General features: G+C 64.6%; 814 protein-coding genes, 13 tRNA genes, 6 pseudogenes and 2 riboswitches (1 of these 835 running past the window's edge). Of the genes and pseudogenes, 476 read left to right on the plus strand and 357 right to left on the minus strand.

Annotation, left to right across the window (positions count from 1 at the left end; genetic code table 11):
- Positions 1 to 81 precede the first annotated feature (81 nt).
- A complete protein-coding gene (locus ACSQ27_RS02660) occupies positions 82 to 1,035 on the minus strand; it encodes a LysR family transcriptional regulator (RefSeq protein ID WP_436153938.1) in 954 nt (317 codons plus the stop codon).
- A gap of 130 nt (positions 1,036 to 1,165) precedes the next feature.
- Between ACSQ27_RS02660 and ACSQ27_RS02665 the strand changes: the two genes are divergently transcribed.
- The 6 genes from ACSQ27_RS02665 (at position 1,166) to ACSQ27_RS02690 (ending at position 5,103) form a co-directional block, all read left to right on the plus strand.
- Complete coding sequence (locus ACSQ27_RS02665; protein ID WP_436153939.1) at positions 1,166 to 1,867, plus strand: pirin family protein; 702 nt, start codon at positions 1,166 to 1,168, stop codon at positions 1,865 to 1,867.
- Positions 1,868 to 2,001: 134 nt separating this feature from the next.
- Complete coding sequence (locus ACSQ27_RS02670) at positions 2,002 to 2,397, plus strand: DoxX family protein (protein ID WP_436153940.1); 396 nt, start codon at positions 2,002 to 2,004, stop codon at positions 2,395 to 2,397.
- Positions 2,398 to 2,499: 102 nt separating this feature from the next.
- Entirely contained in the window at positions 2,500 to 3,054 is a 555-nt protein-coding gene (locus tag ACSQ27_RS02675; protein WP_436153941.1) for a flavodoxin family protein, read from the plus strand.
- Between the two features lie 29 nt (positions 3,055 to 3,083).
- A complete protein-coding gene (locus ACSQ27_RS02680) occupies positions 3,084 to 3,491 on the plus strand; it encodes an OsmC family protein (protein WP_436153942.1) in 408 nt (135 codons plus the stop codon).
- Entirely contained in the window at positions 3,488 to 4,372 is an 885-nt protein-coding gene (locus ACSQ27_RS02685) for a pirin family protein (protein WP_436153943.1), read from the plus strand. Before ACSQ27_RS02680 ends, ACSQ27_RS02685 begins: the two co-directional genes overlap by 4 nt.
- A 35-nt stretch (positions 4,373 to 4,407) precedes the next feature.
- Positions 4,408 to 5,103 (plus strand): DUF599 domain-containing protein, encoded by a 696-nt coding sequence (locus ACSQ27_RS02690; RefSeq protein WP_436153944.1) that lies wholly within the window; start codon positions 4,408 to 4,410, stop codon positions 5,101 to 5,103.
- Positions 5,104 to 5,119: 16 nt separating this feature from the next.
- Here the strand turns inward: ACSQ27_RS02690 and ACSQ27_RS02695 are convergent, their stop codons facing one another.
- From ACSQ27_RS02695 to ACSQ27_RS02705, 3 genes are all read right to left on the minus strand, one after another.
- Positions 5,120 to 5,773: an alpha/beta fold hydrolase gene (locus ACSQ27_RS02695; protein WP_436153945.1), complete on the minus strand. Its 654-nt coding sequence runs from the start codon at positions 5,771 to 5,773 to the stop codon at positions 5,120 to 5,122.
- Positions 5,774 to 5,810: 37 nt separating this feature from the next.
- Entirely contained in the window at positions 5,811 to 7,148 is a 1,338-nt protein-coding gene (gene egtB / locus ACSQ27_RS02700) for an ergothioneine biosynthesis protein EgtB (protein WP_436153946.1), read from the minus strand.
- A 78-nt stretch (positions 7,149 to 7,226) separates the two neighbouring features.
- Positions 7,227 to 8,033 carry a sulfurtransferase gene (locus ACSQ27_RS02705; protein WP_436153947.1) on the minus strand — a complete coding sequence of 269 codons (807 nt, stop codon included), beginning with the start codon at positions 8,031 to 8,033 and terminating at the stop codon, positions 7,227 to 7,229.
- A gap of 86 nt (positions 8,034 to 8,119) precedes the next feature.
- On the opposite strand from ACSQ27_RS02705, the gene dnaE reads away from it, so the two are divergent.
- The gene (gene dnaE / locus ACSQ27_RS02710) at positions 8,120 to 11,602 is read left to right on the plus strand and encodes a DNA polymerase III subunit alpha (RefSeq protein WP_436153948.1); all 3,483 of its coding nucleotides are present in this window, start codon (positions 8,120 to 8,122) and stop codon (positions 11,600 to 11,602) included.
- 47 nt (positions 11,603 to 11,649) lie between these two features.
- Here dnaE and tolA read toward each other — a convergent pair whose 3' ends face one another.
- The 19 genes from tolA to ACSQ27_RS02805 form a co-directional block, all read right to left on the minus strand.
- Positions 11,650 to 12,576 (minus strand): cell envelope integrity protein TolA, encoded by a 927-nt coding sequence (tolA, locus tag ACSQ27_RS02715; protein WP_436153949.1) that lies wholly within the window; start codon positions 12,574 to 12,576, stop codon positions 11,650 to 11,652.
- A 16-nt stretch (positions 12,577 to 12,592) separates the two neighbouring features.
- Complete coding sequence (locus tag ACSQ27_RS02720) at positions 12,593 to 13,033, minus strand: biopolymer transporter ExbD (protein WP_436153950.1); 441 nt, start codon at positions 13,031 to 13,033, stop codon at positions 12,593 to 12,595.
- A gap of 17 nt (positions 13,034 to 13,050) precedes the next feature.
- Positions 13,051 to 13,743, minus strand: a complete 693-nt coding sequence (gene tolQ / locus ACSQ27_RS02725; protein WP_436153951.1) for a protein TolQ — start codon at positions 13,741 to 13,743, stop codon at positions 13,051 to 13,053.
- Positions 13,740 to 14,189: a tol-pal system-associated acyl-CoA thioesterase gene (ybgC, locus tag ACSQ27_RS02730; RefSeq protein ID WP_436153952.1), complete on the minus strand. Its 450-nt coding sequence runs from the start codon at positions 14,187 to 14,189 to the stop codon at positions 13,740 to 13,742. The genes tolQ and ybgC overlap by 4 nt, the downstream gene beginning before the upstream one ends.
- A complete protein-coding gene (locus ACSQ27_RS02735) occupies positions 14,186 to 15,382 on the minus strand; it encodes a pyridoxal phosphate-dependent aminotransferase (protein ID WP_436155387.1) in 1,197 nt (398 codons plus the stop codon). Before ACSQ27_RS02735 ends, ybgC begins: the two co-directional genes overlap by 4 nt.
- 10 nt (positions 15,383 to 15,392) lie before the next feature.
- Complete coding sequence (gene nusB, locus ACSQ27_RS02740; RefSeq protein ID WP_436153953.1) at positions 15,393 to 15,923, minus strand: transcription antitermination factor NusB; 531 nt, start codon at positions 15,921 to 15,923, stop codon at positions 15,393 to 15,395.
- Between the two features lie 38 nt (positions 15,924 to 15,961).
- Positions 15,962 to 16,426: a 6,7-dimethyl-8-ribityllumazine synthase gene (ribH, locus tag ACSQ27_RS02745; RefSeq protein ID WP_436153954.1), complete on the minus strand. Its 465-nt coding sequence runs from the start codon at positions 16,424 to 16,426 to the stop codon at positions 15,962 to 15,964.
- Between the two features lie 51 nt (positions 16,427 to 16,477).
- Complete coding sequence (gene ribBA / locus ACSQ27_RS02750) at positions 16,478 to 17,584, minus strand: bifunctional 3,4-dihydroxy-2-butanone-4-phosphate synthase/GTP cyclohydrolase II (protein ID WP_436153955.1); 1,107 nt, start codon at positions 17,582 to 17,584, stop codon at positions 16,478 to 16,480.
- Between the two features lie 3 nt (positions 17,585 to 17,587).
- Positions 17,588 to 18,238 carry a riboflavin synthase gene (locus ACSQ27_RS02755; protein ID WP_436153956.1) on the minus strand — a complete coding sequence of 217 codons (651 nt, stop codon included), beginning with the start codon at positions 18,236 to 18,238 and terminating at the stop codon, positions 17,588 to 17,590.
- Between the two features lie 98 nt (positions 18,239 to 18,336).
- Positions 18,337 to 19,461, minus strand: a complete 1,125-nt coding sequence (ribD, locus tag ACSQ27_RS02760) for a bifunctional diaminohydroxyphosphoribosylaminopyrimidine deaminase/5-amino-6-(5-phosphoribosylamino)uracil reductase RibD (protein ID WP_436153957.1) — start codon at positions 19,459 to 19,461, stop codon at positions 18,337 to 18,339.
- A gap of 41 nt (positions 19,462 to 19,502) precedes the next feature.
- Entirely contained in the window at positions 19,503 to 19,988 is a 486-nt protein-coding gene (locus ACSQ27_RS02765) for a type IV pilin protein (protein WP_436153958.1), read from the minus strand.
- Between the two features lie 42 nt (positions 19,989 to 20,030).
- A complete protein-coding gene (locus ACSQ27_RS02770) occupies positions 20,031 to 23,729 on the minus strand; it encodes a pilus assembly protein (protein WP_436153959.1) in 3,699 nt (1,232 codons plus the stop codon).
- Between the two features lie 29 nt (positions 23,730 to 23,758).
- On the minus strand, positions 23,759 to 24,316 hold the full coding sequence (locus tag ACSQ27_RS02775; protein WP_436153960.1) for a pilus assembly PilX family protein: 558 nt from the start codon (positions 24,314 to 24,316) through the stop codon (positions 23,759 to 23,761).
- Positions 24,303 to 25,199, minus strand: a complete 897-nt coding sequence (locus tag ACSQ27_RS02780) for a PilW family protein (protein ID WP_436153961.1) — start codon at positions 25,197 to 25,199, stop codon at positions 24,303 to 24,305. The genes ACSQ27_RS02775 and ACSQ27_RS02780 overlap by 14 nt, the downstream gene beginning before the upstream one ends.
- 38 nt (positions 25,200 to 25,237) lie before the next feature.
- Positions 25,238 to 25,816, minus strand: a complete 579-nt coding sequence (gene pilV, locus ACSQ27_RS02785) for a type IV pilus modification protein PilV (RefSeq protein WP_436153962.1) — start codon at positions 25,814 to 25,816, stop codon at positions 25,238 to 25,240.
- Positions 25,810 to 26,457 carry a GspH/FimT family pseudopilin gene (locus ACSQ27_RS02790; protein ID WP_436153963.1) on the minus strand — a complete coding sequence of 216 codons (648 nt, stop codon included), beginning with the start codon at positions 26,455 to 26,457 and terminating at the stop codon, positions 25,810 to 25,812. Before ACSQ27_RS02790 ends, pilV begins: the two co-directional genes overlap by 7 nt.
- Before the next feature lie 76 nt (positions 26,458 to 26,533).
- Complete coding sequence (gene nrdR / locus ACSQ27_RS02795; RefSeq protein WP_007872661.1) at positions 26,534 to 26,983, minus strand: transcriptional regulator NrdR; 450 nt, start codon at positions 26,981 to 26,983, stop codon at positions 26,534 to 26,536.
- 99 nt (positions 26,984 to 27,082) lie between these two features.
- Entirely contained in the window at positions 27,083 to 28,327 is a 1,245-nt protein-coding gene (gene glyA / locus ACSQ27_RS02800; RefSeq protein ID WP_436153964.1) for a serine hydroxymethyltransferase, read from the minus strand.
- A 58-nt stretch (positions 28,328 to 28,385) separates the two neighbouring features.
- Positions 28,386 to 28,515, minus strand: a riboswitch (ZMP/ZTP riboswitch).
- Positions 28,516 to 28,648: 133 nt separating this feature from the next.
- On the minus strand, positions 28,649 to 29,524 hold the full coding sequence (locus tag ACSQ27_RS02805; protein ID WP_436153965.1) for a lytic transglycosylase domain-containing protein: 876 nt from the start codon (positions 29,522 to 29,524) through the stop codon (positions 28,649 to 28,651).
- 759 nt (positions 29,525 to 30,283) lie between these two features.
- Between ACSQ27_RS02805 and ACSQ27_RS02810 the strand changes: the two genes are divergently transcribed.
- The 3 genes from ACSQ27_RS02810 to trhA all read left to right on the plus strand — a co-directional run bounded on the left by ACSQ27_RS02810 (position 30,284) and on the right by trhA (position 37,941).
- Positions 30,284 to 34,273, plus strand: coding sequence for a DUF748 domain-containing protein (locus ACSQ27_RS02810; protein ID WP_436153966.1), 3,990 nt, complete (start codon positions 30,284 to 30,286; stop codon positions 34,271 to 34,273).
- 186 nt (positions 34,274 to 34,459) lie between these two features.
- Positions 34,460 to 37,264 carry a DUF349 domain-containing protein gene (locus ACSQ27_RS02815; protein WP_436153967.1) on the plus strand — a complete coding sequence of 935 codons (2,805 nt, stop codon included), beginning with the start codon at positions 34,460 to 34,462 and terminating at the stop codon, positions 37,262 to 37,264.
- Complete coding sequence (gene trhA, locus ACSQ27_RS02820) at positions 37,261 to 37,941, plus strand: PAQR family membrane homeostasis protein TrhA (protein ID WP_436153968.1); 681 nt, start codon at positions 37,261 to 37,263, stop codon at positions 37,939 to 37,941. The genes ACSQ27_RS02815 and trhA overlap by 4 nt, the downstream gene beginning before the upstream one ends.
- A 24-nt stretch (positions 37,942 to 37,965) precedes the next feature.
- On the opposite strand, the gene ACSQ27_RS02825 is transcribed toward trhA, so the two are convergent.
- The 9 genes from ACSQ27_RS02825 to ACSQ27_RS02865 all read right to left on the minus strand — a co-directional run bounded on the left by ACSQ27_RS02825 (position 37,966) and on the right by ACSQ27_RS02865 (position 46,248).
- Positions 37,966 to 39,093 (minus strand): ankyrin repeat domain-containing protein, encoded by a 1,128-nt coding sequence (locus ACSQ27_RS02825; RefSeq protein ID WP_436153969.1) that lies wholly within the window; start codon positions 39,091 to 39,093, stop codon positions 37,966 to 37,968.
- Positions 39,090 to 39,701: a sigma-70 family RNA polymerase sigma factor gene (locus ACSQ27_RS02830; RefSeq protein WP_436153970.1), complete on the minus strand. Its 612-nt coding sequence runs from the start codon at positions 39,699 to 39,701 to the stop codon at positions 39,090 to 39,092. Before ACSQ27_RS02830 ends, ACSQ27_RS02825 begins: the two co-directional genes overlap by 4 nt.
- A 153-nt stretch (positions 39,702 to 39,854) precedes the next feature.
- Positions 39,855 to 40,730, minus strand: a complete 876-nt coding sequence (locus tag ACSQ27_RS02835; protein WP_436153971.1) for a hypothetical protein — start codon at positions 40,728 to 40,730, stop codon at positions 39,855 to 39,857.
- Between the two features lie 230 nt (positions 40,731 to 40,960).
- Entirely contained in the window at positions 40,961 to 41,734 is a 774-nt protein-coding gene (locus ACSQ27_RS02840) for a zinc-dependent peptidase (RefSeq protein ID WP_436153972.1), read from the minus strand.
- A 52-nt stretch (positions 41,735 to 41,786) separates the two neighbouring features.
- Positions 41,787 to 42,590, minus strand: coding sequence for a UDP-2,3-diacylglucosamine diphosphatase (locus ACSQ27_RS02845; protein ID WP_436153973.1), 804 nt, complete (start codon positions 42,588 to 42,590; stop codon positions 41,787 to 41,789).
- 15 nt (positions 42,591 to 42,605) lie between these two features.
- Complete coding sequence (locus tag ACSQ27_RS02850) at positions 42,606 to 43,115, minus strand: peptidylprolyl isomerase (protein ID WP_436153974.1); 510 nt, start codon at positions 43,113 to 43,115, stop codon at positions 42,606 to 42,608.
- Positions 43,116 to 43,149: 34 nt separating this feature from the next.
- Entirely contained in the window at positions 43,150 to 43,845 is a 696-nt protein-coding gene (locus ACSQ27_RS02855) for a peptidylprolyl isomerase (protein WP_436153975.1), read from the minus strand.
- A complete protein-coding gene (locus ACSQ27_RS02860) occupies positions 43,845 to 45,083 on the minus strand; it encodes a L,D-transpeptidase family protein (RefSeq protein WP_436153976.1) in 1,239 nt (412 codons plus the stop codon). Before ACSQ27_RS02860 ends, ACSQ27_RS02855 begins: the two co-directional genes overlap by 1 nt.
- A gap of 94 nt (positions 45,084 to 45,177) precedes the next feature.
- Complete coding sequence (locus tag ACSQ27_RS02865; RefSeq protein ID WP_436153977.1) at positions 45,178 to 46,248, minus strand: L,D-transpeptidase Cds6 family protein; 1,071 nt, start codon at positions 46,246 to 46,248, stop codon at positions 45,178 to 45,180.
- 319 nt (positions 46,249 to 46,567) lie between these two features.
- Here ACSQ27_RS02865 and cysS point away from each other — a divergent pair, with 319 nt between their 5' ends.
- The 7 genes from cysS to ACSQ27_RS02900 all read left to right on the plus strand — a co-directional run bounded on the left by cysS (position 46,568) and on the right by ACSQ27_RS02900 (position 52,976).
- On the plus strand, positions 46,568 to 47,944 hold the full coding sequence (gene cysS / locus ACSQ27_RS02870; RefSeq protein ID WP_436153978.1) for a cysteine--tRNA ligase: 1,377 nt from the start codon (positions 46,568 to 46,570) through the stop codon (positions 47,942 to 47,944).
- A 61-nt stretch (positions 47,945 to 48,005) separates the two neighbouring features.
- On the plus strand, positions 48,006 to 48,713 hold the full coding sequence (locus ACSQ27_RS02875) for a DNA-3-methyladenine glycosylase family protein (protein WP_436153979.1): 708 nt from the start codon (positions 48,006 to 48,008) through the stop codon (positions 48,711 to 48,713).
- Positions 48,714 to 48,740: 27 nt separating this feature from the next.
- Positions 48,741 to 49,721 (plus strand): acetyl-CoA carboxylase carboxyltransferase subunit alpha, encoded by a 981-nt coding sequence (locus ACSQ27_RS02880; protein ID WP_436153980.1) that lies wholly within the window; start codon positions 48,741 to 48,743, stop codon positions 49,719 to 49,721.
- A 32-nt stretch (positions 49,722 to 49,753) separates the two neighbouring features.
- Positions 49,754 to 50,362 (plus strand): hypothetical protein, encoded by a 609-nt coding sequence (locus tag ACSQ27_RS02885; RefSeq protein WP_436153981.1) that lies wholly within the window; start codon positions 49,754 to 49,756, stop codon positions 50,360 to 50,362.
- Positions 50,355 to 51,326: a tRNA lysidine(34) synthetase TilS gene (gene tilS / locus ACSQ27_RS02890; RefSeq protein ID WP_436153982.1), complete on the plus strand. Its 972-nt coding sequence runs from the start codon at positions 50,355 to 50,357 to the stop codon at positions 51,324 to 51,326. Before ACSQ27_RS02885 ends, tilS begins: the two co-directional genes overlap by 8 nt.
- A gap of 253 nt (positions 51,327 to 51,579) precedes the next feature.
- Positions 51,580 to 52,848: an aspartate kinase gene (locus ACSQ27_RS02895; RefSeq protein ID WP_436153983.1), complete on the plus strand. Its 1,269-nt coding sequence runs from the start codon at positions 51,580 to 51,582 to the stop codon at positions 52,846 to 52,848.
- Between the two features lie 35 nt (positions 52,849 to 52,883).
- A tRNA-Ser gene (locus ACSQ27_RS02900) sits at positions 52,884 to 52,976 on the plus strand.
- 269 nt (positions 52,977 to 53,245) lie between these two features.
- Here the strand turns inward: ACSQ27_RS02900 and ACSQ27_RS02905 are convergent.
- Positions 53,246 to 53,413 carry a hypothetical protein gene (locus ACSQ27_RS02905; protein ID WP_436153984.1) on the minus strand — a complete coding sequence of 56 codons (168 nt, stop codon included), beginning with the start codon at positions 53,411 to 53,413 and terminating at the stop codon, positions 53,246 to 53,248.
- A gap of 269 nt (positions 53,414 to 53,682) precedes the next feature.
- On the opposite strand from ACSQ27_RS02905, the gene ACSQ27_RS02910 reads away from it, so the two are divergent.
- The gene (locus ACSQ27_RS02910) at positions 53,683 to 54,141 is read left to right on the plus strand and encodes an SRPBCC domain-containing protein (protein WP_436153985.1); all 459 of its coding nucleotides are present in this window, start codon (positions 53,683 to 53,685) and stop codon (positions 54,139 to 54,141) included.
- Between the two features lie 145 nt (positions 54,142 to 54,286).
- Complete coding sequence (locus tag ACSQ27_RS02915) at positions 54,287 to 54,433, plus strand: hypothetical protein (RefSeq protein ID WP_436153986.1); 147 nt, start codon at positions 54,287 to 54,289, stop codon at positions 54,431 to 54,433.
- 32 nt (positions 54,434 to 54,465) lie between these two features.
- On the opposite strand, the gene bla is transcribed toward ACSQ27_RS02915, so the two are convergent.
- A complete protein-coding gene (bla, locus tag ACSQ27_RS02920) occupies positions 54,466 to 55,380 on the minus strand; it encodes a class A beta-lactamase (RefSeq protein ID WP_436153987.1) in 915 nt (304 codons plus the stop codon).
- Between the two features lie 113 nt (positions 55,381 to 55,493).
- Between bla and ACSQ27_RS02925 the strand changes: the two genes are divergently transcribed.
- Positions 55,494 to 56,360, plus strand: a complete 867-nt coding sequence (locus tag ACSQ27_RS02925) for a LysR substrate-binding domain-containing protein (RefSeq protein WP_436153988.1) — start codon at positions 55,494 to 55,496, stop codon at positions 56,358 to 56,360.
- Positions 56,361 to 56,378: 18 nt separating this feature from the next.
- Here ACSQ27_RS02925 and ACSQ27_RS02930 read toward each other — a convergent pair whose 3' ends face one another.
- Positions 56,379 to 56,774, minus strand: a complete 396-nt coding sequence (locus tag ACSQ27_RS02930) for a response regulator (protein ID WP_436153989.1) — start codon at positions 56,772 to 56,774, stop codon at positions 56,379 to 56,381.
- 228 nt (positions 56,775 to 57,002) lie between these two features.
- Here ACSQ27_RS02930 and ACSQ27_RS02935 point away from each other — a divergent pair, with 228 nt between their 5' ends.
- Positions 57,003 to 57,902 (plus strand): LysR family transcriptional regulator, encoded by a 900-nt coding sequence (locus ACSQ27_RS02935; protein WP_436153990.1) that lies wholly within the window; start codon positions 57,003 to 57,005, stop codon positions 57,900 to 57,902.
- A gap of 13 nt (positions 57,903 to 57,915) precedes the next feature.
- On the opposite strand, the gene ACSQ27_RS02940 is transcribed toward ACSQ27_RS02935, so the two are convergent.
- Positions 57,916 to 59,127 carry a D-amino acid dehydrogenase gene (locus ACSQ27_RS02940; RefSeq protein ID WP_436153991.1) on the minus strand — a complete coding sequence of 404 codons (1,212 nt, stop codon included), beginning with the start codon at positions 59,125 to 59,127 and terminating at the stop codon, positions 57,916 to 57,918.
- Between the two features lie 251 nt (positions 59,128 to 59,378).
- Between ACSQ27_RS02940 and ACSQ27_RS02945 the strand changes: the two genes are divergently transcribed.
- The gene (locus tag ACSQ27_RS02945; RefSeq protein ID WP_436153992.1) at positions 59,379 to 60,272 is read left to right on the plus strand and encodes a transporter substrate-binding domain-containing protein; all 894 of its coding nucleotides are present in this window, start codon (positions 59,379 to 59,381) and stop codon (positions 60,270 to 60,272) included.
- A 188-nt stretch (positions 60,273 to 60,460) separates the two neighbouring features.
- On the plus strand, positions 60,461 to 61,201 hold the full coding sequence (locus tag ACSQ27_RS02950) for an aspartate/glutamate racemase family protein (protein WP_436153993.1): 741 nt from the start codon (positions 60,461 to 60,463) through the stop codon (positions 61,199 to 61,201).
- A gap of 110 nt (positions 61,202 to 61,311) precedes the next feature.
- On the opposite strand, the gene ACSQ27_RS02955 is transcribed toward ACSQ27_RS02950, so the two are convergent.
- Genes ACSQ27_RS02955 through ACSQ27_RS02965 form a run of 3 tightly spaced genes read right to left on the minus strand, consistent with a single transcriptional unit; the run spans position 61,312 to position 63,884 of the window.
- The gene (locus tag ACSQ27_RS02955) at positions 61,312 to 61,713 is read right to left on the minus strand and encodes an RNA-binding S4 domain-containing protein (protein ID WP_436153994.1); all 402 of its coding nucleotides are present in this window, start codon (positions 61,711 to 61,713) and stop codon (positions 61,312 to 61,314) included.
- A gap of 54 nt (positions 61,714 to 61,767) precedes the next feature.
- Entirely contained in the window at positions 61,768 to 63,183 is a 1,416-nt protein-coding gene (locus ACSQ27_RS02960) for a sensor histidine kinase (protein WP_436153995.1), read from the minus strand.
- Positions 63,180 to 63,884, minus strand: coding sequence for a response regulator transcription factor (locus tag ACSQ27_RS02965; RefSeq protein ID WP_436153996.1), 705 nt, complete (start codon positions 63,882 to 63,884; stop codon positions 63,180 to 63,182). Before ACSQ27_RS02965 ends, ACSQ27_RS02960 begins: the two co-directional genes overlap by 4 nt.
- A gap of 142 nt (positions 63,885 to 64,026) precedes the next feature.
- Here ACSQ27_RS02965 and ACSQ27_RS02970 point away from each other — a divergent pair, with 142 nt between their 5' ends.
- The 5 genes from ACSQ27_RS02970 (at position 64,027) to ACSQ27_RS02990 (ending at position 69,317) form a co-directional block, all read left to right on the plus strand.
- Complete coding sequence (locus ACSQ27_RS02970) at positions 64,027 to 64,986, plus strand: Bug family tripartite tricarboxylate transporter substrate binding protein (RefSeq protein WP_436153997.1); 960 nt, start codon at positions 64,027 to 64,029, stop codon at positions 64,984 to 64,986.
- Positions 64,987 to 65,110: 124 nt separating this feature from the next.
- A complete protein-coding gene (locus tag ACSQ27_RS02975; protein WP_436153998.1) occupies positions 65,111 to 65,629 on the plus strand; it encodes a tripartite tricarboxylate transporter TctB family protein in 519 nt (172 codons plus the stop codon).
- Between the two features lies 1 nt (position 65,630).
- Positions 65,631 to 67,133 (plus strand): tripartite tricarboxylate transporter permease, encoded by a 1,503-nt coding sequence (locus ACSQ27_RS02980; RefSeq protein WP_436153999.1) that lies wholly within the window; start codon positions 65,631 to 65,633, stop codon positions 67,131 to 67,133.
- Between the two features lie 26 nt (positions 67,134 to 67,159).
- A complete protein-coding gene (locus tag ACSQ27_RS02985; RefSeq protein ID WP_436154000.1) occupies positions 67,160 to 68,185 on the plus strand; it encodes a Bug family tripartite tricarboxylate transporter substrate binding protein in 1,026 nt (341 codons plus the stop codon).
- A 154-nt stretch (positions 68,186 to 68,339) separates the two neighbouring features.
- Positions 68,340 to 69,317 carry a Bug family tripartite tricarboxylate transporter substrate binding protein gene (locus ACSQ27_RS02990; protein ID WP_436154001.1) on the plus strand — a complete coding sequence of 326 codons (978 nt, stop codon included), beginning with the start codon at positions 68,340 to 68,342 and terminating at the stop codon, positions 69,315 to 69,317.
- A 12-nt stretch (positions 69,318 to 69,329) separates the two neighbouring features.
- On the opposite strand, the gene hemH is transcribed toward ACSQ27_RS02990, so the two are convergent.
- A complete protein-coding gene (hemH, locus tag ACSQ27_RS02995) occupies positions 69,330 to 70,451 on the minus strand; it encodes a ferrochelatase (protein ID WP_436154002.1) in 1,122 nt (373 codons plus the stop codon).
- Between the two features lie 37 nt (positions 70,452 to 70,488).
- On the opposite strand from hemH, the gene ACSQ27_RS03000 reads away from it, so the two are divergent.
- Positions 70,489 to 71,184 (plus strand): HAD family hydrolase, encoded by a 696-nt coding sequence (locus ACSQ27_RS03000; protein ID WP_436154003.1) that lies wholly within the window; start codon positions 70,489 to 70,491, stop codon positions 71,182 to 71,184.
- Between the two features lie 40 nt (positions 71,185 to 71,224).
- Positions 71,225 to 71,857, plus strand: coding sequence for a glutathione S-transferase family protein (locus ACSQ27_RS03005; RefSeq protein ID WP_436154004.1), 633 nt, complete (start codon positions 71,225 to 71,227; stop codon positions 71,855 to 71,857).
- Between the two features lie 25 nt (positions 71,858 to 71,882).
- On the opposite strand, the gene hpnE is transcribed toward ACSQ27_RS03005, so the two are convergent.
- From hpnE to hpnC, 4 genes are read right to left on the minus strand one after another with little or no spacing between them, the layout of a single operon-like run.
- Positions 71,883 to 73,163: a hydroxysqualene dehydroxylase HpnE gene (gene hpnE, locus ACSQ27_RS03010; protein ID WP_436154005.1), complete on the minus strand. Its 1,281-nt coding sequence runs from the start codon at positions 73,161 to 73,163 to the stop codon at positions 71,883 to 71,885.
- A 2-nt stretch (positions 73,164 to 73,165) separates the two neighbouring features.
- The gene (hpnD, locus tag ACSQ27_RS03015; protein WP_436154006.1) at positions 73,166 to 74,008 is read right to left on the minus strand and encodes a presqualene diphosphate synthase HpnD; all 843 of its coding nucleotides are present in this window, start codon (positions 74,006 to 74,008) and stop codon (positions 73,166 to 73,168) included.
- 53 nt (positions 74,009 to 74,061) lie between these two features.
- The gene (locus tag ACSQ27_RS03020; RefSeq protein ID WP_436154007.1) at positions 74,062 to 74,790 is read right to left on the minus strand and encodes a hypothetical protein; all 729 of its coding nucleotides are present in this window, start codon (positions 74,788 to 74,790) and stop codon (positions 74,062 to 74,064) included.
- Positions 74,791 to 74,796: 6 nt separating this feature from the next.
- Complete coding sequence (gene hpnC / locus ACSQ27_RS03025) at positions 74,797 to 75,657, minus strand: squalene synthase HpnC (RefSeq protein ID WP_436154008.1); 861 nt, start codon at positions 75,655 to 75,657, stop codon at positions 74,797 to 74,799.
- Positions 75,658 to 75,780: 123 nt separating this feature from the next.
- On the opposite strand from hpnC, the gene ACSQ27_RS03030 reads away from it, so the two are divergent.
- The 11 genes from ACSQ27_RS03030 to ACSQ27_RS03080 all read left to right on the plus strand — a co-directional run bounded on the left by ACSQ27_RS03030 (position 75,781) and on the right by ACSQ27_RS03080 (position 87,817).
- The gene (locus tag ACSQ27_RS03030) at positions 75,781 to 76,950 is read left to right on the plus strand and encodes an efflux RND transporter periplasmic adaptor subunit (protein ID WP_436154009.1); all 1,170 of its coding nucleotides are present in this window, start codon (positions 75,781 to 75,783) and stop codon (positions 76,948 to 76,950) included.
- A gap of 7 nt (positions 76,951 to 76,957) precedes the next feature.
- Positions 76,958 to 80,203, plus strand: a complete 3,246-nt coding sequence (locus ACSQ27_RS03035; protein ID WP_436154010.1) for an efflux RND transporter permease subunit — start codon at positions 76,958 to 76,960, stop codon at positions 80,201 to 80,203.
- Between the two features lie 118 nt (positions 80,204 to 80,321).
- Positions 80,322 to 80,408: transfer RNA gene (locus ACSQ27_RS03040), tRNA-Leu, on the plus strand.
- A gap of 115 nt (positions 80,409 to 80,523) precedes the next feature.
- Positions 80,524 to 81,834, plus strand: coding sequence for a trigger factor (tig, locus tag ACSQ27_RS03045; protein ID WP_436154011.1), 1,311 nt, complete (start codon positions 80,524 to 80,526; stop codon positions 81,832 to 81,834).
- Between the two features lie 157 nt (positions 81,835 to 81,991).
- Entirely contained in the window at positions 81,992 to 82,648 is a 657-nt protein-coding gene (gene clpP / locus ACSQ27_RS03050; RefSeq protein WP_305790672.1) for an ATP-dependent Clp endopeptidase proteolytic subunit ClpP, read from the plus strand.
- 152 nt (positions 82,649 to 82,800) lie between these two features.
- On the plus strand, positions 82,801 to 84,066 hold the full coding sequence (gene clpX, locus ACSQ27_RS03055) for an ATP-dependent Clp protease ATP-binding subunit ClpX (protein WP_436154012.1): 1,266 nt from the start codon (positions 82,801 to 82,803) through the stop codon (positions 84,064 to 84,066).
- A 115-nt stretch (positions 84,067 to 84,181) separates the two neighbouring features.
- On the plus strand, positions 84,182 to 86,611 hold the full coding sequence (gene lon, locus ACSQ27_RS03060) for an endopeptidase La (protein ID WP_436154013.1): 2,430 nt from the start codon (positions 84,182 to 84,184) through the stop codon (positions 86,609 to 86,611).
- A gap of 70 nt (positions 86,612 to 86,681) precedes the next feature.
- Positions 86,682 to 86,757: transfer RNA gene (locus ACSQ27_RS03065), tRNA-Gly, on the plus strand.
- Positions 86,758 to 86,854: 97 nt separating this feature from the next.
- Positions 86,855 to 86,928 (plus strand) — tRNA-Cys (locus ACSQ27_RS03070).
- A 105-nt stretch (positions 86,929 to 87,033) separates the two neighbouring features.
- Positions 87,034 to 87,126: transfer RNA gene (locus ACSQ27_RS03075), tRNA-Leu, on the plus strand.
- A gap of 58 nt (positions 87,127 to 87,184) precedes the next feature.
- Positions 87,185 to 87,817 carry a DUF6806 family protein gene (locus ACSQ27_RS03080; protein ID WP_436154014.1) on the plus strand — a complete coding sequence of 211 codons (633 nt, stop codon included), beginning with the start codon at positions 87,185 to 87,187 and terminating at the stop codon, positions 87,815 to 87,817.
- Positions 87,818 to 87,824: 7 nt separating this feature from the next.
- Here ACSQ27_RS03080 and ACSQ27_RS03085 read toward each other — a convergent pair whose 3' ends face one another.
- On the minus strand, positions 87,825 to 88,505 hold the full coding sequence (locus ACSQ27_RS03085; protein WP_436154015.1) for a TetR family transcriptional regulator: 681 nt from the start codon (positions 88,503 to 88,505) through the stop codon (positions 87,825 to 87,827).
- Between the two features lie 182 nt (positions 88,506 to 88,687).
- Here ACSQ27_RS03085 and ACSQ27_RS03090 point away from each other — a divergent pair, with 182 nt between their 5' ends.
- Genes ACSQ27_RS03090 through ACSQ27_RS03100 form a run of 3 tightly spaced genes read left to right on the plus strand, consistent with a single transcriptional unit; the run spans position 88,688 to position 94,661 of the window.
- Complete coding sequence (locus tag ACSQ27_RS03090; protein ID WP_436154016.1) at positions 88,688 to 89,992, plus strand: efflux RND transporter periplasmic adaptor subunit; 1,305 nt, start codon at positions 88,688 to 88,690, stop codon at positions 89,990 to 89,992.
- A gap of 12 nt (positions 89,993 to 90,004) precedes the next feature.
- Entirely contained in the window at positions 90,005 to 93,184 is a 3,180-nt protein-coding gene (locus ACSQ27_RS03095) for an efflux RND transporter permease subunit (protein WP_436154017.1), read from the plus strand.
- Entirely contained in the window at positions 93,177 to 94,661 is a 1,485-nt protein-coding gene (locus ACSQ27_RS03100; RefSeq protein WP_436154018.1) for an efflux transporter outer membrane subunit, read from the plus strand. The genes ACSQ27_RS03095 and ACSQ27_RS03100 overlap by 8 nt, the downstream gene beginning before the upstream one ends.
- A gap of 19 nt (positions 94,662 to 94,680) precedes the next feature.
- On the opposite strand, the gene ACSQ27_RS03105 is transcribed toward ACSQ27_RS03100, so the two are convergent.
- A complete protein-coding gene (locus tag ACSQ27_RS03105; RefSeq protein WP_436154019.1) occupies positions 94,681 to 95,304 on the minus strand; it encodes an alternative oxidase in 624 nt (207 codons plus the stop codon).
- A 471-nt stretch (positions 95,305 to 95,775) separates the two neighbouring features.
- Between ACSQ27_RS03105 and ACSQ27_RS03110 the strand changes: the two genes are divergently transcribed.
- From ACSQ27_RS03110 to oppF, 5 genes are all read left to right on the plus strand, one after another.
- A complete protein-coding gene (locus tag ACSQ27_RS03110; protein WP_436154020.1) occupies positions 95,776 to 97,389 on the plus strand; it encodes a peptide ABC transporter substrate-binding protein in 1,614 nt (537 codons plus the stop codon).
- 155 nt (positions 97,390 to 97,544) lie between these two features.
- Positions 97,545 to 98,465, plus strand: coding sequence for an oligopeptide ABC transporter permease OppB (gene oppB, locus ACSQ27_RS03115; RefSeq protein WP_436154021.1), 921 nt, complete (start codon positions 97,545 to 97,547; stop codon positions 98,463 to 98,465).
- Positions 98,466 to 98,485: 20 nt separating this feature from the next.
- Complete coding sequence (locus ACSQ27_RS03120; protein WP_436154022.1) at positions 98,486 to 99,415, plus strand: ABC transporter permease subunit; 930 nt, start codon at positions 98,486 to 98,488, stop codon at positions 99,413 to 99,415.
- A gap of 8 nt (positions 99,416 to 99,423) precedes the next feature.
- Positions 99,424 to 100,428 carry an oligopeptide/dipeptide ABC transporter ATP-binding protein gene (locus ACSQ27_RS03125; RefSeq protein WP_436154023.1) on the plus strand — a complete coding sequence of 335 codons (1,005 nt, stop codon included), beginning with the start codon at positions 99,424 to 99,426 and terminating at the stop codon, positions 100,426 to 100,428.
- A complete protein-coding gene (oppF, locus tag ACSQ27_RS03130; RefSeq protein ID WP_436154024.1) occupies positions 100,421 to 101,407 on the plus strand; it encodes a murein tripeptide/oligopeptide ABC transporter ATP binding protein OppF in 987 nt (328 codons plus the stop codon). The genes ACSQ27_RS03125 and oppF overlap by 8 nt, the downstream gene beginning before the upstream one ends.
- 16 nt (positions 101,408 to 101,423) lie before the next feature.
- On the opposite strand, the gene ACSQ27_RS03135 is transcribed toward oppF, so the two are convergent.
- The 5 genes from ACSQ27_RS03135 to ACSQ27_RS03155 form a co-directional block, all read right to left on the minus strand.
- Positions 101,424 to 102,437, minus strand: coding sequence for a YeiH family protein (locus tag ACSQ27_RS03135; RefSeq protein ID WP_436154025.1), 1,014 nt, complete (start codon positions 102,435 to 102,437; stop codon positions 101,424 to 101,426).
- 82 nt (positions 102,438 to 102,519) lie between these two features.
- Positions 102,520 to 103,713 (minus strand): cystathionine beta-lyase, encoded by a 1,194-nt coding sequence (gene metC, locus ACSQ27_RS03140; protein ID WP_436154026.1) that lies wholly within the window; start codon positions 103,711 to 103,713, stop codon positions 102,520 to 102,522.
- 27 nt (positions 103,714 to 103,740) lie between these two features.
- Positions 103,741 to 104,736, minus strand: a complete 996-nt coding sequence (locus tag ACSQ27_RS03145) for a Bug family tripartite tricarboxylate transporter substrate binding protein (RefSeq protein WP_436154027.1) — start codon at positions 104,734 to 104,736, stop codon at positions 103,741 to 103,743.
- A gap of 69 nt (positions 104,737 to 104,805) precedes the next feature.
- Positions 104,806 to 106,395 (minus strand): rhodanese-like domain-containing protein, encoded by a 1,590-nt coding sequence (locus ACSQ27_RS03150; RefSeq protein WP_436154028.1) that lies wholly within the window; start codon positions 106,393 to 106,395, stop codon positions 104,806 to 104,808.
- 55 nt (positions 106,396 to 106,450) lie between these two features.
- Positions 106,451 to 107,038, minus strand: a complete 588-nt coding sequence (locus ACSQ27_RS03155) for a hypothetical protein (RefSeq protein ID WP_436154029.1) — start codon at positions 107,036 to 107,038, stop codon at positions 106,451 to 106,453.
- 131 nt (positions 107,039 to 107,169) lie between these two features.
- On the opposite strand from ACSQ27_RS03155, the gene ACSQ27_RS03160 reads away from it, so the two are divergent.
- Positions 107,170 to 108,075, plus strand: coding sequence for a LysR substrate-binding domain-containing protein (locus tag ACSQ27_RS03160; protein ID WP_436154030.1), 906 nt, complete (start codon positions 107,170 to 107,172; stop codon positions 108,073 to 108,075).
- Between the two features lie 281 nt (positions 108,076 to 108,356).
- On the plus strand, positions 108,357 to 109,352 hold the full coding sequence (locus ACSQ27_RS03165; protein WP_436154031.1) for a Bug family tripartite tricarboxylate transporter substrate binding protein: 996 nt from the start codon (positions 108,357 to 108,359) through the stop codon (positions 109,350 to 109,352).
- 54 nt (positions 109,353 to 109,406) lie between these two features.
- Here ACSQ27_RS03165 and murI read toward each other — a convergent pair whose 3' ends face one another.
- Both murI and ACSQ27_RS03175 read right to left on the minus strand, forming a co-directional pair.
- Positions 109,407 to 110,201: a glutamate racemase gene (gene murI / locus ACSQ27_RS03170; protein ID WP_436154032.1), complete on the minus strand. Its 795-nt coding sequence runs from the start codon at positions 110,199 to 110,201 to the stop codon at positions 109,407 to 109,409.
- Positions 110,198 to 111,748, minus strand: a complete 1,551-nt coding sequence (locus tag ACSQ27_RS03175) for a fumarate hydratase (RefSeq protein ID WP_436154033.1) — start codon at positions 111,746 to 111,748, stop codon at positions 110,198 to 110,200. The genes murI and ACSQ27_RS03175 overlap by 4 nt, the downstream gene beginning before the upstream one ends.
- A gap of 172 nt (positions 111,749 to 111,920) precedes the next feature.
- On the opposite strand from ACSQ27_RS03175, the gene fumC reads away from it, so the two are divergent.
- Both fumC and nhaA read left to right on the plus strand, forming a co-directional pair.
- On the plus strand, positions 111,921 to 113,318 hold the full coding sequence (gene fumC, locus ACSQ27_RS03180; RefSeq protein ID WP_436154034.1) for a class II fumarate hydratase: 1,398 nt from the start codon (positions 111,921 to 111,923) through the stop codon (positions 113,316 to 113,318).
- 144 nt (positions 113,319 to 113,462) lie between these two features.
- Positions 113,463 to 114,656 (plus strand): Na+/H+ antiporter NhaA, encoded by a 1,194-nt coding sequence (nhaA, locus tag ACSQ27_RS03185; protein ID WP_436154035.1) that lies wholly within the window; start codon positions 113,463 to 113,465, stop codon positions 114,654 to 114,656.
- Between the two features lie 20 nt (positions 114,657 to 114,676).
- Here nhaA and ACSQ27_RS03190 read toward each other — a convergent pair whose 3' ends face one another.
- Positions 114,677 to 115,291 (minus strand): YqhA family protein, encoded by a 615-nt coding sequence (locus tag ACSQ27_RS03190; protein WP_436154036.1) that lies wholly within the window; start codon positions 115,289 to 115,291, stop codon positions 114,677 to 114,679.
- Positions 115,292 to 115,442: 151 nt separating this feature from the next.
- Between ACSQ27_RS03190 and acs the strand changes: the two genes are divergently transcribed.
- Entirely contained in the window at positions 115,443 to 117,440 is a 1,998-nt protein-coding gene (gene acs / locus ACSQ27_RS03195) for an acetate--CoA ligase (protein WP_436154037.1), read from the plus strand.
- A gap of 61 nt (positions 117,441 to 117,501) precedes the next feature.
- Here the strand turns inward: acs and ACSQ27_RS03200 are convergent, their stop codons facing one another.
- Positions 117,502 to 117,816, minus strand: coding sequence for a c-type cytochrome (locus tag ACSQ27_RS03200; protein WP_436154038.1), 315 nt, complete (start codon positions 117,814 to 117,816; stop codon positions 117,502 to 117,504).
- Positions 117,817 to 117,942: 126 nt separating this feature from the next.
- On the opposite strand from ACSQ27_RS03200, the gene ACSQ27_RS03205 reads away from it, so the two are divergent.
- Complete coding sequence (locus ACSQ27_RS03205; RefSeq protein ID WP_436154039.1) at positions 117,943 to 118,191, plus strand: TIGR04438 family Trp-rich protein; 249 nt, start codon at positions 117,943 to 117,945, stop codon at positions 118,189 to 118,191.
- A gap of 146 nt (positions 118,192 to 118,337) precedes the next feature.
- Here ACSQ27_RS03205 and ilvD read toward each other — a convergent pair whose 3' ends face one another.
- On the minus strand, positions 118,338 to 120,038 hold the full coding sequence (ilvD, locus tag ACSQ27_RS03210; protein ID WP_436154040.1) for a dihydroxy-acid dehydratase: 1,701 nt from the start codon (positions 120,036 to 120,038) through the stop codon (positions 118,338 to 118,340).
- Positions 120,039 to 120,170: 132 nt separating this feature from the next.
- Between ilvD and ACSQ27_RS03215 the strand changes: the two genes are divergently transcribed.
- A complete protein-coding gene (locus ACSQ27_RS03215) occupies positions 120,171 to 121,151 on the plus strand; it encodes a LysR family transcriptional regulator (RefSeq protein ID WP_436154041.1) in 981 nt (326 codons plus the stop codon).
- Here ACSQ27_RS03215 and ACSQ27_RS03220 read toward each other — a convergent pair.
- On the minus strand, positions 121,129 to 121,719 hold the full coding sequence (locus ACSQ27_RS03220; protein WP_436154042.1) for a DUF4124 domain-containing protein: 591 nt from the start codon (positions 121,717 to 121,719) through the stop codon (positions 121,129 to 121,131). The genes ACSQ27_RS03215 and ACSQ27_RS03220 overlap by 23 nt on opposite strands.
- Positions 121,720 to 121,813: 94 nt before the next feature.
- Here ACSQ27_RS03220 and lgt point away from each other — a divergent pair, with 94 nt between their 5' ends.
- The 6 genes from lgt (at position 121,814) to ACSQ27_RS03250 (ending at position 128,483) form a co-directional block, all read left to right on the plus strand.
- Entirely contained in the window at positions 121,814 to 122,629 is an 816-nt protein-coding gene (gene lgt, locus ACSQ27_RS03225; protein WP_436154043.1) for a prolipoprotein diacylglyceryl transferase, read from the plus strand.
- A 282-nt stretch (positions 122,630 to 122,911) separates the two neighbouring features.
- A complete protein-coding gene (locus tag ACSQ27_RS03230) occupies positions 122,912 to 123,580 on the plus strand; it encodes a GntR family transcriptional regulator (protein ID WP_436154044.1) in 669 nt (222 codons plus the stop codon).
- Positions 123,577 to 125,040 carry a malonyl-CoA decarboxylase domain-containing protein gene (locus ACSQ27_RS03235; RefSeq protein WP_436154045.1) on the plus strand — a complete coding sequence of 488 codons (1,464 nt, stop codon included), beginning with the start codon at positions 123,577 to 123,579 and terminating at the stop codon, positions 125,038 to 125,040. The genes ACSQ27_RS03230 and ACSQ27_RS03235 overlap by 4 nt, the downstream gene beginning before the upstream one ends.
- 100 nt (positions 125,041 to 125,140) lie before the next feature.
- Complete coding sequence (locus ACSQ27_RS03240; RefSeq protein ID WP_436154046.1) at positions 125,141 to 126,139, plus strand: Bug family tripartite tricarboxylate transporter substrate binding protein; 999 nt, start codon at positions 125,141 to 125,143, stop codon at positions 126,137 to 126,139.
- A gap of 7 nt (positions 126,140 to 126,146) precedes the next feature.
- Positions 126,147 to 126,959 (plus strand): enoyl-CoA hydratase/isomerase family protein, encoded by an 813-nt coding sequence (locus ACSQ27_RS03245; protein ID WP_436154047.1) that lies wholly within the window; start codon positions 126,147 to 126,149, stop codon positions 126,957 to 126,959.
- Positions 126,960 to 126,962: 3 nt separating this feature from the next.
- Complete coding sequence (locus ACSQ27_RS03250; RefSeq protein ID WP_436154048.1) at positions 126,963 to 128,483, plus strand: malonate--CoA ligase; 1,521 nt, start codon at positions 126,963 to 126,965, stop codon at positions 128,481 to 128,483.
- A 9-nt stretch (positions 128,484 to 128,492) separates the two neighbouring features.
- On the opposite strand, the gene ACSQ27_RS03255 is transcribed toward ACSQ27_RS03250, so the two are convergent.
- Entirely contained in the window at positions 128,493 to 130,628 is a 2,136-nt protein-coding gene (locus ACSQ27_RS03255) for an acyl-CoA dehydrogenase (RefSeq protein WP_436154049.1), read from the minus strand.
- 251 nt (positions 130,629 to 130,879) lie between these two features.
- On the opposite strand from ACSQ27_RS03255, the gene ACSQ27_RS03260 reads away from it, so the two are divergent.
- The 4 genes from ACSQ27_RS03260 to ACSQ27_RS03275 all read left to right on the plus strand — a co-directional run bounded on the left by ACSQ27_RS03260 (position 130,880) and on the right by ACSQ27_RS03275 (position 135,134).
- Complete coding sequence (locus tag ACSQ27_RS03260; RefSeq protein WP_436154050.1) at positions 130,880 to 132,043, plus strand: extracellular solute-binding protein; 1,164 nt, start codon at positions 130,880 to 130,882, stop codon at positions 132,041 to 132,043.
- Between the two features lie 110 nt (positions 132,044 to 132,153).
- Positions 132,154 to 133,260, plus strand: coding sequence for an ABC transporter ATP-binding protein (locus tag ACSQ27_RS03265; RefSeq protein ID WP_436154051.1), 1,107 nt, complete (start codon positions 132,154 to 132,156; stop codon positions 133,258 to 133,260).
- 37 nt (positions 133,261 to 133,297) lie between these two features.
- A complete protein-coding gene (locus tag ACSQ27_RS03270; protein WP_436154052.1) occupies positions 133,298 to 134,242 on the plus strand; it encodes an ABC transporter permease in 945 nt (314 codons plus the stop codon).
- Positions 134,243 to 134,255: 13 nt separating this feature from the next.
- Positions 134,256 to 135,134 carry an ABC transporter permease gene (locus tag ACSQ27_RS03275; RefSeq protein ID WP_436154053.1) on the plus strand — a complete coding sequence of 293 codons (879 nt, stop codon included), beginning with the start codon at positions 134,256 to 134,258 and terminating at the stop codon, positions 135,132 to 135,134.
- Here ACSQ27_RS03275 and ACSQ27_RS03280 read toward each other — a convergent pair.
- The gene (locus ACSQ27_RS03280) at positions 135,079 to 136,023 is read right to left on the minus strand and encodes a DMT family transporter (RefSeq protein WP_436154054.1); all 945 of its coding nucleotides are present in this window, start codon (positions 136,021 to 136,023) and stop codon (positions 135,079 to 135,081) included. The two genes, ACSQ27_RS03275 and ACSQ27_RS03280, sit on opposite strands and share 56 nt — an antisense overlap.
- A 126-nt stretch (positions 136,024 to 136,149) precedes the next feature.
- Here ACSQ27_RS03280 and ACSQ27_RS03285 point away from each other — a divergent pair, with 126 nt between their 5' ends.
- The 12 genes from ACSQ27_RS03285 (at position 136,150) to ACSQ27_RS03340 (ending at position 147,242) form a co-directional block, all read left to right on the plus strand.
- Positions 136,150 to 136,590 (plus strand): gamma-glutamylcyclotransferase family protein, encoded by a 441-nt coding sequence (locus tag ACSQ27_RS03285; RefSeq protein WP_436154055.1) that lies wholly within the window; start codon positions 136,150 to 136,152, stop codon positions 136,588 to 136,590.
- A gap of 375 nt (positions 136,591 to 136,965) precedes the next feature.
- Positions 136,966 to 138,285 (plus strand): isocitrate lyase, encoded by a 1,320-nt coding sequence (gene aceA, locus ACSQ27_RS03290; RefSeq protein WP_436154056.1) that lies wholly within the window; start codon positions 136,966 to 136,968, stop codon positions 138,283 to 138,285.
- Between the two features lie 166 nt (positions 138,286 to 138,451).
- On the plus strand, positions 138,452 to 138,628 hold the full coding sequence (locus ACSQ27_RS03295; RefSeq protein ID WP_436154057.1) for a hypothetical protein: 177 nt from the start codon (positions 138,452 to 138,454) through the stop codon (positions 138,626 to 138,628).
- Between the two features lie 286 nt (positions 138,629 to 138,914).
- Entirely contained in the window at positions 138,915 to 140,822 is a 1,908-nt protein-coding gene (gene thrS / locus ACSQ27_RS03300; RefSeq protein ID WP_436154058.1) for a threonine--tRNA ligase, read from the plus strand.
- 105 nt (positions 140,823 to 140,927) lie between these two features.
- Entirely contained in the window at positions 140,928 to 141,533 is a 606-nt protein-coding gene (gene infC / locus ACSQ27_RS03305; RefSeq protein WP_436155388.1) for a translation initiation factor IF-3, read from the plus strand.
- A 257-nt stretch (positions 141,534 to 141,790) separates the two neighbouring features.
- Positions 141,791 to 141,994: a 50S ribosomal protein L35 gene (gene rpmI, locus ACSQ27_RS03310; protein WP_007870723.1), complete on the plus strand. Its 204-nt coding sequence runs from the start codon at positions 141,791 to 141,793 to the stop codon at positions 141,992 to 141,994.
- Positions 141,995 to 142,019: 25 nt separating this feature from the next.
- Positions 142,020 to 142,379, plus strand: coding sequence for a 50S ribosomal protein L20 (rplT, locus tag ACSQ27_RS03315; RefSeq protein ID WP_348046678.1), 360 nt, complete (start codon positions 142,020 to 142,022; stop codon positions 142,377 to 142,379).
- Between the two features lie 187 nt (positions 142,380 to 142,566).
- The gene (gene pheS, locus ACSQ27_RS03320) at positions 142,567 to 143,631 is read left to right on the plus strand and encodes a phenylalanine--tRNA ligase subunit alpha (RefSeq protein WP_436154059.1); all 1,065 of its coding nucleotides are present in this window, start codon (positions 142,567 to 142,569) and stop codon (positions 143,629 to 143,631) included.
- Between the two features lie 28 nt (positions 143,632 to 143,659).
- The gene (pheT, locus tag ACSQ27_RS03325) at positions 143,660 to 146,086 is read left to right on the plus strand and encodes a phenylalanine--tRNA ligase subunit beta (protein WP_436154060.1); all 2,427 of its coding nucleotides are present in this window, start codon (positions 143,660 to 143,662) and stop codon (positions 146,084 to 146,086) included.
- Positions 146,087 to 146,134: 48 nt separating this feature from the next.
- Positions 146,135 to 146,461: an integration host factor subunit alpha gene (locus ACSQ27_RS03330; protein ID WP_074575303.1), complete on the plus strand. Its 327-nt coding sequence runs from the start codon at positions 146,135 to 146,137 to the stop codon at positions 146,459 to 146,461.
- A gap of 179 nt (positions 146,462 to 146,640) precedes the next feature.
- The gene (locus tag ACSQ27_RS03335) at positions 146,641 to 147,129 is read left to right on the plus strand and encodes a MerR family transcriptional regulator (protein WP_436154061.1); all 489 of its coding nucleotides are present in this window, start codon (positions 146,641 to 146,643) and stop codon (positions 147,127 to 147,129) included.
- Between the two features lie 36 nt (positions 147,130 to 147,165).
- Positions 147,166 to 147,242, plus strand: a tRNA-Pro gene (locus tag ACSQ27_RS03340).
- Positions 147,243 to 147,302: 60 nt separating this feature from the next.
- On the opposite strand, the gene ACSQ27_RS03345 is transcribed toward ACSQ27_RS03340, so the two are convergent.
- From ACSQ27_RS03345 to ACSQ27_RS03400, 12 genes are all read right to left on the minus strand, one after another.
- On the minus strand, positions 147,303 to 148,010 hold the full coding sequence (locus ACSQ27_RS03345) for an aspartate/glutamate racemase family protein (RefSeq protein ID WP_436155389.1): 708 nt from the start codon (positions 148,008 to 148,010) through the stop codon (positions 147,303 to 147,305).
- Between the two features lie 109 nt (positions 148,011 to 148,119).
- Entirely contained in the window at positions 148,120 to 149,103 is a 984-nt protein-coding gene (locus ACSQ27_RS03350) for a recombination-associated protein RdgC (protein WP_436154062.1), read from the minus strand.
- A gap of 124 nt (positions 149,104 to 149,227) precedes the next feature.
- On the minus strand, positions 149,228 to 149,782 hold the full coding sequence (locus tag ACSQ27_RS03355) for an NUDIX hydrolase (RefSeq protein ID WP_436154063.1): 555 nt from the start codon (positions 149,780 to 149,782) through the stop codon (positions 149,228 to 149,230).
- 109 nt (positions 149,783 to 149,891) lie between these two features.
- Entirely contained in the window at positions 149,892 to 150,854 is a 963-nt protein-coding gene (locus tag ACSQ27_RS03360; RefSeq protein WP_436154064.1) for an MBL fold metallo-hydrolase, read from the minus strand.
- 216 nt (positions 150,855 to 151,070) lie between these two features.
- Positions 151,071 to 152,123 carry a TRAP transporter substrate-binding protein gene (locus ACSQ27_RS03365; RefSeq protein WP_436154065.1) on the minus strand — a complete coding sequence of 351 codons (1,053 nt, stop codon included), beginning with the start codon at positions 152,121 to 152,123 and terminating at the stop codon, positions 151,071 to 151,073.
- A 68-nt stretch (positions 152,124 to 152,191) separates the two neighbouring features.
- Positions 152,192 to 153,511 (minus strand): TRAP transporter large permease, encoded by a 1,320-nt coding sequence (locus ACSQ27_RS03370; RefSeq protein WP_436154066.1) that lies wholly within the window; start codon positions 153,509 to 153,511, stop codon positions 152,192 to 152,194.
- Positions 153,508 to 154,017, minus strand: a complete 510-nt coding sequence (locus ACSQ27_RS03375; RefSeq protein WP_436154067.1) for a TRAP transporter small permease — start codon at positions 154,015 to 154,017, stop codon at positions 153,508 to 153,510. Before ACSQ27_RS03375 ends, ACSQ27_RS03370 begins: the two co-directional genes overlap by 4 nt.
- A gap of 262 nt (positions 154,018 to 154,279) precedes the next feature.
- Positions 154,280 to 154,975: a fumarylacetoacetate hydrolase family protein gene (locus ACSQ27_RS03380; protein WP_436154068.1), complete on the minus strand. Its 696-nt coding sequence runs from the start codon at positions 154,973 to 154,975 to the stop codon at positions 154,280 to 154,282.
- On the minus strand, positions 154,972 to 156,066 hold the full coding sequence (gene gtdA / locus ACSQ27_RS03385) for a gentisate 1,2-dioxygenase (RefSeq protein ID WP_436154069.1): 1,095 nt from the start codon (positions 156,064 to 156,066) through the stop codon (positions 154,972 to 154,974). The genes ACSQ27_RS03380 and gtdA overlap by 4 nt, the downstream gene beginning before the upstream one ends.
- A gap of 22 nt (positions 156,067 to 156,088) precedes the next feature.
- Entirely contained in the window at positions 156,089 to 157,462 is a 1,374-nt protein-coding gene (locus tag ACSQ27_RS03390; protein ID WP_436154070.1) for an FAD-dependent oxidoreductase, read from the minus strand.
- Between the two features lie 16 nt (positions 157,463 to 157,478).
- Positions 157,479 to 158,447, minus strand: coding sequence for a Bug family tripartite tricarboxylate transporter substrate binding protein (locus tag ACSQ27_RS03395; RefSeq protein ID WP_436154071.1), 969 nt, complete (start codon positions 158,445 to 158,447; stop codon positions 157,479 to 157,481).
- Positions 158,448 to 158,472: 25 nt separating this feature from the next.
- Positions 158,473 to 159,672 carry a 3-hydroxybenzoate 6-monooxygenase gene (locus ACSQ27_RS03400; protein ID WP_436154072.1) on the minus strand — a complete coding sequence of 400 codons (1,200 nt, stop codon included), beginning with the start codon at positions 159,670 to 159,672 and terminating at the stop codon, positions 158,473 to 158,475.
- 137 nt (positions 159,673 to 159,809) lie between these two features.
- Here ACSQ27_RS03400 and ACSQ27_RS03405 point away from each other — a divergent pair, with 137 nt between their 5' ends.
- Positions 159,810 to 160,253 carry a MarR family winged helix-turn-helix transcriptional regulator gene (locus tag ACSQ27_RS03405; protein WP_436154073.1) on the plus strand — a complete coding sequence of 148 codons (444 nt, stop codon included), beginning with the start codon at positions 159,810 to 159,812 and terminating at the stop codon, positions 160,251 to 160,253.
- A 73-nt stretch (positions 160,254 to 160,326) separates the two neighbouring features.
- Here ACSQ27_RS03405 and ACSQ27_RS03410 read toward each other — a convergent pair whose 3' ends face one another.
- Genes ACSQ27_RS03410 through ACSQ27_RS03425 form a run of 4 tightly spaced genes read right to left on the minus strand, consistent with a single transcriptional unit; the run spans position 160,327 to position 163,894 of the window.
- Positions 160,327 to 160,629 carry an antibiotic biosynthesis monooxygenase family protein gene (locus ACSQ27_RS03410; protein WP_007870788.1) on the minus strand — a complete coding sequence of 101 codons (303 nt, stop codon included), beginning with the start codon at positions 160,627 to 160,629 and terminating at the stop codon, positions 160,327 to 160,329.
- Between the two features lie 21 nt (positions 160,630 to 160,650).
- Positions 160,651 to 160,974, minus strand: coding sequence for a 2Fe-2S iron-sulfur cluster-binding protein (locus ACSQ27_RS03415; protein ID WP_436154074.1), 324 nt, complete (start codon positions 160,972 to 160,974; stop codon positions 160,651 to 160,653).
- A 26-nt stretch (positions 160,975 to 161,000) separates the two neighbouring features.
- The gene (locus ACSQ27_RS03420) at positions 161,001 to 162,482 is read right to left on the minus strand and encodes a glutamine synthetase family protein (protein WP_436154075.1); all 1,482 of its coding nucleotides are present in this window, start codon (positions 162,480 to 162,482) and stop codon (positions 161,001 to 161,003) included.
- Positions 162,479 to 163,894: a Rieske 2Fe-2S domain-containing protein gene (locus ACSQ27_RS03425; protein WP_436154076.1), complete on the minus strand. Its 1,416-nt coding sequence runs from the start codon at positions 163,892 to 163,894 to the stop codon at positions 162,479 to 162,481. Before ACSQ27_RS03425 ends, ACSQ27_RS03420 begins: the two co-directional genes overlap by 4 nt.
- A 75-nt stretch (positions 163,895 to 163,969) precedes the next feature.
- Here ACSQ27_RS03425 and ACSQ27_RS03430 point away from each other — a divergent pair, with 75 nt between their 5' ends.
- The gene (locus tag ACSQ27_RS03430) at positions 163,970 to 164,692 is read left to right on the plus strand and encodes a GntR family transcriptional regulator (RefSeq protein WP_436154077.1); all 723 of its coding nucleotides are present in this window, start codon (positions 163,970 to 163,972) and stop codon (positions 164,690 to 164,692) included.
- Here the strand turns inward: ACSQ27_RS03430 and ACSQ27_RS03435 are convergent.
- Both ACSQ27_RS03435 and ACSQ27_RS03440 read right to left on the minus strand, forming a co-directional pair.
- The gene (locus tag ACSQ27_RS03435) at positions 164,689 to 165,891 is read right to left on the minus strand and encodes an SGNH/GDSL hydrolase family protein (RefSeq protein ID WP_436154078.1); all 1,203 of its coding nucleotides are present in this window, start codon (positions 165,889 to 165,891) and stop codon (positions 164,689 to 164,691) included. The two genes, ACSQ27_RS03430 and ACSQ27_RS03435, sit on opposite strands and share 4 nt — an antisense overlap.
- 74 nt (positions 165,892 to 165,965) lie before the next feature.
- A complete protein-coding gene (locus ACSQ27_RS03440; protein WP_436154079.1) occupies positions 165,966 to 167,168 on the minus strand; it encodes an MFS transporter in 1,203 nt (400 codons plus the stop codon).
- A 122-nt stretch (positions 167,169 to 167,290) separates the two neighbouring features.
- Between ACSQ27_RS03440 and ACSQ27_RS03445 the strand changes: the two genes are divergently transcribed.
- Together ACSQ27_RS03445 and ACSQ27_RS03450 are read left to right on the plus strand one after the other, a co-directional pair.
- Positions 167,291 to 168,235, plus strand: coding sequence for a LysR substrate-binding domain-containing protein (locus ACSQ27_RS03445; protein WP_436154080.1), 945 nt, complete (start codon positions 167,291 to 167,293; stop codon positions 168,233 to 168,235).
- A gap of 141 nt (positions 168,236 to 168,376) precedes the next feature.
- Positions 168,377 to 168,862: a DUF1566 domain-containing protein gene (locus ACSQ27_RS03450; RefSeq protein ID WP_436154081.1), complete on the plus strand. Its 486-nt coding sequence runs from the start codon at positions 168,377 to 168,379 to the stop codon at positions 168,860 to 168,862.
- 4 nt (positions 168,863 to 168,866) lie between these two features.
- Here the strand turns inward: ACSQ27_RS03450 and ACSQ27_RS03455 are convergent, their stop codons facing one another.
- Positions 168,867 to 169,901 carry an NADP-dependent oxidoreductase gene (locus ACSQ27_RS03455; RefSeq protein WP_436154082.1) on the minus strand — a complete coding sequence of 345 codons (1,035 nt, stop codon included), beginning with the start codon at positions 169,899 to 169,901 and terminating at the stop codon, positions 168,867 to 168,869.
- 125 nt (positions 169,902 to 170,026) lie between these two features.
- Between ACSQ27_RS03455 and maiA the strand changes: the two genes are divergently transcribed.
- Together maiA and pgeF are read left to right on the plus strand one after the other, a co-directional pair.
- Positions 170,027 to 170,665, plus strand: coding sequence for a maleylacetoacetate isomerase (maiA, locus tag ACSQ27_RS03460; RefSeq protein ID WP_436154083.1), 639 nt, complete (start codon positions 170,027 to 170,029; stop codon positions 170,663 to 170,665).
- A 7-nt stretch (positions 170,666 to 170,672) separates the two neighbouring features.
- The gene (pgeF, locus tag ACSQ27_RS03465; RefSeq protein ID WP_436154084.1) at positions 170,673 to 171,452 is read left to right on the plus strand and encodes a peptidoglycan editing factor PgeF; all 780 of its coding nucleotides are present in this window, start codon (positions 170,673 to 170,675) and stop codon (positions 171,450 to 171,452) included.
- 10 nt (positions 171,453 to 171,462) lie between these two features.
- On the opposite strand, the gene ACSQ27_RS03470 is transcribed toward pgeF, so the two are convergent.
- Positions 171,463 to 171,750 carry a hypothetical protein gene (locus tag ACSQ27_RS03470; RefSeq protein WP_436154085.1) on the minus strand — a complete coding sequence of 96 codons (288 nt, stop codon included), beginning with the start codon at positions 171,748 to 171,750 and terminating at the stop codon, positions 171,463 to 171,465.
- Between the two features lie 105 nt (positions 171,751 to 171,855).
- Between ACSQ27_RS03470 and phaC the strand changes: the two genes are divergently transcribed.
- The 4 genes from phaC (at position 171,856) to ybaL (ending at position 177,685) form a co-directional block, all read left to right on the plus strand.
- Entirely contained in the window at positions 171,856 to 173,598 is a 1,743-nt protein-coding gene (phaC, locus tag ACSQ27_RS03475) for a class I poly(R)-hydroxyalkanoic acid synthase (RefSeq protein WP_436154086.1), read from the plus strand.
- A gap of 69 nt (positions 173,599 to 173,667) precedes the next feature.
- Entirely contained in the window at positions 173,668 to 174,846 is a 1,179-nt protein-coding gene (locus ACSQ27_RS03480) for an acetyl-CoA C-acetyltransferase (RefSeq protein ID WP_436154087.1), read from the plus strand.
- Positions 174,847 to 174,983: 137 nt separating this feature from the next.
- On the plus strand, positions 174,984 to 175,721 hold the full coding sequence (phbB, locus tag ACSQ27_RS03485; protein ID WP_436154088.1) for an acetoacetyl-CoA reductase: 738 nt from the start codon (positions 174,984 to 174,986) through the stop codon (positions 175,719 to 175,721).
- 245 nt (positions 175,722 to 175,966) lie between these two features.
- A complete protein-coding gene (gene ybaL / locus ACSQ27_RS03490) occupies positions 175,967 to 177,685 on the plus strand; it encodes a YbaL family putative K(+) efflux transporter (protein ID WP_436154089.1) in 1,719 nt (572 codons plus the stop codon).
- A 7-nt stretch (positions 177,686 to 177,692) separates the two neighbouring features.
- On the opposite strand, the gene ACSQ27_RS03495 is transcribed toward ybaL, so the two are convergent.
- The 6 genes from ACSQ27_RS03495 to ACSQ27_RS03520 all read right to left on the minus strand — a co-directional run bounded on the left by ACSQ27_RS03495 (position 177,693) and on the right by ACSQ27_RS03520 (position 182,795).
- On the minus strand, positions 177,693 to 178,310 hold the full coding sequence (locus ACSQ27_RS03495; RefSeq protein ID WP_436154090.1) for a DJ-1/PfpI family protein: 618 nt from the start codon (positions 178,308 to 178,310) through the stop codon (positions 177,693 to 177,695).
- A 38-nt stretch (positions 178,311 to 178,348) separates the two neighbouring features.
- Positions 178,349 to 178,969 carry a 2-hydroxychromene-2-carboxylate isomerase gene (locus ACSQ27_RS03500; protein ID WP_436154091.1) on the minus strand — a complete coding sequence of 207 codons (621 nt, stop codon included), beginning with the start codon at positions 178,967 to 178,969 and terminating at the stop codon, positions 178,349 to 178,351.
- A gap of 23 nt (positions 178,970 to 178,992) precedes the next feature.
- Positions 178,993 to 179,712, minus strand: a complete 720-nt coding sequence (locus tag ACSQ27_RS03505) for a glutathione binding-like protein (RefSeq protein ID WP_436154092.1) — start codon at positions 179,710 to 179,712, stop codon at positions 178,993 to 178,995.
- Positions 179,713 to 179,739: 27 nt separating this feature from the next.
- Positions 179,740 to 180,267, minus strand: a complete 528-nt coding sequence (locus ACSQ27_RS03510; protein WP_436154093.1) for a cupin domain-containing protein — start codon at positions 180,265 to 180,267, stop codon at positions 179,740 to 179,742.
- An 89-nt stretch (positions 180,268 to 180,356) separates the two neighbouring features.
- The gene (locus tag ACSQ27_RS03515) at positions 180,357 to 180,752 is read right to left on the minus strand and encodes an RNA-binding protein (protein WP_436154094.1); all 396 of its coding nucleotides are present in this window, start codon (positions 180,750 to 180,752) and stop codon (positions 180,357 to 180,359) included.
- A 225-nt stretch (positions 180,753 to 180,977) separates the two neighbouring features.
- Positions 180,978 to 182,795, minus strand: a complete 1,818-nt coding sequence (locus ACSQ27_RS03520; RefSeq protein ID WP_436154095.1) for a M14 family metallopeptidase — start codon at positions 182,793 to 182,795, stop codon at positions 180,978 to 180,980.
- 257 nt (positions 182,796 to 183,052) lie between these two features.
- Here ACSQ27_RS03520 and ACSQ27_RS03525 point away from each other — a divergent pair, with 257 nt between their 5' ends.
- The 6 genes from ACSQ27_RS03525 (at position 183,053) to ACSQ27_RS03550 (ending at position 190,893) form a co-directional block, all read left to right on the plus strand.
- Positions 183,053 to 183,538 carry a hemerythrin domain-containing protein gene (locus ACSQ27_RS03525; RefSeq protein ID WP_436154096.1) on the plus strand — a complete coding sequence of 162 codons (486 nt, stop codon included), beginning with the start codon at positions 183,053 to 183,055 and terminating at the stop codon, positions 183,536 to 183,538.
- A 95-nt stretch (positions 183,539 to 183,633) separates the two neighbouring features.
- Positions 183,634 to 184,698 carry a tRNA dihydrouridine(20/20a) synthase DusA gene (gene dusA / locus ACSQ27_RS03530; protein ID WP_436154097.1) on the plus strand — a complete coding sequence of 355 codons (1,065 nt, stop codon included), beginning with the start codon at positions 183,634 to 183,636 and terminating at the stop codon, positions 184,696 to 184,698.
- Positions 184,691 to 185,638 carry a DMT family transporter gene (locus tag ACSQ27_RS03535; protein ID WP_436154098.1) on the plus strand — a complete coding sequence of 316 codons (948 nt, stop codon included), beginning with the start codon at positions 184,691 to 184,693 and terminating at the stop codon, positions 185,636 to 185,638. Before dusA ends, ACSQ27_RS03535 begins: the two co-directional genes overlap by 8 nt.
- A gap of 454 nt (positions 185,639 to 186,092) precedes the next feature.
- Positions 186,093 to 188,015, plus strand: coding sequence for a PrkA family serine protein kinase (locus tag ACSQ27_RS03540; protein WP_436154099.1), 1,923 nt, complete (start codon positions 186,093 to 186,095; stop codon positions 188,013 to 188,015).
- Between the two features lie 47 nt (positions 188,016 to 188,062).
- Complete coding sequence (locus ACSQ27_RS03545) at positions 188,063 to 189,337, plus strand: YeaH/YhbH family protein (protein ID WP_436155390.1); 1,275 nt, start codon at positions 188,063 to 188,065, stop codon at positions 189,335 to 189,337.
- Positions 189,334 to 190,893, plus strand: a complete 1,560-nt coding sequence (locus tag ACSQ27_RS03550) for a SpoVR family protein (RefSeq protein ID WP_436154100.1) — start codon at positions 189,334 to 189,336, stop codon at positions 190,891 to 190,893. Before ACSQ27_RS03545 ends, ACSQ27_RS03550 begins: the two co-directional genes overlap by 4 nt.
- A 6-nt stretch (positions 190,894 to 190,899) precedes the next feature.
- On the opposite strand, the gene ACSQ27_RS03555 is transcribed toward ACSQ27_RS03550, so the two are convergent.
- Positions 190,900 to 191,535, minus strand: coding sequence for a GntR family transcriptional regulator (locus ACSQ27_RS03555; protein WP_436155391.1), 636 nt, complete (start codon positions 191,533 to 191,535; stop codon positions 190,900 to 190,902).
- A 198-nt stretch (positions 191,536 to 191,733) separates the two neighbouring features.
- Here ACSQ27_RS03555 and scpA point away from each other — a divergent pair, with 198 nt between their 5' ends.
- The 8 genes from scpA to ACSQ27_RS03595 all read left to right on the plus strand — a co-directional run bounded on the left by scpA (position 191,734) and on the right by ACSQ27_RS03595 (position 201,413).
- A complete protein-coding gene (scpA, locus tag ACSQ27_RS03560) occupies positions 191,734 to 193,899 on the plus strand; it encodes a methylmalonyl-CoA mutase (protein WP_436154101.1) in 2,166 nt (721 codons plus the stop codon).
- Entirely contained in the window at positions 193,862 to 194,374 is a 513-nt protein-coding gene (locus ACSQ27_RS03565) for a GNAT family N-acetyltransferase (protein WP_436154102.1), read from the plus strand. The genes scpA and ACSQ27_RS03565 overlap by 38 nt, the downstream gene beginning before the upstream one ends.
- Complete coding sequence (meaB, locus tag ACSQ27_RS03570; RefSeq protein WP_436155392.1) at positions 194,374 to 195,393, plus strand: methylmalonyl Co-A mutase-associated GTPase MeaB; 1,020 nt, start codon at positions 194,374 to 194,376, stop codon at positions 195,391 to 195,393. The genes ACSQ27_RS03565 and meaB overlap by 1 nt, the downstream gene beginning before the upstream one ends.
- A gap of 5 nt (positions 195,394 to 195,398) precedes the next feature.
- Positions 195,399 to 196,271 carry a hypothetical protein gene (locus ACSQ27_RS03575; protein WP_436154103.1) on the plus strand — a complete coding sequence of 291 codons (873 nt, stop codon included), beginning with the start codon at positions 195,399 to 195,401 and terminating at the stop codon, positions 196,269 to 196,271.
- Positions 196,272 to 196,301: 30 nt separating this feature from the next.
- On the plus strand, positions 196,302 to 197,834 hold the full coding sequence (locus ACSQ27_RS03580; RefSeq protein ID WP_007866994.1) for an acyl-CoA carboxylase subunit beta: 1,533 nt from the start codon (positions 196,302 to 196,304) through the stop codon (positions 197,832 to 197,834).
- 21 nt (positions 197,835 to 197,855) lie between these two features.
- Positions 197,856 to 198,665: a YdcF family protein gene (locus tag ACSQ27_RS03585; protein ID WP_436154104.1), complete on the plus strand. Its 810-nt coding sequence runs from the start codon at positions 197,856 to 197,858 to the stop codon at positions 198,663 to 198,665.
- A gap of 37 nt (positions 198,666 to 198,702) precedes the next feature.
- Positions 198,703 to 200,754, plus strand: a complete 2,052-nt coding sequence (locus ACSQ27_RS03590; RefSeq protein WP_436154105.1) for an acetyl-CoA carboxylase biotin carboxylase subunit — start codon at positions 198,703 to 198,705, stop codon at positions 200,752 to 200,754.
- Between the two features lie 188 nt (positions 200,755 to 200,942).
- A complete protein-coding gene (locus ACSQ27_RS03595) occupies positions 200,943 to 201,413 on the plus strand; it encodes a VOC family protein (protein ID WP_436154106.1) in 471 nt (156 codons plus the stop codon).
- A gap of 101 nt (positions 201,414 to 201,514) precedes the next feature.
- Here ACSQ27_RS03595 and ACSQ27_RS03600 read toward each other — a convergent pair whose 3' ends face one another.
- The gene (locus tag ACSQ27_RS03600; RefSeq protein ID WP_436154107.1) at positions 201,515 to 201,805 is read right to left on the minus strand and encodes a hypothetical protein; all 291 of its coding nucleotides are present in this window, start codon (positions 201,803 to 201,805) and stop codon (positions 201,515 to 201,517) included.
- Here ACSQ27_RS03600 and ACSQ27_RS03605 point away from each other — a divergent pair.
- Positions 201,785 to 203,083 (plus strand): methyl-accepting chemotaxis protein, encoded by a 1,299-nt coding sequence (locus ACSQ27_RS03605; protein WP_436154108.1) that lies wholly within the window; start codon positions 201,785 to 201,787, stop codon positions 203,081 to 203,083. The two genes, ACSQ27_RS03600 and ACSQ27_RS03605, sit on opposite strands and share 21 nt — an antisense overlap.
- Here the strand turns inward: ACSQ27_RS03605 and rsxB are convergent.
- Positions 203,075 to 203,767: an electron transport complex subunit RsxB gene (rsxB, locus tag ACSQ27_RS03610; RefSeq protein ID WP_436154109.1), complete on the minus strand. Its 693-nt coding sequence runs from the start codon at positions 203,765 to 203,767 to the stop codon at positions 203,075 to 203,077. The genes ACSQ27_RS03605 and rsxB overlap by 9 nt on opposite strands.
- A 53-nt stretch (positions 203,768 to 203,820) precedes the next feature.
- A complete protein-coding gene (locus tag ACSQ27_RS03615; protein ID WP_436154110.1) occupies positions 203,821 to 205,194 on the minus strand; it encodes a polyhydroxyalkanoate depolymerase in 1,374 nt (457 codons plus the stop codon).
- Between the two features lie 270 nt (positions 205,195 to 205,464).
- On the opposite strand from ACSQ27_RS03615, the gene ygiD reads away from it, so the two are divergent.
- Positions 205,465 to 206,319, plus strand: a complete 855-nt coding sequence (ygiD, locus tag ACSQ27_RS03620; RefSeq protein WP_436154111.1) for a 4,5-DOPA dioxygenase extradiol — start codon at positions 205,465 to 205,467, stop codon at positions 206,317 to 206,319.
- A gap of 4 nt (positions 206,320 to 206,323) precedes the next feature.
- Here the strand turns inward: ygiD and ACSQ27_RS03625 are convergent, their stop codons facing one another.
- The gene (locus ACSQ27_RS03625; RefSeq protein WP_436155393.1) at positions 206,324 to 206,866 is read right to left on the minus strand and encodes a nucleotidyltransferase family protein; all 543 of its coding nucleotides are present in this window, start codon (positions 206,864 to 206,866) and stop codon (positions 206,324 to 206,326) included.
- A gap of 41 nt (positions 206,867 to 206,907) precedes the next feature.
- Positions 206,908 to 208,104: an amino acid aminotransferase gene (locus ACSQ27_RS03630; protein ID WP_436154112.1), complete on the minus strand. Its 1,197-nt coding sequence runs from the start codon at positions 208,102 to 208,104 to the stop codon at positions 206,908 to 206,910.
- Between ACSQ27_RS03630 and ACSQ27_RS03635 the strand changes: the two genes are divergently transcribed.
- The 11 genes from ACSQ27_RS03635 to ACSQ27_RS03685 all read left to right on the plus strand — a co-directional run bounded on the left by ACSQ27_RS03635 (position 208,103) and on the right by ACSQ27_RS03685 (position 217,123).
- Positions 208,103 to 208,285 (plus strand): hypothetical protein, encoded by a 183-nt coding sequence (locus ACSQ27_RS03635; RefSeq protein WP_436154113.1) that lies wholly within the window; start codon positions 208,103 to 208,105, stop codon positions 208,283 to 208,285. The two genes, ACSQ27_RS03630 and ACSQ27_RS03635, sit on opposite strands and share 2 nt — an antisense overlap.
- Before the next feature lie 27 nt (positions 208,286 to 208,312).
- Positions 208,313 to 210,436 carry an excinuclease ABC subunit UvrB gene (gene uvrB / locus ACSQ27_RS03640; protein WP_436154114.1) on the plus strand — a complete coding sequence of 708 codons (2,124 nt, stop codon included), beginning with the start codon at positions 208,313 to 208,315 and terminating at the stop codon, positions 210,434 to 210,436.
- Positions 210,437 to 210,708: 272 nt separating this feature from the next.
- Entirely contained in the window at positions 210,709 to 211,245 is a 537-nt protein-coding gene (gene iscR / locus ACSQ27_RS03645) for a Fe-S cluster assembly transcriptional regulator IscR (RefSeq protein WP_092128187.1), read from the plus strand.
- A 103-nt stretch (positions 211,246 to 211,348) separates the two neighbouring features.
- Complete coding sequence (locus tag ACSQ27_RS03650; protein WP_436154115.1) at positions 211,349 to 212,566, plus strand: IscS subfamily cysteine desulfurase; 1,218 nt, start codon at positions 211,349 to 211,351, stop codon at positions 212,564 to 212,566.
- Positions 212,567 to 212,608: 42 nt separating this feature from the next.
- Positions 212,609 to 212,995: a Fe-S cluster assembly scaffold IscU gene (iscU, locus tag ACSQ27_RS03655; protein ID WP_007867013.1), complete on the plus strand. Its 387-nt coding sequence runs from the start codon at positions 212,609 to 212,611 to the stop codon at positions 212,993 to 212,995.
- Positions 212,996 to 213,039: 44 nt separating this feature from the next.
- Entirely contained in the window at positions 213,040 to 213,363 is a 324-nt protein-coding gene (gene iscA / locus ACSQ27_RS03660; RefSeq protein ID WP_074575253.1) for an iron-sulfur cluster assembly protein IscA, read from the plus strand.
- Between the two features lie 87 nt (positions 213,364 to 213,450).
- Positions 213,451 to 213,969, plus strand: a complete 519-nt coding sequence (hscB, locus tag ACSQ27_RS03665; RefSeq protein WP_436154116.1) for a Fe-S protein assembly co-chaperone HscB — start codon at positions 213,451 to 213,453, stop codon at positions 213,967 to 213,969.
- 30 nt (positions 213,970 to 213,999) lie between these two features.
- On the plus strand, positions 214,000 to 215,862 hold the full coding sequence (gene hscA, locus ACSQ27_RS03670) for a Fe-S protein assembly chaperone HscA (protein WP_436154117.1): 1,863 nt from the start codon (positions 214,000 to 214,002) through the stop codon (positions 215,860 to 215,862).
- Positions 215,863 to 215,876: 14 nt separating this feature from the next.
- Positions 215,877 to 216,215, plus strand: a complete 339-nt coding sequence (fdx, locus tag ACSQ27_RS03675; RefSeq protein ID WP_436154118.1) for an ISC system 2Fe-2S type ferredoxin — start codon at positions 215,877 to 215,879, stop codon at positions 216,213 to 216,215.
- 54 nt (positions 216,216 to 216,269) lie between these two features.
- Positions 216,270 to 216,977 carry a DNA polymerase III subunit epsilon gene (dnaQ, locus tag ACSQ27_RS03680; RefSeq protein ID WP_436154119.1) on the plus strand — a complete coding sequence of 236 codons (708 nt, stop codon included), beginning with the start codon at positions 216,270 to 216,272 and terminating at the stop codon, positions 216,975 to 216,977.
- A 71-nt stretch (positions 216,978 to 217,048) separates the two neighbouring features.
- Positions 217,049 to 217,123: transfer RNA gene (locus ACSQ27_RS03685), tRNA-Val, on the plus strand.
- An 82-nt stretch (positions 217,124 to 217,205) separates the two neighbouring features.
- Here ACSQ27_RS03685 and ACSQ27_RS03690 read toward each other — a convergent pair.
- From ACSQ27_RS03690 to ACSQ27_RS03700, 3 genes are all read right to left on the minus strand, one after another.
- On the minus strand, positions 217,206 to 218,888 hold the full coding sequence (locus tag ACSQ27_RS03690; RefSeq protein ID WP_436154120.1) for a PhoH family protein: 1,683 nt from the start codon (positions 218,886 to 218,888) through the stop codon (positions 217,206 to 217,208).
- 168 nt (positions 218,889 to 219,056) lie between these two features.
- Positions 219,057 to 219,533, minus strand: a complete 477-nt coding sequence (locus tag ACSQ27_RS03695) for a peroxiredoxin (protein ID WP_007867029.1) — start codon at positions 219,531 to 219,533, stop codon at positions 219,057 to 219,059.
- Between the two features lie 124 nt (positions 219,534 to 219,657).
- Positions 219,658 to 220,056 carry an Mth938-like domain-containing protein gene (locus tag ACSQ27_RS03700; RefSeq protein ID WP_436154121.1) on the minus strand — a complete coding sequence of 133 codons (399 nt, stop codon included), beginning with the start codon at positions 220,054 to 220,056 and terminating at the stop codon, positions 219,658 to 219,660.
- A 199-nt stretch (positions 220,057 to 220,255) separates the two neighbouring features.
- Between ACSQ27_RS03700 and ACSQ27_RS03705 the strand changes: the two genes are divergently transcribed.
- The 6 genes from ACSQ27_RS03705 to ACSQ27_RS03730 all read left to right on the plus strand — a co-directional run bounded on the left by ACSQ27_RS03705 (position 220,256) and on the right by ACSQ27_RS03730 (position 226,479).
- Positions 220,256 to 221,479, plus strand: coding sequence for a pyridoxal phosphate-dependent aminotransferase (locus ACSQ27_RS03705; protein ID WP_436154122.1), 1,224 nt, complete (start codon positions 220,256 to 220,258; stop codon positions 221,477 to 221,479).
- A 98-nt stretch (positions 221,480 to 221,577) separates the two neighbouring features.
- Positions 221,578 to 222,900 carry a homoserine dehydrogenase gene (locus ACSQ27_RS03710; RefSeq protein ID WP_436155394.1) on the plus strand — a complete coding sequence of 441 codons (1,323 nt, stop codon included), beginning with the start codon at positions 221,578 to 221,580 and terminating at the stop codon, positions 222,898 to 222,900.
- Positions 222,900 to 224,315, plus strand: a complete 1,416-nt coding sequence (gene thrC, locus ACSQ27_RS03715) for a threonine synthase (protein ID WP_436155395.1) — start codon at positions 222,900 to 222,902, stop codon at positions 224,313 to 224,315. The genes ACSQ27_RS03710 and thrC overlap by 1 nt, the downstream gene beginning before the upstream one ends.
- A gap of 33 nt (positions 224,316 to 224,348) precedes the next feature.
- Positions 224,349 to 224,897: a molybdopterin-guanine dinucleotide biosynthesis protein B gene (gene mobB, locus ACSQ27_RS03720; RefSeq protein WP_436154123.1), complete on the plus strand. Its 549-nt coding sequence runs from the start codon at positions 224,349 to 224,351 to the stop codon at positions 224,895 to 224,897.
- 68 nt (positions 224,898 to 224,965) lie between these two features.
- Complete coding sequence (locus ACSQ27_RS03725; protein WP_436154124.1) at positions 224,966 to 226,207, plus strand: molybdopterin molybdotransferase MoeA; 1,242 nt, start codon at positions 224,966 to 224,968, stop codon at positions 226,205 to 226,207.
- A 20-nt stretch (positions 226,208 to 226,227) separates the two neighbouring features.
- The gene (locus tag ACSQ27_RS03730) at positions 226,228 to 226,479 is read left to right on the plus strand and encodes a MoaD/ThiS family protein (protein ID WP_436154125.1); all 252 of its coding nucleotides are present in this window, start codon (positions 226,228 to 226,230) and stop codon (positions 226,477 to 226,479) included.
- Positions 226,480 to 226,489: 10 nt separating this feature from the next.
- Here the strand turns inward: ACSQ27_RS03730 and dapA are convergent, their stop codons facing one another.
- Positions 226,490 to 227,383 carry a 4-hydroxy-tetrahydrodipicolinate synthase gene (gene dapA, locus ACSQ27_RS03735; RefSeq protein ID WP_436154126.1) on the minus strand — a complete coding sequence of 298 codons (894 nt, stop codon included), beginning with the start codon at positions 227,381 to 227,383 and terminating at the stop codon, positions 226,490 to 226,492.
- Positions 227,384 to 227,668: 285 nt separating this feature from the next.
- On the opposite strand from dapA, the gene moaE reads away from it, so the two are divergent.
- From moaE to ACSQ27_RS03755, 4 genes are all read left to right on the plus strand, one after another.
- On the plus strand, positions 227,669 to 228,145 hold the full coding sequence (moaE, locus tag ACSQ27_RS03740; protein WP_436154127.1) for a molybdopterin synthase catalytic subunit MoaE: 477 nt from the start codon (positions 227,669 to 227,671) through the stop codon (positions 228,143 to 228,145).
- A gap of 141 nt (positions 228,146 to 228,286) precedes the next feature.
- Positions 228,287 to 230,887: an ATP-dependent chaperone ClpB gene (clpB, locus tag ACSQ27_RS03745; protein WP_436154128.1), complete on the plus strand. Its 2,601-nt coding sequence runs from the start codon at positions 228,287 to 228,289 to the stop codon at positions 230,885 to 230,887.
- A 172-nt stretch (positions 230,888 to 231,059) separates the two neighbouring features.
- Entirely contained in the window at positions 231,060 to 231,902 is an 843-nt protein-coding gene (locus tag ACSQ27_RS03750; RefSeq protein WP_436154129.1) for a hypothetical protein, read from the plus strand.
- Positions 231,899 to 232,249 (plus strand): hypothetical protein, encoded by a 351-nt coding sequence (locus ACSQ27_RS03755; RefSeq protein WP_436154130.1) that lies wholly within the window; start codon positions 231,899 to 231,901, stop codon positions 232,247 to 232,249. The genes ACSQ27_RS03750 and ACSQ27_RS03755 overlap by 4 nt, the downstream gene beginning before the upstream one ends.
- Here ACSQ27_RS03755 and ACSQ27_RS03760 read toward each other — a convergent pair.
- Positions 232,246 to 232,959: a YebC/PmpR family DNA-binding transcriptional regulator gene (locus ACSQ27_RS03760; RefSeq protein WP_436154131.1), complete on the minus strand. Its 714-nt coding sequence runs from the start codon at positions 232,957 to 232,959 to the stop codon at positions 232,246 to 232,248. The two genes, ACSQ27_RS03755 and ACSQ27_RS03760, sit on opposite strands and share 4 nt — an antisense overlap.
- A 225-nt stretch (positions 232,960 to 233,184) precedes the next feature.
- Here ACSQ27_RS03760 and ACSQ27_RS03765 point away from each other — a divergent pair, with 225 nt between their 5' ends.
- Complete coding sequence (locus ACSQ27_RS03765) at positions 233,185 to 233,493, plus strand: plasmid stabilization protein (protein WP_436154132.1); 309 nt, start codon at positions 233,185 to 233,187, stop codon at positions 233,491 to 233,493.
- A 13-nt stretch (positions 233,494 to 233,506) separates the two neighbouring features.
- Here ACSQ27_RS03765 and ACSQ27_RS03770 read toward each other — a convergent pair whose 3' ends face one another.
- From ACSQ27_RS03770 to ACSQ27_RS03780, 3 genes are all read right to left on the minus strand, one after another.
- Positions 233,507 to 234,010 (minus strand): CreA family protein, encoded by a 504-nt coding sequence (locus tag ACSQ27_RS03770; RefSeq protein WP_436154133.1) that lies wholly within the window; start codon positions 234,008 to 234,010, stop codon positions 233,507 to 233,509.
- A gap of 108 nt (positions 234,011 to 234,118) precedes the next feature.
- On the minus strand, positions 234,119 to 235,219 hold the full coding sequence (locus ACSQ27_RS03775) for a DNA alkylation repair protein (RefSeq protein WP_436154134.1): 1,101 nt from the start codon (positions 235,217 to 235,219) through the stop codon (positions 234,119 to 234,121).
- 28 nt (positions 235,220 to 235,247) lie between these two features.
- Positions 235,248 to 236,192 (minus strand): DnaJ C-terminal domain-containing protein, encoded by a 945-nt coding sequence (locus ACSQ27_RS03780; protein WP_436154135.1) that lies wholly within the window; start codon positions 236,190 to 236,192, stop codon positions 235,248 to 235,250.
- A 155-nt stretch (positions 236,193 to 236,347) separates the two neighbouring features.
- Between ACSQ27_RS03780 and ACSQ27_RS03785 the strand changes: the two genes are divergently transcribed.
- Positions 236,348 to 237,793: a coniferyl aldehyde dehydrogenase gene (locus ACSQ27_RS03785; protein WP_436154136.1), complete on the plus strand. Its 1,446-nt coding sequence runs from the start codon at positions 236,348 to 236,350 to the stop codon at positions 237,791 to 237,793.
- Between the two features lie 77 nt (positions 237,794 to 237,870).
- Positions 237,871 to 238,227, plus strand: coding sequence for a low molecular weight protein tyrosine phosphatase family protein (locus ACSQ27_RS03790; protein ID WP_436154137.1), 357 nt, complete (start codon positions 237,871 to 237,873; stop codon positions 238,225 to 238,227).
- A gap of 14 nt (positions 238,228 to 238,241) precedes the next feature.
- Here ACSQ27_RS03790 and ACSQ27_RS03795 read toward each other — a convergent pair whose 3' ends face one another.
- A complete protein-coding gene (locus ACSQ27_RS03795) occupies positions 238,242 to 239,126 on the minus strand; it encodes a CAP domain-containing protein (protein ID WP_436154138.1) in 885 nt (294 codons plus the stop codon).
- A 137-nt stretch (positions 239,127 to 239,263) separates the two neighbouring features.
- Between ACSQ27_RS03795 and ACSQ27_RS03800 the strand changes: the two genes are divergently transcribed.
- The 4 genes from ACSQ27_RS03800 to ACSQ27_RS03815 all read left to right on the plus strand — a co-directional run bounded on the left by ACSQ27_RS03800 (position 239,264) and on the right by ACSQ27_RS03815 (position 241,503).
- Entirely contained in the window at positions 239,264 to 239,482 is a 219-nt protein-coding gene (locus ACSQ27_RS03800; RefSeq protein WP_436154139.1) for a YgaP-like transmembrane domain, read from the plus strand.
- Entirely contained in the window at positions 239,479 to 240,033 is a 555-nt protein-coding gene (locus tag ACSQ27_RS03805) for an RNA polymerase sigma factor (RefSeq protein ID WP_436154140.1), read from the plus strand. Before ACSQ27_RS03800 ends, ACSQ27_RS03805 begins: the two co-directional genes overlap by 4 nt.
- 109 nt (positions 240,034 to 240,142) lie before the next feature.
- A complete protein-coding gene (locus tag ACSQ27_RS03810) occupies positions 240,143 to 240,889 on the plus strand; it encodes a hypothetical protein (protein ID WP_436154141.1) in 747 nt (248 codons plus the stop codon).
- Between the two features lie 20 nt (positions 240,890 to 240,909).
- Positions 240,910 to 241,503: a hypothetical protein gene (locus tag ACSQ27_RS03815; RefSeq protein WP_436154142.1), complete on the plus strand. Its 594-nt coding sequence runs from the start codon at positions 240,910 to 240,912 to the stop codon at positions 241,501 to 241,503.
- An 8-nt stretch (positions 241,504 to 241,511) separates the two neighbouring features.
- Here the strand turns inward: ACSQ27_RS03815 and ACSQ27_RS03820 are convergent, their stop codons facing one another.
- A complete protein-coding gene (locus ACSQ27_RS03820) occupies positions 241,512 to 242,384 on the minus strand; it encodes an AraC family transcriptional regulator (RefSeq protein ID WP_436154143.1) in 873 nt (290 codons plus the stop codon).
- 48 nt (positions 242,385 to 242,432) lie between these two features.
- Between ACSQ27_RS03820 and ACSQ27_RS03825 the strand changes: the two genes are divergently transcribed.
- Entirely contained in the window at positions 242,433 to 243,692 is a 1,260-nt protein-coding gene (locus ACSQ27_RS03825; protein ID WP_436154144.1) for an MFS transporter, read from the plus strand.
- A 103-nt stretch (positions 243,693 to 243,795) separates the two neighbouring features.
- Complete coding sequence (locus ACSQ27_RS03830; protein ID WP_436154145.1) at positions 243,796 to 244,572, plus strand: MipA/OmpV family protein; 777 nt, start codon at positions 243,796 to 243,798, stop codon at positions 244,570 to 244,572.
- 44 nt (positions 244,573 to 244,616) lie between these two features.
- Here ACSQ27_RS03830 and ACSQ27_RS03835 read toward each other — a convergent pair whose 3' ends face one another.
- Positions 244,617 to 245,168, minus strand: coding sequence for a DNA-3-methyladenine glycosylase (locus tag ACSQ27_RS03835; protein ID WP_436154146.1), 552 nt, complete (start codon positions 245,166 to 245,168; stop codon positions 244,617 to 244,619).
- Positions 245,169 to 245,258: 90 nt separating this feature from the next.
- Here ACSQ27_RS03835 and ACSQ27_RS03840 point away from each other — a divergent pair, with 90 nt between their 5' ends.
- Entirely contained in the window at positions 245,259 to 245,837 is a 579-nt protein-coding gene (locus tag ACSQ27_RS03840; RefSeq protein WP_436154147.1) for a histidine phosphatase family protein, read from the plus strand.
- A 12-nt stretch (positions 245,838 to 245,849) separates the two neighbouring features.
- On the opposite strand, the gene ACSQ27_RS03845 is transcribed toward ACSQ27_RS03840, so the two are convergent.
- The 8 genes from ACSQ27_RS03845 to ACSQ27_RS03880 form a co-directional block, all read right to left on the minus strand.
- Entirely contained in the window at positions 245,850 to 246,728 is an 879-nt protein-coding gene (locus ACSQ27_RS03845) for a sugar phosphate isomerase/epimerase family protein (RefSeq protein ID WP_436154148.1), read from the minus strand.
- Positions 246,729 to 246,743: 15 nt separating this feature from the next.
- Positions 246,744 to 247,931: a dihydrodipicolinate synthase family protein gene (locus ACSQ27_RS03850; protein ID WP_436154149.1), complete on the minus strand. Its 1,188-nt coding sequence runs from the start codon at positions 247,929 to 247,931 to the stop codon at positions 246,744 to 246,746.
- 12 nt (positions 247,932 to 247,943) lie between these two features.
- Positions 247,944 to 249,107 (minus strand): Gfo/Idh/MocA family protein, encoded by a 1,164-nt coding sequence (locus ACSQ27_RS03855; protein WP_436154150.1) that lies wholly within the window; start codon positions 249,105 to 249,107, stop codon positions 247,944 to 247,946.
- A gap of 23 nt (positions 249,108 to 249,130) precedes the next feature.
- Positions 249,131 to 250,561 (minus strand): enolase C-terminal domain-like protein, encoded by a 1,431-nt coding sequence (locus ACSQ27_RS03860; RefSeq protein ID WP_436154151.1) that lies wholly within the window; start codon positions 250,559 to 250,561, stop codon positions 249,131 to 249,133.
- Between the two features lie 11 nt (positions 250,562 to 250,572).
- Positions 250,573 to 251,352 carry an ABC transporter ATP-binding protein gene (locus ACSQ27_RS03865; RefSeq protein WP_436154152.1) on the minus strand — a complete coding sequence of 260 codons (780 nt, stop codon included), beginning with the start codon at positions 251,350 to 251,352 and terminating at the stop codon, positions 250,573 to 250,575.
- A gap of 29 nt (positions 251,353 to 251,381) precedes the next feature.
- Complete coding sequence (locus tag ACSQ27_RS03870; RefSeq protein WP_436154153.1) at positions 251,382 to 252,398, minus strand: ABC transporter substrate-binding protein; 1,017 nt, start codon at positions 252,396 to 252,398, stop codon at positions 251,382 to 251,384.
- Between the two features lie 82 nt (positions 252,399 to 252,480).
- Positions 252,481 to 253,254 carry an ABC transporter permease gene (locus ACSQ27_RS03875; RefSeq protein ID WP_436154154.1) on the minus strand — a complete coding sequence of 258 codons (774 nt, stop codon included), beginning with the start codon at positions 253,252 to 253,254 and terminating at the stop codon, positions 252,481 to 252,483.
- 146 nt (positions 253,255 to 253,400) lie between these two features.
- Complete coding sequence (locus ACSQ27_RS03880) at positions 253,401 to 254,048, minus strand: TetR family transcriptional regulator (protein WP_436154155.1); 648 nt, start codon at positions 254,046 to 254,048, stop codon at positions 253,401 to 253,403.
- A 174-nt stretch (positions 254,049 to 254,222) separates the two neighbouring features.
- Between ACSQ27_RS03880 and ACSQ27_RS03885 the strand changes: the two genes are divergently transcribed.
- From ACSQ27_RS03885 to ACSQ27_RS03895, 3 genes are all read left to right on the plus strand, one after another.
- Positions 254,223 to 254,531 (plus strand): hypothetical protein, encoded by a 309-nt coding sequence (locus ACSQ27_RS03885; protein WP_436154156.1) that lies wholly within the window; start codon positions 254,223 to 254,225, stop codon positions 254,529 to 254,531.
- Between the two features lie 150 nt (positions 254,532 to 254,681).
- Complete coding sequence (locus tag ACSQ27_RS03890; protein WP_436154157.1) at positions 254,682 to 256,403, plus strand: thiamine pyrophosphate-binding protein; 1,722 nt, start codon at positions 254,682 to 254,684, stop codon at positions 256,401 to 256,403.
- Between the two features lie 38 nt (positions 256,404 to 256,441).
- Positions 256,442 to 257,065 carry an HAD family hydrolase gene (locus tag ACSQ27_RS03895; RefSeq protein WP_436154158.1) on the plus strand — a complete coding sequence of 208 codons (624 nt, stop codon included), beginning with the start codon at positions 256,442 to 256,444 and terminating at the stop codon, positions 257,063 to 257,065.
- Positions 257,066 to 257,149: 84 nt separating this feature from the next.
- Here the strand turns inward: ACSQ27_RS03895 and ACSQ27_RS03900 are convergent, their stop codons facing one another.
- The 7 genes from ACSQ27_RS03900 to yedA all read right to left on the minus strand — a co-directional run bounded on the left by ACSQ27_RS03900 (position 257,150) and on the right by yedA (position 264,794).
- The gene (locus tag ACSQ27_RS03900; RefSeq protein ID WP_436154159.1) at positions 257,150 to 258,787 is read right to left on the minus strand and encodes an ABC transporter substrate-binding protein; all 1,638 of its coding nucleotides are present in this window, start codon (positions 258,785 to 258,787) and stop codon (positions 257,150 to 257,152) included.
- 134 nt (positions 258,788 to 258,921) lie between these two features.
- On the minus strand, positions 258,922 to 259,944 hold the full coding sequence (locus ACSQ27_RS03905; RefSeq protein WP_436154160.1) for a peptide ABC transporter ATP-binding protein: 1,023 nt from the start codon (positions 259,942 to 259,944) through the stop codon (positions 258,922 to 258,924).
- On the minus strand, positions 259,941 to 260,957 hold the full coding sequence (locus ACSQ27_RS03910) for an ABC transporter ATP-binding protein (protein ID WP_436154161.1): 1,017 nt from the start codon (positions 260,955 to 260,957) through the stop codon (positions 259,941 to 259,943). The genes ACSQ27_RS03905 and ACSQ27_RS03910 overlap by 4 nt, the downstream gene beginning before the upstream one ends.
- Positions 260,958 to 260,967: 10 nt before the next feature.
- Positions 260,968 to 261,867, minus strand: a complete 900-nt coding sequence (locus ACSQ27_RS03915) for an ABC transporter permease subunit (RefSeq protein ID WP_436154162.1) — start codon at positions 261,865 to 261,867, stop codon at positions 260,968 to 260,970.
- On the minus strand, positions 261,864 to 262,874 hold the full coding sequence (locus tag ACSQ27_RS03920; protein ID WP_436154163.1) for an ABC transporter permease subunit: 1,011 nt from the start codon (positions 262,872 to 262,874) through the stop codon (positions 261,864 to 261,866). Before ACSQ27_RS03920 ends, ACSQ27_RS03915 begins: the two co-directional genes overlap by 4 nt.
- Before the next feature lie 429 nt (positions 262,875 to 263,303).
- Positions 263,304 to 263,762, minus strand: a complete 459-nt coding sequence (locus tag ACSQ27_RS03925; protein WP_122956824.1) for an SWIB/MDM2 domain-containing protein — start codon at positions 263,760 to 263,762, stop codon at positions 263,304 to 263,306.
- Between the two features lie 108 nt (positions 263,763 to 263,870).
- Entirely contained in the window at positions 263,871 to 264,794 is a 924-nt protein-coding gene (yedA, locus tag ACSQ27_RS03930; protein ID WP_436154164.1) for a drug/metabolite exporter YedA, read from the minus strand.
- A 92-nt stretch (positions 264,795 to 264,886) separates the two neighbouring features.
- Here yedA and ACSQ27_RS03935 point away from each other — a divergent pair, with 92 nt between their 5' ends.
- A complete protein-coding gene (locus tag ACSQ27_RS03935; RefSeq protein WP_007873193.1) occupies positions 264,887 to 265,378 on the plus strand; it encodes an Lrp/AsnC family transcriptional regulator in 492 nt (163 codons plus the stop codon).
- A complete protein-coding gene (gene rraA / locus ACSQ27_RS03940) occupies positions 265,375 to 265,902 on the plus strand; it encodes a ribonuclease E activity regulator RraA (RefSeq protein ID WP_436154165.1) in 528 nt (175 codons plus the stop codon). Before ACSQ27_RS03935 ends, rraA begins: the two co-directional genes overlap by 4 nt.
- 95 nt (positions 265,903 to 265,997) lie before the next feature.
- Here rraA and ACSQ27_RS03945 read toward each other — a convergent pair whose 3' ends face one another.
- The 3 genes from ACSQ27_RS03945 to ACSQ27_RS03955 all read right to left on the minus strand — a co-directional run bounded on the left by ACSQ27_RS03945 (position 265,998) and on the right by ACSQ27_RS03955 (position 267,753).
- The gene (locus ACSQ27_RS03945) at positions 265,998 to 266,813 is read right to left on the minus strand and encodes a sulfite exporter TauE/SafE family protein (protein ID WP_436154166.1); all 816 of its coding nucleotides are present in this window, start codon (positions 266,811 to 266,813) and stop codon (positions 265,998 to 266,000) included.
- A gap of 383 nt (positions 266,814 to 267,196) precedes the next feature.
- The gene (locus ACSQ27_RS03950) at positions 267,197 to 267,517 is read right to left on the minus strand and encodes a cell division protein ZapA (RefSeq protein ID WP_436154167.1); all 321 of its coding nucleotides are present in this window, start codon (positions 267,515 to 267,517) and stop codon (positions 267,197 to 267,199) included.
- Positions 267,514 to 267,753 carry a DUF904 domain-containing protein gene (locus tag ACSQ27_RS03955; protein WP_436154168.1) on the minus strand — a complete coding sequence of 80 codons (240 nt, stop codon included), beginning with the start codon at positions 267,751 to 267,753 and terminating at the stop codon, positions 267,514 to 267,516. Before ACSQ27_RS03955 ends, ACSQ27_RS03950 begins: the two co-directional genes overlap by 4 nt.
- A gap of 46 nt (positions 267,754 to 267,799) precedes the next feature.
- A riboswitch (cobalamin riboswitch) is annotated at positions 267,800 to 268,087 on the plus strand.
- 83 nt (positions 268,088 to 268,170) lie between these two features.
- On the opposite strand from ACSQ27_RS03955, the gene ACSQ27_RS03960 reads away from it, so the two are divergent.
- The 21 genes and pseudogenes from ACSQ27_RS03960 to ACSQ27_RS04060 all read left to right on the plus strand — a co-directional run bounded on the left by ACSQ27_RS03960 (position 268,171) and on the right by ACSQ27_RS04060 (position 290,512).
- A complete protein-coding gene (locus tag ACSQ27_RS03960) occupies positions 268,171 to 270,120 on the plus strand; it encodes a TonB-dependent receptor domain-containing protein (protein WP_436154169.1) in 1,950 nt (649 codons plus the stop codon).
- A gap of 14 nt (positions 270,121 to 270,134) precedes the next feature.
- Positions 270,135 to 271,475: a cobyrinate a,c-diamide synthase gene (locus ACSQ27_RS03965; protein ID WP_436154170.1), complete on the plus strand. Its 1,341-nt coding sequence runs from the start codon at positions 270,135 to 270,137 to the stop codon at positions 271,473 to 271,475.
- Positions 271,472 to 272,320 (plus strand): ABC transporter substrate-binding protein, encoded by an 849-nt coding sequence (locus ACSQ27_RS03970; protein WP_436154171.1) that lies wholly within the window; start codon positions 271,472 to 271,474, stop codon positions 272,318 to 272,320. Before ACSQ27_RS03965 ends, ACSQ27_RS03970 begins: the two co-directional genes overlap by 4 nt.
- Positions 272,317 to 272,901, plus strand: coding sequence for a bifunctional adenosylcobinamide kinase/adenosylcobinamide-phosphate guanylyltransferase (gene cobU, locus ACSQ27_RS03975; RefSeq protein WP_436154172.1), 585 nt, complete (start codon positions 272,317 to 272,319; stop codon positions 272,899 to 272,901). The genes ACSQ27_RS03970 and cobU overlap by 4 nt, the downstream gene beginning before the upstream one ends.
- Before the next feature lie 5 nt (positions 272,902 to 272,906).
- The gene (locus ACSQ27_RS03980) at positions 272,907 to 273,782 is read left to right on the plus strand and encodes an ABC transporter substrate-binding protein (protein ID WP_436154173.1); all 876 of its coding nucleotides are present in this window, start codon (positions 272,907 to 272,909) and stop codon (positions 273,780 to 273,782) included.
- Positions 273,779 to 274,858 (plus strand): FecCD family ABC transporter permease, encoded by a 1,080-nt coding sequence (locus ACSQ27_RS03985; RefSeq protein WP_436154174.1) that lies wholly within the window; start codon positions 273,779 to 273,781, stop codon positions 274,856 to 274,858. The genes ACSQ27_RS03980 and ACSQ27_RS03985 overlap by 4 nt, the downstream gene beginning before the upstream one ends.
- Positions 274,855 to 275,640, plus strand: a pseudogene (locus ACSQ27_RS03990) (ABC transporter ATP-binding protein); the annotation flags it as partial. The gene ACSQ27_RS03985 and the pseudogene ACSQ27_RS03990, both read left to right, overlap by 4 nt.
- Positions 275,641 to 275,667: 27 nt before the next feature.
- Positions 275,668 to 276,237 carry a cob(I)yrinic acid a,c-diamide adenosyltransferase gene (gene cobO / locus ACSQ27_RS03995; RefSeq protein ID WP_436155396.1) on the plus strand — a complete coding sequence of 190 codons (570 nt, stop codon included), beginning with the start codon at positions 275,668 to 275,670 and terminating at the stop codon, positions 276,235 to 276,237.
- Between the two features lie 5 nt (positions 276,238 to 276,242).
- Complete coding sequence (locus tag ACSQ27_RS04000) at positions 276,243 to 277,112, plus strand: ABC transporter substrate-binding protein (protein WP_436154175.1); 870 nt, start codon at positions 276,243 to 276,245, stop codon at positions 277,110 to 277,112.
- A 35-nt stretch (positions 277,113 to 277,147) separates the two neighbouring features.
- A complete protein-coding gene (cobW, locus tag ACSQ27_RS04005; RefSeq protein WP_436154176.1) occupies positions 277,148 to 278,206 on the plus strand; it encodes a cobalamin biosynthesis protein CobW in 1,059 nt (352 codons plus the stop codon).
- Positions 278,207 to 278,540: 334 nt separating this feature from the next.
- Positions 278,541 to 282,359 (plus strand): cobaltochelatase subunit CobN, encoded by a 3,819-nt coding sequence (gene cobN / locus ACSQ27_RS04010; RefSeq protein ID WP_436154177.1) that lies wholly within the window; start codon positions 278,541 to 278,543, stop codon positions 282,357 to 282,359.
- Entirely contained in the window at positions 282,356 to 283,432 is a 1,077-nt protein-coding gene (locus ACSQ27_RS04015) for an ATP-binding protein (protein ID WP_436154178.1), read from the plus strand. Before cobN ends, ACSQ27_RS04015 begins: the two co-directional genes overlap by 4 nt.
- A 77-nt stretch (positions 283,433 to 283,509) precedes the next feature.
- Positions 283,510 to 284,100 (plus strand): vWA domain-containing protein, encoded by a 591-nt coding sequence (locus tag ACSQ27_RS04020; protein ID WP_436154179.1) that lies wholly within the window; start codon positions 283,510 to 283,512, stop codon positions 284,098 to 284,100.
- A gap of 29 nt (positions 284,101 to 284,129) precedes the next feature.
- The gene (locus ACSQ27_RS04025; protein ID WP_436154180.1) at positions 284,130 to 284,525 is read left to right on the plus strand and encodes a DUF1636 family protein; all 396 of its coding nucleotides are present in this window, start codon (positions 284,130 to 284,132) and stop codon (positions 284,523 to 284,525) included.
- A 52-nt stretch (positions 284,526 to 284,577) separates the two neighbouring features.
- A complete protein-coding gene (locus ACSQ27_RS04030; RefSeq protein ID WP_436154181.1) occupies positions 284,578 to 284,769 on the plus strand; it encodes a CbtB domain-containing protein in 192 nt (63 codons plus the stop codon).
- A gap of 28 nt (positions 284,770 to 284,797) precedes the next feature.
- Positions 284,798 to 285,631 carry a CbtA family protein gene (locus tag ACSQ27_RS04035; RefSeq protein WP_436154182.1) on the plus strand — a complete coding sequence of 278 codons (834 nt, stop codon included), beginning with the start codon at positions 284,798 to 284,800 and terminating at the stop codon, positions 285,629 to 285,631.
- Positions 285,631 to 286,353, plus strand: coding sequence for a 5,6-dimethylbenzimidazole synthase (bluB, locus tag ACSQ27_RS04040; RefSeq protein ID WP_436154183.1), 723 nt, complete (start codon positions 285,631 to 285,633; stop codon positions 286,351 to 286,353). Before ACSQ27_RS04035 ends, bluB begins: the two co-directional genes overlap by 1 nt.
- Positions 286,354 to 286,378: 25 nt before the next feature.
- Positions 286,379 to 287,401 carry an adenosylcobinamide-phosphate synthase CbiB gene (gene cbiB / locus ACSQ27_RS04045; RefSeq protein WP_436154184.1) on the plus strand — a complete coding sequence of 341 codons (1,023 nt, stop codon included), beginning with the start codon at positions 286,379 to 286,381 and terminating at the stop codon, positions 287,399 to 287,401.
- On the plus strand, positions 287,398 to 288,408 hold the full coding sequence (locus tag ACSQ27_RS04050; protein WP_436154185.1) for an aminotransferase class I/II-fold pyridoxal phosphate-dependent enzyme: 1,011 nt from the start codon (positions 287,398 to 287,400) through the stop codon (positions 288,406 to 288,408). Before cbiB ends, ACSQ27_RS04050 begins: the two co-directional genes overlap by 4 nt.
- Positions 288,405 to 289,862 carry a cobyric acid synthase gene (locus tag ACSQ27_RS04055; RefSeq protein WP_436154186.1) on the plus strand — a complete coding sequence of 486 codons (1,458 nt, stop codon included), beginning with the start codon at positions 288,405 to 288,407 and terminating at the stop codon, positions 289,860 to 289,862. The genes ACSQ27_RS04050 and ACSQ27_RS04055 overlap by 4 nt, the downstream gene beginning before the upstream one ends.
- Positions 289,863 to 289,954: 92 nt before the next feature.
- Entirely contained in the window at positions 289,955 to 290,512 is a 558-nt protein-coding gene (locus tag ACSQ27_RS04060) for a DUF4124 domain-containing protein (RefSeq protein ID WP_436154187.1), read from the plus strand.
- Positions 290,513 to 290,545: 33 nt separating this feature from the next.
- Here the strand turns inward: ACSQ27_RS04060 and ACSQ27_RS04065 are convergent, their stop codons facing one another.
- From ACSQ27_RS04065 to ACSQ27_RS04080, 4 genes are all read right to left on the minus strand, one after another.
- A complete protein-coding gene (locus tag ACSQ27_RS04065) occupies positions 290,546 to 291,019 on the minus strand; it encodes a hypothetical protein (RefSeq protein ID WP_436154188.1) in 474 nt (157 codons plus the stop codon).
- An 86-nt stretch (positions 291,020 to 291,105) separates the two neighbouring features.
- A complete protein-coding gene (locus ACSQ27_RS04070) occupies positions 291,106 to 293,046 on the minus strand; it encodes a sensor histidine kinase (protein ID WP_436154189.1) in 1,941 nt (646 codons plus the stop codon).
- Positions 293,012 to 293,713, minus strand: coding sequence for a response regulator (locus tag ACSQ27_RS04075; protein ID WP_436154190.1), 702 nt, complete (start codon positions 293,711 to 293,713; stop codon positions 293,012 to 293,014). Before ACSQ27_RS04075 ends, ACSQ27_RS04070 begins: the two co-directional genes overlap by 35 nt.
- Positions 293,714 to 293,946: 233 nt before the next feature.
- Complete coding sequence (locus ACSQ27_RS04080) at positions 293,947 to 294,108, minus strand: hypothetical protein (RefSeq protein ID WP_436154191.1); 162 nt, start codon at positions 294,106 to 294,108, stop codon at positions 293,947 to 293,949.
- Positions 294,109 to 294,212: 104 nt separating this feature from the next.
- Here ACSQ27_RS04080 and ACSQ27_RS04085 point away from each other — a divergent pair, with 104 nt between their 5' ends.
- Complete coding sequence (locus ACSQ27_RS04085) at positions 294,213 to 294,863, plus strand: LuxR C-terminal-related transcriptional regulator (protein ID WP_436154192.1); 651 nt, start codon at positions 294,213 to 294,215, stop codon at positions 294,861 to 294,863.
- A 1,030-nt stretch (positions 294,864 to 295,893) separates the two neighbouring features.
- The gene (locus ACSQ27_RS04090; RefSeq protein ID WP_436154193.1) at positions 295,894 to 306,738 is read left to right on the plus strand and encodes a YDG domain-containing protein; all 10,845 of its coding nucleotides are present in this window, start codon (positions 295,894 to 295,896) and stop codon (positions 306,736 to 306,738) included.
- 653 nt (positions 306,739 to 307,391) lie between these two features.
- Here the strand turns inward: ACSQ27_RS04090 and ACSQ27_RS04095 are convergent.
- The gene (locus ACSQ27_RS04095; RefSeq protein ID WP_436154194.1) at positions 307,392 to 309,290 is read right to left on the minus strand and encodes a sensor histidine kinase; all 1,899 of its coding nucleotides are present in this window, start codon (positions 309,288 to 309,290) and stop codon (positions 307,392 to 307,394) included.
- 78 nt (positions 309,291 to 309,368) lie between these two features.
- On the minus strand, positions 309,369 to 310,064 hold the full coding sequence (locus tag ACSQ27_RS04100; protein ID WP_436154195.1) for a response regulator: 696 nt from the start codon (positions 310,062 to 310,064) through the stop codon (positions 309,369 to 309,371).
- 393 nt (positions 310,065 to 310,457) lie between these two features.
- On the opposite strand from ACSQ27_RS04100, the gene ACSQ27_RS04105 reads away from it, so the two are divergent.
- The 4 genes from ACSQ27_RS04105 (at position 310,458) to ACSQ27_RS04120 (ending at position 328,604) form a co-directional block, all read left to right on the plus strand.
- Positions 310,458 to 315,554: a two-partner secretion domain-containing protein gene (locus tag ACSQ27_RS04105; RefSeq protein WP_436154196.1), complete on the plus strand. Its 5,097-nt coding sequence runs from the start codon at positions 310,458 to 310,460 to the stop codon at positions 315,552 to 315,554.
- An 853-nt stretch (positions 315,555 to 316,407) separates the two neighbouring features.
- A complete protein-coding gene (locus ACSQ27_RS04110) occupies positions 316,408 to 318,984 on the plus strand; it encodes a two-partner secretion domain-containing protein (protein WP_436154197.1) in 2,577 nt (858 codons plus the stop codon).
- A 422-nt stretch (positions 318,985 to 319,406) separates the two neighbouring features.
- Positions 319,407 to 326,579, plus strand: coding sequence for a two-partner secretion domain-containing protein (locus ACSQ27_RS04115; RefSeq protein ID WP_436154198.1), 7,173 nt, complete (start codon positions 319,407 to 319,409; stop codon positions 326,577 to 326,579).
- 354 nt (positions 326,580 to 326,933) lie between these two features.
- Positions 326,934 to 328,604, plus strand: coding sequence for a ShlB/FhaC/HecB family hemolysin secretion/activation protein (locus tag ACSQ27_RS04120; RefSeq protein WP_436154199.1), 1,671 nt, complete (start codon positions 326,934 to 326,936; stop codon positions 328,602 to 328,604).
- A 472-nt stretch (positions 328,605 to 329,076) separates the two neighbouring features.
- Here the strand turns inward: ACSQ27_RS04120 and ACSQ27_RS04125 are convergent, their stop codons facing one another.
- The 3 genes from ACSQ27_RS04125 to ACSQ27_RS04135 form a co-directional block, all read right to left on the minus strand.
- A complete protein-coding gene (locus tag ACSQ27_RS04125; protein ID WP_436154200.1) occupies positions 329,077 to 329,421 on the minus strand; it encodes a pentapeptide MXKDX repeat protein in 345 nt (114 codons plus the stop codon).
- Positions 329,422 to 329,527: 106 nt separating this feature from the next.
- On the minus strand, positions 329,528 to 330,322 hold the full coding sequence (locus ACSQ27_RS04130; RefSeq protein ID WP_436154201.1) for a molybdopterin-binding protein: 795 nt from the start codon (positions 330,320 to 330,322) through the stop codon (positions 329,528 to 329,530).
- A gap of 22 nt (positions 330,323 to 330,344) precedes the next feature.
- Positions 330,345 to 330,944 carry a cytochrome b/b6 domain-containing protein gene (locus ACSQ27_RS04135; protein WP_436154202.1) on the minus strand — a complete coding sequence of 200 codons (600 nt, stop codon included), beginning with the start codon at positions 330,942 to 330,944 and terminating at the stop codon, positions 330,345 to 330,347.
- 172 nt (positions 330,945 to 331,116) lie between these two features.
- Between ACSQ27_RS04135 and ACSQ27_RS04140 the strand changes: the two genes are divergently transcribed.
- A complete protein-coding gene (locus tag ACSQ27_RS04140) occupies positions 331,117 to 331,683 on the plus strand; it encodes a VTT domain-containing protein (RefSeq protein WP_436154203.1) in 567 nt (188 codons plus the stop codon).
- Positions 331,684 to 331,844: 161 nt separating this feature from the next.
- On the opposite strand, the gene ACSQ27_RS04145 is transcribed toward ACSQ27_RS04140, so the two are convergent.
- The 5 genes from ACSQ27_RS04145 to ACSQ27_RS04165 form a co-directional block, all read right to left on the minus strand.
- Positions 331,845 to 332,357, minus strand: a complete 513-nt coding sequence (locus tag ACSQ27_RS04145) for an O-acetyl-ADP-ribose deacetylase (protein ID WP_436154204.1) — start codon at positions 332,355 to 332,357, stop codon at positions 331,845 to 331,847.
- A gap of 50 nt (positions 332,358 to 332,407) precedes the next feature.
- Positions 332,408 to 333,139, minus strand: a complete 732-nt coding sequence (locus ACSQ27_RS04150; RefSeq protein ID WP_436154205.1) for an amino acid ABC transporter ATP-binding protein — start codon at positions 333,137 to 333,139, stop codon at positions 332,408 to 332,410.
- Complete coding sequence (locus tag ACSQ27_RS04155; protein ID WP_436154206.1) at positions 333,117 to 333,884, minus strand: amino acid ABC transporter permease; 768 nt, start codon at positions 333,882 to 333,884, stop codon at positions 333,117 to 333,119. The genes ACSQ27_RS04150 and ACSQ27_RS04155 overlap by 23 nt, the downstream gene beginning before the upstream one ends.
- A 20-nt stretch (positions 333,885 to 333,904) precedes the next feature.
- Positions 333,905 to 334,672: a basic amino acid ABC transporter substrate-binding protein gene (locus tag ACSQ27_RS04160; protein WP_436154207.1), complete on the minus strand. Its 768-nt coding sequence runs from the start codon at positions 334,670 to 334,672 to the stop codon at positions 333,905 to 333,907.
- Between the two features lie 208 nt (positions 334,673 to 334,880).
- Complete coding sequence (locus tag ACSQ27_RS04165) at positions 334,881 to 335,771, minus strand: dienelactone hydrolase family protein (RefSeq protein WP_436154208.1); 891 nt, start codon at positions 335,769 to 335,771, stop codon at positions 334,881 to 334,883.
- A gap of 330 nt (positions 335,772 to 336,101) precedes the next feature.
- On the opposite strand from ACSQ27_RS04165, the gene ACSQ27_RS04170 reads away from it, so the two are divergent.
- The 5 genes from ACSQ27_RS04170 (at position 336,102) to ACSQ27_RS04190 (ending at position 342,617) form a co-directional block, all read left to right on the plus strand.
- Positions 336,102 to 336,908, plus strand: a complete 807-nt coding sequence (locus tag ACSQ27_RS04170) for a DUF2726 domain-containing protein (RefSeq protein ID WP_436154209.1) — start codon at positions 336,102 to 336,104, stop codon at positions 336,906 to 336,908.
- 84 nt (positions 336,909 to 336,992) lie between these two features.
- Positions 336,993 to 337,280: an HNH endonuclease gene (locus ACSQ27_RS04175; RefSeq protein ID WP_436154210.1), complete on the plus strand. Its 288-nt coding sequence runs from the start codon at positions 336,993 to 336,995 to the stop codon at positions 337,278 to 337,280.
- Positions 337,277 to 340,075 (plus strand): 7TM diverse intracellular signaling domain-containing protein, encoded by a 2,799-nt coding sequence (locus ACSQ27_RS04180; protein ID WP_436154211.1) that lies wholly within the window; start codon positions 337,277 to 337,279, stop codon positions 340,073 to 340,075. Before ACSQ27_RS04175 ends, ACSQ27_RS04180 begins: the two co-directional genes overlap by 4 nt.
- 13 nt (positions 340,076 to 340,088) lie before the next feature.
- On the plus strand, positions 340,089 to 341,681 hold the full coding sequence (locus ACSQ27_RS04185) for an alkaline phosphatase D family protein (protein WP_436154212.1): 1,593 nt from the start codon (positions 340,089 to 340,091) through the stop codon (positions 341,679 to 341,681).
- Positions 341,682 to 341,813: 132 nt separating this feature from the next.
- Positions 341,814 to 342,617 (plus strand): Crp/Fnr family transcriptional regulator, encoded by an 804-nt coding sequence (locus ACSQ27_RS04190; RefSeq protein WP_436154213.1) that lies wholly within the window; start codon positions 341,814 to 341,816, stop codon positions 342,615 to 342,617.
- 232 nt (positions 342,618 to 342,849) lie between these two features.
- On the opposite strand, the gene ACSQ27_RS04195 is transcribed toward ACSQ27_RS04190, so the two are convergent.
- The 3 genes from ACSQ27_RS04195 to mfd all read right to left on the minus strand — a co-directional run bounded on the left by ACSQ27_RS04195 (position 342,850) and on the right by mfd (position 349,028).
- The gene (locus ACSQ27_RS04195) at positions 342,850 to 344,709 is read right to left on the minus strand and encodes an ABC transporter ATP-binding protein (RefSeq protein ID WP_436154214.1); all 1,860 of its coding nucleotides are present in this window, start codon (positions 344,707 to 344,709) and stop codon (positions 342,850 to 342,852) included.
- 114 nt (positions 344,710 to 344,823) lie between these two features.
- Positions 344,824 to 345,534, minus strand: coding sequence for a phosphoserine phosphatase SerB (serB, locus tag ACSQ27_RS04200; RefSeq protein WP_436154215.1), 711 nt, complete (start codon positions 345,532 to 345,534; stop codon positions 344,824 to 344,826).
- On the minus strand, positions 345,531 to 349,028 hold the full coding sequence (gene mfd, locus ACSQ27_RS04205; protein ID WP_436154216.1) for a transcription-repair coupling factor: 3,498 nt from the start codon (positions 349,026 to 349,028) through the stop codon (positions 345,531 to 345,533). The genes serB and mfd overlap by 4 nt, the downstream gene beginning before the upstream one ends.
- A 136-nt stretch (positions 349,029 to 349,164) precedes the next feature.
- On the opposite strand from mfd, the gene ispD reads away from it, so the two are divergent.
- Both ispD and ispF read left to right on the plus strand, forming a co-directional pair.
- Positions 349,165 to 349,896, plus strand: coding sequence for a 2-C-methyl-D-erythritol 4-phosphate cytidylyltransferase (gene ispD / locus ACSQ27_RS04210; RefSeq protein WP_436154217.1), 732 nt, complete (start codon positions 349,165 to 349,167; stop codon positions 349,894 to 349,896).
- Between the two features lie 35 nt (positions 349,897 to 349,931).
- Positions 349,932 to 350,414 carry a 2-C-methyl-D-erythritol 2,4-cyclodiphosphate synthase gene (ispF, locus tag ACSQ27_RS04215; protein WP_436154218.1) on the plus strand — a complete coding sequence of 161 codons (483 nt, stop codon included), beginning with the start codon at positions 349,932 to 349,934 and terminating at the stop codon, positions 350,412 to 350,414.
- Between the two features lie 4 nt (positions 350,415 to 350,418).
- Here ispF and ACSQ27_RS04220 read toward each other — a convergent pair whose 3' ends face one another.
- Together ACSQ27_RS04220 and ompR (ACSQ27_RS04225) are read right to left on the minus strand one after the other, a co-directional pair.
- The gene (locus ACSQ27_RS04220) at positions 350,419 to 351,795 is read right to left on the minus strand and encodes an ATP-binding protein (RefSeq protein ID WP_436154219.1); all 1,377 of its coding nucleotides are present in this window, start codon (positions 351,793 to 351,795) and stop codon (positions 350,419 to 350,421) included.
- Between the two features lie 253 nt (positions 351,796 to 352,048).
- The gene (ompR, locus tag ACSQ27_RS04225) at positions 352,049 to 352,786 is read right to left on the minus strand and encodes an osmolarity response regulator transcription factor OmpR (protein ID WP_007866319.1); all 738 of its coding nucleotides are present in this window, start codon (positions 352,784 to 352,786) and stop codon (positions 352,049 to 352,051) included.
- Between the two features lie 424 nt (positions 352,787 to 353,210).
- On the opposite strand from ompR (ACSQ27_RS04225), the gene ACSQ27_RS04230 reads away from it, so the two are divergent.
- Complete coding sequence (locus tag ACSQ27_RS04230; protein WP_436154220.1) at positions 353,211 to 353,927, plus strand: SIMPL domain-containing protein; 717 nt, start codon at positions 353,211 to 353,213, stop codon at positions 353,925 to 353,927.
- 195 nt (positions 353,928 to 354,122) lie between these two features.
- Here the strand turns inward: ACSQ27_RS04230 and ACSQ27_RS04235 are convergent, their stop codons facing one another.
- Positions 354,123 to 354,584 carry a multidrug/biocide efflux PACE transporter gene (locus ACSQ27_RS04235; protein ID WP_436154221.1) on the minus strand — a complete coding sequence of 154 codons (462 nt, stop codon included), beginning with the start codon at positions 354,582 to 354,584 and terminating at the stop codon, positions 354,123 to 354,125.
- A 142-nt stretch (positions 354,585 to 354,726) separates the two neighbouring features.
- On the opposite strand from ACSQ27_RS04235, the gene ACSQ27_RS04240 reads away from it, so the two are divergent.
- Positions 354,727 to 355,632, plus strand: a complete 906-nt coding sequence (locus tag ACSQ27_RS04240; protein WP_436154222.1) for a LysR family transcriptional regulator — start codon at positions 354,727 to 354,729, stop codon at positions 355,630 to 355,632.
- Positions 355,633 to 355,701: 69 nt separating this feature from the next.
- Here the strand turns inward: ACSQ27_RS04240 and ACSQ27_RS04245 are convergent, their stop codons facing one another.
- Positions 355,702 to 356,322, minus strand: a complete 621-nt coding sequence (locus tag ACSQ27_RS04245; protein WP_436154223.1) for an outer membrane beta-barrel protein — start codon at positions 356,320 to 356,322, stop codon at positions 355,702 to 355,704.
- A 222-nt stretch (positions 356,323 to 356,544) separates the two neighbouring features.
- Here ACSQ27_RS04245 and ACSQ27_RS04250 point away from each other — a divergent pair, with 222 nt between their 5' ends.
- Genes ACSQ27_RS04250 through ACSQ27_RS04260 form a run of 3 tightly spaced genes read left to right on the plus strand, consistent with a single transcriptional unit; the run spans position 356,545 to position 359,568 of the window.
- The gene (locus ACSQ27_RS04250) at positions 356,545 to 357,390 is read left to right on the plus strand and encodes an N-formylglutamate amidohydrolase (protein ID WP_436154224.1); all 846 of its coding nucleotides are present in this window, start codon (positions 356,545 to 356,547) and stop codon (positions 357,388 to 357,390) included.
- Between the two features lie 43 nt (positions 357,391 to 357,433).
- The gene (locus ACSQ27_RS04255; protein WP_436154225.1) at positions 357,434 to 358,474 is read left to right on the plus strand and encodes a histone deacetylase family protein; all 1,041 of its coding nucleotides are present in this window, start codon (positions 357,434 to 357,436) and stop codon (positions 358,472 to 358,474) included.
- Positions 358,474 to 359,568, plus strand: coding sequence for an NAD(P)/FAD-dependent oxidoreductase (locus ACSQ27_RS04260; RefSeq protein WP_436154226.1), 1,095 nt, complete (start codon positions 358,474 to 358,476; stop codon positions 359,566 to 359,568). The genes ACSQ27_RS04255 and ACSQ27_RS04260 overlap by 1 nt, the downstream gene beginning before the upstream one ends.
- A 7-nt stretch (positions 359,569 to 359,575) precedes the next feature.
- On the opposite strand, the gene ACSQ27_RS04265 is transcribed toward ACSQ27_RS04260, so the two are convergent.
- Complete coding sequence (locus tag ACSQ27_RS04265; protein WP_436154227.1) at positions 359,576 to 360,358, minus strand: 3-hydroxybutyrate dehydrogenase; 783 nt, start codon at positions 360,356 to 360,358, stop codon at positions 359,576 to 359,578.
- A gap of 118 nt (positions 360,359 to 360,476) precedes the next feature.
- On the opposite strand from ACSQ27_RS04265, the gene ACSQ27_RS04270 reads away from it, so the two are divergent.
- The 5 genes from ACSQ27_RS04270 to rimO all read left to right on the plus strand — a co-directional run bounded on the left by ACSQ27_RS04270 (position 360,477) and on the right by rimO (position 366,206).
- Complete coding sequence (locus tag ACSQ27_RS04270) at positions 360,477 to 361,397, plus strand: alpha/beta fold hydrolase (RefSeq protein WP_436154228.1); 921 nt, start codon at positions 360,477 to 360,479, stop codon at positions 361,395 to 361,397.
- 28 nt (positions 361,398 to 361,425) lie between these two features.
- Entirely contained in the window at positions 361,426 to 363,687 is a 2,262-nt protein-coding gene (locus tag ACSQ27_RS04275) for a RelA/SpoT family protein (RefSeq protein ID WP_436154229.1), read from the plus strand.
- A gap of 91 nt (positions 363,688 to 363,778) precedes the next feature.
- Positions 363,779 to 363,855, plus strand: a tRNA-Val gene (locus ACSQ27_RS04280).
- A gap of 153 nt (positions 363,856 to 364,008) precedes the next feature.
- Positions 364,009 to 364,623, plus strand: coding sequence for a polyhydroxyalkanoate synthesis repressor PhaR (phaR, locus tag ACSQ27_RS04285; protein ID WP_436154230.1), 615 nt, complete (start codon positions 364,009 to 364,011; stop codon positions 364,621 to 364,623).
- Positions 364,624 to 364,796: 173 nt separating this feature from the next.
- Positions 364,797 to 366,206: a 30S ribosomal protein S12 methylthiotransferase RimO gene (gene rimO / locus ACSQ27_RS04290; protein ID WP_436154231.1), complete on the plus strand. Its 1,410-nt coding sequence runs from the start codon at positions 364,797 to 364,799 to the stop codon at positions 366,204 to 366,206.
- Between the two features lie 132 nt (positions 366,207 to 366,338).
- On the opposite strand, the gene ACSQ27_RS04295 is transcribed toward rimO, so the two are convergent.
- Positions 366,339 to 366,423 (minus strand) — tRNA-Leu (locus tag ACSQ27_RS04295).
- A gap of 116 nt (positions 366,424 to 366,539) precedes the next feature.
- Between ACSQ27_RS04295 and rnr the strand changes: the two genes are divergently transcribed.
- Positions 366,540 to 368,912, plus strand: coding sequence for a ribonuclease R (rnr, locus tag ACSQ27_RS04300; protein ID WP_436155397.1), 2,373 nt, complete (start codon positions 366,540 to 366,542; stop codon positions 368,910 to 368,912).
- A 61-nt stretch (positions 368,913 to 368,973) separates the two neighbouring features.
- Complete coding sequence (locus tag ACSQ27_RS04305; RefSeq protein WP_436154232.1) at positions 368,974 to 369,528, plus strand: YggT family protein; 555 nt, start codon at positions 368,974 to 368,976, stop codon at positions 369,526 to 369,528.
- On the opposite strand, the gene ACSQ27_RS04310 is transcribed toward ACSQ27_RS04305, so the two are convergent.
- The 4 genes from ACSQ27_RS04310 to ACSQ27_RS04325 all read right to left on the minus strand — a co-directional run bounded on the left by ACSQ27_RS04310 (position 369,525) and on the right by ACSQ27_RS04325 (position 374,450).
- Positions 369,525 to 371,024: an NAD(P)H-hydrate dehydratase gene (locus tag ACSQ27_RS04310; protein ID WP_436154233.1), complete on the minus strand. Its 1,500-nt coding sequence runs from the start codon at positions 371,022 to 371,024 to the stop codon at positions 369,525 to 369,527. The two genes, ACSQ27_RS04305 and ACSQ27_RS04310, sit on opposite strands and share 4 nt — an antisense overlap.
- A gap of 76 nt (positions 371,025 to 371,100) precedes the next feature.
- Positions 371,101 to 371,604 carry a peptidoglycan-binding protein LysM gene (gene lysM / locus ACSQ27_RS04315; protein WP_436154234.1) on the minus strand — a complete coding sequence of 168 codons (504 nt, stop codon included), beginning with the start codon at positions 371,602 to 371,604 and terminating at the stop codon, positions 371,101 to 371,103.
- A 111-nt stretch (positions 371,605 to 371,715) separates the two neighbouring features.
- Positions 371,716 to 372,975: a D-amino acid dehydrogenase gene (locus tag ACSQ27_RS04320; RefSeq protein ID WP_436154235.1), complete on the minus strand. Its 1,260-nt coding sequence runs from the start codon at positions 372,973 to 372,975 to the stop codon at positions 371,716 to 371,718.
- 122 nt (positions 372,976 to 373,097) lie between these two features.
- Positions 373,098 to 374,450, minus strand: coding sequence for an amidase (locus ACSQ27_RS04325; RefSeq protein WP_436154236.1), 1,353 nt, complete (start codon positions 374,448 to 374,450; stop codon positions 373,098 to 373,100).
- 189 nt (positions 374,451 to 374,639) lie between these two features.
- Between ACSQ27_RS04325 and rpsB the strand changes: the two genes are divergently transcribed.
- From rpsB to ACSQ27_RS04430, 21 genes are all read left to right on the plus strand, one after another.
- Complete coding sequence (rpsB, locus tag ACSQ27_RS04330) at positions 374,640 to 375,392, plus strand: 30S ribosomal protein S2 (RefSeq protein WP_007866397.1); 753 nt, start codon at positions 374,640 to 374,642, stop codon at positions 375,390 to 375,392.
- A gap of 126 nt (positions 375,393 to 375,518) precedes the next feature.
- A complete protein-coding gene (gene tsf / locus ACSQ27_RS04335; protein ID WP_436154237.1) occupies positions 375,519 to 376,433 on the plus strand; it encodes a translation elongation factor Ts in 915 nt (304 codons plus the stop codon).
- Positions 376,434 to 376,496: 63 nt separating this feature from the next.
- Positions 376,497 to 377,207, plus strand: a complete 711-nt coding sequence (gene pyrH, locus ACSQ27_RS04340) for a UMP kinase (RefSeq protein ID WP_036838012.1) — start codon at positions 376,497 to 376,499, stop codon at positions 377,205 to 377,207.
- A gap of 49 nt (positions 377,208 to 377,256) precedes the next feature.
- Positions 377,257 to 377,817: a ribosome recycling factor gene (gene frr, locus ACSQ27_RS04345; RefSeq protein ID WP_436154238.1), complete on the plus strand. Its 561-nt coding sequence runs from the start codon at positions 377,257 to 377,259 to the stop codon at positions 377,815 to 377,817.
- Positions 377,818 to 377,962: 145 nt separating this feature from the next.
- Complete coding sequence (uppS, locus tag ACSQ27_RS04350; protein WP_436154239.1) at positions 377,963 to 378,706, plus strand: polyprenyl diphosphate synthase; 744 nt, start codon at positions 377,963 to 377,965, stop codon at positions 378,704 to 378,706.
- Positions 378,706 to 379,566 (plus strand): phosphatidate cytidylyltransferase, encoded by an 861-nt coding sequence (locus ACSQ27_RS04355; RefSeq protein WP_436154240.1) that lies wholly within the window; start codon positions 378,706 to 378,708, stop codon positions 379,564 to 379,566. The genes uppS and ACSQ27_RS04355 overlap by 1 nt, the downstream gene beginning before the upstream one ends.
- A 7-nt stretch (positions 379,567 to 379,573) precedes the next feature.
- The gene (ispC, locus tag ACSQ27_RS04360; protein WP_436154241.1) at positions 379,574 to 380,761 is read left to right on the plus strand and encodes a 1-deoxy-D-xylulose-5-phosphate reductoisomerase; all 1,188 of its coding nucleotides are present in this window, start codon (positions 379,574 to 379,576) and stop codon (positions 380,759 to 380,761) included.
- Between the two features lies 1 nt (position 380,762).
- On the plus strand, positions 380,763 to 382,139 hold the full coding sequence (gene rseP, locus ACSQ27_RS04365; RefSeq protein ID WP_436154242.1) for an RIP metalloprotease RseP: 1,377 nt from the start codon (positions 380,763 to 380,765) through the stop codon (positions 382,137 to 382,139).
- Positions 382,140 to 382,152: 13 nt separating this feature from the next.
- A complete protein-coding gene (bamA, locus tag ACSQ27_RS04370; protein ID WP_436154243.1) occupies positions 382,153 to 384,450 on the plus strand; it encodes an outer membrane protein assembly factor BamA in 2,298 nt (765 codons plus the stop codon).
- Entirely contained in the window at positions 384,450 to 384,956 is a 507-nt protein-coding gene (locus ACSQ27_RS04375; protein WP_436154244.1) for an OmpH family outer membrane protein, read from the plus strand. The genes bamA and ACSQ27_RS04375 overlap by 1 nt, the downstream gene beginning before the upstream one ends.
- 49 nt (positions 384,957 to 385,005) lie before the next feature.
- Entirely contained in the window at positions 385,006 to 386,067 is a 1,062-nt protein-coding gene (gene lpxD / locus ACSQ27_RS04380) for a UDP-3-O-(3-hydroxymyristoyl)glucosamine N-acyltransferase (protein WP_436154245.1), read from the plus strand.
- Positions 386,064 to 386,504, plus strand: a complete 441-nt coding sequence (fabZ, locus tag ACSQ27_RS04385; RefSeq protein ID WP_122956731.1) for a 3-hydroxyacyl-ACP dehydratase FabZ — start codon at positions 386,064 to 386,066, stop codon at positions 386,502 to 386,504. The genes lpxD and fabZ overlap by 4 nt, the downstream gene beginning before the upstream one ends.
- A 31-nt stretch (positions 386,505 to 386,535) precedes the next feature.
- Positions 386,536 to 387,348, plus strand: coding sequence for an acyl-ACP--UDP-N-acetylglucosamine O-acyltransferase (gene lpxA / locus ACSQ27_RS04390; protein ID WP_436154246.1), 813 nt, complete (start codon positions 386,536 to 386,538; stop codon positions 387,346 to 387,348).
- Positions 387,349 to 387,442: 94 nt separating this feature from the next.
- Positions 387,443 to 388,573, plus strand: coding sequence for a lipid-A-disaccharide synthase (gene lpxB, locus ACSQ27_RS04395; RefSeq protein ID WP_436155398.1), 1,131 nt, complete (start codon positions 387,443 to 387,445; stop codon positions 388,571 to 388,573).
- Positions 388,545 to 389,162: a ribonuclease HII gene (rnhB, locus tag ACSQ27_RS04400; RefSeq protein WP_436154247.1), complete on the plus strand. Its 618-nt coding sequence runs from the start codon at positions 388,545 to 388,547 to the stop codon at positions 389,160 to 389,162. The genes lpxB and rnhB overlap by 29 nt, the downstream gene beginning before the upstream one ends.
- On the plus strand, positions 389,159 to 389,956 hold the full coding sequence (locus tag ACSQ27_RS04405) for a TrmH family RNA methyltransferase (protein WP_436154248.1): 798 nt from the start codon (positions 389,159 to 389,161) through the stop codon (positions 389,954 to 389,956). Before rnhB ends, ACSQ27_RS04405 begins: the two co-directional genes overlap by 4 nt.
- Before the next feature lie 271 nt (positions 389,957 to 390,227).
- Entirely contained in the window at positions 390,228 to 391,409 is a 1,182-nt protein-coding gene (gene carA / locus ACSQ27_RS04410) for a glutamine-hydrolyzing carbamoyl-phosphate synthase small subunit (RefSeq protein ID WP_436154249.1), read from the plus strand.
- Entirely contained in the window at positions 391,402 to 394,632 is a 3,231-nt protein-coding gene (carB, locus tag ACSQ27_RS04415; RefSeq protein WP_436154250.1) for a carbamoyl-phosphate synthase large subunit, read from the plus strand. Before carA ends, carB begins: the two co-directional genes overlap by 8 nt.
- A gap of 168 nt (positions 394,633 to 394,800) precedes the next feature.
- Positions 394,801 to 395,277 (plus strand): transcription elongation factor GreA, encoded by a 477-nt coding sequence (gene greA, locus ACSQ27_RS04420; RefSeq protein WP_436154251.1) that lies wholly within the window; start codon positions 394,801 to 394,803, stop codon positions 395,275 to 395,277.
- Positions 395,278 to 395,287: 10 nt separating this feature from the next.
- The gene (locus ACSQ27_RS04425; RefSeq protein WP_436154252.1) at positions 395,288 to 395,725 is read left to right on the plus strand and encodes a DUF4149 domain-containing protein; all 438 of its coding nucleotides are present in this window, start codon (positions 395,288 to 395,290) and stop codon (positions 395,723 to 395,725) included.
- Positions 395,726 to 395,964: 239 nt separating this feature from the next.
- Positions 395,965 to 396,366 (plus strand): hypothetical protein, encoded by a 402-nt coding sequence (locus ACSQ27_RS04430; protein WP_436155434.1) that lies wholly within the window; start codon positions 395,965 to 395,967, stop codon positions 396,364 to 396,366.
- A gap of 96 nt (positions 396,367 to 396,462) precedes the next feature.
- On the opposite strand, the pseudogene ACSQ27_RS04435 reads toward ACSQ27_RS04430, so the two are convergent.
- Positions 396,463 to 396,741, minus strand: a pseudogene (locus tag ACSQ27_RS04435) (IS21 family transposase); the annotation flags it as partial.
- Positions 396,742 to 396,906: 165 nt separating this feature from the next.
- Here ACSQ27_RS04435 and ACSQ27_RS04440 point away from each other — a divergent pair.
- The gene (locus ACSQ27_RS04440; RefSeq protein ID WP_436154253.1) at positions 396,907 to 397,230 is read left to right on the plus strand and encodes a hypothetical protein; all 324 of its coding nucleotides are present in this window, start codon (positions 396,907 to 396,909) and stop codon (positions 397,228 to 397,230) included.
- 133 nt (positions 397,231 to 397,363) lie between these two features.
- On the opposite strand, the gene folD is transcribed toward ACSQ27_RS04440, so the two are convergent.
- From folD to ACSQ27_RS04455, 3 genes are all read right to left on the minus strand, one after another.
- Positions 397,364 to 398,209: a bifunctional methylenetetrahydrofolate dehydrogenase/methenyltetrahydrofolate cyclohydrolase FolD gene (folD, locus tag ACSQ27_RS04445; RefSeq protein WP_436154254.1), complete on the minus strand. Its 846-nt coding sequence runs from the start codon at positions 398,207 to 398,209 to the stop codon at positions 397,364 to 397,366.
- An 86-nt stretch (positions 398,210 to 398,295) separates the two neighbouring features.
- The gene (locus ACSQ27_RS04450; protein ID WP_411877690.1) at positions 398,296 to 398,922 is read right to left on the minus strand and encodes a response regulator transcription factor; all 627 of its coding nucleotides are present in this window, start codon (positions 398,920 to 398,922) and stop codon (positions 398,296 to 398,298) included.
- A gap of 49 nt (positions 398,923 to 398,971) precedes the next feature.
- A complete protein-coding gene (locus ACSQ27_RS04455) occupies positions 398,972 to 401,539 on the minus strand; it encodes a PAS domain-containing sensor histidine kinase (protein ID WP_436154255.1) in 2,568 nt (855 codons plus the stop codon).
- A gap of 294 nt (positions 401,540 to 401,833) precedes the next feature.
- Between ACSQ27_RS04455 and aceE the strand changes: the two genes are divergently transcribed.
- From aceE to ACSQ27_RS04480, 5 genes are all read left to right on the plus strand, one after another.
- The gene (gene aceE / locus ACSQ27_RS04460; RefSeq protein WP_436154256.1) at positions 401,834 to 404,569 is read left to right on the plus strand and encodes a pyruvate dehydrogenase (acetyl-transferring), homodimeric type; all 2,736 of its coding nucleotides are present in this window, start codon (positions 401,834 to 401,836) and stop codon (positions 404,567 to 404,569) included.
- A 52-nt stretch (positions 404,570 to 404,621) separates the two neighbouring features.
- Positions 404,622 to 406,292: a dihydrolipoyllysine-residue acetyltransferase gene (gene aceF, locus ACSQ27_RS04465; RefSeq protein ID WP_436154257.1), complete on the plus strand. Its 1,671-nt coding sequence runs from the start codon at positions 404,622 to 404,624 to the stop codon at positions 406,290 to 406,292.
- A 6-nt stretch (positions 406,293 to 406,298) separates the two neighbouring features.
- Positions 406,299 to 406,889 (plus strand): MFS transporter, encoded by a 591-nt coding sequence (locus tag ACSQ27_RS04470; RefSeq protein WP_436154258.1) that lies wholly within the window; start codon positions 406,299 to 406,301, stop codon positions 406,887 to 406,889.
- The gene (gene lpdA / locus ACSQ27_RS04475; RefSeq protein ID WP_436154259.1) at positions 406,886 to 408,724 is read left to right on the plus strand and encodes a dihydrolipoyl dehydrogenase; all 1,839 of its coding nucleotides are present in this window, start codon (positions 406,886 to 406,888) and stop codon (positions 408,722 to 408,724) included. Before ACSQ27_RS04470 ends, lpdA (ACSQ27_RS04475) begins: the two co-directional genes overlap by 4 nt.
- 413 nt (positions 408,725 to 409,137) lie before the next feature.
- A complete protein-coding gene (locus tag ACSQ27_RS04480) occupies positions 409,138 to 410,532 on the plus strand; it encodes a reverse transcriptase family protein (RefSeq protein WP_436154260.1) in 1,395 nt (464 codons plus the stop codon).
- On the opposite strand, the gene soxA (ACSQ27_RS04485) is transcribed toward ACSQ27_RS04480, so the two are convergent.
- From soxA (ACSQ27_RS04485) to ACSQ27_RS04525, 9 genes are all read right to left on the minus strand, one after another.
- Positions 410,529 to 411,317, minus strand: coding sequence for a sulfur oxidation c-type cytochrome SoxA (gene soxA, locus ACSQ27_RS04485; protein WP_436154261.1), 789 nt, complete (start codon positions 411,315 to 411,317; stop codon positions 410,529 to 410,531). The genes ACSQ27_RS04480 and soxA (ACSQ27_RS04485) overlap by 4 nt on opposite strands.
- A complete protein-coding gene (soxZ, locus tag ACSQ27_RS04490; protein WP_436154262.1) occupies positions 411,314 to 411,637 on the minus strand; it encodes a thiosulfate oxidation carrier complex protein SoxZ in 324 nt (107 codons plus the stop codon). Before soxZ (ACSQ27_RS04490) ends, soxA (ACSQ27_RS04485) begins: the two co-directional genes overlap by 4 nt.
- A 1-nt stretch (position 411,638) precedes the next feature.
- Positions 411,639 to 412,109 (minus strand): SoxY-related AACIE arm protein, encoded by a 471-nt coding sequence (locus tag ACSQ27_RS04495; RefSeq protein WP_436154263.1) that lies wholly within the window; start codon positions 412,107 to 412,109, stop codon positions 411,639 to 411,641.
- An 8-nt stretch (positions 412,110 to 412,117) separates the two neighbouring features.
- The gene (soxX, locus tag ACSQ27_RS04500) at positions 412,118 to 412,570 is read right to left on the minus strand and encodes a sulfur oxidation c-type cytochrome SoxX (RefSeq protein ID WP_436154264.1); all 453 of its coding nucleotides are present in this window, start codon (positions 412,568 to 412,570) and stop codon (positions 412,118 to 412,120) included.
- On the minus strand, positions 412,567 to 414,783 hold the full coding sequence (locus tag ACSQ27_RS04505) for a molybdopterin cofactor-binding domain-containing protein (RefSeq protein WP_436154265.1): 2,217 nt from the start codon (positions 414,781 to 414,783) through the stop codon (positions 412,567 to 412,569). Before ACSQ27_RS04505 ends, soxX (ACSQ27_RS04500) begins: the two co-directional genes overlap by 4 nt.
- A complete protein-coding gene (locus ACSQ27_RS04510) occupies positions 414,780 to 415,283 on the minus strand; it encodes a (2Fe-2S)-binding protein (RefSeq protein WP_436154266.1) in 504 nt (167 codons plus the stop codon). The genes ACSQ27_RS04505 and ACSQ27_RS04510 overlap by 4 nt, the downstream gene beginning before the upstream one ends.
- Positions 415,284 to 415,441: 158 nt before the next feature.
- A complete protein-coding gene (locus ACSQ27_RS04515) occupies positions 415,442 to 416,560 on the minus strand; it encodes a winged helix DNA-binding domain-containing protein (RefSeq protein ID WP_436154267.1) in 1,119 nt (372 codons plus the stop codon).
- Between the two features lie 2 nt (positions 416,561 to 416,562).
- Positions 416,563 to 417,480 carry a glycosyltransferase family protein gene (locus ACSQ27_RS04520; RefSeq protein WP_436154268.1) on the minus strand — a complete coding sequence of 306 codons (918 nt, stop codon included), beginning with the start codon at positions 417,478 to 417,480 and terminating at the stop codon, positions 416,563 to 416,565.
- A gap of 83 nt (positions 417,481 to 417,563) precedes the next feature.
- On the minus strand, positions 417,564 to 417,974 hold the full coding sequence (locus ACSQ27_RS04525; RefSeq protein ID WP_436154269.1) for a VOC family protein: 411 nt from the start codon (positions 417,972 to 417,974) through the stop codon (positions 417,564 to 417,566).
- A gap of 446 nt (positions 417,975 to 418,420) precedes the next feature.
- Between ACSQ27_RS04525 and ACSQ27_RS04530 the strand changes: the two genes are divergently transcribed.
- Together ACSQ27_RS04530 and ACSQ27_RS04535 are read left to right on the plus strand one after the other, a co-directional pair.
- Positions 418,421 to 420,127: a ShlB/FhaC/HecB family hemolysin secretion/activation protein gene (locus ACSQ27_RS04530; protein WP_436154270.1), complete on the plus strand. Its 1,707-nt coding sequence runs from the start codon at positions 418,421 to 418,423 to the stop codon at positions 420,125 to 420,127.
- Positions 420,128 to 420,189: 62 nt separating this feature from the next.
- Positions 420,190 to 425,064, plus strand: coding sequence for a beta strand repeat-containing protein (locus ACSQ27_RS04535; RefSeq protein ID WP_436154271.1), 4,875 nt, complete (start codon positions 420,190 to 420,192; stop codon positions 425,062 to 425,064).
- Positions 425,065 to 425,366: 302 nt separating this feature from the next.
- On the opposite strand, the pseudogene ACSQ27_RS04540 reads toward ACSQ27_RS04535, so the two are convergent.
- A pseudogene (locus tag ACSQ27_RS04540) lies at positions 425,367 to 425,891 on the minus strand (C40 family peptidase); the annotation flags it as partial.
- Between the two features lie 225 nt (positions 425,892 to 426,116).
- Here ACSQ27_RS04540 and ACSQ27_RS04545 point away from each other — a divergent pair.
- Entirely contained in the window at positions 426,117 to 427,271 is a 1,155-nt protein-coding gene (locus ACSQ27_RS04545) for a PQQ-dependent sugar dehydrogenase (RefSeq protein ID WP_436154272.1), read from the plus strand.
- 5 nt (positions 427,272 to 427,276) lie between these two features.
- Here ACSQ27_RS04545 and ACSQ27_RS04550 read toward each other — a convergent pair whose 3' ends face one another.
- The 3 genes from ACSQ27_RS04550 to ACSQ27_RS04560 form a co-directional block, all read right to left on the minus strand.
- On the minus strand, positions 427,277 to 427,759 hold the full coding sequence (locus tag ACSQ27_RS04550; RefSeq protein WP_436154273.1) for a RidA family protein: 483 nt from the start codon (positions 427,757 to 427,759) through the stop codon (positions 427,277 to 427,279).
- Between the two features lie 65 nt (positions 427,760 to 427,824).
- Positions 427,825 to 428,460, minus strand: coding sequence for a LysE family translocator (locus tag ACSQ27_RS04555; RefSeq protein WP_436154274.1), 636 nt, complete (start codon positions 428,458 to 428,460; stop codon positions 427,825 to 427,827).
- A 49-nt stretch (positions 428,461 to 428,509) separates the two neighbouring features.
- Positions 428,510 to 428,878, minus strand: a complete 369-nt coding sequence (locus tag ACSQ27_RS04560; RefSeq protein ID WP_436154275.1) for a hypothetical protein — start codon at positions 428,876 to 428,878, stop codon at positions 428,510 to 428,512.
- Positions 428,879 to 429,069: 191 nt separating this feature from the next.
- Between ACSQ27_RS04560 and ACSQ27_RS04565 the strand changes: the two genes are divergently transcribed.
- Positions 429,070 to 430,530, plus strand: coding sequence for a PLP-dependent aminotransferase family protein (locus ACSQ27_RS04565; protein WP_436154276.1), 1,461 nt, complete (start codon positions 429,070 to 429,072; stop codon positions 430,528 to 430,530).
- A 12-nt stretch (positions 430,531 to 430,542) separates the two neighbouring features.
- Here ACSQ27_RS04565 and ACSQ27_RS04570 read toward each other — a convergent pair whose 3' ends face one another.
- Positions 430,543 to 431,193, minus strand: coding sequence for a LysE family transporter (locus ACSQ27_RS04570; protein WP_436154277.1), 651 nt, complete (start codon positions 431,191 to 431,193; stop codon positions 430,543 to 430,545).
- A gap of 249 nt (positions 431,194 to 431,442) precedes the next feature.
- Here ACSQ27_RS04570 and gspG point away from each other — a divergent pair, with 249 nt between their 5' ends.
- The 12 genes from gspG (at position 431,443) to ACSQ27_RS04630 (ending at position 461,845) form a co-directional block, all read left to right on the plus strand.
- Entirely contained in the window at positions 431,443 to 431,892 is a 450-nt protein-coding gene (gene gspG, locus ACSQ27_RS04575) for a type II secretion system major pseudopilin GspG (RefSeq protein ID WP_436154278.1), read from the plus strand.
- A gap of 208 nt (positions 431,893 to 432,100) precedes the next feature.
- Positions 432,101 to 435,091 carry a SpvB/TcaC N-terminal domain-containing protein gene (locus tag ACSQ27_RS04580; protein ID WP_436154279.1) on the plus strand — a complete coding sequence of 997 codons (2,991 nt, stop codon included), beginning with the start codon at positions 432,101 to 432,103 and terminating at the stop codon, positions 435,089 to 435,091.
- Between the two features lie 51 nt (positions 435,092 to 435,142).
- Entirely contained in the window at positions 435,143 to 437,893 is a 2,751-nt protein-coding gene (locus ACSQ27_RS04585) for a SpvB/TcaC N-terminal domain-containing protein (protein ID WP_436154280.1), read from the plus strand.
- A 58-nt stretch (positions 437,894 to 437,951) separates the two neighbouring features.
- On the plus strand, positions 437,952 to 440,591 hold the full coding sequence (locus ACSQ27_RS04590; protein WP_436154281.1) for an FG-GAP repeat domain-containing protein: 2,640 nt from the start codon (positions 437,952 to 437,954) through the stop codon (positions 440,589 to 440,591).
- Positions 440,592 to 440,640: 49 nt separating this feature from the next.
- Positions 440,641 to 443,388 carry an FG-GAP-like repeat-containing protein gene (locus ACSQ27_RS04595; protein WP_436154282.1) on the plus strand — a complete coding sequence of 916 codons (2,748 nt, stop codon included), beginning with the start codon at positions 440,641 to 440,643 and terminating at the stop codon, positions 443,386 to 443,388.
- Positions 443,389 to 443,437: 49 nt separating this feature from the next.
- Positions 443,438 to 446,236, plus strand: coding sequence for a SpvB/TcaC N-terminal domain-containing protein (locus tag ACSQ27_RS04600; RefSeq protein WP_436154283.1), 2,799 nt, complete (start codon positions 443,438 to 443,440; stop codon positions 446,234 to 446,236).
- A 49-nt stretch (positions 446,237 to 446,285) separates the two neighbouring features.
- On the plus strand, positions 446,286 to 448,892 hold the full coding sequence (locus ACSQ27_RS04605) for an FG-GAP-like repeat-containing protein (protein WP_436154284.1): 2,607 nt from the start codon (positions 446,286 to 446,288) through the stop codon (positions 448,890 to 448,892).
- A gap of 48 nt (positions 448,893 to 448,940) precedes the next feature.
- Positions 448,941 to 451,724 (plus strand): FG-GAP-like repeat-containing protein, encoded by a 2,784-nt coding sequence (locus ACSQ27_RS04610; RefSeq protein WP_436154285.1) that lies wholly within the window; start codon positions 448,941 to 448,943, stop codon positions 451,722 to 451,724.
- Positions 451,725 to 451,798: 74 nt separating this feature from the next.
- Complete coding sequence (locus ACSQ27_RS04615; protein ID WP_436154286.1) at positions 451,799 to 454,456, plus strand: FG-GAP-like repeat-containing protein; 2,658 nt, start codon at positions 451,799 to 451,801, stop codon at positions 454,454 to 454,456.
- 72 nt (positions 454,457 to 454,528) lie between these two features.
- Positions 454,529 to 457,204, plus strand: coding sequence for a SpvB/TcaC N-terminal domain-containing protein (locus tag ACSQ27_RS04620; RefSeq protein ID WP_436154287.1), 2,676 nt, complete (start codon positions 454,529 to 454,531; stop codon positions 457,202 to 457,204).
- Positions 457,205 to 457,265: 61 nt separating this feature from the next.
- Positions 457,266 to 461,030, plus strand: a complete 3,765-nt coding sequence (locus ACSQ27_RS04625; protein ID WP_436154288.1) for an RHS repeat-associated core domain-containing protein — start codon at positions 457,266 to 457,268, stop codon at positions 461,028 to 461,030.
- Between the two features lie 29 nt (positions 461,031 to 461,059).
- Positions 461,060 to 461,845, plus strand: coding sequence for a hypothetical protein (locus ACSQ27_RS04630; RefSeq protein ID WP_436154289.1), 786 nt, complete (start codon positions 461,060 to 461,062; stop codon positions 461,843 to 461,845).
- A gap of 213 nt (positions 461,846 to 462,058) precedes the next feature.
- Here the strand turns inward: ACSQ27_RS04630 and ACSQ27_RS04635 are convergent, their stop codons facing one another.
- The gene (locus tag ACSQ27_RS04635; RefSeq protein ID WP_436154290.1) at positions 462,059 to 462,298 is read right to left on the minus strand and encodes an SGNH hydrolase domain-containing protein; all 240 of its coding nucleotides are present in this window, start codon (positions 462,296 to 462,298) and stop codon (positions 462,059 to 462,061) included.
- Between the two features lie 175 nt (positions 462,299 to 462,473).
- On the opposite strand from ACSQ27_RS04635, the gene ACSQ27_RS04640 reads away from it, so the two are divergent.
- The 4 genes from ACSQ27_RS04640 to ACSQ27_RS04655 all read left to right on the plus strand — a co-directional run bounded on the left by ACSQ27_RS04640 (position 462,474) and on the right by ACSQ27_RS04655 (position 472,896).
- The gene (locus tag ACSQ27_RS04640; protein WP_436154291.1) at positions 462,474 to 465,269 is read left to right on the plus strand and encodes an FG-GAP-like repeat-containing protein; all 2,796 of its coding nucleotides are present in this window, start codon (positions 462,474 to 462,476) and stop codon (positions 465,267 to 465,269) included.
- 144 nt (positions 465,270 to 465,413) lie between these two features.
- Positions 465,414 to 468,140, plus strand: a complete 2,727-nt coding sequence (locus ACSQ27_RS04645) for an FG-GAP-like repeat-containing protein (protein ID WP_436154292.1) — start codon at positions 465,414 to 465,416, stop codon at positions 468,138 to 468,140.
- A gap of 62 nt (positions 468,141 to 468,202) precedes the next feature.
- A complete protein-coding gene (locus ACSQ27_RS04650; protein WP_436154293.1) occupies positions 468,203 to 471,970 on the plus strand; it encodes an RHS repeat domain-containing protein in 3,768 nt (1,255 codons plus the stop codon).
- Positions 471,971 to 471,993: 23 nt separating this feature from the next.
- Positions 471,994 to 472,896, plus strand: coding sequence for a hypothetical protein (locus tag ACSQ27_RS04655; protein WP_436154294.1), 903 nt, complete (start codon positions 471,994 to 471,996; stop codon positions 472,894 to 472,896).
- 16 nt (positions 472,897 to 472,912) lie between these two features.
- Here the strand turns inward: ACSQ27_RS04655 and ACSQ27_RS04660 are convergent, their stop codons facing one another.
- A complete protein-coding gene (locus tag ACSQ27_RS04660; protein WP_436154295.1) occupies positions 472,913 to 473,944 on the minus strand; it encodes a hypothetical protein in 1,032 nt (343 codons plus the stop codon).
- A 200-nt stretch (positions 473,945 to 474,144) separates the two neighbouring features.
- On the opposite strand from ACSQ27_RS04660, the gene ACSQ27_RS04665 reads away from it, so the two are divergent.
- The 6 genes from ACSQ27_RS04665 to ACSQ27_RS04690 all read left to right on the plus strand — a co-directional run bounded on the left by ACSQ27_RS04665 (position 474,145) and on the right by ACSQ27_RS04690 (position 486,061).
- Positions 474,145 to 475,140 carry an acyltransferase family protein gene (locus ACSQ27_RS04665; RefSeq protein ID WP_436154296.1) on the plus strand — a complete coding sequence of 332 codons (996 nt, stop codon included), beginning with the start codon at positions 474,145 to 474,147 and terminating at the stop codon, positions 475,138 to 475,140.
- A gap of 316 nt (positions 475,141 to 475,456) precedes the next feature.
- Positions 475,457 to 478,321 carry an FG-GAP-like repeat-containing protein gene (locus ACSQ27_RS04670; protein WP_436154297.1) on the plus strand — a complete coding sequence of 955 codons (2,865 nt, stop codon included), beginning with the start codon at positions 475,457 to 475,459 and terminating at the stop codon, positions 478,319 to 478,321.
- Between the two features lie 74 nt (positions 478,322 to 478,395).
- Positions 478,396 to 481,251 (plus strand): FG-GAP-like repeat-containing protein, encoded by a 2,856-nt coding sequence (locus ACSQ27_RS04675; RefSeq protein ID WP_436154298.1) that lies wholly within the window; start codon positions 478,396 to 478,398, stop codon positions 481,249 to 481,251.
- A gap of 62 nt (positions 481,252 to 481,313) precedes the next feature.
- A complete protein-coding gene (locus ACSQ27_RS04680) occupies positions 481,314 to 485,084 on the plus strand; it encodes an RHS repeat domain-containing protein (RefSeq protein WP_436154299.1) in 3,771 nt (1,256 codons plus the stop codon).
- A gap of 13 nt (positions 485,085 to 485,097) precedes the next feature.
- The gene (locus ACSQ27_RS04685; RefSeq protein ID WP_436154300.1) at positions 485,098 to 485,508 is read left to right on the plus strand and encodes a hypothetical protein; all 411 of its coding nucleotides are present in this window, start codon (positions 485,098 to 485,100) and stop codon (positions 485,506 to 485,508) included.
- A gap of 151 nt (positions 485,509 to 485,659) precedes the next feature.
- Complete coding sequence (locus ACSQ27_RS04690) at positions 485,660 to 486,061, plus strand: hypothetical protein (protein ID WP_436154301.1); 402 nt, start codon at positions 485,660 to 485,662, stop codon at positions 486,059 to 486,061.
- Positions 486,062 to 486,093: 32 nt separating this feature from the next.
- On the opposite strand, the gene ACSQ27_RS04695 is transcribed toward ACSQ27_RS04690, so the two are convergent.
- The 10 genes from ACSQ27_RS04695 to ACSQ27_RS04740 are packed head-to-tail and all read right to left on the minus strand — an operon-like array spanning position 486,094 to position 494,954.
- A complete protein-coding gene (locus ACSQ27_RS04695) occupies positions 486,094 to 486,627 on the minus strand; it encodes a hypothetical protein (protein WP_436154302.1) in 534 nt (177 codons plus the stop codon).
- On the minus strand, positions 486,624 to 487,361 hold the full coding sequence (locus ACSQ27_RS04700) for a hypothetical protein (protein ID WP_436154303.1): 738 nt from the start codon (positions 487,359 to 487,361) through the stop codon (positions 486,624 to 486,626). The genes ACSQ27_RS04695 and ACSQ27_RS04700 overlap by 4 nt, the downstream gene beginning before the upstream one ends.
- The gene (locus ACSQ27_RS04705) at positions 487,342 to 488,976 is read right to left on the minus strand and encodes a GspE/PulE family protein (RefSeq protein WP_436154304.1); all 1,635 of its coding nucleotides are present in this window, start codon (positions 488,974 to 488,976) and stop codon (positions 487,342 to 487,344) included. The genes ACSQ27_RS04700 and ACSQ27_RS04705 overlap by 20 nt, the downstream gene beginning before the upstream one ends.
- A gap of 14 nt (positions 488,977 to 488,990) precedes the next feature.
- Complete coding sequence (locus ACSQ27_RS04710) at positions 488,991 to 490,184, minus strand: type II secretion system F family protein (RefSeq protein ID WP_436154305.1); 1,194 nt, start codon at positions 490,182 to 490,184, stop codon at positions 488,991 to 488,993.
- An 11-nt stretch (positions 490,185 to 490,195) separates the two neighbouring features.
- Positions 490,196 to 490,660 carry a type II secretion system protein gene (locus ACSQ27_RS04715; protein WP_436154306.1) on the minus strand — a complete coding sequence of 155 codons (465 nt, stop codon included), beginning with the start codon at positions 490,658 to 490,660 and terminating at the stop codon, positions 490,196 to 490,198.
- Positions 490,661 to 490,706: 46 nt separating this feature from the next.
- Positions 490,707 to 491,129, minus strand: a complete 423-nt coding sequence (locus ACSQ27_RS04720; protein ID WP_436154307.1) for a type II secretion system protein — start codon at positions 491,127 to 491,129, stop codon at positions 490,707 to 490,709.
- Positions 491,116 to 491,616, minus strand: a complete 501-nt coding sequence (locus ACSQ27_RS04725; protein WP_436154308.1) for a type II secretion system protein — start codon at positions 491,614 to 491,616, stop codon at positions 491,116 to 491,118. The genes ACSQ27_RS04720 and ACSQ27_RS04725 overlap by 14 nt, the downstream gene beginning before the upstream one ends.
- Entirely contained in the window at positions 491,613 to 493,928 is a 2,316-nt protein-coding gene (locus ACSQ27_RS04730) for a cohesin domain-containing protein (RefSeq protein WP_436154309.1), read from the minus strand. Before ACSQ27_RS04730 ends, ACSQ27_RS04725 begins: the two co-directional genes overlap by 4 nt.
- Positions 493,925 to 494,422, minus strand: coding sequence for a hypothetical protein (locus ACSQ27_RS04735; RefSeq protein ID WP_436154310.1), 498 nt, complete (start codon positions 494,420 to 494,422; stop codon positions 493,925 to 493,927). The genes ACSQ27_RS04730 and ACSQ27_RS04735 overlap by 4 nt, the downstream gene beginning before the upstream one ends.
- A 1-nt stretch (position 494,423) precedes the next feature.
- Entirely contained in the window at positions 494,424 to 494,954 is a 531-nt protein-coding gene (locus ACSQ27_RS04740) for a hypothetical protein (RefSeq protein WP_436154311.1), read from the minus strand.
- 188 nt (positions 494,955 to 495,142) lie between these two features.
- On the opposite strand from ACSQ27_RS04740, the gene ACSQ27_RS04745 reads away from it, so the two are divergent.
- The 4 genes from ACSQ27_RS04745 to ACSQ27_RS04760 are packed head-to-tail and all read left to right on the plus strand — an operon-like array spanning position 495,143 to position 497,975.
- Entirely contained in the window at positions 495,143 to 495,946 is an 804-nt protein-coding gene (locus ACSQ27_RS04745; RefSeq protein ID WP_436154312.1) for an MlaE family ABC transporter permease, read from the plus strand.
- A 19-nt stretch (positions 495,947 to 495,965) separates the two neighbouring features.
- The gene (locus tag ACSQ27_RS04750) at positions 495,966 to 496,988 is read left to right on the plus strand and encodes an MlaD family protein (protein ID WP_436154313.1); all 1,023 of its coding nucleotides are present in this window, start codon (positions 495,966 to 495,968) and stop codon (positions 496,986 to 496,988) included.
- The gene (locus ACSQ27_RS04755; protein WP_436154314.1) at positions 496,985 to 497,659 is read left to right on the plus strand and encodes a hypothetical protein; all 675 of its coding nucleotides are present in this window, start codon (positions 496,985 to 496,987) and stop codon (positions 497,657 to 497,659) included. Before ACSQ27_RS04750 ends, ACSQ27_RS04755 begins: the two co-directional genes overlap by 4 nt.
- A 10-nt stretch (positions 497,660 to 497,669) precedes the next feature.
- The gene (locus ACSQ27_RS04760) at positions 497,670 to 497,975 is read left to right on the plus strand and encodes a hypothetical protein (protein WP_436154315.1); all 306 of its coding nucleotides are present in this window, start codon (positions 497,670 to 497,672) and stop codon (positions 497,973 to 497,975) included.
- Between the two features lie 181 nt (positions 497,976 to 498,156).
- On the opposite strand, the gene ACSQ27_RS04765 is transcribed toward ACSQ27_RS04760, so the two are convergent.
- On the minus strand, positions 498,157 to 498,396 hold the full coding sequence (locus tag ACSQ27_RS04765; RefSeq protein ID WP_436154316.1) for a hypothetical protein: 240 nt from the start codon (positions 498,394 to 498,396) through the stop codon (positions 498,157 to 498,159).
- A gap of 149 nt (positions 498,397 to 498,545) precedes the next feature.
- Between ACSQ27_RS04765 and ACSQ27_RS04770 the strand changes: the two genes are divergently transcribed.
- Together ACSQ27_RS04770 and ACSQ27_RS04775 are read left to right on the plus strand one after the other, a co-directional pair.
- On the plus strand, positions 498,546 to 498,995 hold the full coding sequence (locus ACSQ27_RS04770; protein ID WP_436154317.1) for a nuclear transport factor 2 family protein: 450 nt from the start codon (positions 498,546 to 498,548) through the stop codon (positions 498,993 to 498,995).
- Positions 498,996 to 499,018: 23 nt separating this feature from the next.
- Complete coding sequence (locus tag ACSQ27_RS04775) at positions 499,019 to 499,477, plus strand: MerR family transcriptional regulator (RefSeq protein ID WP_436154318.1); 459 nt, start codon at positions 499,019 to 499,021, stop codon at positions 499,475 to 499,477.
- Here ACSQ27_RS04775 and ACSQ27_RS04780 read toward each other — a convergent pair.
- A complete protein-coding gene (locus tag ACSQ27_RS04780) occupies positions 499,474 to 500,034 on the minus strand; it encodes a TetR/AcrR family transcriptional regulator (RefSeq protein ID WP_436154319.1) in 561 nt (186 codons plus the stop codon). The two genes, ACSQ27_RS04775 and ACSQ27_RS04780, sit on opposite strands and share 4 nt — an antisense overlap.
- A 101-nt stretch (positions 500,035 to 500,135) precedes the next feature.
- On the opposite strand from ACSQ27_RS04780, the gene ACSQ27_RS04785 reads away from it, so the two are divergent.
- From ACSQ27_RS04785 to ACSQ27_RS04815, 7 genes are all read left to right on the plus strand, one after another.
- The gene (locus ACSQ27_RS04785; RefSeq protein ID WP_436154320.1) at positions 500,136 to 500,603 is read left to right on the plus strand and encodes a DUF1348 family protein; all 468 of its coding nucleotides are present in this window, start codon (positions 500,136 to 500,138) and stop codon (positions 500,601 to 500,603) included.
- A gap of 121 nt (positions 500,604 to 500,724) precedes the next feature.
- Positions 500,725 to 501,249 carry a hypothetical protein gene (locus ACSQ27_RS04790; RefSeq protein WP_436154321.1) on the plus strand — a complete coding sequence of 175 codons (525 nt, stop codon included), beginning with the start codon at positions 500,725 to 500,727 and terminating at the stop codon, positions 501,247 to 501,249.
- Positions 501,246 to 502,502, plus strand: a complete 1,257-nt coding sequence (locus tag ACSQ27_RS04795) for an Hsp70 family protein (protein WP_436154322.1) — start codon at positions 501,246 to 501,248, stop codon at positions 502,500 to 502,502. The genes ACSQ27_RS04790 and ACSQ27_RS04795 overlap by 4 nt, the downstream gene beginning before the upstream one ends.
- Before the next feature lie 279 nt (positions 502,503 to 502,781).
- The gene (locus ACSQ27_RS04800) at positions 502,782 to 504,902 is read left to right on the plus strand and encodes a TonB-dependent receptor domain-containing protein (protein ID WP_436154323.1); all 2,121 of its coding nucleotides are present in this window, start codon (positions 502,782 to 502,784) and stop codon (positions 504,900 to 504,902) included.
- A 157-nt stretch (positions 504,903 to 505,059) separates the two neighbouring features.
- Entirely contained in the window at positions 505,060 to 505,404 is a 345-nt protein-coding gene (locus ACSQ27_RS04805) for a helix-turn-helix domain-containing protein (RefSeq protein WP_436154324.1), read from the plus strand.
- Positions 505,401 to 506,747 carry a type II toxin-antitoxin system HipA family toxin gene (locus tag ACSQ27_RS04810; protein ID WP_436154325.1) on the plus strand — a complete coding sequence of 449 codons (1,347 nt, stop codon included), beginning with the start codon at positions 505,401 to 505,403 and terminating at the stop codon, positions 506,745 to 506,747. The genes ACSQ27_RS04805 and ACSQ27_RS04810 overlap by 4 nt, the downstream gene beginning before the upstream one ends.
- 453 nt (positions 506,748 to 507,200) lie before the next feature.
- The gene (locus tag ACSQ27_RS04815) at positions 507,201 to 508,013 is read left to right on the plus strand and encodes a hypothetical protein (protein WP_436154326.1); all 813 of its coding nucleotides are present in this window, start codon (positions 507,201 to 507,203) and stop codon (positions 508,011 to 508,013) included.
- A 4-nt stretch (positions 508,014 to 508,017) separates the two neighbouring features.
- Here ACSQ27_RS04815 and ACSQ27_RS04820 read toward each other — a convergent pair whose 3' ends face one another.
- Positions 508,018 to 508,794 carry a glutathione peroxidase gene (locus ACSQ27_RS04820; protein WP_436154327.1) on the minus strand — a complete coding sequence of 259 codons (777 nt, stop codon included), beginning with the start codon at positions 508,792 to 508,794 and terminating at the stop codon, positions 508,018 to 508,020.
- Positions 508,795 to 508,984: 190 nt separating this feature from the next.
- On the opposite strand from ACSQ27_RS04820, the gene ACSQ27_RS04825 reads away from it, so the two are divergent.
- From ACSQ27_RS04825 to ACSQ27_RS04870, 10 genes are all read left to right on the plus strand, one after another.
- Entirely contained in the window at positions 508,985 to 509,437 is a 453-nt protein-coding gene (locus ACSQ27_RS04825) for a DUF2721 domain-containing protein (RefSeq protein ID WP_436154328.1), read from the plus strand.
- A 135-nt stretch (positions 509,438 to 509,572) separates the two neighbouring features.
- Positions 509,573 to 510,157, plus strand: coding sequence for a hypothetical protein (locus ACSQ27_RS04830; protein ID WP_436154329.1), 585 nt, complete (start codon positions 509,573 to 509,575; stop codon positions 510,155 to 510,157).
- 740 nt (positions 510,158 to 510,897) lie between these two features.
- Positions 510,898 to 511,521 (plus strand): TetR/AcrR family transcriptional regulator, encoded by a 624-nt coding sequence (locus tag ACSQ27_RS04835; protein ID WP_436154330.1) that lies wholly within the window; start codon positions 510,898 to 510,900, stop codon positions 511,519 to 511,521.
- Positions 511,522 to 511,548: 27 nt separating this feature from the next.
- Entirely contained in the window at positions 511,549 to 512,172 is a 624-nt protein-coding gene (locus tag ACSQ27_RS04840) for an isochorismatase family protein (RefSeq protein ID WP_436154331.1), read from the plus strand.
- A gap of 51 nt (positions 512,173 to 512,223) precedes the next feature.
- The gene (locus ACSQ27_RS04845; RefSeq protein ID WP_436154332.1) at positions 512,224 to 512,580 is read left to right on the plus strand and encodes an energy transducer TonB; all 357 of its coding nucleotides are present in this window, start codon (positions 512,224 to 512,226) and stop codon (positions 512,578 to 512,580) included.
- Positions 512,581 to 512,651: 71 nt separating this feature from the next.
- Positions 512,652 to 513,170, plus strand: a complete 519-nt coding sequence (locus ACSQ27_RS04850) for a DUF2199 domain-containing protein (protein ID WP_436154333.1) — start codon at positions 512,652 to 512,654, stop codon at positions 513,168 to 513,170.
- A 110-nt stretch (positions 513,171 to 513,280) separates the two neighbouring features.
- The gene (gene arr, locus ACSQ27_RS04855) at positions 513,281 to 513,676 is read left to right on the plus strand and encodes an NAD(+)--rifampin ADP-ribosyltransferase (RefSeq protein ID WP_436154334.1); all 396 of its coding nucleotides are present in this window, start codon (positions 513,281 to 513,283) and stop codon (positions 513,674 to 513,676) included.
- Positions 513,677 to 513,726: 50 nt separating this feature from the next.
- Positions 513,727 to 514,149, plus strand: coding sequence for an SgcJ/EcaC family oxidoreductase (locus ACSQ27_RS04860; RefSeq protein ID WP_436154335.1), 423 nt, complete (start codon positions 513,727 to 513,729; stop codon positions 514,147 to 514,149).
- Positions 514,150 to 514,323: 174 nt separating this feature from the next.
- Positions 514,324 to 515,301 (plus strand): acrylyl-CoA reductase (NADPH), encoded by a 978-nt coding sequence (gene acuI / locus ACSQ27_RS04865; protein ID WP_436154336.1) that lies wholly within the window; start codon positions 514,324 to 514,326, stop codon positions 515,299 to 515,301.
- A 35-nt stretch (positions 515,302 to 515,336) separates the two neighbouring features.
- Positions 515,337 to 517,247: a propionate--CoA ligase gene (locus ACSQ27_RS04870; protein WP_436154337.1), complete on the plus strand. Its 1,911-nt coding sequence runs from the start codon at positions 515,337 to 515,339 to the stop codon at positions 517,245 to 517,247.
- A gap of 29 nt (positions 517,248 to 517,276) precedes the next feature.
- On the opposite strand, the gene ACSQ27_RS04875 is transcribed toward ACSQ27_RS04870, so the two are convergent.
- Entirely contained in the window at positions 517,277 to 517,780 is a 504-nt protein-coding gene (locus ACSQ27_RS04875) for a hypothetical protein (RefSeq protein WP_436154338.1), read from the minus strand.
- 244 nt (positions 517,781 to 518,024) lie between these two features.
- Between ACSQ27_RS04875 and ACSQ27_RS04880 the strand changes: the two genes are divergently transcribed.
- From ACSQ27_RS04880 to ACSQ27_RS04890, 3 genes are all read left to right on the plus strand, one after another.
- A complete protein-coding gene (locus ACSQ27_RS04880; protein ID WP_436154339.1) occupies positions 518,025 to 518,489 on the plus strand; it encodes a (2Fe-2S)-binding protein in 465 nt (154 codons plus the stop codon).
- Positions 518,490 to 518,500: 11 nt separating this feature from the next.
- Positions 518,501 to 520,639, plus strand: a complete 2,139-nt coding sequence (locus tag ACSQ27_RS04885) for a molybdopterin cofactor-binding domain-containing protein (protein ID WP_436154340.1) — start codon at positions 518,501 to 518,503, stop codon at positions 520,637 to 520,639.
- Between the two features lie 63 nt (positions 520,640 to 520,702).
- On the plus strand, positions 520,703 to 521,752 hold the full coding sequence (locus ACSQ27_RS04890; RefSeq protein ID WP_436154341.1) for an XdhC family protein: 1,050 nt from the start codon (positions 520,703 to 520,705) through the stop codon (positions 521,750 to 521,752).
- Here ACSQ27_RS04890 and ACSQ27_RS04895 read toward each other — a convergent pair.
- On the minus strand, positions 521,749 to 523,896 hold the full coding sequence (locus tag ACSQ27_RS04895) for an O-linked N-acetylglucosamine transferase family protein (protein WP_436154342.1): 2,148 nt from the start codon (positions 523,894 to 523,896) through the stop codon (positions 521,749 to 521,751). The two genes, ACSQ27_RS04890 and ACSQ27_RS04895, sit on opposite strands and share 4 nt — an antisense overlap.
- Positions 523,897 to 523,960: 64 nt before the next feature.
- On the opposite strand from ACSQ27_RS04895, the gene ACSQ27_RS04900 reads away from it, so the two are divergent.
- On the plus strand, positions 523,961 to 524,992 hold the full coding sequence (locus ACSQ27_RS04900) for a glycosyltransferase (RefSeq protein ID WP_436154343.1): 1,032 nt from the start codon (positions 523,961 to 523,963) through the stop codon (positions 524,990 to 524,992).
- Here ACSQ27_RS04900 and ACSQ27_RS04905 read toward each other — a convergent pair.
- The 3 genes from ACSQ27_RS04905 to ACSQ27_RS04915 form a co-directional block, all read right to left on the minus strand.
- The gene (locus ACSQ27_RS04905) at positions 524,989 to 526,350 is read right to left on the minus strand and encodes a FecR family protein (protein WP_436154344.1); all 1,362 of its coding nucleotides are present in this window, start codon (positions 526,348 to 526,350) and stop codon (positions 524,989 to 524,991) included. The genes ACSQ27_RS04900 and ACSQ27_RS04905 overlap by 4 nt on opposite strands.
- Before the next feature lie 68 nt (positions 526,351 to 526,418).
- Positions 526,419 to 527,861 (minus strand): FecR family protein, encoded by a 1,443-nt coding sequence (locus ACSQ27_RS04910; RefSeq protein ID WP_436154345.1) that lies wholly within the window; start codon positions 527,859 to 527,861, stop codon positions 526,419 to 526,421.
- Positions 527,862 to 527,889: 28 nt separating this feature from the next.
- Positions 527,890 to 529,224 (minus strand): surface lipoprotein assembly modifier, encoded by a 1,335-nt coding sequence (locus ACSQ27_RS04915; RefSeq protein WP_436154346.1) that lies wholly within the window; start codon positions 529,222 to 529,224, stop codon positions 527,890 to 527,892.
- Positions 529,225 to 529,480: 256 nt separating this feature from the next.
- Here ACSQ27_RS04915 and ACSQ27_RS04920 point away from each other — a divergent pair, with 256 nt between their 5' ends.
- The 14 genes from ACSQ27_RS04920 to ACSQ27_RS04985 all read left to right on the plus strand — a co-directional run bounded on the left by ACSQ27_RS04920 (position 529,481) and on the right by ACSQ27_RS04985 (position 544,987).
- Positions 529,481 to 529,864, plus strand: coding sequence for an ArsR/SmtB family transcription factor (locus ACSQ27_RS04920; protein WP_436154347.1), 384 nt, complete (start codon positions 529,481 to 529,483; stop codon positions 529,862 to 529,864).
- Between the two features lie 20 nt (positions 529,865 to 529,884).
- Positions 529,885 to 531,228, plus strand: a complete 1,344-nt coding sequence (soxC, locus tag ACSQ27_RS04925; RefSeq protein WP_436155399.1) for a sulfite dehydrogenase — start codon at positions 529,885 to 529,887, stop codon at positions 531,226 to 531,228.
- Complete coding sequence (locus ACSQ27_RS04930) at positions 531,215 to 532,357, plus strand: c-type cytochrome (RefSeq protein ID WP_436154348.1); 1,143 nt, start codon at positions 531,215 to 531,217, stop codon at positions 532,355 to 532,357. The genes soxC and ACSQ27_RS04930 overlap by 14 nt, the downstream gene beginning before the upstream one ends.
- A 128-nt stretch (positions 532,358 to 532,485) precedes the next feature.
- Positions 532,486 to 532,953, plus strand: a complete 468-nt coding sequence (gene soxY, locus ACSQ27_RS04935; RefSeq protein ID WP_436154349.1) for a thiosulfate oxidation carrier protein SoxY — start codon at positions 532,486 to 532,488, stop codon at positions 532,951 to 532,953.
- 50 nt (positions 532,954 to 533,003) lie between these two features.
- The gene (gene soxZ, locus ACSQ27_RS04940) at positions 533,004 to 533,315 is read left to right on the plus strand and encodes a thiosulfate oxidation carrier complex protein SoxZ (RefSeq protein ID WP_436154350.1); all 312 of its coding nucleotides are present in this window, start codon (positions 533,004 to 533,006) and stop codon (positions 533,313 to 533,315) included.
- 61 nt (positions 533,316 to 533,376) lie between these two features.
- Positions 533,377 to 534,183, plus strand: coding sequence for a sulfur oxidation c-type cytochrome SoxA (soxA, locus tag ACSQ27_RS04945; RefSeq protein WP_436154351.1), 807 nt, complete (start codon positions 533,377 to 533,379; stop codon positions 534,181 to 534,183).
- 31 nt (positions 534,184 to 534,214) lie between these two features.
- The gene (soxX, locus tag ACSQ27_RS04950) at positions 534,215 to 534,874 is read left to right on the plus strand and encodes a sulfur oxidation c-type cytochrome SoxX (RefSeq protein ID WP_436154352.1); all 660 of its coding nucleotides are present in this window, start codon (positions 534,215 to 534,217) and stop codon (positions 534,872 to 534,874) included.
- A gap of 210 nt (positions 534,875 to 535,084) precedes the next feature.
- Positions 535,085 to 536,803 carry a thiosulfohydrolase SoxB gene (gene soxB, locus ACSQ27_RS04955; RefSeq protein WP_436154353.1) on the plus strand — a complete coding sequence of 573 codons (1,719 nt, stop codon included), beginning with the start codon at positions 535,085 to 535,087 and terminating at the stop codon, positions 536,801 to 536,803.
- A 258-nt stretch (positions 536,804 to 537,061) separates the two neighbouring features.
- Entirely contained in the window at positions 537,062 to 539,950 is a 2,889-nt protein-coding gene (locus ACSQ27_RS04960; RefSeq protein ID WP_436154354.1) for a 2-oxoglutarate dehydrogenase E1 component, read from the plus strand.
- Positions 539,951 to 540,009: 59 nt separating this feature from the next.
- On the plus strand, positions 540,010 to 541,281 hold the full coding sequence (gene odhB / locus ACSQ27_RS04965) for a 2-oxoglutarate dehydrogenase complex dihydrolipoyllysine-residue succinyltransferase (protein ID WP_436154355.1): 1,272 nt from the start codon (positions 540,010 to 540,012) through the stop codon (positions 541,279 to 541,281).
- Positions 541,282 to 541,292: 11 nt separating this feature from the next.
- On the plus strand, positions 541,293 to 541,766 hold the full coding sequence (locus ACSQ27_RS04970) for a hypothetical protein (protein WP_436154356.1): 474 nt from the start codon (positions 541,293 to 541,295) through the stop codon (positions 541,764 to 541,766).
- Positions 541,767 to 541,771: 5 nt separating this feature from the next.
- A complete protein-coding gene (gene lpdA / locus ACSQ27_RS04975; RefSeq protein WP_436154357.1) occupies positions 541,772 to 543,199 on the plus strand; it encodes a dihydrolipoyl dehydrogenase in 1,428 nt (475 codons plus the stop codon).
- A 25-nt stretch (positions 543,200 to 543,224) separates the two neighbouring features.
- Positions 543,225 to 544,328 (plus strand): cell division protein ZapE, encoded by a 1,104-nt coding sequence (gene zapE / locus ACSQ27_RS04980; RefSeq protein WP_436154358.1) that lies wholly within the window; start codon positions 543,225 to 543,227, stop codon positions 544,326 to 544,328.
- Positions 544,325 to 544,987, plus strand: a complete 663-nt coding sequence (locus ACSQ27_RS04985; protein ID WP_436154359.1) for a hypothetical protein — start codon at positions 544,325 to 544,327, stop codon at positions 544,985 to 544,987. Before zapE ends, ACSQ27_RS04985 begins: the two co-directional genes overlap by 4 nt.
- On the opposite strand, the gene ACSQ27_RS04990 is transcribed toward ACSQ27_RS04985, so the two are convergent.
- Complete coding sequence (locus tag ACSQ27_RS04990) at positions 544,976 to 545,761, minus strand: PP2C family protein-serine/threonine phosphatase (protein WP_436154360.1); 786 nt, start codon at positions 545,759 to 545,761, stop codon at positions 544,976 to 544,978. The two genes, ACSQ27_RS04985 and ACSQ27_RS04990, sit on opposite strands and share 12 nt — an antisense overlap.
- 84 nt (positions 545,762 to 545,845) lie before the next feature.
- On the opposite strand from ACSQ27_RS04990, the gene ACSQ27_RS04995 reads away from it, so the two are divergent.
- Together ACSQ27_RS04995 and ACSQ27_RS05000 are read left to right on the plus strand one after the other, a co-directional pair.
- A complete protein-coding gene (locus ACSQ27_RS04995) occupies positions 545,846 to 546,049 on the plus strand; it encodes a DUF465 domain-containing protein (RefSeq protein WP_436154361.1) in 204 nt (67 codons plus the stop codon).
- Complete coding sequence (locus ACSQ27_RS05000) at positions 546,049 to 548,055, plus strand: ATP-dependent DNA helicase (protein WP_436154362.1); 2,007 nt, start codon at positions 546,049 to 546,051, stop codon at positions 548,053 to 548,055. The genes ACSQ27_RS04995 and ACSQ27_RS05000 overlap by 1 nt, the downstream gene beginning before the upstream one ends.
- Here the strand turns inward: ACSQ27_RS05000 and ACSQ27_RS05005 are convergent.
- Entirely contained in the window at positions 548,018 to 548,842 is an 825-nt protein-coding gene (locus ACSQ27_RS05005) for an outer membrane protein assembly factor BamD (protein ID WP_436154363.1), read from the minus strand. The two genes, ACSQ27_RS05000 and ACSQ27_RS05005, sit on opposite strands and share 38 nt — an antisense overlap.
- A 17-nt stretch (positions 548,843 to 548,859) precedes the next feature.
- Here ACSQ27_RS05005 and ACSQ27_RS05010 point away from each other — a divergent pair, with 17 nt between their 5' ends.
- From ACSQ27_RS05010 to ACSQ27_RS05115, 22 genes are all read left to right on the plus strand, one after another.
- Entirely contained in the window at positions 548,860 to 549,894 is a 1,035-nt protein-coding gene (locus ACSQ27_RS05010) for an RluA family pseudouridine synthase (protein ID WP_436154364.1), read from the plus strand.
- Positions 549,895 to 550,015: 121 nt separating this feature from the next.
- The gene (gene scpB, locus ACSQ27_RS05015; RefSeq protein ID WP_436154365.1) at positions 550,016 to 550,837 is read left to right on the plus strand and encodes an SMC-Scp complex subunit ScpB; all 822 of its coding nucleotides are present in this window, start codon (positions 550,016 to 550,018) and stop codon (positions 550,835 to 550,837) included.
- A gap of 3 nt (positions 550,838 to 550,840) precedes the next feature.
- Positions 550,841 to 552,478, plus strand: a complete 1,638-nt coding sequence (locus ACSQ27_RS05020; RefSeq protein ID WP_436154366.1) for a pseudouridine synthase — start codon at positions 550,841 to 550,843, stop codon at positions 552,476 to 552,478.
- Positions 552,479 to 552,605: 127 nt separating this feature from the next.
- Positions 552,606 to 553,031 (plus strand): nucleoside-diphosphate kinase, encoded by a 426-nt coding sequence (gene ndk, locus ACSQ27_RS05025; protein ID WP_122956648.1) that lies wholly within the window; start codon positions 552,606 to 552,608, stop codon positions 553,029 to 553,031.
- A gap of 80 nt (positions 553,032 to 553,111) precedes the next feature.
- Entirely contained in the window at positions 553,112 to 554,260 is a 1,149-nt protein-coding gene (rlmN, locus tag ACSQ27_RS05030; RefSeq protein WP_436154367.1) for a 23S rRNA (adenine(2503)-C(2))-methyltransferase RlmN, read from the plus strand.
- Positions 554,257 to 555,075, plus strand: a complete 819-nt coding sequence (gene pilW, locus ACSQ27_RS05035; RefSeq protein WP_436154368.1) for a type IV pilus biogenesis/stability protein PilW — start codon at positions 554,257 to 554,259, stop codon at positions 555,073 to 555,075. The genes rlmN and pilW overlap by 4 nt, the downstream gene beginning before the upstream one ends.
- Positions 555,068 to 556,105 (plus strand): helix-turn-helix domain-containing protein, encoded by a 1,038-nt coding sequence (locus ACSQ27_RS05040; protein WP_436154369.1) that lies wholly within the window; start codon positions 555,068 to 555,070, stop codon positions 556,103 to 556,105. Before pilW ends, ACSQ27_RS05040 begins: the two co-directional genes overlap by 8 nt.
- A 2-nt stretch (positions 556,106 to 556,107) precedes the next feature.
- A complete protein-coding gene (ispG, locus tag ACSQ27_RS05045) occupies positions 556,108 to 557,379 on the plus strand; it encodes a flavodoxin-dependent (E)-4-hydroxy-3-methylbut-2-enyl-diphosphate synthase (RefSeq protein ID WP_436155400.1) in 1,272 nt (423 codons plus the stop codon).
- Between the two features lie 5 nt (positions 557,380 to 557,384).
- Complete coding sequence (gene hisS, locus ACSQ27_RS05050; RefSeq protein ID WP_436154370.1) at positions 557,385 to 558,737, plus strand: histidine--tRNA ligase; 1,353 nt, start codon at positions 557,385 to 557,387, stop codon at positions 558,735 to 558,737.
- A 95-nt stretch (positions 558,738 to 558,832) separates the two neighbouring features.
- Positions 558,833 to 559,525: a YfgM family protein gene (locus ACSQ27_RS05055; RefSeq protein WP_436154371.1), complete on the plus strand. Its 693-nt coding sequence runs from the start codon at positions 558,833 to 558,835 to the stop codon at positions 559,523 to 559,525.
- Complete coding sequence (bamB, locus tag ACSQ27_RS05060) at positions 559,522 to 560,676, plus strand: outer membrane protein assembly factor BamB (protein WP_436154372.1); 1,155 nt, start codon at positions 559,522 to 559,524, stop codon at positions 560,674 to 560,676. The genes ACSQ27_RS05055 and bamB overlap by 4 nt, the downstream gene beginning before the upstream one ends.
- Positions 560,677 to 560,706: 30 nt before the next feature.
- Positions 560,707 to 562,050: a ribosome biogenesis GTPase Der gene (gene der / locus ACSQ27_RS05065; protein WP_436154373.1), complete on the plus strand. Its 1,344-nt coding sequence runs from the start codon at positions 560,707 to 560,709 to the stop codon at positions 562,048 to 562,050.
- Between the two features lie 69 nt (positions 562,051 to 562,119).
- The gene (hfq, locus tag ACSQ27_RS05070; protein WP_007871209.1) at positions 562,120 to 562,371 is read left to right on the plus strand and encodes an RNA chaperone Hfq; all 252 of its coding nucleotides are present in this window, start codon (positions 562,120 to 562,122) and stop codon (positions 562,369 to 562,371) included.
- Complete coding sequence (hflX, locus tag ACSQ27_RS05075) at positions 562,368 to 563,549, plus strand: GTPase HflX (RefSeq protein ID WP_436155401.1); 1,182 nt, start codon at positions 562,368 to 562,370, stop codon at positions 563,547 to 563,549. The genes hfq and hflX overlap by 4 nt, the downstream gene beginning before the upstream one ends.
- A gap of 57 nt (positions 563,550 to 563,606) precedes the next feature.
- Positions 563,607 to 565,022 (plus strand): FtsH protease activity modulator HflK, encoded by a 1,416-nt coding sequence (gene hflK / locus ACSQ27_RS05080; protein ID WP_436154374.1) that lies wholly within the window; start codon positions 563,607 to 563,609, stop codon positions 565,020 to 565,022.
- 11 nt (positions 565,023 to 565,033) lie between these two features.
- Positions 565,034 to 565,936 (plus strand): protease modulator HflC, encoded by a 903-nt coding sequence (gene hflC / locus ACSQ27_RS05085; protein WP_436154375.1) that lies wholly within the window; start codon positions 565,034 to 565,036, stop codon positions 565,934 to 565,936.
- 6 nt (positions 565,937 to 565,942) lie between these two features.
- The gene (locus ACSQ27_RS05090; RefSeq protein ID WP_436154376.1) at positions 565,943 to 566,131 is read left to right on the plus strand and encodes a DUF2065 domain-containing protein; all 189 of its coding nucleotides are present in this window, start codon (positions 565,943 to 565,945) and stop codon (positions 566,129 to 566,131) included.
- A 117-nt stretch (positions 566,132 to 566,248) separates the two neighbouring features.
- Positions 566,249 to 567,439: an ATP phosphoribosyltransferase regulatory subunit gene (locus ACSQ27_RS05095; RefSeq protein ID WP_436154377.1), complete on the plus strand. Its 1,191-nt coding sequence runs from the start codon at positions 566,249 to 566,251 to the stop codon at positions 567,437 to 567,439.
- A gap of 54 nt (positions 567,440 to 567,493) precedes the next feature.
- On the plus strand, positions 567,494 to 568,837 hold the full coding sequence (locus tag ACSQ27_RS05100) for an adenylosuccinate synthase (protein WP_436154378.1): 1,344 nt from the start codon (positions 567,494 to 567,496) through the stop codon (positions 568,835 to 568,837).
- An 83-nt stretch (positions 568,838 to 568,920) separates the two neighbouring features.
- Complete coding sequence (locus tag ACSQ27_RS05105; RefSeq protein WP_436154379.1) at positions 568,921 to 569,445, plus strand: phosphoribosyltransferase; 525 nt, start codon at positions 568,921 to 568,923, stop codon at positions 569,443 to 569,445.
- 169 nt (positions 569,446 to 569,614) lie between these two features.
- On the plus strand, positions 569,615 to 570,793 hold the full coding sequence (locus tag ACSQ27_RS05110) for a PLP-dependent transferase (RefSeq protein ID WP_436154380.1): 1,179 nt from the start codon (positions 569,615 to 569,617) through the stop codon (positions 570,791 to 570,793).
- 81 nt (positions 570,794 to 570,874) lie between these two features.
- Positions 570,875 to 571,060 carry a hypothetical protein gene (locus tag ACSQ27_RS05115; RefSeq protein ID WP_436154381.1) on the plus strand — a complete coding sequence of 62 codons (186 nt, stop codon included), beginning with the start codon at positions 570,875 to 570,877 and terminating at the stop codon, positions 571,058 to 571,060.
- Between the two features lie 110 nt (positions 571,061 to 571,170).
- On the opposite strand, the gene ACSQ27_RS05120 is transcribed toward ACSQ27_RS05115, so the two are convergent.
- Genes ACSQ27_RS05120 through ACSQ27_RS05130 form a run of 3 tightly spaced genes read right to left on the minus strand, consistent with a single transcriptional unit; the run spans position 571,171 to position 574,021 of the window.
- Positions 571,171 to 572,268: an SMP-30/gluconolactonase/LRE family protein gene (locus ACSQ27_RS05120; protein ID WP_436154382.1), complete on the minus strand. Its 1,098-nt coding sequence runs from the start codon at positions 572,266 to 572,268 to the stop codon at positions 571,171 to 571,173.
- Positions 572,265 to 573,332 carry a tRNA 2-selenouridine(34) synthase MnmH gene (gene mnmH / locus ACSQ27_RS05125; RefSeq protein ID WP_436154383.1) on the minus strand — a complete coding sequence of 356 codons (1,068 nt, stop codon included), beginning with the start codon at positions 573,330 to 573,332 and terminating at the stop codon, positions 572,265 to 572,267. Before mnmH ends, ACSQ27_RS05120 begins: the two co-directional genes overlap by 4 nt.
- Positions 573,329 to 574,021: an arylesterase gene (locus tag ACSQ27_RS05130; RefSeq protein WP_436154384.1), complete on the minus strand. Its 693-nt coding sequence runs from the start codon at positions 574,019 to 574,021 to the stop codon at positions 573,329 to 573,331. The genes mnmH and ACSQ27_RS05130 overlap by 4 nt, the downstream gene beginning before the upstream one ends.
- Positions 574,022 to 574,088: 67 nt before the next feature.
- Here ACSQ27_RS05130 and ACSQ27_RS05135 point away from each other — a divergent pair, with 67 nt between their 5' ends.
- Positions 574,089 to 574,808, plus strand: a complete 720-nt coding sequence (locus ACSQ27_RS05135) for an ABC transporter ATP-binding protein (RefSeq protein ID WP_436155402.1) — start codon at positions 574,089 to 574,091, stop codon at positions 574,806 to 574,808.
- Between the two features lie 14 nt (positions 574,809 to 574,822).
- Here the strand turns inward: ACSQ27_RS05135 and ACSQ27_RS05140 are convergent, their stop codons facing one another.
- Together ACSQ27_RS05140 and ACSQ27_RS05145 are read right to left on the minus strand one after the other, a co-directional pair.
- Positions 574,823 to 577,111 carry a protein kinase domain-containing protein gene (locus tag ACSQ27_RS05140; protein ID WP_436154385.1) on the minus strand — a complete coding sequence of 763 codons (2,289 nt, stop codon included), beginning with the start codon at positions 577,109 to 577,111 and terminating at the stop codon, positions 574,823 to 574,825.
- A gap of 40 nt (positions 577,112 to 577,151) precedes the next feature.
- Positions 577,152 to 578,030 (minus strand): c-type heme family protein, encoded by an 879-nt coding sequence (locus tag ACSQ27_RS05145; RefSeq protein WP_436154386.1) that lies wholly within the window; start codon positions 578,028 to 578,030, stop codon positions 577,152 to 577,154.
- 188 nt (positions 578,031 to 578,218) lie between these two features.
- Between ACSQ27_RS05145 and rlmB the strand changes: the two genes are divergently transcribed.
- The gene (gene rlmB, locus ACSQ27_RS05150) at positions 578,219 to 578,971 is read left to right on the plus strand and encodes a 23S rRNA (guanosine(2251)-2'-O)-methyltransferase RlmB (RefSeq protein ID WP_436154387.1); all 753 of its coding nucleotides are present in this window, start codon (positions 578,219 to 578,221) and stop codon (positions 578,969 to 578,971) included.
- Positions 578,968 to 580,113: an NAD(P)/FAD-dependent oxidoreductase gene (locus ACSQ27_RS05155; RefSeq protein WP_436154388.1), complete on the plus strand. Its 1,146-nt coding sequence runs from the start codon at positions 578,968 to 578,970 to the stop codon at positions 580,111 to 580,113. Before rlmB ends, ACSQ27_RS05155 begins: the two co-directional genes overlap by 4 nt.
- A gap of 17 nt (positions 580,114 to 580,130) precedes the next feature.
- Here ACSQ27_RS05155 and ACSQ27_RS05160 read toward each other — a convergent pair whose 3' ends face one another.
- The 4 genes from ACSQ27_RS05160 to ACSQ27_RS05175 form a co-directional block, all read right to left on the minus strand.
- Positions 580,131 to 580,724, minus strand: coding sequence for a chromate transporter (locus ACSQ27_RS05160; protein ID WP_436154389.1), 594 nt, complete (start codon positions 580,722 to 580,724; stop codon positions 580,131 to 580,133).
- Positions 580,721 to 581,296: a chromate transporter gene (locus ACSQ27_RS05165; protein ID WP_436154390.1), complete on the minus strand. Its 576-nt coding sequence runs from the start codon at positions 581,294 to 581,296 to the stop codon at positions 580,721 to 580,723. Before ACSQ27_RS05165 ends, ACSQ27_RS05160 begins: the two co-directional genes overlap by 4 nt.
- 145 nt (positions 581,297 to 581,441) lie before the next feature.
- A complete protein-coding gene (locus ACSQ27_RS05170; protein WP_436154391.1) occupies positions 581,442 to 582,425 on the minus strand; it encodes a bifunctional helix-turn-helix transcriptional regulator/GNAT family N-acetyltransferase in 984 nt (327 codons plus the stop codon).
- A gap of 82 nt (positions 582,426 to 582,507) precedes the next feature.
- A complete protein-coding gene (locus ACSQ27_RS05175; RefSeq protein ID WP_436154392.1) occupies positions 582,508 to 582,867 on the minus strand; it encodes a cupin domain-containing protein in 360 nt (119 codons plus the stop codon).
- A 72-nt stretch (positions 582,868 to 582,939) separates the two neighbouring features.
- On the opposite strand from ACSQ27_RS05175, the gene ACSQ27_RS05180 reads away from it, so the two are divergent.
- The 8 genes from ACSQ27_RS05180 to ACSQ27_RS05215 all read left to right on the plus strand — a co-directional run bounded on the left by ACSQ27_RS05180 (position 582,940) and on the right by ACSQ27_RS05215 (position 588,592).
- The gene (locus ACSQ27_RS05180; protein ID WP_436154393.1) at positions 582,940 to 583,791 is read left to right on the plus strand and encodes an AraC family ligand binding domain-containing protein; all 852 of its coding nucleotides are present in this window, start codon (positions 582,940 to 582,942) and stop codon (positions 583,789 to 583,791) included.
- Positions 583,792 to 583,963: 172 nt separating this feature from the next.
- The gene (locus ACSQ27_RS05185; RefSeq protein WP_436154394.1) at positions 583,964 to 584,368 is read left to right on the plus strand and encodes a zinc-ribbon domain containing protein; all 405 of its coding nucleotides are present in this window, start codon (positions 583,964 to 583,966) and stop codon (positions 584,366 to 584,368) included.
- Positions 584,369 to 584,470: 102 nt separating this feature from the next.
- Complete coding sequence (locus tag ACSQ27_RS05190) at positions 584,471 to 584,698, plus strand: hypothetical protein (RefSeq protein ID WP_436154395.1); 228 nt, start codon at positions 584,471 to 584,473, stop codon at positions 584,696 to 584,698.
- Positions 584,699 to 584,728: 30 nt separating this feature from the next.
- A complete protein-coding gene (locus tag ACSQ27_RS05195) occupies positions 584,729 to 585,106 on the plus strand; it encodes a hypothetical protein (protein WP_436154396.1) in 378 nt (125 codons plus the stop codon).
- 98 nt (positions 585,107 to 585,204) lie between these two features.
- A complete protein-coding gene (locus tag ACSQ27_RS05200) occupies positions 585,205 to 585,585 on the plus strand; it encodes a RidA family protein (protein WP_436154397.1) in 381 nt (126 codons plus the stop codon).
- Positions 585,586 to 585,639: 54 nt separating this feature from the next.
- Positions 585,640 to 585,990: a hypothetical protein gene (locus ACSQ27_RS05205; protein WP_436154398.1), complete on the plus strand. Its 351-nt coding sequence runs from the start codon at positions 585,640 to 585,642 to the stop codon at positions 585,988 to 585,990.
- 53 nt (positions 585,991 to 586,043) lie between these two features.
- Positions 586,044 to 586,451, plus strand: coding sequence for a GNAT family N-acetyltransferase (locus ACSQ27_RS05210; RefSeq protein WP_436154399.1), 408 nt, complete (start codon positions 586,044 to 586,046; stop codon positions 586,449 to 586,451).
- A gap of 263 nt (positions 586,452 to 586,714) precedes the next feature.
- The gene (locus ACSQ27_RS05215) at positions 586,715 to 588,592 is read left to right on the plus strand and encodes a hybrid sensor histidine kinase/response regulator (protein ID WP_436154400.1); all 1,878 of its coding nucleotides are present in this window, start codon (positions 586,715 to 586,717) and stop codon (positions 588,590 to 588,592) included.
- A gap of 27 nt (positions 588,593 to 588,619) precedes the next feature.
- Here the strand turns inward: ACSQ27_RS05215 and ACSQ27_RS05220 are convergent, their stop codons facing one another.
- On the minus strand, positions 588,620 to 588,859 hold the full coding sequence (locus ACSQ27_RS05220; RefSeq protein ID WP_436154401.1) for a hypothetical protein: 240 nt from the start codon (positions 588,857 to 588,859) through the stop codon (positions 588,620 to 588,622).
- A gap of 424 nt (positions 588,860 to 589,283) precedes the next feature.
- Between ACSQ27_RS05220 and ACSQ27_RS05225 the strand changes: the two genes are divergently transcribed.
- The 4 genes from ACSQ27_RS05225 (at position 589,284) to ACSQ27_RS05240 (ending at position 590,984) form a co-directional block, all read left to right on the plus strand.
- Entirely contained in the window at positions 589,284 to 589,592 is a 309-nt protein-coding gene (locus ACSQ27_RS05225) for a hypothetical protein (RefSeq protein WP_436154402.1), read from the plus strand.
- A 243-nt stretch (positions 589,593 to 589,835) separates the two neighbouring features.
- Positions 589,836 to 590,207 carry a hypothetical protein gene (locus ACSQ27_RS05230; protein ID WP_436154403.1) on the plus strand — a complete coding sequence of 124 codons (372 nt, stop codon included), beginning with the start codon at positions 589,836 to 589,838 and terminating at the stop codon, positions 590,205 to 590,207.
- The gene (locus ACSQ27_RS05235) at positions 590,204 to 590,578 is read left to right on the plus strand and encodes a hypothetical protein (protein WP_436154404.1); all 375 of its coding nucleotides are present in this window, start codon (positions 590,204 to 590,206) and stop codon (positions 590,576 to 590,578) included. The genes ACSQ27_RS05230 and ACSQ27_RS05235 overlap by 4 nt, the downstream gene beginning before the upstream one ends.
- An 85-nt stretch (positions 590,579 to 590,663) precedes the next feature.
- Positions 590,664 to 590,984 (plus strand): hypothetical protein, encoded by a 321-nt coding sequence (locus ACSQ27_RS05240; protein WP_436154405.1) that lies wholly within the window; start codon positions 590,664 to 590,666, stop codon positions 590,982 to 590,984.
- Between the two features lie 450 nt (positions 590,985 to 591,434).
- Here ACSQ27_RS05240 and fabG read toward each other — a convergent pair whose 3' ends face one another.
- Genes fabG through ACSQ27_RS05255 form a run of 3 tightly spaced genes read right to left on the minus strand, consistent with a single transcriptional unit; the run spans position 591,435 to position 595,586 of the window.
- Positions 591,435 to 592,178 carry a 3-oxoacyl-ACP reductase FabG gene (gene fabG, locus ACSQ27_RS05245; RefSeq protein WP_436154406.1) on the minus strand — a complete coding sequence of 248 codons (744 nt, stop codon included), beginning with the start codon at positions 592,176 to 592,178 and terminating at the stop codon, positions 591,435 to 591,437.
- 46 nt (positions 592,179 to 592,224) lie between these two features.
- Positions 592,225 to 594,372 carry a 3-hydroxyacyl-CoA dehydrogenase NAD-binding domain-containing protein gene (locus tag ACSQ27_RS05250; protein ID WP_436154407.1) on the minus strand — a complete coding sequence of 716 codons (2,148 nt, stop codon included), beginning with the start codon at positions 594,370 to 594,372 and terminating at the stop codon, positions 592,225 to 592,227.
- A 5-nt stretch (positions 594,373 to 594,377) separates the two neighbouring features.
- Positions 594,378 to 595,586, minus strand: coding sequence for an acetyl-CoA C-acetyltransferase (locus ACSQ27_RS05255; RefSeq protein WP_436155403.1), 1,209 nt, complete (start codon positions 595,584 to 595,586; stop codon positions 594,378 to 594,380).
- 133 nt (positions 595,587 to 595,719) lie between these two features.
- On the opposite strand from ACSQ27_RS05255, the gene ACSQ27_RS05260 reads away from it, so the two are divergent.
- Positions 595,720 to 596,883, plus strand: a complete 1,164-nt coding sequence (locus ACSQ27_RS05260; RefSeq protein ID WP_436154408.1) for an acyl-CoA dehydrogenase family protein — start codon at positions 595,720 to 595,722, stop codon at positions 596,881 to 596,883.
- A 63-nt stretch (positions 596,884 to 596,946) separates the two neighbouring features.
- Here ACSQ27_RS05260 and ACSQ27_RS05265 read toward each other — a convergent pair whose 3' ends face one another.
- Entirely contained in the window at positions 596,947 to 597,990 is a 1,044-nt protein-coding gene (locus tag ACSQ27_RS05265; RefSeq protein ID WP_436154409.1) for an OmpA family protein, read from the minus strand.
- A gap of 203 nt (positions 597,991 to 598,193) precedes the next feature.
- On the minus strand, positions 598,194 to 598,598 hold the full coding sequence (locus ACSQ27_RS05270; protein WP_436154410.1) for a GFA family protein: 405 nt from the start codon (positions 598,596 to 598,598) through the stop codon (positions 598,194 to 598,196).
- A gap of 61 nt (positions 598,599 to 598,659) precedes the next feature.
- Between ACSQ27_RS05270 and ACSQ27_RS05275 the strand changes: the two genes are divergently transcribed.
- Positions 598,660 to 599,187, plus strand: a complete 528-nt coding sequence (locus ACSQ27_RS05275) for a MarR family winged helix-turn-helix transcriptional regulator (protein ID WP_436154411.1) — start codon at positions 598,660 to 598,662, stop codon at positions 599,185 to 599,187.
- Between the two features lie 14 nt (positions 599,188 to 599,201).
- Here ACSQ27_RS05275 and ACSQ27_RS05280 read toward each other — a convergent pair whose 3' ends face one another.
- The 5 genes from ACSQ27_RS05280 to xylF all read right to left on the minus strand — a co-directional run bounded on the left by ACSQ27_RS05280 (position 599,202) and on the right by xylF (position 603,763).
- Positions 599,202 to 599,372, minus strand: a complete 171-nt coding sequence (locus ACSQ27_RS05280; protein ID WP_436154412.1) for a hypothetical protein — start codon at positions 599,370 to 599,372, stop codon at positions 599,202 to 599,204.
- A 91-nt stretch (positions 599,373 to 599,463) separates the two neighbouring features.
- The gene (locus ACSQ27_RS05285) at positions 599,464 to 600,660 is read right to left on the minus strand and encodes an ROK family protein (RefSeq protein ID WP_436154413.1); all 1,197 of its coding nucleotides are present in this window, start codon (positions 600,658 to 600,660) and stop codon (positions 599,464 to 599,466) included.
- Positions 600,661 to 600,675: 15 nt separating this feature from the next.
- Positions 600,676 to 601,455, minus strand: coding sequence for an ATP-binding cassette domain-containing protein (locus ACSQ27_RS05290; protein ID WP_436154414.1), 780 nt, complete (start codon positions 601,453 to 601,455; stop codon positions 600,676 to 600,678).
- 1 nt (position 601,456) lies between these two features.
- A complete protein-coding gene (locus ACSQ27_RS05295) occupies positions 601,457 to 602,587 on the minus strand; it encodes a sugar ABC transporter permease (protein ID WP_436155404.1) in 1,131 nt (376 codons plus the stop codon).
- Between the two features lie 159 nt (positions 602,588 to 602,746).
- The gene (gene xylF / locus ACSQ27_RS05300; protein WP_436154415.1) at positions 602,747 to 603,763 is read right to left on the minus strand and encodes a D-xylose ABC transporter substrate-binding protein; all 1,017 of its coding nucleotides are present in this window, start codon (positions 603,761 to 603,763) and stop codon (positions 602,747 to 602,749) included.
- Positions 603,764 to 604,311: 548 nt separating this feature from the next.
- Here xylF and ACSQ27_RS05305 point away from each other — a divergent pair.
- From ACSQ27_RS05305 to ACSQ27_RS05315, 3 genes are all read left to right on the plus strand, one after another.
- Positions 604,312 to 605,304 carry a tripartite tricarboxylate transporter substrate binding protein gene (locus ACSQ27_RS05305; RefSeq protein ID WP_436154416.1) on the plus strand — a complete coding sequence of 331 codons (993 nt, stop codon included), beginning with the start codon at positions 604,312 to 604,314 and terminating at the stop codon, positions 605,302 to 605,304.
- Positions 605,305 to 605,391: 87 nt separating this feature from the next.
- Positions 605,392 to 605,865: a tripartite tricarboxylate transporter TctB family protein gene (locus ACSQ27_RS05310; RefSeq protein WP_436154417.1), complete on the plus strand. Its 474-nt coding sequence runs from the start codon at positions 605,392 to 605,394 to the stop codon at positions 605,863 to 605,865.
- Between the two features lie 51 nt (positions 605,866 to 605,916).
- Positions 605,917 to 607,407 carry a tripartite tricarboxylate transporter permease gene (locus ACSQ27_RS05315; RefSeq protein ID WP_436154418.1) on the plus strand — a complete coding sequence of 497 codons (1,491 nt, stop codon included), beginning with the start codon at positions 605,917 to 605,919 and terminating at the stop codon, positions 607,405 to 607,407.
- An 18-nt stretch (positions 607,408 to 607,425) separates the two neighbouring features.
- On the opposite strand, the gene ACSQ27_RS05320 is transcribed toward ACSQ27_RS05315, so the two are convergent.
- Positions 607,426 to 608,472: an Ldh family oxidoreductase gene (locus tag ACSQ27_RS05320; protein WP_436154419.1), complete on the minus strand. Its 1,047-nt coding sequence runs from the start codon at positions 608,470 to 608,472 to the stop codon at positions 607,426 to 607,428.
- A 172-nt stretch (positions 608,473 to 608,644) separates the two neighbouring features.
- A complete protein-coding gene (locus ACSQ27_RS05325; RefSeq protein WP_436154420.1) occupies positions 608,645 to 610,600 on the minus strand; it encodes a PhoX family protein in 1,956 nt (651 codons plus the stop codon).
- Positions 610,601 to 610,872: 272 nt separating this feature from the next.
- Between ACSQ27_RS05325 and ACSQ27_RS05330 the strand changes: the two genes are divergently transcribed.
- On the plus strand, positions 610,873 to 611,541 hold the full coding sequence (locus ACSQ27_RS05330; protein WP_436154421.1) for a DsbA family oxidoreductase: 669 nt from the start codon (positions 610,873 to 610,875) through the stop codon (positions 611,539 to 611,541).
- Here ACSQ27_RS05330 and ACSQ27_RS05335 read toward each other — a convergent pair.
- Positions 611,538 to 611,885, minus strand: coding sequence for a MoaF N-terminal domain-containing protein (locus ACSQ27_RS05335; protein WP_436154422.1), 348 nt, complete (start codon positions 611,883 to 611,885; stop codon positions 611,538 to 611,540). The genes ACSQ27_RS05330 and ACSQ27_RS05335 overlap by 4 nt on opposite strands.
- A gap of 197 nt (positions 611,886 to 612,082) precedes the next feature.
- Here ACSQ27_RS05335 and ACSQ27_RS05340 point away from each other — a divergent pair, with 197 nt between their 5' ends.
- Positions 612,083 to 612,811, plus strand: coding sequence for a glutathione S-transferase (locus ACSQ27_RS05340; RefSeq protein ID WP_436154423.1), 729 nt, complete (start codon positions 612,083 to 612,085; stop codon positions 612,809 to 612,811).
- A gap of 177 nt (positions 612,812 to 612,988) precedes the next feature.
- Positions 612,989 to 613,972 (plus strand): ferritin-like domain-containing protein, encoded by a 984-nt coding sequence (locus ACSQ27_RS05345; protein ID WP_436154424.1) that lies wholly within the window; start codon positions 612,989 to 612,991, stop codon positions 613,970 to 613,972.
- A gap of 93 nt (positions 613,973 to 614,065) precedes the next feature.
- Here the strand turns inward: ACSQ27_RS05345 and ACSQ27_RS05350 are convergent, their stop codons facing one another.
- The 5 genes from ACSQ27_RS05350 to ACSQ27_RS05370 all read right to left on the minus strand — a co-directional run bounded on the left by ACSQ27_RS05350 (position 614,066) and on the right by ACSQ27_RS05370 (position 618,997).
- Positions 614,066 to 614,377, minus strand: a complete 312-nt coding sequence (locus ACSQ27_RS05350) for a hypothetical protein (RefSeq protein WP_436154425.1) — start codon at positions 614,375 to 614,377, stop codon at positions 614,066 to 614,068.
- A gap of 258 nt (positions 614,378 to 614,635) precedes the next feature.
- Positions 614,636 to 614,863 carry a hypothetical protein gene (locus ACSQ27_RS05355; protein ID WP_436154426.1) on the minus strand — a complete coding sequence of 76 codons (228 nt, stop codon included), beginning with the start codon at positions 614,861 to 614,863 and terminating at the stop codon, positions 614,636 to 614,638.
- A gap of 94 nt (positions 614,864 to 614,957) precedes the next feature.
- A complete protein-coding gene (locus ACSQ27_RS05360) occupies positions 614,958 to 615,254 on the minus strand; it encodes a hypothetical protein (RefSeq protein ID WP_436154427.1) in 297 nt (98 codons plus the stop codon).
- A 140-nt stretch (positions 615,255 to 615,394) separates the two neighbouring features.
- On the minus strand, positions 615,395 to 618,043 hold the full coding sequence (gene ligD / locus ACSQ27_RS05365) for a DNA ligase D (protein WP_436154428.1): 2,649 nt from the start codon (positions 618,041 to 618,043) through the stop codon (positions 615,395 to 615,397).
- 27 nt (positions 618,044 to 618,070) lie between these two features.
- Positions 618,071 to 618,997 carry a Ku protein gene (locus tag ACSQ27_RS05370; RefSeq protein WP_436154429.1) on the minus strand — a complete coding sequence of 309 codons (927 nt, stop codon included), beginning with the start codon at positions 618,995 to 618,997 and terminating at the stop codon, positions 618,071 to 618,073.
- A gap of 183 nt (positions 618,998 to 619,180) precedes the next feature.
- On the opposite strand from ACSQ27_RS05370, the gene ACSQ27_RS05375 reads away from it, so the two are divergent.
- The 6 genes from ACSQ27_RS05375 to ACSQ27_RS05400 all read left to right on the plus strand — a co-directional run bounded on the left by ACSQ27_RS05375 (position 619,181) and on the right by ACSQ27_RS05400 (position 624,500).
- A complete protein-coding gene (locus ACSQ27_RS05375) occupies positions 619,181 to 619,642 on the plus strand; it encodes a CHRD domain-containing protein (RefSeq protein ID WP_436154430.1) in 462 nt (153 codons plus the stop codon).
- A 110-nt stretch (positions 619,643 to 619,752) separates the two neighbouring features.
- The gene (locus tag ACSQ27_RS05380) at positions 619,753 to 620,187 is read left to right on the plus strand and encodes a MarR family winged helix-turn-helix transcriptional regulator (RefSeq protein WP_436155405.1); all 435 of its coding nucleotides are present in this window, start codon (positions 619,753 to 619,755) and stop codon (positions 620,185 to 620,187) included.
- A 68-nt stretch (positions 620,188 to 620,255) separates the two neighbouring features.
- The gene (gene hmgA / locus ACSQ27_RS05385; protein ID WP_436154431.1) at positions 620,256 to 621,572 is read left to right on the plus strand and encodes a homogentisate 1,2-dioxygenase; all 1,317 of its coding nucleotides are present in this window, start codon (positions 620,256 to 620,258) and stop codon (positions 621,570 to 621,572) included.
- A gap of 28 nt (positions 621,573 to 621,600) precedes the next feature.
- Complete coding sequence (fahA, locus tag ACSQ27_RS05390) at positions 621,601 to 622,872, plus strand: fumarylacetoacetase (RefSeq protein ID WP_436154432.1); 1,272 nt, start codon at positions 621,601 to 621,603, stop codon at positions 622,870 to 622,872.
- 63 nt (positions 622,873 to 622,935) lie between these two features.
- Positions 622,936 to 624,114 (plus strand): cytochrome P450, encoded by a 1,179-nt coding sequence (locus ACSQ27_RS05395; RefSeq protein WP_436154433.1) that lies wholly within the window; start codon positions 622,936 to 622,938, stop codon positions 624,112 to 624,114.
- Between the two features lie 41 nt (positions 624,115 to 624,155).
- The gene (locus tag ACSQ27_RS05400; protein ID WP_436154434.1) at positions 624,156 to 624,500 is read left to right on the plus strand and encodes an antibiotic biosynthesis monooxygenase family protein; all 345 of its coding nucleotides are present in this window, start codon (positions 624,156 to 624,158) and stop codon (positions 624,498 to 624,500) included.
- Here the strand turns inward: ACSQ27_RS05400 and ACSQ27_RS05405 are convergent.
- On the minus strand, positions 624,491 to 624,907 hold the full coding sequence (locus ACSQ27_RS05405; RefSeq protein ID WP_436154435.1) for a DUF2784 domain-containing protein: 417 nt from the start codon (positions 624,905 to 624,907) through the stop codon (positions 624,491 to 624,493). The two genes, ACSQ27_RS05400 and ACSQ27_RS05405, sit on opposite strands and share 10 nt — an antisense overlap.
- 157 nt (positions 624,908 to 625,064) lie before the next feature.
- On the opposite strand from ACSQ27_RS05405, the gene ACSQ27_RS05410 reads away from it, so the two are divergent.
- The 4 genes from ACSQ27_RS05410 (at position 625,065) to ACSQ27_RS05425 (ending at position 630,547) form a co-directional block, all read left to right on the plus strand.
- Positions 625,065 to 627,455 carry a YgiQ family radical SAM protein gene (locus tag ACSQ27_RS05410; RefSeq protein WP_436154436.1) on the plus strand — a complete coding sequence of 797 codons (2,391 nt, stop codon included), beginning with the start codon at positions 625,065 to 625,067 and terminating at the stop codon, positions 627,453 to 627,455.
- A gap of 116 nt (positions 627,456 to 627,571) precedes the next feature.
- Positions 627,572 to 628,405 (plus strand): hypothetical protein, encoded by an 834-nt coding sequence (locus ACSQ27_RS05415; RefSeq protein WP_436154437.1) that lies wholly within the window; start codon positions 627,572 to 627,574, stop codon positions 628,403 to 628,405.
- Positions 628,406 to 628,455: 50 nt separating this feature from the next.
- Positions 628,456 to 629,412, plus strand: coding sequence for a TraB/GumN family protein (locus ACSQ27_RS05420; protein WP_436154438.1), 957 nt, complete (start codon positions 628,456 to 628,458; stop codon positions 629,410 to 629,412).
- A gap of 229 nt (positions 629,413 to 629,641) precedes the next feature.
- Positions 629,642 to 630,547, plus strand: coding sequence for a DMT family transporter (locus ACSQ27_RS05425; protein ID WP_436154439.1), 906 nt, complete (start codon positions 629,642 to 629,644; stop codon positions 630,545 to 630,547).
- Positions 630,548 to 630,587: 40 nt separating this feature from the next.
- On the opposite strand, the gene ACSQ27_RS05430 is transcribed toward ACSQ27_RS05425, so the two are convergent.
- Together ACSQ27_RS05430 and ACSQ27_RS05435 are read right to left on the minus strand one after the other, a co-directional pair.
- Positions 630,588 to 631,292, minus strand: coding sequence for a DUF1294 domain-containing protein (locus ACSQ27_RS05430; protein WP_436154440.1), 705 nt, complete (start codon positions 631,290 to 631,292; stop codon positions 630,588 to 630,590).
- Between the two features lie 7 nt (positions 631,293 to 631,299).
- The gene (locus tag ACSQ27_RS05435) at positions 631,300 to 632,238 is read right to left on the minus strand and encodes a CoA transferase (protein WP_436154441.1); all 939 of its coding nucleotides are present in this window, start codon (positions 632,236 to 632,238) and stop codon (positions 631,300 to 631,302) included.
- A 207-nt stretch (positions 632,239 to 632,445) separates the two neighbouring features.
- Between ACSQ27_RS05435 and ACSQ27_RS05440 the strand changes: the two genes are divergently transcribed.
- From ACSQ27_RS05440 to ACSQ27_RS05460, 5 genes are all read left to right on the plus strand, one after another.
- Positions 632,446 to 633,015 carry a DUF2975 domain-containing protein gene (locus ACSQ27_RS05440; RefSeq protein WP_436154442.1) on the plus strand — a complete coding sequence of 190 codons (570 nt, stop codon included), beginning with the start codon at positions 632,446 to 632,448 and terminating at the stop codon, positions 633,013 to 633,015.
- Positions 633,016 to 633,034: 19 nt separating this feature from the next.
- The gene (locus tag ACSQ27_RS05445) at positions 633,035 to 633,250 is read left to right on the plus strand and encodes a helix-turn-helix domain-containing protein (protein WP_436154443.1); all 216 of its coding nucleotides are present in this window, start codon (positions 633,035 to 633,037) and stop codon (positions 633,248 to 633,250) included.
- Positions 633,251 to 633,272: 22 nt separating this feature from the next.
- Positions 633,273 to 633,473, plus strand: coding sequence for a hypothetical protein (locus ACSQ27_RS05450; protein WP_436154444.1), 201 nt, complete (start codon positions 633,273 to 633,275; stop codon positions 633,471 to 633,473).
- A gap of 208 nt (positions 633,474 to 633,681) precedes the next feature.
- A complete protein-coding gene (locus ACSQ27_RS05455) occupies positions 633,682 to 634,194 on the plus strand; it encodes a carboxymuconolactone decarboxylase family protein (protein ID WP_436154445.1) in 513 nt (170 codons plus the stop codon).
- Positions 634,191 to 634,520 carry a TfoX/Sxy family protein gene (locus ACSQ27_RS05460; RefSeq protein ID WP_436154446.1) on the plus strand — a complete coding sequence of 110 codons (330 nt, stop codon included), beginning with the start codon at positions 634,191 to 634,193 and terminating at the stop codon, positions 634,518 to 634,520. The genes ACSQ27_RS05455 and ACSQ27_RS05460 overlap by 4 nt, the downstream gene beginning before the upstream one ends.
- Before the next feature lie 22 nt (positions 634,521 to 634,542).
- Here the strand turns inward: ACSQ27_RS05460 and pobA are convergent, their stop codons facing one another.
- Positions 634,543 to 635,712: a 4-hydroxybenzoate 3-monooxygenase gene (gene pobA / locus ACSQ27_RS05465; RefSeq protein WP_436154447.1), complete on the minus strand. Its 1,170-nt coding sequence runs from the start codon at positions 635,710 to 635,712 to the stop codon at positions 634,543 to 634,545.
- Positions 635,713 to 635,825: 113 nt separating this feature from the next.
- Between pobA and ACSQ27_RS05470 the strand changes: the two genes are divergently transcribed.
- Positions 635,826 to 636,668, plus strand: a complete 843-nt coding sequence (locus tag ACSQ27_RS05470) for an IclR family transcriptional regulator domain-containing protein (protein WP_436154448.1) — start codon at positions 635,826 to 635,828, stop codon at positions 636,666 to 636,668.
- Between the two features lie 7 nt (positions 636,669 to 636,675).
- Here the strand turns inward: ACSQ27_RS05470 and ACSQ27_RS05475 are convergent, their stop codons facing one another.
- From ACSQ27_RS05475 to ACSQ27_RS05525, 11 genes and pseudogenes are all read right to left on the minus strand, one after another.
- Positions 636,676 to 637,662: a Bug family tripartite tricarboxylate transporter substrate binding protein gene (locus tag ACSQ27_RS05475; protein ID WP_436154449.1), complete on the minus strand. Its 987-nt coding sequence runs from the start codon at positions 637,660 to 637,662 to the stop codon at positions 636,676 to 636,678.
- A gap of 134 nt (positions 637,663 to 637,796) precedes the next feature.
- Positions 637,797 to 638,645, minus strand: coding sequence for a DMT family transporter (locus ACSQ27_RS05480; RefSeq protein WP_436154450.1), 849 nt, complete (start codon positions 638,643 to 638,645; stop codon positions 637,797 to 637,799).
- Between the two features lie 27 nt (positions 638,646 to 638,672).
- Positions 638,673 to 639,404: an ABC transporter ATP-binding protein gene (locus tag ACSQ27_RS05485; RefSeq protein ID WP_436154451.1), complete on the minus strand. Its 732-nt coding sequence runs from the start codon at positions 639,402 to 639,404 to the stop codon at positions 638,673 to 638,675.
- Positions 639,404 to 639,619: a hypothetical protein gene (locus ACSQ27_RS05490; protein WP_436155406.1), complete on the minus strand. Its 216-nt coding sequence runs from the start codon at positions 639,617 to 639,619 to the stop codon at positions 639,404 to 639,406. The genes ACSQ27_RS05485 and ACSQ27_RS05490 overlap by 1 nt, the downstream gene beginning before the upstream one ends.
- Before the next feature lie 15 nt (positions 639,620 to 639,634).
- Positions 639,635 to 640,153 (minus strand): annotated as a pseudogene (locus ACSQ27_RS05495) (ABC transporter ATP-binding protein); the annotation flags it as partial.
- Entirely contained in the window at positions 640,146 to 641,168 is a 1,023-nt protein-coding gene (locus tag ACSQ27_RS05500) for a branched-chain amino acid ABC transporter permease (protein WP_436154452.1), read from the minus strand. The pseudogene ACSQ27_RS05495 and the gene ACSQ27_RS05500, both read right to left, overlap by 8 nt.
- Complete coding sequence (locus ACSQ27_RS05505; RefSeq protein ID WP_436154453.1) at positions 641,165 to 642,028, minus strand: branched-chain amino acid ABC transporter permease; 864 nt, start codon at positions 642,026 to 642,028, stop codon at positions 641,165 to 641,167. The genes ACSQ27_RS05500 and ACSQ27_RS05505 overlap by 4 nt, the downstream gene beginning before the upstream one ends.
- Before the next feature lie 8 nt (positions 642,029 to 642,036).
- Complete coding sequence (locus tag ACSQ27_RS05510) at positions 642,037 to 642,663, minus strand: LysE family translocator (protein ID WP_436154454.1); 627 nt, start codon at positions 642,661 to 642,663, stop codon at positions 642,037 to 642,039.
- Positions 642,664 to 642,769: 106 nt separating this feature from the next.
- Positions 642,770 to 643,957, minus strand: coding sequence for an ABC transporter substrate-binding protein (locus ACSQ27_RS05515; protein ID WP_436154455.1), 1,188 nt, complete (start codon positions 643,955 to 643,957; stop codon positions 642,770 to 642,772).
- A 193-nt stretch (positions 643,958 to 644,150) separates the two neighbouring features.
- The gene (locus ACSQ27_RS05520; RefSeq protein WP_436154456.1) at positions 644,151 to 645,728 is read right to left on the minus strand and encodes a benzoate-CoA ligase family protein; all 1,578 of its coding nucleotides are present in this window, start codon (positions 645,726 to 645,728) and stop codon (positions 644,151 to 644,153) included.
- A gap of 80 nt (positions 645,729 to 645,808) precedes the next feature.
- Entirely contained in the window at positions 645,809 to 646,300 is a 492-nt protein-coding gene (locus ACSQ27_RS05525; RefSeq protein ID WP_436154457.1) for a flavodoxin domain-containing protein, read from the minus strand.
- 135 nt (positions 646,301 to 646,435) lie between these two features.
- On the opposite strand from ACSQ27_RS05525, the gene ACSQ27_RS05530 reads away from it, so the two are divergent.
- From ACSQ27_RS05530 to boxB, 3 genes are all read left to right on the plus strand, one after another.
- Positions 646,436 to 647,332 (plus strand): helix-turn-helix transcriptional regulator, encoded by an 897-nt coding sequence (locus ACSQ27_RS05530; RefSeq protein ID WP_436154458.1) that lies wholly within the window; start codon positions 646,436 to 646,438, stop codon positions 647,330 to 647,332.
- 12 nt (positions 647,333 to 647,344) lie between these two features.
- Entirely contained in the window at positions 647,345 to 649,060 is a 1,716-nt protein-coding gene (gene boxC, locus ACSQ27_RS05535; RefSeq protein ID WP_436154459.1) for a 2,3-epoxybenzoyl-CoA dihydrolase, read from the plus strand.
- 125 nt (positions 649,061 to 649,185) lie between these two features.
- On the plus strand, positions 649,186 to 650,610 hold the full coding sequence (gene boxB, locus ACSQ27_RS05540) for a benzoyl-CoA 2,3-epoxidase subunit BoxB (RefSeq protein ID WP_436154460.1): 1,425 nt from the start codon (positions 649,186 to 649,188) through the stop codon (positions 650,608 to 650,610).
- Between the two features lie 188 nt (positions 650,611 to 650,798).
- Here the strand turns inward: boxB and ACSQ27_RS05545 are convergent, their stop codons facing one another.
- Entirely contained in the window at positions 650,799 to 651,185 is a 387-nt protein-coding gene (locus ACSQ27_RS05545) for a DUF488 domain-containing protein (protein WP_436154461.1), read from the minus strand.
- 167 nt (positions 651,186 to 651,352) lie between these two features.
- Here ACSQ27_RS05545 and ACSQ27_RS05550 point away from each other — a divergent pair.
- A tRNA-Pro gene (locus tag ACSQ27_RS05550) sits at positions 651,353 to 651,429 on the plus strand.
- Positions 651,430 to 651,491: 62 nt separating this feature from the next.
- Here ACSQ27_RS05550 and ACSQ27_RS05555 read toward each other — a convergent pair.
- The 3 genes from ACSQ27_RS05555 to ACSQ27_RS05565 all read right to left on the minus strand — a co-directional run bounded on the left by ACSQ27_RS05555 (position 651,492) and on the right by ACSQ27_RS05565 (position 652,973).
- Entirely contained in the window at positions 651,492 to 651,932 is a 441-nt protein-coding gene (locus ACSQ27_RS05555) for a response regulator (RefSeq protein ID WP_436154462.1), read from the minus strand.
- A 128-nt stretch (positions 651,933 to 652,060) separates the two neighbouring features.
- Positions 652,061 to 652,137 (minus strand) — tRNA-Arg (locus ACSQ27_RS05560).
- 131 nt (positions 652,138 to 652,268) lie between these two features.
- Complete coding sequence (locus ACSQ27_RS05565) at positions 652,269 to 652,973, minus strand: glutathione binding-like protein (protein ID WP_436154463.1); 705 nt, start codon at positions 652,971 to 652,973, stop codon at positions 652,269 to 652,271.
- A gap of 56 nt (positions 652,974 to 653,029) precedes the next feature.
- Here ACSQ27_RS05565 and ACSQ27_RS05570 point away from each other — a divergent pair, with 56 nt between their 5' ends.
- Positions 653,030 to 653,716, plus strand: a complete 687-nt coding sequence (locus ACSQ27_RS05570) for a hypothetical protein (RefSeq protein ID WP_436154464.1) — start codon at positions 653,030 to 653,032, stop codon at positions 653,714 to 653,716.
- Between the two features lie 126 nt (positions 653,717 to 653,842).
- Here ACSQ27_RS05570 and ACSQ27_RS05575 read toward each other — a convergent pair whose 3' ends face one another.
- The 5 genes from ACSQ27_RS05575 to ACSQ27_RS05595 form a co-directional block, all read right to left on the minus strand.
- Positions 653,843 to 655,102 (minus strand): acyl-CoA dehydrogenase family protein, encoded by a 1,260-nt coding sequence (locus ACSQ27_RS05575; RefSeq protein ID WP_436154465.1) that lies wholly within the window; start codon positions 655,100 to 655,102, stop codon positions 653,843 to 653,845.
- Positions 655,103 to 655,154: 52 nt separating this feature from the next.
- Positions 655,155 to 656,252, minus strand: coding sequence for a phosphotransferase (locus tag ACSQ27_RS05580; protein WP_436154466.1), 1,098 nt, complete (start codon positions 656,250 to 656,252; stop codon positions 655,155 to 655,157).
- Positions 656,253 to 656,271: 19 nt separating this feature from the next.
- Complete coding sequence (locus ACSQ27_RS05585; protein WP_436154467.1) at positions 656,272 to 656,997, minus strand: Crp/Fnr family transcriptional regulator; 726 nt, start codon at positions 656,995 to 656,997, stop codon at positions 656,272 to 656,274.
- Between the two features lie 151 nt (positions 656,998 to 657,148).
- A complete protein-coding gene (locus tag ACSQ27_RS05590; protein ID WP_436154468.1) occupies positions 657,149 to 657,928 on the minus strand; it encodes an oxepin-CoA hydrolase, alternative type in 780 nt (259 codons plus the stop codon).
- A 153-nt stretch (positions 657,929 to 658,081) separates the two neighbouring features.
- Positions 658,082 to 659,599: a 3-hydroxyacyl-CoA dehydrogenase gene (locus tag ACSQ27_RS05595; protein WP_436154469.1), complete on the minus strand. Its 1,518-nt coding sequence runs from the start codon at positions 659,597 to 659,599 to the stop codon at positions 658,082 to 658,084.
- A 57-nt stretch (positions 659,600 to 659,656) separates the two neighbouring features.
- On the opposite strand from ACSQ27_RS05595, the gene ACSQ27_RS05600 reads away from it, so the two are divergent.
- Positions 659,657 to 661,702, plus strand: coding sequence for a type IV pilus assembly protein FimV (locus ACSQ27_RS05600; protein WP_436154470.1), 2,046 nt, complete (start codon positions 659,657 to 659,659; stop codon positions 661,700 to 661,702).
- A 40-nt stretch (positions 661,703 to 661,742) separates the two neighbouring features.
- On the opposite strand, the gene ACSQ27_RS05605 is transcribed toward ACSQ27_RS05600, so the two are convergent.
- The 3 genes from ACSQ27_RS05605 to lexA form a co-directional block, all read right to left on the minus strand.
- The gene (locus ACSQ27_RS05605; RefSeq protein ID WP_436154471.1) at positions 661,743 to 662,750 is read right to left on the minus strand and encodes a D-2-hydroxyacid dehydrogenase family protein; all 1,008 of its coding nucleotides are present in this window, start codon (positions 662,748 to 662,750) and stop codon (positions 661,743 to 661,745) included.
- A 187-nt stretch (positions 662,751 to 662,937) separates the two neighbouring features.
- Complete coding sequence (locus tag ACSQ27_RS05610; RefSeq protein ID WP_436154472.1) at positions 662,938 to 663,306, minus strand: hypothetical protein; 369 nt, start codon at positions 663,304 to 663,306, stop codon at positions 662,938 to 662,940.
- Between the two features lie 134 nt (positions 663,307 to 663,440).
- Positions 663,441 to 664,145 carry a transcriptional repressor LexA gene (gene lexA / locus ACSQ27_RS05615; protein WP_436154473.1) on the minus strand — a complete coding sequence of 235 codons (705 nt, stop codon included), beginning with the start codon at positions 664,143 to 664,145 and terminating at the stop codon, positions 663,441 to 663,443.
- Between the two features lie 132 nt (positions 664,146 to 664,277).
- Between lexA and ACSQ27_RS05620 the strand changes: the two genes are divergently transcribed.
- Together ACSQ27_RS05620 and ACSQ27_RS05625 are read left to right on the plus strand one after the other, a co-directional pair.
- Positions 664,278 to 665,225, plus strand: coding sequence for an asparaginase (locus ACSQ27_RS05620; RefSeq protein ID WP_436154474.1), 948 nt, complete (start codon positions 664,278 to 664,280; stop codon positions 665,223 to 665,225).
- Positions 665,226 to 665,295: 70 nt separating this feature from the next.
- The gene (locus ACSQ27_RS05625) at positions 665,296 to 666,978 is read left to right on the plus strand and encodes a M14 family zinc carboxypeptidase (RefSeq protein ID WP_436154475.1); all 1,683 of its coding nucleotides are present in this window, start codon (positions 665,296 to 665,298) and stop codon (positions 666,976 to 666,978) included.
- Between the two features lie 44 nt (positions 666,979 to 667,022).
- On the opposite strand, the gene adk is transcribed toward ACSQ27_RS05625, so the two are convergent.
- From adk to ACSQ27_RS05655, 6 genes are all read right to left on the minus strand, one after another.
- Positions 667,023 to 667,679: an adenylate kinase gene (gene adk / locus ACSQ27_RS05630; RefSeq protein ID WP_436154476.1), complete on the minus strand. Its 657-nt coding sequence runs from the start codon at positions 667,677 to 667,679 to the stop codon at positions 667,023 to 667,025.
- Between the two features lie 191 nt (positions 667,680 to 667,870).
- On the minus strand, positions 667,871 to 668,629 hold the full coding sequence (gene kdsB, locus ACSQ27_RS05635) for a 3-deoxy-manno-octulosonate cytidylyltransferase (protein WP_436154477.1): 759 nt from the start codon (positions 668,627 to 668,629) through the stop codon (positions 667,871 to 667,873).
- Positions 668,626 to 668,808, minus strand: coding sequence for a Trm112 family protein (locus ACSQ27_RS05640; RefSeq protein WP_436154478.1), 183 nt, complete (start codon positions 668,806 to 668,808; stop codon positions 668,626 to 668,628). The genes kdsB and ACSQ27_RS05640 overlap by 4 nt, the downstream gene beginning before the upstream one ends.
- Positions 668,789 to 669,820, minus strand: a complete 1,032-nt coding sequence (lpxK, locus tag ACSQ27_RS05645; RefSeq protein ID WP_436154479.1) for a tetraacyldisaccharide 4'-kinase — start codon at positions 669,818 to 669,820, stop codon at positions 668,789 to 668,791. Before lpxK ends, ACSQ27_RS05640 begins: the two co-directional genes overlap by 20 nt.
- A 49-nt stretch (positions 669,821 to 669,869) precedes the next feature.
- Positions 669,870 to 670,298: an ExbD/TolR family protein gene (locus tag ACSQ27_RS05650; RefSeq protein ID WP_436154480.1), complete on the minus strand. Its 429-nt coding sequence runs from the start codon at positions 670,296 to 670,298 to the stop codon at positions 669,870 to 669,872.
- Entirely contained in the window at positions 670,295 to 670,933 is a 639-nt protein-coding gene (locus ACSQ27_RS05655) for a MotA/TolQ/ExbB proton channel family protein (protein WP_436154481.1), read from the minus strand. The genes ACSQ27_RS05650 and ACSQ27_RS05655 overlap by 4 nt, the downstream gene beginning before the upstream one ends.
- A 344-nt stretch (positions 670,934 to 671,277) precedes the next feature.
- Between ACSQ27_RS05655 and xseA the strand changes: the two genes are divergently transcribed.
- Positions 671,278 to 672,597: an exodeoxyribonuclease VII large subunit gene (gene xseA, locus ACSQ27_RS05660; RefSeq protein WP_436154482.1), complete on the plus strand. Its 1,320-nt coding sequence runs from the start codon at positions 671,278 to 671,280 to the stop codon at positions 672,595 to 672,597.
- A gap of 70 nt (positions 672,598 to 672,667) precedes the next feature.
- Positions 672,668 to 673,249, plus strand: a complete 582-nt coding sequence (locus ACSQ27_RS05665) for a Fe-Mn family superoxide dismutase (RefSeq protein ID WP_007872493.1) — start codon at positions 672,668 to 672,670, stop codon at positions 673,247 to 673,249.
- An 80-nt stretch (positions 673,250 to 673,329) separates the two neighbouring features.
- On the opposite strand, the gene ACSQ27_RS05670 is transcribed toward ACSQ27_RS05665, so the two are convergent.
- Entirely contained in the window at positions 673,330 to 673,803 is a 474-nt protein-coding gene (locus tag ACSQ27_RS05670; RefSeq protein WP_436154483.1) for a DUF192 domain-containing protein, read from the minus strand.
- A gap of 94 nt (positions 673,804 to 673,897) precedes the next feature.
- Complete coding sequence (locus tag ACSQ27_RS05675; RefSeq protein WP_436154484.1) at positions 673,898 to 674,197, minus strand: cell envelope biogenesis protein TolA; 300 nt, start codon at positions 674,195 to 674,197, stop codon at positions 673,898 to 673,900.
- 203 nt (positions 674,198 to 674,400) lie between these two features.
- Between ACSQ27_RS05675 and icd the strand changes: the two genes are divergently transcribed.
- The 5 genes from icd (at position 674,401) to sbcB (ending at position 681,645) form a co-directional block, all read left to right on the plus strand.
- A complete protein-coding gene (icd, locus tag ACSQ27_RS05680; RefSeq protein ID WP_436154485.1) occupies positions 674,401 to 675,654 on the plus strand; it encodes an NADP-dependent isocitrate dehydrogenase in 1,254 nt (417 codons plus the stop codon).
- A gap of 160 nt (positions 675,655 to 675,814) precedes the next feature.
- Complete coding sequence (gene clpS, locus ACSQ27_RS05685) at positions 675,815 to 676,186, plus strand: ATP-dependent Clp protease adapter ClpS (protein WP_436154486.1); 372 nt, start codon at positions 675,815 to 675,817, stop codon at positions 676,184 to 676,186.
- Positions 676,187 to 676,253: 67 nt separating this feature from the next.
- Positions 676,254 to 678,590, plus strand: coding sequence for an ATP-dependent Clp protease ATP-binding subunit ClpA (gene clpA / locus ACSQ27_RS05690; protein ID WP_436154487.1), 2,337 nt, complete (start codon positions 676,254 to 676,256; stop codon positions 678,588 to 678,590).
- Between the two features lie 106 nt (positions 678,591 to 678,696).
- Positions 678,697 to 680,154 (plus strand): cardiolipin synthase, encoded by a 1,458-nt coding sequence (cls, locus tag ACSQ27_RS05695; protein WP_436154488.1) that lies wholly within the window; start codon positions 678,697 to 678,699, stop codon positions 680,152 to 680,154.
- A gap of 21 nt (positions 680,155 to 680,175) precedes the next feature.
- Positions 680,176 to 681,645 carry an exodeoxyribonuclease I gene (sbcB, locus tag ACSQ27_RS05700; protein WP_436154489.1) on the plus strand — a complete coding sequence of 490 codons (1,470 nt, stop codon included), beginning with the start codon at positions 680,176 to 680,178 and terminating at the stop codon, positions 681,643 to 681,645.
- Between the two features lie 124 nt (positions 681,646 to 681,769).
- Here sbcB and ACSQ27_RS05705 read toward each other — a convergent pair whose 3' ends face one another.
- A complete protein-coding gene (locus ACSQ27_RS05705) occupies positions 681,770 to 682,873 on the minus strand; it encodes a saccharopine dehydrogenase C-terminal domain-containing protein (protein WP_436154490.1) in 1,104 nt (367 codons plus the stop codon).
- 154 nt (positions 682,874 to 683,027) lie between these two features.
- On the opposite strand from ACSQ27_RS05705, the gene ACSQ27_RS05710 reads away from it, so the two are divergent.
- Positions 683,028 to 683,459 carry an Lrp/AsnC family transcriptional regulator gene (locus tag ACSQ27_RS05710; protein ID WP_436154491.1) on the plus strand — a complete coding sequence of 144 codons (432 nt, stop codon included), beginning with the start codon at positions 683,028 to 683,030 and terminating at the stop codon, positions 683,457 to 683,459.
- Positions 683,460 to 683,472: 13 nt separating this feature from the next.
- Here the strand turns inward: ACSQ27_RS05710 and ACSQ27_RS05715 are convergent, their stop codons facing one another.
- The 4 genes from ACSQ27_RS05715 to trhO form a co-directional block, all read right to left on the minus strand.
- Entirely contained in the window at positions 683,473 to 684,129 is a 657-nt protein-coding gene (locus ACSQ27_RS05715; RefSeq protein WP_436154492.1) for a hypothetical protein, read from the minus strand.
- A 27-nt stretch (positions 684,130 to 684,156) separates the two neighbouring features.
- On the minus strand, positions 684,157 to 684,606 hold the full coding sequence (locus ACSQ27_RS05720) for a DUF2628 domain-containing protein (protein ID WP_436154493.1): 450 nt from the start codon (positions 684,604 to 684,606) through the stop codon (positions 684,157 to 684,159).
- A gap of 78 nt (positions 684,607 to 684,684) precedes the next feature.
- Positions 684,685 to 685,350: a glutathione S-transferase gene (locus ACSQ27_RS05725; protein WP_436154494.1), complete on the minus strand. Its 666-nt coding sequence runs from the start codon at positions 685,348 to 685,350 to the stop codon at positions 684,685 to 684,687.
- Between the two features lie 9 nt (positions 685,351 to 685,359).
- Positions 685,360 to 686,307 (minus strand): oxygen-dependent tRNA uridine(34) hydroxylase TrhO, encoded by a 948-nt coding sequence (gene trhO / locus ACSQ27_RS05730; protein ID WP_436154495.1) that lies wholly within the window; start codon positions 686,305 to 686,307, stop codon positions 685,360 to 685,362.
- Between the two features lie 277 nt (positions 686,308 to 686,584).
- Here trhO and ACSQ27_RS05735 point away from each other — a divergent pair, with 277 nt between their 5' ends.
- Positions 686,585 to 687,781 carry an extracellular catalytic domain type 1 short-chain-length polyhydroxyalkanoate depolymerase gene (locus ACSQ27_RS05735; RefSeq protein WP_436154496.1) on the plus strand — a complete coding sequence of 399 codons (1,197 nt, stop codon included), beginning with the start codon at positions 686,585 to 686,587 and terminating at the stop codon, positions 687,779 to 687,781.
- Positions 687,782 to 687,794: 13 nt separating this feature from the next.
- Here ACSQ27_RS05735 and ACSQ27_RS05740 read toward each other — a convergent pair whose 3' ends face one another.
- The 3 genes from ACSQ27_RS05740 to ACSQ27_RS05750 all read right to left on the minus strand — a co-directional run bounded on the left by ACSQ27_RS05740 (position 687,795) and on the right by ACSQ27_RS05750 (position 689,656).
- Entirely contained in the window at positions 687,795 to 688,670 is an 876-nt protein-coding gene (locus ACSQ27_RS05740) for an alpha/beta hydrolase (protein WP_436154497.1), read from the minus strand.
- 95 nt (positions 688,671 to 688,765) lie between these two features.
- On the minus strand, positions 688,766 to 689,071 hold the full coding sequence (locus ACSQ27_RS05745) for a hypothetical protein (RefSeq protein ID WP_436154498.1): 306 nt from the start codon (positions 689,069 to 689,071) through the stop codon (positions 688,766 to 688,768).
- Positions 689,072 to 689,122: 51 nt separating this feature from the next.
- The gene (locus ACSQ27_RS05750) at positions 689,123 to 689,656 is read right to left on the minus strand and encodes a hypothetical protein (protein WP_436154499.1); all 534 of its coding nucleotides are present in this window, start codon (positions 689,654 to 689,656) and stop codon (positions 689,123 to 689,125) included.
- Between the two features lie 291 nt (positions 689,657 to 689,947).
- Between ACSQ27_RS05750 and ompR (ACSQ27_RS05755) the strand changes: the two genes are divergently transcribed.
- Entirely contained in the window at positions 689,948 to 690,697 is a 750-nt protein-coding gene (ompR, locus tag ACSQ27_RS05755) for an osmolarity response regulator transcription factor OmpR (protein ID WP_436154500.1), read from the plus strand.
- Positions 690,694 to 692,013 carry an ATP-binding protein gene (locus tag ACSQ27_RS05760; RefSeq protein WP_436154501.1) on the plus strand — a complete coding sequence of 440 codons (1,320 nt, stop codon included), beginning with the start codon at positions 690,694 to 690,696 and terminating at the stop codon, positions 692,011 to 692,013. Before ompR (ACSQ27_RS05755) ends, ACSQ27_RS05760 begins: the two co-directional genes overlap by 4 nt.
- A 42-nt stretch (positions 692,014 to 692,055) precedes the next feature.
- Here ACSQ27_RS05760 and ACSQ27_RS05765 read toward each other — a convergent pair whose 3' ends face one another.
- Both ACSQ27_RS05765 and ACSQ27_RS05770 read right to left on the minus strand, forming a co-directional pair.
- Positions 692,056 to 692,730, minus strand: a complete 675-nt coding sequence (locus tag ACSQ27_RS05765) for a porin family protein (RefSeq protein WP_436154502.1) — start codon at positions 692,728 to 692,730, stop codon at positions 692,056 to 692,058.
- Between the two features lie 258 nt (positions 692,731 to 692,988).
- Positions 692,989 to 693,633, minus strand: a complete 645-nt coding sequence (locus ACSQ27_RS05770) for an NADPH-dependent F420 reductase (RefSeq protein ID WP_436154503.1) — start codon at positions 693,631 to 693,633, stop codon at positions 692,989 to 692,991.
- 108 nt (positions 693,634 to 693,741) lie between these two features.
- On the opposite strand from ACSQ27_RS05770, the gene ACSQ27_RS05775 reads away from it, so the two are divergent.
- From ACSQ27_RS05775 to ACSQ27_RS05800, 6 genes are all read left to right on the plus strand, one after another.
- The gene (locus tag ACSQ27_RS05775) at positions 693,742 to 694,671 is read left to right on the plus strand and encodes a LysR substrate-binding domain-containing protein (protein WP_436154504.1); all 930 of its coding nucleotides are present in this window, start codon (positions 693,742 to 693,744) and stop codon (positions 694,669 to 694,671) included.
- Between the two features lie 86 nt (positions 694,672 to 694,757).
- Positions 694,758 to 695,672 carry a ketopantoate reductase family protein gene (locus ACSQ27_RS05780; RefSeq protein WP_436154505.1) on the plus strand — a complete coding sequence of 305 codons (915 nt, stop codon included), beginning with the start codon at positions 694,758 to 694,760 and terminating at the stop codon, positions 695,670 to 695,672.
- 149 nt (positions 695,673 to 695,821) lie between these two features.
- Entirely contained in the window at positions 695,822 to 696,577 is a 756-nt protein-coding gene (locus tag ACSQ27_RS05785; RefSeq protein ID WP_436154506.1) for an SDR family oxidoreductase, read from the plus strand.
- A gap of 255 nt (positions 696,578 to 696,832) precedes the next feature.
- Complete coding sequence (locus ACSQ27_RS05790) at positions 696,833 to 697,237, plus strand: cupin domain-containing protein (RefSeq protein ID WP_436154507.1); 405 nt, start codon at positions 696,833 to 696,835, stop codon at positions 697,235 to 697,237.
- 320 nt (positions 697,238 to 697,557) lie between these two features.
- Positions 697,558 to 698,370 (plus strand): formate/nitrite transporter family protein, encoded by an 813-nt coding sequence (locus ACSQ27_RS05795; RefSeq protein WP_436154508.1) that lies wholly within the window; start codon positions 697,558 to 697,560, stop codon positions 698,368 to 698,370.
- Positions 698,371 to 698,434: 64 nt separating this feature from the next.
- Positions 698,435 to 700,180, plus strand: a complete 1,746-nt coding sequence (locus tag ACSQ27_RS05800) for a protein kinase domain-containing protein (protein WP_436154509.1) — start codon at positions 698,435 to 698,437, stop codon at positions 700,178 to 700,180.
- 15 nt (positions 700,181 to 700,195) lie between these two features.
- Here the strand turns inward: ACSQ27_RS05800 and ACSQ27_RS05805 are convergent, their stop codons facing one another.
- The 3 genes from ACSQ27_RS05805 to ACSQ27_RS05815 form a co-directional block, all read right to left on the minus strand.
- Entirely contained in the window at positions 700,196 to 700,678 is a 483-nt protein-coding gene (locus ACSQ27_RS05805; protein WP_436154510.1) for a hypothetical protein, read from the minus strand.
- 200 nt (positions 700,679 to 700,878) lie between these two features.
- Positions 700,879 to 701,964, minus strand: a complete 1,086-nt coding sequence (locus ACSQ27_RS05810) for a Bug family tripartite tricarboxylate transporter substrate binding protein (RefSeq protein ID WP_436154511.1) — start codon at positions 701,962 to 701,964, stop codon at positions 700,879 to 700,881.
- A gap of 457 nt (positions 701,965 to 702,421) precedes the next feature.
- Positions 702,422 to 702,877: an EVE domain-containing protein gene (locus ACSQ27_RS05815; protein WP_436154512.1), complete on the minus strand. Its 456-nt coding sequence runs from the start codon at positions 702,875 to 702,877 to the stop codon at positions 702,422 to 702,424.
- Positions 702,878 to 703,023: 146 nt separating this feature from the next.
- Between ACSQ27_RS05815 and ACSQ27_RS05820 the strand changes: the two genes are divergently transcribed.
- Both ACSQ27_RS05820 and ACSQ27_RS05825 read left to right on the plus strand, forming a co-directional pair.
- On the plus strand, positions 703,024 to 703,347 hold the full coding sequence (locus ACSQ27_RS05820; protein ID WP_436154513.1) for a metalloregulator ArsR/SmtB family transcription factor: 324 nt from the start codon (positions 703,024 to 703,026) through the stop codon (positions 703,345 to 703,347).
- Positions 703,348 to 703,367: 20 nt separating this feature from the next.
- On the plus strand, positions 703,368 to 704,789 hold the full coding sequence (locus ACSQ27_RS05825) for a DUF2867 domain-containing protein (protein ID WP_436154514.1): 1,422 nt from the start codon (positions 703,368 to 703,370) through the stop codon (positions 704,787 to 704,789).
- A gap of 30 nt (positions 704,790 to 704,819) precedes the next feature.
- Here ACSQ27_RS05825 and ACSQ27_RS05830 read toward each other — a convergent pair whose 3' ends face one another.
- The 19 genes from ACSQ27_RS05830 to ACSQ27_RS05920 form a co-directional block, all read right to left on the minus strand.
- Positions 704,820 to 705,497 carry an alpha/beta family hydrolase gene (locus ACSQ27_RS05830; RefSeq protein WP_436154515.1) on the minus strand — a complete coding sequence of 226 codons (678 nt, stop codon included), beginning with the start codon at positions 705,495 to 705,497 and terminating at the stop codon, positions 704,820 to 704,822.
- A 25-nt stretch (positions 705,498 to 705,522) separates the two neighbouring features.
- On the minus strand, positions 705,523 to 705,795 hold the full coding sequence (locus ACSQ27_RS05835; protein WP_436154516.1) for a YkvA family protein: 273 nt from the start codon (positions 705,793 to 705,795) through the stop codon (positions 705,523 to 705,525).
- A 454-nt stretch (positions 705,796 to 706,249) separates the two neighbouring features.
- The gene (locus ACSQ27_RS05840) at positions 706,250 to 706,498 is read right to left on the minus strand and encodes a hypothetical protein (protein ID WP_436154517.1); all 249 of its coding nucleotides are present in this window, start codon (positions 706,496 to 706,498) and stop codon (positions 706,250 to 706,252) included.
- A gap of 45 nt (positions 706,499 to 706,543) precedes the next feature.
- Complete coding sequence (locus ACSQ27_RS05845) at positions 706,544 to 706,753, minus strand: hypothetical protein (protein WP_436154518.1); 210 nt, start codon at positions 706,751 to 706,753, stop codon at positions 706,544 to 706,546.
- A gap of 37 nt (positions 706,754 to 706,790) precedes the next feature.
- Positions 706,791 to 707,540, minus strand: a complete 750-nt coding sequence (locus ACSQ27_RS05850) for a 2-keto-4-pentenoate hydratase (RefSeq protein WP_436154519.1) — start codon at positions 707,538 to 707,540, stop codon at positions 706,791 to 706,793.
- Positions 707,541 to 707,619: 79 nt separating this feature from the next.
- Positions 707,620 to 708,897, minus strand: a complete 1,278-nt coding sequence (locus ACSQ27_RS05855) for an amidohydrolase family protein (protein WP_436154520.1) — start codon at positions 708,895 to 708,897, stop codon at positions 707,620 to 707,622.
- A 23-nt stretch (positions 708,898 to 708,920) separates the two neighbouring features.
- Complete coding sequence (locus tag ACSQ27_RS05860; protein WP_436154521.1) at positions 708,921 to 709,373, minus strand: hypothetical protein; 453 nt, start codon at positions 709,371 to 709,373, stop codon at positions 708,921 to 708,923.
- Between the two features lie 71 nt (positions 709,374 to 709,444).
- Positions 709,445 to 710,179 (minus strand): GNAT family N-acetyltransferase, encoded by a 735-nt coding sequence (locus tag ACSQ27_RS05865; protein ID WP_436154522.1) that lies wholly within the window; start codon positions 710,177 to 710,179, stop codon positions 709,445 to 709,447.
- 75 nt (positions 710,180 to 710,254) lie between these two features.
- The gene (locus ACSQ27_RS05870; RefSeq protein ID WP_436154523.1) at positions 710,255 to 710,911 is read right to left on the minus strand and encodes a hypothetical protein; all 657 of its coding nucleotides are present in this window, start codon (positions 710,909 to 710,911) and stop codon (positions 710,255 to 710,257) included.
- A 12-nt stretch (positions 710,912 to 710,923) separates the two neighbouring features.
- A complete protein-coding gene (locus ACSQ27_RS05875) occupies positions 710,924 to 711,856 on the minus strand; it encodes an ABC transporter permease (protein WP_436154524.1) in 933 nt (310 codons plus the stop codon).
- A 141-nt stretch (positions 711,857 to 711,997) separates the two neighbouring features.
- Positions 711,998 to 713,059: an ABC transporter permease gene (locus ACSQ27_RS05880; protein ID WP_436154525.1), complete on the minus strand. Its 1,062-nt coding sequence runs from the start codon at positions 713,057 to 713,059 to the stop codon at positions 711,998 to 712,000.
- Positions 713,056 to 714,603 (minus strand): ABC transporter ATP-binding protein, encoded by a 1,548-nt coding sequence (locus ACSQ27_RS05885; protein ID WP_436154526.1) that lies wholly within the window; start codon positions 714,601 to 714,603, stop codon positions 713,056 to 713,058. Before ACSQ27_RS05885 ends, ACSQ27_RS05880 begins: the two co-directional genes overlap by 4 nt.
- Complete coding sequence (locus ACSQ27_RS05890; protein WP_436154527.1) at positions 714,600 to 715,445, minus strand: alpha/beta fold hydrolase; 846 nt, start codon at positions 715,443 to 715,445, stop codon at positions 714,600 to 714,602. The genes ACSQ27_RS05885 and ACSQ27_RS05890 overlap by 4 nt, the downstream gene beginning before the upstream one ends.
- A complete protein-coding gene (locus tag ACSQ27_RS05895) occupies positions 715,436 to 716,398 on the minus strand; it encodes a 5'-methylthioadenosine/S-adenosylhomocysteine nucleosidase (RefSeq protein ID WP_436154528.1) in 963 nt (320 codons plus the stop codon). The genes ACSQ27_RS05890 and ACSQ27_RS05895 overlap by 10 nt, the downstream gene beginning before the upstream one ends.
- A 25-nt stretch (positions 716,399 to 716,423) precedes the next feature.
- Positions 716,424 to 717,428 carry a BMP family protein gene (locus tag ACSQ27_RS05900; protein WP_436154529.1) on the minus strand — a complete coding sequence of 335 codons (1,005 nt, stop codon included), beginning with the start codon at positions 717,426 to 717,428 and terminating at the stop codon, positions 716,424 to 716,426.
- 171 nt (positions 717,429 to 717,599) lie between these two features.
- Positions 717,600 to 718,241 carry a uracil phosphoribosyltransferase gene (gene upp, locus ACSQ27_RS05905; protein ID WP_436154530.1) on the minus strand — a complete coding sequence of 214 codons (642 nt, stop codon included), beginning with the start codon at positions 718,239 to 718,241 and terminating at the stop codon, positions 717,600 to 717,602.
- Between the two features lie 59 nt (positions 718,242 to 718,300).
- On the minus strand, positions 718,301 to 719,590 hold the full coding sequence (locus tag ACSQ27_RS05910; protein ID WP_436154531.1) for a URC4/urg3 family protein: 1,290 nt from the start codon (positions 719,588 to 719,590) through the stop codon (positions 718,301 to 718,303).
- Entirely contained in the window at positions 719,583 to 720,884 is a 1,302-nt protein-coding gene (locus ACSQ27_RS05915) for a GTP cyclohydrolase II (protein WP_436154532.1), read from the minus strand. The genes ACSQ27_RS05910 and ACSQ27_RS05915 overlap by 8 nt, the downstream gene beginning before the upstream one ends.
- Before the next feature lie 227 nt (positions 720,885 to 721,111).
- Positions 721,112 to 722,638 (minus strand): helicase HerA-like C-terminal domain-containing protein, encoded by a 1,527-nt coding sequence (locus ACSQ27_RS05920; RefSeq protein WP_436154533.1) that lies wholly within the window; start codon positions 722,636 to 722,638, stop codon positions 721,112 to 721,114.
- Positions 722,639 to 722,716: 78 nt separating this feature from the next.
- Here ACSQ27_RS05920 and ACSQ27_RS05925 point away from each other — a divergent pair, with 78 nt between their 5' ends.
- From ACSQ27_RS05925 to ACSQ27_RS05975, 11 genes are all read left to right on the plus strand, one after another.
- Complete coding sequence (locus tag ACSQ27_RS05925; protein ID WP_436154534.1) at positions 722,717 to 723,442, plus strand: YebC/PmpR family DNA-binding transcriptional regulator; 726 nt, start codon at positions 722,717 to 722,719, stop codon at positions 723,440 to 723,442.
- A 14-nt stretch (positions 723,443 to 723,456) separates the two neighbouring features.
- Positions 723,457 to 723,738, plus strand: a complete 282-nt coding sequence (locus tag ACSQ27_RS05930; RefSeq protein WP_436154535.1) for a hypothetical protein — start codon at positions 723,457 to 723,459, stop codon at positions 723,736 to 723,738.
- A complete protein-coding gene (gene purD / locus ACSQ27_RS05935) occupies positions 723,735 to 725,036 on the plus strand; it encodes a phosphoribosylamine--glycine ligase (protein ID WP_436154536.1) in 1,302 nt (433 codons plus the stop codon). The genes ACSQ27_RS05930 and purD overlap by 4 nt, the downstream gene beginning before the upstream one ends.
- 52 nt (positions 725,037 to 725,088) lie before the next feature.
- The gene (gene hemF / locus ACSQ27_RS05940; protein ID WP_436154537.1) at positions 725,089 to 726,009 is read left to right on the plus strand and encodes an oxygen-dependent coproporphyrinogen oxidase; all 921 of its coding nucleotides are present in this window, start codon (positions 725,089 to 725,091) and stop codon (positions 726,007 to 726,009) included.
- Positions 726,006 to 726,638: a nicotinate (nicotinamide) nucleotide adenylyltransferase gene (nadD, locus tag ACSQ27_RS05945; protein WP_436154538.1), complete on the plus strand. Its 633-nt coding sequence runs from the start codon at positions 726,006 to 726,008 to the stop codon at positions 726,636 to 726,638. The genes hemF and nadD overlap by 4 nt, the downstream gene beginning before the upstream one ends.
- Before the next feature lie 29 nt (positions 726,639 to 726,667).
- On the plus strand, positions 726,668 to 727,474 hold the full coding sequence (gene rsfS / locus ACSQ27_RS05950; RefSeq protein ID WP_436154539.1) for a ribosome silencing factor: 807 nt from the start codon (positions 726,668 to 726,670) through the stop codon (positions 727,472 to 727,474).
- A complete protein-coding gene (gene rlmH, locus ACSQ27_RS05955; RefSeq protein ID WP_436154540.1) occupies positions 727,471 to 727,938 on the plus strand; it encodes a 23S rRNA (pseudouridine(1915)-N(3))-methyltransferase RlmH in 468 nt (155 codons plus the stop codon). The genes rsfS and rlmH overlap by 4 nt, the downstream gene beginning before the upstream one ends.
- Positions 727,939 to 728,079: 141 nt before the next feature.
- Positions 728,080 to 728,682, plus strand: coding sequence for a Maf family protein (locus ACSQ27_RS05960; protein WP_436154541.1), 603 nt, complete (start codon positions 728,080 to 728,082; stop codon positions 728,680 to 728,682).
- 31 nt (positions 728,683 to 728,713) lie between these two features.
- Positions 728,714 to 730,216 carry a ribonuclease G gene (rng, locus tag ACSQ27_RS05965; RefSeq protein WP_436154542.1) on the plus strand — a complete coding sequence of 501 codons (1,503 nt, stop codon included), beginning with the start codon at positions 728,714 to 728,716 and terminating at the stop codon, positions 730,214 to 730,216.
- Between the two features lie 16 nt (positions 730,217 to 730,232).
- Positions 730,233 to 730,976, plus strand: coding sequence for a polysaccharide deacetylase family protein (locus ACSQ27_RS05970; protein WP_436154543.1), 744 nt, complete (start codon positions 730,233 to 730,235; stop codon positions 730,974 to 730,976).
- The gene (locus tag ACSQ27_RS05975) at positions 730,973 to 732,163 is read left to right on the plus strand and encodes a glycosyltransferase family 4 protein (RefSeq protein ID WP_436154544.1); all 1,191 of its coding nucleotides are present in this window, start codon (positions 730,973 to 730,975) and stop codon (positions 732,161 to 732,163) included. The genes ACSQ27_RS05970 and ACSQ27_RS05975 overlap by 4 nt, the downstream gene beginning before the upstream one ends.
- A 6-nt stretch (positions 732,164 to 732,169) precedes the next feature.
- Here the strand turns inward: ACSQ27_RS05975 and ACSQ27_RS05980 are convergent, their stop codons facing one another.
- From ACSQ27_RS05980 to ACSQ27_RS05990, 3 genes are read right to left on the minus strand one after another with little or no spacing between them, the layout of a single operon-like run.
- Positions 732,170 to 733,042: a glycosyltransferase gene (locus tag ACSQ27_RS05980; protein ID WP_436154545.1), complete on the minus strand. Its 873-nt coding sequence runs from the start codon at positions 733,040 to 733,042 to the stop codon at positions 732,170 to 732,172.
- Between the two features lie 14 nt (positions 733,043 to 733,056).
- On the minus strand, positions 733,057 to 734,829 hold the full coding sequence (gene msbA / locus ACSQ27_RS05985) for a lipid A export permease/ATP-binding protein MsbA (RefSeq protein ID WP_436154546.1): 1,773 nt from the start codon (positions 734,827 to 734,829) through the stop codon (positions 733,057 to 733,059).
- Entirely contained in the window at positions 734,826 to 736,073 is a 1,248-nt protein-coding gene (locus ACSQ27_RS05990; RefSeq protein ID WP_436154547.1) for an O-antigen ligase family protein, read from the minus strand. The genes msbA and ACSQ27_RS05990 overlap by 4 nt, the downstream gene beginning before the upstream one ends.
- Positions 736,074 to 736,256: 183 nt before the next feature.
- Between ACSQ27_RS05990 and ACSQ27_RS05995 the strand changes: the two genes are divergently transcribed.
- From ACSQ27_RS05995 to ACSQ27_RS06060, 14 genes are all read left to right on the plus strand, one after another.
- Positions 736,257 to 737,027: a glycosyltransferase family 2 protein gene (locus tag ACSQ27_RS05995; protein WP_436154548.1), complete on the plus strand. Its 771-nt coding sequence runs from the start codon at positions 736,257 to 736,259 to the stop codon at positions 737,025 to 737,027.
- Entirely contained in the window at positions 737,024 to 737,884 is an 861-nt protein-coding gene (locus tag ACSQ27_RS06000; protein WP_436154549.1) for a glycosyltransferase family 2 protein, read from the plus strand. The genes ACSQ27_RS05995 and ACSQ27_RS06000 overlap by 4 nt, the downstream gene beginning before the upstream one ends.
- Positions 737,881 to 739,170, plus strand: coding sequence for a Tol-Pal system beta propeller repeat protein TolB (gene tolB, locus ACSQ27_RS06005; protein WP_436154550.1), 1,290 nt, complete (start codon positions 737,881 to 737,883; stop codon positions 739,168 to 739,170). Before ACSQ27_RS06000 ends, tolB begins: the two co-directional genes overlap by 4 nt.
- A 64-nt stretch (positions 739,171 to 739,234) precedes the next feature.
- A complete protein-coding gene (gene pal / locus ACSQ27_RS06010) occupies positions 739,235 to 739,768 on the plus strand; it encodes a peptidoglycan-associated lipoprotein Pal (protein WP_436154551.1) in 534 nt (177 codons plus the stop codon).
- Between the two features lie 14 nt (positions 739,769 to 739,782).
- Positions 739,783 to 740,544 (plus strand): tol-pal system protein YbgF, encoded by a 762-nt coding sequence (gene ybgF / locus ACSQ27_RS06015; RefSeq protein WP_436154552.1) that lies wholly within the window; start codon positions 739,783 to 739,785, stop codon positions 740,542 to 740,544.
- A gap of 65 nt (positions 740,545 to 740,609) precedes the next feature.
- A complete protein-coding gene (locus tag ACSQ27_RS06020; RefSeq protein WP_436154553.1) occupies positions 740,610 to 741,725 on the plus strand; it encodes a YeeE/YedE family protein in 1,116 nt (371 codons plus the stop codon).
- 22 nt (positions 741,726 to 741,747) lie between these two features.
- Positions 741,748 to 742,527 carry a tRNA threonylcarbamoyladenosine dehydratase gene (locus ACSQ27_RS06025; protein ID WP_436154554.1) on the plus strand — a complete coding sequence of 260 codons (780 nt, stop codon included), beginning with the start codon at positions 741,748 to 741,750 and terminating at the stop codon, positions 742,525 to 742,527.
- 92 nt (positions 742,528 to 742,619) lie between these two features.
- A tRNA-Lys gene (locus ACSQ27_RS06030) sits at positions 742,620 to 742,695 on the plus strand.
- A gap of 8 nt (positions 742,696 to 742,703) precedes the next feature.
- Positions 742,704 to 742,779 (plus strand) — tRNA-Lys (locus tag ACSQ27_RS06035).
- Between the two features lie 117 nt (positions 742,780 to 742,896).
- Positions 742,897 to 743,037: a type II secretion system protein GspG gene (locus tag ACSQ27_RS06040; RefSeq protein ID WP_436155407.1), complete on the plus strand. Its 141-nt coding sequence runs from the start codon at positions 742,897 to 742,899 to the stop codon at positions 743,035 to 743,037.
- A gap of 277 nt (positions 743,038 to 743,314) precedes the next feature.
- Positions 743,315 to 744,661, plus strand: coding sequence for a class I SAM-dependent methyltransferase (locus ACSQ27_RS06045; protein ID WP_436154555.1), 1,347 nt, complete (start codon positions 743,315 to 743,317; stop codon positions 744,659 to 744,661).
- Positions 744,662 to 744,675: 14 nt separating this feature from the next.
- The gene (locus ACSQ27_RS06050; protein ID WP_436154556.1) at positions 744,676 to 746,013 is read left to right on the plus strand and encodes a sensor histidine kinase; all 1,338 of its coding nucleotides are present in this window, start codon (positions 744,676 to 744,678) and stop codon (positions 746,011 to 746,013) included.
- 3 nt (positions 746,014 to 746,016) lie between these two features.
- On the plus strand, positions 746,017 to 747,195 hold the full coding sequence (locus ACSQ27_RS06055) for a hybrid sensor histidine kinase/response regulator (RefSeq protein ID WP_436154557.1): 1,179 nt from the start codon (positions 746,017 to 746,019) through the stop codon (positions 747,193 to 747,195).
- Positions 747,192 to 748,163, plus strand: coding sequence for a response regulator (locus ACSQ27_RS06060; protein WP_436154558.1), 972 nt, complete (start codon positions 747,192 to 747,194; stop codon positions 748,161 to 748,163). The genes ACSQ27_RS06055 and ACSQ27_RS06060 overlap by 4 nt, the downstream gene beginning before the upstream one ends.
- 133 nt (positions 748,164 to 748,296) lie before the next feature.
- On the opposite strand, the gene ACSQ27_RS06065 is transcribed toward ACSQ27_RS06060, so the two are convergent.
- From ACSQ27_RS06065 to dapC, 8 genes are all read right to left on the minus strand, one after another.
- A complete protein-coding gene (locus ACSQ27_RS06065; RefSeq protein ID WP_436154559.1) occupies positions 748,297 to 748,800 on the minus strand; it encodes a hypothetical protein in 504 nt (167 codons plus the stop codon).
- 18 nt (positions 748,801 to 748,818) lie between these two features.
- Positions 748,819 to 749,073, minus strand: a complete 255-nt coding sequence (locus ACSQ27_RS06070) for a GlsB/YeaQ/YmgE family stress response membrane protein (protein WP_436154560.1) — start codon at positions 749,071 to 749,073, stop codon at positions 748,819 to 748,821.
- Between the two features lie 58 nt (positions 749,074 to 749,131).
- Complete coding sequence (locus ACSQ27_RS06075) at positions 749,132 to 751,144, minus strand: ABC-F family ATP-binding cassette domain-containing protein (protein ID WP_436154561.1); 2,013 nt, start codon at positions 751,142 to 751,144, stop codon at positions 749,132 to 749,134.
- Positions 751,145 to 751,241: 97 nt separating this feature from the next.
- Complete coding sequence (gene prmB, locus ACSQ27_RS06080) at positions 751,242 to 752,135, minus strand: 50S ribosomal protein L3 N(5)-glutamine methyltransferase (RefSeq protein WP_436154562.1); 894 nt, start codon at positions 752,133 to 752,135, stop codon at positions 751,242 to 751,244.
- On the minus strand, positions 752,132 to 753,295 hold the full coding sequence (gene dapE / locus ACSQ27_RS06085; protein WP_436154563.1) for a succinyl-diaminopimelate desuccinylase: 1,164 nt from the start codon (positions 753,293 to 753,295) through the stop codon (positions 752,132 to 752,134). Before dapE ends, prmB begins: the two co-directional genes overlap by 4 nt.
- Before the next feature lie 55 nt (positions 753,296 to 753,350).
- Positions 753,351 to 754,496, minus strand: coding sequence for a PilT/PilU family type 4a pilus ATPase (locus tag ACSQ27_RS06090; protein ID WP_436154564.1), 1,146 nt, complete (start codon positions 754,494 to 754,496; stop codon positions 753,351 to 753,353).
- Between the two features lie 50 nt (positions 754,497 to 754,546).
- Positions 754,547 to 755,374 (minus strand): 2,3,4,5-tetrahydropyridine-2,6-dicarboxylate N-succinyltransferase, encoded by an 828-nt coding sequence (dapD, locus tag ACSQ27_RS06095; protein ID WP_436154565.1) that lies wholly within the window; start codon positions 755,372 to 755,374, stop codon positions 754,547 to 754,549.
- Between the two features lie 19 nt (positions 755,375 to 755,393).
- Entirely contained in the window at positions 755,394 to 756,599 is a 1,206-nt protein-coding gene (dapC, locus tag ACSQ27_RS06100; RefSeq protein WP_436154566.1) for a succinyldiaminopimelate transaminase, read from the minus strand.
- A 388-nt stretch (positions 756,600 to 756,987) separates the two neighbouring features.
- Here dapC and smc point away from each other — a divergent pair, with 388 nt between their 5' ends.
- The 6 genes from smc (at position 756,988) to ACSQ27_RS06130 (ending at position 765,493) form a co-directional block, all read left to right on the plus strand.
- Positions 756,988 to 760,524, plus strand: coding sequence for a chromosome segregation protein SMC (smc, locus tag ACSQ27_RS06105; RefSeq protein ID WP_436154567.1), 3,537 nt, complete (start codon positions 756,988 to 756,990; stop codon positions 760,522 to 760,524).
- 7 nt (positions 760,525 to 760,531) lie between these two features.
- The gene (locus ACSQ27_RS06110) at positions 760,532 to 761,614 is read left to right on the plus strand and encodes a cell division protein ZipA C-terminal FtsZ-binding domain-containing protein (RefSeq protein WP_436154568.1); all 1,083 of its coding nucleotides are present in this window, start codon (positions 760,532 to 760,534) and stop codon (positions 761,612 to 761,614) included.
- Positions 761,615 to 761,650: 36 nt separating this feature from the next.
- Complete coding sequence (gene ligA, locus ACSQ27_RS06115; RefSeq protein ID WP_436154569.1) at positions 761,651 to 763,756, plus strand: NAD-dependent DNA ligase LigA; 2,106 nt, start codon at positions 761,651 to 761,653, stop codon at positions 763,754 to 763,756.
- A 172-nt stretch (positions 763,757 to 763,928) separates the two neighbouring features.
- Positions 763,929 to 764,123 carry a hypothetical protein gene (locus tag ACSQ27_RS06120; protein WP_436154570.1) on the plus strand — a complete coding sequence of 65 codons (195 nt, stop codon included), beginning with the start codon at positions 763,929 to 763,931 and terminating at the stop codon, positions 764,121 to 764,123.
- A gap of 33 nt (positions 764,124 to 764,156) precedes the next feature.
- Entirely contained in the window at positions 764,157 to 764,696 is a 540-nt protein-coding gene (gene def / locus ACSQ27_RS06125) for a peptide deformylase (protein ID WP_436154571.1), read from the plus strand.
- 86 nt (positions 764,697 to 764,782) lie between these two features.
- Positions 764,783 to 765,493, plus strand: coding sequence for a class I SAM-dependent methyltransferase (locus tag ACSQ27_RS06130; RefSeq protein ID WP_436154572.1), 711 nt, complete (start codon positions 764,783 to 764,785; stop codon positions 765,491 to 765,493).
- 3 nt (positions 765,494 to 765,496) lie between these two features.
- On the opposite strand, the gene ACSQ27_RS06135 is transcribed toward ACSQ27_RS06130, so the two are convergent.
- On the minus strand, positions 765,497 to 768,115 hold the full coding sequence (locus ACSQ27_RS06135; protein WP_436154573.1) for a [protein-PII] uridylyltransferase: 2,619 nt from the start codon (positions 768,113 to 768,115) through the stop codon (positions 765,497 to 765,499).
- An 11-nt stretch (positions 768,116 to 768,126) separates the two neighbouring features.
- Complete coding sequence (gene map, locus ACSQ27_RS06140) at positions 768,127 to 768,969, minus strand: type I methionyl aminopeptidase (RefSeq protein WP_436154574.1); 843 nt, start codon at positions 768,967 to 768,969, stop codon at positions 768,127 to 768,129.
- Between the two features lie 257 nt (positions 768,970 to 769,226).
- Here map and purL point away from each other — a divergent pair, with 257 nt between their 5' ends.
- Together purL and ACSQ27_RS06150 are read left to right on the plus strand one after the other, a co-directional pair.
- Positions 769,227 to 773,237 (plus strand): phosphoribosylformylglycinamidine synthase, encoded by a 4,011-nt coding sequence (purL, locus tag ACSQ27_RS06145; RefSeq protein WP_436154575.1) that lies wholly within the window; start codon positions 769,227 to 769,229, stop codon positions 773,235 to 773,237.
- 29 nt (positions 773,238 to 773,266) lie between these two features.
- Entirely contained in the window at positions 773,267 to 773,809 is a 543-nt protein-coding gene (locus tag ACSQ27_RS06150) for a hypothetical protein (RefSeq protein WP_436154576.1), read from the plus strand.
- A gap of 18 nt (positions 773,810 to 773,827) precedes the next feature.
- Here ACSQ27_RS06150 and ACSQ27_RS06155 read toward each other — a convergent pair whose 3' ends face one another.
- From ACSQ27_RS06155 to ACSQ27_RS06190, 8 genes and pseudogenes are all read right to left on the minus strand, one after another.
- Positions 773,828 to 774,571, minus strand: coding sequence for an ABC transporter substrate-binding protein (locus ACSQ27_RS06155; RefSeq protein WP_436155408.1), 744 nt, complete (start codon positions 774,569 to 774,571; stop codon positions 773,828 to 773,830).
- Positions 774,572 to 774,700: 129 nt separating this feature from the next.
- Positions 774,701 to 775,024, minus strand: a pseudogene (locus tag ACSQ27_RS06160) (hypothetical protein); the annotation flags it as partial.
- 5 nt (positions 775,025 to 775,029) lie between these two features.
- Complete coding sequence (locus ACSQ27_RS06165; RefSeq protein ID WP_436154577.1) at positions 775,030 to 775,908, minus strand: metal-dependent hydrolase; 879 nt, start codon at positions 775,906 to 775,908, stop codon at positions 775,030 to 775,032.
- A 143-nt stretch (positions 775,909 to 776,051) separates the two neighbouring features.
- Complete coding sequence (locus ACSQ27_RS06170) at positions 776,052 to 776,837, minus strand: peptidylprolyl isomerase (protein WP_436154578.1); 786 nt, start codon at positions 776,835 to 776,837, stop codon at positions 776,052 to 776,054.
- Positions 776,838 to 776,925: 88 nt separating this feature from the next.
- Positions 776,926 to 777,231, minus strand: coding sequence for a BolA family protein (locus ACSQ27_RS06175; RefSeq protein WP_436154579.1), 306 nt, complete (start codon positions 777,229 to 777,231; stop codon positions 776,926 to 776,928).
- Positions 777,228 to 777,854, minus strand: coding sequence for a septation protein A (locus tag ACSQ27_RS06180; RefSeq protein ID WP_436154580.1), 627 nt, complete (start codon positions 777,852 to 777,854; stop codon positions 777,228 to 777,230). The genes ACSQ27_RS06175 and ACSQ27_RS06180 overlap by 4 nt, the downstream gene beginning before the upstream one ends.
- A 170-nt stretch (positions 777,855 to 778,024) precedes the next feature.
- Positions 778,025 to 778,435: a peptide-methionine (R)-S-oxide reductase MsrB gene (gene msrB, locus ACSQ27_RS06185; RefSeq protein ID WP_436154581.1), complete on the minus strand. Its 411-nt coding sequence runs from the start codon at positions 778,433 to 778,435 to the stop codon at positions 778,025 to 778,027.
- Positions 778,436 to 778,465: 30 nt separating this feature from the next.
- Complete coding sequence (locus ACSQ27_RS06190; RefSeq protein WP_436154582.1) at positions 778,466 to 779,950, minus strand: protein adenylyltransferase SelO; 1,485 nt, start codon at positions 779,948 to 779,950, stop codon at positions 778,466 to 778,468.
- Between the two features lie 209 nt (positions 779,951 to 780,159).
- On the opposite strand from ACSQ27_RS06190, the gene ACSQ27_RS06195 reads away from it, so the two are divergent.
- From ACSQ27_RS06195 to ACSQ27_RS06285, 19 genes are all read left to right on the plus strand, one after another.
- A complete protein-coding gene (locus ACSQ27_RS06195; protein ID WP_436154583.1) occupies positions 780,160 to 781,788 on the plus strand; it encodes a 3-(methylthio)propionyl-CoA ligase in 1,629 nt (542 codons plus the stop codon).
- A 315-nt stretch (positions 781,789 to 782,103) separates the two neighbouring features.
- Positions 782,104 to 783,357, plus strand: a complete 1,254-nt coding sequence (locus tag ACSQ27_RS06200; RefSeq protein ID WP_436155409.1) for a branched-chain amino acid ABC transporter substrate-binding protein — start codon at positions 782,104 to 782,106, stop codon at positions 783,355 to 783,357.
- Positions 783,358 to 783,440: 83 nt separating this feature from the next.
- On the plus strand, positions 783,441 to 784,394 hold the full coding sequence (locus tag ACSQ27_RS06205) for a branched-chain amino acid ABC transporter permease (protein ID WP_436154584.1): 954 nt from the start codon (positions 783,441 to 783,443) through the stop codon (positions 784,392 to 784,394).
- A gap of 8 nt (positions 784,395 to 784,402) precedes the next feature.
- Positions 784,403 to 785,695, plus strand: coding sequence for a branched-chain amino acid ABC transporter permease (locus ACSQ27_RS06210; protein ID WP_436154585.1), 1,293 nt, complete (start codon positions 784,403 to 784,405; stop codon positions 785,693 to 785,695).
- Positions 785,692 to 786,471 (plus strand): ABC transporter ATP-binding protein, encoded by a 780-nt coding sequence (locus tag ACSQ27_RS06215; protein ID WP_436154586.1) that lies wholly within the window; start codon positions 785,692 to 785,694, stop codon positions 786,469 to 786,471. Before ACSQ27_RS06210 ends, ACSQ27_RS06215 begins: the two co-directional genes overlap by 4 nt.
- Complete coding sequence (locus ACSQ27_RS06220) at positions 786,471 to 787,166, plus strand: ABC transporter ATP-binding protein (protein WP_074574254.1); 696 nt, start codon at positions 786,471 to 786,473, stop codon at positions 787,164 to 787,166. The genes ACSQ27_RS06215 and ACSQ27_RS06220 overlap by 1 nt, the downstream gene beginning before the upstream one ends.
- 206 nt (positions 787,167 to 787,372) lie before the next feature.
- Positions 787,373 to 789,481, plus strand: coding sequence for a 3-hydroxyacyl-CoA dehydrogenase NAD-binding domain-containing protein (locus ACSQ27_RS06225; RefSeq protein WP_436154587.1), 2,109 nt, complete (start codon positions 787,373 to 787,375; stop codon positions 789,479 to 789,481).
- 47 nt (positions 789,482 to 789,528) lie between these two features.
- Positions 789,529 to 790,704, plus strand: coding sequence for an acetyl-CoA C-acyltransferase (locus ACSQ27_RS06230; RefSeq protein WP_436154588.1), 1,176 nt, complete (start codon positions 789,529 to 789,531; stop codon positions 790,702 to 790,704).
- Between the two features lie 91 nt (positions 790,705 to 790,795).
- On the plus strand, positions 790,796 to 792,619 hold the full coding sequence (locus ACSQ27_RS06235; RefSeq protein WP_436154589.1) for an acyl-CoA dehydrogenase: 1,824 nt from the start codon (positions 790,796 to 790,798) through the stop codon (positions 792,617 to 792,619).
- Complete coding sequence (locus ACSQ27_RS06240) at positions 792,619 to 792,849, plus strand: hypothetical protein (protein WP_436154590.1); 231 nt, start codon at positions 792,619 to 792,621, stop codon at positions 792,847 to 792,849. The genes ACSQ27_RS06235 and ACSQ27_RS06240 overlap by 1 nt, the downstream gene beginning before the upstream one ends.
- Before the next feature lie 204 nt (positions 792,850 to 793,053).
- Entirely contained in the window at positions 793,054 to 793,845 is a 792-nt protein-coding gene (locus ACSQ27_RS06245; RefSeq protein ID WP_074574258.1) for an SDR family oxidoreductase, read from the plus strand.
- A 6-nt stretch (positions 793,846 to 793,851) separates the two neighbouring features.
- Positions 793,852 to 794,307, plus strand: a complete 456-nt coding sequence (locus tag ACSQ27_RS06250) for a PaaI family thioesterase (protein ID WP_436154591.1) — start codon at positions 793,852 to 793,854, stop codon at positions 794,305 to 794,307.
- Positions 794,308 to 794,359: 52 nt separating this feature from the next.
- Positions 794,360 to 795,376, plus strand: a complete 1,017-nt coding sequence (locus tag ACSQ27_RS06255) for an NADP-dependent oxidoreductase (protein ID WP_436154592.1) — start codon at positions 794,360 to 794,362, stop codon at positions 795,374 to 795,376.
- Positions 795,377 to 795,399: 23 nt separating this feature from the next.
- Positions 795,400 to 797,040 carry an isovaleryl-CoA dehydrogenase gene (locus ACSQ27_RS06260; RefSeq protein WP_436154593.1) on the plus strand — a complete coding sequence of 547 codons (1,641 nt, stop codon included), beginning with the start codon at positions 795,400 to 795,402 and terminating at the stop codon, positions 797,038 to 797,040.
- A 29-nt stretch (positions 797,041 to 797,069) separates the two neighbouring features.
- Positions 797,070 to 798,008: a glutathione S-transferase family protein gene (locus ACSQ27_RS06265; RefSeq protein WP_436154594.1), complete on the plus strand. Its 939-nt coding sequence runs from the start codon at positions 797,070 to 797,072 to the stop codon at positions 798,006 to 798,008.
- Positions 798,005 to 798,460 carry a GNAT family N-acetyltransferase gene (locus ACSQ27_RS06270; protein ID WP_436154595.1) on the plus strand — a complete coding sequence of 152 codons (456 nt, stop codon included), beginning with the start codon at positions 798,005 to 798,007 and terminating at the stop codon, positions 798,458 to 798,460. Before ACSQ27_RS06265 ends, ACSQ27_RS06270 begins: the two co-directional genes overlap by 4 nt.
- An 83-nt stretch (positions 798,461 to 798,543) precedes the next feature.
- Complete coding sequence (locus tag ACSQ27_RS06275; RefSeq protein WP_436154596.1) at positions 798,544 to 799,449, plus strand: SDR family oxidoreductase; 906 nt, start codon at positions 798,544 to 798,546, stop codon at positions 799,447 to 799,449.
- On the plus strand, positions 799,449 to 800,288 hold the full coding sequence (locus ACSQ27_RS06280) for an alpha/beta hydrolase family protein (RefSeq protein WP_436154597.1): 840 nt from the start codon (positions 799,449 to 799,451) through the stop codon (positions 800,286 to 800,288). The genes ACSQ27_RS06275 and ACSQ27_RS06280 overlap by 1 nt, the downstream gene beginning before the upstream one ends.
- A 46-nt stretch (positions 800,289 to 800,334) precedes the next feature.
- A complete protein-coding gene (locus tag ACSQ27_RS06285; RefSeq protein ID WP_436154598.1) occupies positions 800,335 to 800,931 on the plus strand; it encodes a DsbC family protein in 597 nt (198 codons plus the stop codon).
- Between the two features lie 91 nt (positions 800,932 to 801,022).
- Here the strand turns inward: ACSQ27_RS06285 and serA are convergent, their stop codons facing one another.
- The 7 genes from serA to ACSQ27_RS06320 all read right to left on the minus strand — a co-directional run bounded on the left by serA (position 801,023) and on the right by ACSQ27_RS06320 (position 805,917).
- Complete coding sequence (gene serA, locus ACSQ27_RS06290; RefSeq protein ID WP_436154599.1) at positions 801,023 to 802,252, minus strand: phosphoglycerate dehydrogenase; 1,230 nt, start codon at positions 802,250 to 802,252, stop codon at positions 801,023 to 801,025.
- An 85-nt stretch (positions 802,253 to 802,337) separates the two neighbouring features.
- Entirely contained in the window at positions 802,338 to 802,838 is a 501-nt protein-coding gene (locus ACSQ27_RS06295; protein ID WP_436154600.1) for an MOSC domain-containing protein, read from the minus strand.
- A 26-nt stretch (positions 802,839 to 802,864) separates the two neighbouring features.
- Complete coding sequence (locus tag ACSQ27_RS06300) at positions 802,865 to 803,350, minus strand: rod shape-determining protein (RefSeq protein WP_436154601.1); 486 nt, start codon at positions 803,348 to 803,350, stop codon at positions 802,865 to 802,867.
- Positions 803,351 to 803,383: 33 nt separating this feature from the next.
- The gene (locus ACSQ27_RS06305) at positions 803,384 to 803,896 is read right to left on the minus strand and encodes a hypothetical protein (RefSeq protein WP_436154602.1); all 513 of its coding nucleotides are present in this window, start codon (positions 803,894 to 803,896) and stop codon (positions 803,384 to 803,386) included.
- Positions 803,897 to 804,011: 115 nt separating this feature from the next.
- Entirely contained in the window at positions 804,012 to 804,506 is a 495-nt protein-coding gene (locus ACSQ27_RS06310) for a GNAT family N-acetyltransferase (protein ID WP_436154603.1), read from the minus strand.
- A 45-nt stretch (positions 804,507 to 804,551) separates the two neighbouring features.
- Entirely contained in the window at positions 804,552 to 805,310 is a 759-nt protein-coding gene (locus ACSQ27_RS06315) for a DUF1223 domain-containing protein (RefSeq protein ID WP_436154604.1), read from the minus strand.
- An 88-nt stretch (positions 805,311 to 805,398) separates the two neighbouring features.
- Entirely contained in the window at positions 805,399 to 805,917 is a 519-nt protein-coding gene (locus tag ACSQ27_RS06320; protein WP_436154605.1) for a hypothetical protein, read from the minus strand.
- 186 nt (positions 805,918 to 806,103) lie between these two features.
- On the opposite strand from ACSQ27_RS06320, the gene ACSQ27_RS06325 reads away from it, so the two are divergent.
- Positions 806,104 to 808,473 carry a Tex family protein gene (locus ACSQ27_RS06325; protein ID WP_436154606.1) on the plus strand — a complete coding sequence of 790 codons (2,370 nt, stop codon included), beginning with the start codon at positions 806,104 to 806,106 and terminating at the stop codon, positions 808,471 to 808,473.
- A gap of 209 nt (positions 808,474 to 808,682) precedes the next feature.
- Entirely contained in the window at positions 808,683 to 809,771 is a 1,089-nt protein-coding gene (locus ACSQ27_RS06330; RefSeq protein WP_436154607.1) for a patatin-like phospholipase family protein, read from the plus strand.
- Between the two features lie 29 nt (positions 809,772 to 809,800).
- Here the strand turns inward: ACSQ27_RS06330 and ACSQ27_RS06335 are convergent, their stop codons facing one another.
- Positions 809,801 to 810,904, minus strand: coding sequence for a porin (locus ACSQ27_RS06335; protein WP_436154608.1), 1,104 nt, complete (start codon positions 810,902 to 810,904; stop codon positions 809,801 to 809,803).
- A gap of 330 nt (positions 810,905 to 811,234) precedes the next feature.
- Positions 811,235 to 812,371, minus strand: a complete 1,137-nt coding sequence (locus tag ACSQ27_RS06340) for an iron-containing alcohol dehydrogenase (RefSeq protein WP_436154609.1) — start codon at positions 812,369 to 812,371, stop codon at positions 811,235 to 811,237.
- A gap of 157 nt (positions 812,372 to 812,528) precedes the next feature.
- Here ACSQ27_RS06340 and ACSQ27_RS06345 point away from each other — a divergent pair, with 157 nt between their 5' ends.
- Both ACSQ27_RS06345 and ACSQ27_RS06350 read left to right on the plus strand, forming a co-directional pair.
- Positions 812,529 to 813,485 (plus strand): alpha/beta hydrolase, encoded by a 957-nt coding sequence (locus ACSQ27_RS06345; protein WP_436154610.1) that lies wholly within the window; start codon positions 812,529 to 812,531, stop codon positions 813,483 to 813,485.
- A gap of 17 nt (positions 813,486 to 813,502) precedes the next feature.
- On the plus strand, positions 813,503 to 814,360 hold the full coding sequence (locus ACSQ27_RS06350; RefSeq protein ID WP_436154611.1) for a YbgC/FadM family acyl-CoA thioesterase: 858 nt from the start codon (positions 813,503 to 813,505) through the stop codon (positions 814,358 to 814,360).
- 6 nt (positions 814,361 to 814,366) lie between these two features.
- On the opposite strand, the gene ACSQ27_RS06355 is transcribed toward ACSQ27_RS06350, so the two are convergent.
- Positions 814,367 to 815,197 (minus strand): NRDE family protein, encoded by an 831-nt coding sequence (locus ACSQ27_RS06355; RefSeq protein ID WP_436154612.1) that lies wholly within the window; start codon positions 815,195 to 815,197, stop codon positions 814,367 to 814,369.
- 2 nt (positions 815,198 to 815,199) lie between these two features.
- Positions 815,200 to 816,144 (minus strand): CAF17-like 4Fe-4S cluster assembly/insertion protein YgfZ, encoded by a 945-nt coding sequence (ygfZ, locus tag ACSQ27_RS06360; protein WP_436154613.1) that lies wholly within the window; start codon positions 816,142 to 816,144, stop codon positions 815,200 to 815,202.
- A gap of 84 nt (positions 816,145 to 816,228) precedes the next feature.
- Here ygfZ and mltG point away from each other — a divergent pair, with 84 nt between their 5' ends.
- The 7 genes from mltG (at position 816,229) to ACSQ27_RS06395 (ending at position 822,255) form a co-directional block, all read left to right on the plus strand.
- Complete coding sequence (mltG, locus tag ACSQ27_RS06365) at positions 816,229 to 817,236, plus strand: endolytic transglycosylase MltG (RefSeq protein ID WP_436154614.1); 1,008 nt, start codon at positions 816,229 to 816,231, stop codon at positions 817,234 to 817,236.
- A gap of 144 nt (positions 817,237 to 817,380) precedes the next feature.
- On the plus strand, positions 817,381 to 818,073 hold the full coding sequence (gene tmk / locus ACSQ27_RS06370; protein ID WP_436154615.1) for a dTMP kinase: 693 nt from the start codon (positions 817,381 to 817,383) through the stop codon (positions 818,071 to 818,073).
- Positions 818,070 to 819,176: a DNA polymerase III subunit delta' gene (locus ACSQ27_RS06375; RefSeq protein WP_436154616.1), complete on the plus strand. Its 1,107-nt coding sequence runs from the start codon at positions 818,070 to 818,072 to the stop codon at positions 819,174 to 819,176. The genes tmk and ACSQ27_RS06375 overlap by 4 nt, the downstream gene beginning before the upstream one ends.
- A 61-nt stretch (positions 819,177 to 819,237) precedes the next feature.
- Positions 819,238 to 819,618 (plus strand): PilZ domain-containing protein, encoded by a 381-nt coding sequence (locus ACSQ27_RS06380; protein WP_436154617.1) that lies wholly within the window; start codon positions 819,238 to 819,240, stop codon positions 819,616 to 819,618.
- 109 nt (positions 819,619 to 819,727) lie between these two features.
- Positions 819,728 to 820,537, plus strand: coding sequence for a TatD family hydrolase (locus ACSQ27_RS06385; protein ID WP_436154618.1), 810 nt, complete (start codon positions 819,728 to 819,730; stop codon positions 820,535 to 820,537).
- Positions 820,534 to 821,202, plus strand: coding sequence for an ankyrin repeat domain-containing protein (locus ACSQ27_RS06390; protein WP_436154619.1), 669 nt, complete (start codon positions 820,534 to 820,536; stop codon positions 821,200 to 821,202). The genes ACSQ27_RS06385 and ACSQ27_RS06390 overlap by 4 nt, the downstream gene beginning before the upstream one ends.
- Positions 821,203 to 821,781: 579 nt before the next feature.
- The gene (locus ACSQ27_RS06395) at positions 821,782 to 822,255 is read left to right on the plus strand and encodes a hypothetical protein (protein ID WP_436154620.1); all 474 of its coding nucleotides are present in this window, start codon (positions 821,782 to 821,784) and stop codon (positions 822,253 to 822,255) included.
- 36 nt (positions 822,256 to 822,291) lie between these two features.
- On the opposite strand, the gene ACSQ27_RS06400 is transcribed toward ACSQ27_RS06395, so the two are convergent.
- Positions 822,292 to 822,909, minus strand: a complete 618-nt coding sequence (locus ACSQ27_RS06400) for a LysE family transporter (RefSeq protein WP_436154621.1) — start codon at positions 822,907 to 822,909, stop codon at positions 822,292 to 822,294.
- Positions 822,910 to 823,005: 96 nt separating this feature from the next.
- On the opposite strand from ACSQ27_RS06400, the gene ACSQ27_RS06405 reads away from it, so the two are divergent.
- The gene (locus tag ACSQ27_RS06405) at positions 823,006 to 824,445 is read left to right on the plus strand and encodes a PLP-dependent aminotransferase family protein (RefSeq protein ID WP_436154622.1); all 1,440 of its coding nucleotides are present in this window, start codon (positions 823,006 to 823,008) and stop codon (positions 824,443 to 824,445) included.
- Between the two features lie 27 nt (positions 824,446 to 824,472).
- Here the strand turns inward: ACSQ27_RS06405 and ACSQ27_RS06410 are convergent, their stop codons facing one another.
- Positions 824,473 to 825,381 (minus strand): LysR substrate-binding domain-containing protein, encoded by a 909-nt coding sequence (locus ACSQ27_RS06410; protein WP_436154623.1) that lies wholly within the window; start codon positions 825,379 to 825,381, stop codon positions 824,473 to 824,475.
- Positions 825,382 to 825,583: 202 nt separating this feature from the next.
- Here ACSQ27_RS06410 and ACSQ27_RS06415 point away from each other — a divergent pair, with 202 nt between their 5' ends.
- From ACSQ27_RS06415 to ACSQ27_RS06455, 9 genes are all read left to right on the plus strand, one after another.
- The gene (locus ACSQ27_RS06415; RefSeq protein ID WP_436154624.1) at positions 825,584 to 826,627 is read left to right on the plus strand and encodes an ABC transporter substrate-binding protein; all 1,044 of its coding nucleotides are present in this window, start codon (positions 825,584 to 825,586) and stop codon (positions 826,625 to 826,627) included.
- 123 nt (positions 826,628 to 826,750) lie between these two features.
- Positions 826,751 to 827,818 carry an ABC transporter ATP-binding protein gene (locus ACSQ27_RS06420; protein ID WP_436154625.1) on the plus strand — a complete coding sequence of 356 codons (1,068 nt, stop codon included), beginning with the start codon at positions 826,751 to 826,753 and terminating at the stop codon, positions 827,816 to 827,818.
- Between the two features lie 13 nt (positions 827,819 to 827,831).
- Positions 827,832 to 828,728, plus strand: coding sequence for an ABC transporter permease (locus ACSQ27_RS06425; protein WP_436155410.1), 897 nt, complete (start codon positions 827,832 to 827,834; stop codon positions 828,726 to 828,728).
- 149 nt (positions 828,729 to 828,877) lie between these two features.
- The gene (locus ACSQ27_RS06430; protein ID WP_436154626.1) at positions 828,878 to 829,675 is read left to right on the plus strand and encodes an ABC transporter permease; all 798 of its coding nucleotides are present in this window, start codon (positions 828,878 to 828,880) and stop codon (positions 829,673 to 829,675) included.
- A gap of 7 nt (positions 829,676 to 829,682) precedes the next feature.
- Positions 829,683 to 830,834, plus strand: a complete 1,152-nt coding sequence (locus tag ACSQ27_RS06435; RefSeq protein ID WP_436154627.1) for an NAD(P)/FAD-dependent oxidoreductase — start codon at positions 829,683 to 829,685, stop codon at positions 830,832 to 830,834.
- Positions 830,824 to 831,201 carry a (2Fe-2S)-binding protein gene (locus tag ACSQ27_RS06440; RefSeq protein ID WP_436154628.1) on the plus strand — a complete coding sequence of 126 codons (378 nt, stop codon included), beginning with the start codon at positions 830,824 to 830,826 and terminating at the stop codon, positions 831,199 to 831,201. The genes ACSQ27_RS06435 and ACSQ27_RS06440 overlap by 11 nt, the downstream gene beginning before the upstream one ends.
- Positions 831,191 to 832,606, plus strand: a complete 1,416-nt coding sequence (locus tag ACSQ27_RS06445) for an NAD(P)/FAD-dependent oxidoreductase (protein WP_436154629.1) — start codon at positions 831,191 to 831,193, stop codon at positions 832,604 to 832,606. The genes ACSQ27_RS06440 and ACSQ27_RS06445 overlap by 11 nt, the downstream gene beginning before the upstream one ends.
- A complete protein-coding gene (locus ACSQ27_RS06450; protein WP_436154630.1) occupies positions 832,596 to 833,723 on the plus strand; it encodes an NAD(P)/FAD-dependent oxidoreductase in 1,128 nt (375 codons plus the stop codon). Before ACSQ27_RS06445 ends, ACSQ27_RS06450 begins: the two co-directional genes overlap by 11 nt.
- A 53-nt stretch (positions 833,724 to 833,776) precedes the next feature.
- Complete coding sequence (locus tag ACSQ27_RS06455; protein WP_436154631.1) at positions 833,777 to 834,130, plus strand: RidA family protein; 354 nt, start codon at positions 833,777 to 833,779, stop codon at positions 834,128 to 834,130.
- A 32-nt stretch (positions 834,131 to 834,162) separates the two neighbouring features.
- Here the strand turns inward: ACSQ27_RS06455 and ACSQ27_RS06460 are convergent, their stop codons facing one another.
- Positions 834,163 to 834,564: a GFA family protein gene (locus ACSQ27_RS06460; protein WP_436154632.1), complete on the minus strand. Its 402-nt coding sequence runs from the start codon at positions 834,562 to 834,564 to the stop codon at positions 834,163 to 834,165.
- Positions 834,565 to 834,743: 179 nt separating this feature from the next.
- Positions 834,744 to 834,932, minus strand: coding sequence for a hypothetical protein (locus ACSQ27_RS06465; protein ID WP_436154633.1), 189 nt, complete (start codon positions 834,930 to 834,932; stop codon positions 834,744 to 834,746).
- Positions 834,933 to 835,166: 234 nt separating this feature from the next.
- On the opposite strand from ACSQ27_RS06465, the gene ACSQ27_RS06470 reads away from it, so the two are divergent.
- Positions 835,167 to 835,421: a hypothetical protein gene (locus ACSQ27_RS06470; RefSeq protein ID WP_436154634.1), complete on the plus strand. Its 255-nt coding sequence runs from the start codon at positions 835,167 to 835,169 to the stop codon at positions 835,419 to 835,421.
- A gap of 16 nt (positions 835,422 to 835,437) precedes the next feature.
- On the opposite strand, the gene ACSQ27_RS06475 is transcribed toward ACSQ27_RS06470, so the two are convergent.
- The 7 genes from ACSQ27_RS06475 to ACSQ27_RS06505 form a co-directional block, all read right to left on the minus strand.
- Entirely contained in the window at positions 835,438 to 835,644 is a 207-nt protein-coding gene (locus ACSQ27_RS06475) for a DUF3606 domain-containing protein (RefSeq protein ID WP_436154635.1), read from the minus strand.
- 124 nt (positions 835,645 to 835,768) lie between these two features.
- Complete coding sequence (locus ACSQ27_RS06480; protein WP_436154636.1) at positions 835,769 to 836,173, minus strand: DUF1801 domain-containing protein; 405 nt, start codon at positions 836,171 to 836,173, stop codon at positions 835,769 to 835,771.
- Between the two features lie 31 nt (positions 836,174 to 836,204).
- Positions 836,205 to 836,627 (minus strand): DUF1801 domain-containing protein, encoded by a 423-nt coding sequence (locus tag ACSQ27_RS06485; protein ID WP_436154637.1) that lies wholly within the window; start codon positions 836,625 to 836,627, stop codon positions 836,205 to 836,207.
- Between the two features lie 30 nt (positions 836,628 to 836,657).
- Positions 836,658 to 837,086: an SRPBCC family protein gene (locus ACSQ27_RS06490; RefSeq protein ID WP_436154638.1), complete on the minus strand. Its 429-nt coding sequence runs from the start codon at positions 837,084 to 837,086 to the stop codon at positions 836,658 to 836,660.
- A complete protein-coding gene (locus ACSQ27_RS06495) occupies positions 837,083 to 837,412 on the minus strand; it encodes an ArsR/SmtB family transcription factor (protein ID WP_436154639.1) in 330 nt (109 codons plus the stop codon). Before ACSQ27_RS06495 ends, ACSQ27_RS06490 begins: the two co-directional genes overlap by 4 nt.
- Positions 837,413 to 837,505: 93 nt before the next feature.
- Positions 837,506 to 844,420, minus strand: coding sequence for a YDG domain-containing protein (locus ACSQ27_RS06500; RefSeq protein ID WP_436154640.1), 6,915 nt, complete (start codon positions 844,418 to 844,420; stop codon positions 837,506 to 837,508).
- 119 nt (positions 844,421 to 844,539) lie between these two features.
- Positions 844,540 to 846,285, minus strand: a complete 1,746-nt coding sequence (locus ACSQ27_RS06505) for a ShlB/FhaC/HecB family hemolysin secretion/activation protein (RefSeq protein WP_436154641.1) — start codon at positions 846,283 to 846,285, stop codon at positions 844,540 to 844,542.
- 148 nt (positions 846,286 to 846,433) lie between these two features.
- On the opposite strand from ACSQ27_RS06505, the gene ACSQ27_RS06510 reads away from it, so the two are divergent.
- Both ACSQ27_RS06510 and ACSQ27_RS06515 read left to right on the plus strand, forming a co-directional pair.
- On the plus strand, positions 846,434 to 847,078 hold the full coding sequence (locus tag ACSQ27_RS06510; RefSeq protein ID WP_436154642.1) for a response regulator: 645 nt from the start codon (positions 846,434 to 846,436) through the stop codon (positions 847,076 to 847,078).
- 2 nt (positions 847,079 to 847,080) lie between these two features.
- Positions 847,081 to 848,958 carry a sensor histidine kinase gene (locus tag ACSQ27_RS06515; protein WP_436154643.1) on the plus strand — a complete coding sequence of 626 codons (1,878 nt, stop codon included), beginning with the start codon at positions 847,081 to 847,083 and terminating at the stop codon, positions 848,956 to 848,958.
- A 71-nt stretch (positions 848,959 to 849,029) separates the two neighbouring features.
- Here ACSQ27_RS06515 and ACSQ27_RS06520 read toward each other — a convergent pair whose 3' ends face one another.
- Together ACSQ27_RS06520 and hemN are read right to left on the minus strand one after the other, a co-directional pair.
- Positions 849,030 to 849,713, minus strand: coding sequence for a sulfite exporter TauE/SafE family protein (locus ACSQ27_RS06520; protein WP_436154644.1), 684 nt, complete (start codon positions 849,711 to 849,713; stop codon positions 849,030 to 849,032).
- A gap of 22 nt (positions 849,714 to 849,735) precedes the next feature.
- Positions 849,736 to 851,118 carry an oxygen-independent coproporphyrinogen III oxidase gene (hemN, locus tag ACSQ27_RS06525; protein ID WP_436154645.1) on the minus strand — a complete coding sequence of 461 codons (1,383 nt, stop codon included), beginning with the start codon at positions 851,116 to 851,118 and terminating at the stop codon, positions 849,736 to 849,738.
- Between the two features lie 211 nt (positions 851,119 to 851,329).
- Here hemN and ACSQ27_RS06530 point away from each other — a divergent pair, with 211 nt between their 5' ends.
- A complete protein-coding gene (locus tag ACSQ27_RS06530) occupies positions 851,330 to 852,421 on the plus strand; it encodes a fatty acid desaturase (protein WP_436154646.1) in 1,092 nt (363 codons plus the stop codon).
- Between the two features lie 5 nt (positions 852,422 to 852,426).
- Here ACSQ27_RS06530 and ACSQ27_RS06535 read toward each other — a convergent pair whose 3' ends face one another.
- From ACSQ27_RS06535 to ACSQ27_RS06600, 14 genes are all read right to left on the minus strand, one after another.
- The gene (locus ACSQ27_RS06535; protein WP_436154647.1) at positions 852,427 to 853,176 is read right to left on the minus strand and encodes a helix-turn-helix domain-containing protein; all 750 of its coding nucleotides are present in this window, start codon (positions 853,174 to 853,176) and stop codon (positions 852,427 to 852,429) included.
- Complete coding sequence (locus ACSQ27_RS06540; protein WP_436154648.1) at positions 853,167 to 853,610, minus strand: response regulator; 444 nt, start codon at positions 853,608 to 853,610, stop codon at positions 853,167 to 853,169. Before ACSQ27_RS06540 ends, ACSQ27_RS06535 begins: the two co-directional genes overlap by 10 nt.
- 138 nt (positions 853,611 to 853,748) lie before the next feature.
- On the minus strand, positions 853,749 to 854,585 hold the full coding sequence (locus tag ACSQ27_RS06545; protein WP_436154649.1) for a universal stress protein: 837 nt from the start codon (positions 854,583 to 854,585) through the stop codon (positions 853,749 to 853,751).
- 108 nt (positions 854,586 to 854,693) lie between these two features.
- Entirely contained in the window at positions 854,694 to 855,338 is a 645-nt protein-coding gene (locus tag ACSQ27_RS06550) for a response regulator (protein ID WP_436154650.1), read from the minus strand.
- Positions 855,335 to 856,636: a PAS domain-containing sensor histidine kinase gene (locus ACSQ27_RS06555; protein ID WP_436154651.1), complete on the minus strand. Its 1,302-nt coding sequence runs from the start codon at positions 856,634 to 856,636 to the stop codon at positions 855,335 to 855,337. Before ACSQ27_RS06555 ends, ACSQ27_RS06550 begins: the two co-directional genes overlap by 4 nt.
- A 73-nt stretch (positions 856,637 to 856,709) precedes the next feature.
- On the minus strand, positions 856,710 to 857,006 hold the full coding sequence (locus ACSQ27_RS06560; protein ID WP_436154652.1) for a hypothetical protein: 297 nt from the start codon (positions 857,004 to 857,006) through the stop codon (positions 856,710 to 856,712).
- 33 nt (positions 857,007 to 857,039) lie between these two features.
- Positions 857,040 to 857,297, minus strand: a complete 258-nt coding sequence (locus ACSQ27_RS06565) for a nitrogen fixation protein FixH (protein WP_436154653.1) — start codon at positions 857,295 to 857,297, stop codon at positions 857,040 to 857,042.
- Between the two features lie 20 nt (positions 857,298 to 857,317).
- A complete protein-coding gene (gene ccoG, locus ACSQ27_RS06570; protein ID WP_436154654.1) occupies positions 857,318 to 858,742 on the minus strand; it encodes a cytochrome c oxidase accessory protein CcoG in 1,425 nt (474 codons plus the stop codon).
- A gap of 7 nt (positions 858,743 to 858,749) precedes the next feature.
- On the minus strand, positions 858,750 to 859,667 hold the full coding sequence (ccoP, locus tag ACSQ27_RS06575; RefSeq protein ID WP_436154655.1) for a cytochrome-c oxidase, cbb3-type subunit III: 918 nt from the start codon (positions 859,665 to 859,667) through the stop codon (positions 858,750 to 858,752).
- A gap of 68 nt (positions 859,668 to 859,735) precedes the next feature.
- Entirely contained in the window at positions 859,736 to 859,873 is a 138-nt protein-coding gene (locus ACSQ27_RS06580; RefSeq protein ID WP_436154656.1) for a cbb3-type cytochrome oxidase subunit 3, read from the minus strand.
- A 12-nt stretch (positions 859,874 to 859,885) separates the two neighbouring features.
- Positions 859,886 to 860,515: a cytochrome-c oxidase, cbb3-type subunit II gene (gene ccoO / locus ACSQ27_RS06585; protein WP_436154657.1), complete on the minus strand. Its 630-nt coding sequence runs from the start codon at positions 860,513 to 860,515 to the stop codon at positions 859,886 to 859,888.
- Between the two features lie 26 nt (positions 860,516 to 860,541).
- The gene (gene ccoN / locus ACSQ27_RS06590; protein ID WP_436154658.1) at positions 860,542 to 861,975 is read right to left on the minus strand and encodes a cytochrome-c oxidase, cbb3-type subunit I; all 1,434 of its coding nucleotides are present in this window, start codon (positions 861,973 to 861,975) and stop codon (positions 860,542 to 860,544) included.
- Positions 861,976 to 862,040: 65 nt separating this feature from the next.
- Positions 862,041 to 862,178, minus strand: a complete 138-nt coding sequence (gene ccoS / locus ACSQ27_RS06595; RefSeq protein WP_436154659.1) for a cbb3-type cytochrome oxidase assembly protein CcoS — start codon at positions 862,176 to 862,178, stop codon at positions 862,041 to 862,043.
- Between the two features lie 15 nt (positions 862,179 to 862,193).
- Complete coding sequence (locus ACSQ27_RS06600) at positions 862,194 to 864,500, minus strand: heavy metal translocating P-type ATPase (RefSeq protein ID WP_436154660.1); 2,307 nt, start codon at positions 864,498 to 864,500, stop codon at positions 862,194 to 862,196.
- 164 nt (positions 864,501 to 864,664) lie between these two features.
- Between ACSQ27_RS06600 and ACSQ27_RS06605 the strand changes: the two genes are divergently transcribed.
- The 11 genes from ACSQ27_RS06605 (at position 864,665) to ACSQ27_RS06655 (ending at position 874,529) form a co-directional block, all read left to right on the plus strand.
- A complete protein-coding gene (locus ACSQ27_RS06605; RefSeq protein ID WP_436154661.1) occupies positions 864,665 to 865,216 on the plus strand; it encodes a cytochrome b in 552 nt (183 codons plus the stop codon).
- 33 nt (positions 865,217 to 865,249) lie between these two features.
- A complete protein-coding gene (locus tag ACSQ27_RS06610; RefSeq protein WP_436154662.1) occupies positions 865,250 to 865,939 on the plus strand; it encodes a VIT1/CCC1 transporter family protein in 690 nt (229 codons plus the stop codon).
- Positions 865,940 to 866,081: 142 nt separating this feature from the next.
- Positions 866,082 to 866,789: a sensor histidine kinase gene (locus ACSQ27_RS06615; protein WP_436154663.1), complete on the plus strand. Its 708-nt coding sequence runs from the start codon at positions 866,082 to 866,084 to the stop codon at positions 866,787 to 866,789.
- Positions 866,789 to 867,172 carry a cytochrome C gene (locus ACSQ27_RS06620; protein WP_436154664.1) on the plus strand — a complete coding sequence of 128 codons (384 nt, stop codon included), beginning with the start codon at positions 866,789 to 866,791 and terminating at the stop codon, positions 867,170 to 867,172. The genes ACSQ27_RS06615 and ACSQ27_RS06620 overlap by 1 nt, the downstream gene beginning before the upstream one ends.
- A gap of 200 nt (positions 867,173 to 867,372) precedes the next feature.
- Positions 867,373 to 867,816, plus strand: a complete 444-nt coding sequence (locus tag ACSQ27_RS06625) for a universal stress protein (RefSeq protein WP_436154665.1) — start codon at positions 867,373 to 867,375, stop codon at positions 867,814 to 867,816.
- Between the two features lie 23 nt (positions 867,817 to 867,839).
- The gene (locus tag ACSQ27_RS06630; protein ID WP_436154666.1) at positions 867,840 to 868,262 is read left to right on the plus strand and encodes a universal stress protein; all 423 of its coding nucleotides are present in this window, start codon (positions 867,840 to 867,842) and stop codon (positions 868,260 to 868,262) included.
- A 69-nt stretch (positions 868,263 to 868,331) separates the two neighbouring features.
- Complete coding sequence (gene arcD, locus ACSQ27_RS06635; protein WP_436154667.1) at positions 868,332 to 869,822, plus strand: arginine-ornithine antiporter; 1,491 nt, start codon at positions 868,332 to 868,334, stop codon at positions 869,820 to 869,822.
- Positions 869,822 to 871,027 (plus strand): arginine deiminase, encoded by a 1,206-nt coding sequence (locus tag ACSQ27_RS06640; protein WP_436154668.1) that lies wholly within the window; start codon positions 869,822 to 869,824, stop codon positions 871,025 to 871,027. The genes arcD and ACSQ27_RS06640 overlap by 1 nt, the downstream gene beginning before the upstream one ends.
- 40 nt (positions 871,028 to 871,067) lie before the next feature.
- On the plus strand, positions 871,068 to 872,066 hold the full coding sequence (gene argF / locus ACSQ27_RS06645) for an ornithine carbamoyltransferase (protein ID WP_436154669.1): 999 nt from the start codon (positions 871,068 to 871,070) through the stop codon (positions 872,064 to 872,066).
- Positions 872,063 to 872,989 (plus strand): carbamate kinase, encoded by a 927-nt coding sequence (gene arcC, locus ACSQ27_RS06650; RefSeq protein WP_436154670.1) that lies wholly within the window; start codon positions 872,063 to 872,065, stop codon positions 872,987 to 872,989. The genes argF and arcC overlap by 4 nt, the downstream gene beginning before the upstream one ends.
- A 220-nt stretch (positions 872,990 to 873,209) precedes the next feature.
- The gene (locus tag ACSQ27_RS06655; protein WP_436154671.1) at positions 873,210 to 874,529 is read left to right on the plus strand and encodes a trypsin-like peptidase domain-containing protein; all 1,320 of its coding nucleotides are present in this window, start codon (positions 873,210 to 873,212) and stop codon (positions 874,527 to 874,529) included.
- Here the strand turns inward: ACSQ27_RS06655 and ACSQ27_RS06660 are convergent.
- On the minus strand, positions 874,505 to 874,684 hold the full coding sequence (locus ACSQ27_RS06660; RefSeq protein ID WP_436154672.1) for a YgaP family membrane protein: 180 nt from the start codon (positions 874,682 to 874,684) through the stop codon (positions 874,505 to 874,507). The genes ACSQ27_RS06655 and ACSQ27_RS06660 overlap by 25 nt on opposite strands.
- A 149-nt stretch (positions 874,685 to 874,833) precedes the next feature.
- Here ACSQ27_RS06660 and ACSQ27_RS06665 point away from each other — a divergent pair, with 149 nt between their 5' ends.
- The 8 genes from ACSQ27_RS06665 (at position 874,834) to ACSQ27_RS06700 (ending at position 881,497) form a co-directional block, all read left to right on the plus strand.
- Positions 874,834 to 875,487, plus strand: a complete 654-nt coding sequence (locus ACSQ27_RS06665) for a BON domain-containing protein (protein WP_436154673.1) — start codon at positions 874,834 to 874,836, stop codon at positions 875,485 to 875,487.
- A gap of 42 nt (positions 875,488 to 875,529) precedes the next feature.
- Positions 875,530 to 875,904 carry a hypothetical protein gene (locus ACSQ27_RS06670; protein WP_436154674.1) on the plus strand — a complete coding sequence of 125 codons (375 nt, stop codon included), beginning with the start codon at positions 875,530 to 875,532 and terminating at the stop codon, positions 875,902 to 875,904.
- Positions 875,905 to 875,917: 13 nt separating this feature from the next.
- Positions 875,918 to 878,482: a magnesium-translocating P-type ATPase gene (gene mgtA, locus ACSQ27_RS06675; protein ID WP_436154675.1), complete on the plus strand. Its 2,565-nt coding sequence runs from the start codon at positions 875,918 to 875,920 to the stop codon at positions 878,480 to 878,482.
- A 42-nt stretch (positions 878,483 to 878,524) separates the two neighbouring features.
- A complete protein-coding gene (locus ACSQ27_RS06680; protein ID WP_436154676.1) occupies positions 878,525 to 878,953 on the plus strand; it encodes a hypothetical protein in 429 nt (142 codons plus the stop codon).
- A 70-nt stretch (positions 878,954 to 879,023) separates the two neighbouring features.
- Positions 879,024 to 879,461 (plus strand): YeeE/YedE family protein, encoded by a 438-nt coding sequence (locus tag ACSQ27_RS06685; protein ID WP_436154677.1) that lies wholly within the window; start codon positions 879,024 to 879,026, stop codon positions 879,459 to 879,461.
- 6 nt (positions 879,462 to 879,467) lie between these two features.
- Positions 879,468 to 879,905 (plus strand): DUF6691 family protein, encoded by a 438-nt coding sequence (locus ACSQ27_RS06690; RefSeq protein ID WP_436154678.1) that lies wholly within the window; start codon positions 879,468 to 879,470, stop codon positions 879,903 to 879,905.
- A 4-nt stretch (positions 879,906 to 879,909) separates the two neighbouring features.
- Positions 879,910 to 880,575 carry a DUF599 domain-containing protein gene (locus tag ACSQ27_RS06695; protein ID WP_436154679.1) on the plus strand — a complete coding sequence of 222 codons (666 nt, stop codon included), beginning with the start codon at positions 879,910 to 879,912 and terminating at the stop codon, positions 880,573 to 880,575.
- Between the two features lie 40 nt (positions 880,576 to 880,615).
- Positions 880,616 to 881,497 carry an MBL fold metallo-hydrolase gene (locus ACSQ27_RS06700; RefSeq protein ID WP_436154680.1) on the plus strand — a complete coding sequence of 294 codons (882 nt, stop codon included), beginning with the start codon at positions 880,616 to 880,618 and terminating at the stop codon, positions 881,495 to 881,497.
- 110 nt (positions 881,498 to 881,607) lie between these two features.
- On the opposite strand, the gene ACSQ27_RS06705 is transcribed toward ACSQ27_RS06700, so the two are convergent.
- From ACSQ27_RS06705 to ACSQ27_RS06715, 3 genes are all read right to left on the minus strand, one after another.
- Positions 881,608 to 881,997, minus strand: coding sequence for a chaperone modulator CbpM (locus ACSQ27_RS06705; RefSeq protein WP_436154681.1), 390 nt, complete (start codon positions 881,995 to 881,997; stop codon positions 881,608 to 881,610).
- Positions 881,978 to 882,898 (minus strand): DnaJ C-terminal domain-containing protein, encoded by a 921-nt coding sequence (locus tag ACSQ27_RS06710; RefSeq protein WP_436154682.1) that lies wholly within the window; start codon positions 882,896 to 882,898, stop codon positions 881,978 to 881,980. The genes ACSQ27_RS06705 and ACSQ27_RS06710 overlap by 20 nt, the downstream gene beginning before the upstream one ends.
- Positions 882,899 to 882,965: 67 nt before the next feature.
- On the minus strand, positions 882,966 to 883,502 hold the full coding sequence (locus ACSQ27_RS06715) for a universal stress protein (protein WP_436154683.1): 537 nt from the start codon (positions 883,500 to 883,502) through the stop codon (positions 882,966 to 882,968).
- 286 nt (positions 883,503 to 883,788) lie between these two features.
- Here ACSQ27_RS06715 and adhP point away from each other — a divergent pair, with 286 nt between their 5' ends.
- Positions 883,789 to 884,817, plus strand: a complete 1,029-nt coding sequence (adhP, locus tag ACSQ27_RS06720; protein WP_436154684.1) for an alcohol dehydrogenase AdhP — start codon at positions 883,789 to 883,791, stop codon at positions 884,815 to 884,817.
- A 42-nt stretch (positions 884,818 to 884,859) separates the two neighbouring features.
- On the opposite strand, the gene ACSQ27_RS06725 is transcribed toward adhP, so the two are convergent.
- Positions 884,860 to 885,309, minus strand: a complete 450-nt coding sequence (locus tag ACSQ27_RS06725) for a universal stress protein (RefSeq protein ID WP_436154685.1) — start codon at positions 885,307 to 885,309, stop codon at positions 884,860 to 884,862.
- Positions 885,275 to 888,010 carry a bifunctional acetate--CoA ligase family protein/GNAT family N-acetyltransferase gene (locus tag ACSQ27_RS06730; RefSeq protein ID WP_436154686.1) on the minus strand — a complete coding sequence of 912 codons (2,736 nt, stop codon included), beginning with the start codon at positions 888,008 to 888,010 and terminating at the stop codon, positions 885,275 to 885,277. Before ACSQ27_RS06730 ends, ACSQ27_RS06725 begins: the two co-directional genes overlap by 35 nt.
- 164 nt (positions 888,011 to 888,174) lie before the next feature.
- Here ACSQ27_RS06730 and ACSQ27_RS06735 point away from each other — a divergent pair, with 164 nt between their 5' ends.
- On the plus strand, positions 888,175 to 888,639 hold the full coding sequence (locus tag ACSQ27_RS06735) for a phasin family protein (RefSeq protein ID WP_436154687.1): 465 nt from the start codon (positions 888,175 to 888,177) through the stop codon (positions 888,637 to 888,639).
- 23 nt (positions 888,640 to 888,662) lie between these two features.
- Here the strand turns inward: ACSQ27_RS06735 and ACSQ27_RS06740 are convergent, their stop codons facing one another.
- The 5 genes and pseudogenes from ACSQ27_RS06740 to ACSQ27_RS06760 all read right to left on the minus strand — a co-directional run bounded on the left by ACSQ27_RS06740 (position 888,663) and on the right by ACSQ27_RS06760 (position 894,335).
- Entirely contained in the window at positions 888,663 to 890,210 is a 1,548-nt protein-coding gene (locus ACSQ27_RS06740; protein ID WP_436155411.1) for a PHA/PHB synthase family protein, read from the minus strand.
- A 57-nt stretch (positions 890,211 to 890,267) separates the two neighbouring features.
- Positions 890,268 to 890,522 (minus strand): annotated as a pseudogene (locus ACSQ27_RS06745) (poly-beta-hydroxybutyrate polymerase N-terminal domain-containing protein); the annotation flags it as partial.
- Positions 890,467 to 890,997 (minus strand): flavodoxin family protein, encoded by a 531-nt coding sequence (locus tag ACSQ27_RS06750; protein WP_436154688.1) that lies wholly within the window; start codon positions 890,995 to 890,997, stop codon positions 890,467 to 890,469. The gene ACSQ27_RS06750 and the pseudogene ACSQ27_RS06745, both read right to left, overlap by 56 nt.
- A 113-nt stretch (positions 890,998 to 891,110) precedes the next feature.
- Positions 891,111 to 893,699 (minus strand): cation-translocating P-type ATPase, encoded by a 2,589-nt coding sequence (locus tag ACSQ27_RS06755; RefSeq protein WP_436154689.1) that lies wholly within the window; start codon positions 893,697 to 893,699, stop codon positions 891,111 to 891,113.
- 30 nt (positions 893,700 to 893,729) lie between these two features.
- A complete protein-coding gene (locus ACSQ27_RS06760) occupies positions 893,730 to 894,335 on the minus strand; it encodes a hypothetical protein (RefSeq protein ID WP_436154690.1) in 606 nt (201 codons plus the stop codon).
- A gap of 201 nt (positions 894,336 to 894,536) precedes the next feature.
- Here ACSQ27_RS06760 and ACSQ27_RS06765 point away from each other — a divergent pair, with 201 nt between their 5' ends.
- From ACSQ27_RS06765 to arsA, 3 genes are all read left to right on the plus strand, one after another.
- A complete protein-coding gene (locus ACSQ27_RS06765; protein ID WP_436154691.1) occupies positions 894,537 to 894,932 on the plus strand; it encodes a TraR/DksA family transcriptional regulator in 396 nt (131 codons plus the stop codon).
- Between the two features lie 70 nt (positions 894,933 to 895,002).
- Entirely contained in the window at positions 895,003 to 895,455 is a 453-nt protein-coding gene (locus ACSQ27_RS06770; protein WP_436154692.1) for a universal stress protein, read from the plus strand.
- Positions 895,456 to 895,921: 466 nt separating this feature from the next.
- A complete protein-coding gene (gene arsA / locus ACSQ27_RS06775; protein ID WP_436155412.1) occupies positions 895,922 to 897,679 on the plus strand; it encodes an arsenical pump-driving ATPase in 1,758 nt (585 codons plus the stop codon).
- Between the two features lie 89 nt (positions 897,680 to 897,768).
- On the opposite strand, the gene ACSQ27_RS06780 is transcribed toward arsA, so the two are convergent.
- Genes ACSQ27_RS06780 through ACSQ27_RS06800 form a run of 5 tightly spaced genes read right to left on the minus strand, consistent with a single transcriptional unit; the run spans position 897,769 to position 901,498 of the window.
- A complete protein-coding gene (locus ACSQ27_RS06780) occupies positions 897,769 to 899,127 on the minus strand; it encodes an ATP-binding protein (RefSeq protein WP_436154693.1) in 1,359 nt (452 codons plus the stop codon).
- Positions 899,127 to 899,798: a response regulator gene (locus tag ACSQ27_RS06785; protein ID WP_436154694.1), complete on the minus strand. Its 672-nt coding sequence runs from the start codon at positions 899,796 to 899,798 to the stop codon at positions 899,127 to 899,129. The genes ACSQ27_RS06780 and ACSQ27_RS06785 overlap by 1 nt, the downstream gene beginning before the upstream one ends.
- Before the next feature lie 33 nt (positions 899,799 to 899,831).
- Complete coding sequence (locus tag ACSQ27_RS06790) at positions 899,832 to 900,587, minus strand: cytochrome b/b6 domain-containing protein (RefSeq protein WP_436154695.1); 756 nt, start codon at positions 900,585 to 900,587, stop codon at positions 899,832 to 899,834.
- Positions 900,559 to 901,038: a diheme cytochrome c gene (locus ACSQ27_RS06795; protein ID WP_436154696.1), complete on the minus strand. Its 480-nt coding sequence runs from the start codon at positions 901,036 to 901,038 to the stop codon at positions 900,559 to 900,561. Before ACSQ27_RS06795 ends, ACSQ27_RS06790 begins: the two co-directional genes overlap by 29 nt.
- 31 nt (positions 901,039 to 901,069) lie before the next feature.
- Positions 901,070 to 901,498, minus strand: coding sequence for a DUF1924 domain-containing protein (locus ACSQ27_RS06800; protein WP_436154697.1), 429 nt, complete (start codon positions 901,496 to 901,498; stop codon positions 901,070 to 901,072).
- A gap of 171 nt (positions 901,499 to 901,669) precedes the next feature.
- Between ACSQ27_RS06800 and ACSQ27_RS06805 the strand changes: the two genes are divergently transcribed.
- From ACSQ27_RS06805 to ACSQ27_RS06820, 4 genes are all read left to right on the plus strand, one after another.
- The gene (locus ACSQ27_RS06805) at positions 901,670 to 903,142 is read left to right on the plus strand and encodes an AAA family ATPase (RefSeq protein WP_436154698.1); all 1,473 of its coding nucleotides are present in this window, start codon (positions 901,670 to 901,672) and stop codon (positions 903,140 to 903,142) included.
- Positions 903,143 to 903,216: 74 nt separating this feature from the next.
- Positions 903,217 to 904,746: a thymidine phosphorylase family protein gene (locus ACSQ27_RS06810; protein WP_436154699.1), complete on the plus strand. Its 1,530-nt coding sequence runs from the start codon at positions 903,217 to 903,219 to the stop codon at positions 904,744 to 904,746.
- Complete coding sequence (locus tag ACSQ27_RS06815; protein ID WP_436154700.1) at positions 904,743 to 905,666, plus strand: ribose-phosphate pyrophosphokinase; 924 nt, start codon at positions 904,743 to 904,745, stop codon at positions 905,664 to 905,666. The genes ACSQ27_RS06810 and ACSQ27_RS06815 overlap by 4 nt, the downstream gene beginning before the upstream one ends.
- Positions 905,667 to 905,702: 36 nt before the next feature.
- On the plus strand, positions 905,703 to 906,237 hold the 5' portion of the coding sequence (locus ACSQ27_RS06820; RefSeq protein ID WP_436154701.1) for a SagB/ThcOx family dehydrogenase. Its footprint extends 113 nt past the window's final position; 535 of the gene's 648 nt are visible here — the first part of the coding sequence; the start codon lies at positions 905,703 to 905,705; its stop codon lies off the right edge, out of view.

Raw genomic sequence — 906,237 nt, forward strand, 5'->3', positions numbered from 1 at the left:
TTTAAATCATGAACAGGTTCTAAGCACACTCTACACGCAGGCGCGGTCCTCGCGCGGAGTTTGAGCGGCCACTACGGGTTTTCACAGGGACTGGTCTCTTTCCAGCAGCGCTTTTCGCGTGGCCGCGCTATCCAGCTGCTTGAGCCACCACTGCAGCGCACGCCCTTCCTTGCCGTCGGGTGCGCGCAGCCAGGCGTAACTCATGGGCACCTGGCGCGGGGCGCGCTGCATGCGTTTTTCCACCAGCCGGCCGGTGATGACGTGGGGACGCGCCAGGTATTCCGGCAGGAAGCCGCCGCCCAGCCCGCGCAGCTGCGCCTGCAGTTTTTCCTGCATGCCGGGCACGGTGAAGATGTCCTGGCCGCCCAGCAGCCCCACCGTGATGCCGCTGCCGCGCTGCACCGAATCGGCGACCGCCACGGCGCGGTGCGGCATCAGCATGGCGTCGGTCACGGGTTCCGGCGCCTGTGCCAGCGGATGGTGCGGCGCGACGGCATAAATGAAATGGATGCTGCCCAGCGTCTTGTGCTGCACGGCGGTGTTCACCGCCGGCTCGATGGCCACGCCTATGGCCAGGTCGGCCTGGCCTGAGGTCAGCGCCTCCAGCGTGCCCGACAGCGCTTCCTCGCGCAGGCGCAGGCGGGTCGGCGGGTTCAGCGCGAAAAAAGCCTCGCACAGCTCCATCACCGTGGTGCGCGAGATCACGCTGTCCACCGCCAGCGTGAGCTGCGGTTCCCAGCCCGTGGCCACGCGCTTGACGCGGTTGGCCACGGCGTCGAGTTCCGCCAGCAGGCGGTTGCCCTCGCGCAGCAACTCCTTGCCGGCTTCGGTCAGTTTTGCCTGGCGTGAAGAGCGGTCGAACAGCAGCACGTCCAGTGCGTCTTCCACCTGGCGGATGCGGTAGGTCAGGGCACTGGGGACCAGGCCCAGCTCACGCGCCGCCGCCGCCATGCTGCCGGCGCCGTGAATGGCGCCTATCAGTCCCAGGGTTTCCGGCGTCAGGGCGTCGCGCACCCGGTTGTTGATCGTTGCCATAAAAATGATTCAAATAATTTGAATGATGCCATCAAAGCGCGGCAATGGAAAGCAGGGCCCCCGCGCCTACATTGGAGTCATCGCAAACGAATCACAACGCATTTTCAACGCACCTCGAAAGGAGCACCCCATGATGACTTTAAGAACTTCCAGCGAACGCGGTTACGCCGACCACGGCTGGCTCAAATCCTTCCACTCCTTTTCGTTCGCCGGCTATTACGACCCGGCGCACATGGGCTTCGGCAACCTGCGCGTCATCAATGAGGACCGCATCGCGGCCGGCCGCGGCTTCGGCACCCACGGCCACCAGAACATGGAAATCATCAGCTATGTGCTGAGCGGTGAGCTTGCCCACAAGGACAGCATCGGCAATATCAAGGGCATCCCGCCGGGCGACGTGCAGCGCATGAGCGCCGGCACCGGCGTGCAGCACAGCGAGTTCAACCATGCGGACGGCCAGACCACGCACTTCCTGCAGATCTGGATTGAGCCCAACGTGACCGGCATTCCCCCGAGCTACGAGCAAAAGACCTTTGCCGATGCCGAAAAGCGCGGCGCCCTGCGCCTGGTGGCTTCACCCGACGGCGCCAAGGGGTCGGTGCTGATCCATGCCGATGCCCGGCTGTATGCCGGCCTGTTTGACGGCACGGAAAGCGCCACGCTGGCTTTGAGCGCGGCACGCAAGACCTATGTGCACCTGGTCCGCGGGCAGCTTGAAGTCAACGGCCAACTGCTGAAGGCGGGCGACGCCGCTGCGCTGCAATCGGAAGTCACGCTGCAACTGGCCCATGGCCGGGACGCCGAAGTGCTGGTGTTCGACCTGGCACCCTGAACCTGCAGGGCCCGAAACACCCTGTAACCCATCGCCCGGGGCAAGCGCTGAATGCGCGCAGGCACATGGCGCTTGCCCAGAGTGTTTTTTTCCTCCATCATTTCCCCCGTTTACCTCATCAACAAGGACTCACCATGCTCAATTCCCTGCAAAACCCTCTCTCCCTGGTTGGCCGCCTGCTGCTGGCCCTGCTGTTTGTGCCCGCCGGCTTCAGCAAGATCGCCGGATTTACCGGAACGGCCGGTTACATCGCCTCCAAAGGCGTGCCGCTGCCCGAAGTCGCCGCCGCCATCGCCATCGTGGTGGAACTCGGCCTGGGCCTGGTGCTGGCCGTGGGCTTCCAGACGCGCTGGGCCGCGCTGGCCATCGGCGTTTTCACAATCGTCATCACCTGCGTCTTCCATGCCTTCTGGGTCGACCCCACGCAACAGATGGCTTTCTTCAAGAACATGGCCATCGTCGGCGGCCTGTTCAGCATCGCGGCTTTCGGCGGCGGCGCCTGGAGCGTGGACGGCCAGCGCAAAGGCTGATCCGAAAAAACGAGGGCTGCGGCAAGGGTTTCACGCTTGGGCTGCAGCCCTTTTCCTTTTGTTTGCCGCGTTTCTCCATCCATTTCCCGTGAAAGACTCCGAATGCCCAAAGTTGTCGTGATTTACCACTCCGGCTACGGCCACACCCAGCGCATGGCGCAGTCGGTGGCCGAAGGCGCGGGCGCCGAACTGCTGGCCATAGACGCCGACGGCAACCTGCCCGAAGGCGGCTGGGAGACCCTCAATGCCGCCGACGCCATCATCATGGGCTCGCCGACCTACATGGGCAACGTCAGCTGGCAGTTCAAGAAGTTTGCCGATGCCTCGTCCAAGCCCTGGTACACCCAGGCCTGGAAGGACAAGCTGTTCGCCGGCTTCACCAACAGCGCCGCGATGAACGGCGACAAACTCTCCACGCTGAATTACCTGTTCACGCTGGCCATGCAGCATGGCGGCATCTGGGTCAGCCAGGGCATGCTGCCCAGCAACAGCAAGGCCGCGCAGCGCAACGATGCCAACTACCTGGGCTCTTACAGCGGCGCCGTCGCGCAGTCGCCGTCCGATGCCGGCGCCGGCGAGATGTCCGCCGGCGACCTGGAGACCGCCCGCAGCTTCGGCGCGCGTGTCGCCGCCGTTGCGTCCAGGCTTTCCGCGTAATCCGATTTTCCCTTGCCCACAGGAACCCCATGACGATTGAACTCCAGCGAGACCTCAGCGCGGTGATGGCCCAGCAACTGCAGATCCGCAACCATAGCCTCACCACCGACGTCGGCGAGGCCGAAGGCGGCGCCGACACCGGCCCCAGCCCGCACGACCTCTACGATGCGGCGCTGGGCGCCTGCAAAGCCCTGACCGTGATGTGGTACGCCCGTAAAAAAGGCATCCCGGTCGAGGACATCCACACGCACATTGAGCGCGATGATTCACAGGAGCGCAGCGGTGTGTACAAACTCGTGGCCAGGCTGCAAGTCAAGGGTGATTTGACCGACGCCCAGCTGCAGGAGCTGCACGCCGTGGCGCAGAAGTGCCCCGTGCACAAACTCATGACCACCGTCACGACCGAAATCACCACCGACCTGGAGCGCCTGCCATGAGCACCGCCTTAAAACTGACCGGCCACCACAAAGACCTGGGCGGCGGCTTTATGGTGCGCCGCCTGTTGCCCGCCGCGCAGCAGCAGTCGGTCGGCCCCTTTATCTTTTTCGACCATTTCGGCCCGGTGACCGAGCAGCCCGGCACCAACCATGACGTGCGGCCGCACCCGCACATCGGCCTGGCGACTGTGACTTACCTGTTCGAGGGCGCCATGATGCACCGCGACAGCCTGGGCTCGGCCCAGCGCATAGAGCCCGGCGCCATCAACTGGATGACCGCCGGCCGCGGCATCGTGCATTCCGAGCGCGCGCCCGAAGACCTGCGCGGCACCGCCTATGTGAACCACGGCCTGCAGCTGTGGGCAGCTTTGCCCAAGGAGTTTGAGGAAACAGCGCCCGTGTTTTCCCACACGCCGGCGGAAACGATTCCTTCCACCACGGTGGATGGTGCCCGGGTGCGCATCCTGGTCGGCGAGGCTTTCGGGGAAACCTCGCCCGTCAAAACTTTTTCCAAAACGCTGTACCTCGACGTGGCCCTGGCCGCCGGCACGCCTTTCACGCTGCCACCGCTGGCTGAGCAGATGGCGCTGTATTCGGTGGACGGCGACCTGCTGGTCGACGGCGAGCCGCTGGCCATGCACACCCTGGCGACACTCACGCCCGGCGCGGCCGTGCAGCTCAGCGCGGCTGCGGCGACGCGCCTGGTGGTGATAGGTGGCGACGCGCTCGATGCGCACCGATTCATGTGGTGGAACTTTGTCTCCAGCCGCAAGGAGCGCATCGTGCAGGCCGGCGAGGACTGGGAAGCGCAGGCCATGGGGCAGGTGCCCGGCGAGACCGAATTCATTCCGCTGCCCGAGCGCAAATTCACGGCGGGCTGAGGCGCGAGTCCTGGCGGCTCACTTAAGATCGACCGATGCAAATCTTTACCCTGCTTCCGTGGACCGACTGGCTGGCGATGGCCTGGTTTTTCCTGGGCTGGATGGGTTATGCCTGGTTCGCCCGGCATTACGGCGTGAAACGCTCATCGCTGCTGGGCACCACCAACCGCTACCGGCATTACTGGCTGCTGCAGGCCACCGCGCGTGATCCGCGCGTGATCGACGGCATCATCACGCAAAACCTGTCGAGCACGCCGGCTTTTTTCTCCTCGACCACCATCATCATCATCGGCGGCCTGTTCGCGCTGCTGGGCACCACCGACAAAGCCGCCGAACTGGTGCGCGAGATTCCGTTCGCGGTGCGCACCTCGGTATTGATCTTCGACCTCAAGGTGCTGCTGATGGTGGCGGTGTTTGTTTACGCCTTCTTCCGCTTCAGCTGGTCCATGCGCCAGTACACCTTTGTGGCCCTGCTGATCGGCTCCATGCCGTCGCCGCAGGAGTTCGAGGTCGGCAAGTTCGACCGCGAGGCCTTCGCCACGCGCAGCAGCCGCATGGTGGGGCTGGCGGCGGAAACCTTTAACGACGGGCTCAGGGCCTACTACTTCAGCTTCGGCATCATGGCCTGGTTTTTTTCGACCTTCGCGTTTGTGCTGGCCACGGCGGTGGTGGTGCTGATCCTCTACAACCGCGAGTTCAACTCCGACGTGCTGGGCGTGCTGCGCGACTAGGGGCCTGTTCCGGTCCCTACACGTACTTCAGAAGAATCCCCGCAAGAGCGTCGGGTGCCAGCCGCGGGACATCGTGTGCGCAGTCCAGGCGATGTGTGGCCCATTCAGGGTCCAGCCGCAGGCGTTCGTACAACTCAAGGAATGGGCTTCCCTCCCAGCCAAACGCCGCGACAAAGGCTTTGCCGCGGACCTTGCGCCAATCGCCGGTCAAGCTGATCGCCTGCAGGAAGGTGGCCATGGGATGGGGGCGGCAGCGCCTGTCGAGATGGGCCGCCGGTGCGCAAGCCAGACCATCGGCGGCCGCGCCGGCGATGAAGCGCTCCCGATAGGTCGGGGTGGTGAGCGACCAGACCGATGCACCGTTGTCCGGCACATAGGCGTCGACGTAAACAATGGCCTTGACGTGCGACGGTGCCCTGTCCGCCGCGCCGGTGATGACCATTCCGCCATACGAATGACCGACAAGAACGGCAGGCGTATCGTGCCCGCGAAGCGCTTGCACCACTTCGTTGATGTGATATTCGAGATTGGCGCCAATCGCGGGCTCGTCACCCAGGCCCGAGAGCGTGAGCGCCTGAACTTCGTGGCCTTCATTTACCAGCGCCTGGCTGACGGCGTCGAATGCCCAGCCTCCGTGCCAGCCACCCGGTACCAGGACAAATCTTGCCATCGCTGGAGATCGCGCTCGCGTTCAGTGCCGGCAGGCTCTAGCCGAGCGCCAGGTCGCGCGCCAGGCGCAGGCCGCTGAACTGCCAGCGCGCATCGGGCGGGAAGAAGTTGCGGTAGCTCGCGCGTATATGGCTTTGCGGCGTGGCGCAGGAGCCGCCGCGCAGCACAAACTGGTTGCACATGAACTTGCCGTTGTACTCGCCCACCAGGCCTTCCCAGGGCTTGTAGCCGGGATAGGGGTTGTAGTTGGACTGCGTCCACTCCCACACGTCGCCAAACATCTGCGCGGGCAGGCCGCGGCTGCCTTCCTGCAGCGGCAGCGGGTGGAAGGCCGAGGTCTCCACAAAGTTGCCTTGCGGGGCAGGGCCGGCGGGGAGGCCGCGCGCGGCGAGTTCCCATTCAAACTCGGTCGGCAGGCGCGCGCCGGCCCAGCGCGCAAAGGCGTCGGCTTCAAAATAGCTGAGATGGCAGGCCGGTGTGTTCGGGTCGACGTCTATCAAGCCTTGCAGCGTGAAGTGCTGGTAGCTGCCTTCATCGCCTTGCCAGTAGAAGGGCAGGCTGACTTTGTTTTCGGTGACCCAGTCCCAGCCCATGGACAGCCACAGCTCGGGGCGCTGGTAGCCCTTGTCGGCGATGAAGGCCATGATTTCGCCGTTGGTCACCGGCCGGCTGGCCAGCTCGAAGGCCGCGACATACACCTTGTGGCGCGGCGTTTCATTGTCGAAAGCGAATTCGCCGTCGCGTGCCATGTCATAACCATGCTCCACCAGTCCGGCCTCATGGCGCAGCCAGTCCACCGGCTGCGGGTGTATGCCGGCCAGCGGCCAGCGGCTCGCATAGGCCGGGCGCGCGGGGTTGAAAGACAGCGCATGCTTGATGTCGGTCAGCAGCAGTTCCTGGTGCTGCTGTTCGTGGTGCAGGCCCAGGGTCACCAGTTCGGTAAGTTCGCGCCGCTGTGCGCCGTCGGCACCGGCTTCCACGGCGGCAATCACCGCCAGCATGCGCTGGTTGACCTGCGCGCGGTAGGCCAGCACCTCGTCCAGCGAAGGCCGGCTGATCAGGCCGCGCTTGGGCCTGGGGTATTTGTCACCCACACCGTTGTAATAGCTGTTGAACAGCACACGGAAGCCCGGATCAAAGGGCGTGAAGCCGGGCTCAAAGCGTTCGAGGATAAAGGTCTCGAAGAACCAGGTCAGGTGGGCCAAATGCCATTTGGCGGGGCTGGCGTCGGGCATGGACTGCAACTGGCAGTCTTCCGGGCTCAGGGGCTGGACCAGCACCTCGGTTTGCTGGCGCACGGCGCTGAAGCGCCTGCCAAGCGAGGAAGGCAGTGCCTGGGCGGCCTGGTGGCGCGCGGGGGAAGTGTCTGTGGGCATGGTGGCTACCGTTAAAAAGGGGACGGCGGGCGAACGTGGGATGCGGACGATTCAAAAGCTTCGCACGGGGCTTTGGGCTCAGCTGTCAGACAAAAGCCCGAAATTTTCGGGCCTGCGAGCGGCAGGGGACGGGTGCAAGGGCTTGGCGGGCGGGTTGACCTGGGGTTTGAGCTCCGGGTCCACGGCACGGCGCTCGTCAAAGACAAAACATTCACCCTCAAAATGCGCGCGGCCGCTGTCCTCGAAGTATTTGAGGATGCCGCCGTCGAGCTGCCAGACGTTTTCGACCCCGGCTTCGCGCATCAGGATGGCGGCTTTCTCGCAGCGTATGCCGCCGGTGCAAAAGCTCACCACGGTCTTCCCGGCCAGGTCCTCTTTGTGCGCCAGCAGGGCTTCGGGAAACTCGGTGAACTTGCGGATGCGCCAGTCGATGGCGTTGCGGAAGGTGCCGACGTCGGCCTCGAAGTCATTGCGGGTGTCCAGCGTCACGACAAGGCGGCCGTCGTCGTCATGGCCCGCGTCGAGCCAGCGCTTGAGCGTGGCGGCGTCCACCGCCGGTGCGCGGCCCGCGGCGGGCTGCACGGCCGGGTGGTTCATGCGGATGATTTCCGGCTTGACCTTGACCAGCAGCTTGCGAAAGGGCTGGGCACCCGACCAGCTTTCCTTGGCCTGCAGGTCGGCAAAACGCACATCCTGTTTCAACCATGCCAAAAAATCATGAATATCGCCCGCCGGACCAGCCAGGAAGAGGTTGATGCCTTCCTCGGCCAGCAGCACCGTGCCCTTGATGGCATGGCCCTGCAGCCGTTCGGCCAGGCTGGCCTGCAGCGCCGCAGGCTGGGCCAGCGCGACGAATTTGTAGGCTGCAATGTTCAGGATTTGCATGGTGCGTTTGATTGTAGGCAGGCATGCAAGCCCTTGCACCGGGCTGGAGCCCCTCAGCGGACAGCCTCGGCCCTAAAATGGCCTTCATGTTTGTCCATTTGCGCCTCCACACCGAATTTTCCGTCGTCGACGGCACCAACCGTATCGATGAAATCGTGGCCGCAGCGGCCGCCGACCGGCAACCGGCGCTGGCCATCACCGACCTGAGCAACCTGTTCGGCACCGTCAAGTTCTACAAGGAAGGGCGCAGCGCGGGGGTCAAACCCCTGATTGGCGCCGACATCTGGGTACAGGTGCCGGGCAAAGACGCCGCCACGCCGGCCGCGCGCCTGTTGCTGCTGGTGCAAAGCCGCCAGGGTTACCTCAACCTGTCGGAGATCCTCACGCGGGCCTGGACCAAAAACGTGGTGCGCGACCAGGCGGTGGTCAAGCTCGAATGGCTGCAGGAACTCAATGAAGGCCTGATCGCGCTGTCGGGCGCGCAGGGCGGCTCCGTGGGCCAGGCCCTGCTGCAGGGCGACAGCGCCCGCGCCGTGGAATGCGCGCTGTATTTCGCGGGCCTGTTCCCCCACCGTTTTTACCTGGAACTGCAGCGCGCCCAGCGTCCTGACGACGAGCGCCACGTGGCGGCGGCCGTGCAGCTCGCGGCGCGGCTCAAGCTGCCGGTGGTGGCCACGCATCCGGTGCAGTTCCTGACCTACGAAGACTACGAGGCGCATGAGGCGCGCGTCTGTATCTCGGAGGGCGAGATCCTGGGCAACACGCGGCGCGTGCGCAAGTTCACGCGTGAGCAATACTTCAAGTCGGCCGAGCAGATGCAGGCGCTGTTCGCCGACGTGCCCACGGCCCTGGCCAACACGCTGGAGATCGCCAAGCGCTGCAACCTCACGCTGGAACTGGGCAAGCCCATGCTGCCCGATTACCCGACGCCTGAAGTCGACGGCGTGCGCATGCCCATCGACGCCTACTTCCGCCATGCTTCCTTTGAAGGCCTGGAAGAGCGCCTGGCCCACCTGTACCGCGACGCGGCGCTGCGCGACCAGAAGCGGCCCGAATACGTCAAGCGGCTGGAGTTCGAGATCAACACCATCCTCAAGATGGGCTTTCCCGGCTACTTCCTGATCGTCGGCGACTTCATCAACTGGGCCAAGAACAACGGCTGCCCGGTCGGGCCGGGCCGGGGCTCGGGTGCGGGCTCGCTGGTGGCCTATTCGCTGAAGATCACCGACCTGGACCCACTGCAGTACAACTTGCTGTTCGAGCGTTTCCTGAATCCGGAGCGGGTGTCCATGCCCGACTTCGACATCGACTTCTGCCAGAGCAACCGCGACCGCGTGATCGACTACGTGAAGGACAAATACGGCAAGGAGGCCGTCAGCCAGATCGTGACCTTCGGCACCATGGCGGCGCGTGCCGCCATTCGCGACGTGGGCCGCGTGCTGGACTTTCCCTACGGGTTTTGCGACGGCATCTCCAAGCTGATTCCCAACAAGCCGGGCCAGCACATCACGATTGAACAGGCGAAGGAGCAGGAGCCCGTCCTGGCCGAACGCGAGCGCAAGGAAGAGGACGTGCACACGCTGCTGGAACTCGCGCAAAAGCTCGAAGGCCTGACCCGCAACGTCGGCATGCACGCCGGGGGCGTGCTGATCGCGCCCAGCAAGCTGACTGATTTCTGCCCGCTGTATGCCCAGCCCGGCAGCGATTCCGCCGTGAGCCAGTTCGACAAGGACGACGTGGAGGCCATTGGCCTGGTCAAGTTCGACTTCTTGGGCCTGGCCACGCTGACCATCCTGGAGATCGCCCGGGAGTTCATCATTGCGCGCCACCCGGCGCAAAAAGACTTCAAGTTCGAAGACCTGCCGCTCAACGACCGCAAGGTCTATGAGCTCTTCGGCCGGGGGCAGACCGAAGCTGTGTTCCAGTTTGAAAGTATCGGCATGCAGCGCATGCTGAAAGACGCCAAGCCGGACCGCCTGGAAGACCTGATCGCGATGAACGCCTTGTATCGCCCGGGACCGATGGAACTGATCCCGACCTACATCGCGCGCAAGCAGGGCAAGGAAGTGCCCGAATACCCGGACCCGCGCGTCAAGGCCATCCTCGAAGAGACCTACGGCATCATGGTCTACCAGGAGCAGGTGATGCAGACCGCGCAGATTCTGGGCGGCTATTCGCTGGGCGGCGCCGACTTGCTGCGCCGCGCCATGGGCAAGAAGAAAAAAGAGGAGATGGACGCCCAGCGCGAAATCTTCCGCAAGGGCGCGGGCGAGGGCGGCCTCAGCGAAGAGAAAGCCGACGAGGTCTTCGACCTGATGGAAAAGTTCGCGGGCTACGGTTTCAACAAGTCGCACTCCGCCGCCTATGCGCTGCTGGCCTACCACACGGCCTGGCTCAAGGTGCACTACACCGCCGAATTCTTCGCCGCCAACATGACGGTGGAAATGGACGACACCGACAAGCTCAAGATCCTGTTCGGCGACGCGCAGAAGATGGGCATCCAGTTCGAGTCGCCCGACATCAACCGCGGCGAATACCGCTTCGAGCCCATCAGCGCGACTTCGGTGCGCTACGGCCTGGGCGCCATCAAGGGAACCGGCCAGCAGGCGATTGCCGCGATCGTCGCGGCGCGCAAGGAAGGCGGCCCCTTCACCTCGATTTACGATTTTTGCGTGCGCGTGGATCGCAGCCGGCTCAACAAGCGCACGGTGGAGGCCCTGATCAAGGGCGGCGCCTTCGACAACCTGCAGCTCAACCGCGCCTCGTTGCTGGCGTCGGTGGACCGGGCCTTTGAATTCGCCGCGGCGACCGAAGCCAACGCCAACCAGGGCGGGCTGTTCGACATGTCCGACTCGCACGCCGCCAGCACGCAGGAGCCGCCCCTGGTCGAGGCCATGCCTTTCGGCGTGAAGGCCCGGCTGGTGCAGGAAAAAACCGCCATCGGTTTTTACCTCTCGGGCCATTTGTTCGACGAGGTGGAGACCGAGGTCCGCCAGTTCGCCAAGCGCAAGATCGAGGACCTGATCGATTCGCGCGAGCCGCAGTTGCTGGCGGCGATTTTGAGCGACCTGCGCATCATCAATGGCAACCGCGGCAAGCTGATCATCTTCAAGCTTGACGACAAGACCGACGTGCTTGAGGCCTCGGTGGACGAGGCGACCTTCAATACCAACCGCAACCTGCTCAAGGACGACGAGCTGGTGATCGTGCAGGGCACGCTGCAGGGCGCGTCGGAGCGCTTCGGCCGCCGCTTCAAGGTCACCCAGGTGTGGGACCTCGAAACCGCGCGCTGCAAGTTCGGCAAGTACCTGCGTGTCGCCGTCAACGGCAGCGCGCCCGACATCTCACGGCTGGTGCGGGATTTCCCGCCGCGCCGCGAAATGTCGGACCAGGGCGAAATCAGCCGCGGCCTGCCGGTGCGCCTGAGCCTCAGGCGGCAAAACACTGAGGGCGGCGCGACGGCAGAACTGCACCTGGGCGAGGCGGCGAAATTCTTCCCGACCGATGCGGCGCTGGCCAGCTGGATGGCGCAGGCGGACAGGGGGCTGGTGCAGATCGTCTACGAATAAGCCGGACGCCCATTCACTTGGGCATGGGCAAGACTTGACGGCCGGCGCTAGTTGCGCGGCCGCATTTCCAGAATCAAGGTGGTGTCGGGTATCCGGCCGTCGACGTCCCGCGGCATGACGCGGGTGCGGATGATGGCGTTAATGGCCGCATCATCCCAGGCCTTGTTGCCGCTCGATTGAACCAGCCGCTGGCTGATGACGGTGCCATCCAGCGTCAGGCGCACCTCCACCTTCGCCATCGGATTGCCGGTGAAATCTTCGGTGAACACCACGTTGGGCTTGATGGCCGCCCTGACGATGGCGCCGTAAGTCGTGGAACCACCGCTGGATTTCTGCGCCGTGCCCTTGGATTCCGCATCGCCGGTGGCGCCGGCCATGCCGGTGATGCGGCGCAGGTTTTCCTGGCGCAGTTTTTCCGCAGCGGCCTGCGCGGCCTTTTGCTGCGCGGCGTCCTTGCTGTCCTTTTGGGCTTCCAGTTTCTTCGCGTCTTCCGCCGCCTTGCGTTTGGCCAGGTCTTCCTTGGCCTTCTTCTCGGCGGCTTTCTCGGCGGCTTTTTGTTTTTCCGCGTCCTTGTCTTTTTTGGCCTGGAGTTCAGCCTTCTGCTTTTCTTTCAGGCGCTCGGCTTCCGCTTCCTTCTGTTCCTGCACCAGCTTGCGTTTTTTTTCCTGCTCCAGCGCGATGTCCACTTTGGGGGCGGGCGGCGGCGGGGGTGTCCTGACTTCCGGCGTGGGTGGCGGCGGGGGAGGGGGCGGCGGTGTGGGCACTTCGACCGGTTTGGGCGCGGCCTGTTGTGCCGGCATGTTGGTCCACAGCTCGGCCTGGAAGGCGACGTCCGGGTTGCTGCGTTTCCAGTTGACGCCCCAGGTCAGGGCAGCGATCAGCAGGGCGTGCGCGAGCAGCGCCAGCGCAAACGCGCGGCCCGACCCGCCATCACGGGGCGGGAGAAAGTCGAGGCGGTCTGCGGCGCTGGGCATGGCGGGTTGCGGGAGGCTACTTGTTGCCGGTCTGCACCGACAGGCCCACGCGCGACACACCGGCTTTTTGCAGGTTGTCCATGACCTGGACCACGGTTTCGTACTTGATGGATTTGTCGGCGCTGATGACCACGGGCACGGCCTGCGCACCCTCGGCCTTCACGCCCGGCTCCAGCTTCGCGATGTCGGCCGCGACATTGCGCACATTGCTGGGTACGCTGTCGGTCTTGATCTTGATCTGCACGGTTTCGTCTTTGCTGATCATGATCTGCACCGGGTTCTGCGGCTGGCTGGGCGCCCGGCCGACCTTGGGCAGCGCGATCATGCTGGGCGTGATCAGCGGCGCCGTCACCATGAAGATGATGAGCAGCACCAGCATGACGTCGATGAAAGGCACCATGTTGATCTCGCTGATGGTGCGCCGGTTGCGGCCGCGGCGGGAATTGACTGCTGGCATGGCGGTCTCCTTCTGGCTTAGTGGCCGGAGGGTGATTGGGCGCCCAGGTTGCGCTGCAGGATGTTGGAGAACTCCTCGATGAAGGTTTCCAGCCGGTTCGCGACGCGGTCTATGTCGTGCGAGAAGCGGTTGTAGGCGACGACGGCCGGGATGGCCGCGAACAGGCCGATGGCGGTGGCGACCAGCGCCTCGGCGATGCCGGGCGCCACCGTGGCCAGCGTGACCTGCTCCAGGGCCGCCAGGCCGGTGAAGGCGTGCATGATGCCCCAGACGGTGCCGAACAGGCCGACGTAAGGCGATACCGAACCGACGGTGGCCAGGAAGGACAGGTTGGCCTCGATGGCGTCGAGTTCGCGCTGGTAGCTGGCGCGCATGGCGCGGCGCGCGCCGTCCAGCAGGGTGCCGGGGTCGGTGATGTGGCGCTCGCGCAGCTTCTGGTATTCACGCATGCCGCTGGCGAAAATCCGCTCCATGGGGCCGGAGTGTTTGGCGTTTTGCGCGGCACCGGAAAACAGGTCGTTCAGGCTGGTGCCCGACCAGAACTCGCGGTCGAACTCGTCGTTGAGTTTCTGCACTTTTTTCAGCGCGACGATCTTGCGGAAGATCGCGGCCCAGCTGGCGATGGACACACCGACCAGCAGCGCCACCACGGCCTGCACGACCCAGCTGGCATTGAGGATGAGGCTGACGATGGACAAGTCTTGGTTCATGTTGTGGCCGTATCGTGTTTTAAGCTGTCAAGAATGGATGCCGGAATGCGCCGTGGCTGCAGGCTGGCGGCATCGACCCAACCAATGCGTATGCTGCCCTCGCAAAGTAAAGGCGCCGGTTGTGCCGGTGTCTGCTCTGTTTTTAATAGCACCTGCTGGCTGATTATCATGGACGCGCGGCCGGCTTCGACCAGGCTTGCCGTAACAATCAGTTCATCGTCCAGACGGGCGGAACGATGGTAACGGATGCTGGTTTCGGCCACCACGAAGATGCCGCCGGTGGTTTCCCGCAGGCGCTGCTGTTCAATACCGAGTGATCTGAGCCATTCGGTGCGCGAACGTTCAAAAAATTTCAGATAGTTCGCGTAAAAAACAATGCCGCCCGCGTCGGTGTCTTCCCAGTACACCCTTAGGGGCCAACTGAAAACCCGCGCGGCCGCGTTCATGCCAGCACCGCCTTGAGCCGGGCCACGGCCTCGTGCAGCTGCGCCATGGAGTTGGCGGTGGAAAAGCGCACGAATTGCTCAGGCGCAGCGTGGCCGAAATCGCGGCCCGGCGTGACGGCCAGGTGGGCGCGTTTCATGAGATCGAAGGCGAAGTCCCAGCTGCCGCTGACGCCCAGGCGCGCGGCGGCTTGCGTGCAGTCGGCATAGGCGTAAAACGCGCCGTCGGGCATCACCGGCACCGTGAGGCCCAGGCGGTTCAGTTCGGGGATGAAGTAGTCGCGGCGCGCCTTGAATTCGGCGCGGCGGCGCTCGTATTCCTGCAGGCTTTCTGGCTCGAAGCAGGCCAGGGCCGCATGCTGGGCCACCGTGCTGGGGCAGATGAACAGGTTTTGCGCGATGCGCTCGATCACGGGCGCCAGCGCCTCGGGCACCACCAGCCAGCCCAGGCGCCAGCCGGTCATGTTGAAGTATTTGCTGAAGCTGTTGATGCTGATCACGCTCTGGCCCAACTCGCCGGGCATGGCCAGGGCCGAGTGGCCGAAATGCTCTTCGTAGCTCAGGCCCAGGTAAATCTCGTCGATGAGCGTGATGCCGCCGCGGCCGTGCACAAACTCGTGGATGCGCTGCAGCTCTTCGGGCGCGATCGAGGTGCCGGTCGGGTTGGAGGGCGAGGCCAGCAGCACGCCGCGTGTCTGCGGCTGCCAGGCGGCTTCGACTTTTTCGCGGGTCAGCTGGAAGCGCTCGGCCGCGGTGGTCGGCACCAGCACTGCATTGCCTTCGGCGGCGCTGACGAAATGCCGGTTGCAGGGATAGCTGGGGTCGGGCATCAGGATTTCATCGCCGGCCTCGATGAGCGCCAGGCAGGCCAGCTGCAGGGCGGCCGAAGCACCTGCCGTGACGATGATGCGGCCGGGCGCTACGTCGGCGCCGAAGCGCGAGGCGTACCAGGCACTGATGCGCTCGCGCAGCGCGGGCAGGCCGGTGGCCTGGGTGTACTGCGTGTTGCCCTGCGAGATCGCGCGGGCCGCGGCCTCCTGCACCAGGGGCGGCGCGGTGAAGTCCGGCTCACCGATGTTCAGGAAGATCATGGGCCGGTCGCTGTGGGCGAACTCCTGCGCCAGCGCCGAGGCCGCCTTGGCGACCTCCATGACATAAAACGGCTCGATGCGTTGAGCCCGCCGGGCGATTTTCACGTCAGGCCTTTCACTCACGCGGGGATTGTTTGGCTTTGTCGGCGGCGACTTCCGCGCCGCGCAAATTGGGCGCCATCTTGTTGAGCACGCCATTGACGTATTTGTGGCCGTCGGTGCCGCCGAAGGCCTTGGCGAGTTCGATGCACTCGTTGATGACGACGCGCCAGGGCACGTCCAGGCAGTGGGTGAACTCGTAGGCGCCTATCCAGAGCACCGCGTGCTCGATCGGCGAGATCTCGGCCATGGGCCGGTCCAGCAGGGGGGTGATGCCGGCGTCCAGCGATTTGGCATCCGCGATGCAGCCGTGCAGCAGGGCGTCGTAGTGGGCCGAATCGGCTTTGTGAAAGCCCACCAGGTCGCGGGTGAAGGCGTCGATGGAATCGGCCTCGTTGCGACCGACCAGGTGCTGGTAAAGGGCCTGCAGGGCGAATTCACGCGCGCGTGTGCGCGCCGATTTGTCGGCTGCTTTTTTGACGCCGGTGTCGGTCAGGCCGGTGCGGGTCTGCGGCGGGCGTTTGGGTTTGATGATGGGATCAGCCATGAAAAATGCCAGTCAGGGTTAAAGGTGGGAGCAGGCGCTCAGGCAATTTCATTGATCAGGTTGGCCATTTCGACGGCGACGCGGGCGGCATCGCGGCCTTTTTCGACCTGCCGGGCCTGGGCCTGGGCAAGGTTTTCGGTGGTCAGGATGGCGTTGGCGATGGGCAGCTGGTAGTCCAGCGCCAGGCGCGTGACGGCGGAGCCGCTTTCGTTGGCCACCAGCTCGAAGTGGTAGGTTTCGCCGCGGATGATGCAGCCCAGCGCGATCAGCGCGTCGTACTTGTCGCTTTCGGCCAGCGCCTGCAGCGCGCAGGGTACCTCGAGCGCGCCGGGCACCAGGACGTGCTTGATGTTGTCTTCGTGCACACCCAGGGCTGCGAGCTCGTGCTTGCAGGCCTCGGCCAGGGCGTTGGTAATGCTTTCATTGAAGCGCGCCTGCACGATGCCGATGGAAAGTTTTCTGCCGTCCAGCTTGTCGGCCGTCCCTTTTTCTGCTCCAAACACGGTGATTCCCTTTTGATTGATGTATGAATTTCAGGCGAGGTGACGCAAACGTCAGTCCCGGGTGATGTAGCCGACGATCTCCAGGCCGTAGCCCGTCATGCTGGGCATGCGGCGCGGGTTGCCCATGAGGTTCATGCGGTGCACGCCGCATTCACGCAGGATCTGCGCGCCCACGCCGTAGGTGCGCAGGTCCATGCGGCCGCGTTCGGGCGCCTGGCTGGCGCGTGCCGTGCCTTCAAACTGGGCCAGCAGCTGCGCGGCGCTTTCGCCGCAGTTGAGCAGCACGGCCACGCCCCGGCCTTCATCGGCGATGTGTTTGAGGCTCTGGTCCAGGCTCCAGGAGTGCATGGGGCGGCCGGTTTCCAGCACGTCCAGCACCGACAGCGGCTCGTGCACGCGCGCGGCCACGACGTCGTCGGCGGACCATTCGCCCTTGACCAGGGCCAGGTGCAGGCCCTGGCTGGGTTTGTCGCGGAAAGCGTGGGCGGTGAATTCGCCGAAGGCGGTCTGCAGCGTGCGGCAGCCGATTTTTTCAACCAGGGAGTCGTTGCGGCTGCGGTGCTCGATCAGGTCGGCGATGGTGCCTATCTTGAGGCCGTGTTCGGCCGCGAACAGCAGCAGGTCGGGCAGGCGGGCCATGGTGCCATCGTCCTTCATGATCTCGCAGATCACGGCGGCCGGCGAGCAGCCGGCCATGCCGGCCAGGTCGCAGCCGGCTTCGGTATGGCCGGCGCGCATCAGCACGCCGCCGTCCACCGCCTGCAGCGGGAAGATGTGGCCGGGCTGCACCAGGTCGCTGACCTTGGCATTTTTGGCGACGGCGGCCTGCACGGTGCGAGCGCGGTCGGCCGCGGAGATGCCGGTGGTCACGCCCTCGGCGGCCTCTATGGAAACGGTGAAGGCCGTGGAGTGTTTGGTGCCGTTGCGGGTCGCCATGGGCGTCAGCTGCAGCAGTTCGCAGCGATCCCGGGTCAGGGTCAGGCAGATCAGGCCGCGGCCGAAGCGGGCCATGAAGTTGATGGCCTCGGGCGTGACGTGGTCGGCCGCGAGCACCAGATCGCCTTCGTTTTCGCGGTCTTCCTCGTCGATCAGGATGACCATGCGGCCGGCGCGCATGTCGGCGACGATGTCTTCAACAGGGGAAATGGCAGTGCTCATGGTTCAGGGCTTTTTTGAAATATTGTTGTGGGTGTCGCCCAGCATGCGCTCGACGTAGCGCGCGATCAGGTCGATTTCGAGGTTGACGCGGGAGCCGGCGGCCAGCTGGCCCAGGGCGGTGTTCTGCACGGTGTGGGGGATCAGGTTGATGCTGAGCTCAGTACCCCCCTCATCGCCCGCCAGGTCCGCGACCCGGTTGACCGTCAGGCTCACGCCGTTGACGGTGATGGAACCCTTGTAGGCCAGGTATTTGCCGAGTTCGCGCGGGGCCAGTATGCGCAGCTCCCAGCTTTCACCGACCTCGGCGAAGTGTGTGACGCGGCCTATGCCGTCAACGTGGCCCGAGACGATGTGGCCGCCCAGGCGGTCATGGGCGCGCAGGGCTTTTTCGAGGTTGATGGGGCCGGTTTCAGCCAGGCCGGTGGTTTTGGCCAGGGATTCGGCGGAAATGTCGATGGTGAAGCGGTTTTGGGGGAGGTCCAGCGAGGTGGCCGTCATGCAGGCGCCGTTGAGGGCGATGCTGTCGCCCAGGCCCACGTCGTCAAGGTAACCCGCAGGCGCCTCGATGGTGAGGCGCTTGCCGTGGTCTGAAGAGCTGCCCAGGCTTTGGATGGCGACGATGCGCCCCAAGCCGGTAATGATTCCGGTAAACATGCGCTATTTTCGCAGGGAATCCGGCCTGGGCGTGGGGAAAGGCCACTATTGCCCTGTAAATGCGGCCCAGGCCGGGCCCGGCCTGCGTGAAAACCTGTCTAGAACTGGTCCCGGCCCACGCCGCGGGCCAGCACGCGCAGGTCGGGCCCTACCCTCTCGGCGGACTGGAATTGCAGGGCCACCGCGTCGGAGAGCTGCTCCAGGGGCCCGAAGGACGCCATGCCCAGGCCGGCGCCGAGCAGCTTGGGCGCGAGGTAAACCAGGAACTCGTCGACCAGCCCTTCGCGGACCAGGGAGCCATTGAGCTTGCTGCCGGCTTCGACGTGCAGTTCGTTGATCTCGCGCAGCGCCAGGTCTTTCATCATGGCCGTCAGGTCCACCTTGCCGCGGGCACCCGGCAGGCAGGTGACCGTGGCACCCCGGGCCGCCAGGGCGGCCTCCTGGGGGGCGCCCTGGACGGCGGTGTAAATCCACACCGGGCCGCCGGCCTCGAAAATCTTCGCGTCCACCGGCGTTTGCAACAAGCTGTCGACGATCACGCGAAAAGGCTGCCGGGGCGTTTCCACTAGCCTGACGTCCAGCCTGGGGTTGTCCTGGAGCACGGTGCCTATGCCCGTCAGCACGGCGCCGGCCCGGGCTCGCCAGGCATGGCCGTCGGCCCTTGCCTCGGGCGAGGTGATCCATTGGCTCTGGCCGTTGCCCAGGGCGGTGGCGCCGTCCAGCGAGGCGGCGATCTTCATGCGCACCCAGGGGGTCTTGCGGACCATGCGGCTGAAGAAGCCGATGTTGAGTTCTTTGGCCTGCGCGGCGCCGGCGCCCACGTCGACGGTGATGCCGGCCGCGCGCAGGCGCTCAAAGCCCTGGCCGGAAACTTTGGGATTGGGGTCCGCCATGGAGGCGACGACTTTGCGGATGCCCGCGGCAATCAGGGCGTCACAGCAAGGGCCTGTGCGCCCATGGTGGGAGCAAGGCTCCAGCGTCACGTAGGCGGTGGCGCCTTCGGTGGAATGGCCCCGGGCAGCCGCATCCCGCAGGGCCATGATTTCCGCGTGAGGGCCGCCGGCCTGCTGCGTGTGGCCAAGGCCCACGGTTTGCCCGGCGGCGGAGACCAGGACACAGCCAATGCGCGGATTGGGCGATGCGCTGAGGGGCGCATTGGCCGCGGCCTGCAGGGCGGCCTGGATGAATTCGAGGGTGGAGGCTGTATCGATGGGCTGCTGCATGGTTCCCCGCTGCGGCCGCATCAGGGACGGGGCCTATTGTTTTAACGCCAGCATTCCGCGATCAATGCGCTGGTCGCGCCTGCGGCGGTGATGCCTTTGACACCCGCCTGCGTCAGGGTGAAGCCGCCGCATTTGTCATTGGCCATGTTGGCCGTGGCCACAGGACGCATGATAAGCGTGAACGTGCTCGCGGTGGCGCTGCTGGGATTGGCGCCGGTGTTGGAAATCTCATAGAGCTGGGTGCCGTCGGCGGGCGCCCTCATGAAGGCGGGCGGCATGGTGGCCCAGATGGTCTGGGCGCCCGTGCGGTCCGCATCGTAGCGGTCGTTGGCCGCGTAGAAGCGCTGCATGTACTGGGCGGCCTGCGAGAGCGCCGACCGCGCAGCGGCACGGTTGCCGCGCGCGATATAGCTCTGGTAGGAGGGCAGGGCGATGGCGGCCAGCAGGCCGACAATCGCCACCACGATCATCAGCTCAATCAGCGTAAAGCCCGCCGAGCCGCTGTTTTTTTTCAGTTTGGACATCATGAGTGATTCTCTTGGTAAAAGCAGCGATTTTCAAGCTCAGTTTCAGTTGGCGCGCGGAAACAGCTGGCGCCACGAACGGTTCAGGACCGCGCCAGGGCAGGCGCCGGGGTGGGCTGCCCGGTAGGCGGCGCTGCTGCAGTTGGCCGTCGTGCATTCGCTTTCATGGGCCGCAGCGTATGCCGCGTCGGCGCAGCTGCCGCATTCTTCCACATGGTTCGCCGCGTAAAGCGGGTTGGTGCAGTCCTGGGGCGGAGGCGGGTTGCCGGTGCGAACCTTGATGTGGCCGCTGGAGTTCTGCACGTCCTTCACCCCGGTGTCTTCACCGGTGGAGTTGAGAATGGTCAGCACCACGTCCGTACCGTCGGCAAGCGAGGTATAGGCGCAGACATTGGAGTCGCTGGCGTCAATGTTCCCGTCGGCATTGGTGTCCAGTGTGCCACCGGTACGGCAAGCACCGGTCAGGGGGTTGATGTAGAAGCTCAAGGCATTGCTCGAGGAGGCCAGGCAGCTCGACGAACTGGCCTGCGGAGCGACCGTGTCGATCTTGACGATATCTCCCTGGATCTGCAGCGGGTAGATATCGCGCTGGCCCGGGAACACGTCGAGGGTCAGTTTCCAGCCGCGCTTTGTCGCCCAGTTCAGGCTGGTGACCGAGGTGTTGGCGAAGCTCACCGTGTAGAAACCCGTGACGCCGCCGCCGTTGATGGTGTTGCCCGTGGTCGGGTCTATGCCGACCGTGACGGCCGTGGCCTTGAGGCCTTCCAGCTGCGCCTCGGAAATCGTATCGGCGCCCGTCGAGCCGAAAGGCTTTCTGTCCCACAGGCCGTAGGCGGCCTGGACGGGCGTCGTGACGGCGGGGTCGCCGGCTTCAAACAGCTTGCCGGTCGCCACGGACACCAGGTAGCTCGGCAGGTAACTGGCCTGGTCGGTGCGTTCCAGCACGGCCGGTTGGGCGGTAATGGGCAAGGGCGTGGCGCCGTTCAGCGCGGTGAACAGCGCGACACCGCCGTTACCCAGGCCCCAGGAGGCGATCGTGGCACCGCTCAGGTCGAATTTCCAAAGCCGGCCTTTCAGGTCGCCGGCGTAGGCGCCGATGATCTGCTGTTTGTCGTTGTGAACCAGGCGCACGCCGCCCAGCCCGTTGGCCAGCGTGGTGTCGGTCGTGATTTCCTTGAGCAGCTTGCCGGTGCCGGTTTCGACGATGAAGAGGCTGGCTCTCCCGGTTTTGCTGTCGTAGCCGTTGCCGAAGATGGTCACCCAGTTACCGTTGACCGTGATGCCGCTTTGGGGCGTGCTGAGGACGTGGCCCAATTCCGCGAACGAAGTCGTGGAGTTGCCCGACAGGACGGGGAATGCCGGGTCCGGATTGATTTCCCACAAAACCGCCTTGCCGTTCATGACCAGGGGGTCGGTGGCGTTCAACGCGAAGACGGACTTGGCGCCGGCACCGGTAGTGCCCACGACCACATTGCGCCATCCCGTCGATGAGCCTCCGCCGGTCAGGTTGGGGGTTGTCAAATAGGCGTCGACTTCGGTCAGCGGGCCGTCCACCGAGTAGGTGTGGGCATAGGTATAGCCGCTGTCGGTCAGGGCTTCGAGTTTTCCGAGCACGGACCGCGGGACGTAGGCAAAGAGTTCGCGGCCGCCGACGGCGGCGCCGTTGCCTTCGCCGAAGGCGTGCAGCATGCCGTCATTGGCGCCCACAAACAGCACCCCCTCGGTGCGGGCCGCCTTGCTGGCCATGTAGGCAGCATAGGTGGTCAGGCCCGGGGTGGAAACCGGGAGCTTCTCATACTGGGGGTTGGTGTTGTTCTTGATAAAAGAGGGCGTTGAATTGACGATGTCGCCCAGGATTGCCGGGCGCTTTCTCATACCGGCGCCTTCCTTGGTCCGCACGCCGCGCAGGTAATCCACCATGTCGGAGGTCACCGCATTGCTCATCTGCATATTGGTGTTGGTGCCCCGGAGGCTGTTGGCCGCCGTGGTGATGTTGGCGTAGGTGAAGGCTAGGCCCTGCTTGGCCGCGTCAGTCCATACGACGATGTTTCGGGACGCCGGCGCGGGCAGCGTGGTGACACCCGTCGGCTGGCCGTTGCCGTCGGTGGCGATGACCTGCCATGCAACGCCGGCGCTGTCGCCGTTGGCGGTCAGGTTGACCATCTGCACGTTGCCCCACCAGGTTCCGCTGGTGTAGTAGGGCACAAATTTCTTGGTGCCCGCGGTCAGGGTCACGGCGGATGCCGCGACACCGGCTTGCGAGAACTGCTGGCTCGCGATACTGCCGATGACGTTGCCCAGGTCGGTCGCGAACTGGGCCGCATCGGTCACCGTGAGGAAGTCGCCGCCGCCGTTGTGCGCCGCATGGCGCATGTCGTCAATCGTCGTGACGGTATTGAGCGTGGGCGGGGTCCAGGCCAGGTTGCCGAGCTTGGCGCTGGCCACTTCCGCGTTGGTCATCTTGCCCGGGGCGCCGAAGCTGACCATATAGCTGGTCATGTTCTGCCAGAACGGGGGGGCGGAGGGGTCGCCCGTGCCGTTGTCGTTCGCGAGGTCGCTGCGCAGGTCGGTGACCCAGTACTTCAGGGCGATGTCGGCCAGCGTGTCGGCGGTGCCGCTCGAGCCGTTGGTCTTGTCCGATTTGCCCCTGTTGCGGATGTCGGTTTTGTCGCCTGGCTTGTACTGGTAGGTTTTGGTGGAGTCCAGGGCATGCGTATATTTAACGCCCAAGGTGCTGTCGACGTCGCCTACGCTGGCGGGAGCGCCGTCGGTGTAAAAACCGTCGGTGATCAGCATGGCATAGGAACGGCGGCAGGACAGGTGGCTGGCGGCTGTTTCACCGGAGGGAGGCGCCCAGGGCTTGGATCCCCAGGGGCCGCTGTTGGCGTTGTTCTGGTAGTACTTCCCGGCCCTGTCGAGCGCGCCGCGCAACGGCGTGCCGCCATTGGGTGCGCGCCCGTCAAGCCAGCTGTAAAACGCGGTTTTGGCCACGCCGAAATCCGTCATGGTGTTGGGCGTGCCGTTGATGTCGCCATAGGCCAGGCGGAAGTTGTCGGCCTGGCTTACGAACGCCGCGGACAGCCCGGTTTTTGCCGACTTGATGCGGTCTATGTGGAAAGCGCGCCAGTTCGCGATGTTCTGGCGCTCTTCGTTGAAAGTACAGGTGGCGGCGGCGCAGTCCGTGCGGGTGCCGCCATGGGCTCCAAACGGGTTGGTACTGCCGTTGCCGGAGGTATTGGAACCGTTGAATTGGAACCTGTTGTTTCTAACTCTGTAGGTGTCGTAGTTCCCGGTATTCGAGAGGTCGGCGGACGAAGTGAAGGTCGCAGGATTGACGCCTGTTTTCGGCAAGAACATCGTCACCACCGAACTATCATCAACGGTCGCGTTGCCCTGTAGAACGCCCCCGACGTAACCCGGTGCGTAGACCTTCTTCGGGTTATAGAACAGCAGGTTGTTGACGGGCGAACTTTGGCGGGGATCGCCGCTGCCAATGCAATCCACATGGAAGCCCGGGATGCTGGTGGAGTTGGGCGACTCACTGAGCAACGCGTCGCTGACATGCTTGGCATAGACGCATTCCCAGTCCATGGAACCCGAGGTATCCAGCACCAGCGCGATATTCGGCCTGACGTTCACGGTTTTGGAGAGCAGCGGTTCCTGCGCGACGACCGCGAATGCGCTGTCCGCCGCGATCAACGCGGCCGCGTATAACGCAATGCCGCGCAAAGAGGAAAATTTCATGGCCAGGCCTTTCATGCTCGGGTCGAGCATCATTTCATGGTGATTACGGATTGAAGCCACACCTCGGTACCGTTGGGTGCGCTTCCATCTTTCGCGCCGACCTCGGGCCCGAAGCCTCTGGCGGTGGTGACAAAAACTTTGGTGTCTGCAGGGGTCAGGTACTGCGCCATGCACTCGGGCTGGCGGGTGAAATACAACTTGGTTCCCGCGTCGCCGGACGAGGCGATTGCGACCGTCTTGAGATTGGCCGACGGCGCCGGCACAGTGTCCCAGTTGGCCATGGTTGCCCAGGAGTAGGGGGTCCCAGCGCCTACTGGGGCGGCCTCGGGCGCGAAGCCGGTGGCGGGGTTGGCGGCAAAGAGCTGCACCTGCTGTTCGCAGAAGCGCAAGGCCGTTTCAGCGGTCTGCCGGGCCAGCGCCTGCTGGCGGCTCTGGTTGGCCACCTGTTCGGTCGACGAGGCGCCGCGAATCGAGATGCTGGCCAGGACCGAAAGAATCATCAGCATGATCAGGGCCACAATCAGCACGACGCCCTGCTGCGCATGCAGCTTCACATTCACAGTTTGGCGTGGCTCAAGGATTGACATAACCGACTCCGTGATTGCGCAGCAGCACCGTGGTGCGATAGGCGCGGCGTAGCCTTCCGTCGGTGATGTCGACGTCGGCATCGGCGCAGTTTTGGTAGCTTGGCGGGGTGGCTGATGTGCCCAGATCCCGTAAGACGGCGTCTTCGCTCCTGACCACCACGCAGACCTGCGCCGCGACCACCTTGTTCCAGCGATCCATCAGCGGCAGCGCCAGCAGGCCCGCATCCGCGGGAGTGGTGATGCCGGAGGCGCTCAGGTAGCCGCGCACGTTCTGGCTGTTGGGAACTCCGGGCTCGGCGACCGCGAAATTCACCGTCGCGCTTTCAATGTTTTCGGCCAGCACCTGCGACTGCGCCAGGTTGCCGTTTCCGCGGCAGGTCAGCGTGTTGTTCGTGATGGAGATGCGCGACTGCATGGTGTAGAAGGCAGCGCCCGCGGCACCCACACCGTTGCCTATGCAGTCCATCGGCAGGCCGCCGCTGGTGTTTTTCCCGGTGTTGAGGTCTCCCTCGTAGGCCACGGCCAGCGCGAAACCGCCGGCTCCGGCGCAGGACAGGGCGCTGATGTTGGCGACGGTCGGATCAGTGAAACCGGTGTTGCAGGCATACAGGTTCCAGCCGCCCTGGCCCAGGTCGTTCTTGACGCCGCCGGTGCGCGTGGGGTTGTAGCCCGCCTGGCGCAGTTCCTGGGTAAAAACGCTGAGCGCCATCTGCGCGTCCTCGTTCATCTGGCCCTGCGCCTGAGCATTGCGGGTGGCCGTGCTGCCGGAGAGGTACATGACCACCAGCGCACCGATGATCACCATGCCCAGTGTCATGGAGATCAGCAGTTCGATCAGGGTGAAGCCTGACTGCTGCCGTACGGCGGACTTTGCCGCGGGCATGCGAGGGCGCTGCCGGAAGTGGTTTCTTGCGGGTGAAGTCATAACTGCACCTTCATGTAAAAGCAGCGCGGCAGTGTTGCCAGGGCTTTGGCGGTGGCCGAGCAGTTATCGGACGTCAATTCAGCGGACTGGTCGACCCCGGAGACTTTCCGGGTGTTGTCCAGCACCCCGGCTTCTTCCCAGAGAATCCAGATGTTGGCCTGGGTTGCGCTGGCACCGGGCCGGGCCAGTTCGACGCCACCCTGGGGCAGCAGTGCGCGAACCCGGCTCTGGAAGGCCGTCAGGTCCGCGGCCGCCAGCAACGCGGGGGTCGTGCAATTGGGGAAAGCGCAGGGCGCCAGGGCGGGGGGGTTGCCGGTGGTCATCATTGCCACGTCGTAGTTGCCGGCCGACAGGCCGTTCGGGTTGAGCCTGATCACCTCCGCCAGTTCCGTGGCCAAGGCGCTCGCGATGGCGCGGTTGGCCGCATTCTTCTGCGCCGCGACTGAGTAGGCCTGCATGCCGGCGAGCGCCAGCATGCCGAAGGACATGAGCAGTATGGAAATGAGCACCTCCAGCAGCGAGGAGCCTCGCTGCCCCTTGCGTGAAGGAGGGGTTTTTCTGGTGAGGCCTAGCATGCGACGTCCCCCGTCTGGACCTTGACCCGGCCCACTGAGTTCATGCACAGGGTGCGGGTGTAGTAAGCGTTGGTGGCGAACGAGCCCGAGGCATGCACCAGCCACCGGCCCGACTGGCCGATGGCGCGGCCCGTGCCGTCATAAATGATGCGGTTGCCCGTGCTGACGGCCGCGGGGGTGGAGACGCCAACCGCGAAAAAGTCGCTGATGCCGGCCATGGGTTCCTGGGCGCGCAGCACGACGTCGGTCGCGGCGTCGAAGGTGCCGTTGCCGTTGCTGTCAAGGAACACCACCCATCCCTCCATCCATCCGCCGACGGCCGAGCCGTTGCCCGCGGAGCATGCCGGGCTGGCCGCGGTGTAGCTGGCGGTTCTGCAGATCGTCACGCTTTTCCCGCGCCGCATGGCTTCACCGCGGGCGTAGCGGGTATCCGAGATAAAGCCGTTGGTGGCCCGGGTGATGTTGGCGTTGGCAAGCAGGCCCAGGAAGGAGGGCGCCGCAAGGGTTGCCAGGATCGCGATGATGGCGACCACAACCAGTATTTCAATCAGGGTGAAGCCGTGCTGGATTCGCCGCATGGCCCGCCAGGGCGGTTGGGGGCGAAAAGCGGAACGGCCGGCGATCGATAGATTTTCGAACATGCGCAATTGTGAGCATGCCCTGCCGGTCCCGCCTCCTGTATTCGACGTCCGGTCAGCTTTGCGTGACGAACGGTAACTAGCGTCTGACTTCGTCGACCAGCGTCTTGAATTCGTCGATGTCCTCAAAGCTGCGGTAGACGCTGGCAAAGCGGACATAGGCCACTTTGTCGAGCTTTTTGAGCTCGCGCATGACCAGTTCGCCCAGGCGGTTGGAGGCGACTTCGCGCACCCCCAGGCTCAGCAGTTTTTCCTCGATCCGTTCAATGGCCGAGTCGATCTGCTCGGTGCTGACGGGGCGCTTGCGCAGCGCCAGGTTCATGGAGCCCAGGATCTTGCTGCGCTTATACTCGATGCGCCGGCCGTCCTTCTTGACGATGGACGGGAAGGTGACGTCGGGCCGCTCATAGGTGGTGAAGCGCTTTTCGCATGCGCCGCACTGGCGGCGGCGGCGTATGAAGTCGGCGTCTTCCGCCACCCGGGTTTCGACAACCTGGGTTTCGAGGTGGCCGCAGAAGGGGCATTTCATGGGTGTTGACCTGAACTTAAAAGCATCGATTGGTCTTTGGCCCATTGAGGACGGCAGGGGCAGCGATGAAAACCATGGTGCCCGCGCCGTCCGCCATGGTCAACGGTACACGGGGAAGCGGCTCGTCAGCGCGTGGACCTTGGCGCGGACCGCCTCCAGGGTGGCCGCGTCGCGCGGGTTGTCGAGCACGTCGGCGATCAGGTGGGCCGTGGCGCGGGCTTCCTCGTCCTTGAAGCCGCGGGTGGTCATGGCCGGGGTGCCGATGCGCACGCCGCTGGTGACCATGGGCTTTTCCGGGTCGTTCGGGATGGCGTTCTTGTTGATCGTCATGTGGGCGCTGCCCAGCACCGCCTCGGCTTCCTTGCCGGTGATGCCCTTGGCGCGCAGGTCGACCAGCATGACGTGGCTTTCGGTGCGTCCGCTGACGATGCGCAAACCGCGCTGCGTCAGGGTGTCGGCCACGATCTGGGCGTTCTTCACGACCTGCTGCTGGTAAGCCTTGAACTCAGGCGTCATGGCCTCCTTGAAGGCCACGGCCTTGGCTGCGATCACGTGCATCAACGGGCCGCCCTGCAGGCCGGGAAAGATCGCGCTGTTGATGGCCTTTTCGTGTTCGGCCTTCATCAGGATGATGCCGCCGCGCGGGCCGCGCAGGCTTTTGTGCGTGGTCGAGGTGACGATGTCGGCATGCGGCACCGGATTGGGGTAGACGCCCGCGGCCACCAGGCCGGCGTAGTGGGCGATGTCGACCATGAAGATCGCGCCGACGGCCTTGGCCACCTTGGCGAAGCGCTCGAAGTCGATGCGCAGGCTGTAGGCCGAGGCGCCCGCGATGATCAGCTTGGGCTTGGTTTCGTGGGCCTTGCGCTCCATGGCGTCGTAATCGATTTCTTCCTTGTCGTTCAGGCCGTAGGACACGACGTTGAACCACTTGCCGCTCATGTTCAGGGCCATGCCGTGCGTCAGGTGGCCGCCTTCGGCCAGGCTCATGCCCATGATGGTGTCGCCGGGCTTGAGGAAGGCCAGGAACACGGCCTCGTTGGCCGATGCGCCGCAATGCGCCTGCACGTTGGCGGCCTCGGCGCCGAAGATGGCCTTGACGCGGTCGATGGCAAGCTGCTCGGCCACGTCGACGTGTTCGCAGCCGCCGTAGTAGCGGCGGCCGGGATAGCCTTCGGCGTATTTGTTGGTGAGCTGCGAGCCCTGCGCGGCCATGACGGCAGGCGAGGCATAGTTTTCGCTGGCGATCAGCTCGATGTGCTGCTCTTGCCGGGCGTTTTCAGCCTGGATGGCGGCGAAGATTTCGGGATCGGTCTGTTCGACCAGGATGTTGCGGTGGTACATGGCAGTCCTTAAAGACGTGGTCCCTGCTATTCATAGGAGCCGCGGCTCTAAATGAAACAAGGGCTGCCCAGGCGAACGGCTGAACGCTGAGGCCCGACGGCTGTCAGCGGTGCGCTTCCCAGTGGTGTCCCACGTCAGCATCAATGGTTGCGAAAACCTTGAGCCTATCGCCAGTTGCGCACCCGGCTAGTGTAACTGAGGGCGCCTGAAATCCGTGGCAGTCCATCCCATACCCGTAGCCCGGAAAGCAAAAAGCCGGGCGCTGGCGGCGGCCCGGCTTTGCGGCGTGAGCGGCGCGCCTTGAGGCCGCGCCGGCGGGGATCAGGACTGGCTCAGCAGGGCCACCTTCTCGGGCGTCTTGCCTTCTGGCGGTGTGTCGGATTTGCCCGGCAGGGAGGCCGGGACCGGGCGCGAAGTGCCGGGCTCGGCAAAGAACGGCGATGGCTTGCCGCGCTTGGACGCGGAGGCCACCACGGCCAGCAGGCGGGCGTGCTCCCCCATCACCTTGCCGGCGTAGCCGCCGTCGTCTTCCATGTTGGCGGCGCCCACATAGTATTTGAGGCCGCCTTCCACGGATCCGGCGCGGGCGATGCATTCCTGCAGCACCTTGACGCCGACGCGCAGGTTGGTCACCGGGTCGAAGGCCGCCAGCTTGCCGCCGAAGTTGTCGTATTTGTCGTGGTGCACCTTGGTCATGACCTGCATCAGGCCCTGGGCGCCGACGGGGCTTTGCGCGAACGGGTTGAAGCCGGACTCGATCGCCATGATGGCCAGGATCAGGGTGGGGTCGAGCTTGGCCTTCTGGCCGATCTCGAAGGCTTCGGCCACCAGCACGCTCAGCGGCTCGGGCGCGACGCCGTATTTTTTGCTCAGCCAGTAAGCCACCGCCGCCTGTTGGGCCGGCAGGTCTTTGGGGTTGGAGGCCGTGGCGCGCTCGATGGCGGCGGGCTCGGTAAAACCGATGGCCGCTTCCTGGCGCTGCTGCAGCCAGGTCATGAGCTTGAATTCACCGGCCTGACGCAAGTCGGGCCGGGCCGTCAGTGTGATCACCGCGAACACGACCGCCAGGCCCAGGAGGGCAAAGCTGTTGTGGGTGATCTCGAAAAAGCCCTGGGCGATGTCATCGGCGATGGTTGCAATACCGCTCTGTACACTTTTCAAGTGCGCCTCAAGGCCGAATTGTCCTAGCGCTGTCATAGCACTCCTTTCTACGCTTGCAGGCCCTTGAGGGGCCGAGCAGGCTTTGATTGGGTCGCCATCAAACCAAGGCATGCCTTGTGGGGTGTTGACCCCTGTTTGACGTTGCCGGCTTCTTTGATGAATGGGGCAGCGGAGATTCGGGTTGTCCCTAGGTTTCTGTGGGACTGGCGGGATTTTATGGGGTCGTCTAATAACCTGTCAATAATAATGAATTGATTCTTTATATCAAATAAGCAAATAAAAACCCTGATTTTCGGCAGAACCCGCCTGAATCAAGGTAGTTACGGCCTCTTTTTGAGACCAAGCTCTAAGTTAAATTCGGCGTGAAAAATACCGGATCAGCGGATCGCGGGTCCGGCTGTAGGCGGTTTTCGACGGTCCATGTGGGAATCATGGGGCGATTCGAGATATCACCGCGCCGTCCAAAGGCAGCGGCAATCACTGCGGTCCCTGTGATTGAAAAGATGGTCTTGCCTCTGCGGCGGCAGAGGTTTAACCTGCAATTGCGTGTTCATTCACGCATCCAACCGGGTAACCAACCCCGGAAAATCTGGAAGCAATCACTTGCTTTCATCGCACTGGAGACGATTCATCTCTCTTTTGCGGAAACCCGACGGCATGAGCATAAACGCCCGCCGTCAACCCCGGTCGGTCTCACTGCCCGGGGTTTTTCTTTTGGGCTATGCCCTTTCGGATGACCGTCTTTTTCAAATAAGTCATTGACCGATCGGCGCTGGCGTTAAAAACTCGTCGCCTATGGCAATCCCTGATTTGAAGAATAAATGGCGCGAAATTGAATGGCGGAACACCGCAAAAACCTTGCCGGCACGGGCTGCGGGCGTGGCCCGTTCGCCTTTGTGGCGCCGCCGCGCCGCGTGGGCGCTGGGTGCGCTGCTGCTGCTTTGGGCGCTGGCTTATGCGGCCCTGCCTCCCATCCTGAAGTCGCAGCTCGAGAAGATTGCCTCTGAAAAACTGGGGCGGCAGGTCACGGTGGGCGCGGTCGATTTCAGGCCCTGGTCGCTCGAACTCACCCTGCGCGACCTGGCCATCGCCAAGGCCGGCGCTGCCGGAATTCCCCAGGAAAGTCCCCAGCTTTCCATCAAGCGCATATATATAGATGCCGAACTGGAGTCCCTGCTGCGGCTCGCACCGGTGGCTGACGCCGTGCAGGTCGACGAACCCGTGGCCTTTCTGGCCCACAAGGGCGAGGGGCGTTATGACATCGACGACATCCTGGAGCGTCTGAAGACGCCGGCGGACCAGCCGGCCGGGGATCCGCCGCGCTTTGCGGTCTACAACATCGTGGTGAGCGGCGGGCGCCTGGACTTCACCGACCAGTCCGTCGGCAAGACCCATGCGCTGCGCGAGCTGAACCTTTCCGTGCCTTTCCTGAGCAACCTCAAGTCCCAGCGCGAGATCAAGACCTCGCCGCACCTGGCCTTCAAGCTCAACGGCAGCAGTTTTGACACCGCCGCCGAGGGCACGCCCTTTGCCCAAACCCATAAAACCGACGCCACCCTCACGTTGCGCGGCTTGGACCTGAACCCCTACCTGGCCTACTGGCCGGCGAGCCTGCCCTTCAAATTGCAAAGCGCGGTGCTGCATGCCGACGCCAAAGTGGCGTTCGAGCAGACGCCGGCCACGGTGGTGCGCATCTCCGGCACGGTGACGGCGGAAAAAGTGCGCCTGCAGGTCGCGGGCCAGGCGCCGGCCGCCGTGCCCGCCCCGGCCCCAGCCGGCAAGCGCGGCGGCACGGGCGGCGAAGCCCCGCCGGCGCCCCGTCCCGACCTGCTCGCGTTTGAGCGCCTGCAAGTGAGCATGGCTGACGTGCGTCCGCTGGAGCAATTCGTCAAGCTCGCGGCGGTCGAACTGAGCGCGCCGGCGCTGTCCGTCGTCCGCGACCGGGCAGGGCGGCTCAACCTGTTGCCGCCTGCCGCCGCGGCTGCTACAAAAAATGAAGCAGACACATCAGGTTCTGCAAAGGCTCCCGCAGGCAAGGCCAGCAATCCGGCAAACTCGGGCGCTTCGGCCAAGGCACCGGTCAACACACCCTGGAAGGTGCAAGTGGCGCGTGTGGCCGTGCGCGCGGGCCGTGTGAACTGGCGGGACGAAACCCTGGCCTCGCCCGCCGATATCCGCCTGAGCGGCCTGGTGCTCAATGCCACGGCCATCGCCATGCCTTTCTCGGCCGGCGCGCCGCTGCAATTCGACGGCTCGGTGGGGCTGGAGCCGCCCGCCGCCCCCGTGCCCTCCAAAGCCGGCGCCAGGCCCGCCGCGCCGCAGCCTCCCGCCGCCCCGACCCTGTTGAGCTTCAAGGGCAGCGCCACCGACCAGGCCGCCGAACTCACCGCCCAGGTGGCGGCCTGGCCGCTGGGCATGGCGGCCAAATACGTGGGCCAGTTCCTGCTGCCGGCACTCAACGGCCAGCTCGACGCCGAACTGGGCATTCACTGGCAGGCGGCGAGCGGCGACAAGCCCCAGTTGCTGCAGCTCACCGCGCCGCAGATCGCGTTGAGCGAGGTGCAACTGGCCCAGGGCAAGCTCTCGCTGGTGTCGGTCAAGCGCGTGGACCTGGCGCAGGTGGACATCGACCTGACCGGCCAGAGCTTCAAGGCCGCCAGGCTGCAGCTGACCCAGCCCAAGGCTGTGGTCGACCGGGGCAGCGACAAGCGCTGGATGTACGAGCGCTGGATGGTGAGCCCCGGCAAGGCCGCTGTGCCGCCATCGCCCCCGTCGCCCACCGATGCGGCCACCCGCGCCGCCGCACCGGCCTGGGCCGTGGCCATCAACGATGTACAGCTTGAAGGCGGCAGCATGTCGTTTTCCGACAAGGCCGGCGCCAGGCCGGTGGCCTTCGAAGTCACCGCCGCCAAGGCCCAACTGGGCGGGCTGCTGCTGGACGACAGGCCCGCGTCCCGGGAACAGGCCGCTAAACCCATGCCCCTGACCGCCTCGCTACGCCTGGCGGCCGGCCGCTTCGAGCCCGGCAAAGTCGATTTCAACGGCAGCCTGGGGCTGGCCCCTCTGCAGGCCCAGGGGCGCCTGCTGGTCGACAGGCTGCCGGTGCAGGCCTTTGAGCCTTATTTCGCCGACATCCTCAATATCGAGCTGCTGCGCGCCGATGCCAGCTTCAAGGGCAAGATGGCTTACCGCCAGCTGCCGGCCGGGCCGCAGGCCCAGGTGACGGGCGACGTGTCGCTGGAGGAGTTCCGCGCCAACACGCTGGCCCCCAGCGAAGACCTGCTGGCCTGGAAAGCCCTGAACCTGCGCGGTTTCCATGTGGCGCTGGACCCGGGCAAGGCGACGCGGGTGGAGGTGAAGGAAACCGTGCTGAGCGACTTTTTCGCGCGCGTGATCGTCATGCCCGACGGCCGCATCAACCTGCAGGACCTGGTCAAATCGAAGGAGGCGGCGGTGGCCGGCGGCACGCCGAGTGCAGCCGCCGCGCCGGCATCCGCCCCTGTGGCCCCACCCAAAACAGTTGCCGCCGATGCAAAAGGCGCGCAGGCTGCGGCGGCCTTGCCGCCCGTCGTGAGCTTCGGCCCCATCAGCCTGATCAACGGCAAGGTGCTGTTTTCCGACCGTTTCGTCAAACCCAATTATTCGGCCGACCTCAGCGACCTGACCGGCAAACTCAGCGCTTTTTCGTCGCTGCCGCCCCCAGCCCCGGCCGGCGGTGCGCCGGTAGCGGCGCCCGCCATGGCCGACCTTGAACTGCGCGGGCGCGCCGAAGGCACGGCCTCGCTCGAAATCCTGGGCAAGCTCAACCCGCTGGCCAAGCCGCTGGCGCTGGACATCAAGGGCAAGGTGCGCGACCTGGAACTGCCGCCGCTGTCGCCGTACTCCGTCAAGTACTCGGGCTACGGCATAGAGCGCGGCAAACTCAGCGTCGACGTGAGCTACCTGGTGCAGCCCGACGGCAAACTGACCGCCACCAACAAGGTCATCCTGAACCAGCTCAGCTTTGGCGAGAAGGTGCCGGGCTCCACCGCCAGCCTGCCCGTCAAGCTCGCTGTCGCGCTGCTGGCCGACCGCAACGGCGTGATCGACATCGACCTGCCCATCAGCGGTTCGCTCAACGACCCGCAGTTCAGCCTCGGCCCCATCATCGTCAAGGTCATCGTCAACGTGATCGTCAAAGCCATTACTTCGCCTTTCAGCTTGCTGGCCAACGCCTTCGGCGGCGGCGGGGACGAACTCAGCACCGTGGGTTTTGCCGCCGGCAGCGCCGAACTGGGCCCCGAGGCCAAGGCCGGGCTGGACAAGGTCGCCAAGGCGCTGGCCGACAGGCCCTCGCTCAGGCTCACCGTGGTGGGCACCAGCAGCGTGGAGGCCGAGCGCGAGGGCTTCAAGCGCGAACGGCTGGACGCGCTGGTGCGCGCCGAAAAGCGCCGCATCACCGTGAAGGAGGGTGGCACCACCTCGGCCGCCGTCAGCATCAGCCCGGCCGAATACCCGGCTTTGCTCAAGGAAGTCTATAAACGCGCCGATATGCCCAAGCCGCGCAACCTGATCGGCCTGGCCAAAGACTTGCCCGTGGCCGAGATGGAAAAACTGCTGCTGGCCGACATCCAGGTCAACGACAGTGCCATGCGCGAGCTGGCCGTGCAGCGCGGCGTGGCGGTGAAAGATTACCTCGCCTCGCGCGACTTGCCCCCCGAAAGGCTGTTCCTGGGCGCGGCCAAAGCCGTGCCGCCGGAGGCCAAATGGACACCCCGCGCGGAGCTGAATTTGGCGATGCCCTAAAAAAGGCGAAAATAGCGCCAGTGCTTTATTGATAAAGCTTTTATGGGATTCCATGGCCAGTGCGCGCAACGCGGGTTGCGCGGCGCGGCCTCCCATCCACTCCAACACCTGTCGCCATCCGCAAAGCGTCCCGTTCCCGAGGGAGCTTTGCGGCTGGAGACATTTATTTTTTGACCTTGCGCTCCCATGTTTAAATCTTCCAAACCCGAAGCCCCTGCCGTGAAAACGCCCACCACCAAGCAAGCCGAAGCCCATCCGCTGGACGGCCTGACCGGCGGCGCGTTTTCCGCGCCCACCTCCGGCGAGCGCGCCTCGCGCATCCGCACCTGGCTGGCGACCGAGCCCACGGCCGAGCAGATGGCCGAGGTCTACAAGGACCTGGCCAACCGCGACAAGGGCGCGGCCAAGCCGCTGAAGGAAAAGCTCGACGAGATCAAGCGCAGCAAGGGCCAGGAAGCCGTGGCCGCCGAATGGGCTGAAAAGGCCCAGGCGCTGCTGGCCGCGCCCAAGCTCAACCTGGCCGATGCCCTGGCCTGGCAGCGCGACGCCGCCAAGGCCGGCGCGCCCCTGTCCAAGGAGCCGCTGGCCGGCCTCAAGGCGCAGTTGGCCGAGCGCGTCAAAACCATCGAAGACCTGCAGCACCGCACCCAGGTGCAGCGCGAAGCCGCCGTGCTGCTGGCCCAGCGCACCGAAGTGCTGTCGCTCAAGCCCTGGCGCGATGCCGAAGCCGCCCTCGAGTCCCTGCGCGGCGATGTCACGCACTGGCAGTCGCAGGCCGGTGAAATCACGCAAGACGCCAACTGGGCCAGCGTGGATGCCAAATTCCCGCCGCTGCTTGACGCATCGCGCGCGCAGTTGCTCGCCGTGTGGGACGCCTTCCAGGGCGCGCTCGCGCAGGCCCAGAAGGCCGCTGAAGACACCGCCGCGCCTTTGCCCGCCGTGCCCGTGTGGGCCGACGAATTGCGCGCCGCCCGCGGCCTTCCCGCCGAGGGCGAAGTGCCCGCGCGCGCGCCCAAAGCCAAGATCGACCCGGCCGTGCTCAAGGAAATGCGCGAAAAATCCTCGGCCATCGTGCAGGCCGCGCTCGCCAAGCTCGAGCATGAGGTCACCGAAGGCCACGGCAAGTCCACGCCCAAGGTGGCGGCCGAGCTGCGTCAGGCATTGAAGGAAAACATCCGTAACATCGACAGCAAGCTCGAGTCCGCCGCGCACGCCGCGCTCACCGCGGCCGGCGAACTCGAAGGCTGGCAGCGCTGGCGCGCCGACCAGATCCGTGAGGAACTGGTCGTCAAGGCGGAGGCGCTGGTGGCCAAGCCGCTGGGCGGGCGCAAGCAGCAGGAAGCCCTGCGCGCCATGCGCGAGCAGTGGAAGACCAGCGACCAGGGCGGCACGCCCAACCACGCGCTGTGGAAGCGTTTCGACGACGCCTGCAACGAAGCGCACAAGGTCGTCGAGGCCTGGCTCGAGAAGGTGAAAGAGCAAAGCGAGGCCGTCAAGGCCGAGCGCAAGCTGCTGATCGACGAAGTGCTGGCCTGGGCCGAAGCCAACAAGGGCAACACCGACTGGAAGCACCACATCCGCAGCCTCAACGGCTTTGTCGAAAAATGGCGCGAAGCCGGCCATCTGGGCGAAAAGGCGTTTGCCGAAATCCAGCCCGTGTGGAAGGCCGCTATGGAGCAGGCCGACGCGGCACTCACCGCCGCGCGCACCGAAAGCATCGCGCGCCGCAAGGCCATGATTGAAGAGGCTGGAGTGCTGGGCGCCGAGCCGCAGCTGCGCATAGACGCCGTCAAGTCGCTGCAGCAGCGCTGGCAGCACGAGGCGCAGGCCGTGCCTATCGAGCGCAAGCAGGAACAAAAGATGTGGGATGCTTTCCGCAAGCCCATAGACGACGCCTTCCAGCGCAAGACCGCCGAGCGCGAAAAGGCCGCCGCGGCCCTGGGCGAATACGACCGTATGGTGCTCGAGGCCTCCAAGGCCGTGGAAGCCGCCACCGCCAGCGGCGACGCGCAGAAAATCCATGCCGCCGCCAAGGCGCTCGAAGCCATCGTGCGCGGCCAGGTGCCCGTGGCTGCGGCGCCTGCCGCTGCGCCCGCACCCGCGCCCGCTGAATCGACACCTTCCGTGGAAGCTGCACTGGCCGCCGTGGGCAGTGAGCCTGCCGCGCAAGCCGGTGAGACCGCCGAGCCCGTGGCCGAGGTGGAAGCAGCCGCCGCCGCTGAGTTCGCAGAAGCCGGCGAGCCAGCCAGCGCGCCCGCCGAGCCGCCACCCGCACCCAAGCCCGCGCCAAAGCCTGTCGTGGCACGGCGCGGCGATGATCGCCCCGGCATGAAAAAGGCCGAGCCAGTAGCTGCAGGCCGCGGCGGCAAGTTCGGTGACCGCAAGGACGCGCGCCCTGGCGGCAAGCCTGCCGGCCCGCGCCAAAGCACCGACAACAAATTCGAGCCTTACCGCCCTGATCGCGATGCCCGCCCGGGCCGTGACGACCGCGGCCCGCGCGGCAACGATCGCCCGGCCTTTGAAGAGCGCGGCCCGCGCCTGGGCGATGCCGCTTTCCGCGCCCAGCGTGAAGCCTTTGAAGCGGCCAACCAGGCCCTGAAAAAGCTCGCCATGCAGGCGCACGGCGAGGTGCTGACCCACCTGCTCACAGCCTGGGAAAAACGCGACCCGGCGCAGCTGCCCAGCGCGCAGGACCTCGGCAAGGCCGTGCCACCCGCGGTGCGCAGCCGCTGGGTGCAGGCCGTCAGCACGCCTTCGGGCAAGGACGCTTCCGAAGCGCTGCTGCGCCTGGAAATCGCCGCCGACCTGCCCACGCCCGCCGAACACATCAGCGCGCGCCGCATGCTGCAACTGCAGCTGCTGACCAAACGCAACGCGCCGGCGCCGACCGAGACCTGGGGCGAAGACACGGCCCAGGTGCTGGCGGCCGACTTCGACGCCGGCAACGCCAGGCGTGTGCAGAACGTGCTGAAGGCGCTGCTGAAACGATGAGCATTCCTGCGGCCACCGCATTCGCAGTGCCGCAAGAACGGCCGCAGTCTTTGGGTGAGGAAATCGCCAACAGCGTGAGCCACGGCGTGGCGCTGCTCGCTGCAATGGTGGCCGCACCTTTCCTGGTGCTGGCCGGCGCGCGGCAGGGTGATGCCATCACCATCGCGGGTGCCTCGGTGTTCGCTGCCAGTATGGTGCTGCTGTACTTCACCTCCATGCTGTACCACGCGCTGCCGGCGGTACGTGCCGCGCGCGCCAAGAGCCTGTTCCAGGTCCTGGACCACGGCGCGATCTACCTGCTGATTGCCGGCACTTACACGCCGTTCACGCTGGGCGTGTTGCGCGGGCCCTGGGGCTGGACGCTGTTCGGCCTGGTCTGGACCATGGCGCTGGCCGGCGTGGCGGTCAAAGCCGTCGCGGGCATACGCTATCCGCGCGTGTCCACGGCGCTGTACCTCGCGATGGGATGGATTGCCGTGATTGCCGTCAAGCCGATGCTGGAACTCATCCCGGGCTGGGGCTTGTTCTGGCTGGTGGCCGGTGGCTTGTTCTATACCCTGGGTGTGGGTTTTTTCGCCACCGATTCCAGGTTGCGTTACGGGCACTTCATCTGGCACCTGTTCGTGGCGGCCGGCACGGCCTGCCACTGCGTGGCCGTGCTGTACTACGCGAGCTGAAACTTCGCCCGCGACGCCGCAAGCTCAGCGGGCCGCTTCAATCAGGTGGGCAATTCCGTCATAGCCCAGCCGCCGCGCATGCTGCAGCGCGTTCAAGCCGTCGTGGTCGATCAGCGCGGTGTTCGCACCCGCCGCCAGCAGGCGTTGGACCACGGCCGTGTGCCCCTGCATGGCGGCCAGTATCAGGGGTGTGCGGCCCTCCGCATCCGCCGCATTGAGGGCGGCGCCTTGCTGCAGTAGCCGCTCCACTTGCGGCAAGTTGCCCGCGCGCGCCGCATTCTGCAACGCGCCCGCCAGCTTGGGGATACCGGGTGCTTCTTTCCGTAAAACGGACGCCGGCGCGCTTTGCCTTTCCCGTTTTTCTTCGGGTGGCGCGGCGGCTGGTGCGGCGGCGGAGGGCGCGGCCATAGGGGCGGACCGCTGAACCGCTGCGGCGGCCGGTGCGGCTGGTGCTGCCTGCGGCACGGGCGCCGCGGAGGCCGCCTGCCCGCCCATCACGGTCTCTGACTGGCGTGCGGATCGCTCGAACAGCAGGTTTTCCTGTGCGGCGGCGATTTCCGGCGCGGCTGGCGGCGGGGCCGCCGGTGAAGGCGCCGGGCTTGGCGGGGGCGGCCGCGCAGCTTCGGCTTCTGCCTTGGGTGCCGTCGAGCCGCTGAGGGACGGCGGGGCGGTGGATTTTTTCGCCGCAGGTGCTGCGGGTGCCGGAGGCGCTTTTGGTGCTGGGAGAGGGCTTTCAGCCTGCCTTGCTTTGGCGCTGCGGCTGTCGGCCTGGGGTGCTTGCGACGTTACAGCATCCGCGGCGGCTGGGGCGGTGGGGGCCGTAGCCGCTGCCGGTGGCGCGCTCGCGCTGGGCTGGCCGAAGGCCAGGTCTTTTTCCTCGTCCGTGCCACGGTCGAACTGCAGCACCAGCAGGCCTGTCAGTCCGGCCAGCGCCAGGCTGGCCAGGGCGGAGATCTTCCAGCGCGACTGGTTGGCGGGGGGGGGCGTGGGCGCGCCGCTGCCGGTGGCCGGGATTTGCCGGCCGGCCTCGATCACCATCTGCGCATGGGCGCGCACCGCGTCCCGCACGTGCGCGCCGGGCCGGCGCGCATCCTGTGCGCTGGCTTCGCGGTAGCGCTGCGTCAGCTCATCGCTGCGGTCAGGCTCTGTCATGCAAACTCCTGTAGCTGCTGGCGCAGGCTGTTTCGTGCATAGCGCAGGCGGCTTTTGGCGGTTTCGAAATTCACGCCGGTGGCGGCGGCGATCTCCTCCACGCTGAGGCCGGCTTCGGCTTGCAGCAGGAAGGCCTCGCGCTGCTCGCGCGGCAGGCGCTCAACCGCGGCAATCAAGGCCGCTGCCTGCTCGCTGGACTCGAGCCGGCGCAAGGGGCCAAAGCCCGAATCGGCGGCCAGCGTATCGCCCAGGCCGGGGCTCTCGCCGCCTTCACCGTCGTCACCGCCGTTGCCGTCAAGGCTCACATGGTGGCGCGCGGTGCGAAAGTAATCAATCAGCCGGTTGTGCGCCATGGTGAACAGCCAGGTCTTGAAGCGCGCCGACACCTTGTAGGTGGGCGCGCTGCGGGCCACGGCAAACCACACGTCCTGCAGCAGGTCGTCGGCCACCGCCTGCACCCGCACGCTGCGAAACACATAACGCCACACGCCGAGCTCGTGGCGCGCGTAGAGCGCATCGAAAGCCGCGATCTCGCCGGCTGCATAGCGCAGCATCAGCGATTCGTCGCTGTCTTCGGCTGCGTCGTCGGACGGGGGCGCACTGGGCATGCGCCAGATTATCGCCCCCACGGTCGCTCACTGCGTGTAGCTTCCTGCCCCCCGAGGGGGCCGCTGCGCCTGCGGTCTGGCAAAGCCAGTCCCGCGGCCCCGGCTGGTATGGAGAGTCCCTACGGTCGCGCACTGTGTACGGCTTGTTGCGCGTCAATGAGGATCTGGAACATACGAGAAACTGCGGGATTCCGGGAACGGATTGGGGCTGGGGATCGACGGTGCCAGCTCGCGGATCACACCGGCGGCAACCAGGTTCTCGCGGCTGTCGTAGCGGATGCGGATCACCTCGTTGGGCTGGGCCTGCAGGCGCGCGAAGCTGGTGTGCGACACCACCGAGCTTTCGCGGGCGCCGTGGCCGGTTCCCAGTTTGGGCGCCGGCGTCGGGGCGGCCTGCTGTTTCCTGAGCGTGCCCTCGGCGGAGGCTGAAGTGTCCGCGCCGCCCATGATGCGCTCGGCCAGTGATTCCGCTGCGGGGGCCGCCGGGGCTGGGGCGCTGCGCAGGCTTGCGGGGGCGTCGGCCTCGCGTTCGCTGCGGTCGCGGCTGGAATAGGCGGGCGCCTGGGCCACCGGCTCGGGCAAGCGTTCGCGAAAGAGCGCCACGCCGATCACGCCGACATTGGCCGGCCTGCCGGTGCGGCCGGCGTAAGAATCGCCGAGCGCGGAAAACTCGAAGGCCGCGACTTCGCTGCTGCTTTTGCGCCAGCCCGTCACCTGGTATTGCTGCCAGGGTGAAAACACATAGCCGGTCTGGTCCCAGGCGGCGGTTTCGCCGCTCAGCACGTTGACGCCGTCGACGGCGGTCACGGCCAGCACCCGCTCGCCGAGCTTGTTGCGCACGGCAATCGCATATTTGGCACCGTACTGGCCGGCCACCCAGTAGTCGCCGCGGTGGTAGTACAGCGGCAGCGCGGCGCCGGTGTTGCGGTCTATCACGGTGATGTCGGCCAGGCGGCCGACGGCCTGCGCCGGCAGGGCCCAGGCGGACAGGGCCAGCAGGATGGAAGCGGGGAGGAGATGGGATTTCATGGGGGCTCCGGAGGGTGGTGGAGCTCCATGAAACGAAGCAGGCGGGGGAATGGGGTTGAGCGCCCCTCAAAAAAACCTCCTGGCGTTGTTGCGCCGCCTTGCCGTACTGGTGTACTGTCTGCGGCGACGCGCCTAGCCAGGACCGCTTCGCTGGGTTTTGTGAGCGGCTCGAGGCAGGAGGCTAAGTGAGCCAAACCCACGGAAACGGCGTTTTAAGCCGCCGCTGCCCCTTATTGCTTCGCAGGAATGAAAAATTTGTCGAACAACACCGTCATCGACGCGAAATCCTGGGTGAAGCGTTCGCGGTTGACGAAGTAGGCCTCGCAGGCAACGGCGAAAAACTCGGCCGGGGAACCTGCGCCATAGTCGTCCAGCCACGGCGGCGCGGCGCCGAAACGTTTGGCCATGGCGACTTTTTCGCAGAACTCGTCGAAGGCCGGCTGCATCACCGAGTGCCATGCGCTCAGGGCGCTGCGGGTGGGCAAAGGAGGGCAACCGTCGGCCGCGCCGTCGCGCATGTCGATCTTGTGGATGAATTCGTGGATCACGACGTTGTGCCCGTGCTCGGCCGCGCTGCCTGCCGCAGCGACCTCCTGCCAGCTCAGGGTGACGGGGCCGCCGTCCATGGCTTCGCCCAGCAGGGTTTCGCTGTAGCGGTGCACCACGCCGGCCTGGTCGGTGACTTCGCGGCGCGCCAGCATGGCGCCGGGGTGCACCACGATGCCCTTGAAGTCGTCGTACCAGCGCAGGCCCAGGTGCAGCACCGGCAGGCAGGCCTGGGCGGCGATCGCGACGGCTATTTCGTCGGTGACTTCCAACCCCTGCGCGCCGGTGAATTCTTTTTGTTTGAGGAATTTTCCGGCCAGCTCGTGCAACTGCTGCAGTTCGGTTACCGGGCGGCGGGCCAGGAAGGGGAACTGCAGCAAGGTGTCCATCCACAGGGTGTCGGGAATGGTCTTGGTGGGAGCGCTTTGGCGCCCCAGCGTTCGTAACCAGTTCAGCATGATGGGGTGGGTGTCTTGGTCGGAGGCAAGGCGAAAAGAAAATGAAAAGAAATCAGCACAGGGCAATGCGCTGCAAGCCGCCGGCGCCCAGGCGCAGCACGTCGGCGCGCGGCACGGGGGCGGCCAGGTCCCAGTCGCTGAGCACCACGCGCGAGAGGCCCTCGCCAAGGTCGTGCAGCGCCGGCTTGTGGGTGTGGCCGTGGATCAGCGTGGGGGCCTTGGCCGCGCGCAGCCACTGGCGGGCGGCCCCGGAATCGACGTCGGCATAGGACGCGCCTGATTGTTTGCGTGCTTCGCTTTGCCGGCGCAGAGCGCGCGCGATGTCCTGGCGCTCGGCCGGGGGCTTGGCCAGGAAGGCGCGCTGCCACTCGGGGCTGCGCACCTGCCGGCGAAATTCCATGTAGTCGGTGTCGTCCAGGCACAGGGCATCGCCGTGCGAGAGCAGCCAGCGCAGGCCAGAGTTCGGGGGGAATTCCAGCACCGTCGGGTCGTGCAGCAAGGTGGTGTTGCACAGGTCCATCAGCTCCTGGCCCACCAGGAAATCGCGGTTGCCGTGCATGAAGAACAGCGCCAGCCGGCCGGCGGCTTCGCCCATGGCCTGTACGCAGCGCGCATCAAAACCGGCGGCGGCAGAGGCCAGGTCTTCGCCGACGGCATCGTCGCCGACCCAGACTTCAAACAGGTCGCCCAGGATGAAAACCGCGTCGGCGGGCGTGCTTTCGAGGTAGTGCCGCCAGGCTTCGAAGGTGGCGGGCTCGGCGGCCTGCAGGTGCAGGTCGGAAATGAAGTCGACCGTGCGCCAGGACGGCGGCGCCGAAAGCTCCGCGATCTCGGGGACGGCCTGGGGGGTGTTCACCGGCGGCTGGGGCACTCAGTCCAGCGAGATGGCTCTCTGGATGATCACGTCTTCCATCGGGACGTCGTCATGAAAGCCCTTGCGGCCGGTCTTGACGGCCTTGATTTTGTCGACCACGTCGGTGCCGGCAATCACCTTGCCGAACACGGCATAGCCCCAGCCCGAAGCGCTGGGTGCGGTGTGGTTCAGGAAGCCGTTGTCGGCCACGTTGATGAAGAACTGCGAACTGGCCGAGTGCGGCGCGTTGGTGCGTGCCATGGCGACGGTGTAGTTGTCGTTCTTCAGGCCGTTGTTGGCTTCGTTCTCGATTTCGCCGTCGGTGGGCTTTTGTTTCATGCCGGGCTCGAAACCGCCGCCCTGCACCATGAATCCGGGGATCACGCGGTGAAACACGGTGTTGGCGTAGTGGCCCTTATTGACGTAGTTCAGGAAGTTGGCGACGGTCTTGGGCGCCTTGGCGTCGTCCAGTTCCAGTGTGATGACGCCGTATTCGGCGATGTGCAGTTCAACTCTGGGTTTGCTCATGATGGTGTCCTGTAGGGGAAGGTCAATGAATGAATTAATTGACGAGGGTTGCTGATTTGATGAGGACCGGCGTTTTGGGAACATCGGTCGGGAAGGGTCCACCCGCGCCTGTCGGCACGGACTTGATCTTGTTGACGACTTCCATGCCGCTGACGACCTTGCCGAACACGGTGTAGCCGTAGAGCTGCGGCGCATTGACGAGTTGCGCGCGCGGCGTGTTTTCGTAGACGCGGCCCTGGTATTCAAATTTGGGCACCGGGTCGCCGGGCGGGATGACGGTGGGGTTCAGGAAGTCGTTGTCCTTCACGTTGATGAAGAACTGCGACGAGGCGGAATTGGGATCGTTGGTGCGCGCCATGGCCAGGGTGCCGACGACGTTTTTGGGGCCGCCCTTGGCGAGCGCCTCGCGGCCTTCATGCGGCACGGGCGGGCGGGTCTTCTTTTCGGCGTAGGTGGCGTCGTAGCCGCCGCCCTGGACCATGAAGTTGCTGATCACGCGGTGGAAAATCGTGCCGTCGTAGTGTTTGTCCTTGACGTACTGCAGGAAATTTTCAACGGTCTTGGGCGCCTTGTCGGGGTAGACCTCGACCACGAAGTCGCCTTCGCTGGTCGCGAACTTGACCTTGGGCGCGTTTTGCGCGAGCGCCGGGCCGGCCGCGAGGGCCAGGCCTGCCGCGGCAACGGCCAGCAAGGCGCGGCGCAGGGGCAAAAAGGCGGGATGAACTGCCATCAAATCGTTCCTTCAAAGAATATTTTCCACTGGCTGCCCTGACGGACCCAGTACTGGCGTTTGGTGCGGCCTGTCTTGGCGCCTTTGACCAGTTCGCCAAAGGTTACCACCATCGTGTCGGTGCTGTCGGTCCAGCGCAGGTAAGACACGTCCTTGAGCTGGATGTCGCGTCCGCCCAGCTGCTTGATCTCGGTCTGCAGGGCCGGCGTCCATTCGGCCAGGGTCTTGCCGTAACTGGTGAAGTCGGGGGTGTACCAGGCGGTGAGCTTGGCGATGTCGCCGCTGGACTTGGCGCTGTGCCAGCCCCGCAGCACGCTTTCAAAGGATTTGCTGTCGGCCGTGAGCGTTTGCGGCGCCACCCATTTGAGGCTGTGCGCGATGACGACGGGCGTGCTGCGCACCTCGACGGTGCGGATGATGCGCTCCAGGTCGGGGTTGGCCAGCACCACGCAGCCGTCGGTGGACAGCGGCGCCCGCGAAAACTGCGCCGGGGGCGTGCCGTGCAGCCAGATGCCGCCGCCGGTCTTGCCGCGCTTGACGTCGAGCTGGTTGGGGTAGTTGATGGGCAGCGCGCCCGAGCCGTAGAAGTCGCGCAGCGATTTAGGGTCCAGGTTGCTGGTGATGAAGTACACCCCAACCGGCGTCCGCAGGTCGCCTTCGACGGATTTTTCGATGCCGGACTTGCCGACCGAGATGTAGTAGTCGGCCACCAGCCTGATGCCGGTGGCGGTGTTTTCAAACAGGTACAGGCGCGACCTGGAGGCGTCGACGGCGATCGCATGCCTGTTGCGCGGCGACAGGGCCAGGAACTGCGAAGGCACGGTGCCGGGCGCCGGGCGCTCGCGCAGCGCGCGCAGCCGCAGCAGCGATTCCTGGCGCAGCTCTGCCAGCAGCGGAGCCGCGGCCTTGCTGGCGGTGATTTCGGGGACGTCGCCGGGTGCGCGCAGCGGGCGCGTGAAGCCGGCCAGCAGGTCGCCGTAGACCAGTTGCGCGAGCTGGAAGTTGGGATGGTCCTTGACCAGGCTTTCGGCCTTGCGCAATGCTTCGCGCGGCTTGGCCTGGCCTATCAGCTTGTAGATCTCAATCAGCCGGGCTTCCGCTTCGCCGTCGCGCGGTTCGCGTTGCGGCGGGGCGGTGGCGCGCGCTGTGGCCTTGGCGGAGGCTTCCGCGGGTGCGGGCAGCAGCGCCGGCACCAGGCAGGGGGCCATGAAAAAAAGGGCCGTGAGCGCCTTTTTCATGCTGGTTTCCATGGCAGCTTGCCGGCCGGCGAAGGGAGGCGAAGAGGAGCGAGGACGGGCAGGGCAATGCACTTGAGTCAGGTCGGCCCGGCGGTCAACCGCCTGTGGATTCCTTGACGATCACCCAGCGATCACCCACCTTGGCGAGGTCCAGGGTCTTGCGGCTGGAGATGTTCAGCGAATCGGCGCTGTAGTCCTGCTTGAACCGGGCCGTGGCCTTGGCGCCCTGCACCGAGATGGACAGGTTGGAAATCTTCACGTTGATCTTGGATTTGCCGACGATGCGAGCGCGGCGGTCTTCTTCCCAGGCTTTGCGGGCTTGCTTGCCGGGCGGATCGAAATTCTGGCCGTAGCTGCCGAGGTAGGCGTTCATGTCCTTGCTGGACCAGGCCTGGGCCCAGCCGTGCACGGCGGTTTCGACTTCTTTCTCGGCGCCGCTCGCGGCGGCGGGCGCTGGCGCAGGGGCTGGAGCAGCAGGTGCGGGCGTTGCGGCCGGCGCTGACGCCACGACGGGAGGGGGGGCCACGGGTGCGGGCTTGGCGGCGGGAGCCGGGGTTGGCGCGACGGACACAGGGCCGGACGCCTGGGCGCCGGCGGCGGGCTTGGCGGCGGCTTGCGGCTGGGCTTTGGCGTCGGCGGAGAACAGGTTGCGGATCAGGGCCAGCTTGGGCGGGACGGCCGCATTACCGCCGTCCAGCTGCAGCGCCTTGCTGTAGGCCTGGCTGGCCAGGCGGGCATAGACGTCGCCGAGGTTTTCATGCGCGGTGGCGTAGCTGGGGTTGGTGCGTATGGCCATTTCCAGCGCGGCGCGGGCCTTGTCGAACTGGCTCTGGCCGGCGTACAGGACGGCCATGTTGTTGTAGGGCTCGGGAAGCTCGGGATAGTCTTCGGTGATCTTGGTGAAGGTGGCGATCGCGTCGTTGGTCTTGCCGGTTTCGGTCTGGATCACGCCCTTGAAGAAACGCATTTGCGGGTCGCGCGGTTTGCCGGCGAGGTATTGGTCGACCTTGGCGAGCGCTTCGGGATACTGGCCGGCACGCATCAGTCGGCTGACATCGGCATAGTCGTCCGCGTGGGCCGCCGACATCGACAGTGCGGCGGCCACCACGAGCAGGCGCAGGGCGGCTGACAGGGGTTTGCGTTTAAAAAAGTTTTGCGTGGGCATAAGAACTCTCGCTATTGTTTTAGGTCCCCTGGGGCCGTTTGATGGCCGTGGGCAGAAGTCACTCTAAACAGCCCGGCTTTTCAGGTGGCCGCGGGGACCGCTGAATGTTGTCCATCGGGCTGGATATACTGGCTGATTGTAGCTGAGGGGGTATAGTCCATGGCCGCCCGGATTCCGTACTTTTCCTTTTTATCGCACGTTTTGGCGCGTACGCCAATCGGCCCTTGTCCGCCCCCGGCGTCCGTGAGATAAACCTTCCTGTTCCCTTGTCCGACCGATAGTCGGTTTTCGACCGACGTCTCCCGCCACCCCAATTTTCATGAGCCTTCGCATTTACAACACGCTGTCGCGTGCCGTGGAAGAATTTTCCCCCCTGGAACCCGGCCATGTGCGCATGTATGTCTGCGGCATGACGATTTACGACCTGTGCCACATCGGCCATGCGCGCATGATGATGGCTTTCGACGTGGTGCAGCGCTGGTTCAAGGCCAGCGGCCTGCGTGTGACCTATGTGCGCAACATCACGGACATCGACGACAAGATCATCAAGCGGGCGGTCGAGCGCGGCATCACCATCCGGGCGCTGACCGACGAAATGATCCAGGCCATGCACCAGGACATAGGCGCGCTGGGCATGGAGCCGCCGTCGCTGGAGCCGCGCGCCACCGAGTACGTGCCGCAAATGCTGGGCATGATCGCCACGCTGGAGAAAAAGGGACTGGCTTACCGAGGCTCCAGCGGCGACATGAATTATTCGGTTCGCAAGTTCCCGGGCTACGGCAAGCTCTCGGGCAAGTCGCTGGACGAGCTGCGGGCCGGCGAGCGTGTGGCGGTATTGGACGGCAAGGAAGACCCGCTGGACTTCGTGCTCTGGAAAAGCGCCAAACCCACCGAACCCGATGACGCCAAGTGGGACAGCGACTACGGCCCCGGCCGTCCCGGCTGGCACATCGAGTGCTCGGCCATGAGCTGCCAGACCCTGGGCGAGACCTTCGATCTGCACGGCGGCGGCGCCGACCTGCAGTTCCCGCACCATGAAAACGAGATCGCCCAGAGCGAGGGCGCGAACGGCAAGCCGCTGGCCCGCTTCTGGGTGCACAACGGCTTTGTGCGCGTGGACAATGAAAAAATGTCCAAGTCGCTGGGCAACTTCTTCACCATCCGCGAAGTGCTGACCCAGTACGACGCTGAGACCATCCGTTTCTTCCTGGTGCGCACGCATTACCGCAGCGCCCTGAACTACAGCGACGCCCACCTGGACGACGCCCGCAATGCGCTCAAACGCCTGTACACCGCGCTGGCCGGGGTCAAGGCGGACGCTGTCGCCATCGATTGGGCCAACCCATTTGCCGCCCGCTTCAAGGCCGCCATGGACGAGGATTTCGGCACGCCCGAGGCGGTGGCCGTGCTGTTCGACCTGGCCGGTGAAGTCAACAAGACACGCTCGCCCGCGCTGGCGGGGCTGCTCAAGAGTCTGGGCGCCTGCCTGGGCCTGCTGCAGGGCGAGCCCGGCGCCTACCTGCAGGCCGGGGCCGGGCTGGACGAAGCCAGCATCCAGGGCCTGATCGCGCAGCGCGCCGCCGCCAAGGCCGCCAAAAACTTCGCCGAAGCCGACCGCATCCGCCAGGATTTGCTGGCCCAGGGCATTGTGCTCAAGGACTCCGCCGCAGGCACCACCTGGGAGGCCCAGTCGTGAGCTTTGACTACACGCCCGGCCGTGAGCGGTCGCTAAACCTGCAGACACTGCACGGGGCGCCATGAAACAGGTCGTCAAAAGCGGCCCCGCCAGCGCCGAACTGGCCGACGTCCCGGGCCCGGTCGCCGCGGTTCCCGCCTACTGGGCCGAGGCCTGCAAACACCTGGTCAAGAAAGACCGGGTGATGAAGCGCCTGATCCCGCAGTTCGGCGATGCCTGCCTGCAAGCCCGCGGCGACGCCTTCGGCACGCTGGCGCGCAGCATCGTGGGGCAGCAGATCTCGGTCAAGGCCGCGCAAACCGTCTGGCACCGTTTTGTGGCCTTGCCCAAAAAGATGACGCCGGCCAACGTGCTCAGGCTCAAGGTCGACGACATGCGGGCCGCGGGCCTGAGCTCGCGCAAGGTCGAATACCTGGTGGACCTGGCCATCAACTTCGATGCCGGCACGGTGCACGTGAAGGACTGGCAGTCCATGGACGACGAGGCCATCATCGCCGAGCTGGTGGCGATCCGCGGCATCGGCCGCTGGACGGCCGAGATGTTTTTGATCTTCTACCTGATGCGTCCCAACGTCCTGCCGCTGGACGACGTCGGCCTGATCAGCGGCATCAGCCAGAACTATTTTTCCGGCGAATCGGTCAGCCGCAGCGACGCGCGGGAGGTGGCCGCCGCCTGGGCGCCGTACTGCAGCGTCGCAACTTGGTATATTTGGCGCTCTTTGGACCCATTACCGGTCCTGGGGGCCCCCAGCGGCCCCGAGCAGATTTAAGTTTCAGGAAGCCTTGAGGAGCAGCACATGGCGAAGAAGACCTTTCTTGATTTCGAGCAACCGATCGCGGAACTCGAAGGAAAAATCGAAGAACTGCGCTACGTACAGACCGAGTCGGCCGTCGACATCTCCGAAGAGATAGACCAGCTGGCCAAAAAGAGCCAGCAACTCACCAAAGACATCTACAGCGACCTGACGCCCTGGCAGATCACCAAGATCGCCCGCCACGCCGAGCGTCCCTACACCCTGGACTACATCAGCGAAATCTTCACCGATTTCGTGGAACTGCATGGCGACCGGCACTTCTCCGACGACCTCTCTATCGTCGGCGGCCTGGCCCGCTTCAACGGCACGGCCTGCATGGTGCTGGGGCACCAGAAGGGCCGCGACACCAAGGAGCGCGGCCTGCGCAACTTCGGCATGAGCAAGCCCGAGGGTTACCGCAAGGCGCTGCGCCTGATGAAAACCGCCGAGAAGTTCAAGCTGCCGGTGTTCACCTTCGTCGACACACCCGGCGCCTATCCCGGCATAGACGCCGAGGAGCGCGGCCAGTCCGAGGCGATCGGCCGCAACATCTTCGAGATGGCGCAGCTCGAAGTGCCCATCATCACCACCATCATCGGCGAAGGCGGCTCCGGCGGCGCGCTGGCCATTTCGGTGGCCGACCAGGTCGTGATGCTGCAGTACTCGATTTACTCCGTCATCAGCCCCGAAGGCTGCGCCTCCATCCTCTGGAAGACTTCCGACAAGGCGCAGGAAGCCGCCGAGGCGCTGGGCATCACCGCGCACCGGCTCAAGGCCCTGGGCGTGATCGACAAGATCGTCAACGAGCCCGTGGGCGGCGCGCACCGCGACCACAAGCAGATGGCGGCCTTCCTCAAGCGCGCCCTCAACGACGCCTTCCGCCAGGTCAGCGACCTGAAGGTCAAGGAGCTGCTGGACCGCCGTTATGAACGCCTGCAAAGCTATGGGCGATTCACCGACACCAAGGCCGACGCCGGAAAATAAGGGCCCCGGCCATACGCCGGAGCGACAAGACCATGGCCCGTCCACGCGTCGGCCCTTACAGTGCCAAGGAAGAACAAGCACTGGCGAAGTTGCGCCGGCGATTCTGGTTGACCACTGGCGCCCTCTATGCGGCTTTTTTGGGGGTCATGTTCGGCCTCGTTCCGCGCGAGTTTGCCGCTGAGCCCCTGGCAGTTTCCTTCGCCAACCTGATGGCCCGTGGGCTGCCCATGCTGGACCAGCTGCCGAAAATCCCCGGTTACGACCCGTTTCTGCGTTTTCACTACGCGGTGCTCTGGCTGATTTCTCCTGTTGCAGGGCTTGCCGGCTGGTGGGCCGGGCTGGGCTATCCGGTCGAGCATGATCGCTACGCGCGAATCAAAAGCCCGAACCGCAGGCTGGCGTGGGGCCTCTTGTTTTGGTGCGCCGGCCTGCTTTTGATGGCCGTTTGGCCTGTTGTGGAGGGCGGGGGCCCTTCCTGGCGGGATCAAACGCTTGTATCGAGCGTTTTTGGCGTGGGGTTCAGCGGCGCCTGCATTCTGGGATTCTGGTTCTTCATCGGCACCACACTCGGTGTGCTTTGGGTGCGGACCAGGATTGACCGGAACATCTTGCAAAACTTGCAAAAGCCAGGCCATGAGTGACAACGACGTGATCGCTGCCGCGGTTTCGCGATTTCAACCCTCTTTACCACTGGCTGTCGCACTCAGCGGCGGCGCCGACTCCGTCGCCTTGCTGGCGGCCTGCGCGCAGAAGTGGCCGGGCCAGGTGTATGCGATCCATGTGCACCACGGCTTGCAGGCGGCGGCCGATGGCTTTGAGCTGCATTGCGTCGCCCTGTGCGCGCAGTTCAATGTGCCGCTGGCCATCCAGCGCGTGGATGCGCGCCATGCCTCCGGCGAGAGCCCCGAGGATGCGGCGCGCAAGGCGCGCTACAAGGCTTTTGGCGCCGCAGTCCGGGATGGATTTGCGCAGGCAACTGTCAAAGATATCGCGATTGCGCAACACGCCGATGACCAGGTCGAGACCCTGTTGTTGGCGTTGTCGCGCGGTGCGGGCCTGCCGGGGCTGGCGGCCATGCCGCAGCGCTGGGAGCGGGATGGCATGACCTACCACCGCCCCTTGCTCGCGGTGCCCGGGGCGCTGCTGCGCGCCTGGCTGGTGGAGCGCGGCATCCCTTGGGTGGAAGACCCGACCAATGCCGATGAGCGCTTTACGCGCAACCGGATCCGCGCGCGGCTGCTGCCTGCGCTGCAAGAGGTTTTTCCGCAGTTTCGCGACACCTTCGCGCGCAGCGCCCGGCATGCGGCGCAAGCCCAGTCGCTGCTGCTGGAAGTCGCGCGGCAGGACCTCGCCGCGGTCGGTTTGCCGCCTGCCATCAAGAACCTGCAGGCCCTGTCGGAGCCGCGCCAGGCCAATATGCTGCGCCACTGGCTGCTGGAATCCCACGGCGCCACGCCCAGCGCCGCGCAGCTCGAGCAACTGCTGTCGCAGATTGCAGCCTGCACCACGCGCGGCCATAGCATCCACCTCAAGGTGGCGACGGGCCATGTGACGCGCGCCGGCAGCGTCCTGCGTTACGACGCGGCGATGGATAAGCCGGCTTAACTAGGTAGTAGTCCTAGGTATAATTGAAGGCTTTGCTGGCGGAACGCACCTTTACGGGCCTCTTTTTTGATGTGCGTAGGGCGTTCTAGAAATCCAGCTTTTCGGGATGAAGTGCGAGGCGCCCGGAGCGCAGCAACCGGAATGTACTTCGGTACATGAGGATTGCGAGCACCGCGCAACGACGCAATTCGCCCGAAAAATGGATTTATAAACGCCCGGGCCTGAAACCAAACACCTCTGATTGACCCTGAAAATGGCATTGATCGTTCATAAATACGGCGGCACGTCGATGGGCTCCACCGAGCGCATCCGCAACGTGGCCAAACGTGTGGCCAAGTGGGCCCGGGCCGGCCACCAGATGGTCGTCGTCCCCAGTGCCATGAGTGGCGAAACCAACCGCCTGCTGGGCCTGGCCAAGGAACTGGCGCCCGCCAAGGCCGGCGACGCCTACAGCCGCGAACTCGACGCCCTGGCCGCCACCGGCGAACAGGCCTCCAGCGCGCTGCTGGCCATCGCGCTGCAGGCCGAAGGCATGCAGGCCGTGAGCTATGCCGGCTGGCAGGTCACCATCAAGACCAACAACGCCTACACCAAGGCCCGCATCGAGTCCATTGACGACGAACGCGTGCGCGCCGACCTCGATGCCGGCAAGGTCGTCATCATCACCGGCTTCCAGGGCGTGGACGAGGGCGGCAACGTCACCACGCTGGGCCGCGGCGGCTCGGACACTTCGGCGGTGGCGATTGCCGCGGCGCTCAAGGCGCACGAATGCCTGATCTACACCGACGTCGACGGCGTCTACACCACCGACCCGCGCGTGGTGCCCGAGGCGCGCCGCCTGCACACCGTGAGCTTCGAGGAGATGCTGGAGATGGCCTCCATGGGCTCCAAGGTGCTGCAGATCCGCTCGGTCGAATTCGCCGGCAAGTACAAGGTGCCGCTGCGCGTGCTGTCCAGCTTCACCGAATGGGACATCGACATCAACGAAGAAGCCAAGTCAGGCACTTTGATCAGCTTTGAGGAAGACGAAAACATGGAACAAGCCATCGTATCGGGCATCGCTTTCAACCGCGATGAAGCCAAAATCTCCGTGCTCGGCGTGCCAGACACCCCCGGCATCGCCTACCAGATCCTGGGCGCCATCGCCGACGCCAACATCGAAGTCGACGTCATCATCCAGAACATCAGCAAAGACGGCAAGACCGATTTCAGCTTCACCGTCCACCGCAACGACTACTCCAAGGCCGTCGACCTGCTCAAGACCCAGGTGGTCCCCAAGCTGGGCGCGCAGGAAGTCACCGGCGACGCCAAGATCTGCAAGGTCAGCATCGTCGGCATCGGCATGCGCAGCCACGTCGGCATCGCCAGCAAGATGTTCCGCGTGCTGAGCGAGGAGGGCATCAACATCCAGATGATCTCCACCAGCGAGATCAAGACCTCCGTGGTCATCGACGAGAAGTACATGGAGCTCGCGGTGCGCGCCCTGCACAAGGCTTTTGACCTGGACCAGCCTTCCGCCTGAAAATGGCCTGGAAGTCGTGAGATAATCGATTTATTGGAAACGTGACCGAGTGGCCGAAGGTGCTCCCCTGCTAAGGGAGTATGGGGTGTAGAGCCTCATCGAGGGTTCGAATCCCTCCGTTTCCGCCAAGACTACCGACTCTCTCCGCAAGGAGGAGTCGGTTTTTTTTGCGCTCAATTTCTGCAATCGTGCTCATCACACCAAGATGCGCTTCAAGCGCGAAGTATGCGATCTCAGTTGTGCCGGGCCAGGTGCCTCCGCAGCCCCTTGGCCCTTGGCATGTCGCCGGTCACTGTTCGGGTGATTGCATGACGGTCGCGGTGGTGGAGCTATGCCCGCATCGGCACAAACTGCCGTACACCTGCAGCTTGTTCAAGCGAAATTCCGTATCGAGCGCCTATACGTGGTTTTCAAAATCCGCTCTGTCGTGGGCAAGGCTATCCCGCTGCTTGTCGAGTTGCGTTGCGGCCTTGCGGTCTTGTCGTCCAAAGATGGCGCCGACCATAACCAGGGCGGCGACCGCTGCGAGTAACAGCCAAAGTAGCGTAGTTTCAAGATCGTTCATTGTTTCCGTACTCCCAAAATCTATTGTTTTGTCAACTTGGGACGTTAGAAGCTTGAGTCACTTCCGTCTGTGTGCCGAGACACATAAGAGCACATCGGCTGTAGTCAAAAGCATTGGTTTGGAGGCGAAATAGTGTTTCTCGGCCACAAGATTTTTCGGGCGCATCCCTACAAAGGCATCGGATACATCCGACAGACCGAAGCCTGGCCATGAATACCGTGGAGCTTGCGGACCATTCCGCACGCGTGCCACCTTTGAAGGAGGATGCCATGGCTGAGCAGATTGCCCGGGCGGAGATGCTTATCCGGCGTCCCGCACCAGACGTATTCGATGCCTTCGTCCAACCCGAACTCATTAAAAAGTTCTGGCTGAAAGACACCACCGGCCCGCTCGGCCAGGGCGCCCAGGTCGAGTGGGAATTCATGGTGCCCGGCGCCACGGAGCGCGTGCAGGTCGCTGCCTTCGATGCGCCGCGCCGCATCGCCTTCACCTGGCGCGAGGGCGGGCTGGACGTCGACATGGCCTTCTCTGAGGAATTGCCAGGCATCACGACCGCCAGTGTGGAAGTCCGGGGCTTTGAGCGCGACGGCGGCACGGACCCTGTGGTCAACGCCACCGAGGGATTCAGCATCGTCTTGTGCGACCTGAAGGTTCTTCTTGAAACAGGGGCCTCGCCTGGCCTGGTGAAAGACAAGGCGGAGCTGGTAGCCCGTGCTCGCGGCGCCTGATCCTTCCATTGAACGGGCAACAGGCGCGTAAAGCCCGCCTCCCCAACACAGTGCACAAAATCTTACGGTTCTGTCAGCGCCAGGCTGAAGCCGGGACATGGATTTTTCCCACGTCCGCCCTTGTGCGGCTAGGGAAAATCAAAGCATGTCCAAGCTCCGCCCGCAGCAAGCCCGCAAATTGCCCTCCGATACAAGAGGCTGGAGCATGGCGCAGCTTGCCGGGCTGCTGGCGATCATCGCGCTGGTCTTCTCGGTGTGTGTGGTCGCCTATGTGGCCATGCAATTGCTGTAGGCCGGATGCGTCTGAATTTTCGGCGGTCCGCCTTAACTCGCCGCTACCAGGGAAGCCGCGAGCTGGCCCACCCTGGCCAGCGTGGCATCACGCTGCGCCGCCGCTTGTTTCGTTTCCGTAAGGTAGGCCGCCACCAGCAACGGCGCGCGTCCCCCTGGCGGCCATAACAGGCCCACATCGTTGGTGGAACCGCGGGCGCCGGAGCCGGTCTTGTCGCCGACACGCCAGCCGGGCGGCAGCAGGGCGCGCAGGCGGCGGTCGCCGGTGGTGTTGCCTTGCAGCCATTGGACGATCAGCTGGCGCGACGCGTCCGACAGCGCCGGGCCCAGCGTGAGCTTGCGCACGGTCTCCAGCATGGCCTCGGGCGTCGTGGTGTCGCGTGGGTCGCCGGGTATCGCTTCGTTAAGTTCGGGCTCCATGCGGTCCAGCCGCGTCACGCCGTCGCCCAGGCCGCGCAGATAGGCCGTGAGCCCGGCCGGGCCGCCGAAGCTGGCCAGCATCAGGTTGGCGGCGGCATTGTCGCTGACGATGATCGACGCCTCGCACAGCGCCGCCATGGGCAGGCCTTGCGGGCCTACGTGCAGCTGTGTGGTGGGCGAGTGGGGCAGGATGTCGCCGGCCGCGATGGGAATCCTGCGCGCCAGCTGCTCCTGGCCCGCATCCACGCGGTGCAGCACCAGGGCGGCCGCCAGCAGCTTGAAAGTGCTGCACAGGGGAAAGCGCTCTGCGGCGCGGTAGCCGTAGCTGGCGCCGCTGCCGGTGTCGAGGATGGAAACGCCCAGCCGGCCGCCGCTGGCCTGCTCGATGGCGGCCAGCCGCCGGGTCATGGCCGCCGGGGAGGCGTTGGCGGGGCGGGCATCCGCACCCAATGATTTCTGGGTGTAAGCGGACAGGCCCACCGCTACCATAAATCCGCCCAACGCGCCTGAAAATTGCCGTCTTTGCATGAAATTTCCTCTGAGATTTGATAGACAAGGCGGTGACGATAACAAGGGCCTGGTGAGAGGGCAATCGGCAATAATCGAGGCCATCCATAAGTAAATCTGGGGCTAAGACAGCGATGCATCTCCCTCTCAATGCCTTGCGCGCCTTTGAGGTGTCGGCCCGGCACCTGAGCTTTACCCGCGCCGCCGACGAGCTGAACGTGACGCAGACGGCGATCAGCCAGCATGTGAAGAACCTCGAGGAGCGCATGGGCGTGCCGCTGTTTCGCCGGCTGCCGCGCGGGCTGGCGCTGACCGACGAGGGCCTGGCGCTGCTGCCGGTGCTGGCGGAATCCTTCGGCCGCATGGGCTCGGTGCTGGAGCAGTTCAAGGACGGGCAATTCCGTGAAGTGCTGACAGTGGGGGCCGTCGGCACCTTCGCCGTGGGCTGGCTGATTCCGCGCCTGCGCGACTTCCAGCGGGCGCATCCCTTCATCGACTTCCGCCTCTTCACCAACAACAACCGGGTCGACCTGGCCGGCGAGGGCCTGGACTATGCGATCCGCTTCGGCGATGGCGCCTGGCACGGCACCGAGGCCGAGCCCCTGCTGGCGTCGCCTTTATCAGCCATGTGCTCGCCCGCGATAGCCCAGGGCTTGCGCGAACCCGCCGACCTGGCCCGGGAACTGCTGCTGCGCTCTTACCGGGCCGATGAATGGGCGCGCTGGTTTGCCGCGGCCGGTGCCGCCTGTCCGCTGGTCAGGGGTGTGGTGTTTGATTCGTCTCTCACCATGGCCGAGGCGGCCGCGCAGGGCGCCGGCGTGGCGCTGTTGCCGGTGAACATGTTCGCGCGCGAGTTGCGCGGCGGGCGCCTGGTGCGGCCGTTCGCGGCGGAGATAGAAACCGGCGGCTACTGGCTGACCCGGCTCAAATCGCGGCGGGCCACGGCCGGCATGCGCATCTTCAGGGACTGGCTGCTGGCGGCAGCCGCGGCCGAAGTGTGATTCGCGGGCGTGCCCGTCTCACCACTGCGTGGAGCCCGCGGCCCGCTCGACTTCCTCGAGCGCGTAGCGGGTGAACTCCTCAATCTCGTTGGACTTGTCGAACACCGCATCGGCGCCTATCGCCAGGCAGCGTTCACGCACGGCGGGCGTGGCGTAGTTGGTGAGCACAATCACTTTTTGCCGCAAGTCCCTCTCGCGGCAATTCATCACCACGCCCAGGCCGCTGCCTTCGAGCAGGAACAGGTCCACGATGGCGAGGTCCCAGGAGGCCTTGTTGCCCTTGAGCCATTGAATGGCTTCGGTTTCGCTGCTGGCCCATCCGACGATGCGCGCGCGCGCCAATTCCTCCAGCGATTCCGCGAGGCTGTCGCGGATGACGGGGCTGTCTTCAACCAGGTAGATTCTGAGGCGCATGCGGCTTGGGGTACCAGGGGTTCAGGTCCGGGAGGATACGCTGCAGTGTACTGAGCGGACGCTCATTCCGGACTCGGGAAAAACACGAGCCCGTGATTTTGAAACAAAGCGTGAATAATGCCCACGCCGCGCGCCGCAAGCGTGCTTTTACGGGCCGAAGCCGGCCGCAAAAGTCGCGTTCGCCATAATCCGCGGTGTTCCCCGCCGAAACAGACCACGGAATCCACCATGCGCCTGCGCCACATCGAAGTCTTCAACGCCGTCATGCTGACCGGCAGTGTGAGCGGGGCCGCGCGCCTGATCAATGTCACGCAGCCGGCCGTGAGCCGCATCCTGCAGCATGCGGAACTGCAACTGGGCTTCGCGCTGTTCCAGCGCAGCAAGGGCAGGCTGACGCCGACGTCCGAAGCGCTGACGCTGTACCCGCACATCGAGCGCCTGTTCGCGCAGCTCGACGAAGTGCAGCGCCTGGCCGCCAACCTCAAGACCGGCGACAGCGCCAAAGAGCTGCGCATCCTGACGGTGCTGGCGCTGAGCTATGAAATCCTGCCGCACGCCATCAAGCTGTTTCGCGTCAAGCATGCCGACGTGGCCATCACGCTGCAGGCCCTGCATTCGCCGCAAATCGTTTCGGCCCTCGCTTTGCAGGAGGCCGACGTCGGTTTTCTCTTCAGCCCGGTCGCGCATTCAGCGCTCGCGCAGGAGCACCTGGCCGACGGCCGCATGGTGTGCGTGGCGCCCAAGGGCATGCTGGCTTCGCGCCTGGTCAAGCGCGGCAGCGTTACGCTGGCCGACCTGGGCAAGTCGCCGGTGGTCGGGCTGGACGCGCTGGACCCGGTGGGCCGCAGCCTCAACCAGGCCTGCCGCGAGGCCGGCGTGGGCCTGCAATTCCCCATCACGGTGCAGACCTACCACTCGGCGCTGGCGCTGGCCCACCATGGGCTGGGCATTGCCGTGATCGACACCTGCACCGCGGCCTCGGCCGATCCGTCGCGCGTGGATGTGCTCGAGCTTGAGCCCTTGATTCCCGTGCCCATCAAGGCCCTGCTGCCGGCCGGCAAACCGGGCTCGGTGGCCGTCAGGGCCTTTGTGCGCTGCTTCCAGCAGGCCTTGACGCAGCGCGCCTGAGCGCCCTGGGTGATCAGTGCCCGATCATGCGGGCGATGCGCTGCGCCGAACCAAACGCCAGGGTGAAACCCAGGGCGCCGTGCCCGGTGTTGAACAGCAGGTTGTCCGGCCCCTTGGCGTGCCGGCCTATCACCGGCAGGCCGGTGGGCGTGGCCGGGCGCATGCCGGCCCAGGGATTCAATTCGCCGAAATGGCTGCAGGCCGGAAACACCGTCTGGGTCGAGGTTTGCAGTGACGCGATCTGCGCCGGGTCTATGGCCGTGTCGTAGCCCGAGAGTTCGGCCATGCCGGCCACGCGCAGGCGCGAACCGATGCGGGCGAACACCACCTTGCGCGCGCTGTCGGTCACGTTGACCGAGGGCGCGGCATGCTCTTCGGGGGCGACATCCACGGTGATGCTGTAGCCCTTGAGCGGGTAGACCGGCAGGTGCAGGCCCAGGCCCCGGGCCATCAAGGCCGACTCGGCCCCCAGCGCCATGACAAAGCGCTCGGCTTCGATGTGGCCTTGCGGTGTGGACACGGCGGCGATGGACTTGCCGCGCTGCACCATCTGCTCGACCGGCGTGCCCAGCAAAAAGCGCACGCCCATGCGGCGCAGCACCGCAAGCAGGGCGTCGCAGGTCTTCTGGCAGTCGGCGGCGCATTCGCCGGGTGTGTAAATGGCGCCGGCGATCTGCGCGTGGCGGCTTTTCAGCGCGGGCTCAATCTCCACGCAGCGATCGGCGTCGACGGCTTCCTGCGTGCTGCCCAGTTCGCGCTGCAGCAGCATTTGGCGGCGGGCGGCCGCGAAGGCATCCTCGCCGGAATACAGCACCAGCTTGCCGGTGGCGGAGAAATCGCAATCGAGTTTTTCCTCGGCCATCATGGCGTCGAAGGACTGGCGGCTCAGCGCCGCCAGCGACAGCAACTGACCCGTGGTGTCGCGCGAGGTCTTGCTGTTGCACGCGGCCAGGAACTGAAGCCCCCAGAGCCATTGGTGCATGTCCAGGCGCGGGCGCAGCTTGAATGGCGAGGAGGGCGACAGCAGCAGCTTGGGCAACTGCCGCCAGATGGCCGGGTCGGCCAGCGGCTGGACGTAGGAGTAGCTCAGTTGGGCGCCGTTGCCGCCGCTGGCACCGCTGCCGGGGCTGGCGCGGTCCACCACCGTGACCTCATGGCCGGCGCGGCGCAAGCTGTAGGCGGTCGCGAGTCCCACGATTCCCGCACCGAGCACGCACACATGCATAAAAACCTTTTTTTTGTTCCTTGGATGGGCGCCACTGTACGCAGCGCGCGCGGCTTTGAACAATGCTGAATTCGCCACCGGCCATGACCTGCGGTTATGCCTTTGGCCCCCGTGGCGATGCGATTGGGTAAACCATGAGTTTTTGTCATGGGTTTGCCGTGAAAATGAATGGCACGTATCGTGCTGGTGTTCCTACACTAGCGATGCCAGTTTCCCGAAACGACCCACCTACCGCCCCCGAAAGGACAAGCATGAAATTGACCCACCTCATGACCGCCGTGCTGCTGACAGCCGGCCTGACCGCCACCGCAGGTGCGCAGACCGCGTCGACGCTGAAAAAGGTCGCCGACAGCAACAAGATCACGGTGTCCTACCGCGAGGCATCGGTGCCCTTCAGCTACCTGATCGGCTCCAAGACCTCCGTGGGCTTTTCCGCGGAACTGACCGAAGCCATCATCGACGACGTCCGCAAGAAGCTCAAGAAGCCCAACCTGGAAGTCTCCTACATGCCGGTGACGTCGCAGAACCGCATCCCGCTGCTGGTCAACGGCACTTACGACCTGGAGTGCGGCTCGACCACCAACAACAGCGCGCGCGGCAAGGACGTGGCCTTTGCCATCAACCATTTCTACACCGGCACGCGGCTGCTGGTCAAAAAATCGTCCGGCATCAAGAACTACGCCGACCTGGCCAAAAAGACGGTGGCCAGCACGACCGGCACCACCAACGCACAGGTGATCCGCAAGTACAGCGCCGACAAAAAGCTGGACATGCAGCTGATCCTGGGCAAGGACCATGACGATTCGCTTCTGCTCGTTGAAAGCGACCGCGCCGTGGCTTTTGCCATGGACGATATCCTGCTGTTCGGCCTGATGGCCAACTCCAAGAACCCGGCGTCGCTCGAAGTTGTCGGCGACTCGCTGCAGGTCGAGCCCTATGCCTGCATGCTGCGCAAGGACGACCCCGAGTTCAAGAAGCTGGTCGACGGCACCATCACCCGCCTGATGAAGTCCGGCGAGTTCGCCAAGATGTACGCCAAGTGGTTCACCTCGCCAATCCCACCGAAGGGCGTGAACCTGAACCTGCCCATGAGCGAAGAACTCAAGGCCAACCTGAAAGCGCTGAGCGACAAGCCGGCGATGTAAGCCTCTCGCGGGGAGCGCCGTTGCGCCGCTCCCCGCTGATGGCTTCAGGTCATCCGCTGCCGTGGCCCTGCCGGGCCGGCAGCCTTCCCCCTCAAAAACAAGACCGGTCGGGAGCCCTGCGGCTCCAGGCGGCCTGCGTTCGTCCGGATTTTTGGTTTTTTCGATCCTCAAGCACTGAAAGGCAAGACATGAACAGAACCCGCGTGGTCGGCATCCTGGGCGGCATGGGTCCGGCCGCGGGCGCGGATTTCGCGCGCCTGTTTGTCCAGGCCTGCGCGAACCACATGCGCGCCTTGGACATCCCAGTGTCGGACCAGGGCTTTCCCGAGCACTGGCTGGCCCAGGTACCGGTGCCCGACCGCAGCACGGCGCTGGAGTCGCCCGGGCCGGGCGGCCACCAGCCGCTGGACCCGATGCTGCAGGCCATGGGTAAACTCGCGGCGCTGGGCGCCACCACAGTGGCGGTAGCCTGCAACACGGCCCATGCCTGGCACGGCCAGCTGCAGGAGCGCTTTCCGCAGCTCGAAGTCCTGCACGTGGCCCGCGAGGTCGCGCAGACGCTGGCCGCGCGCGGCGTGCGGGAAGTGGGCCTGCTGGCCACCGAAGGCACTTACCGCGCCGGCCTTTACGACCAGGCGCTGCGCCAGGCGGGGCTGCAATGCCATATTCCTTCGGCGGATGAACGCGAACGCCTGATGCGCGGCATCTACGACGGCGTGAAGGTGGGCAATATGGCCCTGGCGCGTGAGCGTTTCACCGGCGTCGCCGAAGCGCTGGCCGCGCGGCATGGGCTTTCCACACTGATCCTGGGCTGCACCGAAATACCGCTGGCGCTCAGCGCGGTGCCCGGCATGGAAGCGCTGGACCTGGTGGACCCGGCCGCGTTGCTGGCGCAGACTTTGGCGCAGCGGGCCTACGCAACGGTTTAGAGACGCTCAGAAAGCCCAGCGAAGCGGTCCTGGCTAGGCGCGTCGCCGCAGACAGTGCACCTGCACGGCAAGGCGGCGCAACAACGCCAGGGGGGCTTTATGAGTGGCTCTTAGTCGGCGGAGGCGCTCCAGCGGTTGTTCCAGGCCTTGTCGAGCGTGCGCCGGTCGCGTTTGGTGGGGCGGCCGTGCTCCTGGGCGCCGGCCGGGTCGCCCGCCAGGCGGCGCTGCTCGGCCGCCTCGGCTTTCAGGCGCAGGCTTTCCTCGGTTTCTTCATAGAGTTGCTGGGCCACCGGGGCTGAGCCGCGCTGGCTGCTGATACCGCGTACCACCACGGTGCGGTTGACCTGGCCCTGGCGCAGTGACACGGTATCGCCGGACTTGACCTCGCGCGCCGGCTTGGCTTCGGCGCCGTTGACTGTGACCCGGCCCTTGTCGATTTCCTCGACCGCAAGGGCCCGGGTTTTGTAAAAGCGGGCTGCCCACAGCCATTTGTCGATGCGCAATTTATCCATTGGCGCCTATTTTGGCCTACCGCGCGTTGTCCTGCGTAGGAGCGCACCGCGTGCTCACGTCGTGGGCAGGCGGACCACCGCGTCCAGCCCGGTCACCTGGCCGTGCACGACCCGGTTTTCCAGGGTGATGCTGCCGTGCATGGTCTCGACGATCTCGCGGCAGATGGCCAGGCCCAGGCCGGAGCCGTGGCGCACGTCGCCAGCCGAAAACGGCTCGTAAAGTCGCGCCGACAGCTCGGCCGACACGCCGGGGCCGCTGTCGCTGAGCGTCATCGCGACAAAGCTGGCATCGCGCACGATGCGCACGGCCAGCGTGCCGCCGGCCGGCGTGTGCTTGATGGCGTTGTGCAGCAGGTTGCGCGTGAGCTCGCCCAGCATCCATTCGTGCGACCGGACCTGGGCGGGCACGGTTTCAATCTCGAAATCGATGTCTTTTTCGGCGATCAGCGGCGACAGGTCCAGCGCCACCGAGCGCACCACCTGCGCCAGGTCTATGGCCTGCAGGTCGGCCTGCTGGCGCAGCTGCTCCACCTTGGCCAGGGCCAGCATCTGGTTGGCCAGCAGGGTGGCGCGGTCCACGGTCTGGTTGATTTCGCCGAGCGCGTCGCGCGCCTCCATGTCGCCGCGCAGCGCCGACTGCACCTGCACCTTGAGCACCGCCAGCGGCGTGCGCAGCTGGTGGGCCGCGTCCCGCACAAAGCGCTTCTGGTTGTCCAGCAGGTGCTGCAGGCGGCCCATGACCTGGTTGGTCGCCTCGATCAGCGGCAGCAGCTCGCGCGGCGCGTCGGGCGCGGCGATGGCCGTCAGGTCGCCCTCGGGGCGCGCCTTGAGTTCGGCGCTGAGCCGGCGCACCGGGCGGGTAGCACGCTGCACCACCACCACCGCGACCAGGGCGATCACCGCCAGCAGGATGGCCTGGCGCCACAAGGTGTCGAACAGGATCTTGCGCGCCAGCGTCTTGCGCAGCTCCAGCGTCTCGGCCACCTGCACCACCGCCATGGCCCGGCCCTTGCCGCTGGCCACCGGCTGCAGCAGCACGGCCACGCGGACCGGTTCGTCGCGGAACACGTCGTCGTAAAAATCCACCAGCGCCGAATACGGCGGGCGGATCGGGATCTCGCCGTGCCAGAAAGGCAGCTGCGCAAAACCGGACACCACGTCCCCCTTGAGGCTGGACACCCGGTAGAACAGGCGGCTCTGGTTGTCGGCCTCGAAGGCTTCCAATGCGGCATAGGGCACGGTCACGCGCAGCTCCGACTGCTCGTCGTAACCGGTCACGTCCAACTGCTCGCCGATGGACTTGGCCGAGGCCAGCAGGGTGCGGTCATAGGCGGTGTTGACCGCGGCCAGCGCCTGGCGGTACAGGCTGGCGGTGTTCACGATGATCAGCACGCCGACGGGAAGCAGGATGCCGGTCAGCAGATACCGCCTTAGCGAGATGGCTCTCGTCCCTGTCGTGGCGCTTGTCACGTATCCACTTTCAGCAGGTAGCCCAGGCCGCGCAGCGTGACCAGCGTGACGCCGGTGTGCGCGAGCTTCTTGCGCAGGCGGTAGACCACCACTTCGACGGCCTCGTACTGCACGTCGGTTTCGCCGGGAAACACCAGCTCGAAGAGCCGCTCCTTGGACACGGCGTGGCCCGGCTTGGCGATCAGGGTCTGCAGCAGGGCCAGTTCGCGCGGCGTGAGTTCCAGCACCTGGTCGCGGTGGTAGATGGCGCCGCTTTCCCTGTCATAACGCAGGTGGCCGACGAACTGCGGCGCGGCGCCGGGCTCCGCCCCGGTCGATGGGCGACGCCGGCTCAGGGCGCGCAGCCGCGCCTCGAGCTCGTCCAGGTCAAAGGGCTTGGGCAGGTAGTCGTCGGCGCCGGTGTTCAGGCCGACGATGCGGTCGCCGACGGTGCCGCGGGCCGTGAGGATCAGCACCGGCGTCGTCAGGCCCTGGCCGCGCGCCTGGGCCAGCACCTGCAGGCCGTCCAGGCCGGGCAGGGTCAGGTCCAATACCACGACGTCGGGCTGTGTGGCCTTCCACTGCGCCAGGGCCTGGCGCCCATCGGTGCAGCCGGAGACCTCCATGCCGCGCCGGCCCAGGGCGCGCTGCAGCGCCACCTGCATGGAGGCGTCGTCCTCCACCAGCAGCAGTTTGACCGTGGGAATCAGCGTGGGCATCATGGGTTAGGGCCTGTTAACAGGCCCTAGACATTAGCACTTTCCCCAGTCCCGGCGGACAGCCGTTTGACAGCCAGGCGGTGCATGATAGGCGGGTTATCAGCCATCCGGGCGCCCCGGCGCCCCCATTCCACAGGAGACATACATGCGTCGCGATACCTTTCTCAAATCCCTGGCGGCCCTGGCCGCGACCGGTGCCTTGCCCCTGTCGGCCTTCGCGGCCGCCAACGTGAAAATGATGATTCCGGCCAATCCCGGCGGCGGTTGGGACACCACGGGCCGCGCGCTCGGCAAGGCGATGACCGACGCCAAGGTGGCCGACACCGTGACCTACGACAACAAGGGCGGCGCCGCCGGCGCGCTGGGCCTGGCCCAGTTCGTGAACGGCTCCAAGGGCGACCCCAACGCACTGATGGTGATGGGCGCCGTGATGCTGGGCGGCCTGATCACCGGCAAGCCGCCGGTCAGCCTGTCGCAGGCCACGCCGATCGCGCGCCTGTCCAGCGAATACAACGTCTTCGTGTTGCCCGCCAATTCGCCTTTCAAGACCATGAAGGACGTGGTCGACCAGCTCAAGAAGGATCCCGGCAGCGTGAAGTGGGGCGGCGGTTCGCGCGGTTCCACCGAACACATCGCCGCGGCCATGATCGCGCAGAAGGTCGGCGCCGATCCTTCCAAGATCAACTACGTCGCCTTCCGCGGCGGCGGTGAGGCCACGGCGGCCATCCTGGGCGGCAACGTCACGGTGGGCGGCAGCGGCTACAGCGAGTTCGCCGAATACATCAAGGCCGGCAAGATGCGCGCCATCGCCGTGACCTCCGGCAAGCGCCTGCCCGGCGTGGACGTGCCCACGCTCAAGGAGCAGGGCATCGACGTGGAAATCGGCAACTGGCGCGGCGTCTACGGCGCGCCCGGCATCACGGATGCACAGCGCAAGGCCCTGACCGACCTGGTGCTGGCCGCGCTGAAATCGCCGAGCTGGGCCGAAGCCGTCAAGAAGAACGACTGGACGCCGGCCGTGCTGTCGGGTGACGCCTTCGCCAAGTTCGTCGACGACGACTTCGCCGCGCTGCGCGCCACCATGGTCAAGTCCGGCATGGTCTGACCCTTCACGCTTTCGCGTGTAGCGGCGGACGCCGCCCCGGGCTCAAATTGCATGAAATTTGACGAAAGGGCGGCGTACCGCCAGACTGCTTACGTCCGTCCCACGTCTTTCGGGAACTATAACGATGACAACCTCAGATCCCTCGGCCGTCTGGCCGCAAACCCTGGTCGGCGCCGGCGTGCTGCTGACCGGCCTGGCGCTGGCCTTCGGCGCGATCAGCATTTCGTCCGAGGCCGGCTACGGTGGCGTCGGGCCCAACTTCCTCCCTTGGGTGGTCTCGATCGGCCTCACGGTCTGCGGTGCCTGGATCGTCTGGGAAGCGCGCAGCGGCGGTTTTCGCGAGCTCGATGCGCCCCCGGGCGCCGACCAGGCCTACTGGCCGGGTTTCGTCTGGGTCTCGGCGGGGCTGCTGCTCAATGCGGCGCTGATCACCACCATAGGCTTCATCCTGAGCTGCACGCTGTGCTACCTGCTGGCGGTGCAGGGCCTGCGCCGCGCGGGCGGCCAGGCGGGTGTCAATGCGCCGCGCACCTGGGTCACCGACTTTGTGGTGGGCCTGCTGATTTCCGCGCCGGTGTTCTGGATGTTCACGAAGTTCCTGGCCATCAACCTGCCGGGTTTAACCAGCACAGGGTGGATCTGACATGGAAATCTTCAATGCCCTGATGGCGGGTTTCGCCACGGCGATCACGCCGGTCAATTTGCTCTGGTGCCTGGTCGGCTGCGCACTGGGTACGGCCGTGGGCGTGCTGCCCGGCATAGGCCCCGCGGTGGCGGTGGCCATGCTGCTGCCCATCACCGCCAAGGTCGATATCACCGCCTCGATGATCTTCTTCTCTGGCATCTACTACGGTGCCATGTACGGCGGCTCCACCACCTCCATCCTGCTGAACACGCCGGGCGAAACCGCCAGCATGGTCACGGCCATGGAGGGCAACAAGATGGCCAAGAGCGGGCGCGCCGGCGCCGCGCTCGCCACGGCGGCGATCGGCTCGTTTGTGGCCGGCACCATCGCCACCGTCATCGTCACGCTGTTCGCGCCTTTTGTCGCGGAGTTCGCGGTCAAGCTCGGCCCGCCGGAATACTTCCTGCTGATGCTGCTGGCCTTCACCACGGTGAGCGCCGTGCTGGGCAAAAGCACCTTGCGCGGCATGACGGCGCTGTTGATCGGCCTGGCCGCCGGCTGCGTGGGCCTGGACCAGATCTCGGGCCAGGGCCGTTACACCGGGGGCATTCCGGAGCTGCTGGACGGCATTGAAATCGTGCTGGTGGCGGTGGGCCTGTTCGCGGTCGCCGAAGTGCTTTACGCCGTGCTCTATGAGGGCAAAACGGTGGAAGACCAGAACAAGCTCAGCCGCGTGCACATGACCAAGGCCGACTGGAAACGTTCGATCCCGGCCTGGCTGCGCGGCACCGCGATCGGCACGCCTTTCGGCTGCATCCCGGCCGGCGGCACCGAGATACCGACCTTCCTGAGCTATGCCACGGAAAAGAAACTGGCCAGCCCTGACGTCAGGGCCGAGTTCGGCACCAAGGGCGCCATCGAAGGCGTGGCCGGCCCCGAGGCGGCCAACAACGCCACGGTGACGGCGGCGCTGATTCCGCTGCTCACGCTGGGCATCCCGACCTCGAACACCACGGCCATCCTGCTGGGCGCTTTCCAGAACTACGGCATCCAGCCCGGGCCGCAGCTGTTCACCACCTCGGCCGCGCTGGTGTGGGCACTGATCGCCTCGCTCTACATCGGCAACGTCATGCTGCTGGTGCTCAACCTGCCCATGGTGGGCCTGTGGGTCAAGCTGCTGAAGATCCCCAAGCCGCAGCTCTACGCGGGCATCCTGATTTTCGCGACGGTGGGCGCCTACGGCATGCGCCAGAGCGCGTTCGATTTGTTCCTGCTCTACGCCATCGGCCTGCTGGGCGTGCTGATGCGGCGTTTCGACTTTCCCACCGCTCCCGTGGTGGTCGGCATGATCCTGGGCCCCCTGGCCGAGGCGCAGCTGCGCAACGCCGTGTCGATAGGCGAGGGTAGCGCCATGGTGTTCTTCCAGCGCCCCATGTCGATCACGCTGGTCGTGATCGTGGTGGCGGTGCTGGTGTTGCCGCGGCTGGCCAAGTACTGGACGACGAGGAAAACCGCAAGCTGAAAGTTCCAACCACAGAAGGAGACGACATGCTGAACCTCAAACGACGCGCGGCCCTGGGAGGGATAGGGCTGGGACTGGCGACACTGGGCGGGGCCATCCCCGTATGGGCGCAAACGGCGGCCAGGCCGCCGGCGGCGGGCGCCCAGCCCAAATCCCGGGCGGCCAAACTGGCGCCCAAGCTGCGCATCGTGATCCCGGCCAATGCCGGCGGCGGCTGGGACCAGACCGGCCGCGCCCTGGGCACGGCCCTGGTGGGCGCCGGCGCGACGGATGAGATCGAGTATGAAAACAAGGGCGGCAAGGGCGGCACCATCGGCCTGTCCTACTACGCCGAAAAATACAGCGCCGACCCCAACACCCTGCTGATGGGCGGCATGGTCATGGTGGGCGCGGTCGCCCTGCAGAAGCCGGCCGTCGACATGAGCCGCATCCGGCCGATCGCGCGCCTGACCAGCGACTACCTCGTGGTGGTGGTTGCCGCCAATTCGCCGGTGCGCACCATCGCCGACCTGGCCGGGCGCATGCGCGCCAATCCCAAGGACGTGCCCATCGCGGGCGGCTCCGCCGGCGGCGTGGACCATGTATTCGCCGGCGTGTTCACCCGCGCGGCCGGCAGCAAGCCGGAAGAGCTGGTCTACCTGCCCTTTGCCGGCGGCGCCGAGGTGGTGCAGGCGGTACTCGGCGGCAAGGCCGCGGCCGGCATCTCGGGCTACAGCGAATTCGCCGACGAACTGGCCAGCGGCAAGCTGCGCGCCATCGGCGTGTCGTCCAAGCGCACGGTGTTCGGCATTCCCGCCATCCGCGAGCAGGGGGTGGACGTGGACATGGCCAACTGGCGCGGCGTGTTCACCGGCCAGAACGTGACCGAAGCCCGCCAGGCGGAAATGCTGGAGGCCGTGAAGGCTGCCGCCGGCCATGAGTCCTGGCAGAAAACGCTGAAGCAGAACCACTGGGAGTCTTCGCTGCTGTCGGGCCCCAGCCTCGCGAGCTTCATCGATTTCGACCTGACCACCTCGCGGGTCATGGTGCACCTGCTCAAGCTCAAGGCCTGAGTCGCGCGCACGCCCGGTTGCGTGCCGGGCCCTGCGCCGCGCTGGTGCGCGCTACGCGTGGCATGGAAAGTGCTGGATGCAAGCGACCGGGTACTGGATGAAACACCTAGCCATTGCCTGAAAACTGCATCTACCATGGCCTTGGAGGGAAAACATGCTGACTATCCAACGACGCACGGTTCTCGGCGGACTCGCCGGGCTTGGAGTGGCTGCACCGCTTTGGGCCCAGACCGCGCCCAAGGGCAAACTGGCGCCCAAGCTGCGCATCGTCATTCCCGCCATGTCCCGCACCGCGCTCGATGAAGCCGGCCGCGCCCTGGGCGATGCCCTGGTCGGCCAGGGCCTGAGCGACGAAATTGAATACGAGAACAAGGAAGGCGGCGGCGGCACCGCCGGCCTCGCCTGGTACGTGCAGAAGTACAACGCCGACCCCAACACGCTTTTGATGGGCGACAGCAACCTCGTCGGCGCGATCGCGCTGCAAAAACCCGCCGTGGACCTGACCAAGGTCAAGCCCGTGGCGCGGCTGACCAGCGACTACCCGGTGGTGGTGGTGGCGGCCGCCTCGCCCATCAAGACCGTCAACGAACTGGTGGAGCGCCTGCGCACCAATGCCAAACAGACAACCATGGCCATAGGCGCCGTCGGCGGCGCCGACCATGTGTTCGCGGGGCTGCTGGCGAAAGCGGCGGGCGCCAGGCCCGAGGACGCGGTCTACCTGCCGTTTGCGCGCAACTTCGAGCTGGTGGACGCGGTGATGGGCGGCAAGGCGGCGGCCGGTGTTTCCAGCTACGGCACCTTCAGGGCGGAACTGGCCGGCGGCAAGCTGCGCGCCCTCGGTGTCTCTTCCAAAAAAGCCGCTTACGGCGTCAAGTCGGTGCGCGAGCAGGGCCTGGACGTCGACCTCACCAACTGGCGCGCCGTGTTCACCGGCGCCGGCGTGCCGGCCGCGCGCCAGGCCGAGATGGTGGAGGGCGTGAAGGCCTCGCTGGCCTATGAGCTCTGGAAGAAGACGCTCAAGGAAAGCCATTGGGAGCAGTCCTGGATGTCGGGGCCGGACCTCGGCAATTTCATCGACTTCGACGTGAAGACGACGCAGCTGATGGTGCAACTGCTCAAGCTCAAAGCCTGAAAACCTGAGGACTTACTTCGGCGCGCCCAGAGCCAGGGCGCGTTCGCGCGAGGCCGCCAGTGCCGCCGCATCGGCCTGCTGCACCGGCCAGCCCGCCAGGTGCTGCTGTGCGATGTCGGCCAGCCCGGCGATCCATTCATGGCTGTCGTTGAGGCAGGGGATGTAGCCGAACTCCTTGCCGCCCGCGTGGAGAAAGGCCTCGCGCGCTTCCATGTTGATCTCTTCCAGTGTCTCCAGGCAGTCGCCGGTAAAGCCCGGGCAGACCAGGTCGACCCGCTTGACGCCGGCCTGCGCCATGGCCACCAGCGTGGGTTCGGTATAGGGCTGCAGCCATTTGGCCTTGCCGAAGCGCGACTGGAAGGTGACCTTGTACTGCGCGGGCTCCAGGCCCAGTTGCGCGGCCAGCAGGCGCGCGGTCTTGTGGCATTCGCAGTGGTAGGGGTCGCCCAGCGTGAGCGTGCGTTCGGGCACACCGTGAAAGCTCATGACCAGCTGTTCGGCGCGGCCCTGGGTGCGCCAGTGCTCGCGCACACGAGCGGCCAGCGCCTTGATGTAGCCCTCATGGTCGTGGTAATGGTTGACGAAGCGGAACTCCGGGATGCGGCGAATCCGTGCCGCCCAGGTGTAGACCGCGTCAAACACGCTGGCGGTGGTGGTGCCGCTGTACTGCGGGTAGGCCGGCAGGATGAGCACGCGCTCCACGCCGTCCGCCTTCAGCTGGTCCAGCTGCGAGGCGATGGACGGGTTGCCGTAGCGCATGGCGTAGCGCACTTCGACGGGATGGCCGCGCACCGCGAGGTAGCCGCGCAGCATGACGGCCTGCTTCTGCGTCCAGACCCGCAGCGGCGAGCCTTCTTTCATCCAGATGCTGGCATATTTGGCCGCCGACTTTTTGGGCCGGACGCGCAGGATGATGCCGTGCAGGATCAGCCACCACAGCGGCCTGGGGATTTCGACCACACGCGGGTCGCTCAAAAATTCGGCCAGGTAGCGGCGCAGCGCCGGCGCGGTGGCTTCATCAGGGGTTCCCAGGTTGCACAGCAGGACGGCGGTGGTGGACGAAGCGGCCGGGCCGACGGGCGGTGCGCCGTGGGAGAAGGGAGGCTCGGAAGCGAAGCGGGGGCGAAAAGACATGGGTTATTCTCCCTTATCCATTTGCCCTTGACCATGCATGCTTGACCTGACCACCATCAAAGCCATCACGCTAGACCTCGATGACACCTTGTGGCCTATCTGGCCGGCCATCGAAAGAGCCGAGAAAGCACTGGACGACTGGCTGAGCCGGCATGCGCCCATGACCGCGGCGCTGTTCTCCAACCCCGCCGCGCGGCACGAGATCCGCGAGCACGTCACGCGTTCGCGCCCCGAGCTCAAGTACAACCTGAGCGCCATACGCCGCGAGGCGATACGGCTGGCGCTGTACCGCTCGCGCGAAGATCCCTTGCTGGCCGAGCCCGCATTCGATGTCTTCTACGACGAGCGCAACAAGGTTACCCTGTTTGAGGACGCGGTGCTGGCGCTCGAGTTCCTGTCCGGCCGTTATCCGCTGGTGGCGGTGTCCAACGGCAACGCCGACGTCAAGCGCATCGGCATCGACAGCTATTTCAAGGCCAGCATCAGCGCCCAGCAGTTCGGCGTGGGCAAACCAGACCCGCGCATCTTTCACGCGGCCGCGGGCGCGGTGGAGGTGCTGCCGGCGGAGGTGCTGCACGTGGGCGACGATGCGACGCTGGACGTGCTGGGCGCGCTCAATTGCGGCATGCAGACGGTCTGGGTCAACCGCTCCGACCAGCTGTGGGCCCATCCGGCCGTGCCGCACGAGACTGTGACCACGCTGACGGAGTTGTGCGACCTGTTCCCGCGTTGACGCTGGCCGGCGCTCCATGGTTTTTCTCGAAGGGGCTTTCATGACGCTCAAGATTTACGGCACGGCAGCCTCGCGCGCGGCGCGCCCGCTGTGGCTGGTCCACGAAATGGGACTGGCCCACGAACACATCGCGCTGCCCTACGCGGGCGGCGCCACGCGCACGCCGGAATTTCTTGCCATCAACCCGAACGGCCGCATCCCCGTGGTGGACGACGAGGGTGTGCTGGTCTGGGAGTCCATGGCGTGCGTGCTCTACCTGGCTGACCGTTTCAAGACACCCGATGCGCCGCTGCTCGCCGCGCAAAACCATGCAGAGCAGGCCGAGATCCTGCGCTGGAGCTTCTGGGTGGTCACCGAGTGCGAGAAAGACGCGCTGGCGTTCCTGATGCACCGCATCATGATGCCGGCGGACCGTCGCAAGCCCCAGCTGGCTGACGACGCCGAGCGCCACCTGCTGACGCCGCTGCGCGTGCTCGACCAGCACCTGCAGTCGCGCCCTTACCTGGCCGGCGAGCGTTTCACCGCGGCCGACATCTGCGTGGCGTCCGTCCTGGCCTGGGTGCAGGGCGCGGCCGGCCTGATGGCGCAGTGCCCGCGCGTGGATGAGTGGCTGCAGCGCTGCCTGTCGCGGCCGGCTTACCGCACGGTGCGTTTGATGGCGAAGACCGCCTGAGTCTGGTGCACTGAGGCCATCTGCTTCAGTGAAGGTGCCGCGCGGCCTCCAGGCCTGAGCGCACCGCGCCTTCCAGCGTGGCGGGGTAGGGCCCGGCGATGTAGTCGCCGCAGGCATACAGGCCCGGTGCGACCTCGGCACCGGGGCGCTGCAGTCCGGGCGTGCAGGCAAAGGTGGCGCGTTTCTCGACAATCGTTTGCACCGCCTTCATCCCGCCCAGCCCCAGATGCCACAGTTGCGCTTTCGCCTGCGCCAGCACCTGCGCGGTCAGCGTGGCGCTGTCGCCGGTGCTGGCACTGATCACAAAAGCCAGCAGGCCGGCCGGGCCGCCCAACTGCCCGCGGTCAAACACGAATTGGGCCGGCTCCGCGGCATTGGAAGGCAGGGCCAGCATGGGCAGCGGCAGGCGCGCGCCCGAAGCGTAGGCATAGACGGTGGTCAGGGCCTCGTGCTGCAGGCCCTGCGCCTGTGCCAGCCAGTCCGCCGCGGCCACGCCGCTGCCTTCCACCAGCCGCGCGGCTTCCTGCGGCGGGCAGGCCAGCACCACGCAGTCGAAGGCCTCACTGGCATCGGTACTCACGACCCAGCCTGAACCCATGGGGGCGATGGCCTGCACGCGCGCGCCCAGCTGCGGCGCGCTGCCTTGCGCGGCCAGCCAGGCCAGCGCCGCGTCGGGCAGCAGGGTGCTGAGGTCGGTGCGCGGCAGCAGCAGGTTGGAGCCGCCGCTTTCCGAGAACAGCGCGTCGCGCATCACGCGCAGGAAGACCTGGCCGCTGGCGCGCTCGGCGGGCGTGTTGAGCGCCGAGACGCACAGCGGTTCGATCAGCGCGGCCATGGCGCCGGGCGCCAGGCCACGGCACAGGTCGGCCACCGACTGCGTGGGTTCGCACTGGAATTTTTTGAGTTGCCAGCCGATCGCGACCTTGAGCATGGAGAGCTTGTCGCCCACGGGCCAGTCACGCGCCATGATAATGCCGGCCAGCGCGTCAAGCGGAGCCGGGAGCTGCGGCAGCTTCAGGCCGCCGCCGTCGGGGAACTGCAAGGTTAGCGGCATCCGCAGCAGCGTGGCATCGGCGTCCACGCCCAGGTCCTTCATCAGGCGCAAGGTTTCGGCATAGGCGCCGATCAGGATATGCTGGCCGTTGTCGAGCACCACCGGCTCGCCCGCCACCGTTCCGCCCACCCGGCGCGCACGCCCGCCCGCGATGCGGGTGGTTTCAAACAGCGTGGCCTGGTAGCCCAGGCGTGTGGCTTCCACGGCGGCGGCGCAGCCGGCCCAGCCTGCGCCTACGACGGCGACTCTCATAGCTATACCACTCGTCCGAAAGCCTGGGTTTTCCAGGCCAGCCAAAATTTTCGCAAAGGAGTCAGGCTGACCCGCTGGTGCAGCACCTGGTAGCCGTCGGCGGCGATTTCACGCAGCAGCGTGCGGTAGATGCTGGCCATCATGAGGCCGGGTTTTTGCGCGCGACGGTCGGCTTCGGGCAGCATGGCCAGCGCCTCGTCGTAGAGCGCGAGGGCGCGCCCGGTCTGGAATTTCATCAACGCGCTGAAGCGGTCCGAGTACTGGCGCTTGAGGATCTCGTGCGCTTTCACGTCGAACTGCTGCAGTTCGTTGACGGGCAGGTAGATGCGCCCGCGCATCGCGTCCTCGCCCACATCGCGGATGATGTTGGTGAGCTGGAAAGCCAGGCCCAGCTTGTGGGCGTAGGCCGTGGTGGCTTCGTCGGTCTGGCCGAAAATGCGCGCGGCCACTTCACCCACGATGCCGGCCACCAGGTGGCAATACTGCTTGAGGCCGGGGAAGTCGAGGTAGCGGTTTTGCTCCAGGTCCATCTGGCAGCCGTCGATCACGGCCTGCAGGTGGCGCGCCTCGATGCGGTAGGTGGCGGCCAGCGGCATCAGCGCTTTCATCACCGGGTGCGTCGGCTCGCCGGCATAGGACTTGAGGACTTCGGTTTGCCACCAGGCCAGCTTGGTGCGGGCCACGCCGGGATCGGTGACCTCGTCGACCACGTCGTCGATCTCGCGGCAGAACGCGTAGAAGGCCGTGATGGCGGCGCGCCGCTCTTTGGGTAAAAACAGGAAGGCGTAATAAAAACTGCTGCCGGATGCGGCGGCTTTTTGCTGGACATACTGCTCAGGCGTCATGCGGCAATTGTCACATGGGATCCTTCCCATGCACTCTGCAAGCTGTATTCAAATCATGAGGAGGCCGCAGCCGTGCGGCGGGCGATGTGTCGCTTCAAGGCATATGCACCGATGGTCAGCACCAGCCACAGGATCAGCACATCGCCAAACTGCCGAACCAGCCAGAACGGAGAGAGCCACTGGCCCATGAGGGGGATGAGGAAGGGCTTCAATCGCGGGGTCCAGAAGCCTGGGCTGGACATGCAAGGGGATGTGAAAGGGTCAAAGGTACCGGGGACGCAGCCCATGGTTTGCAGTATTTCGCGTGCCACGTGGCTGCCCAGGAATGGTGTGCCGAAAGCAATGCAAAACGCTATGAGCCCCGTCAGCAGTGCCCAGAAACCGCCCCGCAGAAAAAGGTGAAAGACCTGGCCGCGGGATATCGCGGCGGGCGTCAGGGCGCGCCGCAGGGCTGCGGCTTTGCCGGGATGCTTGCCGGCCCAGCGGGCCAGCCCGATGGCGGCAGCCCAGGCGAGGATGAGCCCCCAGAAACCGTCAAGCAGCATGAACGGGTAGTCCGTGATGCTTTGGGCGGAAAGAAAAGGTGCAATTCTCAATGCCAGGGCATTCCAGGGAAACCGGCAACCGCTGACCTGGGCATCGGTATGGGGCCGGCAATTGAGGACGGCCATGATGGTTTCCGAGATGACACCGCCGAAGAAGGCGAAGCCGATGCAAAACACGAGCAAACCCCAGGCCAGCGCTCGAAAGATTTTTGGGGGCTGCACGGCGGCTTCCAGCACAGAGGGCTACATGAACAAGGTGCGCCAGCCCATCAACACGAGGTCCCAGGGATTGAGCCTGGGGCGCCGCTGCAGGGTGTTGAAGCCCTGTGCTTCTACCTTGTCCAGGATGCGCAGGCCGCCTTGCACCACCAGGCGCAGTTCCCAGCCGCCGCGCCCGGGTATCTTTTTGGCCAGGGGGGCGCCCCTGAGCATCATTGCGCGAGCGGCGCGCACGTGCTCGGCGATCAGCCCTGTGGTGGAGGGGCTGGCCTGCAGCGCCAGCAGTTGCGCTTCATCGACGCCGTGGCGGGCCCAGGCGCTGGCAGGCAGGTATATGCGGCCGCGCGGGATGTCGACGCCGAGGTCCTGCCAGAAATTGATCAGTTGCAGGGCGGTGCAGATCTCATCGCTCATTTGCAAGGAAGCCGCGTCCTGCAGGCCGTAGAGGTGCAGCAGCAGCCGGCCCACGGGGTTGGCCGAGCGCTTGCAGTAATCCAGCAGCTCCGCCTCGTCGGCATAACGCTGCTTGACCGCGTCCTGCTCAAAAGCGCTGAGCAGGTCGGCCAGCAGCTTGACGGGGAGCTCAAACCCGGCCAACTGGGGTTTCAGCTGTTCGAAGACTGTGGCCCAGCGCGGCGAGGCGGGCAGGCCTGCCGCGGTCGCCATCAGGTCGGCGCGGTAGGCGGCGAGGTCGGCGAGGCGGGCCTCTGGCGTTGCGTCGCCCTCGTCGGCGATGTCGTCGGCCGTGCGGGCGAACCAGTAGATCGCCGCGATCGGCGGGCGCAGGCGTGGCGGGCACAGCAGCGAGGCGACGGGGAAGTTTTCGTAGTGCGACACCCCCTGGAGGGGAACGGGGGCGCTGGGCTGTTGGAGGCCTGAAGTCATGCGGGCGATTGTCGCTTGACAAGCCCTGGCATTTACCCTAGATTACTAACCGGTCAGTCAGTAGTGGGTTTTCCAGGCTTTTCTTGACTGCCCAGCCGTCCGAGTTTTCACAACAATCCGACCATGAACAAAACCGTTTTCTCCCTGGTGGGCGCCGCCGTGTTGCTGGCAGCCTGCTCCAAGTCTGCCCCACCTGAGGAACCGGTTCGCGCCGTGAAGGTGGTCACCGTGGGGATCAACGCGTTTTCGTCCAGCCATGAATATGCGGGCGAAGTCAAAGCCCAGGTCGAGTCCAGGCTGGGCTTTCGGGTCGGCGGCAAGATCATCAAGCGCCAGGCTGAACTGGGCCAGCGTGTGAAGGCCGGGCAGGTGCTGGCCCAGCTGGACCCGCAGGACTTCAGGCTGGCTGCCGATTCGGCCCGCGCCCAGGTTGCCGCGGCAGCCACCAACCGCGACCTCGCGGCTGCCGACTTCAAGCGCTACAAGGAACTCAAGGAACAGAACTTCATCAGCGGCGCCGAACTGGAGCGGCGTGAAACCACGCTCAAAGCGGCGCAGGCCCAGCTCGAGCAGGCGCAGTCGCAGTTCGCGGTGCAGGGCAACCAGGCCAATTACGCGGCGCTGGTCGCCGACGTGTCGGGTGTGGTGACCGCCATTGAAGCCGAACCGGGCCAGGTGGTGACGGCCGGCGCCCCAGTGGTGCGCATCGCGGCGGACGGTGTGCGCGACGTGGTGTTCTCGGTGCCCGAAGACAAAGTGGCCGGGATCAAGGCCGGCTCGGCCGTCAAGATACGCGTCTGGTCGCAAAACACCGAGCTGGACGGCAAGGTCCGCGAAGTGGCCGCCAGCAGCGATCCGGTCACGCGCACCTACACCGTCAAGGTCTCGGTCGATGCCAAGGAACCGCCGCCTCTGGGCGCCACGGTCTATGTGGTACCTGAATCGGGTGGTGCCGTGGGCGCGCCGGTGATCAAGCTGCCGACCACGGCGCTGCGCCAGGAGGGCAAGGCCACAGCCGTATGGGTGGTCGACAAGGCCACCATGACGGTCAAGCCGCAAATCATCCAGGTCGCGACGGCCGACGGCAACGAGGTGGTCGTGGGGTCGGGACTGCAGCCCGGCATGCTGGTGGTAAGCGCCGGCGTGCATGTGCTCTCGCCGGGCCAGAAGGTCACCCTCTACCAGCCCAGCGTAGCCCTGGCCGGCGCCACGCCGGCGCAGGCGGCCGGAGTGACCCCCGTCTCCGCGGGCTCCGCCCCGGCGCCCGCATCCGCTGCCTCCGGCGCGAAGTGAGGCGGCCATGACGCAAGCCCACCAAGACGGCAACAGTCCTGCCGGCGAACTCGCTTCGCCCTCGACCCGCTTCAATCTTTCCAAATGGGCGCTGGACCATCCGGCGCTGACGCGTTACCTGCTGCTGGTGCTGATGATCCTGGGCTTCGCGTCCTACTTCCAGCTCGGGCAGGACGAGGATCCGCCGTTTACATTCCGCGCCATGGTGGTGCGGACCTACTGGCCGGGCGCCACGGCGCAGCAGGTGGCCGAGCAGGTCACCGACAAGCTGGAGCGCACGCTGCAGGAAGTGCCGTATTCCGATCGCATCCGCAGCTATTCCAAGCCCGGCGAGTCGCAGATCATTTTCCAGATCAAGGACTCCTCCAAACCGGCTGAAGTCGCCAACGTCTGGTATTCGGTGCGCAAGAAGATCGGCGACATGCGCGGCACCTTGCCGGGCGGTATCCAGGGGCCGTTCTTCAACGATGATTTCGGCGACGTCTACGGCGTGATTTACGCGCTCGAATCCGACGGCTTCAATTACGCCGAGCTCAAGACCTTCGCCGACGACGTGCGCCAGCAACTGCTGCGCGTGCCCGACGTGAGCAAGGTGGAACTTTTCGGCGTACAGGACGAAAAAGTCTTCATCGAGATTTCGCAAAAGCGACTGGCGCAATTGGGGCTGGACCTGAACCAGGTGCTGGCCCAGCTTGGCCAGCAGAACGCCATTGAATCGGCCGGCGCGGTGCAGACGCCGCTGGACGTGGTGCAGGTGCGCGTGGCGGGCCAGTTCGAGGTGATAGAGCAACTGCGCGCCATGCCGATCCGCGGCAGCTCGGGCGGCCAGCTGCAGCTGGGTGACATCGCCGAGATCAAGCGCGGCTATGTGGACCCGCCTTCCGTGAAGGTGCACCACCAGGGCAAGGAAGTGATTGCTTTGGGTGTCTCCATGGGCAAGGGCGGCGACATCATTGCGCTGGGCAAGTCGCTCACGGCGCTGTCGGGCCGTATCGAAAAGACTTTGCCGGCCGGCATCAAGCTCGTGAACGTGCAGAACCAGCCCAAGGCGGTGGCCACCTCGGTCAACGAATTCGTGCGCGTGCTGATTGAGGCCGTGGTGATCGTGCTGGCGGTGAGCTTCATCAGCCTGGGTTTTCACAAGCGCCCGACCAATGGGGGCGGCACGTTGCCGCTGTGGAGGCGCTATTACATCGACATGCGGCCCGGCCTGGTGGTGGGTATTACCATCCCGCTGGTGCTGAGCCTGACTTTCCTGGCCATGTGGTACTACGGCATAGGGCTGCACAAGATTTCGCTAGGCTCGCTGATCATCGCGCTGGGCCTGCTGGTGGACGACGCCATCATTGCCGTCGAGATGATGGTGCGCAAGATGGAAGAGGGCTACGACAAAGTGCGCGCCGCCACCTTCGCCTATGAGATCACCGCCATGCCCATGCTGACGGGCACGCTGATCACCGCCGCGGGTTTTCTGCCCATTGGCTTGGCCAAATCCACGACTGGTGAATACACTTTTGCGATTTTCGCGGTGACGGTGATCGCGCTGGTGCTGAGCTGGATTGTCTCGGTGTACTTTGTTCCCTACCTGGGCACGCTGTTGCTCAAGGTGCCGCCGCATGTACAGGAAGTGGCCGCCGGCAAGGACAGCCCGCACGAAATGTTCGACAGCCCGTTCTACAGCAACTTTCGCAAGACGGTGGACTGGTGTGTGGAGCACCGCTGGCTCACCGTAGGCGCCACCGTGCTGATCTTCGTGCTGGGCATTGTGGGCATGGGCAAGGTGCAGCAGCAGTTTTTCCCCGACTCCAGCCGGCCTGAAATCATGGTCGATATCTGGTTTCCCGAAGGCACTTCTTTTGCCGCCAATGAAGCCACCGCGAGACGCGTGGAACAGCGCCTGATGAAGGAAGAAGGTGTCACCACGGTCAGCACCTGGATAGGTTCGGGCGTGCCGCGTTTTTACTTGCCGTTGGACCAGGTCTTTCCGCAGACCAACGTCTCGCAGATGATTGTGCTGCCCAAGGACCTGAAGGTGCGTGAATCGCTGCGCATCAAGCTGCCGGCCTTGCTGGCCACCGAATTCCCCGAGGTGCGCGGCCGCGTCAAGCTGCTGCCCAACGGCCCGCCCGTGCCTTACCCGGTGCAGTTCCGTGTGGTGGGCATAGACCCGCTGGTGCTGCGCGAGCGTGCCGACGAGGTCAAGGCGGTGATGCGCGAAAGCAGCAACACGCGCGGCGTGAACGACAACTGGAATGAGTCGGTCAAGGTGCTGCGCCTTGAGGTGGACCAGGCCAAGGCGCGCGCGATGGGCGTGACCAGCCAGTCAATCGCCCAGGCCTCGCGCACCATCCTGGCGGGCACGCAGGTGGGCCAGTTCCGCGAAGGCGATAAGCTGATCGACATCGTGCTGCGCCAGCCCCTGGACGAGCGCAACGCGATAACCGACATCGGCAATGCTTACCTGCCCACGGCGTCGGGCAAGTCGATTCCGCTCACGCAGATCGCCAAGCCGGTGTTCACGTGGGAGCCGGGCGTGATGTGGCGTGAAAACCGCGACTATGCCATCACGGTGCAGAGCGACATCGTCGAAGGCCTGCAGGGCGCCACCGTCACGCAGGAACTGATGCCCAAGCTCAAGGCCCTCGAAGCCAAATGGCTGGACAAGGGGTTAACGGGCTATCGCATCCAGGTGGCCGGCGCGGTGGAGGAAAGCTCAAAGGGTTCGTCTTCGATTGTTGCCGGCTTGCCGATCGCGGGCTTCCTGATTCTTACCTTGCTGATGCTTCAGTTGCAGAGCTTCAGCCGGACCATGCTGGTCTTTGTGACCGGCCCGCTGGGTATTGCAGGCGTGGCCGCCGCGCTGTTGCTGCTAGGACGGCCTTTTGGTTTCGTCGCCCTGCTGGGCGTGATCGCGCTGATGGGCATGATCCAGCGCAACTCCGTGATCCTGATCGACCAGATCGAGCAGGACCGCGCCCGCGGCGTACCGGCCTGGGACGCGATCGTCGAGTCGGCCGTGCGCCGGTTGCGGCCCATCGTGCTGACGGCCGCCGCCGCCGTGCTGGCCATGATCCCGTTGTCGCGCAGCGTGTTCTGGGGGCCTATGGCTGTTGCCATCATGGGCGGCCTGATTGTGGCGACGGTGCTGACTTTGCTGGCTTTGCCAGCGATGTATGCAGCCTGGTTCCGTGTCAAACGGGAAGACAGGCTGGAAGTTCAGCCGCACACGGGCGAAAAGCCACTACCGGCCTGATTCTCTCTTGCGTCGGCCCCGGAGGCAAAAACCGGGCCCGATAACGGCTAAAATAGAGAGTTGACCGATTTCAAGCGGGGATTCGGAGGTTTTTCGGATTCCCGTTTTTATTTCCGGCGCGCGGGTGGCGAAATTGGTAGACGCACCAGGTTTAGGTCCTGACGCCAGCAATGGTGTGGGGGTTCGAGTCCCCCCCCGCGCACCACCCTGAGGCTTGCTGGCGGCAGTTTTTGCGTCCATGCGCTCAGGCGTTGCGGAAAACCCGCAACATGCCAGGTGAAAACCTGTTTTGACTATTTTTTGATCTTAGGAAGACCATCATGGCCGTGACTGTTGAAACCCTTGAAAAGCTCGAGCGCAAGATGACGCTCACGCTGCCCGTCAACACCATCCAGTCGGAAGTTGACACCCGCCTGAAGCGCCTGGCCCGCACGGTCAAGATGGACGGCTTCCGTCCCGGCAAGGTCCCCATGAACGTCGTGGCCCAGCGCTACGGCTACTCGGTGCACTACGAAGTCATGAACGACAAGGTAGGTGAAGCTTTCGCCGTGGCCGCCAACGAAGCCAAGCTGCGTGTTGCCGGTCAGCCCCGCATCAGCGAAAAAGAGGGCGCCCCTGAAGGCGAACTCGCATTCGACGCGGTGTTCGAGGTCTATCCCGAAGTCAAGATCGCCGACCTGTCGAACGCCCAGGTGGAAAAAGTCAGTGCCGAAGTCAGCGACGCGGCCATCGACAAGACCCTGGACATCCTGCGCAAGCAGCGCCGTACCTTCGCCCAGCGCGCAGCCGATGCGCCCGCGCAGGACGGCGACCGCGCCACCATCGACTTTGAAGGCAAGATCGACGGCGAACCCTTTGCCGGCGGCAAGGCCGAGGACTACCAGTTCCTGATCGGCGACGGCCAGATGCTCAAGGAATTCGAAGACGCCGTGCGCGGCATGAAGACCGGCGAAAGCAAGACCTTCCCGCTGAACTTCCCGGCCGACTACCACGGCAAGGACGTGGCCGGCAAACAGGCCGACTTCCTCGTGACGGTCAAGAAGCTCGAAGCCGCCCACCTGCCCGAAGTCAACGAAGCACTGGCCAAGTCGCTGGGTATTGCCGACGCGACGGTCGAAGGCCTGCGCGCCGACATCAAGAAAAACCTCGAGCGCGAAGTCAAGTTCCGCCTGCTGGCCCGCAACAAGAATGCCGTGATGGACGCGCTGGTCGCCAATGCCGAACTCGACCTGCCCAAGTCCAGCGTGCAGGCTGAACTGGACCGTATGATCGAAGGTGCCCGCGCCGACCTGAAGCAGCGCGGCATCAAGGACGCCGACAAGGCGCCGATTCCCGAAGAAATCTTCCGCCCGCAAGCCGAAAAGCGCGTGCGCCTGGGCCTGGTGGTGGCCGAACTGGTGCGCGGTAACGACCTGCAGGCCAAGCCCGAGCAGCTCAAGGCGCACATCGAAGAGCTGGCCGCCAGCTACGAGAAACCGCAGGATGTGGTGCGCTGGTACCTGAGCGACAACCGCCGCATGGCTGAAGTCGAGGCCGTTGTGATCGAAAACAACGTCACCGACTTCGTGCTGGGCAAGGCCAAGGTTACCGAAAAAGCCATTTCCTTCGACGACCTGATGGGCCAGAACTGATTCTTCACGGCCTTTCTTGACCTTGGGGCTTGCGCTTTGCGGCGCAGGCCCCAATTTCATTGGGCTACGGTTTGGCGGCCTGCGAGCCGGCTGTCAGCCCCCGCCGAAATTCCCTGAGGGAGTTTTTGGGTACAGTACAAACATCTCTGGAGAAAACATGATGGTCCGAAACAGTATTTACGGCGGCGCCTATACCGGCCCGCAAGCCGGCGCCCAGGATGCGCAAGGCCTGGGCATGGTGCCCATGGTCATCGAGCAGTCCGGCCGCGGCGAGCGCTCCTACGACATTTACTCGCGCCTGCTGAAAGAGCGCGTGATCTTCCTGGTGGGACCGGTCAACGACCAGACCGCCAACCTGGTGGTGGCCCAGCTGCTGTTCCTGGAAAGCGAAAACCCGGACAAGGACATCTCTTTCTACATCAACTCCCCGGGCGGTTCCGTGACGGCGGGCATGGCGATTTACGACACCATGCAGTTCATCAAGCCCGACGTTTCCACGCTCTGCGTGGGCATGGCGGCCAGCATGGGCGCTTTCCTGCTGTCGGCCGGCACCAAAGGCAAGCGTTTCTCGCTGCCGAACTCGCGCGTGATGATTCACCAGCCTTCGGGTGGCGCGCAAGGCCAGGCCACCGACATCGAAATCCACGCCCGCGACATCCTCAAGACGCGCGACCAGCTCAACCGGATCATGGCGGCCAACTGCGGCCAGCCGGTTGAAAAGATCGAACGCGATACTGAACGGGATTACTTCATGTTCGCGGACGAGGCCAAGGAATACGGCCTGGTCGACCAGGTCATCGCCAAGCGACCCTGAGCGTCCAGGGTGGTAAGGCCGGCCAAAACGGCTCAAAACCCCCTCAAGTTGCTCTGCAACAACGGCGTTTTCTGTAACAGAAACGCCGTTTTTTTATTGGTTATCATTAGGTAACACTTCCCCCCCCAGGCACCTTAAAGGCATCCCCACCAATGGCCGAGAAAAAAGGCTCCTCCAGCGAAAAGACTTTGCACTGCTCTTTTTGCGGTAAAAGTCAGCACGAAGTCAAAAAACTGATCGCTGGCCCCTCGGTATTCATCTGCGACGAATGCATCGATCTCTGCAACGAGATCATTCGCGACGAACTTCCCGCCGGCGAAGATGTCCGCGAAACCCGTACCGATTTGCCCACGCCCCTGGAAATCAAGGGAACGCTGGACGGCTATGTGATCGGCCAGGAACCGGCCAAGCGCACGCTGGCCGTGGCGGTGTACAACCACTACAAACGCCTGCGCCACAAGGAAAAAGCCAAAAAAGACGACGTGGAGCTGACCAAGAGCAACATCTTGCTGATCGGCCCCACCGGCTCGGGCAAAACCCTGCTGGCCCAGACTCTGGCGCGCACCCTCAACGTGCCTTTCGTGATGGCCGATGCCACCACGCTGACCGAAGCCGGCTATGTGGGCGAGGACGTCGAAAACATCATCCAGAAGCTGCTGCAAAGCTGCAACTACGAAGTCGAGCGCGCCCAGCAGGGCATCGTCTACATCGATGAAATCGACAAAATTTCGCGTAAGTCCGACAACCCCTCCATCACGCGTGACGTGTCGGGCGAGGGCGTGCAGCAGGCGCTGCTCAAGCTGATCGAAGGCACCATGGCTTCGGTGCCGCCGCAGGGCGGCCGCAAGCACCCGAACCAGGATTTCCTGCAGGTGGATACGACCAATATCCTGTTCATCTGCGGCGGCGCCTTCGCCGGCCTGGAAAAAGTCATCGAAAACCGCACCGAAGCCTCGGGCATGGGTTTTGGGGCCACCGTCAAAAGCAAAAAGTCCCGCACCTTGACGGACGCCTTCAAGGAAGTCGAGCCGGAAGACCTGATCAAGTTCGGCCTGATCCCCGAACTGGTGGGCCGCATGCCCGTGGTCGCCACGCTGGCCGAACTCAGCGAAGACGCACTGGTGCAGATTTTGACCGAGCCGAAAAATGCCGTGGTCAAGCAGTTCAGCAAGCTGCTGGCCATGGAAGGCGTCGATCTCGAGATTCGCCCCTCAGCGCTCAAGGCCATCGCACGCAAGGCATTGGCCCGCAAGACGGGCGCGCGCGGCCTGCGCTCCATCCTGGAGCAGTCGCTGATCGACACCATGTTTGACCTGCCGAATGCCAGCAATGTCGACAAGGTTGTCGTGGACGAGTCCACAATTGAAGAAAGCAAGGCCCCCTTGCTGGTTTACCGCGAAGCGGCCAAAAAAGCCTGAGCATCACAAAGGCTGGCCGGAATGCTTGAAAAGCGCCTCCCGCGCCCCATGTCTGGGTTGATTGTGTTTCGCCGGGCCATGCAACTGGCTGCCACGGCCAACGTTTAAGGTTTATATGTCCGGACAAACTTCATTGCCTTCCACCCCCATCGACCTGCCGCTCCTGCCTTTGCGGGACGTGGTGGTGTTTCCGCACATGGTGATCCCGCTGTTCGTGGGCCGTCCCAAGAGCATCAAGGCGCTGGAGTCGGCGATGGAGGCCGAGCGCCGCATCATGCTGGTGGCGCAAAAAGCCGCCGCCAAGGACGAGCCCTCGGTCGAGGACATGTTCGAAGTCGGCTGCGTCGCCACCATCCTGCAACTGCTCAAGCTGCCCGACGGCACGGTGAAGGTGCTGGTTGAAGGCCAGCAGCGCGCCACCGTCAACAAGATTGAAGAGGGCGAGCAGCATTTCTCGGCCAATGTCACGCCCGTCGAGACGGTGGCCGTGATCGCCGGCGACAAGACCAGCGAAATCGAGGCCCTGCGCCGCGCCGTGATGCAGCAATTCGACCACTACGTCAAGCTGAACAAGAAAATCCCGCCCGAAATCCTCACTTCGATCTCCAGCATCGACGACGCCGGCCGCCTGGCCGATACGATCGCCGCGCACCTGCCCCTCAAGCTTGACGCGAAGCAGGTGATCCTGGACCTGGCCAACGTCAAGGCGCGGCTTGAGAACCTCTACGAGCAACTCGAGCGCGAGGTCGACATCCTCAACGTCGACAAGAAAATCCGCGGCCGCGTGAAGCGCCAGATGGAAAAGAACCAGCGCGATTTCTACCTCAATGAGCAGGTCAAGGCCATCCAGAAGGAACTGGGCGAAGGCGAAGAGGGCGCCGACATTGAAGAGATCGAAAAGAAGATCAAGACCGCCAAGATGCCGCAGGAAGCCCGCAAGAAGGCCGAGAGCGAGCTCAAGAAACTCAAGCTGATGTCGCCCATGTCCGCCGAGGCGACCGTGGTGCGCACCTACATCGACGTGCTGACCGGCCTGCCCTGGAGCAAGAAGACCAAGATCAAGCACGACCTGGGCAATGCCGAGAACGTGCTGAACGAAGACCACTACGGGCTCGAGAAGGTCAAGGACCGCATCGTCGAATACCTCGCGGTGCAGCAGCGCGTCGACAAGCTCAAGGCGCCCATCCTGTGCCTCGTCGGGCCTCCCGGGGTGGGCAAGACCTCGCTGGGCCAGTCCATCGCCAAGGCGACGGGCCGCAAGTATGTGCGCATGGCTCTGGGCGGTATGCGCGACGAGGCGGAAATCCGCGGCCATCGCCGCACCTACATCGGCGCCTTGCCCGGCAAGGTTCTGCAAAGCCTGACCAAGGCCGGCACGCGCAACCCGCTGTTCCTGCTCGACGAGATCGACAAGCTGGGCACCGACTTCCGCGGCGACCCTTCCAGCGCCTTGCTGGAGGTGCTGGACCCGGAGCAGAACCACACCTTCGGCGACCACTACGTCGAGGTCGACTTCGACCTGAGCGACGTGATGTTCGTGGCCACCTCGAACTCGATGAACATTCCGCCGGCCCTACTGGACCGCATGGAAGTCATCCGCCTGTCCGGTTACACCGAAGATGAAAAAACCAGCATCGCCATGCGCTACCTGCTGCCCAAGCAGGTCAAGAACAACGGCGTGAAGGAGGACGAGCTGGAAGTGCAGGAGCAGGCCGTGCGCGACATCGTGCGCTACTACACGCGCGAAGCCGGCGTGCGTTCGCTGGAGCGCGAACTCTCCAAGATCTGCCGCAAGGTCATCAAGGGTATCCAGCTGAAGAAGATGGAGCCCAAGGTTATCGTCACGCCGGACAACCTCAACGATTTCCTGGGCGTGCGCAAGTTCAACTACGGCCGCGCCGAGCAGCAAAACCAGGTTGGCCAGGTCGTAGGCCTGGCATGGACCGAAGTCGGCGGCGACCTGCTGACGATTGAAGCCGCCATGATGCCCGGCAAGGGCGTGATCACGCGCACCGGATCTCTGGGCGACGTCATGAAAGAATCCGTTGAGGCCGCGCGCACTGTGGTGCGCAGCCGCTCCAAGATGCTTGGCATCAAGGACGAGATGTTCGAAAAGCGCGACATCCACATCCACGTGCCCGACGGCGCGACGCCTAAGGACGGGCCGAGCGCCGGCGCCGCGATGACGACGGCCTTTGTGTCCGCCATGACGGGCATCCCGGTGCGCGGCGACGTCGCCATGACCGGTGAGATCACGCTGCGCGGTGAAGTCACGGCGATCGGCGGGCTGAAGGAAAAATTGCTGGCGGCTTTGCGCGGCGGCATCAAGACCGTGCTGATCCCCGAAGAAAATGCCAAAGACCTGCAGGAGATTCCCGACAACGTCAAAAGCGGTCTGGAGATCGTGCCGGTGAAATGGATAGACCAGGTGCTGCAGGTTGCACTCGAACGCCAGCCCGTTCCCCTGACGGATGAAGAGGCTGCTGTCGCCGCGACGGCCGCTGCGGCCGCGCCGGCGGAAGTCGCGGGCACGGTCAAACATTAAGTCTTTGGCAAAGTTTTTTTGGACAGTTTGGAAAAGCCGAAAAACTACGCTATAATTTGAGGCTGTTATCGCGGGAGTAGCTCAGTTGGTAGAGCGCAACCTTGCCAAGGTTGAGGTCGAGAGTTCGAGACTCTTCTCCCGCTCCAATTTAAAGGGCAGCACTTCAAAATGCTGTCCTTTTTCATTGGGGGTTTCATATAAATAGTCGGCAAGCCAGTGGGCTTGCCGAGGCAGACAGAATACGGCGCGGTAACAAAGCGGTTATGTACCGGATTGCAAATCCGGCTAGCCCGGTTCGACTCCGGGCCGCGCCTCCACCAAACCCTTGCAATCAGCCCCAGCCATGGGGCTTTTTTGTTTGACAATACGCTGTGAGGCGCTTGGCCGGATGTTCTGCACGTATCCTTGCGTAAAGCGTTTGAGCCTGAGTGGTGAAATAGGTAGACACAGCGGACTTAAAATCCGCCGCTTCGTGAATAGCGGGCGTACCGGTTCGATTCCGGTCTCAGGCACCACAGCGGCTCACCCATGCGCCGGGCGCGCCTTTGAAAACTGGGTAAGATAAATTCCATCATGTCCCGTTACAACACACCTTTTGAGATCCACGTGCACGGCGAAGTGCCTTTGCGTGTGGACGTTACCTTTGAGCAGCTGCAGGAGGCCCTGAAGCCGCTGTGGAAGTACGCGGGTTCCAAATCCCTGGCGGCGGCCGCCGCGAGCGCCTATGAGGAAGAGCCGGGCATACGCTTCGACGTCCACAAACATTTGCTGCAGATGTGCTGGACGGTACCGGGCGACGAGGACTTCCGCCAGGCGCTCGACGAAATGTGCATGGGACTCAATGACCTTGCCGAGGCGGGCGCGCCCATCGAAGTGACGTTTTACGATTCCGACTTCGACGAAGACGAAAGCGACGAGGATGAAGAAGCGCGTGACGACTTCGCGATGTACTTCGTCGGCCCGACGCCGGCCGCCATCATGCAGGTCCAGCGCGACCTGCTGGTGCAGGACATGATTGGCCTGATGGAGCGCCACTTCGACGGTTCCGAGCTCGGCGAGGTCGTCGCGGCGGTCGACAAACTGTTCGAGCAGCGTTTTGACGCCCTGGTCAACTCCATGCAGCTCGGCAAGCCGCCACGCGGACTGGGCGGGCCGCAAGGCGGCTCAGGCCACGGCGGCGGCCGCAAGCCGAGGCACCTGCACTAGCAGGGCACTAGGGCGTGGAAACGCCGCAGGGGGCCGTGGCGCTTTGCGGCTCTCCGGGAAAACTCAGGCCGCGCAGGTAGACGTCAATCGCGCACTGGCCCACTTCCAGCAGGTCAAAAGCCTGCGGGTCCAGCAACCAATTCTGAATCAGCCCATCGATCAGGGCATGCAGACCCTGCGCGCCCACCGATGCCGGCACCGGCAAGGTCAGGCTCATCTGGCCGGCGGCGGTTTCCATGCCCTGCTGGATGCGTTCCAGAAAACCGTTGCGCACCGCGAGGTGGCGAAGCCGGACGGCCTGGAGCTCCTCCACATATTCGACTTTCTGCGTCGCGACCTCAAATACCCGGCGGGTCTGTGCGTCGGTCACGATCTGCCGCAGGGCATTGACGGTGGACAGCCGTATCCGCTCTATCGCGTTGAGGCTGGCTTCGCCCGGCGCTTCCTGTTTCTCGTTCTCATGGTTGAAGGACTCCTCCAGTGGCAGCGTGACCCGCTCCATCATTGCGTTGAACAGGTCTGCCTTGTCCTTGAAGTGCCAGTACACGGCGCCGCGGGTGGCACCCGCGCGGCGGGCGATGTCCTGCAGGCTGGTGCGCGATACCCCTTGCGCCTGAAACAGATGTTCAGCCGCATCCAGCAGCTTGTGGCGGGTGGCTAAAGCCTCTTCTTTTGTTCGACGGGCCATCGACTGCCTCCAAGGTAAATTCCGGGTAAATTCCCGGATTGTTGTTATACATTCATAAATGTATGTAAACTATAACACTCGCAAAAACCCTTATTCTTTCCGTTTTCGGCGAATGAGCTGTGCCTCAATCGCCGACTGCCTCTTCCGCTTTGCGCTTTTTTCCCAAAATTTCGAGGAATAGCATGCCCAAGTCTCGCCTTGTCCCTTCTGTTGCCCGCTTCGTTGCCCCTTCCTTTGTACCCCCTCAACTCGTGAAATACCAGCCTCTTGCTGTCGCAGCGGCGCTGGCTTTGTTTCTGGCCGGATGCGGCAAGGGCGGCGGTGCACCCGGCGGGGCGCCGCCGCCGGCCGAAGTCGGTGTGGTCACGGTCACCCAGGGCGACGTAGGCCTGATCACCGAATTGCCAGGCCGCCTGGAAGCATCGCGTGTGGCCGAAGTCAGGGCGCGCGCCGCCGGCATCCTGCAAAAGCGCCTGTTTCGCGAGGGCAGCGACGTCAAGGAAGGCCAGCAACTGTTCAGCATCGATGCCGCACCCTACGCGGCCGCGGCCGCCAGCGCCAGAGCCAGCCAGGCCCGCGCCGAAGCCAACCTGGCGCAGGCAACTTCGCTGGCCGAGCGCTACAAGCCGCTGGTCGAGGCCAACGCCGTCAGCAAGCAGGAATACGCCACCGCCGTGGCCGCGCAGAAGCAGGCCGAAGCCGACGTGGCCGTGGGCAAGGCCAGCGTGCAGACCGCCAGCATCAACCTGGGTTATGCCTCGGTGACGGCGCCGATCTCGGGCCGCATCGGCCGCGCACTGGTGACCGAAGGCGCGCTGGTCGGGCAGGGCGAGGCCACGCAGCTTGCCGTGATCCAGCAGATCAACCCCATGTACGTCAACTTCACGCAGTCGGCGCCCGAGGTCATGAAGCTGCGCGCCGCGATGGACAGCGGCCAGTTCAAGCGCGCCAGCGGCGCTGAAGCCGCCAGCGTGCGCGTCGTGCTCGAAGACGGCAGCGAATACGCGCGTCCCGGCCGCCTGCTGTTTTCCGACCTGACGGTGGACGCCACGACCGGGCAGATCACCCTGCGCGCCGAAGTACCCAACCCCGGCGGCCAGTTGCTGCCGGGCCTGTACGTGCGCGTGCGCCTCGAACAGGCGCAGGCCAGCAATGCCGTCACCTTGCCGCAGCAAGCCGTCACGCGCACGGCGCAGGGCGACACCGTCATGGTGGTGGGCGCCGACGGCAAGGTCAGCCCGCGCACCATCAAGATCGGTTCGGCCCAAGGCAACCAGTGGGTGGTGCTGGACGGCCTGAAGACCGGGGAGCAGGTCATGGTCGACGGCTTCCAGAAGCTGCAGCCCGGCGCCACCGTCAAGCCCGTGCCGTGGCAGGCGCCCGGTGCCAAGCCCGCCGCGGGCGCGGCGTCCGCCCCGGCGGCGCCGGCATCAGGCGCATCCGCCGCGAAACCCGCCGCTTCCGCAGCATCCGCGGCAGCGAAGTAAGGAGCCCAGCACATGGCCAAGTTTTTTATCGATAGGCCGATCTTTGCCTGGGTGATCGCATTGTTCATCCTGGTGATGGGCGGCGTGGCGATCACGCAGCTGCCGATCTCCCAGTACCCGCCCGTGGCGCCGCCCGCCATCGTCGTCAATACCGCCTACCCGGGCGCTTCGGCCCAGACGCTGGAGGACAGCGTGCTGTCGGTGATCGAGCGCGAAATGAACGGTTCGCCCGGCCTTATTTATATGGAATCGGTCGCCCAGGCCGACGGCACCGGCAGCATCACGCTGAGCTTCGAGCCCGGCACCAACCCCGACCTGGCGCAGGTGGACGTGCAGAACCGGCTCTCGCGCGCCTCGCCGCGCCTGCCCGCCGCGGTGACGCAGCAAGGCGTGCGCGTCGACAAGTCGCGCTCCAACTTCCTGCTGTTCACCATGCTTTCGTCAGACAACCCGGCGCACGACCCAGTGGCGCTGGGCGACTACGCCTCGCGTAACATCGTGCCCGAGCTGCAGCGCGTCAAAGGCATCGGCCAGGCCCAACTGTTCGGCAGCGAACGCGCCATGCGCATCTGGCTGGACCCGGCCAAGCTGCGCGGCGTCAGCCTCTCGGCGAACGACGTCAACACTGCGATCCGCGCGCAGAATGCCCAGGTGTCCGCCGGCAGCATCGGCGACCGGCCCAATGTGGCCGGGCAGGGCATCGCGGCCACCGTGGTGGTCAACGGCCAGCTCGCCAACGTTGAGCAGTTCGGCAACATCGTACTGCGCGCCAACACCGATGGCTCGGCGGTGCGCCTTAAGGACGTCGCACGCATCGAACTCGGCGGCCAGTCCTACGCGACCTCGGCGCGCCTGAACGGCAAGCAGGCCATCGGTATCGGCGTGCAGCTCGCGCCCAGCGGCAATGCCCTGGCTTCGGCCAAGGCCGTGCGCGCAAAGATGACCGAGCTCGAGCGCTACTTCCCGCAAGGCATGAAGTGGAGCATCCCCTACGACAGCTCGCGCTTCGTCAAGATTTCGATCTCGCAAGTGGCCGAGACGCTGTTCGAGGCGGTGGCGCTGGTGTTCCTGGTGATGTTCCTGTTCCTGCAAAACTGGCGCTACACCATCATCCCGACCATCGTCGTGCCTATCGCACTGCTGGGTACTTTCGCCACACTGCTGGCGCTCGGTTTCTCGATCAACGTGCTGACCATGTTCGGCATGGTGCTGGTCATCGGTATCGTGGTGGACGATGCGATCGTGGTGGTCGAGAACGTCGAGCGCATCATGACCGAGGAGGGTCTGCCGCCGCTGGAGGCCACCCGCAAGGCCATGGGCCAGATTTCCGGCGCCATCATCGGCGTGACCGTGGTGCTGATCTCGGTGTTCGTTCCGCTGGCTTTCTTCGCGGGCTCGACCGGCAACATCTACCGGCAGTTCTCGGCGGTGATGGTCTCATCCATCGCCTTTTCGGCCTTCATGGCCCTGTCGCTCACGCCGGCGCTGTGCGCCACGCTGCTCAAGCCGGTCGAGGCCGGGCACCACCATGCCAAGACCGGTTTCTTCGGCTGGTTCAACCGCGGTTTTTCGCGCACGGCCAAGAGCTATGAAAGCATGGTCGCGCGCATCCTCAAGCGCGCGGCGCGCTACCTCATCATCTACGTGGCCATCATCGGCGCGGTCGCGGTGGTCTACCTGCGTCTGCCCACCTCATTCCTGCCCAATGAAGACCAGGGCAACCTGCTGGTGAACGTGCAGTTGCCGCCGGGCGCGACCTACGAGCGCACGCTCTCGGTGATGCAAACCGTCGAGGGCTTCATGCTCAAGCAGCCCGAAGTCGAAAGCATGGTCGGCGTGCTGGGCTTCAGCTTCTCGGGCCAGGGCCAGAATGCCGCGCTTGCTTTCGTCACGCTCAAGGACTGGAAGGAGCGCGACGGCGAACAGCATTCGGCCAGCGCTGTGGCGGGCCGCGCCTTCGGTGCGCTCATGGGTGTGCGCGACGCCTTCATCTACCCGCTGAGCCCGCCGCCGATTCCTGAACTCGGCACGGCTTCGGGCTTCAGCTTCCGCCTGCAGGACCGCGGCGGCGCGGGCCACCAGGCCCTCGTCAACGCGCGCAACCAGTTGCTGGGCATGGCTTCCAAGAGCCCGGTGCTTGCGCAGGTGCGCCCTGACGGCCTGGAAGACGCGCCGCAGCTGCAGATCGACATCGACCGCGACAAGGCCAATGCGCTGGGCGTCACCTTCGACTCAATCAACTCCGTGCTGTCGACCTCGCTGGGCTCGAGCTATGTGAACGACTTCCCGAACCAGGGCCGCCTGCAGCGCGTGGTGGTGCAGGCCGACGCGCCGGCACGCATGCAGCCCGACGACTTGCTCAGGCTCAACGCCAGCAACAGCAAGGGCCAGCCCGTGCCGCTGTCGGCTTTTGCCAGCACGCGCTGGATCACCGGCGCCATGCAGACAGTGCGCTACAACGGCTACCCCGCGATGCGCATAGGCGGCAGCGCCGCACCGGGCTACAGCACCGGCGCCGCGATGGCAGAGATGGAAAAACTCGCGGCCCAGCTGCCGCAGGGCTTCGGCTTTGAATGGACCGGCCAGTCGCGCGAGGAAAAACTCGCCGGCTCCCAGGCCACGCTGCTCTACGGCTTCGCCATCCTGGCGGTGTTCCTGTGCCTGGCCGCGCTGTATGAGAGCTGGAGCATTCCGCTGGCGGTGATCCTGGTCGTGCCGCTGGGCGTGATCGGCGTGCTGCTGGCCACCTTGTTCCGCAGCTACGCGAACGACGTGTACTTCCAGGTCGGCCTGATCACCATCATCGGCCTGTCGGCGAAGAACGCGATTCTGATCATCGAGTTCGCCAAGGACCTGCAGGCGCAGGGCAAAGGCGTGATCGAGTCCGCCCTGGCGGCGGCCCACCTGCGATTCCGCCCCATCGTCATGACCTCGTTGGCCTTCGGCCTGGGTGTGGTGCCGCTGGTGATCGCCTCCGGCGCGGGCTCCGCGAGCCAGCGCGCCATCGGCACCGGCGTGATCGGCGGCATGATCACCGGCACGGCCCTGGCGGTGATTTTTGTCCCCGTGTTCTTTGTGGTGGTGCGCGGCCTCTTCAAGGGCAGCGAACGGCAGAACAGGATGTATTCCGAGCATGCCAAAGCGGCAGGCATCACCGGAGAGGAAGGAAATGAAGGCAAGGCCCATGACTAAGACAAGGCTCCCACAACTTCTGGCGCTGGGCGCGGCAGCGATGCTGGCCGGCTGCTCGATGATCCCGAAGTACGAAAGGCCGGCCGCACCAGTGGCCGACCAATACCCCACCGCCTCTGGCTGGATAGCCGAGTCGGCGCAGACGCAGTCCACGACTGGAACGCCCGCCGCGGCCGACATCGAGTGGCAGACGTTTTTCAGCGACCCGCAATTGCGCAAGCTGATCGACGCGGCGTTGCGCAACAACCGCGACCTGCGCATCGCCGTGCTCAACATCGAGCAGGCGCGCGCGCAATACCGCATCCAGCGCGCAGACCAGTTCCCGACCATCAACGCCGGCATCACCGGTTCGCGCCAGCCCAATGCCAACGGCAACGGCAGCATCACCAGCGCCTACACCGGCGGTTTGCTGATGACGTCCTACGAGCTGGATTTCTTCGGCCGCGTCGCCAGCCTCAAGGAGGCGGCACTGGCGCAATACCTGGCGACGGAAGAGGGGCGCAAGACCACCCAGATCAGCCTGATCGCCGCGGTGGCCAACACCTACCTGAGCCTGCTGGCCGATGAAGAACTCCTGGCGATCACGCAGCAGACGCTGGCCACGCGCGAGGAATCCTTCAAGCTCAGCAAGCTGCGTTTTGACAACGGCGTCACCTCCGAACTGGACTTCCGCCAGGCCGAGTCGCTGACCGAGGCGGCCCGTGTCTCGCTGGCCCAGCAGGTGCGCCAGCGCGCGCTGGACCAGAATGCCCTGACCCTGCTGATAGGCCAGCCTCTCACTGGCGAGCTGGCCGTGGCCCTGCCGGCCGGCAAGGGCCTGGCCGATGCGCCCCTGATGGTCGATGTGCCCGCGGGCCTGCCTTCCGACCTGCTGACCCGCCGCCCCGACGTGCGCCAGGCCGAGCAACTGCTGCTGTCCGCCAATGCCGACATAGGTGCAGCGCGTGCGGCATTTTTCCCGCGCATTTCGCTTACGGCCAGCGCCGGCAGCGCCAGTTCGCACCTGAACGGCCTCTTCAAGAGCGGCTCCTACGGCTGGACCCTGGCGCCGCAACTGATCCTGCCGCTGTTTGACGCGGGCCGCAACCGCGCGGGCCTGGACTCGGCCAACGCGGGGCGTGACATCGCCATCGCCCAGTACGAGAAGTCCATCCAGACGGCTTTTCGCGAAGTGGCCGATGCCCTGGCCGGCCGCGCCACCCTGGGCGAGCAGCTGCGCGCCCAGCAGGCCCAGGCAAATGCCGAGGCCACGCGCTTCAAGCTGGCCGACCTGCGCTACCAGAACGGCGTGGCCAGCTACCTGGACCAGCTTGACGCCCAGCGCGCCTTGTTCACCGCGCGCCAGGCCGTGGTGCAAACCCGGCTGGCCCAGCTGCAAAGCCAGGTCACGCTCTACAAGACGCTGGGCGGTGGCTGGAAGGAGCCGCCTCCCGAGCCGGCCCTTAGCCTGAAGTCCGACACCCAGCTCAGCCGCTGAGCGCAGGCCCATCCGGGGCCTAAGCCCGGTCCTTGAGCTGGTTCGAAAAATCGTGGTTGACGTCGCGGTGGCCCGCTTCGTCATCACGGACCACCAGGATCACGTCGCGCAGCCGCGCGTCCGGGGCCAGCTTCCAGTAATCGATGGCGATCTGCGGTGCTGCCACGTTCTCGTACTGCCCGCCGTCTATGCCCGCCAGGTATTCGGTGTAGCTGTAGACGGCCTCTTCCTCAAAGTAGCCGACCAGCCTGTGCGCCGTGCGTGAGGACAGCAGGTACAGCAGGAAGAACAGGTTGTAAAAAATCCCCTGCGCGAGCATCACCATCCAACGCTCCAGCTGGCTTGGCCTGGCGATCTGGATAAAGGTCATCAGATGCATGCGCTCGTTTTCGGCCTCGTCCAGCAGGGTGCGGATCCAGCCTTCATCATCCTTCATGCTGCGCAGGGACTTCAGGTGGACCAGCGCGCCGCCCACCATGCCAGGCACGGCGGCCACGGTTTCCAGCACCACGGCGCGGTTGCCATAACGGCCGGCGAAAAAGGTGTCGGCCAGAAAGCGCAAAAACCGGGTCGCGCGCCAGGCGAACCAGTCAGAAAAATCGGACGGCACGTGGTGTGCCTGAAGTGGTGCGGCTGAAGGCATGAGCGGTTCTCCTGGAGCGCTCACGGGTGATGCGGGATGCCCACCCGTGAACGGAAACTGCTATAAATTTTGCAGCGCAAAGTGCCCGCTGGTATTAGGCTGAGAGTTTATTGGAGCACGAATCGTCGTGAAAGGAGACGCCCGGCGCCTCCTCCTACCTGGATTCGGGCTTCCCCAGCCCGTTTCGACAACGGGGCCTTGTGCCCGCGGCAGCCGCGATCCGCGCCGGGGCCTGCCGCTGTCCTTGCGTCAATTGTGAACAAGTGTGCTGAATGTATCCATGCGGGGTCTCTTAAGCGACAAGGCACGCTAATTGCTGAAGGGTTACTCCCTACGGAGCGGTGTCCGGGGCGGCGGTATATTCGCGCCGACTGACAGGCCAACGTCTAGCCACCCCCACGGGAGGCGAGATGCTCCATCCATCACGGCGGGCCACAAGCCCGCCAGTTTTTATTCAGGAGTGCAACCAGCATGAACCCAAACTGGACGATGAAAACCCTGGCCGGCACCGTGCTGCTGGCCTTTGCCAGCCTGGCCGCCGCGGCCACCGTGCCCGCCGGCGTGAAACTGCATGAAACCCAGGAACTGGTCCGCAACAACGGCTCCGAGCCCGAAACCCTGGACGCCGCGCTGGCGACCGGCGTTCCAGCCAACAACGTGATCCGCGAGATGTTCGAAGGGCTGTGCGCCGCGGACAACAACGGCAAGATCGTGCCCGGCGTGGCCGAAAGCTGGAAGCAGGTCGACCCTCAGACCTGGGTCTTCAAGCTGCGTAAAAACGCCAAATGGTCCAACGGCGACGCCGTGACCGCCGACGACTTCATCTACAGCATGCGCCGCTTCGTCGACCCGGCGACCGCCTCGAAGTACGCCTCCACCTACGGCGTCTTCCTGCTCAATGCGAAAGAGATCATCGAGGGCAAGAAACCCGTCACCGAACTGGGCGTCAAGGCCGTCGACCCCTACACCCTGGAAATCAAGACGCCTTTCCCGGTCAGCTTCCTGCCCGAAGTCGTGTCCAACCCCCAGCTCGCACCCCTGCACAAGGCCACCATCGAAAAATTCGGCAAGGACTGGACCCGGCCCGCCAACATGGTGAACAACGGCGCCTTCTCTCTGAAGGACTGGCAGGTCAACAGCAAGATCATCCTGGCCAAAAATCCGAGCTATTGGGATGCCAAGAACGTCCAGCTCACCAAGATCACCTACCTCTCGGTCGAGGACGGCAATGCCGACGTGAAGCTTTATGAGTCGGGCGAGAACGACTGGGTTTACCAGCTTCCGCCCGGCACCTACGACAAGTACAAGGCGCAGTACCCCAAGGAAATCCGCAACACCGACATGCTGGGCCTGCGCTATTACTCGATGAACAATGCGGACCCGGCCCTCAAGGACATCCGAGTGCGCAAGGCGTTGTCGATGGCGCTGGACCGGGACATCCTGGCGCAGCGCGTCACCGCCGATGGGCAGACCCCGGCCTACGGCGTCATCGTCAAGGGCACTTCCGGCGCCGACGTCACTGTCTACGATTGGGCCAAGTGGCCCGCCGACAAACGCATTGCCGAAGCCAAAAAACTGCTCAAGGAGGCCGCGCTTCCAGCCGGCACCAAACTCAAGTTCTCCTACAACACCAGCGATTACCACAAGAAGATGGCCATCTTCGCGGCCTCCGAGTGGAAGACCAAGCTGGGCCTGGACGTCGAACTCGAAGCCATGGAGTTCAAGGTGCTGATCAAGAAGCGCACCGACAAGGACTACCAGATTGCCCGCAACGGCTGGATCGCCGACTACAACGACGCCACCACCTGGCTCACGCTGGTGCAGTGCGATTCCGACCAGAACTACCACAACAGCTGCAACCGCAAGGCCTCCGCGCTGATCGACGAAGGCAACCAGGCGATGGACCCGGCCAAGCGCAAGGTGCTGCTGACGCAGGCGGCGAAGATGATTATGGAAGACTATCCCATCATCCCGCTGCTGCAGTACACCGTGCCGCGCCTGGTCAAGCCCTATGTGGGCGGTTATTCGACCACCAACGCGCTGGACCGCTACCGCGGCAAGGACCTGTACATCGTCAAACATTGATGACGGCCATGGGGCAGGCGCCGCCGTGCGCCTGCCCGTCCCCGATTCGCTTCTTCCATTTCCCGAAAAATTCTGATGCCTTGCGGGCCGTTCAGGGCTAAGCTGTACCCGGCCCATACCCTCGTGCGCTCACACTGACTAGCCCGGAGATTCCCATGTGGTCTTACACCTTCAGGCGCATCCTCGCGACGCTCCCCACGTTGCTGGCCGTCGTCACCGTCTGCTACCTCCTGCTGCACGGTACGCCGGGCGGGCCCTTCGACGACGAGCGCAAGGTTTCCGCGGCCGTGCTGGCCAACCTGCAGGCCAAATACCACCTCGACCTGCCGCTGTGGCAGCAATACCTGTACTACCTCAACAGCCTGCTGCACGGCGACCTGGGCGCGTCTTTCCGCTATGCCGACTGGTCGGTCAACGAACTGGTGGCCAAGGCGCTGCCGGTTTCCGCGGCGATAGGCGGGGGCGCCATTCTCATCTCGCTCTTCGTCGGCGTGTTCCTGGGCACCATGGCGGCCCTGCGGCAGAACAGCGCCATCGACTACGGGGTCATGCTGCTCGGCAACGCGGGCCATGTGTTTCCCTCCTTCGTGATCGGCCCGGTGCTGATCCTGGTGTTCGCCGTCTGGCTCAAGGTCGCGCCGGCCGGCGGCTGGGACGACTTTTCGCCGCGCTTCATGGTGCTGCCCATGCTGCTGCTGATCTTCATCAACGTGGCGACCATAGGGCGCGTCATGCGCGGCAGCCTGATCGAGGTGCTGCACAGCAATTTCATACGCACCGCGCGCGCCAAGGGCTTGCCCACGCGCACCATCATCCTGCGCCACGCCCTCAAGCCCGCGCTGCTGCCGGTGGTGTCCGTCATGGGCCCGCTGGCGATTTCGTCGATCACCTCGGCCATCGTGACCGAGTCGGTGTTCTCGCTGCCCGGCATCGGCAAGCTCATCGTCAACGGCGCGGCCAACCGCGACTACACCCTGGTGCTGGGCCTGGTGGTGCTGGTGACCGTGATCGCCGTGACGCTGAACCTGCTGGTCGATCTGGCCTACGCCTTGCTTGACCCGAAGATCCGGTATTGAAGCCACTTGAAGCGAATCCCATGCTGTTCAGGAACAAAGACAAACAAGACCAGCTGGCCGCGGCGCTGGGCCATACGCTGCGAACGGCGCCGGCCGACATTGCGGGGCGCAGCCCCTGGGCCGATGCGCGCGTGCGCTTTCTGCGTAACAAGGCGGCGGTGTTCAGCCTGTGCCTTCTCACATTCATCACCCTGGTTTGCATCGTCGGCCCCTGGTTGCTGCCGCATGCCTTCGACGCCGCCGACTGGGACGCCATGAGCCTGCCGCCCACGTTCAAGAATGCGCATTTTTTCGGCACCGACGAATCGGGACGCGACCTGCTGGTGCGCAGCCTGGTCGGCGGCCGCGTGTCGCTGATGGTGGGATTCCTGGCCACGCTGTCGGCCGTCACACTGGGCATTGTCTGGGGCGCCACCGCAGGTTTCCTCGGCGGCAGGGTGGACGCCTTCATGATGCGCGTGGTCGACATGATGTATGCCGTGCCCTATCTGCTGATCGCCATCCTGATGGTGACCATTCTGGGCCGCGCCTTCTATCTGGTGGTGATCACCATCACGGTGTTTTCGTGGATGGACATGGCGCGCGTGGTGCGCGGCCAGACCCTGTCGCTGCGCTCGCGAGAGTTCATTGAAGCGGCCCGTGCGCTGGGCGTGCCGACGCGGCGCATTATCTTCCAGCACATCGTGCCCAACCTGCTGGGTGTTGTGGTGATCTACACCACGGTCACCGTGCCGACCGTGATCCTGGTGGAGTCGGTGCTGTCCTTCCTGGGGCTGGGCATCCAGGAGCCCATGACGAGCTGGGGCGTGCTGATCCACGACGGCGCCTCCGTCATGGAGGTCTCGTCGTGGATGCTGCTGTTCCCGGCCGGACTGCTGTCGCTGACCCTGTATTGCTTCAACTACATCGGGGACGGCCTGCGCGATGCGCTGGACCCCAAGGAACGCTGAGCCACGCCATGAGCCTGATTGAAGTCAAGAACCTCGGCGTCCAGTTCCAGACCCAGGACGGGCTGGTCTATGCCGTCAACGGCATCAACTTTTCACTGGACCGAGGCCAGACCCTGGGCATCGTCGGCGAAAGCGGCTCCGGCAAAAGCCAGAGCGTATTGGCCATGATGGGCCTGCTGGCTAGCAACGGCAAGGCGACCGGGCAGGCCCTCTACCAGGGCCGTGACCTGCTGGCCATGAAGCCGGCCGAGCTCAACAAGATACGCGGCAATCGCGTGGCCATGATCTTCCAGGATCCCATGACCTCGCTGAACCCTTACCTGACGGTGGAGCGGCAAATGACCGAGGTGCTGCAGTTTCACAAGGGCCTGGACCGCAAGGCGGCGCGCGCCCGTTCGGTGCAGTTGCTCGATGCCGTGAAGATTCCCGATGCGGCGGGCCGCATCGGCCTGTACCCGCATGAGTTTTCGGGTGGCATGCGCCAGCGCGTGATGATCGCCATGGCCTTGCTGTGCGAACCCGAGGTGCTGATCGCCGACGAACCCACGACCGCGCTGGACGTGACGGTGCAGGCGCAGATCATCGCCTTGCTGCGCGAGCTGCAGCGCGACTTCGGCACCGCTATCGTCATGATCACGCACGACCTGGGCGTGGTGGCCGGGCTGTGCGACGAGGTGATGGTGCTTTACGGCGGGCGCGTGATGGAGCAGGGCAGCGCCGACAGCATCTTTTACCGCGCCTCGCATCCCTACACTGTAGGCCTGCTCGGCGCGATCCCGCGGCTGGACGCGGAAGAGGAGGCGCTGGTTGCCATTCCCGGCGCGCCGCCCAATATGGCGAAGCTGCCCAGCGGCTGCCCGTTCAGCGAGCGCTGCACCCTGGCCAGCGCGCAGTGCGTGGAATCGCTGCCCGCGCTGTTGCCGGCCGAACATGACCCGACCGTTCTCCGGGCCTGCCACCGGTCCGTGCAGGCTGTGTCGGAACTCGCGGTGAAGGAGGCCAGCCATGCGTGAGGCGGCGCCACCCATCCTCTCGGTACGCGACCTCAGGGTGCATTTCAGGATCAAGGCGGGCGCCTGGCCCTGGTCGCCGGCCCGCATCCTCAAGGCCGTGGACGGCATTTCTTTCGACATCCATGCGGGCGAAACCCTGGGCGTGGTGGGCGAGTCGGGTTGCGGCAAGTCGACCCTGGCGCGCGCGGTGCTGAACCTGATCCCGGCCACCGCCGGCAGCATCGTCTGGATGGGCCGGGAAATGGCGGGGGCCTCCAGCGACACCTGGCAGGCCGCCAGGGCCGACATACAGATGATCTTCCAGGATCCGCTGGCCTCGCTGGACCCGCGCATGACCATCGCGCAAATCATCGCCGAGCCCTTGCGCACGCACCGCCCCGCCATGCCCGAGGCCGAGGTGATGCAGCGCGTCAAGGCCATGATGGGCCGCGTCGGCCTGATGCCGCAGCAGATCAACCGCTACCCGCACGAGTTCTCCGGCGGCCAGTGCCAGCGCATAGGCATTGCGCGCGCGCTGATCCTGGAGCCCAAGCTCATCATCTGCGACGAGCCGGTGTCGGCGCTCGACGTTTCCATCCAGGCGCAGATCATCAACCTGCTCAAGGAACTGCAAAAAACCATGGGCCTGGCGCTGATCTTCATCGCCCACGACCTGGCCGTCGTCAAACACATCAGCGACCGCATCCTGGTGATGTACCTGGGCCATGAGATGGAAGTGGCCCACAAAAAAGCGTTGTACGCGGCGCCGCGCCATCCCTACACCCGGGCCCTGCTGTCGGCCATCCCGATTCCCGACCCGGCGCTGGAGCGCACAAAAGTCATCCAGTTGTTGCAGGGAGATTTGCCTTCGCCCATGGCGCCGCCTTCGGGATGCGTGTTCCGCACGCGCTGCCCGCTGGCGATTGCGCGCTGTGCCGAAGAGGTGCCGGCATTGCGCCGCCTGAGCGAGCAGACGGAAGCGGCCTGCCTGCTGGCCTGACGGTTTTAGCGTTGGCTCACCGGAGGATGCACAGGTAGACCGCAAAAATGACGACCAGCCAGAGTGTCTCGGCCAGCATCAGCGCCATGGGCCGCCAGCCGAGCTTGACCAGTTCCTCGAACGAGGTCTTGATGCCCAGCGCCGCGATGGCGACCACCAGGCAGATGCGCGAGACCTGGCCCAGCGCCTCGTTGATCCGCGGCGTGACCACGCCCAGGCTGTTGGCCAGCACCAGCGCCATGAAGCCGACCAGGAAAAAAGGCAGCAGCGGCGTGCGCGGGCCGGCATCGCCGGTGCCGTTGCTGCGCCGCCGCCAGTACCAGGCCAGCACCGCCACCACGGGCACCAGCAGCGTGACGCGGAACAGCTTGACGATCACCGCGACGTCGCCAGTCTCGTGCGACATCATCAGGCCCGCGCCCACGACCTGCGCCACGTCGTGGATGGTGCCACCCAGGAAGATGCCGGCGCCAATGTCGTCCAGCCGCAGGATTCTGGCCAGCAGCGGGTAGCTGACCATCGCCAGCGTCGACAGGCCGGTGACGCCGACCACGGTCAGCAGCGTGTGTCGCTCGTTATCCTGCGTCTTGGGCATCACCGCCGCCACGGCCAGCGCCGCCGAAGCGCCGCAGATCGACACGGCCGCGCCGCAGAGCAGGCCGAAGTCGGTGCTCAGGCCCAGGCGCCGCGCCAGCCAGGCGCCCAGCGCGATGGCGCTGGCAATGGCGATCACCGCGGTGGCCAGCGGCCCTATGCCCAGCTGCCCGATTTGCGCCAGCGTGATGCGCGCGCCCAGCAGGGCCACGCCTATGCGCAGCAGTGTCCTGGCGCAGAACTCGATGCCGGGCTTGCAGCGCGCATCTTGGTACAGGAAGTGAAAAGCCAGGCCGAACAGCAGGGCGTAAAGCAGCTGCGGGCCGCCGTAGTGCTCGGAAAGAAAAGTCGCCGCCAGCATGATGAGCAGCGGCAAAGCCAGGCCGGGCCAGAGGCTGCGGGCGTGGAGGAGCCAGGGGCGCGCAGGGCTGGGCATGGTCGTGCAAACCTCGTGGAAAAAGCAAAGAGGGAAAGGCGCCACAGTGGACGCGAGGAAGGGACCTGGAGGCCCCCGGAGATCAGGCTTGCAGTGCGGCGAAGCCTTGCTGCAGATCGGCCAGCAGGTCGGCCGGGTCCTCGAGCCCGATGTGCAGCCGGATGATCTGGCCGCGGCCCGACCAGTCGGTCACGCTGCGGGCATTGCGCAGGTTGGCCAGCGTGACCAGGCTTTCATAGCCGCCCCAGGACGCGCCCAGGCCGAACAGCCGCAAGCCGTCGATCAGCCGCTCGGCGGCTGCCTGGTCGAAGCCGTGCCGGAGCTCGAAAGACAGCAGGCCGTTGGTGCCCTTGCAGTCGCGTTGCCAGAGGGCATGGCCCGGGTCGCCGGGCAAGGCCGGGCAGAACACGGTCGCCACCTCGCTGCGTGCCTGCAGCCAGGCTGCCACCTTTAACGCGTGGCTTTCATGCAAGGCCAGGCGCGCGGCCATGCTGCGCGCGCCGCGCAGCACCAGGTAGGCATCGTCGGGGCTCACCGTCATCCCGAAGGCGTCGCTGCGCTCGTTCAGCGCCTGCCATGCGGCCTGCGTGGTGGCGACGGTGCCCATCATCACGTCGGAATGGCCCGACAGGTATTTGGTGGCCGCCATGACGGACACGTCGGCGCCCAACGCCAGCGGCCGGTACTGGTGGCCGGAACCCCAGGTGTTGTCGGCCACCAGCAGCGCCCCCCGCGCATGGGCGATGCGGGCCAGGCGCGGCAGGTCGCACATTTCATACACCAGCGAGCCAGGGCATTCGGTGTAAACCATGCGCGTGCCGGCTTCCATTTTTTCTTCCACGTCGCTGCCGTCGGCCGCAAAAAAAGTGCAGCGGATGTTGTAGGGCGTGAGGAAGGAATCGACCAGCTTGCGCGCCGGTTCGTAGACGCTGTCCGACATCAGTACATGATCGCCGGGCTTGAGGTAGGCCAGCAGCGTCATGGCGATGGCGGCCAGGCCTGTGGGGAACAGCCGCGTGCGATAGGCGCCTTCGAGTTCGCTGACCAGGTCTTCCAGCGCGTAATTGGTCGGGTTGCCGCGGGCCCCGTAGGTGAACACGCGTTCTTCGCCGCGCCGCTGGCGCATTTCACGCTGGTGCGCCGTGCTGTCGAACAGCACGGTGCTGGCGCGCACCACGGGCGGGTTGACCGGCCGCCCGCCCTCAAAGGCCGGCTGCTTGCCGGCGTGGACCAGGCGGGTCAGAGGGGAAGCTGCCGATGGCGATTTTTTGGTCATGTCCGGAAAGCCTTGGTGGATGAGCGATCAGTCTAGCTTGGCGCCCGACAGCTTGACGACGCGCGACCAGCGGGCGATGTCCGCCTTGAGCTGTGCGGCGAAGGCCGCCGACGTGTTGCCGACCACTTCGCTGCCGCCGTCGGTGATCAGCTTGCTGACTTCCGGCGTCTTCAGGGAACGCACGATGCTGTCGTGCAGGTAGGCCACGCGCTCGGGCGGCGTGCCGGCCGGCGCGAAGAAACCGTACCAGTCTTCAAAGGTGGTGTTTTTGTAGCCCAGCTCTTCCAGCGTCGGCACCTTGGTGAACACGCCGATGCGGCGCGGGCTGGTGACTGCCAGTGCGCGCATCTTGCCGTTCTGGATGAAGCTGGACACCGAGGCGGTGGAGGTGATGAGCACGTCCACCTGGCCGCCCAACAGGTCGGTGATGGCAGGCGCCGCGCCCTTGTAGGGCACGTGGGTCATGCCGATGCCGCTGTCCTTTTCCAGCACCACGCCGACCAGGTGCGAGAGGGTGCCGTTGCCGGGCGTGGCATAGGTGACGCGTCCGCCGGGGGCTTTGGTCTGCGCGGCCAGGTCGGCAAAGCTTTTCAGGGGCGAATTGCTGGGCACCACCAGCACCAGCGGCGCGGCGTTGATCTGGGTGATGGGCAGGAAGTTTTTCAGCGGATCGAAGCCGGGCGATGCGTACAGCGTGGGGTTGACGGCCATCAGCGAGACCTGGCCGGTGAGCACGGTGTAGCCGTCGGGTTTGGCATCGGCCACGGCCTTGGCGCCAATGTTGCCGCCGGCGCCGCCGCGGTTGTCGACGATGGCGCTCTGGCCGGTGATGTCGGACAGGCGGGTGGTCACAAAACGCGTGGTGGCGTCATTGCCGCCGCCGGCCGGGAAGGGCGACACGAACTTGATGGCCTGGTTCGGGAAGCCGCCGACCTGGGGCATGGGCTGCGCGGAGGCGGCGCCGTGTACGGCGAGCAGGGCGCAGCAAAGCGAGGCGGCGGTGAATTTCAGCTTGGCAAACATGGGGGCTCCTGAATGGTGGGAAGCAAAAAATGAAGAAGAGGCAAAACGGGGGCGCCGGGCCGGCGGAGCTCAGGCGTGCGCGGCAACGGCGTCCGGGAAGTGAAACGCCTTCAGCTCAAGCGCGTCCAGCTGCCCGATCAGGTTGACTTCCCAGGCGAGGTACTGGCGCGCCGCTTCCTTGTTGCCGTCGTGCCGGTCGTGCACGAAGAAAAGGTAGTCGATGCAGTCGCTGTCGGCCGGAATGTTTTCGGAAGCCTGCAGCGGCAGGCCGGCGGCGCGCCAGGCGTCCAGGCCGCCTTCGAGCAGGCTGGCCTTCAGGCCCAGAGCCTGCAGGTCGACGGCCGCGCAGGCGGCCACAGCGGGTTCGTCGGCGATCAGCACCACCGGGCGGTGTTCACCGGCCAGGGCCTGCGCCAGGCGCGGCCGTATCGACCAGCGCGTGCCGGCGATGTGTTTCTGGCGGAATTGCATGCTGGGGCGCAGGTCTATGGCACAGACGCTGCCGTCGGCCAGGCCGTCCATCAGCGCCTGTGCGCTGATGGCGGGCAGCGCGGGCAGGGCCACGGGTGCCGCGGCGGGCAAGGCCAGGCCGCTGGCCAGGCCCTGGTCCAGCACGCTGGCGTCGTGGCCCAGCTGGCGCAGCCAGCTCGCCACCGTGAGCGCGCGCATGCCGTCGTTGTCGAACAGCACCAGCCGCGCCTTGCGCACACCCACGTACTGGTCGGTAGCCTGGATCAGCTGGCCGCCGGGCGTGTGCTGCGCGCCGGGCAGGCTGCCTTGCGCAAATTCCTCGGGGCTGCGGACGTCGCACAAAAAGAGCGTGCGCTGCGCGTCACCCGCCCAGCCGCTAACCGTCTGCGCATTGACGACAGGCACTTTGAAGCGCTCTGCCAGGGCCTGGGCCGCCGCGCGCATGCCGGCGGGACCGCCGGGCTGAGTTGATTCGGGATAGCGGCGCGTGCCGCCGTGCTCGAGTTTCAGGTCGGCCAGGTACCAGCCCTGGGTGCCGTTTTCGAGCGCCGACACCGGGTTGCGCACACCCAGGTTGATCAGGGTCTGCGCGCCTATGATGCTGCGCGTGCGGCCCGCGCAGTTGATGACGATGTGGGTGCTCTCGCTGGGCACCAGGTCGCGGATGCGCAGGGCCAGCTCGCCGTTGGGGCAGCTGATCGCCGTCGGAATGTTCATCTTGCGGAACTCCGAAAACGGCCGCCCGTCCAGCACCACGACGTCGTCCTTGCGCTCCAGCATGGCCGCCAGTTCGGTCGCGCTGACGCGGGGCGTGTGGTAGACCTGTTCGGCCAGTTCGCCGAAAGTCTTGGACGGCACGTTGACGCCGGCAAACAGCGCAAAGCCGGCGGCCTGCCAGCCGGCCGTGCCGCCTTGCAGCACCTGCACGTTGGCGTAGCCGAGCGCGCTGAAGCGGCGCGCGGCCAGGGGCGCCGCGCTGTTGCCGTCGCCGTCATAGACCACAACGCGCACACCTGTGCGCGGCGCAAGGCGCGGGGCGTCCAGCTCCAGCCGGCTGTAGGGCAGGGGGATGCCGTAAAACAAGTGCGACTGGCCGTACTGGCCGTGCTCGCGCACATCGAACAAGGCGATTTCCTCGCCGTCGTGCAACCAGGCTTTGAGCGTGGCCGCGTCTACAAAACGTGTCATGGAATAAAGGCGTGTGAGTTCAGAAAATTCGAAGAAGGAAAGAAGGCGTGGGTGGTCAGCGGCGGGTCTGCACGCCGATGCCCATGGTTTCGTAGGTGCCCTTTTCCATGTCGTAGCTGGTGCGCGAGGTCAGGGTCTCGAGCGCGCGGCCGTACATGTGCAGGTGGCGTATCACCTGGCCCGCGGGAATCTCCACCGAGTGAATGTCCTCGGCGAGCAGCGCGATGCCCGTGCCGGGCTCGACCACGACCGAGCTGACCTCTTTGAGTTGTGCCTTGCCGGGCACGGAGCCGTCGTCCTGGCGTTCATACACGCGATTGAGCTCCGTGCCCTCCACGGCGCTGATGCAGGCCCAGGTGGTGTGGTTGTGCGGCACGATGCGCTTGCCGGGGCGCATCACATTGAGGTACAGCGCGAAGCTCTGGTCGGCGTCTTCGGCGATCAGGTAGCGCGCCTGCAGTTCGGGGCTGACGGGCGCGTTGAAATCGGCATCGCTCCACAGGTCCTTGCGGCTGGCCAACTGGTTCAGCACCGCCAGGACCTTGGCCAGGGAGGGGCGCGTTGCCTCGCCGCTTCCAACAATAACTTTAATGTTTTGAATGGCGGCGCCAACCACCTGCTTGCGCTCTGCTGCTGCGTTCATGGGCGTATTCCTGAGTGAAATTCGGGTTTGGTGGGCCTAATATAGTCAAGTCATATTTTTCAAACAACTCAGAAATAGAGATAAACGCATTAGCATCCGTAATATGAAGATGCTCTCGCAGAGGCCCTCACATGAAAACCCTTGACCTGGAATTGCTGAGGTCCCTGGTCGCCATTGACGAGCAGGACAGCTTTGTCGGCGCTGCCGTCCAGCTGGGCAAGACACAGTCGGCGGTGACGCAGCAGATGCAGCGCCTGGAGGACCAGATCGGCCACCCGCTGTTTGAAAAACACGGCCGCAGCAAGCGGCTGACGCCGCACGGCCACAAGCTGCTCGACTATGCGCGCCACCTGCTGGCCATCAATGACGATGCGCTGCGCAGCCTGCAGCAGGGCAACCTCGAGGGCGTGCTGCGCATAGGGGCGCCGCACGACGTCGCCGACAATATGCTGCCGACCTTGCTGGCGCAGGTGGCGCGCGTCTCGCCGCTGCTGCAGCTCGACATCCACGTGGGGCGCAGTCCCTTCCTGATGGAGTCGCTCAAGCGCGGCGAGATCGACATGACCATCTCCAACCGCAACGACCCGGGGCTGGACGGCGTGGTGCTGCGTACCTCGCCCACGGTGTGGCTGTGCTCGGCGAGTTATGTGCACGACCGCGGCAAACCGGTTCCGCTGATCCTGGTGGAAGGCCCCAGCGTGTTCCACCGGCTGGCGCGCGAGGCGCTGGACGCCGCCGGCATTCCGTGGACGCCCAGCTACACCGCCTCCAGCCTGATCGGCATCAAGGCAGCGCTGCGAGCAGGGCTGGGCGTGACGGCACGCGGCATCGAGACGGCGGGCAGTGACCTGCGTGTGCTCGGCGAAACCGATGGCTTGCCTCGCTTGCCCGACCTCGACTATTACCTTTTTATTCGCCGCAACGTCATCAACCCGGTCACGCGCAAGGTGTTCGACATGCTCAAGGCCAACCTCGGTTTGATCCGCAACGCGGCGGACCCGGCAGCCCCGGCGTGGCCTCCGGGCAGGGGAATCTGACACCTGGTTTGCAAGGGCATATGGCCGAGGTGTTCATACCTGGTCGCACCTTGTCGACTTTCTACTTACTTCCAGAGAACGCGCGTGCGTGAATCAACGACGGCCATAAGATCTCGAAGAAAGTGCCGTAACAAAATGTTGGACACAAGCCACATGAGTGCGCAGAACTCGCACGCGAATGCGCTGCTTTCATGGTTCAAGGTTACGCTTGCCGCTCGTTGACGATGCCCGGCATTGGGTCGGGGTTGCAGCGTATCTGAGAACAAATGCAAGGAGAGTTCATGTCTGTCTCATCGTTTCCCATCAAGCGGCGCACCCTGCTTGCTGGTTCCGCGGCCACCCTGGCGCTCGGCGCCTCACCCGCATGGGCCGCCTATCCCGACAAGCCGATCAAGATCATTGTTCCCTGGGCAACGGGCGGCAGCACCGACGCCATTACCCGCGTGCTCGCGCAGCGCCTGAGCGAAGGACTGAAGCAACCCGTGATCGTCGACAACAAGCCGGGCGGCGCGGGCCACGTCGGCATTGACCAGGCCGCCAAGTCGGCGCCCGACGGCTACACCCTGGCGATCGTCGAGCTGTCCCATGTGTATGCGCCCGCGGTTGTCGCCAACCTGCCTTACGACATGCTGCGCGACTTCACGCCGATCACGCTGGTGGGCACCTCGCCCATGGTGCTGTTCACCGGCATGGGCCCTGAAAACGCCGACTTCAAGACTTTCCTGAAAACCGCCTCGACCACCAAGGGCGGGCCGCCCGCCATGGCGAACAGCGGCACCGGCTCCATCAGCCACCTGGTGGGTGAGCTGTTTTCGCAGGAAACCAAAATCAAGTTCAACATGGTGCCTTACCGCGGCGGCGCGCCGGCCATGGTGGACCTGGCTGCCGGCCAGGTGTCTTCCTACTTCGCCACGCTGGCGACCGGTTCCAGCCTGATGGCCGCCGGCAAGGTCAAGGCACTGGCGGTGACGGGCCGCAAGCGCTCCGATGTCCCCATCCTGCGTTCCCTGCCGACGATGACGGAACTCGGCCTCAAGAACATGGACGTCGCCCAGTGGTGGGCGCTGGTGGCTCCGGCAACCACGCCGCTTGAAGTTACCGAGCGGCTTCGCCTGGAACTCCTCACCGCCATGTCGGACCTCAAGGTGGTGGAGCGCATGTCCGCCCTGGGTGTGGAAATGAAAGGCACCTCGCGCGACCAGCTGCGCGGCTTCCTCCGGGCTGAGTCCGAGCGTTGGCGCACCCTGGCGCGCAACGTGGGACTGAAACCGCAATAAGCCGGATCGGAACTTGATCTGATGAGCCTCAGGCGCTGGCGATTGAATCCGGTGTCAGAGGTTCAGCCAGCGTTGCGCGGCCGCTTCCAGCGCTTCTTGTGAGCCCGTCGTCAGCAGGGTCACGCGGCCGGGCACCTCGCCCGGCTGCAACTGCCCGGCGGCCTGGAGCAAGCGGTGCGTCTGCCGCGCGACCGGCTCGCCGGTTTCGATCAGGCTGACGTCGGGAACCAGCGCCTGCAGTGTGTCCCACGCGAACGCGTAATGCGTGCAGCCCAGCACCAGGGTGTCGACCTGCCCGGCTTGCTTGCCGAATGGGCCTATGGCCTGCGTGTACTGCGCGCACAAGGCGCGGATGCGCGCGGCATCATGGTTCTGGATCGCATCGGCAAGGCCGTCACAGGGCTGCAGGATGAATTCCGCCTGGCCTTTCAGCGAGTCGTGCAAGGCGCGCAGCTTGCTGCTGGCCACCGTGCCGCGCGTCGCCATCACGCCGATGCGGCCCGTCTTGCTCAAGGCGACGGCCGGCTTGAGCGCCGGCTCGACGCCGACCAGCGGCAGGTCGGGGTGCTCGGTTCGCACAAGATGGACGGCGGCCGCCGTCGCGGTGTTGCAGGCGATCACCAGCGCCTTGATGGCATGCTCGTCGCGCAGTTTGCGCACGACGGCGCGCGTGCGCTCAATGACAAAAGCGTCGCCGCGCTCACCATAGGGCGCGAATCCCGCGTCGGCCAGGTAGACGAAGGCCTCGGCGGGCAGTTGTGCCCGCAACGCCTTGAGGATGCTGAGGCCGCCCACGCCACTGTCAAACACGCCAACCGGCCGCGCTGCGTCGACCTGGCCTCCGGTCACGCTGCGGCGACAGGAATGTTCTTGAACTCGCCGGTGGCAATCTTCTTCTGCCACTCGGCCGGGCCGGTGATGTGCGCGCTGGTGCCGCCCGCATCGACGGCGACGGTGACCGGCATGTCGACCACGTCGAATTCGTAGATCGCTTCCATGCCCAGGTCGGCGAAGCCCACCACCTTGGCGGTCTTGATGGCCTTGCTGACCAGGTAGGCGGCGCCGCCGACGGCCATCAGGTAAGCGCTTTTGTGTTTTTTGATGGCTTCGATCGCCACCGGGCCGCGCTCGGACTTGCCGATCATCGAGATCAGGCCGGTCTCGGCCAGCATCATTTCCGTGAAGCCGTCCATGCGGGTGGAGGTGGTCGGGCCGGCCGGACCTACGGCTTCGTCGCGCACCGGATCGACCGGGCCGACGTAGTAGATGACCCGGTTGGTGAAATCCACCGGCAGCTTTTCACCCTTGGCCAGCATGTCCTTGATGCGCTTGTGCGCGGCGTCGCGGCCGGTCAGCATCTTGCCGCTGAGCAGCAGGGTCTGGCTGGGTTTCCAGCTGGCGACCTCTTCTTTGGTGAGCGTGTTGAGGTCGACCTTTTTGCTCTTGTTGTAGTCAGGCGCCCAGTTCACATTGGGCCACAGGTCCAGCGAAGGCGGGTCCAGGTAGACCGGGCCGCTGCCGTCCATCACGAAGTGGGCGTGGCGCGTGGCGGCGCAGTTGGGAATCATCGCGACGGGCTTGCTGGCCGCGTGCGTGGGGTACATCTTGATCTTGATGTCGAGCACGGTGGTGAGGCCGCCCAGGCCCTGCGCGCCTATGCCCAGCGCGTTGACTTTTTCGAACAGCTCCAGGCGCAGCTCTTCGGTCTTGCTCAGTTTGGCGCCGGAGGACGACCTGGCCTGCAGCTCGTACATGTCGAGGTCGTCCATCAGGCTTTCCTTGGCCATGAGCACGGCTTTTTCGGCGGTGCCGCCTATGCCTATGCCCAGCATGCCGGGAGGGCACCAGCCGGCGCCCATGGTGGGTACGGTTTTCAGCACCCAGTCGACCACCGAGTCGCCGGGGTTGAGCATCACCATCTTGCTCTTGTTTTCGCTGCCGCCGCCTTTCGCGGCCACGGTGACGTCGACCTTGTCGCCGGGCACCAGCTCGGTGAAGATCACGGCGGGTGTGTTGTCCTTGGTGTTCTTGCGGTCGAACTGCGGGTCGGCGACGACCGAGGCGCGCAAGGTGTTGTCGGGATGGTTGTAGCCGCGGCGCACGCCTTCGTTGATGGCGTCGTCAAGGCTTCCGCTGAAGCCTTCCCAGCGCACGTCCATGCCGACCTTGAGGAACACGTTGACGATGCCGGTGTCCTGGCAGATGGGGCGCTGGCCGGTGGCGCTCATCTTGCTGTTGGTGAGGATCTGCGCGATCGCGTCCTTGGCGGCGGGGCTTTGCTCGCGCTCGTAGGCGCGCGCCAGGTGGGCGATGTAGTCGGTGGGGTGGTAGTAGCTGATGTACTGCAGCGCGGCGGCTACGGACTCGATGAGGTCGGCTTGCTTGATCGTGGTCATGGTGGGGTGGGGGATCGTCGTTTTAGGGGATTTCGGGCAAACCCCGTAATTATCCGCCCTCGGCACCGGGGGCCGGCCGGCGGCTTTTGGCAAAACCCCTTAGATGAGAACCCTTCTTGTTTGCCGTCATACTTCGGCTTTCCCCTTCTTTTTTGACAGCGCAGGACATTCCATGACGACAAGCAGCAGCACGCGCACCGAGCGCGATACCTTCGGCCCCATCGAAGTACCCTCCGGCAAACTCTGGGGCGCGCAGACGCAGCGCTCGCTGCAGAACTTCGACATCTCGGGCGAGCAGCAGCCGCGCGAGATCATCAAGGCGCTGGCCCAGGTCAAGCGCTCTTCCGCCAAGGTCAACCACGCGCTGGGCCTGCAGGACGAGAAAAAAACCAAAGCCATCGTGGCCGCCGCCGACGAGGTGATTGCGGGCCGGCACGCGGACGAATTCCCGCTGGTGGTCTGGCAGACCGGCTCGGGCACGCAGACCAATATGAACGTCAACGAGGTGCTGGCCAACCGCGCCAGCGAAATCCTGGGCGGCGAGCGCGGTGAAGGCCGGCTGGTGCATCCCAACGACGACGTCAACCGCAGCCAGTCGTCCAACGACGTGTTCCCGACGGCCATGCACGTGGCCGCCGTGGAGGCGCTGACCCACAAGCTGCTGCCGGCCATCGCCAGGCTGCGTGCCACGCTGGCGAAAAAGGCCAAAGACTTCGACGGCATCGTCAAGATAGGCCGCACCCACCTGCAGGACGCTACGCCGCTGACCCTGGGCCAGGAGTTTTCGGGCTATGTCGCGCAACTGGACCACGGCGACAAGCACGTGCGCGCCGCCTTGCCGCACCTGTACGAGCTGGCGCTGGGCGGCACCGCCGTGGGTACCGGCCTGAATGCGCCCAAGGGTTATGCCGAACAGGTGGCGGCCGAGCTGGCGGCGCTCACGGGCCTGCCCTTCGTCACGGCGCCCAACAAGTTCGAGGCGCTGGCCTCGGTGGACGGCCTGGTGCACGCGCACGGCGCGCTCAAGACCCTGGCGGCCAGCATGATGAAAATCGCCAACGACGTGCGCTGGCTGGCCAGCGGCCCGCGCAGCGGCATCGGCGAACTCAGCATTCCCGAGAACGAGCCCGGCTCGTCCATCATGCCGGGCAAGGTCAACCCGACGCAGAGCGAAGCCGTCACCATGCTCGCGGCCCAGGTGTTCGGCAACGACGTGGCCATCAATTTCGGCGGTGCCTCGGGTAACTTCGAACTCAATGTGTTCCGCCCCATGGTGGCGCACAACTTCCTGCAGAGCGTGCGCCTGCTGGCCGACGGCATGGTGAGCTTCAACGACCACTGTGCCGTGGGCATAGAGCCGAACCGTGAACGCATCACCGAACTGGTGGACCGCTCCTTGATGCTGGTGACGGCACTGAACACCCACATCGGCTATGACAAGGCCGCTTTCATCGCCAAAAAAGCGCACAAGGAAGGCAGCAGCCTGCGCGATGCGGCTTTGGCTTCGGGCCACGTCACGGGTGAGCAGTTTGACGAATGGGTGGTTCCGGGGAACATGGTCGGAAAGTAAGTTCACCCCCGTCCAGGCTCACTTCGTGTAGCCTGTTCCCCCCTTGCAGGGGGCGGCGCCTGCGGCCTGGCGAAGCCAGTTCCGCGGCCCCCACTGGTGAGGGAAGAGGGCGGTCGTCGTTCCGTGTCTCTGGGACAATGGGCCATGCTCAAATTTGTCCACCGCACCCTCAACCAGTTCATCCATTCGCAGTCGCTTTCGGGCGTGGTGCTGGCGCTGGCGGCCGTGCTGGCGCTGGTGGTCAGCAACTCGCCCTGGAGTGAGGTTTACAACCGGTTTGTGCAACTGCCGGGTGAGCTGCGTGTAGGCGGCGACCTGCTGGTGCTTTCCAAGTCCTTGCTGCACTGGGTCAATGACCTGTGGATGGCGGTATTTTTCTTCCTGGTGGGGCTGGAGATCAAGCGGGAGCTGCTGGAGGGCGAACTGGCTTCGCGCAGCCAGGCCTTGTTGCCGGCAGGCGCCGCGCTGGGCGGCATGGTGGCGCCGGCCCTGATCTACATGGCCATCAACGCCGGCGACCCTGTCGCCATGCGCGGCTGGGCGATTCCGGCGGCGACGGACATTGCCTTCGCGCTGGGCATCCTGGTCCTGCTGGGCAGCCGCGTGCCGGCTTCGCTCAAGGTGTTTTTAACAGCCGTCGCCATCATCGACGACCTGGGCGCCATTCTGATCATTGCCTTCTTTTACACCGAGGCCTTGTCGCTCACCGCATTGCTGGCCGCGGGGCTGGGCGGGCTGGTTCTGCTGGCCTTTAACCGGGCGAAAGTCATGGCGATAGGGCCTTACGTGGCGGTGGGACTGGTGATCTGGCTGTTTGTTTACAAGTCGGGGATTCATGCCACGCTGGCGGGCGTTGTGACAGCGCTGGCCATTCCCCTGTCGGACGGCAAGGGCGGCTCGCCGCTCAAGGCGGCTGAGCATGCGCTGCACCCCTGGGTGGCTTTTGCCGTGTTGCCCATGTTCGCGTTCGCCAACGCGGGCGTGTCATTGCAGGGAGTGACGATGGGAACGCTGTTGCAGAGCGTGCCTCTGGGGATCACGGCCGGCCTGCTGGTGGGCAAGGCGGTCGGGGTGTTTGGCGCTTCATGGCTGCTGATCCGTTTTGCCGGCGCGCGCCTGCCTGCCGGGGCCGGCTGGAGTCAATTTTTCGGTGTCTGCCTGCTGTGCGGCGTCGGTTTCACCATGAGCCTGTTTATCGGTGCGCTCGCATTTGCGGGCCAGGATGCGGCATACGAGACGCAACTCAAGCTGGGTGTGCTGTGCGGCTCCTTGGTGTCGGGGGTGCTGGGGGCGCTGATGCTGCTGCGCACCGGTGCTACCGAAAAGGCGCCGGGCTGACCCGCCCGGGCGCCGCCAGCTCAGTGCTTTTGCGCGGCGATGCCCGACATGATCTTGTCGGTGTAGGCGATGGCAATGGCCGACAGCAGGAAGGTGATGTGGATCACCGTCTGCGCGATCAGGACCTTGTCGGTGTAGTTGTCGGCGTTGATGAAGGTTTTCAGCAGGTGGATGGAGCTGATGCCGATGATGGCCGTGGCCAGTTTCACTTTCAGCACCGAGGCGTTCACGTGGCTCAGCCATTCGGGCTGGTCGCGGTGGCCTTCCAGGTTCATCCGGCTCACAAAGGTCTCGTAGCCGCCCACGATCACCATGATCAGCAGGTTGGAGATCATGACCACGTCGATCAGGGCCAGCACCACCAGCATGATGACCGTCTCATTGAGCGTCACGACCGGTATGGCGGTCTTGTAGCCAATGCTGGTGATCAGCGACTGCAGGGCGGTCTGGCTGCCGAAGGCGGCTTCGATCAGGTGCCACAGTTCCACCAGGAAGTGCACCACGTAGACCGCCTGTGCGGCGATCAGGCCGAGGTACAGCGGCAGCTGCAGCCAGCGGCTGGCGAAAATCAGGTTGGGCAGGGGGCGGAGCGGGGAGATTTTGCCGGGGGGAGTAGCTTGAGTAGGTTCAGTCATGATGGCGTAAGCTGGGGGTTTGCGGCATTGTAGAGGGGAGGCTGGCTATCCCCGGAATTTGAGGAGTTTGTAAGGTTCAAGCCAGTCAGTGGCTTGTAAGTGCGGCAGAAGACAGTACCACGCATTCAGTGACAAACAGGAGACATCAACAATGAGCGCCCCCAATTCCGCGATCGAATCGACCCTGGTTGAAAATCGCATTTTCCCGCCTGCTCCCGCCACGGTGAAGGCCGCGCGCGTTTCCGGCATGCCGGCCTACCAGGCCCTGTGCGCCGAAGCTGAAAAGGATTTCGAAGGTTTCTGGGCCCGGCTGGCGCGCGAAAACCTCAGCTGGAAAAAACCGTTCACCCAGACGCTGGACGAATCCAGCGCGCCGTTTTACAAGTGGTTCGCCGACGGCGAGCTCAACGCCTCGTACAACTGCCTGGACCGCCACCTGGGCACGCCGACCGAGAACAAGAAAGCCATCATTTTCGAAAGCGATGACGGCAAGGTCACCAACGTCACCTACAAGGAACTGCACGCCAGGGTCAGCCAGTTCGCCAGCGCGCTCAAGGGCGCGGGCATCAAGAAGGGCGACCGCGTCATCATCTACATGCCGATGACGGTCGAGGGCGTTATCGCCATGCAGGCTTGCGCGCGGATAGGCGCCACGCATTCGGTGGTGTTCGGCGGTTTCTCGGCCAAAAGCTTGCAGGAGCGCATCCAGGACGCCGGTGCGGTAGCCGTCATCACGGCCAACTACCAGCTGCGCGGCGGCAAGGAACTGCCGCTCAAGGCCATCGTCGATGAAGGCATCGCCATGGGCGGCTGCGAATCGATCAAGAACGTGATCGTCTATCAGCGCACCGCAACAGCCTGCAACATGGTGGCCGGGCGCGACAGTCTGATGCACGAGATCACGGCCAAGGCGGCGCCGGTGTGCGAGCCTGAATTTGTCGGCGCCGAGCACCCGCTCTTCATTCTTTACACCTCGGGCTCGACCGGCAAGCCCAAGGGCGTGCAGCACAGCACGGGCGGCTACCTGCTCTGGGCCAAGCTCACGATGGACTGGACCTTCGACATCCAGCCCGCCGACGTGTTCTGGTGCACGGCCGACATCGGCTGGATCACCGGCCATACCTATGTGGCCTACGGCCCGCTGGCGGCCGGCGCGACGCAGATCATTTTCGAGGGCATCCCGACCTTCCCGAACGCCGGCCGCTTCTGGCAGATGATCGAAAAGCACAAGGTCACGATTTTCTACACGGCACCCACGGCCATCCGTTCGTTGATCAAAGCCGCTGAGGGCGATGAGAAGGTGCACCCGGCGCGCTCGGACCTCAGCAGCCTGCGCATCCTGGGCTCGGTCGGCGAGCCCATCAACCCCGAAGCCTGGATGTGGTACTACAAGAACGTGGGCGGCGAGCGCTGCCCCATCGTGGACACCTTCTGGCAAACCGAGACCGGCGGCCACATGATCACGCCGCTGCCAGGCGCCACGCCGCTGGTGCCCGGCAGCTGTACCTTGCCGCTGCCCGGCATCATGACCGCCATCGTCGACGAGACCGGCAAGGACCTGCCCAACGGCTCCGGCGGCATGCTGGTCGTCAAACGCCCCTGGCCATCCATGATCCGCACCATCTGGAATGACCCGGATCGTTTCAAGAAGAGTTATTTCCCCGAGGAAATGGGCGGTACGATTTACCTGGCCGGCGACGGCGCGGTGCGCAATGCCGAGAACGGCTACTTCCGCATCACCGGACGCATCGACGACGTGCTCAACGTCTCGGGCCACCGCATGGGGACCATGGAAATCGAATCGGCACTGGTGGCGCACTCCGCGCTGGTGGCCGAGGCCGCCGTCGTGGGCAGGCCCGACGATTTGACCGGCGAGGCCATCGTGGCCTTCGTGGTGCTCAAGCGCTCACGCCCTACAGGCGAAGAGGCCAAGGCGATCGCCAAGGAGCTGCGCGACTGGGTCGGCAAGGAAATCGGCCCCATCGCCAAACCCAAGGACATCCGCTTCGGCGACAACCTGCCCAAGACACGCAGCGGCAAGATCATGCGCCGCCTGCTGCGCGGCATCGCCAAGGGCGAAGCCATCACGCAAGATACGTCGACACTTGAGAATCCTGCGATCTTGGAGCAGCTGTCTGAAAAACAGTGAACTGAATCAGGCATAAAAAAAGCCCGTCAATGACGGGCTTTTTTTGTGATGGGTGAGCCGCTTATTTGGTTGCCAGGACCCAGGCCGCCAGCTTCTTGGCTTCTTCGGGGTTGACCTGCGCATTGGCGGGCATGGGCACGGGGCCCCAGACACCCGAACCCCCCTTGATGATTTTGGCGGCCAGCTTGTCGGCGGCGTCTTTCTGGCCGGCGTACTTGGCGGCGACATCTTTGTAGGAAGGCCCCACCAGCTTCTTGTCGACCGCATGGCAGGCCATGCAGTTCTTGGCTGTGGCCAGTTGCAGGTCGGCCAGAGCGGGCGTAGCTACGGCAAAACCCGCGGTCACAAAAGCGATTGCTGAAAGAATGCGTTTCATGGATTGTCCTCGTGGGGGAAGTTGTGGATTCGGTTACAGTCAATTAACGTGATTGTAGTGGTGCCGGTTGACCCTTGTTTCAAGGGGATACCCCTTGGCTCGGGTCGATATTTTCAGGAGAGAAACATGTATTTTTTATTGCTTGGCATTGTCGGGTTGGCGCTGAAATATCTGGAGATCGGCCCGGTTGCCACATGGAGCTGGTTCATCGTGCTGTCACCCTTTGCCATGGCCGTCGCCTGGTGGGCCTGGGCCGACGCATCGGGTTACACCAAGCGCAAGGAGGTCGACAAGATGGCCAAGCGCAAGGATGACCGCATCGAAAAGCAGCGCGAAGCCATGGGCATGCTGTCGGCCAAGAAGCGGAAAAAGTAAGCTTGCGCAGCGCCAAGTCCTTATAGTCAGGTTACGCCATCCAATCTATCCGCCTTGCGTCAAAGTCGTGGAGTCCCAAAGCAAAGAGCCCGTGAAGTCTGTAACTTCACGGGCTCTTGCCGTTTCAGCGGACCGGAATCAGCGACTCAATAGTCGTCCAGCACCGCCCCCTTGCTGGCGCTGGAGGCATTGAAGGCGAACTTGGCCTGCACGCCGCGTGTATAGCGCGGCGCCGGGGCCTTCCAGCCGACTTTGCGTTTTGCCAGTTCTTCATCGCTGATGTTCAGCTGCAGCAGCAGTTGTTTGGAGTCGATGGTGATGGAGTCGCCTTCATGGATAAAGGCGATGTTGCCGCCGGCTGCCGCTTCGGGCGCGACGTGGCCGACCACCATGCCCCAGGTGCCGCCGGAGAAACGGCCGTCGGTGATCAGGCCTACGCTTTCGCCCAGGCCGGCGCCTATCAGCGCGCCGGTGGGGGCCAGCATCTCAGGCATGCCGGGGCCGCCCTTGGGGCCGAGGTAGCGCAGCACCATCACGTCGCCGGCCTTGATCTTGCCGGCCAGGATCGCGGCCAGGGCCGACTGCTCATCGTCGAACACGCGCGCCGGGCCGGTCATGACCGGGTTCTTCAGGCCGGTGATCTTGGCGACGCAGCCCTCGGGCGAGAGGTTGCCCTTGAGGATGGCCAGGTGGCCCTGGGCGTACATGGGTTTGTCGATGGGGCGGATCACGTCCTGGTCGGCGCGTGGGACCGCGGGCACGTCCTTGAGCGTCTCGGCGATGGTCTGGCCGGAGATCGTCAGGCAGTCGCCGTGCAGCAGGCCTGCGGCCAGCAGCGTCTTCATGACCTGGGGAATGCCGCCGGCGCGGTGCAGGTCGACGGCGAGGTATTTGCCAGAGGGCTTGAGGTCGCACAGCACCGGCGTGCGCTGGCGCACGCGCTCGAAGTCGTCAATCGTCCATTCGACGCCGGCCGTGTGGGCTATCGCCAGGAAATGCAGCACGGCGTTGGTGGAGCCCCCGGTCGCCATGATCACGGCGACCGCGTTTTCAATCGCTTTCTTGGTGACGATGTCGCGCGGCTTGATGTCTTTCTTGATGGCTTCAACCAGGACCTTGGCCGATTCCTTGGCCGAGTTCATTTTTTCGTCGTGCGGATTGGCCATGGTGCTGGAGTAGGGCAGCGAAATGCCGAGCGCCTCGAAGGCGCTGGACATGGTGTTGGCCGTGTACATGCCGCCGCAGCTGCCGGTGCCGGGAATGGCGCGGCGCTCGATCTGCAGCAGGTCTTCGTCGCTCATGCGGCCGGCGGCGTTCTCGCCCACGGCCTCAAACACGCTGACGATGTTGAGGTCCTTGCCCTTGTAGCTGCCGGGCAGGATGGTGCCGCCGTAGACGTAAATCGCCGGCACATTGGCGCGCAGCATGCCCATCAGGCCGCCCGGCATGTTTTTGTCGCAGCCGCCGACCACCAGCACGCCGTCCATCCACTGGCCCTGCACGCAGGTTTCGATGCAGTCCGAGATCACTTCGCGGCTCACCAGCGAATACTTCATGCCTTCGGTGCCCATGGCCATGCCGTCGGAAATCGTCGGCGTGCCGAAGACCTGCGCGTTGCCGCCGGCTTCCTCGATGCCGGCAATCGCCGCGTCCGCCAGTTTTTGCAGGCCGCTGTTGCAGGGCGTGATGGTGCTGTGGCCGTTGGCCACGCCGATCATCGGCTTCTTGAAGTCGTCGGCCTCGTAGCCCATGGCGTAGTACATGGAACGGTTGGGCGCGCGCGATTTGCCCTCGGTGATGTTTCTGCTGCGGGGGTTGGGGACGATGTTGACGGTCTTGGTGTTCATGGCGTGTCTCGTGGGTTGCTGCCGGGGTTGGCCTTTGCACGCTCCCCGGGGTGTTGTCGGAAAAGCAGAGTATGCGTGCTTTGACTGATTCTTTCCAATCCATTATTTGTGATCTATTAATATGTATGGCATATGAAAGATGCCCTCCATACTGTGGATGCCGCTGCCCGCAAGCCGCCCCTGGTTGAGCTGCGCCTGTGGCGCCAGTTCCTGGCCGTGGCCGAGGAACTCCACTTCGGCCGCGCGGCCCAGGGCCTGAACATGACCCAGCCGCCCCTCACGCAGGCCATCGCGCAGCTGGAGGCCTTGCTGGGCGTCAGGCTGTTCGACCGCACCAAGCGCAGCGTGCGGCTCACGGCGGCGGGCGCCGCCCTGGTGCCCGAGGCGCGCGACCTGCTGGCGCGTGCCCTGGCCCTGCCAGCCTATGCGCGTGCCAGCGCCGACGGCGAGGCCGGGCGGCTGCGGCTGGCCTTTGTCTCCACGGTGGGATTTGACCTGCTGCCGCGCTGGGTGCTGGCCTTTCGCGAGCACTACCCCAAGGTGCAACTGGAATTGATAGAGGCGACCGGCGACGTGCAGTTGCAGGCCTTTGAACGCGGCGAGATCGATGCGGGCTTCATGCTGCATTCCCCCGGTTTCGCCCCGCCCGGCCTGGCGAACCGGCGCATCAGCCAGGATCCGCTGGTGCTCGCCGTGCCTGGGCAAAGCGCGCTGGCAAGCCAGACGGCGCTCACTGTTTCGGACCTCTTGGACCAACCCCTGGTGATTTTTCCGCGGCGCATCCTGCCGTCGCTTTATGACGCGATTTTTGCGATGTACCACGCCTCGGGCCGCCTGCCGCGGGTGGCCCAGGAGGCCATCCAGATGCAGACCATCGTGAACCTGGTATCCGCCGGCCTCGGCGTGGCATGGGTTCCCGAGAGCGTGCGGCAGTTTCAGCGGCCGGGCGTGGTGTACCGCAGCGTGCCTGCCGGCAGGCCTTCCGCGCGTGGTGGCGCGCGAGGCGCTTCTGTAGTGGTGCCCGGCTGCGAGACCAGCCTGGTCTGGCCGGTCGCCAATGCCAATCCGGCACTGGCGCGTTTCATGGCTTTTATCGACGCTGAAAGCGGTTAAAGGCCTCGTCCTGTTCGCGTTGCCGGCGCGCCGCCACCGCGCTTTGCTGCTGCTGTCTCTCCGACGCGGTGAGTTGGCGTTGCTCCATCCTGCGCTGGGCAATTTCGCCGGCGCTGCCGCAGCGCGCGCCGTGGTTGGCTTCGCAATTGGCAATGATCTGTTTGTCGGAGGCCTGCGCCTGGGTACCGCCTTTGCGCAGGCCGCCCAGCGCAGAGGGCATGGCCTGGCGCGATGCGCCGGCGGATTGTTCAGCGGCCGCTGCTCGCGCATTCGCCGCCGCGTTTTCCGCCGCCCAGTCCTTGGGTGCTGCTGCTGCGCCGCCGCCATAGAGCGTGCCCGGCTTGCCCGTGACAGGCATGCCGCCGGCCTGCGCTGCGGTCTCGGTGGATCTCGCGGGCGCCTGCATGATGAGCTTTTCGTTATTGCCACCCTGGGCCGCGCAAGGCGTTTGGGAAAACACTTTTTTGCCGCTCGCATCGAGGCATTGGTATACCTGTGCGGTGGCGTGCTGTATGAAGAGCAGGCCCAGCAGGCTCGCGGCAAGGGCAGGGCGGAAAGAGCGGCGCATGGTCGGGGTCCGTCAGGGGTGTTGGCCGGAGTCTAAACCAGCGCGGCTTGCTCGTAAGCCCTTTCCTACGAGGCTTGCGTGCAAAATACCGCCCATGCTTATCCACCCGCAAATCAATCCCGTCGCGCTGCAACTCGGCCCGCTTGGCATCCACTGGTACGGCCTGACCTACCTGGCGGCCTTTGGGCTGTTTTTCTTTCTGGCCACAAGGCGGTTGAGGCACCAGCCTTTTGCCTCCATTACCGGTCCAGGGGCCTGGTCGCGCAGGGATATCGAGGACATGCTGTTCCTGGGCGTCATGGGGGTGGTGGTGGGTGGGCGGCTCGGGTATTGCCTTTTTTACAAGCCGGGCTACTACCTCACGCATCCGCTGGAGATCTTTTTTGTGTGGCAGGGCGGCATGAGCTTTCATGGTGGCATGTTGGGTGTGCTGGCTTCGCAATGGTGGTTTGCGCGCTCGCGCCAACGCCCCTGGCTGCAGGTGATGGATTTTGTGGCGCCTTGCGTGCCCACAGGGCTGGCGGCGGGGCGTGTCGGTAATTTCATCAATGGTGAACTGTGGGGGCGTTTCAGCGACCCGGCCTTGCCGTGGGGCATGGTGTTTCCAGGCAGCGGATCTCCGCTGCCGCGGCACCCGTCGCAGGTCTACCAGTTCTTGATGGAGGGCCTGCTGCTCTTCGTGCTGCTGTGGCTATACGCGCGCAAGCCGCGCAAGACCGGCCAGGTCTCCGGCGCCTTCCTGCTGGGATATGGAGTGTTCCGCTTCATCGCCGAGTTTTTCCGCGAGCCGGACGAATTCCTCGGCATCCTCGCCCTGGGCATGAGCATGGGCCAATGGCTGTGCGTTCCCATGATTGTTGGCGGCGCCTGGTTGTGGATATGGGCGACAAAGCAGGCTGAGCCAGCCTGAGAGGCGTGCCAAGCCGTCCCCGGCGGGATTTGATTCCGGTCTCCGGCCCGTTCGAGCTGTTCTTGTGAGGCCTGGCACCAGCGTGGTGCCGCAGTACCCGCTAGGGTTTCTCCCTGTCGTTTTCAGGCACACCCCTCTTGATTCGAAAGGCATTGTTTTTCATAATTACACGTAATTACTTGAAATTACCGCTCGATTGGGTTCGATCCACCTGCGGTAATGTAGGTGTTCTGCAAGGGTTCCGTCACACCGGCGGATCAGGTCAGCCAAAGGGTCAATGCCATGCGTCTTGTCCAGAGTTCACTGCACCAGGAGGTCGCCGACACCCTGCGCGAGCAGATCTTCGCGGGCCAGCTGGCGCCCGGAAGCTTTCTGGACGAGGTCGCGCTGTGCGAGCGCCTGGAAATCTCGCGCACGCCGCTGCGCGAGGCGCTCAAGGTGCTGACTTCGGAAGGGCTGCTGCGCCATGAGCCGCGCCGCGGCTGCTTCGTCAACGAGGTGACCGAGAAAGACCTTGACGACATCTTCCCGGTGATCGCACTGCTGGAAGGGCGCTGCGCCTATGAGGCGGCGCGCAACGCCACCGATGCCGACCTCGTGGCGCTGACCAATCTGCACGAACGGCTGAACAGCCACGCGGCCGCCGGCCGCATCAACGATTACTACGCCACCAACTTCGCGATCCATGAGGCCATCATCCTGCTGGCCGACAACCGCTGGCTGGCCCAGGCCATCGCCGACCTGCGCAAGATCCTCAAGCTCGCGCGGCTGCAGCAGCTGCATGCGCCGGGCCGGCTGGCGCAAAGCCTGTCGGAGCACATGACGGTGTTCGCCGCCCTCAAGAGCCGCGACAGCGAAGGTGCGGAAGCGGCCATGCGCACGCACCTGACGCGCCAGCGGGAAGCGCTGCGCGACCTGGCCCGCAACCAGCGCTCCAGGGTGGCGTCATGAGCGCCGCCGACTGGCTCTCCCGCAACGTCTCGCGCTTCACCGCGAGCGACAAAGCCGGTGCATCCGCGGTGCCGGCACAGGCGGGCGGCAAAAAAGCGGCGGCAAGTGCAGCGCTGCCCGCGCGCAGCACCCATGAGCGGCTGCAAGCCACACTGAGCCAAAAGGACGAGGCACTGTCGCCGCGTGTGTTGCGCCGCACCTTGCAGGAACTGCAGGCCATCATCGACCCGCGCGTGAGCGAGGTCGAGGGCGGACGCCGCGCCATGGCCATTGCGGCCTGGTACGAGGGCGCCACCACTGCGCGCCGGCGCGACCTGTGGATGCTCATGAGCGAGCAGTTCGTCGCCAATCCGCAAAAGGTCAAGGCCGCGCAGGCGCAGTTCGCGGCCGCGGTCGGCACACCCGAAGAGGCGGTGGCCGAGGTGCGCTATCGGCGCGCCACGGTGTCGCCGCGCCGGCGCCTGCTGCAGCGCTTCAGCGTCTATCCGGGCGGCATCCAGTTCCTGGTCGACATGCGGGCCGAGATGCAGCCCAGCCTCAAGGCCGACAAACGCCTGCTGGCGCTGGACGTCGAGATGGAGTACATGTTCTCCACCTGGTTCGACGTGGGCTTTCTCGACCTGCGCCGCATCACCTGGGACTCGCCGGCTTCGCTGATCGAAAAACTCATCAAGTACGAGGCGGTGCACGACATCAAGGGCTGGGCCGACGTGAAGAACCGGCTCGACAGCGACCGGCGCTGCTACGGCTTTTTCCACCCGAGGCTCCCCGAGGTGCCGCTGATCTTTGTGGAGGTCGCCATGGTCGAGCGCATTGCGGGCGACATCATGCCGCTGCTTGACGAATTGGCCGCGCCTTCCGACCTGAGCCGTGCCACCACCGCGATTTTTTATTCCATCAGCAACACCCAGGCCGGCCTGCGCGGCGTGAGCTTCGGCGATTCGCTGATCAAGCGGGTGGTCGAAAGCCTGAAGGAAGAGTTTCCCAAGCTCAAGACCTTCGCCACACTGTCGCCGATTCCGGGCTTTCGCAGCTGGCTGGGAAAAAATGCCGCGGCCATGCTGGAAAAGCTGGGCGACAAGGAGCGCAGCGCGCTGGGCAGGGCCGTCGGCTTCGAGCCGCCCGGTGCCGGACATCTGCTCACGGCAGCTGAAGACCCACTGTCGCTGGGCGAGAAATCACCGGTGCGGAAAATGCTGTTGCACTGCGCGGCCCACTACCTTGGAAGGACGATGGAAGAGGGAAAACCGCTGGATCCGGTGGCGCGTTTTCACCTGGGCAACGGCGCGCGCGTGGAGCGCATCAACTGGGCCGGCGATCCGACGCCCAAGGGCCTCAAGCAATCGTACGGCCTGATGGTGAATTACCTCTATGACCTCAAGCGCCTGGACAGGCACCGCGCGCAGCTGGCACAGGGGGAAATCCCCGTGTCAGGAGACATAGAAGATTTGTACATTTGAATGCGTACTTAAGATGGGTTTGGGTAGCGGCAGGTTGGAGTGCATCGCCCTTGAACCTCCGGTGTGCTTTTTCTAGGTTCAACAACGACAGGAGACAACAATGACCTTCAGCTTTCACGCCCGGGCCTCCCGGCGCGACATTCTGCGCGCCGCGGCCGCCGGCGCCGCGACACTGTCCTTTGGCAGCCACGCCCAGTCTGGCTGGCCGACCAAGCCGGTGACGGTCATCGTGCCCTTCCCGGCCGGCGGCGGCACGGATGCTTTCGCCCGGCCCTTGTCCGCACAGTTCGCCAAACTGACCGGCAAGCAGCTCATCATCGACAACCGCGGCGGCGCCGGCGGCACCCTGGGCGCCAGTATCGCGGCCAAGGCCCAGCCAGACGGCTACACGCTGTTCATGGGCGCGGTGCACCACACCATCGCGCCTTCGATGTACCCCAAGCTCGACTACGACATCGAAAAAGACTTTGTGCCGCTGGCCCTGATGGCCAATGTGCCGCAGGTGCTGGTGGTCAACCCCCGAAACATGCCTTTTGCCGATTTCAAGGCCTATATCGACACCGTGCGCAAGTCGCCGGGCAAGTACAACTACGGCTCCGCCGGCGCGGGCACCTCGCACCATTTGGCAGGCGAGCTGTTCAAGCAGCAGACCAAGACCTTCATCACGCACATTCCCTACCGCGGCGCGGGCCCCGCCCTGCAGGACTTGATCGCGGGCAACGTCGACATGATGTTTGACGGCCTGGGTTCCTCGGCCAATCACATCAAGGGCGGGCGCATCAAGGCGCTGATGGTGGCCGGCACCAAGCGCAACCCGGCCTTCCCGGACGTGCCCTGCGCCGGTGAGCTGGGCCTGCCCGACTACACCGTGACCACCTGGTACGGCATGTGGGCGCCCAAAGGTACGCCGGCCGACGTGCAGGCGCGCATCGTCGAAGACCTGCGCAAGGCCGCCGCCAGCGACGAGCTCAAGGCCATCTGGGCCAACAACGGCGCCGACTTCGGCAACCTCACGCCCCAGCAGTTCGGCACGTTCGTGAGCAGCGAGGTCAAGCGCTGGTCTGCCGTGGTGAAAGCCTCCGGCGCCAAACTCGAATGACCGCTTGATGACCGGAGCCGTTTTGCTGGAGGTGAAAGACTCCCTGGCCTTTGTGACCCTGTCCCACCCCGGCAAGCTCAATGCCATGAGCCGCGCCATGTGGCGCGAGTTGCGTGCGGTGTTTGAGCGTATCCAGCAGAGCAATGGCTTGCGTTGCGTGCTGGTGCGGGGCGAGGGCGGGCACTTTTGCGCGGGAGGCGACATTTCCGAATACGCCGGTTTCCGGTTTGAAGAAGCCGCCCTGCGCGAGTTTCACGAGAAGGACGTGTGGGGCGGACTGCAAGCCATGCTGGATTGCGACGTCCCCATGGTCGCGCAGGTCGACGGCAACTGCATGGGCGCCGGCCTGGAAATTGCCAGCTGCTGCGACCTGCGCATCGCCGGCGATACGGCCAAGTTCGGCGCACCCATCGCCAAGCTCGGTTTTCCGATGGCGCCGCGCGAGGCCGCGTTGGTGATGCGCGCGGCGGGCGAGCTGACTGCCCGCGAAATGCTGCTGTCGGCCGCCGTGCTGGGTGCCGCCGAGATGAAGCAGCGCGGCTTTCTCAACCAGGTGGCGCCGGCCCATGAGGCGGGCGCAGCGGCCCTGGCCTGTGCGGCGAGCGCCGCCGCCCTGGCGCCTGGCGCGGCGCGGCTGAACAAGCAGGCCTTCAGGGCCCTGGCCGAAGCCGGCAACGCTCAAGCCGTGACTGATTTGACCGCGAGTGCCTACCGCTACGCCGCATCGCCCGAACACCGGGAGGGTGTCACGGCCTTTACTGAAAAACGCCCGCCCCGATTCGACGGCCGGGCCCCTGCATCCACACCACCGACAGCCTGATCCATGAAAAACCATAACCTGTTTGCGGCGCTGCGGGCCGCCTTTCCCTCATCGCTCGATGAAACCGCCGTCGAAACCGACAACGGCCTGCGCTATTCATGGCGCGACCTCGAACGCGGCACCGCGATGATGGCCAACCTGCTGGCTTCGCTGGGCCTTCCCCCGGGGGCCCGCGTGGCGGTGCAGGTCGAAAAGTCGGTGGAAGCCATGATGCTTTACCTGGCGACCCTGCGCGCCGGCTATGTGTTTTTGCCGCTCAACACGGCTTACCAGAGCGCCGAGATCGAATACTTCATCGGAAATGCCGAGCCCTCCGTGATGGTGTGCAGCAGCAAGAACTTCGGCTGGGTCAGCAAGATCGCCTTCAAGGCCGGCACGCAGAACGTCTTCACGCTCGACGACGACCGCACCGGCTCGCTGCTGGACCGCGCCGCGCACTGCAGCGACAAGCATGAGGCCGTGGCACGCCAGGCCGACGACCTGGCCGCCATCCTCTACACCAGCGGCACCACCGGCCGCAGCAAGGGTGCCATGCTGACGCACGGCAACATGCTGAGCAACGCGCTGGTGCTGAAAGACTATTGGGGCTGGAAGAAGGGCGACGTGCTGATCCATGCCTTGCCGATCTTTCACGTGCACGGCCTGTTTGTCGCCATCCACGGCGCGCTGATCAACGGCAGCAAGATGATCTGGCTCTCGAAGTTTGACCCCAAGCTGGTGGTGCAAAAATTGCCCGAGGCCACGGTGTTCATGGGCGTGCCCACGCTCTACGTGCGCCTGCTGGCCGAGGCTGGCCTGACCCGCGAAGCCTGCCGCAACATGCGGCTCTTCGTCGCGGGCTCAGCGCCCTTGCTGATCGAAACCTTCAACGAATGGAAGGAACGCACCGGCCACACGATTCTGGAGCGCTACGGCATGTCCGAAACCGTGATGCTGACCTCCAACCCCTACCAGGGCGCCGAGCGGCGCGGCGGTACCGTGGGTTTTGCGCTGCCCGGCGTCAGCTTGCGTGTGCAGGGCGAGGACGGCAAATCCCTGCCGGCCGGCGAGATAGGCGGCATCCAGGTCAAGGGCCCCAACGTCTTCAAGGGCTACTGGCGCATGCCGGAAAAAACGAAAGAAGAATTCACGGCCGACGGCTACTTCAAAACCGGCGACGTCGGCAAGATCGACGAGCGGGGCTACATCGTCATCGTGGGCCGCAGCAAGGACCTGATCATCAGCGGCGGCTACAACGTCTACCCGGCGGAGATCGAGGGCTACATCAACGACATGCCCGGCGTGGCCGAAAGCGCCCTGGTCGGTGTGCCGCACCCGGATTTTGGCGAAGTGGGTGTGGCCGTGGTGATCGCCAAGCCGGGCGTTTCGCTGGAGGGCGGCCAGATCGTGGGCGAACTCAAGTCCAGGCTGGCCAATTTCAAGATCCCCAAGCAGTGCTTTGTGGTCAGCGAGCTGCCGCGCAACACCATGGGCAAGGTGCAGAAGAATCTGCTGCGCGAGCAGTACAAGGGCTTGTTCGTTTAAGAGCAGGTGCTACGGCGCGAAGTCGTCGACCTGAATCACCTTGTCCGCCGCGCGCAGGTAGGCCAGCGCCAGCTCAGGCCGGTTTGAGCCTTGCGCGGCGCGTTCCATGGACTGGCGGCCGCGCACGGCCTTGTTGAGCGCCACGGTTTCTTCCCCAAGCTGGGCCGCCAGGTCCAGCGCATCCATCAAATCCCGTAAACCGCCGCTGCTCGGCGTGGCCAGGTCGGGGCCCAGGCGCCGCATGAGGGCAGGGTGGGTGCGAAGAAGTTTCGCCAGTTCCAGCAACTGCACATCCCGAAGCGGCGCCAGGCGGGTGCTGCGGTTAAGCACCATGGCCCCCACCACACGGCGCAGCGGCGAAGGGAAATTGGCGTAGAGCGCTTCCAGCGCATTGCCGGCTTCGTCGAGCTGCACACGGATCGCGGCCCTGGCCACCGGCAGCATGTCGCCGTCCTTTTCGACGGCGTAGCGCCACGCGCAGGCACTGGCCATGTAAAGGTGGGCCAGCACATCACCCAGCCGGGCCGACAGCAGCTCCATGCGTTTGAGCTTGCCGCCCAGCAGGCCCATGGCCAGGTCGCAGGTGAGCGCGTACTGGCTGCTAAGGCGGGCGATCAGCCGGGCTTCCTTTTCCAGGCCCGCCGGCGGCGTGCCCCGCAGTGGTGCGCCCGCGATGCTGTGCCAGAAGTTGCGCAGCACGTGCCCGCCATGGCCCATCAAGGCCTGGCCCAGCGCTTCGGCGTCCTTGTCCTGCACGGCCTGCATTTCCTTCATCACGTAAGGATGGCAGCGCACCGCGCCCTGGCCGAAAATAATCAGCGAGCGGGTCAGGATGTTGGCGCCTTCCACGGTGATGGCAATGGGCGCGCCGCGGTAGGCCACGGACAGCAGGTTGGAAGGGCCCTGGATGATGCCCTTGCCGCCCAGGATGTCCATGCCGTGGTTGACGGCCCGCCGGCCGGCTTCGGTCAGGTGCACTTTCAGGATGGCGCTGGCCACGCTGGGCTGCTCGCCCTTGTCCAGCACAGCGGCGGTGTAGCGGCGCGCGGCGTCCGTCGCGTAAAGCTCGCAGGCCATCCCGGCGATCACGCCGGCAATTGCATCGAAGCGGCCAATCGGAAGGCCGAACTGCTCGCGCACCTGGCCGTAGCCGTTGGCGACGAAGAGCGCGGTCTGCTGCATGGCCGAGCCCAGCGCCGGCAGCGAAATCGCGCGGCCTGCCGCCAGGCATTCCATCAGCATGCGCCAGCCTTGGCCGACCCGGGCTTCGCCTCCTATGATCCAGTCCATGGGGATGAAGACTTCGCGGCCTTCGATGGGGCCGTTCATGAAGGCAGCGTCCATGGGCCTGTGCCGCCTGCCGATGTTCATGCCGGGTTGCGGCACCGGGATCAGTGCGCAGGTGATGCCCAGCTGGCGTTGGCCTTCGGGCAGGCCTTCGTCGATGGCGTTGAAGGCCAGGCCGACGACGGTGGCCACCGGCGCCAGCGTGATGTAACGCTTGGAAAAATTGACGCTGAAGCCGCGCACCATGGCGCCGTCGACCTCGCGTTCGACCAGCACGCCGCTGTCGGGGATGGAGGCCGCATCGGAGCCCGCATAGGGCGAGGTCAGCCCGAAGCAGGGCAGGTCGCGGCCGTCGGCCAGGCGCGGCAGGTAATGCTGCTTCTGCGCCGGTGTCCCGTAGCGCAGCAGCAACTCGGCAGGGCCCAGGGAGTTGGGCACCATGACGGTCACGGCCGCGGAAATATTCAGGGTGGCGATGCGCGTGACCACGGTGGCGTGGGCGTAGTGGCTGAAACCCAGCCCGCCGTGCTCCTCGGGGATGATCATTCCGAAGAAGCGGTGCTCGCGCATATACGCCCAGACCTCGGCGGGCAGGTCGCCGGCCTGGTCGATGGCGAAATCGTCGAGCATGGAGCACAGAGCGGTGACTTCCGTGTCCAGAAAGGCTTGTTCGGTGGCGCTGAGCACAGTGGGCCCGGCGGCCAGCAGGGCGTCGAAATCGGGTTGGCCTGAAAACAGCCGGCCTTCGAAGCCGACGGTGCCGGCCTCCAGCGCGGCGCGCTCCGTGTCGCCCATCACAGGCAAAGCCCGGGCAAAGGGTTTCATGGCGGCCTGGCCTAGCCAGTGGGCAAATCCCATGGGGTATCTTTCGGAAAGGAGAGTGAAACTGGTCCCAAAAGCGTACGTGGGGAGGGACAGGGCGCCTAGCGCCTTAGGCCCGTTTTACTGTAGGCGGATTTGCCGGGCGGCCGGCGGCAGGCCCTCATGCAAAGGCGGCATAAGAAAGGTTCCCGCTCCTTCAGCCCTCTTATACAATTGCTCCGGTCTGATTTTTGCTAGTGTTTCCTGGTTTTTACTTCCAAGTTTTTATAAGAGGAGTTGAGGACATTATGAAAAAGCATCTTGGGTATTGGGCGTTTTCGGCCATGCTGGTAGCGGCATTGACTGCCTGCGGTAAAAAAGAAGAAGCGCCCGCCGCTGCCGCCCCGGCCGCAGCCGCGAGCGCACCGGCGCCTGTCGCCGCCGAGGAAAAGGTGCTCAATGTCTACAACTGGCCTGACTATGTCGCCAAAGACATGATCGCCAACTTCGAAAAAGAAACCGGCATCAAGGTCAACTACCAGACCTTCGAGAACAACGAAGCCTTGCACGCCAAGCTGGTAGCCGGCAACACGGGCTATGACATCGTCGTCCCCGGTGCCGTGTTCGCCAAGCCGCAGATCGACGGCGGCCTGCTCGCCAAGCTCGACAAGGCCAAGATCGCCAACTACGGCAACCTGGACCCGGCCATCATGGAAAAGCTGGGCACCATTGACCCGGGCAACGGTTACCTCGTGCCCTGGGCCTGGAGCTTCACCACGGTCGGCATCAACAAGGCCAAGGTCACCAAGGCCCTGGGTTCCACCCCCATGCCGGAAAACGCCTGGGACCTGGTGTTCAACCCGGTCTACACCGCCAAGCTCAAGTCTTGCGGCATCGCCTACCTCGACTCGCCCACCGAAGTGCTGCCGCCGGCCATGCACTACCTGGGCAAGAACGCGTATTCCAATGACCCGGCCGACCACAAGGCAGCCGCCGAGATGCTGGCCAAGGTGCGTCCGCACATCCGCATGTTCTCCAGCACCATGATTGACGACCTGGCCGGCGGCAAGGCCTGCGTGGCCCTGGCCTGGGCCGGCGACATCAACATCGCCCGTGCCCGCGCACTGGAAAACAAGAGCGGCAACGACGTCGAGGCCCTGCTGCCCAGCACCGGCGGCCTGATCTTCTTTGACACCCTGGCGATTCCCAAGGATGCCAAGCACCCGAACAACGCGCTGGCCTTCATCAACTACTCGCTGCGCCCGGAAGTGTCCGCATCCCTGACCAACGAACTGGGCTACGCCACCGCCAACAAGGCCAGCCTGGCCAACGTCAAGCCTGAGATCGCCAAGGACAAGGCTGTGTTCCCCGACGCGGACAACCTAAAGAAAATGGTGTCCCCGGCCAGCTTCAGCAACGAGGCCCGTGAGTCCATGAGCAATGTGTTCACCGCCTTCAAAAAAGGCAAGTGACGTTTTACTGATCTCTGGCAAGCGCTGATTTCAGTGTGAACCCGGCTGTGCATGCAATGTGTTGTGTGCACAGCCTTTTTTCATCTTGATGAAGGCAGGAAATCCTGTTCATGAATCTACCTCTCTCGGCCGGCGACGGGTTTTTGCGGACTGACCAGCTGGTCAAGCGCTTTGATGGCGTGGCCGCGGTCGATGACGTCTCGCTGTCCATCCACAAGGGTGAAATCTTCGCGCTACTGGGCAGTTCAGGCTGCGGCAAGTCGACCCTGCTGCGCATGCTGGCGGGTTTTGAAAAACCGACCTCCGGCGCGGTCTTCCTCGACGGCGTGGACATCGCGTCCTTTCCGCCCTACGAGCGGCCCATCAACATGATGTTCCAGTCGTACGCGCTGTTTCCGCACCTGACGGTCTGGGACAACATCGCCTTCGGCCTCAAGCGCGAGGGCATGCCCAAGGGCGAGATCGCGGCCCGCGTGCAGGAGATGCTCAAGCTGGTCCAGCTCGAGGCTTTCGCCAAGCGCAAGCCGCACCAGCTTTCCGGCGGGCAGCAGCAGCGCGTGGCCCTGGCGCGCAGCCTGGCCAAGCGTCCGCAGTTGCTTTTGCTTGACGAACCCCTGGGCGCGCTGGACAAAAAACTGCGCGAACGCACGCAGTTCGAACTGGTCAACATTCTTGAATCCGTGGGCGTGACCTGCGTCATGGTGACGCACGACCAGGAAGAAGCCATGGCCATGGCCTCCCGCATCGCGGTGATGAGCCACGGCCGTGTGCTGCAGGTTGGCACACCCAAGGAAATCTACGAGCATCCCAATTGCCGCTTTGTGGCCGACTTCATCGGCAACGTCAACATGCTGGAGGGCGAGCTTACGCTGGACGAGGCCGACCGCTGTGAGGTCACCACCGACCAGGGCGTGGTGAGCGTGGGCCACGGCATCAGCGGCACGCTGGGCATGTCGGTCGCCATCGCGGTGCGGCCCGAGAAAATCCACATCGCCAAGACCCGGCCGGCCGGCGTCGGCACTAACCTGTTCACCGGCAAGGTGCGCGAGATCGCCTATTTCGGCAGCTATAACACCTTCATCGTGGAAGCGGCCGGCGGCCGCTCCCTCAAGATCACCGAGACCAACACCACGCGCCACGACAGCGACACGATCACCTGGGACGACCCGGTCTTCTTCTGGTGGGATGGCTCCGCGCCGGTGGTGCTGACGCAATAAGTCCAGCCCACCGGCCTCCAACGATTCAATCCCGGCGATGAAAAACATCCCCTCCTGGCTTCAACTCAACCTCGGGCGGCGCTTCGTCATCGCCGTGCCTTACGTCTGGCTGCTGCTGTTTTTTGTGCTGCCTTTCCTGATCCTGCTGCGCATCAGCGTGACGGACATGGGCAACGGCGTGGATCCCTTCGCGCCCTTGATCGAAACGGTCAAGGGCTCGTGGCACGTGCTGCTGCGCTACAACAACTACGCGTCCATCTTCATCGACAACGCCCAGGATGCGGCGGGGGGCTTCGGCAACACGATTTACATGGAGGCCTACAAAACCTCCCTGAAGTACGCCTTGCTCACCACGCTGTCCTGTCTGGTCATCGGCTACCCGTTTGCCTATTTCATCGCCCGCTCGCGGCCCGCGATCCGCCCGGCCTTGCTGATGCTGGTGATGCTGCCGTTCTGGACCTCCTTCCTGCTGCGCGTCTACGCCTGGAAGGGCATCCTGGCTGACCAGGGCGTGCTCAACAACCTGCTGTTGTCGCTGGGCATCATCCAGGAGCCCCTGGTGATGCTCTACACCGACGTCTCCATGCTGGTCGGCATGACTTACGTGTACTGTCCCTTCATGATCCTGCCGCTTTACGCCAACCTGGTGAAGATGGATTTCCGCCTGCTGGAGGCCGCGCACGACCTGGGCGCCAGCGCCTGGAAGGCCTTCTGGCTGATCACTGTGCCGCTCAGCAAGTCCGGCATCGTGGCCGGTTCCATGCTGGTGTTCATCCCCAGCGTCGGCGAGTTCGTGATCCCATCGCTGCTGGGCGGCGCCGAAAACATCATGATTGGCCGCGTGGTCTGGGACGAGATGTTCAGCAGCAACAACTGGCCGCGCGCCTCCGCGCTGGCGGTGGTGATGATTCTGCTGATCCTGGTGCCGCTGGCCTTTTATTACCGCTCCAGCAGCGACCGCGACGCGCGGGGAGGGCGCTGAGATGAAAACCGGCATGAGGAGTCTTTCGCGCCTGGTGGAAAACAACGTGGGCAAGCTCTGGATGGGGCTGGTCTACCTCTTTCTCTACATCCCGCTGTTCTTCCTGATCGTCTTTTCCTTCAACAGCACGCGGCAGGACGGCGTCTTCACCGGCTTCTCGACGCGCTGGTATGAGGCCTTGCTGGCGGACTCGCGCCTGGTCGAAGGATTTTTTCTGTCGCTCAAGGTGGCGCTGATCACCGGCACCTTGTCGGTGGTGCTGGGCAGTTTTGCTGCCTTTGTGCTGGTGCGCTATCTGCGCTTCACCGGACGCACGCTGTTTTACGGGCTGGTGAATGCGCCGTTGGTCATGCCCGAGGTCATCATCGGGTTGTCCTTGCTGCTTCTGATGGTGGCGGTGCAGCGCACCGTGGGCTGGCCCGATCGCGGGTTCATCACCATCGTGACCGGCCACACCTTGCTGGGTATGGCCTATGCCACCGTGGTGATCCAGTCGCGCCTGAGCGAAATGGACCGCACCCTCGAAGAGGCCGCCATGGACCTGGGCTGCCGGCCCATGCAGGTGTTCTTTCTGGTGACCCTGCCCAATATCGCGCCCGCCCTGGTGTCGGCTTGGTTGCTGACCTTCACGCTCTCGTTTGACGACGTGGTGATTTCGGAATTCTTGTCGGGCCCGGGCGTGACGACCCTGCCGCAGGTGATCTTCAGCTATGCCCGCCGCGGTGTGAACCCGTCGATTTACGCGGCGGCCACGATTTTGATCACCGTGGTGTCGCTGGGCATCATCAGCTACAGCATCTACGTAATGCGCCGGCAAAAGCGGCTGGACCGCGAAATCAGTGCGGCGGCTCGACCGGAACAGGCTTTTCCAGACCCCGTCCCGGCAAAGTAGCCAGCACCACGCCGGCCAGCGCGATGCCGAAGGCACCGATCTGGGTGGGGTTCAGTGTTTCGCCCAGGACCATGACGCCGACCGCGGCGGCGCTGATGGGCAGCAGTACGGCAAACACGCCGGCTTCGTTGGCCGGGATAGTCTTGAGGCCCGTCATCCAGAGCCAGACCGTCCAGACACTCGCGGCCAGCGAGTAAAACACCAGCAGCAGCCAGAGGGAAGGCGCGACTCTACCGAAGTCAAAGCTCCAGGCCATCCAGAGGCCCAGCGGGGTGACGAGCGCAAAGCCCCAGAGGTTGATCAAGGCCGAAATACGCTTGGGGCTCAGCACGCCGGTCAGCTTTTTGCCGATCACCGCGTAGAAGGCCTCGCACAGGACCGCTCCCACCAGCAGCAGGTTGCCCAGCCAAGCGTACTTCGACGCCAGATCATCTTCCGGCCCAGCGGCGTGTGCTGGCGGTGGATTTTTGGACAGCGACACCAAGGCGATGCCGACCACGGCACAGGCCACCGCGCCCCATACCCGCAGGCTGATGCGCTCCCGCAGGAAGAGCCAGCTCATGAGCGCGACGGCGGCCGGAATGGAGGCCATGATGACGCCAGCCGCGACGGCGCTGGTCAGGCTCACGCCGAACAGCATGCAGATGGAAAACAGGAAGTTGCCCAGGAAGGACTCCAGGAACAGCAGGCGTGCGGTTTGCCGGCTCATAGGGACTTCTTCGGCGGGCTTTTTGAGCCAGCGCAGCATGGCCGCACCGCCTATGCCAAAGCGCAGCCAGGCGAGCAGGAAGACGGGCAGGGTGGCGACCAGGGGCTTGGACAGCGCCACATAGCTGCCCACCAGAGACATGCTGAGCCCGAGACAGGCGTAAGCCACAATGCGGTTCATTAAACTGGGAGTTCCTGTTGCACGGCCATGCGGCCCACCGGTTGGAGAGGGGGTTGGCAGGGATGCCAGCAGGCCGGAATCATGCCTTAATTTTCAGGATACCCGGGCCAACCGGGACACCAAGCGATGACACTTTCTTCTTCCACTCGCCATGTCTTTGTCTACGGCACCCTGCGCAAAGGGGAGCAGCGGGACATCAACCGCCTGCAGCCCGCGCCGCGCTGGGTAGGACGGGCGCAAGTGGCCGGCGTCATGCATCACCTGGGAAGCTACCCGGGCTTGGTGCTGGGCGGGCCAGGGGTGGTGCACGGTGAGGTCTACGCCATCAGCGCCGAGCTGGAGCGAATACTTGATGAAATCGAAGAGGTCTGGCCGCAGCAAACCGGCGAATATGCCAAGCGCGAAGTGGTGGTGCAGCTGGACGCGAGCCCGGAGCCAGGCGGATCGCGAGGCGAGGCGCGCGAGCTCTTGTGCGTTCTTTATGAAATTGCGCCTGAGCGTACCCAGGGAAAGCCTGTCATCGCCAGCGGCGACTGGGTGTTGCATCGCACTGGTCGCAAAGCCTGAGTTAGTGCGCGTTGCCGCAGTTTGTGCGCCCCGCTTCTTTCCTCCTTGATTTGAATTGCCGGATGGGTCGCTTTTGGGCCCTCGTTGCTGCCACAGCTGTGGTGTTGCGCCGTATTTCACGATCCAACAAATTCATTTCACCATACAAAAAAGTGAAATGGTGCGCTGCGGAAATTTTTCTCAATCCGAGAAATAGAATTTTGTATTGTGGTAATTTGTTGAGAGGTTGTTGATTTTGCTGGATTTTAATTTTGTCTTATATAAGACATAAGAGCTTCACAAAGTCTTGTAGAAGACTTAAAGTGACTCCATCGCATTCACTTTTCTCTTCTTCATTTTTCTTTCTTCAATTCTCTTTAACCCACGGAGCCCACCATGCCACAAACCCTCACTGAACAACTGAGCCGCGACCAGCAGATTTCCGCCCTGGAAAAAGAATGGGCCACCAATCCCCGCTGGAAGGGCATCAAGCGCGGTTACAGCGCGGCCGATGTGGTCCGCCTGCGCGGTTCCTTCCCCATCGAGCACACACTGGCACGCCGCGGTGCTGAAAAACTTTGGGGCCTGGTCAACAACGAGCCTTATGTGAATTGCCTGGGGGCGCTGACGGGCGGCCAGGCCATGCAGCAGGTCAAGGCCGGCGTCAAGGCCATCTACCTGTCGGGCTGGCAAGTCGCCGCCGACAACAACAGCTACGCTTCCATGTACCCCGACCAGTCGCTGTACCCTGTGGATTCCGTTCCCACTGTGGTCGAGCGCATCAACAATACCTTCCGCCGTGCCGACGAGATCCAGCACTCCAAGGGCATCGATGCCGGCGACAAGGGTTACATCGACAACTTCGCGCCCATCGTGGCCGATGCCGAGGCCGGTTTTGGTGGCGTGCTCAACGCCTTCGAACTGATGAAGGCCATGATCAAGGCCGGCGCCGCCGGCGTGCACTGGGAAGACCAGCTCGCATCGGTGAAAAAATGCGGCCACATGGGCGGCAAGGTCCTGGTGCCTACGGCCGAAGCCGTGCAAAAACTGGTGGCTGCCCGCATGGCTGCCGACGTCTGCGGCGTGCCCACGCTGGTGATTGCCCGCACCGACGCTGAAGCGGCCGACCTGCTGACCAGCGACTACGACGAAAACGACAAGCCCTTCATCACCGGCGAGCGCACCTCGGAAGGCTTTTACAAGACGAAAAAAGGCATTGACCAGGCCATCAGCCGCGCCATCGCCTACGCCCACTACGCCGACCTGGTGTGGTGCGAAACCGGCACACCCGACCTCGAGTTCGCCAAGAAATTTGCCGACGCCGTGCACAAGGTGCACCCTGGCAAGATGCTGGCCTACAACTGCTCGCCGTCCTTCAACTGGAAGAAAAACCTGGATGACGCAACCATTGCCAAGTTCCAGAAAGAGCTGGGCGCGATGGGCTACAAGTACCAGTTCATCACCCTGGCCGGCATCCATTCCATGTGGTACAACATGTTCGACTTGGCCCAGGACTACGTCAAACGCGGCATGTCGGCCTATGTCGAAAAAGTCCAGGAGCCTGAATTCGCAGCCCGCGACCGCGGCTACACCTTTGTGTCGCACCAGCAGGAAGTCGGCACCGGTTACTTCGACGAAGTTACCACCGTGATCCAGGGCGGCAAGTCCAGCGTGACCGCGCTGACCGGTTCCACCGAAGAAGAGCAGTTCCACTGAATTGACTCACTCCCCAACGATTACCCAGACGCTCGTGCCTTCAGGGCACAGCTTTAGCCCGGAGAGGCACTTAGGGCCTCTCCGGGCTTTTTTGCGAGCGCTTTTTGGCGTAGAGTGCAACTTGTTACATAAAACACGACATTGAACATCAACTGGAGGGGCTGCCGTGTCGGACTTAACCGTGGGTTTCAAGCGTATTTCCTGTCCCGACTGCGAGGGTTCCGGTGAACTGCGCATCGAGAGCGAAAACATCAACGAGCATTTCGAGGTCGAAAAGCAGACCGTCATCACGGAATGCCCGCGCTGCCTGGGTCTAGGCTTCTTGCCGCCGGGTTCGCAATAGCGTTTCGCGCAACGCAGAACGGGCGCCGCGGACGGGGTCTTGCCAACCTGCCGTAAAATACGCGCATGCAATCAATCAAGCTGGAAACAGGAAGGATCGTTCGGGTTATGACACCGCGAACTACGACCTTGTCCGTCTTCTGGAGTCATCCAGGGCGCTAAGTCGCACCCCTTGGTGATTGTTAGCTACACAATTTATAGCTTTCATCCAAATTTCCCCAAAAAAAGCGCGGCATGTTCCGCGCTTTTTTGTTGCTCCCATTTTTATCTCTAAAAAAGTCCATCCCATGATTCAGATCACGCTCCCCGATGCCTCCAAGCGCGAATACCCGCAAGCTGTCACGGTTGCCGAAGTCGCCGCCTCGATAGGTGCCGGCCTGGCCAAAGCCGCCCTGGGCGGCAAGGTCGACGGCAAGGTGGTGGACACCAGCTACCTGATCGACAAAGACAGCGCGGTCTCCATCGTCACCGCCAAGGATGCCGATGGCCTGGACATGATTCGCCATTCCACGGCCCACTTGCTGGCCTACGCCGTCAAGGAGCTGTTCCCGGATGCGCAGGTCACCATTGGCCCGGTCATCGAAAACGGCTTTTTCTACGATTTCTCCTACAAGCGCCCGTTCACGCCGGAAGACCTGGTGGCGATCGAAAAGCGCATGACGGAACTCGCCGCCAAGGATGAGCCGGTGACGCGCCGCGTGCTGCCGCGCGACGAAGCCGTGGCGCACTTCAAGAGCATTGGTGAGCACTACAAAGCCGAGATCATCGCCAGCATCCCCGCCAATGAGGACGTGTCGCTCTACCGCGAAGGGGCTTTTGAAGACCTGTGCCGTGGGCCTCACGTGCCCAGCACGGGCAAACTGAAGTTCTTCAAACTCATGAAAGTGGCCGGCGCCTACTGGCGCGGCGACCACCGCAATGAAATGCTGCAGCGTGTTTACGGCACGGCCTGGGCGACCAAGGACGAACTCCAGCAGTACCTGACGATGCTGGAGGAAGCCGAGAAACGCGACCACCGCAAGCTCGGCAAGGAACTGGACCTGTTCCACATCGACGACCATGCACCCGGCCTGGTGTTCTGGCATCCCAAGGGCTGGACGGTCTGGCAGGGCGTGGAGCAGTACATGCGCAAGGTCTACCAGGACAACGGTTACCAGGAGGTCAAAGGCCCGCAGATCATCGACAAGACGCTGTGGGAGAAAACCGGCCACTGGGACAAGTACCGCGACAACATGTTCACGACCGAGAGCGAAAAGCGCGAATACGCGCTCAAGCCCATGAACTGCCCCGGCCACATCCTGATCTTCAAGCAGGGGATCAAGAGCTACCGCGACCTGCCGCTGCGCTACGGCGAATTCGGCCAGTGCCACCGCAACGAACCTTCGGGCGGGCTGCACGGCATCATGCGTGTGCGCGGCTTCACGCAGGACGACGGCCATATTTTCTGCACCGAGGACCAGATCCTCAAGGAATGCGTGGAGTACACGACCTTGCTGCAGAAGGTGTACACCGATTTCGGCTTCAAGAACATCATCTACAAGGTCGCCACGCGTCCCGAGGCGCGCATTGGCTCGGACGAAAGCTGGGACAAGGCCGAGCATGCGCTGATGGAAAGCCTGCGCACATCCGGCTGCGAATTTGAAATCGCCCCCGGCGACGGTGCGTTTTACGGTCCCAAGATCGAATACACGCTGAAAGACGCCATCGGCCGCCAATGGCAGTGCGGCACCATGCAGGTCGATTTTTCGATGCCCGAGCGCCTGGATGCTGAATACGTCGGCGAGGATGGCAACCGCCACCGGCCGGTGATGCTACACCGCGCGATTGTGGGCAGCCTGGAGCGTTTTATCGGGATTTTGATCGAGGAACACGCCGGCGCGCTGCCGACGTGGCTGGCTCCCGAGCAGGTTTCGGTCCTCAATATCACCGATTCCCAGGCCGAATATGCCCGGGAAGTTGCCAAAACGCTGCAAAATCAAGGGCTTAGGGTCAACCTGGACCTGCGCAATGAGAAAATTACGTATAAAATACGGGAGCACTCGATGAAAAAGCTGCCTTACATCCTGGTCGTAGGCGACAAGGAGAAGGAGGCCGGAGCTGTAGCAGTGCGCGCCCGGGGCAACAAAGACCTTGGAGTGATGCCTCTCGATGCATTTGCCCGGCAAATTGCTTCTGACATCACACAAAAAGCCTGAATCGCTGACGAATTCCTCCGAGTTTGTGGGCATTGAAGCTTCTCGTTCTTGCAGGACGGGCGCAAGCCGCTATAGCTTTTATAGCAAGAGTTAAAGGATAAAACCATCGCTACTGAATTTCGTGACCGCCGTCACCGTGAAGAACGCAAGCACCGCTTGAACCGTGAAATCATGGCCCCCGAAGTACGTCTGAGCGGGCCGGACAACGAGCCTTTAGGCATTGTCAGCATCGCGGAGGCCTTGCGCTTGGCAGGTGAGGCCGACGTTGACCTTGTTGAAATCTCCCCCACGGCGGTTCCGCCCGTGTGCCGGTTGATGGATTACGGCAAGTTCAAGTACGCCGAGCAGAAAAAGGCGGCGGAAGCGAAGTCCAAGCAAAAAGTGATCGAGATCAAGGAAGTCAAATTCCGGCCCGGCACTGACGATGGGGACTACAACATCAAATTGCGCAACATCAAGCGCTTTTTGGAAGAGGGCGACAAGTGCAAGATCACCTTGCGCTTTCGCGGCCGCGAAATCACGCACCAGGAACTGGGCCTTGCCCTGCTGGCGCGCATTCGCGACGAGTTGGCGGATTTGATTGTGGTGGAGCAGTTCCCCAAGCTTGAAGGCAGGCAGATGGTCATGATGATCGCGCCGGGCCGCAAGAAGCCCGGCGGCAAGCCGGCCGCGGAAACTGCCGCCGCACCGGCGCCTTCGGCCGCGGCCTGAGACAGGAAGAAGAACACTGGTTTGCCGGATTCATCCGGCGGGCCGCAGGGGATGCCGCAAGGTGTTTCCGGTGAGGGCAGGCGACAAGCCTTTCCTCCGAAAGTGACGGGGTTAAACCCGTCGCGACCAGCGGGTGTTGGAAAACGCCTGCCGGCAGTGGCAAGTGTCATCACTCGCCACTGACAAGTGGCTCGGGGCCATCAAGTCTGCGGAAGGTTCGCAGCGCCTCACGAGCACAAATGAAAAGGAGCATTTACATGCCCAAAATGAAGACCAAGAGCGGCGCTAAAAAGCGTTTCCGCGTTCGTCCGGGTGGTACCGTCAAGCGCGGCCAAGCCTTCAAACGTCACATCCTGACCAAGAAGACCACCAAAAACAAACGCCATCTGCGTGGTGCGGTGACTGTTCATGAGACCAATATGGGTCACATGGCACAGATGCTCCCAGGCCAGGGCATTTAATTAACGACGAACAAGGAGTACACACATGCCTCGCGTCAAACGTGGTGTAACGGCTCGCGCCCGCCACAAAAAAGTTTTAGCCCTTGCAAAAGGTTTCCGCGGTCGCCGCGGCAATGTCTTCCGTATCGCCAAAGAAGCGGTAATGAAGGCCGGGCAATATGCCTACCGTGACCGCCGTACCAAGAAACGCGTGTTCCGCCAGTTGTGGATCGCCCGTATCAATGCTGCAAGCCGTTCATTCGGCCTGACCTACAGCCAGTTTGCCAACGGCCTGAAGAAAGCCGGCATCGAGATCGACCGCAAGGTTCTGTCCGACATGGCCATCCATGACAGCGCTGCTTTCGGTGCCATCGTTGAACAGGTGAAAGCCAAGCTGGCCGCCTGATTTTCAGGCCAGGCGGTATTGAGACTATCGAATCAATCACTGCCGACGCAAGAAAATAAAGGGCTGGAGCTTGAAAAGGCTCTGGCCCTTTTTTCATGGTCCTTTCCGCAGCGCTCACTGCCCGCCGGCTTGGTGAGAGTGCTGCCGAAAGCGCCTTCGCTGTTTTGTATTTCGAACAAGAGAACGTATGACCCAACCTGATGCCCTCCAAGAACTGGTCAGCAGCGCCCAGGCCAGCTTTGCGCAGGCCCACACGCCCGCCGACCTGGAAAACGCCAAGGCGCAGTTCCTGGGCAAAGCCGGTCGCGTGACCGAGCTGATGAAAGGCATGGCAGCCCTCAGCGTCGAAGAGAAAAAATCCCGCGGCGCCGCCATCAACCTGGCCAAGCAGGCCATCGAGGCCGCGCTGAACGAGCGCCGCCAAGCGCTGGCCGATGCCGAACTGCAGAAGCAGCTGAAAGCCGAAGCGCTCGACGTGAGCCTGCCGGGCCGCCAGCGTGTGCGGGGCGGCTTGCATCCCGTGTCGTTGACGCTGGAACGCATCGAAGGCATTTTTGGTTCCATGGGTTTTGAGGTGGCCCAGGGCCCCGAGATCGAAACCGACTGGTTCAATTTCACCGCGCTCAACACGCCGGAAGACCATCCGGCGCGCTCGATGCACGACACTTTTTACGTCGAAGGCGGCACTGAAACCGCGCCCAACCTGCTGCGTACCCACACCAGCCCCATGCAGATTCGCCATGCGGTCCAGCATGTCAAGAAGCACCGCGCGCTGATCGATGCAGGCGGCCGCATGCCTGAGATTCGCGTGATCGCACCGGGCCGCACCTACCGTGTCGACAGCGACGCCACCCACTCGCCCATGTTCCACCAGTGCGAAGGCCTGTGGATAGGCGAGAACGTGAGCTTCAAGGATCTCAAATTCGTGTTCACCGATTTCTGCCGTACCTTCTTTGAGAGCGACGACCTTGTGTTGCGTTTCAGGCCTAGCTTTTTCCCTTTCACCGAGCCGAGCGCGGAGATTGACATCCAGTTTCAGACCGGCCCGCTCGCCGGCCGCTGGCTGGAAGTGGCCGGTTCCGGCCAGGTGCACCCGAATGTGGTGCGCAACATGGGGCTGGACCCCGAGAAGTACATCGGCTTTGCCTTCGGCATGGGCCCTGACCGACTGACCATGCTGCGCTACGGCGTCAACGACCTGCGCCTGTTCTTCGACGGCGACATCCGTTTTCTCTCGCAGTTCCAGTCATAAGCCATAAAAACAAGAACAAGGTCTCACCATGCAATTCCCCGAATCCTGGTTGCGCGAATTTTGCAACCCGCCGCTCGATACCCAGCAGCTCGCCGACACCCTCACCATGGCCGGCCTGGAGGTCGAAGAACTCAAGCCTGTGGCGCCGCCCTTCACCAGGATCGTCGTCGGTGAAATCAAGGAAGCCGTCCAGCATCCTGACGCCGACCGCTTGCGCGTCTGCCAGGTCGACGTGGGGCAGGGCAGCCTGCTCAACATCGTCTGCGGCGCACCCAATGCCCGCGTCGGCATCAAGGTGCCTTGCGCCCTCGTAGGCGCTGAGCTGCCGCCCGGTGAAGACGGCAAGCCCTTCCTGATCAAGGTCGGCAAGCTGCGCGGCGTGGAGAGCCAGGGCATGCTGTGCTCGGCGCGCGAACTCAAACTCTCCGAAGACCACGGCGGCTTGCTCGAACTGGCCGCCGATGCGCCGCTGGGCCAGGACATCCGCGAGCACCTGCGGCTCGACGACACCCTGTTCACCCTCAAGCTCACGCCCAATCTCGCGCATTGCCTGAGCGTCTACGGCGTGGCGCGCGAAGTTGCCGCACTCACGGGTGCTCCGCTGAAGACGCCGTCCTTTCCCGCCGTGGCCGCCGCCGACACCACCAAGCTACCGGTCAAGATCAGCGCCCCCGACCTGTGCGGCCGTTTTTCCGGCCGCGTGGTGCGCAACGTCAACACGAAGGCCGCCACGCCGCAATGGATGGTGGACCGCCTGGCCCGCTGCGGCCAGCGCGGCGTGACCGCGCTCGTGGACATCTCCAACTATGTGATGTTCGAGCTGGGTCGCCCCTCGCACATCTTTGACCTCGACAAGATTCACGGCGGGCTCGACGTCCGCTGGGGCAAGCCCGGCGAGATGCTCAAGCTGCTGAACGGCAACACCGTGACGGTCGATGAAAAAGTCGGTGTCATCGCCGACAACGCACAAGTCGAATCGCTGGCCGGCATCATGGGCGGCGACGCGACCTCGGTGTCTGACGACACCCAACACGTCTACGTCGAAGCCGCTTTCTGGTGGCCCAAGGCGATTGCCGGCCGTTCACGCCGCTACAACTTCTCGACCGACGCGGGCCATCGTTTCGAACGCGGCGTTGATCCCGGGCAGACCGTCGAGCACATCGAGCGCATCACCCAGCTGATCATCGACATCTGCGGCACGCCGGACACCGCGTGCGGCCCCATGGACGACCAGCAGGTCAATGTGCCCAAGGCGGCGCCCGTCACCCTGCGCGTCGCGCGCGCCGCCAAGGTGATCGGCATGCCGCTCACGCAGGCGCAGTGTCTGGACGCACTCCAGCGCCTGGGCTTGCCGGTGGCACAGGGGGAGGGTACGCTGACCGTGACGCCTCCGAGCTACCGCTTCGACCTGCAGATCGAGGAAGACCTCATCGAAGAAGTGGTGCGCATGGTGGGCTACAAGCATTTGCCCGACACGCCGCCCCTGGCGCCCATCACGGCGCGGCTGCGCCCTGAAGCCGAGCGCAGCCCTTTTGCCGTGCGCCGCGCTTTGGCCTCGCTGGGCTACCAGGAAACCATCAATTTCAGCTTTGTGGAAGAGCGCTGGGAGCATGAGCTTGCCGGCAACCCCAGCCCCATCAAGCTGCTGAACCCGATTGCCAGCCAGATGAGCGTGATGCGCAGCTCGCTGCTGGGCTCGCTGTTGCAGGTGCTCAAGTTCAACCTGGACCGCAAGGCGCCCCGCGTGAACGTGTTCGAGTTGGGCCGCGTTTTCTTGCGAGACGCCCAGAGCCAAAACACCGACACCACCGTGGCGGGCTTCAACCAGCCCATGCGCGTGGCCGGCTTGGCCTACGGCCCGCGGGCTGCGCTGAACTGGAGCCAGCCCGACAAGGCGGTGGATTTCTTCGACATCAAGGGCGACGTCGAAGCCTTGCTCGCGCCGCTGCAGGCAGTCTTTGCGCCCGCCGCGCATCCTGCCATGCACCCCGGCCGCTGTGCCAGCGTGTCGGTGGGTGGCAAGGCCATAGGCTTTGTGGGCGAGCTGCATCCGCAGTGGCGCCAAGGCTACGACCTGGCCCAGGCACCGTTGCTGTTCGAGCTGGAACTCGACGCGGTCTTGCAGCGCCAGGTGCCCGAATTCAAGCAGGTCAGCAAGCTGCAACCCGTGGAACGCGACATCGCCGTCATCGTCGCCGAGGGCGTCACGCACGCCGCGCTCATGGGGGCTATCCACGGCGCGGCCACCCAAGGCCTGCTCAAGGGCGCGACCTTGTTCGACGTCTACCGGCCGCAACAGGCAAGCGCCAGCATGCAATTGGGCGAAAAAAGCCTGGCCGTGCGCTTGGTGCTTTCAAGCGACACCGCTACACTGACCGACGAGGAAATTGAGGTGGCCGTTCAAGCGGTTCTCGCGAATCTGCAGGGCCAACTCGGGGCGCGTTTGCGTGCCTGAGGCTTCCCTCAAATCTTCCAAAAATAAAAACGCCAGGAGCACTGCCGCATGGAATTTTCTGTAGAAAGCCTGGAAACCCCGGCGCTGACCAAGGCACACCTCGCCGAGTTGCTGTTTGAGCAGATCGGGCTCAACAAACGCGAGTCGAAAGACATGATCGACGCGTTTTTCGACCTGATCTCGGACAGCCTGGTGGATGGCAATGACGTGAAAATTTCCGGTTTCGGCAATTTCCAGATCCGTACCAAAGCCCCGCGCCCCGGCCGCAACCCCCGCACCGGCGAAGCCATTCCCATCCAGGCCCGCCGCGTGGTCACTTTCCACGCCAGCCACAAGCTCAAAGACCAGATTCAGGGCGAAAACCCGGCCGAATAGTTGTTGACGAAGCGCTCCTGGCATCGCGGACATCGTCCTGTTGCACAGTGGCAGCGACTTGGTAACTTCGTGTTACTTGTGTGACGGAACAACAGATTTCAAAAAAGCCCAGCAACTCTTTGCGCTAACTTTCGACTTAGAGTAGATTTGGAGGTTTCCTCCTTAGCGCATTGATTTAATTGGAGAAAACCCTTCCACCCATTCCGGCGAAACGCTATTTCACCATCGGCGAAGTCAGCGATTTGTGCGGCGTCAAACCTCACGTGCTCCGTTATTGGGAGCAGGAGTTTACGCAGCTGCGCCCGATGAAAAGGCGCGGCAACCGCCGCTACTACCAGCACCATGAGGTGCTCATGATCCGCCGCATCCGTGATCTGCTCTATGACCAGGGTTTCACCATCAGCGGCGCGCGCAACAAGCTTCAGGAAATCGTCCAGATCGAACGCGACAAGCGCCGCAACGGCGAGGTCATGCTCGATGGTGTTGAAGTGCTTGAAGGCGGAGAGTCGCTTCTCGAGGATTTTGAGGATTCGACCGACCACTCCGACTTCGAAGACAGCGAACCCGAAGGCGCCGACCTGCCCACCGGGACCGCCGCGCAGCAAAGGCTGCAGCTGGTGCGCCGCGAGTTGTTCGAAATCCGCGATCTCCTCGGCAACAACCACTGAGAAGCGCTTCGTAGCAGGCTATAATCTGAGGCTTGTCGGTGTGTGGCGCAGCCTGGTAGCGCACTTGCATGGGGTGCAAGGGGTCGAAGGTTCGAATCCTTTCACACCGACCATTAAAACCAGCAGAGAGCCGGTTAGCGTTTGCTAACCGGCTTTTTTGTTTCTGGATGCAATTACACGGCCGCAGCCTGCACAGCCCGGCGAAGCGCCGCCCGCGCCAGCAGGCGCGTCGAGTCCAGGGTCGGCAAGGGTGAGTTCGCATCACTCATGATCAGCGGGATTTCGGTGCAGCCCAAGACGACGGCATCGCAGCCCCCGCCTTTCATGCGGGTCATCACCTGCTGGAAATACGCGACCGCCTGGGGCGTGAAGACGCCGTAGACCAGCTCGTCCATGATGATGCGGTTGATCTCGTCGCGTTCCGCATCTGTGGGGCGAAGGTAGTCCAGCCCGCGCGCGCTGAATTTCTCGGGATAGACCTCGCTGCCCACCAGCCAGCGGGTACCGGTGATGCCTATGCGCTTGTAACCACGTTGCGCAGCCTCTTCAGCGACGACTTCGGCGATGTGCAGCCAGGGCAGAGGTGAGCGTGCTTCGACATGCCCGAAGGCCTGGTGGATGGTGTTGTCGGGGCAGACCAGGAAGTCGGCGCCCGCCGCCGCGAGCTTGTGGGCCGAGGCGAGCATGATGTCGCCGACGCCGCGCCAGTCATCGCGGTAGATGCAAGCCATGTAGTCGGAGAGCGAGGGCGTGTGCAGGGTCACCTCAGGGTGGGCATGAGGTCCCAGCACTTTGGCGCCTTCGGTACAAATGGTCTGGTAGCAAAGCGCTGCGCCTTCCGCGGAACAGCCGACGATGCCGATGTGCAGGGGTTTCACCATGGTATTCATGACCTTGTGCAAGGATACTGCCGCGACGCGAATCGACGCGGCTACCCGGTCAATTAACGCTGCCGCCGTGGGATTTCAACCCCCGGAAAACCCTGGCCGATCAGGCGGGTTCGGGTGTGAGTTCCGCCGTAGCCGATGCTTCGGGCTGCCCGGCCTCGCCGTCGCCGAGTTCACCGCCCAGCGCATCCAGCACATCGGGGATCAGCGAAGACAGCTCGCCGGTGATGATGGCCGCGTCGGTGTCAAAACCATCGTCATCCTTGCCGCTTTCCTGCACGCCGTCCAGCACCACGTCGAGCAGCTTGAGTTTTTTGAGCTGCGCGGTTTCGGAGAGTACAAAGGACACGCGCTCGTTCCAGGTCATGGCAAGCTGCGTCGGTACCTTGCCGGCGGCGATATGCTGGGCCACTTCGTCGATGTCCAGGGTGTGGCGCGAATAGCGCACGGTTGCCTTCTGGTCGTCGGGTGTCTTGAGTTCGCAGTCGCGGTCCACCGTGAAGTTGTAGGGCGCTTCGCGGGTCGACAGCCAGTGCGACATCGCGGCGGCGGCCGACATCTGCGTCTGGATGGGGCTGGCCTTGAGGCCGGGCAGGGCGCCGGGAAGTTCGCTGAGCGCTTCCACGAGGTAGCTGATGACCTTGTCGGCGCCTGTGAGGTTGCCGGAATCGACGACCAGGAATTTGTTCACCGGGTCTATCCACAGCGTGGTGGTGGATCGCTTGGTGAAGGCACGGGGAAGAAGGTCCAGCATGACTTCCTGCTTGAACTCTTTTTTGATCTTGGCGCCCACGCGCTCGCGGCCGGTTTCTTCCTTGTATTTTTCAATGCGCTCGTCCACCGCGGCCTTGACGGCCGAGGAGGGCACGGGCCGGCGCTCGGTGCACAGCCGCGCGATCAGCGAGCGGCCCACGCTTTCGAGCAGCACCGTGCTCTTGTTGCCGCGCGGCGGCACCCAGCCGCTGGACTCGGGCTCGGTCGCGCCGCAGGGCACGAAACGGTGGGATTGGAAGATCTCTTCCAGGGCCTCCAGGGGCGGCAACACAAAATCATCGGCAATGCGGAAAAAGATCGCGGTATTGAACATGGATTCCGGGGAGTATGAGAGGAGAAGGAGCCTGGCTGCGAGGCCGGGTGAATGCGAAGGCCTTGAGGGCGATTCGCGGGTATCGGGAAATTCTACCGGGGACTGTCACGCGGGCGGCCGGTCGTTATGTGATATCCAACGTATGGATGCCGAAGGCGCCCTTGCGCCTGTCCTCAAAATAGTGTTCCAGGGTTTCCTTGACGGTCTTGAAGGCGATCTCGTCCCAGGGAATCTCGGCTTCGGTGAACAGCCGGGCTTCCAGGGTTTCATGGCCTGGGTTGAATTCGGCGCTCAGCAGGCGTGCCCGGTAGTACAAATGCACCTGCCCGACGCTCACGACATTCATCACGGTGAAGAGGCCCAGCATTTCAAACTGGGCGCCGGCTTCTTCGTCGGTCTCGCGGGCCGCGCCCCCAGCGGTGGTTTCGCCCAGTTCCATAAAGCCGGCAGGCAGTGTCCACTTGCCCCAGCGCGGCTCGATGTTGCGCTTGCAGAGCAGAACCTGCGCGCCGTCCTCGCCCCAGGCCGGCACCGTGCCGACCACGTTGAGCGGGTTTTCATAGTGGACGGTGTTGCAGGCCAGGCAGACCGCGCGCTCCTTGGTATCGCCGTCGTCCGGCAACCTGTAGGCCACGGCGGTACCGCAGACGCGGCAGTGTTTCAGGGGAAGGCGAAGCATTGGATCAGTGTAGCGGCTTCGCGCCCGGCAGGGCCCCCAGGCATACGGCCGGCGTCCCGGTCAGCTATTAAAATAATAGCTCACCATGCCCGCCCTCTGGGGCTTTCAATTACTTGAGGGACGAGTAGTTGAGCGGAACCCAGGTGTAAGACTTGCCGGTGGCCTTGCGCACATGGCCCAGGCCCGGGAAGGCGATATGGGCGGAGCCGACCAGGTAGCCGCCCTTTGCCGCGGCGGCATAGGCCAGCGCGCGTTCTTTGGCGGCGGGTGCCGAGTCGCTGTCGAATTTGATGGTGACGCCGGGGTCGTCGAACTGGACGGCGGCAACGTGCATCAGGTCGCCCCACAGCACCAGCTTCTCGCCCTTGCTTTCCACCATATACACACTGTGGCCGGCGGTGTGCCCGTGAGAGGGCTGGGCGCTGATGCCGGGCACGAGTTCGGTGCGGCCTTCAAAAGGCTTGAGCTTGCCGGCCGCGGCATAAGGCTTGATGGAGGCCATCGCGCCCTGGAAGAAGCCCTGCGACTCTTTGGGCGCGGCCTTCATTTTGGCTTCGTCCAGCCAGAAGTCGGCGTCGGCCTTGTCCACGCGCACGATGGCGTTGGGAAAGGCGACGGCGCCGCCCGTCACCAGGCCGCCCACGTGGTCGGGGTGCATGTGGGTGATGTAAATTTCATCGACCTGCTCGGGCTGGTAGCCGGCCGCCTTGAGGTTGGCTTGCAGGCTGCCCAGCGTGGGCCCGAACAGGCCGGCGGCGCCGGTGTCTATCAGCACCAGCTTGCTGCCGGTGTTGATGAGGTAGGCATTGACCGAGGTTTCAACCATGTCGGGCAAAAACGCGCGCCTCAGCGCCGCATCGACCTTGGCCGGCGTGGTGCGGGTCAGCAGGTCTTTGACCGGAAGCTTGACGGTGCCGTCGGACAGCGCGGTGACCTCAAAGTCGCCGAGCATGACGCGGTAGTAGCCCGGGGCCTGGGTCTTGACCATGGGGCCGGCGGCGGAGGCGCTAAACGCGGTGCCGGCCAGCAGGACGCTAAGGGCGAGGTGCTTGAAAGTGAAAGGATGTGGCATGGAGTTCCCCTTGTGTTGTTGATGGTATTGGAGCGCGTGTGAATGTAGGCGCAGGGCGGATTTTTTGCGCGCTGCTTTGGGCAATCCCCTGCTCGCGGATAGGCAACTCGCAAAAAGCATCCTCGGGCCGGCTGCCTGCCATTTAATAGTTCGGATCCGGCGCTGAAACGAAAAAACCGGGCCAAGGCCCGGTTTTTTGCTTGTCGCGGCCTGTGTTCAGGCCTTGGTCGTCTTGGTGTGCTTTTCGATCAGGCTGCGCGCCGTGTCGAGCAGCTTCTTGCCGTCAAAGCCTTTCTTGTTCATGTCTTCCACCCATTCGACTTCCACCGTGCGTGACTTGCGGCGGAACTCCTGGGCTTCGGCGGCGCTCACGGTGTAAATTGTGTTGCCGCGATCGCTGGCGGTCTTGCGGCCGGGGACATCGTTGCCCTGCTGCACCTTGCCCAGCCAGGCCGAGGTGGCCATGCCGGAGTTGTTGTCGATCACCTTCTTGAGGTCGGGTGCCAGCGAGTTGTACTTGGCTTTGTTCATGGCCATCACAAAGGTGGTGGTGTAGAGGCTGCCGCCGGCGGGGTCGAATTCGGCGTGGAACTTGGTGAGTTCGTTGACCTTGACCGAGGGAACGACTTCCCAGGGAATCACGCAGCCGGTGATGGTGCCCTTGCTCAGCGCATCGGGGATCTGCGGCAGCGGCATGCCGACCGGCGTGGCGCCCAGCACGCCCATGAGCTTGGTGACCTGGCGGGTGGGCGCGCGCAGCTTGAGGCCGCGCATGTCGGCAATCGACTTCACGGGCTTGTCGACCGTGTGGATCACGCCGGGGCCGTGCACCTGCAGCGCCAGCACCTGGGTGTCTTTGAACTCGTCCGGAGCCATCGTTTGCACATACTCCCAATACGCCTTGGAAGTTGCTTCGGCGTTGGACATGATGAAGGGCAGCTCAAACACCTCGATGCGCGGGAAGCGGCCGGCGGTGTTGCCGGGCAGCGTCCACACCACGTCGACCACGCCGTCCTTGGCCTGGTCGTAGAGCTGCACCGGCGTGCCGCCCAACTGCATGGCCGGATAGCCTTCGAACTTGATGCGGCCGCCGGATTCCTTTTCGACTTTCTCCATCCAGGGCTTGTGCATGGCTAGCCAGACGTTGGACGAGGGTGACATGAAGGTGTGGAACTTCAGGGTCACGGCCTGCTGGGCCAGGCCCGAGAGGGCCGGTGCGCCCAGCGCGGCTGCGGCGCCGGTTTTGAGAAGGGTTCGTCTTTGAATCATGGCGTGTCTCCTGTAGGCAATGTCGATAACTTAAGGCAGGCGGATGGGTTTGGGAAGCGGTGAAAGCCCTAGCTGATGTATTTCACCAGCCACAGGGATATGCCCGGGAACAGCAGCAGCAGGGTCGTGCGGATGGTATCGCTGATCAGGAAGGGCATGACACCCTTGTAGCTTTCACTGATGGGCACGTCCTTGGCCAGCCCGTTGACCACATAGACGTTCAGCCCCACCGGCGGCGCCAGCATGCCGAAGCCGACGGTCATCAGCACCATGATGCCGAACCAGATCGCGGTGGACTCCTTGGCCATGCCGAAGTCCAGGCCCATTACCATGGGGAAAAAGATGGGAATCGTCAGCAGCAGCATGGACAGCTCGTCCATCACGGCACCCAACACTACGTAGAACAGCAGAATGGCCGTGACGACCATCAGCGGCGACAGGCCCCAGCCGCCCACCACGCCGGCGAGCTGGTTGGGCACCTGTGTAAGCGCCAGTGCGGAGTTCATCAGGTCGGCGCCTATGAAGATCAAAAAGATCATGGCCGAGCTTTCCGCCGTGGCATAAAAGCACAGCTTGAACTTGGCCCAGGTGATTTCGCGCTTGAGCAGGGCGGCCACGAAAGTGGCGGCCGCGCCCACGGCCGCGCCTTCGGTGGGCGTGAACAAACCGCCGTAAATGCCGCCGAAGACGATCACGAAGATGATGGCGATGGGCAGTATGCCCAGCAGGGAGGCCAGCGTCATGGGCGGCCTGTCCTTGTCCACCTCGGGTGCCTGTCCGGGCACCAGCCGCACATAGATGGCGATGGCCACCATGTAGCCGAACATCGCGATGATGCCCGGCACCATGGCCGCGGCAAACAGCTTGGCGATGTTCTGCTCGGTGAGGATGGCGTAAATTACCAGCGGCACCGAGGGCGGGATCAAAATGCCCAGCGTGCCGCCGGCCGCGAGCGTGCCCGTGGCGAGGCGGCCCGAATAGCCGTGGCGTTTCATCTCGGGCAGCGCCACGCCGGTGATGGTGGCTGCCGTGGCCACGGAAGAGCCGCAGATGGCGCCGAAAGCCGCGCACGCGAGGACGGACGCCATGGCCAATCCGCCCTTGAAGCCGCCCATCACACCCGCCGCGAAGCCGAAGAGGGCGCGGCTGATGCCGCCTTGCGTCGCGAAATGCCCCATCAGGATGAAAAGGGGGATCACCGACAGGTCGTAGCTGGCGAAGCGCGCGAAGGCCTGGGTGTTGAGGAAGCTGGAGAACGGCCCCCAGCCGGTCTGCATGACGTAGCCGATGGCGCCCGCGGCGAACATGGCGACCGCGATGGGTACGCGCACGGCCATGAAGACCAGCATGATGCCGAAAATGAGCAGGGCGAGCGTGATGGAGCTCATATGTGCGCCTCCAGCTCGTCCAGCGGATTGTGCGGCTCATGGGCATCGCCGAAGCCGAACACGGATTGGTAAACACCGATCACGCAGGTCAGCACAAAGGGCGGGATCATGGCGGCGTACACCGTCCATTCCGGGAAGCCCAGGATCTGGGTTTCCGAATGTGTGTTGTAGGAGTTGAGGCCTCCCAGCACCGTGCGCCAGGCCAGCAGGCCGAAGATCAGGCCCAGCAGCAGGGCGCCGAAGCGGTCCAGCCTGTCGTTGGATTTTTGGCCAAGTTTGGCCGTGAAAAAGTCCACGATGATGTTGCCGCGCTGGATCTGGCAAAAAGGCATGAAAAGCGCGATGGCCGCGCCGGTGACCACGCCGGTGAGTTCGAAGTCGCCAACCAGGGTGGTGCCGAGCAGGTTGCGGCCTATCAGGCTGGCGCAGGTCATCAGGGTGATGGCCGTGAGCAGCACGCCGGCCAGCACGGCGCAGAGTTTCGCGAGGGACTGCAGGATTTTCAAGAAGGGTCTCCGAAAGCGAACATGGTCTCGGGGGCTCCCCCAAACCGCATGGCCGATTATCAGAACTGAGGCTTCATCCGGGCAGGTGGGTTACCCCGAGGCTGCCCGGGTATTTGCGCGGTGATTAAAACAGATGCGCGTTCATCGCGCAAACCGCCCGCCAAAAAAAAGCGGCCGCGCAAGGCGGCCGTTTGTCCGTGTCCATGCCGCATCCCCGCCTGCGTGACAGGCGCGGGGACGCAGCTTTACGAGCTTTGTGTGCTTACGCGACCTTGACGGTCAGCGTTCCGAGGCCGGCCACGCTGCCGACCATGGTGTCGCCCGAGACCACCGCCGCCACGCCTTCAGGCGTGCCGGTGTAAATCAGGTCGCCGGGTTGCAGTTCCCAGGCGGCTGACAGGTGTTCGATGGTTTCGGCGATGTTCCAGATCAGCTTGGAGACGTTGCTGCGCTGGCGGTCCGTGCCGTTCACCTGGACATACAGCTCGGCGTTGTTCACGTCGCCGGCCTGGGCCACGGGCGTGATGGGGCCGATGGGGGCGGAGTGGTCGTAGGCCTTGCCGATGCACCAGGGGCGGCCCTGTTTCTTCATCTCGCCCTGCAGGTCGCGGCGCGTCATGTCGAGGCCCACGGCGTAACCGTAGATGTGCTTGTGCGCATCGGCGGCCTTGATGTTTTTGCCGCCTGTGCCGATCGCCACCACCAGCTCGATCTCATGGTGCAGGTTTTTGGTCAGGCTGGGATAGGGGATAGTGCCGGTGCCGCCGGCATCCACCGCGACGATGGCGTCGGCGGGCTTCAGGAAGAAGAAGGGCGGCTCACGGCCGGTGAAGCCCATTTCCTTGGCGTGCTCTTCGTAGTTGCGGCCCACGCAGTAAATGCGGTGAACCGGAAACCGCTCTTTCGTGCCGGTGACGGGGACGGACACCGTGGCGGGTGGGGTGATGACAAAACTCATGACAACCTTTCTTCTCTGTGTATGCCCAGGGCTTGGTGCACCGGGCGGTCTGAAAAACTGAACAGCACACAACCTTGCGCGGAACGCAATTGCGCAGTGTGCCACGACGGAATCACAAAATGGTCGCGCGGGCCGAACTCGAAAACCCGGGTTTCGCCGTTGCGCTCGATGTGAACGGTGCCCGAGCCCTCGACCACGCTGAACACCGCGCCGTCGGTCTGGCGCCAAGGCTTGCCGGCGAAGCCTGCCGGCAGGCGCTGCATGAAGGTCGCCATGGTTGGCATGGGCGAGCCGCCGGTGGCCGGGTTCACGTAGCGCAGCTTGACGCCGTCCCAGGCATCGACGTCGGCATGCGTCTCCAGCTGGTGCAAGGTTTCGCGTGTGCGATCGTAGGGGTAGCTGAAGATCGGCGAGGTCTGGCCGAAGGGCGCGTCGTAGCGCACCGGCAGCATGTTGGCGCCGTAGCGGTGGCTGCTGATGCCCAGGGGCTTGGTGACTTCCTGCTGCTTGGCGCCGCCGTTTTCGGCAAAACCCGCGTCGAAGAAACGCAGCATGGGAATGTCCAGGCCGTCGAGCCAGACCACCGGCGTGTCGGATTCGACGCGGCCTTCATGGCCGTGGTCGTGCCAGGTCCAGCTCGGGGTGATGATGAAGTCGCCGGGTTTCATCTGCGTGCGCTCGCCGTCCACCGCGGTGAAGGCACCATGGCCTTCGACGACGAAGCGCAGCGCGCTTTGCGTGTGGCGGTGGCTGGGCGCGATTTCGCCCGGCATGATGACCTGCAGGCCGGCGTAGAGCGACTGCGTGATGCAGGATTGCCCGCGCAGGCCGGGGTTCTCCAGGATCAGCACGCGGCGCACCGCTTCTTCGGCGGTGATCAGCTGGCCCGACTGCATCAGGAAGGGATGCACGTCGGCGTACTTCCACAGCGCCGGCTGGCAGGGGGTGCTGGGCGATTGCGGCACCAGCGCGTGCAGCACTTCCCAGAGCGGCGTCATGCTGTGCGCCGAAATGGCGTCATAAAAAGCCTTGCGCGCGGCGCCGTTGGGTACCGCGGGCTGGCCGTGGGCGGGAGGGGGCGTCATGTCCATGGTGGGGATCCAGTCTCTTGGGTTAAAGATCGCCGTCGTTGTTGTCGAAATACACACCGTCCTGCGTGAGCAACTGCTGCAACTGCTTCACGTCGGTGTCGGCAAAAGCCCGGCCCGCGCCCGGCATGGCCGCCGCCGTGCCCGCCGCCTGGCCCATCACAAAACAGCCGCCGCTGGCGCGGGCGGCCGACTGGCCTTCATGCGTCATCGAGGCGCAGCGCCCGGCCACCAGCAGGTTGGCAACACCTTGGGGTACCAGCATGCGCCAGGGCAGTTCGTTGTAGGCACTGCCCTTGGGGGCGTCCACATTGCGTGGAAATTTCCAGTCGATGCGTCCGTCGGCGTGCAGTTCCATCGGCCAGGCGTTGGTGCCGATGGCGTCGTCGAAGCGGGCCGAAGAGAGGATGTCTTCGCCGCTCAGTGCATACAAACCCTGGATGCGCCGCGTCTCGCGTATGCCGACCTGGGGCGCGATGTCCACGATGGCGGACTCCGTAAAACCCGGTACTTCATCGCGCAGGAAGCGGAAGTATTCGGTGATCTGGCGCCGGCCTTCGAGTTCGCCTTCACTGAGCTGGCGCGCGTCGGTGGCGTCCATGGCCGTGCCCTGGGCGTTGCGGATCTGCGTGACGTTGGCACGCCATTCGCTGGGGTTCTTTTGCGGACGCAGGATCGCACCTTCGCGCGGGAATTGGTAGCGGCCCGGATGCCGCGCCTGGCTCTCGGCCATCAGGGTGTTGATGGCCTTGAACTCGCCCACGGCGGCCAGCGCGCGCGATGCATCGACATGGCCGACGCGAAACATGGTGGATGGAAACAGCGCGCTGCCGTGGCCGTCACCGAGCTCGAAAGGCACGCCCGCGAAGTTCGCCACGTCGGCGTCGCCCGAGCAGTCGACAAAGCGCGCAGCGCGTATCGCCTGGCGGCCGGATTTGGTTTCCACCACCAGGGCGCTGATGCGATCGCCCTCCATCACCACGGCCGCGGCCCAGGCATGGAAAAGGATGTTTACGCCGGCGGCCACCAGCAACTGGTCGGCCGCGCATTTGTAGGCCGACACGTCATAGGAGCGCACGCGGATACGGCCCTGCATGCCGTCCTGCGGTGCGTTGAGGCCGCCCAGTGCGTCAATGCGCTGCAGCAGGTCGTCGGCGACGCCGCGCACCACCTGCCGCATCTGGCCATTCTTGCGGCCGTAAAGGCCCGCGAAATTGGTGACGCCACCAGCCGTTCCCATGCCGCCCAGGAAACCGTAGCGCTCCACCAGCAAGGTGCGCGCGCCGTGCCGCGCTGCGCTGACGCTGGCGGCCAGGCCGGCAGGTCCGCCGCCGACGACGACGACGTCGAACTCGCCGTAGACGGGCAGGGTGCGCGCGGGTTCTGTGATGGAGGGCATGGTTGTCTTCAATTGCCTATTCCAGTTTGATGCCGCGCGTCTTGATGATGTTGCCCAGGATTGCGGCTTCGTCCTTCACGCGGCTTTTCAGGCCGTCGGGCGAGGTGCCTACGGCCTGCCAGCCCTGGTTGAACAGCTTTTGCCGCGTGTCCGCGTCACGGATGATGCGCGGCACTTCCTGTGCGAGGCGCGCCTGCGCGGCTTTGGACAATCCTGCCGGGCCAATCAGCGCCGTCCAGACTTCGAGGTTGACATTGGCGACGCCGGCATCGGCCAGCGGCGGCACTTCGGGCACCAGCGAGGAGCGCCCCCCGGTCAGGCCTATGGCTTTGAGCTTGCCGGAGCGCACATGCGGCATGGCCACGCCGGGCGGGATCAGCGCCATCTGGATCTGCCCGCCCAGCATGGCGGTAACCACTTGCGGGTTGCCGGCAAAGGGCACGTGCACGGGGGTGAGGCCGGGCATGCGGCTTTTGAGCAGCTCCATGCCCAGGTGGGCGACCGAGCCGTTGCCGACCGAGCCGTAATTCCAGCGGCTGCCGCCCTGGCGCGCGGCCGTGAAAAATTCAGCGCCGCTGGGCTCGTTCGCGGGCGCCACCAGCACCAGCGGTGCGGTGGCCAGCAGCGAGATGGGTGTGAAGTCCTTGGCCGGGTCGTAAGGCAGCTTGGGGTAGAGCAGCTTGGCGGAAGTCAGGTTGCCGTTGATCACGACACCCAGGGTGTGGTCGTCGGTGGCCTTGGCGACCTGGTCGGCCGCGATGTTGCCCGATGCGCCTGGTTTGTTCTCTATGACCACCGGCTGGCCGAGCGCGCGGCTCAGCGGTTCGGCCAAGGTGCGGGCCGCCATGTCGGGGGTGGAACCACCGGGAAAGCCCACGAGGATGCGCACCGGCTTTGTCGGCCAGGCGGCGGGGTCAGCGGCTGCGGCGGATTGCGCACAGACGGCGAAAAACACGGCGGAAAACAAGGCAACGGAAGGCTTCATGACGGTCCCTGAAACTTTAAAAGCGTCATTGGAACAGTTTTGACGGCTCGATTCCGTCGTACATCCACTTCAGGCCCGCGAAGCCCGCGCTTTCGGTGCCGCTCTGGAACATCTGGTTGCGAAGTTCGCGCTGCACGCCGGCCGCATGGTAAATATCACCATAAAAACGCGCGGTCAGCTGCACGCGGCCGGTGCGCAGGTAGCGCGCCTGCTGGTATTTCTGGAAGGCCTTGGGCACGTCGCCGCGGGTGTGGCGCAGCGCCTCGCGCATGACCACCGCGTCCTCGATGGCCTGGCCGGCGCCCTGGGCCAGGTACTGCAGCATGGGGTGGGCCGCGTCGCCCAGCAGGGTCACGCGCCTGTCGGTCCAGTTTTTTACCGGCTCGCGGTCGCACAGCACCCACATCTTCCAGGTTTCGATCTTGCCCAGCAGTTCCTTGACCTGCGGGCAGGCTTGGGCAAAACGTTCATTGAGCTCGGCCGTGTCGCCAAAGGTGTTCCAGCCTTCGTCGTATTTGTTGCTGTGGAACACGGCGACCAGGTTGAACAGTTCGCCGCGGCGCAGCGGGTAGTGCACCAGGTGGGTTTTTTCGCCGCCCCAGAGCGTCACGTCGTCGCTCCACAAATGGGCCGGGACATCCTCGCGCTTGAGCACTGCGCGGTAGGCGATGTGGCCCGACACGCGGGGCTTGCCGTCGCCGACCACGGCTTCGCGGATACGGCTCCACATGCCGTCGGCGCCAATCAGCGCGCTGCCTTCGACGGTTTCACCACCCTCGAGCTTCACCGTCACGCCGTCGGCCGTCTGGTCAAACGACTCGACCTTGGCGCTGGTGCGCAGGGTGACATTGGGCTGGGCGCGGCAGGCATCCAGGAAGACCTGGTGCAAGTCGGCACGGTAAATCACGCCGTAGGGGAAGCCGTAGGTCGCGCGGGCCAGATCGCCCAGCGGCACACGCACGACTTTTTCGCCGGTGCGCACGTCGTTCATGCCCAGGCCGGCCGGGAAAAAGGCCACGCGGTTGACGGCCTCGGTCAAGCCCAGGTAGTCGAACATGCGAAAGATGTTGGGGCCCAGCTGGATGCCGGCGCCGATTTCGCCGAAGCTCGCCGCCTGCTCGAACAAGGTCACGCGATGGCCGTCCTGGGCCAGCACCATGGCCGCGGCCAGCCCGCCGATGCCGCCGCCCGAGATGAGGAGAGGGAGTGGGGATGTTTGTGCCATATGTGAGAGGATGGGGTAGGTTTGAACCGGGGAAACGGATGGGAGAGCGGGTTTGAATGCCTTAATGATAAGTATACTTATTAATTGCGTACCTAGTAGATACCCTGAATTGCAAAGCGGGCCGTTAAACTCCGCACATGGCAAAAACTTTTAATTTCAGCGAAGCCCCCGGACACCTGATCCGCCGCGCGCAGCAGCTTGCGGTGGCGATCTTTATGGAGGAAACGGCCGGTTTTGACGCCACACCGGTGCAGTTTGCCATCCTGAATGCCTTGATGGACGACCCCGGCGAAGACCAGATCACGCTGTCGGGACGCGTCGCTTTTGACCCGGCCACCTTCGGCTCGGTGATAGGCCGGCTGGAAGCCAAGGGCTGGGTCAAGCGCGAGGCCGATCCGTCCGACAAGCGCCGCAAGCTGCTGTGGACCACGCCCGAGGGCGAGAAAGTCGCGCTGCAGATGAAGCGCGCGGTCAGCAAGACCCAGCAGCGCATCCTGGCCCCGCTGGACGAGAACGAACGGGTCCAGCTGAACCAGTTGCTGGCCAAGCTGGTCACCGGCCACGAGAACGACGGCCGCTAAGCCGCTGCGCAAGGCGGCATGCCAAATAAAAACGGGGCTTTTCAGCCCCGTTTTTGTTTGTGTTGACGAAACCTCAGGCCGATTTGGCGACCAGGTCGAAATGCTCCACCGTGGGCGGGCCGGCGAAAAATGGCCCGACGATGGCGCGCCAGTCGGCAAAAGCCGGCGACTGGCGAAAGTCGACGGTGTGGTTTTCCAGCGTATCCCAGAAAATCTGCAGGATGTAGCGCTCGGGGCTTTCAATGCCCTTGTTGACCTTGAAACCCTGGAAGCCTTTGGCTTTGGAAATCACTTCGCGGAGGCCGCGCTGTATGGCCTCGTCAAAAGCGGCCTGCTGGCCAGGGTGGATGCGGATGTCGGCGAGTTCGAGAATCATGAAGCTTGCTGTCCTTATTTATTAATACTGGGTGACCGGCAACTCTACCGTCAATCCGTCGAGTGCGGTTGTGAGCTTGATCTGGCAGCTCAGGCGGCTGGCGGGACTGCGCGGCGCGGCGGTGAACTCCAGCATGCCCAGCTCTTCGCCGTCGGGCGGCGGCAGGCTGGACGCGTAGGGCTCCCGCACGTGCACATGGCAGGTGGCGCAGGTCAACAGCCCGCCGCAGTCGGCGGCGATGCCCTCAATCCCAGCCGCCACGGCGGCTTCCATCAGGCTTTTGCCGGGTTTTCCTTGCGTCGAGGTGGCGCGGCCGTCGGCCGCGATGAAATGGAGAGTGATCATGAAGTGTGCAGTGCCCTGTTGGGCCGTCAGATGCGGCTGAAGTATTCGCGCCTTTGCCAGTCGTCCTTGTCCTCGGCGTCGGCATGGCGGGCGATTTCGGCCTGTTTGATGTGGATCAGGTAGTCAACGAAAGTATCGCCGAAGGCGGCCGTCAGCACGGCGTCGGCTTTGAGCGCTTCCAGCGCCTCGCCCAAGCTGGTGGGAATTTTCTCGGTGCTGCCGCCATAGGGCGCATCGGTGGCCGGCGGGGCCTTGAGGCGGCGCGCGATGCCGTCCAGCCCGGCATGGATTTGCGAGGCCAGGTACAGATACGGGTTGGCGGCGGGCTCGCCCAGGCGGTTTTCGATGCGCGTGCTGTTGTCGTTGCACTGGCCGACCACACGCAGCATGGCGCCGCGGTTGTCGCGGCCCCACAAAATCGATTGCGGCGCCAGCGCGTTGGGTCGGAAACGCCCGAAGCCGTTGACAGTGGGCGTGCAGAAAGCCGTCATGCCGCGCGCATGCGCAAGCAGCCCGGCCAGGTAATGTTCGCCGGTTTCCGAGAGCGTGTATTGCGCGTCCGCCGGCGTGCTGCCGCTGGCCGGGCTGGCGCGCTTGAACAGGTTGGCCCCGCTTGCCAGGTCCACCAGCGACTGGTGCAGATGCCAGCCGCTGGACATGATGTTCGGGAAGGGCGGGCGGCACATAAAGGTCGCGTGGTAGCCGGCGCGCCGCAGCGCCTGCTTCACGGCGCTGCGAAACAGCACCATGTTGTCGGCAGCCGCCAGCGCATCGGTGGCCTCGAACACCGCCTCGACCTGGCTGGGGCCGAGTTCGATTTCCAGCGACAGAAGCGGCAGGCCCAGCGCTTGCGCCGTGCGCTGCACGATGCGCAGCGGTTCCTCGGCCATGTCCGCCCATTGCTCGGACAGCAGGTGGTAGCCGGGGTGGATCATGTCCACTTCGGGCGGCAGGCCGGGCCAGCCGGCCAGTTCCGGATCCAGCTGGGGCTGCAGTCCGCCCTCGGTGATACGGTAGATGTGGAACTCGATCTCCAGCCCGCACTTCATGCCGTAGCCGGCTTCCGCCAGCTTTGCCAGTGCGTCCTGCAGCACCCGGCGCGTGTCGAGTGCTACCGGCCTGCCGTCGGGAAACCAGGGCTGGCACTGCAACCAGCCGGTTTTCTCCGCCCAGGGCAATTCTTTCAGGCTGGCCGGATCGGCCAGCAGCATCACGTTGCCGCCAAATTCAAAGCCCGGCAGTCCAGCCGCGCCGCCGGCCTCGAACACCTTGTAGGCGGTGCGGTCGGCCGTGTCCTTGAGCAGCAGCGTGCTGACCATGCCCACGCCGTCGGCCATGGCCTGGGCTGCGGCGGCCGCCACCAGCGTCTTGCCGCGCAGCATGCCGTGCAGGTCGCACCAGGCGAAGCGCAGCAGCTCCAGGCCGCCGGCCTCGATGCGCCGCACGGCCTCGCCCTGCGCGGCCTGTCTCGCGGCGTCGTTGACACCGCATTGCGCCGCGAAGCTCATGATGGTGTTGCGGCGTCGGCGGGAGTGCGCGAAGTAGTCCCGGCCTCCAGCCAGGGCGCGCCCTCGCGTTTGGCGCGGGCGGTGCTTTGCCACCATTGGGCCCACTCGCCGGCCGGCGCGATGCCGTCCACCGTGTCCGGGCCGGTGATCATCGCGGCCTGCGCAGGGTCGGCGATGCCGGGCGCCACGCCGCCGTTCTGCACGGTTTCGATCGCTTTCAGCAGCACGCGCCGGTTCGCCATGATGACCTTGTCGGAGGTGGCCAGGTGCTCGCGTGTGCGGTCCTGGATCGCGCCCATGCTTTCCACGGCCCACTGGTCGTGCACGTTGATGTCTTCCTCGCCCATGCCCAGGTAGGTGCTGCTCATCTGCTCTTCGGCATTGAAGCTCCAGCCGTTGTGGCGGCCGGCCTTGGGGATGTAGTCGGGCAGCGCGATGAACTGCTGGCGCTGGGCGCGCATGCTTTCGCGGTCCAACGGGCCGGCGAAGCTCGTGAAGAAGGTGTACCAGTAGGTATTGGTATCGTCCACCGGCACATGCATCTGGGTGATGGTCATGGTTTCCGACAGCGGGATCACAAAGGTCGCCGGGAAGATGGCGTTGGTCACGCGCACGTGGGTCAGTTTGTCGGTCATGGCGCGCAGCGCGGTCAGTTGCATGCCCCAGGGCTTGTTCTCGAAACTGATGTCGGGCTGGGCGAACTCGCGCATGATGCGCGTCATCGGCCACTGCTCGCCGTCCTTGCTGCCGGCGCTGGCGCTGCGGAACTGCTTGCCGGCAGGGTTGTCGCCGATATCGTCCAGCGGGTTGTCCTGCAAAAAACGGTGCAGGAATGACGGGTGGGCAGGGTCTATGCCGACTTCGAAGGCCTGCAGCCAGTTGGCGTTCCACAAGCCCTTGAAGGCAAAACTGTGCGTGGCCGGCGCGGTGAAACAGTCAAACGCGGGGAAGGGCGGCGGTGTGCTGCCTTCGTCGCCCAGCCAGGCAAACAGCACGCCGGCTTTTTCAACGACCGGGTAGCTGCGCTGGCGTATGCGTTCGCACAGCTTGCTGCCGGTGGGTTCGGCTGGTGTTTCAAGGCAGCGGCCGTCGGTGGCGAATTTCCAGCCGTGAAAAGGGCAGCGCAGGCCGCCGCCTTGTTCCAGGCTTTCGCGGCGTCCGAAAGACAGGTCGGCGCCGCGGTGGGCGCAGTCGCGGTCCAGCAGGCCCCAGGCGCCCGAGGCGTCCTTGAACAGCACCAGGTCCTGGCCGAACAGCTTCAAAGCCTTGACCGGGCGGATTTCCATGCGCGGGTCCAGCGCCGGGTTGAACTCGTCCACCAGCGCGGCGGGTTGCCAGTACTGGCGCAGCAGCTTGCCGCAGGGGGTGCCGGCGGTGATGCGGGTCAGCAGTTCGTTTTGTTCGGCGTTCATGCGTGGGGCCTTGTGGTGCTGGATAAAACCTTGAAACGGTATCCCAAAATTAAAATTCAGTGTACATTCCTCGCCATGAACTTGCAAGAAACCGTGTTGATGCAGTTGCGGGACCTGATCCTGCGCGGCGAGTTCGAGCCCGGCCAGCGCCTGGCCGAGCAGCAACTGGCCGAGCGCCTGGGCGCATCGCGCACCCCGGTGCGGGCCGCGCTGGTCACGCTGGAGCAGGAGGGGCTGGTCGAAGCCAATGACACCGGCAAATACCTGGTGCGCCAGTTCACGCCGCGCGAAGTGGCCGACGCGATCGCGGTGCGCGGCCACCTGGAAGGCATGGCGGCGCGCCTGGTGGCCGAACATGGCGTGTCGCGCCAGCTGCAGCTCGATTTGCAGTCCTGCCTCGACGAAGGCGACCGCGCGCTGGCGGCCAACCCGCTGGGTTATGAGAACTACGCGGCCTATGCCGCCATGAACGACCGCTTCCACGCGCTGATCCTGGAGGCCAGCGGCAACCGCGCCTTGCAGCGCGCCATCGAACTCAACGACAAGCTGCCCTTTGCCTCGGCCTCGGCCATGCTGCCCATGCAGTCCACACTGGAGCAGGACCGCGACTGGATGCACTACGCGCACCGCCAGCACCACATGCTGTTCGCGGCGCTCAAGGCCGGCGAAGGCGCGCGCGCCCAGGCCCTGGCCGTGGAGCACACCGAGGTGGCGCAAATGAACATGCGCATGGCGCTGGAGCGGCGCGCCGAAACGGAAAGTGTGATGCCGGGTTTGCGCCTCGTCGTGGGCGGTTAGCGCTCGCCCAGCAGAAGCTTCAGGTCGACGGAGTCGGCTACGGCTTTGTTGCCCGCATCGCCCAGGTGCAGGTGGTCGCCCGAGTCATAGGCCGGCAATATCCTGAGCGGGTTCTGCGGGTCGCGCACCACCGCGTCGAAATCCAGCACCGCATCGAATTCGCCGCTGCCGCGTATCCACGCATTGATGCGCTGGCGCAGCGCGTCCTTCGCGGGGCTGTAATAGTTCGCGATCGGTGAGCCCGGCATGGTCAGCGCGCCTTCAAAGGGCGTCAGCGTGGCGCCGACGATGCGCACGCCGCGGCTGCGCGCGCGGGTGATCAGCTGGCGGTAGCCGGCGATCAGGGCGTCGGCCTGCGTGGGCGGCTCCTGGGGTTCAAACGTACTGCCGGGCCAGCTGATGTCGTTGATGCCCATCAGCAGCACCACGCTGGCCACGCCGGGCTGGCCCAGCACGTCGCGGTCAAAACGCGCCAGCGCATTGGGGCCCATGTGGTTTTTAAGCACCCGCCCGCCCGAGATGCCGGCATTGAGCACGGCCACGTTCCGGCCGGCCAGGCGGCACGCCAGGAAATCCGGCCAGCGCTGGTCCGTATCCGGCGTGGAGGCCGCGCCGTCGGTGATGGAATCGCCAAAGGCCACCACGCTGCGCGTTCCCGGCGCCGCTTCTACCAGCACCGCGCTGAGGAAGAGTCGGCTGTTCACCACGCTGTCAGCCTTGACGCTAGCCGCGCCGGCGACATAGCCCGCCGCGATCTGCGCGGGTTGCAGGCCGTCCCAGTGGATGGTCGTGAGGGGCGTTGTTTGCGGAAGGTAAAGGCTGACGGCCAGGCGCTGCAGCGGCGCGACGTCCATCGCGACCGGGTCGCTCACGAGGGGCGCGCCTGCCGGCACGGTGGCCGTGGTTTGGCCGCCAAAGGTCAAGGCCAGGCTGGGCCCGCTGGTGCTGCCTGCCGCGTCGCCTGCCGCCGCGATGCGGGCCGCGCCAATCTGCAAGGGCTGGGTCCCGTACTCGTTGGACAGCACGATGCGCACGCGTGAGCCGCCCACACCGGCGCGCACCACCTGGCGCACCGTCTGGTCGCGCAGGCTGGACGGAAGGCCCAGCGGCAAAACGAAATCACCGGCCCAGACAGGCTGTGGGCTGGCTGTCCAGCCCGGGACCCAGTTGCCGTCGGCCGCTTGCGCCTGCGGAAGCAAAGCGCATAGCAGTGCGATTAAGAGGGGGGATAGAAAGGCGCGAAGTTTGAGAAAGGCATTCATGATGACGGCGCTCAGCAGGTGACGGCATTGACAGGCAGCCCGGCCTTGTCACGCGACAGGCTGTACAGCGTGATGGCGATGCCCGCGACGGTGATCGATGCCGCCAGCCAGCTCAGTCCGCCCAGGCCGAAGGAGCTGCTCACGACCAGGCCGCCCAGCCAGGCGCCCAGCGCATTGCCCACGTTGAAGGCGCCTATGTTGAGGCTGGCCGCCAGGTTCTGGCCCGCGCCGTGGGCCTGCTGCAGCACGCGCATCTGCAGCGGCGCCACCGTGGCAAAAGAGGCCACGCCCAGCAGACCGACGAAGAGCACTGTGGCCACCGGCGAATGCAGCACAAAACCCATCGCACCCAGCACCAGCGCCGTCGCGCCCAGCGTGACCAGCAGGGACATGCGCAGGCCGCGGTCGGCCAGGCGGCCGCCCAGCAGGTTGCCGATGAAGATGCCGCCGCCGAACACCAGCAGGATGGGCGACACCGCGGCCTCGCTGAAGCCGGTGAGCTGGGTCAGGATGGGCTGGATGTAGGTGAAGATCGCGAACACGCCGGCAAAACCGAACACCGTCATCAAGAGGCCCAGCATCACTTGCGGGCGGGCCAGTCCGGCCAGTTCCTGGCGGATGGAGCCGTTGCCGTTTCCCGCCGCGCTACGCGGCACAAAAATCGCCAGCACCAGAAAAGCCAGCAGGCCGATCAGCGCCACCACCCAGAAGGTGGAGCGCCAGCCATAGTGCAGGCCCAGCCAGGCGCCGGCCGGCACGCCGAGCAGGGTAGCCAGCGACAGGCCGCTGAACATGATGGCAATCGCCGAAGCCTTGCGCTCAGGCGCGACCAGGCCGGTGGCGACGATGGAGCCCACGCCAAAGAAGGTGCCATGCGCCAGCGAGGTGATCACGCGTGCGGCCATCAGGCTGGAATAGTCCGGCGCCAGCGCGCAGGCCAGGTTGCCCAGCGTGAAGATGGCCATCAGCGCCAGCAGCACGGTTTTGCGCGGCAGCTTGCGTGTGGCCAGGGTCAGCACCGGCGCGCCCACCGCCACGCCCAGGGCGTACCCGGAAATCAGCAGGCCCGCCGAAGCGATGCTGACGCCGAGGTCGGCGGAGACCTGCATCAGCAGGCCCATGATGACGAATTCGGTCGTGCCTATGCCGAAGGAGCCGACGGTGAGGGCCAACAGGCCTAGAGGAAGTGAAGTGGTTGATTTGCGCGCATCCATGAAAGTCGCCTGTGAAAAGAGGATGCGCTTAGTGTGGAGACGAAGCGCTATCTTGACTAGAATGCGCTGGAGACAATCATTTGTGAATTCAATTCACAATAAACAGCGCCAGAATACCTGCCATGCCCCGCATAGACGTCAACCGCTCCGGCGAGATGGAAGCTTTTGTCCAGGTGGTGGACAAAGGTGGTTTTTCGGCCGCCGCACGCCAGCTGTGCATGACGCCTTCGGCCGTCAGCAAGCTGGTCACCCGGCTGGAGGCGCGTCTCGGCACGCGGCTGGTCAACCGCTCCACCCGCAAGCTGCAGCTCACGCCCGAAGGCACGACGTTTTACGAACAAAGCACGCGCGTGCTGGCCGACATGGACGAGGCCGAGCGCGGCGCCGCCGCCGGCGCCATGCCGCGCGGGCGCGTCAGCATCAATGCCAGCATGCCGACCGCGCACCGCCTGCTGCTGCCGCTGGTGCCGGCCTTTCACGAGCGCTATCCCGACATCTCGCTGGACATCACGCTGACCGACCGCGTGGTCGATCTGCTGAACGAGCGCACAGACGTGGCCATACGCTGGGGTGCGCTCGCTTCATCCCAGCTGGTGGCGCGGCACCTGGGCGACACGGCGCAGCTGATCGTCGGCAGCCCGGCTTACCTCGCACGCCACGGCACGCCGCGCACGCTGCAAGAGCTGGAGGCGCATCAGCGCCTGGCCCATACCTTCAAACGCAATATGCATTACTGGCCGGTGCGCGTGGACGGCCAGATCCAGCAACTGCCGATCACCGGCTATGCGCGCGCCAGCGACGGCGAGGCGCTGCGACACCTCGTGCTGGCGGGTGCGGGCCTGGCCCGCATGTCCATGTTCCACATCCGCCGCGACCTTGACGCGGGCCGCCTGGTGACGGTGGCCGAGGACCTCAACCCGGGTGAGCGCGAGCCCATCCATGCGGTGTTTGTCGGCCGGGGCGGCCGCCTGCCGGCGCGCGTGCGCGTGCTGCTGGATTTCCTGGTGGAGCAGGTCACGCAGGAGGTGCTGGATGCCGGCGGCGTCGGCCCGGATTACCTGCCCTGACAGGCCCCGGGGCGGCTTGCAGGTATACCCGATTGGTATTAGCCACTAGATAGCTTCCCTATGGTTGCCGCGGCATAACTTGCCTAGCATTGGTAACAAGTCGTAAGGCTACAAGGGCCGCTCCGGCCATGGAGGATGTCTATGCACCGCGTTCCTGTTCGCACCCTGGGTTTTGCCCTGCTGCTGTCGCTGGCCGGTTCCGGCTTTGCGCAGGAGCGCTTCACGCCTTCCGCCGACGGCCAGGAAGTCACCGACAGCCGCACCGGCCTGATCTGGCGCCGCTGCGCCGAGGGCATGGTCTTCAAGGGCAAGACCTGCACCGGGCAGGCCGCTTTTTTAAGCGCACCTGACGCGGCCGCGCGCGCCAAGGCGGCTTCCGCGCCGGGGGCCGAATGGCGACTGCCCATTCTCAAAGAACTGTCCAGCATCGTTTCTGCACGGGAAGCTGACGTGGACAAGGCGGCGATAGACCCCAATGCCTTTCCCGCCACGCCGATCGCGCGCTTCTGGACATCGAGCAGCACCGGCCCGGGCTATTTCACCTTTGTGGGGTTCGGTGACGGCAGCGCCGGCGAAGCCCCGCGCGCCACCGCGGCCGCCGTGCGGCTGGTGCGCGGAGGCAAGTAAATCCTCAATCCGCCGCCACCTGCAGCACCAGCTTGCCGAAGTTCTCGCCGTTGAAGAGCTTGAGCAGCGTTTCCGGGAAAGTGTCCAGGCCCACGACGATGTCTTCCTTGCTTTTCATGGTGCCGGCCTTGAGGTAGCCGGCCATCTCGGCCACGCCGACGTGGTAGCGGTCGGCGTAGTCGAACACCACAATGCCTTCCATGCGGGCGCGGTTCACCAGCAGCGACAGGTAGTTGGCCGGGCCCTTGACGGGCGTGGTGTTGTTGTACTGGCTGATCGCGCCGCAGATGATGATGCGGGCGCCGCGCGCCAGGCGCGCCAGCACCATGTCCAGGATTTCCCCGCCCACGTTGTCGAAGTAAATGTCTATGCCCTTGGGGCAGTGTTCCTTGAGCCCGGCGCGCACGTCGCCGTTCTTGTAGTCGATGCAGGCGTCAAAGCCCAGCTCCTTGACCACCCAGTCGCACTTGGCCTTGCCGCCGGCGATGCCGACCACGCGGCAGCCCTTGAGTTTGGCGATCTGGCCCACGGTCTGGCCCACGGCGCCGGCCGCACCCGACACCACCACGGTTTCGCCCGCCTTGGGCAGGCCGACTTCCAGCAGGCCGAAATAACCGGTCATGCCGGGCAGGCCCAGCACATTAAGCCAGGAGGTCAGGCCCAGGCGCGGATCGATCTTGAACATGCCGCTGCGCTTGACCTGGTCGGCCGGGATCAGGCAGTACTCCTGCACGTCGAGCGCGGCGTTCACATAGTCGCCCACGGCAAAGGCCGGGTTCTGCGAGGCAATCACTTTGCCCACGCCACCGGCGCGCATCACGGCACCGATTTCCACCGGCGGGATGTAGCTCTTGGCATCGTTCATCCAGCCGCGCATGGCCGGGTCCAGCGACAGGTACAAGGTCTTGACGAGCACGCCGCCCGGGCCGGGTTCGGCGACGGGCTCGGTGGTGAAGCTCCAGTTGTCGCGGGTGGGCAGGCCGACGGGGCGGCTCGCCAATCGGATCTGGTGGTTGCTCAGGCTGGTGATGGCGCTCATGGGGTGTCTCCGCTGAATCTGTTGAAAAGGGTTGTGGCAGGAATAGTAGTGGCGGCATGGCCTCGCGTCAGTCGCGCAGGCGATTCGCACGGCGGTCCGGAACGGTTTCGGTTTATGCTTTAGAGATGAAACTCCACAACTATTTCCGCTCTTCTTCGTCGTTTCGTGTACGCATCGCGATGGAACTCAAGGGCCTGAGCTACGACTACATTCCCGTGCACATCGCCAAAGGCGAGCACAAGCAGCCGCCTTACGCCGCCCTGGCCGCCGACACCCTGGTGCCGCTGCTCGAAGTCGACGGTGAAAAACTTTCGCAGTCCATGGCCATCATCGAATACCTCGACGAAAAGCACCCCACGCCGGCCCTGCTGCCCGCCGACGCGCTGGGCCGTGCCAAGGTGCGCGCGCTGGCCCAGTCCATCGCCTGCGAAATCCACCCGGTCAACAACCTGCGTGTCCTCAAATACCTGGTCAAGGAACTCAAGCTCGACGAAGCCGCCAAAAACGCCTGGTACGTGCACTGGTGCCGCGAAGGGCTGGAAGCCTTTGAACGCCAGCTGGCCCAACTGCCGGCATCGACCTATTGCTACGGCGATACGCCCACGCTGGCCGACTGCTGCCTGGTGCCGCAGATCTTCAACGCCAAACGCTTCAACGTGAGCTTTGACGGCTTGCCGCGCACCATGGCGGCATTCGACGCCTGCATGGCGCTGCCGGCTTTCCAGAAGGCCCAGCCTTCGGCTTGCCCTGATAACGAAGCCTGAGTTCGTTGTGCATGCGGATTGGCTGATTCCCGACTGGCCCGCGCCCGCCGGTGTGCGGGCGGTCTTTACCACCCGGGCCGGCGGCCTGTCGGATGCGCCTTATGACAGCCTGAACCTGGGCGACCACGTCGGCGACCTTCCGGCCAAGGTCGCTGCCAACCGCGCTTTGTTGCGCCAGGCCCTGGGCCGCCGCGCGGTCTTCCTGCAGCAGGTGCACGGCAGCGAAGTGCTCGCGCTGGATGCGACCACTAACGACGGCTTGCAGGCCGATGCTTGCGTGACCCGGAATGCCGGCGTGGCATGCACCATCATGGTGGCTGACTGCCTTCCCGTTCTGTTCGCGACGGAAGACGGCGCGTTGGTGGCGGCCGCGCATGCGGGCTGGCGCGGGTTGGCAGGCAACAAAGACGGGAAGGGCGTTCTTGAATCGGTGCATGCCGCGATGAACACCGATGCCCGCATCCTCGCCTGGCTTGGGCCTTGTATAGGACCTTCTGCCTTTGAGGTTGGCGCCGAAGTCAAGGCCGCGTTCGAAGCCGTCCAGTCTGAAGCCGGTCGCCTGTTTGTGCCGACCAGCGCGGGCAAATACCTGGCCGATCTGCCGGGCCTGGCGAGGCTGCGCCTGCAAGCGCTGGGCATCATCGATATTTATGGCAATGACGGCAGCGATGCCTGGTGCACGGTGCTTAATCCTTCGCGGTTTTTTTCGCACAGGCGCGATGCCGGGCCCAGGGGCAACGGCTTCGGCACGACGGGGCGCATGGCCGCTTGCATCTGGCGCGCCTGAGGCGCTTCCGTCAGGGATTCTTGGGTGTTGCTTGCGCGGCAGGCGTTTGAATTTCTTCGTTTTTTTCTCGGGCGGCCTCCGCATCTGCAGTTTGCTGCAGGAACTCCTGTGCCGCGCGTTTTTTGAGCGCCTTGCTGCGCGCAGGCGCACCCATCAGGTAAACCACCAATGCCACAGGGCCCAGTCCATAGAGTACAAAGGTAAACACCGCCCCGAGGATCGTGCCGTTGCTGTTGGTAGCTTCGGCAACGCTCATCATGAGCACAACGTAAATCCAGGCGATGACAACCAAATACATAAATATTGAAACTCTGCGTGCGGTCAGGAATTTTTAAAGCAAATCCTACGATACTGATGGTGTGCTCAAAAGAGTCACCGAGACTCAACATGATCGGGGAGACAGATGAATTCTGACGCAAACCGGGCCCAGGCGGCCCGTCAGATGCAAGAGACCTTTGCCGCGGGCCTGCAGCAGGCCATGGGTGCGATGGCAAACGGCGGCATGCCGCCGGGCTTTGGCTTCCCCAACGGCGCGAATGGTGCCCAGGGCCAGCCCCTGCTGCAGTTCGACCCCACCAAGCTCCAGGAACTGCAGCAGCGCTACATCGCGGACGCTTCGGCCCTGTGGAACCAGGGCCTGCAAGACGGTGCCGACACCCTGGTGGCCTCCGACCGGCGGTTTTCCAACGAAGCCTGGAAGGCGAATCCGGTCTCAAAATTCTCCGCCTCCACCTATTTGCTGAACGCCCGCACCCTGATGGAACTGGCCGACGCCGTGCAGGCCGACGCCAAGACGCGCGCGCGTGTGCGCTTTGCCGTCGAGCAGTGGATGGCGGCCACCGCGCCCAGCAATTTCCTGGCGCTCAATGCCGAGGCCCAGCAAAAAGCCATCCAGAGCCAGGGCGAAAGCATTGCCCAGGGCATCACCAACCTGCTGCACGACATGAAGCAGGGCTATGTCTCCATGACCGACGAACGCGTGTTCGAGGTCGGCAAGAACGTCGCCACCACTGAAGGCGCGGTGGTGTTTGAAAATGAATTCTTCCAGCTGCTCGAATACAAGCCGCTTACGCCCAAGGTCTACGAAAAGCCCTTCCTGCTGATTCCGCCCTGCATCAACAAGTTCTACATTCTTGATCTGCAGCCCGAGAACTCGCTGATCCGCTATGCGGTGAGCCAGGGCCACCGCACCTTTGTGGTCAGCTGGCGCAACCCCGACGAGTCCATGGCCGGCAAGACCTGGGACGACTACATTGAACACGCCGCCATCAAGGCCATCGAGGTGGTGCAAGAGATCACCGGCGCCAAGACGCTCAACGCCCTGGGCTTTTGCGTGGGCGGCACCATCCTGGGCACGGCGCTGTCGGTGCTCGCCGCACGCGGCAAAAAGCCGGTGGCCAGCGCCACCTTGCTGACCTCCTTCCTCGACTTCAGCGACACCGGAATCCTGGACATCTTCATCGACGAAACCTCGGTCAAGTACCGCGAGGCCGAGATGGGGCAGGGCGGCCTGCTCAAGGGCCAGGACCTGGCCTCCACCTTCAGCTTCCTGCGGCCCAACGACCTGGTCTGGAACTACGTGGTGGGCAACTACCTCAAGGGCGAAACCCCGCCGCCCTTCGACCTGCTCTACTGGAACAGCGACTCCACCAACCTGCCCGGGCCTTTTTATGCCTGGTACCTGCGCAACACCTATTTCGAGAACAACCTCGTCAAGCCCGGCAAGGCCGTGGTCTGCGGGCAGAAGGTCGACCTGCGCAAGGTCGACATCCCGGTCTACCTCTACGGCTCGCGTGAAGACCATATCGTGCCGGTTGGCGGCGCCTATGCCTCCACCCAGCATCTGCCGGGCCCCAAACGTTTTGTGATGGGGGCTTCGGGCCACATCGCCGGCGTGATCAACCCGCCGGCCAAGAAAAAACGCAGCTACTGGACGCGCGACAAGCTGCCCCAGGGCAAATTCCCGGCCACCCAGGCCGAATGGCTCAAGGGCGCGACCGAACACCCCGGCAGCTGGTGGACGGACTGGTCGGACTGGCTCAAGGGCCATGCCGGAAAACAGGTTGCCGCGCCCAAGGCCTACGGCAGCCGCAAGCACCAGGTCATAGAACCCGCACCGGGCCGTTACGTCAAAGCCAGGGCTTGAGGCCCCGCGCGCACCGCCCTGTCATCATTTTTTAAAAACCATCTCCGAAACTTCATAAGGGAACACATCATGGAAGACATCGTTATCGTTGCAGCCGGCCGCACCGCCGTGGGTAAATTCGGCGGCTCGCTGGCCAAGATTCCCGCGACCGAATTCGGCGCGGCCGTCATCAAGGGCGTGCTGGAGCGCTCCGGCCTCAGCGCCGACCAGATCGGTGAAGTCATCCTGGGCCAGGTGCTCACGGCCGGCGTCGGCCAGAACCCGGCGCGCCAGTCCGTCATCAAGGCCGGCTTTCCCAACGGCATCCCGGGCCTGACCATCAACGCCGTGTGCGGCTCCGGCCTCAAGTCGGTGATGCTGGCGGCCCAGGCCGTGGCCACGGGTGACAGCGAAATCGTGATCGCCGGCGGCCAGGAAAACATGAGCGCCGCGCCGCACGTGCTGAACGGCTCGCGCGACGGCCAGCGCATGGGTGACTGGAAGATGGTCGACTCCATGATCGTCGACGGCCTGTGGGACGTCTACAACCAGTACCACATGGGCATCACCGCCGAGAACGTGGCGAAGAAATACGGCATTGACCGAGCGGCGCAGGACGCGCTGGCCCTGGCCAGCCAGACCAAGGCCGCGGCCGCGCAGGACGCCGGCAAGTTCAAGGACGAAATCATCCCCATCACCATCCCGCAGAAGAAGGGCGACCCGGTGGTGTTTGCCGCCGACGAGTTCATCAACCGCAAGACCAGCGCCGAAGGCCTGGCCGGCCTGCGCCCGGCCTTCGACAAAGCGGGCGGCGTGACGGCCGGCAATGCTTCGGGCCTGAACGACGGCGCCGCCGCTGTGATGGTCATGACGGCCAAGAAAGCTGCCGCGCTGGGCCTGAAGCCCCTGGCGCGCATCGCCAGCTACGCCACCACCGGCCTGGACCCGGCCTACATGGGCATGGGCCCGGTGCCGGCCTCGACCAAGGCGCTGCAGCGCGCGGGCTGGAAAGCCCAGGACCTGGACCTGCTCGAGATCAACGAAGCCTTTGCGGCCCAGGCCTGCGCGGTCAACAAGGAGATGGGCTGGGACACCAGCAAGGTCAACGTCAACGGCGGCGCCATCGCCATCGGCCACCCGATCGGCGCCTCAGGCTGCCGCATCCTGGTGACCTTGCTGCACGAGATGGCGCGCCGCGACGCTAAAAAGGGCATCGCCAGCCTGTGCATAGGCGGCGGCATGGGGGTTGCCCTCACACTGGAACGCTGAGCTTGCGGTAACAATGGTTCAACCGGCATAAATCGTGCATGCAGAGCTATTGGATTCATAGCTATCGGATTCGTAGCAGACGGTTGGACCGTTCAACGGTATTTCAATAATTCACAAAATCATTCAAGGAGATCGCAATGGCAAAAAAAGTAGCGTACGTCACGGGCGGCATGGGCGGCATTGGAACCGCCATCTGCCAGCGCCTGTCGAAAGATGGTTTCACGGTGATCGCGGGCTGCGGCCCCACGCGCGACTTCACCAAGTGGATTGACGAGCAAAAAGCGCTGGGCCACACTTTTTACGCTTCGGTGGGCAATGTCGGCGACTGGGATTCCACCGTCGCGGCCTTTGACAAGGTCAAGGCCGAACACGGCCCTGTCTCGGTGCTGGTCAATAACGCCGGCATCACGCGCGACGGCCAGTTCCGCAAGATGAGCAAGGCCGACTGGGATGCGGTGATTTCCACCAATCTCAACAGCATGTTCAATGTGACCAAGCAGGTCATCGAGGGCATGATCGAAGCGGGCTTTGGCCGCATCATCAACATCTCCTCCGTCAACGGCCAGAAAGGCCAGTTCGGCCAGGTGAACTACTCCACCGCCAAGGCCGGCCTGCACGGCTTCACCATGGCCCTGGCACAGGAAGTCGCGGCCAAGGGCGTGACGGTCAACACGGTCAGCCCCGGCTATATCGGCACCGACATGGTCAAGGCCATCCGCCCCGACGTGCTGGAAAAAATCGTGGCGGGCGTTCCGGCCAAGCGCCTGGGCCAGCCCGAAGAAATCGCCTCCATCATTGCGTGGATCGCGTCCGAAGAAGGTGGTTATGCCACGGGTGCCGACTTCTCGCTCAACGGCGGCCTGCACATGGGCTGAGCGCCGCTGGCGCGCTTGCTAAACCCGCCTCGGCGGGTTTTTTTATGCCCGGCGCATGGCCTGGCATACGGTGCCGACGCGAACATCCCGTGGCGGCGTGGGGATTTGGCGGCTGAGCGCTCGCGCGACTGTAGTAAATTAAACCCACGTGTTCTACGGGGACAGCCCGCCTGCCGGGCTGCGTCGCAGGCCTTCCTTGGAGCCTGAAAAGGCTCTTCACCTCTCTCTGAAGGAATCCCTCTCGCATGCCCCATAGCGTTTCTCTGATCAGCACCATCGCCGCCGGCCTGGGCCTGGCCCTCATTTTTGGTTTTCTCGCCGTGCGGCTGCGTTTGCCCGCATTGGTGGGCTACCTGCTGGCCGGCGTGATCATCGGGCCGTTCACGCCCGGTTTTGTGGCCGATGCGGAGATCGCCAGCCAGCTCGCCGAAATCGGCGTGATGCTGCTGATGTTCGGCGTGGGCCTGCATTTTTCCCTTGACGACCTGCTGGCGGTGCGCAAGATCGCGGTGCCCGGCGCCGTCGTGCAGATGACGGTGGCCACCGCGCTGGGCATGGGCCTGGCGCACTGGTGGGGCTGGAACCTGGGCGGTGCGCTGGTGTTCGGCCTGTCGCTCTCGGTGGCCAGCACCGTGGTGCTGCTGCGCGCGCTCGAAAGCCGCGGCATCCTTGATTCGGTCAATGGGCGCATCGCCGTGGGCTGGCTGGTCGTCGAAGACCTGGCCATGGTTCTGGTGCTGGTGTTGCTGCCGCCGCTGGGCGGCTGGTTGTCGGGCAAGGTCGATGCCGACGTCAACGCGCTGTGGAAAACGCTGGGCATCACGCTGCTGCAGGTGGGCGGTTTTGTGGCCCTGATGCTGGTGGTGGGGCGCCGCTTTTTCCCCTGGGTTCTGTGGCAGGTGCAGCGCACCGGTTCGCGCGAACTGTTCACGCTGTGCGTGGTGGCGGCCGCCGTGAGCATCGCCTTCGGTGCCACGGCGCTGTTCGGCGTCTCTTTCGCGCTGGGCGCTTTCTTCGCCGGCATGGTGATGCGCGAATCCGAGTTCAGCCACCGGGCCGCCGAAGAGTCGCTGCCCCTGCGCGACGCTTTCGCCGTGCTGTTCTTCGTGTCCGTGGGCATGCTGTTCGACCCCTGGGTGCTGCTCGAGCGGCCGCTGCAGGTGCTGGCCGTGGTCGGCATCATCATCGTGGGCAAGACCCTGGCGGCCGGCGTGCTGGTGATGGCCTTTCGCTATCCGCTCAACACCGCGCTCACGGTGTCGGCCAGCCTGGCGCAGATCGGCGAGTTCTCCTTTATCCTGGTCGGCCTGGGCGCCTCGCTGGACCTGCTGCCGCGCGAGGGGCAAAGCCTGGTGCTGGCCGGCGCCTTGATCTCGATCGCCCTCAATCAGCTGGTGTTCAAGGCGGTGGAGCCGCTGCAGCAATGGATACTGGCCAAGTCGCCGCTGGCGCGCAAGCTCGAAGCGCGTGACGACCCGACTGCCGAACTGCCGGCCACCACCGACGAAAAATATTTGTCGCAGCACGTGGTGCTGGTCGGTTACGGACGGGTGGGGCGTCGCATTGCCGAGGCGCTCAAGGAAAATCACATCCCTTTTGTGGTGGCCGAGCAGAACCGCGAGGCCGTGGAACGGCTGCGGGCACAGGGCATGGCCGCCGTGTCAGGCGACGCCGTGGAGGCCGAGGTGCTGGTGCAGGCGCACATCGCGCAGGCGCGCATGCTGGTGATCGCCACGCCCGACACGCTGGACGTGCGGCAGATGGTGGCGACGGCGCGGGCGCTCAACCCCGCCATTGAAATCGTGGTACGCACCCACAACGAGGCCGAAGCGCGGCTGCTCGACAGCGAGAAGGCCGGCAAGGTCTTCCTCGGTGAGCACGAACTCGCGCAGTCCATGACCCGCCATGTGCTGGAGCGCTCCGGCGCGGCCGCCTCAGCCGCAACGCCAGGCGCAAGCCACTAGCGCTGCCTCAGGCCGTGGCCAGCGCCGTGTCCATGAACGGCGTGATGTTTTTCATCGCGCGCGCGACGTAGTCTTCTTTTTCTCCCACGGGCGCGACGTAGTGCATCGCGCTGCGCGCTTCCTCCAGGCCCACCAGGCGGGCAATCACCCAGGCGGCCAGGTACTGCGACGCCAGGCAGCCGCCCGCCGTCGCGACATTGCCCCTGGCCACAAAGGGCTGGTTCAGCACCTCGACACCGGCTTCCTCGACCCAGGGCTTGGTCGTCAGGTCGGTGCACGCCGGCACGCCATTGATCAGGCCCAGCTTGGCCAGCACCAGCGTGCCCGAGCATTGCGCGCCCAGCAGCTGCCGTGAAGGATCCAGCCGCAATTGCGCCATCAAGGCCGCATCTGCGACCACTTCGCGCGTGCGCATGCCGCTGCCGACGATGACCGCATCAGCCGTGCCGGCCTCCGCAGGCGAGGCTTGGGCTTCAAGCACCACGCCGTTCATGGACCGGACGCGCGCGGCCGGGCTGGCGATGGAGACCCGCCAACCCGGCAGCTTGACCCGGTTGAGGATGCCGAGCGCAATCAACGAGTCGAGTTCGTTGAAGCCTTCAAAGGTGAGGATGGCGATGTGCATGGTGGAGTTTTCTTGGTAGTGGATTTCGGCGAGCGGCCTTAGTTTTTTGCCCTGGCCCGCAGCACGGCCGAGCGCACCAGCGCCAGCCTGTCGTTGCCGAAATACATGTCCTCGCCGACAAAGAAGGTGGGCGAGCCGAAGGCGCCGCGGCTGATGGCTTCGTCGGTGTTGGCCTTGAGCTGTTCTTTGATGCCGGGTGTGGCAATGCCCGCCGCGAACGCTTCAGCGTCAATGCCCACTTGCCGGCAAATGGCGGCCAGCACCTCGTCCTGCGAGATGTCTTCCTCGCGCGTGAAATAGGCCGCGAAGGTGGCTTCAATGAAGGCCAGGTAATGCGGCTTGGCCGCCGCATCCTGCGCGATCCACAGGCAGCCGCGCATGGCCTTGACGCTGTTGACCGGGAACACCTTGGGCGGGAAGGCGATCTTCAGGCCCGCCTCGCGCGCGTTGTCCCGCACGTCCTTGAGCATGTAGCGATTTTTGGGGCTGTCCATGTCTTCACGCGCCGCGTAAATGCCCTTGTTGACGCTGTTGAAGATGCCGCCCACCAGCACCGGCTTCCAGTGGATGGTTTCCTGAAGCTCGGCCGCCAGCGGCTGGATGTTGCGAAAGGCGATATAGGTCCAGGGGCTGGAGCAGTCGAAGAAAAATTCAATCATGGTCTGTCTCTTTGTGGGGGAAATCAGGAAACCTTGTGCGCGCCTTCGCGCACGCTTTGCGCGGTCTGCCCGAACAGGGCTTTGCGCGCCTCTTCGGTGAGGGCCGGCGCGCGCAGCTCCTTGCCCAAATCCAGCCCGCGCCTGACGGCGGGCCTTTCAAACAGGGCGTCGTACCAGCGCTGCACATGGGGAAACTTTTGCAGGTCCACTTGCTGGGCCTTGTGCGTGCGTACCCAGGGAAAAATGGCCATGTCGGCAATGGAGTAATCGGCGCCGGCCACATGCGCGCCCGTGCGCGCCAACTGCGCATCGAGCACGCCGTAAAGCCGGTCCACCTCCTTGCCATAGCGGTCTATGGCGTAGGGGATTTTGTCGGGCGCATACAAAAGAAAGTGGCCGTTCTGTCCCGCCATGGGGCCCAGCCCGCCCATCTGCCACATCAGCCATTGCAGGGCCTGGTAGCGCTCGCGCAATCCCGTGGGCAGGAAGCGGCCGGTTTTTTCGGCCAGGTAGAGCAGGATGGCGCCGCTTTCAAACACCGGCACGGGCGCACCGCCGCCGGCGGGTGCGTGGTCGACGATGGCCGGCATGCGGTTGTTGGGGCTGATGGCCAGGAACTCCGGCGTGAACTGCTCGCCCTTGCCGATGTTGACGGGCACCAGGCGGTAGGGCAGGCCGCATTCTTCGAGCATGATGGAAATCTTCCATCCATTGGGTGTGGGCCAGTAGTGCAGGTCGATCATGGGAAATCCTCGGGATTCTGGTGTGCGTTAAATCAGGTGCGCCAGCTGTGGGTGGTCGGACGTGATGCGCAGGGCTTCGCTGCCGCCGGGCGCCATCATCCGGAAATCCGCAAAATCAAAGCCCGGCCCGACCATGCAGGCCACGAGCGTATAGCCCGCACCGTCCCCGGCGCTGGGCCTCGCGGCTTGCCACAGGCCGGCGGCGATGACGTGCTGGGGAATGGTGGCGGCGCCCACGGGGCCCAGGACCGCGCCGTGCAGGCGGCTGTCCGCCGCGTCCCAGGTCCAGAGTTCCAGCGGCGCGCCTTCCAGGTGCACCCAGACCTCGTCGGACAGCACGCGGTGCCAGCGCGAGTGCTGCGCGGTTTCGAGCAGAAAATAAATCGAGGTCAGGGCGCTGCGCGCGGGCCTGCCGTCCTGCGGCAAGACCTGGCCTGTGGAGCGGAACACCTCGCGGTACCAGCCGCCCTCAGGGTGGGGCTGGAGCTGCAGCTGTTCAATCAGTTGCCGCGCGCGTGGCGAGGGTGTGGAGGCGGGATGGCTGGACTGGGGCATGAGGCGCAGTGTGCCTCAAAGCCGGGCCGGCTTTCAATCAGCGGCGATTGCCCTTCGGCCCCAGTGGGACAGTAGCCGCTCCGGACCTCTTATTCCAGGTCTTCGATGGCCAGGCTGTGGTATTTCTGCGCGTAGGAAAAGGGCACCTTGCGTACCACGGTCATGATCCGCTCCGTGACCTCCTTGTTCGGCACGGGGATCATCAGCGCATGGTGACCCTCGCGGGCCAGGTCCACGTATTTATGGACCGTGGCGCCCTCGGTGCCGACGCGCGGCAGGCGCACGTCCGAATGTCCGTCCGCATGGCCGATGTCGGCGAGGATCTCTTCCGGCGTCAGCAGCATGACGCCATCGCTGCCCACCTCCAGTTCCTGGGCCACCTGTTTGGCATCCTCGGCGTCCGGGAACATGATGAAGGCGTAGCCGGTGGGATAAAACGTGCCGCCCATACTGAGCATTTTTTTGGTCATTTCAAAGTGCTTCATGACGAGTCCTTTCATGCATTGCGTTGCATCAACGAATCATTAAGGCGCGGAAATTGCAAATTCCCGGTCAGCCATGACATCCTCTTCCTGTCAGACGCGGTCGTCAAGTGACCGGCTGTTGAGAAACTATGGGCGTTCTCGTTTCAGGCAGGGGCCGCAGGCGCAGCGCCCCTTACGTGAGGAATGGGGCAGCGCGCCACTGGCTCGAAGTGAAAAGCGTGGGGGCTACAAGTCTTCCAGCTTGATCGTCGGCTCAGCCATTACTCGCACCGTGCTTTGCAGCCCGCGCAGGATCTGGTTGGCGAAAAAGCTGCTCTGGGTGTCGGGTTCCAGCGCCGCCACTACCAGGTTGGCCATGGGCTGGTTGAGCGGCACGTAGTAGCTGCCGCGCGGCACGTCGACCACGCCGCGCGTCAGGCTGACCTGCACCTTGATGATGGCGTTGCCGTCGGCGATCGCGCCGCGCACGTCCTGGCGTTCGCCCGAGGTGCTGGCGGTTTCACGGTAGCTGTCGCCCAGCATGGAGCCCTGTTCGGCGACGCGCATGACCTGCACGCCGTGCAGCCGCAGCCGGTCGACGGCCACGGTGGAGGCCGCCGACAGCCAGTAGCCGCAGGGGCGGGCCCGCGCCTTCAGGGTGCGCAGCGCCAGCGCCGAATCCCAGTCCACGTTGACGGCCTTGTCTGCGCCGGTGACAGGGTCCAGCATCAGCAGTTCGTACTGGGCGGCGGTGGGGCCGGCTTCGATGACGGCCTGTTCCTTGCAGGCCTGGGCGCTGACTTCCTTGTCGAGGTAGGGCCGCAGCTGGTGCAGCTCGTTGGCGCGCTGGGCGGTGCTGGCCAGCACGCTGGTGATCGCCGTGACCTGGGTGTGCACCCGCCGCTGGATGTGCAGGCGGCCTATGCCGACGCCGCGCGTTTCGATCAGCAGGCTGACGGCGTTTTTCAGGCCGTTCACGTTGCGGCCGGTGTCGGGCTGTGTGCCGCCCATGGAGATTTTTTTGTCGGCCAGGTCGCTGGACGTGGTGTAGTACCACTCGCTGCTGAGGTTCTGGGCCTTGAGCGCGGCCAGCAGCGGGCGGCGGTACCACTCTTCGGCGGCCTTGGTCAGAAACTCGGGCAGGTTGGCGGTGGTGGCGTACTGGAACAGCGCGTCGAATTTCTGCACCGTGCCGAATTTCTGCAGGTAACGGCCTACTACCGTGTATTCATGGGCGTCAACCACCACGGTCGGGTTGTAGTCGCGGGCCAGCCGGGCCAGTGCCTGGGCCTCGGGTGTGTTGAGCAGCAGGTGGTCGCGGTTCATGTCCAGCCCGCCGCTGGTGGCGCGCTGGTCGCCGGCGGCGCCGTCGGGATTGCCGCGCGGAACGATGACCACGTTGATGCGCTCCAGCACCGGCTGCAGCAGGCCTTGCGCGAGTTCCCGCGCGATCACCAGCAGCGCCTCGCTGCCGGCGGGCTCGTCGCCGTGCTGCTGGCCGACCAGCAGCACCGTGGGTTTGCCTGCGGCTTGCATGACGGCGGGGTCGGTGCCGCCGGCACGCGTGAGGACCAGCGCCTCCAGTGTTTCGCCGCGTTGCGAGCGGCCTATGGCCAGCACGCTGGCCCGTATGCCGGGTGTACGCGTGGCGGCGGCCGCCTGTTCGCGCAGCCAGGCCTGGATTTCCGCCTGAGTGGTGAAGGCGCTGCGGCCGGCTTGCAGGCCGGGGGTGTTGTAGGTCACTGACGGCGCCGGGAAGCGGGCGGCCACCGCGGCACTGTAAGGGGCGGGCGCCTCCGCCTGCGCGGCGGGCGGATAAGGTGTGGCCGGCGCGACGGGCGTCACCTGCACGGCCGCGGGCGGAATCACTGGCGAGGAAGGGCGCTGGGCGGCAGGCGCGGGAGCCGGTACGGCGGCTGGCTGGCCCGGTGTCCAGGGCGGCAGCGGAACGGAGCTGCAGGCGGCCAGCAAGGCCAGCGGTGCCAGCAGGGCGAGCGGCCGCATGCCGTGAATGCGTGAGGCGGGGAGCTGTGTCTTGGGAGATTGCGGCAGGGTGGTCGTCATGGATTTCTGCGCCTCAAGCGTGGCCGGGTGCTATGGATGGACCGTCCATGTTACCCGCCTTGCATGGGCGCGGCGCGCCGGTTTGCGCCGCCGCCACAGTGCGATGGGCCTGTTTCGTGTTTTCCTACATGACGCCTCCGGGGCGTCCCACACCAGGTCCGCCATGCCCCGCCTAAATTGGTCCAGCGGTCGGCTTTTAGCGGCCGCCTTCATTTGTAGAGCCGATAAACCCAGGACCAACCCCAAGAGGAACCCCCATGAGCAAAGCACCCGCGAAAAAACATGATGCCGTCGACCTGCTCGACGCAGACCACATCGCCGTCAAAAAGCTTTTCACGGCTTACAAAAAGCTGTGTGACGGCAATGCGCCCGCCGAGGACAAGCGTGAAGTCGCCGACCAGATCTGCCAGGAACTGACGGTGCACGCGCAGATTGAAGAGGAAATTTTCTATCCCCAGGTTCGCGCGGCCGTCAACGACGACCCGTTGCTGGACGAGGCCGAAGTGGAGCATGCCACGGCCAAGGACCTGATCGCGCAGATTTCGGGCATGGACCCCGAAGACGACCTGTATGACGCCCGGGTCACGGTGCTGGGTGAATACATAGACCACCACGTCAAGGAAGAGCGCGAGGAAATCTTCCCCAAGGCCCGCAAGTCCGAACTGGACCTGGTAGCCCTGGCCGAGGAGCTCAGCCAGCGGAAAATGGAGCTGATGGACGAGTTCAAGACCGCCCAGGTCTAGCCCCTGGCGGGCGGCCTCCCAGCGCGAAGAAGGTTCTTTAAGGTTCTTTAGACCCTGCATCGTCGCCGGGAGAGCCCTTTCTGGGAAAATGGGGCATGTCCGCCCCGTTTTCCCCCGCCAGCCTCTCCGGTGCTCCCGCTTCGGCGTCCAGCCATCCCTGGCGCCTCAGCGTCGCGCCCATGATGGACTGGACCGACAGGCATTGCCGGCATTTTCACCGGCTGCTGTCGCGCCATGCCTTGCTGTACACCGAGATGGTCACCACGGGCGCCTTGATCCATGGCGATGTCGAGCGCCATTTGCGCTTCAATGCCGAAGAGCACCCCGTGGCGCTGCAACTGGGCGGCAGTGAGCCCGCCGACCTGGCGCGCTGCGCCCAGCTGGGTGAGCAGTGGGGCTATGACGAAATCAACCTCAACTGCGGTTGCCCCAGCGAACGTGTGCAGCGCGGGGCTTTCGGCGCCTGCCTGATGGCCGAGCCGCAACTGGTGGCCGACTGCGTCAAGGCCATGGTCGACGTGGTAGACGTCCCGGTCACGGTCAAGCACCGCATCGGCATCGACAAGGCCGAAAGTTATGAGTTCGTGCGCGACTTCGTCGGCACCGTCAGCGAGGCCGGCTGCAAGGTCTTTATCGTGCATGCCCGCAACGCCTGGCTCAAGGGCCTCTCGCCCAAGGAAAACCGTGAGGTGCCGCCGCTGCGTTATGAACTCGTGCACCGCCTCAAGAAGGAATTCCCGCAACTGGTCATCTGCATTAATGGCGGCATCAACACGCAGGAAGAAGTGGCCGGGCACCTGGCCGCGCTGGACGGCGTGATGATTGGCCGTGAGGCTTATCACAACCCCTGGTGGCTGGCTTCCTGGGACAACACTTTTTTCGGCGCCGACGAATCCCCGCTGAGCCGTGAAGCGGTGGAAGCGCAGATGTGCGACTACATGGTGCGCGAAGCCGCCGAGCACGGCACGCCGAAGAGCGCCATCGCGCGCCACATGCTGGGCCTGCGCAACGGCCTGCCCGGCGCGCGGCGCTGGCGCCAGGTCTGGAGCGACCACCGCCTGCGCGACATGCCGCCGCATGCCGTGATGGCGCTGGCGCATGAACTACCGGCCTCATCGCCGTCGGTGCTTGCCGATGCCACCGCCATGGCCGATGCCTGATACCGCGCAGAAACAGGCGCGCCAGGCGCTGGCCCTGCTCTGGCTGGTGCCGGCGCTCTGGACGGTCAACTACATCGTGGCGCGCAAGGCGCCGGGCGTGATCGGCCCCTACCTGCTGGCCTTCGGGCGCTGGGGCCTGGCGGCGCTGTTCCTGCTGGTGCTCACGCGGTCGGAGCTGTGGCGTCAGCGCAGCCACATCGCCAAGGTATGGTGGCAATACTTGGTGCTGGGCACGCTGGGCATGGTGATCTGCGGCGCCTGGGTCTACCAGGGCGCGCGTTCCACCGGCGCGATGAACATCGCGCTCATTTATGCGGCGTCGCCGGTGCTGATAGGCCTGGGTGCGGTGATCTGGCTTGGCGAGCGCCTGAGCCTGCGCCAGGGCCTGGGTGTGGTGCTGGCCATTGCCGGCGTGGTACACGTCGTGGTCAAAGGCCAGTGGACCGCGCTGGCCGGTGTGCAGTTCTCCGCGGGGGACCTATGGATCGTGGCAGCCACGGTGTCATGGGCGGCCTATGCCTTGCTGCAAAAGCAATGGCCCAGCCCGCTTGGTGCCACGGCCCGCCTGGCGGCCATCTGTATAGGGGGCACGCTGGTGCTGCTCCCCTTGACGGCCTGGGAGATGACGCGAGCCGACGCCTTGCCGCTAAACAGCTACGGCCTGCTGCTGATTGTGGTGGCGGCGATCGTGCCGGGACTGGGCGCCTACTGGATTTACGGCTGGGCGCAAAAAATCCTCGGTGCCAGCCGCGTGGCGGTGTCGCTTTACCTGGGTCCTCTTTATGCGGCGCTGGCGGCCTGGGGCGTGTTGGGCGAATCGTTGGGCTGGCACCACGCAGTGGGTGCCGCATTGATCTTGCCCGGGGTATTTTTTGTAACGGGCGTCGGCAAGGGGCTGACTAAAAAACATTCAAGGCCCATACTGACAAAAGGCGCTTGAAATTGCCGACACGCTTTGGCGGTTTCAACTTGCGGCCTCGCTGCCGTTCATGCAACGCGTGTGCATGAGCATTGCCCTTTGAACGCGCCCAGGCTTGCGGCGCGAATCGCAGCAGGCAAACTGCTTTCTCAAGACACCAGCCTGCAGCCTAGTGATTTTCTTCATCTGCAGCTATTGAAAACATAGCAAAGCCATCGGGGCCATGTGCTCGATGCGCACCGAAGTCGCATGGAACATGCGCACACACATCATCCGGATTCTTTAAAAAAATTGACTGTACGTATTCGCGCATTTGGAAAATAATGGAGACGAAGGTTCGTTGGAACTTTCCATTGACGCTGCGGTCTACCACTCACCTGGTGTGAGGCAACAGTTCGATGCATAGCGCGGGATCTGGAGCGGATTTCTATCGCGGGCCAGGGTTCCTCCGGTTCTTGCGCGCATAGGAGGATTTATGGATGTCGTCCGTAATTTTCTGACGCGTTATGAACAGACGCGAGAAGAGGAACTGTCCGTTGAGGACTACCTCGACGCCTGCAAGCGCAGTCCTCTCGTCTACGCCACCGCGGCCGAGCGCATGCTCGCCGCAATCGGCGAACCCGAGCTGCTGGACACCCGGCATGACCAGCGCCTGTCGCGCCTGTTCGGCAACAAGATCATCAAGATCTACCCGGCATTTCGCGACTTCTACGGCCTGGAGGATCCCATCGAGCAGGTGGTTTCCTACTTCCGCCACGCCGCGCAGGGCCTGGAAGAGAAAAAACAGATTCTCTACCTGCTGGGCCCCGTGGGCGGCGGCAAGTCGTCGATCGCCGAGCGGCTCAAACAGCTGATGGAGCAGGTGCCTTTTTATGCCTTGAAGGGCTCACCCGTCAACGAGTCGCCGCTCAGCCTGTTCAACAATGCCGAGGACGCTCCCTTGCTCGAAACCCAGTACGGCATTGCGCCGCGCTACCTGCAGCGGGTGATGTCGCCGTGGGCGGTCAAGCGCCTCGAGGAGTACGGCGGCGACATCCGCCGCTTCCGGGTCGTCAAGCGCTTTCCTTCCATCCTGAAGCAGTGCGCGATTTCCAAGACCGAGCCCGGTGACGAGAACAACCAGGACATTTCCTCGCTGGTCGGCAAGATCGACATCCGCAAGCTGGAAACCTACGCCCAGGACGACCCGGACGCCTACAGCTATTCCGGCGGGCTGTGCTTGGCCAACCAGGGCCTGCTGGAGTTTGTCGAGATGTTCAAGGCGCCGATCAAGGTGCTGCACCCCTTGCTGACCGCCACCCAGGAGGGCAACTTCAAGGGCACCGAGGGTTTTGGCGCGATTCCCTTCGACGGCATCGTGATGGCGCACTCCAACGAAAGCGAATGGAAGGCATTCAAGAACAACCGGAACAACGAGGCTTTCCTGGACCGGATCTACATCGTCAAGATTCCGTATTGCCTGCGCGTTTCGGAAGAAGTGAAGATTTATGAAAAACTGATCCACAACTCGTCGCTGCACAACGCCATTTGCGCGCCCGGCACCTTGAAGATGATGGCGCAGTTTGCCGTGCTGACGCGCCTCAAGGAACCCGAGAGCTCCAGCATCTTCAGCAAGCTGCAGGTGTATGACGGCGAAAACCTCAAGGACACCGACCCGAAAGCCAAGAGCTACCAGGAGTACCGCGACTACGCGGGCGTCGACGAGGGGATGAACGGAATCTCCACGCGCTTCGCCTTCAAGATCCTGTCCAAGGTGTTCAACTTCGACTCCACCGAAATCGCCGCCAACCCGGTCCACCTGATGTATGTGCTGGAGCAGCAGATCGAGCGCGAGCAGTTCCCGGTTGAAACCGAGCAGAAGTACCTGGCCTACATCAAGGAAATCCTGGCCATGCGTTATGCCGAATTCATCGGCAAGGAAATCCAGACCGCCTACCTGGAGTCGTATTCGGAGTACGGGCAGAATATTTTCGACCGCTACGTCACCTACGCCGATTTCTGGATCCAGGACCAGGAATACCGCGACACCGACACCGGCGAAATCTTCGACCGCTCGGCGCTCAATGCCGAGCTCGAAAAAATCGAGAAACCGGCCGGCATCAGCAACCCGAAAGACTTCCGCAACGAGATCGTCAATTTTGTGTTGCGCGCACGCGCCAACAACGCGGGCAAGAACCCGGTCTGGACCAGCTATGAAAAGCTGCGCACCGTGATCGAGAAAAAAATGTTCTCGAACACCGAAGACCTGTTGCCGGTGATTTCCTTCAATGCCAAGGCCAGCGCGGACGAGCAGCAAAAGCACGAAGATTTTGTCAACCGCATGGTCGCCAAGGGATATACCACGCGGCAGGTCCGCTTGTTGTGCGACTGGTACCTGCGTGTACGCAAGAGTTCCTGAGGCCCGCGGCGCGCCGTGGCGGGCGCGTCATGTGTATGTGACCGGAGATCACCGTGCTCCAGCAAGTCATTGACAGGCGCTTGTCGGGAAAGAACAAGTCCATCGGCAACCGCGAGCGTTTTCTGCGCCGCTTTCGCGAGCAGATACGCGATACCGTGCGCCGTGCCGTCGCGGGCCGCAGCATCCACGACATCGAGCAGGGCGAAGACATCACCCTGCCGCGGCGCGACGTCTACGAGCCGGTGTTTGGGCACACCGGCGGCACGCGCGAGAGCGTGCACCCCGGCAACCGTGAATACGTGCGCGGCGACCGCATCGCGCGGCCCAAGGGCGGTAGCGGCGGCGGCTCGGGCGGCGAGGCCAGCCCAGACGGGGAGGGTGATGACGACTTTGTCTTTCGCATCTCGCGCGAAGAGTTCATGCAGTATTTTTTCGACGACCTTGCGCTGCCCGACCTCATACGCACCCAGCTTTTGCCCGATGCGCCGGAATGGAAATCCCGCCGTGCCGGTTTCATCTCGGATGGAACGCCGACCAACCTGCACGTGGTGCGTTCGCTGCGGGTAGCGCTCAGCCGACGCATCGCCATAGGCGGGGAGACGCGGCGGCAGGTGCATGAGCTGGAGGCGCAACTGGCGCTGGCCCTGCGCGACGCGCCGGATCTGCCTGACGAGATTCTTTCCCTGAGGACGCAGATCGACACGCTTCGCCGGCGCCTCAAGACCATTCCCTTCTTCGACCCCTTCGACCTGCGTTACCGCAACCGGGTCAGGGTGCCGCAGCCCACTTCCAAGGCGGTCATGTTTTGCCTGATGGACGTCTCGGGTTCCATGGACGAAACGCGCAAGGACATCGCCAAACGTTTTTTTATCCTGCTCTACCTGTTCCTCAGGAAGCATTATGAAAAGACCGACGTCATCTTCATTCGCCACCACACCCAGGCGACCGAAGTGTCCGAAGAAGAATTTTTCCAGTCCACCGAGACCGGCGGCACCGTGGTGTCCAGCGCCCTGGCCTTGATGCACCAGATCATCCAGGAGCGCTACCCGCCCGGTGACTGGAACATCTATGGCGCCCAGGCTTCGGATGGCGACAACTGGCACCAGGATTCGGCCCGCTGCCGTGAGTTGCTGGTCAACAAGCTGCTGCCGGTGTCGCGCTATTTCGCGTATGTCCAGGTGGGCGAGGAAGACCAGAACCTCTGGGAAGAGTACACCCAGGTGCAGGAGGCCAACCGGAACTTTGCGATGCGCAAGGTGGGCGGTGCGGACGAGATATTCCCGGTGTTCAGGGAGTTGTTCAAAAAAGGCGCCAAGCCATGACAAAGACCGCGAAAAAGCCTGTCGAAATTGCGGCGCCGGGCCTGTCCGGCACCGGGCGCCGGCACGCCTGCCTGCCCAGCCCGTCCGACTGGTCCTTCGAGTTGATCGAGCTCTACCACGGCGAGATTGCGCGGAAGGCGAAGTCCTTTGGCCTGGATACTTACCCGGTGCAACTCGAGGTCATCACCGCGGAGCAGATGATTGATGCCTATGCGTCGGTGGGCATGCCGGTGAACTACCGGCACTGGTCCTTCGGCAAGCAGTTCATCTCGACGGAAAAAAACTACCGGCGCGGCCAGATGGGGCTGGCTTACGAGGTCGTGATCAATTCCAACCCCTGCATCGCCTACCTGATGGAAGAAAACACCATGCCCATGCAGGCGCTGGTGATGGCGCATGCCTGCTACGGCCACAATTCCTTCTTCAAGGGCAACTACCTGTTCCAGATGTGGACCGACGCCGGCGCCATCGTCGACTACCTTGTGTACGCGCGGGCCTACATCGCCGAGTGCGAGGAACGCCACGGCTGGGAGGCGGTCGAGCAGCTGCTGGACTCCTGCCATGCCCTGATGAGCCACGGCGTGGACCGTTACCAGCGTTCACAGAAGCTGTCGCTGGCGGAGGAAGAGGCCCGCCGCAAGGACCGCGAGGCTTATCTGCAGCAGCAGCTCAATGACCTGTGGCGCACGGTGCCCAAACCGGCCGACAAGCCGGCCGAAAAAACCCATCGCCGTTTTCCGCCGGAGCCGCAGGAAAACATCCTGTATTTCATCGAGAAAAACGCACCCTTGCTGGAGCCCTGGCAACGCGAGGTGATACGCATCGTGCGCAAGATCGGCCAGTATTTTTACCCGCAGCGCCAGACGCAGATCATGAACGAGGGCTGGGCCACCTTCTGGCATTACACGCTGCTCAATTCGCTGTACGACGAGGGTTTGCTGACCGACGGCTTCATGATCGAATGCCTGCGGTCCCACACCAATGTCATCTACCAGCCGCCGGTGACACATCCCGGCTACAACGGCGTCAACCCCTACGCGCTGGGGTTTGCCATGTTCAGCGACCTCAAGCGCATCTGCGAGTCCCCCACGGAAGAAGACCGGCAGTGGCTGCCGGACGTGGCCGGCTCGAACTGGCTGGAGACGCTGGACTACGCGATGCGGCATTTCCGCGATGAGAGTTTCATCGGGCAATACCTGTCGCCGCGGCTGATACGCGAATTCCGGCTTTTTTCAGTGGTGGACGACGCGAACAGGTCCGAGCTTGAAGTGGCGGCCATCCATGACGAGGCCGGCTACCGGCATGTGCGCGAGGCGCTGTCGCGCCAGCATGACCTGAACTACCGCGAGCCCAACATACAGGTCTGGGACGTGGACGTGCGCGGGAACCGCTCCCTGACCTTGCGCCACAGCCGCCACAACGACCGGACGCTGACGGACGACGTCCAGGAGGTGATCAAGCACATCGCGCGGTTGTGGGGTTTCCGTGTCCTGCTGGAAAGTGTGGACAAGCACGGCAAGGTGGTGCAGCACCGGGAGGCGCTGCCGCAGGTTTGATGCCGTTCACGCCGCGGCTTCCAGCCCGTTCCTGAAATGCTCGCGCATGCGCTGCGCGGTGCCGTCGGCGTCGCGCGCGGCCAGCGCCTGCATGATGGCGCGGTGCTCGGCCAATGACTCTTCAATGCGACCGCTTTTGAGCAGCGAATTGTGGCGGTTGAGTTTCATCACCTTGCGCAGGTCGGCCACCATCTGGTCGCGCCAGCGGTTGTTGGCGATTTCCAGCAGGCGCATGTGAAAGGCCTCGTTGATCTCGAAAAAGCGTTCGCGGTTGCCGACGGCTTTTTCAAGCTCCTCATGCAGGCTTTGCAATTCTTTGAGCTGTGAAGGGGTTGCCTGGGCGGCCACCACGCCGGCCGCATCGCTCTCCAGCAGGGCCAGCAGGTGATAGACGTCGGCGAGATCGCGTTCGGAGACTTCCGTGACGTAAGCGCCGCGCCTAACCTTCATGGTGACCAGGCCTTCGGTGGCGAGTACCTTGAGGGCCTCGCGCAGCGGCGTGCGGCTGATGCCGTATTCCTCAGCCAGCTTGAGTTCGTCTATCCAACTGCCCGGCGCCAGCTCGCGGTTAAAAATGCGCTGGCGAAGAAGCTCGGCGACTTCTTCATAAAGCGCTCGGGGAGTCAGGGACACGGCGGCCATGGACATAGGGGTGTTTTTAATAGGTAAGGCGAGCTTGGGGCGCGCTGCTTCCTGTCAGCGCTACTGGCATCTTACTTGAAACTGAATTTTGCATCAATAATTATAAATGATGTAAACTTCAAAGCATCACGAATTCCATCCCCCGGGGCCCTGGTTTGCATCGCCAGCCCCTGCAGATCCTGTTACGGTAAACATCCCATGTCCAAGCGTCCTCCCGAACCTGAATTTCCCGCCGCCAGCCTTGAAGCCTGGGCCAAAGCAGCCGCCAAGTCGGCCCCCGGCGGCGATCTGGATGCGCTGAACTGGCAGACGCCGGACGGCATCAGCGTCAAGCCGCTGTACACCGCCGAAGACACCAAAGATCTTCCGCACACCAACACGCTGCCAGGGTTTGAGCCTTTCATCCGCGGCCCGCAAGCTACCATGTATGCGGTGCGCCCCTGGACGATCCGCCAGTACGCGGGCTTTTCCACGGCCGAGGAATCCAACGCCTTCTACCGCAAGGCGCTGGCCGCCGGCGGGCAGGGCGTGTCGGTGGCGTTTGACCTGGCCACGCACCGCGGCTACGACAGCGACCACCCGCGCGTGACCGGCGACGTGGGCAAGGCCGGCGTGGCCATCGATTCGGTCGAGGACATGAAGATATTGTTCGACCAGATCCCGCTGGACAAGGTCAGCGTCTCCATGACCATGAACGGCGCGGTGCTGCCGGTGCTGGCCGGCTATGTGGTCGCGGCCGAAGAGCAGGGCGTGAGCCAGGACAAATTGAGCGGAACCATACAGAACGACATCCTCAAGGAGTTCATGGTTCGCAACACCTACATCTTCCCGCCGCAGCCCAGCATACGCATCATCGGCGACATCATCGAGTACACGGCGCAGAACATGCCGAAGTTCAACTCGATCTCGATCTCGGGCTACCACATGCAGGAAGCCGGCGCCAACCAGGCGCTGGAACTGGCCTTCACGCTGGCCGACGGGAAAGAGTATGTGAAGACCGCGCTGGGCAAAGGCCTGGACGTGGATGAGTTCGCCGGGCGCCTGAGCTTTTTCTGGGCCATTGGCATGAACTTCTATCTTGAAGTGGCCAAGATGCGCGCCGCCCGCCTGCTGTGGTGCCGCATCATGAAGGGCTTCAATGCCAAGAGTCCCAAGAGCCTGATGCTGCGCACACACTGCCAGACCTCGGGCTGGAGCCTGACCGAGCAGGACCCCTACAACAACGTGGTGCGCACCACCATCGAAGCCATGGCCGCGGTCTTTGGCGGGACGCAGAGCCTGCACACCAACTCGTTCGACGAAGCGATTGCCCTGCCCACCGAGTTCAGTGCCCGCATCGCCCGCAACACCCAGCTCATCATCCAGGAAGAAACCCATATTCCGCACGTGATCGATCCCTGGGCCGGCAGCTACATGATGGAAAAACTCACCCAGGACATGGCCGACGCCGCCTGGGCCATCATTGAAGAGGTCGAGGCCATGGGTGGCATGACCAAGGCCGTGGACAGCGGCTGGGCCAAGCTCAAGATCGAAGCGGCCGCCGCCGAAAAGCAGGCGCGCATCGACAGCGGCAAGGACGTGATCGTCGGCGTCAACAAGTACAAACTCAAGACTGAAGACGCCATCGAATCGCGTGACATCGACAACGTGGCCGTGCGCGAGGGCCAGATCACCAGGCTCAAGGCCATCAAGGCCAAACGCGACAACGCGGCGGTGCAGGCCGCGCTGGAAGCCTTGACGGCCGCCGCCGAAAATAACAACGGCAACCTGCTGGACCTCAGCATCAAGGCCGTGCGCCTGCGCGCCACGGTGGGCGAGGTCAGCGATGCCCTCGAGAAAGTTTACGGGCGCCACCGCGCCGATACACAAAAGGTGACCGGTGTGTACGCTGCCGCTTATGACTCGGCCGAAGGCTGGGAAACCCTCAAGACGGAAATCAACGCCTTCGCCGAAGCGCAGGGCCGCCGCCCCCGCGTGATGATTTCCAAGCTGGGCCAGGACGGCCACGATCGCGGCGCCAAGGTGGTGGCCACGGCCTTCGCCGATCTGGGTTTCGACGTGGACATGGGCCCGCTGTTCCAGACGCCCGAGGAATGCGCGCGCCAGGCGATTGAAAACGACGTGCATGCGGTGGGTGTCTCCACGCTGGCGGCCGGCCACAAGACGCTGGTGCCGGCCATCATCGCCGAGCTCAAGAAGCAGGGCGCCGACGACATCATCGTGTTTGTCGGCGGCGTGATTCCGCGGCAGGACTACGAGATGCTGTATGAGGCCGGCGTGAAGGGCATCTACGGCCCGGGCACGCCGATCCCGGCCAGCGCCAAGGATGTGCTGGAACAGATTCGCGCCGCCGTTGCGAAATGAGCCCGCGGTGACGGACATCAGTTTGCGCCTGTCCCTGCAGCCGGTGCTTGCCGGCGACTTCGAGGACATGCTGGCCTTGCGCATAGATGCGATGCGGCCCAGCCTGGAGCGCGTCGGCCGCTTTGACCTTGCGCGTTCGCGAGAACGTCTGTCGGCCGGTTTTTTGCCGCAGTACATGCAACACATCCTGCTGGACGGCGCGCGCGTGGGCTTTTTCACGATCAAGCCTGAAGGTGATACAGCTTTGCGGTTTGACCACCTCTATTTGCGCAGCAATGCCAGCGGCCAGGGCATAGGCTCATGGGTACTGCTGCAAGTACTCAGCCAGGCACGCGAGCGCGGCCTGGCTGTGAGATTGACCGCGCTGAAAGAAAGCGATTCCAACCGCTTCTACCTGCGCCATGGCTTTGTATTGCAAGGCGAAGAGGGCGTCGACCTGCATTACGAATGGCCCGTCACGGAGTCGGCAACGTGATGGCTGCGCCTGATTTCCTGCGAGCCATCATGGGCTCGGACGCGATGGCCCAGCGCCGCGCCATCGCAAAGGCCATCACCTTGTTGGAATCCACCCGCGCCGACCACCGCGCCCAGGGCGATGAACTGCTCACGGCCTTGCTGCCGCACACCGGCAAGTCTTTCCGCCTGGGTATTAGCGGCGTGCCCGGGGTCGGCAAGTCCACCTTCATCGAGGTGCTGGGCCTGTACCTGATCGCGCAGGGCCATCGCGTCGCGGTGCTCACCGTCGATCCTTCCTCTTCCGTCTCTGGCGGCTCCATCCTGGGCGATAAGACCCGCATGGAAAAGCTCTCGGTGCATGAGCGCGCTTACATCCGGCCCAGCCCCTCCAGCGGCAACCTGGGCGGTGTGGCCGAAAAAACGCGCGAGGCCATGCTGGTCTGCGAAGCCGCCGGTTACGACGTGGTGATCGTCGAAACCGTGGGCGTGGGCCAGAGCGAGACAGCCGTCGCCAACATGACCGACATGTTTGTACTGATGCAGCTGCCCAACGCCGGAGACGATTTGCAGGCGATCAAAAAAGGCGTGATGGAACTGGCCGACCTGGTCATCATCAACAAGGCCGATATCGACGCCGACGCCGCCATGCGGGCCGAAGCGCAGATCACGTCGGCGATGCGGCTGTTCGGCCTGGTCAACAACGCCATGGACAGCACGCAGGCGGCCAACTTCGACAAGAACTGGCACCCGCGGGTGATCCAGCTCAGCGCGCTTCATAACAAAGGCGTGGACGTGTTCTGGAAAGCCGTGATGCAGTTCAAGGCGCTGCAGGCCGCCAACGGCGGCCTCGTCGCCCGGCGCCAGCAGCAGTCGCTCTCCTGGATGTGGGAGCGCATAGATGCCGGCCTCAAGCAGGCCTTCCGCCAGGACCCGCAAGTGCGCGAGCGCCTGCCCGGCCTGCTGGCCGAGGTGGCGCGCGGCGAAGTCGCGGCATCGACCGCAGCCCGCAGCCTGCTGGCCCTGGCCGCCAAGGGATGAGACCGATGAAGAAGATCGTCATCCTCTGGGTTCTGCTTTTGCAGGCCTGCCTGGCCTGGGCGGGTGGCATGGTCGCCGGCGAGCCGCAGAGCTTTGTCTTCACCGACAAGGGCTATTTTGCGGACAAGCCCGTCACTGTGTATTACTACAAGGCGCGCAGCGCCGGCCCCGATGCCAAAGTGATGGTAGTGATCCACGGCACGGAGCGCCAGGGCTCGCGCATGCGCGACAACTGGATGCCTTTTGCCGAGAAAAAAAAGCTCATCGTGCTGGCCCCGGAGTTCGACGAGGCGCGGTTTCCTTCCAGGCTGTTCAATATGGGCGGCATCGAGACGCGCGACCGCAGTAAATGGTCGTTCCAGATCGTTGAGCATCTTTTTGATTTCGTCCGAGCCGATGAGGGGCTATCCACGCCCGACTACGTGTTGTTCGGCCACTCGGCGGGCGGGCAATTCGTGCATCGCTTCATGCTGCTGATGGAGGCGCCCCGCGTTTCCGTCGCCGTGGCCGCCAACGCCGGCAGCTACACCATGCCACGCTACCCGGGCCTGATGGACGACAAGGTTCCTTACGCGCTGGACGAGGGCATCGTCAGCCCCGACAAGCTCAAGCAGGTTTTTGCGCGTAAGCTGGTTGTGCTGCTCGGTGAAGCCGATACCCAGACCGACGCGGCCAACCTGCCCAAAGCCCGGCAGGCCACGGCACAGGGTGCGAACCGCTTTGAGCGCGGCAGCAACTTCTTTGCGCGGGCTACCGCGCAGGCGCAAAAGCTGGGCACGCCCCTGGCCTGGGAGCGCGTCACGGTGCCGGGTGTGGGGCACGACTCGCGCCGAATGAGCCAGGCCGCCGCGCGCCTTTTGTTTGATTCAACCAAGTAAGTTTTCACTGTCGACATTGCGGAACACACCATGCAAGAAATCCTTGAACAACTCGAAAAGAAACGCGCCGCGGCCCGCCTGGGCGGCGGCCAGAAGCGCATAGACGCGCAGCACGGCAAAGGCAAGCTGACGGCGCGCGAGCGGCTTGAGCTGCTGCTGGACGAAGGCACCTTCGAAGAATGGGACATGTTCGTCGAGCACCGCTGCACCGACTTCGGCATGCAGGACAACAAGATCCCCGGCGACGGCGTGGTCACCGGCTACGGCATGATCAACGGCCGCCTGGTGTTTGTCTTCAGCCAGGATTTCACGGTGTTCGGCGGCGCCCTGAGCGAGGCCCATGCCGAGAAGATCTGCAAGGTGATGGACCAGGCCATGAAGGTGGGCGCACCCGTCATCGGCCTCAACGACTCGGGCGGCGCCCGCATCCAGGAAGGCGTGGCCTCGCTGGGCGGCTATGCCGACGTGTTCCAGCGCAACGTGATGGCCAGCGGCGTGATTCCGCAGATCAGCATGATCATGGGACCCAGCGCAGGAGGCGCGGTGTACTCGCCGGCCATGACCGACTTCATCTTCATGGTCAAGGACAGCTCTTACATGTTTGTCACGGGCCCCGAAGTCGTCAAGACCGTGACGCACGAGGAAGTCACAGCCGAGGAGCTGGGCGGCGCCACCACCCACACCACGCGCAGCGGCGTGGCCGACCTGGCGTTCGAGAACGACGTCGAGGCGCTGCTGATGTTGCGCCGCCTCTACAACTACCTGCCGCTGAACAACCGCGAGAAAGCCCCGGTGCGCCCCAGCGCCGACCCGGCGGGCCGCATGGACCTGAGCCTGGACACGCTGGTGCCCGAGAACCCGAACAAGCCGTACGACATGAAGGAGCTCATCGTCAAGACGGTGGACGACGGCGATTTTTTCGAAATCCAGCCCGAGTACGCGAAGAACATCATCATCGGCTTTGCCCGCATGGAAGGACAGACGGTGGGCATCGTCGCCAACCAGCCCCTGGTGCTGGCCGGTTGCCTAGACATCAAGAGTTCCATCAAGGCCGCGCGTTTTGTGCGCTTTTGCGACGCCTTCAACATTCCGGTGATCACCTTTGTCGACGTGCCCGGCTTCATGCCCGGCACCAGCCAGGAATACGGCGGCATCATCAAGCACGGCGCCAAGCTGCTATACGCCTACGCCGAGTGCACCGTGCCCAAGATCACCGTGATCACGCGCAAGGCCTACGGCGGCGCCTATGACGTGATGGCGTCCAAGCATCTGCGCGGTGACGTCAATTTCGCCTGGCCCAACGCCGAGATCGCGGTGATGGGCGCCAAGGGTGCGGTGGAAATCATCTTCCGTGAAGACAAGGGCGACCCGGCCAAACTGGCCGCCAAAGAAGCCGAATACAAGGCCCGCTTCGCCAACCCCTTTGTGGCCGGTGCGCGCGGCTTTATCGACGACGTGATCCTGCCGCACGAGACCCGCAAGCGCATCTGCCGCTCGCTGGTCATGCTGCGCGACAAAAAGATCGAGAACCCGTGGCGCAAGCACGGGAACATCCCGCTGTAAGCCATGTCTGGAATTTCCGCCGTGGACATTTCTGGCCCGACACCCGGCAGGCACCGCCCGCGGACCGCGCGCTGGCTGCTGCTGGCGATCGGCCTCCTGTTGCTGGTCGACTGCCTTTACCTCGTAACGGTCAAGGTCACGCACCTCGGCGTGATCGTGCCGGCGGTCATCGCGACGGTGCTGATCGCGCTTTCATTGTTCGCCGAACGTTGGCATAGGTGGCTGCGCGGACGCCGCTGGCGCTTGTTGGCCTGGCGGCTGGTACTCGCCGGGTTCTTCCTGTGGCTGGCCTCCCTGCTGGTCTTTTTTGCCGTCCTGCAGCGGCTGCAGCCTTCGGCCGCAGGAGATGCCGATCCGCGGGTCATTGTGGTTCTTGGCTCAAGCACGCCGAACGGACAGGCCTCCCCGACCCTGGCGGAACGCCTCAAGCTGGCCTACAGCCTCGCTGGGCAACATCCCCGGGCGCTGGTCGTGGTCAGCGGCGGAACGGACTTCAAGCAGAAGATTCCTGAAGCGCGTGTGATGGCCGACTACCTGGTCGGCCTTGGCCTGGACGCCGCGCGCATCAGCCTGGAAGACCAAAGCACCAGCACGTATGAAAACCTGGTGTTTTCGGCGCGTCTGCTGGAGGCTGCGGGTGTGAAACGGGATGTGCCCATGGTGCTGGTGACCAGCGACTTTCACACGCTGCGCGCCGGCTGGATCGCCAGTAAGGCGGGCTGGTCCCAGGTGCGGCCGGCGGGTGCCCTGACACCGCTTTATATGCGCTACAACGCCTGGACACGCGAGTATTTCGCCTGTTTTTCAGGCTGGTTGCTGCGGGAATACTGAGCTGGCACCATCAAAAAGAAAATCGACTGGAAACATCATGTTCAAGAAAATACTGATTGCAAATCGAGGTGAGATCGCTTGCCGCGTGATTAAAACCGCCCGCAAGATGGGCATCCAGACCGTCGCGGTGTATTCCGACGCCGACAAGGATGCACGCCACGTCGAACTGGCCGACGAGGCCGTCAACATCGGCCCGGCGCCCAGCCGCGACAGCTATCTGCAGGCCGACAAGATCATTGCAGCCTGCAAACAGACCGGCGCACAGGCGGTGCACCCGGGCTACGGCTTCCTCAGCGAGAACGCGGGCTTTGCCAAGCGGGTCGAAGAAGAAGGCATCATCTTCATTGGTCCCAAGCATTATTCGATTGCCGCCATGGGCGACAAGATTGAATCGAAGAAGCTGGCCGGCGCGGCGGGCGTGAACTGCATCCCCGGCGTCAACGATGCGATCGAAACTGCCGAGAAAGCCGTGGAAATCGCCAAGGGCATTGGCTACCCGGTGATGATCAAGGCCAGCGCGGGCGGCGGCGGCAAGGGCTTGCGTGTGGCCTTCAACGACAAGGAGGCCTTTGAAGGCTTCACCTCCTGCCGCAACGAGGCGCGCAACAGCTTTGGCGACGACCGTGTCTTTATCGAGAAGTTTGTCGAAGAACCCCGCCACATCGAAATCCAGCTGCTGGGCGACAGCCATGGCAACGTGGTCTACCTCAACGAGCGCGAATGCTCCATCCAGCGGCGCCACCAGAAGGTGATCGAAGAGGCGCCGTCGCCTTTCATCAGCGATGCCACGCGCAAGGCCATGGGCGAGCAGGCTGTGGCGCTGGCCAAGGCGGTGAAATACCAGAGCGCCGGCACGGTGGAGTTTGTGGTCGGCAAGGACCAGAGTTTTTACTTCCTCGAAATGAACACCCGCCTGCAGGTCGAGCACCCGGTGACGGAATGCATCACCGGGCTGGACCTGGTGGAGTTGATGATTCGCGTCGCGGCCGGTGAGAAGCTGCCGATCGCGCAGAAAGACGTGCAGCGCAATGGCTGGGCCATCGAGTGCCGTATCAACGCTGAAGACCCCTTCCGCAGCTTCCTGCCTTCGACGGGCCGCCTGGTGCGCTTCCAGCCGCCCAGGGAAACCATGTTCGCGGCCGACACTTCGCAGCTGTTCGGCGTGCGTGTGGACACCGGCGTGCAGGACGGCGGCGAAATTCCCATGTTTTATGACTCGATGATCGCCAAGCTCATCGTGCACGGCAAGGACCGCAAGGAGGCCATTGCAAAGATGCGCGAGGCGCTCAACGGCTTTGTGATCCGGGGCATCTCGAGCAACATTCCTTTCCAGGCGGCCTTGCTGGCGCATCCCAAATTTGTCGCCGGCGATTTCAACACCGGGTTTATCGCCGAGAACTACGGCAAGGGCTTTCACGCCGAGGACGTGCCGCACGAGGATCCGTCCTTCCTGCTGGCGCTGGCGGCTTACGTCAATCGCCGCATGCTGGGCCGCGCGGCCGGCATCAGCGGGCAGCTGCCGGGCCATGGCGTGACGGTGGGCGAAGAGTTTGCCGTGGTTGGCCTGGGAGCGGCCGGGCAGAACACCACACACCCGGTGACGGTGCGCAACTACCAGGCGCAAACCGGCTCCGGCACGGTGGAGGTGGGGGCAAAGAGTTATGAGATCTGCAGCAACTGGCACCTGGGCGGCGCGCGCATTCGCGGCACCGTCAACGGCCAGCCCTTTGCAGCGCAGGTGGAGCGCGGCGTGGGCCGCAATCCGCTGGCCATCCGCATTGCCCATAACGGCACACGGCTGGATGCGCTGGTGCTGACGCCGCGCGCGGCGCAGCTGCATGCCCTGATGCCCTACAAGGCACCGCCCGACATGAGCCGCTATGTGCTGTCGCCCATGCCGGGCTTGCTGGTGGACGTGGCGGTGCAGGTGGGACAGAAAGTGCAGGCCGGCGAGCGCGTGGCGGTGATTGAAGCCATGAAGATGGAAAACGTGCTGTTCGCCGTGGCCGATGGTGTGGTCGGCAAGGTGCTGGCGGCCAAAGGTGAATCCCTGAGCGTGGACCAGCCCATCGTGGAGTTTCAGGCATGAATGTGGCCCCCCCACGGTCGCTCGCTTTGCGTAGCCTGCGGCATCTTCCTGCCCCTTTCATCACATGAGGGGCCGCTGCGCCTGCGGCCCGGCAAAGCCGGTTCCGCGGCCCCTGCTTGGAGAAGACCCACTCGCGCTTGTCATCTTGGGTCGCCCGGTGACAGCGATTGCTTGTTGAGGAGAAATAAATGACACGTCCATTTAAAGTGCTGGGCATCCAGCAAATCGCCATAGGCGCCACCAGCAAAGACCGCCTGCGCACGCTGTGGGTGGACATGCTGGGCCTGGAAGTCACCGGCAACTTCGTCAGCGAACGCGAGAACGTGGACGAGGACATCTGCGCCATCGGCAGCGGCCCGTTCAAGGTCGAGGTCGACCTGATGCAGCCGCTGGACATGGACAAAAAACCCGCGGTACACACCACGCCGCTCAACCACGTGGGCCTGTGGATAGACGACCTGCCCAAAGCCGTGGAATGGTTGACGGCCCAGGGCGTGCGTTTTGCGCCGGGCGGCATACGCAAGGGCGCCGCCGGTTTTGACATCTGCTTTTTGCACCCCAAGGCCAGCGACGAATTTCCGATTGCGGGTGAGGGCGTGCTGATCGAGATGGTGCAGGCGCCGCCTGAAGTCATCAAGGCTTTCGCGGCCCTGGGGTAAACGCGGAGAGGCCGGGGCGCGGGCCGGGCCGCCCCTGGATGAGGGCGCGCTAAAGCCCTCTTTTCCCTCAATTGGCCGCAGCACGATTCTTCACAATGGTTTCAAGAGAAGCGCAGCCTGCGTTTCCATTTGAAGAAGACTTTTTGATGAATCCCGGCACGCTGTTGAATCCTGGCATCCGGCTGCTCCGTCGCCTGCAGCTTGGGGGAAAGCTCGCGTGGCTTGCGATTTTGTCGGCCCTGCCGCCTTTGCTCCTCATGTTGCAGTTCACGCTGGCATCCAGGCCGGTTGAGGGCCTGACCGCGCTGGTAACGGCATGCGGTTTGACCCTCTGCCTGCTCATCTATTTTCTGTTCGCCTTCCGTTGCGTGATGGCCGACGGCATTGACCATCTGGCCAGGGCCACGGGCAAGATGGTGGCCGGCGACTTGCGAATCGAGCCTGCAGGCCGCGGCGCCGACGAGCTGGGCCGCCTGCTGGCATCCACGGCGGCACTCAGCCATACGCTGTCGGGCATGGTGGCCAATGTGCGCAGCAACGCGGCATTTGTGGCGCATTCGGGCCAGAGCATGGCCAGGGGCAACCGTGAGCTGTCAGACCGTACCGAACAGCAGGCCGCCAACCTGGAGCAGACGGCGGCCAGCGTCGAACAGCTGTCTTCCACCGTCCGGGACAACGCCGGCCGGGCCGGCCAGGCCAATTTGCAGGCGGCCCAGGTGCGGGACCTGGCGGAGGCCGGCGCCACGGCCATGACCGAGGCTGTCGCTTCCGTGGAGGCCATTCACGGCGGCGCCAAACGCATGGACGAGATCGTCGGCGTGATCGATAGCCTGGCTTTCCAGACCAACATCCTGGCCCTCAATGCGGCAGTGGAGGCCGCCCGCGCGGGCGAGTCGGGCCGTGGTTTTGCGGTGGTGGCCGCCGAGGTGCGCTCGCTTGCCAAACGGTCGGCCGAGTCGGCCAAGGAAATCCGCCAGTTGATCGGTGAGTCTTCGCGGCAGGTGGAGGCCAGCGTGCAAACCATACGCACGGCGGGAAGCAGCATCACGCACATGGTTTCCGGCATCCGCGACGTGGCGGCCAATATGGCGCAGATTTCGAAGTCCAGCACCGAGCAAAGCGCCAGCCTGGGCGAAATCACGACGGCGGTCCGGCAGCTCGACAAAATCACCCAGGACAACGCGCAGATGGTGGAGCGCGCCGTGGCGCAGGCCACCAGGCTTGAGGGACGGGCAAGCACGCTGGTGCAGTCGGTGGCCGGCTTCAGGCTGCAGCAGGGATCGGCCGAGGAAGCGTGTGCCATGGTGGCGCGGGCCATCGCGCATGGCCGCAACCTCCCCCGGGATGTTTTCCTGCGCGACCTTACCAACCCCGCCAAGGGTTTCCATGACCGCGACATGTACGTCTTTGCGCTGGACAGCCGCGGCACCTACCTGGCGTTTGGCGGCAACCCGGCCAAGCTCGGCACACGCGTGCAGGACATTCCCGGCATCGACGGGCAGGGGCTGCTGGAGGCCATTGTTTCGCAGGCCAGCGAAGAGCCGGGCTGGGTCGAGTACGACATCACCAACCCGGCCACGGGCAAGGTCCAGACCAAGATGTCATTCGTGCAGCAGGCCGGCGACATCTTCGTGGGCTGCGGCGTCTACAAGAACATCGTGTCAGCCTGAGGCGGCGGGGCCGCGTTTGGCGCGGGCGCGTGCGAGCGCGGCTTCAATCACGGCGCGCTTGCGTTCGGCGGAGCTGTCGGCGGTTTGTGATGCGGCTGCGGGAGTCGCCGGCCCGTCTTCTGCTGGGGCCGGCAGGGCGCTTCCAGTGGTTTGCTGCGGGATTGCGGCGCTTTCCCTGGGGTAACGCCGGCCGTGAAACTCATAGCGGCTGTGCGCCGTGTCGGCCTGCTGCGGTGACCACGCATCCCAGCCGGTGCGCGCGCCAGTGACGTTTTCCAGGCTGATGCAGTCGACCGGGCATACCGGAATGCACAGCTCGCAGCCCGTGCACCAGGGCTCGATCACGGTGTGCATCATCTTGTTGCTGCCCATGATGGCGTCGGTCGGGCAGGCCTTGAGGCACAGGGTACAGCCTATGCACCAGTTCTCGTCGATGACGGCCATGGCGCGCGGGCCTTCCGTCCCATTGTCGGGATTCAGGGGCAGGACGGGCCGGCCGGTGATGGCCGCGAGGCGCCGCACGCCTTCGGCGCCGCCCGGCGGGCATTGGTTGATGGCGGCTTCGCCGGAGGCCATGGCCTCGGCATAGGCCGCGCAGTCGGGATAGCCGCAGCGGGTGCACTGGGTTTGGGGCAGGGCGGCGTTGAGCCGCTCTGCCAGGCGGGAGGCTATGGGGGAAGTCACCGGCCTATTGTCCTACCAGTCATGGCCTCCCCGACCTGCCGCTGCCGGCGTGTTCAGGCTTGCTTGCTACGCGCGGTCTTTTTTGCCGCCGGTTTTGCAGCGGGCTTGGCGGCGGATTTTGCGGCAGGTTTTGCCGCCGCGGCGCGTTTGGCTGGAGCGGAAGGCTTGTTGTTCTCAAGGATAAAGGCCTTGACCTGCGGGTAGACGATGTCGCGCCAGCGGCGGCCGCTGAAGATGCCGTAGTGGCCCGCGCCCTTGACTTCGAGGTGCTTTTGCCGCCCCTTGGGGATGTTGTAGCAAAGGCTGTGGGCGGCCTCGGTCTGGCCTGAGCCGGAGATGTCGTCGAGTTCGCCTTCGACGGTGAAGTGGGCCGTGGTCTTGATGTCTTCGGGGCGCACGCGCTCCAGTTCGCCGTCCACATTCTTGACGTCCCAGTTGCCGTTGACCAGCTTGAATTCCTGGAACACCGTCTTGATGGTTTCCAGGTAGTAATCGGCATCCATGTCGAGCACGGCGTTGTATTCGTCGTAGAACTTGCGGTGGGCCTCGGCGCTGGCGTCGTCACCCTTGAGCAGGTCCTTGAAATAGTCGTAATGGCTGCTGGCGTGGCGGTCGGGGTTCATCGCGACGAAGCCGGTGTGCTGCAAAAAGCCGGGGTAGACGCGGCGGCCGGCGCCCGGGAAATTGCTGGGCACGCGGTAAATCACATTGTTTTCAAACCACTCGTAGCTCTTGTTCATGGCCAGGTTGTTCACGGCCGTGGGCGATTTGCGCGCATCGATGGGGCCGCCCATCATGGTCATGCTCAGCGGGGTGGTCTCGCCGCGCGAGGCCATCAGCGACACCGCCGCGAGCACCGGCACGGTGGGCTGGCAGACGCTGATGACGTGGCAGTTGCCGTAAATGCCCTGGATGTGGCGGATGAACTCCTGCACGTAGTTGACGTAGTCGTCCAGGTGGAAGGAGCCGTCGGACAGCGGCACGGTGCGCGCGTTTTTCCAGTCGGTGATGTAGACCTTGTGGTCCTTGAGCATGGTGCGGACGGTGTCGCGCAGCAAGGTGGCGTAGTGCCCGGACAGCGGCGCCACGATCAGCACCGCAGGTTCGCCCTTCAGGCCGGTCAAAGTGGCGGGGTCGTCGGTGAAACGCTTGAAACGCCGCAGTTCACAAAAGGGTTTGTCGATTTCCACGCGTTCGTGGATGCTGACATCGGTGCCGTTGACGTCGATGGTCCGGATGTCAAAGGCCGGTTTTTCATAATCCTTACCCAGCCGGTAGATCAGGCTGTAACCGGCCGCCACACGCTGGGCGAAAGGGTTTTGCCCGAGCGGCGACAAGGGGTTGCCGTAGAGCTTGGCGGCAGCCTGTGCGAAGTCAACAAAGGGCTCCATCAAGGTGCGCTGGGTTTCATAGACTTGGTACAGCATCGGGGGTCAACCTTGGTTATGTCGTTATGAAGTAAAACGTAGTATGTTGCAGTGCAATATAACAGGCGGGCGCCGCACTGATTTGAGGATAACCACCAATTCCGGGCGCTTTTCACGGGATTGGTGCCAAAGCGCCACGCGGGCGGGCCGGGGCTTGTTTACCGATAAACCACCGCCACCTGCGGAATTGTAGGAACACTTACCATTCTGCCTCCGGCCAGCGGTTTTGCCGACCCCCTGAAACCGCAGACCCGAACAGGAAACAACAACATGCTCCCCACGATTGACGCCTCCGCGCTGGACCGACTGGCCTCCCTGAAGAAATCCGACAGGATGCCGGTGCTTTTTGTGGGCCACGGCAGCCCCATGAACGCCATCGGCGACAACGAATACCGGCGCAGCTGGCAGGCGCTGGGCGCTGAATTCGGGACGAAATACCCCAAACCGCAGCTGATTCTGTGCATTTCCGCCCATTGGCTGACCGAAGGCTGGTGGCTGACCGGCATGGACAAGCCCAAGACCATCCACGACTTCGGCGGCTTTCCGCAGGAGCTGTTCGACCAGCAATACCCCGCGCCCGGCGATCCGGCCGCCGCGCAGGCCATCAGCCAGCTGGTGCGCCAGCGGGCCTCGGCGCCCCTGGGCATCGATGAAGGCGAATGGGGGCTGGACCATGGCGCCTGGTCGGTGCTCAAGCCGATGTTCCCGGATGCGGACATCCCGGTGATCCAGCTCAGCATGGACTACGGCCGTGCGCCCGAGGACCACTATGCGCTGGCAAAGCAGCTCAAGGCCTTGCGCGAGCGCGGGGTGCTGGTGGTGGCCAGCGGCAACATCGTGCACAACCTGCGCCAGATGCAGCGCGGCGCGACGGGCAGCCAGGCTTACGACTGGGCGCTGGAGTTCGACCAGATCACCGGCGGCTACCTGCAGCAGGGCAACCTCGATGCACTGCAGAACTTCCAGAAGCTGGGCCAGGTCGCCAAAATGGCGCATCCCACCCATGAGCACTACCTGCCCTTGCTGTATGCCGCCGGCGCCGCCGATGGGAAGGAGCCCATGCGCTTTTTCAACACCAGCTTCCAGGCGGGGTCGATCTCCATGCGCTCGGCGGTGTGGGGTTAGGCGTTCAGGTGTTGATCCGCAGCCAGGGCCAGCGCTCCTGGTAGGCCCTGGCCTTCTTTTCAAACAGCGGCAGGTGAGGGCACAGCGGATTCGGGCCGAGCCGGCCCTGGTACAGATCGTCCAGGCCGTTGGGCGCATAAAGCTCCAGGCCCGAGCCGCCCGCTTTGAGGCCCACGCAGGTACTGGTGACCAGGAAGCGGTCAATGCCGTCCCGGGAACTGCTGAGGGCAGGGTAGGGAAAACCGAAGTAGTCCTGGTACCAGGTATGGACCCGGGCCTGGTTTTTCGCTTCCACGGTGATGCCCTGGCCGGCAAAGCAGGCCAGGACCCGCTCGTTGACCCGGGCTTCGGCCGCCTCCGAAAGATCGGCGGGATCGAAGTAGAACAGGTCGTAGTCCTTGATGTGGGCTTCGGGCGGGTTGCCCGAGCGCAGGTTCCAGACGGTCTGGAAGAGGCAGCCCGCGACCAGCCAGGCATCCGGCAGGCCCAGGGAGGGCAGCTGCGCCAGGATGCGCTGGTTGTGGCGGTTTTGCAGGGCATCCCGGATGAAGCCATCCGGGCTGGCAGGCTCGGAAGGTGCCAGGGGAATCAGATGACCTTGGCGATCGACGCGCAGACGTAGTCGATGTTCTTGCTGTTGAGCGCGGCCACGCACATGCGGCCGGTATCGGTGCCGTAGACGCCGAACTCGTTGCGCAGGCGCACCATCTGGTCTTTGCTAAGGCCGGAATAGCTGAACATGCCGATCTGCGCGGTGATGAAGCTCATGTCTTCCTTGACGCCGGCGGCCTTCAGGCCGTCCACGAGCTTTTGGCGCATGGCCTTGATGCGCACACGCATTTCGCCCAGTTCCTGCTCCCATTGGGTGCGCAGCGCCGGCGTATTGAGCACCATGGCCACCACCATGCCGCCGTGGATCTGCGGGTTGCTGTAATTGGTGCGGATGACCAGCTTGAGCTGCGACAGCACGCGGTCAGCTTCTTCTTTCGACTCGCAGAGCACCGACAGGGCACCCACGCGTTCGCCATAGAGGCTGAAGCTCTTGGAGAAGGACGTCGACACGAAAAAGCTCAGGCCGGCGGCCACAAATTTGCCGATGACGGCGCCGTCTTCCGCGATGCCGTGGCCAAAGCCCTGGTAAGCCATGTCGAGGAAAGGCGTCAGCTTGCGCGCCTTGACGGCGGCGATCACCTGGTCCCACTGGGCCGCGGTGATGTCGTAACCGGTCGGGTTGTGGCAGCAGGCGTGCAGCACGACGATGGTGCCTTCGGCCGCGGCATTGAGGGCGGCGAGCATGCCGTCGAAGTTGACGCCGCGCTTGGCTGCGTCATAGTAAGGGTAGCTTTCAACGACGAAACCGGCCTGGCTGAAAAGCGCGCGGTGGTTTTCCCAGCTTGGGTCGGAAATCAGCACCTTGGCATTGGGGCTGAGCTTTTTGAGGAAGTCGGCGCCCACCTTGAGGCCGCCCGTGCCGCCAATGCCTTGTACGGTGGCGACGCGGCCGCTCTTGACGGGCTCGCTGTCGGCGCCGAAGACCAGGCCCTTGACGGCGGCGTCGTAGGCGGCGATGCCGTCAATCGGCAGGTAGCCGCGGGCCTTGGGGTCGGCCATCATCTGCTTTTCGGCGGCCTGCACGCACTGCAGCAGGGGGAGTTTGCCGTTGTCGTCGTAGTACACGCCTACGCCCAGGTTGACCTTGGCGGGATTGGTATCGGCATTGAACTGCTCGTTCAGGCCCAGGATGGGGTCACGCGGGGCCATTTCGACAGCGGTAAACAAAGACATGAAATATCCTCAGAGAAGTGAAAAGAAGGCGAAAGCGACGATGCGGGATTCAGGTCAAGATTTAGGTCACAAGTTGACCGGAAAAAAAGCTACAAGAGGTATCAAAAATGGCTATCCGGGGGTGATGGGGATTGCAATTCCCATTTTCGGCCGAATGTCGTATTCTGTTTGGTTGCCCTGAATTTTAACGGGGCTTGATCGAGGTTTTATGCCAGAAGCTATAGAAGTCATAACCGAGGTGGCAGGTTCGGCCCCCGGTGAGGGCCAGTTCATCCATTTCCCGGATTCGCCGTTCGAGTTGTTCCAGCCCTATCCGCCGGCGGGCGACCAGCCGCAGGCGATCGAGCAACTGGTGGAAGGTATCAACGACGGCGAGGTGTTCCAGACCCTGCTGGGCGTGACCGGCTCCGGGAAGACCTTCACCATGGCCAACGTGATTGCCCGCCTGGGCCGCCCGGCCATCGTATTCGCGCCGAACAAGACGCTGGCGGCGCAGCTTTACAGCGAATTCCGCGAGTTTTTCCCCAAGAACGCGGTCGAGTATTTCGTCAGCTACTACGATTACTACCAGCCTGAGGCCTATGTGCCGCAGCGCGACCTTTTCATTGAAAAGGACTCGGCCATCAACGAGCACATCGAGCAGATGCGCCTGTCGGCCACCAAGAGTGTGCTGGAGCGGCGCGACACCATCATCGTCGGAACGGTCAGCGCGATTTACGGCATAGGCGCGCCCGAGGATTACACGCAGATGCGCTTCATCGCGCGCATCGGCGACAAGATGGGCCAGCGCGACGTGATCGCCCGGCTGATCCGCATGCAGTACACGCGCAACGAGCAGGACTTCGCCCGCGGCACCTTCCGGGTGCGCGGCGATGTGATCGACGTCTTCCCGGCCGAGCATTCCGAGCTGGCCATACGCATCGAACTGTTCGACGACGAGATCGAATCACTGCAGCTGTTCGACCCGCTGACGGGGCGGATACGCCAGAAAATCCCGCGTTTTGTGGTCTACCCCAAGAGCCACTACGTCACGCCGCGCGACAAGGTCATGACGGCAGTGGAAACCATCAAACTGGAGCTGTCCGAACGCGTGGCCCAGTTCGTCGCCGACGGCAAGCTGGTGGAGGCCCAGCGCATCGAGCAGCGCACCCGTTTTGACCTGGAGATGCTCAGTGAAATCGGCCACTGCAAGGGCATCGAGAACTACACCCGCCACCTGAGCGGTTCGCCGCCGGGATCGCCGCCCTCGACGCTGTGCGACTACCTGCCCAAGGACGCGGTGATGTTCCTGGACGAGAGCCACGTCATGATCGGCCAGCTCAACGCCATGTACAACGGCGACCGGGCGCGCAAGACCACGCTGGTGGAATACGGCTTTCGCCTGCCCAGCGCGCTGGACAACCGGCCGCTGAAGTTCGAGGAGTTCGAAGCCAAGATGCGGCAGGCGATTTTTGTCTCGGCAACGCCCGCGGCTTACGAGCAGGAGCACGCCGGCAAGGTGGTGGAGCAGGTCGTCAGGCCGACCGGCCTGGTCGACCCGCAGGTCGAAGTGCGGCCGGCCACCCACCAGGTCGACGACGTGCTGCAGGAAATCCGCATCCGGGTGGAGAAAAACGAGCGGGTGCTGATCACCACGCTGACCAAGCGCATGGCCGAGCAGCTGACCGACTATCTGAGCGACAACGGCGTCAAGGTGCGCTACCTGCACAGCGACGTGGACACCGTCGAGCGCGTGGAAATCCTGCGCGACCTGCGGCTGGGCGCCTTTGACGTGCTGGTCGGCATCAACCTGCTGCGTGAGGGCCTTGATATTCCCGAAGTGTCCCTCGTGGCCATCCTGGATGCCGACAAGGAGGGCTTTTTGCGCGCCGAACGCAGCCTGATCCAGACCATAGGCCGGGCCGCCCGCAACCTGAACGGCCGCGCCATCCTGTATGCCGACCGGATCACCGATTCCATGAAAAAAGCCATGGGCGAGACCGAGCGGCGGCGCAACAAGCAGATCGCCTTCAACCTCGAGCACGGCATCACGCCGCGCAGCGTGGTCAAGCGGATCCGCGACCTGATCGACGGCGTCTACAGCGAAAAATCGGGCAAGGAAGCCGAAAAAATCGAGATGCAAAAGGCGTTGGTCGAGGACATGAGCGAAAAGGACATCGCGCGAGAAATCAAGCGGCTGGAAAAGCAGATGATCGAACACGCCAAGAACCTGGAATTCGAAAAAGCCGCCCGGGTGCGGGACCAGCTGCACAGCCTCAAGGAGCAGGCTTTCGGGGCCCCCGGCACCGACAACGTGCCGCCGGTGGCGGCTGCAGGCCAAGCCCGGACCTGAGTCCAAATCGACCCGCCGACCCGCATATCGCACCAAATTGGTGTGATATGCGGGTCGGCACTACGGGTTAGTCCTCATGTTTTGGGCGCCGCCAGCGGGAAAAACCCTGCTTGTGTTATACTTGACGAAAACAGTCAAGAACAATACCAGAACAACAAAAAAAAGCCCCCGCGATACCGGTTGACTGACCTGGGCGGCTGGAGGAAGAGTTCCCTGCAAGCCACAAGCTTTCAGGGTGAAAACGACAGTCAAGCCATTTAAAGGAGCTTGTTATGCGCCTCACAACCAAAGGCCGCTTTGCGGTCACCGCGATGATTGATTTGGGACTGCGCCAGAACAACGGCCCGGTCACCCTGGCTGCGATCAGCCAGCGCCAGCAGATTTCCCTTTCCTACCTCGAACAGCTCTTCGGCAAGCTGCGCCGCCACGAACTGGTGGAATCCACCCGTGGCCCCGGTGGCGGTTACACCCTGGGTCGCAAGGCTTCCGAAATCACTGTTGCCGACATCATTGTGTCGGTGGACGAGCCCATCGACGCCACCCAGTGCGGCGGCAAGGAAAACTGCCTGGGCGAAGGTGGCCGCTGCATGACGCACGAACTGTGGGCATCGCTGAACAGCCGCATGGTGGAGTTCCTGGATTCCGTGACCCTGCAAAAACTGGTGGAAGACCAGCTTGCCAAGGGCGTGGTGATCGAGAACACCCCCCAGGTAAAAAAAGCCATTTTCACAGCGCCGGCGGTCAAGCCGATTCGCGTGAACGCGCCGAACTCGGTCTTTGCCCTGGGCAATGCATTTTCCAAATCCTGATGGATCCAGGCCGGGCATTTGCCCGGCTTCATCCCTTCGTGAACTGAAGCATTGACCCTTGATCGCGCTGCCAGCCAGCCCGTGAATTAAAAAAGCTAGCCACATGGATACCCCACACTTTCCCATCTACATGGACTACAGCGCCACGAATCCCTGCGACCCGCGGGTGGTGGACGCCATGATTCCCTGGTTGCGCGAACACTTCGGCAACCCTGCTTCCCGCAGCCACGCCTGGGGCTGGGAGGCGGAAGCCGCCGTCGAGAAAGCGCGCGGGCAAATTGCCGACCTCATCGGCGCGGATCCGCGCGAGATCGTCTGGACCAGCGGCGCCACCGAGTCCAACAACCTGGCACTCAAGGGCGCGGCCCATTTCTACAAAACCAAGGGCAAGCACATCATCACGGTCAAGACCGAGCACAAAGCCGTGCTTGACACCTGCCGCGAGCTGGAGCGTCAGGGTTTTGAAGTGACCTATATGGACGTGCAGGCTGATGGCTTGCTGGACCTGGATGCGCTCAAAGCCGCCATTCGCCCCGACACCATCCTGGTCAGCGTCATGTTCGTCAACAACGAAATCGGCGTGATCCAGGACATCCCGGCCATTGGCGCCCTGTGCCGTGAAAAAGGCATCATCTTCCATGTGGATGCCGCCCAGGCAACCGGCCGCGTCGACATCGACCTGGCCACCTTGCCGGTCGACCTGATGAGCCTGACTTCGCACAAGACCTACGGCCCCAAAGGCATCGGCGCCCTGTACGTGCGCCGCAAGCCGCGCGTGCGCCTGGAAGCGCAAATGCACGGTGGCGGCCATGAGCGCGGCATGCGTTCGGGCACGCTTCCCACACACCAGTGCGTGGGCATGGGCGAGGCCTATCGCATCGCCAAGGCCGAAATGCACGAAGAAAACAAGCGCATCCGTGCCCTGCACGAGCGCATGCTCAACGGCCTTAAGGATGTGGAAGAAGTCTTCCTCAACGGCCACGCCGACAAGCGCGTGCCACACAACCTGAACATGAGCTTCAACTTCGTCGAAGGCGAGTCGCTGATCATGGGTATCAAGGGCCTGGCGGTTTCCAGCGGTTCGGCCTGCACCTCGGCCAGCCTGGAGCCCAGCTACGTGCTGCGTGCCTTGGGCCGGAGCGACGAACTGGCGCACAGCAGCCTTCGCATGACGATTGGCCGCTGGAGCACGGAAGAAGAAATTGACTACGCGGTCGCCACCATCAAGGAAAACGTGGCCAAACTGCGCGAACTGTCTCCTCTGTGGGAGATGTTCAAGGATGGTGTTGATTTGTCCACCATCCAGTGGGCCGCCCATTAAGGCCGGCGCCCGTAACCCAAGACGCTTAAAGAGGTAAACAAAATGGCATACAGCGAAAAAGTGGTGGACCACTATGAAAACCCCCGCAACGTCGGCTCTTTTGAAAAGGGCGACGAATCGGTAGGCACCGGTATGGTCGGCGCGCCGGCTTGCGGCGACGTGATGAAGCTGCAGATCAAGGTCAACCCGGTGACCGGCGTGATCGAAGACGCGCGTTTCAAGACCTACGGCTGCGGCTCCGCAATCGCTTCCAGTTCGCTCGTGACCGAGTGGGTCAAGGGCAAGACGCTGGACGAAGCGGCCAGCATCAAGAACAGCGCGATCGCCGAGGAACTGGCCTTGCCGCCCGTCAAGATTCACTGCTCCATCCTGGCGGAAGACGCCATCAAGGCTGCCGTGAACGACTACAAGCAAAAGCACGCGCATTGATCAGCTGCATTACCCGTCATCTGTTTCATTTTCGAGTGATTTAAATGTCCGTAACCCTCACTGATGCAGCCGCCCGGCACGTGACCCGCTACATGACCAAGCGCGGCAAGGGTGTCGGCGTGCGCCTGGGTGTCAAGACCACCGGCTGCTCGGGCCTCGCTTACAAGCTGGAATACGCCGACGAGATCGCGCCCGAAGACGTCGTGTTTGAAGACAACGGCGTCAAGGTGCTGGTCGATCCGAAAAGCATGGCCTATATCGACGGCACCAAGCTGGATTTCGTCCGTGAAGGCCTGAACGAAGGCTTCAAGTTCATCAATCCCAACGAGCGCGACCGTTGCGGTTGCGGCGAAAGTTTCCGGGTTTGACGGGCAAGCTGTCTTACGCGTGCTGCACCCTTACCAAAGCCGCCTCCACTGATTGTGCTGGCGGCTTTTTATCGGCATAAGCTCGGCATGAATCTTCAATCCAATGACTTCGAACTTTTCGGTGTGCCCCAGCGCTTCGCGCAGGATCGTGCCGCGCTGGATGCGCGCTGGAAGGACCTGCAGCGGGAGGCGCATCCCGACAAGTTCGCCGCCCAGGGCGCGGCGGCACAGCGGGTGGCCATGCAGTGGTCGGTGCGCATCAATGAAGCCTACCAGCGCCTGAAGGATCCGCTCAAGCGCGCCAGCTACCTGTGCGAACTGAACGGCGCGCCCATCAACGCCGAAAACAACACGGCCATGCCGCACGATTTCCTGGTGCAGCAGATGCAGTGGCGTGAGGCGCTGGACGAAGCCGAGACGGCCGGGGATTTTGAAGAGATCGCCTCGCAGGCCGCCATGAATGGACGCGAGAAGCTGTCAAAGATAGAGCAACTGCTGGACGTGGACAGGGATTTTCCCGCAGCCGCCCGGCAGGTTAGAAGCCTTATGTTTATTGAGCGCTTTGCCAGCGAAGTCGATGCGCGCATCGACCAGCTGGGACAATAAAAGCATTACAGAGAAGTACAACGACCGCGCATGGCACTCCTGCAAATCTCCGAACCCGGCCAGACGCCTGACCCGCACCAGCGGCGCATTGCGATCGGCATTGACCTGGGCACCACGCACTCGCTGGTGGCCAGCGTGCGCAATGGTGTGTCCGAATGCCTGCCTGACGAGCAGGGAAGGGTGCTGCTGCCGAGCGTGGTCCGTTATCTTGAGGGCGACAAGCGCCAGATCGGTTATGAAGCCCTGGCGGCGCAGGTTGAAGATCCGCGCAACACCATTTCTTCCGTCAAGCGCCTGATGGGCCGCGGCATCCATGACATTGGCAGCCGTGCCCAGTTGCCTTACGAATTGAACGACAAGCCGGGCATGGTCACGCTGCAGACCGTTGCCGGCGAAAAAAGCCCGGTCGAGATCAGCGCCGAGATCCTGGCCATGCTGCGCTACCGGGCCGAGGACACTTTCAACGACGACATCTACGGCGCCGTGATCACCGTGCCGGCCTACTTCGACGACGCCCAGCGCCAGGCCACCAAAGACGCCGCGCAACTGGCCGGCCTGAACGTGCTGCGCCTGCTCAATGAACCCACGGCGGCCGCGATAGCCTACGGCCTGGACAACGCCAGCGAGGGCGTTTACGCCGTCTATGACCTGGGCGGCGGCACCTTCGACATTTCCATCCTGCGCCTGACACAAGGCGTCTTCGAGGTGGTGGCCACCGGCGGCGATTCGGCGCTGGGTGGTGACGATTACGACCGTGCGCTGGTCGACTGGGTACTGGCCAAAGCCGGCCTGGCGGCGGAGACGCTCACGCCCTCCGACAAGGCGGCCCTGCAGCGCGCCGCGCGCAGCTGCAAGGAAGCTCTCTCCGCCGCCGATCCTGTGCCTTTTTCGGTGCAACTTGCCAAGGCCCTCGTCAACTTCGAGATGAAGGCCGAAGACTTCGAAACCGCGACGGCCCACCTGACCCAGCGCACGCTGGCGGCCGTTCGCAAGGCCTTGCGCGATGCCAAGCTGGCCAAGGAAGATATCCAGGGAGCGGTTCTTGTGGGCGGCTCCACGCGCATGCCCCAGGTGCGCAAGGCGGTGGCCAGCTTCTTCGGCCGCGAGCCCTTGGTCAACCTCAATCCCGATGAAGTGGTGGCGCTGGGTGCGGCCATTTCCGCCAACCAGCTGGCCGGCAACAACACGGGTGATGAGCTGCTGTTGCTGGACGTGATTCCTTTGTCACTGGGCATTGAGACCATGGGCGGGCTGGTCGAGCGCATCGTGCCGCGCAACCAGACCATTCCCACGGCCATGGCGCAGGACTTCACCACCTACCAGGACGGCCAGACGGCCCTTGCCCTGCATGTGGTGCAAGGCGAGCGCGACCTGGTGGCCGATTGCCGCAGCCTGGCCCGCTTCGAGCTGCGCGGCATCCCGCCCATGGTGGCCGGCGCCGCACGCATCCGCGTGACCTTTACCGTCGACGCCGACGGCCTGCTCAGCGTGAACGCGAAAGAGCAGGTCAGCGGCGTCGAGGCACGCATTGACGTGAAGCCTTCCTACGGCCTGTCGGACGAAGACATTGCGCGCATGCTGCAGGACAGCTTTTCCACCGCCCAGCAAGACATGAATGCCCGCGCCCTGGCCGAGGCCCAGGTTGATGCCGACCGCATGATCCTGGCGACGCAAAGCGCCCTGGCGGCGGACGCCGATCTGCTCAGCCCCAATGAGCGCGCGCAGATCGACAGCCTCATCGTCGGCTTGGCCGACACGCGTGCGCACGGCGACGCGGCCGCGATAGAAGCGGCCACCCAGGCGCTGGCCAAAGGCACGGAAGCCTTTGCCGCCCAGCGCATGAACCGGGGCGTCAAGCAAGCCCTGGCCGGTAAAAACATCGAGGCCGTCTGAATCGACTGACAACCATGCCCATCATCAAAATACTGCCTCATCCCGAATACTGCCCACAGGGCGCTGAAATCAGCGCACCGGCCGGCACCTCGATCTGCGAAGCCCTGCTCGACAACAAGATCAACATCGAGCATGCCTGCGACCTGAGCTGCGCCTGCACGACCTGCCACGTGGTTGTGCGCGAAGGCTTTAATTCGCTGAACGAGCTCGACGAAAGCGAAGAAGACCTGCTGGACCGCGCCTGGGGCCTGGAGCCCAATTCGCGCTTGAGCTGCCAGGCTTTCCTGGCCCAGTCCGACGTGACGGTGGAGATACCCAAATATTCCATCAACCACGCAAAAGAAAACCACTGAATTTTCGGGAAATAGCGGGGGAGGGTTGCCCGGCGCGGGAGCGATAATCCAGCCATGCGCCAAATCGTTCTTGATACCGAAACCACCGGTCTTTCCGCTGAAAACGGCGACCGCATCATCGAAATCGGTTGCGTGGAGCTGGTGGCCCGCAAGCTCACCGGCAACAACCGCCACTTTTACCTGAACCCCGAGCGCGACAGCCATGAGGATGCGCTCAAGGTTCACGGCATCAGCAATGAATTCCTGAAGGACAAGCCCAAGTTTTCGGCCGTCGCCGAGGAACTGCTGGAATACCTGCAGGACGCCGAGATCATCATCCACAACGCGCCTTTTGACGTCAGCTTCCTCAACAAGGAGCTTGAACTCATAGGCAGGCCGCCCATCAAGCATTGCGTGGCCAAGGTCACCGACAGCCTGATGATGGCCAAGGAGCTGTTTCCAGGCAAACGCAACTCGCTGGATGCCCTGTGCGATCGCCTGGAGGTCGACAATTCGGGCCGAACGCTGCACGGCGCCTTGCTGGACGCCGAGCTGCTGGCCGACGTCTACATCAACCTGACCCGTGGGCAGAATGCGCTGGTGATGGACGTGGACGATAGGGCCCAGGAAGGCCAGGTCTCGGCGCCGCAGATAGACCTGGGCACATTTGAGTTGCCTTTGCTGGCGGCCAACGACCAGGAAGCTGCCGAACACGAGAAGCTGCTGGCCGATATCGACAAGTCCAGCAAAGGGAAAACGGTCTGGCGGGCCCTGGCTGCCTGAACTGAACCGCAATTCCCGGCCTGGGTCAGAAAATCGGCCCAAAACACCATATAATCATAGGCTGACCGATAGGGCGGTTAGCTCAGGGGTAGAGCACTGCATTCACACTGCAGGGGTCGCAAGTTCGAAACTTGCACCGCCCACCAGAATTTGACGAAACAAAAAGGCCAAGTCTTGCGACTTGGCCTTTTTTCATTTCGGCGCCAATCGGCGCCGTTTTTCATGGATTTAGAGGACTTCGCTCGCGAAATCGGCCAGGCGCGAGCGTTCGCCGCGTGCCAGCGTGATGTGTCCGCCATGCGGCCAGCCCTTGAAGCGGTCGACGGCAAAGGTCATGCCCGAGGAGCCTTCGGTCAGGTAAGGGGTGTCGATCTGCGCCAGGTTGCCCATGCAGATAATCTTGGTACCCGGGCCGGCCCGTGTGATCAGCGTTTTCATCTGCTTGGGCGTCAGGTTTTGCGCCTCGTCGATGATGACGTACTTGTTCAGGAAGGTGCGGCCGCGCATGAAGTTCATGCTCTTGACCTTGATCCGCGAGCGGATCAGCTCGTTGGTGGCGGCACGGCCCCATTCGCCCGAGCCGCTGTCGGTTTTGCCCAGCACTTCCAGGTTGTCGTCCAGCGCGCCCATCCAGGGGCCCATTTTTTCCTCTTCGGTGCCGGGCAGGAAGCCGATGTCCTCGCCCACGCTCACCGTGGCCCGCGTCATGATGATTTCGGTGTAGCGGCGGTCGTCGAGCACCTGCGTCAGGCCGCTGGCCAGCGCCATCAGCGTCTTGCCCGTGCCGGCCGTTCCGGCCAGGGTGACGAAGTCCACCTCCGGATCCATCAGCAGGTTCATAGCGAAGTTCTGTTCGCGGTTGCGCGTGGTGACGCCCCAGACGGCATTTTTGAGGTGGTTGTAGTCCTTCAAGGTCTTCAGGACGGCGGTTTTGGCCCGGATTTCCGTCACGCGGGCGTACAGGGGGGGTTCCCCGGGGGCCTCAAAGAACACGAACTGGTTGATCAGCAGGCTGCCCACGATGGGTCCCGTGATGCGGTAGAAGGTGTGGCTGCCCTGCTGCCAGCTTTCGATGGTCTTGCTCTGGCGTGTCCAGAAGTCTGCCGGCAGGGCCAGGGAGCCGGAGTACAGCAGGTCGCCGTCCTCCAGGGTTTTGTCGTTCTGGTAGTCGTCGGTCGCCAGGCCCAGGGCGCGCGCCTTGACGCGCATGTTGATGTCCTTGGACACCAGAACCACCTCGCGCGGCGCATATTCCTTGCGCAGGGCCTCGACCACGCCCAGGATCTGGTTGTCGGCCTTGCCCTGCGGCAGGCTCATGGGCAGCGTGTAATCCAGCGGTTTGGTCTGGAAAAACAGGCAGCCGCCGGCCTCGGGATGGCCGGTGGTGTCCAGCTTCAGGCCCTTGGCGATATCGGCGCCCTGGGCGCCTGCCAGCGCGTCCAGCGTGCGGCTGGTCTGGCGGGCGTTGCGCGCCACCTCGGTCATGCCCTTTTTGTGGCCGTCGAGCTCTTCGAGCACGATCATGGGCAGGAAGATGTCGTGTTCTTCAAAGCGGAACAGGCACATCGGGTCGTGCATCAGCACATTGGTGTCGAGCACGAACAACTTGGCAGGGCCGGTGCGTTTGGCCTTTTTGGGCTTGGCCGTCGGCTGCGGCAGGGCAATGCTCTCTTTTTTATAGCTGCCGGAAGCCGGTTTGCCGGGATGGGCGGCTTCCTTCCCCTGGAACGCCGAAGGATGGCTGCCTTCACCTGCGGCCCGGCTGTCAAACAGGTCCATCACCGGGGGCTTCTGGGCGGATTCAGCGCTTTCCGTTTTTCGTGCGACTTTTGAGGGTGAGCGGGCTGGTGCGTCAAGCGCATCGGGGGAGAGCAGGGCGGCACGTTTGGTCGGGGCGGGGGGCAGGGGCATAGTGCTTAAGACTCTCTAAAAAAAGAAGGGTTCCAGAAGCGAAAAAGCCGCCTTGAAACCAGGGCGGCTTTTTCTTTTGGCGCAGTTGCGAAGGTCAACAGCATGAGTTCATTATGCACAACTCAAGTGACAGGGCAATCCTTTGTTGCTAACTGGCCTCAATGAGTCTCAGGCGGCTTTTTTGAGGGCTTTGACGGCTTTCAGCACGTCGTCCACATGGCCGGGCACTTTCAGGCCGCGCCATTCCTCTTTCAGTAGGCCGTCGGCGCCCACCAGGAAGGTGCTGCGTTCAATGCCTTTGACCTTTTTGCCGTACATGATCTTGTTCTTGACCACGCCGAACATGTGGCACATTTTTTCTTCGGTGTCCGCAATCAGCTCGAACGGGAGTTCAAGCTTGGACTTGAACTCGTCGTGGGACTTCATGTTGTCGCGGGAGACGCCAAATACGGTGGCGCCGGCCTTGACGAAGTCCTTGTAGCGGTCACGGAACTGCATGGCTTCCGTGGTGCAGCCCGGCGTGTTGTCCTTGGGGTAGAAGTACAACACCACGACTTTGCCCAGGTGGGACTGGTTGGAAACCTTGATGCCGCCGGTGGCGATCGCTTCAAATTCGGGGAGTGGTTTATTGACGACGACTGCCATACTGAGTAGACCCTGACGAAAGTAGTTGTAATTAGCCGCGCCTTTTGGCAGCCGGCCCGGGACTTCCATCCCGGGAAGTGATGCCAAGTGCAACCCTAGATTTTACCCTGAAAGAGAGGGCATTTCAGCCTTCTGTTCCTTCTGTTTCAATCAGCAGGGCGGCAATCACTTGCCGGCCTTCGCCCGCGAGGATGTTGTAGGTTCGGCATGCCGCAAGCGTGTCCATGGTTTCAACGCCGATGCGGTGCGCCATCAGGACACGCAAAAACGCCGGCGGCACAAAACGCAGGCGGGCGCCGCTGCCGAAAACCACGAGTTCGGGCCGGGTTTCGGCCAGCAAGGCGAAATGTTCCGCGGTCAGCTGCTCAAAGCGCGTGCAGTTCCAGTTGAATTTCTCGCCGCGTGAGCCGATCACCACGCTGTGCTCGATCTTTTCGGCCACTCCGTCGCAACCCAGGCCCACCCAGCCGGGGCCGTAGCCAAGGATGGACTGGACGTCGAGGCGGTCTGGCTGAAGTTTCATGCGGAGGGTCCGGGCGTTGTGAAGGCGTGGTGCGGCTGTGCGCGGGGTTTGCGTGCCGCTGTTTACCAGCGAAAAGAAAACCCTCTTTTATGTGGTCAAATTATAGATTCCGTCCGAATTCCCCGCCGCAAGCGCCGCATCTCCCCGGTTGCCGGCAGGGTGGGCGGTGCGGCCCCCGTCCACAGATTCTGAACGTTTCATGAAATCGATCACCAAATCCGCCAAGCTCGCCAATGTGCTTTACGACATCCGCGGCCCGATCATGGACGCCGCCAAGCAGATGGAGGAAGAGGGCCAAAAGCTCATCAAGCTCAATATCGGCAACCTGGCAGTGTTCGGCTTCGATGCGCCCGAGGAAGTCCAGCAGGACATGATCCGCAACCTGCCCGCCTCGGCCGGCTATTCGGACAGCAAGGGCATTTTTGCGGCACGCAAGGCCGTGATGCACGAAACCCAGAAGCAGGGCATCAAGGGCGTCACGCTGGACGACATTTACCTCGGCAACGGCGCGAGCGAGCTGATTTCCATGGCCACCAACGCCCTGCTCGACGACGGCGACGAACTGCTGCTGCCGGCGCCCGACTACCCGCTGTGGACCGCTTCCACCAGCCTGTCGGGTGGCACGCCGGTGCATTACCGGTGCGATGAAAACAATGGCTGGATGCCCAACCTCGACGACATCCGTGCCCGGATCACGCCCAAAACCAAGGCCATCGCGGTCATCAACCCCAACAACCCGACGGGCGCGCTGTATTCCGACGAGTTGCTCAAAGGCATCATCGACATCGCGCGCGAGCACGGCCTGGTCATCCTCGCGGACGAGGTCTACGACAAGGTGCTGTACGACGGCGTCAAGCACACGGCCATCGCCAGCCTGTCTACCGACGTGCTCACGCTGACCTTCAATTCGCTCTCCAAGAGCTACCGCTCGTGCGGCTACCGCGCCGGCTGGATGGTGGTGTCCGGCCCGAAGAAGCAGGCGCAGGACTATATCGAGGGCCTGAACATGCTGGCCAACATGAAGCTGTGCTCCAACGTGCCGGGCCAGTGGGCCATACAGACGGCGCTGGGCGGCTACCAGAGCATCAACGACCTCACCTGCGAAGGCGGCCGCCTGCGCCGCCAGCGCGACATGGCCTACGACCTCATCACCGCCATCCCCGGCGTCACCTGTGTCAAGCCCAGCGCGGCGCTCTACATGTTCCCGCGCCTGGATCCCAAGGTTTACCCGATCAAGGACGATCGCCAGTTTTTCCTGGAGCTCCTCAAGGAGACCAAGGTGATGCTGGTACAGGGTACCGGCTTCAACTGGGCCGAGCCGGACCACTTCCGCATCGTTTTCCTGCCGCACGAGGAAGACCTGCGCGAAGCCATCGGCCGCATCGCGAAGTTCCTCGAGAACTACCGCAACAACCGAACTTGACCCTGTATCCGGCCCCCTTCAACTCCCTGCGCCCCTTGAGGCGGCAGGCCTCCAGATCACACTAAAGCAAGACTTCAGCAACTATGAAACCGACGAATTTGAGCCCCATCCGGGTAGGCCTCCTGGGCATAGGCACCGTGGGCAGCGGTACCTACAACGTATTGCAGCGCAACCAGGAAGAAATCCGCCGCCGCGCCGGCCGCGGCATTGAGATCACCATGGTCGCCGACCTCGACACAGCGCGCGCCAAGGCCGCTGTTGGCCCGGGCGTACAGGTCGTGGACGACGCGCGCAAGGTCGTGGCCAGCCCCGACGTCGACATCGTGATCGAACTCATAGGCGGCTATGGCATCGCCAAACAGCTGGTGCTCGAAGCCATCGAGGCCGGCAAGCACGTGGTCACCGCCAACAAGGCGCTGCTGGCCGTGCACGGCACCGAGATTTTCGCGGCGGCCCACCGCAAGGGCGTGATGGTGGCCTTCGAGGCGGCCGTGGCCGGCGGCATTCCCATCATCAAGGCGCTGCGCGAAGGCCTGACGGCCAACAGCATCCAGTGGATCGCCGGCATCATCAACGGCACCACCAACTTCATCCTGTCCGAGATGCGCGACAAGGGCCTGGACTTCGACATCGTGCTGAAAGAAGCGCAGCGCCTGGGCTACGCCGAAGCCGACCCCACCTTCGACATCGAGGGCGTGGACGCCGGCCACAAGGTCACGCTGATGTCGGCCATTGCTTTCGGCATCCCGGTGCAGTTCGACAAGGCTTACGTCGAGGGCATCACCGGCCTGGCCGCACAGGACATTCGCTATGCCGAGCAGCTCGGCTACCGCATCAAGCTGCTGGGCATCACCAAGCGCGCCGCCAACGGCATCGAGCTGCGCGTGCACCCCAGCCTGGTACCGGCCAAACGCCTGATCGCCAATGTGGAAGGTGCGATGAATGCCGTGGTGGTCCAGGGCGACGCCGTCGGCACCACGCTGTACTACGGCAAGGGCGCGGGCAGCGAGCCCACCGCCAGCGCCGTGATCGCCGACCTCGTCGACATCGCGCGCCTGCACACGGCCGACCCTGAGCACCGCGTGCCGCACCTGGCCTTCCAGCCCGACGCGATGAGCGACCTGCCGGTCGTCCCGATGTCAGACGTCGTCACCAGCTACTACCTGCGCCTCAAGGTCGCCGACGAGGCCGGCGTGCTGGCCAAGGTCACCGGCATCCTCGCCGGCGCCGGCATCAGCATAGACGCCGTGCTGCAGCGCGAAGCCGATGAAGTCGGCGGCGAGGGTTCCACCCACACCGACCTCATCATCCTTACGCACGAATGCGTGGAGGCCAGAATGAACGGTGCCCTGGCCCAAATGCAGGCCCTGCCCACCGTGCTGGCGCCCATCACGCGCATCCGCAAGGAGGAGCTGGCATGATGCTGTACATTTCCACCCGCGGCCATGCCGACCGCAAGCGTTTCTGCGAAATCCTGCTCGAAGGCCTGGCGCCTGACGGCGGCCTCTACCTGCCCGAGCAATATCCGCAAGTGGATGCCGCGACGCTGCAGAAGTGGCGCGGCCTGTCTTACGCTGAACTGGCGTTCGAGGTCCTTTCGCTGTACGTCGACGACATCCCTGCCGCCGACCTCAAGGCGATCTGCGACAAGACCTACACCGAAGAGGTGTTCGGTACCAAGGCCATCGTCCCGCTGAAAAAGCTCGAAGACGGCCTTTACCTCGAAGCCCTGTCCAACGGCCCCACGCTGGCTTTCAAGGACATGGCCATGCAACTGCTGGGCAACCTGTTCGAATACGAACTGGCGCGACGCGGCGAAGAGCTCAACATCCTGGGCGCCACCAGCGGCGACACCGGCAGCGCGGCCGAATACGCGATGCGCGGCAAAAAAGGCGTGCGCGTCTTCATGACTTCGCCAAATGGCCGCATGAGCCCCTTCCAGCAAGCCCAGATGTTCAGCCTGCAGGACGAAAACATCCACAACATCGCGGTCGACGGCGTGTTCGACGACTGCCAGGACATCGTCAAGGCCGTGTCCAACGACCTGGCCTTCAAGCGCCAGTACAAGATAGGCACCGTCAACTCGATCAACTGGGCGCGCCTGATGGCGCAGGTGGTCTACTACTTCGCCGGCTACTTTCAGGCGACTCAATCGAATGCCGAGAAGGCCGACTTCACCGTGCCCTCGGGCAACTTCGGCAACGTCTGCGCCGGCCACGTGGCCCGCATGATGGGCCTGCCGATCGGCAAGCTGGTGGTGGCCACCAACGAGAACGACGTGCTCGACGAGTTTTTTCGTACTGGTGTCTACCGCGTGCGCAGCAGCGCTGACACGCACGAAACCTCCAGCCCCTCCATGGATATTTCCAAGGCTTCGAACTTCGAGCGTTTTGTGTTCGACCTGCTGGGCCGCGACGGCGCCAAGGCCAAGGCGCTGTTCCATGACCAGTTGGGCAGCCAGGGCCGGTTCGACCTCAGCGCCGAGGCGGCCTTCAAGTCGGCCGCGCAGCGCTACGGTTTTTTCAGCGGCAAGAGCATCCATGCCGACCGGCTCGCGACGATTCGCGATACCTACAAGCGCTTCGGCACCACGATAGACACCCACACCGCCGACGGCGTGAAGGTGGCGCGCGAGCAGTTGCAACCCGGCGTGCCCATGATCGTGCTGGAGACCGCATTGCCCATCAAGTTCGCGGCCACGATTGAAGAGGCGCTGGGCCACGCGCCCGACCGGCCCGTGAAGTTTGAGGGCATCGAAGACCTGCCCAAGCGCGTCAAGGTGCTGCCCGCCGATGCGGCCGTGATCAAGCGCTACATTGCCGACCATGTGCATTGAAGCGGGCGGCGGCCCTGTCTGCAAGGCCCAGCCATGAACGTTGTCGGCTTCGCCGGTTACTCCGGGTCAGGCAAGACCACCCTGGTTGAAAAGCTGATTCCCGCGCTCAAGGCCAGGGGCCTGCGTGTCTCGGTGGTCAAGCATGCGCACCACAAGTTCGACATTGACCATCCCGGCAAGGACACCTTCCGCCACCGGGTGGCCGGTGCCTTCGAGGTGGTGGTGGCTTCGCAGAACCGCCTGGCGCTGATGCGCGAGTTTGAAAAACCTTCCGAGATGACGGTGCACCAGTTGATTGCCGAGCTTTACGGCGGCGTCGACTGGGTGCTGGTGGAAGGCTTCAAAAGCAGCGACCTGCTCAAGATCGAAGTCTGGCGCGGTCCTTCGGCCGACTATCCGGGCAAGCCCGCCCGCTACATGGACGACGATTTCATCGTCGCCATCGCCACCGACACTCCCGATCAATTGCCCGAAGCAACCTTGCGTCCGGTGCTGGATTTGAACGACGGCGAGGCCGTGGCCGACTACCTGGTCAACAATCAGGAGCGCTTTGCCTATTCCTTCGAAGACCGTTTCGGCTAGGCCAGGGTGAAGGCCAGCCCTGACGCCAGCCCGGTTCCGTTCATGCCCTTGTTCCGGACACCCCGACCATGAGTTCTGTTCCCGCCACACCCGCCGCCCGCGCACCCCTGAAGCCTCTGGACCAGGCGCTGGTCGAGTTGCTGGCCCGCGCGGCAAGCCTGCCCGGTGTCGAAACCGTCTCCACCTTTGACGCCGACGGCCGCGTGCTGGCCCAGGACCTGGTTTCCAGCCTCGACGTGCCGGCCCATGACAACAGCTCCATGGACGGCTACGCGCTGCGCACGGCCGACTGGGCCGAAGGCGCTGTGTTGCCGGTCGGCCAGCGCATTCCGGCCGGCAGTAGCGGCCATGTCCTGGCGCCGGCTTCGGCGGCGCGCATCTTCACCGGCGCGCCCATCCCGCCCGGCGCTGATACTGTGGTGATGCAGGAAGACTGCGAAGCCGTGGATGCCGGTGTGCGCATCAAGGCCAGACCTCAATTGGGCCAATGGATCCGCCGCCGCGGCGAGGACGTGGCCGCCGGCGCCGTGGTGTTGCGCCGCGGTGAACGCCTCACGCCGGCCTCGCTGGGCCTGGCCGCCAGCATCGGTTTTGACAAGCTGCAGGTCGCGCCCAGGGTGCGCGTGGCCTTGTTCTCCACGGGCGACGAACTCGTCATGCCCGGCGAGGTCGCACCGGCCGACATGAAGCCCGGCGCCATCTACAACTCCAATCGCTTCTTTTTGCGCGCCTTGCTGCTGCGGCTGGGCTGCACGGTGACCGATCTCGGCATCGTGCCCGACCGCCTGGACGCCACCATTTCCGCCCTCAAAGGCGCCGGCGAAGCGCACGACCTGATCCTCACCAGCGGCGGCGTGTCCGTCGGCGAGGAGGACCACATCAAGCCCGCCGTGCAGGCGCTGGGCGAACTCGCCCTGTGGCAGATCGCCATGAAGCCGGGCAAGCCCTTTGCCTGCGGCAAGGTCGGCGGCGCGCACTTCATCGGCCTGCCGGGTAATCCGGTGTCCAGCTTTGTGACCTTCCTGGTGCTGGTGCGGCCCTTTTTGCTCAGTCTGCAGGGCGCGTCCGAGGTGGCTCCCGCTTCCATCGCGCTGCCGGCCCATTTCGACTGGCCCAAGGCAGACAAGCGCCGCGAGTTTTTGCGTGCCAGGCGCAACGCCGCCGGTGGGCTGGAGCTGTTCGGCAACCAGAGTTCGGGCGTGCTGACCTCGGCCGTCTGGGGCGACGGCGTCATCGACAACCCGGCCGGCCAGGCGATTGCCCGAGGCGATACCGTGCAGTTCATCCCGTTTTCGGCATTGATGGCTTAAGGCGCCGCATAAAGCTCCCCATGAAAGTCACGATCAAATACTTTGCGTCCATCCGCGAAGCCATAGGGCAGGGCAGCGAGGTGCGCGAGACCGCCGCCACCACGCTGGCGGCCCTGCGCGACGAACTGCTCGCGGCCACGCCCGCGCACGCCGCCAGCCTGGCGCGCGGCCGGTCGGTGCGCATGGCGCTCAACCAGGTCATGAGCGATGAAGCGGCACTGCTCAGCGACGGCTGCGAGGTTGCCTTCTTCCCGCCCGTGACCGGCGGCTGACCCGCCCGCCTCAAGCCACCATCGCGTCCAGTTGTTGAAGGCGTTCGGCCAGCGCGGCGGAGGCCGGTGTCATCGGGCTGCGCAATTCGTTGCGAAGCAGGCCACGTTCCGCCATCAGTGCCTTGAGTGGGCCCGGATTGGGTTCGGCAAACAGGCCGGCTATCAGCGGCTGCAGTGGTGCCCACAAAGCCTCGGCCCCCGCCAGGTCGCCCGCCTGGATGCGCCGCAGTACCTCCACAAAACGTTCCGTGTGCAGGTGGGCCGCTGCTGCAATCGCACCCCGGCCGCCTTGCGCCACGGTAGCGAAGATATTCAGGTCCTCGCCCGCCAGCACCTGCAGCCGCCCGTCGGCAATCAGGGCTTTTGTCTTGGCCGGGTCGCCGCCGCAGTCCTTGAGTGCCTGGATGCGCGGGTGGCCCGCCAGCGCCAGCAGGGTTTCGAGTTCCAGGCGGCTGCCGGTGCGGTAAGGGATGTCATAGAGGATCACCGGCACGGCACTCTCGTCGGCCAAGGTGGTGAACCATTCAATGAGGCCTGCCTGGGAAGGGCGGATATAGCTGGGCGCCGGCAACAGGATGCCGGCAAGGCCCTGCGCACCCAGCGCCTTGATGCGCGCCGCTGTCTTGCCCAGGTGGTAGCCCGACAGGCCCATGACCACCGGCAGGCCGTCGGCTTGTTCCATCACGGTGTGCAGCGTCTGCAGCTGCTCGTCCTCGTCCAGGGCGGCAGCTTCGCCGGTGGAGCCGCAGACCACCAGCCCGGCGATGCCCTTGGCGCGGTAATGCACCACCAGGCGTTTCAAGGCCGCATGGTCGACCTTGCCCTGGTCAAAGGGGGTGACAAGTGGAATCCACAATCCCGAGAAATCGGTGTTTGCCTGGTTGGCACTAAGCGCTGTTTGCATGAAGACACATCCCAAAAAACTGACCGGCTTGAAAGGCCGTCATCAGAACAAGAGATGGGTGTCCGCAAAAGACTTGGAAAGTAAGCAGCGGTTCCATCGCTCATTCGACGACGGAACCGCAGCCCCGGTCAAATGAGCAACGGTTTTTTCGATTTGCTGGCGCACGCCCCAAGGCCGCGGGCGCTGTCGGGCGTCCGGGCGGCGAAGGGGCAGATGTGGCCAGTCATGCGGCAAATCTTACCGTAGGCACTGCGTTTAGGGTGAGCGAGTGGCAAAATTGCCACTATGGCTTCACCGCGCGTCCTGATCACCACCGATGACTTCAACCTCGCCGACGAGGTGGCCGCACTGCGCGCCGCCGACAAGCGGGTAGGCGCCGTCTGCACCTTCACCGGCACGGTCAGGGACCGCAATGACGGCCTGAGCGTCAGCAGTATGGAGCTGGAGCACTACCCCGGCATGACGGAGAAGTCGATCGAGGCCATGGTCGACGAGGCCATGTCGCGGTTCGATATTTTTGGTGTCCGGGTGATTCACCGTGTGGGCCTGCTGCAGCCGCTGGACCAGGTCGTTTTGGTGGCGGTGACCTCCGCACACCGCGGCGAAAGCTTTCGGGCCTGCGAATTCCTGATGGACTACCTGAAAACCCAGGCGCCGTTCTGGAAGAAGGAAGAAACCCCGGAAGGCGCCCGCTGGGTGGACGCCCGAGTCAGCGACGATGCGGCGCTGGCGAAATGGGGCATCCACGCCGGCAACGCCTGAAGCCTGGTGCGCGCTTGACGCAAATCAAACGCAGCCCAATGGCATGCCATGGTTGCAGCTGAATGACTTGAAAAGGGGCGCAAAAGCCCCAAACTCGGCGATAACCGCTCTTTCGGGAGCCCCCTTGCGGAGTCAAATTCAATGCGACAAGACAAACTCACCACCAAATTCCAGGAAGCCCTGAGCGACGCGCAATCCCTCGCGCTGGGCAATGACAACGGCTATATCGAGCCGGTCCACCTGCTGGCCGCCATGCTGCGTCAGGACGACGGCCCGCGCGCGCTGCTGGAAAGAGCCGGCGTCAACGTGGGCGGCCTCATGCAGGCCGCCGACGCCGCCGTCAAGAAGCTGCCCCAGGTGCAGGGCCAGGACCAGCTCCAGGTCGGCCCCGACCTCGCCAAGCTGCTGCAGGCCACCGAAAAAGAAGCCATCAAACGCAACGACCAGTTCATTGCCGGTGAACTCTTTCTGCTGGCCGTGGCCGACAGCAAAAGCGACGTCGGCCGCCTGGCCAAGGAAAACGGCCTGACGCGCAAGGCGCTCGAAGCCGCGATAGACGCGGTACGCGGCGGCCAGGGCGTGAACAGCGCCGACGCCGAAGGCCAGCGCGAAGCCCTCAAGAAATACTGCATGGACCTGACCGAGCGGGCCCGTCTGGGCAAGCTCGACCCGGTCATAGGCCGCGATGACGAAATCCGCCGCGCCATCCAGGTGCTGCAGCGCCGCACCAAGAACAACCCGGTGCTGATCGGCGAGCCCGGCGTCGGCAAGACCGCCATCGTCGAAGGCCTGGCCCAGCGCATCGTGGCCGGCGAAGTGCCGGACTCCCTCAAGGGCAAACGCGTGCTCTCGCTCGACATGGCGGCCCTGCTGGCCGGCGCCAAGTTCCGCGGCGAGTTTGAAGAGCGCCTGAAAACCGTGCTCAACGAGCTGGCCAAGGACGAAGGCCAGACCATCGTCTTCATCGACGAGCTGCACACCATGGTGGGTGCCGGCAAGGCCGAGGGCGCGATGGACGCCGGCAACATGCTCAAGCCCGCGCTGGCGCGCGGCGAGCTGCACTGCGTGGGCGCCACCACACTCGACGAATACCGCAAGTACATCGAAAAAGACGCCGCGCTGGAGCGCCGCTTCCAGAAAATCCTGGTCGGCGAGCCGACCGTGGAGGCCACCATCGCCATCCTGCGCGGCCTGCAGGAAAAATATGAAGCGCACCATGGCGTGCAGATCACCGACCCGGCCATCGTGGCCGCGGCCGAACTGAGCCACCGCTACATCACCGACCGTTTCCTGCCCGACAAGGCCATCGACCTGATCGACGAGGCCGCGGCCAAGATCAAGATTGAAATGGACTCCAAGCCCGAGGTCATGGACAAGCTCGACCGCCGCCTGATCCAGCTGCAGATCGAGCGCGAAGCCGTGCGCCGTGAAAAAGATGAATCTTCGAAAAAGCGCTTCGAGCTGATCGAGGAAGAAATCGTCAAGCTGCAAAAAGAGATCTCCGACCTCGACGAAATCTGGCAGGCCGAAAAAGCGCAAGCCCTGGGCTCCAAGGACGTCATGGAGGAGATCGACCGTATCCGCTTCCAGATCGAGGAGTTCACCCGCAAGGGCGACTTCAACAAGGTGGCCGAGCTGCAGTACGGCAAGCTGCCCGAACTCGAAAAACGCCTCAAGGAGGCGCAGGACACCGAAGCCAGCAAGGGCAAGTCCAACGCGCCCACGCTGCTGCGTACCCAGGTCGGCGCCGAAGAGATCGCCGAGGTCGTGGCGCGCGCCACCGGCATCCCTGTCAGCAAACTCATGCAGGGCGAGCGCGACAAGCTGCTGCAGATGGAAGGCAAGCTGCATGAGCGCGTGGTCGGCCAGGAAGAAGCCATCAGCGCGGTGGCCAACGCCATCCGCCGCTCCCGCTCGGGCCTGAGCGACCCGAACCGCCCGACCGGCTCCTTCCTGTTCCTGGGCCCCACCGGCGTGGGCAAGACCGAGCTGTGCAAGGCGCTGGCCGGCTTCCTGTTCGACAGCGAAGACCACCTGATACGCGTCGACATGAGCGAGTTCATGGAGAAACATTCGGTGGCCCGCCTGATAGGCGCGCCCCCGGGCTATGTGGGCTATGAGGAGGGCGGCTACCTGACCGAGGCCGTGCGCCGCAAGCCCTACAGCGTGCTGCTGCTCGACGAGGTCGAAAAAGCCCATCCCGATGTGTTCAATGTGCTGCTTCAGGTGCTGGACGACGGCCGCCTGACCGACGGGCAGGGCCGCACGGTGGACTTCAAAAACACCGTGATCGTCATGACCAGCAACATCGGCTCGCCCATCATCCAGTCCATGGTCGGCAAGCCGACCGAAGAGATCAAGGATGCGGTGACGGCCGAGCTCAAGAACTATTTCCGGCCCGAGTTCCTCAACCGGATCGACGAGACCGTGGTGTTCCACGCACTCGATGCGAAGAACATCGAGTCCATCGCCCGCATTCAGCTCAAGGTGCTGGTCGCCCGGCTGCAGAAGATGGACCTCGCGCTGGACGTGTCGGAAGCGGCGATCGCCGAGCTCGCCAAGGTCGGCTTTGACCCGGTGTTCGGCGCCAGGCCGCTCAAGCGGGCCATCCAGCAGCGTATCGAAAATCCGCTCAGCAAGCTGCTGCTGGAAGGGCGTTTCCCGCCCAAGAGCACGATACCGGTGGACGTGGACCCCATCCGCGACCCGGGCGTGTTCCGGTTCGAACCGACGGTTCATTAGAGGCCTCTTGACGGCTGCGGGCCACCAGTTTCATGGTGAGCCTCACAACCCGCTCCGGCTTGCGCCGGGGCGGGTTTTTTTACGGCCGCGCCGCGGGGGAAGTGCTGGAATCGTCCTACATGTCCATCGGCCCGCCCGGCCTACCATGGGCTTCTGCCCCATCGGAACCGCCATGCCCAACCCCCTTGCCCGCGCCATGCCGCGCGCCGCCTGCCTGGCGGCAAGCCTGGCTGTTGGCGCGCAGGCCGCTGCGCAGGATCCGGGCAGCAAGGAGCCAGGCACGCGCACCCTGCCGCCGGTGACCGTCAGTGCCAAGGCCAACCGCGACCCGGTCGAGAAGTCCTACCGGAAGATGATTCGGGGCATGGAATTGTTCGAGCGCGAAAAAAGCCTCGCGCCCAATGCCTCGCTGCGCTTCAAGCTCTTGCCGCGCCGGCGCGAGACCGACATGAACTCGATTGACATGGAGGTGATAGGCAGCACCGTCGCCTTCCCCGTGGCCATCGCGCCCGACCACACCTTCAGCCTGCCGCGCGATCCCAAGGCTTTCTCGGAAGATGCGCAGGTCATCCCCAACCGCAAGGCGCAGAGCATGACCTGGCGCACCGAGATCCGCACGCCGGGCCTGCCGCCCAATACCCGGCGCCTGGGCGACCTGCGGCTGGAGTGCAGGGTGGGCATGGAGGCCGGCCTGGTATCTCGCGGCACCAGCATCATCGGCGCCATCGCAGGCGCCGTGTTCGATACGCCGGCTTACTGCGAGAAAAAGATACCGCTCTACCTGTTCTTTTCGGAGCGCCCGCTGTTCAGCGTCACGCTGTCGGCCGGTGAGCGCCGCGAAATCCTGCCCCTGGCCATGCTCTACGCCGCCGCGAGCGACGATCCCAAGCTCGACAGGGACCTGCCAGACTGCGACTGCGAGGTGCTGGTGGACCGTACCTACTTTCTTCCGCTGGGTGATCGCAGCTGGCCCGACGACACCCTGGTCGAGTTTGACTACATGGAGGGCGGATGATGCTGGCGTGCAGGCTGTTGTTGTTGTGCGCCGGCCTGGTGCTGGCGGGCTGCGCCGGCCCGGGCGTAGTGGAGGATACCCGGCCGCCGTTTCGCAACGCCGGCCTGTCCATGCAGGGCGCGCAAGGGATGGTGGTCCCCGGAACCAGCACCAAAGCCGACGTCAGCGCCGCGCTGGGCCCCGCCACCGTGGTCAGGTTCGACAGCGGCTACGAGGTCTGGGCTTACCGGGAAAAGCCGCCCAAAAGCGAAACACCGGGGACTGAGTTTGTGATCCTGTTCGCGCCGTCCGGCATCGTGCAGAAAACCCGGATACGGCCCCGCTACGAGGCCGTCCCTGCTTCCTAGTCGCCCAGGCCCACAAAGATGTTCTGCACGTCGTCGTTCGCATCGATGGCGGCGAGGAAGGCCTCGACTTCTTCGAGCTCGCCGGCGCTCAGGGTCGACGGGCTGACGGGATTCTTGGCCTTGTAGCCGAGCTTGGCCGACAGCACGGTAAAACTCTGCGCGGGCAGCGCGCGGCTGACGATGTCCAGGTCGGCGTGGTCGGTCAGGAACATGGTCGTTCCTTCTTCGTGGCCCGGCTCAAAGTCCTGGGCACCGGCTTCAATCGCGGCCAGTTCAGGGTCGGCGCCGGCAGCCTGCGGCTCAGCTTCAATCATGCCCACGTGGTCGAAGTCCCAGGAGACTGAGCCCGAAGTGCCCAGATGCCCCTTGCGGAACAGCACGCGGATTTCCGAGGCCGTGCGGTTCAGGTTGTCCGTCAGGCATTCGACCATCAGGGGCACGCGGTGCGGCGCGAAGCCCTCGTAGATCACATGCTCGAAATGCACCGCGTCACCCGTGAGCCCGGCGCCTTTTTTGATGGCGCGCTCCAGGGTGTCCTTGGGCATGGAGACCTTGCGGGCCTGCTCCACGACCAGTCGCAGGCGTGCGTTCGAGGCCGGGTCCGCCCCGTTGCGCGCCGCGACCATGATTTCCTTGGCCAGTTTGCCGAATACCCGGCCCCTGGCATTCGCGGCCAGTTCCTTGCCTTTTGCTTTCCACTGCGCGCCCATGTCTGTTCTTCCTTGCTGTTGCCGCGCTTGACGCGCATGCGGTATTCGGGGGGTGCTGCGGCATGGCACGGAGCACGCGCCGCAGGACCGGGGTCCCCGGTTATACACCCATACGGCGCGGCCGCAACGGTAGGACGGCGCCGACGCCAACATCAGCGCCTTCCCGCTACAGGGGCAGCGGCGCAGCGCTAATTTTGGACACCTGCCAACACGAAAGGAGCCGACATGCCAAGAGGTGACAAATCTTCCTATTCCGACAAGCAAAAGCGCAAGGCCGAGCACATCGAGGAAGGCTACCAGGACCGCGGCGTCGGCAAGGAAGAGGCCGAGCGGCGCGCCTGGGCCACGGTGAACAAGGAAACGGGCGGCGGCAAAAAGTCCGGCTCCGGCCGCGGCAAGGCGGAAAACCATGCCCCTTCACGCAAGGGCGGGCGCCTGGGCGGCGCGGCGGCGGCTTCTCGCAGCGCGGCCGAGCGCTCGGCCTCGGCCAAAAAGGCCGCAGCCACCCGCAAGCGCAACGCCGCCGCGAAGTAGGCGTCCTGCTTGCTTACTTGACCGGGATCACGGTGCCGGCCGGCACCGGAACCGCCGTGACGCTGTTTTGCGGCGAACCTTCAATGACCCGGTCCGAATAGGTCAGGTAGACCAGGGTGTTGCGTTTGGTGTCAATCATGCGCACCACGCGAAGCTTCTTGAAAACCAGCGAAATACGCTCGCTGAACATCTCTTCCTGCTTGTCCAGCGGCTTGGCGCCAAAGCTGATGACGCCGGTCTGCCGGCAGGCGATGGAGGCTTCGGCCTTGTCTTCGGCCACGCCGAACGCACCCTTGATGCCGCCGGTCTTGGCGCGCGACACATAGCAGGTCACGCCAGCGACCTTGGGATCGTCGTAGGCATCGACCACGATCTTGTGGTCGGGGCCTATGAACTTGAACACGGTGTCCACCGCGCCGACTTCCTCGCCGCCCGCGCCGCCGCAGGCGGACAGGAGCAGGAGCAGGCTCAGCGAGCTGAATGCGGGGCGCAGGCGCCGGATGAAGGGGGGGCTCATGGATATTCCTCCTGATGTGTATATATATATGCAGGGATGCCGCGGGGTTTGCCGCCCCGGAGCTCCTAATGTACAAAAGCCCGGGCCGGGTGCACCGCTCCCGGCCTGTCAGGGCTTTAACAGCTCAAAAAAGCCGCTTGCCAGGCGCTCGCCGTTGACCATGATGTCCACCTCATGCCGGCCGGCATGGTGCACACGCGTCGTGAAGTCGCGCACCACCTGGCTGCGTGACAGCCGCACGCTTTCGCCTGCGCCCAGGCTCAGTTCCTTGAGCTTGAAGACCTTGGCCGAACTGCTGCCGGCTTTTTTAACGTAATGGACGGCGTAGTCCACCACCAGGCGCTGGCTCTGGCGCGAGGTGGACTGCAGCGTGAACGACAGCTCCAGCCGCTCACCCAGCGTGAGTTTTTTCGGGCTGACGGAAAAGCCACTGATGCTCACAGCCGCCTTTTTGCCGGCACCTATCACGCCCAGGGCCTGCCTGTCGCCCTGCTTGATCAGGGTGCGGAGCGCGTGGCGCGCGATCCACGCGGTATGCGGGTTCTCCAGCGGCCAGCTTTTCAGGCGATTCAGCACCCATTCGGGATGCAGCTTGGTGATGTCGTTGAGGTGATTGGCCACCGACTTGCGCACGTAGAGGCTGCCGTCGGCCTTGAGTGCCTCCAGGATGGGCGCGGCAAGCTCCGGGTCGGCCATCAGCGCATCAAGCCTGAAAGACCAGGGCAGGCGGGGGCGGCTGCCTTCGCTGGCCAGGCGCCGCACGTGTTCGCTCTCATCCTTGGCCCATACCTTCATCACGGCCAGCGTGCGCGCCGGGTCCTGGCGGATGAACTCGCGGATGGCGAATTCAGAGCTGCCGAAGGCGGTGAAAAATTTCAGCGCCTCCATGGACGTCTCAAAGTCATCGCGCCCGTACAAGCCCACATAGTCCGGCAGCACCAGGGTGACAAAACCGCTGTTGATGCGCGGCGCCAGCTTGCGCAGGATGGCGATGGCTTTTGGGTAGTCGGCGGGCAGCGTGGCATGCAGGCATTCGCTGGTGCGCCGCAGGCGCTGCATCAGCGAGAGCTCGTCCAGGCCGGGCAGGGCGAGCGCCAGAAACTTCTTGCCGTCAAAACGCGGATAGACCGCCGCGGTTTCCGCCGCGATGTGGCGATAGCGCGCGGGATCGAAGATGTTTTTGAGGGCGGGGACGGCGGTGTCGGACATGGCGCCCAATTCTGCCACCGCCGGTTTTTCAGGCTTCCAGAGCGGCACGAGGGTCGAAGGCCTTGAAGGCTTCGGCCATGTCCTCGTAAGCCTTTTTGGCGCCCTTGCTGCCGGCAGGCGGCAGCGCGAGTTGCAGCACAAAGTAGAAGTCGCCCGCCGGCTTGCCCGGCAGGCCCCGGCCCTTGAGCCTGAGCTTGTTCCCCGGCGATGAACCCGCCGGGATGGTGAGCTCGACCCGGCCCGTCGGCGTGGCCGCCTCGACCTGCGCGCCCAGGGCGGCCTCCCAAGGGGCCACCGGCAGGTTCATGTAGACGTCGCGGCCGTCGGCGCGGTAGAGCTTGTGCGGCAGGAATTCCACGTCCAGGTAGAGGTCGCCGGCGCCACCCTTGCCGGCCCCCGGCGCACCCTGTCCGGCCAGGCGGATGTGCTGGCCGGCGCGTATGCCCTTGGGAATGGTGAATTCGATGCTGCGTGGCTGGCCGCGCCTGCCCGTCTCGCTGAGCTGCAGCGTGCGCGTGGCGCCCTGGTACGAGTCCTCGATGGCGATCTGTATCTTCGCGTGCTGGTCCTCGCCGGCCATGTCGAAGCCGCCGCGGGCGCGGCCCATACCACCCCCCATGTCGGCGCCCATGCTGCGAAAGATGGCGTCAAAGAAGTCGCTGTGGTCGAACCCTCCGGCATCGCCGAAGAACGGATGGCCGGCGGCTTCCTCGCGCGCCTGCCATCCCGGCGGGGGCCGGAATTCCTGGCCGGCCTGCCAGTTCGCGCCCAGCCTGTCGTAGGCAGCGCGCTTTTCAGGGTCGCGCAGCACTTCGTAGGCTTCGGAAATTTCCTTGAAGCGCGCCTCGGCGTTCTTCTCTTTACTGACGTCGGGGTGGTATTTGCGCGCCAGCTTCCGATGGGCTTTTTTGATCTCATCGGGCGTGGCGTCGCGCGCCAGGCCCATGGCCTTGTAATAGTCCTTGTATTCCATGAAAAACCTTCCTCAGGGATGGTTTGCCTGCCGGCCTGGCCGCCAGGTCAGTTGCACCAGGCTGGTAGATGGGGGCGGCCGCCTCAGGGTCAACCCGCAGCGCCGCTGGAGTTGCGCCTCTACCGGGCCGCTATGGCGGTCCCTATCATCCAGCGATGACCTCCAGCCCACCCCTCTCCCATGACAGTGCCGGCTTGCGCGCCCTGTTTGAAGCCCAGCACCAGGCCAGCCGCGCGCAAATCGAAGTGCCGCTGGCATTGCGCCGGGATCGCCTGCTGCGCGTACGCGCCTTGCTGGACGAACACGGCGCCGAACTGGCGCAGGCCGTCAACGCCGACTTCGGCGTGCGCTCGCCGCAACTCACCGAAATCGCCGACATCTTTGTGCTGCGCTCGCTGCTGTCCAGCACGCTCAAGAACCTGCCGAAGTGGATGAAACCCGTCAAGGTGAGCACACCGCTGTATCTGCAGCCTTCGCGCGCCTTCCTGCAGCGCCAGCCGCTGGGCGTGGTGGGCGTGGTCTCGCCCTGGAACTACCCGGTGCAGCTTTCGCTGGGCCCCGTCATCACTGCCCTGGCCGCGGGCAACCGCGTGATGCTCAAGCCCAGCGAACTCACGCCGCGCACCTCGGCCCTGCTGGCGACGCTGATTGAACAATCCTTTGCGCCCGACGAACTCTGCGTGGTGCAGGGCGACGGCCAACTGGCCGCCGAATTCGCCGGCCTGCCGTTTGACCACCTGTTCTTCACCGGCTCCACCGCCGTGGGCCGCAAGGTGGCCGAAGCCGCCGCAGCCAACCTCACGCCGACCACGCTGGAACTGGGAGGCAAGTCGCCCTGCATCATCGATGCCTCCTGCGACATCGACAAGGCCGCCATCAAGATCGCGCACGGCAAGCTGCTCAACGCCGGCCAGACCTGCATCGCGCCCGACTACGTGCTCTTGCCCCAGGGCAGCGAAACGGTTTTCGGCGAGGCCTTTGCCCGCGCCGTGGCGACGCTGTTTCCCACCATCACCGGCAACCCCGACTACGCGGCCATCATCAGCTCGCGCCACCTGGAGCGGCTGCAGGCGCTGCTGGCGCAGGCCGAAGGCGAGGGCGCGCGGCTGCAAACCGTCCAGCCCTTGCAGCCCGGTATGGTCGGCGTGGGCGCGGCATCGCGGCAGATGGCGCCGGTGCTGGCCTTTGATGTGCCCGCTACATCAAAACTGCTCAGCGAGGAGATCTTCGGTCCCATTCTGCCGGTCATTCCCTACGCTTCGATCGACGAAGCGATCCGCTACGTCAACGCCAGGCCGCGGCCGCTGGCGCTTTACTGGTTCGGCACCGACACCGGTTCGCGCGACCATGTGCTGGCACGCACCGTGAGCGGCGGCGTCACGGTGAACGACACGCTGATGCACATCGCCCACAAAAACCTGCCCTTCGGCGGCGTCGGCGAAAGCGGCTGGGGCGCCTACCACGGCGAAACCGGCTTCCTGCGGCTGACGCAGCAAAAGCCGGTGATGGTTCAGTCCAAATGGGCGCGTGGGGATTTGTTTTACCCGCCCTACGGCAAGCGGTTTGAGCAGGTGATGGGATTGCTCAAGCGATTGATCTGATGCTGGGGCCGGCCTTGTGTTCCGGCCCACCGGTCACACGGCAGCCTGTTCAAGGATTTTTCGAATAAGCTCCCCCGATGGAGAACGACAAAAACGGCGAGCCAAATATGCGGGTGCTGTTCCTTTGCAGCCTGAACCGCTGGCGCAGCCCGACGGCGGAGCAGATTTTCGCGGAGCATCCCGGCCTGGAATGCTCCTCGGCGGGCCTTAACAACGGCGCGGACAATCCCCTGACTCCGGATCTCGTCGAATGGGCCGACCTGATCTTCGTCATGGAGCGCGCGCACAAAACGAAGCTGTCGTCCAGGTTCAAAAACCAGGTCAATGGCAAACGCATCATCTGCCTGGGGATTCCGGACAAATATCCCTATATGGATCCGGCGCTCATCGAATTGCTCAGGCGCAAGGTGGCGCGCTTCCTGCCGGGCGCCTGAAGTCCGCGCCGGCGTTAAGGCGTGGTCCCGAACACCTGCGTCCAGTAAATCCCCTGGCTGCTCCGGGTGTTCACTGCAAAGGCCGCACCCATCTCGCTGAAAGCGGGCGACATGATGTTGGCGCAATGGCCGGGGCTGTTGATCCAGCCGCGCACGGCCGCGTCGGCATCCATCTGGCCGGCGGCGATGTTTTCGCCGATGGCGCGCCAGCGGTAACCGGCGCGGTTGGCTCGGCTGTCCACCGTGCTGCCGTCGCGGCCGGTGTGGCTGAAGTAGTCGTAACGCGCCATGTCGGCCGCGTGTGCGCTGGCCAGGCCATAGAGCGCGGGGTTGAGTTGCAGCGGCGGTGCCGCCGCGAAGGCCTGGTTGCCGCAGCGCTGCGGCCGGGAGCGCGCCTCGTTGACCAGTGCCAGCACCCGCGCCTGCACCTGGTCGGCCTGTGCCGCGGCGGGCGGCGAGAAGGGCTCGGCCAGCAGCACCCAGGTGTGTGCGCCGCGCTGGTAGAAGCCGGCCTCCACAAACTCGCTGTGCATGGCCGCGCCGCATGAGTTGCCCAGTGCTTTTTGCGTCAGCGCCGCGGCGCCGGTGGCGCCGCGCACCGTGATCTGCACGGTGCGCTGGGCGCGGTAGCCGCTGGCTTTGAGCGCGTCATCGAGTTTGCGGCCGCCCGCGACCAGCGCCGTGGCGCGCGACAGCGCCGCATGTTCGCGCAGCGGGGCGGCCGGGCGGGCGCCTTTCCCGCAGCCCTGCTGGCGCAGCGCATTGAGCGCGCGCAGCAGGGGAGCGTGGTCTTGTACCGCCGGCTGCGCCTGCGCCAGGCCGGCGGCCGTCAGCAGGATCGCCAGCGCCGCGTGCATGCACGCGCCCCGTGTTTTTGTCGCCGTGCTGGAGGTCCGCATGGTTGCATGATAGCCAGCGCTACGATCGACCGGCGCCGGTCCACGGCAAGGCCGGTAAGATATTTTTTGAAAAAAACGAACCCTTTCAGCACCGGCAGGCCTCTTTGTCAGCATTCACCACCAACAAGGAGTTCCTGATGTTTTTCCTGCAACGCAACCTTCCCGCCTGGGAACGGGCTTTTCGCCTGGGCGGCGCGCTGCTGCTGGCCTGCGCCGGCCTGCTGTGGCTGCCGGCCGGCTGGCCTGTGGCGCTGGCGCTGGGCAGCGCGCTGGCCATGGGGCTAACCGGCGTGATCGGTTTCTGCCCCGCCTGCGCGCTGGTCGGACGCAAGCCCGCGGCCAAAGGCAAGCCATGAAAGCCAGCCCCCAGCTGGTCGACGCCGCCCGAGGCGGCGACACCCAGGCCATCGCCCAGCTGCTCACGCAGTGCCAGCCGGACCTCAAACGCTTTGCGCGCCGGACCTGTTCCTCCGCCGAGGATGCCGAAGATGCGGTGCAGGCCGCGCTGTGGCAGCTTTACCGCAAGATAGGCGCACTGCGAACCGCGGCGACGTTTGCCGTCTGGCTGTTTCGCATCGTCGAGCGCGAATGCTTTCGCCTGTTTCGCGGCCGCGGTGCCGCGCAGGCCCAGGAGGGCGCCGACGTGGAGGCCGTCGCCGCGCCGGCGCTGCCCCTGGACCTGAGGCTGGACTTGAGCCGCGCCATCGCCGCCTTGCCCGAGGCCTATCGCGAGGTGCTGATCCTGCGCGACGTGGATGAACTCACGGCGCCCGAGGTGGCCCAGCATCTGGGCCTGGGTGTGGACGCGGTCAAGAGCCGGCTGCACCGGGCGCGCGCCATGGTGCGGGAGCGCCTGATGGCCAGCGGCTACTGGCACAAGGATGGCGGCATCGACGGCCTGTCCTGAGCGCCTGCTACCGGTCGTCCCCGCAACCCCCACCGGCGGTCGAAAGCAGGGGGCAGCCGTCATGGCACCCCCTTAGAATGGCCCCCAAAATAACCTGGAGGGGTGAACCATGCCTTTTGTCGGATTGGGACTTCATTTTTTTGTGGCGGTGTTTTTCGCCGTCCACGCCCTGCGCAGCGGCCAGCAGCTGTACTGGCTGATCATCCTGTTCTCTTTCCCCCTGCTGGGCAGCATCGTTTATTTTGTGGCGATTTACCTGCCGGACTCGCGGCTGGAGCGCGGCGCACGGAAGGTGGTGGCGGCCGCAGCGAAGACGCTCAATCCGACGCGGGAACTCAAGGAGGCGCATGCCGCCTTCGACTACACGCCGACCGCCCAGAACCAGATGCGCCTGGCCGCCGCGCTGCTGGAGGCCGGCCAGCCCCTGGAAGCCGCCCAGACCTACGACGCCTGCCTCAAGGGGCCGTTCGCCTCCGACCTGGAAATCAGGCTGGGCGCGTCGCGCGCCTATTTCGCCTGCGAGCGCTATGCCGAGGCCGTCACCCACCTGGAATTCATCCGCAAAACCGACCCTGCCTTCCGGGCGGAGCAAATCTCGCTGCTGCTGGCCCAGGCTTTTGCGGGCGCCGGCAGGCCCAGCGACGCCAGGGCGGAGTTCGAGTCCGCCGTGGAGCGTTTCGGCAGCTTTGAAAGCCGCGCCGAATACGCCATCTGGGCCGCGATCAGCGGCGACACGGCGACCAGCGCGCGCCTGCAGGTCGAACTGCAGCGCGCCATGGAGCGCTGGAACCGGCACACCCGTGAGCTCAACAAGCCTTTGCTGCGCCGATTGAACGCCGCGTTCGAGGGCCGCTGACCGCGGCATGCCCGGGCTCCATGGCTGACCATCGCATGCGCCTGGGCCGTCCCTCCGTCAAAACCCGCCTGCTGCTGATGCTGGTGGCTGTCCCGCTGGTCACCTGGTTCGCGGTCAAGCCCGTGCGGGTGCTCGCGCCGAGGCTGATGGGCCTGCACTGCCTGAACGCCTCGGTCTGTGTTGACGACCCCACCCGCATGGTGCAGGCCGCCGGCCTCTACGCGGAGGGCATGGCTTTTGTGCCGGAACTGCTGGGCTCCTTCAAAGGCAAGCCCCGCGTCATCTTTTGTTCGTCACAAGCCTGTGCCGACACGTTCGGCCTCGGTGGGCGCGCCGCGGTGACCCTGGGCACCTGGGGCACGGTGATAGGTCCGCGCGCGTGGGAATCTTATTTTGTGCGCCATGAATTGATCCACTACGCGCAGGCTGAGCGCATCGGCACTTTGCGCCTGCTGTTCAAGCCGCAGTGGTTCGTCGAAGGCATGGCCTATGCGCTGAGCCAGGACCCGCGGCAACCGCTGACCGAGCCTTTCGAAAGCCAGCGCAAGCGCTTTCTGGCCTGGTACGCGACTGTCGGGAAGCCGGCGTTGTGGCAGGCGGCCCGGGACCTCTAGGGTCAGGCTTATTTCTGGAAGTGGCTGGGCGGCTGCCCCATGGCGGCCTTGAACATCGCGGTGAAGGCGCTGTCGCTCGCATAACCGCTGGCCGCCGCCACGGCGCTGACCGATTGCCCGCGTGTGAGCAGGGGCAGGGCGTGGGCCAGGATGGCCTGCTGGCGCCACTGCTGGTAGCTCAGTCCCAGTTCGTCGCGGAACAGCCTGGCCACGGTGCGCTCGCTGGCGCCGATGTCGGCCGCCCATTCGGCCAGCGTGGCGCGCTGGGCCGGCGCGCGCAGCACGGCTTCGCACAGGGCGCGCAGCCGCTTGTCGCCGGTTTGCGGATGTGGCATGGGCACGCCCAGCGCCTGGATATCGGCGTGCGTGAGCTCGTCCAGCACCAGACCGCTCAGCAGTTGTTCGCGCGACGGCGCCAGGGGGCGCTCCGGCGAAGCGGCGTCGAGAGCGCTGATCGATTCGCGCAGCAGCGGCGACACCACCAGCACGCGGCAGCCGCTCCAGCCCTTGGGCGTCGCGCTGGCGTCGATGTAGAGGGTGCGGAACTCGGCGGCCTCCAGCACAGTGATGTGGTGCTGCGCTCCGGGCGCGATCCACACGGCGCGCGAGGGCGGCACGATGTAGGTGATTTCGCCACCGGCGCCGTCGCTCTCGGCGGTGACCTGCACGACGCCGGTGGCGCAATAGGCCAGCTGCGCCCAGGCATGAGAGTGCGGTTCGAAGTGGGTGTCGGCCGGCATGGAGCGGGCGCGTACGCGCACAGGCCGCTTCGGGCTGGGGGTGAAGCTGTCGGTGTCGCCCACCGGCATGAAGCGAAGGCCGGGGCTACGCGCATGGTCAATGACCACTCGGGTGGTTTTGTCTGAAATTCGATGAATCATGGCTATTTGTCGCATTTCAGCAGACTGGACCAATACTACGATAGCGCCATGAATACTTCAAGCACTGCGGCCGCGACCGCCGGCAACGCGATTTCCCTCAAGCAGGACGCCAGCGTGATCGGCCTGGTCGGCACGGCCCACCTGATCAGCCATTTCAGCCAGCTGCTGCTGGCGCCGCTGTTTCCCTGGCTCAAGGAAGCCTTCAACGTCAGCTACGCCGAACTCGGCTTCCTGATGACGATTTTCTTCGTTGTTTCATGCGCGGTGCAGGCGTTTTCGGGTTTTGTGGTCGACCGTTTCGGCCCGCGCCCCATTCTCTTTGGCGGCCTGACCCTGCTGGGCCTGGCGGCTTTCGGCTATTCCATCAGCACCAGCTACTGGATGATGGCCGGCTTTGCCGTGATGGCCGGCATCGGCAACGGCGTCTTCCACCCGGTCGACTACACGCTGCTCAACCGCAAGGTCAGCGCGCCGCGCCTGGGCCATGCCTACAGCGTGCACGGCATCACCGGCAGCCTGGGCTGGGCGCTGGCCCCGGCCATGCTGGTGCCGCTGACCTTCGCGTTTTCCTGGCGCGTGGCGCTGGCCTGCGCGGGTGTGCTGGCCTTTGTTGTGCTGGCGGTGCTGGTCTTCAACCGCGACAAGCTCACGCTGGCCGTGACGGCCCCGGCCAAGGGCGCACCGGCGGCCGACAGCTCGCTGGGTTTCCTGAAGATTCCCGCGGTCTGGATGTGTTTCGCGTTTTTCTTCTGGTACGCCATCGTGCTCAGCGTGGTGCAGGCTTTTGCGCCCGAAGCCGCGCGCCACCTGCACGAGGTGCCGCTGCCGCTGGTCGCCATGTGCCTGACGATCTACATGGTGTGCAGCGCCGGCGGCATGGTGTTCGGCGGCTTTCTCGCGTCCGACCCGGCGCGCTGCGAGCGCATCGTGGGCATAGGCTTTGGCGTGGCGGCCGTGTTCGCGCTGCTGCTGGCCCTGGGCAGCTACCCGGCATGGGTGGTGCCGGTGCTGTTCGGCATCATGGGCTTTGCCTCGGGCATTGCCGGGCCTTCGCGCGACCTGCTGGTCAAGCGCTCGACGCCCGAAAACGCCTCGGGCCGGGTTTACGGCGTGGTGTATGCGGGCCTGGACATTGGCCAGGCCGTGTCGCCGCTGGTCTTCGGCGCGATGATGGACCACGGCCAGTACCGCGGCGTGCTGCTGGGCCTGGCGCTGATGCAGGCTGTGCTGATCGCCAGCGCCTTCAATGTGCGCCGCGTGCGCCGTACGGTGCTGCCGGCCGCAGGCCAGGTGCCGACGGCCGTCTAGAAACCTGGCCAGGTCGCGGCCTGTGTGCGCGGCAGCAACGGTTTTGGGGTGGACTTGCGTGCTCCGATGGCTTGAACGGGAGGCCAGCCCTATACTGATTTTTATGAGCCACACCCGGTACGCGACGGCCTTTTTAGCTCGTGCCCTGCTGGGTGCCGTGTGCCTGCTGCCCATGCTGGCCGGCGCGCAGATCGCGCCGCTGAAGTACGAACTGAGCGGCGACATCGGCGGCGCCGTCTACGGCACACAGAGCGTGATCCGCAGCAAGGGCAACGAGACCCGTTTGCTGCCCTACGGTTTTTTTGACTACGGCCGCCTCGCCGTGCGCGTGGACACCCTGAGCCTGAAGACCGTGAAATTCGGTTACGGCTACCTGGAGTTCGCGGGCCGTGTCAGCCAGGACGGCTGGCGCGCCGACACCGCTGCGCTGTCGGGCCTGAAGGATCGCAAGACACCGATCCCGCTGGGCATAGGCACCTTCCAGGAAACGCCTTACGGCGCGCTGTTCCTGAACGCCTTTGTCGACGCGAACAAGTCGCACGGAACATTGCTGGAGGCCACCTACGCGGCGGAGTTCAAGCTCGGAAGCTGGTCTTTCTTTCCGCAGGTGGGGCTGGAATACAGCAATGCCCAATACAACAACTACCTTTACGGCGTCAGCGCGGCGGAGTCGGCCGCCAGCGGCTTCTCGGTGTACAGCGCGGGTGCTTCCACCGCGCCTGTGCTGGGCCTGGGGGTGGACGTGCCGCTGGGCGAACCGTGGACGCTGACCATGCAGCTGCGCCGCAAGTGGCTGGATTCGTCGGTGCGTAACAGCCCGCTGCTGAGCCGCCGCACGCAGGACACTGGTTATATCGCGGTGTCCTACCGCTTCCGCTAGACAAGCCGGCCAAACATTGGGCGATGGCCTTAGCCATTCCGGTTCTAGCGGAAAGGCCGGCTCAGGAAGCGTGAGCCTTCCAGCCCGAAGCGCCAGGGCTGCTCCATGGCCTTTGAAATGCCGATGCGCGGGCCGCTGACGATGCGCGGCCGTCCGGCCGCGTGCAGCAGTTCAAAAGGCGGCAAGGTGATGCTAAGGCCGTTGTGCTCACGCGTAATCCCCAGCGCCTGGCCCACCCGCCCGGGCCCCGCGCACAGCAGGCGCGCATCGTCCAGCCCGCGCCGCTGCCGCATCTGGTCCAGCCCGGCCAGCGGCTCGATGGCGCGTATCAGCACCCCGGCGCCGTGGCCTTCCTCACGGCAGACGATGTTCAGGCACCAGTGGATGCCGTAAGAGCGGTAGACATAGACATGGGCCGGCGGGCCGAACATGACCGCGTTGCGCGGCGTCGGTCCGGAAAAGCTGTGCGAGGCTGGGTCCTCACGGTCGTAGGCCTCGGTCTCGACGATGCGCCCGCCGACCCCGTCGACCAGCAGGATGGCGCCTATCAGCCGGCGCGCAACGGTGGGCGAAGAAGCCAGAAAATCAAGGGTCATGTCGTCAGGTCGCGGCGTCTGAGTGCCCCACCGTATCACAGGGGCAAATGGCGCGGCGTAGCATGGCCGAAAACCCATGGAGCTGGCGCTATGACCCTGAGCCGAACTTCTCGCTTGCTGGCCTTGGCGGCGGCGCTGGTGTGGGCGCCGTTCGCACTGGCGGATGAAGCCTTGTGGACGCTGCTCAAGGGCGGCGGCCAGGTGGTGCTGATCCGGCATGCCCTGACGACGCCCGGTGTCGGCGACCCCGACGGTATGAAGCTCGACGATTGCAGTACACAACGCAACCTGAGCGATGAAGGCCGCGCGCGTGCGCGGCAACTGGGCGAAGCCTTCCGCCAGCACGGCGTTGTCGTCGGGCGGTTGCTGTCCAGTCCGTGGTGCCGGTCCATCGAGACGGCGAAGCTGGCCTTCGGGACAAAACCCGAACTGGCGCCGGCCCTGGGCAATCTCTTTGGCCGCAGTGCGGAGGCCGACCGGCAACTGGCCGGCCTTCGGCCCCTGGCCGGCCAGAAACCCCTCAACGGCAATACGGTGATGGTGTCGCACGGCTCGACCATTGCCGCCCTGACCGGCATATCGCCGGACACAGGCGAGATGGTGGTGCTCACGCCGCAGGGCGGCGGCCGTTTCAAGGTGGCGGGCCGCATGACGGCCCACACACCCTGAGCCGCGCACCGCTCATACCGCGCTGCGGTGCCTTGCGATGCAGGTCTCCAGCACCTCGCCCGTATCGCGCTGCCACCAGTTGCCGGTTGAAAAAATCTCCACCTCGCTGTAGCCTGCAAAGCCCTGGGCTTCCACCCAGCCGCGGATTGTCGGGATGGCTATGACGCCGTCGCCCATCATGCCGCGGTCGTTGAGCAGGTCCGTCGTCGGCGTCAGCCAGTCGCAGACGTGAAAGGCCAGCAGCCGCTCCTTGCCGGCGCGCCGGATCTGGGCTTCCAGCTTCGGATCCCACCACACGTGATACACATCCACCGCGACACCCAGCGCGCCTGTCTTTGAAGGGTCGAGCGCATCGCAGACATCGAGCGCATGTTCCAGGGTATTGATGCAGGCGCGGTCGGCCGCATACATGGGGTGCAGCGGTTCGATGGCCAACGGCATCTTGCTGGCCCTGGCGTACTCCAGCAAGGCAGCAATACCATCATGCACCTGGCTGCGCGACAGCGCGATGTCCTTGTGCGCCGCCTTGCCGGCCAGCGCGCCGGGCAGGCCTCCCACCACCAGCACCAGGCAGGCGGCGTTCAGTTCGCAGGCCTCGTCGACGGCGCGGCGGTTGTCGTCATGCGCCGCTTTGAGGCCGGCCGCATCGGCCGCGGGAAACATGCCGCCCCGGCAGTAACCCGAAAGTTCAAGTCCGTGGGTTTTGACGAGTTTTGAGATTACCGACAGTCCGGCTGCGGCCACCTGGTCGCGCCAGGGCGAGACCGCGCGTATGCCACGCGCCGCGCAGGCTTCGAGGATCTCCGTCAGTGGCTGCTCGACGCCCCGGCTTTTGCGCACGGTCGCGGTGTTGATGGAGAGCCAGCGGTGGTCTTGGGAAAAGTCGCGCATCGCTGCCTTTGGGTATCAGGCCTCGACGCCATGTATCGCGAGCAATGTCTTCATGCGTCGCACCGCCAACTCGGGTTGCTCCAACAGATCGGCCGCATCGGCCAGGCGAAACAGTTCCGCAAGATGCTGCAGCGAACGCGTGCTCTGCTGGCCGCCCACCATCGTGAAGTGCTTCTGGTGGCCGTTGAGCCAGGCCATGAAGACCACGCCGGTTTTGTAAAAGCGCGTGGGCGCGGCGAAGATGTGGCGCGACAGCGGTACCGTGGGGCCTAGGATGGCGTGAAAGGCGTCGACATTGCCTTTGGCGAGTTCGCCGAGGGCTGCGCTCGCGGCCGGTGCGATGGCATCAAAGATGCCCAGCAAGGCATCGCTCTGGCCGTGCGTCGCCTCCTTGCCGACACCGTCGCCGGCAATCAGCTCGGCGTAGTTGAAGTCGTCGCCGGTGTACATGCGCACGCCTGCGGGAAGCCTGCGACGCATGGTGATTTCCTTGTCCTTGTCGAGCAGCGAGATCTTGATGCCGTCGACTTTGTCGGGGTTGGCGTTGATGATGCCGAGCGCGGTATCCATGGCTTTTTCGACATTACCGCTGCCCCAATAGCCGGCCAGCGCCGGGTCGAACATGTCGCCCAGCCAGTGCAGCACCACCGGTTGTTTTGCCTGGCTCAGGATGCGGTCGTAAACACGTTCGTAGTCGGCCGGGCTTTTGGCGACGCGGGCCAGTGCGCGGCTGGCCATCACGATGAGCTTGCCGCCGAGTTTTTCAATCGCGGCCATCTGCTCTTCATAGCCCGCGATGACTTCGTCGACGGTCTTGACGTTTTCCAGCACCAGATGGTCGGTGCCGCACCCGGAGGCCACCAATGCACCCGGCATGTCTTTGGCGGCGTCCAGTGAACGGCGTATCAGTTCCAGCGAGGTCGGCCAGTCCAGGCCCATGCCGCGCTGGGCGGTGTCCATGGCCTCGGCCACGCCCAGGCCCAGCGACCACAGGTGGCGGCGGTAGGCGATGGTGGCGTCCCAGTCGATGGCGCAATGGATCCAGGGGTCGACCGCTGCCAGCGGGTCGGCCACCACATGCGCGGCGGAATAGGCGATGCGGTTAAAACGCGTGCCCGGCGCGGGCCTGACCGGCGTGGTGCCGCGCAGCGTGTAAGGCTGCAGGCCGCCGCTGGCCTGGGGCAGGGTAAGTGTGAGCGTCATGGGGGAAATCCTTCAAACCTTGAGCTGCGGCACGTCGATCCAACGCCGCTCTTTCCAGCTTTGCAGGGCCGCCTCGACCAGCTGCACGCCCTTGGCGCCTTCGGGCAGCGTCCACTTGTAGGGTTCGTTTTCCACCACGTGGCGAATGAAGTGTTCCCACTGGATCTTGAAGCCGTTGTCGTAGGTCTGGGTGTCCGGCACTTCCTGCCACTGGTCAGAGAAATTCATCGTCTGCTTCTCGTCCGGGTTCCAGACCGGGCGTGGCGTGTTGACGCGCGACTGGGCCTTGCAAGAGGAGAGGCCGGCAACGGCTGAGCCGTGTGTGCCGTCGACGTGGAAGGTGACCAGGTCTTCGCGGTTCACGCGCGTGGCCCAGGACATGTTCATCTGGGCGATGACGGGTTCGCCGCCGTGGCCTGTGAGTTCGGCCGTGGCATAGGCCGCATCGTCGGCGGTGGCCTTGTAGGGCTTGCCGGCTTCGTCCCAGCGCTGGGGGATGTGCGTGGCACCTATGCAGGAAATGGACTTGACTTCGCCGAACAGGTTGTCCAGCACGTAGCGCCAGTGGCACATCATGTCCAGGATCATGCCGCCGCCGTCTTCGGTGCGGTAGTTCCAGGAGGGGCGCTGGATCGGCTGCAGGTCGCCCTCGAACACCCAGTAGCCAAACTCCAGGCGCACCGACAGCATCTTGCCGAAGAAACCGGCGCGGCGCAGCATGTCGAGCTTGCGCAGGCCGGGCAGGAAAAGCTTGTCTTGCACGGCGCCGTGTTTCAGGCCGGAGTTTTCGGCCAGGCGGGCGATCTCGACGGCTTCGTTGAGGTTGGTGGCGATCGGTTTTTCGCAGTAGACGTGTTTGCCGGCGCGTATGGCCTTGGCCAGCAGGGTGGGGCGCATTTGCGTGGTGCCGGCGTCGAAGAAGATCGTGTCGTCCTTGTTCTTCAAGGCCTCGTCGAGGTCGGTTCCCCAGCGCGTGATGCCGTGGGCCTTGGCCAGGGCCTCGATCTTTTCGGCGTTGCGGCCTATCAGGATGGGGTCGGGCATCGCCTTGCCGCCGCTGGAAAGCGTGACGCCGCCCTGTTTGCGGATCGCGACGATGGAGCGGATCAGGTGCTGGTTCATGCCCATGCGCCCGGTCACGCCGTGCATGATGATGCCGAGTCGTTGTGTGCTCATGTGTGTTTCCTTGTTGCGGAGGTTTAGTAGCCGGAACGCATCGCGTCCCAGGAAATATGGCCGCCGGCCTGGCCGGTGGCGAAGCCGGGGCCGTCGAGCGAGCCCAGGGGAATCTGCCCGCCCTTGATGCGCAGCCGCACGGCGTCGAAGCTGTACTCGTAGAGCGTGTCGTGCGCGAGCAGCAGGTTTTGCTGCTCGGCCTCGGGGGCGGCCATCAGCCCGTTGACGTAGTGGTGGCCGTTGCGTTCCACATGCGCCAGGCCCAGCCAGCTGACCAGCGCCAGGTCCTGCTGCACGCCCAGGCCGGCCTGCATGGTCAGGTCTTCGCCGGAGAGGAAGTAGGGCGCGCCGGGCGAGGTCTGGTTCCACAGTGCGCAGCGCGCGGCGTTGATGACCGACTTGTAGAAGCCCTTGCAGCTCTTGCTGGAGACACCGGTGTAGCCCAGCGCCCTGGCCTGCACAAAGGCGTCCAGCGTGGCGTCGGATTCATCCACCAGCAGGGGAATCTGCCTGGCCAGAGCCGACACGTCCTGCGCCAGCGCCTGGTCGCGGCGCAGCGGTTGTTCCACAAAAGCAGTGCAGGCCAGCAGCGGCGCGAGTTGGGGGTCGGCGGTGAACTGCGCGAAAAAGTCGGCGAAGGCGCCGGCGCTGGCGTATTGCTCGTTACCGTCCAGCGTGATGACGCGCGCCACGCCTTCCAGCACGTGGCTGATCGCCGTCAGGCGCACCATGTCCGCTTCGGTGTCGCCGCTGAGCTTGATCTTGAAATGGCGGTGGCCGTAGCGCGTGATGGCCGACTCCAGCGAGGTGGGCAGGCCGTCGGCGGGATCCTGTGCCGGTTTTTCCGCATGGGTGATCGCATCGGCCAGCCCGACGGTGTGCCGCGCCGCGATCTGTTTTCGCGGCATCTGCAGCGACAGGAAGCGCGCCATGTCGAAATCGCGCAGGTCGGCGGCCAGGCCGCTGCCGCGCAGGTCCATGCCGGCCGCATTGGCACTCATGCCCGCGGCAAAGCTGCAATTGAGCTTGAGCAGCAGCGCGTCAAGGATTGCGCGGTCCAGCAGGGCGGGGCCGTAGCTGGCGGCCAATGGGTTCAGGCCGGCCGCCGCGCCGCTGGCCAGCAATGCGGTGTAGTGATCGGCGAAGTGCTGCCAGGCGGTCCTGGCCGAGGTATCGGCGCAGTAGGCGGCGCGGGCGGCCGTGAGCGCATCGCGCAGTTGCTGGAAGTTGTCTTCGTTGGACAAGGCCGGATTTTTATCGAACCACTTCGGGATCATCATTTCCGCCGCGCATCCCTCAGAGGTCGACCCGTCGGTGAAGCGTATGCGGGCCCGCGCATAGACCTGGGGGCAGGACGTCACGGTGGCCGCGCCAAAACGGAAGGGCAGGCGCAGCACCACGTCGCGCTCGGAAAAGCGGATGTCGTCGATCCGGAAACGAAGAGGCTCGTCCATGGCGTTCGGCTTCAGTGGTCCAGCGTGCCCTGCGAATAGAAATGCGCGCGTACCTTCCCGGCATAGACCGCGAACTCGGGCGAGCCCATCATGTCCAGCGTGCGCGGGCGCGGCAGGTCGATGTCGTAGATGGCGGCAATGGAACCCGGCCGCTCGCTCATGACGATGACGCGATCGGACAGGAACACGGCCTCGGGAATGCTGTGGGTGATCAGCAGCACGGTTTTTTTCGAAGCCGACCAGATGCGCTGCAACTCCAGGTTCATCTTCTCGCGCGTCATTGCATCCAGCGCGCCGAAGGGCTCGTCCATCAGCAGGACCGAGGGGTCGTGCAGCAGCGCCCGGCAGATCGAAGCGCGCTGCTGCATGCCGCCCGACAGCTGCCAGGGGTATTTGTTTTCAAATCCCTTGAGGCCGGCCATCTCTATCAACTGCATCGCCTTGGCCAGCGCCTGCTCCTTGGGCATATGGCGCATTTCGGCCTGCAGCAGGATGTTTTTGAGCACCGTGCGCCAGGCCAGCAGCACCGCGCTCTGGAACACGATGCCCACGTCTTTCTGCGGCCCGTTAATGGGCTTGCCCGCCAGGGTCAGCGTGCCGCCCGAGATGGGCAGCAGGCCGGCCACCATTTTCAGCAGCGTGCTTTTGCCGCAGCCCGAAGGCCCGACGACGGAGATGAATTCGCCTTCGCGTATCGAAAAATCCAGGGGCTTGAGCGACTCGACCGGGCCGTCCTTGGTCTGGTAGGTCTTGGAGACACCGCGGGCTTCTATCAGGTGGTCGTTGAGCATGGATGCGATACGCCTTCTTCAGTTCTTCTTCAGTTCGCTGGAAGAAAGTCGAGATTCACATAGTCCTCCGGCTTGCCGCGCGTGGAGGCATCCATGCCGCCGTATTGCACCAGCAGGTCCAGCGAGTCGCTGACGTTTTTCATGGTGACGCGGAAAGGGCGCTGGTTGGCGGTTTCCTTGGTGTGGTACAGCGCCACGCTTTGTTTCATGCCGACGATCAGCGTGTCGCGCACGCCGGCCTTGGGGTTGGCCTTGAGCATCGCGTCGACGGCCGCTTCAGGGCTTTTCTCGGCGGCTTCGGCGGCGCGTGTCGAGGCGCGCATAAAGCGTTTGACCAGGTCGGGGTTCTCGGTCAGCAGGTTTTTGTTGGCGATGATGCCGGAGCTGATCTGGTTGATGCCCGAGTCGGCGAAGCGTATCGGGTAGACCTGCTTGCCGGTGGCGTCCTGCAGCTTGATGGCCTGATCCATCACATAGCCGAGCAGCAGGTCGGCCTGGCCGTTCATCACGGCATTGAGCTTGGTCTGGCCGTCGCCCGAGACGATCTTGACCTGGTCGGCCTGGATGTTGTTGACCTTGAGGAAGAGCGGCCACATCTGCGACATCGAGTCACCCGGCGTGGTGGCCACCGTCTTGCCGATGATGTCCTTGGGCGAGCGGATGTTCTTGTCGGCAAAGCCCATGACCGACATGGGGCTCACCTGGAACAGCACGCCGGTGGACTTGAGCGGCGCGCCCTTGGCGGCGGCCTTGATCATGGTGGTGACGTCGATGTAGCCGAAGGTGGCCGACTTGGCCGCTACGGCCTGGGCGGTGACGGCCGAGCCGCGGCCTTCCTGGATGTCGAGGTCTATGCCTTCCTCGGCGTAGAAGCCGCGCTCCTTGCCCAGGAAAAAGGGTGCGTGTTCGCTGTAGAGGTACCAGTTGAGCATCAGCGTGACTTTTTCGGGCGCCTTGGTCTGCGCCTGCGCGGGGGCCGCCAGGGTCAAGGTCAGCGCCAGCGCGCCCGCGGTGGCGGTGAGCAAAGAGGGAAAGCTTTTTTTCATGATGTGTCTCCTGGGGTTGCCGGTGATTGAACGTGGATAGGGAGCGTGAACGAACGAAAAGAACGGGAAAGACTGGAAGAGCTCAGAACACCTGGCGCTGCGAGGCATGCCAGGGAATCATCAGCCGCTCGACCAGGTCTATGGCCGCGAACAGCAGCACGCCGATGGAGGACAGCACCACCAGCGCGGCGAACATCAGCGGCAGGTCGAAGTTGCCGTTGGCCACCTGCAGCACGTAGCCGATGCCGGAGTTCGAGCCGACGAATTCGCCGACCACCGCACCCACCACGGCCAGCGTGATGGAGACCTTGAGGCCGCTGAAGATGGCGGGCAGGGCTTGCGGCAGGCTGATCTTGAAAAAGGTCTGCAGGCGGCTGGCGCCCATGGAGCGCGCCAGGTCCAGCATGTCGGGCTCGACTGACTTGAAACCCATGACGGTGGACACCACGACCGGGAAAAAGCCCAGCAGGAAGGCCGAGATGATCTTGGGAAAGATGCCGAATCCGAACCACACGACAAACAGCGGCGCGATCGCAACCTTGGGAATGCTTTGCGAAAACACCAGCAGCGGGTAGACATAGGACTCGACGACGCGGGAGTAGGCGATCACCATGGCCAGCGGAATGCCGATGAGGATGGTGAGCGCGAAACCGCCCAGCGTGGCCTGGGTGGTCTTCCAGCTTTCACGCAACAGGCGGTTCCATTCGGACACCAGCTGCTCCACGACCTGCTCGGGACGGGGGATCAGGTAGGCCGGGATCTTGAAGACGCGTATGGCCAGGTCCCACAGCACCAGCAGCAGGATGATCAGCAGGAAGGGCCTGAGTGCCGGTAACAGCAGCAACTTGCGCAGCATCGGATAAGTCTCCTGGTTGCCATGCGGCATGGCGCCGCGGGCCGGCACGTCCGTATGTAACTATATGGTGAATTGTTGAGGCTGAGCTGGGGACTGTCAACGGCCCCTAGGGAAACTCCGGGGGTGGGCGGCGTGCGGGCCGGCGCTCAGTGCATCACGTAGCCGAGCACCATGTCCGTCATGTGCGACAGGCGCTGGGCCATGGCCTTGGGGGCGCGCAGATCACGCCCGAAGATGGTCGAGAGCGTCTGGTTGTTGGAGAGGTAGAAGTAACAGATCGATGCAATCGAGATGTAGAGCTGGATGGGGTCTATGCCGGCCCGGAACAGCGCCTGGCGGCGCCCGCGCTCGAGCACCGTGTCCAGCATCTGCACCAGCGGCGAGTTCATTTCCTGGATGCGCGAGGACTTCTTCAGGTGCGCCGCGTTGTGCTGGTTTTCACTGTTGAGCAGCGAGATGAACTCGGGGTGCTCGAGGTAGTAGTGCCAGGTGAAAGAGACCAGCTCGCGTATGGCCTCGACCGGGTCCATCTCGTCAAGGTGCAGCTTCTGCTCGGCCGCGCGTATGTCGGCGTAGGTGTTCTCCAGCACCGCGAGGAAGAGGTCGTCCTTGCTCTTGAAATAGTAATAGATCAGGCGCTTGTTGATGTCGGCGCGCTCGGCGATGCGGTCGACCCGGGCGCCGGCCAGGCCGTAGAGCGCGAACTCGTCGCGCGCCGCCAGGAGTATGGTTTGCTGCGAGCGGTCCGCATCGCGTGAGCGGGGTTCCTGCGCGGATGAAGAAGTGGCTGCCATGTTGCAAATTTAACTGTTTGGTGAATTAATGCAAGCCTGTTAACCCTGAATTGAAAAAGCCACGGGACGATGGATTGTCTGTGCACTATCGTTACAGGCGCCGTCGCCGCATAATGAACGAAGCAGGCTTTGGCCATTCGCGCCCACGCCGCACTGCAAGCCAAGGAGGCCGCCATGAGCAATTCAGACACTCCCAAAGACGGTGACTTTGCGCACTGGGTTGAAGAAAAATCCGAAGCGCTGAAATTCAAGCTTGGCGAAACATTCCCCGTGCCGCCCACGATTCTTGGTTCACCCACGGTGCATGCCGAGACCGGACGGCAGAAGCTCGAGGAAGTGTTGCTCGAGCACGAAGAACCCACGCAGGAATTCCTCGACGAACTGGCAGCCCTGGAAGCGGCCCCTCCGCTCAGCGACGAGGAACTGGCTCGCCAGGCCTTAGCCGCTGGCGGCAGCGATGGCGACGCCGCCACACCTGAATAAGCACAGCGCTCGAAGCTGGGCCCTCTTCATGCAAGCCGGGGCCGCGGAACCGGCTTTGCCGGGCCGCAGGCGCAGCGCCCCCTCGGGGGGCAGCGATCCACACGAAGTGGGGGAGCGTGGGGGCTTCATTCCAGCGGCACAATAGTCTGTATGACGACATCCCAACTTGCCGGCCACCTTTTAGTCGATTGCCTTCTGGCCCAGGGCGTTACCCACGCATTCGGCGTGCCCGGTGAAAGCTACCTGGCCGTGCTCGACGGCCTGCATGCGCGCCAGGGCAAGATCCAGTTTGTCACCTGCCGGCAGGAGGGCGGCGCGGCCTTTATGGCCGAGGCCCACGGCAAGCTGACCGGCCGGCCCGGCGTGTGCATGGTCACGCGCGGACCGGGCGCCACCAACGCCTCCATTGGGGTGCACACGGCCTTCCAGGATTCGACGCCCATGGTGCTGCTGGTGGGCGACGTGGCCAGCGACTGCCGCGACCGCGAGGCCTTCCAGGAGGTGGATTATTTCAACTTCTTCGGCCCCAGCACCAAGGGGTTTGCCAAACGCGTGGAGCGCATCGACGACGCCGACCGCATTCCCGAATACGTGGCGCGCGCCTTCGCCACCGCGATGAACGGCCGCCCCGGCCCGGTGGTGCTGGTGCTGCCGGAAGACATGCTGACGCGCATGACGGCCGCGCAGCCGCTGCCGCGCGTGGAGGCGGTGCAGGCCTGGAGCGACCCGGGCTCACTGCGTACGCTGCGCGAGATGCTGCTCAAGTCCGAGCGCCCGCTGATCATCGCCGGCGGCGGCGGGTGGACGCCGCAGTCGGCACAGGCGCTGCAGCGCTTCGCCGAAAACTGGAAGCTGCCGGTGGGTAATGCCTTCCGCTTCCAGGACACCTTTGACAACCACCACCCGCTTTACGCCGGCGACGTGGGCATAGGCCTGAGCCCGAAGCTGGCCGCGCGCGTGAAGGCCAGCGACCTGATCATCGCCATAGGCCCGCGCCTGGGGGAAATGACGACCGGCAACTACACGCTGCTTGAAGCGCCGCGGCCAAAGCAGAAGCTGGTGCACATCCACTCGAGCGCCGAAGAACTCAACCGCGTCTACCAGGCCGACCTGGCGATCAACGCCACGATGAACGCCGCCGCGCGCTCGTTGGAGGTGCTGACGGCGCCGGTGAACGTGGCCTGGGAAGCCTGGACGGCGTCGGCGAACGAGGACTACCTGGAGAACCTCCAGCCCACGCCTTCGGCCAATCTGCCGGGCGACATCGACATGCCGGCCATCGTCGGCCTGCTGCAAAAGCATTTGCCGGCGGACGCGGTGCTGACCAACGGCGCGGGCAACTTCGCGAGCTGGGTGCACCGCTTCTTCAAGCACCACGGCCTGGTCAAGGGCCACAAGACGCAGCTGGCGCCCACGGTGGGCGCCATGGGCTACGGCGTGCCGGCGGGCATTGCGGCGGCCATCACGACGGGCCGCACGGCTTTCACGATTGCCGGCGATGGCGACTTTTTGATGAACGGCCAGGAGCTGGCCACGGCCGTGCAGCATGGCGCCAAAAGCATCATCGTGCTGCTCAACAACGGCATGTACGGCACCATACGCATGCACCAGGAAAGGGAGTACCCGACGCACGAAAGTGGTTCACGCCTGAACAACCCCGACTTCGCCGGCCTGGCGCGTGCCTACGGCTATGCCGGGGTGCGCATCACGCGCACCGCCGAGTTCGAAGCTGAGCTGCTGGCGGCCCTGGAACGCAAAGAGGGCACGGTGATCGAGGTGACGCTGGACCCCGAAGTCATCACCACGCGCGGCACGCTGTCGGCGATCACCACGGCGGCTACCGCGCGGCTCGCCGGCGGCTCGGGTCTTTGATCCGGCGGACTGGTTCACGAACGGCAAAGAGCAACGGTATGAACGTGGTCTTCGATTTCGGCGCGGTGCTGTTCGAGTGGCAACCGGCCGAGCTTTTACGCACCCACCTGAGCCATGTCACGCCGACGGCCGAGGCGGCCCGGAAGCTGGCGGCGGACATGTTCCACCATGAGGACTGGGCGGCCTTCGACCGCGGTACGCGCGAGTTGCCCGATGTGGTGGCGTCCATGGCGCGGCGGCTGGCCTTGCCGGCCGACTTGCTGCATGGGTTTCTCGCGCCCATCGGGGAGCGCCTGTTGCCCATTGAGAGCACAGTGGCTTTGCTGGAGCAGTTGCAGCAGCGCCGCGGCAGCCGGGGCGACGTGCAGCTCTATTACCTTTCCAACATGCCATCGCCTTTTGCGCGAGTCCTGGAAAGCCGGCACGACTTCCTGCGCTACTTTGATGGTGGCATCTTCTCCGGCGACGTGAAATTGGCCAAACCCGACCCGGCGATCTTCGCGCTGCTGGCCGAGCGTTATGGGCTGGTGCCGGCCGACACGCTGTTCATCGACGATTTGGCCGCCAATGTCGCCGCGGCCCGGCAACTGGGCTGGCGGACCATCCACTGCACGGCACCCGCCGGCTTGCCGGCCCAGGTGGCGGCATTGTTACCTGCCTGAGCTCCCATAAAAAAAGGCCGGGTCACCCCGGCCTTTTTTTATGGAAAGCCGCCTCATGACAAGGCGGCCTCAAACCATGAAGGATTACTCCTTGATGTCCACAGCGTAGAAGTTGTGGCGGCCGAACGGGCTGTTCTTGTAGCCGATCACGCTCTTGCGGATGGGTTTCAATTGCACCGCGTGGGCGATGGTGAACCAGGGAGCCTGTTCCTTGAAGATGACCTGGGCCTGCTGGTAGAGCTTGATGCGCTCTGCAGGGTTGGTCACGGTCTTGGCTTTCAGGACCAGGTCTTCATAAGGCTGGTAGCAGAACTTGGCGATGTTGGAACCGCTGGCCGACTGGGCCGAAGCGCAGCCGAGCAGGGTGTACATGAAGTTGTCAGGATCGCCGTTGTCGCCGGTCCAGCCCAGCATGCCCATCTGGTGCTCGCCGGCCTGCAGGCGCTTGCGGTACTCGCCCCATTCGAAGCTCTTGATCTCGGCGGTCACACCGACCTTGACCAGGTCAGCCTGCATCAACTCGGCGATGCGCTTGGCATTCGGGTTGTACGGGCGCTGCACGGGCATGGCCCACAGGTCGGTGGTGAAGCCGTTGGGGAAACCGGCCTGGGCCAGCAATTTCTTGGCGGCTTCGGGGTTGTACTCGTCGTCCTTGATGGCGTTGTTGTACGCGGCCATGGTCGGCGGGATCGGGTTCTTGGCGGCGACGCCGGTGCTCAGGTACACGCCGTCAACAATGGCTTTCTTGTTGATCGCCATGTTGATGGCCTTGCGCACGCGCACGTCGTCAAACGGTTTCTTGGTCGTGTTGTAGGCGAGGTAGCCCACGTTCAGGCCGGCCTGCTCGACGATGGTGACGTTGGAATCCTTGCGGATCGCGTCCAGGTCGGCGGGGTTGGGGTAAGGCATGACCTGGCATTCGTTCTTCTGCAGCTTGGCCCAGCGGACCGATGCGTCAGGCGTGATCGAGTACACGAGGTCGTCGATCTTGGCCTTGCCGCCCCAGTACTGAGGGAAGGCCTTGTAGCGGATGACCGCGTCTTTCTGGTACTGCACCAGGTAGAAGGGACCGGTGCCGACCGGGTCCTGGTCGATTTTTTCCGGCGTGCCGGCCTTGAGCATGGCGTCGGCGTATTCCTTGGACTGGACGGCCGCGTAAGGCATGGCCAGGTTGGCGAGGAAAGGCGCTTCAGGCTGGTTCAGCGTGATCTTGATGGTGAGGTCGTTGACTTTATCCACCGATTTGATCAGCTTGGGCATGCCCATGTCGCTGAAGTAGGAGTGGTTGGGGCTGGTGACCTTGAAGAAGGCGTTGTCTTCCTTCCACTGGCGCTCGAACATGAACAGCACGTCGTCGGCATTGAAGTCGCGCGTCGGCTTGAAGGCCTTGTTGCTGGCATGCCATTTCACGCCCTTGCGCAGGTGGAAGGTGTATTCCTTGCCGTCGGCGGAAATGTCCCACTTCTCGGCCAGGCCGGGGACGACCTTGGTGCCGCCGTATTCGAATTCGACGAGGCGGTTGTAGACGGGTTCGTTGGCATCAAACGACGTACCCGTGGTGTTGACGCCGGGGTAGAAGTTTTCGGGGCTGCCTTCAGAGCAGAACACCAGCGTCTTCGCGGAGACGGGTGAAAGTGCCAGCAGCGCTGGCAGGGCAACGGCGCACAGCAATGCGCGCTGGACCGGACGGAGCCGGCTCGCACTTGGTTTGGTCTGAATCATTTGACGATCCCTTTGGAGGTTGATGCTGCTTCGCAGCGGGGCTTGCGGCCAGTTTGCACCACATTTGTGACGTGGTGCGCCCTGGTCATTAAAAAACGTGGCCTGAAACCGGTGCGGGAAGGCATGGTTTCAGGTCACGCAGTGAGAAAGTTTTCGGCATAGTGGCACGCCACCTGCCGGTCCCCAACTTCGCGCAGCTGCGGCCTTTCGGCGCGGCAGCGGTCGGTGACATGCGGGCAGCGGGTCGAAAAGACGCAGCCGGTGGGCGGGTTCAGGGGCGAGGGCAGCTCGCCCTTGAGCACGATGCGCTGCTTGACCCCGGTGCTGCCGGCCAGGCCCGGCGTGGAGGCCAGCAAGGCCTGGGTGTAGGGGTGCAGGGGCTTGTTGAACAGGGTGTTCTTCTCGCCTTGCTCGACCGCGTGGCCCAGGTACATCACCAGCACGTCGTGGGCGATGTGGCGCACCACGCCCAGGTCGTGCGAGATGAACAGGTAGGCCAGGCCCATGGACTGCTGCAGGTCGGCCAGCAGGTTGAGCACCTGGGCCTGGATGGAGACGTCGAGCGCGGACACGGGCTCGTCGGCCACCACCACGGTGGGGTTGAGCATCAGCGCGCGCGCGATGGCGATGCGCTGGCGCTGCCCGCCCGAAAACATGTGCGGGTAGCGGTCGTAGTGTTCGGGCCGCAGGCCCACCATGGCCAGCATGGCGCGGGCCTTCTGGGCGCGCTCTTCGGCGTTCAGGCTGGTGTTGATCTCAAGCGGAGCTTCGAGGATGGCGCCGATTTTTTTTCGCGGGTTCAGCGAGCCGTAGGGGTTCTGGAACACCAGCTGCACGGCCTTGCGCAGGCCCAGGCGCTGTTCACGCGGGGCGCCCACGGCGTCGATGCCGGTGATGCGCAGTTCGCCGCCCGTGGGGGTTTCGATCAGCGACACCATGCGGGCCAGCGTGGACTTGCCGCAACCGGACTCGCCGACGACGGCCAGGGTCTTGCCGGCGTGGACAGAGAAGGACACGCCGCCGACCGCCTGCAGGTGGTCGGACTTGCGCATGAAGCCGCGGCGGATCTCATAGACCTGCTTGAGGTTTTTGGCCTCGACGACGGGGCCCGCCGGCACGGCGTTGGCGGTGTTGGGGGTGATGGCAGCGGTACTCATTGCGCGGCCTCCACCAGCGGTGTGTCGCGCTCGATGTTGGCTTGGCGGCTCGGGTCGCCGAGCGGGTAGTGGCAACGCACCATGCCGTCCTTCCAGGCGCGCAGCAGCGGGCGCTCGTTGCGTGAATGCTCGGTGGCATAGGCGCAGCGTGGGGCGAACAGGCAACCGGTGGGTCGGTCGTAGAGGCCGGGCACCATGCCGGGAATGGTCGCCAGGCGCGCGCTGCCGTCGCTGCGCTCGGGCAGGGCCGACAGCAGGGCTTCGGTGTAGGGGTGTTGGGGCGTGTTGAAGAGGGCGTGCGCGCTTTGCTCTTCCATGATCTGGCCGGCGTACATGACGGCGATGCGCTGCGCCATTTCGGACACCACGCCCATGTTGTGCGTGATCAGCACCAGGGCCATGCCGCGCTCTTTCTGCAGGCTGCGCAGCAAATCGAGGATTTGCGCCTGGATGGTCACGTCGAGCGCCGTGGTCGGCTCGTCGGCGATCAGCAGGCGCGGGTTGCAGGCGATCGCCATGGCGATCATCACGCGCTGGTTCATGCCGCCCGAGAGCTGGTGCGGATAGGCCTTGAGGCGGCTTTCGGGCGAGTTGATGCCGACCTGTTCGAGCAATTCGATGGCCTTGCGCGTGGCGGCTTTCTTGTCCAGCCCCAGGTGCAGGCGCAGGGTTTCGGTGATCTGGAAGCCGACGGTGAAGCAGGGGTTCAGGCTGGTCGTCGGTTCCTGGAAGATCATCGCCACGTCTTTGCCGATGAGCTTGTTGCGCTCGCCTTGCGACAGCTTGAGGAGATCGTGGCCGGCGAAGCGCAGCTTGTCGGCTTTCACGCGGCCGGGGTAGGCCACCAGGCCCATCAGCGCCATCATGGTGACGCTTTTGCCGGAGCCGGATTCACCGACGATGCCGAGGACTTCGCCTTCTTCAAGCGACAGGCTGATGCCGTCGACGGCGTGCATCACGCCGTTTTGCGAGGGGAACTCGACGGAGAGGTTTTCTATTTCTAACAAAGCCATACGAAATCTTTCAGCGTTTCAATTTCGGGTCGAACGCGTCGCGCAGTCCGTCGCCCAGCAAATTGAAGGCCAGCACAGTGATCAAAATTGCGAGGCCGGGGAAGGTGACCACCCACCAGGCGCGCAGGACAAATTCGCGGGCGTCGGCCAGCATGGTGCCCCATTCGGGTGAGGGCGGCTGGGCGCCCAGGCCCAGGAAGCCCAGGGCCGCGGCGTCCAGGATGGCGGTCGAGACACCCAGCGAGGCCTGGACGATCAGCGGCGCCGTGCAGTTGGGCAGGATCTCGCTGAACATCAGGCGGATGCGGCTGGCGCCGCTCATGCGCGCGGCCGTCACGTAGTCGCGCGAGGTCTCGGCGATCACCGCGGCGCGTGTGATGCGCACGTAATGCGGCAGCACGACGATGGCCACGGCCAGCATGGCGTTCATCAGTCCGGGGCCGAGGATGGCCACGATCACGATGGCCAGCAGCAGGCTGGGCAGGGTCAGGATGATGTCCATCAGGCGCATCACCGCGATCTCGAAGATGCCCCGGAAAAAGCCGGCCAAGAGGCCCAGAACCGTGCCGACGATGACCGACAGCGCCACCACGGCCAGGCCGATGACCAGTGACAGCCGGGCGCCGTACATCAGGCGCGAGAGGATGTCGCGGCCGATGGCGTCGGTGCCCAGGGGGTAAGTCCAGGAGCCGCCTGTCTGCCAGGCCGGCGGCTTGAGGAACACGGCGTTGTTGGTGATGTTGGGCGCGTGCGGCGCCAGCAGCGGCGCGAAGAGCGCGAGCAGCAGCACGCCGATGACGATGACCAGGCCGATGACGGCACCGTTGTTGGCGCTGAAATAGTTCCAGAATTCGCGCAGCGGGTGCGGCGGCGCGGGGGCGGTAGCGGGTTTCAAGGTGGCCGTGCTCATCGCTGGTGCCTGATGCGTGGGTTGATGATGCCGTAGGTGATGTCCACCAGCAGGTTGACGGCCATGACGATGGCGCCCAGCAGCAGGATGCCGCCCTGCAGCACGGGATAGTCACGGCGGCTGATGGCTTCGATCAGCCACTTGCCGACACCGGGCCAGGAAAAAATGGTTTCGGTCAGGATGGCGCCGGTGAACAGCACGCCGACCTGCAGGCCGATCACGGTGACCACCGGGATCAGCGCGTTGCGCAGCGCATGCAGGGCCACCACGCGCAGGTTGGAAAGACCCTTGGCGCGTGCGGTGCGGATGTAATCCTCGCCCAGCACTTCCAGCATGGCCGAGCGCGTCATGCGCGCGATCACCGCCAGCGGATTGGTGCCCAGCACGATCATGGGCAATATCAGGTGCGAAGCCGCCGACCAGAACGCGCCCTTGTCTTCCGAGAGCAGCGAGTCGATCAGCAGAAAGCCCGTGGTGGGTTCGATGAAGTACTGCACCGACAGCCGGCCCGAGACCGGCGTCCAGCCCAGTTGCACCGAGAACAGCAGGATCAGCAGCAGGCCCCACCAGAAAATCGGCATGGAGTAACCCGTGAGGGACACCCCCATGACGCCGTGGTCGAGTATCGAGTTTCGCTTCACCGCCGCCAGGATGCCGGCCGGTATGCCGATCAGCAGCGCGAACAGGATCGCGCAGACGGCCAGCTCGATGGTGGCCGGAAACAGCGTGAGGAACTCGCGCAGCACGGGCTCCTGGGTGATCAGCGATTTGCCCAGGTCGCCCTTGAGCACGCGGACGATATAGATGCCGTACTGCACCATAACGGGCTTGTCCAGGCCGAATTCCTTGAGCAACTGGGCATGGCGCACCGGATCGATGCCGCGCTCGCCCGCCATGGTTTCGATCGGGTCTCCCGGCACCATGCGGATCAGGAAGAAGGCCAGCAGTGTCATCCCCAAAAAGGTGGGAATGATCAGGCTCAGACGGGTAAAGATAAAGCGCAGCATTATCGCGGGATGCTAAAGCTGAAACGCGGGATGCTAAGGCAAGGCTTAGCGCTGGCTAGGGAATTTCCGTCGCGAAAGCGACATGCGGGGCGCGCGGAAATTTCCGCCGCCTCCGTCTTCAAATGCAGTGGCATCAACATGGAGAAATTGTTCTGGTCAGTCTGGCCCGGGGCAGTGCCGCGGGGAATTTTTTATCTTAGCAACATTAGCATCATTTTTCGGCGCTGCCACCACCGGCGGGCTACCCAGTAACCCTATGGCATCAGCACGCCTACAGTGGCGCTTGCGCCGCTAATGAAGCGTATTTCAAAGGCAAAGGACTAATGCAGGATGCGTGCCAGAGGGTGGCCACCGCGCCGGGAGGCCGGCATACGGGGTGCATAAAAAAAGGCCGGTGAAACCGGCCTTTTTGAAATCGGCAGAAGCCGATTACTTGACGTGCTTGCCGATCAGGCCAGCCATCTCGAACATCGACACTTGCGCCTTGCCGAAAACGGCACGCAGTTTTTCGTCGGCGTTGATCATGCGCTTGTTGACCTTGTCCTGCAGGCCCTTGGATTTGATGTAAACCCACAGCTTGCTGACGATCTCGGTACGTGGCAGAGGCTTGTCGCCGACCACGGCTGCCAGTGCGGGGCTCAAGGTCAGCGCTTTCATGAACGCTGCATTGGGCGTACGCTTTTTGGCGGGCGCTTTTTTTGCTGCTGGCTTTTTGGCCGCAACCTTCTTGGCGGGAGCTGCTTTCTTCGCGGCTACCTTTTTCGCAGGCGCTGCTTTTTTCGCAGGAGCCTTCTTCGCAGGAGCTGCTTTCTTCGCAGCTACTTTCTTTGCCGGAGCAGCCTTTTTTGCAGGCGCTTTTTTAGCCGGTGCTTTTTTCGCAGTTGCCATGATTGATTTTCCTTCTAGAAGTTGATAAATCACCACACGGATAACTACTTCCTTGTGGCAATGCGGATGCTACTGGAGAAAAACGCAGTTTCCTAGTGAAAATCCACTTTATTTGCGCCTGGATGTTGCAGATTTACCTCTGAAAATCAGAAAAACGCCTGTGAGAATCACGCCGCAGGCGGCCCATTCGCTCCCTGTGACGTGCTCTCCGGCGAAAAAAGCGCCCAGGAAAATCGCGATCAAGGGGTTCACGAAGGCGTAGCTCGTGGCCACCGCGGGCGAGGCATTGGCCAGCAAATACAGGTAGGCGCTGAAGGCGATCAGCGAGCCGAACACCACGAGATAAAGCCAGGCGACGATCGCTTCGGGCTGCGCCGGCCAGTTCGCGGCAGCCTCGCGGTGCTCACCCAGTGCAAGAGAAATCAGCATCAACACCGCGCCACCGCACAACATTTCGCTGGCAAAGCCCGCAGGGCCGGAGGCCAGCGGCAGCCGCGTGGCCGACAACACCGAGCCCAGCGACCACAGCAGCGTGGCGCCTGCGATGCAGGCCAGCCCCACCGGCGCCGCGCCGAAACTGGCGCCCTGCACCAGCATCAGCACACCCGCCAGGCCCACGGCCATACCGATGAACTCCAGCCGGCTGGGCCGCTGGCCCAGCAGCAGGCCCCAGGCCGACACCAGCATGGGCACGATGGCGATGAAGGTGGCGATCAGGCCCGAGCCGATGTGGACTTCGGCCGAGGCCGTCAGTCCCATGCCGCCGCCCAGCATCAGCGTGCCGATGATGGCGGCGTTGGCCCATTCGCGCCGGCTCGGCAGCTTGTGCCCGCGCGCCAGCACCCAGGCCATCAGCAGGATGCCGGCGGCCAGGAAGCGCGTGCCCATCTGGAAGAAGGGCGGGAAGCTGATCAGCGCGAAGCGGATCGCCAGGTAGGTCGAGCCCCACACCAGGTAGCAGGCGAGCAGGGCGGGGACCAGGAGCGCCGGCGCCTTGCCGGCGGCGGGGGAGGAGATGAGTGCGGAGTTCATGCCGGGATGTTAGGTTGCCATGCGCGTGCAGGCCATGCAGAATTAACGGCAAAACCGCAACCGGCCTTTGAATTTAAAGCTTGAAACCCGACATGACCGAAACCACCGAATGGGACCACTACGACAGCCGCATCCTCGGCGAGCTGCAGCGCGACGCGCGCATCACCATGGCCGAGCTGGGCCGCCGCGTCCACCTGAGCCAGCCCGCGGTGACCGAGCGTGTGCGCAAGCTCGAGCTGGGCGGCGTGATCAAGGGCTACCGGGCCGAGGTCGACCTGGCGCGCCTGGGCTACGGCATACGCGCCATCGCCCGCGTGGGCAGGGTCGAATACGCCCGCGTGGTCAAGCTGATCGAGCAGACGCCCGAGGTCATCAATGCCTACAACGTCACCGGCGAGGACAGCTGGGTGCTCGAAATCGCGGTGATCGACGTCGCCCACCTGGACGCGGTGGTGACCAAGTTCTGCATCCTCACCGAAACCTCGACCTCCATCGTGCTTAACGCCCCCCGCGAAAACGCCGTCGTGCTGCCGGCCCGCCGCGAGGACATCAAACCCGTCATCAAGAAAGTCACCGGAAAATGAGTACAGCCGCCCCTTCGACTCCTGCCTCTCCCGCCACATTTGCCACCTGCGACCTCTGCGACCTGCACAAGGGCGACACCTCGGGCGCGTTCAGGGTGCTGCCGCCGGTGTTCCAGAGCTATGGCGGCGTCGGCAAGTTCTGCGGCCCCGTCGTCACCGTCAAATGTTTTGAGGACAACTCGCTGGTCAAGGCCGCGGTGGAGTCGCCCGGCGAGGCGCGTGTGCTGGTGGTGGACGGCGGCGGTTCGCTGCGCCGCGCGCTGCTGGGCGGCAACCTTGGCCTGGCCGCGGCGAAAAACGGCTGGGCCGGTGTGGTGATCGACGGCTGCGTGCGCGACGCCGCCGAACTGGCGCGCTGCCGGACCGGCATACGCGCCCTGGCCCTCATGCCCTTGCCCACGGAACGCCGGCAGGAAGGCCAGCGCGACGTTCCCGTCCAGCTCCAGGGCGTGCGCATCTATCCGGGCGACTGGCTTTATGCCGACGAGGACGGCATCGTCGTGATGCCGGCACCCGGGGTGTAATTCAAGCAGGGGCCGCGGGACTGGCTTTGCCAGACCGCAGGCGCAGCGCCCCCTCGGGGGGGGCAGCGCATTACACGAAGTGAAAAGCGTGGGGGCTAACCGTGAATGCCTTTGTAAAGCATGTAGGCCGCCAACACATAGAGGATGCTCGCGAACACCCGCTTGAGCTTGCCCACGGGCAGGTTGTGCGCGGCCTTGGCGCCCAGCGGCGCGGTGATGAAGCTGCACACGGCAATCACCACCAGGGCCGGCAGCCAGATGTAGCCGAAGGAGCTCTCGGGCAGGTTTTGCACGCTCTGCCCGCTGATCACGTAGCCCAGCACATTGGCCACGGCGATCGGGAAGCCCAGCGCGGCCGAGGTCGCCACCGCGCTGTGGATGGCCACGTTGCACCAGGTCATGAAGGGCACGCTGATGAAGCCGCCGCCCGCGCCGACCAGCCCCGACAGGAAGCCGATGAAGCCGCCGGCCGCGAACTGGCCCGCCGTACCCGGCATCTGCCGCGTTGGCTTGGGCTTTTTGTCCAGGAACATCTGCGTGGCGGAAAAGCTCACGAACAGGCCGAAGAAGATCGCCAGGTAGGAGCCCTTGAGCAGCGCGAACACGCCCAGGCTGCCGATGATGCTGCCGATCACGATGCCGGGGGCCAGCCGCTTGACGATGTCCCAGCGCACCGCGCCGCGCTTGTGGTGCGCGCGCACGCTGGAGATCGAGGTGAAGATGATGGTGGCCATGGACGTGGCGATCGCCATCTTGACGGCCAGGTCCGGTGCCACGCCGCGGTTGGACATGATGATGGTGATGAAGGGCACCATCAGCATGCCCCCGCCTATGCCCAGCAGTCCCGCGAGAAATCCGGTGCCGACGCCCAGTACGGCCAGTTCAACAATGAGGAGGGGTTCAAGCATCATGGGGTGTCAGGCATGGGGCCGCAGGCCTGCGGCGCTTCGCGGGGAAGCGCTGCGGTGCGGCGAGGTTGGAGGGAGGGGGGCGAGAGAGGGAGCAAGGCGAGGGCGCAAATAAGGTGTCTGCGAGTGCCACTGGACCGTCATCCTGAACCGGGGTTCAGGTGGGCGAGGGCAGTCGGGTTTCGGGTTCGTCTGACGCGAGACGATCACACCTGCCGGACAATTTACCAAGCCCGTGCTCGTAGAGCATTGGTTCAAGGAAATATAAAGCCCAATACGCATCGCAGACGCCTTCATTGTAGGCCTTTGCGGCCTCGCGCGGGGCGTGGTGAAGGTATCCGTTGAAGGAGGTCGGGCAAGGGCTGCGGCCAAAGGCGCGCCCGGCTTCAAAGCAGGCGGCCGTCCGTGCCCAGGGCGGTGTCCAGCCGCTGCAGCAGGGCCGCGAGCTGCGGGTTCTCGGCATTGCCCGCGGCGGGTGCGGCCGCCGGCGCGGGGGCGGCGCCCGGCGTACGTTCGGGAAGTTCAAACGCCAGATTCAGCGCCGCCAGCACCGCGATGCGGTCGCGCGCCTTGATCTTTCCGGCATCGCGGATCCGGCACATGGCCATGTCGACGCGGTTGACGGCGTCGAGCATGCGCGCATCGCCGTTTTCGGGGCAGCCCAGCAAATAGCTTTGGCCCATGATCTGCACTTCGAGCTGCTTCATGACTCGGTTCCCGCGGTGGTTTTGCTGCCGTGGCCGCTGCTTTCGGGCAGGCGTTCGAGCAGGGCGTCGACGCGGGCGCGGGCCGCGCCCAGGCGGGACTTGAGGGAGTCGCGCTCCTGCGTCAGCAGGCCGACCTGCTCCGCCAGCAGTTCGTTGGTGCGCTGCAATTCCTCGTAGCGCAGCAACAGCCGCTCGACGCGTTCGGTGATCTGGTCGATTTGGGTTTGGTTCGCCATGGCAAGCGTCATTGTAGGGTTTGCGGCATGACATCGGGAAGGGCCGCGTAGAATCGGCCCTGTTGGTGCCCGCAGTGTGGTTCACATGCTGCAGTTCAACGGGAAGCAGGAGAGCGTCAAAGCCAGGCACATCGGGTCAACCCTGATCGCCGGCGCCCAGACCCTCAACCTGCGCTGCCCCCGCAACGGTAAAACGGACGAATGCGCTTTCCGGCTTCACGCCAGAGCAAATTCAGCTTTCATCACTCGCCACTGAGCGCCTTGAACAAGCGCTTGGGAAGGCGATGAAGGTAGTTCCGTCAGCCCGGATACCGGCCAACAAGGTGAACGCGCACGTCCAGTCCCTGGGCTGGGCGTTTGTAACGCTCACACGCCGGCGGGGAAGCCGGCGAGGGCCCATTGCTGACTGTCTGATTCATGAAAATTGCTCCTCACGCACGCCTTGCCGTGTACCCGCCGGTGCTGGCCGCCGCATTTCCGCTGGCTTTTCTGGCCGCGTCTCCGGCGCTGTCCCAAACCGACCAAACAACCCAAATTGCCCAGGCCGCCCAGGTAGTCGCCCCGCGGCAGCTCACCGAAATGGTCGTGAGCGCCACGCGCAGCGCCCAGCCGATCGGTGACGTCGTCGCCGACGTCACCCTGATCGACCGCGAAACCATCGAACGCGCCGGCCCGGTCGGCCTGGCCGACATCCTGGCCCGGGTGCCGGGCGTGCAGATCACCCGCAACGGCGGCATAGGCGCGAACACCAGTGTCTTTGTGCGCGGCGGGGAAAGCCGCCACACCCCCGTCTTCATCGACGGCGTGCGGGTGGAGTCGCAGGCGACCGCCGGCGGCGCCTCCTGGAGCAATATCCCGATCGCGCTGATTGACCGGATCGAGGTCTTGCGCGGCCCCAGCAGCGCCGTCTATGGCTCCGACGCCGTGGCCGGCGTGATCCAGATTTTCACCAAGCGCGGGGAGGGCCCGTTTTCGCCGTCCGTGACGGTGGGTTACGGTTCCTACAACACCAGCCGGGTCGAGCTCGCCGCCAGCGGGTCGGCCGGTGCCTTCGACTACGCGCTGGGCCTGTCGCAGGGGCAGAGCGACGGCTTCAACGCCCGGACCATCGCGGCCCAGAACCCCGATGCCGACGGCTACAAAAGCCTGGGCGCCAACGCCAAGCTCGGTTTCCAGCTCAACCCCGACCACCGCATTGAAGCCAACGTGCTGCAAAGCCACACCGACTCCCAGTACGACGGCGGCCCCACCCGCGACTACCGCCGCATCAGCGACCTGCAGACCCTGGGCCTGCAGTGGGAGGCCAGATGGTCCGATCGCTACAGCACCAAGCTGGCCGTCACGCAAGGCACCGATTCCGGCGAAGAGGGCCTGAACGGCTCGACGCCGCAGATCTCCTACGACAGGAGCCGCATCAGCACGCTGCTGTTCCAGAACGAATACCGCCTGGGCGCGCACCTGCTGAGCGCCGCGCTGGAAAGCCGGCGCGACGTGTTCCGCCTGGTCGGCTCCACGGTCATCCCGGGAGGCGCGAGTGTCCTCAACAAGGACCGATCCCTCGACGGCGTGAGCCTGGGCTACGGCTGGAGCGGCGGCGCGCACACCGTGCAGCTCAACGCCCGCCACGACAGGGACAGCGAATTCGGCGGCAAGACCACCGGCTCCGCGGCCTATGCCTTCGCGCTCACGCCGCAGTGGAAGGCGTCCGCCTCCGCCGGCACCTCCTTCCGGGTGCCCACGCTGTACCAGCGTTTCAGCATCTACGGCAGTTCGACCCTGAAGCCCGAATCCGGCCGCAGCGTGGAGGCGGCACTCAAATACAGCCAGGGGACCTCGCAGTACGGCGTCACCGTCTACCGCAACCGCCTGACCAACCTGCTGAGCTTTGTCAACGGCAACGGCCCCTGCATCAACGGCGGCCCGCCAACCGTGCTGAGCAACCGCGCCTGCTATGCCAACACGGCGCAAGCCGAGTACACCGGGCTGACGCTCACGGCGGCCGAGACCCTGGGCAATGTCCGTATCCATGGCTCGCTCGATTTGCAGAACCCCAAGAACCGGGTCACCAACCGTACCCTGCAGCGCCGCTCGCGCCAGTACGGCACGCTGGGCGCCGAAATGCCGCTGGGCGGCTGGCAGCTCGCAACCGACCTGGTCATGGCCTCGCACGCCTTCGACAGCGACAACACCAACGTGGTGCTGCCCGGCTATTCTGTCGTGAACCTGAGCGCCACGACGGCGCTGTCGCGCGACTGGAAGCTGGCGGCCAAGCTGGAGAACCTGGCCGACAAGGTCTACCAGACCGCCAACACCTATGCCACCGCCCGGCGTACCCTGTACGTCGGTTTGACTTGGGCACCCCGGTAAACCTGAGGCCATCCATGCAACAAGCTGTCCGCTGCCCCGCCATCCTCATCGCCGCCCCGGCCTCCGGCCAGGGCAAGACGACGATAGCCTGCGCGCTGGCGCGGCTGCATGCGCGCCAGGGGCGGCGTGTGCGCGTCTTCAAGTGCGGGCCGGATTTCCTGGACCCGTGCTGGCACGCCCTGGCCAGCGGCGCGCCGGTGTACCAGATGGACCTGTGGATGACCGGCGAGGCCGATTGCAGCGCCCGCCTGCATGCGGCGGCGCAGGAGGCGGACCTGATCATTGTGGAAGGCGTGATGGGCCTGTTTGACGGCGAGCCCAGCGCGGCCGACCTGGCGCAGCGCTTTGGCTTGCCGGTGCTGGCAGTCGTCGATGCGTCGGGCATGGTCGCGACCTTTGGCGCGCTGGCCTTTGGCCTGCAGCACTACCGCACCGGCATGCCATGGGCCGGCGTGCTGGCCAACCGCGTGGCCAATGCGCGCCATGCAGGCATGCTGCAGGCCAGCGTGGTGCCGGAACAATGGCTGGGCGCGGTGCTGCGCAATGCCGCCATGGCCTTGCCCAAGCGCCACCTCGGCCTGACCGTGGCGGCCGAAGTGACAGATGCCATGGAGCGGCTGGACGCCGCGGCCGATGCGCTGGCCACCACGCCGCTGGGCCAGATGACGCTGGATGACTTGCAGCGCTGGGCTGTGGACTTTACGGCCCCAGAAGCCGCCGCGCCCGCAGTCCCTGCGCTCCAGGGCAAGACGATTGCCATCGCACACGACGCCGCTTTCTGTTTTATCTACGCCGCCAACCTGGACACCTTGCGCACGCTGGGGGCCGAGCTGGTATTTTTCTCGCCACTGGCCGATGCGGCCGTACCCGCCTGCGACGCGTTGTGGATTCCCGGTGGCTACCCCGAGCTTCATGCACAGACCATTGCGGCCAACACCGCGCTGCGGGACAGCCTGGCCGCGCACGTCGCCGCGGGCAAACCCGTGTGGGCCGAATGCGGCGGCATGATGGCGCTGTTTGACACGCTGGTCACGCTGGACGGCCAGCGGCATGCGCAATGGGGTGTGCTGCGCGGCGAAGTGAGCATGCAAAAGCTGCTGGCCGGCCTGGGCCCGCAGCAGTTGGCTATGGCTGGCGGCACCCTGCGCGGCCACACTTTCCATTACTCGACCACGGCCACGCCTTTGCAGCCCGTGTCACGAACCTCGCGGCCCAACACCGCGCCCGCGCCGGATGCGGGCGAGGCCGTGTGGCAGCATGGAGCGGTGCGCGCCAGCTACTTCCACGCCTGGTTTCCCTCCTGCCCCGAAGCGGTGGCGGAGCTGTTCACGGCACCTGCAGAGGCGGCTGCATGACGGACTTGCTGCATTTTCAGCCCGGCCCGCAGCGCATCGTCTGCCTGACCGAGGAGACCACCGAGTGGCTTTACCTGCTGGGGCAGGAGCAGCGCATCGTGGGCATCTCGGGCTACACCGTGCGGCCCAAACGCGCGCGGGATGAGAAGCCGCGCGTCAGCGCCTTCCTGAGCGCCAAGATCGAGAAGATCATGGCGCTGCAGCCGGACTGCGTGCTGGGCTTTTCGGACCTGCAGGCCGATATCGCCTCGGACCTGGTCAAGCGCGGTGTGCAGGTCACCATCTTCAACCAGCGCAGCGTGGCCCAAATTTTCTCCATGCTCTACCAGCTGGCCGCCATGGTGAACGAGGCGGAGCAGGGGGCCAGTCGCATTGCGCAGATGCAGGCCGAGCTGCGCGCCATGCAGGCGGCTGTGGCGGCCCGGGTGGCGGCCGGTGCGCGCCGGCCCAAAGTGTATTTCGAAGAGTGGGACAGCCCTCACATCAGCGCGATCCGCTGGGTGTCCGAGCTGGTTGGCATCGCGGGCGGGGACGACTGTTTCCCCGAACTCGCCGCCGAGTCGCTGGGCAAGAACCGCATCATTGCCGATGGCGCAGAGATCGTCCGCCGCAACCCGGACCTCATTCTGGGCTCCTGGTGCGGCAAAAAATTCCGGCCCGAGAACGTGGTGGCGCGTGAAGGCTGGGATGCGGTGAACGCCGTGCGCCACCAGCAGTTGTTTGAGATCAAGTCCCCAGACATCCTGCAGCCCGGCCCCGCCGCGCTGACCGATGGTGTCACCAAAATGCACCAGATCATCTTGAGATGGATGGAAGCTGACCTTGCAGGGACTTTCAAGCCATGAGCACGATGACGATTGCCAAAAGCGAACTGATCCTGGGCGGCCAGAAAAGCGGCAAGTCGCGCCGTGCTGAACTGCTGGCCCAGCAATGGCTGTCGCAGTCGACCGGCCACCGCGCCGTGCTGGTCGCCACCGCCAGGCCCTGGGACGAAGAGATGCGCGAACGCATACGCCGCCACCAGCAGGACCGCGCCGAGCGCGTGCCCGGCATGGTGACGGTCGAGGAGCCGCTGCAACTGGCCCAGGCTCTCGCGCAGCACAGCGCGGCCGACACCCTGGTCGTCGTCGATTGCCTGACGCTGTGGCTCACCAACCTGCTGATGCCCGCACCCGGCCTGGAGCTTGAGGCGCCCGCGCAGGCCGCGCATGAACAGGCGGCCCTGCTGGTGAAGGCCATCGCGTCCGCCCCCGGGCCCGTGGTGCTGGTCGGCAACGAGATTGGCCTGGGCGTCATTCCCCTGGGCCGCGAAACCCGTGCCTTTGTCGATGCGCTGGGCCAATTGAACCAGCAGGTGGCCGCCGCCTGCGCGCGCGTGACCTTGATGGCGGCCGGTTTGCCGCTGACTCTGAAAGCCTCTTCGTGAATTGTGTGAAACGCATTGCATTGCTTTTGCCGCTGCTATGCCTCGCGTGGGCGTGGCCCGCGCACGCGTTGCAAGTCACCGACGACCGCGGCGTGACCGTCACGCTGGCCCAGGCGCCGCAGCGCATCGTCAGCCTGCTGCCTTCGCTGACCGAAACCGTCTGCGAGCTGGGCCGGTGCCAGCGCCTGGTCGGGGTGGACCGCTATTCCAACTTCCCCGCCGGCGTGCAGAAGCTGCCCCAGGTCGGCGGCGGGCTGGACCCGAATATCGAGATGATCGTCGCCCTCAAACCCGACGTGGTGCTGATGGCCACCTCGTCGCGCGCGGGCGAACGGCTGCAGGCGCTGGGCCTGAAGGTGGTGGCGCTGGAGCCCAGGAACCATGCCGACGTGCAGCGTGTGATGCTCAAGCTGGGCCAGTTGCTCGAGGTGCCCGATGCCGATCGCATCTGGCGCGCGATCGACGCCGGGGTCTCGGCCGCGGCCCAGTCGCTGCCGGCTGGTGTGCGCGGTACGCGGGTCTACTTCGAAGTCAACCAGGGCCCGTACGCGGCGAGCGAGTCGTCCTTTATCGGCGAGACGCTGGCGCGCCTGGGCGTCAAGAACATCGTGCCTGCCAAACTTGGGCGCTTCCCCAAGCTCAACCCCGAGTACATAGTCCGCGCCAATCCCGACCTGATCATGGTCGGCCAGCGCAGCGCCGACGGCCTGCAGGCCCGGCCCGGCTGGCAAAGCATTCGCGCGCTGCGCGAACAACGCGTCTGCATCTTTCCGGCCGAAGAGGCCGATGTGCTGGTGCGTCCCGGCCCGCGCATGGCCGAAGGTGCGCGCCTGATGGCCCGCTGCCTGCTAGACAAGGCACCCAAGGGGGCTAAGCCATGATGCAAACCCGCGTGTGGTGGCTGGTGTGGGCCGGTGTGCTGGGCGCGCTGGCCCTGGCCGTGCTCGGCATCTGTGTGGGCAGCGCCGGGCTCGAGAACCTGATCACGCCGCTGCTCAACCCGGCGCAGGACCCGTCGCAGACCGCGATGGCGCAGCAGATCATCTGGCAGATCCGCCTGCCGCGCACGCTCGGCGCCTGGGCGGCAGGTGCCTTGCTGGGCCTGGCCGGTGCGGTGGCGCAAGGCCTGTTTCGCAATCCGCTGGCCGATCCGTATTTGCTGGGCAGCGCCTCGGGCGCCTCGCTGGGTGTGGCGTTGGCGCTGGCCGCCCTGGGCGGCGGCGCCGGTATGTTGGGCGGCAGCATGATGAACGGCGGCGTGGCCGTCAGCGTGTTTTCCAGCAGCCTGTGGGTGCGCCTGGGCCTGACCGGCGCGGCCTTCCTGGGCGCGGTGTTCGCGGTGATGCTCACGCTGGCGCTGTCGCGCGGTGTGGGCCATACCCTGCGCCTGCTGCTGGCCGGTGTGGTGGTGGGTGTAGTGCTGGGGGCCATGACGCACCTGGTGCTGCTGTTCTCGCCCGAATCGCTGCAAGCCATGCAGGCCTTCATGCTGGGCTCGACCGCTTTTGTCGGCTGGACCTCCTGCGTGCTGATGGCCGGTGTGTGGTTGGCCTGCGTGCTGGCGGCCTGGCTACTGGCGCGCGTGCTCGACGGCCTGAGCCTGGGCGATGCCACGGCCGTCAGCCTGGGCCTGCCGGTGGCGCCCATGCGCGCGGCGCTGGTGGCGGTGCTGGCGCTGGCCACCGGCACCGCGGTGGCACAGACCGGGCTGATCGCCTTTGTGGGCCTGGCGGCGCCGCACCTGGTGCGCTCGGTGGTGAAGACCACGCATGCCCACCTGATGCTGCTCTCCAGCCTGATGGGCGGCGTGCTGCTGATGGCCGCCGACACCTTGGCGCGCGGGCTGATGGCCCCGCAGGAGCTGCCCGTGGGCATGCTCACCGCGGTGCTGGGCGGCGGCTACCTGCTGTGGCTGATGCACCGCAGCAGCAACCTGGGCGGAGGGCGCGCGGCATGAGCACCGTCGCGAATCCCATCGCCCTTCACGCGCAGGGCATCGCGGCCAGCCTCGGCCATGGTGTGCAAAGGCAGCAGGTGCTGCACGGCATCAGTCTTGACATCGCCGCCGCGCGCTGGACCAGCATCGTGGGCCCCAACGGCGCGGGCAAGTCCACCTTGCTGAGAGCCCTGGCCGGCGTGCTGCCCCACAGCGGCGAGGTCAGCCTGCTGGGCCAGCCGCTGCACAACTTGCCGCACCGCGAGCGCGCGCGCCAGCTGGCCTGGCTGGGCCAGAACGAAACCTCAGCCGACGACCTGACCGTCTGGGACGTCGCCATGCTGGGCCGCCTGCCGCACCAGGCCTGGCTGGCGCCTCCCAGCGCCGCCGACCGCGCGGCCGTCGAACAGGCTTTGCGCGCCACCCGCGCCTGGGACTGGCGCGAGCGCGCCCTGGGCCAGCTCTCGGGCGGCGAGCGCCAGCGCGTGCTGCTGGCCCGTGCCCTGGCGGTGCAGGCCCAGGTGCTGCTGATGGACGAACCGCTGGCCAACCTGGACCCGCCGCACCAGGCCGACTGGCTGGACGTGGTGCGCGCCCTGGTGGCCGAAGGCAAGACCGTGGTCAGCGTGCTGCACGAAATCACCATGGCGCTGCAGGCCGACACCCTGGTGGTGATGGCCGACGGCCGCGTCACCCACCAGGGTCCCTGTGCCGACCTGGCCACCCATCGTGCGCTGGAAGACGTATTCGACGGCCGCATCGCCGTCCACCCCTTGCAAGGGAAGTGGATCGCACTGCCCAAAGTGAACCATCCTGCAAAGAGAGCCCCCATGCAAATTGAAACCCCACCCGTCGATTACGAACGTGTCGTTCCCACGGCCGAGCGTCGTGGCCTGCTCATGATCAACACCGGCCATGGCAAAGGCAAAAGCACGGCAGCCTTTGGCCTGGCCCTGCGTGCCCATGGCCGGGGCAAGGCTGTCAAGGTCTACCAGTTCATGAAGGTACCCAGCGCCCGTTTTGGCGAGCACCGCTTGTTCGAGCAGTTGGGTATTCCCATCGAAGGCCTGGGCGACGGTTTCAGCTGGAAGAGCCGCGACCTGGAGCACTCGGCCCAGCTCGCGCTCGATGGCTGGGCCAAGGCCGAAGCCACGATACGTGCCGGCGAGCACTTCATGGTGGTGCTGGATGAAATCATGTACCCGCTGCGCTACGGCTGGATTCCGCTCGAAATCGTGCTGACCTGCCTGCGCGAACGCCCACCGCATGTGCACGTCGTGTTGACGGGCCGTAACGCGCCGAATGAGCTGGTGGACCTGGCCGATACGGTCACTGAGATGACCTTGATCAAGCATCACTTCAAAGCCGGCGTCCCAGCCCAACGCGGTATTGAAGACTAAACAAGATGGCCCCCACGCTTGCCGCTTCCCGTTCTGCACTGCGCATGCTGCCCGTGGCGTCATCGCTGGCAGCCCTGGGGCTGCTCTCGAGCTTTGCGATGGCGCAGGGCACGCAGCCGGTGACCCGCATCGTCACACTCGCGCCCTCGCTGACCGAAGCCGTATGCGCGCTGGGCCGCTGCGCGCAACTGGTGGGTACCGACCGCCATTCCACCTGGCCCGGTTCGGTGCTGGCGCTGCCCAAGGTCGGCGGGCTGGAGGACGCGCAGATCGAACGCATCGTGACCCTGCGCCCCAATATGGTGTTGCTGGGCCCGCGCAGCCGCGCCGGTGAAAGGCTGCAGGCCTTGGGCGTCCCGGTGATGACCTTTGATGCCCGCACCCACGCCGACCTCAAACGCATGCTGCTGAAGCTCGGCGACATGCTGGGCGAGCCGGCGCGCGCTTCGGAACTGGTGGCCCGCATGGAGGCCGAGCTCGACGCCGCGGCTGGCCGCATGCCCACTGCCCTGCGCGGGCGCACGGTTTATGTGGAAGTGGGCGCAGGGTCGTCGGCCGCCAGTGAAAAAAGCTTTATCGGCGAGACGGTGGCCAGGCTGGGCCTGGTCAACGTCGTGGGCGGCGAGCTGGGCCTATTTCCCAGGATCAACCCAGAGCTGCTGCTGCGCCGCCCGCCCGACATCATCATCGGCCCGCGCGCCACGCTTGCCAACGTCGCTGAGCGGCCCGGCTGGAGCGCGCTGCCCGCGGTGCGCCAGCGGCAGCTGTGCCTGCTGGACACCGATCGCATGGACTTGCTGTCGCGCCCCGGCCCGCGCTTGGGCGAGGCCGCGCAGATGCTGGTCGAATGCCTGAGCGCATTGCCGCCCCGTTAATTCGCCCCGTTAATTTTTTCAACCAGGCACACACCATGCAAACCCGAAAAATCCCCGCCACCATCGTCACCGGCTTCCTGGGCAGCGGCAAGACCACGCTGCTGCGGCACCTGCTCGCCAACGCGCAGGGCCGTCGCATCGCGGTCATCGTCAACGAATTCGGCGAGCTCGGCATCGACGGTGAACTGCTGCGCGGCTGCGGCATAGGCTGCGACGAGAACGGTGAAGAAAACGGGCAGCTCTATGAACTCGCCAACGGCTGCCTGTGCTGCACCGTGCAGGAAGAGTTCGCGCCGGTGATGGAAAAACTGGCCGCGCGCCGGGACCAGATCGACCACCTGATCATCGAGACCTCCGGCCTGGCCCTGCCCAAGCCGCTGGTGCAGGCCTTCCAGTGGCCCGCGCTGCGCAACACCTTCACGGTGGACGCGGTGGTGACGGTGGTGGACGCACCCGCGGTCGCCGCCGGCGACTTTGCCGACGACCCGGTGGCCGTCGACGCCCAGCGCCGCGCCGACGACAACCTGGACCACGAATCGCCGCTGCACGAGCTGTTCGAAGACCAGCTCGCCACGGCCGACCTGGTGGTGGTGCACAAGACCGACGGGCTGGACGCCGCCGCGCTGGCCGGCGTGGAAGCCGCCATCCGCGCCGAAACCGCGCCCGGCGTCAAGCTGGTGCACGCGCAGCACGGCCGTATCGACATCGGTGTGCTGCTGGGCCTGGAGCGCGCGGTCGAAGACGTGATCGATCAGCGCAAGACCCACCACGACGAAGAGGAAGACCACGACCACGACGCGTTTGACTCGGTGCAGGTGGCGCTGAACGTGCCCGGCCGCGACGCGCTGCTGGCCGCCTTGCGCAGCCTCGTCGAAGGCCATGAAATCTACCGCGCCAAAGGCTTTGTGGCCTTGCCCGGATCGGCCATGCGCCTGGTGGTGCAGGGCGTGGGGACGCGTTTTGACAGCTACTTCGATCGTCCCTGGCGCGACGGTGAAGCGCGGCAGTCGCGCCTGGTGCTGATCGGCTCTGAACTCAATGCGGCGGTCTTGCAAGCCGAGTTGCAGGCTGCCTTGGGCAAAGCTGGGGCCTGAATTCAAATGCACGCTGAAGTTTTATGTTCGTGGTGGGCGCAAGCCGACGCGGCGCTCTGCTTCGCGGCTGTCCTCCGCCCTGCGGGCTCCCCCTTTATGCCGCTACGCAGAGCGCCGCGCCGGCCTGCGCTGGGCGACAGGTGGGCTGTTCAAGCGCTGCACAACCCCAACGCTGATTGCCGAAGAGGGTGGGGTGGGTGGCGTAGCGAAATAAAGGAGGAGCAGTCGGCCTTAGGCCGCTGCGGGGGACATTCGCGTAGCCGCCCATCCCACCCTCTTCGGCGCGCCCAGACTGTTTCTGCCTCTGTTTCTGTTGACCTAGTGAAGTAAAAAAATGCACCTGCTCTCCACCCGCCCCGGCGGCCACGTTGAAGACGGTGGCCAGGGCGTGGTGCGCGTGGAGCAGACGCCGGGCGACATCGTGGTGCTCAGCGCGGCCGACACCACGCTGGCGCTGCTGGCCGACGCGGCCGGGCAACTGGAGGCCGGTTTCCCCACGGTGCGCCTGGCCAACCTGATGTGGCTGCGACAGCCCGCCTCGGCCGACATGTATGTGGATGAGGTGCTGCAGCATGCGCGCGTGGTGGTCATCGACCACCTGGGCAGCGCGAGCGACTGGGCTTATGTGGTGGAGCGCGTGCGCGAATTGGCCCGTGAGCGCGGCCAGTGGCTGGCGCTGTTCTCGGGCGATGCGGCTGAAGACCTGCAGCTGCTGATGCGCAGCACCGCGCCGCATGAGGACTGCCGGCAGCTTTGGCGCTGCCTGCGTGAAGGCGGCCGTGACAACGCCTGCACATTTTTTGAATTGATAGGCCACTCTGCCTTTGGCCGCGGCCCGCGCCCCACACCGCCTGAGGTGTTGCCGCCCGCCATGGTTTACCGGCCGCAGGAGGCTCCTCCATGGCAGCAGGGCGTTCCCGCCGCGCTGCTGGTGTTTTACCGTGCCCATGTGCAGGCCGGCAACACCGCGGTGTTTGACGCCATGCTGGCGGCGCTCCACGGCGCAGGCATGAATGCGATCGCGGTGGCGGTCGACTCGCTGAAGAACCCGGCCAGCCTGGCGCTGCTGCGGTCGATGGCCGCCGAGCGCCAAGTGGGCGTGGTGCTGAACGCCACCAGTTTTGCGGTCACCGCACTCGATGGCGACGACGCGGACAGTGTGGACGGCGCGCTGATGGACCCGCTGGCCGGCGACGCCCCGGTGCTGCAGCTCATCACCGCGGGCTGCTCACAAGAGCAGTGGCAGGCCGACCCGCACGGCCTGGCGCCACGGGATCTCGCGATGCAGGTGGTGCTGCCCGAGGTGGACGGCCGCATAGGCACACGCGCCATCAGCTTCAAGGGCCTGGCCTGGCGCTGCGAGCGCACCGAGGTCGACGTGGTGCGCTACCAGCCCGAACCCGAACGCATGGCCTTTGTCGCCGAGCTGGCGCGCCGTTGGTGCGTACTGCGGGATAAGCCGAATGCGGACAAGCGCGTCGCGCTGGTCCTGGCCAACTATCCCAACGACGATGCCCGCCTGGCCAACGGCGTGGGCCTGGACACGCCGGCTTCCACCGTGGCCTTGCTGCGCGCCATGCAGGACGCGGGCTATGCCACGGGCGATCTGCCCGGGGGTGGGGACGCCTTGATCGCCGCGCTGGTGGCAGGTGTCACCAACAACCTCGACGGCAACGACATGCGCCCAGCCGGCCAGAGCCTGGCCATGGCCGATTACCTGCAGGACTTCAAGCAACTCGACGCCGCCGGCCGCGATGCCGTCAACGCGTTGTGGGGCCCGCCCGAACAAGACCCCATGGTGCGCAGCGGCCGATTCATGGTCTCCGGCCTGCGCTTAGACCATGTGTTTGTCGGCATACAGCCCGCGCGCGGGCGCGACCTGGACCTGGTCGCTACCTATCACGACGCCGACCTGGTGCCCACGCACAACTACCTGGCGTTTTACTTCTGGCTGCGCCGCAGTTTTTCGGTGGATGCGGTGGTGCACGTCGGCAAGCATGGCAACCTCGAATGGCTGCCCGGCAAAAGCGTGGCGCTGGGCGCGGCTTGTTGGCCAGACGCCATCCTCGGCCCCTTGCCGCACCTGTATCCGTTTATCGTCAACGACCCTGGCGAAGGCAGCCAGGCCAAGCGCCGCACCCAGGCGGTCATCATCGACCACCTGATGCCGGCCCTGACCCGCGCCGAGACCTACGGCCCGCTGCAAAAGCTGGAGCGGCAGATGGACGAGTACTACGAGGCCCTGTCGCTGGACCCCCGGCGCGCCCAGCGCCTGCGCGTGGACATCCTGGAGCGCGTGCTCAGCGAAGGCCTGCACGCCGAGCTGGGTTTTGCCAAACCCGCCGACGAGGCCGCGCGCAACTCCTTGCTGCAGCGGCTGGATGCTTATTTGTGCGAGATCAAGGAATCACAGATCCGCGACGGCCTGCACATCCTGGGCAGTTCGCCGCAAGGCCGCCAGCAGGTCGATACCTTGGTGGCGCTGGCACGTTTCCCTGGCGGCGCGGCCGCCGGCCAGCGCAGCCTGCTGATGGCCTTGGCGCAGGATTTGAAGCTGGATGGGGTCGAGGGTTTTAATCCTCTCAGTCCCGAGTGGGCCGCTCCCTGGAATGGCCCGCACCCGACGGTGTTGCAGCAGTTGAGCACCGAAGCGTGGCGCCATGCGGGCCATACCCGCGAGCGGCTGGAGTTGCTGGCCCGGCAACTCGTCGCTGAGCATGTGGTGGCCGATGAGGCATTCGATGCGACCGCCTGGCCGCACACCGCCCCGGTGCTGCAACGCATGCACCAGGTGCTGCGTCCGCGCCTGGACGCCTGCGGCCCGCAGGAGATCGTCCAATGTTTGCGAGGCTTGTCGGGCAAGTTTGTACCCGCCGGCCCCAGCGGCGCGCCGTCGCGCGGCCGGCCCGACGTGCTGCCCACGGGGCGCAACTTCTATTCGGTGGACACGCGCGCCGTGCCCACGCAGACCGCCTACGCCATGGGCGCCGCCGCCGCCGAGCGTGTGGTCGAGCGCCACCTGCAGGACCACGGCGAGATGCTGCGCTGCCTGGGCCTGTCGGTCTGGGGCACCAGCACCATGCGCACCGGCGGTGAGGACATCGCCCAGGCCTTTGCGCTGCTGGGCGTGCGGCCCAAATGGGCCGACGGCAGCAGCCGGGTGGTCGACATCGAAGTGCTGCCCATGGCTATCAAGAACCGGCCGCGCGTGGACGTGACCCTGCGCGTGTCGGGTTTCTTCCGCGACGCTTTCCCCAATGTGATCGACCTCTTCGACACCGCGGTGCGCGCCGTGGCCGCGATCAGCGAAGAGGACGAACCCGACGAGGTGAACCCGATACGCGCGCGCGTGCGGCGCGAAGCTGCCGAGGCAGAGGCCAGGGGCCTTAGCGCCGAGGCCGCCGAGCGCGAGGCCAGCTGGCGTGTCTTCGGCCCGCGCCCCGGCGGCTACGGCGCGGGGCTGCAGGAGGTCATGGCCAGCGGCCGCTGGAACGACGGCGCCGACTTGGCTCAGGCCTATCTGCGCGCCGGCGCTTTTGCCTACGGCCAGGGCGAACACGGGGCGGCCGCGCGCGGCAGTTTCGAGCAGCGCCTGGCCGGCCTGGACGCTGTGCTGCACAACCAGGATAACCGCGAGCACGACGTGCTCGATTCGGACGACTACTACCAGTTCCAGGGCGGCATGGCGGTGGCGGTGGAACAGCTGGCCGGCGCACCGGCGGCGCTCTACCACGGCGACTTCAGCGTGCCCGGCGCGCCGCGCATACGCACGCTGGGCGAAGAAGTGGCGCGCGTCGTGCGTTCGCGCGCCGTGAATCCCAAGTGGCTGGAGGGTGTGCGCCGCCACGGCTACAAGGGCGCGTTCGAGATGGCGGCGACGGTCGACTACCTGTTCGCCTTTGACGCCACCACCGGCGTGGTGGGAGACCACCAGTACGCGCTGGTGGCCGAGGCCTATTTGCACGACGACACCAACCGCGCGTTTTTGCAGCGGCACAACCCCGGCGCCCTGCGCAGCATCGGTGAGCGCCTGCTCGAAGCCGTGCGGCGCGGCCTGTGGGAGGCGCCGGGCGAGCACCGCGAACGCATTGAAGAGCATTTGCTGGCGCTGGAGCGCCGGCTTGAAGAACACGGAGAAGGACCCCTGGCATGAACCACCCTGAACTGGACATTTCCGCTGAGGCCGTTGAGCCCGCCGCGCGCGCGGCCTTTCCCTTCACTGCGCTGGTCGGCCAGCCGCAGCTGCAGCGCGCGCTGCAGCTGGCGGCCATAGACCCCGGCATCGGCGGTGTGCTGATCAGCGGCCCGCGCGGCACGGCCAAGTCCACCGCGGCGCGCGCGCTGGCCGCGCTGCTGCCGGATGCGCCCTTTGTCACTTTGCCGCTGGCCGCCAGCCTGGAGCAGCTGGTGGGCACCCTGAATGTGGAGGACGTGCTGCGCGACGGCAAGGTGCGCCTGGCGCCCGGCCTGCTGGCGCGGGCCCACAACGGTGTGTTGTATGTGGACGAGGTCAACCTGCTGCCCGACGCACTGGTGGACGCCTTGCTTGACGCAGCCGCCAGCGGCGTGAACACGGTGGAGCGCGACGGCATTTCGCGCCAGCATGCCGCGCGCTTCGTGCTGGTGGGCACCATGAACCCGGAGGAGGGCGAGCTGCGTCCGCAACTGCTGGACCGCTTCGGCCTCTCGGTGGCGCTGGCCAACCCGGTGGATGCGCAACAGCGCACCGCCATCCTGCGTGCCCGCCTGGGCTTTGATGAAAACCCGGTTGCGCTGGGTGAGCAGCATGCGGAAGAACAACGCAAGCTCAGTGCCGCGCTGGTGGCGGCCCGCGCCGCGCTGCCGCGCCTCACGTGGCCGGACGCTGTGCTGAACCATGCGGCGGGCTGCGCGATCGCGGCCGGTGTGGACGGCATGCGCGCCGACCTCGTGATGCTGCGCGCCGCGCGCGCGCTGGCGGCGCTCGAAGGGCGAGGCGAAGTGACGGTGGCCGACGTGGATGCCGTGGCCGAACTGGCGCTCGCGCATCGCCGTCCCGAGGGCAGCGCCGCGCAGCCACCGGCCCATACCGGGGCGCGGCAACAGCCCCCGCACAATCTGGAGCGCCCGCAAGACCCACCGTCTGCCGCACCCACGCCGCAGGGTGATTGGGGCGCGCTGCCGGCCCAGCCCGAAGGCATGGCCAAGGTCCAGCGCATCGCGGGGTGGCCGCCAAAAAAAGCCTAGGCCACCCCGGCCGCCGCCCGCGCAACGGGCTTGGCAGCTGGCGGTGGCCTCCACCTCAAATTCTTTCCACAAGCTCCGTGTCGCAGAACGCGCAGCAGCGCAGTGCCGCCATTGCCTGGCTGCTCACCGTGGTGGCCAAGGGGGCCGCGCCGCTGCGGCGCGAGCATTTGCGCCGCCAGCCCGTGGCGCTGCGCGGCAGCCGCCTGCATTGCATCGTGCTTGACACCTCGGCTTCCATGCGCCGGGGCGGCCGGCTGGCGCTGGCCAAGGGCCATGCCGCCTTCATGATCGAGCAGGCCGCGCGCCAGGGGGACGATGTGGCGCTGCTGCGCTTCGGCGGGCAGGGCGTCGAGGTATTGCTGCCACCGGGCCGCGCGCGCGCCGCCGGCAGCCAGCGCCTGCGTCCCGTGGGCGGCGGCGGCGGCACCCCTCTGGCCGAGGCGCTTGTCCAGGCCGAACGGCTGCTGCAGCGCAGCCTGCGCAAGAGCGGTCCCAGCGAGTGCTGGCTGTGGCTGCTGACGGATGGCCGCACGCTGGAGCAGCCCCAGGCGCCGCTGGCGGCGCAGCATCTTGTCATCGTCGACTTTGATGATCCGAACAAACCCCTGGGCCGCTGTGCCGCCTGGGCCGCGCGCTGGGGCGCGGAACACCACCTCGCGCCCGCCTGACCTCTTCATTGCAAAACGAACCCTTAACGATGTCCGATACCGAAATCATTGTCTGCACCACCTGCCGCCCGCCGGGCGTATCGCGCGAGCTGCCGGCCCACGGCCTGGCCTTGTTCGAAGCCGTGCAGGACGCGCTGCTGGTGTGCGAGCTCGACACCGGGGAACACAAAGGCCTGCAGCTGCGCGGCCTGGCCTGCATGAGCGGCTGCTCCCGCGCCTGCACTGTGACCTTGCAGGCGCCCGGCAAATTCAGCTACTACTTCGGCGACCTGGTCCCCGATGCCGAGACCGCGGCCCAGGTGCTGGCCTGCGCGCAGCTGCACAAGCACAGCGCCGACGGCAACCTGGCCCGCAACACGCGGCCCGAGCGCCTGCGCGGCGGCATCCTCGCGCGGCTGCCCCCCGTCGGGCAGGGCTCGACATGACGCACCGAATCCATTACGTTTATTTTTTTCACCACCAACCCAAGGAGATGCCATGACTGAACCGGTAACGCTGGCCCACAGCCCTTCCCACACCCTGAACCCCGGCCTGGCCGTGCTGCGCCCGCTGCTGGGCGCCGCAGTGCTGGGCTTTGCCGTCCTGTACGGCGTGGCCTTTGCGGAAAGCCCGCTGGCGCACAATGCCGCGCACGACGTGCGCCACGTGACCGTCAAGCCCTGCCATTGAGCGCGGCGCGCTTCACAAGGAGATTGCCATGATTTTTCAACGATTGATCTGGGCCGCTTTGGCGGTTGCCGTGCTGGTGGGTAGCCTGCAGTCGGGCGTGCAGCAGCTGCAGGCCGTGCCCATCATCCTGGCCGCCGAGGTGTTCGAGGGCCAGAAAGTGGAAGCGCCTGAGCCGGCCGCTGCTCCTGCTCCCGCGGCGGCGACCGCCCATGTGCATGCCGACGGGGCCGCGCATGACCATGGCGAGGCCGGCAAGGAATGGGCGCCGGCCGACGGCCTGGAACGCGTGTTCTGGACCTGGGTGGCCAATGTGCTGCACGCGTTCAGCATGGCGCTGCTGGTGTTTGTGGTGATGGGCTTGAGCCTTGCACGCGGCAGCAATATGCGCTCCCTGTCGCTCGCCGCCTGGGTGGCTGCGGCGGGCTGGCTGAGCTTTCACTTCTGGCCTTCGCTAGGCCTGCCTGCGGAAATCCCCGGCATGGACGCCGCCCGCCTGGGCTCGCGCCAGGGCTGGTGGGTGCTGGCGGCCGGCAGCGCGGCATTGGCTTGCGTGTCGCTGGCCATGTTGCGCAGCCGCTTGCGCTGGGCGGCCGCGGCGGCCTGGCTGGCGCTGCCTTATGTCGTGGGAGCGCCCCACATCGCGGCCGACCCGCTGGCCGGTTTCAGCGGCGAGGCCCAGGCGGCCCTGCGCCAGTTGGGCGCGCAGTTCATCTGGGCCACCACCTGGGTGTCCCTGTCGTTCTGGCTGAGCATGGGCGTGGCGGGCGGGCTGGCCTTCCAGCGCTGGGTGCGCCCGGCCCTGCTGGCGATCCTGCAGCGCGGCGCTGCGCCGGCTGCCGGCGCCGTGCAAGTGCCGCAGTGATGGCTGTGGCCGGTTCTGTTTCCGCCGCAGGGGCGGGCCCGGCCGATCCGGCCGCGCCCGGCCACGCCTTCAGCGCCGCCGAGCGGCAGGCGGTGTACCGGGCCATTTATGAGCGGCGCGACATGCGCCACTTCAGCGGCGGCACGGTGGGCGATGAACTGCTGCAGCGCCTGCTGTCGGCCGCGCACCATGCGCCCAGCGTGGGCTTCATGCAGCCCTGGCGTTTTATCCGCGTGCGCAGCCGGCCGCTGCGCGAAGGCATTCATGCGCTGATTGAGCAGGAGCGCGTGCTGACGGCGCAAGCCCTGGGCGAGCGCGAAGACGCGTTCATGAAACTCAAGGTGCAGGGCGTGCTCGACGCCGCCGAGGTGCTGGTGGTGGCGCTGCCGCCGGGGCGTGAACAGCATGTGTTCGGCCGACGCACCCTGCCCGAGATGGATCTGGCTTCGGCCGCCTGCGCCATCCAGAACCTCTGGCTCGCGGCGCGCGCCGAAGGGCTGGGCATGGGCTGGGTCTCGATCTTCGACCCGCTGCAACTGGCCGCGCTGCTGCACATGCCCGAAGGCAGCCAGCCGATCGCCGTGCTGTGCCTGGGACCGGTGCAGGCTTTTTACGACCAGCCCATGCTGCAGGCCGAAAAGTGGGCGCGCCGCGCGCCGCTGGCCGAGATGGTGTTTGAAGACCGCTGGGGCGCCGCCCCTGCTTTCCAAGAGGCGCCATGACGATTCGCGAGCTGCGCCGCCGTCCATGAGCTGGACCTCTTTTTACCTTTCACCCGGCCTGCCGTATGCGGCCGGCTGCCTGGCGCTGGCCCTGGGATTGGCGCTGTGGATAGACAGGCACATGGGTGAGCCGCCTTCGCCCGTCCATCCGGTGGTCTGGATGGGCAACTATCTCAAGCTTTGCGGCGATGTGACGGTGCGCTATCCGCCCGCGATGGCATTCTGGCTGGGCGCGCTGGCCTGGTGGCTGGGCGCGGCACTGGTGGGCGCCGTGGCCTGGGCCGTGCAGGCGCTGGTGTTCTGGCAACTGGCCGGCTATGTCGCGGCGCCGGACTGGCAGGGCGCCATCGACACCGCGCTGCTGGTGGTGCTGATGGCCTGGCTGCTCAAATGCATGATGTCCTGGCGCATGCTGCGCGAAGAGGTCGGCGCGGTGGAGCTGGCGCTGGGCCAGTCGCTGGAAGCCGGGCGAGAGCGCCTGTCCTGGCTCGTGAGCCGCGACACCGCGCAGCTCAGCGCCAGCCAGGTGCGCGAAAGCGCGATCGAATCGCTGGCCGAAAACCTCAACGACTCGGTAGTGGCGCCCATCTTCTGGTTTGTGCTGTTCGGCCTGCCCGGCGCCGCCGTTTACCGCTTCGCCAACACTGCCGACGCCATGTGGGGTTATCGCGGCACCTATCGCGGCAAGCATTGGGAATGGGCCGGCAAGTGGGCCGCGCGCGCGGACGACGTGCTGTCGTGGGTACCGGCGCGCCTCACCGCGCTGCTGCTCGCGCTGGCGGCACGCGGCCTGGCGTTTCACGCCTTGCGCCACGAAGCGCGCAAGACCCCATCGCCCAACAGCGGCTGGCCCATGGCCGCCATGGCGCTGGCGTTGGGGGTTTCGCTGGGCAAGCCCGGCGTCTACACGCTGAACCCTGAAGGCCGGCCCCCCGCAGCGGCGGACACCGCGCTGGCCCAGGGCCTGGCCGCCAAGGCCGTGTTTGCGCTGGTCCTTCTGGCCATGGCGGCGCTGCTGCTGGCCGCGGTGCTGGCGGGGTTGGCATGAGCGCGAAACAACGCATCCATGGCGGGCCCGATGGCCTGGGCGCGCCGCTGCATGACTTTTCGACCAACAGCAATGCCTGCGGGCCTTGCCCTGCGGCGCTGGCCGCCGTCCGGCAGGCCGATGCCACACGGTATCCCGACGCCGGCTACACGGCCTTGCACCGGCAGCTGGCGGCTTTTCATGGTGTGGACGACGCGCGTGTGCTGCTGGCTGCGAGTGCTAGTGAATTTATCTTTCGCATTACGGCCCTGGTGGCCGGGCAGGGCGCCCGCGCCGTGTGGCTGCCGCCGCTGAGCTATGGCGACTACGCACAGGCCTCGGGCGCGCACGGCCTGGCGGTGGCCAGAAAACCCGAAGATGCGCAACTGCTCTGGGCCTGTGAGCCTTCCAGCCCGCTCGGTGCGGCGCAGGCTGACCTGCCAGCGCTGGTCGATGGCTGCAAGGCGCAAACCCTTGTCGTGCTGGACCGCGCTTACGAGCCGTTGAGGCTCAGTGCTGCGGCCACGCTTTCGCCGCAACAACTCAACAACACCTGGCAGCTCTGGACGCCCAACAAGGCGCTGGGCCTGACCGGCGTGCGTGCGGCCTATGCGATTGCGCCACTGGGGCAAGAGGACAGCGCCGCCGCGCTTGAGCAGCTCTGCCCCTCCTGGCCGGTGGGCGCGCACGGTGAAGCCATGCTGCAGGCCTGGACCGGCCGCGAAGCGCAGGACTGGCTGGCCGCCAGCCTCGAGACCTTGCGCGAATGGAAAGCCCGGCAGATCGCGGTGTGCGAATCGCTGGGCTGGCGCTGCCTGGCCAGCGAAGCCAATTTCTTCTGCGCGCAACCGGCCTTGCTTGACGGCCTGAGCTTGCAGCAGGCCCTGGCTGCGCTGCGTGCCCAGGGCCTCAAGCTGCGCGACACGGCTTCCTTCGGCCTGCCCGGCCACGTGCGCCTGGGCGTGCAACCGCCCGCCGTGCAGGATGCGCTGCACAATGCATGGCAACAACTTTTTAAAACCTCATGAGCGCAAAAAGTGTGATGGTGCTGGGCACCACCAGCGGCGCCGGCAAAAGCTGGCTGACAACAGCACTGTGTCGCTATTACGCGCGACAAGGGCTCAAGGTCGCGCCATTTAAAGCGCAGAACATGAGCAACAACGCAAGAGTCGTAGCCGGCGGCGAAATCGGCAGTGCCCAATACTTTCAGGCACTCGCCGCCAATGCAGTGCCCGACGTGCGCATGAATCCGCTGCTGCTCAAGCCCGAAAAAGACACCCAAAGCCAGGTCGTGCTGATGGGGCAAGTCAATGCCGAGCTGTCGCGCATGGAGTGGCGCGGCCGCAGCGCCTCGGTCTGGCCCGTGGTGTCGCGGGCGCTTGACGAACTGATCGCGGAGAACGACGTGGTGGTGCTGGAGGGCGCGGGATCGCCGGCCGAGATCAACCTCAAGGCCAGCGACATCGTCAACATGCGCTCGGCGCAGCACGCCAAGGCCGCCTGCCTGCTGGTGACCGACATAGACCGCGGCGGCGCGTTCGCCCATCTCTACGGCACCTGGGCCATGCTCGACGAATCCGAGCGCCGGCTCATCAAGGGCTTTGTGCTCAACAAGTTCCGCGGCGACGCCAAACTGCTGGCGCCCGGCCCGCAGATGCTGCAGGACATGACCGGCATTCCCACGGTGGCTACTTTGCCCATGTGGTGGCAGCACGGCCTGCCCGAGGAAGACGGTGTATTTGACGACCGCAGTGTGGCTTCGGGCGCGGTGACTACCACGGTTGCTGTGGTGGCCTATCCGCGCATCAGCAACCTCGACGAGTTCCAGCCACTCAAGAACGTGCCCGGCGTGCGCCTCAAGTGGGTGCGCAGCCCGGCGGAGCTCATGGGCGCCGACTGGGTGATCCTGCCCGGCTCCAAACACACGAGCGGCGACCTGGCCTGGCTGCGCGCGCAGGGGTTGGACCAGGCCGTGGCCGCGCACGCGGGCCGGGGCGGGGCGGTGCTGGGTATTTGCGGCGGCCTGCAGATGCTGGGCGAGGCGCTGATAGACCCGCACGGCATAGACGGCAACGCGCCCGGCCTGGGCCTGCTGCCGGTGGTCACCGTGTTTGACGAAGCCAAGACCGTGCGGCACCGCGAGGCCGGGTTTGAATCGCTGCGCGGGCTGTGGGCCGCCCTGTCGGGCGTGGCGGTGCGGGGTTATGAAATCCACCACGGCCAGACGGCCCCGCATTCGGCCATGGCCGCGGCGGGGGACCTGGCACACCCTGTGATGCCCGAGGGCCTGGCCTGGCAGAACCATGCCGGCAACGTGCTGGGACTGTACCTGCACGGCATGTTTGAAGACCCGCGCGTGCTGCAGGCACTGTTCGGCGCGGCCGCGCCCACGCTGGACTCGGTGTTCGACGGGCTCGCCGATTACATTGGCGAACATTTCGCGCCGGGGGTGCTGGATGCCTTGATTTCCGATAGCAACTGAGCAAGGCCGGAAAGGGCTGGGGCCTCCTCTACAATTTCAGCCATCTATGCCCCTCGTTGCGGGCCTTACATATACACATACAAGGGATGCCTATGCGGGGGAACAAGTGGAAAGTGATCTGGATGGCCGGTGCAATGCTGCTGGCCTGGCACGGCAGCCAGGCGCAACCTGTTTACAAGTGGGTGGATTCGAGCGGCAAGACCCATTACGGCTCCCAGCAGCCTCTGAGCCAGGATGCCGAAAAAATGAAGCTGCAAGGATCCAAGGCCGGCAGCGCCAGCACCGCCGGTAGCGCCAGCAATGCGGACGGCACCAAAAAAATCCCCAAGGACACCCAGGAAATGATGCAGGGCATGGAGATCGCGCTCAAGAAGGTCGATCCCAAAACCGTGCCGCTGTCCTGCGGCACCGCCGTTGACAACGTGCGCTCACAGGTCACGACCATGCTGGAAACCGGCCAGCGCAATGTCCAGCAAGGCTATGTCAAGGCGGCCGACTTTGAGGGTGTGGCCGGCAAGCTCCGTGAAGGCCACGCGAAAACGACGCTGGCCGACTGCGAGTCCGCGTCCGGCAACAAAAAACTGTTCTACCAGTGCATGTCGAATAACCGCAACCACGTCCTCGGCTGCGGCACCAAGTTCAAGTATTGATCCGTGCGCCCGCGCCGCAAGGCGCGACTGGCGCTAGCCCGGCACCCGCTTCAGCGGCCCGAAGCAGGCCTCCAGCGAGGCGGCCTTGCAGACGATGAACTGGTCCTGCTTGGGGCTGAACTGGATGAAGCGGATCACGCTTTCGTCCCCGTCCGCATGCAGGTCGCCCGAGCAGTCGCGCTTGCCGTTGCTGCCGGTCACGGTTTCGGTCAGCGGGTAAAAACCCGTCGTCGTGGGCTTGGCCGACACCTGGTAATCGCCCTGGGTCACTTCCTCGCCGCTGGTGCCAAGCCGCCTGCCGTCGGCGCGGTATTGCCAGGTTTCGGTGCATTGCTTACCGGGCAGGGTCCAGCTCCAGGTGCCCACGAGAGGGTGGGCGGCCGCGGCGCCGGCAGGTTTGGCGGCGGGAGCCGGGCGCGCAGATTGGGCCTGCGCAAGGCCGCAGCACAGCAGGGCGGGGAGAACAAGTAAGACAAGGGATTGCGGGAGGCGGCGTGAAAGGCTCATGGAGGCTATGGGCTTGTGTGGCGGGTGTTGACTGCAACCCCGCCATTATGAAGACGCGGTGTAAAGCACCGGCAAGCGAAAACCCTTCAGTCCGTGCCGGAAATTCCCTGGCGCTTCTCCGGCAGCCTCAGCGTCAGCACCGTGCCCGCGCCCGTGGAACTCACCACGATCTCCGCGCCTATGGCCTGTGCGCGGCGCTGCTGGTTGGCCAGGCCCTTGCCGCCGCCGGCCATGGCCTCGTCGACGGAAAAGCCGCCGCCGTTGTCGGCGATGATGACGCTGACGTAGCCGTCTTCGGCGCCCGTCATCACCCGGATCTGTGTGGCGCGGGTGTGCTTGAGGGTGTTGGTGAAGGCCTCCTGCAGGATGCGCAGGATGTGCAGCGCGTTGCGCGGGTCCAGCCAGTCCAGCGGCGGCACGTCGGACACCTCCCAGCGCAGCGACACGCCGGCGCCCGCCAGCCGCGGGCCCAGGCGAAAGCGCAGGGTCGCCAGCAACAGCAGCAGGTCGGCCTCCACCGGCTCCATGGAGTCTATGGTCAGCTTGAGGTCGTCGATACAGCCCTTGAGGACTTCGGCCACGTCGGCTTCGCTGAGCCTGCCCCCTTCGACCACGCGCAGCGCGCTGACCAGCGAGGAGCCCAGGCCGTCGTGCATGTCCTGCGTGAGCCGCTGGCGCTCCTGGCTCAGCGTTTCGCGGTGCTCGACTTCGCGCAATTTCTGGTAGCTTGCCGCCAGTTCGGTTTCGCGGTTCTTGAGGCTTTCTTCCAGCCCGCTGTTGAGCTGCTCAATCGAGGCCAGGGCGCCCACGTACTGGCGGAACATGATCACGACAAACACGGCGAACAGCACCATGGCCGCGTAGGGCGTCAGGTAATAGCTTTCCAGGTCCAGCACGTACTTCAGCCGCGCCCAGTCGTAAACGCCAAACACATAGTTCAGCAAAAAGGCGATCGACAGCATTTTTGCGTCCAGCGATCTGCTGCGCCATGAATGCCAGAGCCCCATCACCAGTACCACCGTGCCCGTGGCAATCAGCAGCAAGTGGGCATAGGGCCGCAGCGCCAGAAGGCTGGGAACGACCGCGGCGAAGGGCAGCGTGACGACGGAGAAAGCCACCGCCATCCCCAGCATCACCCGGCTCAGCCAGGGCATGACACGGCCGTGCAGGAACTGCAGGAAGTAGTGCGTGATCAGCGACTGCCACATCAGGGCACTGAGGGTGAGCCAGATAAACCAGGCGTCGCTGACGATCAGCTTTTCGGGACCCAACTGGAAATGCCAGCGCCGTGTCGCGCTCAGCAGGGCAATCGCAAACAGGTAGAGGCTGGCGGGCTGGCGTCGCACCACCCAAACGGCCAGCGAGAACAGCCCGACCGCCAGGAAAGCCGCGCTGCACATAAAGGGCAACTGGTAAGCCAGCCAGTCCCGCTTGCCGGCCATCTCGATCAGGCTGTCGGAATCGCCCGCGTAGAAGGACGAGATCGCGGCCTCGGGCGAAGGCAGGCTGTCCAGCCGTATCAAGAGGGTGCGCGGCGGCGGGCTGTCGGCGGTGAGGTTCAGCGGCAACAGCAGCGCGGGGTGGTTAAAGAGGTTCCAGACCGGGCTGCCGGTGGAACGGTAGCGCAGCCGGCCGTCGGCATACACCGCGATCTGGCCGGCCGCGAGCCAGCGGATCAGGTAGAAGTGTGTGGGTGTGGGCCGGCCCTGCAGTTCGTCCAGGCGTATGCGCAGCCAGGTCGTGGTGACGGGCGGCTTGCCGCCGCCTGAGGCCGCAGGTTTTGGAATGACAAGCGGCAGTGTTACCTTGCTCCAGCGTCCCGGCAAGGCGGTTTCGTCCGCCACGGCCGCCAGGGGCCTGAAGCCGACCGCCTCTTCGCGCAGCATCTCGGCGCTGGTGTAGTGCACCAGCGCGTCCGCGGCCCATGCCCCGGGGCCGCAGGCCAGCAGCCAGGCACCCAGCAGCAGCGAGCGCACCAGGACTTTCAGCACCTCAGGCCGCCAGAATGCCCTGGTGCCTGGCTTCATAAATCGCTTCGGCCCGGGAGTTCACGTTGAGCTTGCTGTAAATGCGCCGCACATAGGTCTGCACCGTGTGCTGCGACACCTGCATCAGCCGGGCGATCTCGTCGGCGGTAAAGCCTTTGGTGATCAGCTCCAGCACTTCTTTTTCGCGGCTGGACAACGCGGCTTGGTCGCCGGCGGCGGGCGCCGGTGCCACGGCGGGTGCTGTGGACAGTGCCACCGGTGACGCGGCGCGAAAGCGCATCAGGATCTGCCGCGCGATCAACGGGCTGATGGGGCTGCCGCCGCCGTGCAGGCTGCGGATTTCATGGAGCATGTTCTCGGGCTCGCTGTCCTTGAGCAAATAGCCCGAGGCGCCGGCTTCGATGGACTGCAGCACATGCGCCTCGTCGCCGAAAGCCGTGCACACCATCACGGCGCAGGTCGGCCATTGCGCATGCGCCGCGCGTATCACGTCGATGCCCGAGCCGTCGGGCAGCCCCAGGTCCACCAGCAGCACATCGGCCGGCGCGCCTTGCAGCGACTGCAGGCCCTGCGCGCGCGTGCTGGCCAGGCTCATCAGGCGTATGTCGGGCGAGGCCGCGATGGCGGTGACGATGGCGTTCTGGAAATGAACGTCGTCTTCCACGAGCGCCACATGGATAGGAGACGGGCTTGGGCTGGGCTGCATGTCGGTTCCTGCATTGGCGCATGCCTTGTGCATGCCTGGCATCCCGCCCGCAGGATGGGGCGCGGACGGCCGGAAATATGCCATTGTGCTTCAAGGGCGGGCCGGCGCTTGTCCCTATATCTAGGGACAGCCCGTGCTGCCGGACGCTGCGCGATTCCGGCCTTGTCGCCAGAAAGACGGACAACAGCGCAGCGACAGGCGGCCGCGTTAACGCTTTTGTTGCAGCCGGCGGGTCAGGCCGCGGCGGGGCGTTTTTCCGGCAGGCGCAAGGTCAGCCCGGTGCCGGCCGCCGAAGATTCGCCGGTGCCCACAGGCTCAGCCACAACCGGCCCCACGCATGCCGTCACGCGGGGCACGCCGACGGTGACCGGCGCGCCGCCTTGCTGCGGTGTCACCAGAACTGGGGACAGACAGCTCACCGGCCTTTTGCCACAGTAGGGCAAGCACCAAGCCCGGCGCCGGGCCGTGTCCTTGTTGCCCCTGGCTTGGAGACGCTGGATTGAACTGCCGCCCCACCACTGTCCTGCTTGCCGGAGGCGATGCGCTGATGCGCGACGGCCTCAGGATGCTCTTGTCCGGCCAGGCCGGCTTTGAAGTCGTGGCGGAGGCCGGCGATGCCGTGGCCGTGGTGCCGCTGGCGGGCCGGCTCCAGCCCCAGCTGGTGCTGCTGGACCTGAGCCTGGACGCCCAGGACCTGGACATCGTCTCCGCCATCAAGGCCGGTTTAGGCGGGGCCGTCAAGGTGTTGCTGCTGACCGGCGAGCTGCAGCCCGGCGCCCTCAGGCGGGCGCTGCTGGCGGACGCCGACGGCTATGCCCACAAAAGCGAAGACGGCGCCGAGCTGCTGCGCGCGATGCAGATGGTGCTGGCCGGACGCCAGTACGTCAGCCGCAGCATCGCGGCGGTCTTTTTGCCGCGCTCCCTGCGCATGGACACGGCCGGCGACACGCTGGCGGCCACGCCGCGCGAACGCGAGATCATGTCGTTGGTGGCGCGCGGCCTGAGCAACCGAGAGATCGCGAAGCTGCTGGCCATCAGCGTGCTCACGGTGCGCACCCACCGGCAAAACCTGATGGATAAATTCTCGCTGCGCAACGCGGCCGAGATCACCGCTTATGCTGTGCAGCGTGGCTACTACAGACCGGGTTGAGTGCTTAACAGTGGTGTGCTCTCCCTCTCTACCTCTGCTCCTTCTTCGCCCTCTTTTAAGGGTTGCTGGCCGGGGGTTGCCCGGCGGCAAGTAACTTTCTTTTGCTTCGCCAAAAGAAAGTCACCAAAGAAAAGGCGACCCGCAGTCTGGGTCCCCTACGCTGCGCTACGGGGCAACCTGCGGTGCTCGAGCCAAGCGGGGTCCGGCTAAACTCGCTTCGCTCAGACAACGCCGGCCCTGATCCGCTTGTCTCTGCGCTCCTCGGCCCAGCCAGGACGGGGAAGTCCGAAATACCGAACTCCAATACAAACAAGGACACGCCATGGCGTGTCCTTGTTGCTTTCTGTATTCGGGGTTTTGTCTTCGGCTGTTTGGTATTCCTTGTCCCCACCCCTTGTGGATGCGCCGAGGAGCGCAGGTTCAGGCGGATCAGGGATCGCGTTGTTTGAGCGAAGCGCAGCGTAGCGAGTTTAGCGAGACCCCGCCTGAACCGAGCACCGCAGGTTGCCCGCAGCGAAGCGGAGGGACGCAGCAACCAGGGTCGCCTTTTCTTTTGCTTACTTTTCTTTTGGCGAAGCAAAAGAAAAGTGAGTTGCCGCCGGGCAACCCCCGGCCAGCAACCCTCAGCAGAGGGCGAGTGCGCGCAAGCCGGAGCAAGACCTGGCAAGACCTAGCCCTCCGGCGTGTCCCCAAAACTGGGGACACGCCGGAGGGCCGGGTCTTGCGCAACTACTGCATCGGCAGTATTGCCGGGCTGAATCCGGTTACAGAAAATCGCCCGCATGCAAGCGAATCCTCCTGCTTTCAGCCGCCCGACGAACACGCCGCTTCGGCGCCGCAAGTGCGCGGCCCGCAAGGGAAATTTTCACCATGATCGGTGCCGCCGCGTCCCCAGAAATAGGGACATACAGGCGGCCGGCGGACTTTTACGATTTGCACGTTTTGTCACAGGTGCGCGCGCGGCGCATGTCTTCGTGCAGGCCTGTGCACAGCACCTGCCTTTGTCCCATTTTTTCGGAAAGCCATTGCCATGAAAAGCCACGCCAGCATGAACCGTATCTACCGTCTTGTCTGGAATGCCGCACTGAGCCTGTGGGTGGCCGTGGCGGAAAACGCCAAGGGCAGAAGCAAGGGCGGCTCTGTGCGCGGCAGCGTGTTGTTTGACCCGGCTCTGGCCGATGCGGCTGAAGGAGGGGGGGGCGGCGGTTCAGGTTTCAGGCTCAACAGCGCCTGCCGCGCGGCGTTGGTGCTGTTGGCGTCGCTGGTGGTGCTCACGCATGAAGCGCATGCGGCCGATGCGGCCAATGCCGCCGTGAGCGCGGGCTCGGGCAGTGTCTCCACACTCGGCAATACCACCACCATCCACCAGTCCAGCCAGCGCCTGGCGATTGACTGGACCAGCTTGTCCACCGCGGCCAACGAGGCGCTGCGGTTCAACCAGCCCAACGCGGCGGCCATCGCGCTGAACCGCATCACGGGCAGCAGCCCCAGCGAACTGCTGGGCAGCCTCACGGCCAACGGTCAGGTGTTTATCCTGAACCCCAACGGCGTGCTGTTCGGCGCAGGTTCGCAGGTCAACGTCGGCGGCCTGGTGGCCTCAACGCTTTCCATGAGCAATGCCGACTTCATGGCCGGCAACCATGTGTTCACGGGCTCGGGCGGCTCCGGCTCCGTCGTCAACCAGGGCACGCTGACGGCGGCCAATGGCGGCTATATCGCGCTGCTGGCCCCCGAAGTGCGCAATGAAGGCGTGATTGGCGCCACGCTGGGCACGGCCTTGCTGGCGGCCGGCAATAAGGTCACGCTCACTATCGACAACGGCAGCCTGCTGGGTTACAGCATCGACCAGGGCGCTATCAATGCGCTGGCGGAGAACAGGCAACTGATCAAGGCGGATGGCGGGCAGGTGCTGCTGGGCGCGAAAGCGCTGGACAGCGTGACTACGGCAGCCGTGAACAACACCGGCATCATCGAGGCGAAAACCTTCCAGAACAAAGCCGGGCGCATCCTGCTGATCGGCGACATGGAAACCGGTACCGTCAATGTGGGCGGCACGCTGGATGCGAGTGCTCCGAATGGCGGCGACGGCGGCTTCATCGAGACCAGCGCGGCGCATGTGAAGGTGGCTTCGGGAACACGTGTCTCCACAAGCGCTCCCAACGGCCACACCGGCAAATGGCTGATCGATCCCAATGACTTCACGATCGCGGCCAGCGGGGGTGACATGGACGCGGCAACCGTCTCCGCCAACCTGGCCACCACCAACTTCGAAATCCAGACCGCCGCCATGGGTACGGCTGGCGGCAACGGCGATATCTTCGTCAACGAGGATGTGAGCTGGAGCAGCGCCAACACGTTGACCTTGACGGCCGAGCGCAATATTGCCCTGAACAACGCCATTACCGCCAACACTGGCGGCCTGAGTCTCAACGCCGCCGGCAACATCAGCGCACCGGCGGCTGTCAATGTCGGCACGTTCACCCTCGTCAATGGTTACTGGAGCCAGACCGGCGCTTTGCCGGGTTTCAGCGCCACTGACTTCCGCATCAACGGCGGCACCTTTGTGCGCGCACTCGGCGGGGACGGCAGCGCGGGCAACGCCTATCAGCTGAGCGATGTGTACGGCCTGCAGGGTGCGGGCAGCGCGGGCATGCTGGGCAAGAGTTATGTGCTGGCCAGCAACGTTGATGCCAGCGGCACGGCGGCCTGGAATGCCAGTGCGGGGTTCAAGCCGATCGGCACCGACCCGGGCAATTTCACCGGCAGTTTCGATGGCCAGGGCCATGCCATCAGCAACCTCATCATCAACCGGCCCACAGAAGACTACGTGGGACTTTTTGGTGTTACAGGCAGCACCGGCACGGTGGCCAATGTGGGGCTGGTGGGGGGGAGTGTCAGCGGCAACAACTACGTTGGCGCACTCGTGGGGATCAACCACTCCGGCAGCATCAGCAACAGCTATGCCACAGGAACGGTGACGGGCAACCTGATCACCGGCGCACTCGTGGGGATCAACAACTCCGGCAGCATCAGCAACAGCTATGCCAATGCAGCGGTGACGGGCAGCAACTACACCGGCGGGTTGGTGGGGTACAACAATTTCGGCTCCATCAGCAACAGCTACGCCACAGGAACGGTGACGGGCAGCAACAACACCGGCGGGCTGGTGGGGTACAACGACGGCGGCAGCAGCATCAGCAGCAGCTACGCCACCGGAGCTGCGACGGGCATCAACAACACCGGCGGGCTGGTGGGGAACAACGACGGTGTCGTCACCAGCAGCTTCTGGAACACAGAAACGTCCGGCCGGGCCACCAGTGCAGGCGGCACAGGCAAGACCACGGCGGAGATGCAGCAGTCCAGCACTTTTACCAATGCCGGCTGGAACGCCAGCAACGTGGGCGGCGACGGCACCATCTGGCGTATTTATGAGGGCCAGACCGGCCCGCTGCTGCGCAGCTTTTTAACCGCCGCCACCGTGCTGCCTGCTTATGACGGCTCTGATGCGGTGCTGGGCAACGCATCCTCGAGCACAGTCCTGGTCAACAACACCAATGCAATTGCCAATGCGGCATTGGTGCTAGGCAGCAGTAACGCCACCGCACTCAACATCAGCAGCAATGGCAGCGCAGGCAGCTACAGCGCCAGCCTCAATAGCACCGGCCCCAGTGGCGGGTACTACAGCGGCCAGCAGGGCTATGACCTGGTGGTAGCTAGCCGCACCATTGCCACCCCCGGCAGCGCCGTGGGGGATATCAAGCTTGCCAGCGATGTGAACTGGACTAACGGCACACTCAATATCAATGCTGTCGGCACCATCGACCTGAACAGCAAAAACCTCAGCAGCGGTGCGGCAGGTACTGCCAACTTCAATGCAGGCGCAGGCATCACCAATGCAGGCAGCGTCAATGTCGGCACGTTTGACTTGCAAACGGGCACCTGGAACCAGGTGGCCGGCAGCCTGCCCACCTTCAGCGCCACTGACTTCCGCATCAGCGGCGGCACCTTCGTGCGCGCACTCGGCGGCGACGGTAGCGCCGGCAATGCCTACCAGCTGAGCGACGTATATGGCCTGCAGGGCGCGGGCAGCGCGGGCATGCTGGACAAGAACTACGTGCTGGCCAACAACGTGGATGCCAACGGCACAGCGGGCTGGAACGCAGGCGCGGGGTTCAAGCCGATTGGATACAACAGCGACCCATTCTCTGGCAGCTTTGATGGCCAGAGCCACACCATCAGCAATCTCACCATCAACCGGCCCGCAGAAGACTGGGTGGGGCTGTTTGGGACGCTGGGTGCCTCCCGTACTGTGGCCAATGTTGGGCTGACAGGCGCAAGTGTGGCCGGCAGCAGCCACGTCGGCGGATTGGTGGGGCGCAACAATGGCTGGATCAGCAATAGCTACGCCACTGGGGTGGTGACGGGCGGCCCCGACTCCTCCGGCGGGCTGGTGGGGGAGAACCTCGGCAGCATCAGCAACAGCTACGCCGCTGGGGTGGTGACGGGCGATTACGGCGTCGGCGGGCTGGCGGGGACCAACTACGGCAACATCACTAATAGCTACGCCACAGGGGCGGTGGCGGCCATCGGCTTCAACGGCGGGCTGGTGGGGTGGAACGCCGGCGGCAGCATCACTAATAGCTACGCTACTGGGGCGGTGACGGGCAGCTACTCCTTCGGCGGACTGGTGGGGGTCAACCAAGCCGGCATCGCCGACAGCTTCTGGAACACAGACACATCCGGCCAATCCACCAGCGCAGGTGGCACAGGCAAGACCACGGCCGAGATGATGCAGGCCTCCACTTTCACCGGTGCGGGCTGGAGTGCCAGCAACGTGGGTGGTGACGGCACCACCTGGCGCATTTACGAAGGCCAAACCGGCCCGCTGCTGCGTGGATTCCTGGCCGCATTGAACCTGGTCAACACCAGCGTCACCTACAACGGCGGCACGCAGGCGGGTGCTGCAACGGCCGTCGCCGGGGTGTCGGGCAGCGCCGCCAGCGCGCGCAATGCGGGCAGCTACAACACAGGCTATTACTCGAACCAACAGGGCTACGACATCATCGGCGGTGGCCTGGACATCGCCAAAGCCGACCTGACGCTGAGCACGAGCAACGTCACCAAGACCTATGACGGCACGCTCTCGGCCGCCGGTACGGCGGTGGCCGCGGCCGGTACTTCGCTGCTGGGCGGCGACACCGGCAGCGGCGGCAGCTTTTCCTTTACCGACAAGAATTCCGGCACCGGCAACAAGACGGTGACCACCACCGGCGTGACGGTCAATGACGGCAATGGCGGCAACAACTACAACGTCAGCTACGTCGACAACACCACCAGCACCATCAACAAAGCCAGCCTGACGGTCACGGCGACCGGTGTGACCAAGACCTATGACGGCACCACCAGCGCCACGGGCACAGGCACTGTTGCCGCGCTGGCCGGTGCGGCTGCGGGCGAAGTGGTCGATGCTGTCGGCAGCCAGGCCTTCCTCGACAAGAACGCGGGCACGGGTAACAAGGCTGTGCGTGCCAGCGGCGTGACCATCAAGGACAGCGGCAACGCCGATGTGACAGGCAACTACAACATCGCCTACGTGGATGACACCACGAGCACCATCAACAAGGCCAACCTGACCTTGTCGACCTCCGATGTCACCAAACCCTACGACGGCACGACGGGCGCAGCAGGCACAGTGGTGGTCACGGCAGGCACGGTATTCTCGGGCGACAACACTACCGGCGGCAGCTTCGCCTTTACCGACAAGAATGCCGGAACGGGCAACAAGACGGTGACGACCAGCGGCGTGACGGTGGGCGATGGTGTCAACAACGCCAACTACGACGTCACGTATGCGGACAACAGCACCAGCACCATCAACAAGGCCAACCTGACGGTCACGGCCACGAGCGTGACCAAGACCTACGACGGCACGATCAGCGCGACAGGCACCGGCTCTGTCGGCGCACTGGCCGGCGCAGCGGCCGGTGAAGTGGTCAACACCGCCGCCACCCAGGCCTTTACCGACAAGAACGCGGGCAGCGGCAACAAGACGGTCCAGGCCAGCGGCCTGACCATCAAGGACAGCGGCAACGCCGATGTGACCGGCAACTACAACATTGCCTACGTTGACAACACCAGCAGCACCATCAACAAGGCCGACCTGACCGTGACGGCCAATGCCGTGACCAAAACCTACGACGGTACGACCGCAGCCACCGGCACGGGTACCGTGGCCGCTTTGGCCGGTGCTGCGGCCGGTGAAGTGGTGGACGCCGCCGGCAGCCAGGCCTTCCTCGACAAGAACTTCGGCATCGGCAACAAGGCGGTGCGCGCCAGCGGCGTGACCATCAAGGACAGCGGCAACGTGGATGTCACCGGCAACTACAACATCGCCTATGTCGACAACACTGCCGGCACCATCAACAAGGCCGACCTGACCTTGTCGACCTCCGACGTCACCAAGACCTACGACGGCACTTTATCCGCCAACGGCACAGTGGTCGTGACGAGCGGCACGATATTCGCGGGTGACAGCGCTACAGGCGGAACCTTCGCCTTTACCAACAGGAATGTTGGCAATGGCATCAGGACCGTAACGACCAGCGGCGTGACGGTGGGTGACGGCGTGAACAACAGCAACTACAACGTCAGTTACGCCGAAAACATGAGCAGCACCATCAACCAGGCCAATCTGGTGCTGACCACCAGTGACGTGACCAAGACCTATGACGGCACCACCTCGGCCGCCGGCACCGCCCAGGCCACGGGCGGCACAGCGCTGCTGGGAGGTGACCTCGTCTCGGGCGGCACCTTCGCCTTTACCGACAAAAACGCCGGCAGTGGCAACAAGACGGTGACGGCGGCCGGCGTGACAGTCCATGACGGCAACAGCGGCAACAACTACAACATCAGCTACGTGGACAACACCACGAGCACCATCAACAAAGCCAACCTGACCGTGACGGCCACGGGTGTGACCAAGACCTACGACGGCACGACCAGCGCCACAGGCACCGGCTCTGCAGGCACGCTGGCAGGTGCCGGTGCCGGTGAAGTCGTTGACACCGCCGCCACGCAGGTCTTTACCGACAAGAACTTCGGCATTGGCAACAAGACAGTGCAAGCCAGCGGCCTGACCATCAAGGACAGCGGTAATGTGGATGTGACGGGCAACTACAACATTGCCTACGTCGACAACACCACCAGCACCATCAACAAGGCCGACCTGACGGTCACCGCCACGGGTGTGACCAAGACCTACGACGGCACAACCAGCGCAACCGGCACGGGCACCGTTGCCACTTTGGCCGGAGCAGGGGCCGGCGAGCTGGTCGACTCCTTCGGTTCTCAAGCTTTCCTCAACAAGAACGCGGGCACGGGTAACAAGGCTGTGCGTGCCAGCGGCGTGACCATCAAGGACAGCGGCAACGCCGATGTGACAGGCAACTACAACATCGCCTACGTGGATGACACGACCAGCACCATCAACCAGGCCAGCCTGGTGCTGACTACGAATAGTGTCACCAAGACCTATGACGGCACGCTGGGTGCGGCAGGTACGGCAGCGGTGTCCAGTGGCACCGTGTTCAGCGGCGACAGCCTCTCAGGCGGCAGCTTCGCCTTTACTGACAAAAACGTCGGCAACGGCAACAAGACGGTACAGACCAGCGGTGTCACGGTGGGCGACGGTGTGAACAACGGCAACTACGTCGTCACCTACGCCGACAACACCACGAGCACAATCAACCAGGCCAGTCTGACGGTGACAGCAACAGGTGTGACCAAAACCTACGACGGCACGACCAGTGCCACGGGCACGGGCTCTGTCGGTACATTGGCCGGCGTCGGTGCAGGCGAATCAGTCAACACCGCCGCCACACAGGCCTTTACCGACAAGAACGCGGGCAGCGGCAACAAGACGGTCCAGGCCAGCGGCCTGACCATCAAGGACAGCGGCAATGTGGATGTCACCGGCAACTACAACATCACTTACGTCGACAACACCACCAGCACCATCAACAAGGCTGACCTGACAGTGACGGCCACGGGCGTGACCAAGACGTACGACGGCACGACGGCAGCCACTGGCACGGGCACCGTGGCTGCGCTGGCTGGGGCGGCTGCGGGCGAAGTGGTGGATGCCGCCGGCAGCCAGGCCTTCCTCGACAAGAACTTCGGCATCGGCAACAAGGCGGTGCGCGCCAGCGGCGTGACCATCAAGGACAGCGGCAACGTGGATGTCACCGGCAACTACAACATTGCTTACGTCGACAACACGGCCAGCACCATCAACAAGGCCGACGTGACCTTGTCGACTTCCGACGTCACCAAGACCTACGACGGCACGCTAGGTGCGGCAGGTGCGGTGGTGGTGACGGCGGGCACGGTGTTCGCAGGTGATAACACTACGGGCGGCTCCTTCGCATTCACCAACAAGAACGCAGGTACGGGCAACAAGACGGTGACGACGACGGGCGTGACGGTGGGCGATGGCGTGAACAACGCCAACTACAACGTCACCTACGCCGACAACACGACCAGCACCATCAACCAGGCCAACCTGGTGCTGACCAGCAACAATGTCACCAAGACGTATGACGGCACGCTCGGTGCGGCGGGTACCGCAGCGGTGTCCAGCGGCACCGTGTTCAGCGGCGACAGCCTCTCGGGCGGCAGCTTTGCCTTTACCGACAAGAACGCCGGCACGGGCAACAAGACGGTGACGACCGCCGGCGTGGCGGTGAATGACGGCAATGGCGGCAACAACTACAACGTCAGCTATGTGGACAACACCACCAGCACCATCAACAAGGCCAACCTGACGGTCACAGCCACCGGTGTGACCAAGACCTATGACGGCACGACCAGCGCCACGGGCACCGGCTCTGTCGGCACACTGGCCGGCGCGGCTGCGGGCGAGGTAGTCAATGCGGCCGCCACGCAAGTCTTTACCGACAAGAACGCAGGCATCGGCAACAAGACGGTCCAGGCCAGCGGCCTGACGATCAAGGACAGCGGCAACGCCGATGTGACGGGCAACTACAACATTGCCTACGTCGACAACACCGCGAGCACCATCAACAAGGCCGACCTGACGGTGACGGCCACCAGCGTGACCAAGACTTATGACGGAACGCTCAACGCCACAGGCACGGGTACCGTTGCCGCGTTGGCCGGTGCCGGAGCGGGTGAGGTCGTGAACGCCGCCGGCAGCCAGGCCTTCCTCGACAAGAACGCGGGCATTGGCAACAAGACGGTGCGCGCCAGCGGCGTGAGTATCAAGGACGCAGGCAATGCCGATGTCACCGGCAACTACAACATCGCCTATGTGGACGACACCACCAGCACCATCAACAAGGCCAATCTGACCTTGTCGACCTCCGACGTCACCAAGACCTACGACGGTACGACCAGTGCGACAGGCGCAGCAGTCGTGACGGCGGGAGCGATCTTCACGGGCGACAACGCCACGGGCGGTACCTTCGCCTTTACCGACAAGAACGCGGGCACGGGCAACAAGACGGTGACGACCAGCGGCGTGACGGTGGGCGACGGCGCGAACAATGCCAACTACAACGTCAGCTACGCCGATAACACGACCAGCACCATCAACAGAGCCAACCTGACGGTCACCGCTACCGGCGTGACCAAGACCTATGACGGCACGACCAGCGCCACGGGCACGGGCTCTGTCGGCACGCTGGCGGGCGCAGGCGCTGGCGAAGTCGTCAACGCCGCCGCCACGCAGGCCTTTACCGACAAGAACTTCGGCATAGGCAACAAGACCGTGCAAGCCAGCGGCCTGACCATCAAGGACAGCGGCAATGCCGACGTCACCGGCAACTACAACATTGCCTACGTCGACAACACCACCAGCACCATCAACAAGGCCGACCTGACGGTCACCGCCACGGGCGTGACCAAGACCTATGACGGCACCCTGAGCGCTGCGGGTACGGGTACCGTTGCCGCGCTGGCCGGCGCGGGCGGCGGTGATCTGGTCAACTCCGGCGGCAGCCAGACCTTCCTGGACAAGAACGCCGGCAGCGGCAACAAGGCAGTGCGTGCCAGCGGCGTGACCATCAGGGACGCAGGCAATGCCGACATGACCGGCAACTACAACATCACCTATGTGGACGACACCACCAGCACCATCAACAAAGCCAACCTGAGCCTGTCGACCTCCGACGTCATCAAAACCTATGACGGCGGCCTCTCGGCGGCCGGTACGGTGGTAGTGACGACGGGCACGGTGTTCGCGGGTGACAACACTACAGGCGGCAGCTTTTCCTTCACCGACAAGAACACCGGCACGGGCAACAAGACGGTGACGACCAGCGGCGTGACGGTGGGTGACGGCGTCAACAACGCCAACTACAACGTCACCTATGTGGACAACACCAGCAGCACCATCAACCAGGCCAACCTGACACTGACCACCAGCAACGTCACCAAGACCTATGACGGCACGACGGGTGCCGCCGGCACGGCCACGGTGGCGGCTGGTACGCTGTTTGGCGGCGACAGCCTGACGGGCGGCAGCTTCGTCTTTACCGACAAGAATGCCGGAACGGGCAACAAGACGGTGCAAACCAGCGGCGTGACGGTCGGCGACGGTGTGAACAACGGCAACTACGCGATCACCTACGCCGACAACACCACCAGCACCATCAACCCCTTCGCCGTGAGCCTGTCGGGTACACGCACGTATGACGGAACGGCCAACGTGGCGGCCGGCGTGCTCAATCTCGGCCCGCTGGTGGGCAGCGAGACCCTGGGCCTCACGGGTACGGCCGCCATGGCCGACAAAAATGTGGGCGCCAACAAGACGCTGACCGTCACCGGCCTGAGCCTGACCGACGGCAGCGGGCTGGCCAGCAACTACACCTTCACCGGCGGGGTGCAGCAGGCCGGCATCACCCAGGCCAGCCTCACGGTGGGCAGCAGCAACGTCACCAAGACCTATGACGGCAACTTGTCGGCGGCGGGTGCGGCCATGGTCACGGCGGGCACGCTGTTCAGCGGCGACAGCCTGACGGGCGGCACCTTCGCCTTTACCGACAAAAACGCGGGAACGGGCAACAAGACGGTGACGACCAGCGGCGTGACGGTGGGTGACGGTGTCAACAACGGCAACTACGCCGTCACCTACGCCAACAACACGACCAGCACCATCAACAAGGCCGACCTGACGGTGACGGCCACGGGTGTGAACAAGGTCTACGACGGCACGACGGCGGCCACGGTGGCGTACGGCGACAACCGCGTGGCCGGCGATGTCGTCGGCATCACGGGCAGCGCCTCTTTTGCCGACCGGAATGCCGGCACCGGCAAGGCTGTCGGCGTGAACGGTATAGCCCTGGGCGGCACCGACGCCGGCAACTACAACCTGTTGAACAGCACCACAACGACAACGGCCAGCATTAGCCCCAAGGCGCTGACGGTGACGGCCAATGGCGACACCAAGCTGTATGACGGCTCGGCCTACGGCGGCGGCAATGGCGTGAGCTACAACGGTTTTGTGGCGGGCGACTCGTCGGCCGACATAGGCGGCGCGCTGGCCTACGGCGGCTCCTCGCAGGGCGCTGTCGCGGCGGGCAACTACCTGATCACGCCGGGCGGGCTGAGCTCCATCTCGGGCAACTACGCGCTGGGCTTTGTCGATGGCGCGCTCAGCATCACCACGTCTAACGCCAGCACGGCGGCGGTGGGCAATGCCGGGTTGGTCAGTTCGTATGACGCGGCCTTGCAGGCTGTTGCTGGGCTGGGTGGTTCGTCGGGAGGTGGCGGAGGTGGTGGCTTCGGTGGCGGCGCTGCCGCGGCCGATGCGCTGGCTGCTGCGGCGGCTGAAGCCGGCAAGACCGGCGAGGAATAGCCGGGTCTTGCGCCGGCGGGCGCGCTCCCTCTATGCTCTTTGCTGAGGGCGGTTGGCCGGGGGTTGCCCGGCGGCAACTCACTTTTCTTTTGCTTCGCCAAAAGAAAAGTAAGCAAAAGAAAAGGCGACCCTGGTTGCTGCGTCCCTCCGCTGCGCTACGGGCAACCTGCGGTGCTCGGTCCAGCCGGGGTCTCGCTAAACTCGCTACGCTGCGCTTCGCTCAAACAACGCGATCCCTGATCCGTCTGGCCCTGCGCTCCTCGGCGCATCCACAAGGGGTGGGAGCGGGGAGAAGAAATCCAAACAGCCGAATACCAATACCGAATATTTAAAGAAACCAGGACACGCCACGGCGTGTCCTGGTTTGTATTGGTATTGGTTTTTTGTATTTGGACTGCCCCGTCCTGGCTGGGCCGAGGAGCGCAGACGTAGGCGGATCAGGGATCGCGCTTGTTTGAGCCGCAGGCGAGTTTGCGCGAGACCCCGCCGTAGTCGAGTACCGCAGGTTGCCCGTAGCGAAGCGTAGGGACCCAGACTGCGGGTCGCCTTTTTTTGCTTACTTTTTTTGGCGAAGCAAAAAAAGTGAGTCGCATGCCGGGCGACCCCGGCCAGCAACCTCAGCAGAGGGCACTCCGCCAGGAGCAACCCGACCCTCACGGCGTACGGGGCGAAGCCTCCATCGGCAGCCACAGCGTGAAGCGCGTGCCGGCCGGCCCTGAGGCCCAGGCTACCTTGCCGTCCAGCATCTGCGCGCGCCGCTGCTGGTTGTTCAACCCTTTGCCCGTGGCTTCGCCCAGTGTTTTGTCCACGTCGAAACCCTGGCCGTTGTCTTCGATGCTGACCTGCACGCCGTCGCCTTGCACGGCGGTGGCCACGCGGATTTCGGTGGCGCGCGTGTGGCGCATGATGTTGGCCACGCTTTCCTGCACGATGCGCAGGATGTGCAGTGCGCTTGACGGGTCCAGCCAGTCCAGCGGGGGCAGCTCCTGAACTTCCCAGTGCAGCGTGACGCCGGTGCCTTCCAGCCGGGGTTCGAGCCGGAAACGCAGTGTGGCCAGCAGCAGCAGCAGGTCGGCTTCAACCGGCTCCATCGAGTCGATGGCGAGCTTCAGGTCGTCCATGCAGTCCTTGAGGGTCTGCGTCACGCGTTCGTCGCTCATGCCGCCGACTTCAACGGAGCGGATGGCGCTGATCAGCGTCGAGCCCAAGCCGTCGTGCATGTCCTGCATCATGCGCTGGCGTTCATCGCTTAGCATCTGCCGCTGGGCGATCTCGCGCAGGCTGCGGTGGCTGGCTTCAAGTTCGGCTTCGCGCGCCCGCAGGCGCTCGGCCAGGCTGGCGTTGACCTGCTCGACTTCCGCAATGGCGCCGGTGTAACGGCGGTACATCACGTAACCGAAGACGCTGAAGGTGATCGCGTTGGTATGCGGGCCCAGATACCAGTTTTCGGGGCTGATGAAATTGTTCTGTACCAGCCAGTCGGTCGCGCTAAAGAGCGTGGCCAGCACCGTCCCGATGGCCACCACCATGGCGTCGCGAGAGCGCCCCCAGGCGTTGATGATGCCCGCCACGCTGACGCTCACGCCCATCAGTGCGGCCATCACATAGAGCATTGGTGTGGTTCTCGGCGTGTTGGGCAGGGCCGGCCACACGGGCAGGGTCAGCAGGGCCATCAACACGGACGCGGTGATCAGTGCCCGCGTCAGCCACAGTTGCTGGCGCCGGTGCAGCAGGCCGATTGAAAAGTGCACCACCGTGACCAGCCAGAACAGCGAGTTGACGGTGAACCAGGCAAACCAGTCATTGGCAATCGGGTAGTTCACATAAAAATGCAGGCCCCGTATGAAGGACATGATCGCGAGCACAAAAAACAGCAGGTACCCCGTCTCATGCCGGCGCCGCAGCCACACCAGGAAGGCAAAGATGCCAACCGCGAGGAAAGCCGAGCTGAACATGCCGGGCAATTCTTGCTGCAGCCATTGACGGCCGTGGTAGCGCCAGCTGATGGCCTCCACCGGCCCCAGCCACAGTGATGACAGCGCCACCTGCGTCGCAGCCGTGTGTTCGATGCGCAGCGTGATCTCGTGCGGCAGCCGGCCGTCCGGTGATTTCTCCAGCAGCACCCACAGCGGCGTGTGCGGGCTGTTCCATAACGGGCCTTGCTGCTGTGCGGTGTGAATCAGGTGGCCGTCGGCATACACCGCCAGGGTGCCGTCGGTGCGCACGCGGGCCGCATACAGCGCCAGTGGCGTGGACGATGCCGGAGACAGCGGCACGGTCAGTCGAAACCAGCTGGTGCGTGTGACGGGCGCCTCGCCGGCGGATGCGGCAGCCCGGGCCTGTCCCAGCAGCGCTATGGGCAAGGCGTGCGGCAGCGTAACGGGTTGCCAGCGGTCCAGCAGGGTTTGGCCGTCGAGGGTGAGCGGTGGCGAGGTGAAGCCCGCATCGGTTTGCACCTGCCATTCAGCCTGGGTGAGATGCAGGGCCGCTGCGCTGGGGGAACCATCCGCGCGGGTGTCCGCAGAGCCACAGGCGACAAGACCCGTCAGCACCGCTGCTGCTGTCAGCAGCGCTAAGCGGGGCGAAAAACGCAGGAGGTGGTGGTGATGAAAGGGCATTCGCGCGGGCAACTACTGCGACAGAATGCCCTGGTTCCTGGCTTCGTAGATCGCTTCAGCCTTGGAGGTAACCTTGAGTTTGCTGTAGATGCGCCGCACAAAAGTGCGCACCGTGAAGGGCGACAACTCCATCAGCCTGGCGATCTCCACGGCGGTGAAGCCTTTGGTGATGTAGTCCAGCACTTCCTTTTCACGCGCCGACAGCCGCGATGGCGCGTCGATATCGGCGGGCGTCGTGCCGGCGCCGGCTGCGGTGCTGCGGCGAAAGCGCGCCAGCACCTGCCGGGCGATGATGGGGCTGATCGGGCTGCCGCCGTTGGCCAGGCTGCGGATCTCGGCCGCCATCTTCAGCGGTGAGCTGTCTTTCAGCAGGTAGCCGGCAGCGCCGGATTCGATCGACTGCATCACATGCGTTTCGTCGCCAAAATTGGTGCTCACCATGATGCTGCAGGCCGGCCACTGTCGGGAAGCCTCGCGGATCACGTCGATGCCCGAGCCATCGGGCAGGCCCAAATCAACCAGCAGCACATCGGCCGGCGGTTGCTTCAGCATCTGCAAGCCTTCGGCACGGGTGCCCGCCGCGCCCACCAGGCGCATGTCAGAAGCGCCCTGCACCACGTGACTCAGCGCTCCGCGAAAGCTCGGATCGTCCTCGACGATGGCGACATGGATCACGGGCAGGTCTTGTTCAGCGGGAGGTGCATTCATCAGGCAGACATTTTGCGACGGTTTCGGGCGCACGACTCGCTATTTGTGTAGATCGTTTGTTCTACGTGCAAGCCGGTAACGGGGGTCTGGTCCCCGGCGGGGCCTGTTCGCTGCCCCGCCGGTGCCGATCGTCATGCCGCCCGGTCGAACGGATTGCTATATTTTTGATAGCTGTTTGCGCCCATTGCTGTTGGCCTGTAGCCCAACATATCGTCCAAGGCGGGACCGCTGAAGGTATCTGGCGTAACGCATATGTGCTACAGACAGCGGCTTTCGTGATTCGTACGATGACGGCCAGTCGGGCAAGGCGTTCCACAACATCCGGGGCGCAGGCCCGACTGGTTGGCGGGCAACCTGGTTCGCTGCAAGTTCCGCCCGTCAACGAAAGCTCCCATGAAAAGCCACGCCAGCATGAACCGTATTTACCGCCTCGTCTGGAACACCGCCCTGAACCTGTGGGTGGCCGTGGCGGAAAACGCCAAGGGCAGAAGCAAGGGTGGCTCGGCGCGCGGCAGCGTGCAGTGGGATGACGTGCAGGCGGAAGGAGGCCATGGCGTCGATGGCGGTGGCGCGGGCTTCAGGCTCAATACGGCCTGCCGCGCTGGGCTGGTGTTACTTACCTCCCTGGCGGTGCTCACGCATGAAGCGCATGCGGCCGATGCAGCCAATGCCAGTGTGGCGGCGGGTAGCGGCAGTGTCTCCACGCTAGGCAACACCACCACCATCAACCAGGCCAGCCAGCGCTTGGCCATCGACTGGACCAGTTTGTCTACCGCGGCCAACGAGGCGCTGCGATTCAACCAGCCCAATGCCTCAGCGATTGCGCTGAACCGCATCACTGGCAGCAGCCCGAGCGAGCTGCTGGGTAGCCTCACGGCCAACGGCCAGGTCTTCATTCTCAATCCCAACGGTGTGTTGTTTGGTGCGGGTTCTCAAGTGAACGTGGGCGGGCTGGTGGCTTCGACGCTTTCCATGAGCAACGCCGACTTCATGGCCGGCAACAACGTGTTCACGGGTTCCGGTGGCTCGGTGGTGAATCAGGGCACGCTGAACGCAGGGCAGGGCGGCTATCTGGCACTGCTGGCGCCGGAAGTGCGCAATGAGGGCGTGATGACCGCGAGCCTTGGCACGGCGCTTCTGGCCGCAGGCAACAAGATCACCCTGAATCTGGACAACGGGAGCCTGCTCGGCTACAGCATCGACCAGGGCGCCATCAATGCACTGGCAGAGAACAAACAGCTCATCAAGGCCGACGGCGGCCAGGTGCTGCTGGGCGCCAAAGCACTGGACAGCCTGACCACGGGCACCGTCAACAACACCGGCGTCATTGAAGCGAAGACGATTGCCAACAAGGCCGGCCGCATCATGCTGATCGGCGATATGGAGCACGGCATGGTCAACATCGGCGGCTCGCTGGACGCCAGCGCCCCGGATGGCGGTGACGGCGGCTTTATCGAGACAAGCGCCGCGCACTTCAAAATCCTGCCAGGCCTCAGGGTCAACACGCTGGCGCCGCAAGGCAAGACCGGCACCTGGCTGCTGGACCCGGCCACGATGACCATTGCGGGCGGCACAGGCGGGGCCGCCGACACCATTTACGAGGACACGATTGAAGCGATGGGTTCCGACGTCGTTATTGAGGCCACGGATTCCGTCAACGTCACGGGCACCTTCAGCAATGCCGATGTGGAGGTTGCCAGTGGCCTGAACCTCACCATCAGAACCACCGGACCCACCGGGACCGGCATCGACCTCACGGGCAGCACGCACGGCGCCGGCCTGACGTTCAAGGTTTCCGGCGGGGGCTCGGCGAGCGTGACCACAGCGGCGGCCACCCAGGCCATCAAGGCTTCCGCCATCTCCGTGACCGGCGGCGCCGGCACGATCAATCTCAACTCCGCCGGCGGGCTGGATGTCAGCAATACGGTCCTGCAGACCAGCGGAGGCGCGATCTCTCTGACCGCGGCGGGCCAGGCCGGGAGTTCGGGCGTGCTGGTTTCCCAGAGCACCCTGAACGCCGGCACCGGTTCCCTCACCATCAGCGGCACCACGGCGGACACAGCGCAGTACGGCGTGCTACTGGACCGTGCCGCGCTCACCAGCGGCAATGCCAACATCAACAGCGCCAGTTCAGCCATCAAGCTGGCCGGCAGCAGCCTGACCAGCACCGGCAACATCACCATCGACGCGTCGAATGCCATGACGACCCACCACGCGGTCGAGCTTGTCAACGCAGGCGCCACCCAAACCAACGTCAGAGTCAACGGCGGTGGCACGATCAATATCACCGGCAACCTGAAGAGCGGTGGCGGCAGCGCCACCGGCGGCTCCGCGGGCGGCGTGGTCATCACCGATTCCAACGTGACGGGCGGCAGCGGTGCTGTCACTGTGAACGGTGATGTGCTTCTGCCCATACTCGCCGGTCAGGTGTCCCGCGGAGTACGGCTGGATTCTTTGGCCAAGATTACGGGTGCGGGCAACATCGACATCACCGGGCGTCTGGCGTTTGGTTTACTGACGGGCAGCGCGGGCGTCGAGCTCGGCACCGGCTCGGAGGTGTCCAGCACCGGCGGCAATGTGACTGCTACCGGCCGGGGGGTCGCCGCTAACGGCGTCACAGAGAGCTATGGCCTGATAGCAAGAGGCAAAGTGCAGTCCGGCACCTTCCGCAGCGTCACGCTCGACGGTTCATCTTCGTTAAATGCTTCCGGGATCAGCGGCTCCGGCGTCCTCATCGATGCCGGTGCAGACATCATCGCGGGCAGGTTGGGTTTTAACAGTACGGGTATTTTCGGTAGTTCGAGCGGGGGAACGCCGACTATTAACGGCATCTCCATGGTGGGCGGCAGCATCAACTCGACCGGCTCGGTCACCATGATCGGAAGCCTCGGTGGGGTAAGTTCCATGGGCGGCGGTCATGCCGTGAGCCTGACCGGCGGCAGCATCAACTCCAACACGGCGGCCATGACGCTGCGCGGAATGAATTTTCCTACGGGTGCAATTGCGCCGGCCGGCAGCTACGCCCTGAACATCGACGGCACCAGCATCACCAGCGGAGGCGGTGCGATCACGCTGCTGGGCGACCGCATCAACATCGGCTCCGCCGTCAACGCGGGCGCGGGCAAGGTGCTGGTCAACACGGACATCTTCAGCGCCAACCAGCCGATCACACTCGGCGGCGCATCAGAAACCGCCGCCATGAACCTGAGCAACGCCGAGCTTAACCGGATCACCGCGTCGGTGATCGCGATCGGCAGCACTTCCAATACAGGCGGCATAGTCATCGGCAACACCGGCGGCGCGATCAACCTGGCCAGCGCACCCAGCTTGAGCCTGATAAACAGCAACGCTGCAGGTTCGGGCATCTCGCAAACAGCGGCATTCACGGTTGCCAACCTGAACGCCGACGCGCGAACCGTCATCCTGGACAACCCACTCAACCAGATCAGCCAGGTCAGCGGCCGCGCCTACGGAACGAATAATTTCCAGGTTCGCTCCAACTCTGCATTGTCGGTGGGGACGGTGGACGGAACGGCCGGCATCACCCAGTCCGGCACCGGTCTTGTTGCGCTGCAAAGCCGCGGCGCGCTGTCGCAAACCCAGGCCATCGTCGCGAACACCTTGCAGGCCACCAGTTTCGGGGGCATGACGCTGGCCAACGCAGGCAACCAGATCCAGAATTTCGACAGACTTCACAACAGTACATCGGGCGACATCACCCTTCGCAACACCGCCGCCACCGCCAGCTTCCAGGGCGGCTTCCACAGCGCCGGCCGCGTCGATATCGCCAACACGGGCAATATCTTGATGGTGGGCTCCTACATGCCTTTTTTGAGCAACGCCACGGGTACGACTGCGGGCACCGCCGGCTTCAGCATGGTGGCCACGGGCGGCATCAGCACGCAAACTGTCCAGACCAACATCAATCCCCTCTCGGGTGGCTCGGTCTACCTGGAGGCAGGCAACGGCAGCATAGGCGCCAGCACCGCCGGCCCCATCACCATTTACACGACCGGCCCGGTCGTTGCGGTGGCGAGCGGCGCCGGTTCACAGGTCAACCTGGACCTGGCCTACGGCGGCACCCTGGAAAACGTCAGTGCAACGGGCGCGGTGAACGTCACCGCTGCCTTCGCCCTGGCGGTCAAGACGGTGTCCGGCAGCTCGGTCACTCTCAGCTCCTCGCTCGGAGCCATCCTTGACGCCAATGGCGCGGCCAACAACATCACCAGCACCACGCTTAACGCGACCGCACGGGAAAGCATCACGCTGGGCACCAATGTGACCGGTCTGCAAACGCTGGCGACCACAGAACCTGGCGCAGCAGGCGACATCAACCTCACCGCAGCGAATGCGCTGAGCACCAGCAACCTGGCCATCACCACCGATGCCGGCTCGGCCCAGACCGTCAGCGTGACGTCTGCAGCCGGCATCACTGTCGACAGCGCCTTCGGCAACAGCCAGGATAAGTTCAAGTTCACCACCGCCGCCGGCAACATCGCCGTCAATGCAGCGCTGACGGCCGGCCAGCTCACGCTTTCCACCGGCGGCGCTTCTACCCAAACCGCAGGCATTACAGCCAATGGCCTGGAGTTGTTAGGCACTGGCAGCCACACGCTCACCAATGCCGCCAACTCCGTGACCACACTGGCCGGCAACACCGGCGATGTGGCTTACGAGCAGGCCGGTGCGCTGACGGTGGGCACTGTCAACACGGCAGGCCTGACTGCAAGCGGCAAAGTACTGGTGCGCACCACAGGCGCAGCCAGCGACCTCACGCTGGCCAACAGCGTGACTTCCGGCAGCGCGGCCAATGATTCGCTGGTGTTGGCGGCAGGACAAAACTTTGTGAACAACGCCGGGGCGGGTGCACTTAACCCGGGCGCGGGCCGCTTCCTCGTCTACTCAACCGACCCGACCGCCAGCAACCTGGGCGGCCTGGTCTCAACGGGCAATGCGTTTGGCCGAACCTATGCGGCCAACGCGCCGTCTCATGGCTCCATGACTTCGCTGACAGGCAACCGCTTTGTCTACAGCTTTGTGCCGACGCTCAACGTGAGCGGCGACAACCAGAGCAAGGCATACGGCGGCGCCGACCCGGCCCTCACCTACACCGTCAGCAGCGGCCTGGTGGCGGGCGACACCGCAGCCAGCGCGCTGAGCGGTTCGCTGTCGGCACCCACAGGCGCTGCGACCACCGGCCCGACGCATGCCATCACGCAGGGCACGCTGGCATCGGCACTGGGCTACAACGTTGTGTACACCAATGGCACACTGACGATGACCGGTGTACCGCCTTTGCCTGCATCCCTTTTCGGCGTGACTTCAGCGCTGGATGGGCCTTATGTGACCGCGATCAACACCATTGCCGGCACGGACAAACCCCTGGGCAGCAGCACCGACAGTGAATCCACCGTGCTGGATGATGCGCCGCTCATCAAGGCGCTGAATGCGGCTGCCGCGGAGGCCGCCGGGCAGGACGGCGGCGAATAGGCCGGAAAAGGCATGCGCCGGCGGCGGCCCGTTTCGCGCGGTGGCGCCGCTGCCGATGTGCTGTCGGCTGCCGCGGCTGATGTCGGCAATAACGACGAGAAATAGGGGGGGTGGCCGGGTCTTGCTCCGGGGGCGCGTTTCCTCTGTGCTCTCTTCTAAGATCTGCTGGCCGGGGGGTGCCCGGCGGCAAGTAACTTTCTTTTGCTTCGCCAAAAGAAAGTCACCAAAGAAAAGGCGACCCGCAGTCTGGGTCCCTCCGCTTCGCTGCGGGCAACCTGCGGTGCTCGACTACGGCGGGGTCTCGCGCAAACTCGCTTCGCTCAGACAAGCGCGATCCCTGATCCGCCTACGTCTGCGCTCCTCGGCCCAGCCAGGACGGGGCAAGCGGGAGCGGAAGCGGAACAGAGGACAAAAATCCAAAGACCAAGCCAAGACAAACAAGGGCTCGCCACGGCGAGTCCTTGTTTCTTCGGTATTCGGTATTGGATTTGGTATTCCATCCCCACCCCTTGTGGATGCGCCGAGGAGCGCAGGTTCAGGCGGATCAGGGATCGCGATTGTCTGAGCGAAGTGCAACGTAGCGAGTTCGAGCGAGACCCCGCCTGAACCGAGCACCGCAGGTTGCCCGTAGCGAAGCGGAGGGACGCAGCAACCAGGGTCGCCTTTTCTTTTGCTTACTTTTCTTTTGGCGAAGCAAAAGAAAAGTGAGTAGCCGCCGGGCTACCCCCGGCCAGCAAGCCTAAGCAAGGGAACAGGCGCGCAAGCCGGAGCAAGACCCGGCCCAACAAGCACCCCCTATGGGCGCGCGGCCTCAAACGGCATACCATCGCGGTCAGGCAGGCAAGGAGAAACCATGAAAAGCCACGCGAGCATCAACCGGATTTACCGCCTGGTCTGGAGCGAACACTCCAGGCGTTGTGTGGCCGTGGCAGAGACCGCCGGGGGCCGGGGAGGCCGCGCTTCATCCGCTCGCGCGGCGATCCATGCCGCCGGCGTCGCGCTGGCCATGGCCTGCTTTGCGCAACAGGCCGGTGCCGCCGACGCCGCCAATGCGACGGTATCTGCCGGCGCTGCGGGTATCACCACCGTGGGCAATACCACCACCATCCTCCAATCCAGCCAACGCCTGGCGATCGACTGGACCAGCTTGTCGACCCGGGTCCATGAAGCACTCATCTTCAACCAGCCCCATGCGCAGGCGATTGCCTTGAACCGGATCACGGGCTCAAGCCCCAGCGAACTGCTGGGCAGCCTCACGGCCAACGGCCAGGTGTTTATCCTGAATCCGAACGGCGTGCTGTTTGGCGCCGGGTCGCAAGTCAATGTCGGCGGCCTTGTCGCTTCGACGCTCGGCATGAGCAATGCCGACTTTATGGCCGGCAAGCATGTGTTCACGGGCTCGGGTGGTGTAGTGGTGAACCAGGGGACGCTCAACGCGGGGCAGGGCGGCTACCTGGCCTTGCTGGCTCCTGAAGTGCGCAACGAAGGCGTGATGACGGCATCGCTGGGAACCGCGCTTCTCGCGGCAGGCAACAAGGTCACGCTGAACCTTGATAACGGTTCCTTGCTGGGCTACAGCATCGACCAGGGCGCCCTCAACGCGCTGGCGGAGAACAGACATTTGATCCAGGCCCATGGCGGGCAGGTCCTGCTGTCGGCCAAGGCCTTGGACATCCTGAGCACGGCCACCGTCAACAATACCGGTGTCATCGAAGCGAAGACGCTGCAGAACAAGGCCGGCCGCATTTTGCTGATGGGCGACATGGAGGCCGGCACGGTCAATGTGGCCGGCACACTCGATGCATCGGCACCCAACGGCGGTGACGGCGGGTCTATCGAAACCAGCGCGGCGCAGGTGAAGGTGGCCGACGGCGCCGTCATCACCACACTCTCCGCCGGCGGGAAACACGGCACCTGGCTGATAGACCCGACCGACTTCAGCATCGCCGCGGGTAGCGGCGCCTTGACCGGCAGCGGCATAGGCGCCGCCACGCTGGCTAACAACCTCAACCTGGGTAACGTCGCGCTGGCCACCAACAATGCGGGCGGCACCGACAACGGCGACATCCACGTCAACGCCGCCGTCACCTGGAACGCCGGTACCACGCTGACCCTGAGCGCCTGGCGCAACATCAACATCAACGCCTCCATCACCTCGCAGCACGCCAACGGCAAGCTGGCGCTCGAATACGGCCTGGGTGCGCTCAACGCGGGCAACACCGCGACTTACAACGTGCGCGCGGCCGTCAACCTGCGGGCCGGCGACAACTTCAGCACGCGGCTGGGCAGCGACGGCGTGACAGACCCGTACAAGGTGATCACCAGCCTGGGCGCGGCGGGCAGCACCACGGGCACCGACCTGCAGGGCATCAACGGCAATCCCACCGGCAACTATGTGCTGGGCGCCGACATCGATGCGAGCGACACCGTGAACTGGAATGCCGGCGCGGGCTTCGACACCCTGGGCGGCGTTGGTGCGCCGGGCATTTTTGAGGGCCGCTTCGATGGCCTCAACCACAGGATCCGCAACCTCTTCATCAACCGTCCGGGCGACAACTTCGTCGGCCTGTTCGGCCTCACGCAGAGCACCAGCATCCGCAACCTCGGGCTGGTCGGCGGCAGCATCACCGGCGCCGACTTCGTGGGCGCCATCGCGGGGCAGGGCTGCTGCACCACCTTCAGCAATGTCTACAGCACGGCTTCCGTCCAGGGCAACGACGAGGTCGGCGGCCTGGTGGGCGAGCTCAGCCAGGGCGGCATCACCGACGCTTACGCGGGCGGCGCCGTGACGGGCAATGACAAGGTCGGCGGCCTGGTCGGCAGTTCGCTGGACGGCAGCATCACGCGCGCCTACAGCACCGGCCGCGTCACGGCCGTCGGCCTGGCGGGAGGGCTGGTGGCCGAACAGGTCGGCACGGCGGTGACGAGCAACAGCTATTGGGACATGGGCACTTCCGGGCAGTCCACCAGCGCGGGCGGCACCGGCAAGACGGGGGCGCAGCTGATGCAGGCCGCCACCTTTGCCGGCTGGGACATGGCCACGCAGGGTGGCTCCACGGCCACATGGCGAATTTATGAAGGCCAGACCGGCCCGCTGCTGCGCGGCTTCCTGCTGCCGCTCACGCTGCCCGATATCAGCGTGGCCTACAACGGCGCGCAGCAATCGGGTGCCGGTGCGCCGGGCGTCACGGCCGCCGGCGGCACCAACCCCGGAATCTACGGTGCCTGGTCGGGCCAGGAGGGTTATGACATCACCGGCGGAACCCTGACGATCAGGGGGCCGGAGCCCGTATCCCTGAACGACGAGGCCTACCGCAGCGCCATGGTCTATCTGGCGGGCGTGGCCCGGTCGGCGAACCAGCAGCCCCGCCCAAGCCCTGAAGGCCTGGCCGCTGTGTTGTCCGCCGCGGCGGCGGAAGCGGACGATTAGCGAGGGGTGCTTAGCTGCGATGGCCGCTGGAGTCCAGCGATATTCGTCTCTTTTTTGTCGTCAAAACTGGCTACAAACCTCGCCACCCAAACGGTAGCAACGCCCCCGGTGCTGGGCTAAGCTACAACAATAGGTTACATTTTTGCGTTATGGCCTTCGGGACGCCTGCGCAGGCGTCTTCGTGGGGGCGCTTTCATCGGTGCAGGCGAGCGCCGTGGGCTGCGAATAAAAGCATTGGGATTGGGGCAAAAGGGAAAACCGTGCGGACGATGACGGGCGCTTGAATCTTGAAGTGCGCGAGCCTGGGGATCAGGATCGCGCCGCGAGAAGGCAGCGCGCGGTTTTCACCTGCCCCGACCCGGGGAGCACAGCGGAACCCTGCATGGCGGCCGGGCCATTGAGAAGAATACCGAGGATGACCTATGAACTGCATCTACCGCATTGTCTGGAGCCAGGTCAGCAACAGCTGGGTGGCGGTGGCTGAAAACGCCCGGGGCCGCGGCAAGTCGACAAGCGGTCCGCGGCTGGTCGCCGCCGCCCTGGTGCTGGCCGGCGCCTCATGGGGAATGTCATCGGCCCATGCCGCCGATGCGGCCAACGCCTCGGTGAGCGCGGGCTCGGGCAGCGTCGCCACGGTGGGCAATGCCACAACGATTCACCAGCTTAGCCAGCGCCTGGCCATTGACTGGACCAGCCTGTCGACCGCGGCCCAGGAAGCGCTGATCTTCAACCAGCCCAATGCTTCTGCGATTGCGCTAAACCGCATCACCGGCAGCAGCCCCAGCCACCTGCTGGGCAGCCTCACGGCCAATGGCCAGGTGTTTATTCTCAATCCCAACGGCGTGCTGTTTGGTGCGGGCTCGCAAGTCAACGTGGGTGGCCTGGTGGCTTCGACGCTGAACATGAGCAATGCGGACTTTATGGCCGGCAACCATGTGTTCACGGGCTCGGGCGGTTCGGCTTCGGTGGTCAACCAGGGCACGCTGAACGCCGCTCCCGGCGGTTACCTGGCGCTGCTGGCGCCGGAAGTGCGCAACGAAGGCGTGATGACGGCCAGCCTCGGTACCGCACTGCTCGCCGCCGGCAACAAGGTCACGCTGAACCTCGACAACGGTTCCCTGCTGGGCTACAGCATCGACCAGGGCGCGATCAATGCGCTGGCGGAGAGCAAACATCTGATCCAGGCGAACGGCGGCCAAGTGCTGCTGTCGGCCAAGGCCATGGACGCCCTGACCACGGCCACCGTCAACAACACCGGTGTCATTGAAGCGAGGACCCTGCAGAACAAGGCCGGCCGCATCCTGCTGATGGGGGATATGGAAACCGGCACCGTCAACGTGGGCGGCACGCTGGATGCTTCCGCACCGGACGGCGGCGACGGCGGTTTTGTGGAAACCAGCGCGGCCCACGTCAAGGTGGCCGACAGCGCCCGGGTAACGACTTTGGCCGCTGCCGGCAACACCGGCAAATGGCTGATAGACCCCAACGACTTCACGATCTCCGCCACGGGCAACATGACGGCCGCGGCCGTCGCGACCGCCTTGAGCGGCGGCAATTTTGAAATCGCCACTGCCACCATGGGCACGGCCGGCGGCAACGGCGACATTCACGTCAACCAGGCGATCAACCGGACGGACAACAACACCTTCACGCTGACGGCCGAGCGCGACATCAACATCAATAGCCTCGGGAGCATCACCAAAACCAATGCAGGCGCGGCCGGTATGACCATGACCGCCGGGCGCAACATCCTCCTCAATGGCAATATCGGTGTGGGCGGGCCTTCCACAAATCTTTCTGTGACGGCCAACGCCGCCGGCGATATCACCGGCATGGGAACCCTGAACCTGAACGGTGGCGCGATGGACGTGACGGCCGGCGGCAGCATCGGCGGCACCGACGGCCTGGGGCAAATCTTTGCCGGCAGTTTGAAGATGAAAGCCACCACGGGTGAACTGGTCATGAATAGCGGCGTGGACTGGCAGGCCAGTTCCTTTGACTTGTACGCGGGCACCAACATCCGGGGAAATGCCGGCGCCGTCAATGCCACCATGAGTGCACCCGGCGGCAGCTTCACCGCATCAGCGGGCAACACGGGCAACGGCCGGATGCGCGTGAACGTCTTCGGCGGCGCCATAGGCACGCTCAACCTGAGCACCCAGGGCACGGGCGGCGGCGGGCAGATCGACTTCATCAGCGCTGCAGCCATCAACAACGCCATGATTACGGCCGCACATGACGTGAACATCAGTGCGACCGGCAGCCTTGGCCTCAATAACCTGAGCTTGACGGGCTTCAACCAGAACGTCAGTGTGTGGGCCGCCGGCGGCACATTGACGACGCTGGGCGCTCTGAACACCGGGACAGGCAACCTGAGCTTGTCGGGCGGCTCTCTCTCCCTGGGCGGCGCCTTGAGCGCCAAAGACCTTAGCCTGACCGCGACAAGCGGCCTGAACATCAACCGGGACCTCGCGGCAACCGGCAACCTGACGCTCACTGCAGGCAATACAGGCGTTCAGCAGACTGCCGGCGCCCTGATGGTGGGCGGTACGACGAGCGTGAGCGCCGGCCCGGGGCAGGTGAGCCTGAGCGGCCTCAACAATTTCAACGGCGCAGTCAGCGTGACCACGCTCGGTGCAAACGACGTCACCATCAATTCCGTCGGCAGCCCGCTGACGCTGGGCACCTTGTCGCTAGGCAGCGGCGCGCTGACCCTGCTCGGCAACAACATCACCCAGACGGGCGCGATCACACAGGCCACCGGCGCGGGCGCGGTGTCCATCAACGCCGGCGCCAGCGCCATCAACCTGAGCAACACCGGCAACGATTTCACCGGCGCTGTCAGTGTCAACAACTCCGGCGGCAATACCGTGACCGTCAGAGACATCAACGACCTGAAGCTGGGCCCTTCCAGCGTGGGCGGGAGCCTGACGGCCATCTCCAGCTCGGGGTCGATCTCGCAAGCCGGCGCGCTGAACGTGACGGGCGCCTCCACCTTCACGCTGAACGGTTTCGGCAAGGACGTGTTGCTGGGCACTTCGGCCAACACTTTCGGCGGCGGCGTGACGGTCAACGGCACCGGCAGCGTGAAAGACATGGCCTTCCGTTATGCCAGCGGTTTTGCTTTTCCCTCGGCACCCACATACTCCGGCACCCTGACGCTGATCAGGGATGTCGGGGCCATAGACCTGGTGGGCATGCAAAGCTTGAGCGGCGGCCTCGCGCTGACAGCGGCCGGCGGCATCAACCTGATCAGCACCACTCTGCAGACAGGTGGCGCGCAAAGCTTTAACAGCGCCGTGAACGTCATCGGCCCTGCCAGCCTGACCAGCACCGGGGGCTCCATCACGTTTGCCAATACGGTCAACGGCGCCAGCGCACTGAGCACCACGAGTGCAGGCGCTACCACGTTTGCCGGCAATGTCGGTGCCACCAACGCGCTGACCAGCCTGAGCGTCACCGCGGGCGGTCCCATCGTGGTGCAAAGCGGCGCCACGCTGAATGCGGGCGACCTGAAGATGACGTCGGCAAACGGCATCAACAACGGCATTGGCGGCGCGGCGGCCATCAACGCGGCGCGCCTGAGCGCCATCAACACCGGCAGCGGCAACATCGCGCTCGCACACACCGGCACCGGCAAGATCGTGGTCACCGACCTCGGGCAGGGCGACGGCATCCAGAACAGCGCCTTCGGCGGCGTCAGCCTGACTGCGGCCAATGGCAGCATCCAGGTATTGGGCAGCAAGGTGACGGCGGCAGGCGGCAACGTTGTGTTGAGCGCGGCGGGCACCAGTGACACACACTCGCTGGAGATCGTGAACAACGGCGCCACACGCTCGAACGTCACCACCACCGGCGCCGGCACCATCACCCTGAGCGGCAGCCTGACCGGCGGCGGCGCCAGTGCCACGGGCGGGTCGGCGGGCGGCCTGGTCGTGACGAATTCCAGCATCACCAGCGATACCGGCGCCATCAGCATCACGGGCAACGCAGGCGGCGCTTCGCGAGGCAGCCAGGTAGAGCGCGGTTTCCGCCTGGATTCCGGCACCCAGGTCACGAGCGCGGGTGACATCACGCTGACAGGCTCCGTCAGCGGCAACCAGGCCATCAGCTCCTATGTCTTCGGCCAGGACAGCATGGGCGGCCAACTGGCCAGCGGCGCCACCGTGTCCAGCACGGGCGGGAATGTGACGCTCTCGGGTACGTTTAACAACCAGGCGCAGTTCGATGGCACCGCCCTGGCGGTTGGCGGCAGGGTGGAGTCCGGCGCGAGCAAAAAGATCGTGCTCAGCGGGGATACCCGCGTGGGCGTCCGTCAGGTCGGGGCAAACTTCGACGGCGGCGGCACCGGCCTGTCCACCGGTGCATCGTCCGTCATCATCGCCGGCACGGGCGGGCTGGATATCACGGGCGCGGTGGACTCTGCCAGCACTTCAACCAACCTGGTCGGTATCTCGTTCAACGGCGCCGCCAGCTCGACTGGCAACATCGCCGTCACCGGCACGTCAACCGCGAGCAGCGCTTCAGGGGTGAGGGTCGTCGACCTGGTGGGCGGCACCTTGACGGGCCTGGGCTCGGCCGCCATCACGCTCAGCGGCTCGGGCGTTCCTGGGTCGGCCCCCGCTTCGTCTCATGACGTTGGCGTCGTGGGCACAGCGGTCAGCACGGCCGGCGGGCAGATCAAGCTGATCGGTAACCGGGTAAAGATCGACACCACCATCAATTCAGGCAGCGGCCGGACGGTGATTACACCGACCACCACCAACCGGGAAATCACGCTTGGAGGCACAGACGAGGTCAATTACCTCAATCTGAGCAACAGCGAACTCAACCTGATCACCGCTTCGGCGCTGGTGATCGGCGGCACGACCTACAACGGGGGCATCACCATCGCCAACGCGGTCAACATGGCCAACACGCAGAGCCTCAGCCTGGTCAACAGCAGCGCCTCAGGCCCCGGTATCAGCCAGACGGCGGCCTTGACCGTTGCCAATCTCAACGCCGACGCACGAAGCGTCAACCTGAGCAACGCCGGCAACCAGATCATCCAGGTCAGTGGGCGGGCGGCGGCCAACAACTTCAGCGTCCGCAGCGCCTCCGCCCTGTCTGTGGGCACGGTTGACGGCACGGCCGGCATCACCAACTCCGGCAGCGGTGCCGTCACGCTGGTCAGCAGCGGCGCCCTGACGCAAACCCAGGCCATCGTCGGAGCCGCACTGCAGGCCTCGAGCAGCGGCGGCATGACGCTGGCCAATGCCGGTAACCAGATCGGCTCTTTCGGCAGTCTCAGTAACGGCACATCAGGCAACATCGTCATTCGCAACACCGCTGTCAACGCCGCGTTCAATAACGCCGTCACAAACAATGGCGGCGGCCGCATCGACATCGGCAACACCGGCGATATCACGCTGGGCGCCTCGGGCAGTTTCAGCAGCACGAATGCCTCTGGCGGTGGTGCTGCGGCCACGGCCGCTGTCAGCCTGGTGGCCACGGGCGGCATCGGCGCCGTCGCCGGCTCGCAGATCACCAATTCCGCCGGTGGCTCGGTCTACCTGGAGGCGGGCAACGGAAGCATGGGCGCCAGCCCTGTCGACGCGGTGAATATCTCCACGGCGGGCGCAGTCACGGCGGTGGCGAACGGCGGTGCCTCGCAGGTGAACCTGGCCCTGGCCGGCGGCGCCACCGTCGAAAACATCAGCGCACCCGGCGCCGTTAGCGTCACAGCCGCGGCCGGCAACCTGGCGGTCAAAACGGTGGCCGGCAGCGCGGTCACCCTCACCGCCGCCGCCGGCGCCATCACTGACGCCAATGGCACGGCCAACAACATCACGGCCGCAACGCTCAACGCGACCGCAGCCAACGGCATCACGCTGGGCACCAATGTCACCGGCCTGCAAACGCTGGCAACCACAGGCGCCACGGGTGACATCAGCATTGCTGCGGCCAACGCCATCAATACGGGAAACTTCGGCATCAGCACCAACGCCGGTGCGGCGCAGACAGTCAGCCTGTCGTCCAGCGCCGGCATCACGGTCGACAGCGCCTTCGGCAACAGCCAGGACAAGTTCAAGCTGATCGCCACCGGCGGCAACATCGCGATCAATAGCGCGCTGACGGCCAGTGAGCTTACGCTGAGCACCACCGGCACCAGCACCCAGACCGCCGCGATCACCGCCACTGGGCTGGAGCTGCTGGGCAGCGGCACGCACACCCTCAACAACGCGGGCAATGCGGTGACGACGCTGGCCGGCAACACCGGCAACGTTGGCTATTCGCAGGCCGGCGCGCTGGCCATAGGCACGGTCAACACGGCCGGCCTCACCACCAGCGGCAAGGTGCTGGTGCGTGCCACCGGCGCGGCGGGCGACATCACGCTGAACAACACGGTGGCGTCCGGCAGCGCGGCGAATGATTCGCTGGTGCTGGCCGCCGGCCGCAACTTCATCAACAACGCCGGCGCCACGCCGCTGAACCCGGGGGCAGGGCGCTTCCTGGTGTATTCGACCGACCCGACGGCCAACACCTTCGGCGGCTTTGCCTCCACCGGCAACGCCTTCAGCCGCACCTATGGGGCCAACGCGCCCAGCGATGCGTCCATGACTTCGCTGAGCGGCAACCGCATGGTCTACAGCGTCACGCCGATGATCAACATCACGGGCGACAACCAGGCCAAGGTCTACGGCGCGGCCGAGCCGGGCTTGACTTACACCGTGGGCTCCGGCCTCGTAGCAGGCGACACGGCGGCCAGCGCGCTGGCCGGCCTATTGGCCGCACCGACGGGCTCGGCCGCATCCGCGGGCACACACGCCATCACGCAGGGCACGCTGGCCTCGGCCCTGGGTTACGGCATCGCCTACACCAACGGCACCCTGACGGTGGACAAAGCCACGCTGACTGTGACGGGCGTGGCGGCGAACAACAAGACCTACGACGGCAGCGCCGCGGCGACCCTGGGCAACATCGGCACCCTGTCGGGCCTGGCTTACGGCGAGGCCTTGACCTTGAACTCCACCGGTGCCAGCTTCGCCGATGCGAATGCCGGCACCGGTAAAACCGTGACGGCCACCTACACGCTTGCCAACGGCACGGGGCTGGCCAGCAACTACCAGCTGGCGGCGGCACCTGTCACGGCGACCGCCGACATCAACAAGGCCAACCTCAGCGTGACCGCCAACAACGACAGCCGGACGGTGGGCGGCGCGGCCTATGCCGGCGGCAACGGCGTGAGCTACAGCGGCTTTGTGGGCGGGGAAACGTCCGCGGTGCTGGGCGGTGCGCTCAGCTACGGCGGCAGTTCACAAGGCGCCAGCGCCGTCGGCAGCTACGCCATCACCGCAAGCGGCTACACCGCCGCCAACTACGCGCTGGCCTATGTCAACGGCGTGCTGACCATCACTTCCGTGGTGGTGCCCCCGGTGCCTCCGACGCCAGCTGGCGGTGCTGCCCCGGCGGATGACGCTTACCGCAGTGCGCTGTACAACGTGGCCAACTCGGGTGGTTCAGGGGGCGGCCGTGGCGGTGCGGGTGGCGGTGCAGATCCCGGCGATGCCATGAGGGCCGCCGCCGCCGAAGCCGGTAACACCGGTGAAGAATAAGCCTCCCCCGTCCAGGCTCGCTGCGTGCAGCCCCTCCGCCTCAAGGGGGCGGCGCCTGAGGCCCGGAAAAGCCGGTTTCTCGGCCTTCACTGGGTTGCCAGGTCTCAGCTTGCTTTTATCATTGCGCGGGTTTTTGGGGGGGTGGGCGGCATGTCGCTAAAAATGGGGACATACAGGCCGGCTGCTCTCTGCGACAGTGCGGAAGCGGCGCATCTGCTGCATTGGCAGTAGGGCGCTATGGCCGAGGGATGTACAAAAATCGCAGGATGCCGGAGGGACCTGGCAGGCGGCCCCGGGGTGGCGGCATTTGCCGTGTGAGTGTTAAGTCGAAATGAAATAATGAAAATCAATTCCTTGCCCCTTTCCACCCTGGCCTCGGCGATTTTGCTGGCAATGCACGGCGGCGCCTGGGCGCAAACCCCGCCCCAGCCCGATGCCGGCCAGGTGCTGCGCGACCTGCGCCAGGCGCCGCCCACGCCGCCCCCGCAGGCGGCACCCTTGCAGCGTATCGAGGAGTCAGCCGACCTGAGCCAGAAGGGCGAGGCCACCGTGCGGGTCAAGTCCATCGCCATCAACGGCAACCAGGAAATACCGAGCGCTGAACTGCAGCCCCTGGTGGCCAGTCTCATAGGCGCCGAACGCTCGCTGAGCCAGCTCAATGCCGCCGCGCGCCGCATCACCGCCTACTACCGCAGCAAGGGTTTTGCCGTGGCGAGAGCCTACCTGCCCGCGCAGGACATCACCGACGGCGCCGTCACCATCAGTGTCATCGAAGGCCGTATCTCCAGCCACAAGATCAACAACCAGTCGCTGCTCAGCGACGAACGCGCCCAGGCCTACCTGGGCCAGGTCAAGGACGGCGACGTCATCAGGAGCGAGCAGATAGACCGCGGCCTGCTGCTGCTGCAGGACACGCCCGGCGTGAGCACCTCGCGCGCCACGCTGCAGCCCGGCGCCAGCGTCGGCACCTCCGAGCTGCTGATCGAGGTCAATCCCGCCAAGCCCTACAGCGGCAGTGTCGTGCTCGACAACTACGGCAGCCGCTACACCGGCGAGTACCGTGTGGCCGGCACCTTCAACGTCGTGAGCCCGCTGAAGATCGGCGACCAGCTCACCGCCAACCTGCTGACCTCCGGCGACAACCTGAGCTTCGCCCGCCTGGCCTACCAGCTGCCCGTCGGCAGCGACGGCCTCAAGCTGGGCGCGGCCTACTCCGACATCCACTACAAGCTCGGCAAGGAGTTTGAAGCGCTGCAGGCCCACGGCACGGCCACCAGCGCCAGCGTGTTCGCGGCCTATCCGTTTATCCGCAGCCAGTTCAAAAACCTCAACGGCACGGTTTCGTACGAAGACAAGAGCCTCAAAGATTATGTGGACGGCACCAACACCTTCACGCCCAAGAAAGTCAGCGTCACCAGCTTCGGCCTTTCGGGCAGCCTGCAGGACGCGCTGGGCGGCGGCGGCATCAACGGCCTGGACCTGTCGGTGGCCTTCGGCAACCTCAGCATCAACTCGCCCACGGCGCTGGCCATAGACGCCGCCTCGGCCCAGTCCAACGGCAGCTACACACGTTTCAGCTACGGCGCGAACCGCCTGCAGCGCTTCACCGACAGCACCTTTTTGGCACTCTCGGTGGCCGGGCAGACGGCCAGCAAGAACCTCGATTCGTCCGAAAAATTCTCGCTAGGCGGCATCAACGGCGTGCGCGCCTATCCGCAGGGCGAGGCCAGCGGCGACGAAGGCTATCGCGCCACGGTGGAGCTGCGCCACAACGTGATTCCCAATGTGCAGGCCACGGTGTTCTACGACGTGGGCAAGATCACCATCAACCGCAAGCCCTTCGGCCCGGCGGCCTCCAACAGCCGCAACCTGGCCGGCGTGGGTGTGGGTGTGAATGCCGGCCTGGGGCCTGTGCAGCTGCGCTCTTCGCTGGCCTGGCGCACCGACGGCGGCTTGCCGACCTCGGTCCCGGCGTCGGCGGCCAAGCGGCCTACGCTGTGGATGCAGGCGTCCGTCGCTTTTTAATTCCCATTTACTTCAAAGCGGCAGGGCGCCTTGGCGCAGGGGCAGCGGCTGGCTCAGCCGTGAGCGGCGCTGAAAAATAACGCGCCGAGGTCTCCAGCACGCGACGCGCATTCACCTCCATGTCGAAGCAGGGTAGCCGCGGCGCCTGCACATAAAACGGCCAGGCCGCGGTGGGCGCGCGGCCCGCTTGCGGCCGGGCCAGGGGCGTGACGGGCGCCCGGTGTGTTGGGGGATGGGGTGATGGCTGCATGGCGGTCCCTGGCTCCTGGATGTTTGTTCTTGCTTGTTCGGGTGACATGCAATACTACTGTATGTACATACAGTTTTCATCCTGATTTACCCATGGAAACAATGAGCCCGTTTCCCCCGCTGCCGCCGGCCGGTTTGGCGTTTGTTCACGCCCGCCAGCCGCCTGGAGCGGCACCGCGCGCGTCGGCGCCCAGGCCCCTTTTTTTGAGGCCTGAACCGACCTTTATTTCTTCATCGCGTCCTTGCCCATGGCGTCTTTGCCCATCGCATCCTTGGCCATGGCATCTTTTTTCATGCCGTCCTTGGCCATGTGATCCTTCTTCATCTTGTCTTTTTTGGCCATCTTGTCGTCGTGCTTCATGCCGTCTTTTGCCATGGCATCCTTGCCCATCGCGTCTTTGGCCATCGCATCTTTCTTCATGCCGTCCTTGGCCATGCCGTCCTTGTTCATGGCATCTTTACCCATGGCGTCTTTTTTCATGGCGTCCTGGGCCAGGGCGCTGCCGCCGGCGGCAAGCAGGCAGGCGGACAGGAGGGCGGCGGTCAAAGTCTTGGTGTTGATGTTCATGATGGTGTTGTCCTTGATGAGAGATTGTTGGAAAGTTGTTGAAGAAAACGGCAAGGACCGGAAATCGATGAATGCCTTGCCGGCGTTGCGGGGTGTCTGAGCGGGCTCAGCTACCTCCGAACCAGTTGTAGCCCTGGTCTTCCCAGTAGCCGCCAGGGTAGGTGTTGGTGACAAAAATCGCCTGGATGTGTTTGGGGTTCTTGTAGCCGAGCTTGGTGGGCATGCGCAGCTTCATCGGAAACCCGTATTTGGGCGGCAGCACCTGGCCGTCGTAGGTCAGCGCCAGCAGGGTCTGCGGGTGCAGGGCGGTGGCCATGTCTATGCTGGTGAAGTAGTCGTCGGCGCATTTGAAGCCGACGTATCTGGCGGTCGTGTCGGCGCCGACCTTGCGCAAAAAATGGAAGAAAGGCACGCCGCCCCATTTGCCGATGGCGCTCCAGCCTTCGACGCAGATGTGGCGCGTGACCTGGTCGGCCTGGGGCATCGCGCGCAGCTCGGGTAGCGACCATTTGCGCCTGTCGGCGACCAGGCCGGCGACCTCGAGGCGATAGCTTTCTTCGTCTACTTCACGCACCTCGTCTTCGCCGTAGTAGGCATTGAAGGGAAAAGGCCGGGTGATCATGGAATCGGGATAGGTGGGCGCCAGGCGATTCGGGTCAAACAGCAGGCCCTGCACGTCGTCGTTGATGCGCGAGATGCGGCTGAGGGCGTTGTTGACGGACTCGCTGTCGTCCAGCATGCAGCCGCTCAGCATGGCCAGGCCGCCGAGGGTGAGCGAGCCGCGCAAAAAATTGCGGCGGGCCGCTGAGAGCTTGTTTGCCGTGGCGATGCGGTCCACGGCTTCCTTGAGCACGGCGTCGCCGTCTACGTTGTGAAGGCGCCTGGGGCGTTGGATGTTCATGTTTTTTCCTGAAGAGTGCGGCTCAACGGCCGCGCAGCATGTAGACCAGCGTTTTGGGCACCAGCGCGACCATGACCAGGTGCACGGCGATGAAGCCGGCCAGCGCCGCCATGGCGAAAAAGTGGACCAGGCGCGCGCCTTCGTAGCCTCCCATGAGTTCACGCAGGATGGGAAATTGCACCGACTTCCACAGCACCAGGCCGGACACGACGATGAGCACGCTGTCGGCCATCACAAACAGGTAGGCCAGGCGCTGCACCATGTTGTAGTGGCGCGGGTCGGCGTGGGCCAGCTTGCCTTTGAGGGCGGCCAGCAGGTCGGCCGTGATGCCTTTGATGGACAGCGGAAAGAACTTGTGGAACAGCCGGCGCGTGAAGAGGTTGAAGGCCAGGTAGAGGATGCCGTTGAAGAACAGCAGCCACATCGCGGCGAAATGCCACTGCAGCGCGCCGCCCAGCCAGCCGCCCAGCGTGAGGTCTTTGGGAATCGTGAAACCCAGGAAGGCGGTGGCGTTGTAGATGCGCCAGCCGCTCATCATCAGCACGACGACAGCCAGCGCATTGAGCCAGTGCATGGCGCGCAGCCAGGCTGGGTGTATGGCTTGTTGTTTGCCTGTGTTCATCCAATGCTCCTCAGGGTTGCCCGCCGGCGGGATTTCCGGCGCAGTCTTGCCGCGTGTTTTGTTGCGTGTTGGGGTTTGGTCGGATGGGGCGCGGCTTTCTTACAGGCCTTTGGCATTTATTTGTTTGCAGGCAGAATCGGCGAAAGCTCCGGCCAACCTGTCACACACCCAGATGCACCGCCACAAGCGCCTCTTCGCCGTACTGGCCTTTTTGGGCCTGCTGCTGGCGGTGTTCCAGTTCTCGGGCCTGCGCGACAATTTCAGCCTGGCGTTCTTGCACCAGAAGTTCCTGGACAACGAAGCCAGCGGCTTGCTGATCTTCATCGTGTTGTTCGCGCTGGGCAACCTGATCCAGATCCCGGGCTGGATATTCCTGGCGGCCGCGGTGCTGGCGCTGGGCGAGGTGTGGGGCGGTGTGGCGACCTACCTCGCGGCGGTGGTCTCGTGCGCCTTTACCTTCTGGCTGATACGCCTGTTGGGCGGCGATGCCTTGCGGCAGATCAAGGGGCAGTGGGCGCGGCGCGTACTCGCGCAATTGGATGCGCGGCCGGTGGCCAGTATCGTGGTGCTGCGCATGCTGCTGCAGACGGTGCCGGCGCTCAACTATGCGCTGGCGATGTCGGGCGTGAAGTTTCGCGACTATCTATTGGGGACTTTGCTGGGCCTGCCGCTGCCGATTGCGTTGTACTGTGTGTTTTTTGATTACCTGGCGCGGGTGCTCAAGGTGCCGGGGTATTGAGGATTGGGTCTATCCGCGGCTGCTGCCCTCACCCCAGCCCTCTCCCAGAGGGAGAGGGGGCAAGAAGAAGTCGATTGATCTTTCTGCTGGCTTACCCCCTCTCCCATTGGGAGAGGGCTGGGGTGAGGAGCCGCGGCGGACAGGTACTTCGCTGTTTTTGCTCAGACGCCCGCGAGCAGCCGCTCATAAACCGCAAGGTCTTGCGCCGAAAAGCAGCAGAACACCACTTCCTTCAAGGAGGAGGGCTGCTGCAAGGCCTGGCGCACGCTGGCCACCGCGACCTCAGCGGCCAACTCGACCGGGTAGCCGTAGATGCCTGTGCTGATGCTGGGGAAGGCCAGCGAGGTGAGGCCTTTGGCGGCTGCGATTTCCATTGAGCGCCTGTAGCAGGACGCCAGCAGCCCAGGCTCGCCGTTGTTGCCGCCGCGCCAGACCGGCCCCACTGTATGGATGATGAATCTGGCGGGAAGCCTGTAGCCTTTGGTCGCCTTGGCCTCGCCGGTTTTGCAGCCGCCCAGCAGCCGGCATTCATGGACCAGCTCGGGGCCGGCGGCGCGGTGGATCGCGCCGTCGACACCACCGCCGCCCAGCAGCGATGAATTGGCGGCGTTGACGATGGCGTCAAGCTGCAGCTTGGTGATGTCGGACTGAATTGCCCTGAGGGTGGCAGTCATGGCGAAGTTTCCATGGGAAGAAGAGGCCCGCAGCGCATGCGGGCCCCGGCTCACAAGACCTTGCTCAGGAAGCGCCGGGTGCGCTCTTCCTTAGGGTTGTCGAAGATTTCAGCCGGCGAGCCTTCCTCGATCACCAGGCCCTCGTCGATGAACATCACGCGGTCGGCCACCTGGCGGGCAAAGCCCATTTCGTGCGTCACGACGACCATGGTCATGCCTTCCTCGGCAAGCGCCTGCATGACGGCCAGCACCTCGCCGACCATTTCGGGATCGAGCGCGGAGGTGGGTTCGTCGAACAGCATGATGCGCGGCTGCATGGCCAGCGCACGGGCGATTGCCACGCGCTGCTGCTGCCCGCCGGAGAGCTGGTTGGGATAGGCGTCTATCTTGTCGAGCAGGCCGACCTTGACCAGCAGTTCGCTGGCGCGATTGCGCGCTTCCAGGGCCGTGAGCTTGCGCACCTTGGTGGGCGCCAGCGTGATGTTCTCCAGCACGGTCTTGTGCGGGAACAGGTTGAAGCGCTGGAACACCATGCCGATTTCGGAGCGCAGGGCGTCGACGTCGGTCTTGGGTTCGTGCACCGACACGCCGTGCACCAGCACCTCGCCGCCGCTGGCGTCTTCCAGGCCGTTGAGGCAGCGCAAAAAGGTGCTTTTGCCGGAGCCGGAAGGGCCGATGACGCAGACAACCTCGGTGGCCTTGATGGCGCAGTCGATACCGCGCAGCACCGGGGTGTGACCAAACTGCTTGGTCAGGCGCTTAACGCGAATCACCTCGTCCATAACGAGCCTCCAGTTTCTTGACAAGGTAAGCCAGGCCCAGCGTCAGCACCCAGTACATGACGGAGATCGTGAGGTAGGGCTCCCAGTAGCGTGAATAGGCGCCGGCGACGGTGCGCGCGGCGTAGGCGAGTTCGGCCAGGCCGATCGCCGAGATCAGCGACGAATCCTTGAGCAGTGAGATCGCGTTGTTGCCCAGCGGCGGCAGCATGCGGCGGAAGGCCTGCGGCAGCACGACGTGGTACATGGTGCGCGGGAAGGACATGCCCAGTGAGCGGGACGCCTCGACCTGGCCCTTGTCGATGGACTGGATGCCGGCGCGGAAGATCTCGGAGATGTAGGCACCGGCATTGAGCGTGAGGGCCACGATGCCGGACAGGAAGGCGCCGTAGTTCTGCTTGATGTTGCGTGCGGTTTCACCCGAGATCACCAGGCCGTCGGCCGGGTTGATGAACAGCGGCAGCACGGCGAAGTGGATCAGCAGGATCTGCACGAACAGCGGCGTGCCGCGGAAGAAACTCACGTAGACGGTGGACGGCCAGCGCAAGGCGTATTTGCAGATCTCGCGCGCGGGCGAGTGGCGGGACTCCGCCACGCGCGCCATGCCGACGGCCAGGCCCAGCAGGGTGCCTTGCACGATGCAGATCAGCGTGACCGTGATGGTCATCTGCAGGCCGCGCCAGAACAGCACGCTGTACTCGGCGATGATGTCGGCCCTGAACCAGCCGAACCAGAGGACTTGCTCCATAAGGGAAAAGCCTCAGCGGTTTATTGCGCAGGCAACGCGGGTGCGTCGGCCTGGAACCACTTCTTGTAGATGGCGGCATAGCTGCCGTCGGCCTTGACGGCGGCCAGGCCGGCGTTGAGCTTGTCCAGCAGCGCCTTGTTGCCCTGCTTCACGACGATGCCGAAGTACTCCTTGGGGAAGCTCGCGTCGGACACGGTCTTGAGCTGCTTGTGTTCCTGGGTGCGGAAGGCGATCACGCCGTTGTCGCCGATGGCGGCGTCCAGGCCGTTGTTGGCCAGCTCGGAAATCACCACGGGGGTGCTTTCAAAGCGGCGGATGTCGGGGTTGGTCTTGCCGAACTCGCGCGAGGCCATGTCGTCGCCGGTGCTGCCGGTCACAACGCCGATCTTCTTGCCGGCCAGGTCTTTCAGGCCCTTGGCCGTGCTGTTGCTGTGCACGGCGATCAGCTGGCGCGCCTCGAAGTAGGGGGTGGTGAAATCGTAGGACTGCTTGCGCTTGTCGTTGATGGTGACGCCGGAGATGACCAGGTCGACGTCGCCGTTGTTGAGGGCGGCGAAGATGCCGGTCCAGGGCGTGTTGACGATCTTGATCTGCAGGCCGGCTTTCTGGGCGATAGCCTTGATCATGTCGACGTCGTAGCCGACGATTTCCTTGGTCGGGCTTTCATAGGCAAAAGGGCGGTAGGTGGCGCTGGAGCCGACGACCAGCTCCTTGTTCTGGGCGTGGGCGGCGCCGAAGGCAAGGGTCAGCAGGCCGGCGGTGGCGGCGATCTTGTGCAGGAGGTTCATGGTGATGGTCCAGAAAGGAGGGTAAAAGTGCTTGCCGGCCCCGCATGGGAGGCGAAAAAGCGAAAGTAGCCAATGGTAACGCCTGCAAAAGCCATGCCCGGCGGCCGGCGGGCAGGGTTTTCGCGCAGAGGGGATGGGCGGCGGGGAAAACGGGGCCAAAGAAGCCCAAAGGACCAAAGGAGGGCCACCTAAAAGGGCCCCGGGGCGGTCAAGCCCTGAGTTTTTGGTTGAAAAACGCCACGGTGCGTTCCCAGGCCAGTTTGGCGGCGGTGGCGTCGTAGCGCGGCGTGGTGTCGTTGTTGAAGCCGTGCTGGGTGCCGGGGTACTGGTAGGCGGTGTAATTGGCGCCTGCCGCCTTCAGGGCGGCTTCATAGGCGGGCCAGGAGGCATTGATGCGCTCGTCGACCGCCGCGAAATGGATCAGCAGCGGGGTTTTGACCTTGGCGGCGTCTTCCACCGGGGGCTGGTTGCCGTAAAAGGGCACGGCGGCATTGAGTTCGGGCAGGCGGGTGGTCAGCGTGTGTGTCATGCCGCCGCCGTAGCAGAAGCCGACCACGCCGAGCTTGCCGCTGCAGTCGTCGCGGGCCTTGAGCCAGGTGACGGCGGCCACGAAGTCCTCGGTGCACTTGCGCTGGTCGAGTCTGGCGAACAATTCGCGTGCCTTGTCCTCGTCGCCGGGGTAGCCGCCCAGGGGCGTGAGGGCGTCCGGCGCGAAGGCCAGGAAGTTGTCCAGCGCCAGGCGGCGCGTGATGTCTTCTATATGAGGGTTGAGGCCGCGGTTCTCGTGGATGACCAGGACGCCGGGCAGCTTGCCGGTGGCGTTGGCCGGCTTGGCAAGGTAGCCCTTGACGGTGCCGGTGCCGGCGGAGGAAGGGTAGCTGACCATCTCGGTCTTCAGGCGCTTGTCGTCTTTGGCGATTTGCTGCCCCGCAGCAAAGTTCGGGCTCAGGGCGGCCAGCAGGGCAGTGGCCGTCATGCCGGCGGTGGCGAATTTCTGGGCGCGTTCCAGGAAGCCGCGCCGGTCCAGGGTGCCGTGCACATAGGCGTCAAACAGAATCAGCAGTTCCTGGTCAAAGTCCTGGGCAGTCTTGAGTGGCATGGCGGCTCCTGCAAAAATTCCAGCATAACGATTCAGGCGTCGCCTGGCAAAGAGTGCCTTGCCCGCCACACCGCCACACCGCGGCGCCGCGGTGCCGCCGGCGGCTCAGGCTTGCTATGAAACAAATAGCTGCTGGCGCTCATGCCGGCTGGGCTGGGAGCCCTGTTATGCCTGAGGCCGGCGGAAAACCGGCAAAAACCTGTTTTAATAATGCCTTGGCCGCCGGCCGCTCAAATTGACACGGCGGGCTTTCTGTGACTCACTGGCTCACCGGGCCTGCCGGCCGCACTGCCTCCGGCAGTGGCGCCCCACAACGAGGAGAACCGCATCTTGAACCTGATTTCATGGCTGATGGCATTGCTGGGCGTGGCCGTCGGCGCGCTGGCCGGCATCCTGTTGTACGCCCGCGCCTTGCGCAAAAAGGCCGGCGAAAATCTGCGCGTTCCCAAAAAATGGCCGTTGACCGCGCGCGACGTCGTGACCAACGATGAATACGAAGTCTGGAAATGGATGCGCAGCACCTTCCACGACCACGCGGTGATGCTCAAGCTCCCGGTGCTGCGTTTCACCATTCCCATCGAAAAAGACAAGGACAAGGAAAAAAACAAGGAAAAGAACGAGCGCCTGCTCGAACTGCTCAACGGCGTTTACACCACCTTCACCGTCTGCACGCTGGACGGCAAGGTGGTCGGTTGCGTCGACCTGCGCGGCAAGCGCGACGTGAGCCGGGCCAGCCGCGAACTCAAGGAGAACCTGCTGTCCGATTGCGGCATCGCCTACACCACGGTGAAAGCCAGCCGCCCGCCTACCGTCAGCGCCATGCGCGCGGCTTTCCTGGGCGAAATCCCCGAAGAGCTGATCCAGGAAGACCAGGAAACGCGCGGCGGCGACAGCAGCTTCCATGCCGACCTGGAGTCCTTCACCCGCGAGCGCATGAAGGCCGCCAAGGATGCCGCGCTCCAGGAGCTCAACAAGGAAACCAAGCAGGAGGCCGCCCAGGCCGCCGCCAACCGCAACGTCGGCTTCAACCCCGACGGCACCGGCGGCCTTCGCATCGACAAGGGCGACCGGTTTGCCACGGCGTGGGAAGACTCCTTCATCCAGGCGGCGGACACGCGGCCGGCCAGGCGCGAATAAGGGCGCGGCCATGAGCACGGGCCCCCGGCAGGCGTTCGCCCAGGCACGCCGCACCTCATTTTTCGGTCCGCACAACACGCCATCGTGAGCAGGCTGGGCCACACCCGCGACAAGATCTACCGGACCGTGGCGCGGCAGCTTCACGGCGTGGTGCCGTGCTGGGTCTGCGGCGAACACGTCACGCCCGAGGCGGCGACGCTGGAGCACATCCAGCCGCTCAGCGAGGGCGGCAACAGCCACGCGGAAAACCTCGCCATCAGCCATGAAGTCTGCAACGGCCAGCGGCATGCCGCCGGCACGGTGCCGGCCTCGGCCGCCGCGCCCGGGCGCGTGCTCAGGCGCACGGCGGCGGACCCCGGCGTTCCCGCATGAGGCGCGGCTGGCTGCGGGGCATGTGGGTGCTGCCGGCCGTGCTCCTGGCGGGCCTGGCCTTTGCGGCCCCCGCGCAGAAGCCGGCCCCGGCCCGGGCGGCGCCGCCCGCCGCCGCCGTGGCGGAGGCCGACACTGGCCCGGGACTCGCCATCGGCAACGAAGGCAGCTACGCGCTGTCGCGTTCCTTCACCTACCTGGAAGACGCCGGCGGCGAACTGGTGCTGGCCGATATCCTGAAGCCCGAGGCACAGGCGCGCTTCCAGCCGGTGCCGCAAACCGGCCCGGCCACCAATTTCGGGCTGACCCGCGCGGCCATCTGGCTGCGCGTGAGCTTGCGCACTGCGCGCGATGCGCCCGCCGACTGGATGCTGGAACTGGCCTACCCGCCGCTGGACCGGCTGGAGCTGTACGCGCCGGACGGCAAGGGCGGCTTCAGCCGCCAGGTGGGCGGCGACCTGTCGCCTTTTGCCGATCGCGTAGTGGTGCACCGCAACCACGTGATGCCGGTACGCCTCAAGCCGGGCGCCGCCAGCACCCTGTACCTGCGGGTCAGTTCGGGCGGCACGGTGTCGGCGCCGGTGAACCTGTGGCAGCCCGCCGCGCTGTGGCGTCACGACCAGGCTGAGTACGCCACCATCAGCCTGTATTTCGGGCTGCTGATCGGCCTGCTGCTGTACAACCTGCTGCTGTTTTTCTCGGTGCGCGACCGGGCTTATGTGATCTATGTGGCTTTCGTGGCCTGCATGGCGCTGGCGCAGGCGGCCCTGACCGGCTTCGGCGCGCAGTTTCTCTGGCCGGGCCAGCTCTGGTGGAACAGCGTCTCGCCGCCCGTGGGCATGGCCGCGACGGCGGTCTTCGGCCTGCTGTTCGCGCGCAGCTTTTTGTCCAGTGCGCTCAGGATGCCGCGCCTGGACCGGCTCATGCTGGCGCTGGTGGCGGGCTGGCTGCTGACCCTGCTGGCGGCGCTCACGCTGCCTTATGTGGTGTCTTCGCTGATGGTGACGGTGCTGGCGGTCTTCAGCGTCGTCACGCTGGTGGTGGTGGGCGTGCTGAGCGTGCGCTCCGGCCACCCGGGCGCCAAGTATTTCCTGGCGGCCTGGGCGCTGCTGCTGGTGGGGGTGGTGACGCTGGCGCTGCACAACACCGGTGTGCTGCCTTCCCATGCGCTGACGGCCAATTCGCTGCTGATAGGGTCGGCGCTGGAGATGGTGGTGCTGTCCTTCGCGCTGGCCGACCGCATCAACGTCACGCGCCGCGAGAAGGAGCAAGCGCAGGCGCGCACCATGGCCGAGCACGCCATGGTGGAAGCGCTGAGCGTCTCGCAGGAGAACTTCCGCACGCAGCTCAAGGAGCGCGAAATGATCCTGGAAAACTCCATCGTCGGGATCGCCTTCCTGACGCCGGACGGGCGCTTTCGCTGGGCCAACCAGGCCATGCTGGAAGTTTTCGGCGCCGGCAGCAACGAGTTGACCTCGATGGAGCCCTTCTACCTCTCGCGCGAGGAATACATCCGGGTGGGCGGCGAGGTGGCGGCCTGCGTCGGCCGCGGCGAGAACTACGAAGCCGAGATCCAGGTGAAACAGTTCGACGGCACGCTGATCTGGGTGTCGCTGTCGGGCAAGGCGGTCAGCGAGCGCGACCTGAGCCAGGGCACGGTCTGGGTCATCATCAACATCACGCGCCGCAAGGAACTGGAAGCGCAACTGGTGCGCACCTCGTCGGAGCGCGGCGCCATCCTCAACAGCGCGCTGGTGGGCATTGTGCTGTCTGTGAACCGCCGCCACGAATGGGTCAACGAGAAGTTCGCGCAGATGATGGGCAGCCGGCGCGAGGACCTCATGGGCCAGCCCTCGAGCTACATCCATCCCGACCTGGCCACCTGGGAGCAGTTCGGCAAGGAGGCGCGCGAAACGCTGATCGCCACCGGCAGCTACATCAGCGAACGCCAGCTCAAGCGCCGCGACGGACAGCTCTTCTGGGTGCAGATGGCCGGCAGCTGCGTGCAGCCGAAAGACCCCGACTCGGGCGTGATCTGGGCCTTCCTCGACATCACCGAGCGCAAGAAGTCGGAAGAGGACACGCGCGAGGCGCTGGAGCAGCAGCGCGCGCTCAATGAGCTGCGCACCCGTTTCGTGGCCATGACCAGCCATGAGTTCCGCACGCCGCTGTCGGGCATCCTCTCGGCCGAGGAGTTGCTGCGCCACTACGGCAGCCGGCTGCCCGAATCCGAAAAGATCGAGATACTCGACAGCATCGCCGCGGGCGTGAAACGCATGACGCGCATGCTGGACCGCGTGCTGCTGCTGGGCAAGGCCGACGCGCAGATGCTGGAGTTCGAGCCGCATCCGCTGGACTTGCAGGCGCTGTGCGAGCAGCTGGTCGAGGAAGCGCGCACGCAGCAACCCGACAGCCTGTGTGAGCTGCGCCTGGACTACACGGCCGGGACGGGGCAGGGCCTTTACGACGAGAAGCTGTTGCGCCACATCTTCAGCAACCTGCTGTCCAATGCGGTCAAGTATTCGCCGCTGGGCGGCCTGGTGCTGTTCCGCGTGTGCACCGAAGATGACATGGTGGTCCTGGAAGTCGCGGACGAAGGCATAGGCATTCCGGAGGACGAGCTGCCGCACCTGTTCGAGTCCTTCCACCGCGCCAGCAATGTCGGCACCATCCAGGGCACGGGCCTGGGCCTGGCCATCGTGCGCAACGCCGTCGACATCCACGGCGGCAGCATAGACGTGCGCAGCAGCGCCGGCTCGGGAACCACGTTTACCGTGCGCCTGCCGGTGCGGCATTAAAAACACAGTCGGCATGACCCCGCCGCTCGTGATCCAGAGGCGCCGGCTGCTGCAGTCGCTGGCGCTGGCGGGCGCCGGCTGCTACCTGCCGGGCAGGGCGGCCGCGCAGCTGCGGCTTTCCGGCAACCCTTTCACGCTGGGCATTGCCAGCGGTTCACCCACCCATGACTCGGTCGTGCTCTGGACCCGGCTGGCCCTGGACGGCGAAGACGCCTTGCGGCTGCAGCCCACGCCCGTGGCCGTGCGCTGGGAAGTCGCACATGACGAGGCTTTCACCCGCATCGTGCAGGCCGGGCAGGCGCAGGCCGCGGCGGAGCTGGCGCATTCGGTGCATGTGGAAGTGCAGGGGCTGGAGCCCGACCGCTGGTATTTCTACCGCTTCGCCGTGGGTGATGCGCTCAGCGCCACCGGCCGCACGCGCACCTTTCCCGCACCCGGTGCGGTGGTGGCACGGCTGCGGCTGGCCTACGCGTCCTGCCAGCGCTGGGAGCACGGCTACTACAGCGCTTACCGGCACATGCGGGACGAAAACCTTGACCTGGTGATGTTCCTGGGCGACTACATCTATGAATACCCCAACGCCGGCCAGGCCGTGCGCGTGCCCACCGGCGGCTGGGTGCTGACGCTGGACGACTACCGCCGGCGCTATGCCCTGCACAAAAGTGATGCCGACCTGCAGGCCATGCACGCGGCCTGCCCCTGGCTGGTGACCTGGGACGACCACGAGGTACAGAACGACTACGCGGGCGCATCGCCGGGCAATAGCGGGCCGCCGGTGGCCGATTTCGCGGCCAGGCGCGCGGCGGCCTACCAGGCTTTTTACGAGCACATGCCGGTGCGCGCCTCAGTGCTCACGCGCGCGGTGGCCGGGCTGGCCGGCGGCGCCGAGATGCGCATTTACCAGCGCGTTCCCTATGGCCGGCTGGCGTCGCTCTACATGCTGGACGCTCGGCAATACAAGGACGCGCAGGTTTGCACGCAGGGCGGCAGGGCCGGCTCCAGCACGCTGAACCCGTCCGGCTGCGCCGTCTGGAAAGACCCGGTGCGCAGCATGCTGGGCGCGCAGCAGGAAGGCTGGCTCGATGCCGAATGGGGCGGCGCCGCCGGCAAGGCGACGGGCTGGAACCTCGTGGGCCAGCAGTCGCTTTTCGGCCGGCGCGATTTCCGCCCCGGGCCGGGCCAGGTGCTCTGGAATGACGGCTGGGACGGTTATGCGGCGGCGCGCACGCGCTTCACCGATTCGCTGCGCAAGCATGCCGTGGCGAATCCGGTGCTGCTGGGCGGCGACGTCCACGAGAACTGGGTGGGCCACATCAAGGCCGACTATGAGGATGCGGCCAGCGCGGCCGTGGGCACCGAATTCTGCGGCACCAGCATCACTTCGCGCTCAACCAGCGGCGCCAAGACCCCCGACACCCTGGCCGAGAACCCGCACTTTGTGTTTGCCGACTCGGAACGCAGGGGCTACGGCGTGGTGGAACTGACGCCGGGCCGGCTGACCACCACCTTGCGTGCGGTGGACGACGTGGTGCGCGCCGACAGCGGGGTGCAGACGCTGGCGCGCTTCGCTGTGCAGGCCGGGCGGCCGGTGGTGGAAAAAACCTGAATGCGGGCCATGGATTGCCTTCCTATCCGCCTGCAGCCGACTGGAAATGCGCTGTAGGCCCAGTCCTATTCCAGCCCCCGAAAAGGACTCCTAAAATCGGGAAACCCGTCAGAAGCGCCAACGAAGGCGCCAATGGAAGGCGCAAGTCGCCTATTGCCTTTGTCCCACTTTGCCGCTGCCCACATCCTGCAACAGGCCGGAGTTTCCGAGTCGATGGCGCGCAGCGTTGCCCCCCAGCTTGTCATCCGCGGCTACGACGCGAAGCATGTCATCTGGGGCAGGGGCGGGGAAGTGCAGTCATGGCAGTTCATCATCTCGGGCCTGGTGGCCGCCACCATGCCCACGCAGGAGGAACGTTCCGTTCCCATCATCATCTACGGCGACGACTCCTGGTTTGGCGAAAAGCCCATCCTCAACCGCATGCCGTCGCACTTCGAATATGTGTGCCTGTCGGAGACGCAGGTTTTTATGATTCCGGCGGCCGTGCTGTGGACGCTTTTTGACACGGAACTGGGGTTCGCGCGCTACATTGCGAAACTGGCGAGCTGGCGGGGACAAAAAACCTCGGAGATGCTGACCTTGATGAAGCTCGGCAACCCCTGCTTGCGGGTGGTCATGGGCATCGCGCAATTTGCCGAGGCCCTGGTCTCCCGCTCGGAGCGGCCGGCTACCACCGGGCTGGATGGCGGAATTGCCATTCCGGTTTCCCAGACTGTCATTGCCCAGCTGTGTGGTGTGTCCAGGGCCGCGTTTTCCGAACATCTGCAGCCGCTTGCGCTCGATGGCTGGCTGACCATCAGCTATGGAAAGATCGAGTTGCAATCCATCGCGACCTGGCATCGGTTCTCCAGCGCCCGGCGCAGCCAACCCACCTCCCACACCAACCCGTCCATGGCTGAACTGCTGGTGGAGTTGCATAACGCTTCTGGCATGTAAATCCGGGGGCCTGCGCCAGCGTCAGGATGCCGGCTGCAAACGGTCTCATCATCTTTTCCCTGGTTGAAATACGCTAGAAATCCGGGGACTTACTGACGGCACCCAGTGCCGGTTCAAACTCATGCATCGCCGTCGCAAGTTCGCCGTCGAAAGGTGGAAGGGCGGCGGGCTGCTTCACATGCCCGCCGGAGTAAGACGTCCAGTGAACCCGGGACTTGAGGTCGAATCGGCCTCAGGCCGCCAGTTCCTCTTCTTCCTCGAGGTTGTCGTTCAGGAAGCCGCCGCTCTGGTGGGCCCAGAGGCGCGCATACAGGCCGCCGTTGGCCAGCAGCGTGCGGTGGTCGCCTTCTTCGACGATGCGGCCCTGGTCCAGCACGATGAGGCGGTCCATGGCGGCGATGGTCGAGAGGCGGTGGGCGATGGCGATCACCGTCTTGCCCTGCATCAGGGTGTTAAGGCTGCTCTGGATGGCGACTTCGACTTCGGAGTCGAGGGCGCTGGTGGCTTCGTCCAGCAGCAGGATGGGTGCGTCCTTGAGCATCACGCGCGCGATCGCGATGCGCTGGCGTTGCCCGCCGGAAAGCTTCACGCCGCGCTCGCCCACGTGGGCGTCATAGCCGTGGCGGCCGTGCGGGTCGGTCAGGTCGGCGATGAAACCGTCGGCTTCGGCGCGCCGCGCGGCCAGGCGCACGTCTTCGTCGCCGGCGTCGGGACGGCTGTAGGTGATGTTGTCGCGCACCGAGCGGTGCAGCAGCGAGGTGTCCTGCGTCACCATGCCGATGTGGCCGCGCAGGCTGTCCTGCGTCACGCCGGCGATGTCCTGGCCGTCGATCAGGATGCGCCCGCCGTCCAGGTCGTAAAAGCGCAGCAGCAGGTTGACCAGCGTCGATTTGCCGGCGCCGGAGCGGCCGATCAGGCCGATCTTTTCGCCCGGCCTGACGGTCAGCGTCAGCTGGTCTATCACCGGCTTGTTGTTGCCGTAGCTGAAGTTCACGGCTTCAAAGCGCACCTCGCCGCGCGGCACGTCGAGCGCAGCCGCACCGGGCGCGTCCACGATGGTGCGCGGCCGCGAAAGCGTGTTGATGCCGTCCTGCACGGTGCCCACGCTTTCAAAGAGGCTGGTGGTCTCCCACATGATCCAGTGCGACATGCCCTGCAGGCGCAGCGCCATGGCGGTGGCCGCGGCCACCGCGCCCGCGCCGACCTGGCCCAGGTGCCAGAGCCACAGCGAGGTGCCGGCCATGCCGAGGATCAGGCCCATGCTGAGCGCGTGGTTGACGATCTCGAATGCGCTGACGAGGCGCATCTGGCTGTAGCCGGTCTTCATGAACTCGCTCATGGCGTCGCGCGCGAAACCGGCTTCGCGCCGGGTGTGCGAGAACAGCTTGACCGTGGTGATGTTGGTGTAGGCGTCGGTGATGCGGCCGGTCATCAGCGAGCGGGCGTCGGCCTGCAGCTTGCCGATGCGGCCCAGCCGCGGCACGAAGTAATAAAGGCTGGCGATGTAGAGCGCCAGCCAGACCAGGAAGGGCGCCACCAGTTTCATGTCGAAGGCCGCGGCCAGCACCGTCATGGTGGCGATGTAGACCCCCATGGCGACCAGCACGTCGGCCAACACGAAGAGGGTGTCGCGCACCGCCAGCGCGGTCTGCATGACCTTGGTGGTCAGCCGCCCGGCGAACTCGTCCTGGTAGAAGGACATGCTTTGCCCCAGCATCAGGCGGTGAAAGTTCCAGCGCAGCCGCATCGGGAAGTTGATGGCCAGCGTCTGGTGTTTCACGGTGGTCTGCAGCGCCACGGCCGCGATGCTGCCCACCACGATAAACGCGAGCCAGCCCAGTGCGGTGCCGTGCTCGGCCCACAGCTTGGCGGGTGCGGTTGCACCCAGCCAGTCGACGATGCGGCCCAGCATGGCGAACAGCAGCGCCTCAAAAATCGCCAGCACCGCGGAGAGCAGCGCCAGCTGCAGGATGTAGCCGCGCGCGCCTTCGGTGCAGGCCCACAGAAAGGCCATGAAACCCTTGGGCGGCAGGGAGGGGTCGGCCTCGGGGTAGGCGGGAAGCTGGCTTTCGAATCGTTTGAAAAAAACCATGGATGTCGGTGTCTTTTGGTTCAGGTGTCTGCTTATAAGGTGTTATGGCTGCGGGATCGTTGACTTATTGGGGACGGATTGATGCGCCGGCCGCGATGTGGCCGTGTAGGCGCCTCAGCTGAAAAGCTCCAGCAAACGGTCCAGGCCGCCTTCATTGATGGCTACCATGGCCTGCTCGCGCACGCGCGGTTTGGCGTGGTAGGCCACCGAGAGGCCGGCCACGCCCATCATGGGCAGGTCGTTGGCGCCGTCGCCCATGGCAATCGCCTGCAGCGGGTTGATGCCCAGCTTGCCGCAGGTCTCGAGCAGCATTTTTCGTTTCTCCTCGCCGTCGCAGATGTCGCCCCAGGGCTGGTCCACCATGCGGCCGGTTAGAAAACCGTCCTCAACCTCGAGTACGTTGGAGCGCGTGTAGTCGATGCCGAGTTCGTCGCGGACACGGTCGGTGAAGAAGGTGAAGCCTCCGCTGACCAGCAGCACCTTCATGCCGGCCTCCTTGCAGGCGTGTACCAGTTCGGCGGCGCCGGGGTTGAGCTTGAGGCGCTCGTGATAGACCTGGTCCATGCTGGCCACGCTGACGCCTTTGAGCAGGGCCACGCGCTGGCGCAGGCTTTCCTTGTAGTCGGCGATCTCGCCACGCATGGCCGCCTCGGTGATGGCTGCCACCTCGGCCTTGCGGCCGGCGGCATCGGCAATTTCGTCGACGCATTCGATGTTGATGAGGGTGGAGTCCATGTCGAAGGCGATCAGCTTGAAGCCGCTGAGCTTCAGGTCGGGGGTGGAGACGTTGACGACGAGGCCGGGAGAGATTTCTGCGGGGGTCATGCGGGAGTGGCTTCCGTGGTGGGTGTGGTGGGTTGTCCGAGTGAGCGCAGGACGTCGCGCACCATCTGCGCGCGGTCCTTGGGGTTGTCGAGCTCGCGCTCTATGCGCAGCTTGTCGTTGCCGGCCAGCCGGATGTGCCGGTTTTTCTGGATCAGCTGCATGATGGCCATCGAGTCGATGGGCGGGTCCTTCTTGAAGGTGATGCTGATGGCGCCGGGCGCGGCATCGACCTTGACCACGCCATAAGGCCTGGCGATCACGCGCAGGCGGTGCACGTCGATCAGCGTCTGCGCCTGCGGCGGCAGCTTGCCGAAGCGGTCGACGATTTCCTCAAGCAGCGCGTCGATCTGGTCGGTGTTCTTGGCGGTGGCCAGTTTTTTATAGAAGCTAAGGCGCAGGTGCACGTCGCCGCAATAGTCGTTGGGCAGCAGGGCAGGGGCGTGCAGGTTGATCTCGGTGGTCACGCTGAGCGGCGAGAGCAGGTCGGGCTCGCGCCCGGCCTTGAGCGAGGCCACGGCTTCGCCGAGCATCTCGTTGTAGAGCTGGAAGCCGACCTCCAGCATGTTGCCGCTCTGGTTTTCGCCCAGCACTTCGCCGGTGCCGCGGATTTCGAGGTCGTGCATGGCCAGGTAAAAGCCCGAGCCGAGTTCCTCCATCTGCTGGATAGCCTCGAGCCGCTGGCCGGCCTGCTTGGTCAGGCCCTCGATGTCGGGCACCATCAGGTAGGCATAGGCCTGGTGGTGGCTGCGGCCCACGCGGCCGCGCAGCTGGTGCAGCTGCGCCAAGCCGAACTTGTCGGCGCGGCTCATCACGATGGTGTTGGCGGTCGGCACGTCGATGCCGGTCTCGATGATGGTGGAGCACAGCAGCAGGTTGTAGCGCTGGGCGATGAAGTCCTTCATCACGCGCTCCAGCTCGCGTTCGGGCATCTGGCCGTGGGCCACGGCGATGCGCGCTTCGGGCAAGATCTCTTCGAGTTTCTCGCGCCGGTTCTGGATGGTCTCGACCTCGTTGTGCAGGAAGTAGACCTGGCCGCCGCGCTTCAATTCGCGCAGCACGGCCTCGCGGATCACGCCGTTGTTCTCGCTGCGCACAAAGGTCTTGATGGCCAGGCGGCGCTGCGGCGCGGTGGCGATCACGCTGAGGTCGCGCAGGCCTTCGAGCGCCATGCCCAGCGTGCGCGGAATCGGCGTGGCCGTCAGCGTCAGCACGTCGACCTCGGCGCGCATGGCTTTCATGGCCTCTTTGTGGCGCACACCGAAGCGGTGCTCCTCGTCGATGATGAGCAAGCCCAGGCGCTCGAACTTCACGTCCTGGCTCAGCAGCTTGTGCGTGCCGACCACGATGTCGACCGTGCCGTCGGCCAGGCCCTTGATGGCGGCTGTGATTTCCTTGCCGGAGCGGAAACGGCTCATCTCGGCGATCTTGACCGGCCACTTGGCGAAGCGGTCCACCAGCGTCTGGTAGTGCTGCTCGGCCAGCAGCGTGGTCGGCGCCAGCAGGGCCACCTGCTTGCCGCCGGTGACGGCGATGAAAGCGGCGCGCAGCGCGACCTCGGTCTTGCCGAAACCCACGTCGCCACAGACCAGCCTGTCCATGGGGCGCGGGCTGATCATGTCCTGGATCACGGCGTGGATGGCGGCGCGCTGGTCGGCGGTTTCTTCAAAACCGAAGTCGTTGGCAAAGGTCTCGTAGTCGCCGGGCGAGTAGCGGAAGGCATGGCCTTCGCGCGCGGCGCGGCGGGCGTAGATGTTGAGCAGCTCGGCGGCCGAGTCGCGGATCTGCTCGGCGGCCTTGCGCTTGGCCTTTTCCCACTGGCCGCTGCCCAGCTTGTGCAGCGGCGCTTCCTCGGCGCTGACGCCGGTGTAGCGGCTGATCAGGTGCAGCTGGCTGACGGGCACGTAGAGCGTGGCCTTGTCGGCGTACTCCAGGTGCAGGAACTCTTGCAGCAGCGGTGTGCCGTCGGCATTCACGCCCTGGCCCAGGTCCATGTTGATCAGGCCGCGGTAGCGGCCTATGCCGTGGGCGCTGTGCACCACCGGGTCGCCCACGTTGAGCTCCGAGAGATCCTTTATCAGCGCCTCGACGTCGCTGACCTGCTCCTGCTTTTTGTTGCGGCGGCGCACCGTGACACCGGCCGCGAACAGCTCGGTCTCGGTGATGAAGTCGATGCCTTCCTCGAGCCAGCTGAAGCCGGTGTTGAGCGCCGCGGTGGCAATGCCGAGTTTTTCGTCGCTGGCCTGGAAGTCTTCGAGGGAGTCGAAGGCGGGCGGGCTGACGCTGCTGGCGCGCAGGAAGTCCAGCAGGCTTTCGCGCCGGCCCTCGCTTTCGGCCAGCACCAGCACGCGGTGCGCCGTGTTGCGCACATGGCCCTTGAATTTGGCCAGCGGGTCTTCGGCGCCGCGCACCACGGCCATTTCGCCGAGCTTCTGGAACTGGGCGTTGTCGGCCACGTCTTCCACCGTGGCGCGAATGGCCAGCTGGGCGTAGTCGTTGGCACGCGCATAGAACTGCTCGGTGCCCAGGAACAGCGATTCGGGCGGCAGCGCCGGCCGGTCGGGCGCGTCGCGCACCAGCCGGTAGCGGTCTTTGGTGTCCTGCCAGAAACGCTGGAAGGCCGGCTCCAGGTCTCCATGCAGCACCACCGTGGCATCGTTGCCGAGGTAGTCGAACACCGTGGCGGTTTCTTCGAAGAACAGCGGCAGGTAGTACTCGATGCCGGCGGTGGCCACGCCGTTGCCCATGTCCTTGTAGATGCGGCTCTTGGTCGGGTCGCCGTCCAGCAGTTCGCGCCAGCGGCTGCGGAATTTGGCGCGCGCATCGTCGTCCATGGGGAATTCGCGGCCGGGCAGCAGACGCACTTCGGGCACAGGGTATAGGCTGCGCTGGCTGTCGGGGTCGAAGGTGCGGATGCTGTCGATCTCGTTGTCGAACAGGTCGACGCGGTAGGGCACGGCCGAACCCATGGGGAACAAATCGATCAGCCCGCCGCGCACTGCGTATTCGCCGGGGCTGACGACCTGGGTGACGTGGCTGTAGCCGGCCAGCGTGAGCTGGGCCCTCAGGCGCGTTTCGTCGAGCTTTTGCTTGACCTTGAAGTGGAAGGTGTAGCCGGCCAGGAAGCTGGGCGGCGCCAGCCGGTACAGCGCCGTGGTGGCGGGCACGATGACCACGTCGGCGCCGGTTTCCTTGTCGCGTTGCTGGATGCGCCACAACGTGGCCAGGCGCTCGCTGATCAGGTCCTGGTGCGGCGAGAAGGTGTCATAAGGCAGGGTTTCCCAGTCGGGGAACAGGGCGCAGCGCAGTTCCGGCGCGAAGAAGGCGATTTCGTCCATCAGGCGCTGGGCCGTGGTGGCGTCCGAGGTGATGATGGCGGTGAGCTTGCCGGCGGCTTTTTCGCGTGTGCCCAGGCGTGCCAGCAGCAGGGCATCGGCGGAACCGGCGGGCTGGGGCAGGGTATAGCGTTTGCCGGAGGCGAGTGGAGGTAGGTGCATTGAGCGGTGCGCGGCTGGCCAGGTGTTCAACAAGTCAATCGGAAAATCATTCGGCAAAAGGCAGGCACCCCAAACCATCCGGAGTGGGGTGCCTGCATGCGTTCAATCCGGTGATTTTAGAATCTATGATGAAGTTATGACGACAAGCCGCGCCAATACCCGTTCCGAGTCCCGTTTTTTTGCCCTGATCCCCTGTGCCGGGCAGGGAAGCCGCGCCGGCACGGTCCAGGCCAAGCAGTACCAGGTGATCGCCGGGCTGCCCATGGTGAAGCACACCGTGGAGGCCTTCCGGGCGCTTTCGGGCACTTTTGCCGCGCTCTGGGTGGTGATTTCGCCGTCCGACCAGGAGTTTTCGAGCGTCTTCCCTGATTACAAGCAGCCCAACGAGCACCTGCTGCCGGGCGGGGGGGCGACACGGGCGGCGACGGTGCTCAACGGCCTCAAGGCCATGGTGGCGCAGCCCGGCGGTGCCACGCTGGACGACTGGGTGCTGGTGCATGACGCCGCGCGCTGCCTGGTGATGCCCGAACAGATCGAAGCCCTGATTGCCGCCTGCCGCAACGATGCCGTGGGCGGCCTGCTGGCGCAAAAGCTGCCTGACACGCTCAAAAGTGAGCACGGCGGCCGCGTGGCCAGCACCATAGACCGCAGCGAAAAATGGCTGGCGCAGACGCCGCAGATGTTCCGCATCGGCATGCTGATCGACGCGCTGGAGAAAACCGGCGACCGCGTCACCGACGAATCCAGCGCCATGGAGGCGGTGGGCCTGGCGCCCCGGCTGGTGAGCAGCAGCGCGGAGAACTTCAAGGTCACCTACCCGGAGGATTTCGCGCTGGCGGAAGCGATTTTCGGGCGGCGCGGCAAGTAGGCGCCGAATCCCATCACAAACCGACAAAGGCATCCATGAGCAGCGTCAACTTTCGAATCGGCGAGGGCTGGGACACGCACGCGCTGGTGCCCGGGCGCAAACTGATCATCGGCGGGGTCGACATCCCCCACACCGTGGGCCTGCTCGGGCATTCGGACGCCGACGTGCTGCTGCATGCCATCACCGACGCCTTGCTGGGCGCTGCGGCCCTGGGCGACATCGGTTCGCACTTTCCCGACACCGATGCGCGCTTCAAGGGCGCCGACTCGTCGGTGCTGCTGGCGGAAGTGGGGCGCCTGCTGAAGGAGCGCGGCCACAGCATCGCCAACATCGACAGCACCGTGATTGCCCAGGCACCCAAGCTGGCCCCTTACATCGCGGCCATGCGGGCGAACATCGCCAAAACCCTGGAGCTGGACGTGGGGCAAGTCAACGTCAAGGCCAAAACGGCCGAGAAGCTGGGCCCGGTCGGGCAAGGGCTGAGTATGGAAGCCCGCGCCGTGGTGCTGCTGTACTAGAAATCTAGCTTCGGCGCAGCTTGATGTGCGCGGCCAGTCCGCCCGAGCCGGTGTTGGCCAGGCCGAACACGCCGCCCATGCGGTGAATGGTTTTCTCGACAATCGCCAGGCCCAGGCCCGCGCCGGTGGCTGCCGTGCGCGCCGCGTCGCCGCGAAAGAACGGCCGCGTGAGCTTGGACAGGGTTTCGGGCGCCACGCCCATGCCATGGTCGCGCACCTTGATCAGCACCCACTGGTCGCGGCTCTTGGCGGCGATGTCCACCAGCGCGATGCCGGTTTCGGGCGTCTTGCCGTAGCGCCTGGCGTTTTCCAGCAGGTTGGAGATCACGCGGGACAACTCGACCTCGTCGGCCAGCACCGCCATGTCGTCGGGGATGGCGACGGTCACGCGCATGTCTTCGTAGTCGGCCACGGCATAGACCGCGGCATCGACCACCGCGTTGAGCGACACCCGCTCCAGGCGCGGCGGTTCGGGCCGGGCGTAGTCGAGGAATTTGTCGATGATGGCGTCGAGCTGGGTGATGTCGGCCGCCATGTGTTCGCGCGCGTCGGCGTCGGTGACGCTCATCTCGGTTTCCAGGCGCAGGCGCGCCAGCGGCGTGCGCAGGTCGTGCGAAATGCCGGCCAGCATGATGACCCGGTCCTGTTCGATCTTGGAGAGCTGCTCGGCCATTCGGTTAAAGCCGATGTTGACCTCGCGGATCTCGCTGGTGGCGACTTTCTCGTCGAGCAGGCTGGCGTCGAAGTCGCCGTCGCGCATGCGGCTGGCCGCGAAGGACAGCTGCTTGAGCGGCCGGTTGATCAATCGGGCGATAAAGGCCGCGCCCGCCAGCGACAGCGCTGCAGCGGTGATCAGCCAGATGACCCAGGTGCTGTTGCGGGACGGGCCAATCTTGGATGGATCGGTGAGCAGCCAATAGGAGTCGCCGTCGATGGCAAAGCCCACCCACAGGCCCTTCTGGCCGTTGACGCTGCTGGCCACGACGGTGCCGTTGCCCAGCCGCGCCTTGAGTTCCTCGGCGGTGCGCTCGCCCAGTTCGTCGCTCTCGAACAGGTCGAACTTGTCCTTGGGCTCGCGTGGTGTGATGCGCACGCGTTCCTCGTCGGCCAGGGTCTTGATCAGGGAGACGCGGGCGATGGCGTCGGAATAGCGCAGCGCGGCCCGGCTCAGGTTGACCAGCGAGGCCAGTTGCTGCGCGCTCTGGATGGCGCGCGGCTCCGATTCGAGTGCCCTGAAGGTCTGCAGCCAGGCCACGATGGAGCCGAACAGCAGCAGAGCCAGAAAGAAAAACGTCCGCCAGAACAGGCTGAAGCCGCGCCGCGGGCGCATCTCCAGCGGTGCCGGGGCGGTTTCAAGGGGGACCGGGTTGGTGGCGTCCATAAAAAAGTGGGTACGTGCCGCGAATGCGGACTATCAATCGATCATGGACGTTAGCACGATAAGTCTGCGCGGCAGCAGGCAAGCTGTTGCCGCCTGTTGCCGCCTGTTGCGGGCACGCGTCGTGTCCAAGCGGCCCCCCACTGGCTCTGGAATTCTTCAAGCCAGCATGAGCCGCGGAACTGGCTTTGCCAGGCCGCAGGCGGGCGGCCCCCCCGGGGGGCAGGAAGCTACACGAAGTGAGCGACCGTGGGGGCTAGTTAGTGCCATCCGGCACGAACACGTAGCCGATGCCCCAGACCGTCTGGATGTAGCGGGGCACCGCCGCATCCACTTCGATCAGCTTGCGCAGGCGGGAAACCTGCACGTCCAGGCTGCGGTCGAAGGGCTCGAACTCGCGGCCGCGGGCCAGTTGCGCCAGCTTTTCGCGGGACAGCGGCTGGCGCGGGTGGCGCACCAGGGTTTTCAGCATGGCGAATTCGCCGGTGGTCAGCGGCAGTTCTTCGCCGTTCTTGTGCAGGGTGCGCAGGCCCATGTCGAAGGAGAAGGGGCCGAAGGTGATGACTTCCTGGTCGCTGGATGGGGCACCGGGCACTTCGGCGGTCGGCCGGCGGCGCAGCACCGCGTGGATGCGGGCCAGCAGTTCACGGGGGTTGAAGGGCTTGGCGAGGTAGTCGTCGGCGCCGACCTCCAGGCCGACGATGCGATCCACGTCCTCGCCTTTGGCGGTCAGCATGATGATGGGGGTGCGGTCGTTGGCGGCGCGCAGCCGGCGGCAGATGGACAGGCCGTCTTCGCCGGGCATCATCAGGTCCAGGACGATCAGGTCGACGGCATCACGCAGCATGATGCGGTTCAGGGCCTTGCTGTCTTCGGCCAGGATCACTTCGAAGCCCTCCTGGGCCAGGTAGCGGCGCAACAGGTCGCGAATGCGGGCATCGTCGTCAAGGATCAGGATTTTGTCGGCACGGGCGTTGGGTTGGGCTTGGGTCATAGTCGTCTGGTAATTTGTAACAGAGCCATTTTGAAGGCTGAAAACACGCGATGTCTCGTTTTTCAGTCACTTTGACACACTGTTACATAAGTTGCGGCTGCATGCACGCGCAGGATTTGATTATGGAAATCCTCCTACACCTGCCGGGGAAAGAGCATGTGAAAATCGCGGCCCACGCATTGTGCGAAACGCCGGCGTCCCTTTAAAAGGGTCACTTGCCACGCCGGAAAAATCCGGCCGACTGAACGGCTGCCGGCAGGCACATGGCAGGCACGACTTGCCAAATCCCCAAATTCCTGGCCTCTCCCTGGCCTCTATTTCCGGCCTCTCCAACCCCTTTTTGTTTTCTTCTTCGTTTCATGTCTTTCCCCGGCTGCACAACTGTGGCCAAAAGCAAGATCAACCACCTGAAAGGTAAATTCCAATGCGAACTTCCAAATCGATTGCCGTCTGTATCCTGTTGGCGGGCGCTGCCTTCGCCTCCGGCGTGATGGCCCAGACCATGCACCCCGAAACCCTGCAGAACGTGGCCCAGCTCTCGGCCACGGGCTCTGTGGAAGTGCAGCAGGACCTGCTGTCGATTTCCCTGAGCACCACGCGCGACGGCACCGATGCCGGCGTTGTGCAGACCCAGCTCAAGCAGGCGCTGGACACCGCGCTGGCGCAGGCCAAGCAGGCGGCCGCGCCGGGCCAGATGGATGTGCGCACCGGCAACTTCAGCCTCTACCCGCGCTACGGCAAGGACGGCAAGATCAACGGCTGGCAGGGCTCCACCGAACTGGTACTGGAAGGCAGGGACTTTCCGCGCATCACCGGCACGGCGGGCAAGATCCAGACCCTCACCATGAGCAATGTGAGTTTTGCCCTGAGCCGCGAACAGCGCGCCAGGGTGGAGGGCGAGGCCCAGGCGCAGGCCATCGAGCGCTTCAAGGCCAAGGCCGGCGAAGTGGCGCGCAGCTTCGGCTTTTCGAGCTACAGCCTGCGCGAAGTCTCCATCAACGCCAACGACCAGGGCAGCCCGCCGCGCCCGCGCATGATGGCAATGTCGGCCAAAGCCGAAATGGCCGATGCCAGCGTCCCGGTGGAAGCCGGTAAAAGCACGGTGCTGGTCAACGTGTCGGGCTCCGTGCAGATGAAATGATGAAGCGGGGCGGCTAGGAGCCTGGGCGGCAGGAGGCGCATCGGCTGCAAAGCCAGCGCAGCGTCCATTTTTCACCGGCTTTTTGCCCCATAGCTACGGCTATGGGTCTGCAAACCCGGCAAAAACTGTCCTCGCTGGGCTCGCTTTTCGCTTTGATGCCTTCTGCCGCCCAGGCTCCTAGCCGCCCGGGATCGTTCAGGCCACCGAGGCGCAGGCCTTCTGCTTCTGGCGGCGCTTGCGGGCGACGACTTTGGCGCGCAGGTGGTCGTAAGCCCAGTTGAAGCAGAAGGTATAGGGCAGGAAAAACAGCACGATGGCGATGTCCAGCACAAAAGCCTCCCAAAGGCCGATGTCCAGCCACCATGCGGCCAGCGGAACCACCGCGATGATCAGGCCGATTTCAAACAGTACCGCGTGCACGGCGCGCGCGCCCAGCGTGCGCTGAAAGCCCATGCGTTGCTGCGCCTGGTCGAAGAGGGCGTTGAACACCATGTTCCAGCTCATGGCCATGAGCGAGACCATCAAGGTCAGCAGGCCCATGTGCGCCAGCGAATAACCGAGCAGCCAGGCGCCCAGCGGCGCACAGATGGCGATGGCCAGGACTTCAAACCCCAGGGCGTGGAAAAAACGTTCCTTGACTGATTTCTGCGGATTCACGGTGCACTTCACTTTCTGCTTGATGTCGGGCTCCAGCCCGGTTCGGTACTGACGGCGCTGGATGGCTATGGCTGTATTTTTATCGTTATTTTGGATGGATTAAAATCAATAATCATCTATTAAACAGATAGAAAGCCGCGCCATGCGCCATTCCCCGGAAGCCCTGACCGCCTTTGCCGAAGCCGCCACCCTGGGCTCTTTTTCGGCTGCGGCGCGCAAGCTGGGCAAAAGCCAGTCGACCGTGAGCACCGCGATTGCCAACCTGGAGATCGACCTGGGCATCACCCTGTTTGACCGCGGCACCCGCAAGCCGGCACTGACGGAGCATGGCCGGGTGATGCTGGGCAGGGTGCAGGAGATCCTGGCCGCGAGCGACCGGCTGGACCGCGCCGCCAGCCAGCTGGGCGGCGGCATGGAGCCCAAGCTCAGCGTGGTCTGGTCGGACACCTACCAGTCGGACCGCTTTGAGGAAATGCTGCTGGCTTTTGAGCAGCGCTTTCCCGACCTTGAATTCGAATGCCTGATTGCCGAACACGGCGACCTGGTCTCGCTGGTGCAGACCGGGCGGGCGCACATTGGCGTGGTGGCCGCGCAAAGCGCTTACCCACCGGATATCGGCGCGGCCACGATTGCCGAGCAGTCGGAAATCACCTTGTTCGTCGCCACCGCCCATCCGCTGGCCAGCCTCAAGGACCTGACACCCGACCTGCTGGCCAATTACCGCGAACTGCGGCTGGATACTTATATGGAGCAGGGCGGCCAGGGCCTGCCCCAGTCGCGCCGCGCCTGGTCGGCGCCCAGCTACCTCATGCTGATGGAAATGGCGGTGCTGGGTTTTGGCTGGGCGGCGATTCCGCGCTGGATGGTCACACGCTTTGCCACCGGCAAGCTGGCGGAACTTGACGCGCGCGGCTGGCCGCGGCGGGTGCCGGTCGATGCCGTGTGGTCGCGCCAGCGCCCTCTGGGGCGCGCCGGTACCTGGCTGCTGCAGGAAATGCTGGCGCCGGCCGGATCGGCGAATTCAGGCGGGATCCCGCCTGAGATGTGAAAAAGCCCGCGGCCTGTCAAGGCGCGCGGGCTGGTGGCGGCGGGCGCGGCAGGCGCGCCCGCAGGCCGATCAGAAGCGGTAGCGCAGGCCCAGGCTGGTGGTGCTGATGCGCTCGTTGCCGGTGCCGACGAACTTCATGTCATGCTCGTCCCACGCCAGCACGGCCGACAGGGCTGGGGTGAAAGCCCATTCGGCGCCTATGCCGTAAGACAAGCCCCAACCGCTCTCGGAGCCGGAAGGAAGGCCGGACAGCGGCGAGGCCGACACGCGGGTGTGTCCATAGGTCGTGCCGACCTTGCCCAGCAGGTTGAAAGCGTTGCTCAGCGGCAGGCGGCCGACCAGGCTCAGGTTGATGCCCTGTGCCTCCGTCTGTCCGCCGGCGCGGTTAGCCTTGCCGAAATCGGTATAGCCGAGTTCCAGGCCGAAGTTGTTGTTGAAATAACTACCGCCGTAGAGGTTGTACGAGGTGTCCTTGTTGTCCGAAGGGAAGCCACCGGCGCCGCTGGGCAGCGAGAAGTCCGATTGGCCGACGTTCAGGCCGAAATAGCGCGAACCCGGTGCATAAAAGGAATAGTTGCTGCTCGACATACCGGTGCTGGACGTCGAGCTCTGGGCTTGCGCGCCCGTGGCGGCTGCCAGTGCTGCCACGGCCAGTACGGTGGCTGAAAAGGTTTGGGTCAATGATGGCATGGTGTTTCCTTCAAGAGATGAATGGACGGCGTCACGCTTGTGGCGAAACAGCCGCGTGTTGTTGCTTTCCGTCGTGAAATTTAAGGGCCGGGGGGATTCGTTTTTGTGGGTGCAACCGTTAAATCCCTGTAGGACAAACGGAAGTTTGCGCACGGCGCGAGGGTGATGGCGTACCGCCTTGCGAAGCGCTTGCGCCGATTTTTGCGGTGCTAAAGTCAAGGCATGCAGCTCATTACCCACCTGCCCGGAAGCACGCCGCTGGTCCTGGATTCTCCCCACAGCGGAACGGTGTACCCGGCGGATTTCAGGCATGCCTGCACGCTTGCCGTGCTTCGCAGCGCCGAAGACACCCACGTTGAAAAGCTCTACGACTTTGCCCCCAGCCTGGGCGTGCACTGGATTGAAGCGCACTTTCCACGCAGCTACCTGGACGCCAACCGCAACACCACCGAAATGGACGTGAGCTTGCTGGACGGGCCCTGGCCCGGGCCAGTGGAGACCGATCCCAAAATATTGTCCAAGGTACGCCTGGGCAAAGGCCTGATCTGGCGCACCACGGACGAAGGCGTGCCGCTGTACGACCGCAAGCTGGGCGTGGCGGAAATCCAGGCGCGCATTGAGCAGTGCTGGAAGCCTTACCACGCGGCCGTTGCGCGGGCGATTGACGCGGCCCACGGGCAGCACGGCTACAGCATCCACATCAATTGCCATTCCATGCCCGCGGTGGCCTCGAGCAGCGCCACGGACTTTCCGGGTGAAGCGCACGCCGACTTCGTGGTGGGCGACCGTGAAGGCACGACGGCCGGCAAGGCCTTGTCCAGGCTGGTGTGCGAACACCTGAAGGCGCGCGGCTACAGCGTGGCCTACAACCATCCCTACAAAGGCGTGGAACTGGTCCGGCGCTACAGCCGGCCCGCCGAACACCGGCACAGCATCCAGCTGGAGATCAACCGCAAGCTTTACATGGACGAAAACACCTTCGCGTTGGCGCCGGGCGCCGAATCGCTCAAGGCCAGCTTGCGCTCGCTGGTGGAGTTGCTGCTCAAGACCGACCCGCGCAAGCTCTGAAACCCGTCGGCGTCGCCGGCATTTCTTGAACAACCCATTCGCCATGCTCACCTTTTTCAGCGACAGCCACCACGCCCATGCCCCGCAGTACGAATTTTTCCGCGGCGAACGTGTGCCTTGTTTTGAAACGCCGGCGCGTGCCGAATACGTCAGAGCCCGGCTGAGCGAGCGCGGCCATGTCCTGCGCACGCCGCATGCCGACAGCCGCGGGGTGCTGGCCAAGGTGCACACCGCCCGCTACCTGGCGTTTCTGGAGCATGCCTGGCGCGACTGGGTGGCATTGGAGGACGGCAACGATGGCCGCCAGCCTTTCCCCTCGGTATGGCCGGTGCGCACCCTGCGCAGCGACGTGGAGCCCATCAATTTCACCGCGCGGCTGGGCTTGTATTCGATGGACAACGGCTCGCCGCTGTCTGCCGGCACCTGGCAGGCTGCCAAGGCCGGCGCGGACGCCGCCGCCAGCGCCGCGGCCTTGCTGGGCAGCGGCAGTGAGCGGGCCGTCTTTTGCTGCAGCCGCCCGCCCGGCCACCATGCCGGGCCCGATTTCATGGGCGGGTATTGTTTCCTGAACAACGCCGCGGTCGCGGCCCAGGCCTTGCGCGACGGCGGCGCGGCGCGCGTGGCGGTGCTCGATGTCGACTACCACCACGGCAATGGCACACAAAGCATTTTTTACGGCCGCGCCGACGTGCTCTTCGTGAGCCTGCACGGCGACCCCATGACCGAGTACCCGTTCTACCTGGGCCATGCCGACGAGACCGGTGCGGGCGAGGGCGCGGGTTTCAACCTGAACCTGCCGCTGCCGGCGGGCTGCACGGTGCCGCGCTGGTTCGAGGCGCTGGAAGCGGCCTGCCTGCGCATTGGTACTTTCAGCGCCGACGCGCTGGTGGTGTCGCTGGGGCTGGACACCTTTGCCGAAGACCCGATTTCCAAGTTCGCGCTGCAGCCGGCCGACTTCATCCGCCTTGGTGAGCGCCTGGGCAAGCTGGGCCTGCCGACAGTGTTTGTGCTGGAGGGCGGCTATGCGGCCGCCGCGCTGGGCACCAATGCCGTTAACGTCATTGAAGGTTTTGAAGGCCGCTGATGGACAAAGTCGCTTGTGTGGTGATAGGCGCTGGCGTGGTGGGCCTGGCTGTGGCACGCGCGCTGGCGCTGCGGGGCAGGGAGGTGATGGTGCTGGAGGCCGCCGATGCGATAGGCACGGGCACCAGTTCGCGCAACAGTGAAGTCATCCACGCCGGCATCTACTACCCGCAAGGCTCGCTCAAGGCGCAGCTGTGCGTGGAAGGCAAGGGCTTGTTGTATGCCTATTGCGCCGAGCGCGGCATAGGCCACAGGCGCTGCGGCAAGCTGATCGTGGCAACCAGCGAGGCCCAGGTCGCTCAGTTGCAGGGCATACGCGACAAGGCAGCCGCCAACGGCGTGAACGACCTGGTACTGCTGACGCGCGAGCAAGCCCTTGGGCTGGAGCCGCAACTCGAATGTGTGGCCGCGCTGCATTCACCCAGCACCGGCATTGTCGACAGCCACGGCCTGATGCTGGCACTGCAGGGTGACCTGGAGAACGCGGGTGGGCTGGTCGCGCTGAGTTCGCCGCTGGCGCGGGCCGAGTGCCGGCCGGAGGCGATTTACCTGGTAGCGGAGGACGGCACTGAACTCGAAGCCACCACCGTCGTCAACGCCGCGGGCTTGCAGGCCCAGCAACTGGCCGCGCGCTTTGCGGGCCTGCCCGCGCAGCATGTGCCGCCCAGCCATTACGCCAAGGGCAACTACTTCACGCTGCCGGGGCGCTCACCGTTCAGCCGCCTGATCTACCCGGTGCCCGAAGCCGCGGGCCTGGGCGTGCACCTCACCGTGGACATGGGCGGCCAGGCCAAGTTCGGCCCCGACGTGCAATGGGTGGATTCGCCCGAAGACCTGGTGGTGGACCCGGCGCGCGGCGAGGCCTTTTATGCCGAGGTTCGCAAATACTGGCCCGCGCTGGCCGACGGCGCGCTGACGCCGGGCTACGCCGGCATACGTCCCAAGATCCAGGCGCCCCATGAAGCCGCGAGGGATTTCATGATCCAGGGACCGCGCGATCACGGCGTGGCGGGCCTGGTCAATCTTTTCGGCATTGAATCGCCGGGGCTGACGAGTTCGCTGGCGATAGGCGGCTACGTGAGCCGGATGCTGTAAGAGCCGGTTATTGCGCGGCCCAGCCGCCGTCCATGTTCCAGGCCACGCCGCGCACATTGTTGCCGGCCGGCGAGCAGAAAAACACCGCCAGCGCACCCAGCTCTTCGGGCGTGGTGAATTGCATCGAAGGTTCTTTTTCGCCCAGCAGCTGTTTGGTGGCGGCCTCGTTGCTGATGTTGCCGGCGGCGGCTTTGGCGTCCACCTGTTTTTGCACCAGCGGCGTGAGCACCCAGCCGGGGCAGATCGCGTTGCAGGTGACGCCGGTGGTGGCGTTCTCGAGCGCGGTGACCTTGGTCAGGCCGACGATGCCGTGCTTGGCGGCGACATAAGCGGATTTTTCGGCCGAGCCGACCAGGCCGTGCACCGAGGCCACGTTGATGATGCGGCCCCAGCCCTTGCCGCCGTTGGCCGCCAGCATGGCGGGCAGGGCCAGGCGCGTGGCGTGGAAGGCACTGCTGAGGTTGATGGCGATCACGGCATCCCATCGTTCGACCGGGAAGTTCTCGACGCGGGCCACGTGCTGGATGCCGGCGTTGTTGACCAGGATGTCGACCTGGCCGAACTGCGCGGCGGCGTAACGCATCATGTCCTCGATGTCGGCGACCTTGCTCATGTCGGCGCCGTGGTAGGCCACACGCGCGCCCAGCGCTTCCACCTCGGCCTTGGGTCCGTCCACGTCGCCGAAGCCGTTGATGACGATGTTGGCGCCCTGCGCCGCCAGCGCCTTGGCGATGCCCAGGCCTATCCCGCTGGTCGAGCCGGTGACGAGGGCTGTTTTACCTTTGAGCATAGTGTTTCTCCGGATGATTTACGATGGTTGAACTGGGAGACCGGACCTCGCGTTGTGCACGCCGCGCCGGGTTGATTTCTCAAGCAATTATCAAGCCTTTGAATTGAACTGCCACGCCATGACCCAACCTACGCTGAACTACGTAAATTGCCCCGATGCTTCGGGCGGCCATCGTATGGCTTACTGGCAGTGGGGCCGGGCCGACAGCCCGAACGTGGTGGTTTGCGTACACGGCCTGTCGCGTCAGGGGCGGGACTTTGACGTGCTGGCGCGGGCGCTGGTTGAGCAAAGCGCGGGCCGCCCGGGCGGCTTGCGTGTGGTCTGCGTTGATGTGGTGGGCCGGGGCGAAAGCGATTGGCTCAAGGACCCCATGGGCTATCAGTTGCGAACCTATGCGGGCGACGTGCTGGCGCTGCTGGGTCAGCTGCACGCCCAGGCGCCTGTTAGCTCACTGGACTGGGTGGGCACCAGCATGGGTGGGCTGATCGGCGTCGCGGTGTGTGGAACGTCTGACTTGCCCTTGCCGGCGCCGGTGCGCCGGCTGGTATTGAATGATGTCGGCCCGGCCATCCAGTGGCAGGCGATTGTGCGGATTGGGATGTATCTGGGGCAGGCGGGCCATTTTGGGTCAGTGCAGGAGGCGGCCGATGCGATGTGGGCGATTTCCCAAAGCTTCGGCCCGCACACGCCCGAGCAGTGGCTGGCGCTGTCGCGTCCCATGCTCAGGCGTGTCTCGGAGGCGGCCGATGCCAAGTGGCGCCTGCATTACGACCCGGCCATCGCCGTGCCTTTCAAGCTGGAGACCGAGGAATCCGCGCGCCAGGGTGAAATCATGCTCTGGCAGCTCTACGACAATATCAAGGCAGAAACCCTGGTGATACGGGGCCAGCAGTCCGACCTGCTGAGTCTCCAGACGGCCCAGGCCATGACACAGCGCGGACCGCGCGCTCGCCTGGTCGAGTTTTCGGGGGTGGGACATGCGCCCACACTGGTCGCAGCAGACCAGGTCGCCGCCGTGACGGGATTTCTGCTGGGCTGAGGCCCGCTAACTATTTGACTGAAGTTTCATGAAAAGCAATGTGGTCGGGCCCGGTGGCCCGACAGCCTCCCAGGGGGCGAACGCCTCCATCGTGACCGCCACGGCCGACAGCCTTCCGGACCAGCCGCATGCGCTGGCCCGGGCCCGCGCGTTCGCCGAGCCCTTGATCGCCACGGAAACGCACGACACGGGCGAGAACATCCTCGCGCATGCCGATGCGGTCGCGTCCATCCTGAAAACCATAGGCGGCTCGGAAGCCATGCAGGCGGCCACTTACCTGGTCTATGCCTGCCAGCACCTGACCAAGCCGCAAGAAGTGATCACCAAGGCTTTCGGCGCCAACTACGCCGCGCTGGCCATGGAGACCACCAAGCTGGTGCAGGTGCAGCGCCAGGCGCGCAGTGCCAATGCGAAGGCACAGTTGCTGGACGACCCGGCCGCGCAGACGGAAAACGTGCGCAAGATGCTGCTGGCGTTTTCGCGCGACCTGCGTGTGGTGATGCTGCGGCTGGCATCGCGCCTGCAGACCCTGCGCCACTATGCCGCGACGCGGCAGGCCGCGCCGCTGTCTTTGGCTTATGAGTCGCTGCACGTCTTCGCACCGCTGGCCAACCGCCTGGGCATCTGGCAGATCAAATGGGAAATGGAAGACCTGGCCTTCCGCTTCCTGGAGCCCGAAACCTACAAGCAAACGGCGCGCCTGCTCGATGAAAAGCGTGTGGAGCGCGAAGGGTTCATGGAAGCCCTGCGTGCGCAGCTGGAGCGCGAGTTGAACCAGAACGGCATCGCCGCGCTGGTGCAGGGCCGGCCCAAGCACATCTACAGCATCGTCAAGAAGATGCGCGGCAAGTCGCTGGACTTCGAACAGGTCTTCGACATCCGCGCGCTGCGCGTGATCGCCGCCGACGTGAAGGGCTGCTATGCGGCACTCGGCTTTGTGCATTCGCGCTTCACGCCGGTGGACGGCGAGTTCGACGATTACATCGCCAAGCCCAAGACCAACGGTTACCAGTCGCTGCACACCGTGGTGCGCGACGACGCGGGCAGGGCGGTGGAGATCCAGGTGCGCACCCAGGCCATGCACGACCACGCCGAACACGGCGTGGCCGCGCACTGGGCCTACAAGGAGGCCGGCACCAAAGGCTATGGCGGTGTGTCGGCCAGCAGCGAATACGACGCCAAGATCGCCGTGCTGCGGCAACTGCTGGCCTGGGAACGCGATCTTTCGGGCCCCGCCGCCCAGCGCGCGCGGGATGACAAACAAGGACTGTTTGAAGATCGTATTTACGTGTTGACGCCTGACGCCGCCATTGTGGAGTTGCCGCAGGGCGCGACCACGGTGGACTTCGCCTACAGCGTGCACACCAGCCTGGGCCACCGCTGCCGCGGCGCGCGCATCGACGGCGTCATGGTGCCGCTCAACACACCGCTGCAAAACGGCCAGACCGTGGAGGTCATCACCGTCAAGGAGGGCGGGCCTTCGCGCGACTGGCTCAATCCTGAACTGGGCTTTCTGTGCAGCCACCGGGCAAAGTCCAAGGTGCGTGCCTGGTTCAACGCGCTGGCGATGGAGCAGACCGTGGCTCGCGGCCGCGAGGCCGTGGAAAAACTGCTGCAGCGCGAAGGCAAGACCGCGATGAAACTGGACGACCTGGCGGCGCAGCTTGGGTTCAAGGCGGCCGATGATTTGTTTGAGGTGGTCGGCAAGGACGAGTTGTCCCTGCGCACCATAGAAAACATGCTGAGGCCGCCCGAGCCGGTGTTGAGCCAGGACGATTACGTGCTGGCAAAAAAGGCGCGCGCGCCCAACCCGAATGCAAAGAAGGCTGGGGGCGGTGTGCTGGTTGTCGGCATGGGATCCTTGCTGACGCAACTGGCCAAGTGCTGCAAGCCCGCGCCGCCCGATGAGATTCTCGGCTTTGTCACCAAGGGCAAGGGCGTCAGCATCCATCGCAGCGACTGCAGCAACTTCCGCAACATGGCGGCCGGCAGCCCGGACCGTGTGATCGAGGTGCAATGGAATTCGCCCAAGACGCCCGACGGCGCGGTCTACCCGGTGGATGTCGCTGTCGAGGCCGCCGACCGGCAGGGCCTGCTGCGCGATATTTCCGAAGTCTTCGCCAAGGAAAAAATGAACGTGATCGGCGTGCAGACGCAGTCGGTGAAAGACAACCGCGGCGGCACCGCCTGGATGACCTTCACCGTCGAAGTCGCGCAATCAGGCCGCCTCAACCAGGTGCTGGGCATCGTGGCCGAAGTGCCGGGCGTGCGCTCCGCGCGGCGCCGTTAGGGTGCCCGCCGGATTCTTTTTTCGGCATTTTTTGAGGCTGGGCCAAGATAGCCGTTTTGCTTTGCTACAATACGAGCTTCGAACAGTCCTTAGGCGCGTAGCTCAGCTGGTTAGAGCACCACCTTGACATGGTGGGGGTCGTTGGTTCGAGTCCAATCGCGCCTACCAATTCCCTCAGAACGGTTCCTGTCCAGGCTTTCGCATCCACGGTGGTGCGAGCCTATCACACAGGGTAAACCAAGGGGATTGAGTACATCAGAATTCCTAGAATGTATGGAGCTCCGGCATCTCAATGCCGGCCGTCATTCAGAGGAGAAATCAGTGCCAAAAAGCAAATCCACCAGCCCGGCATCCGGCCTTCCGCCTTCACAGGGTGAGGACGCTGCCGACGGCAATCCCGGCGCCAAAAGCGGCCGGGCTGCCGGCAAGGCTGCGGCGTCCCGTGTGATCAAGAAGTACCCGAACCGCCGGCTCTACGACACCGAAACGTCGACCTACATCACACTCACCGAGGTTCGTCAGCTGGTGATGGACAGTGCTGATTTTGTGGTGCGTGATGCCAAGACCAACGAAGACCTGACGCGCAGCATTTTGCTGCAGATCATTCTTGAGGAAGAGACCGGCGGCGCGCCCATGTTCACCGAAGCGGTGCTGGCCAACATCATCCGTTTTTACGGCAACGCGATGCAGGGCTTCATGGGCGCCTATCTGGAGAAAAATGTCCAGAGCTTCATGGATCTGCAGGTCAAGATGGCTGAGCAGTCCAAAGGGCTGAGCCCTGAAATGTGGGCGCAGTTCATGAACGCCCAGTCGCCCATGATGCAAGGCATGATGGGTAATTATGTGGAGCAATCCAAAACCGTTTTCACGCAGATGCAAGAGCAGATGCAAAAGCAGAGCGAGCAGATGTTGCAGGCCTTCGGCCTCAAAAAATAGGGAATCGCCATAAATCCAATTTCCGGGCGCATGGCGGCGTTGCGCGGTGCTCGGAATCCTCATGCACCGCAAGTGCATTCCGGTTCCTGCGCTCCGGGGGCCTTGCCTTGCATCCCGGCCATTGAATTTCTGGCGATCCCCATCAATCTTGCCGCCCTGAGACAATAGACCCCATGAGCGAAGTTATTTCCCCACCCGCACCCGCCACTCCCAAAGCCGCCCCTCGCGTCGGTTTTGTCAGCCTGGGCTGCCCCAAAGCCCTGACCGACTCCGAATTGATCCTCACGCAATTGAGCGCCGAGGGTTACCAGACCTCCAAGACCTTTGAAGGCGCGGACCTGGTGATCGTCAATACCTGCGGCTTCATCGACGATGCGGTCAAGGAAAGCCTGGACACCATCGGCGAGGCCCTGGCTGAGAACGGCCGGGTCATCGTCACCGGTTGCCTGGGCGCCAAGGCCGGCGACGACGGCGGCAACCTGGTGCGCCAGATGCACCCCAGCGTGCTGGCTGTGACCGGCCCGCATGCCACGCAGGAAGTCATGGACGCAGTCCACCTGAACCTGCCCAAGCCGCACGATCCCTTTGTGGACCTGGTGCCCAACGCCTTCGGCATTGCCGGCATCAAGCTCACGCCCCGGCACTACGCTTACCTGAAGATCAGCGAAGGCTGCAACCACCGCTGCACCTTCTGCATCATCCCTTCGATGCGCGGCGACCTGGTGTCGCGGCCCATAGGCGACGTGCTCAATGAGGCACGTGCACTGTTTGAGGGCGGCGTGAAGGAACTGCTGGTGATCAGCCAGGACACCTCGGCCTACGGCGTGGACGTCAAATACCGCACCGGCTTCTGGGACGGTAAACCTGTCAAGACGCGCATGCTGGAGCTGGTGCAGGCGCTGGGCGAAATCGCCGAGCCCTACGGCGCCTGGGTGCGCCTTCACTACGTGTACCCGTATCCCAGTGTGGATGAGGTGCTGCCCTTGATGGCCACCGGCAAGGTATTGCCTTACCTGGACGTTCCATTGCAGCACAGCCACCCGGATGTGCTCAAACGCATGAAACGGCCGGCCAGCGGCGAAAAGAACCTCGAACGCATTGCGCGCTGGCGCGAAATCTGCCCCGAAATCGTGATCCGCAGCACCTTTATCGCCGGTTTCCCGGGCGAGACTGAAGCGGAATTCGAGCACCTGCTGGACTTCATGCGCGAAGCCAAAATCGACCGCGCGGGTTGCTTTGCCTACAGCGCCGTGGAAGGCGCGACGGCCAACGACATTCCCGGCATGCTGCCGATGGAATTGCGTGAAGAGCGGCGCGCCCGTTTCATGGCGGTTGCCGAGGCGGTGTCCAGCCAGAAGCTTCAGCAGCGCATTGGCGCGACCATGCAGGTGCTGGTGGATTCGGCACCGGCAATGGGCCGAAAGGGCGGTATCGGGCGTTCCTATGCCGATGCACCCGAGATCGACGGCGTGGTCAAGCTGTTGCCGCCCGAGAAAATCAGCAAGACGCTGAAAGTCGGCGAATTCACCCGGGCCCGCATCGTCGGGACCCAGGGCCATGACCTGGTGGCCGTGCCCGTTTGATCAAGACCGCGGATGAAAAGCCGGACCTGAAGATGGGGTCCGGCCACAAAAAAAGCCACTGGGTCACAGTGGCTTTAATCTTGCTTTCTTCCAGAGCTCGTTTCAGAGTCTGGCAAAGCTGTTTGGTGTATCTGGTGCCCGGGAGAGAACTCGAATCTCCACATCTTGCGATACACGGACCTGAACCGTGCGCGTCTACCAATTCCGCCACCCGGGCACAGCTAGCAGTGTACCATTACTTGAACGCTTTCTGAGGCCCAGGCCCGCAAATTTTCCTGAAATATTTCGGCTGCATACTCAAAGCCAGCAGCCTCCAACAAAAAGAGACTTTTTATCAAAACAACTCATTCCCATGCGGGCGGATCGCCCGCCCATTCCTCCGGTCTGCTCGCTGAATTCGAGGGCACCGTTTCCGGCCACCGCGACGGCCATGGTTTCGTATTGCGCGACGACGGCGAGGCGGATATTTACCTGCCACCCAACGAAATGCGCGCGGTGCTGCACAAGGACCGCGTCAAGGCGCGCATCGTGCGGCATGACCGCAAAAACCGGCCCGAAGGCCGCGTGACCGAGATCATCGAGCGCTCCTCCAATCCCATCATCGGCCGCCTGCTGCAGGAAAGCGGTGTCTGGCTGGTCGCCCCCGAGGACAAGCGCTACGGCCAGGACGTGCTGATTCCCAAAGGCGCCACCGGCACGGCCAAAGTCGGCCAGGTGGTGGTGGTTCAGCTCACCGAGCCACCGGCGCTGTTCGGCCAGCCCGTGGGCCGCGTCAAGGAAGTGCTGGGCGAGATCGACGACCCCGGCATGGAAATCGAAATCGCGGTGCGCAAATACGGCGTGCCGCATGAATTCAGCGACGAGGCGCTGGCCCTGGCCCGTTCCCTGCCGGACGCCGTGCGGCCGGCCGACAAAAAACACCGTATCGATCTGAGCGACGTGCCCTTGGTCACCATCGACGGTGAGGACGCCCGCGACTTTGACGACGCCGTGTACTGCGAGCCGGCCAAGGTCGGACGCGGCAAGGGCTGGCGCCTGCTGGTGGCGATTGCCGACGTGAGCCACTATGTGGAAACCGGCAGTGCCATCGACATCGACGCCTACGACCGCGCGACCAGCGTGTATTTCCCGCGACGCGTGATTCCCATGCTGCCGGAAAAACTCTCCAACGGCCTGTGCTCGCTCAACCCCAACGTTGAGCGCCTGTGCATGGTCTGCGACATGCTGGTCAACGCCAAGGGCGAGGTCCATGCCTACCAGTTTTATCCTGCAGTGATGTTCAGCCAGGCGCGCTTTACCTATACCGAGGTCGCCGCCATCCTGGCCAACACGCGCGGCCCCGAAGCCGCACAGCGCAAGGCGCTGGTGCCGCACCTGCTCGACCTGCACGACGTTTACCAGGCCTTGCTCAAGGAGCGTGGCGTGCGCGGGGCGGTGGATTTTGAAACCACCGAAACGCAGATCGTCTGCGACGAAGCGGGACGTATCGAAAAAATCGTGCCCCGCACGCGCAACGTGGCCCACCGCCTGATCGAGGAGGCCATGCTGGCCGCCAACGTCTGCTCGGCCGACTTCATTTCCCAGAGCAAACATGTGGGCCTGTACCGTGTGCACGAAGGCCCGACGCCCGAGAAGAAGGAGATGCTGCGCAACTACCTGAAGGTGGCCGGCGTCGGCATGACGATCAGCGATGACCCGGAACCTGGTGAATTCCAGAGGATCGCCTTGGCCACCAAGGACAGGCCGGACGCGCAGCAAATCCACTCGATGCTGCTGCGCTCCATGCAGCAGGCCATCTACACGCCCATGAACAGCGGCCACTTCGGCCTGGCGTACGAGGCCTACACCCACTTCACCAGCCCGATCCGGCGCTACCCGGATCTGCTGGTGCACCGCGTCATCAAGGCGGTGCTCAACAAGGCCAAATACCAGTTGCCGACCCTGCCTACGCCGGGAGAGGCTGAGGCCAAGCTGTCCAAGCGGCTGGCTTCGCGCGTCAAGGAGCCGACCCAGAAACCGAAAAAAGCCAGTGCCGATGAACTCGCCTGGCAGGCCGCCGGCCTGCATTGCAGCGCTAACGAGCGGCGCGCCGACGAAGCCAGCCGCGACGTCGAGGCCTGGCTCAAGTGCAAATACATGCGCGAGCACCTCGGCGAGGAGTTCGGCGGCGTCGTCACGGCGGCTACCGGCTTCGGCATCTTCGTCACGCTGGACGCGATGTACGTCGAAGGCCTGGTGCACATCACCGAGCTGGGCGGCGAATACTTCCGCTTCGATGAAGCCCGCCAGGAACTGCGCGGCGAGCGCACCGGCATCCGCTACGCCATCGGCACGCGGGTAAGGGTGCAGGTCAGCCGGGTGGACCTGGACGGCCGCAAGATTGATTTCCGCCTGGTGAATGAAGGCCAGGACCTGGTCGGCCGCGCCATGAAGGACAAGACCGGCGGCCATGCGACGGAGTTGCCGGCCCAGGAACGCGGTGCCGCGCGCCATGCCGGCGAACCGCGGACCGGCAAGGCCGGCAAGAAGACGGCCGGCAAGCGCACGGAAACCCGCTCCGGCAGCCGCAGCAGCAGTTCAGGCCGCAGCGCCGGCAGCGCCAGCACGGAGCGCACGGCTAAATCGCCCATCCAGGCGCTGAAGGCGGCCGTCAAGAAGGCCGCCGGCAGCGCCGGTCGCAAACAGGGCAAGAAGCCGCGCCGCTAGGAAGCCAGGAAATAGCCATGGATTGTTTTCCCCATTCTTTCGCGCACAGGGCAGGCCGCGCATGCTGATCCGTATCCTGTCGTTTCTTCTTGAAACCATTTTTTTCCTGCTGATTGCCGCGGCGCTGCTGCGTGCCTGGATGAACTGGGTTCGGGTCAACATGAGCGCCCAGCCGGGCAGCTTTGTGATGGCGCTGACCGACTGGCTGGTCAAGCCGTTACGCCGCGCACTGCCCAGGTCGCTGGCGCAGTCGCGGGTGGACTGGGCCAGCGTGATCGCCGCCGCCGTGCTGGCGCTGGCCTACGCCTTGCTGTGGGGCTTGCTGTCCGGCGTGCTGCTCGGAGCGCTGGGTCTGGCGCCCTTGATTTTGCTGATGCTGTCTTTTGCGCTCAAGATGCTGGTCCGTGTGGCGCTGCAGACCCTGTTCATCCTGGTGCTGGGTTTTGCCATCCTTTCGTGGATACAGCCCGGCTCGCCCGCCTATGCCTTGCTGGGTCGCCTGACCGATCCCGTACTGGCGCCACTGCGCCGCGTGATCCCCGTCGTGGGCGGCGTCGACATCTCGGCGCTGGTGCTGATCGTGCTGCTGCAGATTGCCTTGATGGTCATCGTCTAGGAACCAGCCAGCGCCGATGCCGTCAGCGCCTTGCCGCCGGCGCCCACCGGCCATTCATCGGCTATGCGGCCGTGGGCAAACACGGCGCTGCAGGCCGCTTCAAAAGCCTCCAGGCCTCCGGTCATACGGGCACCCAGCATGCCTGCCAGCACGTCACCGGTGCCGGCAGTGGCCAGCAGGGCATTGCCGCTGCTGTTGATCGCGCTGGCCTGGCCCGGTGCGGCGATCACCGTCCCTGAGCCTTTGAGCACCACGACGCACTGAAAACGCTGCGCCAGTTGGCGGGCAGACGCAAGCCGATCGGCTTGCACCTCCCGGGTGCTGCTTCCTGCCAGCCGGGCGGCTTCGAGCGGGTGGGGCGTGAGCACTGTCGCATAACCACGGTGGTGGCGGGCCGCGAGCTGGGTCTGCAATTGCGTATCCGCGGCGATCGCGTTGAGCGCGTCCGCGTCCAGCACCAGCCGGGGCGCCGCCGAGAGCACTTTGGGCAGCACGGCGCGCACGGCGTCACCACCGCCGCAGCCGCACACCACCACCTGCTGCGCCAGGTCCAGCGCCTCGGGGGCGCGAAACATCAATTCGGGCTGCTGGGGGTCCGCGCTGAGCGCCGGCTTGCCGAGCAGCGCCACATATACGCGGCCCGCGCCCGCGTGCAGCGCGGCGCGTGCGGCCAGCAGCGCGGCACCCGCCATGTGGCTGTGGGCGGTGGATTCCCCGCCCAGCACCGCCACGTCGCCAAAGCTGCCCTTGTGGCTGGCATGCGGGCTGGCCTGCCTGGCGGCCTGCGAGTCCCGATCGGCGCCCAGCAGCCAGGCCTCCGGTGCCGGTGCATCTGCGGGTGCCGTGCCGAGGTCGTCAAACCATACCCGGCCCGCGCGGTCGCGGCCGTTTGCGGTGAACAGTCCGGGCTTCAAGGTCAGGAGGCTCAGGGTAAAGGTATCCGGGGCCGGGGCAAGCTCAGCGTTAAATGCCCCGGTGTCGGCGTCCAGGCCGGTCGGCACGTCCACCGCGAGCCGCGGTACGGCGCTGGCCTGCATGCGCGCCAGCCATTCCAGCATCAGGGCCGTGCCCGGCCGGGCCGGGTCCAGCGTGCCGCCTATGCCCAGCAGGGCGTCTATGCAGAAGTCGAAGCCTTCGGGCGGCTCCGACGCCATGGGCACGCCGGCCGCCAGGGCGCGTTCGCGCGACGCCTGGGCGTCGGGTGGCTGGCCGGTTTTCCCGGACGGCGCGCCGGTCCAGGTCAGGGTCACGTTTTTGCCCCAGCGGTGCAGGTGCATGGCGGCTTCAAAACCGTCGCCGCCGTTGTTGCCGGGCCCGCAGGCAACCCAGATGCTTTGTGCGTGCGGCGCCAGCGCCAGCGTCAGGCGAGCGACCGAAAGGCCGGCCCGTTGCATCAGCGTGTGCGGCGGCAGGCCGGCGGCGGCTAGCCGCTCAAGTTCGCGAGTGGCCGCCACGCTGTGAAGCGGCTCGCTGTGGGTGCTGGAGATTCTTCGCATGGCCCGATTGTGCGGCCCCGGGCGGAAAAAAGCCCGGCATGCCGGGCTTTCGGGGAGAGGGCAAAAAGCCCGTGCTTCAGGCGTCCGGCGGAATGCGCAGCACCTGGCCCGGGTAAATCTTGTCCGGGTGCGTCAGCATAGGCTTGTTGGCCTCGAAAATCTGCGGGTACTTGTTGGGTGTGCCGTAGAACTGCTTGCTGATCTTCGACAGGTTGTCGCCGCTGACGACCACATGCCACTGCGATTCCGGCTCGGGGCTGGACACCGTCATCAGGTCATTCACGGCGGCCACCGTTGCCACGTTGCCGCAGCACAGCAGCACCTTCTCCTTGGTGGCCTGGTCGGGTGCCACGCCGGAGACCGTGACGGTGGCGCTGGCGGCGTCAAAGCCGATCTCCAGGGCCTGGACGTTGAGGTTCATGGAGTTGATGTAGGTGGCGATGGCCTCGCCCGCCGCCTTGCTCAGCGCCGCGATGTTTTCGGGGGTGGGTGTTGCCGCGGCGGCCTCCTGGGCGGCCTTGGCCTCGCCGCGCCCGAAAAGCTTTTCACCGGCTTCCTTGATAAAACTGAACATGCCCATGGGAACTCCAATCAGGTAAAGAGGTGACAGAAAGGGAATGGCCACCCGGCAGGCGCCGGGCTGCAACCACTGTACACGCCTGCCGTGACGGTTTGTGCCGGCGCGTTCGCCTCAAGCCAGGCGCGCTACGCCCAGGCCGTCCATGTCGATGTCCGCGTTCCGGCCACCCATGAGGTCGGCCAGCGCCCGTGCGCTGCCGCAACTGAGCGCCCAGCCGCTGGAGCCGTGGCCCAGGTTGAGCCAGAGCCCCGGGATGCCGCTGTCGCCGATGATGGGCGGCCCGTCGGGCAGCATGGGCCTGGCGCCTTTCCATTCCTGCACGCTGGAGCCGGTGTTGGAGAGCTGGGCCGCACCCGGAAACCAATCATGTAAAACCTTGTAAAGGGTTTGCAGGGAGCCGGCCCGTTTGTTGTCCAGTGAGCCGCCGATCTCGGCACTGCCGGCCACGCGCACGCGATTGCCCAGGCGTGAAATCGCCACCTTGTAGCGCTCGTCCATCAGCGCGCTGCGTGGCGCGTTCAGGGGTTCGCGAATCGGGGCGCTGATGGAGTAACCGTAGACCGCGGCCATGGGGATTTTCAGGCCCAAGGGCCTCAGGAGCTGCGCCGAGGCCTGGCCGGCGCACATCACCACCCGGTCGAAGCCGCGCGGTGTGCTTTCACCCGCGATAAGCAGGCTGGCGGCTTGTGCCCGCTCCAGCCCGGCCACCGTGGTGCTGAACTCAAAATTCACCCCCAGGCGCTGGGCTTCGTTCTTCAGCAGCAGCGCAAACTGCCGGCAGTTGGCCACCTCGTCGTTCGGCAGGTGCACCGCGCCCAGAAAGGGGGTGTCCTGGTTCAGGGCCGGCTCGATCTTGAGGACTTCCTCGGGGCCGATTTCCTTGAAAGGCACGCCTGCCTCGCGCAGCATGGCCAGGCCGGGCTGCGCCAGCTTGCTGTCCTTTTCGGAGCGAAGCAGAACCATGTAGCCGGGGCTGCCGTCGTATTCGAGTTGCAGCTCGGCGGTCAGGTGGTGCAGCCTTTCGCGGCTGTAAAAGGCCAGGCGCTGCATGCGTGCGCGGTTGACCAAGTAGGTCTCCAGCTTGCAGGCGCGAAACCATTTCCACATCCAGCCCAGTTCGCCGGCCGACAGCGGCAGGGCGAGCTTGACGGGCGCGTGCCGGCTGAACAGGTGGCTGAGGACCTTGCCCGGCATGCCGGGTGCGGCCCAGGGCGTGACGTAGCCGGGCGCGACCAGGCCGGCGTTGGCAAAGCTGGTCTCTTCCGCCGCCGCGCCGCGGCGTTCGAATACGGTGACTTCGTGGCCGTCCAGGGCCAGTTCGTAGGCGGTGGTGATGCCGATGATGCCGGCGCCAATGACGGCGATCCTCATGCGCAGGCTCCGCGGCGGCGTGGAGTGGGAACATGGCGCTTAAGACGGGAAATCATGTTGTTCATTGTTTTTTTTATGGGTGGGGCAGGCCGCGAACCCGACAGGGGCGGGATTGGCGGCGATTATTGTTGTAGCGACAGAGCCAGGGCGGCTTCCACCTGCAAGGCCAGGTCCAGCACGTCGTCATCATGCAGCGCCGCGTGCCACAGCATCAGGCCCACGGGTAACTGGCCGGGTGTGTGGCAGGGCAGGGAAATCGCGCAGCCGTCGAGCATGTTAACCACGGAGGTGTTGCGCAGCAAAAGGCCGTTGACCCTGAAAAATTCGGTGTCGTCGTTGAGCAGGCCGGCGATCGGCGGTGCGACGAGGGGCACGGTGGGCGACAGCACGGCGTCAAAGCCGTCCAGGCGGGCTTCCATGCGGGTGATCCAGGCCTTGCGTGCCGCCACCAGGTCGATGTAGTCGGCCGCGCTCATGCTGGCGCCGCGCAGGATGCGCAGCGCGACACGCGGGTCATAGCTGGCCTGGTGTCCGGCGATCAGGCTGCGGTGCCAGGCATAACTTTCCGCCGCCGACAGGCCACCGGTGGCGTTGATGGCCGCCAACTCGGAGATTTCCTCGAGCGCGATCTCCTCGATATGGGCGCCAGCCCGGCGCAAGACCAGCAGGCTGCGCTCGAACGCCTGGGCCACCGTGCGGCTCAGCGCATCCTGCATCTGCGTGCGGGCCACGGCCAGGCGGCAGGCGGACAGTGGCTTGCCGGCCAGCCTGACCTGGCGCGCTGCCAGCACTTCATGCACGGTGACGGCGTCGCGCACCGAGCGCGTCAAGGCGCTCACGGTGTCCAGGCTGGTGGACAGGGGCAAGGCGCCCGTCGCCGGCACCAGGCGGGCTGTGCTCTTGAAGCCGACGATGCCGCACAGCGCGGCCGGAATTCGGATCGAGCCGCCTGTGTCCGAGCCCAGCCCCACCAGGGCCGCGCCGGTGGCCACCGACACCGCCGCGCCTGAGGACGAGCCGCCCGGGATGCGAGGCGTGGCCGGGTCGGCCGGGTTGGCGGGCGTTCCGTAGCGCGGGTTGATGCCCACGCCCGAAAAGGCGAATTCGACCATGTTGGTGCGGCCCACCAGCGCCGCGCCGGCGGCCCGCAGGCGCGCCACAGCGGGGCAGTCGGCCTGGGCCGGGGCGGATTTGGCCAGCACTTTGGAGCCGGCGGCGGTGACCTGGCCCGCCACGTCGAACAAGTCCTTGATGGACACTGGAATTCCCGCAAGCGCAAGCCCGGCGTCACCGGGCGGGGTGTTTTTCAGCGTTTCGGGCGGATTTGCCGGCGAGCCCGGCATGAAAACATGGCGGCAGGCCTCGCTTTGCGCGGCCAGGGCGGCTTGCGCCAGGATGTCCGGGGCTTGCACATGGCCCGCCTGGAGTGCCTGGCGGACGGCATGGAGGTCGCCTGGGAACGGGATCTGGCTCATGGGATAGGTGGTGGGGCGGGAGAGGAGGGCGGGAGGATGTTATACTCGACAGGCTTTGCGAATGACGATTCTGTTGTTTGCAATGCAAATCGCAAATCAGCCACACCAAGGTGTTGTCCCGGGAATCTCAAAAAGAGAGTCTCGGGGCGATAAGCGCTGATTTTAGACACAACCTTTTGGAGTATTTTTATGTCGACCACTATGCGCGAAATGCTGGAAGCAGGCGTTCATTTCGGACACCAGACCCGCTTCTGGGACCCCAAGATGGCCCCGTACATCTTCGGCCATCGCAACCGCATCCACATCATCAACCTGGAAAAATCGCTGCCGATGTACCAGGAGGCGATGAAGTTCGCCAAGCAGCTGTCCGCCAACCGCGGCACCATCCTGATGGTGGGTACCAAGCGCCAGGCCCGCGAAATCGTCGCGACCGAAGCCAAGCGCGCCGGTGTTCCTTACGTTGACCAGCGCTGGCTGGGCGGCATGCTGACCAACTTCAAAACGGTCAAGACCTCGATCAAGCGCCTGAAAGAGATGAAGGCCCAGCAGGAAGCTGGCCTCGACTCCATCAGCAAAAAAGAACAGCTGACCTTCAAGCGCGAAATCGAAAAGCTGGAAAAAGACATCGGCGGCATTCAGGACATGAACGCTCTGCCGGACGCTATTTTCGTGATCGACGTGGGTTTCCACAAAATCGCGATTCTGGAAGCCAAGAAGCTCGGCATCCCCCTGATCGGTGTGGTGGACTCCAACCACTCGCCTATCGGCATCGATTACGTGATCCCCGGCAACGATGACTCCTCCAAGGCTGTGGCGCTGTACGCCCGCGGTATCGCCGACGCGATCCTCGAAGGCCGTGCCAACGCCGTGAACGACGTTGTCAAGGCCGTGTCGGCCGAGAGTTCGGACGAATTCGTGGAAGTGGACAACGCAGCCGCCTGATAGTTTCCGGCTCTGCGCCAGACGCGAAAAAGGGGCTCGCGTAGCCCCTTTTTCACAACTTAAGCATCAAGAAGGGGCGGGCCCTGTCGGCCCATCCCTGTGAACACGACAAAACGGAGAATCAAAATGGCAATTACTGCAAGCATGGTCGCTGAACTGCGCGCCAAAACCGACGCCCCGATGATGGAGTGCAAGAAGGCACTGACCGAGGCAGAAGGCAACTTCGAAAAAGCGGAAGAAATCCTGCGCGTCAAGCTCGGCAGCAAGGCCGGCAAGGCCGCTTCCCGCGTCACCGCCGAAGGCGTCGTGGCCGCGCACCGCGAAGGCGATGTGGGCGCGCTGGTTGAAATCAATTGCGAAACCGACTTCGTCACCAAGAACGACAGCTTCCTGGCTTTCACCAAAGCCGTCGTCGAAGGCATCGTCAAGAACAACCCGGCCGACGTGGAAGCCGTGGGCGCGATGCCCCTGTCGCTGGACGGTTTCGGCCCCACGGTCGAGGACGTGCGCAAGGGCCTGATCGGCAAGATCGGCGAAAACATGAGCGTGCGCCGCTTCAAGCGTTTCAGCGGCAGCAAGCTGGCCTCTTACCTGCACGGCACGCGCATTGGCGTGGTGGTGGAGTTTGAAGGCGACGAAGCCGCCGCCAAGGACGTCGCCATGCATGTGGCCGCGATGAAGCCCGTGTCGCTGTCCAGCGCCGAAGTTCCCGCCGAACTGGTCGCCAAAGAGCGCTCGGTGGCTGCCGCCAAGGCCGCTGAAGATGCCGCCAAGGCCCAGGCCGAAGGCAAGCCCGTGCAGTCCGCTGAAATTGTTGCAAAGCGTATCGAAGGCGGCGTGCAAAAGTACCTGAAGGAAGTCAGCCTGTACAACCAGACTTTCGTCAAGAACGACAAGCAGACCGTCGAGCAGATGCTCAAGGAAAAAGCGACCACGATCAAGTCCTTCACGCTGTACGTGGTGGGCGAAGGCATCGAAAAGAAGGTTGACGACTTCGCCGCCGAAGTCGCGGCCCAGGTCGCGGCCGCCAAGGGCGCTTAAGTACTCAGCCTAGCCGGAAGGCCGCTAAACTCCCATTCACTTTAACCACAGAAAGCTCCTCACATGCCAGCCTACAAGCGAATCTTGTTAAAACTGTCAGGTGAGGCCCTGATGGGCGACGACGCTTTCGGTATCAACCGTGCCACCATCGTGCGCATGGTTGAGGAAATCGCCGAAGTCACCCGCATGGGGGTCGAAGTGGCGGTAGTGATAGGCGGCGGCAACATCTTTCGCGGCGTGGCCGGCGGCTCGGTCGGCATGGACCGCGCCACCGCCGACTACATGGGCATGCTGGCCACCGTGATGAACGCCCTGGCTTTGGGCGACACCATGGACAAGGCCGGCCTGATCGCCCGCGTGATGTCGGCCATCGGTATCGAGCGTGTGGTCGAACCCTATGTTCGCCCCAAGGCCCTGCAGTACCTCGAAGAGGGCAAGGTCGTCATTTTCGCGGCCGGCACCGGCAATCCGTTTTTCACCACCGACACGGCCGCCGCGCTGCGCGGCGCCGAGATCGGCGCCGAGATCGTGCTCAAGGCCACCAAGGTCGACGGTGTGTACACTGCGGACCCCAAGAAGGACCCGAAGGCCACGCGCTACACCAACATCACCTTTGATGAGGCCATGGGCAAAAACCTCGAGGTCATGGATGCCACCGCCTTTGCGCTGTGCCGCGACCAGAAACTCCCCATCAAGGTGTTCAGCATTTTCAAGCACGGCGCGCTCAAGCGGGTGGTGCAGGGCGAAGACGAGGGAACGCTGGTTCACGTCTGACCCTCCTTTGGCTTGCTTTTTTTCGCTATAAAAATCCGGAGATTCGACCATGAGCATTGTTGAAGTCAAGCAGCTGGCAGAGCAAAAAATGCTGCAGTCCATCGACTCGTTCAAGAACGGCCTCACCAAGATCCGCACCGGCCGCGCCAACCCCGGCCTGCTCGACACCGTGCACGTGGATTACTACGGCTCCATGGTGCCCATCAGCCAGGTGGCCAACGTGTCCTTGCTCGATGCGCGCACCATCAGCGTCTCGCCCTGGGAAAAAGGCATGGGCGCCAAGATCGAAAAAGCCATCCGCGATTCCGACCTGGGCCTCAACCCGGCGGCGCAGGGCGATTTGATCCGTGTCCCCATGCCGGCGATGACCGAAGAGCGCCGCAAGGAGCTCACCAAGGTCGTGCGCGGCGAAGGCGAGCACGCCAAGGTCGCCATCCGCAACCTGCGCCGCGATGCCAACGACGGCATCAAGAAGCTGGTCAAGGACAAACTGGCTTCCGAGGATGACGAGCGCCGCGCGCAGGAAGACATCCAGAAGTTCACCGACCGTTTCATTGCCGAAGTCGACAAACTGGTCGCCGGCAAGGAACAAGACATCATGGCGGTTTAGATTGCCCCCACGTTCGCTCGCTTCGCGTAGCTCTCTGCCCCCCGAGGGGGCCGCTGCGCCTGCGGCCCGGCTAAGCCGGTTCCGCGGCCCCTGCTTGAAAAGACAGATGCCTCACGCCCACTAAGGGCGGCGCCTGACTGCTGACATGGCCTCAACAAGTTCCACCGCCGTCCCGCGCCATGTGGCCATCGTCATGGATGGCAATGGCCGCTGGGCGACCAAACGGTTTCTGCCCCGCATCGCGGGCCACAAGCAGGGCGTTGATTCGTTGAGCCGCTGCGTGCGCGCCTGCCTGGAGCGCGGCATCGGCGTGCTGACGGTGTTTGCGTTCTCCTCGGAGAACTGGAACCGGCCGTCGGATGAGGTCTCCGGCCTGATGGAGCTGCTGGCCCTGTCGCTGGCCAAGGAAGTGCCCAGCCTGAACGAGAACGGCGTGCAACTGCACTTTGTGGGTGACCGCCAGCGCCTGTCCGACAAGGTGCAGGCCGGGCTGGCCAAGGCTGAGCGCGACACCTCGGCCAACAGCCGGCTGGTCTTCAACGTGTGTTTCAACTACGGCGGCCGCTGGGACATCGCCCAGGCCGCGCAGAAGCTGGCCAGCCGCGGCGAGGCCATCACCGAGTTGTCGATGGACCGCGCCATGGCGATGGCGCATGTACCCGACCCGGATCTGCTGATCCGCACCGGCGGTGAATTGCGCATCAGCAACTTCCTGCTGTGGCAGGCCGCTTATTCGGAGCTGCATTTTTCCGACAAGCTGTGGCCCGAATTCGACGAGGCTGCGCTGGATGAGGCGATTGCCGTTTTTCGCACCCGCGAACGGCGTTTTGGCCAGACCTCCGCGCAGGTCAGCGGCCAGGTCAACAACGACAATGCAAAGGCGGCTTGATGCTTAAACAGCGTGTGATCACGGCGATTGTCCTGCTGGCGATTTTGCTGCCCGCACTTTTTTACAAAACGCCTCAGCCTTTTTGCGCCGTGGCGCTGCTGCTGATCGCGGCCGGTGCCTGGGAGTGGGGCCGCCTCAACGGCTACGGACAGGGCGTTTCCACGGGGCTGGGCCTGGCCTGCGTGGCGGCCTGCGCGTTGTCCTGGTACGGCGGCCTGCTTGAAAAACCTTTGCCCATGCTGTGGGCCGCGGGCGGCGCCGTGTGGGTGCTGGCCGGGGGCTGGCTGCTGCGCAATGGGGTGGCCGGCTGGCCGCGCATTCCCAAGGTGCTGCGGCTGGTCGCGGGCCTGGTCGCGCTGTGGCTGGCCTGGCTGGCTGTTGCCCAGGCGCGCGTCGTCGGTATCAATTTCCTGTTGTCCGTGCTGCTGCTGGTCTGGGTGGCGGATATCTTTGCCTATTTCGCAGGCCGCACCTTTGGCGGCCGCTTCAGCAAGGGCAAGCTGGCACCTTCGATCAGCCCGGGCAAGAGCTGGGAGGGCGTCTGGGGCGGCATGGCCGGTGTGGTCGCGCTGTCGCTCGCCTGGGTCTACGCGGGCGCCGCTGCCGGCGGCGTGGGTTTCTGGGGCGAGGCGACGCTTTACAGCCGGCTGGTGGCGAACCACGGCCTGCTGATCATGCTTCTAGCGGTCATTTTCCTCGCGGCCATGAGCGTGGTGGGCGACCTGGTCGAGTCCCTGATCAAACGCAGCGCGGGCGTCAAGGACTCCAGCGGCCTGTTGCCCGGCCATGGCGGGGTGCTGGACCGCGTTGACGCGCTGCTGCCCACGCTGCCCCTGGCGATGATGCTGGTCTCCCTCTAGGCCCATCATGCCCTTCAGCAAGCAGCGCATCACCGTTCTGGGCTCCACCGGGTCCATAGGCGTCAACACGCTGGACGTGATTGCGCGCCATCCCGACCGTTTTGAAGTGTTCGCGCTCAGCGCGGCGACCCAGACCGACCTGATGCTGGCGCAGTGCGTCCAGTTCAAGCCGCGCTACGCCGTGATGGCGAGCGAGCCGCATGCCCGCCTGCTGGCGGACAAGGTCAAGGCCCACCAGCTCCCCGTGCAGGTGCTGTGGGCGCCCGATGCGCTCGAAATGATCGCTTCGCATGAGTCGGTGGACACCGTCATGGCGGCCATTGTGGGCGCGGCAGGCCTTGCGCCCTGCATGGCGGCGGCCCGCGCGGGAAAACGCCTGCTGCTGGCCAACAAGGAAGCGCTGGTGGTGGGCGGCGAGGTCTTCATGCAGGCGGTGCGCGCCGGCGGTGCCAAGCTGCTGCCCATAGACAGCGAACATTCGGCCATCTTCCAGTCCCTGCCCGAGGATGCCGCGACCTGGGGCGACCGGGTCGAAAAAATCATCCTCACCGCGTCCGGCGGGCCGTTTCGCACCCGCGATGCCGCCAGCCTGCGCCACGTCACACCCGATGAGGCCTGCGCCCACCCGAACTGGGTGATGGGCCGGAAAATCTCGGTTGACTCGGCCACCATGATGAACAAGGCCCTGGAGGTCATTGAGGCCAAATACCTGTTCGGCCTGACGCCGGAACAGATCGAGGTGGTGATCCACCCCCAGAGCATCATCCATTCCATGGTGCAGTACCGCGACACTTCGGTGGTAGCGCAACTCGGAACGCCCGACATGCGCGTTCCCATCGCCTACGGCCTGGCCTGGCCCGACCGGGTCGTGTCGGGAGCCAAGGCCCTGGACTTCAGGTCGCTGGCCACCATGACCTTTGAAGTCCCGGACGATGAACGCTTTCCCGGGCTGCCGCTGGCCTGGGAGGTGCTCAACGGGCCCGTGGGCAGCACCGCCGTGCTCAATGCCGCCAACGAGGTGGCGGTCGCGGCCTTTCTTGAAAAACGCATCCGTTTTGACCATATTCACCATGTAAATCACGCAACTTTGGAGGCGCTGGCGCCCTCAGAGGTAAGTGATGTTGAAGGCCTGCTCGGTCTGGATGGGCAGGCTCGCCGCCTTGCCCTTCAAATTGCCGGACAACTGGAGCTTTGACATGTTGACCCTGATTTCTTTTGTCGTGACGCTGGGCATCCTGATCGCCGTGCACGAATACGGCCACTACCGCGTGGCCGTGGCCTGCGGCATCAAGGTCCTGAAGTTCTCCATCGGTTTCGGCAAGCCGATCTACACCTGGAAGCTCAAAAACAAGTCCACCGAGTTTTCCATCGGCATGCTGCCCCTCGGCGGTTACGTCAAGATGCTGGACGAGCGCGAGGCGCCCGTAGACCCGGCCGAACGCCACCTGGCCTTCAATACCCAGCCGCTCAAATCCCGGGCGGCCGTGGTCGCGGCCGGCCCGGCGGCCAACCTGCTGCTGGCCGTGTTGCTGTATGCCATCCTCAACTGGAGCGGCCTGCAGGAGCCCAAAGCCGTTCTGTCCAGCCCCGTGGCCGGCTCGTTGGCGGAAAAAGCCGGGCTGCGCGGCCAGGAGACGGTGGCGCAGGCCGCCTTTGAGGGTGATGAACTCCAGGACGTCCGCTCCTTTGAGGATCTGCGCTGGCGCCTGACCCAGGGCGCCCTGGACGGCCGCGACCTCACGCTGGTGCTGGGCGGCGATACGCTGGGTGCGGGTCGGACGGTGCGGCTGGCGCTCAGCACGCTGGGTGCTCCTGAAGCCGATGCCCAGCTGTTCCGCAAAATCGGCATCTTGGGGCCGTGGACCCGTCCCGAGATTGGAAACATCAAGGCCGGCAGCCCGGCCGAAAGATCCGGCTTGCGTGCGGGCGACGTGGTGGTGCGCATCGGCGACACCGCAATCATGGACGGACGCCATTTGCGCGAAGCCATACTCGCGTCGGCCTTGACCTCCAGTGCCGGCAAGGCGGCCGTCGCACCCCAGAGCTGGCAGATCATCCGCGCCGGCCAGCCCCTGGTGTTGCAGGTGACCCCTGAACTCCAGCTCGTCAATGGGATGATGGTGCCTCGGATCGAGGCCGCCGTGGACGCGCTGCCCGAACTTGTGACCGTGCGCTATGGCTTTGTCGATGGTTTGTGGCAAGGCGCCGTCCGCACCTGGCAGGTGTCCACGCTCACGCTGCGCCTGATGGGGAAAATGCTGACAGGCCAGGCTTCCCTCAAGAATCTCAGCGGGCCGCTCACGATTGCCGACTATGCGGGCAAATCGGCCAGCCTCGGCTTGAGCTATTACCTGACCTTCCTGGCCCTGGTCAGCGTGAGCCTGGGCGTCCTGAATTTACTCCCGCTGCCGGTTCTGGATGGGGGGCACCTGATGTATTATCTTTGGGAGGGGATCACTGGCCGAGGCGTGTCTGACGCCTGGATGGACCGGTTGCAGCGCGGTGGCGTTGCGATCCTGCTGGGCATGATGTGCGTTGCCCTGTTTAACGATGTCACCCGGCTCTTGGGCTAATTCCATACATTTCATGCAAAAACAAGTAAATCGCTTTAAAGTTCGCGCAGTCTGCGCCATCGCCGCCGGTCTTTTTGCAGCCAGCACCGCCTGGGCGGTGGACCCCTTCACGGTGCGCGACATCCGGGTTGAAGGTTTGCAGCGCGTGGAGCCTGGAACCATTTTCGCGTCGCTTCCCTTTCGTGTCGGCGAGACCTACAACGACGACAAGGGCTCGACCGCTATCCGCGCGCTGTTCGGCCTGGGCCTGTTCAAGGACGTGAGGCTGGAGGTCAACGGCGACGTGCTGGTGGTGATCGTTGAAGAACGCCCCACCGTGGCCGACGTGGATTTCGTCGGCACCAAGGAATTCGACAAGGAAGCGCTGAAGAAAGCCCTGCGTGAAGCCGGCGTCGCCGACGGCCAGCCTTTTGACAAGGCGCTGGCCGACAAGGCCGAGCAGGAACTCAAACGCCAGTACATCAACAAAAGCCTGTACGGCGTCGAGGTCATCACCACCGTCACGCCGATTGAACGCAACCGCGTCAACCTGACTTTCAGCGTCGTCGAGGGCGACGTGGCCAAGATCAAGGAAATCCACGTCACGGGCAACAAGGCGTTCAGCGAATCCACGCTGCTGGGCCTGTTCGACCTGGACACCGGAGGCTGGCTCAGCTGGTACACCAAGTCCGACCGTTACTCGCGCACCAAGCTCAATGCCGACATCGAAACGCTGCGCTCCTACTACCTGTCGCGCGGCTACCTGGAGTTCAAGGTCGAGTCGACCCAGGTCGCGATCTCCCCGGACAAGCAAAGCATCGCCATCACCGTCAATGTGAGTGAAGGCGAGCGCTTCGTGGTGTCGGGTGTCAAGCTGGAAGGCAACTACCTCAACAAGGAAGAAGAGTTCAAGACCCTGGTGAAGATTGAACCGGGTGAGCCCTACAACGCCGACCAGGTGGCGGAAACCACCAAGGCCTTCACCGACTACTTCGGCACCTTTGGATTTGCCTTTGCGCGCGTCGAAGCGGTGCCCGAGATCGACCGGAGCAACAACCGCGTGGCCTTTGTGATCCAGGCGGATCCGTCCCGCCGCGCCTATGTGCGGCGCGTGAACGTGGCCGGCAACAACCGCACGCGCGACGAAGTCGTGCGCCGCGAGTTCCGCCAGTTTGAATCGTCCTGGTACGACGGCGACAAGATCCGCCTTTCGCGCGACCGCGTGGACCGCCTGGGATACTTCAACGAAGTGAACATCGACACGCAAGAGGTGCCCGGCACCAGCGACCAGGTCGACGTAACCATGACCGTGGTGGAAAAACCCACCGGCAACCTGCAGCTCGGCGCGGGTTACTCCAGCGCGGACAGCGTGTCCCTGCTGTTCGGTATCAAGCAGGAAAACGTGTTCGGTTCGGGCAACTACCTGGGCGTTGAAGTCAACACCAGCAAGTCCAACCGCCAGCTGGTGCTGAGCACCATCGATCCTTATTTCACGGCCGACGGTATTTCGCGCACCATCGACGTCTATGACCGCACTTCCAAGCCGCTGTCCGGCCAGGGCGGCGACTACAGCCTGAAAACCCGCGGCGCCAGCATCCGCTTCGGCGTGCCGTTCACCGAGAACGACACCGTTTATTTCGGCAGCGGCTACGAGCAATTGACCATTGTTCCCGGCACCAACCTGCCGGCCAGCTACCAGACCTATGCCAACCAGTTTGGTTACAAAAGCGACTCCATCCCCTTGACGGTGGGATGGTCGCGCGACAGCCGTGACAGCTCCCTGGTTCCCACCACCGGCCGCTACCAGCGCGTGTACGGCGATTGGGGCGTGGCGGGCGACATCAAGTTCGTGCGCGCCAATTACCAGATCCAGCAGTACATTCCGCTGAACAAGCAGTTCACCGTGGCGCTGAATGGCGAATTTGGCTGGGGCAAGGGCCTGAACGGCCAGCCTTATCCGCTGTTCAAGAACTACTACTCGGGCGGCCTCGGGTCGGTGCGCGGCTTTGAGCAGGGCTCACTGGGCCCGCGCGATGCCTCCGACCTGGCCATTGGCGGACCGAAAAAACTGACCCTGAATGCCGAACTGATCGCGCCGTTTCCGGGTGCGGGCAACGACCGGACTCTGCGTCTGTACGGTTTTGTCGATGCCGGCAATGTGTTCGGGGAAAAAGAACAATACAAGCTGAACGACCTGCGTATCTCCACCGGCATCGGCATCAGCTGGATTTCCCCATTGGGGCCTTTGCGCATCGCCATTGCGACGCCGCTGCGTAAAAAGCCAGGCGATAGAATAGAGCGGTTGCAATTCCAAATCGGTACATCTTTCTAATGAAGCATCTTTCAAACAAATTTTTCCTCGGCCTTGTTGTCGCGTTGGCGGGTTTCTCCGCAAGCGCACAGGAGTTCAAGGTCGGTGTCGTCAATCTGGACCGGATTTTCCGCGAAGCCAATTCCGCCAAGGCCGCCCAGACCAAGCTCGAGCAGGAATTCAGCAAGCGTGAGAAAGAGCTGAACGATCTTGCAACGCAGCTCAAGTCGCTGTCCGACAAGTTCGAGCGCGAGGCGCCCACGCTTGCCGAAAGCCAGCGCAACACGCGGCAAAAACAATTGGTGGACCAGGACCGGGATTTCCAGCGCAAGCGCCGCGAATTCCAGGAAGACCTGAACACCCGCAAGAACGAAGAGCTGCAGCAAGTGATTGAGCGCGCCAACAAGGTCGTGAAAACCCTGGCTGAAACCGAAAAATACGACCTGATCCTTCAGGAATCGGTGTACGTCAATCCGAAACACGACATCACTGACAAAGTGATCAAGGCGCTGAACGCCGCCCGTTGACCGCGGGGGTGTTCACCACGATCACCATCGCCAGAACGGCAGGCGCAGTGTGACACTCCGTCTTGCCGACATTGCCCGGTTCCTCGCCGGTGTCAATGCCGAATTGATCGGCGACCCCGGCCTGCAGATTGAGCGGCTCTCCACCCTGGAGGCCGCCGGCCCCCAGGACCTGAGCTTCCTCAGCCATCCCAAATACCTGGCCAACCTGGCGCAGTCGGCTGCGGCCTGCGTCATCGTGGCGCCCGCCGCGCGGCAGGCCGCCCTCAGCCGGGGCGCCTGCATCGTGGTGGACGACCCCTACCACGCCTTCGCGCTGGTAACCCAGCTCTGGAAGCAGCGGCATGCCCCGCCGTCCGTGCCGCAGATTCACCCCAGTGCCTTTATTGATCCCACGGCCACGCTGGCGCGCGGCATATCGGTGGGGGCCTTCGCCTGCATAGGGGAGGGCGCCGTCATCGGTGCGGGTGCGCGCATTGCCGAACATTGCGTCGTTGGGCGGCATGCCCAGGTCGGGGCGGATACCCGCCTGTCGGCGCGCGTCACCGTGGCGGACGGCTGCCGCATAGGCGCGCGCTGCATCGTGCATCCGGGCGCGGTGATAGGCGCCGACGGCTTCGGGTTTGCGCTGCACCAGGGGCAGTGGGTCAAGATCGAGCAACTCGGCGGTGTCCTGATCGGCGACGACGTGGAGATAGGCGCGAATACCTGCATAGACCGCGGTGCCTTGCAGGACACGGTGCTCGAAGACGGCGTCAAACTCGACAACCTCGTCCAGATCGGCCACAACGTGCGGGTCGGCAAGCACACCGCCATGGCCGGATGCGCCGGTGTCGCGGGCAGCGCCACCATAGGCGCCCACTGCACGGTGGGCGGCGGCGCCATCGTGCTGGGCCACCTGAGCCTGGCCGACCATGTGCATGTGTCGGCGGCGTCCGTGGTGACAAGGTCCATTCTCAAGCCCGGAAATTACACCGGGCTCTTCCCCATCGACGACAATGCTGTCTGGGAAAAAAATGCCGCCACGCTCAAACAGCTCCACACGCTGCGCGAGCGCCTGCGGCTGGCCGAAAAAGCCATTCTGAACTCAGGACACATTGAAGAAAAATCATGATGGATATCCACCAAATTCTCAAGCAGCTTCCGCACCGCTATCCCATCCTGCTGGTGGACCGCGTACTCGAAATCGAAAAAGGCAAAAGCATCAAGGCGCTCAAGAACGTCACGATCAACGAGCCCTTCTTCATGGGGCACTTCCCCCACCACCCGGTCATGCCCGGCGTGCTGATGCTTGAAGCCATGGCGCAGGCCGCCGCCTTGCTGGCCTTTGAAACACTGGGCGTGACGCCCGACGACAAGACGGTGTATTACTTCGCCGGCATAGACGGCGCGCGCTTCAAGCGCCCGGTCGAGCCCGGCGACCAGCTGATCATGGACGTCACGCTGGACCGCATGAAGGCCGGCATTTTCAAGTTCAAGGGCGTGACCCGCGTGGGCGACACCATCGCCTGCGAGGCCGAACTGATGTGCACCATGCGCACGATAGCGTGAGCCGGGCTGCAACCATCCAGGCGAGCGCGACATGACAGCATCTCCTAACGCGCCGGGCATCCATGCCACGGCCCTTGTGGACCCGCAAGCCCAGCTCCACGAATCGGTAAGCGTCGGGCCCTACACCGTCATCGGTCCCCATGTAAAAGTCGGCGCGGGCACGACCATAGGCGCGCACTGCGTGATCGAAGGCCACACCACCATAGGCCGCGATAACCGGATCTTCCAGTTCAATTCGCTGGGCGCGATCCCGCAGGACAAAAAATACGCGGGTGAGCCTTGCGAGCTGGTCATCGGCGACCGCAACACAATTCGCGAGTTCTGCACCTTCAACATCGGCTCACCCGGCGACAGCGGCGTGACGCGCGTGGGCGACGACAACTGGCTCATGGCCTATGTGCACCTGGCGCATGACTGCGTCGTGGGCAACAACACCATTTTTGCCAACAACACCCAGCTGGGCGGGCATGTGCACGTGGACGACTGGGTCATCCTGGGCGGGTTTACCGTCGCGCACCAGTTCGTGAAAATCGGCGCCCACAGCTTTACGGCCATGTGTTCGCTGCTGTTCGCCGATTTGCCGCCTTTTGTCATGGCACAGGGCCAGCCGGCCGAGGCGCGCTCCATGAACTTCGAGGGGCTGCGGCGTCGGGGTTTTTCGCCTGATCGTATTTCCGCCGTCAAGGCCATGCACAAGGCCTTGTACCGCGATGACCTCACGCTCGACCAGGCCCGCGCGCGCATTGCCGAACTGACCGCGAAACACCCGGAATCGGCGCCCGACGTGGAGATGATGCTCTCCTTCCTGGCGCAAACCTCGCCGCAACGCGGCATCGTCCGGTAAGGCCATGTCTCTCGAGACCAGCCCTCTGCCAGCCCGTGGAGAGGCTGGCGGCCTAGCCGCAACACGGCCGGCCGGCCGCGCACCCAAGGTGGCCATGGTCGCGGGGGAAACCTCCGGCGACCTGCTGGCGGGTTTGCTGCTCGACGGCCTGAAAACCCGCTGGCCGGCCTTGAGCTCCAGCGGCATAGGCGGCCCGCAGATGGCCAAACGTGGTTTTGAGCCCTGGTGGCCCAGCGAGAAGCTCGCCGTGCGCGGTTATGTCGAGGTGCTGCGCCACTACCGCGAGATCGTCGGCATTCGCGAACAGCTCAAACAACGGCTGCTGAAGCAGCGCCCCGACGTCTTCGTCGGCGTGGATGCGCCCGATTTCAACCTGGACCTCGAAGCCGCCTTGAAAGGGCAGGGTATCAAGACCGTGCACTTTGTCAGCCCGTCCATCTGGGCCTGGCGCGCCGACCGTGTCGAAAAAATCCGGTGCAGCGTGGACCACGTGCTGTGCATCTTTCCGTTCGAGCCGGCCTTGCTGGCTGCCCACGGCATTGCCGCGACCTATGTTGGGCATCCGTTGGCCAATGTCATTCCGCTGCAGCCCGACCGGGCCGCCGCAAGGCGCACGCTGGGCCTGCGGGACGACAGCACCGTGGTCGCTATCCTGCCGGGTAGCCGGAAGTCGGAAATCCAGTACCTGGCGCACCGTTTTTTCGCGGCTGCGGCCTTGGTCCGGAAAGCGCAGCCGGCCATCCAGTTCGTCGTGCCCGCCATCCCGGCCCTGAAGGCCGCTATCGAGCGCATCGCCGACGAAACCGGCATGCGGGCCCATCTGCAAATCCTTGACGGCCAGTCGCACACCGCCCTGGCCGCCTGCGACCTGACCCTGATCGCCAGCGGCACCGCCACCCTGGAGGCGGCGCTGTTCAAGCGGCCCATGGTGATCGCCTACAACATGAACTGGCTGTCCTGGCAGATCATGCGGCGCAAGAAGCTGCAGCCCTGGGTGGGCCTGCCCAACATCCTGTGCCGCGACTTTGTCGTGCCCGAACTGCTGCAGGACCAGGCCACGCCCGAGGCGCTGGCCGGGGCCGTCCTGCAATGGGTGGAGGCAAAATCGTCGGCACCTGACAAAATAGCGGCTGTGGAACAACGATTCGCCGCGCTGCACACCGAGCTTCGGCGGGATACTTCAACATTAGCGACCGATGCGATCCAGCAAATTCTTGAAAGCTGAGCAAACCGCACTGTCCTGGGACATTCCCGGGCTGGTGGCTGGCGTTGACGAGGCAGGGCGCGGCCCCCTGATGGGGCCGGTGGTGGCCGCCGCCGTCATCCTTGACGAATTGAACCCGATCCAGGGGCTGGCCGACTCCAAAAAGCTCACGGCCCTGCGCCGCGAAAAGCTTTACGACGAAATCCGCGCCAAGGCCCTGTGCTGCTCCATCGCGCAGGCCAGTGTCGAGGAGATTGACAGCCTCAACATCCTGCAGGCCACCATGCTGGCCATGAAGCGCGCCGTGGAAGGCTTGCGCCTCAAACCCAACAAGGTGCTGGTGGATGGCAACCGCCTGCCCACGCTGGTGATCCTGTCGGAGGCCATTGTGGGCGGCGACGCGCTGGTGCCCGCCATCTCGGCGGCCTCCATCCTGGCCAAGGTGCACCGCGACCGCTGGTGCGCCGAGTTCCACCTGGAATACCCGCAGTACGGCTTTGCCGACCACAAAGGCTACGGTACGGCCGAGCACCTGGCCGCGCTGCGCGAGCACGGTGCCTGCCCGCAGCACCGCCGGTCCTTCGCGCCGGTGGCCGAGGTCCTGCGGTGAATCAGGGTGCTTCCGGGCCCGCCGCCGAAGTCACGCACGTCACCTCACGCGACAACCCGCTGATCAAGGACTTGCGCAAGCTGTCGCAGGACAGCACGGCCTACCGCAAGCAGGGGCGCGTCTGGCTGGAAGGCGACCATCTGTGCCGCGCGGCGCTGGCACGCGGGCTCAAACCCGCCCTGGCGGTCTTCTCCGAGTCCTACTGGCCCATGGCGCCCGCCGCATTGACGCGGGCGGCCGCCAAAAGCATTGTGATTCCCGACAACTTGCTGCCCGAGATCAGCGGCCTGGAATCGCCCGCGCGCATGGGTTTTGTGCTCGATTTGCCCGCCGCCGCCGGCCTGCAGCCCGGTGCCGCCTCGGTGATCCTGGACCGGGTGCAGGACGCCGGCAACGTCGGCTCCATCCTGCGCAGCGCGGCGGCCTTTGGCTTCGGCCAGGTTATCGCCCTCAAGGGCACGGCGGCGCTCTGGTCGCCCAAGGTCTTGCGCGCCGGCATGGGCGCCCACTTTGCCCTGCAACTGGTGGAAGGCCTGGAGCCCGAGGCGCTGGCGGCCTTGACGGTTCCCATCGTCGTCACCAGCTCCCATCACGGCAGCTTTTTGCACGATCAAAAACTGCCCATGCCCTGCGCCTGGGCCATGGGCCACGAAGGGCAGGGCGTAGGCGAAGACCTGATGGCCAGGGCAGCCCTCAAAGTCCGCATAGACCAGCCGGGCGGCGAGGAGTCACTCAATGTCGCCGCCGCTGCCGCAATCTGCTTGTACGCAAGTTCATTGGTCAGAGGCTCTTAATTCCAGCCGGGGCCGCGGAACTGGCTTTGTCAGGCAGCAGGCGCAGCGGCCCCCTTCGTGATGAAAGGTGCAGGGAGAAAGGCCGTAGGCCACACGAAGTGAGCGACTGTGGGGGTACTACTTGTTCAGGCTATAATCAAGGGCTTTTCAAAACACAGCTTCGCCCGAGCGCATACAAAGCCACCACCCTCTCAAAAGCAGCCTGCAAGAGTCTTGACCGAGACGTTTCTTGTGCACGCTTGGGCGAACCGTAACCAACCCGGAGAACCCAGTGCTTTTGTCTCTACAGGGAAACACCCCTCACGCCATCCTGGCGCTCGCAGACGGCACGGTCTTTATCGGCAATTCGATTGGGGCCGCGGGCTCCACGGTCGGCGAAGTGGTGTTCAACACCGCGATGACCGGCTACCAGGAAATCCTCACGGATCCCAGCTACTGCCAGCAGATCGTCACCCTCACGTACCCGCACATCGGCAACTACGGCATCAATGCCGAAGACGTCGAAGCTGAAAAAGTCCACGCCGCCGGCCTGATCATCAAGGACCTGCCGCTGCTGGCCTCGAACTTCCGTATGACCATGACCTTGTCCGAATACCTGGTCAAGGAAAACACCGTCGCCATCGCCGGCATAGACACCCGCCAGCTGACCCGCCACCTGCGCACCAAGGGCGCGCAAAACGGCTGCATCCTGGCCTTGCCAGCGGGCGAGGCGGTGAGCCAGCCTGCGATCGAGAAGGCCGTCGCGGCGGCGCGCGGCGCGCCCAGCATGGCCGGCCTGGACCTGGCCAAGGTCGTCTCGGTCAAGCAGACCTACGAATGGACGCAGACCGAGTGGAAGCTCGGCGCGGGCTACGGCGTGCAGATCACGCCGAAATTCCACGTCGTGGCTTTCGACTTCGGCGTGAAGAAAAACATCCTGCGCATGATGGCCGAACGCGGCGCGCGCATCACGGTGGTGCCGGCGCAAACGCCCGCGGCCGACGTGCTCAAGCTCAAACCTGACGGCATCTTCCTGGCCAACGGCCCGGGCGACCCGGAGCCTTGCGACTACGCGATCACCGCGGTGCGCGAGCTGATCGAAACCGGCATCCCGACCTTCGGCATCTGCCTGGGCCACCAGATCATGGCGCTGGCCAGCGGTGCGAAGACCTTCAAGATGAAGTTCGGCCACCACGGCGCCAACCACCCGGTCAAAGATCTGGACAACGGCCGCGTCAGCATCACCAGCCAGAACCACGGTTTCGCGGTCGACGAAAAAAGCCTGCCCGCCAACCTCAGGCCCACGCACATCAGCCTGTTCGACGGCACGCTGCAGGGACTGGCCCGCACCGACAAGCCGGCCTTCTGCTTCCAGGGCCACCCGGAAGCCTCGCCCGGCCCGCACGATATTTCATACTTGTTTGACCGTTTCACCGCGCTGATGGAACAGGCTGGGGAGAAGAAAAATGCCTAAGCGCACAGACATCAAGAGCGTCCTCATCATCGGCGCCGGCCCCATCATCATCGGCCAGGCCTGCGAGTTCGACTACTCCGGCGTGCAGGCCTGCAAGGCCTTGCGCGAAGAGGGCTACAAGGTCATCCTGATCAACAGCAACCCCGCCACGATCATGACCGACCCGGCCACCGCCGACGTCACCTACATCGAGCCCATCACCTGGCAGACGGTTGAAAAAATCATCGCCAAGGAACGCCCCGACGCCATCCTGCCGACCATGGGCGGCCAGACCGCGCTCAACTGCGCGCTCGATCTCTGGCACAACGGCGTGCTCGACAAATACAAGGTCGAGCTGATCGGCGCCAAGCCCGAAGCCATCGACAAGGCCGAAGACCGCCTGAAGTTCAAGGACGCGATGACCAAGATCGGCCTGGGATCTGCCCGCTCCGGCATCGCGCACAGCATGGACGAGGCCTGGGCGGTGCAGAAGACCGTCGGTTTCCCCACCGTGATCCGCCCCAGCTTCACGCTGGGCGGCACCGGCGGCGGCATCGCCTACAACTCGGAAGAGTTCGAGGTCATCTGCAAGCGCGGCCTCGAAGCCTCGCCGACCAACGAGCTGTTGATCGAAGAGTCGCTGCTCGGCTGGAAAGAGTACGAGATGGAAGTCGTGCGCGATACCGCCGACAACTGCATCATCGTCTGCTCCATCGAAAACCTGGACCCCATGGGCGTGCACACCGGCGACTCCATCACGGTGGCCCCGGCCCAGACGCTGACCGACAAGGAATACCAGATCCTGCGCAATGCCTCCCTGGCTGTGCTACGCGAGATCGGCGTGGACACCGGCGGCTCCAACGTGCAGTTCTCCATCAACCCGGTCGACGGCCGCATGGTCGTGATCGAGATGAACCCGCGCGTGTCCCGCTCCTCGGCGCTGGCCTCCAAGGCCACGGGTTTCCCGATCGCCAAGGTCGCCGCCAAGCTGGCGGTGGGCTACACGCTCGACGAGCTGCGCAACGAGATCACGGGTGGCGCCACCCCCGCGAGCTTCGAGCCCAGCATCGACTACGTCGTCACCAAGATCCCGCGTTTCGCGTTCGAGAAATTCCCGGCCGCCGATTCGCGCCTGACCACACAGATGAAATCCGTTGGTGAAGTCATGGCCATGGGCCGTACCTTCCAGGAGTCCTTCCAGAAAGCCTTGCGCGGCCTGGAAGTCGGCGTGGACGGCATGAACGAAAAGACCCAGGATCGCGAAGTGCTCGAGAAAGAACTCGGGGCGCCCGGCCCTGACCGCATCTGGTACGTGGGCGATGCCTTCGCCCAGGGCATGAGCGTCGACGAAGTCTTCGCGCTGACCAAGATCGACCCCTGGTTCCTCGTGCAGATCGAGCAGATCGTCAAGATCGAGCTCGAACTCGAAACCACCTCGCTCGACAAGATCGATGCCGTCACGCTGCGCGCGCTCAAGCAAAAAGGTTTTTCCGACCGCCGCCTGGCCAAGCAGCTCAAGACTACCGACACGGCCATCCGTGAAAAGCGCCGCGCGCTGGGCGTGCGCCCGGTCTACAAGCGCGTGGACACCTGTGCTGCGGAGTTCGCGACCAACACCGCCTACATGTATTCGACCTACGAGGCCGAAGGCAGCGAGTGCGAAGCCGCGCCTACCGACAAGAAAAAGATCATGGTGCTGGGCGGCGGGCCCAACCGCATCGGGCAGGGCATCGAGTTTGACTACTGCTGCGTGCACGCGGCGCTGGCCATGCGCGAAGACGGCTACGAGACCATCATGGTCAACTGCAATCCCGAGACCGTCTCCACCGACTACGACACCAGCGACCGCCTGTACTTCGAGCCGCTGACGCTGGAAGACGTGCTCGAGATCGTCGACAAGGAAAAACCGTTGGGCGTGATCGTCCAGTACGGCGGCCAGACGCCCCTGAAGCTGGCGCTGGACCTCGAAGCCAATGGCGTACCCATCATCGGCACCTCGCCCGACATGATCGACGCGGCCGAAGACCGTGAGCGCTTCCAGAAGCTGCTGCACGAACTCAAGCTGCGCCAGCCGCCCAACGCCACGGCCCGCACCGAGCCGGAAGCGCTGGAAAAAGCCGCCGCGCTGGGCTACCCCCTGGTCGTGCGCCCCAGCTATGTGCTGGGCGGCCGCGCCATGGAAATCGTGCACGAACAGCGTGACCTCGAGCGCTACATGCGCGAAGCCGTCAAGGTCAGCCATGACTCGCCGGTGCTGCTGGACCGTTTCCTGAACGACGCGATCGAATGCGACGTCGACTGCCTGCGCGACCCTGAAGGCCGCACCTTTATCGGCGGCGTGATGGAACACATCGAACAGGCCGGCGTGCACAGCGGTGACTCGGCTTGCTCGCTGCCGCCGTATTCGCTGAGCGCCGAAACCGTCACCGAGATCAAGCGCCAGACCGCGGCCATGGCCGAGGCGCTCACGGTGGTCGGCCTGATGAACGTGCAGTTCGCGATCCAGAACATTGACGGCAAGGACGTGATCTACGTGCTGGAAGTCAACCCGCGCGCCTCGCGCACCGTGCCCTTTGTCAGCAAGGCCACCGGCATCCAGCTGGCCAAGGTGGCGGCGCGCTGCATGGTCGGCCAGTCGCTGGCCTCGCAAGGCATCAAGGATGAAGTCACGCCGCCTTACTTCAGCGTCAAGGAAGCGGTGTTCCCCTTCGTCAAGTTCCCCGGTGTGGACACGATTCTCGGCCCCGAGATGAAGTCCACCGGCGAGGTCATGGGCGTGGGCAAGACCTTCGGCGAAGCCTTCGTGAAGTCGCAGCTGGGCGCGGGCACCAAACTGCCCACCTCCGGCAAGGTTTTCCTGACCGTCAAGAACAATGACAAGCCGCGCGCCGTGGAAGTGGCGCGCGCGCTGGCCGCGCAGAAGTTCGAGCTGGTCGCGACCAAGGGCACGGCGGCGGCGATCCAGGCGGCGGGCATTGCCTGCACCGTGGTCAACAAGGTCACCGAAGGCCGGCCGCACGTGGTCGACATGATCAAGAACAACGAAATCGCCCTGGTCATCAACACCGTCGAAGAGCGGCGCAATGCGATCACCGATTCGCGCCAGATCCGCACCTCGGCGCTGCTGGCCCGTGTGACGACCTATACCACCATTGCCGGCGCAGAAGCGGCCGTGGAGGGCATGAAGTACCTGGACAACCTGCCGGTGTATTCCGTGCAGGAGTTGCACGCACAGCTGGCCTGACGGCCTGGTAACCGGGATTTTTTGTCGGGGTTTTTCCCGGCTATTTCCGGGGCTATTTCCAGGTTGAGCCGGGCTCGATTTGCATTAAACTTGTTTGATTGAAATTTTGGATTCAAGCGCCGCCGCCAGGTGACTGGTGGCGGTTTCGCTTTTGCAGGAGCAAAAAACATGGCCACCATTCCCATTACCAAGCGCGGCGCGGAAAGCCTCAAGGCCGAGCTGCACCAGCTCAAGACCGTTGACCGCCCCTGGGTCATCAATTCGATTTCCGAAGCGCGCGCCCAGGGCGACCTGAGCGAGAACGCCGAATACGATGCCGCCAAGGATCGCCAGGGCTTCATCGAAGGCCGCATCCAGGAAATCGAAGGCAAACTCTCCGCCGCGCAGATCATTGACCCGTCCGAGCTGGACGCGGGCGGCAAGGTGGTGTTCGGCTCGACCATCGAACTGGAAGACGAAGAAACCGGCGACAAGGTGACCTACCAGATCGTCGGCGAAGACGAGGCCGACATCAAGCAGGGCCGGGTCAACATCAGCTCACCGATCGCGCGCGCCCTGATCGGAAAGGACGAGGGCGATACCGCCGAAGTCCAGGCGCCCGGCGGCATCAAGCGCTACGAAATCATTGCGGTGATGTACATCTGAGCTTCCATTGATGAAGCAGCGCTTCAATGTGATGGTGGCGGCCCTATGGTGGGGTAGTCTGACGACGCTCGGATTCGTCGTCGTCCCCATGCTGTTCGCCAACCTGGGCGCACCCGCTGCGGCCGGCGCCATGGCGGCCAAGCTCTTCACCGCACAAACCTGGGTCAGTGCCGGCTGCGCCATGCTTCTGCTGCTGGTGCTCAATAAAAAAGACGATCAAGCACTCGCGCAACAGGCGCGAGCCGCGATGAAATTCGTCGTGGCGGGCTTGCTGCTGGCCTTGCTGGTGGAGTTTGGTATCGCGCCGCGCATCGTGAGCGCGCGCGCTGAAGGCGGCAACCTCAAGCTCTGGCATGGCCTGGGAACGGCCATGTACTTGGCGCAGTGGCTGGCGGCAGGCTGGACGCTTTGGTGTCTGGGCAGTTCGACAAAGGATGGCGCCGCCTAGCCGCGTCGCCTCGCCTCGCTGCGGCCTCCACGGGGCCGGAGGCTGAATTTCCAGCGCCGCCTGAGTTTTTTTGGACATGCGCCAAGGGGATGCGTCCCCCGAGCCGCGATCTGCAAGGCCTCGGGATCAACTAAAAGTGGGTGTCTCGTGCTAAGGGCACCGCAAGCAAACATCATCCAAATGAAGGGTGTCAATCCACCGTTTGGTCGTTATGCTCAATCAGAATTTCAGGATTAACAATGGTAAATCCGTCCACCCCTGCAGACAGACATTCAGACTCTTCGCCCCAGTTGCATGAAATCCGAGTTCGGCATCATGAGCACCGTTTTCTTCAACTCAATGGCCTTCTGATTGGTCATAGTGAGGGTTCTCTTCAATACCTGCTTGCGGTAAACGGTGGTGGCGCGGTAGCGATGTTAGGTTTAGTGGGCGCGGTCGAGAAATGGCGCGTTCAGAACTGGCCGTATTGGGTGCTGACGGTGTTCGTCCTGGGGTTGATTCTCTCCGGGCTAACAAGAGCCGTCATACTGATCCATAGCAACCACTTGGTATCCGGCTGGATCGCCGATAGCGACGCCTATTTTCGCAATCAGCTTGAGTGGAAAGAACTCCAAGGTAGAGATAACAGACGAGTGTGTTGAATTGCACTGAAGTCTGACCCGAGTTTTCCATCGAATCTTGACCCACACTCTTTGTGAGCAGAAGCTGCTCACGATGTGGATAAGTTCTTGGTTTTCTCCTTTTTGGGCTGAGTCTGTGTGGATCTGCCTCAAAGTGCGCCGCTGTTTCCGCGATTTTGTTGCCTCGATTACCAGCCAGGTGGCCAGCTTCTCGGCGTAGGGATCGAGCTTGCTTGAGCTGACCCGTCTTGGGTACTTGGGCTCGCTCTCTTCCGATCGCAGGTGCTTCTTCACTGTGTTGCGAGCCAGGCCTGTACGCCTTGAGATCTCGCGGATGGACATCTGATCCCTCAATGCCCAACGTCTGATGACATTCAATGTCGCCACGTCTATCACTCCTGAATTCCCCTGCTTTTAAAACAAGCAGGGTAGTGCCTACGTGGGTCAGATTTGGATGGAAATTACTGCGCTAACTGGATCAGATTTCGACGGAATTCAACACTATCCTCATACAAAGAGGCTGCGCCGTTGCTGAGGAAGGTTTTCCACGATTCTCTTGAGATGATTCAAGACGGCAAAAAAGATCAACTTTTATTCCGGAGCCTCGAAAAGCCTGTGGATAGATACTATGAAGAGGTGGTGGGAAAGATCGGGCTATTAGGACCGGAGATCGCAGAACAGATTATTTTTGTGTACAGCAATTTGAATGCATTTAGGGTTGCCTTTATGCTGATAAATGACCAGCATAAAGACATGAGTACGCCTGAGCTAGTTGCAAGAATTACGCTCTGTGTGAGCGCAATGGATCGGGCTTTCTCGACAGGGCTGACTTTGACTCAAATGCTAAAAGAGCGAAGCGTGGCCAAGTTCAACCCATTTGGGTGAACTCACTTCGCTTCAGAGCTCCCAGTGCTGCGGCTGGGCCTATTCGAAATGCCTCAAGTACATTGAGTGAATTCGCCCTAGTCTTCAATAAAAGGAGCGCACAGCCGTTGTTGACGGGTGCAGTTTCTTTTAATCAGACGCGCTCCGCGGCCTCTAGGGTATTGACCAGCAGCATGGTAATGGTCATGGGGCCGACACCGCCGGGCACCGGCGTGATGTAGCCCGCGACTTCCTTCACATCCTCAAAATCCACGTCGCCGCAGAGCTTGCCTTCGTCGTTGCGGTTCATGCCCACGTCGATCACGACAGCGCCGGGCTTGACCATGTCGGCCGTCAGCACATTGCGCTTGCCGACGGCGGCCACGATCACGTCGGCCTGCAGCGTCATGGCCTTGAGGTCTTTCGTCGCGCTGTGGCAGACGGTCACGGTGGCGTTCTTCTGCAGCAGCATCAACGCCATGGGCTTGCCGACGATGTTGCTGCGGCCAATCACCACGGCATGCTTGCCCTTGAGGTCGTAATGGATGCTTTCCAGCATCTTCATGCAGCCGTAAGGCGTGCAGGGCCAGAAGCCCGGCTGGCCGACCATGAGCGCACCGGCGCTGGCGACGTGAAAGCCGTCCACGTCCTTGGCCGGCGAGATGGCCTCAATGACCTTGTGCGCGTCGATGTGGGCCGGCAGCGGCAGCTGCACCAGGATGCCGTGGATGGACGGGTCCCTGTTGAGCGCGTCGACGCGTGCCAGCAGGTCGGCTTCGCTGAGGGTGTCGGGGTATTTTTCGAGCACCGAATGCAGGCCGTTGTCCTCGCAGGCTTTGACCTTGTTGCGCACATAGACCTGGCTGGCCGGGTTTTCGCCGACCAGCACCACGGCCAGGCCGGGCGTGACACCGCGTGCGCGAAGGGCAGCGGCCCGCCGGGCGACTTCGGCGCGCAATTGTTTGGAGAGGGCGTTTCCGTCAATCAGCTGGGCGGTCATTTTTGAATCGGTTTCTCAAAGTAAAAACGCCCGCTGGTCCAATCAATACGGGCGTTAAAGCTATCAGGGGACAGCGAAAGAGGGGGTCAGGCCTTGGGCGCGTTGGACCCCAGGGCGATTTTGAGCAGGTCGGCCACGGTGTTGGCGTTGAGCTTTTCCATGATGTTGGCGCGGTGCGCCTCCACCGTTTTGATGCTGATGCCGAGGTCGTCGGCGATCTGCTTGTTGAGGCGGCCCGCCACGATGCGCTCGAGCACCTGGGCTTCGCGCGAGGTCAGCTTGGCCAGCAGGGCGTCGCGGCTGGCGGACTGCTGGAATTCGCTGAAGGCTTCCTTGGCCTGCTCCAGCATGCGCTCGACCAGGTTGACCAGGGCTTCTTCCTGGAAAGGCTTCTGGATGAAGTCCATTGCGCCCTTTTTCATGGTGTTGACCGCCATGGGCACGTCGCCGTGGCCGGTGATGAACACGATGGGCAGCGGCGATTTGCGCTCGACCAGGCGGTCCTGCAGTTCCAGCCCGGTCATGCCGCCCATGCGGATGTCGACGATCAGGCAGGCCACTTCGCGCGGGTCGTAGCGGGAGAGGAAAGTTTCGGCGGAGTCGTAGCAGCGGACGCGGTAGTCCTTGCCTTCGAGCAGCCACTGCAGCGAGTCGCGCACGCCCTCGTCATCATCAACGACGTAGACGGTACCTTTTTTGGGAATCAAGCTCATGCCAAACTTTCTTTCGTGAACTTCTCAAGAGACGGTTCTTGAAGGGTTTTCAGTGAACGCCTGCGTTCCTGGCTGCCGTGTTGTCGCCGGCTGGCGCCGTCGGCAAGAGCAGGGGTGTCACAGGGATCCAGAAGGTAAACCGGCACCCCACCACTTCGTCCCCATTGTAGAGGTTCTCGGCCTCCATTCTTCCCTGGTGGGACTCGACAATGCTGCGGCACAGCTTCAGGCCTATGCCCATGCCTTCGGCCTTGGTGGAATAGAAGGCTTCATAGAGCCGGCCCATGACTTCGGGCGATAGGCCGCGCCCGGTGTCAAGCACCGAAAACTCCACCACGGCCTGGTCTTCAATCTGCTTGGGCACCACGCGCAGCTCGACGCTGCGCCGCGCCGTGGGCAGGTGCGCCTGCTCTATGGATTCGGCCGCGTTTTTCATCAGGTTGATCAGCACCTGCTCGATCAGGATGGGGTCCACCATGATTTCGGGCAGGCGGGCGGCGATGTAGTGGCTCAGGCGCACGTGGTGGCGGCGCAGCTCGATGTCGGCCAGCTCCATGGCATTGCTGACCATGGTGGCCACGTCGGCCGCCGTGCGGTTGGGCTCGCTGCGTTTCACGAAGGAGCGTATGCGCTGGATGATCTGCCCGGCGCGGTGTGCCTGCTTGGCGGTCTTGTCCAGTGCGATCAGCAGGTCTTCGTTGCTGATCTGTTTGCCCTTGATGCGCGACACCATGCCGTTGCAGTAATTGTTGATGGCCGTGAGCGGCTGGTTCAGCTCATGCGCCACGCTGGAGGCCATCTCGCCCATGGTGATCAGGCGGCTGGCGGTCTGGGCGCGTTCGTTCTGCTGGGCGGCCTGCTCTTCGGCATGGCGCCGCGGCGTGATGTCGGTGGCGATCACCATCTGCGCCAGGCGGCCGTCCACCCAGGTCAGGTAGCGCGAACGAACTTCCAGCCATTTGCTGAGTTCGGGCACGAAGATTTCAGCGTTCTCCGTTTGCGCCGCCGTCAGCGTGTCGGTCGGGAAGCCGGCCAGGCCGTCGACCGCGTCCAGCGTGTCGTCGGTGGGCACGGCGCTGGGCACGCCGGCCTGCGCGATCAGGTTCAGGTGGCCCGACACCTCGCCGCCGAACCAGGAGCGGTAAAGCTTGTTGGCGAACAGCAGTTCCTCGCTGCCCAGCGGCGCCACGGAGACGGCCGCATCCAGCCCCTCCAGCACCGTGGTGAAGCGCTCGTAGGAGGCGGTCAGTTCCTCGCGGATGCGCTTGGGCTCGGTGATGTCCGTCATCGAGGTCATCCAGCCGGTCTGCTGCCCGCGCGGGTCAATCAGCGGCGAGACGTACATGCGGGCGTCGAAGATCTGGCCGTTTTTGCGTTTCACGCGCACCTCAAAGCCGCCCGGCGGCGTGCGGCCGTGCAGCTCGTCGTCCAGCCTCTGCATCAGGGTGTCGATCTCGCCTTCGGGCCAGTGCGGAAACGGCGGCGTGCGGCCCACCAGGTCGCCTTCGGTCAGGCCCGTCATCTGGCAGAAAGCCGGGTTGACGTAGGTGATGCGGCCCTGCAGGTCCAGCGCGCGCATGCCGGTCAGCATGGAGTTTTCCATGGCGCGGCGGAAGTTGGTTTCGGAGATCAGCGCCTGCTGGGCCTGCACGCGGCGGCGCGTGTGGCGCCAGGTGCCCAGCAGCATCCAGACCGTGAGCGCACTCAGGGCGCTGACCAGCCAGAAGAAGCCGCTGCCGACCACGCCCAGCGAGGCGCGGTAGCCCTCGGCGCGTATCAGCAGGCCGTTGCCGACCGGCGAGACCGGTATCTCGTATTCGGCCGCGCCATCGGACCAGGGCAGCAGCCGGGCCGCGGGATTGCGCGGCGGCGGCAGGTTGCCCGCCAGCACCTGGTTTTTGTCGTCGACCAGGGTCACCGCGTATTTGGCCGTGACCTCGGTCGGCACGCCGAAGCGCAGCAGCCCGTCGATGGAGTATTCGCCCATGATCACGCCGGCGAATTTTCCCTGGTCGTCCAGCGGCACCTGCAACTGCAGGGTGGGGGCGTTGTAGCCGCCGGCCTCCTTGGCCGCCAGCGGGCGTGAATACACGGGTTGGCGCAAGTCCCGGGCCAGGTCATAAGTGCCGTCGGTCTCGCCGACCTTGAGCTGCTCGCCCGCGCCGCGCAGCTGGCTGGCGTTGGCGCTTGGTGATACGTAGGCGACCTTGATGCGGCGTTTGCTGTCCACCCAGGTCACCGCCATCAGCTCGGGATACTGGTTGACCAGCGATTCGGCCTGGCTGATGAATTCCTCGGTGTCGATTTCCTTGTTCGAGACGTCGCGGCCTATGCGCATCAGCTGCTCCTGCCGCTCCAGGAGGCGCAGGCGCAGGCGCTGCTGGGCGTATTCCACGTCGCGCTTGACGGCCTGCTGCTCGCGGTCGATTTCCTCGATGCGCAGGTAGCCGAAAGCGGCGATCACGGCCGCCAGGAAAAGCACCACGGCCAGCAGCGGGCCCAGTGTGATGAAACGGTCCTGGCGCGACGGCGACTGCCGGCGCCACCAGCGGCGCCACAGGGCCAGGGGAGCGGGATTTGCCGCGATGTCGGCGGGGGCGGGGGCTTGCTGGGTCATAAGAGGAAGGGTGCAGTTTAAGGGAGATGCCCTCGGCGTAGCTGGGTTGACCCTGATCCTTTAAGGTGAAGTGAATCACCATCAATGCGACGTGTGCTTACTTTTATATTTCTTAATGTGAAATGAGTAGGCACTATTTGAAATTGTGCGAATATTGTGGGAAACTAGAGACTTGAATCTAATTTGCGTTTACAACACGCTTAGACCCAAGTTGGACACAGGCTCTGCGCGCGGCTCGACAAGAGGCCGTAGCGCAGGTTAACAAAGCTTTATCAGGCTACTCAGGAGACAAAAATGGCTGCCAATCCCACCCAAGCCGGCGACAACTTGCGCGCCGCCGCCAACGATGCGCTGGACAAAGACAGCCAGGAAACCCGCGAATGGATGGACGCCTTGTCCGCCGTCATCGAAAGCGAGGGCCCGGAGCGCGCCCATTTCCTGTTGGAGCAACTGCTGGAGCACGCCCGCCAGAAGAGCATCGACATGCCTTTCTCGGCCAACACCGGCTACGTCAACACCATTGAGACCGACCAGGAAGAGCGCTCGCCCGGCAATCTCGAGATCGAGGAGCGCCTGCGCGCCTACATGCGCTGGAACGCCATGGCCATGGTGGTCAAGGCCAACCGCCTGCACCCCGCCGACGGCGGCGACCTGGGCGGCCACATCGGCTCCTTCGCCTCGCTGGCCAGCCTGTTCGGCGCGGGCTTCAACCACTTCTGGCACGCCGAGAGCAATGAACCGGGTAAAGAGCACGGCGGCGACTGCCTCTACATCCAGGGCCACGTGTCGCCCGGCGTCTATGCCCGCGCCTACCTCGAAGGCCGCCTGACCGAAGAGCAACTGCTCAACTTCCGCCAGGAAGTCGACGGCAAGGGCCTGTCCAGCTATCCGCATCCCAAGCTGATGCCCGAGTTCTGGCAGTTCCCCACCGTCTCCATGGGCCTGGGCCCGCTGATGGCGATCTACCAGGCGCGTTTCCTCAAGTACCTGCATGCCCGCGGCATCGCCAACACCGAAAACCGCAAGGTCTGGGCCTTCCTCGGCGACGGCGAGATGGACGAAGTCGAGTCCATGGGCGCCATCGGCCTGGCCGCGCGCGAGAAGCTCGACAACCTGGTCTTCGTCATCAACTGCAACCTGCAGCGCCTGGACGGCCCGGTGCGCGGCAACGGCAAGATCATCCAGGAGCTCGAAGGCGAGTTCCGCGGCGCCGGCTGGAACGTCATCAAGCTGCTCTGGGGCAGCAACTGGGACCCATTGCTCGCCCGCGACAAGGACGGCGCGCTCAAGAAGGTCATGATGGACACGCTGGACGGCGACTACCAGGCCATGAAGGCCAATGACGGCGCCTACGTGCGCAAGCATTTCTTCGGCCAGGACCCGCGCACGCTCGAGATGGTCGCCAAGATGAGCGACGAGGACATTTTCAACCTGCGCCGCGGCGGCCACGATTCGCAAAAGGTCTATGCGGCCTTCCACAAGGCGGTCAACCACAAGGGCCAGCCCACCGTCCTGCTGATCAAGACCGTCAAGGGCTTCGGCATGGGCAAGATCGGCGAAGGCAAGAACAACGTCCACCAGACCAAAAAACTGGCCGACGAAGACATCAAGGCCTTCCGCGACCGCTTCAACATCCCGATCCCCGACAGCCAGCTGGCCGACATCCCCTTCTACAAGCCGGCCGAAGACACGCCCGAGATGCGCTACCTGCACGAGCGCCGCAAGGCCCTGGGCGGCTACCTGCCGCACCGCCGCGTCAAGGCCGACGAGCAGTTCACCGTGCCCGCGCTGGAGACCTTCAAGTCGGTGATCGAGCCCACGGCAGAAGGCCGCGAAATCTCCACCACCCAGGCCTATGTGCGCTTCCTCACGCAGCTGCTGCGTGACCAGGCCCTGGGCCCGCGCGTGGTGCCCATCCTGGTCGACGAGGCCCGCACCTTCGGCATGGAAGGCCTGTTCCGCCAGATCGGCATCTACAACCCTGACGGCCAGAAATACACGCCGGTCGACAAAGACCAGGTGATGTACTACAAGGAAGACAAACAGGGCCAGATCCTGCAGGAAGGCATCAACGAAGCCGGCGGCATGAGCAGCTGGATCGCGGCGGCCACCTCGTACAGCACCAACAACCGCATCATGGTGCCGTTCTACGTGTACTACTCGATGTTCGGCTTCCAGCGCATCGGCGACCTGGCCTGGGCGGCCGGCGACATGCAGGCGCGCGGCTTCCTGCTGGGCGGCACCTCGGGCCGCACCACGCTCAACGGCGAAGGCCTGCAGCACGAAGACGGCCACAGCCACATCCTGGCCGGCACCATCCCCAACTGCATCAGCTACGACCCGACCTTCGCGCACGAAGTCGGCGTCATCCTGCACCACGGCCTCAAGCGCATGGTCGAGAAGCAGGACAACGTTTATTTCTACATCACGCTGCTCAATGAGAACTACGCCATGCCCGGCCTCAAGCCCGGCACCGAAGAGCAGATCATCAAGGGCATGTACCTGTGCAAGGAAGGCGCGAAACTCACGCCGCGCGTCCAGCTGCTGGGCTCCGGCACCATCCTGCGCGAGTCCATCGCCGCGCAGGAACTGCTCGAAAAAGAGTGGGGCGTTGCCGCCAACGTCTGGAGCTGCCCGAGCTTCAACGAACTGGCCCGCGACGGCCAGAGCGCCGAGCGCTGGAGCCTGCTGCACCCGGCCGAAAAAGCCAAGGTGCCGTTTGTCGCCGAGCAGCTTGAAAAGCACACCGGCCCCGTCATCGCCTCGACCGACTACATGAAGGCCTACGCCGAGCAGATCCGCTCCTTCATCCCCAAGGGCCGCACCTTCAAGGTGCTGGGCACCGACGGTTTCGGCCGCAGCGACTTCCGCAGCAAGCTGCGCGAGCACTTCGAGATCAACCGCCACTACATCGTCGTGGCGGCCCTGAAGGCGCTCAGCGAAGAGGGCACGGTGCCCGTCGCCAAGGTGAGCGAAGCCATCAAGAAGTACGGCATCAATGTCGACAAAATCAATCCGCTTTACGCTTGAGTTAAAACCCTGACGTAGACGCACAGACGCCTGAAGCAAACGGAGACAAGATATGGCAGTGGTAGACATTCAAGTTCCTGATATCGGGGATTTCGACGAAGTGACGGTGATCGAATTGCTGGTCAAGCCCGGCGACACCGTCAAGGCAGAGCAATCGCTGATCACCGTGGAGTCCGACAAGGCCTCCATGGAAATCCCTTCCAGCCACGCCGGTGTGGTCAAGGAACTGCGGGTCAAGCTCGACGACAAGGTCAAGCAGGGCTCGGTCGTGCTGACGCTGGAAGTCGCGGGGGCCGAAGCCGCTGCTGCACCAGCTCCAGCGCCGGCTGCGGCGGCAAAACCCGCTGCTGCGCCTGCCGCCCCCGCGGCCAGCGCGCCGGCACCGGCGCCCGCCGCCGCACCTTCCGCCTCCGGACCCGTCGAAGTCCGCGTGCCCGACATCGGCGACTTCAAGGACGTGTCCGTCATTGAAATCCTGGTCAAGCCCGGCGACACCATCAAGGCTGAGCAATCGTTGATCACCGTCGAATCCGACAAGGCCTCGATGGAAATCCCGTCGTCCGCCGCCGGCGTGCTCAAGGAGCTCAAGGTCAAGATGGGCGACGTCGTCAACATCGGCGACCTGCTGGCCGAGCTGGAAGGCTCTGTTGCCACCGCAGCGCCCGCTGCCGCACCGGCACCCGCGGCGCCTGCAGCCGCTTCGGCACCTGCCACGGCGTCCGCGCCTGCGCCTGCCGCCGTACCCGCCGCCAGCCAGCCCGCCCACGACCCCACCACCGCCCCCCAGGGCAGCCTGCCGCATGCCTCGCCCTCGGTGCGCAAGTTCGCGCGCGAACTCGGCGTGCCGCTGGCCGAAGTCAAGGGTTCGGGCCCCAAGGGCCGCATCACGCAGGACGACGTGCAGGCCTTCACCAAGTCGGTGATGGACGGCAGCGTCCGCACCCAGGCGCAGGCCGCCAGGGCGCCCGCGTCTTCGGGCGGCGGGGCAGGGCTGGACCTGCTGCCATGGCCCAAGGTCGACTTCACCAAGTTTGGCCCGGTCGAGCGCAAGGACATGTCGCGCATCAAGAAGATCAGCGGCGCCAACCTGCACCGCAACTGGGTGATGATCCCGCACGTCTGCAACCACGACGATGCCGACATCACCGAACTCGAAGCCTTCCGCGTGCTCATGAACAAGGAAAACGAGAAAGCCGGCATCAAGATCACCATGCTGGCCTTCCTGATCAAGGCCTCGGTCGCCGCGCTCAAGAAATTCCCCGAGTTCAACGCCTCGCTCGACGGCGACCAGCTGGTGCTCAAGCAGTACTACAACGTCGCCTTCGCCGCCGACACCCCCAACGGCCTGGTCGTCCCCGTCATCAAGAACGCCGACCAGAAGGGCATCGTGCAGATCTCGCAAGAGATGGGCGAGCTCGCCAAGAAGGCGCGCGACGGCAAGCTGAGCCCGGCCGACATGTCCGGCGCCTGCTTCACGATCTCCTCGCTGGGCGGCATAGGCGGGCGCTACTTCACGCCCATCATCAACGCGCCTGAAGTCGCCATCCTGGGCGTCTGCAAAAGCTCGACCGAGCCGGTCTGGGACGGCAAGGCCTTCCAGCCTCGCTTGATGCTGCCGCTGTCGCTGAGCTGGGACCACCGCGTGATCGACGGCGCCGCCGCCGCGCGCTTCAATGCCTACCTGGGCCAGATCCTGGGCGACTTCCGCCGCGTCCTCCTCTAATCAAAGATGACAACGCTAGTAGTCGTCAAAAAAGCGGGGCAGGTTGCCATCGCCGCCGACACGCTGGTCACCTTCGGCGACACCCGCCTGGGCCAGCGTTTCGAGGCCAACAGCAAGATCTTCAAGGTCGACACGCCCGCCGGCCTGAGCTACGTCGGCATGGCCGGCACGGTCGCGCATTTCCCGGTGCTGCGCAAGGCCATGGCGGCCTTGCCCAAGGACCAGCTCAAGCTGGGTTCGCGCGACGAGGTGTTCGACACCTTCGTCAAGCTGCACCCGCTGCTCAAGGAGACGTTCTTCCTGCAGACCAAGGAAGACGACAACGACCCCTATGAGTCCAGCCAGTTCACCGTCGTCATCGCCAACGCCAGCGGCATCTACGGCCTCTACAGCTACCGCGAAGTCTTCGAGTTCAAGGAATTCTGGGGCATAGGCTCGGGCCGCAGCTTCGCGCTGGGCGCCATGCATGCCGCCTGGGACAAAGCCAAGACCGCGCGCGAAGTGGCCATGGCCGGCCTCAACGCGGGCTGCGAGTTCGACAAGAACTCCGCAGGCCCCGTCGACATATTCACCCTTAAATTGAAAGCCTCCAAATGAGCGCATCCAGCCTGGTAGACATCAAGGTGCCGGACATTGGCGATTTTGACGAAGTGTCCGTGATTGAAGTGCTGGTCAAGCCCGGCGACACCATCAAGGCCGAGCAAAGCCTGATCACCGTGGAAAGCGACAAGGCATCCATGGAAATCCCGTCCTCCGCCGCCGGCGTGGTCAAGGAAGTCAAGGTCAAGCTCGGCGACAAGGTCAAGCAAGGGTCCGTGGTGCTGACACTGGAAGCTTCCGGCGCCGCTGCGGCTGCGCCCGCACCCGCGCCGGAGAAGAAGCCGGCTGCGGCCCCTGCGCCCGCACCGGCTGCCAGCGCGCCCGCCGCGCCCGCGCCAGCGGCCGCCAGCTTCAGCGGCTCCGCCGACCTCGACTGCGACGTGCTGGTGCTCGGCGCCGGCCCCGGCGGTTATTCGGCCGCCTTCCGCGCCGCCGACCTGGGCCTGAAGGTCGTGCTGGTCGAGCGCTATGCCACGCTGGGCGGCGTCTGCCTCAACGTGGGTTGCATTCCCTCCAAGGCGCTGCTGCACGTGGCCGCCGTGATGGATGAGGTCAAGCATTTCGACAGCCTGGGTGTGAGTTTTGGTGAACCCAAGCTCGACATCAACAAACTGCGCACGCACAAGGAAAAAGTCGTCGGCAAGCTCACCGGCGGGCTGACGGCCATGGCCAAGATGCGCAAGGTCACCGTGGTGCGCGGCCTGGGCCAGTTTGTCGGTGCCCATCACCTGGAGGTTGAAGAGACCACCGGCAACGCGCAGGAAAAGTCGGGCAAAAAACAAACCATCGCCTTCAAGAACTGCATCATTGCCGCCGGCTCGCAAGCGGTGCGCCTGCCTTTCATGCCGGTCGATCCGCGTGTGGTGGACTCCACCGGCGCGCTGGACCTCAAGGAAGTTCCCAAACGCATGCTGATCCTGGGCGGCGGCATCATAGGCCTCGAAATGGGCACCGTGTACTCCACCCTGGGTGCGCGCCTCGACGTGGTCGAGATGATGGACGGCCTGATGCAGGGCGCCGACCGCGACCTCGTCAAGGTCTGGCAGAAGATGAACGCGCCGCGTTTCGACAACATCATGCTCAAGACCAAAACCGTGGGTGCCAAGGCGACCAAGGCCGGCATCGAGGTCACGTTTGAAGGCGAGGGCGCCCCGGCGCCGCAGACCTACGACCTGGTGCTGCAGGCCGTGGGCCGCACGCCCAACGGCAAGAAGATCGCCGCCGACAAGGCCGGCATCAGCGTGAGCGACCGCGGCTTCATCCCCGTCGACATCCAGATGCGCACCAACGTGCCCCACATCTTCGCCATCGGCGACATCGTGGGCCAGCCCATGCTCGCGCACAAGGCCGTGCACGAAGCGCACGTGGCCGCCGAGGTCATCGCCGGCGAACTGCAAGGCAACAAGGAACTCGCCAGCGCTGCCTTCAACGCGCGCGTGATCCCCAGCGTCGCCTATACCGACCCCGAAATCGCCTGGGTGGGCCTCACCGAGGACCAGGCCAAGGCACAGGGCATCAAGGTCAAGAAAGGGCTCTTCCCCTGGACGGCGTCCGGGCGTGCCATCGCCAACGGCCGCGACGAAGGTTTCACCAAGCTGCTGTTTGACGACAGCCCTGAAGCGCACGGCCACGGCAAGATACTCGGTGGCGGCATCGTCGGAACGCATGCCGGCGACATGATCGGCGAAATCGCGCTGGCCATCGAGATGGGCGCCGACGCCGTCGACATCGGCAAGACGATACACCCGCACCCCACGCTGGGCGAAAGCATGGGCATGGCGGCGGAAGTGGCGCACGGCAGCTGCACGGACTTGCCGCCTGCGCGGAAGTAAGCCGCGCAGCACGCAGCACGCAGCAAAAAGCCCGGGTGTCCCGGGCTTTTTTTTGCCTGAACTTTGAATGGCAGCGACGGCCAGCGGAATCTGAGCTACTTTTTTTCACGTGCAGGGGGCAGACGACAAAAGCATTCTCTTGTTGTTTTGCGGTCACCGCAGCGCCGAAGAGTCATTTGTTGCGCAGGCAGACCATTAGAATTTCCACGACGCCAGCATTCCAAGTGTTGCGAGCGGGACGCGATTCGTTGCTGCCTGTCCGCACCATGGGGTACCCCCATGGTTTTTTTGTACGTTGATATTTCGGCGCGTGAGCTGCACGCGCATTCTGCGCGCAGGGCTCACGCAGGACCTGCTGGTTGGGATGCCGGCGTCAACCCAATTCCATGCGAGAAGCCAGCTCCCGACATTTGATGACACGCGGCCTTGCTCGCGCACTGCTCGCCGATGCGGGCAAGCCGGGCGGCACCAGCTTGCGCGCGCTTCAGGCCAGGGCTGCGGCAGCGCTCGGGCAACGCCCCGCCTGGCTCCGGCAGGTGCTTGAAGCGCTGGCCGTCCTGTCCCCCATCACCTGGCAAAAATTCGACGTCACCTCGCTGGCGCGGCGGCTGGAAGAGTTGCCTGCCTTTGCCCTGGCCTTCAGCGAGGAAGACGACGAAGACCCAGAGGATTCCAATGAGCCGCAAGCCCCGCAGTTGGGCGACGACCGGGATGATCCCCAGCCCGAAAGGCCGCCGCGCATCCGCCGGCTGATCCTGCGTCCGGCAGTGATGCGGCCCCGGCCGTTGGGGCTGGAAGCTTGCACCTTGCCCGACATTCCCACGGATGCGGACCTGGCGCGCTGGCTCCAGCTCTCACGCGAGCAATTGCACTGGCTGGCCCCGGCGACGCCGCGAGTTGTCGAGCACTATCGCTATAGCCTGCAGGCCAAGCAGGCAGGCGGGCTGCGTTTGCTGGAGACACCCAAGGCCGAACTCAAGCGTGTGCAGCGCCACATCCTGCACACGCTGCTGGACCAGGTACCTGTGCATGAGGCCGCGCACGGCTTCACCGCCGGCCGTTCCGTCAAAACTCATGCGGCGGCCCATGTGGGGCAAGCGGTGGTGATCCGTTTTGACTTACGCGATTTCTTTGGCAGCGTAGGAGCCGCGCATGTCAACGCCGTTTGGCGCACGCTGGGTTACCCCGAAGGCGTGGCGCGAAGCCTCACCACGCTGTGCACACACCGCACGGCGGAAATGGTCGTCGAGCGCTTGCGCGACGACGGCGGGCTGGATTGGATGGGTGCCAAGCGCCTTGTTTCCGCGCATTTGCCGCAGGGCGCGCCGACCTCTCCGGCACTGGCCAACCTCTGTGCTTTCAATCTTGATTTGCGGCTTGAGGGATTGGCCTGGGTGTTTGGCGCGAGTTATACGCGCTATGCCGATGACCTGGTATTTTCGGGTCCGGAGTCGCTGCGCCGGCAGTTTCGCGCCTTGCACGCCTGGGTCGCGGAGATCGTCCGCGATGAAGGTTTTACCCTGCACCCCGACAAGACGCGTTGCCTGCCTCGGCATCAACGCCAGCGCGTGACCGGGGTCGTGGTTAACGTTCGTCCGAATGTGCCGCGGGATGATTTCGATCGACTTAAAGCGTGTTTGCATCAAAGTGTGCTGCACGGGCCTGCGTCGCAAAACAAGGAGCAGCTTGCCGACTTTCGTTCGCACCTGCTGGGCCGGATCGGCTGGGTCGGACAGTTCAGCAGGACGCGCCAGGCCAGGCTGATGCGTCTGTTTGAACAGATCGACTGGCAAGCTGAGCGCCTCTAGGGCCGAACCCCTGGAGATTCCATGCGCATTCCCTGCGCTCGCCGATTCAGATACAGCTCCAGCTCCACCAGCTCCTGCGCACCATACGCATAGGGTTGGGCGCGCACGCCGCTCATGCAGCCGCGCAGGCGGCGCTGCAGCGAGCCCAACGCCTGCCATTCGAGCCGGTACACCGGGTAGCCCGTGGGGTGCGCTTCGGGAATCAGGCTGCCGGCCAGGCGCCCGCCGGCCAGGCTGTCATGGCATTGCGCGCAGGACAGGTTCAGCTGGCCGATGCGCTGCGCGAACAGCTGCTGCCCGCGCTGGCGGAAGGGCTCCAGCCTGGCATCGTCGGGCGGCGCCAGCGGCAGGCCGCGCGACTGCAGCGCGACGTAAGCTTCCAGGCCCAGCAGTTCGGCGCTTTCTGCGCGTAGCGGTGCGGCCTGCTGATGCTGCTGCCGGCATTGGTTGATGCGCTGGCCCAGGGTGAGGGGGCGGCCCAGCGGGGTGTCGAACGCCGGGTAGCGCGCCGCCACGCCGCGCATGCTGCTCTGGGCCGCTGCATGGCAGCTGATGCAGGCCTTGCCGCTGGCGCCCGCCGGCTGTTTCCACAGCGCCTCGCCGTCCTTGACCCACAGCATGCCGGGATTGAGCGCATCGTCTTTCTGCATGGCCTGGGTGGAGGCGCCCATGTCCTCGAAGCCCGAGCGGCGTGTGTCTTTGCCCGGCGCGGTTTGTGCGCCTGCGTGGGTGATCAGCAGGCCCACCAGGAGGCTTGATAACAGGCCTTGCAAGAAATGCCTCATGGCAAGACGGTCAGGCTGATGCTTTCCGTCTGCGTGAAACCGTTGTCGCCTTCCCAGTTGAGCACCAGCGTACCGCTGTCGGTGGCCACGGTGTGGAAGGCGATGTAGGGGTTGGCCGAGACGGCTGAAAACAGCTCGGCGCTGAAGACCAGTCCGCCGTTGTAGCGGCAACTGAAAGCCTGGATGATGTTGCGCGGCAAGACCTTGCCGTCCTCGCCGGCGCGAAAGCCGGTTTCCATGGGGTGGCCTATGGTGGCGCGGATCTCGATGACCTCGCCGCGCCTGGCCCTGGTGGGTGCGTTGATCAGGGTGCGGGCCATGTCAAGGCTCTCCCTCGATGCAAGCTGCCAAGGTGACGATCACATTGACCGTGTGCGACCAGTAGCTGCCGTCGCTCATCTGCGCCACCGCCACCAGCTGCTGCGAAGTGGCCAGCCGTATGCGCGTGGTCACGGCGGCCTTGCCGGCGCGCGGCCCCAGGGTGAAGCGGGCGACGTCGCGCTGGGGATTTTTCTCGTTGAAGACGGCAATGCTTTTCACGTGGTCGGCGGCCGTCATGGGGCTGTCCACCGTGACGGTGATGGGCACCACATTGCCGTTGTCCACCAGCTCGGCCACGTCGAGCTTGACCTTGCCCGCGCGTACCGGCGCGCCCTGGGTGTAGGCGCTGATGGCCACCGCCAGGTCGCCCGCGGCGGCGGAGGCCGGCCGCAGCACGACGCTGGCGGCCACGCCGGCGGCGCCTGCCAGGATATGGCGTCGGTTGAGCGGGGAAGCGTTGGTGATCGTCATGGCTTGTCTCAGTTGCGCAGCGTGCGCAAGTAGGCCACCACGTCCTCGATCTGCTGGGCGTCCAGGATGGGCTTGCCCTGCCAGGCGGCCCCCACGCGCGCCAGGCCTTCGCTGCGGTAATAGGCGGGCATGATGCTGGCCGGGTTCAGGCGCTGTGCGTCGGCGATGCGCAGGCGCAGCTGGCCTTCGTTCCAGCGCGTGCCCGCGCCGGCCAGGTCGGGCGCCAGGTTGCCCTGGAAGCGCTCTTCGGGAATCGGCCCGGTATGGCACAGCAGGCACAGGCCCAGCTGGCGGTTGGCGACGATGGCGCGGCCGCGCGCCGGGTCGCCGGGCGTGGCCGTCAGCGCCTGCGGGATGGCATCGCCAACCACCTGCAGCGGCGGCACTGCCGCCGGCTGCGCGAAGCTGGTCCAGGGCGCCATCATCATCATCCCGCCGGCGACGGCCCCTTGCCAGTTCATGCCTTCTTGAGGTCGTGGTTCTTCAGCGGCAGGTCGCGTATGCGTTTGCCCGTCGCCGCGAACACGGCATTCAGGACGGCGGGCGCGGCGACCGCGATCGTCGGTTCACCGACGCCGCCCCAGAAGCCGCCCGAAGCCACGATGAGGGTTTCCACCGCCGGCATGTGCTGCATCTGCACGACGGGGTAGGTGCTGAAGTTGTCCTGCTCCATGCGCCCGTCTTTCTGCGTGCATTCGCCGAACAGGGCCGCCGACAGGCCATAGGCGAAAGAGCCTTCGACTTGCGCCTCGATCTGCTGCGGGTTGACGGCGTAACCCGGATCGGTGGCGGCCACGATGCGGTGCACCTTGAGCACGCCGTCCGGGCTCACCGACACCTCGGCGCAGGCCGCCACATAGCTGCCGAAGCCCATGGTCTGGGCCAGGCCGCGAAACACCTTCTGGCCGCCCACGTCGGGCGGCGGCACATTCCATTTGACGCGTTCGGCCACGGCGTTGAGAACGGCCAGGTGCTTGGGGTGGCTGCCCATGAGTTTACGGCGCAAGGCCAGCGGGTCTTGCTGGGTGGCAAACGCGATCTCGTCGATGAAGGATTCGAGGTAGATGGTGTTCTGGTTCAGGTTCACGCCGCGCCAGAAGCCGGGCGGCACGCTGGGGTTGCGCATCGCGTGGTCGATCAGCAGGTTGGGGAAGCTGTAGCCTATGGAGGCTTCAGGCCCGGGCGCGTTCAGGCCCTGGAATTGCACGGGATCCAGCCCGTTCTTGATGTTTTGCGGAAACACGCCGGCCAGGATGGACTGGCCCGAGATGCGCATGTGCAGGGCCGTGACGTTGCCCTGCGCGTCCAGCCCGGCCTGCAGCTTGCACTGCGTGACCGGGTGGTAGCGGCCGTGCAGCATGTCTTCCTCGCGCGACCACAGCAGCTTGACCGGCACGCCCGGCATCTGCTTGGCGATGTCGACGGCCTGGCGCACCCAGTCGTGCACCGCGCCGCGCCGCCCGAAGCCGCCGCCCAGGTGGATTTTGTAGACCTCGCACTTGCCGACCGGCAGCCCCGCCGCTTCGGAGGCGGCGGCCAGCGCCGCTTCGCCGTTCTGGGTGGGCGTCCAGACCTCGCAGCGCTCAGGCGTCCAGCGCGCCGTCGCGTTCATGGGCTCCATGGTCGCGTGGTTCTGGTGCGGGTAGGAGTACACCGCTTCGATGCGCCTGGCGGCCGACGCCAGCGCGGCCTTGGCGTCGCCGTTCTGGTTGCCGACGACCGCGTCGTTCGCGTCCAGCCCGGCCTTGAGCATCTGCGCCACGCTGGCGCTGGAGTTGGCGGCATTCGGGCCGTTGTCCCATTCGATGGGCAGCGCGTCGAGCGCGGTCTTGGCGCGCCACCAGGTGTCGGCGACGACGGCCACCGCGCTGTCCCCGACGGCCAGCACCTTCTTCACACCCGGGCGCTTTTCGATGGCGGCGGCATTGAAGCTCTTGACCTTGCCGCCGAACACCGGGCAGTCCTTGATGGCCGCATTGAGCATGCCGGGGAGCTTGAGGTCGGCGCCGTAGACCTGCTTGCCCGTGACCTTGTCCGTGGTGTCCAGGCGCGCCAGGCGCTTGCCCACGAGCTTCCAGTCTTTCGGATCCTTGAGCTTGGGCTCGGCGGGCGGCGCCACCTTGGCCGCCGCAAGCGCCACCTTGCCGTAGCTGGTCTTGCGGCCCGACGGCGTGTGGGTGATCACGCTGCTGGCCGCCGTGCATTCGGCCGCCGGCACTTTCCATTCGTCCGCCGCGGCCTGCACCAGCATCATGCGGGCGGTGGCACCGCCCTTGCGCACGTAGTCGTGCGACTCGCGGATGCCGCGGCTGCCGCCGGTGGAGAAATTGCCCCAGGCGCGGTTGCGCGCGAGGTTCTGCCCCGGTGTCGGGTATTCGGTGGTGACTTTGGCCCAGTTGCATTCCAGCTCTTCGGCCACCAGCTGCGCCAGGCCGGTCAGGCTGCCCTGGCCCATTTCAGAGCGGGCGATGCGGATGATGACGGTGTCGTCGGGACGCACCACGACCCAGGCGTTGATCTCCGGCGCGTCGGCGCCCTGGGCCGCGGCCGTGCCGGCGAAGGGAATGTGGAAACCGACCACCAGGCCGGCCGACGCGCCCGAGGCGAGGAAGCGGCGGCGCGACAGGCCGCGCGATGTGGAAGCGGATGAGGAGGGCAGGGTGGTCGTGCTCATGTCGTGCTCCCGTCGGTGTGCTGGATGGCGAGCGCCGCGCTCTTGGTGCTACCGCCCGCGGCAACGACCTTGATGGCGGCACGGATGCGGTTGTAGGTGCCGCATCGGCAGATGTTGGTCATCGCCTCGTTGATGTCGGCATCCGTCGGGTTCGGCTTGGCCTTGAGCAGCGCCGCCGCCGTCATCACCATGCCGCACTGGCAGTAGCCGCACTGCGGAACGTCCAGCGCCACCCAGGCCTTCTGCACCGGGTGCGAACCGTCGGGCGACAGGCCTTCGATGGTCACGATTTTTTCGGTGGCGCTCACCGTGGAGACGGGCCGCACGCAGCTGCGTGTCGGCACGCCGTCGATGTGCACGGTGCAGGCGCCGCAGGCCGCGATACCGCAGCCGTATTTGGTGCCGGTGAGCCCGAGCTGCTCGCGCAGGACCCACAGCAGCGGTGTGTCGTCCTCCACTTCAAACTCACGCACGGTACCGTTGACGTTCAGCTTTGTCATGGATGCGCTCCTCAATATCTGAAGGAAGGATGGGCCGACTAGGACTGGGGCGATAGTAGCGCCGGCGCAAGGCAGATGCACCCGGGACTTCTATACCTGAGTAATGTGCTGACCTGGCGCGAATCATAAAGTTCGACCGGGTAAACCCTTGTGATGTCTCAGCCCACTTCCCCGAGCGGGAGGGCCATGAAGTCCGCGTAGCGCTGTGCTGCAAGCCGCAGCACGCCGCCGCTGCCGCGCGGCAGCGGCGCGAAAGGCGCGGTGCTGATGTTGAGCGCGCCCTTTTTGAGCTCCGCCTGCCACGTGCCGGCGACGCGGCCGCCGAGCAGCAAAGCCGGGCGGAACAGGCCGTTGGGTGTCATGAGTTTGGCCGCATGCGCGGGGTCGACGATGGCCTGGCGGTCCGTGTAGCCCAGCACGTACTCGTCAAAGCCCGCCAGCAACTGCAGCGCCGGCTTGCCGGCCGACTGCACAGGTACCGGTGTGCGTTTGGACCACCACACGGTACTGCCCTCAAACAGTGCATGCGTGAGGCCGGGCGCGGCCATCTCCAGCGCCGTCCTGGCTTCGCTGGCCACCAGCCCAGACCACCAGGTGAAATCGGCCAGCGTAGCGGGGCCGTGGCTGGCGAAGTAGCGCTGCGCCAGTTGCTGGAGCGCATCCTCGCGAGGTAATTCAGCTTCGAGCGGCAGCCATTCATCAAGCAAGGTGTAGCGCGCCTGCTTGCCCTGCGGATCGCCCAGGCAGAGCAGCCCGGTCTGGGCCGCGCGGTACAGGATGCGCCCGCCGCGATGGCCTTCGGTGTTGATGCGGCGCTGCGCGAGCGCGGCAAAAAGTTCTACGCGCGTGAGCTGCCGGCCGCCCTCCAGGCACTCGCGCAGGGCCGGAAGGATTTTTCGGAAAGCGGCTTCATCGAGATTGACTTCGCGGTAGGCGGCCGCGGTACGGGTCAGCAAGGCCGGCGCGGCCAGGGCCAGCATCCAGCGCAGTTCGGCCGCCGCAACAATGTGCAGCGTGCCGCGCAAGACCCAGCTGCGCACCAGCTTGCGCTGGGCCAGTGCCTGTTCGACGGCCGCGTCGCTGATGGCGGCATCGCCTGTGAAGCGTGAACCGACGGCCCAGCGGGCATGGGCGTATTCCTGTGCCTGCACGGCGCCCAGCCATTGCACGGCCTGCTCGACCCGCTTGAACGGGGCCGGCTTTGAAGACAGGGCAGGCGCCAGGCGGTGGCTGGCCAGCCGCAGCGCGATCAGTTCCTGCCGGGAGATCTCCGCCATGCTCAGGCGATGCTTTCCATCATCGCCAGCATGCGGCCCTGCCATGCCGCCGGCGAAAAGCGCTCGCGCAGCAAGGCCTGCGAGGCGCGCACCATGGCTTCGCGCCGCGGCACGTCGGCCAGCAGTTCCGCGCAGGCCCACGGCAGGTCTTGCAGTTCGGCCATGGCCAGGTGCACGCCGGGCTGGATGCCGAAATCCTCCCAGCCTTCAAAGCTGTCGGACACCACGGCCGTGCCGGCCGCCCAGGCCTCAAAGGTGCGGAACTGGTCGAAGTAGTGCAGCTCGGCATCGGCATGGACGTTGAGGTGGATGCGCGCGCCGGCGCGGCAGGCATCCCGCGCCGCGCCCCAGAGGCCGCTCCAGATGAACTCGGCTTTCAGCGGCCTGCTTGTGTCATTCGCGAGGAACAGGCGCTCGGCCTCGCGCCGGCGTAGCGTGTCGCCGCCCAGCATGACGATGTCCCGGCTTCTCAACGCTTCGGCCAGCGGCTCACGCACGTGCTTGTCCGCCACGAGGTAGGGCAGGTGAAAGGTGGTGAGCGCCGGGAAATGCTGCGCGAGGTAGCGCGCGATGGCGGCGTCCATGGCCATCACGGCATGCAGGCCGGGCGCGATGGCATCGAACAGCCCGGCCTTGTAGCTGTGCACCGTGGCCGACGCGTCGCGCGTCAGCGGGTCGAACATCCAGAGCACGTGCTTGCCGTGCCGCGGCAGGCCTTGCCTGGCAAAGCGCGGAAGGGCGTAGATGCCGGCGATCAGCAGGTTGATGTCGCTGGGGCCGGCGTCGGGCAACGGCGCCTCGGTGCTGTTGCCCATGTCGATGAACTCGGCCTCGTGCCCGGCCTGCAGCAGCACGTCCATCCACAGGCGGGCGGCGCGGCCGAACAGGGTGTCGATGTCGGTATAGATGTGGACTCTCAATGCGCTTCCCGTTTTTTCTTGTGGCCTTCGCCGCTTATAGCGCAAATTCGCGGCGCGGCGGGAGCACGGAAAGCGCCGGCCGCTCACCAGGGGTTGTAGCTGCCTATGCTCCACAGGTGGCCTTCGGGGTCGCGGCAGCTGAAGCCGCGGCCGCCGTAGTTCTCGTCCTTGATGTCTATCACGATGGCGGCGCCCGCCGCCCTGGCGCGCGCATACGCGGCGTCGGCATCGCGCACGCAGACGTAGGCGCTTTGTGTCTCCACGCCGCCGAGTTCATCGGGCTGGCGTATCAGCTTGCCCCACTCGGTGGGCACCTTGCCCACCGAGCCCAGCATGACCATGCCGCCGTCCAGCGTGAGCTGCGCATGCGCGATGGAACCGTCGGGGTTGGGATAGGCCGCCTGTTTCTCAAAACCGAAAGCGCTGCACAGCCAGTCGATGGCGGCGGCCGCGTCGCGGTAGCGCAGGCAGGGAATGATGAGCGAGTTGGACATGGCGGGCTTCCTCAAGGCAAATCAAGGCAATGCCAATTTTCTACCTGTGGGCAAACAAGCATGCAAGCGCGAGGTGAATGCCGGCCAGGCAATTGGGCGGCGGCCCTGGCCCAAAACTTTACACAGCGCCCGGCAGTTTTTTAGAAATTTCCGGCTGGGGTGTCGGGGCAGCGGCGCCACTAAAAATACTTCGTAAGTAGTAGTTGATTGAAGCTGGAGGTGACAAAAGCGAGTTTTAGGTAAGCAGCTGTAAGTCGCAAGAGTTAATACTCAAAAAAGTGGGGAGGAACTGCTACACGAATTTTGGCGGAATTAATCACTTTTCCTGGCTTGTATCAAGTTTGACAATTGGTTACTGTGAATTAATTCACGGAAACGGGATGCCGTGAATGCCGCCTGTGATGTTGCAGCGGTGAATAAATCTTGATTTATAAGCAGGATGAACCATGAAGCGTACTGATGGCGTTGGCTTACACGACGTTCTTTCCCGTGTCTTTGCCTTGTGTCTGGTCATTCCGGCCGTCGCCTCGGCACAACAACCTCCTTCGACCATAGATCCAGGCCGGCTGAGAGAACGCTTCGATTTCCAGCCCGAGGCCGCACCCGCGGCACCGCCCACGCAAGTCAGGAGCGAGTCCGCCGAGCCCTTGCCGGATTCGCTCAAATCCATACGCGTCACGCTCAAGGAAGTCCGCATCGAGAGCGCCACCGTGCTGCCGGGCAACGTGCTGCAGGCGCGCGCCGACAGCTACACAGGGCGTGAGATCACGGGCAGCGACATCCTCCAGCTCGCGTCCTCGCTGACCGCCATGTACCGCAACGCGGGCTACATTCTTTCGCTGGTCGTGGTGCCGCCGCAATCGCTCGCGGACGGCACGCTGACCTTGCGTGTCATCGAGGGCTATATAGACCGTGTGAACGTCCAGGCCGGCCCCGGCGTCAGCGCCTCTGTGCAGGAGCAGTTGATGCGCATCGGCGAAAAAATCCAGGCCTCCAGGCCCATAGAGGGCCGCGTGCTGGAGCGCTACCTGCTGATCGCCAATGATTTTCCCGGCATCGAACTGCGCAGCGTGCTCGCGCCTTCGCAGGCCCCGGGCGCGGCCGACCTCACGCTGGTCGCCAGCGTGAAGCGCGTGGAGGGCTTTGCCTCCATCGACAACTACGGCTCCAAATACCTCGGCCCCGGCCAGCTGACGCTGGGTGTGGTCGGCAACCAGCTGCTGGGCGTGAACGACCAGTGGCGTTTTGTCGGCGTGGGCACCGGCAACTCCGAGATGGCCTATGCGCAGCTTTCCTACAGCCAGGTCGTGAGCACGGAAGGCCTCAGGCTTTCGGCATCCGTGTCCCAGGCGCGCACGCGGCCGGGCGACGTCCTCACGCCTTTTGACGTGCGCGGCAATGCCGACACGGTGTCGCTGTCCGCCGCCTATCCCTGGCTGCGCACCCGCAATGAAAGCCTGGTGGCGCGCCTGGCCTATGACCATTCCGATATCCAGACCGACATACTCGGCACCCGCGTGATCGAGGACCGCATACGCGCGCTGCGCCTGGGCCTGAGCTGGCGCCTGCTGGACCGCCTGGACGGGCAGAACGCGCTGGAGCTCGACTTCAGCCAGGGGGTGGGCGGCACCCAGGAGTCCGATCCGCTCAAGAGCCGGGTCGGCGCCAAGGGCGTGTTCAACAAGCTCACCTTCGACTACGAGCGCTCGCAGTTCCTGGGGCCGAATTTTTCGTTCACCGTGGGCGCGGGCGGGCAGTGGGCCAACACGCCGCTGCTGTCGTCCGAGCAGTACGCCCTGGGCGGGCGGCGCTTCGGCCGGGCCTACGAGCCGGCGGAACTGGTGGGCGAACGCGCCCTGGCTTTTCGCATCGAGCCGCGCTTTGTCGGCGCCGCCACGGGCATGCCGGGGCTCAGGTCCTGGCAGCTGTTCGGCTTCTATGACATCGGCAAGGTCTGGAAGGTCGGCAGCGTTTCGCCCGGCACGCCGGCCAGCCAGAGCCTGGCCTCCGCCGGCTTGGGCCTGCGCCTGTTCCTTGAAAAAAATGTGGTGGCCGCGATCGAGGCGGCCTGGCCGCTGACCAAATCCATCGCGAGCTACCAGTCTGATGGCAAGAACCCGCGGCTGATGGGTTCGCTGCTGGCGCGGTTCTGATGTTCGTTCGCTGAATTGGTCCCGATCGTTCCCTCCCGTCTTTGTTCTCAAGAGGTGATTCCATGCAAGTCAAGTCCCACCCGCAAGGCCTGCGCCCTCCATCCCGCCGCCGGCCGTCTTTTGCGCTGAAAACACTTCCCGCTGCGGCGGCACTGCTGTTCGCGCCGCCGGGCTGGACCATCGACATCGCGGGTGCGGCGGGCCTGCCGCAGAACGGCACAGTGTTTTCCGGCGCGGCTTCGGGTTCGGTGACCGGCAACCAGATGACCATCAACCAGACCAGCAACCGGGCGGTGCTGGACTGGGGCTCCTTCAACATCGACCTCGGCAAGGCGGTGCAGATCACGCAGCCCAATGCCGCGTCGGCCATGCTGAACCGCATCACCGGCGACGCCAACGCCTCGCAAATCCTGGGCGGGCTGTCGGCCAACGGCACGGTGATGTTGATGAATCCCAACGGCATCGTGTTCGGGCCGAACGCCGTGGTGAATGTGGGTTCGCTGATCGCCACTACGGGGACGATTGACGCGAATTACTTCCTCACCACCGGCGGCGCGCAAATTACCGGCGCCACGGGCAGCATCGTCAACCAGGGCGGCATCACCGCGCAGGGCGCCGGGCTGGTGGCACTGGTCGCGCCTTCGGTCACCAACCAGGGCAGCATCAGCGCCACCGGCGGCACCATCGCGCTGGCCGGCGCCACGGCGGCCACGGTCTCACTCAACGGCGGGCTGTATGAATTTGCCATTGCCGGCGGGGCGACCGGCAACGATGTGTCCAACGCGGCCGGCGCCAGCCTGAACGGAGTGACGCTACGGCTGGGTGTCGGTGACGCGGCCAACCTGCTGTCGGGCGTGATCAACCTCGAGGGCGTGCAGCAGGCCAGCAATGCGATTGTCGTGAACGGCAATGCGGTGGTGCTCAAGTCGGCGCTGCAGGCGCCCAGCGTCAGCGGCAATTCCAACCGGGTCGACGTCTACCAGGGCGCGCGCATCCAGGACGCGGTGGACATCGCCAAGGCCGGCACGCCCGGCGCGGGTGCGGCCGTGGACGTGCACGCGGGCAGCTATGCCGAGCAGGTGGCGCTCAACAAGGCCAACCTCACGCTGACCGGCCTGGCGGGGGCGAAGATCGTGGTGCCCGATGCAGCGCAGGTCAACGGCCTCAGCATCAGCGCCAACAACGTGACCGTGACCGGCCTGGAGATCGCCGGCCCCGTCAACCAGCCTTACCTCGGCTACGGCTGGGGTTCCAACATCAGCCGCGGCATCGCGGTGGCCAACGGCGTCACCGGCTTCACCATCGCCAACAACAACATCCACGACGTGCGCAACGGCATCCTGATCGACGGGCGCAACACCGGCAGCGTCACCGGTAACCGCATTGAAAACACCAAGAGCGCCATCTCGGTGCAGTACACCGACGGCAGCGGCATTACGATGGCCGGCAATAGCCAGGGTCCTGTGGGCAATGAATGGGGGCTGAACCTGCACCTGAACGGCTACGTGGACGGCTCGACCATCCGCAGCAACCCGATCACCGCGAGCCCGACCCTGGCCTGGCAGCAGGCCTTGCTCGCGCTGAGCGCCGCCAACGGCGGCTGGTCGGTGCAGGACCAGGGTTACACCTCGTCCAACCGCACACACGTGAACGTGGCCACCACGGGTTCCGGCGGCGCGCAGGGCAGCGCGCTCACGCCGCTGGGCAGCGTCCAGGGTGGTGTGGACGCCGTGGTCACGGGCGGCACAGTGAACGTCGCGGCCGGCACTTACACCGGCAACGTCTCCATCACCAAGGCGCTGACCCTGGACGGCGCGGGCATGGGGCAGACCATTCTGAAAGCGCCCTCGGCCGCCAGCGGCGAGGCGATCGCCATCAAGGCGTCCGGCGTCACCGTGTCCGACCTGTCCATCAACGATTCTTATTATGGGATCCACTTGAAGGACACGTCCAACAACGTGACCATAGACCGCGTCGCCTTCAACAACAACAGGTACAGCGTGCGCAGCGCAGGGAACACCATAGCGGACAACTTCCGCATGCTCAACAGCACTATCAGCGGCGGGTTGATCGGTTTTCAGACCTACAACAACTACGGCGCGGGCGCCGGCAGCGCCTCCTTCAAAAACGCGCTTTTCGAGAACGTCACCGTGGACAGTACGACCTTCAAGGGTTTTTACTTTGAAACGGCGGACAACCTGACAATGAGGAACGTCACCGTCACCAACGCCGGCAATGTTGGCGATCCCGGCACCCACCAGTACGGGGCGGCGATCGACGTCAACCTGAAGCACGACGCTTTCAGTTCGATCACTTTCGACAACGTGGTGGTCAAGAATTCGGGCGAGAGTTCGGGCGACCCGACAGCCGCGGCAGTGGTGTTCAAGACCCGCGGCATTCCCGGCGATCCCGACTACGCCCAATCGCCGGCCAGCCTGCAAAGCGTCAACATCATCGGCGGCAGCATCGAAGACTCCCGCTATACCGGCATACGCTTTGAAACCCTGAGCAGCGGAAATGGGAACGGGAACAGCGGACAGACCAGCGTCACCATCACCGGGACGCAGTTCAAGAACAACGACAAGGACATCGTCGTTGGCAACACCTCGGTCGATGCGCGTGGCGCCGTCTTCGTCGGCGCGGCCGACGGCTTCGCCATTGAAGACCGCGTGACCCATGCGCTGGACACCACCGGGCGCGGCCTGGTGACCTGGACGGAAGGCAATGTCTACGTCACGCAGGCCAGCGGCAGCATCCAGCGCGGCCTGGATGCCGTGGCGGCGAGCGGAACGGTCAATGTGGGCGGCGGCACCTTTGTGCAGCCCGTCACGCTGAACGTCAACCGCGGCGTGACGCTGGCCGGTTCAGGCCAGGGGGCGACCGTGATTGACGCGCGCGGCGTCAGCGGCTACGGCATCAACGTGACGGCCGACAATGTGTCGCTCAGGGACTTCACGCTTTACGGGCCCAGCGCCAACGTGGCCTCGTCCTATGGCATCAAGGTGGCGCCTGTGGGCGGGGCCTCGGCCAGGCTGCGCAATTTTTCGATCCGCAACGTCACCATCCGCGGCGCGGGCCGGGCCGAACTGGATCTGAACGGCGTGGACGGCGCGGTCATCGACCATGTGACGGCCAACGGCGCGCCGGTGGGCAACGACGCGGGCAGCACGCAGGGGGCCGGTATCCAGCTGACCGACAGCGCCAACGTGACCGTCAGCAACTCCACCACGCGCAACAATGCCTGGGGCGGCCTGGCGCTTTACCAGGCCAACCGCTTCTACAACCAGCAGGTGAACAACATCACGGTGGCGGGCAACAACACGTTTACTGAGCGCAACCCGGTCTACCTGCAGGACGAGTCGGCCAGCCGCAACTTCGGCGCGCTCAGCATCGCCGGCTTCGACTTCGCGGTGCGCAACGCCAGCACGGCGGGCGATAACAACCAGTACACCTGGCTGCAGGCCTCGCAACAGAACGCCTACGACTACGCCGTCAACCTGGGCAGCTCGGCCTCCAGCTATGTGCAAAGCTGGAACGGCGCGCAGGCCACGCAGGACTTCCACGTCGGCATCGGCAGCCTGCTGGGCGGCGGCACGCAGGCCCTGTCCGTCGGCACGGCGATGGGCAACGCGGGCAACGGCGCCAACATCCGCGTGGGGGCTGGCGCCTACGGCGAGAACGTGGTGGTGAACAACCCCTACAACTTCTACTTCGGCGGCAGTACCGTGCACAGCCTGGCGCTCAATGCCGGCGCGGGCGGCTCCGGCATCGCCGGCACGGTGACGGCCGACGGCGCCGGCGGCATCGTGTTCAATGCGCCGGTCAGCCTGCTGGGCGACACGACGCTGGCCACCCTGGGCGCCGACATCACGCTGAACGGCGACATCCAGAACGCCGGTGGCGCGGCCCGCGCGCTGAGCCTGATCGCCGGCTCCGGCGCCGGCCGCGGCAATGTGCACATGGTCTCGGGCGGCACCGAGGCCAATGCGCTGGGCCAGTTCGAGGTGGTCTCCAACGCCTTCCGTCTGGACAGCACGCTGTGGGTCAAGGGCTACGGCATAGATGCGCTGGGCAATGTCGCGCTGAGCAACCACACTTTGCGCGGCCAGGACGCCGGCGCCACCAACACCCTGAACGCCGGCGGCGACGTCAGCGGCTCCACCATCAGTGCGGGCGCCGTCCAGGTCACCAGCGGCGGCGACGTCTCGGCCAACGTGACGGCCAGTGAGGTGGCGGTGGCCGCCGTCGGCGACGTCAGCGGCATCACCACCAGCCAGGGCAATGTGCAGGTCAGCAGCAGCACCGGCGACATCAGCGGCAACATCAGCGGAAGCAATGTGGTCGTGCAGGCGCTGGGCGACATCAGCGGCACCACCACCAGCCAGGGCAATGTGACGGTCAGCAGCAGCACCGGCAACGTCAGCGGCAACATCAGCGGCAACAACGTGGTCGTGCAGGCGGTGCAGGGCGACGTGAACGTGGTGGTGGTGGCCACGAGTTCCGCCTCGCTGGCCGGCGACTCGGTGATCGCCAATGTCGTGGCGCCGGTGGTGGAGGTGGCCGCTGTCGGCGAGGCCCAACTGTCGGGCTCGTCCTCGCAGGTCACCATGAACGCGGCCAGCGGCAGCGTCAGCGGAAATTTCGGGCAGGTCACCAATTCCGGCGGCGGCCTGGTCAACGTCAACGGCAAACCCCAGGGCAACCAGCAGCTGTCGTCCAATGCCGAAAACAACCGCGTGATTCCGTCCGGCAACAACGTGGCGGAAGGCGCATCCGAGGGCGCGCCGTTGCTTCAGCTGGCCCTGGCCGGCGTGCAGGCGGGAGAGGGCGAGATGCTCACGGTGAAGAGTTCACCGTCCGGTGCCGGCGAGGCTCTCGACAACGGCCAGTCGGTAGAGCTCGACATGTCGCCGAAAAACGAGCGCGAGAAGGAGTAGGAGAAGAAAAAACCGGCGAAGCGCCGTTCACAAAGCCCAGCGAAGCGGTCCTGGCTAGGCGCGCCGCCGCAGACAGTGCACCAGCCCGGCAAGGCGGCGTAACAACGCCAGGAGGGGTTTGTGAGCGGCGCTCAGCGCCGGTATTGTTCCTGTTGCACCATTTGCTGCACCTGCTGGCCCACCGCGAGTTGCGGGGCAGCCGTTTGTGCGGCCTGGATTTCAGGCGCCGCCAGGCTTGCTTGGGGCTGCGGGGTCGACAGTACCGTGCGCTGGGTTTCCGGCAGGGTGTTGCCTTGCGGGGTGACGCGGCGCGCGCCGTCAAAGCGGCGCTGCCAGTAGCTCACGCCCATGCTTTCGACACGCACTTCGGCGCCGGGCTTGGGGGAGTGGATGAATTTGCCGTCGCCGACGTAAATGCCGACATGGCTGAAGGCGCGCCGCATGGTGTTGAAAAACACCAGGTCACCGGGCTGCAGGTCGTTCTTGTCGATGCGCTGGGTGGCCGCGGCTTGTTGTTCGGCCCGGCGCGGCAGCAGCAGGCCGACGCTTTGTTCATAGATGGCACGCACAAAGCCGCTGCAGTCAAAGCCGGTTTCCGCCGTATTGCCGCCGCGCTTGTAGGGAACCCCCAGGAAACCCATGGCGTTGACCACCAGCTCGGAAGCCTTGTTGCTGACGTTCTGGCGAACGTGGTCAATCTTGGTGAGCAGGCCCTTGTCGGCCAGCAGTTTGTCCATATCATCGCCAGAGTTGCCCGGTGCCGCATGCACGCCCGCTGCCAGCAGGGCGGCAGAGGCAATGATGAGGGCAGGGGCAATTTTTCGCATGGCGCCTAGGATACTTGACAGATCTGTCCTACGTCAACCTCAAGTGGCTTCTTGATAAGCTTTACAAACCCTTGATTTGTAACGAGTTTATCTACGGGAAAACCCCTTTTTACGATTCAGGTGCTATGTTTGCATATGAATAAGGCGCATTGGCGGACTACCTGTCGCAGGTCTGGTACCCAGGCCTACAGTCGGCGGCTTCTGCGCAACTTTAAGGGGTGAAATATGGTTTTTCTCAAAGCAGGATATGCAAAGTTCGCTCTTGTTTTGATAGCGACTTTCGGGGCCGGCCTGCCCGCCCAGGCCCAAGGTGTGCGCCCGGAAACCGTGGCGGCTGGCCTGCAAAACCCCTGGGGCCTGGCTTTTTTGCCGGGCGGCCGTTTCCTGGTCACAGAGCGCCCGGGCCGGCTGCGGGTCATCGCGGCTGACGGCAAGCTGTCGCCGCCAGTGGCCGGGCTGCCCGAGATTGCCGCCGGCGGGCAGGGCGGGCTGCTGGATGTGGTCGCCGACAGCGACTTTGCCCGCAACCGCACGGTCTTTTTCTGCTTTTCCGAACCCGGCCCCGCAGGCCGCGGCAACAGCACCGCGCTGGCGCGGGCGACTCTGAGCGCCGACGACAGCCGCCTGGAAAACCTCAAGCTCCTCTTCAGCCAGAAACCCAAGGTGGCCAGCAGCTCGCACTTTGGCTGCCGCATCGTCGAAAGCCGGACCGGCGGAGCCGTGGACGGCAAGCTTTTCCTCACGCTGGGTGAGCGCTTTTCGCGCAAGGAAGACGCCCAGGCGCTGGACAACCACCACGGCAAGATCGTCCGTATCAATAAGGACGGCACCGTGCCCCAGGACAATCCTTTTGTCGGCAAGGCCGGGGCGCTGCCGGAGATCTGGAGCTACGGCCACCGCAATGCCCAGGGCGCGACGCTGGCTCCCGACGGCAGCTTCTGGATGCACGAACACGGCCCGCAAGGCGGCGATGAAATCAATCTTCCCAAGGCCGGCGCCAACTACGGATGGCCTGTCATCACCTACGGCGAGAACTACGGCGGCGGCAAGATAGGCGAGGGCCTGACCGAAAAAGCCGGCATGCAGCAGCCCCTGCATTTTTGGGTGCCCTCGATCGCGCCTTCGGGCATGGCTTTCCTGACGAGCGAGCGCTACGGCAAGGCCTGGCAGGGCAACCTGTTTGTCGGTTCGCTGAAATTCGGCTACCTGGACCGCATCGAGCTCTCGGCGCCTTTCACCGGCAAGGTGGTGCGCGAAAGCAAGCTGCTGACCGATCTCGGTGAGCGCATACGCGACGTGCGCCAGGGCCCGGACGGGCTGCTGTACGTGCTGACCGACAACAGCAACGGTAAGCTGGTTCGCCTGTTGCCTGGGAGCTAAACCTCCTAGTCTGGCGTGACGGCGGCGATCAGGTCCAGTTCAACCGCGGCATTTTTCGGCAGCTGCGCCACCCCCACCGAGGTACGCGTATGCGTGCCGGCCGCGCCCAGCACCGTGTGTAGCAGTTCCGATGCGGCATCGGCCACCTCGCTTTGCTGGGTGAAGTCGGCCGCGGACTGGGTGTACACCGTGACGCGCAGGATTTGCGCGATGCGGTCCAGGCTGCCCAGGCTTTGCCGCAGCAGCACCAGCGCGCGCATGGCGCAGACCCTGGCCGCCAGCTGGGCTTGGGCCAACGATACGTCCGCGCCGGCGCGGCCGGTGACCACGACCGTGCTGCCCACACGCGGCACCTGGCCGCTGACGTAGACAGTATCGCCGTGCCTCAGGGTGGACACGTAATTGCCGCCTATCTTGATCTCGCCTTCAAAGCTGTAGCCGAGGGCGGCTTCCTGGGCGGCAAAACGGGCGTCGCGTGAATCTTGCATGGCAGAGGCTTTCTTGGGTAGTTATATATAGAGGGTGAAGTGGAATCTGGGGGAATCCAGGGGAATCAGCTGGGGCTCTTGAGCCGCAGCAGGCTTAAGCCCAGCAGGCCGAAGGCGCCGCCGCAGAGGCGGTTGAACACCCGGGCCCGGCGCTGCGTGCCGAACCAGCGGTGCGTGTGGCGCGCCAGCAGCACGTAAGCCATGTGCGAGACCAGCACGCAGGCGGCGAATGCGCTGGTCAGCGCCAGGAACTGCGGCAACACCGGCGCTTCGGGGTGGATGAACTGGGGGAACAGCGCAGTGAAAAACAGGATGCTTTTCGGGTTGGTCAGCGCCACCAGCAGGCCCTGGCGGAACAGCGCGGCATTGCTTTTGCCCGGCAACGATTGCTCCGGCAAGGGCGTGTCGAACATCGAGGTCTTGCTGGTCCACTGGCGCCAGCCGAGATAGACCAGGTACACCGCGCCTACGGTCTTCAAAACCGCGAACAGCCAGGCCGAGGTGTGCAGCAAAGTGCCCAGGCCGGCCATGGCCGCGGCCGAGACCGAAAACACGCCCAGCACATTGCCGGCAGAGCTCCACAGCGTCTTGCGCGGTCCCCAGGCCACGGCATTGGAAACCGCCAGCAAAATGCCCGGCCCCGGGCTCAGTGCGGTCACAAGTGAAATGGTGATGAACAAAAGCCAGGCGGAGGTGGTCATGGGCGTGGGTGGAAAGGAATGAGGGATGGTCGAATTTACCGTGCCGGCTTTAAACCGGTTTGGCGCTGCGGTATCGGCCGCGCGCGGCCAGGGCGACTCCTGAAAGACGGTTAAACCAACTTTTGCCTGCCGCCGCCAGCGCTGCCCGTAGCGGGAGGCGGGCCGGTTGGCTCACGATGCAGGCCGCGCCGCCATGCTGGGCGGTCACCGTGATCCAGCCGTCCTGGTTGACGGTGTGGGCTTGTCCCGCCTCCAGCACCGCGTCATGGCAGACGACCTGCTCACCCAGCCAGCGCGGCGCGCCTGTCACCAGCAGCGTGCCCGAGGTGCTGATCAGCGCGCTGCCGGCCTTGCTGTGAAAGAACAGGGATTCACCTGCGTCGAGTTCAAGGCGGCGGGAAGCAAAGCGGTGTTCCATGGCGGCTCCATTGCAGGGTTGGTGAACGGGGGTGGGCATGGCTGCAAGATTAAGAAAAGCGCCGAATTCCCGACAGATGCACACAAGGCCTTTCTGTATCGGTACAGACGATCTTTTTTTGATCTGTTATGGTCTGATTTCGCCCCATCTGTGGCTGTGTTGCCGCAGCCCCTTCACGGATCATTCAAGCCATGGACGTGTTACCCCTGACGCAACAACCCCTTTACCTGCGGCTTTCCAGCCACTACCGGCAGGCCATCCAGTCCGGCGTGCTGATGCCCGGCGAACGCATGCCGTCCGTCAGGGCGCTGACGCGGCTGCACCAGGTCAGCCTGTCCACCGCGGTGGAGGCCTGCCACACGCTGGAAGACGAAGGCCTGCTGGAGGCGCGGCCGCGGTCCGGCTACTTTGTGCTCAAGCGGCGGCGCACCGACCTGCAGCCGCCCAGCGAGCCCGAGTTGGGCCGCAAGCTGGACCCGGCCCAGTACGTCGGCGTCCATGACCGCGTCTCCGACTTCGTCGCCAAATGCGACTTTTACCCGCTGGTCACCAACCTGGCGGGTACTTACGGTTCGCCCGAGATGTACCCCGCCGAGGCGCTCAAAAATGCCGCCACGCGGACCCTGCGCAAGCACCCCTTCCTGCTGGTGAGCGCGCCCGATTTCCTGCATGACTCGCCACTCAATGCGGTGCTGGCCAAACGCGCGCTGGAGGCCGGCATGCAGCTGTCACCCGAGGACATCCTGGTGACCCACGGCTGCATAGAGGCGCTCAACATCGCCTTGCGCGCGGTGGCCCAGCCCGGCGACACCGTCGCGGTCGAATCCCCCACCTACCACGGCCTGCTGCAGATCCTCGAAAGCCTGGGCCTGCGCGCGCTGGAGATTCCCACCAGCCCGCAGCAGGGCATTTCCGTCGAGGCGCTGGACCTGGCCCTGCGCACGCACGACAGGATTCGCGCCGTCGTGGTCATGCCCAATTTCCACAACCCGCTGGGCAGCGTCATGCCCGACACCGAAAAAGAAAAGCTGGTGCGCCTGTGCGAACGCCAGCAGATCGCGCTGATTGAAGACGACACCTATGGTGCGCTGGGCCCCGACGACGTCCCGCTCAAGGCCGCCAAGGCCTGGGATCGCGACGGCTCGGTGATTTACTGCGCTTCGCTGCGCAAGACGCTGGCACCCGGCCTGCGCCTGGGCTGGGTCGCCGGCGGCCGCTGGAAGGCGCGCATCCAGATGATCAAGTACGCGCAAAGCCGCGCCAATGAAACCCTGGCCCAGTACACCGTGGCCGAGTTCATGGCCTCCAGCGCCTATGACCGCCACATGGCCAGGCTGCGCCGCATGCTCAACGCGCAGCGCGAGCAGATGGCTGAGGCCATCGCAGCCCATTTCCCGCCCGGCACCCGGCTGTCGGTGCCCCGGGGCAGCATGATGCTATGGGTAGAACTGCCGGCCGGCACCTCGGCGCAAGCCGTCTTCGACACCGCCATACGCCAGGGCATACGCGTCGCGCCGGGCTCCATGTTTTCCAACTCGAACCGCTTCGACAACTTTTTGCGCATCAGCTGCGGCGCGCCGTTTTCCAGCCAGGCCGACGAGGCGCTGCGCACGCTGGCGGCGATTGTCTCGGCCCAGGCCGCGAAGGCCTGAAAGCTTGAAGGGCTAGTGCGCCGCCGCGTGGCTGCGCTTCACGAAGAACAGGCCCGCGCCCACCGCCATCAGCATGCCGCCGAAGATGCGGTTCTGCAGCTTGATGGCGCGGGCATTTTTGAAAAAGGTTTGCAAGCGGCTGGCGGCGAAGGCATAACCGTGCATCACCACGGTATCCACCGCCACCGTGGTCACCGCCATCACCAGCAGCTGTGGCCAGAGCGGCCGGCTGGGGCTGATGAACTGCGGCAGCACCGCCACCATGAACAGAATGCCTTTGGGGTTGGTCACATTGGTCAATAGCCCCGTGAAAAAGCGACGCCTGGCCGTGAGGCCGTTGCCGTCGGCAGGGCCGGCCTCGCCATCCGCCGCGATGCCGTTCGAGGAGCGCCACTGCGCCCAGCCGATGTAAATCAGGTAGGCCGCGCCCAGGATTTTGACGACGCTGAAAGCCAGCTCGGACGCCACCAGCAGCGAACCCACGCCCGCACCCGCCACCAGCAGGATGACGACCAGCCCGATCTGCAAACCGGCAATCGTCGCGCGCGTGCGCCGCATGCCAAAACTCAGGCCGTGGCTCATGGCCAGCACCGCGCCCGAACCGGGGGACAGCGCAATCAGGATGGAGGCGAGGAAGTAGGCGGTCCAGGTGTCGAGAGCCATGTTGAGTGTGATGGGAGAGGTGAGGGGAGGGAAGCGAGACGTGCATCCTACCTTGGCCTTGGTGCTGCATGCGAAGCTGGTCCCAAAGACCCGGCCCTGTGCTTGCCGGTGGATGGACGAGGGCCCCGAAACCGATGCGATGCCGATCATCGGACGGGCCGAAAAAGCCGGAAACGGAACTCGCTATAACATTGGCGAGTTCCTCTTCTGCGCAAGCCCGCAAAGTTGCCTACCGACTACCGTCACGCCATGAAAAAACCATCCACTTCTAAAAACAACATTCACAACATCGGCCAAAGATCGAAGGGGTTTACCTTGCTCGAGCTGCTTGTCGTGATGGTCATCATCGGTTTGCTGGCCGCCTATGTCGGCCCGCGCTACTTTGCCCAGATCGGCAAGTCCGAGCAGGGCGCGGCCAAGGCGCAAATTGAAGCCCTCGCCAAGGCCCTGGATACCTACCGGCTGGACACGGGCTCCTATCCCAGCGCCGACAAAGGTCTGAACGCCTTGATGGCCAAGCCCGCCGATGAGCCCAAGTGGCAAGGCCCCTATCTGCAGAAAAGCGTGCCGCTCGATCCCTGGGGTAAGCCTTATGTGTACAAACCGCCCTCGGCGGGGAGCGATTTTGATTTGCTCTCCTACGGCAAGGACGGCCAGCCCGGCGGCGACGCGGAAAACGCGGACGTGTCTTACCGTTAACGGCGCCCCCGGCCTCGAAGCTTCCGGTTCCTCCCCGTGCGCAAGTCTCTCCTTCAATTGGGGGAGGCGCGCAATGGCACTCGGTGCCGCGCATGGCAATCATTACCGGGAAATAAAGCACTCTGTGCGCCCCATCCTGTGGGCATAATCCAAAGCAAAAAAATCGAATTTGAATAACAGGATGCCGCGGGGCGGCAGGGGGAAACCGATGAGCTACAGGGGAGGCGCCTGCGCACGGATCGCAGCGGTAATCGCATTGCCGTTTGTTTGCTGGGGGGCCGACTTCGCAGTGGCCCAGACCACCATCGTTGCCGGCACCACGCCCGGCCAGTTCGCGGTCAACGAGTCAGGCGCCGCCACCTACCGCATTCCCATCCAGGTACCACCCGGCGTAGCCGGCATGGAGCCCAAACTCGAACTCAGCTACAACAGCCAGGGCGGCAACGGCCTGCTGGGCATGGGCTGGAGCTTGAGCGGTTTGTCCGCCATCAGTCGCTGCCCCCGCACAAAGGCCCAGGACGGCGTCAGGGGAGGTGTCAACTTCGACATGAACGACCGTTACTGCCTGGACGGGCAGCGGCTGGTCCTGGTGAGTGGCACGTACGGCGCGGCCGGCAGCGAATACCGCACCGAGTTGGACAATTTCAGCAAGATCGTCGCGTCGGGAACAGCCGGCAATGGTGTGGCCTCGTTCACCGTGCAAACCAAGGCCGGCCTGACCATGGAGTACGGCAACACGGCCGACTCCCGCATCGAGGCGCAAGGCAAGGCGACAGTCCGCGTTTGGGCGATCAACAAGATCAGCGATGTCAAGACCAACTACCTGACGGTCAGCTATTACAAGAGCGCTGACAGCAGCGTGTATGCGCCTTTAACCGTCGGCTATGACGGCAACGTGGTGAACATTGAATATGAGACTACTCGGGCAGACAGGGTTCAAGGCTATATGGCCGGTAGCCTTGTTCAGGTTGATCGGCGTATTTCCCATATCAAAACTCATGCGAGAGGCTCTTCGGACTTGGTGTTTGATTACAAGATCAGTTACACGGGTGGAACGACAGTTCAGCGCTCTGCAATAGCCAATATTTCAAGATGCGAGCGGAACGGAAACTGTCTGTCTGGATCGGCTTTGACTATTGGGAGTACGGCGACGGTGGGCTTTACGTCAAACAGTGCTCATTTAGCCAACCTGTCCGATAGCGCATTTGTGCACGGCGGGGGAGACGCTGGTCTTCGTGTGGTTGATTTGAATGGTGATGGCTTGCCGGATCTTGTGCACCTGGGGTACTTCGTCAACGGCGAGTTCGGTGGTGGTTTGATCAGACGGGCTTTTATCAATACCGGAACCGGTTTTGTTCGAAACGATGCCTATGTCAGCGGAGTCAGTGACAGCGCTTTTTCGCATAGCTACAGCCGTGACGGAGGCTTGCGGGTCGTGGATCTCAACGGTGATGGCCTGCCCGATCTGCTGCATCTGGGCTACTTTGTGAATGGCGAATGGGGCGGAGGCTCGCTAAGGCGTGCTTTCATCAACACAGGTTCAGGGTTCGTGCAGGACAACACGTGGACCGCCAACCTGTCCGATAGCGCATTTGTGCACGGCGGCCGTAGTAGTGGCCTGGAAATTGTTGATTTGAATGGTGATGGCTTGCCGGATCTTGTGCACCTGGGGTACTTCGTCAATGGCGAGTTTGGTGGCGGTTTGATCAGACGGGCTTTCATCAATACCGGAACCGGTTTTGTTCGAAACGATGCCTATGTCAGCGGAGTCAGTGACAGCGCTTTTTCGCATGCCTACAGCCGTGACGGAGGTTTGCGGGTCGTGGATCTGAACGGCGATGGCCTGCCCGATCTGCTGCATCTGGGCTACTTTTTGAATGGCGAATGGGGCGGAGGCGCGTTAAGGCGTGCTTTCATCAACACAGGTTCAGGATTCGTACAGGACAACACGTGGACCGCCAACCTGTCCGATAGCGCATTTGTGCACGGCGGGGGGGACGCTGGTCTTCGTGTTGTGGATTTGAATGGTGATGGCTTGCCGGATCTGTTGCACCTGGCGTACTTCGTCAATGGCGAGTTTGGTGGTGGTTTGATCAGACGGGCTTTTATCAATACCGGAACCGGTTTTGTTCGAAACGATGCCTATGTCAGCGGAGTCAGTGACAGTGCCTTTTCGCATAGCTACAGCCGTGAGGGAGGCTTGCGGGTCGTGGATCTCAACGGTGATGGCCTGCCCGATCTGCTGCATCTGGGCTACTTTTTGAATGGCGAATGGGGCGGAGGCGCGTTAAAGCGTGCTTTCATCAACACAGGTTCAGGGTTCGTGCAGGACAACACGTGGACCGCCAACCTGTCCGATAGCGCATTCGTGCATGGCGGCCGTAGTAGTGGCCTGGAAATTGTTGATTTGAATGGTGACGGAGTGTCCGATTTGCTGATGTTGGGGTATTTCCTGTCTGGTGAGTTTGGTGGTGGTGCGGTAATGCGCTCCTATTTGAACAATGGAATGGCGGACTACAGGCTCAAGGAGGTTCAGCAAGCCGGAGCAACAACAGATATCAATTACCAGCCGCTGACTAAAAAATCCATCTACACCAAAGACGCCGCCCCCAACGCCGCCGTATACCCGAAGGTAGATGTGCAGTACCCGATGTACGTGGTGAGCGAGGTGAAGACAAGCAACGGGGTGGGCGGGATGAACGCTGTGCAATACAGCTACGGCGGGTTGAAGGCCGAGCTGGGCACCGGCCGTGGAATGTTGGGCTTTCGCTGGATGAAATCAAAAAGCCTTACCAACAACATCGAAAGCCACACCGAGTTCAATCAGAACTGGCCATTGACGGGAAATGTCGCCAAGAGCGAGACGAGGCTGGCCGGCTCTGGCAACGCGGGCGTGCTCAAGCGCACGGCCAACACCTATGCCCAGGGCTCAGGCTCGGCCACAGGCACGACTTTCGTCTACCCCAGCCAGAGTATTGAGGAAAGCTGGGATCTGGGCGGTAGCCAGTTCCCCACAGTGACCAACAGCTACCAGTACGGCTTGGCTCCGCAATACGGCGACCCGACCCAGATCAGCGTGAGCAACAGTGCAGGCGCGGGCAAGACCACCGTCAATGAATACTGGCCGGCTAATACCAGTGGTGGCAATTGGATTTTGGGACGGCTCAAGAAAGCCACTGTCACCAGCGTCGCGCCGTAGCCAAGAACAAAAAGACAGTCAAACAACAAAACAAATCAAAGAGAGCAGGAAATGCAAAGAGAATTTCACAATGCATGGCTGAGCATGGCGCTGTGCTGGTTCGGTGCAGTGGTATCCGCTCCAGCGATGGCCCAGACCACCGTCGTCGCAGGCACCATGCCCGGGCAATTCGCGGTCAACGAATCGGGTGCTGCCACCTACCGAATCCCCCTCCAGGTTCCGCCCGGCGTCGCCGGCATGGAACCCAAACTTGAACTGGCCTACAACAGCCAGGGTGGCAACGGTTTGCTGGGTATGGGCTGGAGCCTGGGTGGTTTAAGCGCTATGGCTCGCTGCCCAAAAACAATGGCCCAGGACGGCATGCGGGGTGCGGTCAACTTCGACATGAACGACCGCTACTGCATGGATGGGCAGCGACTGATCCTGGTGAGTGGTGCGTATGGTGCGGCCGGCAGTGAATATAGAACCGAACTCGACAGTTTTAGCCGCATTACCGCTTCGGGCACCGCCGGCAACGGTGTCGCCTCTTTCACTGTGCAGACCAAGGCCGGTTTGACCATGGAGTACGGCAATACCGCCGATTCGCGGATTGAAGCGCAGGGCAAGGCCACGGTGCGGGTCTGGGCGATCAACAAGATCAGCGACGTCAAGACCAACTACATGGCGTTCAGCTACATCGAAGACAACGCGAATGGGGACTTCTATCCAGACAGGATCGATTATTCCGGGAATACCAGCGCTTCTTCAGGCACGGGTAACTCGGTTCAGTTCAGCTACGAGACAAAGCCGGACATTGTGCGAATGTATCTGGGTGGAAGCGCCGTTTCCTCGCAAAAACGACTGCTCAATGTACGAACGTATACCGGTGCAGCTCTTGCCGCCAACTATCGTGTGAACTATGGACCGCCAAGCGCAGCCACCTCGCGATCATTGGTCTCGGCAATTGACTACTGCGACGGAAGCGGCGCATGTTTTCCCGCCAAAAGTTTCGCCTGGTCGGATGGAGGCCAGGGGCTGAATCATCCTGTCAGCGCAACACAGACGGTAGCCGGCAACAACATTAAAGATTACTACGATGTCTATCCCGGGGACTACAACGGTGATGGCATCACTGATATTTATTACGTCGGAGCGGCCAACAGTTTGCTCTGCCCGGGGCCGGCTGTTGCTGAGGCCAATAGCCTCAGCCATTGTGTTCAAACCGTGGCAAACAACAATTGGAAAGATCAATTCAGAATCTATCCGGGAGATTACAACGGTGACGGCATCACAGATCTTTATTTGATTGGAGACGCTGGAACGGGGAGCTATTTTTGTGCAGGCCCGGCAATTGCCACAAGCCCTGCATGCGTCCAGACGGTCGTTGGCAACAACATCAAGGACTACTACGGCGTCTATCCCGCGGATTACAACGGCGATGGCATCACCGACATGTATTACATCGGGGTAGCCAACAGCTTGTTTTGCCCGGGCCCAGCTGTTGCCGGGGCCAATAGCTTGAGCGCTTGCGTCCAGACGCTGACAAACAACAACTGGAAAGACCCGTTCAGAATCTATCCTGGAGATTACAACGGTGACGGCATTACGGATTTCTATCTGATTGGAGATGCTGGAACTGGAAGTTATTTTTGCCCGGGACCGGCGATTACGACAAACCCTGATTGCGTCCAGACCGTCGCTGGCAACAACATCAAGGATTATTACGGTGTCTACCCCGGAGATTACAACGGTGACGGCATAACCGACATGTATTACGTCGGAGCGGTCAACAGTTTATTTTGTCCAGGACCCGCCGTGGCTGGGCCCAATAGCCTCGGCAACTGTGTTCAGACTGTGGCAAACAACAACTGGAAGGATTCCTTTCATGTTTACCCTGGCGACTACAACGGGGATGGCATGACGGATTTTTATTTGGTAGGGAACGCCGGAACAGGAAGCCATTTCTGTTCAGGCGTAAATCTGACGGCCAGCAACGCAAATATGTGTGTTCAGACCGTGGTGAATAACGACTGGAAAGGCGCTTTCAATATTTATCCCGGCGACTACAACGGGGATGGTGTCACCGACCTGTATCTCGTCGGATCTTCAGGCAGCCACTTTGCTTCAGGTGGCAATGGCAGACCGGACTTGCTGAATAGTGTGTCTGAGGGGGGCGTTCTTACAACGAAGATAGACAATGCGCCTCTCACAAGCCCATCTGTATACGCCAAGGATGCGGGATCTGTTTACCCGCGGCAGGACCTGCAACTCCCGATGTATGTTGTGAGTTCAGTCGCGAGCACCAACGGAGTTGGTGGCACAGTGACGACGCAATACAACTACGGCGGCCTGAAGGCCGAACTCGGTGCGGGCCGGGGCATGCTGGGCTTTCGCTGGATGAAGTCCCAAAACCTGGCCAACAACATCGAGAGCTACACCGAGTTCAACCAAGGCTGGCCTTTCACCGGAAGCGTGCTGAAGAGCGAGACGAGGCTGGCCGGCTCCGGAAACGCCGGTGTGCTCAAGCGCACCACCAACAGCTATGCCCAGGGTACAGGCTCGGCCACAGGCACGACTTTCGTCTACCCGAGCCAGAGCACCGAAGAAAGCTGGGACCTGGGCGGCAGCCCGTACCCCACAGTCACCAATGTTTACCAATACGGCCAGGGCCCGCAGTACGGCGACCCCACGCAGATCAGCGTGAGCAACAGCGCAGGCGCCGGCAAGACCACCGTCAATGAATACTGGCCGGCCAACACCGGAAGCGGCAACTGGATTTTGGGGCGGCTTAAAAGAGCCGTGGTGACGAGTGTGGTGCCGTAGCATTGATTAGGTACAGTCGACGGCAAACCAAAAAAGCAAAACGGAAACGAGGGATGGGATGCACGCTAAACACAGCAGGATATTGCGCTGCGCGGCTTTGTGGCTGCTGAGCGCGGGGCTTGGATTGGCCCAGGCCCAGACCACCACGGTCGCGGGTGGCACGCCCGGCCAGTTTTCGGTCAGCGAGTCGGGCGCCGCCACCTACCGAATCCCTCTCCCGGTTCCGCCCGGCGTCGCCGGCATGGAGCCCAAGCTCGAACTCAACTACAACAGCCAGGGCGGCAACGGTTTGCTGGGCATGGGCTGGGGCTTGGGAGGGCTCAGCATTATTGGTCGTTGCCCCCGGATCATAGCGAACGATGGCGTCAGGGGTAGCGTCAGTTTCGACATGAACGACCGCTACTGCATGGACGGCCAGCGACTGGTCCTGGTCAGCGGCACCTATGGCGCGGCCGGCAGTGAATACCGGACCGAGCTCGACAGCTTCAGCAAGATCGTCGCCTCGGGCACGGCCGGCAACGGCGTGGCCTCATTCACGGTGCAGACCAAGGCGGGCCTGACCATGGAGTACGGCAACACGGCCGATTCGCGCATTGAGGCGCAGGGCAAGGCGACGGCAAGGGCCTGGGCCGTCAACAAGATCAGTGACGTCAAGAACAACTTCATGACCTTTGTTTATACCGAGGATGACGCCAATGGCGAGGTTTACCTCAATACATTGCACTATGGCAATCAAAGCCTGGAAATGGCATATGAGGCTGCACCCGATCCGTCCGTCGGCTACAGCGCGGGTTCAAAGCTGACGCGCTCAAAACGGTTAAAAACGATCACGGCAAAGTCCGGTGCCAACCTTGTACGGCAGACGATCCTGCGGTATGTGCAAAGCGGCTCTACGCAGCGTTCCGTGCTTGGCTCTGTACAAACCTGTAACTCACTGAACCAATGTTTTCCCAGCATTGAATTCGAGTTCGGCTCCGAGGGTAGCGGTTTTGCCGGCACTCAGATGTCCTGGCCGTTGCCGGCGGCATCGGGGGCCGCAGGCTACATGAGCAAGACCGACACCACGGGCCGGTACATGGGCTTGGTGGATCTCAACGGTGACGGCTTGCCGGATTTTTACGCTTCGGGCCAATCGGCGGTCTGGCTCAACACTGGGAGTGGCTTTGCCAGCACTCCGACGCCCTGGCCGTTGCCTGCGGCATCGGGGGCTGTGGGCTACATGAGCAAGACCGACACCACGGGCCAGTACATGGGACTGGTGGATATCAACGGCGACGGTCTGCCTGATTTTTACGCTTCGGGCCAATCGGTCGTCTGGCTCAACACCGGTAGCGGCTTTGCCAGCACGCCGACCCCGTGGCCGTTGCCGGTGGCATCGGGGGCCGCGGGTTACATGAGCAAGACCGACGCCACGGGCCAGTACATGGGACTGGTGGATCTCAACGGCGACGGTTTGCCTGATTTTTACGCTTCGGGCCAATCGGCCGTCTGGCTCAACACCGGGAGCGGCTTTGCCAGCACACCGACACCGTGGCCGTTGCCGGCGGCATCGGGGGCCGCAGGCTACATGAGCAGGACCGATACCACGGGCCAGTACATGGCGCTGGTGGACCTCAACGGCGACGGTTTGCCGGATTTTTATGCTTCGGGCCAATCGACCGTCTGGCTCAACACCGGTAGCGGCTTTGCCGGCACTCCGACACCGTGGCCGCTGCCCGCGGCATCGGGGGCTGCGGGCTACATGAGTAAGACCGACACGACGGGCCAGTACATGGGCTTGGTGGACCTCAACGGCGACGGTTTGCCTGATTTTTATGCTTCCGGCCAGTCGGCGGCCTGGCTCAACACGGGAAGTGGTTTCGCCAGCACCCTGACGCCGCGGCCTCTACCGGCATCATCGGGGGCCGCCGGCTACATGAGCAAGACCGACACCACGGGGCAGTACATGGGACTGGTGGATATCAACGGCGATGGCCTGCCCGATTTTTATGCCTCCGGTCAATCGGCGGTGTGGTCGGCTGGGCTGGATACCTCCCGCAGACTGGTCAGGGTGTCGTCACAGAATTACGTCATCACCATTTCGTATGAGGGGAGCGGCGTTTACACCAGGTACGGCGATGCGGTTTTCCCTGAAGTTGACACTCAAACTTTCAACCTGGTGAATTCAGTCTCCAGCAGCAACGGCATAGGCGGGATGGTGACGACGCAATACAGCTACGGTGGACTGAAGGCCCAGCTCGGCACGGGCCGCGGCATGCTGGGCTTTCGCTGGATGAAGTCGAAGAACCTGGCCAACAACATCGAAAGCTACACCGAGTTCAACCAAGGCTGGCCTTTCACCGGAAGCGTGCTGAAGAGCGAAACGAGACTGGCCGGCTCGGGCAATGCCGGTGTGCTCAAGCGCACGACCAGCAGTTACGCGCAAGGTGCAGGTTCGGCCACAGGCAGCACCTTTGTCTACCCCGGCCAGAGCGTCGAAGAAAGCTGGGACCTCGGTGGTACCCCGTACCCCACAGTCACCAATGTTTACCAATACGGCCAGGGCCCGCAGTACGGCGACCCCACGCAGATCAGCGTGAGCAACAGCGCAGGCGCCGGCAAGACCACCGTCAATGAATACTGGCCCGCCAACACCGGCAGCGGCAACTGGATTCTGGGTCGGCTCAAGAAAGCCACTGTCACCAGCGTGACGCCGTAGGCAAGAACAAAGACGATCAAACAACAAAACAAATCAAAAGAGGGTAGGGATGCAGAAAAAATATTGCGACGCAATGGTGGTCACGGCGCTGTGCTGGCTTGGTGTGGCATCCATGCCCGCGATGGCCCAGGGCACGACGGTGGCCGGTACGATGCCGGGGCAGTTCGCGGTCAACGAATCGGGGGCTGCCACCTACCGCATTCCTGTTCAGGTTCCGCCTGGTGTGGCAGGGATGGAGCCCAAACTTGAACTCAGCTACAACAGCCAGGGTGGCAACGGTCTGCTGGGCATGGGCTGGAGTCTGGGTGGTTTGAGCGCGATCACCCGCTGTCCAAGGACCATGGTCCATGACAGTGTGCGGGGAGGTGTCAACTTCGACATGAACGATCGTTACTGCCTGGACGGTCAAAGGTTGATCCTGGTCAGCGGCACTTACGGCACTGCGGGCAGTGAATACAAAACCGAGCTGGACAGCTTCAGCAAAATCGTCGCGTCGGGCACCGCCGGCAACGGCGTCGCGTCCTTCACGGTGCAGAGCAAGGCCGGGCTGACGATGGAGTACGGCAACACGGCTGATTCCAGAATTGAAGCGCAGGGCAAGCCAACCGCCAGGGCCTGGGCCGTCAACAAGATCAGTGACGTCAAGACCAATTTCATGACGTTCAGCTACACCGAAGACAGCGTCAATGGGGACTTCTATCCCAGCCGCATTGACTATTCGGGAAACATCGCTTCCGGGCAAGCTGCCGCCAATTCAATTGAATTCGCTTATGAGGCGAGGACCGGCATGTTTATGCCGTCATTCACCGCGGGCAGCGTTATGCAATATGCCAAGCGAATGACGGGAATCAAAACTTATATTGGCGCTCTTGCGGTCAAAAGCTACCAGCTTGTTTATGGTCCTGTTGCAACCGGAAAAAGGCCGCGCTTGTCTCAGATACAGGAGTGCGACGGGCAGGCAATTCCTGCCTGTTTGGCGCCCATTAGCTTGGAGTGGACCGGCAATACAGGATTGATGTACACGGAATGGACGAATGGAAATGGTCTTACAGGCGAAATGAATAAATATGAAGCCTTCGTACTGGACCTCAATGGTGACGGCCTTGCTGACCTGATTCAAACTCCGCGAAGCGCCGCAGGGCTTTTCGTCAGCATCAATGGAGGAGATGGGAATTTTCAGCAGTGGGATCATATTGCTGGTTTGTTGGGTCCGGCCAATGACTATTCGTCGTATTTCGCGGACCTCAACGGTGACGGTTTGCCGGACCTGCTGCATATGTCACGCACCACGAATTTGGGCTACGTAAGCATCAACCCAGGGAATGGATATTTTGCGACCTGGCAACACACCACCAGCTTGACGGGGGAAACCAATAACTACGATACCTACTTGATGGATGTCAATGGAGATGGTCTGGCCGACCTCGTGCAGGTTGCGAAAAACTATAGCTCGATAGGAGTCAGCATCAATGGGGGTAGCGGGAATTTTCAAACCTGGAGCCACATCGTCGGTTTGACGGGGCCGGGGAATAACTTTGCGAGCTATTTTGCCGACGTCAACGGCGATGGTTTGCCCGATTTGGTTCATCTGGCCCGAAATACCAACCAAGGCTATATCAGCATCAATCCAGGCAACGGGTATTTCAGCACATGGGCCTACATCACCAGCCTGCCTGGTCCTGCGGACAGCTTTAATACCCACCTGATCGACGTTAATGCTGATGGCATTGCTGATTTGATTCAAACTTCGCGCACGACTGCTGCGACTTACGTCAGCGTGAACGACGGCACCGGCAACTTCCAGGCTTGGAGTCATTACACCGGCTTATTGGGGTCAGCCAGTGAATACGATTCTTATTTTGCCGACCTTGATGGCGATGGGTTGCCCGATCTTGTCCATGTCACGCGTGCCACCAACTATGGCTATATCAGTATCAACCCAGGTAAAGGCTATTTCCACACATGGGACTACCAGACGCCATTGTTTGGTGCGGGTAATAGCTATACCCACTATTTGGCGGATCTGGACGGTGATGGATTGCCGGACTTGTTCCAGATCTCGCGTTATTCCACTGCGAACTGGTCAACGAAGAACCTCAGAAAGATGCCCGATTTACTGTCGACAGTCAGTCGTCCTGCCGGCCCGGTTGGTACCTTTATTTATTCACCCCTCAGCAAGTCCGCTACCTACACCAAAGACACAGGAGGGGCAGCGGCGACATACCCCAAGCTGGACCTGCAATACCCGCAATACGTAGTGAGCACAGTCGCGAGCAGCAACGGCATAGGCGGCACAGTTACCACGCAGTACAGCTACGGCGGCCTGAAGGCCGAGCTCGGGACGGGCCGAGGCATGCTGGGCTTCCGCTGGATGAAGTCAAAAAACCTGGCGAACAACATCGAGAGCTACACCGAGTTCAACCAGAACTGGCCCCTGACGGGAAGTGTCGCCAAGAGCGAAACGCGCCTGGCCGGCTCCGGCAACGCAGGCGTGCTCAAGCGCACGACCAACACCTATGCCCAGGGCACAGGCTCGGCCGCGGGCACGACTTTTGTCTACCCCAGCCAGAGCGTCGAAGAAAGCTGGGATCTGGGCGGTACCCAATATCCTACCGTTACCAACGCCTATCAGTACGGCCAGAGTCCCCAATACGGTGACCCAACCCAAATCAGTGTGAGCAACAGCGCAGGCGCGGGCAAGACCACCGTCAATGAATACTGGCCGGCCAATACAGGAAGTGGTAGCTGGATCCTGGGACGGCTCAAGAAAGCTACTGTCACCAGCGTCGCGCCGTAGGCAAGAAAAAGTCAACAACAAAACAAATCAATCAAAAAGAGGGCAGGGGATGCAAAGAGAATTTCACAATGCATTACTGGGCGCGGCGCTGTGCTGGTTCGGTGCGGTGGTATCCGCTCCAGCGATGGCTCAGACCACCATCGTCGCAGGCACCACCCCTGGCCAATTCTCGGTCAACGAGTCAGGCGCCGCCACCTACAGAATCCCCATCCAGGTTCCTCCCGGCGTGGCCGGCATGGAACCCAAACTTGAACTGGCCTACAACAGCCAGGGCGGCAACGGCCTGCTGGGCATAGGCTGGAACCTGAATGGATTAAGCGCCATCACTCGTTGCCCCAAAATCATGGCCACTGAAGGCGTGCGCGCGGGGATTCAGATGGATGCGACCGACCGGTTCTGCCTGGATGGAAGCAAACTCGTTTTGGCGGGGGGGACCTACGGCGCCGGCGACAGCGTGTACCGGACCGAGCTCGACAGCTTTGCGTTTGTTACCGCCCTGGGTGGGGACAACTCCAATTCCGCGGCTTACATCGGGCCAGCGAGTTTCAAGGTGCAGACCAAAGCCGGATTGACCCTGGAGTTCGGCACGACGGTCGACTCCAGAATCGAAGCCCAAGGGAAAAATGCTGTCTTGACCTGGGCGCTCAGCAAAATCACGGACGTCAAAGGCAACACGCTCACGGTAGCCTATAACGAAGACAATGCCACCGGCTCCTTTGAGCCCACAAGCATTGCGTATGCTGGCGGCACCGCATCCGTCGTATTCAGCTATGAGGCGCGCACCGATATTCAGCCGCGTTACGTGCAGCGCAGCGCGGTTCGGCTGGACAAGCGGCTCAGAAGCATCAAGACCTATGCCAACAGCGCTTTGGTGAAAGACTACCAGATAACTTTTGAGTCCAGCCCTTCAACAAGCCGTTCGCGGCTGGCCTCGGTCAATGAGTGCTCGGGTGCGGGGGGATGCCTGGCGCCTCACAGCTTTATCTACAACGACATCACCACCGATCCCTGGAACTGGAGTTGGTCTGCTCATGGCGCCCAGTCTGACGGGTGGGCAATGGCCGACTTGTTTGGCGATGGCCGCAAGGTTTTCTGGACGCATCAGGGCGGAATGCACTATGCCACTGCATTTAAACCCGACGCCACGGTACAGAACTGGGCATGGCCGGGCGGGCATGGCAATGGTGCCGACGGTTGGGAAATGGCGGATCTGTTCGGCGACGGCCGGCAGGTCTTCTGGACCCACAGCGGAGGCCAGCATTACGCAACGCGGCTTAACGCGGACGGGACCTCACAAAGCTGGACCTGGTCCGGGCACGGCGTCGGCAGTGACGGCTGGCGGCTGGTCGATTTGTTTGGCGACGGCCGCAAGGTCTATTGGACGCACAGCGGCAGCCAGCACTATGCGACGCGTCTCAATCCGGATGGGACCGCGCAGCACTGGACCTGGACCGGCTTTGGCGTCGGCGAGCGTTGGCAATTTGCCGACGTCTTCGGCGATGGCCGGCAGGTGTACTGGACGCATAGCGGTGTCACCCATATGTTTACCCGCCTCAACCAGGATGGAACCTCGGAAAACTGGGAGCGGTCGGGCCACGGCGTCCAGCCTGACGGATGGCAGTTTGGGGACCTGTTTGGCGATGGGCGGCAGGTGTACTGGACGCACCGGGGAGGCCTTCATGCCGCAACGGCCCTTGCCATGGATCGTGCGACGCAGGCCGTGACCACCCAGAACTGGGAATGGTCGGGCGGCCATGGTGTCCATCCCGACGGATGGCAGCTTGCGGATCTGTTTGGGGATGGCCGGCAGGTGTACTGGACGCGCAGCGGTGGCACCCATATGGGGACGCGCCTGAACCCGGATGGAACAAGCCAGAGCTGGACCTGGAGCGGCGGGCATGGCACCGGCAGCGATGGGTGGCAATTGGTTGATCTTTTCGGTGACGGCCGCAAGGTCTATTGGACGCGCAGCGGCAACTACCATTACGCCACGCGTTTGAATGCGGATGGAACGGTGCAGAACTGGAACTGGTTTGCATTCGGTACGCTAGACCGGTGGCAGATGACCGATTTGTTCGGTGACGGCCGACAGGTGTATTGGGCGCACAGCGGCGGGAATCATTATATTTCTCAGTTCGCGCACGGTCCTTCCGACTCCATGAAATCCGTGAGCATTGGATCAAACGTGGGGCAGAGCGTCACTCACAAGACCCTGCTGGCGGCATCCATGAGTGCCGGTTACACCAAGGACACGGGCACCGATGCGGCGGTCTATCCGAAGGTGGATCTGCAGTTCCCGATGTATGTCGTCTCTTCCGTCGATAGCGGCAACGGCATAGGCGGCACCGTCACCACCCAATACAACTACGGCGGCCTCAAAGCGGAGCAGGGCACAGGCCGAGGCATGCTGGGCTTCCGCTGGATGAAGTCAAAAAACCTGGCGAACAACATCGAGAGCTACACCGAGTTCAACCAGAACTGGCCCCTGACGGGAAGTGTCGCCAAGAGCGAAACGCGCCTGGCCGGCTCCGGCAACGCCGGTGTGCTCAAACGCACGACCAACACCTATGCCCAGGGCACAGGCTCGGCCGCGGGCACGACTTTTGTCTACCCCAGCCAGAGCGTCGAAGAAAGCTGGGATCTGGGAGGCAACGCATACCCCACCGTCACCAACGCTTATCAGTATGGCCAAAGCCCGCAGTACGGCGACCCAACGCAGATCAGCGTGAGCAACAGCGCGGGCGCGGGCAAGACCACTGTCAATGAATACTGGCCGGCCAACACCGGCAGCGGTAGCTGGATACTGGGGCGGCTCAAGAAAGCCACTGTGACCAGCGTCGCACCCTAGGCAAGAACAGCGATAGCCAAACAACGAAATCAATAAAAAGAGGGTGGGGATGCAAAGAAAATTTCACAACGTATTGCTGGGCGCGGCGTTGTGCTGGCTAGGCGCGGCAGCATCCATGCCTGCGATGGCCCAGACCACCACGGTGGCTGGCACGATGCCGGGCCAGTTCTCGGTCAACGAGTCAGGCGCCGCCACCTACCGAATCCCTATCCAGGTCCCTCCCGGCGTGGCCGGCATGGAACCCAAACTTGAACTGGCCTACAACAGCCAGGGCGGCAACGGCCTGCTGGGCATGGGCTGGAGTTTGGGCGGACTTTCCGCTATCAGCCGTTGTCCCCGCACCCTGGCGCAGGACGGCGTCAGGGGGAGCGTCAATTTCGACATGAACGACCGCTACTGCATGGACGGCCAGCGGCTGGTACTGGTGAGCGGCAGCTACGGCGTTGCCGGCAGCGAATACAGAACTGAGCTCGACAGCTTCAGCAAGATCGTCGCGTCGGGAACGGCCGGCAACGGCGTCGCCTCTTTCACCGTGCAGACCAAGGCCGGCTTGACCCTGGAATACGGCAACACGGCGGACTCCAGGGTGGAAGCGTCGGGCAAGCCTAGCGTGCGCGCCTGGGCCATCAACAGGATCAGCGACGTCAAGACCAACTACATGACGTTCAGCTACGCCGAAGTCGGCGCCACCGGCGACCACTACCCCTCGCGCATCGACTACGCGGGCAACGTTGCCGCCGGAAGGCTGCCCACCAGTTCCGTGCGTTTTGTGGTGGAAACCAGGCCCGACGCTCCACCGCTGTACCACGCCGGGTCCTTCGCCAATAACGCGGTCCGGCTCAAGACCATCCAGACCTTCTCGGATGCCGCGGCGCTCAAGGAATACCGGCTGAGCTACACACTGGGGGTGGCGACCGGGCGCTCGAAAGTCACCCAGCTGCAGGCCTGCGTGGCCAACACCTGCCTGCCGCCGGTCGCCATGGCTTTCACGGACGCTCCCAACCGGTTCACGCCCTACAGCGCGTGGAGCACAGGGCATTCGGCCAATGACAAGCTGGGGGACTTTAACGGCGACGGCAAGACCGACATCATCCAGACCCATGCCAACGGCAATGCCTATGTCTGGCTTTCAACGGGAACGGGCTTCGCACCCGCCGCGGTATGGAGTACGGGCCACTCCGAGAATGACAAGCTGGGAGACTTCAACGGCGACGGCAAGACCGACGTGATTCAGACCCACTCCAATGGCAATGCCTATGTATGGCTGTCAACGGGAACGGGCTTCGCACCGGCCGCGGTTTGGAGCACGGGCCACTCCGAAAACGACAAGCCGGGAGACTTCAACGGCGACGGCAGGACCGACGTGATCCAGACCCATGCCAACGGCAATGCCTATGTCTGGCTGTCGACCGGTACAGGTTTTACCTCCGCAGCCGTGTGGAGTACCGGACACTCGGAGGGCGACAAGCTCGGGGATTTCAACGGCGACGGGAAAACCGATGTCTTCCAGGTCAGCTCCGGCGGCACCGGCTACGTGTGGCTCTCGACCGGCGCCAATTTCCTGCCTTTCGCCGCCTGGAGTTCAGGGCATACCAGCAGCGACCAGTTGGGGGATTTCAACGGCGACGGAAAAACCGATGTCTTCCAGGCCAGCTCCGGCGGTTCGGGCTACGTGTGGCTCTCCACCGGCGCCGTGTTCCTGTCACCCGGCGTATGGGGCACGGGCCATTCCATGTACGACAAGCTGGGGGACTTCAACGGAGACGGCAAAACCGACGTGATCCGCACGCACTCCAATGGCAGTTCTTATGTGTGGCTGTCGAACGGCAAAACCTTCGAGCCCTGGACCCACTGGAGCACCTCAGGCCACGCCGAAGCCGACAAGCTCGGAGACTTCAACGGCGACGGGAAAACCGATGTCTTCCAGGTGAGCAGCGGCGGCACCGGTTATGTATGGCTGAGCGACGGCCCGATGCCGGATTTGCTGGCGCAAGTAGACAACACCCAGGGTGCGGTCACTTCGTTGATCTCCAAACCATTGACCGACAGCAGCGTCTACGTGAAAGATGGCGGTTTCACGTATCCCCGGATCGACCTGCAGCCTTCGCAGCATGTGGTGGCCTCAGTGACGAGCAGCAACGGCGTAGGCGGTACTACGACGACGCAGTACAACTACGGTGGGCTCAAAGCGGAGCAGGGCACGGGAAGAGGGATGCTGGGCTTCCGCTGGATGAAGTCAAAGAACCTTTCGAACAACATCGAGAGCTACACCGAGTTCAACCAGAACTGGCCGCTGACGGGAACCGTGGCCAAGAGCGAAACGAGACTCGCCGGTTCCGGGAACACGGGTGTTCTTAAACGCACCACCAATACCTATGCCCAGGGCGTGGGTTCAGCTGCTGGGACGACCTTTGTCTATCCCAGCCAGAGCATTGAAGAAAGCTGGGATCTGGGCGGAAGCGCCTACCCGACAGTCACCAATACGTATCAGTATGGCCAGAGCCCGCAATACGGGGACCCGACGCAGATCAGCGTGATCAACAGCGCAGGGGCAGGCAAGACCACCGGCAACGAATACTGGCCGGCCAACACCGGCAGCGGCAGCTGGGTGCTCGGTAGGCTCAAGAAAGCCACCGTCACCAGCGTCACACCGTAACAATCAGAGCATAAACAGCAAAAAGCAGAACCAAAAAAGAGGGCAGGGATGCAAGAACAATATTGCAAGGCTATAAGGGGAATGGCACTGTGCTGGCTGGGTGCAGTCATCGCTATTCCAGCGATAGCTCAGACCACTACGGTCGCGGGCCATACGCCCGGGCAGTTCTCGGTCAATGAGTCAGGTGCGGCGACTTATCGCATTCCCGTCCAGGTTCCACCCGGTGTCGCCGGCATGGAGCCCAAGCTGGAGCTGGCCTACAACAGCCAGGCCGCCAACGGCCTGCTGGGCATGGGCTGGAGTTTGGGCGGGCTCAGCGCCATCAGCCGCTGCCCCCGCACGATGGCGCAGGACGGCGTTAGGGGCGCCGTCAACTTCGACATGAATGACCGCTATTGCATGGACGGGCAGCGTTTGATCCTAGTCAGCGGCACCTATGGCGTCGCCGGCAGCGAATACCGCACCGAGCTCGACAGTTTCAGCAAAATTGTCGCGCCAGGTACCGCCGGTAATGGCGTTGCCTCTTTCACGGTGCAGACCAAGGCCGGTTTGACCATGGAGTACGGCAACACTGCCGACTCACGCGTGGAGGCGCAAGGCAAAACCTCGGTACGGGTCTGGGCCATCAACAAGATCAGCGACGTCAAGACCAACTTCATGACGTTCAGCTATATCGAAGACAACGCCAATGGAGATTTCTATCCCAGTCGCATTGATTACGCGGGTAATACAAATGCTGGCAAGGCTCCCGCGAATTCGGTGCGATTTATTTACGAGACCAGGCCCGATGTGGCAACGGCATACCAGGCAGGAGCCATCATTCGGAGCTCCTCACGCCTTAAGGAATTACAGGTCTATGAGGGTGCCAGTGCAATCAGGAACTACCGGGCTGGTTTTGACTTGAGCGTTGCCACGAAGCGATCACGGCTGGTCTCTTTGCAGGAGTGCGCTACGGGTGGCATGTGCCTGTTCCCCATTTCCATTGCGCACACCCCGGCAGCTCATGTTGTTTTCAGCAGGTCTATCGATGTTGCTGGCTGGGGGGCGGGATCCAGTTTCACGGACAGCAATATTTATCCCGTCATCATTGGCGACTGGAATGGTGACGGCAAAACCGATTGGGCGCGTGTTCAGGGCAGTGCCATCAGCTTCCTGGTTTCTACGGGTACCGGCTTTGAAAGAATCGCCGATGTTGCGGGATGGGGCCCTGGGTCAGGCCTCACGGACGGCAACATCTATCCCATCATCACGGGCGACTGGAATGGTGACGGCAAAACCGACTGGGCGCGCGTTCAGTCCGGCGCCGTTAGTTTTTATGTTTCTACGGGTACCGGCTTTGAAAGAATTGCCGATGTCGCGGGATGGGGGCCTGGGTCCGGCCTCACGGACGGCAACATCTATCCCATCATCACGGGCGACTGGAATGGTGACGGTAAAACCGACTGGGCGCGCGTTCAGTCCGGCGCCGTCAGTTTTTATGCCTCTACGGGTACCGGCTTTGAAAGAATTGCCGATGTTGCGGGATGGGGGCCCGGGTCCGGCTTCACGGACGGCAACATCTATCCCATCATCACGGGCGACTGGAATGGTGATGGCAAGACGGATTGGGCACGTGTCCAATCCGAATCCATCAGTTTTTTCATTTCGACAGGCAGCGGGTTTGAACGAATGCCTGATGTCCCTGGTTGGGGCCCCGGGGTAGGTTTTAGCAATGGAAGCGTCTACCCCATCTTCACGGGTGACTGGAATGGTGATGGCAAGACGGATTGGGCACGTGTTCAATCCGAATCCATCAGCTTTTTCATTTCGACAGGCAGCGGGTTTGAAAGAATTTCCGATGTCCCTGGATGGGGGCCCGGGGTAGGTTTTTCCAATGGAGGTGTCTATCCCATCATCACGGGGGACTGGAATGGTGATGGCAAGACAGACTGGGCACGGGTTCAATCCGAATCCGTCAGTTTTTTCGTTTCGACAGGCAGCGGGTTTGAAAGAATTCCCGATGTCCCTGGATGGGGGCCCGGGGTGGGTTTTTCCAATGGCGGTGTCTATCCCCTTATCACGGGTGACTGGAACGGGGATGGCAAAACGGATTGGGCGCGATTCCAGTCTGCCACCGTCAGTTTTTTCACAGAAAACAATCCCATCCCCGATTTGGCAAGCGAAATAAGCAGACAAGGCAGTGTCGTGCAGTTGACGACCCAGCCACTGACCAATAGCGCGGTCTATACCAAAGACATTGCTCCCAATGCCTCGGCGTATCCGAAGCTGGATCTGCAATACCCGCAGTACGTGGTGAGTTCGGTAGCCAGCAGCAATGGCGTTGGCGGTATGGTCACCACGCAGTACAACTACGGCGGTTTAAAGGCAGAGCAGAACACAGGCCGGGGCATGCTGGGCTTCCGCTGGATGAAGTCAAAGAACCTTTCGAACAACATCGAGAGCTACACCGAGTTCAACCAGAACTGGCCGCTGACGGGAACCGTGGCCAAGAGCGAAACGAGACTCGCCGGCTCCGGGAACACGGGTGTTCTTAAACGCACCACCAATACTTATGTCCAGGCTGCCGGCTCGGTCGTTGGTACCACTTTCGTTTACCCTGGCCAGAGTATTGAAGAAAGCTGGGACCTGGGCGGCAGCGCTTACCCCACCGTCACCAACGCCTACCAGTATGGCCAGAGCCCGCAGTATGGCGACCCTACGCAGATCAGCGTGAGCAACAGCGCGGGCGCGGGCAAGACCACCGTCAACGAATACTGGCCCGCCAATACAGGCAGCGGAAACTGGATCCTGGGACGGCTCAAAAAAGCCACCGTCAGCAGCGTGACGCCGTAGCCTTGATCGGATAGAGTGGAGCCAGGCAAAGAGCAAAAAAGCTAAAAAGCCAAAGTAAAAACAAGAGGGCAGGGATGCAAAAAGAATTTCGCAAAGCATTGCGGGAGGCGATGTTGTACTGGCTTGGCGTGGCGGCGGCTATCCCCGCCATGGCGCAGACCACCACGGTGGCCGGCACGATGGCGGGGCAGTTCTCCGTCAACGAAAGCGGCGCCGCCACATACCGCATCCCGATCCAGGTGCCGCCCGGCGTGGCCGGTATGGAGCCCAAACTCGAACTGGGCTACAACAGCCAGGGCGGCAACGGCCTGCTCGGCACGGGCTGGAGCCTCAGCGGCTTGAGCGCCATCGGCCGCTGCCCCAAAACCATGGCCCAGGACAATGTCAGGGGCAGCGTCAACTTCAGCATCAACGACCGCTATTGCCTGGACGGGCAGCGGCTGATCCTGGTCTCGGGCACCTACGGCACAGCCGGCAGCGAATACAGAACCGAACTGGATGGCTTCAGCCGCATCATTGCCTCGGGAACAGCGGGCAATGGCGTGGCCTCTTTCACGGTGCAGAGCAAGGCCGGGCTGACGATGGAGTACGGCAACACGGCCGATTCCAGGATAGAGGCGCAGGGCAAGCCCACCGTCAGGGTCTGGGCCGTCAACAAGATCAGCGACGTCAAGACCAACTTCATGACGTTCAGCTATGTTGAAGACAGCGCCAACGGCGACTTCTATCCGAGCCGAATTGATTATTCGGGCAATGCCGCCGCCGGCCAGGCCGCAAGCAACTCCGTCCGGTTTGTTTATGAGTCTCGCCCGGACGTGGTGCCCATGTATGCCGCCGGAAGCCTCGTCAAAAACCAGGTGCGGCTGAAGGCCGTGGGGGCCTACCAGGGCAATAGCCTCAGCGCCGCGTATGAAATTTCCTACACGACCCCGGCTGGAACGGTTCGGCCCAAGGTCGCAACCATCAAAAAGTGCGACGGTGCATCCACGTGTTTTGCACCTCTGCAATTTACCTATGCACTGCCACCAACGACGTGGGAAGAAGCGCCCGCGCTGAATCTCCCATATCCCGTCTGGTCACGCGGCCTAGACAACGAGGGGATGCAGTTCGTTGACGTGAACGGCGATGGAATGGTCGATATCGTGCGTAACCTGTGGGTCGACGGCACGATTCACAAAAATGCCTGGCTTAATACCGGAGACGGCTGGCAGGAGGCTCCGCAGTACGCGCCGCCTTATCCGATTTTCTCGCGCGGGTATGACAACGAAGGCATTCAGTTTGTCGACGTCAACGGAGATGGCCTGGTCGACATCGTCCGTCATATCTTTGCCTACGGAAACAGTTACACAGGCGCGTGGCTCAATACAGGAAACGGCTGGCAGTCGGCCCCCCAGTACGTGCCTCCTTATCCCATCTATTCACGCGGGCTCGACAACGAGGGGATGCAGTTCGTCGACGTCAACGGTGACGGCCTGGTGGACATCGTGCGCTACCTTCAGGTCGGCGGGGACATTTATAGAACGGCCTGGTTGAACACCGGCAACGGCTGGCAGGAAGCGCCGCAATACGCTCCTCCCTATCCGCTCTGGAGCAGGGGGGGCGACAACGAAGGCATCCAGTTTGTGGATATCAACGGCGATGGCCTGGTGGACATGGTGCGCCACCTGTTCGTCGGCGGGGTCAGCCACAAGACCGCCTGGCTCAATACCGGAGCTGGCTGGCTGGAGGCGCCGCAGTTCGCGCCTCCCTACCCGATTTACTCACGAGGCCTTGACAACGAAGGCATGCAGTTTTTCGACGTCAACGGCGATGGGCTGGTGGACATTGTCCGGTATCTAGTCGCCAACGGCGTGTCGTATAGAACCGCCTGGCTCAACACCGGCAGCGGCTGGATTGAGGCGCCTCAGTTCGCGCCGCCTTATCCCTTGTGGTCGCGCGGACTGGACGGCGAGGGCATGCAGATCATCGACATTGACGGCGATGGCACCGCCGACTATCCACGGTATCTTTTTGCGAACGGCACGGCTTATCGCTCGGTGTGGAAAAGACCCGAAAGCAGCTTTGCCTTGACGTCCATCTCGGACGGTTTTTCCACCACCACCGTGAAGTACAGGCCGGCGAGCAAAACAGGCGTCAACACGCCTGATGCCGGAAATCCGGGCGCCTCCACTTTCAACATCAAGGCATTCGGATACCTTGTGACCGAGGTGGAGCAAAGCAACGGCATAGGCGGGACAGTCACGACGCAATACAGCTACGGCGGCCTGAAAACCCAGCTCGGCACGGGCAGGGGCTTGCTGGGCTTCAGGTGGATGAAGTCGAAGAACCTGGCCAACAACATCGAGAGCTACACCGAGTTCAACCAGAACTGGCCTTTGACGGGAAGTGTGCTCAAGAGCGAAACGAGGCTGGCCGGCGCGGGCAACGCAGGCGTCCTGAAACGCACGACCAACAGCTACGCGCAGGGCACAGGTTCAGCCACGGGCACGACCTTTGTCTACCCCAGTCAGAGCGTCGAAGAAAGCTGGGACTTGGGCGGCGTGCCATATCCCACGGTGACCAACGTTTATCAATACGGCCAGAGTCCGCAGTACGGCGATCCCACGCAGATCAGCGTGAGCAACAGCGCAGGCGCCGGCAAGACCACTGTCAACGAATACTGGCCCGTGAACACCGGAAGCTGGATACTGGGGCGGCTCAAGAAAGCCACAGTGACGAGCGTGACGCCGTAGCATTGATCAGATAAAGTCGGCGGCAAGCAAAAGCTGAAAAAGCCAAGAGCAAAAAGTTAGACGAGGGTGGGGATGCAGAACAAATATCGCAAGCTGGTACGCTGCGCGGCCTTGTGGCTGCTCGGTGCGGGGCTCACCGTGGCCCAGGTGCAAGCCCAGACGAGGGTTGCGGGCACTGCGCCCGGACAGTTCTCGGTCAACGAATCGGGTGCCGCCACTTATCGAATCCCCATCCAGGTTCCGCCCGGCGTCGCCGGCATGGAGCCCAAACTCGAACTCAGCTACAACAGCCAGGGCGGCAACGGTTTGCTGGGCATGGGCTGGAGCTTGGGCGGGCTGAGTGCCATCAGCCGCTGCCCACGCACCATGGCCCAGGACGGCGTCAGGGGAAGCGTCAAGTACGACATGAACGACCGCTACTGCATGGACGGCCAGCGGCTGATCCTGGTCAGCGGCGCGTATGGCGCGGCCGGTAGCGAATACCGCACCGAGCTGGACAGCTTCAGCCGCATCACCGCGTCGGGAACCGCTGGCAACGGCGTCGCCTCTTTTACCGTGCAGACCAAAGCGGGTTTGACGATGGAGTATGGCAACACGGCCGACTCGCGTATTGAGGCCGAAGGCAAGAGCAGTGTCAGGGTGTGGGCCATCAACAAGATATCCGACGTCAAGACCAACTACATGACGTTTAGCTACACCGAAGACAATGGCAACGGCGAGTACTACCCCGCCAGGATCGATTATTCCGGCAATACCGCCGCTTCGAAGAGCCCGGTCAACTCCATTCAGTTCACCACTGAAGCGCGCCCTGATGTTGCCACGGGCTACCTCGCTGGGCGCTACGTTGCGTCCCAAAGGCGCTTGTTGAATGTTCGCGCGTTTGTCGGGACCAGTTTGACCGCGGTGTACCGTGCCCGCTATGAGCTCAGTCCCAATACTTCACGCTCCAGGGTGACGTCATTTGACGTTTGCGATGGAAATGACAATTGCTTTGCAGCCAAGAACTTCGCCTGGCGCGGTGTGGCGCAGGGAATTGCCCAGGCCAACAACGCTGTTCTGACGGTACTCGGGGACTGGAAAAGCCAGTTCAATGTCTACCCTGGTGACTACAACGGGGATGGCTTCACGGATCTTTATCTGATCGGGAATTACGTCAGCACGTTTTGCCCCGGCCCTGGGATTGCGTCTGCCAACAACTGTGTCATCACGGTGAACGGCGACTGGAAAAGCCAGTTCGATGCCTACCCCGGTGACTACAACGGAGACGGCATCACTGATCTTTATCTGGTTGGAACCGATGTGAGCGTGTTTTGCGCGGGCCCCGGGATCGCGTCAGCCAACAACTGCGGGATAACCGTTAACGGCGACTGGAGAAGCCGGTACAACATCTACCCCGGTGACTACAACGGGGATGGTGTCACTGATCTTTATTTGATTGGCCCCGATGTCAGCGTGTTTTGCGCGGGCCCCGGAATCGCGTCTGCCAACAACTGCGCCGTCACCGTGAACGGCGACTGGAAAAGCCGGTACAGCGTCTACCCCGGTGACTACAACGGGGACGGCGTGCTCGATATCTACCTCGTAGGGTACGAAGGCAGCTACTTCTGCGCAGGCCCTGGAATTGCGTCTGCCAACAACTGCGTGACAACGGTGAGCGGAGATTGGCGAAGCCAGTTCAAGGTCTACCCCGGTGACTACAACGGGGATGGCGTGACGGATCTTTATATGATGGGATCCGATGTCAGCGTGTTCTGCGCGGGCCCCGGAATTGCATCGGCCAATAACTGCGGCATAACAATCAACGGCGACTGGAAAAGCCGTTTCGATGTCTATCCAGGAGACTACAACGGCGATGGCATCACTGATATTTATATGATTGGATACGATGTCGGCGTGTTCTGCGCAGGCCCTGGAATTACGGTGGGCAACAATTGCATCGACACGGTGCATGGAGACTGGAGGAGCTGGTATAGCCTTTACCCGGGTGACTACAACGGGGACGGAATTCTCGATTTATATCTCATCGGGGCCGGGCGTAGTCACTTTGCCGCAGGTGCCAGTGGCCAGCCGGATTTGCTGATCAGCGTCTCTGATGGAACGAATGTCAACACCACCATCGAACACAAGCCGTTGACCAGCGCATCCGTACATGCCAAAGGGACGGGATCTGTGTACCCAAAGAGGGATCTGCAGTACCCGCAATACGTGGTGAGTTCAATCGCCAGCAGCAACGGTATCGGCAGCACAGTCACCACCCAGTACAACTACGGCGGCCTGAAGGCCGAAGTCGGTACGGGCCGCGGCATGCTGGGCTTTCGCTGGATGAAGTCCAGGAGTCTTTCGAACAACATCGAAAGCTACACCGAGTTCAACCAGAACTGGCCTTTGACGGGAAGCGTCGCCAAGAGCGAGACACGCCTGGCCGGCTCGGGCAACGCCGGCGTGCTCAAGCGCACGACCAACAGCTACGCGCAAAGCGCAGGTTCGGCCACAGGCGCTACCTTTGTCTATCCCAGCCAGAGCATTGAAGAAAGCTGGGACCTGGGCGGCAGCGCATACCCCACGGTCACTAATAGCTACCAGTACGGCCAGAGCCCGCAGTACGGCGACCCCACGCAGATCAGCGTGAGCAACAGCGCAGGCGCGGGCAAGACCACCGTCAATGAATACTGGCCGGCCAACACCGGCAGCGGCAACTGGATACTGGGCCGGCTCAAGAAGGCCAGCGTCACCAGCACCGCACCGTAAGCAGCGCTCCATAAACATAAGTAAGCAGCAAGAAGCACAAGCAATCAAGAGGGCAGGGAACATGAAACACCACATTCACAAAAGTTTTGCAGCCATCGCATTACTGGCCGTCCTCGGCTGGGGGCAGGCGGCCTGGGCCGACACCAAGGTCCGCGCCAGCAGCTTCGAGTACGACGCGAGCGGACTGCTCACGAAAGAGGTGATCGAGCCCGACAGCCCGAATGATTGCCTGCAGACGAGTTATAGCTACGACACCTACGGCAACAAGACCGGCATCACGACGTCAGCTTGTGCCGGCGCTACCGGTTACGCGATTGCCAGCGCCACGGCGCCGCGCACAGCCACCAGCAGCTTTGGCTCCGATGGTCGTTTTCCGCTCAGTACGAGCAACGTCCTGGGCCAAAGCGAGACCAAGGCCTATGACGCCCGCTTTGGCGTCACATCGAGCCTGACCGGCCCCAACAGCCTGGCCACCCAGTGGGAATACGAAGGCTTTGGCCGAAAGAGCAAAGAAACCCGTTCCGATGGCACTTACACCACCTGGTCTTACAAACTCTGCACCGACGCCGGCATCAGCTGCCCCGGCCCGATAGGCGGAGCCACCATCGTCTGGGTCGCCATCGAACAAAGCTATGCGGCCAATGCGGTCGCCAGCGCCCCCGAGAAACGCAGTTACTACGACACCCTGAACCGCATCGTACGCAGCCAGACCACAGGCTTTGACGGCGCAGGTGCTGCCCCTACGCTGGTGCAAGACACCGAATATGACGCGCTCAGCCGTGTTTCCCGCAAGTCCAACCTCTACAAACTCACAGGCGGCACCGCCTACTGGGCCAGTTACACCTACGACGTATTGGGCCGCGTTACCCGCGAGGAGTCGCCCGACCCTGATGCCACAGGCGGCATTGCCATCACTACCTTTAGCTATAGCGGCCTGACCACGGTCACGACCAATAGCAAGGGCCAGACCAAGACCACCACCAAGAACGCGCAGGGCCAGGTTGCGCAAGTGGCCGACACCCAGGGAAATATCCTCACTTACACCTACGACGCCCTCGGTCAACTCACCCAGACCAACGCGGCCGGCTCCGTCACTACGATGGCCTACAACCAGCGTGGCCAGAAAACCAGCATGGCCGACCCGGCTATGGGCGCCTGGGAGTACCGCTACAACGTCTTTGGTGAGCTCGTCTGGCAGCGCGACAGCCTGGGCCAAAGCGCCACCATGGTATATGACAGCCTGGGTCGCATGACCCAGCGCACAGAGCCCGACCTCGTGAGCCAGTGGAGCTACGACACCAAGTTTGATGGCAGCGCCTGCGGTAAGGGTGTGACCAGACTCTGCGAAGCCAAAGCCGACAACGGCTACAAGCGTGTGCATACCTATGACGGCTTGGGCCGCCCGAGCAGCACCTCCACCGTGCTCGACAACCCTAGCACACCGGCAGTGGTGAGCGTCGCCTACGACGCCGTCACTGGCCGCATGACCAGCAAGACCTGGCCCACCGGCTACCAAGCCAGTTATGTTTACAGCGCGAGCGGTTACCTCAAGCAGGTCAACGGCGGCGGCACCAATGGATTCACCCAGACGGTCAGCTACGAAGTGCTGGCCATGGACGCCCAGGGCCATATCACCCAGTACAAACAGGGCAACCAGGTCACCACCGTCAAGGCTTACAACGAGGCCAACGGACGACTTACGGGCCAGACCGCCACCAAAGACGGGCAGGCAACCGGCAATGTGCTCAACCAGAGTTATACCTATGACTCGCTGGGCAACCTGACCACCCGGGCCGACAACTCACCCGGCGTCGGCACCCAGGAGAGCTTTAGCTACGACAGCCTGAACCGCCTGACCTTGAACACCTTGCTGGGCGGGGCCGTGAGCCCACCGACGACCACCGAGGTGATGTACGACGCGCGGGGCAACATCACCTACAAGAGCGACGTCGGCCGCTACTGGTATGACGGCGCTCGGCCCAACCGCATGACCAACATCACGTTGGAGACCGCTCCCGGCGCGCAGATCGCGTTCACCGGCACGCGCCAGCTGACCTATGCGTTTGACGACTACAAGCCGGGTGCGCAAACCGTTAACGGCACGGCCTTGGGCAACGGCAATCTGGAATACACGGTCAGCCTGGACGCGGTCAACAGCCGCCATACCTACCGCGGCGAGACCTATACCAGCTTTAACATGCCGGCGACGATTACCTTCGGCAATATGTCGGGTAGCACGGCCGGCCCGGTAGACCGGAATCTCGCCTTCGTCTACGGCCCCGAGCACCAGCGCATCAAGCAGACCGTGGTGGGTGGACCGAATCCCGGCACGACCTGGTACCTCAATGGCGAAGATTCATTGGGCCTCTCCTACGAGAAAGAGATCAAGAGCACGGGGATCACCGAGAACAAACACTATGTGAGCGCCGGTGGGGTGGTGTTTGCGCTGTTTGTCCAAAGAACGGGAACGCTGGGTTCAACCCCAGCCACGGCAACGAGCTACTTCCACGGCGACCACCTGGGCAGCGTGGTGGCGATCAGTGACGAGACCGGAGCGGTCGTTGAGCGTATGGCCTTTGATGCCTGGGGCAAACGGCGCTTTGTGAATGGCACGCCGGACGTGCTGGACTCCATCGTCGGGTTTAACACCGACCGTGGCTACACCATGCATGAACACCTCGATGAGATGGGGGTGATCCACATGAATGGGCGCATCTATGACCCGCTGATCGGTAGGTTCATGAGTGCCGATCCGTTTATCCAGGACCCGGCGTTTGCGCAGAGTTACAACCGCTATGCCTATGTGATGAACAATCCGCTGGCGAATATTGACCCGAGCGGATACTGGAGTTTCAAGAGCATATTTAAGGTTTTTGTGGCTGTTGTGGTGGCAGTTTACGCACCTCAAATTTTTGCGACATATGGTTTCACGGGGGCGACAGTCGCAACCGCAAATCTTGTTAACGCCGCGGCGACGGGTTTCTTGGTGGGAGCCATTACTACAGGGACCGTGAATGGCGCGGTCCAAGGAGCATTGACAGGTGCACTGTTCAGCTGGGCAGGAACCGTAGGGGCGGGGGCAACTGAAATTGAGAGAGCAAGCTCATTTGCTCGTTATGCTGCCCATGCAGTTGCGGGATGTGTTGGCTCTGCTGCTGGCGGGGGCAATTGCGGCTCTGGTGCTGCCAGCGCTTTGTTTGGTAAGTACGTGTCAAATCAACTTCAAGGATGGGATCCAAAAGGGATTGATCCCGAGTTGGCACAAGGAGTAGCCGCATCGGTTGCCGGAGGGGTTGGCTCGGTAATTGCCGGAGGCAAATTTAAGAATGGAGCTGAAACTGCAGCATTCGGCTATTTATTTAATCACTTTGCGCATTGGGCAGAGCTGAAGATATATGGTCAAGAAGCGCACAAGTTGCTTCAGGATTACATGGCTCAGAGAGGGTATGTTGTAGAAAGAAGTTGTTTAACCCCTGAGAATTGTGTGGCAGGGCGATTCGATATTGGAGATCCAAGGTTAAAAGCGGTTTGGGAAATAAAACGCAACTCCTTCTTTGGTCTAGCAATGGGTGAAGTAGCATTGGATCGATACACAGCTCCAGAGACGGGGCTGCAGCGTGGCGGCAATCTGATAGGCTTAAGTGTCGATGCTTCACTCACATTAACCAAGGCGAGTGTGAACTACACATTCACCAATTATGGTGATGGCCTTATTGGTTACACAAGGTGGGAAGATCCCAAGCCCCAAACGGTAATCCAAATTCCTACGTTACTTCCTCTGCCTGGCGGATCGGGACGACGGGGTGGTAGGGGTAACGATTATTGATGGAGCGAATTTTCCAGCCGGAGAATAGGTTGAAACAACTAGTAGATGATTTACTAAACTGCTTGCCCGTAGTTAGGCGGCAGTTTTATATGCGAGGATTTGAGTTGCCTCAGCTTTATCTGAATGCAATCGAGTCGATGCGGTTGAGGCCTGCACAAGAGCAGAACTACGAGCATTATCTTGATCAGGTTTTACTGGAGTACTGTGGCTCAAAACATCCCTGGAAACCATCGCAGCGAGAGAGTTTGCGGCCTGGATATCGATCTGCTTACCTAGATAAATTGGCTAGCTATTTAGGCGATGACTCAAAGGAGATTTCACTGGATCCGAACTTCAACGAATTTGTTCGATTGAATGACCAGGCATGGATGGATCTATTGCAGAAACTCAGATTGGAGAAGCAAGCCGAAGTTGATCGATATCAGCTTGAGTTGTCTAGTTCTTCTTCGACTAAATTTGATTTGTCAAAGATCACAACGGATACGCTTCTACAGCTCGCGGAATGCCACGGCTACAGACCCGTAGGAAAAGTTAAGTCTCGTGATCAGACTATCGCGCTAGAAAATTTCATTGCGCAGCCCTTTAAGACTGGTATGAAAATACTAGATCGCAAGGCGCTCGAAAATCGCGGCGACGTGATGATTCAGTATTTCTTCGAGGACATGCCAGATAAACCGTTTGGATTGAACTCATTTGTCCCCGGTGGTTACTTATATTCTGAATGGAATAAAAGTGTGAGTGCAATAATTTTTTCACTGCATGTGCAATGTCAGTTTTTCCGCGACCTTGTGGATGGAGTTGCGAGGATTCGATGATCAATGGGCCTGATGTACAAACCACGATCCTCGAATCATCTGCGCAGAAGTAAACCCGATCTGCTCACCGCCCCCCCCCCAGCCCCCGTCACACTCTCCAGCTGCCAGGGCCGATTTTCATAACCGCCATTGAGCGCTTCCGTCGCCGCTGAGGCCTTGAACTTGGCGTTTAGCTCAAACTCCAGGTGCAGCACCCCGGCCGTTCCGTCGAGGCTAAAGCCGCGCAGGCGCATAAGGCTTGCACAGAACCCTGCCACAGAAGACCTCAAAGGCATCAATGACGCGAATATCGGGCGCGGAGGCCGCCAGCGGTTTTAATGCGGCCAGTGTTTCCTGCCTTTGCGCTTCAATCGGTGCTTTCGGCCGTGAGCAGGTGTCAAGGCTCAAGTCAAGACGGCGCGCGCGGAACAGGCATTCAGGAATGCCTAGCTCATTGGCCGGTGAGGGCTCCACGAGCAGGATTACCGAATTTCATTTTCGGCCGCGGCTATGTACATCTCCTCTAAATGGAGGATGCTTGCTGCTTGTGAGTGTCTGGCCATTTCTTTAATTTGACTTTCGTGACGCCGTAGCCTTGATCGGATACAGTCAACGCAAGCTAAAAAGCAAAATGAAAACGAGGGATGGGATGCACGCTAAACACAGCACGGTATTGCGCTGCGCGGCTTTGTGTCTGCTGGGCGCCGGGCTTGGATGGGCCCAGGCCCAGACCACCACGGTCGCGGGCACCACGCCAGGCCAGTTCTCGGTCAACGAGTCGGGCGCCGCCACTTACCGGATCCCCCTCCAGGTCCCACCCGGCGTCGCCGGCATGGAGCCCAAGCTCGAACTCAGCTACAACAGCCAGGGCGGCAACGGCTTGCTGGGCGTGGGCTGGAGCCTTGGTGGGCTCAGCGCCATCAGCCGCTGTCCCCGCACCATGGCCGTTGACGGTGTCAGGGGCGGCGTCAACTACGACATGAACGACCGCTACTGCATGGACGGCCAGCGGCTGATCCTGGTTAGCGGCACCTACGGCGTTGCCGGCAGTGAATACCGCACCGAGCTCGACAGCTTCAGCAAGATTGTGGCCTCGGGTACGGCCGGCAATGGCGTGGCCTCCTTCACGGTGCAGACCAAGGCCGGCCTGACCATGGAGTACGGCAACACGGCCGACTCGCGGATTGAAGCGCAGGGGAAACCCAGCGTGCGGGCCTGGGCGCTTAGCAAGATCTTCGACGTCAAGACCAACTTCATGACGTTCAGCTACACCGTGGACAACTCCAATGGAGAGTACTACCTGGCACGCGTTGACTATGCGGGCAATGCCACCAGCGGCACCACCCCCATCAATCAGGTGCGTTTCAACTATGAAGCCAGGCCGGACGTTCTGGTTCGATACCGGAGTGGCTCCAAAAGCAGGAACACGCTTCGACTGGCTTCAGTTCAGACCTACGCCGCTCTGAGCCTGGTTAAAAGTTACGCCCTTTCCTATGACAACCTGGCAGCGGTAGGCTCGACGCGCGTGACCGGCATACAGGAATGTGACGGTACTGGCGCATGCATTCAGCCCACACTTTTCAGTTGGACGACCGATACCGGTGGAGTGGACGCGGCAGTTGTTGCAACCGACATCAACGGCAATGGCTGGACCTCCAGTGCCTATCCCCGGCGATTCGCCGATGTCAATGGTGACGGCTTGCCCGACCTTGTCCTGATTGACAAGGATGAGGCGGTGCCGCATGTTTTCCTGGGTAAGGGCGATGGATCCTTTTTGCCCCAGCCTGTGTCCACCGACGTCAATGGCAATGGATGGACCGAGTCAGCTTATCCGCGCTATCTGATGGATGTGAATGGTGATGGGCGGGCGGACCTGGTGCTGGCTGCGAACAGCGAAGCGCAGGTGTATGTATTTCTGGGTCAAGCCAACGGCTCTTTTTCGCAGCAAGCCATATCGACCGACGTTGACGGCAGCGGCTGGATTTCCAGCGCCTATCCCCGGCGATTCGCCGACGTCAACGGTGATGGCTTGCCGGACCTCGTCCTGATTGACAAGGATGAGGCGGTGCCGCATGTTTTCCTGGGCAAGGGCGATGGCTCGTTTTGGCCCCAGGCTGTGTCGACCGACGTCAATGGCAGCGGATGGACCGAGTCGGCTTACCCTCGCTTTCTGATGGATATAAACGGTGATGGGTTCGCGGACCTGGTGCTGGCTGCCAACAGCGAGGCGCAGGTGTACGTATTCCTGGGTCAAGCCAACGGCTCTTTTTCACAACAAGCCGTATCGACCGACGTTGACGGCAGCGGCTGGACTTCCAGTGCTTACCCCCGGCGATTCGCCGACGTCAACGGTGACGGCTTGCCGGACCTGGTCCTGATTGACAAGGATGAGGCAGTGCCACATGTCTTCCTGGGCAAAGGTGATGGGTCGTTTTTGGCTCAATCTGTGTCGACCGACGTGAACGGCAATGGATGGACCGAGCTGGCTTATCCCCGCAATCTGGTGGATATCAATGGAGATGGCAGGGCGGACCTGGTGATGATCTTGACGAGCGAAGCGCTGACCTATGTGTTTTTGGGTCAGGCAGACGGTTCATTTGCGCAGCAGGCCATATCGACTGACATTAACGGCAATGGCTGGACTTTAAGTGCCTATTCCCGCGAATTCGCCGACGTCAATGGTGACGGAAAAAATGATCTGATCCTGGCCATGGAAGGCGAGGCCCTCATGCATGTATCTCTTTCCAGGTTTCCAGCTTCTTTGCTTCTGTCTGTTTCCAGAGGCCCGGAAAACACGGCAATATTTACCTACAAATCTCTTGCCGACAGCACGTTCTACACCAAAGACGTCCCCCCCAATGCGTCGGCGTATCCGAAGCTGGATATGCAGTACGCGCAGCAGGTGGTGAGCACAGTTGCCAGCAGCAATGGAATCGGCGGCACGGTCACCACCCAGTACAACTACGGCGGCCTCAAGGCCGAAGTCGGCACGGGCCGCGGCATGCTGGGCTTCCGCTGGATGAAGTCGAAGAATCTGGCCAACAACATCGAGAGCTACACCGAGTTCAACCAGAACTGGCCGTTGACCGGAAGCGTCGCCAAGAGCGAGACAAGGCTTGCGGGCTCCGGTAACGCCGGTGTTCTTAAACGCACGACCAATACCTATGCGCAGGGCACAGGCTCGGCCCCAGGTACCACTTTCGTTTATCCCAGCCAGAGCATGGAAGAAAGCTGGGACCTGGGTGGCAGCCCATATCCCACGGTCACCAATGCCTACCAGTACGGCCAGGGTCCGCAATATGGCGACCCGACGCAGATCAGCGTGAGCAACAGCGCGGGCGCGGGCAAGACCACCGCCAACGAGTACTGGCCGGCCAACACCGCAAGCGGCAGCTGGGTGCTCGGACGGCTCAAAAAAGCCACGGTGACGAGCGTGACGCCGTAGCCTGGATCGGCTACAGTCGATGCCAGACAAAAGCTGAAAAAGCTAAAAGCAAGAATCAAAAAGAGGGCAGGGATGCAAAGAAAATATTGCGAGGCAATGTTGGCCGCAGCGTTGTGCTGGTCCGGCTTGGCATGTGTGCCCGCGATGGCCCAGACTGCAACGGTCGCGGGTGCCACCGCCGGCCAGTTCTCGGTCAATGAATCGGGCGCTGCCACTTACCGCATTCCCCTTCAGCTTCCCCCGGGCGTCGCCGGCATGGAGCCCAAACTTGAACTCGGCTACAACAGCCAGGGCGGCAATGGCTTGCTGGGCATGGGCTGGAGCCTCGGCGGCTTGAGCGCTATCAGCCGCTGCGGCAGGACCCCGGCCCGGGACAATGTCCGGGGCAGCGTCAACTACGACATGAACGACCGCTACTGCATGGACGGCCAGCGCCTGATCCTGGTCAGCGGTGCGTACGGCGCAGCCGGCAGCGAATACCGCACCGAACTCGACAGCTTCAGCAAGATCACCGCCTCGGGGACCGCCGGCAATGGCGTGGCCTCCTTCACAGTGCAGACCAAGGCCGGCCTGACCATGGAGTACGGCAACACGGCCGACTCGCGCATTGAAGCCCAGGGCAAGACCACGGTCAGGGTCTGGGCGATCAGCAAGATCAGCGACGTCAAAACCAATTTCATGACCTTCAGCTACAGCGAAGAAAATGTCATTGGCAATTACACGCTGGACCGCATCGACTACGGCGGCAACACGGCTGCGGGCCTGGCTGTCAGCCAGTCCGTGCAACTGAGCTATGAGCCCCGGCTGGACGTGGAAACTGGCTACCAGGCCGGCTCGGTGGTCAAAGTGAACAAGCGGGTGACCAACCTGAAGACGTTCAACGGGGCGTCACTGGTCAAGGACTATCGCCTGGCTTACGCGCCACAGGCGGAGGCGCCTCAAAGAAGCATGCTCGCCTCCGTGTCGGAATGCACCGCGGCCCAATGCCTGCCGCCGCTGGCACTCCAGAATGGCAATTTCCAGGCGCCGGTTTTCGGCGCCTACTCCCAGGCCCTTGGCGACGGGATCGGCGATGCCCGAGGCCTTATGTCCGGCGACGTCAATGGCGACGGCAAAACCGATTTGCTCTATTGGATCAACGGCGGGCCCGGGATTGGCCTGAGCATCAGGACCAAGATGTCCAACGGCGACGGGACCTTCACCGGCCATGTCCAGCAGCTGGGCGATACGGTTTTTGACACCTACGGCGTCTTGAACGGTGACGTCAACGGCGACGGCAAGACCGACGTGATTTACTGGTTCCACGGTGGCCCTGGTGTGGGTCTGACCGTGCGGACCAAGATGTCCAATGGCGACGGCACCTTTACCGCCTATGAACAGGTGATGGGTGACGGCGTGGGCGGCACTTTCGGCATCACCACAGGCGACGTCAATGGCGACGGCAGGACTGACCTGATTTACTGGTTTGATGCCGGCCCGGGCTACGGCTTGACGGTGAGGACCAAGATATCCAATGGCGACGGCACCTTTACCGGCTACCAGCAGCAGCTCGGCGATGGCGTGGGTGGCACCTATGGCATCACCACGGGTGACGTCAACGGCGATGGCAAGACCGACCTGATTTACTGGTTCGATGCGGGTCCGGGCTACGGCTTGGCGGTGAGGACCAAGATGTCCAATGGCGACGGCACGTTTACCGGCTATCAGCAGTTGCTGGGCGACGGCGTGGGCGGCATCTATGGCATCACCACGGGCGACGTCAATGGCGACGGCAAGACCGACCTGATCTACTGGCTCAATGGCGGCCCGGGCATTGGCCTGAACGTGCGCGTCAAAATGTCAAACGGCGACGGCACTTTTACGGGTTACTCGCAGCAATTGGGCGATACGGTGATGGAGACCTTCGGCATCACGGCGGCCGACGTCAACGGCGACGGCAAGACCGACCTGATTTACTGGTTCGATGCAGGCCCAGGTACAGGCCTCACCGTGAGAAGCAAGATATCCAACGGCGACGGCACTTTCACCGGCTACCAGCAAGTCATGGGTGACGGCGTGGGCGGTTATGGCATTTCGACGGGCGACGTCAACGGTGATGGCAAGACCGACCTGATCTACTGGCTCAATGGCGGCCCGGGTGTCGGACTGACCGTGAGAACCAAGATGCCTTCCACCGCAGCGGCTGGCGTCTTGACCGGTGTCACCGATGGCATGGGCAAGAATGTCTCCTGGACTTATGGCCTGCTCACGAACAACGCCGTTTACACCAAAGACATCGCTCCCAACGTCGCGGCCTATCCCAAGCTGGACCTGCAGTACGCGCAGTACGTGGTGAGCACGGTCGCGAGCAGCAACGGTGTCGGCGGCACGGTCACCACGCAATACAACTACGGCGGCCTCAAAGCCGAGCTCGGCACGGGCCGGGGCATGCTGGGTTTCCGATGGATGAAGTCGAAGAACCTGGCCAACAACATCGAAAGCTACACCGAGTTCAACCAGAACTGGCCGTTCACCGGAAGCGTGTTCAAGAGCGAGACACGCCTGGCCGGCTCCGGCAATGCGGGCGTGCTCAAACGAACCACCAACAGCTACGCGCAAGGAACGGGCTCGGCCACGGGCGCTACCTTCATCTATCCGAGCCAGAGCGTTGAAGAAAGCTGGGACTTGGTCGGCAGCGCTTACCCCACGGTCACCAATGCCTACCAATACGGCCAGAGCCCGCAGTATGGCGACCCCACGCAGATCAGCGTGAGCAACAGTGCGGGCGCGGGCAAGACCACCGTCAACGAATACTGGCCGGCCAACACCGGAAGCGGTAACTGGGTTCTGGGCCGACTCAAGAAAGCCAGCGTCACCAGCGTGGCGCCGTAAGCAGCCGTCAACAAAACACAAGCAAGCAGCAAGAAGCACAAGCAATCAAGAGGGCAGGGAATATGAAACACCACATCCACAAACGCTTTGCAGCCATCGCATTACTGGCCGTCCTCGGCTGGGGGCAGATCGCCTGGGCCGACACCAAGGTGCGAGCCAGCAGCTTTGAGTACGACGCGAGCGGCCTGCTCAGCAAAGAAGTGGTCGAGCCCGACAGCCCGAACGATTGCCTGCAGACAAGTTATATCTACGACACCTTTGGCAACAAGACAGGCGTCACCATGTCTGCCTGCGCAGGCGCGACGGGCTACGCAATCTCCAGCGCCACCACGCCGCGCACCGCCAGCAGCAACTTCAGTACCGACGGCCGCTTCCCGCTCAGCACTAGCAACGTCCTCGGCCAAAGCGAGACCAAGGCCTACGACGCCCGCTTTGGTGCGCCAACAAGTCTGACCGGCCCCAATAGCTTGGCGACCCAGTGGGAATACGACGGCTTCGGCCGAAAGAGCAAAGAAACCCGCTCCGACGGTACCTACACCAGCTGGTCCTACAAGCTGTGCACCGACGCCGGCATCAGCTGCCCTGGACCGATAGGTGGCGCCACCATTGTCTGGGTTGCCATCGAACAAAGCTACGCGGCCAATGCGGCTGTGAGCGCCCCCGAGAAGCGTTCCTACTACGACACTCTGAACCGAGTCGTGCGCAGCCAGACCGCCGGCTTTGACGGCGCCGGGGCAGCACTTACCCTGGTGCAAGACACCGAATACGACGCCCTGGGGCGCGTTTCCCGCAAGTCCAACCTCTACAAACTCACGGGCGGCACCGCCTACTGGGCCAGCTATAGTTATGACGTGTTGGGCCGCGTCACCCGGGAAGAGTCGCCTGACCCTGATGCGGTTGGCGGCGTTGCTGTCACCACCTTTAGCTATAGCGGCCTGACCACGGTCACTACCAACAGCAAAGGCCAGACCAAGACCACCACCAAGAACGCCCAGAGCCAGGTCGCCCAGGTTGCCGACACCCAGGGCAACACCGTGGTGTACACCTACGACGCCTTGGGTCAGTTGCTGCAAACCAACGCAGCCGGCTCCATCACCACCTTAGCCTACAACCAGCGCGGCCAGAAGACCAGCATGGCCGACCCCGCCATGGGCGCCTGGGAGTACCGCTACAACGTCTTTGGCGAGCTTGTCTGGCAGCGCGACAGCCTGGGCCAAAGCGTCACCATGGCTTACGACAGCCTGGGTCGCATGACGCAGCGCACCGAGCCCGACCTGGTGAGCCAGTGGAGCTACGACACCAAATTTGATGGCAGTGCCTGCGGCAAGGGTGTCGGCAAGCTGTGCGAAGCCAAGGCCGACAACGGCTACAAACGCGTGCATACCTATGACGCGTTGGGCCGGCCCAGCAGTACGTCCACCGTACTGGACAACCCAGCAACGCCAGCGGTCGTCAGCGTTGCCTACGACGCCGTCACCGGCCGCATGGTCAGCAAGACCTGGCCCACGGGCTACCAAGCCAGCTATGTGTACAGCGCCACCGGCTACCTCAAACAGGTCAATGGCGGCGGCACAGGCGGCTTTACCCAGACCGTGAGCTATGAAGTGCTGGCCATGGACGCCCAGGGCCATATCACCCAGTACAAACAGGGCAACCAGATCACCACGGTCAAGGCCTACAACGAGGCCAACGGCCGGCTCACCGGACAGACTGCAACAAAAGCAGGGCAGGCCACCGGCAATGTGCTGAACCAGAGTTATACCTATGACTCCCTGGGCAACCTGAGCACCCGCGCCGACAACTCGCCCGGCGTCGGCACCCAGGAGAGCTTCAGCTACGACAGTCTGAACCGCCTGACGCTCAACACCTTGCTGGGGGGCGCAGTCAGCCCACCGACGACCACCGAGGTCATGTACGACGCGCGCGGCAATATCACTTACAAGAGCGATGTGGGTCGCTACTGGTATGACGGCGCGCGGCCCAACCGCATGACCAACATCACGCTGGAAACCGCTCCTGGCGCGCAGATTGCGTTTACCGGCACGCGTCAGCTGACTTATGCGTTTGACGATTACAAGAGCGGTGCACAAACCGTCAACGGAACCACACTGGGCAATGGCAACCTCGAATACACAGTCAGCCTGGATGCGGTGAACAGCCGCCATACCTACCGCGGTGAGACCTACACCAGCTTCAACATGCCCGCGACGATCACCTTCGGCAATATGTCGGGCAGCACGGCCGGCCCGGTGGACCGGAATCTGGGCTTCGTCTACGGCCCCGAGCACCAGCGCATCAAGCAGACGGTGGTGGGCGGACCGAATCCGGGGACGACCTGGTATTTAAACGGCGAAGACAGCCTGGGCCTGAGCTATGAGAAAGAGATCAAGGGAACGGGCATCACCGAAAACAAGCACTATGTGAGCGCGGGTGGGGTGGTGTTTGCGCTGTTTGTGAGCAGGACGGGAACGCTGGGTTCAACTCCAGCCACTGCCACCAGCTACTTCCACGGCGATCATCTGGGCAGCATCGTGGCAATCAGCGACGAGACCGGAGCGGTCGTCGAGCGCATGGCCTTTGATGCCTGGGGCAAGCGGCGGTTTGTGAACGGAACGCCGGACGTGTTGGACTCCATCGTTGGGTATAACACCGACCGCGGCTACACCATGCATGAGCACCTCGATGAGATGGGGGTGATTCACATGAATGGGCGGATCTATGACCCGCTCATCGGCAGGTTCATGAGTGCCGATCCCTTCATTCAGGACCCGGCGTTTGCGCAGAGCTACAACCGCTACGCCTACGTGATGAACAATCCACTGGCCAATATCGATCCGAGCGGGTACTGGAGCTTCAAGAGTATCTTTAAGGTTGTGGTAGCTGTGGTCGTTGCGGTGTATGCGCCTCAGTTCTTCGCGACCTACGGATTCACGGGCGCAACAGTTGCTACGGCAAATCTTGTCAACGCAGCTGCCACGGGTTTCTTGGTGGGGGCCATTTCTACAGGGACCGTAAATGGTGCGGTACAAGGAGCATTGACTGGCGCACTGTTCAGTTGGGCAGGAACCGTAGGGACGGGCGCAACTGAAATTGAAAGAGCAAGTTCTTTTTCTCGCTATGCTGCTCATGCGGCTGCAGGGTGTGTTAGTGCGGCTGCAGGTGGGGGTAGTTGCGGAGCCGGTGCTGCCAGTGCCTTACTAGGTAAATATGTGACCAACGAGACCAGAAGCTGGGGCGCTGGTATTGCACAAGGAGCTGCTGCAGCGGTTGCCGGTGGGGTTGGCTCTGTGATTGCAGGGGGGAAGTTTGAGAATGGCGCGATTACTGCTGGCTTCGGGTATCTCTTCAACTGTATTGCGCACGAATGTTTTGCTCAAGGGCGAGATGCAGAAAGAACTTTCAGGAATCATTTAATTGCAAATGGAACGGCTGACCGCTTAGGGCTTGGATTCAATCGTTGGTATGACAGTAACGACAATTTTTTCTGGGGTATGCCGGACATTTTTTCGGAAAACTTGAAGATGGTTTGGGACGTGAAGCCAAATTCGATTTATGGGTATGTGAGTGGTGCGGAGCAGATTACTCGATATACCATGAATGGTGAGTATTCAGCCGGGATCGGTGCACCTCTGTTCGGAAATCAATCGAGCATTACGCTTCAGGGGGAAATGAACAGATATGAATTCAAGCATGCGGCCAGCGGTCTTGTGGTCTACAACGCATTGGATCGCAGTCCGATGGAGCAAGCACTCCAGCGGGCAGCACAGGATCAAGCGAACCGATTTTTAATGGGGCCGTTCCCACCTAGACGGCGACAGCCTGGCGATTAGTGTCTATCGGATGAATTGAGAGTATGGATTCATTGATTACTATTGATGATGCAAAAGCGTTATCACACAAGCTATATCGATTGGGCGAGCAATGGGCGGATATCCATGACGACCTTGAACGGGCTGGTTATGGCACTCCAGCCTCCATGGTGATGCAAGCGCAAGAAGCGCTGGCGGGCACGGAAGAGCGTCGCCTGCAGCTTCGCTCTTACTGGACCGAGTATGCGAAAGAGCGGTTAGCTGGACTTGTTGGTCCGATGGATATCCTCAGCGGTAAGCTGCCCCAGATTGCCGCCTATCGATCAGATTTATTGGCAGCATTGCGTGCGGATGTCGCTGCCGGCAAGCTCATTTCCCTCGGACCAATCATCTCGCCACAAATCGAGCCAACGGTTAAGCAATACGTCGAAATGATGCCCACCGATCCTTTGGCGATACAGGTCAATGATCAAGTTAAACAGGCTCGACGGGAGTCGGTCGCAAAAATGTCTCTTGTTGAGAAATCTGGATTCGAAGCACTGAGTGCCAAGGCCAGATATGAGCTGCTGATCGAGCGCTATTTGACTCTTCTCGAGCCGGCGGGATTCAAACTAGATTCACATCGGAAGTCTGGGCTTGTTTTTCGAAAAACTACGTCGAATGGTCGATGGGCATTTCTGTTTGTGGACGATTCGCGCGATGGTGTAGACGGCGGAATGTTGTCTGTTCAATTTGCAATTACGCTGCCCCAGAAGGCTGTATTGCCGAGCGCTCTGTCTTCGGGGGCGGTAGCGACTTTTTCTCCTGATGACATTGTTCCAGGATTTGGTGCTGTACGAGGGTTTGCTAGGAGTTCCTATGCCCAGTTCTGCTTGGCCGCAGACGCGTGCGCATTTTTGGCAAAAACGGTATATCCACGGCTTGACGAGCTACTTATCGACCGCTAAAAGACGCTCTGTAAGTTTATTGATCGTGATCGATAAGAGACAGGCTTGCTGCGATTTTTTGACGCGCTGTGATCACTTCACCAGGGCTTTGGTATAGCTGCGTATTGGACTTCTTCGGCCTAGCCGCCGCGTCGGGCAAAAACCAATCTTTTGAGTGCAGCGATTTAAGGCTGCTTGCGTCGCCCCACCACCTGAAGGCAGAAAGACCCCATTTCGGCCGCCGGCAGAATCTCGGAAGAGACGATCTCGTAGCCGTATTTCTCAAGCTTGGCCAGGTGTGGTGGTGGTAGTTCCCGTGCGCTCCGGAGCAGACAGGGTTGTCAACCTGAACATCTTCCGGCCGCAGAATCGTCAAACCAATCGACAGCAGGTTTGGCCACCACGGCTCATTCAGCACAACCACCTTCACCTGTTTTGCAAAGGCCGCGAGATAAGCCTCCAGCTCCATGTTGTTGAACAGAACGTTGGTAGACGTCATGAACACCAGATCAGCCTTCAGCTTGCCTTCATCCATCAGGTGCAAGGCGTAGCCTCCCAGGAAGTCCCAGTTGGGTGCTTGCGGCAGCGCTGTATTGTGTTCCGCGACATTGAGTTGAAGATCAACCGAGGTGAATTGAACCTGGGGAAATTTCGGCGCCAGGAAAGCCGAAACGAGGTCAACCCGGGCACCGATATTGGCCACGTGTTTAACGTCGGGGTTCTGCCTCAGAGCGCGTTCCAGCAGGATGGCACCCTTGTTCTGCATTGGCAGTTCAACCTGAGGCGCAGACAGGGAAGACTCGGTAATAGCTTTTGCCCGGGCCACAGCAGATTTCCCGACTTTTTTGACCTGCGCAGCGGATTGTTCTTTGAGTTGCGCCGCCGTCAACGGACCGTTCTGTTTCAATCGCTCCGAGTTCTCTATCGCCCGCTTCGGAGAGGACGCTACACCAAGCAGCATCTTCAGCTTGGTGCGGAAATTCCAATACAGGTTGTTGCGAACATAAACAGAAAAGGGGATGGAGCAGGCGTCTAAGCCCATGCAAGACGGCACGCGCGGAACAGACATTCGGGAATGCTGAGGTCGAAGGCAGGTGAGGGCGCCACGATTAGGTTTTTTTAACGCATGGCGATCATTTCGCCAAGGCTTTGACGCAGCGCGGCGTACTGGTAGCTCTCGGCTACCGGATTTCCCGGCTCCACCGGCGGTGCGGCGGGCTTTACCGTTCACCGTAGTAAAGTGTGGCTTCCCAAAAAATCCGGCAATCCATGACCAAATCGCAAGTCACCTTTCTTGACCTTATCCGTGGTTTGGCGGCGCAGTTGGTCCTGATTGGGCATGTCACCAGCGTGTCCGGGCATGAACTCAAGGTGACCATTCAAGACCTGGGAGTGGTGCTGTTTTTTTTCCTGTCTGGGTTCCTGATCACCACCACGGCGATGAAGAAGGACAGTTTCACCGAGTACTTCATCGACAGGTTTTCACGGATTTTCACGGCCTACGCACCTTGCCTGTGCTTCATTCTGGTAGTGGGCCTCGTCCTGGGCCTGGGCGGCCCCATGGATGCCCGCACTTTTTTCGCCAACCTTTTCATGCTGCAGGACTATCCGCTTCATGCGATCGGCCTCAAGCCGTTTGAGCGCCTGGGGACCGGCCAGCCCTTGTGGAGCGTTGGAATGGAATGGTGGTTTTACATGGGCTTCGGCGCACTGTTCTTTATGCGCAAATTGCCGATCTGGTCTTTGCCTCTCATTGTCATTGGGGTTTATGACACCTCCTTGCAGGCTGTTGGGGGTGTTCTGGCGCTTTTCTGGGGTGCGGGCGCTATCGCCGCCGTGATGTTGCCGCGCCTTCCCAAGGGCTGGTGGTTTTCCCTGGCTGTGTTCTTTTCCGTGCTCTGCCTGCAAAGGTACCGCCTCGCGACCGGCCAGACACCCGGATTGAGCCAGTTTTATGACTTGCGTCTTGGCTTGCTGATGGCTGCCGCCCTGTTCAGCGGCTTCAAAGCCGTGGAAGGATGGACCCTGCCGGAGTGGGTGCATCGCGTCAGCGCCGGCCTGGCGAGCTATTCGTTTACTTTGTACCTGACGCACCTTACCGTTCTGGAGGCCTTGCATGGTTTGAATGGTTGGGTCAAAGTGCTCACTGTTTTTGTGGTGGCCAACCTTGTGGCTATTGCCATGTACTTCGCATTCGAGCGCCATCACCGCAAGGTTCGTGAATGGATCAAGTCCGTCACCATCGCGAAGGCTGCGAAAGTCTGAGTCTGGCGGGCAGTTAACTTATCGAACTGGCATTATGGCTGCCCGCACGGCATACCTGTGTGAACACAGACGGCAAGGGTTCAGTTTCGCCCTCAGTGGCCACTTATTGGAATCTTTCTTCCTCCAAATAGAGGAGAAAATTCAGCCCTGCGGCCTGTGATCGTCAGGCCACCTTCTTTAATTTGACGCTTGAGCGGCAAATTCCGTCGCCAATTGACCATGTGCGATCAAACTCGCTTTGCCGGCCGCGGATAGCTGGGCATAATCCAGCGTCAAAACAAAAAAAGTCCGCGATATTGCGGCGGAGGGAATCCAATTGAAAACTGCGCGCAACACGTTTGCACGTGTGCTTATGCCTGCCGTGCTGAAAATGGCAGTCTTGCTATCAGCATGCGTTGCCAATGCCCAGACAAGCACAGTTGCCGGCTTCACACCAACTCAATTGAGTGTTTCGGAAGGCGGCTCGGCCAATTACCGTATTCCCATCCAGGTGCCGCCCGGCGTTGCCGGCATGGAGCCCAAGCTTGAACTGACCTATAACAGCCAGGGCGGCAACGGCCTGCTCGGCATGGGCTGGAGTTTGGGCGGGCTCAGCGCCATCACCCGCTGCCCCAGGACCATGGCGCAGGACGGCGTTAGGGGCGGCGTCAAGTTCGACATGAACGACCGCTACTGCATGGACGGCCAGCGTTTGATCCTGGTCTCAGGCACTTATGGCGCCGCCGGCAGCGAATACCGCACGGAGCTTGACAGTTTCAGCAAGATTGTTGCGTCGGGCACCGCCGGCAACGGTGTGGCCTCCTTCACGGTGCAGACCAAGGCCGGTCTGACCATGGAATACGGCAACACCGCTGATTCACGGGTGGAAGCACAAGGCAAGAGCAGTGTCCGGAACTGGGCGATCAACAAGATCTCCGACGTCAAGACCAACTTCATGACCTTCGGCTACTACGAGAGCGGGGACAGCAGTGTCCACGCGCTGACCAGCATCAGCTATGGCGGCAATACCGCCGCCGCGGCGCCGGTGAAATTCTCGGTGGTTTTTGAGTACGACACGGCAAGGCTGGACAAGAGCCAAAGCTATATGCAGGGCAGCCAGATCCAGCTGGATCGCCGGATGACGGCCATCAAGACCTATTCGAATACCAGCCTGGTCAAAACCTATATGCTGGAGTACGCCTACGGAGCTGCCACCCACAAGTCCCATATCGATTCCCTGAAAGAGTGCTCCGCGGCTTCCGGGTGCCTGGACGCGATACGGCTGACATGGGCGGACTCCTCCGCAGCGCCTGGAACTTTTTCAAGCCAGCAAACCGGTGTGGTCGTTCCGGGAACCTGGGGCAATGTGGGCGATTATCAAAAGCTGCATGCGGACCTTAATGGAGACGGTCTTGCCGACCTGGCCACGGTGCGGATCGGACCCGACGGGGTTTGGGCCTATACATGGCTGAGGCAGGGTGACGGAACGCTTGGGTCCATGACGAACGTGATTGCCATCCCAGACAGTTGGGGTGCGATAGGCAGTTATAAGGCTCAGATTGTCGATGTGAATGGAGATGGCATCCCCGACATCACCGCCGTTCAAATTGGCCCGGTAGGCGTCTGGGCTTACACCTGGCTAGGCAAAGGCGATGGTACGTTTTTCCCAAAGGTTGAGGTTGTTGCCATTCAGGGTAACTGGGGCACGCTAGGGAACTACAAGTCGGAATTTGTGGATGTCAACGGCGACGGTTTTGCCGATCTGACCGCTGTCTATATTGGCCCGGACGGGGTGTATGGCTACACCTGGCTGGGCAAGGGCGACGGCACCTTTTTCCCAATGGCGAGTTCCGTGCTGGTGTCAGGCAATTGGGGCGCCGTGAACCGTTACCAGAAGCAGATCGTCGATATCGATGGTGATGGAATTCCCGATCTGACCGCAGTGCAGATCGGACCTGACGGTGTGTATGCGTACACATGGCTGGGCAAGGGAGACGGCACGTTCCTGGCGATGAACAGTGTGGTGACGATTTCCGGGAACTGGGGCGACATCGGCAACTACCGAAGCCAGTTTGTGGACGTCAATGGCGACGGTATTCCCGACTTGACGGCGGTGCAAATTGGTCCGGTGGGCGTTTGGGCCTATACATGGATAGGAAAAGGTGATGGGACTTTTCTGCCCATGGTGGGTGCTGCGGCGGTCAACGGGAACTGGGGTGTCATCGGCAATTACCGGAGCCAGATTGCAGACGTGAACGGCGACGGTATTGCCGATCTGACCGCGGTGCTGATCGGCCCTGACGGGGTGTTCGCCTACACGTGGATGGGCAAAGGCGATGGCACCTTCCTGACCTGGACCTCAGCGCTCAATGTCTACGGCAATTGGGGCACTGTGGGTAACTACCAAAGCGAGTTTGTGGATGTCAATGCCGATGGCATTCCCGATATCACCGCGACTTATACCGGCCCTAACGGGGTGTACGCTTATTTCTGGGCAAACACCCAGACATCGATGTACGACCAGTTGCTGGCCGTTGACCAGACGGGCAAAAAAACCACCATCGCCTACCTCCCGCTCACCAAGCCGGGTGTGTATACCAAAGACATTTCTCCCAACGCTGCAGTCTTTCCCAAAGTCGACCTGATGTTTCCGCTATACGTGGTCAGCACAGTCGCCAGCAGCAACGGCATAGGCGGCACGACCACCACACAGTACAACTACGGCGGCCTCAAAGCCGAACTTGGCACAGGCCGAGGCATGCTGGGCTTCCGGTGGATGACATCCAAGAACCTGGCGAACAACATCGAGAGCTACACCGAGTTCAACCAGAACTGGCCCTTCACCGGAAGTGTGCTCAAGAGCGAGACGCGCCTGGCCGGCTCCGGCAACGCAGGCGTGCTTAAACGCACGACCAACACCTATGCACAGGGAGCCGGCTCGGCCACAGGTGCGACCTTTGTTTACCCCAGCCAGAGCGTTGAAGAAAGCTGGGACCTGGGTGGCAGCCAGTACCCGACGGTCACCAATGCCTACCAGTACGGCCAGACGCTGCAATACGGCGACCCGACGCAGATCAGCGTGAGCAACAGCGCAGGCGCGGGCAAGACCACCGTCAACGAATACTGGCCGGCCAACACCGGCAGCGGCAACTGGATTTTGGGACGGCTCAAAAAAGCGTCAGTGACGAGTGTGACGCCGTAGCCTTGATCGGCTACAGTCGACGTCAGTAAAAAAGCTGAAAAAGCTAAAAGCAAGAATCAAAACGAGGGATGGGAATGCACGCTAAACACAGCAAGGTCTTGCGTTGCGCGGCTCTGTGGCTGTTGGGCGCCGGGCTTGGCTTGGCCCAGGCCCAGACCACCACGGTTGCGGGCATCACGCCCGGCCAGTTCTCGGTCAACGAGTCGGGCGCCGCCACCTACCGCATTCCCATCCAGGTCCCGCCTGGCGTCGCCGGCATGGAACCCAAACTCGAGCTGGCCTACAACAGCCAGGGTGGCAATGGTTTGCTGGGCATGGGCTGGATCCTGGGCGGGCTCAGCAGCATAGGCCGCTGCCCACGCACCATGGCGATTGACAACTTCAGGGGCGGCGTCAACTTCGACATGAACGACCGCTATTGCATGGACGGCCAGCGGCTGATCCTGGTCAGCGGCACGTATGGCGTTGCCGGCAGCGAATACCGCACCGAGCTCGACAGCTTCAGCAAGATCGTTGCCTCGGGCACGGCCGGCAACGGCGTGGCCTTCTTCACGGTGCAGACCAAGGCCGGCCTGACCATGGAGTACGGCAACACGGCCGACTCACGGATTGAAGCGCAGGGCAAGACCACAGTCAGGGTCTGGGCGATCAGCAAGATCAGCGACGTCAAGACCAACGTCATGACCTTCGGCTATTACAAGAGCGCCGATAGCAGCGTGTATGCACCGCTCAACATCGGCTACGGCGGCAACACGGCGGCGGGCTTGGCCAACAGCCTGTCCGTCAGCATCCAGTACGACACCACCCGGACCGACAAGACCAAGGTCTACCAGGGCGGCAGCCTCATCCAGCAGGACAGGCGCATCAGCAGTGTTCAGCTGTTCAACGGCAGCACCCTCACAAAAACCTATTCGCTGGCCTACAGCCCAAGTCCCGCCACCAGCCGTTCCAGGCTACTGACTGTCACGGAATGCGCGCCGGGCGGCAACTGCCTGCCCCAAAGCGTGTTTGCGTACAAGGCCATCACCAGCACCTCGCTTCAGCCGCTGGTCAAATGGCACACGCGTTTCGGCGATGCGGAAAACTTCAACCTGCCGCAGTACTACAACACCCTGCAATTGGTTGATGTCAACAATGACGGCCTCGCGGACCTGTGTTCCCGCAATTACGATGGTATTTATTGCGGGCTCAACCTCGGAAGCGGCGCCGGCTTCGGCGGCTTGACGCGCTGGTCGACCAGTTTCTCCGACGCCGGCGGCCTGGACCAGCCCCAGTACTACAGCACCATTCGTTACCCCGACGTGAACGGTGACGGTTTTCCCGACATTTGCGTGAGGCTGATCGACGGCATTTATTGCGGCCTTAACAACGGGACCACCTTTTCCTCTTTGACGCGCTGGACTATCGGCTATAGCGACAGCTGGGGCTGGCTCCCCGCCAAGTTCTACAGCACCATCCAGTATCTGGACCTGAATGGCGATGGCCTGCCGGATATTTGCGGCCGGGCTGGGGACGGCCTGTATTGCGCCCTGAACCTTGGCAATGGAACCGGGTTTGGCACGGTAACGCGTTGGTCCGCACGGTACGGAGACGACACCGGCTGGGGCCTGGAGCAGTACTACACCACCATCCAGTACATGGATTTGAATGGTGACGGCTTGCCGGATGTTTGCGGCCGTGGCGGAGACGGCTTGTTTTGCGCCATTAATCTGGGTACCGGGGCCGGCTTTGCGGCTGGTTCGATGTGGTCATTGATCCCCAGTGACGCCAATGGCTTCAATGTGCCGCAGTACTACAGCACCATCCAGTTCCCGGATTTGAACGGCGACGGGCTGGCGGACATGTGTGTCCGTAGCGGCGATGGGATTGGCTGTTCCATCAACACCGGCAGCGGCACCGGGTTCAGTGGCATGACGGCCTGGTCGACCAGCCTTTCCGATGCCGGCGGCTTCAACCTTCCCCAGTACTACTCCACCATTCGTTTTGTCGACATCAATGGCGACGGCCTGCCTGATCTCTGCTCTCGCCAGTACGATGGTTTGTACTGCGGGCTCAATACCGGCAACAGCGGTTTTGGCGGCCTGATCCAGTGGTCGACCAACTATGGCAATAACAACGGCTGGGGTTATCCGGAGTACTACAGCACGCTGCGGTATGCCGACATCAACGGCGATGGTGGGGTGGATGTTTGCGGCCGCGCCATCGACGCCTATTACTGCACTGCCTCCTTGCCCAACACCAATGACAGGCTTGAGACCATCACCAAAAACGGCCAGGTGACCACGGTGGCCCTGAGCTCCCTGGTCGGCAACCCGGCGGTTTACACCAAAGACGTCACGCCGAACGCCGCGGCGTACCCGAAGCTGGACCTGCAATATGCGCAATACGTGGTGAGCACAGTCGCCAGCAGCAATGGTGTCGGCGGCACAGTCACCACGCAGTACAACTACGGCGGCCTCAAAGCAGAGCAGGGCACAGGCCGCGGCATGCTGGGCTTCCGCTGGATGAAGTCCAAGAACCTGGCGAACAACATCGAAAGCTACACCGAGTTCAACCAGAACTGGCCTTTCACCGGAAGTGTGTTCAAGAGTGAAACCCGCCTGGCGGGCTCCGGCAACGCAGGTGTGCTCAAGCGCACGACCAATACCTATGCGCAAGGGACGGGCTCGGCCACAGGCACGACTTTTGTCTATCCCAGCCAGAGCGTCGAAGAAAGCTGGGATTTGGGCGGCAGCGCATACCCCACGGTCACCAATAGCTACCAGTACGGCCAGAGCCCGCAATACGGCGACCCGACGCAGATCAGCGTGAGCAACAGCGCAGGCGCGGGCAAGACTACGGTCAATGAATACTGGCCGGCCAACACCGGAAGTGGCAACTGGATTCTGGGCCGGCTCAAAAAAGCCAGCGTCACCAGCGTGGCACCGTAAACAGCCGGCAATAAAACACAAGCAAGCAGCAAGAAGCACAAGCAATCAAGAGGGCAGGGAATATGAAACACCACATCCACAAACGCTTTGCAGCCATCGCATTACTGGCTGTCCTCGGCTGGGGGCAGGCGGCCTGGGCCGACACCAAGATCCGCGCCAGCAGCTTCGAATACGATGCCAGCGGCTTGTTGACCAAAGAGGTGGTCGAACCCGACAGCCCAAACGACTGCGTGCAGACCAGCTATAGCTACGACACTTTCGGCAACAAGACCGGCGTTACCATCTCGGCTTGCGCGGGCGCCACGGGTTATACGATTGCCAGTGCCACAACGCCCCGAACCGCCACCAGCAACTTTGGCAGCGACGGCCGCTTCCCGCTCAGCACCAGTAACGTGCTGGGCCAAAGCGAAATCAAGATCTATGACGCCCGCTTCGGTGTCCCCTCCAGCATGACCGGTCCCAACAGTCTGGCCACCCAGTGGGAGTACGACGGTTTTGGCAGAAAGAGCAAAGAGACCCGTGCCGACGGCACCTACATCAGTTGGGCTTACAAACTCTGCACCGACGCCGGCATCAGCTGCCCCGGCCCCATAGGCGGCGCCACCGTCGTCTGGGTTGCCATCGAACAAAGCTACGCGGCCAATGCGGCAGTGAACGCCCCCGAAAAACGTAGCTATTACGACACCTTGAACCGCGTCGTGCGCAGCCAGACCGCAGGCTTTGACGGTGCGGGTGTTGCCCCCACCCTGGTGCAGGACACCGAGTACGACACGCTGGGCCGCGTGGCTCGCAAGTCCAACCTCTATAAATTGATGGGCGGTGCCCCGTATTGGGCCAGCTTTACCTATGACGTATTGGGCCGCGTCATTCGCGAAGAGATGCCTGACCCAGATGCCCCCGCCGGCATTGCCGTCACCACCAAGAGCTACAGTGGCCTGGTTTCGGTCGTCACGAACAGCAAAGGCCAGACCAAGACCACCACCAGGAACGCGCAAGGCCAGGTGGCTCAAGTCCAGGACACCCAAGGTCACACTGTGGTGTACACCTACGACGCTCTCGACCAGATGATCCAGACCAATGCGGCAGGCTCCATCACGACCATTGCGTACAACCAGCGAGGTCAAAAAACCAGCATGGCCGACCCAGCCATGGGCGCTTGGGAGTACCGTTACAACGTCTTTGGCGAGCTTGTCTGGCAGCGCGACAGCCTGGGCCAGGCCATCACCATGGCCTACGACAGCTTGGGCCGCATGACCCAGCGTACCGAACCCGACCTGGTCAGCCAGTGGAGCTACGACACCAAATTTGACGGCAGCCCTTGCGGCAAGGGCGTGGGAAAACTCTGCGAAGCCAAAGCCGACAACGGCTACAAGCGCGTGCATACCTATGACGCGCTCGGCCGTCCGATCGTGACGTCCACCGTCTTGGATAATCCCTCAACGCCTGCCGTGGTCAGCGTCGCCTACGACGCCGTCACCGGCCGCATGACCAGCAAGACCTGGCCCACCGGCTACCAGGCGAACTATGTTTACAGTGCCAGCGGCTATTTGAAGCAGGTCAACGGCGGGGGCACTGGCGGCTTTACCCAGACCGTCAGCTACGAAGTGCTGGCCATGGACGCCGAGGGCCACATCACGCAGTACAAACAGGGTAACCAGGTCACCACCGTCAAGGCCTATAACGAGGCCACCGGCAAACTGACCGGCCAGACCGCCACCAAGGACGGACAGGCCACGGGCAATGTGCTCAACCAGAGTTATACCTACGATTCATTGGGCAACCTGACCACACGCGCCGACAACTCGCCCGGCGTCGGTACCCAGGAAAGCTTTAGCTACGACAGCCTGAACCGCCTGACCCTGAACACCCTGCTGGGCGGGGCCGTGAGCCCGCCGACGACCACCGAGGTCATGTATGACGCGCGCGGCAACATCACCTACAAGAGCGATGTCGGCCGCTACTGGTATGACGGTGCGCGGCCCAACCGCATGACCAACATCACGCTGGAGACGGCCCCGGGCGCGCAGATCGCTTTTACCGGCACGCGCCAGCTGACCTATGCGTTTGACGACTACAAGCCCGGTGCCCAGACGGTCAACGGCACGGCACTAGGCAACGGCAACCTGGAATACACGGTGAGCCTGGATGCGGTCAACAGCCGCCATACGTATCGGGGTGAAACCTATACCAGCTTTAACATGCCGGCGACGATCACCTTCGGCAATATGTCGGGTAGCACGGCAGGCCCGGTGGACCGCAACCTGGCCTTTGTCTACGGCCCCGAGCACCAGCGCATCAAGCAGACGGTGGTTGGCGGGCCGAATCCGGGCACGACTTGGTACCTCAATGGCGAGGACAGCCTGGGCCTCTCCTACGAGAAGGAGATCAAGGGCACGGGGATCACCGAGAACAAGCACTATGTGAGTGCGGGCGGCGTGGTGTTTGCGCTGTTTGTGAGCCGCACGGGTACCTTGGGTGCAACGCCGGCCACCACAACCAGCTACTTCCACAACGACCATCTGAGCAGCATCGTGGCGATCAGCGACGAGACGGGCACCGTGGTGGAGCGCATGGCCTTTGATGCCTGGGGCAAGCGGCGCTTTGTGAACGGCACGCCGGACGTCTTGGATTCCATCGTCGGGTTTAACACCGACCGTGGCTACACCATGCATGAGCACCTCGATGAGATGGGGGTGATTCACATGAATGGGCGGATCTATGACCCGCTGGTTGGCAGATTCATGAGCGCGGATCCCTTCATTCAAAGCGTAGACAACCTGCAAAGTTATAACCGTTACGCCTATGTGCTTAACAATCCTCTGGCGTTGACTGATCCCAGCGGCTATTTCAGCTGGGGCGGATTATTCAAGTCATTTGTCTCATTCTCAGTCAACCCGTCTGCGAAGAACTTGTTCAATCTTGTAGCGGCGCAACCGGGGCAGAAGCAGGTCGACAAAATCATCATGAACACCCCGTTGCTCTACAGCGTCGGGCAGATTGCGGCAAGCGCCTTTACGGCTTTCTGCGGTGGCTGTGGCGGTGCAATCTGGTCCTCGTACTATGCTTATCAGAGTACAGGGTCCATGTCTGCGGCCTATAAAGCCGGCGCAATTAGCTTGGCGACAGCAAGTGCGATGAGCTGGGCTGGTGACGTGGGGGAACTCTATGGTAAATATGGCATCGAGCATTTTGGAGCGCATGCGTTAGTCGGATGTGTAAGTAGCGCTGCTCAAGGCGGAAACTGTGGCGCAGGCGCGCTTGCAGGAGCGGCTGGGTTGGCCGGAACAGCATATGGGTTGATTGGATCTGCAATCGCTGGGGGTGTGGGCGCCGTCATTGGCGGGGGTAAGTTTGAGAATGGAGCAGTTACCGGGGCCTTTGGATATCTCTTTAATCATTGCGCGCACACTCCCGAAGGCTGCATGGCTAGCGTAGACATAATGGGAATGCCTACTGACCATACCTATCCAGGTGCTCAACAGGCAATGGCGGTAGCGGGCTCGTTATATGGCGCAAGCGTTTCCGTCTTTTTGGCTGCTGAGTGGTTGCCTCTTTCGTTGCTGCCTGACACCATGGTTGCAACCAGAGTCTCGGGAATGGGATCCGAAGCGTTGAGTGCTTTGCAATCGTCTTTTAAAAATGGCGCAGCGATGTCCAAAGCATTTAAAGATCCAACTGGAGCACTAATGAGAGTTATGCCGAGAGAGCAATTAATGGTGTACAGAGAAATCGCTACTAGAAAATTCGAGTACTACCGGGAAATTGGCAATCAGTTGGGGCAACAGGTGCAAGGGATTAGGATTGATAGGATCACCGAATTTTTCAAGAAGTAGAAAATTTATACATATGATCGTATGCATCACTATCAAAGCAGGCAACGCACCTAATTTGAAATTTGAATCAAGCATTGATCGGCGGGGGCCTGAGTTTCTTGAAACAAAAAAAATAAAATCAAAAGAGACTTTGAGCGGCTTCTATGATTGGTTGCGTGCTAGCGATGGAGAAATTATTGGTGTTAGATATTGGCTAGAAGCCTGGGAGGTTCAGCGTATTGGGGATCTTCGTTGGGATTCTCGGTTTGTCGAAATAACACCTTCATGCATACAAATTTTTTTTAGCAGTAGTAGAGGCTTTGATAATCCAATTTCCCAAGATCAAGAATTTGGACAGAGTGGAATTTGTGCATTAGATGATGAGACAGTCCGGTTTTTCTTTGAGACGAGTTTGTCAGAGGGTGAGTTTTTAACGAAAATCTGAGGTCAGGCTTTGCGTATCTGGGCTCACTCTTATCTGATCTCTTTTTTTTTTTCACGCCATTGCGCGTTACTGCCTGTGTGTCTTGCAATCTTGGATTAGGCGTTTGCATATGCTGAATCACTGATGACATTCAACACGTCTATCGATTCCCATGCCCAAACGAAAAAAGTCTGTTGCGCTCGTATTCAGAGGATTTGATCGTACTGCGCAGGAAGTAGCGAACCTCGTTGGGGTGGAGACACAGCGACTGGGGAATCGTGGGGAACCCGTAAAACCAGGTGTTAAAACCCAGTTGGTAAGGTCTCATGTTGGGTTTGAAGTCGAGTTCTCAGACGACTATGAGCTGTGCGAGATGATTCCCGAACTTCTTGGACGTCTTGGGGGCGTGGATCATCTTTGCCGCGTCAGAGATCAAGTGCAACCGGAGTTTTCCGAAATCCATTTCGAATTACCGGTTCGAGAATCCGAAGAGTCGCAAGGTGGATATTTATCGACGGCTGTTATTGCAGATGTTTTGCAACTCAGGACCAGCTTGTCGTTCGGCTTTTTCTAGGATGACTACAGAGCAGGTCGGACTGTGAAGGATCACAGTTTGCCAATCTGCACAAACCACAAGCCCCGAACCACCTGCGCAGAAGCAAACCCGATCTGGTTCCCGCCACCCCCAGCCCCCGTCACACTCTCCAGCTGCCAAGGCCGGTTTTCATAACCGCCATTGAGCGCTTCGGTCACGACTGAAGCCTTCTGCATGGCATCCAGTTCAAACTCCAGCCGCAGCACGCCGGCCGCTCCGTCGAGGTTGAAGCCGCGCAGGCGGACGCCGATTTCCTTGAGGTTTTCCGCCGAGGCGAATACCTTGTTCAAGTCTTGTTGTAGCAGCTGAACAGCTTGCTCGGCGCTGGCTTGCCGGGGGTCTGCCGTGACAACACGCCGTGCATTGAGCTGGGTGATCTGCTGCTGGATGGCGGCGGCGCGGCTTTCGGTGTCGCGTGTTGCCCGATTCGTCTTTTGCCAGTGCAGGGCTACGGCGCCTGCCAGGCACACAGCGCAGAACGCGGCCACGGCCCACACCCAGCGCCAGCGCTTGTCCGCGACAAAATCAATTTCAATCGTTTTCATGCGCTGTACCAGTGGCCGGCCCAGCGCCTGGGGCCGGTGGCCATGGGGGTTTCGGGCTTGAGGCCAAAACCGAGCCTGGCCAGGCCGCTTTCTTCGTGTCCGTGCTCCTGCAGCCATTGCCGGCTGTAGGCCTGCAGGGAGGCGGCATCCTGTTGCTCACCGGGCAGGGTCGTGGTCTTGAAGCCGCCTTTGCCGTCACCGGCGACCAGCGTGGCGGCGTCGGGCTCGATCACGAGCAGGCTTTGGGTGCTGCGCTGCCGGCTCAGCTTTGATTGTGTGGCGGTCGCCCACAGCGGGGAGACCGACACCAGTTTGCAGCCCAGCAGTTCTGCCCAGCGCTCCAGCTCCTGCCGCATGGGCAGGGCGATGGCTGCCGCGGCGCCGGGTGCTATGGCATCGATCTCGCAGGCGATCTGGTCCAGGTCGGTGCCCATGTCCCTGGCGGCGGAAGCCAGGGCGATCTGCCGCCTTTCTTCCCAGCGGGTGACGCCTTCGGGAATCGCCACGGTGAGGGCGGGGCACCAGGCACCGCTGAGGCTGATGCGCAGGCGGCTGCCTTTTTTGACGAGGGATTGCCCGCTGGAAGATGCACTCTCGGCCAGCCTGGCCAGCACGCGCTCCAGCGGCAGGGTGGCCGGGCTGCGCGAGATGATGGTTTCCCGGGCGCCGGCCTTGAGCAGGGCTACGCCTTGCCCGAGGTAGACGTCTACCGTTTCAGACCAGACCGACCACACGGGCGACCTCCTCGAGTGTTGTCGTGCCTTGTTCGACCCTGGCCACGGCTTGCGCCAGCAGCCGGGTGCTGGCATCGCGGTACACGGTTTCCTTGAGTTCGGTCATGGAGGTTTTTCTCACAATCAGGTCGCGCACGGCGTCTGTCAGCTCATGGACTTCGGCGACGACAAAACGCCCGCGGTAGCCGGTCTGCCGGCAGTGGGCGCAGCCCTGGGCCTTGGGCAGCTGGCGTGGCACGGGCAGGCCCAGCGCGCTGAGCTTGTCGCGCTCGGCGGCGCTGGTGTCTTTCCATTGCACGCAATGCGGGCACAGCTTGCGCAGCAGGCGTTGCACGACCACGCCGTTCAGGGCGGAGGCCAGTGCGAAGGGGTCTATGCCGAAATGCTGGAAGCGCCCGAGCACGTCGAACAGGCTGTTGGCGTGCACCGTGGTGAAGACCAGGTGGCCGGTCAGCGAGGACTGGATGGCGATCTCTGCCGTTTCGGCGTCGCGGATTTCGCCGACGAGGATCTTGTCGGGGTCGTGGCGCAGGATGGAGCGCAGGCCGGTGGCGAAGGTCAGGCCTTTTTGTTCATTGACCGGGATCTGCAGCACGCCGGGCAGTTCGTATTCGACCGGGTCTTCGATGGTGACGATTTTTTCCAGGCCGTCGTTGGCTTCGGATAGCGCGGCATAGACGGTGGTGGTCTTGCCGCTGCCGGTGGGCCCGGTGATCAGCAGCATGCCGTGGGGCCGGGTGGCCAGGGCGCGTATGGTGGCGGCGACCGCGCCGTCAAAGCCGAGCACGTCCAGCGACATGCTTTCCTCGGTGTGGCGCAGCTGGGCCTTGTCGAGCAGGCGCAGCACGGCGTCTTCGCCAAAGATGCTGGGCATGATGGACACCCGCAGGTCTATGCTGTCGCCGTTTTTTTGCTGCCAGTGGATGCGCCCGTCCTGCGGGCGGCGGCGCTCGGTGATGTCGAGCTGGGCCAGCACCTTGATGCGCGAGATCACTTCCTCGGCGCGCTGCGGGTCGTCCAGCCTTTCGCCGGGTGCCATCACGCCGTCGAGCCGGTACTTGATGCCCACGCCCTTGCGGTCTTTTTCAAAGTGGATGTCGCTGGCGCCTTCTTCGTAAGCCTTGGCGATGGCCTGGTCGACAAACTGGACGACGGGGGAGGCGTCGTTCAGGCTGGCCGGCTTGGTGTTGCCTGCCAGCGCGGCGGGCGTCGCCGATGTCCGGGACTTTTTGAGGAAAGCGATTTGCCCGGGGCGGGCCAGGGCCAGCTGCCGGTGCGCCTGGGTGCTTCGGGCCAGCGCCAGCGTGGCCTCGGCGGACCAGGGGTCTTCACAGAGCAGCAGGGTTTTGCCGTCCAGCGTGACCCGGATGCACACCTCGGCCGTGCCGCCCGCGGCGGCGCCTTCAGGCTTGACGCCGGGCCACTGGCCGTCGCTGATGACGGCGATGCCGTGCCCCTCGAGCAGCGTGGCGCTCAAGTCGGTTTCGCTGGCGGCCAGGGCGGCCAGCAGGCCTTGCCACAGGCTGCCGTCCAGCGCGGGGGACTGGCGCAGCGCGGCCAGCGCCTGGTCGAATTCGCCCTGGGCAAGCAGCCTGGCGGGAAGGGGAGTGTTCATGGGTGCGGGGCCTTTTAGCGCAGGCTGGTGGCCATATCAAACACGGGCAGGTACATCATGACCACGATGGTACCCACCATCAGGGCAACCGCCAGCAACAACAGGGGTTCGACGATGCGTGTCGTGCGTTCGACGAACAGCTCGAAGCGCTCGCCGTGGATGCGCGAGACCACGTCGGCCGCGAGGTGGAAGTCGCCGTTGCGCTCGGCGGCGGCCATCAGGCGCCGCCCGACCTCGTCGCACAGGCTGGCCTGCGCCAGGGCCTGGGACACCAGGCCGCCGCGCTCTATCTGGCCCAGCGCCTGGGCCAGGCCGCTTTTGAGCTCGGGCGACAGGGCCGACTGGCTGGCGACGGCCATGGCGTCGGTCATGGGGTAGCCGCCCTTGAGCAGCAGGGCCAGCGCCTGGTACATCATGGCGAGCTGGAAATCCTCGATGCGCCGCTGTATCCAGGGAATCGAGCGCGCGGCCTGCACCACCAGCCGTTTGCCGTGGCCGCTCACGATGGCGTAGCCCAGCAGGATCGCCGCCCCGAGCAGGCCGCCCAGGACCAGCGCGCGGTTTTTGCCGATGAACTGGCTGATCTCTATGGTCAGCGCGGTCGTGCCGGTGGAGGCGCCGCGAAGGTTTTCATACATGCCGGCGAAATTGGGCATGACGACCAGCAGCAGGAACAGGGAGATGCCCAGGCCCAGCGTGGTCACCAGGGCGGGGTAGATGGACGCGCTGATGACCTTGGTGCGCAGCTCTTCGACCAGCTTGTTGAAGCGCAGGTAGTCGTCCAGCGCCTCGACCAGGTTGCTGGTGCGCTCGCCGGCGCGCACGGCCGCGATCAGGACGGCGGGCGTGCCGGGCAACTCGGCCAGGGAGGTCGACAGCGACTGGCCTTGCTCCAGGCGCACCAGCAGGGCCGCCGCGATGCCGTCGTTGCGGCCTTCCAGGCGCTGGCGGGCCGACAGCGTGTCCACGGCCTCGACCACGGTCATGCCGGCGTGGATCAGGGTCCGGATCTCGCGGCAAAACATGGGGAAGGGGTTGCCGGCCAGTGAAAACCGGAAGGACCAGGGTTTTGAGGCCGCACGCACGCTGAGCACGGTCTGGCCCTGGGCCTGCAGTGAGGCCCTGAGCGTTGGTTCGCTGGCGGCCTCGAGCAGTTGCTCGCTGACGGCGGAGTCTCCCAGGCGCAGGCTTCGAACGTGGTACTGCATGCTCGTGGCCTTTAGCGGCGCGGCGCCGTGGGCGCGGTCTGCGCCAGCGGCGGACGGTAGACAAATTCCCAGTCGGCGTAGCGGCTGGCGGCGGGCAGCGACAGGGTGTCGAGTTCCAGGGCCGCACTGCGGATGGGCTGCGCCGTCGACAGGCTGTGGACGCCGGCGATGCCGCCGTCTTCCGACATCACCAGGCCCCAGTTGGCCGAGCGGGTCATGGGATCGGGATAGACCTCGCGGATGTGCCGCCGGATGCCGACAAAACGTTTGTCTTCCGCGAGGTCTTCCAGCGTCCGGGGCCAGCGCTTCAGGTTGCCGGGCGATGTCTCGTAGTAGGCGCCTATGGCCTGCGCATAGGCTTGCCCGATGCGCAGCAGGTCGGCCTCGCGTTCGCGCAGGTCCTGCTGCGAGACATAGGTCATCACGCTTTGTGTGGCCAGCGCCAGGACCACCATGGCGGCCAGCACGGCGGCCATGGTGAAACCCCGCTGGCGTTTTGCCGCCACCGGCCGGCTGTGGGAACTACCAGCTCGCATAGTCGCTGCCGTCCCTGGCGCGCTGGGTGGCGCCGCTTTTCACGTCAAAAACGCCTTTGGAGGATTCCTTGGGCGGGATCAGCACCCAGCTGTCCAAGCGCTTGGTGATCGGGTCCAGGGGCACGGCGCGTATGTAGCGCTGCGTGACCAGTTCATCCAAAGTTTCGGGGTAGCGTGCCTTGTCGCGGTAGAACTGGTCGATGGCGGTGCGCAGGCCCACCAGGTTTTGCCGCAGCACGGTTTCGCGGGCGTCGTCGACCCGGGACAGGTAGCGCGGCGCCACCATGCTGGCCAGGATGGCCAGCACGGCCATGACCACCAGCAGCTCGATCAGGGTGAAGCCGGCGCGCCGGCGCAGGGCCTTCATGGCGCCGGGCTTGCGGGGCGTGGGGGCGTCACCAGCTTGCATACGGTGAGCCGTCCAGGCCTGTGGCGGCCGATGAGGAGTGGACGTCATAGACGTCGGCGCCGGGTGAGGGCTTGGCGGGCGGCGACGCGTAGCTGCGCAGGCTCCAGGTCTGCTCGGCCGGCAGGCGCGCATCGGCGAAAGGGTCGCGCGGCACCTGCCGCAGGAAGTACTGCATCTGGCCCTTGCCCTGGGGGCGGGTGTCGGGCGTGCCTTCCACCAGCGCCTTGAGGCTGGCGGGGTAGCCGTTGCCCGCGGCGGTGCCGGCCACCGCGCCGCGGTCGGCGGCACGTTTGTAGTCGTCGATGGCGCCGCGGATTTCGCGCAGGGCGGCCCGCAATTCGCGCTCCTTCTGCGCCGTCACCAGGGTCTCGCCCAGCGGCATGACGGCCGCCGCGAGCACGCCCAGCACCGCCATCACCACCAGCAGCTCGATGATGGTGAAGCCGCGCGCCAGGCGCGGGGTGGCGTGGAGCGCGCGCGGTGTCATTTCACGTCAAGGCGCAGCGAAGGCAGTTCACCGACGGCCGCCGCGCCGCCGAGGGGGATGGGCTTGAGGCTGGTGATGCCCAGGTCGATGGGCCCCGCCGCCTTGGCCTTCAGGCGCAGCTGCAGCAGGCTGCCCTGGCCGGTCGCGCCGTTGCTGTCGTTGCTCAGGATGCCGGCGCCTATGCGGCCGGTTGTGGTGTTGACCGCCTGGGTGAAGCTGGTGGTGGCGCCCGATTGCTTGAAGAAGCTGCCTTCGGAGACGTCCAGCACCTCCAGCGATTGCGCCGGGAAAGAAATCTCGAGGGGCGCACCGCGCAGGGCGGCGGCGGAAGACAGGTTCAGCGTGACCACGAACTCCGTGCCGGCCTTGACCTCGGCCGGCGCTTTCCAGGACGCGAGGATGGGGCCGGCCGCGGCGACGGCTTTCGCGGCGGCGGCCGCGTCCGTGCCCGCGGGCGTGGCAGCGGCGACAGCGGCATTGGCGGCGGTGGCGGCAGGCTGGCTGCGAGCCGTGGTGGCGACGGCTTCCACCTCGGCGGCTTTGGCCAGGGGCACGCGCGCCGGCGAGGCCCGCAGCCGGGTCGCCATTTCGCTGCCCACCCACATCTCCGCCTGGGAGATGTCGGGGTGGGGCGCGCTGCGCAGGATGCGCGGTGTGATGGCGAGGATCAGCTCGGTGCGCTGGTAGTCGTCCTTCTGGCTGGAGAAGAGGCGCCCGAGCACGGGCATGTCACCCAGGCCGGGGACGCGGTTGGCGCTGGAGCGGTCTTCGTTGCTGATCAGCCCGCCCAGCAGTTGGGTTTCGCCGTCGCGCAGCCTGAGGACGGTGTTCGCGTTGCGGGTGCCGATCTGGTAGGCCAGCGAGCCGGCCGCCGTGCGGACTTCCTTGGCAATGCTGCTGACTTCCAGCGCCAGCTTGATGGAGACCTCGTCGTCGGGCGAGACCACGGGTTCGACCTCGAGCTTGATGCCCACGTCCAGGTAGCTGATGCTTTCGGACAGGAATGTGGCCGTGGAGCTGGTGGTGACGACCGGCACCTTGTCGCCGATCAGGATCTTGGCTTTTTCGCGGTTTTTGGCCCGGATGCGCGGATTGGCCAGGACGTTGAAGTCCCCGACCTCGCGCCGCAGGTTGATCACCGCGTTGCCTATGCCCACGCCGATGCGTTCCGAATTGAGGCTTCTCACGCTGCTGACCGTCAGGCCCGTGGCGCCGGGCAGTGGCAGCGGGGTGAGCGTCAAGCTGTTTGGAAAGTTGATGCCCAGTTCGGTCAGGCGCGCGGTCTTGATCTCCAGGATCTCCACTTCCATCATGACCTCGGCGTCGCCGATGTCGTGCAGCGCGACCAGGCGCTCGGCGAGGGCAATGATCTCAGGGCTTTCGCGCAGCGCGATCAGGTTGGCGCGCTCGTCCACGAACGGGTCCTTGATGCGCAGCATGTTGCGCAGCAGGGCCGCGGTGGATTTGGCCTCGGCGTTTCCCAGGTGGAAGACGCGGATCACCTGCTCCTGGTGCTCACGCTGCTTTTCAGGCGTGTTGGGGTAGATCAGCACGGTCTGCGGGTCTATGGTGCGCCGCGCCAGCTGGTGTGCGCCGACGACGAGGTCGATGGCGTCCTCGACCTTGGCCGAGCGAAGGTACAAGGTGACGCGGTTGTCCTGCTTGACGTCGCGGTCCAGGACAAAATTGATGCCGCTGCCGCGCGTGATGGCCTCGAGCACCGTGGACAGGGGGGCGTTGCGGAAATCCAGGGTGATGGGACGGCTTTCGGCCAGGCCGCGCCGGCCGGCGGGCTCGGTTTCAAAGCGCAGCTCGGCTTCCAGCCGGCGCTGCAGGGCCAGCAGCTCGGGCTGCCGCGGCGAATCGCGCAGGCCGTTTTCGACCACGCGCAGGGCCTGCTCCCTTTTTTTGGCGTTCATCAGGGTCAGGGCTTCGTCCAGGCTTTTTTCGGCACGGCGCTGCGCGATGATGTCGTTTTGCAGGGCCAGAATCCTGTCGTTCTTCGGATCCAGGGCCTGGGCGCGCAGCAGGGTGTTGTCGGCGTCGTCGAAGCGGCCCGCCGCGCGCTGCTGCAGGGCCTGGGCGATCAGCCGTGAGATCGCCTCGTTCTGCGCGGAGATCAGGGTGGCCCGCAGCGCCGTGTTGTCGGGGTATTTGGCCAGGCCTTCCTGGAGTCCCTGGAGGGCGCCTTCATAGTCGCCCTGGCGCATCTTGGCGTTGACGTCATCGCGGACGAATTGCGCGCATCCCGCCAGCATCAAAACGGAAGCGAGGCTGCCCCAGGTCGCCAATTGCAGTGTGCGGAGTTTCATCGGATCTCGTAGGTAGGGGGGGCGGGAAGGTCAAAGCGGGTATTGAAATTCATGGGCGGGTAGCTCAGCTCCACGGTTCGGTCGTGGATGGCGTTCACCCGGTAGCCGTTGGGGAGGGTCTGGCCCACCGACAGGGACACCGTGGTGTCACCCACCGCCACAAAAACCACCTGGCTCCCGTCCGGGGCGGTCATCCTGCCCGCGTATTGCAGGTTCAGGGGGGGCGGGGAGGGTGGGGGCGGCGCGGCCTGGACCGGCTTGGGCGCGATGACGGCCGGCGCGGGGGGCGCCACGAGGGCAAAGGGGTCGCGGCTGGCGGCGTCCAGGGCAGGGCGCTCGAGCGTGGCCGGCAGGGGCAATGAAAGCCTGGACGAGGCCGCGGCGCGCGCGGTGCGCGGCGCTTCCACGGGCGGCGATGCCGGCGCGGGCGCAAAGGCCCAGGCGGCGAGCGCGACCGCCCCCACCGACGGGTAAATCCAGCGCCGGCTTGCCATCTCAGTCCCTGACAAAAAGAACCAGTGCCAGCTGGATTTCCTGGCGCAGGGTGTCATTGGGCAGCCCGCGCAGGGAAAGGGTCTGGACGGCCAGGGAGGGATAGCGGCCCAGCATCTCGGCCAGCCAGTTTTTCATGGCCGCGTAGTCGCCGCTGGCGGTCAGGTTGAACTGGACTCTACGGATGAGCCCGGGCGCGGGATCGGCTACCGTGATGGACAGGGAGGCAACCTGGATTTTCAGTTCCTGGGCATGCCGCCCCATGTCGCGCACCACCTCGTCGGCGCTGGAGGCGAGCGGCAGGGTTTGCAGGAAGTTGCCCGCGGAGCGCTTTTTCTCGTCCTGCACCAGGATTTGCAGCCGGGTTTCCAGTGCCCGCAATTCGGTCTGCTGCTGGCCCGCCCTGCCGGCGTTGGCGTACACCCCCAAGGCGGCCAGGCCTGCCACCGCCACCACTGCCAGGCACGCCGCTGCCGCGTGGAGGCGCAGAGGCCACCTGGACAGGGGAATGCTGATGGGCAAAGGCAAGGACATGGGGGAGCTTGAACCGGAGGTTTGTGAGGAGATGTGACAGCCCCTGGATTCTATGTGACCCGCACCGCTTGCAGCGTTGGATTCACGCGCCAGGCAAGGCGGATTTCGGCTCTCATCCGAATAGAGGAGACCCGGTATGCGAGCCTGGCATGAATGCATGCGCATGGCAGGCTGGGTATCATGCCCGGATGGCATTCAAGGCACACGGACAGGATCGACTCACGCAAACCGGCCGTGCCGCGCAGCAGTGGGTGGTCGAGTGGTGGCGGCTGGTGCACCTGGGAGCGCTGATCCTGGTGCTGACGCTGTCGCCCTCAAGCTACAGCCCGCAAAGCCGCGCGATCCTGGCGCGCCACATCTATATCAACACCGCGCCGATTCTTTTGTGGTTCACGGTGCTGTGCGCCCTGGTGACGGTGGTGCTGACGCGCATCGTGCTGGTGACGGCGCTCAGCTACGGGCTGTCGCAATATGCCCTGCAGGTGGTGATTCGTGTGCTGGTGCTGGAGCTGATTCCGCTGACGGCGGCGCTGTTTGTGGCGCTGCGCTGCACGATCCCTGACGGCGCGGAATTGACGGCCATGCAGGCCAGCGGCGAGCTCGACGAAATGCGGCGCAAGGGCATAGAGCCGGTGCGGCGCGAGGTGCTGCCGCGCGTGGTGGCGGGCATGTTCTCGGGCATCACGCTGGCCGCGCTCAGCTGTGTGGTGGCACTGGTGGTGGCCTACATTGCGACCTACGGTTTCACGATTTCGGGCCTGGCGTCTTACACCCGGCTGTTCGGCCAGGTGTTCAGCCCGGCGGTCACGCTGATCTTTGTGCTCAAGACCCTGTTTTTCTGCCTGGCCGTGTCGCTGATTCCCATGGCCTCGGCGCTCTACGGCATGTCCGAGGCCAGCGTGCGCACCAGCGCCGAGATGCGCGGGCTGGTGCGCATGTTCGCGGTGATCCTGCTGATTGAAGTGGCGTCGCTGGTCGGCAACTATTATTGACCCCCTCACAAAAACACCCATGAGCTCACCTCAAGACAACCCCAATCCGTTGCCGCCCGGCAGGCCGGACCCGCTGCAGCCGGCGCGCGAGTCTTCGCAGGCGGAAATCGTCGGCCTGGAGTTCAAGGCCAGGCTGCTGCTGCTCTTCATGCTGCTGCTGGTGTGCGGCTCGGCGCTGTATGTGATGTATGCGCGCGGCGCGTTTGAGTCGACCCAGCGCCTGGTGCTGATCGCCGACGATTCGGACGGCGTGGTGGTCGGAATGGACCTGACTTTCTCGGGTTTCCCGATCGGCCGGGTCAACCGCGTCGAACTCGCGCCCGACGGCAAGGCCCGCATCCTGGTCGACGTGGCCGCCAAGGACGCGCACTGGCTGCGCACCAGCAGCGTGTTCACGCTGGTGCGCGGGCTGGTCGGCGGCACAGGCTTGCGCGCCTACACCGGGCTGCTGAACGACCCGCTGCTGCCCGAAGGTGCGGAGCGCACGGTGCTGCTGGGCGATGCCGCCGCCGAGGTGCCCAAGGTGGTCGCCGCGGCCAAGGAGCTGATCGAAAACCTCAACACCCTGACCGGCGAGGGCGGCGCGGTGGGTGCCAGCCTGGCCAACGTCAAAACCCTGACCGACCGGCTCAACGGCCCGGGCGGCGCGCTCACGGTGCTGCTGGGCAGCGAGGCCGAAGCGAAGAAATTCGCCGCCACGCTGGACCGCACGAATGCCCTGCTCACCAAGCTGGACGGCCTGGCCGCCAAGACCGATACCCAGGTCTTCGGCGACAAGGGCCTGATGCCGGAAACCCGAGCCACGGTGGTGCAGCTCAACACCATGCTGGGCGAGGCGCGCACCAGCCTCAAGAAGGTCGATGCGCTGCTGCAGGACGCCCAGGCCGTGACCCGCAATGCCAAGGACGCCACGGCCGACCTGGGCGCGCTGCGTGCCGACGTGGAGGCCAGCCTGCGCAAGGTGGAGGGCCTGATCAACGAGATCAGCCGCAAATGGCCTTTCGCCAAGGATGCCAGCGAGGCGGAGATGAAACTGCCATGAGCACCAACGCCACAAAACTTGCCGCATTGCTGGCCACCGCCGGGCTGCTGGCCGCCTGTTCAAGCGGCCCGCGCGCGCCGGACTGGCAACTGGAAGCCAAAGGCTCCATGGACCGTTCCGTCGCCGCCTACATGGAAGGCAACAGCCGCGTCGAGATGGCAGAACTGGAGCGCGCGCGCGGCCAGCTCACACGCTCGGGCCGCGCCGACCTGCTGGCCACGGCCGAGCTGCTGCATTGCGCGACACGCGTCGCCAGCCTGGTGCTGGACGAGCCCTGCAGTGGCTTTGAGAAACTGCGCCCCGATGCCACCGAAGCCCAGCGGGCCTATGCCGATTACCTCAAGGGCCGGGTGCAGCCGCAGGGGATTGCCTTGCTGCCTGAATCGCAACGCAGCGCCGCGGCCGGCAATGCGGGTGCGCTGGCTGGTATCACCGACCCGCTGTCGAAGCTGGTGGCGGCCGGCGTGCTGCTGCAAACCGGCAAGGCCGACCCGGCCGTGATCAGCCAGGCGATCGACACCGCCTCGGCCCAGGGCTGGCGGCGCCCGCTGCTGGCCTGGCTGGGCGTGGAGTTGCGCCGGGTGGAGCAGGGCGGCAACACCACTGAAGCCGATCGCCTGCGCCGCCGTATCGAATTGACGCAGAACATGCCGGCGCCTGCCAAGCCATGAAGGAAATCCTGTGAGTTACCGGCTCAGGCTTTACGCCTATGAAGACGCGTCCGAGGGAGAGCTGCAGGCGGCCGAGCAGCGCTTCAGGACGGCGCTGGAGGCCGCGCTGGGCCATGAAAGCCTGGTGCTGCCGGTGTACACCGCCTATATGCGGCTGGTCTCGACCTATGGCGAGGCGCCCGGCGAAGACGTGCTTTCTCCCGAGGAGCTGGAGGTTTTCAGCCAGTGGCAGGCGGCGGAACTGGCGGCTGTCACGGCGGCTTTGGGGCCGAACCGTTATATGGGCGATGCCCAGTTCGAGATTCGCGCTGCTTAGGGGGCTTAAGGTTCCCAGCAAATCCTCTTCGAGTCTTGCTCCCTCTCCCTTTGGGAGAGGGCAGGGGTGAGGGCTGCGGCCCGTGCATAAAGCTGTGGCTTTTTATCGCCGCTGGCCCTCACCCCAACCCTCTCCCAGGGGGAGAGGGGGTAAAACCAGGGAGATTGGCTCTTGGCGCGTCTCAGGGCGAGCGGCTGAGACGCGGCGAAGCCAGTGCCTGCAGTTGATCGGAAATCGCGGTGTCGACAGCGGCGAGCTGCTTGAGCAGTTGCGCCTTTTCAAGCGCGGCATGCAGTTGTCGCAAATCCTTGCTGCTGGTGGTGGCCTTGATCTGGGCCAATGCCGCCGAGGTGTTGCCGGTTTTGAGCACGGCCAGCATCTTGGTCACCCATTCGCTGGCGGCGGGTCGTTTCTGGTTCATGCGGCATTGTAGGGTTGCCCTGAAAAACAGCCGTTTCTGCGCGCTGCGGGGCTTGACCTTGAGTGCGCTCTAGGATTTTTAATCTCCTCAAGCCCTGGCAGCATGCCGGGCCCCACGCCCGGTGTGACGGGCATTCCAGGAAATTCCTCATGAGTACAAACACCACCACCACCGACGCCAACAGGCAGCGCATCCGCCGGGTCATGGCTGAGCTGGACAAAGGCAACGGAGCGCCTTTTGTCGAGGCCATGGCTGACGATTTTTCATGGACCATCCCGGGTGACACGCCGTGGTCGCGCACCTACAGCGGCAAGCAGGTGGTGCTCAATGAACTGCTGCGGCCGCTGTACGCCCAGTTCGCCACGCCCTACGTCAGCACCACGCACCGCGTGATGGCCGACGGCGACAGGGTCATCATCGAGTTCGAAGGACGGGTCACGACCAAGGCCGGCAAGGCCTACAACAACCGTTATTGCTATGTCTGCCGCATGGAGGGCGGGCAGATGAAGGACTTGATGGAGTACCTCGACACCGCGCTGGTGAATTCGGCACTGGACGCGCCTTCTTCTTCGTCATCGTCCGCCGCACTTGCCGCCTGAGCCCTGGTTTTATACAGTCGGGCATGGCTGAAAACTTCCTGATCGGGCAACTTGCCGCGCGCACCGGGCGCAGCGTGCACACCATACGCTGGTATGAGGCCCAGGGCCTGATTCCGGGTGTGGCACGCGACGCCGGGCGCCGCCGCGTCTACGGCGAACTGCACATCAGCTGGCTGGACCTGATGGACAGGCTGCGGCGCACCGGCATGTCGATCGCCGAAATGCGCGAATACACGGCACTGGTCAAGCAGGGCAGCGGCACCCTCGGCAAACGGCAGGCGCTGCTGTCGGCGCACCGTGAACAGGTCAAGGGCATGATTGCCGAGTGGCAGCTGGCGCTCAGGCTGCTGGACAAAAAAATCGACTTCTATGACGAATGGGTGTCCTCGGGCAAACGACCGGCGGTGAAGATTGCCGCGTCCACGGGCCCGGCGCCCAAATCCCGGCCCAAGGCAAAGCCGCACCGGCCCGTGAAGGCTTAGCCGGCTGGGGCGTCCAGCGCATCCAGCAGCAGGCGCAGGCCCGCCAGCGCCGGTTCACCGCCTTCCATCTGCGCCCGCACGATGGCGCCGTCGACAGCCAGCGCCGCCGCGCCGGCAAGTGCTTGCTGGCCCGGGCCGGCGGGCAGCAGGCCGGCAATCACCTGCCGCATGTCGTTTTTGTGGTTCTGCACGATCTGCGCCACGCCGGGCAGGGCACCGGCTTCTGCCATGGCGTTGATAAAGGCGCAGCCGCGAAACAGCGGGTCGGCAAACCATTCGGCCAGCGTGGGCAACAGCGGTGCCAGGCCGCCGCCCGCCGTGGCGCCGTACCGCCCCAGGGCATCGACAAACCAGGCCATCCAGCGTTCGTGGCGGTAGTCCAGGAAGGTACGTATCAACTCATCCTTGCTGGGAAAGCAGCGGTAGAAGGTGAGCTTGGCCACGCCCGACTCGGCAATGATGCGGTCTATGCCGGTGGCACGCAGGCCGTCGCGGTAGAACAGGTCGTGCGCGGTGAGCAGGATGCGGTCGCGCGGAGAGGGGGTGGAGACGTCCATGACGCGATTGTAGACAAGTCTGTCTACCTGTGCCAGAATCGCAACGAGTAGACAGATCTGTCTACCGATTTTCTCCGTCATCCCATCCAAAGGACTCCACCATGGAAACCCGACCACCCCTTCCGCCCTTCACGCAAGAAACTGCGGTGCAGAAAGTCCGCGCCGCCGAAGACGGCTGGAACACGCGCGACCCGCAGCGCGTGTCGCTGGCCTACACGGCGCAAAGCCGCTGGCGCAACCGCGCCGAGTTCGTCACCGGCCGCGAGGAAATCGTCGGCCTGCTGTCGCGCAAATGGGTGCGCGAACTCGACTACCGGCTCATCAAGGAGCTGTGGGCCTTTGGCGGCAGCCGCATCGCCGTGCGCTTTGCCTACGAGTGGCATGACGATGCCGGCAACTGGTTCCGTTCCTACGGCAATGAAAACTGGGAATTCGACGAAATGGGCCTGATGGCGGTGCGTCACGCCAGCATCAACGACCTGCCCATCAAGGCGGCCGATCGCAAATTCCACTGGCCGCTGGGGCGTCGGCCCGACGACCATCCGGGGCTGAGCGACCTCGGGTTGTAAGGGCTTTTTGCGCGGGCTGTAAAATCCACGTCCCCCATGCGCACCGTGTTGTTTGAAGGCGGTGCGTGACCTGAATTTGCCCTCGGCCTTGGCCGGGGCGCCCCACCCGAGTGACCGCGTTTTGACTGACTCCCACACCCCGCCGGCCGGCCCGGCCGAAGAATCCCCCTGCGACGACCAGCCCATCATCCAGGAGCCGCGGCTTTGGCGCGGCGACGGCTGGACGGCCAAGGTCATCAAGAATGAAGACGATGACGGCTGGGCCGTCGCGATGATCAAGGACGGCGAACCCGAGCCCGCGCTGGTCGGCCCCTGGACCATGGGCCGCGACAAGAAAAATCCCAAGCCGCTGGACGGGCCGGCCTTCAGCACCCTGGTCAAGACGGCTTCGGAATTCGTGCGCAGGCATGAGCAGCAGTTGCATGCCACATTGCACCAGAGCATCACCGTGACCGCCAACGCGGCGCGCCTGACCATCTCGCTGGACATCGTTCCCGACGAAGACAACCCGCACGGCGTTCTCAGCGCTGCCGACGAAACCGGCGAGCAACTGGCGCAGGTGCGCGTGGCGCCGTCTTTCAAGCTCAACCGCGCCAGCGCCGTGGCCTGGGCCGAAAACGGCTTCGCCAAGCCGGCCGGGCGGTGAGCGGCGCCCCGGCCTGCGGGATCGACTTCGGCACCTCCAACTCCACGGCGGGCTGGAGCCGGCCCGGGCTCCCCGCACTGCTGCCGCTGGAAGGCGGCAAGCCGACACTGCCTTCGGTGGTGTTTTTCCATGCGGAGGACGAGCATGTGAGCTACGGCCGTGCCGCGCTGACCGATTACCTGGCGGGCTACGAAGGGCGGCTGATGCGTTCGCTCAAAAGCCTGCTGGGCACGGCCATGATCGACGACCACACCGAAGTCGCCGGCCGCGCGCTGCCGTTTCGCGTGCTGCTGGCGCAGTTCATCGGTGAGCTGAAACACCGCGCTGAGAAAGCCGCGGACCAGTCCTTCAGCCGCGCGGTGCTGGGCCGCCCGGTGTTTTTTGTGGACGACGACGCCCAGGCCGACAAGAAGGCCGAAAACACGCTGGCCGAGATCGCCCATGCGGTCGGCCTGAAAGACATCGCTTTCCAGTACGAACCCATCGCGGCAGCCTTCGACTATGAGTCGCAGATCAGGCGCGAAGAGCTGGTGCTGGTGGTGGACATCGGCGGCGGCACGTCCGACTTCGCGCTGGTGCGCCTGTCGCCCGAGCGCGCGAAAAAAGCCGAGCGGCGCGACGACATCCTGGCCAGCGGCGGCGTGCACATAGGCGGCACCGACTTCGACAAATACCTGAGCCTGGCCAGCGTCATGCCCACGCTGGGCCTGGGCAGCCGGCTGGCGAGCGGGCTGGAGGTGCCCTCGGCCCAGTACTTCAACCTGGCGACCTGGCACACCATCAACCAGGTCTACAGCAAGAAGTCCTGGACACAGATCAGCGACATACGGCGCGGCGCGGTCGACAAGGACAAGCTGGACCGCCTGCAGAACCTGGTGCGCGAGCGCGCCGGCCACTGGCTGGCCATGCAGGTCGAGGCGGCCAAGATCGCGCTGTCCGATGCGCCCCAAGCCGTGATGGACCTGGGGCGCATCGCCCCCGGCGAGACCTTGACCTTGCACCGGCCCGATTTTGACGGCGCCATCGGCGAGCTTGTGGGCACGGTGTCGCGCACCGTCGTGGCGCTGCTCAAGGATGCCGGCGTCAATGGGGACGATATCGACACGGTGTTCTTCACCGGCGGCTCCAGCGGCGTGCCCTTGCTGCGCGAGCAGATCTCCGCGCTGCTGCCGCAGGCGCGCAGCGTGGAGGGCGATCGTTTCGGCAGCATTGGCGCAGGGCTCGCGCTGGATGCGGTGCGCAAGTTCGGCTGAGAGGGCGTAATCCTGCTCCCTCTCCCTCTGGGAGAGGGCAGGGGTGAGGGCTGCGGCCTGTGCACGAAACGGTGACGTATTTGCCCGCCGCTGGCCCTCACCCCAACCCTCTCCCAGGGGGAGAGGGGGTAAAACCGTTTTGCGAGCGTCTCTCTGTGGGCAGGCCGTTTTTGCGGCTTCGGCCTACAGCCGCGCGGTGGCAAGGGCCGCGGCGGCAGGCTACGATGGCCCGGACCTGTCCATCGTCCATCGCGTGCCAAACTGAACCTCGCCGCTTTCATGCCCCACCGCCTTCGCCTCTCAGCGCTGGCCTTGTCACCCTGGCTGGGCGTTGCGGCGCTGGCCCAGTCGCTCGCGCCGGTGACCGTCACCGCCACCCGCACCGAGCTGCCGCCTTTTGAGGTGCCGGCGTCGGTTGATGTCATCGACGGAGGGCGGCTTCGCGCCGACGGGCGGGCGCAATTGAATCTCTCGGAAAGCCTGGCGCTGACGCCCGGGGTGCTGGCGCGCGACCGGCAAAACCAGGCGCAGGATTTGCAGCTGTCGGTGCGCGGCTTCGGCGCGCGCTCCACTTTCGGGGTGCGCGGCGTGCGCATTTATGTTGACGGCATCCCGGCGACCATGCCCGACGGCCAGGGCCAGCTCTCGCACATAGACCTGGGCTCGGCCAGCCGGGTGGAGGTCTTGCGCGGGCCGTTTTCGGCGCTGTACGGCAATTCGTCAGGCGGGGTTGTCCAGGTCTTCACCGAAGAAGGGCAGGGCCCTTTCACGCTGACGCCCAGCCTGGCCTGGGGCAGCGATGGTTTTTACCGCAGCGGCCTCAAAGCCACGGGCAGCGCGGGCTCGCTGGGCTACACCTTGAACGCCAGCCGTTTCAGCAGCGACGGCTTCCGGACGCACAGCGCGGCGCGGCGCGACCTGGCCAATGCGCGCCTTGATTGGCAACTCGCCAACGGCGGGCAGCTCATGCTGGTGGCCAACCATGTGGATTTGCGCGCCGACGATCCGCTGGGCCTCAGCCGCGCGCAGTTCAATGCCGCACCGCAAAGCGCCGACCCCTCGGCCATCCAGTTCAACACCCGCAAGACGGTGCGCCAGACCCAGTTGGGCCTGGTCTACGAGTTGCCGCTGGGCGGTGGCAACCGGCTGCGCGCCATGGTCTACCAGGGCGAACGCGCCACGGTGCAATACCAGGCGATTCCCGTGGCGGCGCAGGCCGGTCCGCTGCATCCGGGCGGCGTGATCGATTTGAACCGCTCTTATGGCGGCGCGGACCTGCGCCTGACGGCACAGGCGCAACTGGCCGGTTTGCCGTTGGAACTGGTGGCCGGCCTGGCCTACGACAGCCTTCGCGAACAGCGGCTGGGCATGCAGAATTTCAGCGGCGCCAGCCTGGGCGTGCAGGGCGCGCTGCGCCGTGATGAAACCAACCGCGTCAGCAGCCTGGACCCTTATGCGCAGGCCACCCTCAAACTTTCTCCGCGCTGGACCTTGCATGCAGGCCTGCGCCGCAGCACGGTGCGCTTTGATTCCGTTGATCACTACGTGGCAGGGCCCAACGGCAATGACAGCGGCAGCGCGCGCTACAGCGCCAACTTGCCGGTGGCGGGCCTGCTGTACGCGCCTGCCGACAACCTGCGTTTGTACGCCACGGCCGGCAAGGGCTTTGAAACCCCGACCCTGAACGAAACCGCCTACCGCGCCGATGGCTCCACCGGGCTCAACCTGGGCTTGAAGCCCTCGCGCAGCAACAACCTGGAGCTGGGCGCGAAAGGGCATACACCGGCCGGTGCTGCCACCCGCCTGGAGTGGAGCGCGGCCGTGTTCCAGACTGCCACGCGCGATGAAATCGTCAGCCAGACCAATGTGGGCGGGCGCAGCACTTTCCAGAACGCGGGCGCCACCCGGCGCCGCGGGCTGGAACTGGCCTCCAGCCTGGCTTTGCCCGGCGACTGGCTGATGCAGCTGTCCTATACCTGGCTGGACGCGCGTTACCGCGATGCATTTTTGACCTGCGCGGCCACGCCTTGCGCCACACCCAATGTGGCGGTGCAGGCGGGCAACCGGATTCCCGGCATCGCACGCTCGGCCCTGGCGCTGGAAGCCGGCTGGCGGCCGCTGCGGGGATGGCGTGCAGGCGTCGAGGCACGCTACCTGGGCAGCGTTCCGGTCAACGACCTCAATTCGGACGCGGCCGCCTCGTTTGCCGTCGCGGCGGCGCATGTCGGCTATGCCGTGGAGGCCAGCGGCTGGAAGATGCTGGGCACACTGCGGCTGGACAATCTTTTCGACAAAAAGTATGCGGGCTCCGTCATCGTCAATGAAGGCAACGGCCGGTATTTTGAACCCGCCGCAGGGCGGACCTGGCTGCTGTCGCTGACGGGCAGCTACGCGTTTTAGGTCTTTGGGCGGCCTGTCCAATGCGTCCATTCCCTTGGTTGCGGTAAATTTCAATACAAAACTATCTATTTTCTATGAAAAAGATAGTTTTATATGGCTTTAAATTTAATAAATAGATAAAATACTATCGTTTGTAGTGAAAACGATATTTCTATTTATGAAAACATTGTCAGAAGTCGCGACCCGCCTCGAAGATGAACGGCAAGGCCTGAAGCTGGACTACCAGGCCCTGGCAGAAAAGACGGGGCTCACGCCCTTGTCCGTGCGCAACGTGCTCCAAGGCCGCACCGCGCCGCGTATCACCACGCTGATGGCGATTGCCGACCAGCTGGGGCTGGAAGTGCTGCTGCTGCCCAAAGTGGTGGCCGCCGGCCTGCAGGCGCACAGTGCCCAGGAGCCCGCGCCGCCCGCGCTCTCGCGGGTGGACCGCATCGTGGCCGAGACCTCGCAGCTCGCCGCGGCTGCGGCGGGCCCCAGGAAAGCCAAAGGCCCCTGGCCATGAACGTCCTGGCGCTTGATATCTATCTGGGATCCCTGCGCGCCGGCCTGCTGTTCCAATACGGCACGGGCAGCACGGCGCTCACGCGCTTCATTCCCGACGAGGCCTTCTGGTCCAACTCTGCATCGCCGGTGTTTTCCTGGGCCGCCACGGACGACGACGCGCAGCGCCGCGAAATCTTCTGGCGCAGTTATGTCCACACGCCGTTCTTCAACGCCGAAGGCGGCCGCCTGCCGGCCTTCTTTCAAAACCTGTTGCCCGAAGGACCGCTGCGCCGCCACCTGGAGCAACTGCGCGGCTGTGGCCCCAACGACCACTTCGACATGCTGGCCGCCTGCGGCACGGATTTGCCGGGCAATGTTTACGCCTATCCGGCACACCTCGATACCCAGGCCCTGGCCGGTGTGGTCACCCAGCACCATGACGCGCTCGAGATGTCCGTCACCGCCGACCCTCTGCCCGATGCGACCTCGCTGTCGGGCGTGCAGCCCAAGCTGGCGCTGGTGCAGCAGCAAGGGCGCTATGTGGCGCGCACCCGCGATGCCGAGGGAGCGCACATCATCGCCAAGCTGCCCACGGCGGAATTTGCCCTGCTGCCCGAGGTGGAAGAACTCTCGTTGCGCCTGGCGCAGGCCGCGGGGGTGGACGTCTGCGAGGCCTGGCTGGCACCCATGGACGAGATCGTGGCGGAACAACCCTTTGTGCTCGGCGAAAGCCGGCATTTCCTGGCCGTCAAACGTTTTGACCGGGGGCCGCAGGGGCATATCCATTGCGAGGACTTCGCGCAGATACTGCGCATCCAGCCCGAAGAAAAATACACCCATCCCGCCGCCAGCTATGCCGCCATGGCCAGGACGCTGCGCGAAGGCATGAGCTTGCCTTCCGAGGTGGGCGAGGGCGCGGCGGAAGAGCTGATACGCCGCGTGATGGTCAATGAGATGCTGGGCAATTACGACGCCCACGTGAAGAATTTCGGCGTGCTCTACCGCGACGGCCGCACGCCCGAGCTGTCCCCGGCCTACGACGTGGTGGCCTACGCGGCCTACCTGGGCGGGCGCGGCCATGCCTTGCGCTTTGTGCCCGGCGGGGAAAAACAGGCCAGGCTCACGGCCCAGACCTTGCGCAGCTTCTGCAACGCCACCGGCATGTTTGAAACGCGCGTGCGCGGCGTGCTCAATGAAGCAGTGGGCAAGGCCTGCGAGACCTGGCCGGGGATGATCGAGGCCAGCAGCCTGCTGGATCGGCAAAAGCAGAACCTGCTCAAGCACTTCGAAGCCTGCGACGCGGTGAAGAGCTGGCGGGCCCGGCGCGCGGCGGGCGCCAGGCGCAGGGCGCTAGCCTTTTAGAGGATGCTCCCTTGGCCGGAACCGGCAGCCCGCGGCTTGTTGAAAGCCGCTCGCAGGACAACGACTGGCTAGCCACAATGCTCGGAAGAAGAGCTGGTAACCCAATATTGACGTACCTGGCGTGCTACCGATTTCATAGTTTCCTTCCGGCCGGGAGCGGGGGCCGGGCTGCCGGCTTGCCAAACTGATGGCAACGTCTCCTGCCTAATATTCGGGTCAACCCCGGGTAAACGCCTGCCTTTCCAGCCGGGTCGTCCGTATCATGGCCCGATGTATGCATGTCGTACTTTGTTACTAAATCCGGTGGCCGCAGCCAAACCGCCCCAATTGTCAAATGCCACCGCTCTGGAGCCAAACATGCACTATTTGTCCCGTATTTCCCTTTCACTGGCACTGGCAGCCACCTGTCTGGCACCGGCCGCCTGGGCGCAAAGCTGCGAGGGAGGGGCCTACATGAACCCCCAGCTTTTCCGTGGTGAGGCCGCCTATCAAAGTGCCGTGGCCGAACAGGAAATGCATGCCTTCATCGGTCGCGCCGGCCTGCCGCAAACGCCCTTGTATGCCATCAAGAAAGTGGACGACATCACCGCGTCGGGGCGGGCTCCCTATTGCTGGGTCTACACCAACCAGGTCACCGGCCTGATGAGCGGCTACAAGCTCGTCGTGTTCAACAATGAGGTGGTCCAGCCCGCAGTGCTGGCCATCACCGCTGCCGGCAAGGCCGCAACCGATGCGGGCGCCGTGGCGCTGAAAACCCTGCCGCCGGCAGAGCAGAAAGCCGTGCTGGACCAGCTCCAGCGTTCCAAATGCTTTGGCACGGCTGCCGGCGTGGAGGCTGCCATCGCGAAAGCCGAGGGCCTGTGCGGCAATGTGGAGGATGTCGCGCCGCAAGCCACCGTCGGCCAGCAGGGCTTGATTGCAAAAGCCGTCTTTGCGTGGGAGGAGCAGTCCTGGGCAGGTGCCGTCACCCGCGAGTCCGCTGCACTGGGCGTCAGCCTCAAGGGCCTTGCCGGGCGCTCTGAAAAAGTGCACCAGGCACGCCTCGTGGTGGTTCCGACCAAGGCCACCAGCGTCGGCTTTGGCCTGTATCTGCACGCCAGCGTGCCGGATGCCGCCGCCAAGAAGGCCGTTGCCGCCTTCCAGGGCCTGACGGCACCCTCCAAGCCGCTCTCCGTCGCGTTGGACCTGGGGCCGCAATTTTCTTTTGTGGTGCCGACAGCGGACCAGCTGGAGAAAATGCGCGCGGCGATCGGACTGGGCAAGTAAAGCCCTAGCTGAGAAACTGGCGCGGCAATTCAGGCTCTGCCTTTAACTGCAGCTCCTTCAGCCAGGCTTGCAGGTCTTCCGAACCGCCGATTTTTTTGCCGCCCGCAAACACCTGCGGCGCCGTGGCGGCACCGGCCACCGCCTGCAGCGTGTTGGTGCTGATGCCGTGGCCCAGCGTGATTTCCTCGTAAGCAAGGCCGGCTTCATCCAGCATGGCCCGCGCTTTGGCGCAAAACGGGCAGCCCGGTTTGCTGAACAGGGTGATGGGTTCGGGCGCCACGGCATCCGGTGCGAGGTACTTGAGCATGGTGTCGGCGTCCGAAACCTCAAACGGGTCGCCGTCTTTCTCGGGTTCGATGAACATCTTCTCGATCACGCCGTCGCGCACCAGCATGGAGTAGCGCCAGGAGCGCTTGCCGAAGCCGAGATCACTTTTGTCGACCAGCATGCCCATGCCTTTTGAGAAATCACCGTTGCCGTCGGGAACCAGGGTGATGTTGCCGGCCTCCTGCGCTTTCCCCCATTCGTTCATCACAAAGGCATCGTTGACCGAAAAACAGACCACGTCGTCAATGCCGTGGGCTTTGAAGGTCCTGGCCAGCGCGTTGAAGCGCGGCAGGTGGGTGGATGAGCAAGTGGGCGTGTAGGCGCCGGGCAGGGAGAAGGCCACAACGTTCTTGCCGGCAAACAGGTCGGCGCTCGTGACGGCTACCCATTGCTCGTTCTGGCGTGTCTTGAAGGTGACGTCGGGGACGCGCTGTCCCTCATTGTTGGAGAGCATGGAAAGTCCTTTGGTTGGGGCGCGCTACGCAGTGCCGCGCATGGCAGCCGCGCCGATGAGATGAATTTATTGTGCGGACCATCGCGCGCGGAGAGCTGTCGGACAGCGACGACATTGCTGTAGGGCAATCCCACGAACAGGGCGGCATGACAAAATGCAGGCCTTCCCCACCCGCAGCTGGAGCTTTTGCATGAACTTTGCGCCCGACCTTGCCACGGTCACCCACGGCATCCAGCTGGCGGTGGCGCCGGTGTTTTTGCTCACCGCCGTCTCGGGCATGATCGCCGCCGTCGCCGGCCGGCTGGCCCGCATCATCGACCGTGCGCGCTTCCTGGAAAACCGGCTGGAAGCCGGTGGCGTGGAAGAGCCTCGCGCGCACCGCATGTATGCCGAGCTGCGCGAGCTTCGCCACCGCGGCTGGCTGGTCAACATCTGCATCGCCTTGCTGACCTTCTGCGCCATCCTGATCGGCAGCACCATCATCCTGCTGTTCCTCGGGGAGACCAGCGAGCTTCCGACGCTGCGGATTGCGACGGTGTGCTTTCTGTCGGGGGTGGTGTGTTTTCTGCTGGCCCTGGTGTGTTTTCTGGCGGAAACTTTGCTGGCAACACGCTTGCTCAAATTTGCGGAGCCTTCACGCTAGGGCGCCCGCTTGAATGTGAGCAAATGTAGGACGATGTCCCAGCTTGTTTCCCTACAGGGCCTTTTCTCCCGCCAGGCCCAGAATGGGTGAAACCCCGTCAACGGCATCGGACGGCCTCCGTTGAACAGTTCAGGCATGTGCCTCGCATTGCCTGCCCGCCGTATCGGCCTTCTCTATAACTACCGGAGAACCACAATGAAAAACACCACGATGACACGCAGCCTTGCACTGTTGATGGCGGCCACCCTGGCATGCTCCACGAGTTTTGCCGAGAAACCCGAATGGGCGGGCGGCGGCAAAAACAAAGGCAACAAACATGAGCAGGCGGAACAGTCCGACCACGGCGATGCCGGGCAGGGCGGCAAGAAGGCGAAGAAAAACAAACATGCCGCCGAGGTCAAAGTCGGCGGCTATTTTGTGCCGCAGCAGCGCGTCGTGGTCCAGAACTACTACGGCAAGCAGTTCAAGTCCGGCCATTGCCCCCCGGGCCTGGCCAAGAAAAACAACGGCTGCCTGCCCCCGGGCCAGGCGAAAAAATACGCCATCGGCCAGCCGCTGCCCCGCGACGTCGTGTTCTATCCCGTGCCTTCGGCTGTGGTGGTGCAACTGGGCGCTCCACCTGCGGGACATAAGTATGTGCGGGTTGCCACCGACATTCTGCTGATTGCTGTGGGGACGAGTATGGTGGTGGATGCTATTCAGGATTTGGGGTCGATTTAAGCCGGGGTCTTGCTCCCGTGGGGCGCGCTCCCTCTGTTCTCTTTGCTGAGGGCGGCTGGCCGGGAGTGGCCCGGCGGCCAGTAACTTTCTTTTGCTTCGCCAAAAGAAAGTCACCAAAGAAAAGGCGACCCGCAGTCTGGGTCCCTACGCTTCGCTTCGGGCAACCTGCGGTGCTCGAGCCAAGCGGGGTCCGGCTAAACTCGCCTTCGGCTCAGACAACGCCGGCCCTGATCCGCTTGTCTCTGCGCTCCTCGGCCCAGCCAGGACGGGGCAATCGGGAACGAGGATAAAGACAAACAAGGACTCGCCGTGGCGAGTCCTTGTTGTTTTCTGTATTCGGGTTTCTATCTTCGGCTGCTTGGTATTCCCTCCCCACCCCTTGTGGATGCGCCGAGGAGCGCAGGGCCAGACGGATCAGGGATCGCGTTGTTTGAGCGAAGCGAGTTTAGCGAGACCCCGTCTGGACCGAGCACCGCAGGTTGCCCGTAGCGCAGCGGAGGGACGCAGCAACCAGGGTCGCCTTTTCTTTTGCTTACTTTTCTTTTGGCGAAGCAAAAGAAAAGTGAGTAGCCGCCGGGCTACCCCCGGCCAGCAGAACGCAGAAGAGAGCACCCCACCAAAAACACCTCAACCATCATAAAAGTTCTAAATATCTTTCAAATATCTAACAACGTTCAAAATAAAAAACATCCGTTAATTTTCACCAAACCCACGGCAAGGCTTGCCCTTACATTTGACAAATGCAAGCTCGACTAGACCGCCAGCAAGCCCAGAGCGATTCACGCCGCAAGGGCGTGCTGGACGCCGCCCGCGCGGTATTCGAGCGCCTGGGCATGGAGGGGGCCAGCATCCGTGAAATCGCGAAGGAGGCCGGCTACACCGCCGGTGCCATTTACTCCTACTTTGAAAACAAGGAGGCGATCTATGGCGCCTTGCTGGCCGAGTCGCTGGAGCGCCTGAACGCCGCGGTGGATGTGGCCGGCGCAGGCTGCACTGAGCCGGCCGACCTGCTGGAGGCCAAGGCCGGGGCCTGGTTCGGTTTTTTTGCGGCCAACCCGCGCGACCTGGACCTGGGCTTTTACCTGATGCAGGGTATGCGCCCGCGCGGGCTCACGGCCGAACTGAACTTCCAGCTCAATGACCGCTTGCACGATGCGCTGAGGCCTTGTGAAGGCGCGTTGCAGGCCATGGGTTTGAACGCCGAAGACGCCTTGCGTGAAAATACGGCTTTGTTCTCCCATGGCGTGGGCCTGCTGCTGCTTCAGCATACTGGCCGCATACGCATGTTCGGCCAGGACGCGACGCTGTTGTTTGACGCCTACCTGATCACGCTGGTGGAGCGCCTGCGCTGCGCCCCGGCCTGATCCGTTTTTATTTTTCCAGGAATTCCCATGCTGCTCGATGCCGACGACTCCCAACTGGTGCTGGTGGACTACCAGTCCCGCCTCATGCCCGCCATTTTTGAAAACAGCCTGGTGCTGGCCAATGCGCTCAAGCTGGCACGCATGGCCAAGCTGCTGGAGGTGCCGGTGTGGGGCACGGCCGAAAATCCCGGTTCGTTGGGTCCCCTCGCGCCCGAACTGCAAGCCGCCATCGCCGCCGCCGGCGGCCGCACGCTGGACAAGATGTCTTTCAGCGCCGTCGCCGACGGCCTCGTCGACCTGCTGCGCCCGCCCGTGCGCAAGGTGCAGGCCGGTGGCAACGCGCGCAGCCTGCCCAAGCATTTGCAAAAATCGGCGCCCGAACCGGAAGAGGGCAGGGGCACCATCGTCATCGCCGGCTGCGAAGCCCATGTCTGCCTGATGCAGACCGCGCTCGATCTGCTGGAGGAAGAGTTCGAGGTCTGGGTCGTGACCGACGCCTGCAGCTCACGCACCGAACGCAACCGCGACGCCGCCTTTGACCGCCTGGCCGGCAACGGCGCCGAACTGGTGACCACCGAGATGGTGGCGTTTGAGTGGCTGCGCACGGCCGAGCATGATGCGTTCAAGGATGTGCTGGGGCTGATCAAATAGCCTGGCTTGGTTTCGGGTCTTGTTCAATCGCAACCGCATACCTTGCACCGAATGAAAAAACAATTTCGCGTTTTCTTTCTTTTCCTCCTGGCGGTTGTGCTAACAGCCTGCGTCACCGGTCCCGATGAAGTTGTGCGGCCGGCCAGCCAGGCCGAGTCACCAAGGCTTGCGTATCCGGCGCGTGCGAGGCGCCTTATGGAGGAAGGCGTTGTCAGGGTGCGAGTGGAAGTTTTGGCGAGCGGCAATGCCGGCGAGGTGCGACTCCGTCAAAGCTCGGGTTCTGCCACGCTGGACACGGCAGCAGTCGAGGGTGTGAAAAAGTTCAAGTTCAACCCGGCCAGAACAAGGTCGGGCCGTGCCGTGAGTTCCTGGGTGGAACTTCCGATTAAATACGTCCTCGCTGATTGAGCGCACTAGTTGCTAGTTGCGCGGAAAGCATCCGGGTGATCCGGTCATCTTTACGTTAGGCCTCCAATTCCATGGCAGCAATCTTTGCGTTCAAATGCTCATGCTGTGGTGAGCTACATGAGGGTTCACCGAGTTTCGCATTTCAGGCGCCAGACCCATACACTTGGCTAACAGATGAACAAAAACAAGACATCGGGCAGCTGTCCGACGATCTCTGCGTTATCCGTCGTGTCGAAAGAACCGACCATTTCGTCAGGGCTGTTTTGGAAATTCCAATTCATGGCGTAAATGAACCCTTTGTTTGGGGCATTTGGGTTTCTGCAAGTCAACAGAGCTTTGAGCGCTATGTTCAAACCTTTGACTCTCCAGCGGAAGGTGACGGCTTCTTTGGGTGGCTCTGCAATCAAATTGACCTGTATCCAACCGGCCACTCCAGGCCTGCAGATGTATATATACAGCTTGGAGGTCTTCGGCCCAAAGTTGTTTTGCATTCCACAGCCAATGACGCTGATCAACTGGTAATTGATCAGCTTTCGGGTATTACAGTTGAGCGTGCCCAGTACTTGGCAGAGAAGGCAATGCACCAATGAGAAGATGGCCTACCTGATCGTTCAATCTGGACGTCTTGCGCTTGGCGGCGTGTCGATCGTTAACTTAGGTGTTAGCCCCCCCGGTACTGACCCGTTTGCACTTAAAACCCATGGCAGCTTTAGACACAGGCCCTTTTTTTCACGGCACGAAAGTCGAATTGCAGGTAGGCGACTTGCTAAGGCCAGGCTTTCAATCGAACTACGACGAAAGCGTCGTGATGAATCACATTTATTTCACCGCCATTCCCAAGGGCGCTGGGCTTGCCGCGGAAATAGCCAAAGGCAGCGGCAGGCCGCGGGTCTATGTCGTTGAGCCGACGGGAGAATTCGAGAACGATCCCAACGTGACAGACAAGAAGTTCCCGGGCAACCCGACGCGGTCCTATCGAAGCAAGCTGCCTTTAAAAGTTGTTGGCGAACTCGAATCCTGGGAACCATATGACCCAGAGTTCATTCAACAACTAAGAGCCCGTGTAGAGAATGGCATGGGCAAAATCATCAATTGATGTGATGTGAGACGCCGCTGTGAAAGGCGTCCCAGTCATGGCGATAGGGCATGACCAAGATGAAAAAACCTGAAGATGCACCCGGCGCATTTCAAGCCGCCTGGAACACTCACAACATGGTGGCTCTCGGTGAGCTGTTCGACCCGGACGCAACGTTCGTGAATCGCTTTGGGCACTATGTCCGTGGTGTTGAAGAGATCGTGGCACTCCACGCTCCGATTCACGAAACCATCTATCGCGACTCCACGCTCCAGAACGAGCTGATCGACATCACACCTATCGCTGATGGGGCAGCGGTCATCCATTTCTGGAGTCGCTTGGCTGCCGGCACCAGCCACCCGGCGGGGCCACACGTGGTGGATACGCTGATCCTCGCCGTGCTGACGAGGCTGCACGATATCTGGCGCATTCGGGCGCTTGAGAACGTGACCCTTGTCAACCCGCGAACCGGTGAAGCGATCTTGCGCGGCTAGCGCAGACTTGAACCTGCGGAGCATCCTCTTCAGTCGAATCTTGTCGTGAACTCCGCATCCCTGGAAGCGCCGTCAGTCTCCTGAAAGCCCGTTATCCATAATTAAGAATTCAGTTTTCCGGTTTTCCTGTATTTCTGGCCCTGAAATAACAACAAACCCTCTGGAGACAATGCCGTGTTCAAGTCCCTCCTGCTCAGCAAATCCGACGCCGGCTTTTCGGCGGCGGTGACCGATACCGATGAGGCCCAGCTTCCCGCCGGCGACGTGCTGGTGCAGGTCGACTACTCCACCCTCAATTACAAGGACGGCCTGGCCATCACCAACAAGGGGCCGGTGGTGCGCAGCTGGCCCATGGTGGCGGGCATTGACGGCGCGGGCACCGTGCTGGAGTCGACGCATGTGGGCTGGAAGGCCGGCGACCGGTTTGTGCATAACGGCTGGGGTGTGGGCGAAACGCGCTGGGGCCTGATGGCCGAACGCGCGCGCCTGCAGGGCGACTGGCTGGTCAAGCTGCCGGCGGCCTTTAGCGCGCGCCAGGCCATGGCCATAGGCACGGCCGGCTACACCGCCATGCTCAGCGTGCTGGCGCTCGAGCAGCACGGCGTGAAGCCCGGGGACGGCGAGGTGCTGGTGACGGGCGCCACCGGCGGCGTGGGCAGCGTGGCCGTGGCTCTGCTCGGCAAGCTGGGCTTCACCGTGGTGGCCGCTACGGGCAAGGCCAGTGAGGAAGCTTATTTGAAACAGCTGGGTGCCAGCAGCGTGATGGACCGGGCCGAACTCTCGGCGCCCGGCAAGCCCCTGCAAAAAGAGCGCTGGGCCGCGGTGGTGGATGCCGTGGGTTCGCACACGCTGGCCAATGCCTGCGCGCAGACCCGCTACGGCGGCGTGGTGACGGCCTGCGGCCTGGCCCAGGGCGCGGATTTTCCCGCGACGGTCATGCCCTTTATCCTGCGCGGTGTCACGCTGGCCGGCATCGACAGCGTGATGGCGCCGCTGGCCAGACGCCGGCAGGCCTGGGAGCGCCTGGCCAGAGACCTGGACGCCGCGAAGCTGGAGTCCATGGTCGAGGAAGTGCCGCTGGCCCGCGCCGCGGAAAAAGCGGCGGACTTGATCTCGGGCAAGGTGCGCGGCCGCATCGTCGTCAAAATCTGAACAAGCCAAACAAAACAACAAAACGGAGACAAGCAATGACGCGCTACGCAGACTTCTACCGCCAGTCCATAGAGCAGCCCGAGGCCTTCTGGGCCGAGCAGGCCAAGCTGATCGACTGGCACAAACCCTTCACCCGCGTCTGCAACAACGACAACCCGCCCTTTGCCCGCTGGTACGAAGGCGGGCAAACCAATCTGTGCCACAACGCGGTGGACAGGCACCTCAAGGACAGGCCCGACCAGGCGGCTCTGATTTACGTCTCCAGCGAAACCGGTGTTGAAAAAACCTACAGCTTTCGCGAACTGCACGTCGAAGTGCAGCGCATGGCCGCCAGCCTGCTGGCCATGGGTGTGGTCAAAGGCGACCGCGTGCTGATCTACATGCCCATGATCGCCGAGGCAGCCTTTGCCATGCTGGCCTGCGCGCGCATAGGCGCCATCCACTGTGTGGTCTTCGGCGGCTTTGCCAGCGGCTCGCTGGCTTCGCGCATCGACGACGCCACGCCCCGGGTGATCATCAGCGCCGACGCCGGCTCGCGCGGCGGCAAGGTGGTGGCCTACAAGCCTTTGCTCGACGAAGCCATTCGCCTGGCCAAACACCAGCCTGAAGCCGTGCTGCTGGTCGACCGCGGCCTGGCGCCCATGAATTTCGTGGCCGGCCGCGACCTGCACTGGGAGACATTGCGCGCCAAGTACATGCATGCGCAGGTGCATTGCGAATGGCTGGACTCCACCGCCATCAGCTACACCATCTACACCAGCGGCACCACCGGCAAGCCCAAGGGCGTGCAGCGCGACACCGGCGGTTATGCCGTGGCGCTGGCCGCCAGCATGAAGCACATCTTCGACGGCCGCGCCGGTGAAACCTATTTTTCGACCAGCGACATCGGCTGGGTCGTGGGCCACAGCTACATCGTCTACGGCCCGCTGATCGCCGGCATGGCGACCATCATGTACGAAGGCCTGCCCACGCAAGGCATGGACAAACAGCCCAACGGCGCGATCTGGTGGAGCCTGGTCGAGAAATACAAGGTCACCGGCATGTTCAGCGCGCCCACCGCCGTGCGCGTGCTCAAAAAGCAGGACCCGGCCCTGCTCAAAAAGCACGACCTCTCCAGCCTGCGCGCCTTTTACCTGGCCGGCGAGCCACTCGATGAACCCACGGCGCGCTGGATCAGCGAAGGCCTGAACGTGCCCATCATCGACAACTACTGGCAGACCGAATCGGGCTGGCCCATCATCACCATCGCCAACGGCGTTGAAAAGAAGGCCAGCCGCTTCGGCAGCCCCGGCGTGCCGATGTACGGCTACAAGGTCAAGATCCTGCACGAATCCACCGGCGAAGAGCTGACGCAGCCCAACGAGAAAGGCGTGGTGGTGATCGAGGGCCCGACACCGCCCGGCTTCATGCAGACCATCTGGAAGGACGACGCCCGCTTCGTCAACACCTACTGGAAGAGCGTGCCCGGCAAGATGGTGTATTCCACCTTCGACTGGGGCATACGCGACGAAGACGGCTACTTTTTCATCCTGGGCCGCACCGACGACGTGATCAACGTGGCAGGCCACCGCCTGGGCACACGCGAGATTGAGGAAAGCATCTCAGGCCACGCGCAAGTGGCCGAAGTCGCCGTGGTCGGCGTGGCTGACCAGCTCAAGGGCCAGGTGGCCATGGCCTTTGCTGTGCCCAGGGACGCCGCCGTGCTGGCCGACAGCGCGGCCGCCCTCAAGCTTGAAGGCGAGATCATGAAACGCGTGGACGGCGACCTGGGCGCCGTCGCCCGGCCGTCGCGCGTGCTTTTTGTATCGGCCCTGCCCAAGACCCGCAGCGGCAAGATGCTGCGCCGTGCGATCCAGGCGGTGTGCGAGGGCAGGGATGCGGGGGATCTGACGACCATGGACGACCCGGCGGCGCTGCAGCAGATTCGGGATCGGGTGGCTGGCTAGAGCGCTGCCGCGTCGCCTTTTCATCGGCCTTAGTCCGGCAGGGCAAGCGTAGCGCCGGCCATCATGCCTTTCGCTTCGGGTTCCTGGGTCTCGGTCCAGACTCGGTTTCCGCTGGGCGCGACGGGGCGGTTAATGGTTTCCTGAACAATGGCACCGAGCAAACCAAACATGAGGGAGAAATCTCCTGTCGGTCGTGAGAAGGGCGCGAGCAAGTAAAAGAACCGCCGCTCGTCCGCTTGCGCCGTGATCTCCGTGACACGCTCTTGCCCGACAGATGTGGCGGCTGTGAGCCGCCTGGTACCTGGTGCGACACTGATGGCGGTGTAGCTGTTTTGCGGCAGAGTGGCCACCTTGGCGCCGTCCACCAACACCGTGACGGTCTCCGTATCTCCGGAAATTCTCACCAGATACAGCAGTGCTTGCCCCGGCATGGGGTCCTGCAGTTGAACTTCGGTAGGGGGATTGGCCCAAGCGCAGGCGCTTGCAATCAAAAGTATTCCTGCCAGCGTGCGTCGGATCATCTTGGTTTTCAAGTTCGGGTGAATCAAGCCTCAATGGCCATGAGCGTTGACCGATTCTAGAGGGCACAGCGGGCGCGCCCCTCATGTCTCAACTTGAGAAATCTTCTCGACACTTTGTTTCAGCCAAGGGTTTCTACCGGGATACCCCCTAGTGCCCAGCCTTAGCATGAGTCGCGCAAGGCCTTCGGGTAGTAGCTGACTTGGGGCCTGCCCGATCCTGTGATGACAGACAGTGATTCAACAAAAGGGGACCCCGATGACCACAAAACTCAACGTGAACGGCCGCGCCGTTTCCGTCAATGCCGAGCCCGATACACCCCTGCTGTGGGTGATACGCGATGAGCTGGGCATGACCGGCACCAAGTTCGGCTGCGGCGCCGCCCTCTGTGGCGCGTGCACCGTGCACCTGAACGGCAAGCCGGTGCGCTCCTGCCAGACGCCGCTGTCGGCGGCGGCGGGGCAGAAGGTGGCGACGATTGAAAGCCTCTCGCGCAACAACACGCACCCGCTGCAGGTGGCGTGGATCAAGCATGACGTGCCGCAGTGCGGCTACTGCCAGTCGGGCCAGCTGATGAGTGCGGCGGCCTTGCTCCAGGGGAACAAAAATCCCAGCGACGCGGACATCGACGCGGCGATGAGCGGCAACATCTGCCGCTGCGGCACCTACCCGCGCATCAAGGCGGCGATCAAGGATGCCGCTTCCACCCTGCGTAAAGCCTGAGGAGAACCATCATGACCATCACCTCACTGATTTCTCCGAACCGCCGCACCTTCCTCAAGACCTCGTCCGTCGTCACCGGTGGCCTCATGCTGGGCGTCACGCTGGGCGTTCCGTCTGCGCAGGCCGCCGGCACGCTTTACACGCCGAATGCCTGGGTGCACATTGCCGACGACAACACCATCACCCTGCTCTCCGCCCGCTCCGAGATGGGGCAGGGCGTCTACACCTCCATGCCCATGCTGATTGCCGAAGAGCTCAACGTCGACATCCGCAAGGTCAAGGTCGCGATCGCGCCGCCGGGCAAGGTCTATACCAACGCCTTGCTGGGCGCACAAATCACGGGCGGCTCGACCTCGGTGCGCGACGGCTGGGAGAAGCTGCGCATTGCGGGTGCGCAGGTTCGCATGATGCTGGTGTCGGCGGCAGCTGCGAAATGGAATGTCGACGCATCGACGCTCAAGGCCGAGAATGGCATGGTCATAGGCCCCAAGGGCAGGAAGGCGACTTACGGCTCGCTGGCCGAGGCGGCATCGAAGCTGCCGGTGCCCGAGAAAGTGGCGCTCAAAGACCCGAAGGATTTCACCGTGATCGGCAAGCCCACCAAGCGGCTGGACACGCCGATGAAGGTTAATGGCACGGCGGAGTTCGGCATCGACGTGAAGCTGCCGGGCATGGTCTACGCCAGCCTGCAGCAATGCCCGGTGATTGGCGGCAAGGTCACCAGCTTTGACGCTACCAAGGCCAAAGCCATGCCGGGCGTGATCGACGTGGTGCAGATTCCCGACGGCGTGGCGGTGGTGGCCGACAGCTACTGGCATGCCTACAAGGCCCGCCAGGCGCTCACGGTGCAGTGGGACGAAGGCCCGGTCGCGGCCATCAGCAATGCCAGCATGCTGGACGGCATACGCAAGGCGGCCGACAGCGGCAAGGTGATTCCCATCATCGCGCCCAAGGGCGACACTGCCGGCGCCATGAAGGGCGCGGCCAAGACGCTGAAGGCCGAGTACGTCTCGCCGCTGCTGGCGCATGCCACGCTGGAGCCGATGAACTTCACGGCCGACTACAAGAACGGCAAGATCCTGCTGATAGGCCCGACGCAGTTCCAGCAGGGTGCTGAAGGCAGCGTGGCGGCGGCGCTGGGCATCAAGCCGGAAGACATCACGTTGAAAACGACCTTCCTGGGCGGCGGCTTCGGCCGGCGGCTGGAGCTGGACTTCATCGTGCAGGCGGCGCAGATCTCCAAGGCCGTGGGCAAACCCGTCAAGCTGCTCTGGAGCCGCGAGGACGACACCACGCACGACTTCTACCGGCCCATGGCGGTCAACCAGCTCTCCGCCGGCCTTGGGGCCGACGGCAAGCCGGTGGCGCTGAACTTCAAGGTGACCTCGCAGTCCATCACGCAGCGCGCTTTCGGCCTGCCCAAGGACACGCTGGACCCCTTCATGGCCGAAGCCGGCGTCATGCCTTACGACATCCCGAACACGCAGTACGACCTGGTGATCCACGACAGCGGGCTGCGTGTGGGCTACTGGCGCTCGGTGAGCCATGCGCTCAATGCCTTCGCCAATGAAAGTTTTGTCGATGAGATGGCGCTGGCCGCGGGCAAGGACCCCTATGCCTACCGCATGTCGCTGCTGGACAAGCAGCCGCGCTTTGCCAACGTGCTGAAGATGGCAGCCGAGAAATCCGGCTGGGGCACGCCGGCGCCGGCCGGCCGCAGCCGCGGCATCGCGCTGATGGAAGGCTATGACACCTATATGGCGCAGGTGGCCGAGGTGTCGGTGAAGGACAACCAGGTCACGGTGCACAAGATGACGGTGGTGGCCGACCTGGGCCGCATGGTCAACCCCGACACGGTGCAGGCGCAGATCCAGTCCAGCCTCGTCTTCGGCCTCTCGGCGGCACTGAACAACCAGATCACGCTGGACAAGGGCCGGGTGCAGCAGACCAATTTCGGCGACTACCCGGTGCTGCGCATGCATGAGTCGCCGGTGATGGACATCACCCTGGTGCCCAGCACCGAAAAGCCCGGCGGCATCGGCGAGCCGGCGACGGCGCTGGTGGCGCCTGCCGTGGCCAACGCGGTGTTTGCGGCCACCGGCAAGCGGGTGCGCACGCTGCCGCTGAACGACAACCTGGCCAAAGCCTGATGACGTATGGGGTTGGCGCCGGAACTGAGGCAGAGATGAGCCTGGACTGCTAGCATCCGGCGCATGGACAACATTGACCTCGAAGTTCTGAAAACCTGTTCGCAGTGGCTGGCCGCCGGCCTGCGCTGCGAGCTGGTCACCGTGCTCAAGACCTGGGGCTCCAGCCCGCGGCCTGAAGGCTCCATGCTGGCGATCTGCGAAGACGGCCGGGTGGTGGGTTCGGTCTCAGGCGGCTGCATTGAAGACGACATGATTGACCGGGCCCGCCGCGAAGGCCTGGACCGCGCGCGGCCGGCCATCGTCACCTACGGCGTGTCAGCCGACGAGGCGCGCCGTTTCGGCCTGCCCTGCGGCGGCACCATCGAACTGGCCATAGAACCTTTGTCGACGGACAGCCGCATCGAGGAACTGCTGCAGCGCCTGCAGGCCGGCGAGCTGGTGGCGCGCCGGCTGGACATGCACACAGGCGCCGTGACGCTCAGCACGGCCCAGCCCAGCCAGTCCATGCAGGTGTCTGAAGCCGCACTGGTGACCTTGCACGGCCCACGCTGGCGCCTGCTGATCATTGGCGCGGGACAGCTGTCGCGTTTTGTGGCGCAGATTGCGCAGGGCATGGATTACGCCGTGACGGTGTGCGACCCGCGCGAAGAGTACCGTGACAGCTGGCAGGTCGAGGGCGTGGAACTGGCCACCGGCATGCCGGACGACGTGGTGCAGGCCATGAAGCTGGACGCACGTTGCGCCGTGATCGCCCTCACGCACGACCCCAAGCTGGACGACCTGGCGCTGATGGAAGCGCTGCGCTCACCGGCGTTTTACGTGGGCGCGATCGGCTCGCGGCTCAACAACCAGCGCCGCCGCGAGCGGCTGGCCGAGCACTTCGACATGAGCGAAAAAGAACTGGCCAGGCTGCACGGCCCCATAGGCCTTTACATCGGCAGCAAGACACCGCCCGAGATCGCGATTTCCATCCTGGCCGAACTCACGGCGGTGAAGAACCAGGTGGCCTTGCCGCGCGCCGTGGGCATCGCCGAAGCCAAGGCGCAGGCCGGGCTGGCGCCCACGGGCGAGGTGTGTGAATTGCCCGTGCCGGCTGGCAAGCCCGCGGCTTAGGCCGGGGCCACGTCGAAGGCTGCCGGCGGCAGCCCTGCGCGCGAGCGCTCGGCCATGACGGCCCAGGCCGCTTCCCATTCCTTCACGCGTGCCGCCAGGTCGAACAGCGGCGCCGTGGCCTTGCCCGCCTGCAGGCTTTGCCGCAACTGCTGCAAGGCTTGCGGGTTGCGTCCCAGGCGCAAGGCTTCCGCGACATAAGCCGGCCGGCTTTCCATTACGCATTGGGGCAAACCGGCCGCGCGGATGATGCTGCCGCCCAGGCGCGAGGCCATGCTGTCGCCGGCGCAGCTGAGGGCCGGAACGCCCATGCGCAGCGCATCCTCCAGGCCCAGGTTGGCGTTGAAGCGCAAGGTGTCCAGGAACAGGTCGGCGTGCTTGAGACAGGCCAGGGACTGGGACCGCGTGAGCCTGTGGGTAAAGACCAGGCGGCTTTCGTGCACGCCGGCGGCATTGGCTTCGCGCACCAGGTTGGCGGCTATGGGCAGGCTGTAAGCGGGCAGCCATAACACCGCGTCGGGCAGCGAACGCAGGATTTTCATCCAGGCGGCGAAGCTGGCCGGGTCGAGCATCACCGAGGGCACGGTGGCGCAGAGAACCAGGGCATCCTCCGGCAAGCCGGCTTGCTCGCGGGTTTCCCAACCGCTTTCGGGCGCGTCGTCATGGCTTGCCAGCCAGCAGGTATGCGGCAGGCGCACGATGGCGCCGTAGGGCGCGAGGTCCAGCCCGTCGGGGTGCACAAAGCGGTCGGACATGTTGTAGTCGCAGGGCCGCGGCGGGTTGTGGCGGTGCCAGGTAAGCTGGCGCAGCTGCACAGGCGCGACGCGCAGCTCGGGTATTTCAGGCCGGCACCAGGCGGTGTCGAAAGTCATGTCGACAAACACGTCGAGCTGGTCAAGCCGCATGCGCCCGGCGGCTTCCGCGTCCGACATGTGGGCGATTTCGGTGACGCTGGCGGCATGCGGCTTGAGCATTTCGCCGTGCTCGAGCTCGGGATGCCGCGTGGGGGAATAGATGTGGATCGCAAAGCGGCCGCCGTCGTGCAGCGCGAGCTGGCGTTTCAGCGCATGGGCGTGGCGCTCGTCGCGCAGGCTTTGCACCGCCATGCCGATGCGGATGCGCTCGTCACGCCGGCCCACCGGCGTTGCGCGCCGCGCGAAGGGGGGCAGCGCCGTCTTCACGCTTTCGCTGATCTTGGCCACCGAGACACGGCGCAACTGCGCAAGTTCGTTCTCGTCCATGTCCAGCATGAGGCCGTAGAACTGCGCGTCGCGCCAGTCGCGGTGCCGGCCGGTGCGCAGGGCTTCTTCCAGCATCTGCCGCAGCGTGGCCGTGAGGCGCTCGTTGTCGCGCCAGTCGCAGACCGTCATGGCTTCGAAGGCCTGGCCGCAATAGAGCTGCCGCGCATTGGGAAGCTCGCCTTGCGGCAGGCGCAGCTTGTGGTCGAGGTAGGCCGGCGCGATGGCGCGTCCCAGGAATTCGCGGAAGTAGTCCAGCGTGGCGGCGTCGAAGCGCAGGCTGGCTTCGCGGGATTTGTCGAAGTCGCCGTTGAAGGCCAGCACGGCCGCGCCGCGTATGCGGATGTCGAGGTCATCCGGCAAGCGCAGGGCCGCCGCTTCGAGCACGGCCAGTGCTTCGGCATAGCGCCGGGCACCGCAGAGGTAGTCGCTGAGGTTGACGTGGTAGGGCGCGTGGCCCGGGTCCCGCGCCAGGCATTTGCGGGCGCAGTCCAGCGCGGCCTCCCACTGGCCCTGCGCGGCAGCCATCAGCCCGACGTTGTTGAGGGCGCGGGCGTGGTTCGGGTCCAGCGTCAGCGCGCGCTGGTAGGCCATGCCGGCGCGGGCCAGGTCGCCGCAGCTTTCGGCCGCGATGGCCAGGTTGGCTGCGCCGTCGGCGCTCTGCAGCAGCAGGGCCTCGACCGAGAGCAGCGCCTTGTACGCGGCCACGGGCCTGGAGAGCGCGGACAGCAGGGTGGCGCAGGCCGAGGCGGCGTTGACGTCGCCGGGTTCAAGTGCCAGCGCTTTTTCAAAAGCGATCAGCGCCTGCTCGAACCGGCCCTGCGCGTGCAGTTGCGCGCCGCGCAGCATCCAGCCGGGGCTGTCCTGCGGTGGAGTGGTTTCGGCCGCGCTCGGGGGCGTGTTGTGCATAGCCCGGATTATGTGGCAGCGGCCCGTGCCAATGGGCCGTATCCAAAGGGATAATCGGCGCAGCATGAACGCTCCCGCCACGGCTTCCTCTTCCCCGGCATCCGCGCAGCCTTCCACGCTGCACCTGCTCGGGCGTTTCAGCGAAGCCTATACGGGCGCGGAACGCGAGCTGCTGGACATACGCCGCCTGCTGGAGGGGCGGCGGCCGGTGAAGCTCTGGTCCGACGTGCCGCCGCATTCCAGCTATGCGGGGCAGGGGATCGCGACCATCCAGCCCTTTGCCCAGCAGTTCCCCCGGGGCGGTACCCTGCTGATCGCCGGTGTGCATATGCGGCCCGGCATCTGGCTCAAGTACGCCCGCTTCGAACAGATCATCCTTTTCTACAACCTGGCCAACCATGGGCAGCTGTTTGCCGCGCTGGAAGCTCTGCGCGACAGCACGGGCCTGGACCCGGAACTGGTGTTCGTGTCCAGGATGCTGCAGCTCAGCGTGGGCCTGCCCGGCCGCATCGCGCGCAGCCTGATGGACCTGCAGCCCTTTCTCGCGGTGGCGGATGAACGCTTCGTGCAAGCCGCGAGGCAACCCTTCACCGTGGGTCGCGTCAGCCGCGATGCACCGGACAAGCACCACCCGGAAGACCCGGCGCTGTACCGCATGCTGGCCAGCCGGGGCCTGCGGGTGCGCATCATGGGCGGTACCTGCCTGGCGCCGGCGCTGCAAGGCGTCGAAGGGATAGAGCTGCTGCCCGCCGGCGCCGAAAGCGCGGCGGATTTTTACCGCTCGCTCGATGCTGTTTTCTACCGCACGGGCGCTTCGACGGAAGCCTACGGCCGGGTGGTGGTGGAAGCCATGGCGGCCGGCCTGCCGGTGGTGGCCCATGCACGCGGCGGTTATGCCGAAGTCATGGAACACGAGGTGTCGGGCCTGCTGGTCCAGTCGCAGGAAGAGGCCTACGACGCCGTGATGCGGCTGGCGGGCGACGCCGGGCTTTGCCGGCAGATGGGCGAGGCGGGCAGGGCGCGGGCGCTGGCCGTGCACGGCCCCGAGGCCACGCGGCGCGAGATGGCTTTTTACCTGAAGTCGGGCGCGGCTTAGGGGGCCTGGAAGATGGCGGTCCCGGAATACGAACCCGCCGGCGACAGTCCGCCGGTGTAAATCAGGCCGGCGCGGTTGGCGTTGGGGCCGGTGAACATGCCCTTGACGGCGCCGCTGCCGCTGGAAAAGGTGGAGCTCGAGAAATAGACGAAGTTTTCCACCACGTTGCCGAACGAGGTGGCGATGTTCACGCTGAGCATGGGCCCGCCGATCTGGGCCGGGTCGAAATTAACCGAGAAGGTCGCGCTGTTCAGCGTCCCGCTGGAACCGGTATAGGACGTGGGCGCCGAACCGCCGATCAGGGTGTAGCTGGCGACGCCCACGGTGGTGGGCAGGACCGGCGTGGCCTGGCCCACGATGTAGTGCAACTGGGCCAGGTTGGTGGCGCCGTTCTTGGAGCCGCTGGCCCAGTTGCCCCAGCCGATGAAATCGTTGGTGGCCATGGAGCCGAAGGAGCCGGCCGCGGTGTTGACGGTGGGCGTGAAGACGTTACCGGACGACTCGAATTCGGTGACCTTGCCGGCATCCATCACGACGGAGGCGGAGGCCACCGGGCCGGTGAAGCTGCCGTTGGGGTCGGAGGTGACCGGCGGCAGGTGGTAATGGGCGACGGCCGTCAGGTTGGTGAAGGTGCCGGAGTTCGGGCTGGTCGTGGGCGGCTTGGGTGGTACAGGCGCCTCGGCCTTGATCAGGTCGGGTTTGCCCTTGTCATCGACCTTGTCGCCCACGGTGACAGGGTCGCGCTCCGGCTCGGGCGTGGGAACGTTGGCCCGCACATTGGTGCGCACGGGCGCATCGGTGTTGTTGATGACGCGCACCGATTCGCCGGCCGTCAGGCCTACGCAGCCGCCGGCATTGCAGACCTCGATGGCGTCCAGCTCGGTCGTCACGCCCAGGGAACCATCGGGGTTGTAGCCGACGTTGAAGCCCGAGCCTCGAATGCCGATGGTGGCCGTGGTGGTGGTGACCTTGTAGTTTTCGCGGTTGCGCTTGCCGATCAGGCCGGTGATGGCCCGCATGCTGCCGCGCAGCAGGTCGACCAGGAACCGGTCTTCCTTGGGATCGGCCTTGTCGACATAGTTGGCGACCTTGAACTCGGTATTGGGCTGCAGGGACACCAGCCCGCCGTCGGTGAAGCGCACCTGCGCGCGGCCGCTGGCGCCGGTCACGATGGCCTGGCCGCTTTCGATGTCCTTGCCCTTGACCAGTGCCGTGGTGCCGCCGTCGGCGCGGCGGACGTTGACGTCGCCGGCGATGAACTGGGCTACCCCCGCGGAGGGCGCGGCGGAGGCCTGCAGCGGGTAAATGGCGGCCAGCGCCATGACCAGGACGGTGTGTTGGAGCTTGATGTGAGTCATGGTGGTTTCTCCGGGTATTTTTTTAAGGGGTTCGCACGGGGCTGGCGTAGGGCGCTAAGGGGGCCCGCTCAGAGCGGAGGCCTCAGGACCAGGGTGGTCTGCTGGAAAACGGCCGCGCCGGAAACCTGGCCCGCGCTGGCGCCGGCGCCGGTGACTGACGGTGCGCTGTAGACCAGCGCGGCTCGACTGGCGTTGTTGCCGGTAAAAAAACCGGTGACATTCGCGCCCGAGCTGCTGGTGATTTTGGAGTTGTTGAGGTCCAGGTTGCTGCTGACGCCGTAGTCGTTGCCGCCGAAACGCGTGGTGAGGTTGAGGTTGCCATAGCCCTGGCCCGCACCGTAGGCGCCGAAGTTGGCGACCAGCGAACCGCCGACAAGCTGGCCCGCGCCGAACTGGCTGGAAAAGGCCGTGCCGCCGGCAAGCTGGTAAGTGCCCTGCATGTTGTCGGCCGGCATCTCGGCCAGGGGCGTCGGCCGGCCCATCACGAAGTGAACCGATTCAATCGAGGTGGGCGTGCCCGCCACGATTTTTTGCCCCGTCACCCAGCTGCCCCAGCCGACGAAGTCGGCATCGGCGGGTACGCCCAACGCGCCTTTTTCCATCGTCGTGAGGCCGGGCGTGCTGCGGAACTGGGTGCGGACGTTGCGGCTGTCGACGCTGTCGAAGTCGATCGGTTTGCCGCTGAGGAAGCTGGTCAGCACGGCCGTGCCGGCCTCGGGGTAGTAACTTTCGACCACCGAGCTGGACGCCGAGGGATCGGTGAACGCAACCGCCGCGGCCAGGTCGGTGAACACCTGCTTGACGGGCGCCGGCGTCGCGGCAGGCGGAGGAACGATGGCGGGCTTGCCGTCGGAGGTGGTCTGGTTGCCCACCACGACGACTTCCTGGGCAGGCGCCGGCGTCGGCACGTTGGCCCGCACATTGGTGCGCACGGGCGCCTCGGCGTTGTTGATCACACGCACCGACTCGCCGGCCGTCAGGCCCACGCAGCCGCCGGCATTGCAGACCTCGATGGCGTCCAGCTCGGTGGTGATGCCCAGCGAGCCGTCGGGGTTGTAACCCACGCTGAAGCCGGAACCGCGTATGCCGATGGTGGCCGTGGTGGTAGTGACCTTGTAGTTGTCGCGGTTGCGCTTGCCGATCAGGCCGGTGATGGCCCGCATGCTGCCGCGCAGCAGGTCAACCAGGAAGCGGTCCTGCTTGGGGTCGGCCTCGTCGACGTAGTTGGCGATCTTGAATTCGGTGTTGGGCTGCAGGGATACCAGTCCGCCGTCGGAAAAGCGGACCTGGGCCCGCCCGGCGTTGCCCGTCAGGATGGATTCGCCGCTTTCAAGCGGTTTGCCCTTGGCCAGGGCCTCGGTCCTGCCGTTCGCGCGCTGCACGTTGACGTCGCCGGCGATGAACTGGGCCACGCCGGCCGAGCCTGCGGCCATGGCCTGGGCGGGAAACGCCGCAGCGACCACCACCGAGAGGGCGGCTCGTTGGAGCGGAGATTTCCGTGTTGTTTTCATGGGGGCATTGTTAGCCGGCAAGCCGGCATCAGAAGTCGCGGCGCACGGTGACCGAGAACAGGCTGCGGTTGTAGTCGGAAATCACGACGTTGGATTTCACCGAGGTCAATGCCAGCTGGGGCGTGACACGCCACAGTTTGGCGGGCACCCAGTTGAGCCCGAGGTTCAGGTTCCACTGTTGGTCATGGCGGGTGACGAGGAAGAGCGGGTCGGCGCCGCCGTATTTACGGTCCTCGTAGGCCAGGCTGCCGAACAGCGCCAGCGTGTCCGAGAGCGTTTTCTGGATGCCGGTGCGAACGCCGACAAGGTCATGGCCCAGTTGCGGGACGCCCGAGGCGCGCTCTTTTTCCGTGCCGATATAAGCGCCGCCGAAGACGACGATGTTGCTGTCGCGGAAGGCATGGGCATAGGAGGTGCCGATCACCGTGCGCGTCGCGTCGCGCAGCGACTGGCCGGGGTAGCTCAGGTCGCCCCACTGGATGTAGCTGCTCCACTGGCGAAAGCCGTCGATGCGGTAGGTCCATTCGCCGACCAGGCCTTGCTGGTCGCGGGCGCGCGAGCCGGCGACGGTGTAGGTCCCGGCCTGGACCACGCCCGAGAACTCGTGTTTGTCGTAGCGGTAGCTGGCGCCGAAATTGAGGTCCACCTGGCCGGTGTTGAAGTCGTTGTACTTGGCGTTCACGCGTGCGTTGCCGTAGACGTTGCCGATCAGCGACCAGCGCGGGTCCACCACGTAGCGGGCCGACAGGCCGCCCCCCAGGCTGGCAAAGGCGTCCTTGGTTTCCACGCCGGCGCTGTTGAGCGTGAAGATCAGGCCGCCGAACGCGGGCACGGCCACGTTGGGGTTGCCGGGGCCGCTGTTGATGTTGGTGTCGTAGCCGATGCTGGCCTCGATGAAGGGCTTGACCGACGAGCGGGCGGCTTCTTCCGTCCGGTCAATGGCCTGCAGGAACTGGTCGATGGTGGCGGCGGCCTCGGCCGGGATGTTGTCCTGCTTGGTCTCCAGCAGCACCTGCCGGGAGGCCTTGGTGTCGCCGACCGAGAAGAGCGCGCGGCCGAGTTCGGCGCGTGCCCGCGAATTGCCGGGTTGCACGGCCAGCACGCGCTCCAGCGCGAACACCGCGCGGGTGTACTGGCCGGTCTCGTTGGCGGCGATGCCCAAGACCGTGTCGAAGTCCGGGTCGCCGGCGCGCGCGGCCTCTTGCGGCTCCAGCAGGTCGAAGGCTTTCTGGGCCTGGCTCTGGTCCAGCAGGGTGCGTGCGTTGGTGACCAGTGCGTCGACTTCCGCATGCGCCAGGCCGCTGAGAAGGCCTGCCAGCAGGAGGACGGCGCCGCCCGAGAAAAGTTTGTGTTTTGAATACATAAGTATTATTTTATAAAGATCCCAGGTAACCACCCGTAAGTAACAAAAGTTTTATATCACGGAGGCATGACTTTCAGGGCTTTATTACACCTGCTACAGAGGGGTGGAGTGCATTGCGGCAACACCTTTTGGCGGCTTTGGCAGCGGCTGGGTGATATTCACCGTTTTCAGGAGGCCGCCAAGGGTATTTACGGAGAAATCCTCCCCAATTTGGAGGAATAATATTAGTCATTACTTATATTAAGAAGAAGTCACTATGGACGAGATGATCCAAGCCAGTGCCCAGGTTGAACGGGGCCGGGTGTTTGAACTGGCGGCCGAACTGTTCAGCGTACTGGCAACGCCCATGCGCCTGCGCGTCCTGAGCGCGCTGTGCGAGCGTGAAAAATCCGTCAACGAGCTGCTGGCCGAGATCGACACCACGCAGCCCAACCTTTCGCAGCACCTGGCCGTGCTGTACCGCACCGGCGTGCTGGCCAAACGCAAGGAAGGCACCCAGGTGATCTACCGCGTGCAAAGCGAAAAAGCCGTGGCGCTGTGCCGCAGCGTCTGCACCCAGATCGCCATCGAACTGGACGAGCCGGGCGCGCTGCCCCCGGCGCAAAGCCTGTCGCCGCGCTCCGGCACGCAGGACGCCTGAACCGAAAGACGCCACCCATGATGTTGAACCGATTCCTTCAGCGTGCCCCTGAAAATTTCCTATCTCGCGAGCAGATACAGGACGTGCGGGCGGGGCGCCGCGGCTTTCTGGCCGGCGCTTTCGCGGCCGCGGCCGGCACCCTGGCCGCGGGCCAGGCCGCTGCGCAAGGCGCCGCCCCGGCAGCCGAAGGCGAGCCCGAAATCCTGAACCTTCCGCCGCACAGCAAGGGCCTGGGCCAGCCGGTGGCGGCGCGGGCTTACGGCATGCCGAGTGAATTCGAGAAAAACCTGCAGCGCCGCGAAAGCCCGGGCCTGACGCGCGTCAGCCAGGCCAGCGTGAGTTTTTGCCCCCTGCAGGGCCTGTTCGGCATCATCACGCCCAGCGGCCTGCACTTTGAGCGCCACCACCAGGGCTGGTGGGACATAGACCCGTCCAAGCACCGGCTGATGCTCAACGGCTCCGACGAGGCCATGCTCAAGCGCCCCATGGTTTTCAACATGGACGAGCTGATGCGCCTGCCCAGCGTGAGCCGCATGCACTTCATCGAATGCGGCGCCAACACCGGCATGGAGTGGGGCAATGCCGCGGTGCCGACGGTGCAGTACACCCACGGCATGCTCAGCTGCAGCGAATTCACCGGCGTGCCGCTGCGCACCTTGCTGGAGCTTTGCGGCGCCGACCTCAAGCGCGCCAAATTCATCCTGGCCGAAGGCGCCGACGGCTCGGGCATGACGCGCACCATTCCCATGAGCCTGGTGATGAGCGGCGAGGTGCTGGTCGCCTACGGGCAGAACGGCGAAATGCTGCGGCCCGAAAACGGCTATCCGCTGCGTCTCATCGTGCCCGGCGTGCAGGGCGTGAGCTGGATCAAATACCTGCGCCGCATCGAGGTGGGCGACATGCCCTACGGCGCCAAGGACGAAACCATCCACTACGTGGACCTGCAGCCCAGCGGCCTGCACCGGCAGTACACCAGCATCCAGGAAGTCAAAAGCGTGGTGACCTCGCCCAGCGGCGGCCAGGTGCTGCTGCAAAAAGGTTTTCACAACCTCACGGGCCTGGCCTGGAGCGGCCGCGGCAAGATACGCCGGGTCGACGTCTCGGTGGATGGCGGGCGTAACTGGACGCAGGCGCGGCTGGAGGGGCCGGTGCTGGCCAAATGCCTTACGCGCTTCAACGCCGACTTCGTCTGGGACGGCAAGCCGGCGATTTTCCAGAGCCGTGCGGTGGACGAAACCGGGCAGGTCCAGCCGACCTACAGCGAACTGCGCAAGGTGCGCGCCTCGCGCAGCATTTACCACAACAACGCCATCCAGTCGTGGTTGCTGGAAGAAAACGGCGAGGTGAAAAATGTCCAGGTTTAAACACGTTCCCTGCGCGTTGCTGCTGGTCCTTGCCGGCTTGGGCGCAGGCGTCGCCCAGGCGCAGCCGGCCGCGCGCCAGGCGGCGCTGGCCGGCGTCGGCAGAACCGCCACGCCTGCGGAGGTCAAAGCCTGGGACATCGACGTGCGGCCCGATTTCAAGGGCCTGCCCAAGGGGCAGGGCACGGTGCGCCAGGGCGAAGTGCTGTGGGAGGCGCAGTGCGCCTCCTGCCACGGCAGTTTTGCCGAGTCGTCCGAGGTGTTCACGCCGATCGCCGGCGGCACCACGGCGCAAGACATCAAGAACGGCCGGGTCGACGGCCTGATGCCGGGCGCCAACCAGCCCAACCGCACCACGCTGATGAAGGTGTCCACGCTGTCGACGCTGTGGGACTACATCAACCGCGCCATGCCCTGGACCGCACCCAAGACGCTGACGCCAGACGAGGTCTATGCCGCGACGGCCTATATCCTGTTCCTGGGCAATGTGCTGCCGGAAGACTTCACGCTGTCGGACGCCAACATCCGCGAGGTGCAGGCCCGCCTGCCCAACCGCAACGGCATGACCACGGCGCACGCGATGTGGCCCGGCAAGGAACTGGGCGGCACGGCCAAACCTGACGTGCAGGGATCCAGCTGCATGGCGAACTGCAAGACCGAGGTGGTGGTCAAAAGCTTTTTGCCGGACTATGCGCGCAACGCCCATGGCAACCTGGCCGAGCAGTCCCGCCTGGTGGGCCAAAGCCGCGGCGTGGACACGACACGGCCGGCCTTGGCCGCCGAGGCAAAATCCGCCACCGTCATGGCCCAGGCGGAACGCGCACCTGCCGCAGCGACCCCTGTGGCCGCCGTGGTGAAGACGGCCGCTACCGGCTCGGCCTCCGTGATGCCGCTGCTGCAGAAAAATGCCTGCGTGGCCTGCCACGGCATGGACAACAAACTGGTGGGTCCTTCGTTCAAGGATATAGCCAACAAATATAAGGACCGTGCCGACGCGGTGAATTACCTCTCGGGCAAAATCAAGGCCGGCGGGCAGGGTGCCTGGGGTGCGATCCCGATGCCGCCGCAGGCTTTGAGCGCGGCGGAGTCGGCCCAGATTTCCCAATGGCTGGCGCAGGGCGCGGCGAAGTAGGGCGTGCGGACCGGCAGTGTTTTTTTTGAGGGATGCTGGGAGAAATACCCTCCCGGAGTTTTGTGTTTTTGTGTCCAATCGGGCTAAGTTTTTAAAGACATTCAAGTTATATACAGAGGAGTTCAACCATGGAACGTCGTGATTTTTTGGCTAGCAGTTCCGGCGCCACGGCGCTGGCGCTGGCAGCCGCTTCGGGCTTGAGCCCGGCCTATGCGCAAAACGCCCCAGGCTGGAACAAGGCCGCTTTTGAGAGCAAGTCCCTGGCCGACGCGGCCAAGGCCATGGGTGCCACCAGCGCACCGGTCGAAAGCAAGGACCTGCTGCTGCAGGCGCCTGAAATCGCTGAAAACGGCAACGTGGTGCGCGTCGGCGCGCAGAGCAACATCGCCAACACGACGCAGATTGCCCTCATCGTCGAAAAGAACCCGAGCGCGCTGGCCGCCGTGTTCGACATCCCGGCCGGCACCGACGCCAATGTCTCGACCAACATCAAGATGGGCCAGTCCTCCAACGTCTATGCGCTGGCCAAGGCCGGGGACAAGTACTTCTATGCGGTGAAGGAAGTGAAGGTAACGCTCGGAGGCTGCGGCGGCTGATTCCGCCCAGCACCTCCGTTCCAACCCCAACTTCAAATCAGGAGAAAAAAATGTCAGATCCCATGCGAATCCGGGCGCAGGCCCAAGGCGATAAAACCACGGTGCGTGTGCTCGTGAGCCATGAAATGGAAAGCGGCCAGCGCAAGGATGCCGCCGGCAAGACCGTGCCGGCCTGGTTCATCCAGAACATCAGCGCCACCTGGAACGGCAAGACCGTCATGAGCGCCCAGTGGGGCACGGCCGTGTCCAAAAACCCTTTTGTGCAATTCAGCTTCAAGGGCGGCAAGGCCGGCGACAAGATCGCGGTCAGCTGGATCGACAACCACGGCGACAAGCGGACCGACGAGGCCGTCATCTCCTGAGTTCCCCGGTTTTCGCGCCGCGGCCCCGGCCGCCCACAACGATATTTGAGGAGAGACCACGATGAAAAAAAGCCTGTTCGGACTGGCGGCACTGGCCGCAATAGCCGCCTTGCCTTTGCCGGCCGCGGCGCAGAAAAGCACGGCCGAAGGCATTGCCGAATACCGCGCGATGCTGGCCGACGGCAACCCCGCCGAGCTCTACGAAGCCAAGGGCGAGGCCCTGTGGAAACAGGCGCGCGGCCCGAAAAACGCCTCGCTGGAAAAATGCGACCTGGGCAAGGGCCCGGGCGTGGTCAAGGGCGCTTTTGTCGAGCTGCCGCGTTTCTTCGCCGACACCCAGCGTGTGCAGGACCTGGAGTCGCGCCTGCTGACCTGCATGGAACAGTTGCAGGGCTTCAGCGCCGCCGACATCGCCAAGACGCCTTTCGGCGCGGGCGAGCAGAAATCGATTGAGTCGCTGGTGGCCTACATCTCGGCCGAGTCGCGCGACATGGCGTTTAACGTGCCCCAGACGCATGCCAAGGAAAAGCTGATGTACGAGGTGGGCAAGAAGGTGTTTTACCTTCGCGGCGGCCCTTACGATTTTTCCTGCGCGTCCTGCCACGGCGAGGACAACAAGCGCGTGCGCCTGCAGGACCTGCCCAACCTGACCAAGCAGCCCGGCGCCGGCAACGGCTTCGGCGCCTGGCCGGCCTACCGCGTCTCCAGCGGCGACCTGTGGAGCATGCAGCGCCGCCTGAACGACTGCTACCGGCAGCAGCGCTTCCCGTTTCCGGGTTATGCCTCCGACGCCACCATAGCCCTGGGCGTGTACATGGGCGTCAACAGCAAGGGCGGCGTGTCGATCGCGCCCGCCCTGAAACGTTAATCCCTTCAGTCCGGTATCGGGAAAAATCCACATGAACAAGTCATACACACAAGCAGCGCTGTCCGCGGCAGGCCTGGCGTTCGCCGCCTTTTTCCTGGCCAGCTGCGCCACCGCGCCCACGGCCCAGCAGGTTGATGAAGCCACGCAGCAGGTGCTCAAGAGTTCCTTCCGCGACCAGGGCATCGCCAAGATGGACCGGTTGGCGCTGGACGCGTCCAACCAGGCCTGCTCGGAAGCGGCCGGCAAACCGCTGGACGAAAAACTCGCCAAGTCCATTGAAGAGGCCAACCTGAAGACCGTGAAGCTGCCCTCGGATGGCAAGTACCTCGGCAACTGGAGCGAAGGCGAAAAAATCGCGCAGAACGGCCGCGGCCTGACCTGGAGCGACAAACCCGGCGAGGCCAACGGCGGCAGCTGCTACAACTGCCACCAGATCAGCAAGGCCGAGCTGTCCTTCGGCTCCATAGGTCCCAGCCTCTACAACTACGGCAAGCTGCGCGGCGTGAGCAACCCCGCGTCGCCCGAGAGCAAGCCCATCGTCGACTACACCTGGGGCAAGCTGTGGAACGCCAAGGCCTACAACGCTTGCTCCGGCATGCCTAGGTTCGGCCATGCGTCCATCCTGAACGAGCAGCAGATCCGCGACGTGATGGCGCTGCTGCTCGACCCGAACTCGCCCGTCAACAAATAATTCCATTCCTGCTTCAAAGCGATAGGTCGTTGCGCCGCCTTGCCGTGCTGTAGCACTGTCTGCGGCGACGCGCCTGCTCTCGCATTGAATTAGAAATGGAATCACTGGTCATCGTTCCAGCTGCCGGCCCCTCAAGCGGGCGCGCGCCGGTTCCCGATTTGACCGCAACCTGAAAGCATGCCTGGTGCGCCGGGCAGGATGTCCAACGCCATGAATCTCTCCCGCCGCGAGTTTGCAAGTGTCATGGCGGCCGCCCTGGCCGCCGGTTTTCCCCTGCAGCGCGAGGCCGGTGCGGCCCAGGCCGCCGGCCTGTACGAGTTGCCGCGCAGCGGCAATGTGCACCTGCTGCACATGACCGACTGCCATGCCCAGCTGTTGCCGATCTACTTCCGGGAGCCTTCCGTCAACCTGGGCGTGGGCGCCATGCGGGGGCAGGCGCCGCACCTGGTGGGCGAACACCTGCTCAAGGCGGCCAGCCTGAAATCGGGCACGCCCGAAGCCCATGCGCTGACCTTCCTCAACTTTGAGCGGGCGGCCCGCCAGTACGGCAAGGTGGGCGGCTTTGCCCATCTCGCCACGCTGGTGAAGCAGCTCAAAGGCGGGCGCCCCGGCGCACTGTTGCTCGACGGCGGCGACACCTGGCAGGGCAGCGCCACGGCGCTCTGGACCCAAGGCCAGGACATGGTCGACGCAGCCAAGCTGCTGGGCGTGGACGTGATGACCGGCCACTGGGACTTCACCTACGGCGAGGAGCGCATCAAGAAGATCGTCGAGCAGGACTTCGCCGGCAAGATCGACTTCATCGCCCAGAACGTCAAGACCAGCGACTTCGGCGACCCGGTGTTCAAGCCTTATGTGATCAAGGAAATGAACGGCGTGCCGGTGGCCATCGTCGGCCAGGCCTTTCCCTACACGCCTATTGCCAACCCAGCCTGGCTCACGCCCAATTGGACTTTCGGCATCCGCGAAAGCGAAATGCAGGAAACCGTGAACGAGGCGCGCGCCAAGGGTGCGCAGGCCGTGGTGCTGCTGAGCCACAACGGTATGGACGTGGACCTCAAGATGGCCTCGCGCGTCACCGGCATCGATGCGATCCTGGGCGGCCACACCCATGACGGCGTGCCGGTGCCCGTCATCGTCAAAAACCCGGGCGGCCAGACCATCGTGACCAATGCCGGCAGCAACGGCAAGTTCCTGGGCGTGCTGGACCTCGATGTCAAGGACGGCAAGGTGGCCGGCTTCAATTACCGGCTGCTGCCGGTTTTCGCCAATCTGCTGCCGGCCGACGCGGCGATGAACGAGCTGATCGCGAAGGTGAGGGCGCCTTACACCGTAAAACTCGACGAAAAACTGGCGGTGACCGAAGGCACGCTGTACCGCCGCGGCAATTTCAACGGCAGCTTCGACCAGCTCATCCTCGATGCGCTCATGAAGGTGCGCGGCGCCGACATCGCGTTCTCGCCGGGGTTCCGCTGGGGCACCTCGCTGCTGCCCGGCCAGGCCATCACACGCGAGCACGTGATGGACCAGACCGCCATCAGCTATCCCTGGACCACGCTGACCGACATGCGCGGCGACATGATCAAGACCATCCTGGAAGACGTGGGCGACAACCTCTTCAACCCCGACCCGTATTACCAGCAGGGCGGCGACATGGTGCGCGTGGGCGGCCTGACCTACACCTGCGAGCCCGGCGCCAAGATGGGCGAACGCATCCAGGACATGCGCCTGGGCGGCAAGCTCATCGAAGCCGGCAAGACTTACAAGGTGGCCGGCTGGGCCCCGGTGGCCGAGGCCAGCAAAAATGCCGGCCCACCGGTCTGGGAGGTGGTGGAAAGCTACCTCAAGACGCAGAAAGTCATCAAGCCCGTCAAACCCAACACGCCGAAGCTGATCGGTGTGGCCGGCAACCCGGGCCTTGCCGCCTGAACTTTCGCCCCAATCTGTCAAACAGCTGTCAAGGCCGGGCATGTGAAGGTATGTGAGCCATGTAAAAGACATGACCTATTCGAAATGGGCATGGCATGGTCTTTCCGCTGTCACAGTTCGGTGGCACAATCTGGGTTGTTTCTGAAGGCCCTTCCTGCCACAGTCGCATCCGCTAATCGGTCCAGCCGTGTTGCGGAAGGTTAATCAACCAGCTTTAACCAGCTAATGTTTCCCCAAGGGAAACGGAGGTCAGCGGATATGAGTTCCAACCCGGCGGCATCGTCCGTCTATTCAGCCTATCAAGGCAATACCTATCTCTTCGGCGGCAATGCGCCCTATGTCGAAGAGATGTACGAAAACTACCTCGCCAACCCCGGCAGCGTGCCCGACAACTGGCGCGAGTATTTCGACGCACTCCAGCACGTTCCCGCCGTCGACGGCAGCAATGCCAAGGACGTTCCGCACCTGCCGGTCGTCAACGCCTTCGCCGAACGCGCCAAACAGGGCCAGACCAAGGTCGTCGTGGCCAGCGGTGCCGATTCGGAAATGGGCCGCAAACGCACCGCCGTCCAGCAACTGATCGCCGCCTACCGCAACGTCGGCGCACGCTGGGCCGACCTGGACCCGCTCAAGCGCGCCGAGCGCGACAAGATTCCCGAACTGGAGCCCTCGTTCTACGGCTTCAGCGACGCCGACCAGGAAACCGTGTTCAACACCAGCAACACCTTCTTCGGCAAAGACACCATGAGCCTGCGCGAGCTCATGAACGCGCTGCGCGAGACCTATTGCGGCACCATCGGCGCCGAATACATGTACGCCACCGACCAGAACCACAAGCGCTGGTGGCAGCAAAAGCTCGAATCGATTCGCAGCAAGCCCAATTTCACCAAGGAAAAGAAGCTCCACATCCTGGACCGCCTGACGGCCGCCGAAGGCCTGGAGCGCTTCCTCCACACCAAGTACGTCGGCCAGAAGCGCTTCTCGCTCGAGGGCGGCGAAAGTTTCATCGCCAGCATGGATGAGCTCATCCAGTCGGGCGGCATCAAGGGCGTGCAGGAAATCGTGATCGGCATGGCCCACCGCGGCCGCCTCAACGTGCTGGTCAATTCCCTGGGCAAGGTCCCGGCCGACCTGTTCGCCGAGTTCGACCACACCGCCCCGGAAGACCTGCCCAGCGGCGACGTCAAATACCACCAGGGTTTCAGCTCCGACGTGACCACCCCCGGCGGCCCGGTCCACCTGACGCTGGCTTTCAACCCCTCGCACCTGGAAATCGTCAACCCCGTGGTTGAAGGCTCGGTGCGCGCCCGCATGGACCGCCGCGCCGACCCCAAGGGCCTGCAGGTGCTGCCGGTGCTGGTGCACGGCGACGCCGCCTTCGCAGGCCAGGGCGTGGTCATGGAAACCCTGGCGCTGGCCGAAACCCGTGGTTACTTCACGGGCGGAACGGTCCACATCGTGATCAACAACCAGATCGGTTTCACCACCAGCGACCCGCGCGACAGCCGCTCGACGCTGTACTGCTCCGACGTTGTCAAGATGATTGAAGCGCCGGTGCTGCACGTCAATGGCGACGACCCCGAAGCCGTCGTGCTGGCCACGCAGCTGGCACTCGAGTTCCGAATGGAATTCCAGAAGGACGTCGTGGTCGACATCATCTGCTTCCGCAAGCTGGGCCACAACGAGCAGGACACGCCCGCGCTGACCCAGCCGCTGATGTACAAAAAGATCGCGCAGCACCCCGGCACGCGCAGGCTGTATGCCGACAAGCTCACGGCCCAGGGCATGGGCGACACGCTGGGCGACGACCTCGTCAAGGCCACGCGCGCGGCGCTGGACGCCGGCAAGAGCACCTTCGACCCGGTGCTGACCAACTTCAAGAGCAAGTACGCGGTCGACTGGACGCCATACCTCGGCAAGAAGTGGACCGACGCGGGCGACACCGCCATCCCCATGGCCGAGTGGAAGCGCCTGGCCGACAAGATCACCGCCATCCCCGGCACCGTGGCACCGCACCAGCTGGTCAAGAAGGTGTACGACGACCGCGCCGCCATGGGTCGCGGCGACATTCCCGTGGACTGGGGCATGGGCGAGCACATGGCCTTCGCCTCGCTGGTGGCCAGCGGCTACCCTGTCCGCCTGTCGGGCGAGGACTGCGGCCGCGGCACCTTCACGCACCGCCACGCCGTGATCCACGACCAGAACCGTGAAAAGTTCGACACCGGCACCTATGTGCCCCTGCAGAACGTGGCCGACAACCAGGCCCCGTTCGTCGTCATCGACTCCATCCTGTCCGAAGAGGCGGTGCTGGCGTTCGAATACGGCTACGCTTCCAACGACCCCAACACGCTGGTGATCTGGGAAGCCCAGTTCGGCGACTTCGCCAACGGCGCCCAGGTCGTGATCGACCAGTTCATCGCATCCGGTGAAGTCAAGTGGGGCCGCGTCAACGGCATCACGCTGATGCTGCCGCACGGCTACGAAGGCCAGGGCCCCGAGCACAGCTCGGCTCGCCTGGAGCGCTTCATGCAGCTGTCGGCCGACACCAACATGCAGGTGGTGCAACCCACCACGGCCAGCCAGATCTTCCACGTGCTGCGCCGCCAGATGGTGCGCAACCTGCGCAAGCCGCTGGTCATCATGACGCCCAAGTCGCTGCTGCGCGCCAAGGATGCGGCATCTCCCTTGAGCGAGTTCACCAAGGGCAGCTTCCAGACGGTGATTCCCGAGAACAAGGAAGAGATCAACAAAAAGGCCGACAAGGTCAAACGCATCATCGCCTGCTCGGGCAAGGTCTACTACGACCTGGCCAAGAAGCGCGAGGAAAAGGGCGCGGACGACACCGTCATCCTGCGCGTTGAGCAGCTCTATCCCTTCCCGCACAAAGCCTTTTCCACCGAGCTGAAACGCTATCCGAACGCCACCGACATCGTGTGGTGCCAGGACGAGCCGCAAAACCAGGGCGCCTGGTTCTTCGTGCAGCACTACATCCACGAAAACATGCTCGACGGCCAGAAGCTGGGCTACTCGGGCCGTGCCGCCTCGGCATCGCCGGCAGCGGGTTATTCGCACCTGCACCAGGAACAGCAAAAGGCGCTGGTGGAAGGCGCCTTCGGCAAGCTCAAGGGCTTTGTGCTGTCCAAGTAAGGCCGGCCTTCCCGCAACACAGAACACTAGAACGCTAGAACGTACACGAAAGAAACAACATGGCTATCGTAGAAGTCAAAGTCCCCCAGCTGTCCGAGTCCGTGGCCGAGGCCACCATGCTGCAGTGGAAGAAAAAAGTCGGTGAAGCAATCGCCGTGGATGAAATCCTGATCGAGATCGAAACCGACAAGGTCGTGCTCGAAGTGCCCGCGCCTTCGGCCGGCGTGCTGACTGAACTGGTGGTCGCCGACGGCGGGACCGTGGTGTCCGACCAGGTGATCGCCCGTATCGACACCGAGGGCAAGGCGGGCGCCGCTGCGCCTGCGGCCGCAGCTGCAGTCGCACCGGCTGCCGCGGCAGCCTCGGCGCCGGCCCCGGCCGCCGCTCCCGCTGCAGCGGGTGGCTCCATGGCCGGCGTTCCCATGCCCGCCGCCGCCAAGCTGATGGCCGACAACAACCTGGCCGCCGGCTCCGTGCCCGGCACCGGCAAGGACGGCCGCGTCACCAAGGGCGACGTCCTGGGCGCGACCGCCGGCGGCGCCAAGCCGGCCGCTGCCGCCATTCCCACGGGTGCGCCCACCACGGCCCTGCCGCAGGTCGCGGCTTCGGCCAAACCCGCCGACCTGGGCGAGCGCCCCGAGCAGCGCGTGCCCATGAGCCGCCTGCGCGCGCGTATCGCCGAGCGCCTGCTGCAATCGCAGGCCACCAACGCCATCCTGACCACCTTCAACGAAGTCAACATGGCCCCGGTCATGGAAATGCGCAAGCGCTTCCAGGAAAAGTTCGAAAAAGAACACGGCGTGAAGATCGGCTTCATGAGCTTCTTCGTCAAGGCGGCCGTGCATGCGCTGAAGAAGTACCCGGTGCTGAACGCTTCGGTCGACGGCAACGACATCGTCTACCACGGCTACTTCGACATCGGCATCGCCGTTGGCTCGCCGCGCGGCCTGGTGGTGCCCATCCTGCGCAATGCCGACCAGATGAGCTTTGCCGACATCGAAAAGAAGATTGCCGAGTACGGCGCCAAGGCGCGCGACGGCAAGCTGGGCATTGAAGAAATGAGCGGCGGCACCTTCTCGATCTCCAATGGCGGTGTGTTCGGCTCCATGCTGTCCACCCCCATCATCAACCCGCCGCAGTCCGCGATCCTGGGCGTGCACGCCACCAAGGACCGCGCCGTCGTCGAAAACGGCCAGATCGTGGTGCGCCCGATGAACTACCTCGCCATGAGCTACGACCACCGCATCGTGGACGGTCGCGAAGCCGTGCTGGGCCTGGTGGCCATGAAGGAAGCGCTGGAAGACCCCGCACGCCTGCTGTTCGACATCTAAGGCTGCCGTCGATGCGTCGCCTCGTCGCCTGCCTGGCCTGCACCTTGGGTGTGGGCCTGGCTGCGGCCGCGGCACCGGCCGGCGACAGCTGGAGCGGCCATTACGGGCTGCAGTGGCTCAGCGTTGCGCAGGCAGGATCCCGGGTGGTGCTGGCAAAAGCGCCGGATGCCGACCCCGGGAAGCTGGTGGAAGAACTCCAGTCGGACCTGCTTCGCTGGACCATCGCCGATGTGCGGACACCCACCGAGACCGTGAAACTGCGCCGCTTTCTCGCGGCGGAGTACGAGGGCTTTGGCTGGGCCGCGCTGCATGCCGCCGGCAGGATTGAATGCCTCGATGCCAGGCACCTCTTTGTCTGCAGGACCACGCCCGGCACGACCGTGAAAATTGGCCGCGATGGTCCCCAGCAGGAAAGCCTGCTGGCGAGCACCGGTGTATTTGGAATCGTCCTCCATGCGGGGGCGTTTGAACTCAAGAAGGAATAGAAAACATGTCTAAACAATTCGACGTCATCGTCATCGGCGGCGGCCCCGGCGGCTACATTGCCGCCATTCGCGCAGCGCAGTTGGGTTTTAACGTCGCCTGTATCGACGAATGGAAAAACGCCAAGGGCGGCCCCGCGCTGGGCGGCACCTGCACCAACGTCGGCTGCATTCCCTCCAAGGCCCTGCTGCAGTCGTCCGAACATTTCGACCACGCCAGCCACCACTTCGCCGACCACGGCATCGAAGTCAAGGGCCTGGGCCTGGATGTCGCGAAGATGCTGGCCCGCAAGGACACCGTCGTCAAGCAGAACAACGACGGCATCGTCTACCTGTTCAAGAAAAACAAGGTCACCTTCTTCCATGGTCGCGGCTCCTTTGCCGCCGCCAAGGACGGCCTCTATGACGTCAAGGTCGCAGGCGCGGCCGAAGAGACCATCTCCGGTAAGCACATCATCGTGGCCACGGGCTCCAATGCCCGCGCATTGCCCGGCGCGCCGTTTGACGAGGAAACCATCCTGTCCAACGACGGCGCGCTGCGCATAGGCGCCGTGCCCAAGAAGCTGGGCCTGATCGGCTCCGGCGTGATCGGCCTGGAAATGGGCTCGGTCTGGCGCCGCCTGGGCGCCGACGTGACGGTGCTCGAAGGCTTGCCGACCTTCCTGGGCGCGGTGGACCAGCAGATCGCCAAGGAAGCCCACAAGGCTTTCACCAAGCAGGGGCTCAAGATTGAACTCGGCGCCAAGGTCGGCGAGATCAAGTCCGGCAAGAAGGGCGTGTCGGTCGCCTATGTCGATGCCAAGGGACAGGCGCAGTCGCTGGAAGTCGACAAGCTGATTGTCTCCATCGGCCGCGTGGCCAACACCATAGGCCTGGCGCCGGAAGCCGTGGGCCTCAAGCTCGACGAGCGCGGCGCGGTGGTGGTCGATGACGCGTGCAAAACCAACCTGCCCAACGTCTGGGCCATCGGCGACGTGGTGCGCGGCCCCATGCTGGCGCACAAGGCCGAGGAAGAGGGCGTTGCGGTCGCCGAGCGCATCGCCGGCCAGCACGGCCACGTCAACTTCAACACCATTCCCTGGGTGATCTACACCAACCCCGAGATCGCATGGGTGGGCCAGACGGAAGAGCAGCTCAAGGCCGCCGGCCGCGCCTACAAGGCCGGCACCTTCCCCTTCATGGCCAACGGCCGTGCGCGGGCGCTGGGCGACACCACCGGCATGGTCAAGATGCTGGCCGACGCCGCCACGGACGAAATCCTGGGCGTGCACATCGTCGGGCCCATGGCCAGCGAATTGATCGCCGAATGTGTGGTGGCCATGGAGTTCCGCGCCAGCAGCGAGGACATCGCGCGCATCTGCCACGCTCACCCGTCGCTGAGCGAGGCGACCAAGGAAGCCGCGCTGGCGGTGGACAAGCGCACGCTGAATTTCTGAGCCGGGCAAAGCAGGTACTGAATCGGTGACTCAACCGGTACGCGCAGCGTACGACGCTGAACTGGCGGCGCGGGGTTATCAAAGCGACCCCGCGCAGCTGCGCGCCGTCGAGGCGCTGGAGCGCTGCGCCGCTGAATGGGGCGAGTTCAAGGAGCAGCGCTCCAACGCGTTCAAGAAGCTGATCAACCGGCCCGACATTCCGCGCGGCGTGTACATGTACGGCGGCGTGGGGCGCGGCAAAAGCTTTTTGATGGATTGTTTTTTCGGCGCCGTTCCGCTGCGCCGGAAGGTCCGGCTGCATTTTCACGAGTTCATGCGCGAGGTGCACCGTGAACTGCAGGACCTGCAGGGCACGGCGAACCCGCTGGATGAACTGGGCCGACGCATGGCCAAGCGCTATCGCCTGATCTGCTTTGATGAGTTTCACGTGGCCGACATTACCGACGCCATGATTCTTCATCGCCTGCTCTCGGCCCTGTTCGAGAACGGCGTCGGTTTTGTCACCACCTCCAACTTTCACCCCGACGAGCTCTATCCCAACGGCATGCACCGTGACCGCGTGCTGCCGGCCATCGAACTGCTCAAGGCCAACCTGGAAGTCCTCAGCGTCGACAACGGCACCGACTACCGCAGGCGCACCCTGGAGCAGGCCAGGCTCTATCACACGCCGCTGGGCCCCCAGGCCGATGCCGAAATGACGGAAACTTTCAACGCGCTGGCGGAGTCCCAGGATGAAAACCCGGTCTTGCAGATCGAGTCCCGGCAGATCCAGGCCAGGCGCAAGGCGGGCGGGGTGGTGTGGTTCGACTTCAAGACGCTGTGCGGCGGCCCGCGCTCGCAAAACGACTATTTAGAGATCGCGACCCAGTTCCATACCGTGCTGTTAAGTGACGTGCCTTACATGCCGTTACGGATGGCCTCTGAGGCGAGGCGCTTTACCTGGCTGGTGGATGTGTTGTATGACAGGCGGGTCAAGCTCATCATGTCGGCAGAAGTCGCCCCGGAGGCGTTGTACACCGAGGGGCCGCTGGTGCACGAGTTTCCCCGCACCGTCTCCCGGCTCAACGAAATGCAGTCGAAGGAATTCCTGGCGCTAGATCGCCGCAACGTGGATACGAGCCTCACATGAAAAAATTCGCCGTCGCATGCTTTATCGCCACATTGGGCGTGCTTGCGAGCGCGCAACCCGCGGCGCCGCAGCCGGCCGCCCCCGCCGACGTGCCGCGCAGCATCGATGCCGACCGCGCCAGAATCAACGAGGACCGCGCGCGGTTCGAAGCGGGTTTCCTGGCCGAGGATGCCGAGTGCTATAAAAAATTCGCCGTCAACAGCTGCCTCGGCAAGGTCAACGAGCGGCGGCGCGAGGTGATGGGCGACCTGCGCAGGCAGGAAATCCTGCTCAACGATGAAGAGCGCCGCATCCGGGGTGCTGAACAAGTCCGCAAGACCGAAGAAAAATCGTCACCCGAGAAGCAGCAGGAAGCCGCGGACCAGCGGGCCAAAGCCGCGGCGGATTACCAGTCGCGCCTGGAGCGGGAAAAGAAGAAGAACGAGGACCGCGCTGCCGCCAAAGCCGGCGAGCAGGGCAACAGCGATGCCAGCGCCGCCCGGTTAAAGGGAAGCCAGGATAAATCCCAGGGCAAGGCTGACAAGCAAGCCACGGCGGCTGCCGAAGCCAAGAAATTGAGTGACCGCCAGAAGGAAGCGCAGGAGCGCAAGGCCCAGCACGAAAGCGAGCGCCTGAAGCAGACCAAGCCGCCGGCCAAGTCCCTGCCTTTACCCAACTAGGCGGGCAGGGGGCTCAGCGGCCAGTGGCTCGAGCTTGACGATCACCAGCGAGAGGTTGTCGCCGCCGCCCCGTGCGCGGGAGCGTGCTTTCTGGATCAGGAACTCAGTGGCCTCGCGCGGAGACAGCATGGACAGGGCGGAGCCCATTTCGCTGGCGCTGAAGTAGTGCCACACGCCGTCGCTGCAGGCCAGCAGCACGTCTTCCGGGCGCAGCTGGGGGATAAAGTGGTGCGTGATGGGCGGCGCTTCTTCGGTGCCCAGGCAGCCCATCAGGATGTTGGACTGGGGGTGGACATTGGCTTCGTCCTCGGTGATCTCGCCCTTGTCGACCAGCGTCTGCACGTAGGAATGGTCGACCGTCCGGTGCACCAGTTTGCTGCCCTGGTAGTGGTAGATGCGGGAATCGCCGGTATGCACCCAGTGGCAGTCGCCGCCCGGGTTGATCAGGAAAGCCGCCAGCGTGCTGTGCGGTTCCTGTTCGGCCGAGATCGCGGTGAGCTTGATCACGATGTGCGCCTCTTCGACGATCTGCTTGAGCATCGCGGGAGCGTCATCGGTCTCGGGGGCATAGCGGTCAAAGAGTTGCTTGGCGGTCAGCATGACCTGGTCGGAGGCCTTGCGCCCGCCGCTGCGTCCTCCCATGCCGTCGGCCACGATGCCCAGCATGCAGCCGGGAATCCGCGAGTGGCTGAACAGGTTGACCTGATCTTGCTGGTAGTCCCGATCTCCTTTGTGGATACCGGTGGAGGCGGTGATTCGATAACCTTTGGACATTGTGTGGTCGTTCGGGCGCGAGGCTCGATTTGTGGTCGCAATCGACGTATTATCAAGCGAAGCAGCGCGTACGGATAAAAAACCTTGGACTTAAATTTACATTCCCCGGAACGGCAGCTGATCGAACTGAAAATGGAGCACGCGGACCTCAATGCCCTGGTGGACATTGCAGCGCACACCATGCCCATCGACGAACTGCTGCTCAGGCGCCTCAAAAAGCGGCGCCTGCACCTGCGTGACCAGATCGCTCAACTCGAGCTGTCGCTGGATCCCCCCGAGCCCGCCTGATGACGCTTGCGCTTGAAGTCGAAGAGGCTTTTGCCCCCGGCGGCGTGCTGTCGCGGGCGGCCGAGCATTTCACGCCGCGGAGCGGGCAGACCGAGATGGCCCTGGCCGTGGCACGCGCCATCGAAGGCGCATATCCCCTGGTGGTCGAGGCCAGCACCGGCGTCGGTAAGACTTTTTCCTACCTGGTTCCGGCCCTGTTAAGCGGCGAACGTGTGCTGCTGTCGACCGCGACCAAGGCTTTGCAGGACCAGCTCTTCGGCCGCGACCTGCCGCGCCTGGTCGAAGCACTGGGGCTTCCCGTGAGCACGGCATTGCTCAAGGGACGGGCCAGCTACCTCTGCCTGCACCGCATGGAGATGGCCCGCCAGGAAGCCTATTTGCCTGATGGCGTTTCGGTGCGCGCCCTGGCCAGGATCGAGGAGTGGTCCAAGGTGACGCGCACCGGCGACCTGGCCGAACTGCCGGGCCTGGACGAACGCTCTCCCATGATCCCGCTGGTGACTTCCACGCGCGAAAACTGCCTGGGCGCCCCATGCCCGCGCTTTCGCGCCTGCCATGTGAACCTGGCCCGCAGGGAGGCCATGGCGGCCGACGTGGTGGTGATCAACCACCACCTGTTTTTTGCCGACCTGGCGGTGCGAGAGTCCGGTGTGGCCGAGCTGCTGCCGTCGGTGCGCATCGCGATCTTCGATGAAGCGCACCAGCTCAACGAAACCGGTGTGCAGTTCCTGGGCACCAACCTGACCACCGGCCAGTTGCTGGATTTCGCGAGGGACATGCTGGCCACCGGCCTGCAGCTGGCCCGCGGCCTGGTCGACTGGCAACAGGTGGTGTCCGCCGTCGAGCATGCCGCGCGCGAACTGCGCCTGTGCGCCGGCAAGCAATACCCCGGAACCAAGCTCAGGTGGGTGGATGAATGCCCCGAAGGCCTGGACGCGGACGAGTGGAACGGCGCGCTGCAAGCCGTTCATGCTTCCTGCGAGCAGGTCTGTGCCGCCCTCGATACCGTCAGCGAGATCGCCCCCGATTTTGTCCGTTTGCATGAACGTGCCGCCGAGCTGGCTGAACGCGCCCGGCGCTTCGTCCATGCCTGCGAACCGGGCTGCGTGCGCTGGGCCGACGTGGGCACCCAGCTGCGGCTGGTGGAATCGCCGCTGGATATTTCCAAGGCCGTCAAGAGCAAGGTGCTGGGCGGCGGGACCGGCGCCGACAAGACCTGGGTCTTCACCTCGGCCACGCTGGGCGACGACGACAAGCTCAGCTGGTTCACCCAGCCCTGCGGGCTGGAGGACGCCGAGGTCTTGCGGGTGGGCAGCCCTTTTGACTATGAACGCCAGGCGGCGCTCTATGTGCCGCCGGCCTTTCCCAAACCGGGCGACCCCGCCCACACGGTGAAGGTGGCCGAATCCGCCGCCAGGTGGTCGCGTCGCCTGGGCGGCCGCACCATGGTGCTGACCACCACGCTACGGGCCTTGCGCACCATCGGCGATGCGCTCAGGGAAGCTTTTCAGGAATCTTCCGACATGGAGGTACTGGTGCAGGGCGCCATGCCCAAGCGCGTGCTGATCGAGCGCTTCCGCGAGGGCAACGCCAACGGCGGCAAAGGTTGCGTGCTGGTGGCGTCGGCCTCGTTCTGGGAGGGCATTGACGTGCCCGGCGATGCGCTGCAACTGGTCATCATCGACAAGCTGCCGTTCCCGCCGCCGAACGACCCGCTGGCCGAAGCCCGCTCCAAACTGCTGGAGTCACAGGGACGCAGCGCGTTCAACGATTATTTTCTGCCCGAGGCGGCCGTCGCGCTCAAGCAGGGCGCCGGCCGGCTGATACGCCGTGAGAGCGACGAAGGCGTGCTGGTGGTCTGTGACAGCCGCCTGGCCTCCATGGGTTACGGCAAGCGCCTGCTGAGGGCGCTGCCGCCCATGCGCCGCCTGGCGTCAGAGCAGGAACTGGCGGACAGGCTGGACGCCCTTACCAGAACTTGTACCAGGGATTGTCTACAGACTTGAAGCCCTTGGTGATGAAGTGGCTCTGGGGGTAGTTTTTCTCCATGATGCGGCGGGTGTCGTCGCGCAGTTCGGCCATGCCCAGGGCATCGTAGGACTTGTACAGGATGTAGATGGCTTCTTCGAGCGCGGGCACGTCGCGGTAGTCGGAGATCGCGCTCTGCGCGCGGTTGATGGCGGCCACATAGGCGCCGCGGGAGTAGTAGTAGCGTGCCACGTGCACTTCGGACTGCGCCAGCGAGTTCACGATGTAGCTCATGCGCAGGCGGGCGTCCGGGGTGTACTTCGACTCGGGGAAACGGGTCACCAGTTCCCGGAATGATTCAAACGATTCCTTGGCGGCCTTCTGGTCGCGTTCGGACAGGTCCTGGCGTGAAATGAAACCAAAAATGCCCAGGTTGTCGTTGAAGTTCACCAGGCCTTTGAGGTAGAGCGCATAGTCGAGGGCGGGGCTGGCCGGGTGCAGTTTCATGAACCGGTCCAGCGTCGCGATGGCCTGGGGTTGTTCACCGCCTTTGTACTGGGCGTAGGCTTTTTCGAGCTGGGCCTGCTGGGCCAGCGGCGTGCCCGCCGCGCGGCCTTCGAGTTTTTCGTACAGGGGAATGGCCTTCTCGTAGGCCCCCGAATTCGCTTCGTCCTTGGCTTCGGCGTAGATCTTGTTGGGGCTCCAGGTGGCCGTCTTGTCGGGGGCGGGTGTGCTGGAGCAACCGGCGATTACGAAGGACAGTGCGCAAACGGCTGCAAAAAGCGGCATTGCATTGGGAACAACCGATAATTTGGTGGAAAACATTGCAATCGACCTTCTTGATGACTGATTCAGAACAAAGCAAATTAATTATATCGGCCGCTGCTGCGCCCGAAAACGTCCCGGATGAAGCCCAGGAGGAGGGGGATACCACAGCCGAGATGGAATTGCGGCAGGTGATGGTTCCCGCGGAGAGTCACGGCAGCCGGCTTGACCGCGCTTTGGCTGCCATTGTGCCCGAGTTCTCGCGCACTTATCTCCAGCAACTCATTGAAGCCGGCGTGGTCAAACTGGGCGGTGTTCCGGCGACCAAGGCCTCGGCCAAAGTCAAGGCCGGGGATGAGCTCCTGATCGAACTGCGCCCCACGCCGCAAAGCCAGGCCTTCAAGCCCGAGGCCATGGCGCTGGACATCGTGTTTGAAGACGCCTACCTGATGGTGATCAACAAGCCCGCCGGGCTGGTGGTGCACCCGGCGCCCGGCAACTGGAGCGGAACCCTGCTCAACGGCCTGCTGGCGCACGACCCGCAGGCAGTGTTCCTGCCGCGCGCCGGCATCGTCCACCGCCTCGACAAGGACACCAGCGGCCTGATGGTGGTCGCCCGCCAGCGCACCGTGATGGACCAACTGGTCGGCCTGATCGCCGCCCGCGACGTGAGCCGGGAGTATGTGGCCCTGGCCCACGGCGCCTGGCAGGGCGCAAAGACCCGCCAGGTCGACGCCCCCATAGGCCGCGACCCGCGCAACCGGCTGCGCATGGCGGTGGTGGACCTGGAGAAAAACGCCGGCAAGACCGCCTCCACGGTGGTCTCGCTGCTGCAAACCGCCGGCAAGCACTGCCTGGTCAAGTGCAAGCTGCACACCGGGCGCACCCACCAGATCCGCGTGCACATGGCGTTTCTCGGCCATCCGCTGGTGTCCGACGAGGTTTATGGCGGAGCTCCCGCGGCGGGGCTGGGCCGGCAGGGCCTTCATGCCTGCCGCCTGGCCTTCGAGCACCCGGTGACCGGCGCGGCCATGGAGTTCAAGTCCGGGCTTCCCGGCGACCTCCAGGCGGCCGTGGCCGGTTTGGGGCTGATATACAATCAAATTCAGTAGTTTCCAGCTACCTGCACCATGGCTCCTGACGGGAGATTGCGCATGGATGCATGCGCGAACTAGCGCCGAACCCACGTTTTCCCGGCCTTTTTTTCCGCCCTTTTTCGGAACGACCACAATCATGAATACGACGGATGCAAAGCGCGTCCTCGAAACAGCACTTATTTGCGCGCAGCAACCGCTGCCATTGCGTGAAATGGGTGTCCTGTTCAACGGGGTACTGACAGCCGACAGCCTCAAGCTGGTGCTTGAAGAGTTGCAGAACGACTGGTCGGGCCGCGGCGTCGAACTCGTGCACGTTGCGACCGGCTGGCGTTTTCAAAGCCGGCCCCAGATGCGCGAATACCTGGACCGGCTGCATCCTGAAAAACCGCCGCGCTACAGCCGCGCGACGCTGGAAACGCTGGCCATCATCGCCTACCGCCAGCCCGTGACGCGCGGCGACATGGAAGACATCCGCGGCGTGACGATCAACAGCATGATCCTCAAGCAGCTCGAAGACCGCGGCTGGGTGGAGGTCATAGGCCACCGGGAGACCGTGGGGCGGCCCGCGCTGTACGCGACCACCCGGCAATTCCTCGACGACCTGGGCGTCGAGTCGCTGGACCAACTGCCCGTCATGGACAGCAACACCTCCACGCCGGTCGCGATGCTCGAGCAGATCGAATTCGGCATGGCCGGGCTGGCGGACGGCCCGCCGCAGCTGCAAGGGCTGGAACTTGCCGCGCAGGACGCCGCTCCCGCTGAAGAGTTCGTCGACGTGGGCGAACATCCTGAATCGGAGGATTCCCCCAATTCCCCCGAATCGGCCGGCACCGCTGAAGCGGCTGACACGCCCGAACCCGCTGAGGCACTCGCCGAGGCCCCGCTTTCGCCGTCCACCGAGGACGGCGACGCCGAACCTTCCGGGCAGGACGAAGGCGATTTCCCCGCACGAATGTAAAAAATGACCCAACAAGATCCCCCCGCCTCCGAACCCGTGGACGTGCCCGCTGGTGAAGACCAGACCAAGACGCTGTCCCAAGAGCCGCTTGTGCAGGATGCCCCGGAGGTGATCACACCGGCGCAAGCCGACGCCGTGCGGCCGCCGCGGCCCGCCAAGGGGCGCAACGCCGCTCCCGCCGTCGGGGCGATACGGTTTGAAGACGTGGTGACGGGGCAGTTTGACGCTGACGAAGAGGATGTTGCCCTCGCGCCGCCCAAGCGCGTGCTGTCGCCGCAGCCCGAGACCCCCAAACTGCACAAGGTGCTGGCCCAGGCCGGCCTGGGCTCGCGCCTGGAGATGGAGCAGCTGATCCTGGAAGGGCGGATTTCCGTCAATGCCGAGCCGGCCCACATCGGGCAGCGCATCCAGTTCGGCGACACGGTCAAGGTCAACGGCAAGCCGATCCGGGTGCGCATAGATCCGCCGCCGCCGCGCGTGATCGCCTATCACAAGCCCACGGGCGAAGTCGTCACGCACGACGACCCGCAGAACCGCCCGACGGTTTTCCGGCGCCTGCCCAAGCTGTTCCAGGGTAAATGGCAGTCGGTGGGCCGCCTGGACCTGAACACCGAAGGTCTGCTGCTGCTGACCAGTTCCGGCGAACTGGCCAACAAGCTGATGCACCCGCGCTTCGGCCTGGAGCGCGAATACGCGGTCCGCGTGCTGGGCGCCCTGAACAATGAAGAGAAAAAACGCCTGCTCGAAGGCGTGACCCTGGATGACGGCGTTGCCCAGTTCAGCTCCATCGAAGCCGGCGGCGGCGAGGGGGCTAATTGCTGGTACCGCGTCACCATCTCCGAGGGGCGCAACCGCGAAGTGCGGCGCATGTTCGAGGCCGTCGGCCACGCCGTCAGCCGCCTGATCCGCATCCGCTACGGCGCCATGGTGCTGCCGCGCGGCCTCAAGCGCGGTGCGTTTGTCGAACTGGACGAGCGTGATATCTGGGCCTTGACCAGTGCGCTGACGCGTTCCGAATCCCGCGCCGACCCGCGCGCCGCCGCTGGAGGCCCGCAAGCGGGCGCGCCCGGCGGCGAGGGCGGCGAGGCGCGCCAGGGGCGTGGACCGCGCAGGAACGAGCGGCCGCGCGGTGGGCGTGACCGCTTTGCGGCACCGCCGGCCGACATGGACGCCTCCCATGCCGCGCCGCAAGACGGCGCCGAGCAGGAGCCCGATGATTCGCAGCCGCCGCTTCCGCGCAACGATTCCGCGCCGCGGGGCAACCGGCGCCGCGGCGGAAAAAGCCGGGGGCAGGGCGGCAACGCCGGCCCCGGTCCCCGCAGCGGGCCGCCACCGGGCAACGGCATGCAGGGGCAAAAACGGCGTGATGACCGCGGCGACCGTGGTGATCGCGGCGACAAGCTTCCCGGCGGCGCCCAACCCGATCCCATGAAAACCTCGTTTGGCTACATCGGCGCGGACACTTTCACGCGGCAACGCCAGGGCCAAGGCCAGGGGCAGCAGCGCCGCGGCGGCGGCTCGGGCATGGGCGGTGGTAACAATGCCGGCGGCCAGCGCCGTGGCGGCGGCGGTGGGGGCGGTGGCGGTGGAAACCGCGGAGGCGGCAATCGCGGCGGTGGAAACCGTGGCGGAAACCGCTGAGCATCCCACAGAAGCACTCCGGAGCACAGGGTTGATCTGAAGCGCAAAGCCCGCAGGTTAAAATCATGGGCTTTATTCAATTTTTGAATAATTTAAAAATCCAAAAAATCCCAGTTAAGGAACTCTCATGGCAATCGAACGCACTCTCTCCATCATCAAACCCGACGCAGTGGCAAAAAACGTGATCGGCCAGATCTACGCGCGTTTTGAAGCCGCCGGCCTGAAGGTCGTGGCCGCCCGCATGGCCCACCTGTCGCAAGGCGAGGCCGAGGCTTTCTACGCCGTGCACAAAGAACGTCCTTTCTTCAAGGACCTGGTTTCCTTCATGATTTCCGGCCCGGTGATGATCCAGGCGCTGGAAGGCGAAGGCGCCATCCTGAAGAACCGCGACCTGATGGGCGCCACCGACCCGAAGAAGGCCGCCGCCGGCACCATTCGCGCCGACTTCGCCGACAGCATTGACGCCAATGCCGTGCACGGTTCCGACGCCGCGGAAACCGCCAAGGTGGAAATCGCCTTCTTTTTCCCCGGCATGAACGTTTACTCGCGTTAAACCATGTCCGACCCCATGCCTTGCTACCCCTTTCCAGGGCCGTCGCTTGCTTGGGGCGGTTCAGCCGGCTGCCTGCTGCGATGACGGCCAACCTTCTTGATTTTGATCTGGATGGTTTGGCCGCCTTCTGCGAGCGGCTCGGTGAAAAGCGCTTTCGCGCCACGCAGCTCTTTCGCTGGATCCACCAGAGGGGAGCGACCGATTTCACGCAGATGACGGACCTCGCGAAGTCCCTGCGCGAAAAGCTCACCGGCTCGGCCCACATCCAGGGACCCAAAGTGGTCTCCCGCCACGATTCCGCCGACGGCACCATCAAATGGCTGTTCGACGTCGGCGCCGGCGATGTCATTGAAACCGTTTTCATTCCCGAAACCGACCGCGGAACCCTGTGCATTTCCTCGCAGGCCGGCTGCGCCGTCGGCTGCCGTTTCTGCTCGACAGGCCACCAGGGCTTCAGCCGCAACCTGACCACCGGGGAGATCATCTCCCAGCTGTGGTTTGCCGAACACTTCCTGCGCCAGCACCTGGGCCGCGAGGAGCGGGTGATCTCCAACGTCGTCATGATGGGCATGGGCGAGCCCCTGCAGAACTACTCGCAGCTGCTTCCCGCGCTCAAGGTCATGCTGGACGACCACGGCTACGGCCTGTCGCGGCGCCGCGTGACGGTGTCCACCTCGGGCGTGGTGCCCATGATTGACCGCCTGGCCGGCGATTGCCCGGTGGCCCTGGCCGTCTCGCTGCATGCGCCCGAAGACGCGCTGCGCGACAACCTCGTGCCGCTGAACAAAAAATACCCCATCGCGGAATTGCTGGAGGCCTGCACCCGCTACCAGGCTTCGGCGCCCCGCGATTTCATCACTTTCGAGTACTGCATGCTGGACGGCGTGAACGACCAGCCCGCGCATGCGCGCCAGCTGGTGTCGTTGGTCCAGGCCCACGCGGCGCGCGGCCTGTCCTGCAAATTCAACCTGATTCCCTTCAACCCGTTTCCGGCCTCGGGCCTGAAGCGTTCCGATATGCCGCAAGTCAGCGCATTTGCGAAAATCCTGATGGATGCGGGCATCGTGACCACCGTGCGCAAAACCCGCGGGGACGATATCGACGCGGCCTGCGGGCAGCTCGCGGGCGATGTGCAGGACCGCACGGGTGTGGACCAGCGCATGGCCGCCCAGCGGCAAGGTATGCTCGGGGGAATTAAAGTCGTTGTGGCCAAGGGGATGGGTGTATGAGGTTTCTCTCCAATGTGATCTGGTTGCCGGTGTGCTGGCTTGTCGTGATGCTGGCGGGATGCGCCGGCCAGCCGGGTGCTCACGGCGCTGCCGGGGCCACCGGAGGCCGCAGCGACATCGTCACCGAATCGGACGAGCCCGACGGGCGCCGGCGCGCGCGGCTGCGGCTTGAACTGGCCTCGGGCTACTTCGAGCAGGGCCAAACCAATGTGGCGCTCGATGAAATCAAACAGTCGCTGCTGGCCGACCCGAGCTTCGGCGATGCCTACAACCTGCGCGGCCTCGTGTACATGCGCCTCAACGACATCCCGATGGCCGAAGACAGCTTTCGCCGCGCGCTGGCGCTGAACCCGCGCGACGCGGACGTGGCGCACAACTACGGCTGGCTGATGTGCCAGCAGGCGCGCTACACCGACGCGATGCGCTTTTTCGGCCAGGCGATGTCCAATCCCACCTATGGCGGCAGGGCCAAGACGCTGATGACGCAGGGGGTCTGCCAGATGCGTGCCGGACAGCGCGCCGAGGCCGAGCAAAGCCTCATGCAGTCCTACGAGCTGGATGCGGGCAATCCCGTGACCGGCTACAACCTGGCCCATCTTCTGTATGAGCGCGGTGAACTGACACGCGCCCAGTTCTACATCCGCCGCATCAACAACAGCGACCTGGCCAACGCCGAAAGCCTGTGGCTGGGTATCAAGACCGAGCGCAAGCTGAACAACCGGGAGTCGGTGCTGCAGCTGGGCGAACAGCTGAAAAAGCGGTTTGCGCAGTCCCGCGAAGCGGCTGCCTATGAAAAGGGCTCTTTCAATGAGTGAGCTTGACCTGACACCAGCGGGGCAATCCGAGGGCGAAGCGGCGCCTGCCGGTTTCAGCCACAGCGGCATGCCGGCTCCTGGCGCGACGGCCGGCGGCCTGCTTCGCCAGGCCCGGGAGGCGGCGGGCATCCACATTGCCGCGCTGGCGGTGTCGCTCAAGGTTCCCGTGAAAAAACTCGAAGCGCTGGAACAGGATCGCTTCGACCTGCTGCCCGATGCCGTTTTTGTGCGCGCGCTGGCCTCCAGCGTGTGCCGCACCCTCAAACTCGACGCCGCCCCGGTGCTGGGCCTTTTGCCCCAGACCAGCGCGCCCAAGCTGACCTACCAGGGAACGGGCATCAACGCCCCGTTCCGTTCGCCGGGCGAGGGCCCCGGGCCGTCGATCTGGACCCAGGTTTCCAGGCCGGCCGTGCTGGCGGGGCTGCTCCTGCTGCTCGGCGCCCTGGTCCTGATTTTCCTGCCCGCCATCAAGCACGACGGCAGCAACGGCAAGACCGAAACCGCCGACACCACCATGCCGCCGGGCGCCGACGCCGGGAAACCGCTGCCGGTGGCCATTGCCGGCCCTGGTGGCCTCACCGACATGTCCAAGCCCGCCGTCCCGGCCGAGCAGGCCAGCGCGCCCCCTGCCGCGGCCAGTGCCGCCGCCCCGACGACGGTTCCCTTGTCCATCGCGACATTGCCTCCGGCGGTGCTCAGCCCCACGCCGCCGGCAGCCGTCGCCGCTTCCGCGCCGGCCGTCGCACCCCCCGCCGCTCCGGTGCCTGTGGCCGCCGCCTCGCAGGCCATGCCTGCGGGCATCGTGACCTTCCGCGCCAAAGGCGAGTCCTGGGTGGAAGTGACCGATGCCAAGGGCACGGTCGTGCTGCGCCGCACCCTGACGGCCGGTGAGGTCGCCGGCGCGTCCGGCGTGTTGCCGCTGGCCGCCGTGGTCGGCAAGGCCGACCTCACCCAGGTGCAAGTGCGCGGGCAGGCCTTTGACCTGACCGCGGTCGCCAGGGACAACGTTGCCCGCTTCGAGGTGAAATAGTGCTGCAGGCCTGCCTTCCCATCGAGTCCGCCTTCCCCAAGGCGCGACGCTCCCTCCAGGCGCAGGTCGCCTGGGGTTCGCGCATCGTCACCGTGGGCGGCGACGCGCCGGTGCGCGTGCAATCCATGACCAACACCGACACGGTGGATGCCATAGGCACCGCCATCCAGGTCAAGGAACTCGCGCTGGCGGGCTCCGAGATGGTCCGCATCACGGTCAACACGCCGGAAGCCGCCCAGGCCGTGCCTTATGTGCGCGAGCAGCTGGACCGCATGGGCGTCGACGTGCCCCTGATCGGCGATTTCCACTACAACGGCCACCGCCTGCTCACCGACTATCCGGCCTGCGCGGAAGCCTTGTCCAAATACCGCATCAATCCCGGCAACGTCGGCAAGGGCGACAAGCGCGACCGCCAGTTCGGCCAGATGATCGAAGTCGCCATGCGCTGGAACAAGGTCGTGCGCATCGGCGTGAACTGGGGCAGCCTGGACCAGGAACTGCTGGCCAGCCTGATGGACGAAAACAGCAAGCGCGCGGTGCCCTGGGACGCGCGGCAGGTGATGTACGAGGCCTTGATCACCTCCGCGGTGGATTCGGCCCAGCGCGCCGAGGAAATGGGCATGGCCCGCAACCAGATCATCCTGTCCTGCAAGGTCAGCGGCGTGCAGGACCTGATTTCGGTCTACCGCGAGCTGGCCCGGCGCACGGACCACTCGCTGCACCTGGGCCTGACCGAGGCCGGCATGGGCACCAAAGGCACGGTGGCTTCGGCCACGGCGCTGGCCATCCTGCTGCAGGAGGGCGTGGGCGACACCATACGCGTCTCCCTGACCCCGCAGCCGGGCGAAGCCCGTACCCAGGAAGTCGTGATCGCCTCCGAAATCCTGCAGGCGCTGGGCCTGCGGACCTTCGTGCCCAGCGTGACGGCCTGCCCGGGATGCGGCCGCACCACCAGCACCACCTTCCAGGAACTGGCCAAGCAGATTGACGACTTCCTGCGCGCCCAGATGCCCGTCTGGCGCAAGCAGTACCCCGGCGTCGAAGGGCTCAAGGTCGCCGTGATGGGCTGCATCGTCAACGGCCCGGGCGAGAGCAAGCATGCCGACATCGGCATCAGCCTGCCCGGCTCCGGCGAAGCGCCGGCCGCGCCGGTGTTCATCGACGGCGAGAAAAAACTGACCCTGCGCGGCGACAACATCGCGCAGGAGTTCCAGGTCATCGTTGAAAACTACATTGAAAAACGTTTTGGCGCGCACGCCGTCGAAACTGCCTGATATCCATGGTTGAAAAAACACTAGCTGCCGCGACGGCGGAGAAGCCCGCTTTGGCGAAAACGGAAAAGCTCACCGCCGTCAAAGGCATGAACGACATCCTGCCGCCCGAATCGGCGCGCTGGGAATGGTTCGAGGCCAAGGTGCGCGCGCTGATGGCGCGTTATGCCTACGCCAATGTGCGCACGCCCATCGTCGAGCCGACCGCGCTGTTCGTGCGCGGCCTTGGCGAGGTCACCGACATCGTCGAAAAAGAGATGTACTCCTTCGTGGATGCCATGAACGGTGACAAGCTCACGCTGCGCCCCGAGGCCACCGCCGGCATCGTGCGCGCGATGGTCGAGCACAACGCGCTGTACAACGGGCCCATGCGGGTCTGGTCCGCGGTCACGCTGTTCCGCCACGAGCGGCCGCAGAAAGGGCGCTACCGCCAGTTCCACCAGATCGACGTCGAAGCCCTGGGCTTTGCCGGGCCCGACGTGGATGCCGAGCAGATCCTGATGTGCCGCGCGCTGCTGCGCGACCTGGGCATTCCCATGGAGCACGTGCGGCTCGAGCTCAACAGCCTGGGCCAGCCCGGTGAGCGCATGGCGCACCGCGCCGCGCTGATCGCCCACTTCGAGGCGCATGCCGAGGTGCTGGACGAGGACGCCAGGCGCCGGCTGCACAGCAACCCGCTGCGCATCCTCGACACCAAGAATCCCGCCATGCAGGCCATCGTCGAAGCGGCGCCGCAGCTGATGGACTTCCTCGGCGAAGCCTCGCTCGCGCACCTGAACGCCGTGCGCGCGGTGCTCGACGCCGCCGGCGTGGCCTACCGCATCAACCCGCGCCTGGTGCGCGGCATGGACTACTACAACCTCACCGTGTTCGAGTGGATCACCGACAAGCTCGGCTCGCAGGGCACGGTTTGCGGGGGAGGGCGCTACGACGGCCTGTTCGAGCAGCTCGGCGGCAAGCCGACGCCGGCGGTCGGCTGGGGCATGGGTGTGGAGCGCATGCTGCTGCTGCTTGAAGCGGTCGGCGTGCTGCCGCCCGAAAACGCGCCCGACGCCTACGCCATCCTGCCGTCGGCCGAGGCCTTGCCCGCCGCCATGGCGGCCTGCGAAGCCCTGCGCGGCGCCGGTATCAAGGTGCAGATGCACGGCGGCACGGGGGAGGGCATGGGCAGCATGAAATCCCAGTTCAAGAAGGCCGACGGTAGCGGCGCGCGTTATGCGCTGATTTTCGGCGCGGACGAACTCGCCCAGGGCAACGTGGCCGTGAAACACCTGCGCGGCGAAAAAGACCAGGCCTTGCAGGCCCAGCTGCTCCAGCCGCTGGCCGATGTGGCGGCCTGGGCCCACACCTTGCGCGGCTGAACCGCCGGGCCGCGCCCGCCGGGCGCGTGTCCCCGGGCCTCTACAATCACCCCAACTCAATCCGCGCCGTCACCGGGCAGCACAAGAAGACTTTTATGGCAAAACACCTCGATTTGGAAGAACAGGAACAGCTTGACGAACTCAAGCACTTCTGGAAACAGTACGGTGACAGGATCACCTGGGCGCTGATTGTCGTGTTGGGCGTCTTTGCGGCCTGGACCGGCTACCAGTACTGGCAGCGCAGCCAGGCGGCGCAGGCCGCGGTCATGTACGAAGAAGTCGAGCGCTCCGTGCAGTCGGGCGACGCAACCCGGATCGACCGCTCCCTGGCGGACATGAAAGAGCGTTTCAGCGGCACGGCCTATGCCCAGCAGGCCGGCTTGCTGGCCGCTCGCGCCTATTACGACAAAGGCAACGTCGACTCCTCGCGCGCCGCCCTGAACTGGGTCGCCGAAAAAGCGTCCGACGAAGGCTACCAGGCCATCGCGCGCCTGCGCCTGGCCGGCCTGCTGCTCGAAAAGAAGGCCTATGACGAAGCGCTCCAGCAGGTTTCTGGCACTTTCCCCAAGGGGTTCACGGCGCTGGCCGCCGACCGCCGCGGCGACATCCTGGCCGCCCAAGGCAAAAAAGCCGAGGCCAGGGCGGAATACGAGAAGGCCTACAAAGACCTTGACGAGCGCACCGAGTACCGCCGCCTCGTGGAAGTCAAGCTCAACGCACTGGGCGTAGACCCGGCCGCGCAGGCCAAATCCGCAACCCCCGCATCGAATCCCGAGGTGAAGAAATGATCCAACCGTCTTTCAGGCCCCTGGCCCAGGCCGTGCGCACGCCGGCCCTCATCCTGCTGGTGGCTGCCCTGGGCGGATGCTCGATGTTCGGCAGCGGCCCTGCCAAGCCCCAGCCCGCTGAACTCCAGCCCGTGACGGCCCTGGTGGCCGCCCGCCAGACCTGGACCACGCGTGTCGGTCAGGTCAATTTCCCGCTCCAGACCGGGGTTTCCGGCAACAGCGTGGCGGTCGCCAGCGGCGACGGCACCGTGGCCCTGCTGGACGCCCAGACCGGCCGCGACGTGTGGCGCCTTGCGCTGAACACGCCGCTGGCCGCGGGCGCCGGCAACGACGGCAAAGTCGTGGCCGTGGTGACCACGGCCAATGAAATCGTCGCCTTGCAGGGCGGCCGCGAACTGTGGCGCCAGAAGCTGGGCGCCCAGGCCTTCACCGCGCCCTTTGTGGCCGGCGAGCGCGTGTTTGTGCTGGCCGCCGACCGTTCGGTCACGGCCTTCGACGGGCAGACCGGGCGCAAGCTCTGGGCCCAGCAGCGCCCCAATGAACCCCTGATCCTGCGCCAGTCCGGCGTGATGCTGGCTGTCGGCGACACCCTGGTGGTGGGCCTGGCCGGCCGGCTGGCGGGCCTGAACCCCACCAGCGGCAGCATCCGCTGGGAAGCCCCGATCGCGACGCCGCGCGGCATCAATGACGTGGAGCGCCTGGTCGACCTGGTCGGGCGCGTCAGCCGGCAGGACGACGTCGTGTGCGCGCGGGCCTTCCAGGCCAGCGTCGGCTGCGTCAACGCCGCGCGCGGCAACCTGCTCTGGACCAAGCCCGCCAACGGCGTGCAGGGCCTGGACGGCGACGACCGCTTTGTCTTCGGCACCGAAGCCGACGGCAACGTGATCGCCTGGCGCCGCACCGACGGTGAGCGCGCCTGGACCACCGACCGCCTGCGCTACCGCAACCTGACCGCCCCGGTGGTGGTCGGTCGTTCCATCGCCATCGGCGACTTCTCGGGTTTTGTGCACCTGCTGTCGCGTGAAGACGGCTCCCTGCTCAACCGCCTGCCTACCGACGGCACCGCCATCGCGGCCACCCCCGTGCTTGTGGGCAATACCTTGATTGCCGTCACCCAGGGCGGTGGCATTTACGGCTTCCAGCCCCAATAAAGGGCCTTGGGCCCCGCCTGAAACTGATTGATGAAACCTGTCATTGCGCTAGTCGGCCGCCCCAATGTGGGCAAGTCGACGCTTTTCAACCGGCTGACCAAGACGCGGGATGCGATCGTGGCCGACTTCGCCGGCCTGACGCGGGATCGTCACTACGGTAACGGCAAGCTGGGCCCCCACGAGTACATCGTGATCGACACCGGCGGCTTTGAGCCCGACGCGGCCTCCGGCATCTACAAGGAAATGGCCAAGCAGACCCGTCAGGCGGTCGCCGAGGCCGACGTGGTGGTGTTTGTGGTCGATGCCCGCGCCGGCATCAGCGCCCAGGACCACGACATCGCCAAATACCTGCGCAAGCTGGGCAAGCCCACGGTGCTGACGGCCAACAAGGCCGAGGGCATGACCGAAGGCGTGCAGCTGTCCGAGTTCTTCGAGCTGGGCCTGGGCGAGGTGCTGCCGGTTTCCGCCTCGCACGGCCAGGGCATGCGCACGCTGGTCGACATGGCGCTGGCGCCGCTCAAGCTGCCCGACCCGGATGAAGAGGCCGAGCCTCAGGACCCTTCCGTCATCCGCCTGGCCGTGGCCGGACGCCCGAACGTCGGGAAATCCACGCTGATCAACACCTGGCTGGGCGAAGAGCGCCTGGTGGCCTTCGACCTGCCGGGCACCACCCGGGACGCTATTTCGGTGCCTTTTGAACGCGCCGGGCAGAAGTTTGAGCTCATCGACACAGCCGGGCTGCGCCGCAAAGGCAAGGTTTTCGAGGCCATCGAGAAGTTTTCCGTCGTCAAGACCCTGCAGGCCATCGAGAACGCCAATGTCGTGCTGCTGCTGCTGGACGCCACCCAGGGCGTGACCGACCAGGACGCCCACATCGCCGGCTACATCCTGGAAAGCGGCCGCTCGGTGGTCCTGGCCGTCAACAAATCCGATGCGGTGGACTCCTACCAGCGCGAACTGCTGGAGCGCTCCATCGAAACCCGGCTGGGCTTCCTCAAATTCGCCTCCATCCATCCGATTTCGGCCATCAAGCGCCAGGGCCTGGGCCCGGTCTGGAAGTCCATCGTGCAGGCCCATGCCTCGGCCAACCGCAAGATGTCCACCCCGGTGCTGACCCGGCTGCTGCTGGAGGCGGTTCAATTCCAGCAGCCCCAGCGCTCCGGCGTGTCCCGCCCCAAGCTGCGCTACGCCCACCAGGGCGGGATGAACCCGCCCATCATCATCATCCACGGCAATTCGCTGGAGCACGTCACCGAGTCGTACAAGCGCTACCTCGAAGGGCGCTTTCGCAAGGAGTTCGACCTGGTCGGCACGCCCCTGCGGATCCAGATGAAAAGCTCCCACAACCCCTTTAAGGACAAGGAATCGGCCTAGGACTACACGGGCCGGCCCGTGCCCTGTGGTAAGGTCAGGTTCTATTAACTTTTGAACACGGAAAATATCGTGAGCAATAACAAAGGCCAGCTCTTGCAGGATCCATTTCTCAACACCTTGCGTCGCGAGCATGTTCCTGTATCCATCTATCTCGTCAACGGGATCAAATTGCAAGGCCAGATCGAATCCTTCGATCAATACGTGGTCCTGCTTCGCAACACTGTGACCCAGATGGTCTACAAACATGCGATCTCCACCATCGTTCCGGGCCGCGCGGTGAATTTCGCGACCAGCGAGTCTGAAGAAAGCCCCGCCAGCTGAGTTCGTCCGATGCTCCGGTGAACCCGAAACCCCTCGTGCTTCTTGTCGGGGTGGACCTTGGGTTCCCGAACTTTGATGCTGGCCTGCAGGAACTGGGTTTGCTCGCGCAAACGGCGGGCCTGCAGCCGGTTGCGCGCGTCACCTGCAAACGCAAGGCGCCCGACGCCGCGCTCTTCATCGGCAGCGGCAAGGCCGACGAAATCAAGCTGACGGCGCTGGACACCGGCGCCACCGAAATCCTGTTCGACCAGTCCCTGAGCCCGGCGCAGCAGCGCAACCTCGAGCGTCACCTGGACATGCCGGTCAACGACCGGACCCTGCTGATCCTCGAAATCTTCGCCCAGCGTGCGCGCAGCCACGAGGGCAAGCTGCAGGTCGAACTGGCGCGGCTGCAATACATGTCCACGCGCCTGGTGCGGCGCTGGTCTCACCTGGAGCGGCAAACCGGCGGCGCCGGCGTGCGCGGCGGCCCTGGTGAGAAGCAGATCGAGCTCGACAAACGCATGATCGGCGACGCCATCAAGCGCACCAAGGAACGCCTGGCCAAGGTCAAAAAGCAGCGGCAGACCCAGCGCAAGCAGCGCGAGCGCCGCAATTCCTTCACGATCTCCCTGGTGGGCTACACCAACGCGGGCAAGTCCACGCTCTTCAACGCGCTGGTCAAGGCGCGCGCCTATGCGGCCGACCAGCTGTTCGCCACCCTGGACACCACGACGCGCCAGCTTTACCTGGGCGACGCCGGGCGTTCGGTATCGCTGTCGGACACCGTCGGTTTTATCCGCGACCTGCCGCACGGCCTGATAGACGCCTTCGCCGCGACCCTGCAGGAAGCGGCCGACGCCGACCTGCTGCTGCATGTGGTGGACGGCGCCAACCCCGACTACCTCGAACAGATCGAACAGGTGCAGCGCGTGCTTTCGGAGATCGGCGCGGCCGATGTGCCGCAAATATTGGTGTTCAACAAGCTGGATGCCATTGAAAAGAACAACTTCCCCCTGCACCTGCAGGACATGTTCGAACTCAGGGACGCGTTTGAGGGCGCCAGCCGCAGCGTTGAACGGGTGTTCGTGAGCGCCCAGACAGGCGAGGGCCTGCCGCTTCTGCGGGCCTTGCTGGCCGGCTACGCGGCCAACCCGCCGGCCGAGGAAATCCCCCTGACTGCCGAGGACCTTGCCTGATATGGCGAATTCATTAGGCACAATGTCGGTGTAATGAAAAAAAGTGAGTTTGATCCCATGAATCTGAACCCCGTGCTGCAGACTTTGACGACCTTGCCAGGCCGGCTCAGGCATCGCGCCCAAGGCATGTTCAACCTCAATGATCCGCGCTGGGGCCGGGACGACGACAAAGCCTCGTCCGACGACAGCAAGCCCGAGGCGCCCCGCGACGACAAGCAGCCGCCCCGTCCGCCCAACCGTCCGCAAGGGCAGGGCCCCAACCAGCCGCCCGACCTGGACGAACTCTGGCGCGACCTGAACCGCAAGCTCGGCGGCCTTTTCGGCGGCGGCAAGAACAACCCCAACCGCGGCGGTTTCGGCCGCGGCAATGGCGGCGGTGGAAATAACGGCGGCTTCCAGCCCGACATGAAAAGCGCCGGCATCGGCGTCGGCCTGATCGCCAGCGTTGCCGTGCTGATCTGGCTGGGAACCGGCTTTTTCATCGTCCAGGAAGGCCAGCAGGCCGTCATCACCCAGTTCGGCAAATACCACTCCACCGTGGGCGCGGGCTTCAACTGGCGCCTGCCTTACCCGGTCCAGCGCCACGAGATCGTCGTGGTCACGCAAATCCGTTCGGTGGACATCGGCCGCGACATCATCATCAAGGCCACCGGCCTGCGCGACTCCGCCATGCTGACCGAAGACGAAAACATCGTCGAGATCAAATTCGCCGTGCAGTACCGCCTGAACGACGCGCGCGCCTACCTGTTTGAGAGCAAAGACCCGGCCGCCGCGGTGGTGCAGGCCGCCGAGACCGCCGTGCGCGAGGTCGTCGGCAAGATGAAGATGGATTCGGCGCTCGCCGACGAGCGCGACCAGATCGGCCCGCGCGTGCGCACCCTGATGCAGACCATCCTGGACCGCTACAAGGTCGGCGTGGAAGTCGTCGGCATCAACCTGCAGCAAAGCGGCGTGCGTCCGCCCGAGCAGGTGCAGTCGGCCTTCGACGACGTGCTCAAGGCCGGCCAGGAACGCGAGCGTGCCAAGAACGACGCCCAGGCCTATGCCAACAACGTGATCCCGCGCGCCGTCGGTTCCGCCTCGCGCCTGAAGGAAGAGTCCGAAGCCTACAAGGCCAAGATCGTGGCGCAGGCCCAGGGTGACGCGCAGCGCTTCCGCTCGGTGCTGACCGAATACCAGAAGGCGCCCCAGGTCACGCGCGACCGCATGTACACCGACACCATGCAGCAGGTCTATACCAACGTCACCAAGGTGCTGGTCGACTCTCGCCAGGGCAGCAACCTGCTGTACCTGCCGCTGGACAAGATCATGCAGATGAGCGGCCAGAGCGGCGACGCCGCGGTTTCCGGCGAAACACCGCTGGTTCCCGGCTCGGCCTCTTCATCCGCGCCTGCCGCGCCCATCTCCAGCTTGCCACCCCTCGATGCCCGTTCACGCGACGCCGCCCGCTCGCGCGACCGTGAAACACGCTAAGGAAGACGATCGTGAATAGAGTTGGATTTATTGTTTCCTCGCTGCTGGTCCTCCTGGCACTGCTCAGTTCCACGCTGTTCGTGGTCGACCAGCGCCAGTTCGGCGTGGTCTATGCCCTGGGGCAGATCAAGGACGTGGTCACCGAGCCCGGCCTGCATTTCAAGATGCCGCCGCCGTTCCAGAACGTCTCCTACATCGACAAGCGCCTGCTGGTGCTCGACAGCGTCGACGCCGAGCCCATGCTGACGGCCGAAAAGCAGCGCGTCGTGATCGACTGGTACGTGCGCTGGCGCATCACCCAGCCCAGCGACTACATCCGCAACGTCGGCCTCGATGAAAAAGCCGGGGCCAACCAGCTCAACCGCGTGGTCCGCAACGCCTTCCAGGAAGAGATCAACAAGCGCACCGTCAAGGACCTGCTCTCGCTCAAGCGGGAAGCGCTGATGGCCGACGTCAAGCGCGAGGTGCTGCAGGCCGTGCAGGGCGCCAAGCCCTGGGGCATGGACGTGGTCGACGTGCGCATCACGCGCGTGGACTATGTGGAAGCCATCACCGATTCCGTCTACAAGCGCATGGTGGCGGAGCGCCAGCGCGTGGCCAATGAACTGCGCTCCACCGGTTTGGCGGAAGGCGAAAAAATCCGCGCCGACGCCGACCGCCAGCGTGAAGTGACCATCGCCAACGCCTACCGCGATGCGCAGAAGGTCAAGGGCGAGGGAGACGCCGAAGCCGCCCGCACCTATGCCGAATCGTTCGGCCGCGACCCGCAGTTCGCCCAGTTCTACCGCAGCCTCGATGCCTACAAAGCCAGCTTCAGCAAGAAAAGCGACGTGATGGTGCTGGACCCTTCGTCCGACTTCTTCAAGGCGATGCGCGGCCCGGGCTCCGGCAGCGCCGCACCGGCCAAAAAATAAGCCGGCGTGGACGGCAACACCTTCTGGCTGGCACTGGCCCTGATGCTGGTCATCGAGGGCCTGTTGCCTTTCATCTCTCCCGGCGGCTGGCGCCGCATGTTCGAGCAAATCCTCACCCTGGGCAACGGCCAGATCCGCTTCTTCGGGCTGTGCAGCATCGCGGCGGGTTTGATCCTGCTGGCCGTGCTGGCCTGAATTCCACATCACGGCCGCACCCCTATTTCGCCCCGGGGGACTTATCCGCCTCCGGCAAGCCGAAAACCGGCTTCAAGCCCGGTAAAATGCTGTTTTTAACAGCCCACGAAAATTACAATGCCCGCCTGGTCGTCATCATGGCAATTGCCCGATCAAATTGCCGATGTCCTGCCCTCCGAGGCGCGCCACATCGAAGAGCTGCGCCGCCTGTTTCTGGACACCGCCCGCAGCTACGGCTATGAACTGGTCATGCCGCCGCTGCTCGAGCACCTCGAGTCGCTGCTGACCGGCACCGGCGAAGCGCTGGACCTGCAGACTTTCAAGCTGGTCGACCAGCTTTCCGGCCGCACCCTGGGCCTGCGCGCCGACACCACTCCCCAGGTCGCCCGCATCGATGCCCATTTGCTCAACCGGAACGGCGTGGCCCGCCTGTGCTACTGCGGCCCGGTGCTGCACACCCGCACCGACCGCCCCCACGCCACCCGCGAGCCGCTGCAGTTCGGCGCTGAAATCTACGGCCATGCCGGGCTGGAAGCCGACCTGGAAGCCCAGCAACTGGCGCTCGAGGGCCTCAAAGCGGCCGGCGTGACCGCATTGAGCGTCGACATGGCGGACGTGCGCATCGTCAACAGCCTGCTGGCCGGCGCCACCGTCAGCGGCAAGACCCTGGCGCTGATCCACACCGCGCTGGCGGCCAAGGACGCCAGCGAACTCGACAGCCTCACTGCCAGCCCCGGCAGCGGCATTTCCGCCGAGGCGCGCGCAGGCCTCAAGGCGCTGCTGCAGCTCTACGGCGACGAAAAAGTCCTGGCCGAAGCCGAAAAGGCCTTGCCGCCCTCGACCGGCCTCAAGGCGGCGCTGCAAAACCTCAAATGGCTGGCGGCCCACACCGGCGGCGAAAAAGGCGAGGTCAAGGTCAGCTTCGACCTTGCCGACCTGCGCGGCTACGCCTATTACAGCGGCACGCGTTTTGCCATCTACGGGCAGGGCGCCGAACTGGCGCGCGGTGGCCGCTATGACGAAGTCGGCGCGGTATTCGGCCGCAACCGCCCGGCGGCCGGGTTCAGCCTGGACCTCAAGGAGCTCGTCAGCGTGCTGCCGCCCCGGCCCCTGAAGGCCGCCATACGCGCGCCCTGGAGCGAAGACGCCGGCCTGCGCGCGGCCATCGCCCGGCTGCGCGCCGGCGGCGAAACCGTGGCCTGCGTGCTGCCCGGCCATGAACATGAAGTCAATGAATTCGATTGCGACCGCGAACTGGCCCAGGCGGCCGGTCAATGGGTGGTCCAGCCCCTGAAGAAAGCCGCTTGAGGGCCGTGTGCCCCCATCCGGCTTGATCCCAACACACCTTAACGAGAATTGAAGATGACAAACAAACAAACCGCAGACGCGGGCCGCAATGTCGTGGTCGTGGGCACCCAGTGGGGCGACGAAGGCAAGGGCAAGCTGGTCGACTGGCTCACCGAGATGTCGCAGGGCGTGGTGCGCTTCCAGGGCGGCCACAACGCCGGGCACACGCTGGTCATCAACGGCGTGAAAACCGCGCTGCACCTGATCCCCAGCGGCATCATGCGCCCCGGCGTGAAGTGCTACATCGGCAACGGCGTGGTGCTGTCGGCCGCCAAGCTGTTCGAGGAAATCGAAGGCCTGGAGAAAGCCGGTGTCGAGGTGCGTTCGCGCCTGCGCATCAGCGAAGCCTGCCCGCTGATCCTGCCTTTCCACGCCGCGCTCGACATTGCGCGCGAAGCCTACCGCGAGAAGGGCGGCACCACCAAGATCGGCACCACCGGCCGCGGCATAGGCCCCGCCTATGAAGACAAGATCGCGCGCCGCGCGCTGCGCGTGCAGGACCTCAAATACCCCGACCGCTTCGCCGCCAAGCTGCGCGACCTGCTGGATCTCCACAATTTCGTGCTGACCGGCTACCTGCACGCGCCGGCGATCGATTTCGACACCGTGTATGCCGAAGCCATGCGCCACGCCGAGCTGCTCAGGCCCATGATGGCCGACGTCTCGCGCGAACTCAACGATGCCCACCGCGACGGCGCCAACCTGCTGTTCGAAGGCGCGCAGGGCACTTTGCTCGACGTCGACCACGGCACCTACCCCTACGTCACCTCCAGCAACTGCGTGGCCGGCAATGCCGCCGCGGGCGCCGGCGTGGGCCCGGGCATGCTGCACTACATCCTGGGCATCACCAAGGCCTATTGCACGCGTGTGGGCGGCGGGCCGTTCCCGACCGAACTCGACTGGGAAAAGCCCGGCACCGTGGGCTATCACCTCTCCACTGTGGGCGCCGAAAAAGGCGTGACCACCGGGCGCAGCCGCCGCTGCGGCTGGTTTGACGCCGCGCTGCTCAAGCGCTCGGCCCAGGTCAACGGCCTGTCGGGCCTGTGCATCACCAAGCTCGACGTGCTCGACGGCATCGACGAGCTCAAGCTGTGCACCGGCTATGAACTCGACGGCCACATCACCGACATCCTGCCTATGGGCGCCGAAGAGATTGAACGCTGCAAGCCGATCTACGAAACCATGCCCGGCTGGAGCCAGAGCACGGTCGGCGTCACTGAGTACGACAAGCTGCCCGTGGCCGCGCAGAAGTACCTGCACCGCATCGAGGAAGTGACCGGCGTGCCCATAGCCATGATCTCCACCAGCCCCGACCGCGACCACACCATCCTGCTGCGCAACCCCTACGCCGCCGCTTGACCGGATACCCGCCACAGCCTTAGCCAAACAGCCTGCCGCCCCTGAAAAAGGCGCAGGCAGCGAATACATCAGGAGCGCCACCCATGTTGACAGAAGACGGCAAGCATCTCTATGTGAGCTATGACGAATACCACAACCTGATTGAGAAACTGGCCATCAAGATCCACCAGTCCGGCTGGCAGTTCGACACCATCCTGTGCCTGGCCCGCGGCGGCATGCGCCCCGGCGACATCCTGTCGCGCATCTTCGACAAGCCGCTGGCCATCATGTCCACCAGCTCCTACCGCGCCGATGCCGGCATGACGCAGGGCAACCTCGACATCGCCCGCTTCATCACCACGCCCAAGGGCGAGATCGCCGGCAAGGTGCTGCTGGTCGACGACCTGGCCGATTCCGGCCACACGCTCAACGCCGTGATCCACCAGCTCAAGAACAACTACAAACCCATCACCGAGCTGCGCAGCGCCGTGATCTGGACCAAGGGCGTGTCCAGCTTCCAGCCCGATTACTCGGTCGAGTTGCTGCCCACCAACCCATGGATTCACCAGCCGTTTGAAGGCTATGACTCGCTGTCACCGGCGCAACTGATGGCGAAGTGGAAGATTTAAGCCCCCACGCTTTTCACTTCGTGTAATGCGCTGCCCCCCCGAGGGGGCGCTGCGCCTGCGGTCTGGCAAAGCCAGTCCCGCGGCCCCTGCTTGAATCGAGAAGCCCCTGCGGACACGGCTTTTGTTCTGCTGCTCTTCAAGCCTCAGGGCTTGCCGTTAATATGCGGTCATGAGCGACATTTCCACCACCCTGATCCACCACCCCTACAAGCCGCCCGCCGGGTTTGACGCGATTCCGCCCGGTGTCTACAAGGCTTCCACCATTGCTTTTCCCACCGTCGCAGCGCTGCGCAGCCGCGACTGGAAGCACAAGACCGGCTACACCTACGGCCTGCACGGTACGCCCACCACCTTCACGCTCGAAGAACGCATCGCCACCCTGGAAGGCGGCAAATATTGCACGCTGGTGCCCAGCGGACTGGCGGCGGTGGTGCTGGTCGGCATGGCGCTGCTCAAGGCCGGCGACGAACTGCTGATCCCCGACAACGCCTACGGCCCCAACAAGAGCTTCGCGCAGGGCGAGCTGGCCGCCTGGGGCATCACCCACCGCTTTTACGACGCGATGAACCCCGCCGACCTGGCCGCCAAGCTGGGCCCGAAAACCCGGCTGGTGTGGATAGAGGCGCCGGGCTCCATCACGCTGGAATTCCCCGACATGCCCGCGCTGGTCGCGGCCGTCAAGGCGCACAAGAATGCCCACCCTGCGGGCATCGTGACCGCGCTCGACAACACCTGGGGCGCCGGCCTGGCCTTCAAGGCCTTCGATCTCGGCCTGGACATCTCGGTCCAGGCGCTGACCAAATACCCCAGCGGCGGCGCCGACGTGCTCATGGGCTCCGTCGTCACGCGCGACGAGGCCTTGCACCACCTGGTCCACTTCTGCCACATGCGCGTTGGCTACGGCATAGGCGGCAACGATGCCGAACTGGTGCTGCGCGGCCTTCACAGCATGGCCTTGCGCTATGCGGCCCAGGATGCCGCGACGCGCGAACTGGCCACCTGGCTGGCCGGCCGGCCGCAGATCGCCACCGTGCTGCACCCGGCCTTGCCCGGATCGCCCGGCCACGAAGCCTGGAAGCGTGACTGCAGCGGCGCCGCTTGCCTCATGAGCGCCGTCTTCAAACCCGAGTTCACCCCCGAACGGGTGGACCGTTTTTGTGACAGCTTGAAACTTTTCAAACTGGGTTACAGCTGGGCCGGCCCCATGAGCTTGTGCGCTCCGTACGACATCCCGGCGCTGCGCACCACGCCCTGGCCCTACAAAGGCGGCCTGGTGCGTTTTTCGACAGGCCTGGAAGCCGTCGCCGACCTGCAGGCCGACATTGCGCAGGCCCTGGAAAAAGCCTGATCCAAAAGCGGGGCAAACGCCTGGTATCCGGCGGCGGCAATGCAGTACAGTAAGGCTTACTTATTCAGATGAAAGCACGCAGTGGCAACTCCCAACTATTCCTACGAAAAGCGCCAGAAAGAGCTTGCGAAAAAACGCAAAAAAGAAGAAAAGCTCAAGCGCAAGGCCGAGGGCAAGCCGGATGATGCGGCTGACGATGGGGACGATGCGCCGCCCGCTGACGGCGATGCCCCGGCTGGCGTGCCACCCACTGACCCTGCGCCCTGAACGTTCAAGCTTCCAGTTCTTGATAAACAAGCTTTCGAAAACCCGGCACACCCAGCGTGTGGCCGGGTTTTCTGTTGATGGCCGGTGCTTTAACGGACGCCATCGCCCGCCTATTTAGCTAACCAGCCCAGCCCCCTGGCATGCAGGCTTTGCACATACAGCCTGTCCGCCGTCTCCGTCACGGCGGTTGTTTCGGGATAAGCGCCCGTCGGGTCCTGCAGGTCGGCCACCACTTTTCCTTCTTCCGTGAACGCCACCACATGGCCATAGGCCTTGGGAATCGGCCACAAGGCGCGCGGCAGGCGAAGGATGAGCTTGCGCATGAAGGGCTTGCGGGCCAGGCCGTCAATCGTCGGGTTGCGCGGCTTGACAAGGCCCACCCATACCTTGCCGTCCAGGCCGCGCATCAGGTTGTCGGGGTAGCCCGGCAGGTTGTCAAAAAGCGGCTGGAGGCTGCTGCCGGGCTGGCCGATGTTTTGCTCCCGCGCATCCACCGGCAGTTTCCAGATGCGGTATCTGCCGGTTTCGGCCACAAACAGCGAACGCTCGTCCTGGCTCAAGGCCACGCCGTTGGCAAAGCTCAGGCCTTTTGCCACGACGCGGGTGGCTTGGGTCGCCGGGTTGTACTCGATGACCCGGCCGGTGGCGGACTGCTCCAGGATGTCGAGAATACTGGCTTCGAAGGTGCCGCCCCATTGCCGGGCCCCAAAGCGGGTGGAGGCGTCGCTGAAGTACACCTTGCCATTGCGGGCCACCACCACCGCATTGGCATACAGAATCGGGCTGCCACCGGCTTTGTCCGCCAGCACCGTCACCTTCTTGTCCGGCGAAATCGACAGCAAGCCTTTGAACGCATCGGCGGCGATGAGATTGCCGGCCGCGTCGAAGTCAAAACCCAGCACGCGGCCGCCGGTGTTGACGACCACCTCCTGGCCGCTGCCGTCAGGGTTCATCCGCAGGATGGCGCCGCTGGCCACCGTGGCGTAGAGTTTTCCATCCCGGGCCACCACCAGGTGCTCAGGACCTTCTTCGGCCCCCAGCGGAATGGTTTTCAGGCTGGCGAGTTTGTGGTTGGGGGCGAAAGGGCCGGTGTAGCCGGGGGCCGCGGGCGCTTCCCAGCTTTGCGGCGCGACGGGCACCGGCCACAGGCACAGGTAGGCGGCCAGCCCGGCCACGGCGATGCCGATGGCGACAAGGAATTTTTTCATGGTGTTTTCTCCTCCCTGAGAATCGCTTGCGCCAGCCCCGCCAGGGTCTGCTTCGACCGGTCGGCCGCGCGGAGCGCCGTGGCCTTGGGGTACTGGCTGAAGTTGCGCTCCATGGAGCGCGCATAGCCCGGGTCGTAGTGAAGGGTGAGCAGCTCGCGGACCACAGAGGCCACGTCGCCGCCTTGGGCGCGGGCCTGCCAGTCCTGCACCACGGCCTTGCCGCGGGCCTCGGTCAGCGCGCCCAGGCGTTCGCAGAAGTGTTCGATGTCCTGCACAAAAAAGGCATAGTCCTCGAGCAGCAGCGCGACGCGCTCGTCCTCCGCAAGCTCGATTTGCAGGCAGGGGCTGGCCCGCATCGCGGCGATCAGGCCGTCCGGCACCGCCACGTTGCCGACCTTTTTGCTTTCGCTTTCAACATAGACCGGCCTGGCCGGGTCGAAGCCGCGCAAGGCGGACCAGATGCCGCTGTCAAAGGCCTTCTGGCTGGGCTGCTGCACGCCGGGAATCGCACCCAGCACCGAACTGCGGTGGTTGGCCAGCGCCTCCAGGTCCAGTACCTGCGCGCCTTCAGCGGCCAGGGCCTGCAGCAGCCGGGTCTTGCCCGAGCCGGTGGGGCCGCAAATGACACGGTACTGCAGGCGCGCGGCCAGCTGCGGCAGGTCGGCCAGCAGCGCCGCCCGGAAGGCTTTGTAGCCGCCGTCCACCAGTGTGACCCTGAAGCCGATCTGGTCCAGTACCAGCGCCAGCGAGCCGCTGCGTTTGCCGCCGCGCCAGCAATAAAGCAGGGGTTGCCACTCGCGCGGCTTGTCCAGCACATCGCGCTGTATGTGTTCGGCGATGTTTTTCGCCACCAGCGCCGCCCCCAGTTTTTTGGCCTCGAACTGGCTGATCTGCTTGTATTTCGTGCCGACGACTTTTCGCTCCTCGTCGTGCAGGCTGGGCCAGTTCAGCGCGCCGGGCAGGTGGTCTTCGGCGTATTCACCCTCGCTGCGGGCATCGATGACGTCGGAGTAGCGGTCCAGCGCGGCCAGCGCTTCTTCGGCGGAAATGCGTTCAAGCGTCACTTGATCAGTTTCTTGAGTTCGGGCCAAACATTGGCCAGCATGCGGGCCTGCGACTGTTCATTCGGGTGGATGCGGTCGGCCTGGAAGTTGGCCGTCGGGTCGGCCGCGTCGGCGATGCCTTTCAGGAAAAAGGGCACCAGCGCGACTTTTTCCGCCTTGGCGATCTTGGCGAACAGCCCGGAAAAGGTCGCCGCATAGGCGCTGCCGTAGTTGGGCGGCACCTGCATGCCGATCAGCAGCACGCGCGCGCCGGCCTTTTTTGCGGCCTGTGTCATCGCGCTGAGGTTTTGCTCGGTCATGTCCAGCGGCAGGCCGCGCAGAGCGTCGTTGCCGCCCAGCTCTATCACCACCACGGCAGGCTTGTGCTGCGCCAGCAGGGCCGGCAGGCGGGAGCGGCCGCCCGCGGTGGTGTCACCGCTGATGCTGGCGTTGACGACCCGGGCGTTCTTTTTCTCGTCGGCCAGCTGCTTTTCGAGCAGCGGCACCCAGCCGGTGCCGCGCTTGAGGCCGTATTCGGCGCTCAGGGAGTCACCGACGACCAGCACGGTAGTGGCCTGGGCGGCGGAGGCGGGCGCCTGCGCCCAGGCAGCGGGCAGGGCGCCCAGCAGGGCGGCCGCGAGCAGCGCGGCCAAAGGTTTTACCAGTCGCCTGGCCGTTTGGCCAACAAGCTTGGTAAAGTCGGATTTCATATTTTTTGACAAGGCTGACATGTTTGAACCCGCGGTGAGTGGCGTGAATGGCGTGAACGATGCTTCCATGGCCTCCACAGCGCCCGGCGTTTCCGGTGCGGCTGCAAAGTCCCAGGCAGCTTCAATTATTTCCGTGGAGCATGTTTTCAAGTCGGTCACCGACTCCACCGGTACTTTGGCCATTTTGCGCGATATTGACTTCGCGCTCGCCGCGCGCGAAACCGCCGCCATTGTCGGCGCTTCGGGCTCGGGCAAAAGCACCTTGCTGTCCATCATCGCAGGCCTGGACACCCCCACCCAGGGCACGGTCAGGCTGGCCGGGCAGGACCTGTTCGCCCTCGGCGAGGACGACCGCGCGGCCCTGCGTGCCCAGAAGGTCGGTTTTGTGTTCCAGAGTTTCCAGCTCATGGGCAACCTGAGCGCGCTGGAGAACGTCATGCTGCCGCTGGAGCTGTCGGGCGCCCGCAACGCCCGCGCACAGGCCACCGAGATGCTCAAGCGGGTCGGCCTGGGGGAGCGGCTGGGCCACTATCCCAAGGTGCTGTCGGGCGGCGAGCAGCAGCGCGTGGCGCTGGCGCGGGCCTTCGTGGTGCAGCCGGCGGTGCTGCTGGCCGACGAGCCCACCGGCAGCCTGGACTTCGCCACCGGCGAGACCGTCATGTCGCTGATGTTCGAACTCAACCGCGAGCTGGGGACCACGCTGGTGCTGGTGACCCACGACCAGGGCATCGCCGCGCGCTGCGAGCGGCGCATCACCATAGACGCGGGCCGGGTTGTCTCGGCCTGAATTTTCCCGGAGCTTCAGCGCCCGGTGTGCAGCTTTTGCGCCGCAGCCAGGAATTTCGCCCTGTCGTCGGGTTTGTCGATCAGTTGCGCCAGGGCCTTGGCCAAGGCGCCCAGGCTGGTCTGGCGCGCCGATTCCTTGCGCACCAGGGTCTTGGCCAGCGGGCCGATGTAGAGGCTCAGCAGGCGTTCGAGCTGGGCCTGCAGTTCCGCGCTGAAATGCTGCAGGTTGATGGAGGTGGACGTCGCCGACGGCGATGAGGGGCCCGTGGGGCGGCTCATGTCCTGGTGGCGCAGGCCGGACACCGGCATGGAATGCAGGCGGCTGGGCGTACCGGTGGTGGCACCTATGGCGCTTGTGGCGCCGGTGCGCGGACCCGAGGCCCCATGCAGCCCCGAATGCACGGGCATGCTGGCATTGCGCGGCCGCGCAAAGGCCTCGCGCGCCGTGGCGTCGGGGATGGAGACGGCCAGCAGGTCGCGCAGGCCCTGGGCGCTCACCGTGCGCGGCACCGCCTTCTTGACCAGCACCCGGGCCAGCGGGCCGATCAGCTTGGCGAGCTCGGCCTCGATCTCATGCACCATCTCCGGCGTGAGCGAGGCCAGCGCGGCGAACGAGGCCGTGTGCTCGAACTCCAGGTTGCGCGATGCCGCGGCCGCCGCCGGGGCGGCATTCGGGTCCAGCACAGCATAGATCTCGTGCGAGCGCAGGTGCTTGTCCATGTGCGGGCCGAGGTAGTCGAAATGGCCGGCCGCGGTGTCGGTGATGCGCGAGATCACGTCGTAATAGGCCCGCGAGACCACCACCTGGTTGGGCCTGGCGAAGTCCATGATGCGCTGGGCCACATTGATGCCGTCGCCCACCACGTTGACCCGGTTGTTGATGTCGAACACCATGCGGATCGGGCCCAGGTGCAGGCCCACGCGCAGCGACAGCTTGCGGCCGTACTTCTGGGCCAGCAGGTCGCGCAGCAGCAGGGCCGACTGCAGCGCCTCCTCGGGGTCGCCGAGGAAGCAGATCGCCGCGCCGTCGCCGGTGTCTATCATGATGCGCGACGATTCCTTCACGCCGCCTATGGCCTTGGTGATCAGCTCGTTGAACAGCGCCTTGACCACCACCTGCTGGTCCACCGAATAGGTGGAATAGGACACCAGGTCCAGGAACATGATGGTGCCCAGCACGTTCTTGCGCAGGTTCTCGGCGCTGTTGAGCGGGATTGACTGCGAATTGGCGGCGTAGGCGAGCAGGGCGTTGTCGGGCGGCGCGGTGATTGTTTGGGACTCGGCCGCCGGCGCGGGTGGAGGAGGAGGCGGCGGCGGCGCGGGAGCGAGCGCCGAGGGCGCTGCCAGCACGCTGGCCGCGCGTATGGTCTGCGTCTTCACGAAGTCCGAACTCAGCAGCGCCTGGCGCAGTGCCGCCACGTCCTGCGGCCGCTGGGTTTCGTTGGGTGTCATGGCCCAGTCGATGGCGCGCAGCAGCGGCGCGCCGAAGACCACCGCGCTGGCGGTGTCGGCGGCTTTGGGCATGCTGTCCTCGCGCACGCGCGAGGCCGACTCCATGGGCTTGTGGCCGGTCGTCATCCAGTACATCACCGCGCCCAGCGAATAGACGTCCGTCCACGGCCCCTGGTGGCCCTTGCTGTGGTACTGCTCGAACGGCGCGAAGCCCGGGCTCACGATGTTGGTCATGTCCTGGTTGCCGGTGACGCGGCGCGCCGCGCCGAAGTCCAGCAACACCGGCGTGCCGTCGGCACGGATGTAGATGTTGTCCGGCTTGATGTCGCGGTGCAGGAAGTTCACCTTGTGCACCGACTCCAGGCCGTCCATCAGCGGGTAAATGATTTTCAGCAGGCCCTGCTGGTCCAGCGCGGGCTGCTTGGCCAGCCAGCGCTTGAGCGGGTCGCCCGACTCGTACTCCATCACGATGTAGGCGGTGCCGTTTTCCTTGAAATAACGCAGCACCCGCACGATGTTGGGATGGCGAAACGACGCCAGCGCGCGCGCCTCGTCGAGGAAGCGCTCCAGGCCCCACTGGAACTGCGCCCTGTTTTCGCTGGACCGGACGCTGACCGACAGATCGGCCGCGCGCACGGCCAGGTCGCCCGGGAAGTATTCCTTGATGGCTACCGGTAGCTGCAGGTTGATGTCCTGGGCCAGGTAGGTGATGCCGAAACCGCCGCCGCCCAGCATTTTGTCGATGCGGTACTCCAGGACAGTCTGCCCCGGCACCAGGGCGGCTACGTCCCCGCCTTCGGTGGCCACGGGGCGCACGGGAAGGGTCCGGGTTTTGTCTTCGGGGTCGGTCATGCGTCCGGGGTCGTGATGGGGGCGGGTAATTTGCCGGGCATCAATCGCCGCGGTCAATCATTTGCATGGCTTTTTCCAGGCTGCGGCGCATGCGGTTGAACGAGCTGCCCAGTACGGCGACTTCGTCCTTGCCGCCGTCGGCGAACTCCGGTACCTCGAAGTCTCCGGTGCTGACCTTGTCGGCCGCCTGGGACATGCGGCGTATCGGCCGCACGATGAGCCAGCTCAGCATCAAGTTGAGCACCACGAACACCACCACGAACACCGCGGCCAGCGAGGCCATGAAAGTCTTGAACGTGCGCTCGGCATTGCGGATGGGAATTTCCATGGGCACCGTCACCACCTGAGCGCCAATGATTTCATTGTGCTTCCAGCCGAAGCCGTTGGCCTCGCCGTAGATCTTGATCATGCTGGCCGGCGCGGCGGCCGGCACGCTGTGGCACTGCAGGCAGGCCGCGTTGGTGATCTGGATCGGCTTGGCGATGTAGAGGAGCCGGCCCGTGGCCGCCGCGCGCTCCGAAATGAGTTCTTTCGAATCGGCGTTCTGGCGGAACTGCTGGACGATGTCGGCTTCCCAGTCGGTGGCCCGGTCGCGCGGATTGGTTGGATTGAGTGTCGCTTCCTTGTAGCCGTAGTCGCGGTACTTTTTCTGGATGTGAGCCAGGGTTTCGGTGGCCGCGTAGGCCGGCACGGTCTGCGGCAGGAACACCTCTTCGAGTTGCTTGTCCAGGTGCGGCTTGACCTGCTCCACCGTGTAGGCGCGCACCGAGAGGGCGGTGTCCATCATGAGCCGCGCATTGCGCAGGACTTCCTCGCGGGCGTTTTCCTGCAGCAACTGGCGCGATATGAATCCGGCGGCGCCGAAGCCGGCCAGGAACACCACGACCAGCACCAGGTTAAATTTAAGCCTCAATCCCATAGCGACCCCACTTGTGTGTGTTTTTGTTGCGAAGCATTGTCAGCCCGCGCCAGCCAACAAATTGTTACTATTTTAGTCTTACCCAGCACGCATTGTGACCGCCGGTCGGCCCTGGCGCACCGGTAGTAATGCCAATGAAGGGGTCAGGAGCCTGGGCGGCTCCGACGCCTGGCAGTGATAATCCCCGCATGTCATCCACCCCTAAAGTCCTTTTTGGCTTCCATGCCGTCGGCGTCCGCATCAAAACCGCCCCCAAGTCCGTCCTGGAGGTGTTTTTTGACGTCTCGCGCCGCGACGCCCGCATGCGCCAGTTCACCGACCGGGCCCGCGAGGCCGGCATACGGCTGATCGAATCCGACGGCCTGCGCCTGGCCAAGATGTGCGGCAGCCACGGCCACCAGGGCGTGGTAGCCCGGGTCGATGCGTTGGCCCAGGTCAAGTCGCTCGACGAGCTGCTTGAGCAGCTTGAAGAAGCCGGCACGGCCCAGCCGCTGCTGCTGGTGCTGGACGGCGTGACCGACCCCCACAACCTGGGCGCTTGCCTGCGCGTGGCCGACGGTGCCGGCGCCCATGCCGTGATCGCCCCCAAAGATCACGCGGCCGGCATCAACGCCACCGTCGCCAAGGTCGCCAGCGGCGCCGCCGAAACCATGCCTTATTTCATGGTCACCAACCTGGCCCGTACCCTGGGCGAGCTCAAGGAACGCAATATCTGGTGCATAGGCACCAGCGACGACGCCGAAAAAACCATTTACGACGTGGACCTGAAAGGCCCGGTCGCCCTGGTGCTGGGCGCGGAAGGCGAGGGCATGCGCCAGCTCACGCGCAAGACCTGCGACGAACTCGTCAGCATCCCCATGCGCGGCGCGGTGGAAAGCCTCAACGTGTCCGTGGCCAGCGGCGTCTGCCTCTACGAAGCCTTGCGCCAGCGCGGCGCATGACGCCGCAGCGCTTCGACCTGGTCGTTATAGGCGCCAGCTTTGCCGGGCTGGCCTGCGCGCGCGCCGCGGCCCGCGCGGGCCTGCGGGTCGCCGTCGTGGAAAAGAAGTCCTCCTCGGGGGACAAGCTGCACACCACCGGCATCATCGTCAAAGACGCCATCGACACCATCCCCTGGCTGCAGCAGGTGCCCGCAGCGCTGGTGCGGCAGGTCGACGGCGTACGGCTGTATTCACCCAACCTGCGCCACGTAGACCTGCATGCGCCCGGCTATTACTTCTGGGCCACCGACACGCCGGCGCTGCTGGACTGGATGTGCGCCTCGGTCCAGGCCGACGGCGTCACGCTGCTGGCGGGCACGCTGTTTGAGCAGGCCGCGCGGGACAGCGGCGGCGGCTGGGCCGTGGCGGTCAAGTCGGTCGCCACGCAGGAGCCGGCCATGCTGCAGGCCGGCTACCTGGTCGGCGCCGACGGCCCGCATTCGCGCGTCGCCAAGGCTTTAGGCCTTTCGCTTAATACCCAGTTCCTGTTCGGCATCGAGCATGAATACGGCCAGGCCCGGCTGGACGCCAACCTGCTGCACTGCTTCATAGACCGCAAACTCGCGCCCGGCTACATCGGCTGGGCGGTCGCCGGCGTCGGTATCCAGCAGATCGGCCTGGCCCGGCGGATGTCGCCTTCGGGCGTGCCGCCCAAGCAGGCCTGGATGGCCTCTTTTGCGGCCAAGATCGCGCCGCACGTCGACATCGGCGATACCGCGCCCCTGGCGACGCGCGCCGGCATGATTCCCTGCGGCGGGGTGCTCAAGCGTGTGTCCGATGCGCGTGTCATGCTGGTGGGCGACGCCGCCGGCATGGTCTCGCCCGTGACGGCCGGCGGCATCCATACGGCGCTGGAGCATGGCGATGCGGTGGGCGGCGCCGTGGCCGCCTTTTTGCAAAGCGGTGCGGCCGACGGCGGCGACCCGGCCGATCCGATGCACGGGTTGGTGCGCAACTACCCGAAATTTCGCGCCAAGCGCACGCTGCGCTGGCTGTTCGACCATTTCCAGGCCGACTGGATCTTCAACATGGCCCTGGACACCGAACCCATGCGGCAGGCAGCGCGCATGGTGTACTTTCACCGGCGCGGTAAACCGCAATAACTTTACGGGCAGCGGGCTCAGACCAGGCCGTACCAGCCCAGCAGCGCGCCCGCACCCAGCAGCCACAGCAAGTGGATGCGGGTGCGCCAGACGATGACGGCCGAGGCGGCGGTCAGCAGCCATACCGGCCAGTCCTTCAGCGAACTGCCGTTGGCGGCGGCCAGGATCCAGCTGGTGGCGATCAGCAAGGCCACCACGATGGGGCCCATGCCCTGCTTGAAGGCGCGCACCGCCCGCAACTCGCGGTTGCGGTGGCCCCACTGCGCGGCCGTGTAGGTCAGCGTGGTGCTCGGGATCAAAATGCCCAGCAGCGACAGGAAGACGCCCAGCAGTCCCGTCAGCATGCCGCCGGCGTTCAGTCCCACGTTCCAGCCCATCAAGGCGATGAACAGCACGTTGGGCCCCGGCGCCGACTGCGCGATGGCGATGGAGGCGTTGAACTGCGCGTCGGTCAGCCAGTGCTGCTTGTCGACCAGGAAACGGTGCATGTCGGGCGCGGTGCTGATGGCCCCGCCCACAGACAGCAGCGACAGCGAGAGGTAGTGCAGGAACAGGTCGAACCATTCCCGCGCGCCGAACACCAGGTGCAGCGTTTGCAATGGTTCGTTCATGGCTGGAGCCTGCGGTAGGCCAGCACGCAGGCCGTGAGGCCCAGGCTCAGCAGCACGTAAGCCAGCGGAATGCGCAGCAGCGCGATGGACACAAAACACAGCACACCCAGGCCCGCGCACAGCCGCAGGCCCAGCACGTTCTTCTTGAGGGCGCCGAAAAGCTTGAGGCCGGTCGCCCCGATCAGTCCGGCCGCCACCGCGGCCATGCCGCGCAGTGCACCCGCCACGCCGGGGTGGCCGGCGAACTGGGCATACAGCACCGCCAGCAGCAGCACCAGCACCAGGGGCACCGTCAGCATGCCGGCCAGCGCCACCATCGCGCCCTTGAGGCCGAAGTAGCGCCCGCCCACCATCAGGGAAAGGTTCACCACATTGGGCCCCGGCATGATTTGCGCCACCGCCCAGTCTTCGATGAACTCCTCACGCGTCATCCAGCGTTTTTTCTCGACCAGCTCGCGCTGCACGATGGCGAGGACGCCGCCGAAACCCTGCAGGGCCAGCAGGGTGAATGAAACAAAAAGATCGGTGAGGGATTTGGGTTGCGGGCGCTCTTCCGCGGGCAGGGGGCTCATGCGCCCATTATCGCCGCGCGCGCCGCATGCCCCGGCCCGCCCGCAAGAAGCCGAGGCGCTTCATCTGCTATTAAAACAATAGCCCGCTACTCTTGATCCACGAGGGCTCACACTCAATGCCTTTGGAACTTCCGGCCTTATACGCCTAAAGTTTTAGCGCCCAGGTCTCGCCAACCAATTCCCGCCCAAAACCCTGATACGGCTCGCTCTTGACCAGCTCGAAGCCGCGTTTGGCGTAAATCGCGCGTGCCGCCGTCAGGCAGCTGTTGGTCCAGAGCACCATTTTTTTGTAGCCCTTGGCGCGCGCGAAGGCGATGCATTCGTCCGACAGGCGCCCGCCCAGGCCCAGGCCGCGCGCCGCAGGCGTGAGGATCAGCATGCGCAGCTGCGCCACCGTGGCAGATTTGCGCACCACGAACACCGCGCCCACGCGCTCGCCGTCGAGTTCGGCGATCCAGCATTTTTCGCAGTCGGGCCGGAAATTTTTGAGGTACTTGCCCGCGATGTCGGCCACCAGCGCCTCGAACTCGCTGTTCCAGCCGTATTCGCGCGCATAGATTTCACCGTGCTGCTGCACCACCCAGCCCATGTCTCCGGGCTGCGGGTCGCGCAGCACCACGGTGCGCGTCGTCGCGGCCTGGTCGGGCCCGGCCAGCAGGCGCTGCACCGTCGTCATCGCGCTCACCACCTTGTGCTGGTCATCCGGCGCCAGCGCCGCCAGCAGGGCGGCCGCCTCGTCGCGCGACTTCTGCTGCAGCGGCGCGAACGCCGCATGCCCGGCCTCCGTCAGCTTGAGCAGGCTTTGCCGCGCGTCGGCCGGCGAGGGCACGCGCGCCAGCCAGCCCTTGCCTTCAAAGCGCCGCAGGATGCGGCTCAGGTAACCGGCGTCCAGCGACAGGTCGCGTCCCAGTTCGGTGGCGGTCGGCTGGTCGCGGTGGGCCAACTCGTACAGCACCCGCACCTCCGTCAGCGAGAACTCGCTGCCCAGGTAAGGGTCCAGCACGCCGATGCGCTGGGTGTAGAAGCGGTTGAAACCGCGGATCGCCTTGATGTGGGTGGTGCTGGCGGCCGGCGCGGAAGATGTGGATGAAGACGGGGCGGGGAGGGTGGGGGAATTTGACGGGGCCATGCAGCTATCGTCAAGTAATTGATTGACAAAGTCAAGTAATTGGGTTTTTCCCGCTCTCCTTCAGTTTGGGGTCCGTCCGGCCTCAGATCACCCGCCGCGGCGCCGCCGTCGCTGCATCGCCGCTGTTGGGCGTGCCGGTCGGCTCTATCAGCAGCAAGTGCGCCTCCTGTGCCGCGCGCGGCCGGTGCCGAACGCCGCGCGGCACCACGTGGAGCTGGCCGGGTTTGAGCATCACGGTGGGCTGGCCCTCGATGTCGATGTGCAGCTCACCCTTGAGCACCAGGAAGAAGTCGTCGCTGTCGGGGTGCGAATGCCAGCTGTACTCCCCCTGCACCTTGACCACCATCACGTCATGGCCGTTGAACTCGCTCACGGTGCGCGGCTGCCAGTGGCCTTCAAAACTCGCGAGCTTGGCCTGCAGGTCTATGGCGTGTGTCTTCATGCAAATTCCTCTTGTGTTGCGATGCAAGAGAGTCTGCTTGTCCGCGCCCGCCGCGTCTTGTACGATTGTTTCATGCACGATGCCCAGGAAACCCCTCCCAAAGACTGGGCAAACTTTCGCCCCGGCGCCCTGGCCGGCGTGACGCAGATGAAGGCCCACTTCACCGAGCACAGCTTTGAGCGCCACAGCCACGAAACCTATTCCATAGGCGTCACCGCCTCCGGCGTGCAGACTTTTCATTGCGGCGGCACGCTGCATGCCAGCCTGCGCGGCGACGTCATCCTTTTTAATCCCGACGAGCCGCACGACGGCCAGCGTGGCACGCAGGAGGGCTTTGGCTACAGCATGCTGTATGTGGCGCCCCAGGTGGTCGACGAATGCCGCGACAAGGAGGCCGGCGTCGACATGGCCGCCTACTTCCGCCAGCCCGTGGTGCGCGACGCGGCCATGGGCCGCGCGCTGGCGCAGGCCATAGGCGCGGCCGGGCAGGCGCAGGAATCGCTGCGCGCCGAGGAACTTACGCGTGATGTGCTGGTGCGGCTGCTGCAGCGCTACGGCGAACGGCGCAGCACGGGCGATGACAGCAAGGCGGCCGGCGCCGCCCGCATGGCCCGCATCCGCGACTATTTGCGCAGCCACTACGGCGAGGACATCACCGTGGATGCCCTGGCACGCGAAGCCGGCCTCTCGCGCGTGCACCTGACCCGCGCCTTCGCCCGGCAATTCGGCGTGCCGCCCCACATCTACCTCAATGCCGTGCGCCTGGAGCGAGCCCAGTCCGCCATGCTGGCCGGGCAGGGCCTGGCCGAGGTGGCGGCCGCCTGCGGCTTTGCGGACCAGAGCCACTTCAGCCGGCGCTTCAAGGGGAGTGTGGGTCTGGCGCCTGGGGCCTGGTTGCGGCAGATGAGGGCTGGGTGCCAATGAAGTCCATGCTAGCGCCTCGCTATCTCCTCAATTCACCCGTGTATTTCGCAATGCTCTTGAAGCGTGGGTAGCACATGACGCTCATTTTTAAGCACTCACCTCTCCGACCACCGCTACGCCTGGGATCGCCGGTTTTGCGCTATGTGTCACCCTGGAACGCAGGCAACAGCTCATGAAAAGCAATAAACAACGCCGCACTGAAATCCTCGAAAAGCGAAAAGCGCGCGCAGCAACGTCTGTGAAGCCGGTTGGAAACGAGCCTCGTCGCGAAGTCACCAGCGGAACAGCGCCCTGCAATCCGGAATTGCTTGCGCCTTCCAACAGCTATGGCACTCCGGCTTTTGTCCAGCGTGGCTACTACATGGACGTTCTGTTCAAGTGCCAGGACTGCGCAAAAGAGGAAATCTGGCGTGCCGCCCAGCAGAAGTGGTGGTATGAGGTCGCAAAAGGCAATGTAGAGACGCGTGCCACGAGGTGCAATCCGTGTCGCCGCATTGAGCGCGAGCGGCGGGACGAAGCCCGCCGGGTTCACCTTGAGGGCGTGGCGCGAAAGAATGCGTTAAAAGCCCCGGCCTGACAAAAGGTCGGCTGATGTCAATCGTCGAGATACGAAGCGCATGAAAGAATGGTGCCGGTTCTCCGGCTTGCTTGTCGTTACAGTGGTCGCTGAATGAAGACAATGAACACCACAAAACGCCTCATCATTGCATGTGCCGGCTGGATACTGCTTGGCCTGGCCGTCATAGCCTTTGGGGGGCCGCATGCACGGGGAAGCGCGCTCTTCGTGGTGTGGTCCCTGTATGCACTCTTCGCGGGAGTCTGGGTTGTCATGCCGCTACTGAAAATAGTCGATGCCGCCATGCGCAAAGAAAAAGCGCGCGGGCCAAGCCATCCGGATGAACGTTAGGGACCGGCGGGTTCACGGATTCGTTCACGCATGTACGACGTCACATTTTTCTCAAGCGCGCTCTTTCTGCTTTCAGCGCTTGGTATCGCGGCTTATGCCCTGTATGCGAGGCGTCATTCGGGGGAAAGCCGCATCGACATAGCAATGCGGCAGTTTCTGGAAAGTGTCATTCACGCAAATGATCCGCGGTTTGCATTTGAAGGCCGAAGCGCAGTAGTCGTCCGCCAAGACGAAGACCACAGCAACGGTGAGAACACGACCTACGTCCTGACTGTTTATGCCAGAAATCAGTACGGCGAGTACTTTGTTTTCAGGTCGGATGGAAATAAGCCTTCCGTCAACTATCTTGAGCATCGTTTGGCCCGGGTGATCTTGAAACATGACTATGCTGGCCCCCTGAAGAGCTAGTCCATTGTGAGGAGGCAGCCCGCGGGCCTGCCGCCTAGAATCGTTGCTGGACCTGGTCCCGTCCATCCCCTCAACATTCCGCTACACGGATGACATTCATGGCAAGAGACATCATTCGAACCCCCGACGCGCCGGCGCCGCCGCCGACCTACAGCCAGGCAGTCCGCGCCGCCGGCCTCGTCTTCGTCTCGGGCACGGGGCCACACGACCCGGTGACCGGAAAGATTGTGGGCGACACCATCCAGGAGCAGACCCGGCAATGTTTGCAGAACGTGTCCGCCATCCTCAAGGCCGCGGGCTCCTCCCTCGACAAGGTCGTGAGCGCCACCGTCATCATCCTGGAGGAGGCCGACTTCGCCGGCATGAATGAAGAGTGGCTCAAGTGGTTTTCGGAAAACCCGCCAGCACGGCAGGGCGCAAAGCTGCCGGTTCGGGTCCCTGGCCTGAAGGTGTCCATCGCGGTCATTGCCGAGGCCTGAATCGTTTGCGGATTCAATCCCGTTTTATCCATGTGCACGACAAGTTGACCCCTTATGAAGCTCCACCACTTCGCCGCCATCGTCCTGCTGTCATCCGCCCTTGGAGGCTGCGATTTCCAGAAAGAGGCCGACGCCAAGTTCGGCGACCAGCATTTCAAGACCGCCATCTCCCTGGTCGAGCTTCACAAGGTGCGCACAGGTGCCTATCCGCAGAAGCTCAGCGACCTCACATTCACCGGCGAGTGGGATGCCATTGCGCTGAATTCCGTCGAGTACAAACAGCTGGCCACCGGCTATGAACTGAACGTCACCCGGGGGTGGGTGGGCCAGCCTGAATTGGCTTATCCCAAGGAGTTCTGGCAAGGTCTCGGCCTGGTCAAATCCAATCTGAAACCCGGCGCATGACACAGCCTGGCCAGCAGTTCATCCGGACACGATCAACCTCAAGCCTCTGACCCATGAAAAGCATCAACGTTGAGTACCGCCACAACTACCCGCTCGACCCCGTGGACGTCGTGCGCGTCTTCGAGCAATCGGGGATCAAGCGCCCAACCGGTGATCTGCCCAGAATCGCCCGCATGTTCGCGGCGCCCAGTCTGCTGCTCTCGGCGTGGGTGGGCAACGAGCTGGTGGGTCTGAGCCGCTCGCTCACCGACTACGCCTATTGCTGCTACCTCTCGGACCTCGCCGTAGACAAAAAATACCAGGGTGCCGGCATCGGCAAGGAACTGATCCGGCGCACCCAGGCCATCATTGGGGAGCAGGTGTCCCTGATCCTGCTCTCCGCCCCCGATGCCATGTCCTACTACCCGGTGCTGGGGTTTGAGCAGGCAGGCAATGCCTTCGTCATACGGCGAAAGCAGTAAGGCCCTCCCGGCCGGCCGCATTGCGGCATTGCCGCACGCTGCAAATGCGGCGTTCTCCTACACAATGTTACGAATGGTCTGGCTATATTGAAGTGGCGAGCCCTGTTTGGGGGCCGCATCACTCCGCTGGATTTACCAGTTTTGAGGCCCGGGCCGCCCGGGTTTTTTTTTGCCCGGCCTCTTGGGATGCCGTATGGATACGCCGAGCTTTATGTTCATGCCGTGAACCTGCGCGGGTTGCCAAAAGCAGGAGATTGACCGCTATGACCCTCACTACCGTTCTCCCCGTGGATTCCGTCAGCATTGAGCGCTTCCGCCTGCTGGTCGATTCCGTGGTTGATTACGGGATATTCATGCTGGATCCGGGCGGCCATGTGGTGTCATGGAATACCGGCGCGACCCGCATCAAGGGGTATGTCGCCGACGAGGTGATGGGGCGGCATTTCTCCATGTTTTACACGGACGAAGCCCGCGCTACCGGATGGCCCCAACAGGAACTCAAACTCGCCAAACAGAAGGGTCGCTTCGAGGATGAAGGCTGGAGGGTCCGCAAGGACGGCTCCAGGTTCTGGGCCAATGTGGTCATCACCTCCCTGACCGATCCGGACGGAAGCCATGCGGGCTTCGCCAAGGTGACCCGCGACCTCACCGAAAGGCGCAGGCATGAGCAGGCCCTGCGGGAAAGCGAGGAACGGCTGCGCCTGATGGTGGAGGGCGTGCAGGACTACGCCATCTACATGCTCGATCCCGAGGGCATCATCCAGAGTTGGAACACGGGCGCGCAGATCCTCAAAGGCTACAGCGCGGCCGAGGCCATAGGCCGCCATTTCAGCCTGTTTTACCGGCCCGAGGAACTGGCACTCGGCATGCCCGAGAACGAGTTGCGGATAGCGCTTGAAAAAGGCCGGGCGGAAGAAGAGGGCTGGCGGGTCCGCAAGGACGGCTCCAGGTTCTGGGCCAATGTCGTCATCACCGCCATCAGAGACGCCGAAGGGCAGTTGCGCGGCTTCGCCAAAATCACCCGCGACATGTCCGAGCGCCGGCGGCTCGAGGAACTGGAGCGCTCCAGCCGGCGCATGAATGAATTCCTGGCCATGCTCGCGCATGAGCTGCGCAACCCGCTGGCACCCATCCGCAACGCGGTCACCGTTCTACAGCTTGAGCCCTCGCCGAGCCCGGTCGTCAAGAACAGCCGCGAGATGATAGACCGCCAACTGACCCACATGACGCGGCTGGTGGACGACCTGCTGGACGTCGGGCGCCTGAGCACGGGCAAGATACGGCTCAAGAAGGAGACCCTCCTCTACAACCAGGTCCTGAGCCGGTCCGCAGAGGCCATGCGTCCCATCATGGACGCCAGGCACCACACTTTTGCCGCGGAGCTGCCGCAGGACGAGGTCTACGTGGACGCCGACGGCATCCGATTGACCCAGGTGATCCAGAACCTTTTGACCAACGCGGCCAAGTACACCCCGGCGGGAGGGCGCATCACGCTGCGCTGCTGGGTGGAAGGCGCCCAGGTGTGGACCGAGGTGTCCGACAACGGGCTGGGCCTCACGCAGAGCGCGATCGAGCAGATTTTCGAATTGTTTTCCCAGGGCGACATGCAGTCCGCCGCCAAGGAAAGCGGCCTGGGCATAGGCTTGACGCTGGCAAAGTCCCTGGTGGAAATGCACGGCGGCGTGCTCAGCGCCGAGAGCGAAGGCCCCGACAAGGGGAGCCGGTTCAGGTTTTCCATTCCGGGGAAAATCGTGGACAAGGCGATGGCGGCCGACGCGCCGGTGAAGAAATTCCTGGTCGTTGACGACAACCGCGACGCGGCCGACAGCCTCGCGGAGATTCTCCGGCTGCTGGGGCATTCGGCGAAGGTCGCCTACAACGGGGTGGATGCGCTGGAGATCGCCAGAACCTACGAGGCGTCCGCCGCCCTGGTCGACATCGGCATGCCCGGCATGAACGGGTTTGAAGTCGCCGGGCATTTGCGCGGCTTGCCGCACGGCTCCGGCATGCTGATTGCGGCCGTCACCGGCTATGGCAATGAGGAAGAAAAAAGCCGGACGCAGAGCGCCGGCTTCGACTGCCACCTGGTGAAACCGGTTGACTTCCAGTCCCTGGAAGACCTGATCCAGCGCCTCGGCTGAAGCCGGGAGCTCCTCGCTTAGCCAGGCTCAGTGGCGCGGAGTTGCGTCCGCCAGCAGCCTGCGCATGGCCAGGCTGTAGGCGACGTCTTCTTTCCATTGCTCGAATTCCGCCTTTGCAGGCGCGGGGCCGCTGCCTTGCTGGTACGCGGCCATCCTGGCGACCAGGCTGTTGTAGCGGTGCTCACGCGCGGCGCTGTCGGCATGCCCGGCATTCTCGAGGGGGATGGATTCGGGAAGGGGCGAACGGGTGGTCAGAACGGCGGGCATGTGTTTCCTTGACGATTACCGGATACTGACAGGTCGGGCACCGGCGCGCCATGTCATTTTGCACACCTTCGCTGGGTAGTTTCCCGAGGGGGATACGCCGGGATGAGGAATGCGGAATATGTCACGGGCGCAGGGCCTTGGCCGGTATATCCCCCAAATAGGGGAGGGCCCGGATGGTACTCGCTCAAGCCCGGCGCATTCATCGTTTTCGGGTTGCCCGGCCTTGCACGCGCCCTTTCCGACGGCAGCTCCCAGGTCGTTTGGGATTAATCCGTCAATAGCCTTAGCCGGTTTTTGGACGAAAAAGCAGGAACTAATTTCGGTGAAAAGTTCCGTTTCCTCATGATCTTGTTGCCGAGCCCCTGCTGTGCAGCATCATCTGGCATCGCGGATTTGTCGCGTTGCCGGACTCACATCACCTCCCATGGGTACTTTTACCTCCCAGCCGGAACTTCCTGAAAAAGTAGCCACCGCTTTTGTCGAGGCAACGGCTGCGCTATGGTCCTTCCCGCAAGTTGAGCTCTATGAGAAAGAGGCCCTGGTGATGGTGACGGTTGAAACCCAGTCGCCGGACAGCCAAGGCATTGATCCGGCGCTCAAACAATCCGTCGCAAAGGCGCTCAACCAGCTGATACCCGCTGATTCCGAGCACCGGTTCGGGTTATGGATGGTGGTGTTCTGTTGCGAGGGCCATGTGTACGAGACGATTCACCCGAGTGAATTTAATGACTGAACGCAGGAAGGGCTGAGGAGGCCATTCGCAGGCTGCACGCCTAGAATCGGCTGCATGATGGATAGCTCACAGAACTTGCAGGGGCGCAGGCCGCCCAGCCTCAAGGTTGTCACGGCATGTTTTTTGGGGATCGGGCCCTTGCTGTGGATGCCATGCTTCATGGCGCTCCTGGAGCTTTCTTCAGGCGCAATTTCCTGGGGGTGGCCGAGCGCTGACCAATTGCTCCCTAGCCTTGGGAACGCGATGTTTCTGGCTTTCTGGTGGTGGGTGATGGCGTTGGCGGGCGGCGTGTGGCTCGCCACCATCGGGTCGACCTTGCTGGCGGCCGTGGCTACCTGGAAAATACTCCATCTCATCGGCCGTGACTACCCGCGTTTCTTTCGCTTGCGGGTAGCGCGTCTTTCAATCTGCTTCGCTTTGGCGAGTTCAATGTCGGCGCTGGCTTTTTTTCTGTGCACCGCAGGGACACCCAAGCTTCACGGACTTCTCCTGATTTTCTCGGTCGCCCTGGTTGGCGGGGTGCTTGGCTTGTTGCTTGGCCTGTGCTTTCGCAAGGTGAGTTCTGATGGCCGGGCCTCGTCGCTTGACGGGCCCAAGAATGGAAAGTTGTCATGACCGGACTTGCACGAAGCCAGCTTATTGCAGTAGCCGTGGCCATCAGCGCGTGCGCGACCGCGCAGGCAACCAGTTCCGTTTCGTTCGAAGCGGAGGGCTATCTTCTGGATATCGTCGTGGGTGGCGACAAGCAGCCGTCCATTGCCGGCCTCAGCATTGCCATGCCCGGGAGTGCCCGCAGCGTGATGATTCCTGTGCGCCACCTCAAGGTCGAGGCCTTTGACACCACGCAAAAAGTGTTGCTGCTCCGATTCATCAATCCTGGAGATTCGCAGCTGCCAGGGGATTTCTTCCTCAGCGTCAGAAACGACGCCGGGATATTGCAGATTCAGGGGAAGTCGCTTGCTGGTCGGTTCTCTTGGGGAATGTAGTCGGCCATGGTCTACACAACTGTGCCGAAGCTTTTTATGCGGGCCTGGCTGCGGCCGCTCGTTCAACTCAAATGTCGGATCCGGAATGAAACTCGTCTCAAACGGCTCTTTTGACTCGCATCAGCAAGCGCTGACAGAGGCGATACTTCACGCCATCAAAACGGAGATCGAAGCAGTGGACGCTCCGGCCGAAATAGTGGAGCAACTGACAGGGCGGATCGCTTTCGCCGTCACGTCGCTGCTGGACGGTGTGGCTCCGGTCGAACTTGGTGGCGGAACCGCTTCCCCGATGTTGACCTTCCTGGTTGAGGACGGGGCCCTGGAGTTTGGCGGCGGCAACAGCTGGATGCATGAGTATGTGTACAGGCTGTTGCCCAAAACGATGAGCGAAAGAGATAACCCATAGGCGCGACGCTTGAGGGTCTACACGTAGATGACAAAAATCCAATTGCTTTGCCCATCATGCGCAACGCCGGTTCTTGCGCGGGAACAGAGACAGATGAATGGCATTTGGAGTGGGCTCCGGCCGGTTCCCTGTTCGGGATGTGGCTGCCTGCTGCAATATCGCTCCTCGCTTCACAGGCGTCTCCGCATCGGCAGGAGCCTATTTCTGATGGGTATCCTGCTGCTCGCGATATGGCCTGTGCTCGAAGTTTCAGGCGTACTTCCCACCGCTATCACTGCAGGCGTAGCCTGCATGGGCGTTGGTGTTTTGCTGGCGGGAAGCCTGGCAACGGCTACCCGTCCAGATTCGGTTCGCGTGGAAGTGGCCGGCGACGTCTAGCAATTCAGAAGCACCGAAGCCGCTCAGCGGCTCGGATGAACGAGTAGAGCGCTCGTTCTCCTGTTTCCAGCGCTAAACCGACATCCCCCCGGACACCTCAATCACCGCCCCATTGACATAACTCGCCTCGTCGCTCGCGAGGAAGGCGTAGACATTGGCGATCTCCTCGGGCCGCCCCAGGCGCTTGAGCGGGACATGGGCTTCCATTTCCTTCAAGACTTTCTCGGGAATCGTGTCCAGGATGTGCGTGGCGACAAAACCCGGCGCGACGGCATTGACGCGTACGCCCTTGGGGCCCAGTTCGCGGCTCCAGGTTTTGGTGAAACCTATGACGCCGAATTTGCTGGCGGCGTAGTTGGTCTGGCCGAAGTTGCCGTAGATGCCGACCACCGAACTTGCGTTGAGGATCACGCCGCTGCCCTGGGCCACCATGATGTCGGCGACGGCTTGCGCGCAGTGGAAGACGCCGCGCAGGTTCACGTCGATCACCTTGTCGAATTGTTCCAGCGTCATTTTCTGCAGGCGGGCGTCCTGGGTGATGCCGGCGTTGTTGACCAGCACGTCGATGCGGCCGAACTGGTCTTTGACCTTGCCGACCACGGCGTCGACCATGGCGCGCTGGGTCACGTCCATCACGTAACCGACAGCCTGGGCGCCCAGGGCCTGGCATTGTTTGACGGCGTCGTCGACGCTGGCCTGCTTGACGTCGCAGACGATGACGGTGGCGCCTTCTTTTGCGAACTTGAGGGCAGTGGCCAGGCCTATGCCCTGGGCGGCGCCGGTGATGAGGCTGATCTTGTTGTGGAGTCTTGGCATGAAGTGAGGAAGGGGTGAGGTGAGTGAAAAAGGGAAATGAAGCCGCTCAGTACACCGGCTGGTGTTTGCGGATCGCGTCCTTGACTGTATCGCCCAGCGCAAAGCCCGAGCCGAATTTGGCAGCCAGTTCATCGCAGCGCCGGGCAAAAGCCTCAAGCCCCATGCCGTAGATGAACTGCATGGCGCCGCCGGTCCAGGCCGGGAAGCCTATGCCGAAGATGGAGCCTATGTTGGCGTCGTGCACCGTGGTGAGCACGCCTTCGCCGAGGCAGCGCGCGGTCTCCACGGCCTGGCGGTAGAGCAGGCGGTCCTTGAGTTCCTCGATGTCCCAGGCGGCGCCGGGTTTCTCGAACAAGGGCTTGAGTTCGGGCCACAGCTGTTTCTTCGCGCCGGGCTCGGCCGGGTAGTCGTAGAAACCACCGCCGGCAGCGCGGCCGGGGCGATGCAATTCCTTGACCATGCGCTCGACCAGCAGCTCGCCTTGTGTGGCGGTGTAGCTTTTGCCCTCGGCGCTGAAGTCGGTGCGGGTCTGGTCCAGCACGTGCACGCTCAGCGAGAGCGCGGTTTCGTCAAGCACGGCCAGCGGGCCCACCGGCATGCCGGCCTGGATGCCGGCGTTTTCGATGGCGGCGGCCGGAATGCCTTCGCCCAGCATGGCCGCGCCTTCCATCACAAAGGTGCCGAAGGTACGGCTGGTGTAAAAACCGCGCGAGTCGTTGACGACGATGGGGATCTTGCCCAGGGCCTGCACATAGTCAAAGGCGCGGGCCACGGTTTCGTCGTCTGTCTGCTTGCCGCGGATGATCTCGACCAGCTTCATCTTGTCGACCGGGCTGAAGAAGTGAATACCGATGAACTTCTCAGGCTTGTCGCTGGCCGTGGCCAGGCTTGAGATGGGCAGGGTCGATGTGTTGGAGGCGAAGAAACCGCCGGGCGCGAGCAGCGGCTCGGCCTCCTGCGTGACCTTGGCCTTGAGGTCGCGGCGCTCGAACACGGCTTCGATGATGAGCTCGCAGCCGGCCAGGTCGGCGGCCTGGCCGGTCGCGCTGATGCGCGCGAGCAGGGCGCTTTGTTCGGCCGCCGTCATGCGGCCTTTCTCGACGCGCGGCCCGGTGATTTTGCTGCTGTAGGCCTTGCCGGCCTCGGCCTTGTCCTGGCTCACGTCCTTGAGCACGGTTGTGATGCCCCGGCTGGCCTGTGCGTAGGCGATGCCGGCGCCCATCATGCCGGCGCCCAGGATGCCGACCTTGTTGGGCCTGAACTTCGGCACGCGTGCCGGGCGCGACTGCCCGCTCTTGATGGCGTTCAGGTTGAAGAAGAAGGTGTTGATCATGGCCTTGGCATTCGTGCCGGTCATGAGCCTGGCGAGGTAGCGGCTCTCGATGCGCAAGGCGGTCTCCAGGTCCACCTGCGTGCCTTCGACCATGCAGGCCAGGATGGCTTCGGGCGCGGGGTAGAGGCCGCGCGTCTGCTTTTTGAGCATGGCGGGTGCGACGCTGAGGGCCGCGGCGATCTTGGGGTTGGCCGGTGTGCCGCCGGGGATTTTGTAGTCCTTGGCTTCCCAGGGGTGTTGGGCTTTCGGGTTGGCGGCCAGCCAGGCCAGGGCCTTGGCGCGCAGCTCGCCGGCGTCGGCCACGAGTTCATGCACCAGGCCCAGCTCCAGCGCCTGGCGCGGGGTAAAGGTCTTGCCTTCGACCAGGTAAGGCTGTGCGCCCATCAGGCCCAGGTGGCGCGTCATCTTGGTCACGCCGCTGGCGCCTGGCAGCAGGCCCAGCGTCACCTCGGGCAGGCCGAACTGGGTTTTGGGGTCGTCCACGGCCACGCGGTAGTGGCCGACCAGCGCGACCTCCCAGCCGCCGCCCAGTGCCGTGCCGTTGAGGCAACTGGCGACGGGAATGCCCAGGGTCTCGAGTGTGCGGAAGTTTTTCTTGACGCGCTCGACTTCGGCGTAGGCCTTGGGCGCGTCGGCGGGTGTGAGGCGCATGACGGCCTTCAGGTCTGCGCCGGCGAAGAAGGTGGATTTGGCGGAGGCGAGGATCAGGCCCTTGAGCCCGGCTTTGTCTTTCACCACCTGGGCGGTGACTTCGCTGAGGTCATCCTGCCATTGCAGGCACATGGTGTTGACGGGGGAGTCGGGCTCGTCGAAGGTGATGGTGGCAATGCCGTTGTCGACGTGGTACTGGATGGTCTTCATGGCGTTCAGATTCTTTCTACGATGGTCGCAATGCCCATGCCGCCGCCCACGCACAAGGTGGCCAGGCCGTAGCGCAGCTTGCGCCTGTGCAGCTCGTCGACCAGGGTACCCAGGATCATCGCGCCGGTGGCGCCCAGCGGGTGGCCCATGGCGATGGCGCCGCCGTTCACATTGACCTTGTCGTGCGGCACCTTCATTTCTTTCATGAAACGCATCACCACGGCGGCAAAGGCCTCGTTGACCTCGAACAGGTCGATCTGGTCCACCGTAAGGCCGGCCTTGGCCAGGGCCTTGCGCGTGGCGGGCATGGGGCCGGTCAGCATGATGGTGGGGTCGGCGCCGCTGAGCGCGGCGGCCACGATGCGGGCGCGCGGCTTCAGGCCGTGGGTTTTGCCGGCGGCTTCCGATCCGACCAGCACGGCGGCCGCACCGTCGACGATGCCGGACGAATTGCCGGCGTGGTGCACATGCTGGATGCGCTCGACCTGCGGGTAGCGCTGCAGGGCCACGGCATCAAAGCCCATGGCGCCCAGCTGGTCGAAGGCGGGCTTGAGCGAGGCCAGGCCTTCGAGGGTGGTCTGCGGTTTGATGAATTCGTCTTCGCCGAGGATGGTCTGGCCCAGGAAGTCTTTGACCGGCACGACGGAGTTGGCGAAGTAGCCGGCGGCACGCGCCCTGGCGGCGCGCTGCTGGCTTTCGAGCGCGAAGGCGTCGACGTCGGCGCGGCTGAAGCCTTCGAGTGTGGCGATCAGGTCGGCGCCAATGCCTTGCGGCACGAACAGCGTGGCGCTGTTGGTTTCCGGGTCCTGCGCCCAGGCGCCGCCGTCGGCGCCGATCGGCACGCGGCTCATGCTTTCGACGCCGCCGGCCACCACCAGCTCTTCCCAGCCGGAGCGCACCTTCTGCGCGGCCAGGTTGACGGCCTCCAGGCCCGAGGCGCAAAAGCGGTTGATTTGCACACCCGAGGCGCGGAAGTCCCAGCCGGCCTTGAGTGCGGCCACCTTGGCGATCACCGCGCCCTGTTCGCCGACCGGCGAGACCACGCCCATGACCACGTCGTCGACGGCGGCGGTGTCAAAGCCGTTGCGCTGCTGCAGCTCGGCCAGCACGCCGGCCAGCAGGTTGACGGGCTTGACCTCGTGCAGGCTGCCGTCTTTTTTGCCCTTGCCGCGCGGTGTGCGGATGGCGTCGTAGATAAAGGCTTCGGTGCTCATGGCTTTCCTCGGGAAGGCAGGGATGATGGGGATGCGGGAGGGGAGGCTCATGAAGTATATTCATTTCACAAAGCGGACGCTTTGTATAAATACTTCCGTAGCCTTGCCCCTAGCCATACCCCCAGGTGACATCATGATCGAACGCAGCCTCTTCAGCACCGACCACGAAGCCTTTCGCGACGCCTTTCGCCGCTTCATGGACAAGGAAATCGCGCCCTTCCATGAGCAATGGGAGGAGCAGGGCTATGTGGACCGCAAGGTCTGGAACAAGGCCGGCGAGAACGGTTTTTTGTGCATGACCATGCCTGAGGAATACGGCGGCTCGGGCGCGGACAAGCTGTATTCGGTGATCCAGATGGAGGAACTGGCCCGCGGCGGCTTCTCGGGCATTGGCTACAGTTTGCACAGCGAGATCGTCTCGCCCTACATCCTGCACTACGGCACCGAGGCACAGAAGCAGAAGTACCTGCCGAAGCTGGCCAGCGGCGAGATGGTGGGCGCGATCGCCATGAGCGAGCCCGCGGCCGGCTCGGACCTGCAGGGCGTGAAGACCACCGCGCTCAAGCAAGCCGACGGCAGCTATTTGCTCAACGGCAGCAAGACCTTCATCACCAACGGCTGGCATGCCGACCTCGTCATCGCGGTGGCCAAGACCAACCCGGCGGCCGGCGCCAAGGGCACCAGCCTGATGCTGGTGGAGCGCGGCATGCCGGGCTTTGAAACCGGCAAGCGGCTCAAAAAGCTCGGCCTGAAGGCGCAGGACACCTCGGAGCTGTTCTTCACCGACGTGAAAGTGCCGGCGGAAAACCTGCTGGGCGGCGAGGCGCACGAGAACCGCGGTTTTATCTGCCTGATGGAGCAACTGCCCTGGGAGCGCCTGCAGATCGCCATCACGGCGGTGGCCTCGGCGCAGTCGGCGATCGACTGGACGCTGGCCTATGTGAAGGAGCGAAAGGTTTTCGGCCAGCCGGTGGCGAGCTACCAGAACACGCGCTACACGCTGGCCGAACTGCAGACCGAGGTGCAGGTGGCGCGTGTGTTTGTCGACAAATGCGTGGAACTCGTGGCGCAGGACAAACTGGACACCGCGACCGCCAGCATGGCCAAGTACTGGACCACGGACTTGCAGTGCAAGGTGATGGACGAATGCGTGCAGCTCTTCGGCGGCTACGGTTATATGTGGGAATACCCGATCACGCGCGCCTATGCCGATGCGCGCGTGCAGCGTATTTACGGCGGCACCAACGAAATCATGAAAGAGGTGATTTCGCGGGCCATGGGGCTGGGCGCGAAATAAGCGTTCGCGGCAAAAGCAAAAGCCGGCGTCTGCCGGCTTTTGCGAAGGGTGGCGCGCGAGCCGTTAGTTGACGCGGCGCTCGATGACGATTTCCTCGACTTCCACGCGGCGGTTGGGCGCCAGGCAGGCAATCAGGTCGGAGAGCTTGCGGTTGTTGCAGGTCACCACCGGGTTGCTTTCGCCTTTGCCGACGGCGGTCAGGCGGCCGGCGTTGACCCCTTTGCTGCTCAGGTAGTTCTTCACCGCATCCGCGCGGCGCTGCGACAGCTTGAGGTTGTAGGCTTCCGATCCGATGCGGTCGGTGTAGCCGGTCACGGTGATGTTGCCGTTGAAGTTGCCGCCCATCAGGGTTTGCGCGATCTGGTCGAGCTTGGGTTGCGAGCCCGCCAGTTCGGCGCTGTCAAAGGCGAACAGCTCGGTAGCCGACAGCGTGACCCGTTCGAAGCGCGCCGGTGCAGGGGGAGGGGGAGGCGGCGGCGCTGTGACCGTCGGTTCGGGTGCGGGCGGCGGGGTGTATTGCGCCTGCACCGGGCGCACCGGTTTTTCGAAGTAATAGCTCAGGCCGACGTTCACGGTGTTGGTGTTGGCGTGGTCGAAGCCGAAGGTGTTGCCGCGAAGGTAGGTACGGGTCCGCCTCAGGTCCGCCTGCATGAACCACTGGTCGGACAGGCCCAGCTGGAAACCCAGGCCCAGGTTCAGGTAGGGCGAGGTCTTGCTGGCGGTAGGCAGTTTGTCGCGCTCGGCGCCGATACCGGCCAGCAGGAAGGGTCGGAAATTGCTGCTGCGGTTGAAGATGTACAACCCGTCGACGCCCAGCGTGTCCTGTTCGAAGCGCCGGCCGTTGTTGTTCGCGCGGGCGATGCTGCCGCCGATCTGCAGGTCCCAGGAAGGAGACACGGCCTTGCCGAAGCGCAACCCCAGGCCGCTGAGGTTCTTGTTGCCGTTGAACCGGGAGTCCGGGTCCACTATGGTGAGCTGCGGCATGATGTACCAGGACGGGTTCGGAATGTCGTACATCGAGGTCGTGGTTTGCGCCATCAGGGCGCCGGGACTGAGGCAGGCCAGCAGGGTCGCTGCGGCAAGGGGCGCGAGATGGTTGAGCTTCATGGTTTCTCCGGAAAAGGGCGGTTTAGGTGTTGGTTCTTACGCCCGGCATTTGTTTGTCCGGGCGTGCTGCAACACTACGCTTGCAAATTCCGCCGTATGTGAGACGTGGCGACTAGATGTCATGAGACAGCGCCTACGTCGCATGGCCTAACCCCCACGGCGCACAGCCGGCCGACTGTGCAAGCGGGTTTTCTGCGCGGCTCTTACAGGTGGCGCGTTTCGGCGGGCTTGTTCCACCAGGCGTTGTTGCGACCGTCGGCGTAGTTGACCGGTGCGTTGATGAGTTCTTCCGGTTCGACGTTGTCCAGCGAAGCCAGCTTGATGGACACATAGTCGCCGCCTATCTGCTCAAGGTAACCGCGCTCGTAGGAACGCACGCCGCAGTGCCGGCAAAAGAGGTGATGGCCGCTTTTGGTGCCGAACTGGTAGTCGCTCAGCGCGTCTTCGCCGGCCAGCAAGCGGAAGGCGTCGGGCTTGATGAGGGCGTTCCAGTTCCGGGTCTTGGTGCAGATGGAGCAGTTGCACTTGCCGGTGCCCTTGCTGAGGTCGATGTCGGCTTCAAAACGGACGGCGCCGCAGTGGCAGCTTCCGGTGTAGGTTTTCAGCATGGCGGGTTCCTTTCAGGCGGGCGGATGGAAGGGCGGGTGCTTAATATGACAGAATGTTGTCATGTCTGGAAGTATAATAAAACGACAGCATGCTGTCAAATCAAGCATTGCCCAAGCGGAGGCCGAGCGCTCGCCAGCCGCCAATACCCTGAGCTGGCTGGTGGTGCAGGTGATGCAGCTCAATGGCCTGTTGATTGCGGCAGGTGATGCGCTGGCGGCGCCTGCCGGGCAAACCTCGTCGCGCTGGCAGGTTCTGGCGGCGGTGGAGGGCGCGCCCTTGTCGGTGGCGCAGATCGCGCGCGCCATGAACCTGACGCGGCAAAGCGTGCAGCGCGTGGCGGATTTGCTGGTGGAGGGTGGGCTCTGCGCCTACGAAGACAATCCGGCCCACGCCCGGGCCAAGCTGCTAAGGCTCACATCCAGAGGGAGCAAGGCCCTGCAAACCATACAGGCGGGGCAGAAGGTGTGGGCCAATGCCCTGGCCGCGGGGATGGACGAAACCCAGTTACGCACCGCGAGCGCGGTGCTGGCCCAGTTGCAACAGGTCTTGAGGGCGCAGGAGGCGCCACAGAAAACACCGAAAGAATAGCCGCGCGTTGCCGCTTACGACGGGTCTTTGCTGCGCGTGCGGCTTACGGCACTGAAGATGCCTATGCCCAGGAAGATCAACGCGCCTATGCCGATGTAGAGGTGCGGCACTCCGGCTTCCACGGCGCCCCAGACGACGCCGGCCAGGAAGATCACGAACCCGACCATGTAAAGCGCAAAAGACATTTTTCTTCTCCAGAAATGCAGTGCCTTCACTGTGCGCGCCGGGCGGATGGCGCCTTATCGGGGAAAGGCGCTGATGCGTGTCAGCGCGGGCCTACCGTGCGCAGGCGGGCTCGCCCGAGGTGCGCGGCATCTGGAGAAGGGCCGGGTCCCGCGCTGGCTGGCCATTGCCCGCAAGGCGGCCGGTCGGATGCATGGGGCGCAGGTACTGGTGCAGCACCATGGCGGCGGCACCCACCGCCGAGGCCAGCAAGCCATAACGCGCGACGCGCACCGTGGGTGCGGTGACACCGGCAGCGCTGGCGTAGTTTTGCAGCGTCTCCTGGGCAACCTTCACCATGTCGGGAAAATGGTGGCATGACGAGCCGCCCACCACCAGCACGCTGGGATCGAAGGTGGTCCACAGGTTTTGCAGCAGCACACCCAGGTAGTGCCCTGAGCGCTGGACATTTGCCAGCTGGCCCAGGGCGCCTGAACCGATGAAGGTCTCCGCGCACCCGCGCCGTCCGCAGGAACAGGCGGGGCCGTCGAGTTCCAGAACGCTGTGGCCGATTTCGCCGGCCATGCCCCGCATGCCGGTGAACAAGCGGTCGTTGAGCACGATGCCCGCGCCCACGCCGACATCACAGCTCACAAAAATCAACGAGTCCTTGCCGTCGTTTTCCGAGAACTCGTATTCGCTCAGCGCGGCGGTGTCGGCTTCGTTTTGCACGTGTACCGGTACCGGGGGCAGGCCGGCGTGAACCAGTGCCTGGGTGATCTGCGGCAAAAAATCCACGTTGCGCCAGCCAAGGTTGGGGGCAAAGCGGACTACGCCGGTGGCCTCGTCAAACGCGCCAGGCAGGCCGATGCCGATACCCGAGAGCTGCGCGCCGCGCGACACCAGCTGCTCCTGGGCCAGCACCGTGAGCTGGGCGATCCGGCTGCAGACGTCTTGTGGCCGGGTGCTGCGCAAAGGCTCCTGCGTTGACCACAGCACCTTCCCCAACAACGACACGCTGGCCACACGCAGGGCATCGACCGCCACTTCCACGCCGATCAGGCCGCGCGACCGGCAGTCGATCTGCAGGGGAGTGGAGGGGCGTCCGACGCCGTTGGCGGCGGCCATGCTGATTTCACTGAGCCAGCCTTCGTCGATGAGCTCGCGCACCAGCAGGCTGACGGTCGACTTGGTCAAGCCGCTGTGGTTGGCCAGCTGCGCGCGTGAGCGGCCCGGCTGGTTGCGCAGCAGGCGCATCAGCACGCTGCGATTGATGCGCTTGACGAGCTGCTGGTCACCTGTGGTTTTCATGGCCGATGGCATGGTTTAGTCGATGCGGTGGGGCGCCTGCGCGCGTCCCTCAGGCTGCTTGCCGGCGATGATCATGCCGAGAATCTGGTCTTCGTTCAGGTCGGCCGTGCGGTAGGTGCCGACCATGCGACCGTTTTTCATGACCGAGAGGCGGTCGCTGAGCGAAAAGACATCTTGCATGTCGTGCGTGATCAGGAAAATGCCTACGCCTTCGGCCTTGAGCTGGAGCACCAGCTTGGCCACCATGGCGGACTCCTCCGGGCCCAGGGCGGCGCAGGGCTCGTCCATGATCAGGATGCGGGCATTGAAATAGATGGCACGCGAGATCGCCACCACCTGGCGCTGCCCGCCCGACAGGCGCCGCACCGGGGTATGGATGTTGGTGAAGTTTTTATTCAGGCGGCCAAACACCTTGCGTGCCTGCGCCTCCATGAAGTAATCGTCCAGGGTATTCCACGCCGTCATTTTTTCGCGGCCCAGGAACAGGTTGGCCACGGCGTCCAGGTTGTCGGCCAGGGCCAGCGTCTGGTAGATGGTTTCGATGCCCTGCTGTTGCGCATCGGCCGGGCTCCGCAGATTCACTTTCTGGCCCATCACTCGGATCTCGCCCGAATCGATCGGAAAAGCACCGGCCAGCATTTTCATCAGCGTTGATTTGCCGGCGCCGTTGTGGCCCAGCACGGCGACGACTTCGCCGGCGTAAAGGTTCAGGTTCACGCCGTCCACGGCATGAACGCCGCCAAAGGCCTTGCGGATGTCCTTGAATTCGACCAGGGGTTCGGTGGTGGTTTGCATGTCAGCTTTCCTGCACCCACTTGCGATAAAGCACGTCGAAGACCACCGCCACAATCAGCACCTGCCCGATGATGATCATGCGTTTGCCGATGGAAACATCGAGCAGCAGCATGCCGCTGTCCAACGACTGCATGATGAGTGCACCCAGGACCGAGCCGATGATGGTGCCGCTGCCGCCGGCCAGCGCGGTGCCGCCGATCACGGCGGCCGCAATCACAAACAGCTCCATGCCGGTGCCCAGCGAATTGGTGCCAGCGTTCAGGCGGGCCACCGACACGATGGCGGCGATGGTGATGAGCACGCCGAGCAGGGCAAACAGCATGAGCGTCACCCGCTTGACCGGGATGCCGACCAGGACCGCGGCATCCGGGTTGCCGCCCATCGCGTAGACATAGCGGCCGAAACGGGTACGCTGGGAGATGAAGGACATCACCACCGCCACGGCCGCCCAGATCAGAACCGGGATCGGGATGCCCTGGGGCGCGTCCTTGTTGGGGACCAGGTAGCTGTTCATGGCCGCGGCAAATGCGGTCAGCAGGACCACGGGTGCGGCCACCAGCAATACATCCACCCATACGGGCTGGTTGGGCATCTCGTGGCGTGTGGAGGCGCGGCGCCGCAACAGCATGCGAAGAACCAGCACCAGGCTGACGCATGCGGTCAGCACCCAGGTGGCGGTCACCCCGATGCCGCCGTCATAGCCGCCGCCGAGCTGCAAGAATGTGTCGTCGCTGACGGGCTGGGTCTTGCCGTCGGCCACCAGAAAGGCCGCGCCGCGCAGGGACATCAAGCCCCCCAGCGTGACCACAAAGGACGGAACGCCCAGCATGGCGGTCAGCCATCCCTGGTACACCGACACCACCAGCGCCGCGGCCAGCCCGGCGAGCGACGCCGCCGGCCAGGACCAGCCCAGGGTGTATTGAAGATAGGCGATGAGGACGCCGACAAAACCGATCACCGAGCCGACCGACAGGTCGATATGCCGCGCCACGATGATCAGGACCATGACGGTGGACACGATGCCCACCACGGCGGTTTGCTGGGCGATGTTGTAGAGGTTTTCAGGCGACAGGAAAATACCGCCCGACAGGACCTGGAACACGCCCGCCAGGACAGCGAGCACGCCCCCCATGAAGACCAGCCGCCAGTCGACGGCAGCGTTGCGCAGGAATCGGGCAGGAAGTTGCATGGTTTTGAGGATGCAGTGCTCCCGGGCAACCCGCAGGCCGGTTGCCTTGCCTGCTTGCGCAGGACGGGGAGCAGGTGGTTGAAAGCTGTGTTGCCTGCCGGCTTACTTGCAGGCGGCAACGTTGCCGGTGACTCCCTTGCAGAGTTCCTCTTTTTTGATCCAGCCGGCCTTCACCACCACGTCAAGGTTGTCGCGGGTGACAGGCACGGGCTTGAGGAACTGGGCCTGCAGGGCCACCTTTTTCTCGCCACCGTTCCAGGAGGTCGCGCCTTCGACTTTTTTGCCGGCACCCAGATTGACGGCCGCACTGGCCGCCTGTTTACCGAGGTCGCGCGCATCTTTCCATACCGACACGGTCTGGGTGCCCAGGGCGACGCGGTTCAGGGCGGCAAAGTCACCGTCCTGGCCCGACACCGGCACACCCTTGAGGCCCTTGGAGCTCAGCGCCGCCACGACACCGCCGGCGGTGCCGTCATTGGAGGCGACCACGGCATCGACCTTGCCGCCGTTCTTGGTCAGGATCTGCTCCATGTTTTTCTGCGCGACTTCGGGTTTCCAGCCCTCGGTGTATTCCTCGCCCACGATCTTGATGTCGCCTTTCTTGACGGCGGCGTCAATGATCTCCTGCTGGCCCTCGCGCAGGAAATTGGCGTTCGGGTCGGTGGGGGAGCCCTTGATCATCACGTAGTTGCCCTTGGGCTTGGCCTGGAACACGGCACGCGCCTGCATGCGGCCGACTTCCTTGTTGTCGAAGGTGATGTAGAACACGCCGGGCGCCTCGATCAGGCGGTCGTAGGCGATGACGGGCACTTTTTGTTTGGTGGCCTTGTTCACGGCGGGCAGGATGGCGTCCTTGTCCATGGCCAGCACGATCAGGACCTTGGCGCCCTTGGCCATCAGCCCGTCAATGTCCGCCAGCTGTTTTTCGGGAGAGCCGGCAGCATCCGCGCTGATGTACTTGGCGCCCAGCTTTTCAAGCTGCGTCTTGATGGCTGTTTCGTCCGTTTTCCAGCGTTCCTCCTGGAAGTTGGACCAGCTGACGCCGACCGTCACCTGCGCAAATGCGCCGGCGGCGGCCAGGCTGAGTGCCATTGCAGTGAGAGATGCTTTTAATTTCATTTGTGTCTCCGATGGTTCTGCCCAGATCAGGCATGTGGTTTTTAAAACTCAACTGAATCCCGGTGATCGTTCCGCTGCAAACGCAGCACTTGGTAATTAGTTTGAACGACGCACTAATTATGTGGAGGCTGAAAAATTCCGCATCTAGGGAGAAACCCCCGGCATGCGGGGCTGCATGGGCGTTTTGGAAAGTTTCTGTAATGCCAAGGTGCTAAGCGGCCGGTGCTCTTGCGAAAAATCTGCGCTTGAGGCGACGGCAAGCGGGCTTGTCACGTGGGCCGGCACGGCCGTATCGGGGAGACGCGCTGATGCGCGTCAGCGGAGGCCTGCCGGGCACGTTTTTGCCCTGTTACCCGACAGAACCCAGCCGCCCAGGTGTGAGCATTTGTCAATCGTCATATGTTTACCATGGTTCACCCTAGTGCCCCGGCGTGGCAATTGTTCTAGAGTCAGCGGGCTTCGCAAGGCGGCTTGCCTGCCGCGTGAATGACTTCAGTGAGTGACTTCAAAAACACACGGGCCTTCCCGTGCCATCCAAGGAGACATCGATGCTTGCCCCTTCCCGCCGTTCCTTTGTTGCACGCGCCGCCGGCGCCGCGGCCTGCCTGGCACTGGCTGCCGCCGCACTTCCGGTTGCCGCGCAGGGCTACCCGAGCCGCCCGGTCACGCTGATCGTGCCCTGGGGTGCGGGCGGCGGCACGGATGCCACGGCCCGCATCGTGGGAAGCCTGCTCGAAAAAGAACTCGGCCAGCCGGTCACCGTGGTCAACCGCACCGGCGGCAACGGCGTGGTGGGCCATGCCGCGATTGCCTCGGCCCCGCCCGACGGCTACACCATCGGCATGGCCACGGTCGAGATCAGCATGATGCATTGGCAAGGCCTGACGGAGCTCTCCGGTGCGTCCTACACGCCGCTGGGCCTGGTCAATGCCGACCCGGCCGGCGTGCAGGTGCGGGCCGACGCGCCGTATAAAACCATCAACGACCTGCTGGCCGCCGTCAAGGCCAATCCCGGCAAGTTCAAGGCGTCCGGGACCGGGCAGGGCGGTATCTGGCACCTGGCCATCGCGGGCATGCTGCGCGACCAGAAAATCGACCCGGCCGCGGTGCCCTGGGTGCCCAGCAACGGCGCGGCCCCGGGCCTGCAGGACATGATCGCGGGCGGTGTCGAGATCGCGCCGGTGTCGCTGCCCGAAGCGCGCTCGCTGATCGATGCCGGCAAGGTGAAAAGCCTGGTGATCATGAACGACAAGCCCTCGGCGCTGTACCCGAACGTGCCCACGCTCAAGGCCGCGACCGGCAGCGACTGGACCATGGCCGCATGGCGCGGCATCGTCGCGCCCAAGGGCATACCGGCAGAGGCGCGCGACAAGATCAGCTCGGCCCTCAGGAAGATCGTGGCCAGCAAGGACTACACCGACTTCATGGCAAGCCGCGGCTTCGGCGTGATTTACGCGGGCCCCGACGATTTCGCCAAATTCATGGCCAAGTCGGACGCCGAACTCGGCGCGACGATGAAGGCCGTGGGCATCGCCAAGTAAGCCGCTGCCTTGCGGCGCGGCATTTCCAACGCGCGGAGGCCGGAGGGCTTGCCCTTCCCGGTTTCCGGCTGACCCGAAAGCCTTCGCATGAAAATCAATGACGCCTTCTTCGGGCTGGTCCTGGCCATCCTCGGGGCGCTGGTCCTGTTCACGGTCAGGTCCTACCCGACGATCCCGGGCCAGCAGGTGGGGCCGGCCCTGTTCCCCGGGCTGATCGCCACCGGCATTCTTTTCTGCGGCCTGGTCCTGATAGTGCGCGGCTGGCTTGCGCGCAAGGCGGCGCCCTGGGTGGTGCCGGGCGACTGGATGCGGTCCCCGCGCCATGTGGCGGCCTTTGTGCTGCTGGTGGCCTCGGTGCTGTTTTACATCTTCGCGGCGGAAAAGCTGGGCTTTCTGCCGACGGCCACGCTCATCCTCTGGGCCATGTTCTGCGTGCTGCGCGTGCCCCTGGGCAAGTCACTGCTGATTGCCGCAATCACCACCCTGGTCATTCACTTCATGTTTTACAAGCTGCTGCGCGTGCCGCTTCCCTGGGGCATTCTTGTCAATTACAGCTGGTAAGCCGCGCCCGGGAACCCGCGCGCAACAACAACGCTTCAGGAGCTGACCCTTATGTGGACTGCAGTGAGCCAGGCTTTTTTCATGGTGTTCGAACCCTACACCCTGATGGTGATGGTGGTCGCCGCCGTTTACGGCCTTTTTGTCGGCGCCGTTCCGGGCCTGACCGCCACCATGGCCACCGCGCTGCTGGTGCCGGTGACGTTTTTCATGGCGCCGGTGCCCGCGGTGGCCGCCATCGTGACCGCCACCGCCATGGCGATTTTTTCAGGCGACATTCCGGGCTGCCTGCTGCGCATACCGGGAACGCCGGCATCGGCCGCGTACACCGATGAAGCCTTCGCCCTGACACGCAAAGGCCAGGCTGAAGTCGCATTGGGCGCCGGCCTGGTGTTTTCCGCGGTGGGCGGGCTGTTCGGCACCGTGGTGCTCATCGTCGCCGCACCGGCGCTTGCCGATTTTGCGATCCGCTTCAGCTCCTTCGAATACTTCTGGCTGGTCCTGCTGGGCCTGACCTGCGCGGTGTTCATCACCTCCGACCGCCCGCTCAAGGGTGTGATCTCCCTGTTCCTGGGCTTGATGGTCGCCTGTGTCGGCCTGAACAACCCGGGCGGCTTTCCGCGCTTCACTTTAGGCAACGCCGAGATGATGGGCGGCATCGGCATGATCTCCATGATGATCGGCATGTTCGCCATTTCGGAGATCATCCGCTACGTGGTGGACACCAGCCCGCCGGCCGAACTGGTGGTGGAGCAGGTGGGCAATGTGCTCAAGGGGCAGTGGGCCCTCGCCAAAAAATACCCGGTGCAGATACTGCGCGGCAGCGTGCTGGGCACCGCGGTGGGCGCCTTGCCCGGCGCCGGCGCCGACATCGCGGCCTGGATGTCGTATGCGATGAGCAAGAAGTTTTCCAAGGAGCCCGAAAAATTCGGCACCGGCCACGTCGAGGGCATTGTGGAGTCGGGGTCGGCCAACAACAGCGCGCTGGCCGGCGCGTGGATACCGGCGCTGGTGTTCGGCATCCCGGGCGACTCCATCACGGCCATCGTGATCGGCGTGCTCTACATGAAAAACATGAACCCCGGGCCGACGCTGTTCACGACCAACCCGCAGAACATCTACGCGATTTTCCTGATCTTCATCCTGGCCAACATCATCATGATTCCGCTCGGAATCCTGTGCATCAAGGCGGCCAAGAACATCCTCAAGGTGCCGCGCAACATCCTGATGCCCGTCATCCTGCTGTTCTGCATCGTGGGCACTTTCGCCATCAACAACTCGGTGTTTGACGTGGCCGTGATGCTGGTGGCCGGCCTGATCGCCTACCTGCTGGAGGAGAACGACTTCCCGATCTCGCCCGCCATCCTGGGCGTGGTGCTGGGCGGCATGCTGGAGGAAAACTTCATCACCTCCATGATCAAGGCCGACGGCAACTTCATGGCCTTTGTGAGCCGGCCGATCGCGGCCTCGCTGGCGGTGGTCACGCTGCTGGTTTGGACCTTGCCGCTGGTGATGGGCCGGCTGCGGCAGCGCAGGCTGGCCTGAGCCCGGCCGCGCCGCGCTTCAGTTCGCGGCGGGCTCCGTCACGCCAAGCTTGATGGCCCAGCTGGACAGCGCCGGCAGGATGGACGGATAGAGCGCCACACCGGTTTCCTTTTGCTTCGCGGCCAGCGCGATGCCTTTTTCACCGGGCGTGCGCACGGCCGAGCCTTCACGCGCCGGGCGCGAGGCGCGGCAGGCGTCGGCGACGTGGCCGGTCTGCCGCTCAAACGCATCCAGGCCGGCGAAGGCGCGCGGGTCCATGATCTGCAGGAACACCGTCGCGCCCCAGCCTTCCTTGGGGTCGGCGCGGCCGTGGCCGGCCAGGCCACCGGTCAGGGCCTCGACCAGCAGCGTGAGGCCGTAGCCCTTGTGGCCCGAGTCCATACCGCCCAGCGGCAGGATGGTGCCCTTGGGTTCTTCAAACAGCACGGAAGGGTTGTCGCTGGCCGCGCCGTGGCCGTCCATGACCCAGGCGGCGGGCAGGCGCCTGCCTTCCTTGTGCAGCCGGTTGGTCAGGCCGTTGGTGGTGGCCGAGGTGGAGACGTCCATCAGCACCGGAACGCCACCCGTGGGAATGCCGGCCGAAACCGGGTTGGGCGTGAACACCGCGTCCAGCCCGCCAAAGGGTGCAACGCTGGCGGTGTTCGGGTCGGAGCAGGTGAGCAGCATCAGCAGGCCCTTGTCGGTGGCGCGCTTGAGGTAGGCGGCCAGGCAGGCGATGTGGTGGCTGCGGCGTATCACCACGGTACAAGTGCCCTGGATTGCGGCGCGTTCAGTCGCCAGTGCCATGGCTTCCAGTACCAGCCAGGGGCCGGGCAGGCGGCGGCCGTCCCAGGTCAGGGCTGCCGGGTGGTCTGCCAGCACGGTGGGCGCACCGAGTTTTTCCATGGCGCCGGATTCGAGTTCGCCGAGGTAGCCGGGCAGCAGGGCCAGGCCGTGGGTGTTGTGGCCCATCAGGTCGCCTTCGACCAGGATTTCCGCAACGGCTGTGGCCTTGGCCGGTTCGAGCCCGGCGGCGGTGAGCAGGGATTGCGCGTAGTGGATCAGGCCTTCGTAGCGGTAGTGCATGGGGTTCCCGGTGGCTGTGGTGCCCGAGGGATGCGCCGCGGGCTTGCAGGACATTTTAGGGAAGAAGGATTGCCAATGCAGTTCGCCCTGAGGCTGCCGGATTGTTTCGGCAAACTCAGGGCGAACGGTGGTGAGATGAGTCGCAGCTCTTGAAAGAGAGCGGCTCCTGCGCTTAACCCAGCTTGATACTGCTCGGATCTGCAGTCAGGTAGCCGACGGCCGCGCCGAAGCGGTCCTTGTAATTCGCGCGCACCAGCGGGTCCAGCACGGCCTGTACCTTGCCGTGCAGCGAATTCCAGTCACCGGCGTGCTGGAAGTTGCTCATGATGTAGGTCCAGCCGTTGAGGTCGTCCACCACATGCAGGCCGGTGGCTTCGGCGCCTGCGGGCATGGACATCAGGCGCGACAGCTGTTTCGTGTCGACGTTGTAGGCCCAGATGAAGTTGTTGATGTGCGAGCCGCTGTCTTCGCCGATGAAGAGGGTGCGCATTTTTTCCGAGAACTTCAGGTTGTCGGGGTTGGCGATCTTGTTGGGGTCGGCCTTGTTGCCCAGTGCGTCGGCGGCGATGTCTTCGCCGACCAGCAGGGCCTTGGTGTGCACCGGCATCCATTCGCTGTCGATGGCGCTGCCGCCCAGGTCCTTCTGGCCGCCTTCGAGCTTGTGCGCCATCACGCCGCCGGCGATCAGGGCTTTGTCCAGGGCGATGCCGCTGGCGGCGTTCCAGCCCTTGCCGGTCTTGACCATGGAGTCCTGGATGTTCTGCAGCGCCGAGTAGGCGACCTTGTCCTTGATGTTGACGGTGGTGCCTTCCATCTTCGAGAAGCCCATGCTGCCGCCCATGAGGTAGGCGTAGCGGTGGGTTTCGAGGAAGGCGGCGGCTTTTTCCATGCCGGGCTTGACCTTGATCCAGTTGGCGTTGCCGTTGTAGAACACCTTGGTGAAGCTGGCGTCGGACGGGTCGGCCTTGAGCACCGTCATGATGTCGGCGGGCTTGAGCGTGTCGGCCATCTTTTCGATCTCGGCGCTGCTGGCGTGGCCCAGCTTGATCCAGGAGATCTTCGCGCCCTGGTCGGCCGGGTTGACCGAGAATCCGCTGCCCAGCTTGCCGACGTAGAGCGTGCCGGACGAGAGGTCTTTTTCGCGGTCGGCCACGAAGACGAAGAGGCCGCTGTTGGTGGCGTCGTCGCCCATCAGCACGGTGCGGTTGTCGGGCATGACCTGGACCAGCTCGTGCGAGATGCGGCCCAGGTTGTAGTGCTTCCTGACCGTGCCGCTGCCGTCGGGTTGCACGGTGACTTCGGGCAGGTGGCCGTAGTGGTAGGGGTTGGCTTTGGTTTCGTCGCCGTAGACGTTCTTGCTGAACTTCTTGAACTGCGCGCTTTCGGCGGCGAAGGGCGCGTCGGGCTCGTACTCTTCGCTGGACAGGTGGGTGTTCCAGGGCGAGAGGCTGGCGCCGCAGGTGATCCACAGGCCGTGCGCCTTGGACATGTCGACGTTGTGGTACTTCACGAGGCTGAGCTTGCCGGTGGCTTGGTCCTGGTCCAGCGTCAGCACGGCGATGGGCGAGGGCAGGGTGCCGTAGGCATCGGCGCCGGCCTGGTCGCGCGTGGTGTATTCAAACTGCACGACGGCGAACACCGCCTTGCCCTTGACGCCAGGCACGTTGGCATTCGGCAGGCCCAGCAGCGAGGTGCCGTCGGGCGAGTCGGAGAACACTTGGCGCTCCTTGCCGGGCACCGAGCGGTCGATGATGGGCCGGTTGTTGATGTCGACGTAGCCGCCGCTCAGGATGGTGCCGCCCTTGCCGTCCGGCACCATGTCGCCGGTGACGAAGAAGGGCTGGTAGGCGAGCTTGTAGCTCTGCATGCTGTTGTCCTTGAGCTGGACCTGCAGGCTGGAACCCACGGTGGTGGTGGCCATGGCGGCCGCGTTGGCCAGCGAAGGCGCGGCCATCGACGAGAAGCTGGAAGACAGGTAGTTGCCCGCGGCGGAGGGGCCGCTGCCGGTGGCGCAGCCCGACAGCAGGGTGCTGGAAGCCAGGGCTCCCAACGGGAGCATGGGCGCGGTGGCCAGGAACTTCAAGGCGGTGCGGCGGGACGGGAGGGAGGGGGTGGCCAGGTCGGACATTGTTGTAGTTTCCAGGTTCAGGTGGGAATGGTTGCGAAGCGGCGGTGTCCCGCGCCAAGGCGCAGGGCAGGGCTGCTGCGCTGCCGGAATCTTAGGAAGCTTGTGTGACAGTTTCTTGAAAAGGGCTGCCACAGACGGCCCGAGGCGGTGGCGCCTCCGGCCGATTAACCCCGGTGGGGGCTTGAATATCCCGCCGGGCACCGCAAGTTGCCTCTCCGCGGGCCAAAATCAGGCTGGCGCAGAACAAACACAGCAACTCTCAGAGGCCCCCCATGACCACCCAACTCAAGATCGATTTTGTGTCCGACGTTTCCTGTCCCTGGTGCGTGATTGGCCTGAAGTCGCTGGACCAGGCGCTGGAGCGCGTGCGCGGCGACATCCAGGCCGACCTGCATTTCCAGCCCTTTGAACTCAACCCCAAGATGGTGCCCGAGGGCCAGGAGATCACCGAGCACATCACCCAGAAATACGGCATCTCGGCCGAGCAGGCCTACGCCAACCGCGAGAACATACGCGCGCGCGGCGCCCAGGTCGGCTTCAAATTCAGCATGGCCGACGAGCCCGGCGGCGGGCGCAGCCGGATCTACAACACCTTTGACGCGCACCGGCTGCTGCACTGGGCCGAACTTGAAGGCGCGGACAAACAGAAGGCACTGAAAGAGCTGCTGTTCCAGCGCTATTTCACCGATGGCCAGAACCCGGCCTCGCACGAGGTGCTGGTGAAGGCGGCCGCGGAGGCGGGCCTGGATGAGGCCCGCGCGCGCGAAGTGCTGGCTTCAGGCGAGTACGCGCGCGAGGTGCGCGAACGCGAACAGTTCTACCTGACCCAAGGCATCCATTCGGTGCCGGCCGTGATCATCAACGACCGCCACCTGATTTCCGGCGGGCAACCGGTCGAGGTGTTCGAGCAGGCGCTACGGCAGATCGCGGCAGGCGGCTAGGCGCGGCTTGCGCCCAGCACCTCAAATGTGCCCGACTGCTGCACCCAGTCCTTGCCGTTGGAAGCAAAACCGACGGCCGCGCCGGTCTTCAGGTTGAGCACCACGGTCAGCGTGTAGCCGCTCTCCCTGGACAGGTAGGACACCACATGCACGTCGTCCGACACTTTCACGGCGGCGCTGGCGCTCTCGTGGTGGTCTTTGGCGTCCGGGCCCGCGCCGCGCCAAGTGAGGGAGCCGTCGCCGGCAAAGGTGTGCTCAAAGGTATGGCCCCGCGTCGGGCCGTCCTTGAAGGTCCAGCGCAGGGTTTTGCCGTGCAGGGATGCGGGGAGGGTGGAGGTTGTCATGGGAGCTCCAGAAATAGGCCCTTGGCGCCGTAGCGTGCAGACCTGGATGGACGTAGTTTCAACGTAGTCCTGCTCCAGGCGGCGGCTTGTCGGAGGAGGGCGAAATCTTCGTAGGACAAGCGGACGCAGCGGCATTTGCCGTGGATTCACACCATGGTTTCGCGCAGAATGAAACGACCCTCACAGGAGTTTCATCCATGCCTTATGAACTTCACTACTGGCCCAGCATCCAGGGGCGCGGCGAATTTGCACGGCTCGCGCTGGAAGCCGCCGGCGCCGACTATGTGGACGTGGCGCGCGGCTGCGAGGAAGACGGGCAAGGCATTCCCGCGATGACGCACTTCATGGAAAGCGGCGGCGTGCGCCATCCGCCCTTCGCGCCGCCTTTCCTCGTGGATGGCAAGACCATTGTCGGCCAATCGGCCGCCATCCTGCTGTACCTGGGCCCGCGCCTGGGCCTGGTCGGCAAAAGCGAAACGGCCCGCCTCTGGACGCACCAGATCCAGCTCACCATTGCCGATGTCGTGGCCGAAGCGCACGACTCGCATCACCCCGTGGGCACGGGGCTCTACTACGAGGACCAGAAGAAGGAGGCGCTCAGGCGCGCGAAGGCGTTCAGGACGGCGCGCATCAAAAAATTCCTGGCCTGGTTTGAAACCGTGCTCGAGCGCAACCCGCGCGGCGGTGCGCACCTGGTGGGAGGCCGCCTGAGTTATGCCGATCTTTCGCTGTTCCAGCTGGTCGAGGGGCTGCTGTATGCCTTTCCCAAGGCCGCCCGCCGAGCCCTGAATAATGCACCGCGAGTGATGGACCTGCATGACGGCGTCGCGAAGCACAGGCGCGTTGCGGCCTACCTCGCGAGCGAGCGGCGCATCCCCTTCAACGAGGACGGCATCTTTCGCCGCTACCCCGAACTTGATGCCTGAAAGGCGCGACCCCACAGGCCGCCGGTAGCCGCGCATTTCTGCGCGGCGCTCTCCTACATACCTGTCTGTGCTTGCCTGACCATGGGGTCTTCTACAGCGCGAGACCATGGTAGCCAGTGTCCGGCCAGCGATGGCCCGGATGTCTTTCCAACCTGTGTTCGACAAAGGAGATGCACCATGGCCAAAGAATACGATCCCAATCTTGACCCGATCAGCAAGGAGCCGGGCTCACACCCGGTGGGCACCGGCATAGGCGCGGCCATGGGCGGCGTTGCCGGGGGCGCGGCCGCCGGTGCGGTGGCCGGTCCCGCCGGCGCCCTTGTCGGCGGTGTGGCCGGCGCGATCGCCGGCGGCATGGGCGGCAAGGAAGCCGCCGAGGCCCTGGACCCCACGGCTGCGGAAGCCTGGTGGCGCGACAGGCACACGCTGGAGCCTTATTACGAGATGGGCCGTCCCTTTGACGACTATGCGCCCGCCTACCGGCTGGGCGTGGAAGGCCGGCGCGATTACCCGGGCTCGTTCGAGGAAGCCGAAATGCGCCTGGCGGACCGCTGGGACATCTACAGGGGACGGTCAACCCTGGACTGGTCGCAGGCCCGCATGGCCAGCCGCGCGGCCTGGAACCGCGCGCACGACCAGGTCAGCGCCTATGAGACCGCTGCCTCCCGCAACGACACAAGCCTCAGCAACGCCGACACCGTCGGCGTGGCGGACGATGAGGAAATCGTCGACACGCTCAATGACCTGCTGGAATCCTGCCGCGACGGCGAATACGGTTTCCGCGAATGCGCCGAGCACACGAAGTCGGAAGATATCAAGATCCTGCTGCACCGCCATTCCGGCGAATGCCGGGCCGCGGGCCTGGAGCTGCAGACCCTGATACGCCAGCTGGGCGGCAAGCCCGACGACGGCGGCTCAATGGCCGGTGCGCTGCACCGCGGATGGGTGTCCGTGCGGGCGACGCTCAGTGCCTACAGCGACCAAGCCATGCTCAATGAATGCGAGCGCGGCGAGGACACGGCCGTGGCGCGCTACCGCAAAGCCTTGAAGCAGAACCTGCCGTCGGCGATCAGGACGGTGGTGGAGCGCCAGGCCCAGGGCGCGCAGCGCAACCATGACCAGGTCAAAGCCTTGCGCGATGCCTTGAAGGCCTCGACATAAGGCGGCGGTTTCAGGAGATGTTTTCAGTTTCTTGCCGACACTCGAGGTTCGGCAAACCGGGGGCGGCGCAGGCCGCCCCTTTTTTTGCAGCGCTTAGTTCTTGAGGCGGCTTGCGCAGTCCACTTGCGCATCCAGCTGCATGCCGCCGCGCGAATAGTCGGCATCGGTGACCTTGCAGCCCGAGCGTTGCTCAATGGCCGCCAGCAGGGCGATGCGTGCCGAAGGCGTGGTGGCGACGGGGTTGGCTGCCGGCGACGAGGTGGCGATCCAGGTGCCGGCGGTCAGCGGGCTGAGCAGGTAGGTCCGGCCTTCGATAGTGACACGTTGTGCGAGAGGATCGCTGGTGGCGGCGCAGCCGGCCAGCAGCATAAAAATGGGGACAAAAGCGCGCCGGAAGGTCTTCATGCGTGCGCGTTGCGATGTGCTGCCGTGAGTTGTACCGGTAGGCGAAGTTCGGCCGAGTCGGCCGCTTTGGGCTCGGGCACTTTGGGAGGCGCTTTGGGGGATTTGGGATCGGGGCAAGCCGACAAAAGCAGCAAGCCGGCCAGTGTGAAGGGCAAGAGGGGCTTCATGGTGTCTCCAGGCGCATGCGGGTGCGCTGCCTGAATGATAGGGCGTGCGCAGGCGCAAGGCCAGTGCCCGGAGGCAAGTCGCGGCGGCGACCTACAGGCGTCTGCGCGGGTGCGCGCCGGCCACGCCCATGCGCTGCAAGGCTTCGCTGAGGCTGCGCGCGGGGCGCTGGCTGCCGGGTTGCGCCGCGGCGCATTGCTGCTGGGCGGAGGAGGGCCGGGACGTGGCAGGAGCAGGCCGCTGCTTCGCGATTTCCGCCGCAAGCCGGCGGCCCTCGGTCTGCAGGTAGAGCGTCAGGTCCATTTCATCGGGCTGGTTCATGGGATGTCTCGCAGGCCCCGCTGTGCGGGCGCAAAAAAGCGGAGGCACATGGCCTCCACTTTGTTTTCCTGAAAAATGCCGGTTTGCAGCGCGGTCAGTTGTTGCTGCGACCCGACTGGCCCGACTGCCGGTTGCCGGAGTCCTCGGGCTCCATGTTTTCATCGCGCTCTGACTGATTGCGCGACTGCTTTTGCTGGTTGTCCTGGGCACTGCCATGCTGGCCTTGTTGTCCCTGGCGCTGGTTGCCTTGGCCCTGGTTCAATTGCGCATCGCTGGCCTGGTTGGCGTTCTGGCGATCCTGCTGTCCGGGCTGGTTGCGCTGGCCTTGCTGCTGTTGTTTGTCCTGGGCTTGGGGATTGTTCCGTTTCGGATCATTCTGGTTCGAAGGCATACGGGTCTCCTTGAGTGAGTGGTTGAATGCGAAATGGGAGGTTTTGAACCCCCACAAGCTCAATTTAAAGGCTGCTCCCGGGCGGCCATGTCGGGCCTCGGGCCCTGCCGGTGTAGGAGGCGGATGACACTTCCATCAGGTCACGCGCGCCGTGCCGGCGGCTTGAAACCCAGCGGCTTCATGGCGGCGGTCAGGCCGTTGCGCGAGGCCTCGTAGGCATCCCAGGGCCGGTTGCCGACGGCCAGGCGGGCACCCAGGGTCTGCGCCGTCCAGTGCGCACCGCCGGTCAGCGAATCCAGTTCATCCCAGGCAACCGGAACCGACACGCCCAGGCCGGGCCGGGCGCGCAGCGACCAGGCCGAGACGGTGGTCGCGCCGAAGCCATTGCGCAGGTAGTCCGGAAAAATTTTGCCGACACGGTTTTTGGGGCCGCTCTTGGCGACGAAGCGCTGGGGAATCACGGCGGCCAGGTGCATCACCAGCGCGTGCGAGAAATCCTTCACGGTGTCGAAGTCGTATTGCCGCTTGAGCGGCACCACCACGTGCAGGCCCTTGCCGCCGCTGGTCTTGAGGAAGCTGGACAGCTTCAGCTCGTCGAGGAAGGCCCGCACCAGCTGAGCGGCTTCCTGCATCTGAGGCCAGGCCACGCCTTCGCCGGGGTCCAGGTCAAAGGTCATGCGGTCGGGTTTGTGGATGTCGCGCGTCGTGGCGTTCCAGGTGTGGAACTCCAGCACATTGACCTGGGCGGCGGCCAGCAGGGCGGCGGTGGAGGGGATTTCCAGCAACGGCTCGTGGCCGGGATCGAGCGCGGGGTCCAGCAATTTGATGCCGGGTACCGAGCCGGCTTCGGCGTGCTTCTGGAAGAACAGCTCGCCGCCTATGCCCGAGGGCGCCCGCACCAGCGAGGTCGGGCGCGCCTTGAGGTGCGGCAATATCAGCGCCGCGACCTGCGCGTAGTGCTCGACCACGTTCTGTTTGGTGAAGCCGGTGCTGCTGTCGACCACGCGGTCGGCATGCGTGACGCGCAGGGATTTGAGCGCGGCCGGGTCGGCTTTGGCGGCCGTTTTTGGTGCGGCTTTCAGGCTGCCCTTGGCGCTGGGTTTGCCGGTGGCGGGTTTTTTCGCGGGGTTCACGGCGGCGCCTTTCTTGCCGCGCTGCAGGGCGGCGGGTTTTTCACGAACGATGTGGGTGGCGGGCTTGTCGCCGCGCAGGCCCTGGAACACCGAATGGCGGATGTGGCCGCCATGGGTCCATTCGCCGAAAGCGACCTCCGCCAGCAGCTGCGGTTTGACCCACTGGCCCTTGACGCCGGCGGGCACCTTGGCGAAAGGACTGCGCTCGGTGTGGATTTTCTGCAGCCGCGCCTTGAGGTCCTTGAGCACCTTGTCGTTGAAGCCGGTGCCAACGTTGCCGGCGTACTTCAGTGCACCGTCTTCGCCGTGCACGCCCAGCATCAGCGCGCCCAGGCCGGCACGCGAGCCCTTGGGTTCGGTGTAGCCGCCAATCACGAACTCCTGGCGCAGCTGGGTCTTGAGCTTGATCCAGTCCGGCGAACGGCGCGACACGTAGGCCGAATCCATGCGCTTGCCGATCACGCCTTCAAGCCCGACCTGCCGCGCCGACGCCAGCAGGTCTTGCGGTGTTTCCTCAAAGGTGTCGCTGAAGCGAATGGTCTCCTGCGGATGGCGTGTGACCAGCGCGCACAGCAGTTCACGCCGCTGGGCCAGCGGCAACTGGCGCAGGTCCAGCCCGTCGAAGTAGGGCAGGTCGAACACGTAAAAGATGATGCGGGCCGTGCTGGCGTGGTCAAACGCGTTCTGCAGGGCGCCGAAGTCGGGCACGCCGTGCTCGTTCATCACCACGATTTCGCCGTCCACCCAGCCCGAGGGAATTTCCAGCGCGGCCACGGCCTGGGCCAGCTTGGGCAGCTTGTGTGTCCAGTCATTGCCGTTGCGCGTCATGAGACGGACCGAGTCCCCTTCGATGCGGGCCAGCAGGCGGTAGCCGTCGTACTTGATCTCGTAGGCCCAGCCTTGCGGGTCGGCCGGCGGGCGCGCGACCAGCGTGGCGAGTTGCGGCGCGAGTATCTCGGGAAGTTTGGCCTTGACGGCGCCTTCGGGAATGCCGCCGGTGGTTTGCTTTGAGGTCTGTTTGGCCGATGCCGTGGAGGCTTTTTTTGCCGCGGCTTTGCGCGGCGCTTTGCCGGGTTTTCCTTTGGCATCGCGGGGCAGCGGCAGGCCTGAAAGCACGCTGTTGGGCAGGGCCTCGCGCACGTCGTACTCTTTTTCGGGGCGGGCGTGTTCGTCGTGCTCCTTGATCAGCAGCCAGGGTTCCTTGCTGTCGTTGCCGCGGCCGTGCATGCGCACCAGGGTCCAGCCACCCTTGAGTTTTTCACCGTGCAGGTCGAATTTGAGCTTGCCCTGGCGCAGGCTTTTGGCCGGGTCGCCATGCGGTGTCCACAGGCCGCGGTCCCAGACGATCACGTCACCGGCGCCGTACTGTTTGGCGGGGATGCTGCCTTCAAAACCCGCGTAGGAGATCGGATGGTCTTCCACGCGCATGCCCATGCGCTTGACGGCCGGGTCCAGGCTGGGACCTTTGGGCACCGCCCAGCTTTTGAGCGCGCCTTGCAGCTCCAGGCGGAAGTCGTAATGCAGGTTGCGGGCATCGTGTTTCTGGATCACGAAGCTCAGGGACTTGTCCGAGCGCGTGCCGCCCTCCGCGGGCTCGGGTGTGCGCGTGAAGTCGCGTTTGGCGCGGTAGTGTTTCAGCGAATCGCGGTTGTCCATCTCGTCGGCCTGCACGGCTGTGGCCGGCTAGGCGGCGCGCCGCCTGGCGGGGGCGTGCGCAGCGCTTTTGGCGGCGGACTTTTTGCGCGCCGGCGTTTTGGCGGAGGCCTTTGTTTTGGTGGGGGGTTTCGACTTGGGTGCTTCCCCGCCGCCTTTGCGCAGGCTGCGCTGCAGCAGCTCGGTCAGGTCGATGATCTTGGCGCCGGAACGGGTGTCGGCCTCGTCGGACTCCTCAGGCTGCACCACGTTCTCCAGCTTGCCTGCCTTGGCCTTGCGCTTGACCAGCGCCATGATGTCGTCCTTGAAGGAATCGGTGAACTGTTCCGGGTCCCATTTGCCGGTCATGTCGTCCACCAGCTGTTTGGCCATGGCCAGTTCCTTGTCGGAAAGGCCGGCGGCCTTGGCGCCCACGGGCGGCAGGTTCAGCTCTTCGATCGAGCGGATATCGGCACCCCAGCGCAGCAGGTTCAGCACCAGCACCGGGCCCGCGGGCACTAGCACGGCGAGGTGCTGTTTGGTCTGGATGATGACCCGGGCAACGCCGACGCGCTGCGTTTTCAGCAAAGTGTCGCGCAGCAGCGCATAGACCTTCTGGCCCTTGTTGATGGGGGCGACGTAGTAGGGCCGCTCAAGGTAGACAAAGGGAATCTCGGTGTTGGGCACAAAACTTTCGATCTCGATGGTCTGGGTGGTCTTGGGATAGGCCGCGGCGATCTCGTCCTCCGACAGCACCACGTACTGGCCGTCTTCGTATTCGACGCCCTTGACGATGTTTTCCTTGGCGATTTCGCGGCCGGTGCGCTTGTTGATGCGCTTGTAGCCCACCGGGTCCATGCTGCGCTTGTCCAGCCAGTCGAAGTTGACGCCGCTTTCGGAGGTGGCCGAATGCAGCGCGACGGGGATGTGGACCAGGCCGAAGCTGATGGCGCCTTTCCATAGAACGCGAGATGCCATGGGGGTGTCTTTCTTGCGGATGTGCTTATCTCAGCAGTCTCCGGCTCGCGCGCATGCGCATGTGTCGGCGCGCGGTGGGGTAGGGGCGTCGTCCGGAACCGACTGTTCGCATGGGGTTTGTCCTACGGGTCCGGATGGGGCGCGACACGCACAATCGGCTGCAACTTTTCAAGGAGCCGACCCATGCTTTCACGCCGTATCGCCACCCGAATGTCCCTGGCCGCCCTGGCTGTGGCCGCTGCCGCCATCACCGGTTGCGGCGTGATGAACAAGCAGTCCAGCCTGGTCGCCTTCACCACGCAGCTTCGCGGCGCCAACGAAGTGCCCGCCAATGCCAGCCCCGGCAGCGGCTCGGTCGATGCCGTGTTCGACACCAGCACCAACCTGCTTCGCTGGAAGGTCAACTACACCCGTCTCACCGGGCCTGCAACGGCAGGGCACTTTCACGGCCCGGCCGCCATTGGCGCCAATGCCGGCGTGGCCTTGGGATGGGCCAGTCCCCTGAGCAGCCCCATGGACGGCAGCGCAACGCTGACACCCGCCCAGGCCGCCGACCTGATGGCCGGCCGCTGGTATGCCAATATTCATACGGCGGCCCATCCCGCTGGTGAAGTGCGCGGCCAGATGACGATGGTGCGCAACTAGGGCTACCCGCTCCGGGGAGGGGGCCGGAGTGTGTTGAGTAAATGGTTGCGGGCGCAACCGGATGGGTTTATAGTTGCGAGCGCAACCATAAATTGAGGCCCGTGGCCCGCATGATCAAGCTCGAAAGAACCCTGACCTACCGCCTGCATCTTCTGCACAAGCTGACGGACATTGAAAGCCAGCGTGCCTATCTGGCAGAGGCGCGCCTGTCGATGAGCGACGCCCGTTGCCTTACCGCCGTGGGCACGTTTGCGCCGCTGTCGGTGAACGACCTCGCGCAAAAAGCCAATCTCAACAAAGGCCAGGCCAGCCGTGCAGCGCAGTCGCTGGTCGACCAGGGCCTGATCGTCAAGGCCGCCAGTCCGACCGATGGCCGCGGCGTGGTGTTGACCATGACCCCTAAAGGCAAGAAGGCCTGGCAGCGCGCCATGCAGGTGGTGGGCCAGCGCAATCAGGATATTTTTGGCGTGCTGAGCGAGGCCGAGCGCGCACAGCTCAGTAATTTTTTTGACAAACTGATCGAGAAAGCCAGGGCCGGCGGCTAACCCGACGATGCCGAAGAATGATGGCGCTGCGATCGTTGAACTGAATATCCGAAACGCGGGAAACTTCCATGACCACCCACACTTCCACAAGCACTTTGCGTTACCAGTCCGGCTTCGGCAACGAGTTCGCCAGCGAAGCCGTCGCCGGCGCCTTGCCCGAAGGCCGCAACAGCCCGCAGCGCGCCCCGCACGATTTGTACACCGAGCTGATCTCGGGCACGGCCTTTACCGCGCCGCGCGCCGAAAACCGCCGCACCTGGCTGTACCGTCGCCAGCCTTCGGTGATGGCGGGCGGCTACCAGCCTTACGCGCAAGCGCAGTGGACGACCGGCGCCGCGGGCGGCGTGGCCGTGCCGCCCGATCCTTTGCGCTGGAGCCCGTTTGCGATTCCCGAGCAGCCACTGGATTTTGTTGACGGCCTGCGCACCGTGGCGGCCAACGGCGATGCCGAAGCCCAGACCGGCATGGCCGCGCATGTCTATGTCGCCAATCGCTCCATGGCGCGGCGCGCGCTGGTCAATGCCGACGGCGAAATGCTGCTGGTTCCGCAGCAGGGCCGGCTGGTGCTGACCACCGAACTCGGCATTCTGGACGTCAAGCCCGGTGAAATCGCCGTGCTGCCGCGCGGCATGGCTTTCAGCGTGGCCTTGCCCGACGGCGCCTCACGCGGCTATGTTTGCGAAAACTACGGCGCGCATTTCCGCCTGCCCGAGCTCGGCCCCATAGGTTCCAACGGCCTGGCCAATGCGCGCGACTTTCTGGCGCCCGTGGCGGCTTTCGACGCCGACGATGCACCCGGCAAGGATTACGAGATCATCAAGAAGTTCGGCGGCCGCTTGTGGTCGGCGCAGCAGCCGCGCAGCCCCTTCAACGTGGTGGCCTGGCACGGCAACCTGGTGCCCTGCAAATACGACACGGCGCATTTCATGACCATAGGCTCCATCAGCTACGACCATCCGGACCCGTCCATCTTCACCGTGCTGACCTCGCCCTCGGACACGCCGGGCACGGCCAATTGCGATTTTGTGATCTTCCCGCCGCGCTGGCTGGTGGCCGAGAACACCTTCCGCCCGCCCTGGTACCACCGCAACCTCATGAGCGAGTTCATGGGCCTGGTCTACGGCCAGTACGACGCCAAGCCCGAGGGCTTCAAGCCGGGCGGCGCCTCGCTGCACAACTGCATGGTGCCGCACGGCCCGGACACCGAGGCGTTTGAAAAGGCCAGCGCGGCCGACCTCAAGCCACACAAGCTCGACAACACCCTGGCCTTTATGTTTGAAAGCCGCTACCGCTTTATTCCCACGGCCTACGCGATGGAAGGCGGCTCGCTTGATGCCGCCTATGCCGGCTGCTGGGCAGGGCTCAAGGACCAGTTCAAGGCTTGATGCCGTTCCCCTCACTTTTAAGCCGACCATGAACGCACAACTGAACGCCACCCACGACTCCCGACTGCGCAGCTGGGTAGCCTCCGCCAACCAGGCCGGCACCGACTTTCCGATCCAGAACCTGCCTTTCGGCACTTACAGCCTCACGCCGCAGGGCGAGCGCCGCATCGGCGTCGCCATCGGCGACCAGGTGCTGGATTTGCGTGCGGCCGGGCTTACCAATATCAGCGATATGAACGTGCTGATGGCGCAAAGCCCGCGGGAAGTGAGTGCGCTGCGGGCTGCGATCTCGCAAGGCCTGGCTGAAGGCAGTGCGAAACAGCGCCAGTGGTCGGGCTTTCTGCACCCGCAGGATGCGGTGACCCTGCACCTGCCTTGCCGCATCGGCGACTACACCGACTTCTATACCGGCATTCACCATGCGACCACGGTCGGCAAGCTGTTCCGTCCCGACGCGCCGTTGCTGCCGAATTACAAATGGGTACCCATCGGTTACCACGGCCGTGCTTCGTCCATAGGCGTGAGCGGCCAGCAGTTCCCGCGGCCGCGGGGCCAGACCAAGGGCCCGAATGACGAGGTACCGGTCTTGCGGCCCAGCCAGCGGCTGGACTACGAACTCGAACTCGGTGTGCTGGTGGGGCAGGGCAATGCGCTGGGTGACGCTGTGGGCATGGAGCAGGCCGAGGCCCACGCTTTTGGTTTGGTGCTGCTCAACGACTGGTCGGCGCGCGACGTGCAGGCCTGGGAGTACCAGCCGCTGGGCCCTTTCCTGTCAAAGAGTTTCGCGAGCACGATCTCGCCGTGGATCGTCACCCTGGAGGCGCTCGCGCCGTTTCGCGCGGCTTTCGCGCGTCCTGAAGGCGATCCCCAGCCCTTGCCTTACCTGGATTCGCCGGGCAACCGGCAGCAGGGCAGCCTGGACGTGGAACTCGAAGTCTGGCTGCACACGCAAGCCATGCGTGATGCCGGCCTGAGCCCAGAGCGCCTGTCGCAGTCCAATTTCCGCGACGCCTACTGGACGGTCGCGCAAATGCTCACGCACCATACCGTCAACGGCTGCAACCTGCAGCCCGGCGACCTGCTGGGCTCGGGCACCTTGTCAGGCGCGCGGTCTGAGCAGGCCGGGTCGCTGCTGGAACTTAGTGCCGGCGGCAAGAATGCCTTGAAACTGGCCAACGGCGAGACACGCACCTTTCTTGAAGATGGCGACACCATCATCCTGCGCGCCTGGTGCGAGCGCGAGGGTTTCCAGCGCATAGGTTTTGGCGAATGCCGGGGGCAGGTGCTGCCGGCACGATAAAAGCGGTCACGTTTCGTCCGCGAGCGAAGCATAGGGTCGGTGTTTGAGGCAAAAATGATGGCCATGCACCTCGACACGAACCCTGAAAACATCCTCGCGGCCTCCGCCCACCGCAACCCTTATCCGTATTACGCAACGCTGATTACCGGCCCTGACTTGGTATTTGACGCACCGCGCAAGCTCTGGATTGCCTGCAGCGCCGCGAGTGTCAAGGCTGTCCTGGCTAACCCGGCTTGCCGCGTGCGCCCCGTCGCCGAGCCTGTGCCGGCAGCCATCATCGGCTCGGCGGCCGGCGAGGTTTTCGGCCACCTGGTGCGCATGAACGAAGGCCTGCGGCACGACGCGCCCAAGCTTGCGCTGCTGCGTTTTCTGGCGGCGGTGGACCTGGAGCGCGTACAGGCCAGAACTGAGGCCCTGGCCTTCAAAGTAGCCGGGGAGGGCGCTTTACGGGGGGAGGCCTTGTCGCGCTGGGCGTTTGAGGTGCCCGTGATGGCGGTGGCCGACCTGCTGGGCTTTGCCGAAGATGAACTGCCCCAGGTGGCGCGCTGGATGGCCGACTTTGTCGCCTGCCTGTCGCCGCTCAGCACGCCGACCCAACTCGCGGCGGCCGGCGATGCCGCATCGGCTTTGCTCACGTGCTTTTCGGGGTTGGTGAAAGGAGCCGCAGTCCAGCCCGGTAGCGCGCTGGCGCGTCTGCTGCAGGAAGCGGCGCGGGCCGGCTGGCACGATGCGCAGGCCCTGCTATGCAATGCAATCGGCCTGCTGTCGCAAACCTATGAAGCCACGGCGGGTTTGATCGGCAACAGCATCGCGGCCCTGGCCACACGGCCTGGCCTGCTGGAGGCCATGGAACGTGAGCCCGGCCAGCTGCTGCAGATGGTCCATGAGGTCAGCCGTTATGACCCTTCCATCCACAACACGCGCCGCTTTGTGGCCGAGGCCACCGAGGTCGTGGGCGTTTCGCTGCAGGCCGGCGATGTGGTGCTGCTGGTGCTGGCCGCCGCGGGCCGCGACCCCGCATGCAACGCCAGGCCAGACGAATTCCTGCTGGAGCGCCCGGATCGCGAGGTGCCCGGCTTCGGTCATGGCGCGCACCAGTGTCCGGGCCAGGCGCTGGCTTGCGTGATTGCGGCGGCGGCTGTCCGGGCCCTACTGGTGTCAGGCCGGTTCAAGGATCCGGCATCGTTCACCTGGACTTACCGGCCGTCCATGAATGCCCGGATTCCGGTTTTTACCGCTTGATGCCAGCATCACACCCGGCTCACCACAACAAAAAGGCCACCATGATCGCGATTATTTTTGAAGTACTGCCCGCCCAGGGCCAGAAGCAGACCTACCTCGACATCGCGGCGGCGCTCAGGCCGCAACTCGAGAAAATCGACGGCTTTATTTCCATCGAACGTTTTGAAAGCCTGAGCACGCCGGGCAAGCTGCTGTCGCTGTCCTTCTTCCGCGATGAGGCCGCCGTGCTGGAATGGCGCAAGCTGGAAATCCACCGTCATGCGCAAAGCCGCGGGCGCGGCGGGGTGTTTGAGGACTACAGGCTGCGTGTGGCCCATGTGCTGCGCGATTACGGCATGAAAGAACGCGACGAAGCGCCGGCGGACAGCCGGCAGGTTCACGGCTGAGTTCGGGGCCCGCGATTCCGGCGCGGCGGCCACCACCACCAACTCAGCAAGACCAGCATGCCGAACGCGGTATAGGCCACCATGAACACCCAGGCAGGCGCGTTGAAAAAAATCAGCCTTGAAAGCCAGTACTCGATAAACGATTCGGCATAAGCTTCTTGCCCGGCCTGCAATCGCAGCGACTGTTCCCAAATGGTGAGGGGGCATATTTGGCCCAGCCAGCTTTGCAGCACCACAAAGGCGATCAGCGCGAGGTGCGCCAGCCGGACCCACATCACCCGCACCCAGGCCCAGCCGCGCAGGCCGCCGGCCATGAACAGCAGCTGGCCCAGCACGGCAAAAGCGACGATGGCCACGTGCAGCAGCAACATCAGGTCGGCGAGCAGGCCGGCGGTGTAAGGTGTCATGGCTGTGATTTGGAGGTGAAAAGCGGTGCAATCCGTCGCCACTGAGCCACTTTAACCACGCTGAGGGCCTGTAGTGAGACCTTTGTAGGGCTTAAATGCCGGATAAAGAGGCACAACTCAGGGTAAACCTTACAATCGAGGGTTACCCAAAGCCCCCATGAACGCCCCCGTCGACGTCTCCTTCTTTACGCGCGCCGCCAAGCCGCTGACCAGCTACCGCAAGTACTGGGCGGCCCGCTTCGGCACCGCCAAATTCCTGCCCACCAGCCGGGCCGAGATGGACGCGCTCGGCTGGGACAGCTGCGACATCATCGTGGTCACGGGCGACGCCTATGTGGACCACCCGAGTTTCGGCATGGCCGTCATAGGCCGCATGCTGGAGGCCCAGGGCTTTCGCGTGGGCATCATCGCCCAGCCCGAGTGGCACAGCGCCGATCCCTTCCGGGTGCTGGGCAAGCCCAACCTGTTCTTCGGCGTGACCGCCGGCAACATGGACTCGATGATCAACCGCTACACGGCTGACCACAAGATCCGCAGCGACGACGCCTACACCCCCGGCGACGTGGGCGGCAAGCGCCCGGACCGCGCGGCCCTGGTGTATTCGCAGCGTTGCCGCGAGGCCTACAAGGACGTGCCCATCATCCTGGGCGGCATCGAAGGCTCGCTGCGCCGCATCGCGCATTACGACTACTGGTCCGACAAGGTGCGCCGCAGCGTGGTGGTCGATGCGAAATGCGACCTGCTGCTCTACGGCAATGCCGAACGGGCCATCGTCGAGATCGCGCATCGGTTGGCGGCCAAGGAACCGGTCGCCAGCATCACCGACGTGCGCGGCACGGCCTTCATACGCCGCAGCGGCGACGAAAGCGCCCAGGGCTGGTTCGAGATCGACTCCACCAGCGTGGACGCGCCGGGCCGCGTCGAGGCGCACGTCAACCCGTATTTGATGATTTCCGACCAGGCGCGCGAGCAGGGCGCGAGCTGCGCACGCGAGGATGAGGCTGCTGAAGTGGCGGTCAAGGCCGAGTCGGTGGGCTCACCTGTCGTGGCAAAGGCGGCGGCGCAAGCCAACCCGGCCATCAAGCCTCTGACCTTTGTCGCCAACCCAAACCTCCCGTCCACCGTGCAGACGGCGCAGGGCAAGATCAAGGTCCCGCCGCGCGACCGTTCGGTGATCCGCCTGCCTTCCTACGAGCAGGTGAAGAGCGATGCGGTGCTCTACGCCCACGCCAACCGCGTGCTGCACCTGGAAACCAACCCCGGCAACGCCCGCGCGCTGGTGCAGGCGCACGGCGAGGGCGCCACGGCGCGCGACGTGTGGATCACGCCGCCGCCCATCCCGCTGACCACGGCCGAGATGGACTACGTCTTCGACCTGCCTTATGCCCGCTCGCCGCACCCGCGTTACGCCGACGAGAACGGCAGCCACGACGGCGCGACCAAGATTCCCGCCTGGGAGATGATTCGTTTCTCCGTCAACATCATGCGCGGCTGCTTCGGCGGCTGCACCTTCTGCTCGATCACCGAGCACGAGGGCCGCATCATCCAGAGCCGCTCCGAAGACTCGGTGATCCGCGAGATCGAGGCGATCCGCGACACCGTCAAGGGTTTTACCGGCGCGATCTCCGACCTGGGCGGGCCCACCGCCAATATGTACCGCATAGGCTGCAAGTCGCCCGAGATCGAGGCCGCCTGCCGCAAGCCCTCGTGCGTGTATCCGGGCATCTGCTCCAACCTCAACACCGACCACAACCCGCTGATCAAGATGTACCGCCGTGCGCGGGCCTTGAAGGGCGTGAAGAAAATCCTCATCAGCTCCGGCTTGCGCTACGACCTGGCCGTGCAAAGCCCGGAGTACGTGAAGGAACTCGTCACGCACCACGTGGGCGGCTACCTCAAGATCGCGCCCGAGCACACCGAGCAGGGCCCGCTCACCAAGATGATGAAGCCCGGCATCGGCAGCTATGACAAGTTCAAGCAGATGTTCGAGAAGTACAGCCTCGAAGCCGGCAAGAAGCAGTTCCTGATCCCGTATTTCATCGCGGCCCACCCGGGCACCAGCGACGAAGACATGATGAACCTGGCGATCTGGCTCAAGAAGAATGGTTTCCGCGCCGACCAGGTGCAGACCTTCTACCCCAGCCCCATGGCCACGGCCACGACGATGTACCACACCAACAAGAATCCGCTGCGCAAGATCACGCGCGACAGCGAGACGGTGGACATCGTGCGCGGCGAACGCCGCCGCCGGCTGCACAAGGCCTTTTTGCGCTACCACGATCCCAACAACTGGCCGGTGCTGCGCGAGGCCCTTAAAGCCATGGGCCGCGCCGACCTGATCGGCAACGGCAAGCACCACCTGATCCCGACTTTCCAGCCGCTGACCGACGGCAGCTACACCAGTGCGCGCCGCAAGAACTCGACGGGCACCGCTGCCCCGGCCAAGGCTGCGCCGGTGGTCAAGGGCCGCCTGCTGACGCGCCACACCGGCCTGCCGCCGCTGGCGCAGGGCGCTGGCGGCAAGCCTTCGGGCCGCAAGGGCCGCTAAGCGCGGCACCGTCAGGCTGCCGCTTCTGGCAAGATAGCCCGCAGCCGCGGCGGGCGAAGTGATCGCCGCAGCGGCTTCGGCCAAATACGTCTCTGATCACCCTCCCGGAGAGACCCATGCACATTGCACGCAGAGCCCTTGTGGCTTTCACCATGGCGGCCGTCACGGCCTGCGCCTGGCTGGCACCTCTTGATGCGCCGGCCATGCGGCAGGTCGACGCGGGCCTCAAGCGCGCGCTGGTCAGCTTCGCGACGGCACGCCTGCTCAATGCCGTGATCTCCGTCGCGCAGGGGACCGAGGCATCGGTGCAGCCTTTCGGCGTGGGCGTGACCTTGACGCCCGGGCAAATCCTGGATCCGGTGAACGACCTGGTGGAGCAGTTCTCGCACCTGATGCTGGCAGCCAGCGTTGCGTTCGGCATCCAGAAGGCGCTGATCAGCATAGGTGGCTACTGGCCGGTGTCGCTGGCCTTGAGCGCTGCGGCGCTGGGCTGGTGGTGGTTCTCCCTGCGCAGGTCGCGGGCGCCGTCCTGGCTGTCCAGGCTGCTGGTGATTTTGCTGATGCTGCGCTTTGCCGTCCCGGTGGTGACCCTGGGCAGCGACCTGCTGTGGCAAAAATTCCTGGCGGCCGATTACGCGGCCAGCCAGCAGCTGATAGACGGCGCGACGGGACAGGCCGTGCAGCTCACCCCCGCCGCCGCGGCCGCGCCCGACAACCGCGGCCTGGTCGAGAGCATGAAAGACTGGCTGGCGAAAAACGGCGACGTGGGCCGGCATTTCGACAACCTCAAGCGCGCGGCCGAGCAGGCCACCGAGCACATCATCAAGCTCATCGTGATCTTTGTGCTGCAGACCCTGGTGATTCCCTTGCTGCTGCTGTGGGCCTTGTATGCCTTTGTCAGGCAGGTGTTTGAGCGGCCCGGGCGAGGCGGTGTGCCGGCATCAGGCTGAGGGGGATGGCTTCCTTGTAAACTTGCCGGGCACAAAAAAAGGGAGATGCCATGACGCGATGGTTTGCACGCAGTGCCTTGTGCCTGGCGTTGCTTATTCTGCTGGGTTCCACCATCGCCGCCGCGGCCGATGCGCCGGCTTGCCCACCGGGCGCCAAGCCGTTTTCCCCGGAGCTGTTTGACGCCGCGGCCAGGCAGGCCCGCGATCGCGGGCCGCTCTGGCGCATCACCAGGGACGGCCACTCCTCCTATCTCTACGGCACCATTCATGTGGGGAAGGCGCAATGGGCGGCGCCTGGGCCGCTGGTCAAGCGGGCCCTGCAACAAACCGACCTGCTGGCCCTCGAGCTTGACCCGCTTGATGAAGCCGTCCAGCGCGAAATGGCGGCCGCGCTGGCGGCCAAAGGGCCGGGCAAGCTGCCCGCGGCACTCCGGGCCCGCGTGAAAAAATTCTGGGAGGCCGCGTGCCTGCCGGGTGATGCCGCGGGCCAGATCCCGGCGGAGATGCAGGCGTTGACCCTGACCTACATGGCGGCCAGCCGGGACGGTTTTGATCCCAGCTACGGCAGCGAAATCCTGCTTTCGCTGATCGCCCGGAGCGTGGGGCGGCCGGTCGTTTCCCTGGAAACCGTTGAACTTCAGCTCAAGGCGCTTTTCTCGCAAGACGATGCCGAGGTCGAAGCCATGGTCCGCGATTGGCTCGATGACCTCGAGGCAGACCGTCTCCGCCCGGTGCTTCGCAAGGTGGCCGTGGTGTGGGAGACCGCCGATCTCGCCGAACTCGACAACTACCAGGCCTGGTGCGAATGCGCCAGGACCGAAGGCGAGCGAAAGCTGATGAAGAGGGTGCTGGACGACCGCAATCCCGGCCTGGCGCAAAGCATCCATGAGCTCCACGGCGAGGGGCGAAAACTTTTCGCCGCAGTGGGGGCGATGCACATGGTCGGCCCGACAGGCCTTCCGGCGTTGATGGCGGCACGCGGCTACCAGGTTGAACGTCTGTTCTGAGCCGCTTCGGCCCGGCGGCTGCTGTCCAGAATGTTCGGCTAAGATCCCGGCCATGCAACTCCAGCTTTCTCCCCCCTCCGTCAGCCTGTGATGCACCCGGCTTGACGCCGGGCTGCGCCCTTTGGCCGTGCCAGTTCCAGCGGAACGGCGCGCGGCCTTGAGTTGACGCGCCTGCCTGCTTTTTTCGCGGCAACCCCGCCTGCGGCAGGCGCACGGACGGAGAATTTTCATGAAAACCCAAACATCGGCCACCCTGGCCTGGGGCGGTGTCTTGCTTGCGGGCGTCTTGTGGGGCGTGGGCGCCCTGGTGGCCCAGTCTGTGATGGCCGGGGGCATGGCGCCCTACAGCCTGTCCCTGGCGCGCTTCGCGCTGGGCCTGCCGCTCTTGTGGTGGTGGCACTGGCGGCAACTGCCGGCCGCGCCGCATACCGCCCAATGGCGGCAACTGCCCCGCCGCGGCCAGGCGCTCGTGGTCGGCACGGGCCTGGCGATGGCGCTCAACGTCACGAGCTGGTTCATCGCCATGGGCCACATAGGTGCGGCACTGCCGACGGTGATCTCGATCTGCTGCGCACCTGTGATCGTGGCGCTGCTGTCGGTGCTGCGTGGCTATGAGCGCGCCAGCGGCCGGCTGCTGCTGGCGCTGTCCCTCGCACTGCTGGGGGTGGGCCTGATCGCCATGCCCGGCGAGGGCTTGAGCCTGCCGGCGCATTACGCGGCCGGCCTGGCCTGGTCCCTGGCGTCGGCCGCGCTGTATTCGCTGGTGGTGCTGGGCAATGCGCGCATGCCGTCGCACATCCCGGCAGTCACGGCCTCGGCCTGGAGCATGAGCGCGGCCGCGCTGCTGATGCTGGCCATGGCTATCGCGCAAGGTGTGACCTGGCCGCAGCACACCACCGCCTGGCTACAGGTGGGCTACACCGGCATCTTCACCACCTCGATCGCCTACCTGGCCTTCGCCTGGGGCGCGCGCCGCCTGTCGCCGACCGCGACGGTGATAGGCACGCTGGTGGAGCCGCTGGTGGCCGCCGTCGCGGCGGCCTGGCTGTTTGCCGAGCCCTTGAGCGCGCAGCAGGGCGTGGGCGCCTTGCTGCTGGGGGCGGCGATGGTGGTGCTGGCGCGACGGGCTTCGTGAGGTTTGTGAGCTGGTGAGGTGCGCGGCCTGATTGCCGGAACTACAGCATGGCAAATAATGACCGCCTCAGGGGCGGCCAAAACAGCCATGCCCCGAGAAGCAGGCCGTGCGATAAAACCATCAGCCAGTAGACAGCCCGAAAAGACACCTTGCTCGACTTGTGCCGCAAGACCTGCTGAGCCAGCCACGCGCCTGGCCAGCCGCCTGCAAGCGCCAGCAGTTGCAGCGTGCTCTCAGGTGTGCGCCACCGGTCGGTTTGCGCTGCGCGTTTGTCTGCCCAGTACATCCAAAACGTCACCAGGTTGAGGAGAAATGAGGCTGGCAATGTCCACCAAGGCAGCAGCGACTTCCAGACGGCCCACAGCAGCAAGCCAGCGTAAGCCATGCTGGCGATCAGCATGAACCCGAAGCCGGAGCCGGAGCTGGTAGCCGGGGCGCCTGTTTGTCTCTGTGTGCGACGCCGCGGTGTGCCCCGGTTTTGAGGGCGGGGCCGCGCAGGGTTTCGCGCTTGAGCGTTGCCGGAGGCGAGGCCCGGCGTTGTGCGCATTGCTTCGACGGCCATCGCACGCGGCCCTTTGCCGCCGACGTGAATTTCCTCGAAGGTGACAAGCATGCCTTCGCGCGGCTGCAGGCCGCCGCGCAAATCCCGCAGATGAAAAAAGACGTCCGCGCTTGATGCTGAACCGCGGATGAATCCAAACCCGCGGCCCGTGTCCCAGCGTGCAATCGTTCCCTGTTTCCTCATGTGTGCGTCACCGTGCCAGCGTGTGCAGCGGGATGTCTTTCTCCACGGCCAGCGCGTCCAGCTCCTTGCGTGTCTTGCCGCGAAGCCAGGCTTCAATCGCCGCATGCGTGGCCGGCGCAAACATCGCCTTCATGCCCGAGGCCTGGACGCCGGCGGCGGCGCACAGGCCGGCCGCGAAGTGCGGCTCCAGCGCCGCCAGCGCGACGCGGCCGTCCTTGCAGGCGTAGAGGCGGTAACCCGCATGGCCGCCACCCACGGCTGCGCCGGGTTGCGTCAGGCCCCAACTGCGCGGCAGGGCCAGGTGGCCGGCCGCGGCGGAGAGGGCGACTTCAAGGTGCGCGCCTTTTCCCTTGCTTCGCTGGTGCATCACGGCTTGCAGCACGGCTTCGCTGGCCATCAGCGAGCCGCCCATGTCGGCGTACAGCGTGGCGGGCAAGTCCAGCCCGGTGACCAGGTCGTTTTCGGCCAGGTAGGTGAGGTCGTGGCCGGGTTCTTCGGCGCGCTCGCCCGGGCTGCCGACGATGGCGACCTGGCTGAGCTGCGGGTGCTGCTTGTGCAGGGTCGTCCAGCTCAGCCCGAGTTTGATCAGGGCCGAGGGCCTGAACGAGGTGAGCAGAACGTCGGCCTTCGCGAGTTCGCGGTGCAGCAAGGCCTGGCCGCGTTCGGTCTTGAGGTCGGCCGTGGTAATGCGCACGCCGTCGTGCAGCGCCGCATACGCCTTCGGGTTATAGAGCTTCATCGGGTCGCCCGAGGCGCCGGCCGGCGCGCCTGCGGGGGCCGGCGGCTCAAGTTTCACGCAGCTCGCACCCATCTGCCGGCAACGCATCAGCGCCGCCGGGCCGGGCAGGTTGAGTGCCAGGCTCAGCACACGCACGCCTTTGAGCGGCTGGATGGGGGCGGGCGAGGAGGGTGCTTTGCGGGCGGCGGGGGATTTGGAAATGGGCATTGAATGGATGGGAAGCGTGAAGAGAAGGCCGGCCCGGCTCGCCGGTGTGCAGGCAATTTACCCCAAACCTTTGCCTGCGGTAGCGCGGGTTGTCGCTAAAGCGTCCAAAATTATCCAGATAGTTTCTGTTTTAAAGATATTAATTATTGTTTTACGGTAATTATTCTGCGACACTGAAGCCCTCTTCACAAGACAAGAGGTGCTCCCTTGAAACACACAGCAACTCCCCTGGCCCCTTCCGGGCCCGATGTGCAGGGCATCAGCAGCGTGCTGGCCTGGGCCTGCGCCTTGCTCGCGGTGGCGCTGCCGCTGGCGGTGGCCTACCACCTGCTGAGCACGCCGGTGGACAGCCTGCTGATGCGCGCGGGCCTCTCGCCGCAAGCCGCGCAGGCCGCCGCCATGGACATCACGCTGGGGCAAAAATGCCTGACCGCCCTGCTGGGGGTGCTGCCGGTGTGCTGTGCGTCCTACGGCCTGGTGTGCGCAATGCGCTGCTTTTCGGGGTTTTCGCAGGCGGAGTACTTCAGCCTGCGCACCGTCAAGTACCTGCGCGGTTTTGCCGCCGGCATTTTTGCGTCCGTGGTCACGGGGGTGCTGGCGTCCACGCTGGTCACGGTGATCCTGACCATGGGTGCGCCGGCCGGGCAGCGTGCGCTGTCGCTGGGCCTGGGCAGCAACGAGTTGCTGACCCTGCTGTTCGCCGGCATGGTGTGGCAGATCGCCGCCGTGATGGCGCGTGCCGTCGCGCTGGCCGAAGAGAACGCGCAGTTCGTCTGATTTTTTCCGTCTCTCGCGCATGCCCATCGTCGTCAAACTCGATGTGATGCTCTCCGAACGCAAGGCCCGGTCCAAGGACCTGGCCGCCTACGTCGGCATCACCGAAGCCAACCTTTCCCTGCTCAAACAGGGCAAGGTCAAGGGCGTGCGCTTTGACACGCTGATGCGCATCTGTGAATTTCTCGATTGCCAGCCGGGAGACTTGCTGGTTTCCCGGCCGGACGACACCCATTGATCTTTTGCTCAGGAACTTCCCCATGAAACGTCGTGCCCTTGCTGCGGTGCTCGTCACCCTGCTGAGCGCCTGCAGCGCCATCAACTGGGAGCAGACCGCGAAGGAGTCCGTCAAGTCGGCCTGCCGCGGATCCAGCAACTGCAGCATCCCCTGCGACCGCAACAACCCGGCCACTTTCAACGACCCGCAATGCCTGACGGGCGGCAGGCGTCCATCGCTTTGAAGACGGGCTGGACGGCCGGCCTCCCTTAGATGCAGGAGGCGCGTTGCATGGGCGCGGCGTAGACTCGGCCGGTGCTCGAAAGCACCCGCGTCGCCAGCCGATCCATCCCATTGCCAGAAGGACACCCACCATGTTTTTGCAAGTTCCCGCTGAGAGCGAGGCGAGTTCGCGCCTGTACAAGAGCGACCTGGAGCAGCAGGGCTTTGTGATGAACCTCAGCCACCTGTGGGCCTGGCGGCCGGAAGTCTGCGAGGCCTTCTCCGCCTTGCGGGGATTGTTGACGACGCAATCCTCCCTGTCGGACCGTGAACTGGCGGTGATTGTCTGCGCCACCGCCGCAAGCCTTGGCGACTCCTATTGCGCGTTGGCTTGGGGCAAAAAGCTTGCCGCGGCAAGCGGTGCTTCGACCGCCGCGGCTGTTTTGCAGGATCTTGAGAGCGATGCGCTGACGCCGCGTGACCAGGCCTTGTCGGCATGGGCGCGCAAGGTTGCCGGAAACCCGAACGCCACCACGCCGGAAGATGTGGAAGCACTCCGCGCGGCGGGCTTCTCCGAGCGGGAAATTTTTGAAGCCACGGCTTTTGTGGCATTCCGGCTGGCGTTTTCCACCATCAACGACGCCCTGGGCGTGAGGCCGGACTGGCAGCTGGCCGCGACGGCGCCGCCAGAGGTCAAGCAGGCCGTCACCTTTGGCCGGCCAAGCGCGGAGCAGACAGCGTGAGCGCAAATGCCGAATTCGTCGCGTATGTGCGTGAACTGCTGGCGCCCCTGGGTGACATCCGCGACGGCAAGTTCTTTGGCGGCCACGCGATGAAGCATGGCGGAAACCAATTCGCCATGGTCATGGGCAACATCTTGTACTTCCGGGTCGACGACGGTTCGCGGCCGGCCTACGAAAAGAAGGGTTCCAAGCCCTTCAGCTATTCCACCAAAAACGGTGTGGTGCAGGTGCGCAAGTACTATGCTGCGCCTGCCGAGCTGCTTGATGACCCGGGGCAGTTGCTGGTCTGGGCCCGGCAGGCCATTGGCGCGGCGGGAACAGCCTGACGGTACGCCTCAAACAAGCGGCTTAAAGCGGCAGGCCCACATAGTTTTCGGCCAAGGCCGTTGAAGCGGCCGACGAATGGATCAGGTAGTCCAGTTCCGCCTGCTGCAGCTTGTGGCCGAATTCCCCGCCATCGGGAAACTGGTGCATCAGCGAGGTGAACCACCAGGAAAAGCGCACTGCTTTCCAGACGCGGTGCAAACAGGTCTCTGAATAGCGGTCTATGCCGGTTTCGTCGCCGGCGTAAAAACCGGCCAGCGCGCGCGCCAGGTACCGCACGTCGCTGGCCGCCAGGTTCAAGCCCTTGGCACCCGTGGGCGGCACGATGTGGGCGGCGTCGCCGGCCAGGAACAAGCGGCCGAAGCGCATGGGCTCGGCCACAAAGCTGCGCAGCGGGGCAATGCTTTTTTCAATCGAGGGACCGGTCACCAGGCTTTCGGCGAGCTCGGGTGCCAGGCGGCTGCGCAACTCATCCCAGAAGGCATCGTCGCTCCAGCGCTCGACCTTGTCATCCAGGGCGCACTGCACGTAGTAGCGGCTGCGCGTGTGGCTGCGCATGCTGCACAGGGCGAAGCCGCGCGCGTGGTTGCTGTAGACCAGCTCTTCGGCCACGGGCGGCGTCTCCGACAGCACACCCAGCCAGCCGAAGGGGTAGACACGCTCAAAGGTCTGCATCGCGCCGGGAGGCACGCTGGCGCGGCTCACGCCGTGAAAGCCGTCGCAACCGGCGATGAAGTCGCATTCGACCTCATGCGCCACACCATGCTGCACATAGCGCACCTTGGGCCGCGTGCCGTCGAAGTCGTGCAGGCTGACGTTTTCGGCTTCATAGGCGGTGGCCAGGCCCGCCGCGGTGCGCGCATTCATGAGGTCGCGCGTCACCTCGGTCTGGCCGTAGACCATGACGCTTTTTCCGCCGGTGAGCTGCTGCAGGTCTATGCGGTGGTGGTCGCCGCCGAAGCTCAGCGAAAAACCGCCGTGCACCAGGCCTTCGACATGCATGCGGCTGCCCACGCCGGCTTCATCGAGCAGGTCGGTCGTGCCTTGCTCGAGCACACCCGCGCGTATGCGGCCCAGCACATAGTCCTGGCTGCGCTGCTCGATCACGATGGCGCTGATGCCGGCCTTGTAAAGCAGCTGGCCGAGCAAATGCCCGGCGGGGCCGCCGCCCACGATGGCAACCTGTACACGCATGTCTGTCTCCCGTAAATCCTGTTGGCCTCAAGGGTAGGGCGCGCGACTTCGGATCGCCAGTGGCGGCAAGCGGCTTTGCACGATGTTTGGCCTGTTTGTGCGATGATCGCGCAATGGTCACCTCCCGAACCGTTCCAAAAACCGGTGCCTTCCCGATTGCCAAGGCCGACATGATCGAAGGCATGGCCAAGGGCATGGCGGTGCTGGAGAGCTTCGACACACAGCGCCAGCGCCTCAATGCCACGCTGGCGGCCGAGCGCGCCGGCATCACGCGCGCGGCGGCACGCCGGCACCTGCTCACGCTCACGCACCTGGGCTACCTGGAAACCGACGGCAGCTATTTCTGGCTGGCACCCAAGGTGCTGCGTTTCTCCGGCAGCTACCTGGCGACGGCGCGCCTGCCGCGCGCCATCCAGCCCGCGCTGAACCGGCTGGCCGCGCAGGCGCAGGAGTCGTTTTCGGTCGCGGTGCTGGACGGCGACGAGATCGTCATCATCGGGCGCAGCGGCTTTGAGTGGAAATCCTCAGGCGACCCAAAGGCGGCGCCGGCCCGCGTGCTGGCTTACGGCCTGCACCTGGGCGCGCGCCTGCCGGCGCATGCCACTTCCACCGGCCGCATCCTGCTGGCCGCCAAGACCAAGAGCGAATTCAGCGCCTGGCTCAAGGCGAAAACCGAAACCGGCAACCTGGCGCGGCTGACCTTGCACACGACCACCGACCCGCGCAAGCTCAAGGCCCTGGTCGAGCAGGTGAGGCTGGACGATTTTTGCCTGGCCAGCGAGGAGCATGAACTGGGCGTGCACGCGCTGGCCGTGCCGCTGCGCGACATGCAGGGCCGCACGGTGGCCGCGCTCAACGTGGTGTCCTCGCCGCAGCGCCTGCGGGTGGAGGTGATGCAGAAGGAATTGCTGCCCTTGCTGCTGGATGCGGCGCGGGAGTTGCGCTCCTTGCTGTAGCCCAGCCTTACTGCGGCACCAGCCCGGCCGCTTTCACGAGGTCGGCATGGATACGGATCTCTTCCGAAATCACCTGCATCAAGGGTTTGGCTTCGTCGACGGCCGGCTCCATACCGATGTCAATGAACTTGCTTTTGGCATCGCCTCGAAGCATGGCCTTCACGGACTTGCCGAGGCTGTCCAGGACAGGCTGGGGCGTTTTGGCGGGTGCTAGCAGGGCGATCCAGGCCGACAGCACCACGTTGTTCACGCCGCCTTCTTTCAGCGTCGGAATGTCCGGTGCCGAGATGGCGCGTTTCTCGCTGAGCACGCCCACCGGGTGCAGCTTGCCGGACTTGATGTGCGGCAGCGCCTCCGGCAACGGGGCGAAGGCCATGTCCACCACGCCGCCTATGAGGTCGGTGATGGCCGGTGCGCCGCCCTTGTACGGAATATGCAGCAGTTTCACGCCGGTCCGGCTTTCAAACATGAGGCCGGCCAGGTGCTGAGGACTGCCGTCGCCCGAGGAAGCATAGGTCAGCTTGCCGGGAGTGGCTTTGGCGGCCGCCAGCACGTCGGCCGGGGTGGCGTATTTCGCCTTGTCGCGTACCACCAGCACCATGGCCTGGTTGACCAGCTTGGTCACCGGCACAAAGTCGGTTTCGGGGTTGTAGGGGAGGGTCTTGAAGATGCTTTTGTTGGTGGTCAGGAAGGACGCGGGTGACACCATGAGGGTGTAGCCGTCCGGTGGCGCTTTTGCCACCACCGGCACACCGATCTGGCCGGATCCGCCCGCCCGGTTGTCCACCACAAAGGGCTGGCCCAGGTCGGCCGTCAGCTGCTGGCTGATCTGCCGCGCCACCATGTCCACACTGCCGCCCGCCGGCAAGGCGACGATGACCTTGACCGGCCGGCTGGGGTAGGCGTCCTGTGCCGAAGACAGCGTGGCGAACAGGCTGGACGCGGCGCAGAGGGCCGCCAGAAAAAATGGACGGATGGCGCGGGTGGAAGGCATGGCTTGCTTTCAGTGGGAATGGGGATTTCATGCCCGTCGTCGGCGCACTGGTGCGTGCCCCGGACCGGACGGAAAAATCGGAGCAAGTTGTGTACCAGCCCCGCCTGACGCGACGCGGGATTGCGTTCCTTGCTTTAGCTTTTGGGTGGCGAAGGGCGCACGGCCAGCGCGACGCCGCCCAGAATGGCCGCGCAGCAGGCGGCGAGCGCCCAGCCCAGTGGCTCCCCCAGAAAGACGATACCGCCCAGCGCGGTGATGGCCGGCACCGACAGTTGTACCGAGGCCGCCGTAGTGGCGGGAAGCCGCTTCACCGCCGCGTACCAGACGATATACCCCACACCGGAAGTGAGTGCGCCGGAGGTCACGGCATATGCCGCCCCGCGCATATCCCAGGTCAGCTGCGGAAACATCAAGCCGGCCAACAACAGCGCTGGCGGCGTGGCGCGCAGGAAGTTTCCGGCGGTGGCCCGCGTCGCGTCACCGGCGTATTTTCCGCGCAGTGAATACACCGCCCAAGCGATGCCGGCCAGCAACATCAACATGGCCGACGGCAAGCTTGGGGCGGCGGCGCCCGGCAGCAACAGTGCGATGAGGCCCACAACGGCAATTGCCAGGCCGGCGCTTTGTCTGGCGCCCAGCCGCTCGCCGCGGGCCAGCCCGGTGCCCAGCATCGTGAGCTGCACCGAGCCGAACAGCAGCAGGGCACCCGTCGCCGCCGGCAGGCTTACGTAGGCCAGCGAGAATGCGGCCGCGTAAACGAACAGCGCCCCGGCCGACGGCCAGTTGCCGGTTGCGGTGACGCCACGTCGCCACATGAAAAGCCAGAGCACCAGCGCGCCCGAGGCGATGCGAAGGGCCGTGAAGCTGGCCGCGTCAATCGGCGTGCTGCGCAGTGCGAGGCGGCACAGGAGCGAGTTGCCCGCAAAGGCGAGCATGGCCAGCACGGTGAGGCTCAGTGTCGAGGTGGCCGGTGATAGCTTCATGGTTGCCGCTCCCTGGCAACTCCCGGCTCATACGCCCAGGTACTGCGCCAGCAACTCAGGCTTCGCATGCAGCTCGGGTGAGCTGCCCTCAAACACGACCTGGCCCTTGACCAGGATCACGTTGCGGTCGGTGATCTGGGTGACGTGCTTCCAGTTCTTGTCGACGATCACGCTGCTGATGCCGGTTTCGCGGATCAGGCCGCAGATGCGCCAGATGTCGCGTGCGATCAGCGGCGCCAGGCCTTCGGTGGCCTCGTCGAGGATCAGCACGTCGGGGTTGGTCATGAGCGCGCGCCCTATGGTCAGCATCTGCTGTTCGCCGCCCGAGAGCTGCTGGCCGCCGTGGTTCAGGCGTTCCTTCAGGCGCGGGAAGGTGTCGAGCACGCGCTCATAGGTCCAGTCGCGCTGGCCCTGGGTGCCGGCGCGTGCCGCCATCTTGAGGTTTTCCACCACGCTGAGGTTGCCGAAAATCCCGCGGCCTTCGGGCACGTAGGCGATGCCGAGGCGGGCGATTTCGTAGGGCGGGGCGCCCGTCATGGGCCTGCCGTTGATCGCGACCGAGCCCGAGCGCGGCTTGACCAGGCCCATGATGCTTTTGAGCAGGGTGCTCTTGCCCATGCCGTTGCGGCCCATGAGGCCAATCGTCTCGCCGCGTGCGACGTGAAAGTCGATGCCGCGCAGCACGTGGCTGGCACCGTAGTAGGTGTTGAGGTCCTGGGCGCCGATCAGGATGTCGATCTGTTTCTCGGGGGCGTTCATCAGTGTTCTTCTCCGAGGTAGGCCGCCTGCACGCCGGCATCGGCGCGGATTTGTGCGGGCGTGCCGCTGGCGATCACCTGGCCGTTGACCATCACGGTGAGTTTGTCGGCCAGCGTGAACACCGCGTCCATGTCGTGCTCGACCAGCAGGATGCCGTGGTTTTTCTTGATGGCCAGCAGCAGGGCGACCATGCGCTCGGCCTCGGCCACGCCCATGCCGGCCAGCGGCTCATCGAGCAGCAGCACCTGTGGCTCGGTGGCCAGCGTCATGGCGATTTCAAGCTGGCGCTGCTCACCGTGGCTGATGGTGCCGGCGATGCTGTGCTTGCGGTTTTGCAGGCCGGCCAGTTCCAGCGCCTCTTCGGCGCGGGCATTGACCGCTGTGAAGCTGGTGGCACGCTTGAGCCAGTGCGCGGCATGCGGCGCGCGCGACTGCGAGGCCAGCCTGACGTTTTCCCAGACGCTGAAAGGCAAAAAGATATTGGTCTTCTGGTAGCTGCGGCCCAGGCCCTTGTTCGAGATCTTTTCGGGCGTCCAGCCGGTCACGTCGTGGCCACCCAGCGTCACCGTGCCCGAGGTCGGCGGCAGGTCGCCTGAGAGCAGGTTGGTCAAGGTGGACTTGCCGGCGCCGTTGGGGCCTATGACCGCGTGGATGTGGTTGCGCCAGAGGTCCACCGACACATCGTTGACCGCGGCCAGGCCGCCGAAGCGTTTGGTCAGGTTCTTTGCACTGAGCAGGACTTCACTCATGGCCGGCCTCCGCCTTGGCTTTGCGCTGGGTGAATTTTTCGACCAGGCCCAGGATGCCGCGCGGCGCGAAGGTCACCAGCAGTACGATGAAGAGGCCCATCCACAGCTGCCAGTGCTTGCCGAGGTTGACGCTGCCGATTTGCGGCAGGTCCTTGAAGACGTGCAGCAGGTATTCAAACGCGAAGGCGCCGACGATGGCACCCGCGAAATTGCCCATGCCGCCCAGGATGACCATCATGATGGCATGCGCGCTCATGTGAAAGCCCATCAGTTCGGGGTTGATGTAGCCGGTCTGCGTGCCCCACAGGTAACCGGCCAGGCCGGCGAGCGCGCCGGCCAGCGTGAAGGCTGAAAGTTTGTAGCCAAAGGTGCCGAAGCCCATGGCGCGCATGCGGTGCTCGTTGACGCGTATGCCGGCCAGCGTGCGGCCGAAGGGGCTCCAGAGCAGGCGGCGCAAGAAGGCGTAAACCCCCAGCATGGCGCCCAGCGTGAAGTAGTACAGCGTGAGTTTGCTGTCCAGGTCGAAAGGCACCCAGCCGAAGACGGCCGCGCTGGGCTTGAAGTTGACGTAAAGCCCGTCGGAGCCGCCCAGGGCCTTGTTGTCGAAGAAGAGGTAGAACACCATCTGCGCAAACGCCATGGTGACCATGATGAAGTAGATGCCGTGGGTGCGCACCACAAAGAAGCCGATGATGAGCGCGGCCAGGCCGGAAGCCAGCACGGCCACCGGCAGCGTCCACCACAGGCTCACAGGTTCACCCGCGGGGGTCAGGAAGGCCAGCGCATAGCCGGCCAGCCCGAAGTAGGCCGCATGGCCCAGAGACACCAGGCCGCTCACGCCCTGCAGCAGGTCCAGGCTCATCGCGAAGATCGCCATGATCATCATGCGCGTGACCATCTGGGTGTAGAAGTCGGTGCCGACAAAGGGGAAGGCGACCAGCGCGATGAGGCCGAGCCCAAGCGCCACCTGCACGCCGCGCGGCAGGATTTCGAGGTTTGCTTTTGCGGTGCTCATTGCTTGAACAGTCCTTCTGGCTTCCACAAAAGGACAGCAGCCATCAACATATACACCAGCATGCCCGCCATCGAAGGCAGCAGCACCTTGCCGAAGGTGTCGACCAGGCCGACCAGCAGCGCGGAAATCAGCGCGCCGCGCACCGAGCCTATGCCGCCTATCACCACCACCACAAAACACATGATGAGCACTTGCGAACCCATGTTCGGATAAACGCTGGCGACCGGCGCGGCGATCATGCCGGCCACTGCCGCCAGGCCCACGCCCAGCGCAAACACCACGGCATGGATCAGCTTGATGTTGATGCCCAGCGATTCGGCCATGTCGCGGTTAAAGGCGCCGGCGCGTATCTTCATGCCCAGGCGAGTTTTGGAGATCATGAAATAAAGGCCCAGCGCCAGCGCAATGCAGACGCCCGACATGAAGAGGCGGTAGACGGGATAAGAGAGGTTGTCGGTCAGCGGGACCGAGGCGCTCAGCAGATCGGGAATCGTGACGCCGTGCACGTCGTCACCCCAGAGGATGGAGCGCACTTCCTCAAAGATGTAGATCAGGCCGAAGGTCAGCAGCACCTGGTCGAGGTGGTCGCGCTTGTAGAAGTGGCGGAACAGCAGCCACTCCAGCGCCAGGCCGAAGATGACCGACAGCACCGCACCGCCGATGATGGCCAGCGTCAGGCTGCCCGTCAGCGTGCTGAGCGACCAGGCCAGGTAGGCCCCCAGCATGTAGAAGCTGCCATGGGCCAGGTTGACGACACCCATGATGCCGAAGATCAGCGTCAGGCCGGCGGCCAGCATGAACAGCAGCAGGCCGTACTGGACGCTGTTGAGCAGCTGGATGAGGAAGTTGGCGAGATCCATAAATCCGATTAAGTGTGGCGACGCGTGAACAGAAGGAGGTTGCCCATCAGCGTAAACAGGCCACCCGATACCCGGTTAAACCAGCGTACGGCACGGCTGGAACGCAGCAGCGGCGCGATGCGCGACACGCCGAGTGCGCAGCAGGTGAGCACGGTGAACTCGAAGGCCATGAAGGTCAGGGCGAGGATGGCGAACTGCGGCACAAACGGTGCGGCCGGGTTCAGGAACTGCGGGAAGAAGGCCGCGAAAAACAGCACGGCCTTGGGGTTGCTGGCACCGACGAGGAAGCCGCGCAGAAAGAACGAACGGCGCTGGGCCGGTGCTTCGCCGGCGGCCGGGTCAAAGACAGCCGCTTCGCTGCGGAAGGTCTTGATCCCGAGCCAGATCAGGTAGGCCGCGCCAATGACCTTGGCCACGGTAAAGGCGGTTTCGGATGCCGCGAGCAAGGCCCCCAGGCCCATGGCCGACAGCAGCATGACGCATAGTACCGCCGCGACGCTTCCCGCCACCGAGGTCATGGCCTTGCGCGGGCCGTGGTTGAGCGCATTCGTCATGCACATCAGCATGGTCGGACCGGGCGTGAGGATCAGCAGCGCGACGGCTGCGACGTAGAGGAGATAGGTGGTGAGCGTCATGGGCTTAAAGATAGCATTGCTAAAGACCCGTCAGCATGGTCCGTGCCAGCTTTGTTCAAAAAAATGGGAGGCCTGAAGACCTCCCATTGCACTGAAACTAAAGCGATCAGACCATCTTGCAGCCGGCGCCGGAGTCTGCCAGGGCCTTGGCTGCAACGCCAATCACCTTGTTTTCCTTGTTCTCGACCACGCGGAGGTACATGTCCTGCACCGGGTTGTGCGAAGGGCTCATGGTCCATTTGCCGCGCGGGCTGTCGATGACGGCGCTTTCCATGGCTTTGTAGAGGGCCGGCTTGCTGCTCAGGTCGCCCTTGACGGCGTTGGCGCCCTGGATCAGCAGCAGGCCGGTGTCGTAGCCCTGCACGGCGTAGACGTCGGGCTGCATCCTGAAGGTCTTGGCGTAGTTGAGGCGGAACTGGCCGTTGCGCAGCGTCGGCAGCGAGTCGCTGTAGTGCATGGTCGTGACGATGCCGTTGGCGGCGGGGCCGGCGGCGTCGAGCACGCCTTCGGTCAGGAAGCCGGAGCCGTACAGCGGGATCTTCTCCTTGAGGCCCGCGGCGGCGTAGTCGCGGATGAACTTGGCGGCGCCGCCGCCGGCGAAGAAGCAGGCCACGGCGTCAGGCTTGAGCGCGGCGATTTCGGTCAGCAGGGCCTGGAATTCGACCTGCGGGAAGGGCAGGCCCAGCTCCTTGACGATGGTGCCGCCCGCGGCGGTGTAGCTTTCCTTGAAGCCTTCAAACGCCTCGTCGCCCGCGGCGTATTTCCAGGTGATCCAGACGGCCTTCTTGTGGCCGCGGTCCACCATGGCCTTGCCCAGGGCGCGGGTCGGCTGCGAGTTGGTGAAGGAAGTGCGGAACACATTGGGTGCGCACAGGCTGCGGGTGGCGGCATGCACGCCGGCATTGGGGATCAGGCTCAGCACGCCGCTGTCGCGCGCGACTTTCTGGATGCCCATTTGCACGCCCGAGTGCACCGTGCCGACCAGCACGTCGACCTTGTCGCGCTGCACCAGCTTGTTGGCGTTTTCAATGCCTTTGGACGGCTCGGATTCGTCGTCCACCTTGAAAAATTCGATCTCGCGGCCGCCGAGCTTGCCGCCTTGCTCGTTGATGGCCATGCGAAAGCCGTTTTCAATGGCCACGCCGAGCTGGGCGAATGTGCCGGTGTAGGGCAGCATGAAACCCACACGCACCTTGGCGGACTGCGCACGCACGATTTCGGGGAGCAAAAGGCCGGTGGAGGCGGCGCCTATCATGGCGGCGCTTCGGGTCAGTATGAGACGGCGTGAGGTCATGGAATAGCTCCTGGTTGAGACTGAAAACAGTTAGACGAATAGTAAGCGTGCGTTGCGTGGGCGGCCCTAGTGTAAAACCCGAGATTGAGGGTTGAATTGTTTACGTCTAAAGCAATAGCTGTGCCCGATCCGGGCCTGTCTGCAACTTTTTTGCGGTATTTTTGCGGCACGGCGGGTTTGTGCACGGTGCGCTTCAGCGTGGCTGGCGTAGCTTGAAGCGCTGGATCTTGCCGGTGGCCGTCTTGGGCAGCTCGCTGACGAACTCTATCCAGCGCGGGTACTTGTAGGGCGCGAGCTGCTGCTTCACGTGGGCCTTGAGTTCGTCCATGGTGGCGCTCTGGCCTGCCTTGAACACTACATAGGCCTTGGGCTTGACGAGCTCGTCGGCGTCGGCCACGCCGATCACCGCCACCTCGAGCACGGCCGCGTGCGTCATCAGGCAGGCCTCCACCTCGAAAGGAGAGACGTAAATGCCGCCGACCTTGAGCATGTCGTCGCTGCGCCCGCCATAGGTGTAGAAGCCGTCGGCGTCGCGTGTGTACTTGTCGCCGCTTTTGGTCCATTCACCGGCGAAGGTGGCCTTGGTCTTGGCGCGGTTGTTCCAGTACATGATGGCGGCGCTGGGGCCGCTGATCTGCAGTTCGCCGATCTCGCCGTCGGCGCATTCGCGGCCGTCATCGCCGATGATGCGCAGCGCATAGCCCGGAACCGCCTGGCCGGTCGTTCCGTAGCGCACCTGGCCGGGACGGTTGGACAAAAAGATGTGCAGCATTTCGGTGGAGCCTATGCCGTCGAGGATTTCGCAGCCGTAGTGCGCCGTCCACTTCTTGCCGATCTCGGCGGGCAGGGCTTCGCCCGCACTGGTGCAGACGCGCAGGCTCAGCTCGGCCTTCGCCGGCCGCGCCGGGTCGGCGAGCAGGGCGGCATACAGCGTGGGCACGCCGTAAAAAATCGTGGGCTGGTATTTTTTGAGCAGCGCGAAGACATCGGCAGGCGCCGGCCGCGCCGGCAACAGCACGGTGGTGGCGCCCACGCTCATCGGGAACGTCAGCGCATTGCCCAGGCCGTAAGCGAAAAACAGCTTGGCGGCGGAATACACCACGTCGGACTCGCGTATGCCCAGCACACCGCGGCCATAAAGCTCCGCCGTCTGGATCAGGTGGCTGTGCAGGTGCACCGTGCCCTTGGGCGCGCCGGTTGAGCCGCTGGAATAAAGCCAGAAGCAGGCATCGTCGGCACAGGTGGCCGCAACGCTGGGCGTGGCCGGGGATGCGCGCAGCAGGGCGGCCATCGTGGTGTGTGGTGCGGACTCGTCGGCGCCGGCGACGATCACGGACTTGAGCGTGTCGACCTTGCCCAGCAGCGGCTCAAAAGCCGGCAGCAGCGCATGCGAAACGACCAGGCCCTGGGCGCGTGAGTCGCGCAGCATGAAGTCGAAGTCCTGCGTGGTCAGCAAGGTGTTGGCCGCCACGGGCAGCACGCCTGCGAGGATGCAGCCCAGGAAAGCGACCGGCCATTGCGGCGTGTCCAGCATGGCCAGCAGCACACGGCTTTCGGGGGCGAAGCCCTGGGCGCGCAGGGCATTGGCAAAGCGGTGGGATTGTTCGGTGAGTTCGCCGTAGGTGAGTTGCTCGCCGCTCAGCGCGTCCATAAAGGCCACTTTGCCGGGGCGCGTGGCATTGCGCGCCAGCAGGTCGTGCGCCGCGTTGTAGTCACGCGGGATGGTCACCCGGGGAGGGCTTGCCGAATGGTCGGCGCTGCTTTCTTGCATGCTTGTCTCCAGATTTCTGTTGTTTTGGTAGCTGCTTGCGCACGCTCATCAAGCGCTACGGGATCGTTTCTTCTTGCGCGTCAGGCGGTGGCGGAACTGGCCCCCAATGTCTGCAGGGCGCTGGTGAGCCACTGGCGGCACCACTCGGTGCCTTCGGTTTCCGGCATGGTGCCGCTGCTCGCGTCATGGCACCAGATCTCGCCGATGCGCTGCGCGCCCAGGTCCTGCAGGCGCTCGTCAAATTTTTTGCCGCCGAAGCAGAAGGTCTGCATATAGGTACGGTCGCCGAGCGCGATGACGCCGTAGCGCACGTGGCCGAGGAATTGGGGGTTGGCGCCCAGGGACTCATAAAGGGCGCGGGCGTTGTCGGGCACGTCGCCCGAGCCGTAGGTGGAACTGCAGATGAGATAAAGTGCATCTTCGGCTTTGGCCGCATCGAAGACGCTGATGTCCAGGTTGTCCATCAGCTCGACTTCAATATCACTCACCAAATCCGCACAATCCATCTGGATTGCTTGTGCGACATAGTCAGCGGTGCTGGTCATTGTGCCTACAAGGATTTTGAGTTTCATCAAAAAGTCTCCAGAAAAAAGATGCAATAAACTGCTTTACATCAAGTTAAAGTGAAGTATACTGCAATTAATGCGGGGCGCAACGGTAAAAGTTGCATAAAACCTAATTTTTCAAACAGGTGTCTCTTGGAAATCATGTCTGAACAGGAATCGAAAGCCACGCTCAGTGAACTGGGCGCCCGCGTTCGCGCCTGGCGTGCCCGCCGCGGCATGACGCGCAAACAGCTGGCTTCGGATTCGGGCCTGAGCGAGCGTTTCCTGGCCGACGTGGAAAGCGGCAAGGGCAATGTGTCCATCAATTCCCTGGAAGCCGCGGCCCGCGCACTCAACATCTCCATCCTGGAACTGCTGCAGGACGCGCCGCGTCCGGCGCTGGCCCGCGTGCAGGGCCTGCTGATGCGGCTGGACGATGCCCAGCTGGACCAGGCCTACAGCCTGCTCGGCGGCACATTCGGCCTCAGCGACGCACTGGGCCGCGAGCAGCGTGTGGCGCTGATAGGCCTGCGCGGTGCGGGCAAGTCCACTTTGGGCAGCCAGCTGGCAGCCGAGCGCGGCGTGCCTTTTATCGAACTCGACCGCGAGATCGAGCGCGAAGCGGGCACCAGCATGAACGAAATCCTGCTGCTGCACGGGCAGGCCGGCTACCGGCGCTATGAGCGCCGTGCGCTGTTCCGCATCGCCGAGGACCACCCGGAAGGCGTGGTCATGACCACCGGCGGCAGCATCGTGAGCGAGCGCGAGACCTTCGACCTGCTGCAAAGCCGCTTTTACTGCGTGTGGCTCAAGGCCAGCCCCGAGGAACACATGGCCCGCGTGGTGGCCCAGGGCGACATGCGGCCTTTTGACACGACCCGCGGCGCGACCGACGAGGCGATGGAGGACATCCGCCGCATCCTCTCCAGCCGCGAAGCCCTCTATGCCCGCGCTGACGCCGTGGTCGATACCGCCGCGCGCACACTGAAACAAAGCCTCAAAGACCTGGAACGCGCCGTTCCCAAAACAACCGTCCGCGCCGAGCCGGAACGGACCTAACCGGAGACACCCATGAACGCCATGACAGAGCCGCTTTTATTCAAACAGGTCATAGAGGGCCAGGAGCGCGAGCTCGTGAGTTTCTCCACCCACCCCAGCAAATACCAGCACTGGACGCTGAGCGTTGGTACGGGCGCTGACGCTGATGTTGCGCGCCTGAAGCTCGACATCAATGAAGACGGCGGCATCAAGCCGGGCTACAAGCTCAAGCTCAACAGCTACGACCTGGGCGTGGACATCGAACTGCACGACGCCATCAACCGCGTGCGCTTCGAGCACCCGGCCGTCAAGGTGGTGGTGTTCGAGTCGGGCAAGGAAAAGATCTGGTGCTCGGGCGCCAACATCTACATGCTGGGGTTGTCGACGCACGGCTGGAAGGTCAACTTCTGCAAATTCACCAACGAAACCCGCAACGGCCTGGAAGACTCTTCCCGCCATGACGGCCTGAAGGCAATCGCCTCGGTGACCGGCGCCTGCGCCGGTGGCGGCTACGAACTGGCCCTGGCCTGCGACCGCATCATCATGGTCGACGACCGCTCCTCCACCGTCAGCCTGCCGGAAGTGCCCTTGCTGGGCGTGCTGCCGGGCACCGGCGGCCTGACCCGCGTGACCGACAAGCGCAAGGTGCGCCGTGACCTGGCCGACATCTTCTGCACGACCTCCGAAGGCGTGCGCGCCGACCGCGCCAAGGACTGGAAGTTGATCGACGCCCATGCCAAGCCGCAGCAGTTCGGCGACTTGCTGAACACCGAAATCGAAGCGCTGCGCGCGCAGTCGACACGAGGTGCCGGTGCCAAAGGTATTGAACTGACGCCGCTCAAGGCGCTGATCGACGACGCCGGCTACCACTACAGCGTGGTTGACGCGCAGGTCGACCGCGAAAAGCGCATCGCCACCGTCACGGTGAAGGCACCCGCAAGCGCGATTGAATCCACGCCCGAGGCGATTGAAGCGGCCGGCGCCAACTGGTATCCGCTCAAGTTGCAGCGTGAGCTTGACGACGCCATCCTGAATCTGCGCACCAATGAACTCGAAGTCGGCACCTGGGTCATCAAGACCACGGGCGATGCCGGCCAGGTGATACGCATGGACGAGGTGCTGGCCAAGCTGAAGGGCCATTGGCTGGTGAAGGAAACCACGGGCGCGCTGCGCCGCACGCTGGCGCGGCTGGACGTCACCAGCCGCTCGCTGATTGCGTTGGTCGATGCGGGCTCTTGCTTTGCCGGGACCTTCTACGAACTGGCCCTGGCCTGCGACCGCATCTACATGCTCGATTTGCCCGATGCGCCCGACAGCGCGCCCGCGCTGCAACTGAGCCCCGCCAACTTCGGCTGGTTCCCGGCCGTTAACGGCCTGACGCGCCTGCAGACGCGCTTTTGCGAAGACGAGACCACGATCTCCCAGCTGCAAAAACTCGGCGACAGCCCGCTGCGCGCCGACCAGGCGCTGGCCCTGGGCCTGGTGACCCTGACGCCCGACGACATCGACTGGGAAGACGAGATCCGCATCATGCTGGAAGAGCGCGCCTCGCTCTCGCCCGACGCCATGACCGGCATGGAAGCCTCGCTGCGCTTCCCCGGCAAGGAAACCATGGAGACGCGCGTGTTCGGCCGCCTGTCTGCCTGGCAGAACTGGATTTTCATTCGCCCGAATGCGGTGGGTGAGGATGGGGCGCTCAAGCTCTTCGGAACCGGCAAGAAAGCGAAATTCGACTGGAAGAGGGTGTAACCCCCCGAAGCGCCTGCGGCGCCTCCCCCCAGGGGGCGCCACCTGCGGCCCGGCGAAGCCGGTTCCGCGCTGGCACTGGTACTGAGATCGCCGCTACCGCCTCGCAACATAGTTGAAAGAACATCATGAGCTCTATAGACCTCCAAGCCCTCATCCCCAACAACGTCCACCTGGGCGAAAACCGCCAGCTCCAGCGCGCGCTGGAGCACTGGCAACCGGCCTTCCTGAACTGGTGGGACGAGATGGGACCCAGCGACTTCAAGGCCAAGGAAGTCTATTTGCGCACCGCCGTCGGTGTCGATGCCTCGGGCTGGGCCAGCTACGGCTACACGCCCATGCCCGACTACCGCTGGGGCATCTTCCTGGCCGACAAGGAAGAGGGCCGCAAGATCGGCTTTGGCGACCACATGGGCGAAGAGGTCTGGCAGGACGTGCCCGGCGAATACCGCTCCACTTTCCGCCGCCTCATCGTGACCCAGGGCGACACCGAGCCGGCCTCGGTCGAGCAGCAGCGCCTGCTGGGCCACACCGCGCCTTCGCTGTATGACCTGCGCAACCTGTTCCAGGTCAACGTGGAGGAGGGCCGGCACCTCTGGGCCATGGTGTATTTGCTGCACGCACACTTCGGCCGTGACGGCCGCGAGGAAGCCGAAGAACTTTTGATGCGCCATAGCGGCGATGCCGACAAGCCGCGCATCCTGGGCACCTTCAACGAGCCCATGGACAACTGGTTGTCCTTCTTCATGTTCACCTATTTCACCGACCGTGACGGCAAGTTCCAGCTCAAGTCCTTCGCGGAATCTGCTTTTGACCCGCTGGCCCGCACCACGCGTTTCATGCTGACCGAAGAAGCCCACCACATGTTCGTGGGCGAGACCGGCGTGGGCCGCGTCATCAAGCGCACGCTGGAAGTCATGAAGGAACTGGACACCGACGACGTCGCCACACTGCGCAAGGCGGGTGTGATCGACCTGCCCACCATCCAGAAATTCATGAACTTCTGGTTCACCTCGTCGCTGGACCTGTTCGGTTCGGAAGCGTCGTCGAACGCCGCCAACTACTTCAGCAACGGCATCAAGGGACGGCCGGATGAAGCCAAGTTCGCCGACCACGTGGAGCTGGAGACCGAGATGAGCATCGTGGTGCCGAACGGGCAGGGCGGCCTCAAGAATGAGACGATTTCGACGCGCAACGGCATGAATGAAATCACGCGCCTCGAATACGTCAAGGACTGCAACGTCGGCGTGACGCGCTGGAACATGGGCATCAAGCGCGCGGGCGTGGACTTTGAACTGACTTTGCCGTCGACGCGCTTTCGCCGCGAAGTCGGAGCCTGGGCCGGCAACTTCACCGACCCGCTGGGCAACCCGATCAGCGCCGCCGACTTCGAGGCGAAGAAAGACCAGTGGCTGCCCACGCCGGCCGACACGGCGTTTGTGAAGAGCCTGATGAACCGCGTCACCGAACCCGGCAAGATGGCCGCCTGGATCGCGCCGCCGGATCGCGGGATCAATGCCAATCCGCTTGAGTACGAATACGTAAAACTCTAAAGGCGCGATTTAAGCCAAGTCGGGCCGCGGGACTGGCTTTGCCAGACCGCAGGCGCAGCGGCCCGGAGGGGTGGAGCCTGCGGCTCCAAAGCTGCTTGAACAGCTTTGGACAGGCGACAGAGGCGAAGCGTCTCGCGAGCCGCGGCCTGCAAGGCCTCGGGCGCTACACGCAGTGAGCAACCGTGGGGCTAACCGATATTTGCGCCGCGCGCCTTAAGAAGGTCCCGCAACAGCGAGCGATGGCAGCGCGCCTCGTTTTCGCAGTAGCAGCCCATCGCGAAGTTCGCCTGGTGCGACAGCGCCGCCAGCAGGTCGAGGTTTCGGCTGGCATCGGGCTCGTTCATTTCCGAGCGGTATTTTTTGCTGAAGGCGGCCCAGTCCTTGTCGGATTCCACACTCTGGCCCCGCTTCATGGTTTCCACGCTGGGCGCGAGGTTGGGGTACCAGACGTCGTACCAATCCTGCGAGGCGAACTCTGCCTTGGGCACGCCGCGCGGCGGCCTGCGTACCGTGCCTATGCGCAAACCCTCGTCGGCGCTGCGGGCTGTGCCCAGCCTGATGATTCTGATGGCCATGGCGGTCTCCTTATTGGCGGGATTTTGGCAGGCTTCAGGCCAAGCCACCGGATCAAGGCAGGGGCCGGACCTGCCGCGACAAGGGTTCTGTTTGCCCACACGGGGGCAGAGAAAATTGGGCGCTGCCCCGAAAAGGGCTCCGGTTCGGGCTATAATATTTGACTAGTCGGAGTGTGGCGCAGTCTGGTAGCGCACCTGGTTTGGGACCAGGGGGTCCAAGGTTCGAATCCTTGTACTCCGACCATCATTTCCCAGCAAAAAGCCCACGTCAGTGGGCTTTTTCATGTCCGCATGGCGGCGAAGCCCTCAAGACTTGAGCGGCCCGAAGTTGGACGTGCGCCAGTATTCGCGCACCTGCTCCAGTTTTTCCTGAAAATCCCGGAAATGCAGCGGCTTGCGCACATAGCTGTTGAGGCCGCCCTGGATTTCCTTCACGATCGGGGAGTATTTGGGCTCGGAGGTCAGGATGACGACGGGCACGAAGAAGGTACGGGGGTCTCCGCGCATGCGCTGCATGACTTCCGCGCCGCTGAGCCCGGGCAAATTCAGGTCCAGCATGACCAGTTCCGGCGGATGGTCGTTGGGCCGGTTGCTGTAAGCGCCCTCGCAGAAGAGGTATTCCAGGGCTTCCGTGCCGTTGCGGGCAACGATGACTTCATGGTCGGCGCCGTTTTCCTGCAGCGTCAGCAAGGTCAACTCGACGTGAGCGGGGTTATCCTCTACCAGCAGCATGGTTGGTCTGGGCATGTTTGCTCGCCTCCTTGGTTTTGACGGCCTTTGGCTCGCGACCGTAACCCCGAATATATACCTGCGGCCTTGACCGCAGGTGTAAGTGAAGTTCGCTGGTATCGGAGGGCGCAGCTTGGCGCCATGCCTGGCCTGCCCGGAGGGGATCGAACCCCCGACCCTCAGCTTAGAAGGCTGATGCTCTATCCAACTGAGCTACGGGCAGTTTGTGTGTGAGAGCCGGAGCACGGCCACGCAGAGGCGGCCGCCGTTTCCAGCTCGTCGCGAATCATACCTTCAATCGAGGGCTGAGGGCCCTGGCCAGCCGGCCTCCACCCAGCGCTTTTCAGTGCTTTTTCAGTGCTTTTCGTACTGCGTCTTGCCGAACAGCACTTCCCGCGCCTTGTCGTCGGTGATGGGCCTGCGCAGCTCGGCCAGCACCTTGACGCCGCGCTGCACGGCAGGGCGTTCGCTGATCAGGTCGAACCATTTTTTGAGGTGCGGATAGTCGGCCCAGTCTATGCCGTGGTTTTCCCAGTTACGCAGCCAGGGGAAGATGGCGATGTCGGCAATGCTGTATTCGTCGCAGGCGATGAACCGGCTGCCGGCCAGCTGCTTGTCCATCACGCCGTAAAGCCGCTTCGTCTCATTGGTGTAGCGGTTGATGGCGTAGGCTATCTTTTCGGGCGCGTACTGGCGGAAATGGTGGGTCTGCCCGATCATGGGGCCCACGCCGCCCATCTGGAACATCAGCCACTGCAGCACCTGGAACTTCAGGCGGTCGGTTTTCGGCAGCAGCTTGCCGGTTTTGGCGGCCAGGTAGAGCAGGATTGCACCGGATTCGAACACGGAGATCGGCTTGCCGTCGGGGCCGACCGGGTCGACCAGCGCCGGGATCTTGTTGTTCGGGCTGATGGCCAGGAATTCAGGCTTGAACTGGTCGCCGGTGCCGATATTGACCGGGAAGGCCTGCCAGTCGCGGCCCAACCGCAGGCCGCATTCTTCCAGCATGATGTGGACTTTGTGGCCATTGGGCGTGGGCCATGAGTAAACATTGATCATTGGGACTTCCTTGACTACTATGATGTTTGCTGCACTTTAAGAGAAAAGCGAAAACCATGTTCGAGCGGCTGAAGAAAGTCTTTGTCGGGGGTAAGGCGGATGCCGGCGATGCCGCCACGTCCGATGAGGCCGTGTCCGAATGGGCCGGCACCCGCGGCTTTTCCTTCACCGGCATGGGGCAGGGCAAGGGGTTTGCGCTCAAGGGCAATGTGGGCGGCAAGCCCTGGAAGCTGGAACGCGGCAGCGCCTCGCGCGACTACATCCGCGGCGAGGAACTGCGTGCCCGGGGCGAGATCAAGGTCAACGACGACGTCACGATCCTGGTCATGAACCGGGCCTTGAAGGAGGGGCTTGAAAAGCGCGCCTATCAGGCCTACACAGACACCCTGCAGACCACCGCCGACCACAGCATGCCCGAAGAAGTGCGCTGGCTGGCCATGTACCCCGAAGTCGGTTGGGAAAGCCTGCCCAAGCCCTTCTGGCAACGTTATGCGGTGATGGCCGACCATCGCTCCAACGCGCTGGCCTGGCTGGACTCGCAACTGGTCGAACTGCTGATGTCCTGGCCCGAACCTTCACCCGACGCGCAAGTGCCTTTTATCCTGATGGTGCTGCGCGGCAAAACCTATCTGCGTATGCAGTACACGCCGGCCGACATGCCCACCCTGGAGCATGCGGCGCTGATTTTCACCACGGCCTGCGAGTCGGCGATTGCCGGCCTTTCCAACGACCTCACGCTCTGAGCAACGGGCGACCGGGAGTCGCTCACAAAGCCCAGCGAAGCGGTCCTGGCCAGGCGTGTCGCCGCAGACAGTGCACTGGCACGGCAAGGCGACACAACAACGCCAGGAGGGCTTTGTGAGCGACTCTCAGCCGCCGCGTGTGATCGGCATTTCCACTTCGCCGGGCATCAAGAGGTGCTTGGCCAGTTCCAGCTTGGCCAGCGAGGCGCGGTGCACCTCGTCCGGGCCGTCGGCCAGACGCAGGGTGCGCTGGCTGGCGTAGGCATACGCCAGCGGGAAGTCGTCCGATACGCCACCGCCGCCATGGGCCTGGATGGCCCAGTCGATGATCTGGCAGGCCATGTTGGGCGCCACCACCTTGATCATCGCGATCTCGGCCTTGGCGACCTTGTTGCCCACGGTGTCCATCATGTAGGCGGCCTTGAGCGTCAGCAGGCGGGCCTGCTCAATCATGCAGCGGGCCTCGGCGATGCGCTCGTGCCAGACCGACTGGCTGGCGATCGGCTTGCCGAAGGCGACACGGCTGTTCAGGCGTTTGCACATCAGCTCCAGCGCGCGTTCGGCAATGCCTATGCTGCGCATGCAGTGGTGGATGCGGCCGGGGCCGAGGCGGCCCTGGGCGATCTCAAAACCGCGGCCTTCGCCCAGCAGCAGGTTGGCGGCCGGCACGCGCACATTGGTCAGGCGCACTTCCATGTGGCCGTGGGGCGCGTCGTCGTAGCCGAACACCGACAGCGGGCGGATCACGGTGATGCCGGGCGTGTTGGCGGGCACCAGGATCATCGATTGCTGCTCGTGGCGGCCGGCATCGGGATTGGTCTTGCCCATGACGATGTAGACCGCGCAGCGCGGGTCGCCCGCGCCCGACGACCACCACTTGAGGCCGTTGAGCACGTAATCGTCGCCGTCGCGCTCGATGCGGCACTGGATGTTGGTCGCGTCGGACGAGGCGACCTCGGGCTCCGTCATCAGGAAGGCCGAGCGGATCTCGCCCTTGAGCAGCGGGTCCAGCCACTGGTCCTTGTTGGCTTCGGAGCCGTAGCGGGCGATGGTTTCCATATTGCCGGTGTCCGGCGCCGAGCAGTTGAAGACCTCGGCCGCGAAGGGCACGCGGCCCATGATTTCGCACAGCGGCGCGTACTCGAGGTTGGACAGGCCTTCAGGCGCGCGCGGAGAGTGCGGCAAAAACAGGTTCCACAGGCCGGCGGCGCGGGCCTTGGGCTTGAGCTCCTCGACCAGTTTGGTGGGGACCCAGGCATTGCCCTTGGCGCGGTTTTCGGCGATCTCGCGGAAGAAACGGGCCTCATTGGGGTAGACGTTCTCGTCCATGAACTTGAGCAGGCGCGCCCGCAGTTCCTGTACTTTGGGGGTGTAGTTGAAGTCCATGAAATCTCCAGAAGGGGTGTGGGCGATGTTGTAAGAGGAATGCGGGCGGGCTTCAGCCTTGGCTCTTGAGGGCAAAGCCCCAGGCCATCCTGGCCAGCAGCGGCGCGCCGGCGGCCGAGCTGACGGCCTGGGCGCTGGAGGCGGTTCCGGCCTCGACCCGCTTGGCGATGCCCTGCAGGATGGCCGCGATGCGAAACAGGTTGTAGGCCATGTAGAAGTTCCAGTCGGCCTTGAGCGCTTCAGGCGTGGCAAGGCCGGTGCGCTCGCAATAGCGGCGTATGTACTCGGATTCGGTGGGGATGCCCAGGCTTTCGACGTCCAGCCCGCCTATGCCGCGGAAGGCCCCGGGCGGGATGTGCCAGGCCATGCAGTGGTAGCTGAAGTCGGCCAGCGGATGGCCCAGCGTGGACAGCTCCCAGTCGAGCACGGCCAGCACGCGCGGCTCGGTCGCGTGGAACAGCAGGTTGTCGAGCCGGAAGTCGCCGTGCACGATGGAGACCATGCTGTCGTCGCGGGCGCCTGCCGGGATGTTGGCCGGCAGCCATTGCATCAGGCTGTCCATCTCGGCGATGGGCTGGGTGATGGAGGCCGCGTACTGCTTGCTCCAGCGGCCTATCTGGCGCTCAAAATAGTTGCCGGGCTTGCCGTAGTCGGCCAGGCCGCGCTCGGCGAACTTCACCTTGTGCAAGGCGGAGACCACGCGGTTCATCTCGTCGTAGATCTCGCCGCGCTGGGCCTGGCTCATGCCGGGCAGGGACTGGTCCCAGAGCACGCGGCCCTCGACGAACTCCATCACGTAGAAGGCGCGGCCTATCACCGACTCGTCCTCGCAGAGGCAATACATCTTCGGCACCGGCACGTCGGTGCCCTGCAGGCCTTGCATGACCTTGAATTCGCGCTCCACCGCATGGGCCGAGGGCAGCAGTTTGGCCACAGGCCCGGGCTTGGCGCGCATCACGTAAGAGGCACCCGGCGTGATGAGTTTGTAGGTCGGGTTGGACTGGCCGCCCTTGAAGATTTCCGCCGTCAGCGGGCCCTTGAAGCCGGGCAGGTGGCTGCCCAGGTAGGCGGTGAGCGCGTCGAGGTCAAAGGCGTGCGCGCCGGACACGGCCCGCGTGCCGACAAAATGGTCGAAATTGCTCGTGCTCAAAGGGCGTGTCCCCGTGTGTTTATTTGTCGATTTCGGCTTCGGAAATGCGCATCAGGGCTTGCCGGTTGCGCACCACCAGGCCGCCCGGTTCTATGCGTATGGCTTCCTCGCGCTCCATGGACTTGAGTTCCTGGTTCACGCGTTGGCGCGAGGCGCCCAGCAGCTGGGCCAGTTCCTCCTGCGCCAGTTGCAGGCCGATGCGCACTTCGCCGCTGTCCGCCAGGCTGGGCACGCCGTAGCTGCGTACCAGGTGCAGCAGCTGCTTGGCCAGGCGCGCGCGCAGGGGCAGGGTGTTGAGGTCTTCCACCAGGCCGAAGAGCTGCCGTATGCGCCGCGCATGCAGGCGCAGCAGGGCTTCGTAGAGTTCGACGTGCTGGGTCAGGATCTTGCGCAGGTCGGCGCGCGAGACGCACAGCAGCGTGGTCTCGCCATGGGCATAGGAGTCGTGGGTGCGCCGTTCCCCGTCGAAGATCGCCACGTCGCCGACCCAGATGCCGGGCTCCACATAGGTCAGGGTGACCTGCTTGCCCGAAATCGAGGTCGAGCTCACCCGGATGGCGCCGCGCGCGCAGGATATCCATTCTTCCGGCGCATCGCCGCGGGCGCTGATGAGTTCGCCGTCTTTGTAGCGTTTGACGTAGGCGCATCGAAGTATGTCGTGCCTCAGGGATGGGGACAGGGATGAAAACCAGCGGCCGTTGTTAATGGCCTCTCGTTCCTCTATCGTAAGAATGGGATCGTCCATGGTCTGTCTTTTGAGTGACTAACAAGAGGTCCATTGTCGCTTGAGGGACCCGCCCGGCGCCAGCGGGCTGTCGCATGGGTGTCGCCCGGCCGCAGGGGCCGGGGATTTGGCGGCGAGCGGGCCGCGGCGGGCCCGCCTGCGCAGGGACCGGCTAGCGGTAGTGCGGCGTGCGCTTGTTCAGGAAGGCGTCTATGCCTTCACCGGCGTTGGCGTCGTGCAGGTTGCGCACGAAGTGGTCCTGCTCGCGGGCCAGCTGCTGGTTCAGCGTGTTGCCGGCTGCGTCGTTGATCAGTTCCTTGATGCTGGCCAGCGCATTCGGTGCGCGCGCATTGAGGTTGTCGGCCAGTTGCAGGGCCTGGGCCAGGGCCTCGCCCGGGGCCGTGACACGGTTGACCAGTCCGAGATCATGCAGGCGGCGTGGGCCTATGCGCTCGCCGGTCATTAACAGTTCACTAGCCAGTGCACGGGGCAGCGCGCGCGCCAGGGCCCAGCTGCCGCCGCCATCAGGTGACAGCGCGACTGTGCTGTAGGACATCACAAACACCGCGTTGTCGGCCGCCACCACAAAATCGCAGGCCAGCACCAGCGAAAAACCGGCGCCGGCGGCCGGGCCTTCCACGGCGGCGATCACCGGCTTGGGGTAGGTGCGTATCGAGTCTATCCAGTTGTGCAGGCCTTCGATGCTCTGGGCCTGCACCTCGGGTGCTTCACGGCGGTTGGCCTGCAGCCGCTGCAGGTTGCCGCCCGCGCAGAAGATAGCCCCCTCGCCGGTGATGACCACGCTGCGGATGTCGGGATTGTTCTCGGCGGCGTTCAAGGCCTCAATGCCGGCCGCGTAAATGTCCGGACCCAGGGCATTCCTGAATTCCGGGTTGCTGATCGTCAGGATAAGGGTCTGGCCCTCGCTCGTGCCTTTGATTGCGCCTGCCATGTCAATCTTTCAAAAATGGTGACACCCCTGTCGGATGCTCACTTCGTGTAGCACCTTCCCCCCTCGAGGGAGCGGCGCCTGCGGCCTGGCAAAGCCAGTTCCGCGGCGCCTGCTGGTGGGGACGCCGCAAAATTGCGGCCTTTGTGGCTTGCTTCACTCTTCGTGTAATAGGCTAAGTCCGATGGCGCCGCGGCGCCGCAGCCAGGGGGAAGGGCGGTAGCGCTGGTCGCCGTAGACGGTCTGCATGTTGAACAGCACTTCCAGCACATTGGTGGGGCCGTAGCGATCACCCATGGCCAACGGGCCCATGGGATAGCCGAGGCCGAGCGTCACGGCGGTCTCCAGGTCTTTCGGGCTGCAAATGCCCTGCTGGCAGATGTCGCTGGCAATGTTGACGATGGCGGCCACCACGCGCTGGGTGACGAAGCCGCCACTGTCGCGGATCACGCTGACGGCCTTGCCGTCACGGGCGAAGAGGGCGTGGGCCGCGTCGCGCATATCGCTGCGCGTGGCCGGGTTGGTGGCCAGCACGCGCCGCTTGGTGGCCGCGTCGTCGATCAGCATGTCGATGCCGATGGTGCGGGCCGGGTCCAGGCGCTCCACCACGGCCACCGTGGTGATGTCAAAGCCCAGAGGCGCGACCAGCATCAGGGCCTGCGGCGAGGCGGAGGCGCCGGTCTCGATTTTGGCGCCCAGGTTCTTGAGCAGCTGCAGCAGTTCCGAGCGCCGGGAAGCACGCGGCGAGACCCACACCGGCGGAAGTTCGGCGACCTCGGGAACGGGGGGCTCGGGCGGCACCTGCATGACGCCGTCCGCATAGCGGTAAAAGCCTTCGCCGGTCTTGCGGCCCAGCATGCCGCCGGCCAGGCGCTGCGCCGTGATCACGCTGGGGCGGTAGCGGGCTTCTTCATAGTACTGGTGGTAAATCGACTCCATCACGGGATGGGAGACGTCGAGCGCGGTGAGGTCCATCAGTTCGAAAGGGCCCAGCTTGAAGCCGGCCTGGTCGCGCAGGATACGGTCTATGGTGGCGAAATCGGCAATGCCTTCGCTGACGATGCGCAGCGCTTCGGTGCCGAAGCCCCGGCCGGCGTGGTTGACGATGAAGCCGGGTGTGTCCTGCGCCTGCACGGGTGTGTGGCCCATCTGCCGGGCATACTGGCTCAGGCCCTCGCAAACCGCAGGGCTGGTCTTCAGGCCCGCGATCACTTCGACCACTTTCATCAGCGGAACCGGGTTGAAGAAATGAAAGCCGGCCAGGCGCTCGGGGTGTTTGAGCGCGGCTGCGATGGCCGTCACCGAAAGCGATGAGGTATTGCTGGCCAGCACGGCGCTGGCGGGCACCAGGGCTTCGAGTTCGGCGAACAGCGCGCGCTTGACGTCCAGGCGTTCCACGATGGCTTCGATGACGAGGTCGCAGCCCGCCAGGTCGGCCAGGGTGCCGGCGAGCAGCAGCCGGTCCTTGTGGCCCTTGGCCACGGCGGCCTCGAGTCGGCCTTTTTCGACCAGCTTGTCCCATTGGGCACAAATCGCTTCGCGCGCCTTTTCGGCGGCGCCCGCTTGCGCATCCATCAGCTTGACGGTGCTGCCGGCCTGCGCCGCGATCTGCGCGATGCCCCGACCCATGGCGCCTGTGCCAACTATTCCCACATTTGCAAAATTTACTTTCATGGCCGAATTATGGCTGAGCGTATTCGGCAAAGGTGCATGTCAAAATTTGCGCACCCCATGAAAGCCACCGAGAAGTTCCTGAAATACCTGTTTAGCGCTTTGCTGATGGGGCTGGCCGCCAACACACTGGCGGCGTCCCTGGGACGCATGCGCGGCGCGGCCATGGTGGGGCACCCGCTGGACGTCACCCTGTCCGCGCAACTGGACAGCGCCGAAAATCCTTCTTCCGCCTGCGTATCTGCCGATGTGTTTTTCGGCGACAGCCAGGTGTCCCCTGACAGGGTACGCACTGCGATCTCGCCGGGTGCCGGTGCGGGTGAAATTCTTGTCCGCATCCGCACGACGTCGGCGCTGGATGAGCCGGTCGTGACGATCTTTGCACGCGAAGGCTGCCAGCAAAAGAATTCGCGCAAGTACGTCCTGCTGGCCGAGATGCTGGGCGACAACACGGCCCCGGTGTCTTCGGCCCTTGCGCAAGCGGCGGCGGCGGCAAGCTCGGTACAGCTTCGCCCGGCAGCGCCATCCCGCGTCGGGACATCGAGGGCGAAGCCTGAAACCCGCGCCGGGATGGCCTCCTCGCTGGCTACACCGCCGGTCCGCGCGGCAGGCAAACCTCCGGCGCCGGTGCGTCAATCGCGGGCACGGCTGCAACTGGCTCCCATTGACCTCACCATCGAACGCGACCCGGTGCTTCGTTCATCGCCGGAACTGCTGACGCCGCCCTCCATCGATGCCCAGCAACGGACCACCGCGGCCGCCTTGTGGCAGGCCTTGAACGCCCAGCCGCAAGACATGCTCCGCGACGGCCAGCGCCTCAAGTCCCTGGAGTCCGACGTGGCCGCCATGCTGGCGCAAAGCCGCAAAACCGAACAGGCCGTGACGGAGCTGCGCGGCCAGCTGGAGCAGGCGCGCCAGGAGCGTTACAGCAACTGGCTGGTGTATGCCCTGGGCGCTGTCCTGCTGTTCGTGCTGCTGGCGGCCGGCCTTCTATGGCGGCGTAACCGGCAGCACGCGTTGCGCTTCAGCCATGGCCCCTGGTGGGACAAGAATGGCGAACAGAGTGGGTTTGCGGCCGATGCCGGGCCGGCCTCCGGGCATGCCGGCACTGTGCCGGCGCACGAGGAGCGCGTACCCAAGCCCGCGGTGGACCTCGACCTGGACGCGCTTCATTTCGAAAGCACACGCAAGCTGCCCGCGGCCAGGCCGGTGGAAGCTGATCGCCCGGAATTCCTGCCCAGCCTGGGCGGCTTGAGCGGCATGCCCCGTCTCGTCAATGCCGAAGAGCTTTTTGACGTCCAGCAGCAGGCGGACTTTTTCCTCTCGCTGGGCCATCCCGACAAGGCGGTGGATGTCCTGCGCCTGCACATCATGGACAACGTGGAGACGAGCGCACTGGTCTACCTGGACCTGTTCGACCTCTACCACAGCCTGGGCCGCAGGGACGACTACGACGCGCTGCGCAAGGATTTCCACCGCATGTTCAATGCCCAGGTTCCCGCCTTCGACGACTATGCGATAGACACGCACGGCCTGGAGTTCTATGTGACGGCCCTCACGCGCATTGAGTCGCTGTGGTCCACGCCCAAGGTACTGAACGTCCTGGAGGAGTCCATCTTCCGCAAGCCCGATTCGCGCAGCGAGGTTTTCAGCCTTGCGGCTTACCGCGAACTGCTGCTGCTTCACTCCATCGCTAAGAAGCTTATGTCCCGGTCTGGGGAGGCGGAAGAAGAGGGCAGCGAGCCTGCGCTGGCTTCCGCCCTGGATGTGCCGGCAGCCTTGCCGCAAACGACCGGCTTCGGCCCGACCAATATCCTGCCTTTGTCAGCCCGGTTTCAGGGACCGCCTGCGCAGCTTGCCGCCGCGCTTCCCAGCGCAGTGGCGGCTGCCCTTGTTACGGAGATCGCATCGACGCCCGACCTGACGCGGCCACCGGTTTCATCGAGGCTGGGGCTGGACATCGACTTGAGCCAGGACGTGGGCGGCGCGCTTGAACCGCTGCCTCCCATCGTGGTGATGGACGCGGGGGTCGAAGCCGAAGACTTCGGCAACCTCATCGAGTTCGATCTCGACACCCCACTCGCCGCATCAACCCGGAACGCCTGAGCACGGCGCTTTTTGGCCCGCTTTGGGGGAAAGGCACCACCTAGCGCCGCACTTGCAGGGCGCCGGGGTTCACGATATTGGTGGGCGTACCCTTGATGAAATTGACCACGTTGTCGAAGGCCGCGCCGAAGTAGAGCTCATAGCTGTCTTGCTCCACATAGCCGATGTGCGGCGTGCAGATGCAGTTTTCCAGGCGAAGCAGCGCATGGCCCTGCAGGATGGGCTCGGATTCAAACACGTCGATCGCTGCTAGGCCGGGACGGCCGCGGTTGAGCGAGGCAATCAGGGCCTCGGGTTCTATCAGTTCGGCGCGCGAGGTGTTGACCAGCAAGGACGTGGTTTTCATGCGCGACAGGTCTTCGAGCGTGACGATGCCGCGGGTTTCGTCGTTCAGGCGCAGATGCAGGCTCAGCACGTCGCTTTGCTCGAAAAACTCGGCCTTGCTGCCGGCGATCTCATAGCCATCGGCCTGGGCCCGTTCGCGCGAGGCGTCGCGGCCCCAGATGATGACCCGCATGCCGAAGGCCCGGCCGTAGCCAGCGACGATTTGCCCGATCTTTCCGTAGCTCCAGATGCCCAGGGTCTTGCCTTTGAGGACGGAACCTATGCCGAAATTCGGCGGCATGGAGGCCGACTTGAGGCCGGCCTGCTGCCAGGCGCCGTGCTTGAGGTGGGCCACGTAGTGGGGAATGCGGCGCATGGCGGCCATGACCAGTGCCCAGGCCAGCTCGGCCGGTGCCGTGGGCGAGCCGGTGCCTTCGGCGACCGCGATACCGCGCTCGGTGCAGGCGGCGACGTCGACATGGCTTCCGACACGGCCGGTCTGCACGATCAGTTTGAGCTTGGGAAGTTTTTCAATGACCTGCCGGTTGAGCTGGGTCCGTTCGCGGATGAGGACGATCACGTCGGCATCCTTGAGCCGGACGGACAGCTGGCCTATGCCTTTGACGGTGTTGGTGTAGACCTTGGCGGGGTAGGCCTCCAATTTGGCAGCGCAGTTCAGTTTTCGCACTGCATCCTGGTAGTCGTCGAGGATCACAATATTCATGCCGATATTGTGCCTGCAAGATTTTTCTTCCTTGCGGGAAGGGCTACCCGAATGCGCGCATTTTGTATCGCAAGGAAACTTGCCGCGGCATTTCAGTCTTGCCGCTGCGCACCGTGCGGGTTCATGGACCTTCGTGCAGCCGGGAAATCGCCCCCCTCAGAGCCGCCGAAGGCGGGCAGGGCCTTTTTTATTGCAAGGCGGCCTCGCGCTGGGCCATGCGTTCAAGCTCCGCGCAGACGTCGGCCATACGGCCGGAGATGACCATGCGGCCGGCGCAAGCCGGGCTGACATTGGCATCGAATTCGCGCACGATGCGAAGGCGGCTGGGAGTGGGGGCCTGGGGCCGTGCCTTGCAGGCTTGGGTGGATTCGCGCGGTGCAGCAGCGGCACCCGAGGAAAAAGGCAGGACCAACTGGCCGGTTGCACGCTGGGCGCGTGCGGGCGCGGAAAACCGGTCGGACCTGGTTTGGGCTGGCACAAACCACGCTGCCAGCGCGTGCACGGGAGCCAGCAGGAGGGACAGAAGGGGTGAATGTGAAAAACTGACGATTCCCATGATGAACTCCTGTATGAGAGAGGTTTACACAGGCAGGATTTCGGACCGGCAACAGGCCGGCAGGGCCGCCGCACCAGGGTGTTGGCTATAACAGCCAAACGCCCGCCACCTGGTGCATGGCCGGATCGGAAGGCTTACATCAGCATGGTGTTGCGTATCAAACCGACGGCCAGGCCTTCGAGTTCAAACGGCTCACCGGGCTCGACCACAATGATGTTGAAGTCGGGGTTTTCGGGCAAAAGCTCGATCAGGTTCTTGTTGCGGCGAAAGCGTTTGACGGTGACTTCATCGCCCAGGCGGGCTACGACGATCTGGCCGTTCTTGGCTTCCTTGGCCTGTTTGACGGCCAGCAGGTCGCCGTCCATGATGCCCACGTCGCGCATGCTCATGCCGCGAACCTTGAGCAGGTAATCGGGCTGGCGCTGAAACAGGCTGCTTTCAAAATAATAGGTTTGCTCGATATGTTCCTGCGCGAGAATCGGGCTGCCAGCAGCAACCCGCCCTACCAAAGGTAGGGCGAGCTGGGCCAGGCTTTGCAACGGCAGGGAAAACTGTTTGGTACGCGATTCGTTGATGGAACGCAGGGTGTCGCCGCGCAGGCGTATGCCGCGAGAAGTGCCGCTGACGAGCTCAATGACGCCTTTGCGGGCCAGCGCCTGCAGATGTTCTTCGGCGGCGTTGGCGGACTTGAAACCCAGTTCGTTCGCGATTTCGGCACGGGTGGGCGGTGCGCCGGTACGGGCGATGGCGCTCTGGATGAGTTCCAGGATTTGTTGCTGACGCGCCGTGAGCTTGGGACCTTCGGAGGGAAAATGCGGGAAATCGGCGAGGATGCTCATGGCGGGACTCCTATGGTTCTTCAGATAAAGGCAGAACTGAGGGCTGCAAACTGTTTGCCTGCCGTCGACCTGTTTTAATATCCAGTACCTGTATTTTCATCCAGTTTTTAAAAGATTGCAAGATCACTTTCCATGCATCCTCAAAATATTGTGATTCTGGGCACCGGCGGCACGATTGCCGGGCGGGCCGCTAACGTTTCGGACAACATCGGCTACACCGCCGCTCAGGTGGGCGTCGAAGAGCTTCTGGCCGCGATCCCCACCCTTGCGCAGGCCGGCACGGTGCTGACGGAGCAGGTGGCACAGGTCGACAGCAAGGACATGAGTTTTGCGGTGTGGGCCAAGCTCGCCGCGCGCGTCAGTCATTACCTCGCGCAGCCCGACGTCCAGGGCATCGTCATCACCCATGGCACCGATACGCTGGAAGAAACCGCTTTTTTCCTGCAAGCGCTGTTGGCGCCGGCCAAACCCGTGGTGCTGACCTGCGCGATGCGCCCGGCTACGGCGCTGGCTCCTGATGGGCCGCAAAACCTGCTGGATGCGGTGGCGGTGGCGCGCCATGCGGGAGCACAGGGCGTGGTGGCGGTGTGCGCCGGCGTGGTCCACGGTGCGGCGGACGTCCAGAAGGCACATACCTACCGGCTTGACCCTTTCACTTCGGGCGATGCCGGACCCATCGGCTATGTGGAGGAGGGGCGGCTGAGGCAGCTGCGCAGCTGGCCGCAAGCCCAGGCGGGCCGCGTGCAGGCCGCCGCTGGAACCATCGCCAGCCTGGCCAGCACCGCCGTGCCCCGTGTCGAAGTCCTCATGAACCATGCCGGCGCCGGCGGCGCCATCGTGCAAGCCCTGCAGGCACAGGGCGTGCAGGGCTTGGTGGTGGCCGGTACCGGCAACGGCAGCCTGCACCACGAACTGGAGGCTGCCTTGCTCAAGGCGCAAGCCGCGGGCATCAAGGTGGTTCGCGCCAGCCGCTGCACCGCCGGGCGGGTGCTGCCGACCCCGGCTGACGCAATTCCGGATTCAGACGGCCTGAGCCCGGTCAAGGCCAGGGTCCAGCTGATCCTGCAACTGCTGGCCTGATTCCCGAGCCCGGCATCGCAGGCGCGCCGGGTTTCAACCCATTCCTTTTTTTGACCTTCGCGGACCTTCCATGCAAACCCCGTACGAACTCGGCAACCAGAACCAGACCACGACCTGGGATGCCTGCATCCGGTTTTACGAAGCGCTGGCGCTGCGTTGTCCCGGCATCCTGCAGTTCTCGCAGATTGGCGTTTCCGACGCCGGCGTGCCCCTGCACGCGGGGATCGTGAGCGCCGACGGCGTGTTTGACCGCGAGCAGATCCGGCGAGCGGGGCGCGCCGTCTTTTTCAACAACAACGGCATCCACCCCGGCGAGCCCGAAGGCATAGACGCCTGCATGGCGCTGGTGCGCGACCTGTGCCTGGAGCCGGAGCGCCTGGCCGCGCTGGGCAGCACGGTCTACCTGTTCATCCCGGTCTACAACGTCGACGGCAGCTGCAACCGCGGTGATGCCAGCCGTGTCAACCAGGACGGGCCGGAGTCTTTCGGCTTTCGCGGCAACAGCCTGCACCTGGACCTGAACCGCGACTTCATCAAGTGCGACAGCCTCAACGCGCAGCTGTTCAACCGCTTCTTCACGGCCTGGGACCCGGACGTGATGGTCGACACCCACACTTCCAACGGCGCGGACTACAGCTACACCATGACGCTGATCCACACCCAGGCTGACAAGCTGGGCGGCGGCCTGGGCGCTTTCCTGCGGGAGCGCATGCTGCCGGTGATTTACCAGGGCATGGAGGCACGCGGCTGGCCGACCTGCCCCTATGTGAACCCCGTGCACGTGAGCCCGGACCAGGGGATTGCCGATTTCCTGGAGGTGCCGCGGTTCTCCACCGGCTACGCGGCGCTGAACCACACCATAGGCTTCATGCCCGAGACCCATATGCTCAAGCCCTTCAAGGATCGCTATGAGTCCATGCGCGCGCTGCTGGACGTGACGCTGGCCTTCACGGTGGCGAACGCGCCGGAGATTCAGGCGCTGCGGCGGCAGGCCCGGCAAGCGGGCGGCAGGACGCATTGGCCCATCCGCTGGAAGCTCGATGAAACCCGCCGCTCACGCCTGCGCTTCAAGGGTTATGCCGCGCTACACTCGCCCAGCCTGCTGGGAAACTACCAGCGCCTGTCCTATGACAGGAGTCAGCCTTGGGAACGCGAGATCGACTACTTCACGCACTTCTCGGCAGAAGTTTCCGTGCCCGCGCCTCTGGCCTACGTCGTCCCGCAAGCGTGGCGCGCTGTCATCGAGCGCCTGGACTGGAACGGCGTCAAGATGGAGCGCCTGGGCAAGTCCCGCACGGTGCAGGCCAAGGTCAGCCGCATCCAGAGCGTGCAAAGCCGCGCTGGTGCCTATGAAGGCCACATGTTCCATGACGAAGTCACGCTGGAAACCAGCGTGGAGGCCGTCGAACTGCAGGCCGGCGACTGGTGGGTGCCGCTGGACCAGGACAAGGCCCGGTATGCCGTCGAAACCCTGGAGCCGCAAGCGCATGACAGCTTCTTTCGCTGGGGATTTTTCAACAGCATCCTCGAAAAGAAAGAGCATTTCTCGGACTACGTCTTCGAAGATATGGCGCTGCAGCTGCTCGAGCAGGAGCCGGCGCTGCGCGCCCGTTTTGAGCAGTGGAAGGCGGCCAATCCCCAACTGCTGTCGGACCCCCAACAAGTCCTGGGTTTTATCTTCGAGAATTGCGCGCGCTACGCCGAGCCGCAATGGCGCCGCTATCCGGTGCTGTCGATTTTTGAGCGCCCATGAAAAAAGCCGTCGGAAGACGGCTTTTTTATGAGCGTGTGGGCAGTTTAAGCCGACAGGGCCTCGAAGGCGCGCGCCGTGATCTGGTCTACCGTGCCCATGCCGCTGATGGCGCGGTACTTGGGTGCGGCGTCGGGCGCGACCTTGGCCCAGCCTGAGTAGTAGTCCACCAGCGGGCGGGTTTGGGCGCTGTAGACCTCCAGCCGCTTGCGCACGGTTTCTTCCTTGTCGTCATCACGCTGGATCAGCGGCTCGCCGGTCACGTCGTCCTTGCCCTCGACCTTGGGCGGGTTGAACTTGACGTGGTAGGTGCGGCCCGAAGCGGGGTGTGAGCGGCGTCCGCTCATGCGTTCGATGATGGCTTCAAAGGGCACGTCGATTTCCAGCACGTAGTCGAGCTTGACGCCGGCCGACTTCATTGCGTCGGCCTGGGGGATGGTGCGCGGAAAACCGTCGAACAGAAAGCCCTTGGCGCAATCGGGCTGGGCAATGCGTTCCTTCACGAGGTTGATGATCAGGTCGTCGCTGACCAGCGCGCCGGCATCCATGATTTTTTTGGCTTCAATTCCCAGGGGTGTGCCGGCCTTGACGGCCGCGCGCAGCATGTCGCCGGTGGAAATCTGGGGGATGCCGTACTTCTGGCAGATGAAGGTCGCTTGCGTCCCCTTGCCCGCGCCAGGCGCGCCCAACAATATCAGTCTCATGGATGTCCTCGGATTTTATGAATTCGTGAAGCCAACCCCGGGCCGGCGCGCCGGTACCCGCTGGGCTTGCTTGGGGCAGGTGTGAAGGGCTGCCAGCGCGTCCTGCAGGCCTTCCACTTGCGTTTTTCCCAAGGATAGCATGCACCCCTGACAGCAACTTACAGGCAGGGGCTTCCCGGCGGGAGGCGCGCTCAGGTAAACAGCTTGCGGGCGCGGTCCAGGTCTTCGGCGGTGTCGACGCCCGGGCCGGGCGCGTCGTCGGTGATGTGCACGGCGATGCGGTGTCCGTGCCAGAGGGCGCGCAGCTGCTCCAGTTGCTCGAGTTGCTCCAGCGGTGCCTGGGGCAGGCGGGGAAACTCCCGCAGAAAGCCCACGCGGTAGCCGTAGATGCCGACGTGCCGCAACGGCTTCGGCAGCTTGCTGCCGGCCTCCCACCAGGCCTGGCCGGCGAAGTCGCGGCCGGCCGGGATCGGCGAGCGGCTGAAATAGAGCGCGGTGTGGCGGGCATCCAGCACCACCTTGACCACGTTAGGGTTCTGCAGCTCCGCCAGCTGGCCTATGGAATGTGCGGCGGTGCTCATGGCGCAGTCGGGCCGTTCGTTGAGCAGGCGCGCCACGGCATTGATCAGTGCCGGGTCTATCAGCGGCTCGTCGCCCTGGACGTTGACCACGATGTCATCGTCCGCCAGGCCCAGCACGCCGCAGGCTTCGGCCAGCCGGTCGCTGCCGCTGGGGTGGTCCACACGGGTCAGCACGGCCGTGACGCCGAAGGACGCGCATCTTTCAATGATTTCCTGGCTGTCGGTCGCGACGACGGTGCGCAAGGCCGCGCTTTGCATGGCGCGCTGCGCCACGCGCACGACCATGGGGGCGCCGCCGATGTCGGCCAGCGGCTTGTTGGGAAGGCGGGTGGAGGCCAGCCGGGCCGGGATCAGGACGGTGAAGCTCACAGGCCCAGCTCTTCGTCGGTCATGGTGCGTGCTTCGCTTTCCAGCAGCACGGGCAGGCCGTCGCGCACGGGGTAAGCCAGCCGGGCGCTGCGGGAGAGCAGTTCCTGTTTTTCCCGGTCGTACTCAAGCGGGCCTTTGGTCACGGGGCAGACCAGCAGTTCAAGCAATTTGGTGTCCATGCTTCGATGGTAATGGAGAAAGCAGGGGTGCCAGCAATGCGTCGAAGGCGGCGAAAAAGGCCGGTTCCGGCGAAAACACCAGGGGCACGGCCAGCAGGTCCAACCCGGCCGCGCCCGGCAGGGCAAACAGCTTGACCGCGTCTTTTTCGGTGCACAGCACGGTCCGGCCTCGCAGCCCGGCCAGGTCGGTTTCGCTGAAGACATGGTGGTCGGGCAGGGTGATGGTGGCCTCCAGCATCAGGCCGCGGTCTTCCAGCATGCCGAAAAACGCTTGCGGGTTGGCGATACCCGCCAGCGCCGTCACCGGCCGGCCGCGCAAGCCGTCCAGCGCGACCCGGTCGCCGGTGGGCGACAAGGCGTCGTCGGCCAGTTTCCGGCTGGAGGTGAAACCCTCGAAGGCGGCTTTTTGCCCGGTGTGCAGCACCAGGTCCAGGCCATGATGTTTGCGTGCAGGCCAGGGTTCGCGCAGCGGACCCGCCGGCAGCAGCCAGCCATTGCCCGCGCCGCGGTCGTCAAACGCGGCGATTTCGATGTCTCGCTGCAGGGCGTAATGCTGCAAGCCGTCGTCGCACAGCACCACAGCTGTATCGGGACGGGCGGCCAGCAAGGCCTGCAGTGCCTCCGTGCGCTTGTCCGCTACAAAAACCGGCACGCCGGTCAGCTTGTGGATCAAGGCCGGCTCGTCGCCGGTTTGCGCGAGCGGCGCGGTGGGCGTGACCTCCACGCAGTCCAAACCGGAGCGCCCATAGCCGCGCGACACCACGCCCACCGCAATATGCTGCGCCTGGAGATGCCTGACAAGGGCGATTACCAAGGGGGTTTTTCCGGCCCCGCCGGCGACCACATTGCCGACCACCACAACGGGAACCTTGAAACGCTCGGACCGCAGGATACCGCGGCGGTACAGCACACGGCGCAGGCGCACCAGCAGGCCGTAAAGCTGCGCCAACGGCCAGAGCAGGCATGCCAGCCCACCGCGGGTGAGCCAGGCGTTCTGCAGAAGGTGTTTCACGGCCGTTTCGCGCAGGAGGTCGGCTGTTGCGGCCGGGTTGGCCAGGGGCTTATTTCGCCCCGCCCATCGCGGCGCTCTGTGTGGCAAACGTGATTTGCGTGAGGCCCTGGCGGCGCGCCGCCTCCATGACCGTGATGACCGCCTGGTGCGTGGCGCTGGCATCGGCGCTGATGATGATGACACTTTCCTTGCCGGCCTTGGCCGCCTCGGCCAGCGCGGCGCCCAGCACATCGATGCTGCGGCCTTCGACCAGGGTCTTGTTGACCATGTAGCGGCCGTCGCTGCTCACCGCGACGATGACTTCCTTGGGGTAGTCGCGTTGCTGCTCGGCATCGGCCACCGGCAGCTTGACCTGCAGTTCGGTGAACTTGCTGTAGGTGGTGGACAGCATCAGGAAGATCAGCACCACGAGCAGCACGTCGATGAAGGGGATCAGGTTGATCTCCGGCTCGTCGTGGGGGTGAGGACGGAAATTCATTTACGCAAGGTGTTGAGGTGGCGGACAAAGCGTTCGGCGGCCAGTTCCATGCTCAGCAGGTAGCCATCCACGCGGGCCCGGAAATAGCGCCAGAAGATCAGCGCGGGAATAGCCACCATCAGGCCGAACGCCGTGTTGTAGAGGGCGATCGAAATACCGTGCGCGAGCTGCGCCGGGTTGCCGCCGGTCGCGCCGCCGACACCGCCGCCGCCGGCCTGGGAGCCGAAGATTTCAATCATGCCGATCACCGTGCCCAGCAGGCCCAGCAGCGGGGCGGCGGAAGCGATGGTCGCCAGGGCCGCGAGGTAGCGCTCCAGCTTGTGCGCCGCCTGGCGCCCGGCGCCTTCCAGGATGGAGCGCAGGTCGTCTTCGCTGATGCGCGGGTTGGTGTTCAGCGCGCGAAAGCCGCTGGCCAGGACTTCACCGAGCACGGAGTTCTGCTCGAGCTGCGCGACGACGTCGGGCGAAGGAATGGACGCGCGGGAGACGGTGATGGCCTCGTCAAGCAGCTTGGGGGGCGCGACTTTGCGGATTTTGAGGCTGGTGAAACGCTCGATAACCAGGGCAAGAGCCAAGACGGAACAGGCAACCAAGGGCCAAATCGGCCAGCCTGCGGCTTGTATGATCGAAAACAATGCACATCTCCAAGCAGATAATTTGTGGTGGATTATGGCTTACAGATACTGCCGCGCCGCGCGATGCACGGCACATCCGCCACGAATGTTTTCAATATCCGTTTTTTGTCAGACATAGCCCACAGAAGTTGTGGATAACTTTGTGAGCAAGTAAGGGCGGTGCGCCCGCCAAGCCGCGTCAAATCGTGGATATGACAAAACGATGAAAATTTGAGCAGAATTAAGTTATTCAAAATCAATGAGTTACACGAATTTATCGCGTCATCCGCAGGGAACAGGGTCTTTCGACCATACAGCACGGCGCTCTGTGGAGTACTGCCCCCGGGAAATCAAGGGGTTTGGCCATGTTTGAGCCAGCGGCGCGTCCCGAGAGGCCGTTTCCGGTGGGGCGCGAGGCGGGTGTGCGTATCTGGCCCGTGGGCTCGCTGCTGCGTGCGATTGCGGACAGCCTGGAGGCCCGCTTCAACCCGGTGGCCGTGCAGGGCGAGGTCAGCGGTTTCTCGCGGGCGGCCAGCGGCCACTGCTATTTTTCCCTCAAGGACGAGCAGGGCCAGATCCGCTGCGCCATGTTTCGCCGCGCCGCTGGTTTGCTCGATTTCGCCCCGCGGGACGGCCAACTGGTAGAGCTGCGCGGGCGCCTGGGCGTGTACGAACCGCGCGGCGAGCTGCAACTGGTGGTCGAATCCATGCGACAGGCCGGGCAAGGCAACCTGTTCGAGCAGTTCCTGCAGCTCAAGGCCAGGCTGGAGGCCGAGGGCCTTTTCGAGCCGGGCCGAAAGCGCCACTTGCCCCTGCTGCCGCGCGCGATCGGCGTCGTCACCTCGCTGGGCGCCGCGGCCCTGCATGACGTGGTGAGCGCGCTGCAGCGGCGTGTGCCGCACATTCCCGTGGTGATCTACCCGGCCAGCGTGCAAGGCGCGCAGGCTGCGGGCGAATTGCGCGAGGCCCTGCACAAGGCCTACCAGAGGCGCGACCAGGACCGGATCGACGTTTTGTTGCTGGTGCGCGGCGGCGGCGCCATGGAAGACCTGTGGGCCTTCAACGACGAGCAGCTCGCGCGGGCCATCGTGGCCTCGCCGGTGCCGGTGGTCAGCGGTGTGGGCCATGAAACCGACTTCACCATCGCCGACTTTTGTGCCGACGTGCGCGCGCCGACGCCCACCGCCGCGGCCGAGCTGTGCGCGCAGCCCCAAAGCATCTGGCTCAGTGCACTGGACCTGGCCTTGTCGCGGCTGCAGAACGGCGTGGATCGCCAGCTGCAGTCGCACAACCAGCGCCTGGACTGGGCGGCGTCCCGGGTCAGCCGGCCGTCACATCTGGTGACGCGCCAGCATGCGCGCCTGGCCGGGCTGGGGCAGGGCCTGAATCACGCCCTGCGTTCGGCCCTGCAGCACGAGCGGCTCAGGCTGCAGTCCCTGGCGAGCGAGTTTCCGCGCGAAGTGGAGGGCAGCCTGCGGCGCGGCCGGCAGCGCCTGGAGCGTGCGCAGCTGCGGCTGGAATTGCTGGACCCGAAACTGGTCCTCAAGCGCGGTTATGCCTGGCTGGCCGACCTGCAGGGCCAGCCGATCACCAGCCCGGAGAAGACGCATGAAGGCCAGCCCGTGCGAGCTACCCTTGCCGGCGGCGAGGTCGATTTGACCGTCACCGCGCGTCGCCTGATTTAGTTTTTACAATGGCCCGGACAGCGTTCACATCGTTCAACAACAGTTTATTCATCACCACGAGGAAAAAATCATGGAACACAAGCTCCCACCACTCCCTTACCCGATCGACGCACTGGCGCCGCACTACAGCCAGGAAGCCTTTGAGTACCACCATGGCAAGCACCACAACGCTTACGTAGTGAACCTCAACAACCTGCAAAAAGGCACCGAGTTCGAGTCCATGACGCTCGAAGAGATCGTCAAGAAGTCCAGCGGCGGCGTTTACAACAACGCGGCCCAGATCTGGAACCACACCTTTTTCTGGAGCTGCATGAAGCCCGCCGGCGGCGGTGAACCCGGCGGCGCGCTGGCTGCGGCCATCAACGCCAAATTCGGCTCCTACGCCGCTTTCAAGGAGGCGTTCGTCAAGTCCGCCGTCGGCAATTTCGGTTCCGGCTGGACCTGGCTGGTCAAGAAGGCTGACGGCACGGTGGACATCGTCAACACCGGCCCGGCCGGCACCCCGCTCACCACCGCCGACAAGGCTCTGCTGACGGTCGACGTCTGGGAGCACGCCTACTACATCGACTACCGCAACCTGCGCCCCAAATTCGTTGAGACTTTCCTGTCCAACCTGGTCAACTGGAGTTTCGCGGAAGCCAACTTCGCCTGATTGGCGCTGCCGGCGCACCCAGCGCCCGTAAAAAAGCCGACTTCAAGTCGGCTTTTTTGCTTTCGGGCGGGCGGAAAAAATCAGCGCCTGGCTTCAAACGGGGGGCCGCCCAGCTTGCTGCCGGCCTTGATGCCTTTTTGGGCGAACCAGCCCTTGTTCATTTCCAGCACGTAGCGCACCGGCTTGGCCGAGCAATGGGGCTCCGTGGTTTGCGGCTTCATGTCGGCCAGGTTCACGATGGTGCCGTCGTCCGCCACGAATGCCGCCGTCAGGGGCAGCAAGGTGTTTTTCATCCAGAAACATTGCTGGCTGGCCTGCTCGAACACGAAGATCATGCCTTCCTGCTGTGGCATCTCCTTGCGGAACATCAGGCCGATTTGCCGCTGCTCGGGCGTGAGGGCCACCTGTGCATCAATGATGTGCATGCCCGCCGACAGCTTGACGCGCTGCAGGTTCATCTGCGGGCCCTCCTGGGCCGAAGCGCACAGCGGGGAGAGCAGGGCGGCCATGGCCAGGGCCAAGGCGCCGGCCAGGGTGCCAGGTTTTGAAAACATAAAGTCACCACGCATGAAGTTGATCTGTCAGCATAAACGACGCGCATAAAAAATGCCCGCACGCGGCGGGCATTCTGACCGAAGTCACCAGGAATTACTTCTTGGCTTCAGCCTTTGCCTTCTTGGCTGCAGCGGCTTCAGCCTTCTTGGCTGCGGCGGCTTCAGCTTTTGCTTTCTTTTCAGCAGCGGCTTTTTCTTTCTTGGCGGCCTTGGCGGCAGCTTTTTCTTCCTTGGTCATCTTGGCTGGCTTGGCAGCTGGGGTGGCGGCAGGAGCAGCGGCGGCAGCTGGAGCGGCTGCAGCAGCAGGAGCGGAAGCAGGCTTGGCGGCGGGAGCTTGTGCGTAGGCGCCAACGGCGAAGAGGCCAGCGATCAGAGCAGCGAGGATTTTGTTCATTTGGAATTTCCTTGAAAACGTTATTGGAAAAAATACCCCGAACTTCTCGGAGGCCCTACCGTAACGGAGACCCTTCCCCGGCCGTTGACACAAGCCCCCAAATTCTTTTGCTCTCTGGATTTACGGCTAGAATTTAGGGGTTTTTACCTAACTGCTACAGGGCGTACCTTCCACGCCTCAGCGCTCACCGGAGACTTTCCTACATGTACCAGCACATCAAGGTGCCTTCCCAAGGCCAGAAAATCACTGTCAACGCCGACAACTCCCTGAACGTCCCTGACGAACCCGTCATTCCGTTCATCGAAGGCGACGGCACCGGCGCCGACATCACGCCGGTCATGTTGAAAGTGGTTGATGCTGCTGTTGCCAAAGCCTACGGCGGCAAGAAGAAGATCCATTGGATGGAAGTGTTTGCCGGCGAAAAGTCCACCAAGGTCTACGGCCCCGACGTGTGGCTGCCCGAAGAAACCCTGCACGCCGTGCGCGACTACGTCGTCTCGATCAAGGGCCCGCTGACGACGCCCGTGGGCGGCGGCATCCGCAGCCTGAACGTCGCGCTGCGTCAGGAACTCGACCTCTACGTCTGCCTGCGCCCCATCCAGTACTTCAAGGGCGTTCCTTCGCCGGTCAAAGAGCCTGAAAAGACCCACATGGTCATCTTCCGCGAAAACTCGGAAGACATCTACGCCGGCATCGAGTTCGAATCCGGCAGCGACAAGGCCAAAAAGCTCATCAAGTTTCTGCAGGACGAGATGGGCGTCAAGAAGATCCGTTTCCCGAACACCTCGGGCATCGGCATCAAGCCGGTTTCCAGCGAAGGCACCGAGCGCCTGGTGCGCAAGGCCATCCAGTACGCCATCGACAACGACAAGCCCAGCGTGACCATCGTGCACAAGGGCAACATCATGAAGTTCACCGAAGGCGGTTTCCGTGACTGGGCCTACGCCCTGGCCAAGAAGGAATTCGGCGCAGTGGAAATCGACGGCGGCCCATGGATGAAGTTCAAGAACCCGAAAACCGGCAAGGAAATCACCATCAAGGACAGCATCGCCGATGCCTTCCTGCAGCAAATCCTGCTGCGCCCCGCTGAATACAGCGTGATCGCCACCCTGAACCTGAACGGCGACTACGTGTCCGACGCGCTGGCGGCCCAGGTCGGCGGCATCGGCATCGCCCCCGGCGCCAACCTGAGCGACACCGTCGCGATGTTTGAAGCCACCCATGGCACGGCGCCCAAGTACGCCGGCAAGGACTACGTCAACCCAGGCTCCGAGATCCTCTCGGCCGAAATGATGCTGCGCCACATGGGCTGGACCAAGGCCGCCGACCTGATCATCAGCTCGATGGAAAAATCCATCGAGTCCAAGAAGGTCACCTATGACTTCGCCCGCCTCATGGAAGGCGCGACCCAGGTCAGCTGCTCCGGTTTCGGCCAGGTCATGATCGACCACATGTAAAGCGGGCCCAGCCCTCTATTTTGAAGCCGCCCGGGAGCAATCCCGAGGCGGTTTTTTCATGTCCGCGAAATAAGCAAAAAATCACGCTTGAATGTCGCGTTCCCGCCACCAATTTCCCTAACAGGCGCACTGGGTTATATCGGTGGCTAGAATGAATTCCATGGCAACCAAGTCTCCCAAAACCCCGAACTCCCCGGTGCAGCACCCGGTTCCCGCCGTCAGGCCGGACAACGGAGGGGATTCGGTCGTGCTGGAGCGCCGTCCGCAAAAGACCAAGCCGCCGCAGATGTACCAGGTGGTCCTGCTCAACGACGACTACACCCCCATGGAGTTCGTGGTGGTGGTGATCCAGGAGTTTTTCAACAAGGACCGGGAAACCGCCACGCAGATCATGCTGAAGATCCACCTGGACGGCAAAGGCGTCTGCGGGGTTTTCTCCAAGGACGTGGCCGCCACCAAGGTCGACCAGGTCACCGAAGCCGCCCGCAAGAACGGCCATCCGCTGCAGTGTGTCAGCGAGCCCATTGAATAATCGCGAATCCGGCCAATATTCGAGCTATAAGTCAGTTAGTAACCCAAGCAAGCCGAAAGGAAGATCAATGATTGCCCAGGAATTAGAAGTCAGCTTGCACATGGCGTTTGTCGAGGCGCGCCAGCAGCGCCACGAGTTCATCACCGTTGAGCACCTCCTGCTTGCCTTGCTGGACAACCCCAGTGCCGCCGAAGTGCTGCGCGCCTGCTCCGCCAACGTCGACGATTTGCGCAAGTCGCTGGCCAACTTCATCAAGGACAACACCCCGCAGGTGGCGGGCACCGATGATGTCGATACGCAGCCCACGCTGGGTTTCCAGCGCGTGATCCAGCGCGCCATCATGCACGTGCAGTCCACCGGCAACGGCAAGAAGGAAGTCACCGGCGCCAACGTGCTGGTCGCCATCTTCGGCGAGAAAGATTCGCACGCCGTGTATTACCTCCACCAGCAGGGCGTCACCCGCCTGGACGTGGTGAACTTCATCGCCCACGGTATCAAGAAGAGCGACCCGCCCGAGCCCGCCAAGGCCGGTGAGAGCGCGGCCGAGAACGAAGAGGGCGCCGAGAAGAACGAAAAGGCCTCTCCGCTCGAGCAGTTCACCGTCAACCTGAACCAGCTCGCCAAGGACGGCAAGATCGATCCGCTGATCGGCCGCCAGTACGAGGTCGAGCGCGTCATCCAGATCCTCTGCCGCCGCCGCAAGAACAACCCGCTGCTGGTCGGCGAGGCCGGCGTGGGCAAGACCGCCATCGCCGAGGGCCTGGCCTGGCGCATCACGCAAAAAGACGTGCCCGAGATCCTGGCCGAAGCCAATGTGTATTCGCTCGACATGGGCGCTTTGCTCGCGGGCACCAAATACCGCGGCGATTTCGAGCAGCGCCTCAAGGGCGTGCTCAAGGCGCTGAAGGACAAGCCCAACGGCATCCTCTTCATCGACGAGATCCACACCCTGATCGGTGCCGGTGCGGCCTCGGGCGGCACGCTGGATGCGTCCAACCTGCTCAAGCCCGCGCTCAGCTCTGGCCAGCTCAAGTGCATTGGCGCGACCACTTTCACCGAATACCGCGGCATCTTCGAAAAAGACGCGGCCCTGTCGCGCCGTTTCCAGAAGGTCGACGTGGTCGAGCCCACGGTGCAGGAAACCGTCGACATCCTCAAGGGCCTGAAGTCGCGCTTTGAAGAGCACCACAGCGTCAAGTACGCCGTGGCGGCCCTGCAGGCTGCGGCCGAGCTCAGCGCCAAGTACATCAACGACCGTCACCTGCCCGACAAGGCAATTGACGTGATCGATGAAGCCGGCGCCGCCCAGCGCATCCTGCCCGCGTCCAAACGCAAGAAGATCATCACCAAGGCCGAGGTCGAAGAGATCGTGGCCAAGATCGCCCGCATCCCGCCCGCCAACGTGTCCAACGACGACCGCGGCAAGCTCAAGACGCTGGAACGAGACCTGAAAAGCGTGGTCTTCGGCCAGGACAAGGCGCTTGATGTGCTGTCGTCCGCCGTCAAGATGGCGCGCTCGGGCCTGGGCAAGGACGACAAGCCGATCGGCTCCTTCCTGTTCTCCGGCCCCACGGGCGTCGGCAAGACCGAAGCCGCCAAGCAATTGGCTTACATCATGGGCATTGAGCTGATCCGCTTCGACATGTCCGAGTACATGGAGCGCCATGCCGTGAGCCGCCTGATTGGCGCGCCCCCGGGCTACGTCGGTTTCGACCAGGGCGGCCTGCTGACCGAGGCCATCACCAAGAAGCCGCATGCTGTGCTGCTGCTCGACGAGATCGAAAAGGCGCACCCGGACATCTTCAACGTGCTGCTGCAGGTCATGGACCACGGCACGCTGACGGACAACAACGGGCGCAAGGCCGATTTCCGCAATGTCATCATCGTCATGACCACCAATGCCGGTGCCGAGACGATGAACAAGGCGACCATCGGCTTTACCAACCCGCGCGAGTCCGGCGACGAGATGGCCGACATCAAGCGCCTGTTCACGCCCGAGTTCCGCAACCGCCTGGACGCGACCGTGAGCTTCAAGGCGCTCGATGAAACCGTCATCCTGCGCGTGGTCGACAAGTTCCTGCTGCAGCTCGAGACCCAGCTGGCCGAGAAGAAGGTCGAGGTCACCTTCACCGACACGCTGCGCAAGTACCTCGGCAAGAAGGGCTTCGATCCGCTGATGGGCGCGCGCCCGATGCAGCGCCTGATCCAGGATACGATCCGCCGCGCCCTGGCCGACGAACTGCTGTTCGGCCGCCTGATCGACGGCGGGCGCCTGACGGTTGACATGAAAGTGACGGCCGACGAAAAAGGCGTGGAAACCGGCGAAGTCGAGCTCGATATCCAGCCGCTGCCCAAGAAAGAGGGCAAGGCCAAGCCGGAAGCCGAGGCGGCTGAGACCAACTGAGGAACTGGCAGGCGCTGATTTTTCAGCACCTACCCAAAAGGCCGGTAGCATCACGCTATCGGCCTTTTTCACGTCCGCCAATGCCGCCAACCTTTCAAACCCAGCCTTGACGCTCCCCGAACTCAGCTCCGAATGGAAAGCCGGCCTCTCCCTGGCCTGGAGCCTCTATATCGCGGTGCTGTCCATCTGGATCGTGATGCAAAAGCGCGCCCCGGTGTCCACCATGAGCTGGATACTGTCGCTGGCCTTGCTGCCCTTTGCGGGCTTTGTCGTTTATTACTTCCTCGGGCCCCAGCGCCTGAAAAAGCAGCGCCTCAAGCGCCTGCGCAGCCGTGCCGGCGAGCGCGCGGGGGCCGACCTGGCCCTGCTGCGCGAGGCCGCGGAAATGGCACCCGCGGCCCTGCGGCAGATGGCCGCGCTGGGCACCGCCGCCTGCGGCCTGCCGGTATCCAGCGCGACCTCGGTCGAGTTGCTATCGGGCGGCGCCCGCACCTTTGACCGCATCTTCGAGGCAGTGCGCGAGGCACGTGACCACATCCACCTCGAGTACTACATCTTCGAGCCCGACCAGATCGGCACCCAGCTGCGCGACCTGCTGGTGGAAAAAGCCGGGCAGGGCGTCACCGTGCGGCTGCTGGTCGACGCGCTGGGCTCCAAGCGGCTGGGCCGCAGCTTCCTGGCGCCGCTGCAGGCCGCCGGCGGCCAGGTCGCGTTTTTCCACGACACCCGCATAGGCCGGCGGCTGCGCCCGGTGACCAACTACCGCACCCACCGCAAGATCGTGGTCTGCGACGGCAGCATAGGCTTTACCGGCGGCGTCAACATCACCGATGAAGAGGATCGGCGCACCCGCAGCGACGCCTACCACGATGTGCACCTGCGCATAGAAGGCAGCGCCGTGCGCTGGCTGCAGACCACCTTCCTCGAAGACTGGGCCTATACCACCGGCGAGTCCCTGAACGACGGGCAGCGCGCCCTGCCGCAATTGTTGCCGCGGCTGCAACCCGAAGCCGAGGCCGGCGAGATTCCCGTGCAGATCGTCACCAGCGGGCCCGACACCACGCTGGAGCCCATACACCGCATGCACGTGGCGGCCATCAACGCCTCTTGCCAGCGCGCCTGGCTGACCACGCCGTACTTCGTGCCCGGCGAGCCCGCGCTGATGGCGCTCACCAGCGCCGCGCTGCGCGGCGTCGACGTGCGCCTGCTGGTGCCGCGCCGCAGCGACAGCCTGATCGTCAGCGCCGCCGCGCGCTCCTACTATGACGAACTGATCGCCGCCGGCGTCAAGGTCTGGGAATACAAGGCCCGCATGCTGCACTCCAAGACCCTGGTGGTCGACGACCACTGCGCCATGGCCGGCACGGCCAACTTCGACAACCGCAGCTTCCGCCTGAACTTCGAGGTCATGGCGGTGGTCTACGGCCCGGCGCTGGCCGGGCCTCTGGCGGACCAGTTTGAAACCGACCTGCGCAGCGCCGCCGCCGTGCGCGCCCACAGGCCGCAGCGCTTCCTGGTGCGGCTGGCCGACGCCACCGCGCGGCTGTTCTCCCCCTTGCTTTAACCCTCCTTCCCGAGACGCTCCATGGCCTCCCACACCTTTCTCTGGCACGACTACGAGACTTTCGGCATCAACCCCCGGCGCGACCGTCCCGCGCAGTTCGCCGGCATACGCACCGACGCCGAACTCAATGAAATCGGCGAGCCGCTGATGCTTTACTGCAAGCCCGCCAACGACTACCTGCCCGACCCGGAGTCCTGTTTGCTCACCGGCATCACGCCGCAGCAGTGCCTGGAGCGCGGCGTGGCCGAGCACGAATTCGCCGCCCGCATCGAGGCCGTGCTGGCCGAACCCGGCACGATTGGCGTGGGCTACAACACCATACGTTTTGACGATGAAGTCACGCGCCACCTGTTCTGGCGCAACCTCATCGACCCCTATGCGCGCGAGTGGCAGAACGACTGCGGCCGCTGGGATTTGCTGGACGTGGTGCGCATGGCCTACGCCCTGAGGCCCGAGGGCATCATCTGGCCGCGCAAGCCCGACGAGCGTTTTCCCGACGACCCCAAGGTGACCCGCCCCAGCTTCAAGCTCGAAGACCTGGCGCGCGCCAACGGCCTGATGCATGACGCCGCGCACGACGCGCTGTCCGACGTGCGCGCCACCATCGCGCTGGCGCGGCTGATCCGCCAGGCGCAGCCCAAGCTCTTCGACTTCGCCCTGAGCCTGCACAAAAAGGACAGGGTCGCCGCCGAACTCGGCCTGCCGACCAGCCCGCAGACGGCCCAGCCCTTTTTGCACATCTCGGGCATGTTCCCGCCCGAACGCGGTTGCCTGGGCGTCATGTGGCCGCTGGCCACGCACCCCACCAACAAAAACGAGCTGCTGGCCTGGGACCTGTCGCAAGACCCCAGCGAATTGCCAATGCTGGATGTCGCCACGCTGCGCCAGCGCCTTTTCAGCAAATCCGCCGACCTGCCCGAGGGCGTGCAGCGCCTGCCCATCAAGTCGGTGCACCTCAACAAGTCGCCCATGGTGGTGCGCAAACTCGCCACCCTGACGCCCGAGATGGCCGCCCAGTGGGGCGTGGACCTGGAGGCGGCCCTGCGCAACGCCGAGAAAGCCGCCGGCCTGCCCGACATGAGCGCCATCTGGCCCGAGGTCTTCCAGCGCCCAAAGGAGGCTGCGCCCGACGTCGACGAAGATCTCTACGGCGGGTTTATCGGCAATGCCGACCGGCGGCGCCTGAACCAGCTGCGCGCGCTGTCTCCCGCCGAACTCGCCCACAGCCGCACCGGCTTTGACGACGACCGGCTCGAAGAATTGCTGTTCCGCTACCGCGCCCGCAATTTCCCCGAAACCCTGTCGCCCGAAGACGCCGAACGCTGGGAGGCGCACCGCGTCGCCTGGCTGCTCGAAGGCGAGGGCGGGGCGCGCAACGTGGATGCGCTGTTTGCGCGGATTGATGTGCTCTCAGAAACGGCAGACGAGCGGGGCGAGGAGATTTTGGGCGCGCTTTATGAATATGCGGAGTTTGTGGCGCCAGAGGTTTAGGTGCCGGTCTTGCTCCGGCGAGCGCGCTTCCTCTCCTCCTGTGTTCTTTGCTGAGAGTTGCTGGCCGGGGTCGCCCGGCCAGCAAGATCAAGAGAAGGGCGCGCCGCCGGAGCAAGAACCGAACTCAAGCCGCAGCCCGTTCCGCAGCAAGCTCCGCATAAGCCTTCCCAAACCGATTAGCCAGGAAGTCCCCCAACGCAATTTCCTCCTGGCGAATGAACCCCCGCGCCGGCAGCCGCCCAGCCGCCAGCAAGTCCAACACAGCACAAATACCAGAAGCCGTGGTGACCTGGATCGCGCTGCGCAACACGCCGTCCACCACCTGGCTATAAACCTTGTGGGCGTAGGTCTCCTGCATGAGCCGGCCTTCGCGCTGGCCGCTCACGGTGACGAAGACGATGACCACGTCCTGCAGCGTCACGGGCAGGGCGTTTTCGAGAAGGTCCTTGAGCACGTGGCGGCGTTCGCGCAGGCGCAGGTCGTTGAGCAGCACTTTCATGATGGCCGCGTGGCCCGGGTAGCGTATGGTCTTGTAGTTGAGGTGGCTGACTTTGCCCTGCAAGGTTTCGCACAGCGTGCCCAAGCCGCCCGAGGTGTTGAAGGCTTCGTAGGTCACGCCGTCGAGCGAGAACTCCTCATGCTCGGCCAGCGGCGGCACCTGGCGCAGCACGCCTTCGACAATCGCCTCGCAGGGCTCGCAGTACTCGTTGATGACGCCGTCGGTGCTCCAGGTCAGGTTGTAGTTGAGCGCGTTCGACGGGAACTGCGGCAGTGCGCCCACGCGCATGCGCACGCTGTGCAGGCTGTCAAAGCGCCGGCACAGGTCGGCCGCGACGATGGAGACAAAACCCGGGGCCAGGCCGCATTGCGGGATCAGCGCCGAGCGCGCACCAGCTGCCGCCAGTTCCTTCACGCGCCGTGTGCTGGCCACGTCTTCCGTGAGGTCCAGGTAGTGCACGCCCTGGGCCACGGCGGCTTCGGCGATCGCAGTGGTCAGGTGAAACGGCGCCGCGCTGAGCACCGCGTACTGCCCGTCCAGCGCCGCATGCAGGGCCTGCGGGTTGTTGATGTCCAGCGCCAGCCGCTGCACGCGCGGGCCGGTCGCGATGCCTGCCAGCGCCGCCGGCGAGGCGTCGGCGACGGTCACTGAATAGTCCTGCGTGGCGCCGAGCAGCGCGGCGATGGTTGAACCGATTTTCCCGGCGCCTGCGACCATGATCTTCTTCATGAGGGTCTCCTTGGTAGTGCACCCCGATGCAGAGGCATGGATCATTTTGGAAGCCCATGCAGACGGTTACCAGTATCAATTTAGGCGAAATAACGCCATACTTTAGGTAAACAGGCTATCTGAATACGCGATTTAACTAATTTAGGTGAGAACCATGCAACTCGACGCCATAGACCAGACCTTGCTGGCCGAACTGCGCGACAACGCGCGATGCCCCATGGCCCTGCTTGCACGCAAGGTTGGTTTGTCGCGCACCGCGGTGCAGGCCCGCATCACGCGGCTGGAGCGCGACAAGGTCATCACCGGCTATGGCGCGCGCACCGGCGATGCCTATGAGCAGTCGCAGGTGTCGGCCCACGTGATGCTCACCGTCGGCCCCAAGCTCACGGGCACGGTGGAGGCGGCGCTGCGCAAGATTCCCGAGGTGCGCTCCCTGCTGTCCATCAGCGGCACCTACGACATGATCGCCATCGTGCAGGCCGGCTCCATCGAAAGGCTGGATGCGCTGATAGACGGCATAGGGCTGCTGGATGGCGTGGAGCGCACGCATACCTCGGTGGTGCTGTCGACGCGGATACAGCGCTGAGGTTTATGCACGGTTAGTCGTCGTTGGCAACAGACCACTTGCCCGCTTTCAATTCAAGGCGCCTGGGACAGGATCTGGACTCGGGCATATCCGGCGCGCACAGGCCCGCGACCTTGATGGTGGACGGCCCGCTCCAGCGTGTGTCGGTCGGGCTCCAGTCGCGGGCGTCCGGCCCGTAGGTGTACTCGACACGGGGCTTGCCCTGGTTGATCCGCCAGACCTCCACGCCGTTGCCGTCATAGTTTGCTTCGCCCGCCGCCGAAAAGGCCACGGCTCTTTTGCGGTCGGGTGACACGCCTGGAAACCCCAGCATGGGGTATTGCCGGCCGGTGGTGTGGTCGACGGCGACGTAGCTGCTGCCTTCCCACAGCTGGGCATACAGAATGTGAAGCCGGGCATCCGGCAAGAAGGCGAGGTAGTTGTAGCCGACGTCCTGGTCGCTCTCGCTATTGACGTCCCTGATCCGCACCGTCTTGTGGGCGGTGCGTATGCTTAAAAGCGGGCCTGCCCGCGAAAACCGGAAGGACTGGGCGGACTTTGCCTGGACGCGTTCTATGGCCTGGGCGCACTCAAAAGAGGGTTGCTGGTTCTGGCAATGCACCAGAAGCTTCTGGTAGGCCGGCGGCTCGGCCTTGCCGGGGCCGGCCAGCAAGGTGAGGGGCAACAGCAAGAGGAAGGGGCGCATTGTCTGCCGTGCCTACCACCAGCCGTTTTGCCTGAGCACCATCTTCTTGTAGTAATCGATGTTGGAACGGGCCGCGAAGATGGCCGCGACGCCATAGCCCAGCGAATTGCTGAAGCGGCCCAGGCCCGCCATTTCCAGCACGAACTGCAGCAGCAGCACCACCGCCACGCACACCACAAACAGGCTGATGGCTTTTTTCCACATGCCCTTGGCCAGGTAATAAAAGGGGCCGAACAGGAAAGCCAGGATGCTGAAGCCGATCTTCATGCGCTCGCCGACGCCGAGGGCCTTGAACTGGGGCAGCTTGACGCCGCCGGCTTTTTCGATGAGCTGGAATTTGGTTTTCCAGGCATCGGAAACCGGCAGCTCGGCTATGCTGGCGGTGGCCTGTGGCGCGGGCACGTCGCTGACCGGCGCTTGCGGCGGCGCAAAAGGGTTGGGCTGGGGTGTGGGCTGGCTCAAGGTATTCCTCCCGTTGATGGACTGGCATGGGCGCGGCCGGCTCAGGGGTCCGGTCTGGGCGTCGCTGTGTGGTTTATATCAGCATGGAGCCGGGGCGCCCGTTGATTGCCACGGCGCGTGTTTTTCCATCACGGCCTCAAAGCGCGCGCCGGCCTCAAAGCCCGCCAACCAGGCCTGCAGGCGCGGCCAGGGCTGGCCCGCAAACCAGGCGGTATCGGTGTGGGCGAACTGGCGCACAAAAGGCAGCAGGGCCATATCGGCCAGGCTCACGCGGGGGCCGAACAGCCATCCTTCGTCCAGCATGCCGTCCAGCTTTGCCAGCCACGCCGCACCTTGCGCGCGGTGCAGCAGCGCAAACGCCTGCACGTCAGCTGCTGATTCGTCGGGATAACGGTGCGGGTATTTGTAGCGGTCCAGGTCGCGTTTGAAATCACCGTCGTTGCTGGCCACCAGCGCCAGCATGTCTGCTACGGCGCCGCGCGGCGGCAGCAGCCAGCTTTCCGGGTCCTGGCGCCGCAGCGCCCACAGCATCACGTCCAGGCTCTGGTCAATGACGGTGCTGTCGGGCAACACCAGCACCGGCACCGTGCCCTTGGGCGAGGCGGCCAGCAGCTCGGCGGGCTTGTCGCGCAGCACGACTTCGCGCAGCTCATACGGTTCGCCGCTCACCGCCAGCGCGAGCCGCGCGCGCATCGCATACGGGCAACGCCGAAAGGAATACAGGACGGGCAGGGCGCCGGTCATGGGAAACCGTCAGGCGCCGGGCTGGCGCACGCCGATGTGCGCGGCCTGGCGTTTTTCGGCGAGTTCGACCTGGCGCTGGCGCTCGCGGTAGCCGGCTTTCTGTGCTTCCGTCGTTTTGCCGTGGCAGTGCGGGCAGCTCACGCCGAGTTCATACAGCGGCGACCGGCGGTCCTCCTCGCTGAGCGGGTCGCGGCACGACCTGCACAGCGTGAAGCCGCCGGGCTTGAGCCCGTGGCCCACCGAGACGCGCTCGTCGAATACAAAACATTCGCCCTGCCAGCTGCTTTGCGCCTCGGGCACGGTCTCCAGGTATTTGAGGATGCCGCCTTCGAGGTGGTAGACCTCCTCAAAACCCTTGGAGCGCAGCAGCGCGGTGGACTTCTCGCAGCGTATGCCGCCGGTGCAGAACATCGCGACCTTGGGTTTCTTTCCGTCTTGGGCCGCCAGCTTGCCGCCCTCCGCCATTTCGCGCTCCACCCAGCCGGGCAGTTCCGAAAAACTGCCGGTGTGCGGGTTGATCGCGCCTTCAAAGGTGCCGATGGAGACCTCGTAGTCGTTGCGTGTGTCGACCAGCACCACACCCGGCTCGCTGATCAGCCGGTTCCAGTCCTGCGGCTTGACGTATTCGCCGGCCATCAGCGCCGGATGGACTTCGGGCACGCCCATGGTGACGATCTCGCGCTTGAGGCGCACCTTCATGCGGTAGAAGGGCATCTCCGCAGCCCAGGCCTCCTTATGCTCCAGCCCGGCCAGGCGCGGGTCGGCGCGCAGAAACGCCAGCACCGCCTGCACGCCTTCGGGCAGGCCCGCGATGGTGCCGTTGATGCCTTCAGGCGCCAGCAGCAGCGTGCCCTTGACGCCGTGCGCCTCGCAGCGTGCAAGCAGCGGCGCCTGCAGCGCGGCGAAGTCGGGCAGCTCAACGAATTGGTAGAGGGCGGCGGTCAGGAAGGGGGACATGGAGCGGATAAAACGGGATGAAACGGGTTGAGGAGGGCCCGAAGAGGCTTTTTAAGGCGTGCGGGCCAAGCCTTTAATGGTAACGGCCTGGGCTTTTACGCCACCAAAACCTGATTTTGTGACAAAAGGCACCTGATTCAAGCCAGGCGGCAGCGCTTTAAGCCTCTGTCTGGTAGACATTTTGCTGCAATGCAGCAAAATAACCGTGTACTTATTAAAGGCGTCCACGCGGGCCGCTACGGCCACTCTTCATGACCTCCCCAGCACAAGTCTTTCCATGCCTAAAAGCCTGAGCAGCCTCTGGTTGAAAAGCCTGCGCCGCGTCACCAAGGCCCAACAGGCCCAGCAGGTGCGGGGCCTGCGCCTGTTTGAAAGCCTCTTGCCCAAAGCCGCGCCGGCCACCAAACGGCGCAGGCCCAAGCTCAAACTGGTCAAACCCGCCATGGTGGCCCGGCCCGCCAAAAAAGCGCGCCGCCCTGCGGCGCAGGCCCGCGCGGCCGCGGGCTTGCCCGGCACCTGGCGCAAGGCCTGGTTCAGCGTGCCGGCCGACGGCCCCTTCGGGCATGCCAGGCGCATGCTGTACTGGCTCTACCTTCCCGCCAGCGCGGCCAGGGCGCCCGACGCTCCCGCAACCCCGCGCCCGCTGGTCGTGATGCTGCACGGCTGCAAGCAGACGGCGGCCGACTTCGCGGCCGGCAGCCGCATGAACGCGCTGGCCGAACGCAAGGGCTTCGCGGTGCTGTACCCGCAGCAATCGGCGACGGCCGATGCGCACCGCTGCTGGCACTGGTACCGGCGCGACACCCAGCGCGGCGAGGGCGACGTCGAGCTGATCGCCGCGATGATCGCGCAGGTGCAGCGCAAGCACGGGCTGGACACTTCGCGCACCTACGTCGCGGGCCTGTCGGCCGGTGCCGCGCTGGCCGCCATCGTGGCCTTGCGCCATCCGGAGCTGATCGCGGCCGTGGGCATGCATTCGGCGCCGGTGTTCGGCACCACCCATTCGCCCTTCAGCGCCTACCGCGCCATGCAGCATGGCTCGGGCTCGTCTTACCGCGCCGCGGCGCGCGAATTTGCCGGTGTGGAGCCGCAGTTTCCCGGCATGCCGGCCATCCTGCTCCACGGCGACCACGACACCGTGGTCCGGCGCGTCAACGCCGACCAGCTGGCCGAACAGTTTGAAATCATCAACGGCCCGGCATTGGCGCAGGGCGCATCGGGCGAAGGGCCCGTGGTACGCCGCCATCCCGAGCGCCGCGGCGGCCGCAAGCCGCGCCACGCCTACCAGACCGCCACCTGGTATGCCGGCCGAAAGCCGCAACTGGTGAGGTGCGACGTCGATGCGCTGGGCCACGCCTGGAGCGGCGGCGACGCCAGCGTCGAGTTCAACGAGCCCGACGGGCCCGACGCTTCACTGCTGATGTGGACCTTCTTCAGCTACCACCGTCGCTTGCCGGCCTTGCCGCCGGCCTGAGCTTCCCGCGCCTTTATGGGCGAGGCAGCAAACCCGTGATGAAATCGTCGACTGCCTCGGTGTACGCGCCGGGCAGGCCCAGCGTGGTGTTGACCTGTGCATGCGTGAGGTCTTGCGGCAGCACGCTCGCGCGGCCGCCCTGGGCCGTGGCCTTGGCGGCAAAGTCGCGCGCCTGCGCGCAGGGGTCGTCGGCCCGCTGTGTCGAGCACACCAGCAGCATGGGTGCGGCGCCCGGCGCCAGCACGCCGCTGGGCGAGACGCTGCGCCAGTAAGCCGGGTCGGCGCCGAACACGCGGTCGTAAAAGCGCATGTGCCGCGCCTGCATGATGCGCTCCAGGTCCAGCGCGGCACTGTCGAGCGCGACTGTGCCCAGCCAGGCCTGGGCGCCGGCCTCGCGCGCCAGCGCCGGCGAGGCCGCCAGCAGTGCCGCCAGGTGCGCGCCGGCCGAATGCCCCATCAGGATGAACTTCGCCGGGTCGCCGCCCCAGGAGGCCGCCAGGCCCTGGGCCTTGGCCAGCGCCGCGGCCACATCGCGAGCCTGCAGCAGCGGGTCGGCCTGCGGCGAGAGGCGGTAGCCGACCGAGACAAAAACATAGCCCTTTTGCCGGACCCAGTACGCGACCTTGTTGTCGACCACATTGGACATGGCCTTGTTGCCCACCATCCAGGCGCCGCCGTGCACCATGACGATGACGGGCGCCTTCGCCGTGTCCGTCGCGGACGCCGGCAGGTACACGTCCATGCGCTGGCGCGTATCCGTGCCGTAGGCGATGTCGGCGATGCGGCGCACACCGTCAGGCACGGCCGGCGCGGCCGCGGCAAAAGTAGCCGAAAAAAGCAGCGTGGCGACAAGGCCGGCCTGTCGCGCCCGGGTGGCAAGAGGTGTCATCAAGATCTCCAGTCAAACAGCGCCCGGCGGGGCGCCATCGAGGTTAAACCATTCGTGTGGTGTTGTGCGTGGCGGCCCGCATCGAAGCCGCCGCATCAGCCGGCCGGCTTGCGCGCGCCTTTTTTCGACACCACAAAGGCCTCGATGTCGGCCAGGGAAATGGCGCCCGTATGGCCGGCGTCGATGGCGTCAAAGTTTTTGTACACCTTGGGCATTTTGGCCTGCGCTTCTTCGCGGGTCAGCTTGCCGTCCTTGTTGGTGTCGGCCGCCTCAAAGCGGTTTTGCAGTTCGGTGCGGGCTTTTTCCATGCGGCCGGCCTTGGGTGCCTGGGCATGGGCCGCGGCGCCCAGTGCCAGCAGGCCGATGATTGAAAGTATGCGCAGGGTGGAAGAAGACATCATGAAAGTACTCCGGTTAAACAGGGGGGTAAACGAAATGTGAAGGGGGCCCGCTTAGCGCGACGGGCAGCTCATGCTGGCGCCGCTGGCGTCATAGCAGGTCGTGCTGCGGGTGACGCCGGTGGCCTGGTTATAGGAGGCCGTGCTTTGAACGCTGTTGCCGGTGGCGGCGCTGGTGGCACTGGTATTGCGGCTGGCGTTGACGCTGCCGTCGGCGGTTTTGCTGCTGCCGCCGCTGCTTTCCACGCTGCCTTTGGCGCCGCTGGCGGCAAAGCTGCCGCTGCGTTGGGTGGAGCCGTCCGCGCTGCGGCTGGCCTGGCTGTTGCGCACGGCAGTGGCGCCGTTAGGGCCCGTGGTCGAGGCGCTGCCCACGGTGCTGGCATTGCCTTGCCCGTCGGTGGTGGTGCTGCGGTTGCGCACCCGTGTGCCGCCCTGTGGGCCCTGGCGGGTGACGGCCTTGGTAGCAGTGGCGCTGCCGGCGGCATGGGTCCGCACCACGCTGCGGCTGGCCGCTTCGGCGTCAGCGGCGGCGAAACCCGCGGTCAGCAGGGCGCATGTCAGGGCGGTGGTGGAAAGCGTGGTTTTCATGGCGGGTTCCTTGAAGGTTGACGTGCTTTGCGTGGGACTTCCGGCGCCGCTGGAATCTGTCTTGCATGTATCGCAGCGCCGTGACGCCACTGTGGCCGCCAGATGTGAGCCAATCATGGCTGGCGCCGGCCTCTTGATGACAAGGCATGAACAAAGCGCGGCTTTGTCATCGTTTGTCATGATTTGCCGGGCGGACGGCCCGGCGCGGGCCGCTACCATGGGGCATCTTTCTTGCAATGGGATGTTTCTGATGCTGGATTCCAACGCGCTTTTGCAGGCAGGCCCCCCGCCATGAGCGAGGCATTGGCCCGGGTCCTGGTGGTCGACGACGAGGCCGACCTGCGCAGCCTGCTGCAGCGCTACCTGAGCGACCAGGGTTATGCCGTGCGCACGCTGGAAGACGCCAAAACCCTGGACACCCTGCTGGCGCGCGAGCGTTTCGACGTGCTGGTGCTCGACGTCATGATGCCGGGCGAAGACGGCCTGGCGGTGTGCCGCCGGCTGCGCGCGCAGGGCGAAACCATTCCCATCGTCATGCTCACCGCCCGCGGCGACCCGGTGGACCGCATCGTCGGCCTGGAGATGGGCGCCGACGATTACCTGCCCAAGCCTTTCAACCCGCGCGAGCTGCTGGCCCGCATCCAGGCGCTGGTGCGCCGCCAGCGCATGCTGGGCGCGCACAGCGGCCCGCTGCCCGGCCAGGGCACGGTGCGCTTTGGCGCTTACACCCTGAAGCTGGAAGCGCGCCGGCTCGAAAAAAACGGCGAAGACCTGCCGCTCACCACCGGTGAATTCAGCCTGCTGCAGGCGCTGGCCCTGCACCCCAACCGGCCGCTGGGCCGCGACCGGCTGATCGAGCTGGCGTATGGCCGCGACCACGAAGCCACCGACCGCAGCATCGACGTGCAGGTCATGCGCCTGCGCAAGCTCATAGAGGCCGACCCATCGCAGCCCGCCCACATCCAGACCGTGTGGGGCGTCGGTTATGTGTTTGTGCCGGACGGCGGCACGGCAAAACACGGCAAGGCGGCCAAGCCATGACGCTGTTTCCGCGCAGCCTGTTCGGCCGCAACGTGCTGCTGATCGTGGTGCTCATCGTCGCTGGCCAACTGGCCAGCGCGCTGCTGGTGCGCCAGCTGATCATCAAACCCCGGCTGGCGCAGTTGTCGGTGGCGGTGGTGCGCAATGTCGGCGCCATCCGCGCTGGCCTGGCCGCGCTGCCGCCCGCGCAACGCGAGGCCTTTGTGGCGCAGTTCAACCGCCGCGCCATGCAGGGCGTGGCGGATGAAGACGACGCGGGTGACGGCCGCGGCCAAGGCTTGCGCCTGAGCCGGCTTGAGCGGCGCTTCGTCAACGAAGCCTCACGCGGCATCGCGCTGGAAGGCGAGGGCTCTGAAATCATCTGGCGCCGCGAAGCCGGTGGCAGCCTGGCGGTGCGCCTGCGCCTGGACGGCGCCGACCATTGGGTCACCTTGCCCGGCGTGCTGCCGTCGCGTGAATTCACCGGCGCCTGGGTCGTCGCCTCGCTCACCAGCGCGCTGCTGGCCTTGCTGGGTGCGCTGCTGATTCACCGTTACCTGAACCGGCCCCTGCGCCGCGTGATGGCGTCGGCGCACACGTTGGCCGGCGGCGCCAGCCCCCAGCCCTTGCCCGAAGACGGCCCCACGGAAATCGCTGACTTGAGCCGCAGCTTCAACCAGATGGTGCGCAGCCTGGCCCAGGCCGACGACGAGCGCACGCTGATGCTGGCCGGGGTGTCGCACGACCTGCGCACGCCGCTGACCAAGCTGCGCCTGGGCATCGAAATCCTGCGCGACAAGGCCGATGAGGAAACGATGGCCCGCATGACCCGCGGCGTCGAGGAGATGGACGCCATCATCGGCCAGTTCCTCGATTTCGCCCGCAGTACCGATGGTGAAGCCCCGTCGCCGGTGGCCATGGATGCGCTGGCGGCTGAAGTCGCCGCCGCCTCGGCCGCGCAGGGCATGCCGGTGGCGCTGCGGGCCGGCGGGCCGCCGGCCGTTTTGCTGCGCCCGCGCGCCATGCGGCGCGTGCTGGCCAACCTCGTTGAAAACGCCTGGCGCCACGGCCGGCCGCCCGTGGCCATGGCCACAGGCGTGCAAGATGGTTTTGTCTGGATAGAGGTCACCGACGCGGGCCCCGGCATTCCGCCCGAACAGGCCGAGGCGCTGAAGCAGCCTTTTCGCCGCGCCGAAGGCACGCGCGGCGGCCCGGCCGGCGCCGGCCTGGGACTGGCCATCGTGGACCGCCTGGTGCGCGCCCACGGCGGGACGCTGTCGCTGCTGCCGGCTGACGGCGGCGGGCTGTGCGCCCGTATCACCTTGCCGATAGCCTGAAGGGCTGGCGGGCCGGACGGCATGCCCGGCCCGGGATTCGCGTCAGAGGAAGTGGTAGCGCAGGCCGAAGTTGACCTGGTTCACCGCGCTGGAACCGGTGGCGGAGGTGCCGACGCGGTTGTAATGCACCAGCTCAGCCGTGGCATCCACATTCGATGAGATGGCATAGGCGACACCGGCGCCCAGCGCCAGCGAGGTGTTGGAGCCTGTCGTCGACACATTGGGGGTGCTGCCGGTGGCCGAGGCCGTGTCCAGCGAGGTGTGCCACTGCTCGACGCCGGCGCGCCCGTAGAGCGACCATTGGTTGTCCAGGGGCGCGATGCCCAGCACATGCAGGCCGAAGCCGTGCGCCTTCCAGGTGCCCGAAGCGCTGTCCGCCGCCGGCGATGCGATGGCGGACTGCAGGTCGGTCGAGCCTATGCGGTCATAGCTGGCCTCGACGGCCAGGTTGGGGTTAAGGCGGTAGCCCAGCCGCAGGCCGCCTGTGGTGCCCGGTGTGCCGGTCGAGGTGCTGCTGGCCAGGCCCTGGCTGCCCAGCGCGCCGTCGATGCTGCCGCCCAGGCCGGACGCGCGGCTGGCGGCGATATTGCCGCCGAGGTAAACATCCTGTGAGCCCGCCGCCAGCGGCGCCGCCTGTGCCGGTTGCGCCAATGCGGCGCCCAGCGACAGCGCGGCGGTGGACAGCCACAACAGTTTGGATGAATAGGTGAACTTCATGATTTCTCCGGAAAAAGCCGGCGCATGGCACCGGCAACTTCAGACCTGCCTGGGCGGGCAATAGGTGCATCCCGTTGTTCAACCCAGGCCGCGCAGGACCCTGCGCCTCGCCATTGAGCGATGGCCCGGTATAGCGGCGGTCTAGCGCCGGTAAACCAACGGTAAAAAAATTGTGACTTTACGCAGTGCACCGCATCGCTCCGCATTGGCGGGCCTGTTCCGTCAGCGACGGGTCAGGCCGGCCCGGGCCGGCGGCCCTTACGCGAAATGCACGAGGTTGAGAATCGGCAGCGGGCCGCCCGGGAACTGCGCCAGGCGCGCCCCCACGGCCAGTGCGCCCAGGTCTATGCCCGAGAAGCCGAGCCGGGCTATCAGCGCGGCCACGGTGGCCTTGGCGGCCGCGTCGTCGCCTGAATAAAACATCACGCGCTTGCCGCCCCGGTCGGCCGGGTCGGTGGCCAGCAGCGCGGCCGCCAGGTGGTTAAAGGCCTTCACCACGCGCGCACCGGGCACCAGGTCCGCGACTATTTCGCTCGAGAGGCGGCCGTTCAGTTCGGCGGGCTTGAACAATGGCGCCTCGATCGGGTTGTTGGTGTCGATGACGATGCGGCCGCCGAAATCGGGCAGGCCGGCCAGCGCGGTCGGCAGGCGGCCCCAGTTGACGGCGACAAACACGATGTCTTTGGCGGCCGCCTCTTCACGCGTGCCGGCCGTGATGCCGGGAAGGCCGTGCACCAGTTCCTTGAGCGAGCCGGGGCCGCGGCTGTTCGAGAGGGTGGCGGGGATGCCGTGGCGGGCCAGGATGGCGGCGATGGCCGAGCCGATGGCGCCGGAACCGATGATGCCGATGCTGGGGGTGTTGACGGTGTTGACGGTGTTGACGGTGTTGACGGGGGTAGACATGAATTCACTCCTTGGGTTGTTGATGGGGTGAATGATGGGATTTTGATTGCCTTTTGATAAGCCGGTAATGGCTTGAATTATCTTCAAGCATTACTTTAAGATGCGACGATGGAAACCCTGGCCAACCTCGAATCCTTTGTGCGCAGCGCCGAAAGCCGCAGCTTCTCGGAAGCGGCGCGGCGCCTGGCGCTGACGCCCGCGGCCGTCAGCCGCAATGTCGCGATGCTGGAGCGCAACCTCGGCGTGCGCCTGTTCCAGCGCTCCACGCGCAAGCTCACGCTGACCGAAGCCGGAGAGCGTTTCCTGGTCTCCATCGCCGGCAACCTCGACGCGCTGCAGTCCGCCATCGCGGCGCTTGCCGATGACAGCGGCGCGCCCGCCGGCACGCTCAAGGTCAGCATGTCGCCGACCTTTGGCGTCGAACACATACTGCCGCTGCTGCCGGCCTTCCTGGATCGCTACCCACTGGTGCGCCCCGACTGGTATTTCGAGAATCGCCCGGTCGACCTGATCGCCGAAGGCTATGACGCTGCCATAGGCGGCGGTTTCGAATTGGCGCCCGGCGTGGTGTCGCGCCCCCTGGCGCCGATTCATTTGATCGCCGTGGCTTCGCCCGCTTACATGGCCGGCCGCCCGTCGCCCACCGACCCCGCAGGCCTGGCCGGGCTCAGCGGCATCGTCATGCGTTCCAGCGCCACCGGCCGGCTTCGCCAGTGGGTGATGCGCGACACGGCCGGCGTCGAAATGCCGGCCGCCCAGGCCGAGTCGGTGCTGGTGAACGACCCCACGGCCATGCGCTCAGCGGCGCTGATGGGCTTGGGCGTGACCTTGCTGGCCCTGCCCGACGTGCTGCCGCAACTGGAACGCGGCGAACTCGTCAGGCTTCTGCCGCGCTGGTATGTGGATGCCGGCGCCATTTCGATTTATTACGCCACGCGCAGCCAGATGCCCGCCAAGACGCGTGTCTTCATCGACTTTGTGGCGGAGGCCTTCGAGCGTGAGCAACTGGCCCGGCGCTTTGCCGGCAGCCTTGCTTAGGTTTGCCTCCCGCCGCCAGCAGACACGGCGGACTTGCAACACAATCGCTGTCTTCACATCTCCCGCCAAGCGGAAGGCAGCTCTCCATGACCCAATCCCTCAAAGTCGCCGTGATGGGCGCAGGCGCCGTCGGTTGTTATTTCGGCGGCATGCTGGCGCGTGCCGGGCATGAGGTCGTGCTGATCGCGCGGCCCCAGCATGTGGAGGCGATTGAACGCGACGGCCTGCGCATGGAAACCCGCATGTTCGATGAACACGTGCGCCTGGCCGCCAGCAGCGACCCGGCCGCCGTCAAGGGCGCCGACCTGGTGCTGTTCTGCGTCAAGTCCACCGATACCGAATCGGCCGGCGCGCTGATACGGCCGCATCTCGCGGCCGACACCCTGGTGCTGTGTCTGCAAAACGGCGTGGACAACGCCGACCGCCTGCGCGCGGTGCTGCCTGGCACCGCGGTGGCCGCCGCCGTGGTCTATGTTGCGACCGAAATGGCCGGCCCCGGCCACCTCAAGCACCACGGCCGCGGCGACCTGGTCATCGAGCCTTCAGCCCGCAGCGACAACGCCGCGCAAGCCCTGGTCGCGGCCGGCGTGCCCACCGAGATCTCCGCCAATGTGCGCGGCGCGCTGTGGGCCAAACTCATCCTCAACTGCGCCTACAACGCCGTCTCGGCCATCGCCCAGCTGCCTTACGGCAAGACAGTGCAGGGCGTGGGCGTCGTGGACGTGATGCGCGACGTGGTCGCCGAGTGCCTGGCCGTGGCCAAGGCCGAAGGCGTGCAGGTGGCCGGCGACGTGCACACCGCCGTCGAAAAGCTGGCCGCCAGCATGCCGAATCAATATGCCTCCACCGCGCAAGACCTGGCGCGCGGCAAGCCCACGGAGATCGACTACCTCAACGGCCTGATCGTCAAACGCGGTGACGCGCTGGGGGTGGCCGTGCCGGCCAATCGAGTGTTGTGGTCTATGGTCAAGCTGCTCGAAGGCAAGGCCGCGGCAGCCTGACTCAGCGGGAGACCAGAGGGAGAAGGTGCAAGAGAAATGGCAAGGGCAGGGCGCAGGCGTCACAAACCGGCAGCGTCAATCGTCATAGAGGCAGGTGGTACTCAATTTCGAGCCGCTTAACCTTCCACCCTGGACCAGAAAGTGCACATATGAAAATCGTCGTCATCGGAGGCTCAGGCCTCATCGGATCCAAACTCGTCAACATCCTTCGCCAGCGCGGCCATGAGGCCGTGGCCGCATCCCCGGCGTCGGGCGTCAACACCCTTACCGGCCAAGGGCTGGCGGAAGTCCTGGCAGGCACCCAGGTGGTGGTCGACGTGGCCAACTCGCCCTCGTTTGAGGACAAGGCCGTGCTGGAATTTTTTGAAACTTCGGGCCGCAACCTGCTCGCGGCCGAAGCGGCCGCCGGTGTCACGCACCACATCGCTCTTTCAGTCGTCGGCACCGACAAGCTTGTGGAAAGCGGTTATTTCCGCGGCAAGATCGCGCAGGAAAAACTCATCCGGGCCGCCAGCATCCCGTACACCATCGTCCACTCCACCCAGTTCATGGAGTTCCTGGGCGGCATCGCGCAGTCGGGCACCGAGGGGCAGATCGTCCGCCTGTCGCCGGCCTTTGTGCAACCTATCGCGTCCGACGACGTGGCCGCCGCGATGGCCGACTTCACGCTGGGCGCGCCGGTCAACGGCACGGTCGAGATCGCCGGCCCGGAAAAGGTTCGCCTTTCGGACCTCGTCCAGCGCTTCCTGACCGCAAGCAATGACCCGCGCAAGGTCGTCGCCGACCCGCAGGCACGCTACTTCGGCGCCGAGCTCAAGGACGACACCCTGGTGCCTGTTGGCAAGGCACGCCTGGGCACGGTGCGGTTTGAGGACTGGTTCGCCAGGTCGCAAGCCGCGAAATAAGCGCGGCCACTCTTCCTCCTCTAGGGAAGGCTAAGCGCAGTCACTCCTTCCCCCTCTGGGGGAAGGCTGGGATGGGGGCTCCCCGGTTTCCCTGTTCCACGCCCGCCAGGCAATCGATGGCCGCGAGGCCCCCATCCCCACCTTCCCCCAACGGGGGAAGGGGCAAGACTCGGTCACAAACCGGCGCCCTGAATCGTCTTAAAGGCAGGTGCCTCAATTCCGAGCCGCATCAAACAACCCTGTGAAAGCCCCACCATGAAAAATATCTGCACCTCCCTGTTCCTCGCAAGCGCCGCCTTGCTCGCCCAGCCGGCCCTGGCCGCCGGCCCCGAAGGCGTGCGTGTCACGCCGGTGATGGCGCAAGACCTGCCGGACATGCCCGGCAAGGAAGGCCTGATGATCACCGTCGACTACGCCCCCGGCGCGGCCGACCCGGTGCATCGCCATCTTGCGCACGCCTTTGTCTATGTGCTCGAAGGCTCCATCGTGATGCAGGTCAAGGGCGGCAAGGAAGTCACGCTGACCGCCGGCCAGAGCTTTTATGAAGGCCCCAAGGACATCCACACCGTGGGCCGCAACGCCAGCAGCACCCAGCCCGCGAAATTCCTGGTGCTGCTGCTCAAGAAGAAAAAAGCCGAGGTGCTGGAACTGGTCAAGTAGCCACCGGTCCCGGCCGGGCCGCAGGCACCAAAATGTCGAGCCCGCCGCGGCCCGGTGCACGCATTTGGGGCAATGCGCGCCTGCCGCCGTCGCATGGCGGGGCAGAAAGGCCGGTTTCCACCCGCATTCCCCACGGCACAGTAGTTGCTTTGACCTATCCGTCCGGCTAATGACGGCTGGGCATGGCGTGGCCCGCGGGCCGCTGCCCGGCGGATTTAATGGATAACGGCGTCCACTTCCAGCCTCCCATTTTTTGGGGGCGCCTGGGGGTGGATTTTTTTTGGCCTTTTGAGGCCCACAACTACAGACAAGAGGATCGCATGGCGTATTTAGTGCCTTCGGAATTTGTGACCAAGATGGTGGACGCGGGGGAGTCCAAGATCTTCATGTCCACCCGCGACACCGTTATCCGGGCCTACATGGCCGGCGCCATCCTGGCCCTGGCGGCCTGGTTCGCGGTCACCATCAATGTGCAGACCGGCCAGCCCCTGCTGGGCGCCGTGCTGTTCCCGGTGGGTTTTGTCATGCTCTACCTGTTCGGCTTCGACCTGCTGACGGGCGTGTTCGTGCTGTGCCCGCTGGCCTTGATCGACAAGCGCCCGGGCGTGACGCTGAAGGGCGTGCTGCGCAACTGGGGCCTGGTCTTCACCGGCAACTTCCTGGGCGCCTTCACGGTGGCCGTGATGATGGCCATCTATGTCACCAACGGCTTTTCCACCGAGCCCAGCGCGGTGGGCAAGGCCATAGGCGTGGTGGGTGAGAACCGCACGCTGGGCTACCAGAAGTACGGTGCGAACGGCATGCTCACGCTGTTCGTGCGCGGCATGCTGTGCAACTGGATGGTGTCGGCCGGCGTGGTCGGTGCGATGATCTCCACCCAGGTCAGCGGCAAGGTGATCGCGATGTGGATGCCCATCATGCTGTTCTTCTACATGGTGTTCGAGCACTCCATCGTGAACATGTTCCTGTTCCCCTCCGGCCTGTTGCTGGGTGCGCATTTCACCATCATGGACTACCTGATCTGGAACGAAATCCCGACGGTGCTGGGCAACCTTGTGGGCGGCCTGGCCTTCACGGGCTTGACCTTGTACGCCACGCACATTAAAACCGGACCCACACGTTCCATCAAATAATCCGCTTCAAGTACAAAGCCCTCGTGCATGCACGAATGCGTGAGGGCTTTGCCGGTACCCCCTTATGTCCCCTGAACTGAAGATATCGGCAGGCCAGTATTCGGACAAGGGCCGCAAGGAGACCAACCAGGATTTCCACGGCATCTACGTGCCGGTGGAGCCGCAGCTGAGCGCCAAGGGCATTGCCATTGCGCTGGCTGACGGCATCGGCAGCAGCGCCGTCAGCGACGTGGCCAGCCAGTACGCCGTCAGCGGTTTCCTGGAAGACTATTTCTGCACCTCGGAAGCCTGGTCGGTCAAGACCTCGGCCGAGCGCATCCTGAGCGCCACCAACTCCTGGCTGCATGCGCAGACGCAGAGAAGCCAATATCGCTACGACAGCGACAAAGGCTATGTGTGCACCCTGAGCGCTATGGTCATCAAGTCGACCACCGCGCATATTTTTCATGTCGGTGATTCACGCATTTACCGCCTGCGCGGCAAGGCGCTGGAGCAGTTGACGAACGACCACCGCGTGTGGATTGCCCAGGGCCAGAGCTACCTGGGCCGCGCGCTGGGCTTCAAGCCCCAGCTGGAGATCGACTACCAGACCCAGCCGGTGGAGCAGGGCGACATCTTCTTGCTGGCCACCGACGGCGTGTACGAACACGTCAGCGAGCACGACATGGCCGCCATCATCCGCGGCGGCGCCGATGCGCCCGAAGGCCTGGAAGCCGCCGCGAAAGCCATTGTCGACAAAGCCTTTCAGCGCGGTAGCGAGGACAACCTCACGGTCCAGCTCGTGCGCGTCGATGCGCTGCCCCGGCGCGAAGCCGGCGAGATGGTGCAGCAGCTCTCAGGCCTGCCGCTCCCCCCCATCCTCGAGGCCAGGACGGTGTTTGACGGCTACACCATCGTCCGCGAAGTGCAGGGCAGCAGCCGCAGCCACATCTACCTGGCCACCGACAACGACACCGGCGCGCTGGTCATCCTCAAGACGCCGTCCATAGACCTGGGCGGCGTCCCGGCCTACCTGGAGCGCTTCTTGACGGAAGAGTGGATCGCCCGGCGCATCAACAGCGCCCATGTGCTCAAGCCTTATATGCCGACGCGCAAGCGCCACTATGTGTATGTGGCCACCGAATACATCGACGGGCAGACGCTGCGCCAGTGGATGATCGACAACCCCCGGCCCAGCCTGGAGGTGGTGCGCGGCCTGGTCGAGCAGATCGCCAAGGGCCTGCGCGCCTTCCACCGGCACGAGATGCTGCACCAGGACCTGCGGCCCGAGAACATCATGATCGACGCCACCGGCACCGCGAAGATCATCGACTTCGGCGCCACCCGCGTGGCCGGCCTGGTGGAGGCCGACACACCTGGTGGGCACAACGACATCCTGGGCACGGCCCAGTATTCGGCGCCCGAGTATTTCCTGGGCGAGGGCGGCACCCCGCGCTCAGACCTTTTTTCGCTCGGCGTCATCACCTACCAGATGCTGACCGGCAAGCTGCCCTATGGCGCCGAGGTGGCGAAATGCCGCACGCGTTCCGCGCAGGACAAGCTGCGTTATGACTCGGTGCTCTACGAAGACCGCGAGATTCCGGCCTGGATCGACGAGGTGCTGCGCAAGGCCGTGCATCCCAATCCGGCCAAGCGCTACGGCGAGCTGTCGGAGTTTGTCCACGACCTGCGCCACCCCGGGCGGGCCTTCCTGCACAAGACACGCCAGCCGCTGCTGGAGCGAAACCCCGTGGCCTTCTGGCGCGGTGTGTCCCTGATCCTGGCGGTGGTCGTGGTGGTGCTGGTGGCGCTGAAGTCCACCAGCGGGTAAGACTCGGCTTACTGCTTAGCGGATGCCGCCATAGTCCGCCAGCAGCCCGGGCAGCGCCCGGTCCGCGATCTGCAGCTGTTCCGGGCTGAACTGGGCCAGCAAGACCTGCGCGGTCGCGTCCAGCGTGGCCAGCATGTTGGAGCGCCGTTGCGCGTCGGCCAGCAGGTACTGGAAGGCGTCTTTCGCGGTTTGTTCGTCCACGATGCGCATGCCGGCCGGGCCGCTGGTCGCCATGTCCAGGAAACGCCCCCGGAAATTCTCCCAGGCCGGGCCTTGTTCTTTTGTGATCTGTAACGCCACCCGCAGGTCAAACAGCCGGCGGCTGACCTGCTCCCAGCGCGACTGGATGCGCGGCGCCTGCGGGCCCTCCGCCTGGGCTTCGCCGGGGCGATGGGCGCGTGCGCCGCCGGTGTTGTACTGGGCATGGCTGGTGCAAGCCAGGCCCGCCAGCAGCAGGGCCGCGGCGCCTGTTCGCCAGTGTGCCGATGAAATATGCATGTCCTCTTCCTGTGGTTGACGCGCGGCCTTGCGCGCCCCGCCTATTTTCAAGACGCTGGCGCGTCCGGCAGGTAGTGCTTCGGTAAAGGCAGAGTAAACCACAGCCGCAGCGGCCGGTTCCGGCTCGCGGGCCGGCGCATTCAGAGGATGGAGAGAGGGTGGGGCGAAGGCGCGAAAGCCTTGCCCCGTTCAGCGGCCGCTCAGCTGTCGGCCCGTATGCCCCGCAGCATGATGATGCCGCCCAGGTTGCGCGTGTCCGCGCGCATGCGCGTGCGCAGGCCCTCGGCCGTGGAGGGCGCCGGCTGCCAGCCCACCGTGATCAGCCGCTGGCGCGTGTCGCCGGTCTTGAGCACGTCGATCACCGCCGCGCCCAGCTTGTCGCGGATCGCGGCCGGCAGCGAGGCCGGGCCCGCCAGCGCGGTGAAGAGTTCCATGTCCGCGCCCATGATGCCGACTTCGCGCATGGTGGGCAGCTCGGGCACCAGCATGCTGCGCTGCTCCGAGGTCACGCCTATGACTTTCATCTTGCCGGCCTTCACCTGCTGCATCGCCAGGCCCGGCGGCAGCAGCGCCGCCTGCAACTGGCCGCCCAGCATGGCGGTGATGATCTGCGGGTTGCCGGGGTAGGGCACGTGCATCACGCCCAGGCCGCCACTGCGGCTCTTGATCAGCTCCATGCCCAGGTGGCCCGGCGTGCCCGCGCCCGGCGAGCCGTAGTTGGCCTTGTCGCCCTGGTTGCGCAGCCAGGTCAGCCACTCCTGCGGCGTGGCGCCCTGCGCGAAGTTGCTCACCACCATCACCATGGGCGTCGTGCCGATCAGCGCGATCGGCGCCAAATCAACGGCCGGGTCGTAAGGCGCCATCGGGTTCAGCAGCTTGGCAATCGTCAGCTGGCTGTTGTTCATCACGCCGAAGGTGTGCAGGTCGGTCGCCTTGGCCACCTGGTCGGCGGCGATGATGCCCGAGGCGCCGGGCTTGTTCTCCACAATCACCGGCTGGCCCAGCGTCTTGGACAGCTGCTCGCTGATGGAGCGCGCCGACAAGTCCTGCACCGAGCCCGGCGGGAAACCGATCAGCAGGCGTATCGGCTTGGTCGGCCACTCGATCGCCACAGGCGCCGCCGCGGCGGCAGGCCGCGCGGCCGCCGGCTTGGCGACCGCGAGCTTGCCGCTGGCCGCGTTGCCTTGAGAGGATGGGGGATTGGCCTGGCCAAAGGCCGCCGGCGATGCCGCCGCCAGCAAAGCCGCCTGCACCACCAGTGCGCGCCGTGAGAGAAGTCGTGTCATGAGAAGCCCTCTGTTGGAGTGAAGAAAAAACCGCCATGGGACTCAGGACAAGTGGGGCGGCATGCCGATCCCCGGCATGCCGCCTGGCCATGCCCGCAGCCAGTGCTGCGGGCAGTTCACCGCTCCCCCTCTTGTTGTCCCGCCCCTTGTTTGTCCAAATCATTGTGTTGAGCGGCCCGTGCAACGGTCAACCTGTCAGGGTTGACAGGGTTGGGGGGACACAAAGGGCGGGGACGGGGAGGAGCGGGGCGCCGCAAGACGCTACGCATACAGACGAAATGCAGGCGCTGGCGGCGCAGGATGCTGGTGTCAGGAATGACAGTGATGAATTGGGCGGCGGCCGCGCTGTTGTGTGTTTGTCACGCGGGTCAGGGTATTGGGCGGCATTGGTTTTTTGCGCCTTCAACCATTGGTATGCGCCGTGCCCAAGCGCAGAGAACTAAGGGCTTAGCGCCGGCTATCGCCCGACGATTGCCTTCCAGTGCCTGGGCTCCACCGGCGTGATCGACAGCCGGTTGCCCTTGCGCAGGATGATCAGGTCTTCCAACTCAGGCCGAGCGCGCAGCTCGGGCAAGGTGATGTTGGGAATCTTTTTCGTCACCTGTACATCCACCAGCAGCCAGCGCGGCTCCTCGCGCTTGGACTTGGGGTCGTAGTAGGGCGACTTGGCGTCGAACTGCGTAGGGTCAGGGTAGGCCGTGGACGCCACACGCGCGATGCCGACAATGCCCGGCTCGGCACAGCTCGAGTGGTAGAACAGCACGCCATCCCCGACCTTCATCCCGTCACGCATGAAGTTGCGCGCCTGGTAGTTGCGCACACCGACCCAGGGGACTGTCGAATTTTTCGCCGCGAGCGCGTCGTCGACGGAGCACTCTTCGGGTTCGGATTTCATGAGCCAGTAGCTTGTCATGGGGTGGCCTTGATGCCTGATATGGGGACGGAGCAAAGCTTAGCGGATCAACCGGGCAAAGAAAAGCCGATCCGGCAGCGATAGCCGCTTGACACTGCAGAAGCTCTTGACTAAAGTAATTAACAAATAAGTTAATAAGTAAACAGATGGCTGCCTCCCTCGACAAAATCTTTGAAGCGCTCGCCTCGGGCCCCAGGCGCCAGATCCTGGCCTACCTCACCGAGAAAGAGCTCAGCACCACCGAGCTGGCCGAGCGCTTTGCCATGAGCACGCCGGCTGTTTCGCGCCATCTGTCGGTGCTCGAAAACGCCGGCCTCGTGACCAGCGAGCGCAGCGGCCAGTTTGTGCTCTACAAGCTCAACGGCGACAGCCTCGTCAACAGCCTCACGGGCTATGCCTTTGAACTTTGCCCGGTCGCGCGGCCCCTGAAGCGGGAGCGTGTCGCGGCCAAAACACAAAAAGCCAGGTAACAAAAAGGAGAGAGGGACTCATGCTGAATCTCACACAGGTGATTGAAACGTTTCCGTCGGTTCGCATTCCATCCGAATCGGGCGGCCTGGCCGTCGAGGTGTCCTTGATTGCGCAGATCGGCCACGGTGCCGGCAACCATCTGTTTGCCAGTGTGGCCTCCCGGCAGCGCCAGCACAGTGCATTTGTCGATGAACTCGATGAGCCTTCGGCCAAGCTGGGCGGGACCAATTTCGCCAAAGGTGACGCCACCTCGCTGTATTCATTTGTCGTGGGGCCCAAGGGCCATCCGTTTCACCGCCATGCGGGGCACCGCATCTTCACGGCGGTGTCGGGCAGCGGCGGGGCCCAGTTGCGCTTCTCGAGTGCGTCGGAACAGCAAATCCAGGAAGACCCGCACAACTTCATGCGCGCGCTGCGCTTTGTGAACATACCGCCGGACTGCCTGTTCACCGTGCGTTTTGGCGGTGAAACCTGGCACCAGTTTTCTCCGCTTTCGCGAAACTCTTTGCACCCGGTGTTTTTTGCCTTGTCTTGCCATACCAATGAGTTGGGAGGCAATTTGTCGGAGGCTTTGAAGGAAGATGTGCTGGCCAACAAGGCGAGCATCCCCTCATTGACGGAGTTGCTGCCCGATGCGGTGAAAGCGCTGCTTGAGGCGAAAGACTTCAAGGCCGATGCCGTGCCGACCACTACGCTGTCGCTCGACGCGCCGCCCGGAACCTTCCATCGCGTGGTCTGCAACACCGTGCGCAGCGGCGCGGGTGTGTTGCGCGGTTTGTGGGGATCGTGGAAAGGTGCCTCGGGCTTTCTGTCGCATGGTGGCTCCGCCCGAAGCGTGACGGAGCTCAGCAGCCCGCCGGCCGATTCCCTGCTGCTTCAGCAACTGGCGGAACTGCGTGTCCACCATGAAGACACCTTCCGCCTGCGTGTGACCGGTACCAACTTCGGGCACACCAGCGCCACGAATTTGCTGGCCGCGGTTCTGGAAGGCTTTTTGCTCAATGCGCCCAGCGGTGTGTCCAACCTCATGGCGCTGCGCAACGTGCTGGTCAAGCCCCTGGGCCTGCGCACCTCGCCCCTGGGCTGCCCGGTGTCCTCGCTGTTGTCGCCGGACACCAGCAACATGTTCGCCAACCGTTATCCGGTGCTCGATCAAAACACCAATGCCACCGACACCAAGGCGCAGGTCATCCTGGGCGCCAATGACAAACATTTGTTGTTCAGGTCCTGCGTGAGTGTGGAAATCGTCGACAAGCACCATGTCGACGTCATGCTGGGTACCCGGGTGCACTGCAAGAATTTCTTTGGCCGCTTTTACATGGCAGCGATCGACTATGTGCACCGCCACTACGTCACGCCGACGATGCTGCGGCTGGCGGTGGAATATGCGGTGGTGCAGGAGAAAGAGTCGGCCGTACCCGCCAAGCTGGTGACGGCCTGACATCAGGGCGCTGGTGACCCTGTTGTGCCGCTAGCGCTCAGTCATCCACGCGGCCATGGTGTCCAGCAGTTCCTCGCGCACCTGCTCATCGGTGCGGCCTGAACGCACGAGCACATGGAAGGCGTGGTCGGCGCCGTCCACGATGTGCAGGCTTGCCTTTTTGCCGAGGCTTGCCGTGGTCTGCGTGACCAGGTCCAGGTCGGCGAGGGCATCGCGCGTGCCTTGCAGAAAGAGCATGGGCAGCTTGACGCCCGCCAGGTGCGCGGCGCGTTCGGTGGACGGTTTGCCGGCCGGGTGTAGCGGAAAACCCACGAGCACAAGGCCCTTCACTGCGGGCAAGGGCTCAGCCGCCTGCGCCTGCGTGCTCATGCGCCCGCCGTAGGACTTGCCGCCGGCAAACAGCGGTACCCCGGCAGGCATATGCTGCGCGGCTTCGGCGACCGCCGCCCGAATGGCGGCATGCGCAACGGCGGGAGAGTCCGGGCGTTTCGAGCCTTGTTCCATGAACGGGAAATTGAAACGCAAGCTGGCGATGCCGCGTTCCGCAAGCCCCTGGGCGATGGACGCCATGAAAGCGTGGTCCATGTCCGCGCCGGCGCCGTGGGCAAACACGTAGCAGGCCTTAACGCCGGCCGGCGTCTGCAGCAGGCCGGAAATGCTTCCGCCGGAGGGAAGCGGAATGGTCAGTGGAATGGGGCGTGTCGACATCAAGGGAAAGCGTGCCGGGCTGCATTCATTTCTGGGGTTTTACCGCAGGATCGGCGATCCCGGGCGGCAGGCGATTCAGCAGCCAGCGGATCGCCAGCGGAACCAGCACCAGGTCGTCGGTTATGCCGATAACGGGCAGGATGTCGGGGATGAGATCAATCGGTGAGAACAGGTAGAGCGCAATCGCCGCTGTACCCCATTTCAGCCAGGCGGGCGCTTGGGGGTGGCGCAGGGCCGTCCACAGCCGCCGTGCATCGCCGCGTACCAGGACCCAGAGCAAAGTCAGGCGTTTGAACATGAATACTCCTTGGGTGAAGAAGGTGCAAGCCCGGCGGGCCGCTGGCATCCAGATGGTGCTGCTTGCCTGGGCTGCAAGGGACCTGACAGGGCGTTACATTCGCGGCGGCGTGCGGCTTGTTCTTTCTTGCTCCTTCCCCCTTTGGGGGAAGGTTGGGATGGGGGCCCGCGGCGTTTGATCACACCGCAGCTTTGGATTGGAGGCCGGTAGCCCCCATCCCTGCCTTCCCCCAGCGGGGGAAGGAGTGAGAGGAAGTCAGTGCGCCAGATCCGCCACCAGCTTGTTGGCCGCCTGGACAGCCTCATCGCGTGTGGGCCAGGTCCTCTTGCTCCTTCCCCCTTTGGGGGAAGGTTGGGATGGGGGCCCGCGGCGTTTGATCACACCGCAGCTTTGGATTGGAGGCCGGTAGCCCCCATCCCTGCCTTCCCCCAGCGGGGGAAGGAGTGAGAGGAAGTCAGTGCGCCAGATCCGCCACCAGCTTGTTGGCCGCCTGGACAGCCTCATCGCGTGTGGGCCAGGTCCTGTCGTCGCTGTCGTGCAAGGGCGGCAGCGACTCAATATGCACCACGTCGATGTACCAGGGACCGTCGGGGAGATGGCGCAGCCTGGCCATGTAGTGCCTGCCGTTCGCGACGCCGGGGACGTATTCCTCGATCGGTTCCGGCTCTTCCGCTTCTTCGGCTTCTTCTGGTTCTGGGTTCATCGGGTTTCTTTCTTTCCAAATCCCGATTATCCGCAAAGGGTGCGGCTAATCCTTGATATCCACCTTGAGCGCCGCGAGCTTTTTGGCATAGGCATCCCGGCGTTTGGCGGCTTTTTCCGCGGTCTCGACGGCCATCTGGATTGCCTTGGGGCCTTTGGCTGCAACGGTTTTGATCAAGCCGAATTTGTAGGCAGCCTCTGCCTCCGCCTTCCGGTAAGTGGCGATGAGCTCGGCGTGGGCAATGGATGAATTCATGAAATAGCTCTTGATTGGTTCTACTGGTGACCTGCACTTAGGGTTTAAAACGCAACTCTACCGCGCCGACTCCCGCTATGTCACCACGCACGGTCGCATCCATGGGAGCGTTGAGCAGGCCGGTACAGGACCCGGTGGTCACGATCTGGCCTGCACTCAGCGGCTGGCCGCGTTCGGCACAGTGCAGCGCCAGCCACGATAGCAGGCGCCAGACGTCTTGCGCCGGATTGCCGCCGATGGTATGGGCCGCGGATGTTGAACCAAAACTCAGGGATGCCTCTACCGTGCGCAGGTCAACTCGCGCGGGCACCAGCGCCGACGGGTTGCCCAGCACTAGGGCGCCGTGGCATTGCAGGTCGGCCAGTTGGGCCAGCGGGTCGGCGATGTGCCCCTCCAGCAGCCGGCTTTCCACGACTTCCATCACCGGCAGCACCGCATCAAAGGCGTCGGCCAGTTCGGCGGGAGCCAGCAGCTTGCCTTGAGGGTCCAGATCCCGGCCCAGCCGGAAGGCGACTTCGACCTCGACACAGCGCCATCGCCAGGCGGGGCCTCTGAGTGTGACGCCCGAGGCGTGGATGCCTGATGCGGGAAGCGGTGCGCAATGCGGTTCGGCCTGCGAATTTTTGGCGCCTACCTTCCAGCCGGCGATGGGGCCAATGGCGGCGAGCGTCGCGTCCTGGATCGCGTAGGCGCCGGCGCGGTCAGCGGGGACGATGCCGCGCCAGGGTACGGGGGGACCGCCGGTTCGGGCGGCGATCAGTTGTTGCGCGGCTTGTTGGGGATTCATGCGGATCGCTGTCTGATTTCTTCAAGGTAAAAGTGACGTTTTGCACTTTTACCTTGAAGATTCGAGCGTGGCGCCGGCCCTATCGAAGAGCCCTAAAACCAGTCGCGGCCGGCCGGCCCGGCAGCGACAGTTGCGCAGAGACCTCGGGCGTCTGCGCCAGCAGCGTTCCCTTCTTCCATACCTTCAAGCGATTCGCCCGCAAGCGTATCGCCTCCACCGCATCCCGCGCCTGCAGCAGCACAAAACTCGCATCGCAACCCACGTCCAGGCCGTAGCCCTGCAGGTGCATGACCTTGGCGGCATTGACCGTCACCGCGTCAAAACACTGGCGTATGCCTTTCTGGCTGGTCATCTGCGCCACGTGCAGGCCCATGTGGGCGACTTCCAGCATGTCGGCGCTGCCCATGCCGTACCAGGGGTCCATCACGCAGTCGTGGCCGAAGGCGACGTTGACGCCGGCGGCCATGAGTTCGGGCACGCGGGTCATGCCGCGGCGTTTGGGGTAGCTGTCGTGGCGGCCCTGCAGGGTGATGTTGATCAGGGGGTTGGCGATTACGCTGACGCCGCTTTCGGCGATCAGGGGCAGCAGCTTGGAGACGTAGTAGTTGTCCATGCTGTGCATCGAGGTGCAATGGCTGCCGTTGGCGCGGCCTTGCAGGCCGAGGCGCTGGGTTTCATACGCCAGGGTTTCGATGTGGCGCGACAGCGGGTCGTCGGATTCGTCGCAGTGCATGTCGACCAGCAGGCCGCGCTCGGCGGCGATCTCGCAGAGCAGCTTGACGCTGGCGGCGCCGTCGGCCATGGTGCGTTCAAAGTGAGGGATACCGCCGACCACGTCCACGCCTTTGTCGAGTGCACGCTTGAGGTTGTCGACGCCGCCTGGCGTTCGCAGCACGCCATCCTGCGGGAAGGCGACCAGTTGCAGGTCGATATAAGGCGCGACCTGTTTCTTCACCTCCAGCAGGGCGTCGACCGCCAGCAGGCTGGCATCGCTGGTGTCGACGTGGCTGCGGATGGCCAGCAGGCCTTTGGCGACGGCCCAGTCGCAGTAGGCGAGGGCGCGTTCGATGATGGCCTCGGCCTTGAGCAGCGGTTTGAGCTCTCCCCACAAGGCGATGCCTTCGAGCAGCGTGCCGCTTTCATTGACGCGCGGCAGGCCGTAGCTCAGCGTGGCGTCCATGTGGAAGTGGGGGTCTACGAAGGGTGGGCTGAGCAGGTAACCGCCGGCGTCCAGGGTTTCCTTGGCGGGTGCCTGCAGGCCTGCCTGGACGGCGGTGATATTGCCGTTTTGCACGGCGACGGACATGTTGCCGCGGCCGTCGGGCAGGGTGGCGTGGGTGATGAGGAGGTCGAGCATGGCAGTGGGCCTTGTGTGGGGTGTCAGCGAGCGCGCTGCGCACGGTAGCGGTACTGGCCGGTGGCGGGGCCGACTTCGATGGTGATGCGGCGCAGCTTGTCGTCATGCCCCGAGGCGGCGCGCGCCGTGAGCACGATGCCGCTCGTCGTTGCGCGGCAAGTGAGGCCGCTGAGCGCGATCTCCGAATGGTCGTTGTTCATCTCCGTAATCCCCACCGTGTGCTCGGCATGCAGGCTGCCGTTGGCGTCGCGTGTCATCCACTGAACATACAGAAAGGATTGTGCGTACTGGTCGGCGTGCAGAACGCGATAGGTGCCCTGCTTGTCATTGCCCCATGTCCCGCACATCTGTACCCAGCTGACGGCGTCGGGTGTCTTGAAGGTGTCGTAGCTGTAGTTGCTGCCGAGTGCTTGCACGTTGGCGCAGGCCAGCGCCAGCAAGGCCGCCAGCAGCGCACCTGGTGGGGTCCTTGTCATGAGCGTTGACCCTTGCGATACGGCTTCATCAAGGCGTGGGTGACGAGGAGGTCTAACATGGCGTGGGCCTTTCAGCTGCGATTTTGCGGGTTCGCGGCCCAGTGTGCACGAGACAGGCGGTACACACAGCAGCGGCGTTCCAGGCTGTCCGTGGGATAAGCCCAGTGGTCGAATTCGTCCGCAGGGCTTTCCTGCATGCCCAGGCGCTGCATGACGGCGCGCGAGCGGGTGTTGCGCAGCGTCGTCATCGCGACGATCTCTTCCAGGCCCAGGGATTCGAAGCCGGCACGCAAGGCCATACGGCCTGCCTCGCTGGCCAGGCCCAGGCCCCAGAAACGCCGCGAGAGCCGCCAGCCCACTTCCACACAAGGGCCGATCGGAAACTGCGGGTCTGGAATGTTGAGGCCGGTGAAACCGGCGAATTGCGGCGCCGGCGCGCCTTCGGCGAGGTAGTCCAGGGCCCAAAGTCCCCAGCCGCGCTCGCTGATCTTGCGGCTCATGCGGTCTATCCAGGCGTCGCTTTGCTCACGCGTGAGCACCGCCGGAAAGTGGCGCATGACCTCGGTATCGGCCGTCATGGCGGCAAACGGTTCGCGGTCGGCGTCCTGCCACGGGCGCAGCCGCAGGCGCGGGCTGGCCAGCAAGGCCGGTGCGATGGCGGCGGCGCTGCCGGGTGTCCACGCTATGGGTGCGGCTTCGAGGCCGCCGGCCAGGGCGTCCTGCAGGAGTTGCCGCTCCGCTTGTTTGCGGGCGGTTTTTTCGTTGAGGAAGGCCGGGTCGGCGCTTTCCGGCTGGCGGCTGCGCATCAGTGGGCACTCTTTCGGTTCGCAACGTTCTGGGCAGCGCGGCCATCGGGAAAACTGGCGTTGCGGAGGATCAAGTCAGGTTGGGTCATCGGTGGCTCCGGTCGGAAGACCTAGCTGGGACTTTATGGCATTCCTGAATGATTCGGACTGAAAGAGCGTTATTGTTTCCTGTTGCAACTGTTGTGCGTCCTTTGCCCATCCAGTCAATCGAGCATGAGCCGTTTTAATGGTGGCGCAGCTCTCGTCCAGATAGATAGACGCGGCGTTGCAACCCTCAACGCTAAAAAGATCGAATCGCTCCATGAAGTGATGGACGAGCCCATTGCGTAATTCAATCAATTGCTTTAACTCTGCCAGTATGAGCGCGCCGTCTTCCGGGCTAAATTGAAAGCCGATACGGACGCGCACGCAGAGCTTGTCGGCAGGGAGTTCGACATCTTCAAAGGGCGTTGTTCGGATCAGCGACTTGGATGCCTCGGTGACAAGGCCGCCCAAGGTCATTGATTTGACCTTCCCGGATCGCTGTTCTCTTTGAGTTACCGCTGTATCAGTCGGGCCAATATATTCCGAGTGAATGATTAGATCTTTCAGCAGTAGCTCATATTGCTGGAGCTGCAGCACAGCCAGCCCGAACTGGCGCAGCACGACTTGTCGTGACTGGGCTACGGCCTCATCCGGTTGGGAATTTGTGGTTTCCGATTCCATGAAGTCAGAATCTTTGAGGCTACCCATGGTGCATGTTTATCAGCGCTCTCCCTTGCGATACGGTTTCATCAGCGCCTGAGGATACGCCGCCTTGCGCGCCACCAGCACCAGCGCGAGGATGGACAGCAGGTAGGGCAGCATCAAATACACCTGATAAGGCACGTTGACCAGGCCCGAGGTCTGCAGGCGCAGCTGCAGCGCGTCGAAAAACGCGAACAGCAGGGCGCCCAGCAGCGCCTTGCCGGGCCGCCAGGAGGCGAACACCACCAGGGCCACACAGACCCAGCCGCGGCCGTTGACCATGTTGAAGAAAAAGGCGTTGAAGGCCGAGAGCGTGAGGAAGGAGCCGGCCACGCCCATGAGGGCCGAGCCTGCGACGATGGCCGTGGTGCGCGTGGCCGCGACGGAGACGCCCTGGCCTTCGGCGGCCTGCGGGTTCTCGCCGACCATGCGTATCGCCAGGCCGGCCGGCGTGCGGTACAGCAGCCAGGCGACCAGCGGCACCAGGGCCAGGGCCAGCAAGGTGAGCGGGGTCTGCGCGGCCAGGATGTCCAGACCCGTGCCGTCCAGCCAGTGCATGGGCGCGAAGGGCGTGACCGTGGGCGGCGTGTCGACCTTGGGGAAACTCACACGGTAGCCGTAGTAGCTGAGCGAGGTGGCCAGCAGGGTGATGCCCAGGCCGGCGACGTGCTGCGACAGCGCCAGGCCCACGGTGAGGAAGGCGTGCAGCAGCCCGAAGATGGCGCCGGTCAGCGCCGCCACGGCCACGCCCAGCCACAGCGGCGCGCCAGCGTACACGGCCAGCCAGCCGCTGAAGGCGCCCGCGACCATGATGCCCTCGATGCCGAGGTTGAGCACGCCGGCGCGCTCGCAGAGCAGCACGCCCAGGGTGCCGAGAATCAGCGGGGTGGCGATGCGTAATACCGCGATCCAGAAGGGGGCGGCTGTGAGGATGTCCAGAAGGTCAGACATGGCAGGCCTCCGTGGGTAAACTCCCTCCCCCGCTGGGGGAGGGCAGGGGTGGGGGCCGGCTGCGGTGTTGAGGCCGTCGGCCCCCATCCCAGCCTTCCCCCAGCGGGGGAAGGAGTGAATACAAAAGCGGATGCGAGGGTTTCATTTGATCCGCACCCTGTACTGCGTCATCAAGGTCGCCACCAGCACCGAAATCAGCGAAGCCGCGACGATCACGTCGGCGATATAGGTGGGCACGCCGACCGCGCGGCTCATGGTGTCGGCGCCTACCAGCACACCGGCCACAAACACGGCGGCAGCGACCACGCCCAGCGGATTGAGGGCGGCCAGCATGGCGATGACGATGCCGGTGTAGCCGTAGCCGGGTGACATGTCCAGCGTCACGTAGCTGGTGCGGCCGGCCACCTCGATGGCGCCGGCCAGGCCCGCGAGTGCGCCCGAGAGCAGGGCGACCAGCACCACGGTGCGCGTGACGGGCACGCCGGCAAAAGCCGCCGCCCGGGTGTTGGCACCCATGGCGCGTATGTCAAAACCCAGCACCGTGTATTTGAGCAAGGCCCACAGCGCCACAGCCAGGCCGCAGGCCCAGAACAGGCCGGTGTGTATGCGCGTCTGCTCGATCAGCTTGGACAGCTCCAGGTCTCCCAGCAGCGCCACGCTTTGCGGCCAGCCCATGGCGGTCGGGTCTTTCATGGGGCCGTCCAGCATGGCCGAGACAAACAGCAGCATCACAAAATTAAGCAGCAGGGTGGTGACGACCTCGTCGACACCCAGCCGCGCTTTCAGCAGCGCCGGCCCCAGCAGCAGCAGGGCGCCGGCCAGTGCGGCGGCCAGCATCATGAGGCTGAACAGCAGCCAGACGGGCAGCTCAAAACCGGTGCCGCCATGCAGGCCGCCCACGGCCACGGCGGCCAGCGCGCCGGCATAAAGCTGGCCTTCGGCACCTATGTTGAAGAGCCGCGCCTTGAAGGCCACGGTGGCGGCCAGGCCGGTCAGGATCAGCGGGATGGCGCGGGTCAGGGTCTCGCTGAGCGCGAAGACCGAACCAAAGCCGCCCTTGAACAACAGGCTGTAGGTCTGCCCCAGCGGCGCGCCGGCCCACAGCACCAGCAGCGCGCTGACGAGCAGCGTGAAGGCGATCGCGCCTATGGGGGCCAGCAGCAGGGCGGCTTTCGAGACCTCGGTGCGCTTTTCCAGCCTCATGCCGGCACCTCGTGTGCTTCAGCCCCTGCCATCGCAAGGCCTATCGCCTCCCGCGTCCAGGCTTCGCCCGGCAAGGCCTCGGTGAGCCGGCCCGCGTGCATGACCGCGACCCTGTCGCCCAGCGCGATGACTTCGTCGAGGTCGTCGGAGATCACCAGCACGGCCGCGCCGGCATCGCGCGCGGCGATCAGCTGCTGCTGGACATAGGCGACTGCGCCTATGTCCAGGCCCCAGGTCGGCTGGTGGGCGATGATCAGTTGGGGTGGCTTCAGAGCGGCTTCTGTCGAAGGAGAAACCAGCGCTCGCCCAAGGATCAGCTTCTGCATATTGCCGCCCGACAGCGAACGTGCGGCCGTGTGCGGCCCGCCACCGCGCACGTCGAACTCGCGCACGATGCGCGCCGCGTGGGCTTGCGCGGCCTGGCGTTTGACCCACAGCGCGTTCGAAAACGCCGGGCTGCGCAGGCGCTCGGACACGGCGTTTTCCCAGACGCTGAGGTCGCCGACCACACCGACGCCATGCCGGTCTTCGGGGATGCGCGCCACGCCTTGCGTGACCAGCCAGGCCGGCGAGGCTTTGAAGGGCTGGCCCAGCAAGCTCACCGTGCCCTGGCTGGCTTCGCGCATGCCGCACAGCAGCTCGGCCAGTGCGAGCTGGCCGTTGCCCGAGACGCCGGCAATCGCGACGATCTCGCCGGCCCTGAGCTGTAGCGAGACACTGTCCAGCCGGTCGCGTCCCGCGTCCGCCGTGCTCACGGCCTCCAGCGTGCAGACGGCCGCGCCCGTGGCCGGCGCGGGCCGGCGCCGCGCGGCCGCGACGGCATGGCCGACCATCCACTGCGCAAGCTGGGCCTGGCTGGTACCGGCGGCGGGCGCCTGGGCCACCAGCTTGCCGGCGCGCAGCACGGCCACGCGCTGCGAGACACGCAGCACCTCGGCCAGCTTGTGGCTGATGAAGATGATGGACAGCCCCTGGGCGACCATCTGGCCCAGGGTGTCGAACAGGGCCTCGCTCTCTTGCGGCGTCAGCACGGCCGTGGGTTCGTCGAGGATCAGGATGCGCGCGCCGCGGTACAGCGCTTTGAGGATTTCGACGCGCTGGCGCTCGCCGACCGAGAGGCTGCCGACCTTGGCCTCGGGCGCCACCGGCAGGCCGAAGCGCCGGGCGACTTCCAGCAGCTTCGCGCGCGCGGCGCCGCGCCGCGAAAACGGCTGCCACAGCGGTTCGCTGCCCATCATCACGTTGTCGAGCACGCTGAGGTTGTCGGCCAGCGTGAAGTGCTGGTGCACCATGCCGATGCCGGCCTCGAGTGCCGCACGCGGGTTGCCGGGCGGCAGCGGCCGGCCGAAGGCTTCGATGCTGCCTTCGTCGGCCGTGTAGTGGCCGAACAGGATGGACACCAGCGTGGACTTGCCCGCGCCGTTTTCGCCGAGCAGCGCGAGGATTTCACCGGCGCGCAGGTCCAGCGAGATCGCGTCGTTGGCGAGCAGCAGGCCGAAGCGTTTGGTGATGCTGTTGAGGCGGAGGACGGGGGTGGTGCTCACGGTTTTACTCCTTCCCCCGCTGGGGGAAGGCTGGGATGGGGGCCTGCGGCGTGTGAGGTTGCACCGTGTGTGTTTGCAGGCCGCTGGCCCTCACCCCCACCCTCTCCCAGGGGGAGAGGGTGTGAAGAAGATAGCTTGCCGCAGAAGGCCTGAATCGCGAGCGCGGCGGGTGCCGCCGAGGCCTGCAAAAGGCAATGCGGGCCGTCAAGCCTGACGATTTCCATGGACGGGAGGTTTTGCTTCAAAGATTCAGCCGCCGAGCCTGGAACCACCCTGTCCTGTTTGGCCTGCAGGTACATCACCGGCACTTGGATCTGTTTGAGCTTGTCCCGCACATCCACCCGGAGAACTTCCTGCATTCGCCTGATCATGGTTTGCGGTGACAGCTGCCGCAGCGCCTGTTCCAGCATGAGCCTGCGCGCGGAGGGCGCAAATCCGCCAAGCAGAAAAGGGGCGACGACACGGGTCAGCGCATGCGGCGGGATTCTCCGGAACAGGGGGTTGTCGGCCATGGAGGAGAGAAAGGCCAGGGCAGGGCGGGGAGTTTTTGCGAAGGTGCAGGACAGGATGAGCCCACGCAAGCCGGTCGGCTGCTCGGCTGCAATGGAGATGGCCAGGGGCCCGGAAAAGGATTCGCCCAGCAAGACGAAGGGCGCTGTCGTCAGGCGCGCCAGGACGAGCTTCTGGAGTTCCTCATAGCCCAGCGCCTCATGCCCCGGGTAGCGTACGACCTCGACCGGCAAGGATGGCGGCAGCGCCTTGAGCAAAGGGCTCAACAGATCCCCCGTGCCATCCATTCCCGGCAGCAGGACGAGCCGCAACGGCGCCATCGCTACTTCCACTCGGACAGAAATGCCAGCAGCACCTTGGCCGAGTTGTCCGCCGCGATATTCATGAAGGTCACCATCTCATTGGCGCCTTCGCCGCCGCCGGCCAGGTCGCTGAGGGAGCGAAACGCGATGTAAGGCACGCCGTTGCTGTAGGCCACCATGCCGACGGCGGCGGTTTCCATGTCGAGCACATGGGCGCCGAAGGTCTTGAAGGTGTACTCGCGGAAGGCGGCGTTGTCGACAAAGGCCTGGCCGGAGACGCCGTTGCCGCCGACCAGGAGTTGCGGCTTGTGCGTCAGGCAGACGCCGGCATTGCAGGACTCCAGTGCGATAGGGCCCAGGCCGCGCGCCACGGCCAGCATGCGCGGGTCGACCTCGAACCAGAACTTGCGCACCGGCGCCGGACTGGCTGCCGTGCGGGTCTCGACGGGGCGCGGGTGCAGCATGCCGTAGGGCGCCAGCGTCTGGGCCTCCATGCGCGGCGGGATGGTGAATTTACCGGGCGCGGTTTCGCGCGCCATCAGCACCTCGAGGTACTGGCCCCACTGGGCCGGCACGCTGACGTCGCCGATGTGCAGGCCGGGGTTGACGCCGCCGGCAATGCCGCTGAAGACGATGCTGTGGATGTTGAAGCGGTCCAGCGCCAGCTGCGTGTTCATGGACGCATTGACCATGCTGATGCCGGAGAGGAACAGCACGACCGGCTTGCCCTGCAGCGTACCGGTGTGGAAGTCGACGCCGTTGATGCGGTGGCGGGCGGGCGCCTGCAGCTGCCGCAGCAGCAAGGTGAGTTCGGGCTCGAAGGCCGACATCACGGCGATGCGCGGTGTGTCGTCCAGCCGCACCGGTGTGCCGGTGGCGGGCCGGGTGGCGCAGCCGGCCAGGCTCAGCGCCAGAAAACCGGCGATGACAAAAGCCGCCAGCCGGGACGAAAAGATGCGCCGCCAGTCAAACTGAAAATGCATACGGCGCGCCTTTCGGGTTCAGCGATTATTTGGTCGTGGACTTGGGCTGGTTGTCGTCGACCTTGATGGTGACCTTGCCGTCGAGGATGTCTTTTTCCTTGGCCTTGACCTTGGCGACGATGTCGGCGGGGATCTTCTTCTCGAAGGTGCCCAGCGGGGCGAGTTCGGAGCCCTTGTGTTTCATCATGGAATAGGGGCCGTAGTCCTCGGCCTTGAACTTGCCTTCCTTGACCAGCTTGATGGCGCGGTCGATGCTGGGCTCCATGTTCCACAGGGCCGAGGCGACCACGGTGTCGGGGTATTTGTCCTGGGTGTTGATGACGTTGCCGATGGCGAGCTTGCCTTTTTCCTTGGCGGCATCGCTCACGCCGAAGCGCTCGGCGTACATCACGTCCGCCCCCTTGTCGATCATCGCGAAAGCCGCTTCCTTGGCCTTGGGTGGGTCAAACCAGCTGTTGATGAAGCTCACGCTGAACTCGACCTTGGGGTTGGTTTCTTTCGCGCCGGCCATGAAGGCGTTCATCAGGCGGTTCACCTCGGGAATCGGGAAGCCGCCGACCATGCCAATTTTGTTGGTCTTGGTGACACCGCCGGCGATCATGCCGCTCAGGTAAGCGGGCTCCTGGATGTAGTTGTCGAACACCGAAAAGTTGGGTGCCTGCGGTTTGCCCGAGGAGCCCATCAGGAAAGACACTTTCGGGAAATCCTTGGCAACCTTGCGGGCCGCGGCCTCGACGGCGAAAGCCTCGCCGACGATCAGCGTGTTGCCGGCCGTGGCGTATTCGCGCATCACACGTTCGTAGTCGGCGTTGGAGACGTTTTCGGTGGCCTTGTATTCAATCTCGCCGCGCGCCTCGGCGGCTTTCAGCGCCTTGTGCAGGCGGCTGACCCATTGCTGCTCAAAGGGCACGGTGTACAGCGCGGCGACCTTGGTCTTGGCCTGGGCAAACGCCAGGCCGGGCAGGGCGATGGCGGCGGCGGTGGCCAGCAGCACGAGTTGGCGGCGCTTGAGGCGGGAGGCTTGAAACATGGGACTCTCCGGGTTGGTGGGTTCAGGTTCAGGAAAAACAACGGCAAGAAATCAAGAGATTACCGTTCCCGCTTTTCCAAGCAGGGGCCGCGGAACCGGCTTTGCCGGGCCGCAGGCGCAGCGGCCCCCTCGGGGGGCAGGGAGCTACACGCAGTGAGCGACCGTGGGGGCTCATTTCGTTCCGAAGATGCGGTCGCCTGCGTCGCCGAGGCCCGGAAGGATGTACCCGTGGCTATTCAGTTCACGGTCTATGGCTGCCGTGTAGATCGGCACGTCGGGGTGCGCGGTCTGCAGGGCCTTGATGCCTTCGGGGCAGGTCAGCAGGCAGACGAACTTGATGGACTTGGGGTTCAGTTCCTTGAGCCGCTCGACGGCCGCGATGGCCGAGTTGCCGGTGGCCAGCATGGGGTCGACGACCACGATGTCGCGCTCTTCCATGTCGTGCGGCATCTTGAAGTAGTACTCGACGGCCGTGAGCGTTTTCGGGTCGCGGTACAGGCCGACGTGGCCCACGCGCGCGCCGGGCACCACGCTGAGCATGCCTTCGAGGATGCCGTTGCCGGCGCGCAGGATGGAGACGAACACCAGCTTTTTGCCGTCTATGACCTTTGAGGTGGTTTTTTCGAGCGGGGTTTCGATCTCGATGTCCTGCATGGGCATGTCGCGCGTGACCTCATAGGCCATCAGCATGCTGAGCTCGTTGAGCAGGGTGCGGAAGGTGTTGGTGGAGGCGTCCTTGCGGCGCATCAGGGTGAGCTTGTGCTGCACCAGGGGATGGTCTACCAGGTGGACTTTGTCGTTGCGGAGCGTCATGTGCGTGTGTGCCTCTTTGATCTTGTCTTTGTGGGTTCCGGCAGGCTTCCCGGAAAAACTCAGAAAACCGTGCCGTCGCTTTCGATGTTCAGGGGCGGCAAGCCTTGATGCAATTGCTGTGCCAGCGCGCGCCCCGCGGCCCAGGTGCCGCCTTCGAGCACACAGGCCAGCGGCATCTGTTCAGCGGTCAATCCTAACTGCTCGCGCACCAGCGGCGCGAGTTCGTCCAGCAGGGCCACCGTGAGGGCGCGCCATTCGACGATGAGTTCGTCACCGGCCTGGTGCGGGCGGTCGGCTTCGGCCGGGTCCTTGAGCAGGAGCACGCCGGCGTCCAGGAACAGGCCGCCGTTGCGGTACTCGGGCAGGCCGGTGAGGGCGTCCAGGCCGTTGACCTGCACGCCGGCCCATTCAAAGGGCTCGAGCAGCGAATAGGTGAGCCACTGCGAAAGCTTGTGGAAGGGCATCCAGCCCTGGCTGGGCCCGCCGTCGGCCTCGCCGGCCGCCGGGTGCCGCCAGCAGTCGCCGAGCGGGATGTTGCCCAGCATGTTCTGCGCGGGCCAGATGGACGACAGGCTGGTCAGCAGGACGGACAGCAACTCATGCGCCTCGACGGTGTTTTTGCCGGGCAGCACCAGCACCTCGAACAGGTGGCCGGGGCGGCCGCGCGGGCCGAAGAGCGCGGGCTGGTCCTGCAGGGCCTGGCCCAGTCGGCGCAGCAGCGCGGCGCGGCCTTCAAGGCCTACCAGCGGGTTGCCCTCGGTGACCTGGAAGGCGGCGGCGAGTTGTTCGGCCGTGATGGCCTTGAGGCCCGCGGCATCGGCCTGCAGCGGGTACTGCGGGTCGCTGGAGAACATGCCGCCCATGAAGGCGTGGAAGCTGGCCACGCCCAGGCCTTCGGAGCGGCTGTATTCGCAGCCGGGCCGCTCGCCCTGGGCGGCTTCAAGGTAGCGCCACTGCGGGCCGGCACCGGCGTCGAGCAGCACGCTGACGAGCGCCAGGTCGATCTGGGCGCGCGCGCGCCCGGCCGCCGTGGCCGAGCCCAGTGCTTCACTGAGCACGGCCGGGCGGTCGATGCCGCCGGCCTCAAAGTGCCGCCAGCGCGAGTGGTAGGGAATGTCCAGGGTTGGATAGCGGGCGCGCGTGATCTCGGCGACCAGGGCGGCGGCGGTGGACAGGGCGCCGTCGTTGACGCTGAACCAGGCCGATTCGCCGCGGCGTGCACGCGCCAGCAGGGCGGCGGCGCGCGCGCGTATGGTGGCGGTGGAGCGCAATTCGGCGGCGGCGCCTATGCCGCGCAGGTTGCCGGCAATGGTGTAGGTGGCGTTGGCGGGTGGGTTGGCTTCAGGCATCCAGCCCCCGGCCCTTGGCTTTTTTGAGTTCCTCAGCATCGGGCACGGCACCGGGCGTGAAGTAGCCGGCGGCCATCTTGGCGTCCATCTCGACCTGGGCGTCGGCGGGAATCATGTGGTCGGGGATGTTGACGCGCTCCACGACTTCGATCCCGGCGCGCGTGATGGCGTCGTATTTCATGTTGCTCATGGACACCAGGCGGTGGATTTTCCGGATGCCCAGCCAGTTCAGCACGTCGGGCATGAGCTCCTGGAAGCGCATGTCCTGCACGCCGGCCACACATTCGGTGCGGGCGAAATACTGGTCGGCGGTGTCGCCGCCGACCTGGCGCTTGCGGGCGTTGTAGACCAGGAACTTGGTGACCTCGCCGAGCGCCCGGCCTTCCTTGCGGAAGTAGGACACCAGGCCCACGCCGCCGCGCTGCGCGCCCTGTATGCATTCCTCGATGGCATGCGTGAGGTAGGGGCGGCAGGTGCAGATGTCGGAGCCGAAGACGTCCGAGCCGTTGCATTCGTCGTGCACGCGGGCGGTGAGCTCGATCTCGGGGTTGGCCAGGTCGCGCGGCTTGCCGAAGATGTAGGCGGTGAGGCCGCCTATGGGAGGCAGGAAAACCTCGAGGTCGCTGCGCGTGACGAGTTCGGGGTACATGCCGCCGGTTTCCTCGAACAGCACGCGGCGCAGGTCGGTCTCGCTGCAGCCGAAGCGCCGGGCCACCTCGGGCAGGTACCAGACGGGCTCGACCGCGACCTTGGTGACCACGGCCGCGCCGCCGGCCGTGAGGTATTTGCCGTCGGCCTTGAGGCGGCCGGACTGCAGGGCTTCGATCACCTCGGGCAGGATGACGTGGGCCTGCGTGACCGCGATGGTGGGGCGAATGTCGTAGCCGGCGGCGAGTTCAGCCGCGAAGACGTCGGCCACGGTGGCGCCCCAGGGGTCCATGGCGGCGATGCGGCCGGGTTCGCTCCACTGCGGGTAGGGGCCGATGACGTCGGTGGGCGAGGTGTTGGTGAGGTCGGCCTTGTGTTTGGCCGAGAGCGCGCCCGAGGCGACGGCCAGCGCGCGGTAGACGCTGTAGGAGCCGCTGTGCGTGCCGATGACGTTGCGGTGGCTGCGTTTGGTGGTGGTGCCGACGACGGGCCCGCGTTCGGCCGGGGTGGCCGCGCCCCAGTGGATGGGCAGCGCGCCGGAGCCGCCGGCGTGTGAGGTCAGCCGGATGTGGGAGGCGGGGGAAGCCGGTGAGGCAGGCGGAGCGGGCTGGGAACCGGAAGACGGGGCGGCAACTTCAGCAGGCATTGCGTATCCTTCAAAAAAACCAATGTAGCGATGCGGGGCAGGCTTGACAAGCCTGCCCATGCTGGCGGTCGCCAATTTGCGACAGGCGGTATTGCTCCTTCCCCCGCTGGGGGAAGGCTGGGATGGGGGCCTGCGGCGCTGGATGTTGCACCGCGTGTGTTCAAAGGCCGTCGGCCCTCACCCCCACCCTCTCCCAGGGGGAGAGGGAGAAGGAGGGGGAATTCGCCTCAACGCTTTTTGCCGCCGAAGATGCTGCCCAGCACGCCGCGGATGATCTCGCGGCCCACGGCCGAGCCCATGGTGCGGACGGCGGATTTCGCCATGCTTTGGGCCAGGCCGTCGTGCTTGCCGCCGCGCGGACCGGTTGTGCCGAACAGTACGTCGTTAAGGCCGCCCATGATGCCGCCGGAGTCGCTGGTACCGGCCGCACCGCCCTGGGGCGCCTTGGCGGCTTCGGTGGCCGCCACCTCGGCGCGGCCTTTGATTTTTTCGTAGGCCGATTCCCGGTCCACGGTTTTTTCATAGACGCCGGCGACCAGTGAGCCCTGGAGCAGGGCCTGGCGCTGCGGCGGGGTGATGGGGCCGATCTGGCTGCCGGGCGGCAGCACATAAGCGCGTTCGGTGATGCCGGGCCGGCCCTTGGCGTCGAGCAGGCTCACCAGCGCCTCGCCGACGGCCAGTTCGGTGATGGCGGTTTCGATGTCCAGGCCGGGCTTTTGCCGCATGGTCTGCGCCGTGGCCTTGACGGCCTTCTGGTCGCGCGGCGTGAAGGCGCGCAGCGCGTGTTGCACGCGATTGCCGAGCTGGGCCAGCACCGAATCGGGGATGTCCAGCGGGTTTTGCGTCACGAAGTAGACGCCGACGCCCTTGGAACGCACCAGGCGCACCACCAGTTCGATGCGCTCGACCAGCGCCTTGGGCGCTTCGTTGAAGAGCAAATGCGCCTCGTCGAAGAAAAACACCAGCTTGGGTTTTTCGGGGTCGCCGATTTCGGGGAGCTGCTCGAACAGCTCGGACAGCATCCACAACAGGAAGGTGGCATACAGGCGCGGCGAGTTCATGAGTTTGTCGGCGGCCAGGATGTTGATCACCCCTTTGCCGTCAACGGTTTGCATGAAGTCGCTGATGTTGAGCATGGGCTCGCCGAAGAACTTGTCGCCGCCCTGGCTTTCGACCTGTAGCAGGCCGCGCTGGATGGCGCCCACGCTGGCGGCGCTGACGTTGCCGTACTGGGTGGTGAACTCGCTGGCGTTGTCGCCCACGTACTGCAGCATGGCGCGCAGGTCTTTCAGGTCCAGCAGCAGCATGCCGTTGTCGTCGGCGATCTTGAACACCAGGTTGAGTACGCCTGCCTGGGTCTCGTTAAGGTTGAGCATGCGGCCCAGCAGCAGCGGCCCCATGTCGGAGACGGTGGCGCGCACCGGGTGGCCCTGTTCGCCGAAGACGTCCCACAGCGTGGCCGGGCAGGCCAGCGACTCGGGAATCTCGATGCCGCGCTCCTTGAGGACGGCGGCCATCTTGGCGCCTATGCTGCCGGCCTGGCTGATGCCGGTCAGGTCGCCCTTGACGTCGGCCATGAAGACCGGGACGCCGATTTTCGAGAAATTCTCGGCCAGGGTCTGCAGCGTGACAGTCTTGCCGGTGCCGGTGGCGCCGGTGATCAGGCCGTGGCGGTTGGCCAGGCCGGGCAGCAGTTCACACTGGGTGTCGGCGTTGCAGGCGATGAGCAGGGGGAGGGCGGTGGTTTCGGCCATGGCGGTGTGGAGTGGGTGAAAAAGTAAAATGCGGCTTGTAGATTAAATCAATTAATCCATCAAATAAGGGTTTCCGTCGTGGCTGGTCATAGTAAATGGGCGAATATTCAACACCGCAAGGGCCGCCAGGACGAAAAACGCCAGCGAATCTGGACGCGCGTGATGCGCGAAATCATGGTCGCGGCCCGCATGGGCGGCGGCGACCTGGGCATCAACCCGCGGCTGCGGCTGGCGGTGGACAAGGCCAAAGCGGCCAACATGCCCAGTGAAAACGTCAAATACGGCATCGCCAAGGCCACCGGCAGCCTGGAAGGCGTGCAGTACGAAGAGGTACGCTACGAGGGCTACGGCATAGGCGGCGCGGCCATCATCGTCGACTGCATGACCGACAACAAGGTGCGCACCGTGGCCGAGATCCGCCACGCCTTTTCCAAGCACGGCGGCAACATGGGCACCGAAGGCTCGGTGGCCTTCCAGTTCAAGCACTGCGGCCAGCTGATTTTTGCACCCGGCACCAGCGAGGACAAAATCATGGAAGTGGCGCTGGAGTCCGGCGCCGACGACGTGATCACGCATGAAGACGGCGCCATCGAGGTGCTCACGCCCTACACCGGCTTTGAGGCCGTGCGCAACGCGCTGGAGGCCGCCGGCCTCAAGCCCGAAATCGCCGAAGTCACCATGCGCGCCGACAACACGATCGAGCTCGCCGGCGAGGACGCCCGCAAGATGCAAAAGCTGCTGGACGTGCTGGAAGACCTGGACGACACCCAGGATGTGTTCCACAACGCGGCCCTCGAAAACTGAAGCCCCGAGGTGAGATGATGGACGATTCCGAACGGCTGGCCCGCATTGAAACCCTGTTGCAGGAGGGCAACCGCCTGCGCGGCGAGGCGATCGCGCTGCAGAAGGAATCCCTGGCCGTGCAGAAATCGCTGGTCGAAGAAACCCGCGCCAACATCGAGAAGGCCGGCAAAGTCAACGACCAGGCGCTGGACATGCAGCGCCGCGGCAAGGCGGCCGCCAAGGTCATCTTCGGTATCGTATTTATTCTTGTTGTTTACCTCAGCTATTTGCTGTTTTTTAGATTGAACCTCCCGTGAAAGTTCTTGTTATTGGTGGCGGCGGCCGTGAGCACGCGCTGGCCTGGAAACTGGCCCAGTCCCCGAAAGTCCAGGCGGTCTACGTCGCGCCCGGCAACGGCGGCACGGCGCTCGATTCGCGGCTGGAAAACATCGCGATCACCGACGTGAAGGCGCTGCGCGAATGGGCGGCGGCCGAAAAGATCGCGCTGACCGTGGTCGGCCCCGAGCAGCCGCTGGCCGCCGGCATCGTGGATGAGTTCCGCGCGCACGGCCTGCGGGTCTTCGGCCCGACCAAGGCGGCCGCGCAACTGGAAAGCTCCAAGGCCTTTTCCAAGGCCTTCATGAAGCGCCACGGCATTCCTACGGCTGAATACGAAACCTTTACCGATGCGGCCGCGGCCCACGCCTATGTGGACGAAAAAGGCGCGCCCATCGTCGTCAAGGCCGACGGCCTGGCGGCCGGCAAGGGCGTGGTGGTGGCGATGACGCTGCACGAGGCGCACGAGGCCATCGAATTCATGCTGGCGCCCAACCCCGACTTCAACCCGCTGGGCGTGACGCACAACGAGGGCGGCGCGCGCGTCGTCATCGAAGAGTTCCTGCAGGGCGAGGAGGCCAGCTTCATCGTGATGTGCGACGGCAAGAACGTGGCGGCCATGGCCACCAGCCAGGACCACAAGCGCCTGCTGGACGGCGACGAAGGCCCGAACACCGGCGGCATGGGCGCGTACTCGCCGGCCCCGGTGGTCACGCCCGAAGTGCACGGCCGCGCCATGCGCGAGATCATCCTGCCGACCATCAAGGGCATGGAAAAAGACGGCATTCCCTTCACCGGCTTCCTGTACGCCGGCCTGATGATCGACGCCGAGGGCAAGCCCAAGACACTCGAATTCAACTGCCGCATGGGCGACCCGGAAACCCAGCCCATCATGATGCGGCTCAAGACCGACCTCTATGACGTGATGATGGCGGCCACCTCGGGCGCGCTGGACCAGATCGAGCTCGACTGGGACCGCCGCCCGGCCCTGGGCGTGGTGATGGCCGCGTACGGCTACCCGCTGAACCCGCGCAAGGGCGATGCGATCACGGGATTGACCAAAGGCGGCGAAATGCCCGAGGACGCCATGGTGTTTCATGCCGGCACGCGCAAGGAAGGCGACGCGACGCTGACCTCGGGCGGCCGCGTGCTCTGCGTGACGGCGCTGGGCAGCACGGTGAAAGCCGCGCAGCAGCGCGCCTACGAAGTGGCCAAAGGCATAGGCTTTGACGGCGCGCAGTACCGCAAGGACATCGGCTGGCGCGCGCTCAAGCCCTGATCACCGGACGGGTGCCGCCGTACGGCGCCTGTTTCTTGGGGAACACCTCAGCATGACTACCGATATTTCAGGCGTTCGAGACTTTTTGCTGGCGCTGCAGCAGCGCATCACGCAGGCCATCTCTGCAATCGACGGCAGCCCTTTTGTGGCCGACCGCTGGCAGAAAGAGCCCGGCGAGACGCTGCAGGGCCAGGGCCTGACCATGATCCTCGAGCAGGGCAAGGTGTTCGAGCGCGCCGGCTGCGGCTTTTCGCATGTGCGCGGGCCCAAATTGCCGCCCTCGGCGACGCAGCACCGGCCCGAACTGGCCGGCGCGCCCTTCGAGGCGCTGGGCGTTTCGCTGGTGTTCCACCCGCGCAACCCCTATGTGCCGACGGTGCACATGAACGTGCGCATGCTGGCCGCTACGCCGGCTGCCACCCCCGATGCGCCGGTCTGCTGGTTCGGCGGCGGCATGGACCTGACGCCGTATTACGGCTTCGAGGAAGACGCCGTGCACTTCCACCAGACTTGCAAGGACGCGCTGGCGCCCTTCGGCGAAGACAAATACCCGCGTTTCAAGCAGTGGTGCGACGAATACTTCTACCTCAAGCACCGGCAGGAGCAGCGCGGCATAGGCGGGGTGTTTTTCGACGACTTCCAGGAACTGGGCCCGGAGCGCAGCTTTGCCATGATGCAGGGCGTGGCGGACTCCTTTTTGCAGGCCTACCTGCCCATCGTGGAGCGGCGCAAGGACACGCCTTACGGTGAGCGCGAACGCGAATTCCAGCTCTACCGGCGCGGGCGCTACGTGGAATTCAACCTGGTCTGGGACCGCGGCACGCATTTCGGCCTGCAGTCGGGCGGGCGCACGGAGTCCATCCTGATGTCCATGCCGCCGCTGGCGAGCTGGTCCTACCAGCGTGGCGTTGAGCCCGGTAGCCCTGAAGAGCGCCTGTACACCGCGTTTTTGCCGCGGCGGGACTGGGTTTGAACACCAGGCCGCCTCCCGCGGACAGGCGCATTGGCGTCTTTGGCGGCGCTTTCGACCCGCCGCACAACGCCCATGTGGCCCTGGCCGAGGCGGCCGTCGCGCAGTTCGGGCTGGACACGCTGTATGTGGTGCCCACGGGCCATGCCTGGCACAAGTCGCAGGCCCTGAGCGCACCGGCCCACCGGCTGGCCATGGCCAGGCTGGCGTTCGAGTCGATTCCCCATGTCCAGGTCGATGAACGCGAGGTGCAGCGCCCCGGGCCGACCTTCACGATAGACACACTCCTGGCGCTGCAGGCCGAGAATCCGGGGGCCCATCTCTACCTCTTTATAGGCGCCGACCAGTTCGCCGCCTTCCGGCAATGGCACCGGTGGCAGGACATTCTCGACCTTGCTATAATTTGTATAGCTGGCCGCGCACAATCCATGCCGGCCGAGCCTCAGTTTGAGGCCTATGAAAGCCGCAGCAGCCGTTTTACCCTGCTCGATCTCCCCCTGATGCCTGTGAGCGCCACCCAGATACGCCAGTTAACGGCTTCCGGCGCGGCCACGGCGGGGGAAATTACCCGGTTGGTCCCTGAAGCCGTTGCGCGTTATATTTCACTGAACCAGCTGTACCGTTCCCATTAATTCCCTACCTTATCGAAGCACAACACTGCATGACCTCCACCACCGCCAAAACCTCCGCCGCCGCCGATAAAAAGGATGTGCAGAAATTGCAGCGCGCCATCATTGATGGCCTGGAGGACGTCAAGGCGCAGGACATCCAGGTCTTCGACACCGAACACATCACCTCGCTGTTCGAGCGCGTGATCATCGCCTCGGGCACCTCCAACCGCCAGACCAAGGCGCTGGCCGCCAGCGTGCGCGATGCGGTGCGCGACGCCGGCTTTGCCAAGCCGCGCATCGAAGGCGAAGACAACGGGGAATGGATCATCGTCGACTGCGGCGCCGCGGTGGCGCACATCATGCAGCCGACCATCCGCCAGTACTACCACCTCGAAGAGCTCTGGGGCGACAAGCCCATCAAGCAGAAGCTGGGCGCGCCCGCGCCGCTGGTGAAGGCCTCCAAACCCGCCGCTGAACCCGAAGCCAAGCCCAAGGCCAGCCGCGCCGGCGCAAAAACCGCCGCCAAACCGGGCGCAAAGACGGCGGCCAAGTCGGCTGCGAAAGCACCGGTAAAAGCACCAGCCAAGGCACCCGCCAAGGCCCCTGACTCCAGCTATGTGGGCCGCGTCGGCAAGACCAACGACTGGACCGCCAAACGCAATGCGACCGCAACGGTGGCCGAGCCCGCCGCCAAACCGGCGCGTGCCGGCGCCAAGACGGCCAAGCCCGCCGTGAAGACGCCCATCGTCAAGGTGCCGGCACCCAAAAAGGTCGTCGCCCGGAAAACGGCCGTGGCCGCCGCCAAGACCACGGCGAAGAAACCCGCCCCCAGGAAAACCGCTTCCCGGAGCAAATGAGGCTGACGATCGTAGCCGTCGGCCAGAAGGTGCCCGACTGGGCGCAGACGGCCTACGACGACTACGCCAAACGCTTTCCGCCCGAACTCAAGGTCGAGCTCAAGGCCGTCAAGACCGAGCCGCGCGCCTCCAAGACCCTGGAAAACCTGCTGTCCGCCGAGCGCGGGCGCATAGAGGCCAGCATCGCGCGCGGCACCCGTGTCGTGGCACTCGATGAACGCGGCACGGCCGTCACCACCGTGGCCCTGGCCGAGAGGCTCAAAGCCTGGCAACTCTCCGGCGACGATGTGGCCATCGTGATAGGCGGGCCCGACGGGCTGGACGCCGGCTTCAAGCAGGCCGCGCACGAGCGCCTGCGCCTGTCGGACCTGACCCTGCCGCATGCCATGGTGCGTGTGCTGCTGATCGAGCAGCTCTACCGGGCGTGGAGCATCACGATTAACCATCCTTACCACAGAGAATAGAGGCCCCCACGCTTTTCACTGCGTCTTCGACTTCGTGTAATGCGCTGCCCCCCAAGGGGGCCGCTGCGCCTGCGGCCCGGCGAAGCCGGTTCCGCGGCCCCTGCTGGGTGTGAATACCTGGTACCTGAATAAACCTGTTTTATGCCTGACTTTATCTACCTGGCCTCGCAAAGCCCGAGGCGACGGCAACTCCTGGAGCAACTCGGCGTGCGCCACGAGCTGCTGCTGCCGGACGCCGAAGAAGACGCCGAATCGCTGGAAGCGGTGCTCAGGAACGAAGCACCCGCGACCTACGTGCAGCGCGTCACAGGCCTGAAGCTCGATGCGGCGGTCGCCCGCATGAAGCGGCGCAAGCTGCCGCCCGCGCCCATACTCTGCTCGGACACCACGGTGGCCATGGGCCGGGTGATCTATGGCAAGCCGGAGGACGCAAAAGATGCTGTGCGCATGCTGCGTGAGCTGTCGGGCGGCACGCACCGGGTGCTGACGGCCGTGGCGGTGCAGGCCGGGCGCCGCCGCTTCGAGGCGCTGAGCACTTCGCGCGTGAGTTTTGACGAACTGACGCCCGCCGAAATCCGCCGCTACGTCGCCAGCGGCGAGCCCATGGGCAAGGCCGGCGCTTATGCGGTGCAGGGCAGGGTGGCCATGCACATCAGCCGTATCGATGGCTCCTATAGTGGCATCATGGGGCTTCCGCTGAGGGAAACGGCGCTTTTGCTGAAAGCCGCCGGCATTCGCCTCTAGCCTTCGAACCCCACACTTTTTCAGGACCCCCATGCAACAAGACATCCTGATCAACTGGTCGCCTCAGGAAACCCGGGTGGCGGTGGTCGAGCACGGCGCGGTGCAGGAGCTTCACGTCGAACGCACGCTGGAACGCGGCCTGGTCGGCAATGTCTACCTGGGCAAGGTGGCCCGGGTGCTGCCCGGCATGCAGTCGGCCTTTATCGACATCGGCCTGGATCGCGCGGCCTTTCTGCATGTGGCCGATTTGATGAGCAGCATCAACAGCCGCCATGCCGACAGCGACGCCCAGGCCGCCGCGGGTGGGCTGGCCGCACCGGCCATGGCCTCACTGCAGCCGATTGAAAAGCAGTTGTTCGAGGGCCAGGCGGTGATGGTGCAGGTTCTCAAGGACCCGATAGGCACCAAGGGCGCGCGCCTGACGGCGCAGATCAGCATCGCCGGCCGCCTGCTGGTTTTCCTGCCGCAGGACAACCACATCGGCGTGTCGCAGAAAATCCCGCCGCGGCAGCGCGAGGAGCTGCGCCAGCGTGTGCAGGCCCTGGCCGGCGACATGGGCGGCGGTTTCATCCTGCGCACCAACGGCGAGGACGCGACGGACGCCGAACTGGCCGAGGACATCACCTACCTGCGCAAGACCTGGGCGCGCATCAAGGACGCCTCGCTGCGCCTGCCGCCGGCCTCGGTGCTGCACCAGGACCTGAACCTGCTGCAGCGCGTGCTGCGCGACCTGGTGGTGGAGGACACGCAGACCATACGCATAGACTCGCGCGAGCAGTTCGAAAAGCTCAAGACTTTCGCCATGGAGTTCATGCCGACCACCGTGCAGAAGCTGCAGCACTACGGCGGCGAGCGGCCGATCTTCGACCTCTTCAACATCGACGAGGAGATCGCCAAGGCCCTGGGCCGGCGTGTAGACCTGAAGTCGGGCGGCTACCTGATCATCGACCAGACCGAGGCGTTGACCACGGTGGACGTCAACACCGGCGGCTTCGTCGGCGCGCGCAATTTCGACGACACCATCTTCAAAACCAACCTGGAGGCCTCGCAGGCTATCGCGCGCCAGCTGCGCCTGCGCAACCTGGGCGGCATCGTGATCGTCGACTTCATCGACATGATCCGGGAAAACCACCGCGACGCGGTGCTGGCCGAATTCCAGAAGCAGCTGGCGCGCGACCGCATCAAAACCACGGTGAACGGCTTTTCCGCGCTGGGCCTGCTGGAAATGACACGCAAACGCACGCGCGAATCGCTGGCCCACCAGCTCTGCGAGCCCTGCAGCGCCTGCATGGGCAAGGGCGTGGTCAAGACCGCGCGCAGTGTGACTTACGACATCCTGCGCGAAATCCTGCGCGAGGCGCGCCAGTTCAACCCGCGCGAATTCCGGGTAGTGGCCTCGCCCAAGGTGATAGAACTCTTTCTCGACGAGGAAAGCCAGCACCTGGCCAGCCTCAGCGACTTCATCCGCAAGCCGATTTCCCTGCAGGCCGAAGCCGCGATGGCGCAGGAGCAATACGACATCGTGCTGCTGTGAACCCTTCTTCCTGTCCATGCCGACCCTGAACCGCCAACCCATTCCCATCCTGGTCTACCACCAGATCGCCGAGGCCCCGCCCAAGGGCAGCAGCCCGTTTCGCGGGCTCTACGTGTCGCCCGCGGCTTTCGCGCGGCAAATGGCCTGGCTCAAGCGCCTGGGTTACACCGGCCTCTCCATGAGCGGCCTGCTGCCTTACCTGCGCGGCGAGTTGAGCGGCAAGGTCGTGGGCATCACCTTTGACGACGGCTACCGCAACAACCTGAGCCATGCCCTGCCGGCGCTGGTGAAGCAGGGTTTTTCTTCGACCTGTTATGCGGTCAGCGGGCTGCTTGGGAAGACCAACATCTGGGACGAGGGCATAGGCATCCCGCAGACGCCGCTGATGGACGAGGGCGAAATCCGCCAATGGATGGCAGGCGGGCAGGAGATAGGCTCGCATACGCACAGCCACGTCAACCTGATGGAAACCGGCGAGGCCGGCTGCGTCGAGGAAATGGTGCTGGGCAAAACCAGGCTGGAGTCCGTCACGGGCGGGCCTGTGGCGCATTTCTGCTATCCCTACGGCCACTTCGAGGCCAGGCATGTGGAGATGGCGAAGACGCTGGGCTTTGCCACCGCCACCACCACCCAGCGCAGCCGCTGCCATGAGGGCATGGACCTGCTGCAGCTGCCGCGGGTGCCGGTATTGCGCTCGACCACCTTGCCGGTGTTCTGGCTCAAGGTCGCCACGGCCTACGAAGACCGCCGGAAAAAATGAGCCAGCCCGCGCCTTTGGCGGCTGCGCCCCGCAAACTCCGCATCGCCGTCTTCAACCGGACTTTCTCGCCGACCGGCGGCGGCGCGGAACGTTATTCCATCGCCCTGGTCGAGCAGCTCGCGGCCCGGCACGAGGTCCATGTGTTCGCGCAGCAGATCGACCACCAATGGCCGGGCGTGGCTTACCACAAGGTTTCGGCCCCGCTGCGCAAGCCGCGCTGGGTCAACCAGCTGTGGTTCGCCACGGCCACCTGGTGGGCGACGCGCAGCGGCTTTGACGTGGTGCATTCGCATGAGAACACCTGGCACGGCGAAGTGCAGACGGTGCACGTGCTGCCGGTCAAATACAGCCTGTTCCAGGGGCGCGATGGCCTGCGCCGTGTCCTGCGCTGGATCAAGGTCGTGACCAGCCCGCGCCTGCTGGCCTACCTGGGCCTGGAGCGCGCGCGTTATGCAGCGCGCCCGGGCCGGCAGGTGGTGGTGACTTCGGAGAGCCTGCGGCCCATCATGGAGGCTGCCTATCCGGGCTGCCGCGACGCGCTTTCCGTGGTCACGCCGGGCATCACCCTGCCCAGCCTGCCGGTAGGCAGCGACCGAAAACGCGAGGCGAGGGTCGGGCTGGGCTTGCCGGCACAAGGCACTTGCCTGCTGTTTGTCGGCAACGATTACCGCAAGAAGGGCCTGCAGGCCTTGCTGCAGGCCATGACCCAACTGCCGGATGACGTCGTGCTGGCGGTGGTGGGCAACCCGGCCCACATTGCCGAATTCCGCGCATTGGCCGAGGCGCTCAAGCTGGGTTCGCGGGTTTTCTTTCTGGGAGCCCTCAAGGACGTGAGCCCGGCCTATGAAGCCGCCGATATCCTGGTGCACCCCACCTTCGAGGACACTTTTGCGATGGTGGTGCTGGAAGCCATGGCTCACGGCCTGCCGGTGGTGGTCAGCGGGCCCAAGTACTGCGGCATTGCCGGGCTTCTGGCGCAGGGCGCCAATGCGTTGCTGCTGGACGATCCGCGGGATGCGGGCGAACTGGCGCGAGTCTTGGGGGATTTGCTGGGCCAACCAGCGCTGCGGGAAACGCTGTCAGAGGGCGCAGCGGCCTTTGCAGCGCATTATCAGTGGCGCGAAATCGCGCTGCAGCAGGAAGCGCTGTACTTTTCCGCCGTCGCGGCGAAGAGCGCTGGTTCTTGAAGGTTCTTAGGCCACCAGCTTGAAGTGCTTGCGGCTGAAGTCCAGCCCGGTCAGCGTTTCCACCTGCCGCATGAAGTGGTATTTGTTTTCCTTGGGCGTGGGCTTGTAGGCCGGGTCTATGTTCAGCACCGGCTCGGCCTCAGTGGCCAGCCATTGCCGCACCGCCTCGGGGTGCGTACCGGTGAAGGGCGCGAGGGCGCGGCGGTCGAACTGGCTGTAGGTGATCTGCGCGGCCCGGGCTTCGCCCCAGTACTTGCTGACCTGGTCCAGCTTCTTCTGCATTTCCTCGTTGCGGCGTATCCAGCCGTAGTGGTAGATGTGCGCGTTGGCCAGCGCGGCCTGGGGATTGCGCCCGCGCTTGTGCTGGGTGGTGACCAGCCAGTACTGGCCGTCGGGCGCATAGCTGCGTATGGTGTTGCGGATCAGCCGGCATTCGCGGCGGTACCAGCCGGGGCTGATGGAAATCCAGTCGGGTGAGCCGTAGAAATGCAGGTAGTCAAAGACCAGCGCCTCGACGGCCGGGTTATTGTGGTGGCGCTCGACGCTGGCGCGTATGGCGGCGAGTTCGCCCTCATGCACGACTTCATCGCCTTCGAGGTAGAAAGCCCAGTCGCCGGTGCAAGAGTACTGCGCGATCATTTTTTGCTGGGCATAGACAAAACCGCGATCCGCCATGCGCTCGTTCCACAGGGTTTCGATGATGCGGATTTTCGGGTCGTTGATGGCTTTCACGCGCTCCAGCGTGTCGTCTTCGCCCTTGCCCACGGCCACGACAAATTCATCGACCAGGGGCAGCAGCGAGCGTATGGAGGCTTCAAACGGAAAGCCCAGGCCCACGCCGTTTCGAATAAAGGTAAAGCCGCTGATGGAGACTGGCATCGGGAAATGACTTTCTAGGCTGCGCCCTGGAAGCCCAGGCGGTAGAGGTGGGCGTAAGCGCCGTTATTTTGAAGCAGCGCCGCATGGCTGCCTTGCTCGACGATGCGGCCGGCGTTCATCATGATGATGCGGTCGGCGTGCTGGATGGTGGACAGCCGGTGGGCGATGATCAGCGAGGTGCGGCCCGCGGCCAGCCGCTGTATGGCTTCCTGCACGGCTTTTTCGGACTCCGTGTCCAGGGCCGAGGTGGCTTCGTCGAGGATGAGCACGGGCGCATCCTTGTACAGCGCCCGGGCAATCGCCAGCCGCTGGCGCTGGCCGCCGGAGAGCTGCATGGCGTTGTGGCCGAGCACGGTGTCTATACCCTGCGGCAGTTCCTCAAGCAATTGGCCCAGGTTGGCGGCGGCCAGGCAGCGCACGACCTTGTCCCTGTCGAAGGACTGGCCCAGCGCGACATTGAAGGCCATGCTGTTGTTGAACATGACGACGTGCTGGCTCACAAAGGCGAACTGCGAGCGCAGGGACGCGAGGTCCCAGTCCCGCAGTTCCGTGCCGTCCAGCCGTATGCTGCCGGCGCTGTAATCGACAAAGCGCGGCAGCAGGCTGGCCAGGGTTGTCTTGCCGGAGCCGGAAGAGCCGACCAGGGCCACGGTTTCACCGGCGCGTATCGAGAGGCTGATACCGTCCAGTGCGGGCGGCGCGTCCGGCTTGTAGACCACGCTGACGCCTGAAAATTCAATGTCGCCGGCGACCCTGGCCTTGCTGGCGCTGCCGCTGCTTTCATCCTCGATGAGGTCGACCAGGTCCAGCCCGCGCTCGAGCGCCGCCAGCCCGCGTGTGATCGGCGTGGCGCCGTCGGACAGGCTTTTGATGGGCGCGATCAGCAGCAGCATGGCCGTCACGAAGGCCACGAAGCCGCCCACCGTGGTGGTGTTTTCCGAGCCCTGGAGCAGGGCGATGGAAATCACGGCCGACAGGGCCATGGCGGCCAGCACCTGGGTGATGGCGCTCATGCCGGCATAGGCGACGGTGGACTTGATGGACAGCCGGCGCAGCGTGTTGCTCAGCACCTCGAAGCGCGAGGCCTGGCCGGCCTGCGCGCCGTGCAGGCGCACGTCGCGGTGGGCCAGCACGTTTTCTTCGACGACATAGGCCAGGTTGTCGGTGGCGACCTGGCTTTCGCGGGTCAGGCGGTACAGCCGCCGCGTCAGCAACTGGATCACCAGGGCCACTGCCGGGAACAGCAGGGAGACGATCAGCATCAGCTTCCAGTTGAGGAAGAGCAGGTAGGCCACCAGGGCCGCCAGCGTGAGGACGTCGCGCGCCAGCTTCATGACCGCGTTGATCATCATCGACGAGCCGTTGAACACCTCGTAGACCACGGTGTTGGCGATGGCGCTGGAGGACTGGTCCGCGAACAGCGACAGGCGCGAGCTCAGCAGCTTGCCGAACATGGCACGGCGCAGGGACTGCAGGCCTTCGTTGGTGACCTTGGCCAGGGCGTACTGCGCCACGAAGCCGGAGATGCCGCGCACGGCGAACAGCAGGATCAGCGTGACCGGCACCAGCCAGAGGTCCAGCGCGCCTTTCTGGAAGCCGCGGTCCAGCAGGGGCTTGAGCAGGGCCGGCACAAAGGGCTCGGTGGCCGAGGCGACGATGGTCGCGCCCACGGCCAGCGCCCAGCCGGTGCGCGAGCCGCTGAAGTAGGGCCAGACCCGCGCGAGGCGGCGCCACAGACTCAGCCTGGGGGCCGTGGCGGCGGTGGGGGTGTCGGCGGAGGCGCTCACGTTGCGCCTTCGGGTAAGGGCGGGCCGGCCGGTTTGCTCAGTCCCAAGGCCAGCAGCAGGCCGATCAGGACGCAGAAGAAGTCCCCGATCAGGCCGTCATAAAGGGTGGAATTGAACAGGCAGGCGACCGCCAGCGCCAGCAAGGTGGACTGCGCGGCCCGGGCATAGGGCGTTTCCATCTTCAGGGTGTCGCGCAGAATAGAGAGCATGAAGGCGGCGATCAGCAGCAGGCCGGGAACGCCGAGCTGCACGCCCCATAGCAGGTATTCCTGGTGCGGGTTGCTGCCGGGGTTGATGTTCTCGTGCTGGGGGTTGACCTCGCGTTCCAGCCGGTCGTACTCGGTGCTCCAGCTGCCGACGCCGGCCCCGGCCAGCGGCCTCTGGGCAATCACCTGGCCGGCGCGGCGCCAGAAAGCGAGACGCACACCCGAGGAGGTGCTGGCGTCGTGCCTGGCCGAGTAGCCCTGGACCTCCGTCTTGACCAGGGTCAAGCGTTCGCGCATGGTCGGCGAACTGGCAAACAGCACCGCCACGAGTAAAAACGGCAGCACGGCGACGATGATGCGGTACTTTTTGGGCAACTGCCACATGATGGCCAGGGACAGCAGCGCGACACCGACCAGCTGGCCGCTGCGGCCGACCATGACAAAGAACACATTGGCCAGGGACAGGACGGCCACCGCGATGGCGATCCGCGGGCCGAAACGGCCGGGCACCAGGTGCCGCAGGTGCCAGCACAGCGCGGCGAATACGGCGCTCATGATGCCCTGGTCGAGGTAGCCCGAAAAAACCGTGTAGTGCGAGACGGTGGTGCGGGAACTGGCCCATGCCACCGGCATGTCGGCAAAAAGCATCCATGAACTGAGCACCACCAGCAGCTGCGCGAGCGCGAAGGCCGCGAGGGCGCACAGGGCTTCGCGGCGGTCGCGGATCAGGGCCATCATCGCCAGAATGAGCAGCAGCTTGCCGTACTTGGCCAGGGAGCCCGAGGCCTCCTGCAAGGGGGCGACCGTCCAGGAGAGGCTCAGCACCAAGGCCAGCAGCACGACCAGCACGGCCGGCAGCGTGAAGGTTTTGGCGAGGGGCGCGCCGTCTTTGGAGAGGCCTTTGGCGAAAAGCAGGGTGGCCACGACACACAGCAGCAGGAGCAGCTTGGCGATGCTGATGATGGCGATTGACAACCCCACGGAGGCCGCCGCCAGGCAGATGACGGCGAGCCGGAAATTGATTGTCTTGATTCGCAAAATGGTCGAGGGGGTTGCCTGATGGATGCCGCATTATCGGTGATTCCATTTGCCGTCCGGAGGCCGGGCAAGGGGGAGGGCTCTGCTATGCTGTCGGCGCATGGGGCGGGCCTGTTTCACTGGCAAAATCCCGTGCCGGCATCCTGCGCCGGCGCTTCTCCCTCATCATCGAAAAGGCATTCGTTGGCAAGCTTGTCCGTCACCGTCATCACCCACAACGAGGCCCACAACATCGCGGCCTGCCTGCGCTCCGTGAGCTTTGCGGACCAGGTGGTGGTGCTCGATTCCGGCAGCACCGACGACACCGTGCAGATCGCCCGCTCCCTGGGCGCCGAGGTCAGCGCCAGCCCCGACTGGCAGGGCTTCGGCATCCAGAAGAACCGGGCGCTGGCGCTGGCCACCTCGGACTGGGTGCTGTCGCTCGATGCCGACGAGCGGGTGACACCCGAGCTGCAGCTGGAAATCCTGGCCTGCCTGAAGGCCCCGGCCTTCGACGTGTACTGCTTTCCCCGGCTCTCGAGCTATTGCGGGCAGTACATGCGCCATTCGGGCTGGTATCCCGACCGGGTCACCCGCCTGTTCCGCCGCACCGCGGCCCGTTTCAGCGAAGACCTGGTGCACGAAAAAGTCCTGGCCCAGGGGCCGATCGGCCAATTGCGCTCGCAACTGCTGCACGAGAGTTTCCGCAACTTCGAGGCGGTGCTCGACAAGGCCAACCGCTATTCCACGGCGGGCGCGCAAAGCCTGCTGGCCAAGGGCCGGTCGGCTTCGGTCGGCAAGGCCATAGGGCATGGCCTGTGGGCCTTCATACGCACCTATGTCCTGCGCCTGGGTTTCCTCGACGGCAGGATGGGCCTGGTGCTGGCGATCTCCAACGCCGAGGGCACTTATTACCGCTACCTCAAGCTCTGGCTGCTGCGGCGCGATACCAAGGGAGCGCCGGACGCTTCATGAAGATCAGCTTTATCGTCCTGACCTATAACCGCACGGATGCCTTGCTGGCCGTGCTGCGCTCGCTGGCCGGGCAGTGCGGTGAAGGCCACGAGGTGCTGGTGGCCGATGACGGCTCGCGGCCCGAGCAGGTGCAGATGCTGTTCGATCAGTGCCCCGCCTTCAGGTGCCCGGCCCGCCACGTCTGGCATCCCGATGTGGGCTTCACGGCGGCGCGGGCCCGCAACCTGGGGGCCAGCCAGGCGACGGGCGACTACCTGGTGTTCCTGGACGGGGATTGCGTGCCCAACAAGGCTTTTGTGGCGCAGCACGCGCGGCTGGCCGAAAAGGGCTGTTTCCTGAACGGGAGCCGGGTGCTTATCAGCCAACGTCTGACAGAACGTGTAGTCAATGGCGCTATCGACCTGCCCAGCCGTCCTGTATGGTTCTGGCTGGGCGCGCGCCTCAGGGGGGACAGCAACAAATTATTGCACCTGCTCCCCTGGCCGCAGCGTTTATTCAGGGTAAAACAAGGCTTTCTTTGGCATGGCATACGCAGCTGCAACTTTGGCGTCTGGCGCTCGGACTTTGCCGGCGTCAACGGATTTGACGAAACCTTCCAGGGATGGGGGCATGAAGATGCCGACCTCGTGCTCAGGCTCCACCACCTGGGCATCCACCGGAAAAACGGTTTCATGGGCACCGAAGTCTTCCACCTCTGGCACCGCGAGAACCCGCGCGACCAGGAATCCATCAACAAAAAAAGGGTGCTTGAACGCATGAAAACCGACGTGGTCCTGGCCGAAAAAGGGCTTCGTGAACTTGAGTCTTCTTCCGCCGTCAAAATAACCTCCCTGCACGGATCCAAATCTCCCCTATGAGCATTGCACCTTTTCTACGCCGCCGCACCCTCGTCAGCCTGCTGGCGGCCGGCGCTTTTCCTGTCTTGCCGGCTTTTGCGCAGTTTCGCGTCGAAGTCTCCGGCGTCGGCCTGACCCAGCTGCCCATCGCCGTTGCCGCGTTTCGCGGCGATGCGCAGGCACCGCAAAAAATCGGTGCCATCGTGCGGGCCGACCTGGAGCGCAGCGGCATGTTCCGCCCGGTCGACACCACCGGCGTCACTGCTGACGAGAACACCCGCCCGGACCTGGGCGCCTGGCGGCAAAAAGGCGCGGATTCCATGGTCACGGGCAGCGTGACGCTGCTGGCCGACGGCCGCTACGACGTGCGCCTGCGCCTCTGGGACATCGTGCGCGGGCAGGACCTCGGCGGCCAAAGCTACACCGTGGGCCCGGCCGACCTGCGCCTGTCGGCGCACCGTATTTCCGATTTTGTCTATGAAAAGCTGACCGGCGAGAAGGGCATCTTCTCGACGCGCATCGCCTATGTGACCAAGGCGGCCCAGAAGTACAACCTCTGGGTGGCCGACTCCGACGGGGAGGGCGCGCAATCGGCCCTGACCAGCCCGGAACCCATCATTTCGCCGGCCTGGTCGCCGAACGGTTCGCAACTGGCCTATGTGTCCTTTGAGTCGCGCAAGCCGGTGATCTACGCGCACGACGTGGCCAGCGGCAAGCGGCGCCTGCTGGCGAACTTCCGCGGCTCCAACAGCGCGCCGGCCTGGTCGCCGGACGGCAAGCAGCTCGTGGCGACGCTGAGCCGCGACGGCGGCTCGCAGCTTTACGCCATAGGCCTCAACGGCGGCGAGCCGAAACGGCTGACCCAGTCATCGAGCATTGACACCGAGCCCGCCTTTTCGCCCGACGGCCGCTACATCTACTTCGTGAGCGACCGCGGCGGCGCGCCGCAGATCTACCGCATGAGCCCGGGCGGCGGCAATGCCGAACGCGTCACCTTTACCGGGGGCTACAACATCTCCCCCGCGGTCAGCCCCGACGGGCGCTGGCTGGCCTATATCTCCCGGGTGGGCGGCGCCTTCAAGCTGCACGTCATGGAACTTGCCACCGGCACGGTCACTCCAATCACCGAAACCTCGGCCGACGAGAGCCCGAGCTTTGCGCCCAACAGCCGGCTGATCGTCTACGCCACCCAGCAGCAGGGCAGGGAAGCGCTGATGACCACCACGCTGGACGGCAAGATCAAGGCAAAGCTGTCCGGCGCCAGCGGCGACATTCGCGAGCCCGATTGGGGCCCTTTCCAGCGCTGATCGGCAGCGGTCATTTTTTCAATCGTCAACCCGGCCCATTTTTAATTTTTTGCAGAGGTACTCCATGAAACGCACCGTTTTTTCCATCATCTCCTCTCTCATCCTGGCGGCGACGCTGACGGCCTGCGGCTCCAACGTCAAGCTCAACGACGTGCCTGTCGAAGACCGCACCGGCCAGACTACGCAGGGCGACCCGTCGGGCGCCACCGGCCGAGGCGTCGCGCCCGTGGAGATCCAGGGGGCCGATGCGTCGCGCCAGGGCCCGGCCAATGTGGCCAAGATCATCTACTTTGACTTCGACAGCTATGTGGTCAAGCCCGAGTTCCAGGGCGCGATCGAGGCCCATGCCAAGTTCCTGACCGCCAACAAAGCCCGCAAGATGGCCATTGAAGGCCATACCGACGAGCGCGGCGGCCGTGAATACAACCTGGCCCTGGGCCAGAAACGCGCCGAAGCCGTTCGCCGCGCGCTGGGCCTGCTGGGCGTGTCGGATGCGCAGGTCGAGGCCGTGAGCTTCGGCAAGGAAAAACCCGCGGTTCCCGGCTCCGACGAGGAAGCCATGGCGAAGAACCGCCGCGCTGAACTGAACTACCGCTAAGCCGGATACCGACCGTGAAGACCTTCCGGATCGCCGCGGCCCTCGCGGCCGGCCTGTTCGCGTTCAATGCGCATGCGGGCCTGTTTGAAGACGACGAGGCTCGCCGGGCGATCCTCGATTTGCGCCAGAAAGTCGACGCGGCGCAAACCCGCACGGCCGAGGAGCTGCGCAGGACCACCGAAGACAATGCCCAGCTGCGCCGTAGCCTGCTGGACCTGTCCAACCAGATCGAAGCCTTGCGCAACGAGCTGGCCACCATGCGCGGGCAGAACGAAAACCTTGCGCGCAGCGTCGCCGAGATGCAACGCACCCAGAAGGACCTGACGACGGGCGTGGACGAGCGCCTGCGCAAGTTCGAGCCGGGCAAGGTCAACGTGGACGGCAAGGAGTTTGTCGCCGATCCCGCCGAAAAGCAGGAGTTCGAAACCGCGCTGGCCACGCTTCGCAAAGGCGACTTCGCGGGCGCGCAGACCGGCTTCGTGGCCTTCCTGAAACGTTACCCACAGACCGGCTACCGCGCTTCGTCCCTGTTCTGGCTGGGCAATGCGCAGTACGCCTTGCGCAATTACCGTGATGCAGTGACCAATTTCCGCTCGCTGGTGACGGCCGAGCCTGACCACATGCGCGCGCCGGAAGCCATGCTCTCCATGGCAAACTGCCAGGTGGAGCTCAAGGACACCAAGTCGGCCCGCAAGACGCTGGAAGACCTGGTCAAGGCCTATCCCCAGGCCGAGGCGGCCTCCGTCGCCAAGGAACGGCTGGCCAAGCTGAAGTAAGCCGCACCCGGGCAGGCCATTCGGCACGCCCGGGCGCTGCAAGCATTCCGCCCTAAAATCGGGCGATGGATATCTCCGCACTCAACAGTCTCACGGTCCAGGTTCTCTGGGCCGGTTTTATTCTGGCCATGGTTTTTGGCGCGATTGCCCAGCGCACGCACTTCTGCACCATGGGCGCCGTCAGCGATATCGTGAACATGGGCGACTGGACCCGCATGCGCATGTGGGGCATGGCCATAGGCGTGGCCATGCTGGGTTTCTTCACGATGGCCGCGGCCGGCGTCATCGATCCCGCCAAGACGCTTTATGCCTCCAACCGCTTTATCTGGCTCTCGGCCCTGGTGGGCGGCGCGCTGTTCGGCTTCGGCATGGTGCTGGCCTCGGGCTGCGGCAGCAAGACGCTGGTGCGCATAGGCGGCGGCAGCCTCAAGTCGGTCGTGGTGTTTGCCGTGATGGGCATCGCCGCTTTCGCCACGCTCAAGGGCATCACCGCCGTGGTCCGCGTGGCCACCGTCGACAAGGTGGCGCTGGATTTCACCGCCAACGCAAGCTTGCCGAACTGGGTGGCCGGTGCCATCGGCATCACGCCGGCCGCCGCCGGCATTGGCCTGGCAATCCTCATCGGCCTGGGCCTGATCGTCTGGGCGCTGTTCGGCGAGGAGTTCCGCCGCTTCGACAACCTGCTGGCCGGCCTGGGCATAGGCGGCGTCATCGCTGCCATGTGGTGGGTTAGCGGGCATCTCGGCTACGTCGCCGAACATCCGGAAACCTTGCAGGAAGCCTTCATCGCCACCAACTCGGGCCGGGCCGAGGCATTGAGCTTTGTCTCACCCGTGGCCTATACCGTGGACTGGCTGATGTTCTTCAGCGACAAGAGCAAGGTGCTCACGCTGGGCATCGTGTCGGTGTTTGGCGTGGTGGCCGGCTCGGCCGTCTATGCCTTGCTGTCGCGCAGTTTCCGCTGGGAAGGTTTTCGCGACGCGGAAGACACCGCCAACCACCTGGTGGGGGCCACGCTGATGGGCGTGGGCGGCGTCTGCGCCATGGGCTGCACCGTGGGGCAGGGCCTGTCCGGCATCTCGACCCTGAGCCTCACGAGCTTTGTGGCGCTCGCAGCCATCCTCGCCGGCTGTGTGGCGGGATTGAAATACCAGATCTGGCGGCTTGAGCGCGCGGCCTGAGGCGCGCATCCGTTCACAGTCCATGACGTCCATTCTTGAAGACCTCCCCGCCGACCTGGAGCGCCGCTTCGGCGGCCTGGCGCGCCTCTACGGCGCGGCGGGCGCCCAGCGCATACGCGAGGCGCACATCGTGGTCGTGGGCCTGGGCGGCGTCGGTTCCTGGGCGGCCGAGGCCGCGGCGCGCAGCGGCGTGGCCCGGCTGACCCTGATAGACCTCGACCACATCGCCGAATCCAACATCAACCGCCAGGTCCATGCGCTGGATAGCACCCTGGGGCAGGCCAAGGTGCAGGCCATGCGCGAGCGCATCGCGCAAATCCACCCGGGCTGCCGCGTGGACGGCATTGAAGAGTTTGTCGATGCCGCCAACTGGCCGGGCATCCTGGGCCTGGAAGGCGGCTTTGACCGCAAGCAGCTGGCCGTGATCGACGCCTGCGACCAGGTCAAGGCCAAGACCGCCATGGCCGCCTGGGCCATCGCCAACAAGGTGAACCTGGTCAGCGTGGGCGCGGCCGGCGGCAAGCGGCTGGCGCACCGCGTGGACATTGACGACCTGTCCCTGGTCACGCACGACCCCTTGCTGGCGCAGTTGCGCTACCGGCTGCGCAAAGAGCACGGTGCCGCGCGCAAGGGCAAGATCGGTGTGGCCTGCGTGTTCAGCCGCGAGGCCGTGCTGCAGCCCGCCGCCACGGACCAAAGCGACGGCAGCCTGAACTGCCACGGTTATGGATCGGTCGTCAGCGTGACCTCCACCTTCGGCCTGTGCGCGGCCGGCTGGGCGCTCGACAAAATTGCCGCCTGAGTTTTGCGGAGCGCTGAAAAACCACGCTATAATTCAAGGCTTTGCTGCCCTCGAAGCAGTAAAAACCGGGATGTATCGCGAGATACCTTCTTGGGACCATAGCTCAGTTGGTAGAGCAGCGGACTTTTAATCCGTTTGTCGTGGGTTCGACCCCCGCTGGTCCCACCAGAATTTCCGGGTTCTTAGCTCAGTTGGTAGAGCAGCGGACTCTTAATCCGTAGGTCGACAGTTCGAATCTGTCAGAACCCACCAGCCCTTCAAAGGACTTGGCCGAAAGGCCAAGTCCTTTTGTTTTGGTCGCTGTGCCAAGAATGCGTTGCCTTCATGATGGGTACGCACTCCCTCAATCCGAGTCGCCGCAGCCGCGAGATGTTCTCTCGCCGCCTCGGGCCAGGCCCATTGGGAAATCCCCGGGACCGGTCGTATGTCCACGCACTTCCTTCCGCAGGCGGTGATTTTGATGTGCTCTCTTGCGGCAAAGACGGGCAGCCCGGCGGTGAGCGCGCCTGAAGGCCGGCCGTGTTTTTCTCCTCCGATGGAGCGAGGCTTTCTGTGTCGCGGGCAGGTGATGTCCATTATTTTCCAAATTTCCGATAAAGATTGTTCGGCTGCGGACAATCTCACCTGGAAGGCCTTGAATTGTTCCGCATAGTCCATCTCCATCGGGCCCACCCTGCGGGCCCGATGCATTTTGGTTTATTAACGCAGCTCCCCCTGCCCATCGCCCGTGCAACCTCTCCGGCCAATCGACCCCGTCGTTACATTCCGCAATAGCCAAGGCGATGCCGTGCGCGGCACCTTGACCAACGTTCAGCGTCGATCACTGGTTATGGAGATCTACAACCCGTATTCCATCATCCAGATCAGCGAGGTCCTCAGCGAATTGACCATACGCTCTGGCGACCAGAGTATCTATCAAGGCAAAGCCGTGGTGGTGACCTTGATCAACACCGGCCTCATGGCGCTGGTGTCGGTGACCTTGATCGACGAATGGGACGACCTGAACGTCATTCGCAGTGACTTAACGCGGGTGGGTTCTGAATCTCAGCGCTTCATAGACGAATGGGATGCGCGTTTTCGCATCCGCCCTAGCTATCAGGTGATGATCAGCGAATTTCGTGCTTTCCTGACGGAAGCCTCGCGCTGGGCCGACCAGGCCGATATGTCCAAAGCTCTGCCGCATGAACCGGATGGGCGGATCCGCGCCGATGTGTTCGACGAACTGGCCACGCCCTTAATGCGTAAGGGTCAGGAATACCTGGTCTGGCTCGAAGATGAGGCTAAGTCCATAGTGGGCGAAGAGTCCATAGCCCACCGTGACTTCGCCCAAGCTGCGCTGCATCCCCTGTTGTTGCGAGCGCCCTTTGTGTACCGTACTTTTGCCAAGCCGATGGGATACGCGGGCGACTACGAGATGGTTAATCAAATCCTGGCCGACCCGCGCCAAGGCAACAACACCTACTTCCAAATCATCAATGCATTCTTCCTGAAGTCGGCGGTTGCGCAAGCTCACCGCAACCGCATCGACATCCTGGTTGACTACCTTGGCCGCGCGGCTGAAGTGGGGCGCAAGGAAAATCGCCAGGTGCGTATCCTGAACGTTGGCTGTGGGCCCGCCGTCGAAATTCAACGTTTCATCGAGCAGGACCTGCATCCGTCGAGCCTGGCCTTCACATTGTTGGATTTCAGCGAGCCGACGCTGAACTACACACGTTCGTGCATTGCCGAGGTCAGCCAGCGCACCGGTAAAAAAGTCGACATGGAATTCGTCAATGATTCGGTGCACCAGTTGCTAAAGCGCTCCACCAGGCATGAGGACAGCCTCGACAGCGGCGTATTTGACTTTGTTTATTGCGCGGGCTTGTTCGACTACCTTTCCGACAAGGTCTGCGCTCGTCTGCTGAAATACTTCGTTGCCCGTACCCGGCCTGGCGGCTCGGTGATGGTGACCAATGTCCACACCAGCAATCCACAGAAATACGTGATGGAGCACCTGCTGGAGTGGCACCTGATCTACCGCGATGAGGCCGGGCTTGAGGCTGTATTGCCCGAACCGCGCCAGGGAACCAGGCTCTTTACCGACGAGACAGGGGCTAACGTCTTTGCCGAATTTCACGTGCCGAAAATTGCATAAATCGGCCCGACTTCATGTCTGAGACTACGTTTTCGCCTTACCACCAGGAACTCGGCGCGTTCCGGTTGGCCTATAGCAAGGGAGGTGCCATCGTCTCTGTCTTGCTCGTGCTGATAGGTGTGGGACTGGATTATTCGCTTTACCGTTCGCAATTACCTATGCTGATCGGTGCGCGCGCGCTGACGATGGTGCTCACTCTCATCATCATTTGGGTCATGTATTCGTCGTACGGTCTGCGCTGGGCCCGGCCATTGACACTGCTGTGGCTTGCGCTGCCGCAAGTGATGATCGCCTGGATGATCTGGGCTACGGACGGCACAGGTTCGATCTATTTTGTGGGACTGCACTTGGCGCTATACGCCACAGGCATTATTTTGCCGATCGAGTTTCTCGAAAACTTGGTCTTTGGTCTGTTTAGCTACATGCTTTATTTCCTCGCCTGCTACTTCCACCCCAGCGGCTTGCAGGACTTCAACACTTTCGCTGGTACGTCGCTATTCATCCTGTTTTCTGTGACCATCAGCTCGTTCTGCACATACTTCAATGAGCGAGGCCGCCTGAAGTTGTTCAGCCTGCAAAGGCAGGTGGCCGAGAAAAATGCGGCGCTACAAAGCACGAATGACGCACTGGCACAGGTCAAGGGCCAGTTGCTGCAGCGAGAGAAGATGGCGGCGCTGGGCACGCTGTCGGCAGGCCTGCTGCATGAGGTTAACAACCCGGTGAACTACAGCCTGATGGCCCTGAATATGGCGCTGCAGGAGCCGGAAACCGCGCAGAACCCCGCGCTCAAAGAGAGTCTGACGGATGCCAAGGAGGGCATGCAGCGCGTACAGAGCATCGTGACGGATCTCAAGACCTTTGCCTACCAAAAACCGGGCGATGATCACAGCAACCGCATCTTCCTGCTGGAGAAAGTCGTCCAGTCGGCACTTCGCCTCACAGGCTATGAACTCAAGGGCATCGAGGTAATACTGGGCTTGCCGCAAGACACGCATGTGCTGGGGGACGAGCCGGCCATCATCGGCGTGCTCATCAACCTGTTCAGCAATGCCGGCCTGGCGACGCGCGCGTCCAGGCCCCAGAGACCGCGCATCGACGTCACGGCGCACTGCGGCAATGGCCGCCTGAGCGTGCATGTCCGGGACAACGGCGCGGGGATCAAGCCGGAAAACCTGAACCGCGTTTTCGAGCCCTTCTTCACCACTCGCGATGTGGGGCAGGGCTTGGGTCTGGGTTTGAGCATGAGTTATTCCATCATCCAGCGCCACGGGGGCGTACTCACCGTGGCCAGCGAAGAGGGCCTCTGGACCGAGTTTTCCTTCGACCTGGCGCTGGCGCACCAACTGGCCTGATCCATGGACATGACGGGCCGCATACCGACTGAAGCTCGCGCCATCCTGGTCGTGGACGATGAGCCGATGGCGTGCAAGTGGTTCGCGCGCAGCTTCAGCCGCGAATTCACGGTGCTCATGGCCGGCAGTGTTGACCAGGCGCTGGATGTTCTGCGTGAGCATTCCGATGAAATCGCCGTGCTGGTGACGGACTTCCGCATGCCCCAACGCAACGGCCTGGAGTTGCTGGGCGCCGTGCAGCAAAACCATCGCCACGTGGTGCGCTTGCTGCTCAGCGCTTTTGCGGACAAGGACGTGACCATTGCCGCCGTTAACAAGGGGCTGGTGTTCCGCATCCTGGAAAAGCCCCTGGACGAGGAAGCAACACGCGCGGCCCTGCGAGCGGCATTGGCCTTCTACCAACAGCGCGCGCATAGGCAGATCATGAACGAGGGCCGCGCCGCGGCGATGCGTGAAACGCTGGGCTTCCTGGCCCACGAACTGAACACCCCTCTTGCCATCGTGCGCGGCCATATCGAAGCGCTGAAGAGGCGCTTGCCCACCGTTGACGCGGGGACAGGTTCGCTAACCCTCAAAGAAGACCGGCCGGGCCAGGTGGCAGCCCAGTTGGACGCGGTGGAGCGTAACGCCCTGCATTGCAATTCGTTGGTATCGACCTTCGTGGAGTCGGCGCGCGATGCCTACCCGGATGCGCGGCCGCAAACCGTCGCGGCTTCGTCGCTTGTCAGGGCGCTATTGGATGAATACCCTTTTGAGCACGAAGACGAGCGGGCGCAGTTGTCCATCCATGTCGAGCAGGACTTCCTGCTGCCTGGGCGGCGTGATTTGCTGTACCTGGTGCTGTGCACGCTGACAAAGAATGCGTTGCAGGTCTTGCGCGGCAAGCCGGGCGGCAAGCTTGTCGCCGCTGTGGGCACCGACATGGTACGGGGCCGCCCGCGCCAGTGGATCAAATTTGAGGACAACGGCCCGGGTATTGAACCCAAGCTGTTGGCCCGCCTCACCAAAGTGCCCGTGAAAACCCGCTCCGGCGGCACCGGCATGGGGCTTCTTTTTTGCCGCCGGGTGGTGCAATCCATAGGCGGCACGCTTGACATCGCTTCCGAACCACAGCGCGGCACCGTGGTGACCCTGTATTTCTACCCTTTCACAGAAGCCAATCTAGAAGAGGCAATTGCATGAAACCCGACAAAATCCTGTACGTTGACGACGAATCCATGGCTTTGAAATACTTCGAGCGCCTGGTGAGCCCCATGGCGCCGGTGCTCACCGCGCTATCGGTGGAGGAAGGAAAAGTTCTGCTGGATCAGAGAGCCGGCGAGATCGCAGTCCTGGTGACGGACCAGCGAATGCCCGGTGCGCACGGCAATGAACTGCTGAGCTACGCGAGGGAGCGCCACCCACTGGTCGTTCGCATGCTCACGACTGCGTATTCGGAGCTTGGCTTGGCAATCGAGGCTATCAATTCAGGCGAAATCTACCGCTACATCACCAAGCCCTGGGACCTTGGAAGCCTGCGGGCGGACCTGAAGAATGCGCTGGAACTGGCCGACCTGCGCAGCGAGCGCGATAGCCTGTTGCACGAGAAAATGCTGATTCTTCAGCAGCAGCTGCTGGCGCAACGCGTGAGCCAGTTGCCAGTGATGTGCGCCGGCTTCATCGGCAAAAACTGTGACGAAAGCCTGCACACCTACCTGGATGGCGCTGTTCAGTTGGGCTGCCGCGCCTCGGAGGTTAATTGGCACGTACTGGATTATTCCGATCTTATGCAGGCCGAAGCCCTGCGCGAGATCGCCATCGGCCAGCAATTGGCGAAGTGGCATAACGAGTTCGGGATGAACAGATCGCCAACTGCGGCGGCGGCGGCGCTGGCCAAGGCTCTCCCACGACAGGCCCATTTTGAGGGCACCCGCGTGCGCATTCTCCAGCCTAAGATGCTGTACGGCGTATTGGAGGGCGCAACGAATGAAGGACCGCCAGCCGAAGCGCTAGCCTGGCTTGCCTGGCTGACATGGTTCGGTGCGTCCATGGAACTGACGCCACAGGGCAGCGGCTGGGAAGTCGACCTTGAAGTGGTGCCCCCTGGCTTTGTGCTTTCGAAAGACTGGCTGGCGAGCTATATTGACAGGCTGGCGGAGCCGCTGAATTGAGTCCGGCGGTATTCCTCTTTTAAACCATAGGTCGAGAGTTCGAATCTCTCAGAACCACCAACATTCTCAGGGACCTGGCCGAAAGGCCAAGTCCTTTTGTTTTGAGGGCGCGGGAAAATCGCGCGGCCCGCAATCAGGCCGAATACCCCAGCGCCGGCACATCCAGCTGCGCCTGCCTTGCCACCCGTATGCAGTCCTTCATGTACTCTTCGCCGAAGTAGCGGATGGCTGCGTAGCCGACGGCGGCTGCGACGGCCTGGCCGGCCAGCGGGACGTATTTGGCGGCTTGTTTGGCCGTCAGGCGGACGCCTATCTTGGTGGCGGCCTTGATAACCAGGTCGCGGCTGATGAATTTGCCGATCAGCACGGAACCCACCAGGGCCACGGCTTTTTGCACCTGGTCGCGTTTGTTGGGCTCCAGCTGGTCGAGCTGCTGCGGCGTGAGGCCGAATTCCTGGTTGATCTCGGGAATGAGCCTGGACAGCATGGCCGCGTCCACCATCCAGTCGAGGCCGGGGACGGGCACGGCGCTCGCTGCGGCCGCGACCATGGCACGCCGGTTGAGCAGCTTGCGGCTGCGTTTGACGGCGGCCGCGAGGGCGGCGTCGCCGGATGCCATTTGCAGGGCCGTGGGCATGACGTTCCCTTTTCGCGACTAGCTGCTCTTTTTGGTGAGCAGTCCGTAGATCAGCAGCAGCACAATGGCACCGACGACGGAGGCAATCCATCCGACGACATCGCCTTCCTTGTAGAAACCGGTGGCGATACCCGCGTATTTGGCCGCGAAGGCGCCGGCAACGCCCAGCAGGACAGTCATGATGAAGCCCATGCTGTCGTTGCCCGGCTTCAGGGCACGGGCAATCAGGCCGACGATCAAACCGACAACAATGGTTCCGAGTATGGATAGCATGCTGCGAACTCCCTGTCAGTGAGGTGGTGAGGGGCCGGATTGGCCCGCCCAGCTTCCTTTATACCGCAGCGGTCTCGATCTGCTCGGTCAGCTCCAGCCACCGTTCTTCCAGCATGCCTATTTCACCTTCGATGGCCTTAAGGCGCTTGCCGGCCTGGGCCAGTTCCGCCGGCGCGGTCGTGGTGCCCAGCAGGGCTTGCAGGCTGGCCTGCTCGGTGCCGAGGGCCTTCATGCGCAGGTCGATTTTTTCGATTTCCTTGCGCAGCGGCTTGGTGGCCTCGGCCTGCTGCTGGCGGCGCTGCGCGTCGAGCTTGCGCTGCTCGGGGGTTTCGCGGGGCACGGGCTTTTTCTCTTCCACCGCCACGGCCGGCGCGGCGGCCTTGGCGGTAGCGGCCGGGCCGGCATTGCCGGCCTTCTTGGCCTCTTCGCGCTGGCGCTTGGCTTCGTCGAGCAGGTAGCGCTGGTAGTCGTCGAGGTCGCCGTCGAAGGGCGCCACGCCGCCGCGCGAGACCATCCAGAACTCGTCGCAGACGGCGCGCAGCAGGGCGCGGTCGTGGCTGACCAGCATCACCGTGCCTTCAAACTCGTTGAGCGCCATGGACAGCGCCTCGCGCGTGGCCAGGTCCAGGTGGTTGGTCGGCTCGTCGAGCAGCAGCAGGTTGGGTCGCTGCCAGACGATCATGCACAGCACCAGGCGGGCTTTTTCGCCGCCGCTCATGCTGCCCACGGCCTGCTTGACCATGTCGCCGCCGAAATTGAACATGCCCAAAAAGCTGCGCAAATCCTGCTCGCGGGTCTGCTGGCCGCTGATCTTGCCGGCGGCCGTGACTTCCTTCACCAGGCGGATCATGTGCTCGAGCGGCGTGTCGGCCGGGCGCAGCACGTCGAGTTCCTGCTGGGCGAAGTAGCCGATGTTCAGGCCCTTGCCCTCGGTCATCTCGCCGCTGATGGGGGCCAATGCGCGCGCCACGGTTTTCACCAGCGTCGATTTGCCCTGGCCGTTGGCGCCCAGGATGCCGATGCGCTGGCCGGCCAGCACCGATTTGCTGACGTTCTGCACAATGACCGTGGGCGGCGTGCCTTCGGGCGCGTCTTCGGGCGGCGGGTAGCCGAAGAAGGCGTTCTGCATCGACAGCATCGGGTTGGGCAGGTTGGCCGGTTCCTTGAACTCGAAGGTGAAGTCGGCTTCGGCCAGCAGCGGCGCGATTTTCTCCATCCGGTCCAGGGCCTTGACGCGGCTTTGCGCCTGCTTGGCCTTGCTGGCCTTGGCCTTGAAGCGGGCGATGAACTTCTGCAGGTGGGCGATCTTGTCCTGCTGCTTGGCGAAGGCAGTCTGCTGCAGCGCCATCTGCTCGGAACGCAGGTCTTCGAACTTGCTGTAGTTGCCGCCGTAGCGGGTCAGCTTGGCGCTTTCGATGTGCACCGTGACGTCGGTCACGGCGTCGAGGAATTCGCGGTCATGGCTGATGACCAGCATGGTGCCCTGGTATTTTTTCAGCCAGGCTTCCAGCCAGACCAGCGCGTCCAGATCCAGGTGGTTGGTGGGTTCGTCGAGCAGCAGCAGGTCGGAGGGGCACATCAGCGCGCGCGCCAGCTGCAGCCGCATGCGCCAGCCGCCGGAAAAACTGTTGACCGGGTTGTCGAGTTCGCTGACCTTGAAACCCAGGCCGAGGATCAGGGCCTGGGCGCGGGCCTGCGCGTCGTGCGCGCCGGCGTCGTAGAGCGCCATGTAGGCGTGGGCCATGCGGTCGCCGTCGCCGCTGGCTTCCGAGGCATCGACCTCGGCCTGCGCCGCCAGCAGCACCACGTCGCCTTCGACCACGAAGGCGGTCGCGCTCTGGTCGGTCTCGGGCATGTCCTGTGCCACCTGCGCCATGCTCCACTGGGCGGGAATCGAAAAATCGCCGCCGTCCTCATGCAGCGTGCCGTTGAGCATGGCGAACAGCGAGGACTTGCCCGCGCCGTTTCGGCCCACCAGGCCGATTTTTTCACCGGGATTGAGGGTGACGGACGCGCTGTCCAGAATCACTTTGGCGCCGCGGCGCAGCACGACGTTTTTGAGGGTAATCATTGAATTGGAAACTTCAGGAAAATTAATCGGGCGGCGAGGGTGTTGCACGGCTTGCCATGCAAGCGCCGCGCCAGTCACCAGGCAAAGAGCCTGGGCATCAAGCCAGTTGTTCGCGCGTCAGCAGCAAGACCTGGTCGGCACCCGAGCTGGTTTCGAACCACAGCGGTTCAAGCGTCGGGAAGGCGCGCTCGAAATTCTCGCGCTCATTGCCGATTTCCAGCACCAGGACTGCATTTTCGCTCATATGGCGGGCCGCATTCTGAAAAAGGCCCCGGATGAAGTCCATGCCGTCCGCGCCGCCGGCCAGCGCCAGGCCCGGTTCCGCGCGGAATTCAGGGGGCAGGGCGGCCATGCTGGCCGCGTTGACGTAGGGTGGGTTGCACAGGATCAGGTCGTACTCGCCCGCGCAGGCGGCCAGGCCGTCGGATTCGAGCAGCGTGATGCGGCTGTCCAGATGGTGGCGGTCCACGTTGATGCGGGCCACCGCCAGCGCGTCCAGGCTGATGTCGGCGGCTTCCACCACCACGTCGGGATAGGTGATGGCGGCCAGCACGGCCAGGCTGCCGTTGCCGGTGCACAGGTCGAGCACGCGATGGGTGTGTTCGCCCAGCCAGGGATCTATGCTGGCGTCGGCCAGCAGTTCCGCGATCAGGGAGCGCGGGATGATCACGCGTTCGTCGACGTAAAAAGGCAGGCCCATCAGCCAGGCTTCGTTCGCCAGGTAAGCGGCCGGCTTGCGGGTGCTGATGCGCGCGTCCAGCAGCGCGGTGACCTGGGCTTCTTCTTCAGGGCTCACCGCCCGGGTCTCGACCGAGTCAAGGTCGTCCAGCGGCAAACCGAGCTTCCACAGCACCAGCCAGGCGGCTTCGTCAAAGGCGTTGGTCGTGCCCTGGCCGAAGCCGTCGGCAAAGCTCAGGCCTGCGGCGTCCAGCCTGGCCGCCATCTGTTCGACCAGCGCCAGCACCGTCAGGGGTGTCGCGGCCTGTGTCATGCCGCGGCCAGCCGTTCCAGCACGCCCTTGTAGATGTTCTTGAGCGGGTCGAGCGAACTCACGGGCACATGCTCGTTGATCTTGTGGATGGTGGCATTGAGGGGGCCGAACTCGATGACCTGCGGGCAGATCTTGGCGATAAAACGGCCGTCGCTGGTGCCGCCGGTGGTGGAGAGCTCGGTCTGCAGCCCGGTTTCAGCCTCGATGGCGCCGCGCACCGCGTCGACCAGGGTGCCGGGTGTGGTCAAAAAGGGCAGGCCGCCCAGCGTCCACTTGAGGTCGTAGTCAAGCTGGTGCCGGCTCAGCAGCGCCTGCACGCGCTGCTGCAGGCTTTCGGGGGTGGACTCGGTGCAGAAGCGGAAATTGAAGTCCACCACGAGGTCACCCGGGATCACGTTGGACGCGCCGGTGCCGCCATGGATGTTGGACACCTGCCAGCTGGTGGCCGGGAAGAAGGCATTGCCCGCGTCCCACTGGGTGGCCACCAGTTCGGCCAGCGCTGGCGCGAACAGGTGGATGGGGTTTTTGGCCAGGTGCGGGTAGGCGATGTGGCCCTGCACACCCTTGACGGTGAGCTTGCCGCTGAGGGTGCCGCGCCGCCCGTTCTTGATCATGTCGCCCACCTGGGCGACCGAGGTGGGTTCGCCCACGATGCAGTAATCCAGTACCTCGCCGCGCGCCTTGAGCTGCTCGCAGACCCTGACCGTGCCGTCGAGCGCCGGTCCTTCTTCGTCGCTGGTGACCAAAAAGGCGATGGACAGGGCCGGGTCGGGATGGGCGGCCATGAACTCCTCGACCGCCACCACCATGGCCGCGAGGGAGGTTTTCATGTCAGCGGCGCCGCGGCCGTAGAGCATGCCGCCGCGGTGGCTGGGCGTGAAGGGATGGCTCAGCCACTGGTCCAGCGGGCCGGTGGGCACCACGTCGGTGTGGCCGGCGAACACCAGGGTTTTGGCCGGCGCCGCGGGGCCGGAGGCCTTGCCGGCGCGTTTGGCCCAGAGGTTGGTCACGCGAAAGCTCTCGGGCCCGCCGGCAATGGTTTCGCACTCGAAGCCCAGCGGCGCCAGGCGCTCCATCAGCAGGGCTTGGCAGCCGGCGTCATCGGGCGTGACGGAAGGGCGGGCAATCAGTTGCTCGGCAAGGTGCAGGGTTCGGGACATGGTCGTTCAGTCGCGTTCGAGTCGGCCCGAAGAGACGAGCGCCGTCGTGTTTTGATCAGTGTTTCACGTCCAGCGTGATTTCGGTGAAGGACGGTTCGTCATCCGGGTCTTCCTCGGGCTCCAGCGCCTTGGCCTTGACGGCGAAGTCGTTTTCGAGGCGCCACATCAGGTTGGTCGGCGAATCGGCGTAGAGAATGCCTTCCTTGCGGGTGACGGTGCCGTCCACGATCAGTTTGGCGATGTCCTGCTCGAAGGTCTGCGAGCCCTCGGCCATGGATTTTTCCATGGCTTCCTTGACGCCGGAGAAGTCGCCTTTTTCAATCAGTTCGGCGATCAGCTTGGTGTTGAGCATGACCTCCACCGCCGGCGTGCGGCCGCCGTCCTGCGTGCGCAGCAGGCGCTGCGAGACGATGGCCTTGAGGGCCGCGGCCAGGTCGCCCAGCATGGTGCTGCGCACCTCGACCGGGTAAAAGCTCAGGATACGGTTGAGCGCCTGGTAGCTGTTGTTGGCGTGCATGGTGGCCAGGCACAGGTGGCCCGACTGCGCATAGGCAATGGCCGCCGACATGGTTTCGCGGTCGCGGATTTCGCCGATCAGGATCACGTCAGGCGCCTGGCGCAGCGCGTTTTTCAGCGCCACCTGCAGGGATTGCGTGTCGCTGCCGACTTCACGCTGGTTGACCACCGACTTCTTGTTGGTGAACAGGAACTCGACCGGATCCTCGATGGTGAGGATGTGGCCCAGCGCGATCTCGTTGCGGCGGTCCATCATGGCGGCCAGCGTGGTGCTCTTGCCGGCGCCGGTGGAGCCCACCATCAGCAGCAAGCCGCGCTTTTCCATGATCAGGTCGGCCAGGATGGGCGGCACGTTCAGGCTGTCCAGCGCCGGGATTTCCGTCGGGATGAAACGGATCACCGCGGCATAGGTGCTGCGTTGGCGGAAGGCGCTGATCCGGAAATTTCCCAGGCCGGCAATGGGCAGCGCCATGTTGAGCTCGCCGATTTCCTCCAGCTCCTCGATGCGCTCGGGCGGCACCACCTCGGCCAGCAGGTTGCGCGGCGCGTCCGGCGGCAGGATTTGCGCATTGATGGGAATGGCCTGGCCGTTGATTTTGATCAGGGCGGGCGAATGTGCCGACAGGTAAACGTCCGACGCTTTTTTGTCCGCCATCAAGCGAAGGATTCTTTCCATCGTGCTCATAGTCCGCTCCCAGTCAATTCAATATGTGTCATCAAGCCCGAAGGCCGTGTTCAGTCACGCAGCAAGTCATTCAGGCTGGTGGTGGAGCGCGTCTTGGCGTCCACGCGCTTCACGATCACCGCGCAGTACATGCTGTACTTGCCGCCGGCCTTGGGCAGGTTGCCCGACACCACGACGGAGCCCGCGGGAATGCGGCCGTAGGTGACGGTGTCGGCTTCGCGGTCGTAAATCGGCGTGCTCTGGCCGATGTAGACGCCCATGGAGATGACCGAGTTTTCTTCCACGATCACGCCTTCGACGACTTCGGAGCGCGCGCCTATGAAGCAGTTGTCTTCAATGATGGTGGGGTTGGCCTGCAGGGGTTCGAGCACGCCGCCCAGGCCCACGCCGCCGGAGAGGTGGACGTTGTTGCCGACCTGCGCGCAGCTGCCCACGGTGGCCCAGGTGTCGACCATGGTGCCTTCGCCGACCCAGGCGCCGATGTTGACGTAGCTGGGCATCAGGATCGCGCCCTTGGCGATGTAGCTGCCGCGGCGCGCCACGGCGGGCGGCACCACGCGCACGCCGGTGGCGCGCATTTCGGCTTCGCTCAGGTGGGCGAACTTGGTGGGCACCTTGTCGAAAAAGCCCAGGTCGCCGGCGCGCATCAGTTCGTTGTCCTTCAGGCGAAAGCTCAGCAGCACGGCCTTCTTGATCCACTGGTGGGTGGTCCACTGGCCCACGCCTTCGCGGGTGGCCACACGCAGCTTGCCGCTGTTGAGCTGGGCGATGGTGTGGTCGACGGCGTCCAGCACTTCCTTGGGAGCCGACTGGGGCGAGAGGTTCGCGCGATTTTCCCAGGCCGCGTCAATGGTGCTTTGCAGGTTGTCTTGTGTCATGTTGGTTTCGGTCTTGTTTTCAGTGAACTTTGGATTGGATGAACTGAACGATGCGCTGCGCCGCTTCCACGCATTCGGCGGTTTCTGCCACCAGTGCCATGCGGATTCTGCCGGCGCCGGGATTGTGCCCCTGCGCGTCGCGCGCCAGGTAACTGCCCGGCAACACCACGACATTGTAGAGAGCGAGCAGCTCGCGCGAAAACGCGGTGTCCGAGCCCTTGAAAGCCTCGGGGATTCCGGCCCACAGGTAAAAGCCCGCGTCGGGCAGGGCGACGTCCATCACGGCCGAGAGCATGGGCGTGACCTGGGCGAACTTTTCGCGGTACATCGCGCGGTTGGCCACCACGTGCTGCTCGTCGTTCCAGGCCGCGATGCTGGCCGCCTGCACCACGGGGCTCATGGCGCTGCCGTGATAGGTGCGGTAGAGCAGGAAAGGCTTGATCAGGGCGGCATCGCCGGCCACAAAACCGCTGCGCAGGCCCGGCACATTGCTGCGTTTGGAGAGGCTGGTCAGCGAAACCAGGTTCTTGAAGTCATGCCGGCCCAGCGCGGCGGCCGCCTGCAGGCCGCCCAGGGGCGCCTCGTCACGGAAATAGATCTCGCTGTAGCACTCGTCGGAGGCGATCACGAAGCCGTGGCGGTCGCTGAGCTCGAACAGCAGCTTCCATTCGCCAAGCGACATCACGGCGCCCGTGGGATTGCCCGGCGAGCAGACAAACACCAGCTGGGTTTTGGCCCAGACCGCCTCGGGCACGCCGGCCCAGTCGACCGCGAAGTTGCGCGCCGGGTCGCTGGGGGCGAACCAGGTCTGGGCACCCGCCAGCAGGGCCGCGCCCTCGTAGATTTGGTAGAAGGGGTTGGGGCAGACCACAGTAGCCCCGGGCTTGCCGGCGTCCAGCACGGTCTGCGCCAGTGAAAACAGCGCTTCGCGCGAGCCGTTGACCGGCAGGATCTGCGTGGCCGGGTCCAGCTTCAGGTCATAGCGGCGGGCCACCCAGTCGGCCATGGCCTGGCGCAATTTGGGCTCGCCGAGGGTGCCGGGGTAGCTGGCCAGGCCGCTGAGGCTGGCCGTCAGCGCGTCCTTGATCAGCTGCGGCGTGGCATGGCGGGGTTCACCTATGCCCAGGCTGATGGCTTTGAAGGCGGGATTGGGGGTAACGTCGGCGTGCAGCTGGCGCAGCCGCTCGAAAGGATAGGGCTGGAGGCGTGAAAGCAGGGGATTCATACCCGGATTATCCAGCCTCGCGCCGGCCCCTTGCCGCCGGCTTCCCGGCTATCCGGCCGAAAGCGGTGGCTCCTGCTACAAAACCCATAGCTTGAAACTCAGGCTGCACAGGGACCTGGCGCCAGTTTCGCGAGGCGCTTTCGGGCCCGCCTGCGTCCGGATGCGGCCCAAGGGCCGGATCTGCCCGGTCAGGCGAAGCAAAGTGTTTCACCCTGGGCCCGTCAAGGGCCTTTTTCCCGGCAAAATCCCTGGCCCGCTCGGGTAACATGGCGGACCGTGCCGCTTGCCGAAAGTGGCACCCGATATGTCAGTGTTTGCGGTAAAAACACTATAAAAATCAACGAGTTAGCCTCGGGCTACGCTCAAGCTCATAAAAACAGGGACAGCCGTGCGTCTCAATTCGATCAAGCTATCAGGTTTCAAGTCATTCGCGGAGCCCACCAATTTTGTGTTACCCGGCCAATTGGTGGGTGTGGTGGGCCCCAACGGTTGCGGCAAGTCCAACATCATGGACGCGGTGCGCTGGGTGCTCGGTGAGAGCAAGGCCTCCGAACTGCGCGGCGAGTCCATGCAGGACGTCATCTTCAACGGCACCACCACGCGCAAGCCGGCCAGCCGCTCCAGCGTGGAACTGGTGTTCGACAATGCCGACCACCGCGCCGGCGGCCAGTGGGGCCAGTTTGTCGAGATCGCCGTCAAGCGCGTGCTGACGCGCGACGGCACCTCCAGCTACTACATCAACAACCAGCCGGTGCGCCGCCGCGACGTGCAGGACGTGTTCCTGGGCACCGGACTGGGCCCGCGCGCCTACGCCATCATCGGCCAGGGCACCATCAGCCGCATCATCGAGTCCAAGCCCGAAGAGCTGCGCCTTTTCCTCGAGGAAGCCGCCGGCGTCTCCAAGTACAAGGAACGCCGCCGCGAGACCGCCAATCGCCTGTCGGACACCCGCGAGAACCTGACCCGCGTCGAAGACATCCTGCGCGAACTCAACGCCAACCTCGACCGGCTCGAAAAGCAGGCCGAAGTGGCCCTGCGCTACAACACCCTGCACGCCGACGCCAGCCTCAAGCAGCACCAGCTGTGGTTCCTGAAGCGCGCCGAGAGCGAGGCCGACCAGGCCAAGGTCAAGGCCGATGCCGAAAAAGCCGTGAACGACCTGGAAAGCCGCGTGGCCGACCTGCGCCACATAGAGGCCGACCTGGAAACCATTCGCCAGGCCCACTATTCGGCCGGCGACCAGGTCAACCAGGCCCAGGGCAAGCTGTATGAAGCCAGTGCCGAAGTCGGCCGGCTGGAAGCCGAGATCCGCTTTGTGGTCGACGGCCGCCAGCGCGTCGAGCAGCGGCTGAACCAGCTCAAGGAACAGACCGCGCAGTGGGCCACCCGCAAGGAAGACGCCGCCGTCGAAACCGAAAGCCTGGCCGCGCAAGCCATCGAGGCCGAGGAAAAGGCCGAACTGCTGGCCGCGCAGACCGAAGAGCACCAGACGCAGCTGCCCGCGCTCGAGGACGCACTGCGCCAGGCCCAGGCCAAGGCCAACGAGCAGCGCGCCAGCGTGGGCCAGGTGCAGCAGCAGATCCAGGTGCTGGCCGCCGACCAGCGCAACATCGAAGAGCAATCGCGCAGCCTGGGCCTGCGGCTTGAAAAACTCACCGCCGACCGCAACGCGCTCAACGCGCCCGACGAAGCCCGCCTGGCTAACCTGAACACCCAGTTCGCCGCCGCGCAGGAAGCCCAGGCCGAAGCTGAAGCCCGCCTGCACGACCTGACCGACAGCGTGCCGCAGCTCGACGAGGAACGCCGCACGCTGCAGCACACCGTCAACACCGAATCCGCCAAGCGCGCCGATCTGTCGGCGCGCATGGAAGCGCTCAAGGCCTTGCAGGAAAAGGTCAAGACCGACGGCAAGCTCAAGCCCTGGCTGGCCAAGCACGGCCTGGACGGCTTGCAGGGCCTGTGGAGCCGCATCCACATCGAACAAGGCTGGGAGAATGCGCTGGAAGCTGCGCTGCGCGAACGCCTGGGCGCGCTCGAAGTCAGCCGGCTCGACATGGTGCGCGGCTTTGCCGGCAGCGACGGGCAGGGCACGCCGCCCGCCAAGCTCGCGTTTTATTCGCCACCCAGCGCCGCCGCGCCCGCGCGCATCAATGCCGCCATCAACCTCAAGCCGCTGACAGAGTTGCTGCGCCTGAACGACGCCGGGCAATCGGCCTTGCTGGGCGACTGGCTCAACGGCTGCTATACCGCCGCCAGCCTGGACGACGCCCTGGCCGCGCGCGACAAGCTGCAGGCCGGCGAGGTGATTTTTGTGCAGAGCGGCCATGCCGTGACGCACCACAGCGTGAGTTTTTACGCCCAGGATTCCGAGCAGGCCGGCCTGCTGGCCCGCGCCCAGGAAATCGAAAACCTCGACAAGCAGCTCAAGGCCCAGGCCTTGATCAGCGAAGAGGCTCGCTCTGCCCTGGTGCGCGCCGAAGCCGCCTACGCCGACGCCGCCCAGCGCCTGGCCACGGCCCGCCGTGAAACCGCCGAAGGCCAGAGCCGCACCCACGAGCTGCAGGTCGAAGTACTGCGCCTCACGCAGCTGGCCGAACAGACCCGCGCGCGCAGCGAACAGATCCAGGCCGACATGGCCGAGATCGAAGCCCAGCTCGGCGAGCTGCAGGAGCGCAAGGTCACGGCCGAGGGCCGCTTTGAAGAGCTCGACATGCAACTGGCCGACAGCCAGGAGCGCCATGCGCAACTCGACGACCGCGTGATCGAAACCGAACGCAAGCTCGGCGAGTCGCGCGAGCAGCAGCGCACGCTGGAGCGCCAGGCCCAGGAAGCCACGTTTGCATTGCGCAGCCTGGCCTCGCGCCGCGAGGAACTGACCCGCTCCATAGCCATCGCCGCGCAGCAGGCCGCCTCCATCGCCAGCGAAGAGGCGCAGGCCCGCGAAGAGCTCACGCGCCTGACCGACGCCGCCGCGCAGGCCGGCCTGCAAAGCGCCCTGAGCGTGAAGCTCGAACGCGAGGCCGACCTGGGCGCCAAGCGCAGCCAGTACGACGACCTGACCAGCAAGCTGCGCGCCAGCGACGAGCGCCGCCTGCAGCTCGAGCGCGAACTCGACCCGCTGCGCCAGCGCATCACCGAATTCCAGCTCAAGGAACAGGCTGCGCGCCTGGGCTTTGAGCAATACGCTCAATTGCTGACCGACGCCCAGGCCGACCTGGCCGCCGTCGAGCAGTCCATCCAGTCCGGCAATGTGCGCCTCACCGGCCTGCAGGGCGAGATCGACCGCATCAATCGCGAAATCCAGTCGCTGGGGGCCGTCAACCTGGCCGCGCTCGACGAACTGAGCACCGCGCGCGAACGCAAGCAGTTCCTCGACGCGCAGTCCGCCGACCTGAACGAAGCCATGACCACGCTGGAAGACGCGATCAAGAAGATCGACATCGAAACGCGCGATCTGCTTTCCAGCACCTTCGAGACGGTGAACGGCCATTTCGGCCGCATGTTCCCCGAGCTCTTCGGCGGCGGCAACGCCAAGCTCATGATGACCGGCGAGGAAATCCTCGACGCCGGCGTGCAGGTGATCGCCCAGCCGCCCGGCAAGAAGAACCAGACCATCCACCTGCTGTCCGGCGGCGAAAAAGCGCTCACGGCCATTGCGCTGGTGTTTGCCATCTTCCAGCTGAATCCCGCGCCTTTCTGTTTGCTGGACGAGGTCGACGCGCCGCTGGACGACGCCAACACCGAGCGCTACGCCAAGCTGGTGCGCTCTATGAGCAAGGAAACCCAGTTCCTGTTCATCAGCCACAACAAGATCGCCATGGAAATGGCCGAGCAGCTGATAGGCGTGACCATGCAGGAGCAGGGCGTTTCGCGCATCGTGGCGGTGGACATGGAAGCCGCCATCGGTTTCGCAGAAGCAGCCTGATCCGAAAATGAGCACTTTGCAGATCAGTCTGGCAGTGGTGGGCGGGCTGGTGCTGGCCGGTGTGGTGGCGCACAGCGCCTGGTCGTCGCGTCGCAACCTGCCCAAGCGCGCCACGCCCGAAGCCGTGCCTACGCCTGAAACGGCTATGCCGGTAGACCGCTCGACCGCCGAAGCGGAAGGCGAGCCAGAGCGTCTGGAGCCCAGCTTCGACGCCGACTCGGGCCTGGCCTCCCTCAGTTCGTTGACCCGGCTCACCACGCCCGAACGCAAGCCCGGGCTGGACATCCTGATCGATGCCATGGCGGCCGTTGCCCTGGACGGTGTAGTTTCGGGCGAAGCCGCGCTGGCCGCCATGCCCAGCACGCGCCGCGCCGGCAGCAAGCCTTTCGGCGTCGAAGGCCTCAGCGTGATCACCGGCGAATGGGAGTTCCCCACGGCCGGCCACCGTTACAGCGCCTTCCAGTGCGGTGTGCAATTGGCCAACCGCACCGGCGCCCTCAATCAGATCGAATACTCCGAGTTCGTCATGAAGGCCCAGGCCTTTGCCGACGCCGTGGGCGGCGAACCCGAGTTTCCCGAAATGCTCGACGAAGTCGCGCGTGCCCGCGAACTCGACCAGTTCGCCAGCGCCCACGACGCGCAGCTGAGTTTCACGCTGCGCGCGGTCAACACCGCCTGGAGCCCGGGCTATGTGCAGCAAAGCGCGGCCCGCCTGGGTTTTGTCGCCGGTTCCATCCCCGGCCGCATGGTGCTGCCGGCCAGCCAGCAAGGCCACGCGCCCATCCTGGGCCTGGCCTTCGACACCCAGGCCGCCATGGCCGAAGACCCCGAACAGACGGCTTTGCGCGAACTCACGCTGTCGCTGGACGTGCCGCAGGTGCTGCGCTCCGAGCAGCCCTTCGCCCGCATGTGCGAAGCCGCGCTGGCCCTGGCCGCCAACATGGACGGCGTGATCATCGACGACAACGGCAACCTGATACGCCCCGAGGCCATGGAAGTCATACACGCCGACCTCGAGCAGCTCTACGACACGTTGGACAGCCGTGATTTGTCGGCGGGTTCGGTGCTGGGACGGCGGCTTTTTTCCTGATTTTCCCCGGCCTCGCGCCCCATTTCGAGTGTTTCCATGGCCACCAAAGACCTGTTTGCGCAGCCCCAACCGTCGCCGCAGCCAACTTCCGCCGCGGCGCGTGCCGCTGCCCTGCGCGCGGAGCTGCATCTGCATGCGCACCGCTATTACGTGCTCGACGAGCCCACGATCCCGGATGCCGAGTACGACAAGCTGTTCAGGGAGCTGCAGGAACTCGAAGCCGCCCACCCCGAACTGCTGACGCCGGACTCGCCGACCCAGCGTGTGGGCGGCAAGCCACTGGACCAGTTCGCCAGCGTGCGCCACAAGCTGCCCATGCTCAGCATACGCACCGAAACCGACACCGAGGCCACCGGCGCGCAGAACTTCGACACCCGTGTGCGCAAGGAACTGGGCCTGGCCGAGTCCGACCCGCCGGTGGAGTACGTGGCGGAACTCAAGTTCGACGGCCTGGCCATGAGCTTGCGTTATGAGAACGGCATCCTGGTGCAGGCCGCCACGCGCGGCGACGGCGAAGTCGGCGAGGACGTCACGCAGAACATCCGCACCATCAACCAGATTCCCCTGCGCCTTCCTGCCGATGCACCGCCGGTGATGGAAGTGCGCGGCGAGGTCTACATGCGCCGCGCGGATTTTGAAGCGCTCAATGAAAAGCAGCGCGAGAAGATCGCGCAAGGCGCCAAGGGCGAAAAAACTTTTGTCAACCCGCGCAATGCGGCGGCCGGCGGCGTGCGCCAGCTGGACCCGGCCCTGGCCGCGCGGCGGCGCCTGAGCTTTTTTGCCTACGGCCTGGGCGAGGTCACGCCGGCGGAAGAGGGCGGCCCGGCCTTCGAGAGCCATTTCCAGATGCTGCTGACGCTGCGTTCCTGGGGTTTCCCGGTGGCGACGCAGACGCAGCTGGCGCAGGGCGCGCCCGAGCTGATTGCCTTCCACCAGGCCATGGGCAAGCAGCGCGACAGCCTGCCTTACGACATCGACGGTGTGGTCTACAAGGTCAACAGCCTGGCGCTGCAAAAGAAAATGGGCTTTGTCTCGCGCGAACCGCGCTGGGCCGTGGCGCACAAATACCCGGCACAAGAACAGCTCACCACCGTGCAGGCCATCGAGGTGCAGGTGGGGCGCACCGGCAAGCTTACGCCGGTGGCCAAGCTGGCGCCGGTGTTCGTGGGTGGCGTCACCGTGACCAATGCCACGCTGCACAACGAAGACGAAGCGCGCCGCAAGGACGTGCGCGTGGGCGACACCGTGATCGTGCGCCGCGCGGGCGACGTGATCCCCGAAGTCGTCAGCGTGCTGCTTGAAAAACGCGTGCAGGACGCACCGCAGTTCAGCATGCCGCGCAAGTGCCCGGTCTGCGGCTCGGACGCCGTGCGCGAGGAAGGCGAAGCCGACTACCGCTGCACCGGCGGCCTGTTCTGCGGCGCCCAGCGCAAGGAGGCCATCCTGCATTACGCGCACCGGCGCGCCGTCGAGGTCGAAGGCCTGGGCGACAAGCTGGTCGAGCAACTGGTGGACGCCAACATCATCCGCACCCTGCCCGATCTTTACAAGCTGGGCCTCACGGCACTGGCCGAGCTGGACCGCATGGCCGAAAAATCGGCCAACAACTTACTCGAAGCACTCGAAAAATCCAAGCAGACGACCTTGCCGCGCTTCCTGTTCGGCCTGGGCATACGCCACGTCGGGGAAGCCACGGCCAAGGAGCTGGCGCGGCATTTCGGCAAGCTCGATGCCATCATGGACGCGACGGAAGAGCAACTGCTGGAAGTCAGCGATGTGGGCCCCATCGTCGCGCAAAGCATTCGCACCTTCTTTGAGCAGCCGCACAACCGCGAAGTGGTCGAGCAACTGCGCGCCTGCGGCGTGACCTGGGAGGAGGGCGAGCCGGCCGCCCGGGCGCCGCAGCCGCTGTCGGGCAAGACCTTTGTCATCACCGGCACCTTGCCGAGCCTGAGCCGCGACGAGGCCAAGGACAAGGTCGAGGCCGCCGGCGGCAAGGTGGCAGGATCGGTCAGCAAGAAGACCGATTACGTGGTGGCCGGCGAGGAGGCCGGCAGCAAGCTGGTCAAGGCGCAAACGCTGGGCGTGCCCGTGATTGACGAGGCGGCGCTGCTGGCCATGCTGGACGGCCCGTCAGAATGACGTTTCCCTGACGATCTTCCCAACGGTGAGCCAGGGTTGCCGCGAGGCCAGCGCCACCGAGTAGCTGTCGCCGGCTTCGGCTTACAGGGCGTTACCGGGGTTTGCACACGGGACGTCAGGCCGGACGTCCGCGCCAAGCGTTGAAAAGACCTGTACACACAGGAGCTTTTCCATGAATAACAAACGTTTGCCCGCCCTGGTGGCGGCCGCCGGCCTGGCTGCCTTGCTGTCCGGCTGCGTCGTCGCCCCCGTCGGCCCTCCCGTGGCGGTTTACCCGTCCCGTCCCGTTTATGTCGAACCCGCCCCCGTTGTGGTGGTGCCCGCGCCCGGCTATTACCGAGGCTGGGGCTACAGGCGCTGGCATTAAGCCAAAAAGGCTTCGCGCCGCCATAATCGGCGCATGACCATTCGCGAAATCCTCAAGATGGGTGACCCGCGGCTGCTGCGTGTCGCCCAGCCCGTCACCGCTTTCGACACCGACGAGCTGCACCTGCTGATCTCGGACATGTTCGACACCATGCGCGCCGTCAACGGCGCGGGCCTGGCGGCGCCGCAGATCGGCGTGGACCTGCAACTGGTGATTTTCGGCACCGATGCGGTGAACCCGCGCTACCCCGACGCGCCGCTGGTGCCGCGCACGGTGCTGCTGAACCCGGTGATCAAGCCCCTGGGCCCCGAGGAAGAGGACGGCTGGGAAGGCTGCCTCTCGGTGCCCGGGCTGCGCGGCGTGGTGCCGCGGTATGCGCGCATCCACTACGCGGGTTTCGACCAGTATGGCGATGCGATAGAACGCACGGTGGAGGGCTTTCATGCGCGTGTGGTGCAGCATGAGTGCGACCACCTGATCGGCACCTTGTACCCCATGCGCATCCGCGATTTCACGCAGTTCGGCTTTACCGAAGTGCTGTTCCCAGGGCTGGACGCGTCGGACGACGACTAAAGCCTGCGCCCCGAGGCGTACACTGGCCCTGGTTGAGGGCTATTTCGCCCCGCTTGAGCGTGTTGTACGCAAGGAAAGTCTTCCGGATGTTGCTCGCTCCCGCGTCGGGAGCAGTTCCCATCACCGGAGCTGCCTCCCCTCCGCCTTACCTGCTCAAGTATGAAACCGTGAGCGGCAGCGGCGACGACCTGCAGTTGCGTTCGCTGCTGGATCGCCAGCAATTCCATGATCCCCTGGGCGAAGCCGAACGCGAAGGAATTTCTTCGTCGGCCTGGCCGATCTTCGGGCTGCTCTGGCCCTCGGGCCGGGTGCTGGCCCATGCCATGCTGACCTTCGAGCTAGAAGGCAAGCGCATCCTGGAGCTGGGCTGCGGCCTGGCGCTGGCCAGCCTGGTCGTGCACAGGCGCGGCGGCAACATCACCGCCAGCGACTGCCATCCGCTGGCGGCGGAGTTCCTGCTCGAGAACCTCAAACTCAACCACTTGCCGGCGATGAAATACCAGACCGGCAACTGGTCGCGCGCGAACCCGCTGCTGGAGCGCTTTGACCTGATCATCGGCAGTGACGTGCTCTACGACCGCGGCCAGCCCGAGGTGCTGTCGCAGTTCATCGAACTGCATGCGTTGCCGCACACCGAGGTGCTGATCGTGGATCCGGACCGGGGCAACCGCGCGAGCTTTAACCGCAGGATGGATGGCTTGGGCTATTCACGCACCGAGACGCGTGTGACCGAATTGCCGGCCGGCGGCAGCTACAAGGGGCGGCTGCTGCGCTACCTGCGCGAACCGGTTCTTTGACGCTCAGGTATTGAGCGCTTCGAGCAATTCCGTCTCGATCGCAATCTGCGCCTTGTTGTGCTGCAGCTCGGGTCCGTCGATCAAAAAAGTGTCTTCCACGCGCTCGCCCAGGGTACTGACCTTGGCCAGCTGCAGGTTGATACGGTGGCGCGCCAGCACCCGCGCGATGCGGTAGAGCAGGCCCACGCGGTCGCTGGCCGAGACGCTGAGCAGCCAGCGCTGGGCTTTTTCGTCGGGCCGCAGGTCCACGCGCGGCGCGATCGGGAAACTCTTGACGCGGCGCGACACACGGCCCTTGCCGGGCGGGGGCAACGGCCCGGGTTCCTCGATGGTGCGGTCCAGGTCGGCCTCCACCATGGCCGCGAGTTCGCGGTAGTGGTCGGCCAGCGTCGGGCTCACGACCTGGAAGGTGTCCAGCGCATAGCCGTTCTGGGCGGTGTGAATCTTGGCGTCCAGGATGCTGAAGCCGGCTTCGTCGAAGTAGCCGCAGATGCGCGCGAACAGGTCGGGTGCGTCGGGCGTGTAGACCAGCACCTGCATGCCTTCGCCTGCCGAGGAGCGCCGCGCGCGTACGATGGCCTTGGCCTTGCCGACATGGCGCGAAAGCTGGCGCGCATGCCAGGCGATGTCGGAGGCCTCGTGGCGCATGAAATAGCTGACGTCCAGCGTGTCCCACAGCGCCTTGTGCGCCTCGAAGGGTTCGGCGTGCAGGGCCAGGGTGGTCAGGGCCTCGCGCTTGCGGGCCTCGACTTCGGCGTCCGCGTCGGGTGCGCGGCCGCCCAGCACGCGCAGGGTGTAGCGGTACAGGTCTTCCAGCAGCTTGCCTTTCCAGGCATTCCAGACCTTGGGACTGGTGCCGCGTATATCGGCCACCGTCAGCAGGTAGAGCGCCGTCAGGTAGCGCTCGTTGCCCACGCGTTTGGCGAATGCCGCGATGACTTCCGGGTCGCTGAGGTCTTCCTTTTGCGCGATGCGGCTCATGCTCAGGTGCTCGCCGACCAGGAACTCGATCAGTTTGGCGTCTTCGGCGGCGATGCCGTGCTGGCGGCAGAAAATGTGCACGTCCTTGCAGCCCAGCTCGGAATGGTCACCACCGCGGCCCTTGGCAATGTCGTGGAACAGCGCGGCGATGTAGAGGATCCAGGGCTTGTCCCAGCCGCCCGCGAGCTGCGAGCACATCGGGTACTCGTGCGAATGCTCGGCCATGAAGAAGCGCCGCACGTTGCGCAGCACCATCAGGATGTGCTGGTCCACCGTGTAGACGTGGAACAGGTCGTGCTGCATCTGCCCGACGATCTTGCGGAAGATCCAGAGGTAGCGGCCCAGCACCGAGGTCTGGTTCATCAGCCGCATCGCATGCGTGATGCCCTCGGGCTGCTGCAGGATGCGGCGGAAGGTGTCGCGGTTGACCGGGTCGCTGCGGAACTTGCTGTTCATCAGGCCGCGGGCGTTGTAGAGGGCGCGCAGGGTGCGCGCCGACAGGCCTTTGATGCCGACGGTGGTCTCGTAGACCAGAAAAGTTTCGAGGATGGCGTGCGGCTCACGCGCGTACAGGTCGTCGCTGGCCACCTCCAGCATGCCGGCCTTGTCGCAAAAGCGCTCGTTGATGGGCCGCAGCGGGTAGGTGTTGGGGTTCAGCCGCTCCTCGATGTTGAGCAGCAGGATCTGGTTGAGCTGGGTGACGGCTTTGGCGGCCCAGTAGTAGCGCTTCATGAGCGCCTCGCTGGCGCGGCGCGGCAGCTTGCTGCCGTCGTCGGCCTCGGCCGAATAACCAAAGGATTCGGCCACGGCGGTCTGCAGGTCGAACACCAGCCGGTCCTCGCGGCGCCCGGCGATCAGGTGCAGGCGGGCGCGTATCAGGCTCAGCAGTGCCTCGTTGGCCTTGATCTGCCGCACCTCAAAGGGCGTGGCCAGGCCCTTGCGGGCCAGGTCGTCCCAGGATTTGCCCAGGCCGGCGGCGCGCGCCACCCAGAGGATCACCTGCAGGTCGCGCAGGCCGCCCGGCGATTCCTTGCAGTTGGGCTCCAGGGAGTAGGGCGTGTTCTCGAACTTGTTGTGGCGCTGGCGCAGTTCCAGGGTCTTGGCCACGTAAAAGGCCTGCGGGTCCAGCACGGTGGCCAGGCGTTTTTGCAGTTGCTGGAAGTTCTTTTTGGACCCGGCGACCAGGCGCGCTTCCAGCAGCGAGGTCTGCACCGTGACGTCCTTGGAGGCTTCCTCGACACAGCCGGAAGCGGTGCGCACGCTGGAGCCTATTTCCAGGCCGACATCCCAACAGGCGCCGATAAAACGCTCGACCTTGGCTTTCAGGGCCGGGTCGGCGTCGACGTCGGCGTTGTCCGGCAGCAGCAGCAGCACGTCCACGTCCGAATGGGGAAACAGCTCGCCGCGGCCGAAACCACCGGCGGCGACCAGGCAGGCCGCGGCCGGAAAGCCGGCGCCGTCCCAGAGCGCCTGCAACGTGGCGTCGGCGTGGCGGGCGAATTTTTGCAGCAGGCTGTGGATGCCGCGCGAAGAGGCACCGCTGGCGGCCAGCGAAGCCAGCAGGGCGGCTTTGCCGGCCTTGTACTGCTCGCGCAGCGGGGCCAGGTCGGCCGTGTCAGGGGACGCGCGCGGTACGGGCACTGGTGCCCCGCTCAGGCGCTGACCGTGGCCTGGAGCTGGCTTTGCTGCGGCACAAAGGCCGGAATCGGCGGGCTGCCGGCGGACAGGGTCAGCACCTCATAGCCGGTCTCGGTCACCAGGATGGTGTGTTCCCACTGGGCGGACAGCGAATGGTCGCGTGTCACGATGCTCCAGCCGTCTTTTTCCGGGCCGTCCTTGATGTCGCGCTTGCCGGCGTTGATCATGGGCTCGATGGTGAAGGTCATGCCGGGCACCAGCTCTTCGAGCGTGCCGGGGCGGCCGTAATGCAGCACTTGCGGTTCTTCATGGAAGTTTTTGCCGATGCCATGGCCGCAGAATTCGCGCACCACCGAAAAACCCTGCTTTTCGGCGAAAGCCTGGATCGCGAAGCCGATATCGCCCAGGCGCACGCCGGGTTTGACGCGCATGATGCCCTGCCACATGGCTTCGTAAGTGATGTGGCACAGCCGCTTGGCGGCAATCGAGGCCTCGCCGACCAGGTACATGCGGCTGTTGTCGCCGTGCCAGCCGTCCTTGGTGATCACCGTCACGTCGATATTGACGATGTCGCCCTTTTTCAGCGGTTTGTCGTTGGGGATGCCGTGGCAGACCTGATGGTTGACCGAGGTGCACAGCGATTTGGGGTAGGGCACATAGCCCGGGGGGCCGTAGCCCAGGGTGGCGGGGATGGTGCCCTGGACCTGGGTCATGTAGTCGTGGGCCAGGCGGTCGATTTCATTGGTGGTCACGCCCGGTTTCACGAAGGGGGCGAGGTAGTCCAGCACTTCGGAAGCCAGCCTGCCGGCCAGGCGCATGCCTTCGATCCCGTCAGCATCTTTGTAAGTAATACTCATGGCCCCGATTATCCCACCGCGCCCACAGGCATGCATTTTCAGCATGGGGCCAAGGGCTTTTGCGTTTTTGGCCCGAATGAAGCGCGAAAGTGCTCGTTGACGATGTGCGGCAGGCGCGGCAAGCCCCCAGTCGCTGATAAAATTACGGGTTAACGCGTACCCCGCAAAACCCGGCCCCACCAGGCGCTTGCAGGCGGTGTTAACCCCCCCAAAACAGCCATGAGCTGCCCACTTCCCACTACAAGGCCACCGCTACCGTGACCCTGCACCTGACGACTTTTGAGGGCGAACCCCACGGGATCAGCGCCCTCAGCGACTTCCGCGTCCAGCAACTCCTTCCCCGCCTGCAAGCCATCCATGACAAGATCGTGGGTATCAGCGCCCGCTTTGTGCACCTGGTGGCGACCGAGTCGCCGCCCTCAGAGGCCGCCAAAACCCAGCTCGCGGCGCTGCTCACTTACGGCGAACCCTGCCCGCCGGCCGAGGGCAAGGCCGGCGATGCCCTGGCCTTTATCGTTTCCCCGCGTTTCGGCACCGTCTCGCCCTGGGCTTCCAAGGCCACGGACATCGCCCACAACTGCGGCCTGGCCGTCAAGCGCGTCGAACGCATCACCGAATACCGCGTCACGCTGAAAACCGGCTTCTTCAGCAAGACAGCCCTGAGCGCCGCCCAGCGCGAGCAGGTCGCCGGCCTGCTGCATGACCGCATGACCGAAAGCGTGATGTTCGACCGCGCGGAAGCCGCGGGCCTGTTCACCGAGCTGCAGGGCGCGCCGCTGCAAACGATTGACGTGCTGGCCGGCGGCAAGGCCGCCCTCGAAAAAGCCAACGCCGAGTTCGGCCTGGCCCTGGCCGCCGACGAGATCGACTACCTGGTCAACGCCTTTACGCAACTGAAGCGCAACCCGACCGACGTCGAACTCATGATGTTCGCCCAGGCCAACAGCGAGCACTGCCGCCACAAGATCTTCAACGCCGACTTCACGATTGACGGCGTGCCGCAGGAAAAAAGCCTGTTCGGCATGATCCGCAACACCGAAAAGCTGCACCCCCAGCACACGGTGGTGGCCTATTCGGACAACGCCTCCGTCATGGAAGGCTACAAAACCCAGCGCTTTTACGCCAAACCGGCTGAATCCACCGGTCGCCAGACCTACAGCGCCACCGACGACGTGCAGATGCACGTCCTCATGAAGGTCGAGACGCACAACCACCCGACGGCGATTTCGCCGTTTCCGGGCGCCTCCACCGGCGCGGGCGGCGAGATCCGCGACGAGGGCGCGACCGGTCGCGGCTCCAAGCCCAAGGCCGGCCTGACCGGTTTCACGGTCTCCAAATTGTTTGACGGCGACTACGGCAAGCCCGAACACATCGCCAGCCCGCTGCAGATCATGACCGAAGGCCCGCTGGGCGGCGCGGCTTTCAACAACGAGTTCGGCCGTCCCAATCTGAACGGCTACTTCCGCGAATACGAACAGACCGTGGGCGGCCAGCGCTGGGGTTACCACAAGCCCATCATGATCGCGGGCGGCGTCGGCACGATTGACGCGGCGCTGACCAAAAAGATTTTGTTCCCGGCCGGCACGCTGCTGATCCAGCTGGGCGGCCCCGGCATGCGCATCGGCATGGGGGGCAGTGCGGCCAGCTCCATGGCCTCGGGCGCCAACGCGGCCCAGCTCGACTTCGATTCGGTGCAGCGCGGCAATCCCGAGATTGAGCGCCGGGCCCAGGAAGTCATCAACCAGTGCGCCCAGCTCGGTGCGGCCAACCCGATTTTGGCGATCCACGACGTGGGCGCCGGCGGTTTGTCCAACGCTTTCCCCGAACTCGTGAACGACGCCGGGCGCGGCGCGAAGTTCGATCTGCGTGCCGTGCCGCTCGAAGAAAGCGGCCTCTCGCCCAAGGAAATCTGGAGCAACGAGAGCCAGGAGCGCTACGTGATGGCGGTCGCGCCTGAATCGCTGCCGCAGTTCCAGGCTTTCTGTGAGCGTGAGCGTTGCCCCTTCGCCGTGATCGGCGTGGCGACCGAAGAGAAGCAGCTGGTGCTGTCCGACAAGGATGCGGCCGCTCCCGTGGATATGCCCATGAACGTGCTGCTGGGCAAACCGCCCAAGATGCACCGCGACGTCAAGTCCGTCAAACAATCGATCAAGCCCATAGACCTGACCGGCGTGGATCTGCAGCAAAGCGCGATCGCCGTGCTGGGCCACCCGACGGTCGCTTCCAAGCGCTTTTTGATCACCATCGGCGACCGCACCGTGAGCGGCCTCACGCACCGCGACCAGATGGTCGGCCCCTGGCAGGTGCCGGTGGCTGACTGCGCGGTCACGCTGGCCGACTACAGCGGTTTTGCCGGCGAGGCCATGAGCATGGGCGAACGCACGCCGCTGGCCACCGTCAACGCGGCCGCCTCCGGCCGCATGGCGGTTGCCGAGGCCATCACCAACCTGTTGGCCGCACCGATTGAACTGCCGCGCGTGAAGCTCTCGGCCAACTGGATGGCCGCCTGCGGCGAACCCGGCCAGGATGCCGCGCTCTACGAAACCGTCAAGGCCGTGGGCATGGAGCTGTGCCCGGCGCTGGGCGTGTCGATTCCCGTCGGCAAGGATTCCCTGTCCATGCGCACCGTGTGGAGCGAGGGCGACGCCGGCAAGAAGGTCACCTCGCCGGTCTCGCTGATCGTGAGCGCCTTCGCCACGCTGCCCGACGTGCGCGGTACGCTGACGCCGCAACTGGACCGCGAAGAGGCCGACAGCACACTGATCCTGGTCGACCTCGGCAAGGGCAAAAACCGCATGGGCGGCTCCATCCTCGCGCAGACGCTCAACAAGGAAGAGGGTGAGGTGCCCGACCTCGACGACCCGAAAGACCTGGTCAATCTCGTCAACGCCGTCAATGCGCTGCGTAAAGAAGGCAAGCTGATGGCTTACCACGACCGCAGCGACGGCGGCCTGTTCGCCGCGGTCTGTGAGATGGGTTTTGCCGGCAACGTGGGCGTGTCGCTCAACATCGACATGCTGCTGGTCGAAGGCGACGGCATTTCCGACAGCCGCATGGACACCGGCGACAGCAAGAACTGGGCAAGCCAGGTCGGTGCGCGCCGCGAAGAACTCACGCTCAAGGCGCTGTTCAACGAAGAATTGGGCGCTGTCATCCAGGTGGCCACCGCCGCGCGCAATGAAGTCATGCAGACCCTGCGTGAGCACGGCCTGTCCAAATTCAGCCACTTCATCGGCAAGACCCGTCCGCAACACGCCTCGCTCGAGGTCGGCAAGGGCGAGATCCAGGTCTGGCGCGACACCAAGGCGGTGTTTTCGGCCAAGCTGCAGGACCTGCACCAGGTCTGGGACTCCGTCAGCTGGAAGATCTGCCAGCAGCGCGACAACCCCGATTGCGCCAACGCCGAGCACGCGGCCGCCGGCAACCCCGCCGATCCGGGCCTGCATGTGCAGTTGACGTTTGACCCGGCCAAGCTGCCTGCCGCCCCCGCGCTCAACCTGTCGGCCCGCCCGCGCGTCGCGGTGCTGCGTGAGCAGGGCGTCAATTCGCATGTGGAAATGGCTTACGTCTTCACCGAAGCCGGTTTTGAAGCCTGCGACGTGCACATGACCGACCTGCAGACCGGCCGCGCCAAACTGGCCGACTTCAAGGGCATCGTGGCCTGCGGCGGTTTCAGCTACGGCGACACGCTGGGGGCCGGCGTAGGCTGGGCGCGCTCTGTCACCTTCAACCCGGTGCTGTCCGAGGAGTTCAAGGCCTTCTTCGCACGGCAAGACACCTTCGGCCTGGGCGTGTGCAACGGCTGCCAGATGTTTGCCGAACTGGCCGACATCATTCCCGGCGCAGAAGCCTGGCCGCGCTTCACCACCAACCGCAGCGAGCGCTTCGAGGCGCGCCTGAGCATGGTCGAGGTGCTGGAATCGCCCAGCATCTTCCTGCAGGGCATGGCCGGCAGCCGCCTGCCGATCGCGGTCGCGCACGGTGAGGGGTATGCCAATTTTTCCTTCCGCGGCGATGCGTCCAAGGCGATTGCCGCAATGCGTTTCACCGACAACCACGGCAAGGCGACGGAAGCCTACCCGGCCAACCCCAACGGCAGCGCCGGCGGCCTGACGGCCGTGACCACGGCTGACGGCCGCTTCACGGCCATGATGCCGCACCCCGAGCGGGTGTTCCGCAACATCCAGAAAAGCTGGACGTCGGGCAACGCCGGCGAGCGCAGCCCGTGGATGAGCCTATGGCACAACGCGCGCAAGTGGGTGGGCTGAACAACTACGCAAACCTGGGGAGGGTGACCATGAATCGATTACTCAAACGCGCCTTCATCGCCGTCCTCACCGGACTGCTCGCCTGCGGCGCTTTCGCCGCCGACATGCGCGTGGCGCTGCCCGATCGGCCGGCGCTGGTCATCCCGCTTCCTGTGGGCTGGCGGGGCCAGGTTAGGCGCGCTGTACCTGATCTGCCACCCACCATCATGCTGTCGTCCATCACCGAGAAGAACTTCACGGTCATGATCACGCCGATCTGGCTGCGCAGCGCCGACGCCAAGCCACTGACGCCGGACTCCCTGCGGGCGATGGTAGCCGCCGCAGCCCAAAATGCCAGGCCGCAGGCTGTTGAGGCGGACCTTCCGGTGCGTGACTTACCGGGCCAGGGCTTGTTCGGCGCCTACTTTTCAGCCACCGACAAGGCGCCCAAGCCCGGTGAATACCGCAACCTGACCCAGGGCATGGTGGCAATCGGTGAACTGCACGTGGGCTTCACCATCCTGAGCAATGGCGACGCAGCGGCGGTCAATGGGCCCGCGCTGCAGATGCTGCAATCCTTGCGACGGGATTGATTTCCCGGCCTTAGGGCCTTAGCGGCTGGGCGGCGCGACAGCCGCCCCTTCGATCCCATGCCGCGCCAAGGCCTGCGCGACAAAACCCGAGGCCTTCATCTCCTCGACAAAAGCCGCCAGGTAACGCGCGCCGGCCTCGCGCCCCTTGGGCAAGCCCATGGCCTGGTTGATCACCATAAAACGTCCCGGCAGCAGGCGCAGGCCCGGCACGCGTTTCGCGTCGGCTTCCAGCTGCTGCTTGACGCCGGCCGCGACCTCGATGTTTTGCGCGACCATGACGTCGGTCACCGCCGGCGAGGTGGGGGCCTTGACCAGCTTCGCGGCTTTCAGTTCGCGGGTCAGGTAGAGGTCGTAGGCGCTGCCGTTGCCGACCACGACGCGGTTCACCGCCTGGTCCACGTCCTCGTTGCGGCGTATCGGCGAGTCCTGGCGCACCAGGTAGGCGCCCTCGATGATGACGTAGGGCGGCGTCTGCAGCATGTCGGCGCCGCGCACCGGGTCTATCGCGACAAAGGCGATGTCCACCTGCGCATCCTTCACCGCTTCCACCACCTTGCCGGCCGATGTGAAAGTCACCAGGTCAACCGGCACGCCCAGGCGCCTGCCGAGCTCCTTGGACAGGTCCACCGAGACGCCGCGCGGTGAACCGTCCGGCGTGCGAACCGCCAGGATGGGGTTGCCGAAGTTGATGGCGGCCTTGAGCCTGCCCGAAGGCGCCAGTTCGGCGACGGGCGCCGGCGGCGTGGAGGCGCAGCCCAGCAGCACAAACGCAGCCAGCCCCAGCACGGCCAGTGCAACAAGCCACCACCACAAGCCGTTCGAGCCGCGCACCTGGCCGGGAGACAGTCCCTCGCTCGCGCCCGGTCCCGCGTCATCGCCCACACCCTCCACCGCATCCTTGGCTTCCTTGAGCCCCATGCCTGTCAGGCCCCGCAAGCGCCGTACAGCCTCTATCTTGTTGCCCTGGTCCAGTGCCTCTTGCACCTGCGCGGGCAGGGGCGCGCCGGTAGCCAAAGCCTTGGGGGCAAAGCCGCCGGCCGGCGGCTCGCCGCGCATATAGGCTTCCAGCGCGTCCTTGGTTTCCTTGAGGCCCAGGCCGGTGCCGGCGCGCATCAGCTTGATGGCTTCGACCAGGTTGCCGCGCTGCAGGGCCTCCTGCACGGGCTGGGGAAGGGCGGGGGCGGGAGGGGTGGAAAGAGGATCGAAACCGGCCATGGTGCTCAGAAGTCCAGTTTCTGGCCTGGGTCCAGCGCCACCATGCGGGCCGTGCCGGGTGCGCTCCCGAGCGCCGCGTTGAATTCGGCCGGCGTGCCGCGCAGCACGGGCGTGGTGCCGTAATGGATGGGCAGCGCGAAGCGGGGCCGTATCATCTCGCGCACCGCCATGGCGGCATCCACCGGGTTCATCACGAAATGGCCGCCTATGGGAATCAGCACCAGGTCGGGCCGGTACATGTCGCCGATCAGCCGCATGTCGCCGAAGACGGCGGTATCGCCCATGTGCCAGAGCTTGAAGCCGTTTTCCATCTCCAGGATGAAGCCTACCGGTTCACCTCCGGGCTGCACCTCATCCTTGCCGGTGGCCGGGTTCTTGTAGGCCAGCTCGGAGGAATGCTCGGCATGCACGGCCGTGATCTTCACGCCGGTGGGGCCGAAAGGCATGATGGTGCCGCCCTTGCCGAAGCGCGGCGCGAGTTCGGCGGGCAGTATGCCCAGCGTGGCCACCGTCTGGTTCAGTCCGGCGGGCCCGTACATGGGCGCGTTGTGCATTTTGGCCAGTGCGGGCGCATCGGCGAAATGGTCGAAGTGCGCATGCGTCACCAGGATCAGGTCCACCTTGCCCAGCGCCTCCAGCGCGCGGAAGTTGGCGGGCGTCTTGGGGTTGGAGGTGAGCCACGGGTCGATCATGATGACCTTGCCGGTGGGTGTGGTGATGCGCGTGGCCGCCTGGCCGAGCCAGAGCACTTCGGTTTTGCCGTTCTGCGCGAAGGCCGGCAGGCCGAGCAGCAGGGCCACGCCCAGCAGCAGCCCGCGCAGCAGCGGGGCGGGAAATGAAGAGAAGGGGATCAAAGCAAGGCGGTTTGCAAGGCGGTTTGGCATGGGACCTCCTGAAGGATGTGAGCCATTGGAACGGCCCCCGCCACCTTCGTCAATCGGCAATTCGCGCAAATCGCCCCCGGATGGGAGCGCGCCCAATAAAAAAGCAGCCAAAAGGCTGCTTTTTTGAACCGGTGCGGTGGCGCTTACTCGACCTTGGCTTTCTTGCGCAGGTCGGTCTGGAAGGCGGCCAGCTTTTGCTGCTGCATCTGCTGGGCGATCTGCGGCTTGACTTCCTCGTACGAAGGCAGCTGCGCCGTGCGGATGTCGTCCACGCGGATGACGTGGTAGCCGAACTCGGTCTTCACCGGGGTGTCGGTGGTCTGGCCCTTGCTGAGCTTGACCAGCGCTTGGGTGAACTCCGGCACGTAGCTGGAGGGGTTGGCCCAGTCGAGGTCGCCGCCCTTGGCGCCGGATCCGGGGTCCTTGGACTTCTTCTTGGCGATGTCGTCGAACTTGCCGCCCTTTTTCAGGCTGGCGATGATGTCCTTGGCTTCGCTTTCCTTTTCCACCAGGATGTGGCGGGCCTTGTATTCCTTGCCGCCGTTGGCTTCGGCGAACTTGTCGTACTCGGCCTTCATCTCGTCTTCGGTAACCGGGTTGTTCTTCTGGTAGTCGGCGAACAGCTCGCGGATCATGATGGTCTGGCGCGCCAGTTCCATCTGCACCTTGACGTCGTCGCTGGTCGACAGGCCGCGCTTTTCAGCTTCCTGCATGAAAACCTCGCGCGCGATCACTTCTTCGCGCAGCTGGGCTTCCATGTCCGGCGTCACGGGACGGCCCGACTTGGCGACCTGCTGGGCCAGCGAGTCCAGGCGGGTTTTGGGAACGGCCTTGCCGTTGACGATGGCGACGTTCTGCGCCATCACGCCTTGAGCGCCCAGGGCCAGCAGGCCCGCGACGGCGGTGGCCAGTAAAAATTGTTTCTTCATGATGTCTTGCAGTCCTTTGATGAATGCTTGTTAGTGTCAGGATGATGCCCGGCCTTCGCGGCCGAAGTTCCGGGGGCGCCGCCAGGTTTCAGGGTGACTCGATGATCTCGATCGCCAGGGCATGCAGCCCCTGGTCAATGAAATTTTGCAGTGCATCATACACAAGCCGGTGCCGCGCCACCCGGCTTTGGCCGGTAAAGAGCGGGCTGGCGATGCGGATACGGAAATGGGTGCCGAAGCCTTCGGCGTTGGCACCGGAATGCCCGGCGTGGGCGGCGCTTTCATCGAGCACTTCCAGCCGCGTAGGCTGCAGCCGCGCCTGGAGCTGCCGCTCGATCTCCGCGGTGCGCACGGGCAGGGCGCTGGAAAGAACGCCGGAAGGGGCTGCGGTCATGGCGTGGTGCCGGGTTTGATGTGTTTGTTGAGGTACACCGCCTGCGCCAGCACAAACACCACCATCAGGCCCAGGCCGCCGAAGAGCTTGAAGTTGACCCAGGTGGCGGTGGGGAAGGTGAAGGCCACCCACAGGTTGAGGATGCCCATGACGGCAAAAAAGCCGACCCAGCTGAAATTGACCACACGCCAGATCGAATCCGGCAGCGCCATCTGCGCGCCCATCAGCGACTTGATGCCGTTTTTCTTGAAGACCAGCTGGCCCACCAGCAGGGCCGTGCCCATGACCCAGTAGAGCACCGTGGGCTTCCATTTGATGAAGGCCTCGCTGTGGAAATAAATCGTGGCGCCGCCCAGCACGGTGACCAGCCCCAGGCTGACCCACAACATGGTGTCGACCTTTTTGCCGCGCGCCTTGAGCCAGAGGATTTGTGCCAGCGTGGCGATGATCACCACGACAGTGGCCAGCAGCACCGGCGCTTCGGAGGCCCCCACCACGCCGCCCGAGACCATAAAGCCCAGCCATTCGGTGGCAGTGGCGGCGGCCCAGTCCTTGTGGCCTTCGGCGTACTTGAACATGCCGAAAAACAGGGCAATCGGCAAAAAGTCGAAAAGAATTTTCATGGACAGATTATCGCGGGGCAAAAGGGACAAAAAGAGCTGGCTTGGCGTTACATCCCCGTATTAGCAAGCAGGGGCCGCGGGACTGGCTTTGCCAGACCGCAGGCACAGCGCCCCCTCGGGGGGGCAGCGCATTACACGAAGTCGCAGACGCAGTGAAAAGCGTGGGGGCCCTATTTTTTCTTGAAGTCCAGGGAGGCGGAATTCATGCAATATCGAAGGCCGGTAGGGGTTGGCCCATCCGGAAACACATGGCCCAGATGCGCGCCGCAGCTGGCGCACACCGTTTCGGTGCGCACCATGCCGTGCTTGCGGTCCACGATTTCCTCGATCGCGCCCGGCACGGCTTCTTCGGAGAAGCTGGGCCAGCCGCAGCCTGCGTCGAATTTGGTTTCCGACTCGAAGAGCTTGGCGCCGCAGCAGATGCAGTGGTAGCTGCCGTCGGCCCAGACGGCCTCGTATTTGCCGGTGTAGGGGCGCTCGGTGGCGGCGTGGCGGGTGACTTCAAAGGCGGCCGGCTCGGCGCCTTTTTCGGCCAGCAGGGCTTTCCATTCGGCGTCGGTTTTCTGGATCTTGGCGCTCATGTTGTGTGTCCTGGAATTTTGACTTTGATGTTACGAACTGCAACTGATTTCAATCGATGAAGCCCAGTCCGGCGGGAAACCGGCAAAGCTGTCATGCCCGGGATGTTCTTCACATGGGGACTGCAGCAGGGCAAGCAAGGTATCGACACCCGAAAAGTCTTTTAGTTTCGCGGCGCGTATGGCTTCTTCGCCCAGATGGTTGCGCAGCACGAATTTCGGGTTGTTCCGGTGCATCAGGCCGGCGCGCAGTTCGGCGTCCACGCCGGCCAGCCGTTCAGAGTACTGCAGGGCCCAGGCATTGAAGGATTCTCGGTCGAAGAACAGGTCGCGCACCGGTTCATGGCCGCTTTGCGGCGTGAAGCCGTTCAGGCGCCGCCAGAAGATGCTGTAGTCGGTCTTGCCGGCGGCCAGCAGCTTGAAGCAGTCGTCCACCAGGGCCTTGTCCTCGGGCCGTTCGTCCGCCAGGCCCAGCTTGCCGCGCATGCGGGCGTACAGGGCCTCGGGGAACTGGGTCTTGTAGGGCTCCAGCGCGGCCAGTGCCAGTTCCTGCTCGCCGATCAGCGGCAGCAGGGCCTGGCCCAGGCAGAACAGGTTCCAGTAGGCCATATTGGGCTGCCGGTTGTAGGCATAGCGGCCCTGCGCGTCCGAGTGGTTGCAGATGTGGCCGGGGTCGAAGGCATCCAGGAACTGGAAGGGGCCGTAGTCCATGGTCAGGCCCAGGATGCTCATGTTGTCGGTGTTCATCACGCCGTGGCAAAAGCCCACGGCCTGCCAGGCCGCCATCAGGTGTGCCGTACGTTCGCTCACGGCCTCCAGCAGCGCCGCGTAAGGCTGCGGCGCCTCGCGGCAGGCGGGGTAGAAGCGGTCTATGACGTAATCGGCCAGGGCCTTGAGCTGGGCGTGCTGGCCGGTGTAGCTGAAGTGCTCGAAATGCCCGAAGCGGATGAAGCTGGGCGCTGTGCGGGTCACGACGGCGGCGGTTTCGATCTCTTCGCGCCGCACCGGTGCATCGGAGCCCGTGACGCACAGCGCCCGCGTGGTCGGGATACCCAGGCCGTGCATGGCCTCGGAACACAAAAATTCACGGATCGAGCTGCGCAACACGGCCCGGCCGTCGCCCATGCGGGAATAGGGCGTCTGGCCCGCGCCCTTGAGCTGCATTTCCTGCGGCCCGGACGGGCTGTCTATTTCGCCCAGCAGCAGCGCGCGGCCGTCGCCCAGCTGCCCGGCCCAGACACCGAACTGGTGGCCGCTGTAGACGCTGGCCAGGGGCCCGGAGCCCGGCAACAGGCGATTGCCCGTGAGGGCTTCCAGGGTATCGGCCGATTCCAGCCAATGGTCTTCGAGCCCCAGCTCGCGCGCCAGCGCACGGCTTTTGCCGACCCAGTAGGGCGCGGGCAGGGGCGTGGGCTGAAGCTCGGTGTAGAAGTCCGGGCCCAGGGCGGCAAAGCTGTTGACCCAGTTCAGGCCGGAGGTATTGGTGGCAGGGCTGTCTATCGCGATGGCAGAGGTCATGGGCTTATTGTGCTATCGACCCGGCGGCTGTGCCGGGCTGGGGGTATGCGGCGTCCCCACGGGCGGCTCGCGCCCCCCCGGCGGCGCTGTCGCCAAGGCAACGCGGCTGGGGACTTTCCCGAGGCCTGCGTGCCGGCCCGAGGGGTACCATGGCCGCGGAGACATTTGATTCACCCACACGCCCGCCGGGCAGGAAAGGAACACTGACGATGTTAGGTTTGATGCAAAGCCAGCCGCTGCTGATCTCATCGCTGATCGAGTTCGCGGAGCGCCACCATGGCGACGCCGAAATCGTCTCGCGCCGCGTGGAAGGCGACTTGCATCGCTACACCTACAAAGACCTGGGCCAGCGCGCGCGCCGTGTCGCCAGGGCACTGGACGGCCTCAAGCTGGCCTTCAGCGACCGCGTCGCCACGCTGGCCTGGAACGGCTACCGCCACCTGGAGCTGTATTACGGCGTGAGCGGCTCGGGCCGCGTGCTGCACACCATCAACCCGCGCCTGCACCCGGACCAGATCGCCTGGATCGCCAACCACGCCGAGGACCAGGTGCTGTGCTTCGACCTGAGCTTTCTGCCGCTGGTGCAGGCCGTGCACGCCCGCTGCCCGACCATCAAGCACTACATCGCGCTGTGCGACGCCGACAAGCTGCCGGCCGACTCCGGCGTCCCGAATCTGCAAAGCTACGAAAGCTGGATAGGCGCGCAGGCGGCCGACTACGACTGGCCCAGCTTTGACGAGAACACGGCTTCCAGCATGTGCTACACCAGCGGCACCACGGGCAACCCCAAGGCCGCGCTCTACAGCCACCGTTCCAGCACGCTGCACGCCTATGCGGCCGCGCTGCCCGACGTCATGTGCATCTCCGCGCGCGACGCCATCCTGCCGGTCGTGCCCATGTTCCACGTCAACGCCTGGGGTATCCCGTATTCGGCCGCGCTCACCGGCGCCAAGCTGGTGTTCCCGGGCCCGGCGCTGGACGGCAAGTCGATCTACGAACTGATCGAGGCCGAGAAGGTCACTTACGCGGCCGGCGTGCCCACCGTGTGGCAGATGCTGCTGACCCACATGAGGCCCGCGGGCCTGAAGTTCTCCACGCTCAAGCGCACCGTCATCGGCGGCTCGGCCTGCCCGCCGGCCATGATCAATGCCTTCCGCGAAGACTACGGCGTCGAAGTGCTGCACGCCTGGGGCATGACCGAGATGAGCCCGCTGGGCACGCTGTGCACGCTCAAGAACAAGCACGATGCGCTGCCCGAAGCCGAAAAAATGAAGATACGCCTCAAGCAGGGGCGCGCCCTCTACGGCGTCGACATGAAGATTGTTGATCCGGATGGCAAGGAGCTGCCCTGGGACGGCAAGGTCTTCGGCGACCTCTACGTGAAGGGGCCGTGGATCGTGCGCGAATACTTCAAAGGCGAGGGCGGCGACCCGCTGGTCGACGGCTGGTTCCCCACGGGCGACGTCGGCACCATAGATCCCGACGGCTACCTGCAGATCACCGACCGCAGCAAGGACGTCATCAAGTCCGGCGGCGAATGGATCAGCTCCATCGACGTCGAGAACATCGCCGTGGCGCATCCGGCCGTGGCCATGGCCGCCTGCATAGGTGTGGCGCACCCCAAGTGGGACGAGCGGCCCATCGTCGCGGTGGTCAAAAAGCCCGGCATGGACGTCACCCGCGATGAGTTGCTGCGCTTCTACGAAGGCAAGACCGCGAAATGGCAAATCCCCGACGACGTCGTTTTCGTCGACGCCATTCCCCTGGGTGCCACCGGCAAGATGCTCAAGACCAAGCTGCGCGAACAACTAAAAGATTACAAATTGCCACAAGCCTAAGTACGGCCATAGAGTGGGGCGGTATTAACCCAGCAGGGGCCGCGGAACCGGCTTTGCCGGGCCGCAGGCGCAGCGGCCCCCTCGGGGGGCAGCGCACTACGCGAAGCGAGAAGCGTGGGGGTCACATCTGTGACAAGGCGCTAGGGCATTCCCTGACGCAGTGCAGCATTTTTTACCCTAACCTTTGCCGGTTCCCCGTTAGATTTCGTTCGCAAATTCATAATTTTCAGGAGACAAGGGATGACAACCCAAACCCGATTTTTCGCTCGGCATGCCGGCGTCGCCATGGCGGTGTCCGCCATGCTTTACAGCGGCATGACGCTGGCCCAGGCACCTGCAGCCAAAGCCGCCGCACCGGCCAAGGCCGCCACCGCTGCGCCCGCCGCCGGCGGCGCGGTCAACCTGAACCAGACCGTCAAGATCGCCTGGCTGGACCCGCTGTCCGGCCTGATGGCCGCCGTCGGCACCAACCAGCTCAAGGGCTTCCAGTTCCTGGCCGAGCAGTTCAGCAAAAAGAACAAGGCCGGCGTGAAGTTCGAGATCATCGGCATCGACAACAAGCTCAGCCCGCAGGAAACCACCAACGCGCTGAAGTCCGCCATCGACCAGGGCGCGCGCTATGTGGTGCAGGGCAACGGCTCGGGCCCGGCGCTGGCCATCATGGACGCGCTGTCCAAGTACAACGAACGCAATCCCGGCAAGGAAGTCGTCTACCTCAACTACGCCGCGGTGGACCCCGACCTCACCAACAGCAAGTGCGAGTACTGGCACTTCCGTCTTGACGCCGACACCTCCATGAAGATGGAAGCCCTGACGGCCTTCATGAAGGACCAGCAGGACATCAAGAAGGTCTACCTGATCAACCAGAACTACTCGCACGGCCAGCAGGTCGCCAAGTTTGCCAAGGCCAACCTGGCCAGCAAGCGCCCCGACATCCAGATCGTCGGCGAGGACCTGCACCCGCTGGCGCAGGTCCGCGACTTCGCACCCTACATCGCCAAGATCAAGCAGTCGGGCGCCGACACCGTGATCACCGGCAACTGGGGCTCCGACCTCTCGCTGCTGGTGAAGGCCGCCAACGAGGCGGGCCTGAACAACGTCAAGTTCTACACCTATTACGCCGGCGTCACCGGCACGCCGACCGCGCTGGGCGCGGCCTCGGCCGGCCGGGTCTACATGGTGTCCTACAACCACCTGAACATGGGCGGCGAGATCCAGCAGATCCAGGCCGACTACAAGAAGAAGTTCAACGACGACTTCTACACCGGCGCGATCTACCACGCCTTCACCATCCTGACCGAAGCCATGGCGCAGACCAAGTCGACCGAGCCGGCCGCGGTGGCCAAGGCCATGGAAGGCATGCGCTTCAAGAGCTTCAACGGCGACGTCGAGATGCGCAAGACCGACCACCAGCTGCAGCAGGGCCTCTACATCGACAAATGGGAGAAAGCCGGCGGCAAATACCCCTACGATGCCGAGAACACGGGCTACACCTTTGTGCCGGTCAAATACTATGAGCCCTATGTGGCCAGCACGCCCACCTCGTGCCAGATGAAGCGCCCGGGGTGATCCCGGCGTCCCGCTGACGGACACAGGCCCGATCCGAGTTCGGGCCTTTTTTTCATCCGGCTTTTTCCAACAGGCGCTTATCGATGAATCTGGAATCCTTCACCATCGCGATGCTCAACGGCCTCAGCTACGGCTTGCTGCTGTTCATGCTCAGTTCCGGCCTGACGCTGATCTTCAGCATGATGGGCGTGCTCAATTTCGCGCACGCGTCCTTCTACATGGTCGGCGCCTATATCGCCTACAGCACCTCGCAGGTCATAGGCTTCTGGTGGTCGCTGCTGGTGGCGCCGCTGCTGGTGTTTGTGATGGGCGCGGCTTTCGAGCGTTTTTGCCTGCGCAAGGTGCACAAGTTCGGCCACGTGCCCGAGCTGCTGGTCACCTTCGGGCTTTCTTACCTGCTGCTGGAACTGGTGCAACTGGTCTGGGGCCGCTCGGCCGTCAACTACGTGCTGCCCGAAGGCCTGCAGGGGCCGCTGTTCACGGTGTTCGGCACCAACTTCCCGAAATCGCGCGCCTTCATCATGTTCATTTCGCTGGCCATGCTGGCCGGCATCTGGCTGCTGCTGACGCGCACGCGCATAGGCCTGGTCATCCAGGCCGCACTCACCCATCCTGAAACCGTGGAGGCGCTGGGCCACAACGTGCCGCGCGTCTTCATGCTGGTCTTCGGCGGCGGCGCGGCGCTCGCGGGCCTGGCCGGTGTCATAGGCGGCAACACCTTCATCACCGAGCCCGCCATGGCCGGCTCGGTCGGCGCCATCATCTTTGTGGTCGTGGTGGTGGGCGGCATGGGCTCGCTGAGCGGCGCCTTCCTGGCCTCGTTGCTGATAGGCCTGATCCAGACCTTCGCGATCCAGATGGACCAGTCGCTGATCACGCTTTTGGGGCACTTCAAGTACGTGGTGACGCCCGAGACCTTTGGCTACCCGCTGCTCAAGCTCACGATTTCGCAGGTGGCGCCCATCCTGCCCTTCCTGTTCCTGGTGCTGATCCTGATCTTCCGGCCCAAGGGCCTGCTCGGTACGCGGGAAGGATGAGTCGCCACATGTCTACCGCTTACCACCAATTCAAACCCTATAACGTCGGCCGCTGGCTGCTGTGGTCGCTGTACGCGCTGCTGCTCATCGTCGCGCCCATGATGTTCAAGAGCAGCCTGGCGCTCACCATGCTATCGCAGGCCGGCTACCTGGTCATCATCTGCCTGAGCTACAACATCCTGCTGGGGCAGGGCGGCATGCTGAGTTTCGGCCATGCGGTCTATGCCGGGCTGGGCTCCTTCCTGGCCGTGCATGCGATGAACCTGGCCGCCAAGGGCAGCTTTTACATCCCGCTGCCGCTGATCCCGCTGGTGGGCGGCCTGTCGGGCCTGTTCTTCGCCGTGCTGTTCGGCTACGTCACCACCAAGAAGGCCGGCACCACCTTTGCCATGATCACGCTGGGCGTGGGCGAGCTGGTGTTCGCCATGTCGCTGATGTTCCCCGAGTTCTTCGGCGGGGAGGGCGGCATCACCACCAACCGGGCTTACGGCAAGCCGGTGTTCGGCATCGGCTTCGGCCCGCAGATCCAGGTTTATTACCTGATCGCGTTTTACTGCTTCATCTGCACGGCGGCCATGTTCGCCTTCACGCGCACGCCGCTGGGCCGGATTTTGAACGCCGTGCGCGACAACCCCGAGCGCGTGGAGTTCATCGGCTACAACACGCAGCGCGTGCGCTACTACGCCTTCATCATCGCCGGCTTTTTCGCCGGTATAGGCGGCGGCTTGGCGGCCATCAATTCCGAGATCGTGACCGCCGAGGTCGTGAGCGGCGTGCGCTCGGGCAGCCTGCTGCTGTTCACCTTCCTGGGCGGGGCGACCTTCTTCTTCGGCCCCATCATCGGCGCCGGCCTGCTGGTGCTGGCGCTGATCCTGCTGTCCGAGTTGTCCATGGCCTGGCTGCTCTACGTGGGCCTGGTCTTCCTCTTCATGGTGATGTATGCGCCGGGCGGCATCGCCAGCCTGATCATGATGAACCTGCGCGTGGCCTCCTTCGGCAAGCTCAGGGAGCTGTGGGTGGGTTACCTGGGCCTGGCCGTGACGGCCTTCGCGGCGCTGGCCGGCGCCGCCGCCATGGTGGAGATGGTCTACCACCTGCAGCTCAACGCGGCGCTGGGCCCCGAGCTCGGTTTCATGGGCTTGCGCCTCAATGCAACCAACCTCAACAGCTGGCTGGGCGCGGGTTTTGTGCTGGCCACGGGCCTTGGCCTGTTCGAACTCACGCGCAGGCAATTCCTCACGCAATGGGGCCAGATACAAGATGACATCGAAAAAGAAATCAAGCGGAGGGAACTGTTGTGAGTGCAACCACCTGTTCGCTTGAACTCAAAGACCTGCGCAAAAGCTTCGGCAAGACCGAAATCATCCGCGGCGCCAACCTGCAGGTGCAGGCCGGCGAGCGCGTCGCCATCATCGGCCCCAACGGCGCGGGCAAGTCCACCCTGTTCAACCTCATCAGCGGGCGCTTTGAGCCCACCAGCGGCGAAGTGCTGCTCAACGGCCAGCGCATAGACGGAAAAAAGCCGTTTGAAATCAACAGGCTGGGTTTGTCGCGCAGCTTCCAGATCACCAACATCTTCCCCAAGCTCAGCGTGTTTGAAAACCTGCGCTGCGGTGTGCTGTGGAGCCTGGGCTACAAATACACTTTCTTCCGCTTCCTGGCCGACCTCGACGACGCCAACGAGCGCGCCGAACAGCTGATGGCCATGATCAAGCTCGACAAAAAACGCGACGTGCTGGCCACCAACCTGACCTACGCCGAGCAGCGCGCGCTCGAAATCGGCATCACCATCGCCGGCGGTGCCAACGTCATCCTGCTCGACGAACCCACGGCCGGCATGAGCCGCTCGGAAACCAGCCGCTTCATCAACCTGATCAAGGAAGTCACCGTGGGCAAGACCCTGCTGACCGTAGAACACGACATGGGCGTGGTTTTCGGCCTGGCCGACAAGATCGCGGTGGTGGTCTACGGCGAAATCATTGCCTACGACACGCCCGAGGCCGTGCGCGCCGACCAGCGTGTGCAGGAAGCGTATCTCGGCTCGTCCGTTGCCGACGCACAGGCGGGAGGCCACTGATGCTGCATATCCAGAACCTCCACGCCTTCTACGGCAAAAGCCATGTGCTGCATGGCGTGCACTTCGACGTGCAGCCCGGCCAGATCGTCGCGCTGCTGGGCCGCAACGGCTCGGGGCGCTCCACCACGGCCAAGGCCATCATGGGCCTGGTCGACTGCCAGGGTTCCATCCTCTGGAAAAAGCAGGAGATTGTCGGCAAGAAGGCCTACCAGATCGCCCACCTCGGCATTGGTTATGTGCCCGAAAACCGCGACATCTTCCCCAAGCTCACGGTGCACCAGAACCTGCTGCTGGGCCAGAAAGGATCCGGCAAGGGCTCGCGCTGGTCGTTTGAAGACATGTACCAGATGTTCCCCCGGCTGCGCGAACGCCAGCACACCGAGGCCGGCGTGCTCTCGGGCGGCGAGCAACAGATGCTCACGCTGTGCCGCACGCTGATGGGCGACCCCGACCTCATCATCATCGACGAGCCCACCGAGGGCCTGGCGCCCAAGATCGTCGAACTGGTGGGCCAGTATTTGCAGACGCTGAAGGCCAAGGGCATTTCCGTGCTGCTGATCGAGCAGAAGCTGACGATTGCCATGGCGATCTCCGACCGCGCTCTGGTCATGGGCCACGGCAGCATCGTGTTTGACGGCACGCCCGACAGCCTGCGGGCCGATGCCTACATCCGCAAGGAATGGCTCGAGGTGTAAAAAACCGTGTGGATTGCGGTGGGCATGTCACCGCTGGGACAAAAATAGACCAAACAGTCCAACCCGGGACTTGTGCCGTCACAAACGCCCCCTACAATGGAAAAAGAACGGTCGTACTTTTTTACGGCCGCCAGGGCATGCAGAGGCCTGACGCGCCAGCCGAGACAACTGAACCACTGAAACTCCCATCAAGGAAAGAAGCAGCAATGACCACCCTTTACGAAGTTCACGGCAGCGTGGCCGTCATCACCCTGAGCAACCCTCCCGTCAACGGCCTGGGCCATGCCACGCGCCTGAGCCTGACCGACAACCTGCAAAAAGCCAATGCCGATACGGCCGTCAAGGCCATCGTGCTCACCGGCGCCGGCAAGGCTTTCTCGGGCGGCGCCGACATCAAGGAGTTCGGCACGCCCAAGGCGCTGTCCGAGCCGAATCTGCTCAGCGTGATCCGCGCGGTCGAGAATTCCGCGAAGCCCGTCGTCGCAGCCATCCATTCGGTCTGCATGGGCGGCGGCCTGGAGCTGGCGATGGGCTGCCACTACCGCATCGCGGCGCCCGGCACCAACATCGCCTTGCCTGAGGTCAAGCTGGGCTTGCTGCCCGGCGCCGGCGGCACGCAGCGCCTGCCGCGCGTGCTAGGCGTGGAACCGGCCCTGAACATGATCGTGAGCGGTGAGCCCGTCAAAAGCGAACTGCTCGCGCAAATCCCCGGCCAGAAGCTGTTCGACAAGCTTGCCGCCTCGCCCGAATCGCTGGCCCAGGAAGCCCTGGCCTTCGCGCAATCGATTTCCGACACCCGGCCGCTGCCGCTGGTACGCGAGCTGCGCGCCAAGCACCCCAACGGCGACGCCTACTTCCAGTTCGCCCGCAACATGGTCAAAGGCATGGCCAAAAACTACCCCGCGCCGCTCAAATGCGTGGACGCCGTGGAAGCCGCGACCAAGAAGAAGTTCGAAGACGGCATGGCCTTTGAGCGCGAGCTCTTCATCAACCTGATGTGGACACCCGAAAGCCGCGCGCTGCGCCACATCTTCATGGCTGAACGCGCCGCCTCGAAAATCCCCGACGTGCCGGAAGACACGCCCAAGCGCGAGATCAAGTCGGTCGCCGTGATCGGCGCCGGCACCATGGGCGGCGGCATCGCGATGAACTTCCTGAATGCCGGCATCCCCGTCAAGATCCTCGAGATGAAGCAGGAAGCGCTGGACAAGGGCCTGGGCATCATCCAGAAGAACTACGAAGCCCAGGTCAAGAAGGGCAAGCTCAAGCAGGATAAGTACGAGCAGCGCATGGGCCTGCTCAGCACCACGCTGAGCTACGACGACCTGAAAGACGCCGACCTCGTGATCGAGGCTGTGTTTGAAGAGATGGGTGTCAAGGAAAAGGTCTTCAAGGAACTGGACCGTGTGATGAAACCCGGCGCCATCCTGGCCTCCAACACCTCGACGCTCGACGTCAACAAAATCGCCGACTTCACCAAGCGCCCGCAAGACGTGGTCGGCCTGCATTTCTTCAGCCCCGCCAACGTGATGAAGCTGCTCGAAGTGGTGCGCGGCGCCAAGACCGGCAAGGACGTGCTGGCCACCGTGATGGCAATGGGCAAGAAGATCAAGAAGACGGCCGTGGTATCGGGCGTCTGCGACGGCTTTATCGGCAACCGCATGATCGAGCAGTACGGCCGCCAGGGTGGTTTCCTGCTCGACGAGGGCTGCACGCCCGAGCAGGTCGACAAGGCCATCGAAAAATTCGGCTTTGCCATGGGCCCCTTCCGCATGGGCGACCTGGCCGGCAACGACATCGGCTGGGCCATCCGCAAGCGCCGCTACACCGAAAAGCCCGACATGAAGTACAGCAAGACCGCCGACCTGCTCTGCGAAAAAGGCCGCTTCGGCCAGAAGACCGGCGCCGGCTGGTACGACTACGTGCCCGGCAAGCGTGACGCGATCCCGAATGCCGAGGTCGTCAAGATGATCGAAGACCACCGCAAGAGCCTGGGCATCACGCCGCGCAAGATTTCCGACGAGGAAATCGTGCAGCGCCTGGTGTTCTCGCTGGTGAATGAAGCCGCGCACATCCTGGAGGAGGGCATTGCCTCCAAGGCCAGCGACATCGACATGGTTTACATCATGGGCTACGGCTTCCCGGTCTACCGCGGCGGCCCCATGCTGTACGCCGACCAGCTCGGCCTCTTCAACGTGGTGCAAAGCATGAACCGCTTCGCCCAGAACCCGCTGGACGACGCCAAATTCTGGAAGCCCGCGCCGCTGCTGGCCAAGCTGGCCGCCGAAGGCAAGACCTTCAACCAGTCCACCTGATCCCCTCAGGTCCGCACAGATCAACGTCCCAGATTCCGGAGAATTTCATGAGCTCAGCAGTCATCGTTTCCACCGCACGCACCCCCCTGGCCAAAAGCTGGAAGGGTTCCTTCAACATGACGCACGGCGCCACCCTGGGCGGCCACGCCGTCGAGCACGCGATCCAGCGCGCCGGCATCGAGGCGGCCGAAGTCGATGACGTGATCATCGGCTGCGCCACGCCCGAAGGCGCGACCGGCGCCAACATCGCGCGCCAGATCGCGCTGCGCGCCGGCTGCCCCGTCACCGTCTCGGGCATGACGGTCAACCGTTTCTGCTCGTCCGGCCTGCAGACCATCGCCCTGGCGGCCCAGCGCGTGATCGCCGGCGAAGCCGACATCTACGTGGCCGGCGGCGTCGAAAGCATCTCCTGCGTGCAGCAGGAAATGAACACCCACATGCTGCAGGAGAGCTGGCTCGCCAAGAACAAGCCCGAAATCTACTGGAACATGCTGCAGACGGCCGAGCAGGTCGCCAAGCGCTACAACATCTCGCGCGACCGCATGGACGAATACGGCGCGCTGAGCCAGCAAAAGGCCACGGCCGCGCTGGCCGCCGGCCTGTTTGAAGCCGAAATCGCGCCCATCACCGTGACGGCCGGCGTGGCCGACAAGGTCATGGGCCTGACCACCAAACAGGTCACCGTCAGCAAGGACGAGGGCATCCGCGAAGGCACGACCAAGGAAGGCATCAGCGGCATCAAGCCGGCCATTCCCGGCGGTGTGATCGCGGCCGGCAATGCCAGCCAGTTCTCCGACGGCGGCGGTGCCGTGGTCGTCATGAACGAAACCCTCGCGGAAAAGAAGGGCCTCAAGCCCCTGGGCCGCTTCCTCGGCTTTGCGGTCGCCGGCTGCGAGCCCGACGAAATGGGCATTGGCCCGGTCTTCGCGATTCCCAAGGTGCTGGCCAAGCTGGGCCTGAAGATCAGCGACATCGACCTGTGGGAACTCAACGAAGCCTTCGCCGTGCAGGTGCTGTACTGCGCCGACAAGCTGGGCATTCCGATGGACAAACTCAACGTCAACGGCGGCGCGATCGCCGTCGGCCACCCTTACGGCGTGACCGGCCAGCGCCTGACGGGCCATGCCCTGATCGAAGGCAAACGCCGCGGCGCCAAGCGCGTCTGCGTGACCATGTGCATCGGCGGCGGTATGGGCGCGGCCGGCATTTACGAAGTCCTCTAAGCCGGGCGAACACCATGAATGAAACCCTGCTCCTTCAGAAAGGGCAGGCGTTTCCTGCCTTGATGCCCGCCCTTGTGCCGGGGAGGCCGTCATGAGCCTCAGGCCCACCCTCGACTTCCTGCTTTACCACTGGCTGGACGCCGAGTCGCTGAACCAGCGCCCGCGTTTCGCCGACCATTCCCGCGAGACCTTTGACGCGGTCTTCGACACCTGTGAGCGCATCGCGCGCGAAAAATACGCACCTTTCAACCGCACGGTAGACACGCAGGAGCCGCATTTCGACGGCGAAAAGGTGATCCTGCCGCAGGCCACGCACGATGCACAGAAGGCCTATGCCGAATCCGGCATGCTCAGCGCCGCGCAGGACTATGAAATCGGCGGCATGCAGCTGCCCTATACCGTGGAGGCTGCCGCCAACGCCTTTTTTGCGATGGCCTCGGTCAGCATGGGCTCGGGCCTGCTGACCACCGGCAATGCCAACCTGCTGATGGTGCACGGCACGGATGCGCAAAAAGAAGTCTTCGCGAAGAACGAATTCTCGGGCCGCTTCTCGGGCACCATGTGCCTGTCCGAGCCACAGGCCGGCTCCTCGCTGAGCGACGTGACGACGCGCGCCGTGCCCGATGGCGAAGGTTTTGAGGCCGACCCGCTGGGTGCGCGTTACCGCCTCAAGGGCAACAAGATGTGGATCTCGGCCGGCGAGCACGAGCTGACCGAGAACATCATCCACCTGGTGCTGGCCAAGATACCGGGTCCGGACGGCAAGCTGATCGCCGGCACGCGCGGCATCTCGCTGTTCATCGTGCCCAAAAAGATGGTCAATACGCAGGGCGAGCTCACCGGCGTGCGCAACGATGTGGCGCTGGCGGGCCTGAACCACAAGCTGGGCTGGCGCGGCACCACCAACACGCTGCTCAATTTCGGCGAAGGCAAATACCCGGTGGACGGCCGGGCCGGCGCCGTCGGCTACCTGGTGGGCAAGCCGCATGAAGGCCTGCGCTGCATGTTCCACATGATGAACGAGGCGCGCATAGGCGTGGGCACGGCCGCGACCATGCTGGGCATGGCGGGTTATTACGCCAGCCTCGACTACGCCAAAAATCGGCCGCAGGGCCGGCCCGTCGGCGTGGGCGGCAAGGACGCCTCCCAGCCGCAGATCCGCATCATCGAGCACGCCGACGTCAAGCGCATGCTGCTGGCGCAAAAAGCCTATTGCGAAGGCGCCTTGGCGCTGGAGCTGTACTGCGCGCGCCTGGTCGACGAGCACCATACGGCCGGCGGCCAGGCCGCCGACGATGCGCGCCTGCTGCTCGAGGTGCTGACGCCGATCGCCAAGAGCTGGCCCAGCGAATGGTGCCTGGAGGCCAATTCCCTGGCGATCCAGGTGCACGGCGGCTACGGCTACACGCGCGACTTCCCGGTGGAGCAGTACTGGCGCGATAACCGGTTGAACATGATCCACGAGGGCACGCACGGCATCCAGGCCATGGACCTGCTGGGCCGCAAGGTGCTGATGGAAGGGGGCAGGGGACTGCAGCTGCTGGCCGGGCGCATCAACGCCACGATTGAAAAAGCCATACAGCGGCCCGAACTCGCGGTGCACGCCAACGCCCTGGGCAAGGCGCTGCAGCACGTGGGCAGCGCCACCAAGGCGGCCTGGGCCACGGGCGAACCCGGCGAGGCCCTGGCCAATGCGGTACCCTATATGCAGGCCTTCGGCCACACCGTGCTGGCGTGGCTGTGGCTGGACGTGGCGCTGGCCAGCCTTTCATTGCCCCCGGATGCGCCGCATGCGGGAAGAATGGGGGCCATGCGCTACTTTTATCATTACGAATTACCGAAGATCGACGCCTGGCTCAAGGTGGTTGAAAACCGCGACCTGACCTGCGCCGAGCTGCCCGAGGAGGCTTTTTAATGGCATTTTTCAAACCGTCCGCCGATCCTGTTTCCAACAAGAACGTGGCGCGCCTGCAGGCCCTGATCTGGGTGCTGATTTACGGCGGGCTGCTGACGCTGGTGCTGGGCCTGTCGGTCGAACGCGTGGACGATGCCATCGGCTGGTCCATGGTGGTCGCCGGCGGCGTGATCGCGGCGGTGGGTTTTGTGCTGATCTACGTGCGTTCGCGTATCAACGTCGGGCCCTGAGCGGCGCCCGGAGCCAGGTCGCCGCCACGACAGAAGGGACTGCAACAGCTTCAATGTTGTGCCAATATGGCGAAGTCCGACACACCTGAAAACACCGCAGCCGCGGCTGCCTGACACCACCCCTATTCTCAACCCCAACACCCCTGTGCAGCCCGCCCGTGCGGCGCAAGGGGAAGTATCAACAACACATTCAGGAGACCACCCATGACCCGTACCATCCAGCAATTGTTTGACCTCAAAGGCAAGACCGCCCTCGTGACCGGCGGCTCGCGCGGCCTGGGCCTGCAACTGGCCCAGGCGCTGGGCGAAGCCGGCGCCAAGGTCATCCTGAGCTCGCGCAAGGCCGAAGACCTCATTGAATCCGCCGCCGAACTGAAAGCCGCCGGCATCGACGTCGACTGGATCGCCGCCGACTGCTCGAAAGAAGAAGACATACGCGCGCTGGCCGACGAGGCCATCAAGCGCCTGGGTCACGTCGACATCCTGGTCAACAACGCCGGCGCCGCCTGGGGCGCGCCCGCCGAAGACCACCCGGTGGAAGCCTGGGACAAGGTTATGAACCTCAACATCCGCGGCTATTTCATCCTGAGCCAGCACATCGCCAAGCACAGCATGATCGCCCGCAAGTCCGGCCGCATCATCAACGTGGCCTCCATTGCCGGCCTGGGCGGCAACCCGCGCGAGATGACCACCGTGGCCTACAACACCTCCAAAGGCGCCGTCGTCAACTTCACGCGCGCGCTGGGCTGCGAATGGGGCAAGTACAACATCACCGTCAACGCCATCTGCCCGGGCTTTTTCCCGAGCAAGATGACCGTGGGCACGCTGAAGGCGCTGGGCGAGGAAAAACTCGCCTCGCACGCGCCGCTGGGCCGCCTGGGTGACGACGAGGACCTGAAGGGCCTGTGCGTGCTTTACGCCTCGGACGCCGGCAAACACATCACGGGCCAGTGGCTGGCGGTGGACGGTGGCGTGTCCGTCGTCACGGGCGGTTAAACACAAATGGGCTGGGAAGAGTTGATGGACTTCGGCGCCGACATCCCCTTTGTCAAGCACCTGGGCTTTGAGCTCGAGTTGTTCACGGGCGGCGCCTCGGCCATAGGCTATACGCCCAAGCCCGAGCACCTCAACTCTTTCGCCGTGACGCACGGCGGCGCCATCATGACGCTGCTGGACGTCACCATGGCCACGGCCGCGCGCAGCGTGCAAAAAGACATGGGCGTGGTCACCATCGAGATGAAGACCAGCTTCATGCGGCCGGCGCCCGGCGACGGCAGCCGGCTGACGGCCAAGGGCCGGCTTATGCACCGCACCGCCACCATGGCTTTCACCGAAGCCACGCTTTACGATGTGCTGGGCCAGGCCTGTGCGCATTCGACCGGCACTTTTAAATACGTCAAACGCCAGCCCGCGGCCGACAAGCCGGATGCCTCCGGCGGCGCGATTTCCACGGACTGATACCCGCAGTCATGCCGCAGCCGCGGCACCCAATACACAACAGGAGACTTCCATGCCCATCAACCAGCAAATCCTCCTCGACAACCGGCCCACCGGCGAGGCCACTGCCAGCAACTTCATGCTGGTCTCCAGCGACACGCCGGAGCTGCAGGACGGCCAGGTGCTGGTGCGCCACCACTACCTGAGCCTGGACCCGTATATGCGCGGCCGCATGAGCGACGCCAAGAGTTATGCCGCACCGCAGCCGCTGGGCCAGGTCATGCTGGGCGGGACGGCCGGCGAAGTGGTCGAAAGCCGCTCGCCCAAATTCCAGCCCGGCGACAAGGTCGTCGGCATGGGCGGCTGGCAGGAGTACAGCGTGGTCAATGCCGACCAGCCCGGTGCGCTGCGCAAGGTCGACACCACGCACGTGCCGCTGTCGCATTACCTGGGCGCGGTCGGCATGCCCGGCGTGACCGCCTGGTACGGTCTGGTCAAAATCATCGAACCCAAAGCCGGCCAGACCATGGTGGTCAGCGCCGCCACCGGCGCCGTCGGCAGCGCTTTTGGCGCATTGTCGAAAGCGCGCGGCTGCCGTACCGTGGGCATCGCGGGCGGGCCCGACAAATGCAAATACGCGGTCGACGAACTCGGCTTTGACGCCTGCATAGACTACAAGCTGCACGCTGATGCGGCCTCGCTGTCCAAGGCCTTGCGCGATGCCTGCCCCGACGGCATCGACGGCTATTTCGAAAACGTCGGCGGAATGGTGCTGGACGCCGTGCTGCCGCGCATGAATGCCTTCGGCCGCATCGCGCTGTGCGGCATGATCGCCGGCTACGACGGCCGGCCCATGCCGCTGGCCTACCCGGCGCTGATCCTGACCGCCCGCCTCAAGCTGCAGGGTTTTATCGTGGCCGAGCACATGGAAGTCTGGCCCGAAGCGCTCAAGGAACTCGGCACGCTGGTGGGCACCGGCAAGCTGCGTCCGCGCGAAACCGTGGCGCAGGGGATTGAATCGGCGCCAGAGGCCTTCCTCGGATTGCTCAAAGGCAAGAACTTCGGCAAACAACTGGTGAAACTGATCTAGGCTTGCCCACCAGGAGGTTTGCGATGAACTCCACCCATGAAGTCTTCAACCAGCCCGCACCGCTGGCTGATTACAACCTGTTCGAGACCAACCGGCCGCTGCGTGATGCGCTGAAGTTCAACGCACCTGCACTGGACACCACCGGGCTGAGGCAGCTCGGCGCCACCTTGGGCAGCGGCGCGATGCAGACCCATGCGCGCCTGGCCAATGTGCATGGGCCGGTGCTGCACAGCCATGACCGCTTTGGGCGGCGGGTGGACCAGGTGGAGTTTCATCCGAGCTATCACGAGCTCATGAAGCTGGCCACGGGCGCGGGTTTGCATGGCTCGCCCTGGAGCGATGAAGACGCCAGCCCGCATGTCAGGCGCGCCGCGGGCTTCATGCTGTTCACCGAACTCGAACCGTCGACGCTGTGTCCCATCTCCATGAGCTACGCGGCCACGCCCGCGCTGCGCGGCAACACAGCCATTTACGCCGACTGGGGCCCCAGGCTGGCCAGCCGCGCCTACGACCCGGAACTCAAGCCGTGGCAGGCCAAGGCCGGTCTCACCATGGGCATGGGCATGACCGAAAAGCAGGGCGGCTCCGACGTGCGAGCCAACACCACACGGGCCGAGCCCGCAGGCCTTGACGGCTGGGGTGAGCGTTATGCCATCACCGGCCACAAATGGTTTTTTTCGGCGCCCATGTGCGACGCCTTCCTGGTGCTGGCCCAGACGCAAAGCGGCCTGAGCTGCTTTTTCCTGCCGCGCGTGCTGCCCGACGGCGGCCTTAACGCCATCCGCATCCAGCGCCTCAAGGACAAGCTTGGCAACAAGGCCAATGCCAGCTCCGAGGTGGAATTTGAAGGCGCGCAGGCCTGGCTGGTCGGCGGCGAAGGCCGCGGCATCCCGCAAATCCTCGAGATGGGCACCATGACGCGGCTGGACTGCGCGCTGGGCACCAGCGGCCTGATGCGCCAGGCGCTGGCCCTGGCGTTGAACCACACCTCACAGCGCAAGGCCTTCGGCAAGCTGCTGGTGGACCAGCCGCTGATGCGCAACGTGCTGGCCGACCTGGCACTCGAATCCGAAGCCGCCACGGCGCTGGCAATGCGCCTGGCCCGCGCCTTCGACCGCCCGGGCGACGCGCACGAGGCCGCCATGGCGCGCCTGCTGACGCCGGTCGCCAAGTTCTGGATCTGCAAGCGCGGCAGCCACTTCGCGCAGGAGGCCATGGAATGCCTGGGCGGCAACGGCTATGTGGAGGAGGGCGGCGAAGGCATCATGGCCCGCGTCTACCGCGAGATGCCACTCAATTCCATCTGGGAAGGCGCGGGCAACATCATGGCGCTGGACTTGCTGCGCGCCCTGCGCAAGGCCGACGCCGTGGCCGCGCTGGCGCAGGAGCTGGCCGCCGCCAAAGGCGCGCACCCGGCGCTGGACAAACTGGCCGCCGCGCTGCCCACGCGCATCGAAGAGATGGCGAGCGAAGTCGAGGCGCGCCGCCTCGCGCAGGACGTGGCGCTGGCCGTGCAGGCCGCGCTGCTGCTGCAGACGGCGCCCGCGGCCGTTTTTGCCGCCTTTTGCGATTCGCGCCTGGCCGGCAACTGGGGCCAGTCCTTCGGCACACTGGGTGCGGGCACGGATTTCGACGCCATCATCGCCCGGGCCATGCCCCGCTGAATCAACACAAAAACATCCTGGAGACACCCATGAGCGAGCTGATTCTTCACCACTACCCCTCGTCGCCCTTCGCCGAAAAAACGCGGCTGATGCTGGGCTACAAAAACCTGGCCTGGAAGTCCGTCATCATCCCGATGATCATGCCCAAGCCCGACGTGGTCGCGCTCACGGGCGGCTACCGCAAGACGCCCATCCTGCAAATCGGCGCCGACATTTATTGCGACACCGCCCTGATCAGCGACGTGCTCGAGCATTTGCAGCCCCTGCCCAGCGTCTACCCCGAGCCCAGCAAGGGCCTGGCGCGCACGCTGGCGCACTGGGCCGACAACACGCTGTTCTGGACCTCCATGGCTTTCAACACCCAGCCCAAGGGCGTGGCGCAGATTTTTGAAAAAGCGCCGCCCGAAGCCGCGCGCGCTTTCGGTGAAGACCGCAAGGCCATGAGCTTCGGAATGCCGCGCCTGCGCTCCAGCGACGCCGCGGCGGCCTACAAGTCCTACCTGCGGCGCATCTCCGACATGCTGGACGACAGGCCTTTTGTGCTGGGCGACGTGCCCTGCATCGCCGACTTTGCGATGTACCACCCGCTGTGGTTCACGCGCACACAAACCCCGGTGCTCGCGGGCATCCTCAAACTCACGCCGGCCGTGCTCGACTGGATGGACCGCATGGCCGCCATAGACCACGGCAGTTTTGAAAAATCCAGTTCCAGCGACGCCGTCGCTGTGGCCGCCGCTGCCACCCCGGCGCCGTTGCAAGACGAGCTGTTCCAGGACGAGCACGGCATTCCGCTGGGCACGCTGGTGCGTATCAGCAGCGAAAGCTTCGGCCCCGAGCCCACCGAAGGCGAGCTGATCGCCGCGACCCGCATGCACTACACGCTGCGCCGCATGGACCCGCGCGCCGGCACGGTGCACGTGCATTTCCCGCGCATAGGCTATTCGCTGAAAGCCGCCACCCCCGAATGAGCGGCATCATCACCTGGCGTTTTCTGCCCTTCAGCGCGCTGGACACGCTGGAGCTTTATGAACTGCTGCAGCTGCGCAGCGAGGTTTTTGTGCTCGAACAGGCCTGCGCCTTCCAGGACCTGGACGGCGCCGACACCGAGGCCATGCATTTGCTCGGCGTGCGGGACGGCAGGCTGGCCGCTTACGCACGCTGCTTTGCCGCCGGCGCCAAGTTCGCCGAGGCCAGCATAGGCCGCGTTGTCACGCACGCCTCGGCGCGCGGCGGCGGCATCGGCCATGTGCTGATGAAAGAGGCGATTGAGCGCCTGCAGGCGCACTGGGGCCCGCAGCCCATACGCATAGGCGCCCAGGCGCGGCTCGAAAAGTTCTACCAGCAGCACGGTTTTGTGCAGAACGGCGAACCTTATATCGAAGACGGCATACCGCACATTGAAATGCTGCGCGTAGCCTGATTGGCCAGAGTTGCCTGGGTGACACGCGCAAGCATGTGTCTCATGGACAATTTTCGTATTCAAGACATCAAGGAAGACACGCAATGATCACGGACTTCAAAGGCAAAACGGCAGTGCTGACCGGCGCGGGCTCGGGCTTCGGCCTGGAATGCGCGCGCCTGGGCGCCAAACTGGGCATGAACCTGGTGCTGGCCGACGTGCAGCAGGACGCGTTGGACAAAGCCGCAGAGGAGATGAAGGCCGCCGGCGCCCAGGTGCTGTCCTTCAAGCTCGACGTTTCCAGCGCAACGCAGATGGAAGCCATGGGCAAGGCCGTGTTCGAGCGCTTCGGCGCGCCGCACTTCGTCTTCAACAACGCCGGCGTGGGCGCGGGCGGCCTGATCTGGGAAAACAGCCTCAAGGACTGGGAATGGGTGATGGGCGTCAACGTCATGGGCGTGGTGCACGGCGTGCGCATCTTCACGCCCATGATGCTGGAAGCCGCCGCCAAAGACCCGGCCTGGCAAGGCCACATCGTCAACACCGCCAGCATGGCCGGCCTGCTGAACCCGCCCAATATGGGCGTCTACAACGTCAGCAAGCACGCCGTCGTGTCCCTCAGCGAAACCCTGTACCAGGACCTGGGCCTGGTGACCGACCAGGTCGGCGCCTCGGTGCTGTGCCCCTTCTTTGTGGCCACCGGCATAGGCATGAGCCACCGCAACCGCCCGGCCGAACTCGCCAGCGACAAGCCCACCAAGAGCCAGATGATCCAGCAGGCCATGACCGGCAAGGCCGTGGGCTCCGGCAAGGTCACCGCCGCCGACGTGGCAAAACTGGTCTTCGACGCCATCGCGAACAACCAGTTCTACATCTACAGCCACCCCAAAGCGATCAACTCTGTGCAGACGCGCCTCGAAGACGTGCTGCAGGCGCGCAACCCGACCGACCCGTTTGCCGACAAGCCCGAGATCGGCCAGCAACTGAAAGCCGCCTTGCGCGGCGCCTGATGCGGCGCATCCTGGCCCTTGCCGGCCTGCTGCTGCTTGGCCTGGCGGGGGCAAACGCCTTCGCGCAACAAGCCACATGCCCTGACGGCAAAAAGGCCGACGGCGTGGAGCGGGCAGGGGACAGCCGGCATTGCCTGGTCATACGCACCTTGGCGCCCGCGCAGGCTTCGGCCCGCGTCACGCCCAAGGTGCTGGTCGTCTTCCTGCACGGCGACAACGGCGGGCGCACCGAACTGAAAGCCGATAGCGGCGCTGCCGCCATGCTCGCGGAAAAAATTCAGGCCGTCACCGTAGCCATGCAGCGGCCCGGTTATCGCAGCGATCTGGGTGCGTCCGACGGCCAGTCCGGCCCCGGCGATGACGACTACACGCCGCAGAACCTCGACATCGTCGCCGCAGCCCTGTTGCAATTGCGCAGCCTGAATCCCGGCAAGAAGATCTTGCTGGTCGGCCATTCGGGCGGTGCCGCCATGGCAGCCTTGCTCGCCGGCCGCTTTCCCGGCAGCGCTGACGCCTACCTGCTGGCCGCCTGCCCTTGCGACGTGCCCGCATGGCGGCAGTGGCGCGTCAGCTCAGCCGGCAAGAAGGGCGCCTGGACCAGCCTCTCGCCGCTGGCCGAGGCCGGAAAAATGCCGACCGGCACGCTGGTGAGCCTGGTGGTCGGCAACAAGGACGAAAACACCTTGCCCCTGTTCAGCGAAAGCTACGTCAGGGCCCTGCAGGCCCGCGGCCTCAAGACCCGCGTGACCTATGCGATGAACGCCACCCATGTGTCGGTGCTGCGCTCGCCGGAATTCTTCATGCTGGCGGGGGAATTGGTGGAAGCGCTGTCGAAGTAGCGCTACTGGGCTATTCTTGGCTTTTCGTTCACCGACGGCCGCCACCATGCCCAAATCCTTGCCCTCACTTATCACCGCCGCGCTGGCGGCCTGCACTTTGCTGCTCGTCGGCTGCAATGACGCCCCCGAAGCCGGTGCACCAAAGGCTGCAGCAGCGGCTGCACCCATTTCAGTAGAAGCCATCGCGGCCGAGGCCAAAGGTTTTGTCGTCGGCTCGCAGATGAGCCGGCGCACCGTTTACGTTTTCTTCGACGCGCAGTGCCCGCATTGCGCCGTGCTGTGGGACGCGGCCAAGCCGCTGAAGTCCCAGGCCAAGTTTGTCTGGATTCCCGTCGGCATCCTCAACGCCGCCAGCACCGCGCAAGGCGCCACCTTGCTGGCCTCCGGCGACCCCGTGGCCGCCATGGACGAGCATGAGGCTTCCATGAAAGCAGGGCGCGGTGGCATCAGTGCCGCCAGCAGCATAGACCCGCAAAAAGACGCCGTCGCCAAAAATACCGCGCTGATGACCCGGCTGGGCTTTAGTGGCATCCCCAGCATCGTCGGCACCCACGCGCAGACCGGTGCGGTGGTCTCGCGCGAAGGCGCTTTGCCGACTGCCGCGCTGGCGGAGTTGCTGGGTTTGCAAGCGCCGGGACAATAAATCTGATACTTAAAGCCACTCACAAAGCCCAGCGAAGCGGTCCTGGCCAGGCGGCGCAACAACGCCAGGAGGGCTTTTTGAGCGGCGCCGACTAGAACAAAACCCGGCTGCGGATTGTCCCCGGCACCTCGGCCAGCTTGGCCAGTGCCATGTCGGAATGCGCGGCATCGATGTCGATCACGACGTAGCCCACGGCCTCGTTCGTCTGCAGGTACTGCGAGGCGATGTTGATGCCGTTGCCGGCGAATACCTTGTTGATTTCCGAGAGCACGCCGGGCACGTTGCGGTGGATGTGCAGCAGGCGGTGTTTGCCGGGGTGGGCCGGCAGCGCGACTTCGGGGAAGTTGACGGACGAGGTCGAGGTGCCGTTGTCGCTGTATTTCACGAGTTTTTCGGCGACCTCGATGCCGATGTTTTCCTGGGCTTCCATGGTGGAGCCGCCCACGTGCGGCGTGAGGATCACGTTGTCCAGGCCGCGCAGGGGCGACTCGAAAATGTCCTTGTTGCTGCGCGGCTCGACCGGGAAGACGTCGATGGCGGCGCCCAGCAGTTGTTTGTTTTTCAGGGCCTGGGCCAGCGGCTCGATCTCGACCACCGTGCCGCGTGAGGCGTTGATCAGCACGCCGCCGGGCTTGATCGCGGCGATCTCGGCCGCGCCCATCATCCACTGCGTGGCCTGGGTTTCAGGCACGTGCAGGCTCACCACGTCGGACTGGGCCAGCAGGTCCTTGAGCTGGGCCACCTGGCGGGCATTGCCCAGCGGCAGCTTGGTCACCACGTCGAAAAACACGACGTGCATGCCCAGCGCCTCGGCCAGCACCGAGAGCTGCGTGCCTATGGAGCCGTAGCCGACGATGCCCAGGGTCTTGCCGCGGATCTCATAAGCGTTCTCGGCCGACTTGAGCCAGCCGCCGCGGTGCGCGACCGCGCTTTTTTCGGGCACGCCGCGCAGCAGCAAGATCGCCTCGGCCAGCACCAGCTCGGCCACCGAGCGTGTGTTGGAAAACGGCGCATTGAAGACCGCGATGCCGCGCTCGCGGGCCGCGACCAGGTCGACCTGGTTGGTGCCTATGCAAAAGCAGCCGACGGCGGCGAGCTTGCCGGCCTGGGCGAACACCTCGGCCGTGAGCTGGGTGCGCGAACGTATGCCGACAAAATGCACGTCGGCGATCTTGGCCTTGAGCTCGTCATCGGGCAAGGCGCCGGACAGGCTTTCAATATTCGAATAACCCGCGGCCTTGAGAACTTCCACGGCGGAGGGGTGTATGCCCTCGAGCAGCAGGAATTTGATTTTGTGCTTGTCGACCGAGGTTTTGTTCATGGAGGCGGCAGGGCAAGGAGTGGATGGAAGGTCAGTATGACCTATGCCCAATACCCATACCGGCACACGGTTTGGGCCGATCCGGCTAGCGGTTTTGTTCAGGCCGCTCGCAAACCACCACATCGCCCACCCGCAGCAAGCCGCCCTGCAGCACGCGTGCCATCAGCCCGCCATGGCCGCGCATGGCGTTGTAGCCGCCGGCGCCCAGCACTTCCTCCATGCGGGAGCAGGGCTCGCAGGGGCCGGTGACCTCGAGCACCACGGTGCCAATGCGCAGCTCCATGGGTTGGTCCTTGAACAGCGACTTGGCGGCCAGCAGGTTCAGGCCGGCCACCACGAGATTGCGGCGAAGGTCCGCGGCGTCCACCGCCTCCAGCCGGGCCAGGGAGGCGAGTACGGGCAGGTGTTCGGCCTGTATCAGGGTGACCTGGCGTTTGCCGTCCTGCGCGCCGATGGCGTAGCGGTCGCCCTCCAGGCCACGGCCCGTGATCGCCAGGGCGCTTTCCACGGCCAGCACCGGAACACGCCGATCAGGCCGCAGGAAAATCCGCTCCAGCCGGCCTGCATGCGGAAATGTGCGGGTCAACGTGCGCAGGTCCGCGGGCCCGGCTTTCACTCGAGCACCCGGCCCGTGGGCGGGTAGTTGCGCGACAGCACCTGTTCGTCGGTGAGATCCTGGCCCTGCCAGATGGTGACTTCCGAGGCGCCGGCGCCCAGGGCCATCTCGTGCAGGGCCCGGATTTCTATCTGCGTGAAGCCGCCGGCCGGATCGCCCTGGGGGTGAAACATCACGCGAGGGGCGGCGGCGAGGGCGTGGCTTTTGGCCAGCTTCTTCACAAAGGCCTTGAGCACCTGCTGGCCCACCGTGAAGTCGGACACCAGGGAACGCGGGTGGCTGAATGGGTTGAGCACCTGCGCCGACTTGCTGGACTTGTGCGGCGCCGCCTCGTCGCCGGCGCCGAGCACCTTGGGCTTGGGCCCGCGCGAGATGGCGATTTCGGGCACTTCGGAGATGAACTCGCCGGTCTTGACGTTGCGCACCGTCAGGCGAAACGGCGAGAGGCGTATGTACAGTGGGGGTTTGAAGAGGTCGAACATGGTGCGAAAAGTTTCAGTGAGCTTGAATTTTCATCATGACAGCGCGGCTTTGAGCGCCGCCAGCAGCCTGGCGCCGGCCAGCTTGACCCGGCTCTTCAAGCGGCGCGCCGCACGCCAGGCCCAGGAGGCCCGGGCCTGCGCGATGACCTTGTCTTTCCACGCCTTCCAGGGTGTGTAGAGCCGGGCAAACCAGGCCATGCGCATCAGCGCCGGCTGCGTGAGCTGGAACAGGCGGGCCGCCATCGCCGTCCCTGCCAGCTTCGCAGCAAGAATCAAGCCCAGGCCCGTGGTGATGTGGCCCTGGCCGAAGAGGTAAAGCGCCAGCAGTTTGATGGGGATCAGCGCGAGCACGGGCACGCCGAAGGCCAGCAGCGCGGCCCAGGGCGGCAGGCGGGTGATGAAGCGCTCCAGCCGGCCCCACCACGGCAGCCGGCCCAGCGCCGCGAAGGCAGCGGCCAGCGGTTCCCAACCCCATTCCTCGAACAGCAGGAACAGCGCGACGGGCGCCAGCAGCAATCCCCGCAGTATTTTTTTGAGCCTGTTCATGCTGCTTTCATTTCATGTGGGATAGGTGCGGCTCCAGCCCGGCATCCATGGCTACCTATGCCAGTGTCACCGTCAGCGAGGCGCGGATACCGAGTTTAGCGAACGGTGGCAGCGCCTAGGATTCCCTGCGCATGGCAAACACCCGCTCATCCGACAGGCCCGGAACCACCCCAAAACCCAGGCGTTCGTAGATCGCCAGCGCCGGGTCGTTGTCGCGGTAGACGCGCAGCGTGAAGGCGCTTGCGCCGGTGGCGCGTGCGGCCTCGGCCATCAGCAGTTCGCACAGCGTGGTACCCAGGCCCTGGCCGCGTGCCTGCGGTGCCAGGATGATGCGGGCGAGGTGCGCCGCCCCGGGATCGCGCACCCAGAACTGCCCGAAACCCAGGGCCGGTGCTGCCGGGCCTCGGCTCATGACAAAGCTGTGGGCGCCGGGCTCGGCCAGCAGTTGCGCGAGCCGTGCCGGCTTGAACGGATATTTCAGCCTGGGGCCGGCCCAGCGCAGGCAGGTGTCGGCGTCCTTGACCCAGCTCCCCAGCGCCAGGTAATCGGCGGCCTCGGGTGGGCGCAGGCCTGGCGGTGCAGAAGAAGAGGGCGGGGGCGAGGAATCCATTGCGCCATTGTGCGGCAGCCCCGCCGGAACCTGATCACAAATTCTTCAGGCCGGGCATTGCAGGCTCACGGCCTGCAGGGTCTTGCCGCTTTTGGGGTCGAACACCACGAGGTTGACCTGGCGTTCATGGCCGGGCGTGGCGGCGATGCTGCGAAAGACCAGCTTTTGCGGCGACGCGTCCTCGCTTTTGTAGTCGCCGGCCTGGGTGTACTGGCGCACCACAAAGTCGTGCTTGAGGAAGGCGCCGGTGTTCTCGCCCGCCTGCACTTTGGAATTGTGGCCGTGCTCGGTAACGGTCCAGTAGGCCGACCACGAAGGCGACAGTTGCCGCCCGGCCACCGGCGTCACCAGCGCTTCAAACTGGTCGGCGCCCAGCCGCGTCAGCACGATGGCGGCGCGCGCCGGCTCCTTGCCGCCGGGCGGCCTGGGCCCCCAGGCGGGCAGGTCCTGGCCGTTGAGCACGGCCTGCGGGGTGTAGACGCTGCGCAGCTTGTTGCGCTCGGCGACTTCATGCTGGCGTTTGGTGTAGGCCGGCGCGGCAAAACGGTCGACCCAGCCGATGTAGTCCCAATAACCGACGTGAAAAGCCTGCACCACCATGCCGGAGCCCTTGAGCGAAGACAGCCATTTGTCGGCAGGTGGGCAGGAGCTGCAGCCTTCGGAGGTGTAGAGCTCCATCACCGGGGTGATGGCCGGGCCTGACGCAGCGCTGCAGGCATCTTGTGCCGCAAACGCGCCGCAGCTCATGGACAGCAGGGTGAGAGCCGTAATCGAATGGATTCGTGGGTTTGAACGGGTTGGCATGGGCGTCTCCAGGGGCGTTGAACAGGCGCCGCACCCGGAAAGTGCGGCCTCCTGCAGATGGCCATTGGTCGCCCGCTGCCGGCGTTTCTTACACCAGCGGCATGGTCCGGTGGTCTTTTTGCGCGCTGCCCATGCCAGTGCGGCGCTCCAACTGGTCTTCCAGCTGGCCCACATGGGCCGCCACGCTGTTGTCGATTTGCTCCAGCCGCGCCAGCAAGGCCTGCTGCTGCTGGGCAAAACGTTCGGCCAGCACGGTGGCCGCGGCGGCTTCGCGGTGCTGCGCGGCCAAGGCCTGGACTTCCAGGTAGCTGCGCAACTCGGTGAAGCGTGAGGCTTCGGCCTTGTCGGCAAGCTCGCGCTGGGTGTTGAGTTCACGCGAGTACTTGCGGGTTTCCAGCAGGTGGTTGCTTTGCATATAGAGCGTGGTGGCCAGGAAGACCACGGTGGCGATCACCAGCAGCAACAACATGAACAGGCCCAGGGAGACCTGCACGGTGGTAAAGCCCAGGCTCAGCATGCTCACGCGCGTGAACTCGTCGAGGTTCAGGGCCACCAGGCCCGACAGCAGCAGGATGCCCACCACCAGCAATATCGTGCGAATTCTCATGTCCGTCTCCCCTTGAATAAATGTAAGAAATTGCTTTTCAGCCTTGGCCATTATTGGGAGCCGGCGAGCGTTTTGCCTGTGGGACAATGCCGACCCTTGGCGTCAGTTTGTGGGTTCGCGAAACCCCGCGCCCTGGCCGCTCACTCCTGTTTCATTCTTTCCAGCTTTTCAGCCCTTTTTTCCGACATGCAAAAAATCATCCGCCAGATCGCGGCAGAAATCAAAGTCCAGGAACACCAGATCAAGACGGCCGTGGAGCTGCTCGACGGCGGCGCCACCGTTCCCTTTATCGCGCGCTACCGCAAGGAGGCCACCGGCGGGCTGGACGACATCCAGCTGCGCGAACTTGAATACCGGCTCGGCTACCTGCGCGAGCTCGAAGAGCGCCGTGAGGCGGTGCTCAAAAGCATCGAGGAGCAGGGCAAGCTCACGCCCGAACTGCGCGCGGCGGTCGAGTTCGCCGCTACCAAGCAGGACCTGGAAGACTTGTACCTGCCCTTCAAGCCCAAACGCCGCACCAAGGGCCAGATCGCGCGCGAGGCCGGCATCGAGCCGCTGGCCGACAAGCTGTTCGCCGACCCGTCGCTGGTGCCGGCCGATGAGGCCGCGGCCTTTGTGAAGGCCGAGAAAAACGAAAGTGGCGACGACTTCACCACCGTGCAGGCGGTGCTGGACGGCGTGCGCGACATCCTCAGCGAACGCTGGGCCGAAGATGCGGGCCTGGTGCAGTCGCTGCGCAACTGGCTGTGGAGCGAAGGGCTGTTCAGCTCCAAGCTGGTGGCCGGCAAGGACGAGAACCACGCCGACAACAGCAAGTTCCGCGACTACTTCGACTATGACGAGCCTATCGGCCGCGTGCCTTCGCACCGCGCGCTGGCCGTGTTCCGCGGCCGCGGCCTGGAAATCCTGGATGCCAAGCTGCTGCTGCCCGAGCAGGCCGAACCCGGCAAACCGAGCATCGCCGAAGGCAAGATCGCCCTGCACCTGGGCTGGAGCCACAAGGCGCGCCCGGCCGATGACCTGATCCGCAAGGCCGTGGCCTGGACCTGGCGCGTCAAGCTCAGCCTCTCGCTGGAGCGCGACCTCTTCACGCGTCTGCGCGAAGAGGCCGAAAAAGTCGCGATCAAGGTGTTTGCCGACAACCTGCGCGACCTGCTGCTGGCGGCGCCCGCCGGCCCGCGCGTGGTGATGGGCCTGGACCCGGGAATCCGCACCGGCGTGAAGGTGGCGGTGGTCGACGCCACCGGCAAGCTGGTGGAAACCTCCACCGTCTACCCGCACGAGCCGCGCAAGGACTGGGACGGCTCGCTGCACACGCTGGCCAAGCTCTGTGAAAAACACGGCGTCAACCTGATCGCCATCGGCAACGGCACGGCCAGCCGCGAAACCGACAAGCTGGCCGCCGACCTGATCAAGGGCATGGCCAAGGTCGAGCAGGTGATTGAAAAAGTCGTGGTCAGCGAGGCCGGCGCCTCGGTGTATTCGGCCAGCGAATTCGCCTCGCAGGAAATGCCCGACGTGGACGTGAGCCTGCGCGGAGCGGCCAGCATCGCGCGCCGCCTGCAAGACCCGCTCGCCGAACTCGTGAAGATAGACCCCAAATCCATCGGTGTGGGCCAGTACCAGCACGACGTGAACCAGAGCGACCTGGCGCGCAGCCTGGACACCGTGGTCGAGGATTGCGTGAACAGCGTGGGTGTGGACCTGAACACCGCCAGCGTGCCGCTGCTGGCGCGCGTCTCGGGCCTGTCGCAGACCGTCGCCAAGTCGGTGGTGCGCTGGCGCGATGCCAACGGCGCCTTCGCCTCGCGTGCCGATTTGCTCAAGGTGACCGGCCTGGGCGCCAAGACTTTTGAGCAGAGCGCGGGCTTTTTGCGCTTGCGCAGCAGCAGCAACCCGCTGGACATGACGGGCGTGCACCCCGAAACCTATCCGGTGGTCGAAAAAATCATGGCGCATACCGGCAAGCCAGTGGCTGAGCTCATGGGCCGCGCCGAGATGCTGAAAACCCTGAAGCCCGAGCTGTTCGCCAACGAGCAGTTCGGCGTGATCACCGTCAAGGACATCCTCACCGAACTCGAAAAACCCGGCCGCGACCCGCGCCCGGATTTCAAGGTCGCGCGTTTCAATGACGGCGTGGAAGACATCAAGGACCTGAAGGAAGGCATGACGCTGGAAGGCACGGTCAGCAACGTCGCGGCCTTCGGTGCCTTTGTCGACATCGGCGTGCACCAGGACGGCCTGGTCCATGTGAGCCAGCTCGCCAACAAGTTCGTGAACGACGCGCGTGAAGTCGTCAAGACCGGCGACATCGTGAAAGTGCGCGTGACCGAGGTCGACGTGGCACGCAAGCGCATAGGCCTGACCATGAAGCTGGACGCCGCGCCGGCGCGCCGCGACGGCCCGCGCGACAACCGCTTTGAAAGCGCGCGGCCGCCCGGCGGGCAGAACCGCGGCGGCGGCAATTACGGCGGCGGGCGCAGCGGCGCGCCGCAACCGGCGGCCGCCACGGCCATGGAATCGGCCTTCAGCAAGCTGGCAGCGCTCAAGAAGTAGGCGGGGAGGGCGCGGTCCCATAAAGGACAGCCGCTCCCTAGACCCGATGGTCCAATACGCTCTCATTCATCATTTGCCATCAGCTTTAAGAGCCGTTCACAAAACCCAGCGAAGCGGTCCTGGCTAGGCGCGTCGCCGCAGACAGTACACCAGTACGGCAAGGCGGCGCAACAACGCCAGGAGGGTTTTTGAGCGGCTCAGGACCTCCCATGAAAGCCCTCCGCATTTACGCCGGCCCCAAGGCGCGCCGGCACATCGAACAGCACGGCCTGCGGCCCAAAGACATCGGCGTGGTGCCGGGTGCGGCCGGTGGCCCCAAAGGCTTGATCCTGGGCGCGCTGGACCGTTTTATCTTTGGCGACTGGCTCGCAAAAACCGACCACCCGGTGCACCTGGTGGGCGCCTCGATAGGCGCCTGGCGCATGGCGACGGCCTGCCTGAACGACCCGGCGGCGGGTTTTACGCGGCTGGAGCACGACTACATCCACCAGCATTACGAACTGCAGCCCGGCCAGAAACGGCCGACCGCGGATTTCGTGAGCGAGCAGTTCGGCCAGAGCCTCAAAGAGTTTTACGGCGGCCGCGTGCACGAGGTGCTGCAACACCCGCGCTACAGGCTGCACATCGTGACCTCACGCGGGCGCCACCTGCTGGGCCGCGAGCACAAGCTGGCCACGCCGCTGGGTTACCTGGGCGCCTTCCTCACCAACAGCCTGCACCGCAAGGCCATGGGCGCCTGGCTGGAGCGTGTGGTGTTTTCCACGCCCGAGGCGAAACTGCCGTTCGCCACCAGCGACTACCGCACACGCCAGGTCGAGCTCAGCGAGGACAACTTCAAGCTCGCGCTGCAAGCCAGCTGTTCGATCCCCTTTGTGCTGCGCTCGGTGCACAACGTGCCCGGCGGGCCGCCCGGCGCCTATTGGGATGGCGGCATCACCGACTACCACTTGCACCTCAATTACGGCGGCAAAGAGGAAGCGGACGGGGCGGGCCTGGTGCTCTACCCGCATTTCCAGAAATCGGTGGTGCCCGGCTGGCTGGACAAAGGCCTCAAGTGGCGCCACAAGGCCACGCACTTCCTCGACAACATGGTGTTGCTGGCGCCGGATCCGGAGTGGATCAAACAAAAGCTGCCCAACGGCAAGCTGCCCGACCGCACGGACTTTGTACGCTATGGGCCTGACTTGCAGGCTCGGGTAAAGGCATGGAGCGCGGCCACCGCCGCCAGCGCCCAGTTGGCCGAGGAATGGCAGGAATGGCTGGCGCGGCCGGACCTGGGGCAACTGGGCGCGCTGTGAGCTAAGCGCGCCCGCTGCCGCTTAAACGCTTAAAACACGTGCGCGATACCCGCGTACACCGACTTCGGGCTCTGGCCGACGGCTGAGAGGGCCAGGCCCGGCGAGCTGCCGCCGCCGCCGCTGATGGTGTAGCCGGCACCGGCCTGGTTGCTGATCTTGGTCGCGCCGCCATAGAGCGTGGTGCGCTTGGACAGTGCATAGTCGTAGCGCACACCGATGGCCTTGGAGTTCGAGTTGGCCGTGGTCTTGTTCTTGAGCTGGCCGTAGGTGGCGATCAGCTTGCCCGCACCCAGGGGAGCCGAGGCGCCGATCTGGTAGGCATCGAGCGCGGGCGCGGCGGCCGCGTCACCGCGGCGGCGCACAAAAATGGCGGAAGGTTTGATGACCCCGAAATCGTAGGAAATCGCAAAATCGGTGTACTTGTCGGTGTTGCCGACGATGTAAATGGTTTTTTCCGTCAGGTAGCTGACTTGCGCGGACAGCGTGCTGCTGGCGTAGCCGGCGGCAATGTTGAGCGTGTTGCCGGTGGATTTGGGCTGGCCCACGCCGGTCGATTCGCCGAAGGCGTAAAACACATTGGCCTTGAACCCACTCCAGGTCGGCGTGGTGTACTGGATGGAGTTGTCGCGGCGCGTAGTGGCGTCGGCGAGTGAGCCGCCGTTGATGCCCACGCCGGGGCCGGCGTAGTAGTTCAAGGCCCCCGACATGGTGAAACCGGCCGGGTCGAACGCCGCCATGGTGCCGAAGTGCGGCGTGTACTGGCGGCCGATGTTGACGGCGCCGAAATCGCCGCTCAGGCCCACCGTCGCCAGGCGCTGGAACATATAGGAGGCGCCCGTCGGGACGGTGCTGGTCGGGACGGTGGCGGTGCCGGTGCTGGCGCCCGTGTCCAGCAGGAGGCCGGCTTCCAGGATGAAGTTCGCCTTCAGGCCGCCGCCCAGGTCTTCCGAGCCACGAAAGCCGAAGCGCGAGCCCATGGCGCCGCCGCTGGAGATGCGCGTCACCGTGCCGTTGCCCGCGGACGCCAGCTCGAGGAAGGAATCGAGCACGCCATAGACCGTGACGGAGCTCTGGGCCTGGGCCGTGCAGCAGGCCGCCGACAGCACCGAGAGTGCGAACAATTGGGTTTTCATGATGTCTCCTGTATGTTGTTGATCTGGCGTGCTTACCGACCTGGCGCCCTCCCGGATCCCTGCGCCCCGCAACCCGCCGCAGCCGATTGCGTGGAAATCGTTAACCACGGGCCAAGCGTAACGGGATTTTGGTTATAAAAGATAAGTAAATAGACTCTTGCCAAGTCGCCCGTTTATGGTTATGAGACGTAACCATATTCGGGGTTTCATTCAGAATCCGTTTGCGGCTGAAAACTTCGCTACGGAATAGGGGCGCGGCCGGGGTGCACCAGGCGCGAGGGCGCTGCGGCTTGCCGCAGCGGAGACAGAACAGGGCGGGGCGGCGGGACGCTAGAGCGAAGCCGCCAGCATCTTTTCGTATTCCTCCGCGCTGGCAATCCGCGGGTTCGTCTTGTGGCAATGGTCTGCAAGCGCGCCGGTAATGATCTGCCCAAACTGCTCACGTTGAACGCCCATTGCCGCCAGCCCGGTGGGCAGGCCCAGCCGGGCGTTCATGTCGCGGATGGCCTCGGCGATGTCGCCGCCTGAGGCCAGTCCCATGGCACGCGCCATGCGATCCAGGCGCTTGTCTTTTTGCACCGACTCGGCTTCTGCGTTGAAGCGCACCACCGCCGGCAGGAACATCGCGTTCAGCGTGCCGTGGTGCAGGCGCGGGTCCACGCCGCCCAGGCTGTGGCTCAGCGAGTGCACGCAGCCCAGGCCTTTCTGGAAGGCCATGGCGCCTTGCATGGAGGCGCTCATCAAATTGAAACGCGCATCGCGGTCGCTGCCGTCGCGGGTGGCGCGCTCGATGTGGGCCCAGCCGCGCTCCAGGCCGTCCAGCGCGATGCCGTCGGCCGGCGGGTTGAAGGCCGCCGACATAAAGGTTTCCATGCAATGCGCGATGGCGTCCATGCCGGTGGCGGCCGTCAGTTTGGCGGGCAGGCCCAGCGTGAGTTCGGGGTCGCAGATCGCGGTTTTGGGCACCAGGTGCCAGGAATGGAACCCCAGCTTGCGGTGGTCGTCCACGATGATGATGGCGCCGCGCGCGACCTCGCTACCGGTGCCGCTGGTGGTGGGCACGGCGATCAGTGGCGCGGCGCGGTCGGTGATCTTGAGGGAGCCGCCTTCGATGGTGGCGTAGGTGGTGAGCGGGCCTTCATGCGTGGCCGCGATGGCCACGCCCTTGGCGCAGTCGATTGCCGAGCCGCCGCCCACGGCGATCAGGCCGTCGCAGCCGCTGGATTTGTAGAGCTCGGCCGCGGCGCGTACCGCAGCCTCGGTCGGGTTGGAGGGCGTCTGGTCGAACACCGTGACCTTCATGCCCGGCAGGGCGTCCAGCGCTTTCTGCAAAATGCCGGCCGCCTTGACGCCGGGGTCGGTCACGATCAGCGGGCGCGTGATGCCCACGCGTTCGCATTCCTGCTTGAGCAGTTTCACGGCGCCGAATTCGAACTGGATCTGGGTGACGTAATAAATGAAGGCCATGCGGGCTGTCTTTCTGCGTTGTACGATGTGGGGGGATGCGGGTCCTTGCGCTGACTTTAATGGCTTTCAAGGCATTCCGCCCGAATCCCCCGCACGCCAACCCCGATTCCCGTCACCTCGGTGATAGCGCCCGCGTTTTGATCCCCGCCTTTCACTGATGCCGCCCAACCCGCAAACCCTGTTGACCCCCGCCATGCGCGATGTGCTGAGCCGCATCGCCCGCGCCAATCGCCCACCGTTCCACAGCCTGAGCCCTGACCAGGCCCGGGCCGCCTATGAGGCCGGCGCCGGTGTGCTGGAAATCCCCAAACCCGCGCTGGCCCGCGTGCAGGACCTGCGCATTCCCGCGCGCGACGGCGAATCGCTGGGCGCGCAGCTCTACGCCCCGTCGGACCAGGCCCTGCCGGTGCTGCTGTTCTTCCACGGCGGCGGTTTCACGGTGGGCAGCGTTGCCACGCACGACATCCTGTGCCGGCAACTGAGCCTGCTGGCCGGCATTGCCGTGGTCTCGGTCGATTACCGCCTGGCACCGGCGCACAAGTTTCCGACGGCCGCCAATGATGCCTGGGACGCGCTGCAGTGGCTCGCCGCTCACGCCGCGGACCAAGGCCTGGACGCCTCGCGCATCGCCGTGGGCGGCGACAGCGCGGGCGGCACGCTGGCCGCCATGTGCGCGGTGCTGGCGCGTGACGCCGGCTTGCCGCTGGCCCTGCAGTTGCTGATTTACCCGGGCTGCACCGCCCACCAGGACACGCCTTCGCACAAAACTTTCGCCGAAGGCTTTGTACTCAGCGAGGCCGACATCACCTGGTTCTTCAGCCAGTACGTGCGCAGCCCGGCGGACCGCGACGACTGGCGTTTCGCGCCGCTGAACGCGCCCGACGTGGACGGCGCCGCCCCGGCCTGGGTGGGCCTGGCCGAATGCGACCCGCTGGTCGATGAGGGCGTGATGTATGCCGACAAACTGCGCGCGGCCGGCGTGGCGGTGGACCTGGAGATTTACCGCGGCGTCACCCACGAATTCATCAAGATGGGCCGCATCATTCCCGAAGCCAGGCGCGCCCATGCCGATGCGGCGGCGGCGCTGCGCGGCGCCTTCGGGCTGGATTCATAAAAAAGGGGACGACAAGCATGAAACGACAGGACTTCCGCTTTTTTCACCGCCTGCGCGTGCGCTGGGCTGAGGTGGACATGCAAAAAATCGTGTTCAACGCGCACTACCTGATGTACTTCGACACGGCCATCACCGACTACTGGCGCGCGCTGGCGCTGCCGTATGAAGAGGCCATGGTGCAGTTGGACGGTGACCTCTACGTCAAGAAAGCGACCGTGGAATACCACGGCTCGGCGCGTTTTGACGAGCAGATCGACGTGGCGCTCAAGTGCGCGCGCATCGGCAATTCGTCCATGGCGTTTTCAGGCGCGATCTTCCGCGGCGACCAACTGCTGATCAGCTGCGAGCTGGTTTATGTGTTTGCCGACCCGGCCTCGCAAACCTCCAAACCCGTTCCCGATGTGCTGCGCCGCGTGCTGACAGGCTATGAAGCCGGCGAGGCCATGCTGCAGGTCAAGACCGGCGACTGGGCCGCGCTGGGCGCCGACGCCGGCAGGGTGCGCACCGCTGTCTTCGTGCGGGAGCAGGGCATTCCCATGGAGATGGAGTGGGACGAGGCCGACAGCACGGCCCTGCATGCCGTGGCCTACAACGGCCTGGGGCAGGGCATTGCGACCGGGCGGCTGGTCCGCCACGCGGACGGCGTGGGCAAGATAGGCCGCATGGCGGTGCACCATGCGCTGCGCGGCTCCAACGTCGGCCGCGACATCCTGAATGCCTTGATGGAAGCGGCCCGCAGCCGCGGTGACGGCGAAGTGATGCTCTACGCCCAGCGCAGCGCCGAGGGCTTTTACCAGCGCCTTGGATTCTTGCCGCGCGGCGAACCGTTTGAGGAAGTCGGCATTCCGCACATCGAGATGGTCAAGGCGCCCTGAGCGACCTTAGACGGGCGCGGACGGCTGCCAGTTGAATTGCTCGCGGCGTACGGCGGCGGCGGCCGGGTCCTCGCGGCCATGGGTGCGCTCTTCCAGCTCGATATTCCAACCGATGCCGGGGGCCGTCGCCAGCAGCACGGTGCTGCAGCGCGTGCCGTAGGCGCGGCCCGGCACTTCCACAAAGGCGCTTGAGAGCGCTTCTTCCAGGTCGAGCGGCACGCCGGTGTGCGGAAGCTCCGCGGGCAAGGCGCGCTGCCGGCTGCCCAATGCGGTCCACAGCAGTTTTTGCAAACCTTCCCGGCCATCGCCGGTTTGCAGGGCGGCCGCCAGCACGCGTTTCAATTCAAGGGTTTTAGGCCAGGGCGTGTCCAGCCCGGCATTGGAAAGCCCATACAAGCCGGGCGCCAAAGCCTGGGCATGCAAGGCCGGCGCACCTTCATATTGATTGGTGATCCAGGTCCAGGCGTTGCGCCGCAAGTCGCCAACCACCAGGTTAAAGCCGCCAAAGGCCGCGCCATTGCCCTCAAGCGCCGCCACAAAATCCAGCGCAGGGCTGTCGCCTTCCAGCCAGCGCGTGACCAGTTCACCGCGCGAACGCGGCGCGGCCTCGGGCTGGGCCTGCCGCACATTGGTCAGAAAAGCGATGCGGCCGGCGGGCGTGATGCCCATCCAGGTGCCGCCGCCGCGCAGGTCGCGGCCCGAGATGATTTCCTGACCCGAGGCGGTTTTCCAGCGGGCCAGCGGCAGCGTGGGCCGCTCCAGGAATTCATCGCGGTTGGCCGCGATCACCAGCGGCCAGCGTTCGGAAGCGCCTGTGGCGAAGGCGACGAGGCACACGATCAGATGTCTTCGAGCAGCGCGTAGGGCAGGGGGAGCAGTGCCAGGGCTTCGCCGGAAGCGCTGCCCAAGGTCAGGCGGCCGTCCCCTGCATCGGCCGCGGCGGAGGTCTGCATGGACACAATGGCGTCAAACCCACCGGCCGGGTTGGGGGCGGCCGCGGCCACCGTGCCGCAAGGCTGGCCGGCATCGGAGGCATGAAACACTTCTTGCCCGACCGTGGGCGTGCCGGCGGTATGGGCCACATAGGCGCGCCGCTTGAGCGTGCCGCGGAACTGGCTGCGCGCGACGATTTCCTGGCCGGGGTAGCAGCCTTTCTTGAAGTTCACGCCGCCCACGGATTCGTAATTGAGCATCTGCGGCACAAAGGCCTCGAAGATGGGTTGGGTAATCATCGCGATGCCGGACTGCACGCCCAGCCATTGCCAGTCGGCCAGGCTGATCGGCGAGGCCTGGGGCGCGGGCGACCCGGCCGGCGCGCACCACAGCGCGCGCGCCTGGCCGGCGCCGGGGTGCAGAAAGACCAGGCTGGCGTCACCCAGATCCATCTTTTCCCAAAGTGCACCGGCGCGGCCCGCGACCTGGGCCACGGCGGCTCCGGCCACGCCGTACAAGGCGAATTCGGCGCTCGCATCGCTGAGTTTGGCCTTGGCGCGCAGCACAAACATCGACAGGCGCTTGAGTGTGGCCGGCAGGATATCGCGGCTGCAGACCAGCAGCAGGTCGGCGCCATGTTTAAAAACCACAAAGCTGGCCTGCATGCGGCCCTTGGCGTTGCAAAAGGCGGCCAGGCGCGCTTCGTGCGTGCCCATCAGTGCCACGTCCTGCGTCAGCTGGCCCTGCAGAAAGGTGACGGCGTCGTCGCCGGCCACGCGGATCACGCCCAGGTGCGTCAGTTCGGTGATGCCGGAAATCGATGGCGAAGTAGCGGTGCTGGACAGGGTCATGGGGTGTTCGCGGTCAAGGGGGAGATGGGCTGAATTATCATAGGCCTGAGCTTTTGCGTTCTGTACTGAAAAGGTAGCTGGGTTGTGCGTCGTGTCTTTACAAGTCTGTTGATCCTGGTATTTACCGGCGCCCTGCTGTTGTTCGGTGCGGGATTGTGGTGGCTGCACGAGCCGATTCCGCTGCGCCTGCCGCCCGGCAGCCAGGTGGTGGACCTGGAAATCGAGCCCGGCACCCCCGCCAGCGGCGTGGCCGAGGTCATCGTCGCCAGCGGCGCCGACGTGCCGGCGGTCCTGCTCCACGCCTGGTTCCGCTTTTCCGGCCAGGCCCGGCTGATCAAGGCCGGCAGCTACGAACTGGTGCCCGGCACCACGCCGCGCAAACTGCTCAGCATGCTGGTGCGCGGTGATCAAGCCCTCAAAAGCGTGACGCTGGTCGAAGGCTGGAACTTCAACCAGGTGCGTGCGGCGCTGCAAAAGGCCGAACAGCTGTCGCCCGACACGCTCAACCTGGCGCCCGAAGCCATCATGGAAAAGCTCGGCAAGCCGGGCGTGCACCCCGAAGGCCGCTTTTTCCCCGACACCTATACCTATGCCAAAGGCTCCAGCGACCTGGCCGTGCTCAAGCGCGCGGCGCGCGCCATGGACAAGCGCCTGGACGCCGCCTGGGCCTTGCGCAACCCCGACACCCCGCTCAAAACGCCCGACGAGGCGCTGGTCCTGGCCAGCATTGTCGAAAAAGAAACCGGCAAGCCCTCGGACCGGGCGCAAATCGGCGGCGTGTTCACCAACCGGCTGCGCCTGGGCATGCTGCTGCAGACCGACCCCACCGTGATCTACGGCCTGGGCAGCAAGTTCGACGGCAACCTGCGAAAGCGCGACCTGCTGGCCGACACCCCTTACAACACCTACACCCGCGCCGGCCTGCCGCCCACGCCGATCGCCATGCCGGGCCGGGCCGCCTTGCTGGCCGCGGTGCAGCCGGCGCCGACCAAGGCCATCTACTTTGTGGCGCGCGGCGACGGCAGCAGCCATTTCAGCGCCAGCCTGGATGAGCACAACCGCGCCGTCAACAAATACATAAGAGGCCAGTAAATATGGCCCCCACGCTTTTCACTGCGTCTTCGACTTCGTGTAATGCGCTGCCCCCGAGGGGGCGCTGCGCCTGCGGCCCGGCAAAGCCGGTTCCGCGGCACCTGCTTGCACCACAGTTCGGCAAGCGTTTGAGCGAATGAGATCATGACCAATAGACCTCTGAGTGGCTTGTTCATCAGCTTCGAAGGCATAGACGGCGCCGGCAAGTCCACGCACATCGCCGGCCTGGCAGAGGCTTTCAAGGCCGAGGGCAGGGCGGTGACGCTGACGCGCGAGCCCGGCGGCACGCCGCTGGCCGAGAAGCTGCGCGCCATGGTGCTCAACGACGCCATGGACCCGCTGACCGAAGCCTTGCTGATCTTCGCGGCGCGGCGCGACCACATCGTCAACGTGATCGCCCCGGCGCTGCTGCGCGGCGACGTGGTGCTGTGCGACCGTTTCACCGACGCCACCTTTGCCTACCAGGGCGCGGGACGCGGCTTTGACCTCAAGCTGCTGGCTACGCTGGAGCAATGGGTGCAGTCCGACGAAGGCCTGCTGGGCGACCCGGCCGGCAACTCGCCCATGAAGCCTGAAGTGGAAACCGTGATCGAGCCGCACCTGACGGTCTGGTTCGATTTGGCGCCTGAAGAAGCCGCGCTGCGCCTGGCCGGCGCGCGTGTGCCCGACAAGTTCGAGGCCCAGCCGGTGGAATTTTTCCGCCGCGTGGCGCAAGGTTATGCCGACCGGCAGAAAAACCACCCCGAGCGTTTTGCCCGCATCGACGCCGCCAAAAGCCGCGACGAGGTCTGGCAGGCGGTGCGCCAGGTCTTCATGGCCAAGGGCTGGCTGCCATGAGCGATACCGACACCGTGAACGCCCCGGCCGAATCCAACAACCCGCCGCTGGCGCCCTGGCTGCAAACCCAGCTTGAAAGCCTGCTGGTCCAGCGTGGCCACGCCTGGCTGCTCAGCGGGCCGTCCGGCCTGGGCCAGTTCGAACTGGCGCTGGCGCTGGCCCGCGCCTGGCTTTGCGAAGAAGCCACGCCGCAGGGCGCCTGCGGCCATTGCGGCAGCTGCCATGCGGTCGACGTGCACACCCATGCCGACCTCTGCATGCTGATGCCCGAGACCCTGTCGCTGGCGCTGGGCTGGCCGCTGGACGAAAAAACCCAGGATGAGCTCGACGCCAAAAAGCGCAAGCCCAGCAAGGAAATCAAGGTCGACGCCGCGCGCGAAGCCGTGTCCTTTACCCAGTTCACGCGCTCGCGCGGCACGACCAAGGTCGTGCTGGTGTTCCCGGCCGAACGCATGAACAACGTCACGGCCAACACCCTGCTCAAGACGCTCGAAGAGCCGCCCGGCGCCGTCAAATTCATCCTGGCCACCGACGCGGCGCACCAGCTGCTGCCCACCATACGCAGCCGCTGCCTGGGCCACACCATGGTCTGGCCGGACTTCGAGCTGGCACTGGGCTGGCTCCAGCAGGAAACCCGCCAGGCGGGCGAGGGCGGCGGCGCTCCCAAAAAGGCCGCGCCCGCACCCAAACCGGCCGACCTGCAAACCCTGCTGGTCGCGGCCGGCGGGCGCCCGGCCGATGCGCTGGCCTGGGCGCAGGAGAGCCCGCCCGGAGAATCCGCCCAGCACTGGCAAGCCCTGCCCAAGGCCATGGCGCGCGGCGACGTCAGCGCCCTGTCGGACTGGGCGCCCGCGCAGGCGGTCGATGCCCTGCAAAAGCTTTGCCACGACGTGCTGGCCGTGCGCGTGGGCGCCGCGCCACGGTTTTTCAATGCCGCCGACCTGTCCGCCGCGGCCGGCAAGGCCGGCGCCGGGCTGTATGCACTGGCCAGCTGGTCGCGCGAACTGGCGGCCATTGCCCGCACCGTCGAGCATCCCTACAACCCCGGCCTGATGCTCGAATCCCTGGTCAGCCGCGCCCGGCTGGCACTCAACGCCAAATAAAGCCGGCCATTCTTGCTGCAAATTCCAGACATCGCCCTTCCCAAACCGATAAACTAAAGCCATGAGCACACTGCCCCCCGCCAGTTCCCCCGCAGCCGCCGGCGCCCGGCCCAGCGTCGTCCAGCTGGCCATCAAGGAAAAAGCGGCGCTCTATGCCGCCTACATCCCGCTGTTCAAGGAAGGCGGCGTTTTTATCCCCACAGCCCGCGACTACAAGCTCGGCGACGACGTTTACGTGCTGCTGACGCTGCCCGAAGACACCCAGCGCTACCCGGTGGCCGGCAAGGTCGCCTGGGTCACGCCCGGCAGGGCGGCCGGCAACCGCACCCAGGGTGTGGGTGTGCGTTTCCCGTCCGACGAAAAATCCCGCCTGCTCAAGATCAAGATCGAGGAAATCCTCGGCGCGCACCTGGCCTCCGACCGGCCCACGCAAACGATTTAAGCCAGCCGGCGGTTGCACCCGCCGCCCCGGTTTCCATGCATTCAAACTCTGTCCCTCTGTATATATAGAGGAGCAGCAGCACCTATCCAGAGCCTGGAGCCATTCCGGAATGTTCACCGACTCCCACTGCCATTTAAGCTTTCCCGCGCTCCAGGCCCAGCTGCCGCAGATCCGCCAGGCCATGCAGGACGCCCAGGTTGACCGGGCGCTGTGCATCTGCACCACCCTGGAAGAGTTCGAGACCGTGCACGGCCTGGCCACGCGCTATGACAACTTCTGGGCCACCGTGGGCGTGCACCCCGACAACGAGGACGTGCGCGAGCCCAGCCTGGACGACCTGCTGCAGCGCGCCGCCCTGCCCAAGGTGGTCGGCATCGGCGAAACCGGGCTCGATTACTACCGCCTGGGCGAGCGCACCGTGGCCGACATGGAATGGCAGCGCGAGCGCTTCCGGGTGCACATACGCGCGGCCCGGCAGACCGCCAAGCCGCTGGTCATCCACACCCGCAGCGCTTCCGACGACACGATTGCCATCCTCAAGGAGGAGGGCGGCAACATGGCAAATGGGGGGCAGGCCGGCGCCGCCACCGGTGTTTTCCACTGCTTCACCGAAACCCTGGCCGTCGCCCGCGCGGCGCTGGACCTCGGGTTTTACATCTCGTTTTCCGGCATCCTGACCTTCAAGAATGCGGCCGACCTGCGTGAGGTTGCCCAGTTCGTCCCGCTGGACCGCATGCTGATAGAGACCGACAGCCCCTACCTGGCGCCCATGCCTTACCGCGGCAAAACCAACAACCCTTCTTACGTGCCCTTCGTCGCCAAACAGATCGCCGAACTGACGCAGCAGCCGCTGGAGACCATCGCCGAGGCCACCAGCCGCAACTTCGAGCAACTGTTCAAGGGGGTCAACGCACCATGAAAAATCTCATCCATTACTTTAAGAAGGCAATTTATCTTCTTGTTATTGCTGGATTTTCTTCGGCGAGCGCCGGCTCTTACGAAGATTTCTTCCAGGCCATCAAACAGGACAACGCCGCCTTCATCCAGAACCTGCTGCAGCGCGGGTTCGACCCCAATACCGTAGACCCCAACGGCCAGACCGGCCTGTTCATCGCCTTGCAGGAGCCTTCGCTCAAGGCTGCTGAGGTGCTGGTCAACTGGCCCAAGACCAACGTCAACACCCTCAACAGCAAAGACGAAAGCGCCCTCATGCTGGCCGCGCTCAAGGACCACCAGGAACTGGCCGAAAAGCTGATCAAGAAGGGCGCCGACGTCAACAAGACCGGCTGGGCGCCGCTGCATTACGCCGCCACCAACGGCCACCTGGCCCTCATCAGCCTGCTGCTGGAGAACAACGCCTACATCGACGCCGAATCGCCCAACGGGACAACGCCGCTGATGATGGCCGCCATGTACGGCACGGCCGCGGCCGTCAAGCTGCTGCTGCAGGAAGGCGCCGACCCGCAGCTCAAGAACCAGCAAGGCCTGACCGCCTTGCAATTCGCCCAGCGCGGCAATCGCCCGGACTCCGCCGAGGCCCTGGCCGCCGCCATCCGGAACAAGCGGCCTGCCGGGCAATGGTGAGTTGGCGATGAAGTGGCGGCAGGCCCTGGCCATGCTGGGCGACCTGGTCGTGCTGGCCGCGGTGCTTTGGCTGGGCTACGCCTGCCTGAAATCATCCGCCTTGCCAGCGATCCCGGCTGGTTCTGGTTCGCTTTCTGGTTCCAGTTCTTTCTGGCCATAGGGGGCGTTTTCGCCTGCGTCCACTCGATCCGCAAGCGCGCCGCAGTGATACGTGCCGACAGGCAAGGCCATGGCCAGCCAGCCAGGTCCAAGCCGTAGACAGGCCTTTGGGTGAAGCCTTTGCGCATTCCTTTAGGTTCTACGATGTATATTATGTTAACTAATAGTTGCACCAGGATATCCATGCGACATACAACCCACGCCCACAAAAGATCCGCATTAAATCGCACCCTACTTTGGCCGGCACAGATGGCCGCGTTTCCTGGCAGGACGGCGAGCCTGGTCGCTGTTTGCGCGGTGCTTATTGCCGGTTGCGCCTCTGGTCCCCAAACGCCAGTCAACACGCGCTGCGGTGATCTTCAGCTAAGCCAGAACGACCGTCCCGTGGAGTCGAACGGGGCGTCGGTCACGATTCGCCGCATGCCCTTTACCGTGAGTTATGCGGGAACGGCCCAGGGCGTGTTCAGGCTGCACGCGGCCTCGCCGAACTCCGCGACAAATCTCTTGCGCGATGCGCCCAAGGAGCTCTGGCTTGTGGATTCCAGGCCACTGGTGCGTGAGCCTGGCGATCTGCGCCTCGCCGGGCATGTTCTGGAACACGGGCGCTCGTCCAGCTACGATGCAGGCGCCGGCAGGAACCTGTCTCAGCAACTCCGGCGCCCGGCAGGCCAGCCGTCTGATTCACGCCCCCTTGGCCGCTTTGACTACAACGAAACGACGGTTGGCGACGACCCCGGCAAGCGCTTGATGCGGGTGGCCAAGGTGCACGGGCAAGCCCTTCCCGGCTCGAAATGGCCGGTGTTGCACCTGACGTCGCTGGTCGGCGCGCCTGCGCCGGCTCCCTCCAGCCCGGAAGTGGTGAACTGGTCGGCCTGCACCGTGTTCTTCGAGTGAGCGGGCCTCGCTACCCTGGCCCGTACTCCGGATCGCTCACAGCATCAGCTTGATCCCAAAGGCCGCCATCAGTGCCGCGCAGGCCCGGTCTATCGGACGGCGCAGCGTCATGTAGCCCTCGATCACGCGCGGCGTCGAGAACAGGAACGCGGCCAGGCTGTACCAGAGCAGCGCATCAAACAGCACCAGCGCGACCGCTGCGGCGCGCAGCGGCCAGCCGGCATCGGGCGGCACCAGCAGCACGAAGATGCTGCCGAAATACGCCAGCGATTTCGGGTTCAGCAGGCCGGTGGCCACACCGCGCAGCAGCGCCTTGTGCGCCGGCTCCGCCTCGCGCCCGGAAATGGTCACCGTGGGCTTGGGCCCTGCGTGCGAGCGCCACAGGCGGACGGCAATGTAAAGCAGGTAGGCCGCGCCGGCGATCCGGATTGCCGTCTGCAGCGACGGCACCAGTTCAAAAACCGCCGTCAGGCCCGTGACGGCCACCAGGGCCCACATCGCGCCGGCGCTGGCCAGGCCGACGGCAATCAGCAAGGCGCCGCGCCGGTCACGTTCGGCGGCCGCATGCACGACCAGCAGGATGTTCGGGCCGGGACTGACGATGGCCAGGCTGTCGATCACGAACAGCGAGAGCAGGACGAGCGCGGTATCCATCAACGCATCACCTTTCTTGTTGGGGAGCTAGGATGGCAGTCAATATGGTACCGTTCAAGATCCACAATCCTGAGATTTATAAGGTCCAGAACACGCATGGAATTCCACATCGAGATGCCGGCGGCCGGCTCGCGGGACCGCTTCGCCGCCCTGCACCGCCAGATCCGGGCCGCGATCATCGACGGCCGCCTGGCCGCAGGCCTGCGCCTGCCCACCACGCGAGAACTTTCCGCCAGGCTGGGCGTGTCGCGCAACACCGTGGTTGCGGCGTATGAACAGCTGGTGAGCGAAGGTTATCTGCTGTCCCGCCAGCGCGCAGGCACCTTTGTCGCGGCCGCCATGCCGCCGCGCGGGCCCGCAGCGCAGCCCTCCGGCCCACCTGCCCTGGCCTGGGCCGGCCTGCCCGACGCCTGGCGAAAGGTGACGCCTTGGTCCACCGAGGCCATGTCCGCCGGGCCGCGTTTCGACTTCCGGGTCGGATTGCCGGACCACTCGCAGCTGCCTTGGGACACCTGGCGCCGCCTCTGCGTCCGCGCCCAGCACGATTTCGCGCGTGCGCCCCGGGCCTACACCGACCCCGCCGGCGACCCCCTGCTGCGCGAAGCGATTGCCGCCCATGTGTCCCTGTCGCGCGCGGTGGCCTGCAGCGCCGCCGACGTGCTCATCACCTCGGGCGCCCAGCATGCCTTCGCCTTGTTGGCCGACGTGCTGGTCACGCCGCAGGCCACGGTGGTGGCCGTCGAGGACCCGGGCTATGCGCCCCTGCATGCGGCCATGGCGTTTCGCGGCGCGCAGCTGCAGCGTGTACCGCTGGACCACGAAGGTTTGCGCGTCGACCGCCTGCCGCCGCAGGCCAAAGTCATCTGCGTGACGCCTTCGCACCAGTTCCCCGTCGGCACCGCGATGTCCCTGGCCCGCCGCTCGCAACTGCTCGAACACGCGCGGCAACACCAGGCGATCGTGATCGAGGACGACTACGACGGCGAATTCCGCTTCGGCGGGCGTCCGCTCGACGCCCTCCATTCGCTCGACGACCACGGCCTGGTGTTCTACGTCGGCACTTTTTCGAAGGTGATGTTCCCTGCCCTGCGCGTCGGCTTCGTGGTGGCGCCGCCCTGGGCGCGGGAGCGGCTCGCCGCGGCGCTGCACGCCACCCAGGGCGCGCCGCCCCTGCTGACCCAGCTGGCACTGGCCGCCTTTATCCGCGAAGGGCATCTCGCACGGCATGTGCGGCGTATGCAGCGCATCTATGCCGGGCGGCGCGACGCCCTGCTGCAGGCCATCGAACAGCATGCGGAAGGCCTCCTGATACCGCTGCCGTCGGCGGCCGGGCTGCACGTCAGCGCGATGCTCGCGCCGCCCTTCGAAGCCTATGAGACGGCGCGCATGGCCGCCGAAGCGGGGATTGCGCTTGAAGCGCTGGACCGCTCCGGCCAGCGGCGGCTGCGCTACAACGGCCTGACCTTCGGGCTGGGCCTGATCGGCGACGACGAGGTGGCTGCGGGGGTGCAGGCGCTGGTGAAGCTGTTGCGCTAAACCGCCCTGCCCCACGGCAGCTGCTGGTCACAGCACAAGCCGCGGATCCAGTTCGGCAATCGCGAAACTGCGCACATACGCGATAAACGGGTCAACCAGCTTGGGCGGCGTGTGCTGCAGGGGCGTCAGCACCGAAAACTCCAGCGGCACCGACGGTTCAAAGGGGATGAAGCGCAGGTCGCTGCCCTTGTATTCCATGGCCGTGATCGCATCCACCAGTGCAATGCCCTGCCCCGCCGCCACCAGTGAACACATCGCGGCCGAGACCTGGACCTCCACCTGGGCCAGTTGGTATTTGACGCCGTGGGCCGCGAACATGGCATCGATCAGCAGCCGCGTCGCGATGTTGTTCGGATGCGCAATAAAGAGTTCGCCTTCGATGTCGGCCGGCACCACCACCTCGCGGCCGGCCAGGCGGTGGCCGACGGGCACGACGCACACGTGCGCGGCCGACAGAAGTGTGTCCCCGTGGGTGCCGGTGTTGCTGATCGAGAGGTTGACGATGCCCACGTCGCAGCGCTGGCCTATCACCATGTCGACGATGGTGCGCGAGTCGTAGACCCCCAGCATGATCTTGATCTCGCCGTGGTCCTTCAGGAAACCCGCGATCGCGCGCGGCAGGAAGGACAGCGCGATCGAGGGCGGCGCGGCCACGTGCAGCGCGCCGCGCTGTTGCGTCTTGATGGCGTGGGCCAGGCGCGCGATGCGCTCCACGCCGACCAGCGAGCGGTTGACTTCTTCATACAGCAGCTGCGCTTCGGCCGTCGGGTGCAGGCGTCCGCGCGCGCGTTCGAACAGCGGGAAACCCGCGCTTTCCTCCAGGTCGGCAAGCAGGCGCGTGACGGCCGGCTGCGAGATGAACAGCATGTCGGCCGCGCGTGTGACGGTCTGGCACAGCATGACGGCGCGGAAGGCTTCGAGTTGTCTGAGGCGCAAGGGAAAACCCCGATAAATCCATAACACAGTGTTATGGATGGAAAAAATAATTGTATTGGTTTTACATCAGACTGCCATCTACCATTCAATTCGTCAGTGTAGTAGCGGGTTGTGCGGTGATTATCATCCCATAACCTGGTGTGTCAAATTAGTGCGTAGCGTGCCCCAGAGTGGGCCGGATGCACCCTTATGGAGAAACCCGATGAAAGCGAAATTCCTGAGCGCACCGCTTGCCGCAGCCGTCGCCCTGGCCTGCGCCGGCCTGGTCCAGGCGCAATCCGTACCTACCCTCTACGTCGGCGCCTACGGCGGTTCCACCGAAAAAGCGTTCAAGGAAAAAATCATCCCGGCCTTCGAGGCGGCCCGCAAGGTCAAGATCGTCTATGTCGCGGGCAACTCCACCGACACCCTGGCCAAGCTGCAGGCGCAGAAGGACAAGCAGGAGCTGGACCTGGTGCTGCTCGACGACGGCCCGATGCAGCAGGCCGTGCAGTTCGGCTTTTGCGACAAGGTCAAGGACGCGCCCATCTACAAAGACCTGTATCCGCTGGCCCGCATCGACGACCGCTCCATGGCGATAGGCGCCGTCGCCACCGGCCTGGCCTACAACACCGAAGCCTTCAAGAAGGCCGGCCTGCCCAAGCCCGATTCGTGGCAAATCCTCACCGACAAGAAGTTCAAGCAGAAGCTGGCCATCCCGCCCATCTCCAACACCTACGGCCTGCAGACGCTGATCATGTACGCCAGGATGCGCGGCGGCGGCGAAAAAGCCATAGACGCCGGCTTCGACGCCATGGCCAAGGAAGTCGCACCCAACGTGCTGGCCTGGGAGCCGTCGCCCGGCAAGATGACCGAGCTGTTCCAGAACGGCGACGTCAACCTCGCGGTCTGGGGCAGCGGGCGCACCGAGTCCTTCAGGTCCACCGGTTTCCCCATCGAGTTCGTCTACCCCAAGGAAGGCGCGATGGCGCTGCTGATCGCGGCCTGCCCGGTCGTCAACAGCGACGTGCCCGAGCACGCCCAGGCCCTGCTGCAGTACTTGATGACGCCTGAAGTGCAAGTCCTGCTGGCCGAGACCCAGGGCTTCGGCCCGGTCAACAGCAAGGTCAAGCTCGACCCGGCCATCGCCGCCAAGGTTCCCTACGGCCCGGCGCAGATCGGCAAGCTGCTGCCGACCAACTGGGCTGTGGTCAACGAGAAGCGCGGCGAATGGACCAATAGATGGAACCGCACGATCGAACGCTGAAGGGGGATAAACCTACTGCGCGGGCTGAGCCCGCTCGCTACGGTTTCTCCCGCCCTTCAGTTTCCTGGCCACGTCTTCATCCTGCGACCTTTTTTCGGCAGCCCTTAGCCACCTGAGCACACCATGACCTTTCTCTCCCTCCAAAAGTTGACCCGGCACTTCGACGATTTTGTCGCGGTCGAATCGCTGGACCTGGACATTGAGCGCGGTGAGTTCATCTCGCTGCTCGGCCCCTCGGGTTGCGGCAAGACGACCACGCTGCAGATGATCGCGGGCTTTGTCAACCCGACGCGCGGCAGCATCGTGCTCGAAGGCCAGGACATCACCGCGCTGCGTCCTGAAAAGCGCGGCATGGGCGTGGTGTTCCAGAGCTATGCGCTGTTTCCCCACATGACGGTCGAAGCCAACGTCGGCTTCGGCCTGGAGATGCGCGGCATGGGCCGCAGCGAACGCGCCCAGCGCATCGGCGAGACGCTGGAACTGGTGCGGCTGGGCGGCCTGGGCAAGCGTTTCACGCGCGAACTCTCCGGCGGCCAGCGCCAGCGCGTGGCCATCGCCCGCGCCCTGGCCATCCGCCCGCAGCTGCTGCTGCTCGACGAGCCCATGTCCAACCTCGACGCCAAGCTGCGCGAAGACATGCACATCGAGCTGCGCGCCATCCAGCGCCACCTGGGCATCACCACCCTGCTGGTGACGCACGACCAGGTTGAGGCCATGACCATGAGCGACCGCATCGCCGTCATGCACGGCGGCAAGATCGTCCAGCTGGCCATGCCTTTTGAAGCCTACGAGCAGCCCGGCTCGCCCTTCGCCTCGGCCTTTCTCGGCAAGACGAATTCGCTGAGCGGCCGCGTCGTCAACAACAACCAGCGCTGCGCCGTCGTCAACGTCAACGAGCGCCAGCTGCACATCCCGCACGGCGGCCGCAGCCTCGACGGCGAGGTGCATGTCTTCGTGCGGCCCGAAAAGCTGCGCCTGGGCGCGGCCGGCGCCGGCCTGCCCGGCCAGGTCAAGACGCGCGTCTTCCTCGGCAACCACTGGATGCTGCAGGTTGACACCGCCATGGGCCTGATGAGCGTGAGCCTGCCCAACATCGGCGAGGTGCCGCCGGCCGAAGGCAGCAGCGTCGGCCTGAGCTGGTCGGACGACGACCTGCGCGTGCTGCCGCGGCAGGAGGTGGCCCATGGCTGAAGCGCTTGCCGCCATGTCCACGGCTGGCGTTGTGCCGCGCCGAAAATCCACCGAAGGCGCGGGCGCCGCGCCCTGGCTGCTGGCCTCCCCCGCACTGCTGCTGTTCATCGGCCTGCTGCTGGTGCCGCTGCTGCTGACGGCACTGCTGTCCTTCCACGCCTTTGACGGCACGCGCGGCGTGCTGCCCGACTACACCTGGCGCAACTACTTCGAGGTGTTCTCCGACGGCTATTACCACGAGATCTTCCTGCGTACCGGCGGCCTGGCGCTGGGCGTGACCCTGCTGTGCGTGGTCTTCGGCGTGCCCGAGACGCTGATCCTGGCGCGCATGAAAAGCCCCTGGCGCGCGCTTTTCCTGATCGTCATCCTCGGCCCGCTGCTGATCTCGGTGGTGGTGCGCACGCTGGGCTGGGCCATCCTGTTCGGCAACAACGGGCTGATCAACAACACGCTGATGGGCCTGGGCATCACCAGCGAACCGGTGCGCCTGCTGTTCAGCATGACCGGCGTGGCCATCGCGCTGACCCACGTGCTGATCCCCTTCATGGTGATCTCGGTCTGGGCCAACCTGCAAAAGCTCGATCCTCAGGTGGAAAACGCCGGCCTCTCGCTGGGCGCCCCGCCGCGCAAGGTGTTCTGGCGCGTGATGCTGCCGCAGCTGCTGCCCGGCATCCTCTCCGGCTGCATCATCGTCTTCGCCCTGTCGGCATCGGCCTTCGCCACCCCCGCCCTGCTGGGCGGGCGCAAGCTCAAGGTGGTGGCCACGGCCGCCTACGACGAGTTCCTCAACACGCTGAACTGGCCGCTGGGCGCCACCATCGCCATGCTGCTGCTGCTGGCCAACGTGCTGATCATCCTGGGCGCCAACCGCTGGGTGGAGCGGCGCTTCAGCCAAGTTTTTGATTCCTGAAGCTATGAATAAACCTACTGTGCGCTCCGATCCCGGCACTGCGGTCCTCACCGTACGCATGTACGGCTCCGGTCCTAGTACCGGGCTCGAAGCGCTCGCTACGGTTTCTTCACACCTTCAGCGCACTGCAATAAGAGAACAGGATTTTTATGCGTAAAAACGGTTTTTTCTCCCTGCTCTACCACGCCCTGTTCATCGGCTTCATCATCGCGCCGCTGGTGGTGGTGATGCTGGTGTCCTTCACCAGCAAGGGTTTTATCTCCATGCCTTTCAGCGAAGGTTTTTCGCTGCGCTGGTTCCGCGCCATCCTCGACTCGACCGAGATCATCCGCGCGTTCTGGTTCTCGCTGTGGCTGGGCCTGGCCTCGGCCAGCGTCGCCATCGCGCTGGCCGTGCCGGGGGCGCTGGCGCTGACCCGCTACCGCTTCGCCGGCCGCGGCGTGCTGATGGGCTTTTTCCTGTCGCCGCTGATGATCCCGCACGTGGTGCTGGGCGTGGCTTTCCTGCGCTTTTTCACGACCATCAACGTGACCGGCTCCTTCCTCTGGCTGGCCGCCACCCACGTCATCGTGATCATTCCCTACGCCCTGCGGCTGGTGCTGTCGTCCGCCACCGGGCTGGACCGCGACGCCGAGCGCGCCGCGCTGTCGCTGGGCGCCTCCCGTTTCACCGCCTTCCGGCGCGTGGTGCTGCCGCTGATCCTGCCGGGCGTGGCCGGCGGCTGGATGCTGGCCTTCATCCAGAGTTTCGACGAACTCACGATGACGGTCTTCGTCGCCACGCCCGGCACCACCACACTGCCGGTCGCCATGTACAACCAGATCGCCCAGACCATAGACCCGCTGGTGGCCGCGGTGGCCACCGTGCTCATCGTCGGCACGCTGCTCGTGATGGTCGCCATGGACCGCCTCGTCGGCCTGGACCGCGTGCTGATCGGCAAGAACTGAAACCCGCATGTCGAACACCAACACTATTTCCAGCGGCAGCGATGCCATCGTCATCGGCGGCGGCCTGGTCGGCTGCGCCGTGGCCTACGGCCTGGCGCGCCAGGGCGCCCAGGTGACCCTGCTCGACGAAGGCGACCAGGCCTTCCGCGCCTCACGCGGCAACTTCGGCCTGGTCTGGGTCCAGGGCAAAGGTTTCGGCATGACGCCCTACGCCCGCTGGACGCGCTCTTCGGCCGGCCTCTGGCCGCAACTGGCGCAGGCCCTGCGCGAGGACAGCGGCGTCGACGTGCGCCTGGAGCAGCCCGGCGGCTTCTGCTTCACCTTCTCCGACGAAGAGCAGGAGGAGCGCCGCCAGCGCATGCAGGCCATCCAGGATGAACTCGCGGGCGACTACCCCTTCGAGATGCTGGACCGGCAGGAGGCCGTCGCCCGCGTGCCGGCCCTGGGCCCCGCGGTGACCGGCGCGAGCTACACGCCCATGGACGGCCACGTCAACCCGCTCAAGCTGCTGCGCGCCCTGCACGCGGCCAACCTCAAACGCGGCGTCCGCTACGTCAGCGGGCAGGCGGTGAAGACGCTGGCCGCTCAGCCGCGCGCGGGCGGCAGCCTGTTCACGGTCGAAGGCCGCTGGCAGGCGCCGCGCGTGGTCCTGGCCGCCGGCCTCGGCAACCCCGGCCTCGCGGAGCAGCTCGGCTTGCATGCGCCCGTGGTGCCCAACCGCGGCCAGGTTCTCATCGGCGAGCGCGCCGCGCGCTTTTTGGACTACCCCACGCTCAACGTGCGGCAGACCGACGAAGGCACCATCCAGCTCGGCGACTCGATGGAAGAGGTCGGCTTCAACGACAACGTCACGACCGGCGTGCTGGCCAACATCGCCCAGCGCGGCGTGCGCACCTTCCCCGTGCTGGCCGGCCTGCGCCTGGTGCGGGCCTGGGGCGCACTGCGCGTCATGAGTCCCGACGGTTTTCCGATTTACGACGAGTCGTCCCGCTATCCCGGCGCCTTTGTCACCACCTGCCACAGCGGCGTCACGCTCGCGGCCGCGCACGCCTTCCGCCTCGCCCCCTGGGTGGCCGGCGCGCCGCGGCCCCAGGAGATCGCCGTCTTCCAGGGCGAGCGCTTTTTGAACCCCCACTACCGTCCCAGCCATGCCCACTGATTCTTTGTTCCAACCGCTGGCCCAGGCCGGCGCCTCCGCCGCGGCGACCGTCGCCGTCACCCTCAATGGCAAGCCACTGCAGGTGCCCGCGGGCTCCAGCGTTGCGGCCGCCCTGCTGGCCGCCGGCGTCAGGCGTTTTCGCAACTCGCCGGTCTCCGGCGAAGGCCGCGCGCCCTACTGCATGATGGGCGTGTGCTTTGAATGCCTGCTGGAGATCGACGGCGTGCCCAACCGCCAGGGCTGCCTGGTGCCGCTGGCCGCCGGCATGGCCATACGTACGCAGGACGGCATGCGCGACCTGCTCGCCGAAGCCCAGGACCCTGCCCTGGCGATCGCCCAGGCGATGGAGGCTCCCCATGGCGTTTGAAGCATCCCCCCAGGCAACCACCGGACGACCGGCTGATACGGTCGACGTCGCCATCATCGGTGCCGGCCCCGCCGGCATGGCCGCGGCCATCGCCGCGCGCAAACACGGCGCCAGTGTTGTGCTGCTCGATGAACAGCCCGCCGCCGGCGGCCAGATCTATCGCGGCATCACGCAAGCGCCCGCCGCGCGCCTGGACATCCTGGGCCCCGACTATGGCGCCGGCGCGGCGCTTGCCGGGGACTTCGCCGCCAGCGGCGCCCGCCACCTCAGCGGCGCCGCCGTCTGGCAGGTCACGGCCGAACGCCAGGTGCATTACCTGCAGGACGGCGGTGTGCGTTCCGTCCAGGCCGCCTGCGTGCTGCTGTGCACCGGCGCCATGGAGCGGCCCTTCCCCATCCCCGGCTGGACTTTGCCCGGCGTGCTGACGGCCGGTGCCGCGCAAATCCTGCTCAAGGGCTCCGGCATGGCGCCCACGCAGCCCGTAGTGCTGGCCGGCTGCGGCCCGCTGCTCTATTTGCTCGGCTGGCAGTACGTGCGCGCCGGTGTGCCCATCGCGGCCATCGTCGACACCACCGACGGCGCCGACTACCGCCGCGCGATTCGCCATGCGGGCGGCGCGCTGGCCGGCTGGCGTTACCTGCAGAAAGGCCTGTCGCTGATGGCCGCGCTCAGGAAGGCCGGCGTGCCCTTTTACAAAGGCGCGACCGGGCTGCACGTGCTGGGCGACGGCAAGGCCAGCGGCCTGGGTTTTGCCAGCGGCGGCGCCTTGCGCAAGGTAGACAGCCCGCTGGTGCTGCTGCACCAGGGCGTGGTGCCCAACACCCAGTTTTCCTGGTCGCTGCGCGCCAAACATGTATGGGACGAAGCCCAGCTCTGCTGGTCGCCCGTCACCGACGCCTGGGGTGAGCTTGACGTTCCCGGCATCTTCGTCGCGGGAGACAGCAGCGGCATAGGCGGTGCCCGCGTGGCCGCGCTGCAGGGCGAACTCGCCGGCCTGGCCGCCGCAACACAACTGGGCAAGCTGGCCGCCACCACGCGGGACAGCCTGGCCGCGCCCTTGCGCGCCGAGATGCGCGGGCACCTGTTCATTCGGCCTTTTCTCGACGCCCTGTACCGCCCCAAGAAGGCCAACCGCGTCCCGGCCGACGCCACCATCGTCTGCCGCTGCGAGGAAGTCACCGCCGGCGACATCCGCGGTTATGTCGGCATCGGCTGCACCGGCCCCAACCAGGCCAAAAGCTTCGGCCGCTGCGGCATGGGGCCCTGCCAGGGCCGGCAGTGCGGCCTCACGGTGACCGAAGTGATCGCCGATGCGCGCGGCCTGCCGCCCGCCGAGATCGGCTATTTCCGCATCCGTCCGCCCATCAAGCCGATCACGCTCGGAGAACTGGCGCATGAGTCCTGAGGGCAGCGACGTCATCGTCATCGGCGGCGGTTTTCACGGCACCTCCAGCGCCTTCCATCTGTCGCGCCGCGGCGCGAAAGTCACGCTGCTCGAGGCCGAGTACTGTGCGCGCCACGCCTCGGGCGTCAATGCCGGCGGCGTGCGCACGCTGGGCCGCCACCCTGCCGAGATACCGCTGGCCCGCGCCTCGCTGGCGCTCTGGCATCGCCTGCCCGAACTGGTCGGCGAAGACGGCTCCTTTGTGCCCAGCGGCCAGCTGCAGATCGCCGAAACACCACAGGAGCTGGACAAACTGCGCCATCGCGTAGCCGAGCTGAATGCGCTCGGCTTCACGCACGAAGTTATCGTCGATGCACAGCAGGTGCGGGAGATCGCCCCGCGCCTGGCGCAGCACGTCGTCGGCGGCATCTGGGTCCAGGACGACGGCCATGCCGTGCCTTACCGCGCCGTGACGGCCTTTCGCCATGCGGCGCAGCGCCTGGGTGCGCAGTTTCATGAAGCCACGCCGGCACAAACCATAGAACGCATCGGCAGCCAGTGGCGGGTCAGCACGCCGCGCGGCGTCTTCAGCGCGCCCTGGCTGGTCAATGCGGCCGGCGCCTGGTCCGGCGACTTCGCCGCACAGGCCGGCGACACGGTGCCCCTGCAGCCCGGCGGGCTCATGCTGATGATCACGCAGCGTGTGCCGCACTTTGTCGACCCGGTACTGGGCGCGGCCGGCCGGCCTTTGTCCTTCAAGCAGTTCGCCAACGGCACCGTGCTTATAGGCGGCGGCCTGCGTTGCCCGGCCGACGTGGTGCGCCGCCACGGCGAGGTCGATTTCCTCAAGCTTTCCTCGAGTGCGCAGACCGTGACCGACCTGTTCCCGCACCTGGCCGGCATCAACATCGTGCGCGCCTGGGCCGGCGTCGAGGCCTTCATGCCCGACGAGATTCCCGTCATCAGCCTGGGCCGCCACGCGCCGCAACTGGTGCATGCCTTCGGCTTCTCGGCCCATGGTTTCGAGCTTGGCCCCATAGGCGGGCAGATCGTGGCCGAGCTGGTGCTCGATGGTCGCAGCACCCTGCCGATCGCGCCGTTTGCGGTGGACCGGTTCGCGCCGGCCGCCATGCATTAAACGCCCCCTGCTTTCGTTTCCCTTCTCATCCACTACCTAGAAAGATTTTTCAGATGTCCGATATCCAGCGCCACGAATCCACGCCCCGCCTGTCCCGCGTCGTCGTCCACAAGGACATCGTCTACCTTGCCGGCATCACCTCCGCCGTGCGTGACGGCGACATCACGGTGCAAACGAAGAGCGTGCTCGACACCATAGATGCACGCCTGGCCGGCGTCGGCAGCAGCAAGAAAAAAATCCTGAGCGCCCAGATCTGGCTCAAGGACATAACCCGTGATTTCGCCGGCCTGAACGCCGTCTGGGAAGCCTGGGTTCCGGCCGACGCGGTGCCCACGCGTGCCACCTGCGAGGCCAAGCTGGCGGCACCGGAACTGCTGGTGGAAATCATCGTCGTGGCAGCGCTGTAAATAACACCGGCACGGCCCTGGACATCCAGGGCCTAGTCCCCTTCCCGCCCTGGCAGGCCCGCAATGTTTTCCGTCCATCGCAGGGCCGAGCGGCACCACCTCTGCACCGTCGGAACCAGCGCCTGGCGCTCGGCGATGCACCCGACCCTGAGCCCGTAAATCCCGGGATCGTCGGCCGCATAGGTGTAAAGCGGCGAGCCGCATCGCGGGCAGAAGGCCTGGGCCCGCCGGGCGCCGTTGTCGCCGGTTTTGACATAGATCCTGGGCTCGCCCGCGATGAGCCGGAATGAACCTTCTTTGGCGGGCACGGAGACCCGGTAGGCGGAACCCGTGAGCTTCTGGCAATCCGTGCAATGGCAGATCGCCGTCTCTTCGGGGTCCACTTCGGCTTCGTAGCGAATGTCCCCGCAATGGCAACTTCCGTGAACCTGCATGGCTGCTCCGGCCTGACGCCCAAAAAAAAGCCCGGATGGTCCGGGCCGGAAATTTCTCATTCCAAATGAGAGTGCGATCGGATCAAATCGCCAACCCAATATAGCCAGCACCCGGGCCGCGGCCTGTAGGAAAAAGCCGCATCCGGCTCCTCGGACTGGCAGTCGATGACTTTTGATCCCTAACTTCGGCCCCACAGCTGCCCCAGCAGCTGCGCGATGGCAAATGCCGCGAGCCCCGCCAGGCGTACCGCCGCGAGAGCACACACACCCAACGCCAGGGCTAAAAGCAGTTCAGCGGTGCTGGACGCTTCTTGCTGCTCCTCGGGCGCGGGGACCTCGATCACAGGGGGTTGGAGTAAGGTATTCATGCCGCATCATTCGCAAAACAAAGTAGTACGTTTTGTCGGCGAAAAACGTTTTACAGGCTCAGCCGGAACCTACAAAAAAACCCTCCAAATGGAGGAGCCGTTTCCCATAGAAAGAAAAACTTTCTCACAATTTCGCGCTTGCAAGCCTATTGACCCTCTCCAGAAAATCCCAATTCCATCGGTGTTTTCTTTTAACTGTTTCTTATCTGTTTCTTGACTGCCCAGGAGGGGCGTATGGCTGATTCCAGAATCATGGAAACGCTGCGCGCCGCTGTGAGCGTCGAGCAGCATGAAGAGCTCGAACGCACGCGGCGCTACCAGGCGTTTATGCGAAAGATGGCAAACTTCCAGACGGGGGCGGGACCCGCGCCCGAGCCCGAGGAATTCCAGCAATGGTGCGAAGACGTGGAGCACCGCCTCGCGTTGCGCCGGCTCGAATCCGGCATCCCCGAGTGGTCGCCGGACGTGCGGGACGATTCCCGATACTGAGGCCTTGAGGCCTTCCTCAGCCCCTGATCGCTGCCGGCGTTTTCCGGCCGCGGTCAAAGTAATTGCGGACCTCGTCGGGTGCGCTCCCCACGGCGTAGACCGCCGCCCGCAGCTCAAGCTCCGTGCATTGCAGTTCGGCGCACCAGCGGCGCACGGCAAGCGGGTCCAGCAAGCTGATGCGCTTGCCCGCGGTGGCTGTTGGAGGATCTTGCGAAGCCGTCACATTTCTCCCTTCGGGGGGACATTGAGGGGTACCGGGCCTGCTTCTGACCCGGATGCATCCGGTGACGCGACTTTGCTACCTTTTGGCCTACACCGCATCCCCCAATTAGAGGAGACGGTTGGCGCTATGCCTTGTTCAGCGCCGCGGCGGCGCGTAGGAGCGCCTTCAAGGCCTTTTCATCGATCTTGTCGCCCTCATGGATATCGATGGCGCGCCGCGTGTTGCCTTCGAGGCTGGAATTGAAAAGGCCTGCGGGGTCCTCGAGCCTGGCGCCCTTGGCGAAGGTCATCTTCACGGCGCTCTTGTAGGTCTCGCCGGTGCAGAGGATGCCGCCGTGCGACCACACCGGCACGCCGCGCCACTTGATTTCCTCAACCACCTCGGGCACGGCCTGCTGGATGACCTTGCGGATGCGCGCGAGTGTCTCGCCGCGCCAGTCGTCGAGTGCCTTGATCTTGGCGTCTATCTGCGCGGAGGCGGAGCCGCCTTCCTTGTCTTGCGCCGCATCGCTGGCCGTTGCTTTTTTCATGGTGATGTTGCCTTTCTCAGGGTTGTGCCATTCACATTTTTTCGCCGGGCAATTCGCTGGCCTGCTGGATCCAGGCGGCCAGCTGGGCCTCGTCAAACTGGCCGTCCTCATGGATGTGAAGGTAGCGCGTGTCCTGGCTCTTCGATTCGACGGGCGGCACCGGACGCAGCGACAGGCCGCGAAAGAAAGCCACCTTGATGTACTTGCTGAAGCAATGAAAGCTCAGGAACCAGCCCTGGCCTTCAAGGCCGTAGAACGGTGAGTTCCACTTGACGGCCTTGTGCACGCCGGGCACGGTGCGCGTGATCAGCGCGTCGAGGCGGCGCCCGACCTCGCTTTTCCAGCCCGGCATGGCCGCGATATAGGCTTGCACCGGTACGTCGCCCTCGCCTTTTGCGATCTGCGGGTTGCCGCCTGAGAGCAGGACCGGCGCGCCGGCGGTCTTTTTGGCCATGGCTTTCATTTCCGGGCCTCGCCTTAAAACTCAGGCGGCCCGTGCCAGGACCTGCTCCAGCTGGGCAAAGAACTGCTGCCAGCCGTGTTTGGCGCCCTGGTAGGCCTGTTCCTGGTCGGTCCGGAAGCCTGCCTGCTCCATGCGCAAACGGGTGCCCGTGCCTGTGGGCGTCAGCGTCCAGGTGACCACGCTTTCAAGGCCATAGGCCGCCCAGGTATAGGACAGCGTTTTCTCGGGCTCGACGGTCTGCACCTGGCAGTCGACGGCGCCCCAGTCGGCGCTGAGCTTGAAGCCGTGGCCGACCACGGGCTGGAAGTCGTTTTTCATGAGCCACTCCGCGATCAGCTGCGGTTGCGTCAGCGCGCGCCAGATCTTTTGCGGCGGATATGGGATCTCGCGCTCGACAACGACGGAGCGGGTTTCAGCGGAAGTCCGGATTGGGGTTTGGGTTGCAGTCATTGGTCCATCCTTTTCAACAATGATTCGAGGTCATCAAAACGGTCATGCCAGAACGCACCGTAGACGCTCATCCAGTCGCGCAGCGGCGCGAGCGCCAGCGGTTCGGCGCTGTAGTGCGTCTCGCGCCCGTCGCGCCTGTCGTTCACCAGCCGCGCCTGTTTCAGGACGCGCAGGTGTTTGGACACGGCGGGCTGCGACACACCCGCGCGATCCGTCAAGGCGCGCACGGTCTGCGCCCCGTCACGGGCCAGGCGTTCAAAAATCGCCCGCCGTGTCGGGTCGGCAAGCGCCTTGAAAACTTCGTCCGCGACGTTTGCTGTTGGCATGCCGAAAGCATAACCCGATGGTTATTGGTATGTCAACCCCGGCCCGGATAGTCATGTGGCCGGTACCTCACGCAGGCCCTCCCCGCTGGGCCCCTACTCCGCGGCTTCGCGCGGGCCGGCGCCCGGGCCGCGGGCGAATGCCGGCAGGCGCAAGCCTTCATCCACGATCCTGATCGGCAACTCCACCGCGCAGTTGCCGCGGCCGTTCGATGCGGCGCAGGCGGCAAGCTGCCGGCTGTCAGGCACGGGCAAAGGCTTTTGCCTGCCCGCCTCCGCCAGCTTCGTGCCTGGCACCGGTGTGGCCGTGATGAGCAGGCTGCCCGGCGTGTAGGCGATCAGGTAGTTTCCGTTGGAGGCCAGCGAGCCCTGGTTGATCGCATACGTACCGACCTGTTCGCCTGCTGCGCGCTGCAGGTCACCACTGAGCACCGAGGCGGCGCTGTCGCCCGCCGCGAAAGGCCCTGTGGTGTAGGTCAGCAAGGGGTCCGCGGTGGTGGCCGGCTTGGACTGGTTGTCCGCAGCCACCGACAGCGACGCCGGCGTGATGACGCCGCCGGTGTTGGCGACGTAGCTGACGGCATAGTTGTTGCCGCCGTTGCCGTCGTTCATCACCAAGCCGGCGGCGTTCAGGGTCTTGCCGGTGCCGGCATTTTTGTTGTCGAAGTTTTGCGTCGCCGCACTGCCGACCGCGTCGTAGAGTGTGCCGGTGACGACCGGGCCCACCGAAGAAGCAGTGGTGCCGTTGTAGACACGGTTGTCCGCCTGCGCCGTCACCGTCAACGTGGCGGGCGTGATGTCAGCCGTGGTTGAAGTCTGACCGGTGATCGCGTAGTTGCCGGCATCGGCGCCGCTGTAGCTGCCGGCCAGCGTCACGGTTTTTCCGGTGGCCGCGTGTTTGTCGGCGAAAGTGCCGGTGACGGTGACCGTCAGGTCGTCGCCGCCTATCAGCCCGCTGTAGGCCGCGCCCGCGGTGTTGACAGTGGCGGCGGTGCTGCCGTCGTAGACCTTGTTGCCGGCCGTGACGCCGCTGACGGTCAAGCCCTTGGGCGTGATGCTGGCCGTCGTCGTTGCCTGGCCGGTGATGCTGTAGTTGCCGAGGTCGGTGCCGCCGTAGCTGCTGGCCAGCGTGACGGTTTTGCCGGTACCCACGTTCTTGTCACCAAAGCTGCCGGTAGCGCTGACCGTGAGGTTGTCGCCGCCGATCAGACCGGTATAGCTCGCGCCGCTGGTGTTCACGGTGGCGGCGGTGCCGCCGTCGTAGACCTTGTCGCCGGCCGTGATGCCGCTGACCGTCAGCGCCTTGGGCGTAATGCTGGCCGTGGTCGCTGCCTGGTCGGTGATGCTGTAGTTGCCCACGTCGGTGCCGCCATAGCTGCTGGCCAGCGTGACGGTTTTGCCGTTGCCCACATTCTTGTCGCCAAAGTTGCCGGTGGCGCTAACCGTGAGGTTGTCGCCGCCGATCAGGCCGGTATAGCTCGCGCCGCTAGTGTTCACCGCAGCGGTGGTACCGCCGTCGTAGACCTTGTCGGCGGCCGTGATGCCGCTGACCGTCAGCGCCTTGGGCGTAATACTGGCCGTGGTGGAGGCCTGGCCGGTGATGCTGTAGTTGCCGAGGTCGGCGCCGCTGTAGCTGCTGGCCAGCGTCACGGTTTTGCCGTTGCCCACATTCTTGTCGCCAAAGTTGCCGGTGGCGCTAACCGTGAGGTTGTCGCCGCCGATCAGGCCGGTATAGCTCGCGCCGCTGGTGTTCACGGTGGCGGCGGTGCCGCCGTCGTAGATCTTGTCGCCGGCCGTGATGCCGCCTACCGTCAGCGCCTTGGGCGTGATGTTCGCCGTGGTCGTGGCCTGGCCGGTGATGCTGTAGTTGCCGAGGTCTGTGCCGGTGTAGCTGCTGGCCAGGGTCACGGTTTTGCTATTGCCCACATTCTTGTCGCCAAAACTGCCGGTGGCGCTGACCGTAAGGTTGTCACCGCCGACCAGGCCGGTGTAAGTCGCGCCGCTGGTGTTCACGGCAGCGGTGGTGCCGCCGTCGTAAATCTTGTCGCCGGCTGTGATGCCACCTATGGTCAGCGCCTTGGGCGTGATGCTGGCCGTGGTCGTTGCCTGGCCGGTGATGTTGTAGTTGCCGGCATCGGCACCGCTGTAGCTGCTGGCCAGCGTGACGGTTTTGCCGTTGCCTACGTTCTTGTCGCCAAAACTGCCGGTAGCGCTGACCGTGAGGTTGTCGCCACCAACCAGGCCGGTGTAAGTTGCGCCGGTGGTGTTTAACGCAGCGGTGGTACCGCCGTCGTAGACCTTGTCGCCGGCCGTGATGCCGCTGACGGTCAGCGCCTTGGGCGTGATGTCGGTCACCAGCCCGGCCGGGTTGCTCACGCTGTAGTTGCCGGCATCAGTGCCGGACAGCAGGCCGGAGCCGCTCAGGCTCACGGCCTTGGCATTGCCCACGTTCTTGTCGGCAAAGCTGCCCGTGACGCCGCTCAGGTTGACCGCCACGGTATCCCCGCTGACCACCCCCGACAGCGCGGCCGTGCCGGTGTTCAGCGTGGCGGTGGCATTGCCGTCGTAGACCTTGTTGGCGGCGGTGACGCCGTTGACGGTCAGGGCCTTGGGCGTGATGCTGGCAACCACGGCCGTCGGGCTGCTCACGCTGTAGTTGCCCGCATCGGTGCCCGACAACAAGCCCACTCCGCTGACTGTCACTGCCTTGGCATTGCCTACATTCCTGTCGGCAAAGCTGCCGGTGGCGCCGCTTAAATTGATGGCAACGTTATCGCTGCCCAGCACGCCAGACAACGCGGCCGCGCCAGTATTCAACGCGGCGGTGGTGTTGCCGTCGTAGACCTTGTCGCTCGCCGTCACGCCGCTCACGGTGAGTGCCGCCGGGGTGATGGTCAGCAGGCCGCCCACAATGTCCAGCCCCTGCTGGTCGGAAAACGCGGTGTAGGTGCCGACGTTGCGGCCGCTGGCGGCAGTGCCGGTGCGTGTGCCGGAAGGCGCCACGGCGCTGCCCGACTGCGACGCCGCGTTGTAAACCGTGTTCACATTGGCCACGTTTTGCGCCACCAGGAAGCTGCGCAGCAAGGGGCCGGTCTGGCCTTCGTAAATGCGCCAGGTGCTGCCGGTTGCGCCCAGGTTGTCGATGCTCCAGCCGGCAAAGGTGTCGGCCTGTTTCATCTGGGCGCTGGTCTTGCCGGTGCCGACGGGGCTGGTAGCCTGCCCCGTGCTGACGGTGTCCCAGTAGCTGTTCGTGACGCCGCCGACGGTGACGCCGATCAGCCCGCCCGTGGCGCTGGTGCCGGTGACCGCCCCCGTCGCGTAGGTGCGGTTCAGCGAACCGACGATGTGTTCGCCGATGAGGCCCCCGACCCGGGCGGCGCCGGTGACGCTGCCGGTGGCATAGGCATCGGTGAGGCTCGCCGCGCCGCCGTAACCGATCAGGCCGCCCACCGCGTCGCCCGTGCCCGTCACGTTGCCCGTGGCGTAAACGGCGCGGAATCGTTCCTTTGCGACCCATCCCGGGTTCAGGAAGCCCCCCGCGCCCACCAGCCCGCCGACTTTGCCGGCCCCGCTGACATTCCCCGTGGCGTAGAGGTTTTCCATGAAACCCAGCGTGGCGCTCTCCCCGTAGTCAAAGGCATTGCCGATCAGGCCGCCGACGCGGCTGCCCGCGGCATCGACCCGGCCCGCGGCGGAACTGTTCACCACCAGCGCCTGCGAGGAACCGATCAGTCCGCCCGCATCGCTGTCGCCGGCATTCGTCGCCGTGACCGATCCCTCCGCGCGGGTGTTGCGCACGACGATCAGCGGCCCGGCTTCGCCGATGAGGCCGCCCACAAAGGAGTCGCCCTGCACATTGCCGCGGGCGGTGGCGTTGGTGACATCCAGCTGCGTGCGGCCGATCAAGCCGCCGACATACTGGGCACCGGTGACGTTGCCGCTGGCTTCGACGTTCGAAATGGCGGCCCGGGACCTGCCGATCAGGCCGCCAATGAACCAGTTGAGGCCGGTCACGTCGCCCGTCGCTTTCGCGTTGTCGATGATGGCGGACGACACCCCGACGAGGCCGCCGACTTCGTAGTAGCCCGTCACGGCCCCGCTGGCTTGGCCATCGGTAAGGCTGCCGCCTACCAATTCCCCGGCCAACCCGCCGACCCAATGCCCGGCCGACGCCACGCCGGTACCGGTGTTCGTCACCGATCCGCTGGCGCGAACATTGGTCAGCGCCGCTCCGGTCGAGCGTCCAATCAAGCCGCCGGTGCGCTGGCCCTGGCTGGTGACCTTGGCGTTGGACCTTGCATTCTGGATATCACCGCCGCTGTGGTCACCGATCAGGCCGCCGGTGTAGTTGCCAGGGCCCTCCACGGTCGCAGCGATCGCGGCTTCCGAGCGTGCATCCGTCACGGCGCCGATGTTCTTGCCCACCAAACCGCCGGTGTAGTTGCCCCCTGAAGTCACGTTACCGGTGGCGTAGACGGTGGTCAGGCTACCCGTGCTGCTCCCCGCCAGGCCGCCCGTGTAGTCGCCATTGGACTTCACATCGCCGGTGGCGTAAACGGAAGTCATGTCACCCGTGCTGCTCCCCGCCAGGCCGCCGACGTACTGGGCCTTGCCGACCAGGTTCGTGGCGGTGACGGCGCCGGTGGCGTGGGAGTTGCTGATCGACCCGGAATGGTTGACGCCGACCAGCCCGCCAATACCGCTGTAGCTGTACAGATTGAGGCCATCGGCCAGCACCTCGCCATCCGCGCTGGCCTGGCTGATGTTGCCGAAGTTCCAGCCGACCAGGCCACCCACGTTGCGGTTGGCGCTGGAACCAAAACCGATGCCGGTGACCTCGCCGGCGGCGCTGACGTTGACCAGGTTCGCGCCGGACGTTGCCGCCGTGGGATTGCCATTGGCGCCAATCAGGCCGCCCACGTCTGCCGCTCCCTTGACCTTGCCTGTGGCGCGCGCATTCTCCAGGGAGCCTCCCTGCATCCGGCCAATAAGCCCCCCCACATGGTTGTAGCCCGTCGCCGTGACATCGCCGGAAGCCGAGACATCGCGGATAGCCGTGTTGAGAGCAGTGCCAACGAGGCCACCGATATCGCTGTTGCCGGCGCTTGTCATGTTGACCGTGACTTTGGCGTGCGCGTCCTGCAGTGTCCCGCCGGTCATCAGGCCGACCAGCCCGCCGACGTCGTGGCCGGGCCCCGTGAGCGTGCCGGACGCACGCAGGTTGTGCAAGGTGGCGCCGTTGGCGGAACCAGCCAGGGTGCCGTACCACTCGTCCACTCCACCGGTCACGCCGGCCAAATCCAGGTTGCGCACCGTGCCGCCGTTGATGCCGGCGAACAGCCCGCCGTTGTTCACTGTCCTGATCTTCAGGTCGGTGATGCTATGGCCCAGCCCGTCCAGGGTGCCGCCCAGCCCCAGCAGCGGCGACGCGCCCTGGTTGCCGTTCCAGGTGGCCGTGGCGCTGGCGTCGATATCCGCGCCCAGTGCATAACGCAGGCCGCCGTCGACATTGATGGCCTGCAGGCCGTCGGTGGAGCCTTCGGTGCCGAGGGTGTTGATGACGATGTAGCCCTCGCCGTTGATGGTTAAAAATCCGGTGCCGGCGCGGTCGAAGTTGACCCGCCCCGCAAAACCCGTGACCGGGTCCACCGCCACCTTGACCTTGCCGCCGGCAACGCCCGCATCGGCGCCGTTGGCGGTGCCGGTGTTCATGACCAGGGCCGAGCTGCCGGTGGCGTCCATCACGGCGCGGATGTTGATGTCGCGCGCGGCGGTCAGCGTCAGCGTGTTGGCGTTCCAGTTCACGTTGTCGTTGACGTGGATGTCGCCGTTGCCCGCCGCGTTGCTGCCGCTGCTGGACAGGATGGTGACGTCGGTGTTGGCCAGGTTGGCGGACAGCGTGGCGCCGCTGATGTCGCCGCCGCTGGCGGCGATGGTGAAGTCGGCGGGGTCTATCAGCCAGGTTCCGGTTTTGCCTTGCGCGGCGCGCGTGCTGACGCGTGTGCCTTCGGCCACCTTGACATGCGCGCCCGAGGTGTCGATAAAACCGCCGTCGCCGCCGTTGGGTGCGGACGCATCCAGCGTGCCGCCGACCTGCACCGTGCCGCCGTTAAAGCCGCCCAGCAGCTTGATGACGCCGCCGCGGTTTTCCAGTGTGCGCGCCTGGATGACGCCGGTGTTGTTGACCACGGTGCCGGCCAGGGCATCGGCGGCCTTGGCGGTGAGCAGGGCGGTGCCGCCATCGGCCTGCATCAGCCCGCCGTTGTGCACCAGCGCATTGACCGCGCCTTCATCCACCGCGAGTTTCAGCAAGCCGTCGCCGGAAAAATCAAGCGTCACCTGCTTGCCCGCGGCCAGCGCCACCGTGCCCAGGTTGGCCACCAGCGTGCCGGTGTTGCTGACCTCGCCGCCCACCAGCGCAATGCTGCCGCCGTCCGCCGCACGTATCGTGCCCTCGTTGCGCACGCTGCCGCCACCACTGCCGTTGGCGCGCAGCACATAACGTCCGGCCATGAAATCGGCGTCGCTCATGCCCAGGGTCGAGGCCACCAACCCGCCCACGCTGACCTGCGCGCCCTGGCCGAACAGCACTCCGTTGGGATTGAGCAGGAAGACCTGGCCGTTGGCGTTGAGCCGGCCCATGATCTGGCTGGCCTCGGTGCCCAGCACGCGGTTCAGCGCGACGGCATTCGCGCCCGGCTGCACAAAGTTGACGCTTTCGTTGCCGGCGATGCCGAAGCTCTGCCAGTTGATGGCGAGTCTGGGTGAGGCCTGCGTGATGGTGGTGGTGCTGCCGCTTTGCGCGATGCCGCCCTGCCCTGCGCTGACTTGCCCGCCCGCGGGCGCAGCCAGCGCCTGCGCCGCCGCGGCCAGCCCGGCGGCGAGGGCCAGCGCGCGCACGCCGCGCTCGCGTTTGCCCAGGCTGCGTTTTCCCTTGGCGCCGGCCGTCTCGGCCACGGCTTCAAAGCAGGCGCTGGCGTCATTCCAGATGATGCGGTAGATGTGGTTCATGGCGATTTCCCTCACTCAGGTTGTGAATCAAACGGGTTGCAAGCCTTGATGCGGCTTGCGGCATTGGCATGTGGGCATGTGGGCACGGCATGTGACACGTGACGCGGCACTCCGGCCTGTCAAAAGCTTTTGGCGGCTTGCAGCCAGACGCGCTCGCCGCGGTCCGGCTCGGCGGTGGCCGGGCCGCCGTGCAGCTTGCGGGCATAAAAAACACGCACCGACCAGCCTTGGGCGCCTGCCCAGTTCAGGCCCAGGCCGGCGCCCGACAAGCTGCGCCGGTTGGCCGCGCCACCAGGAAGAGGGTCGGTGTTGGCGTAGCCGACGGCGGCGTCAAAAAATCCGGCCAGTTGCCAGCCGTCGCCCAGGGGGTATTGCAGCTCCAGCGTCAGCAGGCTGGCGCGATCCGAGGGCGCCTCGCCCTGCGGGTAGGCGCGCACGGCGCCGGCGCCGCCCAGCGGCAGCTTCTCCGACGAGTCCAGGTTCTTGCCGGCCCACTGCCCGGTGTAGGCCGCCAGCAAGGTGGCCCTGCCCACGCTTTGCTGTCGCACGGCCTGCAGGCTCACCTTGTCGAAATCCCCGGCGCTGCGCAGCGTGGCATCGTCGATGGCGCGTGCCGCTGCGCTGTCCAGGTTGAGCCGGCCGCGCGTGTAGGTGGCCGACAGGCTCCAGGCGCCGCCGCCACCCCAGTCGTCGCGCACGTCGCCCGACATGCCGAGGTTCAGCAGGCTGAGCTGTTTGTCGTCGGCCGTACCGACCAGGTCTATGCGGTCGCGCAGGCGCTTGTGCTCGGCGCTGGCCTGGACGTTCAGGTTGCGCGCGCGTGAACGCAGCAGCGGGTGGGCGGCGAACAGCGTCACGATGGAAGCCGTGCCGTGCGCGTCCAGGCTTTCAAACTCGCGGCCCAGGCGGTAGTCCATCGCCGAGACGGCGGCGCCCACTCGCGTGCCGTCACCGCCCACCGGCAGCTGCCAGGCCAGGCGCCCGTAGTTCAGGCCCTTGCCCGCGCTCAAGGCGCGCAGCGACAGCAGGTCACCCAGGCCGGCCGGGTTGTTGAAGTACAGGCTGGCGCCCACCCGTTCGCGGCCGGTGGCGCGGCTGCCGAAGTTGTCGGCCTCCAGCACGCCTGTGACGGCCGGCCCGGGCTCGACCTCCACGACCAGCTCGCTGGTGCCTACCGATGCGCCCGGCTGCAGGGTGGAGCGCACCGCGATGCCGGGCACGTCGGCGGCCAGCAGCAGCGAGCGCTCCAGCGCCGCGTCATTGACCAGTTCACCCGGCGCCAGCGCGGCCAGCGGCAGCGGCGCGGGCAACTCGCCCTGCGGCTTCACGGTGATGGCGCTGTAGCGGCCTTCCACCACAGCGATCTCCACCACGCCGTCCTTGATGTCCTGCGGCGGCAGGTAGGCGCGCGCCACCGTGTAGCCGTGCCGGCGGTAAAAGCGGCTCAGGCGCGCGGCCAGTTCTTCCAGGCCGGCGAAGTCGAGCTCCTGCCCTATGGCGTCCTGCAGCACCGCGAGCAGTTCAGCTTCCGCAAAAACGCTGGCACCCGAAATCTTGATCTGCGCCACCCGCACCCGGGCTGCGGCGTCCCCTGGGGATGCGGGTACCGCCGGCGCAGCTTCGGGCGCGGCGGGCAGCACGGCCGGCGCTTCTTCGCGCGGGACGGCCGTGGGCGGCGGCCTCAGTTGCTGCAGCACGCTGCCGGCATCGGGCGGGCCGGCGGCGGCGGCCGGGTCCAGCCCGGCCAGGCAGGCCGCCCCGCACAGCAGCGCCGCGGCGCGGCACACGGGACTGGCGGAGATCGCGGGAAAGGCCAGGCGCCGCGGCCGTGGCCGACCTGTCGTGGAACGGGAAGTGGTTTGCATGCCGCGTATGGTGTCGAGGCAAGGAGGCCGTCGCCTCCCCTGATTCGGGGAGACATTGCGAATTTTTTTTTGGTCAAATAGGGGCACCCACTAAGATTCACGCCGGGATTCACCGGCCCGACAACAACGAAGGAATACGAAAGCATCCATGTCCATCTTGACCGTGACCCTGGTGGAAGACGACACACCGATACGTGAGGAATTCGCGCGAATGGTGGGTGAAGACGTCGGCCTCAAGCTGCTGGATGCGGTCGGCTCCTGCGCCGAGGCGCGGCGCAGCTTTTCCTTCGCGCAGCCGGACGTGGCGCTGATCGACCTTGGGCTGCCCGACGGCGACGGCACCGAGCTGATCGCCGACCTGGCCCGCCGTTCGCGCCACACCAGCATCCTGGTGGTGACCATCTTCGGCGACGAGGCCCATGTGGTGCGCGCGCTGCAGGCAGGCGCCCACGGCTACCTGCTCAAGGACACGCCCACGGCGGAATTCGGCCGCGCCATACGCGCCGTGAGCGAGGGCGCGGCGCCGCTGTCGCCGCAGGTGGCGCGCTACCTGCTGCGCAGCTTCGCCGCGCCGCGCGTAGATGCACAGCGCTGGCTGGTGGAGCCGCTGACCCCCCGCGAAAAAGACGTGCTCATGGCCGTCTCGCAAGGGCTGTCGGTGCCCGAGACCGCGCGCCGCCTCGACGTCGCGCCCTCCACCGTGGCCGCGCACATCAAGAGCATCTACGGCAAGCTGGCGGTGCACTCGCGGGTTGAAGCGGTGAACCAGGCGCGCGCGCGGGGATTGATCTGAGCATGCCCGCCATGCCGTTCCGGCGGTTTGCCTGTGCCGCACTGTGCGCCTGCGCCGCATTGCTGCTTGCGGCCCCTTCACAGGCCGCGCCCTCGGTCACGCTGGACCATGCGGTGGTGGTCACGGATGATGCCGGCCGCCCGGCCGACGCCGATTTCAGCGCCGCGTCCCCGGTCGCCCTGCCCGACAACTGGCGCCGCAGCCGCCCCGGCTTCGACGGCGTCGCCTGGTATTCGATCGCGCTCGATGCGCCCCTGAAGACGGCCGGCGCCACCGGCCCGGAGCAAGAGCTTGTGCTCGTCGTGCCGCGCGTGGCCGATCTTGGCGAGTTCTGGCTCAACGGCGAGCGGCTGGACCTGGGCACGGGCAACGGCTTTACCCGCAACCGTGCGCTGTGGGTGCCCCTGGGAGGCCACATGCTCAAGCCTTCAGGCAACCTGCTGCAGGTGCGCGTCAGCGGCAGCGCCGACACCCGCGGCGGGCTTTCGCGCATGAGCCTGGGGACTACGGCGGCCGTGGGGCCGGCCTTCCAGGTGCGCCGTTTCTTGCAAAGCATCGCCCCCACGATGCTGATGTTCGCGGTGCCCATCTGCCTGTTCGGCGCCATTCCCCTGTGGTTCAAGACCCGCCGCTACATCCACCTGCTGTTCGTGCTGCTGTGCCTGAGCTGGATGCCGCGGGCGCTGGTGATGCTTGCGCCCGAAGCCGGGCCGCCGGGGCCGGAATCCCTGCTGTTCGCGCTGGCCAGCACCCTGGTGTCCAACACGCTCATGATCATGCTGCTGCTGGAATACAGCCACTGGACCAGCCCGCCCTGGAAGCGCTACCTCAAAGTGCTTTACGGCGTCATCGCGCTGTCTTTCGCGGCCGGCGTCGTGGCCTACCTGCAGGGCAACATGCGGCCCAACGTCGTGGCCGTGCTGCACTGCCCGTATTTCGCCCTGACCATCGCCGTGGTGCTGGCCCAGGTTCACAGGGCCTGGCGCACACGCCGGCGCAACGAAGTGTTCCTGGCCGTGACTTTGGTCTTCTGGTGGGCGGCCGTGCTGCAGGACCTGGCCATTCCGGCCGACCTGAACGCCTTCGACAGCTTCTTCATGGCCCCGGTGGCCGCGCTGCTGGTGCTGGCCACCCTGGTCGCGCGCACGCTCGAGGGCCTGGCGCTGCACAGGGCCAGCGCCGAAGAAGAAATCAACCTTGCCGTCGCCGGCGTCAGCACCGCGCACGGCCAGGCCCTCGAGGAAATGCGCGCGGAATTCGACCGCCGCAAGGCCGAAGAGCGCCAGGCCGTGATCGCCGCCGAACGCACGCGGCTGCTGCACGACCTGCACGATGGCATGGGCAGCCAGTTGATCACCGCGCTGCGCATGACCCGCCGCGACGAAGTGCCGCGCGAAGAAGTCGCGCGCGTGATCGAGGACTCCCTGGAAGACATGCGCCTCATCATCGACTCGCTGGACCTGGAAGAAAGCGACCTGCTGCCCCTGCTGGCCAACCTGCGCTACCGGCTCGAACCCCGCCTCAACGCCATAGGCGTCGGCCTGCAATGGGAGGTGGGGCCCTTGCCCCAGATGGACTACCTGACCCCCGAGACGGGCCTGTCCATCCTGCGCACGCTGCAGGAAGCCATCAACAACGCCGTCCGCCACGGCGCCGCCAAAACCATCACCGTGCGCGCGCAGGAAACCGCGGAAACCCTGGAGCTGTCCGTGATGGATGACGGCTGCGGTTTTGACACCCGCACCACCCCCGCCCCAGGCAAGACCCAGCGCGGCCTGGCGGCGATGCGCCTGCGCGCGCAAAAGCTGGGGGGCGAGGTCCGCATCGGCAGCGGCGCAGGCGGAACTTGCGTGACGCTGGTGCTTCCGTTGCGCCGCTGAGACCGATCTTTCATTGATCTTTATTGATCTTGCGCAGCGTAGGTGTCGTCAACACCGCAATCGTTGGCGGATCACGCCAGTCCGCACCACTGCGCGATGCGATGCGTCATGTCGCCCCACAGGCCGAACACGGCCGCCAGCACCAGCACGCCGCCGGACAGGCGCACGCCGAGTTGCCCGCCCAGGCCGTTCCCGGCACGCCTTAGCCCGGCCAGCAAGCGTGGCGCCAGCAGCAGCGAGATGCCGCTGCCCACGGCAAAAGCCGCCATGGCCAGCGCGCCCTGCACCGGCCCACCGCTCAATGAGGCCACCAGTAACGCCGAATACAGCAGGCTGCAGGGCATAAAAGCCCACAGCGCGCCCACCGAAAACATGCCGCCGCGCGATGCGGCCACCGCACCCACCCGGGACCAGGCCGAGCGCCCTGCCCGATCCGCCCAGGCCGGCTGGCTGGCCTTGGCCACCAGCATCAGTCCCCAGCCCAGCACCGCCAGGTGAAACAGCACCCAGAGCGGCTTGACCACCGTCGCCTGCTCCGTCATCCAGGCAAAACTTTGCACCGCCGCGGCTGCCGCCGCGCCCGCGGTGGAATAGCCCACCAGCCGCCCGGCCTGGAAGACCAGCGGCGACTGCGGCTGCGTGCCCATGCGCCCCATGCGTCGCAGTCCGCCGCAGGCCGCGCCGCACATCACGGCGCAGTGCGGGCCGCCGGCCAGGCCCATCAGCAGGGCCGTCATGGTGAGCGCATAAGTCATGGTGGCGCGGGCCTCAAGCCGCCTAAATGATGCGCGAGAAGCGGCTGCGGTTGAGGTCCGACTGCAGGTAGCGGTCAAACACCATGGCGACCGCGCGCAGCACAAACCGGCCTTCGGGCGTCACCGCTATGCCGGCATCGGAAAGCACCACCAGGCCGGCGCTTTCCAGTTCGCGCAGGCGCTCCAGTTCCGCCGCGAAGTAAGCCTTGAAGTCCAGCATCCAGGCCAGCTCTATCGATTCGAACCACACCTGGCCCTGGCACATGATGGCCATGATCACCGCGCGGCGCGCCAGGTCGTCCCGGCTCAGCGCCAGGCCGCGCGTGACCGGGAACCGCCCCTGGTCCAGCAGGTCGCAGTACTCCTCCAGGTCCTTGGCATTCTGGCTGTAAGTGGCGCCGACAGCGCCTATGGCCGACACGCCCAGGCCGATCAAGTCGCGGTCGGGCTGGGTGCTGTAGCCCTGGAAGTTGCGGTGCAGCCGGCCCTCGCGGCAGGCCACGGCCAGCGCATCGTTTTCGAGGGCGAAGTGGTCCATGCCGATGTAGCGGTAGCCCGCGCCCTGGAAACGCGCCATGGCCTCGGCCAGCATGGCGGCCTTGTCCTCGGCCGCCGGCAGCAGCGCGGCCGCGATGTGCCGCTGCGGCTTGAAACGTTCCGGCAGATGGGCGTAGGCGTACAGGGCAATGCGGTCGGGCCGGAGGTCCTCGATCTGGCGGATGGTGCGCGCGAAAGAGGTCTGCGTCTGCCGCGGCAAGCCGTAGATCAGGTCCACATTGATGGATTCAAAGCCGAGCGCGCGCGCCTGCGCAACCAGCGCGAACACCTGTTCGGCGGGCTGGACGCGGTGCACGGCTTTCTGCACGTCGGCATCAAAGTCCTGCACGCCGAAGCTCAGGCGGTTAAAGCCCAGGGCTGCCAGCGCGGCCAGGCGCGTGTTGTCCACGGTGCGCGGATCCACCTCGATGGCCATTTCCGCGCCGGGCGCGAAGTCGAAGTTGCGCCTGAGCATGTCCATCAACTGCGCGAGCTCCGCGTCGGACAGGAAAGTCGGCGTGCCCCCGCCCAGGTGCAGCTGGCTGACGGGCTGGCCTTGCCCCAGGCGCGCCGTGTACAGGGCCACTTCACGCTCCAGGTAGCCCAGGTAGGTCGTGGCGCGGCTGTGCTGCTTGGTGATGATCTTGTTGCAGGCGCAGTAGTAGCACAGCGATTCGCAAAACGGGATGTGCACATACAGCGACAGCGGCGCCGCCGAGGTCTCGGCCCGCACGCGCCTGTCGTCCAGCGCACGGGCGTGGTCGGCGGCGGTAAAGGCCTCGACAAAACGGTCCGCCGTGGGGAAGGAGGTGTAGCGCGGGCCGGAGATGTCGAACCGTCGAAGGGCCTGGGGTAGAACAGCGGGCATGGTGGGCTTGCGGAATGTGAGGCCTCCACTGTGCCGCCACGCCGCTCCGGCCGCGTTGATGTGGATCAACGCAGCGCAAAAGTGTGAGCCGCTGCGGCGCGTTTACCCTGTGCTTGACCTGCGTCAAATCGCCGCGAAGGGCTCGCCGTAAGCTGGCGACTTCCCCATTGCCCTGGGTTGACGGCCCCCGGCTACCAACCCTTCATCACCCATGTCCCTGTCACCTGCAATTCAAGCAACGCCTCTTCCCCACCGGAAAATCCTCCGCTCCTGGCTTCTCCCCATCTCCACCAAAAACACCGGCCTCGCCCTGGCGATGTCCGTGGCGGACCTTGCCCTGTTCGCCGCCTGCATGGCCGGCGCGGTGCTCGCGCGCCATCCTGCCGTGCAACTGCTCATGGGCCTGCTGGCCGGCTTCATGATCGCCAGGCTGTTCATCCTCGGCCACGACGCCTGCCACCAGAGCTTCACGCCGCACCGCAGGCTGAACCGCTGGCTGGGCCGGCTGCTGTTCCTGCCTTCGCTCACGCCCTACAGCCTGTGGGACGTGGGGCACAACATCGTGCACCACGGCTATACCAACCTCAGCGGTTTCGATTTCGTCTGGCAGCCCGCGACCCTGCAGGCCTATGAAAGCATGCCCGCCTGGAAGCGGGCGCTGGAGCGCGCCTGGCGCAGCGGCTGGGCGCCATGGCTGTATTACCTCGTGGAAATCTGGTGGAAGCGGCTGTACTTTCCGTCCAGGGCCGTGATGCCCACGCGGCGCGGCATTTTTGTGGCCGACGGCCTGCTGGTCAGCGCGGCTGCGGCGGTCTGGGTCGCAGGCCTGGTGGTCGCGGCAGGGTCTACCGGCCAATCGGCGGCCTGGCTTCTGGCCGTTGGTTTTTTCCTGCCGCTGCTGGTATGGAACGGCCTCATCGGGTTTGTGGTCTACGTGCATCACACGCACACCAGCATCGCCTGGTATGACAACAAAAAGAGCTGGTCCGATGCCAACCCTTTTGTCTCCACCACCGTGCACCTGACCTTCAACTCGTTTTTCGGCGCAGCGCTGCACCACATCATGGAGCACACCGCCCACCACGTGGACATGGGCGTGCCGCTGTATCGCCTCAAGCAGGCCCAGGCCATGCTGGAAGCCAGGCTGCCCGGCCACATCGTGGTGCAGCCGTTTTCCTGGCGCTGGTATTTCGACACGGCACGCCGCTGCAAGCTTTATGACTTCGAACGGCGGCAGTGGACGGATTTTGCCGGCAAGCCGACCTCGGAATCGATGGCCAGCGCCGTTTCACCCCAGGGGTGAAAGTGTCAATGAACGCGGGTGTCGAAGACGCGCTGCAGAGCGGCCTGGTCCAGGATGCGGATGTGGCGCTTGTCGACTTCGAGGATGCCTTGCTGCAGGAAAGCGGAGAAGGTGCGGCTCACGGTCTCCAGCTTCATGCCCAGGTAGCTGCCGATCTCGGCGCGCGACATGCGCAGGTGGAACTCGCTGGGCGAGTAGCCGCGCAGCTTGAGCCGCTGCGACAGGTTGAGCAGGAAGGCGGCCAGGCGCTCCTCGGCGTTCATGCTGCCCAGCAGCATCATCAGGCTGTGCTCCCTGACGATTTCGCGGCTCATCAGCCGGCTGACGGCCTGCTGCATGCCGGCGCTGGCCGCGGCCAGGCCGCTGATCTGGTCGTAGGGAATGGTGCAGACTTCGGTGTCTTCCAGCGCCGTGGAGTTGCTCGCATAGGAGCCGTTGGCGATGCCGTCCAGGCCCATGAGCTCACCGGCCATCTGGAAGCTGCTAACCTGCTCGCGGCCGTCCGCCAGCGTCAGGCTGGACTTGAAGGTGCCTATGCGCACCGCGTAAATGTTGTGGAACGCCTGGCCCTCATGGTAGAGCGCCTCCCCCGCCTTGACCTTGGTGCGGCCAAACTTGAGGCCGTCCACGTCGGAGGGCTTCATGTCGCAGGGCAGGCAGAGGTCGCGCAGGTTGCAGTTCGAGCAGTGGGTCTTCAGCGGCGGGATGGCGGCGGCGGAAAAAGTATCGCTGGCGGTTGAAAGAGTTAAGGGCATGACGGCTCCTTGGGTTGAGAAGATGAAACGGATGGTTGAAAAGTTCGCCGCGGCGACAGCAGGACTACGGCTTTCACCTGGCTGGCAAGCTGGTAGAACTCGGCGTGTTTGTCGAGAAAGCAGGCGGCGCCCGCAGCCAGGTAGCGCGCGCGATAGGCCGGCTCGGCGTGGTTGCTCAGGACGATGAAGGGGATATCCCGCGCGGCGTTGCGAACGGCCTGCAGCACCCGCATGCCGGTGCCCTTCTCGAACTGCACGTCGAGCACCGCCACATCGGGCTGCGTCGCCAGGATGCCTGAAATCGCCAGCTCCGGCGTATCGGCCTGTCCCGCGATTTCCATGCCCTCGTTGAGCAGCATCGCCGCCACGCGGCTGCGGCTCAGCGCGGAGTCGTCGGCCAGAAAGACCCGGGGGGGTGAAGCGCTGTGTTGCATGCCCCTACTGTCGCGCACCCGGCGCTTTCGGAACATCGGCTTTTGCTGAAAGCCCGGCTCGGATAAGGCTGGTTTGCCGGGGCCCTCGCTCCTAGCCCGGATCGGAATTTTCCTAGGAGTTCCCAGGAGCCCGGACGCCTAGTGCGCCATCAGCACCGGCAGCGTCATGCTTTTGAGCACGGTCCGGGATGCGCCGCCCAGCGCCCATTCATAGGCACGGGTGCGGCCGTAACAGCCCATCACCAGCAGGTCCGCCTGCAGGTCGAAGGCACGCGAGAGCAGCAGCTCGCCGAGGTTTTCGGGTTCCGCATCTTCACGCTGCCAGCTGGCCTGGATGCCATGGGCCTGAAGATAGGAAACGATGTTCGGTCCTCCTCCAGCGGCAGCCACCGTGTCGCCACCCCAGCTCAGTACGTGCACCGCGCTGGCCTGGCGCAGCAGGGGCAGTGCCGCCGCCACGGCACGCGCGGCCCCGCGGCAGGGCTTCCAGGCGATCACCACACGTCCCGGCAAACCGGGCTTGACCGAGGTATAGGGAAGCACCAGCGCGGGCCGCCCGCTCAGGGCGATCACCGTTTCCGGAAAATCCGCCGGCATCAGCGTGGACCAGCCTTCACCCGGGCCGTGCTGGCCCAGTACCAGCAGGTCCGCGTACAGTGCCTGCTCCGCGAAAGCCGGAGCCAGCGGGAAATCATGGATTTCAGCCCAGGCGGCCGGCAGCCCCGCGGGCCTGAGTTGCTCGAATACCGATCTCGCGCGCGCCAGCTCGGTGTCCTGCACGTTCTCGCGCTTCACGGCCAGGCCCGGGCCCATGCCGGAGGCGACGGGAAGCGCCTCCGAAGCCGAAGGCGAGGCATACAGCGCGGTGATGCCGGCGCCGTGCCGGGCGGCGAGCCGGCAGGCAAATTCAAGGCGTTGCGCGAATTGCGGCGAAGCATCGGCGTGGACCAGCAGCTGTTTCAGTTCATCGCTCATGGAACACCTCCGGGTGCAGAGTTTGGATACCCTGACTGTAGGCAGATGCACCCATGGCCGTATTGACCCTCGTCAACATCATGCGCTTTGCGCGGCCGCTTTCAGCGTTCAGCTGTCCAGCGGTTCGGCCAGCCCGTGCTTGAGCGCGTAGCGGATCAGCTCGTTCTGGTTCTGCAAGCCCATTTTCTGCATGAGGTTGGTCTTGTGGGTGCTGACGGTCTTGACCGACAGGTTCAGCCGCGTTCCGATGTCCGTGAGAGAGACGCCGGCCGCCAGCAACTGCAGCACTTCGAACTCGCGGTTGGAAAGGCTCTCGTGGGGAACCGTTTCGCTGCCGGGCATTGCGCCCAGCGCCAGCTGTTCGGCCACCTCGGCGCTGATGAAGGCGCCGCCCGAGGCCACCTTGCGTATCGCTTGCTCCAGTTGGGCCGGCGCGCTTTCCTTGGTCAGGTAGCCGCTGGCGCCGTTCTTGATGGCGCGCACCGCGTATTGCAGCTCCTGGTGCATGCTTAACACCAGGATGCGCAGCTGCGGCTTTTCGGCGCGTATCAGCTTGATCAGCTCCATGCCGCTGCGGCCGGGCATGGACAGGTCCAGCAGCAGCACGTCGAAGGCCAGCTCGCGCACGCGCTGCATGACTTCCGTGCCGTTGCCGGCCTCGCCGATGACTTCCATGCCTTCAATCGACGACACGATGCGCTTGAGCCCTTCGCGCACGATGGCGTGGTCGTCGGCCATCACGATCCTGATCATGTGATGTCTCCAGTTTCGGCTACTTCGTCTGTCCGGCCTGTTTCAGGCACCGGGATCATCACCCGTATGCGGGTGCCGCGGCCCGGCGCCGTGTCAATCTCCACCGTCCCCTGCAGCAGCCGGGCGCGTTCGCGCAGGCCCATGAGGCCCAGCGAGCTGGCCTTGCGCGGCGCGTCCGCCGCGAAGCCGGCGCCGTCATCGGCCACTTCGAGGACCACGGCCGCGGCCGTCCGCTCGATGCGCACTTCGGCCTGGGACGCACCGGCATGCTTGGCCACATTCACCAGCGACTCCTGCACGATGCGGAACACCGCCGTGGCATAGGGTTCGGCCAGCTCCACTTCTTCATCGAGCGAGAGCCGGCACGGCACGCCGTAGCGCTGGCTGAAGTTGTGGGTCAGCCACTGGATGGCCGGCACCAGGCCCAGGTCGTCCAGCAGCAGCGGCCGCAGGTCCGAGGCGATGCGCCGTGTCGCGGCGACCGTCGTGTCCAGCAGGCCCAGCATGTCGTCGAGCTTGGCCCGCACGGCATTCGCATCGCGCGGCATAGCCTCCCGGATCCAGGTGGCGTCCATCTTGATCGCCGTCAAAGACTGGGCGAGTTCGTCATGCAGTTCGCGCGCAATCCGGGTTTTTTCGCTTTCACGGATGGCGTGGGCCGCAGAGGCGAAGGCGCTCAGTTCCTCGCCGGCGCGCACGCGCTCGGTCACGTCGCGCAGGATGACGGTGTAGAGCTTGCCGTGTGCGGTGTCCAGCTGCGAGATCGAGGCCTCCAGCGGGAACTCTTCGCCGCTGGCCCTGAGCCCGTAAAGCACCGTGCCGTCTCCCATGCGCCGCGAGGTCGTGCCGGTCTGGCCGAAACGCCTGAGCTGCTCGCCGTGCGCGCCCTGGTGCCGCTGCGGGATCAGGCGCGTGAGCGGCTGGCCCAGCATCTCGCGCGTGGGCCAGCCGAAGATTTTTTCGGCGGCCTTGTTGTAGAGGATCACGTGCTGCTGGCTGTCGACGGTGATGATGGCGTCCATGGCCGAGTCCAGCAGGCCCGCCAGCCTGGCGTCCGCGCCTTCCAGCGCCTGCTTGCCGGCACGGTCCCGCGCCGCGTCGCGCCCGGCCAGCAGCCAGGCCATGCCGCAGGTGGCGGCGGCCAGCGCCGCGACCAGCGGCAGGCCCGGCAGAGATTGCGGGTTGGACGCCAGATGGACAGCGGCCAGCAGCGTGAGGGTTGCCATCACGGCCAGGACAATGGCCGTGGAGCGCCGGCGCCTGGGCACCGCATCACCAATGTGGGGAAAGAGGGACATGGCGCAGTTCGGGAGTGAAGGCCCGATCTTACCGCCCTCCCCCGGTCCGGAAACCGGCGCGCCTGGGCCGGCCTCAGTCCTCATTCGGCGGATGCGGCGGATCGGCCGGCTCCAGCCGTGTCCGGCGTGAGGCCGCCGTCCCCACTACCGGCGCGGGCCCGGTCAGCAGCACCGTCAAGGCGCTGGATGCCGCGCAGGCGAACCAGAACACAAAAAAAACGGCGGTCTGGAACGCCAGCCGCGAAAGCCCGGCCGGCTGCCCGTTCCTGAGCATCTCCTCAGGGTCGAACAGCCCGAACAGCAGCAGTTCCAGCAGGCAGGCCGCCAGAAAGGCCGGCCAGGCAATGCCCAGTATCTTGTTGGCTGACATCACATGGCCTCCTTGTTTTTTTGGTTGGAGCGATCAGGGCCGCGGGGACTTGTCGGGGGTGGCCGCGTGGTTTCGACCTTCCAGGGCCGGGGCCAGGGCCCTGGGCTGGCGCAGCTCACCGGTGCGAGAGGCCCCCGCCGGCTTTGGGCCGATGATCACAGCGTCAGGGTATTTGATGGCCAGGAAGACCGTCACGACGCCGGCCACGACGACCAGCGCGGGCCCGGAGATCACCAGCCAGACATGGCCGTGCCTCCACCAGGGAGAGGTTTGGGTGGGAAGGATATTCATGAGAGGCCTTTCGTCGCGATTCATCGCGGAACAAGGAACACGGATTTTTCTTCGACGTGGGCGCGCCCGCTTTCATCGGCGATGCGGAACACGATGGGGTGCGAGCCGGCCTGCGCCGAGCCATAAGGAATCTGCAGCCGCACCGCGACCCAGCGCGATTCGGTGGGGCCGACCCTGACCTCGGCCTCGGAAGCGACCGCCAGGCCTTCCAGCCCGGCCGCCGCGATGGTGTAACGCTGCGCCTGCTCCGTGGCATTCATGATCTGCAGGCGGTAAACGTTTTCCAGCCGCCCGCCGGCCACGATGCGCGACAGCGCCGCGCGGTCGCGCACCACGTCCACCTTCAGCGGCATGCGCGCCACCAGGCTCCACAGCAGCGCCAGGCACAGCACGCCCAGCAGCGTGGTGTAGACCAGCACGCGCGGCCGCAGCACCCGGCGCAGCATGCGCGAGGCGTTCCACTTCCCGGCCAGCGCATTCTGCGTGGTGAAGCGGATCAGGCCGCGCGCATAGCCCATCTTGTCCATCACGCCGTCGCACACGTCCACGCAGGCGGCGCAGCCTATGCACTCGTACTGCAGGCCCTCGCGGATGTCGATGCCGGTCGGGCAGACCTGCACGCACAGGGTGCAGTCCACGCAGGCGCCCAGCGACAGCGCGGCGGCGTCGGCATGGCGTGACCGGGCGCCGCGCGGCTCGCCGCGCGCGGGGTCGTAGCTCACGATCAGCGTGTCCTTGTCGAACATCGCGCTCTGGAAACGCGCATAGGGACACATGTATTTGCACACCTGCTCGCGCAGGAATCCGGCGTTTCCGTAAGTGGCGAAACCGTAGAACAGCACCCAGAAGATTTCCCAGCCGCTCATTTTTGTCTGCAGGAACTGCAGGATCAGCTCGCGGGCCGGCACGAAATAGGCGACGAAGGTAAAGCCGGTCCACATCGCCACGCCTATCCAGAGGATGTGCTTGAACCATTTCTTGACCAGTTTTTCGAGCGAGAACGGCGCGCCGTCCAGCCGCTGCCTGGCCGTGCGGTCGCCTTCCACCTTGCGCTCTATCCACAGGAAGATTTCGGTGTACACCGTCTGCGGGCAGGCAAAGCCGCACCACAGGCGGCCCGCCACCGCGGTGAACAGGAACAGCGACAAGGCGCTGGCCACCAGCAGGCCGGTCAGGTAGATGAAGTCCTGCGGGTAGAGCACATAACCGAACAGGTAAAAGCGCCGCGCCTCCAGGTCGAACAGCACGGCCTGGCGCTGCCCCCACTGCAGCCACGGCATGCCGTAGAAAAACAGCTGGGTCAGGATCACGAAGGCCCAGCGCCAGCGAGAGAACAGCCCGCTCACCGAGCGCGGGTAGATCTTCTTTTGCGCCTCGTACAGGGACTCCCCGGCCGGCTGCACCGGCACGATGGGAATGATTTTTCGCAGTGCGGGTTGAGTCACCGTCGCCTCAAAGTTTTGCCGCGGCGGCCTTGCTGGACAGCCCCCAGATGTAAGCCGTCAGCACGTGGATCTGCGCTTCCGTGAGCTTGCCGGCCTGCGCGGGCATCTCGTTGGTCTTGCCCTTGTTGACGATGTCGACGATGGCCTGCTCTCCCCAGCCGTGCAGCCAGATGTCGTCGGCCAGGTTGGGCGCGCCTATCGCGGTATTGCCCTTGCCGTCCATGCCGTGGCAGGCCGCGCAAGCGGTGAATTTCGACTTGCCGAGCTGGGCGCGCACCGAATCGTGCGGGCCGCCCGACAGGCTCAGCACGTACTGCGCCACATTCCTGACGTCGTCGGGAGTCCCCACGGCCGCGGCCATGGGCGGCATCTGCCCCTTGCGGCCCCCGGTCAGGGTTTCCTTGATCTTGTCGGCCGAGCCACCGTGCAGCCAGTCGCTGTCGGCGAGGTTGGGAAAGCCCTTGCTGCCGCGCGCGTCCGAGCCGTGGCACTGGGCGCAGTTGTTCATGAAGAGGCGCTCGCCCACCGCCATCGCGCTGGCGTCGCCCGCAAGCTGTTCCGGGCTTTGTGCGGTGAATTGGGTGTACAGCGGCGCCAGCTCCTTGTCCGCCTTGACCATGGCGACATCGTATTCACCGCGCGTGCTCCAGCCCATTTCACCCTTGTAGGCGCCCAGGCCCGGGTAAGCGACCAGGTAGAGCAATGAATAGATCACGCTGATCACAAACAGCCACATCCACCAGCGCGGCATGGGGTTGTTGGACTCGCGCAGGTCCTCGTCCCAGACGTGGCCCGTCGTGTTGTCGCTGCTGGGTACCACTTTTTGTCGGGCCGTGGCCCACAGCAGCACCAGCGCGCCGAGGATGCCGACCAGGGTCAGCGCGGCCACATACCAGGACCAGAAGTTGTCTGTGAAATCGCTCATGGCTCACACCCGATGTGTTGTGCGGTGAATAAAAAACCGGTGAAGAGGATTTGCATGGCTGGAGGCCCTCAGTCCTGCAGGAAGGGGATCTTGGCGTCCTCTTCGAAGCGTTTGCGGTTGCGGCTGGAATAGGCCCACACCAGCAGGCCGATGAAAGTGGCAAAGCACAGCAGGGTGGCGACGATGCGCAGGGTGTTGACGTCCATGGCTGTTTTCCTTTATTTCAGGGCCTTGCCCATGATTTGCAGATAGGCGACGAGGGCGTCCATTTCCGTCTTGCCCTTCACCACGGCCGCGGCCTCGGCGATTTCGGCGTCGGTGTAGGGCACGCCCACCCTGCGCAGCGCCTTCATGCGCGGCGCCATGTCGGCGGGGTCGACGGCGGTTTTTTCCAGCCAGCTGTAGGCCGGCATATTGGACTCGGGCACCACATCGCGCGGGTTGTTCAGGTGAATGCGGTGCCACTCGTCGGTGTACTTGCCGCCCACGCGCTGCAGGTCGGGGCCGGTGCGCTTGCTGCCCCACTGGAAGGGATGGTCGTAGACAAACTCGCCGGCCACCGAGTAATGCCCGTAGCGCAGCGTCTCCGCGCGGAACGGCCGGATCATCTGCGAGTGGCAGTTGTAGCAACCCTCGCGCAGGTAGATGTCGCGGCCGGCCAGCTGCAGCGCGCCGTAGGGCTTGACGCCCTCGAGCGGCATGGTGGTCGACTTCTGGAAGAACAGCGGCACGATTTCCACCAGGCCGCCGACGGCGATCACCAGCAGGATCAGGATGATCATCAGGAAGTTGTTGGTCTCGATCTTCTCGTGCGAGAAGCCGGCGGCCTTTGTGTTGTCGTCTTTCATGGGATGGCTTTCTTTCTTTGCTCTTGTCAGGCGTGGGCCAGCATCGGCACCGGCACGCGGACGGGTCGGCCCTTGGCCACGGTCATGCAGACGTTCCAGGCCATCAGCACCATGCCGCCCAGGTACAGCACGCCGCCGAAGAAGCGCACCACGTAGAAGGGATAGGTCGCCTTGACGGCTTCGACGAAGGTGTAGGTCAGGGTTCCGTCGGCGTTGATGGCGCGCCACATCAGGCCCTGCATCACGCCGGCGATCCACATGGCGGCGATGTAGAGCACGATGCCCACGGTGGCCGTCCAGAAGTGCACCTCGATGGCGCGCACCGAGTACATCTGCTTTTGCCCGAACAGGCGGGGAATCAGGTAGTACAGCGTGCCCATGGAGATCAGCCCCACCCAGCCCAGCGCGCCCGAATGCACGTGGCCCACGGTCCAGTCCGTGTAGTGCGACAGCGCGTTGACGGTCTTGATGGACATCAGCGGGCCCTCGAAGGTGCTCATGCCGTAGAAGGACAGCGAGACGATCAGGAAACGCAGGATGGGGTCGTCACGCAGCTTGTGCCAGGCGCCCGACAGCGTCATCACGCCGTTGATCATCCCGCCCCAGCTGGGCGCCAGCAGGATCAGCGAGAACACCATGCCGACCGATTGCGTCCAGTCCGGCAAGGCCGTGTAGTGCAGGTGGTGCGGGCCCGCCCACATATAAGTGAAGATCAGCGCCCAGAAGTGGACGATGGACAGGCGGTAGCTGTAGACCGGCCGCTCCGCCTGCTTGGGGATGAAGTAATACATCATGCCCAGGAAGCCCGCGGTCAGGAAGAAGCCGACGGCGTTGTGGCCGTACCACCACTGCACCATGGCGTCCTGCACGCCCGCGTAGGCCGAATACGACTTCATCCAGCCGGCCGGGATCTCCGCACTGTTGACCACATGCAGCACCGCCACCGCCAGGATGAAGGCGCCGTAAAACCAGTTGGCCACGTAGATGTGCCTGACCTTGCGCACGCCCAGCGTGCCGAAGAAGACCACCGCGTAGGCTACCCAGACCAGCGTGATCAGGATGTCGATGGGCCATTCGAGTTCGGCGTATTCCTTGCCGGTGGTGTAGCCCAGCGGCAGGCTGATCGCGGCGGCCACGATGACCAGCTGCCAGCCCCAGAAGGTGAAGGCGGCCAGCCGCGGCGCGAACAGCGGCACGCTGCTGGTGCGCTGGACCACGTAGTAGCTGCTGCCGATGAGCGCGCAGCCGCCGAAGGCGAAGATCACCGCGTTGGTGTGCAGCGGCCGGAGCCGGCCGTAGCTGAGCCAGGGGATGCCGAAGTTCAGTTCAGGCCAGGCCAGCTGGGACGCGATGAACAGGCCCACCGCCATGCCCACCACACCCCAGAGCACGGCTGCCAGCGAGAACTGGCGCACCACCGTGTCGTGATAGGCGATCCCTTGCGTCGTTTCTTGGTTCATGAAGCACCTTTTGTCTTGATGCTTGAAAGTGTCGGCGCGGCGGGCGGCGCGGCACTTGATACAGGTCAATCGTCGTGAAGAATGCGCTCGGCTTCCTGCTCCAATGCCTCGAATTGCCCACGCCACACGGCCCAGCCCAGCGCGCCGATGATCAGCAGCGCCAGCACAACGGACAGCGGGATCAGCAGGAAGAGGATGTCCATCTCAGAATGTCCATGTCAGTTTTCCGGCACAGCGCGCGCCAGCCTGGCGGAATTGGCGACCACCAGCAGCGAACTCGCCGCCATGCCGAAGCCGGCCAGCCAGGTCGGCATATAGCCCATGATGGCCAGCGGCACGCAGGCGGCGTTGTAGATCGCGGCCCACAGCAGGTTCTGGCGCACCACCGAGCGGGTGCGCCGCGCCTGTTCGACAAGCGCCGCGACGGTGAGAAGCCGGTTGCCGGCCATGATGAAATCCGCCTTCGCCTGGGCCAGCGGGACGGCCTGGCCCATGGCCATGGACACGTCGGCCGCGGCCAGCACCGGCCCGTCGTTCATGCCGTCGCCCACCATCATGACCCGGTGGCCCTCGCGCTGCAGGCCGCGCAGATGTTCCAGCTTGGCCTCCGGCGTGCATTCGCTGAAGCACCATTCAATGCCGGCCCGGCGCGCCAGGCGGGCCACGGCCTGCCCGGTATCGCCGGAAAGCAGCTGCACCCGGATGCCGAGCTTGAGCAAAGCCGCCACCGCCTGCGCCGTGTCGGGCCGTATCGCCTCGTCAAGCTCGAAGCCCGCCAGGTAATGCTCACCGTCCGACAGATGGGCTTGCAGCACCGGCCCTTCACGGCCCGCGGGCGCGCGGCAAAAAGAGGCCGAGCCCAGGTAAAGATATCGCGCCCCGCTGCCGTCCGGCTTCGCGACCTTGCCACGCAAACCCCGGCCCGTAACCTCTTCCACCTCGCTGGCGACCCAGCCGGATGCGGAAGCCTCCACGGGAAAGTGCGCGGCAATGGCGCGTGAGACCGGGTGCAGCGAGTGACTGGCCAGCGCACCGGCCATGCCGCACACCTCCTCCCGGTTCACGCCGGCGGGCACATGGGCCATCACAACGTCCATGCGGTCTTCCGTCAGCGTGCCGGTCTTGTCGAAGATCACGGTGTCCACGGCGGCGCAGCCCTCCAGCGCCTGCAGCCTGCGCACCAGCAGGCCGCGCCGCGCCAGGGCGCCCGCGCTCGCCAGCATGGCCGCCGGGGTTGCCAGCGACAAAGCGCAGGGGCAGGTCACGATCAACACCGAGACCGCGACGGCCATCGCATGCGCCTGGCCAAAAGGCCACCACCACCAGGCCGCGCCGGCAGCGGCCAGCAGCACGGCCACGAGAAAAGGGCTGGCGATGCGGTCCACCAGTTGCACCAGGCCGGGTTTTTCGACCGAGGCCTGCTCCATCAGGGCCACAATTTCGGCATAGCGGGTTTGTGGCCCGACCCGCTGAACGCGCACCAGCAGGACACTTGTGAGGTTGTGGCTGCCGGCAATCACGCCGTCGCCCACCCGCCGCAGCAAGGGCTTGGATTCACCGGTCAGCAGCGACTGGTCGACCCGGCTCTCGCCGCCCTCCACGTCCCCATCGGCCGGAAAGGCCTGGCCCGGCAGCACGCGCACCAAGTCGCCGGGCATGAGACGGCGCACGGCCACCGCGCGGAAGCTGCCGTCGGCCTCCTGCCGTTCCGCGCTGTCCGGCAGCCGCCGCATCAGCGCCTCCAGCGCGCCGGCGGTGCGGTCGCGCAGGCGCTGCTCCAGCAGCCGGCCCGACAGCAGGAAAAACACAAACATAGGCACCGAGTCATACGAGGCATGCAGGCCCCAGGGACTGGCCGGGTCAAAGGTCGCGGCCGTGCTGGCGCTGAAGGCAATCAGCACGCCCAGCGCCACCGGCACGTCCATACCGATGCGCGCATTGCGCAAGTCACGCAGCGCCGCCGCGAAAAAAGGCCAGCACGAGAACAGCAGCACCGGCAAGGTCAGCACCCAGGAGGCCCAGCCCAGCAAGGCCTGGATGTCGGGCGTGATCTCGCCGGGCGCCGACAGGTAGGCCGGCGCCGCATACATCATGACCTGCATCATGCAGAAGCCGGCCACCAGCCAGCGCCACAGCATCAGGCGCTGGGCCCGAAGCCGGTTGCCGGCCAGCAGCAGGTCGCCCGCCGGTAAAGCGCCGTAGCCGGCCTGGCGCAAGGCCGCCATCCAGAGGGACGGCCGCGTGGCTTGCGGCTGCCATTGAAGCCGCGCCGTGGCGGTAACGCCGTTGACTTCGACCGTGTCCACGCCGGGTAGCCTGCGCAGCGCCTCCTCGACCGTGAGCGCGCAGGCCGCACAGTGCATGCCTTCCAGCGCCAGGCATGACTCCCACCAGCCCTCGCGCCCCGGCACCGGCCGGCTGAAACCTTCCCATTCGGCCGGCTCGTCCATCGCGATCCATGCGGCGGCGTCGCGCACGGCGGGCTGCACCGGGCCGGCGGGAAGCAGGAAGGGAGTGGCTTGCATGGCAACAGCTTAGCCAGCGCGGAGTGCCGCGCCCTTGACATGGATCAAGCCCGGACTGGTGCGGTGCGGTATTGTCTTGTCCTGGCCAAGGTGTGTGGGCGCGCCAAACGACCGTGGCGCGGGCCCGCGATGAACGCTCACCTGGACAACAGCGGGAGAACACGATGACCTTAAAACCCCACCCGGAAAACCGCTACGGCCCGCTCTCCATCGGCCTGCACTGGTTCATGCTGGTCCTGCTGGCGGCGGTCTACATCTGCATGGAGATCAGCGACGCTTTCCCCAAGGGCAGCGACATGCGAAGCGGACTGAGGACCTGGCACTACATGCTGGGCCTGTCTGTGTTTGCACTGGCCTGGCTTCGCCTGGCGGTCAATCTCCGGCATCGCGCCCCACCCGTCAACCCCGCGCCGCCGCTTTGGCAAACCCGCCTGGCCCGGCTGGTGCAGGCGGGACTTTATGTGCTGATGATAGGGTTGCCCCTGGCCGGGTGGCTGCTACTCAGCGCCCGCGGCCAGCCCATTCCTTTTTTCGGGCTGCAACTGCCCGCGCTGATAGCCGGCAACAAGGATGCCGCAGGCTGGATCAAGGAAGTCCATGAAGCGGGAGCGACTGCGGGGTATTTCGTGGTGGGCCTGCATGCATTGGCGGCCCTGTACCACCACTACCTGTTGCGTGACAACACCCTGACCCGCATGCTTGCGGGCCGCCGTTGATTCGGCCCTGACCCTGGAACGAAGGATGGATGCATGAGACACCTTGAATGGCACAGAACCTCGCGCATCGGCTGGCTTCGCGCCGCCGTCCTGGGGGCCAATGACGGCATCGTATCGACCGCCAGCCTGATCGTGGGTGTTGCCGCGGCCAACGCGACACACGGCAATGTGCTGATGACGGGCGTGGCGGCCCTGGCGGCCGGCGCGATGTCCATGGCTGCAGGCGAATACGTGTCGGTGCACTCGCAGTCCGATACCGAGAAGGCCGACCTGAGCCGGGAGCGCGCCGAACTGGAGAAGGATCCGGCGGCCGAACACCGCGAACTGACCGCCATTTATGTCGCGCGCGGACTGGACGACGCGCTTGCCCGGCAGGTCGCGCAGCAGCTCATGGCCCACGACGCCCTGGGGTCGCACGCGCGTGACGAGCTGGGCATTTCCGACAGCATGGCCGCCCGGCCCCTACAGGCCGCGCTCGCGTCGGCGGCCAGCTTTGCGTTTGGGGCCTTTCTGCCGCTGGTCGTCACCGCGGTGGCGCCCGGCGACACGCTGATCTGGTGGGTGTCCGGAACCTCCCTGGTATTTTTGGCATCCCTGGGCGCAATGGCCGCGCGGGCGGGCGGCGCGGCAGTTCTGCCGGGCGCGTGGCGCGTGACCTTCTGGGGCGCGCTGGCCATGGGCGTTACCGCCGGTGTGGGCGCGCTGTTTGGGGCCGCCGTATAAGTTCGCCGACGAACAGACATCCCCGGATGCGGCGCGCAAAGTGACGCCATGCCCCTGGTGGGGCGGCGGCCCGCCAGCCTCCTTTGACCTCGTTGTTTCCTGCCGAAGCCTTATGTAAGCCACGCAACCAGGAAGTACTCAAATGGCCACCGAAATACGAATGAAACCCTCCGGGGGACTCTCCGATCCGGTCTCGTCGCGATTCCCCGCCTGCCGTAGCTGCCAGGAACAGGTTCGCGTCCAGGAGCGCCAGCATCTCGCACGGGAGTTGCACGACGCGCTTGGCAGCCTTCTCATGGCTGCCAAGCTTGATATTGCCTGCATACAGCCGGAGTTGACCAGGATTTCACCGGCGGCCTCTGCGCATCTCCACCATCTGACGGACATCCTGAATCAGGCCATGGCGCTCAAGCGCCGGATCATCGACGGCCTGGAGCCGCCGCCGCTTCTGACCCAAGGGCTGGCCAAAGCCGTCGCGCGGCTGGCGCAGGATTTTTCGTCGGCATCCGGAATCGAGGTGACGACCAGCCTGGGCGATGTTGTCCTGCCCGCTTCCGCACAGCTCGCCGTCTACAGGCTTGCCGAGGAGGCGCTGACAAACATCGGCAAGTACGCAGGCGCCTCCCGTTCCTCCATTTCCCTGCTTGAAGCCAACGATGGCGTGCAAGTCGAAGTGGAGGACGACGGCGTCGGCTTCAATGCCGATACCGACCGGAATTTCGGGCACGGCCTCATCGGCATGAGACACCGGATTGAAGCGTGCGGCGGCACGCTGATCGTGGAGTCGGAGCCGGGTAGAGGAACACGCTTGCGGGCCCGTCTTCCCACGAGCGGTGCCGCAGTGAATTGATGGATACCATGACATCGCCATGGCTATCGCCCACAAGGTTTTCGGGCCGCTGCCTTGTGTCGGCCGCCGTGGCACTCGCCGGCATGGCGGCACATGCCCAGGCAACGCCGGTACCCGGCCGCGGGGAGTTGCTGTACACAACGCATTGCATTGCCTGCCACAGCTCGGAGATGCACTGGCGCGACAACCGCCGCGCGCGCGACTGGGAAAGCCTGAACGCGCAGGTTCGCCTGTGGCAGGGCAACAGCGGGCTGCGGTGGGATGAGGCGGACATCTCGGACGTGGCCGCTTACCTGAATGACACGGTTTATCACTATCCGCGCACACCGGGCTCCGGCCTCGGCTTGTCCTGCCCGGCACAGGGGCTTTCCGCCGCGCGCTGAAGCCGCCCCGGACATCTTCCGGATGGATGCGGTTTTGCCCGCATCCGCACATATGCCGCGACGCGCCCGGCGCGCTCCAGCCCGCAGGCCGGTTTGCATCACGCAGGGCCCCCGGGCAGAGTGCCGCACCCTTGACATGGATCAATCCAGGACCGCCGCGCCGCTCCTAGACTGCGGCACATCAACACAGGAGAACCATCATGTACAAACGCATTCTTGTTGCCACCGACGGCTCGACGCTCTCCAAAAAAGCGGTCAAGGAGGCCATAGGCCTTGCGGCATCCCTGGAGGCCGCCCTCGTGGTGCTCAACGTCGTCCCGCGTTATCCCATGAGCTACTTTGAAGGCGGCGCCACCGTCTCGCCGCAGGAAGTCGGGCGTATCGAAAAAGACTGGGCCGACCGGGGCCAGGCCATCGCCGACGCGGTGCAGAAGTCCGCCGAGGCTGCCGGCGTCAAGGCCAAGGCCTTGATCACCAAGTCCGACCTGGTCGCCAATTCCATCCTGGCCGCGGCCAAAAAGAACAAGTGCGACCTCATCGTGATGGCCTCGCACGGCCGCAAGGGCATTTCCCGCATCCTGCTCGGGAGCGAGACCCAGCAGGTGCTCACGCACAGCACCATTCCCGTGCTCGTCCTGCGCTGAATCCACCATTTACGGAGAACACCATGAGAGTCCTTCTGGCCGTTGACGGCAGCAAGTTCACCAAGAAAGCGCTGGCCTTCCTGGTCACGCATGAAACCCTGATGGGCCCCGATGCGGAACTCATCGTGCTCAATGTGCAAATGGCCGTTAGCCCGCGCGCCAAGGCCATGCTGGGCGCCGCCACCGTGCGCGCCTGGCACAAGGAAGAGGCCGAAAAAGTGCTGCATCCGATCGAACGTTTCCTCAAGCAACACGGTGTCCACTACCGGGCCTCCTGGGTCGCAGGCACACCCGCCACACAAATCGTTCAGGCGGCCAAGCGCGAAAAAGTTCACATGGTGGTCATGGGCACCCATGGCCTCGGACTGTTCGGCCGCGCCCTGCTCGGCAGCGTCGCCCAGCGCGTGGTGGCGGACGTCGACGTGCCGGTGCTGCTGGTCCAGTAGGCATACGGCTCCGATTACCCCGGTTCGCCCCACGAATGCCAATGCGGAAAACCATTCTGAAAGAATCCCATGAACACACTGTCAACGACTCCATCTCCCTCGTCGGCACAGCGGGCAATTCCCACCACCCGGCAGTCGCAAGGCAGCCTGGGTCTCGGGTTGCTGGTGGCGCTGGTGACGGGTTCCATCATCGGCAGCGGCATCTTCGGCCTGCCGCAAAACATGGCGGCCGGTGCCGGCGCAGGCGCCATCCTGATCGGCTGGCTGGTCACCGGCCTGGGCATGCTGGTGCTGGCGCGCGTCTACCAGACACTGGCCCTGCGCAAACCCGAGCTGGACAACGGCGTCTACGCCTATGCCCGCGCGCTGTCGGGCGAGTACGTCGGCTTTAACTCCGCCTGGGGTTACTGGATCAGCGCGTGGATAGGCAATGTCGGTTATCTGGTGGCCGCCTTCGGTGCGCTCGGCTATTTCTTTCCGGCTTTCGGCGAGGGCAACACGCCCGCGGCCATTGCTGGCGCATCAGCCGTCCTGTGGGTCGTGCATGCCATGGTGCTGCGAGGCATCAACACGGCGGCCTGGGTCAATGCCGTGGTCACGGTCGCCAAAGTCATTCCCCTGTTGCTGTTCATCGTGCTGGCGGCGGCCGCTTTCCAGGCGCCCACCTTCAGCCTGGATTTCTGGGGCGGCGCCAAGCTCGGCTCCGTGCTCGACCAGGTCAAGAGCACCATGCTGGTGACGGTGTGGGTCTTCATCGGCATCGAAGGCGCCAGCGTCTACTCGGCGCGCGCGCGGCAACGCAAGGACGTCGGCAAGGCCACTGTCATAGGGTTTCTGATCTGTCTGGCTCTTCTCATGGCAGTCTCCCTGCTGTCCCTGGGCATCTTCACGCAGCCGGAACTGGCCGGGCTGAAGAACCCCTCCATGGCCGGCGTCCTTGAAAAAGCCGTCGGCACCTGGGGCGCCGTGCTGATCTACATAGGCCTGATCGTTTCCGTGGGCGGCGGTTTTCTGGCCTGGACGCTGCTGGCCGCCGAATCCCTCTTTACGCCGGCCAACAATGGTGTGATGCCCGAATGGCTGGGCCGCCAGAGCGCCAAGGGCGTGCCGGCCAACGCCTTATGGCTGAGCAGCGCCATGGTGCAGGTCTTTCTCGTCGTCACGCTGGTGTCGAAGGCTTCTTATCTGGCGCTGATCTCGCTGTCGACCGCGATGATTTTGCTGCCCTATCTGTTCAGCGCGCTTTACGGCCTGAAGGTGCTGCTGCCAGGTGAGGGCAAGGCTGCGGGCCGCGCGCCCGAAGGCGTTGGCGGACCGCTGGACCTGCCGGTGGCCGCACTCGCCTCGGTGTACTGCGTGTGGCTGCTGTATGCGGCCGGCGCTAAATACCTGCTGCTGAGCGCCCTGCTCTACGCCCCGGGTGCGGCCCTGTATTTCATCGCCAAACGGCAAGCCCGCAAGCAGCCCTTTACCGCAGGCGAGAAGGTCATCCTTGCGGCGGTGCTCGGGCTCGCAGTGGTGGCGGGCTGGATGCTGGCTACCGGCCAGTTGAGCCTGTGATGGCCGGCGTCCATTCAGAAACGGGCCGGTTGCGCAAGGTGCTGGTCTGCAGGCCGGGCCTGGCGCACATGCGCCTGACGCCGGCGAATTGCCGGGACATGCTGTTCGACGACGTGATGTGGGTGGCGCAGGCCAGGAACGACCACTATGCGTTCACCAGCGCCATGACGGAGCAAGGCGTGGAAGTGCTGGAGCTGCACGACCTTCTCACGGCCACGGTCGGCAACCCTTTGGCGCGAGACCAGCTGCTGGACCGAGAACTGGCCGGCACCGACTTTGAAGCCGCGGGTGTACTGAGGCCCTGGCTGCAGGAACTGCCGCCTGCCCGCCTGGCGGAGTTTCTGATCGGCGGGCTGACGCCGGCGGACCTGCCTTTCAAGCTGCCCGGCCTCACGGCCTCCTGCGCAAGCCCCTCGGACCTGCTGCTTCCCGCCCTGCCCAACACGCTCTTCACACGCGACAGCAGTTGCTGGATTGGCGACGGCGTGGCGCTGGGCTCCATGTACTGGCCCGCGCGCCGGCGAGAGAGCCTGCTCATGGCGGCCATCTACCGCTTTCACCCTGCGTTCGCGGGCAAGGTCACCGAATGGTGGGGCGACCCCGGCCAGCCGCACCCGCAGGCCACGCTGGAAGGCGGCGATGTCATGCCCCTGGGCAATGGGCTGGTGCTGGTCGGCATGGGCGAGCGGACCTCGCCGCAAGCCGTGACCCAGCTCGCGCGCAGCCTTTTTACCCACGGCGCCGCGACCCGGGTGCTGGCCGCCCAGTTGCCCAAGTCGCGCGGCGCCATGCACCTGGACACGGTGCTGACTTTTTGCGACCGCGACCTGGTCACGGTGTTCCCGGAAATCGTGCAAGCCGTACGCGTGTTCAGCCTCAGGCCCGGCGATGAAGCCGGCACGTTGGACGTCAGGGCGGAAAACGGGCCCTTTCTTGACGTCCTCGCGCAGGCCCTTGGGCTGCAGAAGCTCCGAGTCGTCGCCACCGGCGGCAATGCCTACGAGGTGGAGCGCGAACAGTGGGACGACGGCAACAACGTGCTGGCGCTGTCACCCGGCGTGGTCATGGCCTACAACCGGAACACCTACACCAACACCCTGCTGCGCAAGGCCGGCGTCGAGGTCATCACCATCCCCAGCGGCGAGTTGGGGCGCGGCCGCGGCGGCAGCCACTGCATGTCCTGCCCGATTGAGCGCGATGCCTGATCTCTTCCGCCATTGAGGCATCCACGAAAGACGGTTACTCATGAGCTTCAACCTTCACAACCGCAGCCTGCTGGACCTCAAGGACTTCTCCCCGCGGGACATCCGTTTCCTGCTGGACCTGGCGGCCGAGCTCAAGCGCTCCAAATACGCGGGCAATGAACTGGCGCGCCTTAAGGGGAAAAACATCGCGCTGATCTTTGAAAAAGCCTCCACCCGCACGCGCTGCGCCTTCGAAGTCGCGGTGCACGACCAGGGCGGCCATGTGACCTACATCGACCCGGTCAGCTCGCAGCTGGGGCACAAGGAGTCCCTGAAGGACACGGCCCGCGTGCTCGGCCGGCTCTATGACGGCATCGAGTACCGCGGCTTCCACCAGACGGTGGTCGAAGAGATCGCGCGGTTTTCGCATGTCCCGGTCTGGAACGGGCTCACCGATGAGGCCCACCCCACCCAGGTGCTGGCCGACCTGCTGACCATGCAGGAGTTCGGCGAAAAGCCGCTGCACGAGCTGTCTTTTTGCTACCTCGGCGACGCCCGCTTCAACATGGGCTGCTCACTGCTGGTGGGCGGCACGCAGATGGGCATGGACGTGCGCATCGCCGCGCCCGCCGCGCTGATGCCGCCGCCGGCGCTGGTCACTGAAATGCGTGAACTGGCAAAAACGACGGGCGCGCGCATCACCCTCAGCAGCGATCCGGCCGAAGCCGTCAAGGGCGCGGACTTTCTTTACACCGACGTCTGGGTCTCCATGGGCGAGCCCGATGAAACCTGGAAGCTCAGGATTGAGCAGTTGCTGCCCTTCCAGGTCACCAGCGCCTTGATGAAGGCCACCGGCAAGCCGCGAACCTGCTTCATGCATTGCCTGCCGGCCTTCCACAACCTGGACACTGAAGTGGGACGCCAGATCCACGAGCGCTACGGCCTCAGCGAGATCGAGGTGACCGACGAGGTTTTTGAATCCGACGCGTCCATTGTGTTCACGCAGGCGGAAAACCGCATGCACACCATCAAGGCCGTGCTGGTGGCCACGCTCGCATGAAGCTGGTGATCGCGCTGGGCGGCAATGCCTTGCTGCGCCGGGGCCAGTCGCTCAGCGCGCAGCATCTGCTGGAAAACATCCAGGGCGTGGCGGCACAGCTGGCCCGCGTCGCGCTGCACCATGAACTGGTGGTGACGCACGGCAACGGGCCGCAGATCGGCCTGCTGGCCCTGCAGAATTCGGCCTACGCCGCAGTGGCGCCCTACCCGCTCGACGTGCTGGGCGCGCAGACCGAGGGCATGATCGGCTACCTGCTGGAGCAGGAACTCGCCAACCACCTTCCGCCCGGCCGTTCCGTGGCCACCCTGCTCACGCGCGTGGAAGTCGATCCCGCCGACCCGGCTTTCGGGCAGCCCACCAAACCGATAGGGCCCGTCTATACCCAAGAAGAAGCCGAGCGGATTGCGCAAGCCATGCACTGGCATGTCGCGCCAGACGGTGCGGGTTTCAGGCGAGTCGTAGCTTCGCCTCTGCCGACACGTGTGCTGGGCGTGGACCCGGTCCGCTGGCTGCTGCAGCACGAGGCCGTGGTCATCGCCGCAGGCGGCGGCGGCATCCCGGTGGTGCGCGCGGCCGACGGGCGCACCCTGCAGGGCGTTGATGCCGTGATCGACAAGGACCTGAGCAGCGCCCTGCTCGCGCAGGAACTGGGCGCCGACCGCCTGGTGATTGCCACCGACGTGGACGCCGTTTACCTGGACTGGGGAACAGCGTCGCAACGCGCCTTGGGAAAAGTCACGCCAAAGGAACTGCTGGGCCATAGCTTCCCAGGGGGTTCCATGGGGCCCAAGGTGCAAGCCGCCACCGGCTTCGTCCAGAAGACCGGCAAGAAGGCGTTGATAGGCTCGCTCGCCGGGATCGAGGAGATGCTGGCGGGCCGCGCCGGCACTGAGTTCAGCCCCCAAGGTAGCACGGCCGCATAAATCGGGACAGTTCTGCTTTCTTATTGAGGCGAACTTGAGGTGGCTCAAGTGGCCTGATGCCGGCGCCATGTTCAATGGCCGCATGAAACCTCACAGCCTTCTACTTGCCGGCTTGGTGGCGTGCGCCGCCTTGGCTTCGGAGGGGGCGCATTCCGACCCGCTGCCCCGTAGAGCCTCTCTATCGGCAGGCGCCATCGTAGCCAGCCGCGGCGCCGGAGTCGTGGAAATCAGCACCATCAACGCATGGGTGCCCAGCGGCAGCGGCGACCCGGAACCCGAATTTGCCCCTCTGGACAGTTTTGGCGACCAGCTGGCAAGGCCGCAGCCCATCGGTCTTGCACGCGGCGAAGCGCGTGACCTGGCCTCGGGTTTTGTGCTCACGGCTGATGGCTACATCGTCAGCAGCGCGCACGTGCTCTGGGACGCGGAAGAGGCCCAGGTGCGGCTGCAGGACGGCCGGCATTTTGCCGCGAGGCTTGTCGGGCTGGATCGCATCACGGACGTGGCCCTGCTCAAAATCGATGCCACCGGACTGTCACCCGCACCGATAGGCGACTCCTCCAAACTCGCCGTCGGCGACTGGGTCGCTGCGATCGGTTCGCCCTTTGGTTTTCCGGGTTCCGTCACGGCGGGCATTGTCAGCGCAAAAAATCGCGCTCTTTCCGGCAGCGGCGAAACCCCTTTTTTGCAAACCGACGTGGCCATCAATCCCGGAAGTTCAGGCAGCCCGCTCTTCAATGCAGACGGCGAGATCGTCGGCCTGAACTCGCTGATCTACAGCGGTAGCGGTGGCTACATGGGCGTGTCATTCTCGGTACCCATCAACCTGGCGGTGGACATCGCATGGCGCCTGCGGTCACAGGGCCAGATACGGCGCGCCTGGCTGGGAGCCAGATTGCAGGGCATGACCGCCGCGCTCGCGCAGTCCTTCGGGGTGCGCGACCCCACGGGTGCGCTGGTCGTGCAGGTCACGCCCGGGGGGCCTGCCGAACAGGCCGGCCTGCTGCGCGGCGACATCATCACCGCCTTCAACGGCGCCAAGGTACGGGATTTCAGCAGCCTGGCATTGCAGATGAGCGACCATGGAACGAGCACGCCGGGCACGCTGGAGATATGGCGCGAGGGCCGTAGAAAAACGGCAACCGTCCTGCTGGCGGAGGCACCCGCCGGCGCGCCGCGCCCATTGGCGGCGCAGGCCGTCGGGGATCTCCCTCGTCTGGGTCTCGCATTGGCCGAGTCCGGGAAGGACTTGCAGGCGCAACTGGGCATAGATGGCGGCCTGCTGGTGCGTCGGGCCACCGGAGTGGCGCGCAGCGAAGGCGTACAGGCCGGGGACGTACTGATCGCCGCCAACGAATCAAGGCTGGACAGCGTGGCGGACTTTGACCGCGCGTTATCCCGCCTGGAGCCAGGTTCCAGCATTGCGCTGCTGGTGCTGCGGGACGGGAACACGGCCTATGTTCCGCTGCGCATTCCTGCGGCAATCAGGCGCCAGGTGGATGCTGGAACAGACGCTCAGTCCAAACCAATAGCCCAGTAAAGCGGGCAAAAATTGAACAAGCCTGTCAACAGCGGAATCAGGCCCACCAAGCCCCACCAGCGGGCATTTCCGTCGAGCGCGAACAAGAGCGCCAGCAGCAAGATGCCGGCTGCGATGCGAAGCCGTCTTTCGATGGGGCCTATCCTGTATTTCATAACAACGTCCTGGTGTCTTGATCCGGCGTCCAGCGTATCCCGGCCCGTAACGCCGCTGCTTGACGAATGTCAAGGCAAGCGCGTCCGCGCCTGCCTACAGTGACATACCCGCTTTGTGCGGATGATGAACACATTCAAGGGGAAAAACCATGAAAACCGATATGCAGCTCAAGGCCGATGTCACCGCCGAACTGGCCTGGGAGCCGGCCGTCAATTCAGCCGGCATTGGTGTTCTCGTGAATGACGGTGTGGTGACGCTCACAGGGCACCTGAACACCTTCGCCGAAAAAGTCGCGGCGGAACGCGCGGTGCGCCGCGTGGCCGGTGTGCGCGGGCTGGCGATCGAGCTGGACGTGAAACTGATCGCCGCCCATCACCGCAGCGACTCCGAAATCGCCTCTGTCGCCGCATCCGCGCTGCGCTGGAGCGTGCTGTTGCCGCCCGACCGCATCAAGGTCGAGGTCGAAAAAGGCTGGGTCACCCTCACCGGCGACGTCGACTGGGCCTACCAGCGCAGTACCGCCGAAAAATGCGTGCGCGGCCTGGTGGGCGTGCGCGGCCTGTCCAACAACATCGTCGTCAAGCCCACCGTCAGCACGCGGGACGTCGCGGCCGAGATTTCCGCCGCACTCGAGCGCCAGGCCGACCGCGAAGCCCGGCACATCCAGATCGATGTGAAAGGCAGCGTCGTCACCCTTCACGGCAAGGTGCACTCCCTGGCCGAGCGCGAAGCGGCCTCCGGCGCGGCATTCGCCGCCAGGGGCGTCACCAGCATCGTCAACAAGCTCGAAGTCGCCGCCTGAAGCGGTGGCCTGTTTCCGCCCATTTTTTTCAGGAGTACCCCCATGCCCTTTCTTCATGCCGTGGTCTGGCTGGACCATCACCAGGCCCAGCTGATCCAGTTCAACGCCGAACAGGCCGAGGCGCGCAAGCTTCACGCGCATTCCCATGCCACGCCCCAGCACGGCAGCGAGGTGCGCACCCAGCATGAATTTTTCGGCGATATCTGCGATGCGCTCGATGGCATGGAGTCCGTCCTGGTGACGGGCGGGCACACGGCACAGGCCGACTTCCGCCGCTACGTCGACAAACATCGCCCTGCCCTGGCGCCGTGTATCGCCGGCTGGGAGACCGTGGACCACCCGAGCGAGGCCCAGTTGCTGGCCTTGGGCCGGCAGCGGCGGCACCAGGCGGCCGCCGGCCTGGTCACCGGCCATTGACGGCACCCCGGTGATGGACGGGGCCGCAGCCTCCACCCGGGCAACCCGGCCCTGGTGGCTGGAGGCGGCGCCGTCAGAGACTCCCGGCCTGTCGCAGCTTCAGGCGCAGCAGGCCCTCGCGCGCCTGGGCCCCAATAGCTTCGAGGCGAGCAAAAAACAATGGCTGGCGCTGCAGTTCCTGGCGCGCTTTCGCAACCCGCTGGTCCTCGTGTTGCTGGCGGCCAGCGCCGTTTCCGCCGCCACCGGCGACGTAGCGAACTTTGCCATCATCATGCTGATGGTGCTGCTGAGCGTCACACTTGACTTCGTGCAGGAGCACCGCGCCGGCCGCGCCGCCGACGCGCTGCGCGACTCGGTGGCCTTGCGCGCCAGCGTCCTGCGGGACGGCCGTGTGCAGGAGGTGCCGGTGTCGGCGCTGGTGCCCGGCGACCTGGTGTTGCTGTCCGCCGGCGACCGCGTGCCGGCCGACGGCCGCGTCGTCGAGGCCCGCGACTTCTTCGTCAACCAGGGGCTTTTGACCGGCGAGTCCTATCCCGTCGAAAAACGCCCCGGCGCGCTGGATGGCGGCGCCGTGGAGCTGCAGCAAGCGCTCAACGCGGCCTTCATGGGAAGCACCGTGGTCAGCGGCAGCGCCCGCATGCAGGTCATGGCGACCGGCCCCGCCACGGCACTCGGCGAGGTGGCGCACAGCATCCAGGCCGACCCGCCGCCCACCGCCTTCGAAACCGGCATGCACCACTTCGGCGTGCTGCTGATGCGGATCACGCTGCTGCTGGTCCTGTTCGTCATGCTGGTCAACCTGGCGCTGCACCGGCCGCTGCTCGATTCCTTCCTGTTTGCTGTCGCACTCGCGGTCGGCCTGACGCCGGAACTCCTTCCCATGGTCGTCTCCGTCACGTTGTCGCGCGGCGCAATGCGCATGGCGGCGAGCCGCGTGATCGTCAAGCGCCTGGCTTCCATACAGAACCTCGGGGCCATGGACGTGCTGTGCACCGACAAGACCGGCACGCTCACCGAGGCGAAGATCAGCCTTGAGCGCTGCGTGGACGTGGACGGCCACGACGCGCCCCGCGTGCTGATGCTGGCCAGCCTCAACAGTGCCTTCGAAAGCGGCCTCAGGAGTCCGCTGGATGAGGCCATCCTCGCGCGCAAGGTGGACGTCTCTGAATGGCAAAAGATCGACGAGGTGCCTTTTGATTTCGAGCGCCGGCGCGTATCGGTGCTGGCCGACCGCGGGGACACGCGCTGGCTGGTCGTCAAGGGGGCGCCCGAGGACGTCCTGGCGCTGTGCAACCGCCGCGAGCGGGACGAAGGCCGCGCGCTGGCGCCGCTGGACGAGGCCGCGCGTGAGGGCTTGCGCGCGCGTTGCCACGCCCTGGAGCGCGAGGGCCTGCGCGTGCTCGGCGTCGCCTGGCGTGAGGTGCCCAAGGACCATCCACATGCCGACGTCCGCGACGAACGCGAGCTGGTCTTCGCCGGTTTTGCCGCCTTCATCGACCCGCCCAAGGCCGGCGCCGGCGCCGCGCTGGCCGCGCTGGCGCGCAGCGGCGTGGCCGTGAAGATCGTCAGCGGCGACAGCGAGCTGGTCGCCCAGCACCTGTGCGGCCTGCTCAAGCTGCCGGTCAAGGGCGTTTTGACAGGCCAGGAGATCGCACACATGGACGAGGCGGCGCTGCGCGCGCGCGTCGGCCGAACCACGCTTTTTTGCCGCGTCAACCCGGCCCAGAAGAACCGAATCATTCTTGCGCTCAAGGCGCGCGGCCACGTGGTCGGCTACCTGGGCGACGGCATCAACGACGCACCGCCGCTGCGCTCTGCCGACGTCGGCATCACGGTGGATTCCGCCGCCGACGTGGCGCGGGAAGTGGCCGACATGGTGATGCTGGACCATGACCTCGCGGTGCTGCACGAAGGCGTCCTCGAAGGCCGGCGCACCTTCGGCAACGTGATGAAGTACATCATGATGGGCACCAGCTCCAACTTCGGGAACATGCTGAGCATGGCTGCCGGCTCGCTGTTCCTTCCTTTCCTGCCGATGCTGCCGTCGCAAATCCTGCTCAACAACGTGCTTTACGACCTGTCGCAGGCGGCTATCCCCCTGGACAGGGTCGACCCCGGCGACCTGCGCCGCCCGCGGGCGCTGGACATGGCCTTCATCCGGCGCTACATGTGGCTGTTCGGCCTGGTCAGCTCCGCCTTCGACCTGCTGACGTTCTGGATTTTGCTGCGCGTGCTGCATGCGGACGAATTACTGTTCCACACCGGCTGGTTCATCGAGTCGCTGGTGACCCAGGTGCTGGTCATCTTCGTGATCCGCACACGCGGCAGGCCCTGGGCCAGTCGCCCCAGCGCGGTGCTGACGGCCGCCTCGCTGACCGTGGTGGTCGTGGCGCTGCTGCTGCCCCTCACGCCGCTGGGTCCCCTCTTTCATTTCGAGCCGCCGCCTGCGGCCTTTTTTGCCTGGCTGCTGGTGATGGTGGTCGCCTACCTGGGACTGGCCGAAGCTGCCAAGCGCTTCTTTTACGCCCGAATGTCGGCGAGCCGCCGGCCAAGGCACAGAGCGATGGCGCATCTTTAGGGTGCCACCGCCGCATCCACGAATACAGCGCGACTACGCGACTTGATCCAGCGCAAAGCACGGGGCCTGGAAAAAACTTATCGTTGCTTTACCTTTTACCTTTTACCCTTTATCCAGGAGAAATGCATGCGCTCAGCTCACCTTTTCACCTTTGCCTTGGCTTTCCTTGCGGCGGGCACCGCTGTGGCACAGCAGGCGGCGCCGTCCGCGGCACAGGCTGCGTCCGCGGCCAGGCCCGGCCCCAGGGCCGGCATGGGCCCTGGTATCGGACACCGCTTCACACCCGGCTGGACGATGATGAGCCGCGCGGAGCGCGACGCCCATCGGCAGCAGATGTTGAATGCGAAGTCGGTTGAAGAATGTCGGCAGATCCGCGACGAACACCACAAGCAGATGACCGAGCGCGCCAAAGCGCGGGGCGTCGCGATGCCGGGCCCTCGCCACGATGCCTGCGCAAGGTTTCGGCCCTGAACGGCGCGGAACAAGGATACTTCGAACTGCGGACCTTGCCTTGAATTTCTGTTAACGGAAAGAGCGACTCATGTACATCGACTGGAATGCGTTCACACCATGGACGGCCCTGGCAGGCGGCGGCCTGATCGGCCTGGCGGCGGCGATGTTTGTCCTGCTCAACGGGCGCATCGCCGGCATCAGCGGCGTGTTGGGTGGCCTGCTGCGTCCCGTGCGCGGCGACATCGGCTGGCGCGTCGCGTTCGTGGCGGGACTGGTGGGCGCCCCGCTGCTGTTTGCCCTGTTCGCCCAACTGCCTCGGCCACAGATTGATGCCGGCTACGGAACCCTGATTGCAGCCGGATTCATCGTCGGGCTGGGCACGCGCTACGGCTCCGGCTGCACCAGCGGACACGGTGTTTGCGGCATCTCGCGCTTGTCGCCGCGTTCACTGGTTGCCACGGCCGCCTTCATGCTGGCCGGCTTCGTCACGGTGTTCCTCGTGCGTCATGCCTTTGTTCTGGGGTAAGTCACCATGTACAACCTCCTTTCCCTGCTGGCCGGCGCGGTCTTCGGCCTGGGCCTGCTGGTCTCCGGCATGGCAAACCCCGCCAAAGTACTCGGATTCCTGGATCTGGCGGGCCCGTGGGACCCTTCGCTGGCCTTGGTCATGGCAGGGGCCATCGCCGTCGCATCCATTGCATTCGGGGTGGCAGGTCGCCGCCACCTGAGCCTCATGGGGCAGGAAATGAAGCTTCCTTCCTCCCGTACCTTGGATCGCCGGCTGGTCGCCGGCAGCCTGCTGTTCGGAGTCGGCTGGGGTATCGCCGGCTTCTGCCCGGGCCCGGCGCTCGTCGCGCTCGGCATGGGCCAAGGCAAGGCCCTCGTCTTTGTCGCGGCCATGCTGGCGGGAATGGGTGCGTTCGAACTGCTCGAACGGCGGGGCAATCCCCAACATCCGAAGGCAGGGTGACCCCATGGAGGCGATGCTCGTCTGGCTGGCCGCCTGCGTTACCGGCGTTGCGCTGCTCTTCTACGAGGCAACGCTTGCCTTCGCCCAGCGCCGCAGGCCGGAGCAACTGGCCCGCGCGGCACATGCCAGCTTGCGTGAGCAATGGTTTGCCGCCGTCTCCATGCAGCAGGGCTCCGAGATCCTGGCCGTGCAGACACTTCGCAACGCATTGATGTCGGCGTCGATGACCGCATCCACGGCCGCGCTTGCGTTGATGGGCACGCTGACGCTGGCCGTGCCCGCGCTGCGCGAGAAGCTGAGCGGCAATCCCCGCTGGCATGCTTCCTTCGAGCCCTGGCTGGTCATGGAACTCGTCCTGCTGGCCCTGCTGTTCGCATCGCTGGTCTCCTCGGTGATGGCGGTGCGCTACTACAACCATGCCGGCTTCATTGGGGGCATGCCCGTCGGTTCAGACGCCAGGAAACAGTGGACCCCGGCGGGGATCGAGTATGTGCGCAGGGCCGGCGTGCTCTATGGCTGGGGTTTGAGGCAGCTCCTGCTCGTTGCCCCGGTGGTAGCCTTCATCCTTCATCCTGCGGCGGGCCCGATTGCGGCTGCGATCGTTCTGGGTGTTTTGTGGAGAATGGACCAGATCGGCTCCGGCCCCGCCGACCCGAGCCGAAGCCTGTGAGCCACCGGCCGATGCCCCGCCACCCTTGAAAGAAAATCCCATGAACCGTACAGCGCGTATTCAAGCTTTCTTCGACCCGGAAACCTGGACCGTGTCGTATGTCCTGTCAGACCCGGCGACGGGAAACGCTGCGGTGATCGATCCGGTGCTCGGATACGACTTCAAATCGGGTCGCACGCATACCCGGGCGGCGGACCAGGTGCTGGCCCACCTTGTGGCCGCAGGCCTGAAGGTGCAATGGATACTGGAAACCCACGCGCACGCGGATCACCTGTCGGCGGCCCGCTACCTGCAACAGGCTGTCGGCGGAAAGATTGCGATCGGCGAGAACATCCGCCAGGTGCAGGCGGTGTTCAAGAAGCTCTTCAACCTGGAACGCACTTTCCTGCCCGACGGCAGCCAGTTCGACCACCTGTTCAAGGACGGCGAGCGGTTTTGGATCGGACAGCTGGAGGTCACCGCGCTGCTGGTGCCCGGACATACGCCGGCTGACATGGCCTACGCGGTGGAGGACCTTGTTTTCGTCGGCGACACGCTCTTCATGCCCGACGTGGGTACGGCACGCGCCGACTTTCCGGGCGGCGATGCGCACCAGCTTTTCCGTTCCATCCGCCGGCTGCTGGAACTGCCGCGGGAGACGACGATGTTCGTGTGTCACGACTATCCGCCGCAGGCGCGAGCGCCCGCGTGGGAAACGACCGTCGGTGAACAGCGCGAGAAGAACATCCACGTGCATGACGGGGTCACCGAAGATGCGTTCGTCCGGATGCGCACGGCGCGGGATGCCACCCTCGAAATGCCGACCCTGATCCTGCCCTCCCTGCAGGTGAACGTGCGCGCGGGACAGCTTCCGCCGCCGGATGACAACGGTGTGTCCTATCTGCGCATTCCGCTGAACGCGTTGCCCACCGCGAAGCCATAAGCGCCATGCGCCCCTGCTTCGTCTGCCCACCCGCGGACTTTCGCCCAAACTTCCGGTAGCGAGCCGGACCGGCGAGTCGAGAACACGGGAACGCGGATAACCTGGCGTCTCTATGGTGTCTCGTCACCCGCATGCGCTTCATGCCACGAAGCCGGGCCCTCCCGTTGGCCATGTGAATGCGAATGCGATGGCGCCTGTGCGCGCAGCGCGCGCAGCTGTCTTTCGAGATCGGCGATTCGGTTGATATAGCCCAGCAGGACGGCAACCGTGAAGATGTCCAGGTCGAAGTCGCTGCGAATGCTCATTGCCTGGCGCAAGGGAGCGATGCAACTGTCGCTGAAGAGCGGCAGCTGGGCCTGGGCGTTCACTGGCGCCAGTGCGCCGTAATCCACCAGTTCCAGGAGCTCGCCGGTGCTGAGGCCACAGATCCGGCTCAATTCCGGCATGTCGACAGTGTTCCGCCCATTCAGCCAAAGGGATTCATGCACTTGCAGATTCATGGAGTTTCTCCTTGTTGGCGATGGCGCGAGGGTTGAAATGGGATGCCGCGCGCAGTTGCTCGAACAGCGCCCGCTCCGGCGGCGTCAGGGCGGCCGGCACATCGATATGTGCGACGGCGTACAGGTCGCCTCGCTGCCCGTGGCCCGTGGCCATGCCGCGGCCGCGCAGGCGCAGCTTGCGTCCGGACCGCGTGCCGGCGGGAACCGTCAGCATCAGCGGACCATCCAGCGAAGGCACTTCCACCTCTGCCCCGAGCGCCGCTTCCCAGGGTGACAGGGCGAGATCGAAGTAAAGGTCATGCCTGTCCGCGCGCCAGACAGGGTGCGGTATCAGGTTGATATGAAGGTAGATGTCCCCGTCAGCACCGCCGTGGCGGCCCTTTCCTCCCCTGCCCCGCAAGCGCAGTTTTTGTCCTTCACAGGCGCCCGCCGGGATTGTGACGGCCAGTGTGCGTGAACCGTCTTCGTGCACCACGTCGAGGTTGATCGTAGTTCCACGATGGGCGTCCTCCAGGCTGATACGGGCGGCGGCCTCGTAGTCGCGACCGTGCGCAGTCGTCCGGCCGCCACCGCGCCGGCCCGCGAGCCCGGCCAGCAAGTCCGAGAGATCGATGTCGTCAAAAGCGTGCTCGCTGGATGCGTAGGCCTGGCGCCATTGCGGCGGAGGTGTGAACTCCTCGCCCGCACCACGCTGCTCCAGCTGGTCATAGGCGGTCCGCTTCTCGGCGTCCTTCAAGGTCGAATAAGCTTCCGCAGCTTCCTTGAACTTCAGTTCCGAGTCCGGCGCCTTGGAAACGTCGGGGTGGTACTTGCGCGCCAGTTTGCGATAGGCTTTTTTGATCGTCTCCTCATCAGCGTCGCGCGGCACGCCGAGAATCTCGTAATAGTCTTTGTACTTCATGCGGGGCTCCGGGTGACGGCATTTGCCTTGGGTCCGATCGGCAATGACGCCGCCAGCACGATCCGCGTCATTCGACGGACAGCGCGCCTGAAGGGAGATTGACGCGCACCGTCTTGACCGAAGCGTTATCCCCGGCTGCGTCCTGCTTTGCCGCAGGTTCCGGCGAACGCACCAGCAGCACGGGGACCGGCGCGCGCCGCAGGACGTTTTCGGCGCTGCTGCCCAGCATGACGCGACCGATACCGCGACGGCCGTGGGTTCCCAGCACGATCAGGTCGGCGGGCCAAGCAGCGGCTTCGGTGACGATCAGTTCATGCACCGGAAGCGCGAAATTGTCGCGCAGCACGGTTTCCACCCCTACGCCTGCGGCCGCGGCGACGGCCTTGGCATCGGCAAGCAGGCTTTCGCCGGCTTGCCGCAGGCCTTCAAGCCAGTCGCTGGGGTAACCCGCATAGGCGTCGAATGACAGCGCGATGGACGTGTCGTCCACGACATGCAGCAAACGCAGTTTGCCGCCGGTCAGCCTGGCCATGCGGATGGCCTCCTGCAGGCCGTGTTTGGACGTGGGGCTTCCGTCGATGGGAACCAGGATACGTTGGTACATGGCGTTCTCCTTCAATGATGGATGGAAGGCCCAGTATTGAATGTTCTCGGCCTCCGCAAGTTGACCTGGCTCAAACAAGCTCGACCTGTTCCGGCAAGCCGTTTGGCCTTCCGCCCTAACGCGTGCCGCGCATGTAGTTCTTTAGATCTCAGCGCGGCGTCCGGCCTCTCTAGCTCTGCACGGGGCTTGCGAAATATCAAGACGCGAGCGCTTTGCCTGCCTAAACTGGAAACTGCCCAACCAGACCGGCGCGGCGGCCGGCCGCGCATTTTTTCAGGAACTCTCCATGCAAACCATGAAAGCCGCGCTTGTCCATGAATTCGGCAAACCGCTCCGTATCGAGGAAGTCCCCGTGCCCGCCGTGGCGCCGGGCACGGTACTGGTCAAGATCGTGGCCTCGGGCGTGTGCCACACCGACCTGCACGCCGCGGACGGCGACTGGCCGGTCAAGCCCTCCCTGCCCTTCATCCCGGGCCATGAGGGCGTGGGCTACGTCGCCGCGGTCGGGGCGGGTGTCACCACCGTCAAGGAGGGAGACCGCGTAGGCGTCCCCTGGCTGCACACGGCCTGCGGGCATTGCGAATACTGCATCACCGGCTGGGAGACGCTGTGCGACAGCCAGCAGATGACCGGCTACAGCGTCAACGGCGGCTACGCCGAATACGTGCTCGCCGACCCCGGCTATGTGGGCCACCTGCCGGCCGGCGTAGGCTTCAGCGAAATCGCGCCGGTGCTGTGCGCGGGCGTGACGGTCTACAAGGGCCTGAAGGTTCTTGAATGCAAGCCGGGCGACTGGGTCGCGATTTCCGGCATAGGCGGCCTGGGCCACCTGGCGGTGCAGTATGCGAAGGCCATGGGCTTTCACGTCATCGCCGTCGACATCGACGACGCGAAACTGAAGCTGGCCGAAAGCCTGGGCGCGGACATGGTGGTCAACGCCGCCAGGCAAAACCCGGTTCAGGAGGTCCAGAAGGCGGTACGCGGCGCGCATGGCGTGCTGGTGACCGCGGTCTCACGCAGCGCCTTCTCGCAGGGGCTGGGCATGCTGCACAAGCGCGGCACCATGTCCTTGGTCGGCCTGCCGCCCGGGGATTTCGCGCTGCCCATTTTCGACGTGGTGCTGAACGCGAAGACGGTGCGCGGCTCCATCGTCGGCACCCGCAAGGACCTGCAGGAAGCGCTGGCCTTCGCCGGCGAGGGCAAGGTGCGCACCACCTTCACCGAAGACCGGCTGGACAACATCAACGGCATTCTGGACCGCATGCGCCGCGGCGCGATAGAAGGCCGGGTCGTGATGCGCATCAGCGGCGACTGAGCACGGAGCATGGGCGCACCGCCCGGGCCGCGCCAGGCGGCTTCAGCCTTTGATCACCAGCACCGGAACAGGCGCATGTCGCACGATCTGCTCGGCGTCGCTGCCCATCAGGACACGGTTCAGGCCGCGGCGCCCGTGCGAGCCCAGCACGATCATGTCGGCGTGGACCTGCCTGGCGTGTTCCGCCACCACATCGCAAAGACGATCGACGCCTGATTCCAGCAGCACGCTGTCGCACACCACGCCCTTTGCCTCAGCCAGGCTGCACATCTGCGCCAGCAACCTTTCGCCGTCGGTGTGCATAAAGGGCAGCGTCTGCTCGTAATAGGCCTTGGCAGTTTCGAAGCCGTTGACGTAATCGAGCTCGTCGATCACGTAAAGCAGTCGCAGGCGGGCCTTGTTCAGGCGCGCCAGTTCAATCGCGGTCTCCAGCGCCTTGACCGAAGTCGGGCTGCCGTCAACCGGAACAAGTATTTGCTGTACTGAGGCCATGTGTTACTCCTTGCGCCGGCGGCGCGGTTGGGAATGGATTCAATGCGAGCCGCATTGAAAACGTGTCTGAACCGTTGTCGATGGCGACCTCGAAGCCGGCCGAACGCGCCAGCCCGGCCATGGCGGCGTTCTCGCGCAGGCATTGCCCGGCCACCTCCTTCGTGCCGCGCCCGCGCAGGTAGTCCAGCAGCCTGTCCAGCAGCACCCGGCCAAGCCCTTTTCCCTGCCACGGCGCGGCGACCTGTATCGCGAACTCCGCGCGCTCGTTGTCGGGGTCGCAGACGGCGCGAACTTCGCCCACCATCTCCGGCCCGGCACCGGCCTGGGACGACAGCGCGATGAAGGTCATCTCGCGGTCGTAGTCGATCTGGCTGTAGCGGGCCAGTTCCGAATGCGGAACTTCGCGGCGCGACATGAAGAATCGCAGGCGCATGTCGGCCGGAGTGGCCCGCGCGTAAAAAGCGGCCAGCCGCCGGCCGTCTTCGGGCCGGATAGGCCGCAGCAAAAGCTTGATGTGGTTGAGCTTGACCTGTGTCTCGAGCTCCGCCGGGTAAGGGCTGATGGAGGGCGGCAACGGCGCGGCGCCGGGGGCGCGAAGGCCTATCCGGGCATCCAGCGCCAATACGCCGTGTCCGTCCACCAGCAAGGGATTGATGTCGAGCTCGGCGAGCAGGGGCTGGTCGCACGCCAGCCGTGAAACCTTCTGGAGGGCGTCGCGCACGGCGGCCGTGTCGGCCGGCTTGGCTCCCCGGTAGCCGCCCAGCAGCGTGTCCATGCCGGCGCGCGATACCAGGTCCTTCGCAAGCGCGTCGTTGACGGGCGCCAGGGCGACGGCGTGGCGCGTGTGAAGTTCGACCGCCGTGCCGCCTTCGCCGAACAGGATCACCGGCCCGAACACCGGGTCGGTGGCAATGCCCGCAATCAGCTCCTGCGCGCCGGGCCTGTCGGCCATGGCCTGCACCGCAAAACCCTGCAACACCGCATGCGGCGCCCGCCGCGCCACGCTCTCGCCCATGCGCGATGCCGCCGCGAGCACTTCATCGGCGGAGGTGAGCCCGATCTCGACACCGCCGACATCCGACTTGTGAATGATGTCGGGCGACATGACCTTCAGGGCCACCGGGAACCCGATGCGCTGCGCAAGCGCCGCGGCCTCGACCCCATCCCGGGCCCGCTCGATCGCCAGGGTAGGGATGCCATAAGCCTGCAGGACCTGCTGGACCTGTACGGCGTCCAGCCAGCGTTGCCCGGCGGCCGCGGCCTGTTGAAGTATTTCGCGCGCCCGCACCGTGTCCGGGGCGCCGGCCTGCCCGCCCAGGCCCGGCAACTCGCGCAATGCCGCCTGGTTGCGGGCGTAGGCCGCGAGTTGCAGCCACGCCTTGACACTGCGCTCCGGGGTGTCGAAGCAAGGCACGCCGGCGGCCGAAAACGCGGCACGGGCCGCCGCCACCGAGGGCGCGCCCAGCCAGCATGACAGCACGGGTTTGCGGCGCGTGATCAAGGGCAGGCAGGCCGCGGCGATGTCGGGCGCCGGCACGATGGCCGTGGGCGCATGCATGAACAGCACGCCGTCAACTTCCGGCGCCGCCAGCAGTATGCGCAGCGCGTCCTGGTAACGCGACACCGGCGCATCACCCACGATGTCCACGGGATTGCCATGGGACCAGGCCTGAGGCAGGCAGGCGTCGAGCGCGGCCAACGTATTTGGCGCGAGTTCGGCCAGCTTGCCGCCGCCCAGTGCCAGCGCATCGGCCGCCAGCACGCCGGCGCCCCCGCCATTTGTCAGGATGACAAGCCTGTCGCCAAGCCAGACCTGCCTGTGCGCCAGGGTTTCGGCCGCGCCGAACAGGTCCTCCAGCGTGTCCACGCGCAGCATGCCGGCGCGCCGCACCGCCGCATCAAACACCAGGTCCGACCCGGCGAGCGCCCCGGTATGCGAGGCGGCCGCGCGGGCACCGGCGGGTGCCCGCCCTCCCTTGACGACAATCACCGGTTTGTTGCGCGCCGCGGCGCGCGCGGCCGACATGAACTTTCGGGCCGAGGTTACCGACTCCATGTACATCAGGATGGCACGGGTCCCGGGGTCGCTGCCGAGGTAGTCGAGCACGTCGCCGAAATCCACGTCGGCGACATCGCCCAGCGAGATGAAATGCGAAAACCCAATGCCCCGGCCGTTGGCCCAGTCGAGCATGGCCGTGGCCAGCGCACCCGATTGGGTGACGAAGGCGATGTTGCCGGGCAAGGCCTTGCCGGGCGCGAAGCTGGCGTTCAGCCCTATTCCAGGCACCAGGATGCCCAGGCAGTTCGGCCCGGCGATGCGCAGCAGGTGCGGCCGTGCGGCGTCGAGCATGGCGCTCTCCCAGGTCCCGCCCTCCTCCCGTGCCTGCCGCAGGCCTGCGGACATGACAATCGCCGCACGCGTGCCGCGCCTGCCCAGTTCCGCGACGATACCGGGAACCCTTGCGGCCGCCGTGCAGATGACCGCCAGGTCGGGCGTGCCCGGCAGGGACGCCACGTCAGGCCAGGCCTGCTCCCCGCCTATGCGCGCGTGATTCGGGTTGACCGGCCAGAGCGGGCCTTTGAAGCCGCCCGCCTTCAGGTTACGCAGGACCACTGCGCCCACGCTGTTCGGGCGATCGGACGCGCCGATCAAGGCGACCGAACGGGGTTGAAACAACGCTTCCAGGTTTCGCACGCTCATGGCTGGCTCCAAAGCAGCATGGCCGGCGCCATGCGATACGCCAGACTAATGCCCGCATCGTCATGCGCACTTGCGCCAGATCAAACCAGGCCGCGTCTGGCCGTCGCACACTGGGTGTTCCAGCCACCCATCCATCTATTCATTCATCCCTGAAAGGACATGCCATGAGCACCCGAAACGCCCGGAAGTCCGCTTCGCCCGAAGCCGCCACATCCGACATCGCCGTCCCGACCCTGCTGGCCGACGCGGGTCGGCAGCAGATGGCTTTTGCAACCAATACCGCCGCCATCCTGTTTCGCGGCTCCGAGGAAATTCGCTACATCCAGCAACAAGCCGCGCAACAGGCGACCGAGCGCCATGAAACGGTGGCGCAGAAGCTGCGTGATAACTGCACGCCCACCGAATTGATGGCCATGCAGGCCGACCTGCTGAACTTCGACCTCCAGGGTTCCGCGAAATACTGGCAGGCCATCGCAGCGGCGATGCTCAAAACCGAAATGGAGCTGATGGCCTGCGTCACGCATGTCGCGGACAGCCGTCCCGGCGAAGCCCTGAAGCCGGCGCTTGAAGCCTGGAAGGCCACCCTGGCCAATGCCGTCAACGGCACCCTGAAGGCCGCGGCGCATTGAGGCGGCGGGCCGGCCCGCCCGGCTCAGCGCCGGTGGACATAGGTGCCCGGCGCCTCGACGACGCCAAGGCCGCCGGCCGCCCTGCCGACAGGCACGGCGGGCACGCGTGCCGAAGAATGCGCGCGCAGCCAGGCATGCCAGGCCGGCCACCACGAGCCCTGCACCACCGGCGCACCGTCCCTCCACTGCTGCGGCTCGGTGGGCGCACCCATTGCGTGGCTCGTCGCGATCCGGTAATGGGCCTGTGGCTTGGCCCCGGGCCCCGACGCGGGGCTCACAACGCCGGCGTTGTGCCCGCCCGAGACCAGCACAAAGGTGACGGGCGCCGCGGCCAAGTGGTGGATCTTGTACACCGAGGCCCAGGGCGAGACATGATCCTGCTCGGTGGACAGCGCAAAAAGCGGAACGCTGATGTCGGCGAGGTTGACCGGCCGGCCCTCCACCCTGAAGCGGCCCTCCGCGAGGTCGTTGTGGAGGTACAGGCCCCGCAGGTACTGGCTGTGCATGCGCGCGGGCAGGCGTGTGGCATCCGCATTCCAGGCACGCAACGCGGTCATCGGTGTTTCGGCGCCCATGAGGTATTCATGGACCAGCTTGGACCAGACCAGGTCGCGCGAGTTGATCAAGGCGAAAGCCCCGGCCATCTCCCGCCCGTCGAGAAAGCCCCGGCCGGCCATCAGGTTCTCGAGAAACGCGATCTGGCTTTCATCGATGAACAGGCCCAGCTCGCCCGGCTCCGCAAAATCAGTCTGGGCCGCCAGCAGGGTCAGCGTGGCCATGGCGGCCGGCACACCTGTTTGCGGCGCTGCCGCTGCGATAGACAGCAAGGTGCCGCCCAGGCAGTAGCCGGCGCAATGCACGCGGCGTCCGGGGGCCTGTTTGCGCACCGCCTCGAGCGCAGCCACAACGCCCAACTGCAGGTAGTCCTCAATGCCCAGGTTACGGTCGCCGGAGTCCGGGTTCCTCCAGGACACCATGAAGACCCTGTGGCCTTTGGCCACCAGGTATTTCACCAGGGAGTCCTGCGGCGTGAGGTCCAGGATGTAGTACTTCATGATCCAGGACGGCACGATGAGCACGGGTTCCGCGTCCACCCGTGCGGTGGTCGGCTGGTATTCGATCAGTTCCACCAACCGGTTGCGCATCACCACCCTCCCCGGCGTGCACGCCACATCGCGCCCGACCGCAAAGCGCTCGATGCCGCGCGGGCTTCCGTTGCCCAGCAGCGTGACGGCGTCCCGCCACCAGTTCGAGAACCCGCCAACGAGGTTTGCGCCGCCGGTGCGCATGGTTTTTCCCAGCACCTGGGGGTTGGTGGGCACGAAATTCGAAGGCGCGCACATGTCAAGCCATTGCCGCACCGAAAAAGCGGCGACCTCCTGATGGTGGCGCGACACCCCGCGAACGCCCTCGCCGGCCTCGGCCCACCAGCGCTCCTGCAGCAGGAATGCCTGCGCCAGCTGTTTGTAGGGCGGCAGGCTCCACTCGGGCGCGGAAAACCGCTTGTCGCGCGGCTCGGGCTCTATGCAACCGGGACAATCGGCGTAGCAGGAAGGACCGGCATATTGCACCCACCGGAGCAGCTTGTGCCAGGCGCTGGCGGCCAGTTCCGCCTGTTTGCCCGGCGATGCGGCCAGGTGGCTCAGCCAGTCGGCCTGCGCCAGCAACACGGACGCGGGCGAAATACCGTTGGCCATGCGGGCCAGTAAAAGCTGCAGTGGCATATCCGCGGGCGCGGGCCCGGCGGGCGCAATGGTCGGCTCGGCGGGCATGGTCCGGTTTCCGGTGGTTAAAAAATGGCAGGCGCCGCGACAGGAAGGAACGCGCTCACACGGCGCTGGGCGACAGGTCCGTCGGCCGCACCGCATCGTCCTTCTTCGCATGGTCCCGAACCGCGGTGCCGAAGGCGTTCAGGCCAGTGACGTAACTGCCGTCGTCCACTTCGCGCGCGGTGAACGAGGTCGACAGGATGGGCGGACGGCCCAGTATCCGGTCGATCTCGGCGAAGGCATTGGTGGCACCCTTGCCGCCCATCACCGAGATGACGGCCACCCGCTTGAGGCTGGGGGCACGGTCGCGCACAAAGCTGCGCATGGGCCCGGCCAGCTCGGCAAGCCAGATCGGCGCGATCAGCACCACCGTCTCGAAGCCGCGCGGGTCAGGTCCCTCGTAGCGAATCTCGGGATGGCGCCTGAGCAGCGAATCGGCCACGCAGCGCAGCATGCCGGCAGTGCCGGCGCGCGAGCGCGTTTCGCGCACCTCGCCGCGCTGCCACTGGAACTGGCTGGCCAGCAGATCGGCCACGCGGCGCGAGGTCCCGGTGTTGGAATAACAAACGATGAGAGTTTTGTCGGACATGGTTCTGCTCCTTGTAAGGTTGCATGCAACAAGCTGCGGTCGGTCGGGCGCTGGGCAGACACCGGCCACCAGCGAAGGGTATGGCGGGCGGCGGGCTCACCGCTTGACGTAAATCAAAGCCGGCGGCCTTGCCTGAGGCGCCCGTCGTCGGCCGCGCCTTGCGAGGCTGCTGAAAGGTAGCGCAAGGCCAGCAGCCACAGCGTCATGGCGCCCAGGATCAGCAACAGCCCCGCGGCGCCCCGCCCGGATGGCGCGACAAAGCCCAGGACCCCGCGCAGCCAGGGCTGCCACAGCACCAAGGAAAGAAGCACAGCGACACCGGCGGCCAGGCGCGGGAGCCAGGGATTCTTGAGGATATTCACCGAATGGCGATGGACCAGCACCAGCAGAAACAAACCCGCGACCAGGCTCGCGAACAGCGCCGTGCGGATCTCGGCCGCGGGCCAGCCCTGCCCCAGCATCCAGCCGTTGGCCGCGAGCAGCGCCAATGCCAGGCCCAGGCCCTGCAACAGGCCGTAGGCCATGTTGCGCAAGGCGAACGGCGAATCTGTCGCCGGCCTGGGCGGGCGGCGCATCAATGCCGGGTCCGCCGGCTGCGCTTCAAACAATATCGAGCAAGCCGGATCGATGATGAGTTCGAGCAGAATAATCTGCGCGGGCAGCAGGAGCACAGGCCAGCGAAGCAAGGCCGGCACCAGCGCGAGCGCAACGATGGGCACATGTACCGCGAAGATGAAGCGAACCGCGCTTCGGATGTTGTCGTCGACATGGCGGCCCTGGCGTATGGCATTCGCGATGCTGGCGAAGCTGTCGTCGAGCAGCACCAGGGCCGCGGCCTCGCGCGCCACGTCGGTCCCGCGCTCGCCCATGGCGATCCCGGCATCGGCGGCCTTGAGCGCCGGCGCATCGTTGACGCCGTCGCCCGTCATGCCCACCGTGCCGCCGTCGGCCTGCAGCGCGCGCACCAGCCGCAGCTTCTGCTCGGGCCTGAGCCGCGCGCAGATGGCGGTGTTCCTCAAGCGGCTTCGCAGCGAGGCATCGTCCAGCGCATCGATATCCGTACCGGTCAGCACGTCGGAGGGATTGGGCAGGCCCGCCTGCCGGGCAATCGCACTGGCCGTCACAGGGTGGTCCCCCGTCATCATGATCACGCGTATGCCCGCCTCGCGGCAATCCTGGACGGCTTGCGGCACCGTGGGCCGCAGCGGATCGGCCAGGCCCAGCAGGCCGGCAAAGCGCAGCGTGAGGTTCTGCTGGCTTTCGGGCAATGCGGCACCTGTCCATTCACCGCTCGCCACGCCGAGGACGCGCAGGCCTCTTGCCGCCATGTCCTGCACCTGCTGCTGTACCGCCTCGCGTTGAGGTCCCGGGAGCCGGCACAAGTCCATGACCGCCTCCGGCGCGCCTTTGGTGGCCAGAAAATAACGCCCCGGGATCTCGCCGCCGTAGGCGTGGGTGACGGCCAGGAGTTGCGGCGTGAGCGGGTACTGCTGCGCCGGCTCGGCGCCCAGGCGCGCGCTCGAGTCCGGGCCCAGGCGTGCGTCCCCGACGGCGCGAATGGCTTTTTCCATCGGATCGAACGGTTTGAGCGGCGTGGCCAGCATGGCGCATTCGAGCAGTTCCGTGAGCGCAGGAGGAAGCTGCGCATCGCTGCCGGCCTTGAACACGGCATCCGCACCCGCCAGCTCAACGAGCGCCATGCGGTTCTGCGTCAGGGTGCCGGTCTTGTCCACGGCCAGCACCGTGATCGCGCCCAGAACCTCGACTGCGTCGACCCGGCGCGTGAGGATTTTCTGCCGGGACAATCGCCAGGCCGCCAGCGCCAGGAACACCGCGAGGACGACGGGAATCTCCTCCGGCAGCACCGCCATCGCAAAGGCGATCGCCGGCAGCAGGCTGGCGACAAAGCCCTGGCCGTCCCTGAGCCAGGCCAGCAGCACCAGCAGCGCGGCGACTGCCAGCCCGGCGCCCGCGAATCCCCGCACGATGCGCCGCGACTGCCGGTACAGCCTGGAGGCCGGGGCCTGCGTCGTCGCAAGGGCCACGCCGATGCGGCCCATCGCGGTCCGGCCAGCCGTGGCGCACACCCTGGCGAGTCCCGTGCCCTGCGTGATCACCGTGCCGGCGTAAACCGATGCGCCGCTTTCGCCATCGGGTTCAAGGCCGTCCCGCTGCGCGGGCTCCGGCAATTTGGGCCTGGGCACGGATTCGCCGGTCAGCAGCGACTCGTCGACTTCAAGGGCGCCCTCCAGCAAGGCCGCGTCGGCGGCAATACGGTCGCCCTCGCGCAGCACCAGCACATCCCCGCAGACCACTTCGCGGCAGGCGATGCGAAGCTCCCTGCCGTCCCGAAGGACCAGCGCGCGCGGTGCCGACAGCTCGCGCAAGGCCTCCAGCGCCCGCTGTGTTTTACGTTCCTGGAACAGCGTCAGCGCGACGATCAGCAAGACCGAGGCCAGCAAAAACGTGGCCTCGGCCGTATCACCCAGCACCAGGTAACCCGTGCCCGCCGCCAGCAGCATCAGGAACATGGGCTCCTTGACGACACCCAGTGCGATCCACCCAAAGCTTTGCGGTTCGCTTCCGGGTAGCAGGTTGGGCCCGTCGGCACGCAGCCGCGCGTCGGCTTCCTCGCTGCTCAGTCCCTGGACCCCGGGCAGCGGCGCGCGCGGCAATTCATCGGCTCGGGCTGCGGTGTTCATGGTTTCGGCGCGATCCGTACAGCCCGCCACCTATTTTTTGGCACCGGAATCCGCGCCCTTGTCCGCCGCCCGTTTGCCGGCCTCGGCCGATTCCTGTGCGGCTTTGTCTGCGCTTCTCAAGGCATCCTGCGTTGCCTTCATGGCTTTCTGCGTTTGCGCCTGGTCAGACTGGCCGGCCTTGCGCAGCGCTTCCCCGGCGCGCCCCGACGCCGCGCGCACGGCGGATGCGGCGCGCCTGGCCGCCTCTGCCGCCTTCGCCGTGAGCTTTTTCATGTCGTCGGTGGCCGTCGCAGCGGCCTGCTCGGCCTTCTCACGGGCCTTTCTTGCGGCTTCGTCCGCCTTGAGCGCCTGCTCGCGGATATTCGCGGCGGTCCGCTTCGAAACGTCCTGGGCGGCGGTCTCGGCCAGCTGCAGCGTGAGCTTGACCAGGTCGGCCGCCGCGCGGGCGGAATCGGCCGCTTCCTGCGCGGCTTTCTGCGCGGCCGCCTTTGAACGCGCGGCCACGCCTGCCGGCGCACTGGAGGCTCCGGCAGGCGCCTGGGCTTGTCCAGGCGCCTGCGCCTTGGCTTCATCGGCTGCGTAACCCGCCGCACATGCGGCGAAGGCCGCGGCGATCACAAAAGTCCTCGTGTTCATGGTCTACCTTTCGACAGAGTTGGAGGTATCCATGATGGCCAGGCCGGGCGGCAAGCTACTTGATCTGGCGCAAGCGGCGCGCACTCCTGCCTGCACGCAGGCTTGGCCCTGCTTGCGCAAGATCAATACCGGCTTGCGCAAGCGCCGTGAAAATCGCGGTTCAAGCAGACCCAAGCCCATCCACCCATTTCAGGCATCCCAATGACACATTACGAAAATTCATTCGCGGAACACTTCGGCAAGCTCCTGGCCTCGCGCGAAGCCGAACTCAGGGCCGCCCTGGACACAGGCAACCAAAAAGAGCTTGCCGATGAACAGGCCGACAACGGGGAGGTGCGGGACTTCAAGGACCTGGCCGAGCGGGAGTCGCAATCCGACATGGCGGCGTTGGACGCGGAGCGCATTGCGACGGAACTTTCCCAGGTGCTTGCGGCCCGGCGTCGCTTGCGGGAGGGGACATTCGGCCGGTGCGCAGAATGCGGCAAGCCAATGGACCTGCGCCGCCTTGAAGCGCTGCCGTCTGCGGCGCTCTGTGTGGCCTGCCAGGCCGCGGACGAGCAAGCACCGGCCGCGCACCGCCAATCCACCCGCACTTGATCGGCATCAACACTTCGTGCCCAAAAATCGCCACCATGGATGATGTTTCAACCCCCATGAGGTACCTATCATGTTCAAGCGAATCCTGATCCCCGTGGACGGCAGCGACACCTCCAACAAAGCCCTGGTGGCCGGCCTGCAGATGGCGCGCGAAACCAGCGCCAGCGTGCGGCTGGTGCACGCCGTCAATGAAATGGCCTACTTGGGCGGTATTGACCCCTATGGCACCTACTCGGCCGACCTGGCCGGCATGATGCGCGAAGGCGGTGCCAAGGTATTGACCGATGCCATGGCAGTCGCCCAGTCGGCAGGCATCGAAGCCAGCCAGGCGCTGCTCGATGAACCCGGCAAGCGCCTGGGCGAAACCGTCGCCGAAGCCGCCAAGCTGTGGGGCGCCGACCTTGTGGTGGTCGGTTCCCACGGCCGGCGCGGCATAGGGCGCGTGCTGCTGGGCAGCGGCGCGGAGCAGATCCTGCGGCATGCGCCTGTAGCGGTCCTGGTGATCCGCAGCGCGGTTTCGTAGGGGGAGAACTACGGATCAGATTAAGTCCCTTCCTTCTGCCAGTGCCTTGGTCCGCGCGCTGGCCGATGCTTTGCACGCCCGGATCATGGAGACGCACATCTTGAATACGCGGTGCGCATGCGCCGCTTTTGCGCCGGGCGCTGTCTGCATACGTTAGCGAACGGTCTGGGATGTTTGCGATCGGTTCCGGGAGCGCTTGCCTTGGCCAAATCGGTATTGCCTTGATCCAGGGCAAAGCGCTGAACTGGCGATGCTTCAGACTGGGGAATGTCGAACGGCCGAATACAGTCTCCGGGCCGCTGCCTTTCCTTTTGCCGCCACCCGAGCAAAACCGGATAAAAGTCCATGCTACTTGTAAGGTCGATCAAAGATGCTCACGCACAGCACCATCAGCACTGACGGCATCGCGCATGCCGGTGTCATCCGCACGCATGACGAAGCACATGGGCGGCTGCAGCCCGAGGCCATGGGCTTTCTCAAGATGCCGACGCGATATCTTTTCTTTACCGGCAAGGGAGGGGTCGGCAAGACATCTCTGTCCACCGCCACGGCGCTGTCGCTGGCCGACGCCGGGAAAAAGGTTTTGCTGGTCAGTACCGACGCAGCATCGAATCTCGACGAAATGCTGGGCATCGAGTTGCGCAACATCCCCACACCGGTGCCCGGCGCCCCGGGGCTGTCGGTATTGAACATCGACCCGGACACGGCTGCAGAGTCCTACCGGCAACGTGTGCTGGCCCAGATGAGCCCACAAGCCAGCGAAGCGGAACTTTCAGCGGTTCGTGAGCAGTTGTCAGGCGCCTGCACCACGGAAATCGCCTCTTTCGACGAGTTCGCATCCCTGCTGGCCGACGATGCGAACCACCTCGACCATATCGTTTTTGACACCGCGCCGACGGGACACACCTTGCGCCTTCTCAGCCTGCCCAAGGCATGGAGCGGGTTTCTGGATGGCAACGACCACGGGGCATCCTGTCTGGGCCCGCACTCGGGCCTGAAGATGCAGGAGGCGCGGTTCAAGGCGGCGCTGGAGGCTTTGGGCGACCCGGCTAAAACGACTGTGCTTCTGGTTACCCGGCCGGACCGGGGCGCGATTGCCGAGGCGGCACGCACCTCTGGGGAACTCCGGGCCTTGAGCCTGAACAACCAGCGGCTGGTGGTCAATGGCGAGTTTCACGCCAGCGATGCAGCCGATGCGGTGGCGGCGGCCATCGAGGCTGTCGGGCAGCAGGCCCTGGCAGAAATGCCTTCTTCCCTGCGCGCACTGCCGCAGGACAGAGTGCCCTTGAGGGTGTTCGACACCGTCGGCTTGCCGGCCCTGCGCGCGCTTCTTGCGGCAGACTCCGGTCGCATGGCGGCCGGCAAGACGCTTGCGGCAAAGCCCGTCGGCCCTTTCCCGGGTCTGGACGCCCTGGCCGACGAACTGGTTGCGAGCGGACACGGGCTGATCATGGTCATGGGCAAGGGTGGCGTCGGCAAAACGACAGTCGCCGCCGCGCTGGCCCTTGGACTGGTCCAGCGCGGCAAAACCGTGCACCTGAGCACCACCGATCCGGCGGCCCACCTTGCGGGCACGATAGGGGGCGAAGTGCCGGGCCTGCGGGTGGACCGCATAGACCCCAAAGTCGAAACGCAGCGCTACATCGACAAGATCATGGCGGCCAGGTCACCCGGCCTGGATGCGCAGGAGCAGGCCCTGCTGCTGGAAGACCTCCAGTCGCCGTGCACCGAGGAAGTGGCCGTGTTTCACGCCTTCTCGCACGTTGTCAGTGAAGGACGCAGTGCCTTTGTGGTGCTGGACACCGCACCGACCGGCCATTCCCTGCTGTTGATGGACGCCACCGGCGCCTACCACCGGCAGATGATGCGGGAGTACGAAGGCCGGGGCGCAACGCGCGTTGTCACGCCATTGATGAGGCTGCAGGATGCGGCCTACACAAAAATCATTCTGGTGGCCCTGCCGGAGGTAACCCCGGTCTCACAGGCCGCCGCCCTGCAGGACGACCTGCGACGCGCCGGCATCGAGCCCTATGCGTGGGTGCTCAACAAGAGCGTGCTGGCGGCCGGCACCACGGACCGCTTGCTGGCGGCGCGGCTTGCCGGTGAGCGCAAGCAGATGGATCGCATGGCCGGCGGACTGGCCAAACGGGTCTTCATATTGCCCTGGCTGATCCGTCCGCCGGTCGGCGTGGTGGAGTTGTCCAGACTTGTGGCGAAAAAGTGAAGAGGTTGATACATGCCTGGCGTGCCCCCCCGGACTGCACCACGGGACTCAACACTGTCAGGTCCAACAACCGGAATCCTCGCGGCCATTTAAAGCAGGCTCGATGCCTGCGGCCCTAGCACCCGCACCACAAGACCGCCCAGCCCGGTCGAAGTTTCAACTTGCAACTGCATCCCATGCACGGCCGCGATGCGCCGCACGATGGACCAGCCCAGGCCGCTGCCGCTTTCGGTGTTGCCGGTCACCCGGAAAAACCGCTCACCGAGCCGCTGGAGTTCGCCTTCGGTCATGCCCGGGCCGCTGTCTTCCACACGCAAAACCACCCGTCCATCCTGCAGCTGAACCGACACTTTCACGCGCGCCATCGCGGGGCTGTATCTCACCGCGTTGTCTACGAGGTTGCGCACCAGCACGGCCAGCAGGATTTCGTCGCCCTGAAGATGGCAGGATTCCGCGGCGTCGAACTCCAGCGTCTGGTTTTTGCTGATGGCCTTGGGTGCCAGCTCTGCGACCACGCGCCGCACCAGTGCACTCATGTCCACTGACGCAGACGCCGGCAGTGCGGCGGCGTCCAGCCTCGACAGGGTCAGCAGTTGCTCCACAAGCCGGGCCGCCCGGTCGCAGCCCTCGAGCGTGTTGTGCAGCGCGTGCCTTCGCGGGCCTTCGGCGGTTTCGCCCAGCGCCACCTCGGCCTGTGCCCGGATGGCGGCAATCGGTGTGCGCAATTCGTGGGCGGCATCGGCGGTAAAGCGCCGTTCAGACTCCAGCAGCGTCGCTATGCGCACAAACAGGGCGTTCAGGGCATCAACCATGGGCACCATCTCCGATGGCACGTCGTTCAGGGCAAGCGGCAGTACGGCCGCCGGTTGCCGCTCGGCCAGCGCGTGGCCGAGCCGGCGCATGGGTGCAACGCCGCGGTACACGGCCCACCACAGCGCCAGGGCAAGCAAAGGCAGAGCCAGCGCCATGGGCCACAGCGTGCTGCGCAGCACCGCCAGCAAGATGTCGTTGCGGGAGCCCGTTTGCTCCCCCACATACACCTGCACGTCGTCCTCCGCGCCATAGGTGGCAAACACCCGCCACGCTGAACCGGCCATCTGCACGGTGGTGAAGCCGGTTTTGAACTGTTTGCTGCGCTCGACCATGGGCGTGACAGGTGCGTTGGCAGAACGCAGCGTAAGCCGGTTCTCATGAAACACCTGGAACATCACTTTGGGCGCGTAGCGGTGCAGTGTGGGCGTATCAACGCCTCGGTCGCCCTCCTCCAGCTCCTGTGCCTGCTGCACCACCAGCAGGGCGGCGGCCTGGGCCAGGTGGCCGTCAAGCAGTTCGTCAAGCTCATGGCTCGCATCCAGCCATGTCAGCGCCGCGGTCGCCAGCCAGACCGCCAGCATCACGGAAAGCACCATGGCCGTCAGGCGGCCCTGCAGGGAGCGCGGCCGCATCATCACGATTTCGGCGCGTCGCGTTGCAACATATAACCGACACCACGCACCGTATGGATCAGCGTGCTGCCCAGCTTGCGCCGCAGGTTGTGGACATGAACTTCCACGGCGTTGCTCTCCACCTCCTTGCCCCAGCTGTAGAGCTGCTGCTCAAGCTGTTCACGGGAAAGGACACGGTTGGCACTGAGCATGAGCGCTTGCAACAGGTCAAACTCGCGGGTAGACAGGGTGACGGACTGACCGGCCTGGTGCACGGAGCGGGCGGCCGGGTCGAGCACGACATCCTGCGCACGCAGGCACTCCTGCGGTTGGCCGTGCGCCCGGCGCACCAGCGCCCGCAGGCGGGCGGCCAGCTCCTGCATATCGACCGGCTTGACCACATAGTCGTCGGCCCCTACATCAAGCCCGCGTATGCGGTCCGGCACCGCGTCTCGGGCTGTCAGTACCAGCACAGGCGTCACGAAGCCCGCCCGCCGAATGCCGCCCAGAACCTCCAGGCCGTCCTTGCGCGGCAATCCGAGGTCGAGCACGGCTGCGTCATAGACCTGTGCGCGCAACTCGCGTTCTGCGGCCGCACCATCGCGAACCCAGTCAACCTGAAAGCCAAGCTGCCTCAGGCCGGACTGCAGGCCGTCACCAAGCAGCATGTCGTCTTCAGCAAGCAGGATGCGCATGAGGCAATTCTCCCATTTGTTCCATGGGGACGCTCAGTCGTCATCCCCCTCCAGGCCGGCAGCTTTCGCCGCTGCTGCGGGCCGGTCCGTCAGGCGGCCGGAGGGAGCGCCTTGCCATTGCAGCCACCAGAAGCCCAGCACCGCCACGAGCATCAGGATTGCCACGCTGCGCCAGGCCCGTGCAACAGCGTCCTGAGGGCGGCCGGTCTTGTAGCCGGTGACCATGGGCCACACCAGGTTCTCACGGTGCAACCAGCCGGCAGCCAGCACGCCGGCAATATGCAGTCCCACCACCGCCAGCATGGTGTTGGCGGCCAGCTCATGCAGGTCTTCCAGCCAGCCCCCGCCAAAATCGTTGTAAGTGGCCCAGCCCGTCGCCGCGATCAGCGCGGCCAGCCCCAGCAGCGCCACGATGGCCATCGCGCCGGCCGGATTGTGTCCGATATGGTGCTCCGGCCGGCGCAGCAGCAGGGCACGCAGATAGCTTGCCACCGCGCGCGGTCCGCGCACAAAGCTGGAAAAGCGCGCGTAACGCGTGCCGATCAGGCCCCAGAGCACACGAAAGATCACCAAACCGGCCATGGTGTAGCCCAGCGTGACATGCAGCAGTCGCCAGCTTTCGCTTTCGGCGGTGATGTAGGCCCCCGTAAAACTGAGCACCAGCAACCAGTGGAAAACACGCACCGGAGCGTCCCAGACAAGTACCCTGCCCGTACCCTGGGCCTGGGCGGGTATTTCAGCCGAAGGGGCGCCCGCCGGATCAGCGGGGGATGCGGATGTCGCGCTCATTGAATTCTCCTTGGTCAGCTCGTGTATGGCAGGCGATGCAGTTGCCTGCGCTTTTGACCGCCGGCAGTTTCCAGGTGGCGGGCGCCACCTCATCGTGTTTGCGAATGAACCACGCGGAACGGGTGATGCGATCCTGCGGCGGCTCTTGCGTCACGCGTTTATAGGTACCCGCGTGGGTGTCCAGCCAGACGGACAGGTCCTTGACCGTGGCGGCGTCCAGCGAAGCGTCGGTGCCGTAGTGGTTCTTCAGGTTGCCCATCACGCGCCGCCACGACGCGGCGGGCAGCATGCCCGGCGGGTAAGCCACATGGCACGCCGCGCATTCCTGCTGGTACTTGGGCAGCAGCGGCACCAGACGCCCGCCATCGGCCAGCGCGGTGTGCGCCACGCCGACTGCGGCAAGCAGGCCCGCGCAGTATTTGCAGAAGCGGGAACGAAGGCGGCGAATCATGTGTTTTCCTTTCAGGAGGGTGTTGCCGGCGTCAGGGCTTGAGCGTGAGCAGCCAGCTCAGCACGTCGGCCTTTTCGGCCGCGCTGCATTCGCGGCCCAGCACGTCGTTGCAGTTGCGGCGGAACCATTTTTCGGTTTTCACTGCATCCGTGAAACGCTCTGGGTTGAAGGCCGGCGCTAGCGGGCCAATCGACTTGCCGGTGGATGCATGTTTGCCGGCCTGCGTGGGCACTGCACCATGGCAGGAGGCGCAGCTCCATTCGCGGCCCTGTCGTGCGGTGAACAGCTGCTGGCCCCGGGCCGGCACGGCAGGCGCACCGGCCTGGGCGGTGTAGCCGCCCAACATCTCCGCCGGCGTGGCTGCCTGGGCGACCTGCGTATATACCGTGCCGGCGAGGCAGGCCGCGGCGATTGCGAGACAGAGACCCCTGCGGCATGGGGGCGGTGACGAAAAGTACATGGGGGACACCTCTTGCTTTGAATGACTTCATGATGTTGCGCCGTCCTTAGGGTTTTCTTAAGCGGGATACGCTGTGCCCGACATTGCGGGCGCATGCGGCGCCGACCGTGTTTGATACGCCCGTTTGACCGGAATCAAACGGAATTCCAGGTCCCGGTCTATCCTTTTCCCATGCACACCGCAGACGATGCCCTTTTGTCCGCCCGTGAACGGGTCCATGCGCTGGCCGGTGTTTTGCATGCACGGGTGATTGAGACGCACATTTCGTGGGTGCTGCTGGCGCAGGACACTGCCTACAAGATCAAAAAACCGGTGCATCTTACTTTCGTCAATTACGCCAGCCTGCAAGCCCGGCTGCGGTTTTGCGAAGAAGAGGTCCGCCTGAACCGGCGGCTCGCCCCTTCGCTTTACCTGGGGGTTACGCGTATCACGGGGGCGCCGCATTCACCGGAGCTGGATGGCGAGGGGCCGGTGCTTGAATACGCGGTGCGCATGCGCCGCTTTGCGCCGGGCGCGCTGTTCAGCGAAAAGGCCGCCGCGGGCGATCTGGGTGCGAGCGACATCGACGAACTCGCCGCGCTGCTGGCCGGCTTCCATGAAAGCGCGCCGCGTGCCCAGGCCGCCGCCGGTTTCGCCGGCGCACCGCAACGCCGGCAGGCGGCGCTGGCCGCGCTTGACGGCGCCCATCCGTTGATGGACGAAGCCGCGTACGGAGAGCTCAAAGCCTGGCTTGAGGCAGAATCGGCGGCCCTCGCGCCGCTGTGGGCCGCGCGGCAGGCGGACGGCCATGTGCGCGAATGCCACGGCGACCTGCACCTGGCCAATATCGTTAGCCTCGATGGCGGTGTAGCGGCCTTCGACTGCATCGAGTTCGACCCGGCGCTGCGCTGGATCGACGTTCTTGACGACATCGCCTTCGTGGTGATGGATCTCTGGGCCCATCAGCGAAAAGACCTGTGTTTCCGTTTTCTCAATGCCTGGCTGGACCGGACGGGCGACCACGGCGCCCTGCCGGCGCTGCGCTTTGCCGTGATCTACCGGGCGCTGGTCCGGGCCCAGGTGGAGCAGCTGCGCGATGCCGGCGGCCCTGCCGCGCGCCGCTATCTGGATACCGCGCTTGCCTGGGCCGCGCCCGAAGATGCCCGCTCGAACGTCCGGCTCTTCATCACCCATGGTTTGCCGGGGTCCGGCAAAACTTTCACGTCGCAGCGCATCGTCGAGCGGGAATGCGCGATTCGCCTGCGCTCCGACGTTGAACGCAAACGCCTGCACGGCCTGGGCATGCTGGAGGATTCGCGCGCCAAAGGCGTGGATCTGTACCAAGCCGAGGCCGGGGCGCGCACATATGCGCACCTTTTGGCGATGGCGCGCACGGCACTGCGCGCGGGGTACCCGGTGGTACTCGACGCGGCCTTCCTGCGCCGCGCCGAACGCGAGGAGGCGCATGCGCTGGCGCTGGACATGCGGCTACCGTTTTGCATCGTGGACTGCGAAGCGCCCCTGGACGTGCTGCGCGCGCGCCTGCTGGCCCGCCGCGGCGATGCCTCCGAAGCCGACGCCGCCGTGCTGGAAAGTTTGCGGAAAACGGCGGAACCGCTGTCCGCGCGGGAGCGCGCTTTCGTCCAGGCGCTCCCCGCCGGGTGACGTACCTGGCCCGGACTTGCGTTTTATCAAGGCTGAAGGCGCTTGCCGCACCTACAGTGGCAAGAAGGACTGCCATGCAAGAACCGCTCCACGCTGCTACCGCCAATCGCTTGCGCCTGCGCAGGCTGGGCATAGACACCTACCAGGAACCGGTGCTGTACATGCACCGCGACTGCCCCGTCTGCCGCTCGGAGGGCTTTGAGGCGCAGTCGCGAGTGGAGTTGCGGCTGGACGGCCGCACCATCGTCGCCACACTCAATGTGGTCAGCGGCGATTTCCTGCCGCCGGATGAAGCCGGCCTTTCCGAGGCCGCGTGGCGCCTTCTCGGCGCGCGGCCGGATGCCGAGGTTTCGCTGCACCACCCCGCGCCGCTCGAATCGCTGGGCCATGTGCGCGCCAAGGTCTATGGAAAGCGTTTGGGCCAGGCGGCCATTGATGCCGTGATAGGGGACGTGGCGGCGGGCCGCTATTCGGACCTGCAGCTTGCGGCCTTTGTCACCGCCTGCGCGGGCGATCACCTGGACATCGACGAAACCATCGCCCTCACACGCGCCATGGTCAATGCCGGAGAGCGCATGCAGTGGGGCGAAGGGCTGGTCATGGACAAGCATTGCGTGGGCGGGCTGCCGGGCAACCGGACCACCATGGTCATCGTGCCCATCATCGCGGCTTGCGGGTTGCGCATGCCCAAGACTTCGTCGCGCGCCATCACCTCGCCCGCCGGCACGGCCGACACCATGGAGACGCTGGCGCCGGTAGACCTGGACGTGGCGCAGATACGCCGCGTGGTCGAGCGCACCGGCGGCTGCATCGTCTGGGGCGGCTCCGTGCGGCTCAGCCCGGCCGACGATGTGCTCATTCGCGTTGAGCGCCCGCTGGACCTCGACAGCCAGGGGCAGCTTGTCGCATCGATACTTTCAAAAAAGGCGGCGGCCGGCGCCACGCACGTGCTGATCGACATGCCCGTCGGCCTGACCGCCAAGGTTCGCAGCGCACATGCCGCCCACCAGCTTGCGCGGCAACTTGAGCAAGTGGGTCAGGCCCTGGGCCTGCGGATGCGCGTGGTACAGACGGACGGTGTGGCGCCCGTGGGCCGCGGCATCGGTCCCGCCCTCGAAGCGCGCGACGTGCTGGCGGTACTGCGCCGAGAGGACGGCGCGCCGGCTGATCTCGCGCAGCGCTCCCTGCACCTGGCCGGGCAGATTCTTGAATTCGGCGGCGCTGCGCCGGCCGGCGGCGGCATCGCGCTGGCCACCGCCGTGCTGGAGGACGGGCGCGCCTGGAAGAAATTCCAGGAAATTTGCGAAGCCCAGGGCGGCCTGCGCGAACCCCCGGTCGCCGCCTGCCGGCAGCCCGTTCCTTCGCCGCGCGCCGGCAGCGTGATCGCCATCGACAACCGGCGCCTGGCCCGCATCGCCAAACTCGCGGGGGCGCCCACCTCGGCCTGCGCCGGAATCGACATGAATGTGCAGCTGGGCGCGGTCGTGGAGCGCGGCCAGCCTTTGTTCACGCTGCACGCCGCCTCACCGGGCGAACTGGCCTACACCCTGGAATACGCCACCACGCAGGCCGAAGCCGTGCATGTGATGGAGGACGCGCGATGAAACGCGGCCCCCTGCTGGTCCTCGCCCTGCCCGGCGGCGCGCCGCTGGCCGAGGCGCTCGCGCGCAGCCTGCGCTGCGGCTGGAGCGAGCTGGCGCTGCACCACTTTCCCGACGGCGAAACCGGCGTGCGCATAGCCGCCCCGGTCCAGGGATGCCGCGTCTTGCTCGCCGGCAGCCTGGACCAGCCGGACGTCAAGACCCTGCCCCTGATTTTTGCGGCGGACGCGGCGCGCGAACTGGGCGCGGCACAAGTAGGCCTGGTGGCGCCCTACCTGGCCTACATGCGGCAGGACAAACGCTTTCATCCCGGCGAAGCCGTCACCTCGCGCAGCTATGCGCGGCTGCTGTCCGCGTCGCTGGACTTCCTGGTGACCGTCGACCCGCACCTGCACCGCGTGCACAGCCTGGGCGATATCTACCCCATCCGCACGCAGGTCGTTGCCGCCGCCCCGCTGATTGCCCGCTGGCTGCGCGGCCATGTCGCATCACCCTGGCTGATCGGACCCGACCAGGAAAGCGCGCAGTGGGTAGCCGAAGTAGCCGGGCTGGCCAACGCCCCCTGGACCGTGCTGCGCAAAACGCGGCGCGGCGACCGGGACGTGGGCGTGAGGTTGGCGGGCCGCGAACGCTGGCCGGAGCGCGTTCCGGTGCTGCTTGACGACATCATTTCCACGGGCGAAACCATGCTCGCCGCGACACGCCTGCTGGTCAAAGCCGGGCTGGGCGCCCCCGTGTGCATCGCCGTGCATGCGTTGTTTGACGCGCAGGCCCATCGCCGCCTGCTCGAAGGCGGCGTGTCACGCGTGCTGACATGCGACACGGTTGCCCACCCCTCCAACGCCATCCGCATGGCGCCTTTGCTGGCCCGCGCCGTGCGCCAGCTCAGCGCGACCGCGGACGCAGGAATCCGTCCGGGCTGAAGCCCATGACCCCACCAACACCCCAGGAGACATCCCATGACAACCATGAGCAAAATCGCCCTCGGCCTGATGGGCAGGCTGCGGCCGCTGCCCGCGCTGGGCGGCGCGGCCGCCGTGATCACCCTGCCGCCGCCCGACAGGCAGGGAGGCCTGCCGCTGATGGAGGTCCTGGCCGCGCGCCGCTCCCGTCGCGATTACAAGCCGGACGCGTTGCCGTTGCAACTGCTGTCCAGCCTGCTGTGGGCGGCCGGCGGCGTCAACCGCGACGACGGCGGGCGCACGGCGCCTTCGGCGCTGGGCACGCATGAAATCGATATTTTTGTGACCCTGCCGGGCGGCGCCTACCGCTACGACGCAGCCAGGCATGAATTGCATCTGGCCGCCGGCGCCGACCTGAGGCGCGTCACCGGCTACCAGGACTTTGTCGACGATGCGCCGCTGGACCTGGTCTATGTCGTCGACCATGCGCGCATGGGCTTCATCCCTGCCGGCCGTCGCGAAGCCTACGCGCATGTCGCGGCCGGGGCCATGGCGCAAAACGTCTACCTCTACGCCGCCAGCAGCGGCCTGG

Origin of the sequence: Polaromonas sp. LjRoot131 (assembly GCF_964252805.1) — a bacterium.
GTDB lineage: Bacteria > Pseudomonadota > Gammaproteobacteria > Burkholderiales > Burkholderiaceae_C > Polaromonas.

Bases quoted from the DNA above. Each gene is read 5' to 3' on its own strand.
- ACSQ27_RS06795 (WP_436154696.1), bottom strand. From the start codon at position 901,038: ATGATTCGCCGCCTTCGTTCCCGCTTCTGCAAATACTGCGCGGGCCTG.
- ACSQ27_RS06190 (WP_436154582.1), bottom strand. From the start codon at position 779,950: ATGACCTCTGCCATCGCGATAGACAGCCCTGCCACCAATACCTCCGGC.
- ACSQ27_RS04165 (WP_436154208.1), bottom strand. From the start codon at position 335,771: ATGCCACTCAAGACTGCCCAGGACTTTGACCAGGAACTGCTGATTCTG.
- ACSQ27_RS05420 (WP_436154438.1), top strand. From the start codon at position 628,456: ATGACGCGATGGTTTGCACGCAGTGCCTTGTGCCTGGCGTTGCTTATT.
- ACSQ27_RS04830 (WP_436154329.1), top strand. From the start codon at position 509,573: ATGTGCCTCGCATTGCCTGCCCGCCGTATCGGCCTTCTCTATAACTAC.
- ACSQ27_RS06335 (WP_436154608.1), bottom strand. From the start codon at position 810,904: ATGAAAACCCAATTGTTCGCACTCTCGGTGCTGTCGGCGGCCTGCTGC.
- ACSQ27_RS03230 (WP_436154044.1), top strand. From the start codon at position 122,912: ATGCGTCTTGTCCAGAGTTCACTGCACCAGGAGGTCGCCGACACCCTG.
- ACSQ27_RS03345 (WP_436155389.1), bottom strand. From the start codon at position 148,010: ATGGTGAAACCCCTGCACATCGGCATCGTCGGCTGTTCCGCGGAAGGC.
- ACSQ27_RS03250 (WP_436154048.1), top strand. From the start codon at position 126,963: ATGAAAAACCATAACCTGTTTGCGGCGCTGCGGGCCGCCTTTCCCTCA.
- ACSQ27_RS02765 (WP_436153958.1), bottom strand. From the start codon at position 19,988: ATGATGTCCAAACTGAAAAAAAACAGCGGCTCGGCGGGCTTTACGCTG.
- ACSQ27_RS05575 (WP_436154465.1), bottom strand. From the start codon at position 655,102: ATGGACTTCAACTACACCCCCAAAGTACAGGAACTGCGGGCGCGCCTG.
- pobA (WP_436154447.1), bottom strand. From the start codon at position 635,712: ATGCGTGTACAGGTTGCCATCGTGGGCGGCGGCCCCGCCGGGCATTTG.
- ACSQ27_RS05225 (WP_436154402.1), top strand. From the start codon at position 589,284: ATGGGTACTTTTACCTCCCAGCCGGAACTTCCTGAAAAAGTAGCCACC.
- ACSQ27_RS03190 (WP_436154036.1), bottom strand. From the start codon at position 115,291: ATGACTGAACCTACTCAAGCTACTCCCCCCGGCAAAATCTCCCCGCTC.
- ACSQ27_RS04970 (WP_436154356.1), top strand. From the start codon at position 541,293: ATGCGTCGCCTCGTCGCCTGCCTGGCCTGCACCTTGGGTGTGGGCCTG.
- ACSQ27_RS05160 (WP_436154389.1), bottom strand. From the start codon at position 580,724: ATGAACGAACCATTGCAAACGCTGCACCTGGTGTTCGGCGCGCGGGAA.
- ACSQ27_RS03845 (WP_436154148.1), bottom strand. From the start codon at position 246,728: ATGCGCGACTTTTCCCAAGACCACCGCTGGCTCTCCATCAACACCGCG.
- ACSQ27_RS05810 (WP_436154511.1), bottom strand. From the start codon at position 701,964: ATGACACGACTTCTCTCACGGCGCGCACTGGTGGTGCAGGCGGCTTTG.
- fabZ (WP_122956731.1), top strand. From the start codon at position 386,064: ATGATGGATATCCACCAAATTCTCAAGCAGCTTCCGCACCGCTATCCC.
- soxZ (WP_436154262.1), bottom strand. From the start codon at position 411,637: ATGGCCCGCACCCTGATCAACGCACCCACCAGGGCCAGGCGCGGCGAG.
- ACSQ27_RS06375 (WP_436154616.1), top strand. From the start codon at position 818,070: ATGAGCGATACCGACACCGTGAACGCCCCGGCCGAATCCAACAACCCG.
- ACSQ27_RS05675 (WP_436154484.1), bottom strand. From the start codon at position 674,197: ATGAACAAAATCCTCGCTGCTCTGATCGCTGGCCTCTTCGCCGTTGGC.
- ACSQ27_RS03915 (WP_436154162.1), bottom strand. From the start codon at position 261,867: ATGAGCACGGCCACCTTGAAACCCGCTACCGCCCCCGCGCCGCCGCAC.
- ACSQ27_RS05135 (WP_436155402.1), top strand. From the start codon at position 574,089: ATGGCCTCCACAGCGCCCGGCGTTTCCGGTGCGGCTGCAAAGTCCCAG.
- ACSQ27_RS02940 (WP_436153991.1), bottom strand. From the start codon at position 59,127: ATGCATGTGTGCGTGCTCGGTGCGGGAATCGTGGGACTCGCGACCGCC.
- ACSQ27_RS05805 (WP_436154510.1), bottom strand. From the start codon at position 700,678: ATGCATATTTCATCGGCACACTGGCGAACAGGCGCCGCGGCCCTGCTG.
- ACSQ27_RS06285 (WP_436154598.1), top strand. From the start codon at position 800,335: ATGCCCAAATCCTTGCCCTCACTTATCACCGCCGCGCTGGCGGCCTGC.
- ACSQ27_RS03220 (WP_436154042.1), bottom strand. From the start codon at position 121,719: ATGCGCCGCTCTTTCCGCCCTGCCCTTGCCGCGAGCCTGCTGGGCCTG.
- ACSQ27_RS05585 (WP_436154467.1), bottom strand. From the start codon at position 656,997: ATGGACGATCCCATTCTTACGATAGAGGAACGAGAGGCCATTAACAAC.
- fumC (WP_436154034.1), top strand. From the start codon at position 111,921: ATGACGACAAGCAGCAGCACGCGCACCGAGCGCGATACCTTCGGCCCC.
- ACSQ27_RS04255 (WP_436154225.1), top strand. From the start codon at position 357,434: ATGCTCACCTTTTTCAGCGACAGCCACCACGCCCATGCCCCGCAGTAC.
- hemF (WP_436154537.1), top strand. From the start codon at position 725,089: ATGACTACCGATATTTCAGGCGTTCGAGACTTTTTGCTGGCGCTGCAG.
- ACSQ27_RS05040 (WP_436154369.1), top strand. From the start codon at position 555,068: ATGAGTGAGCTTGACCTGACACCAGCGGGGCAATCCGAGGGCGAAGCG.
- uvrB (WP_436154114.1), top strand. From the start codon at position 208,313: ATGCCAGAAGCTATAGAAGTCATAACCGAGGTGGCAGGTTCGGCCCCC.
- ACSQ27_RS06435 (WP_436154627.1), top strand. From the start codon at position 829,683: ATGTCGAACACCAACACTATTTCCAGCGGCAGCGATGCCATCGTCATC.
- ACSQ27_RS06755 (WP_436154689.1), bottom strand. From the start codon at position 893,699: ATGAACACCGCAGCCCGAGCCGATGAATTGCCGCGCGCGCCGCTGCCC.
- ACSQ27_RS04135 (WP_436154202.1), bottom strand. From the start codon at position 330,944: ATGAACACAGGCAAACAACAAGCCATACACCCAGCCTGGCTGCGCGCC.
- arsA (WP_436155412.1), top strand. From the start codon at position 895,922: ATGGGCTTTCTCAAGATGCCGACGCGATATCTTTTCTTTACCGGCAAG.
- ACSQ27_RS03090 (WP_436154016.1), top strand. From the start codon at position 88,688: ATGCCCAAGTCTCGCCTTGTCCCTTCTGTTGCCCGCTTCGTTGCCCCT.
- ACSQ27_RS06790 (WP_436154695.1), bottom strand. From the start codon at position 900,587: ATGAGCGCGACATCCGCATCCCCCGCTGATCCGGCGGGCGCCCCTTCG.
- ACSQ27_RS04805 (WP_436154324.1), top strand. From the start codon at position 505,060: ATGAAAACATTGTCAGAAGTCGCGACCCGCCTCGAAGATGAACGGCAA.
- ACSQ27_RS03235 (WP_436154045.1), top strand. From the start codon at position 123,577: ATGAGCGCCGCCGACTGGCTCTCCCGCAACGTCTCGCGCTTCACCGCG.
- ACSQ27_RS05670 (WP_436154483.1), bottom strand. From the start codon at position 673,803: ATGTTTTCAAAACCTGGCACCCTGGCCGGCGCCTTGGCCCTGGCCATG.
- ACSQ27_RS05140 (WP_436154385.1), bottom strand. From the start codon at position 577,111: ATGACCGACCCCGAAGACAAAACCCGGACCCTTCCCGTGCGCCCCGTG.
- ACSQ27_RS05845 (WP_436154518.1), bottom strand. From the start codon at position 706,753: ATGAATTCATCCATTGCCCACGCCGAGCTCATCGCCACTTACCGGAAG.
- ACSQ27_RS05910 (WP_436154531.1), bottom strand. From the start codon at position 719,590: ATGCCTGAAGCCAACCCACCCGCCAACGCCACCTACACCATTGCCGGC.
- ACSQ27_RS06545 (WP_436154649.1), bottom strand. From the start codon at position 854,585: ATGAGCGATGAACTGAAACAGCTGCTGGTCCACGCCGATGCTTCGCCG.
- ACSQ27_RS06050 (WP_436154556.1), top strand. From the start codon at position 744,676: ATGTCTGAGACTACGTTTTCGCCTTACCACCAGGAACTCGGCGCGTTC.
- ACSQ27_RS03565 (WP_436154102.1), top strand. From the start codon at position 193,862: ATGTGCTGGAACAGATTCGCGCCGCCGTTGCGAAATGAGCCCGCGGTG.
- pyrH (WP_036838012.1), top strand. From the start codon at position 376,497: ATGCCAGCCTACAAGCGAATCTTGTTAAAACTGTCAGGTGAGGCCCTG.
- ACSQ27_RS04770 (WP_436154317.1), top strand. From the start codon at position 498,546: ATGAGTACAAACACCACCACCACCGACGCCAACAGGCAGCGCATCCGC.
- ACSQ27_RS02810 (WP_436153966.1), top strand. From the start codon at position 30,284: ATGGCAATCCCTGATTTGAAGAATAAATGGCGCGAAATTGAATGGCGG.
- ACSQ27_RS06265 (WP_436154594.1), top strand. From the start codon at position 797,070: ATGAGCGAGCTGATTCTTCACCACTACCCCTCGTCGCCCTTCGCCGAA.
- ACSQ27_RS04160 (WP_436154207.1), bottom strand. From the start codon at position 334,672: ATGAACCTCCTGCACAAGATCGCCGCCACCGCCGGCCTGCTGACCCTT.
- trhA (WP_436153968.1), top strand. From the start codon at position 37,261: ATGAGCATTCCTGCGGCCACCGCATTCGCAGTGCCGCAAGAACGGCCG.
- ACSQ27_RS05425 (WP_436154439.1), top strand. From the start codon at position 629,642: ATGAAAACCCAAACATCGGCCACCCTGGCCTGGGGCGGTGTCTTGCTT.
- ACSQ27_RS05785 (WP_436154506.1), top strand. From the start codon at position 695,822: ATGAAAATCGTCGTCATCGGAGGCTCAGGCCTCATCGGATCCAAACTC.
- hemN (WP_436154645.1), bottom strand. From the start codon at position 851,118: ATGCCCGCTGTTCTACCCCAGGCCCTTCGACGGTTCGACATCTCCGGC.
- ACSQ27_RS03395 (WP_436154071.1), bottom strand. From the start codon at position 158,447: ATGAAGCCTTCCGTTGCCTTGTTTTCCGCCGTGTTTTTCGCCGTCTGT.
- rlmN (WP_436154367.1), top strand. From the start codon at position 553,112: ATGACGGCCAACCTTCTTGATTTTGATCTGGATGGTTTGGCCGCCTTC.
- ACSQ27_RS03550 (WP_436154100.1), top strand. From the start codon at position 189,334: ATGACAAAGACCGCGAAAAAGCCTGTCGAAATTGCGGCGCCGGGCCTG.
- cysS (WP_436153978.1), top strand. From the start codon at position 46,568: ATGAGCCTTCGCATTTACAACACGCTGTCGCGTGCCGTGGAAGAATTT.
- ACSQ27_RS03470 (WP_436154085.1), bottom strand. From the start codon at position 171,750: ATGTATTTGGTTGTCATCGCCTGGATTTACGTTGTGCTCATGATGAGC.
- ACSQ27_RS05900 (WP_436154529.1), bottom strand. From the start codon at position 717,428: ATGTTTCAAGCCTCCCGCCTCAAGCGCCGCCAACTCGTGCTGCTGGCC.
- xseA (WP_436154482.1), top strand. From the start codon at position 671,278: ATGTTTGAGCCAGCGGCGCGTCCCGAGAGGCCGTTTCCGGTGGGGCGC.
- ACSQ27_RS06420 (WP_436154625.1), top strand. From the start codon at position 826,751: ATGACCTTTCTCTCCCTCCAAAAGTTGACCCGGCACTTCGACGATTTT.
- ACSQ27_RS05400 (WP_436154434.1), top strand. From the start codon at position 624,156: ATGATCGCGATTATTTTTGAAGTACTGCCCGCCCAGGGCCAGAAGCAG.
- ACSQ27_RS05360 (WP_436154427.1), bottom strand. From the start codon at position 615,254: ATGCCTTCGAACCAGAATGATCCGAAACGGAACAATCCCCAAGCCCAG.
- clpA (WP_436154487.1), top strand. From the start codon at position 676,254: ATGATTGCCCAGGAATTAGAAGTCAGCTTGCACATGGCGTTTGTCGAG.
- ACSQ27_RS05155 (WP_436154388.1), top strand. From the start codon at position 578,968: ATGACGCCGCAGCGCTTCGACCTGGTCGTTATAGGCGCCAGCTTTGCC.
- ACSQ27_RS05605 (WP_436154471.1), bottom strand. From the start codon at position 662,750: ATGAATATTGTGATCCTCGACGACTACCAGGATGCAGTGCGAAAACTG.
- ACSQ27_RS06500 (WP_436154640.1), bottom strand. From the start codon at position 844,420: ATGAACCACATCTACCGCATCATCTGGAATGACGCCAGCGCCTGCTTT.
- ACSQ27_RS06220 (WP_074574254.1), top strand. From the start codon at position 786,471: ATGCTGCATATCCAGAACCTCCACGCCTTCTACGGCAAAAGCCATGTG.
- ACSQ27_RS04555 (WP_436154274.1), bottom strand. From the start codon at position 428,460: ATGACCACCTCCGCCTGGCTTTTGTTCATCACCATTTCACTTGTGACC.
- ACSQ27_RS04140 (WP_436154203.1), top strand. From the start codon at position 331,117: ATGCACCGCCACAAGCGCCTCTTCGCCGTACTGGCCTTTTTGGGCCTG.
- bluB (WP_436154183.1), top strand. From the start codon at position 285,631: ATGGCTGTGGCCGGTTCTGTTTCCGCCGCAGGGGCGGGCCCGGCCGAT.
- ACSQ27_RS05055 (WP_436154371.1), top strand. From the start codon at position 558,833: ATGGCAAAACACCTCGATTTGGAAGAACAGGAACAGCTTGACGAACTC.
- ACSQ27_RS05325 (WP_436154420.1), bottom strand. From the start codon at position 610,600: ATGTCCGACCTGGCCACCCCCTCCCTCCCGTCCCGCCGCACCGCCTTG.
- rnhB (WP_436154247.1), top strand. From the start codon at position 388,545: ATGCGATCCAGCAAATTCTTGAAAGCTGAGCAAACCGCACTGTCCTGG.
- ACSQ27_RS03520 (WP_436154095.1), bottom strand. From the start codon at position 182,795: ATGACGACCACCCTGCCGCAATCTCCCAAGACACAGCTCCCCGCCTCA.
- ispC (WP_436154241.1), top strand. From the start codon at position 379,574: ATGCCCTTCAGCAAGCAGCGCATCACCGTTCTGGGCTCCACCGGGTCC.
- ACSQ27_RS06705 (WP_436154681.1), bottom strand. From the start codon at position 881,997: ATGAATCTGCAAGTGCATGAATCCCTTTGGCTGAATGGGCGGAACACT.
- ACSQ27_RS06180 (WP_436154580.1), bottom strand. From the start codon at position 777,854: ATGAAAATTCTTTTCGACTTTTTGCCGATTGCCCTGTTTTTCGGCATG.
- ACSQ27_RS06430 (WP_436154626.1), top strand. From the start codon at position 828,878: ATGCGTAAAAACGGTTTTTTCTCCCTGCTCTACCACGCCCTGTTCATC.
- ACSQ27_RS03795 (WP_436154138.1), bottom strand. From the start codon at position 239,126: ATGCGGACCTCCAGCACGGCGACAAAAACACGGGGCGCGTGCATGCAC.
- prmB (WP_436154562.1), bottom strand. From the start codon at position 752,135: ATGACACAGGCCGCGACACCCCTGACGGTGCTGGCGCTGGTCGAACAG.
- ACSQ27_RS06695 (WP_436154679.1), top strand. From the start codon at position 879,910: ATGGAGGCGATGCTCGTCTGGCTGGCCGCCTGCGTTACCGGCGTTGCG.
- clpP (WP_305790672.1), top strand. From the start codon at position 81,992: ATGATGGTCCGAAACAGTATTTACGGCGGCGCCTATACCGGCCCGCAA.
- arcD (WP_436154667.1), top strand. From the start codon at position 868,332: ATGAACACACTGTCAACGACTCCATCTCCCTCGTCGGCACAGCGGGCA.
- ACSQ27_RS06250 (WP_436154591.1), top strand. From the start codon at position 793,852: ATGGGCTGGGAAGAGTTGATGGACTTCGGCGCCGACATCCCCTTTGTC.
- ACSQ27_RS04715 (WP_436154306.1), bottom strand. From the start codon at position 490,660: ATGGCCGCCGTGCTGGCCGCCATGGTGGTCCTGGCGCTGGCCACACAA.
- ACSQ27_RS02830 (WP_436153970.1), bottom strand. From the start codon at position 39,701: ATGCCCAGTGCGCCCCCGTCCGACGACGCAGCCGAAGACAGCGACGAA.
- argF (WP_436154669.1), top strand. From the start codon at position 871,068: ATGAGCTTCAACCTTCACAACCGCAGCCTGCTGGACCTCAAGGACTTC.
- ACSQ27_RS05180 (WP_436154393.1), top strand. From the start codon at position 582,940: ATGCACGATGCCCAGGAAACCCCTCCCAAAGACTGGGCAAACTTTCGC.
- ACSQ27_RS05310 (WP_436154417.1), top strand. From the start codon at position 605,392: ATGAAAATCAATGACGCCTTCTTCGGGCTGGTCCTGGCCATCCTCGGG.
- map (WP_436154574.1), bottom strand. From the start codon at position 768,969: ATGAGTATTACTTACAAAGATGCTGACGGGATCGAAGGCATGCGCCTG.
- oppB (WP_436154021.1), top strand. From the start codon at position 97,545: ATGTGGTCTTACACCTTCAGGCGCATCCTCGCGACGCTCCCCACGTTG.
- iscR (WP_092128187.1), top strand. From the start codon at position 210,709: ATGCGCCTCACAACCAAAGGCCGCTTTGCGGTCACCGCGATGATTGAT.
- uppS (WP_436154239.1), top strand. From the start codon at position 377,963: ATGGCCTCAACAAGTTCCACCGCCGTCCCGCGCCATGTGGCCATCGTC.
- ACSQ27_RS06320 (WP_436154605.1), bottom strand. From the start codon at position 805,917: ATGAGAATTCGCACGATATTGCTGGTGGTGGGCATCCTGCTGCTGTCG.
- ACSQ27_RS05470 (WP_436154448.1), top strand. From the start codon at position 635,826: ATGGTCACCTCCCGAACCGTTCCAAAAACCGGTGCCTTCCCGATTGCC.
- egtB (WP_436153946.1), bottom strand. From the start codon at position 7,148: ATGCCCACAGACACTTCCCCCGCGCGCCACCAGGCCGCCCAGGCACTG.
- ACSQ27_RS05485 (WP_436154451.1), bottom strand. From the start codon at position 639,404: ATGAACGCCCCCGAGAAACAGATCGACATCCTGATCGGCGCCCAGGAC.
- ACSQ27_RS05130 (WP_436154384.1), bottom strand. From the start codon at position 574,021: ATGAAATCCGACTTTACCAAGCTTGTTGGCCAAACGGCCAGGCGACTG.
- ACSQ27_RS06565 (WP_436154653.1), bottom strand. From the start codon at position 857,297: ATGAATATCCTTCCCACCCAAACCTCTCCCTGGTGGAGGCACGGCCAT.
- ACSQ27_RS02755 (WP_436153956.1), bottom strand. From the start codon at position 18,238: ATGTTTACCGGAATCATTACCGGCTTGGGGCGCATCGTCGCCATCCAA.
- ACSQ27_RS05210 (WP_436154399.1), top strand. From the start codon at position 586,044: ATGAAAAGCATCAACGTTGAGTACCGCCACAACTACCCGCTCGACCCC.
- ACSQ27_RS06805 (WP_436154698.1), top strand. From the start codon at position 901,670: ATGCACACCGCAGACGATGCCCTTTTGTCCGCCCGTGAACGGGTCCAT.
- ybaL (WP_436154089.1), top strand. From the start codon at position 175,967: ATGCCCCATAGCGTTTCTCTGATCAGCACCATCGCCGCCGGCCTGGGC.
- ACSQ27_RS05435 (WP_436154441.1), bottom strand. From the start codon at position 632,238: ATGCCCATTTCCAAATCCCCCGCCGCCCGCAAAGCACCCTCCTCGCCC.
- ACSQ27_RS03875 (WP_436154154.1), bottom strand. From the start codon at position 253,254: ATGCTGCGCAAGTTGCTGCTGTTACCGGCACTCAGGCCCTTCCTGCTG.
- ACSQ27_RS03350 (WP_436154062.1), bottom strand. From the start codon at position 149,103: ATGTTCAATACCGCGATCTTTTTCCGCATTGCCGATGATTTTGTGTTG.
- ACSQ27_RS04320 (WP_436154235.1), bottom strand. From the start codon at position 372,975: ATGAGGATCGCCGTCATTGGCGCCGGCATCATCGGCATCACCACCGCC.
- ACSQ27_RS04155 (WP_436154206.1), bottom strand. From the start codon at position 333,884: ATGGAGCAAGTCCTCTGGTTCGGCTGGTTCAGGGCCGACATCATCGCC.
- ACSQ27_RS04640 (WP_436154291.1), top strand. From the start codon at position 462,474: ATGCACGCTAAACACAGCACGGTATTGCGCTGCGCGGCTTTGTGTCTG.
- ACSQ27_RS06760 (WP_436154690.1), bottom strand. From the start codon at position 894,335: ATGAACACGAGGACTTTTGTGATCGCCGCGGCCTTCGCCGCATGTGCG.
- ACSQ27_RS06345 (WP_436154610.1), top strand. From the start codon at position 812,529: ATGCCGCCCAACCCGCAAACCCTGTTGACCCCCGCCATGCGCGATGTG.
- ACSQ27_RS05870 (WP_436154523.1), bottom strand. From the start codon at position 710,911: ATGGGTAGCCTCAAAGATTCTGACTTCATGGAATCGGAAACCACAAAT.
- ACSQ27_RS05195 (WP_436154396.1), top strand. From the start codon at position 584,729: ATGTACGACGTCACATTTTTCTCAAGCGCGCTCTTTCTGCTTTCAGCG.
- ACSQ27_RS05735 (WP_436154496.1), top strand. From the start codon at position 686,585: ATGCCTAAAAGCCTGAGCAGCCTCTGGTTGAAAAGCCTGCGCCGCGTC.
- ACSQ27_RS05240 (WP_436154405.1), top strand. From the start codon at position 590,664: ATGAAACTCGTCTCAAACGGCTCTTTTGACTCGCATCAGCAAGCGCTG.
- ACSQ27_RS06465 (WP_436154633.1), bottom strand. From the start codon at position 834,932: ATGAATACCTTACTCCAACCCCCTGTGATCGAGGTCCCCGCGCCCGAG.
- ACSQ27_RS03825 (WP_436154144.1), top strand. From the start codon at position 242,433: ATGAATACTTCAAGCACTGCGGCCGCGACCGCCGGCAACGCGATTTCC.
- pal (WP_436154551.1), top strand. From the start codon at position 739,235: ATGAAACGCACCGTTTTTTCCATCATCTCCTCTCTCATCCTGGCGGCG.
- ACSQ27_RS04775 (WP_436154318.1), top strand. From the start codon at position 499,019: ATGGCTGAAAACTTCCTGATCGGGCAACTTGCCGCGCGCACCGGGCGC.
- ACSQ27_RS06815 (WP_436154700.1), top strand. From the start codon at position 904,743: ATGAAACGCGGCCCCCTGCTGGTCCTCGCCCTGCCCGGCGGCGCGCCG.
- ACSQ27_RS02865 (WP_436153977.1), bottom strand. From the start codon at position 46,248: ATGCCCACGCAAAACTTTTTTAAACGCAAACCCCTGTCAGCCGCCCTG.
- ACSQ27_RS04265 (WP_436154227.1), bottom strand. From the start codon at position 360,358: ATGCTCAAAGGTAAAACAGCCCTCGTCACCGGCTCGACCAGCGGGATA.
- ACSQ27_RS04190 (WP_436154213.1), top strand. From the start codon at position 341,814: ATGGAAGGCGCAAGTCGCCTATTGCCTTTGTCCCACTTTGCCGCTGCC.
- ACSQ27_RS04130 (WP_436154201.1), bottom strand. From the start codon at position 330,322: ATGAACATCCAACGCCCCAGGCGCCTTCACAACGTAGACGGCGACGCC.
- ACSQ27_RS03160 (WP_436154030.1), top strand. From the start codon at position 107,170: ATGAAAACCCTTGACCTGGAATTGCTGAGGTCCCTGGTCGCCATTGAC.
- ACSQ27_RS03935 (WP_007873193.1), top strand. From the start codon at position 264,887: ATGACCGAAACCACCGAATGGGACCACTACGACAGCCGCATCCTCGGC.
- ACSQ27_RS05260 (WP_436154408.1), top strand. From the start codon at position 595,720: ATGATCGAACGCAGCCTCTTCAGCACCGACCACGAAGCCTTTCGCGAC.
- ACSQ27_RS03415 (WP_436154074.1), bottom strand. From the start codon at position 160,974: ATGATCACTCTCCATTTCATCGCGGCCGACGGCCGCGCCACCTCGACG.
- ACSQ27_RS03430 (WP_436154077.1), top strand. From the start codon at position 163,970: ATGAACTTGCAAGAAACCGTGTTGATGCAGTTGCGGGACCTGATCCTG.
- ACSQ27_RS04990 (WP_436154360.1), bottom strand. From the start codon at position 545,761: ATGTCCAAAGGTTATCGAATCACCGCCTCCACCGGTATCCACAAAGGA.
- dapE (WP_436154563.1), bottom strand. From the start codon at position 753,295: ATGTCCCGAACCCTGCACCTTGCCGAGCAACTGATTGCCCGCCCTTCC.
- ACSQ27_RS06315 (WP_436154604.1), bottom strand. From the start codon at position 805,310: ATGCCAACCCGTTCAAACCCACGAATCCATTCGATTACGGCTCTCACC.
- ACSQ27_RS05710 (WP_436154491.1), top strand. From the start codon at position 683,028: ATGCAACTCGACGCCATAGACCAGACCTTGCTGGCCGAACTGCGCGAC.
- pheS (WP_436154059.1), top strand. From the start codon at position 142,567: ATGACCCAACCTGATGCCCTCCAAGAACTGGTCAGCAGCGCCCAGGCC.
- ACSQ27_RS04765 (WP_436154316.1), bottom strand. From the start codon at position 498,396: ATGAACCAGAAACGACCCGCCGCCAGCGAATGGGTGACCAAGATGCTG.
- ACSQ27_RS05380 (WP_436155405.1), top strand. From the start codon at position 619,753: ATGATCAAGCTCGAAAGAACCCTGACCTACCGCCTGCATCTTCTGCAC.
- hemH (WP_436154002.1), bottom strand. From the start codon at position 70,451: ATGTCTTTTCGCCCCCGCTTCGCTTCCGAGCCTCCCTTCTCCCACGGC.
- ACSQ27_RS05250 (WP_436154407.1), bottom strand. From the start codon at position 594,372: ATGAAGACCATCCAGTACCACGTCGACAACGGCATTGCCACCATCACC.
- ACSQ27_RS05455 (WP_436154445.1), top strand. From the start codon at position 633,682: ATGAACCTCAGCCACCTGTGGGCCTGGCGGCCGGAAGTCTGCGAGGCC.
- ACSQ27_RS05590 (WP_436154468.1), bottom strand. From the start codon at position 657,928: ATGGCAGGCGCAATCAAAGGCACGAGCGAGGGCCAGACCCTTATCCTG.
- ACSQ27_RS06505 (WP_436154641.1), bottom strand. From the start codon at position 846,285: ATGCAAACCACTTCCCGTTCCACGACAGGTCGGCCACGGCCGCGGCGC.
- bamB (WP_436154372.1), top strand. From the start codon at position 559,522: ATGATCCAACCGTCTTTCAGGCCCCTGGCCCAGGCCGTGCGCACGCCG.
- ACSQ27_RS03440 (WP_436154079.1), bottom strand. From the start codon at position 167,168: ATGGATGCGCGCAAATCAACCACTTCACTTCCTCTAGGCCTGTTGGCC.
- msrB (WP_436154581.1), bottom strand. From the start codon at position 778,435: ATGAGCGCCAAGATCCAGAAAACCGACGCCGAATGGAAAGCCCTGCTG.
- ACSQ27_RS06235 (WP_436154589.1), top strand. From the start codon at position 790,796: ATGAGCCTCAGGCCCACCCTCGACTTCCTGCTTTACCACTGGCTGGAC.
- bamA (WP_436154243.1), top strand. From the start codon at position 382,153: ATGCAAAAACAAGTAAATCGCTTTAAAGTTCGCGCAGTCTGCGCCATC.
- hpnC (WP_436154008.1), bottom strand. From the start codon at position 75,657: ATGACTTCAGGCCTCCAACAGCCCAGCGCCCCCGTTCCCCTCCAGGGG.
- lpxB (WP_436155398.1), top strand. From the start codon at position 387,443: ATGGTCGCGGGGGAAACCTCCGGCGACCTGCTGGCGGGTTTGCTGCTC.
- hpnD (WP_436154006.1), bottom strand. From the start codon at position 74,008: ATGACGCCTGAGCAGTATGTCCAGCAAAAAGCCGCCGCATCCGGCAGC.
- ACSQ27_RS03575 (WP_436154103.1), top strand. From the start codon at position 195,399: ATGAAGAAGATCGTCATCCTCTGGGTTCTGCTTTTGCAGGCCTGCCTG.
- ACSQ27_RS04615 (WP_436154286.1), top strand. From the start codon at position 451,799: ATGCAAAAAGAATTTCGCAAAGCATTGCGGGAGGCGATGTTGTACTGG.
- dapD (WP_436154565.1), bottom strand. From the start codon at position 755,374: ATGACACAAGACAACCTGCAAAGCACCATTGACGCGGCCTGGGAAAAT.
- ACSQ27_RS05865 (WP_436154522.1), bottom strand. From the start codon at position 710,179: ATGCGCAGCCGCCAGCCGGAAAGCGCCGACCCGGCCTTCCTCAACGAA.
- ACSQ27_RS06310 (WP_436154603.1), bottom strand. From the start codon at position 804,506: ATGGATTCCTCGCCCCCGCCCTCTTCTTCTGCACCGCCAGGCCTGCGC.
- hflK (WP_436154374.1), top strand. From the start codon at position 563,607: ATGAATCTGAACCCCGTGCTGCAGACTTTGACGACCTTGCCAGGCCGG.
- ACSQ27_RS06195 (WP_436154583.1), top strand. From the start codon at position 780,160: ATGTTAGGTTTGATGCAAAGCCAGCCGCTGCTGATCTCATCGCTGATC.
- ACSQ27_RS04055 (WP_436154186.1), top strand. From the start codon at position 288,405: ATGAGCGCAAAAAGTGTGATGGTGCTGGGCACCACCAGCGGCGCCGGC.
- ACSQ27_RS06165 (WP_436154577.1), bottom strand. From the start codon at position 775,908: ATGCCAAACCGCCTTGCAAACCGCCTTGCTTTGATCCCCTTCTCTTCA.
- nhaA (WP_436154035.1), top strand. From the start codon at position 113,463: ATGCTCAAATTTGTCCACCGCACCCTCAACCAGTTCATCCATTCGCAG.
- cobU (WP_436154172.1), top strand. From the start codon at position 272,317: ATGAGCACGATGACGATTGCCAAAAGCGAACTGATCCTGGGCGGCCAG.
- ACSQ27_RS04530 (WP_436154270.1), top strand. From the start codon at position 418,421: ATGAAGCGTACTGATGGCGTTGGCTTACACGACGTTCTTTCCCGTGTC.
- ACSQ27_RS06455 (WP_436154631.1), top strand. From the start codon at position 833,777: ATGTCCGATATCCAGCGCCACGAATCCACGCCCCGCCTGTCCCGCGTC.
- lpdA (WP_436154357.1), top strand. From the start codon at position 541,772: ATGTCTAAACAATTCGACGTCATCGTCATCGGCGGCGGCCCCGGCGGC.
- ACSQ27_RS03330 (WP_074575303.1), top strand. From the start codon at position 146,135: ATGGAATTTTCTGTAGAAAGCCTGGAAACCCCGGCGCTGACCAAGGCA.
- ACSQ27_RS05915 (WP_436154532.1), bottom strand. From the start codon at position 720,884: ATGCCTGCTGAAGTTGCCGCCCCGTCTTCCGGTTCCCAGCCCGCTCCG.
- ACSQ27_RS06300 (WP_436154601.1), bottom strand. From the start codon at position 803,350: ATGTTCGACCTCTTCAAACCCCCACTGTACATACGCCTCTCGCCGTTT.
- ACSQ27_RS06520 (WP_436154644.1), bottom strand. From the start codon at position 849,713: ATGACTTATGCGCTCACCATGACGGCCCTGCTGATGGGCCTGGCCGGC.
- ACSQ27_RS05595 (WP_436154469.1), bottom strand. From the start codon at position 659,599: ATGAAAGTAAATTTTGCAAATGTGGGAATAGTTGGCACAGGCGCCATG.
- ACSQ27_RS04305 (WP_436154232.1), top strand. From the start codon at position 368,974: ATGCTGATCCGTATCCTGTCGTTTCTTCTTGAAACCATTTTTTTCCTG.
- ACSQ27_RS03260 (WP_436154050.1), top strand. From the start codon at position 130,880: ATGAAAAAGCATCTTGGGTATTGGGCGTTTTCGGCCATGCTGGTAGCG.
- ACSQ27_RS04430 (WP_436155434.1), top strand. From the start codon at position 395,965: ATGGTAAATCCGTCCACCCCTGCAGACAGACATTCAGACTCTTCGCCC.
- ACSQ27_RS04230 (WP_436154220.1), top strand. From the start codon at position 353,211: ATGCGAACTTCCAAATCGATTGCCGTCTGTATCCTGTTGGCGGGCGCT.
- ACSQ27_RS04260 (WP_436154226.1), top strand. From the start codon at position 358,474: ATGGACAAAGTCGCTTGTGTGGTGATAGGCGCTGGCGTGGTGGGCCTG.
- clpX (WP_436154012.1), top strand. From the start codon at position 82,801: ATGGCCGAGAAAAAAGGCTCCTCCAGCGAAAAGACTTTGCACTGCTCT.
- ACSQ27_RS02670 (WP_436153940.1), top strand. From the start codon at position 2,002: ATGCTCAATTCCCTGCAAAACCCTCTCTCCCTGGTTGGCCGCCTGCTG.
- iscA (WP_074575253.1), top strand. From the start codon at position 213,040: ATGTCCGTAACCCTCACTGATGCAGCCGCCCGGCACGTGACCCGCTAC.
- ACSQ27_RS03215 (WP_436154041.1), top strand. From the start codon at position 120,171: ATGAAAGATGCCCTCCATACTGTGGATGCCGCTGCCCGCAAGCCGCCC.
- ACSQ27_RS05760 (WP_436154501.1), top strand. From the start codon at position 690,694: ATGACGCTGTTTCCGCGCAGCCTGTTCGGCCGCAACGTGCTGCTGATC.
- glyA (WP_436153964.1), bottom strand. From the start codon at position 28,327: ATGTACCACCGCAACATCCTGGTCGAACAGACCGATCCCGAAATCTTC.
- ACSQ27_RS02975 (WP_436153998.1), top strand. From the start codon at position 65,111: ATGACAACCTCAGATCCCTCGGCCGTCTGGCCGCAAACCCTGGTCGGC.
- ACSQ27_RS04695 (WP_436154302.1), bottom strand. From the start codon at position 486,627: ATGAAAACGATTGAAATTGATTTTGTCGCGGACAAGCGCTGGCGCTGG.
- ACSQ27_RS05530 (WP_436154458.1), top strand. From the start codon at position 646,436: ATGTCTGAACAGGAATCGAAAGCCACGCTCAGTGAACTGGGCGCCCGC.
- ACSQ27_RS04505 (WP_436154265.1), bottom strand. From the start codon at position 414,783: ATGAGCACGACCACCCTGCCCTCCTCATCCGCTTCCACATCGCGCGGC.
- ACSQ27_RS05230 (WP_436154403.1), top strand. From the start codon at position 589,836: ATGTTTCTGGCTTTCTGGTGGTGGGTGATGGCGTTGGCGGGCGGCGTG.
- ACSQ27_RS03480 (WP_436154087.1), top strand. From the start codon at position 173,668: ATGGAAGACATCGTTATCGTTGCAGCCGGCCGCACCGCCGTGGGTAAA.
- dapA (WP_436154126.1), bottom strand. From the start codon at position 227,383: ATGCAAACAGCGCTTAGTGCCAACCAGGCAAACACCGATTTCTCGGGA.
- icd (WP_436154485.1), top strand. From the start codon at position 674,401: ATGTACCAGCACATCAAGGTGCCTTCCCAAGGCCAGAAAATCACTGTC.
- ACSQ27_RS05340 (WP_436154423.1), top strand. From the start codon at position 612,083: ATGCCTTATGAACTTCACTACTGGCCCAGCATCCAGGGGCGCGGCGAA.
- ACSQ27_RS03360 (WP_436154064.1), bottom strand. From the start codon at position 150,854: ATGCCACATCCTTTCACTTTCAAGCACCTCGCCCTTAGCGTCCTGCTG.
- soxC (WP_436155399.1), top strand. From the start codon at position 529,885: ATGTTGAACCGATTCCTTCAGCGTGCCCCTGAAAATTTCCTATCTCGC.
- ACSQ27_RS02980 (WP_436153999.1), top strand. From the start codon at position 65,631: ATGGAAATCTTCAATGCCCTGATGGCGGGTTTCGCCACGGCGATCACG.
- ACSQ27_RS03450 (WP_436154081.1), top strand. From the start codon at position 168,377: ATGCACCGCGTTCCTGTTCGCACCCTGGGTTTTGCCCTGCTGCTGTCG.
- ACSQ27_RS04810 (WP_436154325.1), top strand. From the start codon at position 505,401: ATGAACGTCCTGGCGCTTGATATCTATCTGGGATCCCTGCGCGCCGGC.
- ACSQ27_RS02775 (WP_436153960.1), bottom strand. From the start codon at position 24,316: ATGTCAATCCTTGAGCCACGCCAAACTGTGAATGTGAAGCTGCATGCG.
- ACSQ27_RS02925 (WP_436153988.1), top strand. From the start codon at position 55,494: ATGCATCTCCCTCTCAATGCCTTGCGCGCCTTTGAGGTGTCGGCCCGG.
- ACSQ27_RS06060 (WP_436154558.1), top strand. From the start codon at position 747,192: ATGAAACCCGACAAAATCCTGTACGTTGACGACGAATCCATGGCTTTG.
- mobB (WP_436154123.1), top strand. From the start codon at position 224,349: ATGAACGTTGTCGGCTTCGCCGGTTACTCCGGGTCAGGCAAGACCACC.
- ACSQ27_RS03965 (WP_436154170.1), top strand. From the start codon at position 270,135: ATGCAACAAGCTGTCCGCTGCCCCGCCATCCTCATCGCCGCCCCGGCC.
- trhO (WP_436154495.1), bottom strand. From the start codon at position 686,307: ATGTCCCCCTTCCTGACCGCCGCCCTCTACCAATTCGTTGAGCTGCCC.
- ACSQ27_RS04515 (WP_436154267.1), bottom strand. From the start codon at position 416,560: ATGGCGGAGATCTCCCGGCAGGAACTGATCGCGCTGCGGCTGGCCAGC.
- cobW (WP_436154176.1), top strand. From the start codon at position 277,148: ATGCAAACCCGAAAAATCCCCGCCACCATCGTCACCGGCTTCCTGGGC.
- ACSQ27_RS04510 (WP_436154266.1), bottom strand. From the start codon at position 415,283: ATGACAAAGCTGAACGTCAACGGTACCGTGCGTGAGTTTGAAGTGGAG.
- ACSQ27_RS04580 (WP_436154279.1), top strand. From the start codon at position 432,101: ATGAGCTACAGGGGAGGCGCCTGCGCACGGATCGCAGCGGTAATCGCA.
- ACSQ27_RS05010 (WP_436154364.1), top strand. From the start codon at position 548,860: ATGACTGATTCAGAACAAAGCAAATTAATTATATCGGCCGCTGCTGCG.
- folD (WP_436154254.1), bottom strand. From the start codon at position 398,209: ATGACCGCCCAGCTGATTGACGGAAACGCCCTCTCCAAACAATTGCGC.
- ribBA (WP_436153955.1), bottom strand. From the start codon at position 17,584: ATGAGCACTGCCATTTCCCCTGTTGAAGACATCGTCGCCGACATGCGC.
- ACSQ27_RS06560 (WP_436154652.1), bottom strand. From the start codon at position 857,006: ATGTCAGCCAACAAGATACTGGGCATTGCCTGGCCGGCCTTTCTGGCG.
- ACSQ27_RS05830 (WP_436154515.1), bottom strand. From the start codon at position 705,497: ATGTCGACACGCCCCATTCCACTGACCATTCCGCTTCCCTCCGGCGGA.
- ACSQ27_RS03595 (WP_436154106.1), top strand. From the start codon at position 200,943: ATGACACGTCCATTTAAAGTGCTGGGCATCCAGCAAATCGCCATAGGC.
- ACSQ27_RS03800 (WP_436154139.1), top strand. From the start codon at position 239,264: ATGTTTTTCCTGCAACGCAACCTTCCCGCCTGGGAACGGGCTTTTCGC.
- ACSQ27_RS06090 (WP_436154564.1), bottom strand. From the start codon at position 754,496: ATGAGCACGATGGAAAGAATCCTTCGCTTGATGGCGGACAAAAAAGCG.
- ACSQ27_RS05970 (WP_436154543.1), top strand. From the start codon at position 730,233: ATGCCGACCCTGAACCGCCAACCCATTCCCATCCTGGTCTACCACCAG.
- ACSQ27_RS06415 (WP_436154624.1), top strand. From the start codon at position 825,584: ATGAAAGCGAAATTCCTGAGCGCACCGCTTGCCGCAGCCGTCGCCCTG.
- ACSQ27_RS05200 (WP_436154397.1), top strand. From the start codon at position 585,205: ATGGCAAGAGACATCATTCGAACCCCCGACGCGCCGGCGCCGCCGCCG.
- ACSQ27_RS05235 (WP_436154404.1), top strand. From the start codon at position 590,204: ATGACCGGACTTGCACGAAGCCAGCTTATTGCAGTAGCCGTGGCCATC.
- ACSQ27_RS03780 (WP_436154135.1), bottom strand. From the start codon at position 236,192: ATGGAATACAAGGACTATTACAAGGCCATGGGCCTGGCGCGCGACGCC.
- der (WP_436154373.1), top strand. From the start codon at position 560,707: ATGAAACCTGTCATTGCGCTAGTCGGCCGCCCCAATGTGGGCAAGTCG.
- ACSQ27_RS03905 (WP_436154160.1), bottom strand. From the start codon at position 259,944: ATGAGTACCGCTGCCATCACCCCCAACACCGCCAACGCCGTGCCGGCG.
- maiA (WP_436154083.1), top strand. From the start codon at position 170,027: ATGAAACTCCACAACTATTTCCGCTCTTCTTCGTCGTTTCGTGTACGC.
- acs (WP_436154037.1), top strand. From the start codon at position 115,443: ATGAGCGCCCCCAATTCCGCGATCGAATCGACCCTGGTTGAAAATCGC.
- ACSQ27_RS04065 (WP_436154188.1), bottom strand. From the start codon at position 291,019: ATGAGCCTTTCACGCCGCCTCCCGCAATCCCTTGTCTTACTTGTTCTC.
- ACSQ27_RS03400 (WP_436154072.1), bottom strand. From the start codon at position 159,672: ATGGCACAAACATCCCCACTCCCTCTCCTCATCTCGGGCGGCGGCATC.
- ACSQ27_RS06640 (WP_436154668.1), top strand. From the start codon at position 869,822: ATGGCCGGCGTCCATTCAGAAACGGGCCGGTTGCGCAAGGTGCTGGTC.
- ACSQ27_RS06330 (WP_436154607.1), top strand. From the start codon at position 808,683: ATGAAAGCCCTCCGCATTTACGCCGGCCCCAAGGCGCGCCGGCACATC.
- ACSQ27_RS03760 (WP_436154131.1), bottom strand. From the start codon at position 232,959: ATGGGCGCGCAGTGGAAAGCAAAAGGCAAGGAACTGGCCGCGAATGCC.
- ACSQ27_RS06450 (WP_436154630.1), top strand. From the start codon at position 832,596: ATGAGTCCTGAGGGCAGCGACGTCATCGTCATCGGCGGCGGTTTTCAC.
- ACSQ27_RS06110 (WP_436154568.1), top strand. From the start codon at position 760,532: ATGAGCACTTTGCAGATCAGTCTGGCAGTGGTGGGCGGGCTGGTGCTG.
- ACSQ27_RS03110 (WP_436154020.1), top strand. From the start codon at position 95,776: ATGAACCCAAACTGGACGATGAAAACCCTGGCCGGCACCGTGCTGCTG.
- ACSQ27_RS05475 (WP_436154449.1), bottom strand. From the start codon at position 637,662: ATGCCTTCCACCCGCGCCATCCGTCCATTTTTTCTGGCGGCCCTCTGC.
- ACSQ27_RS04710 (WP_436154305.1), bottom strand. From the start codon at position 490,184: ATGCAGTACCACGTTCGAAGCCTGCGCCTGGGAGACTCCGCCGTCAGC.
- ACSQ27_RS05480 (WP_436154450.1), bottom strand. From the start codon at position 638,645: ATGAAGCTATCACCGGCCACCTCGACACTGAGCCTCACCGTGCTGGCC.
- ACSQ27_RS06065 (WP_436154559.1), bottom strand. From the start codon at position 748,800: ATGCCCACGGCCCTGCAAATGGCATCCGGCGACGCCGCCCTCGCGGCC.
- mgtA (WP_436154675.1), top strand. From the start codon at position 875,918: ATGGACGGGGCCGCAGCCTCCACCCGGGCAACCCGGCCCTGGTGGCTG.
- ACSQ27_RS05295 (WP_436155404.1), bottom strand. From the start codon at position 602,587: ATGGGGGGCGTGCTCGCTGTCCTGGCGGGCGTGTTCCAGGTCCTGTCG.
- ACSQ27_RS06515 (WP_436154643.1), top strand. From the start codon at position 847,081: ATGCCCGCCATGCCGTTCCGGCGGTTTGCCTGTGCCGCACTGTGCGCC.
- ACSQ27_RS04750 (WP_436154313.1), top strand. From the start codon at position 495,966: ATGAGCTCACCTCAAGACAACCCCAATCCGTTGCCGCCCGGCAGGCCG.
- ACSQ27_RS04820 (WP_436154327.1), bottom strand. From the start codon at position 508,794: ATGCTCTCCAACAATGAGGGACAGCGCGTCCCCGACGTCACCTTCAAG.
- ACSQ27_RS04645 (WP_436154292.1), top strand. From the start codon at position 465,414: ATGGCCCAGACTGCAACGGTCGCGGGTGCCACCGCCGGCCAGTTCTCG.
- ACSQ27_RS05175 (WP_436154392.1), bottom strand. From the start codon at position 582,867: ATGAAGACACACGCCATAGACCTGCAGGCCAAGCTCGCGAGTTTTGAA.
- ACSQ27_RS02950 (WP_436153993.1), top strand. From the start codon at position 60,461: ATGAACAGAACCCGCGTGGTCGGCATCCTGGGCGGCATGGGTCCGGCC.
- ACSQ27_RS03270 (WP_436154052.1), top strand. From the start codon at position 133,298: ATGAAAAACATCCCCTCCTGGCTTCAACTCAACCTCGGGCGGCGCTTC.
- ACSQ27_RS04355 (WP_436154240.1), top strand. From the start codon at position 378,706: ATGCTTAAACAGCGTGTGATCACGGCGATTGTCCTGCTGGCGATTTTG.
- ACSQ27_RS04725 (WP_436154308.1), bottom strand. From the start codon at position 491,616: ATGACACCGCGCGCGCTCCACGCCACCCCGCGCCTGGCGCGCGGCTTC.
- ACSQ27_RS04310 (WP_436154233.1), bottom strand. From the start codon at position 371,024: ATGCGAAGAATCTCCAGCACCCACAGCGAGCCGCTTCACAGCGTGGCG.
- ACSQ27_RS06510 (WP_436154642.1), top strand. From the start codon at position 846,434: ATGTCCATCTTGACCGTGACCCTGGTGGAAGACGACACACCGATACGT.
- ACSQ27_RS03810 (WP_436154141.1), top strand. From the start codon at position 240,143: ATGCCTTTTGTCGGATTGGGACTTCATTTTTTTGTGGCGGTGTTTTTC.
- ACSQ27_RS03755 (WP_436154130.1), top strand. From the start codon at position 231,899: ATGATGCTGGCGTGCAGGCTGTTGTTGTTGTGCGCCGGCCTGGTGCTG.
- ACSQ27_RS04060 (WP_436154187.1), top strand. From the start codon at position 289,955: ATGCGGGGGAACAAGTGGAAAGTGATCTGGATGGCCGGTGCAATGCTG.
- soxB (WP_436154353.1), top strand. From the start codon at position 535,085: ATGAATCTCTCCCGCCGCGAGTTTGCAAGTGTCATGGCGGCCGCCCTG.
- ACSQ27_RS04480 (WP_436154260.1), top strand. From the start codon at position 409,138: ATGACACGCGGCCTTGCTCGCGCACTGCTCGCCGATGCGGGCAAGCCG.
- ACSQ27_RS02945 (WP_436153992.1), top strand. From the start codon at position 59,379: ATGAAATTGACCCACCTCATGACCGCCGTGCTGCTGACAGCCGGCCTG.
- ACSQ27_RS06615 (WP_436154663.1), top strand. From the start codon at position 866,082: ATGGCCACCGAAATACGAATGAAACCCTCCGGGGGACTCTCCGATCCG.
- ompR (WP_007866319.1), bottom strand. From the start codon at position 352,786: ATGACCCAAGCCCAACCCAACGCCCGTGCCGACAAAATCCTGATCCTT.
- ACSQ27_RS03005 (WP_436154004.1), top strand. From the start codon at position 71,225: ATGACGCTCAAGATTTACGGCACGGCAGCCTCGCGCGCGGCGCGCCCG.
- ACSQ27_RS03380 (WP_436154068.1), bottom strand. From the start codon at position 154,975: ATGAGTTTTGTCATCACCCCACCCGCCACGGTGTCCGTCCCCGTCACC.
- ACSQ27_RS05610 (WP_436154472.1), bottom strand. From the start codon at position 663,306: ATGGGAATCGTCAGTTTTTCACATTCACCCCTTCTGTCCCTCCTGCTG.
- ACSQ27_RS06000 (WP_436154549.1), top strand. From the start codon at position 737,024: ATGAAGATCAGCTTTATCGTCCTGACCTATAACCGCACGGATGCCTTG.
- ACSQ27_RS03030 (WP_436154009.1), top strand. From the start codon at position 75,781: ATGAACAAAACCGTTTTCTCCCTGGTGGGCGCCGCCGTGTTGCTGGCA.
- ygiD (WP_436154111.1), top strand. From the start codon at position 205,465: ATGCTCCCCACGATTGACGCCTCCGCGCTGGACCGACTGGCCTCCCTG.
- ACSQ27_RS05490 (WP_436155406.1), bottom strand. From the start codon at position 639,619: ATGGGCGTGGCCGAGGCCGAGCGCATGGTCGCCCTGCTGCTGGCCATC.
- ACSQ27_RS04620 (WP_436154287.1), top strand. From the start codon at position 454,529: ATGCAGAACAAATATCGCAAGCTGGTACGCTGCGCGGCCTTGTGGCTG.
- ACSQ27_RS06730 (WP_436154686.1), bottom strand. From the start codon at position 888,010: ATGAGCGTGCGAAACCTGGAAGCGTTGTTTCAACCCCGTTCGGTCGCC.
- ACSQ27_RS03970 (WP_436154171.1), top strand. From the start codon at position 271,472: ATGACGGACTTGCTGCATTTTCAGCCCGGCCCGCAGCGCATCGTCTGC.
- ACSQ27_RS03105 (WP_436154019.1), bottom strand. From the start codon at position 95,304: ATGCCTTCAGCCGCACCACTTCAGGCACACCACGTGCCGTCCGATTTT.
- ACSQ27_RS02855 (WP_436153975.1), bottom strand. From the start codon at position 43,845: ATGGCAGTTCATCCCGCCTTTTTGCCCCTGCGCCGCGCCTTGCTGGCC.
- ACSQ27_RS03125 (WP_436154023.1), top strand. From the start codon at position 99,424: ATGAGCCTGATTGAAGTCAAGAACCTCGGCGTCCAGTTCCAGACCCAG.
- ACSQ27_RS02840 (WP_436153972.1), bottom strand. From the start codon at position 41,734: ATGCTGAACTGGTTACGAACGCTGGGGCGCCAAAGCGCTCCCACCAAG.
- ACSQ27_RS03255 (WP_436154049.1), bottom strand. From the start codon at position 130,628: ATGGGATTTGCCCACTGGCTAGGCCAGGCCGCCATGAAACCCTTTGCC.
- mfd (WP_436154216.1), bottom strand. From the start codon at position 349,028: ATGCACCTACCTCCACTCGCCTCCGGCAAACGCTATACCCTGCCCCAG.
- rraA (WP_436154165.1), top strand. From the start codon at position 265,375: ATGAGTACAGCCGCCCCTTCGACTCCTGCCTCTCCCGCCACATTTGCC.
- ACSQ27_RS04245 (WP_436154223.1), bottom strand. From the start codon at position 356,322: ATGCCATCATTGACCCAAACCTTTTCAGCCACCGTACTGGCCGTGGCA.
- ACSQ27_RS06210 (WP_436154585.1), top strand. From the start codon at position 784,403: ATGTCTACCGCTTACCACCAATTCAAACCCTATAACGTCGGCCGCTGG.
- clpB (WP_436154128.1), top strand. From the start codon at position 228,287: ATGCGACAAGACAAACTCACCACCAAATTCCAGGAAGCCCTGAGCGAC.
- gspG (WP_436154278.1), top strand. From the start codon at position 431,443: ATGAAAAAACCATCCACTTCTAAAAACAACATTCACAACATCGGCCAA.
- ACSQ27_RS06810 (WP_436154699.1), top strand. From the start codon at position 903,217: ATGCAAGAACCGCTCCACGCTGCTACCGCCAATCGCTTGCGCCTGCGC.
- ACSQ27_RS05705 (WP_436154490.1), bottom strand. From the start codon at position 682,873: ATGAAGAAGATCATGGTCGCAGGCGCCGGGAAAATCGGTTCAACCATC.
- ACSQ27_RS05875 (WP_436154524.1), bottom strand. From the start codon at position 711,856: ATGTCTGACCTTCTGGACATCCTCACAGCCGCCCCCTTCTGGATCGCG.
- ribD (WP_436153957.1), bottom strand. From the start codon at position 19,461: ATGCAGCAGCCCATCGATACAGCCTCCACCCTCGAATTCATCCAGGCC.
- ACSQ27_RS03245 (WP_436154047.1), top strand. From the start codon at position 126,147: ATGACCGGAGCCGTTTTGCTGGAGGTGAAAGACTCCCTGGCCTTTGTG.
- ACSQ27_RS04195 (WP_436154214.1), bottom strand. From the start codon at position 344,709: ATGGTTTTTTTCAAACGATTCGAAAGCCAGCTTCCCGCCTACCCCGAG.
- ACSQ27_RS03925 (WP_122956824.1), bottom strand. From the start codon at position 263,762: ATGGCAACTGCGAAAAAAGCACCGGCTAAAAAAGCGCCTGCAAAAAAG.
- ACSQ27_RS06710 (WP_436154682.1), bottom strand. From the start codon at position 882,898: ATGAAGTACAAAGACTATTACGAGATTCTCGGCGTGCCGCGCGACGCT.
- ACSQ27_RS02910 (WP_436153985.1), top strand. From the start codon at position 53,683: ATGGCTGAGCAGATTGCCCGGGCGGAGATGCTTATCCGGCGTCCCGCA.
- ACSQ27_RS06055 (WP_436154557.1), top strand. From the start codon at position 746,017: ATGGACATGACGGGCCGCATACCGACTGAAGCTCGCGCCATCCTGGTC.
- ACSQ27_RS05815 (WP_436154512.1), bottom strand. From the start codon at position 702,877: ATGACAAGCTACTGGCTCATGAAATCCGAACCCGAAGAGTGCTCCGTC.
- ACSQ27_RS03985 (WP_436154174.1), top strand. From the start codon at position 273,779: ATGATGCAAACCCGCGTGTGGTGGCTGGTGTGGGCCGGTGTGCTGGGC.
- pilV (WP_436153962.1), bottom strand. From the start codon at position 25,816: ATGCTAGGCCTCACCAGAAAAACCCCTCCTTCACGCAAGGGGCAGCGA.
- ACSQ27_RS06025 (WP_436154554.1), top strand. From the start codon at position 741,748: ATGACGTCCATTCTTGAAGACCTCCCCGCCGACCTGGAGCGCCGCTTC.
- ACSQ27_RS03555 (WP_436155391.1), bottom strand. From the start codon at position 191,535: ATGGCCGCCGTGTCCCTGACTCCCCGAGCGCTTTATGAAGAAGTCGCC.
- metC (WP_436154026.1), bottom strand. From the start codon at position 103,713: ATGACCAAAAAATCGCCATCGGCAGCTTCCCCTCTGACCCGCCTGGTC.
- fahA (WP_436154432.1), top strand. From the start codon at position 621,601: ATGAACGCACAACTGAACGCCACCCACGACTCCCGACTGCGCAGCTGG.
- ACSQ27_RS02705 (WP_436153947.1), bottom strand. From the start codon at position 8,033: ATGCAAATCCTGAACATTGCAGCCTACAAATTCGTCGCGCTGGCCCAG.
- ACSQ27_RS05860 (WP_436154521.1), bottom strand. From the start codon at position 709,373: ATGACAAGGACCCCACCAGGTGCGCTGCTGGCGGCCTTGCTGGCGCTG.
- soxX (WP_436154352.1), top strand. From the start codon at position 534,215: ATGAACAAGTCATACACACAAGCAGCGCTGTCCGCGGCAGGCCTGGCG.
- greA (WP_436154251.1), top strand. From the start codon at position 394,801: ATGGCCACCATTCCCATTACCAAGCGCGGCGCGGAAAGCCTCAAGGCC.
- ndk (WP_122956648.1), top strand. From the start codon at position 552,606: ATGGCAATCGAACGCACTCTCTCCATCATCAAACCCGACGCAGTGGCA.
- ACSQ27_RS06580 (WP_436154656.1), bottom strand. From the start codon at position 859,873: ATGGACGTCAACACCCTGCGCATCGTCGCCACCCTGCTGTGCTTTGCC.
- ligD (WP_436154428.1), bottom strand. From the start codon at position 618,043: ATGGACAACCGCGATTCGCTGAAACACTACCGCGCCAAACGCGACTTC.
- ACSQ27_RS06070 (WP_436154560.1), bottom strand. From the start codon at position 749,073: ATGCTATCCATACTCGGAACCATTGTTGTCGGTTTGATCGTCGGCCTG.
- ACSQ27_RS06075 (WP_436154561.1), bottom strand. From the start codon at position 751,144: ATGATTACCCTCAAAAACGTCGTGCTGCGCCGCGGCGCCAAAGTGATT.
- ACSQ27_RS05770 (WP_436154503.1), bottom strand. From the start codon at position 693,633: ATGTCTACCCCCGTCAACACCGTCAACACCGTCAACACCGTCAACACC.
- ACSQ27_RS06405 (WP_436154622.1), top strand. From the start codon at position 823,006: ATGGAATTCCACATCGAGATGCCGGCGGCCGGCTCGCGGGACCGCTTC.
- ACSQ27_RS02885 (WP_436153981.1), top strand. From the start codon at position 49,754: ATGGCCCGTCCACGCGTCGGCCCTTACAGTGCCAAGGAAGAACAAGCA.
- ispD (WP_436154217.1), top strand. From the start codon at position 349,165: ATGACGACAAGCCGCGCCAATACCCGTTCCGAGTCCCGTTTTTTTGCC.
- ACSQ27_RS05270 (WP_436154410.1), bottom strand. From the start codon at position 598,598: ATGCTGAAAACCTACACCGGAAGCTGCCACTGCGGCGCCGTCCGTTTT.
- ACSQ27_RS03505 (WP_436154092.1), bottom strand. From the start codon at position 179,712: ATGATCGACCTGCACTACTGGCCCACACCCAATGGATGGAAGATTTCC.
- ACSQ27_RS05100 (WP_436154378.1), top strand. From the start codon at position 567,494: ATGACAAACAAACAAACCGCAGACGCGGGCCGCAATGTCGTGGTCGTG.
- ACSQ27_RS02860 (WP_436153976.1), bottom strand. From the start codon at position 45,083: ATGAAAAAGGCGCTCACGGCCCTTTTTTTCATGGCCCCCTGCCTGGTG.
- ACSQ27_RS06225 (WP_436154587.1), top strand. From the start codon at position 787,373: ATGACCACCCTTTACGAAGTTCACGGCAGCGTGGCCGTCATCACCCTG.
- ACSQ27_RS05840 (WP_436154517.1), bottom strand. From the start codon at position 706,498: ATGAACCCAGAACCAGAAGAAGCCGAAGAAGCGGAAGAGCCGGAACCG.
- ACSQ27_RS05370 (WP_436154429.1), bottom strand. From the start codon at position 618,997: ATGGCATCTCGCGTTCTATGGAAAGGCGCCATCAGCTTCGGCCTGGTC.
- ACSQ27_RS04325 (WP_436154236.1), bottom strand. From the start codon at position 374,450: ATGAGCCAGATCCCGTTCCCAGGCGACCTCCATGCCGTCCGCCAGGCA.
- ACSQ27_RS06040 (WP_436155407.1), top strand. From the start codon at position 742,897: ATGTTCTCTCGCCGCCTCGGGCCAGGCCCATTGGGAAATCCCCGGGAC.
- ACSQ27_RS05515 (WP_436154455.1), bottom strand. From the start codon at position 643,957: ATGACCTCACGCCGTCTCATACTGACCCGAAGCGCCGCCATGATAGGC.
- ACSQ27_RS06400 (WP_436154621.1), bottom strand. From the start codon at position 822,909: ATGGATACCGCGCTCGTCCTGCTCTCGCTGTTCGTGATCGACAGCCTG.
- ACSQ27_RS04740 (WP_436154311.1), bottom strand. From the start codon at position 494,954: ATGTCCTTGCCTTTGCCCATCAGCATTCCCCTGTCCAGGTGGCCTCTG.
- ACSQ27_RS04800 (WP_436154323.1), top strand. From the start codon at position 502,782: ATGCCCCACCGCCTTCGCCTCTCAGCGCTGGCCTTGTCACCCTGGCTG.
- scpA (WP_436154101.1), top strand. From the start codon at position 191,734: ATGTCCAAGCGTCCTCCCGAACCTGAATTTCCCGCCGCCAGCCTTGAA.
- ACSQ27_RS04720 (WP_436154307.1), bottom strand. From the start codon at position 491,129: ATGCAAGCTGGTGACGCCCCCACGCCCCGCAAGCCCGGCGCCATGAAG.
- ACSQ27_RS05625 (WP_436154475.1), top strand. From the start codon at position 665,296: ATGCAAACCCCGTACGAACTCGGCAACCAGAACCAGACCACGACCTGG.
- ACSQ27_RS03690 (WP_436154120.1), bottom strand. From the start codon at position 218,888: ATGCCCCTGCCCCCCGCCCCGACCAAACGTGCCGCCCTGCTCTCCCCC.
- ispF (WP_436154218.1), top strand. From the start codon at position 349,932: ATGAGCAGCGTCAACTTTCGAATCGGCGAGGGCTGGGACACGCACGCG.
- ACSQ27_RS04610 (WP_436154285.1), top strand. From the start codon at position 448,941: ATGCAAGAACAATATTGCAAGGCTATAAGGGGAATGGCACTGTGCTGG.
- ACSQ27_RS04780 (WP_436154319.1), bottom strand. From the start codon at position 500,034: ATGGACGTCTCCACCCCCTCTCCGCGCGACCGCATCCTGCTCACCGCG.
- ACSQ27_RS04455 (WP_436154255.1), bottom strand. From the start codon at position 401,539: ATGACCCAGCAAGCCCCCGCCCCCGCCGACATCGCGGCAAATCCCGCT.
- ACSQ27_RS05335 (WP_436154422.1), bottom strand. From the start codon at position 611,885: ATGACAACCTCCACCCTCCCCGCATCCCTGCACGGCAAAACCCTGCGC.
- lpxA (WP_436154246.1), top strand. From the start codon at position 386,536: ATGACAGCATCTCCTAACGCGCCGGGCATCCATGCCACGGCCCTTGTG.
- ACSQ27_RS03605 (WP_436154108.1), top strand. From the start codon at position 201,785: ATGGCCGACGGCATTGACCATCTGGCCAGGGCCACGGGCAAGATGGTG.
- ACSQ27_RS04150 (WP_436154205.1), bottom strand. From the start codon at position 333,139: ATGGACGAGGTGATTCGCGTTAAGCGCCTGACCAAGCAGTTTGGTCAC.
- ACSQ27_RS03285 (WP_436154055.1), top strand. From the start codon at position 136,150: ATGACACTTTCTTCTTCCACTCGCCATGTCTTTGTCTACGGCACCCTG.
- ACSQ27_RS03200 (WP_436154038.1), bottom strand. From the start codon at position 117,816: ATGAAACGCATTCTTTCAGCAATCGCTTTTGTGACCGCGGGTTTTGCC.
- ACSQ27_RS04920 (WP_436154347.1), top strand. From the start codon at position 529,481: ATGGACGAGATGATCCAAGCCAGTGCCCAGGTTGAACGGGGCCGGGTG.
- ACSQ27_RS03910 (WP_436154161.1), bottom strand. From the start codon at position 260,957: ATGGCTTTGTTAGAAATAGAAAACCTCTCCGTCGAGTTCCCCTCGCAA.
- ACSQ27_RS06490 (WP_436154638.1), bottom strand. From the start codon at position 837,086: ATGACTGCAACCCAAACCCCAATCCGGACTTCCGCTGAAACCCGCTCC.
- hisS (WP_436154370.1), top strand. From the start codon at position 557,385: ATGGTTGAAAAAACACTAGCTGCCGCGACGGCGGAGAAGCCCGCTTTG.
- ACSQ27_RS02815 (WP_436153967.1), top strand. From the start codon at position 34,460: ATGTTTAAATCTTCCAAACCCGAAGCCCCTGCCGTGAAAACGCCCACC.
- ACSQ27_RS04735 (WP_436154310.1), bottom strand. From the start codon at position 494,422: ATGGCAAGCCGGCGCTGGATTTACCCGTCGGTGGGGGCGGTCGCGCTC.
- ACSQ27_RS02690 (WP_436153944.1), top strand. From the start codon at position 4,408: ATGCAAATCTTTACCCTGCTTCCGTGGACCGACTGGCTGGCGATGGCC.
- ACSQ27_RS06470 (WP_436154634.1), top strand. From the start codon at position 835,167: ATGGCTGATTCCAGAATCATGGAAACGCTGCGCGCCGCTGTGAGCGTC.
- ACSQ27_RS03895 (WP_436154158.1), top strand. From the start codon at position 256,442: ATGAACGTGGTCTTCGATTTCGGCGCGGTGCTGTTCGAGTGGCAACCG.
- phaC (WP_436154086.1), top strand. From the start codon at position 171,856: ATGAATTCTGACGCAAACCGGGCCCAGGCGGCCCGTCAGATGCAAGAG.
- ACSQ27_RS05640 (WP_436154478.1), bottom strand. From the start codon at position 668,808: ATGGACACCAAATTGCTTGAACTGCTGGTCTGCCCCGTGACCAAAGGC.
- ACSQ27_RS05290 (WP_436154414.1), bottom strand. From the start codon at position 601,455: ATGCAAACCACCACCGAACCCCTGGTCGAATTCAAGGACATCCGCAAG.
- ACSQ27_RS02790 (WP_436153963.1), bottom strand. From the start codon at position 26,457: ATGTTCGAAAATCTATCGATCGCCGGCCGTTCCGCTTTTCGCCCCCAA.
- ACSQ27_RS02660 (WP_436153938.1), bottom strand. From the start codon at position 1,035: ATGGCAACGATCAACAACCGGGTGCGCGACGCCCTGACGCCGGAAACC.
- lgt (WP_436154043.1), top strand. From the start codon at position 121,814: ATGCTTATCCACCCGCAAATCAATCCCGTCGCGCTGCAACTCGGCCCG.
- aceF (WP_436154257.1), top strand. From the start codon at position 404,622: ATGGCAGTGGTAGACATTCAAGTTCCTGATATCGGGGATTTCGACGAA.
- ACSQ27_RS04665 (WP_436154296.1), top strand. From the start codon at position 474,145: ATGACCAAATCGCAAGTCACCTTTCTTGACCTTATCCGTGGTTTGGCG.
- ACSQ27_RS05820 (WP_436154513.1), top strand. From the start codon at position 703,024: ATGGCTGCCTCCCTCGACAAAATCTTTGAAGCGCTCGCCTCGGGCCCC.
- ACSQ27_RS06240 (WP_436154590.1), top strand. From the start codon at position 792,619: ATGGCATTTTTCAAACCGTCCGCCGATCCTGTTTCCAACAAGAACGTG.
- ACSQ27_RS04850 (WP_436154333.1), top strand. From the start codon at position 512,652: ATGGCAGCAATCTTTGCGTTCAAATGCTCATGCTGTGGTGAGCTACAT.
- ACSQ27_RS06690 (WP_436154678.1), top strand. From the start codon at position 879,468: ATGTACAACCTCCTTTCCCTGCTGGCCGGCGCGGTCTTCGGCCTGGGC.
- ACSQ27_RS03455 (WP_436154082.1), bottom strand. From the start codon at position 169,901: ATGAGCGCCATCACCAGCCTGAGCAACCACCAGATCCGATTGGCGAGC.
- ACSQ27_RS06630 (WP_436154666.1), top strand. From the start codon at position 867,840: ATGAGAGTCCTTCTGGCCGTTGACGGCAGCAAGTTCACCAAGAAAGCG.
- ACSQ27_RS05350 (WP_436154425.1), bottom strand. From the start codon at position 614,377: ATGAAGACCTTCCGGCGCGCTTTTGTCCCCATTTTTATGCTGCTGGCC.
- ACSQ27_RS02895 (WP_436153983.1), top strand. From the start codon at position 51,580: ATGGCATTGATCGTTCATAAATACGGCGGCACGTCGATGGGCTCCACC.
- ACSQ27_RS06200 (WP_436155409.1), top strand. From the start codon at position 782,104: ATGACGCTGGCCCAGGCACCTGCAGCCAAAGCCGCCGCACCGGCCAAG.
- ACSQ27_RS04075 (WP_436154190.1), bottom strand. From the start codon at position 293,713: ATGCAGCCCAGCCCAAGCCCGTCTCCTATCCATGTGGCGCTCGTGGAA.
- ACSQ27_RS04115 (WP_436154198.1), top strand. From the start codon at position 319,407: ATGAACTGCATCTACCGCATTGTCTGGAGCCAGGTCAGCAACAGCTGG.
- bla (WP_436153987.1), bottom strand. From the start codon at position 55,380: ATGCAAAGACGGCAATTTTCAGGCGCGTTGGGCGGATTTATGGTAGCG.
- ACSQ27_RS03705 (WP_436154122.1), top strand. From the start codon at position 220,256: ATGAAATCGATCACCAAATCCGCCAAGCTCGCCAATGTGCTTTACGAC.
- ACSQ27_RS06670 (WP_436154674.1), top strand. From the start codon at position 875,530: ATGCCCTTTCTTCATGCCGTGGTCTGGCTGGACCATCACCAGGCCCAG.
- ACSQ27_RS06665 (WP_436154673.1), top strand. From the start codon at position 874,834: ATGAAAACCGATATGCAGCTCAAGGCCGATGTCACCGCCGAACTGGCC.
- ACSQ27_RS05500 (WP_436154452.1), bottom strand. From the start codon at position 641,168: ATGAGCACCGCAAAAGCAAACCTCGAAATCCTGCCGCGCGGCGTGCAG.
- fdx (WP_436154118.1), top strand. From the start codon at position 215,877: ATGCCCATCATCAAAATACTGCCTCATCCCGAATACTGCCCACAGGGC.
- ACSQ27_RS03365 (WP_436154065.1), bottom strand. From the start codon at position 152,123: ATGATTCAAAGACGAACCCTTCTCAAAACCGGCGCCGCAGCCGCGCTG.
- ACSQ27_RS04025 (WP_436154180.1), top strand. From the start codon at position 284,130: ATGTCCGATACCGAAATCATTGTCTGCACCACCTGCCGCCCGCCGGGC.
- ACSQ27_RS03135 (WP_436154025.1), bottom strand. From the start codon at position 102,437: ATGCCCAGCCCTGCGCGCCCCTGGCTCCTCCACGCCCGCAGCCTCTGG.
- ACSQ27_RS06625 (WP_436154665.1), top strand. From the start codon at position 867,373: ATGTACAAACGCATTCTTGTTGCCACCGACGGCTCGACGCTCTCCAAA.
- ACSQ27_RS03900 (WP_436154159.1), bottom strand. From the start codon at position 258,787: ATGATTCAGACCAAACCAAGTGCGAGCCGGCTCCGTCCGGTCCAGCGC.
- ACSQ27_RS03240 (WP_436154046.1), top strand. From the start codon at position 125,141: ATGACCTTCAGCTTTCACGCCCGGGCCTCCCGGCGCGACATTCTGCGC.
- dnaQ (WP_436154119.1), top strand. From the start codon at position 216,270: ATGCGCCAAATCGTTCTTGATACCGAAACCACCGGTCTTTCCGCTGAA.
- ACSQ27_RS05105 (WP_436154379.1), top strand. From the start codon at position 568,921: ATGTTGACAGAAGACGGCAAGCATCTCTATGTGAGCTATGACGAATAC.
- ACSQ27_RS03955 (WP_436154168.1), bottom strand. From the start codon at position 267,753: ATGGCGAACCAAACCCAAATCGACCAGATCACCGAACGCGTCGAGCGG.
- ACSQ27_RS05330 (WP_436154421.1), top strand. From the start codon at position 610,873: ATGACCACCCAACTCAAGATCGATTTTGTGTCCGACGTTTCCTGTCCC.
- ACSQ27_RS06750 (WP_436154688.1), bottom strand. From the start codon at position 890,997: ATGTCCGACAAAACTCTCATCGTTTGTTATTCCAACACCGGGACCTCG.
- xylF (WP_436154415.1), bottom strand. From the start codon at position 603,763: ATGAAATTAAAAGCATCTCTCACTGCAATGGCACTCAGCCTGGCCGCC.
- ACSQ27_RS04785 (WP_436154320.1), top strand. From the start codon at position 500,136: ATGGAAACCCGACCACCCCTTCCGCCCTTCACGCAAGAAACTGCGGTG.
- ACSQ27_RS04550 (WP_436154273.1), bottom strand. From the start codon at position 427,759: ATGCAAGATTCACGCGACGCCCGTTTTGCCGCCCAGGAAGCCGCCCTC.
- ACSQ27_RS04915 (WP_436154346.1), bottom strand. From the start codon at position 529,224: ATGTATTCAAAACACAAACTTTTCTCGGGCGGCGCCGTCCTCCTGCTG.
- ACSQ27_RS05510 (WP_436154454.1), bottom strand. From the start codon at position 642,663: ATGACGCTCACCACCTATCTCCTCTACGTCGCAGCCGTCGCGCTGCTG.
- ACSQ27_RS03850 (WP_436154149.1), bottom strand. From the start codon at position 247,931: ATGACGCTCACACTTACCCTGCCCCAGGCCAGCGGCGGCCTGCAGCCT.
- ACSQ27_RS04450 (WP_411877690.1), bottom strand. From the start codon at position 398,922: ATGAGCTTGATTCCCAAAAAAGGTACCGTCTACGTCGTTGATGATGAC.
- aceE (WP_436154256.1), top strand. From the start codon at position 401,834: ATGGCTGCCAATCCCACCCAAGCCGGCGACAACTTGCGCGCCGCCGCC.
- ACSQ27_RS04015 (WP_436154178.1), top strand. From the start codon at position 282,356: ATGAACCACCCTGAACTGGACATTTCCGCTGAGGCCGTTGAGCCCGCC.
- ACSQ27_RS04535 (WP_436154271.1), top strand. From the start codon at position 420,190: ATGCAAGTCAAGTCCCACCCGCAAGGCCTGCGCCCTCCATCCCGCCGC.
- carB (WP_436154250.1), top strand. From the start codon at position 391,402: ATGCCTAAGCGCACAGACATCAAGAGCGTCCTCATCATCGGCGCCGGC.
- ACSQ27_RS04240 (WP_436154222.1), top strand. From the start codon at position 354,727: ATGCGCCATTCCCCGGAAGCCCTGACCGCCTTTGCCGAAGCCGCCACC.
- yedA (WP_436154164.1), bottom strand. From the start codon at position 264,794: ATGAACTCCGCACTCATCTCCTCCCCCGCCGCCGGCAAGGCGCCGGCG.
- ACSQ27_RS05825 (WP_436154514.1), top strand. From the start codon at position 703,368: ATGCTGAATCTCACACAGGTGATTGAAACGTTTCCGTCGGTTCGCATT.
- ACSQ27_RS06270 (WP_436154595.1), top strand. From the start codon at position 798,005: ATGAGCGGCATCATCACCTGGCGTTTTCTGCCCTTCAGCGCGCTGGAC.
- ACSQ27_RS04880 (WP_436154339.1), top strand. From the start codon at position 518,025: ATGACCACAAAACTCAACGTGAACGGCCGCGCCGTTTCCGTCAATGCC.
- ACSQ27_RS02780 (WP_436153961.1), bottom strand. From the start codon at position 25,199: ATGCCCGCGGCAAAGTCCGCCGTACGGCAGCAGTCAGGCTTCACCCTG.
- ligA (WP_436154569.1), top strand. From the start codon at position 761,651: ATGGCCACCAAAGACCTGTTTGCGCAGCCCCAACCGTCGCCGCAGCCA.
- lpdA (WP_436154259.1), top strand. From the start codon at position 406,886: ATGAGCGCATCCAGCCTGGTAGACATCAAGGTGCCGGACATTGGCGAT.
- ACSQ27_RS02970 (WP_436153997.1), top strand. From the start codon at position 64,027: ATGCGTCGCGATACCTTTCTCAAATCCCTGGCGGCCCTGGCCGCGACC.
- ACSQ27_RS04960 (WP_436154354.1), top strand. From the start codon at position 537,062: ATGAGTTCCAACCCGGCGGCATCGTCCGTCTATTCAGCCTATCAAGGC.
- ACSQ27_RS05275 (WP_436154411.1), top strand. From the start codon at position 598,660: ATGTCTGGAAGTATAATAAAACGACAGCATGCTGTCAAATCAAGCATT.
- ACSQ27_RS06020 (WP_436154553.1), top strand. From the start codon at position 740,610: ATGGATATCTCCGCACTCAACAGTCTCACGGTCCAGGTTCTCTGGGCC.
- clpS (WP_436154486.1), top strand. From the start codon at position 675,815: ATGGCAACCAAGTCTCCCAAAACCCCGAACTCCCCGGTGCAGCACCCG.
- ACSQ27_RS05190 (WP_436154395.1), top strand. From the start codon at position 584,471: ATGAACACCACAAAACGCCTCATCATTGCATGTGCCGGCTGGATACTG.
- ACSQ27_RS04050 (WP_436154185.1), top strand. From the start codon at position 287,398: ATGAGCGCGAAACAACGCATCCATGGCGGGCCCGATGGCCTGGGCGCG.
- ACSQ27_RS06735 (WP_436154687.1), top strand. From the start codon at position 888,175: ATGAGCACCCGAAACGCCCGGAAGTCCGCTTCGCCCGAAGCCGCCACA.
- ACSQ27_RS06205 (WP_436154584.1), top strand. From the start codon at position 783,441: ATGAATCTGGAATCCTTCACCATCGCGATGCTCAACGGCCTCAGCTAC.
- ompR (WP_436154500.1), top strand. From the start codon at position 689,948: ATGAGCGAGGCATTGGCCCGGGTCCTGGTGGTCGACGACGAGGCCGAC.
- ACSQ27_RS05505 (WP_436154453.1), bottom strand. From the start codon at position 642,028: ATGGATCTCGCCAACTTCCTCATCCAGCTGCTCAACAGCGTCCAGTAC.
- ACSQ27_RS06275 (WP_436154596.1), top strand. From the start codon at position 798,544: ATGATCACGGACTTCAAAGGCAAAACGGCAGTGCTGACCGGCGCGGGC.
- ACSQ27_RS04835 (WP_436154330.1), top strand. From the start codon at position 510,898: ATGCAAGCTCGACTAGACCGCCAGCAAGCCCAGAGCGATTCACGCCGC.
- ACSQ27_RS03405 (WP_436154073.1), top strand. From the start codon at position 159,810: ATGGCAAAAACTTTTAATTTCAGCGAAGCCCCCGGACACCTGATCCGC.
- ACSQ27_RS04000 (WP_436154175.1), top strand. From the start codon at position 276,243: ATGGCCCCCACGCTTGCCGCTTCCCGTTCTGCACTGCGCATGCTGCCC.
- ACSQ27_RS04275 (WP_436154229.1), top strand. From the start codon at position 361,426: ATGAAAAGCAATGTGGTCGGGCCCGGTGGCCCGACAGCCTCCCAGGGG.
- iscU (WP_007867013.1), top strand. From the start codon at position 212,609: ATGGCATACAGCGAAAAAGTGGTGGACCACTATGAAAACCCCCGCAAC.
- ACSQ27_RS05285 (WP_436154413.1), bottom strand. From the start codon at position 600,660: ATGAAAACCACAGGTGACCAGCAGCTCGTCAAGCGCATCAATCGCAGC.
- tolA (WP_436153949.1), bottom strand. From the start codon at position 12,576: ATGCCCAGCGCCGCAGACCGCCTCGACTTTCTCCCGCCCCGTGATGGC.
- ACSQ27_RS03080 (WP_436154014.1), top strand. From the start codon at position 87,185: ATGTCCCGTTACAACACACCTTTTGAGATCCACGTGCACGGCGAAGTG.
- ACSQ27_RS04845 (WP_436154332.1), top strand. From the start codon at position 512,224: ATGAAAAAACAATTTCGCGTTTTCTTTCTTTTCCTCCTGGCGGTTGTG.
- ACSQ27_RS06550 (WP_436154650.1), bottom strand. From the start codon at position 855,338: ATGATCAGGATCGTGATGGCCGACGACCACGCCATCGTGCGCGAAGGG.
- ACSQ27_RS02875 (WP_436153979.1), top strand. From the start codon at position 48,006: ATGAAACAGGTCGTCAAAAGCGGCCCCGCCAGCGCCGAACTGGCCGAC.
- ACSQ27_RS02955 (WP_436153994.1), bottom strand. From the start codon at position 61,713: ATGGATAAATTGCGCATCGACAAATGGCTGTGGGCAGCCCGCTTTTAC.
- ACSQ27_RS02675 (WP_436153941.1), top strand. From the start codon at position 2,500: ATGCCCAAAGTTGTCGTGATTTACCACTCCGGCTACGGCCACACCCAG.
- ACSQ27_RS05930 (WP_436154535.1), top strand. From the start codon at position 723,457: ATGATGGACGATTCCGAACGGCTGGCCCGCATTGAAACCCTGTTGCAG.
- rng (WP_436154542.1), top strand. From the start codon at position 728,714: ATGCAACAAGACATCCTGATCAACTGGTCGCCTCAGGAAACCCGGGTG.
- ACSQ27_RS04220 (WP_436154219.1), bottom strand. From the start codon at position 351,795: ATGGACGCCACCAACCCGGTCCCCCTTGAAACCGCCCCGGCACCGCTG.
- ACSQ27_RS04905 (WP_436154344.1), bottom strand. From the start codon at position 526,350: ATGACTCACATCAAGCTCCAACACACCGTCCTGGTCATGGCGCTGGCC.
- ACSQ27_RS05665 (WP_007872493.1), top strand. From the start codon at position 672,668: ATGGAACACAAGCTCCCACCACTCCCTTACCCGATCGACGCACTGGCG.
- ACSQ27_RS06535 (WP_436154647.1), bottom strand. From the start codon at position 853,176: ATGCCCTTAACTCTTTCAACCGCCAGCGATACTTTTTCCGCCGCCGCC.
- ACSQ27_RS04110 (WP_436154197.1), top strand. From the start codon at position 316,408: ATGAAAAGCCACGCGAGCATCAACCGGATTTACCGCCTGGTCTGGAGC.
- ACSQ27_RS05020 (WP_436154366.1), top strand. From the start codon at position 550,841: ATGACCCAACAAGATCCCCCCGCCTCCGAACCCGTGGACGTGCCCGCT.
- ACSQ27_RS05165 (WP_436154390.1), bottom strand. From the start codon at position 581,296: ATGAGCCCCCTGCCCGCGGAAGAGCGCCCGCAACCCAAATCCCTCACC.
- meaB (WP_436155392.1), top strand. From the start codon at position 194,374: ATGGCTGCGCCTGATTTCCTGCGAGCCATCATGGGCTCGGACGCGATG.
- ACSQ27_RS04625 (WP_436154288.1), top strand. From the start codon at position 457,266: ATGAAACACCACATTCACAAAAGTTTTGCAGCCATCGCATTACTGGCC.
- ACSQ27_RS03580 (WP_007866994.1), top strand. From the start codon at position 196,302: ATGCAAGAAATCCTTGAACAACTCGAAAAGAAACGCGCCGCGGCCCGC.
- rpsB (WP_007866397.1), top strand. From the start codon at position 374,640: ATGTCGACCACTATGCGCGAAATGCTGGAAGCAGGCGTTCATTTCGGA.
- ACSQ27_RS05520 (WP_436154456.1), bottom strand. From the start codon at position 645,728: ATGCAAGAAAGCAGCGCCGACCATTCGGCAAGCCCTCCCCGGGTGACC.
- ccoS (WP_436154659.1), bottom strand. From the start codon at position 862,178: ATGGACATCCTCTTCCTGCTGATCCCGCTGTCCGTTGTGCTGGCGCTG.
- ACSQ27_RS03000 (WP_436154003.1), top strand. From the start codon at position 70,489: ATGCTTGACCTGACCACCATCAAAGCCATCACGCTAGACCTCGATGAC.
- ACSQ27_RS05315 (WP_436154418.1), top strand. From the start codon at position 605,917: ATGTGGACTGCAGTGAGCCAGGCTTTTTTCATGGTGTTCGAACCCTAC.
- ACSQ27_RS04730 (WP_436154309.1), bottom strand. From the start codon at position 493,928: ATGAAACTCCGCACACTGCAATTGGCGACCTGGGGCAGCCTCGCTTCC.
- ACSQ27_RS06660 (WP_436154672.1), bottom strand. From the start codon at position 874,684: ATGAAATACAGGATAGGCCCCATCGAAAGACGGCTTCGCATCGCAGCC.
- ACSQ27_RS06555 (WP_436154651.1), bottom strand. From the start codon at position 856,636: ATGTCCCTCTTTCCCCACATTGGTGATGCGGTGCCCAGGCGCCGGCGC.
- ACSQ27_RS03950 (WP_436154167.1), bottom strand. From the start codon at position 267,517: ATGAAGCAGCTCGAAGTGCAGATCATGGGCCAAAGCTATTTGCTGGGC.
- ACSQ27_RS04605 (WP_436154284.1), top strand. From the start codon at position 446,286: ATGCAAAGAAAATTTCACAACGTATTGCTGGGCGCGGCGTTGTGCTGG.
- ACSQ27_RS06440 (WP_436154628.1), top strand. From the start codon at position 830,824: ATGCCCACTGATTCTTTGTTCCAACCGCTGGCCCAGGCCGGCGCCTCC.
- ACSQ27_RS06130 (WP_436154572.1), top strand. From the start codon at position 764,783: ATGTTGCTCGCTCCCGCGTCGGGAGCAGTTCCCATCACCGGAGCTGCC.
- ACSQ27_RS04595 (WP_436154282.1), top strand. From the start codon at position 440,641: ATGCAGAAAAAATATTGCGACGCAATGGTGGTCACGGCGCTGTGCTGG.
- ACSQ27_RS06425 (WP_436155410.1), top strand. From the start codon at position 827,832: ATGTCCACGGCTGGCGTTGTGCCGCGCCGAAAATCCACCGAAGGCGCG.
- ybgC (WP_436153952.1), bottom strand. From the start codon at position 14,189: ATGAACGCGGCCGCGCGGGTTTTCAGTTGGCCCCTAAGGGTGTACTGG.
- ACSQ27_RS05145 (WP_436154386.1), bottom strand. From the start codon at position 578,030: ATGGGATTGAGGCTTAAATTTAACCTGGTGCTGGTCGTGGTGTTCCTG.
- ACSQ27_RS03150 (WP_436154028.1), bottom strand. From the start codon at position 106,395: ATGACACGTTTTGTAGACGCGGCCACGCTCAAAGCCTGGTTGCACGAC.
- dapC (WP_436154566.1), bottom strand. From the start codon at position 756,599: ATGAATCCCCTGCTTTCACGCCTCCAGCCCTATCCTTTCGAGCGGCTG.
- ACSQ27_RS05170 (WP_436154391.1), bottom strand. From the start codon at position 582,425: ATGGCCCCGTCAAATTCCCCCACCCTCCCCGCCCCGTCTTCATCCACA.
- ACSQ27_RS04650 (WP_436154293.1), top strand. From the start codon at position 468,203: ATGAAACACCACATCCACAAACGCTTTGCAGCCATCGCATTACTGGCC.
- ACSQ27_RS05600 (WP_436154470.1), top strand. From the start codon at position 659,657: ATGAAAGCCACCGAGAAGTTCCTGAAATACCTGTTTAGCGCTTTGCTG.
- ACSQ27_RS06780 (WP_436154693.1), bottom strand. From the start codon at position 899,127: ATGATGCGGCCGCGCTCCCTGCAGGGCCGCCTGACGGCCATGGTGCTT.
- ACSQ27_RS06715 (WP_436154683.1), bottom strand. From the start codon at position 883,502: ATGTACCAACGTATCCTGGTTCCCATCGACGGAAGCCCCACGTCCAAA.
- ACSQ27_RS03535 (WP_436154098.1), top strand. From the start codon at position 184,691: ATGCCTGATACCGCGCAGAAACAGGCGCGCCAGGCGCTGGCCCTGCTC.
- ACSQ27_RS03155 (WP_436154029.1), bottom strand. From the start codon at position 107,038: ATGAACGCAGCAGCAGAGCGCAAGCAGGTGGTTGGCGCCGCCATTCAA.
- ACSQ27_RS03390 (WP_436154070.1), bottom strand. From the start codon at position 157,462: ATGCCCTCCATCACAGAACCCGCGCGCACCCTGCCCGTCTACGGCGAG.
- ACSQ27_RS03785 (WP_436154136.1), top strand. From the start codon at position 236,348: ATGACCTCCAGCCCACCCCTCTCCCATGACAGTGCCGGCTTGCGCGCC.
- boxC (WP_436154459.1), top strand. From the start codon at position 647,345: ATGAACGCCATGACAGAGCCGCTTTTATTCAAACAGGTCATAGAGGGC.
- ACSQ27_RS04815 (WP_436154326.1), top strand. From the start codon at position 507,201: ATGAACCCCCAGCTTTTCCGTGGTGAGGCCGCCTATCAAAGTGCCGTG.
- ACSQ27_RS05960 (WP_436154541.1), top strand. From the start codon at position 728,080: ATGCCTGACTTTATCTACCTGGCCTCGCAAAGCCCGAGGCGACGGCAA.
- sbcB (WP_436154489.1), top strand. From the start codon at position 680,176: ATGGCCTCCCACACCTTTCTCTGGCACGACTACGAGACTTTCGGCATC.
- ACSQ27_RS05795 (WP_436154508.1), top strand. From the start codon at position 697,558: ATGGCGTATTTAGTGCCTTCGGAATTTGTGACCAAGATGGTGGACGCG.
- ACSQ27_RS05395 (WP_436154433.1), top strand. From the start codon at position 622,936: ATGCACCTCGACACGAACCCTGAAAACATCCTCGCGGCCTCCGCCCAC.
- ACSQ27_RS04660 (WP_436154295.1), bottom strand. From the start codon at position 473,944: ATGTCTGTTCCGCGCGTGCCGTCTTGCATGGGCTTAGACGCCTGCTCC.
- ACSQ27_RS05445 (WP_436154443.1), top strand. From the start codon at position 633,035: ATGCCCATCGTCGTCAAACTCGATGTGATGCTCTCCGAACGCAAGGCC.
- ACSQ27_RS06305 (WP_436154602.1), bottom strand. From the start codon at position 803,896: ATGAACAGGCTCAAAAAAATACTGCGGGGATTGCTGCTGGCGCCCGTC.
- ACSQ27_RS03370 (WP_436154066.1), bottom strand. From the start codon at position 153,511: ATGAGCTCCATCACGCTCGCCCTGCTCATTTTCGGCATCATGCTGGTC.
- ACSQ27_RS03165 (WP_436154031.1), top strand. From the start codon at position 108,357: ATGTCTGTCTCATCGTTTCCCATCAAGCGGCGCACCCTGCTTGCTGGT.
- ACSQ27_RS04570 (WP_436154277.1), bottom strand. From the start codon at position 431,193: ATGGCTCTCGACACCTGGACCGCCTACTTCCTCGCCTCCATCCTGATT.
- ACSQ27_RS06120 (WP_436154570.1), top strand. From the start codon at position 763,929: ATGAATAACAAACGTTTGCCCGCCCTGGTGGCGGCCGCCGGCCTGGCT.
- ACSQ27_RS06485 (WP_436154637.1), bottom strand. From the start codon at position 836,627: ATGGCCAAAAAGACCGCCGGCGCGCCGGTCCTGCTCTCAGGCGGCAAC.
- rlmH (WP_436154540.1), top strand. From the start codon at position 727,471: ATGAGGCTGACGATCGTAGCCGTCGGCCAGAAGGTGCCCGACTGGGCG.
- ACSQ27_RS03695 (WP_007867029.1), bottom strand. From the start codon at position 219,533: ATGGCAGTCGTCGTCAATAAACCACTCCCCGAATTTGAAGCGATCGCC.
- ACSQ27_RS06800 (WP_436154697.1), bottom strand. From the start codon at position 901,498: ATGTACTTTTCGTCACCGCCCCCATGCCGCAGGGGTCTCTGTCTCGCA.
- serB (WP_436154215.1), bottom strand. From the start codon at position 345,534: ATGACCCCCGCAGAAATCTCTCCCGGCCTCGTCGTCAACGTCTCCACC.
- ACSQ27_RS04870 (WP_436154337.1), top strand. From the start codon at position 515,337: ATGACGCGCTACGCAGACTTCTACCGCCAGTCCATAGAGCAGCCCGAG.
- ACSQ27_RS05410 (WP_436154436.1), top strand. From the start codon at position 625,065: ATGAACGCCCCCGTCGACGTCTCCTTCTTTACGCGCGCCGCCAAGCCG.
- ACSQ27_RS03525 (WP_436154096.1), top strand. From the start codon at position 183,053: ATGAGCAAAGCACCCGCGAAAAAACATGATGCCGTCGACCTGCTCGAC.
- cbiB (WP_436154184.1), top strand. From the start codon at position 286,379: ATGAGCTGGACCTCTTTTTACCTTTCACCCGGCCTGCCGTATGCGGCC.
- ccoO (WP_436154657.1), bottom strand. From the start codon at position 860,515: ATGAAAGACGACAACACAAAGGCCGCCGGCTTCTCGCACGAGAAGATC.
- dnaE (WP_436153948.1), top strand. From the start codon at position 8,120: ATGTTTGTCCATTTGCGCCTCCACACCGAATTTTCCGTCGTCGACGGC.
- ACSQ27_RS06605 (WP_436154661.1), top strand. From the start codon at position 864,665: ATGACCTTAAAACCCCACCCGGAAAACCGCTACGGCCCGCTCTCCATC.
- thrC (WP_436155395.1), top strand. From the start codon at position 222,900: ATGCTGTACATTTCCACCCGCGGCCATGCCGACCGCAAGCGTTTCTGC.
- ACSQ27_RS04690 (WP_436154301.1), top strand. From the start codon at position 485,660: ATGCCCAAACGAAAAAAGTCTGTTGCGCTCGTATTCAGAGGATTTGAT.
- adk (WP_436154476.1), bottom strand. From the start codon at position 667,679: ATGAGACTGATATTGTTGGGCGCGCCTGGCGCGGGCAAGGGGACGCAA.
- ACSQ27_RS06260 (WP_436154593.1), top strand. From the start codon at position 795,400: ATGAACTCCACCCATGAAGTCTTCAACCAGCCCGCACCGCTGGCTGAT.
- soxA (WP_436154351.1), top strand. From the start codon at position 533,377: ATGAAAAAAAGCCTGTTCGGACTGGCGGCACTGGCCGCAATAGCCGCC.
- ilvD (WP_436154040.1), bottom strand. From the start codon at position 120,038: ATGAACACCAAGACCGTCAACATCGTCCCCAACCCCCGCAGCAGAAAC.
- ACSQ27_RS04375 (WP_436154244.1), top strand. From the start codon at position 384,450: ATGAAGCATCTTTCAAACAAATTTTTCCTCGGCCTTGTTGTCGCGTTG.
- ACSQ27_RS02720 (WP_436153950.1), bottom strand. From the start codon at position 13,033: ATGCCAGCAGTCAATTCCCGCCGCGGCCGCAACCGGCGCACCATCAGC.
- ygfZ (WP_436154613.1), bottom strand. From the start codon at position 816,144: ATGACCCTGTCCAGCACCGCTACTTCGCCATCGATTTCCGGCATCACC.
- soxA (WP_436154261.1), bottom strand. From the start codon at position 411,317: ATGAGGCATTTCTTGCAAGGCCTGTTATCAAGCCTCCTGGTGGGCCTG.
- ACSQ27_RS03920 (WP_436154163.1), bottom strand. From the start codon at position 262,874: ATGCTGCGCTTTATCTTTACCCGTCTGAGCCTGATCATTCCCACCTTT.
- tig (WP_436154011.1), top strand. From the start codon at position 80,524: ATGGCCGTGACTGTTGAAACCCTTGAAAAGCTCGAGCGCAAGATGACG.
- ACSQ27_RS05095 (WP_436154377.1), top strand. From the start codon at position 566,249: ATGCCCGCCTGGTCGTCATCATGGCAATTGCCCGATCAAATTGCCGAT.
- ACSQ27_RS05320 (WP_436154419.1), bottom strand. From the start codon at position 608,472: ATGCACTACCGCTACGAAGGCCTGATCCACTACGCGCAATCCCTGCTC.
- ACSQ27_RS03515 (WP_436154094.1), bottom strand. From the start codon at position 180,752: ATGAAGCACTTTGAAATGACCAAAAAAATGCTCAGTATGGGCGGCACG.
- pilW (WP_436154368.1), top strand. From the start codon at position 554,257: ATGAGGTTTCTCTCCAATGTGATCTGGTTGCCGGTGTGCTGGCTTGTC.
- ACSQ27_RS06445 (WP_436154629.1), top strand. From the start codon at position 831,191: ATGGCGTTTGAAGCATCCCCCCAGGCAACCACCGGACGACCGGCTGAT.
- ACSQ27_RS03630 (WP_436154112.1), bottom strand. From the start codon at position 208,104: ATGTCTTTGTTTACCGCTGTCGAAATGGCCCCGCGTGACCCCATCCTG.
- ACSQ27_RS05980 (WP_436154545.1), bottom strand. From the start codon at position 733,042: ATGCCAGTCTCCATCAGCGGCTTTACCTTTATTCGAAACGGCGTGGGC.
- ACSQ27_RS06495 (WP_436154639.1), bottom strand. From the start codon at position 837,412: ATGCCAACAGCAAACGTCGCGGACGAAGTTTTCAAGGCGCTTGCCGAC.
- ACSQ27_RS03425 (WP_436154076.1), bottom strand. From the start codon at position 163,894: ATGAACGCCGAACAAAACGAACTGCTGACCCGCATCACCGCCGGCACC.
- ACSQ27_RS04895 (WP_436154342.1), bottom strand. From the start codon at position 523,896: ATGCACAACACGCCCCCGAGCGCGGCCGAAACCACTCCACCGCAGGAC.
- ACSQ27_RS02985 (WP_436154000.1), top strand. From the start codon at position 67,160: ATGCTGAACCTCAAACGACGCGCGGCCCTGGGAGGGATAGGGCTGGGA.
- ACSQ27_RS04030 (WP_436154181.1), top strand. From the start codon at position 284,578: ATGACTGAACCGGTAACGCTGGCCCACAGCCCTTCCCACACCCTGAAC.
- ACSQ27_RS04105 (WP_436154196.1), top strand. From the start codon at position 310,458: ATGAAAAGCCACGCCAGCATGAACCGTATTTACCGCCTCGTCTGGAAC.
- ACSQ27_RS05920 (WP_436154533.1), bottom strand. From the start codon at position 722,638: ATGGCCGAAACCACCGCCCTCCCCCTGCTCATCGCCTGCAACGCCGAC.
- tolQ (WP_436153951.1), bottom strand. From the start codon at position 13,743: ATGAACCAAGACTTGTCCATCGTCAGCCTCATCCTCAATGCCAGCTGG.
- ACSQ27_RS03650 (WP_436154115.1), top strand. From the start codon at position 211,349: ATGGATACCCCACACTTTCCCATCTACATGGACTACAGCGCCACGAAT.
- ACSQ27_RS06685 (WP_436154677.1), top strand. From the start codon at position 879,024: ATGTACATCGACTGGAATGCGTTCACACCATGGACGGCCCTGGCAGGC.
- ACSQ27_RS03945 (WP_436154166.1), bottom strand. From the start codon at position 266,813: ATGATGCTTGAACCCCTCCTCATTGTTGAACTGGCCGTACTGGGCGTC.
- aceA (WP_436154056.1), top strand. From the start codon at position 136,966: ATGCCACAAACCCTCACTGAACAACTGAGCCGCGACCAGCAGATTTCC.
- ACSQ27_RS03085 (WP_436154015.1), bottom strand. From the start codon at position 88,505: ATGGCCCGTCGAACAAAAGAAGAGGCTTTAGCCACCCGCCACAAGCTG.
- ACSQ27_RS05450 (WP_436154444.1), top strand. From the start codon at position 633,273: ATGAAACGTCGTGCCCTTGCTGCGGTGCTCGTCACCCTGCTGAGCGCC.
- ACSQ27_RS05650 (WP_436154480.1), bottom strand. From the start codon at position 670,298: ATGAATTTCCGTCCTCACCCCCACGACGAGCCGGAGATCAACCTGATC.
- ACSQ27_RS03830 (WP_436154145.1), top strand. From the start codon at position 243,796: ATGAGCCACACCCGGTACGCGACGGCCTTTTTAGCTCGTGCCCTGCTG.
- ACSQ27_RS05775 (WP_436154504.1), top strand. From the start codon at position 693,742: ATGGAAACCCTGGCCAACCTCGAATCCTTTGTGCGCAGCGCCGAAAGC.
- ACSQ27_RS02850 (WP_436153974.1), bottom strand. From the start codon at position 43,115: ATGAGCAAACCCAGAGTTGAACTGCACATCGCCGAATACGGCGTCATC.
- ACSQ27_RS02905 (WP_436153984.1), bottom strand. From the start codon at position 53,413: ATGAACGATCTTGAAACTACGCTACTTTGGCTGTTACTCGCAGCGGTC.
- rplT (WP_348046678.1), top strand. From the start codon at position 142,020: ATGCCTCGCGTCAAACGTGGTGTAACGGCTCGCGCCCGCCACAAAAAA.
- ACSQ27_RS03865 (WP_436154152.1), bottom strand. From the start codon at position 251,352: ATGCTCAACGACCACCTGATAGAAGCCCGCGGTGTCTCCAAGACCTAC.
- ACSQ27_RS06245 (WP_074574258.1), top strand. From the start codon at position 793,054: ATGACCCGTACCATCCAGCAATTGTTTGACCTCAAAGGCAAGACCGCC.
- fabG (WP_436154406.1), bottom strand. From the start codon at position 592,178: ATGCCAAGACTCCACAACAAGATCAGCCTCATCACCGGCGCCGCCCAG.
- hscB (WP_436154116.1), top strand. From the start codon at position 213,451: ATGAATCTTCAATCCAATGACTTCGAACTTTTCGGTGTGCCCCAGCGC.
- ACSQ27_RS05975 (WP_436154544.1), top strand. From the start codon at position 730,973: ATGAGCCAGCCCGCGCCTTTGGCGGCTGCGCCCCGCAAACTCCGCATC.
- rpmI (WP_007870723.1), top strand. From the start codon at position 141,791: ATGCCCAAAATGAAGACCAAGAGCGGCGCTAAAAAGCGTTTCCGCGTT.
- arcC (WP_436154670.1), top strand. From the start codon at position 872,063: ATGAAGCTGGTGATCGCGCTGGGCGGCAATGCCTTGCTGCGCCGGGGC.
- ACSQ27_RS06390 (WP_436154619.1), top strand. From the start codon at position 820,534: ATGAAAAATCTCATCCATTACTTTAAGAAGGCAATTTATCTTCTTGTT.
- ACSQ27_RS05790 (WP_436154507.1), top strand. From the start codon at position 696,833: ATGAAAAATATCTGCACCTCCCTGTTCCTCGCAAGCGCCGCCTTGCTC.
- ACSQ27_RS03095 (WP_436154017.1), top strand. From the start codon at position 90,005: ATGGCCAAGTTTTTTATCGATAGGCCGATCTTTGCCTGGGTGATCGCA.
- ACSQ27_RS03790 (WP_436154137.1), top strand. From the start codon at position 237,871: ATGGAGAACGACAAAAACGGCGAGCCAAATATGCGGGTGCTGTTCCTT.
- ACSQ27_RS04655 (WP_436154294.1), top strand. From the start codon at position 471,994: ATGGATTCATTGATTACTATTGATGATGCAAAAGCGTTATCACACAAG.
- ACSQ27_RS03725 (WP_436154124.1), top strand. From the start codon at position 224,966: ATGAGTTCTGTTCCCGCCACACCCGCCGCCCGCGCACCCCTGAAGCCT.
- hmgA (WP_436154431.1), top strand. From the start codon at position 620,256: ATGACCACCCACACTTCCACAAGCACTTTGCGTTACCAGTCCGGCTTC.
- ACSQ27_RS05740 (WP_436154497.1), bottom strand. From the start codon at position 688,670: ATGACACCTCTTGCCACCCGGGCGCGACAGGCCGGCCTTGTCGCCACG.
- cobO (WP_436155396.1), top strand. From the start codon at position 275,668: ATGCAAATTGAAACCCCACCCGTCGATTACGAACGTGTCGTTCCCACG.
- ACSQ27_RS04470 (WP_436154258.1), top strand. From the start codon at position 406,299: ATGACAACGCTAGTAGTCGTCAAAAAAGCGGGGCAGGTTGCCATCGCC.
- ACSQ27_RS04525 (WP_436154269.1), bottom strand. From the start codon at position 417,974: ATGTCCAACTCGCTCATCATTCCCTGCCTGCGCTACCGCGACGCGGCC.
- ACSQ27_RS06770 (WP_436154692.1), top strand. From the start codon at position 895,003: ATGTTCAAGCGAATCCTGATCCCCGTGGACGGCAGCGACACCTCCAAC.
- ACSQ27_RS03205 (WP_436154039.1), top strand. From the start codon at position 117,943: ATGTATTTTTTATTGCTTGGCATTGTCGGGTTGGCGCTGAAATATCTG.
- ACSQ27_RS03275 (WP_436154053.1), top strand. From the start codon at position 134,256: ATGAGGAGTCTTTCGCGCCTGGTGGAAAACAACGTGGGCAAGCTCTGG.
- ACSQ27_RS05375 (WP_436154430.1), top strand. From the start codon at position 619,181: ATGCTTTCACGCCGTATCGCCACCCGAATGTCCCTGGCCGCCCTGGCT.
- ACSQ27_RS02665 (WP_436153939.1), top strand. From the start codon at position 1,166: ATGATGACTTTAAGAACTTCCAGCGAACGCGGTTACGCCGACCACGGC.
- ACSQ27_RS02685 (WP_436153943.1), top strand. From the start codon at position 3,488: ATGAGCACCGCCTTAAAACTGACCGGCCACCACAAAGACCTGGGCGGC.
- ACSQ27_RS02915 (WP_436153986.1), top strand. From the start codon at position 54,287: ATGTCCAAGCTCCGCCCGCAGCAAGCCCGCAAATTGCCCTCCGATACA.
- lysM (WP_436154234.1), bottom strand. From the start codon at position 371,604: ATGGGCATGTTCAGTTTTATCAAGGAAGCCGGTGAAAAGCTTTTCGGG.
- ACSQ27_RS03120 (WP_436154022.1), top strand. From the start codon at position 98,486: ATGCTGTTCAGGAACAAAGACAAACAAGACCAGCTGGCCGCGGCGCTG.
- ACSQ27_RS02990 (WP_436154001.1), top strand. From the start codon at position 68,340: ATGCTGACTATCCAACGACGCACGGTTCTCGGCGGACTCGCCGGGCTT.
- ACSQ27_RS05265 (WP_436154409.1), bottom strand. From the start codon at position 597,990: ATGAAGCTCAACCATCTCGCGCCCCTTGCCGCAGCGACCCTGCTGGCC.
- ACSQ27_RS05850 (WP_436154519.1), bottom strand. From the start codon at position 707,540: ATGAATCCCCAACAAGCCGCGCAACAACTGATCGCCGCCCGAACCGGC.
- ACSQ27_RS04675 (WP_436154298.1), top strand. From the start codon at position 478,396: ATGCACGCTAAACACAGCAAGGTCTTGCGTTGCGCGGCTCTGTGGCTG.
- ACSQ27_RS05215 (WP_436154400.1), top strand. From the start codon at position 586,715: ATGACCCTCACTACCGTTCTCCCCGTGGATTCCGTCAGCATTGAGCGC.
- pheT (WP_436154060.1), top strand. From the start codon at position 143,660: ATGCAATTCCCCGAATCCTGGTTGCGCGAATTTTGCAACCCGCCGCTC.
- ACSQ27_RS04100 (WP_436154195.1), bottom strand. From the start codon at position 310,064: ATGAATGCACCTCCCGCTGAACAAGACCTGCCCGTGATCCATGTCGCC.
- ACSQ27_RS03765 (WP_436154132.1), top strand. From the start codon at position 233,185: ATGCCAAGAGGTGACAAATCTTCCTATTCCGACAAGCAAAAGCGCAAG.
- ACSQ27_RS05405 (WP_436154435.1), bottom strand. From the start codon at position 624,907: ATGACACCTTACACCGCCGGCCTGCTCGCCGACCTGATGTTGCTGCTG.
- ccoP (WP_436154655.1), bottom strand. From the start codon at position 859,667: ATGAGCGATTTCACAGACAACTTCTGGTCCTGGTATGTGGCCGCGCTG.
- ACSQ27_RS04545 (WP_436154272.1), top strand. From the start codon at position 426,117: ATGGTTTTTCTCAAAGCAGGATATGCAAAGTTCGCTCTTGTTTTGATA.
- ACSQ27_RS03885 (WP_436154156.1), top strand. From the start codon at position 254,223: ATGAGCAATTCAGACACTCCCAAAGACGGTGACTTTGCGCACTGGGTT.
- ACSQ27_RS04840 (WP_436154331.1), top strand. From the start codon at position 511,549: ATGCTGCTCGATGCCGACGACTCCCAACTGGTGCTGGTGGACTACCAG.
- ACSQ27_RS03860 (WP_436154151.1), bottom strand. From the start codon at position 250,561: ATGGACGAGCCTCTTCGTTTCCGGATCGACGACATCCGCTTTTCCGAG.
- def (WP_436154571.1), top strand. From the start codon at position 764,157: ATGACCATTCGCGAAATCCTCAAGATGGGTGACCCGCGGCTGCTGCGT.
- ACSQ27_RS06385 (WP_436154618.1), top strand. From the start codon at position 819,728: ATGTTCACCGACTCCCACTGCCATTTAAGCTTTCCCGCGCTCCAGGCC.
- gtdA (WP_436154069.1), bottom strand. From the start codon at position 156,066: ATGGACATGACGCCCCCTCCCGCCCACGGCCAGCCCGCGGTACCCAAC.
- phbB (WP_436154088.1), top strand. From the start codon at position 174,984: ATGGCAAAAAAAGTAGCGTACGTCACGGGCGGCATGGGCGGCATTGGA.
- ACSQ27_RS04885 (WP_436154340.1), top strand. From the start codon at position 518,501: ATGACCATCACCTCACTGATTTCTCCGAACCGCCGCACCTTCCTCAAG.
- ACSQ27_RS05255 (WP_436155403.1), bottom strand. From the start codon at position 595,586: ATGAGCACCGAAGCCTTTATCTACGACGCCATCCGCACACCGCGCGGC.
- ACSQ27_RS02935 (WP_436153990.1), top strand. From the start codon at position 57,003: ATGCGCCTGCGCCACATCGAAGTCTTCAACGCCGTCATGCTGACCGGC.
- ACSQ27_RS02770 (WP_436153959.1), bottom strand. From the start codon at position 23,729: ATGAAATTTTCCTCTTTGCGCGGCATTGCGTTATACGCGGCCGCGTTG.
- ACSQ27_RS03870 (WP_436154153.1), bottom strand. From the start codon at position 252,398: ATGAAAAAAAGCTTTCCCTCTTTGCTCACCGCCACCGCGGGCGCGCTG.
- nrdR (WP_007872661.1), bottom strand. From the start codon at position 26,983: ATGAAATGCCCCTTCTGCGGCCACCTCGAAACCCAGGTTGTCGAAACC.
- soxY (WP_436154349.1), top strand. From the start codon at position 532,486: ATGGAACGTCGTGATTTTTTGGCTAGCAGTTCCGGCGCCACGGCGCTG.
- ACSQ27_RS04705 (WP_436154304.1), bottom strand. From the start codon at position 488,976: ATGAACACTCCCCTTCCCGCCAGGCTGCTTGCCCAGGGCGAATTCGAC.
- rimO (WP_436154231.1), top strand. From the start codon at position 364,797: ATGAGCGAAGTTATTTCCCCACCCGCACCCGCCACTCCCAAAGCCGCC.
- ACSQ27_RS03355 (WP_436154063.1), bottom strand. From the start codon at position 149,782: ATGCTTCGCCTTCCCCTGAAACACTGCCGCGTCTGCGGTACCGCCGTG.
- ACSQ27_RS04685 (WP_436154300.1), top strand. From the start codon at position 485,098: ATGATCGTATGCATCACTATCAAAGCAGGCAACGCACCTAATTTGAAA.
- ACSQ27_RS04930 (WP_436154348.1), top strand. From the start codon at position 531,215: ATGTCCAGGTTTAAACACGTTCCCTGCGCGTTGCTGCTGGTCCTTGCC.
- ACSQ27_RS06700 (WP_436154680.1), top strand. From the start codon at position 880,616: ATGAACCGTACAGCGCGTATTCAAGCTTTCTTCGACCCGGAAACCTGG.
- ACSQ27_RS06530 (WP_436154646.1), top strand. From the start codon at position 851,330: ATGTCCCTGTCACCTGCAATTCAAGCAACGCCTCTTCCCCACCGGAAA.
- ACSQ27_RS04985 (WP_436154359.1), top strand. From the start codon at position 544,325: ATGAAAAAATTCGCCGTCGCATGCTTTATCGCCACATTGGGCGTGCTT.
- ACSQ27_RS03815 (WP_436154142.1), top strand. From the start codon at position 240,910: ATGGCTGACCATCGCATGCGCCTGGGCCGTCCCTCCGTCAAAACCCGC.
- ACSQ27_RS02835 (WP_436153971.1), bottom strand. From the start codon at position 40,730: ATGAAATCCCATCTCCTCCCCGCTTCCATCCTGCTGGCCCTGTCCGCC.
- ACSQ27_RS04090 (WP_436154193.1), top strand. From the start codon at position 295,894: ATGAAAAGCCACGCCAGCATGAACCGTATCTACCGTCTTGTCTGGAAT.
- tolB (WP_436154550.1), top strand. From the start codon at position 737,881: ATGAGCATTGCACCTTTTCTACGCCGCCGCACCCTCGTCAGCCTGCTG.
- ACSQ27_RS04180 (WP_436154211.1), top strand. From the start codon at position 337,277: ATGAGGCGCGGCTGGCTGCGGGGCATGTGGGTGCTGCCGGCCGTGCTC.
- ACSQ27_RS05205 (WP_436154398.1), top strand. From the start codon at position 585,640: ATGAAGCTCCACCACTTCGCCGCCATCGTCCTGCTGTCATCCGCCCTT.
- rsfS (WP_436154539.1), top strand. From the start codon at position 726,668: ATGACCTCCACCACCGCCAAAACCTCCGCCGCCGCCGATAAAAAGGAT.
- ACSQ27_RS05620 (WP_436154474.1), top strand. From the start codon at position 664,278: ATGCATCCTCAAAATATTGTGATTCTGGGCACCGGCGGCACGATTGCC.
- ACSQ27_RS05765 (WP_436154502.1), bottom strand. From the start codon at position 692,730: ATGAAGTTCACCTATTCATCCAAACTGTTGTGGCTGTCCACCGCCGCG.
- ACSQ27_RS06725 (WP_436154685.1), bottom strand. From the start codon at position 885,309: ATGGCCTCAGTACAGCAAATACTTGTTCCGGTTGACGGCAGCCCGACT.
- ACSQ27_RS04590 (WP_436154281.1), top strand. From the start codon at position 437,952: ATGCACGCTAAACACAGCAGGATATTGCGCTGCGCGGCTTTGTGGCTG.
- ACSQ27_RS03590 (WP_436154105.1), top strand. From the start codon at position 198,703: ATGTTCAAGAAAATACTGATTGCAAATCGAGGTGAGATCGCTTGCCGC.
- ACSQ27_RS06600 (WP_436154660.1), bottom strand. From the start codon at position 864,500: ATGCAAGCCACTCCCTTCCTGCTTCCCGCCGGCCCGGTGCAGCCCGCC.
- ACSQ27_RS05430 (WP_436154440.1), bottom strand. From the start codon at position 631,292: ATGAGGAAACAGGGAACGATTGCACGCTGGGACACGGGCCGCGGGTTT.
- boxB (WP_436154460.1), top strand. From the start codon at position 649,186: ATGAGCTCTATAGACCTCCAAGCCCTCATCCCCAACAACGTCCACCTG.
- ACSQ27_RS03750 (WP_436154129.1), top strand. From the start codon at position 231,060: ATGCCCAACCCCCTTGCCCGCGCCATGCCGCGCGCCGCCTGCCTGGCG.
- ACSQ27_RS05185 (WP_436154394.1), top strand. From the start codon at position 583,964: ATGAAAAGCAATAAACAACGCCGCACTGAAATCCTCGAAAAGCGAAAA.
- ACSQ27_RS02880 (WP_436153980.1), top strand. From the start codon at position 48,741: ATGGCGAAGAAGACCTTTCTTGATTTCGAGCAACCGATCGCGGAACTC.
- ACSQ27_RS04890 (WP_436154341.1), top strand. From the start codon at position 520,703: ATGGACAACATTGACCTCGAAGTTCTGAAAACCTGTTCGCAGTGGCTG.
- ACSQ27_RS04270 (WP_436154228.1), top strand. From the start codon at position 360,477: ATGACCCAACCTACGCTGAACTACGTAAATTGCCCCGATGCTTCGGGC.
- ACSQ27_RS06280 (WP_436154597.1), top strand. From the start codon at position 799,449: ATGCGGCGCATCCTGGCCCTTGCCGGCCTGCTGCTGCTTGGCCTGGCG.
- ACSQ27_RS03175 (WP_436154033.1), bottom strand. From the start codon at position 111,748: ATGACCACGATCAAGCAAGCCGACCTCATCGAGTCCGTAGCCGCCGCG.
- ACSQ27_RS04825 (WP_436154328.1), top strand. From the start codon at position 508,985: ATGAACTTTGCGCCCGACCTTGCCACGGTCACCCACGGCATCCAGCTG.
- ACSQ27_RS04185 (WP_436154212.1), top strand. From the start codon at position 340,089: ATGACCCCGCCGCTCGTGATCCAGAGGCGCCGGCTGCTGCAGTCGCTG.
- ACSQ27_RS03145 (WP_436154027.1), bottom strand. From the start codon at position 104,736: ATGTTTGCCAAGCTGAAATTCACCGCCGCCTCGCTTTGCTGCGCCCTG.
- ACSQ27_RS03280 (WP_436154054.1), bottom strand. From the start codon at position 136,023: ATGAACCGCATTGTGGCTTACGCCTGTCTCGGGCTCAGCATGTCTCTG.
- serA (WP_436154599.1), bottom strand. From the start codon at position 802,252: ATGAACAAAACCTCGGTCGACAAGCACAAAATCAAATTCCTGCTGCTC.
- ACSQ27_RS05570 (WP_436154464.1), top strand. From the start codon at position 653,030: ATGTTCGAGCGGCTGAAGAAAGTCTTTGTCGGGGGTAAGGCGGATGCC.
- ACSQ27_RS06340 (WP_436154609.1), bottom strand. From the start codon at position 812,371: ATGGCCTTCATTTATTACGTCACCCAGATCCAGTTCGAATTCGGCGCC.
- ACSQ27_RS05525 (WP_436154457.1), bottom strand. From the start codon at position 646,300: ATGAAACTCAAAATCCTTGTAGGCACAATGACCAGCACCGCTGACTAT.
- ACSQ27_RS04680 (WP_436154299.1), top strand. From the start codon at position 481,314: ATGAAACACCACATCCACAAACGCTTTGCAGCCATCGCATTACTGGCT.
- ACSQ27_RS02930 (WP_436153989.1), bottom strand. From the start codon at position 56,774: ATGCGCCTCAGAATCTACCTGGTTGAAGACAGCCCCGTCATCCGCGAC.
- ACSQ27_RS03510 (WP_436154093.1), bottom strand. From the start codon at position 180,267: ATGCCCCAGTCCAGCCATCCCGCCTCCACACCCTCGCCACGCGCGCGG.
- ACSQ27_RS05280 (WP_436154412.1), bottom strand. From the start codon at position 599,372: ATGTCTTTTGCGCTTTACATGGTCGGGTTCGTGATCTTCCTGGCCGGC.
- ACSQ27_RS05855 (WP_436154520.1), bottom strand. From the start codon at position 708,897: ATGCTCGACCTCCTCATCACCCACGCCACCCTGCCCGACGGCCGCGGC.
- ACSQ27_RS05750 (WP_436154499.1), bottom strand. From the start codon at position 689,656: ATGAAAACCACGCTTTCCACCACCGCCCTGACATGCGCCCTGCTGACC.
- ACSQ27_RS06540 (WP_436154648.1), bottom strand. From the start codon at position 853,610: ATGCAACACAGCGCTTCACCCCCCCGGGTCTTTCTGGCCGACGACTCC.
- ACSQ27_RS03890 (WP_436154157.1), top strand. From the start codon at position 254,682: ATGACGACATCCCAACTTGCCGGCCACCTTTTAGTCGATTGCCTTCTG.
- ACSQ27_RS03035 (WP_436154010.1), top strand. From the start codon at position 76,958: ATGACGCAAGCCCACCAAGACGGCAACAGTCCTGCCGGCGAACTCGCT.
- ACSQ27_RS02680 (WP_436153942.1), top strand. From the start codon at position 3,084: ATGACGATTGAACTCCAGCGAGACCTCAGCGCGGTGATGGCCCAGCAA.
- ACSQ27_RS03495 (WP_436154090.1), bottom strand. From the start codon at position 178,310: ATGCACATCGCCATCCTCACCTTTGAAGGCTTCAACGAACTCGACTCG.
- rlmB (WP_436154387.1), top strand. From the start codon at position 578,219: ATGTCATCCACCCCTAAAGTCCTTTTTGGCTTCCATGCCGTCGGCGTC.
- ACSQ27_RS04440 (WP_436154253.1), top strand. From the start codon at position 396,907: ATGATTCAAGACGGCAAAAAAGATCAACTTTTATTCCGGAGCCTCGAA.
- ACSQ27_RS06480 (WP_436154636.1), bottom strand. From the start codon at position 836,173: ATGAAAAAAGCAACGGCCAGCGATGCGGCGCAAGACAAGGAAGGCGGC.
- ACSQ27_RS04755 (WP_436154314.1), top strand. From the start codon at position 496,985: ATGAGCACCAACGCCACAAAACTTGCCGCATTGCTGGCCACCGCCGGG.
- ACSQ27_RS04070 (WP_436154189.1), bottom strand. From the start codon at position 293,046: ATGAAGCCAGGCACCAGGGCATTCTGGCGGCCTGAGGTGCTGAAAGTC.
- ACSQ27_RS06785 (WP_436154694.1), bottom strand. From the start codon at position 899,798: ATGCGCATCCTGCTTGCTGAAGACGACATGCTGCTTGGTGACGGCCTG.
- ACSQ27_RS05555 (WP_436154462.1), bottom strand. From the start codon at position 651,932: ATGCCCAGACCAACCATGCTGCTGGTAGAGGATAACCCCGCTCACGTC.
- ACSQ27_RS05880 (WP_436154525.1), bottom strand. From the start codon at position 713,059: ATGAGGCTGGAAAAGCGCACCGAGGTCTCGAAAGCCGCCCTGCTGCTG.
- ACSQ27_RS03100 (WP_436154018.1), top strand. From the start codon at position 93,177: ATGACTAAGACAAGGCTCCCACAACTTCTGGCGCTGGGCGCGGCAGCG.
- ACSQ27_RS03600 (WP_436154107.1), bottom strand. From the start codon at position 201,805: ATGGTCAATGCCGTCGGCCATCACGCAACGGAAGGCGAACAGAAAATA.
- ACSQ27_RS05545 (WP_436154461.1), bottom strand. From the start codon at position 651,185: ATGGCCATCAGAATCATCAGGCTGGGCACAGCCCGCAGCGCCGACGAG.
- hscA (WP_436154117.1), top strand. From the start codon at position 214,000: ATGGCACTCCTGCAAATCTCCGAACCCGGCCAGACGCCTGACCCGCAC.
- ACSQ27_RS03820 (WP_436154143.1), bottom strand. From the start codon at position 242,384: ATGATTCATCGAATTTCAGACAAAACCACCCGAGTGGTCATTGACCAT.
- ACSQ27_RS03775 (WP_436154134.1), bottom strand. From the start codon at position 235,219: ATGTCCGACACCGCCGTCCCCGCCCTCAAAAACATCTTCGATCCCGCG.
- ACSQ27_RS03730 (WP_436154125.1), top strand. From the start codon at position 226,228: ATGAAAGTCACGATCAAATACTTTGCGTCCATCCGCGAAGCCATAGGG.
- lon (WP_436154013.1), top strand. From the start codon at position 84,182: ATGTCCGGACAAACTTCATTGCCTTCCACCCCCATCGACCTGCCGCTC.
- ccoN (WP_436154658.1), bottom strand. From the start codon at position 861,975: ATGAACCAAGAAACGACGCAAGGGATCGCCTATCACGACACGGTGGTG.
- ACSQ27_RS04910 (WP_436154345.1), bottom strand. From the start codon at position 527,861: ATGAAAACAACACGGAAATCTCCGCTCCAACGAGCCGCCCTCTCGGTG.
- ACSQ27_RS03540 (WP_436154099.1), top strand. From the start codon at position 186,093: ATGGATGTCGTCCGTAATTTTCTGACGCGTTATGAACAGACGCGAGAA.
- ACSQ27_RS03855 (WP_436154150.1), bottom strand. From the start codon at position 249,107: ATGAGCACACAACGACTCGGCATCATCATGCACGGCGTGACCGGGCGC.
- moaE (WP_436154127.1), top strand. From the start codon at position 227,669: ATGGCTTCACCGCGCGTCCTGATCACCACCGATGACTTCAACCTCGCC.
- ACSQ27_RS03615 (WP_436154110.1), bottom strand. From the start codon at position 205,194: ATGCTGTACCAAGTCTATGAAACCCAGCGCACCTTGATGGAGCCCTTT.
- ACSQ27_RS03265 (WP_436154051.1), top strand. From the start codon at position 132,154: ATGAATCTACCTCTCTCGGCCGGCGACGGGTTTTTGCGGACTGACCAG.
- ACSQ27_RS04585 (WP_436154280.1), top strand. From the start codon at position 435,143: ATGCAAAGAGAATTTCACAATGCATGGCTGAGCATGGCGCTGTGCTGG.
- ACSQ27_RS05000 (WP_436154362.1), top strand. From the start codon at position 546,049: ATGACGCTTGCGCTTGAAGTCGAAGAGGCTTTTGCCCCCGGCGGCGTG.
- ACSQ27_RS03770 (WP_436154133.1), bottom strand. From the start codon at position 234,010: ATGAGCCCCCCCTTCATCCGGCGCCTGCGCCCCGCATTCAGCTCGCTG.
- arr (WP_436154334.1), top strand. From the start codon at position 513,281: ATGGCAGCTTTAGACACAGGCCCTTTTTTTCACGGCACGAAAGTCGAA.
- ACSQ27_RS05895 (WP_436154528.1), bottom strand. From the start codon at position 716,398: ATGCATTTTCAGTTTGACTGGCGGCGCATCTTTTCGTCCCGGCTGGCG.
- ACSQ27_RS05345 (WP_436154424.1), top strand. From the start codon at position 612,989: ATGGCCAAAGAATACGATCCCAATCTTGACCCGATCAGCAAGGAGCCG.
- ACSQ27_RS03420 (WP_436154075.1), bottom strand. From the start codon at position 162,482: ATGAGCTTCGCGGCGCAATGCGGTGTCAACGACGCCGCGAGACAGGCC.
- ACSQ27_RS05305 (WP_436154416.1), top strand. From the start codon at position 604,312: ATGCTTGCCCCTTCCCGCCGTTCCTTTGTTGCACGCGCCGCCGGCGCC.
- ACSQ27_RS02825 (WP_436153969.1), bottom strand. From the start codon at position 39,093: ATGACAGAGCCTGACCGCAGCGATGAGCTGACGCAGCGCTACCGCGAA.
- ACSQ27_RS03880 (WP_436154155.1), bottom strand. From the start codon at position 254,048: ATGGCAGCCACTTCTTCATCCGCGCAGGAACCCCGCTCACGCGATGCG.
- oppF (WP_436154024.1), top strand. From the start codon at position 100,421: ATGCGTGAGGCGGCGCCACCCATCCTCTCGGTACGCGACCTCAGGGTG.
- ACSQ27_RS06350 (WP_436154611.1), top strand. From the start codon at position 813,503: ATGAAACGACAGGACTTCCGCTTTTTTCACCGCCTGCGCGTGCGCTGG.
- soxZ (WP_436154350.1), top strand. From the start codon at position 533,004: ATGTCAGATCCCATGCGAATCCGGGCGCAGGCCCAAGGCGATAAAACC.
- cobN (WP_436154177.1), top strand. From the start codon at position 278,541: ATGCACCTGCTCTCCACCCGCCCCGGCGGCCACGTTGAAGACGGTGGC.
- ACSQ27_RS04565 (WP_436154276.1), top strand. From the start codon at position 429,070: ATGGACGTGTTACCCCTGACGCAACAACCCCTTTACCTGCGGCTTTCC.
- ACSQ27_RS04125 (WP_436154200.1), bottom strand. From the start codon at position 329,421: ATGAACATCAACACCAAGACTTTGACCGCCGCCCTCCTGTCCGCCTGC.
- lexA (WP_436154473.1), bottom strand. From the start codon at position 664,145: ATGAGCATCCTCGCCGATTTCCCGCATTTTCCCTCCGAAGGTCCCAAG.
- ACSQ27_RS04900 (WP_436154343.1), top strand. From the start codon at position 523,961: ATGAACGCTCCCGCCACGGCTTCCTCTTCCCCGGCATCCGCGCAGCCT.
- rseP (WP_436154242.1), top strand. From the start codon at position 380,763: ATGTTGACCCTGATTTCTTTTGTCGTGACGCTGGGCATCCTGATCGCC.
- ACSQ27_RS04145 (WP_436154204.1), bottom strand. From the start codon at position 332,357: ATGACTGCCACCCTCAGGGCAATTCAGTCCGACATCACCAAGCTGCAG.
- ACSQ27_RS03840 (WP_436154147.1), top strand. From the start codon at position 245,259: ATGACCCTGAGCCGAACTTCTCGCTTGCTGGCCTTGGCGGCGGCGCTG.
- ACSQ27_RS05800 (WP_436154509.1), top strand. From the start codon at position 698,435: ATGTCCCCTGAACTGAAGATATCGGCAGGCCAGTATTCGGACAAGGGC.
- ACSQ27_RS05355 (WP_436154426.1), bottom strand. From the start codon at position 614,863: ATGAACCAGCCCGATGAAATGGACCTGACGCTCTACCTGCAGACCGAG.
- ACSQ27_RS04860 (WP_436154335.1), top strand. From the start codon at position 513,727: ATGACCAAGATGAAAAAACCTGAAGATGCACCCGGCGCATTTCAAGCC.
- ACSQ27_RS06170 (WP_436154578.1), bottom strand. From the start codon at position 776,837: ATGAAGAAACAATTTTTACTGGCCACCGCCGTCGCGGGCCTGCTGGCC.
- ACSQ27_RS05120 (WP_436154382.1), bottom strand. From the start codon at position 572,268: ATGAAAAAATTCCTTGTCGCCATCGGCATCGCCGTGGCCGGGCTGGCC.
- tilS (WP_436153982.1), top strand. From the start codon at position 50,355: ATGAGTGACAACGACGTGATCGCTGCCGCGGTTTCGCGATTTCAACCC.
- upp (WP_436154530.1), bottom strand. From the start codon at position 718,241: ATGACGCTCCGCAACGACAAAGTCCACCTGGTAGACCATCCCCTGGTG.
- ACSQ27_RS04035 (WP_436154182.1), top strand. From the start codon at position 284,798: ATGATTTTTCAACGATTGATCTGGGCCGCTTTGGCGGTTGCCGTGCTG.
- ACSQ27_RS03635 (WP_436154113.1), top strand. From the start codon at position 208,103: ATGAAATATCCTCAGAGAAGTGAAAAGAAGGCGAAAGCGACGATGCGG.
- ACSQ27_RS04495 (WP_436154263.1), bottom strand. From the start codon at position 412,109: ATGACGATCACCAACGCTTCCCCGCTCAACCGACGCCATATCCTGGCA.
- odhB (WP_436154355.1), top strand. From the start codon at position 540,010: ATGGCTATCGTAGAAGTCAAAGTCCCCCAGCTGTCCGAGTCCGTGGCC.
- ACSQ27_RS04745 (WP_436154312.1), top strand. From the start codon at position 495,143: ATGGCATTCAAGGCACACGGACAGGATCGACTCACGCAAACCGGCCGT.
- ACSQ27_RS06460 (WP_436154632.1), bottom strand. From the start codon at position 834,564: ATGCAGGTTCACGGAAGTTGCCATTGCGGGGACATTCGCTACGAAGCC.
- hpnE (WP_436154005.1), bottom strand. From the start codon at position 73,163: ATGAGAGTCGCCGTCGTAGGCGCAGGCTGGGCCGGCTGCGCCGCCGCC.
- ACSQ27_RS02695 (WP_436153945.1), bottom strand. From the start codon at position 5,773: ATGGCAAGATTTGTCCTGGTACCGGGTGGCTGGCACGGAGGCTGGGCA.
- nusB (WP_436153953.1), bottom strand. From the start codon at position 15,923: ATGGCTGATCCCATCATCAAACCCAAACGCCCGCCGCAGACCCGCACC.
- ACSQ27_RS05005 (WP_436154363.1), bottom strand. From the start codon at position 548,842: ATGTTTTCCACCAAATTATCGGTTGTTCCCAATGCAATGCCGCTTTTT.
- ACSQ27_RS06175 (WP_436154579.1), bottom strand. From the start codon at position 777,231: ATGACCGCAGCCCCTTCCGGCGTTCTTTCCAGCGCCCTGCCCGTGCGC.
- ACSQ27_RS02965 (WP_436153996.1), bottom strand. From the start codon at position 63,884: ATGATGCCCACGCTGATTCCCACGGTCAAACTGCTGCTGGTGGAGGAC.
- tmk (WP_436154615.1), top strand. From the start codon at position 817,381: ATGACCAATAGACCTCTGAGTGGCTTGTTCATCAGCTTCGAAGGCATA.
- ACSQ27_RS06610 (WP_436154662.1), top strand. From the start codon at position 865,250: ATGAGACACCTTGAATGGCACAGAACCTCGCGCATCGGCTGGCTTCGC.
- ACSQ27_RS04560 (WP_436154275.1), bottom strand. From the start codon at position 428,878: ATGGAACACCGCTTTGCTTCCCGCCGCCTTGAACTCGACGCAGGTGAA.
- ACSQ27_RS06325 (WP_436154606.1), top strand. From the start codon at position 806,104: ATGCAAAAAATCATCCGCCAGATCGCGGCAGAAATCAAAGTCCAGGAA.
- ACSQ27_RS06620 (WP_436154664.1), top strand. From the start codon at position 866,789: ATGGATACCATGACATCGCCATGGCTATCGCCCACAAGGTTTTCGGGC.
- ACSQ27_RS02805 (WP_436153965.1), bottom strand. From the start codon at position 29,524: ATGACAGCGCTAGGACAATTCGGCCTTGAGGCGCACTTGAAAAGTGTA.
- ACSQ27_RS05725 (WP_436154494.1), bottom strand. From the start codon at position 685,350: ATGACCGGCGCCCTGCCCGTCCTGTATTCCTTTCGGCGTTGCCCGTAT.
- ACSQ27_RS05110 (WP_436154380.1), top strand. From the start codon at position 569,615: ATGAGCGACATTTCCACCACCCTGATCCACCACCCCTACAAGCCGCCC.
- ACSQ27_RS03500 (WP_436154091.1), bottom strand. From the start codon at position 178,969: ATGATTGAATTTTTCTTCGACTGCTCCAGCCCCTGGACCTATATCGCC.
- scpB (WP_436154365.1), top strand. From the start codon at position 550,016: ATGAATACGACGGATGCAAAGCGCGTCCTCGAAACAGCACTTATTTGC.
- ACSQ27_RS04600 (WP_436154283.1), top strand. From the start codon at position 443,438: ATGCAAAGAGAATTTCACAATGCATTACTGGGCGCGGCGCTGTGCTGG.
- thrS (WP_436154058.1), top strand. From the start codon at position 138,915: ATGATTCAGATCACGCTCCCCGATGCCTCCAAGCGCGAATACCCGCAA.
- ACSQ27_RS03445 (WP_436154080.1), top strand. From the start codon at position 167,291: ATGCCCCGCATAGACGTCAACCGCTCCGGCGAGATGGAAGCTTTTGTC.
- ACSQ27_RS06150 (WP_436154576.1), top strand. From the start codon at position 773,267: ATGAATCGATTACTCAAACGCGCCTTCATCGCCGTCCTCACCGGACTG.
- ACSQ27_RS05220 (WP_436154401.1), bottom strand. From the start codon at position 588,859: ATGCCCGCCGTTCTGACCACCCGTTCGCCCCTTCCCGAATCCATCCCC.
- frr (WP_436154238.1), top strand. From the start codon at position 377,257: ATGAGCATTGTTGAAGTCAAGCAGCTGGCAGAGCAAAAAATGCTGCAG.
- ACSQ27_RS03960 (WP_436154169.1), top strand. From the start codon at position 268,171: ATGAAAATTGCTCCTCACGCACGCCTTGCCGTGTACCCGCCGGTGCTG.
- ACSQ27_RS03410 (WP_007870788.1), bottom strand. From the start codon at position 160,629: ATGATTCTCGAACTCGCCGACATCCGCATCCACCCTGGCCAGCAGGCC.
- adhP (WP_436154684.1), top strand. From the start codon at position 883,789: ATGCAAACCATGAAAGCCGCGCTTGTCCATGAATTCGGCAAACCGCTC.
- ACSQ27_RS05415 (WP_436154437.1), top strand. From the start codon at position 627,572: ATGCACATTGCACGCAGAGCCCTTGTGGCTTTCACCATGGCGGCCGTC.
- ACSQ27_RS06765 (WP_436154691.1), top strand. From the start codon at position 894,537: ATGACACATTACGAAAATTCATTCGCGGAACACTTCGGCAAGCTCCTG.
- ACSQ27_RS05745 (WP_436154498.1), bottom strand. From the start codon at position 689,071: ATGATGTCTTCTTCCACCCTGCGCATACTTTCAATCATCGGCCTGCTG.
- ACSQ27_RS06255 (WP_436154592.1), top strand. From the start codon at position 794,360: ATGCCCATCAACCAGCAAATCCTCCTCGACAACCGGCCCACCGGCGAG.
- ACSQ27_RS03700 (WP_436154121.1), bottom strand. From the start codon at position 220,056: ATGAAACTTCAGCCAGACCGCCTCGACGTCCAGTCCATCCTTGGCTAC.
- ACSQ27_RS06380 (WP_436154617.1), top strand. From the start codon at position 819,238: ATGAGCACACTGCCCCCCGCCAGTTCCCCCGCAGCCGCCGGCGCCCGG.
- ACSQ27_RS05835 (WP_436154516.1), bottom strand. From the start codon at position 705,795: ATGTTCAAACGCCTGACTTTGCTCTGGGTCCTGGTACGCGGCGATGCA.
- ACSQ27_RS05565 (WP_436154463.1), bottom strand. From the start codon at position 652,973: ATGATCAATGTTTACTCATGGCCCACGCCCAATGGCCACAAAGTCCAC.
- ACSQ27_RS06395 (WP_436154620.1), top strand. From the start codon at position 821,782: ATGCCCTTTACCGTGAGTTATGCGGGAACGGCCCAGGGCGTGTTCAGG.
- ACSQ27_RS04250 (WP_436154224.1), top strand. From the start codon at position 356,545: ATGCAGCTCATTACCCACCTGCCCGGAAGCACGCCGCTGGTCCTGGAT.
- dusA (WP_436154097.1), top strand. From the start codon at position 183,634: ATGTCCGCCCCGTTTTCCCCCGCCAGCCTCTCCGGTGCTCCCGCTTCG.
- ACSQ27_RS05780 (WP_436154505.1), top strand. From the start codon at position 694,758: ATGACCCAATCCCTCAAAGTCGCCGTGATGGGCGCAGGCGCCGTCGGT.
- ACSQ27_RS03805 (WP_436154140.1), top strand. From the start codon at position 239,479: ATGAAAGCCAGCCCCCAGCTGGTCGACGCCGCCCGAGGCGGCGACACC.
- tsf (WP_436154237.1), top strand. From the start codon at position 375,519: ATGGCAATTACTGCAAGCATGGTCGCTGAACTGCGCGCCAAAACCGAC.
- soxX (WP_436154264.1), bottom strand. From the start codon at position 412,570: ATGAACTGGCAAGGGGCCGTCGCCGGCGGGATGATGATGATGGCGCCC.
- ACSQ27_RS03835 (WP_436154146.1), bottom strand. From the start codon at position 245,168: ATGACCCTTGATTTTCTGGCTTCTTCGCCCACCGTTGCGCGCCGGCTG.
- ACSQ27_RS06230 (WP_436154588.1), top strand. From the start codon at position 789,529: ATGAGCTCAGCAGTCATCGTTTCCACCGCACGCACCCCCCTGGCCAAA.
- ACSQ27_RS04425 (WP_436154252.1), top strand. From the start codon at position 395,288: ATGAAGCAGCGCTTCAATGTGATGGTGGCGGCCCTATGGTGGGGTAGT.